The 906,857-nt window shown below is 72.1% G+C and carries 793 protein-coding genes, 9 tRNA genes, 1 other RNA gene, 12 pseudogenes and 3 riboswitches (2 of these 818 running past the window's edge); of the genes and pseudogenes, 464 read left to right on the forward strand and 351 right to left on the reverse strand.

What is annotated here, in order from left to right:
• Positions 1-300, forward strand: partial view of an SDR family NAD(P)-dependent oxidoreductase gene (locus tag AC3IX6_RS25155; RefSeq protein WP_489364823.1) — the final stretch only. It extends 483 nt beyond the left edge of the window; the window shows 300 of its 783 coding nt (coding positions 484-783); its start codon lies beyond the left edge, outside the window; it ends in the stop codon at positions 298-300.
• Positions 301-355: 55 nt separating this feature from the next.
• Here the strand turns inward: AC3IX6_RS25155 and AC3IX6_RS25160 are convergent, their stop codons facing one another.
• Positions 356-1,753, reverse strand: coding sequence for an amino acid permease (locus tag AC3IX6_RS25160; protein WP_489364825.1), 1,398 nt, complete (start codon positions 1,751-1,753; stop codon positions 356-358).
• A gap of 285 nt (positions 1,754-2,038) precedes the next feature.
• Here AC3IX6_RS25160 and AC3IX6_RS25165 point away from each other — a divergent pair, with 285 nt between their 5' ends.
• Positions 2,039-2,620 carry a biotin transporter BioY gene (locus AC3IX6_RS25165; protein ID WP_489364827.1) on the forward strand — a complete coding sequence of 194 codons (582 nt, stop codon included), beginning with the start codon at positions 2,039-2,041 and terminating at the stop codon, positions 2,618-2,620.
• A gap of 97 nt (positions 2,621-2,717) precedes the next feature.
• On the opposite strand, the gene AC3IX6_RS25170 is transcribed toward AC3IX6_RS25165, so the two are convergent.
• Positions 2,718-4,157 (reverse strand): amino acid permease, encoded by a 1,440-nt coding sequence (locus tag AC3IX6_RS25170; protein ID WP_489364829.1) that lies wholly within the window; start codon positions 4,155-4,157, stop codon positions 2,718-2,720.
• Between the two features lie 220 nt (positions 4,158-4,377).
• On the opposite strand from AC3IX6_RS25170, the gene AC3IX6_RS25175 reads away from it, so the two are divergent.
• The gene (locus tag AC3IX6_RS25175) at positions 4,378-4,863 is read left to right on the forward strand and encodes a ribose-5-phosphate isomerase (RefSeq protein WP_250739491.1); all 486 of its coding nucleotides are present in this window, start codon (positions 4,378-4,380) and stop codon (positions 4,861-4,863) included.
• A gap of 97 nt (positions 4,864-4,960) precedes the next feature.
• Positions 4,961-5,767 carry an Fpg/Nei family DNA glycosylase gene (locus tag AC3IX6_RS25180; RefSeq protein ID WP_489364831.1) on the forward strand — a complete coding sequence of 269 codons (807 nt, stop codon included), beginning with the start codon at positions 4,961-4,963 and terminating at the stop codon, positions 5,765-5,767.
• Positions 5,768-5,780: 13 nt separating this feature from the next.
• Here AC3IX6_RS25180 and AC3IX6_RS25185 read toward each other — a convergent pair whose 3' ends face one another.
• A complete protein-coding gene (locus tag AC3IX6_RS25185; RefSeq protein ID WP_489364833.1) occupies positions 5,781-7,016 on the reverse strand; it encodes a GNAT family N-acetyltransferase in 1,236 nt (411 codons plus the stop codon).
• A gap of 116 nt (positions 7,017-7,132) precedes the next feature.
• On the opposite strand from AC3IX6_RS25185, the gene AC3IX6_RS25190 reads away from it, so the two are divergent.
• The 6 genes from AC3IX6_RS25190 to AC3IX6_RS25215 all read left to right on the forward strand — a co-directional run bounded on the left by AC3IX6_RS25190 (position 7,133) and on the right by AC3IX6_RS25215 (position 15,236).
• On the forward strand, positions 7,133-8,278 hold the full coding sequence (locus tag AC3IX6_RS25190) for a PP2C family protein-serine/threonine phosphatase (RefSeq protein WP_250739488.1): 1,146 nt from the start codon (positions 7,133-7,135) through the stop codon (positions 8,276-8,278).
• Between the two features lie 925 nt (positions 8,279-9,203).
• Positions 9,204-10,214 carry an ATP-binding cassette domain-containing protein gene (locus AC3IX6_RS25195; protein ID WP_489364835.1) on the forward strand — a complete coding sequence of 337 codons (1,011 nt, stop codon included), beginning with the start codon at positions 9,204-9,206 and terminating at the stop codon, positions 10,212-10,214.
• Positions 10,214-12,655 carry an FtsX-like permease family protein gene (locus tag AC3IX6_RS25200; protein ID WP_489364837.1) on the forward strand — a complete coding sequence of 814 codons (2,442 nt, stop codon included), beginning with the start codon at positions 10,214-10,216 and terminating at the stop codon, positions 12,653-12,655. The genes AC3IX6_RS25195 and AC3IX6_RS25200 overlap by 1 nt, the downstream gene beginning before the upstream one ends.
• A gap of 412 nt (positions 12,656-13,067) precedes the next feature.
• Positions 13,068-14,459 carry a pyridoxal phosphate-dependent decarboxylase family protein gene (locus AC3IX6_RS25205; protein WP_489364839.1) on the forward strand — a complete coding sequence of 464 codons (1,392 nt, stop codon included), beginning with the start codon at positions 13,068-13,070 and terminating at the stop codon, positions 14,457-14,459.
• Positions 14,456-14,911 carry an HD domain-containing protein gene (locus AC3IX6_RS25210; protein WP_489364841.1) on the forward strand — a complete coding sequence of 152 codons (456 nt, stop codon included), beginning with the start codon at positions 14,456-14,458 and terminating at the stop codon, positions 14,909-14,911. Before AC3IX6_RS25205 ends, AC3IX6_RS25210 begins: the two co-directional genes overlap by 4 nt.
• Before the next feature lie 130 nt (positions 14,912-15,041).
• Positions 15,042-15,236 (forward strand): hypothetical protein, encoded by a 195-nt coding sequence (locus AC3IX6_RS25215; RefSeq protein ID WP_250739483.1) that lies wholly within the window; start codon positions 15,042-15,044, stop codon positions 15,234-15,236.
• Positions 15,237-16,068: 832 nt separating this feature from the next.
• Here AC3IX6_RS25215 and AC3IX6_RS25220 read toward each other — a convergent pair.
• Both AC3IX6_RS25220 and AC3IX6_RS25225 read right to left on the reverse strand, forming a co-directional pair.
• Positions 16,069-16,266, reverse strand: a complete 198-nt coding sequence (locus tag AC3IX6_RS25220; protein ID WP_489364843.1) for a hypothetical protein — start codon at positions 16,264-16,266, stop codon at positions 16,069-16,071.
• A gap of 394 nt (positions 16,267-16,660) precedes the next feature.
• Positions 16,661-16,731 (reverse strand) — tRNA-Gly (locus AC3IX6_RS25225).
• Positions 16,732-16,909: 178 nt separating this feature from the next.
• Between AC3IX6_RS25225 and AC3IX6_RS25230 the strand changes: the two genes are divergently transcribed.
• From AC3IX6_RS25230 to clpX, 5 genes are all read left to right on the forward strand, one after another.
• A tRNA-Pro gene (locus AC3IX6_RS25230) sits at positions 16,910-16,986 on the forward strand.
• Between the two features lie 188 nt (positions 16,987-17,174).
• Positions 17,175-18,569: a trigger factor gene (tig, locus tag AC3IX6_RS25235; protein WP_489364845.1), complete on the forward strand. Its 1,395-nt coding sequence runs from the start codon at positions 17,175-17,177 to the stop codon at positions 18,567-18,569.
• Between the two features lie 353 nt (positions 18,570-18,922).
• Positions 18,923-19,540 carry an ATP-dependent Clp protease proteolytic subunit gene (locus tag AC3IX6_RS25240; RefSeq protein ID WP_250739480.1) on the forward strand — a complete coding sequence of 206 codons (618 nt, stop codon included), beginning with the start codon at positions 18,923-18,925 and terminating at the stop codon, positions 19,538-19,540.
• 107 nt (positions 19,541-19,647) lie between these two features.
• On the forward strand, positions 19,648-20,298 hold the full coding sequence (locus AC3IX6_RS25245; RefSeq protein ID WP_243334852.1) for an ATP-dependent Clp protease proteolytic subunit: 651 nt from the start codon (positions 19,648-19,650) through the stop codon (positions 20,296-20,298).
• Between the two features lie 153 nt (positions 20,299-20,451).
• Complete coding sequence (gene clpX / locus AC3IX6_RS25250; protein WP_250739478.1) at positions 20,452-21,738, forward strand: ATP-dependent Clp protease ATP-binding subunit ClpX; 1,287 nt, start codon at positions 20,452-20,454, stop codon at positions 21,736-21,738.
• A 79-nt stretch (positions 21,739-21,817) separates the two neighbouring features.
• Here clpX and AC3IX6_RS25255 read toward each other — a convergent pair whose 3' ends face one another.
• Both AC3IX6_RS25255 and AC3IX6_RS25260 read right to left on the reverse strand, forming a co-directional pair.
• Positions 21,818-22,903: an IS630 family transposase gene (locus tag AC3IX6_RS25255; RefSeq protein ID WP_489364848.1), complete on the reverse strand. Its 1,086-nt coding sequence runs from the start codon at positions 22,901-22,903 to the stop codon at positions 21,818-21,820.
• A gap of 101 nt (positions 22,904-23,004) precedes the next feature.
• A complete protein-coding gene (locus tag AC3IX6_RS25260) occupies positions 23,005-23,979 on the reverse strand; it encodes a hypothetical protein (RefSeq protein WP_489364850.1) in 975 nt (324 codons plus the stop codon).
• Positions 23,980-24,106: 127 nt separating this feature from the next.
• Here AC3IX6_RS25260 and AC3IX6_RS25265 point away from each other — a divergent pair, with 127 nt between their 5' ends.
• On the forward strand, positions 24,107-26,728 hold the full coding sequence (locus AC3IX6_RS25265) for a valine--tRNA ligase (RefSeq protein ID WP_489364852.1): 2,622 nt from the start codon (positions 24,107-24,109) through the stop codon (positions 26,726-26,728).
• A 109-nt stretch (positions 26,729-26,837) separates the two neighbouring features.
• Here the strand turns inward: AC3IX6_RS25265 and AC3IX6_RS25270 are convergent, their stop codons facing one another.
• The gene (locus tag AC3IX6_RS25270; protein WP_489364854.1) at positions 26,838-27,455 is read right to left on the reverse strand and encodes a vitamin K epoxide reductase family protein; all 618 of its coding nucleotides are present in this window, start codon (positions 27,453-27,455) and stop codon (positions 26,838-26,840) included.
• A gap of 152 nt (positions 27,456-27,607) precedes the next feature.
• Here AC3IX6_RS25270 and AC3IX6_RS25275 point away from each other — a divergent pair, with 152 nt between their 5' ends.
• Positions 27,608-28,759 (forward strand): sensor histidine kinase, encoded by a 1,152-nt coding sequence (locus AC3IX6_RS25275; protein WP_489364856.1) that lies wholly within the window; start codon positions 27,608-27,610, stop codon positions 28,757-28,759.
• A gap of 40 nt (positions 28,760-28,799) precedes the next feature.
• Here AC3IX6_RS25275 and AC3IX6_RS25280 read toward each other — a convergent pair.
• Both AC3IX6_RS25280 and AC3IX6_RS25285 read right to left on the reverse strand, forming a co-directional pair.
• Positions 28,800-29,737, reverse strand: a pseudogene (locus AC3IX6_RS25280) (IS5 family transposase).
• Between the two features lie 56 nt (positions 29,738-29,793).
• Entirely contained in the window at positions 29,794-30,843 is a 1,050-nt protein-coding gene (locus AC3IX6_RS25285; RefSeq protein WP_489364858.1) for a rod shape-determining protein, read from the reverse strand.
• Positions 30,844-30,961: 118 nt separating this feature from the next.
• Between AC3IX6_RS25285 and folC the strand changes: the two genes are divergently transcribed.
• The 23 genes from folC to galE all read left to right on the forward strand — a co-directional run bounded on the left by folC (position 30,962) and on the right by galE (position 71,519).
• Positions 30,962-32,476 carry a bifunctional tetrahydrofolate synthase/dihydrofolate synthase gene (gene folC, locus AC3IX6_RS25290; RefSeq protein WP_489364860.1) on the forward strand — a complete coding sequence of 505 codons (1,515 nt, stop codon included), beginning with the start codon at positions 30,962-30,964 and terminating at the stop codon, positions 32,474-32,476.
• A gap of 3 nt (positions 32,477-32,479) precedes the next feature.
• Positions 32,480-32,839 (forward strand): DUF4233 domain-containing protein, encoded by a 360-nt coding sequence (locus AC3IX6_RS25295; protein WP_489364862.1) that lies wholly within the window; start codon positions 32,480-32,482, stop codon positions 32,837-32,839.
• A 105-nt stretch (positions 32,840-32,944) separates the two neighbouring features.
• A complete protein-coding gene (gene ndk / locus AC3IX6_RS25300; RefSeq protein WP_327306765.1) occupies positions 32,945-33,355 on the forward strand; it encodes a nucleoside-diphosphate kinase in 411 nt (136 codons plus the stop codon).
• A 296-nt stretch (positions 33,356-33,651) separates the two neighbouring features.
• Positions 33,652-34,671, forward strand: a complete 1,020-nt coding sequence (locus tag AC3IX6_RS25305) for a rod shape-determining protein (RefSeq protein ID WP_069923827.1) — start codon at positions 33,652-33,654, stop codon at positions 34,669-34,671.
• A gap of 206 nt (positions 34,672-34,877) precedes the next feature.
• Positions 34,878-35,825, forward strand: a complete 948-nt coding sequence (mreC, locus tag AC3IX6_RS25310) for a rod shape-determining protein MreC (protein ID WP_489364864.1) — start codon at positions 34,878-34,880, stop codon at positions 35,823-35,825.
• A 12-nt stretch (positions 35,826-35,837) separates the two neighbouring features.
• Positions 35,838-36,542 carry a rod shape-determining protein MreD gene (gene mreD, locus AC3IX6_RS25315; protein WP_389694669.1) on the forward strand — a complete coding sequence of 235 codons (705 nt, stop codon included), beginning with the start codon at positions 35,838-35,840 and terminating at the stop codon, positions 36,540-36,542.
• A 13-nt stretch (positions 36,543-36,555) separates the two neighbouring features.
• Complete coding sequence (gene mrdA / locus AC3IX6_RS25320) at positions 36,556-38,736, forward strand: penicillin-binding protein 2 (protein ID WP_489364866.1); 2,181 nt, start codon at positions 36,556-36,558, stop codon at positions 38,734-38,736.
• A gap of 15 nt (positions 38,737-38,751) precedes the next feature.
• Positions 38,752-39,954, forward strand: coding sequence for a rod shape-determining protein RodA (gene rodA / locus AC3IX6_RS25325; RefSeq protein WP_274553330.1), 1,203 nt, complete (start codon positions 38,752-38,754; stop codon positions 39,952-39,954).
• A 108-nt stretch (positions 39,955-40,062) separates the two neighbouring features.
• Positions 40,063-41,589, forward strand: a complete 1,527-nt coding sequence (locus tag AC3IX6_RS25330; protein ID WP_489364868.1) for a CYTH and CHAD domain-containing protein — start codon at positions 40,063-40,065, stop codon at positions 41,587-41,589.
• A 73-nt stretch (positions 41,590-41,662) separates the two neighbouring features.
• Complete coding sequence (locus AC3IX6_RS25335; protein WP_250739463.1) at positions 41,663-43,588, forward strand: TIGR03960 family B12-binding radical SAM protein; 1,926 nt, start codon at positions 41,663-41,665, stop codon at positions 43,586-43,588.
• Between the two features lie 145 nt (positions 43,589-43,733).
• Positions 43,734-46,706, forward strand: coding sequence for a hypothetical protein (locus tag AC3IX6_RS25340; RefSeq protein WP_489364870.1), 2,973 nt, complete (start codon positions 43,734-43,736; stop codon positions 46,704-46,706).
• A gap of 104 nt (positions 46,707-46,810) precedes the next feature.
• Complete coding sequence (locus AC3IX6_RS25345) at positions 46,811-47,887, forward strand: hypothetical protein (protein WP_489364872.1); 1,077 nt, start codon at positions 46,811-46,813, stop codon at positions 47,885-47,887.
• A 145-nt stretch (positions 47,888-48,032) separates the two neighbouring features.
• On the forward strand, positions 48,033-48,824 hold the full coding sequence (locus tag AC3IX6_RS25350; RefSeq protein ID WP_489364874.1) for a TIGR03936 family radical SAM-associated protein: 792 nt from the start codon (positions 48,033-48,035) through the stop codon (positions 48,822-48,824).
• Between the two features lie 247 nt (positions 48,825-49,071).
• Positions 49,072-53,178, forward strand: a complete 4,107-nt coding sequence (locus tag AC3IX6_RS25355; RefSeq protein WP_489364876.1) for an Rne/Rng family ribonuclease — start codon at positions 49,072-49,074, stop codon at positions 53,176-53,178.
• 340 nt (positions 53,179-53,518) lie between these two features.
• A complete protein-coding gene (locus AC3IX6_RS25360; protein ID WP_489364878.1) occupies positions 53,519-55,093 on the forward strand; it encodes a VCBS repeat-containing protein in 1,575 nt (524 codons plus the stop codon).
• A complete protein-coding gene (locus tag AC3IX6_RS25365; protein ID WP_489364880.1) occupies positions 55,090-58,752 on the forward strand; it encodes a LamG domain-containing protein in 3,663 nt (1,220 codons plus the stop codon). Before AC3IX6_RS25360 ends, AC3IX6_RS25365 begins: the two co-directional genes overlap by 4 nt.
• Before the next feature lie 98 nt (positions 58,753-58,850).
• The gene (locus AC3IX6_RS25370) at positions 58,851-65,777 is read left to right on the forward strand and encodes an RHS repeat-associated core domain-containing protein (RefSeq protein ID WP_489364882.1); all 6,927 of its coding nucleotides are present in this window, start codon (positions 58,851-58,853) and stop codon (positions 65,775-65,777) included.
• On the forward strand, positions 65,767-66,303 hold the full coding sequence (locus tag AC3IX6_RS25375) for a barstar family protein (RefSeq protein ID WP_489364884.1): 537 nt from the start codon (positions 65,767-65,769) through the stop codon (positions 66,301-66,303). Before AC3IX6_RS25370 ends, AC3IX6_RS25375 begins: the two co-directional genes overlap by 11 nt.
• Before the next feature lie 195 nt (positions 66,304-66,498).
• A complete protein-coding gene (rplU, locus tag AC3IX6_RS25380; protein ID WP_214950890.1) occupies positions 66,499-66,819 on the forward strand; it encodes a 50S ribosomal protein L21 in 321 nt (106 codons plus the stop codon).
• Positions 66,820-66,832: 13 nt separating this feature from the next.
• The gene (gene rpmA / locus AC3IX6_RS25385; RefSeq protein ID WP_030013081.1) at positions 66,833-67,087 is read left to right on the forward strand and encodes a 50S ribosomal protein L27; all 255 of its coding nucleotides are present in this window, start codon (positions 66,833-66,835) and stop codon (positions 67,085-67,087) included.
• A 181-nt stretch (positions 67,088-67,268) separates the two neighbouring features.
• On the forward strand, positions 67,269-68,711 hold the full coding sequence (gene obgE, locus AC3IX6_RS25390; protein WP_489364887.1) for a GTPase ObgE: 1,443 nt from the start codon (positions 67,269-67,271) through the stop codon (positions 68,709-68,711).
• A gap of 130 nt (positions 68,712-68,841) precedes the next feature.
• Entirely contained in the window at positions 68,842-70,464 is a 1,623-nt protein-coding gene (locus AC3IX6_RS25395) for a glycosyltransferase family 2 protein (RefSeq protein ID WP_489364888.1), read from the forward strand.
• Positions 70,465-70,529: 65 nt separating this feature from the next.
• The gene (gene galE, locus AC3IX6_RS25400; protein ID WP_489364890.1) at positions 70,530-71,519 is read left to right on the forward strand and encodes a UDP-glucose 4-epimerase GalE; all 990 of its coding nucleotides are present in this window, start codon (positions 70,530-70,532) and stop codon (positions 71,517-71,519) included.
• A gap of 111 nt (positions 71,520-71,630) precedes the next feature.
• Here the strand turns inward: galE and AC3IX6_RS25405 are convergent, their stop codons facing one another.
• Both AC3IX6_RS25405 and AC3IX6_RS25410 read right to left on the reverse strand, forming a co-directional pair.
• Complete coding sequence (locus AC3IX6_RS25405) at positions 71,631-72,806, reverse strand: glycosyltransferase (protein WP_489371557.1); 1,176 nt, start codon at positions 72,804-72,806, stop codon at positions 71,631-71,633.
• 35 nt (positions 72,807-72,841) lie between these two features.
• Positions 72,842-75,721: a bifunctional glycosyltransferase/CDP-glycerol:glycerophosphate glycerophosphotransferase gene (locus tag AC3IX6_RS25410; protein ID WP_489364892.1), complete on the reverse strand. Its 2,880-nt coding sequence runs from the start codon at positions 75,719-75,721 to the stop codon at positions 72,842-72,844.
• Between the two features lie 156 nt (positions 75,722-75,877).
• On the opposite strand from AC3IX6_RS25410, the gene AC3IX6_RS25415 reads away from it, so the two are divergent.
• The 7 genes from AC3IX6_RS25415 to AC3IX6_RS25445 all read left to right on the forward strand — a co-directional run bounded on the left by AC3IX6_RS25415 (position 75,878) and on the right by AC3IX6_RS25445 (position 82,400).
• Complete coding sequence (locus tag AC3IX6_RS25415; RefSeq protein ID WP_489364894.1) at positions 75,878-76,879, forward strand: glycosyltransferase family 2 protein; 1,002 nt, start codon at positions 75,878-75,880, stop codon at positions 76,877-76,879.
• Complete coding sequence (locus AC3IX6_RS25420) at positions 76,879-77,361, forward strand: GtrA family protein (RefSeq protein ID WP_489364895.1); 483 nt, start codon at positions 76,879-76,881, stop codon at positions 77,359-77,361. Before AC3IX6_RS25415 ends, AC3IX6_RS25420 begins: the two co-directional genes overlap by 1 nt.
• A gap of 110 nt (positions 77,362-77,471) precedes the next feature.
• Positions 77,472-78,599 carry a glutamate 5-kinase gene (gene proB, locus AC3IX6_RS25425; RefSeq protein ID WP_489364897.1) on the forward strand — a complete coding sequence of 376 codons (1,128 nt, stop codon included), beginning with the start codon at positions 77,472-77,474 and terminating at the stop codon, positions 78,597-78,599.
• Between the two features lie 82 nt (positions 78,600-78,681).
• Positions 78,682-79,095, forward strand: a complete 414-nt coding sequence (locus tag AC3IX6_RS25430; RefSeq protein WP_489371558.1) for a hypothetical protein — start codon at positions 78,682-78,684, stop codon at positions 79,093-79,095.
• 131 nt (positions 79,096-79,226) lie between these two features.
• The gene (locus AC3IX6_RS25435; RefSeq protein ID WP_489364899.1) at positions 79,227-80,504 is read left to right on the forward strand and encodes a glutamate-5-semialdehyde dehydrogenase; all 1,278 of its coding nucleotides are present in this window, start codon (positions 79,227-79,229) and stop codon (positions 80,502-80,504) included.
• A gap of 77 nt (positions 80,505-80,581) precedes the next feature.
• On the forward strand, positions 80,582-81,142 hold the full coding sequence (locus tag AC3IX6_RS25440) for an SCO2584 family spore wall biosynthesis protein (RefSeq protein WP_489364901.1): 561 nt from the start codon (positions 80,582-80,584) through the stop codon (positions 81,140-81,142).
• Between the two features lie 67 nt (positions 81,143-81,209).
• The gene (locus tag AC3IX6_RS25445; protein WP_489364903.1) at positions 81,210-82,400 is read left to right on the forward strand and encodes an SCO2583 family membrane protein; all 1,191 of its coding nucleotides are present in this window, start codon (positions 81,210-81,212) and stop codon (positions 82,398-82,400) included.
• Here the strand turns inward: AC3IX6_RS25445 and AC3IX6_RS25450 are convergent.
• Positions 82,384-83,502, reverse strand: a complete 1,119-nt coding sequence (locus AC3IX6_RS25450) for a M48 family metallopeptidase (RefSeq protein WP_489364904.1) — start codon at positions 83,500-83,502, stop codon at positions 82,384-82,386. The genes AC3IX6_RS25445 and AC3IX6_RS25450 overlap by 17 nt on opposite strands.
• Before the next feature lie 141 nt (positions 83,503-83,643).
• Here AC3IX6_RS25450 and AC3IX6_RS25455 point away from each other — a divergent pair, with 141 nt between their 5' ends.
• The 14 genes and pseudogenes from AC3IX6_RS25455 (at position 83,644) to AC3IX6_RS25520 (ending at position 98,602) form a co-directional block, all read left to right on the forward strand.
• The gene (locus AC3IX6_RS25455; protein WP_327252716.1) at positions 83,644-83,811 is read left to right on the forward strand and encodes a hypothetical protein; all 168 of its coding nucleotides are present in this window, start codon (positions 83,644-83,646) and stop codon (positions 83,809-83,811) included.
• 89 nt (positions 83,812-83,900) lie between these two features.
• Positions 83,901-84,518: a nicotinate-nucleotide adenylyltransferase gene (nadD, locus tag AC3IX6_RS25460; protein ID WP_243334788.1), complete on the forward strand. Its 618-nt coding sequence runs from the start codon at positions 83,901-83,903 to the stop codon at positions 84,516-84,518.
• A gap of 24 nt (positions 84,519-84,542) precedes the next feature.
• Positions 84,543-86,279: an LCP family protein gene (locus AC3IX6_RS25465; protein WP_489364907.1), complete on the forward strand. Its 1,737-nt coding sequence runs from the start codon at positions 84,543-84,545 to the stop codon at positions 86,277-86,279.
• A 141-nt stretch (positions 86,280-86,420) separates the two neighbouring features.
• Positions 86,421-86,867, forward strand: coding sequence for a ribosome silencing factor (gene rsfS / locus AC3IX6_RS25470; protein ID WP_250739445.1), 447 nt, complete (start codon positions 86,421-86,423; stop codon positions 86,865-86,867).
• Positions 86,868-86,899: 32 nt separating this feature from the next.
• Positions 86,900-87,598 carry a histidine phosphatase family protein gene (locus AC3IX6_RS25475; protein WP_489364909.1) on the forward strand — a complete coding sequence of 233 codons (699 nt, stop codon included), beginning with the start codon at positions 86,900-86,902 and terminating at the stop codon, positions 87,596-87,598.
• Between the two features lie 112 nt (positions 87,599-87,710).
• Positions 87,711-87,783 (forward strand) — tRNA-Ala (locus AC3IX6_RS25480).
• 135 nt (positions 87,784-87,918) lie between these two features.
• On the forward strand, positions 87,919-88,152 hold the full coding sequence (locus AC3IX6_RS25485; RefSeq protein ID WP_007264019.1) for a hypothetical protein: 234 nt from the start codon (positions 87,919-87,921) through the stop codon (positions 88,150-88,152).
• 203 nt (positions 88,153-88,355) lie between these two features.
• A tRNA-Ala gene (locus tag AC3IX6_RS25490) sits at positions 88,356-88,428 on the forward strand.
• A gap of 256 nt (positions 88,429-88,684) precedes the next feature.
• Positions 88,685-91,558: a leucine--tRNA ligase gene (leuS, locus tag AC3IX6_RS25495; RefSeq protein WP_489364911.1), complete on the forward strand. Its 2,874-nt coding sequence runs from the start codon at positions 88,685-88,687 to the stop codon at positions 91,556-91,558.
• Between the two features lie 159 nt (positions 91,559-91,717).
• Complete coding sequence (locus AC3IX6_RS25500; RefSeq protein WP_489364912.1) at positions 91,718-92,401, forward strand: hypothetical protein; 684 nt, start codon at positions 91,718-91,720, stop codon at positions 92,399-92,401.
• Positions 92,402-93,002: 601 nt separating this feature from the next.
• Positions 93,003-93,848, forward strand: a complete 846-nt coding sequence (locus AC3IX6_RS25505) for a DegV family protein (protein ID WP_489364914.1) — start codon at positions 93,003-93,005, stop codon at positions 93,846-93,848.
• Positions 93,849-94,375: 527 nt separating this feature from the next.
• Complete coding sequence (locus tag AC3IX6_RS25510) at positions 94,376-94,987, forward strand: ComEA family DNA-binding protein (RefSeq protein ID WP_489364916.1); 612 nt, start codon at positions 94,376-94,378, stop codon at positions 94,985-94,987.
• Between the two features lie 383 nt (positions 94,988-95,370).
• Positions 95,371-97,584, forward strand: a pseudogene (locus AC3IX6_RS25515) (ComEC/Rec2 family competence protein); the annotation flags it as partial.
• A 136-nt stretch (positions 97,585-97,720) separates the two neighbouring features.
• Complete coding sequence (locus AC3IX6_RS25520) at positions 97,721-98,602, forward strand: YceI family protein (protein WP_489364918.1); 882 nt, start codon at positions 97,721-97,723, stop codon at positions 98,600-98,602.
• 18 nt (positions 98,603-98,620) lie between these two features.
• Here the strand turns inward: AC3IX6_RS25520 and AC3IX6_RS25525 are convergent, their stop codons facing one another.
• Positions 98,621-98,863: a hypothetical protein gene (locus tag AC3IX6_RS25525; protein WP_489364920.1), complete on the reverse strand. Its 243-nt coding sequence runs from the start codon at positions 98,861-98,863 to the stop codon at positions 98,621-98,623.
• A gap of 87 nt (positions 98,864-98,950) precedes the next feature.
• Here AC3IX6_RS25525 and holA point away from each other — a divergent pair, with 87 nt between their 5' ends.
• A complete protein-coding gene (holA, locus tag AC3IX6_RS25530) occupies positions 98,951-99,943 on the forward strand; it encodes a DNA polymerase III subunit delta (protein WP_489364922.1) in 993 nt (330 codons plus the stop codon).
• 338 nt (positions 99,944-100,281) lie between these two features.
• Entirely contained in the window at positions 100,282-101,022 is a 741-nt protein-coding gene (locus AC3IX6_RS25535) for a hypothetical protein (RefSeq protein ID WP_489364924.1), read from the forward strand.
• A gap of 198 nt (positions 101,023-101,220) precedes the next feature.
• Here the strand turns inward: AC3IX6_RS25535 and rpsT are convergent, their stop codons facing one another.
• Positions 101,221-101,487 carry a 30S ribosomal protein S20 gene (gene rpsT / locus AC3IX6_RS25540; protein ID WP_250739437.1) on the reverse strand — a complete coding sequence of 89 codons (267 nt, stop codon included), beginning with the start codon at positions 101,485-101,487 and terminating at the stop codon, positions 101,221-101,223.
• Positions 101,488-101,731: 244 nt separating this feature from the next.
• Between rpsT and lepA the strand changes: the two genes are divergently transcribed.
• From lepA to hemW, 3 genes are all read left to right on the forward strand, one after another.
• A complete protein-coding gene (gene lepA, locus AC3IX6_RS25545; RefSeq protein WP_489364926.1) occupies positions 101,732-103,597 on the forward strand; it encodes a translation elongation factor 4 in 1,866 nt (621 codons plus the stop codon).
• A 253-nt stretch (positions 103,598-103,850) separates the two neighbouring features.
• Complete coding sequence (locus tag AC3IX6_RS25550) at positions 103,851-105,743, forward strand: AMP-dependent synthetase/ligase (protein ID WP_489364928.1); 1,893 nt, start codon at positions 103,851-103,853, stop codon at positions 105,741-105,743.
• Between the two features lie 92 nt (positions 105,744-105,835).
• Positions 105,836-107,068 carry a radical SAM family heme chaperone HemW gene (gene hemW / locus AC3IX6_RS25555; RefSeq protein ID WP_489364929.1) on the forward strand — a complete coding sequence of 411 codons (1,233 nt, stop codon included), beginning with the start codon at positions 105,836-105,838 and terminating at the stop codon, positions 107,066-107,068.
• Between the two features lie 46 nt (positions 107,069-107,114).
• Here hemW and AC3IX6_RS25560 read toward each other — a convergent pair whose 3' ends face one another.
• Positions 107,115-107,912 carry a DUF3097 domain-containing protein gene (locus AC3IX6_RS25560; protein WP_489364931.1) on the reverse strand — a complete coding sequence of 266 codons (798 nt, stop codon included), beginning with the start codon at positions 107,910-107,912 and terminating at the stop codon, positions 107,115-107,117.
• 28 nt (positions 107,913-107,940) lie between these two features.
• The gene (locus AC3IX6_RS25565; RefSeq protein WP_489364933.1) at positions 107,941-108,666 is read right to left on the reverse strand and encodes an MBL fold metallo-hydrolase; all 726 of its coding nucleotides are present in this window, start codon (positions 108,664-108,666) and stop codon (positions 107,941-107,943) included.
• Between the two features lie 151 nt (positions 108,667-108,817).
• Between AC3IX6_RS25565 and hrcA the strand changes: the two genes are divergently transcribed.
• The 6 genes from hrcA to AC3IX6_RS25595 all read left to right on the forward strand — a co-directional run bounded on the left by hrcA (position 108,818) and on the right by AC3IX6_RS25595 (position 114,375).
• Positions 108,818-109,834 (forward strand): heat-inducible transcriptional repressor HrcA, encoded by a 1,017-nt coding sequence (hrcA, locus tag AC3IX6_RS25570; RefSeq protein ID WP_489364935.1) that lies wholly within the window; start codon positions 108,818-108,820, stop codon positions 109,832-109,834.
• Positions 109,835-110,971 (forward strand): molecular chaperone DnaJ, encoded by a 1,137-nt coding sequence (dnaJ, locus tag AC3IX6_RS25575; protein WP_250739430.1) that lies wholly within the window; start codon positions 109,835-109,837, stop codon positions 110,969-110,971. It abuts the gene before it with no gap.
• Positions 110,972-111,172: 201 nt separating this feature from the next.
• The gene (locus tag AC3IX6_RS25580) at positions 111,173-112,264 is read left to right on the forward strand and encodes a nitronate monooxygenase (RefSeq protein ID WP_489364937.1); all 1,092 of its coding nucleotides are present in this window, start codon (positions 111,173-111,175) and stop codon (positions 112,262-112,264) included.
• Positions 112,261-113,004, forward strand: a complete 744-nt coding sequence (locus AC3IX6_RS25585; protein ID WP_489364939.1) for a 16S rRNA (uracil(1498)-N(3))-methyltransferase — start codon at positions 112,261-112,263, stop codon at positions 113,002-113,004. The genes AC3IX6_RS25580 and AC3IX6_RS25585 overlap by 4 nt, the downstream gene beginning before the upstream one ends.
• A 99-nt stretch (positions 113,005-113,103) precedes the next feature.
• Positions 113,104-113,463 carry a histidine triad nucleotide-binding protein gene (locus AC3IX6_RS25590; RefSeq protein ID WP_489364941.1) on the forward strand — a complete coding sequence of 120 codons (360 nt, stop codon included), beginning with the start codon at positions 113,104-113,106 and terminating at the stop codon, positions 113,461-113,463.
• A gap of 3 nt (positions 113,464-113,466) precedes the next feature.
• Entirely contained in the window at positions 113,467-114,375 is a 909-nt protein-coding gene (locus tag AC3IX6_RS25595) for a ribonuclease Z (RefSeq protein WP_489364943.1), read from the forward strand.
• Between the two features lie 217 nt (positions 114,376-114,592).
• Here the strand turns inward: AC3IX6_RS25595 and AC3IX6_RS25600 are convergent, their stop codons facing one another.
• Positions 114,593-116,041 carry an MFS transporter gene (locus AC3IX6_RS25600; protein WP_489364945.1) on the reverse strand — a complete coding sequence of 483 codons (1,449 nt, stop codon included), beginning with the start codon at positions 116,039-116,041 and terminating at the stop codon, positions 114,593-114,595.
• A 268-nt stretch (positions 116,042-116,309) separates the two neighbouring features.
• On the opposite strand from AC3IX6_RS25600, the gene AC3IX6_RS25605 reads away from it, so the two are divergent.
• From AC3IX6_RS25605 to AC3IX6_RS25630, 6 genes are all read left to right on the forward strand, one after another.
• Positions 116,310-117,407: a carbohydrate kinase family protein gene (locus AC3IX6_RS25605; protein WP_489364947.1), complete on the forward strand. Its 1,098-nt coding sequence runs from the start codon at positions 116,310-116,312 to the stop codon at positions 117,405-117,407.
• 377 nt (positions 117,408-117,784) lie between these two features.
• Positions 117,785-118,831: a PhoH family protein gene (locus AC3IX6_RS25610; RefSeq protein ID WP_382971137.1), complete on the forward strand. Its 1,047-nt coding sequence runs from the start codon at positions 117,785-117,787 to the stop codon at positions 118,829-118,831.
• 13 nt (positions 118,832-118,844) lie between these two features.
• Positions 118,845-119,342, forward strand: coding sequence for an rRNA maturation RNase YbeY (gene ybeY / locus AC3IX6_RS25615; protein ID WP_489364949.1), 498 nt, complete (start codon positions 118,845-118,847; stop codon positions 119,340-119,342).
• The gene (locus AC3IX6_RS25620) at positions 119,339-120,646 is read left to right on the forward strand and encodes a hemolysin family protein (RefSeq protein WP_489364951.1); all 1,308 of its coding nucleotides are present in this window, start codon (positions 119,339-119,341) and stop codon (positions 120,644-120,646) included. The genes ybeY and AC3IX6_RS25620 overlap by 4 nt, the downstream gene beginning before the upstream one ends.
• Positions 120,643-121,005 carry an MmcQ/YjbR family DNA-binding protein gene (locus tag AC3IX6_RS25625; protein WP_489364953.1) on the forward strand — a complete coding sequence of 121 codons (363 nt, stop codon included), beginning with the start codon at positions 120,643-120,645 and terminating at the stop codon, positions 121,003-121,005. Before AC3IX6_RS25620 ends, AC3IX6_RS25625 begins: the two co-directional genes overlap by 4 nt.
• 238 nt (positions 121,006-121,243) lie before the next feature.
• On the forward strand, positions 121,244-121,600 hold the full coding sequence (locus AC3IX6_RS25630; protein WP_489364955.1) for a cytidine deaminase: 357 nt from the start codon (positions 121,244-121,246) through the stop codon (positions 121,598-121,600).
• Here the strand turns inward: AC3IX6_RS25630 and AC3IX6_RS25635 are convergent.
• Positions 121,597-122,124 carry an ankyrin repeat domain-containing protein gene (locus tag AC3IX6_RS25635; protein WP_489364957.1) on the reverse strand — a complete coding sequence of 176 codons (528 nt, stop codon included), beginning with the start codon at positions 122,122-122,124 and terminating at the stop codon, positions 121,597-121,599. The two genes, AC3IX6_RS25630 and AC3IX6_RS25635, sit on opposite strands and share 4 nt — an antisense overlap.
• Before the next feature lie 34 nt (positions 122,125-122,158).
• Entirely contained in the window at positions 122,159-123,436 is a 1,278-nt protein-coding gene (locus AC3IX6_RS25640; protein ID WP_489371559.1) for an MFS transporter, read from the reverse strand.
• A gap of 206 nt (positions 123,437-123,642) precedes the next feature.
• Between AC3IX6_RS25640 and AC3IX6_RS25645 the strand changes: the two genes are divergently transcribed.
• From AC3IX6_RS25645 to era, 3 genes are all read left to right on the forward strand, one after another.
• The gene (locus AC3IX6_RS25645) at positions 123,643-124,743 is read left to right on the forward strand and encodes a GlxA family transcriptional regulator (RefSeq protein ID WP_489364959.1); all 1,101 of its coding nucleotides are present in this window, start codon (positions 123,643-123,645) and stop codon (positions 124,741-124,743) included.
• Between the two features lie 144 nt (positions 124,744-124,887).
• A complete protein-coding gene (locus AC3IX6_RS25650) occupies positions 124,888-126,309 on the forward strand; it encodes a WxL domain-containing protein (protein ID WP_489364961.1) in 1,422 nt (473 codons plus the stop codon).
• A 1,028-nt stretch (positions 126,310-127,337) separates the two neighbouring features.
• The gene (gene era / locus AC3IX6_RS25655) at positions 127,338-128,288 is read left to right on the forward strand and encodes a GTPase Era (protein WP_374213701.1); all 951 of its coding nucleotides are present in this window, start codon (positions 127,338-127,340) and stop codon (positions 128,286-128,288) included.
• Positions 128,289-128,314: 26 nt separating this feature from the next.
• Here the strand turns inward: era and AC3IX6_RS25660 are convergent, their stop codons facing one another.
• From AC3IX6_RS25660 to AC3IX6_RS25675, 4 genes are all read right to left on the reverse strand, one after another.
• Positions 128,315-128,986: a class I SAM-dependent methyltransferase gene (locus tag AC3IX6_RS25660; RefSeq protein ID WP_489364963.1), complete on the reverse strand. Its 672-nt coding sequence runs from the start codon at positions 128,984-128,986 to the stop codon at positions 128,315-128,317.
• Between the two features lie 182 nt (positions 128,987-129,168).
• Positions 129,169-129,990, reverse strand: a complete 822-nt coding sequence (locus AC3IX6_RS25665) for a GNAT family N-acetyltransferase (RefSeq protein WP_489364965.1) — start codon at positions 129,988-129,990, stop codon at positions 129,169-129,171.
• Between the two features lie 81 nt (positions 129,991-130,071).
• Positions 130,072-130,341: a protealysin inhibitor emfourin gene (locus tag AC3IX6_RS25670; RefSeq protein WP_489364967.1), complete on the reverse strand. Its 270-nt coding sequence runs from the start codon at positions 130,339-130,341 to the stop codon at positions 130,072-130,074.
• Between the two features lie 24 nt (positions 130,342-130,365).
• Positions 130,366-131,421 (reverse strand): M4 family metallopeptidase, encoded by a 1,056-nt coding sequence (locus AC3IX6_RS25675; protein ID WP_489364969.1) that lies wholly within the window; start codon positions 131,419-131,421, stop codon positions 130,366-130,368.
• A gap of 375 nt (positions 131,422-131,796) precedes the next feature.
• Between AC3IX6_RS25675 and leuA the strand changes: the two genes are divergently transcribed.
• Positions 131,797-133,560, forward strand: coding sequence for a 2-isopropylmalate synthase (gene leuA / locus AC3IX6_RS25680; protein WP_489364971.1), 1,764 nt, complete (start codon positions 131,797-131,799; stop codon positions 133,558-133,560).
• Positions 133,561-133,639: 79 nt separating this feature from the next.
• Here leuA and AC3IX6_RS25685 read toward each other — a convergent pair whose 3' ends face one another.
• Positions 133,640-134,098, reverse strand: coding sequence for an SDR family NAD(P)-dependent oxidoreductase (locus AC3IX6_RS25685; protein ID WP_489364973.1), 459 nt, complete (start codon positions 134,096-134,098; stop codon positions 133,640-133,642).
• Positions 134,099-134,307: 209 nt separating this feature from the next.
• On the opposite strand from AC3IX6_RS25685, the gene AC3IX6_RS25690 reads away from it, so the two are divergent.
• The 5 genes from AC3IX6_RS25690 to AC3IX6_RS25710 all read left to right on the forward strand — a co-directional run bounded on the left by AC3IX6_RS25690 (position 134,308) and on the right by AC3IX6_RS25710 (position 139,585).
• Entirely contained in the window at positions 134,308-135,003 is a 696-nt protein-coding gene (locus AC3IX6_RS25690) for a TerB family tellurite resistance protein (protein WP_243334707.1), read from the forward strand.
• A 786-nt stretch (positions 135,004-135,789) separates the two neighbouring features.
• Positions 135,790-137,283 (forward strand): nucleobase:cation symporter-2 family protein, encoded by a 1,494-nt coding sequence (locus AC3IX6_RS25695; protein WP_489364975.1) that lies wholly within the window; start codon positions 135,790-135,792, stop codon positions 137,281-137,283.
• Between the two features lie 133 nt (positions 137,284-137,416).
• On the forward strand, positions 137,417-138,163 hold the full coding sequence (recO, locus tag AC3IX6_RS25700; RefSeq protein ID WP_489364977.1) for a DNA repair protein RecO: 747 nt from the start codon (positions 137,417-137,419) through the stop codon (positions 138,161-138,163).
• An 11-nt stretch (positions 138,164-138,174) separates the two neighbouring features.
• The gene (locus tag AC3IX6_RS25705; protein ID WP_489364979.1) at positions 138,175-138,996 is read left to right on the forward strand and encodes an isoprenyl transferase; all 822 of its coding nucleotides are present in this window, start codon (positions 138,175-138,177) and stop codon (positions 138,994-138,996) included.
• A gap of 22 nt (positions 138,997-139,018) precedes the next feature.
• Entirely contained in the window at positions 139,019-139,585 is a 567-nt protein-coding gene (locus tag AC3IX6_RS25710) for a YcxB family protein (RefSeq protein WP_489364981.1), read from the forward strand.
• Between the two features lie 9 nt (positions 139,586-139,594).
• On the opposite strand, the gene AC3IX6_RS25715 is transcribed toward AC3IX6_RS25710, so the two are convergent.
• From AC3IX6_RS25715 to AC3IX6_RS25730, 4 genes are read right to left on the reverse strand one after another with little or no spacing between them, the layout of a single operon-like run.
• Complete coding sequence (locus AC3IX6_RS25715) at positions 139,595-140,026, reverse strand: Fur family transcriptional regulator (RefSeq protein WP_356515456.1); 432 nt, start codon at positions 140,024-140,026, stop codon at positions 139,595-139,597.
• Between the two features lie 59 nt (positions 140,027-140,085).
• Positions 140,086-140,952 carry a metal ABC transporter permease gene (locus tag AC3IX6_RS25720; protein WP_489364983.1) on the reverse strand — a complete coding sequence of 289 codons (867 nt, stop codon included), beginning with the start codon at positions 140,950-140,952 and terminating at the stop codon, positions 140,086-140,088.
• Positions 140,952-141,743 (reverse strand): metal ABC transporter ATP-binding protein, encoded by a 792-nt coding sequence (locus AC3IX6_RS25725; protein ID WP_489364985.1) that lies wholly within the window; start codon positions 141,741-141,743, stop codon positions 140,952-140,954. The genes AC3IX6_RS25720 and AC3IX6_RS25725 overlap by 1 nt, the downstream gene beginning before the upstream one ends.
• A 35-nt stretch (positions 141,744-141,778) precedes the next feature.
• Positions 141,779-142,777, reverse strand: coding sequence for a metal ABC transporter substrate-binding protein (locus tag AC3IX6_RS25730; protein ID WP_489364987.1), 999 nt, complete (start codon positions 142,775-142,777; stop codon positions 141,779-141,781).
• Positions 142,778-142,933: 156 nt separating this feature from the next.
• Between AC3IX6_RS25730 and AC3IX6_RS25735 the strand changes: the two genes are divergently transcribed.
• A complete protein-coding gene (locus AC3IX6_RS25735; protein ID WP_489364989.1) occupies positions 142,934-144,316 on the forward strand; it encodes a glycine--tRNA ligase in 1,383 nt (460 codons plus the stop codon).
• Positions 144,317-144,756: 440 nt separating this feature from the next.
• Here AC3IX6_RS25735 and AC3IX6_RS25740 read toward each other — a convergent pair whose 3' ends face one another.
• The 5 genes and pseudogenes from AC3IX6_RS25740 to AC3IX6_RS25760 form a co-directional block, all read right to left on the reverse strand.
• Positions 144,757-145,350: a TetR/AcrR family transcriptional regulator gene (locus AC3IX6_RS25740; RefSeq protein WP_489364991.1), complete on the reverse strand. Its 594-nt coding sequence runs from the start codon at positions 145,348-145,350 to the stop codon at positions 144,757-144,759.
• Between the two features lie 21 nt (positions 145,351-145,371).
• Positions 145,372-146,406, reverse strand: coding sequence for an aldo/keto reductase (locus AC3IX6_RS25745; RefSeq protein ID WP_489364993.1), 1,035 nt, complete (start codon positions 146,404-146,406; stop codon positions 145,372-145,374).
• 113 nt (positions 146,407-146,519) lie between these two features.
• Positions 146,520-146,786, reverse strand: a pseudogene (locus tag AC3IX6_RS25750) (MarR family winged helix-turn-helix transcriptional regulator); the annotation flags it as partial.
• A gap of 24 nt (positions 146,787-146,810) precedes the next feature.
• Positions 146,811-147,086 (reverse strand): SRPBCC family protein, encoded by a 276-nt coding sequence (locus AC3IX6_RS25755; RefSeq protein ID WP_489364995.1) that lies wholly within the window; start codon positions 147,084-147,086, stop codon positions 146,811-146,813.
• Between the two features lie 26 nt (positions 147,087-147,112).
• Positions 147,113-147,457 carry a DoxX family protein gene (locus AC3IX6_RS25760; RefSeq protein WP_489364996.1) on the reverse strand — a complete coding sequence of 115 codons (345 nt, stop codon included), beginning with the start codon at positions 147,455-147,457 and terminating at the stop codon, positions 147,113-147,115.
• A gap of 90 nt (positions 147,458-147,547) precedes the next feature.
• Here AC3IX6_RS25760 and AC3IX6_RS25765 point away from each other — a divergent pair, with 90 nt between their 5' ends.
• Complete coding sequence (locus AC3IX6_RS25765; RefSeq protein WP_489364998.1) at positions 147,548-148,003, forward strand: MarR family winged helix-turn-helix transcriptional regulator; 456 nt, start codon at positions 147,548-147,550, stop codon at positions 148,001-148,003.
• An 80-nt stretch (positions 148,004-148,083) separates the two neighbouring features.
• Here the strand turns inward: AC3IX6_RS25765 and AC3IX6_RS25770 are convergent, their stop codons facing one another.
• A complete protein-coding gene (locus AC3IX6_RS25770) occupies positions 148,084-149,547 on the reverse strand; it encodes an MFS transporter (RefSeq protein ID WP_489365000.1) in 1,464 nt (487 codons plus the stop codon).
• 64 nt (positions 149,548-149,611) lie between these two features.
• Between AC3IX6_RS25770 and dusB the strand changes: the two genes are divergently transcribed.
• The 3 genes from dusB (at position 149,612) to AC3IX6_RS25785 (ending at position 155,436) form a co-directional block, all read left to right on the forward strand.
• Positions 149,612-150,754, forward strand: a complete 1,143-nt coding sequence (gene dusB, locus AC3IX6_RS25775; RefSeq protein WP_250754282.1) for a tRNA dihydrouridine synthase DusB — start codon at positions 149,612-149,614, stop codon at positions 150,752-150,754.
• Positions 150,755-151,129: 375 nt separating this feature from the next.
• Entirely contained in the window at positions 151,130-153,838 is a 2,709-nt protein-coding gene (ppdK, locus tag AC3IX6_RS25780; RefSeq protein WP_489365002.1) for a pyruvate, phosphate dikinase, read from the forward strand.
• A 509-nt stretch (positions 153,839-154,347) separates the two neighbouring features.
• Positions 154,348-155,436 (forward strand): ArsR/SmtB family transcription factor, encoded by a 1,089-nt coding sequence (locus AC3IX6_RS25785; RefSeq protein ID WP_489365003.1) that lies wholly within the window; start codon positions 154,348-154,350, stop codon positions 155,434-155,436.
• Between the two features lie 86 nt (positions 155,437-155,522).
• Here AC3IX6_RS25785 and AC3IX6_RS25790 read toward each other — a convergent pair whose 3' ends face one another.
• Positions 155,523-156,683, reverse strand: coding sequence for an alkaline phosphatase PhoX (locus AC3IX6_RS25790; protein ID WP_489365005.1), 1,161 nt, complete (start codon positions 156,681-156,683; stop codon positions 155,523-155,525).
• Positions 156,684-156,947: 264 nt separating this feature from the next.
• Here AC3IX6_RS25790 and AC3IX6_RS25795 point away from each other — a divergent pair, with 264 nt between their 5' ends.
• The gene (locus tag AC3IX6_RS25795; RefSeq protein WP_489365007.1) at positions 156,948-157,412 is read left to right on the forward strand and encodes a group III truncated hemoglobin; all 465 of its coding nucleotides are present in this window, start codon (positions 156,948-156,950) and stop codon (positions 157,410-157,412) included.
• 113 nt (positions 157,413-157,525) lie between these two features.
• Entirely contained in the window at positions 157,526-157,942 is a 417-nt protein-coding gene (locus tag AC3IX6_RS25800; RefSeq protein WP_489365009.1) for a VOC family protein, read from the forward strand.
• A gap of 15 nt (positions 157,943-157,957) precedes the next feature.
• On the opposite strand, the gene nirD is transcribed toward AC3IX6_RS25800, so the two are convergent.
• From nirD to AC3IX6_RS25815, 3 genes are read right to left on the reverse strand one after another with little or no spacing between them, the layout of a single operon-like run.
• Complete coding sequence (gene nirD, locus AC3IX6_RS25805; protein WP_489365011.1) at positions 157,958-158,290, reverse strand: nitrite reductase small subunit NirD; 333 nt, start codon at positions 158,288-158,290, stop codon at positions 157,958-157,960.
• Positions 158,287-160,881 carry a nitrite reductase large subunit NirB gene (nirB, locus tag AC3IX6_RS25810; RefSeq protein WP_489365012.1) on the reverse strand — a complete coding sequence of 865 codons (2,595 nt, stop codon included), beginning with the start codon at positions 160,879-160,881 and terminating at the stop codon, positions 158,287-158,289. Before nirB ends, nirD begins: the two co-directional genes overlap by 4 nt.
• A gap of 2 nt (positions 160,882-160,883) precedes the next feature.
• Positions 160,884-162,359, reverse strand: a complete 1,476-nt coding sequence (locus tag AC3IX6_RS25815) for an NAD(P)/FAD-dependent oxidoreductase (RefSeq protein ID WP_489365014.1) — start codon at positions 162,357-162,359, stop codon at positions 160,884-160,886.
• 167 nt (positions 162,360-162,526) lie between these two features.
• Here AC3IX6_RS25815 and AC3IX6_RS25820 point away from each other — a divergent pair, with 167 nt between their 5' ends.
• The 5 genes from AC3IX6_RS25820 (at position 162,527) to AC3IX6_RS25840 (ending at position 167,131) form a co-directional block, all read left to right on the forward strand.
• Positions 162,527-163,828, forward strand: coding sequence for a ferredoxin reductase family protein (locus tag AC3IX6_RS25820; RefSeq protein ID WP_489365016.1), 1,302 nt, complete (start codon positions 162,527-162,529; stop codon positions 163,826-163,828).
• A 517-nt stretch (positions 163,829-164,345) separates the two neighbouring features.
• Positions 164,346-165,122, forward strand: coding sequence for a sulfite exporter TauE/SafE family protein (locus AC3IX6_RS25825; RefSeq protein WP_489365018.1), 777 nt, complete (start codon positions 164,346-164,348; stop codon positions 165,120-165,122).
• Between the two features lie 39 nt (positions 165,123-165,161).
• On the forward strand, positions 165,162-166,154 hold the full coding sequence (locus AC3IX6_RS25830; RefSeq protein WP_489365020.1) for a class I SAM-dependent methyltransferase: 993 nt from the start codon (positions 165,162-165,164) through the stop codon (positions 166,152-166,154).
• Positions 166,151-166,663: a hypothetical protein gene (locus tag AC3IX6_RS25835; RefSeq protein ID WP_489365022.1), complete on the forward strand. Its 513-nt coding sequence runs from the start codon at positions 166,151-166,153 to the stop codon at positions 166,661-166,663. Before AC3IX6_RS25830 ends, AC3IX6_RS25835 begins: the two co-directional genes overlap by 4 nt.
• Before the next feature lie 66 nt (positions 166,664-166,729).
• On the forward strand, positions 166,730-167,131 hold the full coding sequence (locus AC3IX6_RS25840) for a hypothetical protein (RefSeq protein WP_489365023.1): 402 nt from the start codon (positions 166,730-166,732) through the stop codon (positions 167,129-167,131).
• On the opposite strand, the gene AC3IX6_RS25845 is transcribed toward AC3IX6_RS25840, so the two are convergent.
• Positions 167,128-168,546, reverse strand: coding sequence for an MFS transporter (locus tag AC3IX6_RS25845; RefSeq protein WP_489365025.1), 1,419 nt, complete (start codon positions 168,544-168,546; stop codon positions 167,128-167,130). The two genes, AC3IX6_RS25840 and AC3IX6_RS25845, sit on opposite strands and share 4 nt — an antisense overlap.
• 117 nt (positions 168,547-168,663) lie before the next feature.
• Between AC3IX6_RS25845 and AC3IX6_RS25850 the strand changes: the two genes are divergently transcribed.
• On the forward strand, positions 168,664-169,266 hold the full coding sequence (locus tag AC3IX6_RS25850) for a helix-turn-helix domain-containing protein (protein WP_489365027.1): 603 nt from the start codon (positions 168,664-168,666) through the stop codon (positions 169,264-169,266).
• Between the two features lie 9 nt (positions 169,267-169,275).
• Here the strand turns inward: AC3IX6_RS25850 and AC3IX6_RS25855 are convergent, their stop codons facing one another.
• From AC3IX6_RS25855 to AC3IX6_RS25870, 4 genes are all read right to left on the reverse strand, one after another.
• Entirely contained in the window at positions 169,276-169,908 is a 633-nt protein-coding gene (locus tag AC3IX6_RS25855; protein WP_489365029.1) for a class F sortase, read from the reverse strand.
• A 140-nt stretch (positions 169,909-170,048) separates the two neighbouring features.
• Positions 170,049-170,612 (reverse strand): GVDTG sorting domain-containing protein, encoded by a 564-nt coding sequence (locus tag AC3IX6_RS25860; protein ID WP_250752212.1) that lies wholly within the window; start codon positions 170,610-170,612, stop codon positions 170,049-170,051.
• Between the two features lie 331 nt (positions 170,613-170,943).
• Positions 170,944-172,281 (reverse strand): ATP-binding protein, encoded by a 1,338-nt coding sequence (locus AC3IX6_RS25865; RefSeq protein ID WP_489365031.1) that lies wholly within the window; start codon positions 172,279-172,281, stop codon positions 170,944-170,946.
• Entirely contained in the window at positions 172,218-172,940 is a 723-nt protein-coding gene (locus tag AC3IX6_RS25870; RefSeq protein WP_489365033.1) for a hypothetical protein, read from the reverse strand. Before AC3IX6_RS25870 ends, AC3IX6_RS25865 begins: the two co-directional genes overlap by 64 nt.
• Before the next feature lie 202 nt (positions 172,941-173,142).
• Between AC3IX6_RS25870 and AC3IX6_RS25875 the strand changes: the two genes are divergently transcribed.
• Entirely contained in the window at positions 173,143-173,661 is a 519-nt protein-coding gene (locus tag AC3IX6_RS25875) for a gamma-glutamylcyclotransferase family protein (RefSeq protein ID WP_489365035.1), read from the forward strand.
• Positions 173,662-173,674: 13 nt separating this feature from the next.
• On the opposite strand, the gene dnaG is transcribed toward AC3IX6_RS25875, so the two are convergent.
• From dnaG to AC3IX6_RS25895, 4 genes and pseudogenes are all read right to left on the reverse strand, one after another.
• Positions 173,675-175,609, reverse strand: a complete 1,935-nt coding sequence (gene dnaG / locus AC3IX6_RS25880; RefSeq protein ID WP_489365037.1) for a DNA primase — start codon at positions 175,607-175,609, stop codon at positions 173,675-173,677.
• Between the two features lie 34 nt (positions 175,610-175,643).
• Positions 175,644-176,918, reverse strand: coding sequence for an NAD(P)/FAD-dependent oxidoreductase (locus tag AC3IX6_RS25885; RefSeq protein ID WP_489365039.1), 1,275 nt, complete (start codon positions 176,916-176,918; stop codon positions 175,644-175,646).
• Positions 176,919-177,011: 93 nt separating this feature from the next.
• The gene (locus tag AC3IX6_RS25890; protein ID WP_489365041.1) at positions 177,012-178,355 is read right to left on the reverse strand and encodes a deoxyguanosinetriphosphate triphosphohydrolase; all 1,344 of its coding nucleotides are present in this window, start codon (positions 178,353-178,355) and stop codon (positions 177,012-177,014) included.
• A gap of 77 nt (positions 178,356-178,432) precedes the next feature.
• Positions 178,433-179,373: pseudogene (locus AC3IX6_RS25895) on the reverse strand (sirohydrochlorin chelatase).
• A gap of 194 nt (positions 179,374-179,567) precedes the next feature.
• Between AC3IX6_RS25895 and AC3IX6_RS25900 the strand changes: the two are divergent.
• The 4 genes from AC3IX6_RS25900 (at position 179,568) to AC3IX6_RS25915 (ending at position 184,551) form a co-directional block, all read left to right on the forward strand.
• Entirely contained in the window at positions 179,568-180,533 is a 966-nt protein-coding gene (locus tag AC3IX6_RS25900) for a hypothetical protein (RefSeq protein WP_489365043.1), read from the forward strand.
• 299 nt (positions 180,534-180,832) lie between these two features.
• Positions 180,833-181,447: a SanA/YdcF family protein gene (locus tag AC3IX6_RS25905; RefSeq protein ID WP_250752247.1), complete on the forward strand. Its 615-nt coding sequence runs from the start codon at positions 180,833-180,835 to the stop codon at positions 181,445-181,447.
• 15 nt (positions 181,448-181,462) lie between these two features.
• Positions 181,463-182,284, forward strand: coding sequence for a glucose 1-dehydrogenase (locus AC3IX6_RS25910; RefSeq protein WP_489365045.1), 822 nt, complete (start codon positions 181,463-181,465; stop codon positions 182,282-182,284).
• A 158-nt stretch (positions 182,285-182,442) separates the two neighbouring features.
• Entirely contained in the window at positions 182,443-184,551 is a 2,109-nt protein-coding gene (locus AC3IX6_RS25915; protein WP_489365047.1) for a molybdopterin oxidoreductase family protein, read from the forward strand.
• Here the strand turns inward: AC3IX6_RS25915 and AC3IX6_RS25920 are convergent.
• Both AC3IX6_RS25920 and AC3IX6_RS25925 read right to left on the reverse strand, forming a co-directional pair.
• Positions 184,548-185,543 (reverse strand): nucleotidyl transferase AbiEii/AbiGii toxin family protein, encoded by a 996-nt coding sequence (locus tag AC3IX6_RS25920; protein WP_489365049.1) that lies wholly within the window; start codon positions 185,541-185,543, stop codon positions 184,548-184,550. The two genes, AC3IX6_RS25915 and AC3IX6_RS25920, sit on opposite strands and share 4 nt — an antisense overlap.
• The gene (locus AC3IX6_RS25925; RefSeq protein WP_489365050.1) at positions 185,540-186,121 is read right to left on the reverse strand and encodes a hypothetical protein; all 582 of its coding nucleotides are present in this window, start codon (positions 186,119-186,121) and stop codon (positions 185,540-185,542) included. Before AC3IX6_RS25925 ends, AC3IX6_RS25920 begins: the two co-directional genes overlap by 4 nt.
• Positions 186,122-186,296: 175 nt before the next feature.
• Here AC3IX6_RS25925 and AC3IX6_RS25930 point away from each other — a divergent pair, with 175 nt between their 5' ends.
• Positions 186,297-187,403 carry an RNA polymerase sigma factor gene (locus AC3IX6_RS25930; RefSeq protein WP_489365051.1) on the forward strand — a complete coding sequence of 369 codons (1,107 nt, stop codon included), beginning with the start codon at positions 186,297-186,299 and terminating at the stop codon, positions 187,401-187,403.
• Positions 187,404-187,472: 69 nt separating this feature from the next.
• Here the strand turns inward: AC3IX6_RS25930 and AC3IX6_RS25935 are convergent, their stop codons facing one another.
• Complete coding sequence (locus tag AC3IX6_RS25935) at positions 187,473-189,398, reverse strand: ABC transporter ATP-binding protein (RefSeq protein WP_489365052.1); 1,926 nt, start codon at positions 189,396-189,398, stop codon at positions 187,473-187,475.
• Positions 189,395-191,128 (reverse strand): ABC transporter ATP-binding protein, encoded by a 1,734-nt coding sequence (locus tag AC3IX6_RS25940; protein WP_489365054.1) that lies wholly within the window; start codon positions 191,126-191,128, stop codon positions 189,395-189,397. The genes AC3IX6_RS25935 and AC3IX6_RS25940 overlap by 4 nt, the downstream gene beginning before the upstream one ends.
• A gap of 221 nt (positions 191,129-191,349) precedes the next feature.
• On the opposite strand from AC3IX6_RS25940, the gene AC3IX6_RS25945 reads away from it, so the two are divergent.
• The gene (locus AC3IX6_RS25945) at positions 191,350-191,715 is read left to right on the forward strand and encodes a cupin domain-containing protein (protein WP_489365056.1); all 366 of its coding nucleotides are present in this window, start codon (positions 191,350-191,352) and stop codon (positions 191,713-191,715) included.
• A gap of 22 nt (positions 191,716-191,737) precedes the next feature.
• On the opposite strand, the gene AC3IX6_RS25950 is transcribed toward AC3IX6_RS25945, so the two are convergent.
• Entirely contained in the window at positions 191,738-193,177 is a 1,440-nt protein-coding gene (locus AC3IX6_RS25950) for an FGGY family carbohydrate kinase (protein WP_489365058.1), read from the reverse strand.
• Positions 193,178-193,340: 163 nt separating this feature from the next.
• Complete coding sequence (locus tag AC3IX6_RS25955) at positions 193,341-193,649, reverse strand: YtxH domain-containing protein (protein WP_489365060.1); 309 nt, start codon at positions 193,647-193,649, stop codon at positions 193,341-193,343.
• Between the two features lie 146 nt (positions 193,650-193,795).
• On the opposite strand from AC3IX6_RS25955, the gene AC3IX6_RS25960 reads away from it, so the two are divergent.
• From AC3IX6_RS25960 to AC3IX6_RS25970, 3 genes are all read left to right on the forward strand, one after another.
• A tRNA-Asn gene (locus AC3IX6_RS25960) sits at positions 193,796-193,868 on the forward strand.
• 5 nt (positions 193,869-193,873) lie between these two features.
• Positions 193,874-193,946 (forward strand) — tRNA-Asn (locus AC3IX6_RS25965).
• A 188-nt stretch (positions 193,947-194,134) separates the two neighbouring features.
• Positions 194,135-194,208, forward strand: a tRNA-Ile gene (locus AC3IX6_RS25970).
• 260 nt (positions 194,209-194,468) lie between these two features.
• On the opposite strand, the pseudogene AC3IX6_RS25975 reads toward AC3IX6_RS25970, so the two are convergent.
• Positions 194,469-195,614: pseudogene (locus AC3IX6_RS25975) on the reverse strand (site-specific integrase); the annotation flags it as partial.
• A gap of 44 nt (positions 195,615-195,658) precedes the next feature.
• Entirely contained in the window at positions 195,659-196,417 is a 759-nt protein-coding gene (locus AC3IX6_RS25980) for a helix-turn-helix domain-containing protein (RefSeq protein ID WP_489365062.1), read from the reverse strand.
• 67 nt (positions 196,418-196,484) lie between these two features.
• Here AC3IX6_RS25980 and AC3IX6_RS25985 point away from each other — a divergent pair, with 67 nt between their 5' ends.
• From AC3IX6_RS25985 to AC3IX6_RS26020, 8 genes are all read left to right on the forward strand, one after another.
• Positions 196,485-196,682, forward strand: a complete 198-nt coding sequence (locus tag AC3IX6_RS25985) for a hypothetical protein (RefSeq protein WP_039657137.1) — start codon at positions 196,485-196,487, stop codon at positions 196,680-196,682.
• 199 nt (positions 196,683-196,881) lie between these two features.
• Complete coding sequence (locus tag AC3IX6_RS25990; protein WP_489365065.1) at positions 196,882-197,775, forward strand: bifunctional DNA primase/polymerase; 894 nt, start codon at positions 196,882-196,884, stop codon at positions 197,773-197,775.
• Positions 197,772-198,869, forward strand: a complete 1,098-nt coding sequence (locus tag AC3IX6_RS25995; protein ID WP_489365066.1) for an AAA family ATPase — start codon at positions 197,772-197,774, stop codon at positions 198,867-198,869. Before AC3IX6_RS25990 ends, AC3IX6_RS25995 begins: the two co-directional genes overlap by 4 nt.
• A 263-nt stretch (positions 198,870-199,132) precedes the next feature.
• Positions 199,133-199,492, forward strand: a complete 360-nt coding sequence (locus tag AC3IX6_RS26000) for a hypothetical protein (RefSeq protein ID WP_489365068.1) — start codon at positions 199,133-199,135, stop codon at positions 199,490-199,492.
• Positions 199,492-199,815, forward strand: coding sequence for a hypothetical protein (locus AC3IX6_RS26005; RefSeq protein WP_489365070.1), 324 nt, complete (start codon positions 199,492-199,494; stop codon positions 199,813-199,815). The genes AC3IX6_RS26000 and AC3IX6_RS26005 overlap by 1 nt, the downstream gene beginning before the upstream one ends.
• Positions 199,812-200,324: a helix-turn-helix domain-containing protein gene (locus tag AC3IX6_RS26010; RefSeq protein ID WP_489365072.1), complete on the forward strand. Its 513-nt coding sequence runs from the start codon at positions 199,812-199,814 to the stop codon at positions 200,322-200,324. Before AC3IX6_RS26005 ends, AC3IX6_RS26010 begins: the two co-directional genes overlap by 4 nt.
• Positions 200,321-200,713, forward strand: a complete 393-nt coding sequence (locus AC3IX6_RS26015; protein ID WP_489365074.1) for a hypothetical protein — start codon at positions 200,321-200,323, stop codon at positions 200,711-200,713. The genes AC3IX6_RS26010 and AC3IX6_RS26015 overlap by 4 nt, the downstream gene beginning before the upstream one ends.
• A 30-nt stretch (positions 200,714-200,743) precedes the next feature.
• Positions 200,744-201,487, forward strand: coding sequence for a hypothetical protein (locus AC3IX6_RS26020; RefSeq protein WP_489365076.1), 744 nt, complete (start codon positions 200,744-200,746; stop codon positions 201,485-201,487).
• Between the two features lie 65 nt (positions 201,488-201,552).
• On the opposite strand, the gene AC3IX6_RS26025 is transcribed toward AC3IX6_RS26020, so the two are convergent.
• The 6 genes from AC3IX6_RS26025 to AC3IX6_RS26050 form a co-directional block, all read right to left on the reverse strand.
• Positions 201,553-202,362, reverse strand: coding sequence for a leucine-rich repeat domain-containing protein (locus AC3IX6_RS26025; protein WP_468223652.1), 810 nt, complete (start codon positions 202,360-202,362; stop codon positions 201,553-201,555).
• A 47-nt stretch (positions 202,363-202,409) separates the two neighbouring features.
• Positions 202,410-203,222: a phosphotransferase gene (locus tag AC3IX6_RS26030; protein ID WP_468223649.1), complete on the reverse strand. Its 813-nt coding sequence runs from the start codon at positions 203,220-203,222 to the stop codon at positions 202,410-202,412.
• An 85-nt stretch (positions 203,223-203,307) separates the two neighbouring features.
• A complete protein-coding gene (locus AC3IX6_RS26035) occupies positions 203,308-203,769 on the reverse strand; it encodes a glycine-rich domain-containing protein (RefSeq protein WP_468223647.1) in 462 nt (153 codons plus the stop codon).
• A 133-nt stretch (positions 203,770-203,902) separates the two neighbouring features.
• On the reverse strand, positions 203,903-204,094 hold the full coding sequence (locus AC3IX6_RS26040; protein ID WP_468223644.1) for a hypothetical protein: 192 nt from the start codon (positions 204,092-204,094) through the stop codon (positions 203,903-203,905).
• Between the two features lie 11 nt (positions 204,095-204,105).
• Positions 204,106-204,531, reverse strand: coding sequence for a hypothetical protein (locus AC3IX6_RS26045; RefSeq protein WP_489365079.1), 426 nt, complete (start codon positions 204,529-204,531; stop codon positions 204,106-204,108).
• 56 nt (positions 204,532-204,587) lie between these two features.
• Positions 204,588-205,817, reverse strand: coding sequence for a helix-turn-helix domain-containing protein (locus tag AC3IX6_RS26050; protein ID WP_468223640.1), 1,230 nt, complete (start codon positions 205,815-205,817; stop codon positions 204,588-204,590).
• Positions 205,818-206,084: 267 nt separating this feature from the next.
• Here AC3IX6_RS26050 and AC3IX6_RS26055 point away from each other — a divergent pair, with 267 nt between their 5' ends.
• The 8 genes from AC3IX6_RS26055 to AC3IX6_RS26090 all read left to right on the forward strand — a co-directional run bounded on the left by AC3IX6_RS26055 (position 206,085) and on the right by AC3IX6_RS26090 (position 213,195).
• Complete coding sequence (locus AC3IX6_RS26055) at positions 206,085-207,122, forward strand: hypothetical protein (RefSeq protein ID WP_468223637.1); 1,038 nt, start codon at positions 206,085-206,087, stop codon at positions 207,120-207,122.
• An 885-nt stretch (positions 207,123-208,007) separates the two neighbouring features.
• Positions 208,008-209,129, forward strand: coding sequence for a lipid II:glycine glycyltransferase FemX (locus AC3IX6_RS26060; RefSeq protein WP_489365081.1), 1,122 nt, complete (start codon positions 208,008-208,010; stop codon positions 209,127-209,129).
• A 240-nt stretch (positions 209,130-209,369) separates the two neighbouring features.
• Entirely contained in the window at positions 209,370-209,711 is a 342-nt protein-coding gene (locus tag AC3IX6_RS26065) for an ArsR/SmtB family transcription factor (RefSeq protein ID WP_489365083.1), read from the forward strand.
• 74 nt (positions 209,712-209,785) lie between these two features.
• Entirely contained in the window at positions 209,786-211,441 is a 1,656-nt protein-coding gene (locus AC3IX6_RS26070) for a SulP family inorganic anion transporter (protein ID WP_489371560.1), read from the forward strand.
• Entirely contained in the window at positions 211,438-211,860 is a 423-nt protein-coding gene (locus AC3IX6_RS26075; RefSeq protein ID WP_489365085.1) for a pyridoxamine 5'-phosphate oxidase family protein, read from the forward strand. Before AC3IX6_RS26070 ends, AC3IX6_RS26075 begins: the two co-directional genes overlap by 4 nt.
• Positions 211,857-212,282 (forward strand): ATP-binding protein, encoded by a 426-nt coding sequence (locus tag AC3IX6_RS26080; protein WP_489365086.1) that lies wholly within the window; start codon positions 211,857-211,859, stop codon positions 212,280-212,282. The genes AC3IX6_RS26075 and AC3IX6_RS26080 overlap by 4 nt, the downstream gene beginning before the upstream one ends.
• Before the next feature lie 16 nt (positions 212,283-212,298).
• Positions 212,299-212,793: an STAS domain-containing protein gene (locus AC3IX6_RS26085; protein WP_489365088.1), complete on the forward strand. Its 495-nt coding sequence runs from the start codon at positions 212,299-212,301 to the stop codon at positions 212,791-212,793.
• Between the two features lie 66 nt (positions 212,794-212,859).
• Positions 212,860-213,195: an ArsR/SmtB family transcription factor gene (locus AC3IX6_RS26090; protein ID WP_327252632.1), complete on the forward strand. Its 336-nt coding sequence runs from the start codon at positions 212,860-212,862 to the stop codon at positions 213,193-213,195.
• 106 nt (positions 213,196-213,301) lie between these two features.
• Here the strand turns inward: AC3IX6_RS26090 and AC3IX6_RS26095 are convergent, their stop codons facing one another.
• The 5 genes from AC3IX6_RS26095 to AC3IX6_RS26115 form a co-directional block, all read right to left on the reverse strand.
• Positions 213,302-213,460: a DUF6126 family protein gene (locus tag AC3IX6_RS26095; RefSeq protein WP_489365090.1), complete on the reverse strand. Its 159-nt coding sequence runs from the start codon at positions 213,458-213,460 to the stop codon at positions 213,302-213,304.
• Positions 213,457-213,654 carry a hypothetical protein gene (locus tag AC3IX6_RS26100; protein ID WP_489365092.1) on the reverse strand — a complete coding sequence of 66 codons (198 nt, stop codon included), beginning with the start codon at positions 213,652-213,654 and terminating at the stop codon, positions 213,457-213,459. Before AC3IX6_RS26100 ends, AC3IX6_RS26095 begins: the two co-directional genes overlap by 4 nt.
• Before the next feature lie 5 nt (positions 213,655-213,659).
• A complete protein-coding gene (locus AC3IX6_RS26105; protein ID WP_489365094.1) occupies positions 213,660-214,109 on the reverse strand; it encodes an ATP-binding protein in 450 nt (149 codons plus the stop codon).
• Between the two features lie 241 nt (positions 214,110-214,350).
• Positions 214,351-215,082, reverse strand: coding sequence for a carbonic anhydrase (locus AC3IX6_RS26110; RefSeq protein WP_489365096.1), 732 nt, complete (start codon positions 215,080-215,082; stop codon positions 214,351-214,353).
• Between the two features lie 212 nt (positions 215,083-215,294).
• Positions 215,295-216,506 carry a carboxylate-amine ligase gene (locus tag AC3IX6_RS26115; RefSeq protein ID WP_489365098.1) on the reverse strand — a complete coding sequence of 404 codons (1,212 nt, stop codon included), beginning with the start codon at positions 216,504-216,506 and terminating at the stop codon, positions 215,295-215,297.
• A gap of 268 nt (positions 216,507-216,774) precedes the next feature.
• Between AC3IX6_RS26115 and AC3IX6_RS26120 the strand changes: the two genes are divergently transcribed.
• On the forward strand, positions 216,775-218,046 hold the full coding sequence (locus AC3IX6_RS26120; RefSeq protein WP_489365100.1) for an MFS transporter: 1,272 nt from the start codon (positions 216,775-216,777) through the stop codon (positions 218,044-218,046).
• A 77-nt stretch (positions 218,047-218,123) separates the two neighbouring features.
• On the opposite strand, the gene AC3IX6_RS26125 is transcribed toward AC3IX6_RS26120, so the two are convergent.
• Entirely contained in the window at positions 218,124-218,552 is a 429-nt protein-coding gene (locus AC3IX6_RS26125) for a cupin domain-containing protein (protein ID WP_489365102.1), read from the reverse strand.
• 49 nt (positions 218,553-218,601) lie between these two features.
• Here AC3IX6_RS26125 and AC3IX6_RS26130 point away from each other — a divergent pair, with 49 nt between their 5' ends.
• Together AC3IX6_RS26130 and AC3IX6_RS26135 are read left to right on the forward strand one after the other, a co-directional pair.
• Positions 218,602-219,438 carry a helix-turn-helix domain-containing protein gene (locus AC3IX6_RS26130; RefSeq protein WP_489365104.1) on the forward strand — a complete coding sequence of 279 codons (837 nt, stop codon included), beginning with the start codon at positions 218,602-218,604 and terminating at the stop codon, positions 219,436-219,438.
• 84 nt (positions 219,439-219,522) lie between these two features.
• Positions 219,523-220,233, forward strand: a complete 711-nt coding sequence (locus tag AC3IX6_RS26135) for an esterase-like activity of phytase family protein (protein WP_489365105.1) — start codon at positions 219,523-219,525, stop codon at positions 220,231-220,233.
• Between the two features lie 56 nt (positions 220,234-220,289).
• Here the strand turns inward: AC3IX6_RS26135 and AC3IX6_RS26140 are convergent, their stop codons facing one another.
• The 3 genes from AC3IX6_RS26140 to AC3IX6_RS26150 all read right to left on the reverse strand — a co-directional run bounded on the left by AC3IX6_RS26140 (position 220,290) and on the right by AC3IX6_RS26150 (position 224,351).
• The gene (locus AC3IX6_RS26140; protein WP_489365107.1) at positions 220,290-221,654 is read right to left on the reverse strand and encodes a carboxyl transferase domain-containing protein; all 1,365 of its coding nucleotides are present in this window, start codon (positions 221,652-221,654) and stop codon (positions 220,290-220,292) included.
• 67 nt (positions 221,655-221,721) lie between these two features.
• Entirely contained in the window at positions 221,722-223,317 is a 1,596-nt protein-coding gene (locus tag AC3IX6_RS26145) for a sensor histidine kinase (RefSeq protein ID WP_489365109.1), read from the reverse strand.
• Positions 223,314-224,351: a rod shape-determining protein gene (locus AC3IX6_RS26150; protein ID WP_489365111.1), complete on the reverse strand. Its 1,038-nt coding sequence runs from the start codon at positions 224,349-224,351 to the stop codon at positions 223,314-223,316. The genes AC3IX6_RS26145 and AC3IX6_RS26150 overlap by 4 nt, the downstream gene beginning before the upstream one ends.
• A gap of 242 nt (positions 224,352-224,593) precedes the next feature.
• On the opposite strand from AC3IX6_RS26150, the gene AC3IX6_RS26155 reads away from it, so the two are divergent.
• Positions 224,594-225,340, forward strand: a complete 747-nt coding sequence (locus AC3IX6_RS26155; RefSeq protein WP_489365113.1) for an esterase/lipase family protein — start codon at positions 224,594-224,596, stop codon at positions 225,338-225,340.
• Here the strand turns inward: AC3IX6_RS26155 and AC3IX6_RS26160 are convergent.
• Positions 225,337-225,927, reverse strand: a complete 591-nt coding sequence (locus AC3IX6_RS26160) for an RNA-binding protein (RefSeq protein ID WP_489365117.1) — start codon at positions 225,925-225,927, stop codon at positions 225,337-225,339. The two genes, AC3IX6_RS26155 and AC3IX6_RS26160, sit on opposite strands and share 4 nt — an antisense overlap.
• A gap of 79 nt (positions 225,928-226,006) precedes the next feature.
• Here AC3IX6_RS26160 and AC3IX6_RS26165 point away from each other — a divergent pair, with 79 nt between their 5' ends.
• Positions 226,007-226,786, forward strand: a complete 780-nt coding sequence (locus tag AC3IX6_RS26165; RefSeq protein ID WP_489365119.1) for an SCO2400 family protein — start codon at positions 226,007-226,009, stop codon at positions 226,784-226,786.
• Positions 226,787-226,795: 9 nt separating this feature from the next.
• Here AC3IX6_RS26165 and AC3IX6_RS26170 read toward each other — a convergent pair whose 3' ends face one another.
• Positions 226,796-227,218, reverse strand: coding sequence for a MarR family winged helix-turn-helix transcriptional regulator (locus AC3IX6_RS26170; RefSeq protein WP_250745587.1), 423 nt, complete (start codon positions 227,216-227,218; stop codon positions 226,796-226,798).
• 103 nt (positions 227,219-227,321) lie between these two features.
• On the opposite strand from AC3IX6_RS26170, the gene AC3IX6_RS26175 reads away from it, so the two are divergent.
• The 3 genes from AC3IX6_RS26175 to AC3IX6_RS26185 all read left to right on the forward strand — a co-directional run bounded on the left by AC3IX6_RS26175 (position 227,322) and on the right by AC3IX6_RS26185 (position 229,832).
• Positions 227,322-228,344 (forward strand): NADP-dependent oxidoreductase, encoded by a 1,023-nt coding sequence (locus tag AC3IX6_RS26175; RefSeq protein ID WP_489365121.1) that lies wholly within the window; start codon positions 227,322-227,324, stop codon positions 228,342-228,344.
• Positions 228,345-228,410: 66 nt separating this feature from the next.
• Positions 228,411-228,833, forward strand: a complete 423-nt coding sequence (locus AC3IX6_RS26180; RefSeq protein ID WP_489365123.1) for an organic hydroperoxide resistance protein — start codon at positions 228,411-228,413, stop codon at positions 228,831-228,833.
• 135 nt (positions 228,834-228,968) lie between these two features.
• A complete protein-coding gene (locus AC3IX6_RS26185; protein ID WP_489365125.1) occupies positions 228,969-229,832 on the forward strand; it encodes an EI24 domain-containing protein in 864 nt (287 codons plus the stop codon).
• Here AC3IX6_RS26185 and AC3IX6_RS26190 read toward each other — a convergent pair.
• Entirely contained in the window at positions 229,822-230,733 is a 912-nt protein-coding gene (locus tag AC3IX6_RS26190) for an NAD(P)-dependent oxidoreductase (RefSeq protein ID WP_489365127.1), read from the reverse strand. The genes AC3IX6_RS26185 and AC3IX6_RS26190 overlap by 11 nt on opposite strands.
• 97 nt (positions 230,734-230,830) lie before the next feature.
• On the opposite strand from AC3IX6_RS26190, the gene AC3IX6_RS26195 reads away from it, so the two are divergent.
• Complete coding sequence (locus AC3IX6_RS26195; RefSeq protein ID WP_489365129.1) at positions 230,831-231,181, forward strand: winged helix-turn-helix transcriptional regulator; 351 nt, start codon at positions 230,831-230,833, stop codon at positions 231,179-231,181.
• Positions 231,182-231,197: 16 nt separating this feature from the next.
• On the opposite strand, the gene AC3IX6_RS26200 is transcribed toward AC3IX6_RS26195, so the two are convergent.
• Positions 231,198-231,932 (reverse strand): class I SAM-dependent methyltransferase, encoded by a 735-nt coding sequence (locus AC3IX6_RS26200; protein ID WP_489365131.1) that lies wholly within the window; start codon positions 231,930-231,932, stop codon positions 231,198-231,200.
• Positions 231,933-232,489: 557 nt separating this feature from the next.
• Here AC3IX6_RS26200 and AC3IX6_RS26205 point away from each other — a divergent pair.
• Together AC3IX6_RS26205 and AC3IX6_RS26210 are read left to right on the forward strand one after the other, a co-directional pair.
• Positions 232,490-234,067, forward strand: a complete 1,578-nt coding sequence (locus tag AC3IX6_RS26205) for a hypothetical protein (RefSeq protein WP_489365133.1) — start codon at positions 232,490-232,492, stop codon at positions 234,065-234,067.
• Between the two features lie 13 nt (positions 234,068-234,080).
• Positions 234,081-235,733 (forward strand): DUF2142 domain-containing protein, encoded by a 1,653-nt coding sequence (locus tag AC3IX6_RS26210; protein WP_489365135.1) that lies wholly within the window; start codon positions 234,081-234,083, stop codon positions 235,731-235,733.
• A gap of 78 nt (positions 235,734-235,811) precedes the next feature.
• On the opposite strand, the gene AC3IX6_RS26215 is transcribed toward AC3IX6_RS26210, so the two are convergent.
• Together AC3IX6_RS26215 and AC3IX6_RS26220 are read right to left on the reverse strand one after the other, a co-directional pair.
• Entirely contained in the window at positions 235,812-236,528 is a 717-nt protein-coding gene (locus AC3IX6_RS26215) for a carbon-nitrogen hydrolase family protein (protein WP_489365137.1), read from the reverse strand.
• A 75-nt stretch (positions 236,529-236,603) separates the two neighbouring features.
• Positions 236,604-237,179 carry a TetR/AcrR family transcriptional regulator gene (locus AC3IX6_RS26220; protein ID WP_489365139.1) on the reverse strand — a complete coding sequence of 192 codons (576 nt, stop codon included), beginning with the start codon at positions 237,177-237,179 and terminating at the stop codon, positions 236,604-236,606.
• A gap of 181 nt (positions 237,180-237,360) precedes the next feature.
• Between AC3IX6_RS26220 and AC3IX6_RS26225 the strand changes: the two genes are divergently transcribed.
• Entirely contained in the window at positions 237,361-239,820 is a 2,460-nt protein-coding gene (locus tag AC3IX6_RS26225; RefSeq protein ID WP_489365141.1) for a beta-glucosidase family protein, read from the forward strand.
• A gap of 90 nt (positions 239,821-239,910) precedes the next feature.
• Here AC3IX6_RS26225 and AC3IX6_RS26230 read toward each other — a convergent pair whose 3' ends face one another.
• Positions 239,911-240,810: a GDSL-type esterase/lipase family protein gene (locus tag AC3IX6_RS26230; RefSeq protein ID WP_489365143.1), complete on the reverse strand. Its 900-nt coding sequence runs from the start codon at positions 240,808-240,810 to the stop codon at positions 239,911-239,913.
• Between the two features lie 250 nt (positions 240,811-241,060).
• Here AC3IX6_RS26230 and AC3IX6_RS26235 point away from each other — a divergent pair, with 250 nt between their 5' ends.
• A complete protein-coding gene (locus tag AC3IX6_RS26235; protein WP_382971455.1) occupies positions 241,061-241,555 on the forward strand; it encodes a DUF3145 domain-containing protein in 495 nt (164 codons plus the stop codon).
• A 140-nt stretch (positions 241,556-241,695) separates the two neighbouring features.
• Here AC3IX6_RS26235 and fabF read toward each other — a convergent pair whose 3' ends face one another.
• The 5 genes from fabF to AC3IX6_RS26260 all read right to left on the reverse strand — a co-directional run bounded on the left by fabF (position 241,696) and on the right by AC3IX6_RS26260 (position 246,615).
• Complete coding sequence (gene fabF / locus AC3IX6_RS26240; RefSeq protein WP_489365145.1) at positions 241,696-242,970, reverse strand: beta-ketoacyl-ACP synthase II; 1,275 nt, start codon at positions 242,968-242,970, stop codon at positions 241,696-241,698.
• A 76-nt stretch (positions 242,971-243,046) separates the two neighbouring features.
• A complete protein-coding gene (locus tag AC3IX6_RS26245) occupies positions 243,047-243,295 on the reverse strand; it encodes an acyl carrier protein (protein ID WP_243329395.1) in 249 nt (82 codons plus the stop codon).
• A 62-nt stretch (positions 243,296-243,357) separates the two neighbouring features.
• The gene (locus AC3IX6_RS26250; RefSeq protein ID WP_489365147.1) at positions 243,358-244,362 is read right to left on the reverse strand and encodes a ketoacyl-ACP synthase III; all 1,005 of its coding nucleotides are present in this window, start codon (positions 244,360-244,362) and stop codon (positions 243,358-243,360) included.
• Between the two features lie 19 nt (positions 244,363-244,381).
• Positions 244,382-245,308 (reverse strand): ACP S-malonyltransferase, encoded by a 927-nt coding sequence (locus AC3IX6_RS26255; RefSeq protein ID WP_489365149.1) that lies wholly within the window; start codon positions 245,306-245,308, stop codon positions 244,382-244,384.
• Positions 245,309-245,397: 89 nt separating this feature from the next.
• Entirely contained in the window at positions 245,398-246,615 is a 1,218-nt protein-coding gene (locus tag AC3IX6_RS26260; RefSeq protein WP_250745570.1) for a PucR family transcriptional regulator, read from the reverse strand.
• Positions 246,616-246,696: 81 nt separating this feature from the next.
• Here AC3IX6_RS26260 and AC3IX6_RS26265 point away from each other — a divergent pair, with 81 nt between their 5' ends.
• Complete coding sequence (locus AC3IX6_RS26265; protein ID WP_489365151.1) at positions 246,697-247,410, forward strand: pirin family protein; 714 nt, start codon at positions 246,697-246,699, stop codon at positions 247,408-247,410.
• Positions 247,411-247,413: 3 nt separating this feature from the next.
• Here the strand turns inward: AC3IX6_RS26265 and AC3IX6_RS26270 are convergent, their stop codons facing one another.
• Positions 247,414-248,232, reverse strand: coding sequence for a serine hydrolase domain-containing protein (locus tag AC3IX6_RS26270; RefSeq protein ID WP_489371561.1), 819 nt, complete (start codon positions 248,230-248,232; stop codon positions 247,414-247,416).
• A gap of 60 nt (positions 248,233-248,292) precedes the next feature.
• Here AC3IX6_RS26270 and AC3IX6_RS26275 point away from each other — a divergent pair, with 60 nt between their 5' ends.
• Together AC3IX6_RS26275 and AC3IX6_RS26280 are read left to right on the forward strand one after the other, a co-directional pair.
• On the forward strand, positions 248,293-248,709 hold the full coding sequence (locus tag AC3IX6_RS26275) for a MerR family transcriptional regulator (protein ID WP_489365153.1): 417 nt from the start codon (positions 248,293-248,295) through the stop codon (positions 248,707-248,709).
• Positions 248,706-249,728, forward strand: coding sequence for an aldo/keto reductase (locus tag AC3IX6_RS26280; RefSeq protein ID WP_489365155.1), 1,023 nt, complete (start codon positions 248,706-248,708; stop codon positions 249,726-249,728). Before AC3IX6_RS26275 ends, AC3IX6_RS26280 begins: the two co-directional genes overlap by 4 nt.
• Before the next feature lie 134 nt (positions 249,729-249,862).
• Here AC3IX6_RS26280 and AC3IX6_RS26285 read toward each other — a convergent pair whose 3' ends face one another.
• The 3 genes from AC3IX6_RS26285 to AC3IX6_RS26295 form a co-directional block, all read right to left on the reverse strand.
• Entirely contained in the window at positions 249,863-250,723 is an 861-nt protein-coding gene (locus tag AC3IX6_RS26285) for a DUF4429 domain-containing protein (RefSeq protein WP_489365156.1), read from the reverse strand.
• Positions 250,724-250,797: 74 nt separating this feature from the next.
• Positions 250,798-251,949, reverse strand: a complete 1,152-nt coding sequence (locus AC3IX6_RS26290; protein WP_489371562.1) for an alpha/beta hydrolase — start codon at positions 251,947-251,949, stop codon at positions 250,798-250,800.
• 279 nt (positions 251,950-252,228) lie between these two features.
• Positions 252,229-252,888 carry a TetR/AcrR family transcriptional regulator gene (locus tag AC3IX6_RS26295; protein ID WP_489371563.1) on the reverse strand — a complete coding sequence of 220 codons (660 nt, stop codon included), beginning with the start codon at positions 252,886-252,888 and terminating at the stop codon, positions 252,229-252,231.
• A 91-nt stretch (positions 252,889-252,979) separates the two neighbouring features.
• On the opposite strand from AC3IX6_RS26295, the gene AC3IX6_RS26300 reads away from it, so the two are divergent.
• On the forward strand, positions 252,980-254,596 hold the full coding sequence (locus AC3IX6_RS26300; protein WP_489365158.1) for an MFS transporter: 1,617 nt from the start codon (positions 252,980-252,982) through the stop codon (positions 254,594-254,596).
• Positions 254,597-254,858: 262 nt separating this feature from the next.
• Entirely contained in the window at positions 254,859-255,272 is a 414-nt protein-coding gene (locus AC3IX6_RS26305) for a peptidase inhibitor family I36 protein (protein WP_489365160.1), read from the forward strand.
• Here AC3IX6_RS26305 and AC3IX6_RS26310 read toward each other — a convergent pair.
• Together AC3IX6_RS26310 and aceE (AC3IX6_RS26315) are read right to left on the reverse strand one after the other, a co-directional pair.
• Positions 255,253-256,107 carry a potassium channel family protein gene (locus tag AC3IX6_RS26310; RefSeq protein WP_489365162.1) on the reverse strand — a complete coding sequence of 285 codons (855 nt, stop codon included), beginning with the start codon at positions 256,105-256,107 and terminating at the stop codon, positions 255,253-255,255. The genes AC3IX6_RS26305 and AC3IX6_RS26310 overlap by 20 nt on opposite strands.
• A 71-nt stretch (positions 256,108-256,178) precedes the next feature.
• Positions 256,179-258,911, reverse strand: coding sequence for a pyruvate dehydrogenase (acetyl-transferring), homodimeric type (gene aceE / locus AC3IX6_RS26315; protein WP_489365164.1), 2,733 nt, complete (start codon positions 258,909-258,911; stop codon positions 256,179-256,181).
• 436 nt (positions 258,912-259,347) lie between these two features.
• Here aceE (AC3IX6_RS26315) and AC3IX6_RS26320 point away from each other — a divergent pair, with 436 nt between their 5' ends.
• From AC3IX6_RS26320 to AC3IX6_RS26345, 6 genes are all read left to right on the forward strand, one after another.
• Positions 259,348-259,773 (forward strand): DUF3052 domain-containing protein, encoded by a 426-nt coding sequence (locus AC3IX6_RS26320; protein ID WP_243329420.1) that lies wholly within the window; start codon positions 259,348-259,350, stop codon positions 259,771-259,773.
• A 185-nt stretch (positions 259,774-259,958) separates the two neighbouring features.
• Positions 259,959-260,417, forward strand: coding sequence for a peroxiredoxin (locus AC3IX6_RS26325; protein ID WP_250745560.1), 459 nt, complete (start codon positions 259,959-259,961; stop codon positions 260,415-260,417).
• A gap of 161 nt (positions 260,418-260,578) precedes the next feature.
• Positions 260,579-261,154, forward strand: coding sequence for a TerD family protein (locus AC3IX6_RS26330; RefSeq protein ID WP_112446263.1), 576 nt, complete (start codon positions 260,579-260,581; stop codon positions 261,152-261,154).
• A gap of 226 nt (positions 261,155-261,380) precedes the next feature.
• Positions 261,381-261,956, forward strand: a complete 576-nt coding sequence (locus AC3IX6_RS26335) for a TerD family protein (RefSeq protein ID WP_489365167.1) — start codon at positions 261,381-261,383, stop codon at positions 261,954-261,956.
• Positions 261,957-261,981: 25 nt separating this feature from the next.
• Positions 261,982-263,097 carry a DUF475 domain-containing protein gene (locus AC3IX6_RS26340; RefSeq protein ID WP_489371564.1) on the forward strand — a complete coding sequence of 372 codons (1,116 nt, stop codon included), beginning with the start codon at positions 261,982-261,984 and terminating at the stop codon, positions 263,095-263,097.
• A 145-nt stretch (positions 263,098-263,242) separates the two neighbouring features.
• A complete protein-coding gene (locus AC3IX6_RS26345; RefSeq protein ID WP_267039314.1) occupies positions 263,243-263,983 on the forward strand; it encodes a TerD family protein in 741 nt (246 codons plus the stop codon).
• Positions 263,984-264,017: 34 nt separating this feature from the next.
• On the opposite strand, the gene AC3IX6_RS26350 is transcribed toward AC3IX6_RS26345, so the two are convergent.
• Complete coding sequence (locus AC3IX6_RS26350) at positions 264,018-264,767, reverse strand: TerD family protein (protein WP_489371565.1); 750 nt, start codon at positions 264,765-264,767, stop codon at positions 264,018-264,020.
• Positions 264,768-264,960: 193 nt separating this feature from the next.
• Between AC3IX6_RS26350 and AC3IX6_RS26355 the strand changes: the two genes are divergently transcribed.
• The 4 genes from AC3IX6_RS26355 to AC3IX6_RS26370 are packed head-to-tail and all read left to right on the forward strand — an operon-like array spanning position 264,961 to position 270,356.
• Entirely contained in the window at positions 264,961-266,127 is a 1,167-nt protein-coding gene (locus tag AC3IX6_RS26355) for an HpcH/HpaI aldolase/citrate lyase family protein (RefSeq protein ID WP_489365169.1), read from the forward strand.
• Positions 266,128-266,135: 8 nt separating this feature from the next.
• A complete protein-coding gene (locus AC3IX6_RS26360; protein WP_489365171.1) occupies positions 266,136-268,850 on the forward strand; it encodes a phosphoribosyltransferase in 2,715 nt (904 codons plus the stop codon).
• The gene (locus AC3IX6_RS26365) at positions 268,847-269,677 is read left to right on the forward strand and encodes an HAD family hydrolase (RefSeq protein WP_489365173.1); all 831 of its coding nucleotides are present in this window, start codon (positions 268,847-268,849) and stop codon (positions 269,675-269,677) included. Before AC3IX6_RS26360 ends, AC3IX6_RS26365 begins: the two co-directional genes overlap by 4 nt.
• A gap of 19 nt (positions 269,678-269,696) precedes the next feature.
• A complete protein-coding gene (locus tag AC3IX6_RS26370) occupies positions 269,697-270,356 on the forward strand; it encodes an O-methyltransferase (RefSeq protein ID WP_489365175.1) in 660 nt (219 codons plus the stop codon).
• Here AC3IX6_RS26370 and AC3IX6_RS26375 read toward each other — a convergent pair.
• The 5 genes and pseudogenes from AC3IX6_RS26375 to AC3IX6_RS26395 form a co-directional block, all read right to left on the reverse strand.
• Positions 270,353-270,568, reverse strand: coding sequence for an FmdB family zinc ribbon protein (locus AC3IX6_RS26375; protein WP_489365177.1), 216 nt, complete (start codon positions 270,566-270,568; stop codon positions 270,353-270,355). The two genes, AC3IX6_RS26370 and AC3IX6_RS26375, sit on opposite strands and share 4 nt — an antisense overlap.
• A gap of 279 nt (positions 270,569-270,847) precedes the next feature.
• Positions 270,848-271,825 (reverse strand): sugar kinase, encoded by a 978-nt coding sequence (locus AC3IX6_RS26380; protein WP_489371566.1) that lies wholly within the window; start codon positions 271,823-271,825, stop codon positions 270,848-270,850.
• 32 nt (positions 271,826-271,857) lie between these two features.
• Positions 271,858-272,475 (reverse strand): bifunctional 4-hydroxy-2-oxoglutarate aldolase/2-dehydro-3-deoxy-phosphogluconate aldolase, encoded by a 618-nt coding sequence (locus AC3IX6_RS26385; RefSeq protein WP_489365179.1) that lies wholly within the window; start codon positions 272,473-272,475, stop codon positions 271,858-271,860.
• A 65-nt stretch (positions 272,476-272,540) separates the two neighbouring features.
• A pseudogene (gene dgoD / locus AC3IX6_RS26390) lies at positions 272,541-273,570 on the reverse strand (galactonate dehydratase).
• A gap of 133 nt (positions 273,571-273,703) precedes the next feature.
• Positions 273,704-274,399 carry a FadR/GntR family transcriptional regulator gene (locus AC3IX6_RS26395; RefSeq protein ID WP_489365181.1) on the reverse strand — a complete coding sequence of 232 codons (696 nt, stop codon included), beginning with the start codon at positions 274,397-274,399 and terminating at the stop codon, positions 273,704-273,706.
• Positions 274,400-274,571: 172 nt separating this feature from the next.
• Between AC3IX6_RS26395 and AC3IX6_RS26400 the strand changes: the two genes are divergently transcribed.
• Both AC3IX6_RS26400 and AC3IX6_RS26405 read left to right on the forward strand, forming a co-directional pair.
• Positions 274,572-275,117 (forward strand): MFS transporter, encoded by a 546-nt coding sequence (locus AC3IX6_RS26400; protein ID WP_489365183.1) that lies wholly within the window; start codon positions 274,572-274,574, stop codon positions 275,115-275,117.
• Positions 275,102-275,788 (forward strand): MFS transporter, encoded by a 687-nt coding sequence (locus AC3IX6_RS26405; protein WP_489365185.1) that lies wholly within the window; start codon positions 275,102-275,104, stop codon positions 275,786-275,788. The genes AC3IX6_RS26400 and AC3IX6_RS26405 overlap by 16 nt, the downstream gene beginning before the upstream one ends.
• 53 nt (positions 275,789-275,841) lie before the next feature.
• Here the strand turns inward: AC3IX6_RS26405 and AC3IX6_RS26410 are convergent, their stop codons facing one another.
• The gene (locus AC3IX6_RS26410) at positions 275,842-276,378 is read right to left on the reverse strand and encodes a DUF4383 domain-containing protein (RefSeq protein ID WP_489371567.1); all 537 of its coding nucleotides are present in this window, start codon (positions 276,376-276,378) and stop codon (positions 275,842-275,844) included.
• Positions 276,379-276,786: 408 nt separating this feature from the next.
• Positions 276,787-278,034, reverse strand: a complete 1,248-nt coding sequence (locus AC3IX6_RS26415; protein WP_489365187.1) for a hypothetical protein — start codon at positions 278,032-278,034, stop codon at positions 276,787-276,789.
• Between the two features lie 112 nt (positions 278,035-278,146).
• Between AC3IX6_RS26415 and AC3IX6_RS26420 the strand changes: the two genes are divergently transcribed.
• A tRNA-Val gene (locus tag AC3IX6_RS26420) sits at positions 278,147-278,221 on the forward strand.
• 57 nt (positions 278,222-278,278) lie between these two features.
• Here the strand turns inward: AC3IX6_RS26420 and AC3IX6_RS26425 are convergent.
• Positions 278,279-278,839: a hypothetical protein gene (locus AC3IX6_RS26425; protein WP_489365189.1), complete on the reverse strand. Its 561-nt coding sequence runs from the start codon at positions 278,837-278,839 to the stop codon at positions 278,279-278,281.
• Positions 278,840-279,358: 519 nt separating this feature from the next.
• On the opposite strand from AC3IX6_RS26425, the gene AC3IX6_RS26430 reads away from it, so the two are divergent.
• A complete protein-coding gene (locus AC3IX6_RS26430) occupies positions 279,359-279,589 on the forward strand; it encodes a DUF2277 domain-containing protein (RefSeq protein ID WP_382758723.1) in 231 nt (76 codons plus the stop codon).
• A gap of 48 nt (positions 279,590-279,637) precedes the next feature.
• On the opposite strand, the gene AC3IX6_RS26435 is transcribed toward AC3IX6_RS26430, so the two are convergent.
• From AC3IX6_RS26435 to AC3IX6_RS26460, 6 genes are all read right to left on the reverse strand, one after another.
• Positions 279,638-280,540, reverse strand: coding sequence for a universal stress protein (locus AC3IX6_RS26435; protein ID WP_489365191.1), 903 nt, complete (start codon positions 280,538-280,540; stop codon positions 279,638-279,640).
• 201 nt (positions 280,541-280,741) lie between these two features.
• Positions 280,742-281,257, reverse strand: a complete 516-nt coding sequence (locus AC3IX6_RS26440) for a hypothetical protein (RefSeq protein WP_489365193.1) — start codon at positions 281,255-281,257, stop codon at positions 280,742-280,744.
• Between the two features lie 802 nt (positions 281,258-282,059).
• Complete coding sequence (locus AC3IX6_RS26445) at positions 282,060-282,686, reverse strand: DedA family protein (RefSeq protein WP_489365195.1); 627 nt, start codon at positions 282,684-282,686, stop codon at positions 282,060-282,062.
• 159 nt (positions 282,687-282,845) lie between these two features.
• Positions 282,846-284,498 (reverse strand): alkaline phosphatase D family protein, encoded by a 1,653-nt coding sequence (locus AC3IX6_RS26450; protein WP_489365197.1) that lies wholly within the window; start codon positions 284,496-284,498, stop codon positions 282,846-282,848.
• A 176-nt stretch (positions 284,499-284,674) separates the two neighbouring features.
• Positions 284,675-285,346 (reverse strand): HNH endonuclease family protein, encoded by a 672-nt coding sequence (locus AC3IX6_RS26455; protein WP_489365199.1) that lies wholly within the window; start codon positions 285,344-285,346, stop codon positions 284,675-284,677.
• A gap of 351 nt (positions 285,347-285,697) precedes the next feature.
• A complete protein-coding gene (locus tag AC3IX6_RS26460; protein ID WP_489365201.1) occupies positions 285,698-285,907 on the reverse strand; it encodes a hypothetical protein in 210 nt (69 codons plus the stop codon).
• Positions 285,908-286,012: 105 nt separating this feature from the next.
• On the opposite strand from AC3IX6_RS26460, the gene AC3IX6_RS26465 reads away from it, so the two are divergent.
• Complete coding sequence (locus AC3IX6_RS26465; RefSeq protein WP_489365203.1) at positions 286,013-286,465, forward strand: VOC family protein; 453 nt, start codon at positions 286,013-286,015, stop codon at positions 286,463-286,465.
• Between the two features lie 1,067 nt (positions 286,466-287,532).
• On the opposite strand, the gene AC3IX6_RS26470 is transcribed toward AC3IX6_RS26465, so the two are convergent.
• The gene (locus AC3IX6_RS26470; protein ID WP_489365205.1) at positions 287,533-288,213 is read right to left on the reverse strand and encodes an HAD-IA family hydrolase; all 681 of its coding nucleotides are present in this window, start codon (positions 288,211-288,213) and stop codon (positions 287,533-287,535) included.
• A gap of 133 nt (positions 288,214-288,346) precedes the next feature.
• On the reverse strand, positions 288,347-289,480 hold the full coding sequence (locus AC3IX6_RS26475) for a peptidoglycan-binding domain-containing protein (RefSeq protein ID WP_489365207.1): 1,134 nt from the start codon (positions 289,478-289,480) through the stop codon (positions 288,347-288,349).
• Positions 289,481-290,682: 1,202 nt separating this feature from the next.
• Here AC3IX6_RS26475 and AC3IX6_RS26480 point away from each other — a divergent pair.
• A complete protein-coding gene (locus tag AC3IX6_RS26480) occupies positions 290,683-292,743 on the forward strand; it encodes an MDR family MFS transporter (RefSeq protein ID WP_489365209.1) in 2,061 nt (686 codons plus the stop codon).
• Positions 292,744-292,825: 82 nt separating this feature from the next.
• Here AC3IX6_RS26480 and AC3IX6_RS26485 read toward each other — a convergent pair whose 3' ends face one another.
• Positions 292,826-293,356: a GNAT family N-acetyltransferase gene (locus AC3IX6_RS26485; protein WP_489365211.1), complete on the reverse strand. Its 531-nt coding sequence runs from the start codon at positions 293,354-293,356 to the stop codon at positions 292,826-292,828.
• A 105-nt stretch (positions 293,357-293,461) separates the two neighbouring features.
• Here AC3IX6_RS26485 and AC3IX6_RS26490 point away from each other — a divergent pair, with 105 nt between their 5' ends.
• A complete protein-coding gene (locus AC3IX6_RS26490; RefSeq protein ID WP_489365213.1) occupies positions 293,462-293,857 on the forward strand; it encodes a nuclear transport factor 2 family protein in 396 nt (131 codons plus the stop codon).
• Positions 293,858-293,979: 122 nt separating this feature from the next.
• Here AC3IX6_RS26490 and AC3IX6_RS26495 read toward each other — a convergent pair whose 3' ends face one another.
• Complete coding sequence (locus AC3IX6_RS26495; protein ID WP_489365215.1) at positions 293,980-294,345, reverse strand: antibiotic biosynthesis monooxygenase family protein; 366 nt, start codon at positions 294,343-294,345, stop codon at positions 293,980-293,982.
• 224 nt (positions 294,346-294,569) lie between these two features.
• Here AC3IX6_RS26495 and AC3IX6_RS26500 point away from each other — a divergent pair, with 224 nt between their 5' ends.
• On the forward strand, positions 294,570-296,519 hold the full coding sequence (locus AC3IX6_RS26500; protein WP_489365217.1) for a bifunctional glycosyltransferase 87/phosphatase PAP2 family protein: 1,950 nt from the start codon (positions 294,570-294,572) through the stop codon (positions 296,517-296,519).
• A gap of 304 nt (positions 296,520-296,823) precedes the next feature.
• Here AC3IX6_RS26500 and AC3IX6_RS26505 read toward each other — a convergent pair whose 3' ends face one another.
• On the reverse strand, positions 296,824-297,174 hold the full coding sequence (locus AC3IX6_RS26505; protein ID WP_489365219.1) for a DUF6193 family natural product biosynthesis protein: 351 nt from the start codon (positions 297,172-297,174) through the stop codon (positions 296,824-296,826).
• Positions 297,175-297,331: 157 nt separating this feature from the next.
• The gene (locus AC3IX6_RS26510; protein WP_489365221.1) at positions 297,332-298,576 is read right to left on the reverse strand and encodes a cytochrome P450; all 1,245 of its coding nucleotides are present in this window, start codon (positions 298,574-298,576) and stop codon (positions 297,332-297,334) included.
• A gap of 275 nt (positions 298,577-298,851) precedes the next feature.
• Here AC3IX6_RS26510 and AC3IX6_RS26515 point away from each other — a divergent pair, with 275 nt between their 5' ends.
• Entirely contained in the window at positions 298,852-300,021 is a 1,170-nt protein-coding gene (locus AC3IX6_RS26515; RefSeq protein ID WP_250745683.1) for a steroid 3-ketoacyl-CoA thiolase, read from the forward strand.
• A 124-nt stretch (positions 300,022-300,145) separates the two neighbouring features.
• On the opposite strand, the gene AC3IX6_RS26520 is transcribed toward AC3IX6_RS26515, so the two are convergent.
• From AC3IX6_RS26520 to AC3IX6_RS26550, 7 genes are all read right to left on the reverse strand, one after another.
• Positions 300,146-300,550 (reverse strand): aggregation-promoting factor C-terminal-like domain-containing protein, encoded by a 405-nt coding sequence (locus AC3IX6_RS26520; RefSeq protein ID WP_489365223.1) that lies wholly within the window; start codon positions 300,548-300,550, stop codon positions 300,146-300,148.
• Between the two features lie 350 nt (positions 300,551-300,900).
• The gene (locus tag AC3IX6_RS26525) at positions 300,901-301,776 is read right to left on the reverse strand and encodes an ECF transporter S component (protein WP_489365225.1); all 876 of its coding nucleotides are present in this window, start codon (positions 301,774-301,776) and stop codon (positions 300,901-300,903) included.
• Complete coding sequence (locus AC3IX6_RS26530) at positions 301,773-303,992, reverse strand: ABC transporter ATP-binding protein (protein WP_489365227.1); 2,220 nt, start codon at positions 303,990-303,992, stop codon at positions 301,773-301,775. Before AC3IX6_RS26530 ends, AC3IX6_RS26525 begins: the two co-directional genes overlap by 4 nt.
• A 7-nt stretch (positions 303,993-303,999) precedes the next feature.
• A complete protein-coding gene (locus AC3IX6_RS26535) occupies positions 304,000-305,376 on the reverse strand; it encodes an energy-coupling factor transporter transmembrane component T (protein ID WP_489365229.1) in 1,377 nt (458 codons plus the stop codon).
• Positions 305,373-306,056, reverse strand: a complete 684-nt coding sequence (locus AC3IX6_RS26540; protein WP_489365231.1) for an SCO2322 family protein — start codon at positions 306,054-306,056, stop codon at positions 305,373-305,375. Before AC3IX6_RS26540 ends, AC3IX6_RS26535 begins: the two co-directional genes overlap by 4 nt.
• Positions 306,056-307,312: an SCO2321 family membrane protein gene (locus AC3IX6_RS26545; protein WP_489365233.1), complete on the reverse strand. Its 1,257-nt coding sequence runs from the start codon at positions 307,310-307,312 to the stop codon at positions 306,056-306,058. Before AC3IX6_RS26545 ends, AC3IX6_RS26540 begins: the two co-directional genes overlap by 1 nt.
• Positions 307,313-307,464: 152 nt before the next feature.
• Positions 307,465-307,534, reverse strand: a riboswitch (cobalamin riboswitch).
• Positions 307,535-307,615: 81 nt separating this feature from the next.
• On the reverse strand, positions 307,616-308,680 hold the full coding sequence (locus tag AC3IX6_RS26550) for a Strvi_7410 family MBL fold metallo-hydrolase (protein ID WP_489365235.1): 1,065 nt from the start codon (positions 308,678-308,680) through the stop codon (positions 307,616-307,618).
• A 252-nt stretch (positions 308,681-308,932) separates the two neighbouring features.
• On the opposite strand from AC3IX6_RS26550, the gene AC3IX6_RS26555 reads away from it, so the two are divergent.
• From AC3IX6_RS26555 to AC3IX6_RS26565, 3 genes are all read left to right on the forward strand, one after another.
• On the forward strand, positions 308,933-310,411 hold the full coding sequence (locus AC3IX6_RS26555) for an aldehyde dehydrogenase (protein WP_489365237.1): 1,479 nt from the start codon (positions 308,933-308,935) through the stop codon (positions 310,409-310,411).
• Entirely contained in the window at positions 310,411-310,644 is a 234-nt protein-coding gene (locus tag AC3IX6_RS26560) for a ferredoxin (RefSeq protein ID WP_489365239.1), read from the forward strand. The genes AC3IX6_RS26555 and AC3IX6_RS26560 overlap by 1 nt, the downstream gene beginning before the upstream one ends.
• A 351-nt stretch (positions 310,645-310,995) precedes the next feature.
• On the forward strand, positions 310,996-311,541 hold the full coding sequence (locus AC3IX6_RS26565; RefSeq protein WP_489365240.1) for a hypothetical protein: 546 nt from the start codon (positions 310,996-310,998) through the stop codon (positions 311,539-311,541).
• A 29-nt stretch (positions 311,542-311,570) separates the two neighbouring features.
• On the opposite strand, the gene AC3IX6_RS26570 is transcribed toward AC3IX6_RS26565, so the two are convergent.
• Positions 311,571-312,239 carry a TetR family transcriptional regulator gene (locus AC3IX6_RS26570; protein ID WP_489365242.1) on the reverse strand — a complete coding sequence of 223 codons (669 nt, stop codon included), beginning with the start codon at positions 312,237-312,239 and terminating at the stop codon, positions 311,571-311,573.
• A gap of 259 nt (positions 312,240-312,498) precedes the next feature.
• Here AC3IX6_RS26570 and AC3IX6_RS26575 point away from each other — a divergent pair, with 259 nt between their 5' ends.
• From AC3IX6_RS26575 to AC3IX6_RS26585, 3 genes are all read left to right on the forward strand, one after another.
• The gene (locus AC3IX6_RS26575; RefSeq protein WP_489365244.1) at positions 312,499-313,839 is read left to right on the forward strand and encodes a glycosyltransferase family 4 protein; all 1,341 of its coding nucleotides are present in this window, start codon (positions 312,499-312,501) and stop codon (positions 313,837-313,839) included.
• Between the two features lie 61 nt (positions 313,840-313,900).
• A complete protein-coding gene (locus tag AC3IX6_RS26580; RefSeq protein WP_489365246.1) occupies positions 313,901-314,683 on the forward strand; it encodes a class I SAM-dependent methyltransferase in 783 nt (260 codons plus the stop codon).
• Entirely contained in the window at positions 314,680-315,768 is a 1,089-nt protein-coding gene (locus tag AC3IX6_RS26585; protein ID WP_489365248.1) for a prenyltransferase/squalene oxidase repeat-containing protein, read from the forward strand. The genes AC3IX6_RS26580 and AC3IX6_RS26585 overlap by 4 nt, the downstream gene beginning before the upstream one ends.
• Positions 315,769-315,830: 62 nt before the next feature.
• Here the strand turns inward: AC3IX6_RS26585 and AC3IX6_RS26590 are convergent, their stop codons facing one another.
• The 4 genes from AC3IX6_RS26590 to AC3IX6_RS26605 all read right to left on the reverse strand — a co-directional run bounded on the left by AC3IX6_RS26590 (position 315,831) and on the right by AC3IX6_RS26605 (position 319,802).
• Entirely contained in the window at positions 315,831-317,516 is a 1,686-nt protein-coding gene (locus AC3IX6_RS26590) for a hypothetical protein (RefSeq protein WP_489365250.1), read from the reverse strand.
• A 74-nt stretch (positions 317,517-317,590) separates the two neighbouring features.
• Positions 317,591-318,925, reverse strand: coding sequence for a hypothetical protein (locus AC3IX6_RS26595; RefSeq protein ID WP_489365252.1), 1,335 nt, complete (start codon positions 318,923-318,925; stop codon positions 317,591-317,593).
• 152 nt (positions 318,926-319,077) lie between these two features.
• On the reverse strand, positions 319,078-319,275 hold the full coding sequence (locus AC3IX6_RS26600) for a hypothetical protein (protein ID WP_489365254.1): 198 nt from the start codon (positions 319,273-319,275) through the stop codon (positions 319,078-319,080).
• 224 nt (positions 319,276-319,499) lie between these two features.
• Positions 319,500-319,802, reverse strand: a complete 303-nt coding sequence (locus AC3IX6_RS26605) for a hypothetical protein (protein WP_489365256.1) — start codon at positions 319,800-319,802, stop codon at positions 319,500-319,502.
• 260 nt (positions 319,803-320,062) lie between these two features.
• Here AC3IX6_RS26605 and AC3IX6_RS26610 point away from each other — a divergent pair, with 260 nt between their 5' ends.
• Together AC3IX6_RS26610 and AC3IX6_RS26615 are read left to right on the forward strand one after the other, a co-directional pair.
• Positions 320,063-320,560: a hypothetical protein gene (locus tag AC3IX6_RS26610; protein ID WP_489371568.1), complete on the forward strand. Its 498-nt coding sequence runs from the start codon at positions 320,063-320,065 to the stop codon at positions 320,558-320,560.
• A gap of 89 nt (positions 320,561-320,649) precedes the next feature.
• Positions 320,650-321,114, forward strand: a complete 465-nt coding sequence (locus AC3IX6_RS26615; RefSeq protein WP_489365258.1) for a hypothetical protein — start codon at positions 320,650-320,652, stop codon at positions 321,112-321,114.
• Here AC3IX6_RS26615 and AC3IX6_RS26620 read toward each other — a convergent pair.
• Positions 321,111-322,061, reverse strand: coding sequence for an AraC family transcriptional regulator (locus AC3IX6_RS26620; protein WP_489365260.1), 951 nt, complete (start codon positions 322,059-322,061; stop codon positions 321,111-321,113). The genes AC3IX6_RS26615 and AC3IX6_RS26620 overlap by 4 nt on opposite strands.
• A 111-nt stretch (positions 322,062-322,172) precedes the next feature.
• Here AC3IX6_RS26620 and AC3IX6_RS26625 point away from each other — a divergent pair.
• Positions 322,173-322,349: pseudogene (locus tag AC3IX6_RS26625) on the forward strand (NADP-dependent oxidoreductase); the annotation flags it as partial.
• A 355-nt stretch (positions 322,350-322,704) separates the two neighbouring features.
• Positions 322,705-323,064, forward strand: a complete 360-nt coding sequence (locus tag AC3IX6_RS26630; RefSeq protein WP_489365262.1) for a zinc-binding dehydrogenase — start codon at positions 322,705-322,707, stop codon at positions 323,062-323,064.
• A 23-nt stretch (positions 323,065-323,087) separates the two neighbouring features.
• Here the strand turns inward: AC3IX6_RS26630 and AC3IX6_RS26635 are convergent, their stop codons facing one another.
• From AC3IX6_RS26635 to AC3IX6_RS26650, 4 genes are all read right to left on the reverse strand, one after another.
• Positions 323,088-324,098, reverse strand: coding sequence for an LLM class F420-dependent oxidoreductase (locus tag AC3IX6_RS26635; RefSeq protein WP_489365264.1), 1,011 nt, complete (start codon positions 324,096-324,098; stop codon positions 323,088-323,090).
• Positions 324,099-324,201: 103 nt separating this feature from the next.
• Entirely contained in the window at positions 324,202-325,014 is an 813-nt protein-coding gene (locus AC3IX6_RS26640) for a hypothetical protein (protein ID WP_489365266.1), read from the reverse strand.
• Positions 325,015-325,162: 148 nt separating this feature from the next.
• Positions 325,163-326,158: an N-acetylmuramoyl-L-alanine amidase gene (locus AC3IX6_RS26645; RefSeq protein WP_489365268.1), complete on the reverse strand. Its 996-nt coding sequence runs from the start codon at positions 326,156-326,158 to the stop codon at positions 325,163-325,165.
• 116 nt (positions 326,159-326,274) lie between these two features.
• Complete coding sequence (locus AC3IX6_RS26650) at positions 326,275-326,916, reverse strand: class I SAM-dependent methyltransferase (RefSeq protein WP_489365270.1); 642 nt, start codon at positions 326,914-326,916, stop codon at positions 326,275-326,277.
• Between the two features lie 222 nt (positions 326,917-327,138).
• Between AC3IX6_RS26650 and AC3IX6_RS26655 the strand changes: the two genes are divergently transcribed.
• Positions 327,139-327,771 (forward strand): hypothetical protein, encoded by a 633-nt coding sequence (locus AC3IX6_RS26655; protein ID WP_489365272.1) that lies wholly within the window; start codon positions 327,139-327,141, stop codon positions 327,769-327,771.
• Between the two features lie 14 nt (positions 327,772-327,785).
• Here AC3IX6_RS26655 and AC3IX6_RS26660 read toward each other — a convergent pair whose 3' ends face one another.
• The gene (locus tag AC3IX6_RS26660; protein ID WP_489365273.1) at positions 327,786-329,636 is read right to left on the reverse strand and encodes a serine/threonine-protein kinase; all 1,851 of its coding nucleotides are present in this window, start codon (positions 329,634-329,636) and stop codon (positions 327,786-327,788) included.
• 94 nt (positions 329,637-329,730) lie between these two features.
• A complete protein-coding gene (locus tag AC3IX6_RS26665) occupies positions 329,731-330,615 on the reverse strand; it encodes a LysR family transcriptional regulator (RefSeq protein ID WP_489365276.1) in 885 nt (294 codons plus the stop codon).
• A gap of 77 nt (positions 330,616-330,692) precedes the next feature.
• Here AC3IX6_RS26665 and AC3IX6_RS26670 point away from each other — a divergent pair, with 77 nt between their 5' ends.
• A complete protein-coding gene (locus tag AC3IX6_RS26670) occupies positions 330,693-331,448 on the forward strand; it encodes a CTP synthase C-terminal region-related (seleno)protein (RefSeq protein ID WP_489365278.1) in 756 nt (251 codons plus the stop codon).
• A gap of 88 nt (positions 331,449-331,536) precedes the next feature.
• Here the strand turns inward: AC3IX6_RS26670 and AC3IX6_RS26675 are convergent, their stop codons facing one another.
• From AC3IX6_RS26675 to AC3IX6_RS26690, 4 genes are all read right to left on the reverse strand, one after another.
• Positions 331,537-334,938, reverse strand: coding sequence for a DNRLRE domain-containing protein (locus AC3IX6_RS26675; RefSeq protein ID WP_489365280.1), 3,402 nt, complete (start codon positions 334,936-334,938; stop codon positions 331,537-331,539).
• A 175-nt stretch (positions 334,939-335,113) separates the two neighbouring features.
• Positions 335,114-335,494 carry a hypothetical protein gene (locus tag AC3IX6_RS26680; RefSeq protein ID WP_489365282.1) on the reverse strand — a complete coding sequence of 127 codons (381 nt, stop codon included), beginning with the start codon at positions 335,492-335,494 and terminating at the stop codon, positions 335,114-335,116.
• Positions 335,495-335,502: 8 nt separating this feature from the next.
• Positions 335,503-341,835 carry an RHS repeat-associated core domain-containing protein gene (locus AC3IX6_RS26685; RefSeq protein ID WP_489365284.1) on the reverse strand — a complete coding sequence of 2,111 codons (6,333 nt, stop codon included), beginning with the start codon at positions 341,833-341,835 and terminating at the stop codon, positions 335,503-335,505.
• 246 nt (positions 341,836-342,081) lie between these two features.
• Entirely contained in the window at positions 342,082-342,531 is a 450-nt protein-coding gene (locus tag AC3IX6_RS26690; RefSeq protein ID WP_489365286.1) for an ATP-binding protein, read from the reverse strand.
• Positions 342,532-342,615: 84 nt separating this feature from the next.
• Between AC3IX6_RS26690 and AC3IX6_RS26695 the strand changes: the two genes are divergently transcribed.
• Positions 342,616-343,464 carry a helix-turn-helix domain-containing protein gene (locus AC3IX6_RS26695; RefSeq protein WP_489365288.1) on the forward strand — a complete coding sequence of 283 codons (849 nt, stop codon included), beginning with the start codon at positions 342,616-342,618 and terminating at the stop codon, positions 343,462-343,464.
• A complete protein-coding gene (locus tag AC3IX6_RS26700; RefSeq protein ID WP_489365290.1) occupies positions 343,424-343,684 on the forward strand; it encodes a DUF397 domain-containing protein in 261 nt (86 codons plus the stop codon). The genes AC3IX6_RS26695 and AC3IX6_RS26700 overlap by 41 nt, the downstream gene beginning before the upstream one ends.
• A 44-nt stretch (positions 343,685-343,728) precedes the next feature.
• Here AC3IX6_RS26700 and AC3IX6_RS26705 read toward each other — a convergent pair whose 3' ends face one another.
• Positions 343,729-344,373: a LysE family translocator gene (locus AC3IX6_RS26705; protein ID WP_489365292.1), complete on the reverse strand. Its 645-nt coding sequence runs from the start codon at positions 344,371-344,373 to the stop codon at positions 343,729-343,731.
• A 94-nt stretch (positions 344,374-344,467) separates the two neighbouring features.
• On the opposite strand from AC3IX6_RS26705, the gene AC3IX6_RS26710 reads away from it, so the two are divergent.
• The gene (locus tag AC3IX6_RS26710) at positions 344,468-345,961 is read left to right on the forward strand and encodes an aminotransferase-like domain-containing protein (RefSeq protein WP_489365294.1); all 1,494 of its coding nucleotides are present in this window, start codon (positions 344,468-344,470) and stop codon (positions 345,959-345,961) included.
• Between the two features lie 147 nt (positions 345,962-346,108).
• Here the strand turns inward: AC3IX6_RS26710 and AC3IX6_RS26715 are convergent, their stop codons facing one another.
• Positions 346,109-352,348 carry a DNRLRE domain-containing protein gene (locus AC3IX6_RS26715; protein ID WP_489371569.1) on the reverse strand — a complete coding sequence of 2,080 codons (6,240 nt, stop codon included), beginning with the start codon at positions 352,346-352,348 and terminating at the stop codon, positions 346,109-346,111.
• Between the two features lie 338 nt (positions 352,349-352,686).
• Between AC3IX6_RS26715 and AC3IX6_RS26720 the strand changes: the two genes are divergently transcribed.
• Positions 352,687-354,723: a serine/threonine-protein kinase gene (locus tag AC3IX6_RS26720; RefSeq protein WP_489365296.1), complete on the forward strand. Its 2,037-nt coding sequence runs from the start codon at positions 352,687-352,689 to the stop codon at positions 354,721-354,723.
• A gap of 60 nt (positions 354,724-354,783) precedes the next feature.
• Here AC3IX6_RS26720 and AC3IX6_RS26725 read toward each other — a convergent pair whose 3' ends face one another.
• The gene (locus tag AC3IX6_RS26725; RefSeq protein WP_489365298.1) at positions 354,784-356,496 is read right to left on the reverse strand and encodes an FG-GAP-like repeat-containing protein; all 1,713 of its coding nucleotides are present in this window, start codon (positions 356,494-356,496) and stop codon (positions 354,784-354,786) included.
• A gap of 227 nt (positions 356,497-356,723) precedes the next feature.
• On the opposite strand from AC3IX6_RS26725, the gene AC3IX6_RS26730 reads away from it, so the two are divergent.
• Positions 356,724-358,850, forward strand: coding sequence for an acyl-CoA dehydrogenase family protein (locus AC3IX6_RS26730; RefSeq protein WP_489365300.1), 2,127 nt, complete (start codon positions 356,724-356,726; stop codon positions 358,848-358,850).
• A gap of 21 nt (positions 358,851-358,871) precedes the next feature.
• Positions 358,872-360,059, forward strand: a complete 1,188-nt coding sequence (locus AC3IX6_RS26735) for a thiolase C-terminal domain-containing protein (protein WP_382971592.1) — start codon at positions 358,872-358,874, stop codon at positions 360,057-360,059.
• Positions 360,060-360,575: 516 nt separating this feature from the next.
• Here AC3IX6_RS26735 and AC3IX6_RS26740 read toward each other — a convergent pair.
• Entirely contained in the window at positions 360,576-361,613 is a 1,038-nt protein-coding gene (locus tag AC3IX6_RS26740; protein ID WP_489365303.1) for an amidohydrolase family protein, read from the reverse strand.
• A gap of 173 nt (positions 361,614-361,786) precedes the next feature.
• Between AC3IX6_RS26740 and AC3IX6_RS26745 the strand changes: the two genes are divergently transcribed.
• Positions 361,787-363,097 (forward strand): cytochrome P450 family protein, encoded by a 1,311-nt coding sequence (locus AC3IX6_RS26745; RefSeq protein ID WP_489365305.1) that lies wholly within the window; start codon positions 361,787-361,789, stop codon positions 363,095-363,097.
• A gap of 156 nt (positions 363,098-363,253) precedes the next feature.
• Here AC3IX6_RS26745 and AC3IX6_RS26750 read toward each other — a convergent pair whose 3' ends face one another.
• Entirely contained in the window at positions 363,254-363,622 is a 369-nt protein-coding gene (locus AC3IX6_RS26750) for a response regulator (RefSeq protein WP_489371570.1), read from the reverse strand.
• Between the two features lie 296 nt (positions 363,623-363,918).
• On the opposite strand from AC3IX6_RS26750, the gene AC3IX6_RS26755 reads away from it, so the two are divergent.
• The 4 genes from AC3IX6_RS26755 (at position 363,919) to AC3IX6_RS26770 (ending at position 367,598) form a co-directional block, all read left to right on the forward strand.
• The gene (locus AC3IX6_RS26755) at positions 363,919-364,791 is read left to right on the forward strand and encodes a MaoC/PaaZ C-terminal domain-containing protein (RefSeq protein ID WP_266909244.1); all 873 of its coding nucleotides are present in this window, start codon (positions 363,919-363,921) and stop codon (positions 364,789-364,791) included.
• 101 nt (positions 364,792-364,892) lie between these two features.
• Positions 364,893-365,969, forward strand: coding sequence for a Zn-dependent alcohol dehydrogenase (locus AC3IX6_RS26760; protein WP_266958368.1), 1,077 nt, complete (start codon positions 364,893-364,895; stop codon positions 365,967-365,969).
• Positions 365,970-365,993: 24 nt separating this feature from the next.
• Positions 365,994-366,938 carry a 3-oxoacyl-ACP reductase gene (locus tag AC3IX6_RS26765; protein WP_250745635.1) on the forward strand — a complete coding sequence of 315 codons (945 nt, stop codon included), beginning with the start codon at positions 365,994-365,996 and terminating at the stop codon, positions 366,936-366,938.
• A 183-nt stretch (positions 366,939-367,121) separates the two neighbouring features.
• Positions 367,122-367,598, forward strand: a complete 477-nt coding sequence (locus AC3IX6_RS26770; protein ID WP_489365308.1) for a hypothetical protein — start codon at positions 367,122-367,124, stop codon at positions 367,596-367,598.
• 44 nt (positions 367,599-367,642) lie between these two features.
• On the opposite strand, the gene AC3IX6_RS26775 is transcribed toward AC3IX6_RS26770, so the two are convergent.
• On the reverse strand, positions 367,643-368,788 hold the full coding sequence (locus AC3IX6_RS26775) for a hypothetical protein (protein WP_489365310.1): 1,146 nt from the start codon (positions 368,786-368,788) through the stop codon (positions 367,643-367,645).
• Between the two features lie 230 nt (positions 368,789-369,018).
• Here AC3IX6_RS26775 and AC3IX6_RS26780 point away from each other — a divergent pair, with 230 nt between their 5' ends.
• From AC3IX6_RS26780 to AC3IX6_RS26800, 5 genes are all read left to right on the forward strand, one after another.
• A complete protein-coding gene (locus AC3IX6_RS26780) occupies positions 369,019-370,080 on the forward strand; it encodes an ABC transporter substrate-binding protein (RefSeq protein ID WP_489365312.1) in 1,062 nt (353 codons plus the stop codon).
• A 116-nt stretch (positions 370,081-370,196) separates the two neighbouring features.
• Entirely contained in the window at positions 370,197-371,054 is an 858-nt protein-coding gene (locus AC3IX6_RS26785; RefSeq protein ID WP_489365314.1) for a Nif3-like dinuclear metal center hexameric protein, read from the forward strand.
• Entirely contained in the window at positions 371,051-371,794 is a 744-nt protein-coding gene (locus tag AC3IX6_RS26790) for a zinc ribbon domain-containing protein (protein WP_489371571.1), read from the forward strand. Before AC3IX6_RS26785 ends, AC3IX6_RS26790 begins: the two co-directional genes overlap by 4 nt.
• Complete coding sequence (locus tag AC3IX6_RS26795; RefSeq protein ID WP_489365316.1) at positions 371,794-373,206, forward strand: bifunctional RNase H/acid phosphatase; 1,413 nt, start codon at positions 371,794-371,796, stop codon at positions 373,204-373,206. Before AC3IX6_RS26790 ends, AC3IX6_RS26795 begins: the two co-directional genes overlap by 1 nt.
• Positions 373,207-373,449: 243 nt before the next feature.
• Positions 373,450-373,731 (forward strand): hypothetical protein, encoded by a 282-nt coding sequence (locus tag AC3IX6_RS26800; RefSeq protein ID WP_489365318.1) that lies wholly within the window; start codon positions 373,450-373,452, stop codon positions 373,729-373,731.
• A 144-nt stretch (positions 373,732-373,875) separates the two neighbouring features.
• Here AC3IX6_RS26800 and rnpB read toward each other — a convergent pair.
• Positions 373,876-374,285: RNase P RNA component class A (gene rnpB, locus AC3IX6_RS26805), an RNA gene on the reverse strand.
• A 78-nt stretch (positions 374,286-374,363) separates the two neighbouring features.
• On the opposite strand from rnpB, the gene AC3IX6_RS26810 reads away from it, so the two are divergent.
• Both AC3IX6_RS26810 and AC3IX6_RS26815 read left to right on the forward strand, forming a co-directional pair.
• A complete protein-coding gene (locus tag AC3IX6_RS26810; RefSeq protein WP_489365320.1) occupies positions 374,364-375,179 on the forward strand; it encodes a MerR family transcriptional regulator in 816 nt (271 codons plus the stop codon).
• Positions 375,176-376,012, forward strand: coding sequence for a hypothetical protein (locus AC3IX6_RS26815; protein WP_489365322.1), 837 nt, complete (start codon positions 375,176-375,178; stop codon positions 376,010-376,012). Before AC3IX6_RS26810 ends, AC3IX6_RS26815 begins: the two co-directional genes overlap by 4 nt.
• Before the next feature lie 100 nt (positions 376,013-376,112).
• Here AC3IX6_RS26815 and AC3IX6_RS26820 read toward each other — a convergent pair whose 3' ends face one another.
• The 5 genes from AC3IX6_RS26820 to AC3IX6_RS26840 form a co-directional block, all read right to left on the reverse strand.
• A complete protein-coding gene (locus AC3IX6_RS26820) occupies positions 376,113-376,709 on the reverse strand; it encodes a hypothetical protein (protein ID WP_489365324.1) in 597 nt (198 codons plus the stop codon).
• On the reverse strand, positions 376,706-377,878 hold the full coding sequence (locus tag AC3IX6_RS26825; RefSeq protein WP_489365326.1) for an MAB_1171c family putative transporter: 1,173 nt from the start codon (positions 377,876-377,878) through the stop codon (positions 376,706-376,708). The genes AC3IX6_RS26820 and AC3IX6_RS26825 overlap by 4 nt, the downstream gene beginning before the upstream one ends.
• A 1-nt stretch (position 377,879) precedes the next feature.
• The gene (locus AC3IX6_RS26830) at positions 377,880-378,581 is read right to left on the reverse strand and encodes a hypothetical protein (protein ID WP_489365328.1); all 702 of its coding nucleotides are present in this window, start codon (positions 378,579-378,581) and stop codon (positions 377,880-377,882) included.
• A gap of 142 nt (positions 378,582-378,723) precedes the next feature.
• Positions 378,724-379,236, reverse strand: a complete 513-nt coding sequence (locus AC3IX6_RS26835) for an XRE family transcriptional regulator (protein WP_243329576.1) — start codon at positions 379,234-379,236, stop codon at positions 378,724-378,726.
• Between the two features lie 567 nt (positions 379,237-379,803).
• The gene (locus tag AC3IX6_RS26840; RefSeq protein WP_489365330.1) at positions 379,804-380,709 is read right to left on the reverse strand and encodes a helix-turn-helix domain-containing protein; all 906 of its coding nucleotides are present in this window, start codon (positions 380,707-380,709) and stop codon (positions 379,804-379,806) included.
• 153 nt (positions 380,710-380,862) lie between these two features.
• On the opposite strand from AC3IX6_RS26840, the gene AC3IX6_RS26845 reads away from it, so the two are divergent.
• A complete protein-coding gene (locus AC3IX6_RS26845) occupies positions 380,863-382,248 on the forward strand; it encodes a TerD family protein (RefSeq protein ID WP_489365332.1) in 1,386 nt (461 codons plus the stop codon).
• Between the two features lie 102 nt (positions 382,249-382,350).
• Here the strand turns inward: AC3IX6_RS26845 and AC3IX6_RS26850 are convergent, their stop codons facing one another.
• Entirely contained in the window at positions 382,351-383,793 is a 1,443-nt protein-coding gene (locus AC3IX6_RS26850; protein ID WP_489365333.1) for an RNB domain-containing ribonuclease, read from the reverse strand.
• Between the two features lie 105 nt (positions 383,794-383,898).
• On the opposite strand from AC3IX6_RS26850, the gene yaaA reads away from it, so the two are divergent.
• Positions 383,899-384,699 (forward strand): peroxide stress protein YaaA, encoded by an 801-nt coding sequence (gene yaaA / locus AC3IX6_RS26855; protein WP_489365335.1) that lies wholly within the window; start codon positions 383,899-383,901, stop codon positions 384,697-384,699.
• A 254-nt stretch (positions 384,700-384,953) separates the two neighbouring features.
• Here yaaA and AC3IX6_RS26860 read toward each other — a convergent pair whose 3' ends face one another.
• The gene (locus tag AC3IX6_RS26860) at positions 384,954-385,703 is read right to left on the reverse strand and encodes a bifunctional DNA primase/polymerase (protein ID WP_489365337.1); all 750 of its coding nucleotides are present in this window, start codon (positions 385,701-385,703) and stop codon (positions 384,954-384,956) included.
• A 137-nt stretch (positions 385,704-385,840) separates the two neighbouring features.
• The gene (locus AC3IX6_RS26865; protein ID WP_489365339.1) at positions 385,841-386,491 is read right to left on the reverse strand and encodes a TetR/AcrR family transcriptional regulator; all 651 of its coding nucleotides are present in this window, start codon (positions 386,489-386,491) and stop codon (positions 385,841-385,843) included.
• Positions 386,492-386,588: 97 nt separating this feature from the next.
• Between AC3IX6_RS26865 and ddaH the strand changes: the two are divergent.
• Positions 386,589-387,425 (forward strand): annotated as a pseudogene (gene ddaH, locus AC3IX6_RS26870) (dimethylargininase); the annotation flags it as partial.
• Positions 387,426-387,467: 42 nt separating this feature from the next.
• Here ddaH and AC3IX6_RS26875 read toward each other — a convergent pair.
• Together AC3IX6_RS26875 and AC3IX6_RS26880 are read right to left on the reverse strand one after the other, a co-directional pair.
• Positions 387,468-388,472 carry a small ribosomal subunit Rsm22 family protein gene (locus AC3IX6_RS26875; RefSeq protein WP_489365341.1) on the reverse strand — a complete coding sequence of 335 codons (1,005 nt, stop codon included), beginning with the start codon at positions 388,470-388,472 and terminating at the stop codon, positions 387,468-387,470.
• Between the two features lie 143 nt (positions 388,473-388,615).
• On the reverse strand, positions 388,616-389,950 hold the full coding sequence (locus AC3IX6_RS26880; RefSeq protein WP_489365343.1) for a Bcr/CflA family multidrug efflux MFS transporter: 1,335 nt from the start codon (positions 389,948-389,950) through the stop codon (positions 388,616-388,618).
• 108 nt (positions 389,951-390,058) lie between these two features.
• Here AC3IX6_RS26880 and AC3IX6_RS26885 point away from each other — a divergent pair, with 108 nt between their 5' ends.
• Genes AC3IX6_RS26885 through AC3IX6_RS26895 form a run of 3 tightly spaced genes read left to right on the forward strand, consistent with a single transcriptional unit; the run spans position 390,059 to position 392,335 of the window.
• Positions 390,059-390,829: an SDR family oxidoreductase gene (locus AC3IX6_RS26885; RefSeq protein WP_489365345.1), complete on the forward strand. Its 771-nt coding sequence runs from the start codon at positions 390,059-390,061 to the stop codon at positions 390,827-390,829.
• Positions 390,830-390,881: 52 nt separating this feature from the next.
• Positions 390,882-391,748 carry a PhzF family phenazine biosynthesis protein gene (locus AC3IX6_RS26890; protein ID WP_489365347.1) on the forward strand — a complete coding sequence of 289 codons (867 nt, stop codon included), beginning with the start codon at positions 390,882-390,884 and terminating at the stop codon, positions 391,746-391,748.
• Positions 391,748-392,335 carry a GNAT family N-acetyltransferase gene (locus AC3IX6_RS26895; RefSeq protein WP_489365349.1) on the forward strand — a complete coding sequence of 196 codons (588 nt, stop codon included), beginning with the start codon at positions 391,748-391,750 and terminating at the stop codon, positions 392,333-392,335. The genes AC3IX6_RS26890 and AC3IX6_RS26895 overlap by 1 nt, the downstream gene beginning before the upstream one ends.
• A 1-nt stretch (position 392,336) precedes the next feature.
• Here AC3IX6_RS26895 and efeU read toward each other — a convergent pair whose 3' ends face one another.
• From efeU to AC3IX6_RS26925, 6 genes are all read right to left on the reverse strand, one after another.
• Positions 392,337-393,209: an iron uptake transporter permease EfeU gene (gene efeU / locus AC3IX6_RS26900; protein ID WP_489365351.1), complete on the reverse strand. Its 873-nt coding sequence runs from the start codon at positions 393,207-393,209 to the stop codon at positions 392,337-392,339.
• An 18-nt stretch (positions 393,210-393,227) separates the two neighbouring features.
• On the reverse strand, positions 393,228-394,544 hold the full coding sequence (gene efeB / locus AC3IX6_RS26905; RefSeq protein WP_489365354.1) for an iron uptake transporter deferrochelatase/peroxidase subunit: 1,317 nt from the start codon (positions 394,542-394,544) through the stop codon (positions 393,228-393,230).
• A gap of 34 nt (positions 394,545-394,578) precedes the next feature.
• Positions 394,579-395,730 (reverse strand): iron uptake system protein EfeO, encoded by a 1,152-nt coding sequence (gene efeO, locus AC3IX6_RS26910; protein WP_489365356.1) that lies wholly within the window; start codon positions 395,728-395,730, stop codon positions 394,579-394,581.
• A gap of 188 nt (positions 395,731-395,918) precedes the next feature.
• A complete protein-coding gene (locus AC3IX6_RS26915; protein WP_489365358.1) occupies positions 395,919-396,842 on the reverse strand; it encodes a heme ABC transporter ATP-binding protein in 924 nt (307 codons plus the stop codon).
• Positions 396,839-397,981 (reverse strand): FecCD family ABC transporter permease, encoded by a 1,143-nt coding sequence (locus tag AC3IX6_RS26920; protein ID WP_489365360.1) that lies wholly within the window; start codon positions 397,979-397,981, stop codon positions 396,839-396,841. The genes AC3IX6_RS26915 and AC3IX6_RS26920 overlap by 4 nt, the downstream gene beginning before the upstream one ends.
• 1 nt (position 397,982) lies before the next feature.
• Positions 397,983-398,975 (reverse strand): heme/hemin ABC transporter substrate-binding protein, encoded by a 993-nt coding sequence (locus AC3IX6_RS26925; protein WP_489371572.1) that lies wholly within the window; start codon positions 398,973-398,975, stop codon positions 397,983-397,985.
• Between the two features lie 183 nt (positions 398,976-399,158).
• Between AC3IX6_RS26925 and AC3IX6_RS26930 the strand changes: the two genes are divergently transcribed.
• From AC3IX6_RS26930 to AC3IX6_RS26940, 3 genes are all read left to right on the forward strand, one after another.
• On the forward strand, positions 399,159-400,634 hold the full coding sequence (locus AC3IX6_RS26930; RefSeq protein ID WP_489365362.1) for an HtaA domain-containing protein: 1,476 nt from the start codon (positions 399,159-399,161) through the stop codon (positions 400,632-400,634).
• Between the two features lie 275 nt (positions 400,635-400,909).
• Complete coding sequence (locus tag AC3IX6_RS26935) at positions 400,910-402,388, forward strand: HtaA domain-containing protein (RefSeq protein WP_489365364.1); 1,479 nt, start codon at positions 400,910-400,912, stop codon at positions 402,386-402,388.
• A 19-nt stretch (positions 402,389-402,407) separates the two neighbouring features.
• Complete coding sequence (locus AC3IX6_RS26940; RefSeq protein WP_489365366.1) at positions 402,408-403,088, forward strand: PhzF family phenazine biosynthesis protein; 681 nt, start codon at positions 402,408-402,410, stop codon at positions 403,086-403,088.
• 118 nt (positions 403,089-403,206) lie between these two features.
• On the opposite strand, the gene AC3IX6_RS26945 is transcribed toward AC3IX6_RS26940, so the two are convergent.
• Together AC3IX6_RS26945 and map are read right to left on the reverse strand one after the other, a co-directional pair.
• Positions 403,207-403,854 (reverse strand): biliverdin-producing heme oxygenase, encoded by a 648-nt coding sequence (locus AC3IX6_RS26945; RefSeq protein WP_489365368.1) that lies wholly within the window; start codon positions 403,852-403,854, stop codon positions 403,207-403,209.
• Between the two features lie 146 nt (positions 403,855-404,000).
• Positions 404,001-404,858: a type I methionyl aminopeptidase gene (gene map, locus AC3IX6_RS26950; protein WP_399385235.1), complete on the reverse strand. Its 858-nt coding sequence runs from the start codon at positions 404,856-404,858 to the stop codon at positions 404,001-404,003.
• A 59-nt stretch (positions 404,859-404,917) separates the two neighbouring features.
• On the opposite strand from map, the gene AC3IX6_RS26955 reads away from it, so the two are divergent.
• Positions 404,918-405,163 (forward strand): hypothetical protein, encoded by a 246-nt coding sequence (locus AC3IX6_RS26955; protein WP_489365370.1) that lies wholly within the window; start codon positions 404,918-404,920, stop codon positions 405,161-405,163.
• Between the two features lie 36 nt (positions 405,164-405,199).
• On the opposite strand, the gene AC3IX6_RS26960 is transcribed toward AC3IX6_RS26955, so the two are convergent.
• Positions 405,200-405,805: a hypothetical protein gene (locus AC3IX6_RS26960; RefSeq protein WP_489365372.1), complete on the reverse strand. Its 606-nt coding sequence runs from the start codon at positions 405,803-405,805 to the stop codon at positions 405,200-405,202.
• Positions 405,806-405,968: 163 nt separating this feature from the next.
• Here AC3IX6_RS26960 and npdG point away from each other — a divergent pair, with 163 nt between their 5' ends.
• Positions 405,969-406,682 carry an NADPH-dependent F420 reductase gene (npdG, locus tag AC3IX6_RS26965; RefSeq protein ID WP_489365373.1) on the forward strand — a complete coding sequence of 238 codons (714 nt, stop codon included), beginning with the start codon at positions 405,969-405,971 and terminating at the stop codon, positions 406,680-406,682.
• 81 nt (positions 406,683-406,763) lie between these two features.
• Here the strand turns inward: npdG and AC3IX6_RS26970 are convergent, their stop codons facing one another.
• Positions 406,764-408,893: a TerD family protein gene (locus tag AC3IX6_RS26970; RefSeq protein WP_489365375.1), complete on the reverse strand. Its 2,130-nt coding sequence runs from the start codon at positions 408,891-408,893 to the stop codon at positions 406,764-406,766.
• Between the two features lie 174 nt (positions 408,894-409,067).
• Here AC3IX6_RS26970 and AC3IX6_RS26975 point away from each other — a divergent pair, with 174 nt between their 5' ends.
• Entirely contained in the window at positions 409,068-409,262 is a 195-nt protein-coding gene (locus AC3IX6_RS26975; RefSeq protein ID WP_489365377.1) for a hypothetical protein, read from the forward strand.
• A 16-nt stretch (positions 409,263-409,278) separates the two neighbouring features.
• Here the strand turns inward: AC3IX6_RS26975 and AC3IX6_RS26980 are convergent, their stop codons facing one another.
• Positions 409,279-410,106 (reverse strand): site-2 protease family protein, encoded by an 828-nt coding sequence (locus AC3IX6_RS26980; RefSeq protein WP_489365379.1) that lies wholly within the window; start codon positions 410,104-410,106, stop codon positions 409,279-409,281.
• Positions 410,107-410,178: 72 nt separating this feature from the next.
• On the opposite strand from AC3IX6_RS26980, the gene AC3IX6_RS26985 reads away from it, so the two are divergent.
• A complete protein-coding gene (locus AC3IX6_RS26985; protein WP_489371573.1) occupies positions 410,179-414,525 on the forward strand; it encodes a BTAD domain-containing putative transcriptional regulator in 4,347 nt (1,448 codons plus the stop codon).
• 53 nt (positions 414,526-414,578) lie between these two features.
• On the opposite strand, the gene AC3IX6_RS26990 is transcribed toward AC3IX6_RS26985, so the two are convergent.
• The 3 genes from AC3IX6_RS26990 to panB all read right to left on the reverse strand — a co-directional run bounded on the left by AC3IX6_RS26990 (position 414,579) and on the right by panB (position 417,461).
• Positions 414,579-415,430 (reverse strand): ABC transporter permease, encoded by an 852-nt coding sequence (locus AC3IX6_RS26990; RefSeq protein WP_489365381.1) that lies wholly within the window; start codon positions 415,428-415,430, stop codon positions 414,579-414,581.
• Positions 415,427-416,458, reverse strand: a complete 1,032-nt coding sequence (locus tag AC3IX6_RS26995; protein WP_489365383.1) for an ATP-binding cassette domain-containing protein — start codon at positions 416,456-416,458, stop codon at positions 415,427-415,429. The genes AC3IX6_RS26990 and AC3IX6_RS26995 overlap by 4 nt, the downstream gene beginning before the upstream one ends.
• Before the next feature lie 142 nt (positions 416,459-416,600).
• Positions 416,601-417,461, reverse strand: coding sequence for a 3-methyl-2-oxobutanoate hydroxymethyltransferase (gene panB, locus AC3IX6_RS27000; RefSeq protein ID WP_250743658.1), 861 nt, complete (start codon positions 417,459-417,461; stop codon positions 416,601-416,603).
• A 286-nt stretch (positions 417,462-417,747) separates the two neighbouring features.
• Between panB and AC3IX6_RS27005 the strand changes: the two genes are divergently transcribed.
• The gene (locus AC3IX6_RS27005; protein WP_489365385.1) at positions 417,748-418,776 is read left to right on the forward strand and encodes an endonuclease/exonuclease/phosphatase family protein; all 1,029 of its coding nucleotides are present in this window, start codon (positions 417,748-417,750) and stop codon (positions 418,774-418,776) included.
• Between the two features lie 272 nt (positions 418,777-419,048).
• Here the strand turns inward: AC3IX6_RS27005 and AC3IX6_RS27010 are convergent, their stop codons facing one another.
• From AC3IX6_RS27010 to AC3IX6_RS27025, 4 genes are all read right to left on the reverse strand, one after another.
• A complete protein-coding gene (locus AC3IX6_RS27010; protein WP_489365387.1) occupies positions 419,049-420,803 on the reverse strand; it encodes an NAD+ synthase in 1,755 nt (584 codons plus the stop codon).
• Between the two features lie 74 nt (positions 420,804-420,877).
• Positions 420,878-422,293 (reverse strand): DUF4352 domain-containing protein, encoded by a 1,416-nt coding sequence (locus AC3IX6_RS27015; protein ID WP_489365389.1) that lies wholly within the window; start codon positions 422,291-422,293, stop codon positions 420,878-420,880.
• A 237-nt stretch (positions 422,294-422,530) separates the two neighbouring features.
• Positions 422,531-424,228 (reverse strand): multicopper oxidase family protein, encoded by a 1,698-nt coding sequence (locus AC3IX6_RS27020; RefSeq protein ID WP_489365390.1) that lies wholly within the window; start codon positions 424,226-424,228, stop codon positions 422,531-422,533.
• A 90-nt stretch (positions 424,229-424,318) separates the two neighbouring features.
• The gene (locus tag AC3IX6_RS27025) at positions 424,319-424,846 is read right to left on the reverse strand and encodes a hypothetical protein (RefSeq protein WP_489365392.1); all 528 of its coding nucleotides are present in this window, start codon (positions 424,844-424,846) and stop codon (positions 424,319-424,321) included.
• A gap of 147 nt (positions 424,847-424,993) precedes the next feature.
• Between AC3IX6_RS27025 and AC3IX6_RS27030 the strand changes: the two genes are divergently transcribed.
• Entirely contained in the window at positions 424,994-425,716 is a 723-nt protein-coding gene (locus AC3IX6_RS27030) for a DUF998 domain-containing protein (RefSeq protein WP_489365394.1), read from the forward strand.
• Positions 425,717-425,757: 41 nt separating this feature from the next.
• Positions 425,758-426,615 carry an alpha/beta fold hydrolase gene (locus tag AC3IX6_RS27035; RefSeq protein ID WP_489365395.1) on the forward strand — a complete coding sequence of 286 codons (858 nt, stop codon included), beginning with the start codon at positions 425,758-425,760 and terminating at the stop codon, positions 426,613-426,615.
• A 3-nt stretch (positions 426,616-426,618) separates the two neighbouring features.
• Here AC3IX6_RS27035 and AC3IX6_RS27040 read toward each other — a convergent pair whose 3' ends face one another.
• The 4 genes from AC3IX6_RS27040 to AC3IX6_RS27055 form a co-directional block, all read right to left on the reverse strand.
• Positions 426,619-427,038, reverse strand: coding sequence for a CBS domain-containing protein (locus AC3IX6_RS27040; RefSeq protein ID WP_489365397.1), 420 nt, complete (start codon positions 427,036-427,038; stop codon positions 426,619-426,621).
• 305 nt (positions 427,039-427,343) lie between these two features.
• The gene (locus AC3IX6_RS27045) at positions 427,344-428,030 is read right to left on the reverse strand and encodes a DUF305 domain-containing protein (RefSeq protein WP_489365399.1); all 687 of its coding nucleotides are present in this window, start codon (positions 428,028-428,030) and stop codon (positions 427,344-427,346) included.
• 26 nt (positions 428,031-428,056) lie between these two features.
• Positions 428,057-428,710, reverse strand: a complete 654-nt coding sequence (locus AC3IX6_RS27050; RefSeq protein ID WP_489365401.1) for a thioredoxin-like domain-containing protein — start codon at positions 428,708-428,710, stop codon at positions 428,057-428,059.
• Positions 428,711-428,783: 73 nt separating this feature from the next.
• Positions 428,784-429,116, reverse strand: a complete 333-nt coding sequence (locus AC3IX6_RS27055) for a hypothetical protein (protein ID WP_489365403.1) — start codon at positions 429,114-429,116, stop codon at positions 428,784-428,786.
• 241 nt (positions 429,117-429,357) lie between these two features.
• Here AC3IX6_RS27055 and glnA (AC3IX6_RS27060) point away from each other — a divergent pair, with 241 nt between their 5' ends.
• Positions 429,358-430,719, forward strand: coding sequence for a type I glutamate--ammonia ligase (gene glnA, locus AC3IX6_RS27060; protein WP_243329674.1), 1,362 nt, complete (start codon positions 429,358-429,360; stop codon positions 430,717-430,719).
• Between the two features lie 83 nt (positions 430,720-430,802).
• Here the strand turns inward: glnA (AC3IX6_RS27060) and AC3IX6_RS27065 are convergent, their stop codons facing one another.
• The 3 genes from AC3IX6_RS27065 to AC3IX6_RS27075 form a co-directional block, all read right to left on the reverse strand.
• Positions 430,803-431,222 (reverse strand): hypothetical protein, encoded by a 420-nt coding sequence (locus AC3IX6_RS27065; protein ID WP_489365405.1) that lies wholly within the window; start codon positions 431,220-431,222, stop codon positions 430,803-430,805.
• A gap of 116 nt (positions 431,223-431,338) precedes the next feature.
• Complete coding sequence (locus AC3IX6_RS27070; RefSeq protein WP_489365407.1) at positions 431,339-433,432, reverse strand: PIG-L family deacetylase; 2,094 nt, start codon at positions 433,430-433,432, stop codon at positions 431,339-431,341.
• A 316-nt stretch (positions 433,433-433,748) separates the two neighbouring features.
• Positions 433,749-435,965 carry a PIG-L family deacetylase gene (locus AC3IX6_RS27075; RefSeq protein ID WP_489365409.1) on the reverse strand — a complete coding sequence of 739 codons (2,217 nt, stop codon included), beginning with the start codon at positions 435,963-435,965 and terminating at the stop codon, positions 433,749-433,751.
• A 229-nt stretch (positions 435,966-436,194) separates the two neighbouring features.
• On the opposite strand from AC3IX6_RS27075, the gene AC3IX6_RS27080 reads away from it, so the two are divergent.
• The 3 genes from AC3IX6_RS27080 to AC3IX6_RS27090 all read left to right on the forward strand — a co-directional run bounded on the left by AC3IX6_RS27080 (position 436,195) and on the right by AC3IX6_RS27090 (position 441,767).
• Positions 436,195-439,182 carry a bifunctional [glutamine synthetase] adenylyltransferase/[glutamine synthetase]-adenylyl-L-tyrosine phosphorylase gene (locus AC3IX6_RS27080; RefSeq protein WP_489365411.1) on the forward strand — a complete coding sequence of 996 codons (2,988 nt, stop codon included), beginning with the start codon at positions 436,195-436,197 and terminating at the stop codon, positions 439,180-439,182.
• Positions 439,183-439,525: 343 nt separating this feature from the next.
• On the forward strand, positions 439,526-441,106 hold the full coding sequence (locus tag AC3IX6_RS27085) for a B12-binding domain-containing radical SAM protein (protein WP_489365412.1): 1,581 nt from the start codon (positions 439,526-439,528) through the stop codon (positions 441,104-441,106).
• A gap of 19 nt (positions 441,107-441,125) precedes the next feature.
• The gene (locus AC3IX6_RS27090) at positions 441,126-441,767 is read left to right on the forward strand and encodes a LysE family translocator (RefSeq protein WP_489365414.1); all 642 of its coding nucleotides are present in this window, start codon (positions 441,126-441,128) and stop codon (positions 441,765-441,767) included.
• Positions 441,768-441,785: 18 nt separating this feature from the next.
• Here AC3IX6_RS27090 and AC3IX6_RS27095 read toward each other — a convergent pair whose 3' ends face one another.
• Positions 441,786-442,778: a helix-turn-helix domain-containing protein gene (locus tag AC3IX6_RS27095; RefSeq protein WP_489365415.1), complete on the reverse strand. Its 993-nt coding sequence runs from the start codon at positions 442,776-442,778 to the stop codon at positions 441,786-441,788.
• A 197-nt stretch (positions 442,779-442,975) separates the two neighbouring features.
• The gene (locus AC3IX6_RS27100) at positions 442,976-443,569 is read right to left on the reverse strand and encodes an ATP-binding protein (protein ID WP_489365417.1); all 594 of its coding nucleotides are present in this window, start codon (positions 443,567-443,569) and stop codon (positions 442,976-442,978) included.
• Here AC3IX6_RS27100 and AC3IX6_RS27105 point away from each other — a divergent pair.
• Positions 443,553-444,410 carry a helix-turn-helix domain-containing protein gene (locus tag AC3IX6_RS27105; RefSeq protein WP_489365419.1) on the forward strand — a complete coding sequence of 286 codons (858 nt, stop codon included), beginning with the start codon at positions 443,553-443,555 and terminating at the stop codon, positions 444,408-444,410. The genes AC3IX6_RS27100 and AC3IX6_RS27105 overlap by 17 nt on opposite strands.
• Positions 444,407-444,646 (forward strand): DUF397 domain-containing protein, encoded by a 240-nt coding sequence (locus AC3IX6_RS27110; RefSeq protein WP_489365421.1) that lies wholly within the window; start codon positions 444,407-444,409, stop codon positions 444,644-444,646. The genes AC3IX6_RS27105 and AC3IX6_RS27110 overlap by 4 nt, the downstream gene beginning before the upstream one ends.
• Before the next feature lie 7 nt (positions 444,647-444,653).
• On the opposite strand, the gene AC3IX6_RS27115 is transcribed toward AC3IX6_RS27110, so the two are convergent.
• Positions 444,654-445,454: a siderophore-interacting protein gene (locus AC3IX6_RS27115; protein ID WP_489365422.1), complete on the reverse strand. Its 801-nt coding sequence runs from the start codon at positions 445,452-445,454 to the stop codon at positions 444,654-444,656.
• 216 nt (positions 445,455-445,670) lie between these two features.
• On the opposite strand from AC3IX6_RS27115, the gene AC3IX6_RS27120 reads away from it, so the two are divergent.
• On the forward strand, positions 445,671-446,747 hold the full coding sequence (locus AC3IX6_RS27120) for a DUF418 domain-containing protein (RefSeq protein ID WP_489365424.1): 1,077 nt from the start codon (positions 445,671-445,673) through the stop codon (positions 446,745-446,747).
• On the opposite strand, the gene AC3IX6_RS27125 is transcribed toward AC3IX6_RS27120, so the two are convergent.
• From AC3IX6_RS27125 to AC3IX6_RS27140, 4 genes are all read right to left on the reverse strand, one after another.
• A complete protein-coding gene (locus AC3IX6_RS27125; RefSeq protein ID WP_489365426.1) occupies positions 446,734-447,459 on the reverse strand; it encodes a response regulator in 726 nt (241 codons plus the stop codon). The genes AC3IX6_RS27120 and AC3IX6_RS27125 overlap by 14 nt on opposite strands.
• A gap of 21 nt (positions 447,460-447,480) precedes the next feature.
• Positions 447,481-448,749 (reverse strand): sensor histidine kinase, encoded by a 1,269-nt coding sequence (locus tag AC3IX6_RS27130; RefSeq protein WP_489365428.1) that lies wholly within the window; start codon positions 448,747-448,749, stop codon positions 447,481-447,483.
• Between the two features lie 78 nt (positions 448,750-448,827).
• Positions 448,828-448,998, reverse strand: coding sequence for a hypothetical protein (locus AC3IX6_RS27135; RefSeq protein ID WP_489365429.1), 171 nt, complete (start codon positions 448,996-448,998; stop codon positions 448,828-448,830).
• 299 nt (positions 448,999-449,297) lie between these two features.
• Positions 449,298-450,173: an SDR family oxidoreductase gene (locus AC3IX6_RS27140; RefSeq protein ID WP_489365430.1), complete on the reverse strand. Its 876-nt coding sequence runs from the start codon at positions 450,171-450,173 to the stop codon at positions 449,298-449,300.
• 109 nt (positions 450,174-450,282) lie between these two features.
• Here AC3IX6_RS27140 and AC3IX6_RS27145 point away from each other — a divergent pair, with 109 nt between their 5' ends.
• Positions 450,283-450,696 (forward strand): winged helix-turn-helix transcriptional regulator, encoded by a 414-nt coding sequence (locus tag AC3IX6_RS27145; protein ID WP_489365432.1) that lies wholly within the window; start codon positions 450,283-450,285, stop codon positions 450,694-450,696.
• Between the two features lie 7 nt (positions 450,697-450,703).
• Here AC3IX6_RS27145 and AC3IX6_RS27150 read toward each other — a convergent pair whose 3' ends face one another.
• From AC3IX6_RS27150 to AC3IX6_RS27160, 3 genes are all read right to left on the reverse strand, one after another.
• Positions 450,704-451,444: a PP2C family protein-serine/threonine phosphatase gene (locus AC3IX6_RS27150; protein ID WP_489371574.1), complete on the reverse strand. Its 741-nt coding sequence runs from the start codon at positions 451,442-451,444 to the stop codon at positions 450,704-450,706.
• 115 nt (positions 451,445-451,559) lie between these two features.
• Positions 451,560-452,234 (reverse strand): hypothetical protein, encoded by a 675-nt coding sequence (locus AC3IX6_RS27155; RefSeq protein WP_489365433.1) that lies wholly within the window; start codon positions 452,232-452,234, stop codon positions 451,560-451,562.
• A 70-nt stretch (positions 452,235-452,304) separates the two neighbouring features.
• Complete coding sequence (locus AC3IX6_RS27160) at positions 452,305-452,955, reverse strand: TetR/AcrR family transcriptional regulator C-terminal domain-containing protein (RefSeq protein ID WP_489365435.1); 651 nt, start codon at positions 452,953-452,955, stop codon at positions 452,305-452,307.
• A gap of 121 nt (positions 452,956-453,076) precedes the next feature.
• On the opposite strand from AC3IX6_RS27160, the gene AC3IX6_RS27165 reads away from it, so the two are divergent.
• On the forward strand, positions 453,077-454,624 hold the full coding sequence (locus AC3IX6_RS27165) for an APC family permease (RefSeq protein WP_489365437.1): 1,548 nt from the start codon (positions 453,077-453,079) through the stop codon (positions 454,622-454,624).
• Positions 454,625-454,705: 81 nt separating this feature from the next.
• The gene (locus AC3IX6_RS27170; protein ID WP_489365439.1) at positions 454,706-456,307 is read left to right on the forward strand and encodes an amidohydrolase; all 1,602 of its coding nucleotides are present in this window, start codon (positions 454,706-454,708) and stop codon (positions 456,305-456,307) included.
• Positions 456,308-456,329: 22 nt separating this feature from the next.
• On the opposite strand, the gene AC3IX6_RS27175 is transcribed toward AC3IX6_RS27170, so the two are convergent.
• The 3 genes from AC3IX6_RS27175 to AC3IX6_RS27185 form a co-directional block, all read right to left on the reverse strand.
• Positions 456,330-457,250, reverse strand: a complete 921-nt coding sequence (locus AC3IX6_RS27175; protein WP_489365441.1) for a phosphatase PAP2 family protein — start codon at positions 457,248-457,250, stop codon at positions 456,330-456,332.
• A 126-nt stretch (positions 457,251-457,376) separates the two neighbouring features.
• Entirely contained in the window at positions 457,377-458,417 is a 1,041-nt protein-coding gene (locus tag AC3IX6_RS27180) for a LacI family DNA-binding transcriptional regulator (protein WP_489365443.1), read from the reverse strand.
• Positions 458,418-458,443: 26 nt separating this feature from the next.
• Positions 458,444-460,198 (reverse strand): glycoside hydrolase family 13 protein, encoded by a 1,755-nt coding sequence (locus AC3IX6_RS27185; protein ID WP_489365444.1) that lies wholly within the window; start codon positions 460,196-460,198, stop codon positions 458,444-458,446.
• A gap of 220 nt (positions 460,199-460,418) precedes the next feature.
• Here AC3IX6_RS27185 and AC3IX6_RS27190 point away from each other — a divergent pair, with 220 nt between their 5' ends.
• The 5 genes from AC3IX6_RS27190 (at position 460,419) to AC3IX6_RS27210 (ending at position 466,341) form a co-directional block, all read left to right on the forward strand.
• Complete coding sequence (locus AC3IX6_RS27190) at positions 460,419-461,699, forward strand: extracellular solute-binding protein (protein WP_489365446.1); 1,281 nt, start codon at positions 460,419-460,421, stop codon at positions 461,697-461,699.
• Between the two features lie 7 nt (positions 461,700-461,706).
• Entirely contained in the window at positions 461,707-462,753 is a 1,047-nt protein-coding gene (locus tag AC3IX6_RS27195) for a carbohydrate ABC transporter permease (RefSeq protein WP_489365447.1), read from the forward strand.
• A 2-nt stretch (positions 462,754-462,755) separates the two neighbouring features.
• Positions 462,756-463,643: a sugar ABC transporter permease gene (locus AC3IX6_RS27200; RefSeq protein ID WP_489365448.1), complete on the forward strand. Its 888-nt coding sequence runs from the start codon at positions 462,756-462,758 to the stop codon at positions 463,641-463,643.
• A gap of 77 nt (positions 463,644-463,720) precedes the next feature.
• Positions 463,721-465,337, forward strand: a complete 1,617-nt coding sequence (locus tag AC3IX6_RS27205) for a glycoside hydrolase family 13 protein (RefSeq protein ID WP_489365450.1) — start codon at positions 463,721-463,723, stop codon at positions 465,335-465,337.
• On the forward strand, positions 465,334-466,341 hold the full coding sequence (locus tag AC3IX6_RS27210; protein WP_489365452.1) for a LacI family DNA-binding transcriptional regulator: 1,008 nt from the start codon (positions 465,334-465,336) through the stop codon (positions 466,339-466,341). Before AC3IX6_RS27205 ends, AC3IX6_RS27210 begins: the two co-directional genes overlap by 4 nt.
• A 38-nt stretch (positions 466,342-466,379) precedes the next feature.
• Here AC3IX6_RS27210 and AC3IX6_RS27215 read toward each other — a convergent pair whose 3' ends face one another.
• The gene (locus AC3IX6_RS27215; protein ID WP_489365454.1) at positions 466,380-467,930 is read right to left on the reverse strand and encodes a phosphodiester glycosidase family protein; all 1,551 of its coding nucleotides are present in this window, start codon (positions 467,928-467,930) and stop codon (positions 466,380-466,382) included.
• Between the two features lie 208 nt (positions 467,931-468,138).
• The gene (locus AC3IX6_RS27220) at positions 468,139-471,918 is read right to left on the reverse strand and encodes an nSTAND1 domain-containing NTPase (protein ID WP_489365455.1); all 3,780 of its coding nucleotides are present in this window, start codon (positions 471,916-471,918) and stop codon (positions 468,139-468,141) included.
• Between the two features lie 148 nt (positions 471,919-472,066).
• Here AC3IX6_RS27220 and AC3IX6_RS27225 point away from each other — a divergent pair, with 148 nt between their 5' ends.
• The 4 genes from AC3IX6_RS27225 (at position 472,067) to pulA (ending at position 480,654) form a co-directional block, all read left to right on the forward strand.
• Positions 472,067-472,534: an RICIN domain-containing protein gene (locus AC3IX6_RS27225; protein WP_489365457.1), complete on the forward strand. Its 468-nt coding sequence runs from the start codon at positions 472,067-472,069 to the stop codon at positions 472,532-472,534.
• A gap of 80 nt (positions 472,535-472,614) precedes the next feature.
• Positions 472,615-473,235 carry a hypothetical protein gene (locus AC3IX6_RS27230; protein ID WP_489365459.1) on the forward strand — a complete coding sequence of 207 codons (621 nt, stop codon included), beginning with the start codon at positions 472,615-472,617 and terminating at the stop codon, positions 473,233-473,235.
• A 214-nt stretch (positions 473,236-473,449) separates the two neighbouring features.
• A complete protein-coding gene (locus tag AC3IX6_RS27235; RefSeq protein WP_489365461.1) occupies positions 473,450-475,240 on the forward strand; it encodes a carbohydrate-binding module family 20 domain-containing protein in 1,791 nt (596 codons plus the stop codon).
• A 41-nt stretch (positions 475,241-475,281) separates the two neighbouring features.
• Entirely contained in the window at positions 475,282-480,654 is a 5,373-nt protein-coding gene (pulA, locus tag AC3IX6_RS27240; protein WP_489365462.1) for a pullulanase-type alpha-1,6-glucosidase, read from the forward strand.
• Between the two features lie 42 nt (positions 480,655-480,696).
• Here pulA and AC3IX6_RS27245 read toward each other — a convergent pair whose 3' ends face one another.
• From AC3IX6_RS27245 to AC3IX6_RS27275, 7 genes are all read right to left on the reverse strand, one after another.
• A complete protein-coding gene (locus AC3IX6_RS27245; protein WP_489365464.1) occupies positions 480,697-481,242 on the reverse strand; it encodes a GNAT family N-acetyltransferase in 546 nt (181 codons plus the stop codon).
• Positions 481,243-481,281: 39 nt separating this feature from the next.
• Positions 481,282-482,040 carry a TetR/AcrR family transcriptional regulator gene (locus AC3IX6_RS27250; protein ID WP_489365466.1) on the reverse strand — a complete coding sequence of 253 codons (759 nt, stop codon included), beginning with the start codon at positions 482,038-482,040 and terminating at the stop codon, positions 481,282-481,284.
• Positions 482,041-482,075: 35 nt separating this feature from the next.
• Positions 482,076-483,125: a PDR/VanB family oxidoreductase gene (locus AC3IX6_RS27255; RefSeq protein ID WP_489365468.1), complete on the reverse strand. Its 1,050-nt coding sequence runs from the start codon at positions 483,123-483,125 to the stop codon at positions 482,076-482,078.
• A complete protein-coding gene (locus AC3IX6_RS27260; RefSeq protein WP_489365470.1) occupies positions 483,122-484,024 on the reverse strand; it encodes a metal-dependent hydrolase in 903 nt (300 codons plus the stop codon). The genes AC3IX6_RS27255 and AC3IX6_RS27260 overlap by 4 nt, the downstream gene beginning before the upstream one ends.
• Positions 484,025-484,125: 101 nt before the next feature.
• Positions 484,126-486,054 carry a hypothetical protein gene (locus AC3IX6_RS27265; protein WP_489365472.1) on the reverse strand — a complete coding sequence of 643 codons (1,929 nt, stop codon included), beginning with the start codon at positions 486,052-486,054 and terminating at the stop codon, positions 484,126-484,128.
• Positions 486,055-486,189: 135 nt separating this feature from the next.
• Complete coding sequence (locus tag AC3IX6_RS27270) at positions 486,190-487,005, reverse strand: tyrosine-protein phosphatase (RefSeq protein WP_489365474.1); 816 nt, start codon at positions 487,003-487,005, stop codon at positions 486,190-486,192.
• Between the two features lie 49 nt (positions 487,006-487,054).
• Complete coding sequence (locus AC3IX6_RS27275) at positions 487,055-487,714, reverse strand: rhomboid-like protein (protein ID WP_489365476.1); 660 nt, start codon at positions 487,712-487,714, stop codon at positions 487,055-487,057.
• A 66-nt stretch (positions 487,715-487,780) separates the two neighbouring features.
• Between AC3IX6_RS27275 and AC3IX6_RS27280 the strand changes: the two genes are divergently transcribed.
• Together AC3IX6_RS27280 and AC3IX6_RS27285 are read left to right on the forward strand one after the other, a co-directional pair.
• Positions 487,781-488,545, forward strand: a complete 765-nt coding sequence (locus AC3IX6_RS27280) for a hypothetical protein (protein WP_489365478.1) — start codon at positions 487,781-487,783, stop codon at positions 488,543-488,545.
• Between the two features lie 85 nt (positions 488,546-488,630).
• On the forward strand, positions 488,631-490,178 hold the full coding sequence (locus AC3IX6_RS27285; RefSeq protein ID WP_489365479.1) for a PepSY-associated TM helix domain-containing protein: 1,548 nt from the start codon (positions 488,631-488,633) through the stop codon (positions 490,176-490,178).
• 53 nt (positions 490,179-490,231) lie between these two features.
• Here the strand turns inward: AC3IX6_RS27285 and AC3IX6_RS27290 are convergent, their stop codons facing one another.
• From AC3IX6_RS27290 to glnII, 5 genes are all read right to left on the reverse strand, one after another.
• On the reverse strand, positions 490,232-492,088 hold the full coding sequence (locus tag AC3IX6_RS27290; RefSeq protein ID WP_489365481.1) for a serine/threonine-protein kinase: 1,857 nt from the start codon (positions 492,086-492,088) through the stop codon (positions 490,232-490,234).
• Positions 492,089-492,250: 162 nt separating this feature from the next.
• Positions 492,251-492,850, reverse strand: coding sequence for a winged helix-turn-helix domain-containing protein (locus AC3IX6_RS27295; RefSeq protein WP_489365483.1), 600 nt, complete (start codon positions 492,848-492,850; stop codon positions 492,251-492,253).
• Between the two features lie 352 nt (positions 492,851-493,202).
• On the reverse strand, positions 493,203-493,499 hold the full coding sequence (locus AC3IX6_RS27300; RefSeq protein ID WP_489365484.1) for a DUF6891 domain-containing protein: 297 nt from the start codon (positions 493,497-493,499) through the stop codon (positions 493,203-493,205).
• Positions 493,500-493,835 (reverse strand): hypothetical protein, encoded by a 336-nt coding sequence (locus tag AC3IX6_RS27305; RefSeq protein WP_489365486.1) that lies wholly within the window; start codon positions 493,833-493,835, stop codon positions 493,500-493,502. It lies immediately after the preceding gene.
• Positions 493,836-493,931: 96 nt separating this feature from the next.
• On the reverse strand, positions 493,932-494,951 hold the full coding sequence (gene glnII, locus AC3IX6_RS27310; protein ID WP_385377575.1) for a glutamine synthetase: 1,020 nt from the start codon (positions 494,949-494,951) through the stop codon (positions 493,932-493,934).
• A gap of 281 nt (positions 494,952-495,232) precedes the next feature.
• On the opposite strand from glnII, the gene AC3IX6_RS27315 reads away from it, so the two are divergent.
• The gene (locus tag AC3IX6_RS27315) at positions 495,233-496,162 is read left to right on the forward strand and encodes a Gfo/Idh/MocA family protein (RefSeq protein ID WP_489371575.1); all 930 of its coding nucleotides are present in this window, start codon (positions 495,233-495,235) and stop codon (positions 496,160-496,162) included.
• Positions 496,163-496,315: 153 nt separating this feature from the next.
• Here AC3IX6_RS27315 and AC3IX6_RS27320 read toward each other — a convergent pair whose 3' ends face one another.
• On the reverse strand, positions 496,316-496,906 hold the full coding sequence (locus AC3IX6_RS27320; protein WP_489365488.1) for a hypothetical protein: 591 nt from the start codon (positions 496,904-496,906) through the stop codon (positions 496,316-496,318).
• Positions 496,907-497,068: 162 nt separating this feature from the next.
• On the opposite strand from AC3IX6_RS27320, the gene AC3IX6_RS27325 reads away from it, so the two are divergent.
• The 3 genes from AC3IX6_RS27325 (at position 497,069) to AC3IX6_RS27335 (ending at position 499,665) form a co-directional block, all read left to right on the forward strand.
• Positions 497,069-497,776, forward strand: a complete 708-nt coding sequence (locus AC3IX6_RS27325) for an NADPH-dependent F420 reductase (RefSeq protein ID WP_489365489.1) — start codon at positions 497,069-497,071, stop codon at positions 497,774-497,776.
• Positions 497,773-498,699, forward strand: coding sequence for a 2-dehydropantoate 2-reductase (locus tag AC3IX6_RS27330; protein ID WP_489365491.1), 927 nt, complete (start codon positions 497,773-497,775; stop codon positions 498,697-498,699). Before AC3IX6_RS27325 ends, AC3IX6_RS27330 begins: the two co-directional genes overlap by 4 nt.
• A gap of 171 nt (positions 498,700-498,870) precedes the next feature.
• On the forward strand, positions 498,871-499,665 hold the full coding sequence (locus tag AC3IX6_RS27335) for a serine hydrolase domain-containing protein (RefSeq protein WP_489365492.1): 795 nt from the start codon (positions 498,871-498,873) through the stop codon (positions 499,663-499,665).
• A 15-nt stretch (positions 499,666-499,680) separates the two neighbouring features.
• Here AC3IX6_RS27335 and AC3IX6_RS27340 read toward each other — a convergent pair.
• Together AC3IX6_RS27340 and AC3IX6_RS27345 are read right to left on the reverse strand one after the other, a co-directional pair.
• Positions 499,681-500,618 (reverse strand): annotated as a pseudogene (locus AC3IX6_RS27340) (IS5 family transposase).
• A gap of 56 nt (positions 500,619-500,674) precedes the next feature.
• Positions 500,675-501,061 carry an ArsC/Spx/MgsR family protein gene (locus AC3IX6_RS27345; protein WP_489365494.1) on the reverse strand — a complete coding sequence of 129 codons (387 nt, stop codon included), beginning with the start codon at positions 501,059-501,061 and terminating at the stop codon, positions 500,675-500,677.
• Positions 501,062-501,167: 106 nt separating this feature from the next.
• On the opposite strand from AC3IX6_RS27345, the gene AC3IX6_RS27350 reads away from it, so the two are divergent.
• Complete coding sequence (locus AC3IX6_RS27350) at positions 501,168-501,431, forward strand: hypothetical protein (RefSeq protein ID WP_250743574.1); 264 nt, start codon at positions 501,168-501,170, stop codon at positions 501,429-501,431.
• A 3-nt stretch (positions 501,432-501,434) separates the two neighbouring features.
• On the opposite strand, the gene AC3IX6_RS27355 is transcribed toward AC3IX6_RS27350, so the two are convergent.
• The 3 genes from AC3IX6_RS27355 to AC3IX6_RS27365 all read right to left on the reverse strand — a co-directional run bounded on the left by AC3IX6_RS27355 (position 501,435) and on the right by AC3IX6_RS27365 (position 503,155).
• The gene (locus AC3IX6_RS27355) at positions 501,435-501,599 is read right to left on the reverse strand and encodes a hypothetical protein (RefSeq protein WP_489365496.1); all 165 of its coding nucleotides are present in this window, start codon (positions 501,597-501,599) and stop codon (positions 501,435-501,437) included.
• A gap of 32 nt (positions 501,600-501,631) precedes the next feature.
• On the reverse strand, positions 501,632-501,940 hold the full coding sequence (locus AC3IX6_RS27360; RefSeq protein WP_489365498.1) for a polysaccharide deacetylase family protein: 309 nt from the start codon (positions 501,938-501,940) through the stop codon (positions 501,632-501,634).
• A 111-nt stretch (positions 501,941-502,051) separates the two neighbouring features.
• The gene (locus AC3IX6_RS27365; protein WP_489365500.1) at positions 502,052-503,155 is read right to left on the reverse strand and encodes a PP2C family protein-serine/threonine phosphatase; all 1,104 of its coding nucleotides are present in this window, start codon (positions 503,153-503,155) and stop codon (positions 502,052-502,054) included.
• 76 nt (positions 503,156-503,231) lie between these two features.
• Between AC3IX6_RS27365 and AC3IX6_RS27370 the strand changes: the two genes are divergently transcribed.
• From AC3IX6_RS27370 to AC3IX6_RS27380, 3 genes are all read left to right on the forward strand, one after another.
• Positions 503,232-503,939 carry a VIT1/CCC1 transporter family protein gene (locus tag AC3IX6_RS27370; RefSeq protein ID WP_489365501.1) on the forward strand — a complete coding sequence of 236 codons (708 nt, stop codon included), beginning with the start codon at positions 503,232-503,234 and terminating at the stop codon, positions 503,937-503,939.
• A 109-nt stretch (positions 503,940-504,048) separates the two neighbouring features.
• Positions 504,049-504,942, forward strand: coding sequence for a TIGR01777 family oxidoreductase (locus AC3IX6_RS27375; RefSeq protein ID WP_489365502.1), 894 nt, complete (start codon positions 504,049-504,051; stop codon positions 504,940-504,942).
• Between the two features lie 248 nt (positions 504,943-505,190).
• Entirely contained in the window at positions 505,191-506,408 is a 1,218-nt protein-coding gene (locus AC3IX6_RS27380; RefSeq protein WP_489365503.1) for an FAD-dependent oxidoreductase, read from the forward strand.
• Between the two features lie 347 nt (positions 506,409-506,755).
• On the opposite strand, the gene AC3IX6_RS27385 is transcribed toward AC3IX6_RS27380, so the two are convergent.
• Entirely contained in the window at positions 506,756-508,255 is a 1,500-nt protein-coding gene (locus AC3IX6_RS27385) for an NsdA family TPR-like regulatory protein (protein WP_489365504.1), read from the reverse strand.
• A gap of 173 nt (positions 508,256-508,428) precedes the next feature.
• On the opposite strand from AC3IX6_RS27385, the gene AC3IX6_RS27390 reads away from it, so the two are divergent.
• The 5 genes from AC3IX6_RS27390 to AC3IX6_RS27410 all read left to right on the forward strand — a co-directional run bounded on the left by AC3IX6_RS27390 (position 508,429) and on the right by AC3IX6_RS27410 (position 511,856).
• Positions 508,429-508,770: a hypothetical protein gene (locus AC3IX6_RS27390; RefSeq protein ID WP_489365506.1), complete on the forward strand. Its 342-nt coding sequence runs from the start codon at positions 508,429-508,431 to the stop codon at positions 508,768-508,770.
• A gap of 88 nt (positions 508,771-508,858) precedes the next feature.
• Positions 508,859-509,656 (forward strand): lipoyl(octanoyl) transferase LipB, encoded by a 798-nt coding sequence (lipB, locus tag AC3IX6_RS27395; RefSeq protein WP_489365507.1) that lies wholly within the window; start codon positions 508,859-508,861, stop codon positions 509,654-509,656.
• A gap of 110 nt (positions 509,657-509,766) precedes the next feature.
• A complete protein-coding gene (gene lipA, locus AC3IX6_RS27400) occupies positions 509,767-510,714 on the forward strand; it encodes a lipoyl synthase (protein ID WP_489365508.1) in 948 nt (315 codons plus the stop codon).
• Positions 510,715-510,949: 235 nt separating this feature from the next.
• Positions 510,950-511,147, forward strand: a complete 198-nt coding sequence (locus AC3IX6_RS27405) for an SCO2195 family GlnR-regulated protein (RefSeq protein WP_250743563.1) — start codon at positions 510,950-510,952, stop codon at positions 511,145-511,147.
• A 10-nt stretch (positions 511,148-511,157) separates the two neighbouring features.
• The gene (locus AC3IX6_RS27410) at positions 511,158-511,856 is read left to right on the forward strand and encodes a DUF4191 domain-containing protein (RefSeq protein ID WP_250743562.1); all 699 of its coding nucleotides are present in this window, start codon (positions 511,158-511,160) and stop codon (positions 511,854-511,856) included.
• Between the two features lie 90 nt (positions 511,857-511,946).
• Here AC3IX6_RS27410 and AC3IX6_RS27415 read toward each other — a convergent pair whose 3' ends face one another.
• Entirely contained in the window at positions 511,947-512,414 is a 468-nt protein-coding gene (locus tag AC3IX6_RS27415) for an RDD family protein (protein ID WP_489365510.1), read from the reverse strand.
• Between the two features lie 186 nt (positions 512,415-512,600).
• Between AC3IX6_RS27415 and glnA (AC3IX6_RS27420) the strand changes: the two genes are divergently transcribed.
• Entirely contained in the window at positions 512,601-514,010 is a 1,410-nt protein-coding gene (gene glnA, locus AC3IX6_RS27420; protein ID WP_489365512.1) for a type I glutamate--ammonia ligase, read from the forward strand.
• A 106-nt stretch (positions 514,011-514,116) separates the two neighbouring features.
• Entirely contained in the window at positions 514,117-514,434 is a 318-nt protein-coding gene (locus tag AC3IX6_RS27425) for a MazG-like family protein (protein ID WP_489365514.1), read from the forward strand.
• Between the two features lie 33 nt (positions 514,435-514,467).
• Here the strand turns inward: AC3IX6_RS27425 and AC3IX6_RS27430 are convergent, their stop codons facing one another.
• Positions 514,468-515,121, reverse strand: a complete 654-nt coding sequence (locus AC3IX6_RS27430; protein ID WP_489365515.1) for a TetR/AcrR family transcriptional regulator — start codon at positions 515,119-515,121, stop codon at positions 514,468-514,470.
• 86 nt (positions 515,122-515,207) lie between these two features.
• Here AC3IX6_RS27430 and AC3IX6_RS27435 point away from each other — a divergent pair, with 86 nt between their 5' ends.
• The gene (locus AC3IX6_RS27435) at positions 515,208-515,978 is read left to right on the forward strand and encodes an SDR family NAD(P)-dependent oxidoreductase (RefSeq protein WP_489365517.1); all 771 of its coding nucleotides are present in this window, start codon (positions 515,208-515,210) and stop codon (positions 515,976-515,978) included.
• A gap of 15 nt (positions 515,979-515,993) precedes the next feature.
• Here the strand turns inward: AC3IX6_RS27435 and AC3IX6_RS27440 are convergent, their stop codons facing one another.
• A complete protein-coding gene (locus tag AC3IX6_RS27440; protein WP_405493664.1) occupies positions 515,994-516,512 on the reverse strand; it encodes a DUF4240 domain-containing protein in 519 nt (172 codons plus the stop codon).
• Between the two features lie 123 nt (positions 516,513-516,635).
• Between AC3IX6_RS27440 and AC3IX6_RS27445 the strand changes: the two genes are divergently transcribed.
• Positions 516,636-518,015, forward strand: coding sequence for a serine/threonine-protein kinase (locus AC3IX6_RS27445; RefSeq protein WP_489365519.1), 1,380 nt, complete (start codon positions 516,636-516,638; stop codon positions 518,013-518,015).
• A 56-nt stretch (positions 518,016-518,071) separates the two neighbouring features.
• Here AC3IX6_RS27445 and aceE (AC3IX6_RS27450) read toward each other — a convergent pair whose 3' ends face one another.
• The 5 genes from aceE (AC3IX6_RS27450) to AC3IX6_RS27470 all read right to left on the reverse strand — a co-directional run bounded on the left by aceE (AC3IX6_RS27450) (position 518,072) and on the right by AC3IX6_RS27470 (position 526,877).
• Positions 518,072-520,756, reverse strand: a complete 2,685-nt coding sequence (aceE, locus tag AC3IX6_RS27450) for a pyruvate dehydrogenase (acetyl-transferring), homodimeric type (RefSeq protein WP_489365521.1) — start codon at positions 520,754-520,756, stop codon at positions 518,072-518,074.
• A 244-nt stretch (positions 520,757-521,000) separates the two neighbouring features.
• Complete coding sequence (locus AC3IX6_RS27455) at positions 521,001-521,624, reverse strand: GntR family transcriptional regulator (RefSeq protein ID WP_243330441.1); 624 nt, start codon at positions 521,622-521,624, stop codon at positions 521,001-521,003.
• 232 nt (positions 521,625-521,856) lie between these two features.
• Positions 521,857-523,602 carry a 2-oxoglutarate dehydrogenase, E2 component, dihydrolipoamide succinyltransferase gene (gene sucB / locus AC3IX6_RS27460; protein WP_489365523.1) on the reverse strand — a complete coding sequence of 582 codons (1,746 nt, stop codon included), beginning with the start codon at positions 523,600-523,602 and terminating at the stop codon, positions 521,857-521,859.
• Positions 523,603-523,656: 54 nt separating this feature from the next.
• Positions 523,657-525,045, reverse strand: coding sequence for a dihydrolipoyl dehydrogenase (gene lpdA, locus AC3IX6_RS27465; RefSeq protein WP_250742547.1), 1,389 nt, complete (start codon positions 525,043-525,045; stop codon positions 523,657-523,659).
• Positions 525,046-525,341: 296 nt separating this feature from the next.
• Positions 525,342-526,877, reverse strand: coding sequence for a leucyl aminopeptidase (locus AC3IX6_RS27470; RefSeq protein ID WP_489365525.1), 1,536 nt, complete (start codon positions 526,875-526,877; stop codon positions 525,342-525,344).
• Between the two features lie 345 nt (positions 526,878-527,222).
• Here AC3IX6_RS27470 and AC3IX6_RS27475 point away from each other — a divergent pair, with 345 nt between their 5' ends.
• The 5 genes from AC3IX6_RS27475 to AC3IX6_RS27495 all read left to right on the forward strand — a co-directional run bounded on the left by AC3IX6_RS27475 (position 527,223) and on the right by AC3IX6_RS27495 (position 534,082).
• On the forward strand, positions 527,223-529,247 hold the full coding sequence (locus tag AC3IX6_RS27475; protein WP_489365527.1) for a hypothetical protein: 2,025 nt from the start codon (positions 527,223-527,225) through the stop codon (positions 529,245-529,247).
• A gap of 148 nt (positions 529,248-529,395) precedes the next feature.
• Positions 529,396-530,910 carry a GT4 family glycosyltransferase PelF gene (pelF, locus tag AC3IX6_RS27480; protein ID WP_489365528.1) on the forward strand — a complete coding sequence of 505 codons (1,515 nt, stop codon included), beginning with the start codon at positions 529,396-529,398 and terminating at the stop codon, positions 530,908-530,910.
• Entirely contained in the window at positions 530,907-532,523 is a 1,617-nt protein-coding gene (locus AC3IX6_RS27485) for a hypothetical protein (protein WP_489365529.1), read from the forward strand. The genes pelF and AC3IX6_RS27485 overlap by 4 nt, the downstream gene beginning before the upstream one ends.
• A 21-nt stretch (positions 532,524-532,544) precedes the next feature.
• Complete coding sequence (locus AC3IX6_RS27490) at positions 532,545-533,240, forward strand: spherulation-specific family 4 protein (protein ID WP_489365530.1); 696 nt, start codon at positions 532,545-532,547, stop codon at positions 533,238-533,240.
• Positions 533,237-534,082, forward strand: a complete 846-nt coding sequence (locus tag AC3IX6_RS27495; RefSeq protein WP_489365532.1) for an endo alpha-1,4 polygalactosaminidase — start codon at positions 533,237-533,239, stop codon at positions 534,080-534,082. Before AC3IX6_RS27490 ends, AC3IX6_RS27495 begins: the two co-directional genes overlap by 4 nt.
• Positions 534,083-534,113: 31 nt before the next feature.
• Here the strand turns inward: AC3IX6_RS27495 and AC3IX6_RS27500 are convergent, their stop codons facing one another.
• The 6 genes from AC3IX6_RS27500 to AC3IX6_RS27525 form a co-directional block, all read right to left on the reverse strand.
• Positions 534,114-535,295 (reverse strand): sensor histidine kinase, encoded by a 1,182-nt coding sequence (locus AC3IX6_RS27500; RefSeq protein ID WP_489371576.1) that lies wholly within the window; start codon positions 535,293-535,295, stop codon positions 534,114-534,116.
• 71 nt (positions 535,296-535,366) lie between these two features.
• Positions 535,367-536,113: a hypothetical protein gene (locus AC3IX6_RS27505; RefSeq protein ID WP_489365533.1), complete on the reverse strand. Its 747-nt coding sequence runs from the start codon at positions 536,111-536,113 to the stop codon at positions 535,367-535,369.
• Positions 536,110-537,843 carry a phosphatidylglycerol lysyltransferase domain-containing protein gene (locus tag AC3IX6_RS27510; RefSeq protein WP_489365534.1) on the reverse strand — a complete coding sequence of 578 codons (1,734 nt, stop codon included), beginning with the start codon at positions 537,841-537,843 and terminating at the stop codon, positions 536,110-536,112. Before AC3IX6_RS27510 ends, AC3IX6_RS27505 begins: the two co-directional genes overlap by 4 nt.
• A 265-nt stretch (positions 537,844-538,108) precedes the next feature.
• Entirely contained in the window at positions 538,109-539,170 is a 1,062-nt protein-coding gene (gene cobT / locus AC3IX6_RS27515; RefSeq protein ID WP_489365536.1) for a nicotinate-nucleotide--dimethylbenzimidazole phosphoribosyltransferase, read from the reverse strand.
• A gap of 50 nt (positions 539,171-539,220) precedes the next feature.
• The gene (locus tag AC3IX6_RS27520; RefSeq protein ID WP_489365537.1) at positions 539,221-540,147 is read right to left on the reverse strand and encodes a DMT family transporter; all 927 of its coding nucleotides are present in this window, start codon (positions 540,145-540,147) and stop codon (positions 539,221-539,223) included.
• Positions 540,148-540,181: 34 nt separating this feature from the next.
• Positions 540,182-541,387 carry a bifunctional adenosylcobinamide kinase/adenosylcobinamide-phosphate guanylyltransferase gene (locus AC3IX6_RS27525; RefSeq protein ID WP_489365539.1) on the reverse strand — a complete coding sequence of 402 codons (1,206 nt, stop codon included), beginning with the start codon at positions 541,385-541,387 and terminating at the stop codon, positions 540,182-540,184.
• Positions 541,388-541,491: 104 nt separating this feature from the next.
• Here AC3IX6_RS27525 and AC3IX6_RS27530 point away from each other — a divergent pair, with 104 nt between their 5' ends.
• Positions 541,492-541,704, forward strand: a complete 213-nt coding sequence (locus AC3IX6_RS27530; RefSeq protein ID WP_250742535.1) for a hypothetical protein — start codon at positions 541,492-541,494, stop codon at positions 541,702-541,704.
• A gap of 124 nt (positions 541,705-541,828) precedes the next feature.
• On the opposite strand, the gene AC3IX6_RS27535 is transcribed toward AC3IX6_RS27530, so the two are convergent.
• Both AC3IX6_RS27535 and AC3IX6_RS27540 read right to left on the reverse strand, forming a co-directional pair.
• Positions 541,829-542,551 carry a class I SAM-dependent methyltransferase gene (locus tag AC3IX6_RS27535; protein WP_489365541.1) on the reverse strand — a complete coding sequence of 241 codons (723 nt, stop codon included), beginning with the start codon at positions 542,549-542,551 and terminating at the stop codon, positions 541,829-541,831.
• Between the two features lie 89 nt (positions 542,552-542,640).
• Entirely contained in the window at positions 542,641-543,249 is a 609-nt protein-coding gene (locus tag AC3IX6_RS27540; protein WP_489365542.1) for a DUF3043 domain-containing protein, read from the reverse strand.
• A 233-nt stretch (positions 543,250-543,482) separates the two neighbouring features.
• Between AC3IX6_RS27540 and AC3IX6_RS27545 the strand changes: the two genes are divergently transcribed.
• Together AC3IX6_RS27545 and pspAA are read left to right on the forward strand one after the other, a co-directional pair.
• On the forward strand, positions 543,483-544,277 hold the full coding sequence (locus tag AC3IX6_RS27545; RefSeq protein WP_489365544.1) for a PspA/IM30 family protein: 795 nt from the start codon (positions 543,483-543,485) through the stop codon (positions 544,275-544,277).
• A 12-nt stretch (positions 544,278-544,289) separates the two neighbouring features.
• The gene (gene pspAA / locus AC3IX6_RS27550) at positions 544,290-544,568 is read left to right on the forward strand and encodes a PspA-associated protein PspAA (protein ID WP_489365545.1); all 279 of its coding nucleotides are present in this window, start codon (positions 544,290-544,292) and stop codon (positions 544,566-544,568) included.
• A 71-nt stretch (positions 544,569-544,639) separates the two neighbouring features.
• On the opposite strand, the gene AC3IX6_RS27555 is transcribed toward pspAA, so the two are convergent.
• On the reverse strand, positions 544,640-545,404 hold the full coding sequence (locus AC3IX6_RS27555; protein ID WP_489365546.1) for a hypothetical protein: 765 nt from the start codon (positions 545,402-545,404) through the stop codon (positions 544,640-544,642).
• A gap of 70 nt (positions 545,405-545,474) precedes the next feature.
• Between AC3IX6_RS27555 and AC3IX6_RS27560 the strand changes: the two genes are divergently transcribed.
• The 3 genes from AC3IX6_RS27560 to AC3IX6_RS27570 all read left to right on the forward strand — a co-directional run bounded on the left by AC3IX6_RS27560 (position 545,475) and on the right by AC3IX6_RS27570 (position 550,419).
• Entirely contained in the window at positions 545,475-546,296 is an 822-nt protein-coding gene (locus tag AC3IX6_RS27560; RefSeq protein WP_489365548.1) for an adenosylcobinamide-GDP ribazoletransferase, read from the forward strand.
• A gap of 74 nt (positions 546,297-546,370) precedes the next feature.
• Complete coding sequence (locus tag AC3IX6_RS27565; protein ID WP_489365550.1) at positions 546,371-547,087, forward strand: response regulator; 717 nt, start codon at positions 546,371-546,373, stop codon at positions 547,085-547,087.
• Positions 547,088-547,287: 200 nt separating this feature from the next.
• The gene (locus tag AC3IX6_RS27570) at positions 547,288-550,419 is read left to right on the forward strand and encodes an efflux RND transporter permease subunit (RefSeq protein ID WP_489365552.1); all 3,132 of its coding nucleotides are present in this window, start codon (positions 547,288-547,290) and stop codon (positions 550,417-550,419) included.
• An 86-nt stretch (positions 550,420-550,505) separates the two neighbouring features.
• On the opposite strand, the gene nadA is transcribed toward AC3IX6_RS27570, so the two are convergent.
• Entirely contained in the window at positions 550,506-551,708 is a 1,203-nt protein-coding gene (gene nadA / locus AC3IX6_RS27575; RefSeq protein WP_489365554.1) for a quinolinate synthase NadA, read from the reverse strand.
• Positions 551,709-552,026: 318 nt separating this feature from the next.
• Between nadA and erpA the strand changes: the two genes are divergently transcribed.
• The gene (gene erpA, locus AC3IX6_RS27580) at positions 552,027-552,383 is read left to right on the forward strand and encodes an iron-sulfur cluster insertion protein ErpA (RefSeq protein ID WP_243330017.1); all 357 of its coding nucleotides are present in this window, start codon (positions 552,027-552,029) and stop codon (positions 552,381-552,383) included.
• 96 nt (positions 552,384-552,479) lie between these two features.
• On the opposite strand, the gene AC3IX6_RS27585 is transcribed toward erpA, so the two are convergent.
• Together AC3IX6_RS27585 and AC3IX6_RS27590 are read right to left on the reverse strand one after the other, a co-directional pair.
• Positions 552,480-553,976 (reverse strand): hypothetical protein, encoded by a 1,497-nt coding sequence (locus AC3IX6_RS27585; RefSeq protein WP_489365556.1) that lies wholly within the window; start codon positions 553,974-553,976, stop codon positions 552,480-552,482.
• Positions 553,977-554,068: 92 nt separating this feature from the next.
• Complete coding sequence (locus tag AC3IX6_RS27590) at positions 554,069-554,287, reverse strand: hypothetical protein (protein WP_489365558.1); 219 nt, start codon at positions 554,285-554,287, stop codon at positions 554,069-554,071.
• Positions 554,288-554,420: 133 nt separating this feature from the next.
• Here AC3IX6_RS27590 and AC3IX6_RS27595 point away from each other — a divergent pair, with 133 nt between their 5' ends.
• Positions 554,421-555,398: a carbohydrate kinase family protein gene (locus AC3IX6_RS27595; RefSeq protein ID WP_489365560.1), complete on the forward strand. Its 978-nt coding sequence runs from the start codon at positions 554,421-554,423 to the stop codon at positions 555,396-555,398.
• Between the two features lie 270 nt (positions 555,399-555,668).
• Here the strand turns inward: AC3IX6_RS27595 and AC3IX6_RS27600 are convergent, their stop codons facing one another.
• Positions 555,669-557,051 (reverse strand): cysteine desulfurase/sulfurtransferase TusA family protein, encoded by a 1,383-nt coding sequence (locus tag AC3IX6_RS27600; RefSeq protein WP_489365562.1) that lies wholly within the window; start codon positions 557,049-557,051, stop codon positions 555,669-555,671.
• A 294-nt stretch (positions 557,052-557,345) separates the two neighbouring features.
• On the opposite strand from AC3IX6_RS27600, the gene ctaC reads away from it, so the two are divergent.
• The 4 genes from ctaC to AC3IX6_RS27620 all read left to right on the forward strand — a co-directional run bounded on the left by ctaC (position 557,346) and on the right by AC3IX6_RS27620 (position 561,828).
• Complete coding sequence (gene ctaC / locus AC3IX6_RS27605; protein ID WP_389699494.1) at positions 557,346-558,320, forward strand: aa3-type cytochrome oxidase subunit II; 975 nt, start codon at positions 557,346-557,348, stop codon at positions 558,318-558,320.
• Positions 558,317-560,047 (forward strand): aa3-type cytochrome oxidase subunit I, encoded by a 1,731-nt coding sequence (ctaD, locus tag AC3IX6_RS27610; protein WP_407839520.1) that lies wholly within the window; start codon positions 558,317-558,319, stop codon positions 560,045-560,047. The genes ctaC and ctaD overlap by 4 nt, the downstream gene beginning before the upstream one ends.
• Entirely contained in the window at positions 560,044-560,442 is a 399-nt protein-coding gene (locus AC3IX6_RS27615; RefSeq protein ID WP_489365564.1) for a cytochrome c oxidase subunit 4, read from the forward strand. Before ctaD ends, AC3IX6_RS27615 begins: the two co-directional genes overlap by 4 nt.
• 138 nt (positions 560,443-560,580) lie before the next feature.
• Complete coding sequence (locus AC3IX6_RS27620) at positions 560,581-561,828, forward strand: L,D-transpeptidase (RefSeq protein ID WP_489365566.1); 1,248 nt, start codon at positions 560,581-560,583, stop codon at positions 561,826-561,828.
• A 156-nt stretch (positions 561,829-561,984) separates the two neighbouring features.
• On the opposite strand, the gene AC3IX6_RS27625 is transcribed toward AC3IX6_RS27620, so the two are convergent.
• Entirely contained in the window at positions 561,985-562,386 is a 402-nt protein-coding gene (locus AC3IX6_RS27625; protein WP_250742508.1) for a DNA-binding transcriptional response regulator, read from the reverse strand.
• A 200-nt stretch (positions 562,387-562,586) separates the two neighbouring features.
• Between AC3IX6_RS27625 and ctaE the strand changes: the two genes are divergently transcribed.
• The 7 genes from ctaE to AC3IX6_RS27660 all read left to right on the forward strand — a co-directional run bounded on the left by ctaE (position 562,587) and on the right by AC3IX6_RS27660 (position 570,319).
• A complete protein-coding gene (gene ctaE, locus AC3IX6_RS27630) occupies positions 562,587-563,207 on the forward strand; it encodes an aa3-type cytochrome oxidase subunit III (protein ID WP_008738823.1) in 621 nt (206 codons plus the stop codon).
• 77 nt (positions 563,208-563,284) lie between these two features.
• A complete protein-coding gene (qcrC, locus tag AC3IX6_RS27635; protein ID WP_243330033.1) occupies positions 563,285-564,094 on the forward strand; it encodes a cytochrome bc1 complex diheme cytochrome c subunit in 810 nt (269 codons plus the stop codon).
• Positions 564,091-565,149 carry a cytochrome bc1 complex Rieske iron-sulfur subunit gene (gene qcrA, locus AC3IX6_RS27640; protein ID WP_489365569.1) on the forward strand — a complete coding sequence of 353 codons (1,059 nt, stop codon included), beginning with the start codon at positions 564,091-564,093 and terminating at the stop codon, positions 565,147-565,149. Before qcrC ends, qcrA begins: the two co-directional genes overlap by 4 nt.
• Complete coding sequence (gene qcrB, locus AC3IX6_RS27645) at positions 565,146-566,774, forward strand: cytochrome bc1 complex cytochrome b subunit (RefSeq protein WP_489365571.1); 1,629 nt, start codon at positions 565,146-565,148, stop codon at positions 566,772-566,774. The genes qcrA and qcrB overlap by 4 nt, the downstream gene beginning before the upstream one ends.
• A 226-nt stretch (positions 566,775-567,000) precedes the next feature.
• The gene (gene trpD, locus AC3IX6_RS27650) at positions 567,001-568,065 is read left to right on the forward strand and encodes an anthranilate phosphoribosyltransferase (protein WP_489365573.1); all 1,065 of its coding nucleotides are present in this window, start codon (positions 567,001-567,003) and stop codon (positions 568,063-568,065) included.
• A gap of 115 nt (positions 568,066-568,180) precedes the next feature.
• A riboswitch (SAM riboswitch) is annotated at positions 568,181-568,297 on the forward strand.
• A 266-nt stretch (positions 568,298-568,563) separates the two neighbouring features.
• Positions 568,564-569,949 carry an aminotransferase class V-fold PLP-dependent enzyme gene (locus tag AC3IX6_RS27655; protein WP_489365575.1) on the forward strand — a complete coding sequence of 462 codons (1,386 nt, stop codon included), beginning with the start codon at positions 568,564-568,566 and terminating at the stop codon, positions 569,947-569,949.
• Positions 569,950-569,962: 13 nt separating this feature from the next.
• A complete protein-coding gene (locus tag AC3IX6_RS27660; protein WP_489365577.1) occupies positions 569,963-570,319 on the forward strand; it encodes a hypothetical protein in 357 nt (118 codons plus the stop codon).
• 4 nt (positions 570,320-570,323) lie between these two features.
• On the opposite strand, the gene AC3IX6_RS27665 is transcribed toward AC3IX6_RS27660, so the two are convergent.
• Both AC3IX6_RS27665 and AC3IX6_RS27670 read right to left on the reverse strand, forming a co-directional pair.
• Positions 570,324-570,605: an Lrp/AsnC family transcriptional regulator gene (locus AC3IX6_RS27665; protein WP_266877137.1), complete on the reverse strand. Its 282-nt coding sequence runs from the start codon at positions 570,603-570,605 to the stop codon at positions 570,324-570,326.
• Positions 570,602-571,336 carry a rhomboid family intramembrane serine protease gene (locus tag AC3IX6_RS27670; protein ID WP_489365579.1) on the reverse strand — a complete coding sequence of 245 codons (735 nt, stop codon included), beginning with the start codon at positions 571,334-571,336 and terminating at the stop codon, positions 570,602-570,604. The genes AC3IX6_RS27665 and AC3IX6_RS27670 overlap by 4 nt, the downstream gene beginning before the upstream one ends.
• Before the next feature lie 135 nt (positions 571,337-571,471).
• Between AC3IX6_RS27670 and AC3IX6_RS27675 the strand changes: the two genes are divergently transcribed.
• The 7 genes from AC3IX6_RS27675 to AC3IX6_RS27705 all read left to right on the forward strand — a co-directional run bounded on the left by AC3IX6_RS27675 (position 571,472) and on the right by AC3IX6_RS27705 (position 580,259).
• Positions 571,472-571,711 (forward strand): hypothetical protein, encoded by a 240-nt coding sequence (locus tag AC3IX6_RS27675; RefSeq protein WP_008738811.1) that lies wholly within the window; start codon positions 571,472-571,474, stop codon positions 571,709-571,711.
• A gap of 40 nt (positions 571,712-571,751) precedes the next feature.
• Entirely contained in the window at positions 571,752-573,116 is a 1,365-nt protein-coding gene (locus AC3IX6_RS27680; RefSeq protein WP_489371577.1) for an NYN domain-containing protein, read from the forward strand.
• Positions 573,117-573,369: 253 nt separating this feature from the next.
• Positions 573,370-574,404 carry a C40 family peptidase gene (locus tag AC3IX6_RS27685; protein ID WP_489365583.1) on the forward strand — a complete coding sequence of 345 codons (1,035 nt, stop codon included), beginning with the start codon at positions 573,370-573,372 and terminating at the stop codon, positions 574,402-574,404.
• A 274-nt stretch (positions 574,405-574,678) separates the two neighbouring features.
• Entirely contained in the window at positions 574,679-575,731 is a 1,053-nt protein-coding gene (locus AC3IX6_RS27690) for a C40 family peptidase (RefSeq protein ID WP_489365585.1), read from the forward strand.
• Positions 575,732-575,756: 25 nt separating this feature from the next.
• Complete coding sequence (locus AC3IX6_RS27695; RefSeq protein WP_489365587.1) at positions 575,757-576,953, forward strand: hypothetical protein; 1,197 nt, start codon at positions 575,757-575,759, stop codon at positions 576,951-576,953.
• Between the two features lie 347 nt (positions 576,954-577,300).
• Positions 577,301-578,443, forward strand: coding sequence for a glycosyltransferase family 4 protein (locus AC3IX6_RS27700; RefSeq protein WP_489365589.1), 1,143 nt, complete (start codon positions 577,301-577,303; stop codon positions 578,441-578,443).
• A gap of 202 nt (positions 578,444-578,645) precedes the next feature.
• A complete protein-coding gene (locus AC3IX6_RS27705; protein ID WP_489365591.1) occupies positions 578,646-580,259 on the forward strand; it encodes a GMC oxidoreductase in 1,614 nt (537 codons plus the stop codon).
• A 44-nt stretch (positions 580,260-580,303) separates the two neighbouring features.
• Here AC3IX6_RS27705 and AC3IX6_RS27710 read toward each other — a convergent pair whose 3' ends face one another.
• Positions 580,304-582,100 (reverse strand): AMP-dependent synthetase/ligase, encoded by a 1,797-nt coding sequence (locus AC3IX6_RS27710; protein WP_489365592.1) that lies wholly within the window; start codon positions 582,098-582,100, stop codon positions 580,304-580,306.
• Between the two features lie 228 nt (positions 582,101-582,328).
• Here AC3IX6_RS27710 and AC3IX6_RS27715 point away from each other — a divergent pair, with 228 nt between their 5' ends.
• The 6 genes from AC3IX6_RS27715 to AC3IX6_RS27740 all read left to right on the forward strand — a co-directional run bounded on the left by AC3IX6_RS27715 (position 582,329) and on the right by AC3IX6_RS27740 (position 587,807).
• Positions 582,329-583,123 carry a metallophosphoesterase family protein gene (locus tag AC3IX6_RS27715; protein WP_489365593.1) on the forward strand — a complete coding sequence of 265 codons (795 nt, stop codon included), beginning with the start codon at positions 582,329-582,331 and terminating at the stop codon, positions 583,121-583,123.
• 83 nt (positions 583,124-583,206) lie between these two features.
• Positions 583,207-583,665: an SRPBCC family protein gene (locus tag AC3IX6_RS27720; protein ID WP_489365595.1), complete on the forward strand. Its 459-nt coding sequence runs from the start codon at positions 583,207-583,209 to the stop codon at positions 583,663-583,665.
• A 500-nt stretch (positions 583,666-584,165) separates the two neighbouring features.
• A complete protein-coding gene (locus tag AC3IX6_RS27725; RefSeq protein WP_489365597.1) occupies positions 584,166-585,314 on the forward strand; it encodes an ArsA family ATPase in 1,149 nt (382 codons plus the stop codon).
• Positions 585,315-585,443: 129 nt separating this feature from the next.
• The gene (locus AC3IX6_RS27730) at positions 585,444-585,953 is read left to right on the forward strand and encodes a DUF5304 domain-containing protein (RefSeq protein WP_489365598.1); all 510 of its coding nucleotides are present in this window, start codon (positions 585,444-585,446) and stop codon (positions 585,951-585,953) included.
• Positions 585,954-586,014: 61 nt separating this feature from the next.
• Positions 586,015-586,956 (forward strand): ROK family glucokinase, encoded by a 942-nt coding sequence (locus AC3IX6_RS27735; RefSeq protein WP_489365600.1) that lies wholly within the window; start codon positions 586,015-586,017, stop codon positions 586,954-586,956.
• 77 nt (positions 586,957-587,033) lie between these two features.
• On the forward strand, positions 587,034-587,807 hold the full coding sequence (locus tag AC3IX6_RS27740; RefSeq protein ID WP_489365602.1) for an endonuclease/exonuclease/phosphatase family protein: 774 nt from the start codon (positions 587,034-587,036) through the stop codon (positions 587,805-587,807).
• A 339-nt stretch (positions 587,808-588,146) separates the two neighbouring features.
• On the opposite strand, the gene AC3IX6_RS27745 is transcribed toward AC3IX6_RS27740, so the two are convergent.
• Together AC3IX6_RS27745 and AC3IX6_RS27750 are read right to left on the reverse strand one after the other, a co-directional pair.
• Positions 588,147-588,749: a hypothetical protein gene (locus AC3IX6_RS27745; protein WP_489365604.1), complete on the reverse strand. Its 603-nt coding sequence runs from the start codon at positions 588,747-588,749 to the stop codon at positions 588,147-588,149.
• Complete coding sequence (locus tag AC3IX6_RS27750; protein ID WP_489365606.1) at positions 588,742-589,521, reverse strand: alpha/beta hydrolase; 780 nt, start codon at positions 589,519-589,521, stop codon at positions 588,742-588,744. Before AC3IX6_RS27750 ends, AC3IX6_RS27745 begins: the two co-directional genes overlap by 8 nt.
• A gap of 163 nt (positions 589,522-589,684) precedes the next feature.
• On the opposite strand from AC3IX6_RS27750, the gene AC3IX6_RS27755 reads away from it, so the two are divergent.
• From AC3IX6_RS27755 to AC3IX6_RS27780, 6 genes are all read left to right on the forward strand, one after another.
• Positions 589,685-590,458: a lysophospholipid acyltransferase family protein gene (locus AC3IX6_RS27755; protein ID WP_489371578.1), complete on the forward strand. Its 774-nt coding sequence runs from the start codon at positions 589,685-589,687 to the stop codon at positions 590,456-590,458.
• A 38-nt stretch (positions 590,459-590,496) separates the two neighbouring features.
• Positions 590,497-591,705, forward strand: a complete 1,209-nt coding sequence (gene macS, locus AC3IX6_RS27760) for a MacS family sensor histidine kinase (protein ID WP_489365607.1) — start codon at positions 590,497-590,499, stop codon at positions 591,703-591,705.
• 80 nt (positions 591,706-591,785) lie between these two features.
• Positions 591,786-592,430, forward strand: coding sequence for a response regulator (locus tag AC3IX6_RS27765; RefSeq protein WP_250743819.1), 645 nt, complete (start codon positions 591,786-591,788; stop codon positions 592,428-592,430).
• Positions 592,431-592,614: 184 nt separating this feature from the next.
• Positions 592,615-593,643, forward strand: coding sequence for a 6-phosphofructokinase (locus AC3IX6_RS27770; RefSeq protein WP_489365609.1), 1,029 nt, complete (start codon positions 592,615-592,617; stop codon positions 593,641-593,643).
• Positions 593,644-593,740: 97 nt separating this feature from the next.
• Positions 593,741-594,733 (forward strand): 2-hydroxyacid dehydrogenase, encoded by a 993-nt coding sequence (locus tag AC3IX6_RS27775; RefSeq protein ID WP_489365611.1) that lies wholly within the window; start codon positions 593,741-593,743, stop codon positions 594,731-594,733.
• A 30-nt stretch (positions 594,734-594,763) separates the two neighbouring features.
• Positions 594,764-595,048: a hypothetical protein gene (locus AC3IX6_RS27780; RefSeq protein WP_489365613.1), complete on the forward strand. Its 285-nt coding sequence runs from the start codon at positions 594,764-594,766 to the stop codon at positions 595,046-595,048.
• Here AC3IX6_RS27780 and AC3IX6_RS27785 read toward each other — a convergent pair.
• Positions 595,045-596,949, reverse strand: coding sequence for an anthranilate synthase family protein (locus tag AC3IX6_RS27785; RefSeq protein ID WP_489365615.1), 1,905 nt, complete (start codon positions 596,947-596,949; stop codon positions 595,045-595,047). The genes AC3IX6_RS27780 and AC3IX6_RS27785 overlap by 4 nt on opposite strands.
• A 300-nt stretch (positions 596,950-597,249) precedes the next feature.
• Here AC3IX6_RS27785 and AC3IX6_RS27790 point away from each other — a divergent pair, with 300 nt between their 5' ends.
• Together AC3IX6_RS27790 and AC3IX6_RS27795 are read left to right on the forward strand one after the other, a co-directional pair.
• Positions 597,250-598,614, forward strand: coding sequence for a class II 3-deoxy-7-phosphoheptulonate synthase (locus tag AC3IX6_RS27790; RefSeq protein WP_489365617.1), 1,365 nt, complete (start codon positions 597,250-597,252; stop codon positions 598,612-598,614).
• Between the two features lie 162 nt (positions 598,615-598,776).
• Complete coding sequence (locus tag AC3IX6_RS27795) at positions 598,777-599,043, forward strand: (2Fe-2S)-binding protein (protein ID WP_489365618.1); 267 nt, start codon at positions 598,777-598,779, stop codon at positions 599,041-599,043.
• Positions 599,044-599,066: 23 nt separating this feature from the next.
• Here the strand turns inward: AC3IX6_RS27795 and bfr are convergent, their stop codons facing one another.
• On the reverse strand, positions 599,067-599,543 hold the full coding sequence (bfr, locus tag AC3IX6_RS27800; RefSeq protein ID WP_112446344.1) for a bacterioferritin: 477 nt from the start codon (positions 599,541-599,543) through the stop codon (positions 599,067-599,069).
• Between the two features lie 173 nt (positions 599,544-599,716).
• On the opposite strand from bfr, the gene AC3IX6_RS27805 reads away from it, so the two are divergent.
• A complete protein-coding gene (locus AC3IX6_RS27805; protein ID WP_489365621.1) occupies positions 599,717-600,349 on the forward strand; it encodes a sulfite oxidase-like oxidoreductase in 633 nt (210 codons plus the stop codon).
• Between the two features lie 17 nt (positions 600,350-600,366).
• Here AC3IX6_RS27805 and AC3IX6_RS27810 read toward each other — a convergent pair whose 3' ends face one another.
• From AC3IX6_RS27810 to AC3IX6_RS27830, 5 genes are all read right to left on the reverse strand, one after another.
• Entirely contained in the window at positions 600,367-600,891 is a 525-nt protein-coding gene (locus tag AC3IX6_RS27810; RefSeq protein ID WP_489365622.1) for a DUF4396 domain-containing protein, read from the reverse strand.
• A gap of 88 nt (positions 600,892-600,979) precedes the next feature.
• Positions 600,980-601,855 carry a deoxyribonuclease IV gene (locus tag AC3IX6_RS27815; RefSeq protein WP_489365624.1) on the reverse strand — a complete coding sequence of 292 codons (876 nt, stop codon included), beginning with the start codon at positions 601,853-601,855 and terminating at the stop codon, positions 600,980-600,982.
• Positions 601,856-601,864: 9 nt separating this feature from the next.
• Positions 601,865-603,790, reverse strand: a complete 1,926-nt coding sequence (gene pknB, locus AC3IX6_RS27820) for a Stk1 family PASTA domain-containing Ser/Thr kinase (protein ID WP_489365626.1) — start codon at positions 603,788-603,790, stop codon at positions 601,865-601,867.
• A gap of 524 nt (positions 603,791-604,314) precedes the next feature.
• Positions 604,315-604,770: a GNAT family N-acetyltransferase gene (locus AC3IX6_RS27825; RefSeq protein ID WP_489365628.1), complete on the reverse strand. Its 456-nt coding sequence runs from the start codon at positions 604,768-604,770 to the stop codon at positions 604,315-604,317.
• An 86-nt stretch (positions 604,771-604,856) separates the two neighbouring features.
• Entirely contained in the window at positions 604,857-605,084 is a 228-nt protein-coding gene (locus tag AC3IX6_RS27830) for a hypothetical protein (protein ID WP_489365630.1), read from the reverse strand.
• Positions 605,085-605,194: 110 nt separating this feature from the next.
• Here AC3IX6_RS27830 and AC3IX6_RS27835 point away from each other — a divergent pair, with 110 nt between their 5' ends.
• Positions 605,195-605,953: a GntR family transcriptional regulator gene (locus AC3IX6_RS27835; protein ID WP_489365632.1), complete on the forward strand. Its 759-nt coding sequence runs from the start codon at positions 605,195-605,197 to the stop codon at positions 605,951-605,953.
• Positions 605,954-605,971: 18 nt separating this feature from the next.
• Here AC3IX6_RS27835 and AC3IX6_RS27840 read toward each other — a convergent pair whose 3' ends face one another.
• Both AC3IX6_RS27840 and AC3IX6_RS27845 read right to left on the reverse strand, forming a co-directional pair.
• Positions 605,972-606,742 (reverse strand): transposase, encoded by a 771-nt coding sequence (locus AC3IX6_RS27840; protein WP_489365634.1) that lies wholly within the window; start codon positions 606,740-606,742, stop codon positions 605,972-605,974.
• 27 nt (positions 606,743-606,769) lie between these two features.
• Entirely contained in the window at positions 606,770-607,324 is a 555-nt protein-coding gene (locus AC3IX6_RS27845) for an ABATE domain-containing protein (RefSeq protein WP_489365636.1), read from the reverse strand.
• Between the two features lie 104 nt (positions 607,325-607,428).
• Between AC3IX6_RS27845 and AC3IX6_RS27850 the strand changes: the two genes are divergently transcribed.
• Both AC3IX6_RS27850 and AC3IX6_RS27855 read left to right on the forward strand, forming a co-directional pair.
• Complete coding sequence (locus tag AC3IX6_RS27850) at positions 607,429-607,722, forward strand: hypothetical protein (protein WP_283461633.1); 294 nt, start codon at positions 607,429-607,431, stop codon at positions 607,720-607,722.
• 26 nt (positions 607,723-607,748) lie between these two features.
• Complete coding sequence (locus tag AC3IX6_RS27855) at positions 607,749-608,834, forward strand: DNA alkylation repair protein (RefSeq protein WP_489365638.1); 1,086 nt, start codon at positions 607,749-607,751, stop codon at positions 608,832-608,834.
• Between the two features lie 644 nt (positions 608,835-609,478).
• Here the strand turns inward: AC3IX6_RS27855 and AC3IX6_RS27860 are convergent.
• The 3 genes from AC3IX6_RS27860 to thiO form a co-directional block, all read right to left on the reverse strand.
• Positions 609,479-610,291: a thiazole synthase gene (locus AC3IX6_RS27860; RefSeq protein ID WP_489365639.1), complete on the reverse strand. Its 813-nt coding sequence runs from the start codon at positions 610,289-610,291 to the stop codon at positions 609,479-609,481.
• A gap of 4 nt (positions 610,292-610,295) precedes the next feature.
• Positions 610,296-610,496: a sulfur carrier protein ThiS gene (gene thiS, locus AC3IX6_RS27865; RefSeq protein ID WP_243330100.1), complete on the reverse strand. Its 201-nt coding sequence runs from the start codon at positions 610,494-610,496 to the stop codon at positions 610,296-610,298.
• The gene (gene thiO, locus AC3IX6_RS27870) at positions 610,493-611,752 is read right to left on the reverse strand and encodes a glycine oxidase ThiO (protein ID WP_489365641.1); all 1,260 of its coding nucleotides are present in this window, start codon (positions 611,750-611,752) and stop codon (positions 610,493-610,495) included. The genes thiS and thiO overlap by 4 nt, the downstream gene beginning before the upstream one ends.
• A riboswitch (TPP riboswitch) is annotated at positions 611,750-611,862 on the reverse strand. Its footprint overlaps the gene before it by 3 nt.
• Positions 611,863-612,095: 233 nt before the next feature.
• Between thiO and AC3IX6_RS27875 the strand changes: the two genes are divergently transcribed.
• The 5 genes from AC3IX6_RS27875 to AC3IX6_RS27895 all read left to right on the forward strand — a co-directional run bounded on the left by AC3IX6_RS27875 (position 612,096) and on the right by AC3IX6_RS27895 (position 616,730).
• Complete coding sequence (locus AC3IX6_RS27875; RefSeq protein ID WP_489371579.1) at positions 612,096-613,265, forward strand: NAD(P)/FAD-dependent oxidoreductase; 1,170 nt, start codon at positions 612,096-612,098, stop codon at positions 613,263-613,265.
• Between the two features lie 368 nt (positions 613,266-613,633).
• The gene (locus AC3IX6_RS27880) at positions 613,634-613,999 is read left to right on the forward strand and encodes an Rv2175c family DNA-binding protein (protein ID WP_489365643.1); all 366 of its coding nucleotides are present in this window, start codon (positions 613,634-613,636) and stop codon (positions 613,997-613,999) included.
• A gap of 89 nt (positions 614,000-614,088) precedes the next feature.
• On the forward strand, positions 614,089-614,739 hold the full coding sequence (thiE, locus tag AC3IX6_RS27885) for a thiamine phosphate synthase (protein ID WP_489365645.1): 651 nt from the start codon (positions 614,089-614,091) through the stop codon (positions 614,737-614,739).
• 112 nt (positions 614,740-614,851) lie between these two features.
• Positions 614,852-615,766: a methylenetetrahydrofolate reductase [NAD(P)H] gene (metF, locus tag AC3IX6_RS27890; protein WP_327252326.1), complete on the forward strand. Its 915-nt coding sequence runs from the start codon at positions 614,852-614,854 to the stop codon at positions 615,764-615,766.
• Positions 615,767-615,818: 52 nt separating this feature from the next.
• A complete protein-coding gene (locus AC3IX6_RS27895; RefSeq protein ID WP_489365647.1) occupies positions 615,819-616,730 on the forward strand; it encodes a hypothetical protein in 912 nt (303 codons plus the stop codon).
• 54 nt (positions 616,731-616,784) lie between these two features.
• On the opposite strand, the gene AC3IX6_RS27900 is transcribed toward AC3IX6_RS27895, so the two are convergent.
• The 5 genes from AC3IX6_RS27900 to AC3IX6_RS27920 form a co-directional block, all read right to left on the reverse strand.
• On the reverse strand, positions 616,785-618,185 hold the full coding sequence (locus tag AC3IX6_RS27900) for a phytoene desaturase family protein (protein ID WP_489365649.1): 1,401 nt from the start codon (positions 618,183-618,185) through the stop codon (positions 616,785-616,787).
• A gap of 10 nt (positions 618,186-618,195) precedes the next feature.
• Positions 618,196-618,810, reverse strand: a complete 615-nt coding sequence (locus tag AC3IX6_RS27905) for a DUF4126 domain-containing protein (RefSeq protein ID WP_489365650.1) — start codon at positions 618,808-618,810, stop codon at positions 618,196-618,198.
• 101 nt (positions 618,811-618,911) lie between these two features.
• Positions 618,912-619,313 carry an SCO2097 family morphological protein gene (locus AC3IX6_RS27910; protein WP_266877102.1) on the reverse strand — a complete coding sequence of 134 codons (402 nt, stop codon included), beginning with the start codon at positions 619,311-619,313 and terminating at the stop codon, positions 618,912-618,914.
• Positions 619,314-619,598: 285 nt separating this feature from the next.
• The gene (locus AC3IX6_RS27915) at positions 619,599-620,357 is read right to left on the reverse strand and encodes a class I SAM-dependent methyltransferase (protein WP_489365651.1); all 759 of its coding nucleotides are present in this window, start codon (positions 620,355-620,357) and stop codon (positions 619,599-619,601) included.
• Positions 620,358-620,427: 70 nt separating this feature from the next.
• Positions 620,428-620,925 carry an SAV_6107 family HEPN domain-containing protein gene (locus tag AC3IX6_RS27920; RefSeq protein WP_489365653.1) on the reverse strand — a complete coding sequence of 166 codons (498 nt, stop codon included), beginning with the start codon at positions 620,923-620,925 and terminating at the stop codon, positions 620,428-620,430.
• A 231-nt stretch (positions 620,926-621,156) separates the two neighbouring features.
• Between AC3IX6_RS27920 and AC3IX6_RS27925 the strand changes: the two genes are divergently transcribed.
• Genes AC3IX6_RS27925 through AC3IX6_RS27935 form a run of 3 tightly spaced genes read left to right on the forward strand, consistent with a single transcriptional unit; the run spans position 621,157 to position 624,769 of the window.
• On the forward strand, positions 621,157-622,044 hold the full coding sequence (locus tag AC3IX6_RS27925) for an ATP-binding cassette domain-containing protein (protein WP_489365655.1): 888 nt from the start codon (positions 621,157-621,159) through the stop codon (positions 622,042-622,044).
• Positions 622,016-624,100, forward strand: a complete 2,085-nt coding sequence (locus tag AC3IX6_RS27930) for a YhgE/Pip family protein (protein ID WP_489365657.1) — start codon at positions 622,016-622,018, stop codon at positions 624,098-624,100. The genes AC3IX6_RS27925 and AC3IX6_RS27930 overlap by 29 nt, the downstream gene beginning before the upstream one ends.
• A 36-nt stretch (positions 624,101-624,136) precedes the next feature.
• Positions 624,137-624,769: a TetR/AcrR family transcriptional regulator gene (locus AC3IX6_RS27935; protein ID WP_489365659.1), complete on the forward strand. Its 633-nt coding sequence runs from the start codon at positions 624,137-624,139 to the stop codon at positions 624,767-624,769.
• Between the two features lie 336 nt (positions 624,770-625,105).
• Here the strand turns inward: AC3IX6_RS27935 and AC3IX6_RS27940 are convergent, their stop codons facing one another.
• From AC3IX6_RS27940 to AC3IX6_RS27955, 4 genes are all read right to left on the reverse strand, one after another.
• Entirely contained in the window at positions 625,106-627,541 is a 2,436-nt protein-coding gene (locus AC3IX6_RS27940) for a transglutaminase TgpA family protein (protein ID WP_489365660.1), read from the reverse strand.
• A complete protein-coding gene (locus tag AC3IX6_RS27945; protein WP_489365662.1) occupies positions 627,538-628,956 on the reverse strand; it encodes a DUF58 domain-containing protein in 1,419 nt (472 codons plus the stop codon). The genes AC3IX6_RS27940 and AC3IX6_RS27945 overlap by 4 nt, the downstream gene beginning before the upstream one ends.
• The gene (locus tag AC3IX6_RS27950) at positions 628,956-629,966 is read right to left on the reverse strand and encodes an AAA family ATPase (protein WP_383950546.1); all 1,011 of its coding nucleotides are present in this window, start codon (positions 629,964-629,966) and stop codon (positions 628,956-628,958) included. The genes AC3IX6_RS27945 and AC3IX6_RS27950 overlap by 1 nt, the downstream gene beginning before the upstream one ends.
• 166 nt (positions 629,967-630,132) lie before the next feature.
• Complete coding sequence (locus AC3IX6_RS27955; RefSeq protein ID WP_383950543.1) at positions 630,133-630,684, reverse strand: beta-class carbonic anhydrase; 552 nt, start codon at positions 630,682-630,684, stop codon at positions 630,133-630,135.
• 341 nt (positions 630,685-631,025) lie between these two features.
• Between AC3IX6_RS27955 and rsmH the strand changes: the two genes are divergently transcribed.
• From rsmH to AC3IX6_RS28035, 16 genes are all read left to right on the forward strand, one after another.
• Positions 631,026-631,955 (forward strand): 16S rRNA (cytosine(1402)-N(4))-methyltransferase RsmH, encoded by a 930-nt coding sequence (gene rsmH, locus AC3IX6_RS27960; protein ID WP_250743824.1) that lies wholly within the window; start codon positions 631,026-631,028, stop codon positions 631,953-631,955.
• On the forward strand, positions 631,952-632,464 hold the full coding sequence (gene ftsL / locus AC3IX6_RS27965) for a cell division protein FtsL (RefSeq protein ID WP_489365665.1): 513 nt from the start codon (positions 631,952-631,954) through the stop codon (positions 632,462-632,464). Before rsmH ends, ftsL begins: the two co-directional genes overlap by 4 nt.
• 120 nt (positions 632,465-632,584) lie before the next feature.
• Positions 632,585-634,594, forward strand: coding sequence for a peptidoglycan D,D-transpeptidase FtsI family protein (locus AC3IX6_RS27970; RefSeq protein WP_489365667.1), 2,010 nt, complete (start codon positions 632,585-632,587; stop codon positions 634,592-634,594).
• 46 nt (positions 634,595-634,640) lie between these two features.
• Positions 634,641-636,341: a UDP-N-acetylmuramoyl-L-alanyl-D-glutamate--2,6-diaminopimelate ligase gene (locus AC3IX6_RS27975; protein ID WP_489365669.1), complete on the forward strand. Its 1,701-nt coding sequence runs from the start codon at positions 634,641-634,643 to the stop codon at positions 636,339-636,341.
• Positions 636,338-637,756: a UDP-N-acetylmuramoyl-tripeptide--D-alanyl-D-alanine ligase gene (locus tag AC3IX6_RS27980; RefSeq protein WP_489365670.1), complete on the forward strand. Its 1,419-nt coding sequence runs from the start codon at positions 636,338-636,340 to the stop codon at positions 637,754-637,756. The genes AC3IX6_RS27975 and AC3IX6_RS27980 overlap by 4 nt, the downstream gene beginning before the upstream one ends.
• On the forward strand, positions 637,753-638,823 hold the full coding sequence (mraY, locus tag AC3IX6_RS27985; protein WP_489365672.1) for a phospho-N-acetylmuramoyl-pentapeptide-transferase: 1,071 nt from the start codon (positions 637,753-637,755) through the stop codon (positions 638,821-638,823). The genes AC3IX6_RS27980 and mraY overlap by 4 nt, the downstream gene beginning before the upstream one ends.
• Positions 638,805-640,232: a UDP-N-acetylmuramoyl-L-alanine--D-glutamate ligase gene (gene murD, locus AC3IX6_RS27990; RefSeq protein ID WP_489365674.1), complete on the forward strand. Its 1,428-nt coding sequence runs from the start codon at positions 638,805-638,807 to the stop codon at positions 640,230-640,232. Before mraY ends, murD begins: the two co-directional genes overlap by 19 nt.
• A gap of 197 nt (positions 640,233-640,429) precedes the next feature.
• On the forward strand, positions 640,430-641,743 hold the full coding sequence (ftsW, locus tag AC3IX6_RS27995) for a putative lipid II flippase FtsW (protein ID WP_489371580.1): 1,314 nt from the start codon (positions 640,430-640,432) through the stop codon (positions 641,741-641,743).
• A gap of 6 nt (positions 641,744-641,749) precedes the next feature.
• Positions 641,750-642,844, forward strand: a complete 1,095-nt coding sequence (gene murG / locus AC3IX6_RS28000) for an undecaprenyldiphospho-muramoylpentapeptide beta-N-acetylglucosaminyltransferase (protein WP_243330148.1) — start codon at positions 641,750-641,752, stop codon at positions 642,842-642,844.
• A 31-nt stretch (positions 642,845-642,875) separates the two neighbouring features.
• Complete coding sequence (locus tag AC3IX6_RS28005) at positions 642,876-643,736, forward strand: cell division protein FtsQ/DivIB (RefSeq protein ID WP_489365676.1); 861 nt, start codon at positions 642,876-642,878, stop codon at positions 643,734-643,736.
• Between the two features lie 280 nt (positions 643,737-644,016).
• Positions 644,017-645,216 (forward strand): cell division protein FtsZ, encoded by a 1,200-nt coding sequence (gene ftsZ, locus AC3IX6_RS28010; RefSeq protein WP_489365678.1) that lies wholly within the window; start codon positions 644,017-644,019, stop codon positions 645,214-645,216.
• A complete protein-coding gene (pgeF, locus tag AC3IX6_RS28015) occupies positions 645,213-645,947 on the forward strand; it encodes a peptidoglycan editing factor PgeF (protein WP_489365680.1) in 735 nt (244 codons plus the stop codon). The genes ftsZ and pgeF overlap by 4 nt, the downstream gene beginning before the upstream one ends.
• Positions 645,948-645,950: 3 nt before the next feature.
• On the forward strand, positions 645,951-646,670 hold the full coding sequence (locus tag AC3IX6_RS28020) for a YggS family pyridoxal phosphate-dependent enzyme (protein WP_489365682.1): 720 nt from the start codon (positions 645,951-645,953) through the stop codon (positions 646,668-646,670).
• A 151-nt stretch (positions 646,671-646,821) separates the two neighbouring features.
• Complete coding sequence (locus AC3IX6_RS28025) at positions 646,822-647,442, forward strand: cell division protein SepF (RefSeq protein ID WP_407839576.1); 621 nt, start codon at positions 646,822-646,824, stop codon at positions 647,440-647,442.
• 60 nt (positions 647,443-647,502) lie between these two features.
• Entirely contained in the window at positions 647,503-647,799 is a 297-nt protein-coding gene (locus tag AC3IX6_RS28030) for a YggT family protein (RefSeq protein WP_112450285.1), read from the forward strand.
• Positions 647,800-647,881: 82 nt separating this feature from the next.
• The gene (locus AC3IX6_RS28035) at positions 647,882-649,138 is read left to right on the forward strand and encodes a DivIVA domain-containing protein (RefSeq protein ID WP_489365684.1); all 1,257 of its coding nucleotides are present in this window, start codon (positions 647,882-647,884) and stop codon (positions 649,136-649,138) included.
• Positions 649,139-649,445: 307 nt separating this feature from the next.
• On the opposite strand, the gene ileS is transcribed toward AC3IX6_RS28035, so the two are convergent.
• Positions 649,446-652,604 (reverse strand): isoleucine--tRNA ligase, encoded by a 3,159-nt coding sequence (gene ileS / locus AC3IX6_RS28040; RefSeq protein WP_489365686.1) that lies wholly within the window; start codon positions 652,602-652,604, stop codon positions 649,446-649,448.
• Between the two features lie 595 nt (positions 652,605-653,199).
• On the opposite strand from ileS, the gene AC3IX6_RS28045 reads away from it, so the two are divergent.
• The 6 genes from AC3IX6_RS28045 to AC3IX6_RS28070 all read left to right on the forward strand — a co-directional run bounded on the left by AC3IX6_RS28045 (position 653,200) and on the right by AC3IX6_RS28070 (position 658,486).
• Positions 653,200-654,018, forward strand: coding sequence for a TraR/DksA family transcriptional regulator (locus AC3IX6_RS28045; protein ID WP_489365688.1), 819 nt, complete (start codon positions 653,200-653,202; stop codon positions 654,016-654,018).
• A gap of 229 nt (positions 654,019-654,247) precedes the next feature.
• On the forward strand, positions 654,248-654,811 hold the full coding sequence (lspA, locus tag AC3IX6_RS28050; RefSeq protein ID WP_489365690.1) for a signal peptidase II: 564 nt from the start codon (positions 654,248-654,250) through the stop codon (positions 654,809-654,811).
• A gap of 86 nt (positions 654,812-654,897) precedes the next feature.
• Positions 654,898-655,839 carry an RluA family pseudouridine synthase gene (locus AC3IX6_RS28055; protein WP_250743762.1) on the forward strand — a complete coding sequence of 314 codons (942 nt, stop codon included), beginning with the start codon at positions 654,898-654,900 and terminating at the stop codon, positions 655,837-655,839.
• Complete coding sequence (locus AC3IX6_RS28060) at positions 655,836-656,300, forward strand: GNAT family N-acetyltransferase (RefSeq protein ID WP_489365692.1); 465 nt, start codon at positions 655,836-655,838, stop codon at positions 656,298-656,300. Before AC3IX6_RS28055 ends, AC3IX6_RS28060 begins: the two co-directional genes overlap by 4 nt.
• Before the next feature lie 229 nt (positions 656,301-656,529).
• Positions 656,530-658,122, forward strand: coding sequence for a Na+/H+ antiporter (locus AC3IX6_RS28065; RefSeq protein ID WP_489365694.1), 1,593 nt, complete (start codon positions 656,530-656,532; stop codon positions 658,120-658,122).
• Between the two features lie 136 nt (positions 658,123-658,258).
• Positions 658,259-658,486: a hypothetical protein gene (locus AC3IX6_RS28070; RefSeq protein ID WP_489365696.1), complete on the forward strand. Its 228-nt coding sequence runs from the start codon at positions 658,259-658,261 to the stop codon at positions 658,484-658,486.
• Positions 658,487-658,497: 11 nt separating this feature from the next.
• Here the strand turns inward: AC3IX6_RS28070 and AC3IX6_RS28075 are convergent, their stop codons facing one another.
• Together AC3IX6_RS28075 and AC3IX6_RS28080 are read right to left on the reverse strand one after the other, a co-directional pair.
• Positions 658,498-659,553, reverse strand: coding sequence for an SDR family NAD(P)-dependent oxidoreductase (locus AC3IX6_RS28075; protein ID WP_489365698.1), 1,056 nt, complete (start codon positions 659,551-659,553; stop codon positions 658,498-658,500).
• On the reverse strand, positions 659,550-660,752 hold the full coding sequence (locus tag AC3IX6_RS28080; protein ID WP_489365700.1) for a UDP-N-acetylglucosamine--N-acetylmuramyl-(pentapeptide) pyrophosphoryl-undecaprenol N-acetylglucosamine transferase: 1,203 nt from the start codon (positions 660,750-660,752) through the stop codon (positions 659,550-659,552). The genes AC3IX6_RS28075 and AC3IX6_RS28080 overlap by 4 nt, the downstream gene beginning before the upstream one ends.
• Before the next feature lie 72 nt (positions 660,753-660,824).
• On the opposite strand from AC3IX6_RS28080, the gene AC3IX6_RS28085 reads away from it, so the two are divergent.
• Positions 660,825-661,511 (forward strand): response regulator transcription factor, encoded by a 687-nt coding sequence (locus tag AC3IX6_RS28085; RefSeq protein ID WP_489365702.1) that lies wholly within the window; start codon positions 660,825-660,827, stop codon positions 661,509-661,511.
• Positions 661,508-662,917, forward strand: coding sequence for a sensor histidine kinase (locus tag AC3IX6_RS28090; RefSeq protein ID WP_489365704.1), 1,410 nt, complete (start codon positions 661,508-661,510; stop codon positions 662,915-662,917). The genes AC3IX6_RS28085 and AC3IX6_RS28090 overlap by 4 nt, the downstream gene beginning before the upstream one ends.
• Positions 662,918-663,022: 105 nt before the next feature.
• On the opposite strand, the gene AC3IX6_RS28095 is transcribed toward AC3IX6_RS28090, so the two are convergent.
• Entirely contained in the window at positions 663,023-664,051 is a 1,029-nt protein-coding gene (locus tag AC3IX6_RS28095) for a mechanosensitive ion channel family protein (protein ID WP_489365706.1), read from the reverse strand.
• Positions 664,052-664,101: 50 nt separating this feature from the next.
• Between AC3IX6_RS28095 and AC3IX6_RS28100 the strand changes: the two genes are divergently transcribed.
• Entirely contained in the window at positions 664,102-664,671 is a 570-nt protein-coding gene (locus tag AC3IX6_RS28100; RefSeq protein ID WP_489365708.1) for a dienelactone hydrolase family protein, read from the forward strand.
• Between the two features lie 70 nt (positions 664,672-664,741).
• On the opposite strand, the gene AC3IX6_RS28105 is transcribed toward AC3IX6_RS28100, so the two are convergent.
• The 5 genes from AC3IX6_RS28105 to AC3IX6_RS28125 form a co-directional block, all read right to left on the reverse strand.
• Positions 664,742-665,683 carry a zinc metalloprotease gene (locus tag AC3IX6_RS28105; protein WP_489371581.1) on the reverse strand — a complete coding sequence of 314 codons (942 nt, stop codon included), beginning with the start codon at positions 665,681-665,683 and terminating at the stop codon, positions 664,742-664,744.
• Between the two features lie 222 nt (positions 665,684-665,905).
• The gene (locus AC3IX6_RS28110) at positions 665,906-667,591 is read right to left on the reverse strand and encodes an alkaline phosphatase D family protein (protein WP_489365709.1); all 1,686 of its coding nucleotides are present in this window, start codon (positions 667,589-667,591) and stop codon (positions 665,906-665,908) included.
• Positions 667,592-667,736: 145 nt separating this feature from the next.
• Positions 667,737-668,534 (reverse strand): DsbA family protein, encoded by a 798-nt coding sequence (locus AC3IX6_RS28115; RefSeq protein ID WP_489365711.1) that lies wholly within the window; start codon positions 668,532-668,534, stop codon positions 667,737-667,739.
• A 64-nt stretch (positions 668,535-668,598) separates the two neighbouring features.
• Positions 668,599-669,288, reverse strand: coding sequence for a hypothetical protein (locus AC3IX6_RS28120; protein WP_489365713.1), 690 nt, complete (start codon positions 669,286-669,288; stop codon positions 668,599-668,601).
• 50 nt (positions 669,289-669,338) lie between these two features.
• Complete coding sequence (locus tag AC3IX6_RS28125) at positions 669,339-670,664, reverse strand: DUF2252 domain-containing protein (protein ID WP_489371582.1); 1,326 nt, start codon at positions 670,662-670,664, stop codon at positions 669,339-669,341.
• Between the two features lie 159 nt (positions 670,665-670,823).
• Between AC3IX6_RS28125 and dnaE the strand changes: the two genes are divergently transcribed.
• Positions 670,824-674,369 (forward strand): DNA polymerase III subunit alpha, encoded by a 3,546-nt coding sequence (gene dnaE, locus AC3IX6_RS28130; protein WP_489365715.1) that lies wholly within the window; start codon positions 670,824-670,826, stop codon positions 674,367-674,369.
• Between the two features lie 87 nt (positions 674,370-674,456).
• Here the strand turns inward: dnaE and AC3IX6_RS28135 are convergent, their stop codons facing one another.
• Positions 674,457-674,627 (reverse strand): hypothetical protein, encoded by a 171-nt coding sequence (locus AC3IX6_RS28135; protein WP_489365716.1) that lies wholly within the window; start codon positions 674,625-674,627, stop codon positions 674,457-674,459.
• A 229-nt stretch (positions 674,628-674,856) separates the two neighbouring features.
• Here AC3IX6_RS28135 and AC3IX6_RS28140 point away from each other — a divergent pair, with 229 nt between their 5' ends.
• From AC3IX6_RS28140 to AC3IX6_RS28155, 4 genes are all read left to right on the forward strand, one after another.
• Positions 674,857-676,194 (forward strand): NYN domain-containing protein, encoded by a 1,338-nt coding sequence (locus AC3IX6_RS28140; RefSeq protein ID WP_489365718.1) that lies wholly within the window; start codon positions 674,857-674,859, stop codon positions 676,192-676,194.
• A gap of 28 nt (positions 676,195-676,222) precedes the next feature.
• Positions 676,223-677,260, forward strand: a complete 1,038-nt coding sequence (locus AC3IX6_RS28145; RefSeq protein ID WP_489365720.1) for an ABC transporter ATP-binding protein — start codon at positions 676,223-676,225, stop codon at positions 677,258-677,260.
• A gap of 92 nt (positions 677,261-677,352) precedes the next feature.
• Positions 677,353-678,156, forward strand: a complete 804-nt coding sequence (locus tag AC3IX6_RS28150; protein ID WP_489371583.1) for an ABC transporter permease — start codon at positions 677,353-677,355, stop codon at positions 678,154-678,156.
• A 51-nt stretch (positions 678,157-678,207) separates the two neighbouring features.
• Positions 678,208-678,930 (forward strand): hypothetical protein, encoded by a 723-nt coding sequence (locus AC3IX6_RS28155; RefSeq protein WP_489365722.1) that lies wholly within the window; start codon positions 678,208-678,210, stop codon positions 678,928-678,930.
• Positions 678,931-679,177: 247 nt separating this feature from the next.
• Here AC3IX6_RS28155 and ybaK read toward each other — a convergent pair.
• From ybaK to AC3IX6_RS28170, 3 genes and pseudogenes are all read right to left on the reverse strand, one after another.
• Positions 679,178-679,660: pseudogene (ybaK, locus tag AC3IX6_RS28160) on the reverse strand (Cys-tRNA(Pro) deacylase); the annotation flags it as partial.
• 10 nt (positions 679,661-679,670) lie between these two features.
• Entirely contained in the window at positions 679,671-680,408 is a 738-nt protein-coding gene (locus AC3IX6_RS28165; RefSeq protein WP_327307196.1) for an LON peptidase substrate-binding domain-containing protein, read from the reverse strand.
• Between the two features lie 34 nt (positions 680,409-680,442).
• Positions 680,443-682,047: an oxidoreductase gene (locus AC3IX6_RS28170; RefSeq protein WP_489365724.1), complete on the reverse strand. Its 1,605-nt coding sequence runs from the start codon at positions 682,045-682,047 to the stop codon at positions 680,443-680,445.
• 147 nt (positions 682,048-682,194) lie between these two features.
• Here AC3IX6_RS28170 and hisD point away from each other — a divergent pair, with 147 nt between their 5' ends.
• The 9 genes from hisD to AC3IX6_RS28215 are packed head-to-tail and all read left to right on the forward strand — an operon-like array spanning position 682,195 to position 689,250.
• Positions 682,195-683,517: a histidinol dehydrogenase gene (gene hisD / locus AC3IX6_RS28175; RefSeq protein WP_489365726.1), complete on the forward strand. Its 1,323-nt coding sequence runs from the start codon at positions 682,195-682,197 to the stop codon at positions 683,515-683,517.
• On the forward strand, positions 683,514-684,674 hold the full coding sequence (locus AC3IX6_RS28180; protein ID WP_489365728.1) for a histidinol-phosphate transaminase: 1,161 nt from the start codon (positions 683,514-683,516) through the stop codon (positions 684,672-684,674). Before hisD ends, AC3IX6_RS28180 begins: the two co-directional genes overlap by 4 nt.
• Entirely contained in the window at positions 684,671-685,264 is a 594-nt protein-coding gene (gene hisB, locus AC3IX6_RS28185) for an imidazoleglycerol-phosphate dehydratase HisB (RefSeq protein ID WP_215035049.1), read from the forward strand. Before AC3IX6_RS28180 ends, hisB begins: the two co-directional genes overlap by 4 nt.
• A 1-nt stretch (position 685,265) precedes the next feature.
• On the forward strand, positions 685,266-685,433 hold the full coding sequence (locus AC3IX6_RS28190) for a hypothetical protein (RefSeq protein ID WP_250743789.1): 168 nt from the start codon (positions 685,266-685,268) through the stop codon (positions 685,431-685,433).
• A 5-nt stretch (positions 685,434-685,438) separates the two neighbouring features.
• Entirely contained in the window at positions 685,439-686,080 is a 642-nt protein-coding gene (gene hisH / locus AC3IX6_RS28195; protein WP_250743832.1) for an imidazole glycerol phosphate synthase subunit HisH, read from the forward strand.
• Entirely contained in the window at positions 686,080-686,814 is a 735-nt protein-coding gene (gene priA, locus AC3IX6_RS28200) for a bifunctional 1-(5-phosphoribosyl)-5-((5-phosphoribosylamino)methylideneamino)imidazole-4-carboxamide isomerase/phosphoribosylanthranilate isomerase PriA (protein WP_489365730.1), read from the forward strand. The genes hisH and priA overlap by 1 nt, the downstream gene beginning before the upstream one ends.
• Complete coding sequence (locus AC3IX6_RS28205; RefSeq protein ID WP_389433801.1) at positions 686,811-687,239, forward strand: RidA family protein; 429 nt, start codon at positions 686,811-686,813, stop codon at positions 687,237-687,239. Before priA ends, AC3IX6_RS28205 begins: the two co-directional genes overlap by 4 nt.
• Positions 687,236-687,991, forward strand: coding sequence for an imidazole glycerol phosphate synthase subunit HisF (gene hisF / locus AC3IX6_RS28210; RefSeq protein WP_266909499.1), 756 nt, complete (start codon positions 687,236-687,238; stop codon positions 687,989-687,991). The genes AC3IX6_RS28205 and hisF overlap by 4 nt, the downstream gene beginning before the upstream one ends.
• 29 nt (positions 687,992-688,020) lie before the next feature.
• Complete coding sequence (locus AC3IX6_RS28215; RefSeq protein ID WP_489365733.1) at positions 688,021-689,250, forward strand: MFS transporter; 1,230 nt, start codon at positions 688,021-688,023, stop codon at positions 689,248-689,250.
• A 43-nt stretch (positions 689,251-689,293) separates the two neighbouring features.
• On the opposite strand, the gene AC3IX6_RS28220 is transcribed toward AC3IX6_RS28215, so the two are convergent.
• Complete coding sequence (locus tag AC3IX6_RS28220; RefSeq protein WP_489365735.1) at positions 689,294-689,926, reverse strand: TIGR03085 family metal-binding protein; 633 nt, start codon at positions 689,924-689,926, stop codon at positions 689,294-689,296.
• Positions 689,927-690,010: 84 nt separating this feature from the next.
• Between AC3IX6_RS28220 and hisI the strand changes: the two genes are divergently transcribed.
• From hisI to lgt, 11 genes and pseudogenes are all read left to right on the forward strand, one after another.
• Complete coding sequence (hisI, locus tag AC3IX6_RS28225; protein WP_489365737.1) at positions 690,011-690,400, forward strand: phosphoribosyl-AMP cyclohydrolase; 390 nt, start codon at positions 690,011-690,013, stop codon at positions 690,398-690,400.
• A 31-nt stretch (positions 690,401-690,431) separates the two neighbouring features.
• Positions 690,432-691,922 (forward strand): anthranilate synthase component I, encoded by a 1,491-nt coding sequence (locus AC3IX6_RS28230; RefSeq protein ID WP_489365738.1) that lies wholly within the window; start codon positions 690,432-690,434, stop codon positions 691,920-691,922.
• 14 nt (positions 691,923-691,936) lie between these two features.
• Positions 691,937-692,611, forward strand: a complete 675-nt coding sequence (locus AC3IX6_RS28235; RefSeq protein ID WP_489365740.1) for a TIGR02234 family membrane protein — start codon at positions 691,937-691,939, stop codon at positions 692,609-692,611.
• Between the two features lie 180 nt (positions 692,612-692,791).
• The gene (locus AC3IX6_RS28240; protein WP_327307209.1) at positions 692,792-693,043 is read left to right on the forward strand and encodes an HGxxPAAW family protein; all 252 of its coding nucleotides are present in this window, start codon (positions 692,792-692,794) and stop codon (positions 693,041-693,043) included.
• Between the two features lie 63 nt (positions 693,044-693,106).
• Entirely contained in the window at positions 693,107-693,577 is a 471-nt protein-coding gene (locus AC3IX6_RS28245; RefSeq protein ID WP_489365743.1) for a DUF2752 domain-containing protein, read from the forward strand.
• A gap of 162 nt (positions 693,578-693,739) precedes the next feature.
• Positions 693,740-694,549 (forward strand): indole-3-glycerol phosphate synthase TrpC, encoded by an 810-nt coding sequence (trpC, locus tag AC3IX6_RS28250; protein ID WP_214932893.1) that lies wholly within the window; start codon positions 693,740-693,742, stop codon positions 694,547-694,549.
• Between the two features lie 9 nt (positions 694,550-694,558).
• Positions 694,559-694,768: a tryptophan biosynthesis modulator TrpM gene (gene trpM / locus AC3IX6_RS28255; RefSeq protein WP_250743802.1), complete on the forward strand. Its 210-nt coding sequence runs from the start codon at positions 694,559-694,561 to the stop codon at positions 694,766-694,768.
• A gap of 217 nt (positions 694,769-694,985) precedes the next feature.
• Positions 694,986-696,242, forward strand: coding sequence for a tryptophan synthase subunit beta (trpB, locus tag AC3IX6_RS28260; RefSeq protein ID WP_489365746.1), 1,257 nt, complete (start codon positions 694,986-694,988; stop codon positions 696,240-696,242).
• Entirely contained in the window at positions 696,239-697,051 is an 813-nt protein-coding gene (trpA, locus tag AC3IX6_RS28265) for a tryptophan synthase subunit alpha (RefSeq protein ID WP_250743804.1), read from the forward strand. The genes trpB and trpA overlap by 4 nt, the downstream gene beginning before the upstream one ends.
• A gap of 140 nt (positions 697,052-697,191) precedes the next feature.
• Positions 697,192-697,977 (forward strand): annotated as a pseudogene (locus AC3IX6_RS28270) (DsbA family protein); the annotation flags it as partial.
• 336 nt (positions 697,978-698,313) lie between these two features.
• Complete coding sequence (gene lgt, locus AC3IX6_RS28275; RefSeq protein ID WP_489365748.1) at positions 698,314-699,348, forward strand: prolipoprotein diacylglyceryl transferase; 1,035 nt, start codon at positions 698,314-698,316, stop codon at positions 699,346-699,348.
• Between the two features lie 73 nt (positions 699,349-699,421).
• Here lgt and AC3IX6_RS28280 read toward each other — a convergent pair whose 3' ends face one another.
• The 7 genes from AC3IX6_RS28280 to AC3IX6_RS28310 form a co-directional block, all read right to left on the reverse strand.
• Positions 699,422-700,243, reverse strand: coding sequence for an HpcH/HpaI aldolase/citrate lyase family protein (locus AC3IX6_RS28280; RefSeq protein ID WP_489365749.1), 822 nt, complete (start codon positions 700,241-700,243; stop codon positions 699,422-699,424).
• Positions 700,240-701,472, reverse strand: coding sequence for a CaiB/BaiF CoA transferase family protein (locus tag AC3IX6_RS28285; RefSeq protein ID WP_489365751.1), 1,233 nt, complete (start codon positions 701,470-701,472; stop codon positions 700,240-700,242). Before AC3IX6_RS28285 ends, AC3IX6_RS28280 begins: the two co-directional genes overlap by 4 nt.
• Entirely contained in the window at positions 701,469-702,374 is a 906-nt protein-coding gene (gene rbsK / locus AC3IX6_RS28290; RefSeq protein ID WP_489365753.1) for a ribokinase, read from the reverse strand. The genes AC3IX6_RS28285 and rbsK overlap by 4 nt, the downstream gene beginning before the upstream one ends.
• Complete coding sequence (locus AC3IX6_RS28295; protein WP_489365755.1) at positions 702,371-703,858, reverse strand: ADP-ribosylglycohydrolase family protein; 1,488 nt, start codon at positions 703,856-703,858, stop codon at positions 702,371-702,373. The genes rbsK and AC3IX6_RS28295 overlap by 4 nt, the downstream gene beginning before the upstream one ends.
• Before the next feature lie 146 nt (positions 703,859-704,004).
• Entirely contained in the window at positions 704,005-705,195 is a 1,191-nt protein-coding gene (locus AC3IX6_RS28300; protein WP_489365757.1) for an ADP-ribosylglycohydrolase family protein, read from the reverse strand.
• Positions 705,192-706,493 (reverse strand): ADP-ribosylglycohydrolase family protein, encoded by a 1,302-nt coding sequence (locus AC3IX6_RS28305; RefSeq protein WP_489371584.1) that lies wholly within the window; start codon positions 706,491-706,493, stop codon positions 705,192-705,194. The genes AC3IX6_RS28300 and AC3IX6_RS28305 overlap by 4 nt, the downstream gene beginning before the upstream one ends.
• 641 nt (positions 706,494-707,134) lie before the next feature.
• A complete protein-coding gene (locus AC3IX6_RS28310) occupies positions 707,135-708,121 on the reverse strand; it encodes an ADP-ribosylglycohydrolase family protein (RefSeq protein ID WP_489365759.1) in 987 nt (328 codons plus the stop codon).
• 268 nt (positions 708,122-708,389) lie between these two features.
• On the opposite strand from AC3IX6_RS28310, the gene AC3IX6_RS28315 reads away from it, so the two are divergent.
• From AC3IX6_RS28315 to AC3IX6_RS28325, 3 genes are all read left to right on the forward strand, one after another.
• Positions 708,390-709,121 (forward strand): VIT1/CCC1 transporter family protein, encoded by a 732-nt coding sequence (locus tag AC3IX6_RS28315; protein ID WP_489365761.1) that lies wholly within the window; start codon positions 708,390-708,392, stop codon positions 709,119-709,121.
• 377 nt (positions 709,122-709,498) lie between these two features.
• Positions 709,499-714,037, forward strand: a complete 4,539-nt coding sequence (gene gltB / locus AC3IX6_RS28320) for a glutamate synthase large subunit (protein WP_489371585.1) — start codon at positions 709,499-709,501, stop codon at positions 714,035-714,037.
• Positions 714,030-715,490 carry a glutamate synthase subunit beta gene (locus tag AC3IX6_RS28325; RefSeq protein ID WP_489365763.1) on the forward strand — a complete coding sequence of 487 codons (1,461 nt, stop codon included), beginning with the start codon at positions 714,030-714,032 and terminating at the stop codon, positions 715,488-715,490. Before gltB ends, AC3IX6_RS28325 begins: the two co-directional genes overlap by 8 nt.
• 301 nt (positions 715,491-715,791) lie before the next feature.
• Here the strand turns inward: AC3IX6_RS28325 and AC3IX6_RS28330 are convergent, their stop codons facing one another.
• Together AC3IX6_RS28330 and AC3IX6_RS28335 are read right to left on the reverse strand one after the other, a co-directional pair.
• Entirely contained in the window at positions 715,792-716,340 is a 549-nt protein-coding gene (locus tag AC3IX6_RS28330; RefSeq protein WP_489365765.1) for a GntR family transcriptional regulator, read from the reverse strand.
• 227 nt (positions 716,341-716,567) lie between these two features.
• Positions 716,568-717,341, reverse strand: coding sequence for a hypothetical protein (locus tag AC3IX6_RS28335; protein WP_489365767.1), 774 nt, complete (start codon positions 717,339-717,341; stop codon positions 716,568-716,570).
• A 255-nt stretch (positions 717,342-717,596) separates the two neighbouring features.
• Between AC3IX6_RS28335 and AC3IX6_RS28340 the strand changes: the two genes are divergently transcribed.
• The 3 genes from AC3IX6_RS28340 (at position 717,597) to AC3IX6_RS28350 (ending at position 722,275) form a co-directional block, all read left to right on the forward strand.
• Entirely contained in the window at positions 717,597-718,628 is a 1,032-nt protein-coding gene (locus AC3IX6_RS28340; RefSeq protein ID WP_489365768.1) for a helix-turn-helix domain-containing protein, read from the forward strand.
• Between the two features lie 123 nt (positions 718,629-718,751).
• Positions 718,752-721,316 (forward strand): molybdopterin-dependent oxidoreductase, encoded by a 2,565-nt coding sequence (locus AC3IX6_RS28345; RefSeq protein WP_489365770.1) that lies wholly within the window; start codon positions 718,752-718,754, stop codon positions 721,314-721,316.
• On the forward strand, positions 721,313-722,275 hold the full coding sequence (locus tag AC3IX6_RS28350; protein ID WP_489365771.1) for an FAD binding domain-containing protein: 963 nt from the start codon (positions 721,313-721,315) through the stop codon (positions 722,273-722,275). The genes AC3IX6_RS28345 and AC3IX6_RS28350 overlap by 4 nt, the downstream gene beginning before the upstream one ends.
• On the opposite strand, the gene AC3IX6_RS28355 is transcribed toward AC3IX6_RS28350, so the two are convergent.
• Positions 722,272-722,787, reverse strand: a complete 516-nt coding sequence (locus AC3IX6_RS28355) for an ArsR/SmtB family transcription factor (RefSeq protein WP_489365773.1) — start codon at positions 722,785-722,787, stop codon at positions 722,272-722,274. The two genes, AC3IX6_RS28350 and AC3IX6_RS28355, sit on opposite strands and share 4 nt — an antisense overlap.
• Positions 722,788-722,844: 57 nt before the next feature.
• Here AC3IX6_RS28355 and AC3IX6_RS28360 point away from each other — a divergent pair, with 57 nt between their 5' ends.
• The 4 genes from AC3IX6_RS28360 to AC3IX6_RS28375 all read left to right on the forward strand — a co-directional run bounded on the left by AC3IX6_RS28360 (position 722,845) and on the right by AC3IX6_RS28375 (position 726,872).
• Entirely contained in the window at positions 722,845-723,750 is a 906-nt protein-coding gene (locus tag AC3IX6_RS28360; RefSeq protein WP_489365775.1) for a S41 family peptidase, read from the forward strand.
• A 153-nt stretch (positions 723,751-723,903) separates the two neighbouring features.
• On the forward strand, positions 723,904-724,110 hold the full coding sequence (locus tag AC3IX6_RS28365) for a hypothetical protein (protein ID WP_489365777.1): 207 nt from the start codon (positions 723,904-723,906) through the stop codon (positions 724,108-724,110).
• The gene (locus AC3IX6_RS28370; RefSeq protein WP_489365779.1) at positions 724,107-725,210 is read left to right on the forward strand and encodes a hypothetical protein; all 1,104 of its coding nucleotides are present in this window, start codon (positions 724,107-724,109) and stop codon (positions 725,208-725,210) included. The genes AC3IX6_RS28365 and AC3IX6_RS28370 overlap by 4 nt, the downstream gene beginning before the upstream one ends.
• Positions 725,211-725,402: 192 nt before the next feature.
• Complete coding sequence (locus AC3IX6_RS28375; protein ID WP_489365781.1) at positions 725,403-726,872, forward strand: DUF1906 domain-containing protein; 1,470 nt, start codon at positions 725,403-725,405, stop codon at positions 726,870-726,872.
• Between the two features lie 6 nt (positions 726,873-726,878).
• Here the strand turns inward: AC3IX6_RS28375 and AC3IX6_RS28380 are convergent, their stop codons facing one another.
• The 4 genes from AC3IX6_RS28380 to AC3IX6_RS28395 are packed head-to-tail and all read right to left on the reverse strand — an operon-like array spanning position 726,879 to position 731,090.
• Positions 726,879-727,400 carry a pyridoxamine 5'-phosphate oxidase family protein gene (locus AC3IX6_RS28380; protein WP_489365783.1) on the reverse strand — a complete coding sequence of 174 codons (522 nt, stop codon included), beginning with the start codon at positions 727,398-727,400 and terminating at the stop codon, positions 726,879-726,881.
• Between the two features lie 36 nt (positions 727,401-727,436).
• Positions 727,437-728,165 carry a VWA domain-containing protein gene (locus AC3IX6_RS28385; RefSeq protein ID WP_489365785.1) on the reverse strand — a complete coding sequence of 243 codons (729 nt, stop codon included), beginning with the start codon at positions 728,163-728,165 and terminating at the stop codon, positions 727,437-727,439.
• Between the two features lie 52 nt (positions 728,166-728,217).
• Entirely contained in the window at positions 728,218-729,417 is a 1,200-nt protein-coding gene (locus tag AC3IX6_RS28390; protein ID WP_489365787.1) for an acyl-CoA dehydrogenase family protein, read from the reverse strand.
• Positions 729,414-731,090: a FadD3 family acyl-CoA ligase gene (locus AC3IX6_RS28395; RefSeq protein WP_489365789.1), complete on the reverse strand. Its 1,677-nt coding sequence runs from the start codon at positions 731,088-731,090 to the stop codon at positions 729,414-729,416. Before AC3IX6_RS28395 ends, AC3IX6_RS28390 begins: the two co-directional genes overlap by 4 nt.
• Positions 731,091-731,210: 120 nt before the next feature.
• On the opposite strand from AC3IX6_RS28395, the pseudogene AC3IX6_RS28400 reads away from it, so the two are divergent.
• A pseudogene (locus AC3IX6_RS28400) lies at positions 731,211-731,600 on the forward strand (flavin reductase family protein); the annotation flags it as partial.
• 47 nt (positions 731,601-731,647) lie between these two features.
• Here AC3IX6_RS28400 and AC3IX6_RS28405 read toward each other — a convergent pair.
• Positions 731,648-732,304 carry a helix-turn-helix transcriptional regulator gene (locus tag AC3IX6_RS28405; RefSeq protein ID WP_489371586.1) on the reverse strand — a complete coding sequence of 219 codons (657 nt, stop codon included), beginning with the start codon at positions 732,302-732,304 and terminating at the stop codon, positions 731,648-731,650.
• Between the two features lie 116 nt (positions 732,305-732,420).
• On the opposite strand from AC3IX6_RS28405, the gene AC3IX6_RS28410 reads away from it, so the two are divergent.
• From AC3IX6_RS28410 to AC3IX6_RS28430, 5 genes are all read left to right on the forward strand, one after another.
• Positions 732,421-733,551 (forward strand): LLM class flavin-dependent oxidoreductase, encoded by a 1,131-nt coding sequence (locus AC3IX6_RS28410; RefSeq protein WP_489365791.1) that lies wholly within the window; start codon positions 732,421-732,423, stop codon positions 733,549-733,551.
• A gap of 3 nt (positions 733,552-733,554) precedes the next feature.
• Positions 733,555-734,286 (forward strand): SDR family NAD(P)-dependent oxidoreductase, encoded by a 732-nt coding sequence (locus AC3IX6_RS28415; protein WP_489365793.1) that lies wholly within the window; start codon positions 733,555-733,557, stop codon positions 734,284-734,286.
• Positions 734,283-735,182 (forward strand): alpha/beta hydrolase, encoded by a 900-nt coding sequence (locus AC3IX6_RS28420; protein ID WP_489365795.1) that lies wholly within the window; start codon positions 734,283-734,285, stop codon positions 735,180-735,182. The genes AC3IX6_RS28415 and AC3IX6_RS28420 overlap by 4 nt, the downstream gene beginning before the upstream one ends.
• A 145-nt stretch (positions 735,183-735,327) precedes the next feature.
• Positions 735,328-735,645 carry a hypothetical protein gene (locus AC3IX6_RS28425; RefSeq protein ID WP_489365797.1) on the forward strand — a complete coding sequence of 106 codons (318 nt, stop codon included), beginning with the start codon at positions 735,328-735,330 and terminating at the stop codon, positions 735,643-735,645.
• A gap of 43 nt (positions 735,646-735,688) precedes the next feature.
• A complete protein-coding gene (locus AC3IX6_RS28430) occupies positions 735,689-736,036 on the forward strand; it encodes a hypothetical protein (RefSeq protein ID WP_489365799.1) in 348 nt (115 codons plus the stop codon).
• A 212-nt stretch (positions 736,037-736,248) separates the two neighbouring features.
• On the opposite strand, the gene AC3IX6_RS28435 is transcribed toward AC3IX6_RS28430, so the two are convergent.
• From AC3IX6_RS28435 to AC3IX6_RS28450, 4 genes are read right to left on the reverse strand one after another with little or no spacing between them, the layout of a single operon-like run.
• On the reverse strand, positions 736,249-737,406 hold the full coding sequence (locus tag AC3IX6_RS28435; RefSeq protein ID WP_489365801.1) for an acetyl-CoA C-acetyltransferase: 1,158 nt from the start codon (positions 737,404-737,406) through the stop codon (positions 736,249-736,251).
• A 44-nt stretch (positions 737,407-737,450) separates the two neighbouring features.
• Positions 737,451-738,086, reverse strand: a complete 636-nt coding sequence (locus tag AC3IX6_RS28440) for a TetR/AcrR family transcriptional regulator (protein WP_489365802.1) — start codon at positions 738,084-738,086, stop codon at positions 737,451-737,453.
• A gap of 25 nt (positions 738,087-738,111) precedes the next feature.
• A complete protein-coding gene (locus tag AC3IX6_RS28445) occupies positions 738,112-738,930 on the reverse strand; it encodes an SDR family oxidoreductase (protein ID WP_489365804.1) in 819 nt (272 codons plus the stop codon).
• Positions 738,927-740,075 (reverse strand): acyl-CoA dehydrogenase family protein, encoded by a 1,149-nt coding sequence (locus tag AC3IX6_RS28450; protein ID WP_489365806.1) that lies wholly within the window; start codon positions 740,073-740,075, stop codon positions 738,927-738,929. The genes AC3IX6_RS28445 and AC3IX6_RS28450 overlap by 4 nt, the downstream gene beginning before the upstream one ends.
• Before the next feature lie 47 nt (positions 740,076-740,122).
• On the opposite strand from AC3IX6_RS28450, the gene AC3IX6_RS28455 reads away from it, so the two are divergent.
• Genes AC3IX6_RS28455 through AC3IX6_RS28465 form a run of 3 tightly spaced genes read left to right on the forward strand, consistent with a single transcriptional unit; the run spans position 740,123 to position 743,114 of the window.
• Positions 740,123-740,980, forward strand: coding sequence for an enoyl-CoA hydratase (locus AC3IX6_RS28455; protein ID WP_489365808.1), 858 nt, complete (start codon positions 740,123-740,125; stop codon positions 740,978-740,980).
• A complete protein-coding gene (locus tag AC3IX6_RS28460; RefSeq protein ID WP_489365810.1) occupies positions 740,980-742,125 on the forward strand; it encodes an acyl-CoA dehydrogenase family protein in 1,146 nt (381 codons plus the stop codon). Before AC3IX6_RS28455 ends, AC3IX6_RS28460 begins: the two co-directional genes overlap by 1 nt.
• Entirely contained in the window at positions 742,125-743,114 is a 990-nt protein-coding gene (locus AC3IX6_RS28465) for an acyl-CoA dehydrogenase family protein (RefSeq protein WP_489365812.1), read from the forward strand. The genes AC3IX6_RS28460 and AC3IX6_RS28465 overlap by 1 nt, the downstream gene beginning before the upstream one ends.
• On the opposite strand, the gene AC3IX6_RS28470 is transcribed toward AC3IX6_RS28465, so the two are convergent.
• The 3 genes from AC3IX6_RS28470 to AC3IX6_RS28480 all read right to left on the reverse strand — a co-directional run bounded on the left by AC3IX6_RS28470 (position 743,090) and on the right by AC3IX6_RS28480 (position 745,063).
• Positions 743,090-743,479: a YrdB family protein gene (locus AC3IX6_RS28470; protein ID WP_489365814.1), complete on the reverse strand. Its 390-nt coding sequence runs from the start codon at positions 743,477-743,479 to the stop codon at positions 743,090-743,092. The two genes, AC3IX6_RS28465 and AC3IX6_RS28470, sit on opposite strands and share 25 nt — an antisense overlap.
• 54 nt (positions 743,480-743,533) lie before the next feature.
• Positions 743,534-744,337 carry a class I SAM-dependent methyltransferase gene (locus AC3IX6_RS28475; RefSeq protein WP_489365816.1) on the reverse strand — a complete coding sequence of 268 codons (804 nt, stop codon included), beginning with the start codon at positions 744,335-744,337 and terminating at the stop codon, positions 743,534-743,536.
• Positions 744,338-744,409: 72 nt separating this feature from the next.
• Positions 744,410-745,063, reverse strand: a complete 654-nt coding sequence (locus AC3IX6_RS28480; protein WP_489365818.1) for a response regulator transcription factor — start codon at positions 745,061-745,063, stop codon at positions 744,410-744,412.
• 239 nt (positions 745,064-745,302) lie between these two features.
• Here AC3IX6_RS28480 and AC3IX6_RS28485 point away from each other — a divergent pair, with 239 nt between their 5' ends.
• The 4 genes from AC3IX6_RS28485 to AC3IX6_RS28500 all read left to right on the forward strand — a co-directional run bounded on the left by AC3IX6_RS28485 (position 745,303) and on the right by AC3IX6_RS28500 (position 749,993).
• Positions 745,303-746,445 (forward strand): peptidoglycan DD-metalloendopeptidase family protein, encoded by a 1,143-nt coding sequence (locus AC3IX6_RS28485; RefSeq protein WP_489365820.1) that lies wholly within the window; start codon positions 745,303-745,305, stop codon positions 746,443-746,445.
• Positions 746,446-746,641: 196 nt separating this feature from the next.
• Positions 746,642-747,847, forward strand: a complete 1,206-nt coding sequence (locus AC3IX6_RS28490) for a sensor histidine kinase (protein WP_489365822.1) — start codon at positions 746,642-746,644, stop codon at positions 747,845-747,847.
• Between the two features lie 127 nt (positions 747,848-747,974).
• Positions 747,975-748,178: a cold-shock protein gene (locus tag AC3IX6_RS28495; protein WP_112447913.1), complete on the forward strand. Its 204-nt coding sequence runs from the start codon at positions 747,975-747,977 to the stop codon at positions 748,176-748,178.
• A gap of 120 nt (positions 748,179-748,298) precedes the next feature.
• Positions 748,299-749,993, forward strand: coding sequence for a DEAD/DEAH box helicase (locus AC3IX6_RS28500; RefSeq protein WP_489365824.1), 1,695 nt, complete (start codon positions 748,299-748,301; stop codon positions 749,991-749,993).
• A gap of 79 nt (positions 749,994-750,072) precedes the next feature.
• On the opposite strand, the gene AC3IX6_RS28505 is transcribed toward AC3IX6_RS28500, so the two are convergent.
• Genes AC3IX6_RS28505 through AC3IX6_RS28525 form a run of 5 tightly spaced genes read right to left on the reverse strand, consistent with a single transcriptional unit; the run spans position 750,073 to position 754,524 of the window.
• Positions 750,073-751,005 carry a tyrosine-protein phosphatase gene (locus AC3IX6_RS28505; RefSeq protein ID WP_489365826.1) on the reverse strand — a complete coding sequence of 311 codons (933 nt, stop codon included), beginning with the start codon at positions 751,003-751,005 and terminating at the stop codon, positions 750,073-750,075.
• A gap of 31 nt (positions 751,006-751,036) precedes the next feature.
• Entirely contained in the window at positions 751,037-752,143 is a 1,107-nt protein-coding gene (locus tag AC3IX6_RS28510) for an NAD(P)H-dependent flavin oxidoreductase (protein ID WP_489365828.1), read from the reverse strand.
• Positions 752,144-752,147: 4 nt separating this feature from the next.
• A complete protein-coding gene (locus AC3IX6_RS28515) occupies positions 752,148-752,900 on the reverse strand; it encodes a CoA-transferase subunit beta (protein WP_489365830.1) in 753 nt (250 codons plus the stop codon).
• Entirely contained in the window at positions 752,897-753,748 is an 852-nt protein-coding gene (locus AC3IX6_RS28520) for a CoA transferase subunit A (RefSeq protein ID WP_489365832.1), read from the reverse strand. The genes AC3IX6_RS28515 and AC3IX6_RS28520 overlap by 4 nt, the downstream gene beginning before the upstream one ends.
• The gene (locus AC3IX6_RS28525) at positions 753,745-754,524 is read right to left on the reverse strand and encodes an enoyl-CoA hydratase family protein (RefSeq protein ID WP_489365834.1); all 780 of its coding nucleotides are present in this window, start codon (positions 754,522-754,524) and stop codon (positions 753,745-753,747) included. Before AC3IX6_RS28525 ends, AC3IX6_RS28520 begins: the two co-directional genes overlap by 4 nt.
• 56 nt (positions 754,525-754,580) lie before the next feature.
• Between AC3IX6_RS28525 and AC3IX6_RS28530 the strand changes: the two genes are divergently transcribed.
• From AC3IX6_RS28530 to AC3IX6_RS28565, 8 genes are all read left to right on the forward strand, one after another.
• The gene (locus AC3IX6_RS28530) at positions 754,581-755,372 is read left to right on the forward strand and encodes an SDR family oxidoreductase (RefSeq protein ID WP_489365836.1); all 792 of its coding nucleotides are present in this window, start codon (positions 754,581-754,583) and stop codon (positions 755,370-755,372) included.
• 1 nt (position 755,373) lies between these two features.
• Positions 755,374-756,282 carry an SDR family oxidoreductase gene (locus AC3IX6_RS28535; protein WP_489365838.1) on the forward strand — a complete coding sequence of 303 codons (909 nt, stop codon included), beginning with the start codon at positions 755,374-755,376 and terminating at the stop codon, positions 756,280-756,282.
• Positions 756,283-756,421: 139 nt separating this feature from the next.
• Positions 756,422-757,204 (forward strand): 2-keto-4-pentenoate hydratase, encoded by a 783-nt coding sequence (locus tag AC3IX6_RS28540; RefSeq protein ID WP_489365840.1) that lies wholly within the window; start codon positions 756,422-756,424, stop codon positions 757,202-757,204.
• Between the two features lies 1 nt (position 757,205).
• A complete protein-coding gene (locus AC3IX6_RS28545) occupies positions 757,206-758,147 on the forward strand; it encodes an acetaldehyde dehydrogenase (acetylating) (RefSeq protein WP_489365842.1) in 942 nt (313 codons plus the stop codon).
• Complete coding sequence (gene dmpG / locus AC3IX6_RS28550; RefSeq protein WP_489365844.1) at positions 758,144-759,199, forward strand: 4-hydroxy-2-oxovalerate aldolase; 1,056 nt, start codon at positions 758,144-758,146, stop codon at positions 759,197-759,199. The genes AC3IX6_RS28545 and dmpG overlap by 4 nt, the downstream gene beginning before the upstream one ends.
• A 104-nt stretch (positions 759,200-759,303) precedes the next feature.
• Positions 759,304-760,452 (forward strand): 3-ketosteroid-9-alpha-monooxygenase, oxygenase component, encoded by a 1,149-nt coding sequence (locus tag AC3IX6_RS28555; RefSeq protein WP_489365847.1) that lies wholly within the window; start codon positions 759,304-759,306, stop codon positions 760,450-760,452.
• The gene (locus AC3IX6_RS28560; RefSeq protein WP_489365848.1) at positions 760,452-760,682 is read left to right on the forward strand and encodes a ferredoxin; all 231 of its coding nucleotides are present in this window, start codon (positions 760,452-760,454) and stop codon (positions 760,680-760,682) included. Before AC3IX6_RS28555 ends, AC3IX6_RS28560 begins: the two co-directional genes overlap by 1 nt.
• The gene (locus AC3IX6_RS28565) at positions 760,675-761,793 is read left to right on the forward strand and encodes a 2Fe-2S iron-sulfur cluster-binding protein (protein WP_489365850.1); all 1,119 of its coding nucleotides are present in this window, start codon (positions 760,675-760,677) and stop codon (positions 761,791-761,793) included. Before AC3IX6_RS28560 ends, AC3IX6_RS28565 begins: the two co-directional genes overlap by 8 nt.
• Before the next feature lie 123 nt (positions 761,794-761,916).
• On the opposite strand, the gene AC3IX6_RS28570 is transcribed toward AC3IX6_RS28565, so the two are convergent.
• Entirely contained in the window at positions 761,917-762,798 is an 882-nt protein-coding gene (locus AC3IX6_RS28570) for an IclR family transcriptional regulator (protein ID WP_489365852.1), read from the reverse strand.
• A gap of 255 nt (positions 762,799-763,053) precedes the next feature.
• Between AC3IX6_RS28570 and hsaA the strand changes: the two genes are divergently transcribed.
• The 5 genes from hsaA to AC3IX6_RS28595 all read left to right on the forward strand — a co-directional run bounded on the left by hsaA (position 763,054) and on the right by AC3IX6_RS28595 (position 768,233).
• On the forward strand, positions 763,054-764,223 hold the full coding sequence (gene hsaA / locus AC3IX6_RS28575; protein ID WP_489365854.1) for a 3-hydroxy-9,10-secoandrosta-1,3,5(10)-triene-9,17-dione monooxygenase oxygenase subunit: 1,170 nt from the start codon (positions 763,054-763,056) through the stop codon (positions 764,221-764,223).
• Positions 764,220-765,080 (forward strand): 4,5:9,10-diseco-3-hydroxy-5,9,17-trioxoandrosta-1(10),2-diene-4-oate hydrolase, encoded by an 861-nt coding sequence (gene hsaD, locus AC3IX6_RS28580; protein ID WP_489365856.1) that lies wholly within the window; start codon positions 764,220-764,222, stop codon positions 765,078-765,080. Before hsaA ends, hsaD begins: the two co-directional genes overlap by 4 nt.
• A gap of 68 nt (positions 765,081-765,148) precedes the next feature.
• Positions 765,149-766,054 (forward strand): VOC family protein, encoded by a 906-nt coding sequence (locus AC3IX6_RS28585; RefSeq protein WP_489365858.1) that lies wholly within the window; start codon positions 765,149-765,151, stop codon positions 766,052-766,054.
• Positions 766,042-766,569, forward strand: a complete 528-nt coding sequence (locus AC3IX6_RS28590) for a flavin reductase family protein (RefSeq protein ID WP_489365860.1) — start codon at positions 766,042-766,044, stop codon at positions 766,567-766,569. Before AC3IX6_RS28585 ends, AC3IX6_RS28590 begins: the two co-directional genes overlap by 13 nt.
• Positions 766,566-768,233 (forward strand): FAD-dependent oxidoreductase, encoded by a 1,668-nt coding sequence (locus AC3IX6_RS28595; RefSeq protein WP_489365862.1) that lies wholly within the window; start codon positions 766,566-766,568, stop codon positions 768,231-768,233. Before AC3IX6_RS28590 ends, AC3IX6_RS28595 begins: the two co-directional genes overlap by 4 nt.
• 98 nt (positions 768,234-768,331) lie before the next feature.
• Here AC3IX6_RS28595 and AC3IX6_RS28600 read toward each other — a convergent pair whose 3' ends face one another.
• Complete coding sequence (locus AC3IX6_RS28600) at positions 768,332-768,997, reverse strand: HAD family acid phosphatase (protein ID WP_489365864.1); 666 nt, start codon at positions 768,995-768,997, stop codon at positions 768,332-768,334.
• A gap of 126 nt (positions 768,998-769,123) precedes the next feature.
• Positions 769,124-770,017, reverse strand: a complete 894-nt coding sequence (locus AC3IX6_RS28605; RefSeq protein ID WP_489365866.1) for a hypothetical protein — start codon at positions 770,015-770,017, stop codon at positions 769,124-769,126.
• Positions 770,018-770,160: 143 nt separating this feature from the next.
• On the opposite strand from AC3IX6_RS28605, the gene AC3IX6_RS28610 reads away from it, so the two are divergent.
• The 7 genes from AC3IX6_RS28610 (at position 770,161) to pepN (ending at position 777,340) form a co-directional block, all read left to right on the forward strand.
• Positions 770,161-770,943: a serine protease gene (locus AC3IX6_RS28610; protein ID WP_489365868.1), complete on the forward strand. Its 783-nt coding sequence runs from the start codon at positions 770,161-770,163 to the stop codon at positions 770,941-770,943.
• Positions 770,944-771,223: 280 nt separating this feature from the next.
• A complete protein-coding gene (locus AC3IX6_RS28615; protein ID WP_389698336.1) occupies positions 771,224-771,883 on the forward strand; it encodes a response regulator in 660 nt (219 codons plus the stop codon).
• A gap of 364 nt (positions 771,884-772,247) precedes the next feature.
• Positions 772,248-773,435 carry a sensor histidine kinase gene (locus tag AC3IX6_RS28620; RefSeq protein WP_489365870.1) on the forward strand — a complete coding sequence of 396 codons (1,188 nt, stop codon included), beginning with the start codon at positions 772,248-772,250 and terminating at the stop codon, positions 773,433-773,435.
• Positions 773,436-773,544: 109 nt separating this feature from the next.
• Positions 773,545-774,129 (forward strand): DUF2975 domain-containing protein, encoded by a 585-nt coding sequence (locus AC3IX6_RS28625; protein ID WP_489365872.1) that lies wholly within the window; start codon positions 773,545-773,547, stop codon positions 774,127-774,129.
• A complete protein-coding gene (locus AC3IX6_RS28630; protein ID WP_489365874.1) occupies positions 774,129-774,365 on the forward strand; it encodes a helix-turn-helix domain-containing protein in 237 nt (78 codons plus the stop codon). Before AC3IX6_RS28625 ends, AC3IX6_RS28630 begins: the two co-directional genes overlap by 1 nt.
• 61 nt (positions 774,366-774,426) lie before the next feature.
• Positions 774,427-774,768, forward strand: coding sequence for a chorismate mutase (locus AC3IX6_RS28635; protein ID WP_489365876.1), 342 nt, complete (start codon positions 774,427-774,429; stop codon positions 774,766-774,768).
• A gap of 40 nt (positions 774,769-774,808) precedes the next feature.
• Positions 774,809-777,340, forward strand: coding sequence for an aminopeptidase N (gene pepN / locus AC3IX6_RS28640; RefSeq protein ID WP_489365878.1), 2,532 nt, complete (start codon positions 774,809-774,811; stop codon positions 777,338-777,340).
• A gap of 229 nt (positions 777,341-777,569) precedes the next feature.
• Here the strand turns inward: pepN and AC3IX6_RS28645 are convergent, their stop codons facing one another.
• On the reverse strand, positions 777,570-778,022 hold the full coding sequence (locus tag AC3IX6_RS28645; protein WP_489371587.1) for an SCO4225 family membrane protein: 453 nt from the start codon (positions 778,020-778,022) through the stop codon (positions 777,570-777,572).
• 233 nt (positions 778,023-778,255) lie between these two features.
• Here AC3IX6_RS28645 and AC3IX6_RS28650 point away from each other — a divergent pair, with 233 nt between their 5' ends.
• A complete protein-coding gene (locus AC3IX6_RS28650) occupies positions 778,256-779,656 on the forward strand; it encodes a pyridoxal phosphate-dependent decarboxylase family protein (protein WP_489365880.1) in 1,401 nt (466 codons plus the stop codon).
• Positions 779,653-781,062 carry a lysine N(6)-hydroxylase/L-ornithine N(5)-oxygenase family protein gene (locus AC3IX6_RS28655; RefSeq protein ID WP_489365882.1) on the forward strand — a complete coding sequence of 470 codons (1,410 nt, stop codon included), beginning with the start codon at positions 779,653-779,655 and terminating at the stop codon, positions 781,060-781,062. The genes AC3IX6_RS28650 and AC3IX6_RS28655 overlap by 4 nt, the downstream gene beginning before the upstream one ends.
• 42 nt (positions 781,063-781,104) lie before the next feature.
• On the opposite strand, the gene AC3IX6_RS28660 is transcribed toward AC3IX6_RS28655, so the two are convergent.
• Positions 781,105-782,916: a bifunctional metallophosphatase/5'-nucleotidase gene (locus tag AC3IX6_RS28660; RefSeq protein ID WP_489365884.1), complete on the reverse strand. Its 1,812-nt coding sequence runs from the start codon at positions 782,914-782,916 to the stop codon at positions 781,105-781,107.
• A 138-nt stretch (positions 782,917-783,054) separates the two neighbouring features.
• Here AC3IX6_RS28660 and AC3IX6_RS28665 point away from each other — a divergent pair, with 138 nt between their 5' ends.
• Positions 783,055-783,756 carry an SIMPL domain-containing protein gene (locus tag AC3IX6_RS28665; RefSeq protein ID WP_489365886.1) on the forward strand — a complete coding sequence of 234 codons (702 nt, stop codon included), beginning with the start codon at positions 783,055-783,057 and terminating at the stop codon, positions 783,754-783,756.
• Between the two features lie 159 nt (positions 783,757-783,915).
• Positions 783,916-785,343, forward strand: coding sequence for a pyruvate kinase (gene pyk, locus AC3IX6_RS28670; RefSeq protein ID WP_489365888.1), 1,428 nt, complete (start codon positions 783,916-783,918; stop codon positions 785,341-785,343).
• Between the two features lie 25 nt (positions 785,344-785,368).
• Here the strand turns inward: pyk and AC3IX6_RS28675 are convergent, their stop codons facing one another.
• Entirely contained in the window at positions 785,369-785,941 is a 573-nt protein-coding gene (locus AC3IX6_RS28675; protein WP_489365890.1) for an RBBP9/YdeN family alpha/beta hydrolase, read from the reverse strand.
• 94 nt (positions 785,942-786,035) lie between these two features.
• On the opposite strand from AC3IX6_RS28675, the gene AC3IX6_RS28680 reads away from it, so the two are divergent.
• Entirely contained in the window at positions 786,036-786,653 is a 618-nt protein-coding gene (locus AC3IX6_RS28680; protein WP_489365892.1) for a TetR/AcrR family transcriptional regulator, read from the forward strand.
• Positions 786,654-786,692: 39 nt separating this feature from the next.
• Positions 786,693-787,154: a MarR family transcriptional regulator gene (locus AC3IX6_RS28685; protein WP_489365893.1), complete on the forward strand. Its 462-nt coding sequence runs from the start codon at positions 786,693-786,695 to the stop codon at positions 787,152-787,154.
• On the opposite strand, the gene AC3IX6_RS28690 is transcribed toward AC3IX6_RS28685, so the two are convergent.
• Together AC3IX6_RS28690 and AC3IX6_RS28695 are read right to left on the reverse strand one after the other, a co-directional pair.
• Complete coding sequence (locus tag AC3IX6_RS28690; RefSeq protein WP_489365895.1) at positions 787,151-787,900, reverse strand: helix-turn-helix domain-containing protein; 750 nt, start codon at positions 787,898-787,900, stop codon at positions 787,151-787,153. The two genes, AC3IX6_RS28685 and AC3IX6_RS28690, sit on opposite strands and share 4 nt — an antisense overlap.
• A 109-nt stretch (positions 787,901-788,009) precedes the next feature.
• A tRNA-Leu gene (locus tag AC3IX6_RS28695) sits at positions 788,010-788,084 on the reverse strand.
• 99 nt (positions 788,085-788,183) lie between these two features.
• Between AC3IX6_RS28695 and AC3IX6_RS28700 the strand changes: the two genes are divergently transcribed.
• A complete protein-coding gene (locus tag AC3IX6_RS28700) occupies positions 788,184-788,843 on the forward strand; it encodes an ANTAR domain-containing response regulator (protein WP_250744985.1) in 660 nt (219 codons plus the stop codon).
• A 79-nt stretch (positions 788,844-788,922) separates the two neighbouring features.
• Here the strand turns inward: AC3IX6_RS28700 and AC3IX6_RS28705 are convergent, their stop codons facing one another.
• From AC3IX6_RS28705 to AC3IX6_RS28745, 9 genes are all read right to left on the reverse strand, one after another.
• The gene (locus AC3IX6_RS28705) at positions 788,923-789,639 is read right to left on the reverse strand and encodes an ABC transporter ATP-binding protein (RefSeq protein WP_250744986.1); all 717 of its coding nucleotides are present in this window, start codon (positions 789,637-789,639) and stop codon (positions 788,923-788,925) included.
• Complete coding sequence (locus AC3IX6_RS28710) at positions 789,636-790,568, reverse strand: ABC transporter ATP-binding protein (protein ID WP_489365897.1); 933 nt, start codon at positions 790,566-790,568, stop codon at positions 789,636-789,638. Before AC3IX6_RS28710 ends, AC3IX6_RS28705 begins: the two co-directional genes overlap by 4 nt.
• A gap of 4 nt (positions 790,569-790,572) precedes the next feature.
• Entirely contained in the window at positions 790,573-792,405 is a 1,833-nt protein-coding gene (locus AC3IX6_RS28715) for a branched-chain amino acid ABC transporter permease (protein ID WP_489365899.1), read from the reverse strand.
• Positions 792,406-792,410: 5 nt separating this feature from the next.
• Entirely contained in the window at positions 792,411-793,340 is a 930-nt protein-coding gene (locus AC3IX6_RS28720) for a branched-chain amino acid ABC transporter permease (RefSeq protein ID WP_356510757.1), read from the reverse strand.
• A 144-nt stretch (positions 793,341-793,484) separates the two neighbouring features.
• Complete coding sequence (locus AC3IX6_RS28725) at positions 793,485-794,714, reverse strand: branched-chain amino acid ABC transporter substrate-binding protein (RefSeq protein WP_489365901.1); 1,230 nt, start codon at positions 794,712-794,714, stop codon at positions 793,485-793,487.
• 301 nt (positions 794,715-795,015) lie between these two features.
• A complete protein-coding gene (locus AC3IX6_RS28730; protein ID WP_489365903.1) occupies positions 795,016-795,696 on the reverse strand; it encodes a Tat pathway signal sequence domain protein in 681 nt (226 codons plus the stop codon).
• Entirely contained in the window at positions 795,693-796,094 is a 402-nt protein-coding gene (locus tag AC3IX6_RS28735; RefSeq protein ID WP_489365904.1) for a hypothetical protein, read from the reverse strand. The genes AC3IX6_RS28730 and AC3IX6_RS28735 overlap by 4 nt, the downstream gene beginning before the upstream one ends.
• A gap of 39 nt (positions 796,095-796,133) precedes the next feature.
• Positions 796,134-796,613: a PaaI family thioesterase gene (locus tag AC3IX6_RS28740; protein ID WP_489365906.1), complete on the reverse strand. Its 480-nt coding sequence runs from the start codon at positions 796,611-796,613 to the stop codon at positions 796,134-796,136.
• Between the two features lie 54 nt (positions 796,614-796,667).
• On the reverse strand, positions 796,668-798,938 hold the full coding sequence (locus AC3IX6_RS28745; RefSeq protein WP_489365907.1) for an FdhF/YdeP family oxidoreductase: 2,271 nt from the start codon (positions 798,936-798,938) through the stop codon (positions 796,668-796,670).
• Positions 798,939-799,083: 145 nt separating this feature from the next.
• Between AC3IX6_RS28745 and polA the strand changes: the two genes are divergently transcribed.
• A complete protein-coding gene (polA, locus tag AC3IX6_RS28750) occupies positions 799,084-801,807 on the forward strand; it encodes a DNA polymerase I (protein ID WP_489365909.1) in 2,724 nt (907 codons plus the stop codon).
• A 36-nt stretch (positions 801,808-801,843) separates the two neighbouring features.
• Here the strand turns inward: polA and AC3IX6_RS28755 are convergent, their stop codons facing one another.
• The gene (locus AC3IX6_RS28755) at positions 801,844-802,713 is read right to left on the reverse strand and encodes a DUF4184 family protein (protein ID WP_489365910.1); all 870 of its coding nucleotides are present in this window, start codon (positions 802,711-802,713) and stop codon (positions 801,844-801,846) included.
• 198 nt (positions 802,714-802,911) lie between these two features.
• Here AC3IX6_RS28755 and AC3IX6_RS28760 point away from each other — a divergent pair, with 198 nt between their 5' ends.
• The 3 genes from AC3IX6_RS28760 (at position 802,912) to pgfA (ending at position 805,683) form a co-directional block, all read left to right on the forward strand.
• Positions 802,912-804,276 (forward strand): lytic transglycosylase domain-containing protein, encoded by a 1,365-nt coding sequence (locus tag AC3IX6_RS28760; RefSeq protein WP_489365912.1) that lies wholly within the window; start codon positions 802,912-802,914, stop codon positions 804,274-804,276.
• Positions 804,277-804,550: 274 nt separating this feature from the next.
• Positions 804,551-804,691, forward strand: a complete 141-nt coding sequence (locus AC3IX6_RS28765) for an SPW_0924 family protein (RefSeq protein ID WP_250744997.1) — start codon at positions 804,551-804,553, stop codon at positions 804,689-804,691.
• Between the two features lie 14 nt (positions 804,692-804,705).
• Entirely contained in the window at positions 804,706-805,683 is a 978-nt protein-coding gene (pgfA, locus tag AC3IX6_RS28770; protein WP_489365914.1) for a cell envelope lipid trafficking protein PgfA, read from the forward strand.
• Here the strand turns inward: pgfA and AC3IX6_RS28775 are convergent.
• Together AC3IX6_RS28775 and AC3IX6_RS28780 are read right to left on the reverse strand one after the other, a co-directional pair.
• On the reverse strand, positions 805,673-808,354 hold the full coding sequence (locus tag AC3IX6_RS28775; protein WP_489371588.1) for an ATP-dependent RNA helicase: 2,682 nt from the start codon (positions 808,352-808,354) through the stop codon (positions 805,673-805,675). The genes pgfA and AC3IX6_RS28775 overlap by 11 nt on opposite strands.
• A gap of 19 nt (positions 808,355-808,373) precedes the next feature.
• Complete coding sequence (locus tag AC3IX6_RS28780; RefSeq protein ID WP_489365916.1) at positions 808,374-809,222, reverse strand: class I SAM-dependent methyltransferase; 849 nt, start codon at positions 809,220-809,222, stop codon at positions 808,374-808,376.
• Positions 809,223-809,580: 358 nt separating this feature from the next.
• Here AC3IX6_RS28780 and rpsA point away from each other — a divergent pair, with 358 nt between their 5' ends.
• From rpsA to AC3IX6_RS28800, 4 genes are all read left to right on the forward strand, one after another.
• Positions 809,581-811,098: a 30S ribosomal protein S1 gene (rpsA, locus tag AC3IX6_RS28785; protein WP_243338283.1), complete on the forward strand. Its 1,518-nt coding sequence runs from the start codon at positions 809,581-809,583 to the stop codon at positions 811,096-811,098.
• Positions 811,099-811,324: 226 nt separating this feature from the next.
• Positions 811,325-812,263: a PAC2 family protein gene (locus tag AC3IX6_RS28790; RefSeq protein ID WP_266909595.1), complete on the forward strand. Its 939-nt coding sequence runs from the start codon at positions 811,325-811,327 to the stop codon at positions 812,261-812,263.
• A gap of 76 nt (positions 812,264-812,339) precedes the next feature.
• Positions 812,340-812,957, forward strand: coding sequence for a dephospho-CoA kinase (gene coaE, locus AC3IX6_RS28795; RefSeq protein ID WP_489365918.1), 618 nt, complete (start codon positions 812,340-812,342; stop codon positions 812,955-812,957).
• 157 nt (positions 812,958-813,114) lie between these two features.
• Positions 813,115-813,510, forward strand: a complete 396-nt coding sequence (locus AC3IX6_RS28800) for a tetratricopeptide repeat protein (RefSeq protein ID WP_266958771.1) — start codon at positions 813,115-813,117, stop codon at positions 813,508-813,510.
• Between the two features lie 45 nt (positions 813,511-813,555).
• Here AC3IX6_RS28800 and AC3IX6_RS28805 read toward each other — a convergent pair whose 3' ends face one another.
• Positions 813,556-813,819: a DUF6343 family protein gene (locus AC3IX6_RS28805; RefSeq protein ID WP_489365920.1), complete on the reverse strand. Its 264-nt coding sequence runs from the start codon at positions 813,817-813,819 to the stop codon at positions 813,556-813,558.
• A 70-nt stretch (positions 813,820-813,889) separates the two neighbouring features.
• Positions 813,890-814,519, reverse strand: coding sequence for a hypothetical protein (locus AC3IX6_RS28810; protein ID WP_489365922.1), 630 nt, complete (start codon positions 814,517-814,519; stop codon positions 813,890-813,892).
• 147 nt (positions 814,520-814,666) lie between these two features.
• Here AC3IX6_RS28810 and AC3IX6_RS28815 point away from each other — a divergent pair, with 147 nt between their 5' ends.
• From AC3IX6_RS28815 to AC3IX6_RS28825, 3 genes are all read left to right on the forward strand, one after another.
• Positions 814,667-816,013 (forward strand): helix-turn-helix domain-containing protein, encoded by a 1,347-nt coding sequence (locus tag AC3IX6_RS28815; RefSeq protein WP_489365924.1) that lies wholly within the window; start codon positions 814,667-814,669, stop codon positions 816,011-816,013.
• A gap of 184 nt (positions 816,014-816,197) precedes the next feature.
• Positions 816,198-819,062 carry a DEAD/DEAH box helicase gene (locus tag AC3IX6_RS28820; protein WP_489371589.1) on the forward strand — a complete coding sequence of 955 codons (2,865 nt, stop codon included), beginning with the start codon at positions 816,198-816,200 and terminating at the stop codon, positions 819,060-819,062.
• Positions 819,059-820,267: an SWIM zinc finger family protein gene (locus tag AC3IX6_RS28825; protein ID WP_489365926.1), complete on the forward strand. Its 1,209-nt coding sequence runs from the start codon at positions 819,059-819,061 to the stop codon at positions 820,265-820,267. Before AC3IX6_RS28820 ends, AC3IX6_RS28825 begins: the two co-directional genes overlap by 4 nt.
• Here the strand turns inward: AC3IX6_RS28825 and AC3IX6_RS28830 are convergent.
• A complete protein-coding gene (locus AC3IX6_RS28830; RefSeq protein ID WP_489365928.1) occupies positions 820,248-820,793 on the reverse strand; it encodes a hypothetical protein in 546 nt (181 codons plus the stop codon). The genes AC3IX6_RS28825 and AC3IX6_RS28830 overlap by 20 nt on opposite strands.
• A gap of 163 nt (positions 820,794-820,956) precedes the next feature.
• Here AC3IX6_RS28830 and AC3IX6_RS28835 point away from each other — a divergent pair, with 163 nt between their 5' ends.
• On the forward strand, positions 820,957-821,667 hold the full coding sequence (locus AC3IX6_RS28835; RefSeq protein ID WP_489365930.1) for a chaplin: 711 nt from the start codon (positions 820,957-820,959) through the stop codon (positions 821,665-821,667).
• On the opposite strand, the gene AC3IX6_RS28840 is transcribed toward AC3IX6_RS28835, so the two are convergent.
• Complete coding sequence (locus AC3IX6_RS28840; RefSeq protein WP_489365932.1) at positions 821,660-822,343, reverse strand: DUF2293 domain-containing protein; 684 nt, start codon at positions 822,341-822,343, stop codon at positions 821,660-821,662. The two genes, AC3IX6_RS28835 and AC3IX6_RS28840, sit on opposite strands and share 8 nt — an antisense overlap.
• A 140-nt stretch (positions 822,344-822,483) precedes the next feature.
• Between AC3IX6_RS28840 and AC3IX6_RS28845 the strand changes: the two genes are divergently transcribed.
• Complete coding sequence (locus tag AC3IX6_RS28845) at positions 822,484-822,873, forward strand: cupin domain-containing protein (RefSeq protein WP_489365934.1); 390 nt, start codon at positions 822,484-822,486, stop codon at positions 822,871-822,873.
• Positions 822,874-822,900: 27 nt separating this feature from the next.
• On the opposite strand, the gene AC3IX6_RS28850 is transcribed toward AC3IX6_RS28845, so the two are convergent.
• Positions 822,901-824,346, reverse strand: a complete 1,446-nt coding sequence (locus AC3IX6_RS28850; protein WP_489365936.1) for a WGR domain-containing protein — start codon at positions 824,344-824,346, stop codon at positions 822,901-822,903.
• A gap of 92 nt (positions 824,347-824,438) precedes the next feature.
• On the opposite strand from AC3IX6_RS28850, the gene AC3IX6_RS28855 reads away from it, so the two are divergent.
• On the forward strand, positions 824,439-825,131 hold the full coding sequence (locus AC3IX6_RS28855) for a nucleoside/nucleotide kinase family protein (protein WP_489365937.1): 693 nt from the start codon (positions 824,439-824,441) through the stop codon (positions 825,129-825,131).
• Positions 825,132-825,344: 213 nt separating this feature from the next.
• The gene (locus tag AC3IX6_RS28860; protein WP_489365939.1) at positions 825,345-826,004 is read left to right on the forward strand and encodes a hypothetical protein; all 660 of its coding nucleotides are present in this window, start codon (positions 825,345-825,347) and stop codon (positions 826,002-826,004) included.
• 47 nt (positions 826,005-826,051) lie between these two features.
• Here the strand turns inward: AC3IX6_RS28860 and AC3IX6_RS28865 are convergent, their stop codons facing one another.
• Complete coding sequence (locus AC3IX6_RS28865; protein WP_489365941.1) at positions 826,052-827,008, reverse strand: carbohydrate kinase family protein; 957 nt, start codon at positions 827,006-827,008, stop codon at positions 826,052-826,054.
• A complete protein-coding gene (locus AC3IX6_RS28870; RefSeq protein ID WP_489365943.1) occupies positions 827,005-827,967 on the reverse strand; it encodes a pseudouridine-5'-phosphate glycosidase in 963 nt (320 codons plus the stop codon). The genes AC3IX6_RS28865 and AC3IX6_RS28870 overlap by 4 nt, the downstream gene beginning before the upstream one ends.
• 82 nt (positions 827,968-828,049) lie before the next feature.
• Here AC3IX6_RS28870 and AC3IX6_RS28875 point away from each other — a divergent pair, with 82 nt between their 5' ends.
• Positions 828,050-828,847, forward strand: a complete 798-nt coding sequence (locus AC3IX6_RS28875; RefSeq protein WP_489365945.1) for a class I SAM-dependent methyltransferase — start codon at positions 828,050-828,052, stop codon at positions 828,845-828,847.
• A 73-nt stretch (positions 828,848-828,920) separates the two neighbouring features.
• Positions 828,921-829,310 (forward strand): cupin domain-containing protein, encoded by a 390-nt coding sequence (locus AC3IX6_RS28880; RefSeq protein ID WP_489365947.1) that lies wholly within the window; start codon positions 828,921-828,923, stop codon positions 829,308-829,310.
• Here the strand turns inward: AC3IX6_RS28880 and AC3IX6_RS28885 are convergent.
• From AC3IX6_RS28885 to AC3IX6_RS28895, 3 genes are all read right to left on the reverse strand, one after another.
• Positions 829,304-830,611: an MFS transporter gene (locus tag AC3IX6_RS28885; RefSeq protein ID WP_489365949.1), complete on the reverse strand. Its 1,308-nt coding sequence runs from the start codon at positions 830,609-830,611 to the stop codon at positions 829,304-829,306. The genes AC3IX6_RS28880 and AC3IX6_RS28885 overlap by 7 nt on opposite strands.
• Before the next feature lie 145 nt (positions 830,612-830,756).
• Positions 830,757-831,326: a methylated-DNA--[protein]-cysteine S-methyltransferase gene (locus tag AC3IX6_RS28890; RefSeq protein ID WP_489365951.1), complete on the reverse strand. Its 570-nt coding sequence runs from the start codon at positions 831,324-831,326 to the stop codon at positions 830,757-830,759.
• A 64-nt stretch (positions 831,327-831,390) separates the two neighbouring features.
• Positions 831,391-832,275, reverse strand: a complete 885-nt coding sequence (locus AC3IX6_RS28895; RefSeq protein ID WP_489365953.1) for a glycerophosphodiester phosphodiesterase — start codon at positions 832,273-832,275, stop codon at positions 831,391-831,393.
• A gap of 251 nt (positions 832,276-832,526) precedes the next feature.
• On the opposite strand from AC3IX6_RS28895, the gene uvrB reads away from it, so the two are divergent.
• The 5 genes from uvrB to AC3IX6_RS28920 all read left to right on the forward strand — a co-directional run bounded on the left by uvrB (position 832,527) and on the right by AC3IX6_RS28920 (position 840,032).
• Positions 832,527-834,686: an excinuclease ABC subunit UvrB gene (gene uvrB, locus AC3IX6_RS28900; protein ID WP_266909618.1), complete on the forward strand. Its 2,160-nt coding sequence runs from the start codon at positions 832,527-832,529 to the stop codon at positions 834,684-834,686.
• Positions 834,687-834,772: 86 nt separating this feature from the next.
• Positions 834,773-835,351: a TerD family protein gene (locus AC3IX6_RS28905; RefSeq protein ID WP_489365955.1), complete on the forward strand. Its 579-nt coding sequence runs from the start codon at positions 834,773-834,775 to the stop codon at positions 835,349-835,351.
• 128 nt (positions 835,352-835,479) lie between these two features.
• Positions 835,480-837,441 (forward strand): TerD family protein, encoded by a 1,962-nt coding sequence (locus AC3IX6_RS28910; RefSeq protein ID WP_489365957.1) that lies wholly within the window; start codon positions 835,480-835,482, stop codon positions 837,439-837,441.
• A 267-nt stretch (positions 837,442-837,708) separates the two neighbouring features.
• On the forward strand, positions 837,709-838,695 hold the full coding sequence (locus AC3IX6_RS28915; RefSeq protein ID WP_489365959.1) for a TerC family protein: 987 nt from the start codon (positions 837,709-837,711) through the stop codon (positions 838,693-838,695).
• Positions 838,696-838,802: 107 nt separating this feature from the next.
• On the forward strand, positions 838,803-840,032 hold the full coding sequence (locus AC3IX6_RS28920; protein WP_489365960.1) for a serine hydrolase domain-containing protein: 1,230 nt from the start codon (positions 838,803-838,805) through the stop codon (positions 840,030-840,032).
• A gap of 4 nt (positions 840,033-840,036) precedes the next feature.
• On the opposite strand, the gene AC3IX6_RS28925 is transcribed toward AC3IX6_RS28920, so the two are convergent.
• Both AC3IX6_RS28925 and AC3IX6_RS28930 read right to left on the reverse strand, forming a co-directional pair.
• Complete coding sequence (locus tag AC3IX6_RS28925) at positions 840,037-841,347, reverse strand: MFS transporter (protein WP_489371590.1); 1,311 nt, start codon at positions 841,345-841,347, stop codon at positions 840,037-840,039.
• 170 nt (positions 841,348-841,517) lie between these two features.
• Positions 841,518-842,174: an MBL fold metallo-hydrolase gene (locus AC3IX6_RS28930; protein WP_489365962.1), complete on the reverse strand. Its 657-nt coding sequence runs from the start codon at positions 842,172-842,174 to the stop codon at positions 841,518-841,520.
• An 86-nt stretch (positions 842,175-842,260) separates the two neighbouring features.
• On the opposite strand from AC3IX6_RS28930, the gene AC3IX6_RS28935 reads away from it, so the two are divergent.
• Positions 842,261-843,175 carry an IS982 family transposase gene (locus AC3IX6_RS28935; protein ID WP_489363493.1) on the forward strand — a complete coding sequence of 305 codons (915 nt, stop codon included), beginning with the start codon at positions 842,261-842,263 and terminating at the stop codon, positions 843,173-843,175.
• Between the two features lie 18 nt (positions 843,176-843,193).
• On the opposite strand, the gene AC3IX6_RS28940 is transcribed toward AC3IX6_RS28935, so the two are convergent.
• The gene (locus AC3IX6_RS28940; RefSeq protein WP_489365964.1) at positions 843,194-843,895 is read right to left on the reverse strand and encodes a maleylpyruvate isomerase family mycothiol-dependent enzyme; all 702 of its coding nucleotides are present in this window, start codon (positions 843,893-843,895) and stop codon (positions 843,194-843,196) included.
• Positions 843,896-844,082: 187 nt separating this feature from the next.
• Here AC3IX6_RS28940 and uvrA point away from each other — a divergent pair, with 187 nt between their 5' ends.
• The gene (gene uvrA, locus AC3IX6_RS28945) at positions 844,083-847,091 is read left to right on the forward strand and encodes an excinuclease ABC subunit UvrA (RefSeq protein WP_489365966.1); all 3,009 of its coding nucleotides are present in this window, start codon (positions 844,083-844,085) and stop codon (positions 847,089-847,091) included.
• Between the two features lie 130 nt (positions 847,092-847,221).
• Here the strand turns inward: uvrA and AC3IX6_RS28950 are convergent, their stop codons facing one another.
• On the reverse strand, positions 847,222-847,503 hold the full coding sequence (locus AC3IX6_RS28950) for a DUF8108 domain-containing protein (protein WP_489365967.1): 282 nt from the start codon (positions 847,501-847,503) through the stop codon (positions 847,222-847,224).
• A gap of 210 nt (positions 847,504-847,713) precedes the next feature.
• Positions 847,714-848,364: an NAD(P)-dependent oxidoreductase gene (locus AC3IX6_RS28955; protein WP_489365969.1), complete on the reverse strand. Its 651-nt coding sequence runs from the start codon at positions 848,362-848,364 to the stop codon at positions 847,714-847,716.
• A gap of 102 nt (positions 848,365-848,466) precedes the next feature.
• Here AC3IX6_RS28955 and AC3IX6_RS28960 point away from each other — a divergent pair, with 102 nt between their 5' ends.
• Complete coding sequence (locus AC3IX6_RS28960; protein ID WP_489365971.1) at positions 848,467-849,072, forward strand: TetR/AcrR family transcriptional regulator; 606 nt, start codon at positions 848,467-848,469, stop codon at positions 849,070-849,072.
• On the opposite strand, the gene AC3IX6_RS28965 is transcribed toward AC3IX6_RS28960, so the two are convergent.
• Entirely contained in the window at positions 849,047-849,961 is a 915-nt protein-coding gene (locus AC3IX6_RS28965; RefSeq protein ID WP_489365973.1) for a carbohydrate kinase family protein, read from the reverse strand. The two genes, AC3IX6_RS28960 and AC3IX6_RS28965, sit on opposite strands and share 26 nt — an antisense overlap.
• Positions 849,962-850,075: 114 nt before the next feature.
• Between AC3IX6_RS28965 and AC3IX6_RS28970 the strand changes: the two genes are divergently transcribed.
• Positions 850,076-850,513 (forward strand): Rieske (2Fe-2S) protein, encoded by a 438-nt coding sequence (locus tag AC3IX6_RS28970; RefSeq protein WP_489365975.1) that lies wholly within the window; start codon positions 850,076-850,078, stop codon positions 850,511-850,513.
• A gap of 58 nt (positions 850,514-850,571) precedes the next feature.
• Here the strand turns inward: AC3IX6_RS28970 and AC3IX6_RS28975 are convergent, their stop codons facing one another.
• Positions 850,572-851,555, reverse strand: a complete 984-nt coding sequence (locus tag AC3IX6_RS28975; RefSeq protein WP_489365976.1) for a hypothetical protein — start codon at positions 851,553-851,555, stop codon at positions 850,572-850,574.
• A 239-nt stretch (positions 851,556-851,794) separates the two neighbouring features.
• Here AC3IX6_RS28975 and AC3IX6_RS28980 point away from each other — a divergent pair, with 239 nt between their 5' ends.
• The 13 genes from AC3IX6_RS28980 to pgi all read left to right on the forward strand — a co-directional run bounded on the left by AC3IX6_RS28980 (position 851,795) and on the right by pgi (position 867,606).
• Positions 851,795-852,430 carry a papain-like cysteine protease family protein gene (locus AC3IX6_RS28980; RefSeq protein WP_489365978.1) on the forward strand — a complete coding sequence of 212 codons (636 nt, stop codon included), beginning with the start codon at positions 851,795-851,797 and terminating at the stop codon, positions 852,428-852,430.
• A gap of 34 nt (positions 852,431-852,464) precedes the next feature.
• Positions 852,465-853,280 carry a hypothetical protein gene (locus AC3IX6_RS28985; RefSeq protein WP_489365979.1) on the forward strand — a complete coding sequence of 272 codons (816 nt, stop codon included), beginning with the start codon at positions 852,465-852,467 and terminating at the stop codon, positions 853,278-853,280.
• Positions 853,281-853,368: 88 nt separating this feature from the next.
• Positions 853,369-855,402: an excinuclease ABC subunit UvrC gene (gene uvrC, locus AC3IX6_RS28990; RefSeq protein ID WP_489365981.1), complete on the forward strand. Its 2,034-nt coding sequence runs from the start codon at positions 853,369-853,371 to the stop codon at positions 855,400-855,402.
• A complete protein-coding gene (gene rapZ / locus AC3IX6_RS28995) occupies positions 855,399-856,394 on the forward strand; it encodes an RNase adapter RapZ (protein WP_489365983.1) in 996 nt (331 codons plus the stop codon). Before uvrC ends, rapZ begins: the two co-directional genes overlap by 4 nt.
• A complete protein-coding gene (locus AC3IX6_RS29000; protein WP_489365985.1) occupies positions 856,391-857,455 on the forward strand; it encodes a gluconeogenesis factor YvcK family protein in 1,065 nt (354 codons plus the stop codon). The genes rapZ and AC3IX6_RS29000 overlap by 4 nt, the downstream gene beginning before the upstream one ends.
• On the forward strand, positions 857,446-858,447 hold the full coding sequence (gene whiA, locus AC3IX6_RS29005; RefSeq protein WP_112449750.1) for a DNA-binding protein WhiA: 1,002 nt from the start codon (positions 857,446-857,448) through the stop codon (positions 858,445-858,447). The genes AC3IX6_RS29000 and whiA overlap by 10 nt, the downstream gene beginning before the upstream one ends.
• Before the next feature lie 139 nt (positions 858,448-858,586).
• Positions 858,587-861,544, forward strand: coding sequence for a M14 family metallopeptidase (locus AC3IX6_RS29010; RefSeq protein WP_489365987.1), 2,958 nt, complete (start codon positions 858,587-858,589; stop codon positions 861,542-861,544).
• A gap of 208 nt (positions 861,545-861,752) precedes the next feature.
• Positions 861,753-862,757, forward strand: coding sequence for a type I glyceraldehyde-3-phosphate dehydrogenase (gene gap / locus AC3IX6_RS29015; protein ID WP_243338363.1), 1,005 nt, complete (start codon positions 861,753-861,755; stop codon positions 862,755-862,757).
• Between the two features lie 140 nt (positions 862,758-862,897).
• On the forward strand, positions 862,898-864,109 hold the full coding sequence (locus tag AC3IX6_RS29020) for a phosphoglycerate kinase (RefSeq protein ID WP_489365989.1): 1,212 nt from the start codon (positions 862,898-862,900) through the stop codon (positions 864,107-864,109).
• Positions 864,110-864,115: 6 nt separating this feature from the next.
• Positions 864,116-864,904, forward strand: coding sequence for a triose-phosphate isomerase (tpiA, locus tag AC3IX6_RS29025; protein ID WP_489365991.1), 789 nt, complete (start codon positions 864,116-864,118; stop codon positions 864,902-864,904).
• A gap of 149 nt (positions 864,905-865,053) precedes the next feature.
• A complete protein-coding gene (secG, locus tag AC3IX6_RS29030) occupies positions 865,054-865,284 on the forward strand; it encodes a preprotein translocase subunit SecG (RefSeq protein WP_450909100.1) in 231 nt (76 codons plus the stop codon).
• Between the two features lie 177 nt (positions 865,285-865,461).
• Positions 865,462-865,797: an RNA polymerase-binding protein RbpA gene (locus AC3IX6_RS29035; protein WP_007263454.1), complete on the forward strand. Its 336-nt coding sequence runs from the start codon at positions 865,462-865,464 to the stop codon at positions 865,795-865,797.
• Between the two features lie 156 nt (positions 865,798-865,953).
• Positions 865,954-867,606 (forward strand): glucose-6-phosphate isomerase, encoded by a 1,653-nt coding sequence (pgi, locus tag AC3IX6_RS29040; protein ID WP_489371591.1) that lies wholly within the window; start codon positions 865,954-865,956, stop codon positions 867,604-867,606.
• Positions 867,607-867,691: 85 nt separating this feature from the next.
• Here pgi and pgl read toward each other — a convergent pair whose 3' ends face one another.
• From pgl to tkt, 5 genes are all read right to left on the reverse strand, one after another.
• On the reverse strand, positions 867,692-868,474 hold the full coding sequence (gene pgl / locus AC3IX6_RS29045) for a 6-phosphogluconolactonase (protein WP_489365993.1): 783 nt from the start codon (positions 868,472-868,474) through the stop codon (positions 867,692-867,694).
• Between the two features lie 267 nt (positions 868,475-868,741).
• Complete coding sequence (gene opcA / locus AC3IX6_RS29050) at positions 868,742-869,791, reverse strand: glucose-6-phosphate dehydrogenase assembly protein OpcA (protein ID WP_489365994.1); 1,050 nt, start codon at positions 869,789-869,791, stop codon at positions 868,742-868,744.
• Positions 869,788-871,317, reverse strand: coding sequence for a glucose-6-phosphate dehydrogenase (gene zwf, locus AC3IX6_RS29055; RefSeq protein WP_250742320.1), 1,530 nt, complete (start codon positions 871,315-871,317; stop codon positions 869,788-869,790). Before zwf ends, opcA begins: the two co-directional genes overlap by 4 nt.
• 5 nt (positions 871,318-871,322) lie before the next feature.
• Positions 871,323-872,441, reverse strand: coding sequence for a transaldolase (gene tal / locus AC3IX6_RS29060; protein ID WP_489365996.1), 1,119 nt, complete (start codon positions 872,439-872,441; stop codon positions 871,323-871,325).
• Positions 872,442-872,476: 35 nt separating this feature from the next.
• Positions 872,477-874,564: a transketolase gene (tkt, locus tag AC3IX6_RS29065; protein ID WP_489365998.1), complete on the reverse strand. Its 2,088-nt coding sequence runs from the start codon at positions 874,562-874,564 to the stop codon at positions 872,477-872,479.
• 278 nt (positions 874,565-874,842) lie between these two features.
• On the opposite strand from tkt, the gene AC3IX6_RS29070 reads away from it, so the two are divergent.
• The 3 genes from AC3IX6_RS29070 (at position 874,843) to AC3IX6_RS29080 (ending at position 877,520) form a co-directional block, all read left to right on the forward strand.
• Entirely contained in the window at positions 874,843-875,790 is a 948-nt protein-coding gene (locus AC3IX6_RS29070) for a heme o synthase (RefSeq protein ID WP_399377343.1), read from the forward strand.
• Positions 875,791-875,897: 107 nt separating this feature from the next.
• Complete coding sequence (locus AC3IX6_RS29075) at positions 875,898-876,248, forward strand: hypothetical protein (RefSeq protein WP_489366000.1); 351 nt, start codon at positions 875,898-875,900, stop codon at positions 876,246-876,248.
• A 141-nt stretch (positions 876,249-876,389) separates the two neighbouring features.
• A complete protein-coding gene (locus tag AC3IX6_RS29080) occupies positions 876,390-877,520 on the forward strand; it encodes an amidohydrolase family protein (protein ID WP_489366002.1) in 1,131 nt (376 codons plus the stop codon).
• Between the two features lie 32 nt (positions 877,521-877,552).
• On the opposite strand, the gene AC3IX6_RS29085 is transcribed toward AC3IX6_RS29080, so the two are convergent.
• From AC3IX6_RS29085 to AC3IX6_RS29100, 4 genes are all read right to left on the reverse strand, one after another.
• Positions 877,553-878,521 carry a COX15/CtaA family protein gene (locus AC3IX6_RS29085; RefSeq protein WP_489371592.1) on the reverse strand — a complete coding sequence of 323 codons (969 nt, stop codon included), beginning with the start codon at positions 878,519-878,521 and terminating at the stop codon, positions 877,553-877,555.
• A 25-nt stretch (positions 878,522-878,546) separates the two neighbouring features.
• Positions 878,547-879,683 (reverse strand): hypothetical protein, encoded by a 1,137-nt coding sequence (locus tag AC3IX6_RS29090; protein WP_489366004.1) that lies wholly within the window; start codon positions 879,681-879,683, stop codon positions 878,547-878,549.
• A 79-nt stretch (positions 879,684-879,762) separates the two neighbouring features.
• Positions 879,763-880,530 (reverse strand): ABC transporter permease, encoded by a 768-nt coding sequence (locus AC3IX6_RS29095; protein ID WP_489366005.1) that lies wholly within the window; start codon positions 880,528-880,530, stop codon positions 879,763-879,765.
• A complete protein-coding gene (locus tag AC3IX6_RS29100; RefSeq protein WP_489366007.1) occupies positions 880,527-881,453 on the reverse strand; it encodes an ABC transporter ATP-binding protein in 927 nt (308 codons plus the stop codon). The genes AC3IX6_RS29095 and AC3IX6_RS29100 overlap by 4 nt, the downstream gene beginning before the upstream one ends.
• A 133-nt stretch (positions 881,454-881,586) precedes the next feature.
• On the opposite strand from AC3IX6_RS29100, the gene AC3IX6_RS29105 reads away from it, so the two are divergent.
• The 11 genes from AC3IX6_RS29105 to AC3IX6_RS29155 all read left to right on the forward strand — a co-directional run bounded on the left by AC3IX6_RS29105 (position 881,587) and on the right by AC3IX6_RS29155 (position 892,085).
• The gene (locus AC3IX6_RS29105) at positions 881,587-882,378 is read left to right on the forward strand and encodes a formate/nitrite transporter family protein (protein ID WP_489366009.1); all 792 of its coding nucleotides are present in this window, start codon (positions 881,587-881,589) and stop codon (positions 882,376-882,378) included.
• Between the two features lie 119 nt (positions 882,379-882,497).
• The gene (locus tag AC3IX6_RS29110; RefSeq protein ID WP_489366011.1) at positions 882,498-883,259 is read left to right on the forward strand and encodes a helix-turn-helix transcriptional regulator; all 762 of its coding nucleotides are present in this window, start codon (positions 882,498-882,500) and stop codon (positions 883,257-883,259) included.
• A complete protein-coding gene (gene sufB / locus AC3IX6_RS29115; RefSeq protein WP_250742310.1) occupies positions 883,256-884,671 on the forward strand; it encodes a Fe-S cluster assembly protein SufB in 1,416 nt (471 codons plus the stop codon). The genes AC3IX6_RS29110 and sufB overlap by 4 nt, the downstream gene beginning before the upstream one ends.
• A gap of 59 nt (positions 884,672-884,730) precedes the next feature.
• Complete coding sequence (sufD, locus tag AC3IX6_RS29120; RefSeq protein ID WP_489366013.1) at positions 884,731-885,909, forward strand: Fe-S cluster assembly protein SufD; 1,179 nt, start codon at positions 884,731-884,733, stop codon at positions 885,907-885,909.
• Positions 885,909-886,226, forward strand: coding sequence for a bifunctional 3-phenylpropionate/cinnamic acid dioxygenase ferredoxin subunit (locus AC3IX6_RS29125; RefSeq protein WP_250742308.1), 318 nt, complete (start codon positions 885,909-885,911; stop codon positions 886,224-886,226). Before sufD ends, AC3IX6_RS29125 begins: the two co-directional genes overlap by 1 nt.
• 7 nt (positions 886,227-886,233) lie before the next feature.
• Positions 886,234-887,001 (forward strand): Fe-S cluster assembly ATPase SufC, encoded by a 768-nt coding sequence (gene sufC / locus AC3IX6_RS29130; RefSeq protein WP_489366015.1) that lies wholly within the window; start codon positions 886,234-886,236, stop codon positions 886,999-887,001.
• The gene (locus AC3IX6_RS29135; RefSeq protein WP_266909694.1) at positions 886,998-888,254 is read left to right on the forward strand and encodes a cysteine desulfurase; all 1,257 of its coding nucleotides are present in this window, start codon (positions 886,998-887,000) and stop codon (positions 888,252-888,254) included. Before sufC ends, AC3IX6_RS29135 begins: the two co-directional genes overlap by 4 nt.
• A gap of 29 nt (positions 888,255-888,283) precedes the next feature.
• On the forward strand, positions 888,284-888,745 hold the full coding sequence (gene sufU / locus AC3IX6_RS29140; RefSeq protein ID WP_250742305.1) for a Fe-S cluster assembly sulfur transfer protein SufU: 462 nt from the start codon (positions 888,284-888,286) through the stop codon (positions 888,743-888,745).
• On the forward strand, positions 888,742-889,086 hold the full coding sequence (locus AC3IX6_RS29145) for a metal-sulfur cluster assembly factor (RefSeq protein WP_073913993.1): 345 nt from the start codon (positions 888,742-888,744) through the stop codon (positions 889,084-889,086). The genes sufU and AC3IX6_RS29145 overlap by 4 nt, the downstream gene beginning before the upstream one ends.
• A 231-nt stretch (positions 889,087-889,317) precedes the next feature.
• Entirely contained in the window at positions 889,318-890,703 is a 1,386-nt protein-coding gene (locus AC3IX6_RS29150; RefSeq protein ID WP_489366018.1) for a hypothetical protein, read from the forward strand.
• Positions 890,704-890,777: 74 nt separating this feature from the next.
• Positions 890,778-892,085: a DUF3616 domain-containing protein gene (locus AC3IX6_RS29155; protein ID WP_489371593.1), complete on the forward strand. Its 1,308-nt coding sequence runs from the start codon at positions 890,778-890,780 to the stop codon at positions 892,083-892,085.
• On the opposite strand, the gene AC3IX6_RS29160 is transcribed toward AC3IX6_RS29155, so the two are convergent.
• Positions 892,072-892,965: a hypothetical protein gene (locus AC3IX6_RS29160; protein WP_489366020.1), complete on the reverse strand. Its 894-nt coding sequence runs from the start codon at positions 892,963-892,965 to the stop codon at positions 892,072-892,074. The genes AC3IX6_RS29155 and AC3IX6_RS29160 overlap by 14 nt on opposite strands.
• A 145-nt stretch (positions 892,966-893,110) precedes the next feature.
• Entirely contained in the window at positions 893,111-894,772 is a 1,662-nt protein-coding gene (locus tag AC3IX6_RS29165; RefSeq protein WP_489366022.1) for a hypothetical protein, read from the reverse strand.
• Positions 894,773-894,898: 126 nt separating this feature from the next.
• Here AC3IX6_RS29165 and AC3IX6_RS29170 point away from each other — a divergent pair, with 126 nt between their 5' ends.
• From AC3IX6_RS29170 to AC3IX6_RS29180, 3 genes are all read left to right on the forward strand, one after another.
• On the forward strand, positions 894,899-895,222 hold the full coding sequence (locus tag AC3IX6_RS29170) for a DMT family transporter (RefSeq protein ID WP_489366023.1): 324 nt from the start codon (positions 894,899-894,901) through the stop codon (positions 895,220-895,222).
• A 649-nt stretch (positions 895,223-895,871) separates the two neighbouring features.
• Complete coding sequence (locus tag AC3IX6_RS29175) at positions 895,872-896,084, forward strand: hypothetical protein (RefSeq protein ID WP_489366025.1); 213 nt, start codon at positions 895,872-895,874, stop codon at positions 896,082-896,084.
• Positions 896,085-897,151: 1,067 nt separating this feature from the next.
• Positions 897,152-897,700, forward strand: coding sequence for a TetR/AcrR family transcriptional regulator (locus tag AC3IX6_RS29180; RefSeq protein ID WP_489366027.1), 549 nt, complete (start codon positions 897,152-897,154; stop codon positions 897,698-897,700).
• A gap of 30 nt (positions 897,701-897,730) precedes the next feature.
• Here the strand turns inward: AC3IX6_RS29180 and AC3IX6_RS29185 are convergent, their stop codons facing one another.
• A complete protein-coding gene (locus AC3IX6_RS29185) occupies positions 897,731-898,603 on the reverse strand; it encodes a winged helix-turn-helix transcriptional regulator (protein ID WP_489366029.1) in 873 nt (290 codons plus the stop codon).
• A gap of 103 nt (positions 898,604-898,706) precedes the next feature.
• Between AC3IX6_RS29185 and AC3IX6_RS29190 the strand changes: the two genes are divergently transcribed.
• Both AC3IX6_RS29190 and dapD read left to right on the forward strand, forming a co-directional pair.
• Positions 898,707-899,345 (forward strand): hypothetical protein, encoded by a 639-nt coding sequence (locus tag AC3IX6_RS29190; protein ID WP_489366031.1) that lies wholly within the window; start codon positions 898,707-898,709, stop codon positions 899,343-899,345.
• Complete coding sequence (dapD, locus tag AC3IX6_RS29195) at positions 899,342-900,322, forward strand: 2,3,4,5-tetrahydropyridine-2,6-dicarboxylate N-succinyltransferase (RefSeq protein ID WP_383942666.1); 981 nt, start codon at positions 899,342-899,344, stop codon at positions 900,320-900,322. The genes AC3IX6_RS29190 and dapD overlap by 4 nt, the downstream gene beginning before the upstream one ends.
• A 144-nt stretch (positions 900,323-900,466) precedes the next feature.
• Here the strand turns inward: dapD and AC3IX6_RS29200 are convergent, their stop codons facing one another.
• From AC3IX6_RS29200 to AC3IX6_RS29210, 3 genes are all read right to left on the reverse strand, one after another.
• The gene (locus tag AC3IX6_RS29200) at positions 900,467-900,721 is read right to left on the reverse strand and encodes a hypothetical protein (RefSeq protein ID WP_450909044.1); all 255 of its coding nucleotides are present in this window, start codon (positions 900,719-900,721) and stop codon (positions 900,467-900,469) included.
• 165 nt (positions 900,722-900,886) lie between these two features.
• Positions 900,887-901,354: a GNAT family N-acetyltransferase gene (locus tag AC3IX6_RS29205; protein WP_489366033.1), complete on the reverse strand. Its 468-nt coding sequence runs from the start codon at positions 901,352-901,354 to the stop codon at positions 900,887-900,889.
• A 59-nt stretch (positions 901,355-901,413) separates the two neighbouring features.
• A complete protein-coding gene (locus AC3IX6_RS29210) occupies positions 901,414-903,255 on the reverse strand; it encodes a DUF8508 domain-containing protein (RefSeq protein WP_489366035.1) in 1,842 nt (613 codons plus the stop codon).
• 240 nt (positions 903,256-903,495) lie between these two features.
• Here AC3IX6_RS29210 and AC3IX6_RS29215 point away from each other — a divergent pair, with 240 nt between their 5' ends.
• Together AC3IX6_RS29215 and AC3IX6_RS29220 are read left to right on the forward strand one after the other, a co-directional pair.
• Complete coding sequence (locus AC3IX6_RS29215; RefSeq protein ID WP_489366036.1) at positions 903,496-905,019, forward strand: hypothetical protein; 1,524 nt, start codon at positions 903,496-903,498, stop codon at positions 905,017-905,019.
• 166 nt (positions 905,020-905,185) lie between these two features.
• Positions 905,186-906,652 carry an alkaline phosphatase PhoX gene (locus AC3IX6_RS29220; RefSeq protein WP_489366038.1) on the forward strand — a complete coding sequence of 489 codons (1,467 nt, stop codon included), beginning with the start codon at positions 905,186-905,188 and terminating at the stop codon, positions 906,650-906,652.
• 84 nt (positions 906,653-906,736) lie between these two features.
• Here the strand turns inward: AC3IX6_RS29220 and AC3IX6_RS29225 are convergent, their stop codons facing one another.
• Positions 906,737-906,857: the 3' portion of a hypothetical protein gene (locus AC3IX6_RS29225; RefSeq protein ID WP_243338429.1), read on the reverse strand. Its footprint extends 47 nt past the window's final position; only the last 121 of its 168 coding nucleotides appear in the window; the start codon falls outside the window, past its right edge; its stop codon occupies positions 906,737-906,739.

Consider the following 906,857-nt stretch of genomic DNA (forward strand, 5'->3'; position numbering starts at 1 on the left):
CACCCCGCCTACGGCGCCACCAAGGCGGCGCTGCACGCGCTCGGCCAGTCCCTCGCCGTCTCCCTCGCCCCGCACGGCATCGCGGTGGCCTCCGTCGCACCGGGCTTCGTGGCCACCGAACGGGTCGCCGACCGGCTCGACGGAGAGGAGGGCGAGCGGATCCGGGCACAGAGCCCCTTCGGCCGCGTGGGCACCCCGCAGGAGATCGCCGCCGCCGTGCTCCACCTGGCCTCGCCCGCGGCACGCTGGAGCTCGGGCGCCGTCCTCGACGTCAACGGGGCCTCCTACCTGCGCACCTGACGCGGCAAGGCCCCCGCGCGGTGTGCGCGGGGGCCTTGCGCGAGGACCGGCGGAGTCAGGACTTCGGGGTACGGATCTCCCGGATCCACGCCACCAGCAGCACGGCGGCCGCGGCCCCCGTGGACCACAGCAGCTGCGGCCGCGCCGAATCGTCGAACAGCATCAGGACCAGCACCGTGGCCATCCCGACCAGCGCCGCCCACGTCGCGTACGGGAACAGCCACATCGGCAGCGTCAGCCGCTCGGGCATGTCCCGCTCGATCTTCGCCCGCAGCTTCAGCTGCGAGACCGCGATCAGGATCCACACGAAGATCAGCACCGCGCCGACCGCGTTGAGCATGTAGAGGAAGATGGTGTCCGGCCACAGCAGGTTCAGCACCACCGAGACGAACCCGAAGGCCACCGACGCGAAGACCGCCCGGCGCGGCACCCCGCCGCCCGACACCTTCAGCAGGGCCTTCGGCGCCTCGCCGCGCTCCGCCAGCGAGAACACCATGCGGGAGGACCCGTAGAGGTTCGCGTTGAGCGCCGACAGCAGGGCCACGAAGATCACGACGTCCATGATCTGGCCGGCGTGCGCGATGCCGATCGAGTCGAGGACGGCCACGTAAGGGCTCTGGCCCGGCGTCAGCGAGTCCCACGGCAGCAGGGTCACGATGACCAGCATCGAGCCGACGTAGAAGAAGAGGATGCGCCAGACGGCGCTGCGCACGGCGCGGGACACGGACCGGGCCGGGTCGTCCGACTCGGCGGCCGCGATGGTGACGACCTCCAGGCCGCCGAAGGCGAAGACGACGGCCAGCATGCCGGCGACCACCCCGCTCGCGCCGTTCGGGAAGAAGCCGCCCTGACCGGTCAGGTTGGCCATGCCGACCGGGTCCGTATCGGGGAGCAGGCCGAAGACGGCGAGCGTGCCGAGGATCAGGAACAGCACGATGGCGCCGACCTTGAGGGCCGCGAACCAGAACTCGAACTCGCCGAAGTTCCGCACGGCGGCCAGGTTGCTCACGGTGAAGACCACCATGAAGAGGAGCACCCAGACCCACTGGTCCACCGAGGGCAGCCAGCCGTTCGCGATCTTCGCCGCGGCGGTCGCCTCCACGGCCAGCACCACGACCAGCAGGAACCAGTACAGCCAGCCGGCCGAGAAGCCGGCCCAGCGGCCGAGAGCCTTCTCCGCGTAGACGGAGAAGGAGCCGGAGGCGGGCATCGCCGCCGACATCTCGCCGAGCGCCCGCATCACCAGCATCGCGAGGATGCCCGCGAGCAGGTACGAGCAGATGATCGCGGGGCCGGCGATGGTGATGCCGGCGCCGGAGCCGACGAACAGCCCGGCGCCGATGACGCCGCCGAGGCCCAGCATGGTCAGGTGGCGCTGTTTGAGGCTGTGGCTCAGGGGCTCCGGTGGGAGCTCGTCCGTGGTGCCGGGAGGGGCGGACGGGAGGTCGCGCATGAGGGGTGCTCGTACTCTCTGATGGCCTGGCGGCGGTGGGGGCTCCGCGACAGTTGGAGGGACCCTACAGTCTCTCCGGAGAGCGCCCATCCGCGCAAAACGGACGTGTCTGCCGTCATTGCCCGTGATGCGGATCACTCCAACAGGGGCACTGGACGGGGTCTTTGTGTACTCCCCACCAAACCGGGGAGTACGGCTTTGTCCCGGGCCACCCTGATGCGGCCCCGGACCCGGCACTAACGTCGGTGATCGTCCCTGCCGCCCCCACCCCCCGCGGAGTCTCCGATGAGCACTGCTTCCGTCTCCTTCCGGCCCGGCGCCGTCCTCGCCGACCTGCTGCCCGCGAGCCGCGTCCGCGATATCGCGCTCGTGGCCGGCGGAGCCGCGCTCACCGGTCTGGCCGCGCAGATCGCCGTGCCCGTCCCCGGCTCCCCGGTCCCCGTCACCGGCCAGACCTTCGCGGCCCTCCTGGTCGGGACCGCCTTCGGCGCCCGCCGCGGCTTCCTCTCGCTGGCGCTCTACGCCCTCGTCGGCATGGCCGGCGTTCCGTGGTTCGCGGGCGGCAGTTCCGGCGCGGGCGGCGCCTCCTTCGGCTACGTGCTCGGCATGCTGCTCGCCGCCACCGTCGTGGGCGCCCTCGCGCGGCGCGGCGCCGACCGCTCGGTGCCGCGTACGGCGGGCACGATGGTGCTGGGCTCCGCGATCGTCTACGCCGTCGGCGTGCCCTACCTCGCGCTGTCCACCGGGATGTCCTTCGGCGCGGCCGTCGCGGCCGGGCTGACGCCCTTCCTGATCGGCGACGCCCTCAAGGCGGCGCTGGCGATGGGCCTGCTGCCGGCCGCCTGGAAGCTCCTCGGCCGCGCGTGAGGGCTCGTACCCCACACGCTTCACGCGTCTCACATGTTTCACACGGCAGCCCCGGACCGCGCAATGCGGTCCGGGGCTGCCGTCGCTTCCGGAGCGGCTACGCGGAGGCCTTCAGGGCGGCCTTGCGGCGCAGGTCCCGCACCACGCCGATGGCGATCACCACGGCAGCGACCAGCAGCGACAGCAGGACGATCTCGCGGTTGTCCTTGTCGTAGACCATGTAGCCGAGGACGAAGGTGATCATCGCGGCGGTGGCCCAGGTCAGGTACGGGAAGAGCCACATCTTCACCGTCACCTTCTCCGGGGCCTCGCGCATGAGGATCCCGCGCATCCGCAGCTGGGTCAGGCAGATGACCAGCCACACGAACAGCGCGATCGCGCCCGAGGCGTTCAGCAGGAAGCTGAAGACCGTGTCCTTGAAGGCGTAGTTGAAGTACACGGCGAGGAAGCCGAAGACGACCGAGCCCAGGATGGCGGCCGTCGGCACGCCCCGCTTGTTCACCTTGGCGAAGGCCTTCGGGGCGTCACCGCGCTCGCCCAGCGAGAAGGCCATGCGGGAGGCGGTGTACAGACCCGAGTTCAGGCAGGACAGCACGGCCGTCAGGACGATCACGTTCATGATCTGGCCGGCGTGCGCGATGCCGATCGAGTCCAGGGCGGCGACGTACGAGCCCTTCTCCACGATCGACGCGTCGTTCCACGGCAGCAGGGTCAGCACGATGAAGATCGAGCCCAAGTAGAAGACGCCGATGCGCCAGATCACCGAGTTGGTGGCCTTGGTGACCGCGCGCCGCGGGTCCTCGGACTCGCCGGCGGCCAGCGTGACGATCTCGCTGCCCATGAAGGAGAAGACGACCATCAGCACACCGGTGAGGACCGAGCCCCAGCCGTTCGGCATGAAGCCGCCCGTGTCGGTGAGGTGGGCGAAGCCCGCACCCGGGTTGTCCGAGCCCGGCAGCACGCCGAAGACGGCCAGCATGCCGATGATCACGAAGGCGCCGATGGCGACCACCTTGATGCCGGCGAACCAGAACTCGAACTCGCCGTACGAGGCGACCGAGCCGAGGTTGGTGACCGTCAGCACGGCCATCACGATCAGCGCCCAGGCCCACTGCGGGACGGCCGGGACCCAGCTTTCGAGGATGACGGCGCCGGCGGTGGCCTCCACGGCCAGGACGACGACCCAGAAGAACCAGTACAGCCAGCCGATGGAGAAACCGGCCCAGCGGCCGAGCGCCCGGTCGGCGTACGCGGAGAAGGATCCGGAGTTCGGGCTGGCGGCGGCCATCTCGCCCAGCATCCGCATCACGAAGACGACCATCGCGCCGACCAGCGCGTAGGACAGCAGGATGGCGGGACCGGTCTTGGCGATACCGCCGCCGGAGCCGACGAAGAGCCCGGCGCCGATGACGCCGCCAATGGCGATCATGGACAGGTGGCGGTTCTTGAGACCGGCCTTCAGGCCGTCGGAGGGCTTGCCTTCACCGGGATCGCCGGTGGGGGAGCCTTCCTTCTGAAGGGTCGTCGTGGAACTCATGAACGGATCCTTAGGTTCTCGGGTGGCGAGCCCCGGCATTCAAACCCGAGATGAACGCAGGGCGGAAGACCCCAATCCGGATCGTTGCGGCGGGACGAACGTCCAGGACCTAGGTCCCGTGGTGTCCCATCTGCGTTCTTTGGGTTTACTTGAGCTTTAGAAGTGACTTACGCGACACCCCGCGGCGGGTCCCCGGCCCGGCTCGTGCCACACTCGGACCATGCGCGTGTACCTCGGATCCGACCATGCCGGCTTTGAGCTCAAGAACCACCTGGTGGACTGGCTCAAGAACAACGGCCACGAGCCCGTCGACTGCGGGCCCCACATCTACGACGCGGTGGACGACTACCCGCCGTTCTGCCTCCGCGCAGCGGAGAAGACCGCCGCGGACGCCGGCTCCCTCGGCATCGTGATCGGCGGCTCCGGCAACGGCGAGCAGATCGCCGCGAACAAGGTCAAGGGCATCCGCGCCATCCTCGCGTGGAGCGTCCAGACCGCCGAGCTCGGCCGTGAGCACAACAACGCCAACGTCATCTCCGTCGGCGGCCGGATGCACACCCAGGACGAGGTCGTCAGCTTCATCGACGCCTTCCTGAAGACGCCGTACTCCGACGAGGAGCGCCACACCCGGCGGATCGACATGCTCTCCGCCTACGAGACCACCGGCGAGCTCCCCCCGATCCCGGCGCACCACCCGCAGGGCTGATCCCGCTTCCGGCCGCGACGCCCTCCGGGGCGGCGCGGCCGGTTTTTCATGTCCCGGCTTTTCATGTCCCGGTTTTTCGTTCGCGAGGAGTACTGCCGTGCCCGAGGGGCATACGATCCACCGCCTCGCCGAGGACCACACCGAGCGCTTCGCCGCCCGGCCGGTCCGGGTGAGCAGCCCGCAGGGCCGGTTCGCCGAGAGCGCGGCCCTGCTCGACGGCCGCGAGCTGGAATCCGCCGAGGCGCACGGCAAGCACCTGTTCCTCGAACTCGGCGACGCCTGGATCCACATCCACCTCGGCCTCTTCGGGAAGCTCGGCTTCGGCCCCGCCCCGGCCCCGCCCGCAGCCGAAACCGTCCGGCTCCGGCTGCTGAACGAGGACCACTACGCCGATCTGCGCGGCCCCACCGCCTGCGCGCTCATCGGTGAGGGCGAGAAGAAGGCGATACACGACCGGCTCGGCCCGGACCCGCTGCGCCCCGCCGACGACCCCGACCGCGCCTGGGCCCGGATCTCCCGCTCCCGCACCACCGTGGCCGCCCTCCTCATGGACCAGAAGGTCGTCTCGGGCGTCGGCAACGTCTACCGCGCCGAGGTCCTCTTCCGGCACGGCATCGACCCCTACCGCGCCGGCAAGGACCTCACCCGCCGCGAATGGGACGCGATCTGGGCCGACCTCGTCCTCCTGATGCGCGAGGGCGTGCGCAACAACCGCATCGACACCGTCCGCGACGAACACCTGCCCGAGGCCATGGGCCGCCCGCCGAGGGTGGACGACCACGGCGGCGAGGTGTACGTCTACCGGAGGGCGAACATGCCCTGCCACATCTGCGGGGGCGAGATCCGCACCGCCGGTCTCGCCGCCCGCAACCTCTTCTGGTGCCCGGGCTGCCAGTCCCGCTAGCCGGGCGCTCCGGCTAGAAGCCGTGCGGCAGCCAGGGGGCCACGTCTCCCGCGAAGGCGCGGGAGGTACGGGCCAGCGCGCCCGGCCGCACCTCGCGCACCAGACCCGCCGAGGCCAGCGAGGTCAGGGAGACCCCGCCGAGGTAGGCCGCGCCGAGCTCCCGCACCGACAGCTCCAGGTCGGCCGGGTCCTCCGTCCGGGTACAGACCGCGGACCCGTCCGCTCCGACGGCCAGCCGCCAGCGCCCCGCGTTCCACGGGCAGAACGCGTCCTCGACCTCCAGCACCACGTCCACCGGAGCCCCGTAGGCCCGCGCGGCCAGCGCCGCCGGCAGGTCCACGAGCCGTACGTGCATCGAGTCGCGCAGCCGCACCTTCGTCCGCCGGACATCGGTGACCAGGTGCAGCAGCGCATCGTCCGCCGGCCGCTTGAAGGCCCGTACGGTCCAGGTCAGGTCGATGGAGAACAGGTATCGCCACAGCGCCGCGTACGCCGCCGGGTCGAGCGCGTCGAGGTCCGCCACGTCCACCCGGCCGTCCGAGCCGGTCAGGTCCCACTCGGGCTTGACCCGGTAGCGGGCGTACCCGACCACTTCGCCGTCCGCCCGCTCGGCGACCACGCACTTCATCGGCGACCCGCCGTTCCGCGTCGCCTCCGGGTCGAGCAGCGCCTGCAGCTCCCAGCCGGGCTGCCGGGCCGGCATCCCGGGGCGGCCCGCGAGCAGCGCCGCGTAGACCCGCTCGCAGTCGGCCAGGGCCTTGCGCGGATCGACCAGCCGCAGCCGTACGTCGTCGGTCCCCGGCGGCACGGAGAGCCGTACGCGGGTCGTGTCGATCTCCACCGACATCGAGTAGGCGGCGGTGCCGTAGCCGAAGCGCCCGTAGATCGCCGGATCCGAGGCCGTCAGCACGGCGATCGGTTCACCACCCGCCCGGACGTCGTCCAATTGGCGCCGCATCAGGGAAGAGAGCAGGCCCCGCCTGCGGTGGGTGGGGGAGACGCCCACCATCGTCACCCCGGCGGCCGGGACGAGCGCCCCGCCCGGCACGGAGAGCCGGAAGGAGAAGGCCCCGGCCGTGGCCACGCAGGCCCCGCCGTCCCAGACGCCGAGGGAGCGCTCCGTCTCCGTCAGCGACCTGTAGAGCTCCCGCTCCTCGGGGGACTCGGGCACCCCGCCGAACGCCAGTTCCAGCTGGTCGTACCAGACATCCCACTCATCCGCCTGCAATACGCGCGTCTCAAGAGCCATACGGCCATCCCTATCAGGGCAATCCGTCCCGGTCGATCTCTTTTCGGTCGCCGATGGGCCCATCTCAGGGGGTACCCCTGCGCGCGCACAGCCAGGATGGATAGGGTCCCGAAGCAATGGCCGGAGCACACGTGGAGTCCCTCCTGGCCCGGTCCCGCATGATGTGGCACCGGGCGCGCACCGCGCTGCGCAAATCCGCCGTCGACTACTTCCGCGGCGACGCCTCCGACTGGCTGGCCTTCGGCGGCCTGCTCCTGACCATTCCGGCCATCGCCTGCGGCACGCTGATGCTGCCCGTGTGGTTCTCGCCCGCCGCCCTCGTCCTGCCGATCGTGGCCGGCGGCCTCCTCCTCCGCCCCGCCAGCCTGCTCGCCCTGTACGCGGCCTCCGCGGCCGCGCTCATCGTCGAGGCCCTCGTCCTCGGCCCCTACACCCAGGGCCCGGCACGGGTCACCCCCGGCACCGTCCTCGTCGTCGCTGCCTGCGGGTTCTTCGGCCTGGTCATCGCCCAGTTCCGCAGCCGCGTCGGCGTGCCCTGGCGGCGCGGCGGCACCATGCTCTTCGACCTGCGCGAACGCATCCGGGTCCAGAGCAAGCTGCCCGCCCTGCCGCGCGGCTGGCACCGGGAGATGGCCCTGCGCCCGGCCGGCGGGCAGTCCTTCTCCGGCGACTTCGTCGTCGCCGCCCGCACCAACGGCGGCCGCACCCTGGAGATCGTCCTCACCGACGTCTCCGGCAAGGGCATGGAAGCGGGCTCCCGGGCCCTCCTCCTCTCGGGCGCCTTCGGCGGCCTGCTGGGCGCCCTGCCCCCGCACGGCTTCCTGCCCGCCGCCAACGGCTACCTGCTCCGCCAGGACTGGGACGAGGGCTTCGCCACCTCCATCCACCTCGTCCTGGACCTGGAGACCGGCGACTACGAACTCCTCTCCGCCGGCCACCTCCCCGCCCTCCAGCTCTCCGCCGGCACCGGCCGCTGGCAGGAGAAGACCGGCGAGGGCCCGCTCCTCGGCGTCTACGACGGGGCCGAATTCACCCCGGCCCGCGGCAACCTCCGCCCCGGCGACGTCCTGATGCTCTTCACCGACGGCCTGGTCGAAACGGCCGACCGCGACATCAGCGAGGGCATCGACCGCCTCACCGGCGAGGCCGACCGCTACGTCGGCGCCGGCTGGGAGGGCGCGACCTGGCACCTCATCGAAAAGGTGGCCAAGGACGTCAACGACGACCGAGCCCTCCTCTTGATCCGCCGCGCGCCCTTCTAAACGCGCCGCTCGCCTTTTCGACGCGCCGCTCGCGCGGTGCGGCCCTGGGGGGCCTTACCGGCTTCGCGCCGCTGCGCCGGGCACCTTTTCGACGCGCCGCTCGCGCGGTGCGGCCCTGGGGGGCCTTACCGGCTTCGCGCCGCTGCGCCGGGCACCTTTTCGACGCGCCGCTCGCGCGGTGCGGCCCTGGCGGGCCTCCCCGGCTTCGCGCCGCTGCGCCGGACTCCGTCCGGCGGTGGCCGGGCGGGGTTGCCGCCACTGCCGTCCCGGCGGGGGCCGGTGGGCGGGTGCGGGTGGTCCGGCGGCCCCGCGGGGCAAGGTCCCCTGCCCGCCCTTCGCCCGTTCCCCGGGCTGCGCCCGGACCCTTCGCCGGGTGCGGCGCCGTTGCCGGGGGCCGGCCCCCGGGCCCCCGTTCCTCACACGCCGGAGGGGCTGAAGTAGCCGCGCGGGGCTCGGGACCGCCCTCCGGGCAATCCCGAGCTCTGCGCCCCGCGCCCGCGCTCTGTGCGCTGCGCGCACGTGGACTCGGGGGTCAGGCCAATCCAGCCTCGTCGGCGTTTGAGGCGCGGGGTCTGGGGCCGGAGCCCCAGGGGGCCCGGGCGCAACCCCGCGCCCTCTGCTTTCAGCCCGTCCGGCGTTTGAGGACCGGGGTCCGGGCAGCGCCCGGGGAACGGTGGAAGGGCGGGTAGGGGACCCGGCCCCGCGCAGCGGCACACCCGCAGCCACGGCCGGGCCGCGCACCGCCGGGCCGCCCGGACCGCCGGGCCGCCCGGACCGCCGGGCCGCCCGGGCCCCCGGGCCGATGGTCGGGTTACCCCCACCCCCCGTCCGCCAGCTCCCGTCATGGTGACGACCACCCCGCCCTCCGTAGCGTCGGAGACACGATCACCACCGGGTGGTCGACCGGCACGGAAGGCGGCACACCATGGGGCTCCGGCGCAGCAAGCGGCAGGCCGAGCAACAGACACAGCAGGCGCGGCAGGCCGGGCAGCCGGAGCACGCGGGTTACGCGGGCCAGCTGGGTCACGCGGGCCACCCGGGCCACGCGGGTCAGCCGGGTCACTCGGGTCAGTCGGGTCACGTGGGCCACCCGGGCCAGCCCGGCCACCCGAGCCACGCCCCGGCGGCCCAAGCCGCCAGCGCCGCCGTCGAGCTCCGCTCCGTCCGTCGTCAGTACGGCCGCGGCCCCACCGCCGTACACGCCCTCCGCGGCATCGACCTCACCCTCCCCCGCGGCAGCTTCACCGCGGTGATGGGCCCCTCCGGCTCCGGGAAGTCGACGTTCCTCCAGTGCGCCGCCGGGCTCGACCTCCCCACCGAGGGCTCCGTCCGCCTCGGCGGCACCGAGATCACCGGCATGAACGAGAACGAGCTCACCGAACTGCGCCGCAGCCGCCTCGGCTTCGTCTTCCAGGCGTTCAACCTCCTCCCCTCCCTCACCGTCGAGCAGAACGTCCTGCTCCCCATGCGGCTGGCCGGAGGCCGCGGCCGCACCGCCGCCCAGGGGCAGGCCCGCGCCGCCGACCTGCTGGCCCGGGTCGGCCTGGAGGGCAAGGGCCGCCGCCGCCCCGCCGAACTCTCCGGAGGCCAGCAGCAGCGCGTGGCCATAGCCCGCGCCCTGGTCACCCGCCCCGACGTGGTCTTCGCCGACGAGCCCACCGGCGCCCTCGACACCACCACCGCCACCGAGGTCCTCGGCCTGCTCCGCGACGCCGTGGACACCCTCGGCGCCACCGTCGTCATGGTCACCCACGACCCGGCCGCCGCCGCCCACGCCGACCAGGTGCTCTTCCTCGCCGACGGCCTCATCGCCGACCGGCTCCCGCGCAGCCCGGCCGCCACGATCGCCGCCCGCATGACGGCACTCGCCGCGCCCACCGCATCCACCGCGCCCGCCGGGCGCACCGCACCCCGATACGCAGGAGCAGCCGCCTGATGTCGCTCCGCCCCCGTTCCAACGGCCTGGCCCGCGCCGTGCTCCGGTTCCGGCCCGCCGCCTTCGCCGGCACCTTCGTCGCCCTGTTCCTGGCCGCCGCCATCGTCTCCGCCTGCGGGATCCTGCTGGAGACCGGGGCCCGCGCGAGCACCCCGCCGACGCGGTACGCCGAAGCCCCCGTCGTCGTCGCCGCCGATCAGCAGGCCCGCCTGCAGATGGGTCGCGGCGACGGCGCCTACGAGGTCTCCGCGCCGCTCCCCGACCGGGCGCGGGTGGACGCCGCCCTGCTGGACCAACTGGCTCCGCTGGGGCGTGCGGTGCCCGACGTGGTGTTCCCCGTACGGGACACCGCGGGCCGCACGCTCGAAGCCTCCGGCTGGGGCTCCACCGCCTTCAGCCCTACGGAGCTGCGCGCCGGCCGCGCCCCGGCCGGCCCGGGGGAAGTCGTCCTGGGCGGGGCCGACGGCCCGGAGCGGTTGACGCTCGACACCCCCGCCGGGCCCCGGGAGTTCCGCGTCGTGGGCCGCGCCGACCGGCCCGGAGCCTGGTTCGCCGACACCGAGGCGCGCAGCCTGTCCGGACACCCCGACGCGCTCGACGCCATCGTACTGTTCGGAGCCGACGCGGCGCGGGCCCGGGCCGCCGTGGACGGCCGCGCCCAGGTGCTCACCGGAGACGCCCGCGCCCTGGACGCACGGCTCGCCGGGGCCCAGGAGGTACTGACCGGCCTCGGCGGCTCCTTCGGCGGGATCGCCACGCTCGTCGCCGTCTTCACCGCCGCGGGCACCGTCGCCCTCTCCGTCGGGCAGCGCTCCCGCGAGTTCGCCCTGCTGCGCGCCGTCGGAGCCACCCCGCGCCAGATCCGCCGTACGGTCGCCACCGAAGCCCTCCTCGTCGCGCCGGTCGCGGGCGCGCTGGGCTGCGTACCCGGCATCGCCCTCGCCTCCTGGTGGTTCGGGCAGCTCAAGGCGAAGGGCGCCGTCCCGGCCGGAATCGACCTCGTCGTCTCCTGGATCCCCCTGGTCAGCGCCACCGGCCTGGCCCTGGCCGCCGCCCTGATCGCCGGCTGGGCGGCATCCCGCCGCCCCGCCCGCATCCGCCCCGGCCTGGCCCTGGCCGCGGCCGCCGTGGAGCGGCTGCGGCCCGGGTGGATCCGTACTCCGCTCGGCCTCGCCGCCCTGGCCGGCGGAGCCGCCTGCGCGACCCTGGCCGCCACCAGCAGCGGCCCGGACGCCGCCAACGCCGCCCTCGGCGTCGTCATGCTGTTCATGCTCGCGGTCGCCCTGCTCGGCCCACTGATCGCCCGCGCCTGCGCCGCCCTCTTCGGGCTGCCGCTGCGCGCGGGCGGCGCGTCCGCCGAACTGGCCGCCGCCAACTCCCGTACGCACGCCCGCCGTCTCGCCTCCGCCATCACCCCGATCGTGCTCGCCATGGCCTTCTCCTCCACCCTGGTCTTCCTCCACACCAGTGGGGACCGGGCCGTACGGCAGCAGCAGGAGGCCGGGCTGCTGGCCGACCACATCGTGTCCCTCGGCGGCACGGACCGCGCGGCCGTCGACCCGTCCGCCGTCGACCCGTCCGCCATCGACCCGGCCGCCGTCGACCGGGCGGTCGCGGCCGGGGCCGTCGCCCTCACCCGTACCTCCGTCCTCACCATCGTCGGCACCGGCGGCGACCGGACCTTCCACACGGCCTCAGCCCAGGGCATCACCGGGACCCCCGGGAACCTCGCCAAGGTCGAGGACCTGGGCGTCCGTTCGGGGGACCTCTCCCGGCTCGTCCCCGGCACGGTCGCCATCGACCGCACCCTGGCCGAGGCCACCCACACGGAGACCGGCGACCGGATCTCCTTGCGGCTGCCCGACGGAACCCCTGCCACCCCCGAGATCGTGGCCGTCTACACCCGCGGCCTGGGCCTCGGCGAGGTCACCCTCCCCGCCGCCGACCTGGCCGGCCACACCACCACCGGCCGCCCCACGGAACTCCTGTTCCGCGGCCCGGCCCCGGAGGGCCTCGGCCCGGTGCTCTCCGCCGCCGCCTGGACCTCCGAACAGAGCGTGGACCGCCGGCTCAACGCCTGGGCCAACACCACCATGGCGGCGGTCCTCGGCGGCTTCGCGGCCGTCGCCGCCGCCAACACCCTGGTCATGACCGTCCTGGACCGCCGCCGCGAACTCCAGATGCTCCGCCTGATCGGCTCCACGCGCCGCCAGGTCCTGCGGATGCTCTCCTGGGAAGCCCTCCTGGTCAGCGGCACGGGCATCGCCCTGGGCTCGGCGATAGCCCTGGCCACCCTCACCCCCCTGACGAAGGCGACGACGGGCACCGCCCCCTACGTCCCGCCCCTCGTCTACGGCTCCTTCGCGGCGGCCGCCATAGCCCTGGCCCTGGGCGCCACCCTCCTCCCGGCCCGCCGAGCCCTACGCGTCAGTCGACCCTGATGTGCCGTACGCCGACCAGCGCGCGCCGGATCCGCCCCCGGAGCGCGCCGTCGGTGTCCGGCGCCAACGCCGGCCCGGCGGAGGCCGCAACCCGCTCGGCCACCTCGGGCACCCCGATCCGGTCGGTGTACCCGTTCCGCCCCGCGAGACGCCACAGGTGTCCCCGGCGGCGGCAGGCGGCAGCCCGGGCGGCGGCAGGCGGCAGGCGGCAGGCGGCAGCAGGCGGCAGCCCGGGCGGCGGCCCAATCACCGCCCCGCCCCCGCCCCCGCCCCGGTCCCCGGCGGCGGCGCCCCGCCCCGGACACCGGCACCGGCACCGCACAGCCGACCCCGCCGGCGCAGCGCCCCCGCCCCGACCACTCCCTCCGGATTGGCCCGCCCGCCGCGGCCCGGCGACCCCTACCGTTCCCCCATGGACCGCACCCTCGCCGCCGACCTGGCCCGCCTCCCCGAGCTCCTCGACGCCACCCGCGACGCCGCCGCCGCGACCCTCGCGGCACTGGACGCGCGCCCCGTCGTACCGACGAGGGTCCCGCCGGAGCCGACCCCGCCGCTCCCCGAACACGGCACCGGCACCGAAGCCGCCCTGGCGGCCTTCGCGGAGCGCTGGGCACCGCGCCTGTCGGCCTCCGCCGGCCCCCGCTACCTCGGCTTCGTCACCGGCGGCGCCACCCCCGCCGCCCTCGCGGGCGACTGGCTCACCGCGGCCCACGACCAGAACTCCAACTCCGCCCTGGACGGCGGAGGCCAGGACCTCGAACGGGAGACCGTCACCTGGCTCCGCGAGCTCTTCCACCTCTCCGCCGCCCACACCGGCACCTTCGTCAGCGGCGCGACCATGTCCAACACCACCGGCCTGGCCATCGCCCGCGAATGGCTCGGCGAACGCCTGGGCGTCTCCCCGGCCGAGGACGGCGCGGCCGCGCTCGGCCCGGTCCGCGTCCTGTCCGGCGCCCCGCACTCCTCCATCGCCAAGGCCCTCTCCGTCCTCGGACTCGGCCGCGCCGCCCTGGTCCCCGTACCGACCCTGCCCGGCCGCGAGGCCGTCGACCCGGCCGCCCTGGACCGCGTCCTCGCGGCCGAGCCCGGCCGCCCCGCGGTCGTCGTGGCGAACGCCGGCACCGTCAACACCGTGGACTTCGACGACCTCCGCGCCATCGCCGCCCTCCGCGAACGCCACGAGTTCTGGCTGCACACGGACGCCGCCTTCGGCGCCTTCGCCGCGCTCTCCCCGGCCCACGCCCATCTCACCGAAGCCCTCGACGCCTCCGACTCGATCTGCGTCGACCTGCACAAGTGGCTCAACGTCCCCTACGACAGCGCCGTCCAGTTCACCCGCCGCCGCGACCTCCAGGCCCGCGTCTTCCAGAACGCCGCCACCTACCTCGGCCCCCTGTCCGAGGACCCCGACCTGGTGCACCTCACCCCGGAGAACTCCCACCGGCTGCGCGCCCTCGCCGCCTGGTTCACGCTGCGCGCCTACGGCCGCGAGGGCCACCGCGAGATCGTGGAACGGGACATCGCCTGCGCCCGCTCCCTCGGCGAACTCCTCGCCCAGGACCCGCACTTCACCGTCCTGGCCCCCGTCCGCCTGAACGTCGTCTGCTTCACCCTCACCCATTCCCCCACCCCGGCCCGCCTCACGGCCCTGCGCGAAGCCGCCGGACCCGAGGTGTTCGTCACCCCCACGACGTACGCGGGAACCCCCGCCCTGCGCGCCGCGTTCTCCAACTGGCGCACCACACCGGCAGACGTACGCCGGATCGCGCAGGCCCTCCACACGGCGGCGAAGGAGCTCGGATGACCAACGGCCCGCTCACCCTCATCGAGGTGGAGTCCCTCGCCCGCGCCGCGCACGAGGGCCAGACCGACAAGGCGGGCCGGCCGTACGCCGAACACCTCGCCGCCGTCGCCGAGGGCGTCCGCGCCCGCGGCGGCACCGCCGAACAGCAGGCGGCGGCCTGGCTCCACGACGCGATCGAGGACGAGGCCCTCACCCCGGCCTGGCTGGAATCGGCCGGACTCCCGCAGTCCGTCAAGGACATGGTCCTGGCCGTCACCAAACGCCCCGGCGAACCGGTCGAGGCGTACACGGCCCGCATCCTCGCGACCCCCGGCGCCCTCCTGGTCAAGGAAGCCGACCTGGCCCACAACGCGGACCCCGCCCGCCTCGCGGTCCTCGACGCCCCCACCCGCGACAGACTGTCCGTGAAGTACGCCTATGTCCGCTCCCTCCTAGGCCTCGGCACCTCCTGACGCAAAAGCATCACTGTCTCTTCGCCACGAGACGGATAGCCGGGGCGCGTTGGTGGGAGGATGGACCATGTGGGGGTGCGCGCGGCCGTGCCCCGGGCCGACCAGGGGACGACCGAAGGTGTGATCAGAAGTGGCCATTTCGCTATCAGTGGTAGTCCTGTTGGCGATCATCCTCGTGGTGCTCGTCCGCGGAGGCCACCTCAAGGCCGGCCCCGCGATCGTCGCGGTCCTCTTCGGCTTCTTCCTCGCGTCGAGCTCCATCGCCCCGGACGTCAACCGCTTCCTGAACTCCCTCGCTGACACCATCGCCGGCATCAAACTCTGATCCAGGTCCGGCACCACACCGAGGGCGAGGCATGCGGGGGACTCCTCGCACCCCGCCCTCGATGACCCCGGTCGGGGCATCACCGCGCCGTGCGGCCCCCCTCGCCCCCACGTGGCCCAAGTCGGGCGATAACGGTCACCAACGTTGCCCGTAAACCTGGACAGGGCAACGCCACCGCCAGTGCCCGCGTTCTCGACGTCACCACCCTCAAGGCCGGGCAGCCCGTCATCCACAAGCGCGGAGACGGCGTTAAGCCGCCGGCGGAACTGGGCAACCCCTCCGAGCGGGGTGTGGTGAAAATTGAAATCCCCAAGACGGCAGGCTCTGCCCGGCCGCTGGGAGGCGGCTGTCAGCAGGTCGGTCGAGGCCAGTGGTGCTACGGGTGGGAGTTTTCAGGCTCCAAGAAGCAGTGCTATTCGCATTACATGGCGAATGTCCGGCACATGTCTTCGGTGCGGGTCGTAAACATCGACTATGTGAGCGGCTGGGTAGGTGCGGGCCAGGTTTCCAACGCAAGGTCGGGCACCATCGGCCAGGCGGGAGTAACTGCCTGATGGCCGGAACGCGCCGCCAGTTCGGCCGGGCCCTCGTCCTCGCGGCCGGATTCCTCGGGCCGGGTCTGGCGAGCTGATCGCCCTCGATCGGCGGGGCGTGGACCTGGCCCAAACGGACACCAGCGGAGGGCAGTTGATGGCGCGCGTGGGCCACAGCACCGCCCGCGCGGCGCTGAGTGCTTGGCAGAAGATCGCATACCCGCATTGGTTTTGATCGGCCAAGCCGCTGACCTGCTGGTCCGTGGACTTGTCGTGAGGTCGCCCTCTCTCGGGTCCAACTATGAGCGGGCGTTGCGCTCGTGGAGGCAGTTGACCTGCCCAATCCGAAACTCAAGCTTCGCCATCGCGGGGGAGCCCTTGGGGAGCAGTCCGAGATGCTGTGCGAGTACGTAGAAGCCGGGCCCGGCATCGTTCGCGCCGAGGCAGTGGACCAGGGCGGAGATCATGAGCTTGCTCTCCGGGTAGTCGCGTTCCACGACAAGGCCCCAACCGGCCGGTCCCATTCGTCGTCGCTTCGGCCGCCCCTGTGCAGCGCGATCGCGCTGCACGAGTATGCCGAGCAGTCGAGCCGGGTGGAGCGGCTTCGGTGCAACGCGCCTCTGGCGGCTCGTAGGGACCCGTGCTCTGAATCCCGGGACGCGCGGCGATTTCGGCCGGCGCTATCAGTACGCCGGCGCCGATCGGGATCGGCTGATCGCCGATGCGCTGAGCGGGCTCGTCAAGAAGGGGTGGAAGGCGACCGCCAAGGGCACGAAGGAAGATCCACAGCGGAAGGGGCACGCAGGGGGCGCGGCGGGCTGATCGAAGCCCCGGGAACGACGAAGGGCCAGGTCGAGGAAACATCCTCTGACCTGGCCCTTTGCGTCTCTGAGCGGGTGACGGGAATCGAACCCGCGTAGCTAGTTTGGAAGACTAGTGCTCTACCATTGAGCTACACCCGCAGCACGTGCGCCGCAGATCCGGGGACCGCGGCACGGACAGCATCCTAGCGGGTTCCTGAGGGGGATCGCACACCGCATTTCGCGCCCGCGTGTGGCCGCGGCGGTGGGTGGGTGGCGCTTTCGCCGAAACTCCGCACGGCGGAGGGTCTTCGGGCATGTACCCTACGTGTCGCACCGACGGGGTGTGGCGCAGCTTGGTAGCGCGTCCGCTTTGGGAGCGGAAGGTCGTCGGTTCGAATCCGGCCACCCCGACCAGTAGGAGGATCACGCGATCCCCTCTCCGGGACCGCGTCGATGATCGCGTTGTGGGCTGATTGCCGCTTGCGGCTACTATGCAAGCTGCGTGCCCGTGTGTCTGATGTACCGGGCCCGATCCGCTGAGAACCGCTAGACCGCGGCGATGAGCAGAGACCCCCAGCAGTCAGCCACAAGGAGACCGAACCGTGAAGAGCGCCGTGGAGACCCTGAACCCGACTCGGGTTCGGCTCACTGTTGAGGTGCCCTTCGAGGAGCTCAAGGACAGCCTCGACGCGGCCTACAAGAAGATCAACCAGCAGGTCACGGTGAAGGGCTTCCGCAAGGGCAAGATCCCGGCCCGCGTCATCGACCAGCGCTTCGGCCGCGGTGCGGTGCTGGAGGAGGCCGTCAACGACGCCCTCCCGAAGTTCTACACCGAGGCCGTCAACGAGGCCGACCTGAACCCGCTGGGCCAGCCCGACGTCGACATCACGGAGCTGAAGGACGGCGAGCTGCTGGCCTTCACCGCCGAGGTCGACATCCGTCCCGCGATCGAGATCCCGGACTACTCCGGCATCGAGGTCACCGTCGACGCCGTCGAGGTCTCGGACGAGGACGTCGAGAAGTCGGTCGAGCAGCTGCGCGGCCGCTTCGCGTCCACCAAGGACGTCGAGCGCGCGGCGGAGGACGGCGACGTCGTCACCATCGACCTCGAGGCCAAGGTCGACGGCGAGGTGCTGGAGGACGGTGTCGCCCAGGACGTCTCCTACACCATCGGCTCGGGTGAGCTTCTCGAAGGCATCGACGAGGCCGTCAAGGGCCTGGAGGCCGGTGGAGAGGCCACCTTCAGCTCCCAGCTGCGGGGCGGCTCCGCCGAGGGCAAGGACGCCGAGGTCACCGTCAAGGTCACCAAGGTTTCCGCCCGTGAGCTGCCGGAGCTGGACGACGAGTTCGCCGGCATGGCGAGCGAGTTCGACACCCTCGAAGAGCTCAAGGCCGACAGCCGCAAGCGCCTCGAGAACATGAAGCAGTACGACCAGGCCACGCAGGCCCAGGAGCGCGTCCTGGAGAAGCTGCTGGAGCTCGTCGAGGTCCCGATCCCCGAGAAGCTCCTCGCGGACGAGGTCCAGACCCGCAAGCACAACCTCGAGCACCACCAGCTCGGCCAGATGGGCCTCACCATCGAGAAGTACCTGGAGATCCAGGGCAAGACGGTCGAGGAGTTCGACGCCGAGACCGCCGAGCAGGCGATCAAGGGCATCAAGACCCAGTTCGTCCTCGACGAGCTGGTCAACAAGGAGAAGCTGAACGTGAACCAGGAGGAGCTCACCGAGCACCTCATGCGTCGCGCCGCCTCCTCCGGCATGTCCCCCGACCAGTTCGCCCAGGCGGTCGTCGAGGGTGGCCAGGTTCCGATGCTCGTCGGCGAGGTCGCCCGCGGCAAGGCCCTCGCGGCCGTCGTCGAGGCCGCCAAGGTCACCGACACCAACGGTGAGGTCGTCGACCTCTCCGACGACGAGGACGAGCTCGAGCAGGCCGCCGAGACCGTCGAGAACGTGGTCGAGGCCGACGGCGAGATCGCTGCCGACGAGGCCAAGTAACACCTGGGGTCACCCCCGCTGAGCAGTACCAGAGCACGGCCCGGAGGGCCCGTACGCCATCGCGTCCGGGCCCTTCGGCCTCCCCGGGGGACGACCTCCGGGCGCCCTCCGGACGTCCTCGGGACGTCTTCGGGACGCCCTCCGGCGGACCCTCCGTGAGGGGCCTCTGACCTTGCGCTCCGAGCGAACAGTTCGGGAAGCGGGATGGCGTTGTCGTAGCTGCGCGTTAGGGTCCATGAATACGAGGGCACGGGAGTACCCGACGCCGGCGGACATCGTCCGCACGGCAGGTCCGCGCCCCAGAACGAGACGCTGAGACGGCACATGGCCGTCGGAGACGAGCAGGTGGATACGTGACGAATCTGAAGCCTTACGCCGCGGGTGAGCCGTCCATCGGTGGCGGCCTCGGCGACCATGTCTACAACCGGCTGCTCGGCGAGCGCATCATCTTCCTCGGCCAGCAGGTCGACGACGACATCGCCAACAAGATCACTGCGCAGCTCCTGCTCCTGGCCGCCGAGCCGGAGAAGGACATCTACCTGTACATCAACAGCCCCGGTGGCTCGGTGACGGCCGGCATGGCGGTCTACGACACCATGCAGTACATCCCGAACGACGTGGTCACCATCGGTATGGGCATGGCGGCCTCCATGGGCCAGTTCCTGCTCACCGGCGGTACCCCGGGCAAGCGCTTCGCGCTCCCGAACACCGACATCCTGATGCACCAGGGTTCCGCCGGCATCGGCGGCACCGCCTCGGACATCAAGATCCAGGCCCAGTACCTGCTGCGCACGAAGCAGCGCATGGCTGAGATCACCGCGCACCACTCCGGCCAGACCGTGGAGACGATCATCCGCGACGGCGACCGCGACCGCTGGTACACGGCGGAAGAGGCCAAGGCCTACGGCCTCATCGACGAGATCATCTCCGCCGCGTCGCTGGTCCCGGGCGGCGGCGGCACCGGGGCCTGATCCCGGCCCCGGCGCACGGGTTCCCGTACGGGAGCTCGTACGCCCGCCCGCACCAGGCAAGCCTCAGCCCGCAGAACGCCACCAGGACGGTGAACACCCAGATGCACATGAACAACCTTTCTCCCGCGAGCGGCCTCTACACCGGCGCGCCGGTGGACAACCGCTACGTCGTGCCGCGCTTCGTGGAGCGCACCTCGCAGGGCGTCCGCGAGTACGACCCGTACGCGAAGCTCTTCGAAGAGCGCATCATCTTCCTCGGCGTGCAGATCGACGACGCCTCCGCCAACGACGTCATGGCGCAGCTGCTGTGCCTGGAGTCGATGGACCCGGACCGCGACATCTACCTGTACATCAACAGCCCCGGCGGCTCCTTCACCGCGCTGACGGCGATCTACGACACGATGCAGTTCGTGAAGCCGGACATCTCGACGGTCTGCATGGGCCAGGCAGCCTCCGCCGCCGCGGTCCTGCTCGCCGCCGGTGCGCCCGGCAAGCGCATGGCGCTGCCGAACGCCCGCGTGCTGATCCACCAGCCCTCGGGCGGTACCGGCCGTGAGCAGCTCTCCGACCTGGAGATCGCGGCCAACGAGATCCTGCGCATGCGCGACCAGCTGGAGAACATGCTGGCCACGCACTCCTCGACCCCGATCGAGAAGATCCGCGACGACATCGAGCGCGACAAGATCCTCACGGCCCAGGACGCGCTGGCGTACGGCCTGATCGACCAGGTCGTGGCGACCCGTAAGACTTCGAACTGATCCTTGCCGCCAGTTGGCGCGGGCACATCGCCGGATTGCGCGATGTGAACCACGTCAAGGGGGCCCCGCACGGGGCCCCCGGCAAGGTACCGTCGGATATGAGGCACCAGGAGCGCTGAACCAGGCGTCTCCCAGGCGAAGGGGAAGCACCTCGTGGCACGCATCGGTGACGGCGGCGACCTGCTCAAGTGCTCGTTCTGCGGAAAGAGCCAGAAGCAGGTGAAGAAGCTCATCGCGGGACCCGGTGTGTACATCTGCGACGAGTGCATCGACCTCTGCAACGAGATCATCGAAGAGGAACTCGCGGAGACCTCCGAGGTTCGCTGGGAAGAACTTCCCAAGCCCCGTGAGATCTACGAGTTCCTGGAGAGCTACGTCGTCGGCCAGGAGCCGGCGAAGAAGGCGCTCTCCGTCGCGGTGTACAACCACTACAAGCGCGTCCAGGCCGGCGAGAACGGCGGCGGGACGGGCCGTGACGACGCGATCGAGCTCGCGAAGTCCAACATCCTCCTGCTCGGCCCCACGGGCTCGGGCAAGACGCTGCTGGCCCAGACGCTCGCCCGGATGCTCAACGTTCCGTTCGCCATCGCGGACGCGACGGCGCTGACGGAGGCCGGGTACGTCGGCGAGGACGTCGAGAACATCCTGCTCAAGCTGATCCAGGCGGCCGACTACGACGTCAAGAAGGCCGAAACCGGGATCATCTACATCGACGAGATCGACAAGGTCGCCCGCAAGAGCGAGAACCCGTCGATCACGCGCGACGTGAGCGGCGAGGGCGTGCAGCAGGCCCTCCTGAAGATCCTGGAAGGCACCACCGCTTCCGTACCGCCGCAGGGCGGCCGCAAGCACCCGCACCAGGAATTCATCCAGATCGACACGACGAACGTGCTGTTCATCGTGGGCGGCGCCTTCTCCGGCCTGGAGCGGATCATCGAATCCCGCGCCGGCGCCAAGGGGATCGGCTTCGGGGCGACCATCCGCTCGAAGCGCGAGATCGAGGCGAGCAACCAGTTCCAGGAGGTCATGCCGGAGGACCTGGTGAAGTTCGGGATGATCCCCGAGTTCATCGGCCGGCTGCCCGTCATCACCTCGGTCCACAACCTGGACCGCGAGGCCCTGCTCCAGATCCTCATCGAGCCGCGCAACGCCCTGGTGAAGCAGTACCAGCGGCTGTTCGAACTCGACGGCGTCGAGCTGGACTTCGAGCGCGAGGCCCTCGAGGCCATCGCCGACCAGGCGATCCTCCGCCAGACCGGCGCGCGCGGCCTGCGCGCCATCATGGAAGAGGTCCTGATGTCGGTGATGTACGAGGTCCCGTCCCGCAAGGACGTGGCCCGCGTGGTCATCACCTCGGACGTGGTCCGCTCCAACGTCAACCCGACGCTGGTCCCGCGGATCGTCCCGAAGGACCAGGGCCCGCACGAGAAGTCGGCGTAGCGGTCGCCCGTACGCGGCAGACATGAGGAAGGGCGCCCCCGGTCGGGGGCGCCCTTCCTCATGTGGCGGGTGCGAACGGCTAGTGATCCGGTTTGGAGATCCTGTCGCAGTAGCGGCAGATGCGGTCGAGGATCTGGTCGGCGGTTTTGGTCCACTTGAAGGGTCGGGCCTCGTCGTTCCAGACCTTGATCCACCTCTCAAGTCCGGCCTTGAGGTCGTCGAGGGAACAGAACACTCCGCGCGCGAGGCAGCGTCGTTCCAGCTCGGCGAACCACCGCTCGACCTGGTTGATCCACGACGAGTACGTAGGCGTGAAGTGCAGGTGGAAGCGCGGATGCGCCAGCAGCCACTTGCGTACCACTGGCGCCTTGTGAGCGGAGAGGTTGTCGCAGATCACGTGGACCGCCAGACCGGGATCGGTCTGGCAGTCGATCTCGTCGAGGAAGTCCCGGAAGTCCACGGCCCGATGCTGCGCGGACAGCTTCGTGATCACCTTGCCCGTCGCCGTGTTCAACGCGGCGAACAGATCGACGGTCCCGTGCCGGACGTAGTCGAAACTCCTCCGCTCAGGCACCCCTGGCAGCATCGGCAGCACCGGCGCGGTCCGTTCCAGGGCCTGGATCTGCGGTTTCTCGTCCACCGCGAACACCGCCGCGTTGGCCGGCGGGGCGAGGTAGAGACCGACGACGTCACGGATCTTGTCGATCAGGAACGGGTCCGGGGAGATCTTGAAGGTCTCGGTCCGCCACGGCTGCAGGCCGAAGGCGTGCCAGATCCTCAGCACGCTCGCCGGGGAGATCCCCACGACCTTGGCAAGCTCCCGCTTCGACCAGTGCGTCCCGCCTGCGGGGGTCTCCTCCAGAGTGCGGACCACCACTTCTTCCACTTGGGCGTCGGTGATGGTCCGCGGCACTCCCGGCCGGGGCTCGTCCGCGAGCCCGTCCAGCCGGTCCCGCAGGAACCGGGACCGCCATCTCGCCGCTGTCTTGCGCTCGATGCCCAGCCGCGCGGCCACGACGGTGTTGTTCCACCCTCGCGCGCACGCCAGCACGATCTGAGCACGCTGGGCCAGGCCCTGCGCGGTCGAACGCCGCCTGGCCCAGTCCTCCAACGTCAGCCGCTCGGCATCCGACAGCACGACCGGCGGCAGCCTGGTATCACCCATCCGTCCAGGACACCGGCCGCAAGCCAGTCACGTCAGGCGAACCCCAAGATCTGAAACAGAACACGACTCACGAGGCGAGCCCAGACCTCAAAACCGGATCACTAGTTCTTGGCGCGCGCCGTGTTGTAGAGCTTCGCGTCCAGCTCGGCGGTCTGGGCCAGGGTGTAGCCCTTGCCGCCGGTCATGATCTTGGCGATGTCGATCGTGGTGGTCAGGCCCATGGTGCTGTAGTCGGTCCAGATGCACACCGGGAAGGTGATTTCCTTGGGCTCCAGCGGGTTCGTGGAGGGCTTCTTGGAGACGATCTTCATCTCCTGGCACTTCATCAGCGCGCCGCTGAACCCGGCCGGCTTGAAGGTCTCGGGGGAGCCGATGAACTGGACGTCGGCGTCCTTGTCCTTCTCCTCCGTGCTGGAGGCCTTGAACATCGCGAACGCGCCGTCGAGGGTCTTCGCGGGGTCCGCGATCTCGCCGGAGAACGAGGAGAAGCTGAGCTGCTTGGTCTCCAGCGGCTTGGCCTTGTCGGAGATCTCGTAGTCCTGGGTGACCTTGACCGGGTTCTTGATCCCGATCGCCTCGACCTCCTTCTTCTCCTTGTCGTCCATCTTCTTCTCGGGGCCGGCCTTGGCGGGCTTCTTGAAGTCGTTCACCGACGCCGGCGGGACGATCTTGTAGCCCTTGGTGGAGGCCGATACCTCACCGTTGCCGGCGCCCGAGCCCAGGAAGTAGAAGGCGCCGCCGCCGATCACGGCCACCGCCACGACCACGCCGATGATCACGCCGGCCTTCGACTTCTTCGGCTGCTGCGGGGGCATCCCGCCGTACGGGGGCTGCTGCTGGTAGCCGCCGTACGGAGCTTGCTGCTGCTGGGGGAAGCCGGGCTGCTGCTGCGGGTAGCCCTGCTGCGGAACACCCTGGGGGGCCTGCTGCGGGTACCCGTACCCGGGCTGCTGTCCGTAGGGCCCCGGCTGCTGCGGCTGCTGCCCGTACGGGCCCGGCTGCTGCGGCTGCTGTCCGTAGGGCCCCGGCTGCTGCGGCTGCTGGCCTCCGTACGGTCCCGGCTGGTTGTAGCTCATCCCGCGTCCCCCCATGAGGTTGTTTATGCGTCCCACACATCCTGGCGGAAGCCGGAGGCGCTCAGGGCGCCGGGTCCTGGGAAAGCCGGTTTCATGACTGGACTGTTACCGCTCTAAACTGTGCCCCGTGACCGAGAACACGCAGACACCCAGCAGCCCCTACTCCGAACTGCCGACTTCGTACGCGCCGGCCGATGTAGAGGGGAAGCTCTACGAGCGCTGGGTAGAGCGTGGGTACTTCACGGCCGATCCGGCGAGCGAGAAGCCCGCGTACACCATCGTCATCCCGCCGCCGAACGTCACCGGCTCCCTGCACCTGGGCCATGCCTTCCAGCACACGCTGATGGACGCCCTGACCCGCCGCAAGCGCATGCAGGGCTTCGAGTCCCTGTGGCTGCCCGGCATGGACCACGCCGGCATCGCCACCCAGAACAAGGTCGAGCAGCAGCTCGCCGAGGAGGGCAAGTCCCGCCACGACCTGGGCCGCGAGGAGTTCGTCGAGCGGGTCTGGCAGTGGAAGGAAGAGTACGGCGGCAAGATCCTCGGCCAGATGCGCCGTCTCGGCGACGGCGTCGACTGGTCCCGTGAGCGCTTCACCATGGACGAGGGCCTCTCCAAGGCCGTCCAGACGATCTTCAAGAAGCTCTACGACGACGAGCTCATCTACCGCGCCGAGCGCATCATCAACTGGTGCCCCCGCTGCCTGACGGCCATCTCCGACATCGAGGTGGAGTACCAGGAGGACGCGGGCGAACTCGTCTCGATCAAGTACGGCGAGGGCGACGACACGCTCGTCGTCGCGACCACGCGCGCCGAGACGATGCTCGGTGACACGGCCATCGCCGTCCACCCGGACGACGAGCGCTACAAGCACCTGGTGGGCAAGCTCATCAAGCTGCCGCTCACCGACCGCTCCATCCCGGTCGTCGCGGACACCCACGTCGACCCGGAGTTCGGCACCGGCTGCGTCAAGGTGACCCCGGCGCACGACCCGAACGACTTCGCCATCGGGCAGCGCCACGGCCTGCCCAACATGACGATCATGGACGAGCGCGGTGTCATCACCGTCCACGGCCCCTTCCTCGGCCTGGACCGCTTCGAGGCCCGCTCCGCGGTCGTCGGCGCCCTGCGCGAGCAGGGCCGGATCGTCGCCGAGAAGCGTCCGTACATGCACTCCGTGGGGCACTGCTCGCGCTGCTCCACCACCGTCGAGCCCCGCCTGTCCCTCCAGTGGTGGGTCAAGGTCGAGACGCTGGCCAAGGCCGCGGGCGACGCCGTCCGCGACGGCCGGGTCTCGATCCACCCCGAGGACATGTCGAAGCGCTACTTCGACTGGGTCGACAACCTCAACGACTGGTGCATCTCGCGCCAGCTGTGGTGGGGCCACCGCATCCCGATCTGGTACGGCCCGGCCGGCGAGGTGGTCTGCGTCGGACCCGACGACGAGGCGCCGACCGGCGAGGGCTGGGTCCAGGACACCGACGTCCTCGACACCTGGTTCTCCTCCGGCCTGTGGCCCTTCTCCACCCTGGGCTGGCCGGAGAAGACCCCGGACCTGGAGAAGTTCTACTCCACCGACGTCCTGCTCACCGGCCACGACATCATCTTCTTCTGGGTCGCCCGGATGATGATGTTCGGCCTGTACGCGATGGACGGCGAGGCACCCTTCAAGACGATCGCGCTGACCGGTCTGGTCCGCGACGAGCGCGGCAAGAAGATGTCGAAGTCCGCCGGCAACGTCGTCGACCCGCTGGACTGGATGGACAAGTACGGCTCCGACGCCGTCCGCTTCACCCTGGCCAAGGGCGCCAACCCCGGTACCGACGTGCCGATCGGCGAGGACTGGGTCCAGGCCTCCAGCAAGTTCGCCAACAAGATCTGGAACGCCACGCGCTTCGCGATGATGAACGGCGCCACGATCGAGGGCGACCTGCCGTCGGCCGAGGAGATGTCGGCGACCGACCGCTGGATCCTGTCCCGGCTGAACGCGACGGTCGCGCAGGTCGACGCCTTCTACGACGACTTCCAGTTCTCGAAGCTCAGCGACGCCCTCTACCACTTCGCGTGGGACGAGGTCTTCGACTGGTACGTCGAGCTCTCGAAGACCACCTTCTTCGCGGGCGGCGAGCCGGCCAAGGCCTCCGCCCGGGTCCTCGGCGAGGTCCTCGACGTCATGCTGCGCCTGCTCCACCCGGTGGTCCCCTTCGTCACCGAGACCCTGTGGACCACGCTGACCGGCGGCGAGTCCCTCGTGATCGCCGACTGGCCCAAGGACAGTGGCTTCCGCGACGCGGCCGCCGAGGCCGAGATCGAGGGCGTCCAGAGCCTGGTCCGCGAGGTCCGCCGGTTCCGCAAGGAGCAGGGCCTCGACGACAAGCAGAAGGTTCCGGCCCGCCTGGACCTGTCCGCCACGGCGCTGGCCGCCCACGAGGCCGCCATCCGCCAGGTGCTGCGCCTCCAGCCGGAGGGCGACGCCTTCAGCGCCACCGCGACGCTGCCCGTCGGCGGTGCCACGGTCGCGCTCGACCTGTCGGGGACCATCGACATCCCGGCGGAGCGCAAGCGGCTGAGCAAGGACCTGGCCGCCGCCGAGAAGGAGAAGCAGCAGGCCGAGGCGAAGCTCGGGAACGAGGCGTTCATCGCCAAGGCCCCCGACAACGTCGTGGACAAGATCAAGGGCCGCCTCACCAAGGCCGAGGACGACATCGTCCGCCTCAAGGCCCAGCTGGAAGCCCTGCCCCAGGGCTGACACCGCCCCTGGAACGCAAGCGAAGGCAAGCGAACGCAAGCGAAGGCCCCCACGCCGTCGGTCGACGTGGGGGCCTTCGGGCTATCCCTTCCCCGCGAGGGGCCGGGCATCACAGCAGCTGTGCGCCGAACCGCGTCAGGATGAGCGCCGCGACCACGCCGTACGCGGCCAGCGGCACCAGCCAGTGGGGGATCGCCCGCAGCCGGGAGCCGGCCGGGGCCAGGTGGCGGGTGACGTACCAGAACAGCGGGATCATCACCGCCCAGACGACCATGCACCACGGGCACAGCGCGCCGATCACGTACAGGCACTGGCTGATCAGCCACACCGTGAAGGCGAACCCGGCCGCGATCCCGGCCCACAGCCCGCGCCACAGCCACCGGGGGAGCAGCGCCCCGGCGACCAGGGCCGTGCCCAGTCCGGCGAGGGCCGCGAAGCCGGCGAGGCCGAGCAGCATGTTGGGGAAGCCGAGGAGGTTGCCCTGCCAGGTGGTCATCACGTCGCCGCAGCTCAGCACCGCGCTGACGTTGCAGCCCGGGGTGAAGAGCGGGTCCTCCAGGGTGCGGATGCGGTCGTAGGTGAGGACGCCGGAGGCCAGGGTGCCGACGAGGCCGCCGATCAGCAGGAGCAGGGCGGTGCCCCGGGGGGTGGCCGTTCCCTGGTGGGCGGTCGTTCCCCGAGGGGCGGTCGTTCCCCGATGGGCGGTCAATCCCCTGTGGGTGCTCATTCTCCCGACGCTACGGGCGTCCCGGCGGTCCCGGGTAGAGAGGAAGGCCTCCGGGCGCCGGGACCTCCGGCCTGTCCGAAGTGCCCTAAATCACGCGTTCTCGGGTCCGGGCGGCCCGGATCCGGGGGTGCCGAGCACGGATGATGGAGGGCATGCACGTCACGCCCGCCCCCTCGGCGCCCCACCGGCTCCTGGCCTTCGGCCGCCGGCTCGCGCAGGGCTGGGCCGGGTCGCCGCGCGCGATGGACCTGCTCGCGGCCCTCAGCTGCCTGGGCCTGATGGCGCTCGACCTGCCGGGCCTGGCGGCCGCCGACAACTCCCTGAGCGGGCCCGCCGCGGCGGTCGTCCTGGCCCTCGGCTGCTCCACCCTGCTGGTGCGGCGCCGGCTGCCCTGGGTCTCGTACCTCGCCGCACTGCTCTTCATCGGCTGGCTGCACGAGCTGACCCTGATCCAGTTCGCGCTGTACTCGGTGGGCCGCTTCCGCGGGCGCCGGGCCGGGGTCCTCGCCACCCTCGGCTACCTCGTCTTCGCGGTGTGCCTGTTCTGGTGCGTGCCGGGCTGGCCGATGTCCCGGGCGGAGACCCTCAGCTCCTTCCTCAGCCTGGTCGTGCCCATCGGGGTCCTCGCCTCGGCCGTGGGCATCGCCGCCTACCGCCACGACCTCGTGCGCGAGCTCGACACCCGGCGCGCCGAGTCCGCCGTCCTGCAGGCCGTCCAGCAGGAGCGGACCTCCGTCGCCCGTGACGTCCACGACTTCGTCGGGCGCGAGCTGACCCTGCTGACGGTCCGCTCCGAGGTGCTGTCGATGCGCTCGCGCGAGACGGCGTACGCGAAGGACTTCGAGGAGCTCGCCGACACCGCCCGCCGGGCCCACCTGGTGCTCAACGAGATCATCGTGCAGCGCGGGGAGCGGGCGGCCACCCCGGGCGCGGAAGGGCTGGCGGCGCTCGCGGAGGAGAGCGGGCGCGCGGGTTCCCCCGTACGGCTCGACCTGGATCCGGACGTGCACGGGCTGTCGCCGCTGCGCCAGGCGGCGGTCTACCGGGTGGTGCAGGAATGCCTGACCAACGCCGCGAAGCACGCCCGCGGCGAGACCATCGAGGTGTCCATCGCGGCGGACGGGCCGCAGCTGCGGATCGCCGTCCGCAACGGGCTGGCGCAGCGCAACCCGACCCGGGCCCCCGTCTCGGCGGGCTCGGGCACGGCGAGCATGTCCGAGCGCGTGCGCAGCCTGGGCGGAACCCTGACGGCGACGCGCACGCAGGACGCGTACGAGGTCCTCGCGACCCTCCCGAAGGGCTGAGGGCCCTCCCGCCTACGGGCTCTAGGTTCTGTTTCCTGGATCAGGTGCGGAGCCAGATCGTCAGGGCTGCGATGGTGACGGTTCCGAGGTAGACGTAGGCGCGTTTGTCGTAGCGGGTGGCGACTGCCCGGAAGTTCTTGAGGCGGTTGATCGCCCGCTCGACGACATTCCGTTTCTTATACCGGTCCTTGTCGAACCCGGTCGGGCGTCCGCCGGCCGAGCCGCGCCTGCGGCGGTTGGCCCGCTGGTCCTTGGGCTCGGGAATGGTGTGCCGGATCTTGAGTTTCCGCAGATAGCGGCGGTTGCTCCGGGAGCTGTACGCCTTGTCGGCGCTGACGCTGTCGGGCCGGGTTCGGGGCCGCCCCGGCCCAGTGCAGGGCACCAAGATCTTCTCCAGCACCGCCTCGAACTGCGGGCTGTCCCCGCACTGCCCGGCCGTGAGGATCAGCGACAGCGGGCGACACCGGCCGTCAGCGGACAGGTGGATCTTCGTGGTGAAGCCGCCCCGCGAGCGCCCTAAGCACTCGCCTGCCGCACCACCTCCGCCAGGCGGGCAGACAGCCTCCGCAGCACCGGATCGCCCTGGTTTGCCCCGCTGTTGGCCCCCTTTTGGGGAGCAATCGGCGGCGGGGCCACCTTCCTCGCGCCAGCCGCATGCTGGTGGGCACGTGCCGTGGTGGAGTCCACCGACACGTCCCAGTCGATCCTGCCCGCGGAGTTCTCCGCGGCCTGCACCCGCGTCAGCAGCAACTGCCACGTTCCATCGGCCGACCAGCGGCGATGCCGTTTGTAGACCGTCTCCCACGGCCCGAACCGCTCCGGCAGATCCCGCCACGGCACACCGGTCCGCACCCGGAACAACACCCCGTTGATGACCTTCCGGTGCTCGCTCCACCGGCCACCACGCGCCCCGCCACGAGGCAGGAACGGCTCCAGCCGCTCCCACTCCGCAGTCGTCAGATCTCCCCGCCCCACCATGCCGACCAGCCTGAACCCCACAGCATGATCACGTCAGGAGATCCAGGAAACAGAACCTAGGCCCGGGCCGGCGCCAGCAGGCTGCTGAGCGCGTCCATGTCCTCCACACAGCGCCCCGAGCCCAGGGCCACGCAGTCCAGCGGGTCGTCCGCGACGAAGACCGGGATCCCCGTCGAGGAGGCCATCCGCAGGTCCAGGCCGGGCAGCAGCGCGCCGCCGCCGGTCAGGACGATGCCGTGTTCCATGACGTCCCCGGACAGCTCGGGCGGGCACTCCTCCAGGGTGGCGCGGACCGCCGCGATGATCGCCTCGATCGGCTCGTCGAGGGCGGCCCGTACGTCGCGCGCGTCGAGCCGCAGCGTCTGGGGCATGCCGCCGACCTTCTCGCGGCCCCGGACCGTGAAGGTGGCCGTCTCCAGCTCCGGCCGGTCCGGCACCGGCCACGCCGAGCCGATGGCGATCTTGACGTCCTCGGCGGTGCGGTCGCCGATGAGCAGGGAGTGCTCCTTGCGGACCCAGTCGGTGATCGCGGCGTCCAGCCGGTCGCCGCCGACCCGCAGCGACTGGGAGGTCACGATGCCGCCCAGCGAGATGACCGCGACCTCGGAGGTGCCGCCGCCGATGTCGACGACCATCGAGCCGCGCGGTTCGGACACCGGGAGCCCGGCACCGATCGCCGCGGCCATGGGTTCCTCGATCAGGTGCACGGTTTTGGCGCCGGCCCGGGTGGAGGCGTGGATGATGGCCCGCCGTTCCACCGGGGTGACCCCGGACGGTACGCAGATCACCATGCGGGTGCGGACCCGGCGGCCGGGGACGGCCTTGCGGACGAAGTGCCGGATCATCTCCTCGGCGGCCTCGTAGTCGCAGATCACGCCGTCCTTGAGGGGGCGGATCGCGGTGATGGAGCCGGGTGTGCGGCCGATGGTCTCCTTGGCCTCGGTACCCACGGCCAGTGCGGTGGTGGTGCCCGCCTTGACGGCCACCACGGACGGCTCATTGAGGACGATGCCGTGCCCCCGTGCGTAGACGAGGGTGTTGGCGGTTCCCAGGTCTATCCCTATGTCGCGGCTGGAACCTGTCTTGTTCGTGCTGGCCTGCGGCATTTGCTCCCCAATCTCCTGTCCGCAAGGCTTGCATAACGATCCGGTCGCTCTCGCCGCCGAAGGTCCCGATCCGACCGGGCCGAAAGTCCTCCCGGCCCTCGTCCGTAGACTGGGTCCCGTGAGTGAGCAGCAGCCCGAGAGCCACGATGACAGCTTCGACGCGTTCGACCAGATCGTGGCGGAAGAGTCCGACCGCGACCCCGACCTGGCGGTGATCGAGGCGGGCAGCCGCACCCTGCGCACGCAGGCCGGTCCGCCCCAGGGCGACCCGGTACCCGAAGAGCCCGCCGACCCCGAGGTGGCCAAGGCGCTGCAGGAGGTGGAGCAGGAGCTGGCCGGCCGCTGGGGCGAGACCAAGATGGAGCCGTCCGTCACGCGGATCGCCGCGCTGATGGACGTCCTGGGCGAGCCGCAGCGCGCGTACCCCTCGATCCACGTCACCGGCACCAACGGCAAGACGAGCACCTCGCGCATGATCGAGGCCCTGCTGAACGCCTTCGAGCTGCGCACCGGCCGCTACACCAGCCCGCACGTGCAGTCGATCACCGAGCGGATCAGCCTGGACGGGGCGCCGATCACCGCCGAGCGGTTCGTCGAGACGTACCACGACATCAAACCGTACGTGGACATGGTGGACGCGGCCGAGGAGATCCGGCTGTCGTTCTTCGAGGTCCTCACCGGCATGGCCTACGCGGCCTTCGCGGACGCGCCCGTCGACGCGGCCGTGATCGAGGTGGGCATGGGCGGCACCTGGGACGCCACCAACGTGATCGACGGCGCGGTCGCCGTGGTCACCCCGATCAGCCTGGACCACACGGACCGGCTCGGCTCCACCACCGGCGAGATCGCGCAGGAGAAGGGCGGCGTCATCAAGCAGGGCGCCACCGTGATCCTGGCGCAGCAGCCGGTGGACGCGGCGCAGGTGCTGCTGAAGAAGGCCGTGGAGGTCGATGCGACCGTGGCCCGCGAGGGCATGGAGTTCGGCGTCGTCACCCGCGAGGTCGCGGTGGGCGGGCAGCAGCTGACGCTGCGCGGGCTGGGCGGCGAGTACGACGGCATCTTCCTGCCGCTGCACGGCGCCCACATGGCGCACAACGCGGCGGTGGCGCTGGCGGCGGTCGAGGCCTTCTTCGGGATCGGCGCCGACCACGCGCGGGTGCTGGACGTGGAGACCGTGCGGAAGGCCTTCGCCTCGGTGACCTCGCCCGGCCGCATGGAGGTCGTGCGGCGCAGCCCGACGGTGGTCCTGGACGCGGCGCACAACCCGGCCGGGGCGCGGGTCACGGCGGAAGCGGTGACCGAGGCCTTCGGCTTCAGCCGGCTGGTCGGGGTCGTGGGCGCGAGCGAGGGCAAGGACGCGCGCGGGATCCTGGAGGCCTTCGAGCCGATCTTCGCGGAGGTCGTGATCACGGAGAACACCAGCCACCGGGCGAGCTCCGCCGATGAACTGGCGGCCGTCGCGGTCGAGGTCTTCGGCGCCGACCGGGTGCAGGTGGAACCGCGGCTGGACGACGCCCTGGAGGCGGCGATCACGCTGGCGGAGGAAGAGGCGGAGTACGGAGGGGCCGGGGTCCTGGTGACCGGGTCCGTCATCACGGTGGGCGAGGCCCGCCTGCTGCTGAAGAGGGGCTGAGGGATGCGCACGCTGTGTGCTTCGACGCTGATCGCCGAGTTCTTCGTGATCGGCTTCGCCGGGCTGGTCGCGATGAAGGGCGATCTGAGCCAGGTCACGGTCTGGACGGTCTGCGGGATCGCGATGCTGGTGTCGGTCCTGCTGTGCGGGATGCTCTCGCGCCCCGGGGCCGTCCAGATCGGCTGGGCCCTGCAGATCGGGCTCGTGCTGAGCGGGTTCGTCGTGCCGATGATGTTCATCCTGGGCGTGGTGTTCGCCGGTCTGTGGTGGTGCTCGATCCGCTACGGCCGCCGCATCGACGTGATCAAGGCCCGCTGGGCCGCCCAGGCGGAGGCCCAGGCCGCCGCCCCGACCGAGGCGTAGCCGGCGGAGGAGCCGCAGCGGGGCCCGGGAAGGCCCCGTACGGCGGGGGCCCGGGCCCCTGTAGCCTCGTCGGACCGCACCCGTATGCCGCAAGGAGTTACCCATATGACCCAGCGCACGCTCGTCCTCCTCAAGCCCGACGCCGTCCGTCGAGGCCTGATCGGCGAGATCGTCGGCCGCATCGAGCGGAAGGCCGGCTGGACCATTCCCGCACTGGAGCTGCGCACGCTGGACCAGGAGACCCTGGAAGCGCACTACGGAGAGCACAAGGGCAAGCCCTTCTACGAGCCCCTCATGGGCTTCATGGCGAGCGGCCCGGTCGTGGCCCTGGTCGTCGAAGGGGAACGCGTCATCGAGGGTGTCCGCCAGTTGGCCGGACCCACTGACCCGATTGCCGCCGCGCCCGGCTCCATCCGGGGTGACTTCGGTACCGTCACCCGGGAGAACCTGATCCACGCCTCGGACTCCGAGGAGTCCGCGGAGCGGGAGCTGAAGCTGTTCTTCCCGGCGCTGTGATCACTCTTTTCTGACGCAACATCAGCCGAATAGCGCTCATGACCTGGGGCGACCGAAGTAATTTCGGTCGCCCTCCGGTATTACCGGGCATATTCGGGAACGCATCGACAGGACACGACGTCACCACTATGGGGGCGGGTATCCGTTCCGGCGGGCTTGCCGGAGTCCTGTCGCGCGGTGCCTGTACTTGCGGCACTACGATGGGGCCTCCACCCACACACCCACCTCGCCGACCTGACAGCAGCCGCTATCAACTGGAAGGCCAGACGCTCCTCATGGGGAACAAGGGGAACAACATGTCGTTCATCGGCCGTGACATGGCGATCGACCTCGGGACCGCCAACACGCTGGTGTACGTGAGGGGCCGGGGAATCGTCCTGAACGAGCCGTCCGTGGTCGCCATCAACACGAACACCGGTGGCATCCTGGCGGTCGGCTCCGAAGCCAAGAAGATGATCGGGCGCACGCCCGGCAACATCGTCGCCGTGCGGCCCCTCAAGGACGGCGTCATCGCCGACTTCGAGATCACCGAGCGGATGCTCCGGTACTTCATCCTCAAGATCCACAAGCGCCGTTACCTGGCCCGCCCGCGCGTGGTGGTCTGCGTGCCCTCCGGCATCACGGGAGTGGAGCGCCGCGCCGTCATCGAGGCGTCCACGCAGGCCGGTGCCCGCCAGGTGCACATCATCGAAGAGCCGATGGCCGCCGCCATCGGCGCGGGCCTGCCCGTCCACGAGGCCACCGGCAACATGGTCGTGGACATCGGTGGCGGCACCACCGAGGTGGCCGTCATCTCCCTCGGCGGAATCGTCACGGCACAGTCCATCCGGGTGGCCGGCGACGAGCTCGACAACGCGATCATCCAGCACATCAAGAAGGAGTACTCGCTCCTCCTCGGTGAGCGCACCGCCGAGCAGATCAAGATCACCATCGGGTCGGCCTACGACCTCGACAAGGACGAGCACACCGAGATCCGCGGCCGCGACCTGGTCTCGGGCCTGCCCAAGACCGTCGTCATCTCGGCCGCCGAGGTGCGCAAGGCGATCGAGGAGCCGGTCAACGCCATCGTCGACGCCGTCAAGACCACCCTCGACAAGTGCCCGCCGGAGCTCTCCGGCGACATCATGGACCGCGGCATCGTCCTGACCGGAGGCGGCGCCCTGCTCCGCGGCCTCGACGAGCGGCTGCGCCGCGAGACGGGCATGCCGATCCACATCGCCGAGGACCCGCTCGACTCCGTCGCGCTCGGATCCGGCAAGTGCGTAGAGGAGTTCGAGGCGCTCCAGCAGGTCCTGGACGCCCAGCCGCGACGCTGATCCGGCCCGCCGCGTGGCGGTGGAACACAAATGATCCGCCGTACGGGTGCTACCGGGCCCGTGCGGCGGATCGTTGATATACAGGCAAGGTCCGGTGCGAGCCCCGGCTCCACTGGAGCGGCTTCGCCGCACGCCCGGTGCGAGCACCGGCTCCACTGGAGCGGCTTCGCCGCACGGTATCTATGAGGAAGGCACGGCCGCCGCACGTGAGGGACACACGAGAAAGCCGGCTGCTCCTGGTGCTTCTGATCGCCATCGCGTTCGCTTTGATCACGGTGGACATCAGGACGGGCGAGGAGTCTCCGGTCGACGGTGCCCGACAGGCCGCCGCAGCGGTCTTCGGGCCGGTCGAGAAGGGCGTGGCGAGAGGGGTCGACCCGGTCGCCAACGCCATAGGGGCGGTACGGGACTCCGGCGAGCGGCACAACCGCATCGCGACGCTGGAGCGGGAGAACGCGGCGCTCAAGGCCAAGCTGGGCAGCGACGACCAGACCCGCAGTCGGATCCGCGAGCTCGACGAGATGCTCAAGCGGGCGGGCGCGGGCCAGTACGGCATCAAGGGCGCCGAGGTCATCGCCATAGGAGCGGCCCAGGGCTTCTCCTGGACGGTGACCATCGACGCGGGCAGCAAGGACGGCATCGAGCGCGACATGACCGTCCTGAACGGGGACGGACTCGTCGGCCGCGTGGCCACCGTCGGCCCCGACACCGCCACCGTGGTCCTCGCCAACGACCCCGACTTCACCGTCGGCACCCGCCTGGAGAAGACCGGCGAACTCGGCTTCGCCACCGGCCAGGGCGACCGGGAGCTCTCCGTGCAGATGCTCAACGGCAAGGCCAAGATCAACACCGGCGACCGGCTCGTCACCTTCGGCTCGCGCGGCAACAAGCCCTTCGTGCCCGGCGTCCCGATCGGCGAGGTGATCAAGGTCGACCCCTCGCGCGGCGACCTCACCCGCACCATCTGGGTCCGCCCGTTCGTGGGCTTCTCCCGCCTGGACATCGTCGGCGTCGTGGTCATGCCGCCGCGCGAGGACCCGCGCGACGCGGTCCTGCCGCCCAAGCCCGAGGCGCCCAAGCCCACCCCGACGGTCACCGTCACGGTCACCCCGTCGCCCGGCGCGTCCGCGTCCGGCAAGCCGGCCGAGGACTAGGAGCCGATCATCATGCGTTTCAACCGGATCCTGCTCTCGGGCACGCTCGTCGTGGTCGCCCTGGTCGTCCAGGTCTCCATCCTGGGCCGCCTCCAACTCCCCGGAGCCGTCCCCGACCTGGTCCTGCTCACGGTCGTCGCCCTCGCACTCGTGTACGGGTGCGTCAGCGGCGCCCTCATCGGCTTCGCCGCCGGCCTCCTCACCGACCTGGCCCCGCCCGCCGACCACGCCGCCGGCCGCTACGCGCTCGTGCTGTGCGTGATCGGCTACGTCGCCGGCCTGGTCCGCCCCGACACCGGGCGGTTCCGCTCCGCCTGGGGCCCGATGCTCACCGTCGTCGGCGCCGCCTTCGCCTCCACCCTGCTCTACGCGGGCGTCGGCGCCCTGGTCGGCGACACCGCCGCCCGGCACGTGGGGCTGACCGGACTGCTGTTCACCGCGGTCCTCTACGACCTGCTGCTCGCCCCCTTCACGGTGCCGTTCATCATGGCCCTGGCCCGCCGCGCGGAGAACGACCCGATGGCCGTCGAGGCCAACGGCGGCCCGCCCGCGGGCAAGGACATCGCCTCCGGCTGGCTGGCCGGCGGCACCGGGCTGCGGATCGGCAGCCAGCGCGGCGGCCTGCGGATGAAGACCGCCCGCAGCCGGGCCAACCGGGCCGGCCGGATAAAGGGCGTCAAGGGAATCAAGGGTGTGAAGAGCGTCAAGAAGCTGTGAGGGAGGAGTCCACGTGACCAACATTCCGGAGACCGGCCGTACCTCCCGGGTGCAGATCCGGCTCGTGATCATCCAGGTTCTCGTCTGCTCGATGTTCCTCACCCTCGGCGGCCGGCTCTGGTACCTCCAGATCCGCAACGGCGCGGAGTACTACCACGAGGCGAAGAGCAACCACGTCCAGCGGGTCGTCCAGCCTGCCGTGCGCGGGACCATCCTCGACGCCCGGGGCGTCGCCCTCGCCGACAACGAGACCCGCCTGGTCGTCTCCACCAGCCGCACCGCGCTGATGAAGATGAAGGACCGCGGCCAGGCCGTGATGACCCGTCTCGCCGGCGTCCTGGACATGACCCCCAAGGAGGTCATGGAGAAGGTCCGCCTCTGCGACTCCCAGACCCCCGCGCCCTGCTGGAACGGCTCCCCGTACCAGCCGATCCCGATCACCCTCGACGCCACTACGCAGCAGGCGCTGCAGCTGCGCGAACGCCCCGAGGAGTTCCCCGGCATCACGGCCGAGCCCGTCGCCGTCCGGCGCTACCCGGCCCCCGGCGGTGCCCGTACCTCCCAGGTGCTCGGCTACCTCTCGCCGGTCACCGACGACGAGATCCAGAAGGCCAAGGACACCGACTCGCCGCACCTGCGCTCCGATCAGGTCGGCCGCTCCGGGATCGAGCGCACCTACGACAAGTACCTGCGCGGCAAGGCGATGGTCACCTCCTACGAGGTCGACAACCTCGGCCGGGTCATGCACCAGACCGAGTCCGACGCCGGTGTGCCCGGGTCCACCCTCGTCACCAGCATCGACGCCCGGGTCCAGTCCGTCGCCGAGTACGAGCTCCAGCAGGCGATGAAGGTGGTCCGCCAGGAGACGGACAAGATCACCGGCCGCAAGTACGAGGCCGACTCGGGCGCCGTCGTCGTCATGGAGACCAAGACCGGCCGGGTCGTCGCGATGGCCTCCCAGCCCGACTACGACCCCAACGCGTGGGTCGGCGGCATCGCCGCCAAGGACTACGCCAGTCTCACCAGCGACGCCTCCAACTACCCGCTGCTCAACCGCGCCATCCAGGGGCAGGCCCCCGCGGGCTCCATCTTCAAGGTGGTGTCGGCGAGCGCGGCCGTCCGGGCCGGATACGCCTTCGACGACAAGTACAACTGCAGCGCCTCGTACAGCATGGGCAACCGGAGCTTCGCGAACTTCGAGTCCAAGGGGCACGGCCCCATCACCCTCGGCGAGGCCCTCAAGTTCTCCTGCAACACCGTCTTCTACGCCCTCGGGCACAAGGAATGGCAGCGCGACGGCGGCCTCAAGCCCAAGAAGGACGCCCACGACTGGTTCTACCGGACCGCCCGCGAGTTCGGCCTCGGCTCCGAGACCGGGATCGACCTGCCGAACGAGGTCTCCGGCCGCATCCCCGACCGGGGCTGGAAGAAGAGCTTCTGGGCGGCCAACAAGGACTCCTGGTGCAAGCAGGGCAAGAAGGGCGGCACCTACGTCGAGCAGATCGCCTTCGAGAGCTGCCTCGAAGGCAACCAGCTCAAGGCGTTCGACAGCATCAACTTCGCCATCGGCCAGGGCGACGTCCTCGTCACCCCCATCCAGATGGCCACCGCCTACGCCGCCATCAGCAACGGGGGCACCCTCTTCGACCCCACCGTCGGCAAGGCCGTGATCAGCGCCGACGGCAAGCGCGTCGAGTGGATCAAGCCGAAGCCGCACGGCAGGCTGCCGATCGACGCCAAGACCGTCAAGGACCTCGACAAGGGCCTGCGCATGGTCGTCGAGCCCGGCGGCACCGCCGCCTGGCGCTTCGGCGGCTGGCCGCTGGACAAGATCCCGATGCGCGCCAAGACCGGCACCGCCCAGGTCTACGGCAAGCAGACCACCTCGTGGCTGGCGACCTACACCGACGACTTCACCATCGTCATGACCATCTCCCAGGGCGGCACCGGCTCCGGAGCCTCCGGCCCCGCCGTCCGCAACATCTACAACGCGATCTACGGCCTCGACATGGCGGGCAACCAGGACCCGAAGAAGGCGCTCCTGCTGGGACCGGAGAAGAACCTGCCCAAGATCCGCCCCGACGGCGGCATCGATTCCCCCGAGATCCGGCCGTACGTACCCCCGTCCCCGGAAGAACTGGCGCCGCCCGCGCTGGCCGGCCCGCAATCCCAGCGCCCCGCGCAGCACGACTGAGTACCGAGGACCGACATGCAGACCGCCAACAAATTCTCCGTGGCCCGGTACGCGCCGGAGCAGCGGGGAGCGATGGCCAAACTCACCGCCCGCGACTCCGTGGTGCGCCGGCTCGACTGGCCGATACTCCTCTCCGCGCTCGCCCTCTCCCTCATCGGCGCCCTGCTGGTGTGGTCGGCGACCCGCAACCGGACCTCGCTGAACAACGGGGACCCGTACTACTTCCTCTTCCGGCACGCCATGAACACCGGCATCGGCCTCGTGCTGATGATCGGCACCATCTGGCTCGGCCACCGCACCCTGCGCGGCGCGGTACCGATCCTCTACGGGCTCTCCGTGGTCCTGATCCTCGCCGTGCTCACCCCGCTGGGCGCCACCATCAACGGAGCCCACGCCTGGATCGTGGTCGGCGGCGGCTTCTCGCTCCAGCCCTCCGAGTTCGTCAAGATCACGATCATCCTGGTCATGGCGATGCTGCTGGCCACCCGGGTGGACGCGGGAGACCTCGCCCACCCCGACCACCGCACGGTGGTCAAGGCGCTCTGCCTGGCCGCCTTCCCCATGGGCATCATCATGCTGATGCCCGACCTCGGCTCCGTCATGGTCATGGTCGTCATCGTGCTCGGCGTCCTGCTGGCCTCCGGCGCCTCCAACCGCTGGGTGCTGGGCCTGCTCGGCTCGGGCGTCGGCGGGGCCATCCTGATCTGGCAGCTCGGCGTCCTCGACGAGTACCAGATCAACCGCTTCGCGGCCTTCGCCAACCCCGAGCTCGACCCGGCCGGCGTGGGCTACAACACCAACCAGGCGCGCATCGCCATCGGCTCCGGCGGGCTGACCGGCTCCGGGCTCTTCAAGGGATCGCAGACCACCGGCCAGTTCGTGCCGGAGCAGCAGACCGACTTCGTCTTCACGGTGGCGGGGGAGGAGCTGGGCTTCGTCGGAGCCGGGCTGATCCTGGTGCTGCTCGGGGTCATCCTGTGGCGCGCCTGCATGATCGCCCGCGAGACGACCGAGCTGTACGGCACGATCGTGTGCGCCGGGATCATCGCCTGGTTCGCCTTCCAGTCCTTCGAGAACATCGGCATGACCCTCGGGATCATGCCCGTGGCCGGGCTCCCGCTGCCCTTCGTGTCCTACGGAGGGTCCTCGATGTTCGCCGTGTGGGTGGCCATCGGGCTGCTCCAGTCGATCAGGGTGCAGCGGCCGATGTCGGCGTGACCCCGGCCCGGCCCGGCGGCGGCTTGATCCGTCGGTTCCCGGGCCGGTTTTCCGCCGCACCCGCCGTTTCCCTTCCCGCCGCGTTCCGTTCAGGACTACGTTCGATCCATGGCGGACACGAAGCGCGAGATCGAGCGCAAATTCGAGTTCAGGACCACCAAGGCCGGACGGCGCGGAGTACCCGACCTGACGGGCACGGCCGCCATCGCGGCCGTGACCGACCAGGGCACGGCCGAGCTCGACGCCGTCTACTACGACACCCCCGACCAGCGGCTCGCCGCCGACGGGCTCACCCTGCGCCGCCGCACCGGCGGCAAGGACGCCGGCTGGCACCTCAAACTGCCCGTCGCCCCCGGCGTGCGCGACGAGATCACCGCCCCCCTCGGCGACACCGTCCCGGACGCGCTGACCGCACTGCTGCGCTCGCGCGTCCGCGACACCCCGCTGGAACCCCAGGTCAGGCTCCTGTCCTCGCGCCACGTCAGCCACCTCCTCGACGCCGACGGCATCCTCCTCGCGGAGCTGTCCACGGACGCGGTGCGGGCCGAGCGCGCGGACGCCACCGCCGCCTGGACCGAGGTGGAGGTCGAGCTCGCCGACGGCGCCGACCCGGCGCTGCTCGACGCCGTCGAGAAGACCTTCCGCAAGGCGGGACTCCGGGTCAGCGACGCCCCCTCGAAGCTCGCGCGGGCGCTGACCGAGACCGGCGGGGAACCCCCGGCCCGTACGGCCGGCACCGACACCGGCCCCGCGCAGGACACGGCGGGCGCGCACGTGCTCGCGTACCTGCGCGAACAGCGCGACACCCTCATCGCCCAGGACCCGGCCGTACGCCGGGGGCTGCCCGACTCCGTCCACCAGATGCGGGTCGCCACCCGGCGCCTGCGCAGCGCCTTCAAGACCCAGCGCCGGATCCTGGACCCCGCCGAGACCGGCCCGATCGGCGAGGAACTGCGCTGGCTCGCCGCCGAGCTCGGAGTCGACCGCGATCAGGAAGTACTGCTGGAGCGGATCCAGACCCGGCTCGACGAACTCCCGCGCACCCTGGTCCTGGGCCCGGTCCGCGGCCGCCTCAAGATCTGGAACGTCGCCCGCCGCACCGGTTCGCGCCGCGCGGCGCTGGCCGCGCTCGACAGCAGGCGATACGTGGCCCTGCTCAACGCCCTCGACGCCCTGCTGGCCGACCCGCCGCTACAGAAGGCCGCGACCCGGCCCGCCGCGTCGGCCCTGCCCGCGGCGGTCCTCGGCGACTACGAACGCCTCGCCGGCCGGATCGAGGCCGCACGGTCCATGGACCCGGGAGAGGCCCGCGACCTGGCCCTGCACGAGGCCCGCAAGGCCGCGAAGCGCGCCCGGTACGCGGCCGAGGCGGCGGTCCCGGCCCTCGGCAAACCCGCGCGCAAGCTCGCCAAGGCGGTGAAGGCGGTCCAGTCGCTGCTCGGCGACCACCAGGACGGGGTCGTCGCCCGCGAAGCCCTGCGCGGACTGGCCGTCCAGGCGGCGGGCGCGGGGGAGTCGGCCTTCACCTGGGGCGTGCTCTACGCCCGCGAGGAAGCGCTGGCCGAGCGCCGCGAGCGGGAGCTGCCACAGGTGTGGGCGGCGACCGCGGGGCCGGCTGCGGCGCTGCACGGCTGATCGTTCGGGCGGGGGTGCTCCGGGCCCCGGGGTACGCTTGAGAGTCGCCCCCTGCCCGCTTCACGAAAGTCGCGTGATGACCGAGTCGGTCTTCCCTCAGCTTGAGGCCCTGCTTCCGCACGTCCAGAAGCCGATCCAGTACGTCGGCGGTGAGCTCAACTCCACGGTCAAGCCGTGGGAGAGCGCCGACGTCCGCTGGGCGCTGATGTACCCGGACGCGTACGAGGTCGGGCTCCCCAACCAGGGCGTCATGATCCTGTACGAGGTGCTGAACGAGCGCGAGGGCGTGCTCGCGGAGCGCACGTACAGCGTGTGGCCGGACCTCGAAGAGCTGATGCGCGAGCACAAGGTGCCGCAGTTCACCGTGGACAGCCACCGCCCCGTCTCGGCCTTCGACGTCTTCGGGCTCTCCTTCTCCACCGAGCTCGGCTACACGAACATGCTCACGGCGCTGGACCTCGCGGGCATCCCGCTGGAGGCGAAGAACCGTACGGTCGACCACCCCATCGTGCTCGCGGGCGGCCACGCGGCCTTCAACCCCGAGCCGATCGCGGAGTTCATCGACTGCGCGATCATCGGCGACGGCGAGCAGGCCGTCCTCGACATGACCGAGATCATCCGCGCGTGGAAGGCCGAGGGCCGCCCGGGCGGGCGCGAAGAGGTGCTGCTGCGCCTCGCGAAGACCGGCGGCGTCTACGTGCCGGGCTTCTACGACGTCGAGTACCTGCCGGACGGCCGCATCGGCCGCGTCGTCCCGAACCGCTCCGGCGTGCCGTGGCGGGTGTCCAAGCACACCGTCATGGACCTCGACGAGTGGCCCTACCCCAAGCAGCCCCTGGTCCCGCTCGCCGAGACCGTCCACGAGCGGATGTCCGTGGAGATCTTCCGCGGCTGCACCCGCGGCTGCCGTTTCTGCCAGGCCGGCATGATCACGCGCCCCGTGCGGGAGCGAAGCATCACCGGCATCGGCGAGATGGTGGAGCGCGGGCTGAAGGCCACGGGCTTCGAGGAGGTCGGCCTCCTCTCCCTCTCCTCGGCGGACCACACCGAGATCGCGGACATCGCCAAGGGCCTCGCCGACCGCTACACGGACGACAAGGTGGGCCTGTCCCTCCCGTCGACCCGCGTGGACGCCTTCAACGTGGACCTGGCCAACGAGCTGACCCGCAACGGCCGCCGCTCCGGTCTGACCTTCGCCCCCGAGGGCGGCTCCGAGCGCATGCGCAAGGTCATCAACAAGATGGTCTCGGAAGAGGACCTGATCCGTACGGTCGCCACCGCCTACGGCAACGGCTGGCGCCAGGTGAAGCTGTACTTCATGGTCGGCCTGCCGACCGAGACCGACGAGGACGTGCTCCAGATCGGCGACATGGCGGTCAACGTCATCGCCAAGGGCCGCGAGGTCTCCGGCCAGAACGACATCCGCTGCACCGTCTCCATCGGCGGCTTCGTCCCCAAGCCGCACACCCCCTTCCAGTGGGCCCCGCAGCTGTCGGCCGAGGAGACGGACGCCCGCCTCGGCAAGCTCCGCGACAAGCTCCGCGGCGACAAGAAGTACGGCCGCTCCATCGGCTTCCGCTACCACGACGGCAAGCCCGGCATCGTCGAGGGCCTCCTGTCCCGCGGCGACCGCCGCATCGGCGACGTCATCCGCGCCGTGTACGAGTCGGGCGGCCGCTTCGACGGCTGGCGCGAGCACTTCTCGTACGACCGCTGGATGCAGGCGGCGGAGAAGACCCTCCCCGCCTACGGCGTGGACGTGGCCTGGTACACGACCCGCGAGCGCACCTACGAGGAGGTCCTCCCCTGGGACCACCTCGACTCCGGCCTGGACAAGGACTGGCTCTGGGAGGACTGGCAGGACGCCCTCGACGAGACCGAGGTCGAGGACTGCCGCTGGACCCCGTGCTTCGACTGCGGCGTCTGCCCGCAGCTCGACACCAGCATCCAGATCGGCCCGACGGGCAAGAAACTGCTGCCCCTGTCGGTCGTGAAGTAGCGCCTCCGCACCCCGTCCGTACGACGACGGCCCGCCCCGTGATCGGGGCGGGCCGTCGTCGTGTCCGGGGGTCCCGCTAGGATCCGCTGACCCCTGGCCCCTGTGATCGACACGCGGCGGGGGCCATGAATCCTGGGGGGACCACATGCTGCAACTCTTCAAGGACGTCCGCTGTCGGGGGAGAGGCGGACATCCACGCGTCATCGCACTCGTCGCCCTGATCATCGCCGTCCTGGCCACCCTCGTGGGACCCGCCGGCGTGGCCACCGCCGCCATCGCGCCGAAGGATGGGGGACAGGCCGCCGTCGCTCCGTCCGCACCCGCGACCGGGCCGGCCGGGCCCACGGTCGCGGACGCGCCCGCGCCGAAGGCGCCGCCCGCCCAGCCCGAGCCGAAGCCGCGTGACCCCGCGGCCGAGCGGGCCGCGGCCGCACGCGAGATCATCCGCACCGCGGCCGCCGACACCTGCTCGGGCGCCCTCGCACCCGACACGGTGCACACCTGCACCAAACCTCAGGGGAACGGGCCTTTCCGGTTCACGTTCTCGCTCACGGGGGCAACCGACCTGGTCTTCGTCCAGGCGGTCTACCTCAACGGTGGCGGATCCGCGTACACGACACTGACCGGGCCCGACGGATCCGTGGTCACCTGCACCGAAACGGACGGTCGCCAGAGCTGCCCGACGAACACGGCGGGTGCGTTCACGCTGGACGTCCATGGAAACTCCCCGAGCGGTTTCTCGGTCTCCTACCGGTCGCTGGTGTCCAGCACCACCTGTGCGAGGGTGGCCGCGTCCGCGGCCACCCTCGGGGCGCCGAAGCTCATCGAGGCCACCGTGGCCGCGGGATCCACCGGTGACTGCCACCGCCTGCCGACGAACATCGTCACCGGCTCCGTCCTGCGTGTGCACCTGACCTCGAACGACGTGCAAGGCGCCGTCTACGACGCCTCCGGCAAGCGGGTGTGTTCCACCCGCGACGCCGGCTCGCGGGACTTCGACTGCAAACTGACAGGCACCGCTCCGTACACCGTGCTGATCAGCGAGTACTACGGACGGAGCCAGGCCTACGGCTTCACCGTCGCCCGCCTGACCAACGCAGCCGGCTGCCCCGTCGTCGAGGTGCAGGCCTACGGCACCGTCCCCGACGCCACCTCCAAGGCGCCGTGCCGGACCCTGCGCGTGACCACCGCAGGTCCCCACTCCTTCGGCCCGACCGAAGTCCCTTCGTGGATCTCCGGGCAGCTCTACCGGCCCAACGGAACGGCGGCCTGCACGCCGAAGCTCTTGAAGCCGTGCAACCTCTCCGTCGGCTCCTACACCTGGGCGCGAGACGCATACAACAACGGTACGGACGCGTACGGGATCTGGTTCTACGAGACCAGCCAGTCCACCGGCTGCACGAACGCCCGTGACGACGGCTTCGCCTCCGGTCCCGCGACCGGCTCCTTCACCGGACTCGGCCAGCGGCTCTGCCGGACCCTCCCGACGGCCACGGGCAAGGGCCTGTATTTCTACGACAAGCCGCAGGCGGGCGGCGGCGCCGACGTGAGCACGACGGTCTACGACGCCCAGGGCCTGCAGCAGTGCGAGCTCACGGCCGGGTTCGCCGTCTGTAAACTGACCGGCACCGCCCCCTTCCGCGCGGTGTTCAGCAGCCCCGCCACGGGAAGTTACCGGGTGACCGTCCACGACACCGGCAACACCGCTGGCTGTACGACCTGGAACAGCGGGTCCTTTGGTCCCTCCCCGGGCAGCCGGGTCGATCTCACCGCGGACAAGCAGGTCAGGTGTCTCGCACTCGCGGCGGGCAAGCACTCGACCGCGGAGATGATCGACTACACGAACACCAGCAACCGGGTCAACGCCTCGGTGCAGATCTACGACGCCGTCGGCAATCCGGTCTGCATCATGGTCGGAGGTTCCACGGCCAGCTGCGTGCTCCAGGCCGCCCCCGCTTATTCGGCGATGATCATCGGCAACGGCAGTACCGACAGCTACCGGCTGGTCCGCCGGGACATTTCGCAGACCGCCAAGTGCCCCGCGCCGAAGTCGCTGACCGTCGGCGGCGCGTCCACCGGCTACACCTTCAAGTCTGCCCTGGACAGTACCTGCGTGCAGTTCAAGACGGCCGCCACCGACAAGCTCGCGATTTCCGTACGGACCCCCGAAGCTGCCTACCGCACCGGCGCATTGCTCGTCGTCGTCGACGCCACCGGAAAATTCGTGTGCCGGCAGTGGGGCAACGCCTGCCGGGTCACCGGCTCGACGGGGTACCTCGTCTACGTGCTGGCCTCCGGTTACGACGGCGGCACACCCATCGCGGCGCACATAGACACCTGGCGGGTCGCTACCGCGGCCGGCTGGGCGCCGGAGTGCACCACGAAGCGGATCGGGGCGGAGAACTTCCCGGTGCGCGGCGGCACCCTGACCGAGGACGCGGCGGGCTACTGCGCCGTCGCAGACATGAAGCCGGGCCAGCGCTTCGACGTCTACGGCGCGGACGACAGCACGGTGGGCATGACCAATCCCAACGTGGAGATGCTGAGCCCCACCGGTTTCACCGGCTCGGGTCTCGACCCGCTGGTCCAGTGCGGCAACAACAACGTCGGTGACTTCGACTTCTACTGCGCGACCGCGACCAGCGCCCCGAAGGGCGAGTACCTGTTCCTGCTCAGCGCGTACACGGCGGCGACTCCGCTGAAGTATCAGATGCAGGGCGTCTGCTTCTCCAGTTTCGCCCCGTGCACCGTCCGGCCGAAGCGGGCCGACGCCACTTCGCTGACCCCGGCGACGAGCCCCGCCCAGACCCTCACCAAGGTGACCCTGCGCGGCGTGAACCTGACCCTCGGCACCGACGTGGAGTTCAGGTCCACTAACGGCGACAGCGAGATCTCTGCCGGCATGGTCAGAGCGATATCGGTCAACGCCGCCGGGACCGTGCTCGTCGTACAGGTCAGCACCTTCGGCGCCGCGCCGGGCCGCTACGACCTGGTGCTCGACAGCCCCGGGTACACCTCGGGCACCCGCTCACCGGGCTACCTCCCAGGTGCCTACAAGGTGACCGCGGCCCCGCCGCCCGCGCGGACCGCGCCCGGCGGACACCCGCTGGCGAACTGACCGGACGACGACGGCCCGCCCCGATCCGGGGCGGGCCGTCGTCGTGTCCGGATCCGTGGGGTGTCACCCGCAACGGCAGGGGTCCCTACGGAGTCTTTATCTGCATGGAACTGGAAGAGGCGCGCGCACCCGGGGGAGAAGGCTGCCTGGTCGGAGTCGTGCGGATCCCCGTGAAGATCGTGGCCGTGCTGATCGTGCTGCCCCTGCGGGTGGTGTGGGACCTGCTCGTCGCCGGCGCGCGGATGCTGAACCGGACCGTCCTCGGGCCGCTGGGGCACGGGCTGCGGCGGCTGTACGAGCTGCTCCTGCTGCCGGTGCTGCGGGGGACCGGCTGGCTGATCGGGGCCCTGTTCAAGCTGGTCTTCTACTGGCCCTGGGCCGCTCTCTGGCGGTACGTCGTGCTCCCGGTGGGGCAGGCCGCGTACGCCCATCTGCTGAGGCCGGCGGGCGCGGGGCTCTGGCGGTACCTCCTGGTCCCGGTCTGGGAGTACGGGCTGTTGCCCGCCGGGCGGGGCATCGCGTGGCTGCTCGCGGGTGCGGTCCGGTACCTGCTCGTGCTGCCGGGCGGCGCGCTGTACCGGTACGTCCTCACCCCCGTCGGGCACGCTCTGCGATGGCTGGGCCGGGGATTCGCGGCCGGTGCGGTCTGGGTGGCCAAGGCGCTGTTCGTCTGGCCGTGGGCCGGGCTCTGGCGGTATGTCGTGCGGCCCGTCGCGGGCGGGGTGTGGCGGTATCTGCTCGCGCCGGTCGGGCGCGGGGTGTGGGCGTACCTGCTCGTGCCCGTCTGGCAGGTGCTCGTCGCGGCCTGGCACCTCGCGGGGCGGGTGAGCCGGGCGCTGGGGCGCGGGCTGGTGTGGCTGTGGCGGTGGGCCGTCGTGCGGCCCGCCGGATGGCTGCGCCGGCACGTGGTCACCCCCGCCGGGAACGCGCTGCGCGCCGGGTGGGCCGTCGGGCGCCGGGCCGTCCGCTCGGTGCACCGGCAGACGATCGCTCCGGCCGGCCGTGCCGTCGCCGAGGTGTGGCGGACCACCCGCCTCTCGGTGCGCGAGGCGCGGGCCGACGTACGGCGGGCGCTGTTCGGTGGGCCGCCCCGGGAACCGGCGAGGTCACAGACGCGTACTCTGGGTAGTAACAGAGCCGCAGGCGACGCGCCCGCCCCCGAGATCTCCCTGCAGAAGTAGAACGCAGGGGTGAGCCGGTGGGCACGGCACGGCGTGGTCTGCAGGCCCCACAGACCTCAGGGCGACGCGCGAGCCGCGGAGCCCCGCACAAGGAGATGAACCACTGGGCAAGCGACAGCCCGAAGGCCCGCCTCCCGCACCGGTAGTGCAGCGCATCCGTCTGCGCTACACCAAGCGCGGCCGCCTCCGGTTCACCAGCCACCGGGACTTCCAGCGCGCCTTCGAGCGGGCCCTGCGCCGCTCCGAGGTGCCCATGGCGTACTCGGCGGGCTTCACCCCGCACCCCCGCGTTTCGTACGCGAACGCCGCCCCGACCGGGACCGGCAGCGAGGCCGAGTACCTGGAGATCGCCCTCGCCGAGCCGCGCGACCCCGCGGTCCTGCGCGAGCTGCTCGACGAGTCGATGCCCGTCGGCCTCGACATCATCGACGCCGTCGAGGCGCACACCTCCGGTCTCGCCGACCGGCTGACGGCCTCCGTGTGGGAGCTGCGCCTGGAAGGCGTGGAGCCCGGAGACGCGGAGAAGGCGGTCGAGGCCTTCCTCGCGGCCGAGGCCGTGGAGGTCCAGCGCCGCACCAAGAACGGCATGCGGACCTTCGACACGCGCGGCGCCGTGGTCAGTCTGGAAGTGGTTCCCGTTACGGCGACCGCAGAGGCTGATAGGCCCCTGGACAATGCTTGTGCGATACTGCGGCTGGTTGTTCGGCATTTGACACCTGCCGTGCGACCCGACGACGTCCTGTCCGGTCTCCGAGCTGTGGCCGACCTAACGCCGCCGGTCCCCGCTGCGGTGACCAGGCTGGCGCAGGGGCTCTTCGACGAGGAGTCCGGCACGGTGACCGACCCGCTCGCGCCCGACCGCGAGGCTGTCACGACCGCCCCACCCACGGCGGCCGTAACCGCCGACGCGAAGGCGCCGGAAGGTCCCGCCGCGTAGGGATCGTCGTCGTCGCGCAGCCCCTGGGACTCGGGAGCCACCTGGGTCGGGCCGCGCACAGACAGACCTTGAAGACTTGAAGACTTCCGCCAGGCCGTACGGACTACACGTACGGAACCGGCGGCCATTGAACTGAGCTCCCGTGTGGCGAACGCGCCCCGGAGGCCGGTTCCGCGCTCATTACGCGGGACCGTGCCGGACCGGAAGTCAGCCGCGGCGCCCGGGAGCGTGACGGGAGAAACCCCGCATGCTCGACAACGAGAACGACAACACCGCCAACAACGGTGCCGCCGACAGTGGCAGCCCGAGCGACAACCTGCCGCCGCGCCGGCGCCGGCGTGCCGCGTCCCGGCCGGCCGGTCCGCCCGGTGGCGCCGTAGCCGCCGCCGAGGCCGCTCCCGCGCCCGTGGTGGCCGCGGCTCCCGCCGAGGAGGCCGCCCCGGCCGCCGCCCCGGCCCGTACCCGCCGCCGTGCGACCCGCGCCGTGGCCGCCCCCGAGGCGTCCGCCGCCGAGGCCGTGGTCGAGGCCCCCGTGGCCGCCCCCGCCGTAGAGGCCGCCGAGCCCGCCGCTCCGGCCCCGCGTGCCCGTCGCCGTGCGACCCGCGCCGTGGCCGCCCCGGAGGCGCCCGTCGCCGAGGCCGTGGTCGAGGCCCCCGTGGCCGCTCCGGCCGCCGAGGAGCCCGCCGCTCCCGCGCCCCGTGCCCGTCGCCGTGCCACCCGCGCCGTGACCGCCCCGGATGCGGTCGTGGCAGAGGCCCCGGTCGTCGAGGCTCCCGTGGCCGCTCCGGTCGCCGAGATCGTCGAGGAGCCGGCCGCCCCGGCGCCGCGTGCCCGTCGCCGTGCCACCCGCGCCGTGACCGCCCCGGAGGCGCCCGCCGCCGCTGCCGCGGTCGAGGCGCCGGTCGCCGAGGCCCCCGTGGCCGCCCCGGTCGCCGAGGCCGTCGAGGAGCCGGCCGCTCCCGCGCCCCGTGCCCGTCGCCGTGCGACCCGCGCCGTGACCGCCCCGGAGGCGCCCGCCGCCGCTGCCGTGGTCGAGGCGCCCGTCGTCGAGGCTCCGGTCGCCGCTTCCAAGGCCACCGTCACCGTGGCCGACGCCGTGGACTCCCCGAAGCGCGGCGGCCGCCGCCGCGCCACCCGTTCCACCACCGCCCCGGCCGCCGCCGCGCAGCCGGTGGCTCCCGCCGCCGAGGCCCTCGCCGCCGAGGCTCCGGCCCGCGGCCGCCGCGCCGGGCGTCCCGCCGTCGCCGTGTTCCAGGCCCCGGTGTTCGCCGAGCCGATGTTCCAGACCCCGGAGACCGCGGCCATGATGGCCGCGGCCGCCGCTGCCGCCGCCCCGGCCGAGGAGGTCGAGGAGGAGGAGCTCGACCTCGTCGAGACCGAGGCCGAGGCCGTCGTGGCCCCCGCCCCGCAGCCGGCCGGCCGTCGCCGCCGCCGTGGCCGCGGAGCCGCCGCCGAGACCGCCGCGCCCGTGGCCCCGGCTCCGGCCGCCGCCGCGCCGTCCGGCCCGGTCACGCTGGCCGACGTAGAGCTGGTCGACGAAGAGGCCGAGGCCGAGCTCGAGGGCTCCGCCGACGAGGACTTCGACGAGTCGGGCGACCGCCCGTCGCGCCGTCGCCGCCGTGGTGGCCGTCGCCGCCGTCGCGGTGAGGCCGCCGACCTCGACGAGTCCGCCGAGGAGGAGGCCGAGTCCGCCGAGGAGGCGGAGTCCGCCGAAGACGCGGACACCGAAGAGGCCGAGGACGACGAGGAGAACGGGGCCCTCGGCTCCAGCTCCAGCCGTCGTCGCCGGCGTCGTCGCCGTCGCAGCGGTGACGGTGGCACGGACGCCGACGCGGCCGAGGACGACGGTGTGCGCACGGTCGTCAAGGTCCGCGAGCCGCGCCCGGCGCGCGAGCGCTCGGAGTCCGTCGCCGGCTCCGGCTCCACCTCCTCCGACGAGGTCCAGTCCATCAAGGGCTCGACCCGCCTGGAGGCCAAGAAGCAGCGCCGCCGCGAAGGCCGCGAGCAGGGCCGCCGCCGCGTCCCGATCATCACCGAGGCCGAGTTCCTGGCCCGCCGCGAGGCCGTCGAGCGCGTCATGGTCGTCCGCCAGTCCGGCGAGCGCACCCAGATCGGCGTCCTCGAGGACAACGTGCTCGTCGAGCACTACGTCAACAAGGAAGAAGCCACCTCGTACGTCGGCAACGTCTACCTGGGCAAGGTCCAGAACGTGCTGCCGTCCATGGAGGCCGCCTTCATCGACATCGGCAAGGGCCGCAACGCCGTCCTGTACGCCGGCGAGGTCAACTTCGAGGCGCTCGGCATGGCCAACGGGCCGCGCCGCATCGAGTCCGCCCTCAAGTCCGGCCAGTCGGTCCTGGTGCAGGTCACCAAGGACCCGATCGGCCACAAGGGCGCCCGCCTGACCAGCCAGGTCTCGCTGCCCGGCCGCTACCTGGTCTACGTGCCCGAGGGCTCGATGACCGGCATCAGCCGCAAGCTGCCCGACACCGAGCGCGCGCGCCTGAAGACCATCCTCAAGAAGATCGTCCCCGAGGACGCGGGCGTCATCGTGCGCACCGCCGCCGAGGGCGCGAGCGAGGACGAGCTGCGCCGCGACGTCGAGCGCCTGCAGGCCCAGTGGGAGGACATCCAGAAGAAGTCGAAGCAGATCTCGACCTCTTCGCCGAGCCTCCTGTACGGCGAGCCGGACATGACCGTCCGCGTCGTGCGCGACATCTTCAACGAGGACTTCTCGAAGGTCATCGTCAGCGGCGACAGCGCCTGGGAGACCATCCACGGCTACGTGAACCACGTGGCCCCGGACCTGGCCGACCGGCTGAAGCGCTGGACCTCCGAGGTGGACGTCTTCGCGACGTACCGGATCGACGAGCAGCTCGCCAAGGCGCTCGACCGCAAGGTGTGGCTGCCCTCGGGCGGTTCCCTCGTGATCGACAAGACCGAAGCGATGATCGTCATCGACGTCAACACCGGCAAGTTCACCGGTCAGGGCGGCAACCTCGAGGAGACCGTCACCAGGAACAACCTGGAGGCGGCCGAGGAGATCGTGCGCCAGCTGCGGCTGCGCGACCTCGGCGGCATCGTGGTCATCGACTTCATCGACATGGTCCTGGAGTCCAACCGCGACCTGGTCCTGCGGCGCATGCTGGAGTGCCTGGGCCGTGACCGCACCAAGCACCAGGTCGCCGAGGTGACCTCGCTGGGTCTGGTCCAGATGACCCGCAAGCGGGTGGGCCAGGGTCTGCTGGAGTCCTTCTCCGAGACCTGCGTCCACTGCAACGGCCGCGGCGTCATCGTGCACATGGAGACCCCGACCGTGGTCGGCGGCGGTGGCAACGGCAAGCGCTCCAAGCGCCGCGGTGGCCAGGCCGGACACGAGCACGACCACGAGATCGAGGCCGTGGACACCGCCGAGGGCGATGACTACGAGATCGAGACCGAGGCGGAGCTGGCTGCCGAGGTCGCCGCTCCCGTCGCGCTGCCCGAGCCCTCCTTCGTCGCCGACGAGGAGCTCTACAGCAGCCCGGCCGAGGCCGAGGCCGCTGCCGGAGTGAGCGGGCGCCGCAACCGCCGTCGCGCCACCCGCAAGGCGACCGCTCCGGCGGGCGCCCCGCGCGGTGCGGCGACGGACCGTACCCCGGCGGCCCCGGCTCCCGCGGCCCCCGTGGCCGAGCCCGAGCCGGTGGTCGAGGCCGAGGTGGAGGTCGTGGAGGCCGTCGAGGCGCCTGCCGCCGAGGCCGTCGTCGCGGAGCCGGTCGCGGAAGAGGCCCCCAAGGGCCGCACCCGCCGCCGCGCCACCCGGAAGGCGACCGCTCCGGCGGGCGCCCCGGCCGAGGCGGTCCAGGCCCCGGAGCCGGTGACCGAGGCCCCCGTGGCCGAGCCGGAGCCCGAGATCGCCGTCGAGGCCGTCGAGGTCGTCGCACCGGTCGTCGTCGAGACCCCGGTCGAGCCCGCCGAGGCCGCGCCGGCCCGTCCGCGTCGCCGTGCTACCCGTAAGGCCACCGCTCCGGCCGGATCCCCGGCGGGCGCGGAGGCGGCGGTCCTGGTCGTCGAGGCGCCGGTCGAGGCGCCGGTGCAGCCCGCTGACGAGGTGGCCGAGGTCGTCGCCGAGGAGGCCGCCCCGGCGGCTCCCGCCAAGAAGGCGGTCCGTAAGTCGGCCGCCAAGAAGGCGACCACGACCGCGGCGAAGAAGGCCCCGGCCAAGAAGGCGGCGGCCGTGAAGAAGACCGCGGCCAAGAAGACGACGACGGCCAAGACGGCCGCGAAGAAGACGGTCGCGAAGCGGGCCACGAAGAAGACCGCGGCGGCGGAGCAGCAGACGCTGCCCTCCGTCTCGGCTCCCACGGAGGCCTGATCCGCGGATCCGGCTCCACCTGCTTGACCCGGCCCCGCCCGGCACCGAACTCGGTGCCGGGCGGGGCCTTTTCGTGGCCGGAAGTGATCAATCTGTTATGCACAAGATCATCCAATGTCGGACATTGACAGTTGTTTACCGTGAGTCAACAAAGGAAAGTGTCCCTACGCTTTGTGCGGCTGTCGCGGGGGGATCTGTTGGCGGCGGGGGATAGGCCGGCGTGCGCTCAACACCGCACGCTCCATGCGTACTTGCAGCTCACCACCGTGCTCTGACGTCTCAACTCTGTTTTCGGCCGCCCTTCGGCGTCCCGCTGACACGACAGAGATGAAGCAACGCAGTGAACAGATCCTCCTTCGCGCCACACGGCGCCGCCCGGTGGTACGCCTCCCGGGGGACCCTGGCCTTTTCGGCCACGGCCCTCACCCTCGCCCTCGCACTCACCGCGGGACCCTTCCCCCTGGCGGGCCGGGCCTCCGCGGCCGCCGGCTGCTCGGGTGTGGAATCGGACTTCAACGGTGACGGCATCCGCGACACGGCGATCGCCGACCCGGAAGCCACCGCGGCCGGCATCGCCAAGGCCGGAGTCGTGCACATCGTGTACGGCGGCGGCAAGGGCAACCTCGAACTGACCCAGGAGGCCGCCAAGGCCGGACCCTCCGAGGCGGGCGACCAGTTCGGCTTCTCCATGGCCGTCTACGACGCCGACCTCGACGGATGCAGCGACCTGGCGATCGGCACGCCGTACGAGGACGTCGAGGCCAACGTCGACGCCGGCCGCGCCGTCGTCGTTTACGGATCGCCCACCGGCCTCGCCGCAGGCAGGACGAGCACCGAGTACATCCAGGGAGCGGGCCCGGTGCCCGGTGCCGCCGAGGCCTACGACTGGGTCGGCTATTCCGTCGCGGCCGGCAAGAGCGCAGAAGGCGTGCCGTTCCTGGTCATCGGACTTCCCGGCGAGGACATCTTCACCCAGGTGGACGCGGGTGGCTTCCTGTACATCGCCGGTGCCTCCACGGTGACGGTCGGTGTCGTCACGCAGGACGTCGCCACCGCCGGTGCCGTGCCCGACACCCTGGAGGCGTACGACCGCTTCGGCTCGGCCATCGTCGCGACCCCGACCCACTTCGCGGTCAGTTCCCCGGGCGAGGCCCAGGCCGCCATTCTCGAGGCGGGCGCCGTGACGATCTTCAGTCACGCCCTCACCTCCGGCGTGCCCAAGCCGCTGAACGTCATCACCCAGGACACGCCGAACGTGACCGGTGCCTGCGAGCTCGGTGACTCCTTCGGCACGGCTCTGGCCGCAGTGCCCTACCGTGCCGCGGGTGCCACCAGCACCACCGAGTCGCTCCTCGCCGTCGGTGTTCCCGGCGAGGACCTGTCCACCACCCTCGACGCGGGCGCCGTCCAGGTGTTCAAGCTGGATGCGGCCGGGGCGTACACGGAGCTCAACTGGATCGACCAGAACACCGCCAACGTCGAGCACGGCTCGGAGGCCGGTGACTACTTCGGCCAGCGTCTGGCCGCCGCGAACACCGCCCCCACCGCCACGACCACGGCCACCAACACCCGCATCGCCATCGGCGTGCCCGGCAAGGACGGCCCGAACGGCCTCGTGGACCGCGGCCAGGTGGCCATCCTCCCGATGGTCGGTCCGCCCGGCGACGGAGATGCGCTCCTGGAGCCCGGCTACGGCCTCACCACCCCGGCCGGCCCCCGCCTGTACTCCGGCATGAGCCTCGGCGCCGGCCCCACCGGCCTCTTCGTCGGCCAGCCCTACGGGCCCACCGACGGCCGCGCGGTCTACGTCTACCCGTGGACCACGGGCGGCGGCGCAGCCCCCACCGCGACCTTCAAGCCCGGACAGGGCGGCATCCCCGCAGCGGCCAACACCTTCGGAACGGTGGTGCGATGATGCGGAATCAGAATCAGGATCCGACTCAGAGCCAGAGCCAGAACCACGATCAGCCCCGGACCCCGGCGTCCGGACTGCGCCGCACCCTCGCACGGCGGGCCGCCTTCGCCGCCGTGACGGCGGGCGCCGTGCTGGCCTCCGGCCTCGGCCTGGAGCTGTGGGCCGGATCCGGGTCCGGAGCGGACCGGACCGTGGAGCCGGTGGGCGTGGGCACCCCGGTGCAGACGGAGGCCGAGGCGCTCACCGCGGCCCGCGCCACCGGCAAGCAGATCGAGGTCCTCGGCCTGCGCACCGAGCAGCGGGAGATCTTCGCCGCGCCGGACGGTACGTACACGGCCCGCGAGTACACCGAACCGGTGCACGCCGTGCAGGGCGGCAAGTGGGTCGACATCGACAAGACCCTGGTCAAGCGGAGCGACGGCAGCGTCGGTCCCAAGGCCACCACCGTCGCGCTGTCCTTCTCCAACGGCGAGGCGGGCAAGCCCTTCGTCACGATGCGCCGCGGTACCCGCGAGATGGCGCTGACCTGGCCCTACGGCAAGCTCTCCGCGCCCGTCCTCGACGGCGACTCCGCGACCTACCCGGACGCCCTGCCGGGCGTGGACCTCATGGTCCGGGCCGAGGCGAACGGCTTCGGCCACCTGCTGGTCGTCAAGACTCCGCAGGCCGCCGCCGACCCCCGTCTGCAGCGTCTGGACCTGGGCCTGAAGTCCAAGGGCCTGACGTACAAGAAGGACGAGAACGGGGCGGTCAGCGCCGAGGACAGCGTCGTCGGCGGCACCGTCTTCCAGTCGGGTGCGCCGTCCATGTGGGACTCGGCCTCCTCCCTGGAGACCGCCAACCGCGCCAAGGGCGCCAAGGCCGTCGCCAAGTCGCTGTCCGCGTCCAGGGCCGACGCCACCGAGGCGCAGAGCGCCCCGGTGGCCCCGGCCCTCGAAGGCCCGGGAGGCGGCGGCAAGGCCGTGCCCCTGGGGATCGAGGTGTCCGCGGACAAGCTGACCCTGGTCCCCGACCAGAAGCTGCTGCGCGATGGCTCCACCGTCTTCCCCGTGGTCATCGACCCGATCCAGAAGACCGCCGACCGCTCCGGCTGGACCGCCGTGATGTCGGGCAAGCCCTCGGTCGGCGAGTGGCAGTACTCGGGCAGCGCGGGCATCGGAAAGTGCCCGACGGACTACAGCGCCGCTTCCTGCAACGGTGTCGGCGTGCGCCGCGTGATGTTCCAGATCCCGCTGTCCTTCTACAAGGGCAAGCAGATCATCAGCGCCGACTTCAGCGCCCGTGTGCAGCACGTGTACTGGGCGGACGCCCGCGCCGAACCCGCACAGCTCTTCCGGATCGGCGGCAGCACCGCCCGCATCGACAGCCAGAGCAACTGGACCAACACCCAGAGCGCCCCGCAGACGATGCTGGAGACCCTCAACGAGAAGATCCAGCCCACGTCCTGCGAGTCACAGGCCAACATGCACTTCAAGTCCGCCACGAACGGCGGCCTGAGCAACAGCGTGCGTACGGCGGCGAACGAAGGCTGGGACTCCATGCTGCTGGGCCTCAAGGCCCAGAACGAAAGCACCTTCGGCGGATGGAAGCGCGTGTGCGGCAACGCGTACCTGTCCATCAGCTACAACACCCTGCCGGGTGCGATCGACGTCGGCTCCATGTCGTCCAACCCCGGCGGCGCCTGCGTCACGGGAGCGAACCGCCCGTACACCGACGTGCCGCCCGTCCTGCGGGCGATCGCCAACGACGCCGACTCGGGCGAGCAGGTCAAGACCCGCTTCCGCCTGGAGTGGACGGACGGGGCCGGCGCGGTCCAGGCCTACGAGGAGGACACGAACTTCAAGGCGCCGACGGCCTCGACGCCGTTCGAGCACACCGTGAGGGCGACGGTCCCCGAGAACACGGTCATCTCCTGGAGCGTCGTCGCCAACGACGGTGACGGCTGGGGCCCGTGGAGCGGCAAGTGCGAGTTCATGTACGACAAGTCCTTCCCGGGCAAGCCGAACGTGTTCTCCGCGCAGTACCCGGCCACCAGCGACTACCACGACGGGGTCGGGGCCGCCGGTACGTTCACCTTCGAGCCCAACCCGAACGACGCGGTGCCCGACACCGACGTCGTCAAGTACCGGTACTCCTTCGACGGTGAGACCGACCGAGAGGTGGCCAACGCCACCGCGGGCGGCCCGGCCTCGGTGAACTGGACGCCCACCCGCCCCGGCCCGCACTGGGTCGACGTGGTGGCCGTGGACAAGGCGGCCCACCCGAGCGCCAAGGCCCGCCACAGCTTCTACGTGGCCGTCGGCGCGACCGCCGCCGCGCAGTGGAACCTGGCCGACAGGCCGGGCGGCAACGCCGCCGACGAGGAGCAGGGCAAGTACCCCGCCGGCTTCGGCCCCGGAGTCACCTTCGGTGTCCCCGGTCCGGGCGGGGCCATCGACTCGGCGGCGCACTTCGACGGCACCGGCGACAGCTGGGTCGACGCGGGCAGCAGGGTGCTGGACACCACGAAGGGCTTCAGCGTCAGCGCCTGGGTCCGCCCCACCGACCTCAGCCGCGATATGACGATGGTCAGCCAGGACGGCACCGGCGAGCCGGGATTCGTCCTCGGCTACGACGCCGTGGCCAAGACCTGGAAGTTCTCCGTCCCGATCACCGACGTGGAGACCATGGGGGAGTGGAAGGCCCTGTCCACCGGGGTCGTCCCGGCCAAGGACCAGTGGGTCCTGCTGACCGGTCTCTACGACGGCGCCGCCGGCAAGCTCCAGCTCTACGTCAACCAGGAGCTCAAGGGCGAGGCGGTCCGCCGCTTCACCTGGAACGCCTACGGTCCGCTCCAGATCGGCCGGCACGTCGACAAGGCGGGCTACCAGGACGCCTTCGTCGGCGACCTCGCCGAGGTCCGCGTCTTCAGCCGTCCCCTGGTGCCGGCTCAGATCGCCGAGATCACCACGGTCAAGCCCGGGCGCAAGGGGTACTGGCCGCTCAACTCGGCGGCGTCCGGGGTCTCCCCGAACATCGCCGGCGGCCAGGGCCTGACCCTGGCGGGCAACGCGGCCTTGTACACCCCGAACATGGACGACCCGCTCGAGGCTCCCCCCGCGCCCATGGTCGGCGCCGGGCACATGCTCCTGGACGGAAACGGGGACTACGCCGCGACGGCCGCCGCCCCGGTCACCGGAACCGCGAGCTTCAGCCTCTCGGCCCGGGTCCAGCTCACCTCGGACCAGGCCACCGTCTCCCAGACGGTGTTCTCGCTGCCGGGCACGAACGCCAACCGGGTCCAGGTCCGCTACCAGGCTTCCAACAAGCGCTGGGAGCTGGCCGTGGCCGCCTCGGACACGGCCGGAGCCGCGGTCAAGGTCTTCTCCGACGACCAGGCCCTGCCGGACGACAACCCGGCGGGCCAGCACCTGGCCGTGGTCTACGACGCCTTCGCCGGTCAGATCCGGCTGTACGTCAACGGCCAGCTCGCGGCCTCCGCCAAGGGCGTGGACAACACCGTCTGGGCCGCCACCGGCGGTCTCCAGGTCGGCCGTTCGCTGCGCGGCAACGCGGAGTACTTCGCCGGAGCCATCGACGAGGTCCGCGCGTACGACGGCGCCCTCGACCCGACGGCCGTCATCCAGCTCGCCTCCACCGGTGAGCTGACGGACCGCTAAACCTTCCCACCCAGACAGGTGTGCCCGCCCCTCCCACGGGGCGGGCACACCTGTCGGCTCACGCACCACCTTCCTGCTCGAATCTGTGGAGTGCACTGATGTCTCTACGCGGCCGATTGCTCAATCGGCGCATATCCAGGCGGACACTGGGGTCCGTCGTCATCGGACTGAGCCTGGCTCTGTCCGCATCCTCCGTACAGGCCCTGGAAACCGCCCCCGGCTCCACGAAGAGGCCGGGCGTCCAGGACTTCGGGGACCCGGTCAAGGGGACCAGGGCCACGTCCAAGGCCCGCCCCGCCAACGCCACCGCCAAGGCGGCCGTCAAGAAGCTGGACAAGCCCGTCTGGCCGGGCACCGGCTCCACCGAGGTGGCCGTCACCGGGGGCGCCGCCGCGGCCTCCCAGGCGAAGGCCGGCGGCCTGCCCGTCACGGTGACCGGCCCGAAGGAGGCCGCCGCCCCGCAGGCGAAGGCCACCTCCTTCCGCTCCGCGGCGGTCGGCGGGGCCAAGCAGCCCGCCAAGGTCCGGGTCGACGTGGTGGCACCCGACCGGGCCGCCAAGCTCGGCGCGGGCGCGCTGCTGCGCGTCCAGCGGTCCGACCAGGGCGCCGACGCCGCTCCGGTACGGGTGAAGGTCGACTACTCGGCCTTCGCGGACGGCTTCGGCGGCAGCTACGGCTCCCGCCTCGCCCTGGTCGAACTCCCGGCCTGCGCCGCGGTGGCCGACCCCGGCACCGCCGCCTGTCCCGAACTCCCCAAGCCGCTGAAGACGGTCAACGACCCGAAGACGAAGACCGTCTCCGCGGACGTCACCGCCCAGCCCCGCACGGCCGGCATGTCCACGATGGCGGCCGGCCCCACCGCGGGCGGCCCCATCGTGGCGCTCACCGCGGGCGGTTCGGGCGCGCAGGGCAACTACGCGGCCACCCCGCTGGCCCCGTCGGCGAAGTGGAGCGTGTCGAACTCCTCGGGCGGCTTCTCCTGGTCGTACCCGATGCGTACGCCCCCCGTCCCCGGTGGCCTCGTCCCGACGGTCGGCCTCGGCTACTCCTCGCAGTCCGCGGACGGCCGTACCTCGGACACCAACAACCAGGGCTCCTGGCTCGGCGAGGGCTTCTCCTACGAGGCCGGTTACATCGAGCGGCGCTACAAGCCCTGCGCGAAGGACGGCCAGTCGGCCTCCGCCGAGCAGTGCTGGGCCTTCGACAACGCCACCGTGATGCTCAACGGTTCGTCGACCGAGCTGATCAAGGGCGACGCCGACGGCAAGTGGCGGATGGCCTCCGACGACGGCTCCAAGATCGAGCAGCTCACCGGCGCCGTGAACGGCGACAACGACGGCGAGCACTGGAAGATCACCACGGCCGACGGCACCGAGTACTTCTTCGGCAAGAACCGGCTGCCCGGCTGGGCCGCCGGCAACGAGGAGACCGCCTCGGTCTGGACCGCCCCGGTCTTCGGCAACAACTCGGGCGAGCCCTGCTACAACGCGACCTTCGCGAACGCCTCCTGCCAGCAGGGCTGGCGCTGGAACCTGGACTACGTCAAGGACCGCCAGGGCAACGTCATGTCGTACTTCTACGGCAAGGAGACGAACCACTACGCCCTGAACGGCAAGACCGACGTCAACGGCACCCCCTACACGGCCGGCGGCTGGACCAAGCGCATCGACTACGGCCAGCGCGAGGCCACCGTCTACTCGGCCAAGGCCCCGGCCCGCGTCGTGTTCACCACGCAGGAACGCTGCCTGCCGACGGAGACCTTCAAGTGCCTCCCGGCGGACTTCAAGACGGCGAACGCCGCCTTCTGGCCCGACGTCCCGATGGACCGGTACTGCGCGCCGAGCACCAAGTGCAACGCCACCCAGGTCGCGGCGTCCTTCTGGACCCGCCAGCGGCTGACCGGCGTCACCACGCAGATCCGCAAGGACGCCACCACCTACGACGATGTCGAGGCCTGGACGCTCACGCACCAGTTCACCGACAACGGCGACCAGTCGAAGACCCTCTGGCTCTCCAAGATCGACCACCAGGGCCGCAGGGGCGGCACCGCCGACGTCCCCTCGGTCGAACTGATGGGCACCCAGCTCAGGAACCGGGTCGACGCCCTGGACGAGAGCATCGCTCCGTTCTTCCGCTTCCGCCTGTCCACGGTCCTGAGCGAGACCGGCGCACAGCTGGACGTGAACTACGCCCCGGCGGAGTGCACCAAGGCGGCCCTGCCCAAGCCGGGCGAGTCCACCAAGCGCTGCTACCCGGTCGTCTGGTCGCCCCCGGGCTTCATCGACCCGATCACCGACTGGTTCCACAAGTACGTCGTCGCGCAGGTCATCGAGACCGACCGCACCGGCGGTTCCCCCGATTCGGTCACGGACTACGAGTACCAGGGCCCCGCGGCCTGGCGTAAGGCCGAGCCGGACGGCATGACCGAGGACAAGTACCTCACCTGGGGCGGCTGGCAGGGCTACGGCAAGGTCAAGGTGACCACCGGTGGCGCGGCCGCGGGCAAGACCCGGATCGACTACACGTACCTCCAGGGCATGGACGGTGACAAGAACTCGGACGGCAGCACCCGCTCGGTGACGGTCACGGACTCCGAGGGCGGTACGTACACCGACCACAAGGAGTTCAGCGGCCACGAGCTGGAGACCGCGACCTACGACGGCACCAAGCTCGTCTCCAAGGTCATCAAGACCCCGATGCGGCACTACACCGCGACGGACACCAACACCTGGGGCACCAGCCACGCCTCCTTCACCAGGACCGTCAAGACGCGCGGCTACACGGTGACCGAGGGCGGCGACGGCCGCCGCGAGGCGGAGTCGAGCGCGACGTACGACCTCACGAACGGCACCGGTCGCATCCTGGAGTCGGAGGACCTGGGCGACCTGTCGACCGCGGCCGACGACACCTGCACCCGCACGACCTACGCGGACAACACGGCGGCCAACATCCTCGGCACGCCGTCGCGGGTCGAGTCGGTCTCGGTGAAGTGCGCCACGACTCCCGACTACAAGACGCAGGTGATCTCGGACGAGCGCACCTCGTACGACGGCCTGGCCTTCGGCGCCGCGCCCATCGTGGGCAACGCGACCAAGACCGAGCGGATGACGTCCCACAACGGGACGGCGCCCACCTACCAGGTCACGGCCACGACGACGTACGACACCTTCGGCCGGCCGGCCTCGCAGATCGACGCCGTGGGCGCGGAGACCAAGACGGCGTACACCGACGTCAACGGCCTCATCTCCCAGGTCAAGGTCACCAACGCCCTCGGCCACGTCAACACGAGGGACTTCGACCCGGCCTGGGGCCTGGTCACCGGCCAGACCGACCCGAACGGCAAGCGCGGCGACCTCGCGCTGGACCCGCTCGGCCGGCTGGTCTCGGTCTGGCTCCCGGACCGCTCGAAGAGTGCGGCCCAGACGCCGAGCATCAAGTACAGCTACAACTACCGCCTCGACAAGCCGATCTCCGTGAAGACGGAGAAGATCGAGATCGACGGCTCCTACGGAGCCGAGTACGCGCTCTACGACAGCCTGCTGCGGCCGCGCCAGAAGCAGACGGAGGGCCCGTCCGGCACCCGCATGGTGGCGGACACCTTCTACACGCCGACCGGCAAGATCGACAAGGTCAACGCCACGTACAACGCGGCGGGAGCGGCCTCGGACGAGCTGCTGATCGTCCGCAACGGCGATGTGGGCGCACAGCAGCTCTACGCGTACGACGGCCTGGGTCGCACCACCGCCAAGATCTCCGCGGTGGCGGGCGGCGAGCAGTGGCGGACCACGATCGTGCACGGCGGCGACCGCATCCACGAGGACCCGCCGGTCGGTGGTACACCCACGACGACGATCATGGACACCCAGGGCCGGACCACCGAGGTCCGTCACTACAAGGGCGCGTCCCCGGTCCCGAACGGGCCGACCACCGGCTACGACACCACGAAGTACACGTACACGGCGACGGGCAAGCTGAAGCAGCTCACCGACCCGGCGAGCAACGTGTGGTCCTACAAGTACGACCAGCTCGGCCGGCAGATCGAGGTCGTGGACCCGGATTCGGGCAAGGGGACGACCACCTACGACGAGGCCGACCGGCCGGTGTCCGTCACGGATGCCCGGGGCAAGACGACCTCGACCGTCTACGACAAGCTGGACCGCGTCGTGACGACGTGGGACGGTGCCGCGACCACCGGAACCAAGCTCACCGAGCAGCGGTACGACAAAGCCGGCTGGCTGGGCTACGGGTACGCGTCGCTGCGCTACATCAACGCGACGGAGTACTTCGCCTCGGTGGTCCAGGCGATGGACGAGTTCTACCAGCCGCTGAAGACGGCCTACACCGTTCCCGCCTCCTCGGGAACGGGACTCTCCGGCACCTATGTCTTCAGCACCGCCTACAACCGAGACGGCACCAAGCAGAGCGACTCCCTGCCGGCAGCAGGCGGTCTCGACGCCGAAACGCTCGCCTACGGCTACGACGACATCCAGCGCCTGAAGAGCATGACGGGCACGACGTCGTACGTCACGAACGCGATCTGGTCCGGCCGCACCCTGCTCCAGCAACTGGAGCTGAACAACGGTGGCAAGAAGGTCTGGCAGACCTTCCAGTACGAGACCGGCACCGACCGGCTGCTGAACTCCAAGCTGGACATCTACGGATCCACCACCGGCCCGGCCAAGGAGTCGAACTACTCCTACGACCAGGTCGGCAACGTCCGGTCCATCGCCGATGTCGCGGGCGCGGGCACACCCGACCTGCAGTGCTTCGGGTACGACTACCAGGCCCGCATGACGGAGTCCTGGACCCCGTCGACCACCAAGGCCGCGGCCGCCGCGTCCGGCACGGTCGGCAGCCAGGTCCCGGTCTCGGGCTCGGGTCCGGCGGCGTGCAACACCGCTCCCGGCGCCTCCGCGCTGGGCGGCCCGGCTCCGTACTGGAACTCGTACACCTTCGACTCGGTCGGCAACCGCCTCACCGAGACGGCGCACGACACCGGTCTGAACGCCGCGAAGGACGTCAAGCGCACCTTCACCTACAAGGCCGGCAGCCACCAGGTCCAGAAGGTGGTGGAGAACACCCCGACCGGTGACCGCCAGTACACCTACGGCTACGACGCGGCCGGCAACACCACCACCCGCACGATCGGAGGCACCACCCAGACGCTGGAGTACGACTCCCTGGGCAACCCCGTCAAGAACAGCCAGCCGGACGACGTCACCACCCCGGGCAAGAACGAGGCGTCGGAGACGACGTTCCTCTACGGCCCCGACGGCGGCCGCGTCCAGCGCAAGGACGCCACCGGCACCACGGTGTACCTGCCGGGCATGGAGCTGCGCCTCGACGCGGGAGCCAGCACGGCGAAGGCCACGCGCTACTACGCCTTCGCGGGCCAGAGCGTCGGGATCCGGACCCCGGACAAGAAGCTGTCCTTCCTGGCCTCGGACCACCACGGCACGGCCGAGCTCGCGGTCGACGCGACGACGGGCGCGGTCACCCAGCGCCGCATGGACCCGTACGGCAACAGCCGGGGCACGCCGCAGGGCACCTGGAAGGGTGAGAAGGGCTTCGTCGGCGGCACGATCGACGCGTCCACGGGCCTGACCACGATCGGGGCCCGTGAGTACGACCCGTTCCTCGGCAGGTTCATCACCCCGGACCCCGTCGTCGACACGAGTGACGCCCAGCAGCTGAACGCGTACGCCTACGCGCACAACCGCCCGGCGTCGGCGAGCGACCCGAGCGGCCTGTACGACCCGGACGAGCGGGACTACTGCAACGACCACAGGGACGAGTGCACCAACGGCAGGTACACGGGGAAGCCCGAGGACAAGCAGCCCGACCCCGTGACCAAGGAAGCGGAGGACAACTACAACAAGGCCCAGGACGAGCACAACCGCACCAAGGCGAAGATCAAGAGCGCCGTCAAGCAGATCACCAAGATCCTCATGGACGAGCTCGGCATCACGGCGGCCTTGGACTGCTTCTCCAGCGGCGACCTGGGTGCCTGCGGTGAAACGGCACTCAACATCGCGAGCAGCTTCGCCGGCGGCATCGCAGGCAAGATCGCCAAGAAGTACGGGTGGCCGACCCAATGGGAGAAGGCCCTGGCCCTCGGCAAGAAGCTCGCCGGGCTCGCGGGCGACCTGATCTCCGGGGTCAAGGCCTGGTTCAAAACCTCGGAGAAGCTCGAAAAGGCCAAGGGTGCCCTGGCCAAGGCCAAGGCGGCTGCCAAGCGCACGTGCCACAGCTTCCTCCCGGGCACCGAGGTGCTGCTGGCCGATGGAAGCAAGAAGAGCATCGAGGAGGTATCCCTCGGTGATCAGGTGCTCACCACCGACCCGTCGACCGGTGAGCAGGTGGTGCGTGCCGTCGTCGGCACCATCGTCACGCGCGATGACAAGGAGTTCGTCGACCTCACCGTCAGTACGCCGGCTGGTGACGCGGCCCTCGTCTCGACGGTCAACCACCCCTTCTGGGTGGCGAGTGAGCAGCGCTTCGTCGAAGCGGGCGATCTTCGCCCCGGGATGCTCCTGCGCACACCCGACGGCTCGACCGTCACCCTCGTCGCCACCCGGTTCTTCGAAGGGGCCAGGCAGACGCACGACCTCTCCATCGAAGGGGTCCACGCCTACTACGTGGCGGTCGGCCCGGCGCCCGTTCTCGTTCACAACTGTGACCTGGAACTGGGAGGCCTCGATGAGTGGGACCGCGATCAGGTCGCGACGGTGATGGATTCCTTCGACCGGACCGGGAAGCCGCCGGCCGGGGTCATGCAGGGCGGGATCGACGCCGACAACGTCGGTGTGTACAGGGGCCATAACATTCCCAATGGCGGCAAGGACAAGCCGCTCGGGTACTGGACCGAAATGGACGTCTGGCCCACCGAGCCCGGTGCGCGGAGCCGCCCCATGGGGCGGCTGGTCGTCGGACTGCGCGGTGAGACCTGGTACACGCCTCACTACAAACCGGGTACATGGATATCCCTGCGGGAAGGGTGCGGCTGCGGTCGATATGGCAAATAACAACAAGTGGGAGCTGCTGCGGTCGGCCCCCGCCGACACGCAGGATCCCTATGTGATCGGCGCGCGGGAGCGGCTGGCGCGTTGGGAGGACCTCCCCATGTCGAAGTTCGACGTGGGGGACCGCCCGTATCTGATCTCCGAGACGGAATGCCGGAAAATCGTCGACGGACTGGCCGGTACGGGCGTCAGGGTTCTGGAAGCCGACGCGAGCGGGGTTCTCACCGAGGACGACTTCCTCGTCCTGCTCGGGCGGGTGTACGGGTTCCCCGAGTATTACGGTGAGAACTGGGACGCGTTCCTGGACTGCTTCGCGGATGTGGTCGAGGCGGATTCCGCTCCGATCGCCCTGGTCGTCTCGGGGCTCTCGTCCTTCTTCGCATCGGACTTCCGGTCCTTTCTCCGGTGTCTGTACGAGCTGGAGTCGGTCACGGAGTCCATCCCCCTGTACCGCTCGGTGATTCCGCGCAAGGTCGTGAACCTGTATCCCGGCCGCTGGCCGGTACCGCCGCTCGCAGCGGCCCGATAGCGGGACGGGCCCCGGTTTGACCCCTCAGACCGGGGCCCGTAACCTAGGTCGCTGGCGTGTCTATGCACACGCCAATCCACTGAGCACCTCACCTCCCGGACCGCCTCGCGGCTGGATCGGGGGAGGCCGGCCTGCGGTTCACGCGGGGCCGGCTGGCTTCAGGGGTTCCCGAACTCGAGTGAGAGAGAGATCCGCGTGTACGCCATCGTGCGCAGCGGTGGTCGCCAGCACAAGGTTGCTGTCGGCGACATCGTTGAAGTTGACAAGATTCCCACTGCCAAGGTTGGCGACACGGTCGAGCTCTCGACCCTGCTCGTTGTCGACGGCGAAGCCGTGACCAGCGACCCGTGGGTCCTGGCCGGCATCAAGGTCCAGGCCGAGATCGTGGACCACCACAAGGGTGCCAAGATCGACATCCTTCGGTACAAGAACAAGACCGGCTACCGCCGTCGCCAGGGTCACCGCCAGCAGTACACGGCGATCAAGGTCACCGGTATCCCCGCGGCTGCGAAGTAAGAGGGACTGAGACATGGCACACAAGAAGGGCGCATCGTCCACCCGGAACGGGCGCGATTCCAACGCTCAGCGGCTCGGCGTGAAGCGCTTCGGCGGTCAGGTCGTTTCCGCTGGTGAGATCCTCGTCCGCCAGCGCGGCACCCACTTCCACCCGGGTTCGGGTGTCGGTCGTGGTGGCGACGACACGCTGTTCGCGCTGCAGGCCGGTTCGGTCGAGTTCGGCACGCACCGTGGCCGCAAGGTCGTCAACATCGTTCCGGCCGCCTGATTCAGCTCCTGCTGATCTGAAGCGTTCGTAACACCCCGAGGGCGGATCTCAGCTCTTCCCGGCGCGAGCCGGGAAGAGAGGTCCGCCCTCGGCGCGTTGTCACATAGACACGTTTAATGGGTAGCAAGGCCTACCCGCCCGGGCTTTCCGGGTTATTCCCGCTGTATCTGGAGGAACAACCATGACCACCTTCGTGGACCGCGTCGAGCTGCACGTCGCCGCGGGTAACGGGGGCCACGGCTGCGCCTCCGTTCACCGGGAGAAGTTCAAGCCGCTCGGCGGCCCCGATGGCGGCAACGGCGGCCGTGGCGGCGACGTCATCCTGGTGGTCGAGCAGTCGATCACCACCCTGCTGGAGTACCACCACAGCCCCCACCGCAAGGCCACCAACGGCAAGCCCGGCGCGGGCGACAACCGTTCCGGCAAGGACGGCGAGGACATGATCCTGCCGGTGCCGGACGGCACCGTCGTCCTCGACAAGGAGGGCAACGTCCTCGCCGACCTCGTCGGCCAGGGCACCACCTACGTGGCCGCCGAGGGCGGCCGCGGCGGCCTCGGCAACGCGGCGCTCTCCTCCGCCCGCCGCAAGGCGCCCGGCTTCGCCCTCCTCGGCGTACCCGGCACCGGCGGCGACGTCATCCTGGAGCTCAAGACCGTCGCCGACGTGGCGCTGGTCGGCTTCCCGAGCGCCGGCAAGTCCTCGCTGATCTCGGTGCTCTCCGCGGCCAAGCCGAAGATCGCCGACTACCCCTTCACCACCCTCGTCCCGAACCTGGGCGTCGTCACCGCGGGCTCGACGGTCTACACGATCGCCGACGTCCCCGGCCTCATCCCCGGCGCCAGCCAGGGCAAGGGCCTCGGCCTGGAGTTCCTGCGCCACGTCGAGCGCTGCTCGATCCTCGTGCACGTCCTGGACACCGCCACCCTGGAGTCCGACCGCGACCCGCTCGCCGACCTCGACGCCATCGAGGAGGAGCTGAAGCTCTACGGCGGCGGCCTGGAGAAGCGTCCGCGCCTCGTCGTCCTCAACAAGGTCGACATCCCCGACGGCAAGGACCTCGCCGACATCGTCCGCCCGGACCTGGAGGCCCGCGGCTACAAGGTCTTCGAGGTCTCCGCGGTCGACCGTACGGGTCTGAAGGAGCTGTCCTACTTCCTCGCCGAGGTCATCGCGAAGTTCCGCGCCCGTGCGCCCAAGCAGGAGGCGACCCGCATCGTCATCCGGCCGAAGGCCGTGGACGACTCGGGCTTCACCATCACCTACGACGAGGCCGAGGACGTGTACCGCGTGCGCGGCGAGAAGCCGGAGCGCTGGGTCCGCCAGACCGACTTCAACATCGACGAGGCCGTCGGCTACCTCGCCGACCGCCTCAACCGCCTCGGCGTCGAGGCGGCGCTGAAGAAGGCCGGTGCCCGTGCGGGTGACGGCGTCGCCATCGGTTCCGACGAGGACGCGGTCGTCTTCGACTGGGAGCCGATGATGATGGCCGGCGCCGAGATGCTGGGCCGCCGCGGTGAGGACCACCGTCTGGAGGCGCCGCGTCCGGCGACCACGCGCCGCAAGGAGAAGGAAGCCGAGCGGGATTCCGCCCAGAAGGAGTACGACGAGTTCCGTCCCTTCTGACCGGGCCGTCGCTGAGGGCGACGGCCGGGTCTCCGGCCGTCGTCACAGGCTCGTCACAGGATTCCGTTTATCCCCCGTTCGAGTGACCCGTCTTAAGGTCACGTTTACTCCGGTGGCCTAGGATCCACGAGTGACGAGCACCCATACCCCCACAGTTGCCGTCGTCGTGATCGCGTACAACGATGCCGAGCTCGTCGGTCAGGCCGTCTCCTCGGCCCTTGCCCAGGGCCCGGTCGTCGCCGAGGTCATCGCGGTCAACGACGCGTCCAGCGACGGCACCGCCCAGGTGCTGGACGAGCTGGCGGCCCGCCACCCCCGTGTGAAGGTCGTGCACCGCACGGAGAACAGCGGGGGCTGCGGCACCCCCCGCAACGACGGGATCGCGGCCGCGACCGCCCCGTACGTCATGTTCCTGGACAGCGACGACGTGCTGCCCCGCGGAGCCGTCGAGGCCCTGGTGCACGCGGCCGGGGAGCACCGGTCGCCGGTCACCGTCGGTTCGTGCGTCCGCCGTGAACTGCCCGAGAGCCGTGACGTGCCCTGGGTGCCCGGCCTGTACACGCCCGGCGAGGTCATCGAGCGCCCGGCGGACCGGCCGGAACTGGTCCGCGACACCCTCTGCGTCAACAAGCTGTACGAGCGGGCCTTCCTGGACATGTACGGGATCCGCTTCCCGGACGGCCGGTTCATCTACGAGGACTTCGTCTTCACCGCCCGCGTACTGGCGGCCCGCCCCCGCATCGCGGTGATCGGCGACCTCGTCTACGTGTGGCACGTGCGCCGCAACGCCGCCCAGGTCTCCATCTCCCTGGACCGCAAGGACGTCGGCAACTGGAGTGCGCGCGTGGAGGCCCACCGCGTGGCCTCCCGGCTCATGAAGGCCTCCTCGCCCGAGCTGGGCCGGGCCTGCCAGGTGAAGTTCCTGGAGTACGACCTGCGCATGTACCTGCGCGAGCTCGGCGAGGACCCCGAGTACCAGGCCGCCTGGTGGACGCTGACCCGTGACTACGTCGCCGGGTTCGCCGAGGACGACATCGAGGCCGCCGGGGCGCACGCCCGCTGGATCGTACGGGTGCTGCGCGCCACCGAGGTGCCGCCCGCCCCCGCCGACCTGCTGCGCCTGACCCGCTTCGCCGCCGACCCGCCCCGCCTGCTGCCCCCGTACGCGACCGGCGCCTCGGGGGCGCCGGTCTGGAGCGACACGCTCCCGGTGGAGCTGGACCGGCTGGACGAGCTGGAGACGGCGGACCTGCCCATCACCATCGACGCCGAACCGAGCGGCTGCGCGGGGCTCCGGATCCGGGTGCACGACCTGTACGGGCGGCTCGCCGCGGCCGGCCCGCGCACCGTCCAGCTGCGCTTCCAGCCCCGGGGCGACCTGGGGGAGCTGCTGGTCGCCGAACCGGTGGCGCTCACCCCTGCCGGGGACGGCCAGGGGTGGACCGCGGAGCTGCCCTTCCGGCTCACCACCCTGGCGAGCCTCGGGCGGGGCGAGGGCCGGCGCGGCCTGCAGGCGTGGGACGTGAAACTGAACGTGGAGTGCGCCGACGGGAGCTCCGTGCTCACCTCCCCGCGCCCCCTCAGCCGCCTCCTCCACCGACGGGTGCTGCCCAGCAGCCGGTACGGTGTGCTGTTGGCGCAGCCGTACCGCACGACCGGGGGATCCCTGGCGCTGCGGCTCGCGCCCGGTGCCGCAGGTGTCATGAGCCTGGCCCGTCACCGGTTCCACCGGGCGCGCATAGTGCGCGGCTAGAGCGGAACGCGGCTGGACGGTCCGGCGCCGGACGAGACGTACGAAAGATATTTGGGGAGACACGCATGACGTTTCTGATCACTGGTGGGGCCGGTTACATCGGGGCGCACGTCGTCCGCGCGATGCTGCTTGCGGGTGAGGAGGTGGTGGTGCTGGACGACCTCTCGACCGGCAACGCCGCCCGCGTCCCGGAGGGCGTTCCGCTGGTGGTCGGTTCCGTGCTGGACCGGGAGTTCCTCGACAAGACCTTCGCCGAGCACCGGATCACCGGCGTGGTCCACCTGGCGGGCAAGAAGCAGGTCGGCGAGTCCGTCGAGAAGCCGCTGCACTACTACGAGGAGAACGTGGGCGGCCTCACCGTCCTGCTCCAGGCGGTGGCCGCCGCGGGCGTGCGCAACTTCCTCTTCTCCTCCTCCGCCTCCGTGTACGGGATGCCGGACGTGGACCTCGTCACCGAGAACACCCCGTGCCTGCCGCTCAGCCCGTACGGCGAGACGAAGCTGGCGGGCGAATGGATCGTCCGTGCCGCGGGCAAGGCCCACGGCATCTCCACCGCGTGCCTGCGCTACTTCAACGTGGCGGGCGCCGCGACCCCCGAGCTCGCCGACACCGGGGTCTTCAACCTGGTCCCGATGATCTTCGAGCGGTTCGACAAGGGCGAGGGCGCCCGGATCTTCGGCGACGACTACGCGACCGCGGACGGCACCTGCATCCGCGACTACATCCACGTCGCCGACCTCGCCGAGGCCCACGTGGTGGCCGCCCGCAAGCTCGTCGAGTGGGGCGCGCAGGGCGAGTACAAGGACCTCACCGTCAACATCGGCCGCGGCGAGGGCGTTTCCGTCCGCGAGATGGTCGAGCTGGTCAACGAGGTCACCGGGCACACCGACCCCGCCTACGCGCCCGCGGTCTCCCCGCGCCGCGCCGGCGACCCGGCGAAGGTCGTCGCCTCCGCCGACCGGATCGGCGCGGAGCTGGGCTGGAAGGCCCGCCACGACGTCCGCGAGATGATCACCTCGGCCTGGGAGGGCTGGGAGGCCCACCGCAAGGCCTGAGGCCCGTAGAGCGTACGAAGAAGCCGCCCGCCCCGGTCGATTCCGGGGCGGGCGGCTTCTTCGTACGCAGGATGCCGGCCCAGAGTGCCGGGCTCGGTCCGCGGACCTCGGTCAGCGCTCCAGGAAGGAGAACAGCTCCTCCCACCGGTCGGTGATCTCGGCGCTGGAGTACCGCTGCACGTTGCGGAAGGCGGCGTCGCCGAGCCGGTCGCGCAGTTCGCGGCCGGCCATCAGCCGGTCCAGCTGTCCGGCCAGCTCCATCGTGTTGCCGAGCCGGGCCAGCAGCCCGTCCTCGCCGTGCGTCACGATCTCCCGCACGCCCGGCGCGCAGTCGAAGGCGGCCACCGGCACGCCCGCGGCCATCGCCTCCAGCAGCGTGATGGGGAAGCCCTCGGCGCGCGAGGCCTGTGCGAAGACGGAGGCACCGTTCAGCGCGCCCAGCACATCGCCGGTGCTGCCCATCCACTCCACGGAGTCCTCCAGGCCGAGCCCGGCGGCGTGCGCCCGCAGGGTCGCCTCCTCCAGGCCCGCCCCGTAGATCCGCAGGACCCAGTCGGGGTGGTGCGGGGAGGCGTCGGCCCAGGCGTCGAGCAGCAGGTCCACGCCCTTCTCGAAGGCGAGGCGGCCGACGCTCGCCACGACCTTCTCGGTGCGCGGGGCGGGGGAGGCGGGCATGAACGGCAGCGGGTTCGGCATGCTGGAGACGTTCTCCATGCCCGAGCGGATCCAGAGGTCGGCGTCCTCGGGGGTCAGCACGAGCATGCGGTCGACGTCCCCGTAGAACCGGCGCACGCGCTGGCCCCGGGTGGACTTGTTGCTGGCCTCGAAGGACTCGTGGCTCATGCCGATGACCGTGCAGCCCTTGGTGTCGGCGAGGGCCACCCACTCCATCGCCCAGACCTGGGTGACGATCACCACGGCGCCGGGGCGGGCCGCGCGCAGCAGCTCGCCCAACTGGTCCGCCTTGGCCCGCATCTTCGCCCGGCGGGCCGCCTGGCGGCGCCGTTCGGGCGCGTTGAGCCGGCCCTTGATGCCGTGCAGCCTGCGGGCCGCCGGGGGGTGGGCCTCGTACAGCGTGGTCACCGCGTAGGGCAGGTCCGCCGGGAGCTGCTGGCGGATCTCCTCGGCGACGGGGGCGATGCCGATGACGTGCACCCGGTGTCCGCGGTCGCTGAACAGCCGGGCCATCTGGTGCGACCAGGTGGTCACGCCGCCGAGCTCGTCCACGCTGTTGGAGACGAGGAAGATGTCACGGCCGCCGACGGCTCCCTGCGGGGCGTCCGGGATGTCCGGGGTCTCCGGGGCGGGGGAAGTCTGCTGGCTCACTTGCCGCTCCTGGTGAAGAACTTCTCGACGATCCGGCGGGCCGCGTCCCCGCGGTCGTACTCGCCGAACTCGGCGAGGAAACGCTGGCGCGCCTCGGCGTACTTGGCATCCGCCTCGTCGAAGGCGGCGAGGGCCTGGAGCAGTTCGTCCGCGCTGGCGACCACCGGGCCCGGGGCCTTCTCCTTGAGGTCGAAGTACGTGCCGCGGATGTCGTTCGCGTACTTCTCGTAGTCGTAGGCGAAGAACAGCATCGGCCGGTCCAGGACCGCGTAGTCGAACATCACGGACGAGTAGTCGGTGATGAGCCCGTCGGCGAGCGCCAGCAGCGGGGTGATGTCGTGGTGCTTGGACACGTCGATGACCCGGCCCGCGACCGACGGCGGCAGCGTGACGCTGTTGAGGTAGTGGGTGCGCACGAGCAGCGTGAAGCGGTCGCCGAGCCGGTCGGCGAACTCCTCCACGTCGAAGGGGAACTCGAAGCCCTCCACCGCGCCGTCCGCGTTCGCCCGGAAGGTCGGCGCGTACAGCAGTACCTTCTTGTCCGGGGCGATCCCGAACTCGCCGGCCAGGGGGCCGCGGACCCGCTCGCCGCTGTTCGCCTCGGAGCGGTGGGCCGCGACCAGGGCGTCGTTGCGCGGGTAGCCGGTGCGCAGCAGCACCTCGTCACGCAGCCGGAAACCCTTGGCGAGGGTGCGGGCATCGTGCTCGGAACGGATCAGGAAGTGGTCGAAGCGGTCGACGGCCGCCTGGAAGCGACCCTGGCCCGCACGGTCCTGCGCCTTGGTGCGGGGCTCGTGGAAGCCCATCCGCTTCAGTGCCGAGCCGTGCCAGGTCTGGATGTACGTGGTTCCCGGGCGCTTGGCCAGCGCCAGCGGGAAGCCCTGGTTGTCGATCCAGAACTCGGCCTGGGCCAGCGCCCGCAGGTAGGCCCAGCTCCAGCGCCGCACCAGGGTGGCCTCCTTGGGGAAGCCGGTGGGCCGGCCGCCCGCGTACGACCAGATCGCCTCGAACTGCACGCCGGAGCGCACCAGTTCCTCGTAGATCGCCTTCGGGCTGTCGCTGTACTGCTTGCCCATGTGGCTCTCGAAGACGACCGTGCCCTTCTTGATGGGCAGCTTCGAGAAGACCTCGTGGTAGACCTTCACCTTCTGCTCGCCCGAGCCGATGTTGCGGCGGGCCCGCAGGGCCCTGCGCAGGCCCCGCTTGACCACGCCCGCGGCCTTGCCGTGCATCGCGCTGTTGATCAGCGTCTGGGTGCGCACGGCGGCGGCGCCCTCGGCGGTCAGGACGTAGGAGAGGTTGCCCTTCTTGGTCATCTCCGGCTCGAAGCGGTCGGAGACCAGCCGGGTCAGCCTCGGGCGCACGCGCAGCCGGGCGGCCTTCTCCAGGTCGACCCCGCCGACGGAGACGCGGGTGGTGACCCGGTCCTTGCCCGCCGTCAACTTCAGGCGGACGTCCCAGACGGCGTCGATGATGCCGAGCGGGCGGACGGTGCTGCCGATGTCGGCCGTGGCCTTCCACTCGATCGTGTCACCGGCGTGGCGCACGGTTGCCACCGGGAAGCTGAAGGAGCGGACGCCGATCTGCCGGCGGGCCCGGAACTCCAGCGAGGCCTTCAGCTCCGCCTCGGGGCGGATCCGGCCCAGCGGGTTCACGACGGCGCCCGACAGGGTGACCGTGCCGCGGCCGTCGTCCTCGTACGAGGTGAGGCGGTTGCCCAGGGTGAGGGCGGTGAGCGGCGCACCGGCGTAGCCCTGGTCGGTGACGTCCAGTATCCGGCGGGCCTCGTCCGCGTCGGGGCCGTCGATGTGCCGGCCGCACCAGTACACGCGCCCGTCGCGCTCGGCGAGCGGGGAGGTGAGCCGGCCCTGGTTGGTCATGGCGTCGGCGGCGGGCAGGAGGTTGTCCCAGTCCTCCTTGCCGAGCAGGTAGGCGCAGATGGCCTGGAGGTTGCTGACGTTGTCGTACGCGGCCGGGTCGATGCCGGCCAGGTAGCCGTTGGCGAGCCGGGCGAACTCCTGGCGGTACGCGTCACCGAGCAGGGGCAGGTCCCGCAGGTGGAGCACCAGGTCGTGCTTGAGGAACTTGGCGTCCTTCGCGGACTTGATCTCCGTGTGGCCCTTGGCCGCCAGCAGTTCGTCGACGCGGCGGTGGATCTCCATCCGGTGGACGAAGTTCTCGATCTCGTGGCGCCGGTTGCTGATCGACTTGGCCGAGGCCTTCTCGATCACGTTCCAGTAGTAGACGTGGTTCGGGATGAGCGTGATGCGGCGGGCGGCGACGTAGGCCTGCGCGGAGAAGAGCAGGTCCTCGTAGTGGATGCCCACCGGGAATTCCAGGCCCTGCTCCAGCAGGAACGCGCGCCGGTAGCACTTGTTCGTGGAGAGGGTGTCGTAGACCAGCAGGTCCGGGTACTCGGTGATCGACTCCAGCGTGCGGGTGCGCGCGTAGATCCACGGGTACCACTCGGTGGTCTTGCCCCAACGGCTGTCGAGGTGGACCCGGACGCACATGCCCGAGACCAGGTCGGACCCGGTCCGCTCGGCGGCGTCCAGCATGTTGCGGCAGGCATTGCGTTCCAGCACGTCGTCGCTGTCCAGGAACATGACGTAGGTTCCGGTGGCCTGCCGGATGCCGTGATTGCGCGGGGCGCCGCAGCCCCCGCTGTTCTCCGGCAGCCGGAAGGCGCGCACCCTCCCCGGATGCGCGGTTTCGAGCTCCTGGGCGACCGCGTAGGACCCGTCCTTGCTGCAGTCGTCGACGATCACGACTTCGACCCCGTGCAGGGTCTGGTCCAAAACCGACTGGACGGCTGCCGGGAGACGCTCTGCGTCGTTGTAGACGATGACGACCACGGAGACGTCAGGCACGTGCACCTCGATCCCTCTGTTTCATTCCGCTTATCCCGTCAAAGCTACCGTGTGCCGCACTCACCCCAGGCAGGGCAACCACCGCCGTGCATACTTCTAAGGAAGAGGTGAGTGGCAGGTCCGGTCGCCGTAAATCACCCGTTCGGACCGCAGGAAGTGTTCATGAAGCTGTCTGTAGTAGTCCCTTGCTACAACGAGGAAGCCGTCATCGACAGCTTCGACACCGAGATCCGCAAGGCCCTGGACGTCCTTCCCGTCGAGTACGAGGTCTGCTACGTCGACGACGGCAGCCGCGACGGAACCCTCGACAAGCTCCGCAAGATCGCGGCCCAGCACGCCGACCAGACCCGGTACGTCTCCTTCAGCCGCAACTTCGGCAAGGAGGCCGGCATGCTCGCCGGCCTGCGCGAGGCGACCGGCGACGCCGTGGTCATCATGGACGCGGACCTCCAGCACCCGCCCGAGCTCATCGCCACGATGCTCGACTACTACCGGCAGGGCCACGACCAGATCATCGCCCGCCGCACCCGCGAGGGGGACAAGAAGCTCCGCACGGCGCTGAGCCGCCTCTACTACCGGGGCATCAACCGCTGGGTCGACGTGGAGCTCGCCGACGGGGTCGGCGACTTCCGGCTGCTGTCCCGGCCGGCCGTGGACGCGCTGCTGGCGCTGCCCGAGTACAACCGCTTCTCCAAGGGCCTCTTCTCCTGGATCGGCTTCGACACCGTCCACTTCGACTACCGCAACGCGCAGCGCGAGGCCGGCGAGACGAAGTGGAAGTTCGGCGCCCTGCTGAACTACGGCATGGACGGCCTGATCTCCTTCAACAACCGTCCGCTGCGCATCGGCATCTGGGTGGGCGTGTCGCTGGTGGCCCTGACGGGGCTCTACGCCGTGTGGATCGCCGTCATGGCGATGACCAACGGGGTGGACTCCCCGGGATACGTCACGATCGTGGCGCTCATCGCGGGCCTGGGCGGCGTCCAGATGATCATGCTGGGGCTGATCGGCGAGTACATCGGCCGCATCTACTACGAAACCAAGCGCCGGCCGCACTTCCTGGTGAAGGAGGCGCACGGCGCCGACCGGACGGCCGCGTCCACCGACGTCCGGGACGCGCCGCGGCCCGAGGCCCAGGCCGTGATCGCGGAGCGAAGCAAGTGATGTCACCCACGAAGAACGGGCAGCCGAAGGCGCAGCCGGACGTGAAGCCCGCCGTCGACCGGAAGGCCCAGCTGGGCCAGATCATCAGGTTCGGCCTGGTGGGCGGGGTCAACACCGGAACCTTCTTCGTCCTCTACCTGGGCCTCCACCCGTGGATGCCGTACTTCGCCGCCTACTCCCTCGCCTTCGTGCTGGCGATGGTCGGCTCGTTCTTCATGAACACCTACTTCACCTACCGGACCCGGCCGACCTGGAAGAAGTTCCTCCTCTTCCCGCTGACCAACATCACGAACTACGTGATCCAGTCCGCCGGCCTGTACGCCCTGGTGAGCTGGGCGGGCATGAACACCAAGATCGCGCCGCTGGTCGCGGCCATCGTGGCCATCCCCTTCACCTTCGTCCTCTCCCGCAAGATCCTCATTCCGGGGACGGCCGGCGCGGCCGGGGAACCCGAGCAGACCCACACCACGTCCACGGTCTGAAACCCCCGGGCGGCCCCGCCCGGACACCCCGTAGATTGAACGGGCGGGTCCGCGGATCCGCAGATGCGCAGGGTCGTGTTCGGCGAGGGTCAAAGGGTCAGGGGACAGAAGTGTCAGCGGCTAGGCAGGGTGTGCTCGACGCGCGCAGGATCGTGGTCAAGGTCGGCTCCTCCTCCCTGACCACGGCGGCAGGCGGACTCGACGCCGACCGGGTGGACGCGCTGGTCGACGTACTGGCCAAGGCGCGCAGCGGCGGCGAGAAGGAGATCGTCCTGGTCTCCAGCGGAGCCATCGCCGCCGGACTCTCCCCGCTCGGCCTGCGCCGCCGCCCCACCGACCTGGCCCGCCAGCAGGCCGCCGCGAGCGTCGGCCAGGGACTCCTCGTCGCCCGCTACACGGCCTCCTTCGCCCGGTACGGCGTACGCGTCGGCCAGGTGCTCCTGACCACCGACGACACGAGCCGGCGCGCGCACTACCGCAACGCCTACCGGACCCTGGACCAGCTCCTGGCCATGGGAGCGCTGCCCGTCGTCAACGAGAACGACACCGTCGCCACCGACGAGATCCGCTTCGGCGACAACGACCGCCTCGCCGCACTCGTGGCCCACCTGGTCCGCGCCGACCTCCTCGTCCTGCTCTCGGACGTCGACGGCCTCTACGACGGGGACCCGTCCCAGCCCGGCACCAGCCGCATCGACGAGGTGCGCGGCCCCGAGGACATCGCCCACGTCACCATCGGCAGCGTCGGCAAGGCGGGCGTCGGCACCGGCGGCATGGCCACCAAGATCGAGGCGGCGCGCATCGCCGCGGCAGCCGGCATCCCGGTCGTCCTGACCTCGGCCAGCCAGGCCGCGGACGCCCTGGCCGGACGGGAGACCGGCACCCTCTTCCACTCCACCGGACGCCGCTCGACGGACCGGCTGCTCTGGCTCCAGCACGCGTCGACCCCCCAGGGGCACCTCGTCCTGGACGACGGGGCCGTCCGCGCGGTCACCGAACGCGGCAGCTCGCTGCTCCCCGCCGGCATCGCCTCGGTCGAGGGCGACTTCGTCGCCGGGGACCCCGTGGAACTGCGCGCGACCGACGGCCGGGCGGTGGCGCGAGGCCTCGTCAACTTCGACGCGAAGGAGCTCCCGCAGCTCCTCGGCCGCTCCACGCGCGAGCTCGCGCGGGAACTCGGACCCGAGTACGAGCGGGAGGTCGTCCACCGCGACGATCTGGTCCTGCTGCAGGGCTGAGGTTCGGTAAAACCGCCGCGCGGTGAGCCGAGGACTGGTCAACTGTGAGGGGCGGACACGCGTAGCGCAGACAAGGAGGCGGCTGGTGAGACGAGCGCTGACCAGCGTCGGCACCGGGGACGGTGACGTCGGCGGGAGCGGGGAGGAAAGGGACGCCTCCCGCCTCTGGCACATCACCCTGAGCGTCTCCGGAAAGCCCGCGCCGCTGTGCGACGTACGCCGTGGGCTGGAGCAGCTCGCCCATGACCACCCCTTCCTGCTGACCAGCCGCTACGCCGACGACCACGCGGAGATCCGCTACTGGGAGGAAGCCCGCGACCTCCACGACGCGGCGGCCGTCGCACTGCGGCTCTGGGGCGAACACCGCTCCTCGGCGAAGCTCCCGGCCTGGGAGATCGTCGGCCTGGAAGTCATCGACCGCGCCACCTACCACCAACGCGTCGCCGAAGGCTACGGCCCACCCCCGGCCCACCCCATGGGCGTGCACCCCTACTAGACGCGTCGCTCGCACCACTCGGCCCAGGAGGCCCGCCAGGGGCCGCACCGCGCGAGCGGCGCGTCAAAGGGGGCCGTCTCGGGGGGTGGAACCCCATCGGCCCGGGGGTGGGCGGGGATTACCCTGGCGGCATGACCTCGCTCGATGCCACGACCTCGCCCGTGATCGCCACCGCGCAAGCCGCCCGGACCGCCGCCGCGGCCATCGCCCCGCTCCCGCGGTCCGCCAAGGACAAGGCCCTGCTGGCCATCGCGGACGCGCTGGAGGCCCGTACGGCCGAGATCGTCGAGGCCAACGCCGTCGACACGGCGAAGGCGGCCGCCGCCGGGACCAGCGAGACCGTCATCGACCGTCTCACCCTCACCCCCGACCGCATCGCGGCCATCGCCTCCGACGTCCGCGACGTCGCGGCCCTGCCCGACCCCGTCGGCGAGGTCGTCCGCGGCTCCACCCTCCCCAACGGGATCGACCTCCGCCAGATCCGCGTCCCGCTCGGCGTCGTCGGCATCATCTACGAGGCCCGTCCCAACGTCACCGTCGATGCCGCCGCCCTGTGCCTGAAGTCCGGCAACGCCGTCCTCCTGCGCGGCTCCTCCTCGGCCTACGCCTCGAACACCGCCCTCGTCGGCATCCTGCGCGACGCCGTCGTATCGGCCGGTCTCCCCGCCGACGCCATCCAGCTCGTACCGGGAGAGTCCCGCGACTCCGTCCGCGAGCTGATGCGCGCCCGCGGCCTCGTCGACGTGCTCATCCCGCGCGGCGGCGCCTCGCTCATCAAGACCGTCGTCGAGGAATCCATCGTCCCGGTCATCGAGACCGGTACCGGCAACTGCCACGTCTACGTGGACGCCCAGGCCGACCTGGCCATGGCCGTGGACATCCTCGTCAACTCCAAGGCCCAGCGCCCCTCCGTCTGCAACTCCGCGGAGACCCTGCTGGTGCACCGGGACATCGCCGACGCCTTCCTGCCCCTCGCCCTGGACGCCCTCGCCGACGCCGGCGTCACCGTCCACGGCGACGAGCGGGTGCTCGCGTACGCGGCGGACTCCAAGGTCACCGCCCTCCCCGCCACCGACGAGGACTGGGCCGCCGAGTACCTCTCGTACGACATCGCCGCCGGTGTCGTGGACTCCCTCGACGAGGCCGTCGCCCACATCCGCCGCTGGACCTCCGGCCACACCGAGGCGATCGTCACCACCTCGCAGGCCGCCGCCCGCCTCTTCACCCAGCTGGTCGACTCGACCACGGTTGCCGTGAATGCCTCCACCCGGTTCACGGACGGTGGTCAGTTCGGCTTCGGCGCGGAGATCGGCATCTCCACGCAGAAGCTGCACGCCCGGGGCCCGATGGGGCTTCCCGAGCTCACCTCGACCAAGTACATCGTCACCGGCGACGGTCACGTACGGTAGTCGGGCCCTGAACGCGGTGTGGCCGGATTTCGGCCTACACCCTGCCCAAAGGTGTCCCTCAGGTCTACGCTGGTCTCGTGCCGGACGACGTGGGGGGCAAACCGTTCCCGGACGACGGGGAGCCCGACGACGACCGCGGAGGCGCGGACAAGGACTTCGCCTCCGTGGTGTTCGACGAGGACTTCGTCCGGAACGCCGAGATCCGTGAACCGAGCGCCGCAGAGCGCCAGCGGGCCGGCGACCGGGCGCGCGCCGAGGCGGCCGAGGCCGCCCGCGCCGCCTTCGCCGGCGGCTGGACGGGCGACGAGGACTACGACGCGTACGCCTACGGCGGCGCCGACGGCTACCACTCCGACGACTCCGGCTGGGACCACGGCCCCGGAGCAGGCTCCGGGGAAGGCCCGTACGGGGCCTACGGCGGCAGCCTGCGCCCCTACCGCGGCCGTTCGCCGTGGCTGCGCCCGGTCGCCTGGGTGCTCGCCTTCGTGATGGGCCTCGGCATGATCGCGCTCGCCTTCAGCGCCGTGTACCGCAGCGCGGCGAGCGACGCGGAACCGGCTCCGGCCCCCGCCAGCACCCCGATGGCCGAAGTCAGCGGCGCCGGAGCGTTTATGGACCGCGCCATCCGCCAACCCTGAAGGTACGACCCCGCTCCCATCGCCGGAGCCGGGGGCTTCTCTGGAGCGGGGACAGCGGGGAGAAGCGATGGCCATGCCAGGAGATCCGCCGAACGGCACCCCCGAGGGTGCCGGCGGGGCCGACGACGAGTTCCGGGCCGACGAGTACCGGTCGGTGGTGTTCGACGAGGACTTCGTCCGGGCTGCCCGGCTCCAGGAGTTCTCCGCCCAGGAGCGCATGGGCGAGCACGCCCGCGCCGTACGGAGCCGCTCGATCTGGTCGACCGGCGGAGGCCATCCGGGACCCCGGAGCGGCTCCGGCGGCAGTGGGGCCCGGCAGGGCCGGATCATCGTGCTGTGCATCGCCCTGGCACTCGCCGGCGCCGTCTACATGGGGCTGCGCAATCCCTACGTGCCGCCCGCCGGGGACCCGGCCGAGGCGATGAGCAGCACCGTCGTGCCGCTCGCGCCCTCCGCGCCCGTGCCGGGCGGCCGCCCCGCCGACCTGTACGCGCAGAGTCCGGCGGCCCAGTACCGCATCGGGGCGGCCGGGATCACCTTCCCCGCCGTGCGCCGTACCCGGCACTTCACCGAGGAGCAGGTCCAGAGCGCGCTGACCATCGCCAAGGACTACCTGGTGCAGTCCTCGCTGGACCCCGACGTCCTGTCCGGCGAGGCCTCCCGGCCGGTGCGCGTCCTGCTCGACCCCGACCAGCTGACGCAGTTCGACCAGAGCATGCTCGTGCCGGTCGGCAACGGGCGGCACGCCGTCACGGGCTGGCTCGTCCGCTTCGACCCGGCGACCGCCGTGGTGGCCGACACCCGGGTGCGGGTCAGCGGGATCCTCGCCGCCGCGGAGACCGCCCCGAACGCGCTGGAGGTGACCTCCGACCACACCTTCGTCTACGCCGTGCGCCCGGCCACCGGCCAGCCGGCCGCGGCGGACGGGGCCTCGCTCTTCACCGTCCGCCGGGAACTGCGGATGCGCTTCGACCGCGACGACCTCACGGCCCGGCGGGCGGAGCTCGTCTCGGCCTACGTCATGGCGGGCCCGCAGGACTGCTCCGCCGACCCGGCCGGAGGTTTCCGCCCGCTGACGGCCGGCGCCGGGCCGACCACCACCGGCCCGGCCGCGACCGACCCGTACGCCAGTGGCAGTCCGCGCCGCACGGCCGGGCTGTGCGGCGTGCTCGCTCCGACGGCCGCGCCGGAGCCACCGGAGCCACCGCAGTCGCAGACCCCGGCCTCCCCGGGGCAGGGCGTCAGCCCTGCTCCGTAGCCCCGTCCTTGCCGGTCCCGGTGCCGGTGCCCGTGCCCTTGTCGTCTCCGGCGGCGCTGCCGCCCGCGCCCGAAGCGCCACCCATGCCCGCAAACCTGTCCCGCAGCTTGCCGCCCAGGTCCGCCGTACCGCCGGCGATGTCGCCGACCAGCTTCATCAGCGGGTCCTTGCTCGTGCGCACCGTGTCGGCGTAGTGCGCGGCGGACTGCCGGAAGGAGTCGGTCACCGAGGTGTCCTTGTCGTCCTCGCGCCGCGGGTAGTGGCCGTCCATGATCCGCTGGTGGTCCCGGTTCTGCGACCACTTCTTCAGCTCGGCCGCCCGGACCGTCGTGAAGGGGTGCGTCCGGGGCAGCACGTTGAGGATCTTCAGCACGGAGTCGCGCAGATCGCCGCTCTTCTCGTACTCCTCGGCCTGGGCGAGGAACGCGTCGACATTCATCTCGTGCAGGTGGTTGCCGCCCGCGAGCTTCATCAGCCCGCGCATCGAGGCGTGCACGTCCTGTCCCACCAGCAGCCCCGCCCGGTCCGCGGACAGCTCCGACTTGCGGAACCACTCGCGCAGCGCCGTCACGAGCCCCATGATCGCCACGTTGCCCAGCGGGATCCACGCGATCTTGAGCGCGAGGGTCGTCAGGAACAGCAGGATCGTGCGGTACACGGCGTGCCCCGACAGGGCGTGGCCCACCTCGTGGCCCACCACCGCCCGCATCTCCTCCTCGTCGAGCAGCTCGACGAGGGCCGTGGTGACCACGATGATCGGCTCGTCCAGCCCGATGCACATGGCATTGGGCTTCGGGTCCTGCTGCACGTACATCTGCGGGACCTTCTCCAGGTCCAGGATGTAACAGGCGTCCAGGAGCATCGCGTGCAGGTGCGGGAACTGGGTCTCGCCCACCCGGACGGAGTCCGACAGGAAGAGCAGTCGCAGACTGCGCTCGGGCAGCAGCCCGCTCAGTGCCTTGAAGACCGTGTCGAAGCCGGTCAGCTTGCGCAGGGCCACGAGCGCGGACCGGTCCGCCGGATGCTCGTACGCCCGTGAGGAAATACCGGGGAACCTCTTACGGTCCCGCGCCGGTGCCTTCTCGAATCCCGACCCCGTCATAGCGCCCTCCCCGTTGGTGTGTGCGGCTGGCCGCCCGTCTATCCTCTCCAACGCCTGAGTCGACGTGAGCGTGCCCCAGGCCCCCGCATACGATGTGAGCGAAATCTCCGCCCGCTCCCCGACCCGATAGGTACCTGCCTGATGAGCCTCGCCTCCACCGCCCACAACCTGGTCGTCCTCGCCTCCGAGGGAGCCGAGAAGCACGGCGGCAACCACGACAGCCTGAACCCGTACCTGACCGGTGGCGCCGCCTTCGGCATCCTCCTGCTGATGCTGTGGGTCACCACGCGCCTGAACCGGGACCGCTGAAGCTCCGCAACCCCCGAATACTCAGCACGCCGAGTACGCGCCCGTAGGCGGGTCCCTGCCGCGCCACCGGGCCAGTAGGCTCTGCGCTCATGGGAGAGCAGGAAATGCCGACCGGCCCGGTCAAGCGCAGGCTCGGCGTGATGGGCGGGACGTTCGACCCGATCCACCACGGACACCTGGTGGCCGCCAGTGAGGTGGCCGCGCTGTTCCACCTCGACGAGGTGATGTTCGTACCGACCGGCGAGCCGTGGCAGAAGTCGCAGCGGGCCGTGTCGTCCGCCGAGGACCGGTATCTGATGACGGTCATCGCGACCGCCTCGAACCCGCAGTTCTCGGTGAGCCGCATCGACATCGACCGCGGCGGCCCGACTTACACGATCGATACCCTGAGGGACCTGAGCGCCCTCAACGACGACGCCGACCTCTTCTTCATCACCGGCGCCGACGCCCTCGCGCAGATCCTGACCTGGCGGAACGCCGAGGAGCTCTTCGCCCTCGCGCACTTCATCGGCGTCACCCGGCCGGGCCACGTGCTCACCGACGACGGCCTGCCCGAGGGTGGCGTCTCCCTCGTGGAGGTTCCGGCGCTGGCCATTTCGTCCACGGACTGCCGTGCCCGCGTGGCCAAGGGGGATCCTGTCTGGTACCTCGTGCCCGACGGCGTGGTCCGCTACATCGACAAGCGTGAGCTGTACCGGGGAGCCTGAGCTTCCGGAGAGAGGGGCCCCGCGGTGAACGACCGACACGAGCCGTACGACCCGTATGCCGGCCAGGAGCAGCAGCTCGTCGGCTACGACGCGTACGGGCGGCCGGTGTACGGCCAGGTGCCCGCACAGCCCGCCCCCGACCCGGCGCCCCCCTACGAGCAGCAGCAGCCGTACGAGCAGGGCTACGGCTACGACTACCAGGGCTACGGCCGCCAGCAGGCCCCGCAGCCCCAGCAGCAGGCCCCGCAGTACTACCCCCAGCAGCCCCAGCAGCAGTACCCCCAGGCCCCGCAGTACGGGTACGACACCCAGGGCATCCCGCAGTACGACACCCAGGCCACCCAGCAGTGGATCCCGCAGCAGGCCGCCCCCGAGCCCCCGGCGCAGGCGCCCCTGCGGGCCCCCGTGCCCGAGCCGGAGTTCCGCACCGCCGCCGCGCAGGTCCCGGAGCCCCGCCGGGCCGACGGGCCGGGCGCGCAGGGCGGGCCCGGCCAGGGGACCTCGTACCGCACCGAGCAGTTCGCCTTCATCGACCAGCCGGACGAGGACTCCGAGGACGTCATCGACTGGCTCGCCTTCACCGAGAGCCGCACCGAGCGCCGCGAGGAGGCCCGCCGGCGCGGCCGCAACCGGGTGGTGGCGCTGATCGTCGTCCTGGCCGTCTTCGTCGTCGCGGGCCTCGGCTACCTCTGGTACGCGGGCAAGCTGCCGTTCCTGCAGGGCCCCGGCAAGGCGTCGAACGGCGCGGCCGCCACGGGTCCGCAGAAGCGCGACATGATCGTCGTGCACCTGCACAACACCAAGAAGGGCGGCACCTCCACGGCGCTGCTCGTCGACAACGTGACCACCAAGCAGGGCGCCACCGTCCTGGTGCCGAACACGCTGAACGTCTCCAAGGACGACGGCACCACCGCCCAGCTGGGCAAGGCCGTCGAGGAGGGCGGTCTGGGCGTACGGGAATCCCTCGACTCCGCCTTCGGCACCCGCATCGGCGGCACCTGGCGGCTGGACACCCCCTTCCTGGAGAACTTCGTCGAGCTGGTCGGCGGCATCGAGGTCGACACCGACGTGGCCGTCCCGGCGGACGACGCGGCGAAGGTGCCCGCCGTCGGCCAGGGCCCGAAGCAGAGCCTCAGCGGTGCGATGGCCGTCGCGTACGCCACGTACCGGGCGCAGGGCGAGCCGGAGGCCAATCAGCTGGACCGGCTCGGCAAGGTCCTGCTGGGCCTGCTGCGCAAGGTGCCCGGCGATCCGAAGTCGGCGGCGATGACCGTGGAGACCACCGGCCAGATCCTGGACCCGGCGCTGAACGCGCAGACCCTGGGCGCGCTGCTGTCCAAGCTCGGCGAGCACGCCAAGGTGGGCGCGTACCGCACCGACGTGCTCGGGGTGAAGCCGGACGGCGGCCTCACGGACGAGGCCAACAAGAAGGTGGTCAAGGAGGTCCTCGGCGGCTCCGTCGCGGAGGCCCAGCCCGGGGCGCTGCCGCGGGTCGGCCTGAAGGACGCGACCGGCGACGAGAAGACGAACACCGCGGCGAAGGCGGCCCTGCTCAACGGCGGCTACACCCTGGTGGACGGCGGCAAGGCCGACAAGACGGTGCCCACGTCGCAGATCACGTACCAGGACGACGCGCAGCGGGACAAGGCGATCGAGGTCTCCAAGACGCTGGGACTGCCCGAGACGGCCGTGAAGAAGGCGGAGAACGCGGTGAACGCGGACGTCGTGGTGACGCTGGGCAAGGATTACAAACCGTCCTGACCCCCTGCGAGGCCTACTGGGGCCTACTCCGGCGGCGCCCTACGGGTACGGCTCCGCCCGCGCGGCACGCTGCGCGCGGGCGGCGTCGGCGGTACATGAGACCCTTGTAAGGATCTGCCCGCCAACCCGAAAGCATGGCCAGTGACCGCCACGGACCGCTCCATCGAGCTCATCACCGCCGCCGCCCAGGCCGCGGCCGACCGGCTCGCGCACGACATCATCGCGTACGACGTCAGCGACGTGCTGTCGATCACCGACGCCTTCCTGCTCGCTTCGGCTCCCAACGACCGCCAGGTCAAGTCGATCGTCGACGAGATCGAGGAGAAGCTCCTGAAGGAGCTGGGCGCCAAGCCGGTGCGCCGCGAAGGCGACCGCGACGCGCGCTGGATCCTGCTCGACTACATCGACATCGTCGTCCACGTGCAGCACAGCGAGGAGCGCGTCTTCTACGCGCTGGAGCGCCTGTGGAAGGACTGCCCCGAGATCGACCTCCCCGAGGACGCCAAGCTCACCAAGGGCAAGGCCGAGGAGCACGCCGCGCTGCGCGCCGCGCAGGGCGACGACGAACTGGACGGTGATCTGTTCTGAGCGCGACCCACGACGGCACGACCCCTGAGGGTGTGACCCGCGCAGGTGCAGCCGACGACGGTACGGCCGGCGGCGGTACGACCAGCGGCAACGGCCGGACCAGCCGCAAGATCGTCCTGTGGCGGCACGGCCAGACCTCCTGGAACCTGGAGCGGCGCTTCCAGGGCTCCACGGACATCGAGCTGACCGAGGCCGGTGTGGCGCAGGCGCGCCGTGCCGCCCGGCTGCTCGCCTCGCTGAAGCCCGACGCCATCATCGCCTCGGACCTGATGCGCGCCGCCGCCACGGCTGCCGAGCTGGCGGCCGTCACGGGTCTGGCGGTGACGCACGACGAGGCGCTGCGCGAGACGTACGCCGGCGAATGGCAGGGCCTCACGCACGACGAGATCCTGGACAAGTACGGCGACCAGTACGCGGCGTGGAAGCGCGGCGAGGCGGTCCGCCGCGGTGGCGGCGAGCTGGAGACCGAGGTCGCCGACCGCGCCGCGCCGGTGGTGCTGGAGCACGCCGACCGGCTGCCCCCGGGCGGCACGCTCGTGGTGGTCAGTCACGGCGGCACCATCCGTACGACGATCGGCCGCCTGCTGGGCCTGGAGTCGTACTACTGGGAGGGCCTGGGCGGGCTCTCCAACTGCTGCTGGTCCGTGCTGGGCGAGGGCGCGCGCGGCTGGCGGCTGATGGAACACAACGCCGGCACGCTGCCCGAACCGGTGCTCGGCGACGACGACTGAGCCCACCTCGGAGCGGCTCCCACCCGGATTTCACTTTCCGGCTGGTCACAGGCTAGAGTTCTTCTTGTTCGCAGCGCAGAACACCGGAAACGGGGGGAGCGTCGCGGAGAGCGGGGCTATAGCTCAGTTGGTAGAGCGCCTGCATGGCATGCAGGAGGTCTGGAGTTCAATTCTCCATAGCTCCACAATCAAGATCCCGTCCCCAACAGGGGGCGGGATCTTTGCTTTTGTCCACAGCTGCCCGAGCGAGCACCGGCATGGCAGAATCGGACGGCCGGAGGGGGACACGACGGCCCGACGCGGGAGGGAGTCGCTGACGGATGGGTGCACACCGGCGGCGGTGCGACTGGTGCAACAACGGCACGCCGATCGTGCGGGACATGGAGCCGGTCAATCCCGACTACCAGTACTGGTGCGAGGAATGTGCGCGGGCGCTGATCATAAAAGGCGACCCGATCGAGACGTACCGAGAGCTGGAGGGCGAGCCGATCTACGGGCGGCTGCTCGACGAGCACTGCACGCTGAAGCGGTTCTACCAGTTCGCGCGTGCGTGACGCGGTTCGCGCGTACGTGACGTGGGAACGCGCGTACGTGACGCGGGGACGTGCGGCTCGTCGGGTATGTGACGAACTGCCACGAAACGGACATGGCCCCGGACCCGCGGAAACCGATTTTTGGACCAGGGCCATCACCGTGTAATGTTTGGGATGTCGCCAAGGGGAACCGGAAACGGGCCACGAAGCGGCAGGCAAGACGAGGGGCTATAGCTCAGTTGGTAGAGCGCCTGCATGGCATGCAGGAGGTCTGGAGTTCAATTCTCCATAGCTCCACAGTGAAGAAGCGGGCCACCGGAAACGGTGGCCCGCTTCTCGTTGTGCGTCCACCGGCCGGAAGGGCAGAGCACCGCTGGGGGCCGCTGCGGTACCCTGACGCCATGCGTGCCGTACGCCTTCTGCTTACCGAGCCGCGCTGAACAGTTCCGACCCCACGAAGCGGTCGGCCCGGCGCGGCGCCCCCTCCTGTGCGAGGGGTTTTTTCGTTTGGGCAGCAGAACCGGCAGAGACGATCGATGGAGCTTCAGGAATCATGAGCGAGACGAACACCCCGGCCCCCGAGGCGGCCGAGGCGCACCGTTACACGGCTGCCGTGGCCGCCGACATCGAGGCACGCTGGCAGGACGTATGGGACGCGCAGGGCACCTACGAGGCCCCGAACCCGACCGGTGACCTGGCGGGTGACGCCGCCGTGGTGGCGCGGCCCAAGAAGTTCATCATGGACATGTTCCCGTACCCCTCGGGCGCGGGCCTGCACGTCGGTCACCCGCTCGGGTACATCGCCACCGACGTCTTCGCCCGCCACCAGCGGATGACCGGCCACAACGTCCTGCACACCCTGGGCTTCGACGCCTTCGGCCTGCCGGCCGAGCAGTACGCCGTGCAGACCGGTACGCACCCGCGCGTGTCGACCGAGGCGAACATCGAGAACATGAAGGTTCAGCTGCGCCGGCTGGGTCTGGGCCACGACAAGCGCCGCTCGTTCGCGACGATCGACCCGGACTACTACAAGTGGACCCAGTGGATCTTCCTGCAGATCTACAACTCCTGGTACGACGCGGACGCCGCGAAGGCCCGGCCCATCGCCGAGCTGGTCGCCTCCTTCGAGGACGGCTCCCGTGAGCTGCCCGGCGGCGCCTCCTGGGCCGCGCTGAGCGCGGCCGAGCGGGCCGACGTGCTGAACGGGTACCGGCTGGCGTACGCCTCGGACGCGCCCGTCAACTGGTGCCCCGGGCTGGGCACCGTACTGGCCAACGAGGAAGTCACCGCCGACGGCCGGTCCGAGCGCGGCAACTTCCCCGTCTTCAAGTCCAAGCTGAGCCAGTGGAACATGCGGATCACGGCCTACGCCGACCGCCTGATCGACGACCTGGACGCGCTGGACTGGCCCGAGGCCATCAAGCTGCAGCAGCGCAACTGGATCGGCCGCAGCGAGGGCGCGCGCGTGGACTTCGCGGTCGGCGACGGCGAAGCCATCACGGTCTTCACCACCCGCCCCGACACGCTGTTCGGCGCCACCTACATGGTGCTGGCCCCCGAGCGCGACCTGGTCGGGAAGATCGTCCCGGCGGAGTGGCCCGAGGGCACCCACCAGCTGTGGACCGGCGGCAACGCGACCCCCGCCGAGGCCGTGGACTCGTACCGCAAGCAGGCCGCCGCGAAGTCGGACGTCGAGCGGCAGGCCGAGGCCAAGGACAAGACCGGCGTCTTCACCGGCGCGTACGCGACCAACCCGGTCAGCGGCGACCAGGTGCCCGTCTTCATCGCGGACTACGTGCTGATGGGCTACGGCACCGGCGCGATCATGGCCGTCCCGGCGCACGACGGCCGCGACTTCGAGTTCGCGCGCGCCTTCGAGCTGCCGATGCGCTGCGTCGTCCAGCCCACGGACGACCGCGACGCCGACCCGCTGGAGTGGGAGGGCGCCTTCTCCTCGTACGACGGCACGATCGTCAACTCGACGGGCGAGGGCATCACGCTGGACGGCCTGGGCGTGGTCGAGGCCAAGGCCGCGATCACCGACTGGCTGTCCGAGCGCGGCATCGGCGAGGGGACCGTCAACTTCCGTCTGCGCGACTGGCTGTTCAGCCGTCAGCGCTACTGGGGCGAGCCCTTCCCGATCGTCTACGACGAGGACGGCGTCGCCTACCCGCTGCCCGAGTCGATGCTGCCGCTGGAGCTGCCGGAGGTCGAGGACTACTCGCCGCGCACCTTCGCGCCCGACGACGCGGCCTCCCAGCCGGAGACCCCGCTGTCGCGCAACCAGGAGTGGGTCAACGTCGAGCTGGACCTGGGCGACGGGCGCGGGGTGCGCCCGTTCCGGCGCGAGACCAACACCATGCCGAACTGGGCCGGCTCCTGCTGGTACGAGCTGCGCTACCTGGACCCGAACAACGGCTCGGCCCTGGTCGACCCCGAGATCGAGCAGTACTGGATGGGCCCGCGCGAGGGCCAGCCGCACGGCGGCGTCGACCTGTACGTGGGCGGCGCCGAGCACGCGGTGCTGCACCTGCTGTACGCGCGCTTCTGGTCCAAGGTGCTGTTCGACCTGGGGCACGTCTCCTCGGTGGAGCCGTTCCACAAGCTGTTCAACCAGGGCATGATCCAGGCGTACGCGTACACCGACTCGCGCGGTGTGTACGTTCCGGCGGCCGAGGTCGAGGAGCGGGACGGCGGCTACTTCTACCAGGGCGAGCCGGTCAAGCGCGAGCACGGCAAGATGGGCAAGTCCCTGAAGAACGCCGTCACGCCGGACGAGATCTGCGAGGAGTACGGCGCGGACACCCTGCGCCTGTACGAGATGGCGATGGGCCCGCTGGACGTCTCGCGCCCCTGGGACACCCGGGCCGTCGTCGGCCAGTACCGGCTGCTGCAGCGCCTGTGGCGCAACGTGGTGGACGAGGAGACGGGCGCCGTGACGGTCGTCGACGGGGAGCCGGACGAGGCCACCCTGCGCGCGCTGCACAAGGCGATCGACGGGGTCGGCGCCGATATGGCCGCACTGCGCTTCAACACCGCCATCGCGAAGATCACCGAGCTGAACAACACCCTGACGAAGGCGGGCCGGCCGCTGGAGCGCTCGGTCGCGGAGCGGCTGGTGCTGCTGGTGGCCCCGCTGGCGCCGCACATCGCCGAGGAGCTGTGGCAGCGGCTGGGCCACGCCGAGTCGGTCGTCCACCAGGACTTCCCGGTCGCGGACCCGGCGTACGTCGTGGACGAGAGCGTCACGTGCGTCGTCCAGATCAAGGGCAAGGTCAAGGCCCGCCTGGAGGTGTCCCCGGCCATCTCCGACGCGGAGCTGGAGCAGCTGGCGCTGGGCGACGAGGCGGTCGTGGCGGCGCTGGGCGGGGCGGAGATCCGCAAGGTGATCGTGCGCGCGCCGAAGCTGGTGAACATCGTCGTCTGACGTATCCGTCGCATTCGTCGCATACGACGTATCCGACGTGCCCGTCCGGCGCGTCTAGGGGTATTCCCGTACGGGCAGGTTGGGGGTTCGATTGGAACCCGCGGCCTGCCCGTGGCGTTTACGGTGGAAGGGACGTAAACGGCTGGGGAAGGGACCCTCATGGAGGCGGCTTTTATCATCGTGGCCCTGGTGCTGCTGTTCGCCTTCCTGGGGCTCGGTGTCTACGTGACGACGAAGGTGGTCAAGGCCGCCGCGCGCGGCGTGGACCGGACCATCACCCAGGCCCGCCGCACGGTGGAGGACACCACCCTCAAGGCCCGCAGCTTCGGCCAGGTCGGTGTCCCGGGCGCGCTGGCCACGCTGCGGCTGGACCTGCGCAATTCGATGCGGGCGACGCAGCAGGCGCTGTACCAGGGGGTCCAGGCGGACGCCTCGCTGAAGGAGTCGATCGGGCTGTTCGAGCGGCTGAGCGCGCACGGGCACGAACTGGACGACGAACTGAAGCGCCTGGAGGCGGAGCCCGACCGGCAGCGGATCGCGGCGGCCCTGCCGGACCTGCGGGAGCGCACGGCGCAGATCACGCAGGCCTCGGACTCGCTGCGCTGGGCGGCGCGCGACCGTGCGCGGCGCTTCGCGGAGGACGACCTGTCGCACCTGGCGGCCCAGATCGACGTCGAGTCGGGCGCCCTGCGGGACTGGTCCCGCGCCCCGGCCGACGACTTCCCCCACTCCACGCCCACGCCTCCCACGTGGACCGCCCCCCAGCCGGCAGCCCTCTCGGAACCCACCCCGACCCCCCAGTACCCCTGGCAGAAGACCCCCCGCCCGGAAACGACGACCTGAGCCGGGGCCTGTTTGGCGTCCGGGGTTCGGGGCGGAGCTCGGGGTTCGACCCAGCTGGTTGGGCGTTTGGGGTCCGGGGTCGGTCGGAGCTCGGGGGCAGGCCCTTCCCGTCTGGCGATTGCGGACCGGGTCCGGGCTGGCCCGGGGGACATCTCCCAGCCTCGCCGGCGTTTGAGGCGCGGGTCCGGGCGGAGCCCGGGGAACGGTGGAAGGGCGGGTAGGGGACCCAGCCCCGCAGGGCCGAACACCGGCTGCCGCAGCAGCCGGCCGGAGCCTGGACGGCAGCCCGACGGGAGCTAGGGCGATAGCCCGCGCTGGGTTGGCGTGAGCCCAGAGGAACTGCGGCGGGGGACGGGGCGAACTCCGGCGGGGACGGGAGGAACTTCGGCGGGCGCCCGGCGCCAACCCGGCGGCACCTCGGTGGGGGCGGCGGCACCTCGGTCGGGCCCGGCGGAACCTCTGCGAGGCCCGGCGGACCCTCTGCGGGGCCCGGCGGAACCGCTGGCGGGAGCCCGGCGGCAGGCCGCCCGGAGCCGGGCCCGGAGGGCCACCGGTAGACCCGGGCTGCCGGAACACCCCCACGGACGGTAACCTCCGCCTCATGTCCCGCCATGTCGCGATCGTCACGGATTCCACGGCCTACCTGCCCCCACCGGCCATGGCGCGGCACGGAATCACCTCCGTCCCGCTGACCGTGGTCCTAGGCGACGAGGCCCTGGAAGAGGGCACAGAGATCTCGGCCAGGAGCCTCGCCCTGGCCCTGCAGAAGCGCCGCTCGGTCACCACCTCCCGCCCCAGTCCCGAGGACTTCGTCCGGGCCTACCGGGCGGCCGTGGAGGCCGGTGCGACCGGCATCGTCAGCCTGCACCTTTCGGCGGAGTTCTCCGGCACCTACGACGCTGCCGTGCTCGCCGCGAAGACCGCCGCGGTGCCCGTCCGCGTGGTCGACACCGGCATGGTCGCCATGGCCCTGGGCTTCTGCGCCCTGGCCGCGGCGGAGGTGGCCGAAGCCGGGGGTTCCCTCGACGAAGCCGTTGCCGCCGCAGAGAAGCGGGCCGCCGGCATGTCCGCCTATTTCTACGTCGACACCCTCGACTACCTCCGCCGCGGCGGCCGCATCGGGGCCGCGCAGGCCCTCCTGGGCTCGGCGCTCGCGGTCAAGCCGTTGCTGACGCTGGACGGTGGGCGGATCGAGATGCTGGAGAAGGTGCGTACGGCCTCCAAGGCCATAGCCCGCCTGGAGGAGCTGGCCGTCGAGCGTGCCGGCTCCGGCCCCGTCGACGTGGCCGTGCACCACCTCGCGGCCCCGGAGCGCGCGGAGAAACTCGCACAGCGGCTTCGTGAGCGCATCCCCGGGCTGGTCGAGCTGCACGTCAGCGAGGTCGGCGCGGTGATCGGGGCGCACACCGGACCGGGGTTGCTGGCGGCGGTCGTCTCCCCGCGCTGATCACCGGATCGGGTGACGGAGATTTCCACAACGCCCTGGTCATCCACCGGAATTGAAGCCTCCGAACGCGTGTCACGGCTGGGTCCTACCGTCGTGGCATGACTCTTCGTACGCGCACATCAGGTCCCGCCGGCGCCACCAGTGGCCCCGGCCGTCCCCGCCTCTCCGACAGCCGTCTGCGGGATCGCCGCGGACAGCGGCCCGGCCGCCCCGACCCCGCGGCCGTGCGGCGCCGGGCCGAGGCCCTGCTCGGAGCGGGCCGCCCTCCGGGCGCTCCGCCGCCGCAGGCCGGGGACACTCCGGCGGAGGTGGCACCGCCGGGAGCCCGCACCGTCGGGGCGCCGACCGAGCCCTCGGCTGCGGTCCGGCCGGATCCGCTGGCCCGGCCGGATCCGGCGGTCCGGGCCGACGATCCTGCCCCGGCCGACGAGCCTGCCCGAGCCGCCGAACCTGTCGGGGCTCCGCCCGAGGGCCGGGAGGCGCCCGGCGGGGCTTTACGGTGGCTCGCGGTGCGGGAGCGGCTGCCCGTGTGGCTGCAGACCCGCTGCGGGGTGGAGCCGCGCACGGTGGCAGCCGTCTCGGTGGTGCTCATCGTCGCAGTCGGGTTCGCAGTACAGCAGTACGGGGCCTCTCGGCCCAGGCCGGTGACCGCACCGGCCGTGGTGGCCCCCGCGGCGGCCGCCCTGTCGGCCCCGACGGTGGCGCGGGCGGGCCCCGGCGCCGGTCCCATCCTGGTGGACGTCAGCGGCAAGGTCCGTGCCCCGGGGGTGCGCAGGCTGCCTCCCGGCTCGCGCGTGGAGGATGCCCTGGTCGCCGCCGGGGGAGTGCGGCCCGGGACGGACACCACCGGCCTGAACCGGGCCCGCGTCCTGATGGACGGCGAGCAGGTCCTGGTGGGCGCTCCGGCCCCGCCACCGCCGACGACGGGCCGGGGAGGTCCGGCGGCGGGGCCGCTGAGCCTCGGCACGGCCACGGCCGAGCAACTCGACGGCCTGCCGGGGGTCGGCCCGGTCCTCGCGCAGCACATCGTGGACTTCCGCACGGCGCGCGGGGGCTTCCGCTCCGTGGAGGAGCTCCGCCAGGTCAACGGGATCGGCGAGCGCCGATTCGCCGATCTGCGCGAGCTGGTCCGGCCGTGAACCGGTACGGCGGACCGGGGCGCGGTCCGGCCGGAAGGAGCCCGAGCGAGCACGGACAGCCAGTGCGGGGTCCGCGTACGCGTGGTTCGACCGGGCGCGCTCCGGCACGGCAGAGCCCGGCGGATCAGAGCCCGCCGGGACAGGCACAGATCGAGCCGGAGCAGGCCGAGCCGGAGCAGGCCGGGCCGGGCCAAGTCGGGCGGGGTGAGGGCGTGCCGGATCAGGCCGGGCGGGAGTGGGGGGTGAGGGAGAGGGGGCCGGTGGATTTGCGGTTGGTGGGGCCGGCGCTTGCCGTGTGGGGGGCGGCCGCCGTCGGATTGGGGGTGCCTGTCGGAGGGAGTGTTGCGGCGGCGGGGCTGGGGGTGGGTGCGGCCGGGCTGGTGATGCTGGGTGGGAGGAGGCGCTTCGGGCCGTTCCGGGCGGTCGTGGCGGCGGTCCTGCTGTGTGCGGCCGCCGGGGCCGGGGTGGCGGGGCTCCAGCGGGCCGAGGCGCGGGCCGGGCCGGTCCCGGAGCTGGCCCGGGACCATGCCCGGGTGCTGGCGGAGCTCACCGTGGACTCCGATCCGCGCATGGCCCGGACCGGGAGCGGGCCGCCGGTGGTGGTGCTCGACGCGGTGGTGACCCGGGTGACCGGGCCCGACGGTGCACGGACCCGGGTGTCGACTCCGGTGCGGGTGCTCGCGGGGCATCCGGGGTGGGCCCGGTTGCAGCCCTCGACACGGGTCGACGTGGTGGCCCGGCTGGCCCCGGCGCGGGACGGGGAGCGGCCCGTCGCCCTGCTCCGGCCGGCCGGGGACGCCCCGCCGCGGGTGACCCGCGGTCCGGACACCGTGCAGCGGATCGCCGGGCGGCTGCGGGCCGGGCTGCGCGAGGTCACCGACGGGCTGGCCCCGGACGCCAGGGCCCTGCTGCCCGGTCTGGTGGTCGGGGACACCTCCCGGGTGGAGCCCGATCTGCACGACGCGTTCCGCGCCACCGATCTGCTGCACCTGCTGGCCGTCTCCGGCTCCAACCTGACCGTGGTGCTCTTCCTCCTCATCGGCGCCCCGGCCCGCGCGCAGCAGGCCGAGCGGGGCGGGCTGGCGCCCCGCCTGGGGCTCTCGCTGCGGGCGACGGCCCTGTGCGGGGTGGCGCTGACCCTGGCCTTCGTCGTGGTCTGCCGGCCGGAGCCCAGCGTGCTGCGGGCGGCGGCCTGCGGCTCGGTCACGCTGCTGGCCATCGCCACCGGGCGGCGCAGATCCCTGATCCCGGCGCTGGCCGCCGCCGTCCTGCTGCTGGTGCTCTACGACCCCTGGCTGGCCCGGAGCTACGGCTTCCTCCTCTCCGTCCTGGCCACCGGGGCCCTGCTGACGCTGGCTCCCCGGTGGAGCGAGGCCCTGCAGCGGCGCGGGGTGCGGCCCCGCCTCGCCGAGGCGCTGGCGGCCGCGGCGGCGGCCCAGGCGGTGTGCGCGCCGGTCGTCGCGGTGCTGTCGGCCCGGGTGAGCCTGGTGGCGGTGCCCTGCAACCTGCTGGCCGAGCTGGCGGCGGGACCCGCCACGGTCCTGGGGTTCGCCGCGCTGGCGGCGGCCCCGGTGTGCCGGCCGGTGGCCGAGGTGCTGGCCCGGTGCGCGGGCGTGCCCGCCGGGTGGATCGCCGCCGTGGCCCGCGGTGGGGCGGGACTGCCCGGGGCGGAGCTGGGCTGGCCCGGCGGGGTGGGCGGAGGGCTGCTGCTCGGCGCGGCCACCTTCGCGGCGCTGGTGCTCGGCAGACGGGTCGGCCGTGGGCGATGGCTCGCCTCCGCCCTGGCCGTGGTGCTGCTCCTCGCCGTACTGAGGCCGCCACTGGTCACTCGTACGGTCAAGGGCTGGCCGCCGCCCGACTGGATCTACACCCAGTGCGCGGTGGGCCAGGGGGACACCGCCGTGCTCGCGGTCGGCCCGGGGACGGCCGTGGTGGTGGACGCGGGCCCCGAGCCCGGGCCGGTGGACGCCTGCCTGAGGGAGCTGGGCGTGCGCCGGGTGCCGCTGATCCTGCTGACGCACTTCCACGCCGACCACGTGGGCGGGTTGCCGGGGGTGTTCAGGGGCCGCTCGGTGGGTGTGGTGCAAGTCACCGGACTCGAAGAACCGCCCGGGCAGGCCGCGTTCGTACGGCGGACGGCGGCCGCCGCGGGAGTCCCCCTCGTCCGTGCGGTGGAGGGGGAGCGGCGCAGGGCCGGTCCGCTGGAGTGGCAGGTGCTGTGGCCGCCCGCCGGGGACGCCGCGCCCGAGGGCCCCAACGACGCGAGCGTGGCCCTGCTGGTGCGCGGCGCGGGCCTGACCCTGCTCCTGCTGGGCGACCTCGAACCGGCCTCCCAGCAGGCCCTGCTGAGGAACCATCCGGAACTGGGGCCGGTCGATGTCCTCAAGGTCGCCCACCACGGCAGCGCCCATCAGGATCCCGGGCTGTACGAGCGGATCCGGCCGCGCCTCGCGATCGTGCCGGTGGGCGCCGGGAACAGGTACGGGCATCCCGCGGCGGGTACGCTCGCCCGGCTGCGGGAGCTGGGCGCGGCCGTGCTGCGCACCGATGAGGACGGTTCGGTCGCCGTCACCGGCAGCGGCCCGCGACTGCGGGCGTTCCCGGCCATTCGCCGACGGGGCCGTCCCGGGCATACCAGGAGTGACCACTCCGTTTGCCCACAACCCGGCAGCATGATCGAATGCGTTTTCGCCAGAGCGGTCCAAGCCCACACAGCACGGGGGTGCACAAACCATGTTCAGTCGCAGACGGGGGATGGAGACGGCGGGAAGCGCCAGTCCCCAGACATCCGCGACCCTGACGCTTCCTCATACCGCGCGGCTGCTCAGCTGCCGGGTGCTCGACACGGTCCACCAGCCGGTGCGGCAGGCCAAGTTCGAGGTGACCGACCCGATAGGCCGACGGATCGTCAGCGGGGAGACCGACCCGTACGGCGGGTTCACGGCGGCGGTGCCGGCGGGCGAGTACCGGCTGGCCGTCACGGCCGAGGGCTACGCGCCCTTCCACGGGGCGACGCTGGTGGGGGACCCGGCGCAGCCCGGTACCGGGGAGATCGTGCTGGACCCGGTGGACCCGCCGCTGCTGCCGCAGCCGGGCCACTGGGAGCTCGACCCGGGGCATTCGTCGATCGGGTTCTCGGCCCGGCACATCGGCTTCGCCCGGATCAACGGCCGGTTCAACACCTTCGCCGGCGCGGTGCGGATAGCCGACCGGATGGAGGACTCCTCCATGCGCGTGATCATCGACGCGGCGAGCATCGACACCGGGCTGCGGATGCGGGACGACCACCTGCGCTCCGCGGACTTCCTGGACGCGGCCCGCTACCCGACGGTGGAGTTCTACAGCGAGCGGTTCATCCACCGCAGCGGCAGCCACTGGTCCGTGGCGGGCGCCCTCACCCTCCACGGGGTCAGCCGGTCCGTCACCCTGGACACCCGGTACCTGGGTCTGGGCACGGGCCTGGAGGGCGAGCCGAGGGCGGCCTGCCGGGCGACGGCCGAACTGAACCGCGAGGACTTCACGCTGAACTGGCAGTCGATGCTGGCGCAGGGGATCGCGGCGATCGGCTCGAACGTGGAAGTGGCCCTGGACATGCAGGTCGTGCACAAGGCCTGACGGGGCGGGGTCCGGCCGCTACGGGGCTTCGAGCCAGCCGTCGTACTCGGCGGCGAGCTCGTCCAGGGCCGTGGCGTCCAGCCGTTCGTGCGGGTCCTCGACGACCACCAGCCACTGGGCGTCCTCGGCGTCGTCCTCGCCGGCGAGGGCGTCGCGGACCAGCTGCGGCTCCTCCGGGAGGCCGAAGCGGTCGACCACTTCCCGGGCCACCTCCTCGGCGGCGTCGCGGTCGGGCAGGACCAGTACATGTTGCACGTTCACCCGGACATTCTCGGGTACGGGGGAGCGGGCCGCGGAAGGGGGCCGGGCCGCGAGGGTCTGTCAGTGCGGCGTGGGATGCTGGAGGCGATGGCCACCAGGAAGAATTCCACCGACGATCCGCTCGCCCCGATCACCCTCGCGGTGGGGCAGGAGGACCTGCTGCTCGACCGCGCCGTGCGGGAGATCGTGACGGCGGCGCGAGCCGCCGATGCCGACACGGACGTGCGTGACCTCGCCTCCGAACAGCTTCAGCCCGGCACCCTGGCCGAGTTGACCAGCCCCTCGCTCTTCTCGGAGCGCAAGGTGCTCGTCGTGCGCAATGCGCAGGACCTCTCGGCCGACACGGTCAAGGAGGTCAAGGCGTACCTCGCCGCACCGTTCGAGGAGATCGCCTTCGTCCTCCTGCACGCGGGCGGCGTCAAGGGCAAGGGCCTGCTGGACGCCGCGCGCAAGGCGGGTGCCCGCGAGATCGCCTGCCCGAAGATGACGAAGCCGGCGGACCGGCTGGCGTTCGTACGGGGAGAGTTCCGGACGCTGGGCCGTTCGGCCACGCCCGAGGCCTGCCAGACGCTGGTCGACGCGATCGGCAGCGACCTGCGGGAGCTGGCGAGCGCGGCGGCGCAGCTCTGCGCGGACGTCGAGGGCACGATCGACGAGGCCGTGGTCGGCCGCTACTACACCGGCCGGGCCGAGGCTTCGAGCTTCACCGTCGCCGACCGGGCGGTGGAGGGGCGCGCCGCGGAGGCCCTGGAGGCCCTGCGCTGGTCGCTGTCCACCGGGGTGGCTCCGGTCCTGATCACCAGCGCGCTGGCCCAGGCGGTACGGGCGATCGGGAAGCTGGCTTCGGCCCCGCGCGGGGCCCGGCCCGGGGACCTCGCGCGTGACCTCGGCATGCCGCCGTGGAAGATCGACCGCGTCCGGCAGCAGATGCGCGGGTGGTCCGCGGACGGTGTCGCGGACGCGCTGCGCGCGGTGGCCGCGGCGGACGCGGGGGTCAAGGGCGGGGGCGACGACCCGGAGTACGCACTGGAGAAGGCGGTAGTGGCCGTGGCACGGGCAGCCCGCCCCCAGCGCGGCTAGGCCGTCTCAGGCGGTTGGGGCGTCGCTGCGGGCGGTCTGTGCTCAGTGGGGCCAGGGCGTCGCTGTCGGCAGCCCGGCGCCACCGGGGTCAGGGCGATGCTTCCGGGGCCTGCCCGCCCTCGCCGCCCGGCAGCGCGCCTCTCCGCACGGTCGGGGCACCCCCCCCGCAACGTCCAGTACGCGCTGGCCGGCAGCGGGTCGGGGCAGGGCGCCGTAGGGTGCGGGCCTGGCCGGCCAGGGCCGAGAGAGACGGCCCGGTGCGGTGATCGGGGAGGTCCGGCGGGGTTCGGGAGGACCCTCTGGCGGGCCCGGAGATCTCAGGTCCTACGCTCCCCGGCATGACCAAGTTCTACGCCACCGTGTGCCTGCCGCCGACCGCGCCCCGGAAGATACCGAAGGCCGTGGCCGCCGCCATGGCGCCCTACGACATCAATCTCAAAGGGGACCAGAATCCGGTCGGCCACTGGGACTGGTGGGCCATCCGCGCGGGTGCGGGCGGCGCCTACCTCGTGTTGCCCCAGGCAGACGGCGACCGCAGGCTCGTCACGGCCTCGACCGTGCCGCGCAGGAAGGCCGAGCTCGCTCCCCTCGGGCCGCTGGAATGCTACGGCGGGCCCCGGGGGCTGCTCGACTTCGACGGCATGCGGCAGCGCGCGGGGCGCTCGTACGACGCCCTGCTCGCCGCCTGGACCGAGCTGAGCGCGGTGCATCCGCCGGCCCGCCCGCTCACGGACTTCCTCGCGCGCCACGAGGCCGATCCCGATGGGTATCCCCAGGCAGAGGCCCGGAAGGATCACCTGGCCCAGCCGCTGGTGCAGGACGTGGCCCAGCGGGCCGTCGCGGGAGACCCGCACTTCGGTATGTCGTTCCTGGTCAACGACCCGGTCGCGTACTTCGCCCAGGAGCACGAGGAAGCCCGGCTGTGGTCGGTCCGGGGTGCGGTGCCCGGCTCCGCCCTGGTCACCCTCGACGGCGTGTGGACGGACGCGCGCACGGAGGGCCACTGGGAGCGGGCGAACCGCTACCTCGACGGTCTCGACGCCGACGCGGTGGTCCTCGACCTGCTCTGCCACTCCTGAGTCCCGGCCACGCCGAAGCCCCCGGCCATGCCGAAGGCCCCGACTGCTGCCCTGGGGAAGGGAGGCGGCCGGGGCCTTCGGTTACTTCTCGATGTGCGCCGCACCCGCGTGGCGAACGCTTCGTGTGCGGCGCGGAGTGCCGGTCGGGAGCGGGAGAGAGGGCCCGCTGGATCCCTGCCCGGCGATCACATCAGTGGCTCAGCCCTGAAGGGAGGCAACCTTGGTGGCCAGCGCCGACTTCTTGTTGGCGGCGGCGTTCTTGTGGATGACACCCTTCGAGACGGCCTTGTCGAGCGCGCGGGAAGCGGCGCGGGAAGCCACGGTGGCCTTCTCGACGTCACCGGCGACGACGGCCTCACGGGCCTTGCGGATGGCGGTCTTGAGCGAGGACTTGACGGCCTTGTTGCGAAGGCGAGCCTTCTCGTTCGTCTTGTTGCGCTTGACCTGGGACTTGATGTTCGCCACGAAAGAGCCTTTGCAGGTTCAGAGATTTGATCTTCGGATTGTGTCCCGTAGAGCTAGAGGGCACACGAGACACAGCTGCTCAGGTTACCAGCTGCCGTTCGACCGGCCCAAACCGAGCGCACTCTCCGGTTCATGGGACCATGGGAGTCTGCGTATAGATCCGACCAGCCCCGACCAGATCTGGTTTCGCGCAGACTGACGCCCACACTTCGTTCCGACTGCGACCCGAGAATCAGGACACTGCGTGCCCGCGATCCCCAGCCACGTGCCCGAGCCGAGCCGTACCGACCCGGCGCTGATCCGCAATTTCTGCATCATCGCGCACATCGACCACGGCAAGTCGACCCTTGCCGACCGGATGCTCCAGCTCACCGGTGTGGTGGACTCGCGGCAGATGCGCGCCCAGTACCTCGACCGCATGGACATCGAGCGTGAGCGCGGCATCACGATCAAGTCCCAGGCGGTCCGGCTGCCGTGGGCGCCGAACACGGGCGAGGACGTGGGCAAGACCCACATCCTCAACATGATCGACACCCCCGGGCACGTCGACTTCACCTACGAGGTCTCGCGCTCCCTGGCGGCGTGCGAGGGCACGGTCCTCCTGGTGGACGCGGCTCAGGGCATCGAGGCGCAGACCCTCGCCAACCTGTACCTGGCGATGGAGAAGGACCTCGCGATCGTCCCGGTCCTGAACAAGATCGACCTGCCGGCCGCCCAGCCGGAGAAGTTCGCCGAGGAGCTCGCGAACCTGGTCGGCTGCCAGCCCGAGGACGTCCTGCGCGTCTCGGCGAAGACCGGTCTCGGCGTGGACGTGCTGCTCGACAAGATCGTCGCCACGGTCCCGGCCCCGGTCGGTCCCAAGGACGCCCCGGCCCGCGCGATGATCTTCGACTCGGTCTACGACTCGTACCGCGGTGTCGTCACGTACGTCCGTGTGGTCGACGGCCAGCTCAACAAGCGCGAGCGCATCCGGATGATGTCGACCGGCGCCACGCACGAGCTGCTGGAGATCGGTGTCTCCTCCCCGGAGATGACCCCGGCCGACGGCATCGGCGTCGGCGAGGTGGGCTACATCATCACCGGCGTGAAGGACGTCCGTCAGTCCAAGGTCGGTGACACCATCACCAGCCTGAACAACGGCGCGACCGAGGCCCTCGGCGGCTACAAGGACCCGCGTCCGATGGTCTTCTCGGGCCTGTACCCGCTCGACGGCTCGGACTACCCGGACCTGCGCGAGGCCCTGGACAAGCTCCAGCTCAACGACGCCGCGCTGGTCTACGAGCCCGAGACCTCGGCGGCGCTGGGCTTCGGCTTCCGCGTCGGCTTTCTCGGCCTGCTGCACCTGGACGTGGTGCGCGAGCGCCTGGAGCGCGAGTTCGGCCTCGACCTGATCGCCACCGCGCCGAACGTGGTCTACCGCGTCGTCCTGGAGGACGGCAAGGAGGTCACCGTCACCAACCCGAGCGAGTTCCCCGAGGGCAAGATCAGGGACGTGTTCGAGCCGGTCGTACGGGCCACCCTGCTCGCGCCCTCCGAGTTCATCGGCGCGATCATGGAGCTCTGCCAGCAGCGCCGCGGCACCCTCCTCGGGATGGACTACCTCTCCGAGGACCGGGTCGAGATCCGCTACACGCTCCCGCTCGCGGAGATCGTCTTCGACTTCTTCGACCAGCTGAAGTCCAAGACCCGCGGTTACGCCTCCCTCGACTACGAGCCCACCGGCGAGCAGGCCGGCAGCCTGGTCAAGGTCGACATCCTGCTGCACGGCGACAAGGTCGACGCCTTCTCCGCCGTCTGCCACAAGGACGCCGCCTACGCCTACGGCGTGCGCCTGGTCGCCAAGCTGCGCGAGCTCATCCCGCGGCAGGCCTTCGAGATCCCGATCCAGGCGGCCGTCGGCTCCCGCGTCATCGCCCGCGAGACCATCCGCGCCATCCGCAAGGACGTCCTCGCCAAGTGCTACGGCGGTGACATCTCCCGTAAGCGGAAGCTGCTGGAGAAGCAGAAGGAAGGCAAGAAGCGCATGAAGATGGTCGGCTCCGTGGAGGTCCCGCAGGAGGCCTTCATCGCCGTCCTCTCCAGCGACGAGTCCGGCGGCAAGAAGAAGTAGCCGTCGCGACGTCCCTCGGACGTGAGGCAGGCCCCCGTGCTCCGGCGCGGGGGCCTGTTTCGTTATGAATCGGCGCCCCAGGGCCTCTTACGCGCCAGGCGGAGGGCCCCTAGTCTGATCACTGCTCGTTGGTTACTCGCCAGTTTTTTGGTCGGATGCGGCCATGCCCTGACTCAGCCACCCACCCTGACCCACCACCCAGTCAGTCCGGCCCTGTGAGAACAGGCCCTGCCGCGTGGTCCGGAGGATGTCCGTGAGCGACACACAGACCTTGATCGAGAACCGTCCGCCCACCGTGGCGACCCTCTTCCTGGAGCGAGTCGCCGCCACGCCGAACGCCGAGGCCTACCGCTATCCGGTTCCCGCCGCCGAGGGCAAGGGCGGCCCGGACGACTGGAAGTCCCTCAGCTGGGGACAGGCCGCGGAGCGGGTTTTCGCCATCGCGGCCGGACTCGTCGAGCTCGGGATCCAGCCGGAGCAGCGCGTCGCGCTGGCTTCCAACACCCGGGTCGAGTGGATCCTCGCGGACCTCGGCGTGATGTGCGCCGGCGGCGCCGTGACCACCATCTACCCGAGCACGAACGCCGAGGAGTCGGCGTTCATCCTCTCCGACTCCGAGAGCCGGATCCTGATCGCCGAGGACGGCGCGCAGCTGGCCAAGGCCCGTGAGCGCCGCGCCGACCTGCCCGAGCTCGCCCACGTGGTGGTCGTCGAGGCCGCCGACGCGATCCCGGCCGACGGCGACCCCGAGGGCTGGGTGCTCTCGCTGGCCGAGCTGGAGGAGCGCGGCCGCGCGTACCTGGCCAAGCACCCCGAGGTGGTCAAGGAGCGGATCGCGGCCATCACCGCCGAGCAGCTCGCCACCCTCATCTACACCTCGGGCACCACCGGCCGGCCCAAGGGCGTGCGGCTGCCGCACGACAACTGGTCGTACATGGCCAAGGCCACCGTGGCCACCGGCCTGATCACCAAGGACGACGTCCAGTACCTCTGGCTGCCGCTCGCGCACGTCTTCGGCAAGGTGCTCACCTCCGGCCAGATCGAGGTCGGCCACGTCACCGCCGTCGACGGCCGCATCGACAAGATCATCGAGAACCTGCCGATCGTGCAGCCGACCTACATGGCGGCCGTCCCGCGCATCTTCGAGAAGGTCTACAACGGGGTCGCGGCCAAGGCCAGGGCCGGCGGCGGCGCCAAGTACAAGATCTTCCAGTGGTCCGTCGGCGTGGCCCGCGAGTACGCCAAGGTCACCCAGGACAATTTCCGCCGCACCGGCCGGGCGAGCGCCCCGATGGGCCTCGCCACCAAGCACAAGATCGCCGACGCGCTCGTCTACTCCAAGCTCCGCGAGGCCTTCGGCGGCAACCTGCGCGCCGCCGTCTCCGGCGCCTCCGCCCTCGCCCCCGAGATCGGCTACTTCTTCTCCGGCGCGGGCATCCACATCCTGGAGGGCTACGGGCTCACCGAGTCCAGCGCCGCCTCCTTCGTCAACCCCGGCGAGGCCTACCGCACCGGCACCGTCGGCAAGCCGCTCCCCGGCACCGAGGTCCGCATCGCCGACGACGGCGAGGTGCTGCTGCGCGGCCCCGGCATCATGCAGGGCTATCACGGGCAGCCCGAGAAGACCGCCGAGGTGCTGGAGGCCGACGGCTGGCTGCACACGGGCGACATCGGCGAGCTCTCCGCCGACGGCTACCTGCGCATCACCGACCGCAAGAAGGACCTGATCAAGACCTCGGGCGGCAAGTACGTCGCCCCGGCGGAGATCGAGGGCCAGTTCAAGGCGCTCTGCCCGTACGTCTCCAGCATCGTCGTCCACGGCGCCGACCGGAACTTCTGCTCCGCGCTCATCGCCCTCGACGAGCCCTCCATCCTGGTCTGGGCCGCCGAGAGCGGCCTGGAGGGCAAGACGTACTCCCAGGTCCTGGCCGCCCCCGAGACCAACCGCCTCATCGAGACCTACGTCCAGACCCTCAACGAGGGCCTCCAGCGCTGGCAGACGGTCAAGAAGTTCCGCCTCCTGCCGCGCGACCTCGACGTGGAGCACGGGGACCTCACCCCGAGCCTCAAGCTGAAGCGGCCGGTCGTCGAGCGCGAGTTCAAGCACCTCATCGAGGAGATGTACGAGGGCTCCCGCGAGGCGTAGCGAGAGGTGTCGCGCGGGGCGCCGCGCGGGCCCGTGACCGGGCGCCGCGCGGGACCGTAAACGACCTTGGGGCAGTGCGGGACAATGGGCTCATGCCTTCCGCACTGCCCGACGGTGAACCCATGCCCGAAGACGGCTCGCTGCCGCTCCACGCCCTGGCGGGAGCCGGGGAGCGGCCGCTCGGGTTCTACCTGCACGTTCCGTACTGCGCCACGCGCTGCGGGTACTGCGACTTCAACACCTACACGGCCACCGAGCTGCGGGGCACCGGTGGCGTGCTCGCCTCCCGGGAGAACTACGCCGACACCCTGATCGACGAGGTCCGCCTCGCACGGAAGGTCCTCGGGGACGACCCCAGGGCCGTGCGGACGGTCTTCGTGGGCGGCGGCACGCCCACCCTGCTGCCCGCCGGTGACCTCGTACGGATGCTCGCGGCGATCCGCGAGGAATTCGGGCTGGCCGAGGACGCGGAGGTCACCACCGAGGCCAATCCGGAGTCGGTGAACCCGGAGTACCTGGCGGAGCTGCGCGCGGGCGGCTTCAACCGGATCTCCTTCGGCATGCAGAGCGCGAAGCAGCACGTCCTGAAGGTGCTCGACCGCACGCACACCCCCGGCCGGCCCGAGGCCTGCGTCGCGGAGGCGCGGGCGGCGGGCTTCGAGCACGTGAACCTGGACCTGATCTACGGGACGCCGGGGGAATCGGACGAGGACTGGCGCGCGTCCCTGTCGGCGGCCCTGGGGGCCGGGCCCGATCACATCAGCGCCTACGCGCTGATCGTGGAGGAGGGCACCCAGCTCGCGCGGCGGATCCGGCGGGGCGAGGTCCCGATGACGGACGACGACGTCCACGCGGACCGGTACCTGATCCTCGACGCGGTGATGGCCGAGGCGGGGTACTCCTGGTACGAGGTCTCGAACTGGGCCACCTCGGAGGCCGGGCGGTGCCTGCACAACGAGCTGTACTGGCGCGGGGCCGACTGGTGGGGGGCCGGGCCCGGAGCGCACTCGCACGTGGGCGGCGTGCGGTGGTGGAACGTGAAGCACCCCGGTGCGTATGCCGCCGCGCTGGCGGAGGGGCGGTCGCCGGGGGCGGGGCGCGAGCTGCTTTCGGAGGAGGACCGGCGGGTCGAGCGGATCCTGCTGGAGCTCCGGCTCGTGGACGGGGTGCCGCTGTCCCTGCTGGCGCCGGCGGGCCTCACCGCCTCGCGGCGCGCCTTGGCCGACGGTCTCCTCGAAGCGGGGCCGTACGAGGCCGGGCGGGCCGTTCTGACGCTGCGTGGACGCCTCCTGGCCGACGCGGTGGTCCGGGACCTGGTCGACTAGCCCCGTCCGGGGCGGGGGAGCCCTGCGGGGCAGTCCCCCACCCGGGTCATGCCGTCACGTGGTCGATCAAGTGCTCCACCGCGCCCAGCAACGTCGGCTCCAGGTCCTTGTACGAGGTCACGCGGGACAGGATGTGCTGCCAGGCGGCTCCGGTGTTCTCCGGCCAGCCCAGGGCGCGGCAGATGCCCGTCTTCCAGTCCTGGCCGGGCGGGATCACCGGCCAGGAGCGGATGCCCAGGGCCGAGGGCTTCACCGCCTGCCAGACGTCCACGTACGGGTGTCCCACGATCAGGACGTGCGGGGAGGTCACCGAGGCGGCGATGCGGGACTCCTTGGAGCCCGGGACCAGGTGGTCCACCAGGATGCCCAGCCGGGCGTCGGCCGCGGGGGCGAAGTCGGCGACGACGGCCGGGAGGTCGTCGATGCCCTCCAGGTACTCCACCACGACGCCCTCGATCCGCAGGTCGTCGCCCCAGACCCGCTCGACCAGTTCGGCGTCGTGGCGGCCCTCCACGTAGATCCGGCCCGCCCGGGCCACCCGCGCCCGGGCCCCGGGGACGGCGAGCGAGCCGGAGGCCGTACGGGCCGGGGCGGCCGGCCCGCGGGCCGGGCGGGTCAGGGTCACCACCGCGCCGTCCAGGAGGAAGCCGCGGGGTTCGAGGGGGAAGACCCGGAGCTTGCCGAAGCGGTCCTCCAGGGTGACCGTGCCCGCCTCGCAGGCCACCACCGCGCCGCAGAAGTCCGTACCCGCCACCTCGACCACCAGGTCCGGATCGGCCGGCACCTCGGGGACGGGCTTGGAGCGCTTCCATTGCGGGGTCAGGTCGGGGGAGTACTCGCGCATCCGGCCGAGGGTAGGAGAGCGGGCCGCCTCAGGTGTCCGACACGCCGAAACGGGCCGCCAGTGTGTCGCGTTGGGCACGCACGAAGGCCGCGTCGACCACCGCTCCGTGACCCGGCACGTACAGAGCGTCGTCCCCGCCCAGGGCGAGGAGCCGGTCCAGGGCGGCCGGCCACTGCCGTGGCAGCGCGTCCGGACCCGCCTGCGGCTCGCCCGATTCCTCGACCAGGTCGCCGCAGAAGACCACCTCGCGCGCACCGGGCACGAAGGCGGCCAGATCGTGCCGGGTGTGCCCCGGGCCCACGTTCGCCAGGAGGACCTGTACGCCGCCCAGGTCGAGGGTCCACTCGCCCGACACCAGGTGCCGGGGGAGCACCAGCAGGTCCGCCGCCTCGGCGGCCTCGGCCTCCGCCAGGCCGTGCCGGACCGCGTCCGCCCGCAGCTCGTCCCGGCTCACGGAGAGCAGGGCGTCCAGCCCGACCGGACCGTAGACCTCGGCCCCCGCGAACGCCGCGCCGCCCAGTACGTGGTCGAAATGTCCGTGTGTGAATGCGAGATGGGTCACGCGCCGGCCTGTCAGCCGCTCCGCCTCGGCCCGCACCAGCGCGCCTTCCCGCAGGGAGGACCCGGGGTCGATCAGGAGGGCCGAATCCTCGCCCACCACCAGTCCCACGGTGCAATCCCACACCGGCAGGCGCTTGCGGCCGGCCCGTTCGGTGAGCCGTTCCCAGCCCGCCTCTTCCCAACGCACGTCCATGCCGCGACGCTACCTTGGCGGGCCGCCCTTGCTAGGGGTGTACCACCCCGCCGTACACTGACCGGGGGATCTCTGGCACTCGAACGCTCAGAGTGCCAGCAGGCAGGGCCTGCCGAAGCCGCGAACGACGGAAACGATGGAGGTGTGCGCGATGCTCAGCGAACGCAGACTCGAAGTGCTGCGCGCCATCGTCCAGGACTACGTCGGGACGGAGGAGCCGGTCGGCTCCAAGGCGCTCACCGAGCGGCACCGGCTCGGCGTCTCGCCCGCCACCGTGCGCAACGACATGGCCGTGCTGGAGGACGAGGGCTACATCGCCCAGCCCCACACCAGCGCCGGCCGGATCCCCACCGACAAGGGCTACCGCCTCTTCGTCGACAAGCTGGCGGGGGTCAAGCCGCTGTCGACGCCCGAGCGCCGGGCCATCCAGAACTTCCTCGACGGGGCCGTCGACCTCGACGACGTCGTCGGCCGTACGGTGCGGCTGCTCGCGCAGCTCACCCGGCAGGTCGCTGTCGTCCAGTACCCGTCGCTCACCCGGTCCACCGTCCGGCACGTCGAGCTGCTCTCGCTGGCCCCGGCCCGCCTGATGCTCGTCCTCATCACGGACACCGGCCGGGTCGAGCAGCGGCTCGTCGACTGCCAGACCCCCTTCGCGGACACCTCGCTGGCGGACCTGCGGGCCCGCCTCAACAGCCGCGTCGTCGGCCGCCGGTTCACCGACGTGCCGCCGCTGGTGAAGGACCTTCCGGAATCCTTCGAGAACGAGGACCGGGTGACGGTGAAGGCCGTCCTCGACACCCTCCTCGAAACGCTGGTCGAGGAGGCGGAGGAGCGGCTGATGATCGGCGGCACCGCCAACCTCACCCGCTTCGGACACGATTTTCCCCTGACGATCAGGCCGGTGCTCGAAGCGCTGGAGGAGCAGGTCGTGCTCCTCAAGCTGCTGGGCGAGGCCAGTGAGTCGGGAATGGCCGTAAAGATCGGGCATGAGAACGCCTACGAGGGACTGAACTCCACGTCCGTCGTCTCGGTCGGCTACGGTTCGGGCGGCGAAGCAGTCGCCAAACTCGGCGTGGTCGGACCGACCCGCATGGACTACCCCGGAACGATGGGAGCGGTACGCGCAGTGGCACGTTACGTCGGACAGATCCTGGCGGAGTCGTAAGTGGCCACGGACTACTACGCCGTTCTCGGCGTGCGCCGCGACGCATCGCAGGACGAGATCAAGAAGGCATTCCGGCGGCTCGCCCGCGAGCTGCACCCGGATGTGAATCCCGATCCCAAGACGCAAGAGCGTTTCAAGGAGATCAACGCCGCCTACGAGGTCCTCTCGGACCCGCAGAAGAAGCAGGTCTTCGACCTCGGCGGCGACCCGCTGTCCTCCTCGGGCGGCGGCGGAGCCGGCGGCTTCGGAGCGGGCGGCTTCGGCAACTTCTCCGACATCATGGACGCCTTCTTCGGCCAGTCCTCGCAGCGCGGACCGCGCTCGCGGACCCGCCGCGGCCAGGACGCCATGATCCGCCTCGACCTGGAACTGGACGAGGCCGCCTTCGGCACGACCAAGGACATCCAGGTCGACACGGCCGTCGTCTGCACCACCTGCTCCGGCGAGGGCGCCGCCCCCGGCACCTCGGCGCAGACGTGTGACATGTGCCGCGGCCGCGGTGAGGTCTCGCAGGTCACCCGGTCCTTCCTGGGTCAGGTCATGACCTCGCGGCCCTGCCCGCAGTGCCAGGGCTTCGGCACCGTGGTCCCGACCCCGTGCCCCGAGTGCGCGGGCGACGGCCGGGTCCGCTCCCGCCGCAGCCTCACCGTCAAGATCCCGGCCGGCGTCGAGAACGGCACCCGGATCCAGCTCGCGGGCGAGGGCGAGGTCGGCCCCGGCGGCGGCCCCGCCGGCGACCTGTACGTGGAGATCCACGAACTGCCGCACCCGACCTTCCAGCGGCGCGGGGACGACCTGCACTGCACGGTCACCATCCCGATGACCGCGGCGGCCCTGGGCACCAAGTGCCCGCTGGAGACGCTGGACGGCCTGGAGGAGATCGACATCCGGCCCGGCACCGGGTCCGGGCAGGCGATCCCGCTGCACGGCCGCGGCGTCACCCACCTGCGCGGCGGCGGGCGCGGCGACCTGATCGTGCACGTCGAGGTCACCACTCCCGGCAAGCTGGACCCGGCGCAGGAGGACCTGCTGCGCCAGCTGGCCAAGCTGCGCGGCGAGGAGCGGCCGATGGGCCAGTTCGCGCCGGGCCAGCAAGGCCTGTTCAGCCGCCTGAAGGACGCCTTCAACGGGCGCTGAGCCGCGCGCGGAGCACCCGTAGGGCGGCGTCCCGGCGGTGTGCGAGAACACCTGCGAGCCCGGTCCGGGGAACCCCGGACCGGGCTCGCGGCATGCGGGGCGGCAGGGCGGCGACGGTATTCGGGCACCCCGGTGAAGGGGACTATGCCAGGCGAATGCCGTGATTCGGTCCCGTGAGCGGGACATGGCACGATGCAGCTCATGTCCTCCGCACCGAACGGTCTCTTCGCGTACCCGATCGTGCAGGCGCCCATGGCGGGCGGCGCGTCCTGCCCGCCGCTCGCGGCCGCCGTGTGCGAAGCGGGCGGACTGGGCTTCCTCGCCGGCGGCTACAAAACCGCCGACGGCATGTACCAGGAGATCAAGCGGCTGCGCGCGCTCACCCGCCGGCCCTTCGGCGTCAACCTCTTCCTGCCGCAGGCCTCCCACGCGGACCCGGCGGTCGTGGAGGCCTACCGGGGGCACCTCGCCAGCGAGGCCTCCTGGTACGAGATCTCCCTCGCCGACGAGGACATCATCGGCACCAGCGACGACGGCTACGACGCCAAACTGGCCATTCTCATCGAAGACCCGGTACCCGTGGTCTCGTTCACCTTCGGCCTGCCCTCGCCCGCGGCCCTCACCTGCCTGCGCAAGGTCGGTACGTACACGATCGCCACCGTCACCTCCGTCGAGGAGGCCCGCGCCGCCCAGGCGGCCGGCGCCGACGCCGTCTGCGTCCAGGGCGTGGAGGCGGGCGGCCACCAGGGCACCCACCGCGACGACCCGCAGGGCGACGGCACGGCCGGAGTCGGCCTGCTCGCGCTCGTCGCGCAGGTGCGCGAGGCCGTGGCCCTCCCGATCATCGCGGCGGGCGGCCTGATGCGCGGCTCGCAGATCGCCGCGCTGCTCGCCGCGGGCGCGGAGGCCGCGCAGCTCGGCACGGCCTTCCTGGCCTGCCCGGAGTCCGGCGCGCACGCCCTGCACAAGAAGGCGCTGACCGACCCGCTGTTCGTCCGCACGGAGCTGACCCGGGCCTTCTCGGGGCGGCCGGCCCGCGGACTGGTCAACCGGTTCATGCGCGAGCACGGGCCGTACGCCCCGTCCGCGTACCCGCAGGTGCACCACCTGACCGCGCCGCTGCGCAAGGCCGCCGCCGCGGCCGGGGACCCGCAGGGCATGGCCCTGTGGGCGGGCCAGGGGCACCGGCTGGCGCGGGCCCTGCCGGCCGGGGAACTGGTGGAGGTGCTCGCGGCGGAACTCGGCGCGGCCCAGAACGCGTTGAAGGCAATGCAGATGAGGAGTGCGTCATGACCGCCCCGGTGTTCGTGGTCGAAAAGGTTCCCGCGGGGCCGGAGTTCGTCCTGGACGGCCCTGAGGGCCGCCACGCGGTCTCCGTGAAGCGGCTGGCCCGCGGCGAGGACCTCGTGCTGACCGACGGCCGGGGCGGCTGGGCCGAGGCCGTCGTGACGGCCGCCGAGGGCAAGGACCGCCTCGTCGTCTCCGTGACCGGGGTCTTCGAGGAGGCGGAGCCGGCCGTCCGGATCACCGTCGTCCAGGCCCTGCCCAAGGGCGACCGGGGCGAGGTCGCCGTCGAGACCATGACGGAGACCGGCGTCGACGCGATCGTGCCCTGGCAGGCCTCGCGCTGCATCACCCAGTGGCGCGGCGACCGGGGCGCCAAATCCCTCGCGAAGTGGCGGGCCACCGCCCGCGAGTCCGGCAAGCAGTCCCGCCGGGTCCGCTTCCCCGAGATCGCGGAGGCGCTGTCGACCAAGCAGGTCGCCGCGCTGCTCGCGGAGGCCGACCTCGCGGTCGTCCTGCACGAGGACCGGGACGCCCCTTCGGGCGCGCTGGCCACCGCGGAACTGCCCGCCGCCGGCTCCGTCGTCCTGGTCGTCGGACCCGAGGGCGGGGTCTCCCCGGACGAACTCGCCGCCTTCGCGGCGGCCGGGGCGCACCCGTACCGGCTGGGCCCCTCGGTCCTGCGCACCTCCACGGCGGGCACGGCCGCGGCGGCGGTCCTGCTGGCGCGGACGGGGCGCTGGTCCTGACGGGCTGCCGGGCCTGACGGGGCGCTGGTCCTGACGGGGCCGGCCGGCGGCGGTGGATACGATGCCGGAACCGATCACCCGTCACGAAGGGCTCAGCACATGGCCGGGGAACCGCAGGCCGACTGCCTGTTCTGCAAGATCGTCGCGGGGAACATTCCCGCGACGGTCGTCCGGGAGACGGACACGACCGTCGCCTTCCGCGACATCAATCCGCAGGCACCCACCCACGTCCTCGTCATCCCGAAGGCGCACTACCCCGACGCCGCCTCCCTCGCGGCCGCGGAGCCCGGGATCGCCGCCGACGTCCTGACCGAAGCCGGCCGCGTCGCGGTCGACGAGGGGCTCGCCGACCGCGGCTACCGGCTGGTCTTCAACACCGGCGCCGGCGCCGGCCAGGTCGTCTTCCACGCCCACGCGCACGTCCTCGGCGGCCGTGGCTTCGAATGGCCCCCGGGATAAACCGTGTCCGTACGAGAATTCGTGGTCCTCGGCACCGCCAGCCAGGTACCCACCCGCCACCGCAACCACAACGGCTACCTGCTGCGCTGGGACGGCGAGGGCATCCTCTTCGATCCCGGCGAGGGCACCCAGCGCCAGATGCTCCGCGCCGGGGTGGCCGCGCACGACATCAACCGGATCTGCGTCACCCACTTCCACGGTGACCACAGCCTCGGCCTCGCCGGGGTCATCCAGCGGATCAACCTCGACCGGGTCCCGCACCCCGTCACCGCCCACTACCCGGCCTCCGGACAGAAGTTCTTCGACCGGCTGCGGTACGCGACGGCCTACCGCGAGACCGTGCAGCTCGCGGAGGAGCCGGTGGCCGAGGACGGGATCCTGGCCCGCGGGGACGCGTACACCCTGGACGCCGTACGGCTCTCGCACCCCGTGGAGTCCTTCGGCTACCGGGTCACCGAGCCCGACGGGCGCCGGATACGGCCCGAACTGCTCGCCCGGCACGGCATCAAGGGGCCGGACGTGGGCCGCATCCAGCGCGAGGGCAGCCTCGGCGGGGTCACCCTCGACGAGGTCAGCGAGGCGCGCGCCGGACAGCGGTTCGCCTTCGTCATGGACACCCGGCTCTGCGAGGGCGTCGAGGATCTCGCGGCGGGCTGCGACATGCTGGTGATCGAGTCGACCTTCCTCGACGAGGACGTCCAACTGGCCACCGACCACGGGCACCTCACCGCCGGGCAGGCCGCTCGGGTGGCCCGGGACGGGGGCGTGCGGCACCTCGTGCTGACGCACTTCTCGCAGCGCTACACCGATCCGTCGGAGTTCGAACACCAGGCGCGTGCGGCCGGCTTCGAGGGTGAGCTCACGATCGCCGCGGATCTCGTACGGGTCCCCGTGCCGAAGCGGGCCGGATAGCGGGCGCGGTGCCCTGCGGGGCGAAGTCCCCTACCCGCCCTTCGCCCGTTCCCCGGGCTCTGCCCGGACCCGGTCCTCAAACGCCGGACGGGCTGGATACACCCAGCCTCGCCGGCGTTTGAGGCGCGGGGTCTGGGCAGAGCCCCAGGGGGTCCGGGGCACAGCCCCGGGGAACGGGGGAAGGGCGGGTAGGGGACCTCGCCCCCAGGGTTGGTGCCTAGGCGCCGGTGCGGATGCGTCTGCGGGGGCGTTCCCGGGCTCGGCGGGCCGCCGCTGGGGAGAGCAGCAGCACCCGGAGCGGGGGCAGGCGGAGCTGGCGGTGGCGGAGCTGTGTGAGCTCCACGACCTCCAGCTCCTGCGCGCCGACCCGCGGCACCGAACCGGCCGGCGTCCCGGCCCCGGCGGCGAGCACGGCCGCCGGGGCCCCGCCGCGCCGGCGCACCGAGCCGGGGGTCAGCGGGCGCCCGCCGACGTGCAGGGCGACCCCGGCCATCGGCCCGGCCACCGCCAGCAGCAGGCCACCGAGGACCAGGCCCATGCCGGGGAACCCCGCCCCCTCGGCGAGCAGGCTCCCGGTGACGGGCCCGCAGGCCACACCGAGCGAGGACGCGGAACCGACCAGGACGGCCCAGCGCCCGCGCGGGTCGAGGGCGGCGGCGAGGCCGATGGCGTAGGAGAGCACGACGGGGTAGACCGCGTTCCACAGGATCTCCCCGGCCGCGAAGGAGCCCAGGTCCCGCGCGTGCGAGGCCAGCACCACGCAGCAGGCGATGACCGCGGTGCCCACGCCCACCGGGACCGCCCGTCCGAGCCGGGACCCGAGCGCGGAGGCGGCGGTGACCCCGAGCAGCCCGGCGCCGAGCGCGGCCGCGAAGACCATCCCGAGGGTGACCTCGGACAGGCCCGCCTGCTGCGCGCCGATGCGGCCGCTGACGCCCCACAGGGCGTTCTGGGCGAGCGACCACAGCATCAGGGCCCCGGCGAGGACCATCCCGGCGCGCGGGTAGGGCAGCCGCGCGGAGGCCCGTACGCCCCGGCCGGTGCCGGTGCCGGTGCCGGTGCCGGTGCCGGTGCCGGCGGCACGGTCCGTGAGGTCCGTGGCGTCCGCGCGGTCCGCGCGGTCGGCCCCGGGCAGGCGCCGCGTCGCGGGCCAGCACACCAGCGCGACCAGGGCGATCGCCGCGAACGGCAGCCAGTGCCCGCCGCCGAGCCGGGGCAGGGTCAGGTACAGGGCCCCGGCCGTGGCCGACACCGACAGCAGCCCCAGCGCGGAGGTCCGGTGCGGGTCGCGCTGCGCCGCGATCCCGGAGGCGGCCACGGCGGTGGCCGTGCCCGAGCCGAAGCCGCCGAGTACGGCGCCCGCGATGACGAGGGGGAGCTGCGCGGTGGCGGCCGCCGTGCCGTACCCGAGGACGGCGAGCAGCAGCCCGAGCCGGGCCAGCGGACGCGGTCCGTGGCGCGGGATGCGGGAGGCGAGGGTGAATCCGGCGGCGGCCGAGCCGAGCAGCAGGACCGAGCCGATCAGACCGGCCTGCGCGGGGCTCAGCGGGAGGTGTGCGTCGAGCCGGCCGACGACGGTCGGCAGCAGGTACGGGGCGACGTAACCGGAGGTGAAGAGCGCGACGAGCGGCCAGGCGGCGGGCGGCGCGGGGGTGCGGTCGGGCACGGGTGTTCCATGTGGTGCAGGTGGAGCGTGAGATTCCGCAAGACCGCGGGGCTCATATCTATCAAGCCGCCCGATATCCGGAGAAGAGCGTTCGGGCGGTGATCTGCGTCACACTGTACTCCGGGCCCGCCCGGGAGGGAGGGTCTGGCGGCGGGAGTGGGTTGAATCCCATCAGGAAGTCCGATCGGGAAGCCCGTTGAAGGAACGACCCGCTGAAGAAACGACCCGCCAAGATCAGAACGCGCACCGACCGAACGGGGAGTACAACGTGACCAGTCGCAGCAGCCGGGACAGCCTCGACTCCGCCGTGGACCCGCTCGGTCCGCTGAGGGACCCCCATGAACCCGGCTGCGACGTCTTCCTCACCGGCACGGTCTTCCTCGACATCATCTTCACCGGCCTCGACTCGGCCCCCGTGCGCGGCACGGAGTCCTGGGCGCGCGGCATGGGTTCCAGCCCCGGCGGCGTCGCCAACATGGCCACCGCCCTCGCCCGGCTCGGCCTGCGCACCTCCCTGGCCGCCGCCTTCGGGGACGACCACTACGGCGAGTACTGCTGGGACGCGCTCGAACAGGGCGAGGGCATCGACCTCTCGATGTCACGGACCGTGCCCGGCTGGCACAGCCCCGTCACGGTCTCGATGGCGTACGAGGGCGAGCGCACGATGGTCTCCCACGGCCACGAGGCCCCGCTCCCGGCGGACCCCGGCCCGTTCCCGCAGTGCCCGCCCCGGGCCCGCGCGGCCGTGGCCTCGCTCGGCCCGGGCGGCGGCGAGGCCTGGGTCGCCGAGGCGGCCCGGCGCGGGGCCCGGGTCTTCGCCGACGTCGGCTGGGACGACAGCGGGCGGTGGGACCTGGGGGCGCTGGCCGACCTGGAGCACTGCGAGGCCTTCCTGCCCAACGCGGGGGAGGCGATGGCCTACACGCGCACCGACTGCCCGCGCGCGGCGGCCCGGGCGCTGGCCGAGAAGGTGCCGATCGCGGTGGTGACGATGGGCTCCGAGGGCTCGTGCGCGGTGGACGGGCGGACCGGGGAGACGGCCGAGGTCCCCGCGATCGCGGTCGACGCGCTGGATCCGACCGGGGCGGGCGACGTGTACGTGGCGGGCTTCCTCACCGGCACCCTCGCCGAGTGGCCGCTCGCGGACCGGCTCGCCTTCGCGGGCCTGACGGCGGCCCTGTCGGTGCAGGAGTTCGGCGGCTCCCTGTCGGCGCCCGGCTGGCCGGAGGTGGCCCACTGGTGGCGAACCGCCCCGGAGGCCCTGCGCGGGCGGTACGGCTTCCTCGACGACCTCGTTCCGCGGGCCGCCGCCCCGGCCAGCCGCCGCAGGGCGGTCCCGACGATCGGCTTCCGCCAGTCGGCGTAGGGCCTGGCCGGTCGGGGGACGCGTGCGGGGGCGGGCGGGGCCGCGCCCCCGGCCCCGATGCCCCGGGGGTGGTCCGGCCGGGTGCGGCGCCGTTGCCGGGGGCCAGCCCCCGGACCCCCGCTCCTCAAGCGCCGGAGGGGCTGATGGGGGCCGGAGGGGCTGAAGGGGGCCGGAGGGGGCCGGTTCGGGCCGGAGGCGCTGACGGGGGCCGGAGGGGGCTGGTTCGGGCCGGGGGTGCTGGTGGGGGCCGGGTCCTGTACGGGACCCCGTAAAACCCCTCGGGGATGGCGGAGTGGCGACGTAGGCTTGGAAGTCCGGTGGCCGTCGATCGGCGCGGCCCCTCAGTGGGAGGTATGCGCAGGCCACAGTGCCGGCCCATGACTCAGACACCGACAGCCAAGACCCCCGCGCCGGGCCAGGCGCGCGCCCACTTCTCCGTACCGGCCACCCATCCGATGGTGTCCGTCCTCGGCTCGGGCGACGCCCTGCTGCGCGTGATCGAGAAGGCCTTCCCGAGGGCCGACATCCATGTTCGGGGCAATCAGGTCAGCGCGATCGGTGCGGCGGCGGAAGTCGCGCTGATCCAGCGCCTGTTCGACGAGATGATGCTGGTGCTCCGCACCGGGCAGCCGATGACGGAGGACGCAGTGGAACGCTCGATCGCCATGCTCAAGTCGAGCGGCAACGGCCAGGGTCCGGACGAGACGCCCGCCGAGGTGCTCACCCAGAACATCCTCTCCAGCCGCGGCCGCACCATCCGCCCCAAGACGCTCAACCAGAAGCGTTACGTGGACGCGATCGACAAGCACACGATCGTCTTCGGCATCGGCCCCGCCGGTACCGGCAAGACCTACCTCGCCATGGCCAAGGCGGTCCAGGCCCTGCAGTCCAAGCAGGTCAGCCGGATCATCCTGACCCGCCCGGCGGTGGAGGCCGGCGAACGCCTCGGCTTCCTCCCCGGCACCCTCTTCGACAAGATCGACCCGTACCTGCGGCCGCTCTACGACGCCCTGCACGACATGATCGACCCGGACTCGATCCCGCGGCTGATGGCGGCGGGGACCATCGAGGTGGCGCCGCTGGCGTACATGAGGGGCAGGACTCTCAACGAGGCCTTCGTCGTCCTCGACGAGGCGCAGAACACCACCCCCGAGCAGATGAAGATGTTCCTGACCCGGCTCGGGTTCGACTCGAAGATCGTCGTCACCGGCGACGTGACCCAGGTCGACCTCCCGGGTGGCGCCAAGAGCGGTCTGCGACAGGTGCAGGACATCCTCGAAGGCGTTCCGGACATCGCCTTCTCGCGGCTCACGTCCGAGGATGTCGTCCGGCACAAGCTGGTCGGCCGTATCGTCGATGCGTACGAGAAGTACGACGACAGCCAGGACGCGAAGCAGTCGCGGAACGGCTTCCAGCGGAAGTAGAAATCAGCGCACCATGTCGATCGACGTCAACAACGAGTCCGGAACCGAGGTCGACGAGCGGGCGATCCTCGACATCGCCCGCTACGCACTCACCCGGATGCGGATCCACCCGCTCTCGGAGCTCTCCGTCATCGTCGTCGACGAGGACGCGATGGAGCAGCTCCACATCCAGTGGATGGACCTGCCCGGACCCACCGACGTCATGTCCTTCCCGATGGACGAGCTGCGTCCGCCGAAGAAGGACGAGGACGAGCCCCCGCAGGGTCTCCTCGGTGACATCGTGCTCTGCCCCGAAGTCGCCAAGAAGCAGGGCGAGGACGCGCCGACGCGGCACTCCATGGACGAGGAGCTCCAGCTCCTGACCGTCCACGGGGTGCTGCACCTGCTCGGGTACGACCACGAGGAGCCGGACGAGAAGGCCGAGATGTTCGGCCTCCAGGCGGCCATCGTGGACGGCTGGCGCGGCGAGAACGGCGTGACCGGCCCGTCCCCGGCGCCGACCGTCTCATGACCGGTGGTCTCCAGCTGATCATCGGGGCCGTCCTGCTGGTCGTGGTGGCCTGGTTCGCCGCGTGCGCCGAGTCCGGGATCGCCCGGATCTCCGCGTTCCGCGCCGAGCAGGCCGTTCGGGAGGGGCGGCGCGGCAGCGCGAAGCTGGCCCAGGTCGCCGGCGACCCCACCCGCTACGTCAATGTCGCGCTGCTGGTCCGGGTCACCTGCGAGATGGCGGCGGGCGTGCTCGTCACGTACGTCTGCCTCGACGAGTTCGGGGAGAACTGGACCGCGCTGCTCGTGGCCATCGCCGTGATGGTGCTCGTGTCCTACGTGGCGGTCGGCGTGTCCCCGCGCACCATCGGCCGGCAGCACCCGCTGAACACGGCGACGGCGGCGTCCTACGTCCTCGTACCCCTCGCCCGGATCATGGGGCCGATCCCGCAGCTGCTGATCCTCCTCGGTAACGCACTCACCCCCGGAAAGGGCTTCCGCAAGGGGCCCTTCGCCTCCGAGGCGGAACTGCGCGCGATGGTCGACCTGGCGGAGAAGGAATCGCTGATCGAGGACGACGAGCGCCGCATGGTGCACCAGGTCTTCGAGCTGGGGGACACGCTCGTGCGCGAGGTCATGGTGCCGCGCACCGATCTGGTCTGCATCGAGCGGTACAAGACGGTCCGTCAGGCGACCACGCTCGCGCTGCGGTCCGGTTTCTCGCGGATCCCGGTGACCGGGGAGAACGAGGACGACATCGTCGGCATCGTGTACTTGAAGGACCTGGTCCGCAAGACGCACATCAGCCGGGACGCGGAGAGCGACCTGGTCTCCACGGCGATAAGGCCCGCGGTGTTCGTGCCGGACACCAAGAACGCGGGCGACCTGCTGCGCGAGATGCAGTCGGTGCGCAACCACGTGGCGGTCGTCATCGACGAGTACGGCGGCACCGCCGGCATCGTCACCATCGAGGACATCCTGGAGGAGATCGTCGGTGAGATCACCGACGAGTACGACCGGGAGATCCCGCCGGTGGAGGAGCTGGGCGGGGACCGTTACCGGGTCACCGCGCGGCTGGACATCACCGATCTCGGTGAACTGTTCAAGGTGGACTCCTTCGACGACGAGGACGTGGAGACGGTCGGCGGGCTGCTCGCCAAGGCGCTGGGCCGGGTGCCGATCGCCGGCGCCTCGGCGGTGGTGGACCTGCCGGACGGGCGGCCGCTGCGGCTGACGGCGGAGTCCCCGGCGGGACGGCGGAACAAGATCGTGACCGTGCTGGTGGAGCCGGTGGCTCCGGTGAAGGAGCAGGACGGGGAGACGGAGTGACGCCGACGGAGCTGCGCGCCTTCTGCCTGGGGTTCAACGCGGCGGTGGAGGAGTTCCCCTTCACCCCGGAGACCTCGGTGTTCAAAGTGCTGGGGAAGGTGTTCGCGCTGAGCGCGCTGGACGGCGACCCGCTGAAGGTCAACCTCAAGTGCGATCCGGAGCAGGCGGTGCGGCTGCGGGCGGAGCACGAGGCCGTCGTGCCGGGCTGGCACATGAACAAGCGGCACTGGAACACGGTGACCGCGGGCGGGCCGGGGGCGCTGCCCGACGCGCTGGTCCGGGAGCTGGTCGAGGACTCGTACGACCTGGTGGTCGCGGGTCTGCCGAGGGCGGAGCGGCTGCGGCTCGACCGGCCGTAGCGGATGCGGGAGCGGACGGGGCCGGTGTTCCCGGCGTTCCCGGCGTTCCTCGTCGTGGAATCCGGGAGGGGTCCAAGGTCATCGATCACGGGACCTTCGGGGCCGCACGTCCGCTTACGCAGCGCTTAGTTTTATCCCTGCGCCACCAAGATCTCGGGGGGACACCGGGGGTGGAGGGGAGAGCGCGTCCGCGGGGCCGTCGTGCGGCCCCGCGGACGCGCTCCATATGCTTCGGGCTATGACCGACAGCACCGGGATCGACCCCGAAGACATCAAGATCATCACGTTGGCGCGCAGCGCCCGGGCCCGCAACGGCGTGCCCGAGGGGGCGGCGGTCCGGGACGAGACCGGCCGTACGTACGTGGCGGGAACCGTGGATCTGGACTCCCTGAAGCTGAGCGCGCTCCAGACGGCCGTCGCGATGGCCGTGGCCAGCGGCGCCCAGTCCCTGGAGGCGGCGGCCGTCGTCAGCGCGGCGCAGGCCCCCTCCGACGCCGACCGCGCGGCGGTCCGTGACCTCGGCGGCCCGGACACCCCGGTCCTCCTGGCGGGCCCGGACGGCACCCTGAAGTCGAGCACTCCGGCCGGAGCCTAGGCCGTCGCCGCCGGGCCCACCGGCCCGGCGGACCAGGTGCGCAGGAACTCCGCCGTTTCGGGGTGGCCGAAGCGGGCCGCCCACTCGGCGGGGGTCAGGGCCTTCCAGAGGACGTGCGGATCCGCCCCGTGCTCCAGCAGGACCCGGGCCGTTTCCGTGTGGCCCTCGGCCCCCGCACGGCCCAGAGCGGTGGCGCGCAGTCCATTGGCGCGGTCGGGCTCGGCGCCTGCCGCGAGCAGCTGCCGCACGATGCCGGTGCGGCCCCTGGTGGCCGCCTGCACCAGCGGTAGTTCCTCGTCGCACGGGCCCGTGATCTGCTCGGGGTCGGCGCCGGCCGCCAACAGCATGCGGAGCACGCCGTCCCGGCCCTCGCGCACGGCGAGGTCCAGCCCCGTGCGCCCCTCGGCGTCCCGCGCGTCCGCTGCGGCGCCCCGGCTCAGCAGCCGTGCCACGGTGGCCTCGTCCCCGGCCCCCGCCGCCCGTACCAGCTCGTCCGCCACCACCGTCCCGCCCGTGTCGTCCACGGGCCCATCCTGGCAGCCCGGACCGGGCGGGCCGTCAGGTCCGGGCGACCTCGGCGGAGGTCCGCCGGCGGATGACCATCGCCATCAGGGCGGCCATCGCGCACAGGGCGCCCGAGGCGTACCAGACCGGGTCGTACGAGCCGAAGGCGTCGCGGGCCAGGCCGCCGAGGAAGGCCACCACCGCCGCGCCGATCTGGTGCGAGGCCAGGACCCAGCCGAAGACGATGGCCCCGTCCTCCCCGTAGTGCTCGCGGCACAGCGCGATCGTCGGCGGGACGGTCGCGACCCAGTCCAGGCCGTAGAAGACGATGAAGAACACCATCGGCGGGTGCACGGTCGGGGCCAGCAGCATCGGGAGGAAGAGCAGCGAGATCCCGCGCAGGGCGTAGTAGACGGCGAGGAGGCGGCGGGATTCGAAGCGGTCCGTCAGCCAGCCGGAGAACACCGTGCCGATGATGTCGAACACGCCGATCACGGCGAGGAGGCCGGCCGCCGCCGTCACGGGCATGCCGTGGTCGTGGGCCGAGGGGACGAAGTGGGTCTTGACCAGCCCGTTCGTCGAGGCCCCGCAGATCGCGAAGGTGCCCGCCAGCAGCCAGAAGGGGCCGGTCCGGGCCGCCTTGGCCAGGACGCCCAGGGCCCGGCGGGCGGCGCCGGGGACGGGCGCGGGCTTGGCGGTGTACTCGCCCCCGTACGGGGTGGTCCCGATGTCCGCCGGGTGGTCGCGCAGCAGCAGCCATACGAAGGGCACGACGGCCAGGGCCGCCAGCGAGACGGTGACCGCCGCCGGGCGCCAGCCGTGGTTCTCGACGAGCCAGGCCAGCAGGGGCAGGAAGATCAGCTGGCCGGAGGCCCCGGCGGCGGTCAGGATGCCGGTGACCAGGCCGCGGCGGGCGGTGAACCAGCGGTTGGTCACGGTCGCGGCGAAGGCCAGGGCCATCGAGCCGCTGCCCAGCCCGACCAGGACGCCCCAGTACAGGATCAGTTGCCAGGAGGTGGTCATCCACACCGTGGCCACCGAGCCGGCGGCTATGACGGTCAGCGCGAGGGCGACGACCCTGCGGATGCCGAAGCGGTCCATCAGCGCGGCGGCGAACGGCGCGGTGATCCCGTACAGCGCGAGGTTCACGGAGACGGCGAGGCCGATCGTGCCCCGCGACCAGTCGAACTCCTCGTGCAGCGGCTCGATGAGCAGGCCGGGGAGCGAGGCGAAGGCGGCGGCGCCGATGATCGTCACGAAGGCGACGGCCGCGACGAACCAGGCGCGGTGGATGCGGTGCGGGGGCCGGGGCGGCGTGGGCGGCCCGGGCACGCCGGCGGGGGAGCCGGTGGCGGCCGCCGGGGCGGAGGCGGGCGTCGGGCCGGTACCGGCCGCCGGGCCGGAGCCGGGCGTCGGTGCGGGGGAGGGGCCTGGGGAGGGGCCGGGGCCCGGGTCTGTCTGCGTCACGCCGATAGTTTCCGGCCGCCGGGGACCCGTACGACAGTGGCCTGACCGACATGCTTCGATATGATCGGGCCATGGAGCCCCGCGCGCACCGTGTCCACCGTGTTGTCGTACTCGCCCTCGCCGGACTGCTGCCCTTCGAGCTCGGGATCCCGCACCGGATCTTCGGGCGGGCGATGGATCCCGCCGGGCGGCCGCTGTACGAGATCCTCACCTGCGGGCTCGCCCCCGGCCGGGTGCCCACGGACGCCGACTTCGACATCCACGTCGAGCACGGTCCCGAACTGCTGGCCACGGCCGACACGGTGGTGGTCCCCGCCTCCTACGAGCTGGGCCCGGTCCACGACGAGGGCCGGCTCACCCCCGAACTCGCCGGCGCCCTCGCGCACATCAGGCCCGGCACCCGGCTCGTCTCCATCTGCACGGGCGGGTACGTCCTCGCCGCCGCCGGGTTCCTGGACGGCCGCCGGGCCACCACCCACTGGTCCGCCGCCGGGCACTTCCAGCAGACCTTCCCGGCCGTGCTGGTCGACCCGGACGTGCTCTACACCGACGACGGGGACGTGCTCACCTCCGCCGGAGTCGCCGCCGGGATCGACCTGTGCCTGCACATCGTGCGCCGCGACCACGGCGCGGCCGTCGCCAACGACGTCGCCCGGCGCACCGTCGTACCGCCGCACCGCGAGGGCGGGCAGGCGCAGTTCATCGAGCGCCCGGTGCCGCAGCCGCAGCGGTCGGCCACCACCGCGGCCCGCGCCTGGGTACTGGACCGGCTGCACGAACCGCTGCGGCTGACCGACCTGGCCCGGCAGGAGGCGATGTCGGTACGGACCTTCACGCGCAGGTTCCGGGAGGAATCGGGGCTCAGCCCGGGCGAGTGGATCGTCGGGCAGCGGGTGGAGCGGGCCCGGGCGCTGCTGGAGCAGACCGACCTGCCGATGGAACACGTGGCCCGGGAGGCGGGCTTCGGGACCGCGCAGTCCCTGCGCAAGCACGTCCAGGCGGCGCTCGGCGTGAGCCCGACGGCCTACCGGCGGACCTTCCGTGCCACCGCACCGGGCACCGCGTCCGGAGCCGCGTCCGGCACCGCCTCCGGAGCCCCATCCGGCACCGCGTCCGGAGCCACCCTGCCATCTCCTGATGGGACATCAGTTGTTGCCGGGTCCGTGCATTGACTTATCCCCCCGCCCGCTCGTGAATGGCCCCCTGGCGGGGTACGGGATCCCAGGGGGCGGTCAGTGCGGACTTCGGCGCGAACACCGGCGCGGGCAACGGCGCGGACGACGGCGCGGCACAGAGGGTGGTCGGCGGCCGTCGGCATGGCGGTCCTGGCCGCCGCGACCGGGGGCGCCCTGAGCGCGCCCGCCGCCGCGGAGGGGGAGACGCCTCCCGGGCAGGTCGAGTTCCCCACGCACTGCCTGCCTCCGCAGGAAGCCGGACTGCCGCCGGCCGACGGTCCCACCACCGCCCGGATCACCGTCGACGACCCCGCGCCGCGCGTGGGCGACACCGTCACCGTCACCTACCAGGTGACCCGGACCCCCGCCGTGAACCCGCTCTCCGTCGGCCTGCCCGCCGACGTCCTCACCCCGACCGGCCGCATCGTGCTCGGGGGCGTGCAGCAGGGCGAGGTCACGGTCGTCGGGGCCAAGCGCAACGATCCCGTCGAGGCGGGCGCGGCGCTGCCCGCCGTCACCATGACCGGCACCTTCACCGTCACCGCTCCCGGCGAGATCACCCTGGCCCCGGGCGGCTACACCCTGCACACGGGTCACCTGCTCGAACTCGACACGGTCTGCGCCGCCGCCCCCGGGAGCGTGCCGCCGGGACCGGATCCGAGGCCGTCGGCGAAGCCCTCCGCGTCTGCTTCCGGCTCCGCGGCCCCCTCGCGGTCGCCGCTGTCCCCGCCCCCGTCCCCGAATCCGTCGCTGCTGCCGTTGCCGGACGGCCCGCCGGTGGCGCAGCGGATCACCGCGAGCCCGCTCCCGATGGCCAACCTGCGCACCGTCGCGCTCGGTACGGCCGCGGGCGGCCCGGGCGCCGAGGTCAAGGTCACCGGAGCCGGCTTCGCCCCCGGCGCCGAGGTCACCGTGGCCGGCCGGGCGGGTGCGGCGGAGACCGCCGACCGGGTCACCGCGAAGGCGGACGAGCTCGGCGTGGTCCTCGCGGAGCTGCCGGTCACGGACCGGGCGACCACCGCCGTCGTGGCGTACGAGGGCGCCGCCTGGACTCCGGAGCGGGGCTCCGGCCCGGCCGCGTACACGGTGATCGTCGCCGCCCCGCTGCCGCCGGGCAGCCAGACGGTGACCGCCGTCGTGCAGCCGGGGGAGCTCGGCATGACCCAGGAGGGCGACGCCGTGACCCTGGCCGCGGTCCCGTACGGGGACGGCGGCGCGGCGGCCGGCCGGATCGGCACCGTCACCGTCAAGGACGCCCGCGGCGGGCCTGCCGGGTGGTCCCTGATCGGCAAGGTCACCGATTTCACGGGCTCCGGCGGGATCCGCATCCCGGGCGCCTCCCTGAGCTGGACCCCTACCTGCGCGGCCGCACCCGGCAGCCCCAGCGCGTGCGCCCCGGGCAGTACGGGCACCGTCGGGCCGGACGGCGCGGTGCTGGCCTCCACCGGGGACGCCGCCCTCGTCGGGGGCACCTTCACCGTCGATGCGGCCGTCACCCTCCAGGTGCCCCCGTACACCCCGCCGGGCGCCTACACGGCGGTGCTGACGCTGACGTTGTCGTGACCCGGTCCGGTCCCCTTCTGGGGCTCCGCCCCGGGGAACGGGGGAAGGGCGGGGCGGGGGGAGGGGAAGCCGCGGCAGCGGCACTGGCCGTACGGGTGCGCAGGCGCCTGGCCACGGCCGCGGCCGCCGCCGTGCTGGCCGGGTTCGGGCTGCTCGGCGGAGCCGGGGCCGCCGGCGCCGCGGACAACGGGCAGTGGTCCGTCCTGCCCGCCGCCAACACCCTGGGGCAGCGCCCGTACTTCTACCTCGCCGCCGCCCCCGGCCAGAGCGTCACCGACTCCGTCACCATCGCCAACCGCACCGACCGCCCCCGCACCTTCCGCCTCTACGCCGCCGACGCGTACAACACCGCCCGCGACGGCGGCTTCGCCCTGCGCGGGCCCGAGGAACCGCGCACCGCCACCGGCGCCTGGACCGCGCTGGCGCGGGAGCGGATCACCGTCCCGGCGAAGACGGCGGTCGACGTCGGCTTCACCCTCACCGTCCCCGACCGGGCCGAACCCGGGGACCACCCCGGAGCCGTCGTCGCCCTGGAGGACCGGCCGAGCGCCGCCACCGGGGCCATCGCCGGACAGGGGATAGGGGTTCAGCAGGCCGTCGCCGCCCGCGTCTACCTCCGGGTCACCGGCCCCACCGCCCCCGCCCTGGCCGTCGAGGAGCTCCGCACCGCCCGTCGCGGCGCGGCCGGCGCGGAGATCTCGTACACGCTCCACAACCTCGGCAACGTCACCCTGCGCCCCCGAGCCACCCTGACCGCCTCCGGGGCGCTGGGCCGGGGGCTGGTCTCCCGCCCCCTCACCGGCCTGCCCGCCGAGCTGCTGCCCGGCCAGCGGGTCCGGCTCACCGCCCGCTGGGCGGACGTGCCCGCCCTGGAATGGGCCGAGGTCGCGGTGGTGGCGCGGGCCGACGGGGCGGCCGCCCGGGCCACCGCCGGACACGCCGCGCACCCCGCCCTGAACGGCCTGCTCGCGGCCGCTCTCGCCCTCGTGGCGGCGGTCTGGTCGGCGCTGGGAGCCGCATCGGGGAGAATGGCCCGTATGAGCGATCGTTCCCCCGAGACCACCAGCCCGCACCGTGCGGGCTTCGCATGCTTCGTCGGCCGTCCCAACGCGGGGAAGTCGACCCTGACCAACGCGCTCGTGGGTACCAAGGTCGCGATCACCTCCAACCGGCCGCAGACCACCCGCCACACGGTCCGCGGCATCGTGCACCGCCCCGACGCCCAGCTCGTCCTGGTCGACACGCCCGGCCTCCACAAGCCGCGCACGCTGCTCGGCGAGCGGCTGAACGACGTGGTGCGCGCGACCTGGTCCGAGGTCGACGTGATCGGCTTCTGCCTGCCCGCGGACCAGAAGCTCGGCCCCGGTGACAAGTTCATCGTCAAGGAGCTCGCGGGGATCAAGAAGACCCCCAAGATCGCCATCATCACCAAGACCGACCTCGTCGAGTCCAAGGTGGTGGGCGAGCAGCTCATCGCCGTGCACCAGCTCGCCGAGGAGCTGGGCTTCGAGTGGGCCGAGATCGTCCCCGTCTCGGCGGTCGGCGACACCCAGGTCCAGCTGCTGGCCGACCTGATCGCGCCGATGCTGCCGAAGAGCCCGCCGCTGTACCCGGAGGGCGACCTCACCGACGAGCCCGAGATGGTGATGGTCGCGGAACTGATCCGCGAGGCCGCGCTGGAGGGCGTACGGGACGAGCTCCCGCACTCCATCGCCGTGGTCGTCGAGGAGATGATCCCCCGGGAGAACCGCCCGGCGGACCGTCCGCTGCTGGACATCCACGCCAACCTCTACATCGAGCGGCCGAGCCAGAAGGGCATCATCATCGGCCCGAAGGGCGCCCGCCTGAAGGAGGTCGGGATGAAGTCGCGCAAGCACATCGAGGCGCTGCTCGGCACCCCGGTCTTCCTCGACCTGCACGTGAAGGTCGCCAAGGACTGGCAGCGCGACCCCAAGCAGCTCCGCAAGCTGGGCTTCTAGACGGGGGCGGGCGGGCTCCCAAGGTTTTAGGGAAGCCGCCGCACCTTCAGCGCATTGTCCGTACGGGTCCCGGGCCGGCCGTCAGGCTGGTTCTGGACCCGTACGTGTTCCTCCGCCAGCAGCACCTCCCAGGCGCCGGCCTCCAGTTCCAGCTGGGCGAGGACCTGGTCCGGGGTCGGGAAGTCCACCTCGGGGCGGTCCTCCTGCCAGGACGCCCAGCCCGCGTGGCCGACGACGAGCAGGATCCCGCCGGGGGCCACGGCCGCGGCGGCCCGGCGCAGGATCCGCTCGCGCGGGAACTCCCCGAAGGTGTGCAGGAAGCAGGCGGAGACCAGGTCGTACGCGCCCGCCGGGAAGGACTCAGCGAGGTCGTGCCGCTCCCACGCGGTGCGGTCCGCGACCCCGGCGTCGGCGGCGTGGGCCGCCGCCCGCTCCAGGGCGACCCCGGAGATGTCCGTCCCGGTGACGCACCAGCCCTGCCGCGCGAGCCACACGGCGTCGCCGCCCTCTCCGCAGCCGAGGTCCAGGGCCCGGCCGGGAGCGAGCGGGGCGGCCTCCCGGGCCAGCACGGCGTTGGCCTCGCCGCTCCAGATCCTCTCGCTCTCGCGGTAGCGGGAGTCCCAGAACTCCTCGCCCGCGAAGCCGCCCGCGACGTCGCTCTCGGGGGAGTGGGGGGCGTGGTCGTGCGCGTGCGCCATGGCGGTCTCTTTCCGGTCGGTACGGGTCCGGGGACCGGGTCCCCGCGCCTCCGATGCTCCGCCCGGACCTCCGTGCTGGCCAAGCGCCCTTGCCGTTCCCGCAAAAAACGGGGTCAGAAATTGCGCGGGCCGCACCCGGCCGCACCCGGGCCGACCCCCGGCCCGTCAGCGCGGCCGGCGGATCACAGCGGCCGGTCCGCGATCAGGGCCGTGCCCACGGGGCGGAAGCCGAGGCGGGCGTAGAGGCGGGCCACGTCCTCGTCTCCCGCCGAGAGGAAGACCGTGCGGGCTCCGCGGGCCAGGGCGTCGGCGACCAGGGCCGCCGTCACCGCGAGGGCCAGGCCCTGGCGGCGGGCCGACGGGAGGGTGCCGACACCGACCACCTCGGCGACGTCGCCGACCGGGACGTACTGGCCGGAGCACAGGACCTCGCCGTCGCGCACGGCCGCGGCCAGCGCGGTGCGGCCCGACTCGATCATCCCCGCCACCCGGATCCGGCGGCCCTCCGAGGCCGGGTCCTGCTCCGCCACCGCGAGCTCCGCCGGGCCCGCCTCGCCCACCGTGGTGCCGGGAGCGGCGAAGGCCAGCATCGGCACCGTCACGGCCGGGCGCAGCAGCGGGTCGGCCGCGCCGAGCACGCGTACGTCCGGATGCGCGGGGAGCCGTACCGCCGAGGGGTCGAGGACCATCAGTGGATGTGCGTGCACGCTCAGCCCGGCGGCCTCCGCGGCGGCCCGCAGGGAGGGGGTGGTTTCGGCCACCCACTCGAAGGCCTCGGGGATCCGCAGCTCCCGCTGCCGGGCCAGCACCTGTTCGACATCGGCCGCCGAGACGCCGTCAGCCGAGGCGGCGCCGAGCGTGGGCCGCGCGTAGTACGGCCAGCCGTCGCTCTCCTGGACGAACAGGGTCAGCGGGCCGAAGTCCTCGGCCCGCGCACCGCCCGCCCTGGGTGCGGTGTCGTAGTAGCGCTCGAGCTCGGGCAGGCAGTCGGAAGGCGTGATCATCCGGCCATCCAAGCAACCGGGACGCGATCGGGCACCTTCTTTCCGGCGGCCTCCTCGGGCAGCTTCCTTCAGGCGCCTCCTTCAGGCGCCTTCCTTCAGAACCCGCGAGATCAGCGAGCGCTGCGCGTCGGACAGGTTCGGGTCCCGGCAGAGCACCGTGTGCCCGTCCACCGTGATCCGGTACGAGAAGCCGTCCCGGATCCGGTCCGCCGGATCGCCGGGCGGGCCGGGTCGCAGGGCCAGCTGCGCCAGCGCCTGCCACTCGTCCGCGTCGGGCAGGCTTGAGGTGTCCACCTCGCCCCGCCGCTCGATCCCCGCGAAGCCGCCCGTCCGCACCACCTGAATCCGCATGACCGCCCTTCTACCCCACGCCCGCTACCCCAAGCCGACCGTCGACCACGCCTTCTGCAGCGCCTGGTGTTCCGCGCCGCCGTCGCCGTACCGGGTGACGGCCGCGGCGGTCGTCAGGGCGGCGAACCGGGCGAAGTCCGCCTTCGGGCCCAGCTCCCCGCCGATCAGGGTGTCGTACCAGATCCGCCCGGCCCGCTCCCAGGCCTTGCCGCCGAGCTCGGTCGCGACGAGGTAGAAGGCGTGGTTGGGGATGCCGGAGTTGATGTGCACCCCGCCGTTGTCGCGGGAGGTGCGGACGTAGTCGTCCATGGTCGCGGGCTGCGGGTCCTTGCCGAGCTCGTCGTCCTCGTACGCCGTTCCGGGCGCCTTCATCGACCGCAGGGCGAAGCCGCTGTCCACGGAGGGACCGAGGAGTCCGGCGCCGATCAGCCAGTCGGCGTCCCCGGCGGTCTGGTCGAGGGAGTACTGCTTGATGAGGGAGCCGAAGACATCGGACACGGACTCGTTGAGCGCGCCGGACTGGCCGTAGTACTCCAGGTCGGCGGTGTGCTGGGTGACCCCGTGGGCCAGCTCGTGCCCGATGACGTCCACGGACACGGTGAAGTCGAGGAAGAGGTCCCCGTCGCCGTCGCCGAACACCATCTGGCTGCCGTCCCAGAAGGCGTTGTTGTACAGCCGGTCGTAGTGGACGGTGGCGTCCAGCGGCAGCCCCGCGTCGTCGATGGAGTGGCGGCCGAAGGCCTTGAAGAAGAGCTCGAAGGTGGCCCCGAGCCCGGCGTAGGCACGGTTGACGCTGGCGTCCTGGCCGGCGTCCTCGCCCTCGCCGCGCACCTTCTTCCCGGGCAGCCGGGTCCGGTGCTCGGCGTCGTAGATGGTCCGCTCGGGGGTCTCGGACGGAGCGTCCCCGGCGGGCGGGAGCACCGTCATCAGCCGCCGGACCCGGTGCGAGGCGTCGAGTTCGAGGGTCCGCCGCGCGGCGGCGGCCCGGGCGGGGTCCTCCGACCGGGCGATCTTGTCCAGGAGGTGCGGCGGCACCACGGTGCAGAAGACGGGGTGGCGGCGAGCGAAGAAGGCATCCATGCCCGGCAATGTGGCAGTGCGTGACGGCCGTGTCACTAGCCGCGACCATGATTCATTCGGTCGTCTGAAAGTGTTCGCGGCGCATTGACGGATCAACCGGACATCGGGCCGGGCGGGCAACGGTAAAGAGGCTTAGCTCACAAAGGGTGCAAAACGGACCTGCGGGTCTTGCATACTGAAACAGGTCCCGCATTACGGGGCGGCTCGGTTAGGCTCGGCCCATCATGCGTTTCGGGCTGCTCCTCCTTAGCTGCCGCGGCGAGGGCCTGTAGTCGTAGGCCGACCCCCTCCCCGCGGAGTTTGGTGTTGCGGTTTTGCGACCGTCCGTCGGCCGTCCCAGCGAACTACACGCGGACACGCGAGGAGCCCTACGCCATGAGCCAGCACACTTTTGTCGGTCGCCCCACGCCCATCACGAACGCGACCCACACCCAGAAGCCCTCCGGGATGCCCATCCACAAGTACGGCTCGTACGAGCAGGTGGACATCCCCGACCGCACCTGGCCCGAGGCCCGCGTCACCAAGGCCCCCCGCTGGCTGTCCACGGACCTGCGCGACGGCAACCAGTCGCTGATCGACCCGATGACCCCCGCCCGCAAGCGCGAGATGTTCGACCTGCTGGTGCGCATGGGCTACAAGGAGATCGAGGTCGGCTTCCCGTCCTCCGGTGAGACCGACTTCAACTTCGTGCGCTCCATCATCGAAGAGGGCGCGATCCCGGACGACGTGACCATCTCCGTACTGACCCAGGCCCGCGAGGACCTGATCGAGCGGACCGTGGAGTCGCTGGTCGGCGCCAAGCGCGCCACCGTGCACCTGTACAACGCGACCGCGCCCACCTTCCGCCGGGTCGTCTTCCGCGGCTCGAAGGAGCAGATCAAGCAGATCGCCGTCGACGGCACCCGCCTGGTCATGGAGTACGCGGACAAGCTGCTGGGAGCCGACACCGTCTTCGGCTACCAGTACAGCCCGGAGATCTTCACCGACACCGAGCTGGACTTCGCCCTGGAGGTCTGCGAGGCCGTCTGCGACGTGTGGCAGCCGTCCGAGGGCCGCGAGATCATCCTGAACCTGCCCGCCACCGTGGAGCGCTCGACGCCCTCCACCCACGCGGACCGCTTCGAGTGGATGGCCCGCAACCTGACCCGCCGCGCGCACATCTGCATCTCCGTGCACCCGCACAACGACCGCGGCACCGCCGTGGCGGCCGCCGAGCTGGCCCTGATGGCCGGCGCCGACCGCATCGAGGGCTGCCTGTTCGGGCAGGGCGAGCGCACCGGCAACGTCGACCTGATCACGCTGGGCATGAACCTCTTCTCGCAGGGCATCGACCCGCAGATCGACTTCTCGCAGATCGACGAGATCCGTCGCACCAGCGAGTACTGCAACCAGATGGAAGTCCACCCGCGCCACCCCTACGCGGGCGACCTCGTCTACACCGCCTTCTCCGGCTCCCACCAGGACGCCATCAAGAAGGGCTTCGACGCCATGGAGGCCGACGCGGCCGCCCAGGGCAAGACCGTCGACGACATCGAGTGGGCGGTCCCGTACCTGCCCATCGACCCCAAGGACGTCGGCCGCTCCTACGAGGCGGTCATCCGGGTCAACTCGCAGTCCGGCAAGGGCGGCATCGCGTACGTCCTGAAGAACGACCACAAGCTGGACCTGCCGCGCCGCATGCAGATCGAGTTCTCGCGGATCATCCAGGCCAAGACCGACTCCGAGGGCGGCGAGGTCACCCCGGCCGCGATCTGGAACGTCTTCCAGGACGAGTACCTGCCCAACCCCGAGAACCCGTGGGGCCGCATCCAGCTGCGCTCCGGCCAGACCACCACCGACAAGGACGGCACCGACACGCTGACCGTCGAGGCGGTCGTGGACGGCGCGGAGACCGTGCTGGACGGCACCGGCAACGGCCCGATCTCGGCCTTCTTCGACGCGCTGGCCGGCATCGGCATCGACGCCCGCCTGCTGGACTACACCGAGCACACGATGAGCGAGGGCGCCTCCGCCGTCGCCGCCTCGTACATCGAGTGCGCGATCGACGGCCGCGTCCTGTGGGGCATCGGCATCGACGCGAACACCACCCGCGCCTCCCTGAAGGCGGTCATCTCCGCCGTCAACCGCGCGGGCCGCTGACCGTTCGTCCGTGAACCCCGCTCCTCCCTTCCGGAGGGGCGGGGTTCCGCCGTTTCCGGTCGGCCGTTTCCGGGCGGCTTCAGCGCGCCAGGTAGCCGCCGTCCACGGGCAGGACGACCCCGGTCACGAACGAGGCCGCGTCGGAGGCCAGGAAGGCGATGACGCGGGCCACCTCCTCCGGTTCGCCGAGCCGGCCCATCGGGTGGGCCGCCGTGACCTCCTCGAGGTACTCCGGCCCGCCCGGCTCGTCCGTCAGCGCGAGCACCCGCTCCGTACGGATGGTTCCGGGGGCCACCGCGTTGACCCGGATCCCGTGCGCCGCCCACTCCACCGCCAGGTGCTTGGTCAGCCCCGGGGCCACGAACTTCGCCGGCCCGTACGCGGCCTGCCGGGCCTGCCCGGCTGCGTGCAAGGCCTCCAGGCCGCGGCCGTTGACGTCGGAGGCGGTCACCCGGGCTCCGGAGCGGGCCAGCAGCAGGGCCGTGGCCCGGCCGATGCCGCTCGCGGCGCCGGTCACCAGACAAGACTTCTCGTTCATGCGGCCGAGCGGATGGAAGCCGGGGGGCGGCCGCGGGCAACGGGCGCGCAGGTGGGGCCGGGTGCGGGGCCGGATGCGGGCAGGGGCGCAGATCGGCCAAGTACGGCGGCCGGGCGATGTTGTCTTGTCACACGACTGACGCATCCTCACCGATGTGGCTAACATCACGCCAACCCGGCGATGTTGCCGGAAGGTTACGGAGGTGCGACGTGCTGCCAGTTCGGGGTGGGGACGGCCGGAAGCTGACGGTCTGGGGTATCCGCACCACCTGGAGCACCGTGGGGGACGGGGAGTTCTTCTGCCCCGACTGCGGTGGCGACCGCAATTACCGCCGGCGCACGGGACGCCGCCGCTTCACCGTCCTCGGTGTGCCGCTGCTGCCCCGCGGGCAGGCGGGCCCCGTCGTCGAGTGCCAGGGCTGCCGCGAGCGCTTCGGCACCGAGGTCCTGGACCACCTCACCACCACCCGCTTCTCCACGCTGCTGCGCGACGCCGTGCACACCGTGACCCTGGCCGTGCTGGCCGCCGGCGGGACGGCCTCGCGCAGTGCGCTGGAGGCCGCCGTGGGCGCCGTACGGTCCGCCGGGTTCCAGGACTGCACCGAGGAGCAGCTGGAGTCCCTCGTCGACGGGCTGGCCGCCGAAGAGGGGCGGCTCGGGCTCTACGACGGCCCCGACTGCTACGGCGCCGCGCTCTCGATCGAGCTGCACGAGGCCCTGGAGCCGCTGGCCCCGCACCTGGCCGGCCCGGGCCGCGAATCGATCCTGCTGCAGGGCGCGCGCGTCGCGCTGGCGGACGGCCCGTACATCCCCGCGGAACGCGAGGTGCTGGCGACCGTGGGCGCGGCGCTGCGCATCGACGCGGACGAGGTCGCGCGGCTGCTGTCGGCGGTCCGGGCGCCGTAAGGCCCGGACCGGCCCCGTACGGGCCCGTGCGAGGTCTCGTACGGGCCTTCGTGCGGTCCCGTACGAGCCTCAGACGGCGCTCCGCTCCAGGACGAGGGCCGGGACCTCTTCGGGCCGGGCTCGGTGATCGCGCTGCTGGAAGGCGCCTTCATGCCGTGCCGCGCCCACCGTCGGACGGACCCGGTGATCGCCGCGGCGACGGCGGCTCACACCATCGTTTCGGCCGCCCTGGCGGTTTCGGACGGGGCCGCGTCTCACGGTGTGGGCGAAAACGGCACAATCCGAGATAACGATCGGGCCTCGCACGCCCGATTCGGAGATCCTTCCGCGTGCTGTGAACCGCGGAGGCGCGCCATCCGTACGGGGTGTTTCCGCCAGGTGGACGGACGGAGCGGAGCCTTCTTCTTTGCGTGGCCGAACGGCCTGCGGAGTGTTAACCCGCACGTCACCGGGTACGGCCTTCGCGTTCGTGCAGCGGGAAGCGCCGGTTTCGCGAAGCGTTGGCCATAGACGACACCGAGGGTCTCCGCCACTGGAGAAATCTCCAGATCCTGCCCGCCGCAGGGTCAACATTTTGTAGAAGCCGACGATATCTGTGAGCGGCCCCACAGGCGTTCAATTCCGGTCACACGAGGAGACGCCGCCGGTAACACCGCGGAGCTTCGATTCACGTGGACGCAACGACAACCCTGACGGATCAACGGGCTAACGACCCACTTCGCCAGGGACAACCCGCTTCCTTCAGCTTCCTCTCAGTTACCTACCTCATTGAAGGGCAAGGCAGAGATGGCACGTGTCGCCGCACCGCTTTCCGCCACCGGAAAGCAGAGCACGCACCCGGTCGACGAGGTGCTCCCCCTCCCCAAGCTCGCGCTGTACGGGTTCCAGCACGTACTCGCGTTCTACGCCGGTGCGGTGATCGTTCCGATCATCGTCGGTGGCGCCCTCGGGCTCTCCGCCGAGCAGCTGGTCTACCTGATCAATGCCGACCTCCTCACCTGCGGTATCGCCTCGATCATCCAGGCGTGGGGCATCGGCAGGATCGGGGCGCGGCTGCCCCTGATCCAGGGCGTCACCTTCACCGCGGTGTCCCCGATGATCGCCATAGGTCTCGGAGCGGGCGGCGGGACGGCGGGCCTCCTCGTCATCTACGGCGCGGTCATCACGGCCGGTATCGCCACCTTCGCCTTCGCCTGGCTGCCTCCCCAGGCCTTCCGCATGATCATGCGGCTGTTCCCGCCGGTCGTCACCGGCACGGTGATCACGGTCCTCGGCATCGTGCTGATCCCGGTCGGCCTGAACGACGCCGCGGGCGGCCTCGGCAGCCCCGACTTCGGTGACCCGAAGCACTTCGCCTACGCCGGCGGCACGATGCTCTTCATCCTCATCCTGATGAAGCTCGGCAAGCCGTTCCTCAACAGCATCTCCATCCTGCTCGGCCTGGTCGGCGGCACCGCCGTCGCCTTCCTGCTCGGCGACGCCAAGTTCGGCAACGTGAGCGACTCGGACTGGATCGGCATCACCACGCCGTTCTACTACGGTGCCCCGAAGTTCGAGTGGTTCCCGATCGTCCTGATGCTCATCGTCATGCTGATCACCATGGTCGAGACCACCGGTGACACCTACGCCGTCGGCGACATCGTCGGCAAGGACATCGACAGCGAGACCGTGGCCCGCGCCCTGCGTGCCGACGGAGCCGCGACCGCCCTCGGCGGTGTCCTGAACTCCTTCCCCTACGTGGCCTTCGCGGAGAACGTCGGCCTGGTCCGCATGACCAAGGTCAAGAGCCGCTTCGTCGTGGTCGCCGCGGGTGTCTTCATGATCGTGCTCGGTCTGCTCCCCAAGGCCGCCGCGATCGTCGCCGCGGTCCCGCACGGAGTGCTCGGCGGCGCCGCGACCGTGATGTTCGCGATGGTCGCCCTGGCGGGCATCCAGACCCTGGCCAAGGTCGACCTCAAGGAGGAGAAGAACGCGCTCATCGTGGGTGTCTCCCTGGCCTTCGCGCTGCTCCCCGCCACCGTGCCGGTCCTCTTCAAGGACCACATGGACGCGGACCTCTCCTCGCTCCTCAACAGCGGTGTGACCCTCGGTGCCACGGCCGCCATCGTCCTGAACCTGATCTTCAACGGTCTGGGCAAGGACGATGCACACGGCGCCCAGGCCGAGGCCCCTGCGGCCGACGCCCCTGCGGCCGACGCCGCGGCGTCGGACGACGAGCCCACGGCAGCCATTCCGGCCCAGTCGGGCGAGGGCGAGCCCGCCCCGGCACCGACTGCCTGATCCTCCCAAGGGGTGTCCCCCGCCGGGCCTCGTGCCCGGCGGGGGACGCTGCCGTTCGGGGCCGGGCGTCCGGGGAGCCGGTCCTGCCGTCCGGGGAGTCCGTCCTGTCGGTGCGGTACGGGACAATGAGCCCATGAGTCTGTTCCGCGACGACGGCATCGTGCTGCGCACCCAGAAGCTGGGTGAGGCGGACCGCATCATCACGCTCCTGACCCGGGGCCACGGCCGGGTCCGGGCCGTCGCCCGCGGCGTCCGGCGCACCAAGTCCAAGTTCGGCGCCCGGCTGGAACCTTTCTCCCACGCCGACGTGCAGTTCTTCTCCCGCAGCGGCGAACTGGTCGGCCGCAGCCTCCCGCTCTGCACGCAGACCGAGATCATCGCCCCGTACGGCAACGGCATCGCCATCGACTACGCCCGCTACACCGCCGGCACCGCGATGCTGGAGACCGCCGAGCGGTTCACCGACCATGAGGGCGAGCCCGCCGTACAGCAGTACCTGCTGCTCGTCGGCGCCCTGCGCACCCTCTCGCGCGGCGAACACGCCCCGAACCTCATCCTCGACGCCTTCCTGCTGCGCTCCCTCGCCGTCAACGGCTACGCGCCCAGCTTCGAGGACTGCGCGAAGTGCGGGATCCACGGCCCCAACCGGCACTTCTCCGTCGCCGCGGGCGGGGTCATATGCGGCGACTGCCGCGTCCCCGGCAGCGTCGTACCCTCGTCGGAGGCCATCGCCCTGCTCAGCGCGCTGCTGACGGGCGACTGGGGACATGCCGACGCGTGCGAGGCGCGTCACGTGCGGGAGGGAAGCGGGCTGGTCTCGGCCTACTTGCACTGGCATCTGGAGCGCGGACTACGCTCCCTTCGATACGTCGAGAAATAGGAGCTGGGCACATGGCACGACGCGGGATTCTGGGACGCTCTCGCCGGGAGTACAAGGTTCCCGAGCCGCACCCGTCCGGTGAGCGCCCGCCGAAGATCCCCGGCGACCTGATCCCGAACCACGTCGCGATCGTCATGGACGGCAACGGCCGCTGGGCCAAGGAGCGCGGGCTGCCGCGCACCGAGGGCCACAAGGTGGGCGAGGGCGTCGTACTCGACGTGCTCAAGGGCTGCCTGGAGATGGGCGTCAAGAACCTCTCCCTGTACGCCTTCTCGACGGAGAACTGGAAGCGCTCGCCCGACGAGGTGCGCTTCCTCATGAACTTCAACCGCGACGTCATCCGGCGCCGCCGCGACGAGATGAACGAGCTGGGCATCCGGATCCGCTGGACCGGCCGCATGCCGAAGATGTGGAAGTCGGTCGTCCAGGAGCTCCAGGTCGCACAGGAGCAGACCGTCGACAACGACGCGATGACCCTGTACTTCTGCGTCAACTACGGCGGCCGCGCCGAGATCGCGGACGCGGCGCAGGCCATCGCGCGCGATGTGGCGGCGGGCAAGCTGGACCCGTCGAAGGTCAACGAGAAGACCTTCGCCAAGTACATGTACTACCCGGACATGCCGGACGTGGACCTCTTCCTGCGCCCGAGCGGCGAGCAGCGCACCTCCAACTACCTGCTCTGGCAGAGCGCGTACGCCGAGATGGTGTTCCAGGACGTCCTGTGGCCCGACTTCGACCGCCGCAACCTCTGGCAGGCCTGCTACGAGTACGCCCAGCGCGACCGCCGCTTCGGCGGGGCCGTCCCGAACCAGGGGGAGCCGGGCACCGCCTGACCTGCCACTAGGATCCCCGCTCATGGAAGCAATGGGCGGGGACCAGTCGTATCCGATACGAGAGCCGGCGCCGGCCGGGCAGCCGGTCGAGCTGCGCTATACGCCGACGGTGGCGGACATGGCAGAGGCGCTGCGCGCCCGCCACCGGACTCCGGCCGGGCGCCGTCAGCGCCTGCCGTGGCTCGTCACGGGCCTGCTGGGACCCGTCCTGGCCGCGGCGCTGATCGTTCTGGACGGCGGGGTGGCCCCCCTGACGACGGCGCTGATCGCGGTGGTCGTGTTCAGCTGGGTGTTCGTGTTCTCCGGCCACCGGATCATGGCCCGGGCCTACCGGGGCGTCCTGGACGCGGCGGGGGACTGCCGGGCCGTCGCCGACGGCGATGGTGTGGCCTGCAACGGCTCCAAGGCCTCCAGCCACCACCGGTGGACCGCTCTGGCCCACTACGCCGAGACGCCGACGCACTTCGCGGTGTTCTCCGGCGACAAGCAGGCGCTGACAGTGATGGTGCTGCCCAAGCGGGGCCTCGCCGACCCCGCGGACGCGGACCGGCTCCGAGCGCTCCTGGACCGGAACCTGAAGCAGGTCTAGGCGCGAGCGCTAGGCCGCGGCCGCCGCGCAGTCCGCGCAGGTGCCGAAGATCTCCACCGTGTGGGCGACGTTCACGAAGCCGTGCTCGGCGGCGATGGCCTCCGCCCACTTCTCCACCGCCGGACCCTCCACCTCGACGGCCTTGCCGCACTTGCGGCAGACCAGGTGGTGGTGGTGGTCCCCGGTGGAGCAGCGCCGGTAGACGGACTCGCCGTCGCTGGTGCGCAGCACGTCGACCTCACCGGCGTCCGCGAGGGACTGCAGGGTGCGGTAGACGGTGGTCAGCCCCACGGAATCCCCGCGGTGCTTGAGCATGTCGTGGAGTTCCTGGGCACTGCGGAACTCGTCCACCTCGTCCAGCGCCGCCGCGACGGCGGCCCGCTGTCGGGTGGATCGTCCTCGTACTGGCGCGGTGTTCATCTCGCCAGGCGCAGTCGCCACCGGTTCCTCCTCGTCTCGGGTGCGGCCCATTGTGCCAGGCGGCCGACTGCCCGAGGTCTTCAGACCTTTGCGTCGTCCCGCGTACAGACTTCTTCGGCGGCGCGGGCGGCCCTGGCGCGGCGCCGGGCCAGGGGGGTGGACAGGGCCGTCATCACCATGAAGACGGCGATGGCGAGCAGCACGATCGTGCCGCCGGACGGTGCGTCGATGTAGTAGGTGGCGGCCGTGCCGGACAGCGAGACGAGCACGCCGATCACCATGGCCACCGTCAGGGTGGCGGTGAACCCGCGGGTCACGCGCTGGGCGGCCGCGACGGGGATCACCATCATGGCGCTGACCAGCAGCAGGCCGACGATGCGCATCGCGACGGTGACGGTGACGGCCGCGGTGACGGCCATCAGCAGGTTCAGGAAGCGCACGGGCAGGCCGGTGACCCGGGCGAACTCCTCGTCCTGGCAGACCGCGAACAGCTGGCGGCGCAGGCCCAGGGTGACGGCGACGACGAACAGCGCGAGGATCACGACCGCGGTGATGTCCTCGGCCGAGACCGTGGTGATGGAGCCGAACAGGTAGCTGGTCAGGTTGGCCGTCGAGCCGCCCGGAGCCAGGTTGATGATCATGACGCCGCCGGCCAGGCCGCCGTAGAAGAGCATGGCCAGCGCGATGTCCCCGCTGGTCTTGCCGCGGGAGCGGATCAGCTCCATGCCGACCGCGCCGATGACCGCGACGAGGGTGGCCATCCACACCGGGCTCGTGTTGAGCAGGAAGCCGAGCGCGACACCGGTCATCGCCACGTGCCCGATGCCGTCGCCCATGACGGCCTGGCGGCGCTGCACGAGGTACGTGCCGATCGCGGGGGCCGTGATGCCGACGAGGGCGGCGGCGATGAGGGCCCGCTGCATGAAGGCGTAGTCGAGGAGGTCCATCAGCTCAGCAGTCCCGTCCGGAGCGGCTCGGCGTCGTGCGCGGAGTGCGGGTGTACGTGGTCGTGGCCGGGCAGCGCGTGCTGGCCCAGGGCCTCCGGGGGAGGGCCGTCGTGCGTGACGCAGCCGTCGCGCAGGACGACGGCGCGGTCGATGAGCGGCTCCAGCGGGCCCAGCTCGTGCAGGACCAGCAGCACGGTGGTGCCGGCGGCGACCTGGCTGCGCAGGGCGTTCGCCAGGACCTCCTGGTTGGCCAGGTCCACGCCGGCCATCGGCTCGTCCATGATCAGCAGCTCGGGTTCGCCGGCGAGCGCACGGGCGATCAGGACCCGCTGGTGCTGGCCGCCGGAGAGGGCGTTGACGGAGGCGTCGGCGTGGGAGCCCATGTCGACCAGGTCCAGCGCGCGCTCCACGGCGGCCTTGTCGGCCTTGCGCAGGAACCCGAAGCGGGTGCGGGCGAGCCGGCCGGCGGAGACGACCTCGCGGACGGTGGCGGGGACCCCGCTGGCGGCGGTGGTGCGCTGGGGCACGTAGCCGATGCGCGACCAGGCGCGGAAGCGCTTGAAGTCGGTGCCGAAGAGGGAGAGGGCGCCGTCGCTCAGCGGGACCTGGCCGACCACGGCGCGGACGGCCGTGGACTTGCCGGAGCCGTTGGCGCCGAGCAGGGCGACGACCTCACCGCTGCGGACGGTGAGGTCGATGCCGCGCAGCACGGGGCGCGAGCCGAGCGAGGCCGTGGCCCCGCGCAGGGATATGACGGGCTGGTCCAGCGCCTGCTCGGGCTTGGACTCCATGGCTCGCGCCTCCGATGCCGCTACTGCTGTTGCCATTACTTGGTGCCGAGTGCCTTCTGGAGGTTCTTCAGGTTGGCCCGCATGACCTCGAAGTAGTCAGCGCCCTGGGACTTGTCCGTGATTCCCTCCAGGGGATCCAGGACGTCGGTCTTCAGGCCGGTGTCCGCCGCGAGGGTCTTGGCCGTCTTGTCGCTGGCCAGGGTCTCGAAGAACACCGTCGACACATTGTCCTGCTTCGCGAGGGCCTGCAGCTCCTTCATCCGGGCCGGGCTGGGCTCGGACTCGGGGTCGACGCCGGAGATGCCCTCCTGGTCGAGGCCGTACCGCTCGGCGAGGTAGCCGAAGGCGGAGTGGGTGGTGATGAAGGTCTTGGAGGCCGTGTTCTTCAGGCCGTCCTTGAACTCGGTGTCGAGCGCGCCCAGTTTGGCGACGAGGTCGTCGGTGTTCTTCTTGTAGTCCGCCGCGTGGTCGGGGTCGGACTTCTCCAGGGCCGCGCCGACGCCCTTGGCGATCTCCGCGTACTTGACCGGGTCGAGCCAGACGTGCGGGTCCTCACCGGCTTCGCCGTGGCTGTGGTCGTGGCCGTCGCCCGCCGGCGCCTCGGTGTGGCCCTCCTCGGCGGCCGCGTCATGACCGTCATGGCTGGAGGTGCCGTGCACCTCCAGCTGGGTGAGGGTGCCGGCGTCGACGATGTTCTTCACGCCGGACTGGGCGACTGCCTTGTCGACGGCGGGCTGCAGCGTCTTGAGGTAGAGGACGACATCGGCCTCGCCGAGCTGCGCGGTCTGCTTCGGGGTGATCTCCAGGTCGTGCGGCTCGACCCCGGGCTTGGTGAGGGTGTCGACCTTCACGTGGTCCTTGCCGATCTGCTCGGCGAGGAACTGCATCGGATAGAACGACGCCATCACGTCGAGCTTGCCGTCCTTGGCTCCGGCGGCTCCGGCCGTCCCCGAGCAGGCGGTGAGGGCCGTGGCGGCGAGAGCGACGGTTGCGGCGAGGGCGGCGGTCGGTATGAGGCGTCGTCGTACGTTCATGACATCCATTTTCATCAAAGATGGAAACGATTGTCAAAAACCCTGGTGGGAGGGGTGTGGAGGGCCCGTGGACAGGGGTCCCGATTTGAAAGGGGGGGTGCGGGCGCCGGTAACCTTGAGGCTTCGCCGTTCGTCCTCGTAAATGAAGAGAGCACCGTGGCCGCCGACAAGATCGAAACCATCGTCAGCCTGAGCAAGCGCCGTGGCTTCGTTTTCCCGTGCAGTGACATCTACGGCGGCTCCAAGGCCGCCTGGGACTACGGCCCGCTCGGTGTCGAGCTCAAGGAGAACATCAAGCGCCAGTGGTGGAAGGCGATGGTCACCGGACGCGAGGACATCGTGGGCCTCGACTCGTCCGTGATCCTGGCTCCCGAGGTCTGGGTGGCCTCCGGTCACGTCGGCACCTTCTCGGACCCGCTGACCGAGTGCACCTCCTGTCACAAGCGCCACCGCGCCGACCACCTGGAAGAGGCGTACGAGGCCAAGCACGGCCGCGTGCCCGCCAACGGTCTCGCGGACATCAACTGCCCCAACTGCGGCGTGAAGGGCCAGTTCACCGAGCCCAAGCAGTTCTCCGGCATGCTGGAGACCCACCTCGGCCCGACCCAGGACACCGGCTCCAAGGCGTACCTGCGCCCCGAGACCGCCCAGGGCATCTTCACCAACTTCGCCCACGTGATGACCACCTCGCGCAAGAAGCCCCCCTTCGGCATCGCGCAGATGGGCAAGTCCTTCCGCAACGAGATCACCCCCGGCAACTTCATCTTCCGCACCCGCGAGTTCGAGCAGATGGAGATGGAATTCTTCGTCAAGCCGGGCGAGGACGAGCAGTGGCAGGAGTACTGGATGCAGGAGCGGTGGAACTGGTACCGCGACCTCGGCATCCGCGAGGAGAACATCCGCTGGTACGACCACCCGAAGGAGAAGCTGTCCCACTACTCGAAGCGCACCGCCGACATCGAGTACCGCTTCAACTTCGGTGGCAATGAGTTCTCCGAGCTCGAAGGCGTGGCCAACCGCACCGACTTCGACCTCAAGGCCCACTCCGCCGCCTCCGGCTCGGAGCTCGTGTACTTCGACCAGGAGACCAAGGAGAAGTACACCCCGTACGTCATCGAGCCGGCGGCCGGTGTCAACCGCGCCATGCTCGCCTTCATGCTCGACGCGTACAACGAGGACGAGGCTCCCAACGCCAAGGGCGTCATGGAGAAGCGCACCGTGATGCGCCTCGACCCGCGCCTGGCCCCGGTCAAGGTCGCCGTCCTGCCGCTGTCCCGCAACGCGCAGCTGTCGCCGAAGGCCAAGGGCCTCGCCGCCGACCTGCGCAAGTACTGGAACATCGAGTTCGACGACGCGGGCGCCATCGGCCGCCGCTACCGTCGCCAGGACGAGATCGGTACGCCGTTCTGCGTCACCGTCGACTTCGACACCCTCGACGACAACGCGGTGACCGTGCGCGAGCGCGACACCATGAAGCAGGAGCGCGTCTCCCTGGACCAGATCCAGACCTACCTCGGCAGCCGCCTGCTCGGCTGCTAGGTTCCGCCGCTCGAACGGCCGTGGCCCGGTGCGCATCGCGCACCGGGCCACGGCCGTCTCGCGAGCCGGCTACGCGGGTGCCGGACTGCCGGCCACTGCTGCTGCCGCCGCGGCCGCGGCCCTGGCCTCGCCCTCGGCCTGGGTGCGCTTCGAGAACCGGATGGTCCAGGAACAGACCCGTCACCCCCGAGTCCTTGATGAGCAGGGCGCGCGCCGAGTGCGTTCCGATCAGCGCGACGAGGGCGGTGATCACCAGGAAGACCAGGGTGACCACGGCGAATTCGTCGACCTTGCGGCGCCAGGCGAGGTGGACGATGGAGTCGACCCCTGGAACGGACCTGATGGTGTGGGGCAGGGGGAACGTAGGAACACGGCAGGTGTGCGGCAAGGGCCCGACGCCCCAAATGATGATCAAGCTGTCGGAGCGGCCGGTTCCCCGCCTAGGCGCGCAGGCCCCGGATGACCAGGGCGGTGACCGCCTCGAACTCGGCGGTGATGGTCGGCGTGAGCCAGTCCGCCGCGTACTGCGGATCGTGGAAGCGGCCGGTGGCGTCGAACACCGCGCGCGCGGCCGCCGGTACGTCGGGCGCGCTGAGCGATCCCGCCGCGACACCCTCGCCGATGATCCGGGACAGCTGCTCGATCAGCTCGGTCAGGTGCTGCTCCACCACGCCGCTGTTCTCGTCGAGCAGCGCGAGGTAGGTCGCGAACAGCTCCGGGTCGTCACCCGCCTTGTGGCGCTTGGCCTCGAACAGCGCCTCCAGCCAGGACTCCAGCTTGGAGGGGGCGGGCTCGGCGGGGGCCGAGGCGATCTCCTCCAGCATGACCACGCTCTTGGCGAGCCAGCGGTTCGTGACGGCCTCGCGCAGCGCGGCCTTCGACGGGAAGTGCCGGTACACGCTGCCGTGGCTGACGCCTAGGGCGCGCGCCACGTCCACCACGGTCGCCTTGGTCGGGCCGAAGCGGCGCAGCACTTCCTCGGTGGTTGCGAGGATGCGCTCGGGGGTGAGGGGCTCGGCGGCTGCGGGGGGCATGAGTACGACCGTACAGCCGGATCAGTGCTCGCTGTCCAGGTGGGCCATCTGGGCCGCCGGGTACCGCTCGCCGGCGGCCGCACCGGCCGGGACCGCGTCCTCGATGGCGGAGAGGTCGGCGGGGGTCAGGGTGACCTGAAGGGCGCCGAGCGCCTCGCCGAGCCGGTCGCGGCTGCGGGCACCGACCAGGGGCACGATGTCCTCGCCCCGGGAGAGCACCCAGGCGATGGCCGTCTGGGCGACGGTGACGCCCTTCTCGTCGGCGACCTTGCGCAGGGCGTCGACCAGGTCGAGGTTCCGGTCGAGGTTGCCGCCCTGGAAGCGCGGGCTCATCCCGCGGAAGTCGCCCGGAGCCAGCGCCCGGTCGCGGGTGAAGTGGCCGCTGATCAGGCCGCGGGACAGCACCCCGTACGCCGTGACGCCGATGCCGAGCTCGCGGGCGGTCGGCAGGATCTCCTCCTCGATGCCGCGCGAGATCAGGGAGTACTCGATCTGGAGGTCGGCGATCGGAGCCACGGCGGCGGCCCGGCGCAGCGTGTCCGCGCCGACCTCGGAGAGCCCGATGTGCCGGACGTGCCCGGCGGTGACCGCCTCGGCGATCGCGCCGACGGTCTCCTCGATCGGCACGTCGGGGTCCACCCGGGCGATGCGGTAGACGTCGATGTGGTCCCGGCCGAGCCGCTGGAGCGAATAGGCCAGGAAGTTCCTGACGGCCTCCGGCCGCCCGTCGTACCCGGCGAAGCTGCCCTCGACCGTGCGCAGGGCGCCGAACTTCACGCTGGTCAGCGCCTTGTCGCGGGCCGCGGCGGGGGTGGTGCGCAGGGCTTCGTTGATGAGGAGCTCGTTGTGCCCCATGCCGTAGAAGTCGCCGGTGTCCAGGAGGGTGACCCCGGCGTCGAGGGCGGCGTGGATGGTGGCGAGGGACTCCGCCCGGTCGGCTTCGCCGTAGAGGGCGGACATCCCCATGCAGCCCAGCCCCAGCGGGAAGACGCCGGGTCCGGTGCTGCCGAGCGTGCGGGTGCCGGTCTGCGGGGTGGTGCTCTGGTTCGTCGTCATGGAACGAGAATGGCATGACGGCTGACAGATTTCAATATCTGTCACTCGTTCGTGCAAGGAAGCCCCGCCCGCAAGGCGGACGGGGCTGGAGGGGGAAGGGGGAGGGGTGCGGGTCAGGACTCGGGGTGGGCCAGGCGGCTCGGCAGGGTGACGGCGTCCCCGCGCGGGACCGGCCGGAAGAACTCCTCGTCGACCCCTTCGACGGCGGCGATCGCCCGCGGCGCCGGCTCGGCCCCGGCCGCGGTGACGCGCAGCCGCTTGGCGCGGGTGTCCGCCGGATCGACCTCGCGGGCGAGCAGCCCCTTCTGTTCCAGGGTGCGCACCACCTGGGAGGTCATCTTCACGTCGGTGCCCGCCTGGCGCGCCAGCGCCTGCTGGTTGGAATCCGGGGCTCTCGCCGGGGGTCAGGGGCATCGGCCCTGGGCCGTCCGGACCAGTGCGGCCATGGTGTCGGGCCAGTCCGCCGTGATGGCCGGGCCGATCTCCGGGCCCGCCTCGGCGGCGCCCCCGCCGCTGATCTCCATCCGGTACACCACGCGGCTGAGCGCCGGGCCGAGCCGGTCGATCCGGTGGGTGGTCCGCAGGACCAGGCCGGCGAAGCGCGCCTCGTCGACGAACATCTCGCCCTCGGTGACCTCCGCGACGAGCAGTTCCACCGGGTCCTGGCCGGCCGGGGTCATGGCGATCCCGGCGCCCGCCGCGAGGGTCAGGCCGCCGCGCGCAGGATCAGGGCGGCCAGCGCGACCAGGGCGAGGACGGCCGCGGGGGCGAAGTCGTAGTCCTTCGCGCGCAGGTGGGTGACGATCGCGCCGAGGAAGTAGAGGGTCACGCCGATCGCGGCGGCGATGCCCAGCGGGGTCAGCCACAGGCCCGCGACCAGGCCTATCGCGCCGGCCGCCTTCAGGGTGGCCAGCCGCGGGAGCCAGGAATCGGGCACTCCGACCTTCCCCATGCTCTCCGTGATCGCGGGGTTGCGCTGGAGCGTGAAGGTCGCGGACGCGGCGAGGGCGAGGGCGAGCAGTCCGGCGACGACGGCATAGGCGATGAACATGATGGGCTCCAACGATCGGCGATGTAGAACCATTGAATACCATCAACGATCGACGGGGCGCAATCATTTCCCGGTTGTTACGATGTGGACATGACGGCGCCTCAGGACCCCACGCACCCGCCGCAGCGGCTGGGCATGCTGCTGGCCTGGCACGGATCGGTCACCCAGACCCGCATGAAGAAGGCGCTCAGCGCCGCCGGACTCACCCCGCGCCACGCGATGACCCTGACGCACCTGGACGGCGGTCCCATCGGCCAGCGCGCGCTGGCCGAGCGGCTGGAGGTGGACCCGAGCGTGCTCGTCGGGATCCTCAACGACCTGGAGGGCGACGGACTCGTCGAGCGCCGCCGTGACCCGGCCGACCGCCGCCGCCACAACGTCGCCATCACCGACGCCGGCACCACGGCCCTCGCGAAGACGAACGCGGCCCTGGACGCGGTGGAACTCGGACTGTTCGCGCACCTCTCGGACCGGGACCAGGAAGCGCTGCGCGGCCTGCTGGACCGGATCGACTCGCACGCCGACGACTTCGCCTGCGGCGAGTAGGCGAGTAGGCGAGTAGGCGGGCAAGCAGGCAGGGCGGAAGCGCAGGCGGCCACGCACGCACGTGCGCAGCCGCCCCCGGCTCAGTGCCGCGGTGCGGCGCCGCCCGTACGCGCGAGGTCGGACTGCGGCTCCAGGGCGCGGGCCGTGCGCAGGGCCGTCCCGCGGGCCCAGCTGCCGCTGGTGGCGAAGCCGACGCACAGGACGAGCAGTCCGCAGACCGTGATGATCCACCAGGCGGGCCGGGCCGCGGCCACGAACGCGGCGGCGGAACCGGACCCGCCCGCCATCCCGGCGGCCAGGACCGCGCCCACGATCGCCACGCCCAGCGCCCCGCCGGTCTGCCGGCTGGTGGAGGCCACCGCGGCGGCCACGCCGGCCTGGGCGCGGGGCATCCCGGAGACGGCGGTGTTGGTGATCGGCGCGTTCACCAGGCCGAACCCGATGCCGAAGAGCACGTACCCGCAGAACAGCATCGGCGTCGAGCTCTCGGCCGAGAACGCCGCGAACAGCAGCCCGCTCGCCCCCATCGTCACGCCCGCGACCAGCAGCGGGAGCCGCGGTCCCCGGGTGGCGACGAGCCGTCCCGACACGGGGGCGCAGAGGAAGGCGAAGGCCGCCATCGGCAGCATGTACAGGCCGGCGTCCAGGGCGTCGAGGCCCCGTACGTCCTGGAGGTACAGGGTGTTCAGGAACAGGAACCCGGACAGCGCGGCGAAGGCGCTGACCGCGATCACCGTGGCCCCGCTGAAGGGGGCGCTACGGAAGAACCGCGGGTCGATCAGGGGCTCCGCCCGCCGTGACTCGTAGGCCAGCAGGCCGGCCAGGGACGAGGCGGCGACGAGCGCGCAGCCCAGGATCAGCGGGGAGCGCAGTCCGGCGGCGGGGGCCTCGATGATCCCGAACGTGACCGAGCCGAGCAGCCCCATGACCAGCAGCTGCCCGACCGGGTCGGGGCGGCGCGGGTGGTCGGCCCGGGACTCCGGGATGTAGCGCAGGGTCAGGACGAGGGCGAGGATCCCGACGGGGAGGTTGATCCAGAAGATCGACCGCCAGCCGACCGAGTCCACGAGCAGCCCGCCGATCAGCGGGCCCGCGGCCATGGAGATGCCGACGACCGCCCCCCAGACACCGATGGCGCGCGCCCGCTCGCGCGGTTCGGTGAACGTGTTCGTGATGATCGACATGGCGACCGGGTTGAGCATCGAGCCGCCGACGGCCTGGATCATCCGAAAGGCGATCAGCCAGCCCAGGCTCGGGGCGAGCGAGCAGAGCACCGAGCCGGCGGTGAAGAGCACGACGCCGGCGGTGAAGACCTTGCGGCGGCCGATCCGGTCCGCGGTGGAGCCGGCCAGCATCAGCAGCGAGGCGAGGACCAGCGTGTACGCGTCGATCGTCCACTGCATGCCGGCCACGGAGGCGTCCAGATCGCGGCGCATGGAGGGGAGGGCGACGTTCAGGACGGTGTTGTCGAGACTGACGATGAGCAGGCTCATGCAGCAGATCGTCAGGATCAGCAGGCGCCGCCGCTGGGTCAACTCGCGCATGATGCCGATAGTACGCCTAACTAACGACATGCGATCAACGGCACGGCTGAGCCACAATGGTGGGATGACCACGCTCCCCCCGCCGCTCGCGATCGGCCCGCACACCGTGCAGCCCCCGGTGGTGCTCGCGCCCATGGCCGGCATCACCAATGCCCCGTTCCGTACCCTGTGCCGAGAGTTCTCGGGCGGCAAGGGGCTGTTCGTGAGCGAGATGATCACGACCCGGGCCCTGGTCGAGCGCAACGAGAAGACCATGCAGCTGATCCACTTCGACGAGACCGAGAAGCCTCGCTCGATCCAGCTGTACGGGGTCGACCCCGCGACGGTCGGCAAGGCGGTCCGGATGATCGTCGAAGAGGACCGCGCCGACCACATCGACCTCAACTTCGGCTGCCCGGTGCCCAAGGTCACCCGCAAGGGTGGCGGCTCGGCCCTCCCGTACAAGCGCAACCTGCTGCGCGCGATCCTGCGCGAGGCCGTCGCCGGCGCCGGAGACCTGCCGGTGACGATGAAGATGCGCAAGGGCATCAACGACGACCACCTCACCTACCTCGACGCCGGCCGGATCGCCGTCGAGGAGGGCATCACCGCCATAGCCCTGCACGGCCGCACCACCGCCCAGCACTACGGCGGCACCGCCGACTGGGACGCCATCGCACGGCTCAAGGAGCACGTGCCGGAGATCCCGGTGCTCGGCAACGGCGACATCTGGTGTGCCGAGGACGCGCTGCGGATGGTCCGCGAGACCGGCTGCGACGGGGTGGTCGTGGGTCGCGGCTGCCTGGGGCGGCCGTGGCTCTTCAACGACCTGGTCGCGGCCTTCGAGGGGCGCCCGGAGGACTTCCACAAGCCGACGCTGCGGGAGGTCGGGCAGACCATGCTCCGCCACGCCCAGCTGCTGGGGGAGTGGATCGGCGACGAGGCGCGCGGGGTGATCGACTTCCGTAAGCACGTGGCCTGGTACACCAAGGGCTTCTCGGTGGGCTCGGAGATGCGCCAGAAGCTCGCCGTCACCTCCTCCCTGGCCGAGCTGGATGCTCATCTGAGCGAGCTGGATTTGGATCAGCCCTGGCCGGACAGCGCGGACGGTCCGCGGGGCCGTACGTCCGGAAACAACCGGGTTGTCCTGCCCGAGGGCTGGTTGAAGGATCCGTACGACTGCGCGGGCGTGAGCGAGGAAGCCGAACTGGACACGTCCGGAGGCTGAGAATCCGGTGGCAAAACATGCCACCAGTGGCGTGACATACGCCACGCATGGGTGAGGTTTCGCTCAGATGAGCGGAATGGTCACGGGTAAGACTTTCAAAGGGTGGCACTGGGTGCCACCCTTTGTTCGTTCAACTCTTGAACGCAAATGTATCGATGATCGCTCATCGGAGCGGAAACAAGCCTCAGCGGGCACCTCACCCTTCGGGACCTGAAGGGTCTTCGTAGGTTTCGGCTACTCGCCAGTTACATTCGATTGGCTGGCACCCAGGTGGTTACGGCCGCATGACCGCCAAGTGGACGTACCCATAAGCCTTCGATCTGGGTATGTTCCTGGCCGTCAGGGCAGCCACCGAGCCTCGAGGAGTCGAGACCCGTGTCGGAAAACAAAGATCAGAAGTTCGTCTACGACTTCACGGAGGGCAACCGCGACCTCAAGGACCTTCTCGGCGGCAAGGGTGCCAACCTCGCCGAGATGACCAACCTGGGTCTGCCGGTCCCTCCCGGCTTCACCATCACCACCGAGGCCTGCAAGGTCTACCTCGACAGCGGCGAGGCCCCGGCCGAGCTGCGCGAAGAGGTCAGCGCGCACCTCGCCGCCCTTGAGGCGAAGATGGGCAAGAAGCTCGGCCAGTCGGACGACCCGCTGCTGGTCTCCGTGCGTTCCGGCGCCAAGTTCTCGATGCCGGGCATGATGGACACGGTCCTCAACATCGGCCTCTCCGACGAGTCCGTCGCCGGTCTCGCCACCCAGGCCGGCAACGAGCGCTTCGCGTGGGACTCGTACCGCCGCCTGATCCAGATGTTCGGCAAGACCGTCCTGGACGTGGACGGCGAGCTCTTCGAGGAAGCCCTCGACGAGGCCAAGGCCGCCAAGAAGGTCACCGTCGACACCGACCTCGACGCCGCCGACCTCAAGAAGCTGGTCACCCGCTTCAAGAAGATCGTCGCCAAGCAGGCCGGCCGCGAGTTCCCGCAGGACGCCCGCGAGCAGCTCGACCTCGCCGTCGAAGCGGTCTTCAACTCCTGGAACACCGACCGCGCCAAGCTCTACCGCCGCCAGGAGCGCATCCCGAGCGACCTGGGCACCGCGGTCAACATCTGCTCCATGGTCTTCGGCAACCTCGGCCCCGACTCGGGCACCGGCGTCGCCTTCACCCGCGACCCGGCCACCGGCCACGCGGGCGTCTACGGCGACTACCTGCAGAACGCCCAGGGCGAGGACGTGGTCGCGGGCATCCGCAACACCGTGCCGCTCGCGGACCTGGAGACCATCGACAAGGTCTCGTACGACCAGCTCATGACGATCATGACGACGCTGGAGACCCACTACAAGGATCTCTGCGACATCGAGTTCACCATCGAGCGCGGCCAGCTGTGGATGCTCCAGACCCGCGTCGGCAAGCGCACCGCAGGCGCCGCCTTCCGCATCGCCACCCAGCTCGTCGACCAGGGCCTCATCGACGAGGCCGAGGCCCTCCAGCGCGTCAACGGCGCCCAGCTCGCGCAGCTGATGTTCCCGCGCTTCGACGAGGGCGCCAAGACCAACCTGCTGGGCCGCGGCATCGCCGCCTCCCCGGGCGCGGCCGTCGGCAAGGCCGTCTTCGACTCCTACACGGCCGTCAAGTGGTCCCGCTCCGGCGAGAAGGTCATCCTGATCCGCCGCGAGACCAACCCCGACGACCTGGACGGCATGATCGCGTCCGAGGGCATCCTGACCTCGCGCGGCGGCAAGACCTCGCACGCGGCCGTCGTGGCCCGCGGCATGGGCAAGACCTGCGTCTGCGGCGCCGAGGACCTCGAGGTCGACACCAAGCGCCGCCGCATGACGGTCGGCGGGACGGTCGTCGAAGAGGGCGACGTCGTCTCCATCGACGGCTCCACCGGCAAGGTCTACCTCGGCGAGGTACCCGTCGTACCCTCCCCGGTCGTCGAGTACTTCGAGGGCCGCATGCACGCCGGCGCCGACGACGCCGACGAGCTCGTCGCCGCCGTGCACCGGATCATGGCCTACGCCGACCGCGTCCGCCGCCTGCGTGTCCGCGCCAACGCCGACAACGCCGAGGACGCCCTGCGCGCCCGCCGCTTCGGTGCCCAGGGCATCGGCCTGTGCCGCACCGAGCACATGTTCCTCGGCGAGCGCCGCGAACTGGTGGAGCGACTGATCCTCGCGGACACCGACGACGAGCGCGAGGAGGCACTCAGTGCCCTCCTGCCGCTGCAGAAGAAGGACTTCGTCGAGCTGTTCGAGGCGATGGACGGGCTGCCCGTCACGGTCCGCCTGCTCGACCCGCCGCTGCACGAGTTCCTGCCCGACATCACCGAGCTGTCGGTGCGCGTCGCCCTCGCCGAGTCCCGCAAGGACGCCAACGAGAACGACCTGCGCCTGCTCCAGGCCGTGCACAAGCTGCACGAGCAGAACCCGATGCTGGGTCTGCGCGGCGTCCGCCTCGGCCTGGTCATCCCCGGCCTGTTCAAGATGCAGGTCCGGGCGATCGCCGAGGCCGCGGCCGAGCGCAAGAACGCCAAGGGCGACCCGCGCGCCGAGATCATGGTCCCGCTCGTGGGCACCGTCCAGGAGCTGGAGATCGTCCGCGAGGAGGCCGACGCGGTCATCGCCGAGGTCGAGGCCGCCACCGGCACCGACCTCAAGCTGACCATCGGCACCATGATCGAGCTGCCCCGCGCCGCCCTCACGGCCGGCCAGATCGCCGAGGCCGCGCAGTTCTTCTCCTTCGGCACGAACGACCTGACCCAGACCGTGTGGGGCTTCTCCCGCGACGACGTCGAGGCCAGCTTCTTCACCGCCTACCTGGAGAAGGGCATCTTCGGGGTCTCGCCCTTCGAGACCATCGACCGGGACGGCGTCGGCACGCTGGTCCGCAGCGCCGTCGAGGCCGGCCGGGCCACCCGCCCCGACCTCAAGCTCGGCGTCTGCGGAGAGCACGGCGGTGACCCCGAGTCCGTGCACTTCTTCCACGAGGTCGGCCTGGACTACGTCTCCTGCTCGCCGTTCCGGATTCCGGTCGCGCGCCTGGAGGCCGGCCGCGCCGCCGCCGACGCGAAGGGCAGCGACAGCCGCTGACCCCTCCACGGCCCCGCCTCCGGGGCCCCCACTGACCGCGCCTGCCCCCGGGTTCCCTGACGTCCGGTGGCAGGCGCGCTCTATTTCCCCGGCCTTCTCCGGCGTTCCCCGGCGCTCCCTGACGTTCGGGGGCGTTCCCCGGCCTTCCGCGGGTGGCGTTCCCCGCGTTCCCCGGCGTTCCCGGGGCTCAGTATTGGTTCAATGTTGTTCCAGATGCCTTAACGGCAACAGGCGGTGGACGGATCCCCACCCGTCCACCGCCTGTCGCCAATCCGCCGGACACGTCGGCGCTTCCCGGTGCGACCGACCGCCAGGCCCCGCAAAGCCCCCCACGGCCTTCGCGGAGCGTTTCGGTCGCGCCGGAGTGTGCCCGGCGGAGTACAGGATTTCGGTTGTCACACCTTCGCCGAAAGGGGTTTCAACTGTGGCTGAAAGGCCATGGTGACCACGTGTGACGGCGTGCATACTCGAGGGGCGGGGGGATTGCGGTTGCACAGGTGGGGGTTCGGGTGCTGCGTATCCATTTCACTGGAGTGGACCTCGCACGCGTAAGGATGGCAGGGCGTCCGGATGCGTTGTGGGAAACCATCTTGAGTTTTCACCGTTTACGGGACCGGCGGGATACCCGGCTCTTCGGCGATTGGCGTGCCGAAACACGCACCAGGTTGAATGGTGAAACACGACTTCTCGGTGCGCTGATACCGAGCCGCGGGTATTTCCCCGATTTCCTGACCCCCACGGAGGGGCAGTACGGGTGGGACGTGGGCCTCGACGCCCTGCGCGGGATCCGCCCCGAGCGGCTGCGCCGCGAGCTCATCCTGCTCGGCCGGGGCGTGGAGGCCGGCTCCGGCATGGCCGCGGCCTTCGGGATGCCGGCGGCGGCGGCCGGCGGGAGCGCGTACCGGGGCCCCGAGACGCTGGTGCCCCGGCGGCTGCGGGACTTCATGGAGGGGGACACCGCGCACCTGCCCCGGCTGCTGGGGGAGCTGCGCGGGTACCACCGGGCGGCCGTGGAGCCGTACTGGAGCCACATCCAGGCGCAGATCGAGGCCGAGCGGGCCGCGCGGGGGCGGGCGCTGCTCGACGGCGGAGCGGACGAGCTGCTGGCCTCGCTGCCGCCGATGCTGCGGTGGCGGGCGCCGGTGCTGGAGTGCGACTACCCCGTGGACCGGGACGTACGGCTCCGGGGGCGCGGGCTGCTGCTCCAGCCCTCCTTCTTCTGCCGGCGCACGGCGGTGACCCTGCACGATCCGGAGCTGGCGCCCGTGCTGGTGTATCCGGCGGCGGCCGAGTCCTCCTCGGCGCAGGCCGGCGGCGAGGCGGCCCGCCCGGCGGAGGAGCGGCGCCGGCACCGCCAGCACACCCTGGGCAAGCTCGTCGGGCACACCCGGTCGGTGGTGCTCCAGGCGATCGGCGACGGGGCCACCACGAGCGAGCTGGCACGGCGGGCCGGGGTCTCGCTGGCCTCCGCGAGCCAGCACGCGGGGGTGATGCGGGAGGCCGGGCTGGTCACCACGCTGCGGCGGGGCAACGCCGTGCTGCACACGGTGACGCCGCTGGGAGCCGCGCTGCTCAAGGGCGGGGCCGTGGTGTCGTGACGGGCCGCGCCCCGGCGGGTCAGTGACCCGCCGGGGCGCGGTTGCCGGTGCCGTGCGGCGCCGTTGCCAGGGGCTCCGCTCCCGGATCAGGTGCGGAAGGGGCCCGTGACCTCGTACGTGATGCCGCCCGTCGAGCTGCCGCTCGTGCCGCGCTGGCTGCTGAAGTAGAGGCGGTTGCCGGCGGGGGAGAAGGCCGGGCCGCAGATCTCCGAGGAGGACTGGCCGGTGACCCGCAGGAAGGGGGCGACCACGTCGTCCGGGGTGATCACGCAGATCTCCAGGTTGCCGCCGTCCTCGGCGACGTACAGGTCGCCGTACGAGGAGCCCGTGACGTTGTCGACGCCCGTCAGGGGGGCGCCGCCGCCGGAGACCAGGGAGTCGTCGTAGGCCAGCTCGTAGGTGCTGTTCGCGAGGTTGAGCTGCCAGACCCGGTTGTCGCCCTTGGTCGTGAACCACACCGTGTCGTTGGCGTAGTGGCAGCCCTCGCCGCCGTTGAACTTCTTCGAGCCCGAGACCTGGGTGCGGGTGGTGGTCGGCGAGCCGTCCGGGTCGGGGACGTTGGCCCAGGTGAAGGAGCCGGAGGTGGCGGTGCCGGCGACGAGCACCTGGAGGGTGCCGGAGGAGAGGTTGCCCCAGGTGGTGGGGATGAAGCGGTAGAAGCAGCCGCTCGACTCGTCCTCCGTCATGTAGATCACCTGGCGCACGGGGTCGGCGGCGGCCGCCTCGTGCTTGAAGCGGCCCATCGCGGCGCGCCGGACGGACGCGTTCACCCCGTACGGGTCGGCCTCGTAGACGTAGCCGAGGCTGACCTCCTCGCAGGACAGCCAGGTGTTCCACGGGGTCTTGCCGCCCGCGCAGTTCTGGCGGGTGTTGGAGAGGATCCGGTAGGCGCCGGTGATGCTGCCGGAGGAGTTGAACTTCACCGCGCTCGCACCGCCGGAGGGGTTGATCTCCGAGTTCGACACGTAGATCCAGCCCGTGCCGTCGGCGAAGCAGGCGCCGCCGTCGGGGGCGCTGTGCCAGGTGTACGAGGTGCCGCTGACCGTCTGGCCGGAGCGCGCTATCACCCGGCTGCTGAAGCCGGCGGGCAGCATGATGCCGTTGGCGTCGGCGGCGCCGAGCGCCCCGTAGGGTCCGGCGCCGGGCTGGGCGGGGGCCGCGTAGGCCGCGCCGTGCATCAGCGTGCCGCCGAAGGCGGCGGCGGAGGAGCCGATGACGGCCCCGCGAAGGAAGGTACGACGTTCCACGGTCACTCCTGTGGGAGGAGAGGCTCCGCGCCCGGTCGGGCGCGGAGTCACGCACGCGTCGAGGAACTTAGAACCGTCGAGTTGACGTGACGTCAATTCCATATGACGCGGGAGCGACCGGCGCGAGGTCAATCCTCCCGGAGGGATTTCCTGAATCGGAGAGGAAGCGGAGAGGCGCCGAAGCGGTATCGAAGCGGCGCGGGACGGGGTGATGCGGGACTTTTTGCCCTGGGGAGGAAGCAGGTGCGGGAGGATGGTGGAGTGATGAACCCCCATGCCGCCGACGCCGACATCACCGGCCGCGCCGACCTCGACGTCGTGCTGCGCCGCTTCTACACGGCGGCCTTCGCCGATCCGCGGATCGGGCCCTTCTTCACCGAGATCGCCGGTACCGACCTCGACGTGCACCTGCCCCGGATCACCGACTTCTGGGAGCGGGCCCTCTTCCGCAGCGCCGACTACCGGCGCAACGCCTTCGCCCCGCACGCGGCCCTCCAGTCGGCCCGCGCGATGACCGCCGAGGACTTCGGCCGCTGGGTGCAGCTGTGGCGGGCCACGATCGACGGACTGCACCGGGGGCCGAACGCGGAGCGGGCCAAGGCCCAGGGCGAGCGGATCGCGCTGACCCTGCACAAGCGGCTGGCCGGCGCCGATGCCTCCATGGCGAGCGCCGACGGGCTGGGCTTCGTACCGCTGGCGGCCTTGGAGCTGCGCTCGACCATGCTCTGACCTGCGGGTTCGGAGATTCCTGGAAAAGTTTCACGGGGAGCGATGAGTTTCCCGGAGGGCTCCGGTCTACCTCTCGAAAGCAACGCGAACGCACCGAGAGAAGAGAGACCGCGATGTCCTCCACGTCGTCCACCATGATCTTCGTCAACCTGCCGGTCAAGGACCTGGAGGCCACCAAGACCTTCTGGGGCAAGCTCGGTTACACCTTCAACGCCCAGTTCACCGACGAGAACTGCGCCTCGATGCCCATCAGCGACTCGATCGTGGCCATGTTCCTGACCGAGGCCCGCTACAAGGACTTCACCCACAAGGACATCGCGGACGCCGCCAAGACCTCCGAAGTGCTGCTGTGTCTGAGCGCCGAGAGCCGCGGCGCCGTCGACGAGCTCGTCGACGGGGCCCTGGCGGCGGGCGCCACCGAGCCCCGTCCCGCCCAGGACCACGGGGTCATGTACGGCCGTGCCTTCGACGACCTCTCCGGTCACACCTGGGAGATCATGTGGATGGACCCGTCGATGATCCAGGGCTGAGCCCCGGGCCGAGCCTCAGGAGGTCGCGGCGGTCCGCACCGGGTACGTCCGGACCGCCACCTCCTCGTCGTCCAGGCAGTGCCCCGACTCCAGGTCGAAGCGCTGCTTGAGCAGTGGCGAGGCCACGAAGAGCCGTCCCGCGGCCGAGCCGACCAGCCCGCGCGAGAGCACCTGCGCCCCCGTGAAGGGGTCCCGGTTGCCGATGGCATACGGGCGTCCCGTGCGGTCGACGAACACGGCGGCCTGGCTCCCGTCGGGCAGCAGCGCCGCCACCCCGCGCCCGGGGATCAGCGCCGACAGCTCGCACACGGTGAGCCATCCCTCCGCCACCTGCAGTTCCACGGTCATCGGGTGCCTCCCAGGGGCTCCAGCGTCAGGACGGTCAGGTCGGGCTTGACCTGGCCGCGTTCGGGGACGAACTTCACGCTCGGGTCGGGTGCGCCGGGGGCGTTGACGAAGGACACGAACCGGCGCAGCCGCTCCGGGTCGTCCAGGGTCTCGGCCCATTCGTCGCGGTAGTGCGCCACGTGGTCGGCCATCAGCGACTCCAGCTCCGCGCAGAGCCCGAGCGAGTCGTGCACGATCACGTCCCGCAGGTGGTCGAGGCCGCCCTCCAGCCGGTCCAGCCAGGTGGAGGTCCGCTCCAGCCGGTCGGCGGTGCGGATGTAGAACATCAGGAACCGGTCGATGAGCCGGACCAGTTCGGCGTCGGACAGGTCCTGCGCCAGCAGGTCGGCGTGGCGCGGGGTGGCGCCGCCGTTGCCGCCGACGTAGAGGTTCCAGCCGCCGGCCGTCGCGATGATCCCGAAGTCCTTGCTCTGCGCCTCCGCGCACTCGCGGGCGCAGCCGGAGACCGCCGACTTGAGCTTGTGCGGGGCGCGCAGGCCCCGGTAGCGCAGCTCCAGGTCGATGGCCATCCGCACCGAGTCCTGGACCCCGTAGCGGCACCAGGTCTGGCCCACGCAGGACTTCACGGTCCGCAGCGCCTTGCCGTACGCGTGCCCGGACTCGAACCCGGCCTGGACGAGCCGGGCCCAGATGAGGGGGAGCTGGTCGATGGCGGCGCCGAAGAGGTCGATGCGCTGCCCGCCGGTGATCTTCGTGTAGAGGCCGAAGTCGCGGGCCACCTCGCCGATCACGATGAGCTTGTCGGGGGTGATCTCGCCGCCGGGGATGCGCGGGACGACCGAGTACGAGCCGTTGCGCTGCATGTTGGCGAGGAAGTGGTCGTTGGTGTCCTGGAGGGCGGCCTGCTCCCCGTCCAGGACGTAGCCGCTCGCGCCGAGGGTGGGGGCGAGCGAGGCGATGATCGAACCGACGGTGGGCTTGCAGACCTCGCAGCCCTCGCCGCCGCGCGCCTCCTCGCGGCCGTGGCTGTCGAGGAGCCGTTCGTACGAGGTCACGCGCAGGGTGCGGACGATCTCGTAGAGCTCGGCGCGGGTGAAGGAGAAGCAGCCGCAGAGGCCCTTGTCGGCGGCCGGTGGCATCAGCTGGCCGATCACCTTGAGGCAGCTCCCGCAGCCGGTGCCCGCCTTGGTGCACTTCTTGACCTCGGGGACCGTCGTGTGGGCGGTGATCGCCTTCTTGGTGACGTTGTGGCAGGAGCAGATCACCGCGCCGTCCGGGAGCGAGGCCGGGCCGAGCGCGACGGGTGCGCCGACGCCGGCGGGCAGCACCAGCTGCTCGGGGGTGACGGGCGGTACGGAGCCGGTGAGCGGGCGCAGCAGCCCGTAGGAGTCGGCGTCGCCGACCAGGACGCCGCCGAGCAGGACGCCTTCGGCGGAGACGACCACCTTCTTGTAGACGCCGGAGCGGGAGTCGGAGTAGACGACGTCGAGGCTGCCGGCGGTGGCGCCGTGGGCGTCGCCGAAGGAGGCCACGTCCACGCCGAGCAGCTTGAGCTTGGTGGAGAGGTCGGCGCCGGTGAACTCCTTCTCGCGGCCCAGCAGATCGGCCGCGGCCGTCTCCGCCATCTCGTAGCCGGGGGCGACCAGGCCGTAGACGCGGCCGTCGGAGGCGAGCGCGCACTCGCCGATGGCGTAGACGTGCGGGTCGGAGGTGCGGCAGCGGGCGTCCACGGAGATGCCGCCGCGTTCGCCGACCTTCAGGCCGCTCTCGCGGGCGAGCTGGTCGCGGGGGCGGACGCCGGCGGAGAAGACGACCAGGTCGGTGTCGACGCTGGAGCCGTCGGACAGCTTCATGCCGTTGACCGAGCCGTCCTCGCCGGTGAGGACCTCCTGGGTGCCGACGCCCGTGTGGACGGTGAGCCCCATGTTCTCGATGGTGCGCAGCAGGGCCGCGCCGCCGCCCTCGTCGACCTGGACGGGCATCAGGCGCGGCGCGAACTCCACCACGCGGGTGGCGAGTCCGAGGCCCTTGAGCGCGCCGGCGGCCTCCAGCCCGAGCAGGCCGCCGCCGACCACGGCGCCGGTGGTCCGGGTCTTGGCGTACTCCTCGATCGCGAGGAGGTCCTCGATGGTGCGGTAGACGAAACAGCCCGGGGCGTCCTTGCCGGGGACGGGCGGCACGAAGGGGTAGCTGCCGGTCGCGAGCACGAGCACGTCGTACGGGAACACCTGCCCCGAGCGGGCGGTGACGGTGCGGGCGTCGCGGTCGATGCTCTCGGCGGGGTCGTCGAGGTGCAGGGCGATCCCGTGCTCCTCCATGAAGGAGGCGGGGGTGAGGGAGAGGTCCTCGGGGGTGCTGCCGGAGAAGTACGAGGTCAGGTGCACGCGGTCGTAGGCGGGCCGCGGCTCCTCGCAGAGCACGGTGATCCGGTGCGTGGCGGTGGCGCCGAGTTCGGCGAGCGCCTCCAGGTAGCGCTGGCCGACCATGCCGTGGCCGATGAGCACGAGGGAGGGCCGGGTTCCGGGGGCGGGGGCGGGGGTGGCGGTGGCCTGGGCGGTGGCCGGGGCGGGATGGGGCGTGGCTGCGGCCATGATCAGGAGCCTCCGTCGTCGGTGAGCAGGTGGTGCAGGTCGGTGAGACCGTGCTGGTCGGTGAGGGGGGCGCCGTCCTCCCAGCTGCGGGCGAGGGCGCCCACGGTGGAGAGTTCGCCGAGCAGGACCCCGCCGACGAGGCGGTCGCCGCGGATGACGACCTTGCGGTAGGTGCGGCGGGTGGCGTCGGCCAGCCGGACCACGTCGTCGCCGGGGAGGGCGGTGGTCTCGCCGAAGGCGGCGAGGTCGAGGGGCCGGTCACCGCCGGCGGTGAGGGTGAGGCGGGTCAGGGCGCGGGTCCCGCTGTAGGCGGGGTCCCGGTCGAGTCCCCTGCCGGTTCCGAGCAGGACTCCGGCGAGGGCGTCGGCCTGTTCGAGCGCGGGGCCGGCCAGGCCGTACACCCGGCCCGCGTGCTCGGCGCAGTCGCCGACGGCGTGGATGCGGGGGTCGCTGGTGCGCAGCTCGTCGTCGACGAGGATCCCCTTGCGGACGTCGAGGCCGGCGGCCTGGGCGAGGCCCGTGCGGGGGCGGACGCCGCAGGCGAGGACGACGAGATCGGCGTCCAGGCGGTAGCCGTTGGCGAGTTCGACGCCGGTCACCCGGCGGGGTGCCTGGGCGGGTGCCGGGTGCCGACCCGGGGAGGCGGCGTCGGGAGTGACGGCCCTGCGGGGCGTTCCGGGCTCTGCCCGGACCCTCCCCCAGCTACCGCTGGGGGTGCCCCCTTCCTCAAACGCCGGAGGGGCTGGATTCTGGCCGGCGTCCGCTTGGATGTGCACGCTGGTGGGCTGGATTGCCCGCAGGGCAACGCCGGCTCCGCGAGGTGGTAGCGGACTCGCGCCGGTCGTCGACAGGCCGCGGACTCGGCATTCCGTGTGGATCTCCACGCCCATGGCGGTCAGGTGGGTGTGGAGGAGGGATGAGGCCTCCGCGTCCAGTTGGCGTTCCATCAGGCGCTCGCCCTGCTGGGCGAGGACGACCTGGGCGCCCCGCTCGGCGAGGGCGCGGGCCGCCGAGACGCCGAGGAGGCCGCCGCCGATCACCACCGCGCGCACGCCGGGACGTACGGCCGCCGACAGGGCCAGGCAGTCGTCCATGGTGCGGAACGCGTGGACCCCGGCGGGAAGCTCCCGGCCTTCGGGTTCGAACAGGCCGCGGAGGGGAGGGAGGACCGGGTTCGACCCCGTGGCCAGGACGAGGGTGCCGTACCGCTCGACCGTTCCGTCGTCGCAGTGCACCACCCGCTCCGCCCGGTCGATCCGTACCGCCCGCACGCCGCGGCGCAGCGCCGGGCCGGGGGCCGGGAGGGCCGTCACTTCCGGCGCGTACCGGCCGGCCAGGACCTCCGCGAGGAGGACCCGGTTGTACGGGACGTGCTCCTCCTCGCCGAGAACGCGTACGTCCCCGCCCAGCCGGGCGGCGAGCCGCAGGCCCGCGAGGCCGCCGCCGATCACCACCACGCGTTGCTGTTCCGAGGTCATGACACGAGAGTGCGCGGCCGCTGTTTCCCCACGGCATCGCCCTTGTTTCCCTGACGGAACCTCGACCTCAGCGCGCGGGTTAAGGGCCCGTGAGGCGCTCCTCAAGGCCGCCTTAAGGATCACCGGGAGGGCCGGGGGGCCCGCCGGACCGCCCGTAGCGTGGCCGTATGCGAGAGCGAGACATGGCGGTTCGGGTCAAGGGCGGGATGCTCGGCGGGGCGGGGACCGTCGCCCTGCTGTGGGCCGCCCAGGTGCGGCCCTCGGCCCGGCTCGACGCGCTGTTCGCGACCGCCGCGCACCTGTCCGGCCTGCTCGCCGGGTACGGGGTACTCGTCCTGCTGTTCCTCATGGCCCGGGTCCCCGCCGTCGAGCACGGGGTGGGCGCGGCCCGGCTCGCCCGCTGGCACGCGCTCGGCGGCCGCCACGTCATGCTGCTCTGTCTCGGGCACACGGCCTTCGCGCTCTGCGGCTATGCCGTGCACGAGGGGGTCGACGTGCTCTCGGCGGTCCGGCAGCTGCTCGGCTATCCGGCGCTGGCCGCCGCGACGGCCGGGACCGTCCTCCTGGTCGCCGTCGGCATCACCTCCGCCCGATCCGTACGCCGCCGGGTCAGCCACGAAACCTGGCGGGGGGTCCACCTCCTCGTGTACCTCGCCGCCGCCCTCGCCTTCGGGCACCAGCTCGCCGGACCCGACCTGGCCCTCGTCGCCTGGTTCTGGGCCCTCGCCCATGCGGTGGTTGCCGTCCTGCTGATCTGGTACCGCGCCGTGGTCCCCGTACGCCAGGCCCTGCGGCACGCGCTGCGCGTCGCCGAGGTCCGCACGGAGGGCCCCGGGGTGGTCTCCGTCCTCGTCTACGGGGAGCACCTCGCGGAGCTGCGCGCGGAGCCGGGGCAGTTCCTGCGCTGGCGGTTCCTCCAACGCCGGCTGTGGCACACCGCGCTGCCGTTCTCGCTGTCGGCGCCGGTCCGCGGGAACACCCTGCGCATCACCGTGAAGGCCCTCGGAGGCCACTCCCGCCGGATCCGCCGGCTGCGGCCCGGCACCCGGGTCCTGGCCACCGGCCCCTTCGGGGCGCTCACCGCGGCCCGGCGGACGCGGACCAAGGTGCTGCTGATCGCCGGAGGGGTCGGGATCACCCCGATGCGGGCGCTGTTCGAGACCCTGCCCGGCGGGCCGGGGGACATCACCCTGCTCTACCGGGCGGGCGCCGAGGAGCACCTCGTCCTGCGCTCCGAGCTGGAGGCCATCGCCGCCGAACGGCAGGCCGGGCTGCACTACCTCCTCGGGCCGTCGGGCGCCGCCTTCGACCCGCTGGCTCCGCAGGCGCTGGCCGCGCTGGTCCCGGAGCTGGCCGAGCACGACGTGTACCTGTGCGGGCCGCCCGGGATGGCGGACGCCACCCAGTCCGCGCTGCTTCGGGCCGGGGTGCCGGCTGGGCGGATCCACGCGGAGTGCTTCGGGTTCTGAACCCGCCGCAGGTCCGCTGCCGCTTCCGTGCACGCACGCTTCCGTTTCCGTCCCGAGAGGTCGCCACCCTGTGCGTCACCCGTTGCACGTCACCCTGCCCGTGCCCCTTGCCGCTGCGCGGGGCTTGTCCCCTACCCGCCCTTCGCCCGTTCCCCGGGGCTCCGCCCCGGACCCCGGTCCTCAAACGCCGGACGGGCTGGATTTGGCTGCGCCTGACCCCGGTCCTCGAACGCTGGACCGGTCGGAGCCGCCGGTCGTTCCCGGGGCCCGGCATCGGAGGCCCCGTAGCTCGCCGGCGCGGGCGGTGCTGGGCGCGCTGGGGTCCGTACCGCCGGCCAGGCGGGTCGCGGCCGGGCTCGGGCTGGCCAGTGTGCTCGCCGCGAGCGTGCTGACCGCGGCGGTGGATCCGTCGGCTCCCGTGGCCCCGGACCGGGCTCCGGCCAGGCAAAGCTCAACGTTTGCGCAAGTTTCCGGGGATTGATGGCCGCTGCACCCAACCGCTCCATAAGGTCGGGCCGTGCCTGACATATCGACAACCATGATCATCGTGCTGTGCGTGGCCGCCGCCGCGGCCGGCTGGATCGACGCCGTCGTGGGCGGCGGCGGCCTGCTCCTCCTGCCCGCCCTGCTCCTCGGCCTGCCGAACGCCCACCCCGCCACCGTCCTCGGCACCAACAAGGCCGTGGCCATCGTCGGGACCTCGGGCGCGGCCGTGTCGTACCTGCGCAAGACCCCGGTGGACGTGAAGCTCGCCGTCCGCATCGGTCTGGCCGCGCTCGCCGGCTCGATGGGCGGGGCCGCCCTGGCCGGCGGCATCAGCAAGGACGCGCTGCGCCCGCTGATCATGGTGGTCCTGGTGGTCGTCGCGGCGTTCGTCCTCTTCCGCCCCGCCTTCGGCGTCGCTCCCGGAGCCGCTCCGGTCAGCCGTCAGCGCGTCCTGCTCACCATCGCCCTGGCCGGCCTCGGCATCGGCTTCTACGACGGGCTCATCGGCCCCGGCACCGGCACCTTCCTCGTCCTCGCGCTGACGGCCCTCCTCCACCTCGACCTGGTCACGGCCTCCGCCACGGCGAAGATCGTCAACGTGTGCACCAATGCCGGAGCGCTCGCCATGTTCGCCTACCAGGGCATGGTGCTGTGGCAACTGGCAGCACTGATGGCCGTGTTCAACCTGGCCGGGGCCATGATCGGCGCCCGGATGGCGCTGCGGAAGGGCAGCGGCTTCGTGCGCGGAGTGCTCCTGACGGTCGTCGGAGCCCTCGTCCTGAAGCTGGGCCTCGAACAATGGGGCTGACCTGCGGCTGACCGCCCGTCGGGGGATAAAGTTGCGAGTGTGCCCCACCTTGAGATATCCGACCTGATCACCGTCACCGATCCCCTCAGCGGGGCGCGGCTGCCGGTGCGCCGGGGTGATGTGGTCCGCAGGCTCCACGAGGCCGGGGACCCGAGCGCGGCCCGGATCGTCGCCGGACTGCCGGCCGGTCCGGACGACGTGCTCGACCCGCTCGCCGTGGACCGGCTGATGATCGGCGTCCACACCGAGCTGCAGCGGCTCAGCGAGGAGCTGCGCGTCGGGGAACGGCTGGTGGAGGTACTGGACCCGCTCTTCGAGGCCATCCGCGAGATCGCGGGCCGCCGCGGCCGGTTCCGCCTGGTCGACATCGGCTCCGGGCTCGGCTACCTCGTCCGCTGGCTGGCGTCCACCGGCGCCCTGGGCCCCAACGTGGAGCTGATCGGCGTCGACCTCGACGCCGCGCTCGTCGCCGAGGCCGACCGGCTGGCCCGCGCCGAGGGGCTCGACTGCCGGTTCGTCCACGGCAACGCCTTCGACCTGCCGGAGGTCGCCACCGTCTACGTCTCCACCGGACTGCTGCACCACTTCCGCGGCCCCGCGCTCGCGGAGTTCTTCGAGGCCCAGGCCGACTCCCAGGCACTCGCCTTCTGCCACTTCGACATCGCCGCCACCCGGCTGGCACCCCTGGGCGCCTGGATGTTCCACCGCGCCCGCATGCGCCATCCGCTCGGCCGCCACGACGGGGTCGTCTCCGCCCGGCGCGCCCACTCGGACGAAACCCTGCTGCGCGCCGCGACCGTACCGGGCATCCGGCCGCTGCTCTACGAACCCCGCGGCCTGGCCAACCCCTTCTGCACCACCCTGCGCCCGGTCCTCGGCATCCGCCCCTACCTGGAGGACCCGCTGCGCCACGCCCTCGGCCGCGCCTCCCGCCGGCTCGTGGGCGCGGAGCAGCTGACCCGCGGCGGACCGCCCGGGCACGACGCCGCGGCCTGGTCCGCCGCCGGAGCCGGGACCGGGGCCGCGCGATGAACCCGGTCTGGCCGCTCGCCGCCCTCGGCCTCGTCGACGTGGCGTTCAGCGGCTTCCGCGCCTACGCCGGCCGGGACGCCCGGATCCGCAAGCAGCGTGCCGTCGTCCGCGCGGCCCTGCGCGGACTGTCGGTCGGCGCCGTCCTGCTGCTCGCGCCCGCCCTCACGGCCGGCGCGGTCCTGCTGCTCGCCGAGGACCCGGACCGGGCGTACGGGGCCCTCGCCGACGGCGGGACCGGCTTCCTCGTCCCGCTCGGGGCCTACGCCCTCGCCGTCGGGCTCTCGCTCGCCGCCTACTTCGCCCTGCCGTACCGGGGCAGCACCCTCGCCATGGTGGTCGGGCTCGGCCCGCTGACCCTGGCCCGGCCGCTGGTCGTGGCGGGCGCCTGCGCCGGTGCGCTCGTCGCCGGCGGCGGTTGGACCTCGCTCCTGGTGGGAGCCGTGGCGGGCGCCGCGGTCCTGTGCGTGGAGCCGTACGTCCACCGCCGCTGGTACGCCTTCCCGGCCTAGCCCGTCTCTTTCGGATCTGGCCTGGCCCTGACGCGAAGCGCCGTACAGACCCTAGGGTGACCACCCATGAGACGAGGGTGGACGCTCGCCCTGGCCGCGGCTGTTGCCGTGGTGCTCGCCGGGGGCGGATACGTGGTGGGGGACCGGACGGGCGGCCGGGCGGACGGCCGGGCAGGCGGGCGGGACGCGCCGTCCTGCGCCGAGGTGCGGCAGACGGCCGAGGACCTCTTCCGCCCGTGGTCGAAGCTGGACACGGACGACTCGGTGCGGTCGGTCAAGGTCCGGGTGGCGGCCGACGTCGCCCTGGGGCACGGGGACTGCTTCCCCTACGCGACGCTGTCCGCGATGCGGGCCGCGGTGCGGCAACTCGATGTGAGCGGCGACTCGACCGCGATGCGGATCGGGGCGGGCGTCGTGGCCTGCGAGGCGGTCCTCACGGCTAGGACCGAGTGCCGGACCCGGCCTTAAGCCCCGGGTTCCTTACGGGCGGAGGCCCGGGCCACCACGAAGAGGAGCAGGCCGCAGGCCGTCACCAGGAGCCAGCCCGGCCGGGAGGCCCGGGCCAGGCCGTCCGGGGCGACGCCCGCGGCCAAGGCTCCCGCCACGGCGATGCCGACCGCCGACCCGACCTGGCGGGCGGTGGAGGTGACGGCCCCGGCCACGCCGGCGCGGGACGGCGGGAGGCCGCCGACCGCGGTGTGGGTCAGCGGGGCGTTGGCGAAGCCGAACCCGATGCCGATGAGCAGGTAGGCCGCCAGGAGCAGCGGCACGCCCGGGCCGGGGCCCAGGCTCAGGCCCACCATGCAGAGCCCGCCCGCCGCGGTGAACCCGCCCGCGAGGAGGAGCGGTCGCCGCGGCCCCAGGCGCCCGGTCAGGCTGCCCGACCAAGGCGCGCACACGGTGGCCCCGAGCGCCATGGGCAGGGTCGCGGCGCCGGCCGCGAGCGGGGTCCAGCCGCGGGCGTCCTGCAAGTACAGGGTGGTGAGCAGCAGGCTCACGCTCAGCGCGGCGAACACCGCCACCGCGCCCAGGACCGCCGAGGCGAAGGGCGGCCGCCGGAACAGCCCGAGGTCGATCAGGGGCTCGGCCCGGCGGAGCTCGACCCGGGCGAAGGCGGTCGTGGCCGCCACGGCGACGGCGTAGCAGCCCAGGGCCGCGGGGGAGGCCCAGCCGATGCGGGGGCCTTCGATCAGGACGCCGACCGAGACGCACAGGGCCGTCGCGAGGAGCACCTGGCCGGGCAGGTCGAGCCGCCGGGCCCGCTGTCCGCGGGACTCCGGCACGAACACCGCCACCAGGACGAGCGCGCCGACGACCACGGGGGCGTTGATCCAGAACACCGACCGCCAGCCGAACGCCGCGATGAGGGCACCGCCGATGACCGGACCCGCGGCCATGCTGAGCCCGAAGACCGAGGCCCACACGCCGATGGCCCGGGCCCGCTCCCGCGGGTCGGGCATCGCGTTGACCACGATCGCCAGGGCCACCGGGCTCAGCATCGAGGCCCCGACTCCCTGGAGGGCCCGCGCCGCGACGAGGAGGCCGAGCGACGGAGCGAGGGCGCAGGCGAGGGAGGCGAGACCGAAGACGGTCAGCCCGCACCGGAACACCCGGCGGCGTCCGAAGCGGTCCGCGAGGGCGCCGGAGGCGATGAGGAGGCTGGCGAGGACCAGGGTGTAGGCGTCCACGACCCACTCCAGACCGCGGGTGTCCGTACCCAGGCCCCGTCCGATCGCGGGCAGGCCCACGTTGACGATGGTGGTGTCCACTCCGATGAGGAACATGCTGAGCGCGCAGACGGCCAGTACCGTCCACCGGCGGCGTGCGCCGGGGGCGGGCCCTGCGGCCGCCCCGGCCGGGATCGTCGTGATCGTCGTAGTCATGGGGGGCCGCCTCGGGTCCGCGACGGCCTGTCGGCCGCCGGCTTCGGATGTCGGCCCATGCTCGGACCGGGCGGTGGTCGCGGCCCAGGAAATTTGCCGATACCGCAAAATGACCCCATGGACAGGGATGCCGGACACGCGGAGCATGCCGAGCACGCCGAGAACGCCGAACTCGCGCGGACCCTCGACGCCATCGGTCCGCGCCTACGGGCGCTGCGGCGCGAGCGCGGCCTCACCCTGGAGGCCCTCTCCCGGGCCGCCGGGATCTCCGTGAGTACCCTCTCCCGCCTGGAGTCGGGCAAACGGCGCCCGTCCCTCGAACTGCTCATCCCGCTCGCGCGCACCCACCGCGTCGCCCTCGACCAGCTCGTGGCGGCCCCGGCCACCGGTGACGCGCGCGTCCACCTGAAGCCCCGCCGCAGGGACGGGAGCGTCCTCGTCCCCCTGACGACGTACCCCGGCCGGGTCCAGGTCTTCAAGCAGGTGCTCGCGTACCGGGAGCCGAAACTGGTGACCCACGCCGGCTACGAATGGCTCTACGTGCTCGCCGGCGAGCTCCGCCTCGTCATCGGCGAGCGGAGCCTCACCCTGCGCCCCGGCGAGGTCGCCGAGTTCGACACCGGCGAACCCCACTGGTTCGGACCCGCCGAAGGCGAGGTGGTGGAGATCCTGCACCTGTTCGGACCCCACGGCGACCAGGCCGTCGTCCGCACCGGCTGAGCCGTTCGTTCAGTAGGTGCCCGTCAGGTGGGCGAAGACGACCACGTTGCCCCGGTAGCCGGTGCGCTGGGAGAAGCCCCCGCCGCAGGTGATGACGCGGAGCTCGGCCCGCGGGGCGGACCCGTACACGCGGGAGTCGGGGAAGGCCTTGGCGTCGTAGACCTCCACCGCGTGGACGGTGAACACGGCCGTACGTCCGTCGGCGCGGGCGATCTCGATCAGGGCTCCCCGGCGCAGCGCGCCGAGGTGGTAGAAGACCGCGGGCCCGGTGGCGTCGTCCACGTGCCCGGCGACCACGGCGGTGCCGGTGGCGCCCGGGGTGGTGCCCTCGCGGTACCAGCCCGCCAGGTCCCGGCGGGCGGGCGGCGGCACTTCGAGACTGCCGTCGGCCTGCAGCCCGAGCCCGGTGAGCGGGGCGTCCACCCGGATGGACGGGATCCGGATCCGGGTGGGAGGGGAGCCGGGCAGCGCGGCGATGGCCCCGGGGAACTGCGCCTGGGCGCTCAGCGCCTCACCGGGGGAGGGCAGCGGAGGCCGGACGGGCTCGCCGGAGCCGCTGCCGATGAGCCAGACGCCGATGCAGGTGGCCAGCGCGACGAGCCCGCCGGCGCGGGCGCGGGCGCGGCGTGCCTCTGCCTCCATGCGGCCCCCTCGGCTTGGTGACGTGTGACGCGAACGGGGTGACTGGCCGTCGCCCGGCCCCGCGAACGGGGGGACCTCGCGGGGCGGGCGACGGGGGACGGTACCGGTCGGACCGCGGCCGGAGCCGCGGTGGGCGTCCGTCAGTTCCGCGTGCCGCTCGCCCGGCGACGCAGGAACCAGGTACCGCCGACGGCGGTGGCGGCCAGCACTGCCGCTCCCGCCGCGATCTTGGCGGGGTCGGTGGTGGTGGTCGTGCCACCACCCACCCCGGTGCGCACGTGGCCCTGGGGGGCGCGGTCGTGCTCGGTGACGATCAGGTCGCCGGTGGCGAACTTGCCGTTCGCGCAGGTGGCGCCGATCGAGTGGGTGCCGGGGTGGGCTCCGCGGGCGACCTGGAACTGTCCCACGACCACCTCCTTGTGGGTGCCCGGGGCCAGCTTGAAGCGGCCGCCCCCGACGGTGGTGGCGTCGCCCTCGGCGTGGCTGCCGGGACCGCAGGCCTTCGTGTTCACCGTGACGGTGGTGCCGGGGGCGGCGGACTTCGGCCAGATCTCCAGCGGTGCGAAGTCGCCTGCGGCGAAGCCCGTCATGCCGAAGCCCGTCATGCCCAGGTCCGCGGCGGCGACCGCACCGGCCACCGGGCCGGCGAACGCGACGGCGGTCAGCGCGGTGGCGGTGAGCACGTGGGCGGTGCGTCGGCGCATGGGGGGTCTCCTGTGGACACGGGGTCGTGTCTCCGAGGTAACCCGGGTGTGCGGGCCTGCGCCTGCTGATGTGGTGTCAGATGTGGGCCGGGGGGAGTGGTGGTGGGGCGTTCTCGCAGGTGAGGAGAGGTGGAGGGGTATCCGTGGGCCACCACCCCGTCCGGGTGACGGTGGCCTCGCGGGTGCGGGTCGCCGCTGCGCGGAGCCCGTCGCCGCCCCGCCCTTTCACCATCCCCCAGGCTCCGTCCGGGGGACCCCCAGCCGGGGCGCCGCCCCGGACCCCGCGCCTCAAGCGGCGGCGGGGCTGGAGGGGGCTGGTGGGTTGGTGGGGTCAGGCCGGGGGGAGGGTGAGGGTGGCCGCGGCTCCGGTGGGGGTGGGGTTGGTGAGGGTGAGGCGGGCGCCGATGACCTGGGCCTGGCCCAGGGCGATGGTCAGGCCCAGGCCCGTGCCCTGGCCGCGTTCGGTCGCGCCCGTCAGGAACCGCTGCGGGCCCTCCCGCAGCAGCGTCGCCGGGAAGCCCGGGCCCCGGTCCCGTACGGTCACCGTGTTGCCGGCCACCGTCACGGTGATCGGGTCCCCGCCGTGCCTGCGGGCGTTGACCAGCAGGTTCGTCAGGATCCGCTCCAGCCTCCGGACGTCCGTGCGGACGCGGGCCGTGCCGTCGGCGGCGCCCAGGAGCTGCGCCTCCACCCCCGAACGCCGGGTGACCGCCTCCACCAGCGGTCCCAGGAGGTGGATGTCCAGCTGGGCCACCTCCCGGTCCCCGTCCAGCCGGGCCACCTCCAGGAGGTCCTCGGTCAGGCTGCACAGGGCCGCGACCCGGTCGCGCACCAGCTCCGTGGGCCGCCCCGGCGGGAGCAGTTCGGCGGCGGTGTGCAGACCGGTCAGCGGGGTCCGCAGCTCGTGCGCCACGTCCGCCGTGAACCGCTGCTCCGCCACCAGCCGCCGCTGCAGGCTCGCCGCCATCGTGTCGACCGCCGCGGACAGTTCGGCCACCTCGTTCCGCGTCCCCGGCGCGCCCGACGGGCCGATCCGGGCGTCCAGTTCGCCCGTGCTGATCCGCCGGGCCGTCTCGGCCGCGGACCGCAGGTCCTTGCTCAGCCGGCTGGCCAGCGCCGCCCCGCCGATCGCCGCGAGGGTGACGACGACCACCCCGAAGGCCATCAACTTCTGGTCCAGTTCCCGCAGTTCCGATTGCTCCTCCGTCAGCGACTGCCGTACGGAGAGCACTTGGTCGCCGCCGACCGGCCGGGCCGCCCACACCGCCGGGTGGAGGCCGTGCAGGTCGAGGTAGGTGGTGCGCTTCCCGGCCAGGGCGGCCTGCCGCAGGGGTTCGGGCAGGCTCGGGCAGTCGAGGCGCGCGTCGGCCTCCCCGACCTTGTCGAAGTCGAGCTGGCCCGTGAGCTCGTACACCTGGCGCACCCGGACGAGCTGCGCGAGGGCGCCCTTGCGCGCCGCGTCGGCCACCTGGGTCGCACGGGCCTCGTGGATCAGGATGCCGATGGTGAGCGCGACGAGGGAGCAGCCGACGGCGAGCAGGACGGCGATCTTCCAGCGCAGGCCGAGGGAGTGCAGGAGGCCGCGGCCGCGGAGCACGAAGCGCTTCACCTGGCGGCCTGGTGCGTGGGGGCGGGCGATGCGGCGGCGGTCGGCTGCGGAGCCGGGCACTCGCCGGAGCCGGAGCGCGGGCCGGAGATGGCGTTGCCGAACTTGTGGTCGTCGCTGAGGACGCTCATCCGCCGGCCGTCCCAGTGGTAGCGGATGTCGTGCGCGGAACCGTCGTCGTCGGTGGTGCGGACCAGCAGGTCGGTGCCGACGGTCTCGGCGCTCATCCGCCGGCCGCTGGTGAACAGGATCGGGACGATCTTCCCGTCGGCCGCGGTGTAGACGCTCAGCACCGAACGGCCGGTCTGGCTGTCCGCGGCGACGATCAGCTCGGGCTTCCCGTCGCCCGTCAGGTCCGCGAACCGGGCCGGGCGCATCCCGGCCTTGCCCGGACCGTCGATCTTCTTCCCGTCGCCGAAACGCTTCATCGCCTTGTCCGCGCGGACCACGGCCATCACGTCCACCTTCTCGATCCCCTCCGGCCCCACGGCCGGCGCGCCGTCGAGCGGCCGCGGCGGGGGTTCGTGGCCGGCCACCGCCGTACCGCTGGAGCTCGGCGACTCGGTCCAGGAGGGCCACAGCGGTTTCGGCTGCGGCTGGGAGGACACGGGCGGCGCGACCTCGTCCGGGCCGAGGCCGCCGGGCGCGGCGCAGCCGCCGAGGCCGAGGACGGTGCAGAGCAGGGCGGCTGCGGCGAGGGTGCGGAGGGTCGGTCGAGTCATGGAAGGCGGAACCGTCGGGTGGTGGGGGAGGGCGGGGCGCGGGGAGGCAGACTGACGGTAGGCGGCGTCGGTCACAGGGACCGGGCGGACGTGTAACAGCGGTGCGTAGGCGGTCTCCCGTGGCCGAAGTCGGGACCTTGGGCCCGGCGCGCGGCCGGTGGTAGACCGGTCAGCAGCTCAGTCTGAATCGAGGGAGGGCCGCATGACATCGGCCGATCGGCCGGAAGGCCAGGGCGAAGGAACGATTCCACGGGGAACGACTCCGCAGGGACTGATTCCGCAGGCGGAGGGGCTCCAGGAGCTCCGGGAACTCCCGTTCTTCGTCTACGGGACCCTGCGCCCCGGCGAGGTCAACCACGACCTGTTCCTGCGCGGCCGCACGGCCGCCGAGGAGCCCGCCCGCCTCCCGGACGCGGCCCTGTACGAGGGCCCCGGATACCCGTACGCCGTGGACCGCCCCGGCTCCGGCTCCGCGATAGCCGGAGAGCTGATCACCCCGGCCCCCGGGGCCTACGGGGAACTCCTCGTGGCGCTCGACCTGCTGGAGGAGTACGCGGGCCCCGGACACCCCGCCAACATCTACGACCGCACCGCCCGCGAGGCCCTGCGCCCCGACGGCACCCCGGTCCGCGCCTGGGTCTACCTGGCCGCCCCGCCGCTGGCCCACCACCTCGCCCGCTCCGGCACCCCCATCCCGGGCGGCGACTGGCTGCGCCGCTAGGGCCCGAGCTGCCCTACAGGCCTTCCGCGCCCCGGTTGCGCAGGCGCCGGCCGTACTGCTGGAGCACCCACAGCTCCTCCTGGACCGCCGCCAGCTGCTCCGGGGCGTCCTGGTGGCCGAGGCGGGCCAGGGTGCCCTGGATCTCGTGCACCCGGCGGTCGACCGCGCGGAGCCTGACCTGGACCAGCTGGACCCCGGCGTAGATCTCGTCCACGGTCTTCGCGTGGATGGCCTCGACGACGAGCTCGGTGACCAGCGCGCGGACGGTGTCGTTCGGCGCGGCGTCCCGGACCCGGGTCAGGTAGTCCTCGGTGCCGAGCGAAGCGCCGCCGGCGTCCAGGATGGCCTGGCGCACGGCCGCGTAGGGCGGGGCGGTGAACTCGTCCATCCCGTACGCGTCGAAGGCGGGGGAGACCAGGGCGGGGCGCTGGAGCGCCAGCTTGAGCAGCTCGCGCTCGGTGATGTGCGCGGGGCTGCGCAGGTTCAGCGCGGGACCCGTGGGGGTGGCGGCCGGCGCGGGGATGTCTTCGTACGAATGGCCGGAGTGGCCGGAGTGACCCGAGCCGCCGGACGACTGGCCCCGGCGCTGCTGCTGGGGCTGGTTGCCGCGCTCCCGGGCCCAGCGGTCGAGCTGGGCGATCCGCTTGACCACGAACTGCTCGTCGCGCATGCCGAGCATGCCCGCGAGCTGGACCGCCGACTCGTGCTGGATCGCGACGTTCTTGATCTTCTTGATGATCGGGGCGGCTTCCTCCAGCGCGGCCGCCCGCCCCGCCGGGTTCTCCAGGTTGTGCCGGGCCACGATGTGCTTCAGCGCGAACTCGAACAGCGGGGTCCGGGCCTCGACCAGCCCCGCCACGGCCGCGTCGCCCTTGGCCAGGCGCAGGTCGCACGGGTCCATGCCGCCCGGGGCGATGGTGATGGAGGTCTCCGCGGCGAACTTCTGGTCGTCCTCGAAAGCGCGCAGCGCGGCCTTCTGCCCGGCCGCGTCCCCGTCGAAGGTGAAGATCACCTCGGCGGTCGCGTTGTCCATGAGCAGCCGGCGCAGGATCTTGATGTGGTCGCCGCCGAAGGCGGTGCCGCAGGTGGCGATCGCGGTGGTGACCCCGGCCATGTGGCAGGCCATCACGTCGGTGTAGCCCTCGACCACGACGGCCCGGGAGGTCTTGGCGATCTCCTTTTTGGCCAGGTCGATGCCGTACAGCACCTGGGACTTCTTGTAGATCGCCGTCTCGGGGGTGTTCAGGTACTTGGGCCCGTTGTCGTCGTCGCGCAGCTTGCGCGCGCCGAAGCCGACGACCTCGCCGCTGATGTCGCGGATGGGCCACATCAGCCGGCCGCGGAAGCGGTCGATGGGCTTCCCGCTGCGGCTGTCCTGGGACAGGCCCGAGGTGATCAGTTCCTTGTCGCTGAAGCCCTTGCCGCGCAGGAAGCGCGTCAGGTGGTCCCAGCCGGCCGGGCTGTAGCCGACGCTGAAGTGCTGGGCGGCGGCCTGGTCGAAGCCGCGCTCGGCCAGGAACTTGCGGCCGATCTCCGCTTCGGCGCTGCCGAGCTGGTCCGTGTAGAACTCGGCCGCGGCCTTGTTCGCCTCGACCAGCCGGATCCGCTCGCCGCGCCCGCTGCTGCCGGCGGTGTAGCCGCCCTCTTCGTACCGCAGGGTGATGCCGGCCAGGCCGGCGAGCCGTTCCACCGCCTCCGAGAAGGAGAGGTGGTCGATCTTCATGACGAAGTCGAGGGTGTCCCCGCCCGCCTGGCAGCCGAAGCAGTGGTAGAAGCCCTTGCTGGGGCTGACCTGGAAGGACGGGGACTTCTCGTCGTGGAAGGGGCAGAGGCCCTTGAGGTTGCCGCCGCCCGCGTTGCGCAGCTGGAGGTACTCCGAGACCACGGCGTCGATCGGGACCGCGTCCCGTACCGCCTTCACGTCGTCGTCGTTGATCCGTCCTGCCACCGCGCCAGTCTACGGCCGGGCGCGGACAATCCCGTCAGGCCCCTTCCGCCGGAATCAGGGCCGAAAGCGGAATCGATGGATCCGCCAGCTTCTCGCGGTCCACGGGCGCCTTCGACCTGATCAGGGCCTGGATGTCCTCGGTGACGTCCCACACGTTCACGTTCATCCCGGCGAGCACCCGGCCGTCCGAGAGCCAGAAGGCGATGAACTCCCGCTTGCCCGCGTCCCCGCGGATCAGCACCTGGTCGTAGCCGCCCGCAGGGGCGTACCCCGAGTACTCCAGGCCCACGTCGTACTGGTCGGAGAAGAAGTACGGAACCCGGTCGTACGAGACCTCCTGCCCCAGCATCGCCCGGGCGGCGGCCGGACCCCCGTTGAGCGCGTTCGCCCAGTGCTCCACCCGCAGCCGGGCCCCCAGCACCGGGTGGTGCGCGGCCGCCACGTCCCCGACCGCGTAGACGTCCGGGTCGGAGGTGCGCAGCGAGGCGTCCACGGCGATCCCGCCCCCGTGCTCCCGGTCCACCAGGGCCAGGCCCGAGGTCTCCGCCAGGGCGGTCCGGGGGGCGGCCCCGATCGCCGCGAGGACCGCGTGCGCCGGGTGTTCCTCACCGTCGTCCGTACGGGCCGCCAGCACCATGCCGTCGTGCCCGACGATCTCCGTGAGGTGGGATCCGAAGTGGAACCGGACCCCGTGCTCGGTGTGCAGGTCGGCGAAGAGCCGGCCGACCTCCGGACCGAGCACCGCGTGCAGCGGGGTCGGCGCCGGCTCGATCACGGTGACCTCGGCCCCGTACCCGCGGGCGGCCGCCGCGACTTCCAGGCCGATCCAGCCGGCGCCCGCGATCAGCAGGTGCCCGTTGTCCCGGCCCAGGCCCGCCAGGGCCTTGCGCAGCCGCTCCGCGTGCGAGAGCCGGCGCAGGTGGTGCACCCCGACCAGCTCGGTGCCCGGGATGTCGAGCCGGCGCGGTTCGGCGCCGGTGGCGAGCAGCAGCTTGTCGTAGGGCAGCGCCGTGCCGTCGCCGAGGACCACCTTCTTGGCGTCCCGGTCGAGGTGGACCGCGGGCTGGCCGAGGTGCAGCTCGATGTCGGAGGCCGCGTACCAGGACGGCTCGTGCACGAAGACGCTCTCGCGCTCCTCCTTGCCCGCCAGGTAGCCCTTGGAGAGCGGGGGCCGCTCGTAGGGATGCTCGCGCTCGTCGCCGATCAGGATCACCCGCCCCGTGAACCCCTCGGACCTCAGCGTCTCGGCCGCCTTAGCCCCGGCCAGTCCTGCGCCGACGATGACGAACGTCCGGTGTGCGTCGACCACCTGATGCCTCCTCATAACCTCTGCGCCACATGCGGCCACATGCGAGCGTCCCGCACCGAGCCTGCCGCGTGAAGGGGGAGTGGCCCGATCGGCTCACCCTTCGGCGCGTCGCGCGCGCTGGGTGAGGCGGGCGTGCAAGGAGCGCGCGGAGGCGTCCGTGAGGGCCGCGATCTGGTCCACGACCGCCCGCTTCCTGGCCCGGTCGTCCGGGGCCTCGTCGAAGATCGCACGGAACTGCGGGTCCAGACCCTCGGGCGCGCGGGCGCTGACGGCCTCCGCCAGTTCGGCCAGGACGATGCGCTGATCGGCTCGGATCCGCTCCTGCTCGTCGCGCTGCATGACGTACAGGTCGGCCACCGCCTTCAGTACCGCGCACTCGTTGCGGGCCTCGCGGGGCACCACCAGCTCCGCCGCGTACCGGGTCAGCCGGCCGGTCCCGTACGCCTGCCGGGTGGCGCCCTCGGCGGCCAGGCAGAAACGGCCGATCAGCTGGCTGGTCGCGTCCTTCAGCCGGGCTTGGGCCACGGCCGAACCGTCGTACCCGTGCGGCCACCACTCCTGCTCCATCAAACGGTCCAGGGCCTCGCGCAGTTCCTCCGGCTCGGTGTCGGCGGGCACGTACCGGCCGATGGCCACCCGCCAGATCTCGGTGCGCTCGGGCTCGGCGAAGAGCAGGTTCGGGTCGAGGTGCCCGGCGTGCAGGCCGTCCTCGAAATCGTGGACGGAGTACGCCACGTCGTCCGACCAGTCCATGACCTGCGCCTCGAAGCACTTGCGGTCCGCGGGCGCGCCGCGGCGCAGCCACTCGAAGACCGGCAGGTCGTCCTCGTAGGCGCCGAACTTCACCGAGCCCGGGTCGGTGGGGTGGTCCCCGCGCGCCCAGGGGTACTTGGTGGCGGCGTCCAGGCAGGCCCGGGTGAGGTTGAGCCCGACGCTGACCAGCTCGCCGCTCACCGGATCGGGGACGAACCGCTTGGGTTCCAGCCGGGTCAGCAGCCGCAGCGACTGGGCGTTGCCCTCGAAACCGCCGCAGTCCTTGGCGAACTCGTTGAGCGCTTCCTCGCCGTTGTGGCCGAAGGGCGGGTGCCCCATGTCGTGCGACAGGCAGGCGGCTTCGACCAGATCGGGATCACAGCCGAGCGCGGCGCCGAGCTCGCGCCCGACCTGGGCGCATTCGAGGGAGTGCGTCAGCCGCGTCCGAGGACTCGCGTCCCAGTCGTACGAACGCGTCCCCGGGGTCACCACCTGCGTCTTCCCGGCGAGCCGGCGCAGGGCGGCGGAGTGCAGCACACGGGCGCGGTCGCGCTGGAAGGCGGTCCGCCCGGGCCGTTTGTCGGGCTCGGTGGCCCAGCGCTCGGTATCGGCGGGATCGTACGGCTCACCGGGCAGGTCGAGACCGGGTCGGACAGGTGCGGTGGTGCCTTCCATGCCTTCCATGGCCCAAACGGTAACCGCAGGAGCCGACAAGACGAGTCAAGTGGAGCAATCCGAGCGATTGCGAACCAACCAGACCGTTACGCGGTGGCCAGTTCCAGCGGGTGCTCCCGGGCTACGGGTCCTGCGAGCGCGGCGGCGGCTTCGTCGTAGCGCTGGAGCACCAGCCGGGCCAGCGCCGGATGGGCGCCCAGCGGGGCGGCGGCCGGGCCCGGGGCGGCGGCGGCGGTCGCGGCGGCGAAGCGGCCCGGGGCGGTGAAGTAGGAGGCGACCGCGACCCGGTGGAGGCCCCGCGCGGCCAGGGCCCGCACGGCGGCGGGCACTCCGGGCGCGGTGCCCGAGGCGTAGGCGGCCACCACGGGGACCCCGCCGAGGCGTTCCGAGAGCAGGTCGGCGGTGGCCCGCACATCGGTGGCGGAGTCGGGGTCGCGGGACCCGGCGGCGGCCAGCACCACCGCCGACCCGGCGCTCCAGCCGGCCTCCACGAGCCGCTCGTACAGGGCCTCGACGAGCAGCGGATGCGGTCCGAGCGGGGCGGCGACCCGGGTCCGCAGATGCCCGGCGCGGGCGGCGGCGGCCGGCAGGTCCCGCTTGACGTGGGTGCCGCGGCCGAGCAGCAGCGGCACCAGGACGGCGGCGCCGGCGGCCCGTTCGAGGGTGTGGTCCAGCAGCGGGTGGTTCAGCTCGATGTGACCGAGCCGGACGTCGAGGCGGGGGCGGAGCTCACGGACCCGTTCGAGCAGGGCTTCGACGGTGTGGAGGGCGCGCGGATCGCGGCTGCCGTGGGCCACGGCGACGAGGGCGGGCTGCTGCATGGGAGGACTCCTGCGTGGTGTCGGGGGCGCAGACCGCTGAGCTGCGTACCGAGCTGGGCGGTGATCCGGGTCAGCAGCTCCGCCGTGGTCGCGGGCGGAAGCGGGTGGAGGGGCGGGAGCGGGAGCGGTGGGACGGGCGGGAGAGGGGGGAGCGGGAGGAGCGGGGGAAGGGGCATGGACTCGGGAGGGTGCGCCGGCTCCGTCATGAACCGATCCTGCGCGCGGCAGGTTGCCGGTGCGTTGCGCGGGCGTGACGGGTGTTTTCCACCTGCTCACAGGGGGGTGGACGGCGGGGGTGGGGTCGCGGCGTGCTTCCCTGTGCGCGGGCGCCGGGATGTGGGGGGCGCCGGGATGTGCGGGGTACGGGGATGCGTGAGGTAGGGGCGTGCGTGGGGGACACATGGGCGGGTTCTTGAAGTGGGCGGCCCGCGGCTGCGCGTTGCTGTCCGGCGGTGCGGCCGTCGTCGCCTGCGTGCTGTCGCTGGGTGCGTGGGGGACGGGTGAGATCCTTGCCGGGGTCGCCCTCTGGGGTTGGGTGGCGGCCGGCGCCGCCGTCGTACGGGCGGCCCTGGTGGCGGCCTTGGAAGCGCGGGAGGCCCGTGCGCAGGCGGCGGAGGAGTGGTGGGAGCCGAGCCGGAAGCCCCGGCCCCGAACGGCCGGACCCGGTTCCGGGGCCCTCTGGGTGCGCACGCGGGAGGCGGCGGTCTGGCTGTTCACCGCCCTGGCGTCCGCGGCGCTCCTCACCGCCTCCTTCCAGCAGCACCACCGGGAGGCGGAGCCCGAACTGCGGCGGGCCGGCGCGGCGGTGGAGACGGCAGTGGTGGCGCACGCACCCACGGGAGTGCACGCCCACACCAGCGAGGGACAGGTGCTCGGGTGGACCTCCTGGCTCGAGCTGACCCTCCCGGGAGCCGCGGAGCCGGTCCGGGCATCGGCCTACACCTACGAGAAGCCGGAGGTGGGAGACCGCGTACTGCTCCTGTACGCGCCCTCGTGGCCAGCCCTGGAGGGGCGGGTCGATGAGCGCAAGGATCTGCGGACCGTGGCCGGGTCGGCCTCCTGGGACGTGTTCCCGCAGGCGGACGAGGCGCGCAAGGCGAGCCTCCTGGCCGCGTTCCTCATCCTGTTCCTGCTGGTGGCGGGGCTGGTCGGCACGGCGGTGATGGACACGGACGAGCTGACGGCCCTCCCGCGGTCCGGGCGAGCCCAGCTCTGCTGGACCGGCTCGCTGCTGCTCGCCTTCGCCCTTCACCTGCCCGCCCTGTACGGACATCCGCACCCGGTGCCGGGCGCGGTGGCGTGGGTCTCCTTCCTGCTGCCGGCGCTGGGCCGGGGGGCGGCGTACGCCGTGGTGCGGCGCCTGTAGCGAGCGACGGGGCGGGGGCGGGGAACCGTCCGGCTCCACGGTGCCCCGCGGACACCGCCGGGTACCCGCAGGGCAACCGCCGGGATCGCACGCGCGTCCGTAGACGACAGGACCGGCAGCAGCAGGACCGCAGCAGCAGGCCCGGCAGCAGCAGGACCACCGGCACCACCAGCAAGGGGATCGCATTGAGGCGCGCAGCGGTACGAGGGTTGCCGGGGGCGGCGTGGGAGCGGGTGAAGGCCGTACGGATCGGGGTGCCCCGGACCGTACGGGCCCGGCGGCGGGCCGTGCGGGTGGTGATGGCGGGCTGCGTGCTGGCCCTGCTGCCCTCGGCGTGGACGCACGCGTCCGCCGGGCCCCGGCTGCGGACCACCGCCGACGCGCCCGCCGCCGAGGTGGCCGTGGTCTTCGGTGCCGGGCTGTGGAACGGCCGGCCCACCCCGTACCTCGCGCGCCGGCTCGACGCCGCCGTCGAGCTCTACCGGGCGGGGAAGGTGAAGGTCGTCCTGGTCACCGGCGACAACAGCCGGACCGACTACGACGAGCCCGACGCGATGCGCGCGTACCTGACGGGCCACGGGGTGCCCGACGCCCGCGTCGTCAGCGACTACGCCGGCTTCGACTCGTGGGACTCCTGTGTCCGGGCCCGGGAGGTCTTCGGCGTGCACCGGGCGGTCCTGATCAGCCAGGGCTTCCACATCCGCCGGGCGGTCGCGCTGTGCCGGGCCGCGGGCGTGGACTCGTACGGGGTCGGGGTGTCCGACGTGCACGACGCGACCTGGTACTACGGCGGGGCCCGCGAGGTCTTCGCGGCGGGCAAGGCGGCACTGGACGCGGTCTTCGAGCCGGAGCCGCGGTTCCTGGGGCCGAAGGAAGAGGGGGTGTCGCGCGCCCTGGCCTCTCTGGCAGACTGACGCCGCGATCGGCATATGCCGATTAGTCATATACCGATCTGTCTCGTGTGTCAGGGGTGTGGAACCGTGGCTGGTGTGGATCTGAGCGGCAAGGTCGTCGTCATCACCGGTGGGGCCCGCGGCCTCGGCGCGGCGGCCGCGCAGGCCGTCGTGGACGGCGGCGGCAAGGTGCTGATCACCGACGTCCTGGAGGCCGAGGGCGCCGAGACGGCGGCCGAGCTCGGCGACGCGGCGCGCTTCCTGCGCCACGACGTGACCAGCGAATCCGACTGGGACGCGGCCCTCGCCTTCGCCCTCGCCGAGTTCGGCCGCATCGACGGGCTGGTCAACAACGCCGGCATCGCCACCGGCCAGTTCCTGGAGCACGAGAGCGTCGAGCACTTCCGCAAGGTCGTCGAGATCAACCTGGTCGGCGTCTTCATCGGCATCAAGGCCGCGATCCCGCTGATGCGGGAGAACGGCGGCGGCTCCATCGTCAACATCTCCTCCGCCGCGGGCCTCACCGGCCTCGCCCTGACCGCCGGCTACGGAGCCTCCAAGTGGGGCGTGCGCGGACTCTCGAAGATCGGCGCGGTCGAGCTCGCGGAATCCCGGATCCGCGTGAACTCCGTACACCCCGGCATGACGCTCACCCCGATGACGGCCCCGGTCGGCATCCAGGCGGGCGAGGGCAACTACCCCGGCGCCCCCCTCGGCCGCGTCGGCCTCCCCGAGGAGATCGCCGCAGCCGTCGCCTTCCTCCTCTCGGACGCCGCGGGCTACATGACCGGCGCCGAACTCGCGGTCGACGGCGGCTGGACGGCCGGCCTCACGGTGAAGTACCTGACGGGGCAATAACCCCGACACCGGCGCCCGGATCGTGTACGCCGAGATCCCGTCCCCTCCCGTGTGCCGGGCCACCTCACCGGAGCCGCCCGGTGGCGCTGAGGTGGAGCACGCCGACTTGTAACGCGGGGCGGCGGCCCGTGTAACACCGTCGACGCACGCTGGGCTGCATGCACACCTCGGACTCCGTCACCGCCACGCACTGCCCGTACTGCGCGCTGCAGTGCGGCATGAACCTCCGCCCCGAGCCCGGCGGCGCGGGCGTGGTGGTGGAGGAGCGGGCCGACTTCCCCGTGAACCGGGGCGCGCTGTGCGGCAAGGGCCGCACCGCCCCCGCCGTGCTCTCCTCCCGGGTGCGCCTCACCGAGCCGCTCGTCCGCACCCACGCAGGGCGGCTGGAGCCGGCCACCTGGGAGGAGGCCCTCGACGCCGTCGCCGAGGGCCTCGCCCGCACGCGGCGGTCGTACGGGGCCGACGCGGTCGGGGTGTTCGGCGGCGGCGGGCTGACCAACGAGAAGGCGTACGCCCTCGGGAAGTTCGCCCGCATCGCGCTGGGGACCTCGCAGATCGACTACAACGGCCGGTTCTGCATGTCCTCCGCCGCCGCCGCGCACCAGCGGGCCTTCGGGCTCGACCGGGGGCTGCCCTTCCCGCTGGAGGACATCCCCCGGACCGGCTGCGTCATCCTCGTCGGCTCCAACCCCGCCGACACCATGCCGCCCGCGCTCCGCTTCTTCCGGGAACTCCGCGAGAACGGCGGCACGCTGATCGTGGTCGACCCGCGCCGCACGCGCACCGCCGAACAGGCCGACCTGCACCTGGCCCCGCGCCCCGGCACGGACCTGGCCCTCGCGCTCGGCCTGCTGCACCTGGTGGTGGCGGGCGGGCACACCGACGAGGAGTTCATCGCCGAGCGCACCACGGGCTGGGAGGAGGCCCGGGCCGGCGCGATGGCGCACTGGCCCGAGCTCGTGGAGCGGATCACGGGCGTTCCGGTGCCGAAGCTCCGCGAGGCGGTGGCGATGTTCTGTGCCCCGGCCTCCGCGATGGTGCTCACCGCACGCGGACCCGAGCAGCAGTCCAAGGGCACCGACACCGTCGGAGCCTGGATCAACCTCTGCCTCGCCACCGGCCGGGCCGGCCGCCCGCTCTCCGGCTACGGCTGCCTCACCGGCCAGGGCAACGGCCAGGGCGGCCGCGAGCACGGCCAGAAGGCCGACCAGCTCCCCGGCTACCGCAAACTCACCGACCCGGCGGCCCGCGCCCACGTCGCCGGGGTCTGGGGCGTCGACCCCGACACCCTCCCCGGCCCCGGCCGCAGCGCCTACGAACTCCTCGACGCGCTGGGCTCGGACGTCAAGGCCCTCCTCCTGATGGGCTCCAACCCGGTGGTCTCGGCCCCCCGGGCCGCCCACATCGAGGAACGCATCCGCTCCCTGGACTTCCTGGCCGTCGCCGACGTGGTCCTCTCCGAGACGGCGGCCCTGGCCGACGTGGTCCTCCCGGTCACCCAGTGGGCGGAGGAGACCGGCACCACCACCAACCTGGAGGGCCGCGTCCTGCTCCGCCGCCGGGCCCTGACCCCGCCGCCGGGGGTCCGCTCCGACCTCGAAGTCCTGCACGGCCTGGCCACCCGCCTCGGCATGCCGAAGTTCTTCCCGGCCGACCCCGAGGAGGTCTTCGAGGAGCTGCGCCGCGCGTCGGCGGGCGGCCCGGCGGACTACTCGGGCATCACGTACGCCCGCATCGAGGCGGAGCAGGGCGTCTTCTGGCCCTGTCCCGCTCCCTCGCGGACGGCGGACCCCGGTGCCACGGATCCCCACCCCGGCACCCCGCGGCTCTTCCTGGACCGCTTCGCCACCGAGGACGGCCGGGCCCGCTTCGTGCCCGTCACCCACCGGGACGCCGCGGAGGTCCCGGACACGGAGTACCCGCTCCTCCTCACCACCGGCCGGGTCGTCGCCCAGTACCAGTCGGGCGCGCAGACCCGCCGGGTGGACGAGCTCAACGAAGCCGCCCCCGGCCCCTTCGTGGAACTCCACCCGCGCCTCGCGGCCCGCATCGGCGCGGTCGACGGAGCCCCCCTCGCGGTCACCTCCCGCCGCGGCCGCGCGGTCGCCCCGGCCCGCATCACGGACACCATCCGGGCGGACACCGTCTTCATGCCCTTCCACTGGCCGGGCGAGGGCCGCGCCAACACCCTGACCAACCCGGCGCTGGACCCGGTGTCCCGGATGCCGGAGTTCAAGGTCTGCGCGGTCCGCGTCGAGCCGGCCTAGGCGTTCTCCGGAGCCCCGGCGAAGGTGGGCGCCAGCGCCGCGAGCAGCCGCTCCGCGTAGGACTCGGCGGAGCCGGGGATCCCCGGGTACTCCTTGTGGAACGTTGCCCAGTCCGTCTGCGCGAACCCCTCGAAGACCTCCGGGGCGGGTGGCTGTTGCCCGCCGCCGCCGACCTCGAATTCGCCGGAGAGCCGGAACACCTCCGCCAGCAGCGGGTAGGGCAGCGCGCAGCTCTCCGCCAGCAGGACCGCGTCGTAGAGGTCCTTGCCCTGCGGGTACATGTCCCCGGCCAGCCACACCAGTTTCCAGGCGAGGGACAGCTCCGGAGTGGCCCCCAGCAGCGGGATCCCCGCGACCACCACGGGCTCGGGCGCGACCGGCAGGGGCTCGTTGAAGACGAAGTCCAGCTGGACCTGACCGCCCCGCACCCCCGGCGCGGACCAGGGGAGGACCAGCCTGCGCCCCGGAACGCGTTCGTACGTCCAGATGTACTCGGAGACCGCGTCCGCCGCCGGCATCACCAGGCCTCCGTACGCGGCCAGCCGCTCGGCCCCGGCCGTGATCGCGTCCAGCATGCGCCCAGTGCGGTCCTCCTCGATCATCCAGTCGGCGGGGACCACGACGAAGTCCAGGTCGTGCGGTTCCCGCGCGATCTTCCCGAACCACTGGGACATCAGCATGCTGCCGCGCAGCACCAGCGAATCGGCGTCGCCCGAGGCCCCGACCGCACGCAACGCCACGTCCATCGCCGCCCGTCGGGCCGACCGCCAGACCGCTCGCGCCGCCGGCTCCGAGATCACCGGGTCCAGAGGCCGGTACGCCTCGGAGAAGTGCTTGAGGGCGGGGTCGAAGGCCACCACGGTCGGGTCGCCCCTGTCGCCCGTCCTCATGGTCCGGGGCTGCTGGTCCATCCGTCGAGACCGCTCCGCCGCCGGCTCCGCCGGATCTTCCGGGCCGCCCGGAATCGACGGCTTCCACTCCCGGCTGCTCATCGTGCGCCCTCCTCCTCGATCCACCCGTCGTCCACCGACAGGTCGCTGTCGTACAGCACGAACTCCCGCTCCTCCGAGCGGATTTCGTACCCGGCCCCGCTCAGCGCGGCGACCAGCGCATCGCACGCCGCCCCCGCCCCCTGCTGCGTGCCCCGGAACCTCTGGGTCACGAAGCGTTCCTGCTGCCCCCCGGGCAGGACCCGGCGGGCGTTCCACGACACGTGCGCCCCGTGCGGGACCACCAAGGCCTCCAGAGCGGCCCGACCGAAGTCGGCGGGCAGTCGCAGTTTCAGGTGGTGCTCGAAGTAGCCGCCGCCCGGACCCGGGGGTTCCGTGGTCCACGGGACCGTCTCCACCTTGACCCGGACCGGGTCGAAGCCGGCCGCGCGCAGCCGGGGCGCCAGCGCCTCGTGCCCGTCCCGGCCGGGCAGCGTCAGCATCGGCTGCGAGGCCATCCGGCCCCGGGCCAGCACGATGTGCGTCACCTTCAACTCCCGCTCCACCGCCCATGATTCGAGCCGGGCCAGCTCCGCCGGACCGGCGCAGCGCACGGTGACGTGGGTTTCGTACACAGACATGGCCACGATCCTCTCGGACATGCGTCCGATCCGCATCGGGGTTCTGGTCCGGGGGTAACCATGGGTCACGCACCGGACCCAGAAAGTGGTCGCACGCCCCTCGTGGCAGCGATGTGTCGTACCCCACACTGAGGTGCGGTGCACCCGTCCTCGGAGCCCTGTGGAGGTCGCCCCCGTGCAGACCCAGAGCCTGACCGTCACCGTCAGCCCGCCCGCCGAAGTGCCCGCGGCCGAAGAGCCCGAGTCCGAGGCCGAGGCCGACGCCATGCACGAGGAGGAGGCCGAGGAGGCCGAGGAGTCTGAGGTCCCGGAGCTCATGGCGAAGGTGCCCACGCCGCGCAAGCGTCCGGCGGAAGGCTCCGGCGGAGCGGGACCGTCCGCCGACCTCTTCCGGCAGTACCTGCGCGAGATAGGCAGGATCCCGCTGCTCACCGCCGTCGAGGAGGTCGAGCTCGCGCGCCGCGTGGAAGCGGGCCTGTTCGCGGAGGAGAAGCTCGGCAGCGGCGTCCCGCTCGACCTGCAGCTCACGCTCGACCTCGACAAGCTCGTCGTCATGGGCCGGATGGCCAAACGGCGTCTCATCGAGTCGAACCTGCGGCTCGTCGTCTCCGTCGCCAAGCGCTACGTCGGCCGCGGACTGACCATGCTCGACCTGGTCCAGGAGGGAAACCTCGGACTGATCCGCGCCGTCGAGAAGTTCGACTACGCCCGCGGCTACAAGTTCTCCACCTACGCCACCTGGTGGATCCGTCAGGCCATGTCCCGCGCCCTCGCCGACCAGGCCCGGACCATCCGCGTCCCCGTCCACGTCGTCGAACTGATCAACCGCGTCGTGCGCGTCCAGCGCCGCATGCTCCAGGAGCGGGGGTACGAACCCACCGCCGAGGAGGTCGCCGTCCACCTGGAGCTGACCCCCGAGCGGGTCCTGGAGGTGCTGCGCCTCGCGCAGGAGCCGGTCTCGCTGCACGCCCCCGTGGGCGAGGAGGACGACGTCGCGCTCGGCGACCTCATCGAGGACGGCGACGCCGCCTCGCCGGTCGAATCGGCCGCGTTCTTCCTGCTGCGCGAGCACCTGGAAGCGGTGCTCTCGACCCTCGGGGAGCGGGAGCGCAAGGTGGTCCAGCTCCGCTACGGGCTCGCCGACGGGCGGCCGCGCACCCTGGAGGAGATCGGGCGGATCTTCGGGGTGACCCGGGAGCGGATCCGCCAGATCGAGTCCAAGACCCTCAACAAGCTGCGCGACCACGCCTTCGCGGACCAGCTGCGCGGATACCTGGACTGAGTGCGTGCGTACGTACGGGAAAGGGGCGCCCCGCAAGGCGCCCCTCCCCGTACGGCCCTGCGTACCGGCCTAGTCGACCTCGGCCACCGCCTGCGCGAACTGCGCGGCGTAGAGCTTCGCGTACGCGCCGCCCGAGAGCAGCAGCTCCTCGTGCGTGCCCTGTTCCACGATCGAGCCGCTCTCCATCACCAGGATCAGGTCGGCGTCGCGGATCGTGGACAGCCGGTGCGCGATCACGAAGGACGTACGGCCGTGCGCGAGGCGCGCCATCGCCTTCTGGATCAGCACCTCGGTACGGGTGTCCACCGAGCTCGTGGCCTCGTCGAGGACCAGGATCACCGGGTCGGACAGGAACGCCCGCGCGATGGTGATCAGCTGCTTCTCGCCCGCGCTGACGCCGGCGCCCTCGTCGTCCAGCACCGTGTCGTAGCCCTCGGGCAGGGTGCGGATGAACCGGTCGGCGTGGGCCGCCCGCGCGGCTTCCTCGACCTCGGCGCGGGTGACCTCGCGCGTGGCCCCGTAGGCGATGTTCTCCGCGATGGTGCCGCCGAACAGCCAGGTGTCCTGGAGCACCATGCCGATGCCGCTGCGCAGTTCCTCGCGGGTCATCTTCGCGATGTCCGCCCCGTCGAGGGCGATCTCCCCGCCCGTGACCTCGTAGAACCGCATCAGCAGGTTGACCAGCGTGGTCTTGCCGGCGCCGGTCGGGCCGACGATCGCGACCGTCTGCCCGGGGTCGACGCTCAGCGAGAGGTTGTCGATCAGCGGCTTGTCCGGCTCGTAGCGGAAGGCGACCTTGTCGAAGGTGACCTGCCCGCGCAGGGTCTCCGGACGCTCGGGAACCTCCGCGTCCGCCTCCTGCTCCGGCGCGTCCAGCAGCTCGTAGACCCGCTCCGCCGAGGCGACGCCGGACTGCACCAGGTTCGCCATGGAGGCGACCTGCGTGAGCGGCATCGAGAACTGGCGCGTGTACTGGATGAAGGCCTGGACGTCACCGATCGACAGGGTGCCCGAGGCCACCTTCAGACCGCCGACGACCGCGACGAGCACGTAGTTGATGTTCGAGATGAACAGCATCACCGGCTGCATGATCCCGCTGACCAGCTGCGCCTTGAAGGAGGCCCGGTACAGCGCCTCGTTCTGCTCGGCGAACAGGGCCGCGGACTCCTTCTGCCGGCCGAAGACCTTGACCAGGGTGTGGCCCGAGTACATCTCCTCGACGTGCGCGTTCAGCGCGCCCGTGGACTTCCACTGCGCCACGAACTGCGGCTGCGACTTCTTGCCGATCTTCGCGGCGACGTACGCGGACACCGGGATGGTCACCAGCGCGACCAGCGCCAGCACCGGCGAGATCCAGAACATCATCGCCAGCACGCCGACGATCGTCAGGAGGGAGTTGAGCAGCTGACCCATCGTCTGCTGGATCGTCTGCCCGATGTTGTCGATGTCGTTCGTGGCCCGGCTGAGCACCTCGCCGCGCTTCTGCTGGTCGAAGTACGACAGCGGCAGCCGCGACAGCTTCGCCTGGAGCTCCTCGCGCATCCGGTACACGGCGGCGTTCATGATGTGGTTCGACAGCCGGGTGGCGACCAGCATCAGCAGACCGGCGACCGTGAAGACGGCCAGCGCCCACAGCGCCACCGTCCCGACCGCACCGAAGTCGATGCCCTTGCCCGGGGTGAAGTCGGTGCCGGACAGCATGTCCGCCATCCCGCCCTCGCCCCTGGCGCGCAGACCGTCCAGCGCCTGCTGCTTGGTGAGGCCCTTCTCCATGCTCCGGCCGACGATCCCCGCGAAGACCAGGTCGGTGGCCTCGCCGAGGATCTTCGGCCCGGTCACCGACGCGGCGACGCTGCCGACGACCGCGAGGATCATGCCCCACAGCTTGGCCCGGTCGCGCGCCAGCGCGCTCAGCAGCCGCTTGCCCGAGCCCTTGAAGTCCATGGACCGCGTCGTCGGCGGTCCCATCATCATCCGTCCTCCGGGCCCGCTCACGCCGCCTCCGCTTCCGTCAGCTGGGAGAGCACGATCTCCCGGTAGGTCTCATTGCCGGCCATCAGCTCGTGGTGGCGCCCCTCGCCCACCACCTGCCCCTCGTCGAGGACGATGATCCGGTCCGCGTCGCGGATCGTGGAGACCCGCTGGGCGACGATGACCACGGTCGCCTCCTCGGTCTCGCGGGCGAGCGCGGAGCGCAGCGCCGCGTCCGTGGCGTAGTCCAGGGCCGAGAAGGAGTCGTCGAACAGGTAGATCTCCGGGCGCTGTACGAGCGTGCGCGCGATCGCGAGCCGCTGGCGCTGGCCGCCGGAGACGTTGGTCCCGCCCTGGGTGATCGGCGCGTCGAGCCCGCCCTCCAGCTCGGAGACGAAGCCCTTGGCCTGCGCGACCTCCAGCGCGTGCCAGAGCTCTTCGTCGGTGGCGTCGGGGCGCCCGTAGCGCAGGTTGCTGGCGACCGTCCCGGAGAAGAGGTACGGCTTCTGCGGCACCATGCCGACCGTCCTGGCGAGCAGGTCGGGGTCGAGGCGGCGTACGTCCTCGCCGTCGACGAGCACGTCGCCGCCGGTCGCGTCGAAGAGCCGGGGGATCAGCCCCAGCAGCGTGGACTTGCCGCTGCCGGTCGAGCCGATCACCGCGGTGGTCTCGCCGGGGCGGGCCACCAGGTCGACCCCGCGCAGCACGGGGGCCTCGGCGCCCGGGTAGCGGAAGTCGGCGGCGCGCAGTTCCAGGCGGCCGCGGTGGAGCAGCTTGCGGACCGGGTCGGCGGGCGGGATCACGCTGGAGTCGGTGTCCAGGACCTCCTGGACGCGCTCGGCACAGACCTCGGCGCGCGGCACCATCATGAACATGAAGGTGGCCATCATCACGGACATGACGATCTGCATCAGGTAGGCGAGGAAGGCCGTCAGCTGGCCGATCTCCATGTCGCCGGCGTCGATGCGCATCGCGCCGAACCAGACGACGGCGACGCTGGAGATGTTCACGACCACGATCACGGTCGGGAACATCAGCGCGAGCAGCTTGCCGGCCGCCAGCGAGACGCCGGTGAGGTCGGCGTTGGCCTCGCGGAAGCGTTCCTTCTCGTAGTCGTCGCGGATGAAGGCACGGATCACCCGGTTGCCGGTGATCTGCTCGCGCAGGACCCGGTTGACCGTGTCCAGACGCGTCTGCATCCGGCGGAACAGCGGGCGGGTCTTCAGCACGATCGCGCCGACCGACAGGCCGAGGATCGGGACCACCGCGAGCAGCACGCCCGAGAGCTTCACGTCCAGCGAGAGCGCCATGAAGATGCCGCCGACGCACATGATCGGCGCGGAGACCATCAGCGTGAAGGTCATCAGCACGAGCATCTGGATCTGCTGCACGTCGTTCGTCGTACGGGTGATCAGCGACGGGGCGCCGAAGTGGCCGAGCTCACGCGCGGAGAAGCTCTGCACGCGGTCGAAGACCCCGGCCCGGACGTCCCGGCCGAAGGCCGCGGCGGTACGGGCCCCGTAATAGACGGCGCCGACGTTGCAGACGAGCTGGACCAGCGAGACGCCGAGCATCAGTGCGCCGAAGCGCAGGATGTAGCCGGTGTCGCCGTTGACGACACCGTTGTCAATGATGTCGGCGTTCAGCGTGGGCAGGTAGAGGCTCGCGCTGGTCTGCAGCAGTTGCAGCAGGACCAGCACGGCGATCGGTTTCCGGTACGGCCCCAGGTGGGTCCGCAGAAGTCGTATGAGCACGCGCAGGCTCCGGTCGGCATGATCGAGGGGGTTCACACCATCTTCTGCCAACGGGAGGCCGGAACCCCACCGCTTTTCGTAAAGCCCGGTCAAAAGGAGTAGGCCGGGCACGGGAGGGCGTAGGCCGGGTTCCGGCCGGGGCCACCGCGCCGACGCCCGGTGCCGGGAGGACGATGGGGGAGAGGGAGGTCTCGGGACGGATCGACAGTCGTGGAGGAATCATGACGGCAGCCAAACGGGAACAGATCCCCGTCCTCTTCGAAGGCAACGGCGCCGAACTGCGCGTGCTGGAGCTCGGCGGCGGCTTCTCCGTCGCCTTCGGGCGCTTCGACAAGGGTGTCGACATGACCCCGGCGTTCAAGGGCCTGCCCGACGACCTGTGTCCGTGCCCGCACTACGCCTACGTGATCAAGGGCCGGATCATGATGCACACGAAGGACGGGGACGAGGTCTACTCGGCCGGGGAGGCCTGCTACTGGGCGCCCGGCCACGCCCCGGTCGCTCTGGAGGACACCGAGTACCTCGACTTCTCGCCCACGGCGGAGTTCCAGGCGGTCGTCGAGCACGTGAAGGCGCAGCTGGGCTGAACTCCGGCCGGCCGGTCGACCTCTAGAACGCCCCCGGGTGGATCTGGTCCCGGGTCGCGACGTACTGCTGGCGCGCGCCCTGCCAGGCCGGGTACTCCTCGTCCGGCTCGAACAGCTGCGCCGCGGGCGCCGGCCACACCGGCGGGGTGTTCGGGGCCGCCGTGCCCTGCGCCACGCCGAGCGCCCACGCGGCCTGCCGGGCCGCGCCCAGGGCCGCGTAGTCCGCCGGCGCCGGTACGAGGACCTGCGTGCCGAACAGTCCCGGAGCGAAGGCCTGTACGGCAGGCAGTTCGGCGGCCGCGCCGAGCAGGAACACCCGGCGGATCTCCACCCCGCGGCTGCGCAGCACGTCGAGCGCGTCCACCAGCCCGCACAGCATGCCCTCGAAGGCGGCCCGCGCCAGGTGCTCCGGCTTCATGGAGTCCCGGCGCAGCCCCGACAGGGTCCCGGCGGTGTGCGGCAGGTTCGGCGTCCGCTCACCCTCCAGGTACGGCAGGAGTACGAGTCCGTGCGCGCCCGGGGTCGACTTCAGCGCGAGCTCGCTCAGCCCCTCCAGATCGGTGCCCAGCAGTTCGGCGGTGCCGCGCAGGGCCCGTACGGCGTTCAGGGTGTTCACCACCGGCAGGTGCAGCCCGGTGGCGTCGGCGAGGGAGGTGATCAGCCCGCCCGGCTCCGACAGTGCCTCGTGGTGCACCGCCATCACCGATCCGGACGCGCCCAGCGAGACCACGGCGTCGCCCGGTCCCATGCCGAGCCCCAGCGCGGCCGCCATGGTCTCCCCGGTGCCCGCGGAGATCAGCAGCCCCTCGGGCGTGGTCCCGGCGGCTTCGGCCGGGCCGAGCACCTCGGGCAGCAGCGCCCGGTGCCCCAGCGCGAGCTCGACCAGGTCGGGCCGGTAGGCGCCGGCGGCCGCCGACCAGTAGCCGGTGCCGGAGGCGCCGCCCCGGTCGGTGGTGCGCCGCGCCGGGCGGCCCAGCAGCTGCCACACCAGCCAGTCGTGCGGGGACATCAGGACGGCCACCCGCCGGGCCGCCTCCGGCTCGGTACGGGCCAGCCAGGCGAGCTTCGCGACGGGCTGCGCCGCATGGGGGACGGAGCCGACGGCCTCGGCCCAGGCCTGGCGGCCGCCGAAGGACTCGATCAGCTCGGCTGCGGCGGCCTGGCCGCGCTTGTCGTTGCCGATCAGGGCGGGACGGACGAGGCCGCCCTGCGCGTCCAGCGGCAGCAGCCCGTGCTGCTGCGCGGAGACACCGATGGCCTGCACCCCTTCGAGGAGCCCGCCGCCGGCGGCCTCGCCGAGGGAGAGCAGCCAGGCCTGTGGATCGGTTTCGTGCGGCACCGCGTCGCCGGTGGGCTGCGGATGCGGGGCGTACCCCTGGCGCAGCACGGCGCCCGTCTCGGTGTCACAGACGACGATGCGTGTGAACGCGGAAGAGCTGTCCAGCCCGGCGACTATCCCCATACGGAGAATTCTGCCGCACTCCGGAGTGGTCTCGACCGCCCCGGAGCGCGCGGAACGGGCCCCGTCCCTTATGTGGAGCCCCGCGCGCGGGGCCCGGGAGCGGCCGGGCGGGACGCTGGTGAGGGGTCCTCGCGCGAGGACCCCTCACTGCGGACCGGGCCGGTCAGGTGTTGCTGGTGCCCCAGTCGTCCTCGCCCGGGCCGTTGCCGTTGACCCGTGCCCGCAAGCCCCGTACGCGTCCGGCCAGGGCGTCCGGCACCGCGTCGCCCACCTTGTCGCTCACCGCGGCGAAGGCCTTGCCGGCGAACTCCCGGCTGCTCTGACCAGCGCTCTCGGCGGCGTTGCGGACCGCGGGGTTCTGCGCGAACTCGCGCGCGGACTTCTTCAACTGTTCATACCGCTCGCGTCCGGCCCGGGTTCCGAGCACGTACCCGAGGGCCAGCCCGACCGCGAACGTGACCTTGTACCGCATGCCTGCCACCCTTCGTCGTGTGGTGCCCGGCCCGCTGGCGATACCGATTGGCGGAGCACCCCCCTGCTTGCGCTAATCTATGACTCGCAACGGGCGCTCGCCCCCTGGCCAAGGCCGGAGGTGGGCTGTTCGGTGCAACGCAGCAATCCCCTGTAGCTCAATTGGCAGAGCAGCCGACTGTTAATCGGCAGGTTACTGGTTCGAGTCCAGTCGGGGGAGCGCGGTCCCCTGTAGCTCAATTGGCAGAGCAGCCGACTGTTAATCGGCAGGTTACTGGTTCGAGTCCAGTCGGGGGAGCAAGAAGGAATGAGGACCCCAAGTGGGTCCTTTTTCTTTTTTTCTGCCCCCGCACGCAACCGGGCAGGGCCCTGTGCGGTCTCTCTGGGCAGGCGAAGCCGATCATGCGAGGCATCCGAGGCAGGAGATCGTATGAGCGGCTATGCTGCGGCAGACGGCGCGCACACATGTACGCGCCACGCCGTGAAGGGGCGGTAGCTCAGCCGGTTAGAGCAGCGGACTCATAATCCGTCGGCCGTGGGTTCGAGTCCCACCCGCCCCACTGCAAGCCGCAGGTGAAGAAACGATCTCGCCTGCGGCTTTGGCGTTTCCGGGGGCTGTCGCGCCATCAGGCGAGTCGAGCTCAAGCCTTTGGCTGGGAACCACCTGGGAACGCGGGTCGGCCGTCTCGGGCTGATCGCGGCGACGGCGCGGCACGAGTGAGGCGGCCTTCTCGGCAGCGTCGCGCCCGACCCCGCCCAGTAGGTGTGAGTACAGGTCTGTGGTGATCGTCACCGTGGAGTGCCCGAGGCGCTTCGACACGATCGCCATGTCGACCCCGGCGGCGAGCATCAGCGAAGCCTGCCCGTGCCGCAGGTCGTGCAGCCGCACCCGTCGCAGTCGCCGGCGCTCCCCGGCGGGCAGGTGGGCGTCGTCCTCGAACCGGACGGCGTCGATCAGGCCGCCGAAGAGCTTGGAGACGTGATCCGGGCGCAGGGCGTCGCCGTCGTCATGGGCGAACACGAGCCCGTGGTCCCGGTACGCCGACTTCCACTTGCGGCGCTCCTCCTCCTGCCGCAGCTTGTGGCTCAGGAGCGCACCGACGGTCAGCTCGTCGAGGTCGATGATCCGATCCTCGCCGCTCGCCGTCTTGGGCCGGGAGAACATCAGACCGATGTGTCCCCCTTCGCAGTAGGGGCACGCCACGGGAGGCATGTCCCGCTTCTTGAGTCCGGACACCTGCACGATCTGCTGCCGCACGACGATCACCCGCCGGGCGAAGTCGACGTCGTCCCATCGGAGCCCGCACGCCTCACCGCGGCGCAGGCCCGTTCCGGCGATCACCTCGAAAAGGGCGCCGAGGCGGTGCGTGCCGATGTGGTCGAGGAAGGCGCCGAGCTCGGCCGGCTCCCACGGGATGACCTTGGGGCGCTGCGAGGTCGGCAGCTCGACGTTCTTCGCCATGTTGAAGGTGATGAGCTGCTGCTTCACCGCGGTCGTCAGGGCGCTGCGCAGCGTCGCGTGAATCCGGCGCACGGTCGCCGTCTTCCGCTTCCCGTCGTTGACCTCGGCGAGCAGCTTGTCGACGTGCGAGGGCCGCAGGTCGCGCAGGCGTATGCGGCCGAGGTGCGGCACGAGGTAGTCGTCGATGTGGTGCCGGTACGAGCGGAGCGTCGTCGGGCGCCGGCCCGCCCGCTCCTTGAGCTCCATCCACTTCTTGAGCCACTGCTCGACGGTCTGCCCGTCGTCGTGCGTGTAGCTGCCCTCACTGATCCGGGCGAGGACCGTGCTCAGCTCGCGCTCGGCCTCGTCGGCCGTGGCGAACCCGCCCTTCTTGAGCTGCTGACGCTTGCCGTCCTTCTCGATCCCGGTGTCGGCGGCGTAGTACCAGGAACCGTGGGCCTTCTTGCAGTTCTTACGCCGGCCTTTGGCGTCGTACTGGGCGATGCACTGGCACCGTTTGAACACGTGCCCTTTCAAGCTGACTCCTCTGGGGGGGGGTCGGTTGAGGTCTAGTCATCCGTTCGAGCCAAGATCTCTTCCGCAGTCGGGGGCGGGGCGATGTCCTCCTCGAAGTAGGGGGCGAGGTAGTACGGAAGCGGAGGGGGTGTCAGGCCGTCCTCACGAAGCTCTGCGCGGATCTTGGCCACCTCCTCTGCGGTCCGGTAGGTGGCTTCGGTCATCTCTTCGGCGACCTGAAGCAGCGCACGGTGAAGCTCGGGGTCGAAGTTCTCGCCGAGTTGGACCGCGCGTTTCATCTTTGCGTCGGCTCGAAGCTGGTGTGACACAAGGGACCGGACGAGCCGTTCGTGCTCGCGGAACTGAGCTACGCCGAAGGGTGTTTCACGGAAGGCGGCCACGTCGTCTTCCGTCGTCTGCCAACTCGACGCGAGACCGTGCCCAGGGATCTCGCCGGAGAACCACTGCGTCGCCTCGAAGGTGTCGTACTTCTTCCCCGGCAGGTACTCGGTCCGCTCTTCGTATCCGACCGGGAAGACGAGTGATACCGGTGGTACGCGCAGGGCCTGCGCGATGATCAGCAGCTCGGCAACGGACAGCGTGGGCCTACGGCCGCTCTCGAAGTTCGCCAAAACGGATCGCGCGATGGGCATCCCGAGCTCTGCGCATCTGTCCGCTAGCTGCTGTGCGCTCATGCCCCGGACCTGCCGGAATCGCCGGACTTCGGCGGCCATCGTCCGAGCCAGTCGAGCAGGCCATTCCTCTTGTGTCATGGGAGCACAGTATTCAACTTGATTGACACTGTCCAGCATTGAAGTGCATTCTGTGCTCACCTGTCACCAAAACCGAAGAGGTAGTGACTCAGTGACACAGTCCAGCATGACCCGATCGGATCTCTTGGCTCTCCCGCCCGCGGTCGACCTCGTAACAGCAGGTCGCGCACTTGGCCTGGGGCGGAGCAAGGTCTACCAACTGGCCCAGCGCGGCGAGATGCCCGTACGGACGCTGCGTCTGGGTAGCGCCTACCGCGTGGTCACGGCCGAACTGCTCGAACTCCTCGGCGTTCAGCCGGAATAGGCGGGCCCCGGCCGGTGCGCTAACACCGAGCCGAGGCCCCGAAGCCCCTCAGCACTGCCCAGCTCTGAACAGTCACGGCGATCGCGAGGTCTGTCACCACCTTGCGCCGCCAGTAAGGAAGCTTCATGTCCCAGGCTACTGAGCGCGCGCGTCGCTCGTTGCCGTACCTGCCCACCGGACGCCGGTCCGGGGCCGCCCGATGAACGAGACCGACACGGCACGGCGGGTCGAGCAGGTGCTCGACCTCGCCAGCCATGGCATGCACGTATTTCCGCTCCGCCCCGACGACAAGCGGCCCGCCGTGAAGGAGTGGCAGCAGCGGGCCACGACAGAGAAGGACGCGATCGTACGGGCGTGGTCGCACGGGCCGTACGGCGTCGGCATCGCCTGTGGTCCCTCCCGTCTCGTCGTGGTCGACCTCGACACGGCCAAGGGCGCCACCCCGCCCGACGAGTGGACCCTGCCCGGGATCACCGACGGCGCCGACGTTCTCGCCGAGCTGCACGCCCGCCACGGGGCTCGGTGGCCGTTCGGCACCACCCCCGCGGTTCGCACCGCATCGGGCGGCCAGCATCTCTACTACCGGGCGCCAGTCGACGGCGAGATCCGCAACAGCGCCGGCCGCCTCGGGTGGAAGATCGACGTACGCGCGGTCGGAGGGTACGTCGTCGCCCCGCCCTCAACTGCGAACGGCGCCCAGTACCGATGGCTGACGGGACTCGACGCCGAGCTCCTCGCCCTGCCCGAGTGGCTCGGCGAGCTCGCTGCCCCGGCGACGCCCGAGCCAGTGCACGCGGTAGTGCTGCCGCTGACCCCGCTGCGCACCACCCGCCCGGGGTACGCCGCCGCCGCGCTGCGCGCTGAGGCTGACGCCGTCCGCACGGCTGTCCCTGGCACTCGGAACGACACCCTGCACCGGGCCGCGTTCAAGCTCGGCACGCTCGCCGGCCGCGGTGACCTCACCCCCGCCGAGATCGTCGACGAGCTGCTCGCCGCAGCAGCAGCCAACGGCCTCGGCCCGACGGAAACGGAGAAGACCATCACCTCGGGCCTGCGCTCGGGAATGCACCACCCGCGAGGGGCAGCCGTATGACCGCCCCGACCGCGCGTGAGCGCATTCTCGCCGCCGTCCCGGCCCAACCGAGCGAGGCCGCCATGAACGACCGCACCACATGGCAGCGCGTCGACCTCGGCCCCGTGCTCGACGGTACCCACACCGCGCCGCAGCCGACCATCGGACGCCGCGACGACGGTGCCGGTCTCTTCTACCCCGGTCGCCTGCACAGCATCTTCGCCGAGCCCGAGGCCATGAAGACATGGCTTGCGCTCACCGTCGCGACCGCGGAACTCGCCCTCGGCAATGCCGTGATGTACCTCGACTTCGAGGACGAGGAAGGCGGCATTGTCTCGCGCCTGCTCGCCCTCGGAGCCCCGTCCGCCGCCATCGCCGAACGCTTCCACTACTTCCGCCCCGACGGGCCGCTCGGTGACGCCGGCCGCGCTGCCCTGGCCCCCTACCTCACCAGCCCGACCACCTTCGCAGTCATCGACGGCGTCACCGAAGCGATGGGCCTCTTTGGCCTCAAGCCGAAGGACGACACCGACGTCGCCGGCTTCTGGCGCATCCTGCCCCGATGGCTCGCCGAGCAGGGCCCGGCCGTGCTGCTGCTCGACCACGTCAACAAGGACCGTGAGAACCGGGGCCGCTGGGCGACCGGCTCGCAGCACAAGCTCTCCGGACTCAACGGGTGCGCCTTCGTACTGGAGAACATCACGCCCCTTGCCCCCGGGCAGACGGGCAAATCCCGTGTACGCGTTGCCAAGGACCGCCCCGGACAGGTCCGCAAGAACGCTCTACCGGGCAGCAACGGGGCCCTTCACTGGTTCGCCGACTTCATCGTCGAGTCCCAGCTCGACGGCTCGGCGCTCGTGAGTCTGCCGGCGCCCGTGCAGCGTGACGGGCCGTTCCGGCCGACGGCGCTCATGAAGCGGGTGTCAGACACTCTCGCCACCGCGAGGGAGCCGCTCAGCGTGCGCGGTGTCCTCGACCGTGTGTCCGGCAAGCAGGATGCCGTACGCCGGGCGCTCGCCCTGCTTGTCGACGAGGGGTACGTGAGCGTCACGCCCGGCGCCCGAAACGCGCAGCTTCACGAGTCGAAGCGACCGTTTACCGATTCCACCGACTGACCGTACGACCGTGTCCCACCGTGGCCGACCGCTTCCCCGGCCACGGTGGCCCCGACCGTATGACCGTGTCCCAGTGTCCCTATAGGGGACACGGTCAAACGGGCCACGCTCACGGCCCGCACTCACCCTCGGGACACGCTCAGCGTCTCCCCGATCACCAGATGCCCGGATGTCGCCTCCTCCGGTCTCCCGGCCGTCGCTGGGAACGCCCACCCACGCCTCATTACGTCCTCACGCGCGCGCGAGGAGAGAAGGACCCCGAGATGACCAGTAAGAATCGCCCCGCCGCTGTGGTCGCCCTGGCCCGCGGCAACACGGCCGAGCAGGCCGCCCGCGAGGCCGGCGTCTCCGGCCGCACCATCCGCCGTTGGATGGAGGACCCCGGGTTCGGTCGACAGGTAACGGCGACTCGAACCGAGCTGCTACAGCTCGCAGTCGGGCAGCTAGCCGCCGCTTCGACCAAGGCCGTGGCCACCCTCGTCGACGCGCTCGACAATGAGAAGGGGCAGGCCCGAGTGCAGGCTGCCCGTGTGCTGCTCGACGCCGTCCTCGCCCTGCGCGAGTCCCTCGACCTCGAACAGCGCCTCGCTGCCCTCGAAGCAGCCGGGGGTGACGCGTGCTGATGGCCCGCAGGAAGAACAAGCTCGCCGACCGCCTCGCCCGCCTCGAAGACGCGTCCCGCGAGAGCATGTGGCAGCTCACCCTTGAAGACGGCACCACCGCCGCTCTGCCCGTACTCACCGTCATGGACGCGCTCGCCGAGCTCTTCGGCTTCCCCGTCGACGGTGATCAGGACAATGACGAGCGGTCGCCGGGACCGCCCCGACTGACGTTGACACACGAGATACGGCTGCTCGCTCGCGTGGCCGAGGGCTCAGAGACGTCGATGCTCGGCCGTACGGTCGTAGCGCTTGCCAAGGAGGCAGTTCGGGAGAGCGGCATATGAGCGCCCACGACCGTTCCCAGAGCGTTCCCAACCCCCTCGCGACCTGCGCCGATGATGCCCGTAGCGGATACCAAATCCGTCGGTTCGAAGCCTCGGATCGGGTGCGACCGGGCAGTTCGATGCTTCGGCCCGATGGATCGGTGATCGTGCCGCCCGCGCTCGCGAGTGAGGTCGTCCGCATCCTCTCGGGTCACCTTGACGCCCGGGTGCGTGCAGATGGGGGCGAGCTCTCCACCGAGGCTCGGCGCCTCCTTGTCGCACTGCAAGCTGGCGCCGAGCACGCGACAACGGAACCCGCACGGCCCGCCGCTATCGGAAGCCCCTCGACGGACCTTGGCACGGTCGAGGTGACGGTGGCCGAGGCGGCGGCGCTCATGGAGTGTTCGCCGCGCTGGATTCGGTCCCTGATCGAAGCCGGGCGCCTGACCGCCCGGCGGGCCGGCGAGCGCCTGTGGCTCGTCGACCGCACAGCCCTCGACCACTACCGCCAAGGAGGAACCGCCCTATGACCACCGCAGACGTCGACCGCTCACAGTGGGAGGACATCACGCCTGACGATCGCAAGATTCCTTGGAAGCGGATCACCGCCCCAGAAGCCCGCTCGGGCCCCGTCAGCACTCACCCCGTTCTCGCAGACCGGGGCTTTGTCCACACCGCGCCGTGGTGGGTCGACGGCACCCTCTACACGGACAACGTCCGTTGGTTCGGACATGTTCGGGAGCAGGCGCAGCAGAGCGGCCAGCACCTCGCCGTCGAGGAAGCCCCGGACGGCCCGCCAGTCGAGCACCGCGCTCATGTGGACGCCATGCGCCGGTACGCCGAGCTGCACACCCTGCGCCCTGCTCGCCTTCTGCCGTGCGACGAGCAAGGGCAGCCCCTGCTCGTCCGCTTCTACTGACCAGCCCCCGCCGCCGAAGGACCCCACACCATGACCAGCCTCACCGGCCCGAGCATCATCGACGCACAGCTCTCCCTCGCCGCCGTCCGGCGTGCCCGCGAAACAGACCTCACCGCACTGCGTCGCCGCCTCGACGACGGGCTCAGCCAGGCCCGAACCTTCCGTGACCCGGACCTCACTGACGAGGCGAACGCCCGTCGCCGGACGGAAATGGAACGTGCCGCCCGCGAGCGCACAGGCACCGAACTGGACGGCATCGAGCGCACGACCAACGCGGCTGCCGAACAGATCCGCGCCTACGCCGAACGCATTTCGGCGCCGACCGCGCGCGACGCAACCGAGCAGCTCCTCGCCGAGACCCGCCAGGGACGCGCGTGGGACCGCACGCGCGCCTTGCTCGATGCCGGCCGCAGCGCTGCCGATGTGATTGGCTCGGCTGACGTCGACACCCTGCGCGCTCTGCGCGTTGAGCTCCCTTCGTACCTCGCGGGCAGGAGAGCCAAGCCCGAGGGGTTGGCCGGCCTCGACTGGACCGAAGCGGACCCGGCCCCGGTGCTGCGCACGATCGACCGGGCCCTCGTTGCCCTTCTGCCCAAGGACCAGAGCGCGGCCCTGCGCATCCGCCTCGACCTCGACCAGGCCGAGCCCGGCCTGCGGGAAACCGTCGCCGGTCTGCGGCGCCAGGTCGACGGCTCAGCCGACGGCGGCGACGGTCTGCGCAGCGCCATCGCTGCCCGCTTTGCCGACCAAGAAGCGGCACAGCTCGATGCGTAGCTGACGGAGTGCGCCCAACACCACAGCCCCGCCAACCAGCGGGGCTGTGCGCGTATGGGAGAACATCAGGCCCAGTCGGCCGCCGGCTGGGCCACGTCCCATCCGCCGATGTGGGGCTGGGGAGCGTGCTTGGCGGCGCCGGGCGGCAGCGCAGCGAGGCAGGCGGTCGAGCAGGCGTTGACGAGCAGCGGCAGGACGTCGGTGGCGACCACGAGCGAGATCCACCGCTGGTGAAGCTCTGATCCCTCCACCGGCCCGTCACAGACACTGCACGCACTGATGGCTGTCGTGCCCCACCGCTTCGGGTCCAGCGCGGCGAGGTGACCGCCGGATTGAGAATCGCCCGTCGTCCGCAGCCGGGGAAAGGGCGGGCGAAGCTTGAAGTTGCCGAACAGCGAGCGGGTGCTGACCGTGCTCCGCACCAGCTTCGAGCAGCGGGTGATCTCGTACGGGAACCAGTGCAGCCGGTGGGAGGTGTACGGGCTGAACTCCTCCAGGCTGGTCATGGCGCCGATCTCCGGGGGAATCCGCACCAGGTTGCTGCCGTAGAGCCTCAGATGCTTGACGGCGGTCAGACGGCCGATGCTTGCGGGCAGCGTGATGACGTCGCGCCGCTCTTGCGGGCTGAGCTCGACGAGCGGGTTGAATTCCTCCCTGCCGTCCGCGGCCGCCTCTTCGACGAGCGCGAGAAGACGCAGCCAACCCGCCGAAGACGTGTCCTGCCGCTCGCCGTGAAACCCGACCCGGGCGCGCGGATGCACCCTGTACTGATCGAAGCAGGTGCAACGTTCCCGGTGGATGGGTTGACCATCCGGCCCGATTCCTTCGGGCCATCGGTTCGCGAACAGGCGGGGCTCGGGGGGTGTGGCATCCATGCGATCAAGATAGGAACCCGGCAGGACGATCGCACTGGGTTTCGGTACTAAGCGCTGTGCACATCCTGGCTGCTGCGATGCCTGGACCATGCTCGGGCGGCAGCGATCAGCGGGGCGCGATGCGGTGCCGGGTCCGAAGCGGCGCGACTCTCCCAGACGCCACAGAGGGTGGCTGCGAAGGTGGCGACAGCCGAGGGCTCGGCGGAGCGGTACGCGGGCACCGCTCGGGCAAGGGCTTCGGCTTGCTCCGCGGTGTGGCCGGCGTGAATGAAGCGAGGGATGGCGAACGCTGTGTCTGCCCACGCCGGGCCGGGGCAGGCGAGGGCCCAGTCCAGTACGCGGATTCCGTTCGCGGTGGCCAGCATGTTCATCGGTGACACGTCGGAGTGGACGAGGGCACGGCCTTCGAGGTCGGGGCAGCGATCGTCAGGGAAGAACCCGACCCAGCGGATGTGCAGCGGCTTCTTGCGGACCTGTTCCGGCCACGACGCCTCGGACATCGTGGTGAGTGTGGCGAGGTAGGGGCCGAGGTCGCGTGAGCCGGGGCTGAGATCCGGGTGCGGGCCGACGAGGTACTCGTACCCGGTGAGCAGCCACCCGCCGGCGTCGACCTGCCAGAGCACGCGGGGGGCGAGTGGTGCGACTCGGGTCACGCGCGCCTCGTAGTCGTACATCCACGCTGTTGGCTCGTCGCTGCGGGTGCCCTTGACGAAGACCGGCCCGGCGGCGGTGTGGAGGGTGCAGGCGAGACGGGCCATGACGCCGGTCTCGGCGGTCTCTGCGTGCTCAACGGGGCCGGTGTAGGTCTCGACGGCGCTACGGGCCTCGGGTGGGAGTTCAAGCCATGCGGTGCGGTCCACCCGCTTACTCCTCGTGCAGAACGGAAGCCGGTCCCCGGCTCGGCCACAGAGTGGCACAAGCCGAGGACCGGCCGCAGGCGGTACGTCAGGCGTACTTGGGGCTGTTGTGGCAGTTGGCGTGGCACTGCGAGCAGTCGGCGAGGTCCAGCTCGGGCCAGAACTCCATGTCGATCACGAACCCGGACGCGACGATTGCGTCGACCGTCCTGGCGCGCAGGGCCTTGCCGCCGCCGTGTTCCTCCTTGTCGAGGAATCCGGGCTGGTGGTGGACGAACTTGCCGATCGTCCCCGAGCAGAAGTCCTGGTACGCCTGCGTGTGCAGCAGGAAGGCGTGCCAGAAGTCATCGATGAGCGGCGACGGGCTGAGCGGGGTGTCGCTGTACGCGCCGGCCGCGAGGAAGGCGATCATCTGGCCGACGCCGCGGTCGGCCTTGTCGTCGGTCAGCTCGGGGAACTTGGCCTGCATGTTGGACACGAGCGTCGCGCGCAGCTTGGCGCCGATCAGATTCCGCGCGTCGGTCGCGGGACGTTCCTGGATTGCGGTCACGGTCCTTGCCTCCTTGGTCAGTGGTGCCTGGACGTGCTGTGTGGCGCCTCGGCCGGCGCGACTGGGAGCGGTGCAGACCGAGGCGCGCCCCGCCCGCCCGGGGGCTGTCGGGTCATCCGAGCGGGCGGGGAGATCAGAGCGCCGGGAATCCGGCGTCGGTGACGGCCATCGCCGACGGTGCATCGCGGTGGCTGAGCTCACCGGTGGTCATGGTGGCGAGCGCGGCGAATCCCGCGGCGGTGCCGAGCACCCATATCCAGCTCAGGAAGTGGCCAACCGGATCGCTGGATGCGGATCGGCGCTGCACAGCATGGCGCGCGGTCATGCGGCGTTCCCCTACGCCTGCTCACGCTGCGCGATGAGCCGCTCGAACTGGATCGCGTACAACTCGACTTGGTCCGGGGTGAGGACGAGCATGGACTCGGCCGTACCGCCGTCGTCGTAGTGGACCAGGACCGGCAGCGCGCCTTGCTGGGCCCGGTGGTCGTACACGGCATCGCGCCGCATCGGGGTCACGTACGTGGCCTGTGCCGGGACGGGGCGCAGGGTTGTGCCGTCGGCTGGCGCTGACCACTCGTCGCCGCCACCCGGCGGGCGAAGGTGGTACGTGCTGGCGCCCACTCTCGGCAGCGTCACGACGACGCCGATCCGCCCGTCCTTGGCGGTGTCGCGGGCGAGGTCGCCGAGTCGTGGGTAGAACGGTCCGGCCGTCCCTAACTCGCCGCCCTGTGAAGGGAGATGGGGTGTTGGTCGTCCTGTCATGTCTCAGAAGTTAGGGGCGCGTCAGGGGCCCAATATGAATCGGAGGAATACCGCCCTCATCCGTCCAGGTGGAAGCGGTCTGACATGCGGCGCAGCTTCTCGCGGGTGGCGATCCGCTCGGCGTAGACGATGCCTCGGAGGGTCGACCGGGCGATCGGATGGTTCCGTACGAGCTGGGGGGCGATCCGCTCCGCGGTCTCCAGCTCGGCGAGCGCGCGGTCGCGGTTGCCGTCCCACAGCCACGCGCGGGCGAGGTCCATGTGATGGTGGCCCTGGCGGGAGTTGGGGAGGGCTGCGACGAGCTCGGGGGCCGTGCGGCGGTTTATGGCGAGAGCCTTGGTCTGCTCGCCGGTCTCCAGGGCGACGCTGATCGCGTGGATCTGCACGTTGCCGGGGGAGAAGGTGACCGAGTGCCGGTCGTAGACCGGCGGGTTGTGGTGGCCTGCCATCCGGCGGGCAGCGTCGCGGGCGTGGTTGATCCGCTCGTCGGCCTCGGCCGGTCGGCCGGCGCGGGCCGCGGCGACGGCGGCGCGCAGGTGGAGCGTGCCCCACATCCGCAGGGCGAGCGGCTCGCCGAGCTCGTACTCGCGCTGCACGCTGGCGATGGCCTTGTCGGACAGGGTGAGCGAGTCGTCCCAATCGGCGGTGGCCCACATGTCCCAGACGCGCATCCAGTCGGCGAGGGCGGGCATGACGGGGTCGGCGGAGAGGCGGGCCGCCCATGCGGCGCGCTCGGCAGCCATGGCGACGAGTTCGGGGTGCCCGAGGGCGTGCGCGGCGGTGTGGGCGAACTTGCATGCCACGGCGTAGATCGCGAACGCTTCCTCGCGCTCGTGGCCGGTCGAGGCCTCGGCCAGGGCGCGGGCCTCGCGCAGGAGGTCGGGGAGGGTCGCGAGGATCGCCGTGTTGGCCGCGGCGTCGCGGAGGCGGTGCAGGCGGGTCATGTCCCGCCACAGCTCGCCGGACGCGCGCGGGATCCCGTCGAAGATCGGCGCGAGGTCGTAGCGGCGTAGCTCACGCAGGATGGATGCCGCCGAGACCTGCCACTGATTCTCGGCGGGACTACTTGCGTACGGCCGGCCGATCAGGTCATTGGGATGTACGTGCAGCTCGGCGGCGACGAGATTCAGCAGCCCGACCCGGTCGAGCTCGATCAGGCCGCGCTCCATCTTCGACACCCAGCCCTGGGTCTTGCCCAGAGCTGCGGCGAGGTCTGCCTGTGGCATCCCAAGCCGCAGCCGTGCCCGTCGGACGCGACGACCGATCTCTTCAGCCTCTTCAAGCATGAGAACAACCCCCTGCGTTTCTGCGCTTCGCAGTGCCCAACCTGGTAGCTCGCAGCCCTCGTTCCGGCGTGCATGCCCTTGAGAACCGTACCGAGGCCACGCGGTAGTTGTCCCTGGCGGCGACTGACCCCTCGGGCTGCGCCCGAGGGGTCGATCTGGCTCGTGGCCTCGCGGTTGCGTAACTGAGTGTTGGGAAGCGCCTGCCTGGCCTAGCCTTCGAGTGCCCTCGGCCCTCCGATGAGCAGATCCTCTTGAACGGAGATGCACGTGAATCCGACTAAGCACATCCTCGATCTCGTCCAGACGGCACTGGACGACTTCGAGAGCGTTTCGCTATCGGCTTCGGCAAGGCGTGCTGCGAGAATTGCCCGTCTCCTGGGTGACAGCGATCAGGAGTACCTCTTTGGGCTTGATAATCGGCCGCTGGGAGGATCTGTCTGGCATAAGCGGAAGGTTGCCGAGGACGTGTTCTCTGATACTGATCCGCAAGATGTGTATGCGCGGAGCCGAGAGCTGCTCGAAGTTTATGTGGAGGAACGGCGCCCTGCTCGGATTCCGGTTGTCCTGAAAGACATAGTGGCGCCTGACACTATTCTCGGCGGGTCGATCGACGAACTCGTGCGGGGAATAGGGCACATGAACAGGCAGATGTCTGAAACGGATGACTCAATGCACGAGATGGCCCTGATTCATCGTGTGGATCTGCAGGAAGAGATCCTTGAGCGGATCAGATATCGGGTCTTCTCGTACCTGTGTGGCGCTGAGAGGCGCATCGGAATCGGGTTCGCCAACCGTGAGATCTTCGAGCGGAGCCGTGTAAGGGTCGAGGCCGCGCTCGCTGAGATCGCCCCCAACGTGCTCGACCAACTTCTCGCGGCATACAAGCGGGCGTCCGATGGCGATCCTGAGAGCTGTTCACATGCTCTGACTTCGTGCCGCAGGATGTTGGAATCGCTCGCTAATGTGGTGTATCCAGCGAGAAGCGAGAAGGTGGCTGACCGGTCTGGGAAGCAGCGCGATGCAGGGCCCGACAAATACAAGAACAGGCTTTGGTTGTTCCTGGATGAAAGGATCGGTACAACCACTTCCGGGAAGGTCACGATGGCCACGCTTGAGGATGTCGGGAACAGGATCGACAAGGCTTACGAGCTCTCCAATAAAGGTGTTCATGCGGGCGTCTCTTTGGCCGAGGTTGACGTCTGTGTGATTCAGTCGTACTTGATCGCAGGTGAGTTGGTCGGGCTCATGGGGTCCACGGTTGCGACCGGCGAAACCGGTGGCGGACCGCACAGCACCACATCCTGATGCCCCGTGCTGCCCGGCGAGTGCTTAGGCGGCATCGACGACGGTTGCCCTCGTCGACGCCGCCCTGGCCGAAGAGCCTCAGGACTGGGAACCGGATGGGAACGGACGCGGCGGAATGAGGCGTCAGGGCACGGCAGGAAACGGAGGGCCGTGCGCCCGCTGGTCAGCCAGAACGGCAGAGTTGATCATCCGGCGGCATCCTCCAGATCGTCCTCGATCGGACTCATAATCCGTCGGCCGTGGGTTCGAGTCCCACCCGCCCCACTCGCGCAGGTCAGAAGAAACCTTCTGACCTGTGGAAACGCAGTCTTTGCGGCAGCGGGATCCCCGTTTCGGTGAGGCGACCGTGAGGCGATGCCGGTCCCCCGCAAGCCCGTAGAGGTCTGTGACCTGGGGTTTTGTTCGATTCGTCGGTGGGGTGCGTGGTGATGGGTCCCACCGCCGTCGTCCGGGTAGGGGTTACATCCCCGGTCGCTCCTGTTCCTCGTGAGCGTCCGACTCCATGGGCATCGGGCGAACCTCTTGAGGGCGGGCCCGCTCCGGCCGGCGGGGTCTGCGATTCCAGCTTCTCCGCCCCCGGCGTCCTCTTCTGCTTTCGCCTCACGCACGCCGGACCGGAGTGCTGGCGAAGCCGTTTTTGTGCCCGTCCACGGCGGCGAGCGCTACGGCGCCTACTTGCTGGACCACATCAGATGCCAGGCGGAAACCCGCCTCGATCCCTCCGACTTGATCGGCCGCACCCGGCACAGGACATGAGTGCGATGGCGTCGACCTGTTCTGTGGAGGTACCCCTCCAGCAGCTGCTTCCCGGCGCCCGGGTGCGGTCGTTGTCGGCCCGTGAAGTCTGCGAAGTAGGCTGCCGCGTCGAACAGAGGAGCACTGCACATGAGCTTCCGCTTGAGAGCGATCAGCCGTGACGAGCATCTGGCCTTCATCAAGAGCCGGCCCTCCGCGAGTCACATGCAGGTGCCCTCGTGGGGGGATGTGAAGCCGGACTGGCGGGCGGAGAGCCTCGGATGGATCGACGAGACCGACCGGATCGTCGGGGCGGCGCTCGTGCTGTTCCGGCCGCTGCCGAAGCTCAAGCGATACCTCGCCTACCTTCCCGAAGGCCCGGTCATCGACTGGTACGCCCCGGACCTTGAGCGGTGGCTCGAGCCGATGCTGGCGCACCTCAAGACCCGCGGCGCGTTCTCGGTGAAAATGGGTCCGCCCGTGATCGTCCGACGCTGGGATGCAGAAACGGTCAAGGACGCCATTGCGGACCCGCGGGCAGGCCGGCTGCGCGATGTTGAGGCCAGTTCGTGCGAGCCGCGGGCCTTCGATGTCGCCGACCGGCTGCGCCGCTTGGGGTGGCAGCAGGGCGAAACTGGTGGTGAGGACGGGTTCAGCGCGGGGCAGCCGCGCTACGTGTTCCAGGTCCCGCTCGCCGGACGGTCCTTGGACGAGGTCCAGCGCGGTTTCAATCAGCAGTGGCGCCGCAACGTCAAGAAGGCCGAGAAGGCCGGCGTCAAGGTCGTCCGAGGCGGCTACGAGGACCTGCCCGCCTTCTACGAGATCTACAAGGAGACCGCGGAACGCGATCGGTTCATCCCCCGCCCGCTGGCCTACTTTCAGCGCATGTGGACCGCACTCGGGGCGGAGGACGCGGACCGGATGCGCCTGTATCTCGCCCGTCACGAGGGCGAGGTGCTGGCCGCGGCCACGATGCTGACCGTTGGTGAGCACGTCTGGTATTCCTACGGGGCCTCAACCAGCCGCAAGCGTGAAGTGCAGCCGAACAACGCCATCCAGTGGCGGATGATGTGCGACGCCCACGAACTGGGCGCGAGGGTCTACGACCTGCGCGGCATTACCGACACCCTGGAGGAGTCCAACCACCTGCTCGGCCTGCTCCGGTTCAAGGTCGGCACCGGCGGCCAAGCCGCCGAATACCTCGGCGAGTGGGACTTTCCGCTCAACAGACTGCTCCACAAGGCTCTCGACCTTTACATGTCTCGCCGCTGAACCGAGGGGCGCCCACGTTCTGATCGTGCTCGTGAGGCGTGCGGGGGGCCTCGCCGACGGGGGTGCGGCGAGGCCCTGTTCAGACGGTACAGCCCGCAGTCGGTCCGCGGACCGCAGAATCAAGGAATTGCATAAGTTTGCAATTTCATAGATGCTGTGGGTGCTGTGTTCGTAGGTAGCCGCGGGCACAGCACCAGCCGTCTGCCCCGGCGTGCGGGGTGGTGAGAAGGGTGCGAGACCGTGCCGGTTCCGCTGTATCAGGCCAAGGCCGAGTTCTTTCGGATGCTCGGGCACCCGGTGCGGATACGGGTTCTGGAGCTGTTGCAGGACGGGCCGATGCCGGTACGGGATCTGCTGGCCGCGATCGAGGTCGAACCGTCCGCGCTCTCGCAGCAGCTCGCGGTGCTGCGCAGGTCGGGGATCGTCACCTCCGTGCGTGACGGGTCGACCGTGGTCTACGAGCTGGCGGGCGGGGACGTCGAGCAGCTGATGCGGGCGGCTCGGCGGATCTTGACCGAGGTGCTGGCTGGGCAGCGCGAGCTGTTGGAGGAGCTGCGGGAGTCCGAGGTCCCGGCCTCGTGACCGTGAACGCCTTCCTGGCTTCCCTGTTCGGGCGGGTCCGTTCGGTGCTGCCGACCAGGGCTGACTTCGCGGGCATGGGTCGCAGTCCCCGCCGGGATCTCCTGGCCGGGCTGACCGTGGCGATCGTCGCTTTGCCGCTCGCGCTCGGCTTTGGTGTCTCTTCCGGGCTGGGTGCCGAGGCCGGGCTCGCCACGGCCGTGGTCGCGGGCGCGCTTGCCGCCCTGTTCGGCGGCTCCAACCTCCAGGTGTCGGGGCCGACCGGTGCGATGACCGTGGTGCTGGTGCCGATCGTCGCCCGGTACGGGCCCGGTGGCGTGCTGACGGTCGGACTGATGGCCGGTGTCCTGTTGATCGGCCTCGCGCTGCTGCGGGCCGGGCAGTACATGAGGTATGTGCCGGCGCCCGTGGTGGAGGGATTCACCCTTGGCATCGCGTGCGTGATCGGCCTTCAGCAGATACCCAATGCGCTCGGCGTGGCCAAGCCGGAGGGGGAGAAGGTCCTGCTCGTGGCCTGGCGGGCGCTCGTGGAGTTCGCGGCGTTCCCGAACTGGACCGCGATCGGTCTCTCGGCCGGTGTCGCGGCGGTGATGCTCGCAGGAGCCCGGTGGAAGCCGACGATCCCGTTCTCGATCGTCGCGGTGATCGCGGCGACCGTGCTCGCGCAGGTCTTCCACCTGGACGCGGCGGCCCCGATCGGTGAACTGCCCTCCGGCCTGCCCGCCCCCTCCCTCGCTTTCCTGGACCTGTCCGCCCTCGGCTCGCTGCTCGCCCCCGCTGTGGCGGTCGCGGCGCTTGCCGCGTTGGAGTCCCTGCTGTCGGCGACGGTCGCGGACGGGATGACGGTGGGGCAGCAGCACGACCCGGACAAGGAACTGTTCGGTCAGGGCATCGCCAACCTGGCGGCCCCGCTGTTCGGCGGAGTCCCCGCCACCGCCGCCATCGCGCGCACGGCGGTCAACGTCCGCACCGGCGCCTCCTCCCGCCTCGCTGCCCTCGCCCACGCCGCTGTGCTCGCGGTGATCGTGTTCGCCGCCGCCCCCCTCGTTTCGAAGATCCCGCTGGCGGCGCTCGCCGGTGTGCTGTTGGCGACGGCGATCCGCATGGTGGAGGTCGGCTCGCTGCGGGCGATGGTGAAGGCGACGCGCTCGGACGCCGTCGTACTGGTCCTGACCGCCGCCGCGACCCTGGTCCTCGATCTCGTCTACGCGGTGATCATCGGTCTGGTCGTCGCGGGTGCCCTCGCGTTGAAGGCGGTGGCGAGCCAGGCTCGGATGGAGCAGGTGGACTTCCGGCCGGATCTGCCCGGCGAGCACAGCGACGAGGAACACGCCCTGCTGGCGGAGCACATCGTCGCCTACCGCATCGACGGACCCCTCTTCTTCGCCGGCGCCCACCGCTTCCTCCTGGAACTCTCCGAGGTCGCCGACGTGAAGGTGGTGATCCTGCGCATGTCCCGCATCACGACGCTGGATGCCACAGGTGCCCTGGTGCTGAAGGACGCGGTGGAGAAGCTCGACCGGCGCGGCATCGCCGTCATGACCTCCGGCATCCGGCCCGGCCAGCGCCAGGCCCTGGACGCCGTCGGCGCACTCGACCTGCTGCGCCTGGAGGGACGTGAGTACGCCACCACCCCCGAAGCCATCGCCGGGGCCCGCAAACACCTGGAGCAGGCGGGACTGCTGCCCCGTACGCATCACCGACCGCACCGCATCCGGAAGGCCGCACGATGACCGTCCCCGCAGACCGCCGCATGATCGAGGTCTCCGGCACCGAGGCCCTGTGGCTTCTCGAAGGCTCCAACCAAGGCCGACTCGTCTACGTCCAGCGGGAGACGGCCGTGGTCCGCCCGGCCGTGCACGTGATGGAGTACGGGCGCATCGTCGTCCGCTCGCCCGTCCAGGCGGCCACCATCCCCGGGCGCGCATGGCTGACCTACCAGGTCGACGAGATCCGCACCCCGGCCGGCACCGGCTGGACCGTCAGCGCCCACGGCCCGGCCGACGTCATCACCGACCCCGACGAGGCCGCCCACTACCGTCGCACCCTGCCCGGCTGGACCCACGGCCCCCACGACACCTTGCTGCGCCTGCATCCGCAGCAGGTGTCCGGGTTCCGCCTCGCCCGCACCGTGACGGAGGCGGGCCGGTGAGTGTCCAGGTCGAGACGATGCCCTACCGGCACGTGCTGGACGTACCGGCCATGGGCTCGGCCGTCCGCATCGCCCGCGAGACCGCTGAACTGGTCTTCGTGGAGTGCGGCGTGGGCCTCCGCCATCCCGGCGTCGGCCCGGCCCTGCTGATCCTGGCCGAGCTGGTCACCAACGCCGTCCGCCACGCCGCCGTGTCCTCGCCGATGATCACGATCACCTACGCGCACGGGCCCGGCGCCTTCGCCTTCGCCGTCCACGACCGCCACCCCTACCAGCCCGCCCTGTTCGGGGCGCTCGCCACCGCCCCGGGCAGCGGTCTGGCCATGGTGGTCGCAATGACGATGGAGCTGGGCGGCACGGCCCTTGTAAGGCCGGACGCGGACGGGCGCGGCAAGGCCATCTGGATCACCCTCCCCCTGTGAAGCCGAGGAACTGACGATGACGATCGAATGGCGGTACGCGACCCACGAGGACCTGGGCGTGCTGTCCCTGGCGGGCTACCTCGGCGCGGAGGCCGTGGGCCGGTTCACCGGCGCCATCGGGTGGGCGCTCGCCCGGGGCACCGGACCGGTCATCCTCGACCTGACCGGACTCATGGGCTGGTCGGCCGGAGGGCAGATCGCCGTCGCCCAGGCCGCACGCCACCTCGCCGAGAACGGCCGCCGCCTGGAGCTCGCGGCGATACCCGCGGACGGCTCTCTGGTACCCGACGCCACGTGCCCGCCCGTCGCCGTCCACTGCGACCTCTCCGCCGCCTTGGCCGCCCACGGGGCCCAGGGCACGGTCAAGCAGTGGCGCACCGATGACTGGACGGACCCGAATCAGTCGAAGGACCCGCTCTGCGAGGGTCGAACGTCACGAAAGCCGCCCACCAGGTCCCAGGAGTTGCAGGGATCTGCAATTGTGGAGGTCACAAGGTGTGAAGAGGGGTGAGCGAATGCCCCGCTGAAGGAATGGTTCCGGGTGGATGAGATGGGCAGTCACGGCAGGGGTACCCAGGTGAGCACACCGCTGTACCAGCTCAAGGCGGAGTTCTTCAAAACGCTGGGGCACCCGGTCCGCATCCGCGTCCTGGAACTCCTGGCCGTACGTGAACACGCGGTCGCCGAGATGCTGCCGGAGGTCGGGGTGGAGGCGGCGAGCCTCTCCCAGCAGCTGGCCGTCCTGCGCAAGGCCAACCTGGTGGTCACCCGCCGCGAAGGCTCCAACGTCTACTACAAGCTCACCCACCCTCAGATCGCCGAACTGCTGCGGGTCGCCCGCGGCATCCTCTCCGGCGTCCTGGAGGGCCAGGCCGAACTCCTGGCCGACCTGCGCGCCACCAGCCACATCTAGGCAGCACGTCCGGCGCAGGCCCCACCAGGGCCGCGCCCCACATGCGGCGGCCGTCTTCCGTTAGTGCGGGTTCAACGCGCTTCTGACACCGGAAGACGGCCGCTTTTCATTTCTGAGCGTGCTGGCCCAGGTAGAAGAGCAGCCACACGAACCCGGCGAACAGGTGCGTGCCGAAGATGTAGAAGAAGGCGCGCAGTGCGACGCCGTTCGCCAGCCACCGTTCCTGTTTCGCCGCTTCGCTCTCCACGGGCTTGTCGTCCGTCATGACTGCTGCCCTCCGATCCGGGTGTCGGTTTCGTCCTGGGCCGGGATGTGCGGGCGGACGAGGATCTTCATGCCGTGCTCGCCGGCATGCTCGATGACGGCTGCCACCTCATGTGCCTCGACCGTGCGGGTATCGACGACGGCGCCGGTGCCGAGGTAAGTGATCTCGTAGAGCTGGACAGGCCGGGGCTCCATACCGTTCATGGGGTTCCCTCGGGCAGGACGAAGCGGACGATGACCGCCTTGCCGCGCCCGCCGGAAGCGGGCTCGATACGGACGTCGCCACCGAAGGTGCGTGCCAGGTCGGCCACCGTGAGCAGCCCCTGCCCAGCCGCCCGGCCGGCGTCGGCCGGCGTGATGGGGCGCGGGTCCAGATCTGCGACGGAGACCACGAGTATGTGGTCCGTCATGTGGAGGGTGACCTCGGCGTCCGGGGACTGCGGGGCGTGGCGGACCGCATTGGTGACGAGCTCGCTGACCACGAGCAGCACGGCCCCGAACAGGGACGAGGCGCTTTGCAGGCCGAACAGGACCAGGGATCGTTCCGTACGCTCGCGGGCGGCCCGTACCGAGCCCGTCACCAGCGGCACCGTCCACGTGTGCCTGTGCGTCTGCGGCAGCGCCGGCTGCCCGCTGGGGTGCCGGGCCATTACCGCGGCCTCGGCCAAGACCGTGACGCCATCCGATTCACCGGCTGTCCCCGTCGGTGGCCACGCCGTGATCGTGGGCCACGCGCAGCGCATCCTCGAACTCCTCCGCGGCCTGCGCCGCTTCCTCGAACCCGGCCACACCGCAACCCCCCGTCCATCGAATCCAGAACTAGTAAATTGCATAACTCTGCAAGTCTAGCGGGTGCGGTTCCGTCGGACGCTTCGCTGCGGGTGGGGGTGGTCAGTGGATCCGGTGAACCCGCTGGCTGGTCAGCTCGTACCGGGCTCCGATCACGGCCAGCCTGCCCGCCGTGATCCTGGGCATGAGGTCGGGCTCGGCGGCCAAGCGGGAGCGCTCCAGTCGCACGTTCGCCGTGATGGCGGCATCCACGCGCTCCGCGCTTGTAAGCGTGCGGTCGATCGACGGACGGATCTGGTCGACCAGGTACTGCATATGGCCGGGCAGCACCTCCCCGCCCTGGGCTGCGTGGACGGCGGCGGTCACGGCCCCGCACGACTGGTGCCCGAGAACGACGACGAGCGGGATTCCCAACTCCAGTACTCCGTAGCTGATGCTGGCCAAGACCGCCTCATCGAGGACCGATCCTGCCGAGCGCACCGTCAGCAGGTCACCCAGACCCTGGTCGAAGACCAGCTCCGGCGGGACTCGGGAATCGACGCAGCCCAGGACCACGGCGAAGGGATGCTGGCCGGTGACCAGCGTTTGCCGTACGGCCCGCGTCCGGTCCGGATTCTGCTCGTGGAACGTCCGCCAGCGGGCATTGCCTGCCGCCAGTTCCAGTAGCGCGGCCTCGGGAGTCCTGGGCCGCCGGCCCTTCCCCTCGCTCCGGGGGGCGGTCGAGGTCGGGGTATCGGACACCAGCCCGGCGACCACCGCCACCGCCCCGGTCAGCGCCACCCGGACAAGTTGGCGCCGCCCCGGCAGCGCATCCCGTTCCGTATCACCAGTCATGCCGGCACAAGCTATGCCCATCCCGGTCGGCGCGCGGGCTGCCGCTACGGGCTTGGTCCGGCCTTGAGGAAGTCTTGGACAAAAGCCCTGGCCAAGTGGAGATGTGCCGCTTTGGGTTTCGAGTCCCACCCGCCCCACTGCGAGCCGCAGGTGAAGAAACGATCTCTGGCTTTCCGGGGCGGGTCCGGCGGGGTCCGGCGGGCTTCTGCGGGTCAGGATGCCTCCGTCTCGTCCGCGATGTGGCGCAGGACGTCCTTCAGGTCGCCGCGGCGGGCGAAGGCCGTGCGCTGGCGGTGGGCGCCCGAGCCGTCGCGCAGCAGGCCGGCCATGGTTCTCGACGCGTGGTCGAGGTCGCCGGACGCGGCCAGTTCGGGGGCCACCAGGTCGAGCAGGGCCTCCGCCAGGTCCGCCGCCGGGAGTTCGGCGCCCGTGTACGGATCCAGCCCGAAGCCCTCCAGGCCGTCGTGGGCCGCCCGCCAGCGCGCGAGGCGCAGTACGTCGTCCCGTACGGGTGGATCCGGCCGCTGCTCGGCGATCTCGCGCAGGGCCGTCGCGACGAGGGCGCGGGCCAGTTCGGCCTGGAGGATGGCCGAGTCGATGTCCGGGGACATGTCGGGGGCCCGGAGTTCGAGCGTCGGCCAGTTCCCCGAGGGCCGGAGGTCCCAGTAGACCATCTTGGTGTCGAGGGCCGCCCCGGAGCCGAGCAGGGTCTGCACGGAGCGCCGGAAATGGGCCGTCGAGGTGAAGTGCGGGGGCAGGCCCGCCGAGGGCCAGCCCGCCCAGGCCATCGCCCGCCAGCTGGCGTGGCCGGTGTCGCGGCCGCCCCAGAAGGGGGAGTTGGCCGCCAGCGCGATCAGCGTCGGCAGCCAGGGCCGGACCCGGTTGGAGACGGCCACCGCAGTGTCCACGTCGAGGGTGCCGATGTGGATGTGCCGGCCGCAGCTGACGAGGGTGTCGGTGAGCGCGCCGAACCGCCGGGCCTGCTCGCGCTGGCGCGGCTCGTCGTCGGTCAGGTGGAGCGGCCCCTCCAGGGCGACCACCGGCGAGGGCGCGGCCAGCAGCCGGCAGCCGTGGGCACGGGCGGCCCGCGCGAGGGTGCGCCGCAAGCCGGCGAGCTCGCTGCGCAGGATCGCGGCCGAGTCGGCGACGGGGGTGGAGATCTCCACCTGGTAGCGGGTGCCCTCGGGGTGCAGTTCGTGGGGGAGCCCCGCGGCGGTGGACAGGACGAGCGGGGCGGCCGGGACCACCCGCAGGGTGCGGGCGTCGACGAGGAGGAACTCCTCCTCGACCCCCAGGGTGAGGGGGAAGACCGGACCGGTCGCGCGCGGTCCCTCCGCCTTCGGCCCCGTGGTCGTGGTTCCCGTGGTCGTGGTTCCGGTGGTCGTGATGCCGGTGCTCGTGGTGCTGGTGCCAGGTTCGATCACTGCGCCTCCCTGGACATACGAGTCTTTTCATCATGAGCTGAACTCCAGGCGAGGAGCGCACGTCTATTCGGTCAAATGTCCGGTGATAGTGGCGAGTTAGCGGCAAGGAATGCGCCGCCGCGGGGCGCGGGTTCCGGGTGGGGTGAGTGGTGCCCGTGCGGGAACGCGGGGTCCGCCCGGCCGGGCAGCAAGCGGGCGGCGAGCGGGCACCGACGGGCACCGGCCGGACTCCGGCCGGGCCCCGAGCAGGGGCGGCCTATCATCCGTTGTGACCCGTACGACCGCTCCACCACCGTCCACCCGCCCCCGGCGCCGCATATGGGCCGACCTCACCCCGCTGAGAACCTCCCCGGACTTCCGGCGGCTGTGGTTCGGCGGAATCGTTTCCTGGCTCGGCCAGGCGATGACGGCCCTGGCCATCTCGCTCCAGGTCTACGAGATCACCGGCTCCAGCTTCTCCGTCGGAGTCGTCGGGCTCTGCTCGCTCGTCCCGCTCGTCGCCTTCGGGCTCTACGGCGGGGCCATCGCCGACACCGTCGACCGGCGCAAGCTCGGCCTCGTCAGCGCGCTCGGCCTGGCCGCCCTCTCCATCGCCCTGGCCGGCGCCGCGCTCATGGACTACCACCGGGTCTGGCTGCTGTACTCCGTCGTCGCGCTCCAGTCCCTCTGCGGCGCCCTCAACGGGCCCGCCCGGTCCGCGATGATCCCCCGGCTGCTGCCCGCCGAGCAGCTGCCCGCGGCCAACGCCCTGAACTCCGTGGTCATGACCTTCGGCATGACGGCCGGCCCGGCGCTGGGCGGGGTCATCGTCGGCTGGTGGGGCTACCAGGCCGCGTACCTCATCGACGCCCTCACCTTCGGCGCCGCCCTCTACGCGATGTGGCGGCTGCCGCCGATGAAGCCCGAGGGGGCCGGCGCCCGCAGGGGGCGGGCCTCCGTGCTCGACGGCCTGCGCTTCCTGGGGACCCGGCCGAACATCCGGATGACCTTCTTCTCCGACCTGGCCGCCATGGTGCTGGCCCAGCCGAAGGCGCTGTTCCCGGCCATCGCCGTGCTCTGGTACGGCGGCGACGCCAAGACGGTCGGGCTGCTCGTGGCCGCCCCCGCCGTCGGGGCGTTGCTCGGGGGACTGCTCTCCGGCTGGCAGGGGCGGATCCGCCGGCACGGGGTGGCGATCCTGCTCTCGGTGGCCGCGTGGGGGCTGGCCATCGCCGTGTTCGGGCTCACCCGGAACCTCTGGCTCGGGCTGGTGTTCCTGGCCCTGGCCGGATGCGCCGACAGCATCTCGATGGTGTTCCGCACCACCATGCTCCAGGCCGCGACCCCGGACGAGATGCGGGGACGCCTCCAGGGCGTCTTCATCGTGGTCGTCGCCGGCGGACCCCGGCTCGGGGACTTCCTCGCCGGAGCCACCGCCGAGCTCACCTCGCCGGCCGTCGCGATCACGGGCGGCGGGCTCGGCTGCGTCCTCGTCCTGGCGCTGCTGGCCGCGCGGTGGCGGGGGTTCGCCCGGTACGACGCGCGGGCACCGCGGGCTTGAGGGGGCGCGGCCTTCCTCGTCGCAGTTCCGGGGACTGCATTGCGCCGACGGGTACACCGGCGTCGCCGGGCGAGCCCTTACGCGTCCACCGGCTCGCGGGTGCGGTCGCTGACCTCCCCGCCGGTGTTGGCGGTGCCGGCGGGCTCGAACATCAGGATCGCCGTCTCCCCGTCGGCCTGCGGGCAGTGCTCCACCCCGCGGGGGACCACGTAGATCTCCCCGGGGTTCAGTACGACGTCCCCGGCGCGCAGCCGGAGCGTCAGGGTGCCGCTGACGACGAGGAAGAGCTCGTCGGTGTCTTCGTGGGTGTGCCAGATGAACTCGCCCTGGACCTTGGCGATCTTGACCTCGTAGTCGTTGACCCGGGCGATCCGGTGCGGGGCCCACTGCTCGGTGAAACCGGCCAGCTTCTCCGCGATGTTCACCACGGCCGCCGCCGGGTGGGCGCTTGCGTGCGTGCTCTCGGGGGTCGTCGTCTCGGGCGTCGCCGTCTCGGATGTCGTCATGCGAACAGGCTGCCGGGGTGCCGGCCGACCGGTCTTGTACGTTCCTGACATGGCAGCCGCGATACGTCCGCTCAGTACGGTCTCGGCCTGGCAGCCGCCGGTGCCGGGGATCGCCGAGGTGTTCCACGCCCGGTTCACCGATCACGCCTACCCCGCGCACGTCCACGACACGTGGACGCTGATGATCCTCGACGGCGGCCGCGTCGACTTCGGCCTCGACCGCGAACGGCACGGCGTGGGCGGCCCGGACACGGTGGCCCTGCTGCCGCCCGGGGTGGTGCACGACGGGCGGACCGTGACCGAGGCGGGCTTCCGCAAGCGCGTGCTGTACCTCGACGCGTCGGTGCTCCCGGAGTCGCTGACCGGGGCCGCCGTCGACGCGCCGCTGCTGCTCGACGCCGCCCTGCGGGACCGGGTGCACGGACTGCACCGCGCGCTGGGCGCAGGGGAGTTGCCGGCCGGCGCGGTCGAGCGGCTGGAGGCGCAGTCGCGGCTCGCCTTCGTGCAGGAGCGGCTGCGCACGTGGCTGGAGGGGCGTCCGATGGTCCCGTACGGGGCTCCGGGCCCGGATACGGCCGTACGACTGCGCGAGCTCCTCGACGCGCGGGTCCTCGGCGGGATCACCCTGGAGGAGGCTTCCGCGCTTCTGGGACACGCCCATCCCACCCACCTGATCCGCAGCTTCCGGCAGGCGTTCGGGCTCCCTCCGCACGCCTACCTCACCGGGCTGCGGGTCGCGAGGGCGCGGCGGCTGCTGCTGGCGGGGATGCGGCCGGCCGAGGCCGCGGTGGCGGCGGGCTTCTACGACCAGGCGCACCTGACACGGCACTTCGGGCGGCACGTGGGGATCAGCCCGGCGCGGTTCGCCCGATCCGGACGGATGTGAAGGGAAGTTGGCGGGTTCGTTGCCGGCTACTCGGACTCCCTCGACAAGACCCTCATCGACGGGAAGCTGGTAGGCGGGCTCTCGGTGGACCGGGACGGCTCGATCGCCGCGATCTCCGACAAGTCGGTCCTGTACGAGCTGAACGTGGGCCGCGGGGATACCCCGACGGCGACGGCCGCCGCGCGGCTGCCGCTGACCGACGGCGCGGGCAAGGCCGTCGACTCCGAGGGGATCGTCGTCGACCGCGACGGCACCTACCTGGTGACGGACGAGACCGCTCCGGCGATCCGGCGCTACTCCCGCACCGGCGTCGAGGGCGTGCTGGCCGGTGACGGCAAGGACGCGCAGGGGCGGACGCTCCAGCGGATCCAGACCTGGGAACGCCGGGGCCGGGACGGCGAGTTCGTCCTGGGGCGGCAGTACGCGTACCCGGTGGACGCCGGGCACGGGCTGGTGGAGCTCGCGCCGACGCGCGACGGCCGGCTGATCGTGCTGGAGCGCGGCTTCACGCAGCAGTTCAAGATCACGGTGCGGCTGTACGTCGCCGACCCGCTGGGCGCCACCGACACCTCGAAGGTGGCGGCGCTCGCGGAGGGGCCGGAGCTGCGGACCGCGCGCAAGACGCCGATCGGGGACCTCGACGGCTGCCCGACGCTGGGCGCCCCGTCCAAGCTGCCGCAGAACCACCCGCTGGTCGACAACGTCGAGGGCATGGTGGTCACGTCCACCGACGGGCACGACGGGTTCGGGCGGGTCCGGCTGCTGCTCGTCAGCGACGACAACGAGTTCCCGTAGGAGATCACCCGGCTGTACCGGCTGGACGTGAAGCTGCCGGCGCGGAGCTGGGGCCGCTAAGCCGTCCCGCCCGTCCCCTCCTTCGCCGGGGAGACGATGCCGCGGGCGACGCCCAGGGCCACCAGGTCCTGGGGGCGGACGCGCAGTTGGTCCGCCGTCGCCGGGGCCGACTCCGGGGGACGCTTGAGGATGGCCGCCGCCAGTTCGGGGGCGATCACCGAGAAGTAGCTGTCCGGGGTGACCCAGGTGTTGCCGTGCGCCGCCAGCGCGAGGGCGCCGCCCGAGCCGCCCTCGCCGATGAGCAGGGTGGTCACGGGGACCGCGGCCGAGGCGAGCGCCGCGAAGGCGTCGGCGATGGCCGCGCCCGCGCCCGCCTGCTCGGCGGCGGCGTCGTTGGCCGCGCCGGGGGTGTCCACGAGGGTGAGCACCGGGATCCCGAGCCGGTCCGCGAGCCGGACGACGCGGGCCGCCGTACGGTACCCGGCCGGTCGGGTGGCGGTGCCGCACTGGGCGGCGTAGGCCACGGCCCGGCCCTCCCGGAGCCCGAACCCGCACAGCATCCCGGGGTCGGTGCCGCCCGCCCGGTCGCCCGACAGGGGGAGCCGGAGCTCGAAGTACGCCTCCAGGTACCGTCCCGCGCGCGGCCGGCCGGGGTGGCGGGCCTGCCGGACGGCGTCCCATCCCGTCGGCGGCAGCGCTACGTCGGCCAGCGCGGCCGGGGGTTCCACGGGATCGGCGGAGCGGGGCGCGGCCAGCACCCGGAGCCAGGCCGCCAGGGTCGCGGGGAGTTCCGCGGCGGGGACGACGGCGTCCACGTGCCCGGCGGCGTACTGCCCCTCGGCGGTGTAGGCGGCCGGATCCGCGTCCGGCGGCCGCACCCGGGACCCGGCGAACCCGACCTGCGCCCCGGGCAGCGCGAGGATCACGTCGGCCCCCGCTCCGAGGGTGGCCCAGCCACCGCCGGTCGTGGGGTCGCGCAGGACGGCGACCTGCGGGAGCCCGGCGGCGCGGGTGAGGGCGGACTGGCGGGCCACGCGCTGCAGTTGGGTCAGCGCGAGCATGCCCTCCTGCATGCGGGAGCCGCCGGTGGCGATGAGGGAGACCAGGGGGAGGCGGTGGGTGCGGGCGTGGGTGTAGGCCGCCTCCAGGCGGTCGCCGGTGCGGTGGCCGAGGGACCCGCCGAGGAAGCCGAACTCGAAGGAGATCACGGTGGCTTCGTGGCCGCCGATGAGGGCGGTGCCGGTGACGACGGACTCGTCCTCGCCGGTCCGCGCGGTCGCGCGGGCGCGGGAGTCGTCGTAGCCGGCCCAGCCGAGGGGGCCGTCGGGGGCGGAGTCCCCTGGCGGGGCGAGGAGTTCGGTGAAGGTGCCGGGGTCGGTGGCGGAGGCGATGGCGGCGCGGGCCGAGGGGCGGGTCGTCACGCCGCCAGCGTACGGGCCGCCCCCTGGTGCGAGGCTCGCGCGGTGCGGGTGGTTCGGCCCTGCGGGGTCAGAGTGGGGCTTCCCAGGTCAGGGTCGTGCCCCGGGTGCCCGATTCCGTGCGGCCGTCGTCGGAGACGGTGAGGCGGACCCGGCTGGGGACCGCGTCGACCTCGACGTCGATGGAGGTGACCTCCGCCCGGCGGTGCGCCGCGGCCAGCGCGCCGCGCAGGGCGGAGAGCAGGTCGCCCGCGACCGCGTCCGGGAGCAGCGCGTCCACCGTCCCGGCGAAGTGCACCGACGGCTGGAAGCCCAGCAGCACCGCCGCCCCGCCGGTCTCCCGCAGGACCCGGCCCCGGAAGGTGGTCGGGGCGTCCGTGGGCGGCTGCTGGAGGGCGAAGATGGCCGTGCGGACCTCCTGGATGGTGGAGTCGAGCTCGTCCACGGCCCGGCTCAGTTCCTCGCCGACCGTGTCCCCGGCGGGTGACTTGGAGGAGCGCCGCCGGGTGCTCTCCAGCATCATCTCCGTCGCGAACAGCCGCTGGACCACCAGGTCGTGGAGGTCGCGGGCGATGCGGTCCCGGTCCTCGTAGACGGCGAGCTGCTCGCGGTCGTGCTGCGCGTCCGCCAGGACCAGGGCCAGTGCGGCCTGGGAGGCGAACTGCGAGGCCAGCAGCCGGTCGACCGCGTCGTAGGCGGGACCGCCGCGGACCCGCGGCAGGGCGAGCGTGCCGATGAGCTGCCCGCCGCTCTGCAGGGGCAGCATCATGCTGGGGCCGAAGCGCTCCCGTACGTGCGTGGTCATCCGGGGGTCCGTCGCCGAGTCCTCTATGAAGACCGGCTCCCCGCCCAGGAGCTGTTCCAGGACCGCCGAGCCGGGGGCGATGGCCGTGCCCACCAGGTCTCCGGGGTCCCCGTGCGTGGAGGCGGCGACGATCTCCATGCCGCCCTCGGGGGTCGGCTGGAGGACGACCCCGGCCGCGGCGTCGGCCAGCAGCCTGGCCCGTTCGGCCACGCACATCAGCGCGTCCGCGGCCGGCCGGCCCGCCAGCAGGGTGGTGGTCACGGCGGCGGCGCCCTCGATCCAGCGCTCCCGGCGGCGGGCGGTCTCGTACAGCCGGGCGTTGCCGATCGCTATCCCCGCCTGCGAGGCCAGGACGCGCAGCAGCGCGAGGTCCTCGTCCGTGAACGGGCCGCCGCCCCGTTTGTCGGTGAGGTAGAGGTTGCCGAAGACCTCGGTGTGGACCCGGATCGGGACGCCGAGGAAGCCCTTCATCGGGGGGTGCCCCGGCGGGAAGCCCGCCGCGCGGGGGTCCTGGCCCAGGTCCTCCAGCACGAGCGGGCGCGGGTCGGTGATCAGGGCGCCGAGCAGGCCGGAACGGCCGTCCGGCAGGTGGGGGATCGCGGCCCTCTCGGCCTCGGTCATCCCGGAGGTGAAGAGCTCGGTCAGCCGGACGCGCTCGGGGTCGACGACCCCGAGCGCTCCGTACCGTGCCGCGCACAGCTCGGTCGCCGAATCCACGATGTGCTGGAGGGTGGTCCGCAGTTCGAGTTCGGAACCGACGCTGAGGACCGCCTCCAGGAGGACGGGAAGGCTCGCGGCCTGGCGGGCGGCGACGCCCGTCCCGTCCCCGGGGGCCGGCGGGGGCGACTCGGCGTCGGTCATTCGGCCAGGGGGTTCAGAACCATGGGGGAGATCTTCCCTTCGATCATCATGCCGAGGCCCAGTACCGCGCAGACGTCCGGCCGTTCGGCGATGACCACGGGCATTCCGGTGGCATCGCGGAGCATCTGGTCCAGGCCCGGCAGCAAGGCGCTGCCACCCACCATCATGATCCCTCGGTCCGTCAGGTCCGCCACCAGGTCGGGCGGGCAGTCGCGCAGCACCTTGCCGATGCCGTCGAGCACGGCGGTCAGCGGGGTGTAGATGGCGTCGCGGACGGCCGCGGTGTCCACGTTCACGGAGCGGGCCAGTCCGGTGGACACGTCGCGGCCGTGAATGAGCGTGGAGGCCGGGCCCTCGGCGGTGATGCCGTTGCCGTGCAGGGCCAGTTGGAGCGGGCGGACGGCCTGGCTGGGCAGCATCAGCTCGTGCGCGTGGCGCAGGTGCTGGACGACGGCGTGGTCGATGGCCTCGCCGCCGACCGGGATCCGCACGGCGGTGACGATCGAGCCGAGGGAGAGGACGGCGACCTGGGTGGCGGCGGCCCCGCACACCATGATCATCGTCGCGGTCGGCTGCTCCACGGGCAGTCCGCAGCCGACGGCCGCCGCGATCAGGGTGTCGACGAGTTCGACGCGGCGGGCTCCGAGCCCGACCATCGTCTCCACCGCCGCGCGCTGGGCGAGCGGGTCGGCGTCGTGCGGGGTGCAGGCGGCGGCCCGCAGCCGGGGCTTGCGGCGCAGGGCGCGCCGCAGCTTCTCGCCGAGGAGGTGGCGCAGCATGCGCTGGGCCATCTCGATGTCCACGACGGTGCCGCCGGAGACGGGGCGGACCACGCGGATGTAGTCGGGCGTGCGGCCGGTCATCCGCTCGGCGAAGGTGCCGACGGCGATGAGTGCGCCGGTCCGCGTGTTCACGGCGGCGACGCTGGGCTCGTCCACGACCAGGCCGAGGCCCTTGACGTAGACGCGGGTCCTGGCCGCTCCGAGGTCGACGGCCACGTGGCAGCGGCGCAACTGCTCAAGACTGACGGTCACGGCAGATCCTCCCGAGAGCACTGACGCAAGAAGACCGGCGGGTGCCGGTCACACTTCGTATCTTCTCGGGTGAATTACCCGTATTGCCCGATTTGATGCTCCGGGTGGGGGGTGTCGTGAGATACGGAAGGGTCACGAGGGGCGCCGGTGGGTGCTGCACGGGGGTGGAATTCTGCGACGCCAGACGCGACTATGCCCGCACGGATCGTGCTACTCGTGCGTAACAAGGTAAAGGGGACCCGATGCTGACGGTGCGCCAGAGACTGCTCGCGCTGCTGACGCTCTGCCTGGCGCTGCTCGCGGCGCCCGCGCTCCCGGCCCAGGCCTCGGGTGCGCCTTCCGGCCTCGGCCAGGCCCCGGCCCGGGCCTCCGGCGCGGCTTCCGGACTCGCCGGTGCGCGCAATCCGGTGGTGTTCGTGCACGGCTACAACGCCGACCCCGGTGTCTGGGGCTCCCTGCGCGAGGACCTGCGCGCCGACGGATACGCCGACTCCGAGCTCTTCTCCTTCGGCTACGACACCCACCAGTCGGTCAACGAGGTCCTCTCCGGACGGCTCGCCGCCTACGTGGACGAGGTCCGCCGGCAGACCGGCGCCGCCCGGGTGGACCTGGTCGCCCACTCCTTCGGCTCGCTGGTCACCCGCTGGTACGTGAAGTTCGGCGGCGGCGGCCCCTACGTCGACCGCTGGGTCTCCCTCGCCGGCCCCAACCGCGGCACCTCCACCGCCTGGGCCTGCGCCCTGTGGGACCAGGCGTGCCGGGACATGACCCCCGGCTCCTACGTGGTGAAGAACCTGAACTCCGGTGACGAGACCCCCGGCACCGTGCGGTACGCCACCTTCTGGTCGAACTGCGACGAGGTCATCAACCCCGACGACAGCGTCCCGCTCACCGGGGCGGCCAACACCCCGGTCGGCTGCCTGAAGCACAACGACCTGCTCGGGGACGACCCCACCTCGGCGGGCGTACGGGCCTTCCTGCGTTCCTAAGGCATCTCCACGGACACCTCCTGGAGCAGGCCGTACGTGAACTCCGCGACGCAGGCCCGCCCCGACGCGGTGAACGCCAGCCGCCACCGCGTCGGCGCGGTGCCCTCCATGGGGCGGACCGGGGCGAAGGCCCGCGCCACCTCGTCGACCGTCGCCGACCAGGGCAGCAGGTCCTCGGGCGACTCCAGTACGGGCCCGGGCGCACCCGGGGCCCGGACCAGCCACTCGTTCCAGACGGCCCCGTCCGGCGCGGCGAGCACCTCGAAGCGCAGGCCGGGCCAGAGCGGCACCGGCCACAGCAGGGCCTCGCACGTCAGATCGCCGATGGTGCGGGAGGAGACGGCCTCGGGCGGGCCGAGCACCGAGCGGTAGCGGGCCAGGGCGCCCCGCGAACGCGGCGAGCGGACCATGGCCTGCCAGCGCTTGTTGGCCTCGCGCTGCTCGGCGAGGGAGGCGCCGAGCCGCCGGCGGGCCTCCTCCGCGAGTCCCGGCTGGAAGTCCGCCATCCGGCGCAGCAGCACCAGTTGGAAGCCGGCGGGGCCGAAGGGGCCCGGGGTGAGGGGCGGTGTTCCCGGCGTCCTCGTCATGGGGCCCACCCTTCCACACAGGATCCTCACGATCCCGGTATCCGGACGTTGTGAGCGAACGCGTAACCTGCGGGGCGCCATGGACTATTGCATCGCCTGCCGCAGGTACCTCAACGGCGCGCTGGCGTGCGCCGGATGCGGGACCCCGGCAGAACACCTGATATCCGCCGCGCCCGCCGTGCCCGCCCCGGGCTCCGCCGCCGCCTTCGGAAGCGACCCGGCCGCGCTCGCCGACGTGTACGCCGACTCCCTCGTCGTGCTGTCCGGGGAACGGGGAGAAGGCAGGGGCCGGGGGCGTGCCGAGAGCCGCGCCGCCGACCGCCGCCGCGCCGGGCACCGCCGACGCCGCCGGACCGCGCTCACCGTGGGCCTGGGGCTGATGCTCGCCGCCGGTGTCACCCTGGGCCTGGCCCGGCTGGGGGCCGACGGGGAGCGCACCGACCGGGCGGCGACGGTGGTGCTGACCGACGACGCGGGTCCCGCGGAGCCGGCGCCGCTGCCGGGTCTGACGGGGGATCCGGCCGCGCCCACGGGGACGGCTTCGGCGAAGGGACCGGGCACCGGCTCCGCGAAGGCCACGGCCGGGTCCGCGAAGCCGGGCGGGACCGGCCGGAGCGCCGGGGCCTCCGCCGCCGGGCCGTCGGGCTCCGCCTCCGGGTCTGCGGGGCCGTCGCGGAGCACCTCCCGGCCCCCCACGTCCGCTGCTCCGAGCGCATCGGGTTCCAGCGGCTCCGCGACTCCCGGCAGGCCCGGGGGGACGAAGAAGCCCGATTCGAAGCCGAAGCCCAATCCGAAGCCGTCCCCGTCCCCGGATCCCACTCCGGACTGCGACGACTGGTGGAACCCGCTGTGCTGGTGAGCGGGGAGCTCAGCCCAGCATCCGCCTGAGCAGGTCCCGCAGGACCGCGCGCTCGGCCGGGGAGAGCCCGGCCAGGGGCTCCCGGGCGAAGTCCAGGGACTCGCGGAGCCGGTCGGCGGTCTGCAGGCCCTCCTCGGTGGGCGCGGCCAGCTTCACCCGGCGGTCGGCCGGGTCGGGGCGGCGCTCGACCAGCCCGCGGGTCTCCAGGCGGTCGACGATGCCGGTGATGTTCGACGGCTCGCAGCGCAGCTTCTGCGCGATCTTGCGCATCGGCATCGGCTCCAGGGAGAGCAGGTTCAGCACGCGGGCCTGGGCTCCGGTGAGCTGGTGGCTGGAGGCCGCGTGCTCGTACTCCTGGTGGTAGCGGGTCACGACGTCGCCGATGAGCTCGACGACTTCGAGGGTCAGGGGGTCTGCGCGACGGCTGGGCATGGAACCAGCGTACCCATTTACTTGACAACATGAAATATCCAGGCGCATGGTTGTTTCACGTCCTGAAGCATTTTGCACTTCTCCCCCTCCCCAGGAGTGACGCATGTCCGAGATCCCCGCCGTCAGCCGTGAGTGGCACCTCGTCCGCCGCCCGCAGGGCTGGCCCGTCGCCGAGGACTTCGCCCTGCGCGAGGTACCGGTGAACGCCGAGCCCGCCGCCGGCCGGATTCTGGTCCGCAACCTCCACATGTCCGTGGACCCGTACATGCGCGGCCGGATGAACGACGTGAAGTCGTACATCCCGCCCTTCCGGCTCGACCAGCCCATGGACGGCGGCGCGGTCGGCGAGGTCGTGGCCTCGGCCGACGAGCGCTTCGCGGTCGGCGACCACGTGCTGCACGGCCTGGGCTGGCGCGAGTACGCGGACCTGGACGCCAAGCACGCCACCAAGGTCGACGCCTCGCTCGCCCCCCTCTCCGCCTACCTCGGCGTCCTCGGCATGCCGGGCCTGACCGCCTACGCCGGACTCTTCGAGGTCGCCTCCTTCAAGGAAGGGGACTCCGTCTTCGTCTCCGGCGCCGCCGGAGCGGTCGGCAGCCTCGTCGGCCAGTTCGCGAAGATCAAGGGCGCCTCCCGGGTGATCGGCTCCGCCGGCTCCGACGAGAAGGTGACGCTCCTCACGGAGAAGTACGGTTTCGACGCCGCCTTCAACTACAAGAGCGGCCCCGTCGCCGAGCAGCTCAAGGACGCCGCGCCGGAGGGCATCGACGTCTACTTCGACAACGTCGGCGGTGACCACCTGGAGGCCGCCATCTCCTCCCTGAAGGTCCACGGCCGGGCCACCCTGTGCGGGGCCATCGCCCAGTACAACGCCACCGAGCCCGTGCCCGGCCCGCGCAACCTCGCCCTCGTCATCGGCAAGCGCCTGCGCCTGCAGGGCGTGCTGGTCGGAGACCACGCCGGACTGCAGCCGCAGTTCGTCCAGGACGTGGCCGGCTGGCTGCGCTCCGGGCAGCTCGTCGCCGACGAGACGGTCGTGCGCGGGGTGGAGAACGCCACCGACGCCTTCCTCGGAATGCTGCGCGGTGACAACACCGGAAAGATGATCGTTTCTTTCACCGGTTAGGCTCACTCCACACCGCCGTGACGCGTGGGCGCGAGTCCCGGCGATTTACCAGGAGGATTTCCTTACATGTCCATCCAGCAGTCCGACGTCGCGTACACCGCCATTGCCACCGCCGAGAACGGCCGTGACGGTCGCGTCGCCACCAACGACGGTCGCCTCGACGTCGTCGTGAACCCGCCGAAGGAGCTCGGTGGCAGCGGCGAGGGCACCAACCCCGAGCAGCTGTTCGCCGCCGGCTACAGCGCCTGCTTCCAGGGTGCGCTCGGCGTCGTCGCCCGCAACGAGAACGCCGACATCGCCGGCTCCACCGTCACCGCCGAGGTCGGCATCGGCAAGAACGACGACGGGTTCGGCATCATCGTCAAGATCTCGGCCTCCATCCCGAACGTGGACGCCGCCACCGCCAAGGACCTCATCGAGAAGGCCCACCAGGTCTGCCCGTACTCCAAGGCGACCCGCGGCAACATCACGGTCGAGCTCGCGGTCTGATCTCCGACCCGCTCGACCGGTTCGGCCGGTTCATCCGGTACGTCCGGTACGTCGAAGGCCGCACCCAGGCACCGGGGTGCGGCCTTCGTCATGCCCGGCGTCCCCCGCCCCGGGAGCCCGCCCTAAACTGGAACCATGCGTGATCTTGCGGGGGGATTCGGCTATCTGCTGGCCGGACAGCGATGGGTACTGCGCCACGGTCGGTGGCTGGGCTTCGGGCTGCTGCCCGGACTGGTCTCCCTGGTGCTGTACGCCGGCGCCCTGATCGGCCTCGGCTACGGCGCGGACGACCTGACGGCCTGGGCGACGCCCTTCGCCGACGACTGGTCCTCCCCGTGGATCGGGCTCTTCCGCGGTTTCCTGACCGCCCTGGTCTTCTGCCTCGGGCTCTTCCTCGCGGTGATCACCTTCACCGCCGTGACCCTGCTCGTGGGCCAGCCCTTCTACGAGTCCCTCTCGGAGCAGGTCGACCGCACCGAGGGCGGCGAGGTCCCGGAGTCGGGCCTCACCCTCGCGCAGGAGCTGTGGATCTCCGCCCGGGACAGCCTGCGGATCCTGGGCCGGGTGCTGCTCTTCGGCATCCTGCTCTTCGCGCTCGGCTTCGTCCCGGTGATCGGACAGACCGTGGTCCCGGTCCTCGGCTTCTGCGTCTCCGGCTTCTTCCTCGCCCAGGAGCTCACCTCCGTCGCCCTGATGCGCCGCCGGGTCCAGCTCACCGAGCAGCTCGCGCTGCTGCGCGGGCGGCGGATGCTGGCGCTCGGCTTCGGGGTGCCGCTCGTGCTGTCCTTCCTGGTGCCGCTCGTCGCCGTGTTCCTGATGCCCGGCGCGGTGGCCGGGGCGACGCTCATGGTCCGGGACCTGGTGGGCGAGAACGCGGAACGGGAGTCGGAGCCGGGGCAGGCTCAGGCTCAGCGGCAGAGCCGGGCTCAGGGCCAGGGGCAAGCTCAGGGCCAGGGCCAGGGCCAGGGCCGGGAGCAGGGCAAGCAGCTCAGCGCTTGAGCAGGGTGATCGCCCCCGCGGTGTCCTCGCCGGCGTGGGCCGCCGGATCGGCCGTCAGCCGCTCCCGCATCAGGTCCAGGTAGGGACTGATCAGCTCGGGGCTGACCCCCTGCTCCGCGGCGGTCCGCAGGTAGGTCGCGCTCGCCGCGACCTGCATGGCCAGGTTCGATTCGACGCCCGTGGTGAAGTCCCCCGAGACCAGCCGCTCGGCGGCGGCGCCCGCGAAGAAGCCCATCGCCCCCAGCCACTCCGTCAGGAGCGGAGCCAGGTCCTTGGGGGAGATGTCCTCGCCCTCGATCAGCGCGTAGGCGTGCGAGATCCCGGCGAAGAGTCCGGTCATCGCGCTCAGCAGGGCCACGTCGTGCAGGGCCGCGTGGCCGGGGTCGGAGCCGACGAAGCGGGCGCCGGCCGGGACCTCCAGCGTGCTCCGGTGCTCCTCGAACAGGGCGGGGGAGCCGCTGTAGAAGACGTACCCGCCCGCCGCGGGGGCGCCGATCATCGACGGGGTGGCCATGATCCCGCCGTCGAGGAACCGGGCCCCGCGCTCCTGGGCCCACGCGGCCCGGGCGCGGCCGTCGGCGGGCGTGCCGGTGGTCAGGTCGACCAGGTCCCTGCCGGTGAGGTCCAGGCCCTCCAGGGCCGAGCCCACGCTGGCGTGGTCCAGCAGGCAGGCCACGATCAGGCCGCCGGCGGCCACCGCCTCGGCGGGGCTCGCGGCGACGGTGGCGCCTTCGGCCGCGAGGGCCTCGGCCTTGGCGGGGGTGCGGTTCCAGACGGTGAGGGGGTGCCCGGCGGCGAGCCAGGTGCGGGCGAGGGCGGTGCCCATCGCACCGAGTCCGAGGAGGGTGAGCGGGGCCTTCGTGCCGGTGTTCGCGCCGGTCTTCGTGCTGGTGTCGGTCATGCCGTTTAGCCTGGTGGAGGGCCGTCAGGTGCTCAAGTACGCACTTCGGAGTGGGTGGTTACCCCGAGGTGAGCGAACAGGTGGGGAGGGGTGCGCGATGGCGTTGACACAGCGGCCGGGTGCGGATCACTGCGGGATCGCCGCGGCGATGTCCGTGATCGACGGCAAGTGGAAGGTGTCGGTCCTGTGGGAGCTGGAGCAGGCCCCGCGCCGCTTCGGCGAACTGCGCCGGCTGGTCCCGGGGGTCTCGGAGAAGGTGCTCGCGGCCCAGCTGCGCGAGCTGGAGACGGACGGCATCGTCCACCGCGAGGTCTACGAGGAGGTCCCGCCGCGCGTGGAGTACTCGCTGACCCCGCTCGGCCACGAGCTGAACGGGGCCCTGGAGGCGCTCGGGGAGTGGGGCACGAAGCACCTGCTCCCCGACGCCGCCCAGACGGTCCCGATGTGAGGAAGGGGCCGGGCCCTCACTCCGGGCGGCGGAACAGCGCCGTCCAGAGGAAGGCCTCGCCGAAGGAGCCTGAGGACTCGGGCTCGTCGTTCATCCGGCGCAGCTCCACCTCGGTGAGGCCGCCGAAGACCCGGCGCAGCGCCTCCAGCGTGTACGCGAGCCCGCCTTCGAGGCGGGCCCGGCCGTAGAACTCCGCGTCGGACAGCTCGGATCCCATCGCGCCCGAGGCGAAGCAGGTCAGGGCGAAGCGGCCGCCCGGGGCGAGCAGCCGCTCCAGCAGGGCCAGGTAGCTGACCCGGCGGTGCGGCGGCAGGTGGTGGAAGCAGCCCGAGTCGTAGATCAGGTCGTACGGGCCCACGAGCCCGGCGCCGGCCGCGCCGAAGGCGTCGCCGTGGTGGAAGCGGACCCGGGCCCCCGCGGCGCGGGCACGCTCCTCCGCCCAGGCCAGGGCCGTCGGAGAGAGGTCGACGGCGTCCACCTCGAAGCCCCGGGCGGCCAGGTACAGGGCGTTGCGGCCGGGGCCGCAGCCGAGGTCCAGGGCGCGGCCGCCCGCGGGGACCAGCCCGCGGTCGAGGCAGGAGACGAGGTTCTCGTCGGGCTTCGCCGCGAAGAACGGCACCGGCCGCTCGCGGTCCGCGTAGAAGCCGTCCCACCAGGCGGAGCCGCCGGTGGTCCAGCGGTCGGCCTCCGGTGCGAAGAGGCCGTCCATGAGGGCGAGCACGTCGTCGACACTGCGTATGTTCCGGTCCATTCGAACCCCTTTCAGCTGTCCCTGATTTTATCGGCGATCAAGAAGAAAGCCCAGGTCAGATGGGGTGTAGGGGGTGGCTGGGGGGTCTTCCGGCGCCCTGCCGCGGCCGGGTCGGTCCCCGCCCCCGCGGGTGGGGAGGCCGGGCGGTCCACGGCCTCGCCCAGGGCCTCCGCGGGCCCCTTTCCGGCCGGGCCGGGCCCTGTTTCCGTACGGGTTCCGGAGCCGTGTCCTCCCGTGCGCCACCCTGCCCGGGGGCGTGCGGCACCTCCCGGGACTCCGCAGTGCTCCTGCGCCACCCGATAGGATGACCGGCGGCAAGATTCAAAGCTGTCCCCCACCGTCCTAGAGCCCGCGTCCTTGTCCGGAGCATCGGTCGTTCGGGGTCCGAGCCGGACAGTGCCTTGCTGAGAGACGACCGGCCACAGCGCTGTGCACCGACCAGCAGTAGGGACATCTTTCACGTGAGAGTCAGTACCGAGGGGTTGGAGCCTGTGCGCTCGGGTCCCGCGAGTGGGCCTGCCACGCGCGCCCGGCCCGTTTCGGGTTCCGCACGTGGAGTGCTGCGCTCCCGGGGCGCCCTGTTGCTCCTGGAAGCCGTCGCGGCTTTCGGCGGCGCGCTCGTTCTCCCGATGATGGCGGTGGGCTTCCAGCTCGATCCGCTGGACCGCATCGCGCAGGTCAGCGGCCTGGCCGCGATCCAGTTCAGGTTCGCCCTGCTCGGTCTGGTGTTCATCGGTGCGGTCGTGCTCGCGATGCGGCTGCGCGGTGGCCGCCACTTCAACCTGACCACCCGGATCTCCGCGGCCGCCTTCGCGGGCCTGGCCAGCGGGTTCGTCGCGGCGGGGGCGGTGGTCGCGCTCCACGGCACGCCGTGGCCGATGTTCGGCCTCAACGGCGACAGCGGCCGGATCGTCGAGTGGGCCCACGCGGTCGCCAACGGACAGCCCTCGGGTTCCCCGGTCTACCCGCCCGCACCGCTCTACACCCTCGGGTACTACGCGGAGTGGTTCCACGGCGGCAACACCGCCTACGCCTTCAAGGACCTCCAGATCCTCGGGGCCGCCTTCTTCGGTCCGTTCGTCTACTTCGCCTGGCGGCTGCTGCTGAGCCCGCTCCGGGCGCTGGCCTTCGGCGTCGTACCGGCCTTCGCGCTGATCGACGCGTACAAGCCGTACGCCCAGACGGTCCTCGTGGTGCTGGTCCCGGTCCTGGTGGCCCTGGTGGTGGCGCTGCGCCGCAGCGGCACCGAGAGCTGGCGGCCGCTGCTGCTCAAGGCCGCCGGTTTCGGCGCGCTGATCGGTGTGCTCTTCCTCACGTACTCCGGCTGGTTCCTGTGGAGCGCGGCCGGCGTGTTCTTCGCCGCGGCCCTCTACTTCCCCTGGAAGACCAGCCGGGCCAAGGGCGCCGCGTTCCTGGGCGTCACGCTGGCGGCCTTCATGGCGGTGGCCGGGCGCTACCTGGTGGTCATGCTGACCGAGGGCCAGGAGACCAAGGACTTCAACTTCCGCTTCGACACCTTCACCGACCCGGCCTACTACCTGATGTGGCGCACGGACATGCCGGGCAAGGTCGGCGACTGGCCGCCGCCCGGCGAGTTCGGCGGGGTCGGCCTGTTCGCCCTGGTGACCTTCATCTGTCTCGGCGTGGCGATATGGCTGGGCCTGCGCAAGCCGATGGTGGTCACCATCACGGCGATGTTCGTCTCCGCATGGCTGATGCGGATGTACATCGCCTCGCACATGTACGAGACGCAGACCGTCCAGCTCTACACCCGCACCAACAACCAGCTGCTCTACTGCGGATTGATCCTCGCCGCACTCGTCGCCCACCTGGTGTCGCAGCGGCTGGCCGATCGGCGCACATTGGACAATGGTGACGCCACGGCCGTACGGGGCCGGGGCTTGCCGGGCCGGGAGGGGGCCGTCATCGGAACCCTGTGTGCCCTGCTGCTCCTGCTCGGAACGGTGTCGTCCTCGATGGCCGACCGGTACATGCCGGCCCAGGACGGGACCTACCGGATCCTGCCCTACGTGTCGCACACGATTCGGCAGATGAACGGAAAGTGCCCCCAATTCGCCCCCGAGCACAAGTGCTCCAAGGACGGCGATCAGACTTGGCTGACATACATCAGATGATCACGAGGACGACATGATCTCCGCATTGACGCGGCTGGCCGACTGGTCGGCCCGGACCCCCAAGAGGCTCTGGGCCGTCAGCTTCGTCCTCTTCTTCACCATCGCGGCCGGCTGGTCGGCCGCGACACCGCTCGGGGCTTCGCCCGACGAGCACGCCCACTTCATCCGGGCCGCGGCCGTCGCCCGGGGGCAGATCAACGGCTCCGAGGTGATGGTGCCGCACATGGTCGCGGGCATCAAGGGCGACTTCGCCGAGACCGGTGTGCAGCTCCCGGAGTGGTACTCGGAACTCCCGAAGCACCACGAGTGCTACTCCTGGCACGCGGGCACGCCCGCCTCCTGTGCGCCCGCCATCGGGACCTCGGACGCGATCGTCGAGGTCCCCACCGCCGCAGGCCGCTACCACCCGGCGTACTACCTGATGACCGGCTGGCCGAGCCTGCTCGTGGAGGGCACCAAGGGCCTCTACCTCATGCGCCTGATGTCGGCGCTGTTCTGCTCGCTGCTCCTGGCCAGTGCCGTGGTGACGGCCTCCGAATGGCGGCGCGGACGCTCGCTCGCCCTGCTCGGCGTCTTCACGGCGGCGACGCCCATGGCCCTGTTCATGGCCGGCATGGTCAACCCCAGCGGTGGTGAGATCGCCGCCGGAATCCTGGTGTGGACGGGTCTGCTGTCGATCCTCATGTCGCCCGATCCGCACCTGCTGAACCGCAGGCTGGCCCGGGTCGGCATCGGCGGCCTGGTGCTGATCAACATCCGGCCGCTCGGACTGATCTGGTTCGCGGGGGCGGTCTGCTTCGGCCTGCTGCTGGCCGAGCGCGGTGTGCTGCGCTCGGTGCTCCGCCGCAAGGCGATGTGGCTCTGGACCGGGCTGCTCGGCCTCGCCACGGTCGGCGCGCTCGCGTGGGCGGCCGCGCACCCCGACAACTCGGTCATAAAGATCCCCAAGTACCTGACCACGACGGAAGCGGCCCGCCGGACTCTCGGGGCCACCGAGATGTACATCCAGCAGATGCTCGGCTACTTCGGCTGGCTGGACACCCCGGCGCCGGTCGTCACCTGGTACGTCTGGCTCGGCGTGATCGCGGTGGTCACCGTGCTGGGGCTGATGTACGCCCGCAAGCGCGAAGCGGTGGCGCTGATCGCCATGCTGATCGCCATCGTGATCGTCCCGGTGGTCGGGCAGACCTCGCAGGCGTCGAAGATCGGCCTGGTCTGGCAGGGCCGCTACCTGCTGCCGTTCGCCGTCGGCCTGCCGCTGATGGCGGTGCTGATCCTCGCGCGCCGGATGCCCGCGAAGGGCTTCCCCCTGCGCAGGCTGGTCGGCTACTCGCTGCCCCTGCTCGCCCTGGGCAACGCGGCGGCGTTCTACTGGACCCTGCGGCGCTTCGCCGTCGGGATCAGCGGCCCGGTGATCCCGTACGCCGCGCACTGGGCCCCGCCCGGCGGCTGGGTGCTCTGGGTCGGCGTCTACACCGTGGCGGCGTTCGCCCTCGTGGTGCCCGGACTGATGCGGGACCGCGTGGCCGACGGGACGCCCGTACCGGCGCCGCCCGGCGCACTGCCCGGAGCCGACGGGTCGCAGGGCCCGGCGGACCTTCCCGGATCCCTTCCGGAGCCCGGCGTCGAAGCCCACCGCACCCCCCGGGTGACCCAGGTCCGCTGACGCCCTGATCCGCTGTTCCGCCGGCCCCGGCCCGGCGGGTGCGTCCTCGGACGCCCCGTCGGGCCGGGGCCGGCGTCGTCAGCGGCCCCCGTCCCGGATCGCCGCCGGCACCTCGGCCGGCGCCCCGGCCGGTACCTCCGCCACGGCGACCGACGGCGTGTGTGCGTCCGCCTCGGCCAGCAGGGTCCCGTCCGGTGCCCATACGGCCGCGCCCCCGCAGCCCGTCCACGGCCCGGCGGGTCCGACGTGGTTGGCGAGGGCCACGTACATCCCGAAGTCCCGGGCGATCCCCGGGTGGACCGCCGCCCGCTCGGCGATGCCGTCGCCCGTGCCGTAGAGCGAGCTCGCCAGGTGGACCCGGCAGCCGGCCGCGGCGCCCGCCGCGGGCACGTCCGCGAAGTGGTTGTCGAAGCAGATCCCCAGGGAGAAGCGGATCCCGCCGAGCTCGAAGCGGCCCGGGACCGTCCCCGCCGCGAAGACCTCCTGCTCGTGGCGGAACAGGTGCTGCTTGGCGTACGTGGTCACGTGCGCGCCGTCCGCGTCGTGGACCAGGGTCGCGATGACGGGCCGGGGGCCGTCCGTGCGCAGCGCGACGTTGACGGCGGTGGCGATCCCGGCGGAGCGGACGGGGTCCAGCCGGGGATCCTCGGCATCGGCCAGCCACAGCCCGGGGTCGGTGCCGAGCGCGGCCAGCTCGTAGCCGGTCAGGGTCAACTCGGGGAACACCACCAGCCCGGCGCCCTCCTCCCGGGCCCGCACGGCGAGCGCGGCCGCCCGTACGGCGTTGGCGGACACGTCGGCGGGGCGCAGCTCAGCTGCGCGGCGGCGATCTTCACCCGGACCAGCATGCCAGCCCCGCGGTCGGTGGCGTCAGGCCGGGGACCCCTGGAGGAGAGTCAGGAAGGAGCGGAACGCGGCCGCCATGTCGAGGGATTCGGGGTCGAGCAGCCACTGGTACTGCAGGCCGTCCAGTACGGCGACCAGCAGTGGGGCCACCTGTTCGGGGGTGAGGCCCGAGGGGAGCCGGTCGCCGAACTCGCCGCGCAGTACGGCGGCCATCTCGGAGCGCACCTCCGTGTACCGCTCGGTGAAGAACTCCCGCGCGGGGTGGCCGTCGGTGACGCTCTCGCCGAGCAGCGCCGAGAAGGTCTGCACAATGCCCGGACGCATGGAGTTGTAGTCCACCAGCGAGGCCAGCAGGTCCAGCCGCCACTCGCCGGCCGCGGGGCGGCTCCCGCCGCCGGTGTCCCAGCGGTCGCGCTCCTGAAGGACGGCGACGAGCAGCGCCTCCTTGGTGGGGAAGTAGTGCAGGAGCCCCTGCTGGGTCAGGCCCACGCGCTCGGCGACGGCGCCCAGCGAAGCGCCGCGGTAGCCGCGTTCCGCGATGACCTCGACCGCCGCGCGGAGGATCTCCCCGCGCCGTTCCTCACTTCTGGCCCTGGCCATCGCCCCGCCACCCCTTTCGTTCCACACCTGCCAGCAGGACCGTACGGCATCCGTAGATTACGAACAGGTTACGAACCCTACCGCTCTACAGGTAACGGGTCCACCATGGGGTCACCGCACCGCACCGCACCGCACCGCACCGCACCGCACCGCACCGCGCACCCGCACTCAACGAGGAGGCATGGCCGTGACCGATGCCGATCAGGTCCGCAACGACGCCGTAGAGACGGCCCTGGGCAAGCTGGACCTCGACACCAAGGCCCGGCTGCTGGCCGGCCAGGACATGTGGTCCCTGCCCGCCGTACCCGAGATCGGGCTGAAGTCCCTGGTCATGTCCGACGGCCCCATCGGGGTGCGCGGCGTGCGCTGGACCGCCGACGACCCGTCGATCGCCCTGCCCTCCCCGACCGCGCTCGCCGCCGCGTGGGACCCCGAGCTCGCCCGCCGGGCCGGCCGCCTCCTCGCCCAGGAGGCCCGCCGCAAGGGCGTCCACGTCCTGCTCGCGCCCACCGTCAACCTGCACCGCTCCCCGCTCGGCGGCCGGCACTTCGAGTGCTACTCCGAGGACCCGTACCTCACCGGCGCGGTCGGCAGCGGCTACGTGAACGGCGTCCAGGACGGCGGCGTCGGCACCACGGTCAAGCACTTCGTCGGCAACGACGCCGAGACCGAGCGGTTCACCGTCGACAGCGTCATCGCCCCGCGCCCGCTGCGCGAGCTGTACCTGGCCCCCTTCGAGGCCATCGTCGCCAACGCCCACCCGTGGGGCATCATGACCGCCTACAACCGGGTCAACGGCACGACCATGACCGAGCACCGCTACCTCGTCAACGAGGTCCTGCGCGGCGAATGGGGCTTCGACGGCTACAACGTCTCCGACTGGATGGCCGCCCGCTCCACCACCGGCGACATCCTCGGCGGCATGGACGTGGCCATGCCAGGCCCCGTCACCGTCTACGGAGCCCCGCTCGCCGAAGCCGTCCGCGCCGGGGAGGTCCCCGAGTCCGCCGTCGACGACGCCGTGCGCAACGTCCTGCGCCTCGCCTCCCGCGTCGGCATCCTGGAGGGCGCCCCCGCCGCGGTCGGCGAGGTCCCGGCCCCCATCGACGGCCAGGCCCTGGCCCGCGAGCTGGCCGCCCGCGGCTTCGTCCTCGTACGCAACGAGGCCGTCGCCGGCGAACGCCCGGCCCTCCCGCTCGACACCGCCTCCGGCCGCACCGTCGCCCTCATCGGCGCCGCCGCCCGCGACGCCCGCGTCCTCGGCGGCGGCAGCGCCACCGTCTTCCCGGAGCGGATCGTCTCCCCGCTGGACGGACTGACCGCCGCCCTGCCCGACGGCGCACTGACCTTCACCGTCGGCGCCGACCCCAGCGACGAACTGACCCCCGCCGACAAGGGCTTCCAGCTCCGCGCGATCTGCCGGGACGCCTCCGGCGGGATCCTCGGCTCCGGCTCGCTGCCCACCGGCCAGGTCCAGTGGATCGGCGACGACCTGCCCGAGGGCGTCTCGTACGAGACGATGGCGAGCATCGAGGTCACCGGTACCTTCGTGCCGCGCGAGAGCGGCGAGCACGCCTTCGGCACCCGCGGACTCGGCGCCTTCAGCCTGGCCGTCGGCGGCGAGGTCCGCTGGGACGGGGTCCAGCCGATGGGCGACGAGGCCGACCCCTTCGAGGCGTTCTTCGGCGCCCCCCAGGTGCGGACCCGCCTCGCCCTCACCGAGGGCGAAGCCGTCGAGGTCTCGCTGACCTACCAGGTCCCCGACGTGACCGCGCTGCCGCTCAAGGCGATGATGTTCTCCTTCCTCCACCTCGGCCCGCGGCGCTCGGCCGACGAGCTCATCGCCGAGGCCGTGGAGGCGGCCCGGGCGGCGGACACCGCCGTCGTGGTCGTCGCCACCACCGAGCGGGTGGAGTCCGAGGGCTTCGACCGCAAGGACCTCACCCTCCCGGGCCGCCAGAACGACCTGGTGCGCGCCGTCGCCGCGGTCAACCCGAACACCGTGGTCGTCGTCAACGCGGGCTCCCCGGTGGAACTCCCGTGGCGCGAGGAGGTCGCCGCCGTCCTGCTGACCTGGTTCCCCGGGCAGGAGGGCGGGGCCGCGCTGGCCGACGTACTCCTCGGCGAGGCCGAGCCGGGCGGGCGGCTGCCCACCACCTGGCCCGCCGAGTTCGCCGACGCGCCGGTCACCGAAGTCACCCCCACCGAGGGGCGCCTGGAGTACACCGAGGGGCTCTTCATCGGCTACCGGGCCTACGAGAAGCACGGGATCGCCCCGGCCTTCCCCTTCGGGCACGGCCTCGGCTACACGGACTGGGCCTACGAGTCCCTGGAGGTCACCCCCACGCGGGCGACGGTCCGCGTCACCAACACCGGCACCCGGCCGGGCCGCGAGACCGTACAGGTCTACCTGGCGCCCGTCGCGGACACCGTCGAGCGGCCGGCGAGCTGGCTCGCGGGCTTCGCGAGCGTGACCGCGGGCCCCGGCGAGAGCGTCGACGTGGAGATCGCCCTGCCGGAGCGCGCCTTTGAGATCTGGGACCAGCCCTCCCGCTCCTGGCAGCGGATCGGCGGCGGCTACGAGGTCCGCGCGAGCCGCTCGCACGGCGACACCCGGCTGACGGCGGCCCTCGACCTGTAATGGCCGGAAATCACCCCGTGCAGGGGTGATCCACACACTGGACCGGGGGCGGGCCCTGACACCCGCCCCCGGTCCGATCCGTTCACGGCGTCAACGCGGAGGCTCCGCGGAGGTCACCTGTCGGTGCGCCAGTTCCGCGAGCCTCGCCTGTCCGTCCTTGCCCGGATGGAACCAGTCCCAGCGGCTCAACTGCTCCGCCGAGAAGGGGTACTGGAACACCGCGCCGCCGTCGTAACGGCACAGCTCGTCCTTCGCGCAGACCTCGCGCAGCGCCTCGTTGTACTCGACCACGCGCGCCCGCACCTGCTCCCGCCGGGCCGTCGCACCGGCGGCCGCCGAGATCGGATCGGCGAGCATCGACTGGCAGATGCCCAGCTTCCACACCTGGCGCACCATCGGGTCGTCCTTGCCCTGCTCCCACAGCCGCTGGAGGTCCGGGACGCTGGAGACGTACACCTGTGAGGCCGGCGAGGCCGTCCGCAGGCCGGCCAGCGCCTTCTCGAAGCCGGAGCGGAAGGCGGCCACCGGAGTCATCGACGAAGCCGAGGGCCGGCAGGCGTCGTTCGAGCCCACCATCACCGTGACCAGGCCCGGCTTGTGCTCGGCGGCCGAGGCGAGCTGCCCCGGCAGGTCCGCCATCCGGGAGCCGGTCACCGCGTAGTTCCAGCTGCGCGCGGGCACCTCGGCCTCACCGAGCAGCCGGGCGGCCAGCGAACGCACCTCGGGGTCGTCACCCGTGGCCCAGGAGGCCTCCGGACAGTCGGCCAGCACCGAACAGGCGTCGAAACCGCGCGTGATGGAGTCGCCCACGGCCGCGACCGACGCCGGTGCGGTGTTCCACCGCGGGGCCGCCTGCGCTCCGCGTTCGCCCCCGGCCTTCGCCCCGTCCGCCGAACACCCGCTCAGCGCACCCGCCGCCAGGAGCAGCAGGGCGGCCGCCGCGCCCGCGGAAGTCCGACGCGCGCGGCGGCGTGGGGCGGTGGTGCGCATGGATAAGGTCCCTCCTCGTCGCTCCCGCGTCATTCGGGGGCGTCCTGCTGAGTGAATGCTCTGTGTTTACGGGCCTCGGAGCGACCGTACGTCACACCATGACCCCCGGCGCACGGTAGCTTTTTCCCGTGGCGTTTCGGCCGCAAGTCCCGCAACGCAATGTCAAATAATTTCCGTTACATTACATCACGTCACATACTGTCCGTTTTCTGGAGTTTATTCCCGACCTCGTCCCATACTGGAGGTCCCGGTGACGACACGTGGAGTCCTGTACGTGCACTCCGCACCGCGCGCGCTCTGCCCGCACGTGGAATGGGCTGTTGCGGGGGTGCTCGGGGTGCGGGTGAACCTCGACTGGATCCGTCAGCCCGCCTCCCCGGGCACCTGGAGAGCCGAGTTCTCCTGGCAGGCCGAGGCGGGCACCGCATCGAAACTCGCCTCCGCCCTGCGCGGCTGGCACCTGCTCCGCTTCGAAGTGACCGCGGAACCCTGTCCGACCGCCGAGGGCGAGCGCTACAGCTCCACCCCGCACCTGGGCATCTTCCACGCCGTCACCGGCATGCACGGCGACATCCTGATCCCCGAGGACCGGCTGCGCGCCGCCCTCGCCCGGTCCGCGCGCGGTGAGACGGACCTGGAGGCGGAGATCGCCAAACTCCTCGGCAAACCCTGGGACGACGAGCTCGAACCCTTCCGCTACGCGGGCGAGGGCGCCCCGGTGCGCTGGCTCCACCAGGTCGTCTGAGCCGGCCCCATGCAGAAGGCCCACCCGGAATCACCCGGGTGGGCCTTTCGCGTGTTCAAACGACGAACACCGCAACCATCAATTGAGCAACCACAGCGGCGAGCAACCACGTCCGCGAGAGCGGCGCCGGGTTAGGCGCACTAAACAGTCCTGAAGGCCAGGGAGACGTTGTGGCCGCCGAAGCCGAAGGAGTTGTTGATCGCGGAGATCGGGCCCTCCGCCGGAAGCTTGCGGGGCTCGTCGCGCACGATGTCCGCGTCGATGTCGTCGTCCATGTCGTCGAGGTTGATCGTCGGCGGGGCGAGGCGGTGGTACAGCGCCAGCACCGTGGCCACGGTCTCGATGCCGCCGGCGCCGCCCAGGAGGTGACCCGTCATCGACTTCGTCGCCGAGATCGCGATGTGGTCGAGGTCCTCGCCCAGCACCTTGCGCAGGGCCTTCAGCTCGGCCGTGTCACCCTGCGGGGTGGACGTGGCGTGCGCGTTCACGTGCACCAGCTCGGCCGGGTCCAGGCCCGTGTTGTCGAGCAGGTTCTGCAGGGCGGCCGAGACACCGCGGCCGGTGGGCTCGGGCTGCGCGATGTGGTGGCTGTCCGCGGACAGGCCCTGGCCCAGCACCTCGCAGTAGACGCGGGCGCCGCGCGCGGCGGCGTGCTCGGCGGACTCCAGCACCACGACGCCCGCACCCTCGCCGAGGACGAAGCCGTCGCGGGCCTTGTCGTACGGGCGGGAGGCCGTGGTCGGGTTCTCGTTGTTCTTGGACATCGCCATCATGTTGGCGAAGGCCGCGATCGGCAGCGGGTGGATCGCAGCCTCGGTACCGCCGGCGACGACCACGTCGGCACGGCCGGTACGGATCATCTCGACGGCGTAGCCGATGGCCTCGGCGCCGGAGGCGCAGGCGCTGACCGGAGTGTGCACACCCGCGCGGGCGTTGACCTCCAGGCCGACGTTGGCCGACGGGCCGTTGGGCATGAGCATGGGGACGGTGTGCGGGGAGACCCGGCGCACACCCTTTTCCTTCAGTACGTCGTACTGGTCGAGCAGGGTGGTCACGCCGCCGATGCCGGAGGCGATGACGGTGCCCAGGCGCTCGGGCGCGACGGAAGCGCCCGTCGTCTCTTCGCCCGCCGGGTCGGTGTAACCGGCGTCGGCCCACGCCTCGCGGGCCGCGATGATCGCGAACTGGGCCGAGCGGTCCAGCTTGCGGGCCAGCGGCCGGGGGAGGACCTCACTCGGGTCCACGGCGGCGGTGGCGGCGATGCGGACCGGGAGTTCGGCGAAGCGCTCACCCTCGAGGGGCTTTACGCCGGAACGGCCGGCAAGCAGACCTTCCCAGGTCGAAGCGCTGTCGCCACCCAGCGGAGTGGTTGCGCCGATACCGGTGACGACCACGGTGCGATTGGTCGGGCTCACAGGAATTCTTTCTCCACGTTTCAGGGGGTGAATTGTCACGGCGCCACCGCCAGGTGGCGACAAACGCTCGTCAGGCTCAGGCCTGGTGCTTGAGGATGTAGCTCGCGGCGTCGCCGACGGTCTTCAGACCCTTGACGTCCTCGTCCGGGATCTTCACCTCGAAGCGCTCTTCAGCGGCGACGACGACCTCGACCATGGACAGCGAGTCGACGTCCAGGTCGTCGGTGAAGGACTTCTCGAGCTGAACGTCCTCGGTCGGGATGCCGGCGATCTCGTTGACGATCTCCGCGAGACCTTCGACGATTTCTTCCTGGGTGAAGGCCATGTTGGCGCTCCTTCTATAGCTAGCTGGGGGTCATACGGAGCCCGGGATGTGGATCCCGGGCCCTAGGGGAGGGTAACGACCGTGGCGGCGTAGACGAGCCCCGCCCCGAAGCCGATGACGAGCGCGGTGTCGCCGCTCTTCGCCGCTCCGGTCGCCAGGAGCCGCTCCATTGCGAGCGGGATCGAGGCGGCCGAGGTGTTGCCGGTGGTTTCGATGTCACGGGCGACCGTGACGTGCTCCGGCAGCTTCAGAGTCTTCACCATCGAGTCGATGATCCGCATGTTCGCCTGGTGCGGAATGAAGACGTCCAGGTCATCGGCGGTGATCCCGGCTGCGTCGAGCGCCTGCTGGGCCACCTTCGCCATCTCGAAGACGGCCCAGCGGAAGACCGCCTGACCCTCCTGCGTGATGGCGGGAAACTTTTCGCCGCCGTCCTTGCCGAGGTACTCGTCCCACGGCACGGTCTGCTTGATGGTCTCGGACTTGTCGCCCTCCGAACCCCACACCGTGGGGCCGATGGCCGGCTCGTCCGAGGGGCCGACGACCACGGCGCCCGCGCCGTCACCGAAGAGGAAGGCCGTCGCGCGGTCCTCCAGGTCGGTCAGGTCCGAGAGCCGCTCCACGCCGATGACGAGGACGTACTCCGCGGAACCCTCCACCACGAGGCCCTTGGCCAGGGTCAGGCCGTAGCCGAACCCGGCGCAGCCCGCGGAGATGTCGAAGGCGGCGGGCTTGCCCGCGCCGATGCGGTGCGCGATCTCGGTCGCCACGGCCGGGGTCTGCTTGAAGTGCGACACCGTCGAGACGATCACGGCGCCGATCTTCTCCGGGGCGATCCCGGCGGCGGCCAGGGCCTTGCCCGAGGCCTCCACCGACATCGTGGCGACGGTCTCCTGCGGGGAGGCCCAGTGCCGCGTCGCGATACCGGAACGGGAGCGGATCCACTCGTCGGAGGAGTCGATGGTTTCGAGGATGACCTCGTTCGGCACCACGCGGATCGGACGGTACCCGCCGACACCGAGGATGCGGGCGTACGGGGAGCCCTTGGCAGGCTTGATCTTCGACATGCTGAGTGGGCTCCTTCTCTCAGACCGCGTGCTCGGATACGAGCGTCGCGGCCTTGTCGAGATCGTCCGGCGTCTTCAGGGCCACGCTCGGTACGCCCTTCAGCGCGCGCTTGGCCAGCCCCGTCAGGGTGCCACCGGGGGACAGCTCGACGATCCCGGTGACGCCCAGTGCGGCGAACGTCTCCATGCACAGGTCCCAGCGGACCGGGTTGGCCACCTGGCCCACCAGCCGGGCGACGACATCGGCGCCCGTGGTCACGACCTGACCATCCTTGTTCGATACGTACGTCAGCGCCGGGTCTGCCGGGGAGAGGGCCGCGGCGGCCTTCTCCAGACCGGTGACCGCCGGAGCCATGTGGTGCGTGTGGAAGGCGCCCGCGACCTTGAGGGCGACGACCTTCATGGAACCCTCGGGCTTCTCGGCCTCCAGGGCCGCGATCTGCTCCATGGTCCCCGCGGCCACGATCTGGCCCGCGCCGTTGACGTTGGCCGGGGTCAGACCCAGCTTCTCCAGGTGCGCGACGACGACGTCCGGGTCCCCACCGAGGATGGCGGCCATGCCCGTCGCGGTGACCGCCGCGGCCTCGGCCATGGCGAGTCCGCGGGTGCGTACGAAGGACAGCGCGTCCGTGTCGGACAGGACGCCGGCGTACGCGGCGGCGGTGATCTCGCCGACGCTGTGGCCCGCCACGGCGCCGAAGGAGGCCGGGCCGACCTTGGCGGTCAGCTCGGCCGCGGCGAGCAGGCCCGCGGCCACCAGCAGGGGTTGTGCGACGGCCGTGTCGCGGATCTCGTCCGCGTCGGCCTTCGTGCCGTAGTGGGCAAGGTCGAGCCCGATGGCGTCCGACCAGCCGGCGACGCGGTCAGCGGCGCCGGGCAGTTCGAGCCAGGGAGTCAGGAAGCCGGGCGTCTGTGCGCCTTGGCCGGGAGCGACGAGTACGAGCACCCTCACACTCTCTCTTGTGTTCGGTCCGCGCCGCCCGTGGGGACAGGGACGAAGAACCATCGGGGTAATTGTTGATGTCCGACAAAAGCTTAGGACTGAGGATCGCCGTCGGCCAGACGCCCGAGGATCAGGGCGATCCGCAGCGTGAACGCGGAGCGGACATCCGAGGGCGACCAGCCGGTGACGTCTGTCACACGTCGGAGCCGGTAGCGCACGGTGTTGGGGTGCACGAAGAGCATCCGGGCCGCGCCTTCGAGGCTGCTCGCCTGCTCCAGGTAGACACTCAGCGTTTCCAGCAGGGCCGAGCCGGCCTCTTCGAGCGGTCTGTAGATCTCCTCCACCAACTGCTCGCGGGCCGAAGGGTCGGAGGCGATCGCGCGTTCGGGCAGGAGATCGTCCGCGAGGACCGGCCTCGGCGCGTCCTGCCACGCCGTACAGGCCTTGAGCCCGGCCGCGGCGGCCTGCGCCGACTTCGTGGCGTTCAGCAGGTCCGGGACCACCGGTCCGGCGACCACCGCACCCGCCGCGAACGGCCCGATCAGCGACTTCGCCACCTGCATCGGATTGTCGCTGCCACCCGCGATGACCACGAGCCGGTCGCCCAGCACACCCGTGAGGACCTGCAGCTTGTGGTGGCGGGCGGCCCGCCGGATCGCCTCGACCGTCAGCTCGCTGTCGCCCTCCGGAGCCGTGCCCAGCACCACGCAGACGTGCTCGGGGGAGTTCCAGCCGAGGGCCGCGGCCCGGGACAGGGCGCCCTCGTCGGCCTCCCCGGACAGCACCGCGTTGACCACCAGGGACTCCAGCCGGGCGTCCCACGCACCGCGTGCCTCGGCCGCCTGGGCGTACACCTGGGCGGTCGCGAAGGCGATCTCCCGGGCGTACACGAGCAGGGCCTCGCGCAGGATCGACTCGTCGCCGGGCGCCGCTACCTCGTCGATCGCGGTCTCCATGACCTCGATCGTGGTGCGCACCATCTCGACGGTCTGGCGCAGGGTGATCGCCCGGGTCAGCTCGCGCGGAGCCGTCCCGAAGACATCGGTGGAGATCGCCTGGGGGGTCTCCGGATGCCGGAACCACTCGGTGAACGCGGCGATGCCGGCCTGGGCGACCAGGCCGATCCAGGACCGGTTCTCCGGCGGCATCGCCCGGTACCACGACAGCGTCTCGTCCATGCGCGCGATGGCGTTCGCGGCGAGCCGGCCGGAGGACTTCTCCAGCCTTCGCAGCGTCGCCGAGTGCGGATGGGGCGGAGCCGGATGCGCGGGGTGGACCGCGGGTGAATGCTCACGTTCGGGTTGGGGCACGTGACAAGACTGCCTTATCGGGACCGCTGCGCGGAGTCCGGTCCCGTCCCGGGCCGCGCCCCGGGGGCTACGGTGGCCTCCATGATTGATGTACGCCGAGGCACCGACCGGTACGAGGGCGGGGACGCCGACGCCGCGGAGGGCGCGGCCGGGGGGATCAGCACCCGGCACGCCTTCTCCTTCGGCCCGCACTACGACCCCGACAACCTGCGGTTCGGCCCGGTCATGGCGTGCAACGAGGAGAGCCTCGCCCCCGGCGCGGGCTTCGACGAGCACCCCCACAGCCACACCGAGATCGTGACCTGGGTGGCCGAGGGCGAGCTCACCCACCGCGACGCCACGGGCGCGGAGACCCTGGTGCGGCCCGGGGACGTACAGCACCTCGGCGCGGCGTCCGGGACCCGGCACGTGGAACGCAACGACGGCTTCCGGCCGCTGCGCTTCGTCCAGATGTGGCTGGCCCCGGCCGATCCGGCCGGGGAACCCTCGTACACGCTGGTCCGCGGGATCGCCGACAGCACCCCCTACGCCGTGCCCGCGGCCGGAGCCGTCCTGCACGTACGCCGTCCGGGTGCGGGCGAACGGGTCGCCGTACCGGCCGCCGGGCGGGTGTACCTCCACGTCGTACGGGGAGACCTGCGGCTGGACGGCGCCGACGGCGCGGCCGCCGGAGCCGGCGGGGACGCGGACGGTGCGGAGCTCGGGCCCGGGGACTCGGCGCGGATCACCGGCGAGCCGGAGCTCGAACTGGTCGCCGGATCGCCATCCGAGGTGCTGATCTGGGAGTTTTCGTAGGGCTCAGCGGGTCCTGAGCTCGGCGAGCACCGCGTCGGTGAACGGGGGCCAGGCCTCGACCGCCCACGGCCCGAAGGCGCGGTCCGTCAGCGCCACGCAGGCCGCGCGCGCGTCCGGGTCCACCCACAGGAAGGTCCCGGACTGCCCGAAGTGCCCGAAGGTGCGCGGCGAGGAACCGGCGCCCGTCCAGTGCGGGGTCTTCCCGTCGCGGATCTCCAGGCCGAGACCCCAGTCGTTGGGGGACTGGTGGCCGTAGCCGGGCAGGACGCCCTTGAGCCCGGGGTGGACCACGGAGGTGGCCTCCGCGACGGTGCGCACGTCCAGCAGCCGGGGCTGCTGGAGCTCGGCGGCGAAGCGCAGGAGGTCGGAGACGGTGGAGACGCCGTCCTTGGCCGGAGAGCCCTCCAGGCTGCTCGACGCCATGCCCAGCGGCTCGAAGACGGCCTCGGCCAGGTACGCGGCGAAGGGGATCCCGGTGGCCTTCGCGATGTGGTCGCCGAGCTCCTCGAAACCGGCGTTCGAGTACAGCCGGCGCTGCCCGGGAGGGGCCGTCACCCGGTGCTCGTCGAAGGCCAGGCCGCTGGTGTGCGCGAGCAGGTGGCGCACGGTGGAACCCTCGGGCCCGGCCGGCTCGTCCAGCTCGATCGCGCCCTCCTCGTAGGCGACGAGGGCGGCGTAGGCGGCGAGCGGCTTGGTGACGGAGGCCAGCGGGAAGCGGTGGTCCACCGGGCCGTGGGCGCCGAGCACGGTCCCGTCGGAGTCGACCACGGCCGCGGCGGCGGTCGGAACCGGCCAGTTCTCGATGATGCGCAGACTCTGCAAGCTCTCCATGCGGCCGAGGGTACTTGCTTGGAGTGCACTCCAAGGATTTAGCGTGGAGCCATGAGCCTGACCCAGACCCCCCTGCAGACGCAGACGCGGTACACGATCAGCGAGGTCGAGGCACGGACCGGTCTGACCCAGCACACCTTGCGCTGGTACGAGCGGATCGGCCTCATGCCGCACGTGGACCGATCGCACTCGGGGCAGCGGCGGTTCACCGACAAGGACCTCGACTGGCTGGGCTTCGTCGGCAAGTTGCGCACCACCGGAATGTCGGTGGCGGACATGGTCCGGTACGCGGAACTCGTCCGTGAGGGCCCGCACACCGCCGACGACCGGCGCGAACTGCTGGAGCGCACGCGCGACGAGGTGCGGACGCGGATCGCGGAACTGACCGACGCGCTCGGCGTGCTGGACTACAAGATCGATACGTATGCGATGTGCACCACCGTCGCGGGAGGGGCAGACCGGACATGACCGGGAACACGGCACGGATCGAACAGGTCGAACTGGGCGGGGGCGGCCCGCTGGTGGGCGTCCAGGGGCTCGGCTGCATGGGCATGAGCGAGTTCTACGGGGACACCGACGAGGCGGCCGCCCGGCAGACGCTGGACGCGGCGCTGGAGGCCGGGGTCACGCTCTTCGACACCGCCGACGTCTACGGGCGGGGCGCCAACGAGGAGTTCCTCGCACCGTTCGTGGCCGCGCACCGCGACCGGATCACCCTCGCCACGAAGTTCGCCGTCGAGCGGACGGACGACCCGCTGTACCGCGGGATCCGCAACGACCGCGCGTACATCCGCGGGGCGGTGGAGGACAGCCTGCGCAGGCTGGGCACCGACGTCATCGACCTCTACTACATGCACCGGCGGGATCCGGACGTTCCGTTCGCCGAGTCGGTGGGCGCGATGGCGGAGTTGGTGCAGGAGGGCAAGGTGCGCCACCTCGGGCTCAGCGAGGTGACCGGCGCCGAGCTGCGCGAGGCGCACGCGGTGCACCCGATCGCGGCGCTCCAGTCGGAGTGGTCGCTGTTCAGCCGGGACGTGGAGCGCAGCGCGGTGGGCGCGGCGGCGGAGCTGGGCGTGGCCTTCGTGCCTTACTCCCCGCTCGGGCGCGGCTTCCTGACCGGGGCGTTCGCGGACGCCTCGGCGGAGCTGACGGCCGATGACTTCCGGCAGTACCAGCCCCGGTTCACGGGCGACAACGCGAAGACGAACGGGGCGCTGCTGACGCCGGTACGGGAGGTCGCGGCGGCCCGCGGGGTCACGCCGGCGCAGATCGCCCTGGCGTGGGTGCAGCAGCGGGCGGCGGTGCACGGCCTGACGGTCGTCCCGATCCCGGGCACCCGCAAGCCCTCCCGCCTCGCGGAGAACACGGCGGCGACCCGCATCACCCTGACGGACGCGGAACTGTCCCTCCTGGACCCGATCGCCGACCAGGTGGCAGGCGACCGCTACCCGGACATGAGCTCGACCTCGGCGGCGCGCGAGGTGTAGTCCCTTCAGCCGTCCGGCGTTTGAGGACCGGGGTCTGGGGCGGAGCCCCAGAAGGGTCCGGGCGGAGCCCGGGGAACGGTGGAAGGGCGGGTAGGGGACAGCCCGGCAGGGCCGGCCCAGGCAGCCCCGCGGGGTCAGGCCCCGGCCGTGAAGCGGTCCCGTAGCGCCCGGTACTCCGCGTCCGTGAGCAGTCCCGCGCTGTGCAGCTCGGCGAGATGCTGGATCCGCTCCCAGGAGCGCGGCCCGGGCACCGCGGCGTGAGCCCCCATCGCGCCGGAGGCGACAACCGCCCGCGCCCGCAGAGCGGCGAGCACCGAGGCCGCGAACGGCAGTGACTCGTGCACGGCTCCGTACCCCACGCCGAAGACCGCGGAGGCGAGATCGTGGTCAGGCCGGGGATCACCGGCGCCCTCGCGGGGCAGCAGCCGCAGGTGTCCGCCGGACCGTTCGGGGGAGTGCCAGACCAGCCCGGCCAGGGCGGCCAGCGGATACCGCTGGTCGCCCGCCTTCCATTTGGTGCTGGTGGCCCCGGTGCGCGACCAGTGGAAGGTGACGGCGCCGCCGTCGAGGGCGAGCCGGGCGTCGTACGCCTTCAGCGTGGCCGGCGGCTCCGGGACGGAGACGAGGAACCGCTCGGCAGGCCCGGCCGGCCCCAGCCGCTCGCGCAGGGCCTCGGTGAAGGCCGCGGCCCGCGCGGCCCCGGCGGCGCCACCCGGCAGCACCAGCCGGTACGGATCGCAGGCTTCTCTCAACTGCCCCGCCGCGGCCTCCATCAGCGGGTCCGCCCCCACCCGTACGCGGGCGTGCAGCACCAGGGTGTCCCGCCGACCCGCGGTCAGGCTCACCCCGGACAACGCCTCGAGGGGAATCCGGCGTTCCCCCAGGGCGTGCCAGAGTCTGGGCGTTCGCATCCCCCGTGCGAAGCGGATGATGAGCGAGTCCGTGGTGCGGTCGAACTCCCAGACGGCATGGTTTCCGGCCAGTACGTCACCCATGCGGCACATCGTAAAGGGACGCACCCCCGTGCGTCCCCCTGCCGTGAGGTCCGATTTCGGGTCGGCGGAGTGGGTCAGGGGGCTTCCGTACCGGATGTTCCCCGTCGGCACGTGTCGTCCCCGGTGGCGCACACCGTGGAACCGAATGCACCGGTTCCGATTTTGGCGAAGTTGTCCAGGGATTCGGTTCCTGGCTCGAAGTAGCCGGTGTGGCTCTTGGCTCCGGCCGCCGACAGGACCCGCGCGCCGAACTCCTCGGAGACCGGATCCGCGCCGTGGCCCAGGCCCCCGAACTCCAGGTGGGGCACGTCGGCGATCCAGTCGCCGGCGTCCCGCATCGCCCACACCCGCGCCGAGGTGCCCAGCTCGGCGGCGTTCGCGGCGCGCATCCCGGGGCTGCCCGCCACCACGATGTCCGTGACCCGGGGCGGCAGTTCGTGCGCCGCCACCCCGCACACCACGGAACCGTAGCTGTGGCAGAACAGCGCCACGCTCGCCCGCCCGGGCAGCGCGGAGGTCAGCGAGCGCAGTCGGGCCGCGCCGTCCACGGCCAGCCGCCCGGTCGCCGCGTCCATGCCGACGCCGGTCGGGGCGGTGTAGCCGGCCCAGGCGATGACCGCGGTCCGGCTGCCCGGGGCGGCCGTGCGCTCGGCCGCGTACAGGGACTCCGCCATGCCGACGGGGGCGGTCAGCCGGCGGACCGTGCGCTCGAACGTGAGCGCGTCGGTGTCGACGCCGGGGACGACCACCGAGACCCGGCGGGCCTCGCCGAGGTCGCCGAAGACCTCGGCGACGAGGGCGCTGCCGGTGGGGTCGAAGACGAGGATCTGCCGGCCGGCCTCGGCCAGGGACTCGAAGCGGTGGGCGCGCCGGGCGGCGGTGGCACGGTCGGAGGGGGCCAGCGTGATGTCGTGCGCGCGGGTGTCCTCGACCCGTGCGGACTGCTTCAGGGCCATCCGGTTGGCCCGGTAGCGGACGCCGGGCGGCACGCCGTCGAGATTGCCGACCACCAGCGGGTGGCCCTCGGTGAGCCGGGCGCGCTGGGCGCCGTCGAGGCTCGCGAAGAAACGTGTCACCACGGGCGCCGGGGCGTCCGCGGCGGGCAGGGCCCGGCCTTCGAAGCGCGCCGCGGCCCAGGAGGCGAGCGCGGCCTCGCGCGGGGACGCCTCGCCCGCGGGCCGGTAGACGGCCGTCCAGCCCGTGGTCGCGAGCATCAGGAAGACCACCGCCAGCGCGAGCAGGGCGCGCAGGGCGGCCGGACGCGCGGGGGCGTCGGCGGAGGGGGCGTGGGCGGGGCCGGGCAGGTTCACTGCGCCCAGCCTAGGAGACCGCCGCGGGTGGCTGCGCGCCGGGTGACGGGAGTCACCGCCGGCCGTGGGACGCCCCGCCGGCGACCGCTCCCGTACGGGACCCGCGTGCGCGGGCGCCCCGAGCGGTACGGGGCTTTCGCCCGGCTTTCGGTCGGCCTTCGCCCGGCCGGGCGGGTCGGGCGGGAAACCCGCCGGTCAGGCGGGCCGGCGCCAGTCGGAGGCCAGCGCCGGGCCGATCTGGTCGAGGTAGACCTCGGTCATCCGCCGGATGGCGGCCACGCTGGTGTCCTCGCCCTGCCCCCAGAGCCGGCCGGTGACGCGCATCACGCCCGTGAACGCGGCGACGGCCACCCGCGGGCGCGGGTCGGCGTCCACGTCCAGGCCCTCGCGCTCGGCCAGCAGCCGGGCGATCCGCTCCTCCAGCTCGGTGGAGCGGCGCAGGTGCACGGCGAGCAGGGCCGGGGTGGACTCGATCAGCTGGTAGCTGCGCATGTACAGGTCGAGGGGGACCAGGTCCGAAATGGCCTCTTCGACGGTGTCCCAGGCGGCGAGCACGGCCGAACGCATCGCCTCGAAGGGGCCCTCGGCGGGCGGGCGGGAGTGCAGCGCCGCGACGAAGTGCGATTCGACCAGGTCCTGGACGGCGAAGGCGGCCTCTTCCTTGTTGGCGAAGTACCGGAAGAAGGTGCGCTGGGAGACGTCCACGGCGTCGGCGATCTCGTCGACGGTCGTCTCCTCGTACCCCTGGGCGATGAAGAGGAGGAGGGCCGCGCGCAGCAGTGCGTCGCGCGTGCGCTGTTTCTTGCGCTCGCGCAGTCCGGCCGGCGGTGCGGACGCGGGCCGCTGATCGGTCATCACGGCGGTCAGGGTACCTGTGACCGACCTGACAGTGGCTGTCTGACGAACCGGTCTGTGAAGTGTCAGTCGCTGTCACTAACCTGTTCGCATGACTAGTCAGATCACCGTCGACGGCGGGGACGCACTCTCGCTCACCAAGGAACCGGGCCCCTCGCCGGTCCGTACGGGCCTCCGGGGCCACCCGTGGCTGACCCTGTTCGCCGTCGCGATCGGCGTCATGATGGTCACCCTCGACGGCACGATCGTCGCCGTCGCCAACCCGGCCATCCAGAAGGACCTCGGCGCCTCGCTGGCCGACGTCCAGTGGATCACCAACGGCTACCTGCTCGCCCTCGCGGTCTCCCTCATCACCGCGGGCAAGCTCGGCGACCGCTTCGGCCACCGCCAGACCTTCCTCATCGGCATCGCCGGGTTCGCCGTCTCCTCGGCGGCCATCGGCCTCTCCGGCGGCGTCGAGCTCGTCATCGGCTTCCGCGTCGCACAGGGCGTCTTCGGAGCCCTGCTGATGCCCGCCGCGCTGGGCCTGCTGCGGGCGACCTTCCCGGCCGAGAAGCTCAACATGGCCATCGGCATCTGGGGCATGGTCATCGGCGCCTCGACCGCCGCCGGGCCGATCGTCGGCGGCCTGCTCGTCGAGAACGTGAGCTGGCAGTCCGTCTTCTTCATCAACGTGCCCGTCGGCATCATCGCGCTCGCCTTCGGCCTGTTCATCCTGGTCGACCACCGGGCCGAGAACGCCCCGCGCTCCTTCGACGTGCTGGGCATCCTGCTGCTGTCGGCCGGGATGTTCTCGCTGATCTGGGCGCTGATCAAGGCCTCGGAGTGGGGCTGGGGCGACACCAAGACGCTCGCCTTCCTCGGCGGGTCCGTGCTGTGCTTCGTGGCCTTCGCCCTCTGGGAGAACTTCGTCTCCGAGCCGCTGATCCCGCTCGGGATGTTCCGCTCGCTGCCGCTGTCCGCGGGCACGGTGCTGATGGTCCTGATGGCCTTCGCCTTCATGGGCGGGCTGTTCTTCGTCACCTTCTACCTGCAGAACGTCCACGGCATGAGCCCCGTCGACAGCGGCCTGCACCTGCTGCCGCTGACCGGCATGATGATCATCGGATCGCCGCTGGCGGGATGGGCCATCACCAAGGTCGGACCGCGGCCGCCGCTGGTCGCCGGCATGGTCGCCACCGCCGTCGCCTGCTTCGGGATGGCCCAGCTGACCCCGGGCACCTCCACGCCCACCATGTCGCTCTGGTTCGCCCTGATGGGCCTCGGGCTCGCGCCCGTCATGGTCGGCGCCACCGAGGTCATCGTGGGCAACGCCCCGCTGGAGCTCTCCGGCGTGGCCGGCGGGCTCCAGCAGGCCGCCATGCAGGTCGGCGGCAGCCTGGGCACCGCCGTGCTCGGCGCGGTCATGGCGAGCAAGGTCGGCAGCGTCTTCGAGGACAACTGGGCCGGAGCCGGTCTGCCGCCGCTCACCCCGGAGCAGGCGGACCTCGCGGAGAAGGGCATCCAGGTCGGCATCTCCCCGGTCCCGCCGGGCGCTCCGGAGCAGCTCGCGGCGACCATCACGGGCGTCGCGCACGACACGTTCGTGGCAGGGATGAGCACCGCCTTCACCGTCGCCGGAGTGGTCGCGGTCCTGGCCGCGGTCGTGGCCGGCTTCACGAAGCGCGGCGAGAACGCGGAGGCGGGGGCGGGCGCCGCCCACATCTAGCTCCGTCCCGGCCGCCCGTCCGGACGCGGTGCCCCGCTGGCGCCGCGCCTCGGGCCGGGCGGTCGTGGCGGTCAGGGTGGCCCCGGAGGCGTCAACTCCGGGGCCGCAGCAGCCCCGCCGGGGGATCCGGCGGGGCTGTCGCCTATCAGGGTGGACCCGCTCGCGGCCCCTTCCGCCGGGACGTCCGCGCAGGTCAGCGTGGTGCCGACGGAGCTTTCGGAAACGGTCCGGGGCCCGTACGTCCACCAGGAGTTGACCCGTCATGCGTACGTGGAGCACGACTTTCGTATCGGCCGCCGTCCTCGCCGCCACCCTGCTGATCCCGGGCACCGCCGGCCCCGCGCACGCCGCGGGCAACGGACCGGGGAAGGGGCGGGCCGCCGGGCCGCCCGCGCTCGGGGCCTGCGCCACCGGGCAGCTGTGCCTGTGGGCCAAGCCGGAGTTCAAGGGCGCCCGCACGACCCACGAGCTCAGCACCCTCGACATCAACAGCTGCACCGCCCTGCCCGCCGGGACCACCGCCCAGTCCCTCACGAACCGGACCGGCCGCCCCGTCACCACCTACCAGTCGGCCGAGTGCGCCGAGACCGGCGAGTTCCAGACCTACCCGGGCGACGGGGTGTGGCTGCCCCAGTCGCCGTACCAGGTCAGGGCGTTCAAGGTGTGGGAGCGCTGACGGCCCCGCCGCCCGCCTGGACCGGCCCGCCCTGGGCGCCGATGCCCGCGCCCGGGCCGGGCTCCCGGGCGGGCCCCGGGGCCTGCGGGAGCCCGCCGGCCCCGGCGGGAGCCGCCCCGCCGAGGCGGGCGACCTCGGCGCGCAGCGCCCGTACCTCCGCCGCCAGTTCGGAGATCGCCGCCGTCTGGGCGCGCTCCACCCGGTCGTCGCGTTCGAAGCGGGAGATGAACCAGGCCGCGATGTTCGCCGTGACCACACCCAGCAGCGCGATCCCCGACAGCATCAGCCCCACCGCCAGCAGCCGGCCGAGTCCGGTGGTGGGGGAGTGGTCCCCGTAGCCGACCGTCGTCATCGTGGTCACCGACCACCACAGGGCGTCCCCGAGGTTCTTGATGTTGCCGTCGGGGGCGTCCCGCTCCACGCTCAGCACCGCGAGCGAGCCGAACATCAGCAGCCCGACCACCGAGCCCGCCACGTATGTGGTGAGCCGGATCTGCGGGGCCATCCGGGCCCGCCGGCCCACCAGCATCAGGGTGGAGACCACGCGCAGCAGCCGCAGCGGCTGGATCATCGGCAGCACCACCGCCAGCAGGTCCAGCCAGTGGGTCCGTACGAAGGCCCTCTTCGACTGCGCCAGGCCCAGCCGGACCAGGTAGTCGGCGGCGAAGGCGGCCCACACCACCCACTCGGCGTGCTTGCAGGCGCTGTGGACCGCCGGGCTCGCGTCGGGCAGGACGATGGGCACCGCGTAGGCCACGGCGAAGCCCAGGGCGAGCACCAGGAGCGGGGTCTGCGTCCGGCGCTCCCATCGAGCCTGGGGAGAGGGTTGCTTCATGCGGAGCATCGTAAAGAACGCGTAAGGGCGCCGGGACAGGTGTCCCGGCGCCCCTCACGAAAAGACGACTGCTACGCGTCGCCCCCGGCCGCGCCCGGGTCGGCCGCCCGGACGTCCAGCAGCTGGTACCGGTCGATCGCCTGCTTCAGTGCCGAACGGTCGATCTTGCCCTCCTTGGCCAGCTCGGTCAGCACCGAGAGGACCACCGACTGCGCGTCGATGTGGAAGAAGCGCCGGGCCGCGCCGCGCGTGTCCGCGAAGCCGAAGCCGTCCGCGCCCAGCGAGGTGTACGGGCCGGGCACCCAGCGCGAGATCTGGTCCGGGACCGCCCGCATCCAGTCGGAGACGGCCACGAACGGACCCTCCGCGCCGGACAGCTTGGTGGTCACGTACGGGACGCGCTGCTCCTCCTCCGGGTGGAGCAGGTTGTGCTCCTCCACGGCGACGGCATCGCGGCGCAGCTCGTTCCAGGAGGTCGCCGACCAGACGTCCGCCCGGACGTTCCACTCGGCGGCCAGGATCCGCTGCGCCTCCAGCGCCCACGGCACCGCCACGCCCGAAGCCATGATCTGCGCCCCGATGGCTCCCGAGGTGCCCTGGGAGATCCGGTGGATGCCCTTGAGGATCCCGTCCACGTCCACGCCGGCCGGCTCGGCCGGGTGCTGGATGGGCTCGTTGTAGACCGTCAGGTAGTAGAAGACGTCCTCGGCGTCGGGGCCGTACATGCGCCGCAGACCGTCCTTGACGATGTGCGCGATCTCGTACCCGTACGCCGGGTCGTACGCCACGCAGCCCGGGTTCGTCGAGGCCAGCAGCTGGGAGTGGCCGTCGGCGTGCTGGAGGCCCTCACCCGTCAGGGTGGTCCGGCCGGCGGTCGCGCCGAGGACGAAGCCGCGCGCCAGCTGGTCCGCCATCTGCCAGAACTGGTCACCCGTGCGCTGGAAACCGAACATCGAGTAGAAGACGTAGACCGGGATCAGCGGCTCGCCGTGCGTCGCGTACGCCGAACCCGCGGCGATCAGCGAGGCCGTGCAGCCCGCCTCCGAGATGCCGTCGTGCAGCATCTGCCCGGTCGGCGACTCCTTGTACGCGAGCAGCAGGTCGCGGTCGACCGCCTCGTACTGCTGGCCCAGCGGGTTGTAGATCTTGGCGCTCGGGAAGAAGGCGTCCATGCCGAAGGTGCGGTACTCGTCGGGGGCGATCAGCACGAAGCGCTTGCCGATCTCCTTGTCCCGCATCAGGTCCTTCAGGATGCGGACGAAGGCCATCGTGGTGGCGATCGACTGCTGGCCCGAGCCCTTCTTGGCCGCCGCGTAGGTGGCGTCGCCCGGCAGCTGGAGCGGCTTCGCGCGCACCACGCGGGTGGGCACGTAGCCGCCGAGCGCGCTGCGGCGGTCGTGCATGTACTGGATCTCGGGGGAGTTGCGGCCCGGGTGGTAGTACGGCGGCGCGCCGTCCTCCAGCTGGGCGTCCGTGATCGGGATGTGCAGACGGTCGCGGAAGCGCTTGAGGTCGTCGGCCGTCAGCTTCTTCATCTGGTGGGTCGCGTTGCGGCCCTCGAAGTTCGGGCCGAGGGTCCAGCCCTTGACCGTCTGCGCGAGGATCACCGTCGGCTGGCCCTTGTGGGCCTTGGCCGCCGCGTACGCCGCGTAGACCTTCTTGTGGTCGTGACCGCCGCGGCCCAGGTGCTGGATCTGCTGGTCGGTCATGTTCTCGACCATGGCGCGCAGCCGGTGGTCGCCGCCGAAGAAGTGGTCGCGGATGTACGCGCCCGTCTCGGTGGCGTACGTCTGGAACTGGCCGTCCGGGGTGGTGTTCAGCTTGTTGACCAGGATGCCGTCGCGGTCCTGGGCCAGCAGCGGGTCCCAGGAGCGGTCCCAGATCAGCTTGATGACGTTCCAGCCGGCGCCGCGGAACTGCGACTCCAGCTCCTGCATGATCTTGCCGTTGCCGCGGACCGGGCCGTCGAGGCGCTGCAGGTTGCAGTTGACGACGAAGGTCAGGTTGTCGAGGTGCTCGCGGGCCGCGATGGAGAGCTGGCCGAGCGACTCGGGCTCGTCCATCTCGCCGTCGCCCAGGTACGCCCAAACGTGTGACTTGGAGGTGTCCGCGATCCCGCGGGCCTCCATGTACCGGTTCATCCGGGCCTGGTAGATCGCACCGAGCGGGCCGAGGCCCATCGAGACGGTCGGGAACTCCCAGAAGTCCGGCATCAGCCGCGGGTGCGGGTAGCTGGAGAGGCCGTACGGGGCCTTCGACTTCTCCTGGCGGAACGCGTCGAGCTGCTGCTCGGAGAGCCGGTCCAGGAGGTAGGCGCGCGCGTAGATGCCGGGCGAGGCGTGGCCCTGGAAGAAGATCTGGTCGCCGCCGTCGCCCTCGTCCTTGCCCCGGAAGAAGTGGTTGAAGCCCACGTCGTAGAGGGAGGCGGAGGAGGCGAAGGTGGCGATGTGACCGCCGACGCCGATCCCCGGGCGCTGGGCGCGCGAGACCATGACGGCCGCGTTCCACCGGGTGGCGTTGAGGACCTTGCGCTCGATCTCCTCGTTGCCGGGGAAGAAGGGCTCGTCCTTGGTGGCGATCGTGTTGACGTAATCCGTGGAGCGCATCTCGGGCACGGCCACGCGCTTCTCGCGGGCCCGCTCCATCAGGCGCAGCATCAGGTAGCGGGCGCGCTCACGGCCCCGCTCGTCGACCGCGGCGTCCAGGGAGTCGAGCCACTCCTGCGTCTCTTCCGGATCGAAGTCCGGTACCTGACTCGGCAGGCCACCAATGATGATCGGATTGCGATCGGATGCGGAAGCCACGCTGTTCCTTCGCTGTCGGGGGAGTCGTGCCTTGAGTCTCGCCGCCTCCCATGGTCTTACGCTCGGCAGAAATCGTCATCTTTACCGTTGGGTAATCCCTGGAGGTGGCGGGATTGTGCTGGCTGCGGCGACGACAACGCCCAAACCGCAACCTTACGCCCATGTCGATCAACCCCTTCGCAAGGCCGTTCGTCCCTCAAACAGGTGCGAAAGTCCCGAGGCCGTGCCGAATGAGGTGGAATGGTGTGGGATGAATCACCAGGGGTACATGCGGAAGGGCTGAAAGTTGCGGCGAGACGGCCGCAATCGTCACCGTTTCGACGGTCTCGGCGGCCGGGTACTTGCGCGATCCGCCGCGCCCGTGTGGACTACGCCCAATGCTGCGCGTACGCGCGCCGCCGAAGAACATTCACCGAACATGAGCAGGAGGCACCCCGTGAGCGCGACCGCGGACCACGCGGAGAACCTGGCCGCCAGGCTGGGTTTCCAGTCCGAACAGGTGGTCCAGGAGATCGGCTACGACGACGACGTCGATCAGGAATTCCGTGATGCCGTAGAGGATCACGTCACCGAACTCGTCGATGAGGACTACGACGATGTCGCAGACGCGGTTCTGCTGTGGTTCCGGGAGGACGACGGCGACCTGACGGACGCCCTGGTCGATGCGACCGAGCTGGTCGAGGACGGCGCACTGATCCTGCTGGTGACCCCCAAGACCGGCAAGGACGGTTTCGTCGAGGCCAGCGACATCAGCGAGGCCGCCGAGACGGCCGGCCTCTCGCTGGCGAAGGGTCTCCCCGTCGGCAAGGAGTGGACCGCCACCAAGCTGGCGACTCCGAAGACGGCCAAGTCCAAGCGCTGAGCCGCGCCCCGCAGTCATGCGGACACACGCACCCCGCCCGCCGGAAGCTTCCCGGAGGGCGGGGTGCGTGCGTTTCGCGGGCGGGCCGGAGCGGACGCGCGGGGGACCCATGAGCGGGGGGGACCCATAAGGTGAGATCACCCGAACAGCCCAACGCAGGGATGCGGGACGAAGGGATGCGACAGATGGCGATCGAGGTCGGCAGCAAGGCCCCGGACTTCGAGCTCAAGGACAACCACGGCAGGGTCGTGCGGCTCTCGGACTTCCGGGGGGAGAAGGCCGTCGTGCTGCTCTTCTACCCCTTCGCCTTCACCGGCGTCTGCACCGGCGAGCTCTGCGAGCTGCGCGACCAGCTGCCGCGCTTCCAGAACGACGACGTGCAGCTCCTCGCGGTCTCCAACGACTCCGTACCGACCCTGCGCGTCTTCGGCGAGCAGGAGGGGCTGGAGTACCCGCTGCTGTCGGACTTCTGGCCGCACGGGGAGGCCTCCCGGGCCTACGGGGTCTTCGACGAGGAGAAGGGCTGCGCGGTGCGCGGCACCTTCGTCATCGACCGCGACGGCATCGTGCGCTGGAGCGTCGTCAACGGACTGCCCGACGCCCGTGACCTGAACGAGTACATCAAGGCCCTCGACAGCCTCTGAGTCCGTGCCGCAGGCTCATGGGCACGGTGCCGGCAGGCACGCGGGCCCGTTCGCCTGGAATAAGCCCGTACAGGCGGGAACCCGTCACTAGGATCGAAACGTTGATCCGGTAGCAACCGCACGACGGGGCCCCGCCCCACACAAAACCTTATGGAGGACCCGTGGGAGTCAGCCTCAGCAAGGGCGGCAACGTCTCGCTGACCAAGGCCGCGCCGAACCTGACGGCGGTCATCGTCGGTCTGGGCTGGGACGCTCGCACCACCACCGGTGTCGACTTCGACCTCGACGCCAGCGCGATCCTGACCAACGACCAGGGCAAGGTCGCCAGCGACGCGAACTTCGTCTTCTTCAACAACCTGAAGAGCCCCGACGGCTCGGTCGAGCACACCGGTGACAACACCACCGGTGAGGGCGAGGGCGACGACGAGGCGATCAAGGTCAACCTCGCCGGTGTGCCGGCCGACGTGGCCAAGATCGTCTTCCCGGTCTCGATCTACGAGGCCGAGAGCCGCCAGCAGAGCTTCGGCCAGGTCCGCAACGCGTACATCCGCGTCGTGAACCAGGCCGACAACGCCGAGCTCGCCCGCTACGACCTGTCGGAGGACGCCTCGACGGAGACCGCCATGGTCTTCGGCGAGCTCTACCGCAACGGTGCGGAGTGGAAGTTCCGCGCCATCGGCCAGGGCTACGCCTCGGGCCTGCGCGGCATCGCGCAGGACTTCGGCGTCAACGTCTGAGCCTGCTCCACCAGAGCAGTCGTTCCATCCGTCCGGCGCCGTGCACTCGTGTGTACGGCGCCGGACCGGCTTTACGGCCACACCGCCGGACCGGCTTTACGGCCACACCGCCGGACCGGCCTTACGGCCACACCGCCGGACCGGCCTTACGGCCACACCGCCGTACGCCGTAGCGTCACACCGCCGTACCGTCACTTCGCCACCGTCGTCCGGGGAGGACCACAACATGGGCGTCACACTCGCCAAGGGGGGCAATGTCTCCCTCTCCAAAGCCGCGCCGAACCTCACCCGGGTTCTGATCGGCCTCGGATGGGACGCGCGCTCGACCACGGGCGCCGACTTCGACCTCGACGCCAGCGCACTGCTGTGCAGCAACGGCCGCGTGCTCGGGGACGAGTACTTCGTCTTCTACAACAACCTGAAGAGCCCCGAGGGCTCCGTCGAACACACGGGGGACAACCTCACCGGCGAGGGTGACGGCGACGACGAGTCGATCATCATCGACCTCAGCAAGGTCCCGGCCGGCGTGGACAAGATCGTCTTCCCGGTCTCGATCCACGAGGCCGAGGCCCGCCGGCAGAGCTTCGGCCAGGTCAGCAATGCCTTCATCCGGGTGGTGAACGAGGCGGACGGTCAGGAACTCGCCCGCTACGACCTCTCCGAGGACGCCTCCAGCGAGACCGCGATGATCTTCGGCGAGGTCTACCGGTACGGGGGTGAATGGAAGTTCCGTGCTGTGGGGCAGGGGTACGCGTCGGGGCTCCGCGGCATCGCTCTAGACTTCGGGGTCAACGTTTCGTAAAGCCGTACAACACGATGGGATGCCAGTGGTTCTGAAAACCTTCGGCTGGTCGTTCGCAGTCACTGCGCTCGGGCTGGTCGCAGCGGTGCTCTACGGGGGGTGGGAGGCCTTCGGGATCGTTGCGATCCTGTCCATCCTTGAGATCTCGCTGTCCTTCGACAATGCGGTGGTCAACGCCGGAATCCTGAAGAAGATGAATGCCTTCTGGCAGAAGATCTTCCTCACCATCGGTGTCCTCATCGCCGTTTTCGGCATGCGTTTGGTCTTCCCGATCGTCATCGTCGCGATCAGTGCCCAGATCGGGCCGATCGAGGCCGTCGACCTCGCGGTGTCCGAGCCCGACCGGTACAAGCAGCTCGTCACGGACGCTCACCCGTCCATCGCCGCCTTCGGTGGCATGTTCCTGCTGATGATCTTCCTCGACTTCATCTTCGAGGACCGCGACATCAAGTGGCTCGCCTGGCTGGAACGCCCGCTGGCCAAGCTCGGCAAGATCGACATGCTGTCGGCGTGCATCGCGCTGATCATCCTGGTCATCACCTCGGTCACCTTCGCCACCCACGCCCACCAGCACGGCGGCGTGCACGTGGACAAGGCGCAGACCGTCCTGATCTCCGGCGTCCTCGGCCTGATCACCTACATGATCGTCGGCGGCCTCTCCGGCTACTTCGAGAACAAGCTGGAGGAGGAAGAGGAGCACGAGCACGAGATCGAGGAAGCGGCCAAGAAGAGCGGCAAGCCCGTCTCGGTCGTCGCCATGGCCGGCAAGGCCGCGTTCTTCATGTTCCTCTACCTCGAAGTCCTCGACGCCTCCTTCTCCTTCGACGGGGTCATCGGCGCCTTCGCCATCACCAGCGACATCGTGATCATGGCCCTCGGCCTCGGCATCGGTGCCATGTACGTCCGGTCGCTGACGGTCTACCTGGTCCGCCAGGGCACCCTCGACGACTACGTCTACCTGGAGCACGGCGCGCACTACGCCATCGGCGCGCTCGCCGTCATCCTGCTCGTCACCATCCAGTACGAGATCAACGAGGTCATCACCGGCCTCGTCGGCGTCGTGCTGATCGGGTGGTCCTTCTGGTCCTCGGTGCGCCGCAACAAGCGCCTGGAGCTGGAGGGTTCCACCGCCGACGCATGATCGCGGCGGTAATGCGGAACGCTCAAGTGCGGGGCGGTCCGGCGGGTCCACGGACCCACCGGGCCGCCCCGTCCGCATGCCGGGACCGGACGCCGGCATGCCTGCAGGGGGCCAAGCGGGCCAAGGGAGCAGGGGGGTTGTGGGGATGGGATTCTTCGACGGCATCAGGGGCAGCCGCGGCACGCAGTTCCAGTCGGGCAGTGCCTCGTCGAACGCGATCGAGCTGACGAAACGCCATCCGACGGTATCGCTCACCAAACAGGGGGCGGTGCACGGCAATCTGCGCGTGAACCTCTCCTGGCGGATGCGCACCTCGGACATAGGCGGCCGCAGCACCGGCCAGAGCGGGCAGCTCTTCCGGCATCCGTTCAAGCTGTTCAAACCGGACATGGTGCAGGCGCACACCCAGGGCATGGTCAATGTCGACCTCGACATCGGCTGCCTCTACGAACTGACCGACGGAACCCGGGGCGTCGTCCAGCCCCTGGGGAACCTGCACGGGGACATCAACAGCCCGCCGTACGTGAAGCTCAGCGGGGACGACCGGTTCGGGGCGCCCTCCGGCGAGACGATCTTCGTCAATCTCGACCACGCCGAGGAGATCAAACGGCTGCTGGTCTTCGTCTACATCTACGACCAGACCCCTGCCTTCGACCGGACGCACGCCCTGGTCACCCTCTACCCGATCACCGGGCCGCGCATCGAGATCCCCCTGGAGGAGCGCCACCCGCACGCCCGCTCCTGCGCCGTCGTCTCCCTGGAGAACGTCAAGGGAGAGCTGATCGTGCGGCGCGAGGTCACCTTCGTGTACGGGTTCCAGGCCGAGCTGGACCGGCTGTACGGGTGGGGCCTCCAGTGGGGCCGGGGCTACAAGACCAAGACCTGACCGGGCCGCCGGGGCCGCCCCGATCCGGCGGTGCTCACCGCCGGATGAACTGCGGGCCCTGCGCCGGCAGCCGGAAGGACGGGTCCCCGCCCGGAGCCGGCACCGGGGCCTGCGCCACCGGCTGCGGATAGCCGTAGGCGGGCTGGGCGACCGGCGGAGCCTGGGTGGGCGGCGCCAGGGCCGTCGTGGCGGCCTGCGCCCCGGGCCGGCCCTGGGCCTGCTCCTGGGCCTCGGGGGCGTTCTCGTCCACGGAGATCCCGTGGTCGGTGGCCAGGCCGACGAGCCCGTTCGAGTAGCCCTCGCCGAGCGCGCGGAACTTCCACGCGTCCGCCCGCCGGTACAGCTCGCCGCAGATCAGCGCCGTCTCGGCGCCCGTCTCCGGCCGCACGTCGAAGTAGGCCAGCGGTTCGGAGCCGCCGGTCGCGGTGGCGTCGTAGAGGAGGATCCGCAGGTCGTGGACCCGCTCGAAGGGGACGTCCTCGGCGGAGGCGACGACGAGGATCCGGTCCACGGCCGGGGTGACGGCCCGCAGGTCCGCCTGTACGGCGTCGGTGATCCCGTCGCCGAGCTGCTTCTTACCGAGCCGCCAGACGGCTCCCGAGGGGTGCCGGGGCTGGTTGTAGAAGACGAAGTCCTCGTCCGAGCGCACGCGCCCGTCCGCCCCCACGAGCAGCGCGGAGGCGTCCACGTCGGGCACGTCGGGCCCCCCGGTCCAGCGCAGCACCGCGCGGACCGCCAAAGCGGCCACGGGGATGTTGGAGCCCTTCTGCATCGCGTGCGTCATGGCGGTCATCCTGCCCTCCCGGGCGGGACCGGGACAATGCGGCCCCCCGTAGACCTTGTCCGGATCGCGAGACCTGGGCATGGTGCAAGAGGGTTACCTGGATTTCATGTGCTTGAGGAATTTTTGACTCACGTTCGTACGTACTATTACCGGCCACGCCAGATCGGCCGCCGAGCCTGTACGGGGGAAGCACATGCGTCACTTCGGGCATATTTCGCCCACCGTCCGCAAGGACCTCTTCCACCAGGAGCCGGCGGAGTTCACCGCCGCCTCTCCCTCCGCCACGCTCGCAGCCGCACTGGGGGCCACGCTCTACAGCCCGGCCACCCGGCCCCAGCTCGCCCGTGACATCCGCAAGCAGGCCGGCCTCGGGGTCGTCTCCATGGTCCTCTGCCTGGAGGATTCCATCAGCGACGCGGACGTCGCGGGGGGCGAGGAGAACCTCGTCCGGCAGTTCGCCGCCCTCCACGAGGACCCGGCGGAGCTCCCGCTGCTCTTCATCCGCGTCCGGGAACCCGAGCAGATCCCCGACCTCGTGCACCGGCTCGGCGGCTCGGCGGAGCGGCTGGCCGGATTCGTTCTGCCCAAGTTCAGCGAGAGCCGGGGGATCGCCTTCCTCGACGCCGTCGCGCAGGCGGAAGCCGCGAGCGGACTGGCCCGGCTGTACGCGATGCCCGTCCTGGAGACCCCCGAGCTGCTCCACCTGGAGACCAGGGTCGAGGCCCTCGCCGGGATCTCCCGCACGGTCAACAAGTACCGCGAGCGGGTCCTGGCGCTCCGCCTCGGCGTGACCGACTTCTGCTCCGCCTACGGGCTGCGCCGCACCCCCGACATGACCGCCTACGACGTGCAGATCGTCGCCGGGGTGATCGCCGACGTGGTCAACGTGCTCAGCCGCGCCGACGGCACCGGCTTCACCGTCACCGGGCCCGTCTGGGAGTACTTCCGCAGCCAGCAGCGCCTCTTCAAGCCGCAGCTGCGCCGCAGCCCCTTCCTGGAGGAGGGCGTCGAGGAGCTGCGCACCGCCCTGATCGAGCACGACCTGGACGGGCTGCTGCGCGAGATCGAGCTCGACCGGGCCAACGGGCTGCTGGGCAAGACCTGCATCCACCCCGCCCACGTCACCCCGGTCCACGCGCTCTCGGTGGTGTCGCACGAGGAGTTCAGCGATGCTCAAGACATCCTGCGCCCCGAGCGCGGGGGCGGCGGAGTGATGCGTTCCGCCTACACGAACAAGATGAACGAGGTGAAGCCCCACCGGGCCTGGGCCGAGCGCACCATGCTGCGCGCCGAGGTCTTCGGTGTGGCGAAGGAGGAGGTCGGCTTCGTCGATCTCCTCACGGCCGGGCTCCAGGTGTGAGCGGGCCGTTGACTGCGAGGAAGGGCAAGACGATCGAAGCGGTGTGGTCGGGAACGTGGGTCGCGGACCGGCTGGGCGTGAGCCTGGAGGACGGGCCGGGTACCGGGACCGGCGGGCCGGCGCTGGAAGAGCTCCTCGGGCTGGCGCTGCGGCGCAACCCCAAGCGGGCCCACCTGCTCGTGTCCCAGGTGCTGGGCAAGCACGTCCCGCAGTCCCCGGCGACCGTGTACGCCGCCGGGTACGGGCTCGGCGAGCGGGTCCGGGAGCTGCTGGGCGACGCGGAGGCGGCCTCGGCGGTGGTCCTGGGGTACGCGGAGACCGCGACCGGCTTGGGCCACTGCGTGGCCGACGGCCTGGGCAGCGCCCCGTACCTGCACTCCACCCGCCGCCCCGTGCCCGGCGTGGAGGCCGCGGGCGGCTTCGAGGAGGCCCACTCGCACGCCACCTCGCACCTGCTGCTGCCCGAGGACCCGAAGCTGCTGGCGGGCTCGGGCCCGCTGGTCCTCGTCGACGACGAGTTCTCCACCGGCAACACCGTGCTGAACACCATCGCCGACCTCCACGCCCGCCACCCGCGCGGCCACTACGTGGTCGTCGCCCTCGTCGACATGCGCTCCCCGGCCGACCGCGACCGCCTCGTCGCGTTCGCGGAGGAGCTGGGGGCGCGGGTGGACCTGATCGCACTGGCCTCGGGCACGGTGTCCCTGCCGGAGGGGGTGCTGGAGAAGGGGCAGGTGCTGGTGGAGCGCTACGAGGCCGAGGCCGCGGCGGCCGCCGCCGCTGCCGCGGGTGAGCTCCCGGCCGTCCCCGCCGTCCCCGCCGCCCCTGCCGCGGGTGAGCTCCCGGCCGTCCCCGCCACCGGTGATGCCCCGGCTTCTGCGGGCGCTCGGCCCGCTTCCGCCAGCGAATCGCAGCCCGGAGCTGGGCAAATCCAGCCCCTGCGGCGTTTGAGCAGCGGGGTCCGGGGCAGCGCCCCGGGAGACGACCCGCACCCGATCACCCGCGTGGAACTCGACTGGCCGGCCGGGATACCCGACGGCGGACGCCACGGCTTCACCCCCGCGCACCGCGCAGCCCTGGAGGCGGCGCTGCCCGCCATGGCGACCCGGCTCAAGTCCGCGCTCGGCGCGGACCCCGCCAGGGTCCTCGTACTCGGCAACGAGGAGCTGATGTACGCCCCGCTGCGCCTCGCGCAGGCCCTGGAGGCGTCCGGCGCCGCGGCAGCGCCGGTCGAGGTGCGCTTCTCCACCACCACCCGCTCGCCGGTGCTCGCCGTGGACGACCCCGGCTACGCCATCCGCACCCGCCTCGTCTTCCCCGCCCACGACGACCCGGCCGACGGGCCCGGGGACCGGTACGCGTACAACGTCGCCGCGGGCACCACCGGCACCGCGGGCGCCGGCTTCGACGCCGTGGTCGCCGTCGTGGACTCCGCCGGGGACACCGCGGAGCTCCGTACCGGCCTGCTCGCGGCCCTCGCGCCGCACACCGGTCGGGTCCTGCTGGCGGTCATACCTTCGTACATACCCGACCGGCAGGAGCCGATCATGACCGAGCCCCCGCGCGAAACACCGGGCGAACCGCTGGGCGAGCCACTGCGCGGGCCCGCCTTCTCCTCCTACGCCGCCGAGGACGTCGGCTGGCTGCTCCAGGACCTCTCCGACGTGGAGCTGGAGGCCCCGACCGAGGAGCGCGAGGAAGCCATCCAGGCGGGCGGCGCCCACTACGCGGAATCGCTGCCGGTGGAGTTCCAGCCCTCCCCGGAGTACCAGCAGCTCTACCAGAGCGCGCTGACCGCCTCCGCCGCCCGGATGGCCCGCGCCGTAGGCACCGTCACCGAGACGGTCCTCGCCGAGCGCTCCCCGTCCCCGGTCCTCGTCTCCCTGGCCCGCGCCGGCACCCCCGTGGGCGTGCTGATGCGGCGCTGGGCGCAGGCCCGGCACGGCCTGGACCTGCCGCACTACGCCGTCTCCATCGTGCGCGGCCGCGGCATCGACGCCAACGCGCTGCGCTGGCTGGCCGCCCACCACGATCCGGCCGACATCGTCTTCGTCGACGGCTGGACCGGCAAGGGCGCCATCACCCGCGAACTGCGCGAGGCCCTGGGCGAGTTCGAGGGCTTCAATCCGGAGATCGTGGTCCTCGCCGACCCCGGCTCGTGCGTGGAGACGTACGGCACGCGCGAGGACTTCCTGATCCCCTCCGCCTGTCTCAATTCCACCGTTTCCGGGCTGGTCTCGCGTACGGTTCTCAGGTCCGACCTGGTCGGGCCCGCCGATTTCCACGGCGCGAAGTTCTACCGCGAGCTCGCCGGCGCCGATGTCTCCGTCGCGTTCGTCGACACCGTCTCCGCGCACTTCGAGGAGGTGGCCGAGGCCGTGGACGCCGAGGTCAAGGAGCTCCTCGCCGCCGACCGCACGCCGACCTGGGTGGGCTGGCGGGCGGTGGAGCGGATCAGCGAGGAGTACGGGATCCACGACGTGAACCTGGTGAAGCCCGGCGTCGGCGAGACGACGCGGGTGCTGCTGCGCCGGGTCCCGTGGAAGATCCTCGCGCAGCGCGGCGCCGGAGCCGACCTGGACCACGTACGACTCCTCGCGGAGCAGCGGGGGGTGCCGGTCGAAGAGGTCGACGGCCTGCCGTACAGCTGCGTAGGACTCATCCATCCCCGCTTCACGCGCGGCGCCACGGGCGCCGACGGAAAGGCTGTGGCCGCCAAGTGACCGTCCTCGTAGCCAGTGACCTCGACCGTACGCTCATCTACTCGACGGCCGCGCTCGGCCTGACCATGCCCGACCCGGTGGCCCCGCGGCTGCTGTGCGTGGAGGTGCACGAGAGCAAGCCGCTGTCGTACATGACCGAGACGGCGGCGGGGCTGCTGGCGGAGCTGTCGGCCGACCCGGGAGCGGTGTTCGTCCCGACCACCACCCGGACCCGCAAGCAGTACCAGCGCATCCGCTTCCCCGGCCGGCCGGCGAAGTACGCGATCTGCGCCAACGGCGGCCAGCTGCTGGTGGACGGGGTCCCGGACCGGGACTGGCGCCGCCAGGTCGCGGCCCGGCTCGCCGCGGAGTCCGTCCCGCTGGAGGAGATGCACGCGCACCTGATGTCCGTGACCGACCCGGCGTGGCTGCGCAAGGCGCGGGTCGCGGAGGACCTGTTCGCGTACCTGGTCGTGGAGCGGGCGCTGGTCCCTGCGGAGTGGATCAAGACGCTGACGGAGTGGTCCGAGGCGCGCGGCTGGACGGTCTCGCTCCAGGGCCGGAAGATCTACGCCGTCCCGCGGCCGCTGACCAAGAGCGCGGCGATGCACGAGGTGGCCCGGCGTACGGGCGCCACGAGCACGCTGGCCGCCGGCGACTCGCTGCTCGACGCGGACCTGCTGCTCGCGGCGGACACGGCCTGGCGGCCGGGCCACGGCGAGCTGGCCGACGCGGGCTGGACGGCGCCGCACGTGACGGCGCTGGCCCAGGCGGGCGTGCTGGCCGGTGAGGAGATCGTGCGCGCGTTCACCCGCGAAGTGGCGCGACTGGGCACACCGGCCGCCTGATCATGGGCACACTGGGCCCATGACCAAGGGCAACAGCACCAAGATCACAGACGAGCTCTACCAGTACATGCTCGCCCACAACCCCCCGCTGGACGAGGTCCAGCGGGGGCTGGTGGCGACCACGTACGAGGTGTTCCCGGACTCGGCCGGAATGCAGTCGGCGGAGGAGCAGGGGCCGCTGCTGGCCTTCCTGGTCCGGCTGACCGGCGCTCGGCACATCGTGGAGATCGGCACCTTCACCGGCTTCTCCTCCCTGTCGATGGCGCAGGCCATGCCGGCGGACGGGCGCCTCATCGCGTGCGACGTCTCGGAGGAGTGGACGGCGTACGCGCGCGAGGCCTGGGCGAAGGCCGGGGTCGCGGACCGCATCGACCTGCGGATCGCGCCCGCGCTCGAGACGCTGCGCGCGATGCCGGCGGAGCCGCACATCGACATGGCGTACATGGACGCGGACAAGCAGAGCCAGATCGCCTACTGGGAGGAGCTCGTACCGCGGCTGCGCCCGGGCGCGCTGCTCGTCACGGACAACACGCTGTACCACGGCGCGGTGCTGGACCCGGCGGCGACCGGCGGGGCGGCGGGGGTCCAGGCCTACAACGACCACGTCGTGGCGGACCCCCGCATGGAGTCGGTGCTGCTGGCGATCTCCGACGGCATCACCCTGTCCCGCAAGCGCTAGCCGCAGCCACCCCCACCACAGCAGCCTCCGCCACCGCCGCCCATGGGCGCGGCGGGGGCTGCGCTGGTCCCGCCGACGGCGACGGCGGAGAGCAGCTTGACGGTATCGGCGTGCCCGGCGGGGCAGTCGGCGGGCGCGGAGGACTCGGCCATGGGCCGGCTGACCTCGAAGACGTCTTCGCAGGTCCGGCAGCGGTATTCGTAACGGGGCATGAGGTACAGGCTACGCAGTGCCGACCGGCCTCCGGAATCCCCGGGCGTCGGATCCGGGGCGGAGCCCCAGGGGGTCCGGGCGCAGCCCGGGCCCCCTCCAGCCCGTCCGGCGTTTGAGGACCGGGTCAGGGCGGAGCCCGGGGAACGGTGGAAGGGCGGGTAGGGGAACTTCGCCCCGCGCAGCGGCAAGGGTTGCTGCGGGGACGGCCCCGCGCAGCGGCCCCGCCCGGAACCGGCGGAGCCGGGCCGCACCCCCGTGTCGGCCAGGCCCCGCCGGGGTCAGCGGACCACCGTGCCGGCGGGGGCCGCGAGGAGGCCGAGCTCCGCGCGGGTCGGCGCGCCTTCCCAGTCGCCCCGCGAGGCCACCGCGAAGGCGCCCGTCGTGACCGCCCGGTCCAGGCGGGCCTCGGGCGTCGACCCGTCGAGGAACGCCGAGAGGTAGCCCGCGACGAAGGCATCGCCCGCGCCGACCGTGTCGACCGCGCGGACGGCCCGCGCCGGGGCGTGGAGGGTCCGGCCGTCGTCCGTGTAGGCCGTCGCGCCGGCCGGGCCGAGCTTGACCACCACTTCGCCGACCCCGAGGGCGAGGAGCTCCTTCGCCTGGAGGGCCGTGTCGGCCGGGGCGCCGGAAGGCAGGCACAGGGGGAGTTCGTCGTCCGAGGCGATGAGCACGTCCACCGACGGCGCCCACGCGCGCAGCACCTCCGCGGCCTCCTCGGGGGACCACAGCCGGGACCGGAAGTTCACGTCCAGGCAGACCAGCGCCGAGTGCTCGGCCGCGAGGCGCAGGGCGAGGGTGCAGGCCGAGCGGGCCGAGCGGGAGAGCGCCGGGGTGATCCCGGTCAGGTGCAGGACCTTCGGCGGGGCCGCGGTGAAGGCCCGCTCCAGGGAACACGCCTTGAGGCGGGAGCCCGCCGAGCCCGCGCGGTGGTAGTGCACCCGCGTCACCTCCGGCAGCCGCGGCTCCGCGATCATCAGCCCGGTCGGGGCGCCGCCGTCGTCGCGGGAGGCTCCGGTGACGTCGACGCCTTCGGCTCGCAGGGTCCGTAGGACCAGCTCACCGGCTTCGTCCTCGCCGACCGCGCCCGCCCAGCGCACCGCGTGCCCGAGCCGGGCCAGGCCGATCGCGACGTTCGACTCGGCGCCCGCGACGGAGACCTCCATGGTCCCGCCCAGGCGCGGCGGGCCGCTGCCGCGCAGGGCGAGCATCGTCTCCCCGAAGGTGAGGACCTCGGGGGCGGTGTCGGGCCCGGTCATGCGCGGAGCCTCGTTCATGCGCAGAGCGTCGTTCACGCGCAGACCGCCTTGAACTCCGCCGCCCGGCGCCGCAGCGCGAGCAGGTCGCCGCCGTCGGCCGCGTCGCCGATCAGCGGGGAGCCGACGCCGACGGCCACCGCGCCGGAGGACAGGTACTCGGCCGCGGCGGCCGCGTCCACCCCGCCGACCGGTACGAACGGCAGGTCGGGGAAGGGGGCGCGCAGGGCCCGCAGGTACGCCGGTCCGCCGATCGAGCCCGGGAACAGCTTGAGCGCGGCGGCCCCCGCCGCGTCGGCCGCCATGACCTCGGTCGGGGTGATGACCCCGGCCAGTACCGGCAGCCCCTGCCGGACGGATTCGTCCACCCCGGCGCCGAGGCCCGGGGTGACCATCAGGTTGGCCCCGGCGTCGGCCGCCCGCTGGGCGTCCTCGGCGGTGAGGACCGTACCGGCCCCGAGCCAGGCCTCGTCGCCGAGCTCCTTGCGGGCCCGGCCGATGACGTCCAGCGCGTCGGTCCCGCTGAGGGAGACCTCGATGAGCGGGACGCCCTCCTCGACGAGGGCCATGACGGTGCGGAAGGACGCCTCCGCGTCCCGTCCGCGGACGATGGCGACGAGCCGCTCCTGTCGCAGCGCTGCGCCGAACTCCATGGGAATGCCTGCCTTCTGATGGGTGGGGGTGGGGGGAGGGGATGCTGCCGGGTGGCGGTGGGGGCTCACCACTCGGCGAAGGAGCCGTCTTCGTGGCGCCACACCGGATCGCGCCAGGCGTGGCCCTTCTTGTCGGCGGCGCGGACGGCCGCCTCGTCGACCTCGACGCCGAGGTCCGGCCGCTCGGTGCGGACCAGCGAGCCCGCGTCGAAGCGGAACGGCTCGGGGTCGGTGACGTAGTCGAGGAGCTCGGCGCCCTGGTTGTAGTGGATGCCGATCGACTGTTCCTGGATGAGGAAGTTCGGGGTGGTGAAGGCGACTTGGAGGCTGGCTGCCAGGGCGACCGGCCCCAGCGGGCAGTGCGGCGCGATCCGGGCTCCGTAGACCTCGGCGAGGGAGGCGATGCGGCGCAGTTCCGAGATGCCGCCGGCGTGCGAGATGTCGGGCTGCAGGATCGCCACGCCGGCTTGCAGCGGTGCGAGGAACTCCCGCCGGGAGAAGAGCCGTTCGCCGAGCGCGATGGGGATGTTGGAGGCGTTCACCAGATCGGGGACGGCCTGCATGTGCTCGGAGAGGACCGGCTCCTCGACGAACATCGGGTCGTACGGGGCCAGCAGGGGCAGGATCCGGCGGGCGTTGGCGGGGGAGACCCGGCCGTGGAAGTCGAGCCCGAAGTCGCGTTCGTCGCCGAGGACTTCGCGGGCGGTCTCGGCGCGCCGGAGGCAGGCGTGGACCTCGGAGCGGGTCGCGAGGGGGCTCATGCGGCCGCAGCCGTTCATCTTGACGGCCGTGAAACCCGCCTCGATCTGCCGGACCAGTGCGTCCTTGATCTCGTGCGGCTCGTCGCCGCCGACCCAGGCGTAGGCACGGATCCGGTCGCGGACCGCCCTTGGTCATGACCTGCCAGTGGTCCTCGATCCGTATCGGGTCCTGGCCGATCAGGTACTCGGACAGCACCTCCACGGCCGCGCGCACCGGCTCGGCGCGCCCTTCGACCACGGGTTCGCCCCAGCCGACGACGCCCTCGTCGGTTTCTACGCGCGCGAACATCCAGCGCGGTGGGGCCATGAACGTCTCGATGCGGGTGATCTTCACGGCTGACGGTGTCCTCTCCTGGTGGGGGTGGCAGGACGGTGTCTGCGGGGTACTGCGGTCCGGGTGGGCGCTGCGGACGCCGCCGGTCCTACGGGTACTACGGGTCCTACGGGTCCTACGGGTCCTACGGGTCCTACGGGTGGTCGCGCTGCGCCATGTCGAGGAGGTCGAGCACGGCCCGGTGCGCCCCGTCCGGGTTCCCGGCCCGGACCTGGTCGACCACGGCCCGGTGGATCGCGTGCGGGTGCTCGAAGTCCCCCTTGTGCACCGCGCGGTCGCGTTCCACGAGGGCCGGGATGATCACCCGGTACATCTGCGCGAAGAACAGGTTGTGCGAGGCGGTCAGCAGTGCCAGGTGGAACGAGGCGTCCGCCCGTACGTGCAGCACCGGGTCGGAGTCGCTCGCCGCCATCGCGGTCAGTGCCGCGTCCAGCGCGGCCAGGTCCTCCTCGGTGGCCCGTACGGCGGCCAGCGCGGCGGCGGCCGGCTCGATCGAGCGGCGCAGTTCGAGCAGGTCCGAGAAGAAGCAGTCGGGCGCGCCGGCCGCGAGCTTCCAGCGCAGCACGTCGGCGTCGAAGAGGTTCCAGGCGATGCGCGGGCGCACGAAGGTGCCGCGCTTCTGCCGGGCGTCGACCAGCCCCTTGGCCATGAGCACCTTGATGGCTTCGCGGAGCACCGTCTGGCTGACGTCGAGCTCCTCCATCAGGAGGGGGAGGTCGAGGGTGGTGCCCTCGTCGTACGTGCCGTCGAAGATCCGGCGGGCCAGCTCTTCCACGGCCGCCTTGTGGACCCCGCGGCCGGCGTACGCGGCCTCGCTGCTGCTGTTCATTCCGGTTTCCCCTCTCCTGCCGGGGCTTTGGTCCCTACTTGCTCCCCTACGTGCCCCCTGGCAAGGCAAAGACTTGCACAAGTAGTCATTAATTAGCAATTATCGCGTCACGCTACCGGAATGACTGCTTCCGGCCGCTCTGCGCTCCTCACACGTCCCCCGGGAGACACCGATGTCCCTCAGCCACGACCCGGCCGCCGCGACCACGCGGCCGGGCACCGGCACCGGCCCGTCCGGCCTGCCGAAGCGCAGGATCGGCACGTACCGTTTCGCGATCCTCGCCGTGCTCTTCGTCAGTACCGCCATCAACTACCTGGACCGCAGCGTCCTGTCGATCGTGGCGCCGGACGTCTCCAGGGACCTCGGCATCTCGCCCGAGATGATGGGCTGGCTCTTCTCCGGCTTCGCCTGGACCTACGCCCTCGCCCAGATCCCCGGCGGCCGCCTCGTCGACAAGTTCGGCCCGCGCGTCGTCTACGCCTGGGCGCTGATCGGCTGGTCGGTCATGACCGCCCTCGGCTCGCTCGCCAAGGGCTTCGGCTTCCTCTTCGCCAGCCGCATGGGCCTCGGCCTCTTCGGGGCCCCCGCCTTCCCCTGCAACGGGCGCGTCGCCGCCTCCTGGTTCCCGCGCGCGGAACGCGGCCGGGCGGTCGCCGTCTACACCTCGGGGCCGCTTGAAGGAGGAGGGGTATCGGGCTCGGCGTGGCCTTCCCGCTGATCGCCTGGATGGCCGCCACCCTCGGCTGGCGCCACGTGTTCTGGATCCTCGGCGGCATGGGCATCGCGTGGGCGCTGGTGTGGGTGAAGGTCATCCGCAACCGCCCCGAACAGCACCCCAAGGTGGGGGAGTACGAGCTCGTCCACATCACCGAGGACGAGGCCACCGCCGCCGGGTCCGCCCAGGCCCGGGAGAAGGGTGCCTTCCGCCGGGACATGGGCTTCCTGCTGCGCCGGCGCCGCATCTGGGGCGTGTTCCTCGGCCAGTTCGCCATCGCCTCGACGCTGTACTTCTTCCTGACCTGGTTCCCGACCTACCTCACCAACGAGCGCGGTCTGAGCCTCGACAAGGGCGGTCTGACCGGAGCCCTGCCCTTCCTCGCCGCCCTCGTGGGCGTGCTGTGCGGCGGTAGTTGGTCCGACTGGATGGTCAACCGCGGCATGTCGGCGTCCTTCGCGCGCAAGACCCCGATCGTGACGGGCCTGGGCCTGGCGGGCGTCATCGTCGCCGCCAACTACGTCACCTCGAACGCCGCGATGATCGCCATCATGTGCGTCGGCGGCGGCGACGGCTCCTTTGCCCTCCCGCTGATGCTGATCGGCGGCATCACGATCGGCGGCGCGCTGTCCTTCCTCTTCCTGGTGGACAAGGTCGAACGCATCGAGGCGTAGCCCTTCCCACCGCGCTTACGCCTTCCCACTGCGCCTACGCCTTCCCACCGCGCCTAAGCCGGCCTGCCGACGGGCCTCCCGCCCGTACGTGCCCGCTGCTCCCGAGCCGCCTGCTCGGGGTGGCGGGCGCGCCAGTACGGGTTGTCGTGCGGCAGGGCGCCGCCCACCCGCCCGTACATCCCGAACCACATCAGCATCACGCCCACCACGAAGCTGAAGAGCACGTTGGGGATGTGGAAGGCCAGGAAGTTCATCTTGGTGTCGAGCAACGCGAGGTTCACGAACCCGCTCGCGATGAACAGCACGCCCAGCACGATGTTGAGCGTCGAGGCGAACGTGCCGCCGATGACCATCCCGGCGAACAGCAGCAGCCCGATGCAGATCGACAGCACGCTCAGCGCGCCGTTGGTGTTCAGCGCGAGCACGGTGTCCCCGCCGGTGTCGAAGAATCCGATCCGGTCGATGAGCCCGAGGATCCCGAAGGCCACCAGCAGCAGTCCGGTCAGCCCGGCGCCGACCCGGTAGACCTGGCTGAGCCGGTGATCGCCGGGCAGGTGCTCGTCGAGGCGCGCGTTCACGGGACGCAGCATGCGGTGCAGGATCCCGGGGGAGTTCCGGGGCGGCGCCGCCGTCGTGTACGGCTCGTGTGCCACGTAGGGCGCGTAGTGCTCATGGGGCTCGTGGCACCCGTAGAGCGCGTGGGGCGCGTACGACTCCTGCGGCGCGTGCGGCACAGGTGGCGTCTGGGACGCAGGTGGCGTCTGGGACGCACCGGAAGCCCGGGACGAACGGGACCAGCTGGGCCTGTGAAGTCTGTGGAGTCCGTGGGACTTGTTGTGGGGTGCTTGAGAAGCGTGGGCGGCCATGGCGCCCTCCTCTGCTCCGTTCCTGGCCCCTCCAGCATCCGCCGGTGCCCCCACCCGGACAAGTCCGGACCGGGGGCCCCTCAGGCGCGGCAATCAGGCGCGGCAATCAGGCACGGCTTTCAGGCGCGGCCTTCAGGCGTGGCCACGCTCGGTCCGGATGTCCGTGACGACCCGCTGCACGGACGACCGTACGGCCTCCATCTCCTGGAGGAAGGCCCAGTAGTCGGGGTGGCGGTCCTCCAGGGCGGACAGCGCCCGGGCGACCCGGGCCACCGCCTCGTCGAGCGGGCGGGCGTGCCGGTCCTCGGGGACCGTACGGCCCTCCATCGCCAGGCGCTGAGCGTCCCGGATCGCGAACCGGGTCCGCTGCACCTCCGCCTGCGGGTCCCGGGCCACCGCCTCCAGCCGGGTCAGCCGGTCCTGCGCCGCCGACACCGCCTCGTCGGTGGCGTCCAGCGAAGTCCGCACCGCCTCGACCAGGGCCGCCACGACGGCCCACTGCTGCTGGTCGCGTGCCCGACCGGCCTCCGCGAGCCGGTCCTCCGCCTGCGCGACGTCCCGTACCGCCTGCTCCGGGACCTGCTGGAGGTCCTGCCAGCAGGCCGCGCTGAAACGCCGGCGCAGCTCGCTGAGCACCGGATCCACCCGGTCCGCCCGGTTGCGCAGGGCCTGCGCCCGGGTCCGCAGGCTCACCAGCCGCCGGTCGATCTCCGCGGCCCGCTCCGGGAGCCGCGCCGCCTCGGCCCGTATCGCCTCGGCGTCGCGCAGGATCCGGTCGGCGCGCTGCACGGTCTCCTGCACCCCGTGCTGCGCGGCGCCCTGGTTCAGCTTGGTCAGTTCCGGCCCGAGCGCGGCCAGCCGGGCGGCCAGGTCGTCGGCCCGGATCCCCTTGCCGCGCACCTCGTCCAGCGCCGTGCTCGCCGCGAGCAGCGCGGCCCTGGCCCGCTCCCGTGCGGGCGCCACCCGGGCCAGCTGGGTCTCGGCCCGGTCCAGCAGCGGCTGCAGCCCGTGCGCGAACCGGTCGAGCTCGCCCTTGACCCGTACCAGCTCCTCCTTGGCCCGCGTCAGCTCGTCCCGGGCGCGCGTCGCGGCCGACGCCTCCAACTCCACCCGATCGAGATCGTGTGCGTCGACGGCGTCGATGTAGACATGACTCACCTGGTCGATGCGCTGCCCGAGCGCGGCGAACCCCTCACCGGCCCGGCGCGCCTCCGGCGACCCGTCCGCGGCCGCGATCGTCTCGATCGAGATCCGCAGATCCCGCTGCGCGGTGTCCAGCTCGTAGAACGCCGCCGCGGCAGCATCCTTCGCCGCCTGCGCATCCGCCCGCCGACTCTCGTCCCGCCCGCCGCCGAACCACCGCCGGGGTGCCGTCGTCACAGTCGCCTCTCCCGTACCCGGTCCGCATTTCCCCTGCCCCGGCCCATTCTCCCCCACAGGAACGGGTTTGCGTGGGGGGTGTGCCCTGCATGTAGGCTGTCCACTCATCCACGGGTGCGTAGCTCAGGGGTAGAGCGCTGCTCTTACAAAGCAGATGTCGGCGGTTCGAAACCGTCCGCGCCCACCAGTGGAAAGGGTCCCCGCCGTTCACGGTGGGGGCCTTTTTTCGTCCAGCCGTCGGGACCTACGGCGCCGTGCCGGACGAGGGGTTGAGAGCTGCTCGGGCCGATTCCACGAAGGCATCGCGGCTGGCCCGCGCTTCTGTGCGGCGCTGGTCCGTCAAGGACCGGTGTTCTGCGATCCGGGCAGGGTCGCCGGAGCGCACGGCGTCATTCAGTCGCCGGGTCGCGCTCCAGAACGCGTTCACCGCCTGGTAGAGCTCCTGTACGGCGACCCCGACTGCGGGAGGGCCTTCCAGGAAGGCCACGTGCATCGTGCTCAGGAGCAGGGTCCGGTCCGCCCTCGCCTCATCCAGCAGCAGCGGAAATGCGTCCGGGTCACCGGCAGACGAGACCATGTCGCCGAGCCGGCTGTGCAGGACTCCGGCAGCCTTCGCGAACTCGGCGTATGCCTGGCGGCGCTGCTGGTACCTGTGTTCCACCTGCGCATGGCGGAGCTGCGAGGCCTGCATTTCACGGTTCAGGCGGGCCTGCGTCCTGGCGGCGACCGTGGTGAACCAGCCGGTCGTCGCGCTGGCTACGACGGCCGAGCCGGCAGCGACCACAGCCGTCCAGATGGCATCCATGGTGCCGAGGGTAGGTGGGGCCCGGACCGTGGGCCGGGTGGTTGCCGTGATTGCTCTTGATGGCCGGCTGAGTGCCCGGTGAGCTCCCGGCGCGTTCCTGTGCGCCCTTCCTGCTCCTTGCCGGTTCCGGCACCGTGCAAGGGGTGCTCACGTCGAGTGGGCGAGGAGGGGGCGAGATGACGCAACCCAAGTGCGGTGCGGTCCCGAAGCGTGGGGGTCGGTGCCGGAACAAGGCGATCGTCGGAAGTGGCCAGTGCGCCAAACACCAGGGGCGCTGGACGCGAGGAGGGGCCTCGCAAGGGGAGGTCAGGGACGCTCAGGCCAAGGTGCGGGAGGTTCGGAAGAGGAAGCGGGCCTGGTGGTGAGGTGCCGCCGACATCCGGGCCCGGCAGGTGGTGACGGCGTCCATGACGGTGGGCCGCCGTTGTCCGTGACCGTCGGGAGTCGGAAGGCCCGGCTGTGTGCGGCGGGGGGACGCGGAGCGGTGACGGCTTGTTCGTGGGGCGGGATAGTGGAGGTATGTGCCGATCGATCAAGACGTTGCGTCCGCCCGCCATTCCGGAGAAGGCGACCGAGGAGGAGATCCGGGCCGCCGCCCTGCAGTACGTGCGGAAGGTGTCCGGCTTCAGGGCGCCGGCCGCGCACAACCAGGAGGTCTTCGACGCCGCCGTCGACGCGGTCGCGGAGGCGACGAGAGACCTGCTGGAAGGGCTTCACGTCAGGGGGGCGGGAGCGGCCGTGGCCGGGTGAGGGTCCCGGGCGGGCGGCTGGTGGGTGAGGGGCGGGGCGGTCCGGTGGTCAGGCGGCTGCCGGGACGGCGTTTTCCTCCAGGGGGACCACCGCGACCGGGCAGCCGGTGTGGAGCAGTACCGCGTTGGTGACGGAACCCAGGCGCGGGGAGAGCGGGCGCTTGCGGTGGCGGCCGATGACGATCAGGTCCGCGGCCTGGGAGGCGGCGACCAGGTGGCCGGCCGCGTCGCCGGGTGCCGACAGCTGCTCGAGCTCCACCTCCGGGAACTGCTCGGCGTACGGGCGCAAGTGTGCGGCGGCCAGGGCCGCGACCTCGTGGGCGTTGGCGGTCTCCTCGTGCGCGGCCGTGGCGATGGCGCCGGCGGCGGTGAAGGTCCGGCCGGGCCAGGCGTGCGCGACGACGACCTGGAGCCGGGCCCCGCGCCGGGACGCCTCGCGGAAGGCGAAGGAGGTGGTGCTCGGGTCGGGGGCCGCGCTGTTGAGGCCGAGTACGACCTGCCCGTACGGGTCGTGCAGGGGCGGCTCGGCGCGCGGGACGATCACGACGGGGCAGGCGGCCTGGCCGGCGCAGGCGATGCCGTTCGAGCCGAGGAGCAGGCTGGCGAAGCCGCCGCGGCCGCGTGAGCCGAGGACCATCACCTGGGCGTCCTCGCCCAGCCGGGGCAGTACCTGGTCGGGGGCGCCGGGGTGCGAGGCGTACTCGATCGGGGGGAGTCCGGCGCGGCCGTCGAGCGCCTCGCGGACCCGGATCAGTACGGGATCGTCGTCGAGGCCCGGCTCGGCGAAGGCCCCGGACAGGGCTGCGCCGATGGTGTTCATGTAGAGGCGGGCGTGCACGATGCGCAGCGGGGCTCCGGTCATCAGAGCCTGGGAGACGGCCCATTCCAGGGCCCGGTTGCCGTTCGCGGAACCGTCGACGGCGGCGATCACGGGGCGCGGGCTCTGGTCCATGGCGGGCTCCTTGAGAGGCAGCGGTGCGTGGACTCAGCCTTGCGGGAGGGGGCTCCGGGCGGGAGTGGGGAAAGTCCCGAATGGGGCGGGACCATCGGCCACTCCCGTCGTGGGGAGGGGAGTACGGGTTCGCGGCGGGTGGGGTCGGGTGGGGGTGGTGTGCGGTGGGTGGGGCGGCGGGACGGCTCGCGTCGGGTCGGGTCAGGAGGCGTGGCCCGTGCGGCGGCGCAGGATCCAGGCGCCGGCACCCAGCGCACCGGCTACGAGGGCCCCGCCGATGGCGATCTGGCCCGGGCTCATGGAGTCGACGCTGCCGCCGAGTCCGCCGCGGGCGGCGCCCGGGGTGATGTTCAGTGCCACGGTGACGCGCTCGCCGCCGGGGCCGCCGCACTCGAAGGTGACGGGGTGCGAGCCGGCGCTGATGTTCCGGGAGGTGGTGGCGGAGCCGAAGAGGTTGGTGGCCTCGGCGTTGCCGGGGGTCAGCCATACGTCGCCGAAGGCGCGGGAGGTGGCCTTGCCGGTGCGGGTGCCGCAGCCGGTGACGTTGAGGCTGACCCGGCCCCCGGGAGCGACGTTGGTGGGGGAGACGCTGCCGGAGGGCTGGGCCTGGGCGAGGGTCGGCGGCGCGGCCGCGGCGAAGGCGACGGTCGCTGCGGCGACGGCCAGCAGACGGGGGAGGGGGCGGTACCGGCGGGGGCTGTGGGGGGTGGCGGGCATGGAGAGGACTCCTCGGGCTCCGGGAACGGCGCGGCGCGGATTCGGGTGCGCACCGTTCTCTGGACGCTAGGAGCCCGGCGCGGCCGCGGCGATCGCTGCCGGGTGAACGGGTGAGCCACTGCTCCGCCCGGGGGAGGCGGGGTGGGTCGGGCGGGCCGAGCGGGCGAGGGTGGTGCCGGGTGCCGGGTGCCGGGTGCCGGGTGCCGGGTGCGGGCGAGGGGGCCGGGGGATCGGCGTGGGGCCGACCGTGGGGATGGTCGGGGGCGCGCGTCCGCGGAGGCTCGCTGCGGGGGACGGCTGAGCTAGTGATCCGCCGGGGGGAGACGGTCAGGGATGCGGGGATCGGATCCGACCCCCGCGCCTGGGACCCCGAGGCGGCGCGTCGAGGGAGCGAGGGATGGACCGGATGGGGTGGGCGCGGGCCGGCCAGGGACTGTGGGCAGTTGAGGCGAGCTGGTGCGGGCTGACCCGGGGAAGCGTGGTCCGGGTCCGGCCCCCCGCCCGGTAGCCCTGGCGGGGCAGGGGGGGGCGTCGGCTGGCCGGGCCGGGCCGGGCCGGGCTGGGCTGGAGGGGAGGCGCGGTTGGCCGGGCTGGGCTGGGCTGGAGGGGAGGTGCGGTTGGTCGGGCCGGGCCGGGCTGGGCTGGAGGGGAGGCGCGGTTGGTCGGGCTGGGCTGGAGGGAGGTGCGGTTGGCGGGGCCGGGCCGGAGGGGTCTGGGCGCGGGTGAACCGGTGAGGTGGGGGCGGGTCGGCCGGGGGCTGGGGGTAGCGCGAGGGGAGCCACGTGTGGGGGGTGGGGGTGGGTCAGGTGGTCGGGGTGGGGGTGGGGCGGCGGACTACGAAGGCTGCCAGGGAGCCGGCGGCGAAGAGGGCGAGCAGGGAGATCGCGGTGCCCAGCCAGGTGGCGCCCAGCCACTGGGTGCCGAAGTAGCCGAGGGCGATGCTGTAGCCGGCCCAGGCGATGGCGGCCAGGACCGACCAGGGCAGGAACTCCCGGACCTTGCGGTGGGTCTTGCCCGCGCCGAGGGAGACCACCGAGCGGCCGGCCGGGGCGAAGCGGGCGATCACCACCAGGGCGCCGCCGCCGCGTGCGAGGGCGGTGCCGAGGCGCTCCTGGGCTCGGGTGAGCCGGCGGGAGCGGGCGATGGCGCGGTCGAGACGGGCCCCGCCCCGGCGGGCCAGCCGGTACGCGGCCATGTCACCCAGTACTGACGCGGTGACGGCCGTCACCAGCAGCGCCAGGATGTCCGGCACCCGGGGCTGCACGGGCACGGGTCCCGCTGCCCCGGCCGCCGCCGCTGCGGCAGCCGCGGCGGTGACCACCAGCACCCCGCTCGGCAGCACCGGAAGGAACACGTCGAGCAGGATGGACAGCGCCACGAGGGCGTAGATCCACGGGCTCGAAGTCAGCGAGCCCAGAGTCTCAAGCAAAACGGGACTCCCCAGTCCGGTTGACGTGCCTCGGCGTGAGGCGCCGCGACGTCGCGGGGAGCGGCAGGGGCGGCTGACAGCGGAACAGCGTACGCCGGGTGTCCACGGACCGGACGCCCGGGGCGGTGCTCCGGCGCGACGGGTCGCCCCCGCCGTGCGTCAGCGCGGCGGCGTGAGGTCGCGGTCCAGGACCGTCACCAGGCGGGGCCCCTTGCGGGCCTGGTCCAGGCGCAGCCGCGCCGAGCGCCCCGACAGTGCGAGCGTCATGAGCTGGTTGCCGAAGAACGGGCCGCCCGTACGCCGCCAGCTCAGCGGAGGCCGGCCCGTCCGGCCGTGCCGGGAGAAGCCCCGGCCCAGCCACCGGCCGAGCCGCGACCAGCCCAGCCGGAAGCCCCATTTCACTGCCGTGTGGATGGAGTTGTGGACCGGGGAGCACGTCAGCTGGAACACCTGCGCCGTGCTGGGTATTCGGGGCTCGGCCACATACGCGTGGTGCACGTCTCCCGAGAGCACGCACACCGTGGCCGGTGCCCGGGGGCCCGTGCCCACCTCCTCGATCAGGTCGCTCAGCGCCGCGAACGAGGCCGGGAACGCCGCCCAGTGCTCCAGATCGCTCCGCCGGCGCAGGTCCTCCCCGATCCGGGCCCACCTCGGGCCCCGCTCCCCGCGGCACAGCGCGGCGTTCCACACCTCCGCGTCGTGCACGAGCGGCGGCATCAGCCAGGGCAGTGACGAGCCGATGAGGAGGTGGTCGTAGCCCCCGTGTCCGGCCAGGGCGTTCTCGCGGAGCCACTGCTGCTCCGCCGGGTCGAGCATGGCGCGCCCCTCCTCGGCGAGCACCCGGGCGGCCCGGGTGTCCACCATCAGCAGCCGGGACCGGCCGAAGTCGCGGCGGTAGCTCCAGCGCACCGTGGCCGGGTCGGCGTCCGCCGAGGTGGCGAAGGCCCGTAGCGCGTCGGTGCCGTCGGGGGTCGCCCGGACCGCCTCGAACACGGGGTCGGCCGCCAGTTCGGCGGAGGAGAGATTGCCGAGGTGCTGGTACACCCAGTACGACATGAGGCCGCTGACCACCCGCTCCTGCCACCACGGGGTGGCGCGCATCTCCGCCAGCCACGCGGCGCTGGTGTTCCAGTCGTCTATGACGTCGTGGTCGTCGAACATGTGCAGGCTCGGGACCGTGGAGAGCAGCCAGCGGATCTCCGGATCGAGCCAGGACTCGTAGTAGAGGCGGGTGTACTCCTCGAAGTCCGCGACCTGGGCGCCGGGGGCCTCGCGGAGGTCCCGCCGGGCCGCCAGCCACTGGCGGGTGGAGCGGGAGAGCTGGTCCGCGTACACCTGGTCGCCGAGGAGGAGCAGGACGTCGGGCCGCACCGCCTCCGGGTCGGCGGCCAGATCGGCGGCGAGGGTGTCGAGCGCGTCGGGGCCGTGCGGTCCGCGCCGGTCGGCCGGCGGGGCGGCCTGGCGGCAGGAGCCGAAGGTCAGGCGCAGGTCGGGAGCGGTGGCGGAGCCGGGGCGTCCCGCGGGCGGGGTGGTGATGGTGCTCGCGGGGAACGGGCTGTCGGGCAGCGGCCAGACGCGGAGGCCGTCGAGGAGGACCTCGTAGGCCGTGGTGGAGTCCGGGGTGAGGCCGGTGACGGTGATCAGGGCGTAGTGGTGGCCGGCTATCTGGAAGGTGTGGACGCTCCCGCCGGCACCGTCGGCACACCGCACCTCGGCGGTGCACGGGCGGTCCGCCTCGATCCACAGCGTGGCGGAGTCGCCCGCGTCCCAGTCGACGTGGCGCAGCAGCGGTCCCAGGCGCAATGCCCCCATGCAACTCCCCCTCCTTCATCCGGCCTTGCCGTTCGATCACGGTACGACGGGGAGGGGGTGGTCCACCTCCCCCTGGCGGGGGAAAGATCCTTGGCCAGGGGTGGGGTGGGTGGTGTGCGTGGGGCTACGGAGGCGCGCGTGGGGGTGTGTGGGCGTGCGTGGGGGTGATGGGGGTGTCAGCAGGCGTTGAGGATGTTGACCAGGGCCGTCTTCTCCGTCGAGTCCATGCTCAGGGCCCAGTACTGCTTGACCCCGACCCACATGCGCGCGTAGGTGCAGCGGTAGGCGGTGCGCGGCGGCAGCCACTTGCCGGGGTCGAGGTCGCCCTTGGCCTGGTTCACGTTGTCGGTGACCGCGATGAGCTGGGGGCGGGTGAGGTCGTTGGCGAACTGCTGGCGCTTGGCGGTGGTCCAGGAGTTGGCACCGGAACGCCAGGCCTCGGCGAGGGGGACCATGTGGTCGATGTCGATGTCGGAGGCGGCCGTCCAGGTGGCGCCGTCGTACTCGGAGTACCAGCTGCCGCTGACGGCCGTGCAGGCGGAGTCCTGGACCACGCCCGAACCGTCGCGCTTGAGGACGGTCTCGCGGGTGTTGCAGGTGCCGGAGACGGTGCTCCAGTGGGGGAAGAGGTCGCGGCTGTAACCGCTGGTGGAGCCTTCGGTCTTCGGGGTGACGGTGGCGAGGTAGGAGCGGGCGGCCGCGGCGCTGATGGGGGTGGGAGGGGAGGCGGCGGCGGTGGGGGCGGTGAGGAGGGCGGCCAGGGAGGCTGCCGCGAGTATGGAGGCGAGCGTGCCGAGTCGACGCGCGTAGACAGAGGTCGTGGAAGTGCTGGAGGAGGTGGAGGACATGAGGGCTCCTGGGTGGGGGCAGGGGGTGGGCGTGTGCGGGGTCGGTGCGTGGTTCGGTGGGTGGTGGGCGCACGGTGGGGCGTGGCCATGCTGGTCGCGCCGGGTTTCGTGGGGATGGGCGCGAGGTGACAGTCTGAAGGCATGAGCATGTCATGGCGAGGTTGGTGACGGGCTCTGGGGTGGGGGGAGTTGAGGATCCGGGGTGGGTTGGGCGGGGGTGGGGCTAATGTCCCGGGCCCGGTTCGGGCCCTGGGGCGGCCGCTCCGGCGGTGGTGGTAGTGGCGGTGCCGGCGGTGGGCATGGCGACGGCGCCGCACCCGGTCGTTCCGGGGGCGGCGCCGTGAGCTGGAATCAGAGTCCGGTGGTGAAGGGGTTGTTGTGGACCGAGTTGGAGTGGTAAGTGGTCCGGTCCTTGCGCAGCTGCTCCGTGCGCTCCAGCTCGATCTGCAGTCCCTCCGCCGCCGCCACCGAACGGCGGCGCGCTTCCCGGCGCATCACCTTGACGATGAGGTACAGCCCCGCGAGCCCCATCAGGCTGAAGAGGACGATCAGTTCGGTCATGACATTTCCCCCGTGGTCGCGCTCTCGGCCTGCGCGTTCCGGTGATCCGGCACGCCACGATCGACCGTACCCGCCGTTGTCAGGGGCGGCTGCGAGGCTGAGGGCATGGAGACCACGTTGCAACTGACGATCGACTGCGCCGATCCGCGGGTGATGGTGACCTTCTGGACGGAAGCGCTCGGTTATGTGCCGGAGCCGGCGCCGGACGGGCACGCGACCTGGCGCGCGTACTGGGAGGGCATGGGGGTGCCCGCGGAGGAGCTGCCCGAGGGGGTGGGGGACGTGCCGGAGTCGATCGTGGATCCGTCCGGGCGGGGGCCCCGGGTGTGGTTCCAGCAGGTTCCGGAGCCCAAGGCCGGGAAGAACCGGGTGCACCTGGATCTGAAGGTCAGCGGTGGGCGCGGCGTTCCGATGGAGCTCCGGACGCGGCGGGTCGACGAGACGGTGGAACGGCTCACCGGCGCGGGGGCGAGTGTGCTGCGCGTGCTGGACGAGTTGGAGACGCACTACGCGGTGGTGATGCGGGACCCCGAGGGGAACGAGTTCTGCGTCGCGTGAGGGTGGGGCTGGGGCTGGGGCTGGGGCTGGGGCTGGGGCTGCGTCTGGGGCTGGGCCTGAGGTGAGTCTGCGTCTGGGCCGAGCGGTTGGGTTCGGCTTGGCCGGTCGGGCGTGCCTGATGGGGGTGGGCGTGCGGCCGCGGGGCAGGGTGGGGCTCGGATGACGGGGCCTGGCCGGGCGGTTGGCCCGGTGCGCCGGGTGGGTTCGGCCTGCTCGGGTAGGCGGTAGGTCGCTTGGTTCGGTGTGCGTCCGGCCGTCGAGGGCTCGGCTGGCCTGGGCCTGGCCTGGCCGGGCCGGGCAAGTCTGGCTGCTCGGGCCTGGTGGATCCGACCTGGCTCCGGGGTGGGCCCGAAGGGCGGGGCGGGGGTTGGTCCGGCGGGTGGGGCCGGTCTGCCTATGGGGGCCCGAAGGGCGGGGCGGGGCTTGGCTGGTGGGCGAGCCGGGGGGTGCCGGGTGGGGCCGGCCCGCGCTGGCGCGTCGTCGCCTGGTGTGTGTCCGGACGTCGAGGTCTGGCCTGCCGGGGGAGGTGGGCGGGTCCGGTAGTCGGGGCTCGGCTGTCCGGTGGGACCCGAAGGGCGGGGCGGGGCTTGGGCGGTGGGGGGCCCGGGGGTGCCGGGTGGGGCTGGCCTGCCCTGGCGCGTCGTCGCCTGCTGTGTGTCCGGCCGCCGAAGTCTGGGCTGTCGGGGAGGTGGGCGAGTCGGCAGCGGGGGCTCGGCTGTCCGGGGTGGGTTGCTTGGCTCTGGCGCCCTGGGGGTGGTGGCCCGTCTGGAGTGGCTGGCTACCCGATCTGGGGGCAGGGTCGGGCCGCCGGGGCTGGGCTACCCCGGTCCGGACGCCGGGGGCACGGCCGCCGGGCCGGGGCTGGGCTACCCCGGTCCGGACGCCGGGGGCACGGCCGCCGCGGGGCGGTCCTGTCGAGGGTGAGTCGCCTGCCGGGCGAGCCGTCTGTCCTGTCGGCCGGTCCGGCCGTCCGGCGGGTTGGCCCCGGGGTGGGGTGCCTGTCGGGTTGGCCGGAGCGGGCCGTCCGGCCGGGTGTGGCCGGGTGACCGGGTGGGCCGTGGTCTCGGTCAGGGGGTCTGGAGGGTGAGGGTGATGGCGCCGTCGGGGGAGGTGGTGACGGCGACGGCGGTGAGGTCGAGGACGTGGGCGGTGGGGCCGTGCGCGGCGGCGCGGGGGCCGACGCCGATGACCCGCATGCCCGCGGCCTGGCCTGCGGCGATGCCGGCGGCGGAGTCCTCGAAGACGATGCAGTCGGCCGGGTCCACGCCGAGGGCGGCGGCGCCCATCAGGAAGCCCTCCGGGTCGGGCTTGCTGGCCTGTACGGACTCGGCGGTGACCCGGACCTCGGGCATGGGCAGGGCGGCGGCCGTCATCCGGGCCGTGGCCAGGGCCGCGTCGGCGGAGGTGACCAGGGCGTGCGGGAGGGTGCTGAGGGCGGCCATGAAGGCGGGAGCGCCGCCGATCGGGACCACGCCTTCGGTGTCGGCGGTCTCGCGGGCGAGCATCACCGCGTTCTCGGCGAGGTTCTCCGCCATCGGGCGGTCCGGGAGGAGGATCGCCATCGTGGCGTAGCCCTGGCGGCCGTGGACCACCTTGAGGGCTTCCTCCGGGTCCAGGCCGTGGGCGACGGCCCAGTCGTGCCAGCAGCGCTCGACCACCGCGTCCGAGTTGACGATGGTGCCGTCCATGTCCAGGAGCAGGGCCTTGGCGGTCAGGACGGCGGTGGCGGTGGTGGTGCTGGCCGGCATCGGAGGGGCTCCAGACGGGACGGGAAAAGAGAACAAGTGGTTCCGTCCACCGGTCAGGGAGTGAGGACGGAACCACTTTGTTCCTGAACAATACAAAACTCGGAGGGGTGCTCGCCACCGCATGCGGTGTGTTCTATCCCTCCAAGGCGCGACGGGTCGCCGGACCGTAGACGCCCCAAGGGTCCTCGTCGATGCCGTTGTACGCCTGGAACGTGGAGACCGCCGATTCCGTACGGGTGCCGTACCGCCCGTCGTACTTTCCGCGGTAGATGCCCTGCGCTGCCAGCAGGCGCTGGAGCTTCTCCACCTCCGGGCCCGAATCCCCGTACCGGAGGGTCGGTGCCTGCGTGGGGGGCCGCGAGGTCGGAGGGGAGGAGCGGCTCGGAGTGGGGGACGGGGCGGCCGAGGGCGTCGACGAACGGCTCGGGGTGGGGGAGGGCGAGGGGGACGCGGAAGCGGAAGCGGAGGCGGACCGGGAAGGGCTGGGGGTGGGGGACGGCGACGGGGTCGGGCCGGTGCTCGCGGCGGGCTGCGACGGGGCGACCTGGGTGAGGCTGGTCAAGGCGGAGGAGGGCTTCGCGTCGGCGAGGGTGGTCTCCGGCGAGGCGGATCCCGAGATGGCCCGCAGGGCGAGGGCGGCCCCGCCGATCAGCACGACGGCGGCGGCCGCGATGAGGGCGAGCGTGCGTATGCGGCGCCGCGGGGGGCTGGGTTCGTACGCGCCGTCCGGTCCGCCGCCCGCGTCGCCCATGCCGTGTGCCCCGTAAGCAGGGCCGCCCGTGCCCTCGGGGTGGGGCGCGGGTGACCCGTACGAGCCGAAGGCCCCGGGCGTCGCGTACGGGTCGTACGGGTCGGACGGCGGGACCGGGCGCAGCTGCATCGTTTCTTCAGGCAGGGACGCTACGGGAGTCCCGTACGCGGGAGTCTCGGCCCCGGGCGGCAGCGGCGCGGTGCGGGTCGGGTTGGTGGGGCTGGTGGGGGGTGAGTGCGGTGACGCGGTATCCGCCGGGCCGGGGTAGGCAGGGAGGACGGCCGTCGGGTCGGAGTGCGCGGCGGTGCCCACGGGCTCCGGGTGGGGCGAGCCGGAGTGCGCAGCCGTGCCTGCCGGGCCCGGGTAGGGCGGCAAGTCGGCTGCCTGGCCCTGGCCCCGGCCCTGGTGCGCAGCGGTGTCCGGGCGGCTGGTGTGCGCCGACTGGGCGTCCGCCGGGCCGAGGCGTGCGGAAGCGCCGCCGCCCGCCGGGCTGCTGGGGGGCGCAGTGGTGTCCACCTGGTCGGGGTGCGGCGGCAGGCCGGGCGCCCGGCCCTGGTGCGGAGCGGAACCGGGGGACCCGAGCCGCGCAGTGGCGTCGGTCGGGCCGGGGTGCGGCGGCGGGGTGCCCGCTGGGCCGGGGTAGGGCTGGTGGCCGGCCGTTTGGCCCGGGTGTGTCGTGGGGTGTGGGGAGGCGGGGTGCGCAGGGGCGCCGGCCGGGTTGGTGGGGGGTGCGGCGGTGCCCGCAGGGCCGGGGTTCGCGGCGCTGCTGCTCGGCGGGCCGGGGTGCGGCGGCGGGGTGCCCGCTGGGCCAGGGTAGGGCTGGTGGCCGGCCGCTTGGCTCGGGTGCGGTGTGGGATGCGGGGAGCCAGGGTGCGCAGGGGCGCCCGCCGGGTTGGTGGGGGGCAGCGGGGTGTTTGCCGGGTGGGTGTGTGGTGGCAGGCCGGCTGACCAGGTCGAGTCCGCAGCGGTGCCAGTCGGGTTGGTGTGCGCCGACGGGGCGCCGGCCGGGCCGGGGTGCGCGGACGTGGCGCCCGTCCAGCCGGGGTACGGCGGTGTCGTGGCCGGGTTGGGGCGCGGCGCGGTGCTCGCCGGGCCGGGGTATGCGGACGGTGCGCCTATCCGGTCGGGGTGCGGCGGCATGGTGTCCGGGCGGCCGGGGTGCGGCGGTGTGGTGGCCGGGTTGGGGTGCGGCGCGGTGCTCGCAGGGCCAGGCGGCGGGGTGGTGTCCCGGCGGCCTGCGTGCGGTGGCGTCGCGCCCGCCGGGTCGGGGTGTGCCGTGGGGGCCGGCGGGATCGGGGGCGCTGTGGTGCCTGTCCGGCCGGGGACGTGTGCCGTGGTGGGGGCGGGGTGGTGTGGCGGGGTGGCCGTCGGGCCGGGGTGTGCCGTGGTGCCTGCCCGGCCTGGTAGGTGTGCCGTGGTGGGGCCGGGGTGGTGGGGCGGGGTGGTCGTCGGGTCGGGGTGGGGTGGGGGTGTCGGGGTGGGTGGGTTGGGGAGGGTTACGTAGGGGCGGACGCGCAGGGGCTGGAAGCCTGGTGCGCAGTCGCAGGCTCCTTCCGCCGTGCCGCATTCCGGACAGTGCTCGGTGCTCACTCGAATCCCTCCCCTGGCTGTTGCCAGCGATTATGCAGACCCCCGGTAACCCGCCCAACCCGCCCGAGAGGCCATAACGGGACACACCGCTCAGGATGGAGGAGTCGATCAGGCCCGAGGAGGAGCCGATGGTGCAGGACGTGACCACGGAGCCCGACCCGCGCAAGCGGACAGCCGGCCCCAGCGCCGAACACGCCTCACGTGAGGTGCTCGTCTCCATCGGTGCGCTGCTGCTGGGGCTGCTCATCTCTTCGCTCGACCAGACGATCGTGTCGACGGCCCTGCCGACGATCGTCAGCGATCTCGGCGGGATGTCCCACCTGTCGTGGGTGGTCACGGCCTACATGCTCGCTTCGACGGCCGCCACGCCGCTGTGGGGCAAGCTCGGGGACCAGTACGGTCGCAAGAAGCTCTTCCAGTCGGCCATCGTGATCTTCCTGATCGGGTCCGCCCTGTGCGGCCTGGCACAGAACATGCCGCAGCTCATCGGCTTCCGCGCGCTGCAGGGACTGGGCGGCGGCGGGCTGATGGTGCTGTCGATGGCGATCGTCGGAGACATCGTCCCGCCGCGCGAACGCGGCAAGTACCAGGGACTCTTCGGCGCGGTCTTCGGAGCCACCAGCGTGCTGGGGCCGCTGCTGGGCGGACTGTTCGTGGACCACCTGTCGTGGCGCTGGGTCTTCTACATCAACCTCCCCATCGGTCTCGTCGCCCTCGTCGTCATCGCCGCGGCCCTGAAGATCCCGGTGCGCACCGAGAAGCACACGATCGACTACCTCGGCACCTTCCTCATCGCCTCCGTCGCGACCTGCCTGGTGCTCGTGGCCTCGCTCGGCGGCACCTGGGGCTGGAGCTCCCCGGAGATCATCGGGCTCGCGGTGCTCGGCCTCGTCCTGCTGATCGCCTTCGTCATCGTCGAGCAGCGGGCCGTGGAACCGGTGCTCCCGCTCAAGCTGTTCCGGATCCGGACCTTCACCCTCTGCTCGCTGATCAGCTTCATCGTCGGTTTCGCGATGTTCGGCGCGATGGTCTACCTGCCGACCTTCCTCCAGGTGGTCCAGGGCGTCTCCCCGACCATGTCGGGCGTCCACATGCTGCCGATGGTGCTCGGGCTTCTGATCACCTCCACCGTGTCCGGCCAGATCGTCAGCCGTACCGGGCGCTGGAAGGTCTTCCCGATCGCGGGCACGGCACTGACCGCGGTCGGGCTGCTGCTCCTGCACCAGCTGGAGCGCACCAGCTCCACCTGGGAGATGAGCGTCTACTTCTTCGTCTTCGGCGCCGGCCTCGGACTGGTCATGCAGGTGCTCGTCCTCGTGGTGCAGAACTCGGTCAGCTACGCCGACCTCGGTGTCGCCACCTCGGGTGCCACCTTCTTCCGCTCCATCGGCGCCTCCTTCGGCGTCGCCATCTTCGGCACGATCTTCACCAACCGGCTCGACGACAAGCTGGCCGGTGCGCTCAAGGGGATCCCGCTGCCGCCGGGGCTGGACACGAGCAAGCTGGAGGCCGACCCGCGCGCCATCGGCGCCCTCCCCGCCGCGCTGCGGCCGCGCGTGCTCGACGCCTACGCCACCTCCATCACCGACGTGTTCCTCTACGCGGCGCCCGTGGTGCTCGTGGCCTTCGTCGTGGCCTGGTTCCTGAAGGAGGACAAGCTGCGCGGTTCGGTGACGGCGCCCGATGTCACCGAGACCCTCGCCTCCAACCCCGTCCAGCGCTCCTCGCGGGAGGAGGTCGCCCGCGCCCTGACGGTGCTCGGGACCCTCCAGGGCCGCAAGCACGTCTACGAGAAGATCACCGCGAAGGCCGGCTACGACCTGCTGCCCGCCGCCAGCTGGATGCTGCTGCGGATCAACAAGTACGGAACCGTCGACCCGGCCGTGCTGGCGGAGAAGACCATGGTGCCGCTGCGGGCCATCACGGACGCGGGCCGCCAGATCGAGGAGCGGGGGCTGGCCGTCCGCGAGGGGCTGCCGCTGGTCCTGACGGAGAAGGGGCGTCAGAGCGCGCTGAAGCTGTCCGCCGCACGGGAGGAGTCGCTCGCCGAGCTGCTCGGTGACTGGTGGACCGCGGACCGGCCGACCGACCTGTCCGAGCTGGTCGCGGAGATCAACTCGGAGCTCTGCGGTTCCGTCGACGAGGAGCCCTACGAGACCCTGCCCCGCCGGGACCATTCAGCGAGGTGAGCGCCCCCCACCCGCGCGAGGTGAGCGCCCCCCCCGTGAGGTGGACGGCTCCGCCGGGTGGGCGGCCCCGCCCGGTGAACGGTCAGGCCAGGCGCTTCTCGAACCAGTGCTCGGCGTAAGGACCGGAGCTGTACGCGGGTATCTCGGCGTACCCGTGGCGCGCGTACAACGCGCGGGCCTCCACCAGGTCGGACCGGGTGTCCAGCCGGACCCGCTCGGCGCCCAGCTCGCGGCCCGCGTCCTCCAGGACCCGGAGCAGGGCCGCCCCGCCGCCCGTACCGCGGGCGCGCGGGTCCACGTACACCCGGGTGAGCTCGGCGGTGACGGGGTCCAGCAGGCGTATCCCCCCGCACGCGAGGGGACGGCCGTCGAGCCTGCCGACCACGAAGCGGCCCGTCCGCCCCGTGAGCTCGTCGTCCGGGAAGTCCAGGAGCCCCTGGTCGATCTCGGCCTCGGTCACGGACCGCCGCCAGTACCGGCCGGCGACCTCCGCGTAGTACGCGCGGCGCAGCAGCGTGGCGTCCGGCGTGGTGAACGGTTCGGCGGCGACCCGCCAGATCCCGGCCGGGGCCGGGGCCGGGGTCGGGGTGGGGAGCGTCTCTCTGCTGGTCATGACGTCATTGTGGAGCGGCTCCCCGCTGCCCGCGTTGGAATATCCACAGGACCGGGCCGATGATAGGAAAAGTGGCAAACCGTACCCACGAAGGGCGTGACCGTCATGTCGGAGCATCCTGACTGTGCCCTGATCCGCCGCGGCTACGAGGCTTTCGGCCAGGGTGACATGGAGAAGCTGAGCACGATGATGACGGCCGACGTCATCCAGCACATGCCCGGCAGCGGCCCCCTCTCGGGCCACCACAAGGGGCGGGAAGCCGTCTTCGATCTCTACCGCCGGCTCGGCGAGGAGACGAACGGAACATTCAACGTCCATCTGGACAAAGTGCTCGCCGACGGCCGCGGCCACGTCATGAGTTTCCACACAGCGCGCGCCGACCGGGGCGACCGCGGGATCGAGATCCACGAGGGAATCTTCTTCACGATCGTCGCCGGAAAGATCAGCGACCTCGACGTCTGCACCGAGGACATCGAGGAGAGCGACACCTTCTGGGCGTGAGGCCCGAGGCGCGCCCGAGGGGCCTCGGTGGCTGAGTGGCCCGCAGGGGCGGCAAGAGGCATCAGAGCCATGTGAGGCATGTGAGAAGGGCCCGGAGCCGCGGCTCCGGGCCCTTCCGACGCTCAGCCCTGCTTCGGCGCAGCCTGCTGCACGACCTCGAACGACCACACCGACGAGCCCGTGGCAGCGGGCTTCGGCCGCTCCGCGCCGCCTTCGCCGCCCGCCGGACCACCGGCCGGACCGCCCGCCGGAGCGCCACCCTGGTGGGCCGCCTTCATGGGCCCCTCCATCCACGCCTGGAAGTCCGCCTCGGAACGCCACCGCGTGTACACGAGATACTGGTCCGTGCCCTCGACGGGCCGCAGCAGCTCGAACCATTCGAAGCCGTCCGAGCTCTCCACGGAGCCCGCACGGGAGGCGAACCGCTGCTCCAGAACCTCTCGCTGCGCGTCCGGGACGGTGAGGGCGTTGATCTTCACGATGCTCATGCCCGCCATCCTAGGTATCGCGCGGGGGATATCGTCGTCCGGGTAAATGAAGCGCGCGGTATGAAACGCAGTACGAAACGCGGCAGCCAGGCGAAGTCAGGGTTGCAGTCAACAGGGCGGGAGGCCGGCGAGGCGTGGCTAACGCGGCGGAGCACAGTGGTGCGAACGGACATGCCGGGGTCATAGGCGGTAGCGGCGGAAGCAGACTCGGGGCGGCACGCCTCATGCTGTGGGCGCTGGCCCTGCTGCTCGCCGTCAGGCAGGCCACGGTCGTGCTGCGCGTGCCACCGGGCGAGTGGCTCAGCGGCTTCCACCTCCCGGGCAGTCTGCCGGGCTCGCTCTACACGAACGGCCAGTTCACCGGGACCCCCTTCGCGGGGCTGGTCCTCAAGCCGCTCCTGGGCCTCGCCGCACCCTCCCTGGAGGTGGCCTGGACCTGCGTGACCCTGCTGCTCGTCGCCGCCGTCGGGCTGGTCGCCGCGCGCGCCCTGCCCGACCCGGTGCCGCGGCGCACCGCGCTGCTCGCCGCGCCCGTGCTGGTCGCGCTGATGATGGTCTCGCTGCCCGTCCGCGAAGCCGCGCTGCCGGGGCAGACCGCCGTACTGCCGGTGCTGCTGGTGCTCCTCGCCGTGTTCCGGGTCCCGAGCGAGCGCCCGTCCGGGTTCCTGATCGGCCTGGCCGCAGCCCTCCAGCCCGCGCTGCTGCTCTTCGCACCGCTGCTGTGGCTGTCCGGACGCAGGGCCACCGCGCGCTCCGCCGCCGTGACCTTCACCGGCGCCACCGCCCTGTCCTGGGCGGCCCTGCCCAGCGACTCGTGGACGTACTGGGTCCAGCACCTGGCCGGCACCGGCCTCGGCGGCGCACCCGACGGGCTCGCCAACCAGTCCGTGCACGGCGCCCTGCTGCGCCTGGGCCTCTCCGGCCCCGGCGAGGTGCTGCTCTACGCCGCCCTCGCGGCCCCGATCGTTTGGATCGGCCTGCGCCGCGCCGCCCGCTACGCCCGTGACGGCCAGCTGCTGCTCGCCGTCGCGATCACCGGCTGCGTGGCCGTCGCCGTGTCCCCGACGGGCTGGCGCCACCAGCTGCTGTGGGTGCTGCTCGCGGTCGCGGGCAAGGTCGGCAAGCGGGCCGCGGACCGGCCGGTGTGGCCGGTGGCGGTGGTCCTCGCCATGACCCTGCCGAGCGACGTGCTGCTGCCCAACCTGGTCGCGCTGGCCCCCGTACGGGACAACGTGCTGCTGCTCGCGGCCCTCGCGGCGGCGTGCGCGGTACCGTTCCTGCCGCGCTCCTCCCCGTACTGGCGCGAGCCGGTCCCCACCGCCTACGGGCGTCCCGCGCCCGCGCGGTGGGCGCGGGTGCCGCTGCTGCCGTTCTGGCGGCGCGTGCTGTCGCGTCCGAACCTGTTGCTGGAACTGCTCCTGATACGGGTCGGGTACTCGCTCTACTCGCACATCCGGGCCGCCGCACCCACCAGCCGCACCCTCGCGGAGGGCAACGGCAGCCAGATCCACGGGATCGAGAAGGCGCTCGGCATCGACATCGAGCACGCCGTGAACCACGCGGTGGTGAACACGCCCTGGCTGGAGGCGTTCTTCAACTTCTACTACACCTCCTTCCACTTCGTGGTCCCGCTGGCGATCCTCGCCGTCCTGTACTGGCGCCGCCCCAAGGACTACCGGTGGGCGCGGGCCTCGCTCGGCCTGGCCACCGTGCTGGCGCTCATAGGCTTCTGGCTGTATCCGCTCGCGCCGCCGCGGCTGATGCCCGGCATGGGCTACGTCGACACGGTGCACGGGGTGCAGGACCTGGCGAACCCGAGCTACGGGGCCATGACGGCGATCTCCAACCAGTACGCGGCGATGCCCTCGCTGCACTTCGGCTGGTCGCTGTGGTGCGGGATCGTGATCGTCACCATCGCGCCGAAGGGCTGGCAGAAGCTGCTGGGCGCGCTGCACCCGACGATCACGGTCTGCGCGATCGTCGCGACCGCCAACCACTGGGTGCTCGACGCGGTCGGCGGCGCGGTCGTCGTCGGTGCCGGTTTCGGGCTCGTCTACGTGCTGTCGGGTCCCCGGGGCGATGCCGTGCCGGCCGGGGTGGCCGTGCCGCGGCCGCGGCGGCCCGAGCGGGTCGGGGCGGGGTCCGCGGGGTCCGCGGAGCGGACTCGGGCCTAGTCGTCCGTGCGGTGACGACGAAGGGGTGCCGGGGCGGTGTAGCAGCCCGCCTCGGCACCCCTTCGCGATGGATCGCCGCGTTCTGTCAGGATCCGCCCGCGGGGTGGCTTCCGCCACTCGGGGCGGGGCCGGCAGGGCTGGCGGCGTGGGGCGGGGCCGGCGGCGTGGGGTGGGCCGGTGGGGTGGGCCCTGCGGGGCGAAGTCCCCTGCCCGCCCTTCGCCCGTTCCCCGGGGCTGTGCCCCGGACCCCCCTGGGGCTCCGCCCCAGACCCCGCGCCTCAAACGCCGGCGGGGCTGGATGGGGCTATTCCTGCGGGAGGTTTGCGAGTACGAGGGCTATGGCCGCGCGGGCCGTGTCGGCTTCGCCGAGGATGGTGGTCTGGCGGGGGCCGCGGACGCGGAAGCGGCCGTCGGGGAGGGGTTCCACGGCCGGGGCGGTCACGGCGAAGGGGTGGCCGGCGGAGGCGCTGAACCACAGGGTGAAGTGGCTGGTGTACGGGTAGAGCCGGCGCAGTTCCGGCTCCTCGCGGGCGGCCTCGATGAGGGCCAGGACGCCCTGGCTCATGGGCTCGGACCCGCCGCCGAGATCGACCATCCGCTGCCACGTCGTGGGCAGCCGCTGCCAGCGTCTCGCGCTCGGGTCATCGAGGTTCATCCGGGCAGTCTGGGGTCCGGTTCGGCGTCAAGGCAATGATCTCGCAGGCGGCGAGACGATAACGACCGGTGACTGGTGGGTAACAACCGGGGACGGCAGGGGCCGGGCGTGGGAGGTGGGGCCCCTGCCGTCCTGGATCACGGGTCAGCGGCGGCCGTCAGCCGTGGCTGACCCGCAGTTCCTTGATGCCGTTCAGCCAGGCCGCCCGCAGCCGGCGCGGGCCTTCGCCGGCGAGGCGCAGGTCGGGCAGGGCGTCGGCCAGGGCGTTGAACATCAGGTCGATCTCCATGATGGCCAGCGACTTGCCGAGGCAGAAGTGCGGGCCGCCGCCGCCGAAGCCCAGGTGCGGGTTCGGGTCGCGGGTGATGTCGAAGACGTCGGGGTTCTCGAAGACCTCCGGGTCGTGGTTGGCGGAGGAGTAGAACATGCCGACGCGGTCGCCGGCCTTGATCTTCTGCCCGCCCAGTTCGGTGTCCTGGGTGGCGGTCCGCTGGAAGGACACCACGGGGGTGGCCCAGCGGACGATCTCCTCGGCGGCGGTGGAGGGCCGGGTGCGCTTGTAGAGCTCCCACTGGTCGGGGTGGGTCAGGAAGGCGTGCATGCCGTGGCTGATGGCGTTGCGGGTGGTCTCGTTGCCCGCGACCGCCAGGAGGAGGACGAAGAAGCCGAACTCGTCGGAGCCCAGGTTGCCCTGGCCCTCGGCGGCCACGAGCTGCGTGACGATGTCCTTGGCCGGACACTCCTTGCGCTCCGCCGCCAGGTTCATCGAGTAGCCGATGATCTCGGCCGCCGCGTTGCCACCGACCTCGGCGGTGATCGCGTACTCCGGGTCGTCGTACGCGATCATCTTGTTCGACCAGTCGAAGATCCGGGACCGGTCCTCCTGCGGTACGCCGATCAGCTCGGCGATGGCCTGCAGCGGGAGCTCGCACGCCACTTGGGTGACGAAGTCGAAGCTGCCGTCGGCCGAGGCCTCCAGGGCCTCCGCGACGATCTTGCGGGCCCGGTCGCGCAGTGCGTCCTCCAGCCCGCGGATGGCCCGCGGGGTGAAGCCGCGCTGCACGATCTGGCGTACGCGGGTGTGTTCCGGCGGATCCATGTTCAACATGATCAGTCGCTGGGCATCTATCGCTTCGCGCTGGATGTGCTCGTTGAAGCGGATGATCGCCGTGTTCGTGGTCGAGGAGAACAGCTCCGGGTGCGTGGAGATGTACTTGACGTCCGCGTGCCGGGTGACGGCCCAGTACCCCTCGTCGTCGAAGCCGGTGACACCCCGCGGCTGCGGGCACCACCACACGGGTGCGGTCTGCCGCAACTGCGCGAACTCGGGGTAGGGGACCCGGTCTTGGAGAACATCCGGGTCGGTGGCGTCGAAGCCTTCGGGCAGCGCGGGGCAGGTCATCGGGCGACTCCAAAGTCTGACGGCCCATCAGAAGTTGGCTTGAAGGTAGTAACGAGTTCTAGAAGTGACAAGGGGCCCCGCGCGAACTGTTGCGTGTGGAATCCGTGTAAGCCGCGTGCAAGACCCTTGCGTACCGGGTGTTCTGGTCATAAGACTGCGGGGAGAACTAGAACGCGTACTAGTTCGGGTGGGGCGCCGGGACGGCCCGCCCGTCAGCTGAGGCGCGCTAGCCGATGCGCGCTGTGCGCTACGCAGGAGCAGGAGAGGACGAGCTCATGGCCGCGGAACCCGTCATCGTCGAAGCCGTACGCACCCCGATCGGCAAGCGCGGGGGCGCGCTCGCCAATCTTCACCCCGCCTACCTTCTCGGCGAGACCTACCGCGAGCTCCTCGCCCGCACCGGAATCCAGCCCGACTGCGTCGAGCAGATCGTCGGCGGCACCGTCACCCACGCCGGCGAGCAGTCGATGAACCCGGCCCGCAACGCCTGGCTGGCCATGGGCCTCCCGTACGAGACCGCCGCGACCACCGTGGACTGTCAGTGCGGCAGCTCCCAGCAGGCCAACCACATGGTCGCCAACATGATCTCCGGCGGTGTCATGGACATCGGCATCGCCTGCGGGGTCGAGGCCATGACCCGCGTCCCGCTCGGCTCGGGCTCCAAGCACGGCCCGGGCAAGCCCTTCCCGGACGAGTGGAACGTCGACCTCCCGAACCAGTTCGAGGCCGCCGAACGCATCGCCCGCCGCCGGGGCCTGACCCGCGAGGACGTGGACCGCCTCGGCGTCCTGTCCCAGGAGCGGGCCGCCGCCGCGTGGGCCGAGGAGCGGTTCAAGCGGGAGACCTTTGCCGTGCAGGTGCCCACCACCGAAGCGGAGCAGGCCGCCGGCCAGGGCATGTGGCGGCTGGTCGACCGGGACGAGGGCCTGCGCGACACCTCCATGGAGGGCCTGGCCCGGCTCAAGCCGGTCATGCCGACCGCCGTGCACACCGCAGGGAACTCCTCTCAGATATCCGACGGCGCCGCCGCCGTGATGTGGGCCTCGCGCAAGATGGCCCGCGCGCTCAAGCTGCGGCCGCGCGCCCGGATCGTCGCCCAGACGCTGGTCGGCTCCGACCCGCACTTCCACCTGGACGGGCCGATCGACGCCACCCGGGCCGTGCTGGGCAAGGCCGGGATGTCGCTGAAGGACATCGACCTCGTGGAGATCAACGAGGCCTTCGCCTCCGTCGTCCTCAGCTGGGCCCAGGTCTTCGACCAGGACCTGGAGAAGGTCAACGTCAACGGCGGCGGCATCGCCATCGGTCACCCCGTCGGCGCGACCGGGGCCCGGCTGATCACCACCGCCCTGCACGAGCTGGAGCGCCGGGACAAGGAGTTCGCGCTGATCACCATGTGCGCGGGCGGCGCGCTGGCGACCGGCACCATCATCCAGCGGTTGTAGCAGGCACTGCTGCACCGCTTTTGGACCCAGTGGGATGGGATCGCGAAGGCCCCGGTGGCCGGACCTGGGGAGGTCGGCCGCCGGGGCCTTCGCATGTGCTGCTTCGTCCGCTGGCGCTGGTGGTTTAGTACCAGTGGTTGTTCTTCCAGAACGTCCAGGCGCCCTCGGGGCTGCCGTAGCGGGAGTTCATGTAGTCCAGGCCCCACTTGATCTGGGTGGCCGGGTTGGTCTTCCAGTCCGAGCCCGCCGAAGCCATCTTCGAGGCCGGCAGGGCCTGGACCAGGCCGTAGGCGCCCGAGGAGGAGTTCGTGGCGGTGTGGTCCCAGCCGCTCTCGCGGGACACGATGTTGTTGAACGCCGCGAACTGCGCCGGGTCCTTGATCATCTGCTGCGCGATCGCCTTGGCACTCATCGGGGCGGCCTGCGCGGGAACCGCGGCCAGCATGGAACCGGCAACGCCCAGGGCGAGGACGGTACCCGCGAGGGTCTTCTTCGAAGCGGCGATGCGGCGGATGACGGTGTGGGACACGGACGGACCTTCCGACGGGGACAAGGGCAGTCGCAGACGTGCATGAGCCACTCACATGGAAGGGGGGGCTCACCGGCGGGAGCGGGAGAACCGGGTTCCGGGGGTGAGCCCGGGGTCTCCGTCCGCCTTGCGACACATCCAGTTCTACGGGGGTGGAGCGCGCCTGGCAACGACCCCTCTTACTAGTGGTCCTCGCAGCCGGGGTGCAACGGCCCCTCCTGGGGAGGGCGGGTGTCACCGCAGGTGGGGGGCGGTGTGCGGGGGTGGGCAAGGGACCTTCAAGGACTACTATCCCGGGTCGTATGTGACCTAGGTCCTGTGGGGCGGGTCACCGGCGGGCGGCCCGGATCTCACCCTCCGTGGCGGCCCGTGCGCCTTTCAGGGGAAGGTTTGGGGTGATGTGTGCCCTCCGGATCGAAGGCCACGGGCGCGTCGAACGCCGCTTTCCGTGTGGCCCGCCGCAACGCCTTCAGCAGGGTCGCGCCGATCGTGAGGGTCAGTACGACGGTCAGCGCGGCCCGGCCCAGGTCCCAGCCCATCGAGGTCACCAGGCAGTACGAGAGGAAGCGCGCGAGGTTCGCCGCGAGCGGTTCCCCGGGGTGGAAGGAGATGCCCTGGTTCATGCCCTGAAGGATCACCCAGCCCTGAAGGTTCATGATCGTGCCGTACGCGAACGAGCCGAGGAACCCGTACAGCGCGAGCATCGCCAGCTCGGCCCGCCCGCGGATCCGGTCCGGCCCCGGCAGCAGTCCGGCGCCCAGCGAGAACCAGCTCATGGCCAGCATCTGGAACGGCATCCACGGCCCGACACCACCCGTGAGCAGGGCCGACGCGAACATGGTGACCGAGCCCAGGACGAAGCCGAAGCCCGGGCCGAGGACACGGCCGCTCAGCACCATCAGGAAGAACATGGGCTCCAGGCCGCCCGTACCGGCGCCGAGGGGGCGCAGCACGGCTCCGACCGCGGCCAGTACGCCGAGCATGGCGACGGCCTTGGCGTCCATCCCGTCGTCGGCGATGGTCGCGACGACCACCCCGACCAGCAGCGGAAGCAGGGCCGCGAAGAGCCACGGGGCGTCCTGGGCGTGGGCGAAGCCGGACTGGCGGTCGGCGAGGAGCGGCCAGCAGAAGGCGCCGATGCCGATGAGGGTGATGAGGAGCAGGGCGGCGGCGGCGCGGGGGCCGATGCGGAGGGGGCGGGAACGGGGGGTACGGGGGGTGCTCATGAGGCCGCTCCGGGCACCCCGGCGGCTCCGGCCGTTCCGGCCGCTCCGGTGGCTCCGGTGGAGAGGGCCGCCTTGACCTGGGAGACCGTGAGCCAGTGGCCCGGGGCCAGGATCTTGGCCACCTGCGGGGCGAAGGCGGGGGAGGAGACGACGACCTCGGCGGTCGGGCCGTCCGCGACGATCTCGCCGCCGGCCAGGATCACCACGCGGTGGGCCAGCTCGGCGGCGAGCTCCACGTCGTGGGTGGCCAGCATGATGGCGTGCCCGTCGGCGGCGAGCCCGCGCAGGATCTCCACGAGGCGGGCCTTGGCGGCGTAGTCCAGCCCGCGGGTCGGCTCGTCGAGGAGCAGCAGGGCCGGGCGGCCGGTCAGGACCAGCGCCAGGGCGAGGACCAGGCGCTGGCCCTCGGACAGGTCGCGCGGGTGGGTGTCGTCGGGGACGTCGGGGAGGAGCGCGGCGACGAGGGCACGGCAGGTGCCGGGCGCCTGGCCGGCGTCGTGGTCGGCGGCGGTGCACTCGGCTGCGACGGTGTCGGCGTAGAGGAGGTCGCGGGGCTCCTGGGGGACGAGGCCGACGCGGGTCACCATCTCGGGGGGCGGCGTGCGGTGGGGGGTGCGGCCGCTGACCGTGATCTGGCCGGTGGTGGGCTCCAGCGTGCCGATGAGGGTGGCGAGGAGGGTGGACTTTCCGGCGCCGTTGCGGCCCATGACGGCGATGGTCTCGCCCTTCGCCACGGTGAGGTTGATGTCGCGGAGGACTTCGGCGCGGCCGCGGCGGAGGGAGACGGCCTTTGCGGTGGCCGGTGGCGCTTGGGTGGGGGCCGGGGTGGCCACGGTCGCCCCGGTGGGGGTGGCGGCCTGGGGCGGCTGCGGGGTGGGGTGGCCGCGGCGGCGCAGCCGGGCGAGCAGGCCGGGGCGCGGCGCGGGCGCGGGGTCGGGGTCGGGGCGGGAGCCCTGCGGGCGGCCGTCCCCTACCCACCCTTCGCCCGTTCCCCGGGGCTCCGCCGGGGGCTCCGCCCCGGCATCGGGCTCCGCCCCGGACCCCGCCGGGGGCTCCGCCCCGGCATCGGGCTGCGCCCCGGACCCCGCCGGGGGCTCCGCCCCGGCATCGGGCTGCGCCCCGGACCCGGCCGGGGGCCGCGCCCCGGCACCGGCCTGGGGCTGCGCCCCGGACCCCTCGCGGGGCTCCGCTCCGGCACCGGCCGGGAGCTGCGCTCCGGCATCGGGCTGCGCCCCGGACCCCACCGGGGTCGCCTCGGCACCGGCCTGGGGCTCCGCCCCGGACCCCGCCGGGAGCTGCGTCCCGGACCCGGCCGGGAGCTCCGCCCCGGCACCCGCCGGGGGCTGCGGCTCGGTACCGGGGTGTGTCGCGGGGGTGGGCTGTGGACTCTGGGTTGTTGTTGTGGTCAGGCGGGTCAGGAGGGGGGCTGCGCGGCGGCGGGCGTCGCGGATGGAGAGGGGGAGGGGGGACCAGGAGGCCAGGCGGCCCAGGGCTACCACCGGGGGGTGGACCGGGGAGATGGCCATGATGTCGGAGGGGGTGCCGAGGACCGGGGGTGCGCCCGGGGAGGGGAGGAGCAGGACCCGGTCGGCGTACTGGACGACGCGCTCCAGGCGGTGCTCCGCCAGCAGGACGGTCGTGCCCAGGTCGTGGACCAGGCGTTGCAGGACGGCAAGGACCTCCTCCGCCGCCGCCGGGTCGAGCGCCGATGTCGGCTCGTCCAGGACGAGGACACGGGGGTGCGGGGTCAGGACCGAACCGATCGCCACCCGCTGCTGCTGCCCGCCGGAGAGGGTGGCGATGGGGCGGTCGCGGAGGTCGTTCAGGCCGAGCAGGTCGAGGGTTTCCTCCACGCGGCGGCGCATGACCGAGGGCGCCAGGCCCAGGGACTCCATGCCGTAGGCCAGCTCGTCCTCGACGACGTCCGTCACGAAATGGGCCAGCGGGTCCTGGCCCACCGTGCCGACCACGTCCGCCAGTTCCCGCGGCTGGTGCGTGCGGGTGTCCCGGCCGGCGACCGTGACCCGACCCTTGAGGGTGCCCCCGGTGAAGTGCGGGACCAGACCCGAGACCGCCCCGAGGAGGGTGGACTTGCCGACGCCGGAGGGGCCGACCAGGAGGGTCAGCTCGCCTTCCGGGAGCGTGAAGTCGGCATGGGAGAGGGAGGGGGCGCTCGCGCCCTCGTACGTCACCGATACGTCCTCGAAGTGGATCACGGGGGTCTTACGTCTCCTTCAGGGGAGAGGGGAGTGCCGGGGGGAGCGGGGCCACCAGCGCCGGGAGGAGGCCGATCAGGATCGCCGCCGCCGGCCAGAGCGGGAGGGTCGGGACGACGAGCGGGACGACGCCGGGGCGCAGGGCCTCCGGATCCACGGTCGCGGCCCGGATCAGCAGCGCCGCGACCGCCGCGCCCGAACCGGCGACCAGCCAGGCCCGTACGCCCCACCGGTCCGGCCGGTACCGGGTCCGGATCGACCGGCGGCCGCCCAGGCGCAGCCCGGCCAGGGCCAGGGCGAGGGAGAAGAGGAGGAGGACCAGGCCGTACTCGGCGCCCTCCGCCGCCAGCAGCCCGTACGTACCCGCGCAGATGCCGAGCAGCCCGCCGAGGGTGAGCACGTTGGTGGTGTGGCGGACGGCGGCGGGAACGCGAGCGGTGCGGCCGTAGCCGCGGGCGTCCATCGAGGCGGCGATGGCGACGGAGCGTTCGAGCGCGCCCTCCAGGACCGGCAGGCCGATCTGGAGGACGGCCCGGACCCCGCCCGTGGGGCGGCCGCGCAGACGGCGGGCCGTACGGAGGCGGACCACGTCCGCGACCATGTTCGGCGCGAAGGTCATCGCGACGACCACGGCGACGCCGACCTCGTACAGGGCCGCGGGCAGCGACTTCAGCAGCCGCGCCGGGTTCGCGAGGGCATTGGCGGCGCCGACGCAGATGAGGAGCGTGGCCAGCTTCGCGCCCTCGTAGAAGGCGAAGACGAGCTGCTCGGCGGTGACCCGGCCACCGAACCGGATGCCCTGCACCCAGGCCGGGAGCGGGATCTCGGGGAGGGTGAAGAGGAGGTGCGTGCCGGGGATGGGGGAGCCGAGGAGCACGGAGAAGAGGAGGCGCAGGCCGATGACGAAGAGGCCGAGCTTGACGAACGCCGCGTAGGACCGCGCCCAGGGCGCGTCGGTCCGGCGGGCCGCGACCACGTACCCGGTGACGCCGATGATCAGGCCGAGGAGGAGGGGATTGGTGGTGCGCGAGGCGGCGGTGGCGAGCCCGAGGGCCCACAGCCACCAGGCACCCGCGTGCAGGGCGTTGCCACGCGTGGCCTCGGGGGCCTGCCAGATTTGTTTGTACGTCGGCACGCGCGGGCTGCCGGTTGCCCCGGCGGGGGCGTTCGGGTCGGGCGGGGTGGGGACGTCACCTGCCGGGCCGTGGGGGGTGCGCCCGGCCTGCGGCCGGGCGGGGTTCCCACCCGCACCACCCGCACCACCCCCACCACCCGCACCACCCGCACCACCCGTGCGGGTCGACGGGCGGGTGCGGGTGGCCCTGGTGGGTGGCTGAGCGCCGTCGGCGACCGTCCCGCCGTCCTGCGTGGGACCGTCCGTCATCGGGTGCGTCGGCGGCGGGACTGCCAGAAGGCGGCCGCCCCCAGGGCTGCCACCGCCGCGATGCCGGCGAAGAGGCCCGCCGACGGGCCGCCGTCCTCGGAGTCGGTGGCCGGCTCGGCCGCGGCGGTGGCCGTGGCGGTGTCCGCGACGGGTTCGCCGCAGCCCTGCTTCGGGTAGCCCGAGACCGCGCACAGCAGCGCCGCGCTGTTGTAGCGCAGCGGCTTGGCCACCTCCGCCAGTGCCTCGGCCGTCGTGGCGTCCGGGCCGACCTGCGCGCACGCCGTGCGCGGAGCATCTTGCGGCGGGGTCTCGCCCGCCTGGGCCTCGGCGGGCGTGCCGAAGTCGATGACCAGCGCGATCCGCTTCTTGCCCGTCACCGGCGCGGTGGCCGAGCAGATGGCCGCGAAGTCCGGAGCCGTACGCGGCGGGGCGGCCTGATCGGCCGCGTCCTTGCTCACCACGAAGTGGAAGCCCTGCACGGAGCCGTCCGCCGGACGCGCCGACGAGGGGCCCTGGGTGGCGTACGCCCAGCTGCCGCCGGCCCCGTCCCAGAACGACCAGTAGCGGTAGGTCGAGGCCAGGGCGGGGGACGCGGCGAGCAGGGTCAGGAGGATGCCGGCGATGCCGGCGGCGAGGACCGGCCGGGCGGTCGGACCGGTGGTCGGACGGGGGCGCCGCATCAGAGCTGGTTCTTCTTCCGGCGGCCGCTCAGCACGATGCCGATGCCCATGCCGGCCGCCGCGCCCGCGAGGATCATCCACCAGACGTTGCTGCCGGAGTCCTTCTTCTCGTCCTTCTTCTCCGCCGGCTGCTCCGAGGCCTTCGCGGACGCGCTCTGCGGCGCCGGGCCGGTCGCGTTCAGCGCCGCGACCAGGTCGGTGGTGCCGAAGGCCTTCGGGTCGGTGCCCGTCGCGTGCGCGGCCAGGATCAGGGTGGCGAGGCCGGCCGGGTTGCCCTTGGACCACTCGGCGGAGTTGGACTTCAGCCACTCCAGGGCGCCGGCCGCGGACTGCTTGTGTCCGGCCGCGGCCAGGGCGATCACCGCGTCGGCGGTGTTGCCGGTGTCCGCGGTCGGCTGGTCGGCGCCCGGGGTGAGGGCGGTGAGGTGGCCGTCCTTCTTCAGGGCCTCGGCCAGGTACCCGGCGCCGCCCTGGGCCGCCGCCACCGGGTCACCGGCGGTCGCCGGGCAGGTGAGCGCGGCCGCGGGGGTGTCCGTGGGAGAGGGCGAGGGGGAGACGAGCGCGCCCTTGCCGAGGCCGGCCAGTACGGCGGCGGCCGTCGCGTCGGCGTTGGCGGGGAGCTTGCCGTCGGCCGTCGGCTGGTAGGCGAAGGCACCCCGGTCGGCGGCCGGCTCGGCCGAGCAGCCGAGCTGGAAGGCGAGCAGCCCCTCGTAAGCGGACTTGCCGGCCTTGGACTTGATCTCGGCCGGCTTCTCGCCCGCCGCCGCCAGCGCGCTGATCACCAGGGAGGTGGAGCTGGCCTCGGTCGGGGAGCCGGGGACGTAGGCCCAGCCGCCGTCGTCGTTCTGGACGGACTTCAGCCAGTCCACGCCCTTCTTCACCGCGGTGTCCTGGCCGCCGAGCGTCTTCAGCGCCTGCACGGCCATGGCGGTGGCGTTCGTGTCGAGCATCGTCTTCGCGTCGCACGCGGCTGCCGTGTCCGCGCGGAAGGAGGCGAAGGAGCCGTCGGCGCACTGCTGGCCGACGAGCCAGTCCACGGCCGCCCGCGCGGGCTTCTCGCCGACCGTGTGCTGGGCGAGCAGCGCGAACGACTGCCGCCACACCCCGTCGTACGTCGGGTCGTTCTTGCCGAAGAGCCCGGAGGGGATCACGGGCGCCGGGGACGGCGTGGCGACATCGGCGAGGGCCGCGGGGGCCGCGCCCACGCAGAGCACGGCGGAGACGGCGAGCGTGGCGGCGCTGCGGCGGACGTTCATGGCGGGGCGGGTGCCTCTCGTGCTGGGGAACCGGGAGGCAGGCAGCACAGCGGTGGAGGCTGGTACCGGGCTCCGGCTCCGTTTACCTCGACGGTGCCGGCCGCCGGAGGACCCGGCGGCACGAGCCGCGCACCTCCGGTACGGGGCAATCCGGCTCCCCGCCCCCGATGCTGCCGGGGCGGGTCACGGTTGCGGGTCAGCGCCGGATTCGCACCGGCTTCCCCCCGTACGGAAGTGTGGACGACGCCCATACTCTACCGGCCCGTAGCTCCGGTGCCGGGTGGCGCCGCCCACCCGCACCCCTTACACGGCGCGGTACGTCACGGGGTCGCTGCCCGCCACCGCCTCCGCGCGGCCCTGCTTCACCAGACGTCGCAGGTGGGCTTCCGCTTCGGAGACGGCGATGTTGCGGGAGCCGTACGGGATCTGCTCCCAGGGCCGGTTCCACTCCATCCGCTCCGCCAGCGCCCACGGGGTCAGCGGCTCGGCGGCGAGCAGTGCGCGCAGCCCGGTCAGCCGTTCCTCGTGGTGGTCCAGGAGTTCCCGTACGCGGGCCGGGGCGTCGGTGAAGGCGTGCTGGTGGGCCGGGAGCACCTCGGCCGGCTGGAGGCGGCCGATGCGTTCGAGGGAGTCGAGGTAGTCGCCGAGGGGATCGGCGACGCCCTCGGAGGAGGGGTCCTCGTAGAGGCCGATGTGCGGGGAGATGCCGGGCAGCAGGTGGTCCCCGGAGAAGAGGCGGCCGTTGCCGGGCAGGTTCCCCGGATGCTTCTCCTCCAGGTGGAGGCAGACGTGGCCGGGGGTGTGCCCGGGGGTCCAGACGGCCCGCAGCCGGCGGCCGGCCAGCGGCAGCAGCTCGGCGGGCACGATCTCCCGGTCGGGGACGGCGGCGTGCAGCCCGGGCAGGGTGCGCATGCGGCCGCTCGCGCGGGCGGCGCGCAACGGGGCGATGTGCTCCTCGGGGGCTCCGGCGGTGGCCAGCTTCTCGCTCATGTAGTCGAACCAGACGCCGGGTTCGGAGGCCCGGGTCCGTACGACGACCTCGGTGTCGGCGGCGTGCATGGCGATCCAGGCGCCGGAGGCCTCGCGGACCTGGCCGGACAGGCCGTGGTGGTCGGGGTGGTGGTGGGTGATGACCACGCCGTGCACGTCGGCGATGGCGATGGAGAGGGCGCCGAGGCCGGCGACGAGGGTGTCCCAGGACTCGGGGTCGTCCCAGCCGGTGTCGATGAGGACCGGGCCGCGGTCGGTGTCGAGGACGTGGACGAGGGTGTGGCCGAGCGGGTTGTCGGGGATGGGGACCTTGATGCCCCACACGCCGCCGCCGTGATCGGTGACGTGAGGTGCCGCGCCGGGGGTGTCCTCTGCCATGAGGGGCTCCGCTCTAACGAGAACAGGTCTAACGGACCAACGGGAACAGGTCTGCGAACCAACGGGAACAGGTCGAACGAGAACGTGTTGCAATAGTCGCCCAAGTCGACCACTTTCGCGGCCTCCTGACTAGTCGTTGGATCTTCGGGGTGCCGGGTGAACCGATGTGCGGGCGGTTCGGTCAGCTCCGTGGACTCCTAGAACTAGAACTGGTATCAGTTCTGCAACGCCAAGCCGCAGGAGGCATCAGCCATGACCGAGCTCGTGGAACACGGAAAACTGTTCATCGGCGGTGAGTGGACGGATCCGCTGGGCTCCGACACGATCAAGGTCGTCTCGCCCCACACCGGGCAGGTCATCGGCAGCGTCCCGCACGCCTCGAAGGCGGACGTCGACCGGGCCGTCGCCGTGGCCCGCAAGGCCTTCGACGAGGGCCCCTGGCCGCGCACCACGCTCGAGGAGCGGATCGCGGTGGTGACCAGGATCAAGGACGCCATAGCCGTCCGCCACGAGGAGATCGCCCGCTCGATCAGCTCCCAGAACGGGTCCCCGTACTCCTGGAGCATCCTCGCCCAGGCCCTCGGCCCGATGATGGTCTACGACGCCGCGATCACCGTGGCGCGCGACTACCCGTACGAGGAGTTCCGCCAGGGCGTCCTCGGCCCGATCCTCGTCCGGCGCGAGGCCGTCGGCGTGGTCGCCGCCGTCATCCCCTGGAACGTCCCGCAGTTCGTGGCCGCCGCCAAGCTGGCGCCCGCCCTGCTCACCGGCTGCACGGTGATCCTCAAGCCGTCCCCGGAGGCGGTCCTCGACTCCTACATCCTCGCCGACATCGCCCGCGAGGCCGGGCTGCCCGAGGGCGTGCTGTCGATCCTGCCCGCCGACCGCGAGGTAAGCGAGTACCTCGTCGGCCACCCGGACGTGGACAAGGTCGCCTTCACCGGCTCCGTCCCCGCCGGCCGGCGGGTCATGGAGGTAGCCTCGAAGAACCTCACCCGAGTGACCCTCGAACTCGGCGGCAAGTCCGCGGCCGTCATCCTCCCCGACGCCGACCTCGACACCGCCATCGCCGGCATCGTCCCCGCGGCCTGGATGAACAACGGCCAGGCCTGCGTGGCCCAGACCCGCGTCCTGGCCCCGCGCAGCCGCTACGAGGAGATCGCCGAAGCGCTCGCCGCCGCGGCCTCGGCGCTGGTCGTCGGCGACCCGATGGACCCGGCCACGCAGCTCGGCCCGCTGGTGGCCCGGCGGCAGCAGCAGCGCTCGCTCGACTACATCCGGATCGGCCAGGAAGAGGGCGCCAAGGTCCTGTCCGGCGGCGGGCGTCCGGCCGGCTCGGACCTGGACCAGGGCTGGTACGTGGAGCCGACCCTCTTCGGAGACGTCGACAACTCGATGCGGATCGCCCGCGAGGAGATCTTCGGCCCGGTCGTCTGCCTGATCCCGTACGGGGACGAGGCGGAGGCCGTACGGGTCGCCAACGACTCGGAGTTCGGGCTCAGCGGCAGCGTCTGGACCGGCGACGTGGAACACGGCATCGACTTCGCACGGCAGGTGCGGACCGGCACCTTCAACGTGAACACCTTCAGCCTGGACATGCTCGGGCCGTTCGGCGGCTACAAGAACAGCGGCGTCGGGCGGGAGTTCGGCCCGGAGGGGCTGAGCGAGTACCTGGAGCACAAGATGATCCACCTCCCGGCAGGGTACGTACCCCCCGCGGCCGGTGCGTGATGGGTGACCGCTGGCACGTCGAGGTGGACCGCGGGGTCTGCATCGGCTCGGGGATGTGCGTGAACCACGCCCCGGAGGGCTTCGCCCTCGACACGGCGCGGCAGTCGCATCCGCGCGCGGCGGAGACGGACGCGAGCGAGCCGGTGCTCGCGGCGGCGGAGGGCTGCCCGGTCGAGGCGATCGCGATCACCCTGCTGGGCAGCGGCGAGGCGGTGTTCCCTCCGGAGGAGTGAGGGGGCCGCCGGGGGGCCGGGGCCGGGGGACGGGGAGGTGTTCCCGGGCCCGGCCCGATGCGGCGCCCTGGCAGGCGGCAGTCCTCGGGCCCCGGGCCCGTTGGGGTAGCCCCCGTCGCGTTTCGCGTAGCGGAACGTGTGAGACTCCTGCGATCGCCGCCGGGCCGAACCTGGCCCCGCGGCTTCGCAAGGGGTGGGATGAGCATGAGCGAGAACAACGGGACACCTGTGCCCGAAGCGTCCGAAGCGTCCGCAGCGGCGACAGTGTCCGAAGCGGCTGAAGCGGCTGAAGCGGCTGAAGCGGCTGAAGCGGCTGAAGCGGCTGAAGCGGCCGGACCGGACGCAGAACGCGTGGAGTCCGGCGGCTCCGGCAAGAGCGGCACGGCCAAGCGGCTCAAGGTGCTGGCCGTGGTGGCCGCCGGGGTGGGGGTCCTGGTCGCCGGAGGCATGCTGGCCCCGGAGGAATCCCGGGCGACCGTGCAGGCCAACTGGGCCGAGGTGCCCAGATCCGCGCAGCAGCCCGTGTACGCCGGGCCGGAGCCGACGCGGGCGATGGTGCGGGAAGACTTCGACGTCGTGACCGCCGACGCGGGGGTCGGGCCGGACGAGGGCGGGGGCAATCCGAAGCGCGAGGCCTGGGCCGACTGCGCCGCCGACTACGCAAGCTTCGAGCCCGTGGGCGACGACCAGCTGACCGGGCTCGTGAACGGACTGGTGGCCCGCGGCTGGACGATCCGCTCCCGCATGACCGAACCGGTGCTCGCCTACTCCCTGGAGAAGGGCAGCTGGAGCCTCGACGCCTACGCCAAGACGCCCGTCGGGAGGGCCTACTTCAGCTTGCTCGCCCTGAAGGAGAGTCCGGAGTGCGAGGAGCGGTTCGCGGAGTCGGAGGGATAGCCGGAGCGCGCGCCCCCGCTACGGCGGGATCAGGACTTTTTCGGGGGCGTCGCGGGCGCCGCCGCCGGGGGCTCCGGGGCCGTGAGGTCGATCAGGCGGCAGACCGTTTCGATGTCGATCTTGACCTGGGCGATCGAGGCGCGGCCCGACAGCCAGGTGATCAGTGCCGAGTGCCAGGTGTGCTCGATGACCCGGACCGCCGACAGCTGTTCCGCCGTCGGCGGGGCGTCCAGGCCCATCGCGTCCAGGATGATCGCCGTCGTGAGGCGGGACACCGTGTCCACCTCCGGGCTCACGCTGCGGTCCGCGAAGGTGAGGGCGCGGACCATCGCGTCCGCCAGGTGCGGCTCCCGCTGGAGCGCGCGGAAGGCGCGCATCAGGGTCTCCGCGACGCGGGCCGCGGGATCGTCCCCGGCCGGCGGGCGCTTGCGCAGCGTTCCGTGCATGTGCTGGAGCTGGTCCTGCATGGTCGCGACCAGCAGGTGCACCTTGGAGGGGAAGTACCGGTAGAGGGTGCCCAGGGCCACGCTGGAGGACTCCGCCACCTCCCGCATCTGCACCGCGTCGAAGCCGCCCCGGCTGGCCAGCTGGGCGCTGGCGTGCAGGATCCGCCTGCGGCGTGCCTCCTGGCGCTCCGTCAGGGGCGGAGACGCCGGTGTGGTGACGGCTGGGGTCACGGCCTTCGCTTCCGCTGTCATCTGTCCCGTTCCGGTTCCGAGGCGTTCCAGTTCCAAGGCGTTCATGTCTGTGCCGGGGCGGCCGCGGGAGCTGCCCCGGGCCGTCGCGCGCCCAGCATGGCAGGCGCCCGATCCGTGGCGCGAATCACCTGCCACCCCTCTTACGGTGTGGTTTCCGGCCGGTAGATTCAATGCTCTTCAACGGATCAAGTCTGAAACTTGTTCTACATTATCCGAGCGGTTACGCTCCGGCGAAAGTGCAGGGAGAAGGGGGCCGAGAGTGACCGCAGAGGCCATGGTGACGAGCCCTCTCACGGGTCCGGCCGCCGACGACAGCCGCCCGTTGCGGATCGCACTCCTCACCTATAAGGGGAACCCGTTCTGCGGTGGCCAGGGCGTCTACGTCCGCCACCTCGCGCGCGAGCTCGTGAAGCTGGGCCACTCCGTCGAGGTCATCGGCGCGCAGCCCTACCCGGTGCTCGACACCGACGCCCTCACCGGCGCCGGCGCCACGCTCACCGAACTGCCCAGCCTGGACCTGTACCGCAGCCCCGACCCGTTCCGCACCCCCAAGCGCGACGAGTACCGCGACTGGATCGACGCCGTCGAGGTCGCGACCATGTGGACCGGCGGATTCCCCGAGCCGCTGACCTTCTCGCTCCGTGCTCGCCGTCATCTCGCGGCCCGGGCGGGCGAGTTCGACGTGATCCACGACAACCAGACCCTCGGCTATGGGCTGTTGGCCGACCTCGGCGCCCCGCTGGTCACCACCATCCACCACCCCATCACCGTCGACCGCAAGCTGGACCTGGCCGCCGCGAAGGACCGCAGGAAGCGGGCCTCCGTGCGGCGCTGGTACGGGTTCACGCGCATGCAGGGCCGCGTCGCCCGGCGGCTCGCCTCCGTGCTCACCGTCTCCGGCTCCTCCAAGAAGGAGATCGCCGAGCACCTCGGCGTCCGGGACGAGCGCATCCACGTCGTCCACATCGGCGCCGACACCGACCTCTGGTCGCCCGACGCCTCCGTGGCCGAGGTGCCCGGGCGGATCGTGACCACGTCGAGCGCCGACGTCCCGCTCAAGGGGCTCGTGCACCTCGTCGAGGCGCTCGCGAAGCTCCGTACCGAACAGCCCGACGCCCACCTCGTCGTCGTCGGCAAGCGCGCCGAACAGGGCCCGGTGGCCCGGGCGATCGAGACGTACGGACTCCAGGACGCCGTCCGCTTCGTCAAGGGCATCACCGACACCGAGCTCGTCGACCTCGTCCGCAGCGCCCAGATCGCCTGCGTGCCCTCCCTGTACGAGGGCTTCTCGCTCCCGGCCGCCGAGGCCATGGCCACCGGCACCCCGCTGGTCGCCACCACCGGCGGCGCGATTCCCGAGGTCACCGGACCCGACGGCGAGACCTGTCTCGCCGTGCCGCCCGGCGACGCGGGCGCGCTGGCCGCCGCGCTGGGCCGGCTGCTGGGCGACCCCGAACTGCGCACCCGGCTCGGCGCCGCCGGCCGCGAGCGGGTGCTGTCCCGCTTCACCTGGGCCAAGGCCGCCGAGGGCACCGTCGTCCACTACCGCGCCGCCATCGAGCGGGCGGCGGCGGGCACGAAGGCCGCAACGACCCGGTGACCTCCACCTTCCGTCCGATGCAGTTCCCCTCCCCACCCCGCGACCGCGAAGGCAGGACCACGTGCTGACCGTCGATTTCTCCCGGTTCCCGCTCGCCGCAGGCGACCGCGTACTCGATCTGGGCTGCGGCGCAGGCCGGCACGCCTTCGAGTGCTACCGGCGCGGCGCCCAGGTGGTCGCCCTCGACCGCAACGGCGAGGAGATCCGCGAGGTCGCCAAGTGGTTCGCCGCGATGAAGGAGGCCGGCGAGGCCCCGGCCGGCGCCACCGCCACCGCGATGGAGGGCGACGCCCTCGCGCTGCCCTTCCCCGACGAGTCCTTCGACGTCGTCATCATCTCCGAGGTGATGGAGCACATCCCCGACGACAAGGGCGTCCTCGCCGAGATGGTCCGCGTCCTGAAGCCCGGCGGACGCATCGCCATCACCGTGCCGCGCTACGGCCCCGAGAAGATCTGCTGGGCGCTGTCCGACGCCTACCACGAGGTCGAGGGCGGCCACATCCGCATCTACAAGGCGGAGGAGCTGCTCGGCAAGATGGAGTCCGCGGGCCTCAAGCCGTACGGCACCCACCACGCGCACGGCCTGCACTCGCCGTACTGGTGGCTCAAGTGCGCCTTCGGCGTCGACAACGACAAGGCGCTGCCCGTCAAGGCGTACCACAAGCTCCTGGTCTGGGACATCATGAAGAAGCCCGCGCTCACCCGGCTCGCGGAGCAGGCCCTGAACCCGGTCATCGGCAAGAGCTTCGTCGCCTACGCCACCAAGCCGCACCTCCCCGTGAGCGCGGCCGGTGCGGTGGCCGAAGCCGGTGCGGTGGCCGAGGCCGTGGGCGCCGCGCAGTGAGCTCTCCCGGGCGCACCGCACCCGAACATCTGGTCCTGGACGGCGTACTGACGGCCGATCAGGCCGCCGCCACCGTCGCCGGGATCCTCGCCGCGCAGCGCGCCGACGGGGCCATACCCTGGTTCCGCGGGCACCACCTCGACCCGTGGGACCACACCGAGGCCGCGATGGCCCTCGACGCGGCCGGCGAGCACGAGGCCGCCGAGCGGGCCTACGACTGGCTGGTGCGCCACCAGAACGACGACGGCTCCTGGTACGCGGCCTACGCCGACCGCGAGGACGGGGTCGACACCCGCGAGCCGCAGGACGCGAGCCGCGAGACCAACTTCGTCGCGTACCTCGCCGTCGGCGTCTGGCACCACCACCTGTCCACCGGCGACGAGGCCTTCCTCGACCGGATGTGGCCCGCCGTGTACGCGGCCGTCGAGTTCGTGCTGCGGCTCCAGCAGCCGGGCGGCGAGATCGGCTGGAAGCGCGAACCCTCCGGAGAGGCCGTCGCGGACGCCCTGCTCACCGGGTCCTCCTCCATCCACCAGGCGCTGCGCTGCGCGCTGGCCATCGCCGAGTACCGGGGCGATCCGCAGCCGGACTGGGAACTGGCCGCGGGAGCCCTCGGGCACGCGATACGCCGGCACCCGGAGCGGTTCCTCGACAAGTCCCGCTACTCCATGGACTGGTACTACCCGGTCCTCGGCGGGGCGCTGACCGGAGCCGAGGCGAAGGCCCGGATCGAGGAGCGGTGGGAGGAGTTCGTCGTCCCGGACCTCGGCGTACGGTGCGTGCTGCCGAACCCGTGGGTGACCGGCGGGGAGTCCTGCGAACTGGCACTCGCGCTGTGGGCGACGGGGGAGTCGGACCGGGCCCTGGAGATCCTGCGCTCGATCGGCCACCTGCGGGCCGACAACGGCATGTACTGGACCGGGTACGTCTTCGACGACCGGACGGTCTGGCCCGTGGAGCAGACCACCTGGACGGCGGGCTCGCTGCTCCTCGCGGTGGCCGCCCTGGGCGGCGACGAGGCCACGGGCGCGGTCTTCGGCGGCCTGTCGCTGCCGTCCGGCCTGGAACCGGACTGCTGCGGCTGAGGGTTGACGGTTGACGGTTGACGGGGGGAGCGGGCGCGGCCCGCTCCCCCCGTCCGTGCTGTCTACACCACGTCGACGTGGTCCTCGCGTCCGATGGCGATGTAGTACGGCTGGGCGGCGTCGAGATAGCGGATCTGCCAGGCGCCGTCACTGCGGGCGGTGACCTTGGTGCTGAACGACCCGTTGGCGGCGGTCGTCGCGGCGCCCTGGTAGGTCCAGGCGGAACCGGCCGCACTGGCCTTGAAGTAGACCCGGACCTGCTGGCCCGCGAGGGGCAGCCAGGCGGTACCGGACTTCGCCTGGAGGTATCCGCTGGCCGTGATCCGGGTGCCGGCGGGGACCTGCTCGGGAGCCAGGTTGTCGCGGACGATCTGGGTCGTCCTGCGGGTGAGCCGGACCGTCGGGGCGGCGGGGCCGATGTCGGCGGTACCGGCGTAGCGCAGGCGGACGTAGTGGCCGTCCTGCTCGGCCGTGTGCTTCACCTGCTGGCTGAACGCCGTCCCGAAGGCGGTGGTGAAGGACTTCACCGTCTTCCACCCCGTCTTCCCGTCCGCGGAGATCTGCACGTCGACCGTGGCCTGGGCCCCTGCGGGTGCGGATCCCTGCTGGACGGCCAACTGGCCGCCGACGGTGATCGTCCGGTTCTTGTCCGAGGTCACGCTCAGCGGAGAGAAGGTGGTGGTGTGCGTGGCGTCCACGGCCAGGCGGGCGAAGGCGTCGCCGCTGAACCATCCGCCGTTGTCGTACGCGCTCAGCGACATGCGTGCGAATCCGTCCCGCGTGACGGGGTAGGACAGGTCGGCGACCCCGTTGGCGTCGGTGCCGTCGTAGGCCGAGCCGCAACTGGTCGTGCACCCCTCGTTGGACAGGTACACCCCCACGTTCGCAAGCGGTCGGGCGGTGCCGTCGGCGGCGGTCCAGGTCAGGACCCCCTGCACGGGCACCTTGCTGCCGTAGCGCCCGGTGATCCCTCCGACGGGCTGCCGGACGGTGACCTTGACGGGCGTCGCACGCACCTGGAGGGCCAGGTTGCGCTGTGCCGAGTAGTTGGCACCGCCCGAACTCGTGTTGAAGCGGGCTTCGAGGGCGGGGCTCGTTTCGCGGCCCTCGAACTTGAAGAGAGCCGCGAAGCGGCCCGCACCGTCGGTGGTCAGCTTCTGCGGCTCGTAGCTGCCCCCGCCGGACTGGCGGACCAGGTCCACCGGGGCGTCCGCCAGCGGCTTCACCTCGTGGGTGCGGGGGTGCTCGGCCACCAGCGTGCCGGTGACCTTCCCGCTGCGCCGCTCGTAGGAGAGCACCGGGACGCTGGAGGTCAGGACCGTGAACCGGGGCTTGTCCGCGTAGGCGAAGGAGTGTCCGGCATAGCGGTGCTCCGTCTCGTCCTCGCGCCCCTTGTGGACGACGACGTCGAGGTCGTACATGCCCATGTCGTCGAGGCTGAACGGGGCGGACTGGGTCCACACGGATGCGCAGCTGTCCTCCTCGTTGCCCGAGCACTTCCAGTCGCCGAACCCGCCGACCTCGGCCACGGCCTTCTCGCCGTCCTTGGGTCGGATCCGGACCGCCGTGTCCCCTTCGGGTGCCTGGTCGGCACTGAGATGAACGCGGAACTCGTCGCCGGACCGGACCACCGCGGCCCGGGGCAGGGAGTCGGTGTCGTCGGCCTGCGCCACCGACCCGAACCCGAGGCCGGAGGCGGCCGTGGTGACGGCCAGGGCGATGCCGAGCGAGGACATCATCTTGTTCAACTGTCCCCCAGGAGACGGCTTGTGCGTGCGCTGACGGTCCGGGGCGGGCGGTGCCGCCTGCGACGGCCCGGGCATCAGGGGTTCACCACGGTGAAGTTGGGGCTGGTGACGGGCTCGAGTCCCTTGGCGCCCTCGAAGTGGATGCGCCAGGTGCCGCCCGTGGGGAAGGTGCCCGGGTCCAGCGTGCGGAAAATCAGCCCGGTGCGCCGGAGGTGGGTGCTCCGGTACGTCTTCCAGCCCGTCTTGCCGTCGGCCGAGTGCTGGATGCGGTACACGTCTTGCACGTCGTTCGTGCCGTATCCGAGCCGGGTGCTGCCCTGGACGGTCAGACGGCCCGCCGAATCCTTGGTCGCCTTCAGGCCCCAGATGGCCACGGTCCGGTCGACCTTCACGGTGACGGGGGTCCGGGTGACACCGTCGAGCAGCGCTCCGGGATGGTGGGTCACCGCCAGCACGGTGTCACCGTGCAGGGTGTACCGGTCCCAGATGAATGTGCGTCCCGAATCCCCCGGTTGGATTCGTCCGCAATTCTCCCCGACGTTGTCCTTGTCCTCGCAGGTTTCCCCCTCGTGCACGAGGAACGCGCCCGGGAGAGGGTGCAGTGCTCCGTCCCCGCCCCGGTAGAAGACCTTGCCCGAGATGCGGAAGCGGCTTCCGTATCCCGGCGACACCGAGGACGGGGTGTCCAGGGTGATGACGACCTTGCGCTTTTCGACGGGAAGTTCGTCTGTGACCGGGGCGGCGCCGTTGGCCTCCGCCTTCACGGCCATGCTGGTGCTCCGCGCGGTGTAGGTGAAGGAGGTGGAGAAGGTGCCGTCGCTCCCGGCGACTGCCGCCTGCCATATCCGCTGGCCGGGGCCGTCGAACGTGAGTGATGCCTGGCGGCCCTTGAGCGGGGTCTCGGCGCGGGTCCGCGGATCGCGCAGGACCAGCTTGCCGGTGACGGTCGCCGTCGGCTTCTCCAGGGAGACCGGCGCGGTCGCGGGGTTCAGGGTGACCACGGGGTGCGGCAGGTAGCGCAGCTCGCCGTTGTCCGCGCAGAGGACGGCCTTGCCCGCGGCGTCGGTGTACCGGACGTCGAGGGCGTAGCGGCCGAGCGCCGCGAGTGCGGGCAGCGCGGCGGAGCGGTGGCGCACGCCGAAGTCCGGTCGTGCCGCGGACTCGAAGCCCCCCGCGGTGGCCAGCACCTGCGTGGTGCCCGGCGTGCGGACGTCGACCCGGAGGTCCTTCAGGGTGCCGAATGCGTCGACCTGTACCCGGGCCGCGTCCGCGAGATCGGTCACGGCCACCACGTCACAGGCGTTGGTGACCGAGGCGGCGAGGCTGCCCGGTGCGGCGGCGACCATCGTCGCGGCGATACCGAAAGCGGCAACGAGAGCCGTTGCCGTACGAGTTGTCCTGACGGACATCGGTGGATGTCCTCCCGTCTCATGATGATCCGAGGAGCGGGGACGGGGCGGCCCGTCCGGCGTCCTGTTCTGTCTCTGCTCGTGCGGGGCGGGCATGGCGGGACCCCCGTACCGGCCTCGCCCGCCCCGCAGCAGTCGGTGCGTGGAACGGGTCAGCGGATGGGGGCGTAGTCCTCGCGGTGGTGCGCCCGTCCCCCGGGGGAGAGGGCGAACCGGAAGACGTCGCGGGGCTCACCCGGGGCCGCCGTCACCTCGTGGGGTGCGGCGGTGGCAGGGGCGGCGGGTGCCGCCGGCAGGTGGGGAACGGAGTGGGCGGGCAAGGCCGCCTCCGTCGCCGTGTTCTTCTTCAACAGAGCCCCCCCGGGCGAGGTCCAACTGATCAACTCTCGCCCGTACGACCCACGACCGGCACGGATGGTTGCCCTCGGATGCCGGAATTTCGAAAAGAAGTGCACGGCCGCTGAAGACATGACGACATGCCGTCGCTCGCCCTCCGGCCGACGGGAGGGCGAGCGGGCGAGCGGGAGGGCGAGCGGGAGGGCGACGCGCGGGAGCGGCCGGCGGGCCCGGCGCTCTAGCGGCGGTAGAGCCGGCCCGCGACGGCGTGGCCGATGACGAGGTAGGCGACGGCCGCGATGCCGTAGCCGACCACCACCTGGACCCAGTCGCGGTGGAAGGTGAAGAGGTCGTACGACCAGCCGGCCAGCCAGCTCGCCGCGTCGTGGATGAAGTCGACCAGTGCGTTCCCCTGGTTGGCGTCCAGCAGGTACAGCAGGATCCACAGGCCGATGACGAAGGCCATGACGTCCGCCACGATCGCGACGGCGCGGCCCGCCTGGCTGCTTCCTCTGGTGTGTGCTCGCGTGTGTGTGGGCATGCCGCGCTTCTGGCCGCTCCCGGGCCGGGTAAACCCGAACGGGTCCCCCGGGTGGCGGAGCCGGATGCCCGGAGTGAGGCTGCGGGGGACGCCTCAGTCCCCGGAGGAAACCCGTGTCCCTACCCACCACAGCCGTCCGCTTCCGCCGTGCCCTCACGGCGGTGCTCCTGTCCTGTGCCCTGCTCGGCGGCGCCACCGCCTGCGGCTCGGGCGGTGGCGACAAAGCCGCCGCCGGTCAGGCCGACGAGGTTTCGGTGGCCATGGCCGCGTTCGCCGAGGCCGACGCGGCGGCCTCGGCCGAGGACGCGGAAGCGGCCGCCGCCACGCCCTCGCCGAGCAGCCCGGAAGAGAAGCAGAAGTTCGCCAAGACCCGCTTCGTCGCCAACGCGGGGCTCGCGGCCGGCGCCACCTACCAGTGGATCGTCAAGCCGTACAAGGCCGGCAAGTTCAAGAAGGGCGCCAAGGGCCGCACCTTCGCCCTGGTCAAGGCCGGCCTCGCGGGTGCCTTCGCCTACAACCGGCTGAAGGCGGCCAGTGAGAACGCCAAGGGCGACCCGCTGCTGTCGAAGGCCGTGGGCCCGCTGACGGCGGGCATCGACTCCCTCAAGGGGCTCGGCTCCAAGCTGCGCAAGGGCCAGGCCGGCGACGCCGACATCGGTGCCTTCGAGAACGTCATCAACAGCGTCAAGGAGGCCGGCAAGAGCGCGGGCGCCACGGTGACCGACAAGATCCCGAGCGCGGGCCAGCTGACCGGCTGAGGCAGCGCCTCCTCATCCTTGCGCAACAGGCCGGACCGGAGCATTCCGGTCCGGCCCGTTGCGCGTGTTCCACCTGTTTGAATGGGTGGGTGATCGAGTACGTGTTCCTCGCCGGAGCCGCCGCCGGAACCGGCTGGCTGATGCGCCGCAAGCACCTCCGGCGCCAGGCCGTCGCGCCCGTGCCCGGGATCCCGTGCATGGCACGGCGCCCCGCGGGCACCGGCCGCTGGCGCAGCGGCCGGGTGTACGCCGACCAGGGCGCGGCCCGCTGGGTGCCCGGCCGGGGCGAGCCCGTGGCCCTGACGGACGGCCGGGCCACCGGTGTACGGGCGCCTTCCGTGAAGGAGGGCATCTCCATCAACCCCGGCTCGCGGATCGTGACCGTCGAGTTCGAGGGCCCCGTCAACGGAGGTGACGGAGGCCGCGCCGGCATGGAGATCGCCGTGATGCCGCTGGACCTGCGCGAACTGCTGGCCGCGGTGGAGCAGGCGGACGGTGAGACGGCGGAGACGGACGGGACGGCAGAGACCGGCGGGACGGCGGAGCCGATCTAGCTCGTCTCTTCGTCATGGCGTCCGCCGCGGAAGCGCCCGGGCGGGATCCCGTAGGTCCGTTTGAAGGCGTGGGCGAAGGCGTACTCCGAGGTGTAGCCGGAGCGGGCCGCCAGAACCGACAGGGGCGTGTCGGTGGTGCGCAGCAGGCGCGCGGCCGTGGTCATGCGCCACCACGTCAGGTAGGCGAGCGGCGGCTGTCCGACGCGTTCGTGGAACCGGCGGGCGAACGCGGCCCGCGACAGCCCGGCCCGTGCCCCCAGGGTTGCGACCGTCCAGGGGCGGTCCGGTTCGGCGTGGACGGCCGCCAGCGCGGCGCCGATGGCGGGGTCGGCGAGCGCCGCCGCCCAGCCCGTCCGTCCGGCCTCCCCGGCCTCCCCGCCCGGCCCGGAGATCCCGCCCACGTGCGCCCGCAGCACGTACAGCAGCAGCACGTCCAGCAGGGCCGGGAGCAGCGTGTCCGTCCCCAGCCCGGGCTCCTCGGCCTCCCGGGCCAGCAGGGCCACCGCCTCGGCCGCGCCGGGCTGCCCGCCCGGCAGGTGGAGCACCTCGGGGAGTTCGCGCAGCAGCGGATGCGTGAACTCCTCCTCGATCCGGTACCCGCCGCACAGGGTGACGGTGACCGGCCCGCCGCCCGGCACCCCGACGGTGTCCCGGACGAGCAGGGCGGGTGTGCGGTCGGGGTCCCAGCGGGGTTCGGCCGGCTCCGCCGACGGTTCGCCGAGCAGCGTGTACCCGTGGCCGTGCGGCAGGAACAGCACGTCCCCGGGGTTCAGACGGACCGGCTCCGAGGCGGTCTCCAGCAGGCAGCTCCCGCTGAGCACCACCTGGAAGCCCGCACACCCGGGGACCGCGGGGAACCGCTGGCCCCAGGGCGCGTGCCACTGCACGAGCGCCGACGTGGGCCTGCCCGTACGCATGAGCGCGATGACATCGCTGAGTACGTCCACGCCCGGCAGCTTAGACGGACGCGCAGGAAACACGGATCCTCACGCATGGATCGTCTTCTTGCCGGCTCATAGCGTGGGGGCATGAACGCAGAACGACAGCCCGCCGCCACGATGTTCGCGGCCCGCATCCACGCTTACGGCGGCCCTGCCGTCATCCGCCACGAGGAGGTACCGGTCCCCGTCCCGGCTACCGGCGAGCTCCTGGTGGAGGTGGCGGCCACCTCCTTCAACCCGTCCGAACTCGCCCTGCGCGCCGGGTTGCTGCGGCAGGTCCTGCCCTTGGACCTGCCGTACGTCCCGGGCTGGGACCTGGCGGGCACGGTCGTCGCCACCGGGGAGAGGGTGATCGGCCGGCTGGACGCGGGCGGAGCCGCCGCCCCGTACGTGTCCGTCGCCCCCGGACTCCTCGTCCCCGCCCCCCGTTCGGTCCCCCTCACGGCCGCGGCGGCGATCCCGGTGGCCGGGCTGACGGCCTGGCAGGCGCTGTTCGAGGCGGCGGGGATCGGCCGGGGGAGCCGGATCCTGATCAACGGGGCCGGTGGCGGTGTGGGCGGCTTCGCCGTGCAGCTCGCGCGCTGGGCCGGGGCCGCCGTCGTGGCGACCGCGAGCCCGCGCAGCGCGCCGGCGGTACGGGGCCCAGCGGGTGATCGACCACACGGCCGGTCCGCTGCACGCGGCCCTGGAGGGCGAACCCCTCGACGCCGTGCTCAACCTGGCCCCGCTCACCCCGGAGGCCGCCGCCGCCCTGCCGGCCCTCCTCGGGCCGGGCGGCGTGGCGGTCTCCGTCGCGACCCCGATCCCCGGCGGCATCCACCTGGTGGCCCGCCAGGACGCCGGGCAGCTCTCGCGCCTGGTCGCGCTGGTCGACGCGGGCGACCTGGAGGTCGGCCCCGCCGCGGTCCGTCCGCTGGCCGACCTGGCCGACGTACACGCGGAAGCGGAAGCGGGGGCCCTCGTCCGGGGAAAGACGATCCTGGTTCCGCACGCCGCGAGCCCGGCCTGATCGGCAGGATCAGAAAGAGACGGCTAGCTGTTCAGCTCCGCCAGGACCCGCAGGGTGTGCGGGTCGGGGGCGGTCAGGAGGAGGTCGGTCACCGGGCCCTTGCGCCACAGTTCCAGGCGCTCGGCGATCCGCTCCCGCGGTCCGACCAGGGAGATCTCGTCCGCGAAGGCGTCCGGGACGGCCATGACGGCCTCTTCCTTGCGCCCGGCCAGGAACAGCTCCTGGATCCGGTGCGCCTCCTCCTCGTAGCCCATCCGGCCCATGAGGTCGGCGTGGAAGTTGCGTGCCGCGTGGCCCATGCCGCCGATGTAGAAGCCCAGCATCGCCTTCACCGGGAGGAGTCCTTCCGAGACGTCGTCGCAGACCTTCGCGCGGGCCATCGGGGCGATCATGAACCCCTCGGGGAGCTCGGACAGCGAGGCCTGGTAGACGTCCGTGCGGGTCGGCGACCAGTAGAGGGGGAGCCAGCCGTCCGCGATGCGGGTGGTCTGGGCGATGTTCTTGGGGCCCTCCGCGCCGAGCAGGACCGGCAGGTCGGCCCGCAGCGGGTGGGTGATGGGCTTGAGCGGCTTGCCGATGCCCGTGCCGTCCGCACCCCGGTACGGGTGGCTGTGGAAGCGGCCGTCCAGCGCGACCGGGGCCTCGCGGCGCAGCACTTGGCGGATGACGTCCACGTACTCCCGGGTCGCCGTCAGGGGGCTGGAGGGGAAGGGGCGCCCGTACCAGCCTTCGACCACCTGCGGGCCGGACAGGCCGAGGCCGAGCATCATCCGGCCACCGGACAGGTGGTCCAGGGTCAGGGCCTGCATGGCGGTGGCGGTCGGGGTGCGGGCGGCCATCTGCGCGATGGCGGTGCCCAGGCGGATGCGCGAGGTGTGCGCGGCGATCCAGGTGAGCGGGGTGAAGGCGTCCGAGCCCCAGGCCTCGGCGGTCCAGACGGAGTCGTAGCCGAGGTTCTCGGCTTCGGCGGCGAGGTCGAGGTGGTCCGGATTGGGGCCGCGGCCCCAGTAGCCGAGTGCGAGTCCGAGGCGCATGTGACGGTCCCCTCCACGAATCTGACGATGCGTCAGGTGACTGTAGGGCAACGGCCCCCCACCCGGAAGGGTGGGGGGCCGTTGGGCGTGGGCGTGCCCGGGATCAGCCGCGCTGGATGCCCGAGGTGTCGTTCAGGACGCCGCGGCGGCCGTCCTGGGTCTGGGCGATCAGGGTGGCCGGACCGCGCTGCTCCACGGCCAGGTACCAGGTGCCGGGCGCGAGCTCCGCGATCGGGGCGGGGCTGCCGTCCTCGGCGAAGAGCGGACGGGCCACCGGAACGGCGAACCAGAACGGCGTGAAGTCCGCCGCCGGGGCCGGGGGAGGGGTCTGGTCCTGCGGAGCCTGGGGCTGCTCCTGGCCGCCGCCGTAGGGCGGGACCGGCTGCGGGGCGGCCCCGTACGGCTGCGGCTCCTGGCCGCCCGGGTACCCGTACCCGGCGCCCGGCTGCTGCTGGCCGTACGGCGGTACGGCGGTGGTGGCGGGCTTCGGGTCCGGCACGAGCTGCGCGGCGAGCGCGGGGACCTTCGAGCCGAAGAGGGTGACGCCGGCCAGCGCCGCGGTGGCGAGGAAGGCGATGACGGCGCCCGCGCCGAGGTCGGCCCCGGTCGGGCAGGTGATCAGGCCCCAGAGCGCGGACCAGGCGGCCGCGACGGACAGGACCGTGCCCCAGGCCTGGAAGGGCAGGCCCAGGAGCTGGCGCCCGGCGGGCTGCAGGCGGGCGGCGACGAGCAGGCCGACGGCGATGAACGCGAGCAGGAAGATGCTCGGCAGCGCCAGGCGGTACACGTCGGTGTCCCATGCGCTCGGTGCGTCGACGCCGGGCGCGGAATAGAAATCGAGGAACGAGGCGATGAACAGCAGCGCCGCTGCTCCGATCACCACGCCGTCGCCTCGAGTGAGGGATCGGATGTTCACGTCTCAGGTGTCCTTCTCGGTCTCGTCGTCTCGTGGTGCCGTGGGCGCCCGCCGTGACGCAGGGGGCGGGCGGCACCATGGTACGGAGCTTCGCCGCGGCCGAGAGGATCGGGGCTGCGGGCCGTCCGGAGGGACGGTCCTGGTGGCCCTACCCGCCGAGGAAGCCGACGATGCCGTCCGCGATGCCCTGGGCCGCTTTCTGGCGCCACTCCGGACTCGACATCTGTGCCGCGTCCTTGGCATCACGCATGTTGCCGCATTCGATGAACACCTTGGGGCGGGTCGAGAGGTTCAGTCCGCCCAGATCGTCGCGGACGACCAATCCGGTACCGCCGCCGAGGTAGTTGGCGGGGGCGGAACCGGTGGTCCGGGCGAAGTTCCCGGCGATCCGCTCGCCGAGCTGCCGGGACGGTTCGATGATCTTCGCGGTGTCGGCGCCGCCGCCCTTGACCTTGGCGGGGAGGATGACGTGGAAACCGCGGCTGCCGGCCGAGACCCCGTCCGCGTGGACGGAGACCACGGCGTCGGCCGCGGCCTCGTTGCCGATCCGGGCGCGCTCGTCGATGCAGGGGCCGAAGGGGCGTTCCTTGCCGGCCTCGTGGGTGAAGACCACCTTGAGGCCCTTGGCCTCCAGGACGGTGTGCAGGCGCCGGGACACGTCCATGCTGAACTCGGCTTCCATGTAGCCGGAGTTGGTGGTCGTGCCGGTGGTGTCGCACTCCTTGCGGTTGGTGCCGATGTCCACCTGGCGGTTGATCTCGGTGGTGTGCTTGAAGTTGCCCGTGTTGTGGCCGGGGTCGATGACGACGGTACGGCCGGCGAGGCCCTTCGCCGCGGCGGGGCCGGTCCCTCCGGGGGTCGCGCCGGGGGCCGGGGTCGCGGCCTGACTCCCCGACGGCGTCGCGGCAGGTGCCGCGGAAGGCAGCGCCGCCGACGCCGAGAGCGGCATCACGATCCGGGGCGGCCGCGAGTCGTCGCTCGCGCCCCCGCCCAGCACCTCGGTGAGGACCCACCCGGCCAGGCAGGCCGGGGCGATCGCGGCCGCCGCGACGACCAGGGTCGACCGGCGGGCGTACCAGGGCCGGTCCGGGCTGATGGAGCTCGCGGACTCGGGGAGCGGTGGGGAGCTTTCGTCGTAGCGCACCCGGCGATGCTAGACCGGAGGTCGGTCGGGTGTACGGACCGTGGGCCATCCGGGGGCGCGGTGAGGTTATATGCCGGGTTCCGCCCCGGGGCGGAACCCGGGGCGGGCCCCGAAGGTCAGATGCCCTCGCCCGTGCGTCGGAGTACGCGCAGGGAGTTCGTCGCCGAGAGCTCCTCGAAGGCGCCCGAGGCCAGGGCGCGTACGTAGATGCGGTACGGGGCCTGGCCGCCGTCGGCCGGGTCGGGGAACACGTCGTGGATCACCAGCGTGCCGCCCTCGGCGACGTGCGGGGCCCAGCCCTCGTAGTCGCCGGTGGCGTGCTCGTCGGTGTGGCCGCCGTCGATGAAGACCAGGCCGAGCTTGCCGCCCCAGGCCGCGGCGACCTGCGGGGAGCGGCCGACGATCGCGATGACGTGGTCCTCCAGGCCGGCCTTGTGCAGGGTCCGGCGGAAGGTGGGCAGGGTGTCCATCAGGCCGATCTCCGGGTCCACGACGCTCGGGTCGTGGTACTCCCAACCGGGCTGCTGCTCCTCGCTGCCCCGGTGGTGGTCCACGGTGAGCGCGCTCACCCCCGCCTCGCGGGCGGCGTCGGCGAGCAGGATCGTGGAGCGCCCGCAGTAGGTCCCGACCTCCAGCAGCGGCAGCCCGAGCCGCGCCGCGGCGGCGGCCGCTGCGTACAGCGCGAGCCCTTCCCCCACGGGCATGAACCCCTTGGCGGCCTCGAAGGCGGCGAGGGTCTCCGGCTTGGGGCTGGCCATGGTGTTCCTCCTGCGGGGTGAGCGGCGTACGGCGTACGTCGGCGTACATCGGCGTACGTCGGCGGCCCATGCTGCCTTACCCGCTGGTAGGACGCCATGCCCGGGTCCGGGCGGCCGTGCCGGGGGCGGGTGTAGGTGTGCGGCGATGACATGATTGGCTGTCGATGCGGCTCGTCGACAGTTTTACTTGTCGGTCGGGCTCTCGGCGGGTAGACATGTCCCATGGATGATTCGACATCGATCCCGATCCCGATCCCCGACCGGAACGACGAGGACTTCTGGGCCGCCGTCATGACCCTGGTGGAGCCCGCCTGGAGCGAGCCCGCCGAGGACGAGGCGTTCGCCATGGACGACCAGGTGCTCGACGCGGTCCGCCCGCTGGCCCGGCGGATCTCGACGCGCGCGCAGGCCTACCGCGCCGCGGGCAAGCCCTTCGACGACGCCCTCATGGCCGCGCCCGACGTACAACTGGCCCTGCTGCGGGCGCTGTACGAAGCCAAGCGGTCCGTCGACCGGATGGCCGAGAGCGCCGCGACCGTCGCGGGCCGCAGCGGAGCCAGCTACGCGCAGCTCGGCGCCGCCTGGGGCGGCATCAAGCGCCAGTCCGCCCGCCTCAAGTGGCCCCACGCGGTGGCGAAGCGCTCCGCCAGCGAGTCCATCCCGCTGCGCTACGCGGGCGGCACCGCCGTCATCCACCACGACCCGGACGCCGACGCCTGGTGGTACACCGCGGCCGCCGCGGACGGGAGGGAAGAGGAATCGGAGGCGGTGCACCCCACGTACGCGGAGGCCATCGCCCGGGCGACCGAGTTCCTCCTGGACCGCGCCGACCCCACCGGGCCGGCGGCTTCCTGACGCCCTGCCCGTGGTCAGCGGCCGAAGAGGCGGGAGAGCGGGCCGGTCCCCGGGCCGGCGCCGCGGCGGCGTTCCCGTAGGGCGCGGCGCAGGTCCGCGCGGGTGTCCGTGACCTCCTGGGTCAGCCAGTCGCCGCTGCCGAAGACGAACGGGAGTCGGTGCATCAGCGGGCCGATGAGGTCCAGGGCGCGCTCGGGGTCACCCGCTTCGCCGATGCTGCGGATCACGCGGTGCGCCACTTCCGGGTCGCCGCGTTCCACGAGCTCCTCCAGGTCCGGGAACAGTCGCAGGTACAGCGGTGCGGCCGCCGCGAAATCACCGACCAGCCACGCGTCGTGCGCCAGCCGGCGCCGTACGTCGAGGAGGACCGGCCCGTCGGCGGGCAGGGCCCGCTCCAGCCCGGGCAGCAGTGGCCCCAGCAGGGCGCGTTCGCTCTCGGCCCGCTCGGGCGTGCGGGCGTCCCACTGGCCGTCGCGGTCGCGGGCGCCCCGCTGCGTCGCCGAGGCCAGGTAGTACCGGGCGGTCATGGTCACCTCGTCGTGGGGGCCCAACACCCGGGCCGCCTGCTCGATGATCTCGCGCAGTTCGCCCTCGTGGAGGTGGCCGTCGCCCGGCCCGTGGGCCGCGGCTTCGCCGACGTTCGCGACGCGCGCGGTGATCGTGTCGGGGTGTTCCAGGCCCAGGACCCGAACCATGCGGGGCAGAAGCCGCTCGAGATCGACGCCGGACTGCCCGCGTACGCGCACGGCCCGGTGGTACGCGGCCCGTACCGTCAGCGGGTCGTTCGCGCCGAGCTCCTCTGCCGAGTCGGCGGCCAGCATGCCCAGCCGTTCCACGAGGTCGGCCGGCCCGTCCGCCAGGAGCCGCTCCAGGCGCCGCCGCAACAGGGCCCGGACGGGATCTTCGGCGGGCTCCGCCGCACGGACGTGGACGGTCGGGGAGTAGGAAGGCACCGGGGGCGCGGAGGCGGGGACGGATTCCGGTCCGGGTGAGGGGGCGGGGCTCGGCGCGGATGCCCGCGCGGATGCCGGCGCACCCCCGGCCGGCTCTGCCAGTCGGCGTGCCACCTCGTGTGCGTCGGCGGGACGCTCGTCCGGGTCCTTGGCGAGCAGGTCGAGCACGAGTTCGTCGAGGCCGGGGGGCAGTCCCGGCCGGAGCGAGCCGGGGGAGGGCGGCGCGGCCGTCAGGTGTTGGGCGAGGAGCTCGTGCATCTCGCGCGCGGGGAAGGGGCGTTCACCGGTGAGCAGCTCCATCAGGACGCAGCCCAGGGCGTACAGGTCGCTGCGTCCGTCCACGGGGACCCCGTTCGCGCCACCCGTCCAGCGCTCCGGGGCCATGTAGGGGAACGAGCCGATGACCATGCCCGTGCCCGTCAGCTCCGTACCGGGCCCGCCCCGGGCCTTGGCGATGCCGAAGTCGAGGACCTTCGCCACCCCGTTCCCGACCACCATCACATTGGCCGGCTTGATGTCCCGGTGGATGATCCCGGCGTCGTGCGCGGCCCCGAGGGCTTCCGCGATCTGCCGCGCCCAGTTCAGGGCGTCGGCGAGGGGCGGCACCCCGTCGTCCAGGATCTCGGCGAGGCTCCGTCCCCGGAGCAGCTCCATGACCAGGAACACCGTGTCGCGTCCCGCGCGTTCGGTGTGGCCGAAGTCGTGGATGGTGGCGATGTGGGGATGGGCGAGGCTCCCCGCGAGGCTGGCCTCCCGCTCGAACCTGCGGGTGTCCTCGTACGTCAGCGGGTGCCCGATCTTGACGGCGACCCGACGGCCCACCCGGCGGTCCGTGGCCCGCCACACCTCGCCGAACCCGCCCCGGCCGAGCAGCTCCTCCAACTCGTACCGGTCTTCGATCAGTTCCCGCACCCGCTCGTCCCCCCACCACGATGCCGTCCCGCCGAGGCGAAGCCTATGTCCGGCGGCGTCCTCCGGGGCGGGGCCGTGGGTGGGGAGCGGCCGGCTACGCGCGGCCCGTGAGCAGGGTCGTCAGGGCGGCCGTGTGCGGGGGCGGGTCCGCGGGGTGGAGGAGTTCCGTGCGGTGGACCAGGCGGGGGGTGCGGACCGGGACCGCCGTGGTGCCGGGGAAGGTGGCGGCCAGGGAGAGGGGGAGTGCGGTCAGGCCGTGGCCGGCGGCGGCCAGGGCGGCCAGCGCGTGCGGGTCGGTGCCGTGGTGGCGGATCCGGGGGTGGAAGCCGGCGGTGTGGCTGACCGTGCGGAGCCGGTCGAGGGGGACCGCCGTGTCGGGGGCGTCGATCCACTGCGCCTGCGCGAGGTCGGGCAGCCGGACCGAACTGCGCCGCGCCAGGGGGTGGGTGTGCGGGAAGAGCACGGCCAGGGGCTCCTCGGAGACGGCCAGGGTGACGGTGGGGCCGAGGTCCGGCAGCGGGAGGGGGTCGCTGGGCGCGGCCACCCCGTCCACGAGGCCGAGGTCGGCGCGGGCGGTCAGGACCGCTTCGAGCACCGCCTCCCGCCCCGCGACGTGGAGGTCGACCTCCACCGGGCCCGCGGCGCGCAGCCGGGCCAGGGACTGCGCGAGCTCCGGGCCGAAGGCCGCGGGGGAACAGGCCAGCGTCAGCCGGGCGTCGGGGGCCCGGTGCAGGCGGGCGATGTCGGCGCGGGCCGCGTCCAGGCGCAGTAGCAGTGCGGGGGCGTGCTCCATCAGCCGGACCCCCGCCTCGGTGGGGCCGACGGGCCGGCGCTCGACCAGCCGGGCGCCCAAGTCGGCTTCGAGTGCGGCGATGTGCTGGGAGACGGCCGACTGCGTGTAGCCGAGGACGGACGCGGCGGTGGAGAAGGAGCGGTGTTCGAGGACCGCGACGAAGGTGCGGAGGAGATGCGGATCCATGGGCATCAGTATCGCTTATGCGGGTAGTGCGGATCATCGTTGGACGTGATGGGCGGGCAGCTCGGAGGATGGTCGCCATGAACGCGAACACCCGCACCGGCACCACCACCCCCACCACCCCCGTCACCTCGCCCGCCCGCATCGCGCTGATCGCGGACCGCTCCGACGCCGTACGCTCCCACGCCCGCGTCCCCGGCCTGCTGGAGGCGCTGCGCCTGCGCGAGGGCCTGGACCTGGACGCCTACTGGATCCCCACCGAGGAAGCCGGCGAGGGCATGCACGGCTTCGATGCCGTCTGGGTCCTGCCCGGCAGCCCCTACCGCAGCGAGGGCGGGGTGCTCACGGCGATCCGGGACGCCCGCGAGAACGGCATCCCCTTCCTCGGTACCTGCGGCGGCTTCCAGCACGCCCTCCTGGAGTTCGCCCGTACGGTCTGCGGCCTGGACCGGGCCGCCCACGCCGAGAACGACCCGGCGACCGCCGGGGCGGACGCCGTGGTCGTCCCGCTGGCCTGCTCGCTCGTGGGCCACGAGGGCACCGTACGGGTCACCCCCGGATCCCGCGCCGCCCGGCTGCTCGGCGCGGACCGCACGCAGGCGCGCTACCACTGCAACTACGGCCCCAACCCGCTCCACCTGGACCTGCTCCGGGCCCACGGCATGACCTTCACCGGCACCGACGAATCCGGCGACATCCGCATCGCCGAACTGGCCGATCACCCCTTCTTCCTGGCCACCCTCTTCCAGCCCGAACTGGACGGCGACGGCACCCGCGCCCACCCCCTCGTCGCGGGCCTCGCGGCGGCCGCCGTCGAGCACGCGCGCGGCCGGTAGGGCGTGGCACCGGAACGGCGGAGCCCCGGCCCCCGCCGTCCTGGGTGGACGGGGAGGGCCGGGGCTCCGGGCGCGGGGCGGTGGGGGTCTACCCGGTCGCGCCGTCGTTGTAGATGTGGATCGCGTCCACGCCGACCACGTGATACGGCGTCTGCGGCTTGGTGTCCTTGACGATCACCGTGAGCGTGTGCAGCCCCTCCGTCAGGTCGACCCGGCCGAGGTTCACGCCGGTCGAGTACACGTGCGGTCCGTAGCCGTCGAAGTAGCCGCCGATCGGCTTCCCGTCGATCTCGAAGGTGACGCCCGCGTAGTCCTTCGCCCGGGTCATCGCCAGGTTCATGGCGTACGAACCGTCACCCGGTGCCGCGAAGGTGTACTGCATCCGGTCGCCGGCCGTCACGTTGGCCATGACGGACTGCTGGCCGCCGGACCAGGCGATGCCGCCCCACTGGCCCTGCCGGGTCAGCTCGCGGGTGGAGGCGCTGGCGAAGAGCTCGGCCTCGTACGTGCCCGTGAGGGGAACCACTTTGACCTGGTCCACCCCGGCCTTGTGGCCGGCCGAGGCCTCGTTCTTGCCGGTGACCGTGAAGGCCAGCGCGTGGGTGCCCTTGGTCAGGTACTGCAGGCCCAGGTCGACCGGGCGGGTCTCCACCACGGGGTGGTAGCCGTCGAAGGGCTGTCCGATCGGTTCGCCGTCCAGGGTGAGCTGGAGGATGCCGTAGTCGCGCGCGGCGGTCTGCTGGGTTCCGAGGGCGTACAGCCCGTCCTCGGCCACCTCGACGTTCAGGGTGAAGGTGTCACCCGCCTTGGCGGCGTCGAAACGGACGTTCCCTCCGCCCGCGAACCAGGTGCCGTTCAGGTTGCCCTGGGGGACCACCGGCGCGCTCGCCGCGGTCGCGGGGAGCAGCTCCTCGGCCTCCTGGAGGGGGGCCGGGACCAGGTCGATGGAGTCCAGGCCCGTCTGGTGGCCCAGGGACGCCGCGTTCTTCCCGGTCACGGTGACCGTGAGGGTGTTGCGGCCCGCGTTCAGCGGGGCGAGGCCCTGGACGCTGGTGCGGGTCGCGACCGCCGGGCTGTACTGGTCCCGGTCCACGCCGATCTTCTTGCCGTTGACGCTGTACGAGACCGTGCCGTAGTCCTTGGCCGTGGTCTCGGCCAGGCTCATCCGGTACACACCGGCCGTCGGGACGTCCAGGGCCAGGGTGTAGCGGTCACCCGCCTTGGCCCCGCCGAACAGCACCTGCTTGCCGCCCGACCAGCTGACCCCGCAGCAGTCGGAGGTCTGCGCGCGGATGCCGGCCGTGGCCTCCTGCGCCGGGAGGAGGTTCTCCGCCTCGATGCGCGGCAGGAACTCGTACGGGCCGGTGCCCGGGTCGCCGAAGTAGCGGAAGTCGACGCGGCCCACGGGCGATTCGTTGCCCGCCTCGTCGACGGCGTAGGCCTTCGCGAAGTGCCGCAGTTCCAGGGGGAGCGGGCCGCCGGTGAAGGGGACGGTCAGGGTGCCGTCGGGGGCGGCGGCGGTGCGCTGGACGGGCTGGTCCTGATCGATGCCGTAGCGGTAGGCCGTGACCTTCTTGGCGTCGCCCGGCTTGAAGGTCAGCTCGTAGCGTTCGGCGTCGTACGAGACCTGCGGGGACTTGGGTGCGGTCCGGTCGACCTTGAACCGGCACGGCGGGTTGGGGTGCCAGGCGGAGGTGGCCGTACCGGCCACCGAGCGGACCTGCCAGGAGTAGGTGGTGCCGTTGTTCATCGTGCTCTTCGGCACCGCGATCCGGGCGACGGCCCCGTTGGTCACGTCGACCTGCTGGTCGACGACGTTTCCGCTGCCACCGGTGGGCCACATGATGAAGTGGGCCTTCAGATTGCCCCCGTCAGGGCTGCTGATGCGGGCGTTGAGCTGCACGTCGGTGTCACCGATGACCGGCGGCTCGGCGCTGCACCCGACGTTGGGGACCATGCCGAGCTCGGCGGGCAGGTTGGGCGGGCTCGCGTACTCGGTGCTGAAAGCGGGGTTGTTGTTGAACTTCTTCCACCCGAAGGAGTCCGACTCGTTGCCGGCCTTCAGGCCGAAGGTGGTCTCGCCCCAGCCGTACGCGGCGACCTTGTCCCGGACGAAGGAGGTGATGTCCCACTCGATGCCGCCGCCGGGGCAGGCGGTGCCCCAGCCCTTGGCCTCGTTCAGGGTGCCCAGGTGGTGGTCCCAGTTGGGCTGCTTGTTCCAGGTGGTGCCGGAGTTGATGCTGCCGGTGTTCCAGAGCTCGACCGGCTTCTTCGTGCACGACCAGGACCACTGGAGGTCGATGCGGAAGGAGGACTTGATGACCGTCTTGCCGGCGAGGCCGCCGGTGCTCATCGACCACAGGCCGCGGCTGAGGCCGCCGGTGTCGCTCTCGTAGCCGACGCGCATGATGTTCTTGCGGCCGGCCGAGTCGGTCTCGTCCTTGTTGTAGAACGAGGTCGTCGGGTACCGCTTGTCCACCCGGACCCACTTGGTGCGCCCGCCGGAGAACCACGGGTCGATGTAGACCGGGTACTGGGTCTTCGGCGCGTCCAGCATCTTGGCGTCCGGGGTGATCTCCAGCGCGGAGCCGGTCACCTTGGTCGCCATGACGGCGTGGCGGGCGCTGTCGTCCGGGGCGAACGCCTTGGGCGCCTCCTCGGAGTGCCCGGCCCGGGCCTTCGGCGCCGCCTGCTTGCTGCGCTCGGCCGTCGCACCGGCGGCCGGTGCCTCCTTGGCGCGCGCGGTGGCCGGTGCGGCCGGGGTGCCGGTCGGAGCGGCCGGAGCGGCCGGAGCAGCCGGAGCAGCCGGGTCGGAGGAGTCCCACATGCGCGGCTCGGGCGCGTAGAAGACCTCCTGGCCCTTCTTGTCGGTGACCCGCAGCTCGCCGCCGGTCGACCTCTTCACGGCCATGCCCGAGGAGTCCAGCCCCAGCCGCAGCGTCCGCAGTGCCGGATTCTTGGCCGCTTCGGGGGTGTTGACCACCAGGACCTGGGCGACACCGCTCACCTCGGCGCGGATCTTCAGGTCCACGTCGGGCAGTACGTCGCGGTAGGTCGCCGTCTCTCCGGAGAGCTCCGGAACCGGCAGCGCGGTCGGCCAGGTCAGCGTCATCCGCTCGGATCCCGCACCGAGCCGGACGGCCGGGGACTTGCCCCCGCCGGAGAAGCTCATCGGCTGCGGTACGGCCACCGGGGCGACCGTACCGTCCGCCTGGACGCGCAGCGTCGTGTCCACCGGCGCCCAGCCCTTGTCCTTGCGGACCCGGACGGGCAGCGCGTGCTGCTCGACGGTGAAGGTGCCGGACGGGTTGGCGAACACCTGCTCCGTCTCCGACCCGGTGCCCTCCACCTCCACCGGCTTGCCGGTGGACTGGGCCCGGCCGAGGGCGGTCCGCTCGGCCGCGGAAGCCTCGCGTTCCGCTATCGGGCTGGCCTCGGCGGCCAGCGGATCGACCACGGACAGACCCGTGAGACCGAGACCGGCGGTCACGGCGAGAGCGACGAACCCCCGGCCGGACCGACGGGCCCGATGCCGTTGCGGGGAACTTTCAAACACGACTGAATTCCTCTGTACTAGCGGTGTGATGGAAGTCGGCTCCGAGCGGCCCGGGTTCCGAAGGGAGTTCGGAACCCGGGCCGCCGGATGGTGTGCGGAGGCGAGGGGGTCAGGAGGCGGCGCCGGTCCCCGGGCCGCCCTCCGCGCGCTCCGCGGGATCCGTCCCGAGGACGGTGGCGGCCGGGGTCGCGTACAGCCCGACCGTGTGGTCCTCGTGGTACTCCCAGGTGTCCGGGTCACGCAGGGCCGCTTCGAGTTCGCGTCCCCGCAGCGGGGTTCCCCCGATGTACGCGGGGGGCTCGGGCGCCCGGAACAGCTCCAGGTAGCCCTGCGCCGCCCAGGACTCGACCAGCGGCAGGAACGCGGGTACGGCGCTGCGCCAGGCCTCCTCGTCCTCCGACTCGGTCCAGTCGGCGAGCAGTGCCCACAGCGAGGCACCCTCGGACGCGTTGACGAGGAGGCATTCCTCCTCCGGGGTGAGCCAGTCCACGGTTCCTCCTAGTTCTTGGGATTGAGGGCCGGGTTTCCCTGGAGGGGGATCCGCTTGACCTTCTTGCCCATCTGGTACTTGAGATAGGGCCCCTGGTGGTCCAGGCGGCGCATCCCCTTCTTCCCGAACTCCAGGATGATCGTCGGAGCTCCGCGCCTCAGAGTGAATCCGCCACCGGTGGCGTGCGGTGCGTCGATCTTCACGAAGCCGTCGCCCTGGGCCAGCTCGTAGACCCTGCCGATGGTGGCGCCCCGCATCGACTCCGGGTCCAGGATGTCCCGGGCCTGTTCGATGGCCTTGTGCTTCGGGGCCGGCTCGATGGCCTTGCGCTCGGGACCCTTCTCGATGGCCTTGCGCTCCGGGGCCCTCTCGATGGCCTTGCGCGGCGGCTTCTGCGGCGAGGCCTGCTTCTGCGGCGGGTTCTTCTTCCCCGCGCCGCTGTCCTTCGGCTTCGCCTTCTTGGCGGGCTGCTGTGCCGCCTTCTTCGCGACCTGCTTCTTCGCGGCCTGGGCCGCGGCCTTCTTGGCCGCCTGCTTCTTCGCGGCTTCCGCGGCGGCCTTCTTCGCCACCTCCTGGGCCGCCTTCTTGGCGGCCTCGGCCGCAGCCTTCTTCGCGGCTTCCGCCGCGGCCTTCTTGGCGGCCTCGGCCGCGGCCTTCTTCGCCAGTTCGATGGCGGCCCGCTTGGCGGCCTCCGCCGCGGCCCGCTTCGCCGCCTCGATCGCGATGCGGCGGGCGATCTCCTGCGCGATGCGCTGGGCGATCATCCGGGCCGCGATGCCCGCGAGGAGCGGGAGGATCTGGCCGTCCGGGTCGCTGACGGTGACCGGGTTGTTGTTCGCGTACGTGTACCCGTTCATCTGCTGCGGGTCCTTGAAGTCGATCATGGGATCGACCGACAGGAACCGCCCGGTGCCGGGCTCGTACAGGCGGGCTCCGAGCTGGGTCAGCCCGGTGGACTCGTCGAGGGTGCCGCCGACGAAGCCCTTCTGGTCGGGCCAGGCCGCCGGCGCCGTGCCCCGGGACTCGCCGAACGCCGTGAGGGGACGCCGGGTGGCGTTCATGACGCCGTCGGCGGTCACCGCGAGGGTGTTCGTGTTGTGGTGGTCCGCCGCGAAGTAGGCGACCTTTCCGTCCGAACTGCGCGAGGCGACCTCGGTCTCACCGTGGCTGTAGGAGCGGGTGGCGCTGACCTTCCCGTCCTTGCCGACCGTGACCTCGGTGGCGCCGAGGTACAGCGTGCTGCCCTCGGGAGCCTTGCGGATCAGCCGGTCGCCCTCGGAGTCGTAGAGGAACTCGGTGGTCTTCCCGGCCTCGGTGACCTTGGCCAGATTGCCCTCGGCGTCCCAGTCGAGCTTCTGCTCGCCGTCCTTGGACTTGCGCAGGACGGTGTTGCCCGCGGCGTCGTAGGCGTACTCGGAGCTGGTGGTGCCCGCGGGCCCCTCCGTGTCGACCCGCTGGAGGACCGCCTGCTGGGCCGTCTTCGCGGTGGGCGACGGGTAGCCGAAGGTCCGCTTCTCGTCCGTGCCGCCCGGGGTGGTGGCGTGCCGGACCTGGCCGGTCCGGTTGCCGGTCCGGTCGTAGGCGTACGTGTCCCAGTACGGGTCCGCGCCGCCGACCGTGGCCGAGGAGGGGCCCGACGCGCAGTCCTGCTTCGCGGTCCAGGCGTCCGTCATCCGGCGCAGGTGGTCGTAGGCGAAGCACTGCGTGTCACGGATCGCGCCGTCGCGCAGCTCGTCCATCTTGGTGACGTTGCCGATGGGGTCGTATCCGTACTCCGTCTCGCTGAGCACCGCCTGGCCGACCTCCCGGTCGACGAAGGTCTTGTGGACCCTGCGGGTGGCGTCGTCGTACGTCTTGGAGTGGATCAGCCGCTTGCCCGCGGCGCCCTGGTGGTACTGGAGCAGTTCGCCGAAGGGGGTGTGGCGGGCGGACGAGACGTACTGCTCGGCTCCCTTGACCGTGGTCTGCAGACCCGCGGCGTTGTAGCCGTAGGACAGCGTCTCCGCGGGCAGCCCACCCGCTGCCGGCATCTTCACCGAAGCGGCGGCACCGGTGGAGGTGTAGTCCACGCCGAAGGTGTAGGTACCGGCCAGTGCTCCCTCGGAGCCGGGGATGGTGATGCTGTTCCCGGTGGGGCGGCCCTTGGCGTCGTATCCGGTGACCGAGGTGGCGTACGCCTTGCCGCCGACGTACCGGACGGACTCGGCGAGTTCGCCCTTGGCCAGCGTGTCGTACTTCCACTCGGCCGTCCGCGTGCCGGTGGCCGGGGTGCCCTCGTAGGTGGCCGTCTTGCGGCCGAGCGCGTCGTAGGTGTAGGAGAGCTGACGGCCCCTCGCGTCCGTCATCCCGGTCGGCTGGTCACCCTCGTCGTAGGTGTACGTGGTGGTGCCGCGCGACGGGTCGGTCTCGGAGACCTTGCGCCCGCGCAGGTCGTAGCCGAAGGACCACTTCTGGCCCACCGGGTTGGTCACCGACTCCATTTCCCCGCCGGAGGTGTAGCGGTAGGCGGTGGCGTCGTAGGGGCCGGAGGCCGTCGGACCCTGGTACTGGCGCATCTCGACGAGCCGGCCGTGGGCGTCGACGATGCTCGTGGACGGGGACTCGCCCTTGGGCGGGACCACGTGCTGGCGGTCGCCCTCGTAGGCGGTGGTGCCGCGCCACAGCTCCTTGCCGAGACTGGCGAGGACGTCGACCGTCTTGCGGCCGGCCCCGTCGTACTCGAAGCGCTGCTGGCGGATGACCTCGGTGTCGGGAACCGTCACCAGGCTGATGGACGGGTTGGCCTTCTCCAGGTAGGGGCCGGACTCCTTCGTCACCTGGCCCAGCGTGTTGTAGTGCTGCTCGGTGACGACCCGGCCCGTGCGCGAGGCCGTGGTCTCGTTGAGGTCGGACCGGGTGCTCTGGGTCTGGCGCTCGCGCATCAGACCGTCGTAGAACTCGTGCTGGACGGTGTACTTGCCGCCGTCCTGGAGGGTCTTGGTGGTCACCACCGACGGGCCGTCGGGACGGACCAGGTACTCGTACTCGGAGTCCGCGGGTCCGGCCCGGTCGCCGCCCGACTCCCAGGACTTGACCAGGCGTCCCAGCGCGTCGTACTGGGCGTGCGAATGGAAGCCCGCGGCATCGGTCTCGCCTAGGGTCAGCCCGCGGGTCGGATCGATGGTCTCCGTCTCGGTGTGTCCGAGCGCGTTCGTCGTGACGACCTTGTTCGCGGCCTCGCCCGCGGCCGGGGTGTAGGCCGTGGTGGAGACCTTCCCGAAGACGTCGGTGGTCTCGGTGCTCCGGCCGTAGACGTCGAACTTCTCGCTGCCCGCGACGGTGTAGACGGGGTTGCCGTCCTTGTGGTCGGTCAGCTCGTCGGCCTTGGTGACATCGCCCTTCGTCGGTGCTTCGCCGAAGGCCTTGCCGTCGTAGTACGAGCGGTCGTCGGCCAGCACGTGCTGCGGGCGCTGCACGGTGGCGCCGCAGGCGACCGAGACGGTCTCCTCGCGGCTCACCGCGTCCACGAAGTGCGTGGCGGCGTTGCGGGCGTACTCGGTGCGGGTGCAGGTCTGGTCGTCGTCCTTGGCGAGGTCGCCGTGGTCCTCGACCTGGGTGACCAGGCCGTAGTCGTCGTAGGAGGTCTGGGTCTTGGTCCGGCGCCAGCTGCCGTCCGCGAGCGCGGTGCGGGAGTGCTCGACCGCGTTGTTGAACATGTACGAGGTCAGGGCGTCCGTGCCGGTGCGGGCACGGGTGGCCGTGGGGCCCTTGCGCCAGGACTCGTAGGACCGGGTCGACAGGAGCGCCCCGCCGTCGCCGTTGTAGCTGAGGATCTCGCGGGTGGTGCCGGCGAGTTCGTTGTGGTCGGTGACGGTGTTGCCCTCGGAGTCGGCGACCGCCGACTGGCGGGTGCCGCCCGCGGCGAGCTTGTCGCCGTGCATGCCCCGGAGGAAGACGCTCTCGGTGAGGGACTTCTTGTCGAGGCCGTCACCGGTGCGGGTACGGACCTTCTCGTAGCCGCGCCACTGGTTCCAGGTGCGCTCCGAGTCCCGGGCGAATTCGGAGTTGTCGTAGCGCCAGGCGGGCTTCCCCACGTACTCGTAGCGCGAGACCATCGTCGGCGAACCGCCGACGAGGTCGTTCTCCAGCACCTCGGTGGTGACGTACTTGTGGAACCAGTCCTTCAGCGGCTTGGGCCGCCCGTCCGGACCGATCGGCTGGCCGGGCGCGGCCCAGAGGACCGGGAAGCAGCGCATGCCGTTGGAGTCGTCGGCGCCGGGCAGCACGTTGCCGCCGGCGGCGACCGAGCACTCGCGGGGCGAGTAGGTGACGCCGATCCGGCCGCCGGACTCGGTGTTGATCGCGTTGATCCGGTAGCGGATGAAGGGCGCCAGCCCCTCGAAGCCGTCCACGCGGTTCTCCAGCTGCTGACCCGAGAAGGTCACCTTCGGCAGCACGACGGAACCGCCGGCCTTGCCGGTGCGCTGGATCGACTCCAGCCACAGGCCCGGGGAGGTGCCGTCACCCGTGGTGGGGAAACTGTGCTCCAGGTCCCAGCGGTCCACGTCCTTGTACGCGCCGCCCGTCAGCACCTGGGTGCTGACCGCGCTGATCCGCTTGCGCGTCCAGAAGCTGGGGGCGAACTGGTTCTTGCACTCCTTGCCGGGTGCGCAGTACTGGTCGACGGGTACGTCGGGCCAGTTCTTGGCGTTGGCCGGGAGGAACAGGGCGTCCGAGCAGTCCGCGCCGGGCAGGCAGCGCTCGGCGACGTCGAAGAGCACCTTGCCGGGGGCCTTGGCCGTGTAGATGCTGTCCGCGCGGTGGCCGTACTCGATCCGGTTCAGGTGGCCGGAGCGGGTGTACTCGACGCCCGCGGTCTTGCCGTTGGCTCCGTAGCGGTTGGTCTCCTTCGTGTAGAAGTAGGCCATCGCGTTGCCGTGGGTGTCCACGACGTGGTCGAGCTGCCAGCGCCAGGCGTGCTGCTTGCCGCCGTCCTTGCCGTACAGCGGGACGGTGAAGGCGGACTCGGTGGTCGGCTTGCCCTCGGTCCAGCCGGGCAGCCGGTTCCGGCCGAAGAAGAACTGGGTGCCGTCGACCGTGGTCAGCTTCCAGTGCTTGCCCTCGGTGTCACCGTTGGCCGCGCCGGTCAGCAGCTCCACCTTGGAGCCGTCGTCCTTGGCGGGCTTCCAGATGCCGGTCGCGTCGTCGCGGACCAGCTCGGTGTTGTTGCCGTTGAGCGACAGGATCGCGTTCTCGGAGGCCTTGCACAGGTCTCCCTTGCTGTCCTTGGGCCCCACACCGGAGCCGGGGACCTCGGAGCACTGCTGGTAGCGGCGCTCGACGAAGCCGCCGGTCATCATCTCCCAGCCGTCGCCGACCTGGGAGGGCTGGTTGTTGCTGGCGGCGGTGCGGCCGTCGACGCTCTGGGCCGAGTAGTTCAGGCTCAGGTCGGGCGCGAGGTCGCCGGGACCGGCGGGCACCTCGACCGGATAGGTCCAGTTGAAGTCGCCGCTCGCGCCGCCCGCCTGCCAGTTGCCGCTGGGGGCCAGCGGGGTGGCCTTGAAGTCGCCCTTGTCGCCGGAGGCACCCGCCTCGGCGGCCAGTGCGACGGGCGCGCCGGCCGCGAGGCGGACCTCGGCGGAGAGCTTGTTGTTCGTGACGTCGTTCGTCACGCCCTCCAGGGGCGTGGGCACGCGGCATTCGGCCTTGTCCGGCGTGGTCAGCGCGCAGCCGGGCAGCTGGACGAGGCGCAGCCGGGAGGCCCAGTCCGCGCCGAAGGCGTTGCGGAAGGCCGAGTAGTCGAGGCCGACGGATATCCGCTCGGGCGCGGCGGCATCGGCGGCCGCGGCGAGGGAGGGTGCGGCGACCTTGGGCCCGCCCGCCGGGGTGACGCCGATCAGCAGTCCCCGGACACCGGCCTTGCCGGTGGCCTTGCGGTCCTTGACGGAGACCTCGAACCGCTGGTCCACGGCCGGGGCGGCGGCCGACCGGGCCGCGCCCTTCGGGTCGGCCGAGCCGGAGGCGGTGGTGGCGGCCGGCGCGAGGGTCAGCGGCAGGCCGCCGACGCCCTGCGGCGCCGGGGCCGCGGACCGCCTCAGCAGGCTCCCGCCCGCGCCCGGGATCTCGACCTGGGCCGTACCGCCCTCGGGCCAGGCGGACTCGGGGGCCTTCTTCAGCTCCGTCCCCGCCGTCCCGCTCTTGGGCGGGGCGGCGACGGGGACGGGCCGGCCGTCCATCACGGGTTCGGCCTGGGTGCCCCGCACCTTGAACCGCTCGGCCGCTTCGGCCTCCGCGGGTACCGCTACGACGATCATGGATCCGCACACGGCCATGGCGATGCCCTGGGCGGTGCGGCGAATCATCTTGGGCCAAGTCCACACATCAGTGGAACTCCAATGAGGTGTCCTCATTGGAGTCTTTTGCGCTGTCACGCGAATTTCCCCCATGCAAGTGATGCAGTCAGTGGACCCATGCATTCCGGTCGGGTCCACTGGGGGAGAATAGAGTAAACAGACGATAAAATTAAACCCATGGACCGGCAATGCGCCCGTGGCGTGCTTGACACGACCGAAGTAGCGGTCTCGACAGGTGAGTTGATGGCGTACCAACTACTGGTCGGTACGGGGTGAGGGCGGGGTCTCGGGGGGTCGGGCGTCGCACTCGAACCACACCGTCTTGCCGGTGGGGTCCGGGGCCGTGCCCCAGCGGTCCGTCACCGCCTCGACCAGGAGCAGGCCGCGCCCGCCCTCGCTCAGCTCCCCGGAGCCGGGCGCCGGCCGCGGGGGTGAGGGACAGCCGTCCGAGACCTCCACGCGCAGTCCGTCCGGCTGGCGGAGGATGAGGACCACGCAGCCCCGTCCGGGAACGTGGCGCACGACGTTGGCGACCAGCTCGGTGAGGGCGAGCTCCGCGGCATCGGCGAGGGCGTCGAGCTCCCACTGCGTGAGGAACATCCGCAGGATGCGCCGCATGTGCCGGGCGGAATGGTCACCGACGGTGAAGCCCATGCGATAGCTGCCGTCAATTCCTGCTGATGAGGGCCCAGTTGCGAGATTCATGACATCAGGGTGGGGCGGCGTCGTTACGCTCGGCTATGGACCGAAACGAACGCCGCCTGGCGTGTACTTGGGGGTGACCGCTCCATGGTCAACATCCGCAGTCTCGACCCCAGCGCCTCTCCGCTGGACTACTACGGCGCGGAGTTGCGCCGCCTGCGGGAGGCCGCAGGGCTCAAACAGGGGCAGTTGGGCGACATCATCTTCTGCGCGGGCTCGCTGATCGGGCAGATCGAGACCGCGAGGAAGGTCCCGACCCGCGACTTCTCGGAACGGGTCGACGCCGCGCTGGACACGGGCGGGGTGTTCTCCCGTCTGGTGGGGCTGGTGCTACGGAGCCAGCTGCCGACCTGGTTCCAGGCGTACGCGGAGATGGAGGCGAAGGCGACGTACATCTCCACCTTCCAGGCGCAGCTGGTCTACGGACTGCTGCAGACGGAGGCGTACGCGCGGGCCGTGCTCGGCGTGCGGCACGACAAGCGCCTCGACGCGCAGGTGGCCGCCCGCATGGAGCGGCAGCGGATCCTGGACCGCGAGCACCCGCCGCTGATGTGGGTGGTGCTGAGCGAGGCCGTCCTGCACCAGGAGATCGGCGGCCGGGAGGTGATGCGAAACCAACTCGCCCACCTGTTGGAGCTGCGGGACCGGGAATGGGTGCGGGTGCAGATCCTGCCCTTCGAGGCGGGCGCGCACGCGGGGCTGCCGGGCACGTTCACCCTCCTGCGCTTCGACGACGACCCGGATCTCGTCTACGCCGAGGACTTCGTGCAGGGGCATATGACGGCCAATCCGGAAGCCCTCAGGGAGGGTTCGCTCCGTTACGATCACCTGCAGGCTGCCGCTCTCTCCGTGGAGAAATCGGCGGAACTGATCGCCCGCGTAATGGAGGAACGCTATGGACACCATCCAGAACCTGACGGGCGCGCGGTGGCGTAAGTCCTCGTACAGCAGCGACACCGGTGGCGATTGCGTCGAGTGCGCCCCGCTCGGCGACGCCGCCTGGCACAAGTCCTCGTACAGCAGCGACACCGGCGGCGAGTGCGTGGAGATCGCCCCCCAGCCCTGCCGGATCGCCGTCCGGGACTCCAAGGTTCCCGACGGCCCCGTCTTCACCGTCGCCCCCGCCGCCTTCGCCGCTTTCGTGCGCGGTCTCTGACTCCGGAGGCCCGGGCGCGGGGGCCTGGTGGCGTACGGAGGGCTTCAGGCGAACACCAGGGCGGCCAGGCCGAGGTAGATGCCACCGGTCAGGCGGGACAGGCCGCGGTCGCGGCGCGGGGTTGCCTGGAGTCGAGCGGTGAGTGCGGCGCCGACGACCGCGTAGCAGAGGTCGAGGGTGAGGGCGACGGTCAGGAAGACCGCGCCGAGCAGGAGCATGTGGGTCCGGGTCTGCGCCGGGCTCAGGCCGGTGGCCAGGAATTGCGGCAGGAAGGCCAGGAAGAAGAGGCCGACCTTGGGGTTGAGAAGGTTGACGAGGACGCCGTCGAGATAGAGCCGGAGCGGTCGGCGTCGCGGGGAACGACCGACGGCTTCGGCGGAGTCGTCGGCTTCGGGTTCGGCAGCAGCGGGCGGGCGGCGGCGCAGCGCACGTATGCCCAGGTGGAGAAGGTAGCCGGCGCCCGCGTAGCGAAGGACGGCGAAGGCGAGCGGGTGGCCCTCGATGAGCGTCGCCAGTCCGCAGACGGCCGCGATGACGTGGAGGAGCGTGCCGGTCTCCACGCCGAGGGCCGAGACGATGCCGGCCCGCCGTCCGTCCCGCACGCTGCGCGTGACGATGTAGATCAGGTTGGGTCCGGGCACGGCCACCAGGATCAGGGAGGCGAGGACGAAGGCGGCGAGCGAGGTCATGCGAGTTCCGGGCCGGGTGAAACGGGTTCGTTGGGTGTCATGCCGTCAGCCTCGCCCCGCGGTGGCTCGTACTCCCGTGCCAATGGAGGGGAAAGTGGACCGGAATCGTCAGAGCCCCGAGCAGGCCGAGCCGGTCGAGCCGGACGAGCTGATCGACCTGCTGGGCGACTGGAGTTCGGGCCAGGGGCCGCTGTACCGGCGGCTCACCGACGCGGTCGGCCGGGCCGTACGGTCCGGGGACCTGCGCACCGGGGACCGTCTCCCGTCCGAGCGCCGGCTCGCCGACGCCCTCTCGGTCAGCCGGGCGACGGTTGCCTCCGCGTACGACGCACTGCGCGGGTCGGGCCTGGCCGAGACCCGGCGGGGCAGCGGCACGCAGGTGTCGGGAGGGGCGGCGGCACACCGGGTTCCGGCAGACGGGCGGGTACGCGGCGGTCAGGCCAACGCGGTGGTCCAACGGCTGATCACCCCACCGCCGGACCTCATCTCGCTGGGGCACGCGGCCGAAGCCGGCGGTTCGGACCTGGCCCGAGCGCTGCTCCGGCTGGTCCGCGAGGACCTGCCCGGGCTGATCGGTGAGGCGGGCTACCACCCGGCCGGGCTCCCCGCGCTGCGAGCGGCGATCGCCGACCACCACACCGCTCACGGCCTGCCGACCGTGCCCGACCAGGTCGTGGTGACCACGGGCGCCACGCAGGCCGTCGCCCTGAGCGCCCAGCTGCACCTCGGGCGCGGGTCCACCGCCCTCGTGGAATCCCCCGGGTGGCCGGGCTGCCTGGACGCCTTCAGGGCGGCCGGCTCCCGGCTCGTCGGCGTCCCGCTCGACTCCGACGGGGTCCGGATCGACCGGCTCGCCACCGCACTGGCCGAACACCGGCCCGCGCTGCTCTACCTGATGCCGACCTACCACAACCCCACCGGCACCCTGATGTCCGCCGGACGTCGGCGCCGGGTGGCCGAGCTCGCCGCCGAACACGGCGTCACCATCCTGGAGGACAGCGCCCACGCGGCGGGGCTCGCCCCCGGCCAGGCTCCGCCGCCGATCGCCGCGGCCCCCGCCGGGGGAACCGTGCTGACGGTGGGTTCGCTGGCGAAGGCCGTATGGGGCGGTCTCCGGATCGGCTGGATCCGCGGGCCGCAGGACACGGTGGTGCGCCTGGCCCGGCTCAAGGCGCTCAACGACCTCGGCAGCCCGCTCCTCGACCAGGCCCTCGCCGCCCGGCTCCTCCCCGCGCTCCCGGCCCTCGCGCCCGAACGGGCCCGCATCCTCCGCGAGCGCCTCGCCACCATCAGCCGGCTGCTGGCCGAGCAGCTTCCGGACTGGCGCTGGCAGGCCCCGCAGGGCGGCTCCGCGCTGTGGGTCCAGCTGCCCGCGGGCACGGACGCCCGGCTCTACGCACGGGTGGCACTGCGCCACGGCGCGGAGGTCATCCCCGGCGCCACGACGGACGCGACGGGCGCCCACGACGACCACATCCGCATCCCCTACTCCTTCGCCCCGGAGACCGCGGCAGCACTGGTCGACCGCCTCTCGGCAGCCTGGGCCGCACTGTCCCGGAGCAGTTGGGATCGGTCAGGCCGACGATGACCTGGCTGGTGACCCGGCTGGTGACCCGGCTGGTGACCCCCACCTGGTACCAGACCTCGTTCTTCGTGCCGTCTTCGAAGTGCGAAGCGAGAGGAGGGGTGCGCACACGGTGCGCACCCCTCCTCGGTCACTTGGTGGAAGCCCTGGCTACCAGAGGATCCGGTTCAGGTTGGCGGCGAGCTTCTGCCAGGTGCCGGCCGCGCCCCGCCGGTACATCCAGCCCGGCATCAGCCAGTCGGCCCAGGTGTTGCCTTCCGTGTGGCCGTGGACGTTGAGGTACAGGTAGCCCCAGCGTCCGCCGGTCCACCACTTGGTGATCCAGAACTCCACGTAGGAGTTGCGGCCGTAGACGATGCTGCCGGGGGCCGCCCAGAACAGGAGGTACGTGGAGCCGATGTAGCCCACGCGGACGTTGAAGTTGATGTTTCCGAAGCCGGGGACCCAGTCGCGCAGCGCCATGTGCTGCCAGTAGTAGTGGACCCGGTTGGCGCGGCCGGCCAGCGGGAAGATCTTGCCGAAGTAGTTCATCCAGTAGCTGAAGACGCCCTGCGGCGTCGCGTTGCCGGAGCCGATGAAGAACGTGAAGCTGTAGTCCAGCAGGCCCGTCGTGTCCCAGCAGTTGACCGGGTCGCCCGAGCAGTAGGCGTAGGCGTTGGCGCCGCCCTTGGGGTCCGCGTCCCGGGTCAGGAAGCGGCCGGTGGCCGGGTCGTAGAGGCGGACGCCCATCAGGGTGAGGCCGCCGACGTTCTCGCTGGAGCGCTGCTTGCCGCCCAGCCAGTCGTAGCGGGTGTCCGCCTGTCCCGCACGCGGGTTGCCGTACTCGTCGTTGCTGATCGCCACGGGCGCCTGGGCCTGGTCCAGCGGGAGCTGGAGGGCCACGTCGCCGTGGATGTTGGTGAGGTGGAGCACCACGGCGCCGGTGGCGGTGGTGGTCGCGGCGAAGTCGCCGGGGGCCGAGTTCACGATGCGGGTGACGTTGCCGGCCCCGTCCTCCGTGATCCAGCTCGGGCTGTCGCCGTCCGCCGCGTAGTGGTTCACCTTGGACGCGGTCTGCGCCCAGGAGCCGGAGGCGTTGCTCTCCACCTTCCACGAGCGCAGGCGCATGGAGGGGTCGAGCTCCCAGGTCTGGCGCTGGTTGCCCGTGGTCTGCTGGCGGACCAGGTCGTTGGCGTAGTAGCCGATCGTGGTGCCGGGCAGGGACGTGGTGCGGCCGTAGGCGTCGTAGGCGTAGCCGCTGTCGGTCAGCCGGTCGGCGCTGTCGTAGGTGTGGGTGACGGAGGTGCCGCCCGGGGCCGGGCAGGGCGCGCCGGGGGCGCCCGTCGCGGTGGTCTGGCCGGTGCGGTTGCTGCGGCTGTCGAAGGAGTAGGTGCGGGTGGTGCAGCCGTCCACGGCGTCGTCGCGGACGGAGGTCAGGCGGCCGAGGCCGTCGTAGCCGTAGTCCTGCGAGGTCAGGCCCGAGTGCTCCAGGACCTGGCCGTGGATGGAACGGGCCACGCTGTCGGACATGACGGCCACGCCGTCGCTGGTGCGGGTGTACTCGCGCAGGAGCACGGCGCCCGCCGGGTCGCGGCGCTGGGTGAGCGAGTAGCCGCCGGGGAGGGTCTCGGAGACGATGCCGCCGTCGGCGTCGTACGCGACCTTGAAGGTGCCCGCCACCGAGTCGGTGGACTGGGTGGCCACGCCGCGCGGCTCGGCCGCGTGGTCATAGGTGTACGTCACCGAGGAGGGGACGGAGTCGGTCTCCTTGACGGTGCGGTTGAGCAGGTCGTACTGGCTGGTGCTGACCCCGCCGTCGGCGTCGGCGTAGGACACCGGGCGGCCGAGCTTGTCGTAGGCGGTGGTGATCGTGCCGGCCGTGGGGGAGGTGGTCTTGACGGCCCGCCCGGTGACCGGGTCGTACTCGGTACGGGTCTCCGGCACGGCCGTGCCGAGGCCGCCGGTGACCTTCACGCTGATCTGCCGGCTCGCGGCGTCGTACGTCTTCTCGGTGATCCGGGTCTGTCCGCCGATGGTCTCGGTGGACTTCGTCGGGTTGCCCCAGAAGTCGTACTCGGCGGCCACGGAGGGCCGTTCGCTCGGGTTGCTGCCGCCGCCGGTGATCGCGCCGGCGGGACGGGTGATGCAGGGACGGTCGGCCCATTCGGGGCGGCCCTTGCACTCGCCGGTGCCGGTCGCCGACCAGTAGGTGGTGAGCTGGGTGGTCGCGGCCTGGCCGCCACCGCCGGGGAGCGTCTCGCTGGTCGCGCGGCCCTGGTCGTCGTACTCGACGGTCTCGACGAGCGCGGCGCCGCCCGGGTCCTCGACCGTCCTGGTCTTCAGGCCCTTCACCCAGTCGTAGGTGTGCTCGGTGATCCGCGGCTCCGCCATCAGCGACGGGTGGGCCAGCAGTTGGGCGCCGACCGAGACGCGGGTGATCTGGTTCTCCACCGTGGCGGAGCCGTCGGTGGGACGGCCCTCGTCGTAGGTGTTCCTCGTCCAGTTGCGGGCCACGACGGACTGGCCGGCCGCGACCAGGGTGGTGCCGCCGGAGGTCAGCGGCTGGGTGAGGGTGACCCGGCGCAGCGGGGCGAGGGCCTCGGTGCCCCGGGTGCCGGTGCTGTCGTAGACCGTGCGGGCCGAGAGCAGTTCGGCGCGCTCCGCGGACGGCAGGTTCTGGATGCCGAGGTCGGCGAGGGTGGCCTGGTCGGAGGCGCCGGCGGCGAGGGCCAGGGCGCGGTTGGCGGCGGAGAGGCTGTGGACCGCGTTGCCGTACCGGTCGTACTCCTTGGTGGTGATGTGACCGCCGGGGGCGGCGCCGTTGACCTCGCGCCCGGAGGCGTCCGTGTAGATGATCGACGCCCGGGTGTAGGCGGTCGCGGTGAGCTGGGCTCCGTCACCGGAGGACGGCACGCTGTCCGCCGGGAAGACGGCGGTGGCGTCGGTGACCAACTGCTGCTGGCCCCAGGCCTGAACGTCGCCCGGACCCATCTGGTACGGGGCCTTCGCGCCGGTCAGCGGCACGTCGTAGACGACGCTGTTGGCGGCGGTGCCCTCCTCCACGTCGACCGTGCCCTGCTTGAGGCCGGGGCGCGAGAGCTTCAGGAGCATGCCCTCACCGGCGGCGGCACTGTTGCCGGCCTTGCCGTAGGTGAAGGTGTACGGCAGCTCCGACTGCGCCTTCAGCGAGGTGACGCGGCCCGCGGAGTCGTAGTCGTACTCGTTCATGTTCGACTGCGCCAGGTTCGGGTTCCACTGCTGGCGGAGCCGGCCGGTGCTGTCGTAGCGGTACGTGGACACCGGCTTGGCGGTGGCCGCGGCGGCGCCGGGCTCGGTGGCCCAGAGCTTGATCTCCTTGACCCGGTCGGTGAAGTCGCCGTAGGCGAGGGTGGTGGCCGTCGTGCCGGTGGCGTAGACGAACTCGATCACCCGGCAGCCCTTGGTGGCCGGGGTGGTGGCGCAGGTGGTCAGCGGGACCGCGGAGGTCGTGCCGACGAGCAGCTTCGGACGCGACAGCTTCTTGCCGTCGACGGTGACCGTCTCGGCGATCACCTTGGTCTCGCTGCCCGACAGGCCCTCCTGCTCGGAGGTCGTCGCGGGCCAGATGAGCTGGGCCGGGTCCTGCTTGGCGAACTCGGTGACGTGGCCGCCGTTGTCCTTCAGGGAGAAGGTGCCGGCGAAGGAACCGGTGAGCGTCAGCTCCTCGGAGCCGGGCTCCGGCTTCCAGCCGCCGCCCGCGACGGAGGTGAAGGCGATCTCGATGCCGCCGAGGGTGACCAGCGCGAGCGAGGTCTCCGAGGTCTTGCGGACGTGCAGCCAGGAGCCGTTCCCGTCGAGCGCGGTGCCCGACAGCCACTCCTTGCCGAAGATCGGCACGGTGTCCGAGGAGGCCTGGATCCGGCCCCGGGAGGCGGCGCTGCGGCCGACCGTCAGGCCGTAGGCGCTGGCATCGGTCGCCGAGATGACGTAGTCGCCGGTCAGCATGTTCAGGACGCCCGGACCCATGGTCTGGGTGGGGGCGGTGCCCGCGTTCCGGTCCACGGTCAGGGTGCGGGCGGGGGAGTGCGCCGTCTGGGCGCCGACGGCGAAGACCGCGCGGACCGAGACGGAGCCGTCCTCCACCAGCGTGTCGGTGAGGTTCCACGTCAGGGCCGCGGGGCGGCCCTGCGGGGAGGCCAGCGGCCAGGACGCCACGGCGGAACCGTCGGACGCCTTGCGGACGTCGGCGACCGGAACGTCCTGCCAGGCGGCGGTGTCACCGCGCCGGTACTGGTAGGTCACCCCGGTGTACGAGGCCTCGCCCTCGGCGGAGAGGACCGTCCTGCGTGCGGCGCGCTCGCCCTCGGAGGGGGAGGTGAGGGCGGCGCCGGTGCCGGCGGCGAAGGGGTACGAGGTCTCGGCCGACAGGTTGGCGGCCTTGTCCCGGGTCCGCACGCGCACGGTGTGCTGGCCGGCGCCGAAGGTCAGCTGCTCGGTGACGGCGGCCGTCGCGGACAGGGTGACCCAGGGTGCGCCGTCCAGCGAGTACTGGATGTCGCGGACGTCGGAGCCGGGGGGCGTGAAGGTGAACCCGCCCGAGAGCTTGCCGCCCGCGTCCGGGGTGCCGGACCAGACGTCCCGCGGGAAGGCCGCCGAGGCGACGGCGGTGGCGGCCGGCGCGGTGGTGTCGACGGTGAAGGTCTTCCACTCCGACCAGACGGTGCTGTAGTGCGTGCCGTCGTACGGGCTGCTGCGGAACTTGTACGTCTTGCCGTTCGTGAGGACCCCCGCCGGCACGGTCACCGAGGAGACCTGGCCGGACGGCACGAAGGAGGACCGCAGCACGTCGCCGACCTGGAGGTCGGTCGCGGAGTCGAAGATCTGGTACGCGCCCTGCACGTTGTCGCCGTTGGCGTCGACGAAGGTGTCGCGCAGGGTCGGGGTCGCCGTGTTGACCGTGTAGGCGCCGCCGTACGAGAAGAAGGGCGGGCCGGCTTCCTGGCGGGTGCCGGTGCTCGGCCGGTAGTTGTAGGAGACCGTCAGCTTGGGGACGTTGCTCGCGGCGTTGGCGGAGTTGACCCGCTTCCACTGCTTGATGCTGGCCTCGTCCGCGGCCCGCAGGCCCATGCTGGAGAAGGCCCACTTCTTGCTCGCCCAGTGCTTGAGCAGCGCCGTGACGTCCGAGGTGATCCAGCCGTCGGGCTGCGAGGCACAGCCCGGGTTGCCCTTGGTCTCGGTGGAGGTGGCCATCTTGGTGACCATCGCCGGCTGGTTCGTCCAGCGGGAGGCCGTGGTGGGGCCGTTGGAGGTCCACACCTCCCAGGGCTGGGCGGAGCAGTCGGTGTTGCCCGAGTGGAAGGTGTAGAGGGACAGCTTCGCGTCGGAGATCAGCGCGTCCGCGATGGGCGCGGTGTTCCAGGTGATGAAGGAGCGTGCGGTGCGGTAGGTGCCGTCGGCGTTCTTCGTACCGGGGTTGCCGAGGTCCAGTTCGGTGTCGTTGGACCAGTCGACGGTCTCGCCCTGCTGGACGTAGGTGTCGAAGAGGTTGCCCAGGGAGGAGGTGGACGGGTCGACGGTGACCGGGTACTTCGTGGCCGGGTCCGCGAGGAAGGCGGCGTCCGGGGTGATGACGAGGTCGGCGCCGTCCTTGGTCCTGACGACCTTCAGGCCGACCGGGGCGCGGCGGGTGTGCTCACCGGAGGCCGGGTCGACGCTCGCGTCCCACATGACGGGGGCGGGCATCGTCGCGGTCTTCTTCGACTTCTTGTCGGTGAACAGGACGCTGCCGTCGGCCTGCTGCTCGACCTTCAGGCCCTTGGTCTTCAGGGGAAGGGCGTACGAGAATCCGGCCGCGGGCTTGGCCTTGACCTCGACGAACTGCTCGAAGCCGGTCCGGGTCGCCTCGACGACCACGTCCGCGCCGGGCACCGCCTCCGGGTACGTCGCCCGGGTGCCGTCCAGCTTCGGGGCGGGCAGGCCGCCGCGCCACTGGAGGGTGATCGCCTCGTCGCCCTGGCCCAGGGTCACCAGATCGGTGCCGGGCGTGGACTGGGCCGCCGCGAGGGACGGGGCCTTGGAGCCCCTCTTGCCGGACAGGCGCAGACCCTGCGGATGCGCCTTGGAGACGACCGAGCCGTCGGCCGCCGGGGCGAGGTCCACGTCCACGTCACGCCACTGGCCCGTGGCGGCGTCCTTGAAGCGGATCGGACCCGCGGCGATCTCGGACGTCAGCGAACCGTCCTTGTTCACCCACGTCGTCGAGGTCTCCGTCCGCTCCGACAGGGCCTCCACCCGCTTGCCCGACAGCCGGGCGGCCACCTTGGCCGAGGCTATGTCGGCGGCGCTCGTGGCCGCCGGGGCCTCGGGCGTACCGGCCGGCTTCAGGTCGGCGGCGAGCGCGGTTTCGGTGCCCTGGAGCGCCGAGACGGCCATGACCAGGGCCAGGCCGGCCGCGGTGGCACCGAGCCGCCCCGCGCCGTGGGCCAAGGGGCGGGGGCGCCTCCTGGGCGTCCCCGATCTTCTGTGAAACTCCATCAGTCCGCCATGAGTCGATTACGGGGGTGCGGCCGAGAATGCGGCCCGGCACGGTTGTGAAGGGAGTGTTCAGGGGGCCACTGTGTTTCCACTTGTGGATCTCTGCATTCCGTCCATGTTTTTCCCAGTCGTCCGACCTCGCCTTCGGGGCGCCGAGGAACTGGGCCTAACCTGAGGCGAGTTCGACGGGGCGGACCGGACGGCCGCCCGCAGGGGATCACCGGGGGACGGGCAGCATGGGCAGCGGCAGTGATGACAACGTCGACGGCGGCATAAAGCCGCTCGCAGCCGGTGATCCGAGCCGGATCGGGCCGTACCTGCTGCTCGGGCGCCTCGGCGCCGGCGGGATGGGCCGGGTGTTCCTGGCCCGCTCCGAGGGCGGGCGCACCGTCGCGGTGAAGGTGGTGCACGAGGAGCACGTGGCCGACGCGCAGTTCCGTGCCCGCTTCCGCCGCGAGATCGACGCCGCCCGGAAGGTGGGCGAGCGGTACACCGCACCCGTCCTGGACGCGGACCCCGACGCCGACCGGCCCTGGGTGGCCACCGGATACGTACCCGGGCTCTCGCTGGAGCAGATCGTGCGCCGGTACGGCCCCCTGCCCGTGGACTCCGTCCACGCCCTCGCGGACGGGCTGCTGCACGCGCTGAAGGACATCCACACCGCCGGGATCGTGCACCGCGACCTCAAGCCGTCGAACGTGATGCTCACCGTCGAAGGCAGCCGGGTCATCGACTTCGGGATCTCGCGCGCCCTGGAGACCTCCGTCGAATCGCTGCTCACCAGCACCGGCATGGTCGTCGGCTCGCCCGGGTTCATGTCGCCCGAGCAGGTGCGCGGGCAGCGGGCCGGGGCGAAGAGCGACGTGTTCACGCTCGGCTGCGTCCTGATGTACGCGGCCACGGGCGAGCTGCCCTTCGGGCACGGCGCCAGCAACCAGCACGCGGTGATGTTCCAGATCGTGGAGGGCGAACCGGCCCTGGAGCGGGTGGCGGACGCCCCCCTGCGTGCGCTCATCGGCCGCTGCCTGGTCAAGGGCGTGGAGGAACGGCCGGGCGTGGACGAGCTGCTGGCGGACCCGGACCGGGTCCTCCCGGCGGCGCCCGGCGGGGCGTGGCTACCGCCCCGGGTGGTGGAACGGCTGGCCCGGCAGGCGGCGCGGCTGCTCGACGCGGAGGCGGTACCGGTCGCGGAGCCGGAGCCGGAGCCGGAGCCGGTGCCCGCGCCGGTCGGGGAGGCGCGGACCCCCGACCGGGGGACGCTCGGGCTGCGGCCGGAGGCGGAAGGAGGAGCGGAGGCGGGAGCGGAAGGGGCCGGCGGGTCCGCAGGGCCGGGAGGGTCCGGCGAGCAGGTCGTCGAGGTCGTCGAGCCGGCGGGCGGGGCCGCGGTGGCGACGCCCGCGGCCGGCCCGGCCACCGGCGGCGGCACCGGAGAGCGGGAGCGGGAGCCCGAACGGCGCGGGGCGCGGCGGCGGTTGACCGTCGCGGTGCCGGTCGTCCTGGTGCTCACCGTAGGAGGGGGCACGGTGGCCCTGCTCCAGCCGTTCGGCGGCGGTGGCGGCGGGGCGCAGGCTTCGCCCCCGGCGAGCAGTGCGCCCGTGACGCCCGGCGCCTCCTCCGGCTCCCCCTCGGCGGCGAGCGGTTCGCCCGCTCCGGGGGCGGCGGGCTCCGAGAGCCCCCAGGCCCCGCAGAGCCCGCCCGCACCGGTGCCGGACGGCCAGGCCGCCGCCGGGCAGGGCGCAGCGGCGGGCGCGGGCACCCCCGGCGGGGGCGCCGGCACCCCGGGCGGCAGCAGCGCGACCCAGGGCGGCGGCGGAGGCCCGGCCGGGGGAGGCACCGGTACGGGCACCAGCCCGGGCGCCACCCCGGGGGGCTCGGGCTCGCCGAGCGGCGGCGGCTCCCCGAGCGGCGGCGGCTCGCCCGGCGGTGGCGGCTCCGGTGGCGACGCGGTGCCCGCGTACTTCGCCGGGACCTGGACCTACAAGGGCGACTTCAACATCGGCCAGCCGGGGACGGTGACCATCACCCGGTCCGGGGCGGTCCGCCTGATCAACGAGTCCCAGATGGGGCACTGCGAGAACATCGCCAAGGTGACCTCGGTGGCCTCCGGCGGGACCCGGATCAACATCGGCTCGGCGGCCGTGGACAAGTCCAAGTCCACCAGCCAGTTCTGCGGGGTCCTGGACCCCTCCTTCTTCACCAAGAGCCTGCCGGCCGGCCTCCAGCACAACGTGGGCCCGTCCCACGGCGAGGGCTACTACTACGAGCGCTCCTGATCCGTCTGCGCGACGGGGGCGTGTCCGCGACGTCGTGGCGGACACGCCCCCGAAGCCGGGTCAACGGAGATCGGTGTAACTGTTCCAGCCGCCGCCGATCAGAGCGCGCGGGCGGAAGGTCCCTGTCCCGGTGGCGTCACCGGTGGAGGAGTAGCGGTAGAGGTTGCCGCTGCGGTCGGCCGCGAGGAGGTCGCCCCTGCCGTCGCCGTCGACGTCGCCGATCGCCGCGAGCTTGCTGTAGACCTGCCAGCCGGTCCCCACCTTGCGACTGGGTGCGAACGGGGCGGAGGCGCTGCCGGTCCCGGGGTACAGGTGCAGCTCTCCCGCGGGCGTGCGGGCGACGATGTCGGCGCGCCCGTCGCCGGTGTAGTCCCCGGCGCCGAGGATCCGGTCGAAGGCGCCCCAACCCCAGCCGACCTTGACCCGGGTCCCGAAGGCCGGGGCGGCCCAGAAGGACCGGTCGGTGGTGCCCCGGTAGAGGTAGAGGTCGCCGGACGCGTCCCGTGCGAGCAGGTCGCCCTTGCCGTCGCCGGTGAGGTCTCCGGGGCCGACCAGCGTGTTGTAGGCACCCCACCCCCCGCCGACGAGGTACTGCCCCTTGGATCCGCCGGTGAGCTCCCCGTTGTTGCACATCGCGAGCATGTCGGCGCGGTTGTCGAAGGTGGCGTCGGAGGCGAAAGTGATCATCTTCGTGCCACCACCCAACGAAGCGCAGTAGGAGGGCGAAGGCGTCGCACGGCGCGCGGACAGCGAGCCGTTGCCGAGCGACTGGTGCGTGTAGAGCTTGCCGTCGACGCCGAGAGCCTGGATGTGGGACTTGCCGTAGGCGGGGATTCCGCCGGCCCCGGCGATCACATCTGCCCTGTGCCAATCGCGGAATTCCGACGCGGTCGGGGTCCGCGCCGCGAACCGGCCCTTTCCGAGCCCCTTGTAGAGGTAGAGCGTTCCGTCGACCGTTCTGGCCACCAGGTCGCTGTTGCCGTCACCGTCCATGTCGTCGCCGCCGGCGATCTGGTTGTACGCGCCCCAACCGCGGCCGATCTCGACGGGCGGCTTGAACGCCGGGGTGGCGCCCCTGATTCCGGAGTGGAAGGAGAGCACCCCCGAGGGCGTGCGGGTGACGACGTCGCCGACCCCGTCGCCGTTGTCGTCGCTGACACCGACCAGCTGGTCGTAGATCTGCCAGCCGCCGGCGATCTTGATGCGCGGCGCGAACGGTGCGGCCTTTCCGGTGGAGCCGTAGAAGTACACGTCGCCGGCCGGAGTCCGGCCCAGAACGTCGGGCCGGGAGTCTCCGTTGAGGTCCCCGGGCGACAGCACCTTGTTGTAGATCTGCCAGCCGCGCCCCACGAGGGAGCTCTCTCCCACGGTGTCGTTGTTCAGGTCCGTCTGAGTCCGCACCATGCTGAGCGTTCCGTCGGCCGTGGAGACGAGGAACTCCGGAGCGCCGTTGCCGTCCTGGTCGCCGACCGGGATGTAGTCCTTGAAGGCGATGTCTCCCAGGAAGTCCTCCTGGAGCCAGTACTTGGACTCCCATTGGTTGATCGCGGGGTTGCGCAGCACGAGCGGGCCGGTGAACGGGCGGTACATGATCTCGCCCAGGCCGTCTCCGGTGAAGTCCGCCCGGGGCAAGGCCTTGGGCGGAGTGGGCGGAAGCGTCGCGGCAGACGTCGGCTGCGACAGAAGCATGCTGGACACGGCCGCCAGGCCCGTGCAGGCCGCGACGAAACGGGCGCGCTCGGCGAAGGAGCGCCTGCGTGAAGACGTGAACATGATCCCCCCATGAAATGTGAGCCACATCGTAGGGGTGTGTGCGTTCGGGAACGCACACACCCCGCCCCCCGGAACCGAGGCCCGGGGTGCGGAAGGGTGCGGGGTCCAGCGGGGATGGGCAGGGTGGACGAGGGGTCCGTCGCCGATTCCCGGTGACCCGGCACAAGCAAGAACACGTTTCAGTTCTGACCTTCCGTCAGAATGAAACGTGTTCTACTCTGCCGCGCATGGGCATCGGAATCACACAGGAACAGCGGGAGTTGGCCGAAGCCGTCCGCGGCTGGGTCGCGCGGGCCGTGCCTCCCGAGGAGGTGCGCAAACTCCTCGACACCCCGCCGCAGACGGGCTCGCGGCCCGCCTACTGGGACGGGCTGCTCGCCTCCGGGCTGCTGGAACCGCACCTGGAGGGCGGCACCCTGCTCGACCTCGCCGTCGTGGTGGAGGAGGCCGCCCGGGCGGCGCTGCCCGGGGCGTACCTGCCGAGCGTGCTGGCCTCCGTCCTCCTGGACCGGGCCGGGGCCGAGCCCCTCGGCGGGCGGGTCGGGGCCGTGGCGTTCGGGCCCGGGGACCTGACCGCCGTGGCCGTGGAGGGCGGGTACCTCCTCGACGGGACCGCGCCGCCGGTGCTCGGCGCGGGCGAGGCCGACCTCGTGCTGCTCGCCGCCGAGACCGCGCACGGGACCCGCTGGTTCTCCGTGGACGCCGCCGCGCTCGACGTCCGTACCCAGGACAGCGCCGACCCCACCCGCCCCACCGCCGAGGTCCGCGCCCGCGGGGTCACCGCCGGGCCGGGGTCCCTGCTGGAACTCGACGCGGCCCTCGTACGGGACCTCGCCTGCGTGCTGTTCGCCGCCGACGCCTGCGGCACCGCCGCCTGGGCGCTGCACACCGCCGCCGAGTACGCGAAGGTGCGCGAGCAGTTCGGGCGGCCCATCGGGCAGTTCCAGGGGATCAAGCACCTGTGCGCCGACATGCTGGTGCGCGTGGAGCAGGCCCGGGCGCTCACCTGGGACGCCGCGCAGGCCATGGAGGAACCGGCCGAGGTGCGCTCGCTGGTGGCCGCGCTGGCCGCCGGCACCGCGCTCGACGCCGCGTACTCCTGCGCCAAGGACTGCGTCCAGGTGCTCGGCGGCATCGGCTTCACCTGGGAGCACGACGCCCACATCTACCTGCGGAGGGCGCTCGTCGCCCGCCAGCTCCTGGGGTCCGGCGACGGCCACCGGGTACGGGCCGTGCGGCTCGCCGCCGCCGGCGCGCGGCGCGAGCTGCGCCTGGAGCTGCCCGCGCGGGCCGAGACCCATCGCGCGAAGGCCCGTAGCGCCATCGCCGACGCGGCCGGGCTCGACCCCGCCACCGCCCGCCGGGTGCTGGCGCCCACCGGGTACGCGGCCCCGTACCTGCCGGCCCCGTACGGGCTCGGCGCCGGTCCCGTCGAGCAGCTCGTCGTCCAGCAGGAACTGGCGGCCGCCGGGGTCAAGGTCGCCGACCTCGGGATCGCCACCTGGGTCGTGCCCTCGCTCCTCGCCTACGGGACCCCCGAGCAGCAGGAGCGCTACCTGCTCCCCACGCTGCGCGGGGACGTCACCTGGTGCCAGCTCTTCTCCGAGCCGGGCGCGGGCTCGGACCTCGCCTCGCTGCGGACCAAGGCGGAGCGTGCGCCGGGTGGCGGGTGGCTGATCAACGGGCAGAAGGTGTGGACCAGTTCCGCACACAGCGCCGACTACGGGATCCTGCTGGCCCGCACCGACCCGGACGCCCCCAAGCACAAGGGGCTCGGCTATTTCGTGGTGGACATGAAGACCCCCGGGATCGACATCCGGCCGCTCAAGGAGATCACCGGCGAGGCCCTCTTCAACGAGGTCTACTTCGACGACGTGCCGCTCCCCGCGGACGCCCTGGTGGGCGCGGAGAACGGGGGCTGGAAGGTCGCCCGCAACACCCTCGGCAACGAACGCGTCCACATGGCCGACCAGATGACCTTCGACACCGGCCTGGAGGCGCTGCTCGCCCGCTCCGCCGAACTCGAAGGCGGGTACCGGGTGCGGATCGGGGCCCTGGCCGCCGAGGCGCACGCCCTGGCCTGCATCGGGCTGCGCACCACGCTCCAGCAGGTGTCCGGACTGGAACCGGGCGCGGGCGCGTCCGTACGCAAGCTCGTCCAGACGCCGCACCAGCAGCGGACCGCCGAGCTCACGCTCGAACTGCTGGGCCCGGCGGGCGCGGTGAGCGAGGGGACGGGGAAGCGGGCGGTGCACGGGATGCTCATGTCCCGCTGTCTGACCATCGCCGGAGGCACCACGCAGGTCCAGCTCAACGTCGTCGCCGAGCGGATTCTCGGCCTTCCCAGGGACTGACTGAAGGGCAGTGGGACAGACATGAAGTCGTACATCGTGGGCGTCGGCATGACGAAGTTCGAGAAGCCGGAGTCGAGGGACTGGCAGTACTGGGACATGGCGAAGGAGGCCGGCGACGCGGCGCTCGCCGACGCGGGCATCGACTACGGGCTGGTCGAGCAGGTACCGGTGGGCTACTGCTTCCAGGCCTCCACGGCCGGCCAGCGGGCGGCGTACGAACTGGGGCTGAGCGGGGTCCCCGTCTACAACGTCAACAACAACTGCGCGACGGGCTCGACCGCGCTGATGATGGCGCGGCAGTTCGTGGAGGGCGGGATCAACGACTGCGTGCTGGCGCTGGGCTTCGAGAAGATGAAGCGCGGCGCGCTGGGGGGCGGAGCCGACGGCGGGGACTTCAAGACCTCGCCGGTGGCCCGGCACTACGGGATCATGGCCGCCGGCCACGGCTTCGAGATGTCGCCGCCGACCGCGCAGATCTTCGGGAACGCGGCGCGGGAGCACATGAAGCTCTACGGGACCACGGCCGCGCAGCTGGCGGCCGTCGGGGCGAAGAACCACCGGCACTCGGCGAACAATCCGAACGCGCAGTTCCAGGACGTCTACACGGTGGAGGAGATCCTCGCGGCGAAGACGATCCACGAGCCGCTGACCAAACTCCAGTGCTCGCCGACCTCGGACGGGGCGGCTGCGGCGGTGGTCGTGTCGGAACGCTTCGTGGAGCAGCACGGGCTCGGTGACCGGGCGGTGGAGATCGTCGCCCAGTCCATGACGACGGACACCGAGGCGTCCTTCGCCTCCGGCTCCTGCATCGACGTGGTCGGCAAGCCGATGACGGCGGCGGCGGGGCGGGCGGTGTTCGCGGCCTCCGGGCTCGGGATCGGGGACGTGGACGTCATCGAGCTGCACGACTGCTTCTCGATCAACGAGCTGCTGACGTACGAGGCGCTGGGCATGTGCGAGGACGGCGGCGCGGGGGCGTTGGTGGAGTCGGGCGCGACGACGTACGGCGGGCGGTGGGTGGTCAACCCCTCGGGCGGCCTCATCTCCAAGGGCCACCCGCTGGGTGCGACGGGGCTGGCGCAGGCGGCGGAACTCGTCTGGCAGCTGCGGGGTGCGGCGGGGCCGCGACAGGTCCCCGGAGCGAGGGTCGGGCTGGCGCACAACATAGGCCTGGGCGGCGCGGCGGTGGTCACTCTGCTCCGGCGGTAGCCGCCCGGCGTCGTGGTGGCTGCGGGTGGGTCGGGGCCGGGGCCGGGGTGGGGTGTTGGCCTGGACTGCATGATTTGGGCGCCCCCTGCCCTACTCCGACAGGCCGCGGCGTGTTCTCGCGCCACACATCACGCTCTACGTCCAGGCCAACACCCCACCCCGTCCCCGACCCCGACCGGGCGCAGCCAAATTCAGCCGTCCGGCGTTTGCGGACCAGGGTCTGGGGCGGAGCCCCAGGGGCTTTCAGCCCGTCCGACGTTTGAGGACCGGGTCCGGGCCGGCCCGGGGCATCCCCCAGCCTCGCCGGCGTTTGAGGCGCGGGTCCGGGCAGCGCCCGGGGAACGGTGGAAGGGCGGGTAGGGGACTTCCGCCCCGCGCAGCGGCAAGGGTCGCAGCGGGGACTTCCGCCCCGCGCAGCGGCAAGGGTCGCAGCGGGGACTGCCGCCCCGCGCAGCGGCAAGGGTCGCAGCGGGGACTTCCGCCCCGCGCAGCGGCAAGGGTGAGGGGCGGTGCCGCTCAGGCGCGCGCAGCGCTCAGCGGGGCCAGGCTCGGCATCAGGCGCAGCGCGTTGTCCCGGTTGATCGCCAGCTGCTGCGCCGTCGTCAGGGCGGGGTCACCCGCCATCGCCGGCAGGGCGATCCCCGTGACCATCTCCGCAGGGCAAGCCGGCCAGTCGCTGCCGAAGAGGATGCGGTCGGGGGCCGCCATCGCGAGCAGGGTGCCCGCCGGGGACATGGGCCCGGCCGTGTCGTAGTAGAAGCGGAGGAGGTGGTCCCGGACCATCGCCGGCTCGATGGGCGGGGTGAACGCCCCCGCGAAGGCCTGTACGCGCGTGGCGATGTGGGGGAGGAAGCCGCCCGCGTGCGGCAGGATCACCGACAGGTTCGGGAACCGGTCCAGCGTGCCCTTGTGGATCATGTTCAGTGCCGCCCGCGTCGTGTCCAGCAGGAAGTCGCACAGGAAGTGCGGAACCCCCGGAACGGCCACGGCCCCCGGCCCGCCGCCCGCGCCCGGCCCCATCCCCCCGCCGAGGCCCGGCAGGTTGTGCGGGTGCGTGTCCACGATGGCGGACCGCTCGTCGAGTTCGGCGAAGAGGGGGTCGTAGGAGGCGTCGCCGAGGTAGACGCCTCCGTAGTTCGCCGTCACGTTCACCCCCACCGCCCCCAGCTCGTCCAGCCCGCGCCGCAGCGCCCAGCGCGAGACGTCCGGGTCGTCGAGGAAGAGCGGGGCGTGGAACGCGAAGCGGCCCGGGTGGGCTTCCGTCACCTCCGCCGCCGCCCGCAGGGTGATGTCCGTGGCCTCGCGCAGCTGCGCGGACGTCGCATAGCGCGCGGGCAGCATCGGCTTGAGCACGGCGGTGGCGATCCCCGCCCGGTCCATCAGGTCCAGGGCCGCCGCAGCATCCCAGCGCGCCCATGGGGGGAGGGCCTTCCGGTTCGCCAGGCCCTGGCCTTCGGCCCACTCCAGCCATTCCGGGGCGCAGAAGTGGTGGTGGACGTCGATCCTGCTGTGGCTGCCGTCGTCCGGCGGGGTGATGTCTGCGATGTCCGGCATGGGGGGACCCTATGGCGGGGCCGCGCGGGCGGTCGCGGGACAGGTCGGGGACCCGGCCGATCCGCTCGGGCGGGCGTAGTTTCGGGCCCGAACGGGGTAACGGAGGTTATGCGGGGCGCGGGCGGAGGGAGTGAGGTGGCTGGACAGTCGAGCCCCACGAGAGGTCTGTACCCGTGACGACCGAACCCGCAGTGGCAGTGAGTGACGGCCTTCCCGTAGGCGAAGCCGTGGCGGCCGTGTCCATGGGCACGCCGGAGTACCGTACGTGCCCCTACCCGGTCTACCGGTCGCTGCGCGAGCAGGCCCCCGTCTGCAAGCTGACCACGCGCCACGGGGTGGACACGTATCTCATCACCCGGTACGAGGACGCCCGGCTCGCGCTGTCCGATCCGCGCATCGGCAAGGACATGCACGAGGGCATCGACATCTACCACGCGGTCTTCGGGGACACCTGCGACGCCCTCGACGACAACCTGATCTTCGCCGACCCCCCGCGGCACACCCGGCTGCGGCACATCGCCCACGAGGCCTTCACCCCGCGCCACGTCAAGCTGCTGCGCCCGCGCATCGAGCAGCTCGCGGACGAACTGCTCGCCAAGTGTCCGACGGACGCCCCCGTCGACCTGATGGCCGCCTTCGCCCTGCCGCTCCCCGTCATGGTCATCTGTGAACTCCTCGGCATCGTCGGGGACGAGCGCACCGACGTCCTGAAGTGGTTCGGGCAGGTGACGCGCTCCCGGTTCAGCAAGGACATGTCCGGCGACCTGGCCGCGGCGGAGCACTGGCTGCGGAACTACTTCCTCGGTCTGGTCGCCCGCAAGCGCGCGGAACCCGCGGACGACTTCCTCACCGTGCTGATCCAGACGGAGCACGAGGACGGGGCCCTGACCGACGACGAGCTCGTCTCGATGATGTGGGTGCTGCTCTTCGCGGGCCACAAGACCACCACGTACCAGATCGGCAACGCGGTCTTCTCGCTGCTTTCCCACCCCGACCAGCTGGCGCTCGTACGGGAGAACCGGGGGCTGCTGCCCCAGGCGATCGAGGAGCTCGTCCGGTTCGAGTGCTCCGTGGAGACCTCCACGTTCCGCTACGCCCTGGAGGACGTGGAGATCGGGGGAGTGGCCATCCCTCAGGGCTCCCTGGTCCAGATCGCGATCTCCTCCGCGAACCGCGACCCGGAGAAGTTCGCGGAACCGGACACCCTGGACGTGACGCGCAAGGGACTGCAGAGCACCCACCTCGGCTTCGGTCACGGACCGCACTACTGCCTCGGCGCCCCGCTCGCCCGGATGGAGCTGGAGACCGCGCTGACGGCCCTGCTCGACCGGTTCCCCGAGATGGTGCTGGCGACCCCGGAGCCGGGCCACGAGGAGTGGCTCAAGGGGCCCTTCCCGGCCTTCCGCGGGCTGGAGAGGCTGCCCGTCGCCCTGGACCCGTCGCGGACGGTCGATGACTGGACCGCAACGACCTCCTCCGACTGAGCCGATCGTCCGCCCGTCCGCCCGCCCGTCCGTCCGTCCGTCCGTCGTCCGGGCGCCCTGCGCGCCGCTGCCGTAGACCCCGCCCGCCCCGGGGATCCTCCTGGAGGATCCCCGGGGCGGGCGCATGTCCCGTAGGGCCTGCGAGGTCTACGCGGCCTACGGCGCGTGCGGGGCCTCCAGTGCCGGGTCGACCACCGACTCCCCCCGGGAGGCGCGGCGGATGCAGTCCGCGAGGTCCTCGACCGGGCCGTCCCGCAGGACCAGGCCGGCCGCGCCGGCGGCGAGGGCGGCCTCCGGCAGGCCCGGGTGGGCGGAGCCGGTCAGCACCAGGATCCGGCATTCCGGATCCTCCGCCAGGAGCGCGGGGACGCGGTCCACCGACTCCGTCAGCGCCACCGCCGGGCGGGCCAGCGGCGACGCCACGACCTCGATGTCCGGCTGGAGGCCGAGGAGGACCGCCAGGGCCGGGTTCGGCGGGTCCAGGAGCACCCGCAGGGAGCGGGCAGGGCGCTGGGAAACGGGCATCTCATCCACCCGGCCAGGGTAGGGGCGAAGCATCCCGTACCCGTGCAACGCGCCGCACGAGAAGTCGGTCTGACAGATCGTCAGGAGTCTTCCCAAGTGCTGGGGCGTGCGTTATACATTCCTTCACCGGGCAACCTAGAACGCGTTCTAGAGTGCCGGGTCCCGCATACGACCTCGGTGCGGCCGACGGTGCGGACGGCCGCGCCGAGGTCTTCCAAGGCACCGCGCCTCCACGGGCGGTGCTTCACAGCAGGTGCCTCAAAGACGGTGTTTCCAACACAGGGAGCAGCACGCCCATGCCGATCGATGCCGCCAAGGCCCTCGCCGCCGAACCCCGCCAGGGGAACATCGCCTGGGACCACAAGGACATCCAGCTCTACCACCTCGGACTCGGCGCGGGGACCTCCCCGAACAATCCCGGGGCAGCCACCGACCCCGACGAGCTGCGCTACACCCTGGAGTCCAAGCTCCACGTGCTCCCCAGCTTCGCGACCGTCGCCGGCTCCGGCATGGCGATGATGGGCGGCCTCGCGGCCCCCGGCATCGAGGTCAACCTCGCCAACGTGCTGCACGGCAGCCAGTCCATCGAGCTGCACCGGCCCATCCCGGTCAAGGGGCAGGCCGCCTCCACCGCCAAGGTCGCCGCGGTGTACGACAAGGGCAAGGCGGCGGTGATCGTCCTGCGCACCGAGGTCGCGGACGCCGACGGGCCGCTGTGGACCTCCGACGCGTCGATCTTCGTACGCGGCGAGGGCGGCTTCGGCGGCGACCGCGGTCCCTCCGTCAAGGCCGAGCAGCCCGAGCGGGCGCCCGACCGGGTGGAGGAGCGCAAGATCCGCGAGGAGCAGGCGCTGCTCTACCGCCTCTCCGGCGACTGGAACCCGCTCCACGCGGACCCGGAGTTCGCCAAGATGGCCGGCTTCGACCAGCCGATCCTGCACGGCCTGTGCTCGTACGGGATGACCCTGAAGGCCGTGGTCGACACCGTCCTGGACGGCGACGTGTCCCGCGTCCGGGCGTACCGCACCCGCTTCGCCGGGATCGTCTTCCCCGGCGAGACCCTGCGGATCCGGATGTGGCAGGAGCCCGGCCGCGTCCTCGTCACGGTGAGCGCCGCCGACCGGGACGACGCCCCGGTCCTCGCCGACACCGTCGTCGAACACGGCTGAGCAGCCGCAGCAGCAGCCGCAGCCGCAGCCGCAGCCGCAGCAGCAGCCGCAGCAGCAGAAGCACGCGAGTAACCCCGCAGACCCACAGAAGGAGCCGCACCGTGCGCGCAGCACTCCAGAGCGAGATAGGCCAGGACAAGCTCGAAGTCGTCGAGGACATGCAGGCCGTGGGCTTCGGCCCCGGCAAGGTCAAGATCCGCATCAAGGCCACCGGCCTGTGCCACTCCGACCTCTCCGCGATGAGCGGCGTCCTCCCGCAGCCCGCCCCCTTCATCCCGGGCCACGAGGGCTCCGGTGTGATCACCGACGTCGGTGACGGGGTCACCAGCCACAAGATCGGCGACCGGGTCCTGGTCTGCTGGCTCCCGCCCTGCGGGCACTGTCCCTCCTGCAAGCGCGGCCAGGGCCACCTGTGCCTGGAGGCCTTCGGCAACGTGGCCACCCCCAACTTCCAGCGCGGCGACAGCAGCATCTTCGGCTTCGCCGGCACCGGCACCTTCGCCGAGGAGATGGTGGTCCCGGCGGGCTGCGCCGTACCGATCCCCGACGACGTGCCCTTCGACATCGCCGCCCTGATCGGCTGCGGAGTCACCACCGGACTCGGTGCCGCCATCAACACCGCCAAGGTGGAGGCCGGTTCCTCGGTCGCCGTCATCGGCTGCGGCGGCGTCGGCATCTCCGTCATCCAGGGCGCCAAGGTCCAGGGCGCGGCCCAGATCATCGCCGTCGACCCGGTCGCCTCCCGGCGCGAGGCCGCGCTCCGCTTCGGCGCCACCGAGGCGGTCTCCCCGGAGGAGTTCGCCGACGCCAAGAACCGGATCACCGCGGGCGAGGGCTTCGACTACGTCTTCGAGGTCGTCGGCAAGTCCGCGACCACCAAGACCGCCTACGACATGACCCGTCGCGGCGGCTCCGTCGTCGTGGTCGGCGCGGGCGCGCTCGACGACAACTACTCGATCAACATGTTCTCCCTCTTCTTCGACGAGAAGAAGATCCTGCCGTCGATGTACGGCGGCGGCGACGTGCTCCGCTCCTACGAGCGCACCATCGCGCTGTGGCGGGCAGGCCGGGTGGACCTGGCGGGCCTGATCACGCACCGCGTGCAGCTCGCCGAGATCAACGACGCGCTCGACCAGATGCGTACGGGCGTGGCCCTGCGCACCTGCATCGAACTCTGACCCGTTTCGAGAGGAACCGTACGGATGTCACTGCCACTTGAGGGACTCGTCGCCATCGTCACCGGGGCGGGCCGCGGCCTCGGCCGGTCCGAGGCGATCGAACTCGCCCGGCTCGGCGCGAGCGTGGTCGTCAACGACTTCGGGCAGCCCGGCCGCGACGGCTCCGGCGAGGCCTCGGCCGCACCGGCGGAGGAGGTCGCGGCGGAGATACGCGCCGCGGGCGGACAGGCGGTGGCGCACCTGGGCGACGTGGCCGACTTCGAGCAGGCGCGCGAGCTGGTCGAGCTGGCGGTGAACAGCTTCGGCAAGCTCGACATCCTGGTCAACAACGCGGGCATCCTGCGCGACCGGATGGTCTTCTCGATGTCGGAGTCGGAGTGGGACTCGGTCATCCGGGTCCACCTCAAGGGCCACTTCAACACGACCCACTTCGCCTCCGTGCACTGGCGCGAACGCTCCAAGGCGGCGGGTGGCCCGGTCTACGGCCGGATCATCAACACCTCCTCCGAGGCCTTCCTCGGCGGCTCGGCCGGCCAGCCCAACTACGCGGCGGCCAAGGGCGGCATCGTGGGCCTGACCACGTCCACCGCCCTGGCGCTCGCCAAGTACGGGGTGACGGCCAACGCCATCTGCCCGCGCGCCCGTACCCGTATGACGGAGGACGTCTTCGCGGGCTTCCAGGTCCCGGAGGAGGGCAAGCTCGACGCCCTCGCCCCCGAGCACGTCTCCCCGCTGGTCGGCTACCTGGCCTCACCGGCCTCCGCGAAGGCCAACGGGCAGCTGTTCGTCGTCCACGGCGGCATCGTGGTCGTCATGGAACGCCCGAAGGTGGCGGCGAAGTTCGACACCACCAAGGAGTCCTTCTCCTACGAGGAGCTCGACGGGCTCCTCACCCCGCACTACGACTCCCGCCCGGCGAACGAGACCTTCGCGGCGGCGGAAGTCCTCGGCCTGAAGCACGACGGCTGACGGACACGCAGGTACGCGCACGCGCACACGCGCACGCAGACGCCGGGCCCGGGGTACCTCACCCCGGGCCCGGCGGCGTTTCCGGTGGACCCTAGGAAATTTGAATGCGTTCAATTATGGTGGGGGCGGGTCGTGAGGACCCGAACCCGGGCCGCTGTCCGGGCGGTTGGGGGAGGAACACGCGTGAACCGACGGGTATGGAGGCCGGCCGCCCTGGCGGCCGCGGCGATGGCGCTGACGGCGTCGTGCGGGTATGCCGCGGGGATCTACTCCGCGGACATTTCCGCGGACCGGCTGGAGGGGCGGTGGGTCGGCGCGGGGGGCACCTCCCTGACCTTCCATGCGGACCACACCTTCACCAGCGAGCAGCTCGGCACGTACCCCGACGCGTCGGGGTGCGCGAACCCCGAGAACCCCACGGGCCCGGCCTCGGGCACCTGGGCGTTCCGGGCCCCCCGTGAGCCCGGCTCCACGAGCTTCACCGCGCAGGAGAGCGCCACGCGCGGCAGCAGCGTGGTGCTGTCCTTCGAGGGCCGGGGCTGCCACGTGGACGTCCATCTGTACGGCGACGACGGCGACCCCTCGATGTGCCCGGCCGACGATGCCGACGAGGGCTGCGCGACGACCGGATACCTCCGCCGCAGCGCCGAGGACGGCTAGACGGCCTGGTCCGGCACGCCGCCGCCGGCCCGGCCCGGCCGGCCTCACCCCAGCGGGGCCTGCTGCAAGGGCACCGGGCGGGCGGGGGCCGGCGGGAGCGGGATGGGGTCCAGGCGGATGGGCGGGGGCGGGGAGACCGGGAGGGTCATGCCCAGGAGGCCGCACGGCACTTCGGGGGTGGCGTACGGGAGGTGCAGGCGGCCCTCCGGGGTCCAGCGGCCCGTTCCGCCGAGCCAGCCGGCCGGGGCGCCGAGCCGGAACACGTGCCGGTCGGCGGGGCGCCACAGGGCCAGCCCGGCCACCGAGCCGCCGTAACCGTCGCCCGCCTCGTCCACCCGCAGCGCCACCCCGCAGTTCTCCGGCATCAGCACCTGCCCCGGCTGCACCGCGAACGGCGTGGCCGTGGCCCCGACGGCCCGCAGGCACTCCGGGAAGCGCACCGGGCGGGCGCTGCCCAGGACCCCCCAGCCGAGCCGGGGCTCGCCCGGCGCGTCCGAACGGATCAGCAGCAGCCCGCTGTCGGCGTCGGCCAGCAGCAGCCGGTCGTTGCTGGCCTCCGCGATCTGGAGCAGCGGCGACACCTCCCCGGCCCGCCGCAGGTCCACGGCCACCGCCTTGGTCACCGGCCCGCCGGGGCCGTCCACCTCCCGGTCCAGGGCCAGCAGCCGGCCCGTGCGGTCCAGCCAGACCCCGCCCGAACAGCGCCCCGGGATCCGGGCGACCCGCTCCGGCCCGAAGGGGACCCCGGCCACCTGCCACACCGTGGTCGAGGCGGCCCCCACGGCCAGGGCGAAGGCCCCGTGCCCGTCGGGGGACGGGGGCAGCAGGGTGACCCGTACGCCGTCGGCCTCCGTACCGTCCTCCGGCGCGATCGCGCCGAGCTGCAGCTCCCCGGTCCGGGGCCCGGCGCCCGCCGCGCCCCCGCCCGTCGGGTACAGCAGCGCGAAGGCGTGCCGCTCCGCGACCCGCCGGTGGATCAGGACCCGCCCGTCGGCCAGCGGCAGCACCTCGCTGTCGGCCTCCTCGGGCTGGGCGAGGGGCAGCGGCACCGCGTACGGCTCGGGCCCGGTCAGGGTCCAGCGCTCCGGATAGCGCGCTTCGCCCACCCCGGCCAGCCGGGCGGCGTACGACCCGTCCGCGGCGATGGTGAACGGGGTCGCGCTGGTCTTCTCGATGGCACAGACAGTCATCTGCGGGCACCTCCGCCGAGGAAGGTAGTGATCGCGCTTCCCTCCGGACAACGCGACAATCCCCGCTTCACACATACGGGTGGCGGGGCGGCGATTCGGCTGTGGAAGAAGAGGCGATTGTGCTGTGCGATATCGGGGCGTTTAGGGTGAGGAGCCTGGTTAGGCACACCTAACCCGCTTTTTCGGATCTTCACGTGCTTCGCCCGCTCCCCACCCTCAGGAGACGTCCCATGTCCCTCCGACGCCGCACGCCCCGCGGTGGCTCCGTCGCCGCCGTCGCCCTGGCCGCTGCCGCCGCACTCGTCCTCACCGCCTGCGGAGGCCAGGACGACAAGGCCGCGCCGTCCGGCAAGGAGGCCCCGGCCGGGGGCACCGAGAAGAAGGCAGCAGCCCAGGGCGGCAAGGACTTCTCCGACGCGGCGAAGAAGACGGCGGCCTTCGGGACCACCGCGGCGGCCGGGCAGTTCCCGCGCACGGTCACCCACGCCATGGGCTCCACCGAGATCGAGGCCGCGCCCAAGCGGGTCGTCGTCCTCGACGTCGGCGAGCTCGACAACGTGGTCTCGCTGGGCATGCGGCCCGTCGGCTACGCGCCCACCGAGGGCGACGAGGGCATCCCCGGCTACCTGAAGAAGGACGCCGGCGAGCCCAAGTCCGTCGGCACCATCAACAACCTCAACCTCGAAGCGATCAACGCCCTCAAGCCCGACCTGATCCTCGGCAGCCAGCTCCGCTCCGCGGACAAGTACGACGCGCTCTCCAAGATCGCCCCGACCGTCTTCTCCATCCGCCCCGGCTTCCCGTGGAAGGAGAACTACCTCCTGAACGCCGCCGCCCTCGACAAGACCGCCGAGGCGAAGGCCGAGCTCGACGCCTACCGGGCCAAGGCGGCGAAGCTCGGCGAGGACCTCGGCGAGAAGAAGCCGACCGTCACGATGCTGCGCTACATGCCGGGCAAGACCCGCCTCTACGCCGGCGCCTCCTTCATCGGCACGATCCTGAAGGACTCCGGCATCCCCCGCCCGCAGAACCAGCAGGTCGAGGACCTCGCGGTGGAGATCAGCCCGGAGCGCATGGACGAGGCCGCCGCCGACTGGATCTTCACCGGCGTCTACGGGGCCAAGGACAAGACCAAGCGCGACTCCGCCGAGGACAACCCGCTGTGGAAGGGCCTGGAGGCCGTGAAGCAGGGCCGGGCCAAGGACGTCCCGGACGAGACCTGGTACCTGGGCCTCGGCGTGACCGCCGCCGACAAGGTCCTCGACGACCTGCGGGGCTTCCTGGTGAAGTAGCCCGTACGGCCCAGACCGGTCCGGACGCGTCCGGACCGGTCCGAGCCGGTCCGGGCCGGGGAAAACGGGCGCCGGGACCAGACCGTGCCGGTCGCCACGGACGGTAGCCTTGGCCTGTGCCCCGTCTCTCTGAAGTCATCGCCGCGCTGGACGCTCTGTGGCCCCCCTCGCGGGCCGAGGAGTGGGACGCCGTCGGCACCGTCTGCGGCGACCCCGACGCCGAGGTCACCCGGGTCCTGTTCGCCGTCGACCCGGTCCAGGAGATCGTCGACGAAGCGGTGAAGCTGGGCGCCGACCTGCTCGTCACCCACCACCCCCTCTACCTGCGGGGCACCACCACCGTCTCCGCCGGCACCTTCAAGGGCCGGGCCGTGCACACGCTGATCAAGAACGACATCGCGCTGCACGTCGCCCACACCAACGCCGACACCGCGGACCCCGGAGTCTCCGACGCCCTCGCCGGCGCCCTCGACCTGCGCGTCACCGGCCCGCTGGTCCCCGACCCGAGCGACCCCGCCGGCCGCCGCGGCCTGGGCCGGCTCTGCGAGCTGGACCGCCCCGAGACGCTGCGCGAGTTCACCGCGCGCGTCGCCGCCTGGCTCCAGCCGACCGCACAGGGCATCCGGGTGGCCGGTGACCCCGACGGGATGATCCGTACCGTCGCGGTCAGCGGCGGCTCCGGCGACAGCCTCTTCGCGCAGGTCCGGGCCGCCGGTGTCGACGCGTACGTCACCGCCGACCTGCGCCACCACCCGGTGTCCGAGGCCCGCGAGCAGAGCCCGCTCGCCCTCGTCGACGCCGCCCACTGGGCCACCGAATGGCCCTGGTGCGAGCAGGCCGCGGCCCAGCTCGACGCCATCTCCGAGCGCAACGGCTGGGGTCTGCGGACCCACGTCTCGCGCACGGCCACCGACCCGTGGACGGCGCACGCGCCGTCCGTGACATCCCCTTCTCACCCTGGAGCCCCCAACTGAACGCCGAGCCCGCCGACCAGATCCGACTTCTCGACGTCCAGGCCCTGGACGTCCGGCTGTCTCAGCTGACCCACAAGCGCAAGATGCTCCCCGAGCACGCCGAGGTCGACTCGCTGACCAGCGACCTGGCCCAGCAGCGCGACTTCCTCGTCGCCGCCCAGACGCAGGCCACCGACGCCGCCCGCGAGCAGACCAAGGCCGAGCAGGACGTGGACCAGGTGCGCCAGCGCGCCGCCCGCGACCAGTCGCGCCTGGACACCGGCGTCGGCATCTCCGCCCGCGACCTGGCCAACCTGCAGAGCGAGGTCGTCTCCCTCGCCAAGCGCCAGGGTGACCTGGAGGACGTGGTCCTCGAGGTCATGGAGCGCCTGGAGGGTGCGCAGGAGCGCGTCACCGAGCTCACCGACCGGGTCGCCTCGCTGGAGACCAAGCTCGTCGACGCCACCGCGCGCCGCGACGCCGCCACCGGCGAGATCGACGCCGAGGTCGCGGGCATCGCCAAGGACCGCGAGGTCATCGTCACCACGATGCCGGCCGCGCTGATCGCCCTGTACGAGAAGATCCGCGTGAAGCAGGGCGGCGTCGGCGCCGCCCGCCTGTCGCAGCGCCGCTGCGAGGGCTGCCGCCTGGAGCTCGACCTCGCCGAGGTCAACGAGATCAAGGCCGCCGCCCGCGACCAGATCGTCCGGCACGAGAGCTGCGGCCGCATCCTGGTCCGCATGGCCGACTCGGGCATCTGATGCCGCGGTTCGTTGTCGAAGCCGACGGCGGCTCCCGGGGCAACCCGGGGCCCGCCGGGTACGGCTCCGTCGTCCTCGACCCGGTGACGGGCGAGACGCTGGCCGAGCGCGCGGAGTACATCGGCGTCGCGACGAACAACGTGGCCGAGTACAAGGGCCTCATCGCCGGGCTGAAGGCCGCCCGCGAGCTGGACCCGGACGCGGTGGTCCTCGTCCGCATGGACTCCAAGCTCGTCGTCGAGCAGATGTCGGGCCGCTGGAAGATCAAGCACCCGGACATGAAGCCGCTCGCGGCGGAAGCGGCGAAGGTCATGCCGCGCGCGCAGGTGACGTACGAGTGGATCCCGCGCGAGAAGAACAAGCACGCGGACCGGCTCGCGAACGAGGCGATGGACGCGGGCAAGCGGGGCAAGCAGTGGGAGCCCGCGCAGTCGTCGGCCGCCCTCGACGTTTCGGCGGCCCGCACCCTGGCGACCCCGCCGGCGGCGGGCCCCGTGGGCGACGCCGCAGCGGGCGCCGCGGCCGTCCGTGCCGCCCTCGCCTCCGGCGGTGGTACGCGGATCCGTGCGGGCGCCGCTGCGGGCGGGACGGCCGGCTCCGCCCCGGCCGGCGCCGACACCCTCTTCGGGGACCCGGCGGACCTCGTGGACCCGGCGCCGGCCCCGGCTCCCGGGCCGGACACGACCGGCGCGGCCACCGGCACGGGCACGGCGACCGGTCCGGCGACGGCCACCGGTACGGCGACCGCATCCGCCCCCGCCGCGGGACAGGGCTGGGGACCCGACATGGGGCCCCCGGCCACCTTCGTGCTGCTGCGCCACGGCGAGACCGCGCTGACCCCGCAGAAGCGGTTCTCCGGCAGCGGCGGCAGCGACCCGGAGCTCTCCGCGGCGGGCCGCCGCCAGGCCACCGCCGTCGCGGAGTCGCTCGCCGCGCGCGGCACCATCGAGACGGTCATCAGCTCTCCGCTGCGCCGCTGCCGGGAGACCGCGCAGGCCGTCGCCGACCGGCTCGGGCTCACCGTCACGGTCGAAGAGGGGCTGCGCGAGGTCGACTTCGGGGCATGGGAGGGGCTGACCTTCGCGGAGGCGCGCGAGCGCTACCCCGACGACCTCCAGGCGTGGCTGGACTCCCCGAAGGCCGCCCCCACGGGCGGCGGCGAGAGCTTCGCCTCGGCGACCCGCCGGATCTCGGCGACCCGGGACCGGCTGCTCGCCGAGCACGCGGGCCGCACGGTCCTGCTGGTCTCGCACGTGACACCGGTCAAGATCCTGGTCCGGCTGGCGCTGGGCGCCCCGCCGGAGGCGCTGTTCCGCATGGAGCTGTCGGCGGCCTCCCTGTCGGCGGTCGCCTACTACGCCGACGGCAACGCCTCGGTCCGCCTCCTGAACGACACGTCCCACCTGCGCTGAGCCACCGTGCCCGGCCGCACGACCAGGCCCCCCGCCCCGACCGGGCGGGGGGCCTGGTCGTCGTCCCCGAGCCGTGGGGGCTGTTCGCGCCGGTGCGCTTCGGGGAACTCCTCGGCGGTGAGGCGTCCTTCGGGCCTCGACCGGGACGGCTCGTGATGCGGTTGTCATCCGGCGCGGGGCGGTGTAGGAAGCACAGGGCGCCAGAGGCGCAACGCACGCGATGTCGAGGGCAAGGAGGGGCCAGTGCCTGATTTCGGGGCGGTGTTCGGGGCCATGGGTCGGGGCGCTCTGGCGGTGGGCCGGTTCGTGTGGCTCGCGATGAACACCCCGACGGAGGCCGACGAGGAAGGGGCCCGCTCGGAGATATCCCTGATCGCGGCGTTCATCGACGACGAGGTGCCGGAGGAACTGCGAGGCCGGGCATGGGGGCTCGTGGTCGACGAGCTCCGGCGGATCGGCGGGGACATCGAGCGGATGGTGGAGCAGGCGGCCGAGGACGAGGCCAAGGAGGGCCGGGGGCGCTGACGAGGACGCGCGTCTCGGCGATGCCCCTTCCTCGGCGGCCGCAGGCAAGCCGCGATAGCCGAAACACCAATGCCCCTCCGTGGGGGCATTGCTTACGCCCTACCGCCCGGACCCGGGCAAACGCCTCGGTCGGAGGGAGAAGGACAGACGAGTCGGCCTGTACGCCGGGTTCTGTCGCCCGGTGACCTCGCGGTCGCCGGGGAGACGGCCATCCATCTAGGACCGGCGTTGCCGCCGGCCTCGTGCGGTCTACCCGCGAACTCGGGCGGGCAGCCCTCGAACGTTCGCGCAGGTCCTGCCGTCCGAAAACGGCCGGACCCTCTTGACCTTGCTCCGGGTGGGGTTTACCTAGCCGCCTGAGTCGCCTCAGGCGCTGGTGGTCTCTTACACCACCGTTTCACCCTTACCGGGGGCCGAAGCCCCAGGCGGTCTGTTTTCTGTGGCACTGTCCCGCGGGTCACCCCGGGTGGCCGTTAGCCACCACCCTGCCCTGTGGAGCCCGGACGTTCCTCGGCGGGATCCGGGGATCCCGACGCGGCCGCCCGGCCGACTCGTCTGTCGTGCCGCCCATCGTACCGGCTGCGTCATCACGGCTTGACCTTGACGCAGCGGCAGGGTTTCTACTGGAACCCATGCGGATCGGAGAGATCGCCGCGCTCGTCGGGGTCACCACCCGGGCGATCCGGCACTACCACCACGTCGGCCTGCTCCCCGAGCCGGACCGGCGCCCCAACGGCTACCGCTCCTACAGCGTGCGCGACGCCGTCCGGCTGGCCCGGGTGCGCCGGCTGACCGAGCTCGGGCTGAGCCTCGACGAGGTGCGCGACGTGCTCGCGGACGACGCGGGGCGCGAGCTGGCCGAGGTACTGGCCGAGCTCGACGCCGACCTCGCCCGCCAGCAGGCCGAACTGGCCGAGCGCAGACGGCGCCTCGCCGTCCTGCTCGCCGCCCCGCCCGGGGAGGCCGAGCCGGTCTCGCCCGCACTCGCGGAGCTGCTCGCCAGGGCGCCCGCGACGGCCTCGCCGTCGGCCGCGCTCGACCGTGAGCACCTGAGCCTGCTGGACGCCTCGGGCGCCGTGGGGGAGGAGCTGTACGCCGTGCTCGGCACGGTGGCCGCCGATCCGGCCGTGCTCGCGCTGTACGAGCGGCTCGACGAGCTCGCCGACGCGGACGCGGACGATCCCCGGATCGGGCCGCTCGCCGGGGAACTGGTGGCCGCGGTGCCCGCCGAGGCGTTCGTGGCGATGGCGACGGCGACGGCGACGGCGACGACGGAGGGGGCCGGCGGGCCGCAGGAGCTGCCGGGCTTCCTGGAGGCCCTGCTCGCCGAGTACGCCCCGGCGCAGGCGGAGGTCGTCCGCCGGGTGATGGAGGCCTTCACGGACATGTGGGCCGCGCAGACGAAGCAGGCGAAGCAGACGAACCAGATGAAAAGGGGCCGGGAATGAGCGCGATACGCGCGGCACGGATCGGGGTGGCCGCCGTGCTCCCCATGGAGCTGGCGCTCGTGGTGTGCGTGGCCGCCGGAGTGCGCCCGCCCGGCTGGGCCCTCGCCGCCGCCGAGGTGCTGGTGCTGGGGGTCCTCCTCCTGGAGGCCCGCGTCCTGTGCTCCCTGTACGCCGCCTCGCGCGCCCGCGGCGCCGACCCCGCCGCCGCCCGCCGCGAGGCCGTACGGGCCGTGGTCCCGGTGCCCGTACGCCGCCTCGTGCTGCACGAGCTGCGCGCGTGCGGAGCCCTGGTCCGGTGGGCGCTGCGACGGCCCCCGCACGGGGTGCGCCCCGGGGACCACGCGGCCCCGTACACCGGACCGCAGACGGCCATGATGTACGGGCTGGTGTTCGTGTCGCTGATCGAGACGGTGGCGCTGGCCTTCCTGATCCCCTGGCCGGCCGTGCACCGCGTGCTGCTCGTCCTCGACGTGTACGGGGTGCTGCTGATGCTCGCGCTGCACGCCGCGTGCGTCACCCGGCCGCACGTGGTGAGCCCCGACGGGACCCTGCGCATCCGCTACGGAGCCCTCTTCGACCTGACCGTCCCGCCGGACGCGGTGGCCGCGGTCCGGGTGGACCGGCGCTACCCCGAGGGACGGCTCGTCACCCTCTCCGAGGACGGGGTGCTCGACCTGATCGTCGGCAGCCAGACCACGGTCACCGTGGAACTGGCCCGCCCGCTCGCCTTCCGCCGTCCGCTCGGCGCCCGCGCCGAAGCCCGCGTCATCCGCTTCCACGCGGACGATCCCCGCGCGCTGGTCGACGCACTGCGGCAGCCCGCACCCCCGTGACGGGCTGCCGCAGTGCCGAGGGTGTGCGCCGAGCGTGACAAGCCGGTGCGCGCCTGTCTTGTCGAAAACGGCACGGCCCGAAAACGGAGGGGAGCGTGCCCTAGCGGATCAGCCCGAAGGTGGCGGCCGCCACGGCCGCGCCCACCGCGGTGCCCGCGATGACCTGGGCGAGGGTGTGGTCCTTCAGCTCGACCCGGGACCAGCAGACGACGGCGACCACCGGGTACGCGAGCAGCAGCCACCGCCCATAGGTCATGGCGAGCATGGCGACGCTCCCGGAGGAGACGGCCGCGTGCACGCTGATCTTCCAGGCGGGGGTCACGGCGAGCAGGGCCGCGAGGGTGACCAGCATGGCCGCGATCAGCGCGATCATCGTGCGGGGCGAGCCGAGGAGCGTCATCAGCAGGATGCCGGTGGCGACCGAGCCGATGATGAACACCATCACGACGATGCGCTGTTGGCGCTGGCCGACGTGCCGGTCGGCCCAGCGGCCGCGCCGGATGCCGTACTTGATGAAGGCCAGCGGGATGACGGCGGCGAACAGGCAGCCCAGGAGTCCCCAGCCGATCCCGGCGAGGCCGGCGGTGTGCCAGCCGATCAGGAGGGTGTCGGCGATGATCCAGGTCTTGGGATCGAGCCCGTCGGTGATCAGGCGGGCGGATCGGGACTCGGCGGGCTGGGTGAGCGTGGCGGTCACGCCGTGGCCTCCTGGCTGGTCGTGGTGAGGAACTCGTCGGCCACGGCGGAGTGGTAGATCCGGGCGAGCTGGATGAGGCGCAGTACTTCGGTGGTGAAGTCGAGGTCGTCGATCCCGGCGCCGGCCGCCGGCTCCTGGGCGCCGCGGAGCGGCAGGACCCCGCGGGCCTTGCCCTCGCGGGCCGCCCGCATCCAGAGGGCTTCGGCCGCCGGGCTCGTCGCCGGGTCGAACCCCGCCGCCAGGGCGGCGCGGTGCGCGCGTTCGCGGACGTCGCCCGTGGTGTAGGCGTCCAGGGTCAGGGCGGCGTCACGGATCTCGATCACCCGCCGGTACAGCCGCAGGCGCGGGCTGCGCAGGAGGCCGGCCTTCAGGACGATGTCGGGGCTGACCGCGGTCAGGTCCTGCCAGAGCGGCTGGAGCTGCCGGTGGTGGCGGCCGTCCTGGACGGTGCGCCAGGCCACGCCGAAGGCGGGGATGCTGCTCCCGATGAGGATGAAGCCGATGGCCAGGTACTTCAGGGCGTCGGTGACGTTGTCGACGGCGATGTCGCTGGTGTCGTCCGTGAGGCCCGCGAGGCGGCTCGCGATGTACCCGGCCCGCAGCAGGGTGTAGAGCACGCCGACGGCGGTTCCGATGCCCATGAGGCGGACGCCGGTGCGCAGCCACAGGGCGCTGGCGTGCCGGGCGCTGCCCCAGAACAGCCAGGTGGCGGTGGCCATGGCGATGCCGAGGTAGATGACGAAGAGGAGGTAGTAGACGGTGGCCCAGCCGTTGCCGGCGGTCTCCTCGAAGAAGTCGGTCATCTCGTGGGGCCGCGGGACGAAGAACACGAAGAGCACGGCCATGGCCGTCATCGCGGTCAGGGCGGCGTAGTGGCGGGCCCGCAGCCGGCGGCCGGTCTCCGGGCGGGCGATGGCGACGACGAAGTCGACGACCGCGCCGGCCGCGATCATGCCGAGCCAGTGCTTGAAGAGGGTGGAGAGGTTGTTGACCCCGGCCCAGTCGTCCAGGGTCCGCATCACGCCGGGGAGGCGCAGCGTCATGGAGACGGTCAGGGCGGCGAACGCGGTCCACAGGGCCCGCTGTTTGACGGATCGGACGGCCGAGGGCGCGCGCCAGACCGTCACCGTCCAGAGCATGGCCAGGATGGCGATTTCGAGGTGTTTCACTTCACGACCACGTGTTTCGAACGGGGTGCCCGAGGGCGTCATGGAGGCGTACGAGACGGTCCTCGGCCTCACTGTCACTGGAGGTCGACTGCGTCGTGTCGTAGCGGCCGGCCCGCTCGTGGATGAGCGTGGCCAGGGTCTCCGCCTGCCGTTCCTGCGGGCTGGCGAACTTGCTCCGCCCCATGAGGTGCGCCAGGCGGTCGATGTCGAGGCCGAGTTCCTCGTCGATCGATTCGGTCATGCGGGCCACGTTCCGGATCCGGGCCGCCTCGGTGCGGATGATCGAGGCCACGGGCAGCTCGGGGCGGTCGATCCCGGAGACGGCCGTGTGCGTACGCGTCAGCAGGCGCTGGAAGTGCTCGGAGGCCCGGGCGATCTCCCGGTCCGACGGCTGTTCGGGGATGTCGAGTTCGGGAGCGACGTGGCCGAGCAGCATGTGCGAGATCTCGTGCAGGACGATCTGGACCTTGAGGATCTCGGCCGCGACGGCGTCGTAGAAGACGAGGTCGGCGACGTCCAGTCCGAGCCAGATCCCGCAGGGCAGGGCCGGGTCGGGGGGTCCGTCGAGGGGCAGCAGGATCAGCGGCCGGCCGCGCTGCGCGGCTATGCCCTCGCAGAAGGCTTCCAGGTCGAACGGCCGGGGGATCACGAGCCGGTCGGCGACGGCGGCGCACTCCGCGTCGGCGCGCTTCCACCAGCGCATGGTCGCCCTCCCCGCCCGTCGTCGCCCAGTCCGCACTCCCGATCGGGTTTGAGAGTATCCGGAAGCGCAGCAGGGGCTATGTGAGGGCGGATCGGTGGCCGGAATACGGCTGCCGGGGTGAGGCGCGTGGCTGATTCGCGCCTCAGGATTCCTTGCCGCGGCGGCGCCGGGGCTTCACATCCGGAAGCCCTTCGGCCTTGCGGAGCTGCTTGATCAAGCCGGTGACGGAGCGCATGGAGCCGGCGGACAGCCCGCTCAGGCGGAAGGCGGCGGCCTTGACCTGTTCGTCCTCGAGGACCTGGGCGAACTCGTCGGCCGCCGCGGCCTTGCCCATCTCCTCGCGCAGCCGCGCGATCCGCTCCTCGATCCGCTGCTCGATCGCCTGGGCGTTCTCTCCGTCGGCCAGGTACCCGACGGTGACGCCGAAGAAGTTGGCGATCGCGCGGATCGAGTCGATGCCCGGGTTCGGGTTGTTGTTCAGGCGGATGGTCTGGACCGTGCCGTGCGAGACCGAGGGTCCGGACAGCTTCTTGGTGCCCTCGGCGATCTCCTGGTACGTGTACGGTCCACGGCCCGCCGGGTGGATCGTCTCGATCAAGAAGCCGAGGCGGTCACCCATGGTGTCCCGCCGGCCGGTGGGGGTCTCCTCACCCATCACCGTCACTGCTCCCGTCTGCTGCTGGATCCGATGGTCCAGTACTAAATCATCACCAGCATTATCTACCTGCCTAGATGGCTTTCGCCACACAGTGCAACGAACTGCGTCTACCCTGCTAGCGGACCCGGTGGAATGTGACCCATGCCATATTGCCCCCGGGGCGCCCCGCGGGACCTTGACAGGGCATGCGTGCGGCGGCGTATCTTCGTCCAGCCGTCTAGTGCACTAGACGGCTCGGCGCTCAACCGCTCGACGCACAGCGTCTAGCCGACTGAGTGTCCGGGCCGGTGGGCGAGGGCGGAAGGGGGAGGGGTCGCGATGCCGTCACGACGGCAGGCTCCAGGTGCGGGACCAGGGGGGTCGGAGCGCTCGCTCGTGGGCTGAGGTACGGGGGTCCTCAGCCCAGGGCGGGTGAACCGCTCGCCGACGGGAGCCGACGCCCGTCGGTGGGGTCCGGCGGAATCCAACGGGGGAGCCGCCGCCGGACGGCACGGTCCGGCTGCGACCCGGGACGCGATCCGAGGGCGCGCCCCGGGTCGCGATCCGGCGAGGGCCGCCGCCCGCCTAACTGGTGAGCAGCACGCTGCTGACGCGGCCCGCCATCCGGTCCAGCGCCGAACCCGGCGCCAGCCCGCCCCGCAGCAGGACGAACCGGGACGGGGGCAGCCCCGTCATCGCCTTCACCTCGCGGCTCAGGTGCGCCTGGTCGTGATAGCCGCACACCGCCGCCACCTGCGCGGCCGCCGTGCCCGCCGCCAGCATCCGCAGCGCGTGCTGCAGCCGGAACACCCGGGCCATGGCCTTGGGGGACAGGCCCACCTGCTCGCGGAACCGGGCCCGTACGGTACGGGCGCTCCACCCCGTCGATGCGCTCACCCGGGTCAGGGAGCGGGTGTTCGCCCAGAGCCCGGAGAGGGCTCCGTCGACCTCCGGCGCGGGGGAGGGGCCGCCGTCGAGGCGGGCGCAGAACAGTGCGTCGAGCAGTGCGAAACGCTCCGCCCACGAAGGGAGCGCCTGGAGCCGTTCGGTGAGGTGGCGGCCCTGCCGTCCGAGCACCTCCACCAGATCCACGTGGGCGTCCTCGAAGTGCCACATCGGGATGCCGAACAGCCGGTAGCAGCCCTGCGGGGTCATGTTCACCTCCAGCCCGTGCACGACCCCCGAGTGCACTCCGATCGCCGGTACCGTGCGCGGACCGCTGATCATCGCCTGGGCAGCGGGCCGCAGTCGGGCCGTGGTGAGGTCCTCCGTGCGGGAGACCCACAGGCCCTCGGAGAAGCTGAAGACCAGCGTCACGCAGCCGGTGGGCAGCTCCAGGCGGCGTCGCGGGGCGGTGAACTCGGTGTGGAAGCCCGTGTAGTTGATGATCAGCCGTTTCAGTGCGGCGGCCGGCGGGCGGCGACGGGCCGATCTGCTGCCCGTGACGGCGGCAGGCATCGTGCATACGTCGAAGGTGTCGACCGATCCCATGTCCGGTCCCTCTCCCCGCTGTTGCGCGGCCGGAGGTACCGCGCGGTCGGCCGATGATGGCAGGTCACGTGGCGCGATGACCAGAGAGATCCGGCAGTGGATCAGGTCCGCGGGCCCTGCCGGTGGGCCGGCCCGTGATGTCAGGATGCGTCCATGACAGAGATCATCAAGGGGGGAAACCTTCCGCTCGGTGGCGAGCCGATGCGCGTCGCCGTCGTACGCCGTGACGGCGGGCCCGGCTCGCCGGCGGTCGACGCGGCCGCGCTGCTCGTCGGGCCGGGCGGCAAGGTCAGGGGCCGGGGTGACCTGGTGTTCTACAACCAGCCCGAGCACGCGGAGAGCGCCGTACGGCTGTTGGGCGACGCCCGGGGAGAGGGCGGGGTGACCGCGGACTGGCTGGAGATCGATCCCGGCCGCGTCGAGCCGTGCGTGGAGCGGATCGTGGTCGCGGCGTCCTGTGACGGCGGGACCTTCGGGGAGGTCGAGGACCTGTACCTGCGGGCGATCGGCGCGGCCACGGGGGCGCAGCTCGCGCTGTACGCCGTGGAGGGCGCGACGACGGAGACCGCGATCCTGCTGGGCGAGTTCTACCGCAGGGACGGGGGATGGAAGTTCCGCGCGGTGGGTCAGGGCTACGCGTCCGGACTGCCGGGCCTGGCCGCCGACTTCGGCTTCACGGTGCCGGACGAGGAGCCGGACGAGGGGCCCGCCGAGGAGCCCGCCGCCCCGGCGCCGTTCCCCGACCGGCTCCCGCTCCCGCCGCCCCTGCCGGAGCCCGCGGCGCCGGCCGTTCCCGCGCCGCCGCCCTTCCGGCTCCCGCCTGCGGAGTCCGCGCCACCGCTGTCCGACGGCGTGGAGAAGACGGCCGGCCCCGCCCCGGCCGGCCCCGCCCCGGCCGGCCCCGCGCCGGGCGACGTGCCGTCGGGACGGTTCAACGCGCTCCCCGCCGAGTTCGGGAAGGAGTTCCCGCAGGTCCGGTACTCCGGCCGGGGCCGCGAGGTCATCGAGGTCGACGCCAGGCTTCCGCGCGGCTTCGTGGTGGTCGACGTGGTGAAGGAAGCCGAAGGGTACGTGAGGGTCACCCTGCTGGACCGCGGCTCCGAGCATGGCAAGGAGCTCCTGTCCAGCGACCTCGAAAACCTGCGCGGCCGGGCCGTCTTCCGCCACGGCGGCAAGGCCGCGATCCGGCTGGAGGTGGACACGCTGTGGACGTGGACGGTCACCCTGCGGCCGGTGACGGTCGTCCACGAGCTCGACGGGCGGATCGAGGGGCGCGGGCCGGACGTACTGGCCTGCTCCCGTTCCATCGACCACCTCAAGGTCAGGCACCTCGGCAGGGGGGACGAGCGGGGCTACATGACGGTCCATGCCGTCCGGCACAACGACAACCGTGAGGAGGTCTTCGAGCGCGAGAACCGCGGCCGCGGCACCGTCGAGGTGCCCGTGAGCCCGCGCCTCCTGGTGATCGACGCACCCGGCAATTGGTCCGTGGAACCCACCGAGCTGAGCGCCATCGGCTTCTGGATCCGCAACCGCTGACCGCCGACCCCGGCTCGCAGCCCGCGAACCGGGGCGGGGCATCCCGGCGATGCCCCGCCCCGGCGTCCGCGCCGGTCAGCGGGTGCGGAGCCTGCGGACCGCCTAGGCCGGTGCGAAGAGGACCTTCGCCCGCCCCGGGTCCGCCTCCGTCAGCCGGACCCTGATCCGGTCGCCCAGCGGCAGCTCCGCCGACGTGGACTCCACGCGGCCGATCACCGCCGGATCCTCCAGGTGGACCGTGCCGACCAGCGGCTCCCGGTCCTTGACGTCGATGACCGTCGCCTCGAAGGTCTCCCCGACGCGGTCCTTGAGCAGCGCCGCCTCCACCAGGTCCACGGACTCCCGCTCCGCCGAGTTCGCCAGCCGGGTCCCGTCCGCCATCTCCTTCGGCAGGGCGTCGAGCGCCTCCAGCGCCCACCCGGGCGGTTCGGTCCCGGCGACGGCCGCCACGCACAGCTCGCCCGTGTACCGGTCGACGAGCCGGCGCAGCGGTGCGGTGCAGTGGGCGTACGGGGCCGCGACCGCGGCGTGCAGAACGGGGTCCGGGGTCCGGCCGCCGGTGAAGACCGTGTAGCCGGCGCCGCGCAGCAGGGCCGTGCACTCCTGGAGGAACGCGGCGTGGGCGGGCCGGTGCGGATCGAGCCCGCGCACGAGCTCCGCGTACGGGACGTGGTGCGGCCACTCGATCCGCAGGGCCTTCGCCGCCCGTCGCAGCCGCCCGACGGCTCCGTCGGGGGCGGTCGGCAGGGTCCGCAGGATGCCGGTCCCGGCGGCGAGCATCAGCTCCGCGGCGGCCATGCCGGTCATCAGGGAGATCTGCGCGTTCCAGCCGTCGGCCGGGAGCGGAGCCCGGTAGACCAGGCTGTACGAGCCCTCGTGCTCGATGATCTCCTGCTCGGGCACGTTCAGCGAGATCCCCCCGCGCTCCGCCTCCAGGGCCTCGCGCAGTCGCCCGATGTCCTTCAGCAGGGCCAGCGGCTCCTCGGCGGTGCCCGCGTCGATGGCCTTCTGGACGCCGTCGTAGTCGAGTTTGGCCCGGCTGCGCACGAGCGCGTGGCGCACCTCGGTGCTCTCCACCCGCCCCTCGGCGTCCAGGTCGAGCCGCCACACCAGGGCCGGGCAGGTCTGGTCGGGGAGCAGGCTGGCCGCGCCCTCCGAGAGCACGGCCGGGTGCAGGGGGACCTTCTCGTCGGGGAAGTAGAGGGTGGTGACCCGGCGGTGGGCCTCGGCGTCGAGGGCGCCGCCGGGGGTGACGTAGGCGGCGACGTCGGCGATGGCGTACTGGACCCGGTAACCGCCGGAGGGGCGCTTCGCCAGGTGCATGGCCTGGTCCAGATCGCGCGAGGTCGGCGGATCGATGGTGAAGAAGGGGATGTCGGTGGCGTCGGAGGACGGCAGGCGCGGGCTGCGTACCGCCCGCTCGGCCTCGTCCAGTACGGGCGCCGGGAACTCCTCCGGCACCTCCAGCTTCGTCCGCAGTTCACGCAGCGCGGCCCGCAGGGCAGCCCCGTCTGCGCCGGCCATGATCATGTGACGGCGTGGCATGAGCCGAGCCTATGGCCGGTGGGCCCGGGCGGCACGGCGAGCCGTCTACCCTGGTCGGGGGCCGCACCCCCGTCGCTGTGCCGTGCCCGTCGAAGGAGAACCACCGTGCTCGTGCTGCTGCCGCCGTCCGAAGGAAAGGCCGCTGGCGGCTCCGGCGCACCGCTGAAGCCGGAGACGCTCTCGCTGCCGGGGCTGGCCACGGCCCGCGCCGCGGTGCTGGAGGAACTGATCGAGCTGTGCGTGGGCGACGAGCTGAAGGCCCGCGAGGTGCTCGGCCTGAGCGAGGGCCTGCGCGGTGAGGTCGCCAAGAACGCGGAGCTGGCGACGGCGGTCGCCCGCCCGGCCGGGGAGATCTACACGGGCGTCCTGTACGACGCGCTGGGCCTGTCGACCCTCACACCGGCGGCCGCGTCGCTGGCCGCGGAATCCCTGCTGGTCTTCTCGGGCCTGTGGGGTGCGGTCGGGGTCGAGGACCGCATCCCCTCCTACCGCTGCTCGATGGGCGTGAAGCTGCCGGGGCTGGGGGCGCTGGGCGCGTTCTGGCGCGAACCGATGGCCTCGGTGATGCCGGAGGCCGCGGGACAGGGCCTGGTCCTGGACCTGCGGTCCTCGGCGTACGCCTCCGCGTGGAAGCCGAAGGGGGAGGTGGCGGGGCGCACGGCCACGGTCCGGGTCCTGCACTCCCAGATGGTCGACGGCGTGGAGAAGCGGTCGGTGGTGAGCCACTTCAACAAGGCCACCAAGGGCCGCATGGTCCGCGACCTCCTGTCGGCGGGCGCGGTCCCCGCGACCCCGGCGGAGCTGGTGACGGCCCTGCGCGACCTGGGCTTCACGGTCGAGGCCGAGGCCCCCGCGAAGCCGGGCAAGGCCTGGTCCCTCGACGTGGTCGTCACCCAGATCCACTGACCCCTTCCAGCCGTCCGGCGTTTGAGGACCGGGGTCCGGGGCGGAGCCCCAGGAGGGGTCCGGGCGCAGCCCGGTACCCCTCCCAGCCCGTCCGGCGTTTGAGGACCGGGTCAGGGCAGAGCCCTGGGAACGGTGGAAGGGCGGGTAGGGGACTTCGCCCCGCAGGGCCGCCGACCCGCAGCCGCGGGCCGCGCCGCAAGGTACGGGGGCCGGGGCTACGGCCGGCCGGTCAGGTCCATGCGGGCGGCAGCCCGTCAGCGGCCCAGGGGCCAGGCGACCGTGGCGGGGGCGTGGTCCGAGGCACCGGCGTAGGTGGCGCACGCGTCCGTGAGGGTTTCCAGCAGCGTCAGCGGATCGACGAGCGGATGCTCCATCCCGCGGAGCCAGGTCACCGCGAGGTCCCCCGGCAGTGCGGCCGGCGGCACCAGGACGTAGCTGCCCCGGCAGTGCCAGCGAAGCCCCGGGTGCTCGTCCATCGTCTCGGGGTGGCAGTCCAGTTCACAGGGCCACCACTCGTCCTCGTCCTCGGGCGTGCCCCGGGTCGCGGTGAAGAAGAGCATGCGGGCCTGGTCGCCCGTACCGCCGGACTCCGCGACGGGGCCGACCTCGATGCCGGCGGCCAGCAGGCGTTCCAGTGCGCTGTGGCCGGCTTCCAGAGGGACGTCCAGGACGTCGTGGACCATGCCCGTCGCGGTGATGAAGTTGGCCGCGGGCTGGTTGCGGGCCCAGCGTTCGACCTGCGCGCGGTCCGTCGTGGACTGCGTCTGCCAGGCGAAGGAGATGGGGTGCCGTGCGGGCGTCGGACAGCCGATCCGGTCGCACGAACACCGGTAGCCGGCCGGATGTGCGGCGGGCGAGATCGGCAGACCCGCCGCGGCGACGGCCAGCAGCAGGGCTTCGCGTTCTCGTGCGGGGTCCGCGGCGTCGGGTTTGGGCTTGCGGCGCAGCCACTGGGAAATCCTGCTCTGCTCGCCGCGTTTGACGCGGCCCGACTCAGACCCCATCTATCCCCTCACCTACACCGTTGCCCCGGCAGACCCTCACATGTTCCCACCATCCTGGGCGCCGGGTGACCGCACCCCCCGACCAGGACTCCCACATAAGCATAGAAATCGGCCATATGTTCTCGGCCGTCAGGGGGTCATGACTTATCCCACCCGGCCCCGGCCCCGCCCAGCACCGCGTCCACCAGCGCCTCCGCGTACGTGTGTGTGAGCGGCGCCGTGCGCATCAGCCAGCGGTACGTCAGCGGTCCGACCAGCATCTCCACGGTCAGCCGCAGGTCGGTCTCCGGCGGGAGCTGCCCGGCCTCGCGGGCCGACCGCAACCGCTCCTCGTACAGCGCGAGCTGGGGCTCCAGCAGCCGCTCGGTGAAGCGTGCCCCGAGCTCGGGATCGGTGGCGCCGGCCGCCGTCAGGGCGCGCACGGGGGCCGAGTACCGCTCGTCGGCGAACTCGTCCACCGTCGCCCGCATGACGGACTTCAGGTCGGCGGCCAGGTCCCCGGTGTCGGGGAATCCCCACGCCCCTTCGGGGTGCGCGTCCCCGGCGAGCGCGAGCGCGGCGTCCAGCAGGACCGCGGCCTTCGACGGCCACCAGCGGTAGATGGTCTGCTTGCCGACCCCGGCGCGGGCGGCGATGGCCTCGATGGTCAGCTTGTTGTAGCCGACCTCCCCGACCAGATCGAGCGCCGCGTCCAGGATGGCCCGCCGCGAGCGGTCGCTGCGGCGCGTGGCGTCCGGGGACCGGGGGGCGGGGCCGGTACCGGGTGCGGGGAGGGGACTGGAGCTCATTTCGGCAATTTATCAACCGTGAACCGCTCGTCTTTCAGCCGTTCGGGAAACCACCCAATCAGTTCACTGCGCGGTTCCCGCCGAGGAGAGACGATTCTCTTCTCATCACCGTGAGGAGCCTTCATTGCGCAGAGACGCCACACCCCGGCGTTACCTGATGTGCCCACCCGCGCACTTCAAGGTCACGTACTCCATCAACCCGTGGATGGACCCCACGAAACCGGTGGACCTGCCCCTGGCCATGGCCCAGTGGGAGGACCTCCGCGACCGCTACCTGGCCCTCGGCCACACCGTCGAAACCCTCGTCCCCGACCGCGGACTGCCCGACATGGTCTTCGCGGCGAACGGCGCCCTCGTCGTCGACGGCCGGGTGCTGGGCGCGCGGTTCGCCTATCCCGAGCGGGCCGCCGAGGCGGAGATCCACCTCGACTGGTTCCGCGGCCACGGCTTCCAGGACGTCCACGAGCCGTCCCACGTCAACGAGGGCGAGGGTGATTTCGCCGTCACCGCCACCTACCTCCTGGCCGGCCGGGGCTTCCGCTCCAGCCCGCTCTCGCACGACGAGGCCCAGGAGTTCTTCGGCCGCCCGGTCATCGGTCTCGACCTGGTCGACCCGCGCTACTACCACCTGGACACGGCCCTGTCCGTGCTCGACGGCGACGAGGTCATGTACTACCCGGAGGCCTTCTCGCAGGGCAGCCGCGCGGTGCTGCGCCGGCTCTTCCCCGACGCGCTGATCGCGCGGTCCGAGGACGCGGCGGCCCTCGGGCTCAACGCGGTCTCGGACGGCCGGCACGTGCTGCTCCCGCAGGAGGCGACCGGACTCTTCGCCCCCCTGCGGGCGCGGGGGTTCGAGCCGGTCCCGATGGACCTGGGGGAGCTGCTCAAGGGCGGCGGCAGCGTGAAGTGCTGCACGCAGGAGCTGAGGCCCTAGGGGGCGGGCCGGCCCCCGCCGGGGGCCGGGCCCGCTACGGGCTCAGGCCTCCTGCGGGGGCGGCCACTCCTGGCCCCAGTCGGCGTCCCGCGCGGCCTTGTACAGGTCGCCGTGGCGCTTGGTCACGTTGACCTTGGTCGGCCCCTCGGCCTCGGGTCCGCACAGCTCCAGCAGGACCAGCCCCTTGCGGATCTGCGGCCTGCGCGTGATCCGGGCGGCGGCCGGCTCCACCGGGAAGCGGGTGGCGGCCACGTAGCTGAACTTCTCGTCCTCGTAGGAGAGCGAGCCGCCCTTGACCTGCCGGTGCAGGGAGGACCGGCTGACCCGGGCCGAGAAGTGGCACCAGTCCTTGCCGACCTCGATGGGGCAGGTCCCGTCGTGCGGGCACGGGGCGGCGACCCGCAGCCCGGCCTCGATGAGCTGGTCGCGGGCCTCGCGGATGCGCAGGTACCCCTCCGGCGTGCCCGGCTCGACCACCACCACGGCCTGACCGGCCCGCGCCGCCTCGGCGACCACCTCGCGGCGGGCCTCCGGGGTCAGTTCGCCCAGGACGTACGAGACCGTCACCAGGTCCGCCCCGGGGAGGTTCATCCCCGCCCCGATGACGCTCTGGCGCCACTCGGCGGCCCGCAGCGCGGGGGAGGAGGAGGCCGCGGCCAGCTCCTTGCCGAGCACCAGGGCCGGATCCGCCCAGTCCAGTACGGCCGTCTCGCGCGGCCCGCCCCAGATGGAGTCCGCGGCCCAGGCCGCCGCGCCGGTGCCGCCGCCCACGTCCACGTGCGAGGCCGGGGACCAGCCCGGGGCCGCCTCGGCGAGCCCGTCCAGGGCGGACCGTACGGCCTCGAAGGTGGCGGGCATCCGGTACGCCGCGTACGCGGCCACGTCGGAGCGGTTGCGCAGGACGGGGGTGTGGGTGGGGATCTGGCCGCGGTAGTTGGCGATCAGCCGCTCCACGGCGGCCGTGGCCTGCTTCTGCGGGAGGCCTTCGAGCAGCCCGGCGAGGGCGCTGCGCAGGGTTTCGGCGGTGGTGGTGGCGGTGTCGTTCACCCGCCAAGTTTACGGGGCCGGGGGCGGGACCTGACCGGAGCCGGACCGGAGCCGGACCGGAGCCGGACCGGAGCCGGACCGGAGCCGGACCGGGGCCGGGCCAGGGCCGGGCCAGGGCCGGAGCCCCGGCCCGACCCGGACGGTCAGGCCGTCGGCGCGGTCGCCGCGGCCGTCGTCGCCGCCGTCGGCGGGGTGGTGCGCCAGGGGCGGCCCAGGGCGACGAAGCAGAAGACCGCCAGGAAGGAGCAGACCGCCTGGACCAGGGCCATCGGTACCGCCGTGTCCTCGCCCGCGATGCCGACCAGGGGGGAGGCCACGGCCCCGACCAGGAACGAGGAGGTGCCGAGCAGGGCGGAGGCCGAGCCGGCCGCGTGCGGGGCGCGCATCAGGGCCTGCGCGTTGGTGTTCGGCAGCACCAGGCCCATCGCGGACATCAGGACGAACAGCCCGGCGCAGATCGCGAAGAGCCCGACCTCGCCGAAGACCCCGGCGGTCATGAGGAGCAGGGCGACCGAGGCCGCCGTGATGACCGCGAGCCCGTAGCCCAGGACCTTGTCCAGGCTGACCCGGCCGACCAGCAGCTTGCCGTTGATCTGGCCCACCGCGATCAGGCCGAGGGAGTTGACGCCGAACAGCAGGCTGAAGGTCTGGGCCGAAGCACCGTAGATCTCCTGCACGACGAACGGCGAGGCCGAGATGTACGCGAACAGCGCCGCGAAGGCGAAGCCGCCGGCCAGCGTGTAGCCGGCGAAGACCCGGTCGGCGAACAGCCCGCGCATGGTCCGCAGCGCGGCGCCGACGCCGCCGGTCTGGCGCCGTTCGGGCGGCAGGGTCTCGCCGAGCTTCCGCCAGACCAGGAGGGTCAGCAGGGCCCCCACGACGGTGAGGACGACGAACACCCCGCGCCAGTCGGCGAAGCGCAGCACCTGGCCGCCGATCAGCGGGGCGATGATCGGCGCCACGCCGGATATGAGCATCAGGGTGGAGAAGAACCGGGCCATCTCGACCCCGTCGTACAGATCGCGCACGACGGCCCGCGCGATGACGATCGCGGCCGCGCCGGCCAGGCCCTGGAGCAGCCGGAAGGCGATCAGCAGCTCGACGGTCGGCGCGAAGGCGCAGATGGCGGTGGCGAGGACGTAGACGACCATGCCGATGAGCAGGGGCCGCCGACGGCCCCACTTGTCGCTCATCGGGCCGATCACCAGCTGGCCGAGCGCCATGCCGGCGAGGCAGGCGGTGAGCGTGAGCTGGACGGTCGCGGCCGGGCTGTTCAGGGCCGTGGTCACCGTCGGCAGGGCCGGAAGGTACATGTCCATGGACAGCGGGGGCAGCGCGGTGAGCCCGCCGAGGATGAAGGTGACGAGCAGTCCCGTCCGGCGGGCGGCCGTCAGGGGGGCGGCGAGGGCGGAGGAAGGGGAGGGGGTCGAGGGCGACGCGTCCTTCGAAGGCGCTGTCGTGGGGCCTCTCTCCGGCATGCGGAAACTCCAGTCTTATCGTCATTTCTCAGCACCCCTGCCGCCCCATGCTCTCAGCAATCGGAACGTTCCGGGACGGGCGGCCCGTGTGACGTAGCCTGCGGCCCCATGAACGCACGTGTGAAGCAGATCGCCGTAGTGACCGGAGCCGGATCCGGGATCGGCCGTTCCGTGGCCCTCACCCTCGCCGCCGCCGGATGGGCGGTGGCGGTGGCCGGCCGCAGGACCGGGCCGCTGGAAGAGACCGCCGGGGCCGCCAGAGCCGCCCACCCGGAGGCCGAGGTGCTGTGCGTACCGGCCGATGTGAGCGACCCGGACGACGTGGCCGCGCTGTTCGAGACCGTTCGCGAGCGCTACGGGCGGGTCGACCTGCTCTTCAACAACGCCGGCACCTTCGGCCCGGCCGGAGTCCCGCTGGAGGACATCTCCTACGAGGCCTGGCGCTCGGTGGTCGACGTCAACCTCACCGGCTCCTTCCTCTGCGCGCAGGCGGCCTTCCGGGTGATGAAGGCCCAGGACCCGCAGGGCGGCCGCATCATCAACAACGGCTCCATCTCCGCGCACGTGCCCCGGCCGAACTCGATCGCGTACACCGCGACCAAGCACGCCATGACCGGCCTGACGAAGTCCCTGTCGCTGGACGGACGCCCGTACGGGATCGCGTGCGGGCAGATCGACATCGGCAACGCGGCCACCGAGATGACCGAGCGGATGCAGACCGGGATCATGCAGGCCAACGGACAGCTCGCGGTGGAGCCCGTCATGGACGCGGCCGACGTGGCGCGGACCGTGCTGCACATGGCGGAGCTCCCGCTCGGGGCGAACGTGCAGTTCGCGACGGTGATGGCGACGGCGATGCCGTACATCGGGCGCGGCTGAGCGTTCCCCGGATGCCGGGAATGATCTTCCGGTGTCGGGAGTTGAGCCGGTCATGACGAACGAAGTGCTGCGCTACACCGCCTTCTCCGACGACCCGGCCGGCGGCAACCCCGCCGGTGTGGTCGTCGACGCCTCCGGCCTCGACGAGGCCGCGATGCTGAAGATCGCCGCCGAGCTGGGCTACAGCGAGACGGCCTTCCTCACCGCCCCGCCCGAGGGCTTGGGCGGAGAGGAAGGCCGGGCCTTCACCGTGCGCTACTTCAGCCCCAAGGCGGAGGTCCCCTTCTGCGGGCACGCCACCGTGGCCACCGCCGTGGCGCTGGGCGAGCGGATCGGCCCGGGCGAGCTGGTCTTCGCGACCCGCGCGGGCACGGTGCCGGTGTCGGTGACCCGGCAGGACGGGGCCGGCGGCCTGCGCGCCACCCTGACCAGCGTCGAGCCGCACACCGAGGACCTGGACCCGGCCGACCTCGCCGAGGCCCTGGCCGCGCTGGACTGGCCGGCCGCCGACCTGGACCCGGCGTTCCCGCCGCGGATCGCCTACGCCGGCGCCCGCCACCTGGTGCTCGGCGCCGCCACCCGGGCCCGGCTCGCGGACCTCGCGTACGACTTCGACCGGCTGGAGGCGCTGATGCTGCGCCTCGACCTGGTCACCGTGCAGCTCGTCCACCGGGCGGGCCCGGCCGAGTTCCACGTGCGCAACCCCTTCCCGGTCGGCGGCGTCGTGGAGGACCCGGCGACCGGCGCGGCCGCGGCCGCCTTCGGGGCGTACGCGCGCGAGCTCGGCCTGGTCCCGGCCGAAGCCGTCCTGACCCTCCACCAGGGCGAGGACATGGGCCGCCCCGGCGTCCTGACGGTCGAGCTCCGGTCCGGCGACCCCCGGGTCCGGGTGGGCGGCGCGGGCGCGCTGATCCCGTAGTGCGGATCGAGACGTACGCACTCCTGCCCTCCGGGCTCGCCGAGCAGGTGGCGGCCCTGGAGGCGCAGGCGTGGCCCGGGTCGTCCTCCGGACACGATCCGGCGCTCGCCCCGCGCGCGGTACTGCTCCGGGAGGCCGACGGGCGGGTCGCCGCCTGCCTGGCGCTCCTGCACAAGCCGGTCCGGCTCGCGGACGGGCGTACGTACCGCGCGGCCGGGCTGAGCGGCGTGGTCACCCGGGCCGACGTACGGGGCCGCGGGTACGGGGGCCGGCTGGTGGAAGCGGCCCGCGCCCTGCTCGCCGCCGATCCGCTGGTGGACCTGGCGCTGTTCAGCTGCGACCCGGAGCTGGTCCCGTTCTACGCGGCGGCCGGATTCGACGTGCTGCCCGGCACGGTCCTGGTCGGCGGCACCCCGGCGGACCCCCTCGCCACGGACGCCCCGGGCCTCGGCAAGACGGTGCTCGGGGCGTTCTTCGCCCGGGACGCCGGGGACGGGGACGGCGAAGGCCGCGCGGACCGGGTCCGCGCGGCCTTCACCGGCATCCGTGTCCCCCTCTACCCGGGGACGATCGACAGGCTGTGGTGAGTCAGGAGCTGCTCGGCTCCGACCGCTCCGACTGCTCCGGCTCGGACGCCGGCTTCGGCTCCGCCTCGGTGCGCTTGGCCGGCGACGGGGCCAGGAACAGGGCGAGCACCGGGACCAGGTAGAGGGCCCACACGATGACCTGGAGCACGGTCGGGTCCGGCTGGAAGTTGAAGGTGCCCTTGAGCAGGGTCCCGTACCAGCTGTCCGGCGGGATCGTCGTGCTGATGTCGAAGGCCTTGTTGGTGAGCCCCGGCAGGAAGTCGGCCTCCTGGAGGTCGTGGACGCCGTACGCGAGCACGCCCGCGGCCACCACGACCAGCATGGCGCCGGTCCACGTGAAGAACTTCGACAGGTTGATCTTCAGCGCGCCGCGGTAGAACAGCCAGCCCAGGAGGATCGAGGACCCGATCCCGAGCAGCACGCCGATCAGCGGGGCCGCGCCGTCACCGGCCGCGTGCACCGAGCGCCACACGAACAGCGAGGTCTCCAGGCCCTCCCGGCCGACGGCCAGGAACGCCGTCGCCACCAGGGCGCCGGTGCCCATCGCGAGGGCCGCGTCGAGCTTGCCGTGGAGCTCGGACTTCAGGTGCCGCGCGGTGCGCTTCATCCAGAAGACCATCCAGGTGACCAGGCCGACCGCGACGATCGACAGGGTGCCGCCGATCGCCTCCTGCGCCTTGAAGGTCAGTTCCTGCGTGCCGAATTCGAGGCCCGCGCCGAAGGCCAGGGACAGTGCGGCGGCCAGGCCGACGCCCAGCCACAGCGGCGCCAGCTTGTCCTTGTTCCCGGTCTTGACCAGGTAGGCGATGAGGATGCAGACGACGAGGCTGGCTTCCAGCCCCTCGCGCAGCCCGATCAGATAGTTGCTGAACACTTCGGTTCTCCCGGTCCCTTACGCGAACAGCGTCCGGCCCCACCAGTCGTCCTTGTCGCGGACGCCCGGCGGGACGGCGAAGACGGCCGAACCCACGTGCTGGATGTATTCGTTGAGGACGTCGGACTTCGCCAGCTGGCGCTGGATCGGCACGAAGCCCGTGCGCACGTCGCGCTGGTAGGCCAGGAAGAACAGGCCCGCGTCGAGGCGGCCCAGGCCGTCCGTGCCGTCGGTGAAGGAGTAGCCGCGGCGCAGGATCGTCGCACCGTTGTTGGTGTCGGGGTGCGCGAGGCGGACGTGCGCCTCCGGCTTCATCGCCTTCAGGAACGGCTCGTCGCGCTCCTTGGACTTGCCGACGGGGGCGCCCTCGCCCTTGTCGCGGCCGAAGATGTCCTCCTGCTCGCCCAGGGACGTGCGGTCCCACGTCTCGATGTTCATCCGGATCCGGCGGGCCACGAGGTACGAGCCGCCGGTCAGCCAGTCGCTGCCGTCGCCGGCGCCGACCCACACGTGCTTGTCCAGGGCGGCCTTGTCGGTGCCCGAGATGTTCCGGGTGCCGTCCTTGAAGCCCATCATGTTGCGCGGGGTCTGCTCCTCGGGCGTGGTCGAGGAGGTCTTGCCGAAGCCGAGCTGCGACCAGCGCACCGCCGTCTTGCCGAAGCCGATGCGGGCGAGCTGGCGGATGGCGTGCACCGCGACCTGCGGGTCGTCGGCGCAGGCCTGCACGCACAGGTCGCCGCCGGAGCGGGCCAGGTCGAGGTTGTCGCCGGGGAAGAGCTCCAGGTCGATCAGGGCGCCGGGGCGCTTGCCCTCCAGGCCGAAGCGGCCCTTGGCGAACAGGCCCGGCCCGAAACCGATGGTCAGGGTGAGGCGGGAGGCCTTCAGGCCCAGCGCCTCGCCCGTGTCGTCCGGCGGGGCCTCGGGGAGGCCGCCGAAGCCGCCTTCGCCGACCGGCTGCCCGGCCGTCATCAGGCGGGCCGCCTCGGTCCAGTCCTTGAGGAGCTGGATCAGCTCCGCGCGGTCCTTCGTCTTCACGTCGAAGGCCGCGAAGTGCAGGCGGTCCTGGACGGCACTGGCGATGCCGGCCTGGTGCTCCCCGTGGAACGGCACGGCCGCGCCGGCCGAGGCCGCCGAGACCATGTCGGGGCCCGAGGTCAGGGCGATGGCCGTACCGCCGGCCGCCGCCGCGCCGAGCGCGAGGCCCGCGCCGCCCCAGCCGAGGACGGCCCGGCGCGAGGGCGCACCCGAGCTCTGGACCGCCTGCTCCGACGCGCCTTCGGGCGCACCGTGCGCGTCGTCCTGCGCGGGCTCCTGCCCGGACACCGACTCGCTCATATGAGGATCTCCCGCCTGCTCTGCTGTTCCGGAGTTACTTCGCGGCCGCGGCGGCGAGCTTCGAGAGCGGCTCGGCCAGCGCGTTGACTCCGTCGGAGAGCTCCTTGCGCTCGGCCTCGCCGACCTTGTCGTACGAGGTGAACTCGTACGCGGCCTTGTTCGGGCGGTACTTCTCCAGCAGGTTGTTCAGCGCGGCGAACTGCTTGTCCAGCTCGGCGGTGAGCGCGGGGTCCGTCTTGGAGGTGACCGGCTTCAGCAGCTCGTACGCCTTCTCCGCGCCCTCGACGTTGGCCTTGAAGTCGACCAGGTCGGTGTGGCTGTAGCGCTCTTCCTCACCCGTCACCTTGCCGGTGGCGACCTCGTCGAGGAGCTCCTTGGCGCCGTTCGCCATCGAGGTCGGGGTGATCTCCGCCTGGCCGACCTTCTTCTGCCACACGGCCAGGTCGGCCATCAGGGTCTCGGCGAGCTTCTTGTCCGAGTCGTCGATCTTGTTGCCCTCGAAGAGGGACTTCTCCAGCTTGTGCCAGCCGGTCCAGTCCTTCTCCGGGTCCTGGCCCGCCTCCAGGCCGTCCTCGCGGAGGTCGACCTTCGGGTCGATGTCGCCGAAGGACTCGGCGACCGGCTCGGTGCGCTCCCAGCCGATGCGCGAGGGGGCGTACGCCTTCTTCGCGGCCTCGACGTCGCCGGCCTTGACCGCGTCCGCGAAGGCCTGCGCCTTGGGGATGGTCTCGTCGGCCTGCTCCTGCACGTACTTGCGGTACGCGGCGACCGCGGCGTCGGCCTCGGGGCTGCGCTTCAGGGCGGTGCCCCCGCCGGTGGCCTTGACCTGCTGGCGGATGCCGTCGCCCTTCATACCGGGCTTGCAGGCGATCTCGTAGTCGCCCGCCTTGAGCTCGGCGGTGATGGTGGCCTTGGTGCCGGGGCCGATGTTCTCCCGCTCGGTGACGATGCGGTCGTCGGGGAACAGGACGTAGAGCTCGGTGACCTTGGAGCCCTTGTTCTCGACCTCGATGGTGACCTTGCCCGCCGGGAACTCCTTGGTGGAGACCTCGCAGGCGGAGTCGGAGGCCGCCACCTTGATGGTGTCGTCGCCGGACGCGTCGCTCTTCTCGGAGCAGCCGGTGACCGCGGTGAGGGCGGCCGCGACGGCGGCCGCGGTGACGACGGTGAGGCGGACGGGGCGCATACGGGGCTCCTGGCAGTCTGGCGTTCGGCAGACGACCGCCCCGATCGGTGGGGAGGCGGCCGGTGAGGCGGACCTAACTTAACCGAGGCTTACCTGACCCATACCCACGCGTCCAGTGATACAGCCCACACATTTCAGGGGCGGACACGGGGTCATCACGAGCGCCCCACGCAGCCCCCATGGCGGGGTCAAGCGGAGGTCAAGCCCATGTGGCCGTTCCGTACGGCGGAACGGTCCCCTCCGGGCTGGTCCGGCCCGCCGTCCCGTACGGGGACCACCAGCGGCGCCCCGGTGCGCGGGTGCGGGAGCACCTCCACCGGCTGGCGGTAGACCCGGCTCAGCAGCCCGCCCTCGAACACCTCCGCGGGCGGGCCGTCCACCGCGATCCGGCCGTCGTGCAGCACGGCGACCCGGTCCGCGTACGCCGCCGCCAGGCCCAGGTCGTGCAGGACCACCACGACCCCGTCCCCGGCCGCCGCCCGGTCCCGGCAGATCCGCAGCACCAGCTCCTGGTGGCGCAGGTCCAGGGCCGCCGTCGGCTCGTCCAGCAGGAGCAGCGGGGCCCCCTGGGCCAGGACGCGGGCCAGCGCGACCCGGGCCCGCTCACCGCCGGAGAGTCCCGAGAACGGACGGGCCGCGAAGCCGGTCACCTCGGTGGCGGCCATGGCGGTGGCCACCGCCTCCTCGTCGCCCTCGGCCGTCCCGGTGCCCGCCCAGGGGGCGCGGCCCATCCGTACGACGTCCTCCACGGGAAAGGGGAAGGCCAGTTCGGCCGACTGGGGGAGCACCGCCCGGCGCAGGGCCAGCTCGGGAGCCGGCCAGCCGCCCACCGGGCGCCCGTCGATCCGCACCTCGCCGGAGGCGGCCGGCAGGTCCCCGGACAGGGCCGCCAGCAGGGTGGACTTGCCCGCGCCGTTCGGTCCGACCAGGGCCAGCACCTCCCCGGCCCGCACGGTCAGCCCGATCCCGGCGAGCACCTCGCGCCCACCGAGCCGTACGCGCAGGTCCGTGACCTCGGCGAGCGGTGCGCCGGGGGCCGGCCGGGCGGGGACGGTGCGCTTGTTCCCGCGCAGGCGGAAGGCGGCGAGGCCGGAACGCAGCCGGACGCTCATGCCCAGCCTCCTTGCTTGCGGCGGGTGCGGCGCAGCAGCCAGAAGAAGAACGGGCTGCCGAGCAGGGCGGTCAGGACGCCGAGCGGCAGCTCGGCGGGCTGGGCGAGGGTCCGGGCGGCCAGGTCCCCGGCGACCAGCACCACGGCTCCGGCGAGCGCGCTGCCGGGCACCAGGAAGCGGTGGCCCGGACCGTTGGCCATGCGCAGCAGGTGCGGCACGAGCAGCCCGACGAAGGTGATGATCCCGGCCACGGCGACGGCCGCCGCGGTGAGCAGCGCGACCACCAGGATCAGCGCGAGGCGCAGCCGCTCCACGTCCACGCCGAGGTGGCGGGCGGGGCGCTCGCCGAGGGACAGCAGGTCCAGCTTGCCCGCGTAGAAGGGGGCGACCAGCAGGCCGGCGAGGGCGCAGGGGAGTACGGCCAGCACCTTGGGCCAGGTGGCCTGGGCGAGGGAGCCGAGCTGCCAGAAGGTGATCTGGTTGACCTGGCCGCTGTCCGCGAAGAAGACGAACAGGCCGATCAGGGCGCCCGCGAAGGCGTTGACGGCGATGCCGGTCAGGATGAGGGTGACGACCTCGGTCTTCCCGCCGTTGCGGGACAGCAGGTACACGGCGGCGACGGTGATCAGCCCGGCGACGAACGCGCAGGCGGTGATGGTCCAGTTGCCGAAGAAGGTCAGGCCCAGCCCGATCGCGGCGACCGCGCCGACGGCCGCGCCCGCCGAGATCCCGATGACTCCGGGCTCGGCGAGGGGATTGCCGAACACCCCCTGCATCAGCGCCCCGGCGCAGCCGAGGCTGGCCCCGACGAGCAGGGCGAGCACCACGCGCGGCAGCCGTACGTTCCACAGCACGCTCTCCCCGACCCGGTCGAGGGCGGCGCCCCCGAGGCCGAGGCGGTGCTGCACCGACCCGATCACCTCCCCGAGCGGGATCTCGTAGGCGCCCACTCCGGCGGAGACCAGCGCGAGCAGGACGAGTACGGCGACCAGTCCGCCGGTGAGCCAGGCGGAACCCCACCGCCGCCGGGGCGGTGCGCCGGCGGCGGTGGGGTGGGCGGCCCGGGGCGCCGCCCGCTCGGGAGCGGGAAGGGGGTCCGCTCCGGGCGGCGTCCCGGGGGCTTCGTAGGAGAGGGGCACGTCAGGAGGCCTTGCCGTAGAGCTGGGTGATGAGGGAGGTCAGGACCTGGTCGGTGCGCGGGCCGTAGTTGAGCAGGACCCCGTCGTCTACGGTGACCACCCGCCGGTCCATTCCCGCCGGGGTCTGGGCCACGCCCGGGATCTTGACCAGCCCGTCCACGCCGCCGACGGACTCCAGGCCCTTGGACATGACGAGGATGGCATCGGGCGCGGCGGCCGCCAGGGCTTCGCTGGTGATCGGGGTGAAGTCCTTGCCGAGCCCCGACTCAGGACCCGTGTCCAGCGCGCCGGCCGCCTCCAGCAGGGAACCGGCGCCGGAGTCGGAGCCGCCCATCAGGTACACCGAGGCGGTGCCGCGCAGGTAGAGGAAGGCCACGCGCGGCTTCTTGCCCGAGGCGGGCAGGGCCTTGCGGGCGGCGGCGATGCGGTCGGCGGTGCGCTGGTTGAGCTGCGCACCGGCCTCCTTGACGCCCAGTGCGGCGGCGACCGCGTCGGTCCGCTTCGCCACGTCGTCCAGGGACTTGGCCGGGGCCACCACCAAGAGGGGGATGCCCGCGTCCCGGATCTGCCGGATCGCCTCGGCGGGGCCGGTCGTGGTCTCGGCCAGCACCAGGGTCGGACGCAGCGACAGCACGCTCTCGGCGGAGACGTCGTGGCCCCGCGTCACCACCGGGAGCTCCGCCGCCTGTTCGAAGGTGGCGGTGATGTCCTTGGCGACGACCTTGGGGCCCAGCCCGAGGGTGTACACGATCTCGCTCAGGCCGCCCGTCAGCGGGATCACGCGGTCCGCCGAGGTGACGGTGACCTGGACGCCGTCCGCGGAGGCCACGGTCGCCGGAAGCGCGGGCGCGGGCGCCTGGGCGAGCGGTTCCACCCGGTCCGGGAGGGCCGGGGCCCCGGCTCCGGTGGCGGGGGAGGGGGCGGCCGTACCTCCGCAGGCGCTCACGCCGAGCGCCAGGACCACGGAGGTCAGGGCGACGGCGAAGCGGGACATGCGGGTTGACGCGGCGGGCGTAGGCACGAAGGCACCGTCCTGATCGTCCGACTGGGGTGGGGGACCCGGTTCGCTGGTGGTGGGGACCCGGTTCGAGGTTCCGGGTGCCAGGGGGTTTCACACCCGGCCGAACGTAGCTTAGGTTAGCCTAACCTCGCTCGCTAGACCCTGGAGGGGACATTCATGCCCGCTAGACCCGTCCGTGCGTCCGCCGTCGCCCTGCTGGCGACCCTGGCGGCTCTGGGAGCCGTCCTGCTCCCGGCGACCGCCGCCCAGGCCGCGGGCCGCACCGTGGAGGGCGGGCGACTCGACTGGGGCATCAAATCCTCCTTCCAGAGTTACGTCACCGGGCCGGTGGCGAAAGGCGGGTTCAAGCTGAGGAACGGAGCCGCCACGGCCGGCGGCAGCCTGTTCCGCTTCCACTCCGCCAGCGGCTCCTACGACCCGGACAGCGGCTCCCTGGAGGCCTCCTTCAGCGGCGGCGTCACCTTCCAGGGCCACCAGAAGGCGGACGGCACCTACGAGCTGGACATGAGCGTCAGCCGCCCCACCGTCAAGATCAGCGGCGGCAGCGGCACCCTCTACGTGGACGTCTCCAGCAAGGCCAAGGAGGGCGGAGCGGTCACCACCGCCTCCCAAGTCCCCTTCGCCAAGCTGGGCCTGGGCGGGGTGGACATGAAGGGCGGCGGCAGCCCGATCGCCCTCGCCAACATCCCGGCCACCCTCACCGACCAGGGCGCCAAGGCCTTCGCCGGCTACTACGCGGCGGGCGCGGCGCTCGACCCGGTCTCGCTCTCCGTGGACGTCAAGGCCGCGGCTCCGGCGGCTTCGCCCTCGTCCTCGCCCTCGACGGGCACTCCGGCCACCTCCGAGTCCCCGCAGGCGGCCGGGCAGTTCACCGACGCCGCCGTGGACTGGGGAGTGCGGCGCACCTTCCGCGAGTACGTCTCCGGCTCCATCGGCCAGGGCAAGTGGGAGCTCGCCGACGGCGCCCAGGACGGCGGCGCGCTGTTCCGCTTCCCGCAGGGCAAGGGCGCCTACGACGGCGCGAAGGGCACCCTCGACGCCGCCTTCGCAGGCTCCGTGCACTTCACCGGGGCCCACCTCGACCTGAAGCTCGCGAAGATCACGGCCAAGGTGGAGAACGGCAAGGGCGTGCTGTCCGCGGACGTCACCACGGGCACGGACACCAAGCCCGCCGTCCCGCTCGTCGAGTTCGACGCCAAGGGCCTCAAGACCGAAGGCGGCCTCGCCACCCTCACCGAAGCCCCGGCCACCCTGACCGAGGGCGGAGCCCAGGCCTTCAACTCCATGTACAAGTCCGGCACCGAGATGGACCCGGTCTCCCTCTCCGTCGCCCTCGACGGAGCCGCGAAGCTCCCGGCCCTCCCGAACCTCGGCTCCACGGCCACCCCCGCGACCCCGCCGCCCCCGGCGGACGCCGCGAAGCCGGAGCCGTCCTCCTCGAACACCGGCCTCTACGCGGCCCTCGCCGCAGCCGCCCTCGCCCTCACGGGCGGAGCCGCCTTCCTGGTCGTGCGCAACCGCAGAAAGGAAGCGGCACCGACGGAGGGCGCCGGAACCCCGGCCGCCGGGGCCCCCGACTCCTCCGACTCCCCGGGCTCGTCCGGGGCCGACGGGGCCGCGCCGCGCGGCTGACCCGCGCCCCGAACCCGTACCGCCGGCACGGCCCTCGCGCAGGGTCCCGTACGGTCCGCATCCGCCGGGCCCCGTTCCGCCCCCGCTGTGCGGGCCGGGCTCACCCGAACCGCCCGGCCCGCAAACCCCGTACCCCGCACTCCCGCACCCCCGCACCCCCGAACTCCCGCACGAGCCCCGCAGGGTCCCGTACCGCCGGGGCTCGGCTTTGCCCTGCCTTCCGCCCTGCCCCCGCAGGGCCCCGCCTCCTTCACCCCCGTTTCAGGAGACCCGCCATGTCATCGATCCGCCGTCCCGTCGCCCTCGCCGCCGCCGTGGCCACCGCCGCCGCGATAGCCGCCACCGCGTTCGTCCTGCCCGCCACCGCCGCGGGCAGCGCACCGGCCGCCCCCGCGGCCCCCGCGGCGCAGGGCGCGCCCGCGACGATCCCGGTCGTCGGCGGCACCCTCGACTGGGGCGTCCTGGAGAGCTACCGCACCTACGTCACGACCATCGCCCAGGGCGAGATCACCGTCGCGGACGGCGCGAAGAAGACCACCAAGGGCTTCGCCTTCGGCTCGGCCACCGGTCAGTACGACCCGGCCACGCACCTGGTGACCGCCGCCTTCAAGGGCAGCGTCACCTTCAAGTCGGCCGCGCACCGCTTCGAGGTGAAGCTCGCGAACCTGCGCATCGACACCGGCAAGAAGCTGCTGATCGTCGACGTCACCCGGGACGGCGTGCTCACGAAGGACGTCGGCTTCGCGAAGGTCGCCTTCACCGGTCCGTCGATGGCCAACCTGGGCACCACGCTGACGGCCGACGCCGCCAAGCTCCTCGGCTCGGACGGCTACAAGGACAAGGCGGGCGACCCGCTGACCGCCGTACTGGAGTTCCCGCCGCCGCCCTCCCACAGCCCCTCCCCGTCCGCCTCGGCCTCCGCCTCCCCGTCCCCCTCCCAGAGCGCGTCCGCGTCCCCGTCGAAGCCGCCGTCCCCCTCCCCGTCGAAGCCGGCCTCGCCGTCCGCCTCCACCAGCTCCCCGGCGACCGGCGGCCCGCAGCAGATCCTCGACGGCAAGCTGGCCTGGGGCGTCAAGGAGTCCTTCCGCCAGTACGTCCAGCGTGCGGGCGGCACCGTCACCCCCACCGACGGCGCGGTCGCGAACGGCGACAGCTTCGCCTTCGCCGGCGGCAAGGGCACCCTCGACACCAAGGCGCGGAAGCTGAACGCCACCTTCGCGGGCAACCTCCGCTTCCAGTACGCGGCCCACGGCATCGACATGACCTTCGGCAACATCCGCATCAACGCGGAGGGCGCCAAGGGCACCCTGGTCCTGGACGTGAAGACGGCCGCCGGGGTCAAGGCGAACATCCCCTTCGCGACGCTCGACCTCTCGAAGGCCGAGTACAAGACCAAGAACGGCGTCCTCACCCTGAACGCCGTGCGCACCGCGCTCACCGCGGAGGGCGCCGCGGCCTTCGCCAACGACACCACCGGCTCCATGTACCCGGTGGGCACCCGCGCGGACGACGTCAACCTGACCGTCTCCGTGAACAAGGACGCGGTCCTGCCCACGAGCCCGGCCGGCACCGGCGGCACCAGTGGTAGCGGCGGAACCGGGACCACCGGAGGCGGCGGCACGGTCGGCGGCGGCCTCGCCGCCACCGGCGCCGAGATCCCGGCCGGCGCGCTGCTCGGCTCCTCCGCCGCGATCGTCGCCGCGGGCGCGGGCGCGGTGTTCGTCGCCCGCAGGCGCCGCACGGTCCAGAACTGACCCGTGCTTCAATTCCCGCGTGAACGATCTCGACGTCCTGAGGGTCTTCTGCGCGGGTGACGGCAGCCACGGCAACGTGCTGGGCGTCGTACGCGACGGCCGGTCCTGCCCCGACGACGCGTCGCGGCAGGCGCTGGCCGCCGAACTCGGCTACAGCGAGACGGTGTTCGTCGACGATCCCGAGCGCGGGATCGTCGACATCCGCACCCCCGGCACCCGGATGTCCTTCGCCGGGCACCCGTTGGTCGGCGTCGCGTGGCTGCTCGACATCGAGGAGCTCCAGCCCCCGGCGGGTGCCGTGTGGGCGCGTGACGACGGGGAGTTCACCTGGATCACCGCCCGCCCCGAGTGGGTCGAGGGCAAGCGCACCGAGCAGTACGCCGACGCCGCCGCGGTCGACGCACTCCCCAGCCCGCCGCCGGGCGAGGGCTGGCTGTACGCCTGGGCCTGGGAGGACGAGGCCGCGGGCCGCATCCGTGCGCGCGGTTTCCCGCGCCGCCCCGACGGCGCGATCACTGAGGACGAGGCCACGGGCTCGGCGGCGATCGTCCTGACGGCCGAACTGAACCGCGCCCTGAACATCACCCAGGGTGCGGGCTCCCAGATCCTCACGGCCCCGGGCCCGGACGGCACCGTAGAGGTCGGCGGCCGCGTCCGCTTCGCCCCATCCGGCGCCAAATCCAGCCTCGCCGGCGTTTGAGGCGCGGGGTCTGGGGCGCAGCCGCCGCGCCGCAGGCCGCCGCGCCCGGGGGCGCAGCACGGAAGGGGGGTGGGCCCGATGGGCCCACCCCCCTTCCCCGTTCAGCCCGCCGCAGGCGTCACGCGCTCAGCGGGAACTGCTCGCCCAGCTCGCGGAAGACCGCGCCGTTGTAGTCGAAGGCGCGCTTGCACTCGTCGATGATGCGCTGCTTCTCCAGATCGTCCGCGGCGATCGTGTCCAGCAGCTCGCGGTAGGTCCGCTTGAAGGCGGCCGGGTTGGAGATGTCCGCGAAGACGTAGAAGCGGACGCCGTCGCCCTTGCGCGCGAAGCCCCAGGTCCGCTCCGCCTTGTCGCGGATGATCTGGCCGCCGGAGAGGTCGCCCAGGTAGCGGGTGTAGTGGTGGGCCACGTACCCGCCCGGCCAGGACGCGGCGCACTCGGCCACGCGGGCCGCGTAGGCCTCGGTGGCGGGCAGCGCGACCAGGGTCTCGCGCCATTCGGGACCCCGCAGGTGGGCCAGGTCCCGCTCGATCTCGGCGAGGCGCATCAGCTCGGGCTGTATGAACGGGCCGGCCACGGCGTCGTCCTTGAGGGCCTCCGCGGCGTCCTCCAGGGCCTTGTACACGAACCACAGCTGCTCGGTGTAGCGCGTGTACGCGTCCACTCCGAGCCGGCCGCCGAGCAGGTCGCTCATGAAGCTCGAGGTCTCTGCCTCGGTGTGCTGCTCGTGCGAGGCGACACGGATGACGGTGGAGAAGGCGTCCAAGGCGGACCTCCGAGAAATCGGAAGAAAAGGGGAGCCGGGCGTGGCGGCCGTGCCGCCACACCCGATCCTCCTACTTAGGTTTACCTAAGTCAATGTGTTCCCGACGCCCTGTCGGTAAAAACCTGCGTGCGACGACTTTCCTCGGATCAGGGCAGCGTCAGGATCTCCGCCCCGGTGTCCGTGACCACCAGTGTGTGCTCGAACTGCGCGGTCCGCTTGCGGTCCTTCGTGACCACCGTCCAGCCGTCCTCCCACATGTCGTACTCGTGGGTGCCCAGGGTCAGCATCGGCTCGATGGTGAAGGTCATCCCGGGCTCGATGACGGTGGTGGCGTGCGGGCTGTCGTAGTGCGGGACGATCAGGCCGGAGTGGAAGGACGAGTTGATCCCGTGACCGGTGAAGTCCCGGACGACCCCGTAGCCGAAGCGCTTCGCGTACGACTCGATGACCCGGCCGATGATGTTGATCTGCCGGCCCGGCCTGACGGCCTTGATGGCCCGGTTCAGGGCCTCGCGGGTGCGCTCCACGAGCAGCCGCGACTCCTCGTCCACGTCCCCGCACAGGTACGTGGCGTTGTTGTCGCCGTGCACCCCGCCGATGTACGCGGTCACGTCGAGGTTGACGATGTCGCCGTCCCGCAGGACGGTCGAGTCGGGGATCCCGTGGCAGATGACCTCATTGAGCGAGGAGCACAGGGACTTGGGGAAACCGCGGTAGCCCAGCGTCGAGGGGTAGGCACCGTGGTCGCACATGTACTCGTGGGCGACCCGGTCCAGCTCGTCGGTGGTCACCCCCGGCGCGATCAGCTTGGCGGCCTCTTCCATCGCCTGGGCGGCGATCCGGCCGGCGATGCGCATGGCCTCGATGGTCTCGGCCGTCTGCACCTCCGGTCCGGTGTACGGAGTGGGCGCGGGCTTGCCCACGTACTCGGGCCGGCGGATGTTTCCGGGAACGGAACGGACGGGAGTGAGCTCGCCTGGTACGAGCAGCGACTGGCCAGACATACGAGCGAGTGTATCGAGCGGGTATGGGGCAGCATGGCGACAGAGAGAGGAGCCTGACGATGGCCCTGTTCAAGAAGCGCCAGGTGGGCAAACCCGGCGAGTGGTACTACTGCCTGGTCCACAAGAAGGTCGAGGAAGGCCCCGAGTGCCCGGCGAAGGACCGTTTCGGCCCCTACGCGACACCCGAAGAGGCGAACCACGCCATGGAGACGGCGCAGGAGCGCAATCTCGAATGGCAGAACGACCCCAAATGGAACGACAAGACGCGCGAGTCCGAGGAAGGCACGGGCACGGCCACCCCGTAGTCACGCCTACACCTACGCCTACACCTAGGCCTACGCCTACCAGCGGCTGGGCGGCGGCGCGGCCAGCTGGTCGGCCAGCCGCGCCAGCCGGTCCCTGAACCGCCTCGGCCCGCGCTGCACCGGCAGGCTGTTCTCCCCGGCCGCCGCGCTGACCAGGTGCTGCACCGTGTCCAGGTCCAGCTCGGCGGCCCCGTCCGGTACGGACAGCACCTCGTGCGCGAGCGTCCCCAGATCCGCGTCCCCGCCGTCCAGGGACAGTACGGTCGCCCCCGCGCGCCGGGCGTCGTGCACCCGCTCCAGCAGCCCGTCCCCGGGCTGCTCCGGAGCCACCACCAGCAGGGTGTGACCGCGCCGTGCCGCCTCCAGCCGGCTCAGGCCGACCGACAGGTGCGGGGCGTCACCGGGCAGCACCTGGTGGCGTACGAGCGTGGGCGCCAGCTCCGGCAGCCCCGACCAGGCGGCCTCGTCGACCAGGTGCGCCGCCAGGTGCCAGGGCTCGTACTGCTCGGTCCCGACCAGCAGCAGGTTTCCGCCGGCCGGTACGACCGACCGGCGCAGCGTCCCGGCGAACCGTCGCGCGGCGCCGGGCCACTCCGTACCGGCGAGCACCTCGCGCAGCAGCGCGACTCTCACGGCGTCCATATCGGCATCCTGCCGCATGGAAGGGACAAACGGGAGCCGTTCCCCCCATCTCCCGCCCCACCGCCGCCCCGCCCCGCGCCCACTTCGGCAACTCCGGCCTACTTGGGCATCTCACAGCGTCCGCGCATTCGACTCTGACGATCTCGCGGCTACCCTCGCCCCCATGACCTCCACAGACAGCACGCAGCAGCCCGCGAAGGCCCCCGCCAAGGACCCGTGGGACCTTCCCGACGTCTCCGGCCTCGTCGTAGGCGTCCTCGGCGGCACCGGCGACCAGGGCCGGGGCCTGGCCTACCGGCTCGCCCGCGCCGGCCAGAAGGTGATCATCGGATCCCGTGCCGCCGACCGCGCGCGGACCGCCGCCGACGAGCTCGGCCTCGGGGTGGAGGGCGCGGACAACGCCGAGTGCGCGCGCCGCAGCGACATCGTGATCATCGCGGTGCCGTGGGAGGGCCACGCCAAGACCCTGGAATCGCTGCGCGAGGACCTCGCCGGCAAGCTCGTGGTCGACTGCGTCAACCCGCTCGGCTTCGACAAGCAGGGCGCGTACGCCCTCCAGGTCGAAGAGGGCAGCGCGGCCCAGCAGGCCGCCGCCCTCCTGCCGGACTCCCGCGTCACGGCGGCCTTCCACCACCTCTCGGCGGTGCTCCTCCAGGACGAGTCGATCGACGAGATCGACACCGACGTGATGGTCCTCGGCGAGGTCCGCGCCGACACCGACATCGTCCAGGCCCTCGCCGGCCGGATCCCGGGCATGCGCGGCGTCTTCGCCGGCCGGCTGCGCAACGCCCACCAGGTCGAATCCCTGGTGGCCAACCTCATCTCCACCAACCGCCGCTACAAGGCCCACGCGGGCCTGCGCATCACGGACGTCTGACACACCGGGGCCACCCGCCCGCCCGCCCCCTCCGGAGGCCGACGGCCCGGGTGGCCCCGCGGTGGCCCCAGGTCCGTCCCCTCAGCCGCGCCGCCCGCCCCGCCCCTCGCCAGGCCCCAGCTGCGCGACGACCCCCTGGTAGAAGCGCTCCACGGCATCGTCCACGCTACGGATGAACCCGGACTCCGTGTTCCCCCGCGTGCTCCCCATCCCCTTGAGCAGCGACAGCCGGAACCCGACGACGGCCGAGCCGTCCGCGGGCAGCAGATCGCCCGGCTCGGGCCGCAGCCGCTCCAGCGTGCCGCGCGGCCCGCTCCCCGGCCCGGCGCCCGGCCCCGCCTCCAGGAGACTCTCCACGTGCAGGTCCGCCGGAGCCCCGTCGAGCAGCTTCAGCAGCCGTTTCACCGTGACCAGCGGGTACGCGCCCTCCGGCGCCGGCACGTCGACGGACGTCCGCACCTTGGAGGTCCTGAGGTCGGCGCTCACCGCGATGACACTGCTGGTCCCGTCGACGCGCAGCTCCGCGGAGAGCTTCCCGTCGGCGCACAGCCGGTCCGCCGCCGCGACCCGCCGGGCCTGCGGATCACTGCCCCGCCGGGCCCGCTGCACCGGCAGCGCCTTCTGCCCGAGCTCCCCGCCCAGACGCAGGCAGACCTGCCGGATCAGCCGCTCCCAGCTCTCCACCACCTCCACGGTCCGCGCGTCCCCGAGACCGAGCGTCTCGTCCTCGATCCCCTTGCGTACGGGCACCCAGGCGGCGCCCATGTTCTGGAAGCCGTGACAGCCGGACTGCTCGTGCCGCAGGTACTCCAGGAGTTCCTGGAGGAGCCAGGCGTGCGCGGCGTTGCCCACGCCCTCGTGGCGGATCAGCAGCTGTGCCTGGTGGGCGACCTCCGCCCAGGACAGGTGCCAGAGGCTGACCTTGTGCTTGCGCCGGCCGTCGACCTTCACCTCCACCATGGGGCGGCCCTCCAGGGCCACGTCGTTGGAGAGGGTGATCACGGCCTCGTAGCCGCGGCGCGCGGCGATGTCCATGTACGCCTGGACCTGCTCCGCCTTGAGCGGGTTGCCGTTCGTCTTCGTCTCCACGAGCGCCGTCCACAGCTTGCCCGCGCGTTCCACGCGGATCACCCCGTCCGGGCGCCGCGGCGTGTCCCCGTGGGGGAGGGAGACCTCCGTGAAGGTCTGCATCCGGCCGGCGGGCGCGCCGAACCCGGCGGTGAGGCGGCGGCCGAACTCCGGCACCTGAGCCATGACCGACAGCAGCACCGAGGTGGCGCGCACCTCCCGCTCCCGGTCGCTCTTGAGGGAGGGGACGGGGAACAGGCGGGCCGGGCTCCAGGACTCGTTCTCGGCGAGGGACTTCTTGGCCACCTTGGGCAGGGTGACCTTCTTCCTGGTCGTACGGGGACCCCGGCCGCGGGTCTGCGCCGGTACGGCGCCGGGGGCGGCGGCCTCGGCGGGCGCGGACCGGGGCGCGGGCACGGGCTCGGCGACAGGTTCGGCGACGGGCACGGCGGCCGGGGCGTCCGCCGCGGCAGCGGCCGCTCCGGGCTGCCCCTGCGCGGCCTCCGCCGGGGCAGCGGCTTCCGCCGGATCCCCCTCACCCGCGAGCGCCGCTTCCTCCGCGCCCTCCGGTTCCTCGGAGTCCTCGGCTTCCTCGGATTCCTCCAGGACCGGGATGCCGAAGTCCGTCGCCAGTCCCGCGAGGCCGGTTTCGTACCCCTGGCCGACCGCGCGGAACTTCCACTCCTCGCCGCGCCGGTACAGCTCGCCGAAGATGAAGGCGGTCTCCACGCCCGCGTCGTCGATGGAGTACCCGACCAGCGGTTCCCCGGAGCGGTCCGCGACCGTCATCCGCAGGTCGTCGAGGTCTCCGAAGCGCGCCCCGGCGTACCGGCTGGCCGCCACGACGATCCGCGCGACCCCCTCCGGGACCGCCGTCAGGTCCACGCTGATGCGGTCCTCGTCGCCGTTGTCGGTCGGCACCTTGCCCAGCAGCTGCACGCTCCCGTCGGCGGCCGCCGGGTTGTTGTAGAAGTAGAAGTCGTTCTCGTCGCGGACCTTGCCGTTCTCGTCCAGCAGCAGCACCGAGACGTCGGCGTCGCCGGCCCCCGAAGCGCTGCTCCAGCCCAGGCTCACGACGACCGCCCCGGCGTCCTCGCTGAGGGCGGTCAGGCTGACGTTCGCGCCCTTCGGGATCTCCTGCATGTGTTCCCCCCGGTCCTTCCGCACCCCCGTACGCGGTGCGTCTCGGGCGAACCGTAGCGGCGGGAGGGGGAAAATATGACGGGATGGCGGAAATCAGCCGGACGGGAGCACGCCGGGGCATGGGGGACACTGGAGGGGCTTGAACCGCTTCAGTGTCTTCGAGGAGCCTCCACCATGCCCCGCCTTGCCGTGTTCGCCGTCGTCCTCTGCGTCCTCGCCACTGCCGCCGCGGTGGTCTCCTTCGTCGAGGGCAGCCTGCTCGGCATCGTGTGGGTGCTGATGGCGGGCATCACGTCGAACATGGCGTGGTTCTACGTGCGCAAGGCGAAGGTCGAGAAGGCCGCGGCAGCGGCCCGCACCGCGGGCTGAGAGCCGTGGCCGTGGGCTACGACGCCTGGCAGAAGCCGCTGGTGTCCTGCCAGAACTGGTAGAGGTCGCGGCCGCAGTAGGCCTCCAGCTCGCTCACGCCCAGGGCGGACAGCACGCCGTACACCGCGTCGAAGAAGTACGCGTTGATCTCCGGGATCCACAGCAGCGCGAAGACGGCCAACAGGCCGAACGGCGCCAGCGGCGCCACCTCGCGGCGGATCCGGTGGGAGAGCCAGGGCTCGATGATGCCGTAGCCGTCCAGGCCCGGGACCGGCAGGAAGTTCAGGATCGCCGCCGAGACCTGGAGCAGCGCCAGGAAGCCGAGCGCGAAGCGGAACGGGATCGGGACCCCGTCGAGGGCGTTCAGCCAGAACGGGGCCGTGCAGACGGCCGCGAACGCGACGTTCGTCAGCGGGCCGGCCGCCGAGATGAGGCTGTGCCGCCACCGGCCCTCGATCCGGTCGCGCTCGATGTACACCGCGCCGCCGGGCAGACCCAGGCCTCCCATGATCACGAAGAGGACGGGGAGGATGATGCTGAGCAGCGCGTGCGTGTACTTGAGGGGGTTCAGCGTCAGGTAGCCCTTCGCGCCGACGCTGAGGTCGCCGCTGTGCAGGGCGGTGCGGGCGTGCGCGTACTCGTGCAGGCACAGGGAAACGATCCAGGCCGCCGTGACGAAGAGGAAGACGGCCAGACCGGTGCTGGTCGAGTACCCCGTCCACACGGCCCACCCGGTCACCGCCATCACGGCGAAGATGCCGAGGAACACGGGACTGATCCGCCGGTCGCCGCGGTCGCGAGTGCTGTGGTGATGGCTACGGTTCTGACTGCCCTGGGGACCCATACGGCGAACCTATCCCGGAGGCGGCGCCCGGGGGAGCTCCGGGCCGGAGACAATGGGCCGGTGCGTTATGCGATGCTCGGCACCACCCAGGCCATCCGCGACGACGGGAGCACCGTACCCGTCGGCGGTGCGCGGCTGCGCGCGCTCCTGACCGCGCTCGCGCTGCGGCCGGGGCGGGCGGTGCCGGCGGCCTCGCTCATCGACGAGGTGTGGGACGGCGACCCGCCGGCGGACGGCCTCGCGGCGCTCCAAGCGCTGGTGGGGCGGCTGCGGAGGGCGCTGGGGCGCGAGGCGGTGGGGTCCGGGGAGGGCGGCTACTGGCTCGTCGCCGACCGGGACGACATCGACCTGTACCGCTTCGAGCGGCTCACGCGGGCGGCGGCGCAGGCCGCCCCGGCGGAGGCGGCCGCCCTGTACGACGAGGCCCTCGCCCTGTGGCGGGGCGAGCCGCTCAGCTCCCTGCCGGGTACCGGGACCGGGCCGGAGGCCGCCCGCTGGGAGGCGCTACGGCTCGACGCGCGCCGGGGCCGCGTGGCCGCGGCGCTGGCGTTGGGCGAGGCGGAGCAGGTCCTGCCGGAGCTGACCGCGCTGTGCGCGGGGCTGCCGCTGGACGAGCCCCTGCAAGCCCTCCGCATCCGGGCGCTGCGCGACGCGGGCCGCCCGGCGCAGGCGCTGGCCGCGTACGAGGAAGTCCGCCGGGACCTGGCCACCCGCCTGGGCACCACCCCGGGCCCCACCCTCCGCACCCTCCACACGGCCCTCCTCTCCGACCCGACACCGCCCCCCGGCCACTCCGCCCCGCCGGCCGTCTCCGGGCACTCCGCCCCGCCGGCCGTCTCCGGGCACTCCGCCCCGCCGGCCGTCTCCGGGCACTCCGCGACGCCGGCCGTCCCCGGGCACTCCGCGACGCCGGCCGTCCCCGGCCACTCCGCGACGCCGGCCGTCCCCGGGCACTCCGCGACGCCGGCCGTCTCCGGGCACTCCGCGACGCCGGCCGTCTCCGGGCACTCCGTGACGCCGGCCGTCCCTGGGCACTCCGTGACGCCGGCCGTCCCTGGGCACTCCGCGACGCCGGCCGTCCCCGGCCACTCCGCGACGCCGGCCGTCCCCGGCCACTCCGCGACGCCGGCCGTCCCTGGGCACTCCGCCCCGCCGTCCACATCCGGGCCGCTTCCCCCGGCGCCGGGCGGACCGGACCGGACCACCCGTACGGCCGGAACCGGGCAGCCGGAGCCACCTTCAGTGACCGGCCGGACCGGGCAGGCCGGATCCGCCCCTGACGGCGCCCCGGGCCACCCCACCGAGACGCCGACGGGCCGGGCAAACCCGGTCCCGACCGACGCACCTGCCGCGCCCACGCTGGGCGCATCCGCGACCGTGGCGGGCTCCGCCGGGACGACAGCGGGCTCCGCCCCGACCGGCTCCGGCTCCAGCCGCGCCGCCCGGTCCGCCGGGTCTGCTTGGCCCGCCGGGTCCCGTCCGGGCGGTCCGGGGAGCGCGGACCCGTACGGAGCCGGGCCGTCGGCCGGGGCGGTTCAGGTGCCGCCCGGCCCGGGCGCGGGCAACCTGCGGATGCGGCTGACCACCTTCGTCGGGCGGGAGGAGGACATCCGGGTCATCGGCGACGACCTCGCCCGGTCCCGGCTCGTCACCCTGCTGGGACCCGGCGGCGCCGGCAAGACCCGGCTGTCGCAGGAGGCCGCCGAGGCCCACGCCAGGGCCGGCCGCGGCACGCCGGACGCGCACCCCGCCACCCCGGAGCACCCGTCGGCCGATTCCGCCGCCACCACCGGCGCGGGCCCGGTGACCTCGCCCGATCTCTCCGCACCAGGTGCCCCCGGCACCCCGGCCCCCGGCGTGCCCGGCTCCACCGCTGGCGGCCTTGTCCCTGCCCCGGGCGGGTCGGGCTCCGCCCCTGACGGCCCGGGTTCCGCCCCTGAGGGGTCGGGCTTCGCCCCCGGCGCCCCGGCCGCGGCCCCCGGCGTGCCCGGCTTCGCCCCCGGCGCCCCCGGTGGGCCGGCCAGTGTCCACGGCGGGCCCGGGCCCGCCCCCGCGTGGGCCGACGGGGTGTGGTTCGTGGAGCTGGCTCCCGTGGACGATCCGGAGGATGTCGCCGAGGCCGTGCTCGCCGCGCTCGGGGCGCGGGAGACCAAGCTGCGCGGCGGCTCCGCCGAGGAGATGCGGGTGCTGACCGAGCGCGGCGGGGACCACCCCCTCGACCGCCTCGCAGAGCATTGCGCGCGGCGCCGGATGCTCCTGATCCTCGACAACTGCGAGCACGTCGTCGACGCCGCCGCCCGTCTCGCCGAGGAGGTGCTCGCGCGCTGTCCCGGCGTACAGATCCTGGCCACCAGCCGCGAGCCCCTCGGCGTGCCGGGGGAGACCCTGCGCCCGGTGGACCCGCTGCCCGACCCCGTCGCGCTGCGGCTGCTCGACGACCGCGGGGCCGCCGCCCGGGCCGGGTTCAGCGTCGACGACGACCCGGCCGCCGCCGCGGAGATCTGCCGCAGGCTCGACGGGATGCCGCTCGCCATCGAGCTGGCCGCCGCCCGGCTGCGGCTGCTCACGCCCCGCCAGATCGCCGACCGGCTGGACGACCGGTTCAGGCTGCTGACCGGCGGCTCGCGCACCCACCTGCCCCGCCAGCAGACCCTGCGCGCGGTGGTCGACTGGTCCTGGGACCTTCTCGACGAGCCCGAACGGGCCGTCCTGCGCCGGCTGTCCGTCTTCGCCGGCGGCTGCGACCTCGACGCCGCCGAGGCCGTCTGCGCGGACGGGGGATACCTCGATGGCGCGGACGTCGCCGACCTGCTCGGATCCCTCGTGGACAAGTCCCTCGTCGTCGCCGCCCCCGACGGCCCCGCCGGCATGCGCTACCGCCTCCTGGAGACCGTCGCCGAGTACGCGGCCGACCGCCTCGCCGAGGCCGGCGAGGACCGGGCGGAGACCGAGCGACGCCACCTCACCCACTACCGCGAACTCGCCCGCACCACCGAGCCGCTGCTGCGCGGCCACGGCCAGCGCGCCGCCGCCGACCGGCTGGCCACCGAGTACGAGAACCTGCGCACCGCCCTGCGCCGCGCCGTCGCAGCCAAGGACGTGGGCGAGGTGCTCTGCCTCGTGCACTCCCTCGGCTGGTACTGGCACATGCACGATCTGCGCGCCGAGACCCGCCACTGGGGGAGTGCCGCCGCAGCCCTCGGCCCGGATCCCTTTGCCGCGCCCGTCGTCCCCGCCCAGCCCGTGTACCAGCAGATCGTCGACACGCCCCCGCCCTACGAGGGCGAACTGCTCACCGAGGCCTGGCGCGGCATCCAGCTGATGTGTCTGGTCGCCCGCGACCAGATCAGCTCCACCTGGTCCACCCCCGAGGTCCGCGCCCAGGCCGAGGGCGTGATCGCGGCCTACCGCCCGGGGCTGCCGCAGACCTGTCGGGCCCCTTCCTTCCTGTGGATCTACGCCGTCATGATCTCCGGGGACGCCGAACTGCTCCACCGCGTCACCGAGGAGACCGTCGAGACGGCCCGCGCGCTCGGCTACCGCTGGGAGCTGGCCTCCGCCCTCCAGCTCCGGGCCAACGTCCTCGCCAACCGCGCCGACGGGGCCGGCAACGCGGCGCGCGACGCCGAGGAGAGCCTCGCCCTCTACGCGTCCCTCGGCGACGACTGGGGCTGCGCCGAAGCCCTCTCCGCCCGCGCCGAGGCCCGGGAGAAGCGCGGGGAGTACGCCCTGGCCGCCCAGGACTACCGTGCCGCGATCGAGTACGCCCGGCGGCTCGGGGCCAAGGCCCAGGTCACGGTGATGCAGGTGCGCATGGCCGGCACCCTCGCCGAGGACGGCCACCTGGAGGAGGCCGAGGAGCTCCTCACCGGCCTGCTCGCCGGCGCCATCCACCAGTTCGGCAACGAGGCCGTGCCCGCCGCCCAGATGTTCCTCGCCTGCGTCTACGGCCGCACCGGCCGCCTCTCCGAGGCCCGCGCCCGGCTCCAGTCCCTGCGCGAGGAGTTCGCCGTCGGCGCGTTCGCCATGTTCGACGGCTTCCTGCTCGGCCTGCTGGCCTGGGTCGACAACGAGGAGGGCCGGTACGAGGACGCCATCGCCCGGCTCCGCCAGGCGATGGAAGCCGTCCGGGACCCGATCTCCATGATGCTCGCCCCGCACCTCCCGGCCGCGTACCTGATCACCGGGGCCCGCTCCCTCGCGCAACTCGGCGGCCAGGTCCGGGCGTACGAGGCCGCGCGGCTCATCGGCGCCTACCGCGCACTGCTGCCGCCCGCCCACTTCCCGGTCACCACCGAGCGTGCGGACCTGGAGCAGGCCGAGCGCCTGGCCCGGGGCGCGCTCGGCGACGCCGCGTACGAGGCGGCGTACGCCGAAGGCGGCGGCCTCACCCTGGAGGAGGCCACCGCCCTCATCTGATTCCGTGACAGGAGTCCGCCCGGGACGCGATCCGGAACGGACCGGTCCGCGGATCAGGTCTTCTGGCGGAACTTCCGCACGGCGAGCGGCATCGTCACCAGCGTGATGCCGACCGACCAGGCCAGCGTGATCCACACCGAGTTGCCGAGCGGGGTCCCGTTGATCAGGGAGCGGGCCGCGTCGGCCAGGTTGGACAGCGGGTTGACGTCGGTGAAGCTCTGCAGCCAGCCGGGCATCGTCGTCGGCGGGGCGAAGATCGAGCTGCCGAACTGCAGCGGCATCAGGACCAGCATCGCCACGCCCTGGACGGCCTGGGGGGTCTTCATGGTGAGACCCAGCAGGATGAAGATCCACATCAGCGAGGCGCCGAAGACCGCCGACAGCCCGATGGCGAGGAACAGGTCGATCACCGAGGACTTGATCGACAGGCCGAGCAGGAAGCCCATGCCGAGCAGGATCGTGATGGCCACCATCATCCGGCCGAGCTCGACCACGATCTTGGCGATGAGCACCGAGGAACGGGCGATGGGCATGGACCGGAAGCGGTCCATCACGCCCTTCTTGAAGTCGTCGTTGACCCCGGTGCCCACACCCATGGCGATGTTCATGCCCATCATCGCCATCAGGCCCGGGACCACGTAGTTGACGTACTCGCCCTGGTTGCCCTTGCCGGAGATCGCGCCGCCGAAGACGAAGACGAACAGCAGCGTGAAGATGATCGGCATGAACAGGACGTCGAACATCGACTCCGGGTCCTGCTTGATCTGCAGGACGTTGCGCCGTGCCAGGGCGCCGATGTGACGCAGGTTGCCCCGCAGTCCGATCCGGCCCTCGTCCGCGAGGACGGGCCCGCCGGCCGGGGCGGCCGCGGTGGGGCTGGGCTTCGTCGTGGTTACGGTGCTCATGCCGCGACCTCCTCGGTCTGCTGGTTGGGGATGGAGTCCTGGACGGTGGGCTTCTGTCCGGTGATGGACAGGAACACCTCGTCCAGGCTGGGCAGGTAGGTGCTGATGTCGGAGATCCCGTACCCGCGGGCCGCCAGCAGGCCCACCACGGCGGTCAGCTGCTCGTCGGCCAGGATCGGCACCAGCAGGGCGCCCTCGTCCGGGACGGCCTGGGAACCGGCCACCCCGTCCAGACCGGCCTCGGCCAGGGAACGGGCCATGCCCGGCAGGTCGGACGGGTCGGTGGGGCGGATCCGCAGGGTCCGGCCGCCGACGCGGGCCTTCAGCTCGTCGACCTTGCCGTTGGCGATGACCCTGCCCTTGTCGATGACCGTCAGCTCGCTCGCGAGCTGCTCGGCCTCCTCCATGTACTGGGTGGTGAGCAGGACGGTGGCCCCCTCGGCGACCATCCGCTGCACCTCGTCCCACACCTCGTTGCGGGTACGGGGGTCCAGACCGGTGGTCGGCTCGTCCAGGTACAGCACGGCCGGGCTGCCGATCATCGAGGCGGCCAGGTCGAGCCGGCGCCGCATGCCGCCGGAGTAGGTCATCACGGCCTTCTTGGCGGCGTCCGTGAGGGAGAACCGCTCCAGCAGCTCGTCCGCGCGGCTGCGGGAGTCCTTGCGGGACAGGTCGAGCAGCCGGCCGATCATGTAGAGGTTCTCCCAGCCGGAGAGCTTCTCGTCGACCGAGGCGTACTGGCCGGTCAGGCCTATGGTCCGGCGCAGCTGCCGCGGCTGGCGGACCACGTCGAAGCCGGCGACCCGGGCGGTGCCGGCGTCGGGGGTGATCAGGGTGGAGAGGATGCGGACCAGGGTGGTCTTGCCCGCGCCGTTGGGGCCGAGGACCCCGAGGACGGTTCCCTCGCGGACATCGAGGTCCACACCGTCGAGGGCTTTGGTCTCGCCGTAGTGCTTGACCAGCCCCCGGACCTCTACGGCGTTCGAGCCGTTCAGGGGATTCTTGTCGTTTCGCGTCATGTCCACCATGGGACCAGACGGCACTGACAGCCCACCGACAGGCGACCGACAGCGAACCGACAGCCGATCGACACATCGACGGGGCATCGGCCGGGCCCCGGCCGGCACCCCACCTGTCGGTGCGGCGCCGGCCGGGGAACAGCAGGTCGGACTAGTGGAAGGCGTGCTCTTCCTGCGGGAACGTTCCGCCGACCACGTCCTCGGCGAAGGCCTTCGCCGCGTCGCCCATGGTCGCGCGGAGGTTCGCGTACTGCTTGACGAACTTCGGCATCTTGCCGCCGGTCAGCCCCATCATGTCCGTCCACACCAGCACCTGCGCGTCGCACTCCGAACCCGCGCCGATGCCGACCGTCGGAATGTGCAGGGACCGGGTGACCTCGGCGGCCAGCTCGGCCGGGACCAGCTCCAGCACCACCGCGAAGGCGCCCGCGTCCTGCGCCGCCTTCGCGTCGCGCAGCAGCCGGTGGGCGGCCTCGTCGCCGCGGCCCTGTACCCGGTAGCCCATGGCGTTCACGGACTGCGGGGTCAGGCCCAGGTGGGACATGACGGGGATGCCCGACTGCACGATCAGCTCGGTCTGGGCCAGCGAGCGCTCGCCGCCCTCCAGCTTCACCGCGCCGACCCCGGCCTCCTTGACCAGCCGGGTGGCGCTGCGCAGCGCCTGTACGGGGCCCTCCTGGTAGGAGCCGAAGGGCAGGTCGCCGATGATCAGGGCCCGGCTGGTGCCGCGTACGACGGCCGCCGACAACAGGGTCATCTCGTCCATCGTCACCGGGACGGTGGTCTCGTAGCCGAGGTGACAGTTGCCCATCGAGTCGCCGACGAGCATGACCGGGATGCCGGCCTCGTCGAACACGGACGCCGTCATGGCGTCGTAGGCGGTGAGCATGGGCCACTTCTCGCCGCGTTCCTTGGCGAGGGTGAGGTCGCGGACGGTGATGCGCCGGGTGCCCGAGCCTCCGTACAGGGTGGGGGAGGAGGCTTCGCGGGCAGGCGAAACGGCATGCGTCATTGCAACTGCTCCTTGATGTTCATCTCGAGGCGCCCTTAACGGCGTCCCCGGACTCACCACCATGGTGGCACTCTCGGGGCCCGGGCGGGAAGTGGCACGAGGCACGGTTCGCCGCGCCGGGCGCACCATGGCCCAATGTGCGCGTTTGGTGACAAGCGGAACCCCGGCCGCTGGACCGTTCGTCCTCCCGGACGTACGGCCGAGACAATCGGCGCGGAACGCTCCGCACATCGCCTAGGGTCAAGAGGCGGGGACGGAGCGCGAGCACGGCAGTGAGGGCAGTGGCATGGCACAGGCGTACATGACGGAGACGGGGAGCGACGGCTCGGAGCCCGAGCCCTCCCGAACGGGTCTCCGGCGCCGGCTGGCCGAACTGCGGCGCGATCCGGGCATCTGGCGCCGCGGGATCGTGCTCGCCGCGCTCGCCGTGCTGGTCTCGCTCGTCATGATCCTCCACGCCGAGCTGCCCAACGACATCGGCAACCTCGGCAGCCTCACCGAGACCTTCCTGCCCTGGCTGGGCCTGGCCGTCCCGCTGCTGTTCGGCGCCGCGCTCTTCCGCAAGTCGGCGACCGCGCTCATCGCGATACTGCTGACCGCCGCGGTCTGGGTGAACCTCTTCGGAGGACTGGTCACCGACAAGGCGCAGGCCGGCGGCAACCTCACGGTCGCCACCCACAACGTCGACGCCGACAACGCCGACCCCGCCGGCACCGCCGCCTCCGTCGCCAAGGCCGGGGCCGACGTCCTGGCCCTGACCGAGCTCAAGGGCAGCGTCGTCCCCGTCTACGAGAAGGCCCTCGCGGCCACGTACAAGTACCACTCGGTCGAAGGCACCGTCGGCCTGTGGAGCAAGTACCCGCTGGTCTCCAGCAGCCCCGTCGACATCAAGATGGGCTGGACCCGGGCCATGCGCGCCACGGTCAAGACCCCCTACGGAGAGGTGGCCGCCTTCGTGGCCCACCTCCCCTCGGTCCGCGTCAAGCTCAACGCCGGCTTCACCGCCAATCAGCGCGACAACAGCGCCGACGCCCTCGGTGCCGCGCTCGCCGCCGAACCGCTGCGCCGGGTCATCCTGCTCGGCGACCTCAACGGAACGGTCAACGACCGGGCCCTGTCCGAGGTCACCTCGCAGCTGCGTTCCACCCAGGGCGCGTCCGGCGACGGCTTCGGCTTCAGCTGGCCCGCGCAGTTCCCGATGGCCCGCATCGACCAGATCCTGGTCCGCGGCGTCACCCCCGAGGCCTCCTGGACCCTGCCCCGCACGGGCAGCGACCACCTGCCGATCGCCGCCCGGGTCACCGTCAAGCCGTAAGGGCCCCCGGCGATACTCCGCTGACGTTTTTCGAGTCGGGGGCGGGCGCTGACGCTGACGCGCGGATCACCGCCCGGGACGTCGAGACCCTCGCGGAACCGCACCCCGGGAAGACGCACCAGGTGCTCTGGGCCCCGTCGGCGCCGGAACTCGGCGGCCTCGCCGATCGGGGGGCTGGCGCTGCTGGTGACGGCCGGAGCCCTGATGCCGGTCGCCCGGCGGCGGGACCTCGCCGAGCCGTAGGCCCCGCCGCCACGTTCACCGCGCGGGCGTCACGCCTGCTCGCGCCAGCCGTTCGTGATGGGCAGCCGGCGGTCCTTGCCGAAGCCCTTCGCGGAGATCTTCGTGCCCGGCGGGTACTGCCGGCGCTTGTACTCCGCGGTGTCCACCATCCGCAGGGTCTTCGCGACCAGCTCGGGGTCGTAGCCCGCCGCGACGATCGACTCCAGGCCCTGGTCGCGGTCCACGTACAGCGCCAGGATCCCGTCCAGCACGGGGTAGTCCGGCAGCGAGTCCGTGTCCACCTGCCCCGGGCGCAGCTCGGCGCTCGGCGGCTTGACGATGGAGTTCTCCGGGATCGGCGGGGTCTCGCCGCGCTCGGCCGCCGCCCGGTTGCGGTACTCGGCGAGGCGGAAGACGTCCGTCTTGTAGAGGTCCTTGATCGGGCCGTACGCGCCCACCGAGTCCCCGTACAGGGTGGAGTAGCCGACGGCCAGCTCCGACTTGTTGCCCGGGGCCAGCACGATGTGGCCCTCCTGGTTGGAGAGCGCCATCAGCAGGGTGCCGCGCAGCCGGGACTGGAGGTTCTCCTCGGCGAGCCCGGTCAGGCCCAGCGCGCCCATGTACGCGTCGAACATCGGCTCGATCGACACGGTCCGGAAGTTCAGGCCGGTCCGCGTCGCCAGCTCGGCCGCGTCGCCCCGGGAGTGCTCCGAGGAGTACTTGGAGGGCATCGAGACGCCGTACACGTTCTGCGCGCCGATCGCGTCGCAGGCGATCGCGGCGACGAGCGCGGAGTCGATGCCGCCGGAGAGGCCGATCAGGACCGACCGGAACCCGTTCTTCCGCACGTACGCGCGCAGCCCCACGACCAGCGCGTCGTAGATCTCCTCGTCGTCCTCCAGCCGGTCGGCGTAGCCGCCCGTCACGACCGGCTCGTACGGCTCCACCGGCTCCTCGGTGAGGATCACGCGGTCGATGCGCAGTCCGTCGTCCACGGTGCCCTCGACCGGGGTGGCCGAGGCCGCGGGCAGGTCCAGGTCGACCAGGACGCAGCCCTCGGAGAACTGCGGGGCGCGCGCGATGACCTCGCCGGAGGAGTCGACGACGATCGAGTCCCCGTCGAAGACGAGCTCGTCCTGGCCGCCGATCATCGCCAGGTAGGCGAGGGTGCAGCCGGCCTCCTGGGCGCGCTTGCGCACCAGTTCCAGCCGGAGGTCGTCCTTGTTGCGCTCGTACGGGGAGGCGTTGACCGAGATCAGCAGCCCGGCCCCGGCGGAGCGGGTGGCGGGGACGCGCCCGCCCTCCTGCCAGAGGTCCTCGCAGATGGCCAGGGCCACGTCCACGCCCCGGACCCGGATCACCGGCTGGGTGTCGCCCGGCACGAAGTACCGGAACTCGTCGAAGACGCCGTAGTTGGGGAGGTGGTGCTTGGCGAAGCGCAGGACGACCTGCCCGCCGTAGAGCACGGCGGCCGCGTTCTCCGGGGACCCCGCCGGGCGGCCGAGCCGGGGCGCGGCCTTCTCCGTACGGTCCAGGTAGCCGACGACGACCGGGAGGTCCCCGAAGCCCTCGGCCGCCAGGCGCCGCGCGAGTTCGAGCAGCGCCGTACGGGAGGCCTCGACGAAGGAGCCGCGCAGGGCGAGGTCCTCGACGGGGTACCCGGTCAGCACCATCTCCGGAAACGCCACCAGGTGGGCGCCCTGTTCGGCGGAGTGCCGGGTCCAGTGGACGACCGAGTCGGCGTTGGCGGCGATGTTGCCGACCTGCGAGTCGATCTGATTCAGAGCGAGGCGTAGTTGAGGCACGCGGCCCAGTCTAATCGTCTTTCTGACGCGATGTCCTGGGAGTCGCCGGAGTCCGGCGGAGTCGCCTCGCCGGTTCAGCCGATGGGGCCGCTCCAGATCGCGTCGTCGTACTCGATGCCGGGGCCGATCTCGAAGTGGAAGTTCTCGGCGCCCTTGGGGACGACGAAGGCGTAGACGCCGGTCATCGACTCGCCCGGCATGACCGATCCCTTGAACATCTTCGGCACGTTGCGGTCGAAGACCATCGAGGCCTCGGTGCCCTGGGGGTCGCGGGCGTGCGGCATGGCCAGGGTGACGTCGATCGCGGCGCCGGAGGTGTTGACGATCTTCACCGTCACCTTCACCGCGTCGGCGCCCCGCGCCTCGGACGGGGCGGCCGTCGAGGAGGGCGTGAACCGCACCGGGCTGTTCACGGTGATCTGGACGCCGTCCTCGTAGGCGAAGGTCTTGCCCCAGGCCAGGGCGGAGGTCATGCCGGGGGTGTCGGTGGGGGAGGGCTTGGGCGTCGGGGTCGCCGGGGCGCTGGGGGTGGGCGAGCCGTAGTCGTAGTCGTAGTCGTAACCGTCATCCGCGCGGTTGTCGGCGATGTTCTTGTCGATCTTGTCGATGACGGTCGTGGTGATGAACCAGCCGCCGACGGAAGCGCCGAGGCCGAGGACGGCGAGGGCGGTGCCGATCGCGGCCATCGTGCCGCGGGGGGCGCCGCGGCGGGCCTGGCGGACGGCCGCGATGCCGATGCCGACGCCGGTGATCGCGAGGAGGGCGCCGGCCCAGAAGAAGAAGGGGATGAGGCCGACGAAGATTCCGAACAGCCCGAGGAGCAGGGCGGCGACGGCCAGCGTGTTCGTGGCGGCGGGCGGCGCGGGCGCCGGGAAGCCGGGCCCCTGCGGGCCGCCGGGGTACCCGCCGGCAAAGCCGCCGACGGGCGTCGCCCAGGGGTTGCCGGGGGCGGGGGCGCCGGGGGCGCCTGGGGCGGGAGCGCCGTACGGGGCTCCCCACGCGGGCGCCGGGGGAGCGGCGGCGGGCGCCGGGGCGGGGGTGACCGGAGCGAAGGCGCCGGGGGCGGCGTCGGCGGGGGCGGTGCTTGCGGGGGCGGGGTCCGCGGGGACGGCGCCTGCGGGGGCGGGGTCCGACGGGGCGGCGTCCGCAGGCTCCTCCGGGACGGCTGCCGGGGCCGGGGCCGGGGCCGCGTCCGCGGGCTGTGCGGGGCGCTCGGTCAGGGCCGGGGTCGGGGTGAGGGGCTGGGGCGGTATCAGGGCCGGCGGCTTGTCGAGGGAGAGGGCCGGAGCTTCCTTGTCCGCGGACACGGCCGGAGCTTCCTTGTCCGGGGACACGGCCGGAGCGCCCTTGTCCAGGGACAGGGCCCGCGGTTTGTCGAGGGACGGGGACTGCGTGGGCGCCGGTATGGAAGCAGCCTCGGGTGCGGGGGTGCCCGCGGGCTCCGGCGGCGGGCCGGACGGGGTGCTGGGCGGGTTCGGCGGGGTGCTCATACCGGGAGGAAGTCCTTCAGGTCGCAATCGGCGCGTGACGATCACCAGCCTGTCATGGAATTCGGCAGCCCCGCCGGGCATTTCCGCCCCCTCCGGGCGCCCGCGGCCGGGCCTCGGAGACGGACGGCGCCGGGGCGATCGGCAGCGCCCCCTCCGGGCCGAGGCCGGGCCTGCGGCGCGCTGAACGCGGCGCGCCGCAGGTCTGGTCCGGCATGGTCCGGTCCGGGGCGGCTCCGGCTAGCGCAGGTAGCCCAGTACGGTCATCATCCCGGCCTCCGCGTGGTAGACGTTGTGGCAATGCACCATCCACAGGCCGGGGTTGTCGGCGTCGAAGTCCACCGTCAGTTTCCCGTTGGGCAGGACCACCGCCGTGTCCTTGCGGGCCCCGCCCGGCCGGCCGCCGAGGGCGAAGGTGTGCCCGTGCAGGTGGAGCGGGTGCCACATCGTCGTGGAGTTGTCGAACTCCAGCCGGACCCGTTCCCCCGCCTTCACCGGGTGCCGCTGGTCCGGAGCGTACGGCTTGCCGTCGAAGGCCCAGTCGTACGCCGCCATCCCGCCGGTCAGCTTGATCCGCACCGTGCGGTCCGGTTCGCGCGCGGCCAGGGCCACCGGCTCGGCCGCCTTCAGGGCGTCCGCCGTCAGCGGCCGCCCGGACAGCTCGGCGGGCCGGGTCGCTGCGGTCGGCGCCGCCCCCGCACCGGTGCGCAGCACCGCGAGCGCCGAGGCCGTGTCCCCCTTGCCCTCGGCGAGCGCGGTGAGCGGGAACACCCCGTCGCCCGCCGTCACCAGGACGTCGTAGCGCTCGCCCATGCCCAGCAGCAGTGAGCGGGCGGCCGCGTGCTCGACGGGGAAGCCGTCGGTGTGGGTGACCGTGAACGCGTGGCCGCCCAGCGCGATGCGGAAGGCGGTGTCCCCGCCCGCGTTGATGATCCGGAGCCGGATCCGGTCGCCCGGGCGGGCGGTGAAGACCGAGGGGTCCTCGGGGGTGCGGCCGTTGACCAGGTAGTGCGGGTACGCGACATCGCCCGGGTCCTTGCCGAGGACCTCGCTGACTCCGCCCATGAGGACCCGGGAGGGGCCGCCGCTCGCGGCGGGAGCGGGCGTGCCCGTGGAGCCGGATCCGGCTCCGGAGCCGTGGCCCGAGTGGCCGCCGCCGGGGCTCATGTCCATGCCCTTGCGGAGTTCGCCGAGCACGGCGTCGGGGGTGGAGCCGTCCACCCCGTCGAGCCAGTCGTCCAGGACGACCACCCACTCCTTGTCGTAGGAGAGGGGCTCCTTGGGGTCCTCGACGATCAGCGGTGCGTAGAGGCCGCGGTCCTGCTGGACACCGGAGTGCGGGTGGAACCAGTACGTCCCGGGGTGCGGGACGGCGAACTTGTACGTGAACGAGCCGCCCGGTGCGATGTCCCGCTGGGTCAGCCCCGGTACCCCGTCCATGTCGTTGCGCAGCGCCAGGCCGTGCCAGTGCAGGGAGGTGGCTTCGGGGAGGTGGTTGGCCAAGGTCAGGGCGAGGGTGCCGCCCGCGGTGACCCGGACCTCCTGGCCCGGGAGCCTGTCCCCGTACGCCCACGAGCGGACGGTGCGGCCGGCGCCGAGGTCGAGCGGGGTGGCGGTGGCGGTCAGCCGGACCTCGGTGAGCGGGCCGGTGGCCTTGCGGGCGGCCTCGGCGGCCTGCACTTCGGCGCCGGCCGGGTCCACGTAGCCGCCGGGGGCGGGGGAGGAGGCCCCCTTGCCGGTGGGGCCCGCGCCGTGGTCCATGCCGGCCATGCCGGCCATGCCGGAGCCCGAGCAGGCGGCGAGCAGCCCGGAGCCGGCGAGGGCGGCGCCGGCGCCGAGGACGGCACGGCGGGAGGGGGAAGGGGAAGAGGGGGAAGAGGAGGAAGGGGTGGAAGGGGTGGAAGGGGACGCAGGAGTGCGCGGGGAAGAAGAGCGCATGGCGGAACACCTCGTGATGGTGTGAGGCAGGCAGGTGGGCACCGTCTGCCGCCGCCCCGCGGGCATGCGGGGGCGACGACGGAGCCCGGCCTATACGCGCAGCACCGTCAGCAGGGTGAGGAGTTCGCGGGGTGGCGGCGGGTCCGGCCCGCCGGACCGGCCCGGCGCACGTGCCGCGCCCCCGAGCGGCGCGGCACGGCGCGGGCCGGCCAGTCCGGCTCCGAGGACCAGCAGGGTGAGGGCGCCGAGCACGGCGAGACACACGGACATGGGGTCCATGCCGGTGTGCGAGGGGCGCGGAGCCTCGGCGGTGGTGAGGGCGACGGCGACGGCGATGGCGGTGCCGGCGGTGGAGACCGCCATGCCGGTGCCGGTGTCGGCGGCCGGGGCCGCCGTGTCCGGCATCGCCTCGGCCGGTCGGCCGCCGTGCGCGTCCCCGGACGGCGCATGGCCGCCCCGGGGAACGAAACGGACCGACGGCACGTCCTCCATGGCGTGGGCCGGTGTCGGATGGCCCAGCGTGTGCATGCCCGCGATGCCCAGCAGCAGGGCGGCGAACAGCAGCAGCCGGGGCCACCGGACTGCTGGTCGCTGCGTGCGCGGGGCTGGGCGGGTCATGGACGGAACCCTACCCGGGGTGGGTATCCGATCGGAGGATCGGGTCCGGCCGCGTTTAGGATTAGTCCCACTATGTCCATAGAAGACCCGCCGTCGAATCCGCTCAGGCACCTGAAGCCCGTGCAGTCACGGAGATCCTGGAAGTCCGTGAACAGCCCCTCCGCCGCGACGGGTCCCGCCTTCACGGCAGGGGCCGGTGCCCGCTCCGTCGCCCTCCTCGTCGGGCTCGGCGCCGCCGCCTACACCGCGTGGGTCCTCGAAGTCGTCCTCTCCACGGGCCTGAACCCCATCGAGACGTACGTCAGCGAGCTCGCGGCCCAGGACCAGCCGCTCGGCGGCCTGTTCCGGGCCACCGACTTCACCGCCGGCCTCCTCGTCTTCCTCGGCGGCCTGCTGGCCCTGGTCCGCCTCGCCCGGCGGGTGGAACCCCGCCGCCTCTGGTCCGTCGCCGGCTGGTCCGGGATCACCCTCTTCGGCGCCGCCACCGCGGCGGACGCCTGGCTGCCGCTGAGCTGCACGCCGACCGTGGACCCCGAATGCGCGGCGCGGGAGACCGCCGGGCTGGTCCCCGCCACCCATCAGGCGCACGCCGTCAGCAGCAGTCTCGCCATGACGGGAGCGCTCGTCGGGATCGTGGCCCTCACGCTCGCCGCCCGCCGCTACGGCCGTCTCGCCCCGCTCGCCCGGTTCGGGCCCGCGCTCGTCGTGCTCGAACTGCTCGCCACCGGCTGGACCCTGGTCTCCATCGGCCTGTTCACCGCCGGGCACGGCACCTGGGCGCTCGGCGCCGGGCAGCGGCTCCAGGTGCTGTTCGTCGCCGTCTGGCTGGGCCTGCTCGCGTACTCCGTCCACCGGGAACGCCGCACGTGAGCGGCCCCGGGGCCGGACTCGGGACCGTTCCGGGGAGGTTCGTGGCGCTCCCCGGCGTGGACGGGGTCGCGCTGCACGTCCTCGTGGAGGGCTCCGGCCCTCCGGTCGTCCTCAGCGCCGGGCTCGCCATGGCCTGGTTCGACTGGGATCCCGTGGCGGAGCTGCTCGTCGCCGCCGGCCGTACCGTCGTCCGCTTCGACCGTCCCGGGCACGGACTGAGCGCCCCCGCCGTGCGTCCGCCGTCCGCCGCCGGGGAGGCGCACCGGATCGCCGGACTGCTGGACGCGCTCGGTCTGGGCGCCGAGCCCGTCACCGTGGCCGGGCACTCCATCGCCGGGTTCCACGCCGAGGCCTTCGCCCGGCTGTACCCCGGGCGCACCGCCGCCCTGGTGCTGGTCGACGGCAGCGTGGAGGAGCGGCCCCGTACGGCCCTGCCCGCCGGGGTGCGCACCGGCGCCGCCCGGGTGCTCGGCCGGGCCGTGACCGCCGCCGGGCTGCCCGCCGCGCTGGGCCCCTGGGCCCGGCGCACTGCCGTACGGGCCTCCCGCGCGGGCGGCGCGGACGACCCGGCCGCGCGGGACCTCGTACGCCGCTGCTACCGGACCGGCCGGGTCTGGCGCGGGGCCCTGCTGGAGAACGCCTGCTACCCCGACACGGCCGCCGAGGTGCTGGCGCTGCGCGCCGAGCTGCCGCTGACCGCGCCCGCCACCGTCCTGGCCGGCCACGACCCCGGCGCGCGCCGCCCGGACCTGGCCTGGCTGGGCCGCCAGGCGGCGCTGGCCGACGCGCTGGGAGCCCGCTTCGTGGTCGCGGAGCCGGCCGGGCACCTGGTCATGCCGGACCGCCCGCACCAAGTGGCGCGGGCGGTCCTGTACGCGGCGGGTGCGGTCCGGCCGTGAGGCCTAGCCGCGGGCGTAGACCTTCTCGGCCCAGCCGGCTATCTGCTCCTCCGACAGGTGCTTGGCCAGGTCGGCCTCGCTGATCATCCCGACCAGCCGCTTGTTGTCGATGACGGGGAGCCGGCGGATCTGGTGGCTCTGCATCTCCTCCAGCACCTCGGAGACGTCCGCGCCCGCGTCGATCCAGCGCGGGGTGCCCTGGGCCATGTCGCCGGCCGTGATCTTCGACGGGTCGTGCCCCTTGGCCACACAGCCGATGACGATGTCGCGGTCGGTCAGGATGCCGCAGAGCCGTTCGTTGGAGTCGCTGATGGGCAGCGCCCCCACATTGAGCCGGCTCATCAGCTGAGCGGCCCGGTCCAGGGTTTCGGTGGCGGGGATCCACTGGGCCCCGGGGTGCATGATCTCTCCGGCGGTGGTCATCGCGTAAACCTCCTGAGCACGCCGTAGCGGCCGGGCGCGGGTGCGCCCGCCTCGGCGTCCCCATCGTCGGTCGCCCGTTCGGCCCTCGCGACTCCACGCGGGTGACGGTGGGCCGTACGGGTGACCCTGCGGGGGCTGTCCCCTCCCCGCCCTTCGCCCGTTCCCCGGGCTCCGCCCGGACCCGGTCCTCAAACGCCGGACGGGCTGAAGATGCCGCGCAGCGGTAAATCCAGCCTCGCCGGCGTTTGAGGCGCGGGGGTCCGGGGGCGGAGCCCCAGGCGGCGGCGCCGCACCCGGACGACGGGTTACCCCGCGGCCAGGGGCTCCGCTCCCCGCTGCTTCAGCATGTCCGCCATCAGCTGGAGCTCCGACTGCTGGGCTTCGACCATGCCCTGGGCGAGCGCCCGCTCCGCCGGGTTCCCGCACGCGTCGGCACACCCCTGGGCCATGGCGACGCCACCCTTGTGGTGGTCGGTCATCAGCCGCAGGTAGAGCACCTCGGCGTCGCGGCCCTCGGCGGAGCCGAGCCGTGCCAGGTCCTCCTTGGTGGCCATGCCGGGCATCAGCGCGCCGGGCTTGGTGACGGCCCCGGCCCCGCCCATGGAATGGCCCTCCGTGCCGTGCCCGGCGCCGCCGCCGGTCCCCATCCAGGACATCGGCGGCTCGTCGGCCACCACCTTCGGCAGGCCCCACATGTCCAGCCAGCCCAGCAGCATGCCGCGCTGGTTGGCCTGGGTGTTGGCGATGTCGTAGGCGAGGACGCGCACCGGCTCGTCCTTGGTGCGGTCGCGCACGATGAAGGACATCTCCACCGCCTGCTGGTGGTGCACCGCCATGTCCCGGGCGAAGCCCGCGTCGGCGGAGTAGAGCCCCGGCGTACGGGAGGACTCGGGGGCGGAGTCGGCTCCCCCCGCGGTGGCGACCGTGGCCCCCACCGCGAAGAGCAGCGCGAGGCCCACGGCCGACCCCGCGACCCAGTACGTACGGGTCACGGAGCCCCTACCGGTCGTACGGGGGGTCACTTGTCGGCCAGCCCGTTCGTGCAGGCCGCGCCCGGCTCGGGGGTCTGCGTGCCCTGCACGTACTTGTTGAGGAAGGCCGCCACCCGGGCGTCGTCCGCCTTGTCCACGGTCAGCTGCTTGCCCCACGCGCTGAGCATGATCGCGCCGGACTGCTCCTTGACGGGGCTCATCAGCGTGTACGGGGTCTTGGCCACCGAGGCGGCGAGCTTCTCGACGTCGGCCGGTGCGGCCTTCTCGTTGTACGTCACCCACACGGCGCCGTGCTCCAGCGAGTGGACGGCGTTGATCTCGGGGATCGGGTTCTTGTAGACGTCGCCGTTGCAGTTCATCCAGCGGGGGTTGTGGTCCCCGCCGACCGGCGGGTTCATCTCGTACTTCACCGGGGTCTCGACGTGGTTGCGGCCGAGGTTCTTGGCGTCCCAGGTCTGCTCGCCGGCGACCGGCGCCTTGAGGGCCGCCTCCTCGGCTTCCTTCTTGTTCTGCTGGTCGATCATCACCCACGCGCCGAAGCCGATGAGCGCGGTGACGATGGCGGCCGACGCGGTGATCGCGATGGCCTTGTTGCGCCGGTCGCGCGACTGGTCGGCGCGGCGCATCTCGGCTATCCGCGCCTGGCGGGAGCTGTTGGTTTCGGACTTCCTGCTGGCCATGGCCCTGAATCCTTCGTGCTGAGGGGGGTGGAGTGGAGAACGCGCTGCCCGAGCGCCGCCGGGCCGGGACCGGTCAGGTCCGCAGCACCTGGAGTGCGTACAGGTCGGGCCCGCGCGCGAGCGCCGAGGGAGCCCGGATCCCCGTCGCCGGACCGGGGCGCACGGCGGGCGCGGGCACCGCACCCGCCGCCAGGACCGCGGGCGGCGCCGGGGGCAGCAGCCCGGGCAGGACGTGCGAGAGCGGGGAGCAGCCGGGCCGGTCGTACGGCGCCACGCAGACGGCGCGCTGCGCGCCGGGAGCGTACGCGGCCTGCCCGGCCCGGGTGGCCGTCCCGGCGGCGGCCTGGTGGCCGTCCCCGGCTGGCTGGCACAGGAACGCCGCGCCGGCCAGCACCCCGAAGGCCATCAGGAGGACGGCACGCCGGAGCGGCGGACGTCTCCGACGTCCCTGCTCGTCCCGCGCATGGCCCCCCATGGGCGCCGATGGTAATGCTCATGACCGGCCCAAGGTCAGTGCGGGGGTGCCACCGGCTTACCGGGGTGCGTAATCTGGCGGAAACCACCGCTGGCGATACTGGGGCGGCCCGACTGTGCCCACGCCCTCGCGGCAGTGGTGCACAGGCCGCCTGAACTGCGAGGATGAAGCCATGGACAAGCAGCAGGAATTCGTCCTCCGGACGCTCGAGGAGCGCGACATCCGCTTCGTGCGCCTGTGGTTCACCGACGTACTGGGCTTCCTGAAGTCCGTAGCGGTCGCGCCGGCGGAGCTGGAACAGGCCTTTGACGAGGGCATCGGGTTCGACGGCTCGGCGATCGAGGGGTTCGCGCGGGTCTACGAGTCCGACATGATCGCCAAGCCGGACCCGAGCACCTTCCAGATACTGCCGTGGCGCGCGGAGGCCCCCGGGACGGCGCGGATGTTCTGCGACATCCTGATGCCGGACGGCTCGCCCTCCTACGCGGACCCGCGGTACGTCCTCAAGCGCATCCTGAACAAGACCTCCGACCTGGGCTTCACCTTCTACACCCACCCGGAGATCGAGTTCTTCCTGCTGAAGGACAAGCCGCTGGACGGCACCCGGCCCACCCCGGCCGACAACTCGGGCTATTTCGACCACACTCCGCAGAACGTCGGCATGGACTTCCGCCGCCAGGCGATCACGATGCTCGAATCCATGGGCATCTCGGTCGAGTTCAGCCACCACGAGGGCGCCCCCGGCCAGCAGGAGATCGACCTGCGCTACGCCGACGCCCTCTCGACGGCCGACAACATCATGACCTTCCGCCTGGTCATGAAGCAGGTCGCCCTGGAGCAGGGTGTCCAGGCCACCTTCATGCCGAAGCCCTTCTCGGAGTACCCCGGTTCGGGCATGCACACCCACCTCTCCCTCTTCGAGGGCGACCGCAACGCCTTCTACGAGTCGGGCGCCGAGTACCAGCTCTCCAAGGTCGGCCGCTCCTTCATCGCGGGCCTGCTCAAGCACGCCGCCGAAACGGCGGCGGTCACCAACCAGTGGGTCAACTCCTACAAGCGCATCTGGGGCGGCTCCTCGCGCACCGCCGGCTCCGGCGGCGAGGCCCCCTCGTACATCTGCTGGGGCCACAACAACCGCTCGGCCCTGATCCGCGTCCCGATGTACAAGCCGGGCAAGACGGGCTCCTCCCGCGTGGAGGTCCGCTCGATCGACTCGGGCGCCAACCCGTACCTCACCTACGCCGTCCTCCTGGCCGCGGGCCTCAAGGGCATCGAGGAGGGCTACGAACTCCCGGCCGGCGCCGACGACGACGTCTGGGCCCTCTCCGACGCGGAACGCCGCGCGATGGGCATCGAACCCCTCCCGCAGAACCTCGGCGAGGCCATCGCCCTGATGGAACGCAGCGAACTGGTCGCCGAAACCCTGGGCGAGCACGTCTTCGACTTCTTCCTCCGCAACAAGAAGCAGGAGTGGGAGGAGTACCGCTCGGAGGTCACCGCCTTCGAACTCCGCAAGATGATGCCGGTGCTGTAACCGCAGATCAGCAGCACTGCCAGAATGTTCTGACACGCAGGGCCGGTGGTCATCGACCACCGGCCCTGCGGTGCGTGGGGCCGCTACTCGGGTGACGGATCTTCCCCGGTGGAGGGGCCGGGCGGGTCGTTCGGTGCGGGAGCGTCACCGGGTGGCAGGCCTGCCCGGGCGCGGATCATCTCCGCTTGGGCGCGCACCATTTCGGCGTTCGCGCGGACCAGGTCGGACTCCCGCTGTCCGCGGGCCTGAATGAGTTTGGCCAGGCCCGAGAGGATCCCGCCGACGAGGACGCCGATCACGGTGCCGATGCTGACGATCGACGCCACCGCGGCAGGGGTGTCCCCGGGCCCGAGGCCGTTCTCGCGGTAGCTCCCCAGGAGACTTCTCACGCTGATCCAGGCGATGCTCAGGAGCGAGAGCAGGATGAGGCCGAGCAGGGTTCTCAGCCGCTCCCGGTCTGTCCCGTACGTCGCGACACGCCGGGCATGTCGTTCGGCGGCCATCCCGTCCCCGCTCCCTTCCCCGGAATGCGTTTCCGGCATGCCGGGATCCCGCTGGACCTTTGCTGTGAGCGGCCCGATCTACGTCAGGCGAAAGGCCGTTGTCCTGGCCTCCCGCCTCACGCCGGCGGTACCGCGCGGTGCCAGGTGGTGCGGGTGGGGGTGGGGAGGGAGGTGGCGACGTGGAGTTCGGCGTCGAGGCCGAGGACCGTCATCGTCAGGCCGCCGCCCGGTTCCTGGATGCCCGCCGGGGCGCCCGCGTAGAGCATGCGGGACTCCGTCCATGCCGGGGGGCCGCCGAGGCCCGTCGTGCCGATGGTGCCCGAGTCGGCGCGGCCCGATATGAGGCGGCCCGCCACGCCCACCGCGCCGTAGCCCGCCCGGCCGCCGGCCTCCGTGACGCTGGAGACCGAGGGTTTCGTGGCGTCGGCCGCCGCCGTGACCAGGGCGGTGCGTACGACACCGGAGTCGGGGCGCCGGAAGTAGAGGCGGATGCCCGCCGCCTCCGGGGTGGCGGTGAGGGGGACGGTGGTGGCCGGGAGCCCGGTCGGGAAGGGGCCGGCCAGCGGGGCGCCGGGGGCGGGCTGGATCCAGGCCAGTACCGAACCGGTGGTGGCGGCGTAGACGTGGCGGCGCCCGGCGGAGTCGGTGGCCGCCACCGGGTCGGACTGGAGGTCGGCGCCCCCGAGGTGCTGCCAGCCGCCGAAGGCGCCCGAGGGCTCCTGGGTACGGGCGAGCAGGGCGCGGCGGGAGTCGCGGACGTACACCGTGAGGCGCCCGTCCGGGTCGGAGACGGCCGAAGGCGCGCTGATCGAGGAGGTGCCGGGCTCGTCGCCGGGCTCCGGGGTGCCGAGGGAGACCCACGCCCCGAAGGGGCCGCCGGGCACGGCCTGGGCGGCGTAGACGATCTCGCGCCGGTACTCCTCCGGCCGGTCGCCGAAGACGGTCCGGGTGGCGAGGACGGCGACGCGCCCGTCGGGGAGGCGGGCGGTGGTCGCGCCGGGGTCGATGCCGGTGCCCGGCAGCAGGACCGGGCCCTGCCAGGCGGCGCCGGGGCCGGTGCCGGCCCCGCGGTTCCAGACGGCCATCTGGCCGTCGAGGACGGCGAAGGCGTACAGCCGGCCGGTCGTGCCCTGCACCAGCCAGGAGGAGTGGTCGCCGCGCGCGTACCGCAGTGACTGGGCCCAGTTGCGGCCGGTCGGGCTGCCGGCCACCTTGCGGTCGCCGCAGCCGGAGCGCGAGCCGCAGTAGTTCTGCTTGTCGTGCCACGCGTACGTCTTCAGGTAGCCGATCTTCGCCTCGGCCGTCTGCGGGTCCAGCGTGTGCGGCAGGGTGCTGTTGTGGTAGCCGAGGTAGCTCTGCACGGTGAAGCGGGGCCGCTGCCCGGCCGGGACCCGCGCGGCGTACGAGGCGGCCCCGGCCTGCGCGAACCGCGCCGCGTACATGTGGTCCTGATGGTCGGTGAGCCGCCCGGAGTCGAGGTACCGGCCGGGCGACGGGTCCTGCATCCGTATCGTCGTCGGCTTGTACCGCTCCAGGACCCCCGATATCGCCGCTATCACCTGGTCCTTGGTGTACGTGGGCGGCTGCGCGACGGGAGTGCCGGCGGTGAGCTGCGGGGCGAGCGCCGGTATCCGGCCGTTCCACAGGCCGCGCAGGCTGTCCGGGGTGTCGGCGCCGGGGGCGCGGGCCTCGCGCATCTGCAGCCAGACCAGGTTGACCTGGGGCTTGGCTATGAGGACGTCGAGCTCGGCGTCGCCGCCGCCCGCGGTGGGGATGACCGTACGGCGCCACGGGCTGGTGCGGTCGCCGGTGGCCATCTGCGCGTAGGCGGCGCGTATGCCGTTCTGCCGGGCTTCCGCGTAGTGCCCGCGGTCGGCGGGCTGTTCCGGGTCCTTGGCCGCGCCGCCGTGGGCCTCGTTGCGGCCGTCCGCCTCGCCGGAGGTGAGGTAGAGGGTGGCGAGCGGGGTGCCGGACAGCAGGGAGCGGCTGAGGTCCGGGTTCATGAAGAACAGGTCGTCGTCCGGGTGGGCGACGATCTGGACCACCGATCCGGCGGTGGCGCTCACCGGGAGGACGGCCGAGGAGTCGGATCCCGGGACGGCCTCGGCCGCGGTCTGCTGGCCGGAGGCGACGGCGAGCGCGCCGGTGACCCCGATGGTCAGCATCGGGACCACGGTCGCGAGGAGGAAACGTCGGCGGGATACGGGCATCGGCTACGCCTTGGGGTCGTTCCGGCAGGAAGAACCGCGTGAAGCTGTCGGTCAGTCAGTGAGAGTTCATTCCGGGCAAGTTGGTTCACCCGTTTCGCCGATGACTTCAGATGTGTGGAAATTGCCGCCCGAGAGGCTCTCTTGTGGGCGTTTCGCACGTGTCCGCCGTCACAGTGTGCGGAGGGTGCGGAGCGTGTGGAGGGCTCGGAGTGTGCGGAGGGCGTGGGGCGCCGCCGCCCGTGCGGGCCCACCAAAAAACGCCCCCGTGGGGGGCGTTGATGGGGCGCAGGGTGCGCGCGGACCTCTTACCGGGCGGTCAGGGCGAGCCGTTCGGCAGCCCCACCGGCTGCCACGGGGCCAGGTGCGCGTTCGGGTCGTCCGCCGACGAGGTCACGTACAGCCGCCCGTCCAGCCCCATGACCGCGAGGTTCACCGTGCTCTTGCCGTTCAGCGTCGAGGAGGGCGCCCCGACGAACATCAGCGGCGACCGCGCCCACGATCGGCCCCGGCCGACGTCGGAGCCCAGCTGGCCGCCCGCCGCCCGCCCGGCCAGCAGATGGCCGCTCGCGGTCACCGAGCCGAAGCCGGACAGCCCGCCCGCGTCGGTGAGTCCGGACATCTTCAGTCCGCCGTCGCCCGCGAACAGGGCGGAGGCGACCTCGCCCGAGTCCGGCTTGCGGAACCACAGCCGTACGCCGTCTTCCCGGCCCTGCGCCGTGATCGGCAGCGCGGGCGCCGGCAGCCCGGTCGCGGTGGCGGGGCCGAGCGGGGCGCCGGCCTTCGGCTGGGCCCAGCCCAGCACGGTCTTGGTGGTCGCGGCCAGGACGATGCGCCGTCCGGCGGCGTCGGTCGCGGCGGCCGGACTGCCGTGCAGGTCGGAGCCGCCGTACCGGTCCCACGGACCCCAGGCGCCGGTCGGCGACTGCACCCGTCCGCGCAGGGTGTACGCACCGTCGCGCACGTAGACCGCGAGCTGCCCGGAGCCGTCGACGGCCACCGCGGGTGCGCTGATGTCGGAGGTCCAGTCCGCGTCTGCGGTCTCCGGCGTGCCGAGGTCCGTCCATTCCCCGAACTCCTGCGAGCCGGGGGCCCGCTGCACGGTGTAGACGACCTCGCGCCGGTAGTCGGTGGGCTTGGCGCCGAAGGAGGTGCGGGTGCCGAAGGCGGCGATCCGGCCGTCGGCCAGCGTCACGGTGGAGATGCCCTGGTCCATGACGGTGCCGTCGGCGGCGGGGAGCAGCCGGGGGCCGCTCCAGGCGCCGAGCAGGCCGTCGCGGTGCCAGAGGGCGAGCTGCCCGTCGAGCACCTTGAACGCCCACAGGCCGTGCTCCTTGTCGGAGGCCAGCCAGGAGGTGGCGGTGCCGCGGGCGTAGTTGATGGAGGAGGTCCAGTGGTTGCCGGCCGGATGGTCGGCGACCTTCAGGTCCCCGCAGCCGGCGGCGCTGCCGCAGTGGTTCTGCCGGTCGGTCCAGGCGTACGTGTCCAGGATGTCCAGCTTGGTCCTGGCCTCGTCCGGGGCGAGGGCGCTGGGGAGCGAGCCGTTGAAGTAGCCGAGGTAGTTCTGCACGGAGAAGTGCGGACGGTCCTTGACCTCCTTCGCGTAGGCGCCGAGCGCGACCTGCACGAAGCGGGCGCCGTAGAAATGGTCCTGATGGTCCGTGTAGTGCTTGTTGTCGGGGAACCGGCCGGGCGTCGGGTCCTGGGAGCGGACGGTGGTCGGCCCGTACTGCTTCAGCACGCCGACGAGGGTCCGTACGACCTGGTCCTTCGTGTACGTGAACTGCTGCTTGACCGGGGATCCGGAGGCGAGCATCGACTCCAGCCGGGGGACCTTGCCGTCCCAGAGGCCGTGCAGACTGTCGGGCCGGTCCGCCCAGACGTTGCCGGCCTCGCGCAGCTGCAGCCAGACGAGGTTGACCTGCGGCTTCGCCGTGAGGACGTCGACCTCGGCGTGGCCGCCGCCCGCGGTGGGCACGACCGTGCGCCGCCAGGGGCTGTCCCGGTCGCCGGTGGCCATCTTCGCGTAGGCGGCGCGGATGCCGTTCTGGCGGGCCTCGGCGTAGGCGGGCTTGTCGGGCGGGGTGGCGGCCACCTGGGCCTCGCCCGCGTTGATCCCGTCGGCTTCGCCGGAGGTGAGGTACACCGAGGTGACGGGATGACCCGCCGCTATCGAATAGCGCAGGTCCGGATTCATGAAGTAGAGGTCGTCGTCGGGGTGCGCCACGATCTGGAGCACCCGGCCGGGGTCCGCGGGGGCCGCCGGGTCGGCGGCCGCGGGGAGGGCGTCCACCGCTTTGCCGTCGGCGGCGCCGGGACGGCTGAGGGCGTCGAGCGCCTCGTTCCCCCGCAGCAGCAGCATCCCCCCGGCGGCGGCCGCAGCACAGAACCCGACGGCCTTGACGACCCGCCCCCGGCGCCTCCGCGCGACCGCGCGGGCTCGCCGCGTACGGGCACCTGCGCGGGCGGGGCCGCCGTCAGGGCCGCCGTTCCTCCGGGCTGAGGGTCCGTCGGGCGGGACTTCGGGGTCGGACATCGGGCTCCTCCCGGCCGGTATGCGGGGAGCGGGCCCCATTGCGGCACAAGTGTGCCAAAAATCTGACAATCCGTCCCATCGGCCATGCGGTGAGTCGAACGCCTGCTCCGGCTAGGCTCTCCCCGGGCACAGGCGCGGACCCTGCCGACGGCGAGACCCCGCCGACGGCGAGCACCGCGAAAGGCCCGGCCAGGGCAAGGGCAGGCCGACGTACGCGGGAGGCGGCGGGATGACAGTCCCGGGACGCAGGAGCAGTACCTTCAGCCGGCTGCTGCGCAGCGGGTTCACCGACCCCTCGGCCGCCGCCCGGCTGCTCGACACCGACGCGCTGGCCGCCGTACGCACCGACCCGGTGCTCCTCGACGCCCTCGGGGGCACCGCCGACCCCGACCTCGCCCTCCTCGGGCTGGTCCGGATCGCCGAGGCGCAGGCCCCCGAGGAGCTGCCCGTCCTCCTCGACACCCTCGTCAGCGCCAAACCGCTCCGCGACCGCCTCCTCGGCGTGCTCGGCGCCTCCGAGGCCCTCGGCGACCACCTCGCCCGCCACCCCCGGGACTGGCAGGCCCTCGTCACCTACGAGGCCGCCGACCTGCACCCCGGGCTGCCCGAGTTCGAGCAGGGCCTGGCCGGCGCCCACGACCCCGTCGCGCTGCGCGTCGCCTACCGCCGCTGCCTGCTCTCCATCGCCGCCCGCGACGTCTGCGGGACCATAGACGTAGCCCAGACCGCCGCCGAGCTCGCCGACCTGGCCACCGCCACCCTCCGCGCGGCCCTGCGCATCGCCAGCGCCGCCGCCCCCGAGGACGCCGCCGTCTGCAGGCTCGCCGTCATCGCCATGGGCAAGTGCGGGGGCAACGAGCTGAACTACGTCTCCGACGTGGACGTCATCTTCGTCGGCGACGCGGCCCCCGGCGCCGACGAGGGCAAGGCCGTCCAGGCCGCCGCCCGGCTCGCCTCCCACCTGATGCGGATCTGCTCCGAGACCACCGTCGAAGGCACCATCTGGCCCGTCGACGCCAACCTCCGCCCCGAGGGCAGAAACGGTCCGCTCGTCCGCACCCTCGCCTCCCACCTCGCCTACTACCAGCGCTGGGCCAAGACCTGGGAGTTCCAGGCCCTCCTCAAGGCCCGCGCCGTCGCGGGCGACGAGGCGCTCGGCGCCGAGTACATCGCCGCCATAACTCCCCTCGTCTGGCAGGCCGCCGAGCGCGAGAACTTCGTCCCCGACGTCCAGAAGATGCGCCGCCGCGTCGTCGACAACATCCCCGCCGCCCAGGTCGAGCGCGAGCTGAAGCTCGGACCCGGCGGCCTGCGCGACGTCGAGTTCGCCGTCCAGCTCCTCCAGCTCGTGCACGGCCGCTCCGACGCCACCCTGCACTCCGGCACCACCCTCGACGCGCTCACCGCCCTCGCCGCCGGCGGCTACGTCGGGCGCGCCGACGCCGCCCAACTGCACGACGCGTACCGCTTCCTGCGGGCCATGGAGCACCGCATCCAGCTCTACCGGCTGCGCCGCACCCACCTCGTCCCCGAGGACGAGGCCGACCTGCGGCGCCTGGGCCGTTCGCTGGGCCTGCGCACCGAGCCCGTCGCCGAGCTCAACAAGGCCTGGCGGCGGCACGCCTCCGTGGTCCGCCGCCTGCACGAGAAGATCTTCTACCGGCCGCTCCTCGACGCCGTGGCCCAGCTCGCCCCCGGCGAGACCCGGCTCTCCCCGCGCGCCGCCGGCCAGCGCCTCGAAGCCCTCGGGTACGCCGATCCGGCCGCGGCCCTGCGCCACCTCGAAGCCCTGGCCTCCGGGGTCACCCGCGCCGCCGCCATCCAGCGCACCCTGCTGCCCGTGCTCCTCGGCTGGTTCGCCGACTCCGCCGATCCGGACGCGGGCCTGCTGGGCTTCCGCAAGGTCTCCGACGCCCTCGGCCGCACCCCCTGGTACCTGCGCCTCCTGCGCGACGAGGGCGCCGCCGCGGAGAACCTCGCCCGGGTGCTCTCCGCCGGACGCCTCGCCCCCGACCTCCTCATGCGCGCACCCGAAGCGGTGGCTCTGCTGGGCGACCCCGAAGGCCTGGTTCCCCGTACGCACGAGGCCCTGGAGCAGGAGGTGCTCGCCGCCGTCGGCCGCGCCGAGAACGCGGAAGCCGGGGTGGCCGCCGCCCGCGGAGTGCGCCGCCGCGAGCTGTTCCGCACCACCGCCGCGGACATCATCGGCTCGTACGGTACGGAGGACAGCCCGGCCGAGGAGGACCACGGAGCCCTGGTCGACCGGGTCGGCCGCGCCGTCTCCGAACTCACCGCCGCCACCATCGCCGGCGCCCTGCGCGCCGCCGTGCAGGCCCACTGGGGCGACACCTTGCCCACCCGCTTCGCGGTCATCGGCGTCGGCCGCTTCGGCGGTCACGAGCTGGGCTACGGTTCCGACGCCGACGTCCTGTTCGTCCACGAGCCGCGCGAAGGCGTCGACGAACAAGAAGCCGCCAAGGCCGCCCAGCACGTCGTCTCCGAGATGCGCAGGCTCCTCCAACTCCCCACCGCCGACCCGCCGCTGCTCATCGACGCGGACCTGCGCCCCGAAGGCCGCTCCGGCCCCCTGGTCCGCACCCTGCCCTCGTACGCCGCCTACTACCGCCGCTGGGCCCTGACCTGGGAGTCCCAGGCCCTGCTGCGTGCCGAACCGGTGGCCGGCGACCTCGAACTGGGTCAGCGCTTCATCGACCTGATCGACCCGCTGCGCTACCCGGTGGAAGGCCTCGGCGAGGACGCCGTCCGCGAGATCCGGCGCCTGAAGGCCCGGATGGAATCCGAACGCCTGCCCAGGGGCGCCGACCCGACCCTGCACACCAAGCTCGGCCGCGGCGGCCTCAGCGACGTCGAGTGGACCGTGCAGCTGATCCAGATGCGGCACGCCTGGGCGGAACCGGGCCTGCGCACCACCCGGACCCGCGAGGCCCTGGCCGCCGCGCACGCGGCCGGGCTGATCCCGACCGAGGAGGCGCAGATCCTCGACGAGGCCTGGGTCCTGGCCACCCGGGTCCGCAACGCCGTGATGCTGGTCCGCGGCCGCGCGGGGGACACCTTCCCCTCGGAGGCCCGCGAGCTGGCGGCGGTCGGCCGCTACCTCGGCTACGCGGAGGGCACGGTCGGCGACATGCTGGAGGACTACCGCCGCATCACCCGCCGCGCACGGGGCGTGGTGGACGAGCTGTTCTACGGGGCGTAGCCGGACGCGGTCGGGCGTGCGCGGGCGTGCGTGACACGCCCGCCGCGACGGCAACTGCCATGTGTCACAAGCCTGTTGCTCATGTCACGTTTCGCCGACCTCGGGCCAGGGGATCCGGCCCCCTCGGGGTGGGCTGAAACCGTAGCAAAATGCCATGGATGGCCTGATTTCAGCCCATCTCGCATAGCGGGATTCCGTAGAGCGCGTGAGCGGCGATCCGTAGCGTCCCTGTTACAGAGCCCACGCCCCGGAACGGAATCGATCAGCCCGTTTCGTCGCCCTTGGCGCCTCGGTGGGTGTGGGGGTCCATGCACGTCCATGGGAAACACGGGGGAGAGTCAAGATGAAGGTACTTGTGGTCAGCCCGCCGAACTCCAACACCGTTCTGGACGGTGTTTCCTGCACGGTCACCCGGCCCGAGGAACACACGGACTGGTCCGATTTCCCCAACCTCGGGATCCTCACCCTGGCCTCCGCGCTGCGCTCCGTCCCCGGCGTCGATCCGGTGTACATCGACGGGACCGTGATGCCCTGGCCGGAGGTGCTCGCCTATGTCGAGGACAACGCCGGCGACATCCTCGCGCTGTGCGTCAGCGCGCTCACCGCCACCTACGAGGCCGGACTGCACTTATGCGCCGCCGCCAAGCGCGTGAACAGCCGGATCGTCACGATCGTGGGCAACGACCACGTGACGGCGCTTCCCCGCGAGTGCCTGTCCTCGCAGCGAGGGGTGATCGACTACGCGTTCGTCGGGAACGAGGTCGTCGGCGGCCTCGTCGATCTCATAGCCACCCTCGGCAGCGGCGGTGCGGTGGCGGGTGGCGTCTATCCCGGCCTCGCCAGTTTCGACGGCACGGACATGACGGTGCAGCCGCAGCGGAGCGAGCCCGTCTACACCCGGATCGACTACTCGCTGATCGACGCCGTCTTCGATCACTCGTCTTTGTACGACGGTAATTTCGGCAACCGGGTCGTGCCGACCTTCGAGCACTTGACGGGCCGCAGGGTGACCGCGGGAATGCCCGTCGAGATCGGCCGGGGCTGCATCAAGTTCGCCCGGAACGACGCCTGTTCCTTCTGCTCGATCCAGTTCGGCGGCATGTGGCGCAACTCCGTCCCCGACGGGGAATCGGCGTGGGAAGTGATCCGCGCGGCGCACGCGTCCGGCTACGACTACCTTTACCTGACCGCCGACGAACTGCCCCTGACCTTCGGCAGGCTGCTGCGGGAGATGGTCTCCTCACCGCCCGGATGGTGGGCGGACCTCTCCGAGGACGACCGCCCTGTGATGGTGGGCTACGCCCGGGCGGACGGCCTGTCCGACGAGCGACACGCCGCCAACTTACGTGCGCTCGGCGTACGTCAGCTCATGGTCGGGCTCGACGCGGGGACCCCGGTCTCCCTGCAGGCGATGCGCAAACCCCTGGTGTCGATCCGCGAGAACGACTCGCGGTTCCGCGCCGAGAAGATGTTCGATCACAACGTGAAGGCCCTCCAGTCGGCCAAGAACAACGGCCTCCTCCTCAAAGTCGGCTTCGTCATCGGCCATCTGGGCATGGATGCCGCGCTGATGCGGGAGAACATCGATTCGATGAAGGCGCTGCTGGCCTCCGGGGCCGGCGCCATCGCCTCCCTCGACGTCGAAGTACTGTCCCCCGAGCCGGGATCCCTGGACTTCAAGATGCTGCTCGACCCGGTGCTGGCCCGCGCGAACGCCGACGAGCTCAAACTGTCGATGCCCAGCCGGCAGGAGCACGAGCTGCGCGCCAGGAAGTGGCGGGGCAAGGACATCATCGACAGGGAGGAGGCGATGGCGGACTACGTGGAGTCGGTGATGCCGGGCCTCACCCTGGACGACCTCGCCGGGGCCAGGGCCGAAGTGCGCGACTACGGAAAACAGCTCGGCGTCACGGTCGGCGGCTGACGGAAGAGGCGTCCCGGCGATGACTCTCACCCTGCTGACGGGATTCGCAGGACTCTGCCTGATCCTGGCGATCACGCCGGGGCCGGACACGTTCCTGATCCTCAGGTACAGCCTCTCCGGAGCCCGCTACGGCGTCGCTGCCGCGTTCGGATCGGGAATCGGCTCGCTGTTCTGGGCCGCGATCGTGGCGCTCGGCCTGGGCGCCGTTCTCGAAAGGTCGGCAGCCGCCTTCTTCGTGGTCAAGGTGATCGGCGGCCTGTACCTGCTCTACCTCGGAGTCACCGGATTCATCGAGTTCGTCCGCGGCGACGACGTCTCCGCCGCCGCTCCGCCACGAGGCGGCCCGCCGCCTCCACGCGGAACCCGGGCGGCCCTGAACTCCGGACTGTTCTCGTGCATGCTGAATCCGAAGGTGGGGCTGTTCTTCCTCGCCGTCGTACCGCAGTTCCTGCCTGCCGACGCCGTCGGCTTCGGCTCGATCATGGTCCTCGGCATCATCGACGGCGTGGTCGCGGTCGCCTGGCTGGTGCTCCTGGCGAAGGCGGCCGCCAAGGCGGTCGTATGGCTGCAGAAGCCGAAGATCACCCGCACGATGGGGTGGATCAGCTCGGGCATCCTGGCGCTGTTGGGCGTCGGCACCCTGGTGACGGCAGGCATGTGAGCGTCCGCTCCGAGCCGGTCAGGCGGCTCGGGCGGCCCTCGCGGCGCTGCAGGAGTTGCATGGGCCCGGGGCGGGGGCGCGGAAGGCGATCGCTTCGCAGTCCTCGCAGGTCTGGATCGGATGGAGCACCGTGTCCGGGGGCCGGACCCCGAGCGGGCTCCGCGGCAGGCCGGGCGGCCGCAACTCCCTGAGCCGGTACGCCAGCAGCCCCGCGGCCGACCGGATCGGCCCGTCGGGAAGACAGCCCGCCAGGGTGGCACTGACGGCGGCCCGGCTCAGCCCGAGCTCCAGCCAGCCGGTGAGCGCGGGCGCGAGCCGGTGCACGTCCCGCTCCGACAGCATCAGCCGCGGATCGCGCACCCTCAGCCGGGTGAGCAGCTCGGCGGCTTCGCGGTGCCGCTCTGGGAGCGGCCCGGAGGGGGTGTGAGCCCGGCGGGGCTGTGGGGTGCTCGCCTGCTGGGGCGGGGCCTCGGCATCGGTGGCGGGGGCCGCGGCCGGGACGGGCTCGGGGGCGGGGGCCGGGCTGGGGGCGGGGTCGGGATCCGGGTCCGGCTCGGGGTCCGGCTCCGGGTCGGACTCCTCGGCCGGCTCCGGTACCAAGGTCAGGGCGGGCGGCGGGACCTGCTCCCGGACCTGCTGGGGCGGCTGCTGTTCCCACTGGTCGAGCGGGACGTTGTACGACACCGTCTGCGTGACGATGCGTCCCGAGGGGAGCCGCACCCGGGTCCTGGCCAGGTAGCCGGTGGCTTCGAGCTCGCGCAGAGCGGCGGCGATGCGGGTTCCCCCCTCGGGGAAATGCCTCTGCAAGGCCCTGATGGACACATCCGTACCGTTGGGAAGGGACTGGATGTACGTGGAGAGGCCGATCGCCGACATGCTCAACTCGCGGTGCTGGGCGAGCTCGTTGGTGATCTTTACGTAGCGCTCGGACCGGGGTTGCTTCTTCTGCATGATGCCGGTCTGGTTGCCGTACGGAGCGCGCGACGGCGCGCTAAGCTGCTGAACAGCCACTGGAAGCTCCTAACTTCCTGAGCGGTGAGGCCCTCGGCCGGGATGCCAGTCCCGTCGGGGGCCGTTCGCGTATCTGGAGTTGTCGGGGCTGAGCCTGCACCACGGATTGGCATATGCGCCAGCCGAGTTGGGTGCATTCACCCGACCGAGTGAGCTCGCGCGGGGTTTGGTGGGGTTGGGTTATTTCCCTAGGTTCTTTAAGGGGTTACGTTCCGAGTCGCCGACACACCACCCACCGGATCCCGGAAACCCGAACCCGGTGAATCAGGTCCCGGCGGGCCAATTTCCGCCCACACCGTTTTCAACGGAACCGGCCCCACGGACACACCCCACCGGTCCGCCAGTGCCGCGACGAGTGCAAGCCCCCGACCGGACTCCGAGTCGGGCGCGGGGAGTTCGACGGTGGGCGGCGGTCCGCACTCGGCCCGGGTGTCGCTCACCTCGATACGGAGCGTGGCCCCGGACGCGGTCAGCGCGAGCCGGAACCTCCTTCCCGGGACCCGGCCGTGCGTGACGGCATTGGCGGCGAGCTCGGCGACGACCTGGGCCGCGTCGGGGAACGGTAGCCCCCAGTCCGCGAGTTGCGCGGCGGCGAGCTGTCGCGCGGAGCGGGCGCCGTGCGGGGTGGCGGGGAGCGTGGCGACGAAGGCGATTTCCTGATTCACGTGACTGAGCGTGGCGAGCCGTGCGTAACCTGAACAGGGAAGTGGCCGTCGTGTACAGCGGCTGTCCCGGGGTGTCCGACCCTGTCCCGCCTGTCCCCTGGGGGTGGTTGTGAGCGCAGACAGCACCGATGAGTCGAGCGAATCCAGTTGGGAACTCGACCCGGAGGACGAAGCGGGTGCGGTAATCGCCGCCGTGGGCCGCCAACTGAAAATGTGGCGGGAAGCGGCCGGTCTCGACCGAACGCAATTCGGTTCACGGATGGGATACGGGCCGAATCTCATCTACAAGATCGAACGAGGCAAGCGAATTCCGCGCCCGGAGTACTTGGACAAGGCGGACGAGATCCTCGGCGCGAGCGGCAAGATCGCCGCGATGAAGACCGATGTGGAGCGAGCCCGCTACCCGAAGAAGGTCCGGGACCTGGCGAAGCTGGAGTCCGACGCGGTGGAGATCGGTGCCTACGACAACATCGTCGTGCCGGGTCTGTTGCAGACCGAGGAGTACGCCCGTGCGCTGTATGCCCTCCGGCGGCCGGCCTACGGGGAAGAGCATGTTGAGCGGCTCGTCTCGGCCAGGCTGGCGCGGCAGGGTGTAATCCGCCAGCATCCGGCACCGCTGCTGACCGTGGTGCAGGAGGAGGCCGTGCTTCGGCGGCCGGTCGGGGGCAACCTGGTGATGCGTCGGCAACTTGAGTACCTGCTTGAGGTCGGCAAGCTGCGGCACGTAGAGATCCAAATCATGCCTACCGCCGTCGAGGACCATGCAGGCCTCGCCGGATCGCTCAAGCTCATTCGACTGAAGGACGGAACGACGGTCGGGCACAACGAGGTTCAGCTGGTCAGCCGCGTGATCACCGAGCCGAAAGAGGTTCAGATCCTGGATATGCGCTATGGGATGATCCGAGCGCAGGCTCTCACACCACGTGAGTCGCGGACTTTCATCGAGAAGGTACTAGGGGAGACATGACAGCCTCCAGCAGCCCGACCTGGGTCAAGAGCAGCTACAGCGCCAGCGACAGCAACGATTGCGTCGAAGTCGCCTGGGTCAAGAGCAGCTACAGCACCAACGACGGACCGGACTGCGTCGAGATCGCCATGCTCCCCGAGTCCATCCTCATCCGGGACTCCAAGGACATCGCCCGCGCTCCCCTCGCAGTGGCCCCCGCCACCTGGGCCGGGTTCGTGCGGTACGCGGCCGCCTGAGCACGGCTCAGTCGTCCTCGCTGAGCCCGCGCCGCCAGTAGCCGCAGAAGGTGACGGCCTCGCGGTCGAGCCCCCGTTCCCCGACGAGGTGGCGCCGGAGCGCGCGGACGGTGGCGGATTCGCCGGCGATCCACGCGTACGGGCCGCCCGGGTACGGGGGTTCGTACGCGCGGACCTCCTCCAGGACCCGGTCCGGGTCCGGGTCCCCGACGACCCAGGTGACCTCGGCGTCCGCCGCAGTCGGCAGCGCGATCCGGTCCTCGGCGGTCGGGGCCTCGATCCAGGCCCTGGCCCTCGTACCCTCCGGCAGCCGTTCCAGGATCGCCGCCAGCGCGGGCAGGGCCGTGCCGTCCGCGAAGAGGAGCACTCCGCCCGCGTCCGGCGGGAGGCGGAACATCACGCCCGCGTTGTCCGCGAGGGCCGGGCCCTGGACCGTGATCCGGTCCCCGGGCGCGGCGCCGAGCGCCCAGCGGGTGGCCGGGCCGACGGCGCCCTCGTGGAGGGCGAAGTCGATGTCGATCTCGTCCGGGGTACGGCGCTGCGCGCGGACCGTGTAGGAGCGCCGGACCGCGCGTTCGTCCTCGGGCAGGGCCCGCCAGGCGGCGAACCAGTTCTCGCCCTCCTCGACGGGGACCACGGGCACGCTCTGGTGCGGGTGCGGCAGGAAGAGGGAGAGGCTCTGGTCGAAGCCGCCGGACTCGAACCTCTTCAGGCTCTCGCCGCCGAAGGTGATCCGGAGCATGGACGGGCTGATCCGCTGCGTCCGCAGGACCCGTAGGGCGAAGAACGGGAAGGGGTCGGTGGCCATGGAGGCTGCCTCTCGGTCCGGGCGGTCCACGGGGGTGCGCCGACCTCCCCGCATCCTGCCCGAAACCTTTGCCCGCGCGAACCAGGCGCCCCGCCCGGCCTGCCCGCGGAACCGTACTTTAGTACGGGCGGGATCCTCCCCCGGGGCGACGGCCGGGCACGCGTGGGCTTCGTAGCGTGAGGAAGACCCCGTCCCCCGCCCGCTCCAGGAGCACCCTTGCACTCCCCGTTCCCCCCGGCCCCCGGCGCGCCCAGCGCCCCCGCGCCCGCCCCCACCACCCGGCGACGCATAGCCGCGCTCGACGCCCTCCGGGGCTTCGCGCTCTGCGGCATCCTGCTGGTGAACATCCCGCAGATCACCGGCATGATCGGCTACCGGGTCCCGGGGGAGCTGCTGCCCGCCCGCGAGGTGCTGGACCTGACCGTCCAGCACCGGTTCTTCCCGCTCTTCTCCTTCCTCTTCGGGCTGAGCTTCGTCCTCTTCTACGAGAGCGCCACCGCGAAGACCGCGAGCCCCCGCCTGGTGCTGCTGCGCCGGCTGATCGCCCTCGCGGTGCTCGGCGCCGGGCACCAACTGCTGCATCCCGGGGAGGCGCTGACCCCGTACGCGATCTTCGGGCTGCTCGTGCTGCTGCCCTCCACCTGGCTGCCGCGCTGGGCCGTCCTCGTCGCAGGTCTGCTCGCCACGGGTGCCGGGGTCACCCTGGCGGGCGGCGGGCTGGCCGTCATCCCCGGGCTCTTCCTGCTCGGGTCCGCGACCGCCCGGTACGGCGTCGCCGACACCCTGGAGGGCCGCGGCCGGCAGATCGCGGTGCTCTTCGCGGTGTCCGCGCCCGCCGCCGTCGCCGCCACGCTCTGGCAGCACGACACCTGGCTCGACAGCGTGGCCACCCGCTCCGCCTCGATCGCCGGCCTGCTGGCCGCGACCGCCTACGTCTGCGGCTTCCTGCTCCTGCTGCGCAGCCCGCTCGGCCGGGCCGTGGAGTCCGTGTTCGCACCGCTCGGACGGCTCGCGCTGACGAACTACGTCGGGGCCACCCTGATCGTCGTCGCCCTCTCCCCGGTGCTCGGGCTGGACGAGTCCAAGCGCTGGACCGCCGCCCTGCTGCTGGCCGCCGCGATCCTGGTCCTTCAGGTGATCGTCGGCCGGGTGTGGCTGAAGAGCTTCCGCTACGGGCCGCTGGAGTGGGCCTGGCGCTGCGTGACCTGGTGGGAGTTCGTCCCGATCCGCCGCTCCGACGTGGGCGCGGGCGGTGCGCACCGGGCCACCGCGGGGCGGGTCAGCGGGGCGTGACCAGACCGTTGGCCCAGGCCCAGGAGGCGATCTCGACGCGGTTGCGCAGCCCGAGCTTGGCCTGCACCCCCGTCATATGGGTCTTCACGGTCGACAGGGTGATCCACAGCTCGTCCGCGATCTCCTGATTGGTGTGCCCGCGCGCGACCAGCCGGACCACCTCCACCTCCCGTTCCGAGAGCCTCTCCCGGCCCGGTCCCGATGCGGGGCCGGGCCGTCCGGCGAGGGGGCTGCCGTCCTGGGCGCCCAGGTGCTCCAGCAGCCGCAGCGTCACCGAGGGCGAGACCAGCGCGTCGCCCCGGGCCGCCGAACGGACGGCTTCGAGGAGCAGCTCGGGCCCGGCGTTCTTCAGCAGGAAGCCGACGGCGCCGGCGCGCAGGGCCCCGTAGAGGTAGTCGTCCTGGTCGAAGGTGGTGACGATGACGACCTTGAGCGGGTCGGCGATCCCCGGTCCGGCGAGGGCGCGGGTCACGTCGAGGCCGTCGAGCTTGGGCATCCGGACGTCGACCAGGCAGACGTCGGGCCGCAGCCGCCGGGCCAGCTCCACGCAGGAGGCGCCGTCCGCGGCCTCGCCGACGACCTCCAGGTCGGGCTGGGCGTCGAGCATCAGCCGGAAGCCGAGCCGCACCATGTCCTGGTCGTCCGCGATCACCACACGGATGGGCCGCGCGACCGGGAGGGACGGGGCGGCCGGGGGAGGAGCACTGCTCATGCGGCCATTCTCGCGCAGGGCTCAGCTCCGGCCCCGGACCGGCAGGGTGGCCGTGAGCCGCCAGCCGCCCGTGGGCGGCGGTCCGGCGTACAGGGTGCCGCCGACGGCTTCGACCCGCTCGCGCAGGCCGATCAGACCGAAGCCGCCCCGGCGGCCGATGAGCGGCGGACGGGCGGAGGCGCCGGAGCCGGGACCGGGACCGTTGGAGACGGTCACGCGCAGAGCCCCTGGGGCCGCGCCGGCTGTCCCCTCCTCCGCATCGACCTCGACCTCGACCTCGACTTCGACCTCGACGGTCGCGGCGTCCGGTGCGTGCCGTCCTACGTTGGTCAACGACTCCTGCACCACCCGGTGCACCGTGGTCTCCACCTCGGGGTCCAGCACGGCGGCGCGGGCCCGCGCCGAGACGGTCAGCCGGGCCACCGGACCGTGGCCGTCCCGGCCGGACCGGGCGACCAACAGGGCCAGTTCCGCGAGCAGATCACCCGGCCGGACGGTCGCGGCCCCGTCCTCGCGCAGGACCCGTACCAGGCGGTGCATCGAATCGAGGGTCTCGTTCCCGGCGGTCTCGATGGAACGCAGCAGCGGGTCGAGCTGCTCCGGGGAGCTCTCCCGGATGATCCGGGCCGCCTGGGCCTGGACGACCATGCCGGTGACGTGGTGGGCGACGAAGTCGTGCAGATCGCGGGCGAGCTGGAGCCGTTCCCGTTCGCGCACCTCGACCACGGCCCAGGTGCGCCGTTCGTCCAGGGTGCGCAGGTACCAGCCGAGCCCGGCGGCTCCGCCGGCCGCGAGGGTGAGCAGGAAGGCGAGCGAGGTGCGATCGGAGGCGTGGCCCATGCGCAGCGGAGCGGTCGCGACCGCCGCGGCCAGCAGCAGGCAGAGCCCGAGGGCCAGTGGCCCGGCCCGGCCGCGGCGGGCCGTCCGGGTCAGCAGGGTCAGGAGTACGAGGACTTCGCCCATCCCGAAGCCCACGGTCCCGCCGCGCAGCGCGAGGAAGAGGGTGGTGGCCCCGGAGAGCAACACGGCCGCGGCGGCCCGCCCTTCGACGGGTACGCGCCTGCCGCGCGGGGCGGGCAGCAGGGCCACGAGGGCCACGGCCGCGCCGGTGGCCAGCAGCAGCGGGACGCCGTAGGGGCGGGCGGTGAGCAGGTCGAGGAGCCAGAGGGGGAGGAAAGCGGCACCGGTGAGCAGCACCGCGCGGTGGCGCCCGAGCTGCCCGAGCCGCCCGGCCGGGTGAGGTCCAACCGGTCCGCTTCCTCCCCGTTCCCGTTCACCTGTCGCTTCCATGGGCCGAACGTACCGGCCGCGGCCGCTCGTGCGGTTCAGGCAGTCCGGGGAGGGCGCCAGCGGCACCGGCGGCCGGTGCTATCGGGTCTCATGGCCGAATCCCGCGGGCGAGGAGCGAATCGGACAGGTGACTTCGGACTTCTGGCCGGGGTTCTTCCACGGGCCGTACAGGGTGACGCGGATGTCGTGGACGTTGCCCTGGCCGCGGATGGTGTCGCAGTGGATGACGGCGCGGTGCTGGTTGACCATTTTCGTTCCGGAGACCCTTGGCCCGAGGACGGGGGTGCAAGTGGAGACGGTATGACCCCGACCCCATTTGAGACTGCGTGCGTGCGAGCACGTCGACTGGGTGGCGGCAGATGCCTCGCCGGGCCGAGCCATCACGGAAAGCCCCGCCACGACGGAGGCCAGGGCGAGAGCGGACGCTGCCCTCTTGACGGTGGTGATCACGGGTACTCCCTTGGTGGAGGAAAACGTGTCGGCCTGAACCGGTGCAACTGCCGCCCCACGCATCCCGTAACGGCCATCCGCCAAGTGTCCGGAGTCGGTCAGCCCGCGTTCCCCGCAGTGGCCACGGCCTCCGCGACCGTCCGGGCCATCGGCGTCGTGGGGCGGCCGATCAGGCGGGAGAGGTCGCCGGAGGTGCCGGCCAGGCGGCCGCGCTCGATGGCGAGGTCCACGTCGACCAGGATCCCGGCGAACTGCGCGGGGACTCCCGCCCCGGTGAGGACGGCGTGGTGGGCCTCGGGGGTCACGGCGTTGTACGCGATCTCCCGCCCGGTGGCCTCCGCCACGGCCGCCGCGTACTCCGCGAAGGACCACGCCACGTCCCCGCTCAGCTCGTAGGCCCGGCCGAGGTGGCCCTCCCCGGTCAGTACGGCCGCGGCCGCCGCCGCGTAGTCGGCCCGCGCCGCCGAGGCGACCCGGCCCTCGCCCGCGTTGGAGAGGACGGCCCCGTGCGCGAGCACCGGCGCCAGGTTGCCGGTGTGGTTCTCCGTGTACCAGCCGTTGCGCAGGAAGGTGTAGGGAAGGCCCGAGGCGAGGATCAGGTCCTCCGTCGCCCGGTGCTCGGCGGCCAGCTCGAAGTCCGCCTCGGGGCCGCCCAGGATCCCGGTGTACGCGAACTGCGCCACCCCGGCCTCCTTCGCCGCGTCGATCGCGGCGGAGTGCTGCGCCACCCGCTGTCCGACCTCGCTGCCGGAGATCATCAGGACGCGGTCACCGGAGCGGAAGGCCCCGGCGAGCGTCTCGGGCACGTTGTAGTCGGCGATGCGCAGCTCGATGCCCCGGGCGGCGAGCGGGGCGGCCTTCTCCTTGTCGCGGACGACGGCGGCGATCTCCCCGGCGGGGACGCCCCGGTCGAGCAGCTCGTCGATGACGAGACGGCCGAGGGCTCCGGTGGCTCCGGTGACGACGATGCTCATGGCGGGTTCACTCCTGGTGCGGTCCTTGCTCCCCGTTTCCGGGCTGTGCACTCACCGTACGGCGGGCACTAACCAAACGACAGTACCCACTTTGAAGTAAGGTACTGGCATGGAAGTAAGTGAGATGCGCGAGAAGTGGACCCGGGCCGAGGCCATGTGTCCGCACCGGCTCGTCCTGGAGCACGTCACCAGCCGCTGGGGCGTCCTCGTCCTGGACGCCCTGCTCGACCGCTCGTACCGCTTCAGCGAACTGCGCCGGCACGTCGGAACGGTCGCCAAGGTCAGCGAGAAGATGCTGACGCAGACCCTCCAGACCCTGGAGCGCGACGGCTTCGTGCACCGCGACGCCAAGCCCGTCATTCCGCCCCGCGTCGACTACTCGCTCACCCCGATGGGCCGCGAGGCCGCCGAGCGGGTCCGGGCCCTCGCCCACTGGACGGACCTGCGCATCGACGACGTGGAGAAGGCCCGCGCGGCCTACGACGAGGCGAAGCTGCGGGCGGCGGACCAGGGGCTTTCGTAGCGGGGCCTCAGGCCCCGATGCGCACCAGCGCGAGCGTGATGTTGTCGGGGCCTCCGGCCTCGATGGCGGCCTTCCACAGCTCGAACGCGGCCTTGCCGTCGTCGTGCGCCCGCAGCACCTCGTCGATGGCCTCGTCGGGCACCGGGTCGGTCAGCCCGTCGGTGCACACCAGGTAGCGGTCACCGGTGGACAGCGGGAAGGACGCCACGTGCGGGGTGAGGACGTGCTCGGCGCGGCTCCCGCCGAGGGTCTGCGTCACGGCCGAGGTGGTGCGCTGCCCCGGCGGAAGCGGCGGACTGTCGTCCACGCTGACCTGGCGCAGCCCGTCATCGGTCACCCGGTACACCTTGCTGTCGCCGACGTTGAACGACAGCAGCGACTCCGGCATGACCAGGGTGCCGGCGACCGTGGTCCCCATCGCGGTCAGCTCGGGACGGCCGTCGGTGGCGGAGTGCACGGCGCGGTTGCAGAGGTTCAGCGCGTCCTCGACCGCCTCGGCGCCGTCGAGCGTGGGGCCGAGCATGGCGAGTTCCCGGACGACCAGCTCGCTGGCGATCTCGCCGGCCGGCTGCCCGCCGAGCCCGTCGGCGACCGCGACCACGAGCGGTCTGCCGAGGGGGAACAGGAGCGTCTGGGGGCTGCGGGTCGTGGTCCCGCACAACGTCCACGGCCCGATGACCAGGCTGTCCTCGTTGTGCTCGCGGACCAGCCCGACATGGCTCAGGGCGGTCACGGCTATGTACGCCACCACGAGCTCCCGCCTCTCCTCAACGGCAGACGCGTCCGTTCCTCGTCGCCCCCATTGTCCCGCCGCCGGGCGCGGGGCGCGTGTCCGCGGCCCCGGAGGTCAGCGGCTCCGGAGGTCAGTACTGCGTCCGCGTGGCCGCGAAAGGGCCGGTCGCGGGGGCCACGCACTTGTCCATCGTGGCGATCTCCTCGCCGCCGACCGTCCCCTCCAGGCACAGTCGTCCGCCCTTCTCGCGCAGGTCGAGGAAGAAGTGCGTGGTCACACCGGACTGCTTGAGGTCGTGGATGCGGGCGTCGGGGTAGCCGAGGTCGTTGAGGACCACCTTGACCTTGGCGGGGTTGGGGTCCACCAGGTTCCAGAGGGCCTCGGCGATGCGCTGCTCGTGGTGGTTGGCCGCGCACCAGTCGCGCGTGTCCAGCTCCACTTCCGGGCCCGCCGTGGGCGAGATCGGCACGACGCCCGTGTCCACCACCTCCGCGCCGGGCGGCGGCGCCTGCGGAGTCGGCGGCCCCGCCTGCCGGGTGCCCGGAGCCGGGCAGGTCCGCGCGATGTACTCCTGGATCTGCGCGAGGGCCGGAGAGGACAGGCTTCCCGCGGTTTCCGCGGACGCGGCGGACGCGGCGGCCGCGGTGGGTGCCGCGGGCGCAGCCGGCTCGCCGCCTCCGCCGGTCGCCTTCGCGGTGCCGCACGCGCCGAGCGCCAGCACGGCGAGGGCCGACAGGGCGACGGTGAGCGGCGGACGGCGCGCGGATCGGGCGAACGCGCTGGTGGAGCCGGGGTTTCGGGTCATGCGGACAGTCTCCGATCACGCCGCGGCCCGCGCGTGAGTACGCGTACTCACCCGGGCGGGGGGTAGTTGCTCAAGATCCACCCGACTCCCCGCCGCCCGACTCCCCGCCGCCCGCCTCCGCCCCGCCCCGCAGGTCCCGCGCGTACGCCAGGAACGCCGCCAGGCCCACCTCGAAGGCGGCCTCCGCGCGCCCGGGACCCTGGGCGGCCAGGGCCCGGGCGAGCAGCGGGGTGCCCGGGGTCGGCTCCCACATGGCATCCGGGGCGGCGAGGTCCAGCGCCGAGCCCAGGACCAGGTTCTCCAGGCCCGTGAGCAGCGGCATCACCTGTTCCGCGGTGAAGCCGGCCCGCAGCAGGAGGGCCACCGCCCGTTCGTACTGCGCGAGCACCGCGGGCGCCCGTACCGGGGTGGTCATCAGCAGCGGGATGGCTCGCGGGTAGGCGGCGAAGGCGGCCCGGTACGAGCGGGCCCAGGCCTCCAGCGCCCGGTCCCAGGGCTCCGGCGCGGACAGCGTGCCGCCGTCGATCGCCGCGCACACCCGCTCCCGGATCAGCTCGATGACCCCCGCCCGGCCGTCCACGTGGTGATACAGCGACCCGGTTTGCACCCCGAGCGCCCGGGCGATCTGCGGGACGCTGAACTCGCCCTGCTCGGCCAGCAGTTGCAGGGCCGCAGTGCCGATCCGCTCCCGGTCGAGCAGTGGGGTGCGTGGCCGCGCCATCGTATTTCTCCCGCCGTCAGGTCTTCCCGTACGCCAAAACCGGAGGCTACATTGCCGCAAACCGAAAGCCTTTAGGTTTTTGGCTTCCCGCCGCCTGCCGTTCGCAGAAGGGTGCTCCCGCATGCCCGAAACGCCCGAGCCGCCGAGATCCGCCACCGGTCCCGCAACCGGTCCCGCCACCGCAGGCGGAACCGGTACCGACCTGCGCCGCGGCGCGCTCGGTACCGCCGACATCTCCTTCTTCGTCGTCTCCGCCGCCGCCCCGCTCACCGTCATGGCCGGCGTCGCCCCCGTCGCGATCCTGCTCGGCGGCATCGGCGCCCCCGCCGGCTACCTCCTCGCGGGCCTCACCCTCGCGGTCTTCGCCGTCGGCTTCACCACCATGAGCCGCCACGTCCGCAGCGGCGGCGCCTTCTACGCCTACATCGCCCGCGGCCTCGGCAAGCGCGTCGGCATCGGCGCCGCCCTGCTCGCCCTCATCGGCTACAACGGCATGGAGATCGGCGTCTACGGGCTCCTCGGCACCACCACCGCCGACACCGGGCACGCACTCGCCGGCCTCGACATCCCCTGGCTGCCCGTCTCCCTCGCCGGCCTCCTCCTCGTCTGGTACGGCGGCTTCCGCTCCATCGACTTCGGCGCCAAACTGCTCGGCATCCTGCTCGTCGCCGAGACCGGGATACTCGTCCTGCTCGCGGGCGGCGTCCTCATCGAGGGCGGCGCCCACGGACTTTCGGCCGGCTCCTTCGCCCCCGGCGCGGTGCTCGTCCCCGGCACCGCGGCCGTCCTGGCCTTCGCCTTCGCCGCGTTCACCGGCTTCGAGTCCACCGTCATCTACCGCCGCGAGGCCCGCGACCCCGACCGGACCATCCCGCGCGCCACCTACATCGCGGTCGCCTTCCTCGGCCTCTTCTACGCCTTCATCGTCTGGACCGTCATCCAGGCCTTCGGCTCCGAGGAAGTCCTCGCCGCCGCCACCGAGGACCCCGCCGGCCTCTTCTTCACCGCCATCACCACCTACGTGGGCCCCTGGGCGGCCGACCTGATGCACGTCTTCATCGTCACCAGCGTCATCGCCTCCCTCCTCGCCTTCCACAACGCCATCAACCGGTACGCCCTCGCCCTCGCCGAGGAAGGCGTCCTGCCCGCCGCCCTCGGCCGGATCCACCCGCGCCACGGTTCCCCGTACGTCGCCGGCGCGGCGCAGACCGCCCTCGGCGCCGTCATCGTCCTCGGTTTCGCCCTCGCCGGAGCCGACCCGTACCAGCAGCTCCTGCTCTGGGTGAACACCCCGGGCATGATCGGCCTCATGGCCCTGATGCTGCTCGCCGCGATCGCCGTACCCGTCTACTTCCGCCGCGTCCGGCACGACGAGGGGCCCTGGCGGACCCTGATCGCGCCCGTCGCCGCCGCCGTGCTGCTGGCCGTCGCGATCTGCCTGGTCGTCTCCAAGGTGGCCCTCTTCACCATGGCCTCCACCACCGTCAACACCCTCCTCGTGGCCCTCGTCCCCGCCGTCTTCCTCGCCGGGCTCGCCCTCGCCCAGCGCCTGAAGACCCGCCGCCCCGAGGTCTACGCCCGGTTCGCGGAGGAGCCGGCCGGGTCAGCGGCACCCGTAGTACCCGCGGCCGCGCACGGGGAGCCCGCGGCGCCCGTAGCGTCCGCATAGCCCGCAGCACCCGTACTTGCCCGACCCGCCCGACCCGCCCGACCCGCCCGACCCGCCCGCACCCCCGCAAGGAGCAGAGCCGTGCCCGCTGCCGACACCGTCCTCACCGGAGCCCGCGTCCGCACCCTCGACCCCGCCCGCCCCGAGGCCCGCGCGGTGGCCGTCCTCGGCGGCGAGATCGTCGCCGTCGGGGACGAGGCCGACGTCCGCGCGTGGCGCGGACCCCGCACCGAGACCGTCGACCTCGGCGGCGCCACCCTCGTCCCCGGCCTCACCGACGCCCACAGCCACCCCGTCTGGGGCATCGAGATGGCGACCGGTACGGACCTCTCCGCCGTCACCGACCTCGACCAGCTCCGCGCAGCGCTCCGCACCGCCGGCCGGGGTCCCGGCGGCTGGGTCACCGGCTTCGGCCTCGACCACAACGCCTTCGGCGGCCGCCCCGTCGACAAGGCCCTGATCGAGGAGGCCCTCGCCGGAGCCCCCGCCTTCCTGCGCCTCTACGACGGCCACTCCGCGCTCGCCTCCGGCGCGGCGCTGGCCGCCGCCGGGATCACCGGACCGCGCGCCTTCGCCCAGCGCTCCGAGATCGTCTGCGACGCCGACGGGCGGCCCACCGGGCACCTCGTCGAGCACGCCGCGATGGACCTGGTCGGCGCGCTCGCGCCGAAGCCCACGTACACCGAGCGCCGGGAACGCCTCACCGGGCTGCTCTCCGACATGGCAGCCACCGGGCTGACCGGCGCACACGTCATGGACCTCGGCGACGGGGACGTACCCGCCCTGCTCGCGACCGCCGAGTACGAGGGCGACCTCCCGCTGCGGCTGAACCTCTCGCCCTGGTGCATGCCCGGGGCCACCGGCGAGGACCTGGACGAGCTGATCGAGCTCCAGCGGCTCATGGGCCGCCACTGGAAGGTCGGCGGGGTGAAGTTCTTCATGGACGGCACCGTCGAGGGCGGCACCGCCTGGCTGGAACACGCCGACTGCCACGGCCGGGGCACCGACGCCTTCTGGCCCGACCCGCAGGCCTACGCCGAGGCGGTACGGGTCCTCGACGCGGCCGGGGTGCGCACCGCGACCCACGCCATCGGCGACGCGGCGGTCCGGCACGTCCTGGACACCGTCGAGTCCCTGGGCCTGCGGGGCCGCATGCGGCACCGGATCGAGCACATCGAGACGGTCCCGGACGGCCAGCTGAAGCGGTTCGCGGAGCTCGGGGTGATCGCCTCGATGCAGCCGCCGCACACCGCGTACACCCGGGCCGACCACAGCGACGAGTGGTCCAAGCGACTGGGGGAGGAGCGGGCCGGCCGCGCCTGGCGCTGCCGGGACCTGCGCGAGGCCGGCGCGGTGCTCGCCCTGGGCTCCGACTGGCCCATCGCCCACTACGACGCCCGCCAGGTCCTGACCACCGCCCGCGACCCGCGCGGCGCGGCCTCGGCCGGTACGGGAGCCTGGACGGGGGCGGCCCTGAGCGGGCTGATGGCCCTGGAGGGCATGACCTCGCACGCCGCGCTGGCGGCGGGGGAGGAAGCGGTGGCGGGGCGGATCGCGGCCGGATTCCGGGCCGACCTGACCGCCTTCGGCCTGGACCCGGTGGAGGCTCCGGCGGACGAGCTGGCCGGGGCGCCGGTCCGGCTCACCGTGTCGGGAGGCCGGATCACCCACAGGGAGGGGTGAGGGGGCGGAGCGGCGCGGGGGCTCAGCGCCGGAAGCGGCCCAGCGCCGGATGGTTCAGCGCCGGATGGTTCAGCACGGCCGCCGCCACCGGGTGGCGGCCGGTCTCCTCGGGCCGGCGCGGCAGCCGGTGCGGGAGCGACCCGTACCAGGCGCGGGAGACGGTGTAGCCGAAGGCCAGGCAGAGCATGCCGCCGACGGCGTCGAGCCAGAAGTGGTTGGCGGTCGACACGATCACGACCAGCGTCGCCGTCGGGTAGAGCAGGCCCAGGATCCGGGCCCAGGGGGCGGAGGCGACCGCGAAGATCGTCAGCCCGCACCAGAGCGACCACCCTATGTGCATGGACGGCATGGCCGCGTACTGGTTCGACATGTGCTTGAGGTTGCCCGAGGCCATGGAGCCCCAGGTGTGGTGGACCAGCACGGTGTCGACGAAGTTCTGCCCGTTCATCAGCCGGGGCGGCGCGAGCGGGTAGAAGTAGTAGCCGACCAGGGCCACGCCCGTGGTGGCGAAGAGGATGAGCCGCGTCGCCGCGTAACGCCCGGGATGAAAGCGGTAGATCCAGACCAGCACGCCGATGGTCATGACGAAGTGGAGCGTGGCGTAGTAGTAGTTCATGCCCACCACGAGCCAGGTCACCGAATTGACGGCGTGGTTGATCTTCTCCTCGACGGCGATGCCGAGCGCCTGCTCCACCTTCCAGATCCAGTCGGCGTTCGCGAGCGCGGCCGCCTTCTGCTCGGGCACGGCGTTGCGGATCAGCGAGTACGTCCAGTAGCTGACCGCGATCAGCAGGATCTCGAACCAGATCCGGGGTCGCCTGGGGACGCGCAGCCTGGAGAGCAGTGCACGCTCGGACGACGCCGGGCGGTCCTGGCTCTCGGTCACGGGGGGTGACGAGACGTCCGTCCGGGTATCCAGTGTCTTCACGCTCGCTTCACCCATAGGAAAAGAGTCTGCCAGATGCGGACTCGCCTTCGATCATCCCTTGGGACGGTCTTGGTCGCAGCCCCTCCGCCTCCGGGACGACCGGAGGCCTTACGTCCCTAGGGGGAACGACAGGGGCGCCCTTCAGGGGCGCGCGGCCCCGCGCCCCTGCTGGGGGCCCGAGGCGGTCGAACCGCGGACGACCAGCTCGGGGAGGAACACGAACTCACTGTGCGGGGCCGGCGTACCGCCGATCTCCTCCAGCAGGGTCCGTACCGCGGCCTGGCCCATGGCCTGCACGGGCTGGCGGATGGTGGTCAGCGGCGGATCCGTGAACGCTATGAGCGGGGAGTCGTCGAAGCCGACCACCGACACGTCCTGCGGGACCTTCAGGCCCTGCTGCCGGGCCGCCCGGATCGCGCCGAGCGCCATCATGTCGCTCGCGCACACCACCGCCGTGCAGCCGCGCGCGATCAGCGCGGCCGCGGCGGCCTGGCCGCCCTCCAGCGTGTAGAGGGAGTGCTGGATCAGCTCCTCGACCTCGTCCTCGCCGAGCCCGAGCCGTTCCTTCATGCCCAGCCGGAAGCCCTCGATCTTGCGGAGCACCGGCACGAACCGCTTGGGTCCCACGGCCAGCCCGATCCGGGTGTGCCCGAGCGCGGTCAGATGGGTCACCGCGAGCTGCATCGCCGCCCGGTCGTCGGGCGAGACGAAGGGGGCCTGCACCTTGTCGGAGAAGCCGTTGATGAGGACGTACGGGACGCCCTGCCCGCGGAGTTGGTCGTAGCGGCCCATGTCGGCCGTGGTGTCCGCGTGCAGCCCGGAGACGAAGATGATCCCGGAGACCCCGCGTTCGACGAGCATCTCCACGAGCTCGTCCTCGGTGGATCCGCCGGGGGTCTGCGTGGCCAGCACCGGGGTGTAGCCCTGCCGGGTCAGCGCCTGGCCGATGACCTGGGCGAGCGCCGGGAAGATGGGGTTGTCGAGCTCGGGGGTTATCAGGCCGACGAGTCCCGCGCTGCGCTGGCGCAGCCGTACGGGGCGTTCGTAGCCGAGCACGTCGAGGGCGGCCAGCACGGATTCACGGGTGCCTGCGGCCACACCGGGCTTGCCGTTGAGCACGCGGCTGACTGTGGCTTCGCTGACCCCCGCCTGGGCTGCGATGTCGGCTAGCCGTGCGGTCACGGGATTGGACTGTACCGGTCGGACGTTCACCATGACCACCACGTGCACGAATCCGGGGGAAGCCGGACGGTACGGCCGTCCGTCTCCACCGGGGCACTGGACAGGACGGGCCGTCCGGGCGAGGGCATTTCGAGCGGGACCGGGCGGGTGTTGAGCGTGCACGCGAAGCCGGGGCGGGTGAAGAGCAGCACCCCCTCGGGCGCGGGCAGCCACTGCATGCCGGTGCCTCCGGCGGAGTCGGCGGTGGCGTCGGCGGAGTCGGTGGAGTCGGTGGAGTCGGCGTCGGCGGAGGAGCCGTCGGCCCCCGCCTCCGGCGCCCCGAGCCCCGGCATCGCGCGGCGCAGTTCCAGGGCGGCGCGGTAGAGCTCCAGGGTCGAGTGCGGGTCGCCGGTCTGTGCGGCCACGCTGAGCCCGCCCCAGCCGGCCGGCTGCGGGAGCCAGCTCCCGGCGGGCCCGAAATCGTACGGGGGCTCCTGCCCGGACCAGGGGATCGGCACCCGGCACCCGTCGCGCAGCCCCTCCTGCCCGGCCGCCTCGGAGGCGGCGCCGGGCGCGGCCCCGGCGGCCGCGACCCCCAGGTCCGGCTCCCGGCGCCCGCGGCGGAACGCCGGGTCCCGGCGGGCGGAGTCCGGGAGGTCGGCCACCTCGGGCAGCCCGAGCTCCTCGCCCTGGTAGACGTACGCCGATCCGGGCAGCGCCAGCATCAGCAGCGCGGCGGCCCGAGCCCGGGCCAGGCTGCCGTAGCGGGTGCGGTGCCGTACGACGTCGTGGTTGGACAGCACCCAGGTCGTCGGGGCGCCGACGGATCCGGTGGCGGCGAGGGACTCGTCGATGACGGTGCGCAGCGCGCCGGTGTCCCACGGGCAGTTCAGGAAGCGGAAATTGAAGGCCTGGTGCAGTTCGTCGGGGCGGACGTACAGCGCGAGCCGCTCGGAGGTGGGCGCCCAGGCCTCGGCGACCCCGATGCGCGGGACCTCGTAGGAGTCGAGCAGCCGCCGCCAGGAGCGGTGGATCGCGTGGACGCCGTCCTGGTCGAAGAAGGGGAGCGGCTCGGTGCCGATCAGGGTGGCCTGCGCGCCGCGGCCGATGTCGGGCAGGCCCGGTGCCTTGATCATGCCGTGGGCCACGTCCACCCGGAACCCGTCGACGCCGAGGTCGAGCCAGAACCGCAGGACGGCCGAGAACTCCTCGGGGACCTCCGGGTTCTCCCAGTTCAGGTCGGGCTGCTCGGGGGCGAAGAGGTGCAGGTACCAGGCGCCGTCCGGGGTCCGGGTCCAGGCGGGGCCGCCGAAGACCGACTCCCAGTCGTTGGGCGGGAGCTCCCCGGAGGGCCCCCGGCCGGGGTGGAAGTGGTAGCGGTCGCGGGCCTCCGGCTCCCCGGCCAGTGCCGCCCGGAACCAGGCGTGCTGCTCGGAGGTGTGGTTCGGGACCACGTCCACGATCACCCGCAGCCCCAGCGCGTGCGCGGCGCGGATGAGGTCGTCGGCGTCGGAGAGGTCGCCGAAGAGGGGGTCGACGGCCCGGTAGTCGGCGACGTCGTAGCCGCCGTCGGCCTGGGGGGAGACGTAGAAGGGGGTCAGCCACACCGCGTCGACTCCGAGCCGGGCCAGGTGGGGCAGGCGCTCGCGGACCCCGCGCAGGTCCCCGATCCCGTCGCCGTCGCTGTCCGCGAAGGAGCGGACGTACACCTGGTAGATGACGGCATCGCGCCACCAGCCGCCGCTCGCGGTGGCGTTGCTGGAAGCGCTTGCAAGCCGGGAGGCGGTCAACTCATGGGTCATATCGGGTCAACGCGCGTACGCACCCCCTGGTTGCGGGCCCGGACAGTCGAAGAGGGTTCGAACTAACAGCAAGCTGCGGCAACCGTACGGACACACGGATGTAACGATCACCTCTTCTTGCAGAAAGTTCCCGCAAGGTCTTTCGGTCGGCTTTCAGGCTTGTTACGTTCTCGGCAACTCGGGACCGCGAGGCGCGGCCGGGATCATCGAAGGAGTTCATATGCGGCGTGGCATAGCGGCCACCGCGCTGGTCGCGGCTCTGGCGCTCGCGGCGACGGCTTGCGGCGGTGACACCAAGGACGGCAGCGGCAACGGCGGCGCCAAGGCCGACGGGGAGCTCTCCGGCACGGTCACGTGGTGGGACACCTCGAACGACGCCGAGAAGGCGTCCTTCCAGAAGCTCGCCGAGGCGTTCACCGCCAAGCACCCCAAGGTGACCGTCAAGTACGTCAACGTCCCGTACGGCGACGCGCAGAACAAGGTCAAGAACGCCTTCAGCAGCGGCTCCGAGGCCCCCGACGTGATCCGCGCCGACGTGGGCTGGGTCGCCGACTTCGCCTCCCTCGGCTACCTCGCCGAGGTCCCGGCCGACACGGCCAAGAAGATCGACACCGAGTTCCTGCCCCAGGCCGCGGCCAGCGGCAAGTACGAGGGCAAGACCTACGGCGTCCCGCAGGTCATCGACACCATGGGCCTCTTCTACAACAAGAAGATGCTCGCCGACGCCGGCGTCGAGCCCCCCAAGACGCTGGAAGAGGTGAAGACCGCCGCCGCGGCCATCAAGGCCAAGACCGGCAAGGCCGGCCTCTACCTGCGCGGCGACGACTCCTACTGGTTCCTCCCCCTCATCTACGGAGAGGGCGGCGACCTCGTCGACGCGAAGACCAAGACGGTCACCGTCGACAACGCCGCGGGCGTCAAGGCCTTCAAGGCCGCCCGCGACCTGGTCACCTCGGGTGCGGCGATCACCAACGCCACCGACGGCTGGACCAACATGCAGACCGCCTTCAAGACGGGCGAGGCCGCGATGATGATCAACGGCCCCTGGGCCGTGGCCGACACCTACGCGGGCGACCAGTTCAAGGACAAGGCCAACCTCGGCATCGCCGCCGTCCCGGCCGGCTCCGTCAAGGCGGGCGCCCCGCAGGGCGGCCACGACCTCGCCGTGTACGCGGGCTCCAAGAACATCGCCGCCGCGAACGCCTTCGTCGACTACATGACCTCGCAGGAGGTGCAGGTCCAGTCCGCCAAGGAGCTGAGCCTGCTCCCGACCCGGACGGCCGCCTACGAGCAGCCCGACGTCAAGTCCAGCGAGATGGTGCAGTTCTTCAAGCCGGCCGTGGACAAGGCCGTCGAGCGCGCCTGGATCCCGGAGAACGGATCCCTCTTCGAGCCGCTCAAGGTCGAATACACCAAGGCGATCACCGGGGCCTCGAGCCCGGAGGACGCGGCCAAGGCGGCCGGCGCCGAATTCCGCAAGATCCTCAAGGGCTGGAAGTAACGAAGAGATGGCTGCTCACACCAGCCAGTCGGTGGCGAAGGCCGCGGGTAGCGAGACCGGTCCTGACGCCGGTCCCGCCGCCCGCGGCCGGAGCCGCAGGACTGACGGCAACGCCGGCGGGAAGAACCGCCCCGGGCTGAAGCGGGCCCTCGCCACCCACTGGTACGCCTGGGCCATGATCACCCCCGTGGTGCTCGTGCTCGGCGTCATCATCGGCTGGCCGCTCGTCCGCGGCGTCTACCTGTCGCTGACCGACGCCACCGAGCGCAACGTCAGCCGGACCATCGGCGTCAACCACATCGAGGCGACGTACCAGTTCGTCGGACTCGACAACTACGCCGACGTCCTCGCCGACCCGGTGTTCCTGCAGCGGCTGGTGTGGACGGTCCTGTGGACCGTCGCCTGCGTCTCGGTCACCTTCGCGCTCGGCCTGGGCCTCGCCACCGTGCTCAACCGCGAGTTCAAGGGACGCGCCGCCTACCGGATGGCACTCATCCTGCCCTGGGCCGTCCCCGGATTCGTCTCCGTCTTCGCCTGGCGGTTCCTCTTCAACCGCGACAACGGCATCCTCAACAAGATCCTCGAAGGCGGCGGCATCTCCGCCGTCCCGTGGCTCGACGACCCGACCTGGGCCAAGATCGCGGTCATCGCCGTCAACGTCTGGCTCGGCGTCCCCTTCATGATGGTCGCCCTGCTCGGCGGCATGCAGTCCATCCCCGGCGAGCTCTACGAAGCGGCCGAGATGGACGGAGCGAGCCCCTGGCAGCGGTTCCGCCACATCACCCTGCCGGGACTGCGGACGGTCAGCATGACCGTGATCCTGCTCTCCACCATCTGGACCTTCAACATGTTCCCGGTGATCTTCCTGCTCACCCGGGGCGGCCCGGGCGACTCCACGGAGATCCTGGTGACCCAGGCCTTCCGCGAGGCGTTCGTGACGAGCCCGCGCGACTTCGCGGTCTCGGCGACCTGGGGCGTACTGATCCTCCTGCTGCTCACGATGTTCGCGCTGGTCTACCGGCGCTCGCTGCGCAAGCAGGGAGAGGTGTGGTGACCGTGACGACCAACTCCGAGACGACCAACTCGGCGAGGCCCTCGAAGGCGGCCTCCGTCCGCCCGCGCGGCAAGCGCTCACCGCTCGCCTCCGCCGGACTGCACGCCACCCTGGCCGTCGCCGCCGTGATCGCCGTCTTCCCCGTGCTGTGGATCCTGCTGACCTCGCTCAAGCCCGCGAAGCACGCCATCTCCACGGACTTCGTCAAGGAACCGACGCTCGACAACTACAGCTACCTGCTGGAGTCGACCTCCTTCCTCTCCTGGTTCGGCAACTCCGTCCTCGTCGCCGGCATCACCACCGTCCTCGGGGTGTTCATCGCCGCCACCACCGGATACGCCGTCAGCCGCTTCAAGTTCCCCGGAATGAAGCCGCTGATGTGGACCCTGCTCATCACGCAGATGTTCCCGATGGCCATCCTCATCGTCCCCCTCTACAACCTCATGGGAGACCTGGGGCTGCTGAACCAGCCGCTCGGCCTGGTGATCACGTACCTCACCATCGCCGTGCCGTTCTGCGCCTGGATGATGAAGGGCTTCTTCGACACCATCCCGGTCGAGATCGACGAATCCGGCCGCGTCGACGGGCTCAACCCCTTCGGCACCTTCTGGCGCCTCATCCTGCCGCTGGCCAAGCCGGGCCTTGCCGTCACGGGCTTCTACGCCTTCATCACCGCCTGGGGCGAGGTCGCGTACGCCTCCGCCTTCATGGTCGGCGACGAGAACCTCACGCTGGCCGGCGGCCTGCAGACCTTCGTCACCCAATACACCTCCAACTGGGGCGCGATGAGCGCGGCTTCCATCCTCATCGCCATCCCCGCGGCGTTCTTCTTCCTCTTCGCCCAGCGTCACCTCGTCGCCGGGATGACGGCAGGCGCGACCAAGGGCTGACCAGCCCCCCGCGCGCACGGGCCGACCACCCGGTGCCTGCCCCCTCTCACCCCCGGCCCGACCCATTCAAGGACGACATGACCCAGCACCTCGCCGCCGAAACCTCGTGGGACGGCCTCCCCACCTCCACCGGCACCCTGCCCGGCTGGTGGAGAGAAGCGGTGATCTACCAGGTCTATCCGCGCAGTTTCGCCGACTCCAACGGGGACGGCATGGGGGACCTCGAAGGCATCCGCAGCCGACTGCCGTACCTGAAGGACCTCGGGGTCGACGCCGTATGGCTCAGCCCCTTCTACGCCTCCCCGCAGGCCGACGCCGGCTACGACGTCGCCGACTACCGGGCCATCGACCCCATGTTCGGCAGCCTCCACGACGCCGACGCCGTGATCCGCGAAGCGCACGAGCTGGGCCTGCGGATCATCGTGGACCTGGTCCCCAACCACTGCTCCGACCAGCACGAATGGTTCAAGCAGGCACTGCGCGAAGGGCCGGGTACGCCGCTGCGCGAACGGTTCCACTTCCGCGCGGGGCGGGGCGCGGACGGGGCCGAGCCCCCGAACGACTGGGAGTCCATCTTCGGCGGACCCGCCTGGACCCGGGTCGCCGACGGGGAGTGGTACCTGCACCTCTTCGCCCCCGAGCAGCCCGACTTCAACTGGGAACACCCGGCCGTCCAGGACGAGTTCCGCTCGATCCTGCGGTTCTGGCTCGACCTCGGCGCCGACGGCTTCCGCATCGACGTGGCCCACGGCCTGGTCAAGGCCCCCGGCCTGCCCGACCTCGGCCGCGGCGAACAGCTCAAGCTGCTCGGCAACCAGGTGCTGCCCTTCTTCGACCAGGACGGCGTCCACGAGATCTACCGCTCCTGGCGGAAGGTGCTCGACGAGTACGCCGGCGACCGGATCGGCGTCGCCGAGGCCTGGACGCCGAGCGCCGACCGCACGGCCATGTACCTGCGGCCCGACGAACTGCACCAGGCCTTCAACTTCCACTACCTGAACACCGGTTGGGACGCGGCGGCGCTGCGCGCCACCATCGACGAGTCGCTGGACGCGATGCGCCCGGTGGGCGCCCCGACGACGTGGGTGCTGTCCAACCACGACGTGGTGCGCCATGTGACCAGGTACGGGGGAGGGGCGGAGGGTCTGGCGAGGGCGCGGGCCGCCGCGCTGCTGATGCTGGCGCTTCCGGGATCGGCGTACGTCTACCAGGGTGAGGAGCTCGGGCTGCCGGAGGTCGTCGACCTCCCGGACGCCGTCCGCCAGGACCCGGCCTTCGCCCGCGGCGCCGGGCAGGACGGGCTGCGCGACGGCTGCCGCGTACCGATCCCGTGGTCGGGCACCGAGGCCCCGTACGGCTTCGGCGGGGGCGGCAGCTGGCTGCCGCAGCCGGCCGAGTGGGCGGGCCTGAGCGTGGCCGCGCAGACCGGCGACCCGGCCTCCACCCTGGAGCTCTACCGCACCGCGCTGCGCCTGCGCCGCTCGCACCCGGAGCTCGGCGCGGGCGACGCGGTCGAGTGGCTGGAGGCCCCGGCGGGCGTCCTGGCCTTCCGCCGGGGCGACTTCACCTGCACGGTCAACACCACGGACGGGCCCGTACGGATGCCCGCGCAGGGCACCGTACTGCTGGCGAGCGGGCCCCTGCCCGACCCGTCGGAGCTGCCGGCCGACACGGCGGTGTGGTGGCGGGGATGACCTCCCCGCTGCGGCTGACGGACATCGCCGCGCAGGCCGCGGTCAGCGAGGCGACCGTCAGCCGCGTGCTCAACGGCAAGGCGGGCGTGGCGTCCGGCACCCGGCACAAGGTGCTGGCCGCCATGGACCTGCTGGGCTACGAACGCCCGGTCCGGCTGCGCCGGCGCAGCAACGGCCTGGTCGGCCTCCTGACCCCGGAGCTGACCAACCCCATCTTCCCGGCGTTCGCCCAGGTCATCGAGCAGACCCTCGCGGGCCACGGCTACACCCCGGTGCTGTGCACGCAGACCCCGGGCGGGGCCACCGAGGACGAACTGGTGGAGCAGCTGGAGGAGCGCGGGGTCACCGGCATCGTGTTCCTGTCTGGCCTGCACGCGGACTCCTCGGCGGACCCTTCGCGCTACCAGCGGCTCGCGGCGCGCGGAGTCCCCTTCGTCCTCATCAACGGCTTCAACGAGCAGGTCCAGGCCCCCTTCATCTCCCCCGACGACCGCGCGGCGGCGGACATGGCCGTCCGCCACCTGGAGGACCTGGGCCACCGCAGGATCGGCCTGGCCATCGGGCCGACGCGCTACGTGCCGTCCGCGCGGAAGGAGGCGGGCTTCACCGCCGCCCTCCCGGCGGCGGCGGCCGAAGGCCTCATCCAGCGCACCCTGTTCACGGTCGAGGGCGGCCACGCGGCGGGCGGAGCCCTGCTGGACCGGGGCTGCACGGGCATCGTCTGCGGCAGCGACCCGATGGCCCTGGGCGTCATACGGGCGGCCCGCGAACGGGGCCTGCGCGTCCCGGAGGACATCTCGGTGGTCGGCTTCGACGACTCCCCGCTGATCGCCTTCACGGACCCCCCGCTGACGACGGTCCGCCAACCGGTCCGCGCCATGGCCACGGCAGCGGTGGGAGCCCTCCTGGAAGCAGTCGCCGGCACCCCGGTCCAGCGCACGGAGTACATCTTCCAGCCGGAACTGGTCGTCCGGGGGTCCACGGGCCAGGGGCCCGGGGGGTAGGGGATTGAGGGACAGGGGGGATAGGGGACGGGGGAGCTCTAGCTCGTGGGCTTGATCACCACGGCCGTGCCCACCTTGCGCTCAAGGGTCTGAGTGCCCCAGACGTCCATCGGCCTGTTGTAGAGGAGGTCCTTGGCGACCAGCGTGGTGTCCCCGCCGACGCCCAGCGAGAGCGCGTCCTTCGCGCCGAGCCACTTCATGACCTCTGCGGCTTCGTGGAGGGTGACGCCCACGCTGCTCTCGGGACGGCGCCCGTCGATGGTCACGAGGAGCAGCTCCCCCGCGGCCGTCACACCGGCGAGCGTGCGCGGGTGGCGCTGCACGATGCTGTTGTTGGGCTCACCCTTGACGTTGGTCATGCCGTTCGCGGTGGTGTTGATGAAGACTTCGCCGTTGCGCACCAGGGCGGGCCCGCCGCCGGCCACGGCCGACACCGTGGTCGTCGGGCTGGTGACGGACTTCCCGTCGGAGTCCAGGACGCTGGTGGTCGCCGTGAGCTTCATCTGGGGCAGTGCGTGTGCGCGCAGCCAGGCAGCGCCTGCGCCGATGCCCTGCAGTACCCGGCCTCCCGCCGGGATCGGGCCGCCCGCGGGGCTGCGGGTGGACTGGACGACCCAGTTGCCGTCCATGACGACGTCGATGCTGTCCGTCAGCGCCGAGAGCGGTGGGGGAGTCGTGGTTCCCCACTCCGGGCGGAAGACGATCACCTCGTCGGTGTCCGTGCACACCGTGTTGCGCCACGGCGCGAGTGAGGGCACCCCGTCGACGGCGCGGATGTCACCGCCGACGCCGCCGCAGCCGAGGATCCTGCCGGGCAGCCGGTTGATTCCGTCCACCGCGCGGCTGGATCCGTCCGGCGCCTTCACCTGGGTCTTCGTCGTGATCTCGGCAACGCGGGCATGGACGCCGGGGCCTTCCAGGAGGAGGGCCGTGCGGCCGTTGTTGGCCTCGCTGAGCAGGTTGTCGTTCTGCAGGTACAGGCCTTGCGGGTCCCCTGTGTACCCCGGGTGTTCGGGGCCCGTGGAAATGTCGAACTCGGATCCGTTCACGGCGACGAGAGCCTTGCTGAGCTTCGCCATGTCGCGCACGCTCTCGGCCGTTTGGACGTCCACACCGTGCACGGCCTCCAGGGAGACCTTGGCGCCGGGGGCAACCTTGATGACCCGTACCTCCCAGGGGCCGGAGCCGACCTTGCCGTCCTCCGCCGTGTAGACGACGCGACCCGGATGGCCGGCCTCCGCCAACCACCCTTTGAGTCGTTCGGCTTCGGTCCGCTGCTCGGGTTGGAAATTGCCCACCCGGACGGTGTGTCCCATGCCCTTGAGTTCGGGGGTGTCCACCGTCGAGTGTGCGTCAAAGGTGTCCACCCGGCCCGCGAATCCCTTGTCCGCGAGCGTGTTGACGAGATTCTGGGCGTGTTCCTTGTTGCCGACCTGCCAACTCGACGGCGCCCCGGCTATCGGTATCTCCAGCCACACGGACCAGAAGTCCTTCGCCTCGCCCTGCCAGTACTTCTGGTAGGTGACACCTTCCACAAGCGTGTCGGGGGTGCCCACCTTGGTCTCCAAGGTGCTCGGGCCGAGGGGCATGTGGGTGCTCTGGTCTTCCGCCGAGGCTCCGCCGCTCGAGGACAGAGCGAGCAGGGAGGTCAGGGCGACTGCAGATACCAGAAGTCTGCGGGGCGTGCGCAAGTGAACTCGATTCAGGCTGTCAGGCAAGGGAGTTGCGCCCGAACCCTTGTTCGTGACGCCGTCAGGGAATGTACCGGACAGGCCGGTCGCGGACCGTCACGGACGGTCACGGGTGTGATGTGGCGGGGCAGGGTGGGTTGAAGGCGAGTGACGTGAAGTGGTGGGCCCATTGGGTTCTGGTGATGCGGGGGTGGGCGCTGGCGCAGATGCGGGTGGTGACTCTGGTCGGGTCGGTGTCCCACAGGCGGATCGTGAAGTCGTTGCCGCCGGTGGACAGGGTGGTGCCGTCCGGGCTGAAGGCCACGGCCGGTACGGGGTTCGCGTGGCCCGTGAGGACGGTGGGGGTGGTCGCACCGTTCACGTCCCAGAGCAGGGCCTTGCCGTCCGCGGCGCCGGCCGCCAGGCGGCGGCCGGACGCGTCGAAGGTCAGGCGGTAGAGCCAGGAGCCGGATGCCGGCAGGCGTTTCACCTTCACCGGGTGGTCGGCGGCGTCGGTTTCGATCAGCCACACCGTCTTGTCCGTGCGGTGGAAGGCGGCCAGTTTGTGGTTGTCGGGGCTGAACACGGCGCCGGTCAGGGGCTCGGACGGGAACGGGGACGGCAGTTCCCGGGGGGTGCGGGGGTTGCTGACGTCCCACAGGCGCGGGGAGCCGGACTCGCCGCTGCTCGTCAGCAGGGTGCGGCCGTCCGGGCGGAACGAGGCCATCGTGACGCCCGGGCCGTTCTCCGCGATCCGGCTCAGCCGGGTGGGTCGGGCGGGATCGGTCAGGTCCCAGAGTCCGGCCGTGCCCAGGGCCCAGACGGCCAGGAGGCGGCCGTTCGCGGCGAAGTCGACGCCGCCCACTTCTCCGGCGCCGGGGGTGAGGACCGATGTCAGTTGGGGTGTGCGGGGATCGGTCACGTTCCAGATCCGGACGGTGGCGTCCTCGCTGGCCGTGGCGAGGGTGCGTCCGTCCGGGCTGAACGCCACGCAGCGGACGAACCTGGTGTGCCCGTGCAGGACCGACAGCGGCCACAGGGCCCGGCCGCCGGTGACCTGCCAGAGCCGTGCGGTGCCGTCCCAGCTGGCGCTGGCGAGCAGTCGGCCGCCGGGGGCGTACGCCAGGGACGTGACCACGTCGTCGTGGGTTGCGAGTGATAGATCGCGTAGGTCCAGCAGCCGGTCGGAGGTGGCCAGTACGTGGCCGTCCGGGCTGAACGCGGTCTGGTAGAAGCCGCCCTGGATCGTGCTGGTCCGTTTCGGGTTCGTGGGGACCGCGACGTCCCAGAACTGGGTGGAACCCCCGGCCGAGACGAGGGTGGAGCCGTCCGGGCTGAAGGCCACCGACCAGACGATCGCGGGATGGACGGGTAGGACGGCGGCCGGTGGCTGCGTTCGTGCGAGGTCCCAGATTCGTGCGGTGCGGTCCCAGCTGCCGGTCGCCATGGTCCTGCCGTCCGGGCTGAAGGCGGCCGAGGTCACCGTGTCGGTGTGTCCGCGCAGGACGTCGAGGAGGGTGGGATCAGCGGGGTCGGTGACGTCCCACAGTCTGGTGGTGGTGTCGCCGGTCGTTGCCAGTGTGTGGCCGTCCGGGCTGAACGTCGCCGAGGTCAGCGCGTGGGTGTGGCCCGGCAGGGTGGCCAGGAGGTGTGGGTGGCGGGGATCGGCCGCCTTCCAGAGCCGCGCCGCGCCGTCGGCGTGGCCGGTGGCCAGCATGCCGCCCGGTCCGTACGCCACCCAGGTCGGCGCGGACGCCTGGTCCGGCAGCGTGCTCAGCTCGGTGGGCGCACGCCGGTCCGTCACGTCCCACAGCCGCACCGAGCGTTCGCTCGCCGTGGCCAGGACGTGGCCGCCCGCGTCGAACGCCACCGACATCAGCCGCTCCGGCTGGTTCAAGACGGCCAGTTGTACGGGGTGATGGGAGTCCGTCACGTTCCACAGCCGGACCGTGCGGTCCCAGCTCGCGGTGGCCAGGACCCGGCCCTCGGGAGCGAAGGAGACCGAGACCACGTCGGAGGTGTGGCCGGTGACACGGCTCGTGTACGGCGTCGCGAAGGCGCTCATGAGCTGGTCGCGGACGTCGCCGGTGGCCGCCAGCCGGTGCGCGGCCAGGTTCAGCTGCGCCGAGAGGGAGGGGTCCTGCCGCCGCACCTCGGCCGCGTCCGCGGCGGCCTTCCGGGCAATGGCCACGTTGCGCTGGCGGAGGGCCGAGTCGCGCGAGTCGACGGCCAGTCCGCCCGCGGTCGCCGCGATGACCACCAGGACCGTGAGCAGCGTGACCAGCTGCCGCAGGCGGACCGACCGCCGCCTGACCGCCGCCATATCGCCGGCCTGCGCTTCCCGGCTCGCGTCGAGGAAGCGCCGCTCCCTGGAGGTCAGCCGGCTGCCGTCCGCCGCGGCCAGGTCCAGTGCCGCGGCCAGCCGGGCACCCCGGTAGAGGGCGTGCGGGTCGCGGTCCTGGACCTCCCAGCCGGCCGTCGCGTCCGTGAGCTGCCGGTGCAGCAGCAGCCGGTCCCGGTCTTCGGTCAGCCAGCCCCGCAGCCTCGGCCAGCACCGGATGATCGCCTCGTGGGTGATCTCGACACACCCTTCGTCCAGCGTCACCAGCCGTTGCCGGGCCAGGGATTCGAGCACGAAGGCGGTGTCGGGGGTCGGGTCCAGCTCGCCCCTGGTGATGCGGCGCCGGGTGTCCTCCGTACCGTCGCCCAGCGCGGTCAGCCGGAGGAACAGCGAGCGGGCGAGGTCCTGCTGTACGGGGGACAGCCCCCGGTAGGCGGCCTCGGCGGTCTGGGCGAGCGCGTGCTGGATGCCGCCGGCCGCCAGATACCCGTCCAGGGTCAGGCGGCTGCCGCTGCGACGGCGCCAGGTCTCGACCATCGCGTGCGAGACCAGCGGCAAGGCACCCGGCTGACCGGTCGCGTCCGCGACCACGGCCGCCAGCAGCGGGCCGGTCACCGTGCAGTCGGCGAGCATCGCCGGCCGGGTGACGGCCTCGCGCAGTTCCTGACTGCTCATCGGACCGACCGCGATCTGCGCGTCGCGCACCGCCTCGACCAGCCGGGGGTCCTGGACGCAGTGGCCGTAGAAATCGGCGCGCACGCCGAGGACCACCCGGGTGCGGCTGGTCTCCGCCGTGGCGGCCGCGATCAGCAGGGCGATGAACGCGTCCCGTTCGTCCCGGTCCGCGCAGAGGGTGAACACCTCCTCGAACTGGTCGACCACGATCAGCACGTCGACGTCCGGAGCCCGGTCGATCACGGCCTGCCGGATCCGCAGGTGCAGCGCCGCGGGATCGTCCAGCAGCTCGGCCACCAGCGCGCCGGGAGCCGCGCCCGTCTCCGCGGCGAGGTGGACGGCGCACTCCTCCACGGGATGCGAGCCCGGCGTGAACAGCAGCACCGGCCACCCCGATGCCCGCGCGCGGGCGACGAGACCCGCCCGCAGCACCGAGGACTTCCCCGATCCGGACGGTCCGAAGACCGCCAGGAACCGGCGGTCGCGCACCTTCGCGAGGACCTCGGCGGTCAGCCGCTCGCGCCCGAAGAAGCGGTCGGCGTCTTCCGGCTGGAACGCCGACAGCCCCGCGTACGGTGCGCACTGCCGGCCGGTCTCCGCGGGCTCGGCGTCCTGTGCGCGCGCGGCGATCTCGGCGGCGACCGCATGCCACCGGGCTTCCCATTCGAGGCGGTCGCCCTGGCACGCCTCGACGTACGCGAGCGTGACGCCGAGGCTCGGGAACGTGTGCCCGCCCGCTGCGTCCGACAGGGTCGTGGACGAATAGTGCGCCCTTTTGGCCAGGGCCCGATAGGGCGGCCGTCCCGCTTCCTCGCGCAGTTTTCGAAGGTCGGCGGCGAACTGTGTCAGCGGTCCGGTGTCCGGGTCGAGCGGCCGTTCGGGGCGGGGCATGACCTTCCTTCCTGCGCCTTTGCGCAGTCGTGATGGGTGGTGTTTGTCCAGCTATTGATGTCCGGAATCCCCGTTCCGGCGCCGGACATCAACAGGCGGCTAGACATGGCCCAGCGCAACCTGCGCAAGGCGACACGAAGGAGAATCCATGAGGTCTGTACGGCGACTGATGCTTCTGCTGGCGGCCACCGGTCTGCTGGCCGGCGCCACGTTGACGGGCACACCCGCGTCTGCCGCGGCGCCCCTCCTCAAGTCCCACCTGAACGGGAGGTGCGCCGACATCTTCATGTACCACCAGGAGAACGGCGCCTCCGTCGTGACGTACGACTGTCACGGCGGCTCCAACCAGCAGTGGTACTGGGACGGCGAGCAGATCCGTTCCAACCTGAACGGAAAGTGCCTCGAGATCTACGGCCCCCACATGGAGGACCAGGGCTCGGTGAGCATGTGGGACTGCAACGGCGGCCGCCACCAGAAGTGGTTCCGCAACGGCGGCGAGATCCGCAACCGGGTGAACGGGAAGTGCCTCGACATCCTGGGCGGCCGGTCCGACAACGGCCAGCTCCTGGTCAGCTGGAGCTGCAACGGCGCGCGCAGCCAGAGCTGGGACTTCTGAACGCCGGCCCGGTCCGGCACCGCACGTGCCGGACCCGGGCCCCCGTTTCGAATTCAGATCACCAGAAAAGAGGGTGGCGCATGTCCTTTCAGGCGATGGAGAACGAGCGAAACCAGCATTCCGGAACCGAGGGCCCGGCCCGGCGGACGTTCCTGTCCAGGGCGCTCGGTGTGACGGCCGGTCTGGCGGTGGCGGGCGCCTTTGCCGTCCCGGCGGCGGCGAAGGAATCCAATTCCCTGGCGAACCAGTCGAACTGGCGCTTCTGCGCGAAGTGCTACGGCCTGTTCTTCTACGGCTTCCAGGACAACGGCCGCTGTCCCGCCGGCGGGGCCCACAGCCGGCAGACCAACAGGCCCGACTACGACTTCGTCATCCCCCACGACGTGCCGGAGACGCCGACGGCCCAGCGCAATTGGCGCTTCTGCGTCAAGTGCTACGACATGTTCTTCTACGGCTTCCAGGACAACGGCCGCTGTCCCGCCGGCGGCGCCCACAGCCGCCAGCCCTCGGCCGACTACGACTTCGTCATCCCCCACGACGTGCCGGAGACGGCGACCCGCCAGCGCAACTGGCGCTTCTGCGCGAAGTGCTACGTGATGTTCTTCTACGGCTTCCAGGACAACGGCCGCTGCGCCGCCGGCGGGGCCCACAGCCGCCAGACCAACAGGCCCGACTACGACTTCGTCCTCCCGCACCCATAGGCGGGTGCCCGGCGATCCGACGCGCCCACCAACCCCGACGGGCTGGTGGGCGTTCGCGCGCCCCCACGCCCGACCCCGGTCGGAAACAATTCTGCAATCTCTTGCGCAAGGTCTTGCAGCCGTTCCGCCGGGCACCTACGGTCGCTGCAATCCCCAACTCGGCCGTGACCGGTCCCCACCCGGTCCTGTGCCTCTCCGCCAGGAGGAACACCGCATGCCAACCCGTGCCCGCGCCGTCAGAGCCGCCGCCGCGCTGCTCTCCGTATCCGCCGTCACCGCCGTGGCCGCCCTCGCCGTCGTCGGGGGGCCCGCCCCCGAGGCCGTCGCCGCCGCCCCAGGTGAGAAGGACGTCACCGCCGTCATGTTCGAGTGGCGGTTCGACGCCGTGGGCAAGGCCTGCGGGGAGAGCCTCGGGCCCGCCGGGTACGGCTACGTCCAGGTGTCGCCCCCGCAGGAGCACATCCAGGGGGGTCAGTGGTGGACCTCGTACCAGCCCGTCAGCTACAAGATCGCCGGGCGGCTGGGTGACCGTACCGCCTTCAAGGCCATGGTCGACGCCTGTCACGCCGCCGGCGTGAAGGTCGTCGCCGACTCCGTCATCAACCACATGGCGGCCGGGGACGGGACCGGAACGGGCGGGAGTTCGTACACGAAGTACAACTACCCCGGCATCTACTCCGGCGGCGACATGGACGACTGCCGGTCCTCGATATCGAACTACCAGGACCGCGGGAACGTCCAGAACTGTGAGCTCGTCCAGCTCGCCGACCTGGACACGAGCGAGGAGTACGTGCGCGGCCGGATCGCCGGCTACCTCAACGACCTGCTCTCCCTCGGCGTCGACGGCTTCCGCATCGACGCCGCCAAGCACATGCCCGCCGCCGACCTCGCCAACATCAAGTCCCGGATGTCGAACCCGAACGCCTACTGGAAGCAGGAAGCGATCCACGGGGCCGGCGAGGCGGTCTCGCCGAGCGAGTACCTCGGGAGCGGGGACGTGCAGGAGTTCCGCTACGCACGGGACCTCAAGCGGGTGTTCCAGAGCGAGAACCTCGCCTATCTGAAGAACTTCGGGGAGGCCTGGGGGCACATGCCCTCCGGACAGTCCGCCGTCTTCGTCGACAACCACGACACCGAGCGCGGCGGCGACACCCTCAGCTACAAGGACGGGTCCGCCTACACCCTGGCGAGCGTCTTCATGCTGGCCTGGCCCTACGGCTCTCCCGACGTGCACTCCGGCTACGAGTGGACCGACCGGGACGCCGGACCGCCGAACGGCGGCGCCGTGAACGCCTGTTACACCGACGGCTGGAAGTGCCAGCACGCCTGGCGGGAGCTCTCCTCCATGGTCGGCTTCCGCAACTCCGCGCGGGGCCAGGCCGTCACCGACTGGTGGGACAACGGGGGCGACCAGATCGCCTTCGGCCGCGGGGCCAAGGCGTACGTGGCGATCAACCACGAGGGCTCGGCGCTGACCCGGACCTTCCAGACCTCCCTCGCGGGCGGCGACTACTGCGACGTGCAGAGCGGCCGCACGGTGACCGTGGACTCCGGCGGGCGGTTCACCGCCACCCTCGGGGCCGGGACGGCCGTCGCCCTGCACGTGGGCGCCCGCGGGTGTGGCGGCACCGCCAGCCCGAGCCCGACGCCCACCGCGACGCCCACCCCCACCGCGACGCCCACCCCGACGCCCACTCCGACCGCCACCACCGCCGCCGGTGCCTCCTTCGCCGTCAACGCCACCACCGTCGTCGGCCAGAACATCTACGTCACCGGTGACCGCGCCGAGCTCGGCAGTTGGAACACCGGCGCCGCGCTCAAGCTCGACCCGGCCGCCTATCCCGTCTGGAAGCTCGACGTCACGCTTCCGCCCGGCACGGTCTTCGCGTACAAGTACGTCCGCAAGGACGCCGCCGGGAACGTCACCTGGGAGAGCGGAGCCAACCGCTCCGCCACGGTCCCCGCCAACGGCAAGGTCACGCTGACCGACACCTGGCGCAACTGACCCTCCCGCCCCACCCCGTCCCGCACCCGAGGAGATCCGCCTTGATACGCCCCGCCCTCGCCGGCGCCGCGGGAGTGCTCGCCGCCACCCTGGCCGTGACGCTCCTGCCCGCCCTGCCCGCCGCCGCGGCGGCCGCCGCCAAGGCGCCACCGCCCCCGCCCTCGGACGCCAAGCTGGCGGCCGAGGCCGCGCGGCACGACCTGACCCGGGACCAGTTCTACTTCGTGCTCCCGGACCGGTTCGCGAACGGCGACCCGCGCAACGACCGGGGCGGGCTGACCGGTTCCCGGCTGGAGACCGGGCTGGACCCGGCGGACAAGGGCTTCTACCAGGGCGGGGACCTCAAGGGGATCACCGACCGGCTGGACTACATCAAGGGGCTCGGCACCACGGCCATCTGGATGGCGCCGATCTTCAAGAACCAGCCGGTGCAGGGGACGGGCAAGGACGTCTCGGCCGGCTACCACGGGTACTGGATCACCGACTTCACCCAGGTCGACCCGCACTTCGGGACCAACGCCGATCTGGAGCGGCTGATCGACAAGGCGCACGCGAAGGGGATGAAGGTCTTCTTCGACGTCATCACCAACCACACCGCCGACGTCGTCGACTACCGGGAGGCGTCCTACGGGTACCTGTCCAAGGGCGCCTTCCCGTACCTGACCAAGGACGGGGAGCCGTTCGAGGACGGCGACTATGCGGGAGGGAAGGGGAAGTTCCCGAAGACCGACGGCGACTCCTTCCCCCGCACCCCCTTCGTCCCCGCGGCGAAGAAGAACCTGAAGGTCCCGGCCTGGCTCAACGACCCGACGATGTACCACAACCGGGGCGACTCCACCTTCGCCGGGGAATCCTCCGACCAGGGCGACTTCTTCGGCCTCGACGACCTGTGGACCGAGCGTCCCGAGGTCGTGGAGGGGATGGAGAAGATCTACGAGAAGTGGGTCGAGGAGTTCGACGTCGACGGCTTCCGGATCGACACCGTCAAGCACGTCGACACCGGCTTCTGGACCCAGTGGGCCACCGCCCTCGACGCGTACGCCGCGCGGCACGGCCGCAAGGACTTCTTCATGTTCGGCGAGGTCTACTCCGCCGACACCGCGATCACCTCCCCGTACGTGACCCGGGGCCGCCTGGACGCCACCCTCGACTTCCCGCTCCAGGAGGCGATCCGTTCGTACGCCGCCCAGGGCGCGGGAGCCGGGCGGCTGGCCTCGGTCTTCGGCGACGACTACCGGTACACCACCGACAAGGCGAACGCCTACGAGCAGGTCACCTTCCTCGGCAACCACGACATGGGCCGCTTCGGCACCTTCCTGAAGCAGGACCGGCCGGGGGCCGGGGAGCAGGAACTGCTGGACCGGTACCGGCTGGCCAACGAGCTGATGTTCCTCTCCCGGGGCAACCCGGTGATCTACTCCGGCGACGAGCAGGGCTTCACCGGCGCGGGCGGGGACAAGGACGCCCGCCAGCCCCTCTTCGCCTCCAAGGCGGCCGACTACCTGGACGACGACCAGCTCGGAACGGTGCGCACGCATGCGAGCGATGCTTACGATCCGGAGCACCCGCTCTACAAGCAGATCAGTGCTCTCTCCAAGCTGACCAAGGACCACCCGGCCCTCCGGGACGGCGTCCAGAGTGAACGTTTCTCCGACGGGTCGGCCTACGCCTTCGCCCGCACCGACACCCGCACGCGCACCGAGTACCTGGTCGCGGCCAACAACGCCACCGCGCCCCGCACCATCGACCTCGACGCCCCGGCCGGCGTCCAGTACGCCGCCCTCTACGGCGGCACGGCCACGCTGATCCGCTCCTCCGCGGCCGGCAAGCTGACCGTCACCCTCCCGGCCCTCGGCTCCGTGGTCCTCCGCGCCACCACCCCCGCCGCCAAGCCCACCACCCGGCCCGCCCTCACCCTGAAGGCCCCGGCCCCCGGCGCCACCGGCACCGTCGAGCTCTCCGCCGAGGTCACCGGCGACCCCCTGAGCCGGGTCGTCTTCGCCGCCCAGACCGGCACCGGCACGTGGCAGGTCCTCGGCTCCGCCGACCACGCCCCGTACAAGGTCACCCAGTTCATCGATCCGGCCACGGCCGCCGGCACCCCGCTGCGGTACAAGGCCGTGGTCGTCGACTCCGCCGGCCGCACCGCGAGCGCCCTCGCCGCCTCGGCCACCGGTCAGACCCCGCCCGCCGAGGTCCCCACCGCCACCCAGCGCGACTACGCGATCGTCCACTACAACCGCCCCGACGGCGACTACACGAACTGGCGCCTCTTCGCCTGGGGCGACCTCGCCGAGGGGGAGACCACTCCCTGGCCCGCCGGCCACGACTTCACCGGCCGCGACGCCTACGGCGCCTTCGCCCACGTCAAGCTGAAGCCCGGGGCGAGCAGCGTCGGCTACCTCGTCATCGACAAGGACGGCACCAAGGACGTCGCCGCCGACCGCACCATCGACGTGACGAAGACCGGCGAGATCTGGCTCGAACAGGGCAAGGAGCCCGCCCGCACCGACCGCCCCGCCTACCCGCCGCAGGACCAGTCGAAGGCCGTCCTGCACTACCAGCGCCCCGACGGCGCCTACGAGGGCTGGGGCCTGCACGTCTGGACCGGAGCGGCGACGCCCACCGACTGGTCCAAGCCGGTCCTCCCCACCCGCACCGACTCCTACGGCGCCGTCTACGAGGTCCCCCTCGCCGCCGGAGCCACCAGCCTCAGCTACATCCTCCACAAGGGCGACGAGAAGGACCTCCCGTCCGACCAGTCCCTGGACCTGAAGAGCAACGGGCACGAGGTGTGGATGCTGGGCGGCAAGGAGAAGTACCTCCTCCCGCAGCCCGCCGGGTCGGCCGCCGCCCTGGACCTCACCAAGGCCCAGGCCGTCTGGATCGACCGCGACACGGTCGCCTGGAACGCCCCGCCCGCCGCCGCCTCCCTCCAGCTCCTCGCCTCCCGCGAAGGCGCCGTCAAGGCCGAGAACGGCACCCTGACCGGCCGGGCCCAGTGGCTCCGGCTGGCCAGGACCGAGCTGAGCGCCGCCCAGAAGACGAAGTACCCGCACCTGGCCGCGTACGCCGCCTACACCGTCGACCCGCGCGACCGGGACCGGGTCCGCGAAGCCCTGCGCGGCCAGCTCGTGGCCAGTGCCCGCGCCGCCAACGGCGCCGTCCTCGCCGCCACCGGAGTCCAGCTCGCCGGGGTCCTCGACGACCTCTACACGACGACCACCGCCCTCGGCCCCGTCTTCAAGGACGGCCGCCCCACGCTCTCCGTCTGGGCCCCGACCGCCCAGCAGGTGAGCCTCGAACTCGACGGCGGCCGCACCGTTCCCATGCGCCGCGACGACACCACCGGCGTCTGGTCGGTGCGCGGCGACCGCGACTGGACCGGCAAGCGCTACCGCTACGCCGTCACCGTCTGGGCCCCGAGCACCGGCCAGGTGGTCCGCAACCTGGTCACCGACCCGTACTCCACCGCGCTGACCACGGACTCCGCGTACAGCCTGGCCGTGGACCTCGCCGATCCGAAGCTCGCCCCGCCCGGCTGGCGCGAGCTGAAGAAGCCCGCGCCCGTCCCCTTCACCTCCGCGCAGATCCAGGAGCTGCACGTCCGCGACTTCTCGGTCGCCGACCGCACCACCACCCACCCCGGCCAGTACCTGGCCTTCACGGACACCGCCTCGGCGGGCATGGGCCGCCTGCGCGACCTGGCCGCCGCCGGGACCTCGTACGTCCACCTCCTGCCCGCCTTCGACATCGGCACCATCCCCGAGAAGCCCGCGGACCGCACCGAACCCGCCTGCGACCTGAAGGCGTACGCCCCCGACTCCGAGGAGCAGCAGGCCTGCGTGGCCGCCGCGGCCGCGAAGGACGCCTACAACTGGGGCTACGACCCGCTGCACTACACCGTCCCCGAGGGCTCGTACGCGAGCGACCCCAACGGCACCGCCCGCACCGTGGAGTTCCGGCGGATGGTGCAGTCCCTGAACGGCGCGGGCCTGCGCACGGTCATGGACGTGGTCTACAACCACACGGTGGCCGCCGGCCAGTCCGACAAGTCGGTGCTCGACCGCATCGTCCCCGGCTACTACCAGCGGCTGCTGGCCGACGGCTCCGTCGCCACCTCCACCTGCTGCGCCAACACCGCCCCCGAGAACGCCATGATGGGCCGCCTCGTCGTGGACTCGGTGGTCACCTGGGCCAAGCAGTACAAGGTCGACGGCTTCCGCTTCGACCTCATGGGCCACCACCCGAAGGCCAACATCCTGGCCGTGCGCGCCGCCCTCGACGCGCTGACGCTCCAGAAGGACGGGGTCGACGGGAAGAAGATCGTCCTCTACGGGGAGGGCTGGAACTTCGGCGAGGTCGCCAACGACGCCCGCTTCGTGCAGGCCACGCAGCAGAACATGGCCGGCACCGGCATCGCCACCTTCTCCGACCGGGCCCGCGACGCGGTCCGCGGCGGCGGCCCCTTCGACGAGGACCCGCGCGTCCAGGGCTTCGCCTCCGGCCTGTTCACCGCCCCCAACGCCTCCCCGGCGAACGGCACCCCGGAGCAGCAGCGCGTCCGGCTCCTCCACGACCAGGACCTGATCAAGGTCGGGCTGACCGGCAACCTCGCCGGGTACGCCTTCACGGACTCCACCGGCCGCGCGGTCAAGGGCTCCGAGGTGGACTACAACGGAGCCCCGGCCGGGTACGCGGCGGCCCCCGGCGACGCCCTCGCGTACGTCGACGCCCACGACAACGAGACGCTCTTCGACGCCCTGGCGTTCAAGCTCCCGGAGGGCGCCTCGACGGCCGACCGGTCCCGCGCCCAGGTCCTGGCGATGTCCGTCGCCGCCCTCTCCCAGGGCCCTGCCCTCTCCCAGGCGGGCACCGACCTGCTCCGCTCCAAGTCCCTGGACCGCAACTCCTACGACAGCGGGGACTGGTTCAACGCCATCCACTGGGACTGCAAGGACGGCAACGGCTTCGGCCGCGGCCTGCCCCCGGCGGCCGACAACCGCCCGAAGTGGCTCTACGCGAAGCCCCTGCTGGCAGCGCCCGCACCCGGCTGCGCGGAGATCGACGGCGCCTCGTCCGCGTACCGGGACCTGCTGAAGATCCGTACGACGGAACCCGCCTTCGCCCTCACCACCACCGAGGCGGTCCAGGCGAAGCTGGCCTTCCCCCTCTCGGGGACCGAGGAGACCCCGGGCGTGATCACGATGACCCTGGGCGACCTGGTGGTGGTCTTCAACGCCACCCCCGCCGCCAGGACCCAGCGGGTACCGGCCCTCGCGGGCACGGCCTACGCCCTGCACCCGGTCCAGGCCTCGGGCGCGGACCCGGTGACCCGGCAGGCGGCGTACGACCCGGCGAAGGGAGAGTTCGCCGTCCCGGCCCGCACGGCGGCCGTCTTCAAGCGGGGGTGACCCGCCGGGACGGGTGGGGTACGGGTCAGGCCGGGTCGGCCGTCAGGCCGAGTTGACCAGGGTCAGCTGGTCCAGCCGCTTCTCCAGCAGGATCACCCCGTACACCTGCCCGTCCTTGCCCACCTTGTGGGGGAACTCCCCGACCACCCGGTAGCCCGCGGACTGGTAGTACGCGACCAGCCGGGGGTTCGTGGAGACGCAGTCCAGCCGCGCCCGTTCGCGGCCGGCCCTGGCGATGCGCCGCTCGAAGTGTTCGAGCAGCCGCCGGCCGGCCCCGGCGGGCGCGGCCTCGCGTTCGACCATGAGCCGGTGCACGTAGCCGGCCACGGGCGGCTGGATGCCCCAGGCGTCCTCGTCGGACCACCACAGTTCGTACGCCCCGACGGCGTGCCCGTTGCCGTCCGAGGCGATCCACGCCTCGCCCTCGCGCATGACGGCCCGGAAGTGCGCGAGGTCCTTCTGCCCGGGCTTCCACTGGTCGATCCCGTGCGCGGCCATCCAGCGGGCGGCCTGGTCGTACAGGGCCACCAGCGTGCCGGCGTCCTTCTCCTCGGCCAGCCGGAACACGATCCCGTCGTCAATGATCACGCGGGCATTATTGCGCACCAATCGATCAAGGACGGTCCGTCACCGCGGACCGGGCACCGAGGGGCCGGACCCCGTGGGGCCGGGCTCTTTGGCGCCGGGCTCTTTGGGGACCAGGGCCACCAGCCGCCCCACCAGTTCCCCGAACGGCCCGTCGGCCGGCTCGTCCACGAGGATCCGTACGAGGATCCCCGCCATCTCCGCGTCGTAGGCGGCGCTCACCGCGGCCAGCGCCGCGAAGTCGTGCACGAGCTGCAACTCCAGCTCCGCGCGCGGGATCCGCCGGCCGTCCAGCCAGATCAGCGCCGTCGACTCGGCCAGCGACACCCAGGAGCGCACCACGAGTTCCAGCCGGGCGGGCGGCGCCTTACGGTCGACGCCCAGGTGCGCGAGGATCTGCTCGTACGCCGCCTGGCGGACCTCGTCGATCATCGCGTTGGCCCGGCTGCTGCCGACCGCCGGGCCGCCCCGCATCAGCGCCGAGAAGCCGGGCCCGTGGTCGTCGACGAAGGCGAAGAACCGCCCCATGACCCGGAGCAACCGCGCCCCGAGCGGCCCCTCCCGGGGCTCCACGAACCGCAGCGCGAGCTCGTCGGCCGCCCGCCGCAGCGCCGCCTCGTAGAGGCTCAGCTTGCCGGGAAAGTAGTGGTAGACCAGCGGCCGCGATATCCCCGCGGCCGCCGCGATCTCGTCGATGGACACATCGTCGGGCGACCGGTGGCTGAACAGCTCCAGCGCCACCCCGATCAGCTGCTGCCGCCGCTCCTCGACACCCATCCTGCGCCGCACCCCGGTTGTCATGCGGACACCCTACTGCGCACCCCCGCAGGGGCCCCCTACAGGTCCAGGACCAGGCGGTCCGAGGCCGCGCGGGAGACGCACAGGAGCATGGAGTCCTCGCGTTCGCCGTCCGTGAGGAGGGTGTCGCGGTGGTCGATGTCCCCCGACAGGACCCGGTGTTGGCAGGTACCGCAGAAGCCCTGCTCGCAGGAGTACGGGGTGTTCGGGAGCTCCCGGCGGACGGCGGTCAGGGCGGACTCCGTCGCCGCCACCTCCACGATCCGCCCCGAGCGGCGGAGTTCCACCGTGAAGGGCTTCGCGTCCCCGCCCGCGGCCGCCGGGGCGAACCGCTCCAAGTGGACCGGGGTGCCCGCCGGCGCGGCCGCCTCGACCGCCGCCATCAGCGGGGCCGGGCCGCAGCAGTAGACCGGCGTGTCCGCTCCGAGTGCGCCGAGCACGCTCAGGTCGGGGAGGCCCGCCTCGTCCTCGGGCACGACCGTGACCCGGTCCCCGTACCGGGCGAGTTCGGCCAGGAAGGGCATCGAGGCCCGCGAGCGGCCACCGTAGAGCAGGGTCCAGTCCGCGCCCGCCGCCGTCGCCGCCCGGAGCATCGGGAGGACCGGGGTGATGCCGATCCCGCCCGCGACGAAGGCGTAGGACGGCGCCGGGACCAGCGGGAAGCGGTTGCGGGGCGGGCGGACCGGCAGCTCCGCACCCTCCACCAGCTGGGCGTGCGCCTCGCGCGAGCCGCCGCGGCCGTCCTCCACGAGCCGGACCGCGATCGTGTAGCGGCCCCGGTCGGCGGGGTCGCCGCACAGGGAGTACTGGCGGACCAGCCCCGACGGGAGCAGCACGTCCAGGTGCGCGCCCGGGGCCCACTCCGGGAGCTCCGCCGATTCCAGCGTCAGGGACAGCACCCCGTCCGCGGGCTCCGTACGGGAGACGATCAGCGCCGGGATCCACCGGCGCGGCGAGTACCCCGAGACCGGGGTCTCCAGCGCGGGCAGCGGCCAGAGGGGCGACCCGGAGTCGATGCGCCGGCCGATCGCACGCTTCGCCAGCCACGCGGCGCCCGCGAGCGCGGTCACCGTGAGGGCGCGCCTCATCGGTGGCCACCGCCGTTCGCGCCGGGCGAGGAGGCCAGGTAGGCGACGGCCTGCGCCGTGGAGCCCTCCTGCGAGGGGTGGTAGCTGCGCGAGAGGTACGTAGGGATCGACTTCAGCATCGCGCCCGTGGACGGCAGGGTCCCCTTGCGGCCCGAGCGGTAGAACTGCCCCACCGAGGCCTTGGAGCCGGGCGGGAGTCCGGGGTCGTGCTCCATGAAGTAGCGCGATCCGCGCTGCCACAGGAAGACCAGCGCCGTGAAGGCCGTGGCCCAGGTGCGCGCCCGGCGGCGGTAGCCGCCGTCGAGGTGCATGAACAGGTCGAAGGCCACCGACCGGTGCTCGACCTCCTCCGCGCCGTGCCAGCGCAGCAGGTCCAGCATCATCGGGTCCGCGCCGCGCCGGTCCAGTTCGGTCGCGTTGAGCACCCAGTTGCCCAGGAAGGCCGTGTAGTGCTCGATCGCGGCGATCATCGCCACGCGCTCCATCAGCCACCACTTGCGGGGCGCGCCCGGCGGCAGCGTCCGGTCGCCGAGCAGCTTCTCGAAGAGCCAGTCGATCTGCGCCGTGTAGGGCGTCGGATCCAGGCCCAGCCGCTTGAGGTGGGGGAGCACGTCGTCGTGCGCGCCGGCGTGCATGGCCTCCTGGCCGATGAACCCGACGACGTCCTCGCGCAGTTGCTCGTCCGTGATGTACGGGAGCACCTGCTTGTAGACGTGCACGAACCAGCGCTCGCCCGCCGGGAGCAGCAGGTGCAGCACGTTGATGGTGTGGTTGGCGAAGGGATCGCCGGGCAGCCAGTGGAGCGGGGTGTCCTCCCAGGAGAAGGACACGTTCCGGGCCTTCAGATCTATGTGCTCCGACGCCACGGGGGCGGGCGACGCGGGCGGCGTATTAGACATGGCGTCAATGTACTGATGGGTAGAGGGGAGGGAAACCCCTCTACCGCCACTTCCTGCCGCCCCCGGCCCTGGCCGGGGCTACCTCCCGGCCAGGGCCGGGACTACCTCAACACCCCCGCCTTCGAACCGTCCGTGAGCTTGCCCGTCAGTTCCACCTGCGCCCCCGCCGGAGCCTTCACCGCCAGCCGGTTGCCCACCGCGACCCCGCTCACCTGGCCGCCGCCCACGGTCAGCGAGGCGAACTGCGCACTGCCCGCCGCCAGGACGTACCACTGCCCGGCCTTCGACTTCCACAGCACCCCGGCCAGCACCCGCGGCTCCCGCGGCCCGCACGCCGGCGAGCCCTCCGCCTTCGCCGCCTGCGCCGCCAGCGGTGCGCCCGGGGCCAGGAACTGCGCCTGCACCCGGTCCGCCGTGCCCTGCCAGGTCTCCGCCCGGGTGCACAGCCAGGTCGCCGTGCCGTCGCCCTCGGGCAGCGGCTGCTTGGCGTACGTCCACGCGTTGACCGTGCGCACCCCGTGCGAGCGCACCGAAGGCAGCAGGCACGCGATCCGCGACCAGTCGCCCAGCTCCGCGCCCTCCGTCACGTTCCGCTCGGCGCCCGGCGCCCCCGAGGTCAGCCGGGCCGGGGTCAGCTCGCCCAGGTCGGTGATCAGCCGGGTCGCGCCGTCACCGGTCACGGCCAGGGCGTTCCAGCTCGTACACGCGCCCTCCGGGGCCGGGCTCGGCACCGGCGGAGTGATCCCCTCCGGCGTCAGCTCCAGTCCCGCCGGAGCCTCCCCCGGCTTCAGCAGGTCCCGCTGCGTCGCGGCCGTCACCCAAGGAGCCGTCAGATAGCGGACGTTGCCGTCGACCCGGCTGAGCACCAGGGCCGCCGCCGTGTCCGCCGAGGCGCCGTCGGTCCGGGCGAAGTCGAGGGCGGCGATCTCGGTGCCGGAGCGCGGTTCGGCGTACCGCACCACGCGCAGGCCGTCGTACAGCAGGACCACGACGGCCTGGTCGACGGTCCCGGCGAACAGCAGCTGCGGGGGCCCCATCGGCGGCCCCGACGGGGTGCCCGGGGTGGCCGAGACCACGACCGAGCGGCCCGGCCGGGCCCAGACGGCCAGCGCCCGCCGCAGCAGCGCGGCATCGTCGACGCGGTCGCCGCGCGCGGGCCAGCCGGAGTAGTCGGTGCGGGAGGCCGTACGCCAGACCGTGGGCGCGACCCGGACCAGCTGCCCGGGATCCAGCGCCTGCTCCGCCGCCGCGTTCTTCGCGTAGAGCGGGGCAGCGGCCCCGTCGGCCCCCCACCCGCCGCCGGGCAGCGAGAGCAGCACCCCGCACACGGCGAGGGCGATCCCGGCGGCGATCCCGGCCCGCACGAGCCGGCGGCGGCGCAGCAGGTCGGTGGGCCGGGCCTGGAGCACGCAGGGGTCGAACTCGGGGGAGGCGAACAGCTCGTCGGTCGAGGGGTCCCCGGACTCCGCGACGGCGGCGGCCGGATTGACCACCCCCGCCTCGGTCAGCACCCGCAGCACCTCCGGCTCGGGCAGCCGCTCCAGCGCCCGCAGCACGCACGCGGCCCGGCCCGGCCCGTCGAGGGTGGCCAGCCACTGGTCCAGCGCCAGCTCCTCGGCCCCGCCCGAGCGCGGGAACAGCCGCAGCCCCCACACCTGGGGGAGCGCCGGCGGCAGTTGAGCCCGCCGGGGCAGCGCGCGGAACGTCAGCGGGATCCCGGCCTCCAGCGCGGAGCGCAGCACGCGCAGCCGTACGTACGCGTACCCCGACTCGGGACCCGCCCCGCCCCGCTGCCCCGGCACCCCGCCCTGCACCGCCGCCTGGGCCGCGGCCGCCCCGTCCCGCCGTCCGCGCGGCAGGGCGCGCTGGGCCAGCGAGTGGGCGGTGAGGACCCGCCGGTTGCGGCCGAGGGCGGGCGGCAGCACCAGGTAGGCCAGCCGCACCAGCCGGGGATAGTGCTCGACGATGGCGGCCTCGGCCTGCTCGACATCGGGGGAGAGGGGGCGGGTGGCGGTATCCGGCGCAGTCACGTTCAGCAGAACGAGCGAATGGTCGGATGGTCACCGGGTCCCAGCGCGCATGTTCGGACGGGACCTTCGGACCGGCTCTCCCGGCGGGGCCGCAGGATCCCGCCGCGGGGCCCGGGCGATCCGACGATCAGGCGATCAGGCGATCAGGCGGGCCCGCAGCGCCTCGACCGTCTCGTCGGAGACGCCGAGTCCCTCGCGCACGTACTTCTCCATCGAGCCGTAGCGCGTGTTCACCTCGTCCAGCGCGGCCTCCAGATAGGAGGGGAAGACGCCGATCAGCGCCAGTGCGATGTCCGGGTCACCGCCGGCCGCCGTGAAGCCCTCGATCATCGGGGCGAAGGCGATCCGCACCGCCGGGTTGACCGACAGGTACTCGGTCATCAGCGTCTCGTCGTCGGCGCCGAGCAGCGACAGGACCACGGTCGCGCCCCAGCCCGTACGGTCCTTGCCCGCCGTGCAGTGGAAGAGCACCGGCCCGGACTGCGGGTCGGCGAGCTCGGTGAGCAGCAGCCGGTACGCGGACTGCGCGGAGGCGGAGCTGACCAGGGAGCGGTAGAGGCTGGTGAACAGGGCCTGGACCTTGCCGCCGCCCAGGTGCTCCTCCGCCACGACCGGGTCGGACAGGATGTCCTTGAGCTGGGCGGCGGGTATCTTCCCGGGGCCGCCGTCGCCCGTGCTGTCGGCCGCCATCTTGTCGGCCAGGGCGTCGGCTATGAGCAGCCGGGCGCCGGCCGGCATCCGGTCGGGGTGTTCGCCGCGCTCCACGCCGGTACGGAAATCGATGACGGTGCCGATGCCCAGCGCGGCCACCACCTGGTCGACGTCGAGGTCGAGCCGGTCGAGCTGGCCGGAGCGCAGCACCAGACCCGGGCGGACGCTGCGGCCCCCGGCGAGCGGGGTGCCGCCGAGGTCACGGAGGTTGGCGACGGTCTTGGCGGTGGTGACGGTCATCGTGGCGGCTCCAACGTGATCAGAGAAGCGTGATCAGAGAATCGAATGATCAGGGAAATGGATGGCGAGGGACGGCTCGGGATGAAGCGCGCTGGGTGACGCGTGTCATCCGTATGATTTTCGGAGATTTCGCTCCGGAAAGGTAATCGGCGGCCAGCGAGACCCCGAGGCCGAGCCCCAGGGCCACCAGGTGCCCGGCGTCGGTGAAGGTCCGCTCCCGCCGCAGCACCGGCCGGACGGCGAGCGCCAGCAGGCAGACCCGGGCGGTGCTGCGCACCGGCCCGCGCGGAAGCGCCGAGGTCAGCGCCCCGAGCACGGTGTTGAAGCCGTAGCTGGTGCCCACGTCCACCGCCCGCCGGGTCCGGGGGCCGGCCGTCCGGCGGAGCACCCCGTGGACCAGCAGGGTGGCCGTGACGTGCCCGAACAGGAAGGCGGCCGCCGTCCACCAGGCCCCGTAGGCGTACTCGGCGTACCCGAGGACGGCCACCAGCAGGAGCGCGTACGGCAGCGGCATCGGCTCCTCGACGAGGAAGGCACTGGCCGGCAGGGTCTCCCAGCGGCCGGCCTCCAGGTTGTCGCTGTTGGTGGAGCACCGGCGCAGCAGCCGCTCCCGCGCCGCCGGATCCAGCCGCTCCAGGGCGTACGCCCCGAGCTGGACCGTGCCCGTGTACACCGCGCTCAGCGGGACCGTCAAGGACAGGGGGCTCATCCGTCCATGATCGGCCACGGGGGTGCCGTACGGCGAGGCGGGGGGCCATGGCACCATGCGCAGGTCATGTCACACAGCCCCGCGCCGATGCGCGCCATGCGGGCCGCGCTCTTCGCGGCGGTGGCCGTCGCACTGGGTGCGGCGGGGCATTCGTACATGTCCGGTACGGACCTTCCCGCACTGGGTCTTCTGTCCGCATTCGGGCTGACCGGAGGGCTCGCCTGGCTCTCCGCCGGGCGCCGGCGCGGACCCCTCTCCATCGCCGCGGCGATGCTCGCCGTACAGGCGGTCCTGCACCTCGTCTTCTCCGCCTCGGCCGGTGGCCGGCACCGGACGGGTGAGGGCGGGGGCGGCGGCACGGACACGGGCGCGGATGCCGCGGATGCCGTGCACGGGGCGCATGCCATGGACGGCATGACCTCCATGGACGGCATGGACGGCATGGCCGCGATGGACGGCATGAGCGCCGTGGCCGGCATGGGTGACATGGCCGCCGGCCACACCCACGACGGGCTCGGCATGATCGCCGCGCACCTCCTCGCCGGGCTGTTCTGCGCGCTCTGGCTCGCCTGGGGCGAGGCCGCCGTCTTCCGGCTCACCGCCGTCCTCGCGGCCGGGGCGCTGCTCGCCGCCCGGCCGCTCTCCCGGGTCCTCGCCCTGCTCCGCGCGCGCGGGATCCCCGTACCGCCGGCGCCGGCGTTCCGGCCCGCCGGGTACCGGCGGCCGCGCACCCTGCGCGGTGCCGTGCACGCGCACACCGCCGAGCGGCGCGGGCCGCCCGCGCGCGGACGGATCCGTATCACGGCCCCCGGCCGTCCTGCCCGCGCCTGACCGAACGGCGCGCCCTCCCCGCCTCGGGTGAGGGGGCGAGACCAGGGGCCGCTCACCCCTGTCTTCGCCAACACCTAGGACACCCATGTCTCTCGACGAGGTCGTCGTCCGCGCAGCGGACCCCGACGCACCTGAATCCGGAACCGACACCGGAACCCTGCCCGCGACCGAGCCCATAGCCGAGCCCGTAGCCGAGCCCGGAACCGAGCCCGGAACCGCCCCCGCCCGCACGCCCGGTACCTGGGCCGCCCTGCGGCCGCTGCTCCTGCGCCTGCACTTCTACGCCGGGGTGCTGATCGCCCCGCTCCTGCTCGTCGCCGCCACCACCGGGCTGCTCTACGCCGGCTCCTGGCAGGCCGAGAAGATCCTCTACGCCGACGAGCTGACGGTCGACCGCGTCGGCGCGAGCGCGCAGCCGCTCAGCGCCCAGGTCGACGCGGCCAAGAAGGCCGCCCCCCAGGGCGCGGTCGCGGCCGTGTGGCCCGCGCCGGAGGCGGACGCCACCACCCGGGTGATCATGGAGAGCCCGGAACTCGCCGAGGGCGAGACCCTCACCGTGTTCGTCGATCCGTATACGGCCGAGGTCCGCGGGAAGCTCACCACCGTCGGCGACGCGCTGCCGCTGCGGGCCTGGCTGAGCGAGTTCCACTCCAGCCTCCAGCTCGGGGAGTTCGGGCGGAACTACAGCGAACTCGCCGCGAGCTGGCTGTGGGTGGTCGCGCTGGGCGGACTCGCGCTGTGGATCGGCCGCAAGCGGGCCCGTAAGGCGGCCCTCGTCGTGCCCGACCGCAAGGCGACCGGCCGCCGCAAGACCCTGTCCTGGCACGGCTCCGTCGGCGTCTGGATCGTGCTCGGCCTCGTGGGCCTCTCCGCCACCGGCCTGACCTGGTCGCGGTACGCCGGCGAGAACATCGGGGAACTCAAGGACGGTCTCGGCGGGGGCACCCCGGCCGTGGCCGCCAAGCTCCCGGGCGCGCCGGCCGCCGACGCCGGTGGCGAGCACGCGGGGCACGGCGCGGCCGCCGGTGACCAGGCGGCGCCCGCCCCGTCGGCGCCGCCGGTGCCGGTTGGTGTAATCGGCCTCGACGGAGCGGTGGCGGCGGCCCGGTCCGCCGGGGTCACCGAGTCGCTGCGGATCACCCTGCCCGCCGCGGGCAAGGGCTATGTGGTCAAGGAGCAGGACAAGCAGGTGCCGGTGCACCTGGACGCGGTCTCCGTGGACCCCGCCGACGGCCGGGTCATGGACGTGCTCCGCTTCGCCGACCACCCGCTGCTCGCCCAGCTCACCCGCTTCGGCATCGACCTGCACATGGGCCTGACCTTCGGGCTCGCCAACCAGCTGGCCCTGGCCGTGCTGGCGGTCCTGGTGATGTCCATGGTCGTCTGGGGCTACCGCATGTGGTGGCTGCGCCGACCGACCAAGGAGCGCACGCTCTCGGCCGGCCGCCCCCAGCCGCGCGGGGCGTGGCGGAAGCTGCCGGTGACGGCGCTGCTGCCGCTGGCCGCGGCGACGGCCGTCGTGGGCTGGTTCGTACCGATGCTGGGCATCAGCCTGCTGGTGTTCCTCGCGGGCGACCTGGTGCTGGGCTTCGTGGCTTCGAGGCGCGGGGCCGGGGCCGGCGCCGAGGTCTAGATCACTGTCCGTGGGCCCGGGCCTCCTCCTGAGGAGCACCGGGGCCCACGGCGTCAGCCGATCTTCCAGAGGGTGAGTGCGGTGACGTAGTCGGGCACGGGGCGGAAGCCGCCCTTGTGGGGCACCACCTCGGTGATGCGGAGCATCGCCAGGTTCCCGTCGCTGGTGACCGTGCACAGCACGGTGCCCTTCGTGAGCTCCTTGCCCTGTTCGAGCTGGTCACTTGTCAGCTTGGAGGCCAGGGCATTGGTGGCGACGGCGTCCTTGCACTCCTCCGGCGTGGTGCCCGGGCTCTTGCCCGTGGCCGTCTGGAAGACCAGGCCCGCGTCGCTCCAGTCGTGGTAGGTGAGCTCCATGTCCCGGTCCGCGCCGATCTCTCCGTTGGGAACGACCTTCGGAGCGTCCAGGTCGACGTGGGTTCCGGTGCTGGAGGAAGGGGCGCGCAGGGTCAGGGGCTTGTCCTGGAAGACCAGCGTGTACGCGGCCTTCGGCGGGGCGGAGGCCGAGGGCGAGGACTTCGGCGGGGCGGAGGCCTGGGCCGGGTCCGGTGATCCGGACGCGGCCGCGGCCGGGGTCTCCTGCCGGGCGGCGGGTGCCTTCGCGTCGTCCTTGGAGTCGTCCCCGTCCAGCAGCCAGACCGTGCCGGCTCCCGCGGCGACGGCGAGGACGAGGCAGGCGGCGACGAGCGCGCCGCGGAACCCCTTGGGTGCCGGGGCGGGGGCGGGGGCGGGAGCGGGAGCCGCGGCCGTGGCCGGCGATGGCGCGGGCGTCGGGCGGCTCGGCCGCGGCGGCCCGGCGGGCCGGGGCGGCGCGAACGCGGTGTCCGCGCCGTGGACCCCGCCGAAGGCGCCGGAGGTCCCGGTCCCCGGTCCCGTACCGGCCGGTCCGAACCCACCGGCGGCCGCGGCGGCTCCCGCACCCGCGGCTGCTCCCGTACCCGCGGCGGCTCCCGCACCGCTCCCGCCCGAGTCCAGCACCGTCGGCACCGGCGGATTCTCCGCGGCCCGCACCCGCCGGGCGATCTCCTGCCCGACCGGCTCCGGGAGCCAGCCGTCGAAATCGTTCAGCGGTCGCCCGGTGAACAGTTCGCACATCGCGGCGAGCTCGTCCGTACCGATCCGGGCCGCCGGATCCGCCGTCAGGCAGCGCTCCAGCAGCGGCCGCAGTTCGAGCGGGTAGCCGCTCAGGTCCGGGGGAAGCCGGTCGGTGTTGGCGATCCGCACGCCGAGGGCCGTGGCCCCGCCCTCCCCGTACGGGTGCCGCCCGGTGGCCGCGACCGCGGCGATGAGGCCGACCGCGAACAGGTCGCCCGCGGTGGTGACCTCGGCGCCCAGCGCGTGTTCGGGGGACATGTACTGCGGAGTGCCGATGACCCCGCCGGTGCGGGTGAGCTGCGTGCTGTCGGCGGCCCGGGCGATCCCGAAGTCGATGACGTACGGCCCGGCCGCGCCGAGCAGCAGGTTGGCGGGCTTCAGGTCGCGGTGCACGACCCCCGCGGCGTGGATGGAGCCGAGGGCCCGCGCCGTGCAGCCGATCAGCTGGAACACGGCGCCGAGCGGGAGCGGACCGTAGGCGTTCAGGGCGTCGTGCAGCGAGAGTCCCGGTACGAACACCGAGGCGAGCCAGGGCGAGGCGCCCGTGGTGTCGTGGTCGAGGACCGGTACGAGGTGGTAGCCCTGCACCCGGCGCGCGGCCCGGACCTCCTGCTCGAACCGGCTCCGGAAGTCCGGGTCCTGCCCGAACTCCCGGCGGATCAGCTTCAGCGCGACGGGCTGCCCGCCGCGCGTGTGCGAGAGGTAGACGGTGCCCATGCCGCCCTCGCCGATCCGGGCGATCAGCCGGTAGCCGGCGGTCTCGCGGGGGTCCTGGGGCTCAAGTGGGGCAAGTACGCTGCCGGTTCCGATGGTCACGACGGAAAAGCCTACGTCAGGGACCGGGCCTGATCAGGGCGGATGTGCGAGGAAATCCCCTTTGTGAAGGCCCGAGTTGGGCGGTCCGACCTCTTCCGGCCCGCCCGCCCGCCCCCCGGGCCCGTACTCCCCCTCGTCAGTACGGGCCCGCCCTCGTCCCGGTCAGGGGGCGTACTTGTAGCCCACCCGGCGCACGGTCTGGATCGCGCCGCGGTGGGCGGCGCCCAGCTTGCGGCGCAGCCGCGCGACGTGCACGTCTACCGTGCGGCCGTCGCCGACGTGGCCGTAGCCCCAGACGGTGGTCACCAGCTGGTCGCGGCTGTGCACCCGGTGCGGGTGCGCGACCAGGTGGGCCAGCAGCTCGAACTCCAGGTACGTCAGGTCCAGGACCTCGCCGTCCACCTCGGCGGTGCGCTGCGCCGGGTCGATGCGGACCAGTGAGTCACCGGTGACGGGCGCCGCGCCGGGGGCAGGGGCGGCGGGAACGGACTGGGGGGAGAAGGCCACCGGCTGCTGGTCGGCCGGTACGAGCACCAGGTACCCGACCATCGGCGGCTGGCCGGGGAGGGTGGGCAGGGTGTGCGCGGGGGCGGGCAGCCAGGTGGCGCCGGGCGGCAGGAAGTCCGCTACGCGGGCAACGGCGCCCACCTCGTCGCGGTCCACGGCCCGCAGGCGGTGGCGCGGACTGGGCGGGAAGCTCGGGTAGGTCAGGGGAGAGGTCGCAGCGGAGGCGGCGGAAGCGAAGGAACGGGTGTTCGCCATGAGTGGTCAGCTCTTTCACGCGGAGTGGTCGGCAGGAGACGTACGTAAAGGCGTCGTCTTGTGTCGTACCGCGCAGACCGAAGGCCTGGGGGAGGTCGGTTGGAAGTCCCGGAGGCTTTAGAGGGCCGGCGCGTTCTTCGCGCGGCAACACACCCGGTCGAAATCGTGATCCTGACGGGAAGGCCAGAACGGCTCGAGGTCGCTGCGACCTGTCGAGGTGTGCAAGTAGCTGGCCATGGCCCCATTCAAGCAGATCTGGAGGCGCCGGGGCAGACCCCGTCTCACTTAGTGGAGCGGAATCCCACATTCCGTGATCATGGCATGAACGGACCATTGCAATCCCGGCAATCCGTCACCCGCCGAGCCGCTTCCGCCACTCCATCCCGGTCACCCGTATCGCATCGTGGGCCGATCCGTCCCACGCCCAATTCGGCCCGACCGCGTCCAGCGCCGCCACGACCTCCCGGCCCACGGAGGCCGGGAGCTCCTCGCCCGGCTCGAAGCCCCCGTGGAGCAGCCGCAGGTCGTGCCCCGCCGCGGCGCCCTCGGCGTTCTCGCTCAGGGTCGCCCGGTCGTCGTAGCCGCACCGCAGCCACTCCCGCACGATCCCGGTCGGCTCCCGCTCCACCTCCGGGGCGAGCGGCGGCACTTACTCCACCGGGAACTCCAGCCGCTCCCACACCGGGCCGAGGTCCCAGCCCTTCTCCCGGCGGGCCCAGCGGGCCATCACGTCCACCACCTCGCCCGCCGTGCGGACGCAGGCCCGGAAGTGCCGGTCGGCTGAGCCGTCGCGATACTCCAGCTGGTAGTCCCCGCCCGTCTCGTGCCAGACCTGGACGTACGCGTCCGGTTCGTCCGGGAGCCGTTCCACGATGAGGAAGTGGTCGCCGTCGGCGCCGATGCGCCCGACGATCTCGGACAGCCAGGGGAGCGCGGGGCGGCGGTAGGCCTCGGCGGACTCGGTGCGCAGGGTGACGGGCAGCATGGCGCACACGATGGCAGGTGCCACCGACAGCGCGGCGCCCGCCCTCCCCGGGGGGAAGGCGGGCGCCGCGGTGGTGTCAGGGGTGGTGGGCCGGGATCAGACCAGGCCGTCCTTCTCCAGGGCGGTGCAGCAGGTGTCCGTGATGAGGCGGGTCACCACGTACGGGTCCACGTTCGCGTTCGGGCGGCGGTCCTCGATGTAGCCCTTGCCGTCCTTCTCGACCTGCCACGGGATGCGGACGGAGGCGCCGCGGTCCGAGACCCCGTAGCTGTACTCGTTCCACGGGGCGGTCTCGTGCAGGCCCGTCAGGCGCTCGTCGATGCCGGCGCCGTAGTTCTTGACGTGGTCCAGCGGCTTGCTGCCCTCGCCCAGCGACTCCGCCGCGGAGATGATCGCGCGGTAGTCCTCGCGCATCGCCTTCGTGGAGAAGTTGGTGTGCGCGCCCGCGCCGTTCCAGTCGCCCTTGACCGGCTTCGGGTTCAGCGTCGCGGAGACGTTGAAGTCCTCGGCGGTGCGGTAGAGCAGCCAGCGCGCGATCCACAGCTGGTCGGAGACCTCCAGCGGGCCGACCGGGCCGACCTGGAACTCCCACTGGCCGGGCATGACCTCGGCGTTGATGCCGGAGATCGCCAGGCCCGCCGCGAGGCAGTGGTCCAGGTGCTTCTCGACGATGTCGCGGCCGAAGATCTCGTCCGAGCCGACGCCGCAGTAGTAGCCGCCCTGCGCGGCCGGGAAGCCGTTGACCGGGAAGCCGAGCGGGCGGGTGCCGTCGAAGAAGGTGTACTCCTGCTCGATGCCGTAGATCGGCTCCTGAGCGGCGAACTTCTCGGCGATCGGACGCAGCAGCGCGCGGGTGTTCGACTCGTGCGGGGTCATGTCGATGTTCAGGACCTCGCACAGGACGAGGACGTTGTCGCCGCCGCGGATCGGGTCCGGGCAGGTGAACACCGGCTGCAGTACGCGGTCGGAGGCGTGGCCCTCGGCCTGGTTGGTGCTCGAACCGTCGAAGCCCCAGATCGGCAGCGCGTCGCCGTCCGCCATGATCTTGGTCTTGGAGCGCAGCTTCGCCGTCGGCTCGGTTCCGTCGATCCAGATGTACTCAGCCTTGTAGCTCACGGGGCCCCATCCTTCGGTGCGTCGCTCCGGCGCAGACTCTGCGGGTGCTGCGCTGCGTCCTGCGGATCGCGTACGGCGGTTCACGTCCCTGTGGCTCGCGTACTGCGACATTCGTTCTGCGGTGTAGACCGCAGCGTGCCCGCTCGCGGTTTCTCTTCCGTTGCCCGTGTGTGAACCCCGTGTTACCGAGGTTTACGCCGCAGGTGGGCGTGGTCGAGAGGGTTGCCGTCGGGACGCCCGTACGGGTGGGGCAGACTGGGCGGGTGAGCATTTCGTACGATTTGACGTCCGCCGGAGATGCCGCCGAAGAGGCCGCTCCCGGGCCCCGCCCCCGGATCGGGCTGCTGGGCACCGGCCCATGGGCCCGCCGCACGCACGCCCCCGCCCTCGCCGCACACCCCGGCTCCGAGTTCGCCGGAGTCTGGGGCCGGCGCCCCGAAGCCGCGGCCGAACTGGCGCGCGAGTACGGGGTGAAGGTGTACGAAGACCCCGACGCGCTGTTCGCCGACTGTGACGCCGTGGCCTTCGCGCTCCCGCCCGACGTACAGGCCCCGCTCGCCGTGCGCGCGGCCGCCGCCGGCTGCCACCTGCTGCTCGACAAGCCCGTCGCCACGACCCCGGCCGACGCCCGCGCGGTCGCCGCCGCCGTGGCCGAGCACCGGGTCGCCTCCGTGGTCTTCCTCACCCTGCGCTTCGCCGAGCCGACCGCCGGCTGGGTCGCGGAGCAGGCGGAGCGCACGGGCTGGTTCACCGCCGCCGCGCACTGGCTCGGCGCGGTCTTCCCGCCCGACGGCGAGCCCAGCGCCTACGCCGACTCGCCCTGGCGCAAGGCCAAGGGCGGGCTGTGGGACGTGGGCCCGCACGCCCTGTCCGTACTCATCCCCGTGCTCGGCGACGTCACCGAGGTCAGCGCCACCCGCGGCCCCGCCGACGTGGTCCAGCTGGCCCTGCGCCACACCTCCGGCGCGGCCAGCACCGCCGTGCTCAGCCTCAGCTCCCCGCGCGCGGCCGCCGGGGTGGGGCTGGAGCTGCGCGGGACCGCCGGCGTCTTCGGCCTGCCGGAGTGGAGCAACGTCCCGGGGGCCTACGGCCGCGCCGTGGACGCGCTCCTCACCTCGGCCCGCACCGGGGTGCCGGACGTACGGGGGGCGGAGTTCGGGGCCCGGCTGACGGAGATCCTCGCGGAGGCGGAGGCCCAGCTGCCGGAGTGAGCCGCCCCTCGGGAGCCGCTGCTCGGGGGGTCCGCCGCTCGGGCCGGACGGGGTCTCTCCGTCCGGCCCGCCGGGCTGTCCGGCCCGGCGGGCTGTTCGGCCCGGCGGGCTGTTCGGGTCGTCCGGCTGTCCGGCCCGGCAGGCCGTTCGGCGCTATTTGATGACCGCGTTGGCCGCGATGATGGCCAGCCCGATCGTGGCGTCGGCGACCCCGATGAGCAGCGCCGAGCCGAGTTTGTAGCCGACCCGGAGGGCCACGAAGGCTCCCCAGGCGAACAGCATCGCGGTGTTCACGCCGAGCCCGACGGCCGTGACCCCGTGCGAGTCCCAGCCGGTGAGTCCGGCGACGAGCAGGAGCAGGACCGTGGGCAGGGTGGCCGCGATCATGGGCCACTCGTTCCACAGCGCCCGTCCGAGGATCCGCCACCGGTGCCCGGCCGAGCCGGCCTGATGGGTGCTCATGTGGTGCGAGTACCCGTGCGCGAGCCCGGCGGTGGCGGCGGTGACGAGCACCCAGCTGGCGTCGTAGAAGGGGGTGTACTCCCCGCCCTTCTGGTCGAGCGCGGCCAGCAGCCCGGACGCGAGGACGGTCCCGTACACCCCGCCGAACATCCAGTCGGCGCCGCGCCGGGGCGGCGGGAGCGGCGGGAGCTGGGACACCGGGAGGCCCGGCGGCCCCGGCGGCCCGGGCGGCACCGGGGGCTCGCCGGGCGCGGTGGGACGCGGGTGCTGCTGCTCGTTCACGATGAATCCTTTGGTGCGGTACGTCCCCTTTGTGCTTCCCCCACCCTACGAGGCGCGGGATGGGGCCGAGGTGAAGGGCCGTGACGGGAGGGGGGACGGCGAGGCCTCACCCCGGCGGCGCAACGGCGGAATACCGTGGATCGCGGGCGACTTGAACCCCGCATGGCAACTCTTGGACTCATCGGAAGCGGCAACATCGGAAGCACCCTCGCGCGGCTCGCCGTGGACGCGGGGCTGGACGTGGTCCTCAGCAATTCCAGGGGGCCGGAGACCCTGGACGCCCTGGTCGCCGAGCTCGGCCCGCGGGCCCGGGCCGCCACCCCGGTCGAGGCGGCGGCCGCCGGCGACTGGGTCGTGGCCACCATCCCGCTCGGGAGCTACCGCGAGCTGCCCGCCGAGGTGCTGGCGGGCAAGGTCGTGCTCGACACGCTCAACTACTACCCCCAGCGGGACGGGGTCTTCCCCGCGCTGGAGGCGGAGGAGGCCACCACCAGCGGGCTCGTCCAGGAACACCTCTCCGGGGCGCAGGTCGTCAAGGCGTTCAACAACATCTACTTCAAGCACCTGCTCGCCCTCGCCCGCCCGGCCGGCTCCCCGGACCGCTCGGCCCTGCCGATCGCCGGCGAGGATCCGGCCGCCCGCGCGTCCGCAACCCGCCTCCTCGACCTGCTCGGCTACGACGCGGTCGACGCGGGGGAGCTCGCCGAGAGCTGGCGCTTCCAGCGCGACACGCCCGTGTACGTCCTCCCGTACGCCGAGGACCCGGCCCGTCCCGGAGGCCTCGCCGAGGACCCCGGGACCGTCGCCGACGCCGCGTCCGTCCGCACCGCGCTGGCCAAGGCCGTCCGGCCCGCCGGCTCCGCCGGATGAGGATCCTGACGGTCGGAGCCGGCGCCGCGGGCGGCTACTTCGGAGCGCGCCTCGCCCGGGCCGGCCGGGACGTCACCTTCCTGGTGCGCCCCCGGCGGGCCGAGGCCCTGCGGGCGCGCGGGCTGCGGGTGAGCGGGCCGGGGGAGGAGATCGTGCTCGCGCCGAGGCTCGTCACCGCCGACGCGCTGGAGGGGACGTACGACCTCGTCCTGCTGTCCGTGAAGTCCACCTCCCTCGAAGCGGCCGTACGGGACCTCGCGCCGGCGGTCGGTCCCGGGACGGCGATCCTGCCCCTGCTCAACGGAATGGCCCACCTCGACCACCTCGCGGACCGGTTCGGGGACGCGGCGGTGCTCGGCGGCGTGGCCAAGGTCGTCACCACCCTGAACGAGCACGGCGACATCCTCCGCATGGCTCCGCCCACCGTGGTGCTCACCGGCGAACGCGACGGCCGTCCCTCGGCGCGGGTGGACGCCGTCCGCGAGGTGCTGGCCGGGGCGGGGATCGACACCCCCGAAGTGCCCGACATCATCGGCGCCATGTGGCACAAGTGGGTCTTCATCACCACTCTGGTGGCGGTGACCTCCCTGGCGCGCGGAGCCGTCGGCGAGGTCAGCGCCGTGCCCGGCGGGACCGGGTTCGGCCTCGCGGTCCTCGCGGAGGCGGCCGCCGTGTCGGCCGCCGCCGGGTACCCGGTGCCGGAATCCGAACGCGGCTTCACCGCCCGGACGCTGGCCGCCCCGGACTCGCCGCTGACCCCGTCGCTGTACCGGGACCTGCTCGCCGGTCACCCGACCGAGGTCGAGCACGTGCTCGGCGACCTGTCCGCCCGCGCCCGCGACCTCGCCGTCCCCACCCCGTTCCTCGACCTCGCGACGCTCCAACTGCGGGTCCACCAGCGGCGGGTGGCGGAGGGGGAGTAGAGCCGGCCAGGCCCGGGGCCTGCCCGAATGGCCTCAGGGCCGGTCGCGCAGGCCCCTTCAGGGTGGCCTGGGGGTCGGGTCAGGGTGATCACTGATGGGCAACGCGCGGCGGGTGGCGGAGTGTTGGTGTCAGAACCCACCGAGTCGAGCTGTCTTCTCCAGGAGCCACCGATGAACGCACGCCCCCGCGCCCTCCGCCGGATCGCCGTCACCGGCATCGCCCTGGCGGCCCTCACCGTGGGTGTGGGCGCCCCGGCCGCACTGGCCGCGCCCGGAGGGCCGGTGGGGTCCGCAGGGTCCGCCGCGACCGCGACCGCGGCCCACGCCCAGCGGGCGGCCCCCCAGGACCCCGCCGCGCTGCGGGCCTTGCTGGCCTCGCTGCCCGACGACGTCTCGACGGGGGCCCTGGTGCGGCTGTCCGGATCGGGGCTGCGCACACCGTGGACCGGGACGGGCGGGCCGGTCGCCGCGGACGCGGAAGTCCCGATCGGCAGCGTCACCAAGCTGTTCACGAACGCCCTGGTGCTGAGGCTCGCCGCGGAGCACCGGATCGAGATCGACGCGCCGGTGCGCCGCTACCTGCCCGACCTGATCCCCGGCGCCTACGCGGGCGTGACCGTACGGCAGCTCATGGACCACACCGCCGACCTGCCGATGGTCGCCGGCGAGTCCGCCGATCCGCGCACCATGGTGCTCGACACCTTCGCGGCGGACGCGGCCGCCCGCCCGGACCGCATACCCGCGCCGGGCGCGGTCCAGCAGTACAACGGGACGAACAGCCTCGTCGCCGGCCTGCTCGTGGAGCGGATATCCGGCCGGACCTACGAGGAGGAACTGCGGCGCCGCACCTCGCCGCACTGCCAAGGCACCCGAGTACGTCCAGTACGCAGGAGCCCCGGCAGCGCGGCGAGGCACGGCACCGGACGACGCGGGCCTGACCGGCAAGATCTGAAAGAGACGGCCTAGGTTCTGTTTCCTGGATCAGGTGCGGAGCCAGATCGTCAGGGCTGCGATGGTGACGGTTCCGAGGTAGACGTAGGCGCGTTTGTCGTAGCGGGTGGCGACTGCCCGGAAGTTCTTGAGGCGGTTGATCGCCCGCTCGACGACATTGCGTTTCTTGTACCGGTCCTTGTCGAACCCGGTCGGGCGTCCGCCGGCCGAGCCGCGCCTGCGGCGGTTGGCCCGCTGGTCCTTGGGCTCGGGAATGGTGTGCCGGATCTTGAGTTTCCGCAGATAGCGGCGGTTGCTCCGGGAGCTGTACGCCTTGTCGGCGCTGACGCTGTCGGGCCGGGTTCGGGGCCGCCCCGGCCCAGTGCAGGGCACCAAGATCTTCTCCAGCACCGCCTCGAACTGCGGGCTGTCCCCGCACTGCCCGGCCGTGAGGATCAGCGACAGCGGGCGACACCGGCCGTCAGCGGACAGGTGGATCTTCGTGGTGAAGCCGCCCCGCGAGCGCCCTAAGCACTCGCCTGCCGCACCACCTCCGCCAGGCGGGCAGACAGCCTCCGCAGCACCGGATCGCCCTGGTTTGCCCCGCTGTTGGCCCCCTTTTGGGGAGCAATCGGCGGCGGGGCCACCTTCCTCGCGCCAGCCGCATGCTGGTGGGCACGTGCCGTGGTGGAGTCCACCGACACGTCCCAGTCGATCCTGCCCGCGGAGTTCTCCGCGGCCTGCACCCGCGTCAGCAGCAACTGCCACGTTCCATCGGCCGACCAGCGGCGATGCCGTTTGTAGACCGTCTCCCACGGCCCGAACCGCTCCGGCAGATCCCGCCACGGCACACCGGTCCGCACCCGGAACAACACCCCGTTGATGACCTTCCGGTGCTCGCTCCACCGGCCACCACGCGCCCCGCCACGAGGCAGGAACGGCTCCAGCCGCTCCCACTCCGCAGTCGTCAGATCTCCCCGCCCCACCATGCCGACCAGCCTGAACCCCACAGCATGATCACGTCAGGAGATCCAGGAAACAGAACCTAGGCGGTCCCGGCCCGCGCCGTGCGGGAGAGGGCTTCGCGGACGGCCTCCTCCGAGCGGGCCACCACCGCCGTGCCGTCCTCGGCCGTGATGATCGGGCGCTGGATCAGCTTCGGGTGGGCCGCCAGGTGGCTGATCCAGGCCCCGCGGGCCTCCTCGGTCTCCTCGCGCGGCAGGTCCCGTACGCCCGTCTCCTTGGCCAGCGGGTCCGAGGTGCGGGTGATGTCCCAGGGCTCCAGGCCCAGCCGGCCCAGGACCTCGCGGATCTCGGCCTCGGAGGGCACGTCCTCCAGGTAGCGGCGGACGGTGTACTCGGCGCCCTCCGCGTCCAGCAGGGTCAGGGCGCTACGGCACTTCGAGCAGGCGGGATTGATCCAGATCTCCATGCCCGAAAGCTTAGCGAGGCCTCGTCTGGCCAGGTCCTTTGTCAGTGGTCGACGGTAAAATTCAAGGAGAAGGACAGGACGCCAACTTGCCTTTGGGAGGCTGTAGATGGCCACTGCCATGACCCTGCACACCATCGAGCCCGTCAAGAAGAAGCCGCTGCCGGCGGGGCTGCCCCGGGAGTGGTACGAGAGCCACAACCGGCGGCTGAAGGCGATGCGGCTGGCGATATCGCTGCTCGACTCGGGCACCTATGACGCTCAGCGCGCCACCAACCGCAAGATCCGCACGATGGCCGTCCGGACGGGCATCCGCCGGCCGTCGAACGTCACCTGCAAGATGGTCCGTTCCTTCATCCGCGACGCCGGGTAGGCCTCAGCCCGCCTCGGGGACCTCCGGGAAGCTGAAGCCGTAGCCCTGCTCCTTGAGCCACGGCGGCAGCTTTTCGAGGGCCTCGACGGACTGGGAGCGGTCGCGGCCCCCGTCGTGCATGAGGATCGTCGGCCCCTTCATCCGCTTCGCGTCCAGGATCTCCTTCACCAGGTCCGGGTGCTTCTTCGCGTTCGGCCCGGTCAGCAGAAGGTGGCCTTCGCCCCGTGGGCCTCGAGGAGTCCGAGCGCCTTCGGGGTCCACTTCGGGTCCGGGCCGTCGTCGAGGGTGAGGTTGACGACCTTGCCCCCGTCCTCGGCCGCGCGCGTCAGGGCCGATCCGACCAAGAGTGGGGCCGGGGCCTCGATCTGCTGGTTCCGCGCCGAATCCGGTTCCGCGGCCGCGTCGTCCCCGGCGAGGCCCAGCACGATCGAGCCGGTGATCAGGGCGACGGCTCCGGCCGCCGCGATGATCGCCGTGATCCGCTGGTTGTGTTTGTACGGTGCGCGCATCGATTGGGCCTCGGGTTCCGTGCTCGAAGGGCTGGAAAACCCGAGCGAAACATGGAAATTGACCCAAATGGGCGATTGTCATCGTTTGGTCATGTGATCAGTACGGCGTGGTCACCGCACGCTGTCCCGCTCCGCGGACAGGGGCAGGGACAGCACCAGCAGGGCCACGTCGTCGCGCGGCCCGCCCCCGGTGAAGGACCGCAAGTCCCGCCACACCGCCGCGGCCAGCCCCGCGGGATCCGTCGCCAGCAGGGGCACGCGCACGGCCAGCGGATAGAAGTTCCCCGCCGCGTCCCGGGCCTCGGTCACCCCGTCCGTGTACATCACGAGCCGGTCCCCGGGGGCGACCCGGAGCTCGGCCGGCTCCGCCGGGGTGGGGCCGGCCAGGCCCAGGCCCAGCGGGGGCCCCGGGTCCACGTCGACTTCCGAGACCGTGAAACCCCGTAGCAGCAGGGGCGGGGGATGCCCGCACGACACGATCCGTACGAGGTCCAGCCCGGGCGGGAACTCCAGCAGCACCGCCGTCGCGAAGAGCTCCGCGTGCGCCACCGACTCGGCCGCCGAGTCCGCCAGCAGCCGACGGTCCAGCCGGGCCGCCACCGTCGTGAGCTCCGCGTCGTCCAGGACCCCCTCCCGGAAGGCGCCGAGCAGCGAGGCCACGGTGCCGACGGCGGCCAGGCCGTGGCCCTGGACGTCGCCGACCAGCGCGCGCACGCCGTAGGGGCCGACCCGGACGTCGTACAGGTCGCCGCCGACCAGGGTGCCGTGCTGGGCGGCCCGGTAGAGGCCCGCGCAGCCGATCGAGCCGACCCGTTCGGGGACGGGCGGCAGGACCGCGAGCTGCGCCGCCTCCGCGACGGTGCGCACGCTCACCAGCTGGGCGTCGCGGCGTTTTCGGACCCAGGCGACCACCACGCTGAGCAGGCCGATCACCGCGACGGTCGCGAGGTCGGAGCCCTGGGCGTGGGCGATCCCGAGCGAGGGCAGGCCGATGAGGATCAGCACCACTGCGGCGAAGGCGGCCGTCCCGGCGGCCCCGTAGGCGAAGGCGGCGACCGGGGGGAGGCCGGCCAGGAAGTAGCCCAGCTCGACGTCGCCCGGGGTGATCCGCTGCACGAACACCAGCACGACAAGGGCCACCGCGGGCGCGAGGCGGGCCCAGCGCGGCGGCGGCGCCCCGCGCAGCCAGCCCGGCTCCTCGCGTCGGCGTCTCACTCCTCCACCCTGATCCCGCCACCGGAGGCGCGCACGCCGGGTGGCTCCTTCCGGCGGCGCCAGCGACAGTGGTGGCGTGACGGAAGCGGATGGTGCGGTGGCGCAGAGCGCGGCGATCAGTACCCGGCTGAACTGGCTGCGCGCGGGGGTGCTCGGCGCGAACGACGGGATCATCTCCACGGCGGGCCTGGTCGTCGGCGTCGCCGGGGCCACGACCTCGCGGACGGCGATCCTGGCGGCGGGCGTCGCCGGGCTGCTGGCGGGCGCGCTGTCGATGGCGGCGGGGGAGTACGTGTCGGTCAGCTCCCAGCGGGACTCGGAGAAGGCGGCGCTGGACCTGGAGCGGCGGGAGCTGGAGGAGTCGCCGGAGGAGGAGCTGGACGAACTGACGGGGCTGCTGGTGGGCAGGGGGCTGAGCGAGCCGGTCGCGCGGGAGGCGGCGGAGCAGCTGACGGAGCGGGACGCGCTGCGGGCGCACGCGCGGGTGGAGCTGGGCATCAACCCCGACGAACTGGCCAACCCCTGGCACGCGGCCGCGGCGAGCCTGGTGGCGTTCACGGTCGGGGCGCTGCTGCCGCTGCTGGCGATCGTCCTGCCGGGCGCCTCGCAGCGGGTCCCGGTGACCGTGGTCGCGGTCCTGCTCTCCCTGACCCTGTGCGGGGTGCTCAGCGCCCGGCTGGGCGGAGCGCCCCCGGCCCGGGCGATCCTGCGCAACGTGGCCGGCGGCGCCCTGGCCATGGCGGTCACGTACGCGGTGGGCACCTGGCTGGGCACGGCCACCTGACGGCCCCGCCCGCCGCCCGGCCGCCACCGGCGCCCCGCTGCCCCCGCCGCCGCCCGGGCTCCTGGGGCGGATCGGCCCGGGGGAGTGGGGGCGCTGCCAAGATGGGGGCATGCGTATCGCAGTCACCGGGGCCAGCGGGCTCATCGGCAGCGCCCTCGGGCGGTCACTGGAGGCCGACGGACACGAGGTCGTCCGCTTCGTGCGGCGCGAGCCCGCCGGGCCCGGGGAGGCGCGATGGGACCCCGCGCGCGGGTACGTGGACCCGGCCGGGCTCGCCGGCTGCGAAGCCGTCGTGCACCTCGCCGGCGCCGGGGTCGGGGACCACCGCTGGACGGCCGCCTACAAGCGGGAGATCCGCGACAGCCGGGTCAAGGGCACCGCCGCCATCGCCTCGGCCGTCGCCGCCATGGACGAGCCGCCCGCCACGCTCGTGTGCGGCACCGCCGTCGGGTACTACGGCGACACCGGCGACCGGACGGTCGACGAGGACGCCCCGGCGGGGGAGGGGTTCCTCCCCGAGGTCTGCGTCGCCTGGGAGGCCGCCGCCGCGCCCGCCCGGGAGGCCGGGGTCCGGACCGTGTTCGCCCGTACCGGACTGGTCGTCGCCGCCGAGGGCGGGGCCTGGGGGAAGCTGTTCCCGATCTTCAAGGCCGGGATCGGCGGCCGCCTCGGCAACGGCCGCCAGTACTGGTCGCACATCTCGATGCACGACGAGATCGCCGCCCTGCGCCACATCCTCGGTACGCCCGCCTTGACCGGGCCGGTGAACCTGACCGCCCCCGAGCCCCGCACCAACCGCGAGGTCACCGCCGCGATGGGCCGGGTCCTGCACCGGCCGGCGGTGTTCGCCGTGCCCGCGCCGGTCATGCGGGTGGTGCTCGGGGAGTTCTCCCAGGACGTGCTGGGCAGTCAGCGGGTGCGTCCCGCCCGGCTGCTGGAGTCCGGGTTCGTCTTCCGCTACCCGGGGATCGAGGAGTCGATCAGGGCCGCGCTGGAGGCCTGAAACACCCCGGGCCTCCGGGCCTGAAAGCCCCGGTGCTCCAGGGGGAGCGCCCCGGCGCACACATGCGACCGCGCGTGAGCCGAATGCGACCGTCGTGCGACCGGAGTTGACCGCATCACCCGTAATGGTCCGCCCAACTCGGGTTCCGCCGGACGCTGTTGGGGGAAGGAGGATCCCCACACAGCCGGGCCGACCTCGGGGAGGGGCACGTGCTCAACAGCGCCAGCGCACACGCACACCATGCGGACGTGGTCATCGTAGGAGCCGGAGTCTCCGGACTCGCGGCAGCGCACCACCTGATCGCGGCCGGGGTCACCGTCATCGTCCTGGAGGGCGCGGACGACGCCGGCGGCCGGATGGCCACCGAGACCGTGGACGGATTCCGGCTCGACCGGATCGGCCAGCTCCTGAACACCGCCTACACCGAACCGGCCCGCACCCCGGGCCTGGAAGGCCTGGTCCTCAAGCCCTTCGCACCCGGCGCCCTCGTCCACAGCGAGGGCAGGACACTGCGCGCCGGCGCCCTCACCCCCGCCCGGGCCCTGACCAGCGGCTCCCTCGACCAGGCCCGGATCGGCGCGGCGCTCGCCCGCCTCGCCGCCCTGCCCGAGGAACGCCTCCTGGCCCGCCCCGAGCGCACCGCGCACGCCGCCCTGAGCTCCAGGAGCCTCGGTACGACGCTGCGCCCGCTCCTCGCCGCGCTCCTGCGCGACCCCGCACTCACCACCTCCAGCCGCGTCGCCGACCTGGCCCTGCGCACCTTCGCGCGCGGCCGCCTCGCCGTACCCGAGGGCGGCGCCGCCACCCTGCCCGGACTGCTCGCCGCCGCGCTGCCGCCCGGCACCGTGCGCACCGGGGTCCGGGTCCGCTCCGTCGCCACCAACCTGGTCACCACCGAGGAACACGGAGACTTCAGCGGCCGCTCCGCGGTCCTGGCCACCGGCGCCCGGGCCGCCGCCCAACTGCTCCCGGGCCTGCGCGTGCCCGCCTTCCACCAGGTGACCGTGATGCACCACGCCACCACCACCCCGCTCGCCTCGGACGGCTCGCTGCTCCTGGACGGCGACCCGGACTGGCCCGTCGCCCACACGGCCGTCATGAGCGCGGTCGACCCGACGCGCGCCCCCGCCGGCCGCAGCCTGGTCACCACCACCGTGCTCGGCCCGCCGCCGCCCACCCGGACGGTCGCCTCACGCCTCGCGCGGCTCTACGAGACCGCGACCCGGGACTGGGAGCTGCTCGCCGTCCACCACAGCCCCGAGGCCGTCCCCGCCATGCCGCCGCCGCACGACACCCGGCGCACCGTCAGGGTCCTGGCCGGGCTGTACGTGTGCGGCGACCACCGCGACACCAACACCGTCGAGGGGGCCCTGCGCTCCGCCCGCCGCGCCGCCGCCGCCGTCCTGCGCGACTTCGGCATCCCCGTCCCGACCACCCCGGAAGCCGCCCTCCCGGCGGCAGCCTGAGCCAACCACCCACCCGGGCACGGGCCCCGCCCCCACGGGGCCACACCACCCGGCGGACAACCACCGGCCTTGACGTCGCCCCGCGGGCAACCACCCACGCCGTAGCCACCCCGCGGGCAACCACCCGCCCCGGAGCCGCCCCGCGGCGGCAACCACGCACCGGGGCGTCGCCCCGCGGGCAACCACCCACCTCGGGATGGTTGCCCGCAGGGCGAATCCAGCCCCTCCGGCGTTTGAGGAGCGGGGTCCGGGGCGGAGCCCCGGGAGCGGACCCGCAGGGACACCACGGCGCAGCCACCCCGGGCCCCGGGGGCACAGCCCGGGGGCGCCCCAGCCGACCCGCAGGGTCAGGACAGCGCGGCCACCCGGTCCCGATACCCCCGCACCGCGGACGCGTCCCGGTACGGCTCCAGCCGCCGCTCGAAGTCCCGTACGTACTCCACCGCCCGCACCGACCGCATCTCCATCGCCTGCTGCGCCGCCTCCGCGCCCAGCGCGCACGCCTGGTCCAGCTCGCCCAGCCCCAGCCGCGCCGTCGCCAGCACCACCCGGCAGAACAGCCGCGACCGCGCGTACGAGGGTGCCCGCAGCTGCAGGGACCGCTCCGCGTGCTGCGCCGAGGCCCGGTACTGCTGGAGGTCCCGGTGGCAGTGCCCGAACTCGTCCGCGAGCTGCGCCTCGTCGTAGTCGCGCGCCCAGTGCGGTACGTCGTCCCCCGGCCGGGCCGCCCCCAGCGCCCGCTCGGCCCGCACCAGCGAGGCCGTCGACGCCCTGACCTCCCCGAGCACCGCGTGCCCGCGCGCCTCCGCCGAGTGCAGCAGCGCCTGCACCACCGGCGGCGGCCCGGAGCCCACGCCCTGCTGGGCCACCCGGGCCAGCTGCACCGCCTCCCGGCCGTGGCCGAGGTAGACCGCCTGCCGGCTCATCGTGATCAGCACGTACGCCCCGTACGGCCGGTCCCCGGCGGCCTGGGCCAGCCGCAGCGCCTGGACGAAGTACCGCTGGGCGAGCCCGTGCGCGGCGATGTCGTACGAGGTCCAGCCCGCGAGCCGGGTCAGATCGGCGGCGGCGGCGAACAGCCGGCGCCCGGTGGTCTCCCCGTAGGTGCCGCGCAGCATCGGCTCGGCCTCGTGCTCCAGGTACCGCACCAGGGCCTGGCGGGCATGGCCGCCCCCGTAGGCGTGGTCCAGGGTGCGGAACAGCTCGCCCACCGATCTGAGCGCCGCGATGTCACCACCGGTCACCCGCTGCCCGGGCCCGCGGTCGATCTGCCGCTGCCGGGGCACCGAGGCCCGGCCGGGCACGGGACGGCCGTGTTCGAGGCGGCTCTGGTCGAGGCGGCCCGGTTCGAGGCGGCTCTGCTCGGGGACCCGCGCGGCGGCCTGCTCCGCGCCCCGGCCGACCCGCTCGTCGGCCCGCCCGATCAGCCAGTCCCGGCTGGGCACCACCAGCCCGGCCGGAGTGAAGGCGATCTTGCGCAGCTCGGCGTGCGAACCGGAGTCCTTGCGCCACAGCCCGCTCGCGATGTCGACGGCCTCCTCGGGGGTGGCCGCGAACTCCAGCCCCGCGTACACCGGGGCACACGCGTCCAGGCCCAGGTCCTGGGCCGACAGCCGCCGCCCCAGGCGCCGGGTGAACACCTCCGCGATCAGCGCCGGGGTGGTGCCGCGCGGCTGCTGCCCGCGCAGCCAGCGGGTCACGGAGGTCTTGTCGTACCGCAGATCGAGACCGTGCTCCAGACCGAGCTGGTCGACACGGCGGGCGAGCCCGGCGTTGGAGAACCCGGCCTCGGCGATCAGCGCCGAGAGCTGCCGGTTGGGGACACGCTGGGCAGGTCGTTCCGTCATCGGCTCCACGGTCTCCTGACGTGACGGACCGGAGACCCGGCCCTGTGAACGGCGTGAATGTAGCGGCGAACCTCGCCCGTACCGCCCTCTCTGTCCCACATTCATCCGATCGTGTGCAGAACCGGTGGGTCTCTTTACGGACCGACCCCCTCCACCCGCGTACGCTGCGCCCCATGACCCGCCGGCCCACCGGGGAGCCTCACCCCGGCAGCTGCGAGCGCCCCGACGGCGACGGCAGCCATGCAGAGTCCACGGCCCCGCCGTACGTGCCCGAGCTGGCCGCGCCCGAGCTGACCGAGGCGGAGTGCCGGCGGTGCGGGACCTACATCGCGGGTCTCGACGGGCGCTACGCGTGCGGGGTCTGCGGCTGGGTGAACGACCACTCCGAAGGGCACCGCCGGCTGCCCCGGGCGGACGAGGACCCGGACCGGCCGCCGAAGGGCCGCAGACGGCCGAAACAGCTCCCCGGACCCCCGGATCCCGGGCCCTTCGCCGTGTCCGGGACGGGCGGCTGACGGGGTCCGCGGGGGCCGCCGTACCCTTGCTTGGTGCGATAGGTGCACACAGCAAGTTCGTCGGCAGGTTCAACGAGGAGGCGCCGCGGTGGCTGAGCTTGGGTTTGTCCGCATGGGCTTCGGTCCGGAGGCCGTCGAGTACACGGTGGCCTGGGAAGAGCAGCGCCGGGTGCACGCGGCCCGCTTCGCGGACGAGATCGAGGACACCTGCCTGCTGCTGGAGCACCAGCCGGTCTACACGGCCGGCCGGCGCACCGCCGACAGCGAGCGCCCGCTCGACGGCACGCCCGTCGTGGACGTGGACCGCGGCGGCAAGATCACCTGGCACGGCCCGGGCCAGCTGGTCGGCTACCCGATCATGAAGCTGCCCCGCCCGGTCGACGTGGTCGCCCACGTCCGCCGCCTGGAGGACGCGCTGATCCGCACGGCCGCCGATTTCGGCCTGGAGACCACCCGCGTCGAGGGCCGCAGCGGGGTCTGGGTGCTCGGCGACCCGGTGGAGGAGCGCCCGAAGATCGGCGGTCTCTCGCTGGACTTCGACCCGAGGCTGCAGGACGAGGAGTTCGACCCGCGGCTGAACGGCCCCGAGTACGCCCCGTCCAACGCCGGCCAGCGCCGCGAGGACCGCAAGCTCGCCGCCATCGGCATCCGGGTCGCCAAGGGCGTCACGATGCACGGCTTCGCGATCAACGTGAACCCCGACAACACCTGGTTCGACCGGATCGTCCCCTGCGGGATCCGGGACGCCGGTGTGACCTCGCTCTCCTACGAGCTGGGCCGCGAGATCACCATCGCCGAGGTGCTGCCGGTGATCGAACGGCACCTGAAGGACGTACTGGAGCAGGCGGAGCTGCGGCCCCGGGAGATAGAGCCGGCCGCCGGCTGACCCCCGGGGGAATGGGTCGGGCAGCCCGCAGGTTGGCCGAGTGAAGAGCGTATGAAATTACGGGCGTACCCTGGTGGGCGCCGAAGAATCGAAGTCACAGGGAGCCGGTCGTGTCCGCAGTCGCACCCGACGGACGCAAGATGCTGCGCCTAGAGGTCCGTAACGCCCAGACGCCCATCGAGCGCAAGCCCGAGTGGATCAAGACGCGGGCGAAGATGGGTCCCGAGTACACCAAGATGCAGGCCCTGGTGAAGGGCGAAGGACTGCACACGGTGTGCCAGGAAGCCGGCTGTCCGAACATCTACGAATGCTGGGAAGACCGCGAGGCCACCTTCCTCATCGGTGGCGACCAGTGCACCCGGCGCTGTGACTTCTGCCAGATCGACACGGGCAAGCCCGAGGCGCTGGACCGCGACGAGCCCCGCCGCGTCGGCGAGTCCGTCGTCACCATGGACCTGAACTACGCCACCATCACGGGCGTCGCGCGCGACGACCTGGCGGACGGCGGGGCCTGGCTCTACGCGGAGACCGTGCGCCAGATCCACCAGCAGACGGCGGGCCGCGCGGCCGGCCAGACCAAGGTCGAGCTGCTCGCCCCGGACTTCAACGCGGTCCCGGAGCTGCTGGAAGAGGTCTTCGCCTCCCGCCCCGAGGTCTTCGCCCACAACATCGAGACGGTGCCGCGCATCTTCAAGCGCATCCGCCCCGGCTTCCGCTACGAGCGCTCGATGGACGTCATCACCCGGGCGCGGGCCTACGGCCTCGTCACCAAGTCCAACCTGATCCTGGGCATGGGCGAGGAGCGCGAGGAGGTCAGCCAGGCGCTGAAGGACCTCCACGAGGCGGGCTGCGAGCTCATCACCATCACCCAGTACCTGCGGCCCTCGCCGCGCCACCACCCCGTCGAGCGCTGGGTGAAGCCGGCCGAGTTCGTGGAGCTGGCGCAGGAGGCCGAGGAGATCGGCTTCTCCGGAGTCATGTCCGGTCCGCTGGTCCGGTCCTCGTACCGCGCCGGCCGCCTCTACCAGCAGGCGATGGAGAAGCGCGCGACCGTCTGAGGCACATGGTGCGGGAGGTATGTGAACTCGCGCACAAAGTCTTACTTACGGGTAACCCCGCACCGATGCGGCCCCTAGGCTCTCTCCAGTGAGAGTCCTAGTGGGCCGCATCAAGGTTTCATCACTGTTTGACCAGTCGGTCACGCCCTGGTAACACCAGTCAGTGACGATTGTTCGACGCACCGCACACACGCTTGGCCACCCCCGACGTGAGCTCCGTGAAAGGGTCGACACCATGCAGGCCGCGCCCGTACGCGCCATCGCCATTCCGTCCTTCACCGACGCCGTCCGCGGCCTGGAGTCGCTGCTCATGAGCGGCGCCCGCCGGAACGCCTGGACGGCCGTCCTCGAAGACCGCCGCAGGGCCAAGGACCGGGTCGAAACCGAGCACGTACTCGAGGCCGCGGCGACCCGGACCGAGAAGGCCACGTAAACTTCGCTGCATGGCGAGGAAGTCAAACGCAGAGACTGCTGCGAACCCCGGGCGACTGAAGCAGATCGCCCTGACGTACAAGATGACGCGCAAGGCCGACCCGAAGGTCGGTCTGATCGTCGCGGGCGTGGGAATCGTCACCTTTGGTGTCTTTCTTGCGATCGGCTTCCTGATCGACCACCCGGTCTACCTGGGCATCCTGGGCTTCCTGGTGGCGTTCCTGGCGATGGCGATCATCTTCGGACGGCGAGCCGAGACGGCCGCCTTCGGACAGATGGAGGGACAGCCGGGCGCGGCCGCGGCCGTACTGGACAACGTGGGCCGGGGCTGGACGACCACCCCTGCCGTCGCGATGAGCAAGCAGCAGGACATCGTCCACCGTGCCGTGGGCAAGGCCGGCGTGGTCCTGATCGCCGAGGGCAACCCGAACCGGGTGAAGCCGATGCTCGCGAACGAGAAGAAGAAGCTGGCCCGGATCATGCCCGACATCCCGGTCCACGACTTCATCGTGGGCAAGGGCGAGGGCGAGGTGCCGCTCAAGAAGGTCCGTACGACCCTGATGAAGCTGCCCCGTGTGCTCTCCGGGCCCCAGATCACCCAGGTCAACGACAAACTGCGGGCCATGGGCGACTTGCTGAGCAACATGCCGATCCCGAAGGGCCCGATGCCCAAGGGGATGCGCATGCCGCGCGGCGGAAAGATGCGCTGATCCGCTTTTCGTATACGACACAGAGGGGCGCCCCGGGCCGATGGCCCGGGGCGCCCCTCTGTCCGTCTCGTTCCGTCTCGCGATCCCGTCTCAGATCCTGACCTGTACGGCGCGGCTGGCGCGGTCGTGCAGTCCGCGGCCGTCGCGGTCCCAGACGAGGGCCGGGATCAGCAGGGCGAGCAGTGCGGTACGGACCACCACGCGGCCGAATCCGAGCGGGCCGCCATCCTGTGAGACGACCCGGAGGCCAAGGATCCGCTTCCCGGGGGTAAAGCCCACGGTGCCGACCGTCAGGATCACCAGGGTGACGAAGACCGCCAGCGTCCAGTTCCCCGCGCCGTTCCAGTCACGGCCCGTGATCAGGCCGTACGCGATCAGCTGGCAGGCCATCCAGTCGATGGCCACGGCACCGAGCCGGCGGCCGAAACGGGCCACCGAGCCGGGCCCCTGCTGCGGCAGGCCGAGCTGTTTGCCGGGGTACCCGAAGTCGGCACCCATCTCCTCGGCGGCCTCGCGGGGGCCGGAGAGCCAGGATCCGATTGCTTGCCTCTTGTCCACGCGAACACGGTACCTGTGCGGCTCGGCGCCGTTCCGGCGGGACCCTGGTTAACTTGTGCGAAACAAATGGGTCATGCTTGAGAAACCCCGTCTGCTTATGGTCGGGTCAGCGTGCGGCACCGCACTGACGCACCACTAGCTATAAAAGCCCGCCCCTGCCCCGGGGTCGGGAGTAGGAGGAGTTGGATGTTCAAGAACGCCGACGAAGTGACGCAGTACATCCAGGACAACGACGTCAAGTTCGTTGACGTCCGCTTCTGCGACCTGCCTGGTGTGATGCAGCACTTCACCATCCCGGGGCGGGCGTTCGACCCGAACGAGGAGCTGGCCTTCGACGGCTCCTCGATCCGCGGCTTCCAGGCGATCCACGAGTCCGACATGGCGCTGCGTGCCGACATCACCACCGCGCGCCTGGACCCGTTCCGCAAGGACAAGACGCTCAACATCAACTTCTTCATCCACGACCCGATCACGGGCGAGGCCTACAGCCGCGACCCGCGCAACATCGCGAAGAAGGCCGAGGCGTACCTCGCCTCCACCGGCATCGCCGACACCGCGTTCTTCGGCCCCGAGGCCGAGTTCTACGTGTTCGACAGCGTGCGCTTCGCGACCTCCGCGAACGAGGGCTTCTACCACATCGACTCCGAGGCCGGCGCCTGGAACACCGGTTCCACGGAGAACAACCGCGGCTACAAGGTGCCGATCAAGGGTGGTTACTTCCCCGTAGCCCCGGTCGACCACTTCGCCGACCTGCGCGCCGAGATCTCCCTCGAACTGGACGCCCAGGGCCTCCAGGTCGAGCGCCAGCACCACGAGGTCGGCACCGGTGGCCAGGCCGAGATCAACTACAAGTTCAACACGCTGCTCGCCGCGGCCGACGACCTGATGCTCTTCAAGTACGTCGTGAAGAACGTCGCCTGGCGCAACGGCAAGACCGCGACCTTCATGCCGAAGCCGATCTTCGGTGACAACGGCTCGGGCATGCACGTGCACCAGTCGCTGTGGGCGAACGGCGACCCGCTGTTCTACGACGAGTCCGGCTACGCGGGTCTGTCGGACATGGCCCGCTACTACATCGGCGGCATCCTCAAGCACGCCCCGTCGCTGCTGGCGTTCACCAACCCGACGGTGAACTCCTACCACCGCCTGGTCCCGGGCTTCGAGGCGCCGGTCAACATGGTGTACTCGCAGCGCAACCGCTCCGCCGCCATGCGCATCCCGATCACGGGCTCGAACCCGAAGGCCAAGCGCGTCGAGTTCCGCGCCCCGGACCCGTCCTCGAACCCGTACCTGGCGTTCTCGGCCCTCCTGCTGGCCGGCCTCGACGGCATCAAGAACAAGATCGAGCCGATGGAGCCGATCGACAAGGACCTCTACGAGCTCTCCCCGGACGAGCACGCGAGCGTCCCGCAGGTCCCGACCAGCCTCGAGGACGTCCTCAAGGCCCTGGAGGCGGACCACGAGTACCTCCTGGCCGGCGGTGTCTTCACCCCCGACCTGATCGAGACCTGGATCGACTACAAGCGCACCAACGAGATCGCCCCGATCGCGCTGCGCCCGCACCCGCACGAGTTCGAGCTCTACTTCGACCTCTAAGCCGTGCCGTGGTCGTGCTGACGCACTGATCGAACGAAGCCCCGTTCCCCTCCTCCGGAGGGGGCGGGGCTTCTGCGTTGCGGCGGCGCGGCGCTAGCTTCGGGGGATGGACGACACCTGGAAGACCATCGGGGCCCTCGGGGCGCGGTTCGACGAGCATGACCGGGAGCGCGGGGTGGGGCACGAGGAGAGCGTGACGCTGCAGATCCTGAAGATCGGGGAGGAGTTCGGCGAAGCCGCGCAGGCGGTGATCGGGGCCAAGGGGACGAATCCGCGGAAGGGCACCTCGCACACGTGGGGCGACGTGGAGGCGGAGGTCGCCGATGTCATCGTCACGGCCATGGTCGCGCTGGCCCGGATGCGGCCCGACGCCCCCGCCTTCTTCGCGGAGCACCTGCGGGAGAAGTCGGCCAGGTTCCTCTGACGGGCAGGTCCTCTGACGGGTGGGCTCAGCGCGTCAGCGCATCAGTGGCATCGCGCCCGTGAGGTCGCGGAGGCAGCGGATCGCGAGTTCCGCGGGGGAGCCGGGGCCCGCGGGTGGGGTGTCCGTGGTGGACCAGAGTTCCAGGGCGATGCGGATCGCGTCCGTGGCCGCCGCCGCGAGGAGGCGTACGGCGAGGGGTTCGGCGTCCGGGCCGGCGAGCCGGGCCACGACCGGGACCAGGCGCTCCTCGGAGTCCTGGTTGACCCGGTACCAGACGGCCCGCAGTGCCTCGTCGTCCGCGGCGGCGCGGAGCAGGCCGCGGGTGACCTCCAGGCCCTCGTCGAGCGCCTGGGGGCCCGTGAGGGAGCGGGTGACGGCGCGCTCCAGGGCCTCGGTGAGCGGGGTGCCGGGGTCCTCCTCGGCGAGCAGCGCGCGCCAGGCGTCGCCGCCGCCCGCGAGCAGGGGGGCGACGGCCTCCTGCTTGTTGCGGAAGTAGCGGTAGAACGTGCGCAGCGCGACGCCCGCGCGGTGGGCGATGTCCTCGGCGGTGGTGCCGTCGGGGCCGTGCTCGGCGAAGAGTGCGCAGGCCGCGCGGGCGATGTCGAGCTGGGTGGCCGCCTTGCGGCGCTCGTTCAGCGACTGGGCTCCGGGGCCGGCCTGGGGAGCGTACGGACGAGGGGATCTCACCGGGGAAGGATACCCCGGACCCGTGGGGCAACTGCATGTTTTGACAGGGTGGCAAAACGTGCCATCGCGGGAGTACGCTCCTCCCCATGAACCGTTACGAAGGACGTCGCGTCCTCATCACCGGCGGCGGCTCCGGCATCGGCCAGGCCACCGTCCACCGCATCCTCTCCGAAGGCGGCCGGGTCCACACCGTGGACGTCAACGAGGCCGGCCTGAAGGCCACCTCCGACCGGGCGGCCGCCGACGGGCACGCGGACCGCCTCACCACCGCGGTCCTCGACATATCCGACGAGGCCGCCGTCAAGGCCGGCGTGGCCGCCGCGGTCGAAGCCCTCACCGGGATCGACGTACTGGTCAACGCGGCGGGGATCCTGCGCTCCGCGCACACCCACCAGACCACGCTCGACTTCTGGAACAAGATCATCTCGGTGAACCTGACCGGTACGTTCCTGGTCATCCGCGAGTCGCTGCCGGCGCTGCTGGCGGGCGACCAGCCGGTCGTCGTCAACTTCAGCTCCACCTCGGCGTCCTTCGCCCACCCCTACATGTCCGCCTACGCAGCCAGCAAGGGCGGCATCCAGTCGATGACCCACGCGCTCGCCGCCGAGTACAGCAAGCAGGGCCTGCGCTTCGTCGCGGTCGCGCCCGGCTCCATCGAGAGCGGCATGACCACCGGCAACGGCCCCGGCCTGCCCGAGGACACCGACTGGAGCCTGTTCGCCAAGCTCGCCCCGGCCCTCGGCCAGGGCTTCGCCGGACCGCAGACGGTCGCCGGCGTCGTCGCCATGCTGGGCTCCGAGGACGGCGCCTTCATCACCGGTACGGAGATCCGCATCGACGGCGGCACGCACTACTGACGCGCCGAAGGGGCGTCAGCCCCTGAAGCGGTCCCACAGCCGGGGGAAGCGCTCCGCGAGCACGGCTTCGTTCTCGAAGTCCAGCGCGGCGCCCTCCGGCTCGGCCGCCTGCAGCGGGATCCCCAGGTCCGGCGCCACCGACCCGGTCAGCTGCTCGTACGCCTCGTCGGCCGCGTACCCCAGCTCCTCGCCGTCCCCGTCGATCTCCTCGTCGAACTCGTCGAGGAGCTCCGCGAGCTGGTCGGGATCGTGCACCCCGCCCTCGAAGACCTCCCGGCCCTGGCCGATCAGCCAGCACCGGAAGTAGTCGAACGCGTCGTCGCTCGCCCCGTCGAGCAGCACCCACGCCGCGCCCCACAGGTCCCAGGTGTACGCCCGGTTGTACCGCGACTCGAAGTGCCGCGCGAAGTCCAGGACGGAGTCCGGGTCGAGCTGCGCCAGCCGCTCCACGAGCAGCTCGGCGTGTTCCTCGGGGTCGCCGTCGGCGGCCTCGCGGGTACGGTCGACCATCTCCCAGAACTCCGTCTCGTCCATCACCGCTCAAGCATCACGGGTACACCCCCTCGCCGCCACCGCGCGTGCCGCGAAAGGCCGGTCCGGGCCCCCGCACGGCCGCATACTCGGACCGGGGAAGCCGATACGGAGGGGGTACGGGGTATGCGGGGGGAACTGCTCGAAGGCCGCTACCGGCTGGAGGAGCGCCTCGGCGGGGGAGGCATGGGCGAGGTCTGGGCCGCCGTGGACGTACGGATGCGGCGGCCGGTCGCCGTCAAACTCGTGCACGCGGTGCCCGGCATGGCCGCGGCGGAGGTCGAGCAGAGGTTCACGCACGAGGTGCGCTCGGCCGCCAACCTCCCGCACCGGCACACGGTCACCGTCCACGACTGCGGCGAGGCCGTGGTCGGGGGACGCAGGACCCTCTACCTGGTGATGGAGCGCCTCGACGGCCAAACCCTCGCCCAGGTCTTCCGGGAGGCCGCGCCCCTGCCCTGGTACGACGTGGTCTACTGGGCCGGCCAGATCGCGACGGCCCTGTCCGCCGCCCACGAGCGCGGCATCATCCACCGGGACGTCAAACCGCAGAACGTGATGCTCACCGGCGCCGGCGTCATCAAGGTCCTGGACTTCGGCCTCGCCAAGTTCCTCGGCGAGACGCTGCGCGTGGCCGACCTCACCGTCACGGGCACCGCCATGGGAACCCTCGCCTACATGTCGCCGGAGCAGTGCCGGGGCGACGCCGGGATCGACCACCGCAGCGACCTCTACAGCCTGGGCTGCCTGCTCTACGAGGGCCTCGCGGGCCGCCCGCCCTTCACGAGCCCGGCGCCCCATGCCCTGCTCTACCAGCAGGTGCACGAGGCGCCGCGCCCGCTGCGGCCCGGCGCGGCCCCCGCCCCCGTCGCCGACCTCGTGATGCGCCTGCTCGCCAAGGACCCGGCGCGCCGGCCCCGCGACGCGGCGAGCGTGGTGGCGGAGATGGGCCGGCACCTGGCCGCCCACGGGCAGCCGGCCGCCCCGGCCGCGACCACGCCCCCGCCCGCGGCCACGCCCGGCGACGGCGCGGCCGAGGTCGCCCGCATGCGCGCCGACGCGGAGCGGGAGATCGCGGGTATGCGCGAGCTCGTCGAACGCGACGTGCGGGAGCTGCGCGAGCGGGCGGAGCTGCACGCGGCCACCAAGCGCCGGCAGGCCGACGACCTCTTCGAGGAGACCCGGGCCAAGGCCGCCGAAGCCGCCGCACTCTTCGAGGTGAACCTGAGGAAGCGGCGCGAGCAGGCGGAGCGCGATCTGGCCGTGCGCCAGTCCGTGGCCTCGCAGCGCCTCGGGCAGATCGAGCAGCGGGCCGAGGAGCTGCGGCTGGAGGCGGAGAAGCTCCGTACGGACGCCGATGAGCGGGCCGGCCGGACGGTCCTGGCGGCGCAGCGGCAGGCCGAGGGGATCGTGGCCGAGGCCACGGCCAAGGCCGAGCAGATCCGGGTCGCCGTCCGGCGCGAACTCGCCGACCTGATCAACGAGACGCCCCCGGGAACGACCTGAGGCGGCCCGCCCCCGAAGGGACGGACCGCCTCACGGTCGCTGAAGAACGCGGGGCCCTACAGGCCGTAGCGCTCCCGGGCCTCCTTGATGGAGGACGCCGGGACCTCGCCGCGGCGGGCGAGCTGGGCCAGCGCGGCCACCACGATGGACTGGGCGTCGACACCGAAGTGGCGGCGGGCGCCCTCACGGGTGTCGGAGAGGCCGAAGCCGTCCGTACCCAGCGAGGTGTAGTCCTGCTCGACCCACTGGCTGATCTGGTCCGGGACCTGACGCATCCAGTCGGAGACGGCGAGCACCGGGCTGGTGACGCCCTCCAGGGCGCGGGTGACGAACGGGGTGCGCATCTCCCCGCGCAGCAGCGCCTCGTCGCACTCCAGCGCGTCGCGGCGCAGCTCGCCCCAGGAGGTGGCGGACCAGACGTCGGCGGCCACGTTCCAGTCGGCGGCGAGCAGCTTCTGCGCGTCGAGGGCCCAGTGGATGGCCGTACCGGAGGCCATCAGCTGGATCTTCGGGGCGTCGGCGGCCGGGGCCGCCTCCGCCAGGTCCGCCGCCGTGTTGAAGCGGTAGAGACCGCGCAGGATGCCCTCTTCCACGCCCTCGGGCATGGCCGGCTGCGGCTTCGGCTCGTTGTAGACCGTCAGGTAGTAGAAGACGTCTTCCGGCTTCTCGCCGTACATCCGGCGCAGACCGTCCTTGACGATCACCGCGATCTCGTACGCGAAGGCCGGGTCGTAGTTGAGCGACGCCGGGTTCGTGGACGCGATCAGGTGCGAGTGGCCGTCCGCGTGCTGCAGGCCCTCACCCGTCAGGGTGGTGCGGCCGGCGGTGGCGCCGACGATGAAGCCCTTGCCGAGCTGGTCGGCGAGCTGCCACATCTGGTCGGCGGTGCGCTGCCAGCCGAACATCGAGTAGAAGATGTAGAACGGGATCATCGGCTCGCCGTGCGTCGCGTACGACGTGCAGGCGGCGATGAAGTCGGCCATGGCGCCGGCCTCGGTGATCCCCTCGTTGAGGATCTGGCCGTCCTTGGCTTCCTTGTAGTACATGAGCTGGTCGCGGTCGACCGGCTCGTACGTCTGGCCCAGCGGCGAGTAGATGCCGGCCGACGGGAAGAGGGACTCCATACCGAAGGTGCGGGCCTCGTCCGGGACGATCGGAACCCAGCGCTTGCCGGTCTCCTTGTCCCGCATCAGGTCCTTGACGAGCCGGACGAAGGCCATGGTGGTGGCCATCTCCTGCTTGCCGGAGCCCTTGAGCAGCGGGGCGAAGGAACGGTCCGCCGGAGCCGGCAGGGCCACGTGCTTGACCTTGCGGGCCGGGGCCGGGCCGCCGAGCGCCGCGCGGCGCTCGTTCAGGTACTGGACCTCGGGGCTGTTCGCGCCCGGGTGGCCGTACGGGACCTGGCCGTCGGCGAAGGCGCTGTCCGGGATCGGGAGGCCAAGGAGGTCACGCATGTCCTTGAACTCGTCGATCGTCAGCTTCTTCATCTGGTGGTTCGCGTTCTTCGACTCGAACCCGGCGCCCAGCGTGTAGCCCTTGACGGTCTGCGCGAGGATGACCGTCGGAGCACCCTTGTGCTCCAGGGCGGCCTTGTACGCGGCGTAGACCTTGCGGGGCTCGTGGCCGCCGCGGGAGGTGTGGAAGCACTCGGCGATCTTCGCGTCGGAGAGCACACCGGCCAGCTGCACGAGCTCGGCGTTGGCGCCGAAGAAGTGCTGGCGGATGTAGGCCACGTCGCGGGTCGCGTACGTCTGGAACTGCGCGTCGGGTACCTCGCGCAGGCGGCGTACCAGGGCGCCCGTGGTGTCGAGCTGGAACAGCTCGTCCCAGGCGGAGCCCCACAGCGACTTGATGACGTTCCAGCCGGCGCCGCGGAACTGGGCTTCCAGCTCCTGCACCACGCGGAAGTTCGCGCGGACCGGACCGTCGAGGCGCTGCAGGTTGCAGTTGATGACGAAGGTCAGGTTGTCGAGCTGCTCGCGCGAGGCCAGGGCCAGGGCGGCGGTCGACTCGGGCTCGTCCATCTCGCCGTCGCCCAGGAAGGCCCAGACGTGCGAGTTGGCGGTGTCCTTGATGCTCCGGTTCTGCAGGTAGCGGTTGAAGCGCGCCTGGTAGATCGCGGAGAGCGGGCCGAGGCCCATGGAGACCGTCGGGAACTCCCACAGCCACGGCAGGCGCCGCGGGTGGGGGTAGGACGGGAGACCGTTGCCGCCGGCTTCCTGGCGGAACTTGTCGAGCTGCTGCTCGGAGATCCGGCCGTCGAGGAAGGCGCGGGCGTAGATGCCGGGGGAGGCGTGGCCCTGGATGTAGAGCTGGTCGCCCGATCCGTCGGCCTCCTTCCCGCGGAAGAAGTGCTGGAAGCCGGTCTCGTACAGCCACGCGGCGGAGGCGAAGGTGGCGATGTGGCCGCCGACGCCGTACTTGGAGCCGCGGGTCACCATGGCGGCCGCGTTCCAGCGGTTCCAGGCGGTGATCTTGGCTTCCATCGCCTCGTCGCCGGGGAACTCCGGCTCCGCGGCGGTGGGGATGGTGTTGACGTAGTCCGTCTCAAGGAGCTTCGGCAGCGCGAGGCCGGCGGCCTCGGCGTGCTGAAGGGTGCGACGGAGCAGGTATTCGGCGCGGCGCGTACCGGCGGCCTGGGCGACGGCGTCGAGCGAGGCCGCCCATTCGGCGGTCTCCTCGGTGTCGCGGTCCGGGAGCTGGTCGAGCTCGCTCGGAAGCTTTCCTACGGGGTCGGACATCGGTGTGCGCCGCCTTCCGGACAAAGGAGAGGTGGTGAAGAAATCCCTGACGGGCAGGACAGGGTCGTTGGACCCGGGTGGGGTCCGCGGATGACTGTAAGGCGCTGATCGATGATCGATCAAATGAAAGTGACGAATAAACGTCCATACGACAAAAGTCGGCACCGGGTGCCATGAAAATGGGCACCCAGTGCCGGGCAAATCAGGACGAGGTGGGCGGCCGAGCCGGTCTCGAAGGGCGAGATCAAGCCCGCGGCGCGCACCCCAGAACGTGCCGCTTCACGAGCAGGCCGATGTCGGGGTCCTGGTTGCGGAAGGCGTCCACAAGGGCCTCGTGCTCTTCGGCATAGGACTTCTGGACGGTTCCCAGCCACCGGATGGACAGGGCCGTGAAGACCTCGATGCCCAGGGACTCCCAGGTGTGCAGCAGCACGCTGTTCCCGGCGGCCCGCACCATCTCCCGGTGGAAGCCCACGGTGTGCCGCACCTGGGCCGTGCCGTCCGCACTGCGGTCGGCCTCCCACAGGGCCGCCACGTGCGGTTCCAGGGCCGAGCAGTCGGCCGCCAGCCGGGGCGCGGCCAGCTCGGCCGCGATCTGCTCCAGGCCCGCCCGGACCGGATAGATCTCCTCCAGGTCCGCCGCCGACAGGTTCCGTACGCGCACACCCTTGTTCGGCGCCGACTCGATCAGCCGCAGCGTCTCCAGCTCGCGCAGGGCCTCGCGCACGGGCGTCTGGCTGACCTCCAGCTCCACCGCGATCCGGCGCTCCACGATCCGCTCACCGGGCTTCCAGCGCCCGCTGACGATCCCCTCCACGATGTGCTCGCGGATCTGCTCGCGCAGCGAGTGCACGACGGGTGGGGTGATCATCGGGGCTTCATCTCCTGAGGGGTGTGCAGGGGCATGCGGGGCCTTGATGCGTAGACAATACGGCCGAGCCGCTCGTCGCGATGCGTTCCTGGTCAGAGGCGCAGCGTGAGGCTGGTTACAGGTGTCGGCCGGAAGGGCCCAGGGTACGACGACGGCGCCCCCGCCCGGGACGTGCATCCCGGGCGGGGGCGCCGTGCGCGACAGTCGTGAACCGCTGCCGCAGAGAGCCTTACAGGCCGAGCTCGACCTCGAACTCGCCGGCCTCGAGGATCGCCTTGACGGCCGAGAGGTACCGGGCCGCGTCCGCGCCGTCCACCAGGCGGTGGTCGTAGGACAGGGTCAGGTACGTCATGTCGCGGATGCCGATGTTCGTGCCCTCGGCGGTCTCGATGACCACCGGGCGCTTGACCGTCGCGCCGATGCCCAGGATGGCGACCTGGTTCGGGGGCACGATGACCGTGTCGAACAGCGCACCGCGCGAGCCGGTGTTGCTGATGGTGAAGGTCGCGCCCGACAGCTCGTCCGGCGTGATCTTGTTGCCGCGGACCTTGGAGGCCAGGTCGGCGGTCGCCTTGGAGATGCCCGCCAGGTTGAGGTCACCGGCACCCTTGATGACCGGGGTCATCAGGCCCTTCTCGGAGTCCACGGCGATGCCGATGTTCTCCGAGTCGAAGTAGGTGATGGTGCTCTCGTCCTCGTTGATCCGGGCGTTGACGACCGCGTGGGCCTTCAGCGCCTGGGCCGCGGCCTTGACGAAGAACGGCATCGGGGACAGCTTGACGCCCTCGCGGGCGAGGAAGCCGGCCTTGGCCTTCTCGCGCAGCTTCATGATCTTGGTGATGTCCACCTCGACCACGGAGCTGAGCTGCGCCTGCGAGTGCAGGGCCTTCATCATGTTGTCGCCGATGACCTTGCGCATGCGGGTCATCTTGACGGTCTGGCCACGCAGCTCGGAGACCGCGGCGGCCGGAGCCTTGGCGGCGGGAGCGGCAGCGGCCGGCGCCGGGGCGGCAGCGGCGGCCTTGGCGGCCTCGGCGGCGGCCAGGACGTCCTGCTTGCGGATGCGGCCACCGACACCGGTGCCCGAGACCGCGGACAGGTTGACGCCGGACTCCGTGGCGAGCTTGCGCACCAGCGGGGTCACGTAGGCACCCTCGTCACCGGCGGAAACCGGGGCGGCGGGGGCGGCCGGCGCGACCGGAGCCGGGGCGGCGACCGGAGCCGGAGCGGCAACCGGAGCGGCCACGGGAGCCGGAGCGGCAACCGGGGCAGCGACCGGAGCCGGGGCAGCGACCGGAGCCGGGGCGGCCACGGGGGCCGGAGCGGCAACCGGAGCCGGAGCGGCGGCGGCCGGAGCGGCCGCGGGAGCCGCGCCCGCCACGCCGATGACGGCCAGACGCGCGCCGACCTCGGCGTTCTCGTCCTCGGCGACCAGGATCTCCAGCAGGACGCCGGCGACCGGGGCGGGGATCTCGGTGTCGACCTTGTCGGTCGAGACCTCCAGCAGCGGCTCGTCGGCCTCGACCGACTCGCCGACCTGCTTCAGCCAGCGGGTGACGGTGCCCTCGGTGACGGACTCGCCCAGGGCGGGGAGCACGACATCGGTGCCGGCGGCAGCCGGAGCGGCAGCGGCAGCGGCCGGGGCCGCGGGGGCCTCGGCGACGGGGGCCGGAGCGGCCGGAGCCTCGGCGACCGGAGCCTCGGCGGCCGGAGCGGCGACCGGGGCCGGCGCGCCCGAACCGTCGTCGATGACGGCCAGCTCGGCGCCGACCTCGACGGTCTCGTCCTCGGCGACCTTGATGGAGGCCAGGATGCCCGACACGGGGGACGGGATCTCGGTGTCGACCTTGTCGGTCGAGACCTCGAGCAGCGGCTCGTCGGCCTCGACGCGCTCGCCCTCGGCCTTCAGCCAACGGGTGACAGTGCCCTCAGTGACGCTCTCACCGAGCGCCGGAAGGGTTACGGAAACCGACATGGTTTCAGTTGCTCCTAACGAATGTGCGGAAGTGGTCGTCGCGCCCAGTGACGATTAGTCGTGTGCGTGCAGCGGCTTGCCGGCGAGTGCCAGGTGCGCCTCGCCCATCGCCTCGTTCTGCGTGGGGTGCGCGTGGATGAGCTGCGCGACCTCGGCCGGCAGTGCTTCCCAGTTGTAGATCAGCTGGGCTTCGCCGACCTGCTCGCCCATCCGGTCACCGACCATGTGGACGCCGACCACGGCACCGTCCTTGACCTGGACGAGCTTGATCTCGCCCGCGGTCTTCAGGATCTTGCTCTTGCCGTTGCCCGCCAGGTTGTACTTGAGGGCCACGACCTTGTCCGCGCCGTAGATCTCCTTGGCCTTGGCCTCGGTGATGCCGACGGAGGCGACCTCGGGGTGGCAGTACGTGACGCGCGGCACACCGTCGTAGTCGATCGGGACGGCCTTGAGGCCGGCCAGACGCTCCGCGACCAGGATGCCCTCGGCGAAGCCGACGTGCGCGAGCTGGAGGGTCGGGGCGAGGTCACCGACGGCCGAGATGGTCGGCACGTTGGTCTGCATGTACTCGTCGACCACGACGTAGCCGCGGTCCATCGCGACGCCCTGCTCCTCGTAGCCCAGACCCTGGGAGACGGGGCCGCGGCCGATCGCGACCAGCAGCACCTCCGCCTCGAAGGTCTTGCCGTCGGCCAGGGTGACCCGCACGCCGTTCTCGGTGTACTCGGCCTTGTCGAAGAAGGTGCCGAGGTTGAACTTGATGCCCCGCTTGCGGAACGCGCGCTCCAGCAGCTTGGAGCTGTTCTCGTCCTCGACCGGCACGAGGTGCTTGAGGCCCTCGACGATCGTGACGTCGGTGCCGAAGGACTTCCACGCCGAGGCGAACTCGACGCCGATGACGCCGCCGCCCAGGACGATGGCGGACTCGGGCACGCGGTCCAGGACCAGCGCGTGGTCCGAGGAGATGATGCGGTTGCCGTCGATGTTCAGGCCCGGCAGCGAGCGCGGCACGGAGCCGGTCGCCAGGAGCACGTGACGGCCCTGGATGCGCTGGCCGTTCACGTCGACGGACGTCGGCGAGGAGAGGCGGCCCTCACCCTCGATGTAGGTCAGCTTGCGGGAGGCGACCAGACCCTGCAGGCCCTTGTACAGGCCCGCGATGATGTCGTCCTTGTACTTGTGCACACCCGCGATGTCGATGCCCTCGAAGGTGGCCTTGACACCGAACTGGGCAGCCTCGCGAGCCTGGTCCGCGATCTCACCGGCGTGCAGCAGAGCCTTCGTGGGGATGCAGCCGTTGTGCAGGCAGGTGCCGCCGAGCTTGTTCTTCTCGATCAGGGCAACGTCCAGACCCAGCTGGGATGCGCGCAGCGCCGCGGCGTAACCGCCACTGCCGCCGCCGAGGATCACTAGGTCGAAAACGGTGCTGGCGTCGTTCGCCACGTCACGTCCTCCATGCATGTGCGCCGAGCACCGGTCCTCTGTGACCGGGCGGCGGCTGGTATACGGCCGCTTTTTCTTCGGCCCTGTGGTGGGGGCCCTGTCCTGCCGAGAACCCATCTTCGCATTTGTCGGCGGAACGCGGGACGCCGGGCCTGCCCTGTGGCAGGTCGTTCTGCCCGAACCGGGGGTTACCGCAGCGTAGAAACCTACGGATTTCGTTGGCAGCGAACAGACCCCGGCCGCGATCAGGAAATCTGATCACGGCCGGGGTCTGTGTGGAGCTCGACTGCCAGGGGTCAGCCCAGGTCGCCCGTGGCCGTGCGCTCGGCCAGTCGGACCAGGGTCCGGACGGCGGAGCCGGTGCCGCCCTTGGGGGTGTAGCCGTACGGGGCGCCCTCGTGGAAGGCGGGGCCCGCGATGTCGAGGTGGGCCCAGGTGATGCCCTCGCCGACGAACTCCTGGAGGAAGAGGCCGGCCACCAGGCCGCCGCCCATCCGGACACCCATGTTGGCGATGTCGGCGGTGGGGGAGTCCATGGACTTGCGCAGGTCCTCGGGGAGCGGCATCGGCCAGGAGGCCTCGCCGACCTCCTCGGCGATCTCGTGGATTGAGGTGCGGAAGGCGTCGTCGTTGGCCATGATGCCGAAGGTGCGGTCACCCAGGGCCATCACCATGGCGCCGGTCAGGGTCGCCACGTCGACGATCGCGTCCGGGTTCTCCTCGGAGGCCTTGGTCAGGGCGTCGCCCAGGACCAGACGGCCCTCGGCGTCGGTGTTGAGCACCTCGACCGTCTTGCCGCTGTACATGCGCAGCACGTCGCCGGGCTTGGTGGCCGAGCCGGAGGGCATGTTCTCGGCGAGCGCGAGCCAGCCGGTGACGTTGACCTGGAGGCCGAGCTTGGCGGCCGCGACGACGGAGGCGAAGACGGCGGCGGCGCCGGCCATGTCGCACTTCATCGTCTCGTTGTGGCCGGCCGGCTTCAGGGAGATGCCGCCGGAGTCGTAGGTGATGCCCTTGCCGACGAAGGCGAGGGTCTTCTCCGCCTTGGCGTGGGTGTAGGAGAGCTTCACCAGGCGCGGCGGGTTCTCGGAGCCCTTGCCGACGCCCATGATGCCGCCGTAGCCGCCCTTGATCAGGGCCTTCTCGTCCAGGACCTGGACCTTGATGCCGTTCTCCTTCGCGGCCGCACCGGCGACTGCTGCGAAGGCCTCGGGCGTGAGGTCGTTCGGCGGGGTGTTGACGAGGTCACGGGCGATGTTGATCTCGGTCGCGACGATCGTGGCGCGCTCGGCCGCGGCCTTGTGCTCCTTGTCGCGCGGCTTGGCGCCGAGCAGGGCGATCTCGGCGAGCGGCTGCTTCGGGCCGCCGTTCTTGGAGCCGGCGGCCTTCTTCTCGCCGCCCTGGTAGGCGGTGAAGGCGTACGCGCCCAGCAGCGCGCCCTCGGCCACGGCCGTCACGGCGGAGGCGTCGTCCAGGGGGAGCGCGAAGGCGGCCTTCTTGGTGCCGTGCAGGGCACGGGCGGCGGCGCCGGCGGCGCGGCGCAGCGCCTCCTCGTCGTAGGACTCGTCCGTGTCGGGAAGGGCGCCCAGTCCGACCGCCAGCACGACCGGGACCTTGAGGCCGTCCGGTGCCGGCAGCTTGGTGGTCTCGCCTTCGGCGCCCGAGGCACCGAGAGCGTCGAGCACGGCGGCCAGCTTGCCGTCGTACGCCTTGTCCACGGCCTCGGCGCCCGCGGCGACGACGGGGCCCTTGGGGCCCTTCGCCACGCCGACGACGAGGACGTCGGCGCGCAGCGTCGCCGGTCCGGCAGTGCTGAGAGTCAGAGCAGTCACGGTGGTGAATTCTCGCTTCCGTTTTGGTGATGTGGGCCGAGTGGGTGGACGGCCGTCCGTAGCGATCGTATTCGGGCCCGATGGCCGCCGGAAACGAGCCTACGCGCACGTACTCGTCCGCACGCCACTCGAAGGTTTGGCAAGTTGTTCGATCAAGGGGCTGCCAGGTTCACCCATCTGTGGACTCTGTTCCACGTTTGCCTCTTAGACCTGACGAGGTCCGAAACACTCGGACCACTCTCGCAAGGGGACGCGGGGTTCCTTTGCATCATTTCCACAGAAGCCTCCCCGGTCTGGCCCAACGCCACAGGCCGAAGTCGAGGATCTGCGGGGGGAAAGGCCGAAATGGTCCACAAGAACCGGATGAACAGGCTCGCCGCCGTCTGCCTCGCGGCCGCCATAGCATCCGTCGCAGTACCCGGAGCATCCGCGCAGGCCGCGGTGACTCCGAGGATCGACCTGCGGGTGCTCGTCGTCGACGACGGCGGCAGCTCGGTCGAGGCGATCACGGCGGAGCTCCGCGACACGGGGGTTCCGTACACCCGCATCGACCTGGGCAGCGGGAGCCGCCCGGTCGTCAACGCGGCGTTCCTCGCCGACACGGTCGACGGCCGGCCGCGCGCCAAGTTCCAGGGCGTGGTGCTGCCGAACGAGGATCCGTTCGGGGCGGGTTCGGCCGAGATGGCCGCCCTCGCCGCGTACGAGACCACGTACGGGATCCGCCAGGTCGACGCGTACACCTGGGCGCACCCGGGCGTCGGCCTGGAGTACACCGACAACGGCGGCTACAGCGGCACCCTCGACGGCACCCGGGCCGCGGTCACCACCGCCGGCAAGGCGGGCCCCTTCGCCTACCTCGGGGGGCAGGTGGACTTCGAGGACAACTCGCCGCTGATCCCCGAGAGCTACGGGTTCATGGCCAAGCCGCGGCCGGGCTACACCAGCTACCTCGACGCCCCGGTCGGCTCCGGACGGGCCTCGCTCGTCGGCGAGTACACCCACGACGGGCGCAGCGAACTGGTCGTCACCTTCGGCTACAACCAGTACCAGCAGCAGTTCCGGCTGCTGGCCCGGGGCATCGTCGAGTGGCTCACCCAGGGCATCCACCTCGGCCAGGAGCGCAACTACTTCGCGGTCCACGTCGACGACGTCTTCGCCCCCGACGCCCGCTGGAACAAGGACCTGAACTGCACCCCCGGCGACTACGCCTGCGCCGGCGGCGAGGGCCAGGAGTCCACGATCCGGATGACGGCCGCCGACGCCGTGTACGCGGCGCAGTGGCAGACGTCCAAGAACTTCAAGCTCGACATGCTCTTCAACGGCGGCGCCGGTGAGGAATGGAAGGCGGAGAACGGCGGGGTCGACGCCCTGACCGCCCAGCTCGTCGCCGACCGGGCGAAGTACCGGTGGATGAACCACACCTACACCCACCCGTTCCTCGGCTGCGTCCAGGACACCACCACCGTCCCGTGGACCTGTACGAAGAACACCGCCGGCGCGATCAACTGGATGAGCCGCGCCGAGATCTCGGCGCAGATCCGGGACAACAACAACTGGGCGGCCTCCAAGGGCATCACCACCGACCGGACCGAGCTCGTCACCGGTGAGCACTCCGGCCTGAAGACCAACCCGCAGCAGGCCCAGGACAACCCCAACCTGGCCGGCGCGCTCGCCGACAACGGCGTGAAGTGGGCGGGCAGCGACAACTCCCGCGAGCCCGCGCAGCGGGCGGTCGGCGCCGCACTGACCGTCCCCCGGCACCCGATGAACGTGTACTACAACACGGGCACCAATGCCGAGATGGCCGACGAGTACAACTGGATCTACACCAGCCGGGCCCACGGCGGCAGCGGCATCTGCGAGGACAACCCCGGCACCTCCACCTGCCTGCCGGCCCCGCTCGACGCACAGACGGGCTACCTGGACTACATCGTCCCGGCCGAGGCCAGGACCGCCATGCGGCACGTCCTGAACAACGACCCGCGCCCGCACTACGTCCACCAGTCCAACCTCGCCGAGGACCGCACCCTCTACCCGGTGCTCAACCAGGTCCTCGACACCTACCGCACCCTCTACGCGCCCTCCGCGCCGATCGTGAACCAGAGCATGAAGGACACCGGCGTCGAGCTCCAGCGCCGCGCGGCCTGGAACGCCGCGGTCGCCGCCAACCAGGTCACCGCCTACCGCATCGGCAAGGTCGTCACCGTCAAGGCGCCCTCCGGAGTCGTGGCCCCGGTCACCGCGCCCACCGGCACCAGGAAGCAGCTCCTGCTGGGCACCGCGGACTTCGGCACCGCCTACGCCGGCTCCCGCTCCACCTGGACGGCTCCCGAACTGCTCCAGAGCGCCGTCACGCTGAACATGCCCTGACGCTCCACCCGCGCTGATCGGCCGGTGCTCCACCCGCCCCGATCGGCCGGGCGCGCACGTACACAAGACAGCCACGCGTACCACCTAGCGCCGGCGCTCCGCGAACCACGGGCGCCGGCCCCTTTTCCGTCCTGGGGGGACACACCGCATGAGCCATGGGCGCCATGTCACCATGCTCACCGAAGGCACCTACCCGCACGTCCACGGGGGCGTCAGCACATGGTGCGACCAACTGGTCCGCGGCATGCCGGAGGTCGACTTCAACGTCATAGCCCTGACCGGCTCCGGACGTGAGCCGGTCACCTGGGAACTTCCGCGCAACGTCTACCGCCACACCAGCGTTCCCCTCTGGGGCGCCCCGCCGCCCCGCAGACTGCGCTCCGGCCTGCGGGGCAAGGCCAAACGCGGGTTCGCCGAGACCTACGAGACCTTCCTGCTCTCCCTGCTCGACCCCGCGCGCGGCGGATTCTCCGAATCCCTGCGCGAGCTGGCCCTGCTGGCCCGCTCCGGGCGGCTCGCCGCGGCCCTGCGCTCCGAATCGGTGCTGCGCCTGCTGATGACCGTCTGGACCCGCCCCGGCCTGGTCACCGCCGACGCCGAGCCCACCATCCACGACGCGCTCACCGCCACCGACCTGCTGGAACACGCGCTGCGTCCGCTGTCCGTGCGGATCCCGCCCGACAGCGTCGCCCACGCCGTCAGCAGCGGACTGGCCACCCTCCCCGCGCTCGCCGCCAAGTACCTCGACCAGGTGCCCTTCCTCCTCACCGAGCACGGCATCTACCTCCGCGAGCGCTACCTCGGCTACCGCAGCGCCGAACAGCGCTGGCCCGTCAAGGCGCTCATGCTCGGCTTCTACCGCGAGCTCAACACCGAGGGCTACCGGCAGGCCGACCTGATCACCCCGTGCAACCAGTACAACCGCCGCTGGGAGGAGCGCGGGGGCGCCGACTCCGAGCGGATCCGCACCGTCTACAACGGCGTCGACCCGCACGCCTTCCCCGAGGCCGGTCCCGAACCGGAGGTCCCCACCCTCAGCTGGTGCGGCCGCATCGACCCCATCAAGGACCTCGAAACCCTGATCCGCGCCTACGCGTTCATGCGTGAGGAGCTCCCCGCCCTGCGGCTGCGCCTCTTCGGCCCGGTCCCGGCGGGCTGCGAGGACTACAAGCTCAAGCTGGAGAAGCTCGCCGCCGAACTGGGGGTGAGCGACGGGATCACCTACGAGGGCCGCATCGACGACGTCGCGCAGGCCTACGCGGCCGGCTCCATCGTGATGCTCTCCTCCATCAGCGAGGGCTTCCCCTTCTCCATCATCGAGGCCATGTCCTGCGGCCGCACCACCGTCTCCACTGACGTGGGCGGGGTCCGCGAAGCCGTCGGCGACACCGGGCTCGTCGTCCCGCCGCGCGAGCCCGAGACCATGGCCCGCGCCACCCTCGCCCTGCTCCGCGACGACGAACGCCGCGCGGAACTGGGCCGGATGTCCCGCAAGCGGGTGGTGGAGAAGTTCACGCTCCACCAGTCCGTGGACGGCTTCCGCCACATCTACCGCGAGCTCGCCGGACAGCCCGTCCTGCCCGTCCACGCGGGCGACGAGTGGACCCAGCGCCTCGCCGACCCCTGGTACAAGGAACTCGCCGCCGACGGGAGCCTGTGGTGAGCGGATCCCTCTGGCTCAAGCCGCCCGGCCCCGACGGGACCTGGGTGCCCGTCGGCCACGCCGCGGCCGCCGGGCGCGGTACGGCGCCCTCCGCCGACCCGGCCGACGCGCTGCCCGGCATCCCGCGGCCGCGTCGCGAAGGACGCGAAGGACGCGAAGGGCCGGCCGCCGACCCGATGGACGAACTCGCCGAGCGCCTCGACGTGTTCATCGCCGCCGCCGTCCACCCCGACGAGATCGCCGCCGTCCTGGAATCCGACGGCATGACCGACGAGCACATCCGCCTCGCCTACGGACGCCAGGACTCCTTCGGCCTCGCCGAGGAGCTCTACGCCCGCGTGCCCCGCTCCTTCCCGGAGCCCGGCAAGGTCCCCGACCCCTGGAAGGTGCCCCTCACCGCCTGCCTCCTGCGCGGGGTGATCTTCGCCCTGCCCGGGCTCGCCTACCTGCTGGGCGCGCCGCTGCTGGACGGCCCCAAGGACCGGCTGGGGCTGCCCGCCGGGACGCTCACCCTGCTCGCCGGGGCGCTCATCGGCTGGGTCTGGGACCAGACCCTGTCCCACCGGGCGTACTCCTGGCTCGGCCTCGGCGACCGGGCCGCCGCCGGCCGGACCCTGCTCGCCGGAGCCCCCGCGGGGGCCCTCCTGGGCACCGCCGCCGCGCTCGCGGTACCCGGCGGGCCCCCCTTCTCCTACGCCTTCGCCGCGGGTCAGGCCCTGTACGTCGGGGCCGCCACCGTGCTGCTCGTGCTCGGGCGGGAGCGGCTGCTGCTGGCCGCGCTCGCACCGATGGCCGCCGGAGCGCTGCTCACCCTCCTCGTGGAACTGCCCGTCCCGGTCCGGGTGCTCCTGCTGACGGCCTCCCTCCTGGCCGCCTGCGCCCTGGCCGTACGGGAACTGCCGCTGGCCGACGGCGTACGGGCCCTCGTGCTCCGGGTCCGCGGCTGGACGGAGCACCGGCCGGGCGAACGGGGCCCGGTGCGCTGGCAGATGCTGCGCGGCGCCGAGGAGGAGTACGGACCGCGCGGACCCCGGCTCGGGGACTCCGTCCCGTACGGGGTGTTCGGCCTGGGCACCGGTCTGCTCGTGCTGTACGCCGCCCTGGGGGAGGTGCTCGCCGGCGGCCCCGCCGAGGCGGTCGCGGCCCCCTCGGCGGTGGCGCTCACCCTCAGCATGGGCCCCGCCGAATGGCTGCTCCACCGGTTCCGCAGCGGCAGCCTCGCCGGGCTGCGCGCGGCCCGCTCGCCCCGGCAGTTCCGGCTGCGGATGCTCTCCACCCTGGCCCGGTGCCTCGCCACCTACCTGGCGGTGCTGCTGGCCCTCGGCCTCACCGGAACCCTGCTCTGGCCCGGCGCGCCCGGCCTGACCGGGGTCCGCGTCGCCACCCTGCTGCTGCTCGGCGCCGTGATGTGGACCGGGCTGCTCCTGCAGTCCTTCGGGGCCGTCCGGCCCGCCGCGGTGGTCTGCGCCTCGGCCGCCGTCGCGCAGAGCCTGGCCCTGCTCCTGGGCCTCGGGCAGCCGCGCGCCGTCCAACTGGCCGTCGCCGGAGCCGCGGCGCTCGCGCTGGGCACCCTGGTCTGCCTGTTCCTCGGCCGCGCCACGGCCCACCGCTGACGCCCCGCCCCTCCATCGCCGATGCACGTGAACCCGTACGAGAAGAAGGACCTCATGCTCCTGGTGCCCCTCTACGAGCACCCCGCCGACCGCCCCGAGTACTGGGAGCGGCTCATCCGCTCCGCGGGCCGGCTGCACTCCGTGGTGCTCAACCCCGCCAGCGGGCCCGGCGAGGCCCCCGACGAGCGGTTCGCCGCCGTCGCGGAAAGGCTGCGCGGGGCCGGGGTGCCCGTCCTGGGGTACACCGACACCGACTACGGGCGGCGCCCGCACGCCGCCGTGGTGCAGGACCTGCTGCGCCACCGCGACTGGTACGGCACCGACGGGACCTTCCTGGACCAGGCCGCGGCCGGCCCGGAGTTCCTGCCGCACTACCGGCGGCTCGTCGTCGCGGCGCGGGCCGCCGGAGCCCGTACCGTCGTCCTCAACCACGGAGTGCACCCGCACCCGGGCTACGCCGAACTCGCCGACCTGCTCGTCACCTTCGAGGGGCCCTGGGACGCCTACCGGGACGCGGCCGCCGTTCCCCCGTGGACCGCGGACCACCCCGCCCACCGGTTCTGCCACCTCGTCTACGCCGTCCCGCCGGGCGCCCCGGCCGCCGAACTCGCCGGGCGGCTGGCGGCCCAGCGCGGGGCGGGGGTGCACTGCGCGGTCCCCGGGACCGGCGCGCACCCGTGGGGGACCCTGCCGTACGCCCTGGAGGCCGCCGGATGAGACGCCCGCACACCCGCCCGGCGGGCCGCCGCCGGCTGCTGGTCCTCGTACCCCTGCTGCTGCTCGCGGCCTGCACCTCCGGACCGGACCCGGACGGGGACGAGGACCGGCCCGACGACCTCTCGCCCGCCCCGGCGCCCGGGGAACGCTGGCAGCCGGCGCCCGGGGTCAGCTGGCAGTGGCAGATCACCGGGAAGCTCGACACCTCGGTGAAGGCGGCGGTCTACGACATCGACGGGTTCACCACCACCAAGGAGCAGGTCGCCGAGCTGAAGGCGGCCGGCCGGCGGACCATCTGCTACCTGTCCACCGGCGCCTGGGAGGACTTCCGGCCGGACGCCGGGGCCTTCCCGGCGTCGATGCGCGGGGAGGGCAACGGCTGGGAGGGCGAGCGCTGGCTCGACATCCGGCGGCTCACCGAACTGGAACCGCTGATCGCCAAGCGGTTCGACATGTGCCGGGACAAGGGCTTCGACGCGGTGGAGCCGGACAACATGGACGCCTACCGCAACAAGTCCGGCTTCCCGCTCACCGCCGGCGACCAGCTGAACTACAACCGGCTGATCGTGCGTCTCGCCCACGACCGGGGGCTGTCGGTCGGCCTGAAGAACGACCTGGACCAGATCCCGGAGCTGGTGGGGGACTTCGACTTCGCGGTCAACGAACAGTGCGCCCAGTACGACGAGTGCGCGCGGCTGAGCCCGTTCATCGCGGCGGGCAAGGCCGTCTTCCACGTGGAGTACGAGCTCCCGGCGAGCCGGTTCTGCGCGGCCTCGCGCGAACTGAAGCTCAGCTCGCTGCAGAAGAAGTACGACCTCGGCGCCTGGCGCAAGACCTGCTGAGCCCCGGCCGCCGAGGGGAGGGCGGGGCCGCTCAGCCCACCGGGAGGATCGCGTGCACCCGGTAGCCGCCCCCGAAGCGGGGGCCGGCGAAGCAGGAACCGCCCAGGGCCACGGCGCGCTCGCGCATGCCGAGCAGGCCGTGCCCGCCGCCGGGGTCGCGGGGCTCCGGCGAGGGGTCCGCCGCGGAGCCGCCGTCGTCCAGCACGGTCACCTCCACCGAGCCGCCCACCCGCACCACGCTGACCTCGGCGCCGGCCCCGGGGCCCGCGTGCTTGCGGACGTTGGTCAGCGCCTCCTGGATCACCCGGTACGCCGCCAGGTCCACGGCGGCGGGCAGCGGAACCGCGGCGGCCGGGCCCAGCTGGACCATCACCTTCACCGGGAGCCCGGCGTTGCGGAAGGTGTCCACCAGGTCGTCGAGGACGGCCAGGCCGGGCGCCGGTTCGGTCGGCGCCTCCGGATCGCCGGACTGCCGCAGCAGCCCGACGGTCGCCCGCAGCTCGTTCAGGGCCGACCGGCTGGCGTCCCGTACGTGCGCCAGGGCCTCCTTGGCCTGGTCCGGACGCTTGTCCATGACGTGCGCGGCCACCCCCGCCTGCACGTTGACCAGGGCGATGTGATGGGCCACCACGTCGTGCAGGTCCCGGGCGATCCGCAGCCGCTCCTCGGCGACCCGGCGCCGGGCCTCCTCCTCGCGGGTCCGCTCGGCGCGCTCGGCCCGCTCCTGGATGGCGTCGATGAACGCCCGCCGGCTGCGCACCGCGTCCCCGGCGGCCGCGGCCATGCCGGTCCAGGCGAAGATGCCGAGGTTCTCCTGCGCGTACCAGGGCAGTGGACCGGCCAGCATGGCCACGCCCGTCAGCCCGGCCATGGTGAGCAGGCCGAGCTTCCAGGTGGTGGGCCGGTCGGTGCGGGAGGCCACCGTGTACAGGGCGATCACCGTGCACATGGCGACGGGTGTCCGCGGCTCCCCGGTGGTCAGTTCCAGCAGCGAGAGCCCGATGGTCAGGGCCAGCACCGTGCGCGGCCGCCGGCGCCGCAGCACCAGGGCGCCCGCGCCGAGCACCATGAGGACGAGCGAGAACGGCTCGGGGGTGCGGGTCCCGAAGGTCGGCCCGTGCGCCCCGTGCGGGTCGGCGAAGGATCCGACGACCATGGCGACGAGCGCCCCGAGCGCCAGTACGGCGTCGGTGGCCAGCGGATGGTCCCGCATCCACTGCCGTGTGGGGGCGAGCGGCCCGAGGTGTGTCGTCACCCCGATACGGTACGGCCCCGCGCGCGTTCTCAGACCCGGGGCGGCGGGACGGGAGGCGTCCCGGGCGGCGGCGCCGGCGGCGGGGCCGCGGCCGGGGGCCGCCCCAGCGGGGCGCGGGAGCGCTCCGGGCCCCACTTGGCGCGGACCAGGCAGATCAGCATCACCGAGGCGATGGCGGCCAGGTGCTCCTTGCCCGCCAGGTTGTCCTTGAAGAGCAGCTCGCCGATCATCACCAGGATCACGACCGAGCCGGTCAGGTAGGCCCGGTAGCGCCAGCAGACGTAGACGGCGAGTCCGACCACCGCCGCCGAGGGCCCCGTGTCGTTGACGATCTTGTCCGACACGGGCAGGCCGAAGGGATGGTCCGGGCCGAGCGAGAGCCCGATCCGCGCGTACGTGGTCCCGGCCAGGGTGGCCACGTAGCCGATGACCAGCGTGCGCCACCAGCCGATGCAGATCTCCGCGATCCCGAAGACGAGGAGGATCTGCGCGAGCGCGCCCCACACCGGCAGGTCCAGCGCCGGGACGAACAGCGACAGCGGGGTCCGCAGCAGGGCCAGCCAGAGCGGGTCGACGGCTTTGACCGACCCGAGGTCCTGCACCGGCTGGAAGCCCCATGACGTCTGCTGCACGATCTGGAAGACGGCGGTCAGGCAGACCGCGCCGAGGGTCATCGGGATCGCCCGCCACTTGTCGCGGACGAGCGCGTCCCGGACCGTGCGGTACAGGGGCCCCCACTCGCGGCGGGCGAACCGCCGCAGTGAGGCAGTGGTCAACGCTTGCTCTCCAGATGTCTGCGGTGCATCCACTTCGGCAGCCCGGGTGCTTCCAGGAAGCCCTCGGCCCGGCCCGCCGCGATACCGATCCGCAGCAGGTCCGAACTCTTCTCGAAGAGCATGAACCGCGGTTCCCAGATCGGCCGGTATTTGGCGTTGGCCCGGTAGAGGGACTCGATCTGCCACCAGCGCGAGAAGAAGCTCAGCAGCGAGCGCCACAGACGCAGCACCGGACCGGCTCCGAGCTTCGACCCGCGCTCGAAGACGGAGCGGAACATCGCGAAGTTCAGCGAGACCTGTGCGACCCCGATCTCCTTTGACCGCTCCAGGAGTTCGATGACCATGAACTCCATCAGACCGTTCTCGGAATCCCGGTCACGGCGCATCAGGTCCAGCGACAGACCCTTGGGTCCCCAGGGGACGAAGGACAGCACGGCGCGCAGGTCGCCCTGGCCGTCGAAGCACTCCAGCATCACGCACTGGCCGTCGGCCGGATCGCCCAGCCGGCCCAGTGCCATGGAGAAGCCGCGCTCGGTCGCGCCGTCGCGCCAGTCGTCGGCGCGCAGCAGGAGTACGTCCATCTCCTCGGCCGGGATGTCGGCGTGGCGGCGGATGCGGACCGTGTACCCGGCCCGCTTGACGCGGTTGTACGCCTGGCGGACGGTGCGCATGGCGCGGCCCTCCAGGGTGAACTCGTCGGTCTCCACGATGGCCTCGTCGCCCAGCTCCAGCGCGTCCAGCCCGTGCCGGGCGTAGATCTGCCCGGCCTCCTCGCTGGCGCCCATCACGGCGGGCACCCAGCCGTGCTCACGGGCCTCGGCCAGCCACGGGTCGATGGCGCCGGGCCAGGCCTCGGGGTCGCCGATCGGGTCGCCGGAGGCCAGCGAGACCCCGCCGACGACGCGGTAGGTGACCGCGGCCTTGCCGGTGGGGGACCAGATGACGGACTTCTCGCGGCGCAGCGCGAAGTAGCCCAGCGAGTCGCGGTCTCCGTGCCGGGCGAGCAGCAGACGGAGCTTCTCCTCGTCCTCCTCGCCGATCGGGTCCACGGCGCGGCGCGAGCGGAAGGCCGCGAACAGGACGGCGAGCAGCAGCAGCGTGGACATCACGTTGATCGCCACGTCCACCCAGCCCGGGGTGGTGATCGTGTGGTACGCCTTGTCGTCCGGCGCCAGGGTGACCAGCCGCATCACGCCGTACCGCCAGCGGGCCAGGAACGTGGCGTCCGCGGCGTCCGGGTCGGTGTTGGTCGCGCCGACGAGCAGGGCGGCGACCAGCGAGGTCACCAGCAGGCCGACGGAGGCGACCAGGCTGGCCAGCAGCGGGTTGGAGCGGTCGCCCTTGGCGTAGAACTCCCGGCGGCCCAGCAGCAGGGCGCCGACGAAGAGCGCGGTCAGGCCGAAGGCCACCCAGTTCTGCGGGTGGACGCGGAACTCCGGGTAGCAGAACTCGTACGAGCCCCCCGAGCACGGGGTGAAGGAGGCGACGGCGGCCATCGCGAAGGCCGCCAGGAGCAGCCCGCTGAGCACGAGGTTCAGGATCCAGGCCGCGCGCTTGCGGCGGCCCATGGTGACGGTGAGCAGCAGCGAGAACGCCGCGGAGGCGAAGCCCGCCGTGAGCAGGTACGGAGTGTAGAAATCGGCGGTGCTGTGCCGGCGCAGGTCCTGGCCGAGCGAGAACCACACCGCGCTGAGCAGGTTGACGAAGGTGACGGCGCGCAAGTACCACACCGCGAAGGTGGCGCTGCGCCGCGAGCGGACGCTTCCGCGGCCGTTGTCCCGGCCGGGCGATGCGACTCCCTGACCGTTGCCCTGATTGCCGCCCCCCGGATTGTTTCTGCCGTTCGGATCCCCACCGGTTGCTCGGTCGGTCTTCCGATCGGTCTCTGCGCTGGTCAAACGGACCTCTCCCATAAAAAGCGATGATATGGGGCATCGCGGTCCGTGCTGGGGTCCCGAGGGCCGCGGCCTGGTCAGGACCGCGGGCCCCGGTGACTCATTCGGTGGGTTCTACCGCTCGTTCGGGGAGTTCCGCCGCGAGTGCGGCGGCCGCCTGGACGAGGGGGAGAGCCAGCAGCGCCCCGGTTCCTTCTCCCACAGTGACGCCGTGGTCGAGCACGGGGTTGAGTGCCATCCGGTCCAGAGCCTTCGCCTGGCCGGGCTCCCCGCTGGCCTGTCCGGCCAGCCACCAGTCCGGGGCCCGGAAGGCGGCTCGCTGGGCCACCAGCCCGCAGGCCGCCGAGACCACCCCGTCGAGGATCACGGGCGTGCGGCGCACCGCGCACTGGAGCAGGAAGCCGGTGATCGCCGCGACGTCGGCGCCGCCGACGGTGGCGAGCAGCGCGACCTGGTCCCCGAGGACGGGCCGGGCGCGTCGCAGCGCGTCGCGGATCGCCGCGCACTTGCGCATCCAGGTCAGGTCGTCGATCGGCATGCCGCCGCGGCCGGTGACCACGGAGGCGTCGGTGCCGCACAGGGCGGCGACGAGGGTCGCGGCGACGGTGGTCCCGCCGACGCTCAGGTCACCGAGGACGACCAGGTCGGTGCCGGAGTCGGCCTCCTCGTCGGCGATCTGGATGCCGAGGAGCAGCGCGGCCTCGGCCTCCTCGGTCGTCAGCGCGTCCTCGACGTCGATCCGCCCGCTGCCGCGCCGGACGCGGTGCTTGGTGATCTCTTGGGGCAGCAGGTCGAGATGGCAGTCCAGGCCGGCATCGACGATCCGCACGGAGGCGCCGAGCCGCGCGGCCAGGATCGCCACCGGGCTGCGCCCGTCGAGGACGGCCCGCACCAGCTCGTGGGCGCTGCCCGCGGGACGTACGGAGACCCCCTCGGAGGCCACCCCGTGGTCGGCGGCGAACAGCACGACGCGCGGCCGCTCGATCGGCTTGACCGGCACCCGTCCCTGGGCGGCGGCGAGCCACTCGGCGAGTTCGTCGAGCCGCCCCAGCGCCCCGACCGGCACGGCCAGCCGTTCACGGCGTTCCTCGGCGTCACGCCGGACGCCCCCGTCGGGGCGCTCGATCAGATCGGAGAAGTCGTCGAGATTCAGCGTGGTCATTTGCCAGAGGGTACAGCCGGTGAAGCCCTGCCCAGGCTCCTCCCGGCCCCTTATCCACGGTCCGCCGGGGCCCCGGGCGGCTTCCCCGGGCCCGGCCGCAAGGCACCGAGATAGACGCCGAGGAGGACGAGCGGGGCACCCAGCAGCAGACCGGCCGTCAGCTCCTCCTCGTCGAGCCAGGCGGAGAACACGATCGTGATCACCGGGATGACGACGAAGACGTACGCCGCCCGCGACCCACCCCACCGCTGGACCACCATCAGGTAGAGGACGAAGGTCAGCACCGAGCCCGCCAGGACCAGGTAGGCCAGCGCCCACCAGGTCGCCGCCCGCTCCGGCATCCGCCAGGTGTCGCCCGCGGCGAACGAGCCCGCGAACAGCAGCACCGAAGCGGCCGTCATGCCCACCGCGTTCATCGTCACCGGGTGGACCGGCGGCAGGCGGTGCACGAGCACGGTCGCCTCGGCGAAGGACAGTACGGCGCCCAGCACCGCCAGCAGGGACAGCAGCGGCACATCGTCCTGCAGCGGCGCCCGCGAGGCCAGGGCGACCCCGGCGGCCGCGAGGAGCGTGCCCGCCAGCGCGGACTTCCGGAAGGGCTCCTGACGCTGCGCCACCACCAGCAGGAGCGCCACCAACGGGACCAGGGCCAGCAGGGTCTGCCCCAGACCCGCGTGGATGCGGACCAGCGCGTAGTAGGCCAGCGCGAAGGTCACCCCGAAGTTGAGCACCCCGTACAGCACCGCGCCGGCCAGGGCCCGCCCGCGGGGCAGCGCCAGGCGCATGACGGCCATGACCGCCAGCAGCACCGCCGCCGCCGTGCCGAACCGCAGCGCGGCGCCCCACAGCGGGTCCAGCTCGCGATTGCTGAACCTGACCCCGACCGCGTTTCCGCCGCCCAGGAGCGAACAGCAGACGAAGGCGGTCAGCCCGGCCCGCTCCAGGCTCGGACTGCTCGAAGAGCCTGAGGATTCCACGGGATCACCTCATCCGTTCCCCGGCTGGGCCCGGCTACTGCTTCAGGACCAGGGCCTGCCCCGCCACCACGAGGAGGACGTGCTCGCACTCCCCGGCGACCCCCGCGTTCAGCCGCCCCAGCTCGTCGCGGAACCGGCGCCCCGACGCGGTCGCGGGGACCACGCCCGAACCGACCTCGTTGCTGACCAGCACCACCGGCCTGCGGGTCGCACGGACGGCGGCCACGAGCTCCTCGGTCCGTTCCCGCAGCTCCGTGGCGCCCTTGTCGGCCCACACCGCGTCGTCCCAGGCGCCGGCCCGGTCCATGGCGTCCGTGAGCCACAGCGCCAGGCAGTCGATGAGCAGCGCCGGCCCGTCCTGCGCCAGCAGCGGCACCAGATCGCAGGTCTCCACCGTCCGCCAGGACGCGGCCCTGCGCTCGCGGTGCAGCCCGACCCGCGCGGCCCATTCCGCGTCGCCGTCGCGCGTACCGCCCGTGGCCACGTAGACGACCTCCGGGTAGCCGGTCAGCCGGCGCTCGGCCTCGTACGACTTGCCCGACCGGGCGCCGCCCAGGACCAGGGTCCGCCGCGGCACCTCGGGCGCCGGCCGGTACTCCCCGGCCGCCACCGAGGTGCCGTCCGGCACCGTCCGCGCGCCCGCGGCGGCGCACCGGCGCTCCAGTTCCGCACCCGGCGGGGTGTCGTGGTCCAGGTGGACGGCGATCACGTCCGTCGACGGGCCCACCGCCCCGCTGGCCCGCAGCCGCGCCAGCGCCTCCGGCCGGCCGAGCACGTCCGCGAGGACCACGTCGTACGGGCGCCGCCCGCTGGTGCCGGAGGTCCCGGCCGGGGCCCCGCCCGGCGGCAGGTACAGCATCCGGGCACCGTCCGGCCCGGTCACCTCGTACCCGGTGCCCGGCGCGTCCATCGGCACCGCCCGCACCCGGTGCCCGGAGATCACCGCGAGCTCCCGCCCGTCCGGCACCCGCCCGGCCGCCGGCAGCCCCGGCGGCAGTTCCACGGGCGGGCCGTCGTGCGGGTGCGTCAGCAGGACCTGCCGTACGGCCGCCAGCGAATGCCCCGCCCGTGCGCCGGCGAGCACCGCCCCGGGGGTCAGGTCCAGCAGCAGCGCCCCGTCCACGAGCACGGAGGTGGCGGCGCGCGCCCGGGGCCCCACGGAGAGCGCGCACGCGGCGCAGGGACAGCCGGGGCGGGGCAGTCCTTCGGGTGTGCCGGTGCCGAGCAGAGTGAGTTCCACAGGATGATCCTCCCGCGTCGCCGGGACTGCTGCGCGCCCGGTTAGTCTGCGGGCACACTCAAGGCGAGAAGCGTGTGAGAAGCGGACGAGCAACGGAGGCGGACATGGCGTGGACGTGGCGGTTCGAGACGGCCGACGGCAGTGAGACGAGCCCGTCGGTGGTGCCGGAGGAGTTCACCACGCAGGGGGACGCCGAGTCCTGGATCGGCGAGTACTGGAAGGACCTGCTGGAAGGCGGTACCGAACAGGTGAAGCTGTCCGACGACAACGGGGTCCAGCTCTACACGATGAGCCTGCGCGAGGCCGCGGAACTCTGACCGGCACTGACCGGCGCTGACCGGCGCCGACCGGCGTCACCGGCTCCGGCCGGGTGCGCGAGAGCCCGGACCCCTCGGGGGGTCCGGGCTCAGCGGTGTCCACGGCGGTCCGGCGGCCCGGGGCTCAGCCCCGTACGCCGCACAGGTGCAGCAGCGCGGCGACCCCGCGGTAGGGGTCGGTCCGCCCGGCGCGGTCCTCGGCGGCGAGCAGCCGCTCCAGTTCCGCCTCGGCGGGGAGCTTGTCCGCGGCCTCGGTGCCGTCGGTGAAGACGCGCACCCCGTACCAGGTCTGCAGCGGGGCGCCGATCCCGGACAGGGTCGCGGTCAGCGTGGCCAGCCGGTCGGCGCGCACGTCCAGGCCCAGCCGGTTCGTGTAGTCGACGCCGTCGAAGGCCGCCAGCGCGCCCGTCCAGTCCCCGTGCAGGCCCGGCCGCATGGCGAGGGCGTCACCGTTGCGCACCAGCAGGGACAGCAGCCCGCCGGGAGCCAGCATCCGGGCGAGCCCGGCGAGCATGGCGTCCGGCTCGGGCACGTACATGAGGACGCCGTGGCAGAGCACGACGTCGAAGCTGCCCGGCAGGAAGTGCGCGCCGGTCTCCCGGCCGTCGCCCTCCATGAGGCGGACGCGGTCCCGGATCCCGGGGGGCTCGGCGGCCAGCACCTCGCGGGCGACGGCCAGCATCGCCGGATCCTGCTCCAGCCCGGTCACCATGTGCCCGGCGCGGGCCAGGCGCAGCGCCTGGGTGCCCTGGCCCATGCCGACGTCGAGGACGCGCAGCCGCTGCCCGACGGGGAAGCGGTGTGCGATCTGCTCGTCGACCTGACGGCCGACGAGCTCTTGGCGCACCGCGTTGCGGAGCCCGCCCAGGCCTTCCAGCCACAGCCGGGCCCCGTCCGCGAAGCCACTCCCCCCGAACGCTCCGGGCGTTCCTGGGCTCAGGGCCGTTCCCCGCGCTTGACCTGCGGCTTCGGCAGACGCAGTCGGCGCATCTGGAGGGTGCGCATCAGGCCGTACGCGACGGCGCCGCGCTTGGGCTCGTCCGGGAAGCGCTGGTTCAGGGCCTTGCGCAGGCGGATGAACATGCCGATCGAGTCGACGATGATCAGCGCGATCACGCCGAGCCACAGCAGCAGCGCGATGTTCTGGATGGACGGCACCCGCACCATGCTCAGCACCAGGATGATCACGGCCAGCGGCAGGAACATCTCGGCGACGGAGAAGCGGGAGTCCACGAAGTCGCGCACGTACCGGCGCACGGGACCCTTGTCGCGGTTGGGCAGATAACGCTCGTCGCCATTGGCGAGTGCCTCGCGCTGCTTGGTCATCTCGACCCGGCGGCGCTCACGAGCTCGCTTGGCATCCTCCTTGCGGTTGCCGGTCGAGGCCACCACGGCCTTGCGCTGCGACTGGGCCACAGCACGCTTCGGCGTCGGGCGGCCCTTCGGGGCCTGAGGGTCACGGGACTGCGAGAGGTCGGCGCTCACCTTGTCGGTGGCGGCGTCCTTCTCTTCCTTGGAGGATCGGCTACCAAACACAAAACCCAAGGGTACGTGGTTGTGGCCACGGGCCCCATCCCGGCGGGGAACGATCCGGCAACGGCGGGCGTCCTACCTGAGGGAAGCACCTACTCCTTACGCCTGACACGGCGGACGAGCAGTCGTCCTGGAGGAGGAGCGCATCCCCGCTCGAACAGTGCGGTAATAGATGCAGGGCCCGTACTGTGGGTCTTGTTGGTGACCTGGAGCACAGTCCGTCTAGAAGGGGGCGCGCGAAGCCCATGAGCGGTGTCATGAAGCGTATGGGGATGATCTTCCGCGCGAAGGCGAACAAGGCCCTGGACCGGGCCGAGGACCCGCGCGAGACCCTCGACTACTCGTACCAGAAGCAGCTCGAACTGCTTCAGAAGGTGCGCCGCGGCGTCGCCGACGTGGCGACCTCCCGCAAGCGGCTGGAGCTGCAGCTCAACCAGCTCCAGGGCCAGTCCAGCAAGCTGGAGGACCAGGGCCGCAAGGCGCTGGCCCTGGGCCGCGAGGACCTGGCCCGTGAGGCCCTGTCCCGCCGCGCCTCGCTGCAGCAGCAGGTCAGCGACCTGGAGGTGCAGCACCAGACCCTCCAGGGCGAGGAGGAGAAGCTGACCCTCGCCGCGCAGCGGCTCCAGGCCAAGGTGGACGCCTTCCGCACGAAGAAGGAGACCATCAAGGCCACGTACACGGCCGCCCAGGCGCAGACGCGGATCGCCGAGTCCTTCTCCGGCATCTCCGAGGAGATGAGCGACGTCGGCCTCGCCATCCAGCGCGCCGAGGACAAGACGGCGCAGCTCCAGGCCCGCGCCGGCGCGATCGACGAGCTGCTCGCCTCCGGCGCGCTCGACGACCGGAGCGGCCTCGGCTCCAAGGACGACATCCAGGCCGAGCTCGACCGCCTCTCCGGCGGGACGGACGTGGAGCTGGAGCTCCAGCGCATGAAGGCCGAGCTGGCGGGCGGCCCCTCCGCCCAGCAGTCGGCCATCGAGGGCGGCGCCCCGGGCGCCGGCCAGCAGCCGCAGACCCAGCACCGGTTCGACAAGCAGTAGGACGGGGCCGTCATGATTGTCCGCATCATGGGGGAAGGTCAGGTGGAGCTGGCGGACAGCCACTTCACCGAGCTCAACAAGCTGGACGACGAACTGCTCGCGGAGATGGAGAGCGGCGACGAGGAGGGCTTCCGGCGCACGCTGGGCGAGCTGCTCGACGCCGTGCGGAGGCTCGGCGAGCCGCTGCCCGACGAGGCGCTGGAGCCGTCCGAACTGATCCTGCCCGCCCCCGACGCCTCACTGGACGAGGTGCGGGAGATGCTCAGCGACGACGGGCTGATCCCGGGCTGATCCCGGGCCGGCCGCGCGCAGACGTGAAGAGAAGGGCCCGCCCCCATGAGGGCGGGCCCTTCTCCGTTCCGTCAGTGCGACTCCTTCTCGGAGGACCGTTCCCCGTCCGGGGTCCCGCCGATGAAGTTCTCGAACTTGCGCCGCGGCGAGGACCACCGCCGGTCGTGGTGGAAGGCGCGCAGCTGGGCCTTGGCGCGGGCCTTCGGCCGGTTCGCGTAGAACTTCTTCGCGTACGGGGAACCGGGCCGGGCCAGGCGGATCGAGCCGATCAGCGCGACGAAGGGGATGACCGTCCCGAAGAAGGCGGTGCGCGCCTTCCCCTTCCACAGGGCGATCAGGGCGAGGAAGAAGTTGGTCGCCGTGTTCATGGCGACCAGCCCGCGGTTGTGCCGCTCGTCCTCGGTGAGGTCGTTGACCCCGAACGGCAGGAAACCCCCCAGCACCAGCGCCACGATCGCCGCCGTCAGGACCACGATCTCCACGCTCTTGCGGCCCTGCTCGCTCCAGTAGACGTCGTCCAGGTGCAGGATCAGCGCGAACTCGTCCAGCACCAGCCCCGCGCCCAGCCCGAAGATCACGGCCGACAGACCGGCCCCGAAGCTGTGCCGGGCGCTCCCGATCGCCCCGAAGCCGCCGATGATCACGAGGATCACGCCCGGGACCACGTGGTGGATGTGCATCCCGCCCGGGGTGACGTTCTTGAAGGGGCCCCGGCCCGCCCGGATCATCCGGGTGATCACGCGGGTGACCAGGAAGGACAGGACGAAGGAGACCAGCGCGAGGAGCAGCGGGAGCTTCCCCGGCTCCATGATGTTGCGATACCACCAGTGACCCATGCCACCACCTCCCGATTTGGGGTGTATTGGGTAACTTACCGGTCCGGTCGAGCAGGTAGCGTTCGCGCCGATGACAGATTCGTACGACGGCCCGTCCCCGACGCCGCCCCCGGAGCGCGCCTCGCTGCTCGACGGGGTCCGCTTCGCCTTCGGCACGCTCACCGTGCTGCCCACCCGCATCACCCGCTGGGACCGTCCCGCCGCCCGCACCGGCATGGCCTGCGCCCCGCTCGCCGGGCTCGTCGTGGGGCTCCTCGCGGCCGCCCCCGGCGTGGTCCTGCTGCTGTGCGGCGGCGGTCCGCTGCTCGCCGCGGCCGTCACCGTCGCCGTACCCGCGGCCCTGACCCGCGCCCTGCACCTGGACGGCCTCGCCGACACGGTGGACGGACTGGGCAGTGCCAAGCCCGCCGACGCCGCGCTGCGCATCATGAAGCAGTCCGACATCGGCCCCTTCGGGGTGGTGGCCCTGGTCTTCGTCCTGCTGGTCCAGGTCGCGGCCCTGGCGAACGTGTACGCCGACAGCTGGATCCGGGGCGCCCTGGCCGCCGTGCTCGCCGCCGTCACCGCCCGGCTCGCCATGACCCTGGCCTCCCGCGACGGGGTCCCCCCGGCCCGCCCCGAGGGGCTGGGCGCGGCCGTCGCCGGAGTCGTCCCGCGCGAGGCGGCCGCCGTGGTCGCCGGGCTCGTGCTGGTCCTGTCCGCCGCCGCCGCGCTGCCGCTGGGCCTGCCGGCCGCCGCGCAGCACGCGGTGGCGGTCCTGGCCGCCCTGCTGGCTGCGGAGGCCCTGCTCCGCCGCTGCGTGCGCCGCTTCGACGGGGTCACCGGTGACGTGTTCGGAGCCCTGGCCGAGGTCTCGGCGACGACGGCCCTGGTCGTACTGGCCCTGGGCTAGCCTCCCGGCCCGGCCGCACCCGGCCCGGCCCGACCGCCCGGTCCCGGCCGCGCGGGGCGACGTAGGGTCAGGGCGTGGAAAAGACCCCGAACCAGGACCCGACGCCCATCCGGGTGCTCCTCGCCGACGATCAGGCCCTGCTGCGCAGCGCGTTCAAGGTGCTCGTCGACTCCGAGGCCGACATGTGCGTCGTCGGGGAGGCCTCCGACGGGGCGCAGGCCTTCGAGCTGGCGCGCACGGTCCGGCCCGACGTCGTGCTCATGGACATCCGGATGCCCGGCACCGACGGCCTCGCCGCCACCCGGCTGATCAGCGCCGACCCCGAACTGACCGGCGTGCGCGTGGTGATGCTGACGACCTTCGAGGTGGACGAGTACGTGGCGGCGGCCCTGCGGGCGGGCGCCTCCGGGTTCCTCGGCAAGGGCGCCGAGCCCGAGGAGCTGCTCAACGCCATCCGCGTCGCGGCCGCCGGCGACGCGCTGCTCTCCCCGGCCGCCACCAAGGGGCTCATCGCCACCTTCCTCGCGCAGGGCGGCGGCGCCGGGGACACCCCCGCCGCGGGCGCCGCCCACCTACAGCGCCTGGCCGCGCTGACCGGACGCGAGCGCGAGGTCCTCGTCCTCGTGGCCGCGGGCCTGTCCAACGACGGGATCGCCGGCCGGCTGGAAGTCAGCCCGCTCACCGTGAAGACCCACGTGAACCGGGCCATGTCCAAGCTCGGCGCCCGCGACCGGGCGCAATTGGTGGTCATCGCGTACGAATCGGGACTGGTCCGGCCCAGGGCCGACTAGTCGGACGGAGCGGGACGGCGGTCCGGAGTACGCCCGCCTACTGCGGACGCGGTATGCCCCGGATAAGGACGAGACCTGGGGGCGACGTCGGCGTGCCCGTGCGCACGAGAGGCTGAGGGGCCCCGCGCGTGCCCGAAGGCACGGCTGCCCGTCATGCCTCGTAGACGTCACCGCGTCCCTGCAGAGAGATCCCCATAGCCATGTTCCGGCTGTCCCGCTTCAGCCTCGCCCAAAGGGCGCTGATCGGCCTCGTGTCGCTCGTCGCGCTCCTCTTCGGCGCCATTGCCATCCCGCAGCTCAAGCAGCAGCTGCTGCCCTCCATCGACCTGCCGATGGTGTCCGTGCTCGCGCCGTACCAGGGCGCCTCGCCCGACGTGGTGGAGAAGCAGGTCGTCGAACCGATCGAAGCCATGCTCAAGGGCGTCGACGGCATCACCGGCATCACGTCCACCGCCAGCGAGGGCAACGCCCTGATCATGGCGACCTTCGACTACGGCGACGACGGCACCAAGCAGCTCGTCGCCGACGTCCAGCAGGCCGTCAACCGGGCCCGCGTACGGCTGCCCGCCGAGGTGGACCCGCAGGTGATCGCCGGTTCCACCGACGACATGCCGACCGTGGTCCTCGCCGTCACCTCCGACAAGGACCAGCAGGCGCTGGCCGACCAGCTGAACAAGTCCGTGGTCCCCGCTCTGGAGGACATCGCGGGCGTCGGCCAGGTCACCGTCGACGGGGTCCGCGACCTCCAGGTCACCGTCACCCCCGACGACGCCAAGCTCGCCGCCGCCGGCCTCGACGGCGGCGCCCTGGCCCAGGGCCTCCAGGCGGGCGGCGCCACGATCCCCGCCGGCTCCTTCGACGAGGCGGGCAAGAACCGCACGGTGCGCGTCGGTTCGGGCTTCACCTCGCTCGCCCAGCTGGAGGACCTGCGCCTCACCACCGGACCGGGCAAGCCCGCCGTCCGCCTCGGCGACGTGGCGAGCGTGAAGCAGGAGCCGGCCAAGGCCGACTCCCTCACCCGCACCAACGGCAAGCCCAGCCTCGCCCTGGTCCTCACCATGGACAAGGACGGCAGCGCCGTCGCCATCTCGGACGCGGTCAAGGACAAGCTGCCCGAGCTCCGCTCCACCCTCGGCTCCGGCGCCGACCTGACCGTGGTCAGCGACCAGGGCCCGGCCGTCGCCAAGTCCATCTCGGGCCTGACCACCGAGGGCCTGCTCGGCCTGGTCTTCGCGGTCATCGTGATCCTGGTCTTCCTCGGCTCGCTGCGCTCGACGCTGGTCACCGCGGTCTCCATCCCGCTGTCCGTCGTCCTCGCGCTGATCGTGCTGTGGACCCGCGACCTCTCCCTCAACATGCTGACGCTGGGCGCGCTCACCATCGCCATCGGCCGGGTCGTCGACGACTCGATCGTGGTCCTGGAGAACATCAAGCGCCACCTCGGCTACGGCGAGGAGCGGCAGCACGCGATCATCACCGCGGTCAAGGAGGTGGCCGGCGCGGTCACCTCCTCCACGCTCACCACCGTCGCCGTCTTCCTGCCGATCGCCTTCGTCGGCGGCATGGTCGGCCAGTTCTTCGGCCCGTTCTCCATCACCGTCACCGCGGCCCTGCTGGCCTCGCTGCTCGTCTCCCTGACGGTCGTGCCGGTGCTCTCCTACTGGTTCCTGCGCGCGCCGAAGGGCGTCAGCGAGGGAGACGCCGCGAGCATCGAGAAGGCCCGCCGCGAGGCCGAGGAGAAGGAGTCCCGCAGCAAGCTCCAGCAGTTCTACGTACGGGCGCTGGACCTGGTCACCCGCCGCCGGATCGCCACCCTGGTCGTCGCCGCCGTGGTGTTCGTCGCGACGCTGGGGATGACCCCGCTGCTCAAGACGAACTTCTTCGACCAGGGCGAGCAGGAAGTCCTCAGCATCAAGCAGCAGTTGCCGCCCGGCACCTCGCTGGCCGCCGCCGACGAGGCGAGCCGCAAGGTCGAGAAGGTGCTGGAGGGGACCGACGGGGTCAAGGACTACCAGGTCACCGTCGGCTCCTCCGGCTTCATGGCCGCCTTCGGCGGCGGTACGGGCTCCAACCAGGCCTCGTACCAGGTCACGCTGGAGGACTCGGGGAAGACCGAGTCCGCCAAGAAGCACATCGAGACCGCCCTCAAGGGGATCGACGGCATAGGCGAGACCACCATCGCGGCCGGCGACGGCTTCGGCAGCCAGAACCTCAGCGTCGTGGTCAAGGCCGGTGACGGGGCCGTCCTGGCCCAGGCCGCCGAGCAGGTCCGCGCCGAGGTGGCGAAGATCGAGGACGTCACCGACGTCCAGAGCGACCTGTCCCAGTCCGTGCCCCGGATCTCGGTCACCGCCACCCCCAAGGCGGCGGAGTTCGGCCTGAACCAGGCGGCGCTCGGCGCCCTCGTCGGCCAGGCCGTACGCGGAAACCCGGCGGGCAAGGCCGTACTGGACGACACCGAGCGGGACATCGTCATCAGGTCCGCGCAGCCGGCCACCACCCTGGCCCAGCTGCAGGCGCTGCCCGTCGGCCCCGTGAAGCTCGGCGACATCGCCGAGGTCAAGGAGGTCCCCGGCCCCGTCGCGATGACCCGGATCGACGGCGCCCGCGCCGCGACCATCAGCGCGAAGCCGATCGGCGACAACACCGGCGCCGTCAGCTCCACCCTGCAGTCGAAGATCAAGGCCCTGGACCTGCCCGCGGGCGCCACGGCGACCATCGGCGGCGTCGGACAGGACCAGAGCGAGGCCTTCGGCCAGCTGGGCCTGGCCATGCTCGCGGCCATCGCGATCGTGTTCATGCTGCTCGTCGCGACGTTCCGTTCGCTGGTCCAGCCGCTGATCCTGCTGGTCTCGATCCCGTTCGCCGCGACCGGCGCGCTCGGCCTGCTCCTGGTCACCGGCACCCCGCTCGGCGTCCCGGCGCTGATCGGCATGCTGATGCTCATCGGCATCGTCGTGACCAACGCGATCGTCCTGATCGACCTGGTCAACCAGTACCGCGCCCAGGGCTACGGCGTGATCGAGGCGGTCGTCGAGGGCGGCCGCCACCGGCTGCGCCCGATCCTGATGACGGCACTGGCGACGATCTTCGCGCTGCTCCCGATGGCGCTGGGCGTCACCGGCGAGGGCGGCTTCATCTCGCAGCCGCTCGCGGTGGTCGTCATCGGCGGCCTCATCAGCTCCACCCTGCTGACCCTGCTCCTGGTGCCGACCCTCTACACGATGCTGGAGCTCCGCAAGGAGCGCCGCAGCGCGAAGAAGAGGGCCCGGCTGACCGTGGTCCCGTCCCCGGCCGCCCCGGCGGAGGACGAGAGCCCGGTCAAGGTCTGAGGTCCGTACGCACGTACACGCCGAAGGGCCGCCCCTCGCAGGAGGGGCGGCCCTTCGGTCGTTGCGCGTTCCGCTGCCGGACCGGGTTACGGAAGCGCGAGCATCCGCTCCAGGGCGAGCTTGGCGAAGTCCGCGGTCTCCTTGTCGACCTGGATCTGGTTGACGAGGTTGCCCTCGGCCAGGGACTCCAGGGTCCACACCAGGTGGGGGAGGTCGATGCGGTTCATCGTCGAGCAGAAGCAGACCGTCTTGTCGAGGAAGACGACTTCCTTGTCCTCTGCGGCGAATCGGTTCGCCAGACGCTGGACGAGGTTCAGCTCGGTGCCGATGGCCCACTTGGAGCCGGCCGGGGCCGCCTCCAGCGCCTTGATGATGTACTCGGTGGAGCCGACGTAGTCCGCGGCCGCCACGACCTCGTGCTTGCACTCCGGGTGGACCAGGACGTTCACGCCGGGGATGCGGGCGCGCACGTCGTTCACCGAGTCGACCGAGAACCGGCCGTGCACCGAGCAGTGACCGCGCCACAGGATCATCTTGGCGTTCCGCAGCTCCTCGACGGTCAGGCCGCCGTTCGGCTTGTGCGGGTTGTACAGCACGCAGTCGTCGAGGGACAGGCCCATGTCGCGGACGGCGGTGTTGCGGCCCAGGTGCTGGTCCGGGAGGAAGAGGATCTTCTCGCCCTGCTCGAACGCCCACTCCAGGGCCTTCTTGGCGTTGGACGAGGTACAGATCGTCCCGCCGTGCTTGCCGGTGAAGGCCTTGATGTCGGCCGAGGAGTTCATGTACGAGACGGGGACCGTGACTCCGGCGATACCGGCGTCGGTCAGCACGTCCCAGCACTCCGCGACCTGCTCGGCGGTGGCCATGTCGGCCATCGAGCAGCCCGCGGCCAGGTCCGGCAGGACGACCTTCTGGTCGTCCGAGGTGAGGATGTCCGCGGACTCGGCCATGAAGTGGACGCCGCAGAAGACGATGTACTCGGCCTCCGGCTTGGCGGCCGCGTCCTTGGCGAGCTTGAAGGAGTCACCGGTGACGTCGGCGAACTCGATGACCTCGTCACGCTGGTAGTGGTGGCCGAGGATGAAGACCTTGTCCCCGAGCTTCTCCTTGGCGGCGCGGGCGCGCGCCACGAGGTCCGGGTCCGACGGCGAGGGCAGGTCGCCGGGGCACTCCACCCCGCGCTCGCTCTTGGGGTCGGCTTCGCGGCCGAGCAGCAGCAAGGCAAGGGGCGTCGGCTGGACGTCCAAAGGCTGGTTGTCCAAAGGCTGGGCGGTGGTCACGACACGCACCCTTTCTGTTCTGCGACAAGGGACTTCTGAAGCCACTCTGAAGGCATCGCTTCGACTTCTCGTCTATTTGACGTTATCTATCATAACTGCTTCACGTCACTTTGACGATGCCGATAGTGTCGATGTGACGAATTCGCCCGCCCGCCGCGGGTGCCTCGCGGGGACCCACCACCGCGCGGTGGTGTGCGAGCATGGAATTTCTGAAACACGCGTCGGGTCCCGGAATGAATCCGCGGTCCCGCTCGTTGCCACCGACGGCAAGAGTCCGACGTTTCCCCGCTCCCGGCGGGGAGCCGCCCACTTCGGGAGTGAATGCAGATGTCCGTACAGGACGAAAAGACCACCGTGAGCGACGGCATCCTCCTGTCCGACGCCGCCGCCGAGAAGGTCAGGACCCTGCTGGAGCAGGAAGGCCGCGATGACCTGGCGCTGCGCGTCGCCGTCCAGCCCGGCGGCTGCTCCGGCCTGCGCTACCAGCTCTTCTTCGACGAGCGCTCCCTCGACGGCGACGTCGTGAAGGACTTCGACGGTGTGAAGGTCGTCACCGACCGGATGAGCTCCCCGTACCTGCACGGCGCGTCGATCGACTTCGTCGACACCATCGAGAAGCAGGGCTTCACGATCGACAACCCGAACGCCACGGGCTCCTGCGCCTGCGGCGACTCGTTCAACTAGGCCGGTAGCCCCGACGGCCCTGCCGGGCCCGTAGGGCGACGAGAGGGGCCCGCCCGCGGACATCCGCGGACGGGCCCCTCTCGCACGTCCCGGCGCCTACTGGCGGGGGACCGTCTTGCCCGTGGTCGCGTCGATCACCTTGCGGTCGCCCAGCGGCTGCTGGAGCGTGCCCGTCACGATCATCTCCTGCGCCAGCATGATGCAGGCCTGCCCCGGCTTGTTCGGGGTGTCCGTGATCTTCACCATCACCGACTCGGGCTGCTCCCGGATCTCCAGGGCGTACGTGCTGCACACCCCGCCCCAGAAGTTCACGGTCAGGGTCCGGTCGGCCGCGGCGTACGAGAAACCGGGCACGGTCTGCCCCTTCGCGGGCGGGTCGACCGGGGTGGGCAGGTCCACCGGGGGAGTCTCCTCGGTCAGGGCCGCCGACTGGGCCACCGTGTGGCCCGGGCCGCCGCTCTTGCCGGCCACCTCGAACAGCCAGCCCGGCACCAGGCCGCGGGCCCCGTCGACCGTGCCCGGCACCAGCCCGAGCCGGGCGCCCCGCACCGACTCCGTCCGCGTCGGCTTCATCGGCCGGGGATCCGGGTTGCACGGCAGCGTGTCCGTGGCGCCGTCCGGGGAGTCCGGAGTCAGCGGGACGCTCGTGGCGCAGCCGCTCGGGCCGGGATCCGTGGCGCCGGAACCCCGCCCCTTGTCGTTCAGCCGGGCCAGCGCGTCGACGGCGCCGATCACCGGCTGCTCGGCGGCCCGCACCGGAGCCTTCAGCTCGCCGCTGCCCGACACCACCCGGGAGTCCGCCCCGACGCCCACCCGGGTGGACCAGCCCTGCGTGGGCAGGCCGCCGATCACCGGGTCGGCCGTCACCACGCGTACGGAGCCCTGGGCGAGCCGCGCGTCGAGCGCGGCCCCGTCCTGCCCCACGGCCGCCAGCACGGGCGCGGCGGCGGCCTTGGCGGCCTCCTCGGAGACGGGCGTCCCGCCGGTGCCGCCGTGCTCCCGACCCAGGTCCTGGGGGAGGGTGGCCGGGCCGCAGGTGTCCTTGCCGCGCACGCAGTCGTCCCCGGTGCCGCCGACCTGGAACCGGGAGAAGGTCCAGGTCCCGGGCGCCTTGAGGTTCACCGTGAGCCGGGGCCCGGAGCCGTCCGCGCCCTCCCCGGCCTGCCAGGTCTGCCCGACGAGCCGGGGCGCGCCGGAGATCCCCAGTGCCGTCACGAGCCGCGCCACCTCGGCGGAGGTCACCTCACCGCCCGCCGCGAAGGCCGGCGCGGTGGCCGGGCCCTCCGGCAGGGGGACGTCGGCCGTGTACGTGACCCCGCCGCCGGACGGGTCGGGCTCACCGGGGGCGATGCCGGGCCCGGGCGGAGTGGGCAGCGCGCTGGGCGCGGAGGCCGCGGCGCTGTCGCCCGTACGGCCGTCGCCGTGGGCGGTCGACGCCCAGTACGCGGTGCCGCCGCCGGTGAGCAGGACGGCGGCCGCGATCGAACCGACGACCCAGACCGGCCGCCGTCGTGTGGCCCGTGCCGCACCGGGGGTGCCGAGCACCTCGGGTGTCTCGGGTGCTTCCGGTCCATCGGGTTGTTCGCTGGTCACCGCATCGCTCCTTTGCCGTCCCGCATGGGGTGATGCGGGTGTGACGGAACAGACGCGGATCCGGTTCCGCCCGGGCGGCCCGGCCGGCCGGACTAGTAGCCGTAGACCGCCGTGGAGGCGATGAGACGGGCCGAGGCCGCCGGGACGCGGATCCCGATGATCTGCGAGGGAGCCACCCGATCCGGCCGCGGATCCGCGGGAACCGGCCAATGCGGGGCCATCCGGGCGCAGTCGCCCAGCAGCTGTTCGAACTCGGTGCCCGCCGCGTTCTCGGAGGTCCGGACGTGCCCGAAGCCATCGGTGTAGGTCATGGGGGCACGGTAGGCACGGCACCGCGAGCGAAGAAAGAGCTACTACGGGGTAGTTTCGGCCGGTCGGCCGTTCGCCCCCCGACCGGGTAGTTTTGACTGTCCCCTTGCCTTCCCCCGCAGGAGCGTCCACGCCGTGCGTATCGCAGTCACCGGCTCCATCGCCACCGACCACCTCATGACCTTCCCCGGCCGCTTCGCCGACCAGTTGGTCGCGGACCAGCTGCACACGGTCTCCCTCTCCTTCCTCGTCGACAACCTCGACGTGCGGCGCGGCGGCGTCGGCCCGAACATCTGCTTCGGCATGGGGCAGCTCGGCGCCCGGCCGATCCTCGTCGGAGCCGCCGGCTCCGACTTCGACGAGTACCGCGCCTGGCTCGACCGCAACGGGGTCGACACCCAGTCCGTGCGGATCTCCGAGGTCCTGCACACCGCGCGCTTCGTCTGCACGACGGACTCGGACCACAACCAGATCGGCTCCTTCTACACGGGCGCGATGAGCGAGGCCCGCCTGATCGAGCTGAAGTCGGTCGCGGACCGGGTCGGCGGCCTGGACCTCGTCCTGATCGGCGCGGACGACCCCGAGGCGATGCTGCGCCACACGGAGGAGTGCCGGACGCGGGAGATCCCCTTCGCGGCGGACTTCTCGCAGCAGATCGCCCGCATGGACGGCGACAACATCCGCACCCTCATGGAGGGCGCGACGTACCTCTTCTCGAACGAGTACGAGAAGGGCCTCATCGAGGCGAAGTCCGGCTGGACCGACGCGGAGATCCTGGCGAAGGTCGGCACCCGGGTCACCACGCTCGGCTCGAACGGCGTCCGCATCGAGCGGGTCGGCCACGACCCGATCGTGGTCGGCTGCCCGGAGGAGACCGCGAAGGTCGACCCGACCGGCGTCGGCGACGCGTTCCGCGCGGGGTTCCTGACGGGCCTCGGCTGGGGCGTCGGCCTGGAGCGCGCCGCGCAGGTCGGCTGCATGCTGGCCACGCTCGTCATCGAGACCCTCGGCACCCAGGAGTACACCCTGGGCCGCGCCCACTTCATGGAGCGCTTCACGAAGGCCTACGGCGACGAGGCGGCGGCGGAAGTCCAGTCCCACCTCCCGGCGTAGCCCCTCGCGGGGCCGGTCCCTGAGACCGGCTGCGGGCGGGTACGGGTGCTTCGGCCCTGCGGGGCGGAGTTCCCCTGCCCGCCCTTCGCCCGTTCCCCGGGCTCCGCCCCGGACCCGGGTCCTCAAACGCCGGACGGGCTGGATAAACCCAGCCCCGCCGGCGTTTGAGGCGCGGGGTCCGGGGCGGAGCCCCAGGGGGTCCGGGCGCAGCCCGGGGAACGGTGGAAGGGCGGGTAGGGGACTTCGCCCCGCGGGGCCGCCCCCCCCGGGTCAGACCGCCCGGCGGACCGTGTACGCAGTACCCAGGGGACGCGGGGCTTCGCCCACGTAGGTCTGCCCCCGCATCGCGCACCACGCCGGAATGTCCAGCCGCGCCACCTCGTCGTCCGACAGGACGGTCACCGTGCCCCCCACCGGGACCCGGCCGATCGCCCGGGCCAGCTCGATCACCGGCTGCGGACACCGCAGGCCGAGGGTGTCCAGTTCCAGGGACTCCGCCTCCGGATCGGCGGCCATCACCGGTTCCACCGCGCCGAGTTGCTCGCGCACCCCCGCCACCAGCCCTGGCAGGACCTCCAGGAAGCCGTTGACCTCCGCCGCCGTCGTGCCGGCCGGCAGGGACACCCGTACGTTTCCCTCCGACAGCACCCCCATGGCCCGCAGGACATGGGACGGCGTCAGCGTCGAGCTGGTGCACGAGGAGCCGGAGGAGACGGAGTAGCCGGCCCGGTCCAGCCCGTGGAGCAGGGTCTCCCCGTCCACGTACAGGCAGGAGAAGGTGACCAGGTGCGGGAGCCGCAGGTCGGGATGGCCCACCACCTCCACGTCCGGCACCAGGCGGGCCACCCGCCGCCGCAGCCGGTCCACCAGGATCCGCAGCCGGGCCGCCTCCGCCTCCGCCTCGGCCCGCACGGCCCGCAGGGAGGCCGCCGCGGCGACGACCGCGGGCAGGTTGACGAAGCCGGGGGAGCGCCCCGACTCCCTTTCGTCGGCGGGGCCTTGGGGTGCGAAGCGCACTCCCTTGCGGACCGCCAGAAGGCCGACCCCGGCCGGGCCGCCCCATTTGTGGGCGCTCGCGCACAGCACGGACCAGTTCCCGGGGACGGGCCCCCAGCCCAGCGACTGCGCGGCGTCCACCAGCAGCGGCACCCCGGCGGCGGCGCACGCGTCGGCGACCTCCGCCACGGGCTGGACGGTGCCCACCTCGTGGTTGGCCGACTGGAGACAGGCCAGCGCGGTGGAGGACCCCAGGAGTTCCGCGTAGGAAGAGGAGCGGACCCGGCCGAAGCGGTCCACCGGGACCTCCTCCACCCGCCCGCCGCCCGCCGCGTGGAGCTCCGCCGCGTGCAGGACGGAACTGTGTTCCACCGCTGATACGACCAGATGCCCGCCGACGCGCCGACGCCCCGCCAGGACCCCGGCCATGCCCGAGTGAACCGCGTGCGTCCCCGAAGGAGTGAACACGAGCTCGTCGGGGCGGCAGCCCACCGCCTCCGCCGCCGCCTCCCGCGCCGCGTCCAGCAGCAGCCGGGCCCGGCGCCCTTCGCGGTACAGCCGGGCCGGGTCGGCCCAGCCTTCGTCAAGGGAGGCCTGGAGCGCCTGCCGGGCCACGGGGTGCAGCGGGGCGGCGGACGCGGTGTCGAAGTACGGCATCCGGTCACGCTAACCGCCCGCCACGCCGGCGCCGCGATCGGGCGACTTCAGGGCCCGTCAGATGTCGCCGGGACCCCGCCATTCGGGGCCCGTTGGGCCGTCCCCCGTACGGCGGATCCATCCCTTCGGGGTCAGTAACGGCGCGTTGGGCACCCTCCCCGCGCGACCCCAAATAGCGTCCAGTAGGGTTTGGTCCGCATAAACATCCAAACCCCTGCCTGCGTCAGGGCCGGCGACCGACCCGAATGCGGCCGCGGCCGGCCGCGCGGGCCGAGACTCTCGGGAAGGCGCTACGTGAGTCCCTACGGCTCCGACCGCTCGCCGCGGCGCCCGATGCGGCGGAAGCTGCTGCAGGCGCTGACTGCGGGCGTGGTCCTGGCGACCGCCACTGGTTGCTCGTATACATGGAAAGACTTCCCCCGCCTCGGATTGCCCACCCCGGTCACTGAAGAGGCGCCTCGCATCCTCTCCCTGTGGCAGGGGTCCTGGGCGGCCGCTCTGATCACCGGCATCCTCGTGTGGGGCCTGATCATGTGGAGCGTCATCTTCCACCGGCGCAGCCGGACCAAGGTCGAGGTTCCCCCGCAGACCCGGTACAACATGCCCATCGAGGCGCTGTACACCGTGGTCCCGCTCATCATCGTCTCGGTGCTCTTCTACTTCACCGCGCGCGACGAGTCGAAGCTGCTCTCCCTCTCCGCCAAGCCGGCGCACACGATCAACGTGATCGGCTACCAGTGGAGCTGGGGCTTCAACTACGTCGAGAACGTCGACGGCGATGCGGCGACTCCGAAGGCGGGCGAGGTTCCCAAGGAACTCGCCACCATCCCGGACCGCTACACCAAGGACTTCCCGGCGGGCGCCGAAGGCGTCTACACCAAGGGCGTCCCGAGCGACCGGAACGCGGAGACCGGCAACCCGGGCCCGACGCTCTGGCTGCCGAAGGGTGAGAAGGTCCGCTTCATCCTGTCGTCCAACGACGTCATCCACTCCTTCTGGGTGGTCCCCTTCCTGTTCAAGCAGGACGTCATTCCGGGGCACACCAACGTCTTCGAGGTCACCCCGACCGAAGAGGGCGTCTTCATGGGCAAGTGCGCCGAGCTCTGCGGTGTCGACCACTCCCGAATGCTCTTCAACGTCAAGGTCGTCTCCCCGGAGGCGTACAAGGCGCACCTGAAGGAGCTCGCGGAGAAGGGTCAGACCGGCTTCCTCCCCGCCGGCATCCAGCAGACCGACCCGGCCCGCAATGCTGAGGTGAACAAACTGTGAGCATCCTCAACCAGCCTCAGGGTGCCGAGGCCGACTCGTACGAGAACGAGTTGCCGGTACGGAGCAAGCAGCCGGGCAATGTCGTCGTGAAGTGGTTGACCACTACCGACCACAAGACCATCGGCACGATGTACCTGCTCACGTCGTTCGTGTTCTTCCTCATCGGCGGCCTCCTCGCGCTCTTCATGCGCGCCGAGCTGGCCCGTCCGGGTACGCAGATCATGTCGAACGAGCAGTTCAACCAGGCGTTCACCATGCATGGCACGATCATGCTGCTGATGTTCGCCACCCCGCTGTTCGCGGGCTTCGCGAACTGGATCATGCCGCTGCAGATCGGCGCGCCCGACGTGGCGTTCCCGCGGCTGAACATGTTCGCGTACTGGCTGTACCTCTTCGGTTCGACCATCGCGGTGGCCGGCTTCGTCACCCCCTCGGGTGCCGCCGACTTCGGTTGGTTCGCCTACTCCCCGCTGTCGGACGCCGTCCGCTCGCCGGGCATCGGCGCCGACATGTGGATCATGGGTCTGGCCTTCTCGGGCTTCGGCACGATCCTCGGTTCGGTCAACTTCATCACCACGATCATCTGCATGCGCGCCCCCGGCATGACGATGTTCCGCATGCCGATCTTCACCTGGAACGTGCTGCTGACCGGTGTTCTGGTCCTGCTCGCCTTCCCGGTGCTGGCCGCCGCGCTCTTCGCGCTGGAGGCCGACCGCAAGTTCGGTTCGCACATCTTCGACGCCGCCAACGGCGGCGCGCTGCTGTGGCAACACCTCTTCTGGTTCTTCGGACACCCAGAGGTGTACATCATCGCGCTACCGTTCTTCGGAATCGTTTCCGAGATCATTCCGGTCTTCTCGCGCAAGCCGATGTTCGGTTACATCGGCCTGATCGCCGCGACGATCTCGATCGCCGGCCTTTCGGTGACCGTGTGGGCCCACCACATGTACGTCACCGGCGGTGTACTGCTGCCGTTCTTCTCCTTCATGACGTTCCTCATCGCGGTTCCGACCGGTGTGAAGTTCTTCAACTGGATCGGCACCATGTGGAAGGGCTCCTTGTCCTTCGAGACCCCGATGCTCTGGACGATCGGCTTCCTGGTCACCTTCACCTTCGGTGGCCTGACCGGCGTCATCCTGGCTTCGCCCCCGATGGACTTCCACGTCTCCGACTCGTACTTCGTCGTCGCGCACTTCCACTACGTCGTCTTCGGCACCGTGGTCTTCGCGATGTTCGCCGGCTTCCACTTCTGGTGGCCGAAGTTCACGGGCAAGATGCTGGACGAGCGCCTCGGCAAGATCACCTTCTGGACGCTGTTCATCGGCTTCCACGGCACCTTCCTGGTGCAGCACTGGCTGGGCGCCGAGGGCATGCCGCGTCGTTACGCGGACTACCTCGCGGCGGACGGCTTCACGCTGCTGAACACGATCTCGACGATCAGCTCGTTCCTGCTGGGCCTGTCGATGCTGCCCTTCATGTACAACGTCTGGAAGACGGCGAAGTACGGCAAGAAGATCGACGTCGACGACCCGTGGGGCTACGGCCGTTCGCTCGAATGGGCGACGTCTTGCCCGCCGCCGCGGCACAACTTCCTCACCCTGCCGAGGATCCGGTCCGAATCCCCGGCATTCGATCTGCACCACCCCGAGATCGCGGCCCTCGACCACCTTGAGGACCACTCCGTGGCCGCCAAGGCCGTCGCTGGTGGCAAGGAGGCCGGCAAGTGAAGATCCAGGGCAGGATGTTCCTGTGGCTCGCCGCCTTCATCCTGATCATGACCGTCGTGTACGGCGTGTGGTCGAAGGAGCCGGTCGGCACCACCGCGCTCGCGCTGGCCTTCGGCCTGAGCGCCATGATCGGCTACTACCTGGCCTTCACGGCCGCGCGCGTCGACCAGATGGCCCAGGACAACCTGGAGGCCGACGTCGCCGACGAGGCGGGCGAGCTGGGGTTCTTCTCCCCGCACAGCTGGCAGCCGCTCTCGCTGGCCATCGGTGGCGCCTTCGCCTTCATGGGCGTCGTCTTCGGCTGGTGGCTGATGTACTTCTCGGCGCCGCTGATCCTGATCGGTCTGTGGGGCTGGGTGTACGAGTACTACCGCGGCGAGAACCAGAACCAGTAGCCGCACCCGCGCCGCCACCCACGGTGGCGGCCACCGCGTGAGACCAGGGGCCCGGACACCTCCAATGGAGGAGTCCGGGCCCCTCGTTTGCAGTCACCCCGCGCGCCGTAATTGTCATATCTTCATAGCGTTGGCTCCATGAACCAGTCACCGCGTCTTTGGACCGTTATCGGCTGCTCCCTGCTGGTCGCGTCCCTCGGGGCCGGCGCCACCGCATGCGGGTCGGGCGACGACAACCCGCTGTCCGCCCGCCCCTACGACGCGGGCGACCAAGTCGCCCTCAACCAGTCCACCGGCAGCCGCCCGGTCGACCCGGACCGGCCCCTGGAGGTCACCGCCAAGAGCGGCGACGGCCGGATCACCGACGTGAGCGCCGTGGACACCCACGGACGCCGCCTGGCGGGCGAGTTGTCCGCCTCCGGCGACCGCTGGCACAGCACCGTCCCGATGGCCGCCGGCGTCCGCTACACCGTCCTCGTGAGCACCGAGGACGAACGGGGCGCCCCCGGGCAGCGCACGCTCACCTTCGACACCACCCCGGCCCAGAAGGTCCTCAAGGTCGAATTCGGCCCGGACGAGGGCAAGTACGGCGTCGGACAGCCCCTCACGGCCGAACTCAACGAACCCGTCAAGGACAAGGCCGCCCGCGCCGTCATCGAACGGGGCCTGGTCGTCGACGCCCCGCCGGAAGCCGTGGGCGCCTGGCACTGGGTGGACGACAAGAAGCTGCACTACCGGCCCAAGGACTACTGGCCCGCCAACACCACCGTGTCCGTCCGGAGCAACCTGGAGGGCATCAAGATCTCCGACGACCTGCACGGCGCCGCCTCCAAGCCGCTGAAGCTGGAGATCGGCGACCGCGTCGAGGTCACCACGGACGCCTCCTCGCACTGGCTCACCTTCAAGCGCAACGGGGAAGTGATCAATTCCATCCCGGTGACCACCGGAAAGCCGGGCTTCTCCACCCGCAACGGCGTCAAGGTGGTCCTCGGCAAGCAGTACTACGTCCAGATGCGCGGAGACACCGTGGGCATCGGCGGCAGCGAGTACTACAACCTGCCCGTCTACTACGCGACCCGCGTCACCTGGAGCGGTGAATACGTCCACGCCGCGCCGTGGTCCGTCGGCTCCCAGGGCTACGAGAACGTCAGCCACGGCTGCACCGGCATGAGCACGGGCAACGCCGCCTGGTTCTACGAGAACATCAGCGAAGGCGACATCGTCCGCGTCATCAACAGCATCGGCGACGACATGGACACCTTCGGCAACGGCTACGGCGACTGGAACATGGACTGGAAGGACTGGCGCGAGGGCAGCGCCCTCCTCAAGGGCACCCAGGAGGGCCGCAGCCCGGTCGACCAGGCGCGCCTGCGCCCGCAGGTGTAACCACCGGGCCAGGAGCGCCGGGAGAGCCGGAAGAGACCGGAGAGCCGGAAGAGACCGGAGAGGCCACAACCGGGGCACGGGTGCCCGTACGGACCGTACGGGCACCCGTGCCCCGGTATGCGCCGGTAAGGCGCTGTGCGGGGCGCACAGCCCCCGTTACGCCGCCGGGGAGAGCCGTGCGCGCAGCAGACCCGCCAGGGCCTGCGCGAAGTCCACCGGATCAACCGGAAGGGTGACCGCGGCGTCCGCGCGGCTCCAGGTGGCCAGCCAGGCGTCCTGCGGACGGCCCATCAGGAGCAGTACGGGCGGGCACTGGAAGATCTCGTCCTTGATCTGCCGGCACACCCCCATGCCCCCGGCCGGAACCGCCTCGCCGTCCAGCACGCACACGTCGATGCCGCCCGCGTCCAGTTCCTTCAGGACGGCCGGCAGCGTGGCGCACTCCAGGAACTCCACCGGCGGCAGGTCGGCGGCCGGCCTGCGCCCGGCGGCCAGCCGCACCTGCTCCCGGGTGCCCGCGTCGTCGCTGTAGACCAGAACCCGCGCAGTCGCCCGCATTTCGTTCCTCCACGTGTCCCGTGAATCACGTTGATGTTGCGCGGGATGCTACTCCGTCCGACCCGGTGTCAACATCGGTTCGCACAGGCTGCTGATCAGACCTCCACAGGGCGATCTGATGGGCCGTTCGGGCCTTGCACACGCCCCTGACACTCCGAACGGCACCCCCCGGGGTGAGGGCGGGATAAGGGACCGACATAATGTCGGTCGTGGCGACAGCAACGACAGTAGATACCGGGCACGCGCACCCGACGGTCAACAGGCCGAACCTCGTCAGCGTGGGAACCATCATCTGGTTGAGTTCCGAGCTGATGTTCTTCGCGGCCCTCTTCGCGATGTACTTCACCCTGCGATCCGTGACAGGCGCCGAGTACTGGACAGAACAGGCTTCGGCCTTGAATCTGCCCTTCTCGGCGACGAACACGACGATCCTGGTGCTTTCCTCGCTCACCTGCCAGCTCGGCGTATTCGCCGCCGAGCGCGGTGACGTGAAGAAGCTCAGGACGTGGTTCATCATCACGTTCGTCATGGGTGCGATCTTCATTGGCGGCCAGGTGTTCGAGTACACCGAGCTGGTCAAGCACGAGGGCATGAGCCTCTCGTCCGGTCCGTACGGCTCGGTCTTCTACCTGACCACCGGCTTCCACGGTCTGCACGTGACGGGCGGTCTCATCGCCTTCCTGCTGGTCCTCGGCCGGACGTACGCGGCCAAGAGGTTCACCCACGAACAGGCCACGTCGGCCATCGTCGTGTCCTACTACTGGCACTTCGTCGATGTCGTCTGGATCGGCCTCTTCGCAACGATCTACCTGATCAAGTAGCGAACACGTCGCCGGGCCCGTGCCCGGCACTCCATCCAGACACACCGACGCAGAAGATCCTGACACCGGGGTAATCCGTGAAAAAGCTCTCCGCACGACGACGCCATCCGCTGGCGGCGGTCGTCGTTCTACTCTTCGCGCTGGCGGTTACCGGGGGGCTGTACAGCGCCTTCGCGCCCGCGGGCAATGCGAAGGCCGACGAAACCGTCCAGTCCCTCGCCATCGAGGAGGGCCAGAAGCTCTACGCCGTCGGCTGCGCAAGCTGCCACGGAACCGGCGGGCAGGGTTCCTCTGACGGCCCCAGCCTGGTTGGCGTCGGCTCCGCTGCCGTCGACTTCCAGGTGATGACGGGCCGTATGCCCGCCCAGCAGCCCGGCGCCCAGGTGCCGAAGAAGCCCGTCATCTACACCCAGGCGCAGACCGACCAGCTCGCCGCGTACATCGCGTCCCTCGGAGCCGGCCCGATCGTGCCGACCGAGAAGCAGTACGACCCGGCGGGTGCCGACATCGCGAAGGGTGGCGAGCTGTTCCGCAACAACTGCGCGCAGTGCCACAACTTCACGGGCGAGGGCGGCGCACTGACGAACGGCAAGTACGCCCCCAACCTTGAGGGTGTCGAGCCGAAGCACGTCTACGAGGCCATGCTCACCGGCCCGCAGAACATGCCCTCCTTCCCCGACAGCACCATGCCGGAGAAGCAGAAGAAGGACATCATCGCGTACCTCCAGCACGTCAACGGCGAGAAGTCGACCAGCCCCGGTGGCCTCAAGCTCGGTGGCCTCGGCCCCGTCTCCGAGGGCCTCTTCGGCTGGATCTTCGGACTGGGTGCGCTGATCGCTGTCGCCGTCTGGGTCGCGGCCCACACCGCTAAGGCCAAGAAGTCATGAGTAGCCAAGACATTCCCGAAGAGAAGCACCTGCCGAGCGAGCAGGGCGACGCGCACCACGGTGCCGTGGCAGTGGCGGACGACCCGTTCGCCGACCCCGGTCTGCCGGTTCACCGGCCTCGGATCCAGGACATCGACGAGCGGGCCGCGAAGCGCTCCGAGCGCACGGTGGCCTTCCTGTTCACGCTGTCGATGCTGGCGACGATCGCCTTCATCGCCTCGTTCGTGATCCTGCCGGTCGACAAGATCGTCTACATCTTCCCCATCGGGAAGGTGAGCGCTCTCAACTTCGCCCTGGGCGTCAGCCTCGGCGCGGCCCTCTTCTGCATCGGCGCGGGCGCGGTCCACTGGGCCCGCACCCTGATGTCCGACGTGGAGGTCGCCGCCGAGCGCCACGAGATCGCGGCCCCGGCCGAGGTCAAGGCGCAGGTCATGCAGGACTTCGCGGACGGCGCGCGCGAGTCGGCCATCGGCCGCCGCCCGCTGATCCGCAACACGATGTTCGGTGCGCTGGCCCTGCTGCCTCTCTCCGCCGTCGTGATCCTGCGCGACCTGGGCCCGCTGCCCGAGGACAAGCTGCGCAAGACCATCTGGGCGAAGGGCAAGATGCTCATCAACCAGAACACGATGGAGCCGCTCCGGCCCGAAGACATCGTGGTCGGCTCGCTGACCTTCGCCATGCCGGAAGGCCTGGAGGAGGACGCGCACGACTTCCAGGTCCAGATCGCCAAGGCCGCCCTGATGATCGTCCGTATCCAGCCGGAGAACATCAAGGACAAGAAGGAACTGGAGTGGTCCCACGACGGGATCGTGGCCTACTCCAAGATCTGCACCCACGTCGGCTGCCCGATCAGCCTGTACGAGCAGCAGTCGCACCACGTGCTCTGCCCGTGCCACCAGTCCACCTTCGACCTCTCCGACGGCGCCCGAGTCATCTTCGGCCCGGCTGGTCACGCGCTCCCGCAGCTGCGGATCGGCGTCAATGACGAAGGTTTCCTCGAGGCGCTCGGCGACTTCGAAGAGCCCGTCGGTCCCTCTTTCTGGGAGCGCGGATGAGCACTGCCACTCAAACCAAAGAGCGCAAGGCTCCGGCCGGCGAGCGCGTAGCCGACTGGGCCGACGGCCGGCTGGGCATCTACAGCCTCGCCAAGGCCAACATGCGCAAGATCTTCCCGGACCACTGGTCCTTCATGCTGGGCGAGATCTGCCTCTACAGCTTCATCATCCTCATCCTCACGGGTGTGTACCTGACGCTGTTCTTCCACCCGAGCATGAACGAAGTGCACTACGACGGCTCGTACATCCCCATGCAGGGTGTGCAGATGTCGGAGGCCTTCCGCTCGACCCTGGAAATCAGCTTCGACGTCCGCGGCGGTCTGCTCATCCGGCAGATCCACCACTGGTCGGCGCTGATCTTCATCGCGGCGATGCTCGTGCACATGATGCGCGTGTTCTTCACCGGCGCGTTCCGCAAGCCCCGTGAGGTCAACTGGGTCTTCGGCTTCCTGCTGCTGGTCCTCGGCATGTTCACCGGTTTCACCGGTTACTCCCTGCCGGACGACCTGCTCTCGGGCACCGGTGTCCGCTTCATGGAAGGCGCGATGCTGTCCGTGCCGATCGTCGGCACGTACCTGTCGTTCTTCTTCTTCGGCGGGGAGTTCCCCGGCGGCGACTTCGTGGGCCGGCTCTACTCGGTGCACATCCTGCTGCTGCCCGGCATCATGATGGGCCTGCTGGTGGCCCACCTGATCCTGGTCTTCTACCACAAGCACACCCAGTTCGCGGGCCCCGGCAAGACGGAGAAGAACGTCGTCGGCATGCCGCTGCTCCCGGTCTACATGGCCAAGGCCGGAGGCTTCTTCTTCCTGGTCTTCGGCGTCATCGCGCTGATCGCGGGCATCGCCTCGATCAACCCGATCTGGGCGCTCGGCCCGTACCGCCCGGACCACGTGTCCACCGGTGCGCAGCCCGACTGGTACATGGGCTTCTCCGAAGGCCTGATCCGTGCGATGCCCGGCTGGGAGATCAACCTGTGGGGCCACACCCTGGCCCTCGGCGTGTTCATCCCGTTCACGATCTTCCCGCTGGTCCTGGCCACCATCGCGGTCTACCCGTTCATCGAGTCCTGGGTCACCGGGGACAAGCGCGAGCACCACATCCTGGACCGCCCGCGCAACGCCCCGACCCGTACGGGCTTCGGTGTGGCATGGCTGACGTGGTACGTCATCCTGCTGATCGCCGGTGGAAACGACATGTTCGCGCAGTACTTCCACCTGTCGATCAACTCGATCACCTGGTTCGCGCGCATCGGGTTCTTCGTCGGCCCGGTCATCGCCTTCATCATCACCAAGCGGATCTGCCTCGGCCTCCAGCGCCGGGACCGGGACAAGGTGCTGCACGGTCGCGAGACCGGCATCATCAAGCGCCTGCCGCACGGTGAGTTCGTGGAGGTCCACGAGCCGCTCTCGCAGGGCAAGCTGCACACGCTCACCTCGTACGAGCAGTACGAGCCCGCCGAGATCGGCCCCACGGTCGACGAGAACGGTGTCGAGCGCAAGGTGAAGCCGCTGGAGAAGCTCCGCGCCAAGCTCAGCAAGGGCTACTACGGGGAGAACAACCAGATCCCGAAGCCCACGGTCGAGGAGTACAAGGAGATCCAGAGCGGCCACGGCCACCACTGATCTCCCGCATCACGGCTTCACACGCTTCACGCGCTTCAAGATTCACGCAGTACGTAGTTCGCAGTACGCATGACTGCTTGAGGGACTGATTTCGGTCAGTCCTGGTGTCGCCACGGCGAGAGCCCCGTCCAGTGTCTGGACGGGGCTCTTTGCCGTCCCCGGGGCTGGATAGGCTGAAGCCCTTCGCATTCGACGTGGAATCCTCGATGAGCAGCAGGAGCGGACCATGAACCTGGTGACCCCGGCAGGCGGCGACAGCGCGGCGGCCCGCAGCTGGCCGGGCGTTCTGGAGGCCCTGCTGACCGGCCGCGACCTCGGCGCCGACGACACGGCCTGGGCCATGGACCGGATCATGCGAGGGGAGGCCACCGACGCCCAGATCGCCGGCTTCGCGGTCGCGCTGCGGGCCAAGGGGGAGACGGTCTCCGAGATCAACGGTCTGGTCCGCGCCATGTACGCACACGCCAACCTGATCGAGGTGCCGGGCCGGACGGTGGACATCGTCGGCACCGGGGGCGACGGGGCCAAGACGGTCAACATCTCCACGATGTCGGCGATCGTGGTGGCCGGTACGGGCGCCAAGGTGGTCAAGCACGGCAACCGGGCCTCGTCCTCCGCGAGCGGCTCCTCGGACGTCCTGGAGAAGCTCGGCGTCAACCTGGACCTCACCCCCGCCCGGGTCGTGGAGGTGGCCGAGGAAGCCGGGATCACCTTCTGCTTCGCGGTCAAGTTCCACCCCGCGCTGCGGCACGTGGCGGGGGCCCGCCGGGAGCTCGGCATCCGGACCACCTTCAACTTCCTCGGACCGCTGACCAATCCGGCCCGGGTCCGGGCGCAGGCCACCGGTGTGGCCGACGCGCGGGTGGCCCCGATCGTCGCGGGCGTCCTGGCGGAGCGGGGCTCCTCGGCCCTGGTCTTCCGCGGTGACGACGGGCTCGACGAGCTCACCACCACGGCGACCTCCCGGGTCTGGTGGGTCCGCGACGGCGAGGTGCGGGAACAGGGCTTCGACCCGCGCGACATCGGCATCCCGCTGGTTCCGGTCTCCGCCCTGGCCGGCGCGGACGCCTCGTTCAACGCGGACGTGGCCCGCCGCCTGCTGGCCGGCGAGACCGGTCCGGTCCGCGACGCGGTGCTGCTGAACTCGGCGGCGGCCCTGGTCGCGCTGGACCCCGGTACGGGCACCCTGGAGGAGCAGCTGGCCGCCGGTGTCGTACGGGCGGCGGAGTCGGTGGACTCGGGCGCGGCCCGGGCCGCGCTGGCCCGCTGGGCGGCGGCGAGCAACGCGTAGCCCTTCCGGCCGATGGCCGTTCCGACGGGATCCGGCCAAGATCCAGCGACGACCCCGGTCCGCCATGTGGACCGGGGTCTTGCGTTCGGATGATCGTGTGGCAGGATGCTCCTCAGGTCACGAGTGACAGCGTTTAGGCCCCGGCTTGCTGTCCGGCAACCCTCCTTCCGTGGCGGGGTGCCCCGGGTGATGACCAGGTCGTAGGCAGTGAGGTCTACGGCAAGCGCGGATCCCTCACACCTCTTATTGGGGTGTTGGGCCAGGGGTCCTGGTCTTCTGAGGAGCGTTTTCCGTGAGCAAGCGAATGCGATAGGGCGACTCCGCCCCTTCTTCACCCCTCGGAACAGGGTCACTTCCGCGTACCCGCAGCACACCTGCCTACGCCGGCCGACCCACACTCCGGGGCACTCCCGTACCCCGAACGGCCGCAGCGCCGTAGCTGTGTCGGCGGACGGGCACACCGAAGCCATTCAGACCTGCCTGCCGGGAGATACCGCCATGTCCGCAACCCTGAACGCCGTCGCCGCCACCACTGCCGCCGCCCTCGACCCCGCCTGCGCCGAGCCGCTCGCGGTCCTCGGCCGCGACGTCACCGTGCCGCTCGTCACCGGCGGCGAGGTCACCTACGCCGCCCTCGACTACGCGGCCAGCGCCCCCGCGCTCCAGCGGGTCTGGGACGACGTGGCCGCGTACGCCCCGTACTACGGCAGCGTCCACCGCGGCGCCGGGTACCTCTCGCAGCTCTCCACCGACCTGTTCGAGCAGAGCCGGGTCACGGTCGCCGAGTTCCTCGACTGCCGGCCCTCCGACCAGGTGATCTTCACCCGGTCCACCACCGACTCCCTCAACCTGCTCGCCGCCGTGCTCCCGGCCGACTGCCAGGTCTTCGTCTTCGAGACCGAGCACCACGCCTCGCTGCTCCCGTGGACGAACGCCCAGGTCACCTACCTCAACGCCCCCCGCACCCCGGACGAGGCCGTCGCCACCCTGGGGCGCGCCCTGGCCGACCGCGAGCCCTACGGCCCGGCGCTGGTCTGCGTCACCGGAGCCTCCAACGTCACCGGCGAGCTGTGGCCCGTCAAGGAGCTCGCCGCCGCGGCGCACGCCCACGGCGCCCGCATCGTCCTGGACGCCGCCCAGCTGGCCCCGCACCACCCCGTCTCGGTCCAGGACCTCGACGTGGACTGGGTCGCCTTCTCCGGACACAAGCTCTACGCGCCCTTCGGCTCGGGCGTGCTCGCCGGCCGCGCGGACTGGCTCCAGGAGGCCGAGCCGTACCTGGCCGGTGGCGGCGCCTCCCGCAAGGTGGCCCGCCGGGAGGACGGCGGCGTGGACGTCGAGTGGCACACCACGGCCGCCCGCCACGAGGCCGGCTCCCCGAACGTCATCGGCGTCTACTCCATCGCCTCCGCCTGCAAGGCCCTGAACGAGGCCGGCTTCGAGAACCTCGTCGCCCGCGAGCAGCGCCTCATCGCCAAGGTCCGCGAAGGCCTCGCGGAGGTCCCGGCGGTCCGCGTCCTGTCCCTCTTCGGCGACGACGCCCCCCGCGTCGGCGTCATCTCCTTCGTCGTCGACGGCTGGAACAGCTCGCACTTCGCGGCCGCGCTCTCCGCCGAGTACGGCATCGGCGTCCGCGACGGCCTGTTCTGCGCCCACCCGCTGGTCCGCACCCTGCTCGGCAGCGAGCCGCAGGCCCAGGGCGAGTGCGGAGCGCCGGAGGCGGCCCCGGGGGAGCGGTCCCTGAACGCGATCCGCGTCAGCTTCGGCGCCGGCACCCCCGACGAGCACGTGGACCGCTTCGTCCACGCCGTCAAGGAGCTCGTCGCGGACGGCGCCAAGTGGCAGTACCGCACCGAAGAGGGCCGCTGCGTCCCGGCCGTCTGACAGGCTGCGGGACATGACCTACTGGGACCCGATACCGACCGTGCGGGCGATCGTCGGCAAGCCGCTGCCCCAGTGGGAGCCGGGGAGCCGCACGGTGGGGCACGACTGGAGCTACCCTGCCGGGCCGCCCCACCACGCGTGGACCGTCCGCGACTGGTGGCGGGACCGGCGCCGGGTGCGTGAGTGGGCCGTGGACGTGGACCGGGCCCGGTCGATGTCGGCGCGCCCCGATCATCGCGATGTGGCCGCGGGCGCCCGCGCGTACGTCGCACACATCGACGGTGACCTGGAGGACTACCTGCGCGGCTACGCCTTCTGGCTCCAGGAGCGCCGCCCCGCCCGTCCGGGCGAGGCGTTGCCCAAGCTCTGAACCGCTACGCGTCGAGGCCGATCGCGAAGGCCGCTTCCAGGTCGTGCTGGGAGTACGTGCGGAACGCCACGTGCGTGTCCGTCGCCTCCACGCCCGGGATCTTGCTGATGCTGCCGGGGATGATGTCGGCCAGGTCCTCGTGCCGGGACACCCGGACCATGGCGATGAGGTCGTACGTGCCCGTGACCGAGTAGACCTCGCTGACGCTGTCCAGCGCGGCGATGGCCTCGGCGATCTCGGGGATCCGGTCCACGCTGGTCTTGATGAGCACGAGTGCGGTGATCACGGTTGGCTGTCTCCCTCGACGGCAGTCACTGGTCGACCCACTCTAGTCCCACCCCGGTAGCGGGCCCATGCGTAGAGGAAGCCCACCGAGAAGCCCACCACGTGGGCCAGATAGGCGACTCCGGGGCCGCTCGCCGCACGGTGCGCCGCCAGCCACTGGAGGCCGAACCAGAACAACAGCACGATCCACGCCGGGAAGCGCAGCGGCAGGAAGAACAGGAACGGGAACAGGCTCGTCACCCGCGCCTTGGGGAAGAGGTACAGGAAGGCGCCCAGGACCGCGGAGATCGCCCCGGAGGCCCCGACCAGGGTCTGGTCCGAGGAGGCGTGGGCCGCCGCGTACGCCGCCAGGGCCAGGTAGCCCGTACAGACGTAGAAGCAGAGGAACCCGGCCCGGCCCATGCGCCGCTCCGTCATCGCCCCGAAGACGTAGAGGAAGAGCATGTTGCCCAGCAGGTGCAGCCAGCTCCCGTGCACGAACAGGGCCGTGAGGGGGGTCAGCGCCGCCCGGCCCGAGCCGGTGAACAGCTCGTCGGGGACCACGCCCCAGCGCCGGAAGTACGCCGTCCCGTTCGCGAGCAGCTGGTCACCCGTCCCGTAGACCGGGTTCAGTCCCGACGCCGGGCTCAGCACGAACACCACGCAGCACGCGGCGATCAGCGCGTGGGTGACCACCGGGCCCCGGGCGGCCTCGCGTACGGCCTGCCACCTTACGATCATGCGACCGAGCATGACCCAGCCGGGCCCACCAGCGGGTGCGGCAGGCCGTAGGGTTACGAGCTACGCACGCACGCGCGCGCCACCCGTGACGACACGGGCGGGTGCGGTGCTTGCGCCATGTGAGCGATAGAAGGAGAGAGCGGCCTGATGACGGTTCCCCTGCCGACCGACACCACCCGGTGGCGCTGCACCCTGTGCGGCAACCTCACGCGCTTCGACGTCACCCGTTCGTCGAAGGTCGTGGAGTACGTCCACCTGGACCTCGCCGGGGAGCCCAAGGTCGAGGAGCGCGAGGTGGTCAATGAGACCATCGAGTCGGTGCGCTGCCGCTGGTGCAACGCGGTGGACCAGATCGAGCTCGTCGACAGGCCGGGCGCGGACTCCTGAAGGAGCCCCGCCCACAGGTGAATGACGGTAGGGGTGACGGATTGTGGAGCCAGCAAGCGGCGCTGAGCCGGCCGACGCGGCCGGCGACGCCGCGGAGGTGCTCGACCGCCCGCTGCCGGAAGGCGTGCGGCGCCGGGTCGTCGCACTCGTCTCGGACGCCTTCGGCGGGCTGACGGTCGCGGACCTCCCGGCGCAGCTGCGCCAGTACGCCCGTTTCACCCCGACGCGGCGCGCCAAGTTCGCGGGCAACGCCATGGCCACGGCCGTGGAGAGCGACCCCGTCTTCCGGGGCCGGGTCGCCGAGAAGTTCCGCGAGGCGCAGGCCGACCTGGCCTCCGCGCTGGAGTCGGGCGCCCCGCCCGCCGCCGCCGATCCGCTGGACGTGGCGGCAGCCGCGTACGTGCTGCGGCCGGCCGGCTGGGTCAAGCTGGTCGCCGCGGCAGGCGAGGAGGCGCAGCGCGCCGACGCCGAGCGGGTCGACGAGGAGGCCCGCCGTGAGATGGAGCGGCTCCGCGAGGAGCTGGCCCACGTACGGGAACTGCAGCGCACGGGTGTCGACCAGGTACGGGCCGAGCTGGACGCGGCCCGCAAGGAAGCGGAATCGCTTCAGCGCAAGCTGCGCAGCGCGCTGAGCGACGTCAAGCGGGGCGACGCGGCCCTGCGCAAGATCAACGCGGAGGTCGACGGCATCCGCGCCGAGGCGGCCGCCCAGGTGACCACCGCCGAGAGCGAGACCCGGCGGCTCAAGTCCCGCCTCGCGGAGGTGGAATCGGCGCTGGAGACCTCGCGCCGGGCCACCCGCGAGGGGCGCAGCATCGAGGACATGCGGCTGCGGCTGCTGCTGGACACCGTGCTGGACGCGGCCGCGGGGCTGCGCCGGGAGCTCGCGCTGCCGCCGGTCTCCACGCGGCCCGCGGACACGGTGGAGGCGGTGGAGCCGGGCCGGATGACCCCGAAGGACATCGCGGCGCGCGCCCTGTCGGAGACCGACCCGGCGCTGCTGGACCAGTTGCTGGCGCTGCCCCAGGCCCATCTGGTGGTCGACGGCTACAACGTGACCAAGACCGGCTATCCGACGATGCCGCTGGAGAAGCAGCGGCTGCGGCTGCTGGGCGGGCTGTCGATGCTCGCCGCGCAGACGGGCGCCGAGATGACCTGTGTCTTCGACGGGGCGGAGCTGGCGGCCCCCGTGCTGCTCGCGCCGCCGCGCGGGGTGCGGGTGCTGTTCTCCAAGGCCGGGGTGACGGCGGACGAGCTGATCCGCCAGCTGGTGCGCGCCGAACCGGCGGGCCGTCCGGTGGTCGTGGTCTCCACCGACCGGGAGGTCGCCGACGGGGTGGCCAAGGTCGGTGCGCGGCCAGTCGCGTCCGCCTTGTTGCTGAAGCGGCTTTCGCGCGTTTCGTAACTGCTGGGCCCAATGCCGGAATTGGTAGGGCCTCGCGGGAACGTACCGTCAAGTCACCGACACGGAGCGTGCGCTGTAGGTAAAGAACCTGGTCGGACAGCGAGTTTTTTACCGACAGGATTTGAACTGATCACAGAAGGGTCACTAGGGTCAGTCAAACCTTCGTGCGGTAGTTCACTCATTCGGGGTGGCAGCGAGGGTGTCGCCGAGCTTTGCGTTCTTCGGCGGCTCTAGGAAGAAGGAGCTCGCCTTCGTGGCGTCCCACCGTCGACCCAAGCAGCCGACCCGCATGCGCACCACCGTGCTCGGCGTCACCGCGGCAGCCGCCGTGGTCCTCTCGGGGCAGGCCGCCAACGCCGCCCCCGCCAAGCCGAGCAAGGACGAGGTCAAGGCCAAGGTCGACGCCCTCTACGAAGAGGCGGAGCAGGCCACCGAGAAGTTCAACGGGGCCAAGGAGCGCCAGGACAAGCTCGAGACCGAGATCGGGCAGCTCCAGGACCAGGTCGCCCGCGGCCAGGAGGACCTCAACTCGCTGCGCGGCACGCTCGGTTCGATGGCCAGCGCCCAGTACCGCAGCGGCGGCATCGACCAGTCCCTCGCGCTCTTCCTCTCGGCGGACCCGGACAGCTACCTCGACAAGGCCTCCACCCTGGAGCAGCTGAGCGGTCAGCAGGTCGAAGCGGTCCAGAAGATCCAGGCCAAGCAGCGCACCCTCGCGCAGCAGCGCCAGGAGGCCGCGGGCAAGCTCACCGACCTCGACGCCACCCGCAAGGAGCTCGGCGAGAAGAAGAAGGTGTCCTCGGACAAGCTCGCCGAGGCCCAGGCGCTCCTCAACTCGCTGACCGCCCAGGAGCGGGCAGCGATCAAGGAGGAGGACTCCCGCGCCAGCCGCGGTGCCGACGGGCGCGCCCCCGACCTCGGCAACGTGAAGCCCTCCGGCCGGGCCGGTGCCGCTCTCGCGGCCGCCCAGACCAAGATCGGCAGCGCGTACATATCCGGCCACGAAGGCCCCAACTCGTTCGACTGCTCGGGTCTGACCCAGTGGGCGTACAAGCAGGCCAACGTCTCGATATCCCGCGTCACGTACACGCAGGCCAACGACGGCACCCGGATCAGCAAGAGCCAGCTCCAGCCGGGTGACCTGGTGTTCTTCTACGGCGACATCCACCACGTCGGCCTGTACGCGGGCGGCAACATGGTGCTGCACGCCTCGAACCCGCGCGGCGGCGTCAAGTACGAATCCATCAACAACATGCCGTTCCAGTTCGGAGTCCGCATCGGAGGCTGACGCCCCGGGCCCGCTCATGCCGGCCCGCCGCCTCGCTCCGCGCCCGTCCGGACGCGCCGTACACCGCCCATCCGGGCGAATTACGAGGCCCCGCTCTGACCACACGCCCCGCCGGTGACCTGCGTCTCCGACGGGGCGTCACTGTGCGTGCCCGCCGGAGGTCGTTGGCCGGCGCCCTCCCGCGCGGCTACTGTCTGCCAGCGCGGAACCCCGGCACACGGCCGTCCACGGAGGGCGGACCCGGGTCCCGCCCAGCAGGAGGGAGCGGTTTCACGTGGCGTCCCATCGCCGGTCCGGGCCCAGCGCCCTCGACCGGAACACCAAGGTCACCGTCCTCACCGCCGCCGCGGCGGGAGCGGCGGTCGCCATGTCGGGCGCACCCGCCGGTGCGGCCCCCGGCCTCCCGCAGGAGCCCTCCACGGGCACCCGCGCCCAGGTCGACCGGCTCTTCGAAGAGGCCGAACAGGCCACCGAACGCTTCAACCAGGCGGGCGAGCGCGCCGGCCGGCTCCGCACCGAAGTCGACCGGGTCCAGGACGCCGTGGCCCGCGGGCAGGACCGCATCAACACCATGCGCGGGGTGCTCGGCGCCTACGCCGGAGCCCAGTACCGGGCCGGCGGCATCGACCCCTCCGTCGAGCTGATGCTCTCCGACGATCCGGACGACTACCTCGCCAAGGCCGCCGCCCTCGACCGGCTGTCCGGCCGGCAGGCCCGCCAGCTCGACGAACTGCGCTCCGAGCAGCGCCGCCTCGGCCAGGAACGCCAGGAGGCCTCCCGCAAGCTCGCCGAACTCGACGCCCTGCGCGCCGACGTGGCGAAGGAGAAGCGCGCCGTCACCGCCAAGCTGGCCGCCGCCCGCCGGCTGCTGAACGCGATGCCCACGCAGGAGCGCGCCGACTTCGACCGGGCCTCGCGCTCCGGCGGCCGCTCCGACGCCCTGCCCGAACTCCCCGACGCCGCGGCCTCCGGACCCTCCTCCGGCCGCGCCATGACCGCCGTGATGGCCGCCCGGTCCGCCGTCGGACGGCCCTACGTATGGGGTTCCACCGGCCCCTCCGGCTTCGACTGCTCCGGCCTGATGGTGTGGTCGTACCGGCAGGCGGGCGTCGCCCTGCCGCGCACCTCGCAGGCGCAGCGGCACGCCGGACGGCGGGTCTCGCTGTCGGAGGCGCGCCCGGGAGACCTGGTGACGTACCGCTCGGACGCCAGCCACGTCGGCATGTACGTCGGCAACGGCCAGGTGGTGCACGCCCCGTACCCGGGAGCGCGGGTGCGGTACGACCCGGTCGGGATGATGCCGGTCTCCTCGGTGACCCGGCCCTGAGGGCTCCGCTGCGTACGATCGGGTGATGCTCCCGGTCCTGGGCCGTACCCCTCGCCGTACCTCTCACCGTCCGTCGCGCCGGCGCCCGCGCGCACTGCCGCTGGTGCTGCTCTGCCTGCTGCTGTGCGTGTCGCTCACCGGATGCGGCTCCGGTTCCGGTTCCGGTTCCGGGGCCCCTTCGGCCTCGGCGGACCCCGCCGAACGGGAGGTCCGGCGGGCCGTCGCCGCCTGGTCGGCGGCCCCGCCCGCGGCCCTCGCGGCGATCCCGCTGGAGGGATGGTCGTACGAGGTCTCCGCGGTCCGGACGGAAGGCGTACGGGCCTTCGCCCGCGCCGAGCTGCGCTACCGGCTCACCGGCTACGACGCCGCCCCGGCCGGCTCCGCACGCGAAGTGGAGCTCGCTCGGCAGGGCGGCTCCTGGGCGGTGACCGCCGACCGGCCCGCCCCCGGAGCCCTGCCCCAGCTGTGGGACCAGGGCCCGGTGTCCGTGGAGCGCGGGGCGCACGCCCTGGTGCTCGGCGGCGCCGGCCAGAGCGCCGGCTCCCTGTCCGCGATCGCCGCCGAGGCCGACCGGGCGGTGCCCGCGGCGAGCGCGGCCTGGCCGCGGCCGTGGGCGGGCCGGGTGGTGGTGCTGGTGCCCGGCTCGCTGGACGCGATGGCGGCGCTGCTGGGGCGGCCCGCGGACGAGTACCGGGGCCTGGGCGCCGTCACCACCGGGCGGACCGGGGCGGGCCCCGCCCCCGCCGACCGGGTCGTGGTGAACCCGGAGGGGTACGGGCAGCTCACGGCGGAGGGCCGCCAGGTGATCCTGACCCACGAGACCACCCACGTGGCGACCCGGGCGGCGACCACGTCCCGGACCCCGCTCTGGCTCTCCGAGGGCTTCGCGGACTGGGCCGCGTACCGCGACGGCGTCCGCACCCCGGCCGACGTCGCACCGGCCCTCGCCCGCGCGGTGCGCAGGGGGGACCTGCCGGGGGATCTCCCCGCGGCCGGGGCCTTCGCCTTCGGCGGGGACGCGGAGGCGCTGGCGCGGGCCTACGAGGGCTCCTGGATGGCCTGCCGGCTCATCGCCCGCCGGTGGGGTGACGCGGCGCTGGTCTCCCTCTACGAGAAGTCCGGCCGGGAGTCCCTCCCGACGGCGGTGGCGGACACCCTCGGGACGGACCCCGCGGGGCTGACGTCGGCCTGGCAGCAGGAACTGCGCCGGGAGTTCCGCTAGCCGGACGGGGCCCGAGGGCCGCGCGTGCGGCGCCGTTGCCGGGGGCCAGCCCCCGGACCCCCGCTCCTCAAACGCCGGAGGGGCTGGATTTCGCCCCGGCGGAGCCGGACACCTCCGGTAGTCGGCGGACGCGTCCGAGCCGCCGCCGGCCAGATCCAGCCTCGCCGGCGTTTGAGGCGCGGGGTCCGGGGCGGAGCCCCAGGAGCCTCCGGCGCAGCCCGGCCTCGCGGCCCCCGGCCCCACCCGCGCGCAGCCCCGTACGCAGCTCCGAGCCGCGCGGGGACCCGTCCCGCGGGGCCCTGCTCCGCAGGTCCGAGCCCCGCAGGGTCCGGTAGGGTCGGCAGGCGATGGACAAGACGCTGATCGTGACCAACGACTTCCCGCCGCGGCCGGGGGGCATCCAGGCCTTCCTGCACAACATGGCGCTCCGCCTGGACCCCGACCGGGTCGTGGTCTACGCCTCCACCTGGAAGCACTCGGCCGAGGCCCGCGCCGCCACCGCCGCCTTCGACGCGGAGCAGCCCTTCCAGGTGGTCCGCGACCGCGCGACGATGCTGCTGCCGACCCCCCGGGTCACCCGCCGGGCCGTGGGCCTGCTGCGCGAACACGGCTGCTCGTCGGTGTGGTTCGGCGCGGCGGCCCCGCTGGGCCTGATGGGCCCCGCCCTGCGCCGCGCGGGCGCACGCCGGATCGTGGCGACCACGCACGGGCACGAGGCGGGCTGGGCGCAGCTGCCGGTCGCGCGACAGCTGCTGCGGCGCATCGGCGAGGGCACGGACACCCTGACCTATCTGGGGGAGTACACCCGTTCGCGGATCGCCCCGGCCCTGACGGACCGCGCGGCGGCCCGCATGACGCAGCTTCCGCCGGGGGTCGACGAGAAGACCTTCCACCCGGGATCGGGCGGCGCGGAGGTCCGGGCGAGGCTGGGTCTGACGGACCGGCCGGTGGTCGTCTGCGTCTCACGGCTCGTCCCCCGCAAGGGGCAGGACACGCTGATCGAGGCGATGCCGCGGATCCTGGCGGCCGTACCGGACGCCGTGCTGCTGATCGTGGGAGGCGGCCCCTACGAGGCCGACCTGCGGGCCCTGGCCGTCTCGACCGGGGTCGCGGAGTCCGTCGTGTTCACGGGCGCGGTCCCGTGGTCCGAACTGCCCGCCCACTACGGGGCCGGGGACGTCTTCGCGATGCCCTGCCGGACCCGGCGCGGCGGGCTCGACGTGGAGGGCCTCGGCATCGTCTACCTGGAGGCCTCCGCCACTGGGCTGCCGGTGATCGCCGGCGACTCCGGAGGCGCCCCGGACGCCGTACTGGACGGAGAGACGGGCTGGGTGGTCCCCGGCGGCGCCCCGGCCGAGACCGCGGACCGTGTCGTCGCCCTGCTCCGGGATCCGGCCCTGCGCGCCCGCATGGGCGAGCGCGGCCGCGCCTGGGTCGAGGAGAAGTGGCGCTGGGACCTGCTGGCGGAGCGCCTGCGCGAGCTCCTGTAGCGGGCGCCGCGCACGAGGCGCGGGGTCCCCTTTCCGTACGGAGGGGGATTATCGCGCCCGAGGGGCCGATCGCGGGCAGAGTTGATCAAACCGCACGGGCGGGGGCGGGTCCCGCCTACGGTCGAGCCATGTCTGACTGTTACTCAGAAGCGTGTCAGTGCGAGTTATGGCCGGTTGGGCGGAATCCGCTCATGATGCGGCCATGACACCAAACCTGACACGCCGTCATGTTCTCGGTCTCGGCGCCCTGCAGACCGCGGCGGCCCTCGGTTTCACCCGGATCGGCCTGCAGTCGGCGTCCGCCGCCGAGCCCGCGGCCGCCGCGTACGCCCCGGCCATCGTCGTCGGCTCCGGCTACGGATCCGCCGTCGCGGCCCTGCGCCTCGGGCAGGCCGGCGTGCGGACCGTCGTCCTGGAGATGGGCCGGCTCTGGGACACCCCGGGCGCCGACGGGAAGGTCTTCCCCGCCACCTCCGCCCCCGACCAGCGCTCGATGTGGTTCCGCAACCGCACCGAGGCCCCGCTCGCCCAGTTCCTCTGGCTGGACGTGGTCAACCGCAACATCAGCCCGTACCCCGGCGTCCTGGACCGGGTGAACTACGGGGACATGTCGGTGTACGTGGGCCGCGGCGTCGGCGGCGGCTCCCTGGTCAACGGCGGTATGGCCCCCACGCCGAAGCGTTCGTACTTCACCGAGGTCATGCCCCGGGTGGACGCCGACGAGATGTACGGCACCTACTACCCCCGGGCCCGCGCCATGCTCGGGGTCAACGACATCGACCCGGCCTGGTTCGAGTCCACCGAGTGGTACCGCTTCGCCCGGATCTCCCGCAAGCACGCCCAGAAGACCGGACTGAAGACCACCTTCGTCCCCAACGTCTACGACTTCGAGTACATGAAGCGCGAGGCCGCCGGGACGGCCACCAGGTCGGCCCTCGCCGGGGAGGTCATCTACGGGAACAACCACGGCAAGAAGAGCGTCGACAAGACCTACCTCGCCGCCGCCCTGGGCACCGGGAACGTCACCATCGAGACCATGCAGCGCGTGGTCGGCGTACGGCAGGACCCGGCCGGCGGCTACGTCCTGACCGTCCAGACCAGCGACCTCACCGGCCGCGTCACCCAGGTCCGCGAACTGGGCTGCAAACAGCTCTTCCTCGGCGCCGGCAGCCTCGGCACCACCGAGATCCTGCTGCGCGCCCGCGAAACCGGCACCCTGCCCGCCCTGAACGACAAGGTGGGCCTCGGCTGGGGCCCCAACGGCAACGTCATGACCGCCCGCGCCAACCACCTCTGGGACACGGTCGGCGCCAACCAGGCCACCATGCCCGCCCTCGGCATCGACGACTGGGACAACGCCTCGAACCCGGTCTTCGCCGAGATCGCCCCGCTCCCGATGGGGTTCGAGCACTGGATCTCGATGTACCTGGCCATCACCAAGAACCCGGAGCGCGGGCACTTCACCTACGACGCCGCCAGCGATTCGGCGAAGCTCCAGTGGACCCGGGACCAGAACACCCCGTCCGTCCAGGCCGCCAAGCGCCTCTTCGACCGGATCAACCGGGCCAACTTCACCATCTACCGCTACGACCTCTTCGGCGACAACAAGAACTTCGCCGACAACTTCACCTACCACCCGCTGGGCGGCTGCGTCCTCGGGGACGCGACCGACGACTTCGGCCGCGTCAAGGGCTACCAGGGCCTCTACGTCACCGACAGCTCGCTGATCCCCGGATCGCTCGGCGTGAACCCCTTCGTCACCGTCACCGCGCTCGCGGAACGGAACATGGCGCGGGTCCTCGCCGACCCGCGCTGATCAGCGGCCTCCGGCCGCGGGGCGCTAGCTCCGAAAGGCATGCCCTAGCCCCGGTAGAGGGCTTCGATCTCGTCCGCGAAGTCCTTCGCCACCACATTCCGCTTCAGCTTCAGCGAAGGCGTGATGTGCCCGGACTCCTCCGTGAACTGGGAGGGCAGAATGCGGAATTTTCGCACCGATTCCGCCTTGGAAACCGCCGCGTTGCCGTCGTCCACGGCCTTCTGGACGGCGGCGACGAGATCCGCGTCCTCGCGCAGCTCGGCAGCCGTCACACCCTTCGGCTTGCCGTGCTCCGCGGCCCAGCGGCCCAGGAACTCCTCGTCGATGGTGACCAGCGCGGCCACGAACGGCCGCGCGTCGCCGACCACCATGCACTCCGCGACCAGCGCGTGCGCCCGGATCCGGTCCTCGATCACCGCGGGCGCGACGTTCTTGCCGCCCGCCGTGACGATGAGCTCCTTCTTGCGCCCGGTGATCGCCAGGTAGCCGTCCTCGTCGAGCGTGCCGACGTCGCCGGTGTGGAACCAGCCGTCGGTCAGCGCGTCGGCGGTGGCCGAGGGGTTGTTCCAGTACTCCTTGAAGATGTGCTCGCCGTGCAGGAGCACCTCGCCGTCGTCGGCGATGCGCACCACGGAGCCCGGCAGCGGCTGGCCGACCGTACCGATCTTCGTCTTGTCCCACGGGTTGAAGGCCGTGGCCGCGCAGGACTCGGTCAGCCCGTAGCCCTCCAGCACCGTGAAGCCGATGCCGCGGAAGAAGTGGCCGAGCCGCTCGCCCAGCGGGGCCCCGCCGGAGATCGCGTACTCGCCGCGCCCGCCGAGGACCGTGTGGAGCTTGCTGTAGACCAGCTTGGAGAAGAGCTTGTGCTTGAGCTTGAGCCCCAGCGACGGCCCGCCCGGCAGGTCCAGCGCGCGGCTGTACGCGATCGCCGTCTCGGCCGCCGCGTCGAAGATCTTGCCCTTGCCGTCGGCCTGGGCCTTGGCGCGGGCCGAGTTGTAGACCTTCTCGAAGACGCGCGGCACGCCGAGGATCAGCGTGGGCCGGAACGACTGCAGCTCGTCGGTGAGGTTCTTGATGTCCGGTACGCAGCCCAGCCGGATCGGCGCCAGCACGGCCGCCACCTCCACCAGGCGGCCGAACACGTGCGCGGCCGGCAGGAAGAGCAGGACGGAGCACTCGCCGGTCCGGAACAGCGGACGCAGCCGGGCAACGATGTTCCCGCACTCGGCGAAGAAGCTGCGGTGGGTCAGCACGCAGCCCTTGGGCCGGCCGGTGGTGCCGGAGGTGTAGACGATGGTGGCCGGGTCGTCGGCGCCCGCGAGCGCGCTGCGCTCGTCGAGCTCGGCGTCGGAGACCTCGGCGCCCGCCGCCCCCAGCGTCTCCAGGGCGCCCTGCTCGATCTCCCAGACCTCGCGCAGCTCCGGCAGCCGGTCGCGCAGGGCGGCCACGGCCGCGGCGTGCCCGGGGGACTCCACGACGACGGCGACGGCGCCGGAGTCGCCGAGGATCCACTGGATCTGCTCGGGGGAGCTGGTCTCGTACACGGGGACCGTGACGGCGCCCGCGCTCCAGATCGCGAAGTCGATCAGCACCCACTCGTAGCGGGTGCGGGAGATCAAGGCGACCCGGTCGCCGGGCCGGATGCCGGCCGCGATCAGGCCCTTCGCCGCGGTGCGGACCTCGGCGAGGAACTGCGTCGCGGTGACGTCCTGCCACGCGCCGGCGACCTTGCGGGCCATGACGGCGGTGTCGGGATGCTGAGCGGCGTTGCGGCGGATGAGATCCGTCAGGTTCCCGTCCGACGGGACCTCGTACAGGGCCGGAAGGCTGAACTCGCGCAAGACTGCTGCTCCTCTGGGCGCCATCGCCACCATGTGGACCGACGCGACGTTACCCACCGGTAGGCGGTTCCGGATAGAGGGAACCGGCCAGATGTTCCCTGCGTCACATGTGTCGGCCGTGTCTTGCCGACATTAGTCGACCCGCTTTGCGACTCGGAAGTAACCGCAGGTCCGGCCGCCTGACCCGATTCCCTCCCCACGGTGGCCCGGCGCGCCTAGGGTGGCCGCATGGGTGGCTCTATGGGTGGGACCAAGAACCGGACACGGGTCCATGTCGTCAGCGACGTCCACGGCAACACCGAGGCCCTGGCCCGGGCCGGGGAAGGCGCCGACGCGCTGATCTGCCTGGGCGACCTCGTCCTCTTCCTCGACTACGCCGACCACTCGCGCGGCATCTTCCCCGACCTCTTCGGCGTCGAGAACGCCGATCACATCGTGGAACTGCGCACCGCACGCCGTTTCGAGGAGGCCCGGGAGTTCGCCCGCGGCCTGTGGGCCGGACTGGACCGGGAACGGCTCGTCGAGGGCGCGGTCCGGCGCCAGTACGCCGAGATGTTCGCCGCCTTCCCCCGGCCCACGTACGCCACGTACGGCAACGTCGACATCCCCGGGCTCTGGCCCGAGTACGCCGGCCCCGGCCTCACCGTGCTCGACGGGCAGCGGGCCGAGATCGGCGGCCGGGTCTTCGGCTTCGTCGGCGGCGGCCTGCCCTCGCCGATGCGCACGCCCTACGAGGTGCCCGAGGAGGAGTACGCGGCCAAGGTGGAGGCGCTGGGCGAGGTCGACGTGCTCTGCTCGCACATCCCGCCGGAGGTGCCCGAGCTCTGCTACGACACGGTGGCCCGGCGCTTCGAGCGGGGGAGCGGGGCCCTGCTCGCCGCGATCCGCCGGGTACGGCCCCGGTACGCGCTCTTCGGCCACGTCCACCAGCCGCTCGCCCGGCGGATGCGGATCGGCGCCACCGAGTGCGTGAACGTCGGGCACTTCGCGGCCACGGGAAGGCCGTGGGCCCTGGAGTGGTGAGGTCTTGACGCGCGATAGCCTTCACGCGGCGGCCCAGGGCCGTCCGCACACTTCCTCGAACTCCCCCCGGAGGAGCGACCGCGATGGCGGAACACACCAGCTCGAGCATCACGATCGAGGCGGCCCCGGCCGACGTCATGGCCGTGATCGCCGACTTCGCCCGCTACCCGGAGTGGACCGGCGAGGTGAAGGAGGCCGAGGTACTGGCCAAGGACGACGCCGGCCGGGCCTCCCTCGTCCGGCTGCTGCTGGACGCGGGCGCGATCAAGGACGACCACACGCTGGCCTACACCTGGCCGGCCGAGAACACGGTCAGCTGGACGCTGGACAAGTCCCAGATGCTGAGGCAGCTCGACGGGTCCTACCAGCTGGCGCCGCTCGCGGGCGGTGCGCGCACCGAGGTCACCTACTCGCTCACGGTGGACGTCAAGATCCCGATGCTCGGCATGATCAAGCGCAAGGCGGAGAAGGTCATCATCGACCGGGCGCTGGCGGGCCTGAAGAAGCGCGTGGAAAGCCGCCCCGCCGGCGCTTCCTCCTAACGCACCCCTCGCACCGCTGCGCGGGTCCCGGCGTGGGTCCGGTGGGCGGGTGCAGCTGGTTCGGTCCTGCGGGGCGAGGCCCCCTACCCGCCCTTCGCCCGTTCCCCGGGGGCCGGCCCCCGGACCCCCGCTCCTCAAACGCCGGAGGGGCTGGGTTCTCGCTGACGTCGGCCAAATCCAGCCTCGCCGGCGTTTGAGGCGCGGGGTCTGGGGCGGAGCCCCAGGGGGTCCGGGCGCAGCCCGGTACCCCGCTTCCAGCCCGTCCGGCGTTCGAGGACCGGGGTCCGGGCAGCGCCCGGGGAACGGTGGAAGGGCGGGTAGGGGACTCCTTGCCCCGCGCAGCAGTACCCCGCAGCCGGGCTGCGCGCGTAACCGGTCCGGTGCCGGAGGGGCAGGGCGGAGGCCAGGGCCGGGTGGGCCCGGGGGCGTGGCAGGCTGGCGGGGGTCGCCGTCGGCCCCGCAGGGGTCAGGGGCCAGGCACACGCGGAGCTAGGAGCAGCATGCACACCCTTCTCGTCACCGGCCCCGGCGGCGCCGGCCGCAGCACCGTCGCAGCGGCCACCGCACTCGCCGCCGCACGGCAAGGCCACCGGGTGCTCCTGCTCACCGCCGGCCCCACCGACCCGCCCGTCGCCCCCGAAGGCACGCTCAGGGTGACCCGCGTCGACTCCGGCGAGGAGTTCCGCCACGAGCTCGTCGCGCTCCAGGAGCGCGGCTCCGCGGTGCTCGGGATGCTCGGCGCACGCCCCCTGCACACCGACGAGATCACCGAGCTGCCCGGCGCCGAGCAGTTCGCCCTGCTCCGCGCCCTGCGCCGGGCCGCGGACGAGCCCGGCACCGACCTCCTGGTGGTCGACCTGCCCCCGCTGCACCAGGCCGTCACCACCCTCGCCCTCCCCGCCCAGCTCCGCCGCTACCTCGCCCGGCTGCTCCCCGCGGAGCGCCAGGCGGCCCGCGCCCTGCGCCCCGTACTGGCCCAGCTCGCCGGTGTCCCGATGCCCGCGCAGTGGCTGTACGAGGCCGCCGCCCGCTGGGACGAGGACCTGGCGGCCGTGCAGGACGTCCTGGAGGCCCCCACCACCTCCGTACGGCTCGTCGCCGAGCCGGGACCCGCCGCCGACGCCGCGCTGCGCCTGGGCGGGCTCGGGCTCGCCCTGTACCGGCTGCCCGTCTCCGCGCTCGTCGCCAACCGGATGCTGCCCGCCGGATCCACCGACCCGTGGCTGGCGGGACTCGCCGCCCAGCAGGAGAAGTACGCCGCCCAGTGGGCCGGGAACACGAGCCTCCCGGTGCTCCCCGTACCCCACCTGGGCCGGGACCCGCACGGTCCCGAGGACCTGGCGCAGCTGGCCCCGGCCCCCGCCCCGGCGACCGCGCCCCGCCCCGTCTGGACCGTCGAGGACCGGATCGCCGAGGACGGGGTGCTGCTCTGGCGGGTCCCGCTGCCCCGCGCCGAGAAGCGCGAGCTCGGGCTGGTCCGGCGCGGGGACGAGCTGCTGCTCACGGTGGGCCCGTACCGCAGGATCGTTCCGCTGCCCGCCGCGCTGCGCCGCTGCACCGTCTCCGGCGCCGCCCTCGCCGACGACGAGCTCCGCATCCGCTTCACCCCGGACCCGGATCTGTGGCCCCGGAGCGGCACGAAGGCGTAGCCGGACGCCCCGGCGGGCTCAGCGGCCTGGGGGGCGTACCGCCGTTCGGGTAACGTCGGAGGTAGTAGGAGTCAGCGCCGTGTAGGAATCCGTACCGCACGCCCAGCCGCCGCCGCAGGAGAGTCCGCCATGAGCGAGGCCACCGACCGCCCCACCGATCCCTCCTCCGGGGACGACGCCTGGGCCGAGGCCTGTGCCGAGGACCTCGCCGCCGAGCGGGAGCGCCGCAGGTCCGAGCAGGGCGCCTCCGCGGGCGCCGGCGCCGGGACCGCCGCCGAGGAGCTCTTCAAGCTCTTCGAGGCCGTCGCCGACAAGGTGTCCGACAAGGTCTCCGCGCTGAACAACCCGCTGTTCGGCGTTGCCGCACAGGGCGCCGTACGGCAGTTCGTCAACCAGGCGAAGACCGCCGCCAAACCCGTGGTCGAGCGCAATCCCGAGGTCTTCGACCACCTCGCGGCGGCGGGCTCGGAGCTGCTCGCCGCCTACCGCTCCGCGGTAGAGGGCCACGAGCGCCGCTGGACGCGCGACGAACCGGCCCCCGGACGGGGGAGCGGGCCCGCCGAAAACGCGTCCGGGAACCCGAAGGACCCCCGTGACGAGGGCAATGACGGCCCGACCGAGCGGATCGATCTCGACTGAACCCCCGCCTCCCTCGGGTACGGTTGACAGCGGCGGGGTTTGACCGGAAACCGAGGGACTAATGGGACTCACCATCGGCGTCGACATCGGCGGCACGAAGATCGCGGCCGGCGTGGTCGACGAAGACGGCACCATCCTTGAGACGTACAAGGTGCCCACGCCGCCGACCCCGGACGGAGTGACCGACGCGATCTGCGCCGCCGTATCCGAGGTCAGCGCCGGCCACACCATCGACGCGGTCGGCATCGGCGCCGCCGGATACGTCGACGACAAGCGCGCGACCGTACTCTTCGCGCCGAACATCAACTGGCGGCACGAGCCGCTCAAGGACAAGGTCGAGCAGCGCATCGGCCTGCCCGTGGTCGTCGAGAACGACGCCAACTGCGCCGCCTGGGGCGAGTACCGCTTCGGCGCGGGCCAGGGCCACGAGGACGTCATCTGCATCACGCTCGGCACGGGCCTGGGCGGCGGCATCATCATCGGCAACAAGCTCCGGCGCGGACGCTTCGGCGTGGCCGCCGAGTTCGGCCACATCCGCGTCGTCCCGGACGGCCTGCTCTGCGGCTGTGGCAGCCAGGGCTGCTGGGAGCAGTACGCCTCCGGGCGCGCGCTCGTCCGCTACGCCAAGCAGCGCGCCAACGCCACCCCCGAGAACGCGAAGGCCCTCCTCGCGCTCGGCGACGGCACCCCCGACGGCATCGAGGGCAAGCACATCAGCGAGGCGGCCCGCGCCGGCGACCTGGTGGCCATCGACTCCTTCCGCGAGCTGGCCCGTTGGGCCGGCGCCGGCCTCGCGGACCTGGCCTCGCTCTTCGACCCGTCGGCGTTCATCGTCGGCGGCGGCGTCTCGGACGAGGGCGACCTGGTCCTCGACCCGATCCGCAAGTCCTTCAAGCGCTGGCTGATCGGCGGCGCGTGGCGCCCGCACGCGCAGGTGCTCGCCGCCCAGCTGGGCGGCAAGGCCGGCCTGGTCGGCGCGGCGGACCTGGCCCGCCAGGGCTGAGCCCGGCGGCACCCGTGTCGGCAGACTGCCCGCCGCGCCCCCTGGGGCGCGGCGGGCAGTCTCGTTATGTTGCGGGTATGGACCTCACCGAGCCCGAGCCCGAGCTGCCGAACTCCCGTACCGAAGCCGATGGTTCCGCCGTGATCCGGGTGCTCTCCTACAACGTCCGCTCGCTGCACGACGACGAGGACGCCCTGGCCAGGGTCATCCGCGCGTGCGCGCCCGACCTGGTGTGCGTCCAGGAGGCGCCGCGGTTCTTCCGGTGGCGCAAGCACGCGGCGCGGCTGGCCTCGAAGTGCGACCTGGTGGTCCTCTCAGGAGGTGCGACCGCGGCGGGACCGCTGCTCCTGTGTTCCCTACGGGCCTTCGTGGAGCGGACCGAGGACATACTGCTGCCGTTGACGCCGGGCCGCCACCGGCGGGGCTTCGCCACGGCCGTCGTACGGCTGGGCGGGGTCCGGGTCGGGGTGCTGAGCGCGCACCTGTCCCTGGACGGGCCCGAACGGCTGGCCCAGTCGGAGCTGCTGCTGGAGCGGCTCGCCGGGATGGACGTGCCGTACGCGATCGCGGCGGGGGACATCAACGAGGGCCCGTCCGGGCCCGCCTTCCGCCGGCTCGCGGGGGCCCTGCAGGACTGCCGGGCGGTGGCGCCGTGGGGTGGGGAGCACACGTGGATGCGGTCGACCCCGCCGCGGCGGATCGACGCGATCTTCGCCAGCGTGGGGGTGGAGGTCCTCGCCTGCGGGGTCCCGGAGGGGCTCCCGGGAGTCACCTCCGCGGACCTGGCCCAGGCCACGGACCACCTCCCGGTCCTGGCGACCCTCCGGCTGCCCGCACCCGCACCTTCTTGACGCGTCGCTCACACCGCTGCGCCGGACTCCGTCCGGCGGTGGTCGGTCGGCGGTGGCGCCACTGCCGTCCGGCGTGGGGGCTGGTGGGCGGGTGCGGCTGGGTCGGCCCTGCGGGGGCGGGGTCCCCGGCCCGCCCTTCGCCCGTTCCCCGGGGCTCCACCCCGGACCCGTTCCCCGGGCTCCGCCCGGACCCGTTGCCGGGGACCAGCCCCCGGGGAACGGTGGAAGGGCGGGTAGGGGAATTCCGCCCGTAGGGCCCGGCAACCCGCACCCGCACCCGCCCACCGAACCCACGCCGGACGGCGGTGGCGCGCCAGCCCCGCCGGCGCGTCGAGAAGGTCAGACGACCGCGCCCCGGCCGGGGTCGTCGTCCTCGTCCTCGTCCGTGGACATCCGCGCGACCAGCGTCGCGAAGCCGCCCAGGAAGCCGCCGACGCCCAGCGTCGTCAGCCACCAGGTCATCTCCCACTGGAGCAGCACCGCCAGGAGCAGCAGGACCGGCCCGCCCACCACCGCCAGCCAGGCGAACTTCGACGTCGTGTCCGCCTCCGGCAGCTCCGGCTCCGGGGGGACGAAGTGACCCTCGTCCTTCGCGGTCTCGGGATGGTCGTCGGGGTCGGCCAGGGAGTGGTCCCGCGGACCCGGCCCGATCGCGCCGCCCACACCCGGGGCGAACACCACCGAGCTGCCCAGAGCCGCCGACGGCGGTTCCGGGGAGGCCGGGTTCGACGGGCCCGCAGGGCTCGCCGGGTCGGCCGGGGGCACCGGGCCGGCCGCCGGTTTCACGTCCTCCTCCGGCAGGAGGAGGTTCTCGATCGGCCGGAACGGTCTCGCGCCCGGCGGATCCGCCGGCTCCTGGCCGTAGCCGGCGACGATCGCCGCCCACGCCGCTTCCTCGTCCAGCGGGGGGACACCCCCGGAGGACTCCTCGTGCTCAGCCACCGCTGGCCGCCCCCTCCCTGCCCAAGCTCTCCGACAGCCGCCCGACGAACGCGTAACTGTCCGCGAAGATCCGCTCCGCGTCATGGTCCAACGTCGCGACGTGGTAACTCTGTTCCAGCAGCGTTTCGGTGACGTCCGTGGAGGACACCCGCGCCAGGATCCGCGTCGAGTCCGTCGGCCGCACCACATGGTCCTGCGGGCTGTGCAGCAGCAGCAGCGGCTGCGTCACCTGCGGCAGTTCGGTGTCGAGCATCTGCAGGAACTTGCGCAGCGAGTGCGCGGCCCGGGTCGGGACCCGGTCGTAGCCGACCTCGTCCGCGCCCGGCTTGGCGATGTCGCTCGCGATGCCCGGGGTCGACCGGATGAAGTGCTTGACCACCGGCAGGGCCACGGCCAGCGGGTCGTGGATCTTGTTGACCGGGTTGACGAGGACGATCCCGCTGATGCTGTCCCCGTGCTTCGCCGCCAGTCGCAGCGTCAGCGCGCCGCCCATCGACAGCCCGAAGACGAACACCTGCTCGCAGCTGTCGAGGAGCTCCCGCAGCGCGCGGTCCACCTCGGCGTACCAGTCCTGCCAGCCGGTGAGCTGCATGTCCTGCCAGCGCGTCCCGTGCCCGGGGAGCAGGGGCAGCGACACCGTCAGTCCCTGCGCGGCCAGATGGTCGGCCCATGGCCGCATCGACTGGGGGGAACCGGTGAAGCCGTGGCAGAGGAGGACGCCGACCTTTCCGCCCTCGTGGCGGAACGGCTCGGCTCCAGGGAGGACGGGCACCAGGATCTCCTTAGAGGGGGGCGTGGGGTGCGTAGCGCTGTGTGACTTCACCGTACGCGACGGGGGTGGCACCGACCAGGGTCGTCGGACGGCTCCGGGTGCGGCCACGGGATATGGTCTGTTCGACAGACACAGGAAGGCTTTCGAGTTGATCTACGGCGCAATGAAGTTCTCGATCGGCGGTTCTCTGAAGCTCGCCTTCAGGCCGTGGGTGGAGGGCCTCGAGAACATTCCCGCAGAGGGGCCGGCGATCCTCGCGAGCAACCACCTGTCCTTCTCCGACTCCTTCTTCCTCCCGGCCGTGCTGGACCGGAAGGTGACCTTCATCGCGAAGGCGGAGTACTTCACCTCCCCGGGCGTCAAGGGCAAGCTGACGGCCGCCTTCTTCAAGGGCGTCGGCCAGCTCCCGGTGGACCGATCGGGTGCGCGCGGGGCCGGCGAGGCCGCGATCAAGAGCGGCATCGACGTCATCGAGCGCGGAGAGCTGTTCGGTATTTACCCCGAGGGGACGCGTTCACCCGACGGCCGGCTGTACCGCGGAAAGCCCGGCGGTCTGGCCCGGGTGGCGCTGGCCACCGGCGCGCCCGTGATCCCGGTCGCGATGATCGACACGGAGAAGATCCAGCCGCCCGGCAAGGTGGTGCCCAAGCTGATGCGCCCGGGCATCCGGATCGGCAAGCCGCTGGACTTCAGCCGCTACCACGGCATGGACGGGGACCGCTTCATCCTCCGCTCGGTGACCGACGAGGTCATGTACGAGATCATGAAGCTCTCCGGCCAGGAGTACGTCGACATCTACGCGACGGCCGCCAAGCGGCAGATCGCCGACGCGGAGAAGGCCGCCGCGAGGAGCGAGAAGGCGGAGAAGGCCGCCGGCGCCGAGAGCGCCGACAGCACCGGCAAGGCCGAACCGGCCGCCGCGGACACCGACAAGTAGCAGCACACGGGCGGGACCGCCCGTACGGGGTGGGGGAGATGGCGAAGCGCGAGCGCGTCGTACGCATGTCGGTCGAGCAGCCGCTGTGGCGTGCCCTGACGGCCTACCGGCTGCTCACCATGGTCTACGCGGCCCTGCTGTTCGCCTCCGCCTACAAGCAGTTCGACCGCCCCTGGATCGCGGCCTCCTACCTCGCCTTCCTGGCCGGCTGGACCCTGGCCACGCTCCCCAAGGTGGCCAACGCCGCCAGTTGCACCAAGCGGTTCCTGTGCGCCGACCTCACCGTCGCCTGCGTCGGGATCCTGCTCACCCCGCTCGCGGACACCCAGGCGCGGATCGTGGACGGCGGCCCCACCCTCCCCTCCATCTGGACCGCGGGCTCCGTCCTCGCCTTCGCCATCAAGGGCGGCTGGCGCTGGGCCTGTTTCGCCTCCAGCTTCGTCGCCGCCGCGAACCTCGTGCAGCGCGGCGAGCCCACCCGGGACACCCTGCACAACGTGCTCCTGGTCTGGGTGGCCTCCATCGCCATCGGCTACGTCGTCGAGGTGGCCCGCGCCAGTGAGGCCACGCTCGCCCGCGCCCTGGAGATCGAGGCCGCCACCCGCGAGCGCGAACGCCTCGCCCGCGACATCCACGACGGGGTCCTCCAGGTCCTCGCCATGGTCCAGCGGCGCGGCACCGAACTGGGTGGGGAGGCCGCCGAGCTGGGCCGGATGGCGGGGGAGCAGGAGGTCGCGCTGCGCACCCTGGTCTCCAGCGGACTGGCGCGCCCCTCGCGGATCTCCCGCGACGAGGCGCTCGGCGCGATCGTGGCCGCCTTCGAGGTGGAGGAACCCGGCGAGGAGGAGGGCGAGCTCGATCTGCGGGCGCTGCTCGCCCCGCATGCCGGCTCGCGGGTGAGCTTCGCGGAACCGGGCACTCCGGTGCCGTTGCCGGTGCCCGCCGCGCGGGAGCTGGCCGCGGCGGTCGGGGCGGCCCTCGACAACGTGCGCAAGCACGCGGGCGAGGGGGCCAGCGCCTGGATCCTGGTCGAGGACTGGGGCGACGAGGTGATCGTGACCGTCCGGGACGACGGCCCGGGCATCCCGGCCGGCCGGCTCGACCAGGCCGAGGGCGAGGGCCGGATGGGAGTGGCCCTGTCCATCCGGGGCCGGCTCCGCGACCTCGGCGGCAGCGCCGAGCTGGTGTCCGTCCCGGGGCAGGGCACCGAAGTGGAACTGAAAGTACCGAGGGGGAGCACGCAGTGAACGAGTCGAGCGAGTCGAGCGGGCAGCACGGACAGCACGGTCTGGGCGGGCAGAACGGCGGCCTGGCAGGCATCAAGGTGATGGTCGTGGACGACCATCCGATGTGGCGGGACGCGGTCGCCCGTGACCTCGCCGCCGCCGGCTTCGACCTGGTCGCCACCGCGGGCGACGGCCCCGAGGCCGTCCGCCGGGCCCGCGCGGCGGCCCCGCACGTCCTGGTCCTCGACCTCAACCTGCCCGGCATGCCCGGGGTGCAGGTCTGCAAGGAACTGGTCGGCGCCAACCCGGCGCTGCGGGTCCTCGTGCTCTCCGCGAGCGGCGAGCACGCCGACGTCCTGGAAGCGGTGAAGTCCGGCGCGACCGGCTACCTGCTGAAGTCCGCCGGCGCCCAGGAGCTCATCGACGCCGTGCGCCGCACGGCGGCCGGAGACCCCGTCTTCACCCCGGGCCTGGCCGGCCTGGTCCTCGGCGAATACCGGCGCCTCGCCACCGACCCGGCGCCGGCCGCCTCCGACGAGCCGAAGGCCCCGCAGCTCACCGACCGGGAGACCGAGGTGCTGCGGCTGGTGGCCAAGGGGCTCTCGTACAAGCAGATCGCGGAGCGGCTGGTCATCTCCCACCGCACCGTGCAGAACCACGTGCAGAACACCCTGGGCAAGCTCCAGTTGCACAACCGGGTGGAGCTCGTCCGGTACGCGATAGAGCGGGGACTCGACGACGCGTGAGGCGCGCAGGGGGGCGCCCGCGCGCCGGGGCCGCCCCTCGTACGAGTGAACGGGCGTACGCAACGCCCCGCAATTCCCCCGGAATTGACCCTTCCTCAGGCCTTGCTGTGACCTGAGTCACCACTAGCGTGACCGTCATGCGGGCCCCGCGGCCTCAGCGGGCCCTGTGGCGAAGGGAAATTCCATGAAGGTCGGAGTGCTGACGGGCGGCGGCGACTGCCCCGGGCTCAACGCGGTGATCCGCAGTGTGGTGCGCAAGGGCGTCCAGGAGTACGACTACGAGTTCATCGGGTTCAAGGACGGCTGGCGCGGAGCGGTCGAAGGCCGCACCGTCCCGCTCGACATCCCCGCCGTCCGCGGGATCCTGCCGCGCGGCGGGACCATCCTCGGCTCCTCGCGCACCAACCCGTTCAAGCTGGACGACGGGGTCCGCCAGATCAAGGAGAACCTCGCCAAGTACGAGGTGGACGCCCTCGTCGCGATCGGCGGCGAGGACACCTTGGGCGTGGCCGCGAAGCTCTACGAGGAGTACGGCATCCCCTGCGTCGGGGTCCCGAAGACCATTGACAACGATCTGTCGGCCACCGACTACACCTTCGGCTTCGACACCGCCGTCGGCATCGCCACCGAGGCCATCGACCGGCTGCACACCACCGCCGAATCGCACATGCGGGTCCTGGTCGTCGAGGTGATGGGCCGGCACGCCGGCTGGATCGCCCTGCACTCGGGGCTCGCGGGCGGCGCCAACGTCATCCTCATCCCGGAGCAGCGCTTCGACGTGGACCAGGTCTGCGCCTGGGTGAGCTCGCGGTTCAAGGCGAGCTACGCGCCGATCGTGTGCGTCGCCGAGGGTGCGATGCCCAAGGACGGCGACATGGTGCTGAAGGACGCGACCAAGGACTCCTTCGGGCACGTCCGGCTGTCCGGCGTGGGCGAGTGGCTGGCCAAGGAGATCGAGGCGCGGACCGGCAAGGAGGCCCGTACGACCGTACTCGGACACATCCAGCGGGGCGGCACCCCGAGCGCGTTCGACCGGTGGCTGGCCACCCGCTTCGGGCTGCACGCGATCGACGCGGTGCGCGACGGGGACTTCGGGAAGATGGTCGCGCTGAAGGGCACGGACATCGTGCGGGTGCCGATCGCCGAGGCGACGGCGAAGCTGAAGACGGTGGACCCGGCGCTGTACGAGGAGGCCGGGGTGTTCTTCGGCTGAGTCGCTGAGCCGCAGCGCGGGTGCGGAGCATGGGTCGTAAGGTGACAAACGACCCATGGTCCGATTCTTTGGCGCAGTGCGCAGTACGGGAGCGAACGTGGAAATCCTGGCATTCGGGGTGCAGGGGGACGAGAAGCCGCTCATCGAGAAGGCCTTCGCCGGCCTGCACGAGGTGCGCTGCCTGGACGTCTTCCTCAGCGAGGACACCGCCCCCATCGCGGCCGGCTACGAGATCGTCTCGTCGAGCGTCAACGCGGACCTGAACGGCCGGGTGCTGCGCACCCTGGCGGCGGGCGGGACGAAGATGATCGCCCAGCGCTCCACCGGCTTCAACAACATCGACCTGGACGTCGCGCGCCAGCTCGGCCTGACCGTCAGCCGGGTCTCGTACTACTCCCCGTACTCGGTGGCCGAGTTCGCGTGGACCCTGGCCATGGCGGTGAACCGGCGGATCGTCCGGGCCTCGAACCGCACGCGGGACTTCGACTTCCGGCTCAACGGCCTGATGGGCCGCGACATGCGCGGCCGCACGGTGGGGGTGCTCGGTACCGGCAAGATCGGGGAGGCGTTCACCCGGATCGCCCACGGCTTCGGCATGAACCTGCTGGGCTGGGACGTGGCGCAGAACCCGGCGTGCGTGGAGCTGGGCATGAAGTACGTGGACAAGGACACGCTGTTCGCGTCCTCGGACCTGATCAGCCTGCACGTCCCGCTGCTGGAGTCCACGCACCACATCATCGGCGCCGAGTCGCTCAAGCTGATGAAGGACGACGCCATCCTGGTGAACTCCAGCCGCGGCGGCCTGATCGACACGGACGCGCTGGTCACGGAGCTGCGGTCGGGCCGCTTCGCGGGAGTGGGCCTGGACGTGTACGAGGCGGAGGCGGGCCTCTTCTTCCTGGACAAGTCCCTGGTGGTCGTCGAGGACGACACCCTGGCGCGGCTGATCACCTTCCCGAACGTGGTCGTCACCTCCCACCAGGCCTACTACACCCACGACGCGGTGGGCCAGATCATCGACACCACGGTCGCCAACGTCGCGGACTACTTGGCGGGCCGTCGCTCGGAAAACACCCTCTCGCCGTCTTGACGCGCCCCTCGTACCACTAGATTCGGCCGCGTGACCATACCCGCCGTCTTCTTCTGGATCCTGCTGGCCCTCGCGGCCGTCCTGTTCCTCTACGCCGCCCGGGCGCTGCCGCGCGCGCTCCGGGCCGAACCCGGCGCCCGGACCGACCCGTGGCTGACCTTCGCCGACCACGTGCTGTCGATCCCGCCCACCCTCGCCCTCGCGCTGGGCGAGGGGGAGGTGGCGTTCTACGCGATGCTCCTGCTGGGCCCCGTCCTCACCTGGAGCCTGGTCCGTTCCTTCCGCTCGGCCGTCGCGTCGAAGGCTGAGGGCTAGGCCTCGGCCGGGGCCCGGACGCCGGCGATCAGGTCGCGGACCAGCTCCGCGCCGCGCAGGGTCAGGACCGACTCCGGGTGGAACTGGACCCCCGCGAAGCCGCCGGAGGCGGACCGCAGTGCGTGCACCTCACCGGTGTCGGGGTCGCGGGAGACCTCGATGCCCCGCAGGGCCAGGGCCCGCTCCCGCTCCGCGGAGCAGTGCGCCGCGTACGTGTTGTAGAAGCCGACGACCTCCTCGGCCCCGAACAGCGGGATCCGCGTCTGCGCCCCCTGCGCCGGCTCCGCCTTGCGGACCAGCGGGAGCCCCAGCTCGGCGGCGAGCAGCTGGTGGCTGAGGCAGACCCCGAGCAGGCCGCCCCGGTGCGAGGTCAGGAGCTCCGCCGTCAGCTCGCGCATCGTGCGGATCTTCGGGTCGCCGAAGTCCGCCGGGTCGCCCGGGCCGGGGCCGAGCACGATCGGCCCGTCCCAGGCCAGGGCGGCCGCCCGCAGCCCCGGGTCGTCGTAGCGGCGTACGGTCACCTCCAGCCCGGCCACCCGCAGCACGTGCCGGAGCATCGAGGTGAAGGTGTCCTCCCCGTCCACCACCAGGGCGTGGCCCGTCACCCGTGAGGGCCGCTCCTGCATCCGCAGCCAGAACGGCGCCAGGTCCTCGCGGCGAGCCGCCAGGGCCGCCTGCACCCGGGGGTCGTCGGCCAGCCGGGCCCCCGCGAAGGACGGCCGCACCGCCGCCGGGCGGACGCCCAGCGCCGCCAGCACCCCGGCCGCCTTCGCGTGCGTCTCCGCCACCTCTCCCGCCGGATCGGAGTGCCGTACGAGGGTGGCCCCGACGGGCACGCGCAGCGCGCCGCCGGGCGCGATGTCCGCCGTCCGGATGAGGATCGGGGAGTCGAGGGTCTGGGCGCCCGAGGCGTCGAGGCCCAGCAGGGCCAGCGCGCCCGCGTAGTAGCCGCGGCCGCCCGTCTCGTACCGCTCGATGACCCGGCAGGCGTTCTGCACCGGCGATCCGGTCACCGTCGCTGCGAACATGGTCTCCTTCAGCACCTCGCGCACGTCCAGCGAGGACCGGCCGCGCAGCTCGTACTCGGTGTGCGCGAGGTGCGCCATCTCCTTGAGCCGCGGACCGACGACCACGCCGCCCATGTCCCCGACCGTGCACATCATCTTGAGCTCCTCGTCCACCACCATGGAGAGCTCCTCGGTCTCCTTGCGGTCCCCGAGGAAGTCGAGGAGGGAGTCGGCCGTCGGCCCCCCGGCCGGATGGCGGTACGTACCGCTGATCGGGTTCATCACGACCGTGCCGCCGGTCATCCGTACGTGTACCTCGGGGCTGGCCCCGACGAGGGTGCGGTCGCCGGTGTGGACCACGTACGTCCAGTACGCGCCCCGCTCGCCCTCCAGCAGCCGCCGGAACAGCGCGAGGGCGTCGGCGCGGCCGAAGCCCTCGATCCGGCCCCCGTAGGTGCGCCGGATGACGAAGTTCGCGCCCTCGCCCCGGCCGATCTCGTCCTCGATGACCCGCCGGACGGTGTCCGCGTACTCCTCGTCGGGGACGTCGAAGCCGCCGTCGTCGACGCGCACCTCGTGGGCCGGCAGCGCGGCCAGCGCCTCGGCGAGCGGGATCTCGTGGGCCTCGTCCGCGACGAGCACGCTCAGCGGCGTGCCGTCGTCGCGCACGTCGAAGCCGCGCTCCCGCATCTGGCGGAAGGGGACGAGAGCCAGGGCGGGCCGCTCGCCGACGGGCAGGTCGGCCAGGTGCTCGGCCTCGTGGACCGGGCCGATCAGCACCTCGACGGTGTCGTGGTCGCGGCCGGGCGTGCGGCGGCGCAGCAGAGCGAAGGGCGGGCAGGTGTCGTCGAGCAGGCGGCTCAGGAGCGGGTGCGGGTGCGAATGCGCGTGCATGGAGTGGGCGTCCTATCCGGTTGCGGAGGGTGGGACGGCCCGGTGTTCCCGCGGCTGTGTCGACTCACAGAACGCAGAAGGCCGCCCCTCGGGGCGGCCTTCGTTTCGCTCGTGTCTTCAGGTACGCGCGAGAGGTGGGCCGCCGGGAGCGGGCCACCAGTTCTGGTTCGAGTGCGCGTACATGCTCCGAACCCTAGCCCACACGTCCGGCGAGGGGAGGTAAACGGGTGAGTAACACAGCGAGAGACATCCGTCTCACGTAGTGGTCCTCGACCGGGAGGCGGGGTGTGACGCCGTAATGTGTGTGGGGTGACCGTGAACGCTGAAACCCAAGCCCCCGCCTCCAAGGCGACCTGGCGAGACCTTCCCGCGGCGCAGCAGCCTTCGTACCCCGATGCCGAGGCCCTGCGCGCTGTCGTCGCGGACCTCGAGTCGTATCCTCCCCTCGTTTTCGCGGGCGAATGCGACCAGCTGCGCGCCCGCCTGGGAGCCGTCGCCAAGGGCGAGGCGTTCCTGCTGCAGGGTGGCGACTGCGCCGAGGCCTTCGATGCCGTCTCCGCCGACCACATCCGCGCCAAGCTGAAGACGCTGCTCCAGATGAGTGCCGTCCTGACGTACGCGGCCTCCGTGCCCGTCGTCAAGGTCGGCCGCATCGCCGGCCAGTACTCCAAGCCGCGCTCCAAGGACACCGAGACCCGCGACGGCATCACCCTGCCGACCTACCGCGGCGACTCCGTGAACGGCTTCGCCTTCACGGAGGGGTCCCGCGTCCCGGACCCCGAGCGCCTCAAGCGCATGTACCACGCGTCGGCCTCGACGCTGAACCTGGTGCGCGCCTTCACCACCGGCGGCTACGCCGACCTGCGCCAGGTGCACGCCTGGAACCAGGACTTCGTCAAGAACTCCCCGTCCGGGCAGCGCTACGAGCAGCTCGCGCGGGAGATCGACAACGCGCTGAACTTCATGAAGGCCTGTGGCACCGACCCGGCGGAGTTCAAGGCCGTCGAGTTCTACGCCTCCCACGAGGCGCTGCTCCTCGACTACGAGGGCGCCCTCACCCGTACGGACTCGCGCACCGGCCGGCTGTACGACACCTCGGGCCACATGGTCTGGATCGGTGAGCGCACCCGCCAGCTCGACCACGCGCACATCGAGTTCTGCTCGCAGATCGCCAACCCGATCGGCATCAAGCTCGGCCCCACCACCACGGTGGACGAGGCGCTCACCTACATCGACCGCCTCGACCCCGAGCGCGAGCCGGGCCGGCTGACCTTCGTCGTCCGCATGGGCGCCGACAAGGTCCGCGACAAGCTCCCCGAGCTCGTCGAGAAGGTCACCGCCTCCGGCGCGACCGTCGCCTGGGTCACCGACCCGATGCACGGCAACACCTTCGAGGCGGCCTCCGGCCACAAGACGCGCCGTTTCGACGACGTGCTCGACGAGGTCAAGGGCTTCTTCGAGGTCCACAAGGGCCTCGGCACCCACCCGGGCGGCATCCACGTCGAGCTCACCGGTGACGATGTCACCGAGTGCGTGGGCGGCGGCGACGAGATCTTCGTCGACGACCTGCACCAGCGCTACGAGACGGCCTGCGACCCGCGCCTCAACCGCAGCCAGTCCCTGGACCTGGCCTTCCTCGTCGCCGAGATGTACCGCGACCAGTAAGGGGCAGCTCGCTGTGAGCACCTCATGACGTTGGGGCGCGGATCGAATGTGATCCGCGCCCCATCGTCGTTCCCGGCTCTTTTAGGGAACCCTAAGTTTGGGTATGGTTAGGTAAGCCTCACCGAATAGGGGATGGCTCGCCGAACCATTCCTGCCAGGGAGGTGAACCGCGTGTACGTCTGCTCTTGTTTCGGGATCACCGACAAGCAGGTCAAGGACCACGCGGCCGCCGGGGCCTGCACCCCCCGCCAGATCGCCTCGGCCACGAAGGCCGGCACCGACTGCGGCTCCTGCGTGCGGACCATCCAGGGCCTCCTCGGCCGCGGGGCCTGCCCGCGCCGTGAACTGCTGGAGAAGGGCGACGCCGCCGCCGTGCTCGCGGCCGACCCGCTGGTACCGGTCGCCGCGGAGCTCGCCGAAGCCGCGTAGGACGCCCCCGTACGCCGTACGGACTAGCTGGGCTGCTCGATGAGCTGCGCGATGTAGAGCGCCTCGCCGATGGACTCGATGAGCTCCAGCTGGGTGTCGAGGTAGTCGATGTGGTGCTCCTCGTCCTCCAGGATCTCCTCGAAGAGCCGCGCCGAGGTGACGTCGCCCTTGCCGCGCATGACCTCGATGCCGCGCTTCAGGCGGTCGATCGCCTCGACCTCGACCTGCCGGTCGGCCTGGAACATCTCCGTCAGCGTCTGGCCGACGCGGACGTGGAAGAGGCGCTGGTAGTTCGGCAGACCGTCGAGCATCAGGATGCGCTCGGTGATCTTGTCCGCGTGCTTCATCTCATCGATGGACTCTTCACGCGTGTACTTGGCGAGCTTCGTCCAGCCCTTGTTGTCCTGGATCCGGTAGTGGAGCCAGTACTGGTTGATGGCCGTAAGTTCGCCGGTCAGCTGCTCGTTGAGAAACTCGAGGACCTCGGGGTCGCCCTGCATCGCAGAGGCTCCTTCCAAGCAATGTCAGCAATGTGACGGGGCAGGTGCGCGCATCCTTGCACCGCCGCAGGAGGCCGTCCAGTAAGTGCCTCCTTAGTGGGAGTTACCGTGACTTGCCCGAATCCGGGCGAAGCTGGTCATGACCACCCCGCCAAGTCTGTCACCATGGAGACATGGGTCAGCCGGAAAGCCGGGAATCTCCGGGATCAGAGCAACTGGAGCTTCCCCCGGGGCAGCGGTTGCAGCGAGGCTGGCCGGTCACCCACTACGGACCGGTACCCAAGTTCAAGCCCGAGCGCTGGGAGTTCCGCGTCTTCGGCGCGACGGCCGACGGTGAGAAGCGCTGCTGGAACCACGAGGAGTTCGCGGCCCTGCCGTTCGACTCCGTCGAGGCGGACCTGCACTGCGTGACGAAGTTCAGCATGACCGGTGCCGAATGGGGCGGCGTGCTCGCCCGCACGGTCCTCGCCCTCGCACCGCCGTCCCCGCAGGTCACGCACGTGATGGTGTGGGCCGAGTACGGCTTCAGCTCCAACATGCGCCTCGCGGACTTCGCCTCCGAGCGGACCGTCTTCGCCACCCACCAGGGCGGTGAACTGCTCACCGCCGAGCACGGTTTCCCGCTCCGGCTGGTCGTGCCCCACCTCTACGCGTGGAAGGGCCCCAAGTGGGTCCGCGGCGTCGAGTACATGACCGCCGACCGCCGCGGCTTCTGGGAGGAGCGCGGCTACCACAACATCGGCGACCCCTGGCGTGAGCAGCGCTACTCGTACCAGGAGGAGCCGGGCGACGGGCCCGAGCTGTAGTTCATCGGTTCGACGGCTCAGTGGTGGTACTGGTGGACGACCGCGTGACCCTTGCCGCGGCCGATCATCCACTTGTTGACCGGCGTCGTGACGACGAAGGCCACCGCGAACGCGATCGCCAGCGCCGTCCAGAACAGCGCGTCCGACAGCATCGCGTCCATCGCTCCGGGCCAGAGCAGGATCACCCCGTTGTCGATCACTTCCATGACGGCGATCGAAAGGGTGTCCGCCGCCAACGCCACCCGAATGGCCGTACGGAAGTCCAGGCCGGCGGCGCGGACCCCGCGCAGGGTGAGCGCGTAGCCGAAGAAGAACGCGAGGGCGATCGCGAGGGCCATCGTCGGGGCGTTCCCCCAGCCGAGTGCCGTGCCGATGACCATGCCGAGCACCTCGCCGATGGCGCACCCGGTGAGGCAGTGGAGCGTGGCCCGCGCGGCGGCGGCCCAGGTGACCTTTCCGTCGGCGGCGGCGTGGTGGTGGCCGTGGCCGTGCTCGTGGTGCTCGTGACCTTCGTGCTGCTGCTGTTCGTGCGCGTGTTCCATGGCAACCCCCTGGCGAGGAACGCCGGATAGCGGCTCTGTCGGTCGATATGACAGAACCGTATACCCCCCTGGGGTATTCCTCAACAGGTCAGCCGAGCTCGCGGAGCTCCTTCAGCAGCGCCACGTCCGCCGCGTGCCCTTCCTTGCCGCCCGGAGTCTCGGTGATCAGGGGGACGCCCTCCATCGCCGGATGCGTGAACAGTTCCGCGAAGGCGTCCCGGCCGATGTGGCCCTGCCCGATGTTCGCGTGCCGGTCCTTGTGGGCGCCCACGCCCTCCTTGGAGTCGTTGGCGTGCACCAGCTTCAGCCGGCCCTCGCCCACCGTGTCCACCAGCAGGTCCAGCGTCTGCTTCGTCCCGCCCGGCTCCGCCAGATCGTGCCCGGCCGCGAAGATGTGGCAGGTGTCGAGGCAGATCCCGAGCATCGGATGGCGGTCGAGGGCGTCGAAGTACGGGCCGAACTCCTCGGCGGTCGAGCACAGCGAGGAACCCTGCCCGGCCGTGGACTCCAGCAGCAGGAAGGGGTCGTCGTCATGCGTCAGCTCGTCCAGCAGCGGCAGCATGTGCTCCCTGACCTGCGCGTACGCCGCTTCGCGCGGCCGGCCCCCGGTCGCCGACCCGGTGTGCACGACCACCCCGAGCGCGCCGATCGCCCGGGCCCGGCGCAGCGAGTGCCGCAGCGATTCCACGGACTTCTCCACGGTGGCCTCGGTGTGCGAGCCGAAGTTGATCAGGTACGGCGCGTGGACGTACGCCGGGATCCCCTCGGCCGCGCAGGCCTCGCGGAACAGCTCGTCCTGGGCGGGATTGCCGACCGGAGTGGCCCAGCCGCGCGGATTGGCGACGAAGACCTGGACGGCCTCGGCACCCATCTCGCGGGCGTACGCCAGCCCGACCGAGGCCAGCCCGCCCGCGACGGGCACGTGCCCGCCGACCGGATTGCGGCCCGTGAAGATTTTGTTCATGGCGTGCTGTTACAGCCCCTTGGTCCTGATGGTGATGGTGCTGCCCTCGGCGGCGTTCTGGCCCGCGGGGACCGACTGGGAGTCGACGGTGTTGCTGAAGGAGAGGAAGGGCTTGTCGACCTTGACCTTGAAGCCCAGCCCCTCCAGGGTCGCGCGGGCCGCGTCGGCCTCCTGACCGGTGACGTTCGGGACCGGGATCTGGCGGGGACCCTTGGACACGGTGAGGGTGACGGTGTCACCCGCGGCGGCCTGGCTTCCGGCGCCGATCGACTGGTTGGCGACCGTACCGGCGGGGGAGGGGGAATTGACCTCCTCCGGGGCCGTCTCCACCTTCAGGCCGAGGCCCTCCAGGGTGGAACGGGCCTGGTCGAGGGGGGTGCCCGTGACGCGCGGCACCGGAACCGGGCGGCCCTTGCTGACCACCATCGCGACCAGGGTGTCGAGGGACCGCTTCTGGCCGCCCGTCGGGTCCGTGCTGATCACCGAGCCCTGCGCGATGTCCTGGCTGAAGGCCTGCGTGACGGCCCCCGGCGTCAGGCCGACCGAGGTCAGCTCGGCCTTCGCGGCCTCCAAGGGCTTGCCCTTGAGGTCGGGCACCACGACGACCTCGGGTCCGCGCGAGATGGTGAGCGTCACCGCGCCGTTGCCGCGGATGCGCTTGCCGCCGGCGGGGTCGGTGTTCATCACGGTCCCCTTGTCGAAGGCCGCGCTGAACTTCCGGTCGACCCGCTTCACCCCGAGCCCGGCCGCCGACAGCTGGGACTTGGCCTCCGCCTCGGTCTTGCCGAGCAGGTTCGGGACCTTCGTGAACTGGCCGGAGCTGATGTACCAGACCCCCGTACCGAGGCCGAGGAAGAGCAGGACGCCGAGTACGACGAGCAGCGCGCCGGGGCGCCGGATCCGGGAGGCGGCCGGAGCCGGTGCCGGGGGCAGGGGCGGGGCCGCGAGCCGGGAGGTGTGGGACACGGGCTCGGCGTGCGAGGCGTGCGTGGCGTAGGTGGTCACCGGGCGGGGGATCACGCTGGTGCGGTCCTCGGCGGCGGTCCGCTCCGCGGCCCGGGCCTGCGGCGGCACGGCGTCCAGCTCGGAGTCGGAGAGCTGGGCGCGGGCCCCTATGGCCAGCCCGAGGAGCGCGGCCGCGTCGTAGGGACGCAGATCGGGATGGCGCGCGGTGGCCTGGGCGACGAGCTCGTCGAGCGCGGCGGGCAGCCCGGGGACGGCGGCCGACGGGGGCGGGACATCCGTGTTGAGGTGCTGGTAGAGCACCTGGGCCGGGTTCACGCCGGTGTGTGGCTTGGAGCCGGTGAGCATCTCGTAGAACACGACGCCGCAGGCGTAGACGTCCACGCGGGTGTCGGTGACGCCGTTCTCGATCTGCTCGGGGGCGAGATAGGAGACGGTGCCGAGGACGGACCCCGTGGTGTTGGTCACGGAGTCCACGGACCGCACCAGCCCGAAGTCGGCCACCTTGACCCGGCCGTCGTCGCCGATCAGCACGTTCTCGGGCTTCATGTCCCGGTGCACGAAGCCGGCGCGGTGCGCGGCGCCGAGGGCGGCGAGCACCGGTTCGAGGATGTCGAGTGCCGCACGGGGCTGGAGCGCACCGCGCTCGCGCAGCACGTCGCGCAGGGTGCAGCCGGACACGTACTCCATGGCGAGGTACGTGTACGGGCCGTGCGTCCCCTGGTCGAAGACGGCCACGACATTGGGGTGGGCGAGCCGGGCCACGGACTTCGCCTCCCGGATGAACCGGTCGACGAAGCCGGGGTCGGCGGCGAGGGCCGGGTGCATCACCTTCAGGGCGAGGACCCGGTCCAGCCGGGTGTCGACGGCCCGGTAGACCGTGGCCATGCCGCCGGCCGCGATGCGGGCGTCCACGCGGTAGCGGCCGTCGAGCGTCTGCCCGACGAGAGGGTCATCCAGGGTCGTGTCCACCCGGCGATTCTACGAGGGCCGACCGGGCCCCAGTCCCGGGTCCCCGGGGGTTGCAGCCCACCTGTGACGCGGGCGCCCCCCACCCCCTCCGGTACCGGGGCGGGACCGGACCGCCCAGTACGGCGGGGCCGGGGGAAGGGGCGGTATCCGGGCCGGCCGGGAGCGGTGAAGGCTTTGGGGTTTCCCGTCAGCCTCATCGTCCTTCCGCGTCGGGCCGGCCTGTCAAGGGCGCTCACTGCGTTCGCGTCGCTCCGCGACGGCCTTCGGCCGCCCTTGACAGACCGACCCGCCACGGAAAAACGAAGGCAGCCGGAAAACCCCAAAAGAACGGCCTGGCCAGAGAGGCATGGACGGCCATACCGGCACAGTCCACCCCCACTCCGGGAGGGCCTGCCCATGGCCTAAGGCGACCACGAAGCCCCAAGTCGAGCACGGGCGCATCAGATCGCTACACGCATCCCCTCGCTTAGCGGCTACCGGCCGTCCGCACCCCACACCGAAAACCCACCCCCACCCCCAACCCTTCAGCACTTCCTCGTCATGAACGTGCTGTTCGGGTCGGGCTGGTAGTCGGCGAACGGCTCGCAGTGGACGAACCCGAACTTCTCGTACAGCTTCCTGGCCGGCAGGAAGAAATCGGCCGTACCGGTCTCCAGGCTCAGTCGCGTGAAACCCATGCGCGTGGTCTCGGCGATGATGTGCTCCAGCAGCAGGGACGCGATCCCGCTCCGCTTACGTATCGGCGCGGTGCGCATCGATTTCAGCTCCGCGTGGCGCGCGTCCAGCCTCTTGATCGCACCGCAGCCAACCAAGGCATCGCCGTCCCTCGCCGACCAGAACGTGATCTCGGGCTTGCGGAGGGCATCGAGATCGAGGGCATGCTTGCTCTCCAGAGGCGTAATGGACCGCATCTGCTGGACATGCTCGTCCAAGAACCCGGCGATCTCAGGGCCGGAGAGGTCGTCCACCACGATCTTCACTGCGCTCGTCCTCCATCTGGTCACTCGGTGTCGCGAGGTGCTCGACGAGTTTGCCACCCTCGAACAGCGCACCCGCGCGGACGAGATCACGTCATCCGGCTGATCGTTTCGATGTTGCGGATCGCGGTGGTGAACTCGCGGCCGGACGCATCACGGACGTAAGCCAACTCCATCCACTGCTCGTGGGCGAAGGAGTCCGAGACGTTCTCGTTGATCACTGCCATCAACTGCCCCTCGGCGCCGGATGCGATGTCGCGGACGTGGTGGCCCAGAAGAGACCTCTCCACTTCAGCCCACGCAGAGCTTTCTGTCAACACATCTCTAGAGATGTTGATGGTTCGTGCGGACAGGTCTCGACACTGGTACGCACGGTGTCCGACCTCTGGCCCTAGGGTGTCTAGAGAGGAGAAGGGGTGATCGTTCGATGACCAGCCAAGGCGGCTCCCGCCAGCCGAAGTACCAGCGGATCGCTGATGCGCTGAGGGCGGCCATCCAGTCGGGTGAGCACGGCCCGGGCGACCGCCTGCCAGGCGAGAACGAACTCATGGCCACCTATGGCGTCGCCCGGATGACCGCACGTCAGGCCCTCGGCGTACTCCAGAACGAAGGCCTCGTGGAGGCACGGAAGGGTGCCGGCGTCTTTGTCCGGGCGTTCAAACCGCTGAGGCGGCGCAGCATTCAGCGCCTGGCGCAGGAGCAGTGGGGCTCAGGCCGTTCCATCTGGTCCGCGGATACCGAAGACCGCGAGCTTGTCGTCGATCAGATCGAGGTGCGCGAGGAAGTAGCCGAAAACCGCATCGCCGACGCCCTCGGCGTTCCCGCAGGGTCCCAGGTCTGGATGCGTAGCCGCCGCTTCGTGCTTGAGGGAAAGCCGGTGCTCTTCGCGACCTCGTACCTTCCGTCGGCCATCGTCGCCGACTCCCCCATCACGCAAGCCGACACCGGCCCCGGTGGGACGTACGCGAGGCTCGCCGAGCTGGGGCACGCACCTGTTCACTTCCGTGAGGAGATTCGCTCCCGGATGCCTTCGGCCGACGAGGCCGAAGGGCTCTCGCTCTCGATGGGCACACCGATCATCCAGATCGTCCGTACCGCGTTCGCCGAAGGCGGTCGAGCCGTTGAGGTCAATGAGATGACCCTGGACTCCGCCTCCTACGTGCTGGAGTACGACTTCGACGCCTAGATGATCAATTCCAAGGGGTCAGTGGTCGTAGGCGGTCAGTGAGCGCAGGACGGGTTGTCCGGTGTGGTCGTTGTGCCAGATCGCGGCGGTCAGCGCGAGGATGCGCTGCATGACGCGGGTGATGACCCCGTCGGGGGTGCGTCCTCGGTGCTGTTCGAAGTCGCGGCCGAAGTAGTTCTTGTCGCCGATCAGCGTCTGGGCGGGTCGGCTGGCGAGGAGGGCCGGTTCGGCGGCGGGCAGGTCCAGCAGGGTCTCGCGCTCGTCGGCCTTGGCTCCGGTCAGGGCGAAGGTGATCGGTAGGCCCTGGAGGGTGCAGACCAGGTGCAGCCGCAGGCCCCAGAAGAAGCGGCTGTGGCTGGCGCAGTACCCGTACGCGGCCCATCCGGCGAGGTCGGAGCGTTTGACGGTCTCGCGTGAGCGGCCGCACTCCACCGGCGTGGAGTCCACGATCCACACGTCGTCGCTCCGCGCGGTGGTCTCGGTGGCCAGGAGCCGGGTGACCCGGCGGAGCAGCTCGGCGGCCTTGCGCAGGCGCTTGTTGTAGCCGGGCTGCTTCGGCAGGTACGGGAAGAGATGCCGCAGGTGGGGGTGGGCATGGCGGAGCCACCGGGCCTCGGGGGTGAAGCCGAGCATGGCCTGCATCATCGCGAGCGTGACTGGCTCGGCGTCGGTGAGCTTCGGGGCGATACCCACCGCCGCCCGCCACGGAGCAAGCTGCGGCGAACCCTTCAGCAGGTCGTCGGTCTCCGCATAGAGCGCGGCCGCAAGGGAGTCCAAGTCTGGTGTCACAACCTGACTTTGGGTTCCCTTGTCTCATCAGCTATGGGTTCCCGTTTCTCGCGGCTGGCGCCGGCTGGACCTCGCCCGGTTGCCGCAGCCGAGGGAACACCATGCCTGGTCACGGCGCCTGGCCAGGAAGAACATGCCGCAACTGGGGGCGTGGCAGCGCCGCACCCGCTGACGGTCTGGACCCGCGGCCAGGACGAGCGTCTCGCGGGCGACGACGGCATCGACGCCGCCACCCCGTTCCTGCTGTGCGAGCAGGCCGTCGCCGGTCACCCGGAAGACCACGGGGGCGGACGAGGCGAGTTCGTTCAGGCGGGTCCGCAGACTGTCGGCGAGCGGCCGCTGTCCGGCTGCCGCGTCCAGCGCGTCGCGGACCAACCCACGCAGCCGCTCCAGCTCCTTCAAGGAGAGGGCGGCCAACCTGCGGTCGGCGGCGCGGGCGCGCCATCGCCTGGTGAGTTCCCGATCGGCGAGGAAGTCGACGTCACCGCGCCCCGGGCCTGCGCCGACGACGACGGTATTGGCCAAGTCGAGGACCGGGTCCTCGCCGATCCACGGCATTTCCTGCAGGTCCCGGATGGTCATGCCACTCAATCTACTGGATTCAGGTCAGCGAACCCGTGATAACTTCAACTCACGGATTTGATCTACCAACTCCGTGAGTCGCGTGGTCGACGAAGGGTGATGCCATGAGTGCAACCATCGAGTACGTCAGGTTCGACACCGACGACCCTGCCGCACTCACCGCCCACCGAGAGCAGCTAGTCGAACTGCTCAAGGAGCAGTACGGCGACGGCTTTCAGGGCGCCCACCTCGCCCAGTTCGACGACGGCACCGTCCTAGACTTCATCATCTGGTCGTCCGCCGCCGTCGCCGAGCGCGCGGCCAAGGAGATGCCGACCGACCCCCGGGCACAGGGCTTCTTCAGCCGAATCGGCACAGTGCACGAGATGCGGCACGCTCAGGTACTGCACACCGCATAGCCCCCGAGACCAAGGAGAATGACGCTGTGCCCTCGGCAGACGAACTACTCGGCGCGGACACCGTCGCCGGCCTCGCCCGATGCCTTACGCGAGCCGGTGACGGGATCACGGCGCATGAGACCCGGAGGTGCGGCGCCGTCCTGGACGGGCTGAGCTTCACCGAGCGTGTCGCCCTGATCAGAAATGCCGTCCTGGCTGATCTTCCGGCGGACTACCCGGCCTTCGCGAACGTGTTGCGCGCCGCACTGCGGGACAGCGATTTCACCGGATGGATGATCTTCCCTGTCACCGAGGCCGTCGCCGTACGGGGCCGGGACGCCTTCGAACCGGCGCTCGCCCTGCTTGCCGAACTCACCCCGCGCCTGACCGCGGAGATCGCCGTCCGGCCCTTCCTCCGTGCCGACCTGGAACACGCTCTCCGGGTCATGACGCCGTGGACCGCGCATCCCGACCTCCACGTCCGCCGACTGGCCAGTGAGGGCACGCGGCCAAGACTGCCCTGGGCGCCCCAGCTTCCGGAACTGATCGCGGATCCGACACCCGCTCTGCCCCTGCTCGACGCGCTGTACCGGGATGACTCCGAGTACGTCCGCAGATCAGTGGCCAACCACCTCAACGACATCAGCCGTGACCACCCCGACATCGCCGCCGGTGTCGCGGAGCGCTGGCTGAGCGACCCGGCACCGACGACGACCCGGTTGGTACGGCACGGCCTGCGGACCCTGATCAAGTCCGGCCACGCCGGGGCCCTTACGCTGCTCGGCCACTCCCCGGACAGTCCCGTCGCCGTCGAGGGCCCGCACGTGCACGTCTCGGAGATCCGGGTCGGCGACTATCTGCTGTTCGACTACTCGGTGACCAACACTCACGATCAGACCGCTCACCTCGTCATCGACTACGTCGTCCTCCACATGAAGGCCAACGGGACCCGCACCCCCAAGGTCTTCAAACTCACCACGCGGTCCCTGGCTCCCGGCGAGACGTGGCGCGCGACACGCAGACACTCCTTCAAGCCGATCAGCACGCGGCGCTACCACCCGGGTGTCCATCTGCTGCAGCTCCAGGTCAACGGCCGATCCCACGGGGAAGCCTCGTTCACGCTGAACTGTTGAGGGCAACCGCCTCGCATCCCCGCTTCGGTGGCGTATCCGGCATCGCGCCGCCACCCCCATGGGGCTTCCGCCACCAGAAACGGGAACCTGCATCCGCGCAGCTATCCCTTGGAAGCGATCATCTAGAGGGTAGGGGGTGGGTTTTCGGTGTGGGGGTGCGGACGGCCGGTAGCCGCTAAGCGAGGGGATGCGTGTAGCGATCTGATGCGCCCGTGCTCGACTTGGGGCTTCGTGGTCGCCTTAGGCCATGGGCAGGCCCTCCCGGAGTGGGGGTGGACTGTGCCGGTATGGCCGTCCATGTCTCTCTGGCCAGGCCGTTCTTTTGGGGTTTTCCGGCTGCCTTCGTTTTTCCGTGGCGGGTCGGTCTGTCAAGGGCGGCCGAAGGCCGTCGCGGAGCGACGCGAACGTAGTGAGCGCCCTTGACAGGCCGGCCCGACGCGGAAGGACGATGAGGCTGACGGGAAACCCCAAAGCCTTCACCGCTCCCGGCCGGGTCTAGTCCCGCCCCTTCCCCCGGCCCCGCCGCGCTGGGCGGTCCGGTCCGGCCCCGGTACCGGAGGGGGCGGGTGGGCAGCCACCGCGTCCGGGTGCGGGCGCGAGGGGGTGAGGGCCCCGCCCACGCAGGGCCCCGTACCGTCGTGCCCTCAGAACGCCGGGCGTTCCGGGTCGAGGGTGGCGCGGCCCTCCACCGGGGAGGAGGGTTCCGCGAAGCGGCGTTGGGGGATGCGGCCCGCGCGGTGGGCCAGGCGGCCCGCCGATACCGCGTCGCGCATGGCCGCGGCCATCAGGACGGGGAGCTGCGCACGGGTCACCGCCGAGGCGAGCATGACCGCCGCGCAGCCCAGTTCCATGGCCAGGGCCACGTCCGAGGCGGTTCCGGCCCCCGCGTCCAGGATGACCGGGACCCCGGCCCGCTCGGTGATCAGCTCGAAGTTGTGCGGGTTGCGGATGCCCATGCCGGAGCCGATCGGGGACCCGAGCGGCATGATCGCCGCGCAGCCCACGTCCTCCAGTTTGCGGGCGAGGACCGGGTCGTCGTTCGTGTACGGGAGGACCGTGAAGCCCTCGTCGACCAGGATCTCCGCGGCGTCGAGAAGCTCGACGCCGTCCGGGAGGAGGGTGCGTTCGTCCGCGACGACCTCCAGCTTGATCCAGTCCGTACCGAGGGCCTCCCGCGCCAGCCGGGCCGTCAGTACGGCCTCGCCCGCCGTGAAGCAGCCCGCGGTGTTGGGGAGGACCGCGATGCCCAGCCGGTTCAGGACGGACAGGACCGAGCCCTGGACCGTCGGGTCGAGGCGCCGCATCGCGACCGTGGTGAGTTCCGTGCCGGACGCGACGAGCGCCCGTTCCAGGATGTCCAGGCTCGGGGCCCCGCCGGTGCCCATGATCAGGCGTGAGGAGAAGGTCCGGCCGGCGAGGGTGAAGGCGTCGTCGGAGATGTCGGGCGTGTCCGCCATGTGCTCAGCCTCCCTGGACTGCGGTGAGGACCTCGACGCGGTCGCCGTCGGTCACGGAGGTGTAGGGCCATTGGCCGCGCGGCACCACGGTCTCGTTGAGGGCGGCCGCGACCCCCTTGGTGGCTTCGGTGAGGGTGGCGACCACCGTGGCGAGCATGGTCCCGTCCGCGATCTCGCGCGGTTCGCCGTTGACGGAGATGGTCATGCGAACGACTCCTGTCGCGTGAGGGTGGACGTGGCGGTGGACGTATCAGCGGACGTCTCAGCGGACGAACCAGCGGACGTCTCGGCGGACGTGGCCGCGAAGCGGCGCGGGGTGAAGGGGCGGGCGATCTCCGGGAGTTCGCCGGTGGTCAGCAGGTCCGCCATCACGTCCCCGGTCAGCGGGGTCAGCAGGACCCCGTTGCGGTAGTGCCCGGTGGCCAGGTGCAGTCCCGGGAGTTCGGTCGGGCCGAGAAGGGGGGCGTTGTCCGGCGACCCGGGCCGCAGTCCGGCCCGGGTCTCCACCAGGGGGAGTTCGGTGATCCCGGGCACCAGTTCGTGGGCGTCGCGCAGGAGTTCGTAGACCCCGCCCGCGGTGACGGTGGTGTCCCAGCCGAGTTCCTCGCTGGTGGCGCCGACGACGAGTTCGCCGTTCTCGCGGGGTACGAGGTAGACGTGGCTGCCGCGCACCACGGCCCGTACGGTCCGCGACAGGAACGGGGCGTAGGACGCCGGCACCGCGAGGCGCAGCACCTGCCCCTTGACCGGCCGTACGGGGGCCACGGCCTCGGGCGGTACGCCGTCCAGCCGGCCGCTGAGCGAGCCCGCCGCCAGCACCACCTGGTCGGCGCGCAGCTCCGTACCGTCCGCGTCGTCGAGGACCGCGCCGCAGGCCCGGTCGGCGGCGGTCAGCAGTCGCGCCGCCGCGGCGCGGTGCAGGGCGACCCCGGCCCGTTCGCAGGCGGCCAGCAGGGCGGCCGCGAGGCGGCGGGGATCGACCTGGTGGTCGCCGTCGACGCGCAGGCCGCCGCGTACGCCCGGAGCCAGCATCGGTTCCAGGCGGCGGCATTCGCGGCCGGTCAGCCAGTCGGACTCCAGGCCGCAGCGGCGCTGGAGGGCGTGCAGCTCGCGCAGGTGCAGCCGGTCGTCGGAGTCGAGGGCGACGGCCAGGGTGCCGCAGGCGCGGTAGCCGATGTCCATGCCGCCGCTGGCTTCGGCGAGCTCGGCGGCGAACTCGGGGTAGCGGGCGGCGGAGGCGAGGTTGAGCCCGAGCAGGGTCTCCTCGCCGTAGTGCAGCTCGGTGACCGCGGCCAGCATGCCGGCCGCGACCTGGGCGGCGCCGCCGCCGGGGGCCGGATCGGCCAGCGCGGTGCGCAGCCCGCGCCGGGCCGCCCGCCAGGCGGTGACCAGGCCGATGATGCCGCCCCCGATGACGAGGACGTCGTAGCCGGGACTCCGGCTGTTCCTGGAAGAATGCATGGGCGTCCAGCCCCTCCCTTCGCCGGCATGACCCGGATCAGGTTCGTACGGTCGGAGGCCGGCCAGCCTCCCTCTCAGCCCGGTGCGCCCGGACTCCCGCGATAGGTTCGGTGCCAGAGTAACGCCGAGGCCGACGGCCGGTAAGGCTGCCTCCCCGGTGCCGGTGTCCGCCCGGAGTCCGCACCGCGTCCGCGCGGTCCCCGCCCGGAATCAGGTAGGTCGCCACCCGCTGTTCCTGACGGACCGTCAGTTGATTAGGCTGGGCCGCGTGAGCGAGCAGACGCAACAGCAGACGCAGCAGACGGAAGACACTCGGCGCGGCGTGGTGATCGTCGGCGCCGGGATGGCCGGGGTCCAGACTGCGGTAGCCCTACGGGAACAGGGCTGGACCGGCCCCGTCACCCTGCTGGGAGCCGAACCCCACCAGCCCTACGACCGGCCCCCGCTGTCCAAGGCGGTGCTCCTCGGCAAGGCGGAGGACTCGGCCTTCGACGTCGACTTCGAGGAGCTCGGCATCGAACTCCGGCTGGGGGTCGAGGTCACCGGACTGCGGGCCGCCGACCGGGAGGTCGACACCGAGGCCGGCCCCGTCCCGTACGAGGTCCTCGTGCTGGCGACCGGCGCCCTCCCGCTGACCCTGCCCGGAGCGGAGGGCGTCCCCGGGGTGCACCTGCTGCGCACCCTGGACGACGCGGCCCGGCTGCGGCCCGTCCTGGCGGCCGGCTCGGCGGTGGTGGTGGTCGGGGCCGGCTGGATCGGCGCGGAGTTCGCCACGGCCGCCCGCGAGGCCGGCTGCGCGGTGACCGTGGTCGAGGCGGCCGACCGGGTGCTGGCGGGCGCGCTGCCCGCGGAGGTGGCCGAGCCGATGGGGCGCTGGTACGCGCAGGCGGGCGCCGAGCTGCTGACCGGCGCGCGGGTCGCTTCCGTGGAGCCGGGCCGGGTCCTGCTCGCCGACGGGCGGACGCTGCCGGCCGGGGCGGTCGTGGTGGGCATCGGCGCCCGGCCGGCCACCGGGTGGCTGGCCGGGTCCGGCGTGGAGCTCGGCCCGGACGGAGCCGTCACCGCCGACGAGCGGCTGCACACCTCGGTGCCCGGGGTGTACGCCGTGGGGGACTGCGCCTCCTTCCCGTCGGCCCGCTACGGGTCCCGGCTGCTGGTGCACCACTGGGACAACGCGCTCCAGGGGCCGCGGGTGGTGGCTGCGGACATCGTGGCCGGCGGCTCCGGGGAGCAGGTCTACGACCCGGTCCCGTACTTCTGGTCGGAGCAGTTCGGCCGCTTCGTGCAGTACGCGGGCCACCACGCCGACGCGGACGCGCCGCTGTGGCGCGGCGACCCGGCGGGCGACAGCTGGTCGGTGTGCTGGCTGCGGGACGGCCGGCTGGTCGCGGTCCTCGCGGTGGGCCGCCCGCGCGACCTGGCCCAGGGGCGCCGCCTCATCGAGTCGGGCACCCCCGTGGACCCGGCGAAGGTCGCCGACCCGGGGATCGCGCTGAAGTCGGCCCTGCGCTGACCCGGCGGGGCGCGGGTCGGGAACGGGTGCGGCCGGGGTCGGGCCCCGGGCGGCTCGGGCTGCGCCCGCTCCCGTTCCTGGCCCGGCACCTACGTGCAAAGTCCCCTACCCGCCCTTCGCCCGTTCCCCGGGCTGCGCCCGGACCTGCCTCGGGGCTGCGCCCCGGTTCCCCGGGCTGTGCCCGGGCCCGCCTCGGGGCTTCGTCCCGGGGCCTCGGGTCCGGCCTCGGGTCGGGGGTGCGGGTGTCCTGTTTTCGGCTCGCTCGGGTCCTGCCCGGTCCTGTCTCCGGCCCCGGATACGGGGCCCCCGCGCCCCGGACGGGGTCGCTCGGGTACCGGCAGCGAGTGCGAGATGGCAGGCTTGTGCTCGTGACCGAGATTGACGCAAAGATCGATGCCCTTGTTCCCGCCTGGCTGTACCTCCCCGACATCGCGGAGATGCTCGACATCGAAGTGACCAAGGTTCGCCAGCTGGTCAAGGAAGGGCAGCTGCTCGCGGTGCGCCGCGGCGAGAACCGCTCCCTCCAGGTCCCCGCGGCCTTCATCGACGGAGACAAGATCGTCAAGGGCCTGGTCGGCCTGCTGACCGTGCTCCGCGACGACCGCTTCACCGACGTGGAGATCCTGGAGTGGCTCTTCACCGCCGACGAGACCCTGCCCGGCACCCCCGTGCAGGCGCTGAGCGAGAATCGCGGCACGGAGGTGAAGCGCCGCGCTCAGGCGCTCGCCATCTGACCTGACTCCGCCTCAAGCGCGGTGTGCGGACCCCCGGCCGGGGCCCGCACACCGCGTACGTACGTACGACACACCACCCGGGGGTACCCATGTCCGCCATTGCCGCCCAGCTGTCCGATGCCCGGCTCTACCTGTGCACGGACGCCCGCAAGCGGCAGGGCGACCTCCCCGAGTTCCTGGACGCAGTCCTCGCCGGCGGCGTGGACATCGTCCAGCTCCGCGACAAGGGCATGGAGGCCGGCGAGGAGCTGGAGCACCTCCAGGTCTTTGCCGAAGCGGCCCGCCGCCACGGCAAGCTGCTCGCCGTCAACGACCGGGCCGACGTCGCGCACGCCATCGGCTCGGACGTGCTGCACCTCGGGCAGGGCGACATCCCGGTGCCCGCCGCCCGCGCCATCCTGGGTCAGGAGATCCTCATCGGCCGCTCCTGCCACTCCGAGGCGGAGGTCGACGCGGCCGTCGCCGAGGCCGGAGTGGACTACTTCTGCACCGGCCCCTGCTGGCCCACCCCCACCAAGCCCGGCCGCTTCGCCCCCGGCCTCGGCCTCGTGCGGCACGCGGCCTCCCTCGCCCAGGACCGGCCGTGGTTCGCCATCGGCGGGATCGACGCCGGGAACCTGGACGAAGTTCTGGACGCCGGCGCCTCCCGCGTCGTGGTCGTACGGGCCCTCACCGAGGCCTCCGACCCCGGCGCCGCCGCCGCTGACCTCGCCAAGCGCGTCCGCGCCCGGCTCGGCTAGCGGGCCGCGGGCGGCCCCGGCCGCCCGCACCGCACCACCCCGGCGTCTCATTTCCGCGTCCAATCCGTGGACAACGCTTCGATGGACACCGGACCGCGTCTAACCTCCCCGTATGGCCCTTGGTACCTCTTCCACCTGGTCGGACCGTGCACACACGGTCCGCGACCTCATCGCGTCCGGGCGCTCGTACTCCTTCGAGTTCTGGGCCCCCAAGACGGAGAAGGGCGAGCGCAACCTCTGGAACGCGCTGCGCCGGGTCGAGGCCGTGGCCCCGAGCTTCGTCTCCGTCACCTACGGGGCCGGCGGATCCACCCGCGGCGGCACCGTCCGGGCCACCGAGCAGATCGCCGCGGACACCACGCTGACCCCGGTCGCGCACCTCACCGCCGTCGACCACTCGATCGCCGAGCTGCGCAACGTCATCGGGCAGTTCGCCGACGCCGGCATCCGCAACATGCTCGTCGTGCGCGGAGACCCGCCCGGCAACCCCATGGGCGAGTGGGTGCCGCACCCCGAGGGCGTGCACTACGCGGCCGACCTGGTCCGGCTCGTCAAGGAGTCCGGCGACTTCTGCGTCGGCGTCGCGGCCTTCCCCGAGATGCACCCCCGCTCCACGGACTGGGACACGGACATCCGGCACTTCGTGGACAAGTGCCGCGCGGGCGCCGACTATGCGATCACACAGATGTTCTTCGATCCGGAGCACTACCTCCGGATGCGCGACAGCGTCGAGAAGGCGGGCTGCGACACCCCGATCATCCCCGAGGTCATGCCTGTTGTGAACATCAAGCAGCTCGACCGGCTCCCGCAACTCAGCAACGCAATCTTCCCCGCGGCTGTGAAAGAGCGCATGCTCGCGGTCAAGGACGACGCGGCCGCTGTACGCTCCATTGGCATCGAGTTCGCCACGGAGTTCTGCGCGCGGCTGCTGTCCGAGGGTGTCCCGGGGCTGCACTTCATCACGCTGAACAATTCCACGGCGACGCTCGAGATCTACGAGAACTTGGGCCTGCACCAGCGGGCCTGATCGGCCGGCCCCGTTCCCCACGGGCGGGCGGCCGTACCGAGAGGGGCCCCGCATGGGAATGACGGTCCTCTACATCGCGTTCGGTTTCGTCGCGCTGTGGCTGCTTGCCGAGGTCCTGATGCAGTACAAGGCCCGGTTGCGCTGGCGCCTGCTCGCCTTCGCCGGCTTCGTCGGCGTGGTCGCAGGCGTCGTGCTGCCGTCGGTGCTCGTCATCGGGGCCGGCGCCGTCGCGTTCGCGATCGGCCAGACGCTGGTCACCCTCTCCTTCCGCAAGGGCTTCGTGTCCGGCTGGTCGCTGCGCCGGGGCAAGGCCCCCGAGCCCGAGCTCCCGCAGAGCCGGCGCCGCCGGGCCGCGGCCGGAGCGCGCCCGGAGCCGTCCCTTGAGGTGACGGCCCTGGAGTACGGGTCCGACCCGGCGGGGGACGAGGACTCCGACGAGGATTCCGGTGCGTTCACCGCGGGCCCCGTGCGCCAGCAGGTCCAGGGGTTCTACCCCGCGCAGCCCGCCGCCGACGCGGCCGGTTCGTACGGAGCCCCCGGTGAGACCAGCGCCTTCGCCTCCCCCATCACGCCGTTCGCCCCGGCCGGTCCGGCCGAGCAGGACGCCCACCAGTACGCGGCGTACTACGACCCGCAGACCCAGGGCGGCTACGACTACACCACCGGCTATCCGGCCCCCGGCGAGCAGCAGGTCTACGCCGCCTACTCGGATCCGTACATCGGCACCGGCGGAGCCGTCGCCCCGCAGCAGCCGTACGGCTACGAGGCCCCGTACGGCGGCTACGCGCCGGACCCGTACGCGACCGGGCAGCAGGAGCAGTACTCCATGGACACCCCGCCCGGCGGCGTCTGGGTCCCGCAGCAGCGCGACGTGAGCCAGCCCTACCCGGCGGAGGAGCCGCAGCAGCAGCCGTACCCGTATCCGTACCAGGGCACGGGCGAGTACGAGCAGTACCGCTACTAGAGCCACCCAGCCGGCCGGCCACCCAGCCGGCCAGCCATGCAGGCCGGCCGCGGGCTAGCGGGAGCCGCGGAAGTCCGCGCCCTCCACGATCAGCCCGGCCACCAGGGCCCCCGTCATGCCGGCGTGCGCCAGCCCGCCGCCCGGGTGCGCCCAGCCGCCGGCCAGGTACAGCCCGGCCACGCCGGTGGTGTTCGCGGGGTGCAGCAGCCGCCCCCCGGCACCGGCCAGCGAGGGCGCGGGCACCCGGCCGTCCACCGAACCCGTGTCCGCGCCGACTTCGGCCGGGGTGCGCAGCTCGTGCCACAGCAGCCGCTCCCGCAGCCCGGGGACGGCCCGCGCGGCCGCCGTCAGCAGGTCCCCGGCTGTCGGAGCGGGCGCCGCCCGGTCGCTCACCACGGCGTGCACGGTGATCGCCTCGTGCTCGGCGTCCGGTCGGGTGGCCGGGTCGTCGGGGCGCAGCACCGTGACGGGTCCCAGCAGCGTGCGGTGCACGGCGTCGGCGTCCCGGGCTCCGCGCAGGGCGGCGAAGAGGGTGTACCAGCGGGCGGGTTCCGTGCCGACCGGCGCGGAGTCCAGGGCGGCCGGCATCTCCAGGGGCCGGGGGTCCGCCGCGCAGACCACGTGGTCGGCCGTCACCTCGGTGCCGTCGGCCAGCCGCAGCCCGGCCGCCCGGCCGTCCCGCACGAGCACCTTCCGTACCGCCGCGCCGAACTCGAAGGCGACCTTCCGCTCCAGGCACCGCTCGTACACGGCGGTGGCCAGCTCCCGGACCCCGCCGCGCACGTACCAGCTGCCGAAGGTCTGCTCCATGTAGGGCAGCACCGTCGCCGAGGCGGGGGCGGTCGCCGGATCGATCCCGTACGCCCGTACGCGCGCGGTGAGCAGCTCGTCGAAGCCGTCGCCGCCGAGCTCGCGGGCGGCGACCTCGGCCAGGGTCGGCGGCCGGCGGCGCAGCAGCCCGCTCCCGCGCAGGGCGGGGTACGGATCGCGGCCCAGGGCCGACCGGTCCTGCGTCAGCGGCTCCTCCAGGAGCGGCCGGCGGGTGGCGTCCCAGGCGTCCCGGGCGCGGCCCAGGACCGCGCTCCAGCGGTCCCCGGAGCCGGGTCCGAAGGCCGCCTCGACGGCCGCTGCGGCGCCCCCGTGCGAGCCTCCGGGGAAGGTGAGCGTACGGCCGTCCGGGAGGACGTAGCGGACGGCGGGGTCGATCTGGACCAGCTCCGCGCACTCCTCCAGGGGGCGCTTGCCGGTCTTGACGAACAGATCGCGGTAGACGGCCGGCAGGTGCACCAGGCCGGGGCCGGTGTCGAAGACGAAGCCGTCGCGGGCGTACCGGCCGACGGCTCCGCCGTAGGTCGCCCCGCGCTCGTACACCGTCACCTGATGCCCCGCGACGGCCAGCCGTGCCGCCGTCGCCATCGCGCCCATCCCGGCGCCGATCACCGCAATTCGTGCCATGCCACTGAGCCTATCGAGCGACGCGGGCCACTTCGGCGGCGAGTCTCTTCTCCTCGCGGCGCTGGGCGCGGCGGCGCAGATAACGGCGGATCTTGGCCCAGAGGTAGATCAGCAGGGCGAGTCCGACGGCCAGCAGGACGGCGCAGATGATCGCGGCGGCCTCGGGATTGAACATCGCGAAGGTGACGATCCCGCCCACGCCGAGGTCCTCGGCGGTGCTCATGACGACGTTGCTGAACGGCTCGGGCGAGGTGTTGATCGCCATGCGCGTGCCGGCTTTGACGAAATGACTGGCCAGGGCGGTGGTGCCGCCGACCGCGCCGGCGGTGATGTCGGAGAGCGAGCCGCTCTGCCCGGCCAGCAGTGCGCCGACCACCGCTCCGGACACCGGGCGGATCACGGTGTGGACGGTGTCCCAGAGGGAGTCCACGTACGGGATCTTGTCGGCGACCGCCTCGCACAGGAAGAGGACCGCCGCCACGATCAGCACGTCGGTGCGTTGCAGGGATGCGGGGACCTCGTCGGTCAGTCCGGTCCTGCCGAAGATGCCGAGCAGCAGGACCACGGCGTATGCGTTGATCCCACTGGCCCAGCCGCTGGTGAAGACCAGGGGGAGCACACTCATCTGATCATCATGTCCCAGAAGCCGTGATCCGGCGCGAAAACGATGAGGGGACGGCCGCCTTCCGGCGGCCGTCCCCTCATCCGAGTCTGTGTCGGAGGGGCCTACTGCCCCTGTTCGTCACGGCGGCGCTGCCACCGTTCCTCGATACGGCCCATCATCGACCGACGCTGCCGGTTCTGCCCTTGGGGCGAACCGCCTGCACTACCGGAGGCGGGCTGCTCACCAGGCTTGGGTGCCTTGCGCCAACCGGTGACCACGAGCACCGTACAGCCCAGCATGACGAGGAATCCCACCACGCTGATCCACAGTACGTTCGGCACGATCACACCGGTCATGAGGAGCGCGATACCCACCACAATGCCTGCGACTGCCTGGTAGACCCGTCGCCGGGTGTACGTGCGCAGTCCGCTTCCCTCAAGCGCTGTAGCGAATTTGGGATCTTCGGCGTACAGCGCTCGCTCCATCTGCTCGAGCATTCGCTGCTCGTGCTCCGAGAGCGGCACGGGAGTCCTCCTCATCCGTCGGTCGCGGGGGGTAGCGACCAGGGGTCCCCTTCAGGATAGGCGGGGAATCGCCCCCGTGATACCCGCCCTCTACGCCACGTTCTAAAAAACACTGCCCGTAAAAAGTACCGCTTGGGGAATGCTCAGCGCCGTCTTGAACGGCCCACTGAGGGCGTTATTCCCCAGAGGTCCGCCCGGCATGCCGGTCGCTGCCCCCGATCATACGGGTCACGACCCCGGTTCGGAGGGTGAGTGGCGCACCGCGTTCCCGTCGAGCTCCGCAGATCAGGCGGGCTTCTCGCCGAGGACGTGCAGCTGCGTGGCGACCGCGTGGAACGCCGGGAGCTCGGCGGCGGCCTCTTCCAGGCGCAGCAGGGCCTCGACGGCGCCCGGCTCGGTGTCGACCAGAACGCCCGGGACGAGATCGGCGAAGATCCGGACCCCGTGCACCGCGCCCACGGCCAGACCCGCCTCGGAGACCAGCGCGGAGAGCTGCTCGGCGGTGAAGCGGCGCGGTACCGGATCGCCCGCGCCCCAGCGCCCGGCCGGGTCGGTCAGGGCCGTACGGGCCTCCGTGAAGTGCCCGGCCAGGGCGCGGGCCAGGACGGCTCCGCCGAGTCCGGCGCCGAGCAGGCTGAGGATGCCGCCGGGGCGCAGGGCGGCCACCGCGTTGGCCACGCCCTCGGCCGGGTCGTCCACGTACTCCAGCACGCCGTGGCAGATCACCACGTCGTAGGAATCGCGCTCGACGACCTCGAGCAGACCCTGGGCGTCGCCCTGCACCCCGCGGACCAGATCGGCCAGGCCGGCTTCGGCGACCCGGCGCTCCAGCCCGAACAGCGCGTTGGGGCTCGGGTCGACCACGGTGACCCGGTGGCCGAGGTGGGCCACCGGCACGGCGAACTTGCCGGTACCGCCGCCCGTGTCGAGCACGTCCAGCACGTCCCGCCCGGTCGCCTTCACCCGGCGGTCGAGCGCCTCCTTGAGGACCTCCCACACCACGGCGGTGCGGAGGGAGGCGCGGGGGCGGGAAGTGTCCGACACGACTGATGGCTCCTCGGCACGTTGGGTGAGCGGTCGCTGCCCACCCTATTGCCTCTCGCTCCCGGGCAGGTCATCCCGCGTCCGGACGCTCCGTACGCGGCAGCGGCAGGCTCTGCGCCGGGGCGGCCGGCGCGGGCGGGCGGAGCGCGAGCATCCGCTCCACCAGGCGCAGGAACATCGCGACGGCACGCACCAGATCGTCCGCGTCCCGGCCGGTGGCCGCTCCCGCTATGCCGGCCTCCGCCCGTGCCCGGCGGGCCGCGCCGGAGGCGAAGAGCGCGCTCCACTCGGTCAGTTCGGGCGCTATCTCCGGGAGCACCTCCCACGCGCTGCGGATCCGCGGCCTGCGCCGGGGGTGCACCGGCTCGGGCCGCCCGCGCGCGGCGAGGACGGCCGCGGCGGCGCGCAGCGCGGCGAGATGGGCGGTGGCGTACCGCTCGTTGGGCCGGGTCAGCCGGGCGGCTTCGGCCAGGCCCTCGTGGGCCTTGGCGAGCAGGTCGAGGGCGGCGGGGTCGGCCGACGACTTCCGGGGGACGGGGTGGACAGGGGACGGGGACGGTGTGGCCATGACGAACCTCCTGTCGTTGCGTGCGCATCGCGCTGCCTGGTGGAGCTCCTACGGGTCGAGCTGTTGTTGCGTGTCCCCATCGTGACGGCCCCCACTGACAATCGCGCTGACCTGCGGTTTCACCCCGATGTGCGGGGCCCTGGCCGGGCAACTGCCGCCCGGTGCGCAGCGGATGCCGCCGAGGGTGCTAGTTTTTGAACTGACCGGTCAGTTCAAAAGAAGGGGGAGGGCGTGGACAGCCCGCACGGCGCGGCCGTCAAAGCCGAGGACTTCGGAGTCAAGGGCCCGCGCGGCTGGGTGTTCCGGGGCATCGGGATCGACGCGGCGCCCGGCTCGCTCATCGCGATCGAAGGCCCCTCCGGCAGCGGGCGGACCTGCCTGCTCCTCGCCCTCACCGGCCGGATGAAGCCCACCGAGGGCCACGCCGAGATCGGCCGCCACCGGCTGCCGAAGAAGATGGCCGCGGTCCGCCGCATCGCCGCCCTAGGCCCGGTACCCGGGGTCAACGACCTCGACCAGGCCCTCACCGTCGCCGAGCAACTGCGCGAGGGCGCCCTGCTCCAGCGCCGCTACGACGGCCCCGTGCGCGCCCTGCTCCGCCCGCGCGGCGAGCGGCGCGCCTCCACCGCGGCCCGGATCGACGACGCCCTGGCCGCCACCGGCCTGGACGTCGCCACCTTGCCGAAGGGACCGCGGACCTCCGTACGGGACCTCGAACGGCTGGAATCCGTACGGCTGTCGGTGGCCATCGCGCTGCTCGGCTCCCCGCGCCTGCTGGCCCTGGACGACCTGGACCTCAAGCTCTCGGACACCGAGCGCGCCGAAGCCTGGGACCTGCTGCGCTCCCTCGCCGCCCGCGGGACCACCGTCCTCGCGGTGTGCAGCGAGGCCCCGTCCGACGCGACCGTCCTGCGCACGGGCCGGGCGGCCGCCGCCGACCCGGCCGCGGGATCCGCCGTGGTGCCCCGGCCCATGGACTCCAAGGTCACCTGGGGCGTCCAGGCCGCCGCCCCGCACGACTCCGACGGCATCGCCGACACCGACACCACGGCCGCCGCCCACGACCCGCACGACACGAAGGGGGACGACGATGCGCTCGCCGAAGCTCGCCGCGCTTGAGCTGAAGCGGTTCGGGCGGGGGAAGCTGCCCCGCGCCGCCCTCGTCGCGCTGCTCCTGCTGCCGCTGCTCTACGGAGCCCTGTACCTGTGGTCCTTCTGGGACCCCTACAGCCGCCTCGACAAGGTGCCGGTCGCCCTGGTCAACTCCGACCGGGGCGCCACCGTCGACGGCAAGCAGATCGACGCCGGCGGCGAGATCACCCGCAAGCTGCGCGACAGCAAGACCTTCGACTGGCGCGAGGTGAGCGCCGACGAGGCGGCCAAGGGGCTGGAGAACGGCACCTACTACCTCTCCCTCACCATGCCCGCCGACTTCAGCTCGAAGATCGCCTCCAGCTCCGGCGAGGACCCCGCCACCGGAGCCCTCCAGGTCCGCACCAACGACGCGAACAACTACATCGTCGGCTCGATCTCGCGCACCGTCTTCGCCGAGGTCCGCTCGGCGGCGTCCACCAACGCCTCCCGCGGCTTCCTCGACAAGATCTTCGTCAACTTCTCCGACCTCCACGGCAAGACCGCCGAAGCCGCCGACGGAGCCGACAAGCTCACGGACGGGGCGGGCAAGGCACAGAAGGGCGCCAAGGACCTCGCCGACGGCCTGGACACGGCGAAGGAGAAGAACGGCGAGCTCACCGGAGGGCTGAAGAAGCTGAACGGGGCCGCCGGACAGCTGGAAACGGGTGCCAAGGACGTCGCGGCCGGCACCCAGAAGCTCGCCGACAAGGTCGGCGGCGCCGCCGACAAGGCCCGCCCCTTCCTGAAGGACCCCAAGAGCCTCGCGGACAGCGCCGAACTCGTCGCCGACACCGCCCAGGTCGTCGACAAGCACCTCGAAGCCTTCGCCAAGGCGGCTCCGGCCGCCGCCACCGTCACCCAGCGCGTCTCCACCGGAGCCGCCGAGGTCTACACGAAGACCTGTACCACCGGCGCCAAGCCGGTCCCCGAAACCTGCCCGCAGCTGAAGCGGCTCAAGGACGACGCCGCCGAAGCCGCCGAACTCGCCGGTGACGTGGACACCCTCCTCAAGAACGCGAACGGCGACCTCGCCACCCTCCACAAGCAGCTCGGCGACCTGGAGCGCGAAGCCCGCCTCCTCGTCACGAAGGCCCCCGGCCTCTCCGCCGACCTCGAAGCGGCGGTCACCCAGGTGAACGCCCTCAACGACGGCGCCCACAAGGTCGCCGACGGCATGGTCCGGCTGCACACCGGCATCGGCTCCGCCACCGAGGGCTCCGGCGAACTCGGTGCGGGCGTCGGCAAGCTCGGCGCCGGCGCGCACGACCTCGACGGCGGCCTCGTCAAGCTCGTCGACGGCAACGGCGAACTCGCCGGCGGCCTGCACGACGGCGCGGAGCAGATCCCGGCCTACGACCAGCAGCAGCGCGACGCCCGCACCGAGGTCATGGCCGACCCGGTCCGGCTCGCCAACCAGTCCCTGCACAAGGCGCCCAACTACGGCACCGGCTTCGCCCCGTACTTCATCCCGCTCTCCCTCTGGGTCGGCGCGATGGTCGCCTACATGCTGATCGCACCGCTGAACCGGCGCGCGCTCGCCACCGGAGCCTCGCCCTGGCGGATCGCCCTCGCGGGCTGGCTGCCCGTGGCCGGGATCGGCGCCGCGCAGGTGGCCGCACTGATGTCCGTACTGCACTGGGGACTGGGCCTGCAGATGGCCCGGCCGGCGCTCACCGTCGGCTTCCTGATGCTGGTCACCGGCTGCTTCGCCGCGATCGTCCAGTGGCTCAACGCCAAGTTCGGCGCCGCCGGCCGGATCCTGGTCCTGGCCGTCCTGATGCTCCAGCTCACCTCGGCGGGCGGTACCTACCCCGTCCAGACCAGCCCCGGCTTCTTCAACGCCGTCCACCCCTACCTGCCGATGTCGTACGTGGTCGAGAGCCTGCGCCGGCTCATCACCGGCGGCGACCTCGCCCCGGTCTGGGAGGGCTGCGCGGTCCTCACCGCCTTCACGGTGGGCGCCCTCGCCCTGACGGCCCTCGCCGCCCGTGGCAAGCAGGTGTGGACGATGGACCGGCTCCGCCCGGAACTGAGCCTGTAGCCCGAAGGGACAGGTCTACCTGTGAGAATCAGCGCCATGGAAAGCAGCAGCACCGGTACGGTCACGGGCGGCGGCCGCCGCCAGGCCACACGGCAGAAGCTCTACGAAGCAGCCGTCACCCTCATAGCGGAGCAGGGCTTCTCCGCGACCACGGTCGAGGAGATCGCCGAGCGGGCGGGCGTGGCGAAGGGCACCGTCTACTACAACTTCGCCAGCAAGAACGACCTCTTCGAGGAGCTGCTGCGGCACGGGGTCGGACTCCTGACCGAGTCCCTGCGGACGGCGGCGGAATCGACCGAGGCCAGGGGCGGGACCCGGGTCGAGGCGCTCGACGAGATGATCCGGGCCGGACTGGTCTTCATCGACCGGTACCCCGCCTTCACCCAGCTCTACGTCGCCGAGCTGTGGCGCACCAACCGGACCTGGCAGTCCACCCTGATGGTCGTCCGGCGGGAGGCCGTCGCCGTCGTGGAGAAGGTGCTCCGGGAAGGCGTGGAACGGGGTGAGCTCAGCGCGGAGATCGACGTGCCGCTGACGGCCGCGGCGCTGGTGGGGATGGTGCTGGTGGCCGCGCTCGACTGGCAGTCCTTCCAGAGCGAGCGGTCGCTGGACGACGTGCACTCGGCGCTGTCGCTCCTGCTTCGGGGCCGGGTGAGCGGGAACCGCTGACGGTTCCCGTGGCCGGTGACCCCCGATCGGCGGTGCCGCGGGGGCGGCGGGGCCGCGTAGAACTGGTGGGGCGGGTGAGTATCCGTACCTAGACGCGGAAATGAGTATCTGCGCGGATGGGGTGCGGGTGGTCGGCACGCCAGACTGGGGGCAACGGACAGGGACCCGGCTCGCACCGCCGACACGGGGCGGCAGGTGCGGATCGGGTCTCTCTGGCCGACGGGGTGGGAACACGGCCGGGGCCGGGGCTCGGGGGGATCGAGCCCCGGCCCCGGCCTCTTCCCGTTCCGGGCAGCCGCTGGACGGCCCCGCAGGGCACCGGTCCCCGACCCGGCGTCAGCCGCGGCCGCGCAGGGGCAGCCGGGTGCGGAGGCGGCCCATGGCCGAAGCCGCGCGGCCGGTCAGCGCCGACCACCGGGCCGAGGCGGCCCAGCCGAGCCGCGCCGCCGAGCGGGGGAGGAACAGGGCCCGCAGCCGGGCCCATCGGGAGACCCCCGCGAGGAGCCCCGTACGGGCCCGCCCCACGTCCCGCGCCAGCTCCCCGTACGAGGGCTCCGACCCCGGCGGGGCGTACAGCGCCCGCTCCACCGCACCCGCGACCCGGCGTACGGCATCGGCCGCCGCCGGATCCAGCCGGCCCAGGGTCACCACCCGGTCCGCCGCCCCCCGGGGGGACAGCGCCTCGTCCGGGACGATCCCGACGTCCCACGCCGCGTCGCCCAGCTCCCGCCAGGCGGCCAGGACCTGCCCCGATCCGAGCCGCCGCGCCCGCAGCCGCCCGCGCCACAGGAACGGGAGGAGCGGCAGGGCCAGCAGCAGGATGCCCGCGGCCGTCCAGGCCAGGACCGTGGCCGCCGAGGGGCCGCCACCGCTCGCGCCCGTGTTCCGCTGCGCCGCGGCCGGACCGCACTCGCCCAGCTTCTTCTGGTCCGGAGGGCAGTCGTCGGCCGTCGAGGGCCCGGCCGAAGGCTGCGCCGCGCTCGCGGACGGGGCCGCCGTCGGCGCGCTCGGCTGGGTCTGCGGGGTGGCGGGCCGGCTGTAGTCCGGCACCGTGATGCCCGACCGGGGCGTCGGCTCGAAGCGGGTCCAGCCCACCCCCTCGAAGTACAGCTCGGGCCAGGCGTGCGCGTCCCGCATCGAGACGTTGACGACGCCGTCGGCCTGCTTCACCCCGGGCGTGAACCCGACCGCGACCCGCGCCGGGATCCCGAGCGTGCGCGCCATCGAGGCCATCGAGAAGGCGAAGTGGACGCAGAAGCCCTCCTTGTCGGCGAGGAACTTGGCGATGGCCTGCGAGCCCGTACCCGAGGAGACCTTCGTGTCGTAGCGGAACCCGCCGCTCACCGCGAAGTAGTCCTGGAGCTTGACCGCCGCCGAGTAGTCGTCCTTCGTGCCGCGCGTCACCTCGCGGGCCGTCTGGACGACGACCGCCGGCAGGTTGTCCGGCACCTTCGTGTACTCGGCCGCGATCTCCGGATTCGCCGCGGGTGCGCTGCGCAGCTGCTCCGCCGTCGGGTTCAGCAGCAGGCTCCGCACCGTGTACTGGACGCCCTGGGCGTTCTGGAACTTGTCCTTGCCCAGCTGGTCCCCGACGAGCGTCCGCCCGGCCGGCTCGAACCGCCACTTCCCGCTGATGTCCACCCCCGTCGCCGGATACGGCATCGGCAGGTAGCGCTGCGCGTACGTCTGCGCCGAGGAGATGAAGGTCTGCACCTCGGTCGCGCCGTTCAGCACGCCGTCGCTCACCCCGGGCGGGCTCGGCATCCGCTTCGGGACGTCCGTCAGGGCCCGCCCCGAGGCCTCCCACTTGATGCCGTTGAACTCGTCCAGCGCCAGGATCCGCAGGTACTGCTCGCTGAGCTGCTGGGTGTCCGTGCGGTACCGCAGCACCACCCGGTTGTCCTGGGTGTTCAGGCTGCTCTGCAGGGAGACCAGCGGGTTGACCGCCTGGATCGACGGGCCGAGGCCGTTGCCCTCGCCCTCGCCCGCGCCGCCGCCCGTGCCCAGCACTCCGCTGCCCAGCGAGGGCAGCACCGCGGGCACCGCCAGCGCCAGACCCAGCGCGACCGCGCCGATCCGCCGCCCGGTGCGCACCGGGGCGATCGCCTGTCCGCCGCTGGAGTATCCGGCCGCCACCTTGCTGCGTGATGACGGCGCGGCCGCGCCGAAGACCCGGCCCCACTGGGCGAGCCGGTCGCGGCCCTCGGCCAGCAGGAGGAGGAGGTAACCGCAGCCCGCCAGCAGGAAGGAGATCCAGGAGGCGCCGCCGGAGCCGGTGGCCGCGCCCGACAGGCCCGCGGCCACCGAGTACAGCGCGAGCAGCGGGAGCCCGGCCGCGGCGGCCGTCCGTACGGTCACCGCCAGCAGGTCCACCAGCAGCCCGATCAGCAGCACCCCGGACACCAGCAGCAGCCGGATCCCGTCCGTGAGGGGGGCCGGCATCGAGAACTCGTTCACGTCCTGCACGCCCTGGCGGAACAGTGCGCCGAAGTCCGTCACGAGGTAGTCGAACAGCCCGTCGCCGGTGGCGGACTGCATCTTCCCGCCGAACAGCAGCATCAGGGCCAGCAGCGATACGAGGACCTGCGCCGCCACGGTCAGCGTCCGGGCCAGCGGCACCCGCCGCGCCCCCGCTCCCACCGCGCTCTGCAGCACCAGCAGCAGCGCCGCCTGCGGCATCCAGCCGCCCGATTCCACCAGCGGGTTCAGCGACCAGGCGGTGAACAGCGTCGCCAGAGCCGCGAAGACCGTCAGTCTCGCCCGCCCGCTCATCCCCAGCCCCCCGCCGAACCCGAACCGCCCGCCGCGCCGATCGGCGCGTTGCCCGCCTGGCGCCACAGCTCCCCGAAGGGCACCCCGGGCGGGGCGGCCAGCGCCGTCCAGCCCGCGTCGCGCAGCCCGGCCAGGCGCTCCTCCAGCGGAGGCAGCCCCTGCGCCATGACCGAAGCCAGCCCGGCCGGCCGGCCGGACCAGTCCGCGGAGTCCAGTACGAACGCCACGGCGCCGCCTCCGCGCCGGCACATTTTGGCCGCCAGTCCCGTCTGTACGTCGTCCAGGTCTCCGAAGAAGGCGATGAGGAGCCCGTCCCCGCCCGCTCCGCCGAAGCCGCTGCCGGCGCCGTTGCTGCGTACCGCGTCGCAGGCCCGCGAGAGGCCCGCGCCGTCGGAGTGTCCGACCACCGCGAGGGTGTCCATCATCAGCCCCGCCGCCTCCGCGGACTCCTGCCCGCCGGAGGTGAAGCCGCCGCCCTCGCGGGGCACGCAGTCCCCGGTGTCGGTCAGCAGCCGCACCGAGAAGCCCTGCTCCAGCAGGTGCACCAGGGCCGACGCGGCGGCGGAGACGGCCCACTCGAAGGCCGAGTCGGGGCCGGCGCCCTCGTAGGCGAGGCGCCGGGTGTCCAGCAGCACGGTGGCCCGGCTGCGCTGCGGCTGCTCCTCGCGGCGCACCATCAGCTCGCCGTAGCGGGCGGTGGAGCGCCAGTGCACGCGGCGCAGGTCGTCGCCGCGCCGGTAGCCGCGCGGGATCACGTCGTCCTCGCCCGCCAGGGCCAGCGAGCGGCGGCTGCCGTCGCCGTAGCCGGAGGACTCGCCGGTGAAGCGCACCAGGGGCAGCGCCTCGGTGCGCGGGATGACGGTGAGGGTGTCGTAGGCGGAGAAGGAGCGGGTCAGCTCGACCAGTCCGAAGGGGTCGGTGAGCCGCAGCTGGAGCGGGCCCAGCGGGTAGCGGCCGCGCAGATCGGAGCGGACCCGGTAGGACACCTCGCGGCGGCCGCCCGGCTCCACCCGGTCCAGGACGAAGCGCGGCCGGGGCCCCAGGACGTACGGCACCCGGTCCTGGAGCATCAGCAGCCCGGTCGGCATCCGGGAGGTGTTGTCGAGCCGCAGCTGCACCCGGGCCTCGGCGCCGGCGGGCACCCGCATCGGGGTCAGCCGGCGGGTGCCGGAGACCCGGTGGCGGGTGCGGTGCAGGGCCAGCACGCAGAGCAGCGGCAGCACGGCGAGCAGCAGTCCGACCCGGAGCAGCTCGGACTGGCCGAGGACGTACGCGCACAGCCCGGCGGCGATCCCGGCGGCCAGGAAGGACCGGCCGCGGGTGGTCAGCCCGGACAGCGACGCGCGCAGCCCGGCCGCGCTCCCGGCGGACTGCGGGCCCCGGCCGCCCGCGCCGTGCGGGGCGCCGGCGCTCATCAGAAGCCCCGGATGCCCGCGCCGGGCGGGATCTCGCCGCGCGAGGGTGCGGCCGGTACGGGGGTGCGCTGGAGGATGTCGGCGACGACCTGCTCGGCGGTGCGCCGGCTCAGCTGGGCCTGCGCGGTGGGCAGCAGCCGGTGCGCGAGCACCGGTCCGGCCAGGGCCTGCACGTCGTCCGGCAGGACGTAGTCCCGGCCGGCCAGTGCGGCGGAGGCCTTCACGGCCCGCAGCAGGTGCAGGGTGGCGCGGGGCGAGGCGCCCAGGCGCAGGTCCGGGTGGCTGCGGGTGGCGGAGACCAGGTCGACGACGTAGCGGCGCACGGGCGCGGCCACGTACACCTCGCGGACGGCTTCGATGAGCTTGCCGATGTCGTGGGCGTGCGCGACGGCCGTCAGGTCGTCGAGCGGGGAGAGCCCGCCGTGCACGTCGAGCATCCGGAGCTCGGCCTCGGGGCTGGGGTAGCCCACCGAGACCCGGGCCATGAAGCGGTCGCGCTGGGCCTCGGGGAGGGGGTAGGTGCCCTCCATCTCCACCGGGTTCTGGGTGGCGACCACCATGAAGGGGCTCGGCAGCGTGTAGGTGGTGCCGTCGATGGTGACCTGGCGCTCCTCCATCGACTCCAGCAGCGCGGACTGGGTCTTGGGGGAGGCGCGGTTGATCTCGTCGCCGATGACGATCTGCGCGAAGATCGCGCCCGGCTTGAACTCGAACTCCCGACGCTGCTGGTCGTAGATGCTCACGCCGGTGATGTCCGAGGGCAGCAGGTCCGGGGTGAACTGGATGCGCTGCACCGAACAGTCGATGGACTTGGCGAGGGCCTTGGCCAGCATCGTCTTGCCGACGCCGGGAACGTCCTCGATCAGCAGGTGGCCCTCGGCGAGCAGGACGGTCAGCGCGAGGCGGACCACCTCCGGCTTGCCCTCGATCACGCTTTCGATCGATTCCCGCACCTGCTGCGCCGTGCTGGTCAGATCCGCGAGGCTCGCTCGGTCGTCATACGTGGTCACCTGGTTCTCCTCGACCCTTTCCCAGGGCCGGCGCCCCATGGCGCATGACCGGCCCACCCCGAAACACCTCAGAAACCGCGAGCAATCATGAACGCGGACACCGGCCCGGAAGTCCTTCCGGGTGACGTCTCCCCGCATTCTTGACGGCGCTTGGCCCTGGTGTCACTCAAGAGGTGGGATCGATCTCCCGCAGGAGGCCGGTGTGCACGTCGAAGACGAAGCCTCGCACATCGTCCTTGTGGGGCAGGAAAGGGTTCGTGCGGACCCGCTGCATGGACTGGCGGACGTCCTGGTCCACGTCGCGGAAGGCCTCGACGGCCCAGGCGGGGCGCTGGCCGACCTCGTCCTCCAGCTCGTGCCGGAAGTCCTCGGTCAGGCTTTCGAGACCGCAGCCGGTGTGGTGGATGAGTATCACCGTGCGGGTGCCGAGCGCCCGCTGGCTGATGGTGAGGGAGCGGATGGTGTCGTCGGTGACCACCCCGCCGGCGTTGCGGATCGTGTGACAATCGCCCAGCTCCAGGCCGAGGGCGGCGTGCAGGTCGAGGCGGGCGTCCATACAGGCCACGACGGCCACCTGGAGGACCGGGCGGGCGTCCATGCCGGGGTCGGCGAACTTCGCGGCGTAGGCGCGGTTCGAGTCGACGAGGCGGTCGGTGACGGAGAGCTCCTCGGCGGCCTGGGGCGCGGAGGCGGCGGGCAGAGGTACGGAAGTCGTCATGGTTACGACGTTAGTGGTCACAGGGCGCATGAGCATCGAGTGAGGGTGGACAAAGAAGGTCACTTGATCCTGTTGTGAGCTAACCCACAGGGGTGAGGCGCACGCGGCCATCCGGGTGATTCGCGGCTTTTGCCGCTTCGGTCACAGCGGGGCGCACGGCGCGCGGGGCGGTTCGTTGACCGCGGCGACCGTTGCACTAAAGTGACGCGAACCGGCCGGAGCCCGGCCCTGACCGGCCGCCCGGCCCTTTGGTAAGACTCCGCGTGCGCGGCGCGGCGTATGCCTGCCGCGCCGTTATCTGAGAGGGCGCTTTGACTAGCGAGTCCCGACACGTCCCGGTGATGCTCCAGCGGTGCCTGGACCTGTTGGCCCCGGCACTGGAGAGGCCCGGGGCCGTCGTCGTCGACTGCACCCTCGGCCTCGGCGGGCACAGCGAGGCCCTGCTCACCCGGTTCCCCGAGGCCCACCTGATCGGCCTGGACCGCGACAAGGAAGCCCTGCGCCTCTCCGGGGAGCGCCTTGCGCCCTTCGGGGACCGGGTCACCCTCGTCCACGCCATCTACGCCGACCTGGCCGACGTACTGGACGGCCTGCGCATTCCCACCGTGCAGGGCATCCTCTTCGACCTCGGCGTCTCCTCCATGCAGCTGGACGAGGCCGACCGCGGCTTCGCCTACGCGCAGGACGCCCCGCTCGACATGCGGATGGACCAGACGACGGGCATCAGCGCGGCCGAGGTCCTCAACACCTACGCACCCGGCGAGCTGGTCCGCATCCTGCGCCAGTACGGCGAGGAGAAGCAGGCCAAGCGGATCGTGTCCGCGGTGGTGCGCGAGCGCGACAAGGACCCCTTCACCAACAGCGCGCGCCTCGTCGAACTGATCCGCGACTCCCTGCCGCAGGCGGCGAAGCGGACCGGCGGCAACCCGGCCAAGCGCACCTTCCAGGCCCTGCGCATCGAGGTCAACGGCGAGCTGTCCGGACTGGAGCGGGCGATCCCCGCGGCCGTGGACCGGATCGCGGTCGGCGGCCGGATCGTGGTGCTCTCGTACCAGTCGCTGGAGGACCGCCTCGTCAAGCAGGTCTTCGCCGCCGGCGCGACCTCGACGGCCCCGCCCGGGCTGCCGGTCGTACCGGAGAAGTACCAGCCGAAGCTGAAGCTGCTGACGCGCGGTGCGGAGCTGCCGACCGAGGAAGAGATCGCGGAGAACCGGCGTGCGGCGCCGGCCCGCTGCCGCGGGGTGGAACGCATCCGGGAGGCGCGGCTGTGAAACGCCTGGGGCGGGTGCTGGGGGGACCGGTCGCCGGACAGGCGGCGCGGACCCCGTTCGTCCTGCTGGTCGTGGCGCTGCTCGGCGGCGGGCTGATCAGCCTGCTGCTCCTGAACTCGGCGCTGAACCAGGGCTCCTTCCAGCTGAGCAAGCTGAAGCGGGAGACCACCACGCTCACCGACGAGGAGCAGGCGCTGCAACGGGACGTGGACGCCTACTCGGCGCCCGACGCGTTGCAGCGGCGGGCGCACGAGCTCGGTCTCGTGCCGGGCGGCAGCCCGGTGTTCATCGGGCCCGACGGCAAGGTCGCCGGGACCGCTTCGCCGGCCGCCGAGCCGCCGCCCCCGCCGCCCCCGGCGCCCCCGGCGTCCGCCCCGCCGGTCTCGCCCTCCCCGGGCGCGGCCGTCCCCAGCCCGGCCGGCTCCCCGGACCCGGCCCCCTCGGGCGCCGCCGCCCCCGCCGCCCCGTCGGGCGGAGCCACTCAGCCCTCCCAGAGCCCTGGACGGTGACGTCGTGACGCGTACCCCTGCCACAGTCCAGCCCCTCCGGCATTTGAGGAGCGGGGTCTGGGGCGGAGCCCCAGGGGCCCCGGCGCAGCCGGGTTCCGCACGCTCCCAGGGGGCCGCCGCGTGAGCCCGCAGGAGCCGCCGCGGCGGCGGGTGCCCGGGCCCGGGCGGCCCCGGCCCGGCGGGGACCGGGCGCGGGCTTCGGCGCGGCCGGCCGCCAGGCCCGCCACCCGCAGGCCCGCCCCCGCACGCAAACCGCACACGATCCGGCTCGGCGCCCCCAAGCCCCGGCTGCGGCTGGTCAGCGTCGGGCTGACGATGGTGATGCTGGTGTTCGTCGTACGGCTGCTCCAGGTGCAGGCCGTCGACGCGTCCGCGTACTCCGCCAAGGCCTCGGAGAACCGCTTCGCCAGCTACACCCTGGCCGCCGAGCGCGGGGAGATCACCGACCGCAAGGGCGTGGCGCTCGCCACCAGCGTGGACGCGTACGACATCACCGCGGACCCGCACATGTTCACCGTGCAGGAGAGCAAGGCCCCGGACGCCCCCGAGCAGGCGGCCGCGCTCCTCGCGCCGATCCTCGGCAAGGACGCCAAGGAGCTCACCGCGCGCCTGAAGACGAAGAACACCCGCTACGTCGTCCTCGCCCGCCGCCAGACCCCCCAGGTCTGGAACCAGATCAAGGACCTCAAGAAGGTGTTCGCCGAGAAGGCGACCGCCGACAAGAGGAACAACGGCCCCGGCGCCAACGTCCTGGCCGGCGTGTTCAACGAGAACAGCAGCAAGCGCGTGTACCCGAACGGCGACCTCGCCGCCGGAATACTGGGTTACGTCAATGCCGAGGGCAAGGGCGGCGGCGGCCTGGAGTCCTCCCTCGACAAGAAGCTGTCCGGCAAGGACGGCGAGCTCACGTACGCCCAGTCGGGCGGCCGCCGCGTGCCGACCGCCGGATCCAGCGAGAAGCCCGCCGTGCCCGGCGAGGACATCGAGCTGACCATCGACCGCGACATCCAGTGGGCCGCGCAGAGCGCCATCACCGAGCAGGTCGCCAAGTCGGAGGCCGACCGCGGGTACGTCATCGTCCAGGACACGACCACCGGCGAGGTCCTCGCCATGGCCAACGCCCCGGGCTTCGACCCCAACGACCTCTCCAAGGCAAGCTCCGCCGCCATGGGCAACGCCGCGCTCCAGGACGTGTACGAGCCCGGCTCCACCGCCAAGGTGATGTCGATGGCGGCCGTCCTGGAGGAGAAGAAGGCCGGACCCGACACCCACGTCGAGGTCCCCAACCGGCTGCACCGCGGCGACCGGCTCTTCAAGGACGACATCGACCACCCGACCTGGTACCTGACCCTCAACGGGGTCCTGGCCAAGTCCTCCAACATCGGCACCATCCTGGCCACCGGCCAGCTCGGCCCGACGCAGCCCGAGTCCAACAAGGTCCTGTACTCGTACCTGGACAAGTTCGGCATCGGCCGGCCCACCGGCCTCAACTACCCCGGCGAATCCCGGGGCATCCTCGCCAAGCCCGAGGACTGGTCCACTTCACAGCAGTACACGATCCCCTTCGGCCAGGGCCTGTCCCTCAACGCCATGCAGGCGGCCTCCGTGTACTCGACCATCGCCAACGGCGGGGTCCGCATCGCCCCGACCCTGGTCCGCGGCACCAAGGGACCCGACGGCCGCTTCACCCCGGCCCCGGCGCCCGCGAAGAACCAGGTGGTCAGCAAGGAGACCGCCAAGACCCTCGCGGAAATGCTGGAGTCGGTGGTCGACGACCAGGAGGGCACCGGCACCAAGGCGCGGATCCCCGGCTACCGGGTCGGCGGCAAGACGGGCACATCCAACCGGGTGGATCCGGCCACCGGCCGCTACAAGGGCTACACCGCTTCCTTCGCGGGCTTCGCACCCGCGGACAATCCCCGCATCACCGTCTACTGCGCCATCCAGAACCCCACCAAGGGCAGTTACTTCGGTGGCCAGATCTGCGGTCCCATCTACAAGAAGGTCATGGAGTTCGCCCTCAAAACCCTCCAGATCGCTCCCACCGGAACCGCCCCCGCCGGACTCCCGGTCACCTACGAACCCGGCGCGCAGCCCGGCCCCCAGCCGAGCCCGCAGCCGGGCCAGTGACCGCGGTCCCGGCCGGCCCGCCCCAGAAAAGCGTGAGGCACCATCAGTGACAACGATCACCCCCGAATCCGGGAACCACGCGTCCGCCGCCCCCGAGGGCGGGCCCTCGCTTGGCGAGCGGCCCGCCGCGCCCGGTACGCTCACCGCCGTGCCCCACGCTGATCAGCCCAGAACCACCCAGAACGACGCACCGGCAGCGCCGCCGGGAGCGCCACGTCCCCTGTCCGTCCGCCCGACCCCGCTCGGCGAGCTGGCGGAGCTGCTGGGAGTGGAAACCCCCGGCGCGATGACGCGGATCACCGGCATCACGCACGATTCGCGCGCCGTGCGCCCCGGAGACCTGTACGCGGCCCTGCCGGGCGCCAAGCTGCACGGCGCGGACTTCGCCGCGCAGGCGGCATCCCTCGGCGCCGCCGCCGTGCTGACCGACCCGGCCGGCGCGGAGCGCGCCGCGGCCACCGGACTCCCGGTCCTCGCCGTCGCCGACCCGCGCGGCCGGATGGGAGAACTGGCCGCCGCGGTCTACGGACGGCCGGGCGAGGCCCTGCTCCAGATCGGCATCACCGGCACCTCCGGCAAGACCACCACGGCGTACCTCGTCGAGGGCGGCCTGCGCGGCGGCGGACGCACGACGGGGCTCATCGGCACCGTCGAGATGCGCGTCGGCGACGAGCGCATCAAGTCCGAGCGCACCACCCCCGAGGCCACCGACCTGCAGGCGCTGTTCGCGGTCATGCGCGAACGCGGGGTCGAGGCGGTCGCCATGGAGGTCTCCAGCCACGCCCTGGTGCTCGGCCGGGTCGACGGCTGCGTCTTCGACGTGGCCGTCTTCAACAACCTGAGCCCGGAGCACATGGAGTTCCACTCCGACATGGAGGACTACTTCCAGGCCAAGGCGCAGCTCTTCACCGAGCGCCGCGCCCGCCTCGGCGTGGTCAACATCGACGACGAGTACGGCCGTCGCCTGGCCAAGGAGTCGCCGATCCCGGTCGTCACGTTCTCCGCCGCGGGCGACCCGGCGGCCGACTGGCGGGCCGAGGACGTGGTCTCGCGGCACATGGACTCGACCCTGATCCTGGTGGGTCCGGCGGGGGAGCGGGTCCGGGCGACCGCCCCGCTGCCCGGCCCGTTCAACGTGGCCAACACCGTCGCCGCCATCGTCACGCTCGCCGCCGCCGGCCTCGACCCGCAGACCGCCGCCGACGGCGTCGCCGCGGTCCCCGGGGTGCCCGGCCGGCTGGAGCGGGTCGACGCGGGACAGCCGTACCTGGCCGTCGTGGACTACGCGCACAAGACGGACGCCGTCGAATCGGTCCTGCGGGCCCTGCGCGAGGTCACCACCGGCAAGCTGCACGTCGTGATCGGCTGCGGCGGCGACCGCGACACCACCAAGCGGGCCCCGATGGGCGCCGCGGCGGCCCGGTTCGCCGACACCGCCGTACTGACCTCCGACAACCCGCGCTCCGAGGACCCGCTCGCGATCCTCGCCGCGATGTTCCGGGGCGCCGTGTCCGTGCCGCCCGCCGAGCGGGGCACGGTCCTCGTCGACGCCGACCGGGCGGCGGCCATCGCCACCGCCGTCGCGCGCGCCGAGGCGGGAGACACCGTGCTGGTGGCCGGCAAGGGCCACGAGCAGGGTCAGGACACCGCGGGCGTCGTACGCCCCTTCGACGACCGGGCGGTCCTGCGCGCGGCCATCGAGACCCAAGCACGCCAGCGTCCCCGACAGGCCGAGGTGAACCAGTGATCGCCCTTTCCCTCGCCGAGATCGCCGACATCACCGGCGGGCAGCCCCACGACATACCGGATCCGTCCGTCATGGTCACCGGTCCCGTGGTCTACGACTCCCGCGAGGTCCAGGCCGGCAGCCTGTTCGCCGCCTTCGTCGGGGAGCGGGTGGACGGCCACGACTATGCCGAACGCGCCCTGGCCGCCGGCGCGGTGGGCGTGCTAGCGACCCGGCCCGTCGGCGTCCCGGCCATCGTCGTCCCCGACGTGGTGGCCGCCCTCGGCGCGCTCGCCCGGGCCGTCGTCGAACGGCTGGGCACCGACGTCGTGGCCCTCACCGGCTCCGCCGGCAAGACCTCCACCAAGGACCTGATCGCCCAGGTCCTGCAGCACCACGCGCCGACCGTGTGGACCCCCGGGAACCTCAACAACGAGATCGGCCTGCCGATCACGACGCTGCGGGTCACCGAGGACACGCAGCACCTGGTCCTGGAGATGGGCGCCCGCGGCATCGGCCACATCGCCTACCTCACCGGACTGACGCCCCCGCGCATCGGTCTGGTCCTCAACGTCGGCACCGCGCACATCGGGGAGTTCGGCGGCCGGGAGCAGATCGCGCAGGCCAAGGGCGAGCTCGTCGAGGCCCTGCCGTCCGAGGCGGAGGGCGGCATCGCCGTCCTCAACGCCGATGACCTGCTGGTACGTGCCATGGCCGGGCGCACGAAGGCCCGTACGGTGCTCTTCGGCGAGGCCGAGGACGCCGACATCCGGGCCACCGAAGTCCGGATGACGGACAGAGGACAGCCTTCCTTCACATTGCGAACACCGACCGGGTGCAGCGACGTGACCTTGCGGCTGTACGGTGAGCACCACGTGTCGAACGCGCTCGCCGCGGCCGCCGTCGCCCACGTACTGGGCATGTCAGTCGAGGAGATCGCCACCGCGCTCTCCGGGGCGGGCAGCCTGTCCCGGTGGCGGATGGAGGTCACCGAGCGGGCGGACGGTGTGACGATCGTCAACGACGCCTACAACGCAAACCCCGAGTCCATGCGGGCCGCACTGCGCGCACTCGCCGCGATGGGCGGTGCCGCCAAGGCGAACGGGGGCCGCACGTGGGCGGTGCTCGGCCCGATGGCCGAGCTCGGAGACGACGCGCTCGCCGAGCACGACGCGGTCGGACGGCTTGTCGTCCGGCTCAACGTGAGCAAGCTGGTCGCGGTCGGGGGCAGGGAAGCCTCCTGGCTGCAACTGGGCGCATATAACGAGGGTTCGTGGGGTGAGGAGTCGGTGCTCGTGTCCGACGCGCAGGCGGCGGTCGACCTGTTGCGCAGTGAACTGCGCCCGGGAGACGTCGTGCTGGTGAAGGCTTCCAGGTCAGCCGGCCTGGAGCGGGTGGCCCAGGCCCTGCTCGACGGCGAGGTCGCCGGCCGATGAGGCAGATCCTGTTCTCCGGAGTCATCGGACTCTTCCTCACGCTCATCGGCACCCCGCTGCTGATCAAGGGTCTGGCCCGCAAGGGCTACGGCCAGTTCATCCGGGACGACGGGCCGCGCGGTCACGCCGGGAAGAAGGGCACGCCCACCATGGGCGGCATCTCCTTCATCCTGGCCACGCTGATCGCGTACGCCCTCACCAAGGTGATCACCGGAAGCCAGCCGACCTTCTCGGGCGTGCTCGTGCTCATGCTGATGGCGGGCATGGGCGTGGTCGGCTTCCTCGACGACTACATCAAGATCGTCAAGCAGCGTTCGCTCGGTCTGCGGGCCAAGGCCAAGATGGCCGGCCAGCTGATCGTCGGCATCGCCTTCGCGGTGCTCTCGCTGCAGTTCAAGGACGCGCGCGATCTCTCCCCGGCCTCCACCAAGCTGTCGTTCGTCACGGACTTCGGCTGGTCGATCGGCCCGGTGCTGTTCGTGGTCTGGGCGCTGTTCATGATCCTGGCGATGTCCAACGGCGTGAACCTCACCGACGGTCTCGACGGCCTGGCCACCGGCGCCGCCGTGATGGTCTTCGGTGCCTACACCTTCATCGGCGTCTGGCAGTACCAGGAGTCCTGCGCCAACGCGCAGACCCTGACCAACCCGAACGCCTGTTTCGAAGTGCGAGATCCACTGGACCTCGCGGTCGTCGCGGCCGCCCTGATGGGCGCCTGCTTCGGCTTCCTGTGGTGGAACACCTCGCCCGCCAAGATCTTCATGGGCGACACCGGATCGCTGGCCCTCGGCGGCGCGCTCGCCGGCCTGGCGATCTGCTCCCGCACGGAGTTCCTGATGGCGCTCCTCGGCGGCCTCTTCGTCCTGATCACCATGTCGGTCGTCATCCAGGTCGGCTCCTTCAAGCTGACCGGCAAGCGCGTCTTCCGGATGGCACCGCTCCAGCACCACTTCGAACTCAAGGGGTGGTCGGAAGTCCTGGTCGTCGTCCGGTTCTGGATCATCCAGGGCATGTGCGTGATCGTGGGCCTCGGAGTCTTCTACGCGGGATGGGCAGCCGACAAGTGACCGCCTGGCACGGCAAGAACATCACCGTCGCCGGCCTCGGCGTGAGCGGCATCAGCGCCGCGCGCGCCCTGGCCGGGCTCGGCGCGGTCGTCACCGTCGTGGACGGCGGCGACAGCGAGGGCCACCGCGCACGGGCCGCGGAGCTGGAGGCGGCGGGCATCTCCGTACGCCTGGGCGACGCGCTGACCCTGCCCGAGGGCGCCGAACTGGTCGTCACCTCGCCCGGCTGGAAGCCCGACAGCCCGCTCTTCGCGGCCGCGGCCGCGGCCGGCGTGGACGTCGTGGGCGACGTCGAGATCGCCTGGCTGCTGCGCGGTCCTGACGCCGCCCCCTGGCTGGCGATCACCGGCACCAACGGCAAGACCACCACCACGCAGATGCTCGCCTCGATCCTGAAGGCCGCCGGCCTCAGGACCGCGGCCGTCGGCAACATCGGCACCCCGATCATCGACGTGGTGCTCGGCGAGGAGCAGTACGACGTGCTCGCCGTCGAGCTCTCCAGCTACCAGCTGCACTGGGCGCCCTCGGTGCGCCCCCACTCCGCGGCCGTCCTGAACCTGGCCCCGGACCACCTCGACTGGCACGGCTCGATGGAGGCGTACGCCGCCGACAAGGGCCGGATCTACGAGGGCAACACGGTGGCCTGCGTCTACAACGCAGCGGACAAGGCCACCGAGGACCTCGTCGTCGAGGCGGACGTGGAAGAGGGCTGCCGGGCCATCGGCTTCACCCTCGGTGCCCCCGGACCCTCCATGTTCGGCGTCGTCGACGGCATCCTCGTCGACCGGGCCTTCGTGGAGAACCGGCAGAAGAACGCCCAGGAACTCGCCGAGGTCGCGGACGTCAACCCGCCGGCCCCGCACAACATCGCCAACGCCCTCGCGGCCGCGGCCCTGGCCCGCGCCTTCGGCGTGGAGCCGCGCGCCATCCGCGACGGACTGCGCGACTTCCGTCCGGACGCCCACCGGGTCAGCCACGTGGACGAGGTGGCCGGAGTCACGTACGTCGACGACTCCAAGGCCACCAACACCCACGCCGCGGAAGCCTCCCTGGCGGCCTTCGAGCCCGTGGTCTGGATCGCCGGCGGCCTCGCCAAGGGCGCGACCTTCGACGAGCTCGTGCAGAAGGCCGCGAAGCGGCTGCGGGGCGTCGTACTGATCGGCGCCGACCGGGCCCTGATCGCCGAGGCACTGGCGCGACACGCCCCGGAGGTCCCGGTCGTGGACCTCGCACGGACCGACACTGGGGCGATGCTCGCGGCGGTCCGGGAAGCGGCCGGGCTCGCGGAGCCCGGGGACACGGTTCTGCTGGCACCTGCCTGTGCCTCGATGGACATGTTCGCGAACTACAGCAAGCGTGGGGACGCGTTCGCCGACGCGGTGCGCGAACTGGCCGCCGAGCAGGCCTAGGTCCGGCTCGATCCAGGGCAGGTTCCCTCCGGCCGACCGGCTGCTCGCCTCGTACGAGTTGGAGGGGAAGATCACAGATGCCGGCCAAGCAAGTGCTGCCGGGGCGGCGGCCGTCCACGGAGAAGACCGCCAGGGCTGCCCGGACCGCGAAAGAGGGCAAGGGTGTCAAACCCGGCGTACCCAGGGCCGGCAGGGGGATGCTGGGCCGCGGACGCCCCGCGGCGCGTCCCGGACGGCCCGCCGGGGGCGGGCCGCTGACCCGGCTGCGCCGCACGCAACGGCAGCTGCGCCAGGCCTGGGACCGGCCCCTCACGGCGTATTACCTGATCTTCGGCAGCTCGCTGCTCATCACCGTGCTCGGCCTGGTGATGGTCTACTCGGCCTCCATGATCAAGGCGCTCCAGCTCGGCCTGGGCGACGCGTACTTCTTCAAGAAGCAGTTCCTGGCGGCCGCGATCGGCACCGTACTGCTGCTCACGGCCTCCCGGATGCCCGTCAAACTCCACCGGGCCCTGTCCTATCCGGTGCTCACCGGCACGCTCTTCCTGATGGTCCTGGTCCAGGTTCCCGGGATAGGGGTGTCGATCAACGGCAACCAGAATTGGATCTCCCTTGGTGGTCCGTTCATGCTCCAGCCCAGTGAGTTCGGCAAACTGGCCCTCATCCTCTGGGGCGCCGACCTGCTGGCGCGCAAGGGCGACAAGGACCTGCTGAGCCAGTGGAAACACCTGCTGGTGCCGCTGGTCCCGGTCACCTTCCTGCTGCTCGGGCTCATCATGCTGGGCGGGGACATGGGCACCGCGATGATCCTCGGAGCCATCCTGTTCGGCCTGTTGTGGCTGGCTGGAGCCCCGACGCGGATGTTCGCGGCGGTCCTGGCCTTCGTGGGCGTACTCGTCGCCCTGCTCATCAAGACCAGCCCGCACCGCATGGACCGGCTCCAGTGCATCGGAGTGACCGAGCTGCCCGAAAACGGGCTGTGCTGGCAGGCCGTCCACGGAATCTACGCCCTCGCATCGGGCGGATGGTTCGGTTCCGGACTGGGTGCCAGTGTGGAAAAATGGGGGCAACTGCCAGAGGCCCACACCGACTTCATCTTCGCCATCACCGGTGAGGAACTGGGGCTGGCGGGGACGCTGTCGGTGCTCGCCCTGTTCGCGGCCCTAGGCTATGCGGGTATCCGCGTGGCCGGACGCACGGAGGACCCCTTCGTACGGTTTGCCGCGGGAGGCGTGACCACCTGGATCACGGCGCAAGCCGTGATCAACATCGGTGCGGTACTCGGTTTGCTGCCGATCGCCGGGGTCCCGCTCCCGCTGTTCTCCTACGGCGGGTCGGCCCTGCTGCCGACCATGTTCGCGGTCGGACTGCTCATCGCCTTCGCGCGGGAGGAGCCGGCGGCACGGGCGGCGCTCGCGATGCGGAGGCCCAAGAACGGCCGGCCGCGGACCGGGCAGAGATGGAAGTCGATGAGACGGCGCGTCAAGAAGCGTCCGTCCGGAGAGCGGTGAATTTCGGTGCATGTCGTACTCGCCGGTGGGGGGACCGCCGGCCACATCGAGCCGGCGCTGGCCCTCGCGGACGCCCTGCGCAGGCAGGACCCTTCCGTGGGCATCACCGCCCTCGGCACCGAACGCGGACTCGAAACCCGCCTGGTGCCCGAGCGCGGCTACGAGCTGGGACTGATCCCGGCCGTCCCGTTGCCCCGTAGGCCCACGCCCGAGCTGATCACCGTCCCAGGACGGCTGCGCGGCACCATCAAGGCCGCGGAGGAGATCCTCCTGCGCACCAAGGCCGACTGCGTCGTCGGATTCGGCGGCTACGTGGCCCTGCCCGGCTACCTCGCGGCCAAGCGCCTCGGGGTGCCGATCATCGTCCACGAGGCCAATGCCCGGCCCGGACTGGCCAACAAGATCGGCTCCCGGTACGCGTTCGCCGTCGCGGTCTCCACGCCCGACAGCAAGCTCCGCGGCGCCCGCTACGTGGGCATCCCGCTGCGCCGCTCCATCTCCACCCTCGACCGGGCGCTGGTCCGCCCGGAGGCGCGCGCCGCCTTCGGCCTGGACCCCAACCTGCCCACGCTGCTGGTCTCCGGCGGTTCGCAGGGCGCCCGGCGCCTCAACGAGGTGATCGAGCAGGTCGCGCCGACCCTCCAGCGCTCCGGGGTCCAGATCCTGCACGCGGTCGGCCCGAAGAACGAACTGCCGCGTGTCGACAACATGCCCGGGATGCCGCCTTACGTGCCGGTACCGTACGTGGACCGGATGGATCTCGCGTACGCCGCCGCCGACATGATGCTCTGCCGCGCGGGCGCGATGACCGTCGCCGAACTGTCCGCCGTCGGGCTGCCCGCCGCCTACGTCCCGCTGCCGATCGGCAACGGCGAACAGCGGCTCAACGCCCAGCCGGTGGTCAAGGCCGGCGGCGGCCTGCTCGTGGACGACGCGGAACTGACGCCCCAGTGGGTGCTCAGCCAGGTCCTCCCGGTGCTCGCCGACCCGCACCGGCTGTACGAGATGTCCCGCGCCGCCGCCGAGTTCGGCCGCCGGGACGCGGACGAGCTGCTCGTCGGCATGGTGTACGAGGCGATCGCAGCCAACAGAGCCCGCTGACGCGGGAAGCACCGACGCAGGAGGCACAGGAGTGGCCGGAGCGAGCACCGCGCAGCGTGGCGGTCCGGGAGCCGCCGGGAAGGGCTCCGGCCCCCTCAAGCGGCTGGGGACCCCGAAGGCCCCCAAGTCGCCGAAGCCGCCCAGGGGCTCCGGCCCCGGGGGACCCCGCGGGCCGCGCCCCGGCGGGCTGCGCCGGGGGCCCCTCGTGGTCGCCGGGGCGGTCCTCGCCCTGCTCCTGGCCGCCGGCTGCACCTGGGTGTTCTACGGGTCCTCCTGGCTCCGGATCGAGAAGGTCACCGCCACCGGCACCGAGGTCCTGACCAGGGACCAGGTGCTGGCGGCGGCCTCCGTTCCCGTCGGGGCGCCCCTGGTGTCCGTGGACACCGACGAGATCGAAGCCCGGCTCCGCGGCCGCCTGCCCCGCATCGATTCGGTCGATGTGGTGCGGGCCTGGCCGCACGGAATCGGGTTGAAGGTGACGGAACGCAAGCCCGTTCTGCTCATCAAGAAGGACGCGCAGTTCGTGGAAGTGGACGCTTCCGGTGTGCGATTCGACACGGTCGGACAAGCACCGGCCGGTGTTCCGCTGCTCGAACTGAGCTCCCAGCAGTCTCCGAGCGGCCGCCGTTTCGACGAGGAACGGCTGCTGCGCGAGGCCGTCCAGATCGCCGGCGTCCTCCCGGAGGGCATCCGCAAGGAGACCGTGCAGGTCAAGGTCCGGTCCTACGATTCGGTGGCGCTGGAGTTGAGCGGCGGCCGGTCGGTGGTCTGGGGGAGCGGTGAACAGGGCGAGGCGAAGGGCCGCGCGCTGACGGCACTCCTGAAGGCCTCGCCCAAGGCTGACCGATTCGACGTGAGCGTCCCCACCGCCCCGGCGGTGTCCGGTAGTTGACGTCTGGTCGAACAGCGTCGCACCCTGGTTGGCCACCGATACGGGTGATCACATAGGGTGAAAAGAAAAACGGGAGGTTCGGCGTGTTCGTTGAACACGCGCTACTTGTCGACTTAGTGTCCTGTTCGGAAGAGTCCAAGGAACAGACACACTCATAACCCTAAACTTCAGGGTTAGGGTTCGGGTCGGCGTGTACGGACCGTCCCAATTTCGGCATCAGTCGTCGCACCGCAGGCCCGCGAGGCGAACGACACGTAACTCGAGGCGAGAGGCCTTCGACGTGGCAGCACCGCAGAACTACCTCGCAGTCATCAAGGTCATCGGTGTCGGCGGCGGTGGTGTCAATGCCATCAACCGAATGATCGAGGTCGGTCTCAAGGGCGTCGAGTTCATCGCCATCAACACAGACGCCCAGGCGCTGTTGATGAGCGACGCCGACGTCAAGCTCGACGTCGGCCGGGAACTCACCCGGGGTCTTGGCGCCGGCGCCAACCCGGATGTCGGCCGCAAGGCGGCAGAGGACCACCGCGAGGAGATCGAGGAGGTCCTCAAGGGGGCCGACATGGTCTTCGTCACCGCCGGCGAAGGCGGCGGCACCGGAACGGGCGGCGCACCCGTCGTCGCCAACATCGCGCGCTCGCTGGGCGCCCTCACGATCGGTGTGGTCACCCGGCCGTTCACCTTCGAGGGCCGGCGCCGCGCGAACCAGGCCGAGGACGGCATCGCCCAGCTCCGCGAGCAGGTCGACACCCTCATCGTCATCCCCAACGACCGCCTGCTGTCCATCTCGGACCGCCAGGTCAGCGTCCTCGACGCCTTCAAGTCGGCGGACCAGGTCCTGCTGTCCGGCGTCCAGGGCATCACCGACCTCATCACCACCCCGGGTCTGATCAACCTCGACTTCGCGGACGTCAAGTCCGTGATGTCCGAGGCGGGCTCGGCGCTGATGGGCATCGGCTCGGCCCGCGGCGACGACCGCGCGGTGGCCGCGGCCGAGATGGCGATCTCCTCGCCGCTGCTGGAGGCGTCCATCGACGGCGCCCGTGGCGTGCTGCTCTCCATCTCCGGTGGCTCGGACCTCGGTCTCTTCGAGATCAACGAGGCCGCGCAGCTGGTGAGCGAGGCCGCGCACCCCGAGGCGAACATCATCTTCGGAGCGGTCATCGACGACGCGCTCGGCGACGAGGTACGGGTCACCGTCATCGCGGCCGGGTTCGACGGCGGACAGCCCCCGGCCCGCCGCGACAACGTCATCGGCGCGGCCTCCACCAAGCGCGAGGAGCCGGCCCCGGCTCCGGTCCGTGCCCCCGAGCCGGTCCGCCCGGCCTTCGGCGGACTCGGCTCGGTCACCCCGCGCGAGGAGCCGGTCCGCAGCGAGCCCGTCCCGGTCGCCGAGGCTCCGGCCCCGCAGGTCCCGACGGCCCGGCCGTACCAGGACAGCCCGGCCGAGGAACTGGACGTCCCGGACTTCTTGAAGTGACCCTGGAGCAGTACAGCGAGAGCGGCGCCCGCTTCGCCTTCACCGACCGGTGGGGCGGGGTGAGCGCCGTTCCGTACGAGGAGCTCAATCTCGGCGGCGCGGTCGGTGACGACCCGGCCGCCGTTCGTGCGAACCGGGCCGCCGCGGCGAAGGCGCTGGGCATCGCGCCGGACCGGGTGGTCTGGATGAACCAGGTGCACGGCCGGGACGTGGCGGTGGTCGACGGCCCGTGGGGGCCGGACCGGGAGGAGATCCCGGCGGTGGACGCGGTGGTGACCGCCCGTCGGGGTCTCGCCCTCGCGGTCCTCACCGCCGACTGCACGCCCGTCCTGCTGGCCGACCCCGTCGCCGGCATCGCGGGAGCCGCCCACGCCGGGCGGCCCGGGCTGGTCGCCGGAGTCGTGGGGGCCGCCGTCGAGGCGATGGTCTCGCTCGGAGCGGACCCCGCACGCATGGTGGCCCGTACCGGACCGGCGGTGTGCGGACGGTGTTACGAGGTTCCCGCCGAGATGCGGGCGGCGGTCGCCGAGGTGGTGCCGGCCGCGTACGCCGAGACGAGCTGGGGGACACCGGCCGTCGACGTGGTGGCCGGAGTGCACGCGCAGCTCGCGGAGGCGGGGGTGGCCGACATCGGCCGTTCCCCGGTCTGCACACTGGAGTCGCGGGACCACTTCTCGTACCGCCGCGACCGGATGACCGGGCGGCTTGCCGGATATGTCTGGTTGGACTGAAGAATGACGGATCGTAAGTCCGAGCTCGCCGCGAACCTCGCGCAGGTGGAGGAGCGGATCGGCGCCGCCTGCGCGGCTGCCGGGCGCAAGCGGGAAGAGGTGACCCTCATCGTGGTCACCAAGACCTACCCGGCGAGCGACGTACGACTGCTGGCGGACCTGGGTGTCCGTCACGTGGCGGAAAACCGGGACCAGGACGCGGCCCCCAAGGCCGAGGCCTGCGCGGATCTGCCCCTCACCTGGCATTTCGTCGGTCAGTTGCAGACGAACAAAGTCCGTTCGGTGGCGGGATACGCGCACCTCGTGCAGTCCGTCGACCGCCCCAAGCTCGTCACGGCCCTCTCGGCGGCCGCGGAAGGCGCCGGACGGGAACTGGGCTGCCTGGTACAGATCGCCCTCGACGCCGAGTCGGGCGGACGGGGGGCCCGCGGCGGCGCGGCGCCCGAGCAGCTCGCCGAGTTGGCGGACCTCGTGGCCGCGGCTCCCGGACTGCGCATCGACGGTCTCATGACGGTCGCTCCGCTGGCCGGGCGCTACGCGGGACGCGAACAAGCCGCCTTCGAGCGGCTGGTGGAATTGTCATCCCGCCTGCGCGCGGACCATCCGGCTGCCACGATGGTGTCGGCCGGGATGAGCGCAGACCTGGAACAGGCCGTTGGGGCCGGTGCGACACATGTACGCGTCGGCACTGCGGTACTCGGCGCGAGACCCCGGCTCGGGTAACGTCGCGAAGAAAGTCGGACCACAGCAGAAAATATGGTCATTTCCGCTGATGAGCGGACAGGCCACGTGGATCGCGGGCAGTTGGTGACATTCGTGACACGGCGAGACACCTGCGACAGGGCGATCCACCACAGAGCGGAGGACTCAGAGAATGGCCGGCGCGATGCGCAAGATGGCGGTCTACCTCGGCCTCGTGGAGGACGACCGGTACGACAACCCGGGGTACGACCCCGACGACGAGTTCGAACCCGAGCCGGAGCCGGAGCGGTCGCGCGACCGGGACCGCCGACAGCAACCCGTTTCGCATCAAACGCCCGTATCGGACGAACCGGTACGAGTTGCCCAGCCCCCGGCACCAAGAGAACCCCTCCCAATGCCGGTTGAAAACGGACGTCCCGCGCGAATCGCCCCCGTGGCGTCCATCACACCCGAACGCTCGAATCTGGAGAAGAACGCCCCCGTGATCATGCCCAAGGTCGTCTCCGAGCGGGAGCCGTACCGCATCACGACGCTGCACCCCCGGACCTACAACGAGGCCCGTACCATCGGGGAACACTTCCGTGAGGGCACTCCGGTGATCATGAATCTCACGGAGATGGACGACACGGACGCGAAGCGTCTGGTCGACTTCGCCGCCGGTCTTGTCTTCGGTCTGCACGGCAGCATTGAACGCGTGACACAGAAGGTGTTCCTGCTGTCTCCTGCTAACGTCGATGTCACGGCGGAGGACAAGGCCCGCATCGCGGAGGGCGGGTTCTTCAACCAAAGCTAGACCGATCCGTCAGATACGGGACCGGGTACAGGGCGGAAGCAGGGGAGAGGGAAGCGCGGGATGGGCGTAGCACTGCAAGTGGTTTACATCGCGCTGATGTGCTTCCTCATCGTGCTGATCTTCCGACTGGTCATGGACTACGTGTTCCAGTTCGCACGTTCATGGACACCCGGCAAGGCGATGGTGGTCGTTCTGGAGGCCACCTACACTGTCACCGATCCACCGCTCAAGCTCCTTCGGCGGCTCATCCCGCCGTTGCGTCTCGGGGGCGTGGCACTCGACCTGTCCTTCTTCGTTCTGATGATCATCGTTTACATCCTCATCAGTTTCGTGAGCACCGCTGCGAGAAGCGTGTGAACGATGAGCTTCCCCGCAGGCGCGGGGACAGTCCCGATACGGTCCTGCCGACTGCCGACGACTACGTAGAGGTGAAGAAGACATGCCGCTGACTCCCGAGGACGTGCGGAACAAGCAGTTCACGACCGTCCGCCTGCGAGAAGGCTATGACGAGGACGAGGTCGACGCCTTCCTCGACGAGGTCGAGTCCGAGCTGACGCGCCTGCTGCGCGAGAACGAGGACCTGCGCGCCAAGCTGGCAGCCGCCACGCGTGCCGCCGCGCAGAACCAGCAGCAGCAGGGCATGCGCAAGCCCGAGCCCCAGGACCAGCGTGGCCCCGGCGCCCCCGTGCCCGCGGCCATATCCGGCCCCCCGCAGCAGCAGCCCCCGATGGGTCCGCCGCAGCTCCAGGGTGGCCCGCCCCAGCTTCCGGCCGGCCCCGGTGGGCACGGTCCGCAGGGCCCCGGCCCGATGGGCGGCCCCATGCAGCAGCACACCATGGGTGGGCAGCAGCAGATGGGCCAGCAGCAGATGGGCCAGCAGGGCATGGGCCAGCAGGGCATGGGCCAGCAGGGTCCCGGCCCGATGGGCAACCCCATGCAGCAGCAGTCCATGGGTGGCCAGAACCCGCTCGGCCAGCAGATGGGCCAGCCGATGGGTCAGCAGATGCAGCCGATGGGCCAGCAGATGCAGCCCATGGGTCAGCAGATGCACCAGCAGCCGCAGCAGCTTCCGCAGCAGGGTCCCGGTGGCGACAGCGCCGCCCGCGTCCTGTCGCTCGCGCAGCAGACCGCCGACCAGGCGATCGCGGAGGCCCGCTCCGAGGCCAACAAGATCGTCGGCGAGGCCCGGTCGCGCGCCGAGGGCCTGGAGCGGGACGCCCGCGCCAAGGCCGACGCGCTGGAGCGGGACGCGCAGGAGAAGCACCGCGTCGCGATGGGCTCCCTGGAGTCCGCCCGCGCCACGCTGGAGCGCAAGGTCGAGGACCTGCGGGGCTTCGAGCGTGAGTACCGCACCCGTCTGAAGTCCTACCTGGAATCGCAGCTGCGCCAGCTGGAGACGCAGGCCGACGACTCGCTGGCTCCGCCGCGGAACCCCGCCGGTCCCGCGCTGCCGCCGTCGCCGACCCCGTCGATGGCTCCGGCCGGTGCGATGCACTCCATGGGTGGTCCGTCGATGGGTGGCCCGTCGCCGATGGGCGGTCCGTCGCCGATGTCCCCCTCCTACGGTGGTGGCCAGCAGCAGATGTCCCCGGCGATGACGCAGCCGATGGCTCCGGTGCGGCCGGCTGGTCCGCAGCCGATGCAGCAGGCGCCGTCTCCCATGCGGGGCTTCCTGATCGACGAGGACGACAACTAAGCGGTAGCCGTCGGCAGACGGTTCGGGCCGGGCCCGGTTCCCCTTCGGGGGCACCGGGCCCGGCCCGTTTTCATGCCCCGGCCCGGCTGCGGGCTGCCGCTGCGCGGAGTCCCCTACCCGCCCTTCCTCCGTTCCCTGGGGCTCCGCCCCAGACCCCACTCCTCAAACGCCGGAGGGGCTGGATCTTGGCTGGCGTCAGCCCGTACCGGGTCCGGGCGGAGCCCGGGGAACGGTGGAAGGGCGGGTAGGGGAAACGCGAAGCGGCCCGCACCCCCCGGGGAGGGGGACGCGGGCCGCTTCGGCCGGGCTACGCCTTGCGCAGGCGGAAAGTCAGGCCCAGGGGCTCGTCCGTGAACGGGTCACCGTACGCGGCGTCCGCCTCGCCGGGGGCGTAGTCCGTGGCCAGGACCTCGTCGGCGATGAGCGAGGCGTGGTCCGTCAGGGCCGTCACCAGCTCCGGGTCCGACGTGGACCAGCGCAGGGCGATCCGGTCCGCGACGTCCAGGCCGGAGTTCTTCCGGGCCTCCTGGATCAGGCGGATCGCGTCACGGGCCAGGCCCGCCAGGCGGAGCTCCGGGGTGATCTCCAGGTCCAGGGCCACCGTCGCGCCGGAGTCGGACGCCACCGACCAGCCCTCGCGCGGGGTCTCCGTGATGATGACCTCCTCGGGGGTGAGGGCGATGGTCTCGCCGTTCACCTCCACCGTGGCCTCGCCGGAGCGCAGGGCCAGGGACAGGGCCGCCGCGTCGGCCGCGGCCACCGCCTTCGCCACGTCCTGCACGCCCTTGCCGAAGCGCTTGCCGAGCGCGCGGAAGTTCGCCTTGGCCGTGGTGTCGACCAGGGACCCGCCGACCTCCGAGAGGGAGGCCAGCGAGGAGACGTTCAGCTCCTCCGTGATCTGGGAGTGCAGCTCGGGGGAGAGCGTCTCGAAGCCCGATACGGCGACCAGCGCGCGGGACAGCGGCTGGCGGGTCTTCACGCCCGACTCGGCCCGCGTCGCGCGGCCCAGCTCCACGAGGCGGCGTACCAGCAGCATCTGCCGGGACAGCTCCGGGTCGATCGCCGAGGCGTCCGGGGCCGGCCACGTGGTCAGGTGCACCGACTCCGGGGCGTCCGGGGTGACCGGGACGACCATGTCCTGCCAGACCCGCTCCGTGATGAAGGGGGTGAGGGGGGCGAGGAGGCGGGTGACTGTCTCCACGACCTCGTGCAGGGTGCGCAGCGCGGCCGCGTCGCCCTGCCAGAAGCGGCGCCGCGAGCGGCGGACGTACCAGTTGGAGAGGTCGTCCACGAAGGAGGAGAGGAGCTTGCCGGCGCGCTGGGTGTCGTACGCCTCCATCGCCTCGGTGACCTCGGTCGTGAGGGTGTGGAGCTCCGAGAGCAGCCAGCGGTCCAGGACCGTGCGGTCCGCGGCCGCCGGGTCGGAGGCCGAGGGCGCCCAGTTCGACGTGCGGGCGTACAGGGCCTGGAAGGCGACCGTGTTCCAGTACGTGAGGAGCGTCTTGCGGACGACCTCCTGGATCGTGCCGTGACCGACGCGGCGCGCCGCCCACGGGGAGCCGCCGGCCGCCATGAACCAGCGGACGGCGTCGGCGCCGTGAGTGTCCATCAGCTGGATCGGCTCGAGGGTGTTGCCCAGGTGCTTGGACATCTTGCGGCCGTCCTCGGCGAGGATGTGGCCCAGGCAGACCACGTTCTCGTAGGAGGACTTGTCGAAGACGAGGGTGCCGACCGCCATCAGCGTGTAGAACCACCCGCGCGTCTGGTCGATGGCCTCCGAGATGAACTGCGCCGGGTAGCGCTTCTCGAAGATCTCCTTGTTCTTGTGCGGGTAGCCCCACTGCGCGAACGGCATCGAACCCGAGTCGTACCAGGCGTCGATGACCTCCGGCACGCGGACCGAGGTGAGGGTGCAGCCCTCCGCCGTGCAGGGGAAGGTGACCTCGTCGATGTAGGGGCGGTGCGGGTCCAGGTTCGACTGGTCCGTGCCCGTCAGGTCGCTCAGTTCCGCGAGGGAGCCGACGCAGGTGAGGTGGTTCTCCTCGCAGCGCCAGATGGGCAGCGGGGTGCCCCAGTAGCGGTTGCGGGACAGCGCCCAGTCGATGTTGTTGTTCAGCCAGTCGCCGAAGCGGCCCTGCTTGACGGAGTCCGGGAACCAGTTGGTCTTCTCGTTCTCCCGCAGCATCGCGTCCTTGACGGCGGTGGTGCGGACGTACCAGGACGGCTGCGCGTAGTAGAGCAGGGCGGTGTGGCAGCGCCAGCAGTGCGGGTAGCTGTGCTCGTAGGCGATGTGCTTGAAGAGCAGGCCGCGCGCTTCGAGGTCGGCGGTCAGCTTCTCGTCGGCCTTCTTGAAGAAGACGCCGCCGACCAGCGGGACCTCCTCCTCGAAGGTGCCGTCGGGGCGGACCGGGTTCACCACGGGCAGGCCGTACGCGCGGCAGACCGCGAGGTCGTCGGCGCCGAAGGCGGGGGACTGGTGGACCAGACCGGTGCCGTCCTCGGTCGTGACGTACTCGGCGTTCACGACGTAGTGGGCGGGCTCCGGGAACTCCACCAGGTCGAAGGGGCGCTGGTAGGTCCAGCGCTCCATCTCCTTGCCCGTGAAGGACTCGCCGGTGGCCTCCCAGCCCTCGCCGAGGGACTTCTCCAGCAGGGGCTGGGCGACGACCAGCTTCTCTGAGTCCTCGACGCCGGTACGGCGCACGACGACGTACGTGACGTCGGGGTGCGCGGCCACCGCGGTGTTGGACACCAGGGTCCAGGGAGTGGTCGTCCAGACCAGGAGCGCCGCCTCGCCCGCGAGGGGGCCGGAGGTCAGCGGGAAGCGGACGTAGACCGAGGGGTCGACGACCGTCTCGTAGCCCTGCGCCAGCTCGTGGTCGGAGAGGCCGGTGCCGCAGCGGGGGCACCAGGGGGCGACGCGGTGGTCCTGGGTGAGCAGGCCCTTGTTGAAGATCTCCTTGAGCGACCACCACACGGACTCGACGTACTCGGGGTCCATGGTGCGGTAGGCGTCGTCGAGGTCGACCCAGTAGCCCATGCGGTTCGTGAGCTCGGTGAACGCGTCGGTGTGGCGGGTCACCGACTCGCGGCACTTGGCGTTGAACTCGGCGATGCCGTACGCCTCGATGTCCTTCTTGCCGTTGAAGCCCAGTTCCTTCTCGACGGCGAGCTCGACGGGCAGGCCGTGGCAGTCCCAGCCGGCCTTGCGGGCCACGTGGTAGCCGCGCATGGTGCGGAAGCGGGGGAAGACGTCCTTGAAGACGCGGGCCTCGATGTGGTGCGCGCCGGGCATGCCGTTCGCGGTGGGCGGGCCCTCGTAGAAGACCCACTCGGGGCGTCCCTCGGACTGCTCCAGGGTCTTGGCGAAGGTCTTGCTCTCGCGCCAGAAGTCGAGGACCGCGTGCTCAAGGGCAGGCAGGTCGACCTGGGCGGGTACCGGGCGGTACTGCGGCGGTGTGGTCATGAGGCTGAACTCTTCCTCCGGCGGGGTGTCACTTCCGTCCGGAGGGACGAGAGCCGAGTGAAGCTGCTCCCGCGGTACCACCCTCCTTGGCCCGCGGACCTGTGGTCCGCCGGCCCCCTCATTGGGGTGCGAAGCCGGTTCTACTCGCCCTACGGGAATCCCGGTGGGCTTTCTTCCGGCGGCTCCGGGGTGATCCTTCGCATCGCGCTCGCCCCCGGGCTCTCACCGTCCCCGGGTCGCTCCTGGCTGCGTCCGACGCTACTCGTCCCCATCCATGCCTCTCGCTGGGCCCAGTGTACGGGCCGGGGGGCTGGTCGGCAGACCGGTTTAGGGGGCGTGGCGCGGGGATCCGGGCGGGGCGCGGACCGGGGCTCGGACCAGGGCGCGGACCGGGCTCGAATTGACCCGAATGGGCCGACGGGCCGTTCCGGGGTGCGGTGGGGCGCGTGGGGCGGATTACCGGGCTCCCCGCTGGGCACAACGGATGCAGGTTGACCTCGATGGACGCGTGCCCCGTTGCCGTGGGGCCGGAGTCGATTTATCGTTCCGGCACGATTCGCGAGCAATGATCACAGTATGTGAAGGGGCCGCGGCCATGGTGGCGAAGAAGACCGCCGGGAGTACTGCCAAGAAGGCTGTCGGGAAGGCTGCGGAGAAGCCGGCGCAGGAGCCGGTGACGGAGGTGGCGGCCCCGGATCCGGAGGCCGGACCGGTGGAAGGCGCCGCCGCCGGGAAGAAGGCGGCGGCAGGCGCCAAGGCGGCGGCAGGGACGAAGGCCGCCGGCGCGAAGAAGGCGGCCGCCGGGAAGGCACCTGCCGGGAATGCGGCCGTCGTCAAGAAGACGGCCGCGAAGAAGGCCACGGCCAAGACGGCCGGGGCCGAGGGGGCGGCGCAGGCCGCGCACGAGACGGGAGCCCGGAAAGTGGTTGCCAAGAAGAGCACCGGCACGGCCAGGAAGACGGCCACGGCCGCGACCAGCGGGCTGCCCAAGGCGCGGGGCACGGCGGGCCTGGCGCCCGGCGAGCTCGCCGTACGGCCCGGCGAGGACCCCTGGACCCCGGCGGAGGTCGCCGAGGCGCGGGCCGAGCTGGAGAGCGAGGTGCTGCGGCTGCGCGCCGAGCTCCAGGCCTCCGACGCGGCCATTTCCGGGCTGATGAGGGACTCCGGTGACGGCGCCGGCGACGACCAGGCCGACACCGGGACCAAGAACATCACCCGGGAGTCCGAGCTCGCCCTCGCCGCGAACGCGAACTCGATGCTGGAGCAGACCGAGCGCGCGCTGGAACGGCTGGAGGCCGGCACGTACGGCCTCTGTGAGAACTGCGGCCAGCCCATCGGCAAGGCACGGATGCAGGCCTTCCCGCGGGCCACGCTGTGCGTGGACTGCAAGCAGAAGCAGGAGCGGCGGCACTGAGCGGGGGCTGAGCGGGGGCTGAGCCGGGCCCCAGGGGCCCCGTACGGCCCCTGGTGGGCGCCGGAGGGCCCCGGGCCGGGGCCCCGGCGGGCTCTTCCGGTGTCCGGCCGGGGCGGCGGCCGAAGGGTGCCCTGACGTACTCTCGTGTCTCGTCAGGGTCCAGAACCTGGCGGGTCGGTCGGCGCCGTGCCGTCCTACAACCTGGTTCGAGCTAGTTCGAGGGACTCACGTGGCAGAGGCGGAGCGCATCATCGGTACGCCGGAGGTCGGGGAAGACGGCACCCAGCCCGAATCCGCGGCGCCCAAGGGGCAGCGGCGGATCGTCGCGCTGCTCGTCGTGGCGCTTCTCGCCTACCTGGTCGACCTGGGCAGCAAGATGCTGGTCGTCGCGAAGCTGGAGCACCAGCCGTCGATCCAGGTGATCGGCGACCTGCTGAAGTTCGACGCGATCCGCAATCCCGGCGCCGCCTTCGGCTTCGGCGAGGCCTTCACGATCATCTTCACCTGCATCGCCGCCACGGTCATCGTGGTGATCGTGCGGCTCGCGCGGAAGCTGTACAGCCTGCCCTGGGCGATCGCGCTGGGCCTGCTGCTCGGCGGGGCGCTGGGCAACCTGACCGACCGGATCTTCCGCTCGCCGGGAGTCTTCCGCGGGGCGGTCGTCGACTTCATCGCACCGGCCCACTTCGCCGTCTTCAACCTCGCGGACTCGGCGATCGTCTGCGGCGGGATCCTGATCGTCCTGCTGTCGTTCAAGGGCCTGGATCCGGACGGCACCGTCCACAAGGACTGACCCGGCAAGCGATCGCGGGCCGTTCACGGGCTGACCGCGGGCTGATCGCGGGAATGGTCTTCTGTCGAGTCCTGCATACTCGACAGGTGAGTACGATTCCCGAGATCCGCACCCTGCCCGTACCCGATGGCCTCGAGGGCGAGCGCGTCGACGCCGCTATCGCCCGTATGTTCGGTTTTTCCCGGACGAAGGCGGCCGAACTCGCGGCCGCGGGAAAGGTGCTGGTCGACGGCAGTGTCGTCGGGAAGTCCGAGCGTGTGCACGGTGGCGCCTGGCTCGAAGTCGAGATGCCCGAACCGCCGCGCAAGGTCGAGCTCGTCGCCGAGCCCGTCCCCGGCATGGAGATCGTCCATGACGACGACGACATCGTCGTCATCATGAAGCCGGTCGGCGTCGCCGCGCACCCCAGCCCCGGCTGGACCGGCACCACCGTCATCGGCGGCCTCGCCGCCGCCGGCTACCGCATCTCCACCTCCGGTGCCTCCGAGCGCCAGGGCATCGTGCACCGGCTCGACGTCGGCACCTCCGGCCTGATGGCCGTCGCGAAGTCGGAGCGCGCGTACACCTCGCTGAAGAACCAGTTCCGCGAGCGGATCGTAGACAAGCGCTACCACGCGCTGGTGCAGGGCCACCCGGACCCGATGAGCGGCACGATCGACGCGCCGATCGGGCGGCACCCCAGCGCCGACTACAAGTGGGCCGTGACCCAGGAGGGCAAGCCCTCCGTCACCCACTACGACCTGATCGAGGCCTTCCGCGCCGCGTCGCTGCTGGACATCAAGCTGGAGACCGGGCGCACGCACCAGATCCGCGTGCACATGGCCGCGCACAAGCACCCCTGCGTCGGCGACCTGACCTACGGCGCCGACCCGACCGTCGCGAAGCGCCTCGGGCTCACCCGGCAGTGGCTGCACGCCGTGCGGCTCGGGTTCGAGCACCCGTCGGACGGGCAGTGGGTCGAGTTCGCGAGCACCTACCCGGCGGACCTGCAGAACGCGCTGGACGTGATCCGCAAGGAGAGCGAGTGACCGCCGTATCCGTACGGGTCGCCGTCACGGACGACGACCTGAAGGCCTGCTTCGCCGTGCGGACCGAGGTCTTCGTGGTCGAGCAGTCGGTGCCGGAGTCGATCGAGTACGACGCGTACGACGAGATCGCGGTGCACGTGCTGGCCGAGGGGCCGGACGGGGTGCCGCTGGGCACCGGCCGGCTGCTGTACGGGCCGCGGGCCCTGGGCAAGACGGGCTCCCCGGAGGTCGGCTCGCTCGGACGGCTGGCCGTCACCAAGTCCGCGCGCGGGCTCGGGGTGGGGGTCGCGCTGGTCCGGGCGATCGAGGCCGAGGCGGTTCGGCTGGGGCTGTCGTACGTCGACCTCGGCGCGCAGACCCATGCGCTGGGGTTCTACGAGCGGCTCGGGTACGTGGCCTACGGGCCGGAGTTCGAGGACGCGGGGATCCCGCACCGGGCGATGCGGCGCGCGCTGCCGTAGCCCCGGCCGGGGGTGGGTGCGCGCAGCCCTGCGGGGCCGTCCCCTGCCCGCCCTTCCACCGTTCCCCGGGCTGCGCCCGGACCCCCTGGGGTTCCGCCCCGGATCCCGCGCCTCGAACGCCGGCGAGGCTGGATGTGGCTCGGCGCGGCCGGATGCGGGCCGGATGCGGCGGAGTCCGACACGCAGTCTGGTCTGCGGCGCCGAGCGCAGTGGCTGGCAGTGTGTGGGAGTGGATCAGCTCCTGCTGTTGTTCGTGTTGTTGCTCGGGGCCGTGGTGACGGTGCCGCTCGGGGACCGGTTGGGGCTGCCCTCGCCGGTGTTGATGACGCTCGGCGGGGTGGTGCTCGCCCTGGTGCCCGTGGTGCCCAACGTCGACATCCCGCCCGAGTACATCCTGCCGCTCGTGCTGCCCCCGCTGCTGTACGCCTCCGTGCAGCGGACCTCCTGGCGGCAGTTCGCCGCCAACGTACGGCCCATCCTGCTGCTGGCCGTCGCCCTCGTCTTCGTGACCACCGCGGCCGTCGCCTTCACCGCGCACGCCCTCGTGCCGGGGCTCTCGATCGCCGCGGCCGTCGCGCTCGGCGCGCTCGTCGCACCGCCCGACCCCGTCGCCGCCACCGCCGTGGCGGGCTCGCTCGGGCTGCCCCGGCGCATGGTGTCGATCCTGGAGGGCGAGGGGCTCTTCAACGACGTCACCGCCATCGTGCTCTACCACGTGGCCATCGCCGCGGCCGTCAGCGGGACCTTCTCGTGGCCCGAGGCGCTCGGCGAGTTCGTGCTGTCGGCCGTCGTGGCCGTCGCGGTGGGGCTCGCGCTCGGCTGGGCCGCGAACCGGCTCATGGGGCGGCTCGGCGATGCCACGCTCCAGATCGGGCTGACCCTGCTCGTGCCGTTCGTGGCCTACGTGGTGGCCGAGGAGTTCACCGGCTCCGGCGTGCTGGCCGTGCTGACCACGGCGCTGTTCCTCGCCGAGTACGCGACCGACGCCGACGACGTGCTGGGCCGGCTCGCCGGGCACACGTTCTGGGAGGTCGTCGACATGCTGGTCACCGGCGTCGCCTTCGGACTGATCGGGCTGGAACTGCACAACGTGTTCGGGGCCGCCAGCGGCCGGGTCTGGGAGATGGCCGGCTGGGCGGCGGCGGTGGTCGCGGTGGTGGTCGGCGTACGGCTGGTGTGGCTGCTGCCGGCCGGCTGGCTCGCGAAACGGCTCCACTCGCGCCGCGACTACGACGAGGAGATCCCGCTGAGCTGGCGGGAGTCCATGGTGATGTGGTGGGCGGGCATGCGGGGCGTGGCCTCGGTGGCCCTCGCGCTGGCCATCCCCTTCGAGACGGACGCGGGGGAGCCCTTCCCGGCCCGGCAGGAGATCGTCTTCATCGCTTTCGCCGTGATCATGGCCACCCTGGTGGTCCAGGGCCTGACCCTGCCGTGGCTGGTGCGCCGGCTCGGCGTGGAGGCCGACTCGGACGCGGAGGCGGAGATCGCCCGCGCGCTGGCGATCCGCGCAGCCAAGGCCGCGAAGCGGCGGCTGAAGGAGATCGAGGAGGTGGAGGACCTGCCCGAGGACCTGGTGGAGGTGCTCTACCGCCGGGCCTACGACGTGGGCGCCAGGATCAGCCCGGACATGGTCGACGAGGAGCGGCGGGAGGCGTACGCGAAGCGGGTGGAGCGGATCCGCGACGTGCAGCGCATCCAGCGGGAGATGATGTCCGCCGCCCGGCACGAGGTGCTGGCCGCGCGCAGCGAACCGGGCGCCGATCCGGAGATCGTCGACCGGGTGCTCCGGCACCTGGACGTCCGCAGTCTGCGTAGTCCGTAGTCCGTAGTTTGTAGGGTCCGGTCGTGGGCGGGCGGTCGCGGGCCATCCGGGCGGGGTGCGGGGCCCGTACGGCATGGCGCCCGGAGCGGCCGGGAGCCGGGGCGGATGCCGAAGGCTCACGCCACAGGAGAGTCCCGTGAGTGGTTCCAGCCCCCGAGCGAACCCGAGCCGGCCCGAGTCCGCGGCCGCCGGTGGTGACCTGCCGGCTCCCGGGGTCATCGGCATCGGACTCGCCGCCGTACTGACCTTCGCGCTCGCCCCCCTGCTCCAGCGCCGGGCCTGGCTGTTGCTGGTGGGAGCGGCCGTCTGGTTCCGCGACCGGGCCCGGTCCCGGGACCGGGCCGGCCTCGCGGACCGGGGCTGACCCGGAGCGGCCTACACCTGGTAGCGGTCCGGGGCGAAGAGGTGGAGGTGGGCGGCTATCCACTCCGAGGTGCGGGTCAGGCCTTCCTGGAGGGAGACCTCGGGCTTCCAGCCGGCCCAGTCGCGGGCCCGGGCGTTGTCCGACAGCAGACGCTGGACCTCGCTGCCCGCGGGACGCAGCCGGGCCGGGTCGACGACCACCTCCGCGTCCCGGCCCGAGGCCGTGATCAGGGCCCGGGCCAGGTCGCCGATGGAGATCTCCTCGCCACTGCCCAGGTTGACCACTTCGCCCAGGGCCCGGTCGGATTCCGCGACGGCGAGGAAGCCGGCCGCGGTGTCGGTCACGTAGGTGAAGTCCCGGGTGGGTGTCAGGGAGCCCAGACGGATCTCCCGGGCGCCCGAGTGGAGCTGGGCGAGGATGGTGGGGATGACCGCGCGGGCCGACTGGCGGGGGCCGTAGGTGTTGAACGGCCGGACCACCGTCACCGGCAGTTCGAACGCGTGGTGGAAGGAGAGCGCCATCATGTCGGCGCCGATCTTCGAAGCGGAGTACGGGGACTGCGGCTGGAGCGGGTGGCTCTCGGAGATCGGGGCCGTCAGGGCCGTCCCGTAGACCTCGCTGGTGGAGGTGTGGACGAGGCGGCGCACGCCGTGGCGGCGGCAGGCCTCGGCCATGTTCTCGGTACCGGTGACGTTGGTCTGGACGTACGCACCGGGCGAGGCGTAGCTGTACGGGATCCCGATCAGGGCCGCCAGGTGGAAGACCGTGTCGCAGCCGGCCACCGCGTCGCTGACCCGGCCCGCGTCGCGGACGTCCCCGGCCCACATCTCCACCGGGCCGCCGGGGTCGGCCAGGTAGCGGGCCAGGTGGCCCTTGTCGGCGTACGGCTTGTAGTGCACGAAGGCGCGGACCCTCGCGCCCCGCGCGACCAGCAGGTCGACGAGCGTGGAGCCGATGAACCCCTCGGCGCCCGTGACCAGGACGGTCCGGCCGGTCCAGTCGGCGGGCGTGCGCGCCGGGGTGAGGGCGAGGGTGGGCGTGGGGGTGTGCGTGGCGTGCGTGGTCATACGAGCTCCAGGGGAGTGGGGGAGAAGGAGGGGAAGCCGGCGACCCGCAGGACGTGCGAGGCCAGCAGGTCGGCGGCCCGCGCGTGCGGGCCCGGGTCGGCCGCGCCGGCCATCGCCGCCAGCCGAGCGGGGTCGGCCAGCAGCGGGGCGAGCAGTTCCGCGAGGCGGCCGGCCGTGGCCTCGGCGTCCGCCAGCAGCAGGCCGGCGCCCGCGTCGGACAGCACCCGGGCGTTGTGGGTCTGGTGGTCGCCCGGGGCGTACGGGTAAGGCACCAGCACCGCGGGGACGCCCGTCGCGGCGAGCTCCGCCACCGTCGCCGAGCCCGCCCGGCACACCACCAGGTCGGCGGCCGCGTAGACCAGGTCCATCCGGTCCAGGTACGGCACGGCCCGTGCGATCCGCCGCCCGCCCGAGGCGGACAGCCCGGCCACCGTGTCCGCGAGCGCCGCCGGCCCGGTCTTGATCAGCAGCTGCACGTCCTCCCGCGCCTGCCAGGCGGCCGCCAGCCCGGCCGCGGCCGAGGTCAGGCGCACGGCGCCGAGGCTGCCGCCGTTGAACACCACCAGCCGCCGCCCGTCCGGCACCCCGAGCTCCCGCCGGGCCTCGGCGCGCAGGACCGTCCGCTCGGGGCGGGACAGTTCCGCGAGGCCCGACAGCGCCGCGGAGATGGGCATTCCGGTGGTCAGTGCCCGCGCCCCGCCCGCCAGGTGTTCCCGGCTGCGGTCGAAGGCGACCGCCATGTGCGGGGTGAGGCGGGCCGCGAACTGGTTGGCCCGGCCCGGTACCGCGTTGGACTCGTGGATGACCGCCGGCAGTCCGGCCAGCCGGGCCCCGAGCACGGCGGGCGCGCTCGGATAGCCGCCCATGCCGACCGCGACCTGCGCGCCCTGCGCCCGGATCACGGCCCGCGCCTGCCCGGCCGAGCGCAGCAGCGCCGCCGGGAGGAGGTAGCGCTTGGCGCCCAGCGCCGGGTCGAAGGGGATCATGTCCACGGTGTGCAGGCGGTAGCCGGCGGCCGGGATCAGCTCGGTCTCCAGGCCGCGTTCGGTGCCGATGAACGAGATCACGGCGTGCGGGACGGCGGCGCGCAGCGCCTCCGCCAGGGCGAGCCCGGGATAGATGTGGCCGCCGGTGCCGCCCGCGCCGATCACGACGGAAAGCGGCCAGCGTGAGGAGGATGGGGAGGGTGAGGAGGTCATGGACGCAGACTTCCGGTGCGCCTTAAGAAGGTTCTAAGAGGTTCTCCCGGAGCATTTGGGAGGCTTTGCCGCATGCAGCGGATTCTGGTGGTGGACGACGAGCCCGAGGTGCGGGCCGCCGTCGAGGACGGCCTCGCCGTCGAGGGGTACGAGGTGCGCGGTGCGGCCGACGGGCTGGCCGCGCTGTCCGAGGTGGCCCTCTGGCAGCCCGACGCGGTGGTCCTCGACGTGATGATGCCGGTGCTGGACGGGCTCGGCGTGTGCCGGCAACTGCGCGCGGTGGGCGACCGTACGCCCGTCCTCGTCCTCACGGCCCTGGACGCGGTGAGCGACCGGATCGACGGGCTGGAGGCGGGCGCCGACGACTACCTGGTCAAACCGTTCGCGCTCGACGAGCTCGTGGCCCGGGTACGGGCCCTCCTGCGGCGAGCCGCCCCCGACGACCCGGCCGGGGGCGCGCCCGTGCTCGCGTACGGGGACCTCGTGCTCGACCCCGTCACCCGCACCGGGCGGCGCGGGGAGCGGCCGCTGGAGTTCAGCCGCACGGAGTCGGCGCTGCTCGAACTGCTCCTGCGCCACCCCGGACAGGTGCTCCCGCGCGAGCTGGTCCTGGAACTGGTGTGGGGCCGGGACTTCGGGCCGGACTCCAACTCCCTGGCCGTCTACGTCGGATACCTGCGCCGCAAGCTGGAGGCCGGCGGCGAGCCCCGGCTCGTGCACACCGTGCACGGGGTCGGCTACCGGCTGGACTCCGCGTGAGCGGGCGGGAGCAGGGGCGGGGGCGCGGAGCGCGGTGGCGGCGCCGGCGGCCGCTGCGGACCCGGCTGGCGCTGTCCGTCACCGCCGCGGTGGCCCTGGTGGCGCTCGGCGTGTGCGCGGCGGCCTTCCTCGTGGTGCGCGGGGCGCTGTACCGGCAGCTCGACCTGAGCCTGACCCAGTCGGCCCGCCTCGCCGCCCAGCGCAACCCGGACTCCGGACCCGGGACCCTGGCCGGGGAGTGCCGGTTCCGGGCGGCGCCCGCCTGCGCCGAGGTGGTGCCGGCGGATCCGGGGCGCGACCCCAGGACGCCGTACCTGCTGCCGGTGACCCCGGCCGCGCGGGCCGTGGCCGCGGGCACGCGGGCCCCGTACTACACGGCCATCGTGCACGCCGGGCATCCGGCGCGGATGCTGACCACCGACTACGGCAAGGGGCGGGCGCTTCAAGTGGCGCTGCGGGCCGACACGGTGGAGGACGGCATCGAGCAGGCCTCGTGGTGGCTGGCGTTGACGGCGGCGGCAGGGGTGCTGCTGGCCGCGGTGCTCGGCCACTGGGTCGCGCGGACGGGTCTGGCGCCCGTCACCCGGCTCACCGCCACCGCCGAGCGGATCGCCGCCACCAGGGACCCGAGGCACCGGATCGAACTGCCGCCTCCGGGGCGCGGCCGCGAGGACGAGGTCACCCGGCTGGCCGGGAGCTTCAACACCATGCTGGGGGAGCTGGAACAGTCCGTCACCGCGCAGCGCAGGCTCGTCGCGGACGCCTCCCACGAGCTGCGGACCCCGCTGACGGCGCTGCGGACGAACGCGGAGCTGCTCGCGCGGGGGGACCGGCTGACGGCCGAGCAGCGCGAACGGGCCTCGCTGGCGCTCGGGCGGCAGCTGCGGGAGGTGACCGGGCTCGTCAACGACCTGATCGAGCTCGCCCGCGACGAGGAGCCGCAGCTGCTGGTGGAACAGGTGCGGCTGGCTCCGCTGCTGGAGTACTGCGTCGGCGCCGCGCGGGCGCACTGGCCGGGGGTGGCGTTCCGGGTGCGGGGTCCCTCGCGGGAGGAGGCCGTGGTGGTGGCGGGGGTGCCGGCGCGGCTCAGCCGGCTGCTGTCGAACCTGCTGGACAACGCGGCGAAGTTCAGCCCGGCCGGGGCGGAGGTGGAGGTCGGCCTGGTGGTGCGGGGCGGGTCCGCGGAGGTGACCGTACGGGATCACGGGCCGGGGATCGCGGAGGGGGATCTGCCGTACGTCTTCGACCGGTTCTACCGGGCGGGGGCGGCGCGGGCCCTGCCGGGGTCGGGGCTGGGGCTGGCGATGGCCCGGCAGATCGCGCGGGCGCACGAGGCGGAGCTGGTGGCCGAAGCCGCCCCGGGCGGGGGTGCGCTGTTCCGGCTGACCTTCGCGGGCCGGGGCTGACACCGGCCCTGGTCACGGCCCTGCGGGGCGGAGTCCCCTACCCGCCCTTCCACCGTTCCCCGGGGCTGCGCCCCGGACCCCGGTCCTCAACGCCGGACGGCTGGATTACTGCCCGGGCGGAAGGATCGCCTCCGTCGTGGCGATGTGGGGGAGGGCGTACGGGTGGTGGGTTCGTAGCCAGGTGATCAGGCGTTCGCGGACCGCGCAGCGGACGGTCCAGACGGCGTCGCCGTCCTTCGCGGTGACCACCGCACGGACCTGGATGGTGTGCGGGGTGGTGTCCGTGACGGCCAGGGAGCCGGTGCGGCCGTCCCATTCCGGGATGTCCTTCAGGATCCGCTGGAGCTGCTCGCGCATCAGGTCGACCGGGGCGCTGTGGTCCAGGTGCCAGAACACGGTGCCCGTCATCTGCGCGCCACCGCGCGACCAGTTCTCGTAGGGCTTGCTCGTGAAGTACGAGACCGGCATCGTGATCCGGCGCTCGTCCCAGGTCCGGACGGTGAGGAAGGTGAGGGTGATCTCCTCCACCGTGCCCCACTCCTTGTCCACCACCACGGTGTCGCCGATCCGGACGGTGTCGCCGAAGGCGATCTGGAGTCCGGCGAAGAGGTTGCCGAGGGCGGCCTGTGCCGCGATGCCCGCCACGATGCCGAGCACGCCCGCCGAGGCCAGCATCGAGGTGCCGACCGTGCGCATCTCGGGGAACGTCAGGAGCATCGCGCTGAGGGCCACCACGATCACCACCGCGGTGACCACCCGCTGGATCAGCGTGACCTGGGTGCGGACCCGGCGGACCCTGGCCGGGTCGGAGGCGTCGGCCGCGTAGCGGGCGTAGGTGGAGTCCACGATCGCCGTCGTGATGCGGATCAGCAGCCACGCGGCCGCGGCGATCAGGACCAGGGTCAGCACGTGCCCGGGGCCGTCCGCACGCCGGCGCACGGCCTGCAGCAGGGAGGCGGCCAGGACCACCAGGAACGGCGGGCGGCAGCGGCGCAGCAGCCCCCACAGCGGGGTCTCGCTGTGCCGGGCGTCGGCGCGGCGCAGCAGCAGGTCCAGCACCCAGCCCGCGAGCAGGGTGATGGCCAGGGTGCCGGCGACGGCCGCGATCGGGCGCAGGAAGGAGTCCGTGTCCATGCAGGCCAACGTAACCGGAGGGGGTCCGTCGAAACTGGCACGATGGGGGCATGAACATCATGCTTTTCCATTCGACCTACGGGCTGCGGCCCGCCGTGCGGGAGGCGGCCGACCGGCTGCGCGCGGCCGGGCACCAGGTCCAGGTGCCGGACCTCTTCGAGGGACGCACCTTCGAGACCGTCGAGGAGGGCATGGCCCACCGGGACGAGATCGGCCGTGACGAGCTGCTCAAGCGGGCGGTCCTGGCCTCGGCCCCCTACTCCGACCAGGGCCTGGTCTACGCCGGCTTCTCCTTCGGCGGCTCGATCGCCCAGCACCTGGCGCTCGCCGACGAGAAGGCGCGCGGGCTGCTGCTCCTGCACGGGACGGCCGACCTGGAGGAGAACGCGTACGTCGACGAGCTGCCGGTGCAGCTGCACATCGCCGATCCGGACCCCTTCGAGCCGCACGACTGGCTGACGGCCTGGTACCTGCGGATGCGCAAGGCCGGGGCGGACGTGGAGGTCCACGGCTATCCGGGGGCCGGGCACCTGTTCACCGACCCGGGGCTGGACGACTACGACGCCGAGGCGGCGGAGCAGGCCTGGGCGGTCGCCCTCGCCTTCCTCGACGGTCTGTAGGACGCACATGACGATGGGGCCCCGCGCGTGCGGGGCCCCATCGTCATGCGTGCTCCGCAATGCCGGAGCGTCAGGCGCGGTACGCCGTCCACATGCTCTTCATGCGGGTCACCTGGCCCGCGGTGAACTGGTACATGCAGGAGTCGTACGTGTAGTCCATGAAGTTGTGGATCGGGTCGACGCCCGCCTTGCTGGCGCAGGTGTCACGGCCGGTCGGGCACTCGAAGGCCGCGCTCTTCTCGGCCGGGGTGTCCGAGACGGAGTCGCCCGCGCCGTTACAGCCGCCCTGGAAGGTGTGGTAGAGGCCCATCCAGTGGCCGACCTCGTGGGTCGCGGTGTCGCCCTCGTTGTAGTTGGCGGCGGAGCCGCCCGGCAGCGAGGTGTCCAGGACGACCACGCCGTCCATCTTCGGCTGGGAGGCGTAGGAGCTGGGGAAGGTGGCCCAGCCCAGCAGCCCGCCGGAGAGGTTGGCGGTGTAGAAGTTCAGGGCGTTCGCGCCGCCCTTGCGCAGGGTGTTCTTCATGGTCTTCTCGGCCGTGGAGCCGGAAGCCAGGTTGTACCAGCTCGCGTTGTCCGTGTAGTCGGTGCCCGCCAGGGTGAACTGGTAGCTGCTGTCGACGTTTCCGGTGCCCTGGCCGGCGTAGGCCGCGTTCAGGACCGCCAGCTGCTTGCTGATGTCGGTGGACGTCAGCTTTCCGGTGGTACCGGAGTGGATCACGTGGAAGTACACGGGGATGTTCGTGACTGCCTCGGCGACGCGCAGGCTGCGCGGCTCCTTCGAGATCTTGTCCAGCTTCGCCTTGAGGTCGGCGTCCATGGACTTGGACTGCGCCTCGGTGACCTCGTTCGGCTCGGCCGCGTGCTGGTCCTTCGGGCGCGCCACACGGGCGTTGGCCGCGGCGCCGGAGGCGTCCTCGGCGCACACCTCGGCGCCAGTTTTGGCGGCGGCGACCGTGGTGGGGGCGGCGAGCGGGGTGAAGGCCAGGGTGCCGGTGAGTACGGCGGCACCCATCAGGCGGCGGCGAAGAAGGGGGGATATGCGGGCAAGAGCGCGCACGTGTGCTCCTCGCGAGTGGGGGGTTGAGCGGGAGGGATCTCCTCAGCTGGCGGGAATCTTACGTGCGCATGTCATAAACAGGTCAAGTGCTCTACGTAAAAGATTTGTTGCTTCTGATGACGAAGGGGCGCCTGGTCTACGCCAAGCGCCCCTCCGGACGGGAAATCTGGCTGAGTGTCAGCGCACCGGCTGGTCCGCCCGCTCGACCTTCTGGGTGCCGGTCAGCGTGCGGTACGAGCGTGCCCAGGCGGCCGTGGCGTCCTGGCGCCGTTTGTCCGAGACCACGTAGTAGTCCATCTGGGAACGCTCGGCCGTCACGTCCAGCACGCCGTAGCCGTGGGCGTCCATGTCCAGCCATTTCACGTGCCGGTTGGCGGCCTTGATCGCCGTCTCGGCGACCAGCGAGGCCGTGTCGGCCGGCACGTGCAGCAGGTCGTCGATGTTGTCGGAGGTCACCGACGTCACCACGAACTCCACGCCCGCCGAACGCGACCACGGGTAGGTGGCCGCCGTCACCGGCACGTCGTTCGCCCAGGCCATGTGGATGTCACCGGTCAGGAAGACGGTGTTGCGGACGGAACGGTCCGTCAGGTGCCCCAGCAGCTCCCGGCGGTCGTCCGTGTACCCGTCCCACTGGTCCACGTTGACCGCGAGGCCGCCCGCGGGCAGGCCGAGCAGCTCGGTGAGGGGCCCCAGCAGGTGCGCCGGCAGCGAGCCGAAGGCCACCGGCGAGATCATCACCGAGGTGCCCACCAGCTTCCAGGTGGCCTGCGAGCCGGCCAGCCCGGCCTTCAGCCAGTCCAGCTGGGCGCGCCCGGTGAGGGTGCGCTCCGGGTCGTCCACCGCGCCGCTGCCGATGCCCGCCTGCTGCGAGCGGAAGGTCCGCAGGTCCAGCAGGTGCAGGTCGGCGAGGGTGCCGAAGCGCAGCCGCCGGTAGACGGTGCCCTCGGTGGAGGTGCGCACCGGCATCCACTCGAAGTACGCCTGCCGGGCGGCGGCCGCACGGGCCGCGAAGGAGCCCTCGGTGGCGGCGTCGTGGTTCTCGGCGCCGCCGGACCAGGTGTCGTTGGCGATCTCGTGGTCGTCCCAGATCGCGATGACCGGGTGGGCCTGGTGCAGGGCCTGCAGGTCGGGGTCGGTCTTGTACTTCCCGTGCCGGGTGCGGTAGTCGGCCAGGGTGAGGATCTCGTGCAGCGGCTCGTGCTGCCGCACGACGTACTTCGCCTCGGGGTAGCCCCCGCTCTTGTACTCGTAGATGTAGTCGCCCAGGTGCAGTACGGCGTCCAGATCGGCCCGCGCGGCCAGGTGGCGGTACGCGGAGAAGTAGCCGGACTCCCAGTTGGCGCAGGAGACCACGCCGAAGCGGATCCCGGCGGGCGCGGTGGCGGCGGCCGGGGCGGTGCGGGTGCGCCCGGCCGGGGAGGTGGTGGCGCCGGCGGTGAACCGGTACCAGTAGGCCGTCTGCGGGCGCAGGCCCCGTACGTCGGCCTTGACGGTGTGGTCGGAGGCGGCGCTCGCGGTGACGGTGCCGCTCGCGACGATCCGGGAGAAGGCCTTGTCCTCGGCGACCTCCCAGCCCACCGCGACGGCGGGGCCCGCACCGGAGCCCGGTACGGCCGCGGCGGTCGGGGTGACGCGGGTCCACAGCAGGACCCCGTCGGGGAGCGGGTCGCCCGAGGCGACGCCGTGCAGGAAGGAGGGTGCGTCAGCGGTGGTGCCCGTGGCGGCGTGGGCGGCTTCGGCACCCAGCGCGGCGATCGGGACGAGTGCCGCCGTGGCCGCCGCGGCCAGGACGACCGTACGGCGGCGGGGGGTCGGCACGGTCGCCGATTCCGGGGCGGAAGAGGAGAGTTGACTGGTCACGGATGATCATATTACCGACGGGTATTCGCTCCGGACCAGACCCGTGAAAGCAACGGACGGGCGAACTCTGGGAGTTCGCCCGTCCGTCGGTGGTGCGGTCGTGGTGCAGTCGGTGGTTCAGCCCGAACGCGTCAGCCTGAACGGGTCAGCCGGCGACGGCCTTGTCGATCGCCGCCGTGAACTCCGCGGGCGTCTGCGGCAGCGGATCGATCTTCTTGCCGTCCATCTTCAGCGTCGGAGTGCCCTTCACGCCGCTCTTGTCGAAGGTCTTCGACATCTCCAGCGCCCACCGGTCGTAGGTGCCGTCCTCGACCGCCTTCTTGAACTCGGCGTTGCCCTTGAGCGTCGGGACCTGGTCCGCGACCGTCAGCAGGTAGTCGTCCTTGGCGAACTTGTCGTCCTTCTCCTCCGGGTGGTTCGCCGCGGAGTAGAGGGCCGTCTTGTACTCCAGGAACGCCTCGGGGCTGACGTTGAGGGCCGCGCCCAGCGCGCTCAGGGCGTTCTTCGAGCCGCTGCCGGGGAAGCCGTTGTCCAGGAAGGTGGCGCCGACGAACTGGATCTTGTACTTGCCGGCGTCGAGGTCCGCCTTGAGCTGCGGGCCGACCGCCTGCTCGAAGCTCGCGCAGACCGGGCAGCGCGCGTCCTCGTACAGCTCCAGGGTCTTCTTGGCGTCGGCCTTGCCGATGACCACCGTCGTGCCGTTCTCGCCCGAGGTGTTCTTCGGCGCGACCAGGGGCGCGTCGGCGGCCTTCTCCCAGGCGCTCGGCTGGTTGGACTGGACGACGGCGTAGCCGACGCCCCCGGCCAGGGCGAGGGCGGCCACGACGCCGCCCGCCACGAACACCTGCCGGCGGACCTTGGCCTTCTTGGCCTGCTGCTCGCGCTCGATGCGCAGCTTCTCGCGGGCCGCCGCCTTGTTCGCCTGGCTGTTGCGTGCGCTCATCGTTCTCTCCGTGGGGTGTGGCTCCGCTGTGGAGCCGGCTGGAAGGGGGGACTGTCCTCGTACGTCAGGCGCGAGCGAACGCGCCGTGTGCGCGAGGAGGTCCCCGCCGTCCCACGGAGTGCACGGGGAAGCGGGTGCGGGCCACCGCGCTCCGCAGCGCCGCGAGCGGCGAGCGGCGTACCGGAGCCAGGGCCCGCGCCGTGCGGGCCGAGGCCATCAGCAGCGGCCGGAAGGCGAAGGCGGACGCCGCGCCCAGCAGCCGGCCGAGCGCCCGCTCCCCGCGGTGCAGCCACAGGGAGGCGAGCAGTCCGACCGATACGTGGGCGCCCAGCAGCAGCCAGGGAGCCCACGGTCCGGGTGCGGCCAGCAATGCGGCCGGGTCGGCGGGCCCGCCCACCTCGGCCAGCGCCCCGCCCACCGGGCTGCCGCCGCAGAAGTCGGCGAGCCCCATGGCGCGCAGCGGACCCGAGACGGGGCCGCCCGCGAGGCCGTAGCAGAGGTGCTGGCCGGAGGTCAGGACGGTGTCGGCGGCCAGTTCCAGGGGGACGAGCAGCCCGGCGATGTGACCGATGCCACGCTCGCGTCCGGCCAGGGCGAAGGCGATCGCGAACACGGCGGCGAAGGCCCCTCCCACCAGGGCGGGAGGCAGCGGCACCCGGGAGAACAGGACGTGCGAGCCGGTCGAGAGCAGCACGACGACCGCGCTGAACAGCGCGGCCCGCAGCCCTCGGAGACCCACCCCGGATATGTCCATCGTCGCGAGTGTGCCATGCGTCCCTGTGCGGACGGGTCCTAGGTCCTTGCCTAGGGCAGGATCCGGCCGTTGCGGAAGAGGTCCACGAAGATCTGGTGGTCGGCGCGGGCCCGGGCGCCGTAGGCGTGCGCGAAGTCCACCAGCAGGTCCGCGAAGCCCTCCTCGTCGGCGGCGATGGCCGCGTCGATGGCCCGCTCGGTGGAGAACGGGACCAGCGTCTGGCCGCTCTCCTGCTCGTCCGCGGCTCCGTGCATGGTCGCCGTGGCCCGGCCCAGGTCGGCGACCACGGCCGCGATCTCCTCCGGGTCGTCCAGGTCCGACCAGTCCAGGTCCACCGCGTACGGGGAGACCTCCGCGACGAGCTGCCCGGCCCCGTCCAGCTCGGTCCAGCCGAGCCACGGGTCGGCGTGCGCCTGCAGGGCCCGCTGGGAGATCACGGTGCGGTGCCCCTCGTGCCGGAAGTACTCGCGCACCGACCGGTCGGTGACGTGCCGGGACACGGCCGGGGTCTGCGCCTGCTTGAGGTAGATCACGACGTCGTTCTCCAGGGCGTCGCTGTGCCCCTCCAGCAGGATGTTGTACGAGGGCAGGCCCGCCGAGCCGATGCCGACGCCCCGCCGGCCCACCACGTCCTTGACCCGGTAGGAGTCCGGGCGCACGAGGGACTCGTCGGGCAGGGTCTCCAGGTACCCGTCGAAGGCGGCGAGCACCTTGTACCGGGTGGCCGCGTCCAGCTCGATGGTCCCGGGGCCGGGGGAGAAGCGGCGCTCGAACTCGCGGATCTCGGTCATCGAGTCGAGGAGCGAGAAACGGGTGCGGCGGCGGGCGGCGCGCAGGGCCTCCAGCAGCGGGCCGTCGGCGGTGTCCAGCGTGAAGGCGGGCACTTCTTCGTTCTTGGCGCCGGTGGCCAGCGCGTGGATGCGCTCCCGGTAGGCGGCCGCGTAGATCCGGACCAGCTCGCTGATCTGGTCGTCGCTGAGCGCCTTGGTGTAGCCGATCAGGGCGACGGAGGCCGAGAACCGCTTCAGGTCCCAGGTGAAGGGGCCGACGTAGGCCTCGTCGAAGTCGTTGACGTTGAAGACCAGCCGGCCCTGGGCGTTCATGTAGGTGCCGAAGTTCTCGGCGTGCAGGTCGCCGTGGATCCACACCCGGCCGGTGCGCTCGTCCAGGTACGGGCCGCCGTGCCGCTCGCGCTCCAGGTCGGCGTAGAAGAGGCAGGCGGTGCCCCGGTAGAAGGCGAAGGCCGAGGCCGCCATCTTGCGGAACTTGACCCGGAAGGCCGCGGGGTCGGCGGTGATCAGCTCGCCGAAGGCGATGTCGAACACGTCGAGTATCTGCTCGGCGCGCTGCTCGTCGGTCGTCTCGGGAACCGCCATGGCGGGTGCCTCCAGGTGGCGCGGGGTGGAACGCATATCGGACACGGGTCCTTGGGTCTGCAACGGATGAAGCTACCCCGCCGTGCCCGGAAACTGTCACTGGGGCCACGTAGGATTCATAGCTGCCGCCCCCTCTCTCCCCGCCCGGAGGCCCCCACCGTGACCAAGACGCCGTTCACGCACCTGCACGTCCACACCCAGTACTCCCTGCTGGACGGTGCCGCGCGGCTGAAGGACATGTTCAACGCGTGCAACGAGATGGGCATGACGCACATCGCCATGTCCGACCACGGCAACCTGCACGGGGCGTACGACTTCTTCCACACGGCGAAGAAGGCCGGGGTCACGCCGATCATCGGCATCGAGGCGTACGTCGCCCCCGAGTCCCGGCGCAACAAGCGGCGCATCCAGTGGGGACAGCCGCACCAGAAGCGCGACGACGTGTCCGGTTCCGGCGGTTACACCCACAAGACGATCTGGGCGGCGAACTCCACCGGGCTGCACAACCTCTTCCGGCTGTCCTCCGACGCGTACGCCGAGGGCTGGCTCACGAAGTGGCCGCGCATGGACAAGGAGACCATCAGCCAGTGGTCCGAAGGCCTGATCGCCTCCACCGGCTGCCCCTCCGGCGAGCTGCAGACCAGGCTGCGCCTCGGCCAGTTCGACGAGGCCCTGAAGGCCGCGTCCGAATACCAGGACATCTTCGGCAAGGACCGCTACTTCCTGGAGCTGATGGACCACGGCATCGAGATCGAGCGCCGGGTCCGCGACGGGCTGCTGGAGGTCGGCAAGAAGCTCGGCATCCCGCCGCTGGTCACCAACGATTCGCACTACACGTACGCGCACGAGTCGGCGGCGCACGACGCCCTGCTGTGCATCCAGACCGGCAAGAACCTCTCCGACCCGGACCGCTTCCGCTTCGACGGCACCGGCTACTACCTGAAGTCCACGGAGGAGATGTACGCCGTCGACTCCTCGGACGCCTGGCAGGAGGGCTGCCGCAACACCCTCCTGGTGGCCGAGCAGGTCGACACCGCCGGCATGTTCGAGGCCAAGAACCTCATGCCGAAGTTCGAGATCCCGGAAGAGGGCTACACCGAGGTCACCTGGTTCAAGGAGGAAGTGCGGCGCGGCATGGCCCGCCGCTACCCCGGAGGCGTCCCCGACGACCGGCAGAAGCAGGCCGAGTACGAGCTGGACGTCATCATCCAGATGGGGTTCCCGGGCTACTTCCTCGTCGTCGCCGACTTCATCATGTGGGCCAAGAAGCAGGGCATCGCGGTCGGCCCCGGCCGAGGCTCCGCCGCCGGCTCGATCGTCGCGTACGCCATGGGCATCACCGACCTCGACCCGATCACCCACGGCCTGATCTTCGAGCGCTTCCTGAACCCCGAGCGCGTCTCCATGCCCGATGTCGACATCGACTTCGACGAGCGCAGGCGCGTCGAGGTGATCCGGTACGTGACCGACAAGTACGGCGACGACAAGGTCGCCATGATCGGCACGTACGGAAAGATCAAGGCGAAGAACGCCATCAAGGACTCCGCCCGGGTCCTCGGCTACCCGTACGCCATGGGCGACCGGCTCACCAAGGCGATGCCCGCCGACGTCCTCGGCAAGGGCATCGACCTCAACGGCATCACCGACCCTTCGCACCCGCGCTACGGCGAGGCCGGCGAGATCCGGGCGATGTACGAGAACGAGCCGGACGTCAAGAAGGTCATCGACACCGCCCGCGGCGTCGAGGGCCTGGTCCGCCAGATGGGCGTGCACGCCGCCGGCGTGATCATGTCCAGCGAGCCGATCGTCGACCACGCCCCGGTCTGGGTCCGGCACACGGACGGCGTGACCATCACGCAGTGGGACTACCCCCAGTGCGAGTCGCTCGGCCTGATCAAGATGGACTTCCTGGGCCTGCGCAACCTCACGATCATGGACGACGCCGTCAAGATGGTGAAGGCCAACAAGGGGATCGACCTCGACCTCCTGGGCCTGCCGCTCGACGACCCCAAGACCTTCGAACTGCTCGGCCGCGGCGACACCCTCGGCGTCTTCCAGTTCGACGGCGGGCCCATGCGCTCCCTGCTGCGCCTGATGAAGCCCGACAACTTCGAGGACATCTCCGCCGTCTCGGCCCTGTACCGGCCGGGCCCGATGGGCATGAACTCGCACACGAACTACGCGCTGCGCAAGAACAAGCAGCAGGAGATCACCCCGATCCACCCGGAGCTGGAGGAGCCGCTCAGGGAGATCCTCGGCGTCACCTACGGCCTCATCGTGTACCAGGAGCAGGTCCAGAAGGCCGCCCAGATCATCGCCGGCTACTCGCTCGGCGAGGCCGACATCCTGCGCCGCGTGATGGGCAAGAAGAAGCCCGACGAGCTGGCGAAGAACTTCGTCATCTTCGAGGCGGGGGCCAAGGAGAAGGGCTTCAGCGACCAGGCGATCAAGGCGCTGTGGGACGTCCTGGTCCCCTTCGCCGGCTACGCCTTCAACAAGGCGCACTCCGCCGCGTACGGCCTGGTCTCCTACTGGACCGCCTACCTCAAGGCCAATTTCCCGGCCGAGTACATGGCGGGCCTGCTCACCTCGGTCAAGGACGACAAGGACAAGTCCGCGATCTACCTGAACGAGTGCCGCCGGATGGGCATCAAGGTGCTCCCGCCGAACGTGAACGAGTCGGAGGCGAACTTCGCCGCCCAGGGCGACGACGTGATCCTCTTCGGCCTCACCGCCGTGCGCAACGTCGGTACCAACGTCGTCGAGTCGATCATCAAGAGCAGGAAGGCCAAGGGGAAGTACTCCACCTTCCCCGACTTCCTCGACAAGGTCGAAGCCGTCGTCTGCAACAAGCGCACCGTCGAGTCCCTGATCAAGGCCGGCGCCTTCGACGAGATGGGCCACACCCGCAAGGGCCTGGTCGCCCACCACGAGCCGATGATCGACAACGTGGTGGCCGTCAAGCGCAAGGAGGCCGAGGGGCAGTTCGACCTCTTCGGCGGAATGGGTGACGAGAGCGCGAGCGACGAGCCCGGCTTCGGCCTCGACGTGGAGTTCTCCGACGTCGAGTGGGAGAAGGCCTACCTGCTCGCCCAGGAGCGCGAGATGCTCGGCCTCTACGTCTCCGACCACCCGCTCTTCGGCCTGGAGCACGTGCTCTCCGACAAGACCGACGCCGGCATCTCCCAGCTCACCGGCGGCGAGCACGGCGACGGCGCGGTCGTCACCATCGGCGGCATCATCTCGGGCCTCCAGCGCAAGATGACCAAGCAGGGCAACGCCTGGGCCATCGCCACCGTCGAGGACCTGGCCGGCTCCATCGAATGCATGTTCTTCCCCGCGACCTACCAGCTCGTCTCCACCCAGCTGGTCGAGGACACCGTCGTCTTCGTCAAGGGCCGCCTGGACAAGCGCGAGGACGTCCCCCGGCTGGTCGCCATGGAGATGATGGTCCCCGACCTCTCCAACGCCGGCACCAACGCCCCCGTCGTCCTCACCATCCCGACCGTCAAGGTCACCCCGCCGATGGTCACCAGGCTCGGCGAGATCCTGCGCCACCACCAGGGCAACAGCGAGGTCCGGATCAAGCTCCAGGGGCCGCGCACCACCACCGTGCTCCGGCTCGACAAGCACCGGGTCAAGCCCGACCCGGCGCTCTTCGGCGACCTCAAGGTGCTGCTCGGCCCGTCCTGCCTGGCCGGCTAGGCGCCACCCACCCCGGCGCCGCTTCTTCCTGCGCGCGAAGGCCCGCCCCTGTCGACGGGGGCGGGCCTTCGCACGTACGGGGAGGCGTCAGTTGTGGCCGAACTTCTTTTCCCTCTTCTTGCCGGCCATCTGCAGCGGACTGGGCGCCGCCGAGGTCGAGGGTGCGGGCGACGATTCCATCGAGGTCTTCGCCGGATCCTGTGCAGCCGCGCGGTCCTGGGACTTGGCGGGCTGCTGGCGGTTCTTGTTCTTGGCCATGGGATGCCTCCGTGGGGGGTTTAGGGGCCAGGGCCGCCTTCACACTCACACAGGGCCGTAAACGGCGCATTTTGGATCATTACCGCGCGTAGTCGGGGCTCCTGCCGGGGGACTCTGAGAGATACGCCACGCCGATGATCGAGTTCCGGCCGTCAAGGCCGTTGCCGTCGGGCAGACTCGGGGAAACCGCGAAAGACACAGAGGACCCCCAGGGAAGAGGGTGGTACGCGTGGACCGCTGCGTCGTCCTGGTGGACGCCGGCTATCTGCTGGGCGCCGCCGCGAGCCTCCTCGCAGGAGAGCCGTCCCGCTCCCGGATCACCGTCGACCATGCGGCGCTCATCCAGGGCCTGCGCGAGCGAGCCGAGGCCGACACCGAGCAGCCCCTCCTGCGGATCTACTGGTTCGACGGCGCACCCGACCGGGTGCCCCAGCCCGAGCACCGCCGGCTGCGCGTCATGCCCCGGGTCACCGTCCGCCTCGGCGCCCTGACCCGCAGCGACGGCCGCTGGGCCCAGAAGGGCGTCGACGCGGCCATGCACGCCGAGCTCACCGAGCTCGCCCGCAACCGGGCCTGCTCGGACGTCGTACTCGTCACCGGCGACGGCGACCTGCTGCCCGGCCTGATGTCCGCCAAGGAACACGGGGTCGCCGTCCACCTGTGGGCCGTCCAGGCCGCCGACGGGGACTACAACCAGTCCGAGGACCTCGTCGCCGAAGCCGACGAACGCCGCGTCCTGGACCGCACCTGGATCACCCGCGCCGTCCGCGCCCGCGACCTCACCGGACTCTGCGCCCCGGCGCCGGCCCCGCGCCCCGAGATCGCCGCCATCCTCTCCGCGCCGCTGCCCGAGGCCGCACTCGCCGAAGCCGCCCGCGGCAACGGAACCCGGCCCGCGGCCCCCGTGGAGCCCGAGGAGGGCGGCGTACCCGCCACCGCGGCCGCCTCCGCCAACGGCAGGACCGTCCCGACCCCGAAGGACCTCGCGGGCGCCCTGCGCGCCCCCGGAGCCCCCGCACCCGCCCCCGGCCAGCCCCTCGGCGCGGCCCCGGCGGGCAGCGCCCTGCGGTGGTCCTCCGACAAGGGATGGGTCGACCGCGCCGGGCCGCTCGGCGAGCCCGCCGAGACCGCCTCGCTGCCCACCCTCGCCCAGCTCACCTCCGCCGAGCAGCGCTGGGCGGACCGCGAGGAGGACATCACCACCGTCGGAGGGGACCCGTTCGAGGTGGGACAGGTGTTCGCCCGGCGCTGGATGGAACGGCTCCCGGAGACCGTGCACCTGCAGAAGCTCGCCACCATGTACCCGCGGATCCCGCACCGGATCGACGGGGAGCTGCTGCGCTACGCCGCCCGCTTCGGACTCCTCGCGCACAAGGACGACCAGATCGACGAGCACGACCGGTACGCCATCCGGGCCGGTTTCTGGCGTGAGATCGACGTACGGGCGGCCGCCGAGCACGTGGCCGGTACCGGATCGCCGGCCGTCCCGGCCGCCGTCCCGGGTGCTCCCGGGGCCCCTGTTGCGGCCCCCGTCACGGTGGCCCAGGCGGCCCCGGCAGCCGAGTAGGGGCCGCAACCCCGTAGGCTGCTCCCTCGTGAGTACGGGGACAGCACAGGCGGATACGGACACGGCAGGGGCCGCGGGACCGGCCTCCGACGTGGTCTGCGCGGTACGTGACCTGGTCAAGACGTATCCGGCGGTACGAGGACGCCGCGGGGCCCCGGCCCTGCCCGAGACCCGTGCCACCGACGGGATCTCCCTGGACGTGCGGCGCGGCGAGATCTTCGGGCTGCTCGGCCCCAACGGCGCCGGCAAATCGACCCTGGTCCGCCAGCTCACCGGCCTGCTGCGGCCCGACTCCGGCTCGGTGACCCTGCTCGGCCACGACCTCGTGCGCCACCCCGACCGGTCGGCCCGGCTGCTCTCCTACCTGGGGCAGGAATCCACCGCCCTCGACGAGCTCACGGTCTCGCTGGCCGCCGAGACGACCGGCCGGCTGCGGGGCCTCGGCCTGCGCGAGGCACGGGCCGCCCGGGACTCCGTACTGGAAGAACTCGGCCTGACCGGGATCGCCGGACGCCCCCTGAAGAAGCTGTCCGGCGGGCAGCGGCGCCTCGCCTGCTTCGCCGCCGCGCTGGTGGGGGAGCGGCCCGTCCTGGTGCTCGACGAGCCCACGACCGGCATGGACCCGGTGGCCCGGCGGGCCGTCTGGGCCGCCGTCGACCGCCGCCGCGCCCAGACCGGGGCCACCGTGCTGCTGGTCACCCACAACGTCATCGAGGCCGAGACCGTCCTCGACCGGGTCGCCGTCATCGACCAGGGCCGGGTCATCGCCTGCGACACCCCGGCCGGGCTCAAGGCCCGGGTGTCCGGCGAGGTCCGCCTCGAACTGGTCTGGCGCGAGTCCGCTCCGCTGGGTTTTCCGGAGGTCGCGGAGCTGCGTCAGCTCGCAGTGGAGACGGGGCGGCGCTGGGTGCTGCGGCTCGGCCCCGACGAGGCGCGGGCCGCAGTGGCCGCGGTGACCGGCGGCCCGGCCTTCGCCGCCCTTGACGATTTCACACTGGCCACGCCGAGCCTGGAGGACGTGTACCTCGCGCTGGGCGGGAAGACGAAAGGGCTGGTGAAGTCGTGAGCGACCGTCTGGCAGGCGCCGTCGCGCCGATCGGGGCCGCGTCGCTGGTCGGCGCGCCCGCAAACGGCGTGCAGACCGCCGCCGCATCCGCGATCACCGGGCAGGGCGCCGCCTCGCCGAACGCGGTCCGACAGCACCCCGTCGCGCCGCTGGCACCCCGCGCCCGGTTCTTCCCGGCGCTGGCCGCCGTCTACCGGGCCCAGCTGTCCCGCGCGCGGGTCTCGCGGATCCCGCTGCTGTTCGTGGCCACCTTCCAGTCCGTCGGGATCATGATCCTGATGCGGGGCGTGGTCGACGGGGGCTCCGAGGCGCGGGCCGTCGTCGCCGGCTCCTCCGTGCTGGTCGTCGCCTTCGTCGCGCTGAACCTGCTCGCCCAGTACTTCGGCCAGCTCCGGGCCAGCGGCGGGCTCGACCACTACGCCACCCTGCCGGTGCCGCCCGCGTCCGTGGTGCTCGGCGCGGCCGCCGCCTACGCCTCCTTCACACTGCCCGGCACCCTGGTGACGGCCGTCTTCGGCAGCGTGCTGTTCGGGCTGCCGATGGGCGGACTGTGGATCCTGGCCGCCGTGGTGCCGCTGGCCGGCGCCGCCCTCGCCGGGCTCGGCGCGGCGCTCGGCCTGCTCGCCCCGCGCCAGGAGCTGGCCACCCTCGCCGGACAGCTCGGCATGTCCGCGGCGCTGCTGCTGGGCGTGCTGCCGCCCGAGCGGATGCCCGAGGTCATCGTCTGGGCGCGGGACCTGCTGCCGTCCACGTACGGCGTGGAGGCCTTCGCCCGGACCTTCGAACCGCATCCCGACTGGGCGGCGGTCCTCCTCGACCTCGGCGTGTGCGCGGGGGTGGGGGTGCTGTCCCTCGCCGTCGCGACCTGGGCCTACCGGCGGGCAGCGGTCCGCTGACGCCCGCCGGGGCCGATCGTTAAATCAAACACTTCCTGGCACGATGTGGGAGTGACCGAAGCCGTGACCCCCTATGACAAGCCCGACCAGCCGCCGTCGGATGCGCCTCCGGCTGCGACAGCGGCTGGGGCCGCGCCCGAGCCCGAGCCCGCCTTCTCCCCGTCCGACATCCGCGACGGGGCCGCCATCGCCCTCGTGATCGGCGTGGCCGGCGTGCTCCTCGGGCTGCTGTGGGTCTGGCTCGCGCCGCGCGTGCAGTACATCTCCAACGGCGAGGCCGTGTTCCTGCGGGACACCGAGAGCGAGGCGCGGATCGGGGCGGACGGGACCTTCCTGCTGCTGTCCGTCGGATTCGGCGTGCTGAGCGCGGTGGCCGTGTTCCTGTGGCGCCGGAGCGGGGGCGCGGCGCAGGTGGTCGGGCTCGCGGTCGGGTCGGTCTTCGCCGCGCTGGTCGGCTGGCGGGTGGGCCTGTGGCTGGGGCCGTCCTCGGACCTGGTGGCGGTCGCCCGGAAGGCGGGGAAGGGTGTCCCCTTCGACGCCCCGCTGGAACTGCTCGCGCACGGGGCGCTGCTCGGGTGGCCGATGGCCGCGGTCGTCGTGCACCTCGGTCTGACGGCGCTGTGGGGTACGCGGGATCCGGCGCCGGAGCTTTCGGTGTGGCCGTCGGGGTACTACCAGGCTCCTGGCGAATCCGCCGTCTCGCCGTCGCCGTCGCCAGCCCCGGCCCCGTCGCCTTCGGCGGACCCCTCCGGTACGGAGCCTCCGCGGCCGTAGCGCCGGGCCGGGGGAGGCGGGCCCTGCGGGGCTGTCCCCGTACCCGCCCTTCCACCGTTCCCCGGGCGCTGCCCGGACCCCGGTCCTCAAACGCCGGACGGGCTGAAAAGATCGCCTCGAACGCCGGCGGGGCTGGATTCATCCAGCCCCGCCGGCGTTCGAGGCGCGGGGTCCGGGGCGGAGCCCCGGGGAACGGTGGAAGGGCGGGTAGGGGACCTCTGCGCGCAGCGGACCGGGGGCGATACACCCGGGCGATCGGGGACAGGTCGGCCGTGGTCAGGGCGGCCAGCGTGGCCGGGGCGAGTTCGACCTCCAGGCCGCGGCGGCCCGCCGAGACGCAGATCGTGGGGAACTCCGAGGCGGAGGCGTCCAGGACCGTGCGGAGGCGCTTGCGCTGGCCCAGGGGGGAGATGCCGCCCAGGACGTAGCCCGTGGTGCGCTCGGCCAGGGCCGGATCGGCCATCGCCGCGCGCTTGCCGCCCACCGCGGCGGCCAGGGCCTTCAGGTCGAGGCTGCCCGAGACCGGGACCACCGCGACCACCAGCGAGCCGTCCACGTCGGCCAGCAGCGTCTTGAAGACCTGCGCGGGGGAGACCCCGAGGGCCTGCGCGGCCTCCTCGCCGTAGGACGGATGGGCCGGGTCGTGCTCGTAGGCGTGCACGGTGAAATCGGCGCCGGCCGCCGTCAGGGCCACGATCGCCGGAGTGCCCGCCGGCTTCTTCTTCGCCATGGGTCCTTCGTCAGTTGGGGCTCGTCGGGGCGCGGGTGAGGTCCACGGCCGGGAGCGAGGGGAGGTGGCGGATGACGGCCGTCTCGGTGCGCAGCAGCTTCAGCTCCTCCGCGAGGCGGGTCGCCGTGTCCGGGGCCTGGAGCAGCCGCTGCTTCGCCGGGATGTCCAGCACCGCGGCCGCCGCGACCAGGTACGAGACCACCGACGGCTCGTCGGGGAGGTCCATGCCGGTCAGGGACCGTTCGCGGGCCCCCGCGAGCCGCTTCTGATACGTGCGGAACGCCCGCAGCACGCCCTCCGCCAGTGCGCCCGCGCCGTCGCCCGCGTCCTCCGGGAGCTCCTCCAGCTCCGCCACCAGGAACGGGCCGGACGCGTCGACCGACAGCAGCCGGACCCGGACGGTGCCGGTCGCCATCACCTCGAAGCTGCCGTCCTCCCGCTCCCGGATCGAGGCCGCGTCCGCGATGCAGCCCACCCGGTGGAAGGCCTGGACCGGGTCCGCGCCGAAACCGGCGGCCGGGCCGCGCTCGGGCACGGCCGTCTGGTCCGGCAGGCCGGGCGCGGTCGGGGCGACCTCCCGGCCGTCGCGGATCGCGACGACCGCGAAGCGGCGGGGCTCGTCCTCTCCCGCCTTCAGCAGCTCGCGCATCATGGCGCGATAACGCTCCTCGAAGATGTTCAGCGGGAGCACGAGTCCCGGGAACAGCACCGAGTTCAGCGGGAAGAGGGGCAGGCGAACGGTGGTCACGAGGCACAGGGTAGTGGCCGTGGCCCGGGGACCGTTATCCCCGCCTCAGGACGCGGGAGGCGCCCGCCGCCACCGTCGTGGCCAGGATCCAGCCCAGGATGACCAGGGCCGCCGTGCCCCACTGCCAGCCGCCCCGCAGAATCCACTGGTCCTGCTGGCCCAGGTCGATCACCGGGAGCAGCAGATCCAGCGCGAACAGCGCCGGGTTCCAGTCCGGGTGCTCCTCAGCCTTGAGCGGCGGAGGCTCGCCGTGGCCCGCGAAGAGCGCGGCCCCGGTCGCCCACAGCACGGCCATCCACAGCGCCGCCCGCCCCGGCCGGTAGCCGTAGACCACCGTCCAGTCCTGGAGGTACCCCCACGCGCGCAGCGCCGGCGGCAGCGTCGTGCGCCGGCGCCGCTGTTTGGCCAGCAGCACCTCGCGGGCGTCCGCGTCCTCCCCGGAGGCCCGCAGGACCGCGGCGAGCCGCTCGTACGGTTCCGGGGAGTACTCGGGGGTGGCCGCCTCGATCCACTCCAGCCGGCGGGCCGGCGGGAAGAGGCCCCGGGGCGCGAGGTTCTCGTAGCCGAAGCCCTCGATGGACAGCCGGCCCGGGCGGGCCGGCCAGCTCGTGGCCGTGTCCACGAGCTTGACCACCTGCGAGCCCGACAGCACCACCCGGCCCCGCTCCGGGCGCTCGCCCACGAACCGCAGCTCCGGGGTGTGGATGCGGCGCAGCGAGACCTCCTGGTCCTCCGTGAGGGTGAACCGGGCCCCGTAGAAGTCCACGGCGTCCCCGAAGCGGCCGTCGTCCAGCCGCAGGCCGCCCCGGCACTCGAAGTGCTGCGCGGGCTCGCCCCGCAGGGGGGTGTAGCCCTGCCCGTACGGGGGTGTGGAGGAACCGGAGTCGCCCGCGGTGTAGTCCAGGGCGATGGAGGTCAGGTAGAGGGTGCGCTCCACGGTGAGCTGCGGGGCGTTCAGCGCCCGCTTCCCGGCCGGATTGCTCAGGCGGGCCCCGCGCAGGCTCATCGACACGCCGACCTTGGCGCCGCGCAGGCTCACCTCCCCGTACGCCTTGAGCAGCTCGCCCTGGAAGTCCTGCGCGACCGACATCCCGTCGGCGGCCAGCGCCCGCCCCTTGCTGTCGCGCTGCACCACCGCCTCGCTGATCAGCAGGTCGGTGCCGATCTGCGCGTCGGTCAGCCGGATCCCGCGCGCCACCCGGCAGCGCGGCAGGTGCAGGTCGCCCTCCGTCTGCAGCCGGGCCGCGTCCAGCCGGGGTATCGCGCAGTTGACCAGGCGCAGCGTGCCGAAGCGGGTCTCCGAGAGCTGCACCTCGCCGTCGAAGCGGCAGGACTGGAGCTCCACGTACGGGGTGACCGTGCCCCCGGACAGGTCGAGGCGGCCGGTGATCCGCACGCCGCGCAGCTTCAGGGAGGCCACCCTGCCCCGCACCGGGCCCGGCCCGTGGAGCAGCAGCAGGGCCACCACCGCCGCGCGGACGCTGCGCTCGGGGCCCCAGACCCGGTCGGCGTGCGGATCGTCCCGCTCGGCGGTGCGGGTGCTGAGATCGCAGACGCTGCCGGTCCGGTACGCGTCCCACATGAGCCGTTCGGGGCCGGTGAGATCGTCCGGTTCCCCGTCCGGGCGTGCTTCGGCCATGGCGGCCCCCCTCCGCATCTCCGCGCGGAGATCACCGCGCTCACCCGCACGCTAGAGGCCCTGTGTGACATCGGGGAACGTCCGTGGCTTGTATCAGCCAGTGATACGGACGAACGGTGGCGCGAGGCGGTCTGAGAGAATTGGCAGGTGATCTCTCGTATCGACCTGCGCGGCGACACCCTCCCCGAGGGTGGCGCCCTGCGCGATCTGCTGCCCCGTGCCGAGTTCGACGTAGAAGCCGCCCTGGAGAAGGTGCGGCCCATCTGCGAGGACGTCCACCATCGTGGGACGGCGGCGCTGATCGAGTACGCGCAGAAGTTCGACGGTGTGGAGCTGGAGCAGGTCAGGGTGCCCGTCGAGGCGCTCAAGACCGCTCTGGAGCAGCTCGACCCGGCCGTCCGCGCCGCTCTGGAGGAGTCGATCCGGCGCGCCCGGATCGTGCACCGCAACCAGCGCCGCTCCGAGCACACCACCCAGGTGGTCCCCGGCGGAACGGTGACCGAGAAGTGGGTGCCGGTGGAGCGCGTGGGGCTGTACGCCCCGGGCGGCCGCTCGGTGTACCCGTCCTCCGTCGTCATGAACGTGGTCCCGGCCCAGGAGGCGGGCGTGGAGTCCATCGCGCTCGCGTCCCCGCCGCAGAAGGAATTCGGCGGCCTGCCGCACCCGACGATCCTGGCCGCGTGCGCGCTGCTCGGCGTCGACGAGGTGTACGCCGCGGGCGGTGCCCAGGCCGTCGCGATGTTCGCGTACGGCACCGAGGAATGCGCCCCCGCGAACATGGTGACCGGCCCCGGCAACATCTGGGTCGCCGCCGCCAAGCGCTACTTCACCGGCAAGATCGGCATCGACACCGAGGCCGGCCCGACCGAGATCGCGGTCCTCGCGGACTCCACGGCCGACCCGGTGCACGTCGCCGCCGACCTGATCAGCCAGGCCGAGCACGACCCGCTGGCCGCCGCCGTCCTCGTCACGGACTCCGCGGAGCTCGCGGCCGCCGTCGAGAAGGAGCTGGAGCCGCAGGTCGCGGCCACCAAGCACGTCGAGGACCGGATCAAGCCCGCGCTCGCCGGCCGCCAGTCCGCGATCGTGCTGGTCGACAGCCTGGAGGACGGCCTCAAGGTCGTCGACGCGTACGGCGCCGAGCACCTGGAGATCCAGACCGCCGACGCGGCCGCCTGGGCCGCCCGCGTGCGCAACGCCGGAGCGATCTTCGTCGGCCCGTGGTCCCCGGTCTCGCTCGGCGACTACTGCGCCGGCTCGAACCACGTGCTGCCCACCGGCGGCTGCGCCTGCCACTCCTCGGGCCTGTCCGTGCAGTCCTTCCTGCGCGGCATCCACATCGTCGACTACACGCGCGACGCCCTCGCCGAGGTCACCCACCACGTGGTGACCCTCGCCGAGGCCGAGGACCTGCCCGCGCACGGCGCGGCTCTGAAGGCACGATTCGGGTGGAAGGTTCCCCAGGCATGACCAGCACCACGGACACCACGGACGCCGCAGACACCACGGACACCGCGGCGGTCATCGGCATCGACGACCTCCCCATCCGGGACGAGCTCCGCGGCAAGACCCCGTACGGCGCCCCGCAGCTGGACGTGCCCGTCCAGCTCAACACCAACGAGAACCCGTACGGGCTGCCCGAGGCGCTCGTCGCGCGCATCGCCGAGCGGGTCGCCGAGGCCGCCCGCACGCTGAACCGGTACCCCGACCGGGACGCCGTCGAGCTGCGCACCGAGCTGGCCGCCTACCTCACCCGTACCGGCAAGCACCCGGTCGCGCGGGAGAACGTATGGGCCGCCAACGGCTCCAACGAGGTCCTCCAGCAGCTGCTGCAGACCTTCGGCGGGCCCGGCCGCACCGCGATCGGCTTCGAGCCCTCGTACTCGATGCACGCGCTGATCGCGCGCGGCACCGGGACCGACTGGATCTCCGGCCCGCGGAGCGAGGACTTCACCATCGACGTGGAGGCCGCCGAGCGCGCCATCACGGAGCACGCCCCCAACGTCGTCTTCATCACCTCGCCCAACAACCCCACGGGCACCGCGGTCGGGGCGGAGACGGTCCTGGCCCTCTACGAGGCCGCGCAGGCGGCCGGGCCCAGCCTGGTCGTCGTGGACGAGGCCTACGTGGAGTTCAGCCACCGGGACTCGCTGCTGCCGCTGATCGAGGGCCGCCCCAACCTGGTGGTCTCCCGGACCATGTCCAAGGCCTTCGGCGCCGCCGGACTGCGCCTGGGCTACCTGGCCGCGCACCCGGCCGTGGTCGACGCCGTACAGCTCGTACGCCTGCCGTACCACCTGTCGGCCGTCACCCAGGCGACCGCGCTGGCCGCCCTGGAATTCACCGACACCCTCCTCGGCTACGTCGAGCAGCTCAAGGCCGAGCGGGACCGCCTGGTCACCGAGCTGCGGGGGATCGGCTTCGAGGTCACCGACTCCGACTCGAACTTCGTACAGTTCGGCCGGTTCGAGAACTCCCACACCGCCTGGCAGAAGATCCTCGACCAGGGGGTCCTGGTCCGGGACAACGGCGTACCGGGATGGCTGCGGGTCACCGCGGGCACCCCGGCCGAGAACGACGCGTTCCTGGAAGCGGTTCGCGCACTGAAGAAGGAGCAGCACGCATGAGCCGCATCGGACGGGTCGAACGGACCACGAAGGAGACCTCGGTCCTCGTCGAGATAAACCTCGACGGCACGGGCAAGGTCGACGTCTCGACGGGCGTGGGCTTCTACGACCACATGCTCGACCAGCTCGGCCGCCACGGCCTCTTCGACCTCACGGTCAAGACCGAGGGCGACCTGCACATCGACAGCCACCACACCATCGAGGACAGCGCGCTCGCGCTCGGTGCCGCCTTCAAGCAGGCCCTCGGCGACAAGGTCGGCATCTACCGCTTCGGCAACTGCACCGTGCCGCTCGACGAGTCCCTCGCCCAGGTGACCGTCGACCTGTCCGGCCGCCCCTACCTCGTGCACACCGAGCCCGAGAACATGGCGCCGATGATCGGCTCGTACGACACGACGATGACCCGGCACATCTTCGAGTCCTTCGTCGCGCAGGCCCAGATCGCCCTGCACATCCACGTGCCGTACGGCCGCAACGCCCACCACATCGTGGAGTGCCAGTTCAAGGCGCTGGCCCGGGCCCTGCGCTACGCCGCCGAGTTCGACCCGCGCGCCGCCGGGATCCTGCCCTCCACGAAGGGCGCCCTCTAGCGTGAACGGGCTCAACACGATCCTGATCGTCCTCGGCCTGTTCCTGGCCGGCGGCGTCTACTCCTTCAAGAAGCAGGAGATGCCCGCCTCGGTCATCGTCCTGCTCGCCATCGGCTCCGTGATGTGCCTGGTCGCCGGAGTGCTGCGGATCCAGGGAATTTGGGAGTGAGCACCTTGACCCCCACCAAGAAGGTCGTGGTCTTCGACTACGGCTTCGGCAACGTCCGCTCCGCCGAGCGCGCCCTCGCACGCGCCGGCGCGGACGTGGAGATCACCCGCGACTACGACAAGGCCATGGACGCCGACGGACTCCTCGTCCCCGGCGTCGGAGCCTTCTCCGCCTGCATGCAGGGGCTCAAGGACGCGCGCGGCGACTGGATCATCGGCCGCCGGCTCTCCGGCGGCCGCCCGGTCATGGGCATCTGCGTCGGCATGCAGATCCTCTTCGAGCGCGGCATCGAGCACGGCGTGGAGACCGAGGGACTGGACGAGTGGCCCGGCACGGTCGGCCCGCTCCAGGCCCCGATCGTCCCCCACATGGGCTGGAACACCGTGGACGCGCCGGCCGACAGCCAGGCCTTCGCCGGCCTGGACGAGGACGCCCGCTTCTACTTCGTGCACTCCTACGCGGCCCACGACTGGTCGCTGGAAGTCACCAACCCGCTGATCAAGGCCCCCAAGGTCACCTGGGCCACGCACGGCGAGCGGTTCGTCGCGGCGGTGGAGAACGGGGCCCTGTGGGCCACCCAGTTCCACCCCGAGAAGTCCGGGGACGCCGGCGCCCAGCTCCTCACCAACTGGATCGAGACCCTGTGATGACGACGTCGAAGAAGCTCGAACTGCTCCCCGCCGTCGACGTCCGCGACGGCCAGGCCGTCCGCCTCGTGCACGGCGTCTCCGGCAGCGAGACCTCCTACGGCTCCCCGCTCCAGGCCGCCCTGGCCTGGCAGTCCGCCGGCGCCGAATGGCTGCACCTGGTCGACCTGGACGCCGCCTTCGGCACCGGTGACAACCGCGCGCTCGTCGCCGAGATCACCGGCGCCATGGACATCAAGGTCGAGCTGTCCGGCGGCATCCGCGACGACGCCACGCTCGCCGCGGCCCTCGCCACCGGCTGCACCCGCGTCAACCTGGGCACCGCCGTCCTGGAGACCCCCGAGTGGGCCGCCAAGGCCATCGCCGAGCACGGGGACAAGATCGCCATCGGCCTCGACGTACGCGGCACCACCCTCAAGGGCCGCGGCTGGACCAGCGAGGGCGGGGACCTCTACGAGACCCTCGCGCGCCTGGACTCCGAGGGCTGCGCCCGGTACGTCGTCACCGACATCGGCAAGGACGGCACCCTCACCGGCCCCAACCTGGAGCTGCTGAAGAACGTCTGCGCCGCCACCGACCGGCCCGTCGTGGCCTCCGGCGGCATCTCCTCCCTCGACGACCTGCGCGCACTGGCCGGGCTCGTCGGGGCCGGCGTCGAGGGCGCCATCGTAGGCAAGGCCCTGTACGCCAAGGCGTTCACGCTCGAAGAAGCCCTGAAGGTGGTCTCCGCATGAGTTCCGACAACGGTTCCGCGCACACGTCCGCGAACAGTTCCGACGTCCGGCGCATCTCTTCCGGCGGCGCCTACGAGGACGTGCTCGGCTACTCCCGCGCCGTCCAGCTCCCCAACGGGCTGGTCCTGGTCTCCGGCTGCACCGGGGCCGACGCGGGCGGCCCGTACGACCAGACGAAGAAGGCCTTCAGCGTGGCCTTCAACGCGCTGGAGCAGGCCGGACTCGGCCCCGAGCACGTGGTCCGCACCCGCCTCTACCTCACGCACGCCCGTGACGTGGACGAGGTCGGCCGCGCCCACAGCGAGCTCTTCGACAAGATCCGCCCCGCCTCCACGCTGATCATCGTCAACGGGTTCGTGGACCCGAGCATGGTCGTCGAGGTGGAGGTCGAGGCCTTCGGCCCCGTCGCGGGAGGCTCGGCATGACCCTCGCCGTACGGGTGATCCCCTGCCTGGACGTGGACAACGGCCGCGTGGTCAAGGGCGTCAACTTCCAGAACCTGCGCGACGCCGGCGACCCGGTCGAGATGGCCAAGCTCTACGACGCCGAAGGCGCCGACGAGCTGACCTTCCTCGACATCACCGCGTCCTCCGGCAACCGGGAGACCACCTACGACGTGGTGCGCCGCACCGCCGAGCAGGTCTTCATCCCGCTGACCGTGGGCGGCGGCGTCCGCACCGCCGACGACGTGGACAAGCTGCTGCGGGCCGGCGCCGACAAGGTCGGCGTGAACACCGCCGCCATCGCCCGGCCCGAGCTCATCCAGGAGATCGCCGAGCGGTTCGGCCGGCAGGTGCTGGTGCTGTCGGTCGACGCCCGCCGCACCGCCTCCGGTTCCTTCGAGGTGACCACCCACGGCGGCCGGCAGAGCGCCGGCATCGACGCCGTCGAGTGGGCGCACCGGGCGGCCGAGCTGGGCGCCGGAGAAATCCTGTTGAACTCGATGGACGCGGACGGTACCAAGGACGGCTACGACACCGAGATGATCGCGGCCGTGCGCAAGCACGTCACGGTCCCGGTGATCGCCTCGGGCGGCGCGGGCAAGCTCGCGCACTTCCCGCCGGCGATCGCGGCCGGCGCCGACGCGGTGCTCGCGGCGTCGGTGTTCCACTTCGGAGACCTGCGCATCGGCCAGGTCAAGGACGCGCTGAGGGAAGCGGGCCACCCGGTCCGCTGAGGTTCGCTTCGCCCGTGGGGGGCCGGTTCGTGAACGGGAACGTCTGGCGGGACGGCAACGTCCTGCGCTGGCTGGCCGCCTACGGGGCTTCGCTCGTCGGGGACGGGGTCTACTTCCTCGCCCTCGGCTGGGCGGCCGCCCAGACGGCCGGCCCGGCCGAGGTCGGCCTGGTCATGGCGGTCGGCGCGATACCGAGGGCGCTGCTCATGCTGGGCGGCGGGGTGATCGCCGACCGCTTCGGGCCCCGGCTGGTGGTCATCTCCTCCGACGCGGTGCGGTGCGGTGTCGTGCTGAGCCTGGCGCTCGTCCTCGCCCTCGGCTCCCCGGGCCTGTGGGTCCTGGTGCTCGTCGCGCTGGTCTTCGGCATCGTGGACGCGCTGTTCATGCCGGCCGTCGGGGCGCTGCCGCCGCGGATCGCGGGGCCCGGGCAGCTGGTACGGGTCCAGGGGCTGCGCAGCCTCGCGGAACGCGTCGGGCACACCGCCGGGCCGCCGGTGGCGGGGCTGGCGATGGGGCTGGGCGGGCCGGCGGCGGCCTTCGCGGTGGCGTCGGTGCTGTTCGGGGTCTCGCTGGTGCTGCTGATGGCGGTACGGATCGCCCCACTGCCGGCGGCGTCGGAGAAGACCCCCGCCTCCCCCGCGGGGGAGAGCCCCTGGAAGCAGCTCCGCTCCGGGCTCGGCTACATACGGCGGCACGGGCTCATCGGACCCCTGGTCCTGTCCGGGGCACTGAGCCAGCTCGGCACGTCCGCGCCGATGACCCTCGGCCTGATCCTGGTCTCCGAGGAGCGAGGCTGGGGGCCGGCCGGAGTCGGCTGGATCATCGGCGGGATGGGTGTGGGCGCGGCGTCGAGCGCGCTGGTGCTGACCCTGATCCCGAGGTTCCCCCGGGCCGGGGCGGTCCAGAACCTCACCCTGATCATCGGCTCCGCGGGCATCGGCGGACTCGTGCTGGCGCCGAGCCTGCCGGTGGCGGTGGGGCTGGCCGTGCTGACCGGGCTGGTCTGCGGGATCTGCGGCGGCCTGGCCATCGCCCTCATCCAGACGGCCACGGACCCCTCGTACCTGGGGCGGGTCAGCTCCGTGATGGCCTTCACGGCGGTCGGGCTGGCCCCGCTGGCCTATCCCGTCTTCGGCTTCGCCGCGGACGTGTGGGGCGTGACCCCGGTCTTCCTGGCGGGGGCGGCGGTGAGCATGGCGGGCGCGATCGTCGGAACCTCGGCCCCAGCGGTCCGCCGCGCGGAACTGGCGTTCGCCTGAGCCCTGCGAGGCCGTCCCCTACCCGCCCACCGGCCCGCAGGGGCTACATGCCGAGCTGCGCCACCGTGAGCTTCGCGATGGCTTCCTTCGGGCCGTCCAGCTGCACCGCGGCAGCATCCTGACGGCCGAAGCAGAACAGGGTCAGTTCCCCCGGCTCGCCGGTCACCGTCACCACAGGCGCGCCCTTGTGGGCCACCGCCGTCTGGCCGTTCGGGCGGCGCAGCACCAGGCCCACCGGGGAGCGGCGGCCCGTCAGCCGGGCCAGCTTCTCCAGGCGGGACCAGAGGGAGTCGGAGAAGACCGGGTCCAGGGGGCGCGGGGACCAGTCCGGCTGGGCGCGCCGGATGTCCTCGGAGTGGACGTAGAACTCCACCGCGTTCGCCAGCTCGTCGATCTGCTTCAGCGAGTAGAGGGACATCTTCGGCGGGCCGGTCCGGATCAACTGGATGAGTTCCTCGTACGGCTTGGCCCCGTACTCCTCCATCGCCTTGTCCAGGCGGGCCTTCAGCACGTTCAGGAGCAGTCCGCCCGCCGCGTCCGGGCGACGCTCCCGGACCACCACGTGCGCGGCGAGCTCCCGCGTCCGCCAGCCGTCGCACAGCGTCGGCGCCTCCGGGCCCGCCGACTCCAACAGGTCGGCCAGCAGCAGTCGTTCACGCTTCGCATGGGTAGACATGCGGGCCAGCCTACGGCTGGAACCCGCCCCGTGCCTGCCCATCAGGCGGACAGGGATCCTTGATCGTCCCCCGGGCCCGGCACAATGGCTCCCATGAGTACGTCCTCCCTCGATCCCGCCATCGCCGCCCGCCTCAAGCGCTCCGCGGACGGTCTGGTCCCGGCCATCGCCCAGCAGTACGACACCGGTGAGGTGCTCATGCTCGGCTGGATGGACGACGAGGCCCTGCACCGCACCCTGACCACCGGCCGCTGCACGTACTGGTCGCGCAGCCGTCAGGAGTACTGGGTGAAGGGGGACACTTCCGGCCACTTCCAGCACGTGAAGTCCGTCGCGCTCGACTGCGACGCCGACACCGTGCTCGTCAAGGTGGACCAGGTCGGGGCGGCCTGCCACACCGGTGCCCGGACGTGTTTCGATGCCGACGTCCTGCCCCTGGCCGGTCCCTCCGGCCCCACTGCCGACGCCGAATAGCCGAAGCCGATCACAAGTAAGGTCCCACGCCATGGATCTTGAGACGTTCCGCAAGCTCGCGGCCGACCGCCGCGTCATCCCCGTCAGCCGCAAGCTGCTGGCGGACGGTGACACGCCCGTCGGGCTCTACCGCAAGCTGGCCGCCGAACGCCCCGGGACGTTCCTCCTGGAGTCCGCCGAGAACGGCCGCTCCTGGTCGCGCTACTCCTTCGTCGGCGTCCGCAGCGCCTCCACCCTCACGGTCCGTGACGGCGAGGCCCACTGGATCGGCACCCCGCCCGTCGGCGTCCCGACCTCCGGCGACCCCCTGGAGGCCCTGCGGCAGACCGTGGAGGCCCTGCACACCCCCCGGGACCTCGCCTCCGGGATGCCGCCCTTCACCGGCGGCATGGTCGGCTACCTGGGCTACGACATCGTGCGCCGCCTCGAGCGCATCGGCGAGCACACCGAGGACGACCTGCGGCTGCCCGAGCTGACGATGCTGCTCACCTCCGACCTGGCGGTCCTGGACCACTGGGACGGCACCGTCCAGCTCATCGCCAACGCCATCAACCACAACGACCTCGCCGCGGGCGTGGACGAGGCGTACGCGGACGCCGTGGCGCGCCTCGACGCGATGGAGGCCGACCTCGCGCGGCCCGCCCCGTACGCGCCGATGCCGCTGCCCGCCTCCGAGCTGCCCGAGTACTCCGCCCTGTGGGGCGGCGAGAAGTACCAGGCCGCCGTCGAGGACGTGAAGGAGCGGATCCGGGCCGGCGAGGCCTTCCAGGTGGTGCCCTCGCAGCGGTTCGAGACCCCGTGCAGCGCTTCCGCGCTCGACGTGTACCGGGTGCTGCGGGCCACCAACCCGTCCCCGTACATGTACCTCTTCCGCTTCGAGAACGGCTTCGACGTCGTCGGGTCCAGCCCCGAGGCGCTGGTCAAGGTCGAGGACGGGCGGGCCATGGTCCACCCCATCGCCGGCACCCGGCACCGCGGTGCCACCCCGCAGCAGGACAACGAGCTCGCCGACGAGCTGCTGGCCGACCCCAAGGAGCGCGCCGAGCACCTCATGCTCGTCGACCTCGGCCGCAACGACCTCGGCCGGGTCTGCGAGCCGGGCTCGGTGGAGGTCGTCGACTTCATGAGCATCGAGCGGTACTCGCACGTCATGCACATCGTCTCCACCGTCACCGGGCGCGTCGCCGAGGGCAGGACCGCCTTCGACGTGCTCACCGCCTGCTTCCCGGCCGGCACCCTGTCCGGCGCGCCCAAGCCGCGCGCCATGCAGATCATCGAGGAGCTGGAGCCCACCCGCCGCGGGCTCTACGGCGGCTGCGTCGGCTACCTCGACTTCGCCGGGGACTCCGACACCGCCATCGCCATCCGCACCGCGCTGCTGCGGGACGGGAAGGCGTACGTCCAGGCAGGCGCCGGAGTCGTCGCCGACTCGGTGCCCGAGCTGGAGGACACCGAGTGCCGCAACAAGGCCGCCGCGGTGCTCCGCGCGGTGGCGGCGGCGAACCGCCTCCACGGCTCCTGAGCGCGTAGGGGATAGTGGGGTACGTGAGTGCCGTACCCCCGCCCCGAACCGAACACGCCGATGCCGCCGCCGAGCCCGGGTCCCCCTCGGGCCGCGGCGGCCGCCGCAGCGTGGCCGTCGCGCTGCTGCTCGGCGCGCTCGGCGCCACCGTCGTCCTGCTCGCCTCCGGCCGCGTCTGGGCCCGGGGCGTCGCCGCCATCGGCGGCGGCTCGCTGCCGGTGACCGCCGACGGGCGGGCCGTCACCGGCGTGCCCGCCGCCCTGGCCATCGTCGGGCTCGCCGCCCTGGTCGCCGTCTTCGCCGTACGCGGCAGGAGCCGGCTGCTGGTCTCGGCGCTGCTCGCGCTGAGCGGCCTGGGCGCGGGGGCCGCCGCCCTGGCCAATGCGGACGGCCGGCGCGCCCTGGACGCGGAGGCGGCCCGTACGACGGCCGACACCGCGGCCCACGTGGCCGGCCTGACCCATACGGCCTGGCCCTACGTGACGGCGGCCGGCGGCGCGCTGATCCTGCTGGCCGGACTGCTCGCGCTGCGCTTCGGGAGCGCCTGGCCCACGATGGGCGGCCGCTACGAGCGCGACGGCAGCCCGCGACCCCGCAAGGCGGCCGTGGTGGACCCGGACCGGCCCGAGGACCTGTGGAAGGCTCTGGACCGGGGCGAAGACCCCACCGGTCCGGACCCGACTCCGTGAAACCGGGATCGGCACCGTGAACCCGGGAACGACACCGTGAACCCGGAGCCGACCCCGTGAACGAGGGCGCGGCCCGGTGCGGGACAATGACCACCGAGCGTTCTACACAGCACCGTTCGACACGGCCGACACAGCACGTGCGGCGTGCGACGGAGCACACCCGAGTACGAGGAGCAACTCATGGCGGGCACTAGCCACGGACACACCCCGGCCGCCTGGACCGGTGTCATCATCGCAGTCATCGGTTTCTGCATCTCCGGCGCCTTCATGGTGCTGGCGAACCCGCTGGGCTTCTACGCGGGCCTCGTCGTCGTCGTCATCGGCGGTGTCGTGGGCATGGCGATGAAGGCCGCGGGCATGGGCGCGCCGAAGGCCGCGCACCAGGACCTCGCCGAGGTCATCGCCGCGAACCGCGTCGCCGCCAAGGTCTGACCGGGCCGTAGCGGGTACGTGGGTTTTCGAAAGGCGCGGCCCTGTCGGGCTGCGCCTTTTGTCATGAGCGGAGAGAATCAGCGGGTGGACGCCTCCTCTGGAACGACCGATCTCGCGCCGCCCCCCGCGCCCGTGTCCCGGGCCGGCCGGCTGGCGCGTCCGGCGCTCACGCTGGGTGCGGCCGCCGCGGCCCTCGCGTACGTGGGGACCGTGGACCCGAACGAGCCCGGTCACTATCCGGTCTGCCCGCTGTTCCGGGTGACCGGGGTCCTGTGCCCGGGCTGTGGCGGGCTGCGCAGCGCACACGCGTTCGCCCATGGCGATCTCGTGACAGCTATCGGGGCAAATGCACTGGCGGTCGCGGGCTACTTCGTCTTCGCCGGGATCATGGTCCTGTGGCTGGTTCGCGCCTATCGGGGGGTGCCGGGCCGGAGGTTCGTCATGCGGCCGTTGTACTGGTGGGGGATCGGTGCGGTGGCCTTGGCCTTCTCCGTTGTCCGGAACCTGCCCATGGGCTCTTTCCTGGCGCCCTGAGGTATAGCTGAAGTAAAGATTCCGGATGTCCATTTAATGGGACGCCGTCAACCGCGTGCGGAGGGCAAGGCGTCCTGCGGATACCATTTGAACTGCTGACCTTGCAGTTGTACGTGTCTGCAAGGCGGCCGACCGTCATCGACCCGGAAGGGGGCCGCTCGCGTGAGTGTGCTCGACGAGATCATCGAAGGGGTCCGCGAAGACCTTGCCGAACGGCAGGCGCGCGTCAGCCTCGACGAGCTCAAGGAGCGTGCCGCCAAGGCGCCCCAGGCCAAGGACGGCGTCGCTGCCCTGCGCGGCGACAGCGTCAAGGTGATCTGCGAGGTCAAGCGTTCCAGCCCCTCCAAGGGTGCGCTGGCCGCCATCGCCGATCCGGCCGGGCTCGCCGCCGACTACGAAGCGGGCGGTGCGGCGGTCATTTCCGTCCTCACCGAGCAGCGTCGTTTCGGTGGCTCGCTGGCCGACCTGGAGGCCGTCCGCGCCCGCGTGGACATCCCGATCCTGCGCAAGGACTTCATCGTCACGGCGTACCAGCTGTGGGAGGCCCGCGCCTACGGCGCCGACCTCGCGCTGCTGATCGTCGCGGCCCTGGAGCAGGAGGCCCTCGTCTCCCTCATCGAGCGGGCCGAGTCCATCGGCCTCACCCCGCTCGTCGAGGTCCACGACGAGGAGGAAGTGGAGCGCGCGGTCGCTGCCGGCGCCAAGATCATCGGCGTCAACGCCCGCAACCTCAAGGACCTCAAGGTCGACCGCTCCACCTTCGAGCGCGTCGTCGGAGAGATCCCGGCCCACATCGTCAAGGTTGCCGAATCCGGCATCCGCGGGCCGCATGACCTGATCGCCTATGCGAACGAGGGCGCCGACGCCGTCCTCGTCGGGGAGTCCCTGGTGACCGGCCGCGACCCGAAGGCGGCCGTGGCCGACCTCGTCGCCGCCGGCGCCCACCCCGCCCTGCGTCACGGGCGGAGCTGACCCGCACCCATGGCCCGAAACCGCCCCTCCGTCCGCACCCGACCGGGCTCCGGCCTGGCCGGTGTGCCGACGGCGCACGCGCCCCTGGCGCGCGGCTGCCGCCCTCGCGGCTGCCGCGCCCCGGCCCGGCGCGTGCGCGGGCGGCGGGTCCGGTACGTGATCGGCTCCGAGCCCGGTCAGGTCAACGGCATGCGATGGCGACCCGGAGTCGCGTCGTAACGAGACCCGCCGGACGGTGTACGTCGTACACCCGCGTGTGTGCGTAGTGCACCCGTGTCCGTCGGCGTCCCGTCACGGTCCGTTCCCCGAGCCGCCGGCTCCGGGGCGGGCCGCTCCGCACCCTCGTACGTCCACGCCCCAGCGGGGTGTGCGCGTCGTGGGCGGACGGCGCAATACGGTGAAGACATCCGCGTCGCATCCGTAGGAGTACCTGGGCATGTCCAGCGCCAGCAGTTTCTTCATCCCGGACCCCGAGGGTCACATCCCGAACGCCGAGGGCTACTTCGGCGACTTCGGCGGCAAGTTCATCCCGGAGGCGCTCGTCGCCGCCGTGGACGAGGTCGCGGTCGAGTACGAGAAGGCCAAGGGCGACCCGGCCTTCGCGGCCGAGCTCAACGACCTGATGGTCAACTACACCGGCCGTCCCAGCTCCCTGACCGAGGTGCCGCGGTTCGCCGAGCACGCGGGCGGGGCGCGGATCTTCCTCAAGCGCGAGGACCTGAACCACACCGGCTCGCACAAGATCAACAACGTGCTGGGCCAGGCGCTGCTCACCAAGCGCATGGGCAAGACCCGCGTCATCGCCGAGACCGGCGCCGGTCAGCACGGCGTGGCCACCGCCACCGCCTGCGCCCTGTTCGGCCTCGAATGCACCATCTACATGGGCGAGATCGACACCCAGCGCCAGGCCCTGAACGTGGCCCGGATGCGCATGCTGGGCGCCGAGGTCATCGCGGTGAAGTCCGGCTCCCGGACCCTGAAGGACGCCATCAACGAGGCGTTCCGCGACTGGGTCGCCAACGTGGACCGCACCCACTACCTCTTCGGCACGGTCGCGGGTCCCCACCCGTTCCCCGCCATGGTCCGCGACTTCCACCGGGTCATCGGCGTCGAGGCCCGCCGCCAGATCCTGGAGCGCGCCGGACGCCTGCCCGACGCCGTCGCGGCGTGCGTGGGCGGCGGCTCCAACGCCATCGGCCTGTTCCACGCCTTCATCCCGGACGCCGACGTCCGCCTGGTCGGCTTCGAGCCCGCCGGACACGGCGTCGAGACCGGCGAGCACGCGGCCACCCTGACCGCCGGCGAGCCGGGCATCCTGCACGGATCGCGCTCCTACGTCCTCCAGGACGAGGAGGGCCAGATCACCGAGCCGTACTCCATCTCCGCCGGTCTGGACTACCCGGGCATCGGCCCGGAGCACTCCTACCTCAAGGACGCCGGCCGCGCCGAGTACCGCGCGGTCACCGACGACCAGGCGATGCAGGCCCTGCGCCTCCTCTCCCGCACCGAGGGCATCATCCCGGCCATCGAGTCCGCACACGCCCTCGCGGGCGCCCTGGACCTCGGCAAGGAACTCGGCAAGGACGGCCTGCTCGTCGTCAACCTGTCCGGCCGCGGCGACAAGGACATGGACACCGCCGCCCGGTACTTCGACCTGTACGACACCAATGCCTCCGAGGGGGAGACCAAGTGAGCGGCACCATCGAACTCCTGTCGGCGACCCTCGCGAAGGCGAAGTCCGAGGACCGCGCGGCCCTGGTCGCCTACCTCCCGGCCGGCTTCCCGACCGTGGACGGCGCCATCGAGGCCGTCAAGGCCGTCATCGCCGGCGGCGCGGACGTGGTCGAGATCGGCCTCCCGCACAGCGACCCGGTCCTGGACGGCGCCATCATCCAGACCGCCGACGACATCGCCCTGCGCGGCGGCGTCAAGATCGCCGACACGCTGCGTACGGTCCGCGAGGCGTACGAGGCGACCGGCGCCCCGATCCTGGTCATGACCTACTGGAACCCCATCGACCGCTACGGCGTCGAGCGGTTCACCGCCGAGCTCGCCGAGGCCGGCGGCGCGGGCTGCATCCTGCCCGACCTGCCGGTCCAGGAGTCCGCGCTGTGGCGCGAGCACGCGGCCAAGCACGGTCTCGCGACCGTCTTCGTCGTGGCTCCCAGCAGCAAGGACGAGCGCCTCGCCACCATCACGGCGGCCGGTTCAGGCTTCGTCTACGCCGCTTCGCTGATGGGTGTCACCGGCACCCGCGAGTCGGTCGGCAACCAGGCGGCCGACCTGGTCCGCCGCACCCGCGCCACCAGCGACCTGCCGGTCTGCGTGGGACTGGGCGTCTCCAACGCCGCCCAGGCCAAGGAGGTCGCGGGCTTCGCCGACGGCGTGATCGTCGGCTCCGCCTTCGTGAAGCTGCTGCTCGACGCGCCGGACCTGCCCGCCGGGCTGGCCGCGGTGCAGGCGCTGGCGGGCGAGCTCGCCGAGGGCGTGCGCCGCGGCTGAGGCGTGCGCCGGAGCCGACGGGCGGCGCGTTCGATCGCGCAGACGGACCCCTGAGCGGGTTCTGTAGCCCGATCGGGTGGAAGTAGGGGCAGGGAGGCACGAGAGTGCCTCCCTGCTTCGTTTGGCCGAACGTGAGCGACATGAACGACGGTGCGAACCGCGATGCGACGAAACGATCGGCCCGCGAGCGACTCCAGGTGGAGCGCGAGAAGCAGAAGGCGAGGGACAAGCGCCGGCGGACCCTCGTCGTGTCGGCGGCGGTGGTCGGCGTACTCGGACTGGCGGCCGTCGTCGGCCTGATCGCGGCGAACACCGGCAAGGGCGGATCCTCCGCCAAGGGCGGCCCGCTGGTCGCCCCGTCCGGGGCCACGGGCAAGGACGCCCTCGCCATCCAGACCGGCAAGGACGAGGCCCCCTCCACGCTGACCGTGTGGGAGGACTTCCGCTGCCCGGCCTGCAAGGCCTTCGAGACCAACTACCGGGACACCATCCACGAGCTGGAGTCCAAGGGGCTCCTCAAGGCCGAGTACCACCTCGTCACCCTGATCGACGGGAACATGGGCGGCACCGGCTCGCTCAAGAGCGCCAACGCCGCCGCCTGCGCACAGGACGCCGGGAAGTTCGCCCCGTACCACGACGTGCTCTTCGACAACCAGCCCGAGGAGACCAACGACGCCTACGGCAAGAACGCCAAGCTGCTGGAGCTGGCCGGGAAGGTCGACGGCCTCGACACCCCCGCCTTCCGCACCTGCGTCGAGGACGGCACGCACGACAGCTGGGTGAACAAGTCGCAGGACGCCTTCCGCGCGGGCGAGTTCCGCGGGACCCCGACCGTGCTGCTCGACGGCAAGGACATCTTCGGGGACCAGGCCAATCCGCTGACCCCGCAGAAGCTCAAGGAGAAGGTGGAGGCGGCCGGCAAGGGCGGCCCAGGTGCCGCGAAGGCCTCCCCGTCGGCGTCGGCGTCGGCATCGGCGGCGTCCGGGTCGGCCAAGTCCGCGTCCGGGTCGCCGTCCGCCTCCGCGTCCGCGGCAGGCTCGGGGAAGGCCTCCTCCGGCCGCCCGGCCACGCCCTCGGCCTCCTCCTCGTCCCCGTCGGCACGCTCGGCGGGCCGGTCGGCCACGGGCGGCTCGGGCTCCGCGGGCGCCTCTCCGGAGCACGCCGGGACGCCCATGGAGCACTGAGCGCCGTCTCGATTCGGCAGCAGCTTGCCGGGCGGGTTGCGGTCCCCACCGTCCGGCAAGGTAGCGTCGGCTCTTGCCATGAACCTTGCCTTCATTCCCAGTCCGTCGACGGGCGTGCTCCATCTCGGGCCGATCCCGCTGCGCGGCTACGCGTTCTGCATCATCATCGGCGTCTTCGTCGCCGTCTGGCTCGGCAACAAGCGCTGGGTCGCGCGCGGCGGTAAGCCGGGCACGGTCGCGGACATCGCCGTGTGGGCCGTGCCGTTCGGCCTGGTCGGCGGTCGCCTCTACCACGTGATCACCGACTACCAGCTCTACTTCGGCGAGGGCCGCGACTGGGTCGACGCCTTCAAGATCTGGGAGGGCGGCCTCGGCATCTGGGGCGCGATCGCGCTGGGCGCGGTCGGTGCCTGGATCGGCTGTCGCCGGCGCGGCATCCCGCTGCCGGCCTGGGCCGACGCCCTGGCCCCCGGCATCGCGCTGGCCCAGGCCTGCGGACGCTGGGGCAACTGGTTCAACCAGGAGCTGTACGGCCGCGCCACCGATCTGCCGTGGGCGGTGGAGATCACCGACGGCCCGAACCGGGTCGCCGGGACCTACCACCCGACCTTCCTCTACGAGTCGCTCTGGTGCGTCGGCGTCGCCCTGCTGGTGATCTGGGCCGACCGCCGCTTCAAGCTCGGACACGGGCGGGCGTTCGCGCTGTACGTCGCCGCGTACTGCGTGGGGCGCGGCTGGATCGAGTACATGCGGGTCGACGAGGCCCACCACATCCTCGGCCTGCGGCTCAACGTCTGGACCTCGATCGTCGTCTTCGTGCTCGCCGTCGTGTACCTGGTGCTGTCGGCGAAGCTGCGGCCGGGCCGCGAGCTGGTCGTCGAACCCGGGGCCGACACTGACGCCGTGGCCGGCGCCAAGGACGGGGACACCCCGGCCGGGGACGCGGGAGCCGAGGGCGACGAGGCCAAGGCCGAGGGCAAGGACAAGGCTGAGGCCAAGGACAAGGCTGAGGACAAGCCCACGGGCGAGGTCACCGCGGAGGTCGAGGGTGAAGCCACGGCTGACGCCGAGGGCGATGCCAAGGCCGAGGCCCCCGGGGCCAAGAAGCTCTGACCGGGGTTCCGGTCGAAACGGGAGGGGCGTCGCGCACACCGCGCGGCGCCCCTCCCGTTTCGTGTGCGCCGGGTCAGGACAGGACCGGTGCGTCCCGGCGGGACAGGGTCATGATCCGTTCCGCCCCCGCCAGCATCGCCGGGTCGACGAAGCGGCCGTCGGGGAGGGCCACCGCGCCCGGGGTGCGGCGGGCCGCGGCCACGATCTCCTCGGCGGCGCTGACCTCCGCCGGGCCGGGCAGGTAGGCCCGCTCGATCACCGGGAGCTGACGCGGATGGATCGCCGCGCGGCCCAGGAAGCCGAGGGCGCGGCCCCGGGCGCAGGAGGCCGCCAGTGCCTCCAGGTTCCGGATGTCGGGGAACACCGACTGGGCCGGCGGCGCGAGCCCGGCCGCGCGGGCCGCGACCACCACCCGGGAGCGCGGCCAGTCCAGGCCCGACTCCGCGGTGACGCCCAGGTCGGCCCGCAGGTCCGCCTCGCCCAGGGACAGGCCGCGCAGGGCGGGGTGCGCGCGGGCGATCTCGTAGGCCCGTTCCACGCCGAGCGCCGATTCCAGCAGGGCGTACAGGGCCACCCCGGGGGTGCGGTCGGCGGTGGCGACGATCTGCTCCGGTGAGGAGATCTTCGGCAGGCGCAGACCGGCGAGGCCGTGGAGCCCGCCGAGCGCGCTGAGGTCGGCGCCGCCCCACGGGGAGTCCAGGGCGTTGACGCGGACGTGGACCGGCACCGGGTGCCGGTCGCCGAGCAGTTCGGCGGTGGCGGCGCGGGCGTACTCCTTGCGGGAGGCCGACACCGCGTCCTCCAGGTCCACGATGACGGCGTCGGCCCCGGCGTGCAGGGCCTTGGAGACCACCTCGGGGCGGTCGCCGGGTACGTAGAGCCAGGTCAGGATCACAGGGCCCCCTCCGTGCGGAGAGCGGTGATCTCGGCCGGGGAGAGGCCGATCTCGGTGAGGACGGCATCGGTGTCCGCGCCGTGCGGGCGGCCCGCCCAGCGGATCGAGCCCGGGGTCTCCGAGAGCCGGAAGAGGACGTTCTGCATGCGGATCGGGCCCAGCTCCGGGTCCTCGACCTCGGTGATGGTGTCCAGGGCCGCGTACTGCGGATCGGCCATGACGTCCCGTACGTCGTAGACCAGCGCGACCGCGGCCTCGGCCTCCTCGAAGGCGGCCGTCACCTCGTCCGCCTTGTGCCGGGCGATCCAGCCGCCGACCGCCTCGTCGAGCACGTCCGCGTGACCGGCCCGGCCGGAACCCGACGCGAACCACGGCTCGGCGATCAGCTCCGGGCGGCCCACGAGCCGCATCACGCGCTCGGCGATGGACTGGGCGGAGGTGGAGACCGCCAGCCAGCGGCCGTCCAGGCTGCGGTACGTGTTGCGGGGCGCGTTGTTCGTGGAACGGTTGCCCGTGCGGGGCTGGACGTAGCCGAGCTGGTCGTACCAGAGCGGGTGCGGCCCGAGGACGGTCAGGATCGGCTCGATGATGGCCAGGTCCACCACCTGCCCGTGCCCGGTGCGGTCGCGCCCGGCGAGCGCCGCCATCACCGCGTACGCGGTGGTCAGCGCGGCGATCGAGTCCGCGAGTCCGAACGGCGGCAGGGTCGGCGGCCCCTCCGGCTCCCCGGTGATCGCCGCGAAGCCGCTCATCGCCTCCGCGAGGGTGCCGAAGCCGGGGCGGTGGGCGTACGGGCCCTCCTGGCCGAAGGCCGTCACGCGGGTCAGGATCAGCCGCGGGTTCGCGGCGGACAGTTCGGGCCAGCCCAGACCCCAGCGCTCCAGGGTGCCCGGGCGGAAGTTCTCGATCACCACGTCGGCGGTGGCGACCAGGCGCAGCAGGGTGTCCCGGCCGCCGGGGGTGGACAGATCGAGGGTCATCGTCCGCTTGTTGCGGCCGAGCAGCTTCCACCAGAGGCCGATGCCGTCCTTGGCGGGGCCGTGGCCGCGGGAGGGGTCGGGGCGGGTCGGGTGCTCGACCTTGACGACCTCGGCGCCGAAGTCGCCGAGGAGGGTCGCGGCGAGGGGACCGGCGAAGAGGGTGGCGAGGTCGAGGACGCGGAGCCCGCGCAGGGGCGGAGCGGTCGCGGTGTCCGGGTCGGTGGCGGTGTCCCGGTCGGCGGGGGTCACGAGGCGGCTCCGGAGCGGGCGAAGGCGTCGGTCTGGGAGCGGCTCGGCATCGAGTCCTGGGCGCCGGGCCGCTGCACGGACAGTGCGGCGGCCGCCGAGGCCCAGCGCAGGGCCTCGGGCATCGGCCGGCCCTCGCCCAGCGCCACGGCGAGCGCGCCGACGAAGGTGTCTCCGGCGGCGGTGGTGTCCACGGCCCGTACGCGCGGCGCGGGCACGGCCAGCGGTTCGCGGCCGCGGGCGGCGTACAGGACCCCGGCGGCGCCGAGGGTGACCACCACCTCCGGCACGTCCTGGAGCAGGGCCGCCGCGGCCAGGTGCACGTCGGTGAGCCCGGTGAGTGCGGCGGCCTCGTGCTCGTTGGGCACCAACAGGTCGGTTGCGGCGAGGAGTTCGGCCGGCAGCGGCTGGGCGGGGGCCGGGGTGAGGATGGTGCGTACGCCGTGCGCGCGGGCGGCGAGGGCGCCGGCGAGCACGGCCTCCAGGGGCAGTTCGAGCTGGAGGAGCAGGGAGTCGGCGGCGCCGATGCGGGCGGCGTCGCCCGGTTCCAGGGAGGTGACGAGGGCGTTGGCGCCGGGGATGACGATGATGCTGTTGCCCCCCTCGTCGTCCACGGTGATGTGCGCGGTGCCGCTGGCGCCCTCGACGGTGCGCAGGGCCGCCGTCTCGACCCCGGCGCCGGCGAGCGCGGAACGCAGCCGTACGCCGAACTCGTCGGCCCCGACCGCGCCGATCATCACCACCTCCGCACCCGAACGGGCGGCGGCGACGGCCTGGTTGGCGCCCTTTCCGCCGGGCACGGTGCGGAAGGCGCGGCCGGTGACGGTCTCCCCGAGGCGGGGGGCCTTGGCGACGTAGGCGACGAGGTCCATGTTGGTACTGCCGAGCACGGCGATGGCCGTCATGAGCGGGCTGCCTCCTGTGCGGTGAGGTGGGCGAGGGCGTCGAAGCCGATGCCGTCGAAGCCGGGGACGGTGGTGGCGAGGCGGTTCTTCAGCGGGGCCGTCCAGCGGTGCGGGATCCCGTCGGGGGAGCCGGCGATCAGTCCGGCGAGGGCGCCGGCGGTGGCGCCGTTGGAATCGGTGTCCCAGCCGCCGGACACCGCGCGGCAGACGGAGTGGGTGAAGTCCCCGTCGGCGTGGGTGAGGGCGGCGGCGATCACGGCGGTGTTGGGGACGGCGTGGACCCAGTGGTAGTGGCCGTAGCGGGCGTGGAGCAGGTCCACGACGGTATCGAAGTCCGTGCCGGTGCTCCGCGCGTCCCGGGCGGTGCGGATCCCGAAACGGACGGCCTCGGCGAGGCGGGAAGCCGGCGGTACGACGGCCAGCCCGGCCTGCAGCGCGGTGTGCACGTCGGCCCGGCCGGTGGCCGCGGTGGCGGTGGCGGCGGCCACGAACGCGGCGGCGTGGACGCCGTTGCCGGTGTGGCTGAGGGCGGCGTCCCGGTGCGCCTGGGCCGCGGCGGCGGCCGGGGCGCCCGGGTTGGTCCAGCCGTGGACGTCGGCGCGGATCAGGGCGCCGATCCACTCGCGGAACGGGTTGTGGTGGGTGGCGGTGGCGGGGGGCTCCAGGCCCTGGAGCAGATTCCGGTACGCGACGCGCTCGGCCGTGAACGTACGGCCGGCCGGGAGCTCGTCGAGCCAGAGCCGGCCGACGTCGGCGGTGCTGAAGCCCTTGCCGTGGCGCTGGAGGAGGAGCAGGCCGAGGAGGGGGTAGTTGAGGTCGTCGTCCTCGGGGGTGCCGTCGATGTTCTCGGCGAGGGAGGTGGGGGCGGAGCGGCGGTTCCAGGGGTGGGCGGCGAGGACCTCCGGTGGTACGCCGCGCTCGGTGAACCAGTCGCCGAGCGGCCAGTTCCCGGCGGCCCGGGCCAGGGCCCGGATCCCGTGCAGGGGCAGCTTCTCCACGGGCTTCCCGAGCACGCACCCCACGGCCCGCCCGAGCCACGCGGCCTCCAGCCGCCGCCGCAGACCCGCGGCGGCGTCCGTTCTTCCCGAAACGGGGGGCACGCCCCCGGGGCGCGGGGTGCGGGCGGACCCGTGAACCGGGGGGTCGGGCCGAGGGGGCGGTTCGGTGGGTGCGGGGAGGGCCGCGAGGGCTGTCAGGAGGTCGGTGGCCAGGGCTCGGAGTTCCGGCGGGGCCGGGGCGGGGGAGGCGCCCGCTCGCGCGGGGGCGAGGTGGCCGCCCGCCGCGAGCCAGACGCGCAGCAGCGGCTCCGCGGCCTCCCCGCGGCCGTCCTCGGCGGCCTGCCGGAACTCGTGGCCGACCAGGTCCTCGGGCTGGACCCAGGTCAGCCGGACGGGCCCGCCGTACCCGGCTCCGCCGGCCGGTGCCGCTTCGCCGTCCGGGGCGGGCTGGCCCGGTCCGGGGGCGGGGCCGGGCCCGCGGGCCACCGGCCCGGAGGCGGGCGCAGGAGGCGGGGGCGAACCGGGCGTCCCTGCTCCCGTGGCTCCGCGAGTGCCCGGGGCCGGGGCCGAGGGCGGGGAAGCCGATGTCGGCGGGGCCGGGGGAGCCGGCGGGGGCGCCGGGGTGGCAGGGGTCATCGGGGGGTCGTCAGTGTGGCGAAGGCGGCTTCGTGGGTGCGGCGGCGGGCGCGGTCGCGGGCGAAGACCTCCCGGGTCACCGCGGCCAGCGAAACGGCCGGTGCGTGCAGGTCCAGGCGGCTGGCCTCCGCGACCCGGTCCGCCCAGGCGCGGGGGACGGCGGGAGTGCCCGACAGGGCGCCCGCGATCGCACCGGCCATGGTGGCGATGGAGTCGCAGTCGCGGCCGTAGTTGACCGCGCCGAGCACGGAGGTCTCGTAGCAGCCGTCGGCGACGAGCAACATGCCCAGCGCGATGGGGAGTTCCTCGATGGAGTGCAGGCGCGAGGGGCGCCGGGCGCCCAGGGACGGCGAGCGGTAGTCGGGGCCGACCGAGTCGTACGGGGCCACCGCCGTTCGGAGGGGGGCCAGCGCCGACTCGAAGTCCCGGTGGCGGGCGGCGACTTCGCAGACCGCCGCGATGGCCTCGCGGGTGCCGTCCTTGGCGAGGGAGAGGGCGGTGTCGACGACGGACGCAGCCGTGGCGCCCGGGACGCACGCCGCCGCGACCGCCGCCGCGAACACGCCCGCCGCCTCCCGCCCGTACGAGGACTGGTGCGCGCCCGTGACGTCCAGCGCCTCCGCGTACGCCGCGGCCGGATGGCCCGCGTTGACGAGGCCGACCGGCGCCATGTACATCGCCGCGCCGCAGTTGACGATGTTGCCGTTGCCCGCCTCCCGCGGGTCCGCGTGCGCGTAGTGCAGCCGGGTCACGATCCACTTCTCGGCGAGGAAGATCCGCTGGAGGGGGAGGGCGTCCGCCTCCAGTTCCGGGATCCAGCGGGGGGTCGTCATCAGGTCCGGGACCAGGTGCTCGGCGATCGCGTACGCGTCCAGGTGGTCCCGTACGGCCTCGTAGACCCGGACCAGCGCGTGCGTCATGAGGGTGTCGTCGGTGACGTGGCCGTCGCCCTTGTGGTACGGGGCGATCGGGCGCGCCGTACGCCAGTCCTCGTGCCACGGGCCGACGATGCCGCGCACCCGGCCGCCGTGCCGCTCCACGATCTGTTCCGGGGTCCAGCCCTCCACCGGGCCGCCGAGCGCGTCGCCGACGGCCGCGCCGACGAGGGCGCCGGTGATCCGGTCGTCCAGGGTCGGGGAGGGGGTGTGGGTGCTGGGGGTGGGGTCCACGGGGGTCAGGGTCGTCATGTCCGGGGCTTTCCTTGGGGCTTGGGTGAGGTGAGTTCCGTACGGGTGAGCAGCGCGGCCAGTTCGACGAGGTCGGTGCCCGCCAGGCGGGGGAGGGCGCAGCCGGAGAGGGTGCGGCACGCTTCGCGCCAGGCGGCGGGGAGCGAGTCGCCGCCGCCGAGGGCGCCGGTCAGCGCGCCGGCGAGGGCGGGGGCGGAGTCCGCGACCCGCGACAGGCAGGCGGCGGCCGGGACCGCCTCGCCGACCCGGCCGCGGGCGGCGGTCGCGAGGGCGAGGGCCACGGGGACGGTTTCCGCGGCGGCGATCCCGTAGCTGTAGACGTGGTCGACGATCTGGTGCTCCAGGAGCGGGACGATCGCGAAGGCCCCGCCGGCCGCGCCCCTCTCGGCGCGGGCGAGTTTCACCGCGTGCCGGGCGTTGCGGCCGATCTCGGTGGACTCCGGGAGCTGTGCGAGGGCGGCGTCGACGGCCGCGTCGGTGTCGGAGGCGGTGCAGGTTCCGTTGCTCGCGAGGGCGGTGGCGATGGCGGCGGCCATGGCGCGGGCGCCGTGGACCCCGTCGCCGTCCTGCGTGTAGCGGGCGTCGAACTCGGCGAGGTCCGCGGCGGCCTCGGGGTCCCCGGGATGGACGACGGCGAGGACGCAGGCCCGGATGCAGGCGGCGTCGTCGAAGTAGTGCGGGTTGTCGTGGCCGGTGGCGGGGGGACGCAGGCCGGCGGCGAGGTTGCCGAGGCCGGCGCGGACGGAGATCCGGGCGCGGAGGGGGAGGACGGCGGACTCGACCTCGGGCGCGCGTTCCGCCGCCGCGGCGACCTCGCTGGCGAGGGCGTTCCAGGCGAGGTCGATGGCGGCGCGCATCCGGCGCGACCGGGAGAGGTCGCTGAGCAGCACTCCGGCGGCGGTGAGGACGGACTCGGCGGCGAAGGCCGCCCACTCGGCGTCGTCGGAGGGGCCGAGGCGGAGCGGTTCCGGGGGCTGGTTGAGGGCGATGGGGACGGGGAGGGTGGTGGTGGCGTTCTGCTCCGCGAAGGTGTCGAGCTCGCGGGTGAGGCGGCGGGTCCACTCGGGCATCCGGCTGGCCCGGTGCCGGGCCGCGGGCCACCCGGCGGCGTCGCCCGCGGCGAGCCCGAGCAGCAGCCCCTCGATCCGGCGGGGGCCGGGGGCCGCCTCGGTCGGGTGGGTGGCGGTGGCCGTGGCCGTACGGGGCTGCGCGGCCCGTGGTGCGGGTCCCGACGGGGACGGGTGGGGCGGGGCGTGCCCCTCGGCGGGCCCTGACGGGGCGGTGAGCGGGCCGCCCACGACCTCCGCCGGGGCGGTGCGGGCCGCGGAGCCCGGGGCCGTCCAGGCCCCCGGCGGGGCGCTGAGGGCCGACGCCGGCGCGGGTTCCGCCGGGGTGGCGAGCGGGCCGGACGCGGGTTCCGCCCGGGCGGTACGGGGCTGCGCCGTCCCGTCTGCGGCGTCGGCCGCCGGGGCGTCCCGGCCGGGGGCGGTCCCGTGCGGGGGCGGGGTGCCGCCCCTGGTTCCCCGGGCGGGCGCGTCCGCCGCGTCGGCCGTACGGGCCCGCGCGCGCGGCGGGGCGTCGTGCCCGGCGGGGGCCGGTGCCGAGGTGGGGGGACTCTCCCCATACCCGCCCCTTCCCGAAACCGGGGGCAGGCACCCGGGCCCCCGGACGGGGGCGGCCGCCGTTCCCGCCGGCCAGGGAGCGGCGTAGCCCCGTACCTGGGGAGCGGAACGGAGGAACTCGGGCACCGGCGTGCCCCGGTCCCGGGGGTCTGCCTTCGGGGGCGGTTCCGGCAGGGCGTCACCGTCTCGGGCCGTCTCGGCCCGGGTGTCGCCCTCCGGGGTCCGCTCGGCCCCGGAGCCGTCCTGTGGGGCGGGGCCCGTCAGGGGGGTGGCTTCCTGCGGTGGGTTGGTGGGAGACGGGGTCGTCGGGGTCAGGGTCATCGGGGGGTCTCGGTTTCCGGGGTGAGGAGGTCCGCGATGTCCAGGACGTGGTAGCCGCGCATCGAGGGGAGGCAGCTGCCGCGGACCGGGCCGATCGCCGAGGACCAGGCGGCCGGGATGGCGGGGGCGCCGGACATCGCTCCGGCGAGCGCGCCCGCCACGGCCGCCGTGGTGTCCGCATCGCGGCCCATGTTGACCGCCATGAGGACGGAGGAGGCGAAGTCGCCCCCGCACGCGGCGAACGCGCCGAAGGCGAGTCCCACCGCCTCGGGGGCCAGGTCGGTCCAGGGGTAGCCGCCGATGACCACCGCCGAGCGGACCGCCCGCTCGCCGCGCGGGGCGGCCGTCACGGCCCGGCGCAGGGAGCGCGCCGTCCAGGAGTCCGAGGGGATGACGGAGAGGGCCGCCGAGATGACGGAGGCCGCGGAGCCTCCGGCCATCGCCGCCGCGACCCCGGCCGCGACGGCCTGGCCGCCGTAGATGCCCTCGCCGTCGTGGCTGACGCAGCCGTCGATGGCGACCAGCCGGGCGGCTTCGGCGGGCCGGCCCGCCGCGAAGACCCCGAAGGGGGCCGCCCGCATGGCCAGGCCGTCCGACCAGGCGTGCCGGTGCTGGGCGGAGATGGGGGCCGCCAGACCGCGGCGGAGGTTCTCCAGGGTGCCGCGTTCCGAGAAGCCCGCGCCGCGGAACGGGCCTTCGTCCAGGTCCGCGATCCAGTGGTGCCACGCCCGTTCGACGTGGGCGACCGTCAGCGCCGATCCGTGGCGGGCCAGCAGCAGGCCCGAGAAGATCGCGTACTCCGTATCGTCCGTGCCCGCCGGGTCGTCCGAGACGAAGCCCTCGATCCGGCCCCACTTCGCCCGGATCTCCGACGGTTTCATGTTCTCCGCGGGGGCGCCCAGCGCGTCACCCACCGCGAGTCCGAGAAGAGCGCCCCGGGCCCGTTCGAGGAGGACCTGCGGATTGCATGCAATCAGCTCCATGGCGCGCCTCTCCACTTGATGGGACTCATATTGAGCCCTTGGGGGATTTGTGCCATGGCATGTGGTTTGTCGCTCGTCGCGAAACACCCGCCGCGGGCCGCCGTCACCCGGTCGCCGATCCCCAAAACCCCAGGTAAGTACGGCCTTCCTTGCTGGCGGGCGCCAAAAATCGTGCGTAGTTTCGAGGAGTTCAGGGGGAGTGGGTGTCCGCGCGTCGTACACGGCACAGCTCTGTGCGCTCACTCGTGCAAAAGAGGAGATAGCCGGTATGTCCATCATCGATATCGAAGCACCGCTTCACACCGCCCACCGTGACAACCACACCCACCGTGACGTCAACGGCGGATGGCTGCGCCCGGCGGTCTTCGGTGCGATGGACGGGCTCGTCTCCAACCTCGCCCTGATGACCGGCGTGGCCGGCGGCGCCGTCGCCCCGCACGTCATCGTCGTCACCGGCCTGGCCGGCCTCGCCGCCGGCGCCTTCTCCATGGCGGCGGGGGAGTACACCTCGGTCGCCTCGCAGCGCGAGCTCGTGCTCGCCGAACTGGACATAGAACGCCAGCAGTTGCGCAAGCACCCCATCGACGAGATGGAGGAGCTGGCCGAGCTCTACGTGTCGCGCGGCGTCGAGCCCGCGCTGGCCCGCGAGGTGGCCATGCAGCTGTCCCGCGACCCGGAGCAGGCGCTCGAGATCCACGCCCGCGAGGAGCTCGGGATCGACCCGGACGACCTGCCGTCGCCGATGGTCGCGGCCGTGTCCTCCTTCGGGTCCTTCTCCCTCGGTGCGCTGATCCCGCTGCTGCCCTACCTGCTCGGTGCGGTCACCCTGTGGCCGGCGGTCCTGCTGGCGCTGCTGGGTCTCTTCGCCTGCGGCGCCGTGGTCTCCCGGGTCACGGCCCGGTCCTGGTGGTACAGCGGGCTGCGCCAGCTCGTCCTGGGTGGCGCGGCCGCGGGTGTGACGTACATCCTGGGAACCTGGATCGGCGGAGCCGTAGGCTGACCGCGCAGGGAGTGAGACACTATGCAGTAGGCAACATAAGTAGTCAGTTACTCGGCGGTTTCGATTCCGTGTCCGCCGGGCACAGACTCCCTGGGCGCCGGGCAATGAGGCCCGCCCCGTACCGGGACCTTCGTCCCGTGTCCCGAGAGCCGGACACCTGCGAAAGTCCCCTCTTGTCTGCCCCGTGCAGTGTCCGCATGCTGGAATGACGTATCCGCTTCGCGGGATTGTCGTCATCATGTAATCTGCACGAAATTTCGCAGAGGGCCAACGTCGTCCCTCGGCTATGCACATATGCCACGACGACGACGGGAGAGCCGATGCGTTCCGCATCCACGCACTCCGCGACCGGCCTCAGCAACACCGCCTGGTCGCCCATGGACGGTCGCCCCGCCCAGCAGGGCATGTACGACCCGCGCAACGAGCACGACGCCTGTGGCGTCGGCTTTGTGGCCAACCTCACCGGCGAGGCCAGCCACACGCTGGTCGAGCAGGCGCTGACCGTATTGCGGAACCTCGAGCACCGAGGCGCCACCGGATCCGAGCCCGACTCGGGCGACGGCGCCGGCATCCTCTCCCAGGTCCCGGACGCGTTCCTGCGCGAGGTGGCCGGATTCGACCTCCCCGAGGCCGGCGCGTACGCCGTCGGCATCGCCTTCCTCCCCGCCGACGGCACCGCACAGGCCGTCGCCGTGGAGCAGATCGAGGCCATCGCCGCCGAGGAGAACCTCACGGTTCTCGGCTGGCGCGAGGTTCCGGTCACCCCCGACCTGCTCGGCAACGGCGCCCGCGCCACCATGCCGGCCTTCTCGCAGCTGTTCGTCAGCAACGGGACCTCGGGCATCGAGCTGGACCGCAAGGCCTTCGTGCTGCGCAAGCGCGCCGAGCGCGAGGCCGGGGTCTACTTCCCGTCGCTCTCCGCCCGCACGATCGTCTACAAGGGCATGCTGACCACCGGCCAGCTCGAACCCTTCTTCCCGGACCTCTCCGACCGCCGCTTCGCCTCCGCGATCGCCCTGGTCCACTCCCGGTTCTCGACGAACACCTTCCCGTCGTGGCCGCTGGCCCACCCGTACCGCTTCGTCGCGCACAACGGCGAGATCAACACGGTCAAGGGCAACCGGAACTGGATGCGGGCCCGCGAGTCCCAGCTGGCCTCCGGCCTCTTCGGCGAGGGCGCCCTCGAGCGCATCTTCCCGATCTGCACCCCGGACGCCTCCGACTCGGCCTCCTTCGACGAGGTCCTGGAGCTGCTCCACCTCGGCGGCCGGTCCCTCCCGCACAGCGTGCTGATGATGATCCCGGAGGCGTGGGAGAACCACACCTCCATGTCGCCGGCCCGCCGCGCGTTCTACAAGTACCACTCCACGCAGATGGAGCCCTGGGACGGCCCCGCCTGCGTCACCTTCACCGACGGCACCCAGGTCGGCGCGGTCCTCGACCGCAACGGTCTGCGCCCCGGCCGCTACTGGGTCACCGACGACGACTTCGTCGTGCTCTCCTCCGAGGTCGGCGTCCTGGACATCGACCCGGCCAAGGTCGTCCGCAAGGGCCGCCTGCAGCCCGGCAAGATGTTCCTCGTCGACACCGCCCAGAAGCGGATCATCGAAGACGACGAGATCAAGGACGCGCTGGCCGCCGAGCACCCGTACGCCGAATGGCTGGAGACGGGCGAGATCGAGCTGACGGACCTGCCCGAGCGTGAGCACATCGTGCACACCCACGCCTCGGTCACCCGCCGCCAGCAGACCTTCGGCTACACCGAGGAAGAGCTCCGCGTCATCCTCGCGCCGATGGCCCGTACCGCCGGCGAGCCCCTCGGCTCCATGGGTACGGACTCCCCGATCGCGGCCCTGTCCGAGCGCCCCCGGCTGCTCTTCGACTACTTCACCCAGCTCTTCGCGCAGGTCACCAACCCGCCGCTGGACGCCATCCGCGAGGAGCTCGTCACCTCGCTGCTGTCCTCGCTCGGCCCGCAGGGCAACCTGCTGGAGCCGACCGCGGCGTCCTGCCGCAGCGTCACGCTGCCGTTCCCGGTGATCGACAACGACGAGCTGGCCAAGCTCATCCACGTCAACGCCGACGGCGACATGCCGGGCATGAAGGCCGCCACCCTCTCGGGCCTGTACCGGGTCTCGGGCGGCGGCGCGGCACTGGCCGCCCGCCTCGAGGAGATCCGCGGCGAGGTCGACGCGGCCATCGAGAACGGCGCGCACCTGATCGTCCTCTCGGACCGTCACTCCGACGCCGAGCACGCGCCGATCCCGTCGCTGCTGCTCACCTCGGCCGTGCACCACCACCTCATCGCCACCAAGCAGCGCACCCAGGTGGGTCTGCTGATCGAGGCCGGCGACGTCCGCGAGGTCCACCACGTCGCGCTGCTCATCGGCTACGGCGCCGCCGCGGTCAACCCGTACCTCGCCATGGAGTCCGTCGAGGACCTCCTGCGCGCCGGTACCTTCCTGACCGGCCTGGAGCCGGAGCAGGCCATCAAGAACCTGATCTACGCGCTCGGCAAGGGCGTCCTGAAGGTCATGTCCAAGATGGGCATCTCCACCGTCGCCTCCTACCGCGGCGCGCAGGTCTTCGAGGCCGTCGGCCTGAACGAGGAGTTCGTCGCCGCGTACTTCGCGGGCACCGCCACCAAGATCGGCGGCGCCGGCCTGGACGTCATCGCCAAGGAGGTGGCCGCGCGCCACACCAAGGCGTACCCGGCCTCCGGCATCGCGGCCACGCACCGCGCGCTGGAGATCGGCGGCGAGTACCAGTGGCGCCGCGAGGGCGAGCCGCACCTGTTCGACCCGGACACGGTCTTCCGCCTGCAGCACGCCACGCGCAACCGCCGGTACGACATCTTCAAGCAGTACACGGACCGGGTGAACGAGCAGTCCGAGCGCCTGATGACGCTCCGCGGCCTGTTCGGCTTCAAGAGCGAGCGCGAAGCCATCTCCATCGACGAGGTCGAGTCGGTCGCCGACATCGTCAAGCGCTTCTCCACCGGCGCCATGTCGTACGGCTCCATCTCCAAGGAGGCGCACGAGACCCTCGCCATCGCCATGAACCAGTTGGGCGCCAAGTCCAACACCGGTGAGGGCGGCGAGGACCCGGACCGCCTGTACGACCCGGCGCGCCGCTCCTCCATCAAGCAGGTCGCCTCCGGCCGCTTCGGTGTCACGAGCGAGTACCTGGTCAACGCGGACGACATCCAGATCAAGATGGCGCAGGGTGCCAAGCCTGGCGAGGGCGGCCAGCTGCCCGGCCACAAGGTCTACCCGTGGGTCGCCAAGACCCGGCACTCCACCCCGGGCGTCGGCCTGATCTCCCCGCCGCCGCACCACGACATCTACTCCATCGAGGACCTGGCTCAGCTGATCCACGACCTCAAGAACGCCAACCCGGTCGCCCGCATCCACGTGAAGCTGGTCTCCGAGGTCGGCGTGGGTACGGTCGCCGCGGGTGTCTCCAAGGCCCACGCGGACGTCGTCCTCATCTCCGGCCACGACGGCGGTACGGGTGCGTCCCCGCTCACCTCGCTGAAGCACGCGGGCGGTCCCTGGGAGCTCGGCCTCGCCGAGACCCAGCAGACCCTGCTGCTCAACGGACTGCGCGACCGCATCGTGGTCCAGACGGACGGCCAGCTCAAGACCGGCCGCGACGTCATCATCGCCGCGCTGCTCGGCGCCGAGGAGTTCGGTTTCGCGACCGCGCCGCTCGTCGTCTCCGGCTGCGTCATGATGCGCGTCTGCCACCTGGACACCTGCCCGGTCGGCATCGCCACCCAGAACCCGGTCCTGCGCGACCGCTTCTCCGGCAAGCCCGAGTTCGTCGTCAACTTCTTCGAGTTCATCGCGGAGGAGGTGCGCGAGCTCCTCGCCGAGCTGGGCTTCCGCACGATCGAGGAGGCCGTCGGCCACGCCGAGCTCCTCGACACCAGCAAGGCCGTCACGCACTGGAAGGCGCAGGGTCTCGACCTGGAGCCGCTCTTCTACGTGCCGGAGCTGCCCGAGGGCGCGGTCCGCCACGCCGTGATCGAGCAGGACCACGGTCTGGAGAAGGCGCTCGACAACGAGCTCATCCGCCTCGCGGCCGACGCGCTGAACGCCGACTCGGCCGAGACCGCGCAGCCGGTCCGCGCCCAGGTCGCGATCCGCAACATCAACCGCACGGTCGGCACCATGCTCGGCCACGAGGTCACGAAGAAGTTCGGTGGCGCGGGCCTGCCCGACAACACCATCGACCTGACCTTCACCGGTTCCGCAGGCCAGTCCTTCGGCGCTTTCCTCCCGCGCGGTGTGACGCTGCGCCTGGAGGGCGACGCCAACGACTACGTCGGCAAGGGCCTCTCCGGCGGCCGTGTCGTGGTCCGTCCCGACCGCGGCGCCGACCACCTGGCCGAGTACTCGACCATCGCGGGCAACACGATCGGCTACGGCGCCACCGGCGGCGAGCTGTTCCTGCGCGGCCGCACCGGCGAGCGCTTCTGCGTCCGCAACTCCGGCGCCCTGGTCGTCTCGGAAGGCGTGGGCGACCACGGCTGCGAGTACATGACCGGCGGCACCGCGGTCGTCCTCGGCGAGACGGGCCGCAACTTCGCGGCGGGCATGTCGGGCGGCGTCGCGTACGTCATCGACCTGGACCCGGCCAACGTCAACGTCGGCAACACGGGCGCGCTGGAAGCCCTTTCCGACACCGACTCCCAGTGGCTGCACGATGTGGTGCGCCGCCACGAGGAGGAGACCGGCTCGACCGTGGCCGCGAAGCTCCTGGCCGACTGGACCGCCTCGGCGGCCCGCTTCAGCAAGATCATCCCGACCACGTACAAGGCAGTGCTCGCCGCCAAGGACGCCGCTGAGCTCGCCGGACTCTCCGAGTCCGAGACCACGGAGAAGATGATGGAGGCGGCGACCAATGGCTGACCCGAAGGGCTTCCTCACCACCCCGCGCGAGACCGCCTGCACCCGTCCTGTGGCCGAGCGCCTCAAGGACTGGAACGAGGTCTACGTTCCGGGCTCGCTGCTGCCGATCATCAGCAAGCAGGCCGGCCGCTGCATGGACTGCGGCATCCCGTTCTGCCACAACGGCTGCCCGCTCGGGAACCTGATCCCCGAGTGGAACGACTTCGCGTACCGCGAGGACTGGACGGCGGCGTCCGAGCGGCTGCACGCGACGAACAACTTCCCGGAGTTCACGGGCCGCCTGTGCCCCGCTCCCTGCGAGTCGGCGTGCGTGCTCGGCATCAACCAGCCGGCCGTCACCATCAAGAACGTCGAAGTCTCGATCATCGACAAGGCGTGGGACAACGGCGACGTCACCCCGCAGGCGCCCGAGCGCCTGTCGGGCAAGACCGCCGCGGTCATCGGCTCCGGCCCGGCGGGTCTCGCCGCGGCCCAGCAGCTGACCCGGGCCGGTCACACCGTGGTGGTGTACGAGCGCGCCGACCGCATCGGCGGGCTGCTGCGCTACGGCATCCCCGAGTTCAAGATGGAGAAGGTGCACATCAACCGCCGCATCGAGCAGATGCGCGCGGAGGGCACCAAGTTCCGTACCGGCGTCGAGGTCGGCCGCGACATCACCGCCACCGACCTGCGCAAGCGGTTCGACGCGGTCGTCATCGCGGCGGGCGCGACGATCTCCCGCGACCTCCCGGTCCCGGGCCGCGATCTGAACGGCATCCACTTCGCGATGGAGTACCTCCCCCTCGCGAACAAGGTCCAGGAGGGCGACTTCATGGCGCCCCCCATCACGGCCGAGGGCAAGCACGTGGTCGTCATCGGCGGCGGCGACACCGGCGCGGACTGCGTGGGCACCGCCCACCGCCAGGGCGCGGCCTCGGTCACGCAGCTGGAGATCATGCCGCGTCCGTCCGAGGACCGGCCGACCGGCCAGCCCTGGCCGACGTTCCCCATGCTGTACAAGGTCACCTCTGCTCACGAGGAGGGCGGCGAGCGGATCTACTCCGTCTCCACCACCCACTTCGAGGGCGACGAGGACGGCAACGTCCAGGCCCTCCACCTGGTCGAGGTCGCCTTCGAGGACGGCAAGCTCGTCCAGAAGCCCGGCACCGAGCGCGTCCTCCCCGCGCAGCTGGTCACCCTGGCGATGGGCTTCACCGGCACCGACCAGGAGAACGGCCTCACGGCGCAGTTCGGCCTGGCCATGGACGCCCGCGGCAACATCGAGCGCGACGCCTCCTACGCGACCAACGTCGACGGCGTCTTCGTCGCCGGCGACGCCGGCCGCGGCCAGTCGCTGATCGTGTGGGCCATCGCGGAAGGCCGCTCGGCCGCCCGCGGCGTGGACCGCTTCCTGACCGGCACCAGCGCCCTCCCGTACCCGGTCAAGCCGACGGACCGCTCGATCACCGTCTGATTCTCGACGCCGTGCTCGCACCGCTCGGCCGCAGGCGGCCTCCCGGGCTTCGCCCGGCTGCGCCGGCCTCCGGCCGTCGGTGGTGTGGCGGCTGAGGTCTCCGCGGTACCCCCGGCCCCGGCCGGGACCCCTCATACGGTCCGTACAACGGTGTACGGGACTCTGACACAGCGCCCGCCACGTCCCCGACCAGGGGTGGCGGGCGCTGTGGCGTTCTGGGGCGATCAGGTCTCGGGCGTGAACTCGTACTGGAGCTCCGGCGGGTAGTAGGAGCTCCAGCTCGGCGGGTTACTGGACGGGGTCATGCGACCTCGATGTCGATCTCGTACCGCAACTGCTGGCGTCCGGCAGGCATGACCATCACGTCGGCCTGGATCGGCCGACCCGATGTGTCGTAGGTGGTCCGGGCGAGTTGGAGGACCGGCTCGACGGGGCCGAGGCGCAGGTGCTCCCGTTCCTCGGGGTCCGGCATCCGGGCCGTCACGTTCTCTGCGGCCCGCACGCCGATGTGTCCCAGCCCGGCCAGCAGGGTCACCGCACCGCCTCGGATCTTTGCCGTGCCGGCCAGCGGAGTGCCTGCGGCGATGTCGGCAGGGTAATAGGTGTCGGTCAATTCGGTTGGTTCGCCGTCGAGTTCGATGATCCGGCGGCGGACGATGGAGGTCTCCCCGGTTGCAAGGTCGAGCATGCGGGCCACTTCGGCCGGGGTGTCGGTCTCGCCGGCGTGCAGGATGCGCTGCGTGCCGCGACGGCCTGCTGCCTTGGCTTCGGCGGTCCAGGCGTCCGAGGCCCCGTCGGTGCGAGGGGTCAGGTATGGCATCGACGTGCTGGTCCACCCGTTGCTGCTCACGCCGCCTCCTGAGTGTCCGTCGCGCTCTGCCGGTGCCCACGTTAAGCGACACCTCTGCGCGATCTCGTGGCGATCGAGGTGCACGACAGCGGTCCGGGTCGCCCCGTCGTGCAGCAGCGGGCTACCCGGTCCGAGGTGCGGTGGCTCGCGTGCTGGTCCATCCGGTGTCGTTCATGGTGCCTCCTGAGGGTTCGTCGCCGACCAGCCGTGTGCGGGTTCGGGGGCCGTCAGAGGGGCTTGGGGGAGGTGTAGCCGACCACGTACCGGGATGTCGCCGACTGCTTGGTGTTCTTGTAGGTGAGTCTGTCGCTGGAGTTCCCCTCGACGGAGAAGTAGGCCTTGTACCTGGTGCTGTAGGCGGTCAGCACGCCTACGTGGTCGATGACGCCGTCCCCGTTCCAGTCGTAGCTGACGGCGTCTCCCTTCTTGGGGACGTACGTCTCGGCCTCCACCTGGGCGCGCGTGTGCCAGGTGCCGTTGGCGCGGCCGTAGTCGCGGAAGGAGGCTGCCGAGGCGTTGAGGCCGGTGACCTTGGCGCCGCCCCAGTACCACGTGTACTTCGCGAAGTCGGAGCACCAGGCGCGGGACTTCCAGTTCACCGTGGTCCAGGTCTTGGTGTTGTTGATGTAGACGTAGCCCTTGCTCTTGCCGCAGGCGGCGCCGTTGGTGCCGGTGCGCGGGGCGCTCGTACCGTCGAAACGACGGTTGCGCGGGTCGGTCCAGAACCCCGTGTAGAAGTTGCAGTTGTTCTTGGCGTTGACGCCGTTGGCCGCGCCCTCGTACCTGCGCTTGCGGACCTCGGCGTTGTCGCTCGTGTACTGGCCGAGTGCCTGCGCGGCTATGCCGTCGCCGAGCGTGGCGGCCTGTGCCGCCCCCGCCAGGGTGAGGTCGCCGAGGGTCAGGGCGGCCGTCACGGCCAGGACGGCCAGGGCTTTGAGCGTCCTGCGGTGCCGTTCCGTGCGGTGAACGGGTGCCGGGGGCATGGGGGATGGCGTCGTCATGGCATGACCTCGCGAAGTCGGACCGGATGGGGGTGGTGCGGGGTGGTGGGCCGGCCCATGGGGCTGAGCCCAGGCCTGGGTGCCCGCCGACCGACCATCACCCCGACTGGAAATCCGCGTCCAGCGATCTTCATGTCCCGGACACCGGACGGCTGTCCGGGCTGGTCAGGGGTGTGGGGCGGGCGCCAACCCGGCCGGGAAGATGGCCAGTTCTGCTGTAGCTGGCAGCGCCTCGGGCTGGGAACCATGTGCACCATGGACCCCGCCGACGACCTGGAACCGGGAAGAGCCGACAGCGCCGCCGCGTTCATCGCTCTGCTCCGGGAGCTGAAGAGCCGTTCCGGACTGACCTACCGGCAGCTCGAACGCCGCGCCGCCGACCAGGGCGGGGTGCTCGCCCGCAGTACGCTCGCCGACGTGCTGGCGGGAAAGAAGCTTCCGCGCCCCGAGCTCCTCTCGGACTTCGTACGGGCCTGCGGCGACGGTGCGCGGGCCGATGAGTGGCTCGGGGCCTGGAGCCGCATCGCCGCGCAGCCGTCCGCCGGTCCCGCCGGTCCCGCCGTTCTCACCGAGCAGACGGTCCCGCCGTCGGCGGAGTCGCCCGCTCGGCCCGGGCGGCGCCGGCGCGTCCTGATGGTGTGGGCGGTCGTCGGGGTGCTGGCGGCAGCGGCCGTGGTCGCGGGCATCACCGGGTGGCCGCGCACCGGCTCCGGCGCCCCGGCGAAGTCGGCTCTGCGCGAACCGCTGTCGGCGCAGCTGCCCGTCGGCAGCGCGCTGTGGATCCGGCCGGCGCTGGCACCGGGGCTCTGCCTGAGCGACGGGGTCGTCCGGGACCACCGCTACGACTCCCTGGTGGCCGTACAGCGTCCGTGCGAGGAGACCGCGCCCCAGAAGACGACCCTGGTGAACGCGGGCGTCGGCACGTACCGCATCCAGTGGTACCGGCCCGAGCTGGGACCGGGATGCCTTCGACTGCGCGGGCAGGGGGCGGGCGCCGAACTGCTGGAGCCGTGGGACAGGTGCGACCTCGCCAGCCACTTCCGCTTCGAGCCCGCGCGGATCGCGAACGCGAGCGGCTATCGCATCCGGGTCAACGAGCAGGGCTGCGTGGGCATCAAGGGCGGAGGCGCCGAGCCGGGTACGGAGGCCGTGGTCGAACCGTGTGCCCAGGACGCCAGGCAGATCTTCACCGTGACCCCGGAACCCGTGACCCCGAAACCCGTGACCCCGGAACCCGTGACGTCCCCGGCCTCCTCCGCGGAGACCTCCACCGCTCCCGCGTCGTAGCCGCCCGCGGCGGCCCGGGGCGCGTGCCGAGCTGCGGGGAGGGTGGGGGCGGGTTATCAAGGGGGTGAAGGCGAGCCCGGTGGGTGTGGGGGTCGCCGCCGCCCACGCTGAGGAGTGCTTCCCGTGGAGTTCGAGGTCAATGGCGTCCCGTGCGCGGTGGACGTGGACGGTGATCCGGCCGCCGTCGAGGTGGTGCGGGAGCAGTTGGGGCTGACGGGCACCAAGCTGGTCTGCGCCGGCGGGGTGTGCGGGGCGTGCACGATCCAGGTCGACGGTGAGCCGCGGGTGGCGTGTCTGACGCCGGCGGCCCGGCTCGGCGGGCGGCGGGTGACGACGGTGGAGGGGCTGGCCGGTCACCCGGTCGGGCGTGCCTTCGCCGGTGAGGACGCCCTGCAGTGCGGTTACTGCACGCCCGGGTTCGTGGTCGAGGCGGCCGCGTTCTTCGAGCGGTGGCGGGCCGCGCACGGGCGGAGCAGGCCGGGGCGGGAGGAGATCGCGGAGGCGCTGGCGGGGCATCTGTGCCGGTGCGGCGCCTATGAGGGGATCTTCAGCGCCGTGGCGGCGGCCTGTGCGGGGGAGTACGACGGGGAGACGGCGGCAGCCGCTCCGCGCGCCGAGGCTCCGGAGAAGGTCGACGGGTCGGCCCGGTACACCACCGATCAGCGGCCCGAGGGGCTGCTGGAGGGCGTGATCATCCGCTCGCCGCACGCGCACGCGTACGTACGGTCCCTGGAGGCCGGGGACGTGGTGGTGGTGCCGATGCTGCCCCCCGACGGGGTGGTGCGGTACGTCGGGCAGCCCGTGGCGGCGGTCGCGGCGCCGGACCGGGCCTCCGCGCGGGCGGCCGCCGAGCGGGTCGCGGTGGAGTACGAGGTGCTGCCGGCCGCCCTCGACGTGGACCGGGCGCGGGCCGGCGAGGGGCCGCTGGTCTACGAGGACAAGGCGGCGCGGAAGCTGGCGCCCGGGTCGGGTGAGGCTCCGCAGCTGACGCCCGCCCGCTGGCGCGGCAACCAGCGGGGCCCGTCCGCCATGAGCAAGCGGCCCGCCGCGGCCGTGCGCCGGATCATGGAGGCCCGCAAGAACAGCCCCGAGCGGGTGGTCGAGGGCCTGTTCACGACCGCGGCCCAGACCCACACCCCGCTCGAACCGCACGCCTGCCTGGCGGAGTGGGTCGACGGCGCCCTCCACCTGGAGGTGTCCACGCAGTCGGTCAAGCAGGTGGCCGTACTCGCCGCCGAGCGCTTCGGGGTGCCCCTCGACCGGGTGGTCGCCCGGGCCGTCCACGTGGGCGGCGGCTTCGGCTGCAAGATGGGGCTGACCTCCGACGTGGTCGCCGCGGTGGAGCTGGCCCGGCTGCACGGGGCTCCGGTGCGGGTGGTCCTGGACCGGGACGAGGAGCTCATCGACGGCGGGTACCGGCCCGGCACCCGGATCCGGCTGGCGATGGCCGCGGACGCCGCGGGCGAACTCAGCGCGCTGGCCATGGACGTGGACACCGACGGCGGGGTCTCGGTGGGCGGCACCGTCGCCGCGCTGGCCCGGTTCATGTACGGCAAGGCCCCGCGGCGGCTACGGGACTTCGACACCGTCACCCACCGGCCCCCGGGCGCCCCCTTCCGAGGCCCCGGCGGACCCACGATGTGCTGGGCCCTGGAACAGGCCGTCGACGCGATGGCCCACCGGCTCGGCCAGGACCCCATCGCCCTGCGCCGCCGCTGGGACGGCAACCCGAAGCGCCACGCGCTGTACGACCTGGCCGCGGCCCTTCCGGCCTGGGCGGGCGCCCGCGGCGGCACCGGACGCTTCCGCCGGGGCGTCGGCGTCGCGGCGGCCAACTGGCTGTACTTCCTCGACCCCGTCACCGAGGTCGAGCTCACCGTCGAGGACGGGACCGTCGTCGCCCGCTGCGCCGTGCAGGACATGGGCACGGGCTCGCGCACCGTACTGCGCCGGGCCGTCGCCGCGGGACTCGGCGTACCGGAGGAGAGGGTGCGCGCCGAGGTCGGGCACAGCGACGCCGTCCACGGCCCCACCTCCGGCGGCAGCCGCACCACGCCCTCGATCGTGCCCGCCGCCGTGGACGCCGGCGCGCGACTGCGCGAGGCGCTCGGCGCCGGTGACGGCGACGTGGCCTCCCGGTTGGGCCTTGCGCACGGCGTACGGGTCACCGGCCGGCGCACCCGCGACCACCGGGGCTACGTGACCCCGCTCAACCTGACCATGGGCGGCATCGCGATCGGCCGCGGCTTCACCGGATCGGTGCAGGTCGCCGAGGTGGAGGTGGACACCCGGCTCGGCCGGATCCGGCCGCTGCGGGTGTGGAGCGGCATCGCCGCGGGCCGCATCCACGAGGAGCGCCTCGCCCGCAGCCAGTGCGAGGGCGCCGTCGTCCAGGGCGTCGGCTACGCCCTGTTCGAGGAGCGGCGCACCGACCCGGCCACGGGCCGGGTGCTGACCGACAACCTGGAGGACTACCGCATCCCCGGCATCGCGGACACCCCCGAGATCACCGTCCACTTCCATCAGGAGGGCTTCGCCCACGTCCCCGGCGGCGGAGTCGGCCTCGGGGAGATCTCCACCCTGCCCACCGCGGCCGCCCTGGCCAACGCGGTCCACGACGCGACCGGCTGGCGCCCGTACGACATGCCCATCCGCCCCGACCGGCTCCTGGAAGGACTGGCCACGTGAGCACCGAGCCCACCCTCACCGACCTCTCGGCCGCCGTCCTGGCGCGCGGCGGGGAACTGCGCGCCGGCGGCACCGACACCACCGCCCGGCAGCGCTCCGGCATCGCCCCGGGCCCGTTCACCGACCTCGACGGGGCGGGCAGCCTGCGCGGCTGTACGCCGCTGCCCGGCGGCGGGCTGCGGATCGGCGCCCTGACCACGCTCGCCGCGCTGACCACCGATCCGCGGGTGCGCTCCGGCTGGCCCGCCCTGGCCGTGTCGGCCGGGACCGCGGCGACCCCGCAGATCCGCGCCGCAGGAACCCTGGGCGGCAATCTGCTCCAGCGCAACCGCTGCTGGTACTACCGCAATCCGCACTTCAGCTGCCTCCAGAAGGGCGGCTCCGGCTGCCCCGCGCGCGAGGGCGACCACCACTTCGGCGTGGTCAGCGGCGAGGGCCCGTGCGTCGCCCCGCACCCGTCGACCCTCGCGATGGCCCTGCTCACCTACGACGCCGGGGCCGAGGTCCACGGCGAATCACCGCGCACGGTGGCCGAGTTGTACGGGGACGGCGACCGGCTCCACCGGGCCGACCACCTGCTGGCACCGGACCGCATCCTCACCGCGGTCCTGCTGCCGCCGCCCCTGCCCGGCGAACGGGCCGCCTGCCACCGGGCCACCAGCCGGGCCCACGGCGAATGGCCCCTGGTCGAGGCCACCGCCCGGCTCGCGCTCGACGGCGCCACGGTCACGCACGCCGCCGTGGCGGCGGGCGGGGTGGCGCGGGTTCCGCTGCGGCTGCCGGAGGTGGAGGCCGCCCTGATCGGCCGGGAGGCCACCCCCGGGGTCCTCGCGGACGCCGCCGCGACGGTGCTCGCCCGCTGCCGGCCGCTGCCGCAGACCGGCTACAAGGCCACGCTGTTCCGCGACACCGTGCTGGAGGTACTGGAGCGGGCCGCCGCTCCCGCCTCCACCGGTTAGGGCTGCTGGTAGAGCGCCACCAACACGCCGTGAAGGGGCTGGTCTTCCGCGTCCTCCTCGGCCTCGTCGACCAGTTGGGCGAGGGTCTCGCCGAGTTCCCTCGCCTTCGCGGGGCCGAGACGCAGGTGGCGCAGTGTCAGGTGGGTCTCGGCGGGCGAGCGGTCCAGCTCCTGGGCGAACGCGGCGAGCATCGCGGCGGTGCCCGCCGCTCGGGGTTCGGCGACGACCATGCGGCGGGCCGTGCGCTGGTAGAACTGCTCGGTGCCGCCGCGGACCCGGCGGGTCTCGGCGATGTGGACCAGCCCGGCTTCGCGGAGCACCTTGAGGTGGTGGGCCACGGTGCCCTTCTTCGCTTCGAGCTGCGCCGCGAGCTGCCTGACGGAGGCGGGCCGGTGGCCCAGGGCGAAGAGCAACCGCTGACGCAACGGGTGGGCGAGCGCCGCGAACTGCTCGGGCGTACCGATCTCCAGGACGTCCTCGGGAGGTGGCGGACAGGGAGGCTGATCACGCATGACGAAAGTGTCCAAACTCTTTGACGCTTTCGCAAGAGCGGTGCTCTACTCCCTGCCATGACGACTTCAACGAAGCTTCCGCCGGCCCCGGTCATCGACGAGACGGTCCGCCTCCTGACGGAGCACTACGTCTTCCCCGAGATAGCCGAGCAGCTCGCCGGCCTGCTGCAACGACGCCTCGCCGAGGGCGCCTACGCGGTCGACGACGCCGAGGAGCTCGCCCGTCTGGTCACCGAAGACCTGCAGTCGGTCAACGGCGACCGGCACCTTCGGCTGAAGCACCACGCCGACCCGGTGCCCCCGAAGCAGGACGCGGCCACCCTGCAGGCCATGCGCCGGGACTTCGACACCTCGCTCGGCGGTGCGCCCCGGGTGCAGTTGCTCGACGGAGGGGTCGCCGTGGTGGAGCTGGCGCCGATGCTGTTCCCCCTGGAGTGGGCCGCCGAACCGCTGGGAGCCGCGCTCACCCTGGCCTCCCGCGCCCAGGCGCTGATCATCGACCTTCGCGCCAACCGGGGCGGCGACCCGGACACGGTCGCCTTCGTCTGCGGTTACCTGCTCGACGAACGCACCCACCTCAACACCATGCACTGGCGCGGCGGCGAGCGCAGGGAGCAGTCCTGGAGCCTGCCGCACGTTCCCGGCGCGCGCTTCGGCGGCAGCAAGCCGTTGTACGTGCTCTCCAGCGACAGCACCTTCTCCGCCGCCGAAGAGCTGGCCTACAACCTCCAGCAGCTCGGTCGCGCCGTAGTCGTCGGCGAGCGCACCCGCGGCGGCGCACACCCCTGCAAGGGCTGGACGGTGCACCCGCACCTGGAAGTCACCGTCCCCTTCGGCCGCGCCGTCAATCCCGTCTCCGGCACGAACTGGGAGGGCGCCGGTGTCCAGCCGGACGTCCCCTGCGCTGCCGCCGACTCCCTCGACCGCGCGCACGCGCTGGCCCTCGCCCGACTGGCGGGCTGACCCGGTCCAGGTCATCGCCGGCATCGCCGGCACGGCGCGCGGCACCTCCCCCTACCCGCGAGTATTGACTATTAGTCAATTCGGGCCCACGCTCGACGCGAGCCGTCGTGTCGTCTCTGTGTGGGAGGTCGTCCCGTGCGTACAGATGAGGAAATGGGCCGTTTGAGTGGGGAGTTGGGAGGCGCCCGGCCTCCCGCGTCGTTCGCGGAGCTGGACGCCGGGGAGCTCGCGCGGCTCGCCGAGGCGCTCAAGGCGGAGCGGGCGCGCCAGGCCGAAGGCCTGAACCAGGCCGCGGAGGAGGCGCTGGGGCTGGTCCCGGCCCTCGCCCGCGGGGCCGTGCGCAAGGTGCTGTTCCGGTGAGCCGCGCCGAGGTGGAGAAGATCGCCCGCCTGGTGGGCGCGGACGCCGGGGAGCTCGGCTTCCTGCGCGGGCTGCCGGACGGGGACGTACGGGCCTTCCGGGAGCAGGTCAGCGGCGTACTGAACGACGGCGCACCCGAGATGCTCGACCGGATCGCCGCCGCGACCAAGCTGGTGCCGGCCGGCGTGGCCGCCGCCATCTCGCAGAAGGCGCTCGGCCCCCGGCTGGCCGCCGGGGTGGCCGGCCGACTGGAGGCGGGCCGGGCCGCCGCCATCATCGAGAAGCTGCCCGTCTCCTTCACCGCCGAGGCCTGCGGACACCTGGACCCCCGGAAGATCTCCGGGATCGTCGACCGGCTCGACGAGGGGCTCGTCGTGCGCATCGCCACCACCCTCGCCGAGAACCGCGACCACCTCACCATGGGCCGGTTCGTCGGCCACATGCGGGACCAGGTGCTCCGCCGGATCCTGGACCAGGTGGACGACGCGGCGGTGCTGCGCGCCGGCTTCTACGTCGACCTGCCCGAGCGGCTGCCCCGGATCCTGGAGCTCATGGGAGACGACCGCCTCGGCGCGGTCGTACGGGCCGCTGCCGCCGAGGGGCTCTGGGAGGAGGCCCTCGGCGTCGCCGCGATGGTCGGCGGGGACCAGCGGCTGCGGATCGCCGAACTCACCGCCCGCCTCGGCGCGGCCGAACTCGACTCGCTCGTACGGGTCACGCACGCCGAGGGGCTGTGGGAGTCCCTGCTCCCGCTCGTGGCGCTGCTCGGCGAGGAGGACCGGCTCGCGGTGGCCCGGCTGGATTCCCTGCGGGACCCGCTCGTGCTGGCCGGGGTGGTACGGGCCGTCGTGGCGACCGCGCTGTGGGGCGCCTTCCTGCCGCTGGTCGGCGTACTGCCCGAGGAGGCGCGCAAGGTGGTGGCCGATGCCGCCGCCGGGCTGGGCGAGGAGGAGCTCGAAGGGCTCGTGCGCGAGGTCGACAAGCAGGACCTGTGGGAGCTGGTGCTGCCGCTCGTCGAGCTGATGGAGGAGGCGGGGAAGGAGCGGATCTTCGCCCTACCGGCCTTCCAGGAGCAGGAGCAGGAGCAGGAGCAGGAGTAGGAGAGCGGAGGGGGAGGGGGAGGGGGGACGGGCGTGGTCGCCCCGGTCCTCCTCCCGGTCAGCGCTCGGCGGCCAGGGGGCGGGGGAGCGAGGGGACTGCCCGCGGTGCGGTGCGGCCGTCCCGTCAACAGGTGACCCCGGGCTCTCGTGCCTCTGCGTCAACCCCCGGGCCTTCTGGTAACAGTGGGTCACATGCTCCCCTCCCACATGATGTTGAGCTGCCTGCTGGGCGCCGCGCTGCTCGCCCCCGTCCCCCTCGGGGCCGCCGACGGCCGCCCCGCCGACGGCCGCACCGTCGACTACCGCGGGCTGCGCCTCACCGTCCCCGCCGACTGGCGGGTCGTCGACCTCGACCACAACCCCGACGCCTGCCTGCGCCTCGACCTGCCCACCCTCTACCTCGGGCACGCCGGAGCCCAGGGCGAATGCGGAGCCGCCCGCGCCGCGGCCCCCCGCGCCGACACCCTGCACCTGGAGCCGCTCGACGGGGCCCCGCCGCGCGCCGACATCCCCACCGTCGGAGGAGACGAGGGCGACCCCCTGCCCAAGGTCCGGGGCGACAGCAACGAGATCCGCTACGCCCTGCGCCGCGCCGGGGTGATGGCCACCGTCTCCTACGGATCCACCCCCGAGGCCGTCCGCGCGGTCCTCACCCGGGCCCGCGCCCTCACACCCCCGGCCGCCCCCGGCCCGGTCCCCGTCGATCCGGTCGGCGTGGTCGGCGGGGGTCCCCGTACCACCGTCCAGACGCCCTTCACCGGCGAGGGCTTCGACGCCTGCACGGCCCCCACCCAGCGCACCATGAACGCCTGGCGCACCGACTCGCCCTTCGGCGCCGTCGGCGTCTACATCGGCGGCCGCGCCCGCGCCTGCGCCCAACCGCAGCTCACCGCCGGCTGGGTGAGCCGGCAGGCCGAGGCGGGCTGGCACCTCATGCCGATCTGGGTGGGACCCCAGCCCTGGAACAGCTCCTCGACGGGGCTCTCCACCGACCCCTCCGAGGCCAACGACCAGGGCCGGGCCGAAGCCGAGGGCGCGGCCCACGCGGCCGCGGCGCTGGGCATGGCCGAGGGCACGGTCCTCTACAACGACCTGGAGAACTACACGGACCGGGCCACCTGGGACGCCCCGGTCGTCGCCTACCTCACGGCCTGGACGGCCCGGCTGCACGAACTGGGCTACGGGGCCGCCGCCTACGTCGCGGCGAGCTCCGGGGCCAAGGCACTGAGCGCCCACTACGCCCAGGCCCCGGACGTCATGCCCGACGTGCTGTGGGTGGCCCGCTGGAACGGCGCGGCCTCGGTCACCGACGCCGATCTGGGCCTGCCCGCCGGGACCGGCCAGTGGACGGGCGGCCGCCGCGCGCACCAGTTCCGGGGCGACCACGACGCCACGTACGGGGACGTGACGCTCAACATCGACCGGAGCTGGCTGGAGGTGGGCGCCCAGACCCCGGGCAAGACCCCGAAGGTCCCGGGCAAGACCCCGAAGGTCCCGGGCAAGGCCCAGAAGGCTCCCACCAAGTCCCCGTCCAAGGTCCCGGCGAACTCCGCGGCCAAGTCTCCGGCCAAGGTCCCGGTCAGCTCCCCGGCCAAGGCACCCGCCAAGACGCCCGCGAAGGCGCCGGCCGTCATCCCGGCGAAGACCCCGGCCAGGGTCTAGCTCCGCTCAGCCCGCCGCAGGCTCCTCGCGGGCCGGCTCGTCGTCATTGCCCCGGCGCAGGGTGCGCAGTCCGTGCTCCGGGGTCCACGAGCGGACCACCAGGTCGTCGCCCTCGACCCCGACGTGGACCACCTCGGTCAGCTCGGCGCGGAACAGGTCGAAGGGGTGCGGGGTGTCGTTCTCCTCGGCCTCCTCCGCGTACCGGTGGAGCTCGGGCTGTTCCACGATCTCCACCGCGCGCCCGGCGATCCGCACGTCCCCGTCGGGCATGGTCTCGCCCGCGCCCGGGTTGGTGTGCAGGGCGAAGCGGGGATCGCGCCGCAGGTCCTTCCCCTTCATCGAACCCGGCATCATGCCCAGCCACAGCTCGCCGCCGCGGATCTCGACGTTCAGTCCGGTCGCGCGCGGGGAGCCGTCCTTGCGCAGGGTCGCCAGGACGTGGTGCGGGAACTGAGCGAAGCGGGCCTGGACGGCCGCCGCGAATTCCGGTTCCGCCTTTTCGAATACGGCCCAGTTGTTCGTCGTCATTCCTCCATCAAAGCGCGAGGTACGCACACCCGCCGCTCAGGCGCGCACGATTCCCGCCGCCCGGGCCGCCGCCAGCCACGCCGGGAACTCCCCGACCAGCCGGTCGTACAGCTCCGCGTCCGCGACGGTCCGCGGGTCGGGGCCGGCGTGGAAGTAGCCCGCGTTGTCCACCACCCGCTTCTGCGGGACGGGCAGTTCGTCCAGCCGACGCAGGAAGTCGAACTGCGAGCTGCGTGTGTTCCCGAAGCCGACGAACTGCCAGAAGAGCGGCAGCCGGGCCGCCTTGCACAGGTACTTCTCGGCGGCGAGCTTGTTGATGGGACCGCCGTCCGTCTGGAAGACCACGAGCGCGGGGACGGTGGACCCCGAGTCCAGGTAGTGGTCGATCACCGCGTCCATCGCCGCGTGGTAGGCCGTCTTGCCCATGTGGCCGAGGCCGGCGGCGATCGCGGTGACCCGGCCCTCGTGGCCGGCCAGGGAGATCTCCTCGACCGCGTCGACCTCGGTGGAGAAGAACACGACCGGCACGCGGGCGTCGTCGTCCAGGTGCGCGGAGAGCCCCAGCACCCGGTCGGCGAGGGCTTGCACACTGCCGTCGTCGTAGTACGGGCGCATCGAGCCGGAGTAGTCGAGGACCAGGTAGACGGCCGCCCGGCCGCCCTCCAGGCCGTGGGTGCGGAGCGAGGTCCCGGCGCTCTTGTACAGGCTCACCAGCGCCGGGGCGGTCTCTTCGATCTTCCGGAGGTCTATCGCGCTGCCCGTCATGGGGCCGAGCGTACGACAGCCCGCGGCCCCTACGCCCCCGGTCGCCGACGTGTCACCCGGCCGGGAGGAACCCCAGCCGGGCCGCCAGCCGTTCACGGTGTGCGGCGGGGGAGCCGAAGAGCAGGGCCGAGCCGTGGGCCCGCTTGAAGTACTCGTGCGCCTCGTGCTCCCAGGTGATGCCGATGCCGCCGTGCAGCTGGATCATCTCGCCCGCCACGTACGCGTAGGCCTCCGAGCAGGCCGACTTGGCGGCGGCCGCCAGGTCCGGGGCCGCGTCGGCGGCGGCCGCCGCGAGGGCGAGGGAGCGGGCTCCCTCCACCGCGGTGTGCAGGTCGGCGAGCCGGTGCTTGACCGCCTGGAAGGACCCGATGGGCCGCCCGAACTGCACCCGCTCCTTCGCGTACCGGACCGTCGCCTCCAGCGCCCGCGCCGCCGCGCCCGCCTGCTCGGCGGCGAGCGCCGTGCAGGCCAGGTCCCGGACCCGGGCGAGGACCCCGGCGCCGTCGGCCGAGAGCAGCCGGGCCGGGGTCCGGTCCAGGGTCAGTTCCGCGAGGGGCCGGGTGCGGTCCATGGTGGACCGTACGGTGAAGGCCGTCGGCGCGGCGAGGAGTTCGAACAGCCCGAGCGGGCCATGGCCCCGGCCGGGCTCGGTACCGGGTCCGCGGGCTGCGCCCGGGGCCGGGGCCATCCTGGCGAAGGCCAGCAGCAGGGACGGCTCCGCCTGGCCGGCCAGGACGTACCGCTTGGTGCCCGTGAGCACCCAGTTGGGGCCCGTCGGCTCGGCCCGGGCCGTGAGCTCGTGGGCCTCCCAGCTCCCACGAGGGCCGCCGGCCCCGGCTCCCGGGCCGGACCCGCCGGTCGCGTGCGAGCCCGCGCCGGCCTTCCGGGGCGCCGGTCCGTCGCCCGGATCCTCCGCCCAGGCCAGGGCGCCCACGACCGTGCCCTCCGCCAGCTGCGGCAGGTGCTTCGCGCAGGCCGCCCGGTCCCCGGACGCGAGCAGCGCCCCCACCGTCAGCACCGCCGAACCCAGGTACGGTACGGGGCTCAGCGCGCGCCCCAGTTCCGCCATGACCACCCCGACTTCGGCCGGCCCGCAGCCCAGCCCGCCGTACTCCTCGGGGACCGCCAGCGCGGCCGCGCCGATCTGCGCCGTCAGCGGAGCCCAGGCCGTGTGGCCGGGGTGGCGGGCCAGGACCGCCCGTACCGCGTCCCGGAGTTCCTCCTGCTCGCGCGTCAGCTCCAGCGGCCTCACGCCGTCTCCCCTCGCGCCGTGCGGCGCAGCTCCGTCTTCAGCAGCTTGCCGCCCGCGTTGCGCGGGAGCTCTTCCAGCCGGGTGAACCGCCGCGGCACCTTGAAGTTGGCCAGCCGTTCGCGGGTCCAGGCGGTCAGCTCCTCGGAGGTGACCGGCCCGGTGGTGACGACGTAGGCCACCCCGACCTCGCCGAGCCGCTCGTCGGGGGCGCCGACGACCGCCGCGTCGGTGATGGCGGGGTGGGTCAGCAGCACGTTCTCCACCTCCGCCGGGTAGGCGTTGAAGCCGCCGACCACGTACATGTCCTTCAGCCGGTCGGTGATGGCGAGGTAGCCCCGCTCGTCGAGCACGCCGATGTCCCCGGTGCGCAGCCAGCCGCCGGGCAGGACGGCTTCGGCGGTGCTCGCCGGGTCGTCCAGGTAGCCGGGGGTGACGTGGTAGCCGCGGACCTGCACCTCGCCCGGCTCCCCGGCGGGCAGCGGCGCGCCGAGCGGGTCGGTGATCCGTACCTCGGTGTCCGGCAGCGGGAGGCCCACCGTGTGGGCGAGGGTCCGGGCGTCGGCGTCGGTGGGGCAGACGGACACGACCCCGCCGGACTCGGTGAGCCCGTACGCGGTGAACACGTCGGGCGCCCCCAGTTCGGTGCGGATCTCCTCGACGAGGGAGGTGGGCACCGAGGCGGCTCCGGTGCCGGCCAGCCGCAGCGCGGACAGGTCGTGCGCGGCCCGCGCGGGGTGGCGGATCAGGCCGTGGAAGACGGTCGGCGGGCCCATCAGGCAGGTGACCCGCTCGGCGGCCATGCGATGCAGGATGCGGTCGGTGTCGTAGACCGCCTCGGGGAGCATGGTGACCCCGCGCAGCAGGCAGGCGAGCACCCCGGCCTTGTAGCCGAAGGTGTGGAAGAAGGGGTTGACCAGCAGGTACCGGTCGCCGGGGCGCAGGGTGACGAGGCCGGACCAGGAGGCGTAGAGCCGGACGGTCTGGCCGTGGGTGGTCATGACGCCCTTGGAGCGGCCGGTGGTGCCGGAGGTGTAGAGGATGTCGCTGAGGTCCTCGGGGCGTACGGCGGCCGCGCGCGCGGCGCGCTCCGCGTCGGGGACCTCCTCGCCGGCGCGCAGGTACGCCTCCCAGGAGACACCCGCACCGTCGTCGCCTGCTCCGTGCCCCTCGTGCCCCTCGTGCCCCTCGCGTCCGTCGCGCAGGATCACGGTCGAGGCGAGCGCCCCGAGGTCCTCGCCGGAGGCGTGCAGGTCGCGGGCGTAGTCGGTGCCGAGGAACCCGCGCTCGGTGAACAGGACGCGCGAGCCGCTGCGCCGGATGATGTCGGCGGCCTCGGCGGGCTTGTAGCGGGTGTTGACCGGTACGAGGACCGCTCCGGCGCCGACCGCACCGAGGGCGGCGGTGATCCACCGGCGGCTGTTCGGGGCCCAGATCGCGACCCGGTCGCCGGGGCGGATGCCGTGGGCGATGGCGGCGCGGGCGGCGGCGGAGATCTCGGCGGCGAGGCGGGCGAAGGTCCAGCGGACCTCTCCGTCGGCGAGCGCCTCGCGCTCCCCGTACGCGGCGGCGGCGTACTCGGGGAGCCGGGCGAGCGTGGCGGGCGGCTGCGATTGCGGCTGCGGCTGCAACGGGGGCTGGGGCTGTGGCTGGGGCTGAGGCGGGGGTGGTGGCATCGGACCCTCCCTACTTGACGAGCGAGCGTGGGCGGTATCCAATCACAGGTGTTTCGGTTAGGCATATACCTAGTAGAAATAATCAGGGAGGTTCTCATGAGGGAGGAAGCCATGTCCGACATGAAGTCGGTCCTGTCCAGCTTCTGCACCGGCGTCGCCGTCATCACGGCACGCGGAGCCGACGGCCGTCCCGTCGGGATGGCCGTCCAGTCCTTCTCGTCCGTGTCCCTGGAGCCGCCGCTGGTCTGCTTCTGCCCGGCGCGCACGTCCACCACCTGGCCCCGGATCCAGGCCGCGGGGGCCTTCGCCGTCAACATCCTCGCCGCCGACCAGCAGGAGCTGTGCCGCCGGTTCGCCGTCACCGGGGGCGACAAGTTCGCCGGGGTCTCCTGGCGGGCCGGCGGCAACGGCGCGCCCCTGCTGGACGGGGTCCTCGCCACCGTCGAGTGCGATCTGGAGGCCGTCCTGGACGGCGGCGACCACGCCATCGCGCTGGGCCGGGTCACCGCCCTGACGGCGCACCGCGAAGGCGCGCCGCTGCTCTACTTCCGGCGCACCTACGGACGCTTGCCGGGCTTGCCGGGCTTGCCCGAATCCGAATCCGGGGCGGGGCCCGGGGCGCGCCCGCTCTCCAGTGCCGCGATGTCGTCGAGCATGGCGGCGGCGAGGTCGCGCTCGGAGGCGTAGTACCGCTCCGCCCACTTGAGGGTGAGCGTCGGGTACGCCCACGAGGCCTCTTCCCGGGCCCCGTCCGCGTCGGCCACCGCGCGCCGCCGCATCTTCTCCGCGAACTCCTGGTGCTGTACGAGGACTTCGCGCATCTGCTCCGGCTCCAGCAGGTGGCCGAGCCACAGCCGCAGCATCGGCCCGTGCTTGAGCACCGGCGGGTCGACGGGCGCCTCGCGCGCCCAGCGCCGTACGGCCGTCATGCCCTCGTCCGTGATCCGGTACACCCGCTTGTCGCGGCTGCCGGTCTCCTGGGCGACCATCCGCGAAGAGGCGTAGCCGGCCTTCTCCAGCCGCTTGAGCTCGCTGTAGATCTGGCTGAAGGACGGGCTCCAGTAGAAGAAGCGCAGCGACCAGTCCGACCACTTCTTCAGGTCGTAACCGGAGAGCTCCTCTCCGAAGGAGAGCAGCCCGAGCACCGCCCAGCTGGTCGCGGGGAGCGTGCGTCCGTTCGTCTCTTCTACCGCCTCGTTGGTCACGCAGCGCAGTCTACGACCGGTCTTCGCGGCGGCCCTTCCCCCGTCTCGATATGACTGCTAGAAGTATTCCTATTCGAAATACATCACCGACGTGCCGTGCACAGCGCACGGCTGGGAGGCACCCCGTGAAGTTCTCGATGATCTTCGAGGCGCAGCTCGTCGACCCGACGCCCGAACGCGAGCGCCAGGTCATCCACGACTGCGTCGAACAGGCCGTGTTCGCCGAGGAGATGGGCTTCGACCGGATCTGGGCCGTGGAACACCACGCCCTCACCCAGTACGCCCACATGAGCGCCTCCGAGATCTTCCTGACCTGGGTCGCCGCCCGGACCGAGAAGATCCGCATTGGCCACGGCGTCGTCACCATGCCCTTCGGCTACCAGCACCCCGTGCGCGTGGCCGAACGCGCCGCCATGCTCGACGTGCTCTCCGGCGGCCGCGTGGACATCGGCGCCGGCCGCGGCGCCACCCGCCAGGAGATGTCCATGTACGGGGTCCGCCCCGAGGACACCTACCCGCAGATGGAGGAAGCGCTGCGGATCTTCTCCTCCGCCTGGCGCGAGGAGAAGTTCGAGTGGCACGGCTCCATCGACATCGGCCCCGGCGCGATCCTGCCCCGGCCGGTCCAGGACCCGCACCCGCCGCTCTTCATGGCCTGCTCCAAGCACGACACCCTCAAGCTCGCCGCCGAACTGGGCATCGGAGCCCTCGTGATGGGCTTCGCCGGCGCCGACGACGTCCGCACCATGCGCAAGGTCTACGACGAGGCCATCGCCACCCGCAGCGGCGACCGCTTCGTCTCCACCGAGGTCAACGACCACCTCTCCGCGCTCTGCCCCACCATCGTCCTCGACGACGCCGAGCGCGCGCTGCGCCTGGGCACCCGCGGCCAGCGCTTCTTCGCCGAGTCCATCGCCCACTGGTACGGCAACGCCCCCGAGCCGACCGGCTACTCCGAGGAGGAGACCGCCGAGGAGCACGTGGCCGCGCTGGACCGGGGCCGCGAGGAACTGGTCGCCAAGCTCCACGAGGCGAACATCCCCGCCCGCCCCATAGACACCGGCACCTACAACGCCGAGCATGCCTACGGCAACGCCCAGACGGCCATCGCCTACGTCGAGCAGCTCCGCGAGATCGGCGTCGACGAGGTCATGTGCCTGATCCAGATGGGCACCGTCCCGCAGGAGGCCTGCATGGAGACCATCCGCCAGTGGGGCGAGAGCGTCATCCCGCACTTCCGCGCCCTGGAGGGCTGAGCCGTGACCGTCTCGCTCGACGGCAAGGTCGTCGTCATCACCGGCGCCGGACGCGGCCAGGGCGCGGCCGAGGCCCGGCTGTGCGCCGAGGCCGGCGCGCGGGTCGTGGTCACCGACATCCGGGAGGAGGAGGGCCGCGCGGTCGCCGCCTCCCTCGGCGACCAGGGACTCTACGTACGCCACGACGTGGCCGACGCCGACAGCTGGGCGGAGGTGGTCCGCGAGGCCGTACGCGCCTTCGGCACGGTCTCCGCCCTGGTCAACAACGCCGCCCTGTGGCGCACGGCCCACGTCGAGCGCCAGGGCCTGGAGGACTTCGAAGCCCTCCTGCGGGTCAACCTGCTCGGGCCGTTCCTCGGCATCCAGGCGGTGGCCCCGGTGCTGCGCGCCGCCGGCGGCGGCTCGATCGTCAACGTCTCCTCCACCGCCGGACTGGTCGGCATCCCGGGCCACGCGGCGTACGGCTCCAGCAAGTTCGCCCTGCGCGGGCTCACGAAGTCGGCCGCGCTGGACCTGGCGGGGGACCGGATCAGGATCAACTCCGTGCATCCGGGGGCGATCGACACCCCGATGGTCAGCGAGGCCGTCGCGGGGCGGGACTGGTCGCACCTGCCGCTGGGACGGATCGGGCGGCCCGAGGAGGTCGGGGAGCTGGTCCTCTTCCTCTGCTCGGAGGGGTCCTCGTACATCACGGGCGCGGAGTTCACGGTCGACGGAGGGATGACGGCGCGATGAGCGGCACCGATCGGCTGTCCCCGGCGGCCCGCCGGCTGTGCGACGCGATGGCGGCCTTCTTCCCCGGCCCGGGCGATGCGCAGGCCCTGCGGGCGGCCGCGTCCGCCTCCCGGGGCGGCGGCGCGGAGGTGGCCTCCGTACGGGACGCGGACGCGGACGGCGTCCCCGTCCGGATCTACGACCCGGCGCCGGGGGCCGTGGGCCGCCCCCTGACGGTGTTCTTCCACGGCGGGGGCTGGGTGATGTGCGGCCTGGACACCCACGACGCGCTGTGCCGGGCGCTGGCCGTGGCCTCGGGCGCGGTGGTGGTCTCCGCGGACTACCGCCTCGCGCCCGAACACCCCTGGCCGGCCGCGCCCGACGACGCGCTGACCGTGCTGCTGTGGGCCCGGGCACGGGCGGCCGGACTGGGCTGCGACCCCGCGCGGCTGGTCGTCGCCGGGGACTCCAGCGGAGGCAACCTCGCGGCCGTGACCGCCCTGCGGGCCCCCGAACTGGTCGCCGGCCAACTCCTCTTCTACCCGCCGCTGGACGCCTCGATGAAGCAGCCCTCGGTGGCCGAGTTCGCGGAGGGGTACTTCCACACGGCCGCGCACATGGCCTGGTACTGGGAGCAGTACGGCGGCGACCCCGACCACCCGCACGTCTCCCCGCTGCGGGCCCCCGACCTCTCGGGGCTGCCGGGTACGCTGCTGGTCCTGGCCGACTGCGACGTCCTGCGGGACGAGGGCCTGGCCTACGGGCGCAGGCTGGGCGAAGCGGGCGTGGACTGCGGGGTCCACCTGGTCCCCGGGGTGTTCCACGGCTTCCTCGGGCTGCCGCTGCCCGCGGCCGCGTCGGCGATCGGGGCGGCGGGGGCGTGGGTGGCGGCGACGGCCGGGCTCGCGCAGGAGTAAGGGGGCTGGGCGGCCGGATTCGAACCGGCGTCCTCCTCCATGTCGTGTAGGCGCACTGCCTCTGTGCTACGACCCATCCCTTGCTCCGGATCCTAGACGCGCCCCCGCCGGACGCGCACACGAATATCCCCGGCATGATGTGCGCATGTCGATATCGGTCCCGGGGGCCCTGGCGCGCAACTCCCTCGCCCTCGCAGCGGAGTTCGCCGCCGCCCTGCTGATGCGCGGCTCCCAGCCGCACTGGCTGCCGGTCATGCTCGGCCTGGTCGCCCTCGTGTCCGGACTGCCGCACGGCACCGACGCCGGCTTCGTCCACCGGATCGTGCTCGCGCTCGGAGCGGTGGCCATCGCCCTGTCCGCGGCCCGCGCCCTGGACGCCGCCGACCCGCTCCTCTGGCAGATCCTGACCGGCGGCCTGGTCCTGACCCAGACGATCTCCCTGACCCGCCTCTCGCGCACCTGAAAAGCGCTGGTCGGGGCCGTTGTTACCGGCCTACTCTGCGCCCATGTCCCCTACGACGACCCTGTGGCGCCCGACGGGCCCGGTGGAGCTGGACCTGGTCCGCGCGCTCGACTGGCGGGCCTGGCCGCCACGACTGCCGGAGCAGCCGATCTTCTACCCCGTCCTGAACGAGGACTACGCGGTCCGCATCGCCAGTGACTGGAACGTCAAGCACAGCGGCTCCGGCTACGTGACGCGGTTCGAGGTGGATTCGGCGTTCCTGGAGCGGTATCCGGTCCGGCAGGCCGGCGGGGAGACGATCCTGGAGCTGTGGGTTCCGGCGGAGGAGCTGGACGAGTTCAACGCGCACATCGTGGGGCGGATCGAAGTGGTGCGCGAGTTCCACGCGTGAGCGGGGCGGGAGGGAGGGGCTTGTCCCCTACCCGCCCTTCCACCGTTCCCCGGGATCCGCCCAGACCCGCGCCTCAAGCGCCGGCGAGGCTGGATGTGGCCGGCGTCTGCCCGCACGTGAACGCCGGAGGGGCTGGGAAAATCCAGCCCCTCCGGCGTTTGAGCAGCGGGGGTCCGGGGGCTGGTCCCCGGGAACCGTGCCGCGCGTGACCGCTACAGCCGCTCGATGATGGTGACGTTGGCCTGGCCGCCGCCCTCGCACATGGTCTGGAGGCCGAAGCGGCCGCCCGTGCGCTCCAGTTCGTGGAGGAGGGTGGTCATGAGCTTGACGCCCGTCGCGCCCAGGGGGTGTCCCAGGGCGATCGCGCCGCCGTTGACGTTGACCCGCTCCGGGTCGGCGCCCGTCTCCTTCAGCCAGGCCAGGGCCACCGGGGCGAAGGCCTCGTTGATCTCGACCAGGTCGATGTCGGAGAGGGACATGCCGGTCTTCTTCAGGGCGTACGCCGTCGCCGGGATCGGCGCCGACAGCATGCGGATCGGGTCCTCGCCGCGCACCGACAGGTGGTGGATGCGGGCCCGCGGGCGCAGCCCGTGTTCCCGTACCGCCCGCTCCGAGGCCAGCAGCATCGCCGCCGCGCCGTCCGACACCTGGGAGGAGACCGCCGCCGTGATCGTGCCGCCCTCCATGACGGGCTTGAGCCCCGCCATCTTTTCGAGGGTGGTGTCGCGGCGCGGCCCCTCGTCCACCGACACCGCCCCGTACGGCACGATCTCCCGCTCGAAGCGGCCCTCGTCGATCGCGCGCAGCGCCCGCTGGTGGGAGCGCAGCGCGAACTCCTCCATGTCGAGGCGGGAGATGCCCCACTTCTCGGCGATCAGCTGGGCCCCGTAGAACTGGTTGACGGGGGAGTCCCCGTACCGGGCCCGCCACCCCGCCGAGCCCAGGTAGGGTCCCTCGGTGAAGCCGAGCGGCTCCGCCGCCTGCCGCGAGGCGAAGGCGATCGGGATCATCGACATGTTCTGGGTGCCGCCGGCGACCACCAGGTCCTGGGTGCCGGACATGACGCCCTGCGCCGCGAAGTGCACGGCCTGCTGCGAGGATCCGCACTGGCGGTCGATGGTGACGCCCGGGACCTCCTCGGGGAGTCCCGCCGCGAGCCAGGCCGTCCGGGCGATGTCGCCGGCCTGCGGCCCCACCGTGTCGAGGCAGCCGAAGACCACGTCCTCCACGGCCGACGGGTCGATCCCGGACCGTTCGACGAGGGCCTTGAGGACGTGGGCCCCCAGGTCGGCCGGGTGGACCTCGGACAGGCCTCCCTTGCGCCGCCCCACGGGGGTGCGTACCGCTTCGACTATGTAGGCCTCGGGCATCGGAACTCCTCAGGGATATCCAGGCAGGTGCCGGGGATGTGGAATTACGTTCGTGTGGCGATGCCGTCCAGGACCATCGACAGGTACTGGCGGGCGATCTCCTCGGGGCTGTGCTGGCCGCCCGGCCGGTACCAGGACGCCGCCACCCACACCGTGTCGCGCACGAAGCGGTAGGTGAGGCGGATGTCCAGGTCGGCGCGGAAGACCCCGTCCGCGACCCCGCGCTCCAGCGTCCCCAGCCACGCCTTCTCGAACTTGACCTGCGAGTCGGAGAGGTAGTGGAAGCGGGGCTGGACCGACAGGTGCCGGGATTCCTTCTGGTAGATGGCGACCGCGGCGCGGTGCCGGTCGATCTCCCGGAACGATTCGGTGACGAGGGCCTCGATGGTCTCCCTGGGTCCGAGACCGGCGGCGAGGACGGTGTCGTACCCCTCCCACAGCTCGGTCAGGAAGGCGGAGAGGATCTCGTCGAGCATCGATTCCTTGGAATCGAAGTGGTAGTAGAGGCTGCCGGCGAGCATGCCGGCGGCGTCGGCGATCTTGCGGACGGTGGTGGCGTTGTAGCCCTGCGCGGCGAAGACCTCGGCGGCGGTGTCGAGGAGTTCGCGGCGGCGTTCGGGCGACGCCGTCACCTGGGGCTTCTTCTTGGCCGTCGTTGCGATCGGCTTGTTCGTTGGCACCCGGCCATTCTCGTCATAGGTCGCCCTACGCGTGCTGACTGCTGACCGACACGGTCTCGCCCGTCATGTACGACGAGTAGCCGCTGGCCAGGAACACGATGACGTTGGCGACCTCCCAGGGCTCGGCGTAGCGGCCGAAGGCCTCGCGGGCGGTGAGTTCGCCGAGCAGTTCCTCGCTGGTGACCTTCACCAGGTGCGGGTGCATGGCCAGGCTCGGCGCGACCGCGTTGATCCGTACGCCGAACTCCGCCGCCTCCAGCGCCGCGCAGCGGGTCAGCGCCATCACCCCGGCCTTGGCGGCGGCGTAGTGGGCCTGTCCGGTCTGGGCGCGCCAGCCGATGACGGAGGCGTTGTTGACGATCACCCCGCCCGTTCCGGAGGCCCGCATGGAACGCATCGCGGCGCGGGTGCAGCGGAAGGTGCCGTTCAGGGTGACGTCGAGGACGCGGGACCACTGGTCGTCGGTCATGTCGACGAGGTTCGCGGTGCCGCCGAGCCCGGCATTGTTGACGACGAGGTCGAGGCGGCCGTGGAGCCGTTCGGCGAGCGCGAAGAAGGCGGCCACCTGTTCCTCGTCGGTGACGTCGCAGGGCAGGGAGGCGACCCGGTCCGCGCCGAACTCCGCGGCCAGCGCCTCCTCGCTCTCCTTGAGGCGGCGGGCGTGCGCGTCACCTATGAGGACGCGGGCGCCCTCCTCCAGGAAGCGCCGTGCGGTCGCCCCGCCGATACCCGCCCCGGCGGCTGCTGTGATCACGGCGCTGCGACCCTTCAGCAGTCCGTGGCCGGGCACGTATGCGGGTGCGGTGCGGAGCGGGTTGCCGGACCGGTCTTCCGGTGCGTTCATGCCCGGACCTCCTTGGGAAGGCCGAGGATGCGCTCGGCGACGATGGTGCGCTGGATCTCGTCGGAGCCCGCGTAGAGGGTGTCGGCGCGGGAGAAGAGGAAGAGGCGCTGCCAGTCGTCGAGGTCGTACGGGTCCCCGTGCGCCCCGGCCGCGAGCAGCGAGGCGGCTCCGCGGACGTCCATGGCGAGCTCGCCGAGGTCCCGGTGCCAGCGGGCCCAGTACAGCTTGGCCGTGGACGGGGCGCCCCCGGGCCGCAGCGCGGAGGCGCGCATGGTCTCCAGGCCGATCCAGGCCCGGACGAGCCGGTCGCGGATCAGCGGATCGGCCATCGCGCCGTTGCGCTTCGCCAGGGCGGCCAGGTCTTCGAGCTCGCGGCGGAAGCCCACCTGCTGGCCGAGGGTGGAGACGCCGCGCTCGAAGCCGAGGGTGGCCATGGCGACGGCCCAGCCCTCGCCGGGAGCGCCGACCACGTGGGAGGCGTCGGTGCGGGCCCCGTCGAAGAAGACCTCGTTGAACTCGGAGGTCCCCGTCAGCTGCACGATGGGCCGGACCTCCACCCCGGGCTGGTCCATCGGGACCAGGAGGTAGGACAGTCCCGCGTGCCGGCGGGAGCCCGGCTCGGTGCGGGCGACGACGAAGCACCACTGCGAGGCGTGGGCCAGGGAGGTCCAGATCTTCTGTCCGTCCACCACCCACGCGCCGTCCACCAGCGCGGCCCGGGTGCGGATGTTGGCCAGGTCCGAGCCGGCGTCGGGCTCGCTGTAGCCCTGGCACCACAGCTCCTCCACGGCCCGGATGGGCGGCAGGAAGCGCCGCCGCTGCTCCTCGGTGCCGTGCGCGATGAGGGTGGGGCCGAGGAGCTGCTCGCCTATGTGGTTCACGCGCGCGGGCGCGTCGGCCAGCGCGTACTCCTCGTGGAAGGCGATCTGCTGCGCGGTGCTCGCGCCGCGGCCGCCGTACTCGACGGGCCAGCCCACGCAGGTCCAGCCGTGCGCCGCCATGTGCCGTTCCCAGGCGAGGCGTTCGGCGAAGGCCTCGTGCTCCCGGCCCGGTCCGCCACGGCCCTTGAGGGCGGCGAACTCGCCGGTGAGGTGGGCCCGTAGCCAACTCCGAACCTCGGTGCGGAACTCCTCGACGCTGCTCATGGCCGTACGTTAACCTACCAAACACTTGTTAGGGAAGGATTCCAGGGATGCCCGACGAAACCCCCGTGCTCTACGAGCGCCGCGGCCCGGTCGCGTACGTGACCATGAACCGCCCCCGGTACCGCAACGCCCAGAACAGCGCGATGACCTACGCCCTCGACGACGCCTTCTACCGGGCCGCCGACGATCCCGCGGTCAAGGTCGTCGTCCTGGCCGGGGCCGGCGAGCACTTCTCGGCGGGCCACGACATCGGCACCCCCGAGCGCGACGCCCACCTGCCCTTCGAACGCCGGGCCGGCCTGTGGTGGGACCACTCCCAGCGCACCGGCGCCGAATCCCGCTTCGCCCGCGAATCCGAGGTCTACCTCGGCATGTGCCGGCGCTGGCGCGAACTGCCCAAGCCCGTCATCGCCTCCGTCCACGGCGCGTGCGTGGCCGGCGGGCTGATGCTCGCCTGGGTCTGCGACCTGATCGTCGCCAGCGAGGACGCCTTCTTCGCCGACCCCGTCGTCCGCATGGGCATCCCGGGCGTCGAGTACTTCGCCCACCCATGGGCGATGCCCCCGCGCATCGCCAAGGAGTTCCTCTACACCGGCGACCGGATGCCCGCCCGCCGGGCCTACGAGATCGGCATGGTCAACCGGGTCGTCGAGCGGGCCGAGCTCGCGGAAGCCACCGACCGGCTCGCCCTGCGGATCGCGGAGATGCCCGCATTCGGCCTCGCCCTCACCAAGCGGGCCGTCAACCAGGCCGAAGACCTCCAGGGCCTGCACACCGGCATGGACTCCGTCTTCGGCCTGCACCACCTCGCGCACGCCCACAACGCCGAGACGGCGGCGGACTCGCTCGGCGGCATGACTGTATCCACGATGAAGGGCTCGGCGATGAAGGAGGCGAACAGCTGATGGACCTGAACCATGCGGCGGACGTGGAGGCCTTCCGGGCCGAGGCCCGCGACTGGCTGGCCGCCCACGTGCCCGCCACCCCCCTGCCCTCCCTGGAGACCCGCGAGGGCTTCGCCGCCCACCGGGAATGGGAGGCGCTCCTGCACTCCGCCCGCTGGGCGGTGGTGTCCTGGCCCGAGGAGTACGGCGGCCGCGGCGTCGACATCGAGCACTGGCTCGTCTTCGAGGAGGAGTACTGGGCCGCCGGCGCGCCCGGCCGGGTCTCGCAGAACGGCATCAACCTGCTCGCCCCCACCCTCTTCGACCACGCCACGGACGCACAGCGCGCCCGCGTCCTGCCCTCCATGGCCGGCGGCGAGGTGATCTGGGCCCAGGCCTGGTCGGAACCCGAATCCGGCTCCGACCTCGCCTCCCTCACCTCCCGGGCGGTGCGCACCGAAGGCGGCTGGCTGCTGTCCGGACAGAAGACCTGGTCCTCGCGGGCCGCCTTCGCCGACCGGGCCTTCGGCATCTTCCGCACCGACCCCGACGCCCCCAAACCCCACCAGGGCCTCACCTACCTGATGTTCGACCTGCACGCCCCCGGAGTCACCGTGCGGCCCATCGGCCGCCTCGACGGCAAGCCCGCCTTCGCGGAACTCTTCCTCGACGAGGTCTTCGTCCCCGACGCGGACGTCATCGGGGAGCCCGGACAGGGCTGGCGGATCGCCATGTCCACCACCGGCAACGAGCGCGGACTCACCCTGCGCGCCCCGGGCCGCTTCCTCGCCGCGGCCGACCGCCTCGTGGAGCTGTGGCGGAGCCACGGGGACCCGGCCGACACCGCCCTGCGCGACCGGGTCGCCGACGCGGTCGTCGGAGCACGCGCCTACCAGCTGTTCACCTGGGCCAACGCCTCCCGCTTCGCCGCCGGAGAGACGATCGGCGCCGAGTCCAGCCTGAACAAGGTGTTCTGGTCCCAGTACGACATCGCCCTGCACGAGAGCGCCCTCGACCTGCTGGGCCCCGACGCGGAACTCGCCGACGGGGAATGGGCCGAGCCGTGGATCTTCTCCCTCGCCGGCCCCATCTACGCGGGGACCAACGAGATCCAGCGCGACATCATCGCCGAGCGGCTGCTCGGCCTCCCGAAGGGCCGCCGCTGATGCGCTTCCTGCCGTCCGAAGAACAGTCGGACTTCGCCCGCACCCTGCGCGGGCTGCTCGCCGCCTCGGACGTCCCGGCGGCGGTACGGGCCTGGGGCGCGGGCGACCACGCACCGGGCGAGGCGCTGCGGGCGCGGCTCGCCGCCACCGGACTGTTCGCCCTCGCGGCCGACGAGGCCCACGAGGGCCTGGGCCTGATGCCCCTGGAGATGGCGGGCGGGTTCGTGGAACTGGGCCGCGCCGGGGTCCCCGGCCCCGTGGTGGAGACGGCCGCCGCCGCCGTGCTCCTGACCCGGCTCGGCGACGAAGCACTGGCCAAGCGGTTCCTCCCCGGGCTGGCGGCGGGGGAGGCCTCGGCCACCCTCACCCTGCCCGGCGGCGGCCCGTACGCCCTGGACACCGACGCGGCCACCCACCTCTTCACGGTGTCCCCGGCCGGGGAGCTCCGCCTGGCCCCCGGCGCCGGACCGCTGCGCACCTCCACCGACCCCGCCCGCCGCCTGGCCCTCCCGGACGGCGGCGGCGAACTCCTCGCCGCCGGCCCGGCGGTCACCGAGGCGGCCCGGGACGCCGCGGACTGGGCCCGGCTGCTCACCGCCGCCCAGTGCCTCGGCACCGGCGAGGCCCTCCTCGCGCGCACGGTGGAGTACGCGAAGCAGCGCACGCAGTTCGGCACGGCGATCGGCGGCTTCCAGGCGGTGAAGCACCGGCTGGCCGACACCCTGCTCGGCCTGGAGTTCGCCCGGCCGCTGCTGTGGGCGGCCGCGCTCTCGCTCGCCCCCGGGGAGGTCGCGGCGGCGAAGCTGACCGCGGGCGAGGCGGCGTACGCGGCCGCCATGACCGCGCTCCAGCTGCACGGCGCGGTCGGCTACACCGAGGAGCTCGACCTCTCCCTGTGGCTGCGCAAGGCCCGCCCGCTGCGCGACGCCTGGGGGAGCCCCTCGCAGTGCCGTGCGGCGGTGGTTCAGGAGCGGCTGCGGGCGCTGTGAATCCGAAGCGTGGTCGCCAGGGCGGTGTTCGCCACGACGATCACCGTGAACCAGAGGGACGGCAGCCGCTGCCCGAGCGCGAGCAGCGCCAGGGCGGCGGCGCCGAACACCACCGCCTTCACCCCGAGCCGTGCGGCGAGCGGCACGGCGTACCGGGCCTTCGGCGCGGCGAACATCCCCCAGAGCGCGGCGGCGGCGAGCGGCGCGGCCACCGCCAGGGCGATCGACCCCACCCGCCCGATGTCACGCGTGAAACCCCACCAGGCGAGCAGACCCAGGGCCAGCAGCTCCAGCAGGAAGGCGAGGCCCTCGTTGGCGAGGAAAAGCACCGTGACGGCAGGGGGCGGCGAAGAAGAGGAGGACATGCCGGCCAGCCTCCTGCCGCCCGGGCGGAGGGCGCCACTCCGCGCCGGGCCGTCTCATAGGACGGCCACGCTGACGCTCACCACGTAGGGCTCCTCCACCGTGCCGTCCGGAAAGAGCGGGTTCAGCCGCTCCCGCTCGGCGTCCAGGAACTCCCGCGTGCCCGCCTCGCCCAGCAGCAGGAACGCGGAGTGGCTGGCCAGGTTCGCCAGGTGCGCCTCCAGCGGGATCCGCCGGGACCACGGGACGCTCCGGGTGGCGAAACCGGAGTCGAGGCCGCGCGGGAGCGTGCGGTAGCCCAGCGCCTGGGCGGTCCCGCCGACCGCGCCGGCCCCGCCCGCGACCGCGCCGCCCGGGCCGTCGGCCCCGAAGAAGGCGCGGATCCGGTCGCCCTGCCCCGCGACCCAGCCGGCCGACTCGTCCAGGTCGTTCCACCAGATCGCCAGCGCCCCGCCGGGCTTCAGCACCCGGCGGGCCTCGGGCACGGACCGCGCCGGATCCGTCCAGTGCCAGGCCTGGGCGTACGTCAGGAAGTCGAAGGCGGCCCCGGCCAGCGGCAGCCGGTCCCCGTCCCCGCGCACGATCGGGATCCCCGGCCGGGTGCGCCGGAACTCCGCCGCCATCCCGTCGCCGGGCTCCACCGCCAGCACCTCGGCTCCCCGGGCGCGCATCGGCGCCGTCCCGATCCCCGTTCCCGCACCCACGTCGGCGACCCGGGCCCCGGCGAACCGGCGCCCGGCCAGCTCCTCGACGGCGTCGTACAGCGCCTCGGGATAGCCGGGCCGGTGCTGCCCGTAGAGAGCGGCGGCGCTGTCGAAGGACCGGGCCCGGGAGCGGGGAGTCGTCCGAGTTGTCGTCATGGTGCCATTGTTTGCGATCACGTCCGTCCCGGCCAGACCGTGGGGGCAGGGGCAGGGGGCAGGGGGCAGGGGTCAGGCGGCGCGGACCAGCCCCGCCTCGTAGGCGAGGATCGCGGCCTGGGTCCGGTTCGAGAGGTCGAGCTGCGTCAGGATCCGCGAGACGTACGTCTTCACGCTCGCCGGGGACAGGTGCAGCGCCTCCGCTATCTGCAGGTTCGTCCGGCCCTCGCCGACCAGCGCGAGGACGTCCCGCTCGCCGGGGGACAGGGTGGAGAGCTGCTCCGCGTGGTCGGGCGCCTCGGAGCGGGTGTCCGCCCGTTCCAGCAGCACCCGCATCACCCCCGGCGCCAGCGCGCTGCCGCCCGCCGCGACCGTACGGATGCCGGCGAAGAGCTCCTCGGGGCGCAGGTCCTTCAGCAGGAACCCGGCCGCTCCGGCCCGCAGCGCGTCCAGGACCAGGTCGTCCGCCGTGTAGCCGGTGAGGACGAGCACGCGCGGCGGGTCCGGCAGCCGCAGCAGCTGCAAAGTGGCCTCCATGCCGTCGACCTTCGGCATGACCAGGTCCATCAGCACCACGTCCGGCCGGTACGTGCGCGCCAGCGGCACCGCCTCGGCCCCGTCGGCGGCTTCCGCGACCACCTCGATGTCGGGCGCGCTCGCGAGCAGGGTCACCAGTCCCGACCGTATGAGGCTCTGGTCGTCGACCACCATCACGCGGATCGTCATGTGACCCACCTCCCCCTGATGTCCCTGATGCCCCGTCTCATTGCGGACATTACCGCCATAGCGGGACGTAAGTCCCTTCAACCCTCCCTCCCCAGTCCCCTTTTGCTGCCCTGCTTGTCCTCTTTCGGCGACTTCGGCGACCCCCCGTCCTCCCGGACGGTGGTTACCGAGGCCGAACGCACCACCGCTTCACCCGGTGCACGGGCCTCCGCACATGTCCCCGAAGTCAGGAACTCCGCATGTCTTTCCCGTCTGCTCGTACCCTCGCCGGTCTCGTTGTCGCCGGTATCGCCGCACCCGCCGCCGTGGGTCTCGTGGCACAGCCCGCGTCCGCCGCGTCGGTCGGCACGTGGGACAAGGTCGCCCAGTGCGAGTCCACCAACGACTGGAGCATCGACACCGGCAACGGCTACTACGGTGGCCTGCAGTTCTCCTCCAGCACGTGGGCGGAGTTCGGCGGCCGGCAGTACGCCCCCCAGGCCAACCAGGCCACCAAGGCGCAGCAGATCGCCGTCGCCGAAAAGGTCCTGGCGACCCAGGGCCCCGGTGCCTGGCCCTCCTGCGGCAAGCTCGCCGGCCTCCAGCGCGGCGGTCCGGCCCCCGAGGCCCCCGAGGCTCCCGCCAAGGGCACCGGCACCTCGACCGCGAACAAGCACGCCGAGGCCCCGGCGGCCCCGGCCGCCCCGAAGGCCCAGGGCGCGAACACCTACACCGTCGCCAGCGGCGACACCCTCGGCACCATCGGTTCCGAACTGGGCGTCAGCTGGCAGACCCTCTACTCCGAGAACCGCTCGGTGATCGGGTCCGACCCGGACGTGATCTTCCCCGGCCAGCGCCTCGCCTACGGCTCCGGCAGCAGCACTCCGGCGGCGCCGAAGTCCGCCAGCTCGTCGAGCTCGTCCAGCTCGTCGGAGTCCTCCGACTCCTCCGACTCCTCCGGCTCTTCGGACTCGTCGGGGAGCCGCTCCAGCGGCAGCGCCGAGGGCGTCCTGCCCGTCTCGGGCGGCAGCATCTCCGCGCGGTACCACCAGGCGGGCGGCTGGGCCGCCGGCTACCACACCGGCATCGACTTCGCGGTGTCCACCGGCACCCCGGTCCGGGCCGCGGCCGCGGGCACCGTCGTCTCCTCCGGCTGGCAGGGCGCGTACGGCAACGCCGTGGTCATCAAGCACGACGACGGCCGCTACACCCTCTCCGCCCACCTCTCCTCGGCGACCGCCTCCGAAGGCGAGCGCGTCTCCGCCGGCGAGCAGATCGGCCGCTCCGGCAACACCGGCAACTCCACCGGCCCGCACCTCCACTTCGAGGTCCGCTCCAGCAACAGCTACGGCGCCGACGTCAATCCGGTCACCTGGCTGAACGGCCTCGGCGTCTCCCTGTAGGCAACGAGCCGGGCCCCCACGAGCCGGTTCACCCGGACCGGTTGACCAAGACCGGTTGACCAAGACCGGTTGACCCCGACCGGTTGACCCAAAGCACGTCCCCCCGGGATGCCCCTTCGGCGGAAGAAGGGCAACCTGGGGGGACGTTTTGGCATGCTCTGCGCACTTCTGTGCGCCGACGGGGGGTGGTGGAGTCATGCAGGCCGTGCCCGGTCGCGCCGGACAGCTGCTGGAACGGGGTCTGCGGACCCTGACGGGGGAGAGCAGCGGGGCGCCGGACCCCGTGCGCGCCCGCCGCACCGACATCTGGCTCGCCCTCGTCTGCGGAGTGCTCACCACCCTCAACCTCCACGACGTCCACCGCTTCGGCCTCGTCACCGACTACCCCACGAGCCTGGCCGCCGGCTGGCTCGCGGCGCTCTCCCTGCTCTGGCGGCGCTCCCACGCCTGGATCCCGGCCCTCGTGGCCACCGCCGCCACCCTCATATCCGACGACCGCGGCCCCCTCGTCTTCGGCGCCTACGCCCTGGCCGCGTACGGCCGCACCCACCGCTGGGGCGGGATCCTGCTGATGGCCGTCGTCTACGCCGCCACCCGCGACGTGTTCCTGCCGCTCGGGTACGCGGGGCGCGACCCCGCCTCCTTCGTCCTCGGCTCCATCCTCGTGCCCGCCCTGTACGGGGAGACCGTGCGGCGCAACCGGCACGTCATGACCGCGCTGCGCGAGCGGGCCCGCCAGGCCCACGCCGCCGTGGACCAGGCGGCCGACCTCGCCGTCGTCCAGGAACGCACCCGTTTGGCCCAGCGCACCCACGACGGGCTCGGCCACCGCCTCACGGCCCTCACGATGCAGGCCGCCGCCCTGCGCCTGGACACCGAGGCCGATCCCCGGGTCCGGGAGGCCGCAGGTGCCGTGGAGGAATCGGCGCGGGCCGCGATGGCCGAGGTCAGGGAGGTGCTGGACATGCTGACCGACCCCGCGGGCAGCCGCGCGTACACCTCCCCCGTGGACGTGGGCCGCTTCCTCGGCTCCCTGGCCCGGAACATGCGGGCCACCGGCATGGAGATCACCCACCACACCCAGCCCGGCCTGGGGGCCTTCCCGGCGGCCGACGGGCGCCTCCTGCTGCGCATCGCCCGCGAGGGGCTCACCAACGCGGCGAAGTACGCCCCCGGCTCCGCCGTTCGGATGAATCTGTCCACCGAGGACGGGGAAGTTCGCCTCGATGTGGTCAACACGGCCCCGGAGGGGGAACGGATCGTCCTCGACTCCGGCGGGATGGGCATTCCGGGGCTCCGGCGCGCCCTCGCGGAGGTGGGCGGGACGCTGCGCGCCGGACCCACGCAGGACGGAGGTCACATGCTCGCGGCGACACTCCCCGACCGACGTGTGCTAGCTTAGAGCTCGTTGCAGTTGTGGTACCCATGAACTTTATGTGCGCCTGACGGGAATGCTCCGACAGGCGCTTTTATTGTTTTGCCGGAATCTCCGGATGGGGCCCTTTGCCGCCTATTCAGGAGATTCAAAAATGGCACTTGGCACCGTGAAGTGGTTCAACTCGGAAAAGGGCTTCGGCTTCATCGAGCAGGACGGTGGCGGCCCGGACGTCTTCGCCCACTACTCGAACATCGCCACCCAGGGCTTCCGTGAGCTCAACGAGGGCCAGCGCGTGTCCTTCGACGTCACCCAGGGCCAGAAGGGCCCCCAGGCGGAGAACATCCTCCCCGCCTAAGGCAGTCAGCACGCCGGGGTCCGCACCGAGTAGGTGCGGGCCCCGGCTTGTCTGCTGTTTCGCACCATTTGTTTGCAGTGCTTTGTGCAGTACCTGCCGGTTTCAGGAGGGCTTTCCCGCATGACCAGCTCCAGCTCCGCACGACCCAGCCGCCGCCCCACCCGGGGTCGAGGTGCGGCTCAGGGACGTCCGAAGGCTGGCGCGGGACGGCAGAAGTCCGCCCCCGTAGCCAGGCCCCAAGAATTCACCATGCCCGAACCGCTGACCCCGGCCCTGCCGCCGGTGGACTCGTTCGGCGACATGGACATGCCCGAGGCGCTGCTGAAGACCCTCGCCGCCCAGGGCGTCACCGAGCCGTTCCCCATCCAGGCCGCGACCCTGCCGAACTCCCTCGTCGGCCGTGACCTGCTCGGCCGCGGCCGTACCGGCTCCGGCAAGACGCTGGCCTTCGGCCTGGCCCTGCTGGCCCGCACCGCCGGCCGCCGCGCCCAGCCGAAGCAGCCGCTCGCACTGGTCCTCGTACCGACCCGTGAGCTGGCGCAGCAGGTCACCGACGCGATGGCCCCGTACGCCACGGCCGTCAACCTGCGCATCACGACCGTCGTCGGCGGCATGTCGATCAACCGGCAGTCCGGCGCCCTGCGCCGCGGCGCCGAGGTGCTCGTCGCCACCCCCGGCCGCCTGAAGGACCTCATCGACCGCGGTGACGCCGACCTCTCCCAGGTCTCCATCACGGTCCTCGACGAGGCCGACCAGATGACCGACATGGGCTTCATGCCGCAGGTCACCGCCCTGCTCAAGCAGGTCCAGCCCGAGGGCCAGACCATGCTGTTCTCGGCGACCCTCGACAAGAACATCGACAAGCTCGTCAAGATGTTCCTCACCGACCCGGTCGCCTTCTCCGTCGACCCGTCCGCCGGTGCGGTCAGCACGATGGAGCACCACGTCCTGTACGTCATGGACGAGACCGACAAGAAGGCCGTGGCCACGCGCATAGCCGCTCGCGACGGCCGGGTGATCATGTTCGTCGACACCAAGCGCGGGGTCGACCGCATGGTCAAGAAGCTCCTCGCCGACGGCGTCCGCGCCTCCGGCCTGCACGGCGGCCGCTCGCAGCCGCAGCGCAACCGGACCCTCGACTGGTTCAAGACCGGCGAGGTCACCGCGCTGGTCGCCACCAACGTGGCCGCGCGCGGCATCCACATCGACGACCTCGACCTCGTCGTCAACGTGGACCCGCCGACCGACCACAAGGACTACCTGCACCGCGGCGGCCGTACCGCCCGCGCCGGCGAGTCCGGCAGCGTCGTCACCCTGGTCCTGCCGGACCAGAAGCGCGACATGACCCGTCTGATGTCGGACGCCGGGATCTCCCCGCACACCGCGCAGATCAAGTCCTCCGACGAGGAGCTCGCGCGCATCACCGGCGCCAAGGAGCCTTCGGGCATCCCGGTCGTCATGGACGTCCCGCAGGCCACCCCGCCGCGCCAGCGTTCCGCCGGCCAGGCCGGCGGCGGCTCCGGCGGTGGCGCCCGCCGCCGCTCGGGCGGTCCGCGCACCGGCTCCGGCACGGGTGCGGCTCCGGCCGCCGGGGGCGGCCGCGGCCGTCGCACCGGCGGTGGCGGCGCCGCCGGACAGGCTCCGGCCTCCGCTTCCGGCCAGGCCCGCCGTGGCCAGGGCGGACAGGGCGGCTCCACGGGCGGTTCCGGCGAGCGCGGCCGACGCACCGGGGGCGCCCCCTCCGGTGGCGCTGCCGCGGCTTCGGCCCGCAGCCGCGTGGGTGGCGCCGGCCAGGGCCGCCGCCGCTCCGCCTGATCCGAGAACGTCACGCACCACTGCGCCGGGCGGCATCCGCCGCCCGGCGCAGTGGTGTTTTCCGGGGTCCGGCCGCTGCCTAGCGGACCATCTTCACCTGGAGCTTCGCCAGGGTCCGCAGGTCCAGGCCGAGGCCTTCGGTGAGGTAGCCGTACAGGCTGCCGTAGTCGGCCTCCATCTGCGTGGTCGCCGCGTCCAGGTAGTCCTGGCGGACCTCCTGGAGCGGGATCAGCAGATCGGGGTTCTGCATCCGGCCGGATGCCTTGATGCCCGCCCGCACCTGGGCGTCGTACGCCGCGCGGAAGGTGTTCGAGGCCAGGTAGTCGCGCTCGGCCGTGGCCTTCGGGACGGCCAGGGCGTTCAGCAGGACGTAGCTCATCCAGCCCGTCCGGTCCTTGCCCGACGTGCAGTGGTACAGCAGCGGGCCCTGATTGCCGTCGGCGATCTCGCGGAGGGTGGTCGCGAACTGCGCCCGGTTCTCGGGGTTGGTCACGAACGCGCGGTAGACGTCGCGCATGTACGCCTCGCCGCGGCCGCCGCCGAGCATCTGCTCCTGCTTCACGGGGTCACCGCTGCCTATCGCGGACATCAGCAGCCCGTACAGGCCGTTGTCGTTGACCGGGCGGGCGGTGGAGGTCAGACCGGCGGGCAGCTTGTCGGCGCCGTCGTACTGGACCTCCATGGGGATGCGGAAATCGAGGACCTTTTTGAGGCCCAGACCGCCGACGGTCGTGATGTCCGAGGCGGTCAGCTTGCCCAGCGCGTCGGCGCGGTAGACCAGTCCCTGACGAACCTGGCCTCCCGTCCACGTGCGGTAGCCACCGAGGTCGCGGACGTTGACCGCGCCCTGGAGGGGGATCTGGCGGATCGTGTCCGCCGGCTGTGTGTGCGTGTGGTGACGCGAGGCGGAGGCGCTGTCGGCCGGCGCGGCGTACGCGGCGGCGGGCAGGGTCCCGATGGCGAGGGCGGAAGCGAGCACCGCGGTCGCCAGGCGGATTCTGGCACGGCTCATCTGGGGCAACTCCTGTAACGGAGAAGGGGAATCACCCTGGTGGTGGCAGGGTGCCGAGCGGGTGTGGGGGGAGGGAGAGAAGCTGTGGGGGAGTGAGGCCGTTCAGCCGTTCCAGCACGGCGTGGGCCTCGGCCATGACGCGGGTGACGAGCTCCGCACAGGACGGGAGATCCTCGATCACGCCCGCGACCTGGCCCGATGCCATGACACCGAGGTCCGTACGGCCCTCGACCATGGACGCCTTGAGGAGCATGGGGGTGTTCGCGGCGAGCAGCACCTGGCTCCAGGACAGGTCCTTGCCGTGTTTCATCGCGAGGCCGTCCCGGACCATCTCCGCCCAGGTCAGACCCGAAAGCTTCTTGAAGCCGGCCGCGTGCCGCACCGCCTTGGCCAGCGCCTTCGCCCGCCCGGACCGCTCCAGGGAAGCGACCAGCTCGCTGCGCAGCATCCGGTGCGGGAGCCCGTCCACGGCCGTGGTGACGGTGACGTCCTTCACGGTCGCCTTCAGGTACTCGGCCTTCACCGCGTCCGGCACGGTCGAGTCGGAGGTCAGCAGGAACCGGGTGCCCATGGCGATGCCCGCGGCCCCGTAGGCCAGCGCCGCCACCAGACCGCGGCCGTCGCTGAATCCGCCCGCCGCGATCACCGGGATGTCCACCGCGTCGACGACCTGCGGCAGCAGCACGGTCGTGGCCACGTCACCGGTGTGCCCGCCGCCCTCGCCGCCCTGCACGATCACCGCGTCCGCGCCCCACGCCGCGACCTTCTCGGCGTGCCGGCGGGCCCCGATCGAGGGGATCACGACCACGCCCGCGTCCTTGAGCCGCGCGATCAGCTCCCTGGACGGGGCGAGCGCGAAGGAGGCCACCCGGACGCCCTCGTCGATGATCAGCTGCGCCCGCTCGGCCGCGTCCCCGGCGTCCGCGCGCAGATTGACCCCGAACGGGGCGTCCGTACGGGACTTGACCTCGTGGACCGCCGCCCGCAGCTGCTCCATCGTCATGGTCGCCGAGGCCAGGATGCCGAGCGCGCCCGCATTGGCCGCCCCCGACACCAGGCGCGGACCGGCCACCCAGCCCATGCCCGTCTGCACGATCGGATGCTCGACCCCGACCAGCTTGGTGAATGCCGTATCCATCGACTCAGACCCGCACTTCCCGGTCGCGCAGGCCCTTGGGGTCGATGACCTCGCGGATCAGCCGCAGCTCCTGCGCCGTCGGCTCCCGCGTGTACGGGACCTCCTCGGGGAGGTCCAGCTCGAAGCCGGTCGCCGCCCGGAGCTGCTCCACCGTGACCCCGGGGTGCAGGGAGACCAGGCGCATGGCGTGGCCGGGGCCGCCGAAGTCGAAGACGCCGAGATCGCTGACCACCCGGGGGAGCCGGTGGAAGCGGGTCACCCCGGCCGCCTCGGCACGGTCGTAGCCCACGCCGCTCACCATGTCGACGCGCTCGACGAACACCCGGGTGGAGTGCTTGGGGATCCAGTAGCTCACCGGATTGTTCAGGGTGTTCACCGGGGCGCCGCGCACCCCGAGCAGCTGGCGGGCCGGCTGTTCCCAGTCGCCGATGCAGGAGATGTTCTGGTTGCCGAACCGGTCGATCTGGCTGGCGCCCATCATCACGTGGCGGCGGCCGCCGGTGACCATCGTCAGGTGACGGCGGTACGGGAGCCAGCCCTCGGCCGAGCCGTCGAGCCCGACGAGCATGGCCTCGCCGTCGGTCAGCAGCAGGTCGGGGGAGAACGTCCGCTTCGCCAGCCGGGCCCCGAAGGAGGGCACCAGGCCCATCGGGCTGGCCAGCACCTCGCCGTTGTCCCGCCAGGTCTCGGCGCAGGCGATCACGCAGTATTCCGAACGGCTGACCGGGGCCGTGCTCGTCGTGGTGGGCGTGCTCACTTCTGCTCCTCGTGCCAGGCCTGGACGGCGGACTGGTAGGCGTGTTCGCTGCCGCCGGAGAGGAAGCGCTCGGCGAACTCGGGCCAGGGGGTGGTCGCGTACAGCTTCTGGAAGGCCTCGTCGCGGCCGTAGTCGGGGGCGCAGGAGGTGAAGTGCGCGCCGTTCGGGGTCTCCACGACCCCGGTGACCGAGTGGCGGCTGACGAGCAGGGACTGCGGCGGCCCGGACTTGGAGAGCTCGGCGGTCTCGACGATCTGCTCGCAGGAGACGTAGGCGGCGTCGGCGGCCTCGCAGAAGAGGTCGTCGAAGTACGGGTCCGGGCCCAGGTACTGGGCATTGCCGAGCCGGTCCGCGCGGTTGAGGTGGACCAGTGCGGCGTCCATGCGCAGGGCGGGGACCGCGACGAACTCCTCCCCGTCGGCGTACGGGGAGGTGACGGTGCGCAGCTCGGGGTTGACGCGCATGACGTCGGAGCCGAGGCCGGCGCGGACGGGAAGGAAGGGCATCCGGTTGGCGGCCGCGTGCAGGCCCCACATGAACATGGCCTCGTCGAGCTCGGTGAGGGCGAAGGCGCGGCTCTCGCGGGCGGCCCGGTAGTGCGGCTCCAGCGGGATGGAGTCGAGGGTGACGAAGGGGGTGACCAGCTTGCGGATCCGGCCGGCGGCGGCGAGGAGGCCGACGTCGGGGCCGCCGTACGAGATCACGGTGAGATCGGTGATCTCGGAGCGGAGCAGCGCCCGCACCAGGGCCATGGGCTTGCGGCGCGAACCCCAGCCGCCGATGCCGATGGTCATTCCGCTGCCGAGGCGGCCGACCGCCTCTTCGGGGGTCATGCTCTTGTCGGTCATGCCGATTCCGCCTTTGCTCCGCTGGTTGTGCCGGTCCCGTTGCTGCCGAAGGTGTCGCGGACCCGGTCGGCCACGCCGCTGAGGTTGGCCTCGAAGGTGAAGCCCTGCTCGAAGCGGTAGCTGCGGCGCACGTCCACGGGGTCGATGCCGTTGATGGCCGCCTTGGCGAGCCGGATGAGGTAGCCGTCCTTCTTCGCGATCTCGGCGGCCAGCTCCAGGGCGGCCGCCCGCAGTTCCTCGCGGGGGACCACCTTCCACACCGAGCCGTGGGCGTGCAGTTCGGCGGCGGTGGCGGTGCGCGAGGTGTAGTACAGGGTCCGCATGAGGTGCTGCGGGACGAGCCGGGCCAGGTGGGTGGCGGCCCCGAGGGCGCCCCGGTCCAGTTCCGGCAGTCCGAAGGTCGCGTCCTCGGAGGCGACGATGGCGTCGGCGTTGCCGACCAGGCCGATCCCGCCGCCGAGGCAGAAGCCGTTCACGGCCGCCACGACGGGGACCTCGCACTCGTAGACGGCGGCGAAGGCCTCGTAGCAGCCCCGGTTGGCGCCGATGAGCGAGGTGTGGCCGGTGTCGCGCTGCATCTCCTTGATGTCGACGCCGGCGTTGAAGCCGCGGCCCTCGGCGGCCAGCACCACGCAGCGGACCTCCGGGTCGCGGCCGGCCGCGCGCAGGGCGTCGGCCAGGTCGTACCAGCCCTGCACGGGCAGTGCGTTGACGGGCGGGAAGTCGACTGTGACGAGTGCGATGCCCTTGTCGGGGCTTGAGGTGGAGACACCCATGAGCGGATCAGCTACCTTTCCACCAAACATTTGTTAGGTGAGGAAGGTAGCAGCCGATGGAGCTCAACGGGAGGGTTGTCGTCGTCACCGGCGGAACCCGGGGCGTCGGCGCCGGGATCGCGCGGTCGTTCCTCGCGGCGGGGGCCGAGGTCGTCGTCTGCGCACGCCGGCCGCCGGAGGAACCGGTGGCGGTGGAGGGCCGCTCGGCGTCGTTCACCGCCGTCGACCTGCGCGATCCGGCCGCCGTGCAGGACTTCTTCGGCGCCGTCGCCGCACGCCACGGGCGTCTCGACTGCCTGGTGAACAACGCCGGCGGGACCCCGTACCGGCTGCTGGGGGAGGGCGAGGCCGAGCGCCACGCGCGGGTCGTCGAGCTCAACCTGATCGCCCCGATGACCGCCTCGGTCGCCGCCTACCCCTGGCTCCGGGAGAGCCGGGGCTCGATCGTCATGATCGGCAGCGTCAGCGGGACCCGGTCCTCGCCGGGCACGGCGGCCTACGGGGCGGCGAAGGCGGGCCTGGAGAACCTGGCCCGCTCCATGGCCGTGGAATGGGCCCCCGAGGTACGGGTCAACTCGCTGGTCCTGGGCATGGTGCGGACCGAGCTGTCGCACCTGCACTACGGCGACGAGAGCGGGATCGCGGCCGTCGGCGCGACCGTACCGCTGGGACGGCTCGCGGAGCCCTCGGACGTGGGCGAGGCGGCCGTCTTCCTGGCCTCCGGCCGGGCGGGGTACGTGAGCGGGGCGAGCCTGCTCGTGCACGGGGGCGGCGAACGGCCGGCGTTCTTGGACGCGGCGACCGCGAACAAGTCGAACGAGGCGAACAAGTCGAACGAGGAGAGCTGACATGGGACTTGCCGAAGGCCGTGTGGTCATCGTGACGGGCGCCGGGCGGGGGCTGGGCCGGGCCCACGCGCTCGCCTTCGCCGAGGAGGGGGCGCGGGTCGTGGTCAACGACCTCGGCGTCGGCCTCGACGGGCTCCCGGGACCGGAGAGCCCGGCGGCGCTGGTCGTCGCCGAGATCCGGGCGCTGGGCGGGGAGGCGGTGGCGCACGGAGGCGACATCGCGACGACGGAAGGTGCGGCGTCACTGGTCGAGACGGCCGTCTCGACCTTCGGGCGGCTGGACACCCTCGTCAACAATGCGGGGTTCCTGCGCGACCGGATGCTCGTCAACCTGGACGAGGACGACTGGGACGCCGTGATGCGGGTCCACCTGAAGGGGCACTTCCTGCCGCTGAAGCACGCGGCGGCGTACTGGCGGGCGGAGGCGAAGGAAGGCCGCCAGGTGGCCGCGCGGGTCGTGAACACCTCCTCGGGGGCTGGGCTGCTCGGCTCCGTGGGACAGGGCAACTACAGCGCGGCCAAGGCCGGGATCCTCGGGCTGACCCTGGTGTCGGCCGCGGAGATGGGCCGCTACGGGGTCCAGGTCAACGCGATCGCCCCCGCGGCGCGGACCCGGATGACGGAGCAGACCTTCGCGGACACCATGGCCGCCCCGGAAGCCGGGGCCTTCGACGCGATGGCCCCGGAGAACGTCTCCCCGCTGGTGGTCTGGCTCGGCTCCGACGCCTCGGCCGGGGTCACGGGCCGCGTCTTCGAGACGGAGGGCGGCCGCATCACGGTCATGGAGGGCTGGCGACCCGGCCCGACCGCGGACTGCGGTGCGCGGTGGACTCCGTCGGACGCGGGGGAGACGGCGGCCAAACTCCTCGCGGAGTCGGAGCGGCCGCAGCCGGTGTACGGGGCCCGGTAGCACGCGGCGGCCCGCGGGCCGGGACCTGGAAAGGTCCCGGCCCGTACCCGTTCCCGCTCAGCGGGAACACGGCCTCCCGTCCGCGCCCGGCTCCCGCCTACCGTCTGCCGCACCACACACACCGCAGCCGGGAGGCCCCATGCTGAACGACCAGCGCCGGCGCGAAGCCGCCGAGGTGCTGCGCGCGGCGGAATCGCGGCGGGCGCCCGTACGGCCGCTGAGCGAGCTGTTCGAGGGCATCGACACCGAGGACGCCTACGAGATCCAGCTCCTCACCATCCGCCACCGCCTCGCGGCCGGCGACCGCGTCACCGGGCACAAGGTCGGACTGTCGTCCCCCGTCATGCAGGCCATGATGGGCGTCGACGAACCCGACTACGGGCACCTGCTGCACTCCATGGAGCTGTACGAGGACACCCCGGTACCCGCGGCTGCGTACTGCGCCCCGCGCGTCGAGGTCGAGGTCGGCTTCGTCCTCGGCGACGACCTCCCCGGCGAGGGCTGCACCGTCGCCGACGTCCTGGCCGCCACCGAGCGGGTCGTCCCGGCCCTGGAGCTCATCGACAGCCGGATCGCCGACTGGCGGATCACCATCGCCGACACCATCGCCGACAACGCCTCCTCCGCCGGATACGTCATCGGTGAGGGCCGGAGCCCCCGCGAGCTGGACCTGAAGGCCGTCGAGGCCATCCTGACCAGCGGCTGCGACACCCTGGCGAGCGGCCGCGGCGACGCCGTGCTCGGCGATCCGGCCGCCTCCGTCGCCTGGCTGGCCCGTACCGTCGCCCGCTTCGGGGTCCAGCTCCGCAAGGGCCACCTCATCCTGCCCGGGTCCTGCACCCGCGCCGTGGACGTGGCCGCCGGACGGACGTACACCGCCGACTTCACCGGGCTCGGCCCGGTGTCCCTCTCCTTCTCCTGAGGTGATCACGATCAGTACGCAGACCCAGACGAAACCGCAGACGAAACCGCGGAGGAAAGCGACCGCCGCCATCGTCGGCTCCGGGAACATCGGGACCGACCTGCTCTACAAGCTCCTGCGCTCCCCGCACATAGAACCCCGCTGGATGATCGGCGTGGACCCCGGCAGCGAGGGCCTGGCCCGCGCCCGCCGCGCCGGACTCGAAGCCTCCCACGCGGGCGTGGACTGGCTGCTGTCCCAGGACGAGCTGCCGGACCTGGTCTTCGAGGCCACCTCCGCCTACGTGCACCGCTCCAACGCCCCGCGCTACGCCGAACTCGGCATCAAGGCCGTCGACCTGACCCCCGCCGCCGTCGGCCCCGCCGTCGTCCCGCCCGCGAACCTGACCGCCCACCTCGACCGGGCCAACGTCAACATGATCACCTGCGGCGGCCAGGCCACCATCCCCATGGTGTACGCCGTCTCCCGCGTGGTCCCCGTCGCCTACGCGGAGATCGTCGCCTCGGTGGCCTCCGTCTCGGCCGGCCCCGGCACCCGCGCCAACATCGACGAGTTCACCCGTACCACCTCCCGGGGCATCGAGGAGATCGGCGGCGCCGCCCGCGGCAAGGCCATCATCATCCTCAACCCCGCCGATCCTCCGGTGATCATGCGCGACACCGTCTTCTGCGCGATCCCGGCCGACGCCGACCGCGAGGCCATCACGGCCTCCGTCAAGCAGGTCGCCGAGGACGTGGCCTCGTACGTACCCGGCTACCGGCTGCGCACCGAGCCGCAGTTCGACGACCCCTCCCCGCTCAACGGGGGCATGGCCCGGGTCGCGATCTTCCTGGAGGTGGAGGGCGCCGGCGACTATCTGCCGCCCTACGCCGGAAACCTCGACATCATGACCGCCGCCGCCACCAAGGTCGGCGAGGAGTTCGCGAAGGGGCTGCGGAAGTGACCGCCTACTCGACCCGCTCGACCCGCTCGACCTACTCGGACACCCTCGACATCAGGATCACCGACTCCTCCCTGCGCGACGGCTCGCACGCCAAACGCCACCAGTTCACGGGCGAGGACGTACGGTCGATCGTCTCCGCCCTCGACGGCGCGGGAGTCCCCGTCATCGAGGTCACGCACGGCGACGGACTCGGCGGATCCTCCTTCAACTACGGCTTCTCGAAGACCCCCGAGCAGGAACTCATCAAGATCGCCGCCGAGACGGCGCGCCACGCGAAGATCGCCTTCCTGATGCTTCCCGGGCTCGGCGTCAAGGACGACATCCGCGCCGCCCACGGCAACGGCGGGCAGATCTGCCGGATCGCCACCCACTGCACCGAGGCCGACATCTCCGTCCAGCACTTCGGCCTCGCCCGCGAGATGGGCCTGGAGACCGTCGGCTTCCTGATGATGGCCCACTCCACCACCCCCGAGAACCTGGCCCGCCAGGCCCGGATCATGGCCGACGCCGGCTGCCAGTGCGTGTACGTGGTCGACTCGGCCGGCGCCATGGTCATGGACGATGTCACCGACCGGGTCGCCGCGCTCGTCGCCGAGCTCGGCCCCGACGCCCAGGTCGGCTTCCACGGCCACGAGAACCTCGGCCTGGGCGTGGGCAATTCGGTCGCCGCCGTCCGCGCCGGCGCGCTCCAGATCGACGGTTCCACCCGGCGCCTCGGCGCGGGGGCCGGGAACACGCCCGTCGAGGCCTTCGCCGCCGTCTGCCGGAAGATGGGCATCCGTACCGGCATCGAAGTCCTGAAGATCATCGACGCGGCCGAGGACGTGGTCCGCCCCGTCATGGACGACGAGTGCACCCTCGACCGCATGGCCCTGCTCATGGGCCACGCCGGGGTCTACTCCAGCTTCCTCAAGCACGCCTACCGGCAGGCCGGGCGCTACGGGGTCTCCGGCGCGCAGATCCTGCTGCGCGCGGGCGAACGCCGCCTCGTCGGCGGCCAGGAGGACCAGCTCATCGACATCGCGCTCGAACTCGCCGCCGAAGCGCGCTAGGCCGTCTCTTTTGGATCTTGCGGGCCAGGCAAGATCCGAAAGAGACGGCCTAGTCACCCCCCATCCCAGCGCAGCACACCCACAACGAAGTGGAGGGCCATCCCATGGCCGAAACGACCGCAGTCGACGAAGCGCCCCGCGTCATCGAAGCCGCCGCCGTGCCCGCGAGGTTCGCCCGCGGCTGGCACTGCCTCGGCCTCGCCGCCGCCTTCCGGGACGGAACCCCGCACGAGGTCGAGGCCTTCGGGACCAAGCTCGTCGTGTTCCAGGGCGCCGAGAGCGGCGAGCTGAGCGTCCTGAACGCCTACTGCCCCCACATGGGCGGCAACCTCGCCCACGGCACCGTCAAGGGCGACACCGTCGCCTGCCCCTTCCACGACTGGCGCTGGTCCGGAGACGGCCGCTGCGCCGCCATCCCCTACGCCCGCCGCGTCCCGCCGCGCGCCAGGACCCGCGCCTGGACCTCCCTGGAGCGCAATGGCCAGCTCTACGTCTGGCACGACCCGGAGGGCAACCCGCCCCCGCCCGAGGTCACGATCCCCGTCATCGAGGGCGTCGGCGACCCCGAGTGGAGCGACTGGAGCTGGAACTTCCTGCGCGTCGAGAACTCCAACTGCCGCGAGATCGTCGACAACGTCGTCGACATGGCGCACTTCTACTACGTGCACTACGCCTTCCCGCACTACTTCAAGAACGTCTTCGACGGTCACGTCGCCACCCAGTACATGGAGTCCACCCCGCGCGGCGACGTGGACCTCGGCACCCTCTCCACCGGCGGCGGCCTGCGCTCGGACGCCTCGTACCACGGCCCCTCCTACATGATCGACAAGCTGTGGAGCGACATCGGCGGCGGCGTCGAACTCGAATCGGTCCTCATCAACTGCCATTACCCGATCGACGAGAACAGCTTCGTACTCATGTACGGGACCATCGTCAAGAAGCTCCCCGGCATGAGCGACGAGCAGGCCGCCGACGCCGCCCGCCTCACCTCCGAGGGCCTCGCCGTCGGCTTCGAGCAGGACGTCGAGATCTGGAAGAACAAGACCCGCATCGACAACCCCCTCCTCACCGAGGAGGACGGCCCCGTCTACCAGCTCCGCCGCTGGTACGAGCAGTTCTACGTGGACGCCGCAGACGTCAAGGACGAGATGGTCCGCCGCTTCGAGTTCGAGATCGACACCGCCCGCGCCACCGCCGCCTGGAAGGCCGAGGTCGCCGAGAACCTCGCCCGCCGCGCGGCCGGGACCCCGTGATGACCCCCGTGGCGTGCGGGGAGTGCGCCGCGGTGGTGCTGTGCGAGAAGTTCAGCCCCGCCCACACCCAGGTCCAGTGGACCGAGGAGGCCGGAGCCGTCTGCCCGCGCATCGCCGCCGAGACCGGGGCGGGCCGACCCAGCGGCCGCGTCCGCTCCTGCGAGGCCCTGCGCGCGGGCATCGAGGCCGCCGTCCTGGCGGGCCGCCTGGAGGTGCCGGCCGATGTCTGACACCGACGCGCCTACGAAGTCCCGCGCCGCGGGGGTCCGGAGCCCGGCCCCGGCCGCCGCCCGGGGCGGAGCCGGCGGCAGGCTGCTGGTCCGCGTCACGGACCGGATCCAGGAGACCCCCGAGGCGGTATCCCTCGTATTCGACGCGGAACTCCCGTACCGCCCGGGACAGTTCCTGACCGTCCGGGTGCCCTCGTCGAGCGGGGCGGGCGCCGCGGCCCGCTGCTACTCCCTGGCCGGGTCCCCGCACGCCGGGGACCCGCTGCGCATCACCGTCAAACGGGTCCCCGGCGGCGCCGGCTCCGGCTGGCTGTGCCAGGACGTGCGCATCGGCGACGAGCTGGAGATCCTGCCCCCCGCCGGCACCTTCACCCCGCCCGACCTGGACCGGGACCTGCTGCTGGTGGCGGGGGGCAGCGGGATCACCCCGGTGCTGTCGGTCGCGAAGTCGGCGCTCGTGGCCGGCGTCGGCCACGTCGCGCTGGTGTACGCCAACCGCGACCCCGGCTCGGTGATCTTCCGCGACGAGCTGTGGGGGCTCGCCGAGGAACACCCCGGGCGGCTCACCCTCGTGCACTGGCTGGAGACCCTCCAGGGACTGCCGACCGCCGTGCAGCTGGGCCCGCTCGTGGCCTCGTACGCGAACCGCGAGACCTACCTGTGCGGGCCCGCACCGCTGATGGACGCGGCGGAGGCGGCGATTCGCTCCGCGGGCGGACGGGGGCGGGCGATCCACCGCGAGCGGTACTTCTCGCTGAGCGGCGACGTCTTCACCGGCCCGGCTCCGGCCGCGGGTCGGGCTCCCGCCTCCGTCGCCGCCCCGGCCGCGGCGGGCGGCGCCACCGCAGAGGTGGAGTTCGAGGGGAGCGTGCACACCGTGGACTGGCCCGCCGGGACCCCGCTGCTCGACGTCCTGCTCGCCGCGGGCGTCCCCGCCCCGTACTCCTGCCGCGAGGGCGCTTGCAGCGCCTGCTGCTGCCGGGTGCTGGACGGCGAGGTCACGATGGTCCGCAACGAGGTGCTGGCCCCCGAGGACCTGGCCGACGGCTACGTCCTGGCCTGCCAGGCCCTACCGCTCGGCGACCGCGTCCGCCTCAGCTACGACGGCTGAGCGCCGCCGCCGGGGGAGCGGGCCCCGACCCCTCGCCAGGGGGCCGGACGACCGCGGGCCCGGCCCCCTGGCGAGGGGTCGGGCCCGGAGTCGTTCACTCGTGCGTTGGGGTACCACTACCCACTACATCCACTCGCTGAACCGCAGCCACCCCATCATGTTGTCCATCGCCTGAGCGGAGACCGCCGGCTCCAGGTCCCGCGCCGGCGCGGCCGCCGCCCGCCCCGGGCGGCCCGGCCCGTACAGCTCCCGCCACACCGACCGCGCGCAGGCCAGTACCGCCGGCGCGAGGCGGGCCGTCTCCCGGTCGCCCCGGCAGGAGGACACCGACACGGCGGCCACGGCCCGCCCGGCGCCCCGCAGCGGAGCGGCCACGCAGGAGATGCCCCGGAAGCTCTCCTCCCGGTCGTACGCCACCCCGCGCTCGCGGACCGCCGCCAGCTCCGAACGCAGCGCGAGCGGCCGGATCAGGGTGCGCGCGGTGCGCGGGCGCAGCCCCTGCGCGAGGACGTGCTCCACCGCGGCGGGATCGCTGAACGCGAGGATCGCCTTCCCGGCGGCCGTGCAGTACGCCGGCATCCGGCCGCCGACCCGCGAGGGCACCGTGGTGGCCTCCGAGCCGCCGATCCGCTCCAGGCACACCACCTCGGCCCCGTCGAGCACCGACAGGTGCACCACCCGGCCCGTCTGCTCGTGCAGCGCGTGCAGCAGTGGAAGCGCGGCCCGGCGCAGCCGGTTGTGGTGGGAGGCGAGCGCGCCCAGCTCCAGCATGCGCATGCCCATGCGGTAGTCCCGGCCCTCGCGGTCCAGCCAGCGCAACTGCACCAGCTGGTCGAGGATCCGGTGGGCGGAAGAACGTGGGATTCCGGAGCGGCGCACGACCTCGGTGAGCGACAGCCGCGGCTGTGGACCTTCGAAGGCGCCCAGCACTTTCGCGGCCTTCTCCAGCAGCGAAAGCGGTGCGAGCTCGGTCTCCGCGACCTGCTCCATGACCTGGTCGAGCACGAGAAAACCCCCTGCGTGAGGCGTTGGGGCGACCCTGCCACGCGCCCCAGGCCGGAGGGAAGCACCCGGAGGGGTCTATTTCATTCAGTAATACTTCAAGTAGTCGTTTCCAGGAGTTCCGGCGAGTTCCGACGCGCTTCCCGCTCAGCGGGAACAGCTCGTTCCGCGCCCGGACCGCCCGGCGTACGTTCCTCGCCATCGAACCGGAATCCGATCCCGGACACCCGAAGATCCTTGATCTGAGAAGGGGACACCATGAGTGACGAAGAGGTCCTCGCAGCGGTCCGCGCCCTCGCCCCCGCCCTCCGCGAGCGCAGCGCGGAAGCCGAAAACCTGCGCAAGGTCCCCGAGGCGAGCATCAAGGAACTCGCCGCCACCGGCTTCTTCCGGCTGCTCCAGCCCAAGGCCCACGGCGGGTACGCCGCCGACCCCGCCCTCTTCTACGCCGCCGTCAAGGACATAGCCAAGGCCTGCGGCTCCACCGGCTGGGTCGCCTCCGTCGTCGGCGTCCACCCCTGGCACGTCGCCCTCTACGACCCCCGCGCCCAGGAAGAGGTCTGGGGCCAGGACCGCGACACGCGGATCTGCTCCTCCTACGCCCCCACCGGCAAGGTCACCCCCGTCGACGGAGGCTTCACCCTCAGCGGCCGCTGGCACTTCTCCTCCGGCTGCGACCACACCGACTGGGCCCTGCTCGGCGGACTGGTCACCGACGCCGAAGGCCGCCCCGTCGACATGCGGACCTTCCTGATCCCGCGGTCCCAGTACCGCATCGACGAGGTCTGGGACACCGTCGGCCTGCGCGGCTCCGGCTCCAACGACATCGTCGCCCGGGAGGTGTTCGTCCCCGAACACCGCGCCCTCAGCTTCGGCCCCGTCACCGCCCTCCAGGTACCCGGCCACCGCCTCAACCCCGAGCCGCTCTACCGGCTCCCCTACGCCTCCGTCTTCACCACCACCATCTCCACCCCCATCGTCGGCATCGCCGAAGGCGCCTACGAGGACTACGTCTCCGCGACCCGCGAACGCTTCCGCATCTCCTACGGCCAACAGGTCGCAGAGGACCCCTTCGCCCAGGTCCGCATCGCCCGCGCCGCCAGCGACATCGACGCCTCCTGGCTCCAGCTCCAGCGCAACGTCTCCGAGCTCTACGCCCTCGCCGAACGCGGCGAGGAACTCCCCACACCGCTGCGCACCCGGGCCCGCCGCGACCAGGTCCTCGCCACCGAGCGCTGCGTCGCCGCCGTCGACCTCCTCATGGAGAACGCGGGCGGCAGCGCCATGCGCACCGGCCCCAACCCCGTCCAGCGCGCCTGGCGCGACGTCCACACCGGCCGCGGCCACGCCGCCAACGACCCGGAGCGGGCCCTGGTCCTGTTCGGACAGGGCGCCCTCGGCCTCGACATCCAGGACACGATGCTGTGAGCGCGCAGGCACTCACGTACGAGAACACCTCCCGCACCGCCAAGGCCGGTGCCCTGAAGCTGCACTACCACGAGGCCGGCCCTCCCGACGCACCCGTCGTGATCATGCTGCACGGCGGCGGGCCCGGCGCCTCCGGCTGGTCCAACTTCGGCGGCAACCTGCCCCACTTCGCCGAACGCTTCCGCACCCTGCTCGTCGACCAGCCCTGCTACGGCCGCTCCGACAAGCCGGAACCCGACCGCGACTACTTCGGCTTCAGCGCGAACGCCGTCATCGCCCTCATGGACGAACTCGGCATCGAACGGGCGCACTTCATCGGCAACTCCCTCGGCGGAGGCACCGCCACCCGGCTCGTCCTGGACCACCCCGAACGCGTCGGCAAGCTCCTGCTCATGGGCCCCGGCGGGATCTCGCTCAACCTCTTCTCCGCCGACCCCACCGAAGGCATCAAGCGGCTCTTCGAGTTCAGCCTCGCCCCCGAGCCCACCCGCGAGCAGATGCGGACCTTCCTCACCACCCTCGCCCACGACCCGGCGATCGTCACCGACGCCCTCGTCGAGGAGCGCTACGCCCAGGCCACCGACCCCGAAGCCCGGCTCGGCAACGCCCGCATGGGCGCCTCCTTCGCCAAGTGGCCCGAGGCCGCCATGCTCTGGCGCGAAGCGCACCGCATCAGCCGCCCCGTCCTGCTGACCTGGGGCCGCGAGGACCGCGTCAACCCGGTCGACGGCGCCTTCCTCGCGCTGAAGACCATCCCCGACGCCCGCCTGCACGTCTTCCCGCACTGCGGTCACTGGGCGCAGACCGAGGCCGCCGACGAGTTCAACCGCCTCGCCACCGACTTCTTCCTCCACTGATCCCGGCACCCATCCCGGCACCCATCCCGGCACCGATCCCCGCACCGATCCCACCGAGGAGTTCCCGCATGGACATCCGCGCACTCGGCTACCTCCGCATCGAGACCGCCGACCTCACCGCCTGGCGCACCTACGTCCTCGACATCCTCGGCATGGCCGAAGCCGCAGGCACCACGGACACCCGCCTCAACATCCGCATCGACGACCGCACGCACCGCTTCCAGTTCGTCGCCGGTACCCAGGACCGGCTGCTCGCCGCCGGCTTCGAGGTGGCGAACGCCCGCGCCCTCGAAGACGCCGCCGCCGAACTGGAGAGCGCCGGCCACCCCGTCAAGCAGGGCGACGCCGAGACCCTCGCCGACCGCCGCGTCCAGGGCCTGATCCACTGCGAGGACCCCAGCGGCAACCCCCTGGAGATCTACTGGGGCCAGGCCCAGGACCACACCCCGCTCGCGGCCCGGTACGGCAACCGCTTCGTCACCGGCGGGCGCGAGGGCAATCTCGGCCTCGGCCACGTCGTCCTGCCCGCCGCCGACACCGAGGCCACCCTCGACTTCTACGAGAACCTCCTCGGCTTCCAGCTGCGCGACTCGATGCGGCTGCCCCCGGTCGCCGTCCCCACCGGCAAGCCCGGCCAGGACTTCTACTGGATGCACTTCCTCAGCCCCAACCGCCGCCACCACAGCCTCGGGCTCTACCCCGGCGCGCTGCCGCCCGGCATCGTGCACTTCATGGTCGAGCTGGAGACCCTCGACGACGTCGGCTACTGCCTCGACCGCATGAACGCGGCGGGCATCCCCATCGCCTCCACCCTCGGCCGGCACTCCAACGACCACATGGTCTCCTTCTACGCCCAGGCCCCCGGCGGCTTCCAGGTCGAGTACGGCTGGGACGGCCTGCTCGTCGACCCCGCCACCTGGACCGCGAAGGAGATCACCGCGGACAGCTTCTGGGGCCACCAGTGGAACGGCTGACCGGCCCCGCCACCGGCGCGGTCGACCCGGCAGCCCCGGTCGATCCCGCCGTCTTCCGCGAGGTCCTCGGCGCCTTCGCCTCCGGCATCACCGTCGTCGCGGCCGTCGCGGACGACGGCCGCCCGGCCGGGCTGGCCTGCCAGTCCTTCGCCTCCCTCTCCCTCGAACCGCCGCTGGTCCTGCTCTGCGTGGGCAAGGGCTCCTCCAGCTGGCCCAAGGTCCGGGCCGCCGGCCGGTTCGGCGTCAGCATCCTCGCCGAGGAGCAGCGCGCCGTCTGCGAGGCCCTCGGCCGCCGCGGCGAGGACAAGTTCGCCGGCGTCGACTGGGAGCTCTCCGCCCACGGAGCCGTCCGCGTCAGCGGCGCCCTCGCCACCGTCGACTGCGCCCTCGAAGAGGTCCACGAGGCGGGCGACCACTACCTCGTCACCGCCCGGGTCCTCGAACTGAGCGCCCGCGACGGCGGATCACCCCTCCTCTACTACCGCAGCGACTACGCCACCGGAGCCTTCGGATGACCGCCGAGCACCTCACCGAGCACGCCTACGACGTGGTGGTCGTCGGCTCCGGCGCCGCCGGATTCGCCGCAGCCGTCACCGCCCGACTGCGGGGCCTGAGCGTCCTCGTCGTGGAGAAGACCGACACCTACGGGGGTTCCACCGCCCTGTCCGGCGGCGCGATCTGGGTCCCCGGCAACTTCCACCTCGACCGCGCCGGCCTCGCCGACACCCGCGAGAAGGCCCGTGCCTACCTCGACGCCACCGTCGGCGACCGGGTCCCGGCCGCCCGCAAGGACGCGTACCTCGGTCACGGGCCGCGCATGGTCCAGGAGTTCCACGACCGCACCGAGATCCGCTTCATGTACACCCCCGGCTACTCGGACTACTTCCCCGAGGCCCAGGGCGGCATGGCGCAGGGCCGCTCCATCGAACCGTGCATCGTCGACTTCAAACGGCTCGGCGCGCTCGGCGCCTCCATGCGCCGGGCCGGACTGCCCACGTACGGGCTGACCATGACCTCGTACGACTTCCGCTTCCTGAACATGGTCAGCCGGACCTGGGCGGGCAAGAAGACCTCCGTCAAGGTCGGCCTGCGCGCCGTCAAGGCGCTGGTCACCGGCCGCAAGCTGCTCTCCCTCGGCGAGGCGCTCGTCGCCCGCATGCGGCTCTCCCTGGACGCGCTCGGCGGCGAACTGTGGCTGTCGGCGCCCCTGACCGGCCTGGTCACGGACCCGGCCGGCCGGGTGACGGGCGTACGGGTCCTGCGCGCCGGGCGCGAAGTGACCGTAGCGGCGCGGGGCGGGGTGGTGCTGGCCTCGGGCGGGTTCTCGCACGATCAGGCACTGCGCGAGAAGCACCTGCCCGCGCCCACGTCCACGGCCTGGACGCACGCCGCGGAGGGCCAGACCGGCGACGCCCTGAAGCTCGGTGAGGAACTGGGGGCCGCCACCGATCTGCTGGACAAGGTCTGGGGCGCGCCGTCGGTGTGCCCGCCGGGGGAGAAGCCCTTCTTCCTCGTCGCCGACCGGGGCATCCCCGGCATGGTCATCGTCAACGAAGCGGGGGAGCGCTACGCCAACGAGGCCCTGCCGTACCACGCGTTCGTGGACCGGATGTACGCCGAGGACCGGCCGGACGCCAGGACGGTGCCGTCCTGGCTGATCCTGGACGCCCGCTCCAAGGCCCGGTACATCTTCGCCGGGCTCTTCCCCGGGCAGCCCTTCCCCAAGAAGTGGCTGGAGTGCGGCTTCCTGAAGAAGGCCGACACCGTGGAGGAACTGGCCCGGCAGATCTCCGCCCCCGCCCTGCCCGCCGCGATCGCCCGCTTCAACTCCTTCGCCGAGGTGGGCACCGACAAGGACTTCGGGCGGGGGGAGAGCGTCTACGACCGCTACTACGGCGACCCGACCCTGCCCAACCCGAATCTGGCACCGATCGAGAAGGGCCCCTTCTACGCCGTCCCCGTGCACCCGGGGGACATCGGTACCAAGGGCGGCCTCGTCACGGACACCGACGGCCGGGTGCTCCGCGAGGACTCCACCCCGATCCCGGGCCTCTACGCCTGCGGCAACTGCTCGGCGGCGGTGATGGGGGAGACCTACCCCGGGCCGGGCGCGACGATCGGCCCCGCCATGGCCTTCGGCTGGGCCGCCGTCAACGCGATCGCCGCCGGGCTGGACTAGGCCGTCCCTTCCGGACCGTGCCGGTCCTGCCGGACTACCGGACTACCGGACTACCGGACTACCGGACTACCGGACTACCGGACTACCGGACTACCGTACTAGGAGAGCTTGCCGCCGTAGTCCGGCAGCTTGACGGTGCGCTCGGCGTGGCCGCCGACCAGGTCGCTCTGGTTGTTGCCGATGTTGGCGATGATCGTGTAGCCGCGCGCCTCGATCTCCGCCCGCTTGGCCGTCTTGTAGGCGCTGACCTCGCCGAACAGGGCGGGCAGATCGCGGACGTAGAGGCCCGAGACGGGGTAGCCGACCGCCTTGAGGTTGCGCTCGGTGAGGGAGTACACGATCCCCGGGCGGGCGGTGACGAAGAAGATCGCGACCCCGCGGTCGTTCGCGTACCGGGTCAGGTCGCGGACCTGGGCGATCGCGGGGGTCGGGAAGGTCCAGAACCAGTGGAAGTCCGTCTCCAGCGAGGAGTTGTCGATGTCGAGGACGATCGCCGGCTTCTCGCCGGCCGGCGCGGCGGCGATCCGCTGCTCGATGCCGGGGCGGGCCGCGTCGATGACGGCGGAGACGTCGCGCTGCCAGGTGGCGTAATCGATGCCCAGGATCGCCGCGTTGCCGCCGGGCGCGGAGGCGGTGACGGCGGTGACGGCCGCGGCGGGCATCCGGGCGGGGGCCGCCTGGGCGGTGGCGGCCGGAACCAGGGCCAGGACGGCGGCGGCTGCGGCCACTGCGGCGGCAGTGGTACGGGTGCGGGTGCTGCGCATGGGGGACGCTCCTCGATCACGGGTTGGCATGTACGTGACCAGGCTGGGGATCGCCCGCCCTCATGTCTACCGGCCGGTAAGTAACTTTTCATGGCCGGTCGGTGAACCTCCGTCACGCATTTCGAGTCAGGTGTCGCATTCCAGCACCGTGTGACACAGCCCGCAGCGGGCCCGGACCGGCCCGCGGTGGGCCGGCAGCCGCAGCTGCCGGCCGCACGCCGGGCACGGGAAGCTCACCCGCAGCCCGTCCGCGTGCACCTCGAAGCCGTACGCCGCCCCGGGCGCGGCGGCCCCGGTCCGGCGGGCCGCCGCGTACCGCAGCCGCTCCGGGCGGCCCGCGGCCGCCAGGGGGGCCCGGCGCAGGTCCCGGTCGGCCCGGGCGCGGCCGCGCACGTACGCCTCGTAGGCCTGCGGGCTGGTGAACCACGCGGAGAGGTCCTCGCCGCCGAGGAACCGGCCGCGCTTGGCCAGGACGTAGCCGAACTCCTCCGGGGTGAGGTAGCCGAGCTTCTGGTGGGTGAGATCGTCCTCCCGGTAGGCGTCGAGCAGCAGCCAGCCGGCGCCGAGGTAGGCGGCGGCGGTGTCGGTGAGGATCTCGTTCTCCGCGGTGGTGGGGAAGCTCAGGCCGAGGCGGTGCAGCAGCACGTGCGTGACCTCGTGCGCGAGGGCGGCCGCCAGATCGCGGCGGTGGACGCGGAAGCGGTCGTTGACCTCGACGAAGTACTCCGGCCCGGCGGCCAGTTCCACGGTCGCCGCCTCCTCCATCGCCCGGAAGCCCACGATCAGGCGCGCGTCGGGCAGCCGCAGGGCGCGGACCATCGAGGAAGCCACCCGGTGGGCGCCCGGGTACAGGTCCTCGGAGGCGGGGAAGGCCGCGTCGGCCGGGGCGAAGGGGGTGTCGTAGGCGCGGATCCCGTCGGCGGACAGCCGCCGGAACAGCGCGGTGACGGCCGCGCGAACCGTCTCCAGATGAGGAAATCCGTGCTCGATCGGGCTGCTGCGCCGACCGTTGTGCGTCATGGGGTGCCTCCGGCCGGAAGTTGTCCGAAAACGCGTTCTTGAAGCCCTCCGTACGGGCGGTGTGTCATGTCCCCGTCACCCCTGCGGTCCAACCCGCCCGTCACGAGGTGACACGCACGGCCCAACCCCCCACGAAAGGCAGTGTGTCGACTGTGTCCAGCCTCGTCACCACCCTCAAGCGCGCCCTCGCCGTCGGAGCGGTCGCCCTCGCGGCCGTCAGCCTCCAGCCCGGCACCGCAACCGCCGGCACGGCGCCCGTCGTCGGCGGAACGCGTGCCGCCCAGGGCGAGTTCCCCTTCATGGTCCGGCTCTCCATGGGCTGCGGCGGCGCCCTCTACACCCAGCAGATCGTCCTCACCGCCGCCCACTGCGTCGGCAGCTCCGGCAACAACACCTCCATCACGGCCACGGCCGGAGTCGTCGACCTGAACAGCAGCAGCGCCATCAAGGTCAAGTCCACCAAGGTGCTCCGGGCCCCCGGCTACAACGGCACGGGCAAGGACTGGGCCCTGATCAAGCTCGCCAAGCCCATCAACCTGCCCACCCTCAAGATCGCCGACACCAAGGCCTACGACAACGGCACCTTCACCGTCGCCGGCTGGGGCGCCACCCGGGAAGGCGGGGGTCAGCAGCGCTATCTGATGAAGGCCACCGTCCCCTTCGTCTCCGACGCCTCCTGCCAGGACTCCTACGGCGGCTCCCTCGTGCCCGCCGAGGAGATCTGCGCCGGATTCGAAGCCGGCGGCGTCGACACCTGCCAGGGCGACTCCGGCGGCCCCATGTTCCGCCGGGACAACGCCAACGCCTGGATCCAGGTCGGCATAGTCAGCTGGGGCGAGGGCTGCGCCCGCCCCGACTACCCCGGCGTCTACACGGAGGTCTCCACCTTCGCGGCGGCGATCAAGAGCGCGGCCGCCACGCTCTGACCGACCCCCGGGCGTGTTGCCCTCCTCCTCTTCCTCCCCCTCCCGGCCCATCCGGTGGGGGCCGGAAGAATGAGGCGCAATGACCCACATGTCCGTAAGGTCGACCGCAGTACCGCGAGGCCGGAACGACGCCGTTCCGGCCTCGCGGCATGCTCCCGGCGGTCTGCTGTGCGGTTGCGGGCCGAGGCGCCCGCAGGTCCCATGGAGAGATCCCACCGCGTGGGAACGCCGGGGAGACCGGGACGGCACAGGCAACGGGCGACAGTGGGGCAGGCGGCGCATGGCGATCAGAGTGATCATCGCGGACGACCAGGAGATGGTCAGGACCGGCTTCCGGATGATCCTCGAAAGCCAGCCGGACATCGAAGTGGTCGCCGACGTCGAAGACGGCGAAGCCGCCCTCGCGGCCGTCGCCGAACACCGCCCCGACGTGCTGCTCCTCGACATCCGCATGCCCAAGCTGGACGGGCTCGAAGTCACCCGCCGGCTCTCCGGCCGCGAAACCCCCCGCATCGTCATCGTCACCACCTTCGACCTCGACGAGTACGTCCACGCGGCGCTCCAGGGCGGAGCGTCCGGCTTCCTCCTCAAAGACGCGAGCCCGGCCATGCTGGTTGAAGCGGTACGGGCGGCAGCCGTCGGAGACTCCCTCGTCTCACCCGCCATCACCGTACGGTTGCTGCGCGAAATGGCCCACCGCACCCCGGCGGCCGCCGCGGCCGCCCGCCGCCCGGCGGAGCCCCTCACGGACCGGGAACGCGAGGTCGTACGCTGCCTCGCCCGCGGGCTGACCAACGCCGAGATCGCCGGGGAACTCTTCGTCTCCCTCTCCACGGTCAAGACCCACCTGGCCAACGTCCAGGCCAAACTGGACGCCCGCAACCGCGTGGAAATCGCCGCCTGGGCCTGGGAAAGCGGCCTGGCAGGCACCCCGGCGTGACCGTCCCCCACCCCCCGAACACCTCCGGCCACGGACCGCGCACCACCCGGCAAACCCGCCTCCGCCACGGTTCGTGCGCTGCCGAGCCTCGCCGCTGTCCGGGCGCCGCCGGGCAAATCCAGCCTCGCCGGCGTTTGAGGCGCGGGGTCTGGGGCGGCGCCCCAGGAAGCCGGCGCACGCCGTCCCCGACGACCCCGGCCGCCACGGGTCCGGGCAGCGCCCGGCTGCACAGCCGCCCCCTGCTGCGCCGAAGCCCGCACACCCCCGGCGGAGCCACCCGGCCCCGGGGTGGAGCCACCCGCACGGAGCCCCGTACAACCGGCGGAGCCACCCGCACGGAGCCCCGTACAACCGGCGGAGCCACATGAGCCCCCTGGGGCCGTGGGCCCGCCGCCACCCCTACGCCGCGGACTGGATCCGCATCCTCCTCTCGGTCACCCTCCTCGCCCTCGTCACCTTCGAGGGCGTCGTCCTGGCCCGCCAGCCCAGCACCCCGCACGCCGCCGTCTGGGTGTCGGGCATCCTCGTCTGCCTCAGCGCCGCGCCCTGGCCGGGCATCCCGCTCATCGCCCGCGCCTGGTTCGCCTCCGCCGTCACCTGGGCCGTCACCCTCTCCCTGATCTTCGGCAACCACCCCCTCGTCGTCTGGGGCGGCGGCGAGGCCATCGCCCTGCTCGTCCTCCTCACCCAGGTCCTGCTCCGCGCCCCCGCCCGCACCGCCGCCGTCCTCGCCCCCCTCCTCGGCCTCGGCTGCATGTCGGTGCCCGTCCGCGACGCGGACCCGGGCCGCTTCACGCTGCTCTTCTCCGTGCTCGCCGTCGTCGTCACCGCGTACTCCCTGCTCCTGCGCCTGCAGTCCGTCCAGCGGGTCCGCGAGCTGCGCGCCGTACGCAGCGCCGAGCGCCTGGAACTGGCCCGCGAGCTCCACGACCTCGTCGCCCACCACGTGACGGGGATCGTCGTCGAGGCGCGCGCCGCCCGCTACACCAAGGTCTCCGCCGAACGCGCCGGCGAGATCTTCGGCCGCATCGAGGCCGCCGGGGACGAGGCGCTCGGCTCCATGCGCCGCCTGGTCAAGATCCTCCGCGAGGGCGCCGCGGACACCGACCCGGAGACGGGCAAGGGTCCCGGTCACGCCGGCTCCGCCGGTACGGCCCCCGTCGCCGGCCTCCGGGAGATCCGCGGGCTGACGGAACGGTTCGCCGCCACCGGCCCGCCCGTCGTCCTCTACGTGGAGGAGGGCCTGGAGGCCCGGCTCCCCGCCGACGTCGCCGCCACCGCCCACCGCATCGTCCTCGAAGCCCTCACCAACATCGGCAAGCACGCCGCCACCGCCACCGCCGTCCGGGTCGGCCTGCGCACCGTCCCGGCCGGCCTGGAAGTCCGGATCGCCGACGACGGCGGCCGCCCCGCGAAACTCTCCGAGAACGCCCGCGGCGGAGGTTACGGCCTCGTCGGCATGGCCGAACGGGCCGAAGCCCTCGGCGGCTCCCTCACCGCCGGCCCCGCCCCGGAGGGCGGCTGGCTGGTCACGGCGCTCCTCCCACTCTGACTCTCCGACCTCTCCGACCTCTCTGACCTTTCCGACCCCCACCCACTTGTCGATTATCGATATGGTCCTCTACTCTCGGGCATATCGAAAAACGATAGGGGGGAACGCGGTGACCACGCGACTCACGAAAATCCTGGCTTCACTCACCTTCGCGCTGGCGGTCCTCTGGGGGCTCACCTTCCTCGGCACGGCCTTCACGCACCTGACCGACGACGGAGCGGTCTGCGTACAGACCGGCTTCTGGGCCAACGCCACGCTGGAGGGCGGCCTGCCGGTCGGCAAGGGCGTGGAAGCGTCCAGCAGCGCCGCGCGGCTCTGCCAGAACGACCCCTCGACGGCGCAGCGCGCCGCCGACCTCGGAAGCCGGCTGCCCTGGCTGCTGTTCGCCTCCCTCGCCCTGCTGCTCTTCTCCCGACTGCTGAAGGCCGTCGTGTCACAAGGGCCGTTCACCGACGAGGTGGCGCGAAAGCTCACCGTTCTCGGCTGGTCCGTCACCCTGGGCACACCGCTCGCGGGCCTCGTCGTAGGCTGGTCCGAATCCTGGCTCGCCGCCAGCATGGTGCCCATGCTGGACTCCGGGCCGACGGTCGCCGAACCGCAGGTACTCATCCTCGCCGGCCTCGCCGCCGTCATCATGGGGAAGATCATGCGCGAGGGCGTGCGCATGCGAGAGGACCTCGAAGGGACCATCTGATGCCCGAAGAGGAAATCCACGCGATCCGGATCCACCTCGACCAGGTCCTCGCCGACCGCGGCATGACGCTCACCGAACTGTCCGCACAGGTCGGCATCACCGTCGTCAACCTGTCCGTGCTCAAGAACGGGCGGGCCAAGGCCATCCGCTTCTCCACCCTGTCCAGGATCTGCGACGTCCTCCAGTGCCAGCCGGGAGACCTCATCACCCACGACCCCGCCACCGAGCCCGCCTAGGCCGTCTCAATGGTCGATCGGCCGAAGAACCGACCTCGCGCGCCACGTATTCTCGGTGACCATGAACACCAGGGACATCGATGAGAACGTCACCGCCGAGCTGGCCCGGCTCAGGGACAGCATCGACAACATCGACGCGGCCGTGGTGCACATGCTCGCCGAGCGGTTCAAGTGCACCCAGCAGGTCGGCCACCTCAAGGCCCGCCACCAGCTGCCCCCGGCCGACCCGGGCCGCGAGGCCAGCCAGATCGCCCGGCTGCGCCAGCTCGCCGAAAACGCCAAGCTCGACCCCGCCTTCGCCGAGAAGCTCCTCAACTTCATCATCGCCGAGGTCATCCGCCACCACGAGACGATCGCCGCAGGCGAGGGCGAGGGCGAGGACGAAGGCGAAGGCGCAGAATAGGAGCTGGGGCCCGGCGCCGCCATCCGGCAGCATGGGCCCCATGTCCGCACTGACGCGCAACGAAGCGCAGCTCCGAGCCCGGCTCCTCGACGTCCGGCACTACGAGGTCGCCCTCGACCTCACCACCGGCGACGAGACCTTCGAGTCCCGCACCGTCATCCGGTTCACCGCACGCACCGCCGGCGACACCTTCGTCGAGCTGAAACCGGACGAACTGCGCTCCGCCGCCCTCGACGGACACCCCCTGGACCCGGCCACCCTCACCGACGGCCGCCTCCCCCTCACCGGCCTCACCGAAGGCCCCCACGAGCTGCGCATCGCCGCCCGCATGCGCTACTCCCGCACCGGCGAAGGCCTGCACCGCTTCACCGACCCCGCGGACGGCGAGACGTACGTCTACACCCAGATGTTCCTCGACGACGTCCAGCGCGTCTTCCCGGCCTTCGACCAGCCCGACCTCAAAGCCGTCTTCGAGTTCACCGTCACCGCCCCCGCGCACTGGACCGTCCTCGCCAACGGCATCACCACCCGCATCGGCGAACGCCTCGGTGACGGCGGCGACGGCTCGGGCGACGGCTCCGCCTCCGAAGCCGGCATCTGGGCCTCCGCCCCCACCCCCGTCATCTCCACCTACCTCGCCGCCGTCGCCGCCGGTCCCTGGCACAGCGTCCGCACCGAACACGCAGGGCTCCCCTTCGGCATCCACTGCCGCCGCTCCCTCGCCCCCCACCTCGACGCCGACGCGCAGGAAATCCTCGACCTCACCACCGCCTGCTACGACCGCTTCCACGAGAAGTTCACCGAGCCCTACCCCTTCGACTCCTACGACCAGGCCTTCGTACCCGAGTTCAACGCCGGCGCCATGGAGAACCCGGGACTGGTCACCTTCCGCGACGACTACGTCTTCCGCTCCGCCGTCACCGACGCCGAACGCCAGCGCCGCGCCGTCACCATCGCGCACGAAATGGCCCACATGTGGTTCGGCGACCTCGTCACCCTCAGCTGGTGGGACGACATCTGGCTGAACGAGTCCTTCGCCGAGTTCATGGGCTACCAGACCCTCATCGAAGCCACCCGCTTCACCGAGACCTGGACCGGATTCGCCATGGAACGCAAGCCCTGGGGCTACGACGCCGACCAGCGCCCCTCCACCCACGCCGTCGCCCCCGACGCCGCCGCCGTCCCCGACACCGCCTCCGCCCTCCTCAACTTCGACGGCATCTCCTACGCCAAGGGCGCCTCCGCCCTGCGCCAACTCGTCGCCTGGCTCGGCGAGAAGGACTTCCTGGCCGGCATCAACACCCACTTCGCCCGCCACAAGTTCGCCAACGCCTCCCTCGCCGACTTCGTCGACTCCCTCGCCGCCCACACCGACCGCGACGTCCACACCTGGGCCGAGACCTGGCTGCGCACCACTGGCGTCGACACCCTCACCCCCCGCCTCGAAGAGAGCCACGGAGGCTGGACCCTCACCGTCGACCGCACCGGCAACCGCCCCCACCACATCGCCGCAGGCCTCTACGACCGCGCCCCCGACGGGGCCATCGAACCCCGCGAGGTCCTCGCCCTCGACGTCCCCTCCGACGAGATCCTCTCCGTGAGCGGCCCGCGCCCCGCCCTCCTCGTCCTCAACGACGGCGACCTCACCTACGCCAAGGTCCGCCTCGACGAGACCTCACTGGAAACCGCCCTGCGCGGCATCTCCCGCATCCCCGACCCGCTCACCCGCGCCGTCGTCTGGAACTCCCTGCGCGACATGGTCCGCGACGGCGAACTGGCCGCCGACGACTACCTGGCCACCGCCGAAGCCCACGTGCCCGAGGAAACCGACCTCGCGATCGTCCAAGGCGTCCTCGCCTTCACCCGCACCCAGATCGCCGACCGCTACATCATCCCGATCCGCCGCACCCACGCCCTCACGACCCTCACCGCCATCGCCCGTGACCTGCTGCGCCGCACCGAGGACGGCACCGACCCCGGCCTGCGGCTCCTCGCCGTCCGCACCCTCGCCGACAGCGCCACCCAGCCCGACACCATCGCCGGCTGGCTCGCCGAAGGCACCGTCCCCGGCGGCCCCGAACTCGACCCCGAACTGCGCTGGCGCATCCTCGCCCGCCTGGCCGTCCTCGGCGCCGCCGGCGAAGCAGAGATCGACGCGGCCCTCGCCGCCGACCCCAGCGCCACCGGCCAGGAAGGCGCCGCCCGCTGCCGCGCCGCCCTCCCGACGGCCGAGGCCAAGGCCGCCGCCTGGGAGCGCCTCTTCCACGACGACTCCCTGTCCAACTACCTCTTCACCGCCACCGCCCAGGGCTTCTGGCAGCCCGAACAGGCCGATCTCGTACGGGACTACGTACCGCGGGCCTACGCCGAGGCCGTCACCCTCGCCGCCCGCCGCGGCCCCGCCATCGCCGAAGCCGCGGGCCGCTGGGCCCTCCCCGGCCACGAAATCACCGAAGCCAACCTCGAGGCCGGCCACGAAGCCCTGACCGCCCCCGACATCACCCCCCTCCTCCACCGCAAGCTCGCAGACCACCTCGACGACCTCACCCGAGCCCACCGCACCCGCCGCTGACCCCCCACCCCGGTCCACCAAACGGCGAACGCCCGACCTACCCACCACCGGCTTACCCGACACCGGCCCCCGGCCCCCACCCCGACAGCGGCTGGGGGCCGGAGGCCCGGCCCCGGCCTGCCCCGCCTGACCCCGGCCTGCCCAGTGCCCCCGGCCACGGCCTGGTCCCCGCCGCCCCCGGCCCCGCCCGCCGGGGGCGGCGAGACCAGCCCGCCCCCGGCCGGGCCCCTCACGCCGGCCAGCGCGCCTCCGCCCGCCGAGAGGCCACCCGGCGCACCACCGGCACCAGCAGCCGCACCAGCCCCCAGATCGCCGCCGCATTGAGCACCGCTCCGACCAGCAGCGCCGTGTAGAAGCCCCACCCGCCCCCCGAGCCCAGCGATCCGAGCGCCGACGGATCCACCACCTCCCCGCCAGGAGGCGACGCGGGCTCCGGATCCGTGTGGAGCAGGACTTCCGGCATGACCAGCGGTCCCGGACCGTCCAGGAACACGTCCGCCACCACGAGACTGAACGGCGCGGTGAGCGACAGCGACCACACCCTGGCGAACCACACGTCCCCGCTCCGGCTCACCACCTCCACCCACACCTGCACGGCGAGCACCAAGGCCAAGTACCCCACGGGCAACCACACTTCGAGCCGAGACCGGCGTCGTCGTTCCATTGCGCCCCCGTCATCCATCCACACGCGTGTCCACTCCGACGGCCAGTATCGGAACGACGGAGCCCCCGCGCCTGAGTACCCCTACTCAGGCCGCACACCCCTCCCTCCCGGCCACCACCGACGGCTTGAAATCAACCACGCATAAACCCGGGCGGTTACCCCATTCGGGTCGGATCGTTGTACCCCCCGGGTGCCCGACCCCAGCAGAGCGGCACCACCCGCCGCCGAACCGTTCCCGTGAGGACAACCGCATGACAGCGCCCCCCGGCACAGGCAGACGCGGCACCGCCCCGCTCGCCGGCGGACCCCACGGCCCCGACGCCCTGCAACCACTCCTCGCCACCGTCCTCGACGCCCTGCGCACCGGAGCCCGCGCCCGCGGCGGCCCGCTCCCGGCCGGCGGACCCGAAGCCGTCACCGCCCGCGTCACCGCCGCCCTCGGCGAGGTGTTCCCCGACCACGGACACGGCGACCACGAAGCACTACGGACCCTCGTCCACACCCTCACCGCCGGCGCGGCCGACCCCGCCGACCCCCTGTGCGCAGCCCACCTGCACTGCCCGCCCCTCGCCGTCGCGGCCGCCGCCGACCTCGCCGCCAGCGCCCTCAACGCCTCCCTCGACTCCTGGGACCAGGCCCCCGCCGCCTCCGCCCTCGAAACCCTCCTCACCCGCACGCTCGCCGCGGAGTTCCACGACACCCCCCACCCCGACGCCGTCCTCACCACCGGCGGCACCGAAGCCAACCACCTCGCCCTCCTCCTCGCCCGCGAACGCCACGGCCCCCACCTCACCGTCCTGCACGGCGCCAACGCCCACCACTCCATCCCGCGCGCCGCCTGGCTCCTCGGCCTGCCCCCCACCCGCAGCCTCCCCACCCCCACCGGCACCCTCACCCCCGCCACCCTCGCCGAGGCCCTCGCCACCACCACCGGCCCCGTCCTCGTCACCGCCACCGCCGGCACCACCGACGCCGGCCTCATCGACCCCCTCGACGCCCTCGCCGACCTCTGCGACCACCACGGCGCCGACCTCCACATCGACGCCTCCTACGGCGGCCTCCTCCACCTCAGCCCCCGCCACCGCCCCAAAGTCACCGGCCTGCACCGCGCCCGGTCGATCACCCTCGACCTGCACAAACTCGGCTGGCAACCCATCGCCGCCGGACTCCTCACCGTCCCCGACACCACCCTGCTCACCCCCCTCGCCCACCAGGCCGACTACCTCAACGCCCCCGACGACACCCGAGCCGGCCTGCCCGACCTCCTCGGCCGCTCCCTGCGCACCTCCCGCCGCGCAGACGCCCTCAAGATCGCCGCCACCCTGCGCTCCCTCGGCCGAGACGGCCTCACCCACCTCATCGACCGCACCTGCGCCCGCGCGGACCAGCTCGCCCGACTCCTCGAAGCACACCCCGCCTTCGAACTCCACGCGGCGCCCACCATCAGCACCGTCCTGTTCCGGCCCACCCACGCCGACGACACCGCACTCGCCACCCTCCGCCGCACCCTCCTCCAGGGCGGCACCGCCGTACTGGGCCGGGCCACCGCCGACGGCCGCCTGTGGCTCAAGGCCACCCTGCTCAACCCCCACACCACGGCGGGGGACCTGGACGCCCTCGTGAACCTCCTGGAAGGCAGCACCCACCGATGACCGCCCAGCTCGATGCACCCCACGACCTCGTCGGAATCGGCATCGGCCCCTTCAATCTCTCCCTCGCCGCACTCGCCCACGGCCTGCCCCAGCAAGGCGCCCCGGAACTCGCCACCGCCTTCTACGACCAGCGCCGCGACTTCCGCTGGCACCCCGGACTCCTCATCGACGGAGCCACCCTCCAAGTCCCCTTCCTCGCCGACCTCGTCACCCTCGCCGACCCCACCAGCCCCTGGTCGTTCCTCAGCTACCTCAAGCACAAGGAACGCCTCTTCCCCTTCTACTTCGCCGAGAGCTTCCACATCCAGCGCGCCGAATACGACGCCTACTGCCGCTGGGTCGCCGGCCGCCTGCCCGGACTCCACTTCGGCCACCAGGTCGACGCCGTCCGCTGGAACCCCGAACGCGACCTCTTCGAAGTCGACTTCACCCAAGTCGACGCCGACGGAGAAGCCGAAGCCCTCGGCCGCACCTACACCCGCAACCTCGCCCTCGGCATCGGCACCGCCCCCTACGTCCCCGAACCGCTGCGCCCCCTCGCCGAAGCCCCCACCGTCCCGGTGATCCACTCCTCCGAGTACCTCGACAACCGGCAGCGCATCCTCGGCGCCGACCACGTCACCGTCATCGGATCGGGCCAGTCCGGAGCCGAGGTCTTCCTCGACCTGCTCCGCTCCCGCCCCGCCGGCCGCGAACGCCTCACCTGGCTCGCCCGCACCCCCTCCTTCGCCCCCATGGAGTACTCCAAGCTCGGCCTGGAACACTTCACCCCCGACTACACCCGCTACTTCCACTCCCTCCCCGAACCGGTCCGCGACCGCCTCGTCCCCGCCCAGTGGCAACTCCACAAGGGCATCGACGCCGCCACCATCGCCGCCATCCACGAGGAGCTCTACCGCCGCACCCTCGACGGAGGCTGGCCCGACGCCGTCCTCACCCCCGGAGTCAGCGTCCGCACCGCAGGCCGCGTCGCCACCACCAAGGTCGAACTCCACCTCGAACACGTGGACCAGGGCACCCGCTCACGCCTCACCACCGACGCCGTCGTCCTCGCCACCGGCTACCGCGAACGCCCCCTTGCCCGCCTCCTCGCCGGCCTCGACCCCTACCTGCGCAAGGACTCCTCCGGCCGCCCCCGCATCGACGACCGCTACCGGATGATCACCGACCCCGCCGTCACCGGCAGCGTCTTCGTCCAGAACGGGGAACGCCACACCCACGGCGTCGGAGCCCCCGACCTCGGCCTCGCCGCCTGGCGCAGCGCCGCCATCCTGAACACCCTGACGGGCAAAGAGCCCTACCCCCAGCCCACCCGCACGGCCTTCACCACCTTCGGCCTCGAACAGCGGGAGCACACCCGGCCCCAACCCGCCGGCGAACTGCTCCCACTGGTCGAGCACCCGTAAGGAGAAACGTTTAGAAGACCACTGGTTCTGAAGACCTCCGCTTTAGAAGACCGGTGTCCCGGCTCGGGTCAGCCGCCAGTCCACAGACGCGAACTGCGCCGGGTCCACCGTCCCCTTCGCCTTCACCCACTGGATGATCGTGTTGCGTATTTCATCCGAGTTCGCCCACAGCTGCTTCGACTGCGGCACGTGCGGGAAGTTGCCGCCACCCGAAGCCCGGTAGTTGTTCACCGCCAGCACGAACTGCGCCGCCGGATCCACCGGCTTCCCCTGGAACGACAGCCCCGAGATCCGCGAACCCACCGGCTCGGCAACGTCGACGTCGTACGTCAAGCCGTACACGGCGTCGTAGTTGTAGTCCGGCGTACCCTCCGCATTCGTCAGCTTCGCCGGATCCACCACCTCACCGGGAGCCGTCCGCACGTAGTACTTCGCCGAATACTCCAGATAGTCCTTGACCTGCGCACCCGTCAGCAGCCGCGCCTCCAGCGTGTTCTCGAACGGATACAGACCCGCCGCATCCCGGATCGTCACCTGCCCCGCCGGAATCGCCGCCGTCCGCGAGAAGCACGAAGCCTGGGACAACACCGGCAGCGCACCCCACTCCGTACCCGCCAGCGCGCCCTTCACCGTCTCCGCCTGCACGTGGTTGATCAGATCGATGATCGCCACGTCCTTGACCGGCCCCTCCACCGAGGACATCGCCTGCGTCGACGTACCGATCACCTGGTTCACATACGCCACGACCTTGCGGTGCTCGTCCGACAGCAGACCCACTATCTTCGGGTCCTCCACCGCCGTATTCGAATTCAGCACCCGGGCCGAGACCTTCGCCACCGACCAGCAGCCCTTCGACCACGTCAGCTCGAAGTCGAACAGCGTCAGCCGCTGCCCCCACTTCAGCGGCTCGGACAGCACCACGTCCTTGCCCGTCGCCTTGTTCCGCACCCGGTACTCAGGGATCTCCGTGTGCGCGTGCCCCACCAGGATCGCGTCGATCCCCGGCACCTGCTCCGCCACCAGACCCGCCGCGTTCTCGATGTACGGCAACTGGTCCCCGTAACTCGACGTACCGCTCGAACCCGAATGCGCCGACACGATCACCACATCCGCACCCAGCGACCGCAGCCGCGGCACGTACTTCGCGGCCTGCTCCTCAAGACCCGGGAACGTCATCTTCCCCTGCACGTTCGCCTTGTCCCAGATCGCGATCCCCGGATTCGTCAGACCCAGCACCGCCACCTTCACATCCCGCCCATGCGGAGTCCGCAGCCGGTGCATGCTGTACGGCGGGAACGCCGGCCGCAGCGTCTTCGCATCCAGCGCGTTCGCCCCCAGCAGCGGGAAATCACACTGCTCCTCGAACTTCCGCAGCACCGGAATGCCGTAATTGAACTCGTGGTTCCCCAGCGCCGCCGCGTCATAACCGATCGCGTTCATCGCCTGCGCCATCGGATGCACCGGACCACGCCGCGCGGTGATCGGATCCACCTTCGCGTAGTAGTACGAAAGCTGCGTCCCCTGAATGGTGTCCCCGGCATCGATGAGCAGCGTGTTGCAACGCCCCTTCTCCGCCCGCACCTGGTTCACCAGCGTCGAGATCTTCGCCAGACCGACGTCGTTGTGCGCCTTGTCGTCGAACTCCTTGTCCGTGAAGTAGTCCCAGTTGAAGACGTTTCCGTGCAGGTCCGTCGTCCCCATCACCGTGAACGCGTACGTCTTCGACCCCGCCGCCGAAGCGCCGCCGGCCACCGCCTCGGCCGCGGCGGCCGGGGTGCTCGTGGCCCCCGCCAACGCCACGGCCGCACCCGTCGCAGCCGAAGTGCCCAGGAATGTCCTACGGTCCAAAGCCATGCCATCTCCCCTTGTGAGGTGCGTGCACAGATAGGCAACGCGCGTAGATTCTGACCCAGCAGTAACAAGCCGCAACACCCCCACCAGGTTTCGATCCGATGACCACGCCCGTACGAGCAGCAGTGCGAGAGTGAATCCATGACCCAGGACGCATCGCACCAGCCCTACGGAACCCCCGAAGTCCCCCGCGTCGCAGTCCGCGGCGAAGCCACCCTCGAAGTCGACCCCGAGATTGCCCGCATCGGCATCACCGTCAGCGCCCGCGGCACCGACCGGCGCACCGCCCTCGAAGACCTCACCCGCCGCAACAACGCCGTCCTCGACCTCGTCAAAAGCTACGGCGACCCCGTCGAAAAACTCGAAACCGGCGCCTTCTCCATCACCCCCGAACTCACCCGCCACGGCCGCGGCGAACGCATCCGCGCCTACCACGGACGCGTCCACCTCACCGCCGAACTCAACGACTTCACCACCCTCGGCGAACTCACCACCCGCCTCGCCGACCTCGAACTCACCCAGGTCGACGGACCATGGTGGGCCCTGCGCCCCACCTCACCCGCCCACGGCGAAGCCCGCCGCCAAGCCGTACTCGAAGCCGTCCAGCGCGCCCGCGAATACGCCGCCGCACTCGGAGCCGAACTCGCCGCCCTCGTCGAACTCGCCGACCTCGGAGCCGAGAACGCCCCCACCCCCTTCCAGGCAGCCGGCTCCGGCATGCGCACCATGGCCTTCAGTACCGCCGAAGACGCAGGCGCCCCCGCCCTCGACCTCGAACCCCAGCGCCAGACCGTCTACGCGCAGGTGAACGCACGCTTCACGATGACCCCTCCCCGGCTCTGACCCCAGCTCCGAAAGAACCGAACATTCGGTGCCCCGGGGGTGCTCATCAGAGCACCCCCATGCACATTCAACAATTGTCAACAAGCTTTTGCTCAAAGGTTGTTGAGTGGACACTCGGAACCAATTTCCTACTCCCTGGTAGGGGCATACGCTCGCCTCATGCGCCGAGCGAAAATCGTATGTACCCTGGGCCCCGCCACCGACTCATACGACCAGATCAAAGCCCTGGTCGAAGCCGGAATGGACATCGCCCGCTTCAACCTCAGCCACGGCACCTACGCCGAACACGAGGACCGCTACCAGCGCGTCCGCAAGGCTGCCGACGAAACCGGCCGCAGCGTCGGCATCCTCGCGGACCTTCAAGGCCCGAAGATCCGCCTGGGCCGCTTCCGCGAAGGCCCCGTACTCCTTGAACGCGGCGACGAATTCACCATCACCGTCGAAGACCACGAAGGCGACCGCCACACCTGCGGCACCACCTACAAAGGCCTCGCCGGAGACGTCACCACCGGCGAACGCATCCTCGTAGACGACGGCCGCGTCACCCTCGAAGTCACCGCCGTCGACGGACCCCGCGTCCACACCCGCGTCATCGAAGGCGGCATGGTCTCCGACAACAAGGGACTCAACCTCCCCGGCGTCGCAGTCTCCGTACCCGCCCTCTCCGAAAAAGACATCGAAGACCTCCGCTGGGCCCTGCGCATCGGCGCCGACGTCATCGCCCTCTCCTTCGTCCGCAGCGGAAGCGACATCGACGACGTCCACCGCATCATGGACGAAGAAGGCCGACGCCTCCCCGTCATCGCCAAGGTCGAAAAGCCCCAGGCAGTCGAAAACATCGACGACATCGTCGCCGCCTTCGACGGCATCATGGTCGCCCGCGGAGACCTCGGCGTCGAAATGCCCCTGGAACAGGTCCCGATCGTCCAGAAGCGAGCCGTCAAGCTCGCCAAGCGCAACGCCAAGCCGGTCATCGTCGCCACCCAAATGCTCGACTCGATGATCGACAACTCCCGGCCCACCCGCGCCGAAGCCTCCGACGTCGCCAACGCCGTCATCGACGGCACCGACGCCGTCATGCTCTCCGGCGAAACCAGCGTCGGCAAATACGCCATCGAAACCGTCCGCACCATGGCCCGCATCGTCGAAGCCGCCGAAGAAGACATCCTCGCCAAGGGCCTCCCCCCGCTCACCGACCGCAACAAGCCCCGCACCCAAGGCGGAGCAGTCGCCCGCGCCGCCGCCGAAATGGGCGACTTCCTCGGCGCGAAGTTCCTCGTCGCCTTCACCCAGAGCGGAGACACCGTCCGCCGGCTCTCCCGCTACCGCTCACCCATCCCCCTCCTCGCCTTCACCCCCGACCCCGCCACCCGCTCCCAGCTCAACCTCACCTGGGGCGTGGAAACCTTCCTCGGCCCCCACGTCGACTCCACCGACGCCATGGTCGCCCAGGTCGAAGAAGAACTCCTGCGCATCGGCCGCTGCGTACCCGGTGACGTCGTCGTCATCACCGCCGGCTCACCCCCCGGCGTCAGCGGATCCACCAATCTCGTCCGCATCCACCACATCGGCGACGCGGTCCGCTGACACCGCCCACCGGCGACCGCAGCGACTACAGCACCTCACGTATAAGACGCACCGCGTCGGGCAACACCACACGGCTCTCACCCGTACTCGGGAAATGCCCGCCCGACGCGGTCACCCGCGCCTCCGCGCCCAGCTCCCGCACGAACCGCAGCACATGCTCGCCCGTCGCCTCCCCGGTCACCGGGTCATCCGCCGCGTGCAGCACACGGAACTCCCGAGCAGCCCTACGGATCCGCTGCCAGTCGAACTCCGGCGAGAAGAACGGCGCCAACGCGTCATACCCCACCTCGCCGGACATCGACGCCACGAACACCACCCCCGCGAACGCCCCCTCGGCCTCCGTGTCGTGCTCCTGCAGCAGCCGCAGCACATTCACCCCACCGAGACTGTGACCCACCAGCACCGTCTCACCGGCCGGCGCACCCTCCGTCTCCTCCCGTAGCCCCTTCAGCCACGCATCCGGCTCCGGAGCGAACGGCTCGGGGAAGTTCGGGATCCGCACCTCGTGCCCCTCCGCGGCGAACTCCTCACCCGTCGCCGTGTACCAGTGCTCCCCGGCGCTCATCCCGTACCCGTGCGCGATCACGATCTTGCCCATGGCTCCACCCCTCGCATCCCTCGACCCCTCGGTCGACCCTTCAATCGAAACGCTACGCCGCGTTTCGATAAAACGCTAGGGCTATCGTGAAGCCGTGTCAATCACTCCTTCGAGCAACTCTTCGAGCACCCCGCCCCGCACCGGCGGCCGCCTCCGCAACGAAGACGCCCACCACTCCGTCCTCGAAGCCACCGCCGCACTCCTCGTCGAGAACGGCTACGGCGCCCTCACCATCGAAGGCGTCGCCAAGCGCGCCAACGTAGCCAAGAGCACCGTCTACCGCTGGTGGAAATCCAAGCCCGCCCTCGTCATGGACGCCTACGCCCACGAAACCGCCGCCCGCGTCCCCGCACCCGACACCGGCACCCTCACCGGCGACCTCACCGCCTTCGTCGCCGACCTCTACCGCATCGGCCGCGACCCCGTCCGGGCCAAAGCCCTCACCGGCCTCATGGCCGAAGCCCAGCTCGACCCCGCCTTCGCCGAACCCTTCCGCGCCTGGGTCACCACCCGCCGCGAGGTCGTCGCCACCCTCCTGACCCGGGCCGTCACCCGCGAGGAACTCCCCGCCGGCACGGACCTCGACCACGCCATCGACCTGGTCTTCGGCCCCTTCTGGTACCGCCTCCTCGTCGCCCACGCCCCCCTCGACCCCGCCGACGCGGAAGCCCACGTGACGACCGTCCTGCACGGCCTGGCAGGCGCCAAGTAGCCTTGACCTCAACCAGACTTGAGGTCATAGCCTCTCGGCATGACGACGATCAGGACGTACTCACAGGACCAGCTCGCGGCCCAGCCCATCGGATACTGGGCCCGCGAGGCCGCCAACCTCGTCATAGGCGGCCTCCGCGCCGCCCTCGCCGAGGAGAACCTCACCCAGCCCCATTGGTGGACCCTCAACCACGTGGCCGCGGCACCGGCCCACTGGAAGCGGGCGGCCCTCACGGAGAAGCTCGCGCCCTACGACGACCAGAACACCGACTTCGACGCGGTCTACGACGACCTCGCGGCCCGGGGCTGGCTCACGGAGACGGACGGGGTGCTGGCCCTGACCGAAGCAGGAGAAGCCGGCCGCGTCCGTGCGCACGACCGCAACGCGAAGGTGCACGGGCGGATGCGGGAGGGTGTGGACGATGCGGCGTACGCGGCGACCATCGACGGCCTGCGCCGCATGGTCGCCAACCTGGGCGGCAGCGGCGACCTGCCGGGCTAGTACTTCGGCCCGATGTGGGCGTCCATGAGCGCGACGGACTCTTTGCGGGCGATGGACACGTTGAACGGGTCGCAGCCCCGGGCCAGGATCGTCCACTGGACGCCGACCTTGGCGAGGGTGTCCGTGCAGAGCTTCCGGATGTCGTCGGACTTGTTCGTGAAGAAGTACCGCGGGTACTCGTAGCGCTTGCCGTTGCGGACGGTCCAGTTGGTGACCCGGCACCCGTCCGAGTGGATCAGCCCCCGGATGAACTCCCACGGGTGAGCGTCCACGATGGCCTGCTGCCAGTCTTCGAGGACGATGCGCCGCTCATGCTTCTTGCCGGGCCCGTGCTGCGGGAACAGGCATGTGAGGTGCTTCGAGTACACCTTGACGTCGTGGCAGCCGACTTTCCTCGCCCGGCACACCTGATTGAACGGGAATACGCGCCGTATCGCCTCTTCCGCAGCATTCATGAGGCCAGGCCACTTGTTGTCGCAGGTGATCCTCAGGCTCGGCACGCGGTGACTCGCGGGCTGGCTTATGTGGCCGTCGCCGAGATAGAGGCCGAGTAGGTAGGAGTAGGAGGCCGGGTCCGTGAGGGGAGTGCAGGGGCTGGCCTGGTAGAGGCGGGGGAGGGGCTCCAGCCGTACTCGCCAGGAGCGGATTGAGGCTCGGGAGATGCCGGTTTCCTTGCTGACGGAGCTCATGCTGCGGCCGTCGTCGAGCAGGCTCAGAGTGCGGATGCGCGTGGCGATGTCGTACATGCGGCCGACGCTGCTGCATGTGATGCGTCCACATGGCGGAATTTAGAAGACTTCGCCAGAAAGAGCGATGGTCACGCGAGGCTCGCGTGACCATGGAATCGAAGTTATGTGCCCCAGGTGGGATTCGAACCCACACTGTCCGCTGTTTGAGAGCGGCCTCTCTGACCAATTGGAGTACTGGGGCCTAAGAAACGAAGGCTCAGGGGAGCCCTGCGCGACACCACCTTACAGGAGGTAGGTAGGCTCAGGGGAGCTTGATATGCCCCGCAAAGAGGAGCCCTCCGTGACCGCCGAGCACGAGTCGACGCCCACGCCCGACGCCGACCAGTCGCACGTTCCGCCGCTGACGACGCGCGTCGTCATCGCCGAGGACGAGGCGCTCATCCGTCTCGACCTCAAGGAGATGCTGGAGGAGGAGGGCTACGCCGTCGTCGGGGAGGCCGGAGACGGCCAGACCGCCGTCGAGCTGGCCCGGGAGCACCGTCCCGACCTGGTCATTCTTGATGTGAAGATGCCCGTCCTGGACGGCATCTCCGCCGCCGAGAAGATCGCGGAGGAGTCCATCGCCCCCGTGCTGATGCTCACCGCGTTCTCGCAGCGGGATCTCGTCGAGCGCGCCCGCGACGCCGGGGCCATGGCGTACCTCGTGAAGCCCTTCAGCAAGAGCGACGTAGTCCCCGCCATCGAGATGGCCGTGTCGCGCTTCGCCGAGCTCCGTGCGCTGGAGAAGGAGGTCGCGGACCTCTCGCTGCGCCTGGAGACGCGCAAGCTCGTGGACCGTGCCAAGAGCATCCTGCAGACGCAGTACGGGCTCTCCGAGCCGGCCGCCTTCCGGTGGATCCAGAAGACCTCCATGGACCGCCGCATGTCCATGCAGCAGGTCGCCGAGGCCGTCATCGAGGACGCCGAGGAGAAGAAGGCCGCCGCCGGCAAGGGCGAGTAAGGCACAGCGAGAACGAGTGAGGCCCGCCTCCGGATCCTGGATCCGGAGGCGGGCCTCACTCGTAGAGAAGGGGAACTGCTTAGTCCTCGCCGAGGTACGCCTTGCGGACGTCCTCGTTGACCAGGAGTTCGCGGCCCGGGCCCGACAGGACGACCTTGCCGATCTCCATCACGTGGCCCTGGTCGGCCAGGGAGAGCGCCGCCTGGGCGTTCTGCTCGACCAGCAGGATGGTGGTGCCCTGTGACTTGAGCTCGGCGATGGTCGCCATGATCTTCTGCATCATGATCGGCGAGAGGCCCATGGAGGGCTCGTCGAGCATCAGCAGCTTCGGGCGGGACATGAGCGCCCGGCCCATGGCGAGCATCTGCTGCTCACCGCCCGAGAGGGTGCCGGCGGCCTGCTTGCGGCGCTCTCCCAGGATCGGGAAGAGGTCGTAGGCGCGCTGGACGTCCTTCTGGATGCCGTCCTTGTCCTTGCGGAGGAAGGCGCCCAGGAGGAGGTTGTCCTCGATGGTCATGCGCGGGAAGATGTGCCGCCCCTCGGGGGAGTGGGCGAGTCCGAGCGCGACGATGTCGTGCGCGGGGATCTTCTTGAGGGACTTGCCCTGGAACTTGATCTGGCCGCCGCGCGGTTTGATCAGGCCCGACAGGGTGCGCAGGGTCGTCGTCTTGCCGGCGCCGTTGGTGCCGATGAGGGTGACGATCTGGCCGGCGTCGACGCTGAACGAGATGCCCTTGACGGCTTCGATCTTGCCGTAGGCGACGCGGAGGTCCTCGACCTCGAGGAGTGCGGTCACCGGTCTTCTCCGTCCGTGCTGCTGGTCGTGCTGTCCGTCGCCTCGTCCTGAGCGGCCTCGTCGTGTGCGGCCTCGCTGTGTGCTTCGGCTGCTTCGACTTCGGCGAGTTCTTCGGCGCCGGGGGCGCCTTCGAAGGGTTCGCCGAGGTAGGCGGCGATGACGCGCTCGTCGCCCTGGACTTCGGCCGCGGTGCCTTCGATGAGCTTTTCGCCCTGGACGAGGCAGGCGACGCGGTCGCAGAGGTTGAAGATGAAGCGCATGTCGTGCTCGATGACGAGTACGGCGATGCCCTGGTCCCGGATGGCGAAGATGAGTTCTTCGGTGGCGCGGGTCTCCTGCGGGTTCATGCCGGCGGTGGGCTCGTCCAGGAGGATGAGGCCGGGGTCGCTGGCGAGCGCGCGGGCGATTTCGAGCTTGCGCTGCTCTCCGTAGGGGAGGTTGCGGGCGAGGTGTTCGGCCTTGTGGGCGAGGCCGATGAACTCGAGGAGTTCCATGGCCTTCTCGCGGCTCGCCGCTTCTTCCCGGCCGAAGCTGGGGAGGCGCAGGAGGGAGGCCCAGAGGCCGACCTTGGTGCGGGTGTGGCGTCCGACGAGGACGTTCTCCAGGACCGTCATGTTGTTGAAGAGACGGATGTTCTGGAAGGTGCGGGCGACGCCGGCGGCGGTGACCTTGTACGACTTGGGCGGCAGGACCTTGTCCTTGTACCGGACTTCACCCTCGGTGGGGATGTAGAGGCCGGTGAGGCAGTTGAAGAAGGTGGTCTTGCCGGCGCCGTTGGGGCCGATGAGGCCGACGATCTCGCCGCTGCGCACGGTGAGGTCGACGTTCTTGACGGCGGTGAGGCCGCCGAAGCGCATCGTGACGCCGCGTGCGTCGAGGACGGTCTCCGCCGTGGTGGCGGGGGGCGTGTCGGTGGTGGTGGTCGTCATGGGTTCAGACCCCTGCCTTGCCGAGAACCGTGGGCGCTTCCATGTCCTCGTGGAGTTCGAGCTGGTTGCGCCGGTTGGGGATGATGCCTTCGGGGCGCAGGCGCATCAGGACGATGAGGGCGAAGCCGAAGACGAGGAGCTGGTATTCGCCGAGGAACTGGAGCTTGTTGGGGATCAGGAAGAGCAGTGATCCGCCGACGAGGGGTCCGGCGATGGTGCCCATGCCGCCGAGGACGACCGCGGCGAGCAGGAACGCGGAGTTCGGGGGCACGGCGTTGGCGAAGGTGTACTGGTCGGGGGTGACCGTGTAGCTGACGTGTGCCTGGACGGCTCCGGCGAGGCCGGCGAGGGTGGCGCCGAGGGCGAAGGCGATGAGCTTGACGCGGAAGCCGTTGATGCCCATGGCTTCGGCGGCGGTCTCGTCCTCGCGGATGGCGACCCAGGCGCGGCCGATGCGGGATTCCGCGCTGCGGCGGAAGACGAGGATCACGATGAGGGTGATCAGCAGCATCAGCAGGAAGTAGTTGGCGAAGCGGCCGATGGTGAATCCGGCGATGGTGTGTGTGGCGCCGAAGTCGAATCCGAAGAGGTTGACGTTCGGGATGCCGGCGATGCCGTTGGGCCCGTTGGTGATGTCGGGGCCGGAGGTGCCGTCGAGGTTGTTCATGGAGATGCGGAAGATCTCACCGAAGCCGAGCGTCACGATGGCGAGGTAGTCGCCGCGCAGGCGCAGGGTGGGTGCTCCGATGAGGACGCCGAAGACCATGGAGGCGGCTGCCCCGAGGAGGATGGCCGCCCAGAAGGGGAGGTGTACTCCGAAGGGGGAGTTGGGGGAGCCGGAGACCAGGGCCGCGGTGTAGGCGCCGACGCCGAGGAAGGCGACGTAGCCGAGGTCGAGGAGGCCGGTGAGGCCGACGACGATGTTCAGGCCGAGTGCGACGGTGGCGAAGATCAGGATGTTGACGCCGAGGTTCGCGTACTGGTCGTCGGTCTGGGTGAGGGGGAAGGCGGCCGCGGCTGCGAAGGCGCCGACGAGGGCGACGTTGCGGTGGCGGGTGGTGAGGGCGGTGACGCGGGCGAAGAGGCCCGCCTTGTTGAGCGCTGCGGCACCGAATGAGGCGGTGAGCAGGAAGCCGACGAAGAGCTCCTGGTACGCGGTGGTGATGCCGTAGGTGAAGACGGTGAGCGCGAGGCCGAGGACGGCGGCGATCAGGAGGATCTCGGCCCAGGCCGGGAGGACGCGGGCGGGCTTGACGGGGCCGGAGGCGAAGGCGGCCTTGAAGGTCGTCCAGCGGTTGCCGGCTTCGTGCTTGAACTTCTCGAAGCCGGTGTCGTCGGGGTCGGGGCCTTCGAGCGCGGGGCGCTCGAAGGGGAGTCCGAAGGCGCCGATGACGGCGACGAGGCTGACCAGGGCGGCGATGCCGGCTCCGGGTTCGAGGTCTGCGAGGAGTCCGAGTTCGAGGACGATCGAGACGACGGTGTACCAGGTGGTGGCGAACGCGGCGAGGGCGGCGAGTTTGATCGCCGCGTCGGCGCCCGCGGGGGTGAGCCAGCCCAGGCCCTTGGTGCCGTAGGAGGCGAGTCCGAAGAGGGCGGTGAGGGCGCCTCCGATGAGGACGAGCCACTGGAGGCCGGCCGGGGAGCCGTAGTAGGTGAGGTCCCCGGGGAAGGCGGTGCTCCAGGTCCAGGAGAGGAACGCGGAGACGACGGTGAGTGCGCCGCCGGCGGTGGCCAGCGCGCGGGCCGTCTTCTCGGGGAGGGGGATGAGTCCCTTGGCCGGTGCGGTGGTCTTCACGGTGTTCTCGCTGTTCGCGGTGTCCGCGGTGATGTTCGTCATGGAGGTCACACCCTGTCCGCCACGCGCTGGCCCAGCAGGCCTTGTGGCCGGAAGAGGAGCACGAGGATGAGAAGTACGAACGCCCAGGTGTTACCCCAGGACTGGCCGCCGAGCTGTTCGAAGCCGGGGATGTCGGCTACGTAGACGGTGGTCAGGGTTTCGGCGAGGCCGAGGACGAGGCCGCCGACCATGGCGCCGTAGATGTTGCCGATGCCTCCGAGGACGGCGGCGGTGAAGGCCTTGAGGCCGAGGAGGAAGCCCATCTTGAACTGGACTTCGCCGTACTTGAGGCCGTAGGCGACGGCTCCGATGGCGGCGAAGACGGCTCCGAGCGCGAACGCGGTGGTGATGATGCGGTCGGTGTTGATGCCCATGAGCTTGGCGGTGTCGGGGTCCTGGGCGGTTGCCTGCATGCCGCGGCCGGTGCGGGTCTTCTTGACGAAGAAGCCGAGGAAGGCCATGGATATGGGGGCTGCGATCAGGAGGAAGACGTCGCCGGTCTGGATGGTGACGCTGCCGAGGTGGAAGGGTCCGCCGGGGATCTCGGGGAAGATCAGGGAGGATTCCGCTCCGGGGTACCAGGCCCATACCGCCTGCTGGAGGGCGATGGAGAGGCCGATGGCGGTGATGAGCGGGGCGAGGCGGGGAGCGTTGCGCAGGGGTCGGTAGGCGAAGCGTTCGGCACCGACGGCGATGAGGGTGGCGACGATGATCGCGCCGATGATCATGAGCGGAAGGGCGATCCACATGGTGGTGCCCCCGGGGAGCATCAGCCAGACGGTGAGCGCTCCGAATCCTCCGGTCATGAAGATTTCGCCATGCGCGAAGTTGATGAGCTGGACAATGCCATAGACCATCGTGTAGCCGATGGCGACGAGCCCGTACATGGATCCCAGTAGCAGGCCGTTGACCAGCTGTTGCGGCAGTTCGTGCACCGCAGGTCCTCCGAGTCTTTCGACGGATGTGACTCCGCGCGGGGCGCTTTTTGTGCGCGCCCCGCGCGGCAGGTTGGTGGTGCTCCCGTGGCCGGCCGTTCGAGCGGACTACCGGCTACGGGTCGGTCGGTTGGTCAGTGGAGGTCAGCCGCCGAGGGTGCCGGACTCGACGGACTTCCACTCGGTGCCCTCGACCTTGTAGACGGTGAGCTGCTTGTTGGTGGCGTCACCGAACTCGTCGAAGGAGACCTTGCCGGTCACACCGTCGAAGGAGACGCCCTGGACGGCGGCGAGGACCTTGGCGCGGGCGTCGGCGGGGAGCTTGCCGTTGTTGGCGTCGACGGTGGCCTTGACGGCCTCGATGATCGCCCAGGCGGAGTCGTAGGAGTAACCGCCGTAGGCGGCGAAGGGCTCCTTGTATCCGGCCTTGGTGTAGTTGGCGACGAAGTCCTTGGCGGACGGCAGGCTCTCGACCGGGGCGCCGACCGAGGTGGCGAGGTCGCCCGCGGACTCGGCGCCGGCGAGCTCGACGTACTTCTTGTCGTAGATGCCGTCACCGCCGACGAGCGGGATCTTGGTGCCGGAGGCCTTGATCTGCTTGCTGAGCGGGCCGGCCGCCGGGTACTCGCCGCCGTAGTAGACCACGTCGGCGCCGGAGCTCTTGACCTCGGTCACGATCGCGGAGAAGTCCTTGCTCTCCGGGTCGATGTGGCCTTCGCCGACGACCTGGCCGCCGAGCTTGGTGAACTCGCCCTTGAAGGTGCCGGCGAGGCCCGCACCGTAGGTCTTCTTGTCGTCGATCAGGAAGACCTTCTTCTTGCCCGCCTTGTTGAAGAGGTACTGCGCCGCGAACGGGCCCTGGATGGCGTCCGTGGTGGCGGTGCGGAAGTAGCTCTTGTAGGTGCGGACCTTCTCGCCGGTGGCCCACTTCGGTCCCTGGGAGAGGGACGGGCTGGTGTTGGCCGGGGAGATCTGGGCGAGCTTGGCGTCGTCGAAGACCTTCTGCATGGACTCCGAGACGGAGGAGTTCAGCGGGCCGACGACACCGAGGACGTCCTTGTCGGCGACGAGCTTGGTGGCGTTCTGCTGGCCGGAGGAGGCCTGGGCCTGGTCGTCGAGGGCCTGGATCTTGAAGGTGACGCCCTTGACGTACTTCTTCTCGTTGGCCTGCTTGGCAGCCAGGTCGGCGGAGTTCTTGATGCCGAGGCCGAGGGCGGAGAGGTCGCCGGTCAGCGGGGCGTCGACGCCGATGACCACCGTGGTGTCGCCGCTGCCGGCGTCGTTGGTCTTGTCTCCGCGCGATCCGCAGGCGGTGAGGGTGAGGGCGCCCGCAGCGAGCGCGGCGGTCACGGCAATGAGAGAACGCTGACGCACGATCAGTCCTTTCCTGGCACTGCGTCCCCCGTGGGACGCACCGTGTCGAACGCGGGGAACCGAACTGAAAGGAATCCGGCTGGTCGCGGTGACTGGCCGTGACTCTAAGCGGGTCTTGGGACGTTATGGAGGGCTGAGGCCAATGATGTGACTCTCTTGTTATGCCACGGCGTAATGCATAGCGGATGTCTGCGGGTGGAAAGGGGGAAATCCGGCCGGTTCGTCTTGTCCGCATGCTGAGATGGGTGAGGACCGTTGGGTGGTTTGAGTACTGTCGCGCCAGGACTCTGGGCCCTTTTGGTCATGACGGCGGCGGGGTGCTCGTGTCTCGATCTTCGGGACAGGCCCTGGTCAGGGCGGTGGAGAGATCCCTCGCATAACGGTCACCGGGGATGTAGCTGTGATCCTCTTTCTCAAACCCATTACTTAGGGTTACTTCGAGGAATGGGAGTCCGGAATTCCGTGCCACATGCACGCAGTCAGTGACCCGAATCCGTACGGCGAGGTCACGGGCCTCCCCGGGGGCGAGCGTGGCCGGAAGTGGTGGCTCGACCTCCAGCGTCAGCGCCCGCGAGGACTGCGTCAGCCGCTCCAGGGTGACGGCCGGACCGGCCCCGGCGCGCACACGCACGGTGAACGCGAAGGCCGCGCCCGAGGGGGTCTGCCGGGGGTCCTGGCCGGGGTCCCGTCCGGCGTCCTGCCCGGCCGGATCGACGTACGCGAGGGAGAACGCCTGAGAGGGCGCCGGCGGCCGGTACGGGGCGGGGCGCGGCCGGGCCGCGTACAGCGCGGCCCCGGTGGCGAAGACGGCGGACGCGCAGGTCAGCGCCCCGAGGGCGAGGACGGCCCGCCGGTGGCCCTCGTAGGCCTCGCGGAGCCGCCGGACGGCCGGGGGCGTGCGCGGGGCGGGGGGATCGGCGTGCGGGCCCTGGTGGGCCTCCGTGCCCTCCCCGGGCTCCACCGGGCCGATGCCGCCGCTCACTGCCAGGGACCGTCCGTCGGGGCGCCCGACCGGTAGCGGTCCGCGCAGCGGCGCTCCGCCTCCCGGGCGGTGAGCTCGCGCGCGGCCGCCGGGCCCTTGGCGTCCCGCTCGGCGCGGGCGTCGGCGAGGACGGCGCGCAGGATGTCGTTCTGGCCGCCGGACAGGCCCATGGACTGGTAGTCGAGGGCGACGGCGTCGCGGCCCTCGCCCGCGTCGAGGATCACGCCCGCCCAGTGGGTGATCAGGCGGGTGCAGACGTCCTGGGGCGCTGTCGGGGCGGAGCTGGTGGCGGGAGGGGTTCCGGGATCGCCGCCGGCGCAGCCGAGCGGTGCGGCGGCCAGCAGCGCCGTCGTCGCCGCTGCGGCCAAGGCGCGCCGCGGCGCCGGTCCGGATCCCATGGCGGGAACGCTAGACCGGCGCCGCTACGAGGGCAACGGCTAGTTGTTGCCAGCCTGTTGCGGGTTCACGTCGCGCAGCAGGCAGGTCAGGCGGGCGGTGCAGACCCGGCGGTCCTGTTCGTCCGTGATGACCACTTCGTAGGTGGCGGTGGAGCGGCCCCGGTGCACGGGGGTCGCGACGCCGGTGACCAGGCCGGACCGGGCGCCGCGGTGGTGGGTGCAGTTCAGGTCGACGCCGACGGCGACCTTGGTGATGCCGCCGTGCATCATCGCGCCGACCGAGCCGAGGGTCTCGGCGAGCACGGCGGAGGCCCCGCCGTGCAGGAGGCCGTAGGGCTGGGTGTTGCCCTCGACGGGCATGGTGGCGACGACGCGCTCGGCGGAGGCTTCGAGGATGCGGATGTCCATCCGCTTGCCGAGGTCGCCCGCCGAGAACAGCGCGGGCAGGTCGATGCCCAGGGCCGTGTACTCGTCGAGGACCTCCTGCGGGAACTTCACCGCGTGCTGCTGCTCGCCCATGGGCCGACTCCGTTCGTCAACGATCGTTAACCTTCTTGTCCTGAGGTCGTTCTATCAGGCCGGTTCGAAGCGCACGACGACGGACTTGCTCGCCGGGGTATTGCTGGTGTCCGCCGTGGAGTCCAGGGGCACCAGCACGTTGGTCTCGGGGTAGTAGGCGGCGGCGCAGCCGCGGGCGGTCGGGTAGTGCACGACGCGGAAGCCGGGGGCGCGCCGTTCCACGCCGTCGCGCCACTCGCCGACGAGGTCGGTGTACGAGCCGTCGGCGAGGCCGAGCTCGGCGGCGTCCTCGGGGTTGACCATGACCACGCGGCGGCCGCCGGTGATTCCGCGGTAGCGGTCGTCGAGGCCGTAGATGGTGGTGTTGTACTGGTCGTGGCTGCGCAGGGTCTGCAGGAGCAGGCGTCCGGCCGGGAGGTGCGGGTACTCCACGGGGGCGGCGGTGAAGTTCGCCTTGCCGGTCTTCGTGGGGAAGCGGCGCTCGTCGCGCGGGGCGTGCGGGAGCTGGAAGCCGCCGGGGCGGGCCACGCGGGCGTTGAAGTCCTCGAAGCCGGGGACGACGCGGGAGATCCGGTCGCGGATGGCGGCGTAGTCCCGCTCGAACTCCTCCCACGGGGTCGCGGAGGCCTCGCCGAGGACGGCGCGGGCCATGCGGGCCACGATCGCGGGCTCGGAGAGCAGGTGCGGGGAGGCGGGGGCGAGGTTGCCGCGGGAGGAGTGGACCATGCCCATGGAGTCCTCGACGGTCACGAACTGCTTGCCCGACGCCTGCGCGTCCTTGTCGGTGCGGCCGAGGGTGGGCAGGATCAGGGCGCGCCTGCCGGTGACCGCGTGGGAGCGGTTGAGCTTGGTGGAGACGTGCACGGTCAGGGAGGCGCGGCGGATCGCGGCCTCGGTGACCTCGGTGTCGGGGGTGGCGCCGACGAAGTTGCCGCCCATGGCGAAGAGGACCTTGGCCTCGCCGTCGCGCAGGGCCTGGATGGAGCGGACCACGTCGAAGCCGTGCTCGCGGGGCGAGGTGATGCCGAATTCCTTGTCGAGGGCGTCGAGGAAGGCGGGCGCGGGGCGCTCGAAGATCCCCATGGTGCGGTCGCCCTGGACGTTGGAGTGGCCGCGGACGGGGCAGACGCCGGCGCCGGGGCGGCCGATGTTGCCGCGCAGCAGCAGCAGGTTGACGACCTCGCGGATGGTGGCGACGGAGTGCTTGTGCTGGGTCAGGCCCATGGCCCAGCAGACGATGGTGCGCTCCGAGGCCAGGATCATGGCCAGGGCGCGCTCGATGTCGGGGCGGGTCAGGCCGGTGGCGGTGAGGGTCTCGTCCCAGTCGGTGTCCTGGGTGGCGGCCGCGAACTCCTCGTAGCCGTGGGTGTGTTCGAGGATGAACTGCTCGTCGGTGGCGCCGCCCGCCTCGATGACCAGTTTGTTCAGGAGGCGGAAGAGGGCCTGGTCGCCGCCGATGCGGATCTGGAGGAACAGGTCGTTGAGGGCGGTTCCCCTGATCATGCCGAGGGGCGTCTGCGGGTTCTTGAAGCGCTCCATGCCGGCCTCGGGCAGCGGGTTCACCGAGATGATCTTCGCGCCGGCGGACTTGGCCTTCTCCAGGGCGGAGAGCATGCGCGGGTGGTTGGTGCCCGGGTTCTGTCCGGCGACGATGATCAGGTCGGCCTGGTGGAGGTCTTCGAGGGAGACGCTGCCCTTGCCGATGCCGATGGTCTCGTTCAGTGCGGAGCCCGAGGACTCGTGGCACATGTTCGAGCAGTCGGGGAGGTTGTTGGTGCCGAACTCGCGGACGAACAGCTGGAAGAGGAACGCCGCTTCGTTGCTGGTGCGGCCCGAGGTGTAGAAGAGGGCCTCGTCGGGGGAGTCCAGGGCGCGCAGTTCCTGCGCGATCACCGCGAAGGCCCGCTCCCAGCTGACCGGCTCGTAGCGGTCGGCGCCGGCCTCCATGAGCATCGGCTGGGTGATCCGGCCCTGCTGGCCCAGCCAGTAGCCGGAGCGCGTCTCCAGGTCGGACAGCGGGTGCTCGGCGAAGAACGCGGGGGTGACCCGGCGCAGGGTGGCTTCCTCCGCGACGGCCTTGGCGCCGTTCTCGCAGAACTCGGCGGTGTGCCGCTTGTCGCCCTCGGGCCAGGCGCAGCCCGGGCAGTCGAAGCCGTTCTTCTGGTTGACCTTGAGGAGGGTGCGGGCGGTACGGGCCAGGCCCATCTGCTCCTGCGCGATCCTCAGGGTGTGCCCGATCGCGGGCAGGCCGGCGGCCGCGTGCTGGGGGGGCGCTACCTGCGGCGCGTCCTGTACCGGATCACCTGTGGGCGGCTTGGTGGCCATGTCGCTCCCCTTTGAGCAGTCTGCTGCGTACGCATCCGATCCTGTCACGCTCCGTCCGCGGCGCCGACGCCGGATTTGCCCCGCCCCTTTGTGCCGCCGCGCAGCCCGTCCGGATTTGTCAGTGGCGGCGCCTAGGATCGGGGGCGTGGCAGATTCAGCATCGAAGAAGACCGACCAGCCGACCGCAGCGGACCGCCCCCGCCTGATGCTCATGGACGGGCACTCCCTGGCGTACCGGGCGTTCTTCGCGCTTCCCGCGGAGAACTTCACCACCGCGACGGGGCAGCCGACCAACGCCATCTACGGGTTCGCGTCGATGCTGGCGAACACGCTGCGCGACGAGGCGCCCACGCACTTCGCGGTGGCGTTCGACGTGTCCCGCAAGACGTGGCGCTCGGCGGAGTTCCCCGAGTACAAGGCGAACCGCTCCAAGACCCCCGACGAGTTCAAGGGGCAGGTCGAGCTGATCGGCGAGCTCCTCGACGCGATGAGCGTGCCGCGGTTCGCGGTCGACGGCTTCGAGGCCGACGACGTGATCGCGACGCTCGCCACGCAGGCGGAGGCCCTCGGCTTCGACGTGCTGATCGTCACCGGTGACCGGGACTCCTTCCAGCTCGTCTCCGAGCACACCACGGTGCTCTACCCGACCAAGGGCGTCTCCGAGCTCACCCGCTTCACCCCCGAGAAGGTCGAGGAGAAGTACGGGCTCACCCCCCAGCAGTACCCGGACTTCGCGGCGCTGCGCGGCGACCCGTCCGACAACCTCCCCGGCATCCCGGGCGTCGGCGAGAAGACCGCCGCCAAGTGGATCACCCAGTTCGGGTCGTTCGCGGAGCTCGTCGAGCGCGCCGAGGAGGTCAAGGGCAAGGCCGGGCAGAACTTCCGCGACCACCTGGACGCCGTGAAGCTCAACCGGGTCCTGACCGAGATGGTCAAGGACGTCGCCCTGCCCAAGACCCCCGCCGACCTGGCCCGCGCCCCCTACGACCGGACCGCCGTCACCGGAGTCCTGGACGTACTGGAGATCCGCAACGCCTCCCTGCGCGAGCGGCTGCTCGCCGTCGACCCGGGCGCCGCCGAGCAGGAGGCCCCGGCCCCGGCGGCCGCCGCCGTGGAGCTGGACGGCTCCGTGCTGGGCGCCGGCGAGCTCGCGCCGTGGCTGGAGAACCACGCGGGCGCCCCGCTCGGCATCTCCACCGTCGACACCTGGGCGCTCGGCACCGGCAACGTCTCCGAGATCGCGCTGGCCTCGGCCGGCGGCGCCGCCGCCTGGTTCGAGCCGTCCGCACTGGACGAGGCCGACGAGCGGGCCTTCGCGGCCTGGGCCGCCGACCCCGCCAAGCCGAAGGTGGCGCACAACGCCAAGGCCCTGATGCGGGTCTTCCCGGAGCACGGCTGGACCCTGGCCGGAGTCGCCATGGACACCGCCCTCGCCGCCTACCTGGTCAAGCCGGGCCGCCGCTCCTTCGCCCTGGACGTGCTCTCCCAGGAGTACCTGCACCGGGAGCTGGCGCCCGCCGCCGCCGACGGACAGCTCGCCTTCGGTGCCGACGACACCGCCGAGGCCGAAGCCCTGATGGCGCAGGCCCGCGCCGTCCTGGACCTCGGCGACGCCTTCGCGGTCAAGCTGCCCGAGGTGGGCGCCGCCGAGCTGCTCCACGACATGGAGCTGCCCACCTCCGAGCTGCTCGCCCGCCTGGAGCGGGCCGGCATCGCCGTCGACCAGAGCCACCTCGAAGCGATGGAGCAGCAGTTCGCCGCGGCCGTGCAGCAGGCGGTGAAGGAGGCGCACGCGGCGGTGGGCCACGAGTTCAACCTCGGCTCGCCCAAGCAGCTCCAGGAGGTCTTCTTCGGCGAGCTCGACCTGCCGAAGACCAAGAAGACCAAGACCGGCTACACCACGGACGCCGACGCGCTCGCCTGGCTGGCCACCCAGACCGACCACGAACTGCCCGTGCTCATGCTCCGCCACCGGGAGCAGGCCAAGCTGCGCGTGACCGTCGAGGGCCTGGTCAAGATGATCGCCGCCGACGGCCGGGTGCACACCAGCTTCAGCCAGACCGTCGCCGCGACCGGCCGGCTGTCCTCCACCGACCCCAACCTGCAGAACGTGCCGGTGCGCACCGACGAGGGCCGGGCCATCCGCCGCGGGTTCGTCGTCGGCGAGGGCTACGAATCCCTCATGACCGCCGACTACAGCCAGATCGAGCTGCGCGTCATGGCCCACCTCTCCGAGGACGAGGGCCTGCTCGAAGCCTTCCAGTCCGGCGAGGACCTGCACACCACCGTCGCCTCCCAGGTGTTCGGAGTCGAGCGCTCCGAGGTCGACGCCGAGATGCGGCGCAAGATCAAGGCCATGTCCTACGGTCTGGCCTACGGGCTCTCCGCCTTCGGCCTCGCCCAGCAGCTGAACATCGAGCCCGGCGAGGCCCGCGGCCTGATGGAGACCTTCTTCGAGCGCTTCGGCGGGGTCCGGGACTACCTGGGCCGCGTCGTCGAGGAGGCCCGCGCCACCGGCTACACGGCCACCGTCTTCGGCCGCCGCCGCTACCTCCCGGACCTCAACAGCGACAACCGCCAGCGCCGCGAGGCCGCCGAGCGGATGGCGCTGAACGCTCCGATCCAGGGCACCGCCGCCGACATCGTCAAGGTCGCGATGCTGCGCGTGGACAAGGCGATCACCGGGGCGGGGCTGAAGTCGCGGATGCTGCTCCAGGTCCACGACGAAATCGTGCTGGAGATCGCCCCCGGGGAGCGCGAGCAGGTGGAGGAGCTGGTGCGCCGCGAGATGGCCGCCGCCGTCGACCTGCGGGCCCCGCTGGACGTGTCCGTGGGCGTCGGCCCCGACTGGGAGTCCGCCGCGCACTGATCACCGCACCCGTGGTCCGGCCGCGCCCGTCCCCGCCTACGCGGTGGGGACGGGCGCTTTCGCGTCCTCAGCCGCGGCTGCTTCCGGGGTCGAGCGGTCGCCGACCCGCCGGTGGCGCAGGCGCACGAGGACCCCGTACAGCAGCAGCCCCACGGCGAGTCCGCCGCCCGCGCCGAAGCAGACGGTCGGGATGATGTCGAGCGGGGTGCGGATCCGGTCGAAGAAGGTGAAGAAGCGCAGCACGCGCAGGGTGACCCCGACCGCCACGCACACGAGGACCAGGGCGAGCGCGCCCCACACCCCGGCCCGGCCGAGCACCGGGACGGACGCCGGGGCCGGCGCGTCCGGCAGCCGGCGCAGCGCGGTCGCCGCGAACCAGACGAGGAAGCAGGCCGCGAGCGCCGAAGTCCCGTACTGCAGGTACGAGTAGAGGGGCAGTCCGAGGGCGAGCGGCTCGCCCAGCCGCGGCAGGGTGCGCGTCCCGAAGCGGTCGACGTGCGTGAAGGCGTCCCACACCACGTGCGTGAGGGAGCCGATGACCGCCGAGAGGTAGAACCAGAGGGCCAGCGCGGGCAGTCGGCGCCCGCGCCACTCCTCGCCCCGGACGAAGGCGTGCACCCTGCCCTGCCGGCGGCGGGGCAGCAGTGCGATCAGCGGCTCGCGCAGCAGCAGCCAGCACCCCGCGAGGACGGCGGTCAGCACCGCGTCGGCGGTCAGGACGCCGGGCAGGGAGTGCGTGAAGGTGCCGTACGGCTTGAGCCCCGAGACGATCGTGTCGGCGAAGTAGAAGCTGTCCGGGGCGAACGACCCGAGGACCAGGGCCGATCCGACGAGGGGGCCGCGCGCACGACCGGACCGGCGGACGGCCGGAAGCACGGCGGCCGCGTGGCTGAGGGTGAACGGCATGGGGCCTTGTCTCCGGGGCTCGACTCGTCGAGGGGTGCAGACCGGTGCGGTCCGGTGCGATCTGTGCGATCGGTGCGTCCAGTATGGGTGGCCTGTGGATCACATGAGGAAATCGTGAATTCCGGCCCGCGATGCGTGCCCTGTCCAGCGAGTTGACGTAGGGTCACGCGGACGTCGAGGGGGAGGGGGGTCCGGCTCATGACGACTCGGATTCGGATACCGGTTCGGATACCGGCACGTGCGTCCGCGGGGATACCGACGCGGTTCGGCCGGGTGGTGCGCAAGGGCGGGGCCGCGGTGCTCGTCTCCGCTCTCGTGGCCGCCGTGCTGACCGCCTCGCAGGGGCCGGTCGCGGCCGGCGCCGACGCGTCACCGGTCGCGGAGCCCGCGCCCGCACCCGCGCCCGACGGCTCCGCCGGGGACGGCTCCTACTTCACCGCCCTGCCGCCGCTGGTGAGCCCCGAACCGCCGGCCGTGCTGCTGCCCGAGGGAGGGGCGGCCCCGCCGCCGCCCGTGGTGCCGGCCGCCGCGGATCCGGGACCGCGCACCGAGCCCGTGGCCACGGGCGGGGCCGAGGGCGCGCAGGGGATACCGGCGAGCGTGCTCGCCGCCTACCGGGGCGCGGAGCAGGCGGTCGGCAGGAACGACCCCGGATGCGGACTGCGCTGGCAGCTCCTCGCGGCCATCGGCAAGGTCGAGTCCGGGCAGGCGCGCGGCGGACAGGTCGACGCCGCCGGTACGACGCTGCGGCCGATCCTGGGGCCCGTGCTCGACGGCAACGGCTTCGCGAACATCTCGGACACCGACGGCGGGGCCTACGACGGGGACTCCCGCTACGACCGTGCGATCGGGCCGATGCAGTTCATCCCGTCCACGTGGGCCTCCTGGGGCCAGGACGCCAACGGCGACGGCCGGCGCGACCCCAACAACGTGCACGACGCCGCTCTCGCGGCGGGCCGCTACCTGTGCGCCGGTACGCGTGACCTGCGGGTGGACGCTGACCTGGACCGGGCCGTGCTGTCGTACAACCAGTCCTCCGCGTACCTGCGGACGGTGCGGTCGTGGTTCACGTACTACCTGAAGGGCGCGCACGAGGTCCCGGACGGCCGTGGCAGTGGCAGCGGCGGCGGTAGCGGCAGTGGCGGCACCCCGGGGGTCACACCTCCGAAGCCGAGCCCGAGCCCGAGCCCGACGCCTAAGCCCACGCCTTCACCGAAGCCCACGCCTTCACCGAAGCCGACGCCCACGCCCACGCCTACACCGAGCCCGACGCCGACTCCCACGCCGAAGCCGACGCCCACGCCGAGCCCCACGCCTACGCCTACGCCGAGCCCCACCCCGACGCCGAGCCCCACCCCCACCCCGACACCGAGCCCCACGCCCACGCCCACCCCCAGCCCCACCCCGAGTCCGAAGCCCACCCCGACGCCGTCGCCGACGCCCGAGCCCTCTCCGAAGCCCACGGCTTCGGTCTCCCCGTCGCCGAAGCCCAAGCCGTCGGCCAAGCCGTCCCCGTCGCCGTCCGTGCCCGCCGCCGGTCCGGCACCCTCGGCGACCCCCTGACGCACACCACCGCCCGCCCCCTCTGAGCGGGGCGGGCCCCGGCGTGACGGCTCGCACGGTGCGGGGGTCCGGCCGGGGTCATCGCGTACGCGGACCTGCCGCCCGCCCGGGTGGACGCGGCGGGTCCGCTCCTCGTGTTCTCCCGCCGGAGCGCCCCGCCGCCGGGCCCCCGCGAGGTCACCGCGCGAGCAGTGGCGCAAACGGTTCTCATCTGTCACCCGCATTGCTACGGTGCCACCGCCCTGACACCCCATCAGATTCCGGAGGCCCCGGCATGCGCGCATTCGTCGCCGCCGCCAGCGGTCTCGTCCTCGCGGCGCTCCTCGTCTTCGCCATCACGGCGACGGGGGCGCCGGAAGGCAAGACCTCACCGAAGCCCCTGCTCACCACCGCGCCCGCCGCGCCCGGAAAGTAGAGGAGGGCCCGGCCATGCGACGCAGAGCAAGCCTCGTCCTGCTAGCCGTAGCCGTGTTCTGTGCAGCCCTCGCACCGCTGCTGCGCTGGTACGCGTACCCCAGGCTCGCCAAGATTCCGCCGAGCCAGTACCAGGAGATGGTGCTGGAGGCGAAGGACGCGACCCTCATCGACTACGCCACCATGCAGCCGAAGAAGGTCCCCAAGGTCACCATCGTCCAGACCCTCAAGGGCAACGTCGAGGCGTCGAAGGAGATCGAGGCCAGCGCCGGCAAGGACGTCGTGGTCTGGGACACGCTGACCCACATCATGGATCCGGACGGGAAGATGGTTTCCCAGATCCCCGAGCGCTACATCTTCGACGCGCACAGCCAGGACCCGGTGCACGCCACCGGTGAGGCGGTGGACGGGGACCCGGTCAAGCGCGAGGGCATCGAGTTCAAGTGGCCGTTCTTCACCGAGCCGCGCGACTACCTCTACTTCGACCAGCAGACCCGCACCTCCTCGCCCATCCACTACGTGGGACCGCGCACGTTCAAGGGCGTGGACGTCTACTACTTCGAGCAGACCGTGCCGTGGACGAAGGTCGGGCTGCCGAAGAAGATGCCGGTCGAGGGCCTCAACCCGGCGACGTTCGAGCAGGACACCGGAACCAGCCTCTGGTACACGACCAAGGCCATGTTCTGGGTCGACCCGGTGACCGGGGCGCCCGTCAACGCCGAGCAGGAGATCCAGCAGGAGATGCGCGGCGGGAGCATCGCGGGCAGCGCGCCCGACGGGAAGCTCACCGTCTTCGCCGGGCACGTGAAGATCCGCGAGGACTACAGCGACCACACCGTCGACCTGGTCAAGTCGAACCGGATCATGGTCCTGGCGCTGCACACGTACGCCCCGATCGGGCTGGCGGCCGGCGGGCTCGCCCTCTTCGGGCTGGCGCTCTGGCTGGAGGCGCGCGGCCGGCGCCCCCGCCAGGAGGAGCCGTTCAGCGCTTGAGCCGGGCGTTGGTGTGCCGGGTGGGCTCGGCGGTCGCCGGGTCCTCGGGCCACGGGTGCTTGGGGTAGCGGCCGCGGAGCTCGGCGCGGACGGCGCGGTAGCCGCCCCGCCAGAAGGACGCCAGATCCGCGGTGACCGCGGCGGGCCGGCCGGCGGGCGACAGCAGATGGACGAGTACGGGCACCCCCGCGACCCGGGGGGTCTCGGCCAGCCCGAACAGCTCCTGGAGCTTGACCGCGAGGACGGGCTGCCCGTGCTCGGCGGCGTAGTCGACGCGGATCCGGGAGCCGCTCGGCACCTCGATCCGCTCCGGAGCCAGCTCGTCGAGCCGGGCGGCCTCGCCCGTGGCCCAGGGCAGCAGCCGGTTCAGCGCCTGCCCGGCGTCGATCCGCGCGAGGTCGCCGCGGCGGCGGGCCCGCGACAGCTCGGGCTCCAGCCAGTCGTCGGCCCGCTCCAGCAGCTCCCCGTCGTCCGCCACGTCGGGCCAGGGCGGGCCGAGCGTGCGGTACAGGAAGCCGAGCCGGGCCCGGAGTGCCTGCGAATCAGGGGTCCAGCGCAGCAGGCCGAGCCCGTCGGTGCGGAGTCCTTCGATCAGTGCGGCCCTGACGAGGGCGCGGTCGGGGTCGCGCAGGGGCCGTGCGGCCAGCTCGACGGCGCCGAGCCGTTCCACGGACCGGGCGACGAGGTCGCCGTCCTCCCAATGGACCTCCTCGCCCGCGCGGAAGAGGTGGCCGGCGGCCTCGCGGGCGGTGTCCTCGTCGAGGAGCGCGGCCAGCCGGACCCGCGCGGAGGCCGAGTGCGGGGGCCTGTCGGCGACTGCGACAGCCAGCCAGGGCGCGCTGCGCAGCCCTGACCCCTCGCCGAGCTCGGCCCCGGTCCCGGAGACCATGAGGAAGGCTCCTTGGCCCTTGGCCCTGGCGACCCGCTCGGGGAAGGCCAGCGCTGCCACGAGCCCGGCGGCGGCGTCGTCGGGCACGAAGTTTTCCCCCACCCCGCCCCTTCCCGAAGCCGGGGCTCCGCCCCGGACCCCGTGCGTGCGCTGCGCGCCCGCGCCCTCAAACGCCGGGCGGGCTGGACTTTCCAGCCCCGCCGGCGTTTGAGGCGCGGGGTCCGGGGCGGAGCCCCGGGAATCGGGAAGGGGCGGGGTGGGGGAACGCCCCGCAGGGCCGCCCTCTCCCGCCGCGCGCTCAAGGCGCCTGGCCTCCGCGCGCCAGCGCGATGCGTACGGGTCGCCGCCCGCCAGGGCCCGGCGCCAGGCCGCGGCCAGGTCGTCTCCGTACTCCCGCGGTGGCTCCTCGCTCAGCAGGGCGACCAGTTCCGCCGCCCGCCGGGGCCCCAGCGCGGCGGAACCGTCGAGCAGGGCCCGGGCCAGGCGCGGGTGCAGGCCGAGCCGGGCCATCCGCAGCCCGCGCGGGGTCGGCCGCCCCGCCGGGGACACCGCGCCCACCGCGAGCAGCACCTCCCGCGCCGCGGCCATCGCTCCGGCCGGCGGCGGATCGAGCAGGGCCAGGCCGGTCGCGTCCGGGTCGCCCCAGCAGGCGGCCTGGAGGGCGAACTGCGCGAGGTCCGCGATCCGGATCTCGGGGGAGGGGTACGCGGGCAGCCGCCCGTCCTCCGCTTCGGCCCAGCAGTGGTACACCGTGCCCGGGGCCTCGCGCCCGGCCCGGCCGGCGCGCTGGCGGCCGGCCGCGCGGGACGCCCGTACGGTGGCCAGCGCGCCCAGGCCCCGGGCGTGGTCGACCCGGGGTTCGCGGGCCAGCCCCGAGTCCACGACGATCCGTACGCCGGGCACGGTCAGGCTGGACTCCGCGACGGCGGTGGACAGGATGACCCGGCGGTGCGGCGCGGGGGACAGCGCCGCGTCCTGGACGGAGGCCGGAGCGCGGCCGTGTATCTGGAGCACCTCCGCGTCGACGGCGCCGAGCTGCCCGGCGACCCGGGCGATCTCACCGACGCCGGGCAGGAAGCACAGGACATCGCCGGAACGTTCCGCCAGTGCCCGCCGCACCACCGAGGCCACGTGCGTCAGCTGCGCCGGATCCACCCGCATCCCGTGCGGCGGCCGCACCGGGCGGGCCGGCGGTGCCCACACGGTCTCCACCGGGTGGGAGACGCCGGCCGCCTCCACGACCGGGGCGCCGCCGAGGAGCTGCGCCCAGCCGGCCGCGTCCGTGGTCGCCGACGCCGCGAGGAGCCGCAGCTCCGGGCGCAGGGTCTCCCGTACGTCCAGGAGGAAGGCGGCGACCGTGTCGGCGTCCAGGTGCCGCTCGTGGCACTCGTCCAGGATGACCAGGTCGGTCCCGGAGAGCTCCTGGTCCCGCTGGAGCCGCTGGAGCAGCACCCCGGTGGTGACCACCTCGATCACGGTGGACGGCCCGACCACCCGCTCACCGCGCACCGTGAAGCCGACCGAGGCGCCGACCCGCTCGCCGAGCAGCCAGGCCATCCGCCGGGCCGCGGCGCGGGCGGCGATCCGGCGGGGTTCGGCGACCACGACCCGGCGGCGCGGCCCGCCTCCCACCAGCCCCGCCAGCACCAGCGGCACCAGCGTGGTCTTGCCGGTGCCGGGCGGGGCGCAGAGCACGGCGGCGCCGTGGGCGTCCAGCGCCGAGACGAGCGCGGGCAGGGCTTCCCGTACGGGAAGGGAGTCGAGGTCGGCCGTACGGATCACGCGCTGTCCCGTCACCCGGTCAGTCCCGCTCGCACACGAAGATCGCCGTACCGGGGATGAGGTTGCCGCGCAGCGGGGACCAGCCGCCCCACTCCTGGCTGTTCCACGCGGGCCATTCCGGCTCGACCAGGTCGAGGAGGCGGAAGCCGCCCGCGACCACGTCCCGCACCCGGTCGCCGATGGTGCGGTGGTGCTCCACGTATACGGCGCGGCCCTGCTCGTCCTGCTCGACGTACGGGGTGCGGTCGAAGTAGGAGGCGGCCACGGACAGCCCCTCGGGGCCCGGCTCGTCGGGGAAGGCCCAGCGGACGGGATGGGTGACGGAGAAGACCCAGCGGCCGCCGGGGCGCAGGACGCGGCGCACCTCGCGCATGACGTTCACGGGGTCGGCGACGAAGGGGACGGCCCCGTAGGCGGAGCAGGCGAGGTCGAAGGAGCCGTCCCGGAAGGGGAGGCGCCCGGCGTCGGCCTCGACCAGGGGGACGTCATCGCCGATCCGCAGGGCGTGCTGGAGCTGGCGGTGGGAGAGGTCCAGGGCGACGGGACGCGCGCCCTGGGCGGCCAGCCAGCGCGAGCACTGGGCGGCGCCGGCGCCGATCTCCAGGACGTCCTTGCCCTTGAGGGAGGCGGCGGGGCCGAGCAGGGCCGCCTCCGCCTCGTCCAGGCCCTCGGGTCCCCAGACGAAGCGGTCGTCGCCGAGGAAGGCTCCGTGCTCGCTCTGGTAGTCGTCGGCGTTGCGGTCCCACCAGCCCCGGCTCGCCCGGCTGCTCTCCGCTTCTCCCGCGTCACGGCGCGTGGCCTCGGAATCGTCCTCAGCGGCCGATCCGGCCTCGTACGCCTCTTCGGGGGCGCAGTCCTCTTGGTTCATGGGGCCCGTCGTCGTAGTCTGCGAATGTCTGCGGAAAGCGGGCGGGAAGGGCCATCGGCGCCTGCCTGCCCGCTAATTGTGCCGGTTGTGCGGTGATCTGCCCGGGGTGTGCGCCTTCGCGCATTGACCCTGTCCGGCTGCCCCCGTATGCTACAAGTTGCGCTGCGAGCCTGTGCTCCTCAGACCTAGCAGGCTGCGCTTGTATCTGTTGATGACCCCTCGGTTTTCGAGGCCCCCACCCCGCACTTCGCGGAACTGGGGCTTCCTTGGCTGTCCGGCTTCTTCGGCAGATGCCGATAAGGGCTCCCGGCGTAGCAGTACCTACGACTTTCTGTCCGTAACCGGAGCCCTTACCCACATGACGAGCAGCACCGAGACCACCGCCACCACCCCGCAGGTTGCGGTCAACGACATCGGTGACGAGGCCGCGTTCCTCGCCGCGATCGACGAGACGATCAAGTACTTCAACGACGGCGACATCGTCGACGGCGTCATCGTGAAGGTCGACCGTGACGAGGTTCTCCTCGACATCGGTTACAAGACCGAGGGCGTCATCCCGAGCCGCGAGCTCTCGATCAAGCACGATGTCGACCCGAACGAGGTCGTCAAGGTCGGCGACGAGATCGAGGCTCTTGTTCTCCAGAAGGAGGACAAGGAAGGCCGTCTCATCCTGTCCAAGAAGCGTGCGCAGTACGAGCGCGCCTGGGGCACGATCGAGAAGATCAAGGAAGAAGACGGCATCGTCACCGGTACCGTCATCGAGGTCGTCAAGGGTGGTCTCATCCTCGACATCGGCCTCCGCGGCTTCCTGCCGGCCTCCCTCGTCGAGATGCGTCGCGTTCGCGACCTCCAGCCCTACGTGGGCAAGGAGCTCGAGGCGAAGATCATCGAGCTGGACAAGAACCGCAACAACGTGGTCCTGTCCCGCCGCGCCTGGCTCGAGCAGACCCAGTCCGAGGTTCGCCAGACGTTCCTCACCACCCTGCAGAAGGGTCAGGTCCGCTCCGGCGTCGTTTCCTCGATCGTCAACTTCGGTGCCTTCGTGGACCTGGGTGGCGTCGACGGTCTCGTCCACGTCTCCGAGCTGTCCTGGAAGCACATCGACCACCCGTCCGAGGTTGTCGAGGTCGGCCAGGAAGTCACCGTCGAGGTCCTCGACGTCGACATGGACCGCGAGCGCGTCTCCCTGTCGCTGAAGGCGACGCAGGAAGACCCGTGGCAGCAGTTCGCCCGGACGCACCAGATCGGCCAGGTCGTCCCGGGTAAGGTCACCAAGCTGGTTCCGTTCGGTGCGTTCGTCCGCGTGGACGAGGGCATCGAGGGTCTGGTCCACATCTCCGAGCTGGCCGAGCGCCACGTGGAGATCCCGGAGCAGGTCGTCCAGGTCAACGACGAGATCTTCGTCAAGGTCATCGACATCGACCTCGAGCGTCGCCGGATCTCGCTGTCCCTGAAGCAGGCCAACGAGTCCTTCGGTGCCGACCCGGCCTCGGTCGAGTTCGACCCGACCCTCTACGGTATGGCTGCCTCGTACGACGACGCGGGCAACTACATCTACCCCGAGGGCTTCGACCCCGAGACCAACGACTGGCTCGAGGGCTTCGACAAGCAGCGCGAAGCCTGGGAGGGCCAGTACGCCGAGGCGCAGACGCGCTTCGAGCAGCACCAGGCTCAGGTCATCAAGAGCCGCGAGGCCGACGAGGCCGCCGCTGCCGAGGGTGCGGCCGCTCCGGCCGCGGGCAGCAGCAGCAGCGCCGGTGCGGGCATCTCGGGTGGTTCGTACTCCTCCGAGGGTGCGGACGAGACCTCTGGCGCCCTGGCGTCCGACGAGGCCCTCGCCGCGCTCCGCGAGAAGCTGGCCGGCGGCCAGAGCTGATCGCAGCAGCACGGCGCGAGCCGAGCTGATCTTCACCGGTAAGGCCCGTCCCCTCTGGGGGGCGGGCCTTACCGCGTTGTGCGGCCGTGCCGCGCGCCGTCGCGCATGCCGTGTCGAACGCCGGGCCTTCCTGTGAACACCGTCTCGGCAATACCGTCAACTGGGGAATGGTCACGGGTCCTTGAACGTTCTTGCCAGAGAACGCGGCGGAGGAGGAGTGGTGGCGGTGCTTGATCCACAGGGTTTGTACGAATGGGACGCCAAGGGCCTGGCGGTGGCCGACCTGGCGCTCGCCCAGGACTCGGCCGGGCTGGTCATGCTCTACCACTTCGAGGGGTACATAGACGCGGGCGAGACCGGCGAGCAGATCGTCGAGCGGCTGCTCGACACGCTGCCCCACCAGGTCGTGGCCCGGTTCGACGCGGACCGTCTGGTGGACTACCGGGCACGCCGTCCGCTGCTGACCTTCCAGCGCGACCACTGGACGGAGTTCGAGGAGCCCCTGCTCGAGGTGCGCCTCGTCCAGGACGCCACGGGCGCGCCCTTCCTGCTGCTGTCCGGCCCCGAGCCGGACGTGGAGTGGGAGCGCTTCTGCGTCGCCGTCCGGCAGATCGTCGAGCGCCTGGGCGTGCGGCTCTCCGTCAACTTCCACGGCATCCCCATGGGCGTCCCGCACACTCGTCCCGTCGGGATCACCCCGCACGGCAACCGGACCGACCTCATGCCGGGACACCGCAGCCCCTTCGACGAGGCCCAGGTCCCCGGCAGCGCCGAATCGCTCGTCGAGTTCCGCCTCGGTCAGGCCGGGCACGACGTGCTGGGCGTCGCGGCCCACGTACCGCACTACGTGGCGCGCTCCCCGTACCCCGACGCCGCGCTGACCGCCCTGGAAGCGATCACCGCCGCGACGGGGCTGGTCCTGCCGTCGGTCGCGCACGCGCTGCGCACCGAGGCGCACCGCACGCAGACGGAGATCGACCGGCAGATCCGGGAGGGCGACGAGGAGCTGGTCAGCCTGGTGCAGGGGCTGGAGCACCAGTACGACGCGGCGGCCGGTGCCGAGACCCGGGGCAACATGATCGCGGAGCCCGCGGAGATTCCGTCGGCGGACGAGATCGGCCTCGAATTCGAGCGGTTCCTGGCGGAGCGCGAGGGCGAGGGCTGAGGCACGACCGGGGTTCTGGTCGGGTCCGGTCGGGGGTCTGTACGGGGCCCGGGGCGCGGGGGTTAGTCTGCCGGGCATGTTGAAAGTTGGCCTGACAGGCGGAATCGGCGCCGGCAAGAGCGAGGTCTCGCGGCTGCTGGCGGGGTACGGGGCGGTCGTCGTGGACGCCGACCGGATCGCGCGGGAGGTCGTGGAGCCGGGTACGCCCGGGCTCGCGGCGGTGGTGGCAGCCTTCGGGGAGTCCGTGCTGACTCCGGAGGGCGGGCTGGACCGGCCCAAGCTGGGGTCGATCGTGTTCGCCGACCCCGAGAAGCTGCGGATCCTCAACGGCATCGTGCACCCGCTGGTCGGGGCCCGGTCCGCCGAGCTGGAGGCCGCCGCGGGGACCGGCGCGATCGTGGTGCACGACGTACCGCTGCTCGCGGAGAACGGGCTCGCGCCGCTCTACGACCTGGTCGTGGTGGTGGACGCGGCGCCCGCCACCCAGCTGACCCGGCTCACGGGGCTGCGGGGCATGGAGGAATCGGAAGCCCGGGCCCGGATGGCCGCGCAGGCCACGCGGGAACAGCGGCTGGCCGTGGCCACGCTCGTGATCGACAACGACGGGCCGCTGGAGGCGTTGGAGCCGCAGGTGCGCAAGGTGTGGGAGGAACTCACGGCGCGGGCGGCGGTGGCAGCGGGGCCTGGCGCATGACCTGTGGTGGGTGACTTGTGGTGCGTGGCGCATGACCTGTGGCGCATGACCCGCGGTGCGTGAAGCACGGCGTGTGGTGGGCGGTGCGTGATGTGTTCACGGAATAGCGGGCGGTGCGCGGGGCGTTGAACGCGCCCGTAGAGGGAAGGAACAGACCGTGTCCGACACCACGCCGCAGCTCCCGCCGCCGTCGCGGTCCTCGTCGCCCGAGACGCACGTCATCGACTACCGGGCCGCGGAGCAGCTCCTCGCCGCGCGCGACCCGCGCGGTGCGGTGAAGCTGCTCGACTCGGTCATAGCCGCCCACCCGGAGAACACGGCGGCCCGGCTGCTGCGCGCCCGGGCCTTCTTCGCCGCCGCCCAATTGCGGCCGGCGGAGCTGGAGTTCGAGATCGTGCTGGAGCGGGAGCCGGACAACGCGTTCGCCCACTTCGCGCTGGCCCGTACCCACGAGCGTGCCGGCCGGCCGGACCAGGCCCGCAAGCACTTCCGCCTCGCGGCCGCCCTGGACCCCCAGCCGGACTACCTGGCGGCGGCCCGCTTCGAGAAGTAGCCGGGCCTGGCGGCCGGGCCTGGCGGCCGGGCCTAGCGGCCGGGCCTAGTGGTCCGGGGGCTCGTACGGGGGGACGTCGCGGTCCGGCTGGTAGTGGGGGCCCTGGTGGATGCGGTGGAGGACCACGGTCAGGTCCACGGCCGCGAGCACGGCGACGGCGGCGCAGGCCGCGGCCCACCCGGGCCGGGCGGCGAGCGAGAACGCCGCCGCCCCGGCGCCGGACCAGACCATCCCCCACAGGCTCAGCCAGAAGCGCAGCCGCAGCGCGCTGCGGGCGGTCACCGGCTCGTTTCCGGTGCGCACGGCCATCACCGCCTCGACGTGTCGCCCACCCCGGTTTCCCCGTCCCTTCCATGGTCCCACCGGAGGGCGTGGCGCGTCAGGGGTTGAGCTTGTTCACGGCCTTGACGGTCGTCTTCTTGAAGGCCGGGAGGGGAGCCTCGTTCAGGTACCCCATCTGCCCCCACCTCACGAACGTCACCGTGGAGCCGTCGCGGCCGATGCCGAACAGGTGGACGCCGGGCTCGGATTCCGGCATGGAGGTGTGCACCCCGTAGACGTGCGCGCCCTCCTCGACGCTGAGCTTGCCGTAGTCCTGCCAGGAGGCCGTACCGCCCGGGGTCTTGCGCAGCCAGTCGGCGGCGCAGGCCGCGACCTTGCGCTCCAGGGCCGCCGCGAGCTTCACGGCCGCGGCGCTGGAGGACGTGCGTACGGACACCTGGACCGCGTTCGTGTCGAACTCGGTGCCGAAGTCGCGGTACCAGCTCCCGGTGGCGGGGAGCACGCCGTCCGCGCAGAACGGCGCGAACTCGGGCAGCCCCTTGGTGACCTTCCCGGCGTACCAGGCGGAGCCGGGGTGCGGGGGCAGATCGGTGCCGGCCAGGAACCCGGGCGCGGTGACGGCGGCCGTGGAGGTGGTGGAGGCGGCGAGGACGAGGGCGGTGGCGGCGGCCGCGGTGGCCGCGAGGGCGGCGGCGGTCCGGGCGGTGCGGGCGGTGCGTCGGAACATGGTCGGTTCTCCCCGTGTGGTCCGTGACGGTGTGGCGGTGCTTCTGGAGAAGGCTGTACCCCGCCTCGGGCCCGGGCCGACGGTTCGGGACGAACTCGGGACAATGGAACGGTCGTACGCGCCCTCAGCTGCGGGAACATCGTGGGCATGGAACGGAACTCCGGGACGGGGAGATCGGCCGAGGCACAGGCGTTCGCGCGGTCGATGAGGGAACTGAAGGAGCGGAGCGGGCGGAGTTACGGGGCACTCGCCCGCGTCCTCCACACGAGTACGTCGACCCTGCACCGGTACTGCAGCGGTGAGGCGCTGCCCGCGGAGTTCGCGGTGGTCGACCGCTTCGCCCGGGCCTGCGGGGCGGTGCCGGCGGAGGCGGTGGAACTGCACCGGGCCTGGCTGCTGGCGGATGCGCGGCGGCGGGCGGTGGCGGTGGAAGCGGTGGCGGAGGAGGCGGTGGTGGTGGAGCCGCCGCCCGTGGACGAGGGGGAGCCGGACCCGGAGCCGGAGGTGGTGGCCGCGGACATCGGTGTCCCGGCGGCGGCGGCGTTCGCGCCCGTGCCGCGCCGGACGGGGAACCGCCTGCTGCTGGCCGGGGTGGCGGCGGCCGCCGTCGTGGCCCTCGCCGTGGGCGTCGGGTGGCTTCCGCAGACGGGCCGGGACGGCCGGGCACCCCAGGCCGGCCCGACGGTGGCGGCTCCCGGTACGGCCGCGGCCGCGGGCGGGGCCACGGGGACGGGTCCGGCGACCGGGCCCGCGGCGTCGGAGGCCGCACCGGGAACGCCGACCAGCCCCGCGGCGACGCCGGCGGAGACCGGCACGGCGGCGGGCGCTTCGGGAACGCCGACGGGTCCCCCCGCGGCGACGGGCGGCCCCTCGCCGGCCTCCCCGCCCCTGCGCGCGGCCGTACGGTCACACGTGTGGGCGGCGGGCTGCGACCACGCGTACCTCGCCGAACCGGGTCCCTCGGCGGTGCCCCCGCCGCCCCTGGAGGCGGACGCGCCCGCGTGGGCGGCGGGGCGCAAGGCCGTCCACGCGGGGACGCAGATCGTGGAGGTCACCCTGTTGGGCACGGGTCCGGACCCGGTGGTCCTGGAGGACCTGGAGGTACGGGTGGCCGGGCGGCGGGCCCCGCTGCGGTGGAACGTGTACGAGATGTCGCAGGGCTGCGGTGGAGGGATCACCCCGGCCGGGTTCACGGTCAACCTGGACGCGCCGCGCCCGCTGGCCCGGCCGGTGGCCGGCAACGAGTACGGGGAGGAGATCGCGGCCCCCGCCTTCCCGCTCAGGATCTCGGCCACCGAACCGGCCGTCCTGCGGGTGGTGGCGAGCAGCACCGGATGCGACTGCGACTGGTCCCTGGACCTCCGCTGGAGCGCCCCCACCGGCTCCGGCACCCTGCGCCTCGACGAGGCGGGCCGTCCCTGGCGCGTCTCCGCCGCCTCCCCGGACCGCCCGGTCTACGGCTACGCCCACGAACGGGGCCGCTGGAGCCGCTGAACCACGGGGCGACCGGCGCCGCCGCGCCGCCCCGTGCTCGGATCTCCGGGAAACGTGCAGTTCAGCGGCATTGTCAGTGGCCGCGCCTAGACTCGACGGCAGACGGACGGGATGTGTCTGGACGTGAAGGTGCCCGGGGAGAACCCGGGGACGGTGGAGAGCGGGAGAGGGGGACGTGATGGCCATGCCCGCGACGCGGCACGCACCGGCGCAGCCGTCCGTGTCCGCCCTGCCGCGGCACGCCGCCGTGTTCCTGCCCGCCGCCGTGCCCCGCGAGAGCCGCATCGCGTTCTGGGCGCCCGACGGGGACCCCCTGCCCGCCGAAGGGCTACCGGCCACGCTCCAGGTGGTCCGTCCCCATGGCGAGGGCGTCCGTACCCGCACGGTGCCCGCCGTCACGCTGACGGTCACCGCCGCCCTGCCCGTGCTCGTCCGCGCGGTCCGCGGGCCCGCCACGCATCCCGCGACCCGCGCCTGGGGGACCGCCGCCGTCCAGGCGCTGTCCCTCGTCGCGCGGGGCCGCCTGCTGCCCGGGCTGACCCCCGACGGGGTCGACGCCTGGCGGGCCGGGCCCCTGGACGCCGCGGACATCGCGCACCTGCGCGCGGTCGCCGCCGCCCTGCCCCACGAGGGGTACGCCACACCGCTCGCCGGACGCCGCCCGCTCCACCTGCCCGAACCGGAGGCGCTGGTCAGGGCGTTCCTCGACGCCGTCGCCGACAGTCTGCCCCGCACCCCCGCGGCGCCCTTCGCCGCGGGCCGGCCGTTCGCGGCCCGCGAGCCGCAGCAGGTCCCGGGGATACGGGACTGGGCCGCGCAGGTCGCCTCGGGCGCGGACACCGGAGTCGGGATCTCGCTCCGCCTCGACCTGTCCTCCTTCCGCCTCTTCGACGAGGCCGGGACCGGGACGGAGCCGGGGGAGGACGTGCGCCGTGCCGGGGCCGCCGTCGTCCAGGTCCACAGCCTCGCCGACCCGACGCTGGTCACGGACGCCGCGATGCTCTGGGCGGGCGCCGCCGCGGCCGGGTTCGGACCCCGCGCCCGGATCGACGCCGTCCTCGCGCTGCGCCGGGCGGCCCGGGTCTGGCCGCCGCTGCTGCGGCTGCTGGACCAGCCGGTCCCCGATGTCCTGGCCCTCTCGGACCCCGAGCTCGAAGACCTGCTGGGCCGGGCCGCGACCCGGCTGGCGGAGGCCGGAGTCCTGGTGCACTGGCCGCGCGAGCTGGCTCGTACGCTCAGCGCGACCGCGGTCGTACGGTCCACGGCGCCCGGTTCCGCCACCGACGGCACCGCGTTCTTCGACGCCGAGCACCTCTTCGCCTTCTCCTGGGAGCTGGCGCTCGGCGGAGACCGGCTCACCCCGGGGGAGATGGACGCGCTCGCGCAGGCCCACCGGCCCGTGGTGCGGCTGCGCGACCAGTGGGTGCGGGTCGATCCGGAGCTGGTGCGCAAGGCGCGCAAGCGGGAGCTGGGTCTGCTGGACCCGGTGGACGCGCTGACGGCCGTACTGACGGGGACGGCCGAGGTCGAGGGCGAGCCGGTGGCCGCGGTCCCCGTGGGGGCGCTGGCCGCCCTGCGGGACCGGCTGACCGGGGAGCTGGCCCCGTTGCCCCAGCCGGCCGGGCTCAAGGCCACCCTGCGCGACTACCAGGCCCGCGGCCTGGCCTGGCTCGACCTGATGACCTCGCTCGGCCTCGGCGGCTGCCTCGCCGACGACATGGGCCTCGGCAAGACCGTCACCCTGATCGCGCTCCACCTGCACCGCGACCGTCCCGAGCCGACGCTGGTGGTCTGCCCGGCCTCGCTGCTGGGCAACTGGCAGCGGGAGATCGAGAGGTTCGCCCCCGGCACGCCGGTGCGCCGCTACCACGGCGCCGGCCGCAGCCTCGAAGGGCTGGCCGACCAGCCCGCCGGGGGATTCGTCCTCACCACCTACGGAACCATGCGCGCGGGAGCGGCCCGGCTGGCCGAACAGCCCTGGGGCATGGTCGTCGCGGACGAGGCCCAGCACGTCAAGAACCCGCACTCGGCGACCGCGAAGGCACTGCGCACGATCCCGGCACCCGCCCGGGTGGCGCTGACCGGTACCCCGGTGGAGAACAACCTCTCCGAGCTGTGGGCACTCCTCGACTGGACCACGCCCGGACTGCTCGGCCCGCTCACCGCGTTCCGGGCCCGGCACGCCCGGCCCGTGGAGCACCAGACGGAGGAGGACGGGGGTAACGAGGCGGCGGTCGCCCGACTGGCCGCGCTGGTCCGGCCGTTCCTGCTGCGGCGCAAGAAGTCCGATCCGGGGATCGCGCCCGAGCTGCCGCCGAAGACGGAGACCGACCACCCCGTGTCCCTCACCCGCGAGCAGGCCTCCCTCTACCAGGCGGCGGTCGACGAGGCGATGGCCGTGATCGGCGCGAGCGAGGGCATCGAGCGGCGCGGCATGATCATGAAGCTGCTGGCCTCGCTCAAGCAGATCTGCAACCACCCCGCCCAGTATCTGAAGGAGGAGGAGCCCCGGATCGCGCACCGCTCCGGGAAGCTGGCCCTCCTCGACGAGCTGCTCGACACGATCCTGGCCGAGGGCGGCTCCGTGCTGGTCTTCACCCAGTACGTGACGATGGCCCGCATCATCGAGCGGCATCTGACGGCGCGCGGGATCTCCCACCAGCTGCTGCACGGGGGCACGCCCGTTCCGCGCCGCGAGGAGCTCGTGGACCGGTTCCAGGCCGGAGAGGTACCCGTGTTCCTGCTCTCCCTCAAGGCGGCCGGCACCGGCCTCAACCTCACCCGCGCCGCACACGTCATCCACTACGACCGCTGGTGGAACCCGGCCGTCGAGGAACAGGCCACCGACCGCGCCTACCGCATCGGGCAGACCCAGCCCGTCCAGGTCCACCGCATCATCGCCGAAGGCACCGTCGAGGACCGGATCGCCGAAATGCTGGAGGCGAAGCGGGCGCTGGCCGACGCCGTGCTCGGCTCCGGCGAGACGGCGCTGACCGAGCTCACGGACCGCGAACTGGCCGACCTCGTCTCCCTGCGCAGGCCCGTATGATCACCGCGCGCGACGACCGCCGCCGCACCTTCGAGACCGTGCCGCCGGGCGTGGAGGCCGTCAGCTGGTGGGGCCGGGCCTGGGTGTCCGCCCTGGAGGCGGTGGCCCACGACGGAGCCCGCCTGACCCGCGGGCGGACCTACGCCGCCGAGGGCCACGTCGACGCCGTCACGATCACCCCGGGCCGGATCGTGGCCTACGTACGGGGCAGCCGGCCGCGGCCGTACCGCACCGAGCTGTCCCTGCCCGCCCTCTCGGACGCCGAGTGGAGCGAGCTGCTGGAATCGGTGGTCGCCGATCCGACGGCGCTCGCCGCGCTGCTGGAGCGGGAGGTCCCGGAGTCCCTCTCCGAGTCGGTCCTGCCCGGTGCGGGAGAGCTCGTGCCGCGCTGCTCCTGCCCGGACGTCGGGCGTCCGCCCTGCAAGCACGCCGCGGCCCTGTGCTACCGCGCGGCCCGCCTCCTGGACGCCGATCCCTTCGTCCTGCTCCTGCTGCGCGGCCGCGGCGAGCGGGAGCTGCTGGAGGAGCTCACCCGGCGCAACGCCGCCCACGCCGCGCGCGAACAGCCCGACGGGACACCGGACTTCCCCGGCGTTCCGGCCCGTGCCGCGCTCGTCCGCACCGTCCTGCCGCCGCTGCCCGCTCCCCTGGCGGCGCCCTCCGCCGTCGGGATGCCGCCCGCGTATCCGGCCGACCCGGCGGCCCCGGACCCGCTCGCCCTGGACCAGCTCGCCGCGGACGCGGCCGCCCGCGCCCTGGAGCTGCTGCGCACCGCCGAGGATCCGATGGCCGGGCTGAGCCGCTGGCAGGACGCCGTCCGGCTGGCCTCGGCACACGCCACGGCCGGGCTCACCGGCGCCGCCCGCACCCTCTACCGCGAGCTGGCCCGCGCCACCGGACGCAGCACCACCGACCTGGCCCGGGGGGCGGCCGCCTGGAGGCAGGGCGGTCTGCCCGCCCTGCTCGCCCTCGAAGAGCCCTGGGACCCGCCGGCCGGCCCCTTCGACCGGGCCCGGCCGGCGCTGCTCGCCGCCGCCCAGGGCTCGTTCCGCCCCGACCGCAACCGGCTCACGGGCACCGGCCGGCAGCTCCGGCTCGGCCGGGACGCCCTCTGGTACTCCTACGAGAACCGCCTGGGCGACGACGACTGGTGGCCCACGGGCCGCCGCCCCTCCCCGGACCCGGTCACGGCCCTGCTGGGCTGATCCCGGCCGCCCAGCGTTCGAGGGTGGCGAAGTCCTGCGCGCGCAGGCCGTGGCGGGGGTGGATGCGCAGGAGCAGGGCCGGGGCCGGGTGGTGGGCGGCGACCCAGGCGCGGTCCCGGGGCGTGATCAGGTCGTCGACCCAGGCGAAGGGCCGGCCGGCCGCCCATTCCAGGAGGGGGCGGGTCTTCCAGAAGAGGCCGTCGGGGTCGCGGGTGAAGGGTTCCGGCCATTCGATGACAGGAAGATCAGCGGGTAGTCCGATGTGCGGGGAGATCAGGGTGTTGGCCTCGTGCGTCCAAGCGGTGGCCCAGGCGAGTTCGTAGGGCAGGGCCAGCAACCGGGCGCCGTGGCCCGGGTGCAGCCGTACCCGTACACCGCGCCTGGCACTGCGGGATTCCGGTGCGCGGTAGGACAGCCAGATGCTCGGTCGCATCCGGTGGCTGGTGTATCCGCGGAAACCCGCGAGGCGGGACCGGAACGGGTTGAGGGGGCCGTCCACGTCGAGGAGGAGCAGCGGGCGAGTCATGAAGTAGGGATTACCCAGTACACGATGGAGTGAAATGCCTACCGGCGCTATAACCCGAATGGGGTTACAGCGTTGTTTCCGGTACGGGTGCAAAGCCCGTGGACCCTTCCGGAAGGCAGGAAATCTGATGCGTCACAGTCGTCGGAATGGCTTGATCGCGGCGGTGGTTGCGGGGGGTGGCCTCGCGGTCGCGGGTGCGGGTGGCTTCGCCTACGCCGACGCGGAGGCGGGCGGGCAGGCCGTGCGCTCGCCGGGGGTGCTGTCGGGGAATCTGCTGCAACTGCCGGTGCACGCACCGGTGAACGTGTGCGGGAACACCGTGAGCGTGGTCGGCGTGCTCAACTCGGCGGCCGGGAACCGGTGCGTCAACGCGGACCGGGGCGCCGGGAAGCAGGGCGAGCCGGGTCATCCCGGACCGCGGCCGTCCGGCCCCTCGCACCCCTCGAAACCCGGCGCCGGAAACGGTGCGGGGAACGGCGGCCAGAGCGGGCACGGCGGTGACGGCGGGCACGGAGGGCCCGGCCGGGGTGCGATGGCCGATGGGCGCGGAAAGGATTCTCCGGGGCTGCTGTCCGGCAACGGACTCCAGCTCCCCGTCGAGGTGCCGGTCAACATCAGCGGCAACTCGGTGAGCGTCGTCGGCGTCGGCAACTCCTCCGTGGGCAACACCTCCGTCAACGGCTCGACCCCGGTCGTCGGCAAGCCCGTCCAGCCGCCCGTCGCCGTACGGCCGGTCACCCCGCCGGCCCCGCCCCGCAGCCACCCCTCGGCGCTCGCCCACACCGGGGCCGAGGGTGCCGGCTACCTGCTGTCCGGCGGCGGCGCCATGCTGCTCGGCGGAGTGCTGCTCTACCGCCGGTTCCGGCTCAACTAGCCTGCGCGGGCGTGTCGGAGTCGTCGGAGGCCGCCCGCCAGCCGTCCAGGATCGCGTCGATCCGGGGCGCCAGCCGGGCCCGGGCCGCGAACCGGGGCACGCCCCCCATCAGCAGGGAGTCGTACTCGGTGTCGAGGTGCCGCACGGCCGCCCGTACCGCCGCGTACACGGCCGGCGGATCGAGGGCCCGGCCCGCCGCGCTGCGGCCCACCCGGCCGCTGCCGCGCACCGAGGCGTGCGCGGCGATGGCCCGGGCCCGGTCGGAGGGGCACCCGGGGAACAGGCGCAGGATCTCGGCGGCGAAGGCCGCCGTGAACCGGGTGTCCTCGGCCGCCCGGCGCAGCCGGTCGCGCTCGCGGCGGCGGGCCCGCGCCTCGGCGTCCGCGAGGCAGGCGCGCTCGGCCCGGGCCAGGGCGGCGTCCTCGACGAGGATCCCCAGGCGCTCGTAGCGGCGGCGGCGCCGGTGGAAGCGGACCACGACGGCGGACAGCGAACTGGCCTCGTGCGCCCGGCGGGTGAGGGCGGTGTCGCCGCGCGGCAGGTAGACGAGGTGTCCGAGGTCGGCGCAGTCCAGGCAGCGGGGCACACCGGTCTCGCGGACGAGGCGGCGCAGCGGACCCTGCCTGCACTCCGCGCAGTGGATCTGCTTCGTCGACTCGAAAACGACCAGGCTCATGTCGAAGTGATACCGCCGTTCAGGCCGTATATCACCTTGTCGGTATGGGTACTTGCGGTTTCACAGAGTCTTCCCCGACCTCATGGTGTCCTCCTACCGTGAGTCGAGTGGGCCGCGTCCGGTCCATGGAGGAGGGAAACATGGCTGGAAGGCAGGCGACGGCCGGGCGCCCGAGGACCGCGGGCCGGCGCCCGAAAGCGGAGGTGGCCTCCGACCTCGTGGTGCGAGAGGTCGAGATAGAGCCCGGCGGCTGCACCGGCTGGCACTACCACCGCGTCCCGCTCATAGCGGTGGTCAAGTCCGGCACCCTGACCCGGATCCTGAGCGACGGCACGGTCGAGGTGCATCACACCGGCACCAGCTTCGTCGAGCCCGCCGGCCGGCGCCACGTCCACCTCGGCCGCAACCTCGGCACCGAGCGGGTCGTGCTCTGTGTCACCGCCGCCCTCGCCGAGGGCGACCCCTTCGCGCATCCCGCCGACACCCCGACCGGGGCAACCCCCTGCGCGTGCCCCACGCGGACGCGGTGACCCCGCCCCCCGTGAACGGGGCACCGCTCAGACGAGCCGGCGGATCTCCCCGCGCACGCGGTAGAAGCCTCCGGCCGCCGGGTGCAGGCCGTCCACCACGTACCGGGCGCCGGGCTCCCGTATCCCGCGCGGGAACTGCACGTTCCAGGAGGGCTCGAAGCCGCCCGACACCACCTGTACCCGCATCCGCTGGCCCTGCTGCACGCACTCCACGACCACGCCGCCCGCGGGCACCGAGGACACCGACACCGTCGCCACCGCGGCAGGCGTGGCGGCCGGGGTGAAGACGGGCAGGGCGGCGGCCGACTTCACGTCCACGGCCGTCGGCACCGACCCCTCCCGGGCGGCCGCGATCGCGGTCTCGCTCGCGTCCACGCACACCAGCGAACCGTCCGTGGTCACCAAGTACAGCCGCTCGTCCAGATACTGCATGGACAGCGCGGCCCCGCTGCCGGTGCCCAGCTTCCACAGCCGCCGCCCGTCGGCGTCGAAGCAGTACACGGACGACGCGAGGTCGCCGGCGAAGACGTGCCGGCCGTCCGGCGAGGTCGCGCACGAGTAGACCGCCGCGTCGCACCGGTACGTGGCCTCCAGGGCGCCCGTGGCCTTCGACAGCCGCTGCACGGTGTTGCGGCCGGTCCCCGCGTACACCGCGTGGTCCTCCTGCCAGCCGAACAGCACCGACCCGTCGGTCTGCGTGTGCCACAACTCCCGCCCGCCGTCCGGGGCGTAGGCCGTGACCCCCTTGCCGTGGCCGTGGTAGACCGCCCGCTCGTCCGCACGCACCATCCAGGCGTTCGTCCCGGCCGAGCGCCGCGACCACTGGAACTCGTCCTCGTGGTCGATGACCGTCAGCCCGCCGTTGCGGTCGGACACGTTCAGCACGCCCTCGCGGATGTCCAGCCAGAAGATGTCCACGTCGGCCGCGATGTCGTACGCCCCGAACGGCACCTTCGAGGACAGGTCGTACACCGTGCCGTCGTCACAGCCCGCGTAGATCCAGAACTCGTCCGCCACCAGGCACTTCACCCCGTCCGGCAGCTGGTACCGGGCCAGCACCTCGCCGTCGTGGCTCACCGTGTAGACGTCCCCGGCCTGGTTGCCGACCCAGCAGCGGTCCTCGTCCACGTGGATCCCGAAGGCGGAGGACCCGGTACGGAACCGCCACAGCACCGGGGCCACCGCGCGTGCGGTGGAGGGCGTCGAGGTGACCTGGCGGCGCGTCACCGACCGGGCCGCGCGGACTCCCCGCACCGCCGGGGCGTAGCCCTTGCGGACCTTCTCCCCGACCTTCTTGGCGGCGGCCGCCCGTGCCTTCTCGATGGTCGGGAAGGAGGAGCTCTGCAGCTGGCCGTCCGCGCCGATGCGGCCGTACCGCACCGAGACGGAGGTCCCGTCGACGGTGACCTCGTAGAACTTGTGGGCACCGCCGTCCTCCTGGGACAGCTCCAGATACGTCGTCTCCCGAGCCATGACAGACCCCTCCCCAAGGCCGGGCCGCCGGCTCCCTGTGCGCCGGTGATCCCTCCTGAAAAACGTTAGGGGCCACCACTGACAATGGGCGGGTGCAGCTGGAAGCGATCACATGGCAGCGGATGGCCGAGCGGCTCGCCGGTCACCTCGACGACAACGCGAAGGGCGGCGCCGAGGGCGACAGTACGGACGGGGGCGAGGCCGGCCCGGGGGACCGGTGGTGGCGGGTGGGCATCGACGGGGCGCCCGCCGCCCGCACCGGCGTGCTCGCCGCGGAGCTCGCCGACGCGCTGCGCCCGCGCGGGCGTTCGGTCCTGGTGGTGGCGGCCGAGGGCTTCCTGCGCCCGGCCTCCCTCCGCTTCGAGTTCGGCCGCGAGGACGTGGACTCCTACCTCGACGGCTGGTACGACACGGCCGCGCTCTGGCGGGAGGTCTTCGGCCCGACCGACCCCGGCGGCACGGGCCGGGTGCTGCCCGACCTCTGGGACCCGGTCACCGACCGGGCCACCCGCAGCCCCTACGCCGAACTCCCGCCCGGCGGCGTGCTGATCGTGCACGGCCCGCTGTTGCTGGGCCACTGGTTCCCCTTCGACCTCAGCGTCCACATCGGGCTCTCCCCGGGCGCACTCGCCCGCCGCACCGAGGAATCCGCCCGCTGGACCCTCCCCGCCTTCGCGCGCTACGAGGCGGACACCGGCCCGGCGGACCGGGCCGACGCCCTGGTCCGGGCCGACGATCCGCGCCACCCGGCCTGGACGGGCCTGCGCGGAGAAGGCGCCGCCTGAGCCCGCGAGGCCGCCGCACGCACGTCTGCGCGGACCACCGTGCGCACCTGCGCGAACTCCCGCCCCGTCACGGAGGTCCGGGAACCGCAACAGAGGGATTCCGGCACGGTGACGATCGGTTCCGGCCATCGCTCCGGCCGGAACCGCGCGCTACGTTGACGGCACGCTTCGACGGCGGCCACCCCGGTGGCGCCTTGGCAGAGGGAGAAGGCGATGCGGTCAATGCACGGACACGGCACGGTGGTTCGGGACGCGAGACGGTTGCGCACACAGGCGGCGCTCGCCGCGCTGGCCCTGTGCGCGACCCTGACCCTCACCGCGTGCAACGGTGACGACGAAACCGGTGCGGCGGGCACCCCCGCGAGCCCCTCCACGAGCCCCTCCGCCGGCGCGACGGCCACGGGCGCCGCCTCCCCGCCGGCCTCGGCGCCGCCCTCCGCGGCCCCGTCGAAGAAGCCGACTCCCACCACCCCTTCGACCGCCACCCCGGCGGGCACGAAGAAGCCGCCGGCCCCCGGTTCCACCTGCGACCACAAGATGCCGATCTCGCCCGACGAGGTCGCCGTCTACCGCTACACCCCCGAGGGCGGGGTCCACAGCCTGATCGTCAAGCACGGCAACTGGGGCTGCGCGGCCCCCGGCATGGACGCCGCCCCCTTCGACACGGTGGGCAAGGAGACCTTCCTCAACATCGCCGAGGATGCCAAGATCACGGCGGTCACCCCCGTCATCGCCAGCCCGCTGAGCCAGCCGATCACCCTCCAGCAGCTCATCGACTGGCTGATCGCCCACCCGAACCAGGGCCGCGTCTTCCGCTACCACCTGAACGGCGCGGGCGCGATCGACTGGATGGACCAGCAGTACACGTCGTAACACCCACAGGCGCGGCCGTACGGTCCCCCCCGGTCCCCCCGTTCTCCCTACGGCCGCCCGCCCAGCCGGGTCACCGCCAGCGCGGCCGCCCGGCAGCCGGCCCCCGCGGCCCACGCCGAGCCCGCTCCCGCCAGCCGGGCCGCGAGGAAGGCGCCGGTGAAGGCGTCCCCGGCGCCCGTGGAATCCACCGCCTCGGCGCTCTCCGCCGCGACCTCGGCCGTCACCCGGCCGTCCTCGGCGATGAGCGCCCCGGCCCCGCCCCGGGTGACCACCACCAGCGGCACCCGCCGGCTCAGCTCCGCCGCCGCCCGCGCGACCGCGGCCGCCCGGGTCGCCCCGTCCGCCCTACCCGCCCCGTGCGACCCCGCGAGCAGCAGCGCCTCGTCCTCGTTCGGCAGCAGTACGCCGACTCCCGCCGCGGCGGCCAGGAAGCGCCCGGGACCCAGCGCGGCCAGGAACCCCGCCGACGCCGGATCCACGCTCACCGGTACGTTCCGGGCCCGGGCGGCCCGTAGCGCGACCAGGGCCAGTTCCCGGCTCGCGTCCGCGAAGAACAGATAGCCCGACAGGTGGAGATGGGCGACCCCGTCCAGGAGTCCGGGCTCCCAGTCGGCGGGGGAGAGCCGCAGCGAGGCACCGCTGTCGGTCAGGAAGGTCCGCTCCGCGTCCGCTCCGACCAGCGCGACCACCGTCCCGGTCGGCTCGGCGGGATCGACCACCAGCCTCGGCCGCACCCCCGCGTCGAGCAGCGCCCGCTCGTGCCACCCGGCCGAGTCGGAGCCGACCCGCGCGAGGAGGCGTACCTCCGGGGCTCCCGCGTGGGCGGCCCAGCAGGCCGCGTTGGCCCCGGCGCCGCCCGGCAGGGTGCGGATCCGGGCCGCGGTGTCGGTACCCGGAGCCAGTGGCTCCGCATGGACCGCCACGATGTCCGTCACCACGTCCCCGACGACCAGCAGCGCCCCCGGTCCGGCGGGAGGGGCGGGAGCGGCCGGTGCGCCGGTCACGGCCGGGCCGCCCAGGCCCGCGCGATCCGGGACCCGAGGCGCACGTTGCCCCGTACCGCCGCGAGGTTGGCCTCCAGGGAGGCGCCACCCGTCGCGCGCACCAGGAACCCCAGCAGGAACGGTGTCACCGCCTGTCCCGTGATGCCCCGCTCCCGGCACTCCGACAGCGCCTCGGCCAGGACGCGGTCGTGCAGCTCCGGATCGAGCTGCCGCTCCCGCGCCACCGGGTTGGCCACGAGGAGCGCCGACTCCGCGCCGCCGAGGAGGTCCTGAGCGGCCATCACGGCCGCCACCTCCTCCGGGCGGTGGACCGTCCAGTCCACCGGCTCACCGGAATCGGCCAGGTAGAACCCGGGGAAACGATCCGTCCCGTACCCGAGCACCGTCACCCCCAGCGTCTCCAGCCGCTGGAGCGTCGCGGGCACGTCCAGGATCGACTTCACCCCCGCGCACACCACGGTGATCCGGGTCCGCGCCAGCAGCGCGAGGTCCGCCGACTCGTCCTGCGACCGCGTCCAGTCCCGGTGTACGCCGCCCAGCCCGCCGGTGGCGAAGACCCGCAGCCCCGCCCGCGCGGCGAGGAAGGCCGTGGCCGAGACCGTCGTCGCGCCGGTCGCCCCGGTGGCGAGGGCCGGGGCCAGATCCCGGTGGCCGAGCTTGCGCACGCCCTCGCCGCCCGCGATCCGCTCCAGCCGGGCCTTGTCCAGCCCGGCGTACGCCACCCCGTCGACGACCGCGATGGTCGCCGGGACGGCTCCTTCCGCACGGACCAGCTCCTCCAGTTCCAGACCCACCGCCAGATTGCGGGGGCGGGGCAGACCGTGGGCGAGGATCGTCGACTCCAGCGCCACGACGGGCTGCCGGCGGTCGAGCGCCTCGCGCACCTCCTCCGACAGGACCGGGACGGCGGCCGGGAGAAGGGACGGCGTCGTGTGCTCGGATGCTGTGTGCTGTGACATGTCCCCATCCCTGGCACGCGATCCGGGACCCCAAACGCGAGGACGCCGTACCGGCGCGAACCCGCCCCGGTACCGTGCCCGCATGAGCCTTCAGGACGCACGCGCCCCCCGGGATCCGGGTGCCTTCTACGACGAACTCGCCGACCGCTACGACCTGCTGTACGCCGACTGGCGCGCGAGCACCGCCCGGCAGGGCCGCGCCCTGGACGCCCTGATCGCCTCAGCCCTCGGCCCCGGACCGCGACGCGTCCTCGACACCGCCTGCGGCATCGGCACCCAGGCCCTGGCCCTGGCCGCCCTCGGTCACCACGTCACCGGTACGGACCTGAGCCCCGGCTCCGTCGCCCGTGCCTTCCGCGAGGCGGGTGATCGCGGACTCGTCCTGCCCGTGGCGGCCGCCGACATGCGGGCGCTGCCCTTCCCCGACGGCTCCTTCGACGCGGTGGTCTGCGCCGACAACGCCCTGCCGCACCTGCTGACGGCCGCGGACGTACGGGCCGCCCTGGCCGAAATGCTGCGGGTGCTGCGCCCCGGCGGCCTGCTGCTCCTGTCCACCCGGCCGTACGGGGCACTGCGCGCGGCCCGGCCGCTGAGCGAGGCTCCGCACGTGCACGAGGGTCCCGAAGGGCGGACGATCACCTTCCAGCTGTGGCACTGGCACCCCGACGGCGCCCGCTACGACCTGGAGTTCTTCCAACTGTTGCCCACCGGGGACACCTGGACGACCCGGGTCGCGCGCACCACGTACTGGGCGCTGGCGGAGGAGGAGACGGCCGCCTTCGCGGAGGCCGCCGGTTTCACGGAGACGGTGTGGCACGCCCCGGCGGACTGCGGGTTCCACCAGCCGGTGCTCGCCGCGCGGCGTCGCTCGACAGGGTGACGGGTGGGGCGGGCGCGCGCTGGACGCTCTGGTCACCCCGGGGCTCGGGGTGCTGCGGTTAGGCTCCCGGACCATGAGCACGAATGATCACCGCGACGCCCCCGCGGACGCCCCCGCTTCCTTCGCCGTGTCCCTCCCGGACGTCCCCGACTCCGAACTGGAACCGGACGAGCTCGACCCCGCGCAGATCGTCTCGGGGAACCCGGTCGTGACCGGCAAGGTGCTGTGGGAGGCGCCGGACGGTTCGCAGGTCCGCGGGATCTGGCAGATCACCCCGGGCGTGGTCACCGACACCGAGGCGAACGAGCTGTTCGTGGTGGTCAGCGGCCGGGCCACCATCGAGGTGGAGGGCGGCGCGACCCTGGAGGTCGGCCCGGGCTCGGCCTGCGTCCTCCGGGAGGGTGACAAGACCACCTGGACCGTCCACGAGACGCTCCGCAAGGCCTACCACATCAGCTACTGAGCGGTGCCCGCCCCGGTGTCCGCCGCCTTCACCGGACGGCGGCGCGAGGTGAACAGCGCGAGCGCCGCCATCGGCAGCAGCAGGGCGGCGGCGGCCGCGTTGAGCCAGCCGTAGCCCGCCTGGGACATGACCAGCCCGGCGGCGGCGCCGCCGACCCCGGCGGCCGTGTTCATGGTGAGGTCGCCCAGCCCTTGTACGGCGGCCCGCGCGGGCTGCGGCACCGAGTCGGTCAGCAGCGCGGAGCCGGACACCATGCCGGCGGACCAGCCCAGGCCGAGCAGGAAGAGCCCGGCGGCGCTCTGGGCGTGGTTCCCGTCGGCTGTGCCGGCGAGCAGCGCGGCGACGGACAGCAGCCCGGCGGCGAGCCCGATCACGGAGAGCCGGCCGATCCGGTCGGCGAGCCACCCCATCACCGGGGAGAAGCCGAACATGCCGGCGATGTGCCCGCTGATGACCAGCCCGATGAGCTGGAGCCCGGCTCCGTGGTGCCCGAGGTCGACCGGGGTCATCACCATGATCGAGACCATGGCGGTGTGGGACACCGCGATGGTGAGCAGCGCCAGCCGGGCCCGGGGGGAGGCCTTGACGGCCGCGAACCCGGCACGCAGCGAACGCCCGGCAGGGGTCTGGTCCTCGGCGGGGGCGAGCGCGCGGGCCGTCAGCAGCGGGTCCGGGCGCAGGAGTACGCCGATCAGCGTGGCGGTGAGCAGGAAGACGGCGCCGGCCCAGATGAAGGGCCCCGCCGTCGGGGGTATGGAGGTGCCGGCGAAGCTGCGGCTGGCCGGGGCGGAGAGGTTGGGGCCGAGCACGGCGCCGATGGTGGAGGCCCAGACGACCACGGAGATCGCCCGTGCCCGGTGGTCGGGCTCGGCGAGGTCGGCGGCGGCGAAGCGGGCCTGGAGGTTGGCGGAGGAGGCGGCTCCGAAGGCGGCCATGCCCAGCATCAGCAGCGGGAAGCTCTTGATCGAGGCGGCGAGGACGACGAGGGCGGCCCCGGCGGCGCCGATCACGTAGGCGAGGACCAGTCCGGGGCGGCGGCCGCGCGCGGTCATCAGCGCGGCGAGCGGCAGGGAGACGGCCGCGGTGCCGATCACGGAGGCGGTCGAGGCGAAGCCGGAGAGCGACTCCGTGCCGCTGACCTCGGTGGCCAGGACCGGGGCCAGGGCGATGCTGATGGGCACGCCGATGCCGCCCAGCACCTGGCCGGCGATCAGCACCCCGGAGGTGCGGCGCCGCAGCCGGGGCAGGTCCGCGGCGGTGACCGTGACGGCGGGCCGGTCGGTGCCGGGCGCGGTGCTCACGCGGTCCACCTCCGACACGGACGGGGAGGAGCTGGGGGCGTGGCGCGAGGAGTGGTCACCGCCGCAGTTTCGCACCCCTCGCCGGGCGGGCGGAACAGGGTTTCCGGGAGCACGGGGAGCACCACCGGGAGCACGGCAGACGTCCTCAGAACAGCGGCTGGGGGAGTACCCCCTCCAGTGCGAGGAGGCGGCGCTTGGTCTCCACGCCGCCGCCGAAGCCGCCGATGCCCCCGTCGTTCTCCACGACCCGGTGGCAGGCCACGACCAGGGGCAGCGGGTTCGAGCCCATGGCGTTGCCGACGGCCTGGGCGGCTCCCGGGGCCCCGGCGCGGGCGGCCAGCTCGCCGTACCCCACGACCGCCCCGTAGGGCACGGTGCGGTCCAGCTCCAGCAGGACCTGCCGGTTGAATCCGGAGCTCAGCCGCCAGTCCAGCGGCAGGTCGAAGCGGCGCAGCGTGCCCGCGAAGTAGGCGTTCAGCTGGCGTATCGGCTCGGCCAGCAGGACCTCCTCGCCCGGCGGCGGGCGCCGGGCGTCGGCGCCGAGCCGGGAGACCAGCGCGCCGATCATCCTCGCGGCCCGGTCCGGTCCGGCATGGAACTCGACCTTGACCAGGCCCTCGGGGGTGGCGGCGAGGAGCAGCGGCCCGATGCCGATGCCGCCGCTGTCGACGACGGTCCATTCGAGGTGCGGCCCGCGGGGCTCAGGAGTGTCCACCCCTTCACGGTACGGCTCCCCACTGACACTGACACTGACACTGACACTGACACAGCCCCGCCCGTCAGTAGCCGCCGACCGCTTCCCGTACGACGTCGGGCTTGTCGGTGATGATCCCGTCCACGCCCATGTCCTGGACCTTCAGAGCGGTCGCGGCGTCGTCCACGATCCAGGTGTCCACTTCCAGCGCCTTGCCGTGGGCGCCGAGCAGCTGGTGCACCGCGGCGACCCAGTCGGCGTCGATGGTGGCGTACCAGGGGTTGATCCGGTCGGTGAACTCGGCGTACCGCGGCAGGTCGGCGAGGGCCGGGGTGCCGAGGAAGGCCGTGAAGAGGTCGGGGCGCAGCTCGTGCACGGTGCGCACCGAGGCGGCGCTGAAGCTCTGGACCACCAGCCGGCGGGCCACGTGGTTCTCCTCGAGCCAGCCGGTCTCGCCGAGCACGTCCAGGGTTTGCCGTTCGATCCCGGGGTAGAGCTCCGGCTTCTTGATCTCCAGGAGCAGGCGCTGCTGGTTGCGCTGGACCCGGTTCATGTACTGCCGCAGGGTCGGTACGCGGGCGCCCGCGAACTTCCGGCCGAACCAGCTGCCCGCGTCCAGCCGGGCGATCTCCGCCGCGGTGAAGTCCCGCACCCGCCAGGGCTTGCGGTCGGGGAAGACCTGCTCGACGTCGGTCGTCCGGGTCAGGGTGTCGTCGTGGATGACCACGAGCTCCCCGTCCTTGGTGCGCTGGACGTCGTTCTCCACCCAGTCGAAGCCCATCTCCATCGCGAGGTCGATCGCCTCCAGGGTGTTCTCCGGGGCGTACGCCGAAGCCCCCCGGTGGGCGTACACGATCGGGTTGGACAGCCAGTCCGGACCGGGTGCGGCCGAGGCGGAGCCCGCGGCGCACACGCTCAGGGCGAGTCCCAGGAAGGCGGCGGTGGCCGCGGCGGCGGATCGGACGTACATGCGCGTTCTCCTCGGGTCATGGGCCCTGCTCCTGCCGTCAAACGGGCGCGGAGCGGCATTCGTTGCGGCGGTGCACAGGCGGCGTGCGTTTCCGACGCACTTTCAGGGAGAGCCGCGTACGGCGATCATGGGGTTGACGATCACCGGGCCGCCACCGAACTACGACAAACGGACCAGGCCCGCACGGCTCCGCACGGGGCGGACGGGGCGGACGGGCCCCGAGTGTCAGTGGGTGGTCGTACGGTTGACCCATGCGGCCCGTATCGAAGATCGAACGCACGGTGGCGCCTTTCGAGGTCGTCAGCTCCTACACGCCCAGCGGCGACCAGCCGGCGGCCATCGCCGAGCTGGAGAAGCGCATCCGTGCAGGTGAGAAGGATGTCGTGCTGCTCGGCGCGACCGGAACCGGCAAGTCGGCGACGACCGCCTGGATGATCGAGAAGCTCCAGCGGCCCACCCTGGTGATGGCGCCGAACAAGACGCTCGCCGCCCAGCTGGCGAACGAGTTCCGCGAGCTCCTGCCGAACAACGCCGTCGAGTACTTCGTCTCGTACTACGACTACTACCAGCCCGAGGCGTACGTACCGCAGTCGGACACCTACATCGAGAAGGACTCCTCGATCAACGAGGAGGTGGAGCGGCTGCGCCACTCCGCGACCAATTCCCTCCTCACCCGGCGCGACGTCATCGTCGTCGCCTCCGTGTCCTGCATCTACGGTCTCGGCACCCCGCAGGAGTACGTCGACCGGATGGTCCCCCTCAAGGTCGGTGAGGAGATGGACCGGGACCAGCTCCTGCGCCGCTTCGTCGACATCCAGTACACCCGCAACGACGTGGCCTTCACCCGGGGCACCTTCCGCGTGCGCGGCGACACCATCGAGATCTTCCCGGTCTACGAGGAACTGGCCGTCCGCATCGAGATGTTCGGCGACGAGATCGAGGCCCTGTCCACCCTGCACCCGCTGACCGGCGAGGTGATCAGCGAGGACCGCGAGCTCTACGTCTTCCCCGCCAGCCACTACGTCGCCGGCCCCGAGCGGATGGAGAAGGCGGTCCGCGGCATCGAGGCCGAGCTCGCCGAGCGCCTCGCCGAGCTGGAGAAGCAGGGCAAGATGCTGGAGGCGCAGCGCCTGCGCATGCGCACCACCTACGACCTGGAGATGATGCGCCAGATCGGTTCCTGCTCCGGCATCGAGAACTACTCGCTGCACATGGACGACCGCGAGCGCGGCTCCGCCCCGAACACGCTCATCGACTACTTCCCCGAGGACTTCCTCCTCGTCATCGACGAATCGCACGTCACCGTGCCCCAGATCGGCGCGATGTACGAGGGCGACGCCTCGCGCAAGCGGACCCTGGTCGACCACGGCTTCCGGCTCCCGTCGGCCCTCGACAACCGGCCGCTGAAGTGGGAGGAGTTCCAGGAGCGGATCGGCCAGACCGTCTACCTGTCGGCCACTCCGGGGAAGTACGAGCTCTCGCGCGGCGACGGCTTCGTCGAGCAGATCATCCGCCCGACCGGGCTCATCGACCCGGAGGTCGTGGTCAAGCCCACCGAGGGCCAGATCGACGACCTGGTGCACGAGATCCGGCAGCGGGTGGAGAAGGACGAGCGGGTCCTGGTCACCACCCTCACCAAGAAGATGGCCGAGGACCTCACCGACTACTTCCTGGAGCTCGGCATCCAGGTCCGCTACCTGCACAGCGACGTGGACACCCTGCGCCGCATCGAGCTGCTGCGCGAGCTGCGGGCCGGCGAGTACGACGTCCTGGTCGGCATCAACCTGCTCCGCGAGGGCCTCGACCTGCCCGAGGTGTCGCTGGTGGCCATCCTCGACGCCGACAAGCAGGGCTTCCTGCGGTCGGGGACCTCGCTGATCCAGACCATCGGACGCGCGGCGCGCAACGTCTCCGGCCAGGTCCACATGTACGCGGACAGCATCACCCCGGCGATGGCCCAGGCGATCGACGAGACGAACCGGCGCCGCGAGAAGCAGGTCGCCTACAACACGGCCCACGGGATCGACCCGCAGCCGCTGCGCAAGAAGATCAACGACATCGTGGCCACGATCGCCCGCGAGGAGCTCGACACCGAGGAGCTCCTCGGCACCGGCTACCGGCAGACGAAGGACGGCAAGGCCCTCAAGGCGCCCGTCCCGGCCCTGGGCGGCAAGGCGGCGCAGGCCGCGTCGGGCGGCAAGGCCGGGGCGAAGGGCGCCAAGGGCGCCAAGGGTCCCGTGGTCGCGACCGACCGTCCCGCCGCCGAACTGGCCTCGCTCATCGAGCAGATGACCGAACGGATGCGGGGCGCGGCGGCGGAGCTTCAGTTCGAGGTCGCGGCCCGGATCCGGGACGAGGTCGGCGAGCTGAAGAAGGAGCTGCGACAGATGAAGGAAGCGGGCCTCGCCTGACCCGGAGGCGGTCAGTAGGGTTGGCACAGCCGCAGGTACACGCTGCGCACCCCCATCGGGGGAGGGCTATGGAGAGGGGACAGCGCGTGACGGTCAACATGACCAAGGGTCAGGCCATCAATCTGCAGAAGGCGGACGGAGGCACGCTGACCGCGGTCCGCATGGGCCTCGGCTGGCAGGCGGCCAAGCGCCGCGGGCTGTTCGGCTCGCGGACCCGGGAGATCGACCTCGACGCGTCGGCAGTGCTCTTCGCCGACAAGCAGCCGGTGGACGTCGTCTTCTTCCGGCACCTGCAGAGCGACGACGGCTCGGTGAAGCACACGGGTGACAACCTCGTCGGCGGCGTCGGCCAGGGCGGGGACGACGAGTCGATCCTCGTCGACCTGCAGCGCGTGCCGGTGCACATCGACCAGATCGTCTTCACGGTGAACTCCTTCACCGGTCAGACGTTCCAGGAGGTGGAGAACGCCTTCTGCCGCATCGTCGACGAGACCAACGGCCAGGAGCTGGCCCGCTACACGCTGGACGGTGGCGGCCAGTACACCGCTCAGATCATGGCGAAGGTCTCGCGCGTCGGCAGCGGCTGGCAGATGACGGCCCTCGGGAACCCGGCCAACGGCCGTACCTTCCAGGACCTGATGCCGGCGATCCTGCCGCACCTGTAAGCAGGACCGGCAGCACGGCACGAACAGCACGGCAGGACAGCAGTACAGCAGCACTGAAACACAGCACAGCAGGACCGGGCGCGATCGAGGGCCCGGCGGAAGAACGGGTACGGGGGAGGGGCTGCACGATGACGGCCGAACTGGTCCGGGGGCAGAACCACCCCTTGTCCCGGAGCCGGGTGGAGATCAGGGTCTCGGCGGGCACACCCGTGCTCGCCCTGGCCCAGCTCGGCGACGACACGGGCCGGCTCGCCGGCCCCGGTGCGGTCGCCCACCCGGGCGCCCGCACCCTCCCCGGGCTCGAAGTGCCCGGGGCGGCCTCCGGGCAGCACCGCATAGCGGTCGACCTCGACGCGGTCGCACCGGCCGTCCACCGGGTCGGCCTCGTCCTGGTCCTGCCGCCCGGCGGGCCGGGGCACTTCGGCGCGGTCCCCGCCTCCTACGTCTCCGTGGCCGACCCGGAGGGCGCGGAGCTCGCCGGGTACACGCTGACCGGACTGGAGTCGGAGACCGCCGTCGTGGCCCTGGAGCTGTACCGGCGCCAGGGCGCCTGGAAGGTGCGCGCCGTCGGCCAGGGGTACGCCGCCGGTCTCGGCGCGCTCCTGACCGACGCCGGGCTGCCCGCCCCGGCCGCGGCCGAACTGGCCGCCGCCGCCCTGGGCGCGGCGCCGGCCGGCGACATCACCCTGGCCGTCATGCCCGGCGGCCCGGCCCCGACCGTTCCGCGCGGGCTCCGGGCCCCGGCCACGGCCCAGACGCCGGCGCCGGCACCGGCGCCGCAGGACGTTCCGGCCGCGCCCACGCCCACGCCCCCGCCGATGCCCCCGGAAGCGGCACCGGGCCCGGACACCGCCGGCGGTCCGCCCACCATCAGCTACGCCCACCCGCGCCGCCGCACCAGCACCGAGCCGCCCGAGCCCGCGCCGCGCCCGGCCGTGCCGCCGCGGCCCGGGGAGCAGCCCCGCCCCATCGCCGGAGACGCGAGCGGCTGGTCCATGGAGGAGCGGCTCTACAACCAGGTCTGGGGCATGTTCGAGGACCTGGCCCGCGCCGTCGCCGCCTACCGCGGCGCCGTCGAGTTCGCCGACTCCCGGATGGACCGCGAGCTCGACGAAGCGCTGTCCGACCCCCGCCACCGGCTCGGCGGCTCCGGCAACTCCGCGCGGGACGCCGCCCGGGGCCGCCGCGAGGAACTGGTCGCGCGGGCGCAGGAAGTCCTCGACCGGGACCTGGTGCAGCTCACTGCCGAGTCCGAGGTGGTCGAGCCCGCGCTGCCCGCCGCGTACGCACGCTGGGACAACCCGGTCTGGCAGGCGCACTCCGTGCCCGCCGAGGCCCCGCTCGCCCTGCGCCTGGGCGACCTCCACCTGCCCGAGCGGCCCGACCTGCGCATCCCCATGCTGGTCAGGGTCCCGCTGGAGCGCGGGCTGTGGATCGACAACGGCCGCACCGGCTCCGAGGCGGCCATGGCGATGGACACCGACCGGCTGCGCCGGGCCGCCATGGACATGGCCGTCGCGCACGCCGCGCGGATGCTGGCCGCCCACCCCGCCGACCGGTTCGCCGTCCACGTCATCGACGCGGCCGGGGCCGGAGCCGCCTCGCTGGCCCCGCTGGTCCGGGCCGGAGTGCTGGCCGGGGCGCCCGCCGCCGGGGCCGCGGGGGTCACCGAGACCCTGGAGCGGCTGACCCGCCGGGTGGACCTCGTGCAGATGGCGGTGCGGGCCGGGGCTCCCGAGGACCTGCCGCCCGATGTGGACACCTCCGACCAGCTGCTGATCGTGCACGACTTCCCGCACGGCTTCGACGACCGCGCCGTCACCCGTTTGCGCTACCTCGCCGACGAGGGCCCGGCGGTCGGCGTGCACCTCCTGATGGTCGCGGACCGTGACGAGGCCTCGGCCTACGGGCCGCTGCTGGACCCGCTGTGGCGCTCGCTGATGCGGCTGTCGCCGGTGCCGGACAACCACCTCGCCGACCCCTGGGTCCACCACGCCTGGATCTTCGAGCCGGACCTGCCCCCGCGGGGCAGCCGGGTCCTGGACCAGGCACTGGAGCGGGTCGCGGCGGCCCGCGGCCGGGCGCGGTAGCGGCGGCCGGGCGGTCCGCCGCCCACCCCGGATGACCGGCCACTGACCAGTTCTTGGGGTCCCCTTTACCTTTCGCGCCCACGCCGGGTACCCTGGTGAGTGCGGAGGGGAGTATTCCTGCTTTCCTGCTACGACGTGCCCGTCAATACGGACTGCAATCGGTCCCGGGGCGTCGGCCCGTGGCCTCCTGGCCGTCCGGGTGGAAGAGACCTCCGGCAGCGATGACGCTGACAAAGTTCTGAGCCATCTGCCGGAGGCGTGTTAATAGTGGACGTTTCGTTGCTCCTCTGGGTGCTGACCATTCTCGGTCTGGGCATCCTCATCGGCGCCGATTTCTTCATCGGCCGCAAGCCGCACGACGTATCCATGAAGGAAGCGGGCATCTGGACGGTCGTCTGGATCGTCCTCGCGGTGCTCTTCGGCCTCGGCCTGCTGGTGTTCGGCCACGGACAGGCCTCGCAGGAGTTCTTCGCCGGTTTCATCACCGAGAAGTCCCTGAGCGTGGACAACCTCTTCGTCTTCGTCCTGATCATGGCGAAGTTCGCGGTCCCCTCGCAGCTCCAGCAGCGCGTGCTGCTGATCGGCGTGCTGATCGCCCTGGTCCTGCGCGCCATCTTCATCGCCGCCGGCGCCGCGATCATCACCAACTTCTCGTGGGTCTTCTACATCTTCGGCGCGTTCCTCATCTACACCGCGTGGAAGCTGATCCAGGAAGCCCGCAAGGACGAGGAGGACGAAGAGTTCGAGGAGAACCGCCTCCTCAAGTCCATCGAGAAGAAGTTCGGCGTCGCCGACCGCTACCACGGCACCAAGCTCTTCATCCGGAGCAACGGCAAGCGCATCCTGACCCCGCTGATGGTCGTCATGCTCGCCATCGGCACCACCGACGTGCTGTTCGCCCTGGACTCGATCCCCGCGATCTTCGGCCTCACCCAGGACCCGTACATCGTCTTCACCGCCAACGCCTTCGCCCTCATGGGTCTGCGTCAGCTGTACTTCCTCATCGGCGGCCTGCTCAAGAAGCTGGTCCACCTCAGCTACGGCCTCTCCGTCATCCTCGGCTTCATCGGCATCAAGCTGGTGCTGCACGCCCTCCACGAGTCGGGCCTGCACGTCCCGCAGATCTCCATCCCGGTCTCCCTCGGCGTCATCTGCGGTGTCCTGGTGATCACCACGATCACCAGCCTGATCGCCTCGAAGAAGCAGGATGAGGCCGAGGCCGCCGCCGCCGCGGCGAAGAGCATCGACGCCTGACGATCCGCAGGCCCGCACCACCCCGATCGGTCGCCGTGCGACCGGGGTGGTGCGGGCCTAGGCTGGTGGGACGTTGCCCTCGTCGTCGTACGACAGGAGGCCGACCCATGAGGCCGACCCGCATCAGGATGCGCAGGGCCTGTGTGGCGGTTGCCGCCGCAGGTGTCCTCCTCGCCCCGGCCGCCGCGGGCTCCGCGTACGGGGCGAGCGCCCCGGCGCCTTCCGTGGCCGCCGCACCGTCACCGGACGGCGACACGGAATTCCCTCAGCTCACGCCGGCCGTCGCGGCCCGGCTGGACGCGGCCGTGCGCCAGGTCATGGAGCAGACCAAGGTGCCGGGCGTGACCGTGGGCCTGTGGGCACCCGGCAAGGGCAGCTACGTGAAGTCCTTCGGGGTGGCCGACAAGGCGACCGGCGCGCCCATGACGCCCGACCTCGGGATCCGGATCGGCAGCGAGACCAAGACGTTCACGGTCACCGCCCTCCTCCAGCTCGTGGACCAGGGCAAGATCTCCCTGGACGACCCGATCGGCACGTACATCAGCGGCGTCCCGAACGGGGACCGCATCACCCTGCGCGAACTCGCGGGCATGCGGAGCGGTCTCTTCAACTACAGCGACGACCCGGGCTTCGACAAGGAGCTCTCCGGCACCTCCACCTTCACGCCGCAGCAGCTGCTCGACATCTCCTTCAAGCACCCGGTGAACTTCGAGCCGGGCGCGAAGTTCGAGTACTCCAACACCAACCTGATCCTGCTCGGCCTGGTGGTGGAGAAGATCACCGGCCGGCCGATCCAGGAGGTCATCGGGCAGGACGTGGTGAAGCCCGCCGGTCTGAGCGGCCGCACGCTCTTCCCCGTCGGCACGGAGTTCCCCGAGCCGCACGCCCACGGCTACACCAACGACCTGCCCGGCGGGAAGATCGTGGACGCGACCGACTTCGACCCGTCCTGGGCCTGGGCCGCCGGAGCGATGGTCTCCGACCTGCAGGACCTGCGCAGCTGGGCGAAGACCCTCGCCACCGGCACCCTCCTGACCCCCGCGACCCAGGCCGAGCGGCTGAAGACCCAGCCGATCGGCATCATCCCCGGGGCGGGTTACGGGCTCGGCATCTTCAACGTCCAGGGCTGGATCGGCCACAACGGCTCGCTGCCCGGGTACGAGACGCTGACCGTCTACCTGCCGGAGGAGCAGGCCACGATGGTCATCGTGCTGAACACCGACGACACGTACAAGGGCCAGGAGCCCAGCACCCTCTTCGGGGAGGCCGTCACCGGCATCGTGACCCCGGGCCACGTGTACCCGGGCCACAAGCCGACCGAGGACAAGAACAGCTGAGCGGCTACACGGGGGCGGCGGCTTCGGCCGCCCCCTTCTCCGCCTCCGCACCCGTCCGCTGCCGCACGACCACCGGGTTGGTCTCCGGCAGCAGCGCGAAGCAGGCCAGCGAGACCAGGGCGATCCCCGTCAGATACACGGCGACGGCCCACGGCGGGCCGGAGCCGTCCGCCAGTGCCGTCGCCACGATCGGGGTCAGCGCACCGCCCAGCACCCCGCCGAGGTTGTAGCCGACGGCCGCGCCCGTGCAGCGGATCCGCGGGGCGTACAGCTCGGGCAGGTACGCGCCCACCACCGCGAACATCGTCACCATGCCGAGCAGGGCGCCGAACAGGCCCAGGGTCATCAGCAGCGGGTCCGCGGTGCGCAGCAGCGCCACGAACGGGAACATCCACAGCGCGGACGCCGTGCAGCCCGCCAGGCACAGCGGGCGCCGGCCGTAGCGGTCGCCGAGCACCGCGATCACCGGGGTGGCCACCCCCTTGAGGGCGACGGCGACCATGATGCAGGCCAGCATCACCGAGCGGTGCACGCCGAGGTGTTCGGTGGCGTACGCGAGGGACCAGGTGGTGACCGCGTAGAAGACGGCGTAGCCCACGGCCAGCGCCCCGCCGGTCAGCAGGAGCAGGCGCCAGTGGCCCCGTAGGGCCTCGGACAGCGGGGCGTCGGCCCGGTGGCCGGTCTCGGCCAGCGCCCGGAACTGCGGGGTCTCCTCCACCGAGCGGCGCAGCCACAGCCCGCTCAGGGCGAGCAGCCCCGCCACCCAGAACGGCACCCGCCAGCCCCAGGCGGCGAACTGCCCGTCGGACAGCGTGCTCGACAGGGTCAGCATCAGGCCGTTGGCCAGCAGGAACCCGACGGCCGGACCCATCTGCGGGAAGCTCGACCACAGTCCGCGCCGCCCTTCGGGAGCGTGCTCCGAAGTCAGCAGCACCGCACCGCCCCACTCCCCGCCGAGGCCGAGGCCCTGGAGGAAGCGCAGCAGGACCAGCAGGACCGGCGCGGCCATCCCGATGGAGGCGTACGAGGGCACGCAGCCCACCGCCACCGTGGCCAGGCCGGTGAGCAGCAGCGAGGCGAGGAGCACCGGGCGGCGGCCGTACCGGTCGCCGATGTGGCCGAAGAGGGCGGAGCCGAGGGGCCGGGCGAGGAAACCGACGCCGAAGGTGCCGAAGGCGGCGAGGGTCCCGGCGAGCGGGGAGAAGGAGGGGAAGAAGAGCGGCCCGAGCACCAGGGCGGCGGCGGTGCCGTAGACGAAGAAGTCGTAGAACTCGATGGCGGTGCCGACGAGGGAGGCCGCGGCGATCCGGAGCATCGAGGGGGGTGGGGAGGAGGGCGGCGCAGAGGGCGCGGCGGGGGCCGCGGGGGAGGGGTCGTGTTGCATGGTGCAGCAATTACCCCGCCCCGCGCCCCCAGGACGTGCGTTCGGCCATCAATGACCGGAAGGGAGTGCGGTCCGGCGCGAGGTTGACGCGCCGGAGCGGTTCACCAGCCGCGCTCGCGCCATTCGGCCAGGTGGGGACGCTCGGCGCCGAGCGTGGTGTCGTTGCCGTGGCCGGGGTAGACCCAGGTCTCGTCCGACAGCTCGCCGAACAGCTTGTTCTCCACGTCGTCGAGCAGGCTGGTGAAGGCCTTCCGGTCGCCCGAGGTGTTGCCGACGCCGCCCGGGAAGAGGCAGTCGCCGGTGAACACGTGCGCGTGGCCGTGCGGGTCGTCGTAGACCAGCGCGATCGAGCCGGGGGTGTGGCCGACCAGGTGGCGGGCGGTCAGGGTGACCCGGCCGACCGTGATCGTGTCCCCGTCCTCGACGAGCACGTCGGTGGCGACCGGGATGCCCTCCGCGTCGTGGGCGCCCGCGTACGTCCGCGCGCCGGTCGCCTCGACCACGTCCGCCAGCGCGGCCCAGTGGTCGCCGTGCCGGTGGGTGGTGACCACGGAGGCGATGCCGCCGTCGCCGATCAGGCTCAGCAGGGTCTCCGGCTCAGCCGCCGCGTCGATCAGCAGCTGCTCGTCGGTGGCCCGGCAGCGCAGCAGGTAGGCGTTGTTGTTCATGCCTCCCACCGCGACCTTGGAAATCATGAGGTCCGAGAGTTCGTGCACGTCGGCCGGACCGCCGACCTTGACCGCTCCGCTGTACGTCATGTGCTCGATCCTAAGGGTGTCGTCCGGTCTAGATGATTGATTCCAAGGGGTAGCCGTACGGACGCGAGGGTGCCCAATCTCAGTTTGTGACGACCGAGATAGACACCCTCGCAACTGCACTGTACGTGCGGGTCGATGACCTTTTGAAGGCTTCGCCGCATCTTGCTCCGTGGCGCCCGCGGGTCGGCCTGGAGCCGAAGCTCAGCGATGCGGAACTGGTCACCCTCGCGGTGATGCAGGCCCTGCTGGGCTTCGTCTCCGAGGCCCGCTGGCTGCGCCACGCCCACGCTCACCTGCGGCACCTCTTCCCGTACCTGCCCCAGCAGCCAGGCTGGAACAAGCGCCTGCGACGGGCGTCGGGCCTGGTCAGGCAGGTCCTGCGTGAGCTGGCCACCGACACCGCCCTGTGGACCGATGACGTGTGGATCGTGGACTCCACACCCGTGGAGTGCGGACGCTCCCGCGAGACCTCGAAACGCTCCGACCTGGCCGGATGGGCCGAGTACGGCTACTGCTCCAGCCACTCACGGTTCTTCTGGGGCCTGCGCCTGCACCTGGTCTGCACTCCGCACGGCCTGCCCATCGCCTTCGCGCTGACCGGAGCGAAGGCCGTCGAACGCGAAGTGCTGCTGGACATCTTCCACGTCGACCCGGGCCTGCTCGCAAACCGGCCACCACCGACGCTGCTGGCGGACAGGAACTACTACGGCCGTGCCTTCGAGAGGGACCTCGCCGACCTGGGCGTCCGGCTGCTGAGGCCGGCCCGCAAGGGTGAACCCGAGCGGGCCGGAGCCGAGCTGTTCAAGCCACTGCGCCAGCTGATCGAGTCGGTCAACCAGACCCTCAAGGGACAACTCGACCTCGAACGGCACGGCGGCCGCACGCCCGCCGGGGTCACCGTGCGCGTCCTACAGCGACTCCTCGCCCTGACCGCCGCGATCTGGCACAACCACAAGACCGGTGGACCAGTCATCCGATCACTGACCGCCTACGACCACTAAGGCCTTGGAATCAATCATCTAGAGCGGGGGCAGGTCGGGGAGGTGGCCGCCTTCGATCAGCGTGAGGTGCGCGCCCCGGTCCCCGCGTCCGGCGAGCCAGCCGAGCAGCTCGTCGCGGGTACCGGCCAGGGTGACGGGCGCGCCCTCGGTGCCACCGGTGTGCCAGGTGAGATCCGTGCCGTCGTACCCGAGCCGGAGGGTGACCGGCGGGACGTCGGGGCGTCCCGACCAGCGGTCGGCGAGGAAGGCGATCTCGCGCTCGGCGAACTCGTCCGGGAGGTCGGACAGCTCGTAGCCGATGTTCAGGTCGACGTGGTGCAGCTCGACCTCGATCAGGCGCCGGAAGGGCACCCGGGCCGCCGTGTCGGTGACCCCGTTGCGCAGTTCCACGGTGCGGGTCCAGTCCTGCGGGCGCTCGGCGACGGCCTGCCAGCGGTCCGCGGAATTCCGGACGTCCTCGAGCTGTTGCAGCAGGGGACGCCCCGCATCGCGCTCGATGTCGGCCTCCCGGGAGGTGGCGCTCTCGTACATCGGGCGGCCTTCGAAGACCTCGACCAGGGCGTCCGCGTTCCGGGCGAGGTGGGCCAGGACGTGTCCGCGGCTCCAGCCGGGGAGACGTGACTCTTCGGCCAGGGACGCGTTGTCCAGCTTCGCGGCCGCGGTCAGCAGCCGATCGGTGGCCTCACGTACGGATCGCAGGTCGTGCGCATGATCAATCATGCGGCCGAGCCTAGTGGTCGAGGGGCCCTCGCCACACGATCGGGTGAAGAGGGCTAGACAGTGCCGGAAATCGAATGCACGTGCTATACGCTCGGAGTCCAGTCTCCCACTCCACCGCAGAGGCGCCCCCCAATACCCTGGGACGGGGGCCAGTGCCCCCGCTCTCTCAAGAAAGGTGCGGACCGGCGTGACCGACCGTCTCATCGTTCGTGGCGCTCGCGAGCACAACCTCAAGAACGTCTCTCTTGACCTGCCGCGCGACTCGCTCATCGTCTTCACCGGACTCTCCGGGTCGGGCAAGTCCTCCCTGGCCTTCGACACGATCTTCGCCGAGGGCCAGCGCCGCTACGTCGAGTCGCTGTCCTCGTACGCCCGCCAGTTCCTCGGGCAGATGGACAAGCCCGACGTCGACTTCATCGAAGGCCTCTCCCCGGCCGTCTCCATCGACCAGAAGTCCACCTCGCGCAACCCCCGCTCCACCGTCGGCACCATCACCGAGGTCTACGACTACCTCCGCCTGCTCTTCGCGCGCATCGGCAAGCCCCACTGCCCCGAGTGCAGCCGGCCGATCTCGCGGCAGTCGCCGCAGGCGATCGTCGACAAGGTGCTCGCACTGCCCGAGGGCAGCCGCTTCCAGGTGCTCTCGCCGCTGGTGCGCGAGCGCAAGGGCGAGTTCGTCGACCTCTTCGCCGACCTGCAGACCAAGGGCTACAGCCGGGCCCGGGTGGACGGGGAGACGATCCAGCTCTCCGAGCCGCCCACGCTGAAGAAGCAGGAGAAGCACACCATCGAGGTGGTCATCGACCGCCTCACCGTCAAGGACAGCGCCAAGCGCCGGCTGACGGACTCCGTGGAGACCGCCCTCGGGCTGTCGGGCGGCATGGTGATCCTCGACTTCGTCGACCTCGCGGAGGACGACCCCGAGCGTGAGCGGATGTACTCCGAGCACCTCTACTGCCCGTACGACGACCTCTCCTTCGAGGAGCTGGAGCCGCGCTCCTTCTCCTTCAACTCGCCCTTCGGCGCCTGCCCCGAGTGCACCGGCATCGGTACGCGCATGGAGGTGGACCCGGAGCTGATCGTCCCGGACGAGGACAAGTCCCTGGACGAGGGCGCGGTATCGCCGTGGTCGCTCGGTCACACCAAGGACTACTTCCAGCGGCTGATCGGCGCGCTCGCCACGGAGCTCGGCTTCCGCACCGACATCGCGTGGGCCGGACTGCCGCTGCGGGCGAAGAAGGCCCTGCTGTACGGCCACAAGACCCAGATCGAGGTCCGCTACCGCAACCGGTACGGGCGCGAGCGGGCCTACACCACGGCCTTCGAGGGCGCGGTGCCGTTCGTGAAGCGGCGCCACTCGGAGTCCGAGAGCGACGCCAGCCGCGAGCGCTTCGAGGGCTACATGCGCGAGGTGCCCTGTCCCACCTGCCAGGGCACCCGGCTCAAGCCGATCGTGCTCGCGGTGACGGTGATGGACCGCTCGATCGCCGATGTCGCCGCGATGTCGATCAGCGAGTGCGCGGACTTCCTCGGGCGCCTCAAGCTCGACGCCCGCGACAAGAAGATCGCCGAGCGGGTCCTCAAGGAGGTCAACGAGCGGCTGCGCTTCCTCGTCGACGTCGGCCTGGACTACCTCTCCCTCAACCGCGCCGCCGGCACCCTCTCGGGCGGCGAGGCCCAGCGCATCCGCCTCGCCACCCAGATCGGCTCCGGCCTGGTGGGCGTGCTCTACGTGCTGGACGAGCCCTCCATCGGCCTGCACCAGCGGGACAACCACCGCCTGATCGAGACCCTCGTCCGGCTGCGGGACATGGGCAACACCCTGATCGTCGTCGAACACGACGAGGACACCATCAAGGTGGCCGACTGGGTCGTGGACATCGGCCCGGGCGCCGGAGAGCACGGCGGCAAGGTCGTGCACAGCGGCTCGCTGAAGGAGCTGCTGAAGAACCCCGAGTCGATCACCGGCCAGTACCTGTCCGGCAAGCGGTCCATCCCGCTCCCGGACGTCCGCCGTCCCGTGGACCCGTCGCGCAAGCTCACGGTCCACGGCGCCAAGGAGAACAACCTGCGGGACATCGACGTGTCCTTCCCGCTGGGCGTGCTCACGGCGGTGACGGGCGTATCGGGCTCCGGCAAGTCGACGCTGGTCAACGACATCCTGTACACGCACCTCGCCCGCGAGCTCAACGGCGCGCGTTCGGTGCCGGGACGGCACACGCGGGTGGACGGCGACGACCTCGTCGACAAGGTCGTGCACGTGGACCAGTCGCCGATCGGCCGGACCCCCCGGTCCAACCCGGCCACGTACACCGGTGTCTTCGACCACGTCCGCAAGCTCTTCGCGGAGACGATGGAGGCGAAGGTGCGCGGCTACCTGCCGGGCCGCTTCTCCTTCAACGTGAAGGGCGGCCGGTGCGAGAACTGCTCCGGCGACGGCACGATCAAGATCGAGATGAACTTCCTGCCGGACGTCTACGTCCCGTGCGAGGTCTGCCACGGCGACCGCTACAACCGGGAGACGCTGGAGGTCCACTACAAGGGCAAGTCCATCGCCGAGGTCCTGAACATGCCGATCGAGGAGGCCGCCGGCTTCTTCGAGGCCGTCCCCACGATCTCGCGGCACCTGAAGACGCTGAACGAGGTGGGCCTCGGGTACGTCCGCCTCGGCCAGTCGGCGCCGACCCTGTCGGGCGGCGAGGCGCAGCGCGTGAAGCTGGCCTCGGAGCTCCAGAAGCGGTCGACGGGCCGGACGGTGTACGTCCTGGACGAGCCGACGACGGGTCTGCACTTCGAGGACATCTCGAAGCTCATCAAGGTGCTGTCGGGGCTCGTCGACAAGGGCAACACGGTGATCGTCATCGAGCACAACCTCGATGTCGTCAAGACCGCGGACTGGGTCGTGGACATGGGCCCCGAGGGCGGGTACGGAGGCGGCCTCGTCGTCGCCGAGGGCACGCCGGAGCAGGTCGCCTCGGTGGGTGAGAGCCACACGGGCAAGTTCCTGCGCGACATCCTGGGCGCGGACCGGGTCCTGGAGGCCGGCGCCCCGCCGGCGGCTTCGGCGAAGCCGGCGAAGAAGGCGGCCGCGCGCAAGAAGGCGGCGGCGCCGGCGGCCAAGAAGGCGGCAGCCCCGGCCGAGAAGAAGGCGGCCGCCCCGGCCGCGAAGAAGACCACCCGGGCCCGCAAGGCGTAGCCCTCCGGGAGGCGCCACAGCAGAAGCCCCCGTCCGGCGTGATGCCGGGCGGGGGCTGACCCATGCGCCGCGCCGCGCCCATGACGCGGTGCATGTCCCTACTGCCTCACCGCACTACTGCGGTGCCGCTCTACTGCTTCGCGGCCTGCACGTTGCCGTACGGGTCGACGGACAGGACGTACGTGGCGTTCTGCGCCGACGCCATGATGGCCAGGGCGATCCATACGAAGGACCACAGGCCACAGGTGACGAGGGTCAGGATCAGCTGGAGGGTGTGGTTGATCGGCTTGCCCTTGGCGACGGTCGCGCCGGTCGAGGCGCGGTACGTCACCTGGTAGCCGTCACGGATGTAGCCGGCGATGGCCGCCTCTAGGGATTCTTCCCGCTGTTCGCGGGTGAGCTGCTCGCTCATGGGTCCGGGATCTCCTCTGCTCAAAACAGGCGCCTGCCCCCGCTACCGGCGCCCTGAGCGGGCGTCAATAGCGGGGGCAGTGGTGTTATTTGCAGGAAAGTACCGGCGTGCGCCGAGGCGGCAAAACGTGTCTCAAGACGTGGGCGCATCAATATCGGGATCAAGCCGGTTGGGTGCGCCCGTACGTGCCCGATCCACCGCAGGGAGCGGTTACGCGGCGACGCCGATGGCGTGCCCCGAGGTCGAGGGGTCGGACAGGGTGGTCAGGAGGGCGTCGGCGACGTCCGCCCGGGCGATCACCTTGCCGCCCGGGACGTTGGCGTCGACCGCCCGCCGGTACGTCCCCGTGAACGGCCGGTTCAGCAGCCGCGGCGGCCGGATCACCGTCCACTGGGTGCGGCTCGCGGCGATCGCCGCCTCCATGACCGTGAGGTCCGCGTACACGTCCCGCAGCGCCCTGCGCAGGATCGGGTAGACCAGCACCCGGGTGAGCGCCCCCTCCTGCGGCGGCAGCGGACCCAGCGGCGCCGCGCTGACCGCCGACAGGCGGCCCACCCCGGCCCGGTCCATCGCGGAGACGATCGACCGCAGGGCCGGACCCGCGATCGGGGTGAGCCTGGCCTGCTTGTTGCTCGCCGGGCCGAGCGCGGAGACCACGGCCTCCTGCCCCTCCAGCACCCGCACGAGCGCGTCCTCGTCCGACAGGTCCCCTACCACCGCCACGTGCAGCCGGCCGTGCGCCGGTACGTCCAGCCGGGCCGGGTCGCGGACGACCGCCGTCACCTCGTGACCCGCTTCGAGTGCCTGCCGGACCACTTCGTGGCCGATCCCGCCCGTGGCTCCGAACACCGTGAGTTTCATCCTGGCTCCCGCATTCATGTGACGCATGACGTGTGAGGCATGACGTTGCGAGGGGTGGGTGGGTGAGTATTCACTCACCCCCGCTTCCGCTATGGTGAGTGAATGCTCACCCCAAAGTCAAGCCGGTCCACCCCGGAACGCCTGCTCGATGCGGCCGAGAACCTGATGCGCACGACCGGTCTGGCCAACGCCACCACGAAGGCCATCGCCCGTGAGGCGGGCTGCTCGGAGGCCGCGCTCTACAAGTACTTCGCGAACAAGGAAGAGCTGTTCGTCCGCGTCCTGATGGAACGCCGCCCCAACGCCGGCGAGATGATGGCGGCGCTGACCACCGACCCGGGGGACCAGCCGGTCGAGGAGCGGCTGACCGAGATCGCCCGGCACGCCTCGCTCTTCTACGCCGACGCCATGCCCATGTCCGGCTCGCTCTTCGCCGACCCGGTGCTGCTCACCCGCCACCGCGAGGGCGTACGGAGCATCGGCGCCGGCCCGCACGTGGTGCTGGAAGCCCTCACCGGCCATCTGCGCCGCGAGCTCGAACGCGGCCGGCTGCGCCCCGACGCCGACCCGGCGGCCGCCGCCGCGCTGCTGCTCGGCGCCTGCTTCCAGCGGGCCTTCTTCCTGCACTTCTCCGGCCCCGACACGGTCGGGCCCGTCGAGGAGTTCGCCCCCGCGGTGGCCGCTACGGTGTGGGCCGCGCTCCGCTGAGCTCGGCGGCGTACGGAGGCTCCGCGCCCGCCCGGGTGCAGGTCAGCGCGGCAGCGGCGGCGGCGTGGGACAGCACCTCGGGCCAGTCCACCGGGCCCCCCGGCCCTGGCCCCGGTCCCGCCGCGCCGGCCGTGAGCCGGTGCAGCAGGGCCGCGTTCACGGTGTCGCCCGCGCCGATGGTGTCCACCACCGCGACCCGGCGTGCGGGCACCGAGTGCTCGGCCCCCTCCCGCGTCCACACGGTCAGGCCACCGGCCCCCCGGGTGAGCACCACCGCCGAGGGCCCGGCCGCGAGCCAGTCGGCGGGGCGGCCGCCCAGCCATGCCGCGTCCTCCTCCGACAGCTTCAGCACGCCGACGTGCGGCAGCCAGGACAGGAAGCGGGCCCGGTAGGCCGCCGGGTCGGCGATCAGCGCCGGGCGGATGTTGGGGTCGAGCAGGGTCAGCAGCCCGCGCCCGGCCTCCCGGCGCAGCAGGGTCTCGTAGGCGCTCGCCCCCGGCTCCAGCACCAGCGAGCAGGTGCCGAGCGCGAGGGCCCGTACCCCCTCGGGGAGCGCGGGCGGCAGCCGGAACAGCCGGTCGGCCGTGCCCTCGACGTAGAACCCGTACGCCGCCGAGCCGTCCGGGGCCAGCGAGGGCACCGCCAGCGTGGTCGGCTCCGGTCCGCGCTGGACCAGGGAGAGGTCCACCCCGGCCGCGCGCAGCCCGTCGAGCAGCGAGGCGCCGAAGCCGTCGGTCGAGATCCGGGAGCAGAAGGCGACCGGTGCGCCGAGCCGGCCCAGCGCGAGCGCGGTGTTGTACGGTCCGCCGCCCGGCCGTGGCAGCAGGGCGCCCGGCGGCTGTGCGACGGGCACCAGGTCGATCAGGGCTTCTCCACCGACGACGATCACGCGGGGGAAGGTATCCCATCGGGCGCGGGTATCGTCGGGTGGGCCCGCCGGGCCCGGCCGTGCCGATCCCGGCTCCGCCGTATCCTCGCGCCGCCCTCACTCCGGGAGAACCGCATGTCCGCCTCGCAGTCCGCCGCCCGCCGTACCGTCCTCAAGGGCGCCGCCGCGATCGTCGGAGCCGTCGGCGGCGGCGCTGCGCTCACGGCCTGCTCCACCGAGACCAACAGCGGCTACGGCAGCCCGGCGGTCCCCGCCCAGCCCGTCGAGCTGGGTGCGGAGTCCGAGGTCCCGGTCGGCGGCGCGAAGCTGTTCCGGGAGAAGAAGCTCGTGGTCAGCTGTGCGGAGGCGGGCCAGTACAAGGCGTTCAGCGCCCAGTGCACGCACTCGGGCTGCGTACTGGACAAGCTCATCGAGGGGTCGGGTGAGGGCAACTGCCCCTGCCACGGCAGCCGCTTCGACGTGACCACGGGCAAGGTGCTGCGCGGCCCGGCCACCGAACCGCTGCCGGAGGTCCCGGTGAAGGTCGAGGGCGGCAAGCTCATCGCGGGCTGACGGGGGCGGGGACGCGCCGTACCGGCGTGACCGGGGCGGGACGCCGCCGCACCGGCGCTCACTCCCAGTCCCACCCGATCCCCAGGATCCCCCGCCGCACCCCCTGCTCCACCAGGTGCACGGCCCGGTGCGGTCCGCTCGGGTTCAGGTCCGCGAGCCGCCCGCGCGGCGCGTCCGGCCCGCTGCGCGTGAAGCGGCGGCAGCGCACCGGCAGCGCCGCCTCGTCGAAGCGGACCTGGAGCACGTACTGCCCGCCCGTATAGCTGAAGCCGCGCACGTACTCGGTGCTGCGGCCGGCGGTGCCGTCCTCGAAGCCGTAGCCGAAGACATAGGTGTCCCCGGCGCGCAGCCGGGCGTCGAAGAGCAGCTCGGCGACGACCAGCTCCGCTTCGGGGTGGCGGCGGATCCGCCCGGTCCGGCAGTTCTCGACGGCCCGTACCCGGATCCGCTCCGGATCGCAGCCCGGGTCGCCGTGGTGCACCGCGATGTACCGGTCGACCCCGTCCCGGTGGGCCCGTACGACGTGCTGCGATTCGCGGCCGAGCAGCTCCCCGGCGGGGCCGATCCGCACCCGCTCGTGGTGGCCGACGGTGTGCAGGCCGCCGTCGGCGGGCAGCTCCATGCCGGCGAGCAGCGCCTCCACGGCCGCGCCCACGCTGAACAGCGCCCGGTACGAGCGCGCGGGCGGGCGGGCCGTCCCGGGGGCGGCGGGATCCGGCGCGGCCAGCAGCCGCAGCAGGGCGCCCTCGGGCAGTTCCAGGATCTGCTCCAGGGCCCGTACGGCCTTCAGGGACTCGGGGCGGCCCGGCCGCCGGGCGCCCTGCTGCCAGTAACTGAGGCTGGTCACCCCGAGTTTGATGCCGCGGGCGGCGAGCCGGTGCTGCACCCGGTGCAGGGGCAGCCCGCGGGCGGCGAGGGCGGCGCGGAGCGCGAGGTGGAAGGGGCCCTCGCGGAGCAGGTGCGGCAGCTCCCGCGCGCCGTCCGAAGGGGTGCCGTCCGCGGGGGCGCTGTCCGAGAAGGTGCCGTTCGCGCTCGACCGCATGGCGGCTCCTCCTGTGAACGTTCACGCGACGGGGTGCGGGCGGTCCGGCGGGTGACGCCCGTGGTCCCGGTGGGTCCAGGTGGGGTGACGGCGGACGTTCACACTCTGGCCCCACCGTTCACACCGCGATGTCACGCCGTATTGAAGCGTGTTGACCTGTTCCCGACAACACCCTGATGCTCCTCCACAGCGTCCGGACGCGCTCCTCCACCCCCACTCCCCACCTCGGGAGGAACGCGATGCGCCACACAGACCGGCGGCTCACCCTCGCCGCCTTCATCACCGCCCTGCTCCTCGCCCTGCCCACCGCCACCGCCACCGCCGTCGATGCCGGTACGGGCACCACGACCGCCACCTCCTCAGCCGCCGCCGCACCCGCCGAGAGCTCGGCGCTGGCGACCAAGCGGCTGAACATCACCATGCAGGCCCAGCAGAAGACCAACTGGTGCTGGGCCGCCGCGGGCAACACCATCGCCACCTGGTTCGGCCGCAACTACAGCCAGAACCAGTTCTGCAACGCGGCCTTCAACCGCCAGCAGGGCTACGACTGCCCCAACAACCAGGCCAACCTGGCCAACGTCCAGACCGCCCTGCGCTGGGCCGGCATCAACTCCGGCTCCTACGTGAACGGCTGGCTCCAGTACTCCACCGTCCAGACCGAGATCAACGCCAACCGCCCGATAGAGACCCGCATCCAGTGGTCCAACGGCGGTGGCCACATGCACGTGATCTACGGCTACGACACCGCGAACAGCTGGGTGTACTGGGGAGACCCGTGGCCCTCCAGCGACCGCTACAACTGGGCCTCCCACGCCTGGTACGTGGACAACAGCACCTTCTCCTGGACCCACTCGCTCTACCGGATCGGGGCGTGACCTCATGGCTACCCGCCTCATGAATGGCCGCCCCATGAATGGCCGTCTCGCCGCCGCGGCCGTCGCCGCGACCGCCGTACTGGCCCTGGCCCCCACCCAGGCGTCCGCGGCCCCCGTTCCGCAGCCCCAGAGCGCCACCGCCGAGAACCTGGCCGCCGCGGGGCGGACGGCGGCGGCGCCCGACACCCTCGCCACCCTGTCCCGCTTCTTCGCCCGCGAGGGCAAGGTCTCGCTCGCCGCCGCACAGCCCCGCATCGAGGGCGAAACGGTTCCCGTGCACTACCTCGCGCCGGAGTTCGTCGCGGGGAAGGCGGGCGCGAGCGTGGCCCGGCTGGAGTTCCTCGCCAGCCAGGCCGTCTCCTCGGACGGACAGCAGGCCGCCCTGTGGACCGCGCAGACCCCGGCGGGCTGGCAGGTGGTGAACATCGCCACCGGCGACGACGAGTTCCGCTACGCACGGCTCGGCGCGGCGAAACTCCCGGGCGGGACCGTGTTCCGCGAACCGCAGATCGACGCCTGGTACGTGGCCGGCGGCGAGCGGGTGCTGCCGCTGGACGAGGACGCGACGACGGCCGTGGGCGCGCAGGGCACGAGCCTGGCCGCCTACCGGACGCGGGTCGTGAAGGCCTACGGGGACAAGCTGCCGGGATCCGCCTACGGCAAGTCCGGCAAGGCCGGTGGCTTCGCCCCCACGGAAGCCACGGCCACGGCCGCGCAGGCGGCCGCCACGTCGTCGGCGTACGCCTTCTCCGGCCTTCCGGTGACCGCCGGAGCCGTGGCTCTGGCGCTGGGTGCGGCCGGCGCGGTGGCCGCCCGGCGCGCCCGGCGGCAGCGGGTGGTGCGGGCGTAGCCACCCGAGGGGTCCGGCCGCCTGCCCGGCGGCCGGACCCTGCGGGGCTGAGCCCCGCTTGTCGGCGGGCGACAGTAGGGTGGCTGGCATGGCCGACCCTTCCAGCTACCGCCCCGAGCCGGGGCAGATCCCGGACTCCCCGGGGGTCTACAAGTTCCGCGACGAGCACCGCCGGGTGATCTACGTCGGGAAGGCCAAGAGTCTGCGCCAACGGCTGGCCAGCTACTTCCAGGACCTCGCCGGGCTGCACCCCCGTACCGCCACCATGGTGACCACGGCCGCCTCCGTCGAGTGGACCGTGGTCTCCACCGAGGTCGAGGCGCTCCAGCTCGAATACTCCTGGATCAAGGAGTTCGACCCCCGGTTCAACGTCAAGTACCGGGACGACAAGAGCTACCCCTCCCTCGCCGTCACCATGAACGAGGACTACCCGCGGGTCCAGGTCATGCGCGGGCCCAAGAAGAAGGGCGTGCGCTACTTCGGCCCGTACGGGCACGCCTGGGCCATCCGCGAGACCGTCGACCTGATGCTCCGGGTCTTCCCCGTCCGCACCTGCTCCGCCGGGGTGTTCAAGCGGTCCGCCCAGATCGGCCGCCCCTGTCTGCTCGGCTACATCGGCAAGTGCTCCGCGCCCTGCGTCGGCCGGGTCACCCCCGAGGAGCACCGCGAACTCGCCGAGGACTTCTGCGACTTCATGGCCGGACGCACCGGCACCTACCTCACCCGCCTCGAACAGCAGATGCACGAGGCCGCGGAGGAGATGGAGTACGAGAAGGCCGCCCGGCTGCGCGACGACATAGGGGCCCTGCGCCGGGCGATGGAGAAGAACGCGGTCGTGCTCGCCGACGCCACCGACGCCGACCTGTTCGCGGTCGCCGAGGACGAGCTCGAAGCGGCCGTGCAGATCTTCCACGTCCGCGGCGGCCGGGTCCGCGGCCAGCGCGGCTGGGTCACCGACAAGGTGGAGGCCGTCGACACCGCCGGGCTCGTCGAGCACGCCCTCCAGCAGCTGTACGGGGAGGAGAAGGGCGAGACCGTCCCCAAGGAGGTGCTGGTACCGGCGCTCCCCGAGGACACCCCGGCCCTGAGCCAGTGGCTCGCCGAGCGGCGCGGCTCGCAGGTGAGCCTGCGCATCCCGCAGCGCGGGGACAAGAAGGCGCTGATGGAGACCGTCCACCGCAACGCCCAGCAGTCCCTCGCCCTGCACAAGACCAAGCGGGCCGCCGACCTCACCACCCGCTCGCGGGCCCTGGAGGAGATCGCCGAGGCGCTGGAGCTGGACAGCGCGCCGCTGCGCATCGAGTGCTTCGACATCTCCCACCTCCAGGGCGACGACGTCGTGGCCTCGATGGTCGTCTTCGAGGACGGGCTGGCGCGCAAGGGCGAGTACCGGCGCTTCCAGATCAAGTCCTTCGAGGGACAGGACGACGTCCGCTCCATGCACGAGGTGGTCTCCCGGCGCTTCCGCCGCTACCTCCAGGAGAAGCTGAAGACGGGGGAGTGGTCGCCCGAGTCCCCCGGGGCCGCCCCGGGCGGGGAAGTCGACCAGGACGCGCCCGAGGACGACGGACGCCCCAAGCGCTTCGCCTACCCGCCGCAGCTCGTCGTGGTCGACGGCGGGCAGCCCCAGGTGGCCGCCGCCAAGCGGGCCCTGGAGGAGCTGGGGATCGACGACGTCGCCGTGTGCGGCCTCGCCAAGCGCCTGGAGGAGGTCTGGCTGCCCGGGGAGGACGACCCGGTGGTGCTGCCCCGCAGCAGCGAGGGCCTGTACCTGCTCCAGCGGGTCCGTGACGAAGCCCACCGGTTCGCCATCCAGTACCAGCGCAACAAGCGGGGCAAACGCCTGAAGGCCGGGCCCCTCGACGAGGTCCCCGGGCTCGGCGAGAGCCGCAGGCTGGCCCTGATCAAACACTTCGGTTCGGTGAAAAAGCTCAGACAGGCGACAATCGATCAGATCTGCGAGGTCCCGGGCATAGGCCGCAAGACGGCCGAGACCGTGGCCGTGGCCCTCGCCCAGGCGGTTCCCGCCGGTCCCGCCGTCAATACGGCGACCGGGGAGATCATTGAGGATGAGACCCCCGCGTCCGCGGGAGCAGCATCCGATCGGGGGACCGAGCAATGACCGAGCGCGAAACCCGGCACGACCGAGGATCCGAGCAGGATTCCGGGCACGACATCGCATCCGAGTACGACCGAGACGGAGCACAGGTGAGTACGGGCACGACAGTGGAGCCCGGAGATACCGCCGAGGCGGCCATCCCCGAGCTGGTGATCATCTCCGGAATGTCCGGGGCCGGCCGCAGTACGGCGGCCAAGTGCCTGGAGGACCTCGGCTGGTTCGTCGTCGACAACCTCCCGCCCGCGCTGATCACCACCATGGTGGAACTCGGCGCCCGTTCGCAGGGCAACGTGGCGCGCATCGCCGTCGTCGTCGACGTCAGAGGCCGCCAGTTCTTCGACGCGCTGCGCGAATCCCTCGCCGACCTGGAGACCCGCGGGGTCACCCGGCGGATCGTCTTCCTGGAGTCCTCGGACGACGCCCTCGTCCGCCGCTTCGAGGGGGTCCGCCGCCCGCACCCGCTCCAGGGCGACGGCCGCATCGTCGACGGCATCGCCGCCGAGCGCGACCTGCTGCGCGAGCTGCGCGGTGACGCCGACCTGGTCATCGACACCTCCAGCCTGAACGTGCACGAGCTGCGCGCCAAGATGGACGCCCAGTTCGCCGGCGACGAGGAGCCCGAGCTGCGGGCCACCGTCATGTCCTTCGGCTTCAAGTACGGGCTCCCCGTCGACGCCGACCTCGTCGTCGACTGCCGCTTCATCCCCAACCCGCACTGGGTCCCGGAGCTGCGCCCCTTCACCGGCCTGAACGAGGAGGTGTCGGGCTACGTCTTCAGCCAGCCCGGCGCCAAGGAGTTCCTGGACCGCTACACCGAGCTGCTCCAGCTGATCGCCACCGGCTACCGCCGCGAGGGCAAGCGGTACGTGACCATCGCGGTCGGCTGTACCGGCGGCAAGCACCGCAGCGTCGCCATGTCGGAGAAGCTCGCCGCCCGCCTCGCCTCCGAAGGAGTCGAGACCGTCGTCGTCCACAGGGACATGGGGCGCGAGTGACCGGACGTACCATGCGGCTCCGACGCCTGCGCCGGCTCACCACCGGCAAGGTCGAGGGCGGCACCGGCCGTACGGGCCTGCGCCGGGGCGAGGCCCACGCCGCACCCAAGGTCGTGGCGCTCGGCGGCGGCATGGGCCTCTCGGCCTCGCTGACCGCCCTGCGCCGGATCACCGGTGAGCTGACCGCCGTCGTCACCGTGGCCGACGACGGCGGCTCCAGCGGCAGGCTCCGCGAGGAGCTCGGCGTCCTGCCGCCCGGGGACCTGCGCAAGGCGCTGGCCGCGCTGTGCGGTGACGACGACTGGGGCCAGACCTGGTCGCGGGTCATCCAGCACCGCTTCCAGTCCCAGGGCGACCTGCACGAGCACGCCGTGGGCAACCTGCTGATCGTGGCCCTGTGGGAACAGCTCGGCGACCCGGTCCAGGCCCTGGACCTCGTCGGCAAGCTGCTCGGCGCCCAGGGCCGGGTCCTGCCGATGTCGGCGGTCCCGCTGGAGCTCCAGGCCCTGGTCAAGGGGCACGATCCGGCCCGTCCCGAGGACGTGGACACCGTACGGGGACAGGCCACCGTGGCGCTGACCCCCGGCGAGGTGCTCTCCGTGCAGGTGGTGCCGAGCGACCCGCCGGCGGTGCCCGAAGCCGTCGCGGCGGTGCTCGACGCGGACTGGGTCGTGCTCGGTCCGGGGTCCTGGTTCTCCTCGGTGATTCCGCACCTGCTGGTGCCCGAACTGCTCGACGCGCTGATCGAGACCAAGGCCCGCAGGGTGCTCTCGCTGAACCTCGCACCACAACCCGGCGAAACAGAGGGCTTCTCTCCGCAGCGTCATTTGGAGGTTTTGGCCCGACACGCCCCTAAACTCGCCCTGGACGTGGTGCTGGCCGATCAGGCTGCCGTGCCCGATCGCGAGTCCCTCGCCGATGCCGCAAAACGGTTCGGCGCCGCGGTCGAGCTGGCGCCGGTTGCCAGGCAAGACGGCTCTCCGAAGCATGATCCGGAGCTGCTCGCCGCCGCGTACGACCGTATTTTTCGGATGCATGGAAGGATCGGCCCATGGCGATGACGCCCGCGGTGAAGGATGAGATCGCCCGCCTGCCTGTCACCCGCACCTGCTGCAGGAAGGCGGAGGTCTCGGCGATCCTTCGGTTCGCGGGCGGGTTGCACCTGGTGAGCGGCCGGATCGTCATCGAGGCGGAACTGGACGCGGGGATCGCGGCCCGCCGCCTGCGCAAGGACATTCTGGAGATCTTCGGACACTCCTCGGATCTGGTGATCATGGCTCCGGGCGGTCTGCGCCGGGGCAACCGGTACGTGGTCCGCGTGGTCGCCGGCGGCGACCAGCTCGCGCGCCAGACCGGCCTCGTGGACGGCCGCGGCCGTCCGATCCGGGGTCTGCCCCCCCAGGTGGTCTCCGGGGCCACCTGTGACGCCGAGGCGGCCTGGCGCGGGGCCTTCCTGGCCCACGGCTCGCTGACCGAGCCGGGGCGCTCCTCCTCCCTGGAGGTCACCTGCCCCGGTCCGGAGGCCGCCCTGGCCCTGGTCGGCGCCGCCCGCCGGCTCTCCATCGCCGCGAAGGCCCGCGAGGTCCGCGGCGTGGACCGGGTCGTCGTACGGGACGGGGACGCCATCGGCGCCCTGCTCACCCGGCTCGGCGCCCACGACTCCGTGCTGGCCTGGGAGGAGCGGCGGATGCGGCGCGAGGTGCGCGCCACCGCCAACCGCCTGGCCAACTTCGACGACGCCAACCTGCGCCGCTCGGCGCGGGCCGCGGTGGCCGCCGGAGCGCGGGTCCAGCGTGCCCTGGAGATCCTCGCCGAGGAGGTCCCCGAGCACCTCGCCGCGGCCGGCCGGCTGCGCATGGAGCACAAGCAGGCCTCCCTGGAGGAGCTGGGCGCGCTCGCCGACCCGCCGCTGACCAAGGACGCGGTCGCGGGCCGGATCCGCCGCCTGCTGGCGATGGCCGACAAGCGGGCCCAGGACCTCGGGATCCCGGGCACCGAGTCGAACCTCGACCTGAGCGACAGCGAGGAGCTGGCCGACAACATGGCCGGCTGAGCGGAAAAAACACCTCCGAAAGGGGCCCGCACGATCACTCGTGCGGGCCCCTTTCCGGTATGCCCCATTGACATGAGCATGTGCTGGTCGTGAGCCTGTCGTCCGAAGCTTTCGTGGCAGACGACGCCCAGGGGGGCACATGAGGCACCGCGCGAGATCGATCCTCGCCGCAAGCGCATTCGTCTTCGGAACCACACTGGCCGCACTACCCGCAGCGGCCCAGGCCCAGCCCGGTGCGGCGGACCGGTCCGCCGCCGACGAGGTGCGGGTCTACGACGCCGACATCACCAAGGAGCAGGTCCCGCTGGTCCTGGCGGCCGGCCAGGACGCGCACGAGCTCTCCGAACGCGCCCCGGAGACCGGGACCGCCAAGGTCGAGCTCTTCCTCACCGGCGGGCAGGCCAAGGAACTGGCGGCCCAGGGGATCAAGCTCGCCGAACGCAAGGTCCCGGCCAAGGCCGCGGCGCGCTCGCTGGCGGCCGGCGACGGGGTCTTCCGCCCGTACAGCGGCAAGGGCGGGCTCCAGGAGGAGATCCTGCGCACCGCCCAGGAGAACCCGGGCCTCACCAAGGTCGTCTCCATCGGCAAGACCGTCCAGGGCAAGGACATCCTCGCCCTGAAGGTCAGCAAGAACGCCAAGAAGACCAGGGACGGCGGCAAGCCCTCCACGCTCTTCATGTCGAACCAGCACGCCCGTGAGTGGATCACCCCCGAGATGACCCGGCGGCTGATGCACCACACCCTCGACAGCTACGGCAAGGACCCGCGGATCACCAAGCTGGTGGACTCCACCGAGCTGTGGTTCCTGCTCTCGGCCAACCCCGACGGCTACGACTACACCTTCGCCCCCGACGGCCAGCGGCTGTGGCGCAAGAACCTGCGCGACAACAACGCCGACGGAAAGATCACCGCGGGCGACGGCGTCGACCTCAACCGCAACTTCACCTACAAGTGGGGCTACGACAACGAGGGCTCCTCGCCCAACCAGTCGAGCGAGACCTACCGCGGCGCCAAGGCCTCCTCCGAGCCCGAGACCGTCGCCCTCGACCGGTTCCAGAAGCGCATCGGCTTCGACTACGGCATCAACTACCACTCCGCGGCCGAACTGATCCTGTACGGCGTGGGCTGGCAGGTGGCCACCCCCACCCCCGACGACGTCGCCTACAAGGCGCTCGCCGGCACCCCGGAGAACCCGGCGGTCCCCGGCTACTACCCGCAGGTCTCCTCCGAGCTCTACACCACCAACGGCGAGGCCGACGGCCATGCCGCCAACGCCAACGGCATGATGATGTTCACGCCGGAGATGACCACCTGCCAGACGGCCTCCGCGATCGACCCGGACGACCAGTGGAAGCCCGAGGACTGCGCCTCCGGCTTCAACTTCCCGGACGACGAGAAGCTCGTCCAGGCCGAGTTCGCCAAGAACATCAACTTCGCGCTCTCCGTGGCCGAGAGCGCCGAACACCCGGACCGGCCGAAGTCCTCCCTGGGCCTGACCGCCGCGGACTTCACCCTGGACCCCTTCACCACCTCCTACGCGGCCCGCGGCGAGGACCAGAAGGTCGCCGTCACGGCCCGCAAGGCGCTGAAGGACAAGGAGCTCAACTACCGGATCAACGGCGGCCGCACCCACGACGAGGACCTCGAGGCCTGGAAGGGCGGCGAGACCTACGGCGGCGAGGACAACAACTGGTTCGACGAGTACCGCGCCGAGGTCGAGGGCGCCAAGCCCGGCGACAAGGTCGAGGTCTGGTTCACCGGCCGTGACCGCGGCAAGCAGGTCTCCAGCGAGCACTTCACGTACACGGTGGCCCAGCGGCCCCGCGCCGACGTGCTGGTGGTCGCCGAGGAGGGCGCCCCGGCGCAGCACGCGCAGGAATACGTGGACGCGCTGAAGGCCAACGGCAAGAGCGCGGCGGTCTGGGACGTGGCCGTCCAGGGCGCCCCGCACCACCTGGGAGCCCTCTCCCACTTCCGTACGGCCGTCCACTACACCGGGGCCAAGTCTCCCGGCGGCGACACCCAGCTGGCGGTACGCGACTACCTCAACGAGGGCGGCAAGCTGATCGAGGCCGGCGAGCTGGCGGGCGGCAACGCCCAGGTCGGCCGCGCCGTGACCAACGACTTCAGCCAGTACTTCCTCGGCGCCTACGGCCGCGCGGGGGTCACCGGCCCCACCGGCTTCACCGGCGCCGGCTCCCTTACCGGGGCCACGGGCGCCCTCGGCAACGCCACGGGCAACCCGCTCGACCGCCCCGGCTCCTACACGGTCACGTCCGACACCCTGCCCGCGGCGCAGTTCCCGCAGTTCAAGAGCGCGCAGGCGGGTCAGTACGCCGGAGTCGTGAACCCGTACGCCCCGTACGCCGGCGCGTCGATGGCCTCGGCCACGCACGACGACGACGACTGGAAGCGCCTCACCCGCACCATCGACCTCACCGGGGTCACCGCGGCCGACCAGCCGAAGCTCAAGATGGCGCTGAACTGGAACACCGAGGAGGGCTACGACCACGCGGTCCTGGAGTCCCGTACCGCGGGCGGCGACGACTGGACCACGCTGCCCGAGACGAACGGACTGACCACCACCACCGTTCCGGAGGAGTGCGGGGCAGGCTTCTTCATCAACGGCCACCCGTTCCTGCGCCGCTACCTCACCCTCGACGCCGGCGGCTGCACCCCGCAGGGCACCAGCGGCGCGTGGAACTCCTTCACCGGGTCCTCCGGCGGCTGGAAGCAGGCCTCCTTCGACCTGAGCGCGTACGCGGGCAAGACCGTCGAGGTCTCCCTCGCCTACGTCACCGACCCGGGCTCGGGCGGCCGCGGGGTCTTCGCGGACGAGGCCCGCGTATCGATCGGCGGCGCCGACCAGGCGGTCGAGGGATTCGAGTCCTCGCTCGGTGTCTGGACCGCCCAGGGCGCACCTGCCGGAAGTCCTGATGTTCCGGGCGATTGGTCCCGGTCGGGCGAGCTGTTCAAGTCCTACGCCTCCGTCACTACGCGTGACACCGTGCTCCTGGGCTTCGGCCTGGAGCACGTGCCGGCCGCGGCGGACCGCGCCGTACTCGTCGGTAAGGCGCTCCGCTCGCTGAACCACTGATCAGAGGCCCTGACCGCGCTCACCGTGAGTGACCGGGCACAAGGTCCCCGAGGTCCCGTACTCGTCCGAGAGTGCGGGGCTTCGGGGCGTGTCAGACGACGGTCGATGTCACTCCGAAGCTCACGGAGAGGTAGTGTCGTAAGCGGTCGGGGACATCCCATACAGCTCGCTGGCGGACAGGCCGGCGCACCAACGAGGAGATCGGTTCGTGACGATCCGCGTAGGCATCAATGGTTTTGGCCGAATTGGCCGCAACTACTTCCGGGCGCTCCTGGAGCAGGGAGCGGACATCGAGATCGTCGGTGTCAACGACCTGACTGACAACGCAACCCTGGTTCACCTCCTCAAGTACGACACGATCCTGGGCCGTCTCAAGGCCGAGGTCAGCCACACCGACGACACCATCACCGTCGGTGGCAACACCTTCAAGACCTTCGCCGAGCGCGACCCCGCGAACCTCCCCTGGGGCGAGCTGGGCGCCGACATCGTCATCGAGTCGACCGGCATCTTCACGAAGAAGGCCGACGCCGCCAAGCACATCGCGGCCGGCGCGAAGAAGGTCCTCATCTCGGCTCCGGCCAAGGACGAGGACATCACGATCGTGATGGGCGTCAACCAGGAGAAGTACGACGCGGCCAACCACCACGTCATCTCCAACGCCTCCTGCACCACCAACTGCGTGGCGCCGATGGCCAAGGTCCTCCTCGAGAACTTCGGCATCGTCAAGGGCATGATGACGACGGTCCACGCGTACACGAACGACCAGCGCATCCTGGACTTCCCGCACTCGGACCTGCGCCGGGCGCGCGCCGCCGCCGAGAACATCATCCCGACCACCACCGGTGCCGCCAAGGCCACCGCGCTGGTCATCCCGGAGCTGGCGGGCAAGCTCGACGGCATCGCGATGCGCGTCCCGGTCCCCACCGGTTCCGTGACCGACCTCGTCATCGAGCTCGAGCGCGAAGTCACCAAGGACGAGGTCAACTCGGCCTTCCAGAAGGCCTCCCAGGGCCAGCTGAAGGGCATCCTCGACTACACCGAGGACGCGATCGTCTCTTCCGACATCGTGAACTGGCCGTACTCCTGCACCTTCGACTCCTCCCTGACCATGGTCCAGGGCAAGAGCGTCAAGGTCATCGGCTGGTACGACAACGAGTGGGGCTACTCCAACCGCCTCGTCGACCTGACCGTGTTCGTCGGCGGTCAGCTCTAAGCACCAAGGCAGGCACCACGATGTGAGCACCGGGGCTCGGGCAGCGCGATGAAGCGCTGTACGGGCCCTGTTGCTTGCCTCGTACCCCTCTCGCCCGGCACGGGTAAAGTCCTGGGCTGGGAAAAGGAGTAGAAAACAGCATGAAGACGATCGACGAACTTCTCACCGAGGGCGTATCCGGCAAGCGGGTCTTCGTCCGCGCCGACCTCAACGTGCCGCTCTCGAACGGCGAGATCACCGACGACGGCCGGATCCGCGCCGTGCAGCCGACCATCGCGAAGCTCGCCGAGGCCGGCGCCCGCGTGATCGTGGCCTCGCACCTGGGCCGCCCCAAGGGCGCCCCGGACCCGGCCTTCTCGCTGGCGCCCGCCGCCGCCCGCCTCGGCGAACTGCTCGGCGCGGACGTCGCGTTCGCCACCGACACCGTCGGCGCCTCCGCCAAGGAGACCGTCGCGGGCCTCGCCGACGGCCAGGTCGCCGTCATCGAGAACCTGCGCTTCAACGCCGGTGAGACCGCGAAGGACGACGCCGAGCGCGGCGCCTTCGCGGACCAGCTCGCCGAGCTGGCCGACATCTACGTCGGTGACGGCTTCGGCGCTGTCCACCGCAAGCACGCCTCGGTCTTCGACCTCCCCGCGCGCCTCCCGCACGCGGCCGGCTACCTCATCGCCACCGAGGTCGGCGTCCTGAAGAAGCTGACCGCCGAGGTCAAGCGCCCGTACGTGGTCATCCTCGGCGGCGCCAAGGTCTCCGACAAGCTCGCCGTCATCGACGAGCTGCTCGGCAAGGCCGACCGCCTCCTCATCGGCGGCGGCATGGCGTACACCTTCCTCTACGCCAAGGGCTACGAGGTCGGCATCTCCCTGCTCCAGAAGGACCAGGTGGACGTCGTCAAGGAGTACATGGAGCGCGCCGCGAAGAACGGTGTCGAGCTGGTCCTCCCGGTCGACATCCTGGCCTCCAAGGACTTCCCGGACCTGAAGACCAAGGCCCCGGCGGACTTCATCACCGTCGACGCGGACAAGATCCCCGCCGACCAGGAGGGTCTGGACATCGGTCCCAGGACCCGCGAGCTGTACGCCTCGAAGATCGCCGACGCCGAGACCGTGTTCTGGAACGGCCCCGTGGGCGTCTTCGAGCACCCCGACTACGCCGGCGGCACCCGCGCCATCGCGCAGGCCCTCGTCGACAGCAACGCCTTCACCGTCGTCGGCGGTGGCGACTCGGCCGCGGCCGTGCGCACGCTCGGCTTCGACGAGAACGCTTTCGGCCACATTTCGACCGGTGGCGGCGCCTCCCTCGAGTACCTCGAGGGCAAGACGCTCCCCGGCCTCGCCGCACTGGAGGTCTGAACCCTGATGACTGAGAACACCGCCGGCCGTACCCCGCTGATGGCGGGCAACTGGAAGATGAACCTCAACCACCTCGAGGCCATCGCCCACGTCCAGAAGCTCGCCTTCGCCCTGGCCGACAAGGACTACGACTTCGTCGAGGTCGCGGTCCTGCCGCCCTTCGTCGACCTGCGTTCGGTCCAGACCCTGGTCGACGGCGACAAGCTGAAGATCAAGTACGGCGCCCAGGACATCTCGGCCCACGACTCGGGTGCTTACACCGGCGAGATCTCCGGCCCGATGCTCTCGAAGCTGAAGTGCGCGTTCGTGGCCGTCGGCCACAGCGAGCGCCGCCAGTACCACGGCGAGAGCGACGAGATCTGCAACGCCAAGGTCAAGGCCGCCTACAAGCACGGGATCACCCCGATCCTGTGCGTCGGCGAGGGCCTGGACATCCGCAAGGCCGGCCAGCAGGTCCCGTACACGCTGAGCCAGCTCGACGGCGGCCTCAAGGACATCCCGGCCGAGCAGGTCGAGTCCATCGTGATCGCGTACGAGCCCGTCTGGGCGATCGGGACCGGCGAAGTCGCCACCCCCGAGGACGCGCAGGAGGTCTGCGGTGCCATCCGCGGCCGTCTCGCGGAGCTGTACTCGCAGGAGCTGGCCGACAAGGTCCGCATCCAGTACGGCGGCTCGGTCAAGTCCGGCAACATCGCCGCGATCATGGCCCAGCCCGACGTCGACGGCGCCCTGATCGGCGGCGCGGCGCTGGACGCGGACGAGTTCGTCAAGATCGTCCGTTTCCGCGACCAGTGACGGTCATCGTGAGTATGCGGTAGGACGGATCCGTCGTACCCTTGCGGGGGCCAGCAGGCTGAACCAGCTGCTGGCCCCCGTGCTCGTAATCGGCACTGCGGGAACGCCGGTAAGCCAGTAAGCCAGGAAAGTAGGAATCAGCCGTGATTATGGGGTTCGAGATCGCCTTGGTCGTCTTCAGCGCCCTGCTGATGCTGCTCGTGCTGATGCACAAGGGCAAGGGCGGCGGTCTTTCCGACATGTTCGGCGGCGGTATGCAGTCGTCGGTCGGCGGCTCCTCGGTCGCGGAGCGCAACCTCGACCGCATCACCGTGGTGATCGGTCTGCTCTGGTTCGCGTGCATCGTCGCACTCGGTCTGCTCATGAAGGCCAACAGCTAACCGTTCTGGCCATTCCGCCGGTCCGGTCGGCTCCCCCCGGCCTATCATGAGGCCCGGCGTTCTTGTCTGGAATGGGTAACTCCATTCCTGGACGGGCGTTGGGCCTTACGTAGACTTGGGCGCCCGCGACGGAATCCACTCACGTTTCGCGGCACCATCACGCAGGGAGTTACGACCGTGGCAAGTGGCAACGCGATCCGTGGTAGTCGGGTCGGAGCGGGGCCGATGGGTGAGGCCGAGCGCGGCGAGTCCGCGCCCCGCCTGCGCATCTCCTTCTGGTGCTCGAACGGGCACGAGACGCAGCCGAGCTTCGCCAGCGACGCGCAGGTGCCGGATACCTGGGACTGCCCGCGCTGCGGGTTCCCGGCCGGCCAGGACCGGGACAACCCGCCCGCACCGCCGCGCACCGAGCCGTACAAGACGCACCTGGCGTACGTACGGGAGCGGCGGACCGACGCGGACGGCGAGGCGATCCTCGCCGAGGCGCTCGCCAAACTGCGCGGCGAGATCTGACGCGTTCCCACCGAACGGCCGAAGTGGCATCGGGCCCGGCCCGCAGGAGTCTTCTCTCCTGCGGGCCGGGCCGCTTTGTGTCGGTTGTGCCGCTTCCCATCCCTTAGGTTGGAACCGGCGGGGCACGACAGGACAGGAAGTGGGTTGATGTCCGAGATGAACGCAGACAGCCGTACGAGGCTTAACCGGATGCCCGAGTGGGCCGCACTCGGCAAGCACCGGGACGAGCTGGGGCAGACGCATCTGCGGGAGCTGTTCGAGGCGGATCCGGACCGGGGCGCCGGCTACACCCTGCGGGTCGGAGACCTGCACATCGACTACTCGAAGCACCTCGTGAACGACGAGACGCTGACACTGCTGCGCGAACTGGCCGCGGCGACCGGCGTGGCCGAGCTGCGCGAGGCCATGTTCCGCGGCGAGAAGATCAACACGACCGAGGACCGGGCGGTCCTGCACACCGCGCTGCGCGCACCGGCCGACGCGGTCGTCGAAGTGGACGGCGAGAACGTCGTACCCGGCGTCCACGCGGTCCTCGACAAGATGGCGTCCTTCGCCGACCGGGTCCGGTCGGGGGAGTGGACCGGCTTCACCGGCAAGCGCATCAAGAACGTCGTCAACGTGGGCATCGGCGGCTCCGACCTCGGTCCGGCGATGGCCTACGAGGCGCTGCGCGCCTTCTCGGACCGCGGCCTGACGGTCCGCTTCGTCTCCAACGTGGACGGCGCCGACCTGCACGAGGCCGTACGGGACCTGGATCCGGCCGAGACGCTGTTCATCATCGCGTCGAAGACCTTCACGACGATCGAGACCATCACCAACGCCACCTCGGCGCGGGAATGGCTGCTCGCGGGTGTCGGCGGCGACGAGGCGGCCGTGGCACGGCACTTCGTGGCGCTCTCCACCAACGAGGAGAAGGTCGCCGGGTTCGGCATCGACACGGCCAACATGTTCGAGTTCTGGGACTGGGTCGGCGGGCGCTACTCCTTCGACTCCGCGATCGGGCTGTCCCTGATGATCGCGATCGGTCCGGACGCGTTCCGGGAACTGCTCGGCGGATTCCACGCCATGGACGAGCACTTCCGCACGGCGCCCGCCGAGGAGAACGCCCCGCTGCTGCTGGGCCTGTTGGGGATCTGGTACGGGGCCTTCTTCGACGCGCAGTCGCACGCGGTGCTCCCGTACAGCCACTACCTCTCCCGGTTCACCGCGTACTTGCAGCAGCTGGACATGGAGTCCAACGGCAAGTCCGTGGACCGCGAGGGCAACCCGGTGGACTGGCAGACCGGACCGGTGGTGTGGGGCACGCCCGGCACCAACGGCCAGCACGCCTACTACCAGTTGATCCACCAGGGCACCAAGGTGATCCCGGCGGACTTCATCGGCTTCGCGCGGCCGGTCGGCGAACTGGCGCCGGCCCTGGCGGCCCAGCACGACCTGCTGATGGCGAACTTCTTCGCGCAGACGCAGGCGCTGGCCTTCGGCAAGACGGCGGACGAGGTCCGGGCGGAGGGCGTCGCCGAACCGCTGGTCCCGCACAAGACCTTCGCGGGCAACCACCCGACGACGACGATCCTGGCGACCGAGCTCACTCCGGCCGTGCTGGGCCAGCTGATCGCGCTCTACGAGCACAAGGTGTTCGTCCAGGGCGCGGTGTGGAACATCGACTCCTTCGACCAGTGGGGCGTGGAGCTCGGGAAGGTACTGGCCAGGCGGATCGAGCCGGCGCTCACCGACGGCACGGAGGTACCGGGCCTGGACGCGTCCACGCGCGCGCTGGTGTCCGCGTACCGCTCGCTGCGGGGCCGCTGACGGTAACCGTCCACCAACGCCGACAGGGCCCGCTCTCCCCGGGGAGAGCGGGCCCTGTCGTGTTCCACGGGGCCGGGCGGAGGGGTCAGGCGGAGGCCGGCGGGTACATGGCCGGCGGCAGCTTCGCGGCCGCCGCGCGGTCGAGGAGCCACAGGGTGCGGGAGCGGCCGTACGCGGCGGCCGCCGGCGCCTGGACCTCGCCCGCTCCGCCCAGCGCGATCGCCACCGCTCCGGCCTTGTCCTCGCCGGCCGCCAGCAGCCAGACCTCGCGGGCCGCCCGGATCGCCGGGAGGGTGAGCGAGATCCGGGTCGGCGGCGGCTTGGGCGCGCCGTGGACGCCGACGACGGTGCGCTCGCTCTCGCGGGACGCCGGGTGCTCGGGGAAGAGCGAGGCCACGTGGGTGTCCGGGCCCACGCCCAGCATCAGGACGTCGAAGCGGGGGACCGGGCCGTGGTCCTCGGGGCCGGAGGCCTTGCGGAGCTCCGCCGCGTAGGAGGCGGCCGCCGCGTCCACGTCGACCCCGTACGGGCCGTCGGAGGCGGGCATGGCGTGGACCCGGGCGGGGTCCACCGGGACGGAGTCCAGCAGGGCCTCACGGGCCTGCACGTGGTTGCGCTCGGGGTCGTCGGCGGGCACGTAGCGCTCGTCGCCCCACCACAGGTCGATCCGCGACCAGTCGATGGCGTCCCGGGCCGGGGCCGCGGCCAGCGCGCCGAGCAGGCCGTTGCCGTTGCGGCCGCCCGTGAGGACCACGGACGCGGTGCCGCGGGCCGCCTGTGCGTCCACGATCTTCGTGATCAGCCGGGCGGCCGCGGCCTGGGCCATCAGCTCCTTGTCCCGGTGGACGACGACCTGGGGAGTCGTCATACCCATGTGCTGCCGCCTTGTCGGTAGTTCTGAGTTCGGGTGCGGGTCCGGTTACCGCTGCGCGGAGCCTTCCCCCACCCCGCCCCTTCCCGAAACCGGGGCTCCGCCCCAGACCCCGTACGTGCGCTCCGCGCACGTGTCCTCAAACGCCGGACGGGCTGGCTAGATCCAGCCTCGCCGGCGTTTGAGGCGCGGGGTCTGGGGCGGAGCCCCAGGGAACGGGCGAAGGGCGGGTAGGGGACTGCCCCGCGCAGCGGCCCGTGCGTACTACTTCGCCGCGGCCTTCTTGGCCGGCTTCGCCGGAGCCGGCTTCGAGGCCGGGGCCTCGGCCTTGGCCGGGGCCTCCGCCTTCGCGGGAGCCGGCTTCGCGGGTGCGGGTGCGGGCCCGGCCGTGGGGGCCAGGCGGGCCACGCCGAACTTCAGCGAGGCCTCGTAGGTGTTGTCCGGGTCCAGGCGGCGGAGTTCCTCCGCCAGCAGCTCGGCCGTGTCGCGGCGCTTCAGCGCCACCGCACGGTCGGGCTGCCCCGGCATGCACAGCGTGGCCAGCGCCCCGTCGGCCCGGTCCAGGACGATCTCGCCGTCCTTGGTCTCCAGGCGCACCGCGGTGAGCCCGGGGCCCGCCGAGGAGGTGCGCTTGACGGGGACCTGGAGCCGGTCCGCGAGCCACATCGCCAGCAGCTCACAGCTCGGGTTGTCGTCCTCGCCCTCGACCGTCGCCGAGGACACCGAGTGGACCTGCTGGTCGAGCGCCGCCGCCAGCATGGAGCGCCACGGGGTGATCCGGGTCCAGGACAGGTCCGTGTCCCCGGGTGCGTACGCCGTGGCCCGGCTGCCGAGCGCCTCGATCGGATCCTCGGCGGAGTAGGTGTCCGTGATCCGGCGCTGGCCGAGCGAGCCCAGGGGGTCGCCCGCCAGGTCCTGCGGAGCACCCTCCGGCCACCAGACGACGACGGGCGCGTCCGGGAGGAGGAGCGGGAGAACCACCGACTGGGCGTGGTCGACCAGTTCGCCGTGCAGGCGCAGGACAACCGTTTCGCCGGTGCCGGAGTCCGTCCCCACGCGGACTTCCGCGTCGAGACGGGCGTCGCGGCGGCTGCGCGGCGAGCGGCTGACCCGCTTGATGACGACGACGATCCGCGAAGGGTGTTCGCGGGACGCGTCGTTCGCCGACTTGAGCGCGTCGTACGCGTTCTCCTCGTCGGTCACGATCACCAGCGTGAGCACCATCCCGATGGCAGGCGTGCCGATGTCCCGGCGCGCCTGCACCAACGAGGCGTTGATCTTGCTGGAGTTGGTCTCCGTGAGATCGATCTTCATGGCCGGCGCCAGCTCCGTCCGTCTCGTGCGAGCATCTCGTCCGCCTCGACCGGTCCCCAGGTGCCCGACGGGTACTGGGCGGGCTTGCCGTGCGTGTCCCAGTACCGCTCGATCGGGTCGAGGATGTTCCAGGACAGCTCGACCTCCTGGTGGCGCGGGAACAGGTTCGCGTCGCCGAGGAGCACGTCGAGGATCAGCCGCTCGTAGGCCTCGGGGCTGGACTCCGTGAAGGACTCGCCGTAGGCGAAGTCCATCGTCACGTCCCGGACCTCCATGGAGGTGCCCGGAACCTTGGAGCCGAAGCGCACCGTCACGCCCTCGTCCGGCTGGACCCGGATGACCAGGGCGTTCTGCCCCAGCTCCTCGGTCGCGCCCGACTCGAACGGCAGGTACGGGGCCCGCTTGAAGACGACCGCGATCTCGGTCACCCGGCGGCCCAGGCGCTTGCCCGTCCGCAGGTAGAACGGGACGCCCGCCCAGCGGCGGTTGTTGATCTCCAGGCGGATGGCCGCGTAGGTGTCGGTCTTCGACTTGGGGTCGATGCCGTCCTCTTCGAGGTACCCGACGACCTTCTCGCCGCCCTGCCACGCCGCCGAGTACTGGCCGCGCACGGTGTGCTTGCCCAGGTCCTCGGGCAGCTCCACGGCGGTGAGCACCTTGAGCTTCTCGGCCACCAGCGCCTTGGGGTGGAAGGAGCCGGGCTCCTCCATCGCCGTGAGCGCCAGGAGCTGGAGCAGGTGGTTCTGGATGACGTCGCGGGCCGCGCCGATGCCGTCGTAGTAGCCGGCCCGGCCGCCGATGCCGATGTCCTCGGCCATGGTGATCTGCACGTGGTCCACGTACGACCGGTTCCAGATCGGCTCGAACATCGTGTTGGCGAAGCGGAGCGCCAGGATGTTCTGGACGGTCTCCTTGCCCAGGTAGTGGTCGATCCGGAAGACCTCGTTGGGCGGGAAGACGTCGTGCACGAGCTGGTTGAGCTCCTGTGCACTGGTCAGGTCGTGCCCGAACGGCTTCTCGATGACCGCGCGCCGCCAGGAGCCCTCCTTCTGGTCCGCCAGCCCGTGCTTCTTGAGCTGGGCGACGACCTTGGGGAAGAACTTCGGCGGGACGGACAGGTAGAAGGCGAAGTTGCCGCCGGTGCCCTGCGCCTTGTCCAGTTCCTCGATCGTCGACTTCAGCGTCTCGAACGCCTGGTCGTCGTCGAAGTCGCCCTGGACGAAGCGGCAGCCCTGCACCAGCTGCTGCCAGACCTCTTCGCGGAAGGGGGTGCGCGCGTGCTGCTTGACCGCGTCGTGAACCTCCTGCGCGAAGTCCTCGTCCTGCCACTCGCGTCGGGCGAAGCCGATCAGGGAGAAGCCCGGCGGGAGCAGCCCGCGGTTGGCGAGGTCGTAGACGGCAGGCATCAGCTTCTTGCGCGACAGGTCACCCGTAACGCCGAAAATGACCAGGCCGGACGGCCCCGCGATGCGCGGGAGCCGCCGGTCCTGTGCGTCACGAAGCGGGTTCGCTCCGTTTACAGACAAAGTGTTCAGGCCTCCGTGGGGGCGAGGCGCTCAAGCTCCGCCTCGGTCGACTTCAGCAGGTCGTTCCAGGACACCGCGAACTTCTCGACGCCCTCTTCCTCGAGCAGCTGCACCACATCGTCGTACGAAATGCCCAGCTTCGCGACCGCGGCGAGCTCGGCGCGCGACTGCTCGTACGTGCCGCGGATGGTGTCACCGTCGACCACGCCGTGGTCGGCAGTGGCCTCCAGGGTGCCCTCGGGCATGGTGTTCACGGTGCCGGGGGCGACCAGGTCCACCACGTACAGGGTGTCCTTGTACGCCGGGTCCTTGACGCCGGTCGAGGCCCAGAGCGGACGCTGCTTGTTGGCGTGCGCCTTGTCCAGGGCGGCCCAGCGCTCGGTGGAGAAGACCTCTTCGTAGGCCTCGTAGGCCAGACGGGCGTTCGCGAGCGCCGCCTTGCCCTTGAGGGCCTTGGCCTCGTCGGTGCCGAGGGAGTCCAGGCGCTTGTCGATCTCGGAGTCCACGCGGGACACGAAGAAGGAGGCGACCGAGTGGATCTTGGAGAGGTCCAGGCCCGCGGCCTTCGCCTTCTCCAGGCCCGCCAGGTACGCGTCCATGACCTCGCGGTAGCGCTCCAGCGAGAAGATCAGCGTGACGTTGACGCTGATGCCCTTGCCGATGACCTCGGTGATCGCCGGCAGGCCGGCCTTGGTCGCCGGGATCTTGATGAGCGTGTTCGGCCGGTCCACCAGCCAGGCGAGCTGCTTGGCCTCGGCGATGGTCGCCGTGGTGTTGTGGGCCAGGCGCGGGTCGACCTCGATCGAGACCCGGCCGTCCTGGCCCTCGGTCGTGTCGTAGACCGGGCGCAGGATGTCGGCGGCGTCGCGGACGTCCGCCGTGGTGATCATGCGGATCGCCTCTTCGACGGTGACCTTGCGGGCGGCCAGGTCGGCGAGCTGCTGCCCGTACCCCTCGCCGCCGCTGATCGCCTTCTGGAAGATCGCCGGGTTGGTGGTGACCCCGACCACGTGCTGCTGGTCGATGAGCTCGGCCAGGTTGCCGGACGTGATCCGCTTGCGGGACAGGTCGTCCAGCCAGATCGCCACGCCCTCGTCGGAAAGGCGCTTCAGTGCGTCTGTCATGGGAATTGCATCTCCTACTGGTCTGGGTGCGGGAGTCAGCGCGCGGCGGCGGCGAGCGACTCGCGTGCGGCGGCGGTCACGGCTTCGGCGGTGAGGCCGAACTCGCGGTACAGCACGGCGCCGTCGGCCGAGGCACCGAAGTGCTCCAGCGAGACGATCCGGCCCGCGTCGCCGACGTAGCGGTGCCAGGTCAGGCCGATGCCGGCCTCGACCGCGACACGCGCCTTGACCGACGGCGGCAGGACGCTGTCCTTGTACTCCTGGGACTGCTCCTCGAACCACTCGACGGACGGCATCGAGACGACGCGCGCCGGGACGCCCTCGGCCTGCAGGGCCTCGCGGGCGGCGACGGCGAGCTGGACCTCGGAACCGGTGCCGATGAGGACGACCTGCGCGGGGCCGCTTTCGGCCTCGAACAGGACGTACCCGCCCTTGGCGGCGTCCTCGTTGCGCTCGTAGGTCGGCACGCCCTGGCGGGTCAGCGCCAGTCCGTGCGGGGCGCCCTTGCCGAAGACCTTGGTGTGGCGCTTGAGGATCTCGCGCCAGGCGACGGCGGTCTCGTTCGCGTCGGCCGGGCGGACCACGTTCAGGCCCGGGATGGCGCGCAGCGCGGCGACGTGCTCGACCGGCTGGTGGGTCGGTCCGTCCTCGCCGAGGCCGATGGAGTCGTGCGTCCACACGTAGGTGACGGGCACGTGCATCAGCGCGGAGAGGCGCACGGCGTTGCGCATGTAGTCGGAGAACACCAGGAAGGTGCCGCCGTAGATGCGGGTGTGGCCGTGCAGGGCGATGCCGTTCATGGCCGCGGCCATGGCGTGCTCGCGGATGCCGAAGTGGATGGTGCGGCCGTACGGGTCGGCCTCCGGCAGCGGGTTGCCCACCGGCAGGAACGAGGAGTTCTTGTCGATGGTGGTGTTGTTGGAGCCGGCGAGGTCGGCCGAGCCGCCCCACAGCTCCGGGATGACCGCGCCGAGCGCTTCGAGGACCTTGCCCGAGGCGGCGCGGGTGGCGACGCCCTTGCCGGCCTCGAAGACGGGGAGCTTGTCCTCCCAGCCCGCGGGCAGCTCGTTGGCGTTGATGCGGTCGAACTCGGCGGCGCGCTCCGGGTTGGCGGTGCGCCAGGCGGAGAACTCCTTCTCCCACGCGGCGCGGGCCTCGCGGCCCCGGTCGCCGAGGGCGCGGGTGTGCGCGATGACCGCGTCGGAGACCTCGAAGGTCTGCTCCGGGTCGAAGCCGAGCACGCGCTTGGTGGCGGCGACCTCGTCGTTGCCGAGGGCCGAGCCGTGCGAGGCCTCGGTGCCCTGGGCATGCGGGGCCGGCCAGGCGATGATCGAGCGGGCGGCGATGAAGGAGGGGCGCTCCGTCTCGGCCTTGGCGGCCTGCAGCGCGGTGAACAGCGCCTTCGGGTCGAGGTCGCCGTTCTCCTGCTGCGCGACGCGCTGGACGTGCCAGCCGTACGCCTCGTAACGCCCCAGGGTGTCCTCGGAGACGGCCGTCTCCGTGTCGCCCTCGATGGAGATGTGGTTGTCGTCCCACAGCAGCACCAGGTTGCCGAGCTTCTGGTGGCCGGCCAGCGCGGACGCCTCGTGGGAGATGCCCTCCTGGAGGCAGCCGTCGCCCGCGATCGCGTAGACCATGTGGTCGAAGGGGGAGGCGCCGGTGGGGGCCTCGGGGTCGAACAGGCCGCGCTCGTAGCGGGCGGCCATGGCCATGCCCACCGCGTTCGCGATGCCCTGGCCCAGCGGGCCGGTGGTGGTCTCGACGCCCGCGGTGTGGCCGTACTCCGGGTGGCCCGGGGTCTTCGAACCCCAGGTGCGGAAGGCCTTCAGGTCGTCCAGCTCGAGCCCGAACCCGCCGAGGTACAGCTGGGTGTAGAGGGTCAGCGAGGAGTGACCGGCGGAGAGCACGAAACGGTCGCGGCCGACCCACTCCGGGTCCGCCGGGTCGTGCCGCATCACCTTCTGGAAGAGGGTGTACGCGGCGGGGGCCAGGCTCATCGCCGTACCGGGGTGGCCGTTACCGACCTTCTGGACCGCGTCGGCGGCCAGGATCCGGGCGGTGTCGACAGCACGCTGGTCCAGTTCGGTCCAGTCGAGCTCTGTGGTCGTCGGCTTGGTGCTCACCGTGGGTCAGGGCTCCTCTCCACATGTCTAGTCCCGGTGACGAACGGTGCACCGGCGCGATTCCGAGCCTACCCCCGCCACAGCGTGCAGCTATTCGAGTACCCGCGGTCCGCGCGTGACGTCTCAGCGCCGATCGGACCAACACGGGGCGACCGGGGGCGACCCCCGCGCGGGACGAGCCAATGGCTACGTCTAGAGTGGCGTGGTACGCGCAAGCCTTTACGCGACCTTCATGTTTAAAAGGTTCACGTCGGAGCTTGCTGGATTCTCTGTCAGGGGTGTGCGTGACGGCCGTCGAATCCCGTCCAGCGGGGGTGCTCGGGACGAGCCCCGGTCACCGGCCGTTCGGGGCCCGGGCCATGGCTTTCGTGGCACTGACCAAGCCACGGATCATCGAGCTTCTGCTCATCACGACCGTGCCGGTGATGTTCCTCGCCGAGCAGGGCGTGCCTTCGCTGTGGCTGGTCCTCGCCACTTGCTTCGGCGGTTACCTGTCCGCGGGCGGCGCCAACGCCCTGAACATGTACATCGACCGCGACATCGACGCGTTGATGGACCGGACCTCGGGACGCCCGCTGGTGACCGGCATGGTCAGCCCGCGCGAGTGCCTGGTCTTCGGCATCACGCTCGGGATCGCGTCCACCCTGTTCTTCGGGCTGCTGATCAACTGGCTGTCGGCCGCGCTCGCGCTCGGCGCGCTCCTCTTCTATGTCGTCGTCTACACGATGCTGTTGAAGCGGCGCACTTCCCAGAACATCGTCTGGGGCGGCATCGCGGGCTGCATGCCGGTGCTCATCGGCTGGTCGGCCGTGAAGAACGAGGTCTCCTGGGCCGCCGTCATCCTCTTCCTCGTCATCTTCTTCTGGACGCCGCCGCACTACTGGCCGCTGTCGATGAAGGTGAAGGACGACTACGCGCGGGTCGGCGTGCCGATGCTGCCGGTCGTGGCGGGCAACAAGGCCGTGGCCAAGCAGATCGTTCTCTACAGCTGGGTGATGGTGGCGGTCTCGCTGCTGCTGACCCCGCTGGGGTACACCGGCTGGTTCTACACCTCGGTCGCCCTGGTGGCCGGCGGCTGGTGGCTGTGGGAGGCGCACGGGCTCAACGCGCGCGCCAAGTCGGGCGTGACGGGCGCGAAGCTCAAGGAGATGCGGCTGTTCCACTGGTCGATCACCTACGTGTCGCTGCTCTTCGTCGCCGTCGCGGTGGATCCCTTCCTCCGCTGATCCGGTGGGCCGCCGGGCCGCTGATCCGGTGATCGGACGGTTTCCCGCGGGTGATCCTTCACCGGTGAACCTTCCTCCGCTCGTTACCGGCCGGTAGCATGCCCTTCATGGCAGACACCGAGGAGACCGCCGCCACGGCGGACAAGAAGCAGGACCGTACGGCCGCGAAGCTGGCCAAGCAGATCGGCGCGTTCGCCAAGCTGCACGGCGGCGCCGAGGGCCACCTCGCGCACATCGGCCAGGCGGGCACCCGGATCGTCCTCGTCGGCACCGACGGCGAGTGGGGCGACCTGGTGGCCCCGGCCTACGACACCGCGCGGCTCGCGACCGAGAAGGCCGGGCTGACCCTCCACGAGGAGTTCGACGGCGAGTTCGCCGCGCGGGTGCGGACGGGGCCGTACGAGTGGTCCCGGATGGCCGGCATGCAGCTCGGCGGAACCGCGAACCCCGCTGCCTGACCCGGTCGATCTTGGCTTGATCATTGGCTGGATCGTTTCCGCGTCACCCGCTCGGTCAACAGCACGAGCAACACCTCACACCCCGCTCACCCGTTAGGACGTGTGGAAGCCCCTTCCTCACGTCCGCAACGGGATGCCCGGATGATCGAAACGCCGCCCCTGGTGGACCAGTACTGCCAGGGAGTGCTCCGCACGGAGCTCGGCCTCGCCACCTTCGAGGCCCAGCTGATCCCCTCGGCCGGCCCGCCCGCCGCCGGCACCACCTTCTTCGACACGCAGACCGGCTTCGCCGTGCGCCGCTGGTGCCCGCCGCTGCTCGGGCTCGAACCGCACTGCACCCCCGTCCACTACCTCGCCCGGCGGCGCGAGCTGGGCGCCGCCGAGTCGGCCCGCCGACTGCTGCGCGGCTGCGGGGCCGGCGCCCGGCTCGTCGACACCGGGGTGCCCGGGGACCTCACCGGGCCCAAGGAACTGGCCCTGGCCGGCGGCGCGGAGGCCTTCGAGCTGGTGCGGCCCGAGCTGCTGGCCGAGCAGGCGGCGGACACCTCCGGGACCGTGGCCGCCTTCCTGGCCAACCTCGCGGGGGCGGTCCATCACGCCGCCGCCGGGGCCGTGGCCTTCACCTGCGGGGCCGGGGCGGGAGCCGGGGCGGGCGATGCGGCCGCCCGGGCCTGGGCGGCGGCCCTCGAAGCCGCGCCCGAGCCGCCCGGTCCGGGCGAGGTGCGGGGCGCGGCCGGGCGCTGGCTGGCCGGGCGCGTCAAGGGCGGGGCCGTACGGGACCCCGTACTGCTGCGGCACCTGGCGTGGAGCGCGGTGTCCTCGGGGCTGCCGCTCCAGCTGCACACGGGCGGGGAGCCTGCGGCGCCGGAGCGGCTGACCGGGTTCGTCCGGGCGACCGAGGGCCTGGGGGCGCGGCTGGTGCTGATCGGCGGGTACCCCCACCACCGGCAGGCCGCGCAGCTGGCCGCGGCCTTCCCGCACGTGTACGCCGACCTCGGCGCGGCGCTGGGCACCACGGGGGCCCGGGCGGCCGGTGTGCTGGCGGAGTGCCTGGAGACCGCGCCCTTCGGGAAGCTGATGTTCTCCGGCGGCGGCCGGCAACTGCCCGAACTGCACGCGGTGGGCGCGCTGGTCTTCCGGGAGGCGCTCGGCCGGGTGCTCGGCGGCTGGGTCGCCGACGGCTCCTGGTCCTGGCGGGACGCGGAGCGGGTGGCGGCGATGGTCGCGGCGGGCAACGCCCGCCGGGTCTACCGGCTGGACGAACGGGGCTGACGGGCCCGGCGGACGGGCCCGTGCCCGGAGGGCTAGACCGCGGCGAGCCGGGCGTCGTCCTGGACCGGGATCCCGGCCTGCTCGGACGGGCGCTCGCGCAGGCTCAGCGCCACCCGGAGCACCGAGATCCACACCAGGCAGGAGCCGAACATGTGGGCCGCCACGAGGGCCTCGGGCACGTCGGTGAAGTACTGGACGTAGCCGATGCCGCCCTGGGCGAGCAGCACGATCAGCAGGTCGCGGGCGCGCGCCCGGGTGTCCACGGGGGCGTCGACCACGCGCAGCACCAGCCACATCGCGACGGCGAGCGCGCACACCACCCAGGCGGAGACCGCGTGGACGTGGGCGGTGGTCGACCAGTCGAACGGCATCCGCCGGATCTCGCTGCTGTCGCCGGCGTGCGGGCCGGAACCGGTGACCACCGTGCCCGCCGCGATCAGCACGACGGTGGCCGCGAGCAGCGCCCAGGAGAGCTTGCGCACCGGACCGGGCACGCGCGGCCGGGCCGGGCCGTCACCCTCGCGGGTGCGCTGCCAGGTGATCGTCGTCACGGTGATCAGCGCGGTGGCGAGCATGAAGTGCCCGGCCACGCTGTAGGGGTTGAGGCCCGTCAGGACGGTGATGCCGCCGAGGACCGCGTTGCCCATCACGATGGCGAACTGGAGCCAGCCGAGCCGGGTCAGCGAGCGGCGCCACGGCTTGGCGCAGCGGGCGGCGGTGATCGCCCAGCCAACGGCCGCGCAGAGCACGTACGTCAGCATGCGGTTGCCGAACTCGATGGCGCCGTGGAAGCCCTGCTCCTGGGTCACGATCAGGCTGTCGTCGGTGCACTTGGGCCAGGTGTCGCAGCCGAGACCGGATCCGGTCAGCCGTACCGCGCCGCCGGTGACGACGATGACGACGCTCATGAGCACCGCTGCGAGCGCGGCCCGCTGGACGGTCCGGGGCGACGGCGTCCAGCGGCGGGCGAGATATGCGAGGGGGGTCAACACGGCGTTTATCGTACGCGGACACTTGTGCAAAGTTTCACGAGGGGGTGGCGGCCACTCCGTCGGGACCGATGGCCAGGCGGAACCGGGCCCCGGCCGGGTCGCCTTCCGCATGCCACCACACGCGGACCCGCCAATGCGCGGCCGCGCCCGGGTAGTCGGCCGAAGCCGCGAAGCCGCGTACCAATTCGGCTCCTACGTCCTCGGCTGTCCTATTTCTTACTTCCGCCCCGCCGTGCCAGGGATGCGACTGTACGTTCCACAGTCCGTCGGAGCCGCGGACCTCGACGCGCCACACCGCGACCCAGGGGGTCACCTCCAGCATCGTGTGGACCTGGTCGGCCTCCAAGCCCAGCCGGGCGGCGATCTCCGCCTCGGGCACGCCCTGGACGCGGGCGGCCACCACGGCCTGGGGCAGCAGCCGTTCGGGCAGCAGCCCGCGCGTGCGCAGGCCGGACAGGGAGGCGAAGGACAGGAAGCGCAGTCGCAGTTCGAGCTGGCGGCCGATGTGGTCCAGGGCCTCCCCGGCCTCCTGCGACCCGTCGGAGCCGGGATCGGCGAGCAGCAGCCGCCGGAAGGAGCCCTCCGCGTCGACCGCCCAGGCCACGGACTCCTCGGCCAGGCCCAGCTCCGCGAGCCGGTCGCCGAGGAACACCTTCGCCTGCGCGAGGCCCCGCTGATTGACCGGATCCTCCTGGTCCAGGGCCGCCCAGACCTCCACCGCGCCGCGCGTCAGGTCCCGGGCCCGCTCGCCCGCGGCCCGCTCCATGGCGCTCGGGCCGCTCTCGGAGCCGGGGCCCAACGGGTGCTTCGGCAGCCGCTCCCCGTCGCTGAGCGGCCAGGACAGCCAGACCCCCTGGTTGATCAGGCCCCGGGCGTACCAGCGGGCGTACTCGGCTGCGTGCCCGGCCGCCTGCTGCGAGAACCGCAGCCCTTCCTCGATGGCGGCCAGGGCCCCGGCCCGGTCCCCGTCGGCGAACCGGCGGGCCGCCAGGTCGCCGAGGCGCAGACCCAGCCGGGCCGCGCACTCGGCGTCGGTGCGGGCCGGCTCGCGCAGGGCTCCGATCAGCTCGGCCAGCAGGGCGTCGGCCTCCGCCGGCTCCGCGTGCGCCGCGCCCGACCGGATCCGTGCCCACTGTTCGTCCAGCCGCAGTACGGCCTCCCGCTGCGCCATGCCGCCCCCCGGCGTCTGTGGTGCGCTCCCCTGTGGAGGCGACCATCCTCCTGCCGGGGCAACGCTCGGGGGAAGGGATTCACTCCCAGCGGAACAGGCGCGCCGCGGCCCCCAGGCCGAGTACCGCCCAGGCCGCCAGGATCGCCGCGTCGACCCAGGGCAGCGCGGCCCCGTGCTGGAGCACTTCGCGCAGCCCGTCGGAGAGCGCGGAGATCGGGAGCAGGCCGAGGACGGACTGGACCGCGCCGGGGAACTTGTCCATGGGCACGATCACCCCGCCGCCGACCAGGAGCAGCAGGAAGACCAGGTTGGCGGCGGCCAGGGTGGCCTCCGCCCGCAGGGTCCCCGCCATCAGCAGGCCGAGCCCGGAGAAGGCGGCGGTGCCGAGCAGGATCAGCACGGCGACGGACAGCGGGTTCCCGTGCGGGGACCAGCCCAGGGCGAAGGCGATCACCGTCAGCAGCGCGATCTGCAGCACCTCGGTGACCAGCACGGACAGCGTCTTGGCGGCCATCAGCGCCCAGCGCGGCAGCGGGGAGGCCCCGAGCCGCTTGAGGACCCCGTAGCGCCGGTCGAAGCCGGTGGCGATGGCCTGGCCGGTGAAGGCGGTGGACATCACGGCCAGCGCCAGGATGCCGGGGGCGAGGAAGTCCACGGACTTCCCGGTGCCCACATCGATGATGTCGACCGCCGAGAACAGCACCAGCAGCAGCGCCGGGATGATCACGGTCAGCAGGAGCTGCTCCCCGTTGCGCAGCAGCATCCGGGTCTCCAGCGCGGTCTGCGCCAGGATCATGCGGGACACGGGCGCGGCCCCCGGGCGGGGGGTGAACGTACCGGCGCTCATGCGCGCAGCTCCTTACCGGTGAGCTCCAGAAAGACGTCTTCGAGGGTGTGCCGCTCCACCGAGAGGCTGTCGGGCATCACCCCGTGCTGGGCGCACCAGGAGGCGACGGTGGCCAGCAGCTGGGGGTCGACGTCGCCGGTGACCCGGTAGACGCCGGGGAGGAGCTCGGCGGCCTGGGTGCCGTCGGGCAGGGCCTTGAGCAGGGAGCCGACGTCGAGGGCGGGGCGGCCCGTGAAGCGCAGGGTGTTCTCGGCGCCGCCGCGGCACAGGGCCTCGGGGGTGCCGTGGGCGATGACCTTGCCGGCGTCGACGATGGCGACCTCGTCCGCGAGCTGCTCGGCCTCGTCCATGTGGTGGGTGGTGAGGACGACCGTGACCCCGTCGGCGCGCAGTTCCCGTACGAGTTCCCAGGTCGCGCGGCGGGCCTGCGGGTCGAGGCCGGCGGTCGGCTCGTCCAGGAAGACCAGCTCGGGGCGGCCGACGACGGCCATGGCGAGGGCCAGGCGCTGCTGCTGGCCGCCGGAGAGCCGGCGGTAGGGGGTGCGGCCGCAGCCGCCGAGGCCGAGGCGCTCCACCAGGGTGGGCACGTCCAGGGGGTCGGCGTAGAGCTTGGCCATGTGGCGCAGCATCTCGACGGCCCGGGCGCCGGAGTAGACACCGCCGGACTGGAGCATCACGCCGATGCGCGGGCGCAGGGACTCGGCCTGCGCGACGGGGTCGAGGCCGAGGACGCGGACGGATCCGGCGTCGGGTCGGCGGTAGCCCTCGCAGGTTTCCACAGTGGTCGTTTTGCCCGCGCCGTTGGGACCAAGGACTGCGGTGACCGAGGCCCTCCGGACGGTGAGGTCCAGGCCGTCCACCGCGGTTTTGGGGCCGTACCGCTTCACCAGTCCGCGGATTTCCACGGCGGGGTCGTTGCTCATGGGGAGTGAGTCTACGGAGCCGTGGGAGGTGACCGGGGTGGGGCCGTAGGTCCCGCCCCCGAAGGGTCACGGACCTGCACATTCGTGACTTTTTCGTCCGTTCGGGGGCGGGGCCGGGGCCTAACGTCGAATGGTGAACAGCATCGCTCAGAACGTCGAAGCCACCTCGGGGCAGGCCGAGCACAAGGCCCATGACCTCGGGCATCCGCCGCGCTACTTCGTCTCGGCGATGCTCGCGGGCGCCTACATCGCCATCGGCGAGGTGCTGCTCCTGGTCGCGATCTCGCCGTTCGTGGCCAAGGGCTCGCCTGCCGTGAAACTGCTGGAGGGCGCGGTCTTCCCGATCGCCCTGACCATCGTGATGTTCGCCGGCGCCCAGCTCTTCACGAGCAATGTGATGGTCATGCTGGTCGGCGCCCTGTCCGGGCGGACCGGCCCCAGGGACCTGATGCTCTCCTGGACGCTCTCCCTGGCCGGGAACCTGGTCGGAGCCTTCGCCTTCGGGGCCATGGTGCACGCCTCGGGCGTGGCCTCCTCGCCCTCGGCGCGGTCCATGCTCACCGAGATGGTGCACGGGAAGATGGCGCTGAGCGGCGGACAGCTGTTCTGGCGGGCGGTGCTGTGCAACATGCTCGTCTGTCTGGCCATCTGGATGTTCACCCGGGCCCGCGGCGATGCCGCCAAGATTTTCGTCCTGTGGCTGCCCGTGGCCGTTTTCGTCGCCGTCGGATTCGAACACTGTGTAGCGAACATGGCTGTTTTCAGCCTCGCGATCCTGGATGGCTCAGCCGGATTCGGTGATCTTTTCCGGAATCTGATGTTCACCGTGCCGGGGAACGTCGTGGGCGGGGGATTGCTGGTCGGAGCCGTTTATTGGTTCACCGGCGGGGCACTTCGCGAGGGCGGAGCGTCTGCTTCCGTGTAACGCTCCGTGGATAAATAAGGTAACCCTTAGTGATGGAGGCCACCAGAGGTGGCCTCCATCACGGCTTGTCGGGGCCCGACTAATTACGCAACAATGGCGTTGTGAAATACGGCGAACGGATGAGCGAGGCCCCCCAGGGCGAACTCGCGACCGGGGAGCGGTCAACCCGCAACCGGGTCGCGCGGTCGATCCTGGACCACGGTCCCTCCACCGTCGCCGACCTCGCCCAGCGTCTCGGCCTCACCCAGGCCGCCGTCCGCCGCCACCTCGACACGCTCGTCGCCGACGACGTGGTCGAACCCCGTGAGCAGCGCGTGTACGGGGCGCGGACCCGAGGGCGGCCCGCCAAGGTCTTCGCGCTGACCGACTGCGGTCGTGACGCCTTCGACCAGTCCTACGACTCGCTCGCCGCCGACGCCATGCGCTGGATCGCGCAGGCCGCCGGGGGTGGGGAGCAGGGCGAGGCGGCCGTGGCCGCCTTCGCGAAGGCCAGGCTCACGGCGCAGGCCGAGACCTACCGCGAAGCCGTGGAAGCGGCCGACCCCGCGGCGCGCACCGAGGCCCTTGCCAAGGCGTTGACCGGAGACGGGTACGCTGCTACGGCGAAGAGCGCTCCCGGTCCGCACAGCGGTGAACAGCTCTGCCAGCACCACTGCCCGGTCGCACATGTCGCCGAGCAGTTCCCGCAGCTCTGCGAGGCGGAGACCGAGGTCTTCTCCCGCCTGCTCGGGACGCACGTGCAGCGTCTCGCCACGATCGCCCACGGCGACGGGGTGTGCACCACGTTCATTCCACGCAGTGGGAACGGCGCCGGTGCCACAGGCGCCACACAGACCGACACATCAGTATCTGCAAGTACGGCCGGGAGGAACCCCGCATGACCACGGAGACTGCTCACCCTGAGCTCGATGGCCTGGGCACCTACGAATACGGCTGGGCCGACTCCGACGCGGCCGGTGCGGTCGCCAAGCGGGGTCTGTCCGAAGAGGTCGTCCGCGACATCTCGGCGAAGAAGTCCGAGCCGGAGTGGATGCTGAACCTCCGCCTCAAGGGCCTCAAGCTGTTCGGCAAGAAGCCCATGCCCAACTGGGGTTCCGACCTCTCGGGCATCGACTTCGACAACATCAAGTACTTCGTGCGTTCCACCGAGAAGCAGGCCGCTTCGTGGGAGGAACTGCCGGAGGACATCAAGAACACGTACGACAAGCTCGGCATCCCCGAGGCGGAGAAGCAGCGCCTCGTCGCCGGTGTCGCGGCCCAGTACGAGTCCGAGGTCGTCTACCACCAGATCCGTGAGGACCTGGAGGAGCAGGGCGTCATCTTCCTCGACACGGACACCGCGCTCAAGGAGCACCCGGAGCTCTTCCAGGAGTACTTCGGCACGGTCATCCCGGTCGGCGACAACAAGTTCGCCTCGCTGAACACCGCCGTGTGGTCGGGCGGCTCGTTCATCTACGTCCCCAAGGGCGTCAAGGTCGACATCCCGCTCCAGGCCTACTTCCGTATCAACACGGAGAACATGGGTCAGTTCGAGCGGACGCTGATCATCGTGGACGAGGACGCCTACGTCCACTACGTCGAGGGCTGCACCGCCCCGATCTACTCCTCGGACTCGCTGCACAGCGCCGTGGTCGAGATCATCGTGAAGAAGGGCGGCCGCTGCCGCTACACGACGATCCAGAACTGGTCGAACAACGTCTACAACCTGGTCACCAAGCGCGCCGTGGCGTACGAGGGCGCGACCATGGAGTGGATCGACGGCAACATCGGTTCCAAGGTCACGATGAAGTACCCGGCCGTCTACCTGATGGGCGAGCACGCCAAGGGCGAGACCCTCTCCATCGCCTTCGCCGGCGAGGGCCAGCACCAGGACGCCGGCTCCAAGATGGTCCACATGGCGCCGAACACCTCCTCCAACATCGTCTCGAAGTCGGTGGCCCGTGGTGGCGGCCGCACCTCGTACCGCGGTCTGGTCGAGATCGGCGAAGGAGCCCACGGCTCCAAGTCCAACGTGCTGTGCGACGCGCTCCTCGTCGACACCATCTCCCGCTCGGACACCTACCCCTACGTGGACGTCCGCGAGGACGACGTGTCCATGGGCCACGAGGCGACCGTCTCCAAGGTCTCCGACGACCAGCTCTTCTACCTGATGAGCCGCGGTCTGACGGAGTTCGAGGCCATGGCGATGATCGTGCGCGGCTTCGTGGAGCCGATCGCCCGTGAGCTGCCGATGGAGTACGCGCTGGAGCTGAACCGGCTGATCGAGCTGCAGATGGAAGGCTCGGTCGGTTAGTCCCGGCCCGCCCGACGTCCCGCAGCAGATTCTTTAAGGAAGAGAGCAACACGACAGCCATGGCTGAGGCTCAGAACATTCCGGCGGGTTCCACCACCGCCGGCGCGATCGCGGTGGCCGCCGAGTCCACCGTCGCCACCCGGATGAGTGCCCCCCCGTCCTTCGACGTGGCGGACTTCCCCGTGCCCACCGGGCGCGAGGAGGAGTGGCGCTTCACGCCGCTCGCCCGCCTCAAGGGCCTGCACGACGGCACCGCGGTCGCCAACGGCACCATGAAGGCCCAGATCGACGCGCCCGACGTGGTCACGATCGAGTCCGTGGAGCGCGGCGACGCGCGCATCGGCAAGGCCGGCACCCCGGTGGACCGGATCGCCGCCCAGGCGTTCTCGTCCTTCGCCAAGGCCACGGTCGTGACCGTGCCCAAGGAAGCGGTGCTCACCGAGCCCGTGCGCGTCACCCTGCACGGCGAGGGCGGCACCACCTTCGGTCACACCGTCTTCGACGTGAAGGCCTTCGCCGAGGCGGTCATCGTCATCGACCACACCGGTGACGGCGTGCGCGCCGCCAACGTGGACTTCCTCGTCGGCGACGGCGCCAAGCTCACCGTGGTCTCCGTGCAGGACTGGGACGACACCGCCGTCCACTGCTCGCAGCACAACGCCCTGATCGGCCGCGACGCGACCTTCAAGTCGATCGTGGTCACCTTCGGCGGCGACCTCGTACGCCTCCACCCGCGCGTGAACTACGCCGGCCCCGGCGGCGAGGCCGAGCTCCTCGGCCTGTACTTCACGGACGCCGGTCAGCACCAGGAGCACCGCCTCCTGGTCGACCACAAGGCTCCGCACTGCAAGTCGCACGTGGTCTACAAGGGCGCGCTCCAGGGCCAGGACGCCCACGCCGTCTGGATCGGTGACGTGCTCATCGAGAAGACCGCCGAGGGCACCGACACCTACGAGATGAACCGCAACCTCGTCCTCACGGACGGCGCGCGGGTCGACTCGGTGCCGAACCTGGAGATCGAGACCGGCGAGATCGTCGGCGCCGGCCACGCCTCCGCGACCGGCCGCTTCGACGACGAGCAGCTCTTCTACCTGCAGTCCCGCGGCATCCCGGCCGACGAGGCCCGCCGTCTGGTCGTGCGCGGCTTCTTCGCCGAGCTCGTCCAGCAGATCGGTGTCGACGACATCGAGGAGCGCCTGCTCGCCAAGATCGAGACCGAGCTCCAGGGTTCCGTCTGATGACTTACGTCAAGGCCTGTGCGCTGAGCGAGCTCGAGGAGAACGCCCCCAAGCGGGTCGAACTCGACGGCACGCCGGTGTCCATCGTCCGTGCCGAGGGGGAGGTGTTCGCGATCAACGACATCTGCTCGCACGCGAACGTCTCCCTCTCGGAGGGCGAGGTCGAAGACTGCATGATCGAGTGCTGGCTGCACGGCTCGGCCTTCGACCTGCGCACCGGCAAGCCGTCCGGTCTGCCCGCGACGCGCCCCGTCCCCGTATACCCCGTAAAGATCGAAGGGGACGACGTGCTCGTCTCCCTCACCCAGGAGTCCTGAGGTATCCATGGCAACGCTTGAAATCCACGACCTGCACGTCTCCGTCGAGGCCGAGAACGGCGCCCGCGAGATCCTCAAGGGCGTCGACCTCACCATCAAGCAGGGTGAGACGCACGCCATCATGGGTCCGAACGGCTCCGGCAAGTCCACCCTCGCCTACGCGCTGGCCGGTCACCCGAAGTACACCATCACCAGCGGCACCGTGACCCTCGACGGCGAAGACGTCCTGGAGATGTCCGTCGACGAGCGCGCCCGCGCCGGCGTCTTCCTCGCGATGCAGTACCCGGTCGAGATCCCGGGCGTCTCGGTCTCCAACTTCCTGCGCACCTCGGCCACCGCCATCCGCGGCGAGGCGCCGAAGCTGCGTACCTGGGTGAAGGAGGTCAAGTCCGCGATGGAGCAGCTCCAGATGGACACGGCCTTCGCCGAGCGCAACGTCAACGAGGGCTTCTCCGGCGGTGAGAAGAAGCGCCACGAGATCCTGCAGCTGGAGCTCCTGAAGCCGAAGATCGCGATCCTCGACGAGACCGACTCCGGCCTCGACGTCGACGCCCTGCGCCAGGTCTCCGAGGGCGTCAACCGCGTCCGCGACACGGGCGAGGTCGGCACCCTGCTGATCACGCACTACACGCGGATCCTCCGCTACATCAAGCCCGACTTCGTCCACGTCTTCTCGGAAGGCCGCATCGTCGAGTCCGGCGGCGCCGAGCTCGCCGACAAGCTGGAGGCCGAAGGCTACGAGTCGTACAGCACGAAGGGTGGCGCGACCGCGTGACACAGCTGCCTGGCCTCCTCGACATCGAGGCGATCCGCAAGGACTTCCCCCTTCTGGATCGTGTGGTCCACGACGGGAAGAAGATCGTTTATCTGGACAACGCGGCGACTTCGCAGAAGCCGCGCCAGGTGCTCGACGCGCTGAACGAGTACTACGAGCAGCACAACGCCAACGTCCACCGCGGCGTGCACGTGCTCGCCGAGGAGGCCACGGCGCTGTACGAGGGCGCTCGCGACAAGGTCGCCGCCTTCATCAACGCTCCGAGCCGCAACGAGGTGATCTTCACCAAGAACGCCTCGGAGTCGCTCAACCTGGTCGCGAACATGCTCGGCTGGGCGGACGAGCCCTACCGGGTCGACCGCGAGACCGAGATCGCCATCACGGAGATGGAGCACCACTCCAACATCGTGCCGTGGCAGCTGCTCTCGCAGCGCACCGGCGCGAAGCTGAAGTGGTTCGGCCTCACCGACGACGGCCGGCTCGACCTGTCCAACATCGAAGAGGTCATCACGGAGAAGACGAAGATCGTCTCCTTCACGCTGGTCTCCAACATCATGGGCACGGTCAACCCGACCGAGGCGATCGTCCGGCGCGCGCAGGAGGTCGGCGCGCTGGTGCTGATCGACGCCTCGCAGGCCGCACCGCACATGCCGCTCGACGTGCAGGCGCTCGGCGCCGACTTCGTGGCCTTCACCGGTCACAAGATGTGCGGCCCGACCGGCATCGGCGTCCTCTGGGGCCGCCAGGAGCTGCTCGAGGACCTGCCGCCCTTCCTGGGCGGCGGCGAGATGATCGAAACCGTCTCGATGCACTCCTCGACCTACGCCCCGGCGCCCCACAAGTTCGAGGCCGGTACGCCCCCGATCGCCCAGGCCGTCGGCCTCGGTGCGGCCGTGGACTACCTGACCGCGATCGGCATGGACAAGATCGCCGCGCACGAGCACGCGATCACCGAATACGCGATCAAGCGCCTCGCGGAGGTCCCGGACCTGCGCATCATCGGCCCGACCACGGCCGAGGACCGCGGCGCCGCGATCTCCTTCGTGCTGGGTGACATCCACCCGCACGACGTGGGCCAGGTACTGGACGAGCAGGGCATCGCGGTCCGCGTGGGACACCACTGCGCCCGCCCGGTCTGCCTCCGGTACGGAATTCCGGCGACCACGCGAGCGTCTTTCTATCTGTACTCCTCTCCCGCCGAGGTCGACGCACTGGTCGCCGGGCTGGAGCACGTACGGAACTTCTTCGGATAAGACGAAGCGACGAAGGCGACGAGGGCGCAGTGAAGCTGGAATCGATGTACCAGGAACTGATCCTGGACCACTACAAGCACCCGCGCGGGCGAGGCCTGCGCGACGGCGACGCCGAGGTGCACCACGTCAACCCGACGTGCGGTGACGAGATCACCCTGCGCGTGAAGTACGACGGCGAGACCCTCACGGACATCTCGTACGAGGGCCAGGGCTGCTCCATCAGCCAGGCCGGCGCGTCGATACTGAACGAGCTGCTCGTCGGCAAGGAGCTGGGCGAGGCGCGGAAGATCCAGGAAGTCTTCCTGGAGCTGATGCAGTCCAAGGGCAAGCTGGAGCCCGACGAGGCCATGGAGGAGGTGCTGGAGGACGCGGTCGCGTTCGCCGGCGTCTCCAAGTACCCGGCCCGGGTGAAGTGCGCCCTGCTGAGCTGGATGGCCTGGAAGGACGCGACCGCCCAGGCACTGGGCGACGCCGAGAGGAAGACGGCATGACCGAGAACGCGACGCCCGAGGCGTCCATCAAGCCGGCCACCGAGGAAGAGGTCCGCGAGGCCCTCTACGACGTGGTCGACCCCGAGCTGGGCATCGACGTCGTCAACCTGGGCCTGATCTACGGCATCCACGTCGACGACGCGAACATCGCCACCCTCGACATGACCCTCACCTCGGCGGCCTGCCCGCTGACGGACGTCATCGAGGACCAGGCGAAGTCGGCCACGGACGGCATCGTCAGCGAACTGCGCATCAACTGGGTGTGGATGCCGCCGTGGGGCCCGGACAAGATCACGGACGACGGCCGCGAGCAGCTGCGCGCGCTCGGCTTCAACGTCTGATCGACGCCCCACCCCGCTTGACCCCGCACGACGGCCGTCCGACGGCCGAGTGAACGAACGACCCCCGGCACGGGTGTGCCGGGGGTCGTCTGTTTTCCCGGAGGACGGGCCGCGTGCACCGGGAGTTGGCCACGGTGGCCGAATCTTCTCGACGGCCGTCACAACGTGACGGCGCAGACGAGAGGACCTCCGTTGACCGTTCGCCCTTCACCGGCACGCCGCCTCGGTGCCGTGGGAGCCGCCGGAGCCGCCGCCCTGCTCGCCGCAGGACTGGCCGCGCCCGCCCACGCCGCCCAGGAAGCCGCCGCCGAACCGACCATCGCGCTCTCCGCCGGGCACCTGTCCGGGGCGGTCGGCGCGATCGGCGACCCGGGCGTCACCGTGGACATCGCGCAGGAGGGGATACCCGCCGCCTTCCTCAAGGTCGACGTCCTCTCCTCCAGCAACCCGGCGGTCGCCGGACCCGGCGACGTGCGCATCGGCCGGACCGGCCACGGCGACCGCGAACTGACCGTCCGCCCGCGGGCCCAGGGCTACACCGACCTGACGCTCCGGGTGACCGGCCGCGGCGGCAAGACGGCCACGGCCACCCTCTCCTACGCCGCTTCGGCGCGGGTGGGTGCCAGCGCCTTGTCCACCCGCTACCTCACGGGCTCCGCCGACTCCTCGGCCGCCGTGGACGTCGGCGGCGGCTACGCGCTCGTGGCCGACGACGAGACCAACGTGCTGCGCCTGTACGACCGTTCCCGCTCGGGCGCCCCCGTGAAGACCTGGGACCTCGGCCCCTCGCTCGGCATCAAGAAGGAAGCCGACATCGAGGCCGCAGCCCGCGTCGGCGACACCGTCTACTGGACGGGCTCCCTCGGCAACAACAAGGACGGCAAGTACAAGGCCGAGCGCAACACCGTCTTCACCACCCGCCTCACCGGTACGGGCGCCGACACCGAGGTCGTCTTCGGCTCCGCCTACAAGGGCCTGCGCGAGGACCTGATCGCCTGGGACACGGCCCACGGGAACCGCTACGGCTTCGCGGCCGGCACGGCGGCGGGCAAGATCCCGAAGAGCATCGACGGCTTCAACGTGGAGGGCCTGGAGTTCGCCCCGGGGTCCACCACCACCGCCTACCTGGGCTTCCGCGCCCCGCTGGCCCCCGCGGTGCCCGGCGGCAAGGCCCTGGTCGTGCCCGTCACCAACATCGACCAGGTCGTGGCCGGCGCGGCCAAGCCGGTCTTCGGCGAGCCGGTCGAGATGGACCTCGGCGGCCTCGCGATCCGCGACATCCGCAAGAACGCCGCGAACCAGTACCTGATCCTGGCCGGCTCCTGGGCGGCGGACGACAACTCCGACCCGTACGCCCTCTACCAGTGGGACGGCGTCCCGGCCCACGCCCCGGTCAAGCGGGCCGACCTGCCGACCACCGACCCGGGCGGCTGGGAGGCCGTGGTCTCCGTACCCGACCTGCGGGTGCCCGGCGCCCGCGTCCAGCTGATCACCGACAGCGGCTCCGCCGACCTGTACGGCGACGGCACCGAAGCCAAGGACCTCGACCACCCGGAGTGGAAGAAGTCCCGGTCCGGATGGTTCGTGCTCGGCCCGATTCGCGGAGGCTCCCGATGATGACGCAGAAGAAGATGCACCTCGGAACTGCTGCTGTCACCGGCATCGCCGCGCTGCTCCTCGCCGCCACGGCCATGCCCGCGCAGGCCGTCACGTACGGCACGCCCACCATCTCGCTGTCCGCCTCCTACCTGTCCGGTGCCGTCGGCGCGACGGGTGACCCGACGGTGGACGTGACCGTGGCGCAGAGCGGCGCCGACGTCTCCGCGCTCACCGTCAGCGCCTCGGCCTCCAGCAAGGCCACGGTCGCCGGGACCGGCGACGTGAGCGTCACCGGGGCGGGCGCGGTCCGCAAGCTGGCGGTCGCCGCCCGCGGCCGCGGCTACACCAACCTCACCGTCAAGGTGACCGGGCTGGGCGGCAAGACCGCCACCAAGACGCTGTACTACGCCGCCTCCTCCGCGGTGCAGAACCCGGCCGACGCCCGCTACTTCACCGGCGCCTCCGACTCCTCCGCCGCGGTCGACGTCGGCGGCGGCTACACGGTGGTGGCCGACGACGAGAGCAACGTGCTGCGCCTGTACGACCGCGCCAATTCGGCGGCCCCGGTCCGGACCTGGGACTTCAGCTCGCAGCTCGGCGTCACCAAGGAGGTGGACATCGAGGGCGCGACCCTGATCGGCAACACCATCTACTGGACGGGCTCGCTCGGCAACAACAAGGACGGCGAGTACAAGGCGCCCCGCAACACGGTGTTCACCACCACGCTGAGCGGCTCGGGCTCCACCGCGCAGCTCGCGTACGGGCGTTCGTACAAGAAGCTCCGCGACGACCTGGTGGCCTGGGACACGGCGAACGGCAACCGCTACGGCTTCGCCGCCGGTACGGCCGAGGGTGAGGCGCCGAAGCAGATCGACGGCTTCAACGTGGAGGGCCTGGAGTTCGCCCCCGGTTCCACGACCACCGCCTACCTGGGCTTCCGCGCCCCGCTGGCCCCGGCGGTGATCGGCGGCAAGGCGCTGGTCGTGCCGGTGACCAACTTCGACAAGGTGATCTCCAGCGGGACCAAGGCCACCTTCGGCGCGGGCATCGAGCTCGACCTCGGCGGTCTCGCGATCCGCGACATCCGCAAGAACGCCGCGAACCAGTACCTGATCCTGGCCGGCTCCTGGGCGGCGGACGACAACTCCGACCCGTACGCCCTCTACCAGTGGGACGGGATCGCGGGCCACGCCCCGGTCAAGCGGGCCGATCTGCCGACCACCGACCCGGGCGGCTGGGAGGCCATCGTGGCGGTTCCCGACCTGTCGGTCGCGGGCGCGCGGGTGCAGCTGATCACCGACAGCGGCTCCGCCGACCTGTACGGCGACGGCACCGAGGCCAAGGACCTCACCCACCCGGAGTGGAAGAAGTCCCGCGCGGCCTGGTTCACGCTGAACTGAACTCCCCCGATTGCGCCGACTGCCCGGTGAGCTCCACCGCCAGGTCCTCGCGGCGGATCCGCCGGTCTGTGTAGAGCAGGCCGGCGGTGAGCTGCGGGAAGCAGAGCAGCAGCGTCTGGGCGACCATCGCACCGAGTGCGGTGAGGACCGCGTGCACGAAGCCGCCGTCCACCGCCGGGATCAGGCTGAGCGCCCCGGCGAAGGCGAAGGGCAGCTGGACGGCGTACGCCGCTGCGAGCGCGAGCACGGCGGCGAGGGCGGTCAGGCCGAGCGTGCGCCACCAGCCCCCGCGCACCAGACGGGCCGAGCGGCGCAGCGCGCCGAGCGGGCCCAAGCCCTCGCAGGCGGCGACCGTGGGCGCGAGCGCGAACAGCACCCCGAGCCCGAGCGCGGCCGGCAGGGTGGCCGCCGCCGCCGGCGGGGGCAGCCCGGCGGCCAGGACGGCGGCGCCCGGTCCGGCTACGGCGCCGAGGACCAGGAGCTGGCTGCCGAGGACGGCCCCGAAGCGGGGACGGGCGGCGCGCAGCAGCGTACGGGCGGTGGCGGGGTGGCCGAGTACCGCGGGGCGGAGCACGGCGCCCGTCAGGGCGGAGGCCAGGGCGCAGGTCAGCAGGGTCGCCAGGGCGGCGCCGGGAAGCAGGACGGCGACGGGCCGGACGTGCAGGGCGAGGGCGGCCAGGGCGGCCGCGGCGAGCAGCAGCAGCGCGGCGAGCTGGCCGAGGAGCATGGCACCGGTCAGCGGGACCCAGTACCGGGCGAGGGCGGCGCAGGCGCCGCCGAGTATGTCGCCGGAACTCAGCGGCCGCAGGGATATGACTCCCGGCCGGGGCGGCCGCGGGGCCAGCCAGCCACCGCCCCAGTGGGTCCACTGTCCGTCCATGTGGATCTCCTCCCGTCCCCGGTCGGGGCGCACACCGTAACCGCGGGCGCCGGGGAAGTCCCGTAGCCGCGCGGAAATGACCGCGCCCCGCCGGGACAGGGGCTCCGGCGGGGCGCGGCGTACGGTGGGCCGCCTGCTGGACGTCCTACTGGACGTCGACGAAGTCCTCGCGGCTCTGCGAGGAGAAGTGGGCATAGGCGGTCCCCGTGTGGCGGGCCTGCCAGTAGCCGTCCTTGGCGGCCGTGAAGGTCCTGGTGAACAGGCCCTTGGCGTCCGTCTTGGCCGTGCCCATGGCCTTCCAGGTGGTGGTGCCGTTCTCCCGGAAGTAGATGTCCACCGTCTGGGAGGCATGGGGAACGACGACGTCGTTGCTCGGCCACTCCTTCTCGTGGGTGAGCTTGCCGGTGATCGTGATCGGCTTTCCGGTCCTGACGGGCTCGGGCGCCGCGTTGAACTCGGGGATGGCGGTGGTGTAGCCCCCCGAGACCCCGTTCGTCGGCACGGCGGCTCCGGAGGGGATCGCGGAGGTCCCGACGTACCGCAGTCGCCAGTAGCCCCAGCCGGCGTACGGGATGTCCTTCGCCGTGACGGTGGTCGTGCTGTTTCCGGCCGGGGCGGTGCTGTTCACGGTCCTCTTGGTGGACCAGGTCTTCCGGTCCGGTGAGAACTGGACCTCCACCTTGAGCGGGGTGGGCGCCGGGATGTCGTACCGGCGGAACGCCCCGGAGACCGTGACCGTCCTGTTGGCGTTGACCTTGACGGTGGGCACGCCGTGGAAGCCGGCGCTGGTCGTGGGATCGGACCCCACGTACGCCGAGGAGGTGGACATCCACGCCGTGTTCAGGATGGCGATCCGCTGCGTGCGGGTGCCGTCGACGGGGACCTGGACGGTGAACTTGCCGTCCGCGCCCGCCTTGAAGTGCTGCACGTGGTAGACCGTCATGGCGGTTCCGGCGGGCACCGGCTTCTCGACGCCGCCGCTGAGCGTGTAGAAGGCCTGACCGCTCACCGGAGCCGAGGTCTGGTCCGGTCCGGTCACTTTGGTGGTGTTGAGAACGATCCGGGTGTACGGCTGCTTGACCGTGACGTCGCGGCTCTGCCCGTGGGCGGCGTCGGAGCCCTCCGGCCGGAGGACCACGCGGATCTTGTTCTCCCAGGTCGCGAGGATGGCCTTCTTCTCGGTGCCGGTGAACGTCAAGGGTGCTTCGAGGTGCCCCGAGGCATCGGTGGTGAAGGGGGTCTTGCCCGCCGTCGTCTCCACGACCAGCTTGCCGTTCGCCAGCGGACGTTCGGAGCCGTCGCGGGGGTCGCGGCCCACGGCGTCCGCCTTGACGTTCACCGTCTTGTGCTCGAGGTCCGGCGTCCCGATCACCTCGAAGGCCGTGACCTTCGGGACCAGCTGGTAGTTCAGGGTCGTCTTGTCCTTGTGCAGGATCGGCTCGCCCGCGGTGCCGTCGTACTCGACGTCCACGCTGTACGTCGCCAGGTCCGCCAGCTTCAGCTGCTCGGACGCGACGGTCGTCGGGCCCGTGTCGTCCTGGCAGGACGGATCGCACGGGTTGTCGTCCTCGATCACGTAGAACGCGGTGACGGTCGAGACCGGGGTGTCGCTGCCCGTCTTGCGCAGGTGCACCTTCAGGTCCTTCGGCGCGGCGGCCGTGCCGAAGTCCAGGTAGACCCGCTCGTCGTACGTCCACGCCTTGAACCCCGCCGGGAACGGTTCGGCGGCCTGTGCGGTCGCCGGTACGAACAGCCCGCCGGTGAGCGCGGCGGCGGTGCACAGCACCGCCAGGGTGCGCTTCCTCATGTGTCTCCCCCCATGGAAACCAACTTGTTGATCACCTATGCGACACCCGGGTGCGGCACAGGGTTGTACGGATGTCCGCGGTTTGTGTGTGTACGGGCGTACGCATCGTTGTGTACGGTCGTACGCATGCCCTATCTCCTCCTGGCCGCGGCCATAGCCGCAGAGGTCGCCGGTACCACCGCCATGAAGTTCAGCGAGGGCTTCACCAAGCTGTGGCCCTCGCTGATCACGCTGGTGGGCTACGTCATCGCCTTCACGCTGCTCGCGCAGACGCTGAAATCGATGTCGGTCGGGACGGCGTACGCGATCTGGGCCGGTGTCGGCACGGCCGCGATCGCCGCGATCGGCATGGTCTTCATGGGGGAGGCCGCGACGGCCGCGAAGATCGGCGGCATCGTGCTGGTGATCGCCGGGGTCGTGCTGCTGAACCTCGGGGGGACCGCGCACTGATGCCCCGCCGGAATCCCGGCGGGGCATCAGTGGGTTCCGTTCCTGCTCCTGCTCCTGCTCCTGCACGTCGACGAGGTCCTCGCGGCTCGTGGCGGCGAAGTGGTCGGCACGGGCGGGCCCGATGGGCCCGGCGGGCTCGTAGCGGGCCTGCCACGCCCCGTCCTTGATGGCGGTGAAGGCCTTCTTGAACGTGCCGTCGGCCGCCGTCGTTGCGATGCCCGCCTCCACCCACGTGGTGGTGCCGGTCGCGCGGAAGTAGATGTGGACCGGCTGGACGGGGAAGCCGACCCAGGGCCGCCTCCAGTAGTCCCTCTTGGTGAGCTTGCCGGTGATCTCGATCGGCAGGCCGGCCTTGACGGGCTCCGGAGCCGCGTTGAACTCGGCGATCGCCGTCCACGTCCGTGCCGCGAGGTCGGAGACCTGTGCGGGCCCGGCGGGGATCTCGGGGGTTCCGGTGTAGCGCAGCCGCCACTTGCCGGGGCCCGGGTAGGGCAGCGAGGCCGCCGTGACGACGCGGGTGCTGTCGCCGGCCGGGGCGGTGCTCACCCGGGTCGTCTTGGTGATCCACTCGGAGGTGCGGAAGCGCTGGAACTCGACCAGGACCTTCAGCTTGGCGGGCGCCGGGAGGTCGTACGCGTAGAGCTTGCCGGTGACGGTGACCTTCTGGTCCGGGCTGACGGCGGCCGTCACGGTCCCGTGGATCCCGGCACTGGTCGTGGGGTCCACGGCCACGGGCGTGAGGTCGTTCGTCAGCCAGGCCGCCTGGGAGGGTGCGAGCAGCCAGGACCTCCTTCCGTCGACCGTCACCGGTGTGGTGAACCGGCCGTCGGCGCCGGTCCGCGCCTCTCGCCCCCTGGAGTAGAGCCGGGTGCCCGCGGGCACGGGCTTCATGGTGCCGTCGGCACCCTTGAAGGTGAGCCGGCCGCTCACCGGAGCCTGGGAGCCGTCCGGCGCCCTGACGGTGGTGGTGTCCAAGGTGATCTCGGAGGTCCGGGGGAGGGCCTGGACCTCGAGTGACCGGCCGAGCGGGCTCTTCGTGCCCTCCTTTTCCGGCCGGAGGGTCACCCGGAGCCTCGTATAGGTGTACCAGTCGCCCCGCTCGGTGCCGGCGAAGGTGAACGGCGCCTCGATGTGACCCGCGGCGTCGGCGACCATCGGGGTGCCGGCCTCCGACGATTCCAGCACCAGCTTGCCGTGGGGCAGCGGGTGCTCGGTGCCGTCGCGGGGGTCGCGGCCCACGGTGTCGGCCTTGACGGTGACCGTCCGGTTCTCCAGGTCCGGCTTGCCGACCACCGAGAGGGCGGTGACCCGGGGGATCAGGCCGTAGGCGAGGGTGGCCTCGTCCGGGTACCGGATCGATTCGCCCAGGGTTCCCCTGTAGTGGACGTCCACGCTGTACTGACCCAGGTCCGCGAGCCGCAGCGGCGCGGACCGGATGCCCGGCTCGCCGTCGTCGTCCTGGCAGGAGGGGCTGCAGGGGGTCTCGTCCGGCACGGCCTCGAACGAGGTGACCGTCGCGACCCTGATGTCCGTGCCGGCCTTGCGCACGTGCACCCTGAGCTCCTTCGGCAGCGCGTGGTCGCCGAAGTCCAGGTAGATCCGGGTGTAGTCGGTCCAGACCTTGAAGCCGGACGCGTGGGGGTCGGCCGCCTGGGCGGCCGTGGGGATCGCGAGGGCGATCCCCAGCGCCGTGGCCGTGCCCAGAGCGGCCAGGCTGCGCTTCCTCATGTGTCTCCTTCCGGGAGGTTGGCGGGTGGTCAAGATGTGGAGGGGAGACGTGCCGGGCGGGCGAAAGGTTGTACGGGGTGTGCGGGGTGGGGTGGGCGGCGGACCACGCCGCGTACGGGCGGGCCCGCCGGCCGTGTGTACTGTCGTACGCATGCCTCGTCAGTCACTCGCCGCCACCGCCGTCGCGGTAGCCGCCCTCTGATGGCCGGCTCGGTGCGCCGCTACGACCCGGACCGGCGGGAACGGATCATCGCCGCGGCGATCCGGGTGGTGGGGGCGCGGGGCATCGCCGGGCTCAGCCACCGCAGCGTGGCCGCGGAGGCCGACGTACCGCTCGGCTCCACGACGTACCACTTCAAGACCCTGGACGACCTGCTGGTCGCGGCGCTGCGCCGGGCCAACGAGGGCTTCGCCCGGGCGGTCGCGGACTCCGCGGCGCTGGCCGATCCGGGCGCGGACCTGGCGGGTGCCCTGGCCGTGCTGCTGGGCGAGTTCCTCGGGGCGGACCGGGCGCGGGCGGAGCTGGAGTACGAGCTCTACCTGGCCGCCCTGCGCCGCCCCGCGCTGCGTCCCGTGGCGGCCGAATGGTGCGAGGCCGTCTCCACGGCGCTGTCGGACCGGGTGGACCCGGCGACGGCCCGGGCGCTGGTGGCGGTGATGGACGGGATCAGCCTGCAGGTCCTGCTGACGGGGGCGGAGTACGACGAGGCGTACGCCCGCGGGATCCTGCGGCGGGTGCTGCGGGCCTGACGGCGGCCGGGCCGGGCGGCGGCCCCGGGGCTACGCGCCGCGGACCGCCGCCAGGGCGGCGGCCACGCTCGCCTCGATGTCCCGGACCGGGTAGAAGACCTCGCGGACGGTCCGGTCGCGGTCCACGACCAGCGTCAGGCGCTTCAGCCGGCTGATGCCCCCCGCCCGGAACGTCGGCAGCCGCAGCGCCGTCACGAGTCCGAGCTCCGCGTCGGAGAGGAGGGGGAAGCGGAGCCCCTCGGCCTCCGCGAACTCCCGCTGCTCGTCCGGCCGCTGGGTCGACACCCCGTGCACCGTCGCGCCCGCCGCCGTGAACTCCCCGAGCTGGTCCCGGTAGGCGCACGATTCGAGGGTGCAGCCCCGCGCCCCGGGGATCCCGGCCCAGCCGGGCGGGTAGGACTCGGACCGGGCGAACGCGCCCGGGAAGCAGTACAGGACGGTGAACGGCGTGTCCGCCACCGGGTCGCGGAGCTCGCCGAAACGGTCCGGCAGGGTCAGCTCCGGCAGTCGGGTGCCGCGCAGGGCGTGGACCCGTACCGCCTCGCGCGAGGTCTCGTGCGTCGTCGCCGTCATCTCTCCCTCTCCCAGGATCCAGGTGTCCCCCCAGTCCTGGAGGGCGACCAGCACCGGCAGCAGCCCGCGCCCGCGCGGGGTCAGCCGGTACGCGTAGCGCACCGGGCGGTCCTGGTAGGGCTCGCGGGTCAGCACGTCCGCCTCGACGAGCAGCTTCAGGCGTTCCGTCAGTACCTTGCGGGACATGCCCAGTTCGCGCTGGAACTCGTCGAAGCGGTGCACGCCGCGTGCCGCGTCGCGCACGATCAGCAGCGTCCACCAGTCGCCCACGACGTCGAGGGCCTGGGCGATGGAGCAGTCCGCGTCGTCGAGGTGCGTGCGCTGGGCCATGGGCACTCCTTATGTCCGTTGACCCGAGGTTGTCATGCTGACCTAGTCCGTTCCCAAAGGGAACGTACTCGGGGGTCGGCTGGTGCTGCAAGGATTCAAGGACGTGCCCAGAGCGGTGTGGCTGCTCTCGCCGGGCGTTTTCGTCAACGCCGTGTCCAGCTTCACCTTCGTCTTCGTCTTCGTGTACCTGACCGGCCCGCGCGGACTCTCCGTCACCGAGGCCGGTCTCATCGGGGCGCTGCTGCTCGGGACCGGGATCGCGGCCGCCGTGGCGATGATGGTGCTGCTGAGCCTCGGGGAGATCCTCTACGAGACCCCCGCCACCGCGTACGTCGCCGACCAGGCGCCCGCGCACGCCATCGGGCTGTTCCAGAGCCTGTGCGCCGGGGTCTCGGCCAGTGGCGTCGTACTCGGCGGGCCGCTCGGCGGAGCCCTGTACTCCGCGGCGCCCGGGCTGCTGTGGCCGCTGTGCGCGGCGCTGGCGGCGGGGGCGGGCGGGGCGGTGCTGTGGATGTCGGTACGGGTGGCGCGGGGTCCGCGGGTGCCACGACCTGCGGGGGAGGCGCTAGCGGAGCGCGAGCCCGGGCCGGGGCCCGGGCCGGGGCCCGGGCCGGGGGCCGCGCAGGGCCCGTGCCGGAGTGCGTGCCGGAGTCCGCGGAGGACCCGGCGCGACACGACCCGCGCCCGGCACATGAGACCGGTTCGCGACCGCGGGCCGTCGCCGGTTAGGTTTCGGGCATGACTGCTACGCGTACCACCGGCGCCGTCGCCGCCGGACTTGCCACCATCACCGCCGACGGCACCGTCCTCGACACCTGGTTCCCCGCCCCCCAGCTGGTCGCCGAGCCCGGCCCGGCCGGCACCGAGCGCCTCACTGCCGAGCAGGCCGTGGAGCTGCTGGGGGCCACCGCGCCCAAGGCGATCCGCCAGGACGCGGTCCGCGGCGTCGAGGTCGTAGCGGTCCGCACCGTGATCGCCTCCCTGGAGGACAAGCCGCTGGACGCGCACGACGCGTACCTGCGCCTGCACCTGCTCAGCCACCGCCTGGTCAAGCCGCACGGCCAGAACCTGGACGGCGTTTTCGGCCTGCTGGCCAACGTCGCCTGGACCTCGCTGGGCCCGGTCGCGATCGACCAGGTCGAGACGGTCCGCCTGAACGCCCGCGCCGAGGGCCTGCACCTCCAGGTGACCTCGATCGACAAGTTCCCGCGGATGACGGACTACGTCGCCCCCAAGGGCGTGCGCATCGCCGACGCGGACCGGGTCCGCCTGGGCGCGCACCTCGCCGAGGGCACCACCGTCATGCACGAGGGCTTCGTCAACTTCAACGCCGGCACCCTGGGCACCTCCATGGTCGAGGGCCGCATCTCCGCGGGCGTCGTGGTCGGCGACGGCTCCGACATCGGCGGCGGCGCGTCCACCATGGGCACCCTGTCGGGCGGCGGCAAGCAGATCATCTCGATCGGCGAGCGCACCCTGATCGGCGCCGAGGCGGGCATCGGCATCGCCCTGGGCAACGAGTGCGTCGTGGAGGCCGGCCTCTACGTCACGGCCGGCACCCGGGTCACCCTGCCGGACGGCCAGATCGTCAAGGCCCTGGAGCTCTCCGGCGCCGACAACATCCTCTTCCGCCGCAACTCGGTCACCGGCGCCGTCGAGGCCCGCCCGTACAAGGCGGCCTGGGGCGGCCTGAACGAGGTCCTGCACAGCCACAACTGACCGACCCCGGTCCGGTCCTGCCGACGCCCTCCCACCCGTCGGGGTGGGAGGGCGTCGTGCGTGGTGAGGCTCCTCCCGCCCCGAGCGGGGGAGGGGCTTCGCACACGCGGGGTCCGCGCGGGCCGGACGTCCGGCCGGTGGCGGTCAGCTCAGGGGGATCGTGCGGACCAGGCCGGCGAAGGCCTGCTGTTCCGCCTCGGTCAGTTCCACCGACTCCATCGGGTGGACGGAGGTGCCGCGCTGGGCCGGGATGACCGAGAGGCCTTCGAAGGCGCCTGGCTCCGGGTGGTGGAAACGGCTGTCCCACAGCATGTGGCCGAGGCCGATCAGCCAGACGGCGGCGGCCACGAGCAGGACGGCGATGCCGATTTCCTGAGCGAGGGAGATGGAGGGGAACACGCGGTCCTCCAAAGGAGTGCTGGAGTGCGGTACAAGATCGGGCGTGGGGACACTCAACACCAGAACCGCCCGAATGGGTAGGGATGTGCCGAGCGTCACGCCAGGGCCAAAGGTCCCTACCTCGGCTTCCGGCCGTCGGGACTCCGGTTCCGGCGAGGGCCCCGGCTAGGGCAGCGGCAGCTTGAAGCCCTCGTGGCTCCGGGCGTAGCCCAGCCGCTCGTAGAAGCGGTGCGCGGCGGTGCGCCGCTTGTTGCTGGTGAGCTGCATCAGGCCGCAGCCGCGCTCGCGGGCCCGGTCCGCCGCCAGCTCCATCAGGCGGGCCCCGAGCCCCCCGCCCCGCCGGTCCGCGCGGATCCGTACGGCCTCCACGAGGGCCCGCTCCCGTCCGCCCTGGCCGAGCCCCGGGATGTACGTCAGCTGCAGGCAGCCGACCACCTCCCCGTCCGCCTCCAGGACCAGCATCTCGTTGCGCGGGTCCGACGTGATCGCGGCGAAGGCCCGCTCGTGGGCCTCGGAGACCGGCTCGGGGGCCGGAGCCCCGGTGCCGGCCGCGGCCGCATCCGGGTTCTCGTCCTGAGCCAGCAGGGCGAGTACGGCGGGGAGGTCCTGGCGGTTCGCGGTACGGAAGATCATGCCGGGATCATGCCAAAGGGGCCGGGCGGCGGTGCGGCCCGGCCCCTTCGGCGCCGCCCCTACGGGCGGAAGCGCACGACCTGCGGGTCGTGGTCGCTGTTCTGGTCGGAGAACTCCGCGTTGATGTGCACGCTGTCGTAGCTGAACTGCTTGATGCCCGGGCTCGTCAGGATCTGGTCGAGGACCTGCGCGTTGCCCTGGTAGACGTACGAGTACCGCTCCGGCCGCGGCAGGGACTTGATCGCCGCGTACAGCGCCCCGCCGTCCTCCAGCGCCTTGGTCGTCTCGGAGAACTCGAAGTCGTTGATGTCGCCGACCACGAGGACCGCGGCCTTCTTCTCCACCGCCAGGATGTCCTTGACGAAGCCGTTCACGGCCTGCGCCTGGAGCAGCCGCTTGGCCTCGGAGGAGCGGACCGGAGGCTGGGTCGCGGAGGTCAGGCCCTGGTCGCCGCCCTTCGAACCGAAGTGGTTGGCGATCACGAAGACCGTCTTGCCGCGGAAGACGAACTCGCCGGCCAGCGGCTTGCGGCTGTCCACCCACGCCGGGTTCGCCGGGTCGATCCGGCCGGGGGAGTGGGTCAGGGCGGCCTTGCCGTTCTCCGTCACCACACCGGTCGCCGTCACCGCGTCGCCCGGGGCGCGCTCGGTGAAGGAGACCCGTGCCGGGTTGAAGAGGAACACCTGGCGGATGTTGCCGCCGGGCTCGCCGCCGTCCTTCTTGTCCTCCGGGTTGATGGTCCGCCACTGGTAGGCCGGGCCGCCCGCGGCCGTGATGGCCGCGGTGAACTTCGTCAGGGTGGCCTCGGCCGAGACCGTGCCGTCGTTCTTGGCGCCGTTGTCGTCCTGGATCTCCTCCAGGGCGAGGATGTCGGGGGAGGCGAGGTTCTCGACGACGGCCTTCGCCAGGTTGTCGAACTTCTCCTGCGGGTCGGACGGGTCGAGGTTCTCCACGTTGTACGTGGCCACCGCGAGTTCCTTCTCGGCCTGCGGCTTGGTCTTCTCGGGGGCCAGGGTGCCCGCCTTCACCGTGCCGAGGGTGCGGGCCACCAGGGTGTAGCCGCCGAACTGGTTGAAGTCCAGGGGACCTTCGGTGGGTCCGGTCAGCTTGTCGCCGACGTTGGCCACCGGGAACGGCTGCTGCGCGAGGGGCGCGAGCTGCTGGATCTGGAGGCGGCCGGTGTTCTGGGAGTCGTACGAACCGTAGACCGTGCCGCCGCGCTTGGCGGTGTTCTCCCAGCCCTTCACCGTGACCCACAGCTCGGCGTACGGGTCGGTGGCGCCGACCACGCGCGAGGTGCCGATCGCGATGTTCATGCCCTCGAGGGACTCGTAGTGGTCCAGGGCGTAGCGCGAGGGCTCCAGGGTCAGGCCGTTGATGCTGCCGGCGGCGGCCGGGTCGCCCTCCGGGGCGTACGCGCAGGGGACCGAGTACTCGTTGACGGCGGTGGCCGCGGGCAGCGCGTTGCCGGAGGAGACCACGGTCACGACGGGCTTGGAGATCTGGGTGACCGACTGGTTGCCGGAGGAGACGCCGCCGGGGATGTACTCGCCGACCAGGCCGGAGACGGTGACGGCGTCGCCGACCGCGACGGTCGGGACCGAGCTGGTGAAGACGAACACGCCCTCGCTGGTGGCGTCGTCGTCGTCCGTGTCCGGGTCCTGGATCCAGAAGCCGCGCGAACCGTACGTACGCACGCCCGTGACGACACCCGCCACATCGGCGACCTGCTTGCCGACCAGCGGGGATATCCGGGTGGTGCCCTGGATGTCGTGGATGCGTATCGGATCGGCGGACACGGCGCCTTCGGCCGCGTCGGCGGTGCCCGCGAGCAGGCCGGTGGCCAGCGCGGTGGCGACGAGGGCCGCGACGGCGGCGGAACGGGGATGCGAGGAGCGCATGGGCGGGAACTCCGGTGTGTGGAGGAGGAAGCAGATATCTACGCGCGTCAATTTCCTTCGTGGCCGGCAAAGTTGTCAAGCCCTACAGGGAATACGGAGGTTGACTGTGGGATGAACCAAAGGGGAGAGACCGCCGGGCGCGCCCGAAATGCGTCTACTCTGGGGCGCCTACGACCCGTACCCGAAGCACCCGAAGCACCCGTACCCGAACCACCCGTGCCCGCGAGGAGAACCGCCCCCATGTCCGCAGACTCGCACCCCACGCTGCCGCCGGTACGGCTGCTCCCCGACGCGGAACTGGCCCGCGAAGCCCTGGCCGCCCCGCTGTTCGCCCGCGCCGTGCGCCTCGCCCGCTGGGCCGGACCGGACACCCGCGTGGACACCGGCGGCGAGCTCGTCGCCGGGCAACTGCCCGAAGCCGTGGCCCTCCTGGGCCTCGACCCCGCCGACGAGGACTCCGCGGCCCACGCGAGCCAGGCCTGGCGGGTGGCCGTCGACACCGGCCTCGTCGACGTCACCGAGCCGGAGGAGGACGGCGGCTCCGGGGAAGCGGCCGAGGGGGAGGGGGAAGGGGAGTTCGGCACCGCCGAGCCCGGCGAGGACCTGGCCCTGGTGACCGGCGGGACCCCCGGTGACGTGCTCGACCTGTGGCTGGCGGCCCTGGACACCGTCCTCGCGGACGCGGCGGTACCGGCCCTGGACGACCTCGTCGACGCCCTCGACGCTGGCGGCGAGATCGACTTCGACCAGCTCGACTGGAACCCGCGCCGCGAGGCCGACTTCCTCGACGGGGTCCTCGCCAACCTCTACCTGCTCGCCGTGGCCGAGGGCGGCACGGCCGACGGCCCGGTGCCGCTCCCGGTGCTCGCCGCCTCGATGGTGGTGCCGGACGACATGGGCGATCCCACCGACGCCGTACTGGAGCAGGTCTCGGACGCGATGATGCGCCTCGACGACCAGTTCCGGCAGCTGGAGCCGATCGGGCTGGTCGAGTTCCGCCCCGTCGACGAGGCGCTGATGGCGGAGGCCGATGACGAGGAGCTCTTCGTGAGCGCGGGCGCCGATCCCGACGAGGAGGACGTCTCCCGGTACGGGCTGGTACGCCTGACCCCCCTCGGGCTGTACGGGATCCGGGCGCGCATGCTGGAGGCGGGTGTCGAGGCCCCGGCCGTCGGCGAGCTGGCCGGCAAGGGCGCGGACGTCCTGCTCGACGTGGTCTCCCACTACGCCGAGGCCGCCGCCCAGGCCGAGATCGAACAGTGGCTGGCCGGCCGCCCCGTGCCCGAAGCCGTCGCGGAGCTGCTCGCCGCGGCGCGCGGCGCGGACGAGGGCGGCCCGCTGCGCCGGCTGCGCTGCCAGCAGGCCCTCGCGCCCGCCGGAGCGGAGGCCGAGCAGGCCGTGCGCGCCGTACTGGACGACGCGGAGCTCGGCGGGCTCGCCCGGGTCTGGCTGGCCGAGCGCGGGGCGTCCGACGTACCGGCGCCGGACGAGGAGATGGTGTTCTGGCTGACGGTCGACACGATCGCGGCGCAGCTCGCGACGGGCGGCGGGGGAGCCGGCGGAGGCGAGGGCGCGGAGGCGGAGCTGCCGCTCCTGATCGAATCGCTGACCGCCCATCACGCCGGGTTCTTCGAGCAGGCCTGGCGGGTGGAGCACCCGGCGACGGCCCACGTGCTGGAGGCGATGGGGCGGCTGCACCCCGACAAGAAGGCGGCCAAGGAGGCCCGGAAGGCCGCGTTCAAGGCGCGTTCCCGGGGCGTATGAGGCGTTGGTAACCAGCCGTTCCCGCAAGGGACTCGGCCAACGGGGACGCCGATCAAGGGGTCGATTCGTTTTCCCGGGTAGTTCAGTCGGCGTTCACGTGCGGGCGGGAGCGTGTGCGCCGACGACCGCACGACAGGCGCACCACCTCCCCACCCCTGGAGACCCGATGCCGCTCAGCCGCAGAGATTTCACCACCCGCACCGCACTCGCGGGTGCCGGAGTCGCGCTCACCGGAACGGTCGGCGCCCTCGCCACCGCCCCCGGGGCCCTCGCCGCGGACGACGGCGCGCAGCAGGACGCCGGCCTCGACCAGGGGCAGGGCCAGGGTCACGGCCATGGCCGCGGTCCCGGCTACGGCCCGCTCGTTTCCGACCCGGCCGGCATCCTGGCCCTCCCCGCCGGATTCACGTACCGCGTGATCACCCACAGCGGCGTCACGAAGCTCGTCTCGGGCGAGAGCACCCCGTCCAACCACGACGCCACGGCCGCCTTCGAGGGCCACCGGGGAGTCACCCTCCTCGTCAACAACCACGAGCTGAAGGGCCCGCGCACGAACTGGACGCACCCCGTCCCGCTCACCGAGGGCCTGGTCTACGACCCGGCCGCGGCCGGCGGCTGCACGGTCGTCGAGATCCGGCGCGGCGGCGAGGTCGCCGAATGGGTGGGCATCTCCGGTACGTCCACCAACTGCGCGGGCGGCACCACCCCCTGGGACACCTGGCTGACCTGCGAGGAGAACTCGGACCTCGCCGGCAAGAACGGGATGACCAAGGACCACGGCTACGTCTTCGAGGTCGACCCGCACGACCGTCGCGCCAACCGCGACCCGAAGCCGGTCAAGGCGTTCGGGCGCTACGACCACGAGGCCGTCGTCATCGACCCGCGGACGGGCCACGCCTACCTCACCGAGGACGCCTCCAACCCCAACGGGCTGCTCTTCCGGTGGACCCCGCCGAGCGGCTTCCGGCACGGGCGCGGCAAGCTCCGTACGCTCGCCGACGACGCCGGTGTGCTGGCGGCCGCCAAGTGCTTCGACAGCGCCGGGCTGTTCGTCGACGACCTCTCGCGCGCGACGAAGATCGGCACCACCTACGGGGTGGACTGGGTCCCGGTCTCCGACCGCGACGCGCGCACCGTGGCGGTGCGCAAGCAGTTCGGGGCGGGGGCCGTGACCCGCGGGCGCAAGCTGGAGGGCATGTGGTGGGCCGACGGCGGCGCGTACTTCGTCTCCTCCTACGCCCGTGAGGAGAGCCCGGGCGCGGCCCACGACGGCCAGGTGTGGTTCTACGACCCCAAGCGGCGCACGATGCGGCTGCAGGTCCTGCTCGGGGTGAACGCTGACCCGTCGGTGGAGGGCGGCTACGACGGCCCGGACAACATCACGGTCTCCCCGTACGGCGGTCTGATCATCGCCGAGGACGGCTCGGGGCTGCAGCACCTCTTCGGCGCGACCGAGTCGGGGCGCACGTACCCGCTGGCCCGCAACGAGATGAACACGGGGACGGCCGAGGAGCCGGAGTACTCGGAGTTCACGGGCGTCTGCTTCTCGCCGGACGGGCGGACGCTGTTCGCCAACATCCAGGACCCGGGCATCATGCTGGCCGTCACGGGACCGTGGCGCCGCGGCCGCTGATCCGCGGGCGGCGGACATGAGAAGAGCCGCCGGGCCTTCGGGCCCGGCGGCTCTTCTCGTCGTCTCGTCTGTGCGTCTGTTCGTTTACTGAGCTTCGGCGCGGCTGGCCGCGGCCCACTCTTCGAGGAGGAACTCGTACGCCTCGGAGGGCCACTCGCCGTCCACCCGGCTCTCGACGAGCTGCCTGATCGCCTCGTTCGCCTCG

The organism is Streptomyces sp. GL_141 (genome assembly GCF_057834385.1).

What these genes read in the sequence shown, in the direction of transcription:
- AC3IX6_RS25620 (WP_489364951.1), top strand. Translation starts at nt 119,339, where the DNA reads ATGACCGGTGGTCTCCAGCTGATCATCGGGGCCGTCCTGCTGGTCGTG.
- AC3IX6_RS26655 (WP_489365272.1), top strand. Translation starts at nt 327,139, where the DNA reads ATGGATGATTCGACATCGATCCCGATCCCGATCCCCGACCGGAACGAC.
- AC3IX6_RS25990 (WP_489365065.1), top strand. Translation starts at nt 196,882, where the DNA reads ATGAACGAGACCGACACGGCACGGCGGGTCGAGCAGGTGCTCGACCTC.
- AC3IX6_RS26410 (WP_489371567.1), bottom strand. Translation starts at nt 276,378, where the DNA reads ATGCTGCGTCCCGTGAACGCGCGCCTCGACGAGCACCTGCCCGGCGAT.
- AC3IX6_RS27445 (WP_489365519.1), top strand. Translation starts at nt 516,636, where the DNA reads ATGCGGGGGGAACTGCTCGAAGGCCGCTACCGGCTGGAGGAGCGCCTC.
- AC3IX6_RS27130 (WP_489365428.1), bottom strand. Translation starts at nt 448,749, where the DNA reads ATGGAAGCGACAGGTGAACGGGAACGGGGAGGAAGCGGACCGGTTGGA.
- AC3IX6_RS26695 (WP_489365288.1), top strand. Translation starts at nt 342,616, where the DNA reads ATGGTCAACATCCGCAGTCTCGACCCCAGCGCCTCTCCGCTGGACTAC.
- AC3IX6_RS27070 (WP_489365407.1), bottom strand. Translation starts at nt 433,432, where the DNA reads ATGCCCGTATCCCGCCGACGTTTCCTCCTCGCGACCGTGGTCCCGATG.
- AC3IX6_RS28505 (WP_489365826.1), bottom strand. Translation starts at nt 751,005, where the DNA reads ATGAGCCGTGCCAGAATCCGCCTGGCGACCGCGGTGCTCGCTTCCGCC.
- AC3IX6_RS25165 (WP_489364827.1), top strand. Translation starts at nt 2,039, where the DNA reads ATGAGCACTGCTTCCGTCTCCTTCCGGCCCGGCGCCGTCCTCGCCGAC.
- AC3IX6_RS26860 (WP_489365337.1), bottom strand. Translation starts at nt 385,703, where the DNA reads ATGGGGTCTGAGTCGGGCCGCGTCAAACGCGGCGAGCAGAGCAGGATT.
- AC3IX6_RS27905 (WP_489365650.1), bottom strand. Translation starts at nt 618,810, where the DNA reads ATGAGTGTGCTCCCCCTGGTCTTCACCAGCGGCTGGGCCAGTGGGATC.
- AC3IX6_RS29145 (WP_073913993.1), top strand. Translation starts at nt 888,742, where the DNA reads ATGACCGAGAACGCGACGCCCGAGGCGTCCATCAAGCCGGCCACCGAG.
- AC3IX6_RS28465 (WP_489365812.1), top strand. Translation starts at nt 742,125, where the DNA reads ATGCGCTTCCTGCCGTCCGAAGAACAGTCGGACTTCGCCCGCACCCTG.
- AC3IX6_RS27655 (WP_489365575.1), top strand. Translation starts at nt 568,564, where the DNA reads ATGTCCGCAACCCTGAACGCCGTCGCCGCCACCACTGCCGCCGCCCTC.
- AC3IX6_RS26830 (WP_489365328.1), bottom strand. Translation starts at nt 378,581, where the DNA reads ATGCGCTGGTGGAAGCGCGCCGACGCGGAGTGCGCCGCCGTCGCCGAC.
- AC3IX6_RS26930 (WP_489365362.1), top strand. Translation starts at nt 399,159, where the DNA reads ATGCCCGCTAGACCCGTCCGTGCGTCCGCCGTCGCCCTGCTGGCGACC.
- AC3IX6_RS28960 (WP_489365971.1), top strand. Translation starts at nt 848,467, where the DNA reads ATGCTCACCCCAAAGTCAAGCCGGTCCACCCCGGAACGCCTGCTCGAT.
- AC3IX6_RS27270 (WP_489365474.1), bottom strand. Translation starts at nt 487,005, where the DNA reads ATGACCGTCACCACCGCCAAGACCGTCGCCAACCTCCGTGACCTCGGC.
- priA (WP_489365730.1), top strand. Translation starts at nt 686,080, where the DNA reads ATGACGACGTCGAAGAAGCTCGAACTGCTCCCCGCCGTCGACGTCCGC.
- AC3IX6_RS28025 (WP_407839576.1), top strand. Translation starts at nt 646,822, where the DNA reads ATGGCCGGCGCGATGCGCAAGATGGCGGTCTACCTCGGCCTCGTGGAG.
- AC3IX6_RS27155 (WP_489365433.1), bottom strand. Translation starts at nt 452,234, where the DNA reads ATGACCCGAAACCCCGGCTCCACCAGCGCGTTCGCCCGATCCGCGCGC.
- AC3IX6_RS25745 (WP_489364993.1), bottom strand. Translation starts at nt 146,406, where the DNA reads ATGACGACGAACCAGAGCACCACCCCGCAGACCGGCACCCGCACGCTC.
- AC3IX6_RS28300 (WP_489365757.1), bottom strand. Translation starts at nt 705,195, where the DNA reads ATGACGACCCTGACCCCCGTGGACCCCACCCCCAGCACCCACACCCCC.
- AC3IX6_RS27625 (WP_250742508.1), bottom strand. Translation starts at nt 562,386, where the DNA reads ATGCGGGCGACTGCGCGGGTTCTGGTCTACAGCGACGACGCGGGCACC.
- AC3IX6_RS25725 (WP_489364985.1), bottom strand. Translation starts at nt 141,743, where the DNA reads ATGGAGTCCAAGCCCGAGCAGGCGCTGGACCAGCCCGTCATATCCCTG.
- AC3IX6_RS28430 (WP_489365799.1), top strand. Translation starts at nt 735,689, where the DNA reads ATGTCCCCTACGACGACCCTGTGGCGCCCGACGGGCCCGGTGGAGCTG.
- AC3IX6_RS27785 (WP_489365615.1), bottom strand. Translation starts at nt 596,949, where the DNA reads ATGCACGCGCATTCGCACCCGCACCCGCTCCTGAGCCGCCTGCTCGAC.
- AC3IX6_RS26355 (WP_489365169.1), top strand. Translation starts at nt 264,961, where the DNA reads ATGCGTCACTTCGGGCATATTTCGCCCACCGTCCGCAAGGACCTCTTC.
- AC3IX6_RS27740 (WP_489365602.1), top strand. Translation starts at nt 587,034, where the DNA reads ATGGACCTCACCGAGCCCGAGCCCGAGCTGCCGAACTCCCGTACCGAA.
- AC3IX6_RS25420 (WP_489364895.1), top strand. Translation starts at nt 76,879, where the DNA reads ATGTCACCCACGAAGAACGGGCAGCCGAAGGCGCAGCCGGACGTGAAG.
- coaE (WP_489365918.1), top strand. Translation starts at nt 812,340, where the DNA reads ATGTTGAAAGTTGGCCTGACAGGCGGAATCGGCGCCGGCAAGAGCGAG.
- AC3IX6_RS28605 (WP_489365866.1), bottom strand. Translation starts at nt 770,017, where the DNA reads ATGACGCACAACGGTCGGCGCAGCAGCCCGATCGAGCACGGATTTCCT.
- AC3IX6_RS26750 (WP_489371570.1), bottom strand. Translation starts at nt 363,622, where the DNA reads ATGCCCGTTTCCCAGCGCCCTGCCCGCTCCCTGCGGGTGCTCCTGGAC.
- AC3IX6_RS28840 (WP_489365932.1), bottom strand. Translation starts at nt 822,343, where the DNA reads ATGAGCCTGGTCGTTTTCGAGTCGACGAAGCAGATCCACTGCGCGGAG.
- AC3IX6_RS29095 (WP_489366005.1), bottom strand. Translation starts at nt 880,530, where the DNA reads ATGAGCGCCGGTACGTTCACCCCCCGCCCGGGGGCCGCGCCCGTGTCC.
- AC3IX6_RS27590 (WP_489365558.1), bottom strand. Translation starts at nt 554,287, where the DNA reads ATGACCTACACCGATGGCTTCGGGCACGTCCGGACCTCCGAGAACGCG.
- AC3IX6_RS27725 (WP_489365597.1), top strand. Translation starts at nt 584,166, where the DNA reads ATGCACACCCTTCTCGTCACCGGCCCCGGCGGCGCCGGCCGCAGCACC.
- macS (WP_489365607.1), top strand. Translation starts at nt 590,497, where the DNA reads ATGGCGAAGCGCGAGCGCGTCGTACGCATGTCGGTCGAGCAGCCGCTG.
- AC3IX6_RS26020 (WP_489365076.1), top strand. Translation starts at nt 200,744, where the DNA reads ATGACCAGCCTCACCGGCCCGAGCATCATCGACGCACAGCTCTCCCTC.
- AC3IX6_RS29215 (WP_489366036.1), top strand. Translation starts at nt 903,496, where the DNA reads ATGTCCGCAGACTCGCACCCCACGCTGCCGCCGGTACGGCTGCTCCCC.
- AC3IX6_RS26050 (WP_468223640.1), bottom strand. Translation starts at nt 205,817, where the DNA reads ATGCTTGAAGAGGCTGAAGAGATCGGTCGTCGCGTCCGACGGGCACGG.
- efeO (WP_489365356.1), bottom strand. Translation starts at nt 395,730, where the DNA reads ATGCGCCCCGTCCGCCTCACCGTCGTCACCGCGGCCGCCGTCGCGGCC.
- AC3IX6_RS25720 (WP_489364983.1), bottom strand. Translation starts at nt 140,952, where the DNA reads ATGGACCTCCTCGACTACGCCTTCATGCAGCGGGCCCTCATCGCCGCC.
- AC3IX6_RS28425 (WP_489365797.1), top strand. Translation starts at nt 735,328, where the DNA reads ATGTCGATATCGGTCCCGGGGGCCCTGGCGCGCAACTCCCTCGCCCTC.
- AC3IX6_RS27805 (WP_489365621.1), top strand. Translation starts at nt 599,717, where the DNA reads ATGGGTCAGCCGGAAAGCCGGGAATCTCCGGGATCAGAGCAACTGGAG.
- AC3IX6_RS27330 (WP_489365491.1), top strand. Translation starts at nt 497,773, where the DNA reads ATGAGGATCCTGACGGTCGGAGCCGGCGCCGCGGGCGGCTACTTCGGA.
- AC3IX6_RS27410 (WP_250743562.1), top strand. Translation starts at nt 511,158, where the DNA reads ATGGCGAGGAAGTCAAACGCAGAGACTGCTGCGAACCCCGGGCGACTG.
- gltB (WP_489371585.1), top strand. Translation starts at nt 709,499, where the DNA reads ATGGACGGTCGCCCCGCCCAGCAGGGCATGTACGACCCGCGCAACGAG.
- AC3IX6_RS28980 (WP_489365978.1), top strand. Translation starts at nt 851,795, where the DNA reads ATGCGCCACACAGACCGGCGGCTCACCCTCGCCGCCTTCATCACCGCC.
- AC3IX6_RS27670 (WP_489365579.1), bottom strand. Translation starts at nt 571,336, where the DNA reads ATGCTCGGTCGCATGATCGTAAGGTGGCAGGCCGTACGCGAGGCCGCC.
- AC3IX6_RS27495 (WP_489365532.1), top strand. Translation starts at nt 533,237, where the DNA reads ATGAGACGCCCGCACACCCGCCCGGCGGGCCGCCGCCGGCTGCTGGTC.
- pyk (WP_489365888.1), top strand. Translation starts at nt 783,916, where the DNA reads ATGCGCCGAGCGAAAATCGTATGTACCCTGGGCCCCGCCACCGACTCA.
- AC3IX6_RS26455 (WP_489365199.1), bottom strand. Translation starts at nt 285,346, where the DNA reads ATGTCCTCCACCTCCTCCAGCACTTCCACGACCTCTGTCTACGCGCGT.
- AC3IX6_RS28115 (WP_489365711.1), bottom strand. Translation starts at nt 668,534, where the DNA reads ATGAGCGCACGCAACAGCCAGGCGAACAAGGCGGCGGCCCGCGAGAAG.
- AC3IX6_RS25330 (WP_489364868.1), top strand. Translation starts at nt 40,063, where the DNA reads ATGGCGGACACGAAGCGCGAGATCGAGCGCAAATTCGAGTTCAGGACC.
- AC3IX6_RS26350 (WP_489371565.1), bottom strand. Translation starts at nt 264,767, where the DNA reads ATGACGCACGCGATGCAGAAGGGCTCCAACATCCCCGTGGCCGCTTTG.
- AC3IX6_RS25660 (WP_489364963.1), bottom strand. Translation starts at nt 128,986, where the DNA reads ATGGCGCACGCGCACGACCACGCCCCCCACTCCCCCGAGAGCGACGTC.
- AC3IX6_RS28875 (WP_489365945.1), top strand. Translation starts at nt 828,050, where the DNA reads ATGAGCCTTCAGGACGCACGCGCCCCCCGGGATCCGGGTGCCTTCTAC.
- AC3IX6_RS27115 (WP_489365422.1), bottom strand. Translation starts at nt 445,454, where the DNA reads ATGGCCACCGACCCCTTCCCGTTCTTCGCCCTACGGGTCCTGCGGACG.
- AC3IX6_RS27050 (WP_489365401.1), bottom strand. Translation starts at nt 428,710, where the DNA reads ATGGCCAGCAGGAAGTCCGAAACCAACAGCTCCCGCCAGGCGCGGATA.
- holA (WP_489364922.1), top strand. Translation starts at nt 98,951, where the DNA reads ATGGCCACCAGGAAGAATTCCACCGACGATCCGCTCGCCCCGATCACC.
- AC3IX6_RS28135 (WP_489365716.1), bottom strand. Translation starts at nt 674,627, where the DNA reads ATGGCCAAGAACAAGAACCGCCAGCAGCCCGCCAAGTCCCAGGACCGC.
- AC3IX6_RS25175 (WP_250739491.1), top strand. Translation starts at nt 4,378, where the DNA reads ATGCGCGTGTACCTCGGATCCGACCATGCCGGCTTTGAGCTCAAGAAC.
- AC3IX6_RS25190 (WP_250739488.1), top strand. Translation starts at nt 7,133, where the DNA reads ATGGCCGGAGCACACGTGGAGTCCCTCCTGGCCCGGTCCCGCATGATG.
- AC3IX6_RS28765 (WP_250744997.1), top strand. Translation starts at nt 804,551, where the DNA reads ATGCGCGCATTCGTCGCCGCCGCCAGCGGTCTCGTCCTCGCGGCGCTC.
- AC3IX6_RS26740 (WP_489365303.1), bottom strand. Translation starts at nt 361,613, where the DNA reads ATGCCGGACATCGCAGACATCACCCCGCCGGACGACGGCAGCCACAGC.
- AC3IX6_RS26985 (WP_489371573.1), top strand. Translation starts at nt 410,179, where the DNA reads ATGCTCGGCACCACCCAGGCCATCCGCGACGACGGGAGCACCGTACCC.
- qcrB (WP_489365571.1), top strand. Translation starts at nt 565,146, where the DNA reads ATGAGCACTGCCACTCAAACCAAAGAGCGCAAGGCTCCGGCCGGCGAG.
- AC3IX6_RS26130 (WP_489365104.1), top strand. Translation starts at nt 218,602, where the DNA reads ATGGCAGCCGCGATACGTCCGCTCAGTACGGTCTCGGCCTGGCAGCCG.
- AC3IX6_RS28365 (WP_489365777.1), top strand. Translation starts at nt 723,904, where the DNA reads ATGGGCCGTTTGAGTGGGGAGTTGGGAGGCGCCCGGCCTCCCGCGTCG.
- AC3IX6_RS27895 (WP_489365647.1), top strand. Translation starts at nt 615,819, where the DNA reads ATGGGAATGACGGTCCTCTACATCGCGTTCGGTTTCGTCGCGCTGTGG.
- AC3IX6_RS28075 (WP_489365698.1), bottom strand. Translation starts at nt 659,553, where the DNA reads ATGACCACGCACGCCACGCACACCCCCACGCCCACCCTCGCCCTCACC.
- AC3IX6_RS27545 (WP_489365544.1), top strand. Translation starts at nt 543,483, where the DNA reads ATGAGCGGTGTCATGAAGCGTATGGGGATGATCTTCCGCGCGAAGGCG.
- era (WP_374213701.1), top strand. Translation starts at nt 127,338, where the DNA reads ATGGCCCGTATGAGCGATCGTTCCCCCGAGACCACCAGCCCGCACCGT.
- AC3IX6_RS26305 (WP_489365160.1), top strand. Translation starts at nt 254,859, where the DNA reads ATGCGTACGTGGAGCACGACTTTCGTATCGGCCGCCGTCCTCGCCGCC.
- AC3IX6_RS28495 (WP_112447913.1), top strand. Translation starts at nt 747,975, where the DNA reads ATGGCACTTGGCACCGTGAAGTGGTTCAACTCGGAAAAGGGCTTCGGC.
- AC3IX6_RS25920 (WP_489365049.1), bottom strand. Translation starts at nt 185,543, where the DNA reads ATGAGCAGCCGGGAGTGGAAGCCGTCGATTCCGGGCGGCCCGGAAGAT.
- AC3IX6_RS28635 (WP_489365876.1), top strand. Translation starts at nt 774,427, where the DNA reads ATGAACACCAGGGACATCGATGAGAACGTCACCGCCGAGCTGGCCCGG.
- AC3IX6_RS27085 (WP_489365412.1), top strand. Translation starts at nt 439,526, where the DNA reads ATGAAGGTACTTGTGGTCAGCCCGCCGAACTCCAACACCGTTCTGGAC.
- AC3IX6_RS28810 (WP_489365922.1), bottom strand. Translation starts at nt 814,519, where the DNA reads ATGTTCCGACGCACCGCCCGCACCGCCCGGACCGCCGCCGCCCTCGCG.
- AC3IX6_RS28985 (WP_489365979.1), top strand. Translation starts at nt 852,465, where the DNA reads ATGAATGGCCGTCTCGCCGCCGCGGCCGTCGCCGCGACCGCCGTACTG.
- AC3IX6_RS28385 (WP_489365785.1), bottom strand. Translation starts at nt 728,165, where the DNA reads ATGACGGGCAGCGCGATAGACCTCCGGAAGATCGAAGAGACCGCCCCG.
- AC3IX6_RS25730 (WP_489364987.1), bottom strand. Translation starts at nt 142,777, where the DNA reads ATGAACGTACGACGACGCCTCATACCGACCGCCGCCCTCGCCGCAACC.
- AC3IX6_RS26925 (WP_489371572.1), bottom strand. Translation starts at nt 398,975, where the DNA reads ATGTCCCGCTTCGCCGTCGCCCTGACCTCCGTGGTCCTGGCGCTCGGC.
- AC3IX6_RS28910 (WP_489365957.1), top strand. Translation starts at nt 835,480, where the DNA reads ATGACGGCCGAACTGGTCCGGGGGCAGAACCACCCCTTGTCCCGGAGC.
- qcrA (WP_489365569.1), top strand. Translation starts at nt 564,091, where the DNA reads ATGAGTAGCCAAGACATTCCCGAAGAGAAGCACCTGCCGAGCGAGCAG.
- tal (WP_489365996.1), bottom strand. Translation starts at nt 872,441, where the DNA reads ATGACAGACGCACTGAAGCGCCTTTCCGACGAGGGCGTGGCGATCTGG.
- AC3IX6_RS26105 (WP_489365094.1), bottom strand. Translation starts at nt 214,109, where the DNA reads ATGGCCCGGCACCCCAGCGGGCAGCCGGCGCTGCCGCAGACGCACAGG.
- AC3IX6_RS26300 (WP_489365158.1), top strand. Translation starts at nt 252,980, where the DNA reads ATGACTAGTCAGATCACCGTCGACGGCGGGGACGCACTCTCGCTCACC.
- AC3IX6_RS27490 (WP_489365530.1), top strand. Translation starts at nt 532,545, where the DNA reads ATGCACGTGAACCCGTACGAGAAGAAGGACCTCATGCTCCTGGTGCCC.
- AC3IX6_RS26490 (WP_489365213.1), top strand. Translation starts at nt 293,462, where the DNA reads ATGTCGGAGCATCCTGACTGTGCCCTGATCCGCCGCGGCTACGAGGCT.
- AC3IX6_RS26275 (WP_489365153.1), top strand. Translation starts at nt 248,293, where the DNA reads ATGAGCCTGACCCAGACCCCCCTGCAGACGCAGACGCGGTACACGATC.
- AC3IX6_RS25610 (WP_382971137.1), top strand. Translation starts at nt 117,785, where the DNA reads ATGACTCAGACACCGACAGCCAAGACCCCCGCGCCGGGCCAGGCGCGC.
- AC3IX6_RS25210 (WP_489364841.1), top strand. Translation starts at nt 14,456, where the DNA reads ATGACCAACGGCCCGCTCACCCTCATCGAGGTGGAGTCCCTCGCCCGC.
- AC3IX6_RS28445 (WP_489365804.1), bottom strand. Translation starts at nt 738,930, where the DNA reads ATGAACGCACCGGAAGACCGGTCCGGCAACCCGCTCCGCACCGCACCC.
- AC3IX6_RS27375 (WP_489365502.1), top strand. Translation starts at nt 504,049, where the DNA reads ATGCGTATCGCAGTCACCGGGGCCAGCGGGCTCATCGGCAGCGCCCTC.
- AC3IX6_RS26880 (WP_489365343.1), bottom strand. Translation starts at nt 389,950, where the DNA reads ATGCCGGAGAGAGGCCCCACGACAGCGCCTTCGAAGGACGCGTCGCCC.
- AC3IX6_RS29100 (WP_489366007.1), bottom strand. Translation starts at nt 881,453, where the DNA reads ATGAGCAACGACCCCGCCGTGGAAATCCGCGGACTGGTGAAGCGGTAC.
- AC3IX6_RS28920 (WP_489365960.1), top strand. Translation starts at nt 838,803, where the DNA reads ATGAGGCCGACCCGCATCAGGATGCGCAGGGCCTGTGTGGCGGTTGCC.
- AC3IX6_RS27440 (WP_405493664.1), bottom strand. Translation starts at nt 516,512, where the DNA reads ATGGACGAGACGGAGTTCTGGGAGATGGTCGACCGTACCCGCGAGGCC.
- AC3IX6_RS28630 (WP_489365874.1), top strand. Translation starts at nt 774,129, where the DNA reads ATGCCCGAAGAGGAAATCCACGCGATCCGGATCCACCTCGACCAGGTC.
- AC3IX6_RS27125 (WP_489365426.1), bottom strand. Translation starts at nt 447,459, where the DNA reads ATGAGCAGTGCTCCTCCCCCGGCCGCCCCGTCCCTCCCGGTCGCGCGG.
- AC3IX6_RS28540 (WP_489365840.1), top strand. Translation starts at nt 756,422, where the DNA reads ATGCTGAACGACCAGCGCCGGCGCGAAGCCGCCGAGGTGCTGCGCGCG.
- pgl (WP_489365993.1), bottom strand. Translation starts at nt 868,474, where the DNA reads ATGACGACTCCCCAGGTCGTCGTCCACCGGGACAAGGAGCTGATGGCC.
- AC3IX6_RS28470 (WP_489365814.1), bottom strand. Translation starts at nt 743,479, where the DNA reads ATGTCCTCCTCTTCTTCGCCGCCCCCTGCCGTCACGGTGCTTTTCCTC.
- AC3IX6_RS26245 (WP_243329395.1), bottom strand. Translation starts at nt 243,295, where the DNA reads ATGGCCTTCACCCAGGAAGAAATCGTCGAAGGTCTCGCGGAGATCGTC.
- AC3IX6_RS26380 (WP_489371566.1), bottom strand. Translation starts at nt 271,825, where the DNA reads ATGACCGGGCCCGACACCGCCCCCGAGGTCCTCACCTTCGGGGAGACG.
- AC3IX6_RS25755 (WP_489364995.1), bottom strand. Translation starts at nt 147,086, where the DNA reads ATGACCCCGGCCGGCCAGGACCCGGTGGAACTGCTCGTCGCGGAGGTC.
- AC3IX6_RS25435 (WP_489364899.1), top strand. Translation starts at nt 79,227, where the DNA reads ATGACCTCGCTCGATGCCACGACCTCGCCCGTGATCGCCACCGCGCAA.
- AC3IX6_RS26720 (WP_489365296.1), top strand. Translation starts at nt 352,687, where the DNA reads ATGGGCAGCGGCAGTGATGACAACGTCGACGGCGGCATAAAGCCGCTC.
- AC3IX6_RS27225 (WP_489365457.1), top strand. Translation starts at nt 472,067, where the DNA reads ATGAGGTCTGTACGGCGACTGATGCTTCTGCTGGCGGCCACCGGTCTG.
- AC3IX6_RS26165 (WP_489365119.1), top strand. Translation starts at nt 226,007, where the DNA reads ATGGACTATTGCATCGCCTGCCGCAGGTACCTCAACGGCGCGCTGGCG.
- AC3IX6_RS25285 (WP_489364858.1), bottom strand. Translation starts at nt 30,843, where the DNA reads ATGCCGCAGGCCAGCACGAACAAGACAGGTTCCAGCCGCGACATAGGG.
- AC3IX6_RS25875 (WP_489365035.1), top strand. Translation starts at nt 173,143, where the DNA reads ATGACATCGGCCGATCGGCCGGAAGGCCAGGGCGAAGGAACGATTCCA.
- AC3IX6_RS27190 (WP_489365446.1), top strand. Translation starts at nt 460,419, where the DNA reads ATGCGGCGTGGCATAGCGGCCACCGCGCTGGTCGCGGCTCTGGCGCTC.
- AC3IX6_RS26230 (WP_489365143.1), bottom strand. Translation starts at nt 240,810, where the DNA reads ATGCGCACCACCGCCCCACGCCGCCGCGCGCGTCGGACTTCCGCGGGC.
- AC3IX6_RS26395 (WP_489365181.1), bottom strand. Translation starts at nt 274,399, where the DNA reads ATGAACAGCAGCAGCGAGGCCGCGTACGCCGGCCGCGGGGTCCACAAG.
- AC3IX6_RS28715 (WP_489365899.1), bottom strand. Translation starts at nt 792,405, where the DNA reads ATGACGAACATCACCGCGGACACCGCGAACAGCGAGAACACCGTGAAG.
- AC3IX6_RS27405 (WP_250743563.1), top strand. Translation starts at nt 510,950, where the DNA reads ATGCAGGCCGCGCCCGTACGCGCCATCGCCATTCCGTCCTTCACCGAC.
- AC3IX6_RS26160 (WP_489365117.1), bottom strand. Translation starts at nt 225,927, where the DNA reads ATGACGAGGACGCCGGGAACACCGCCCCTCACCCCGGGCCCCTTCGGC.
- AC3IX6_RS28690 (WP_489365895.1), bottom strand. Translation starts at nt 787,900, where the DNA reads ATGTACGACATCGCCACGCGCATCCGCACTCTGAGCCTGCTCGACGAC.
- AC3IX6_RS26400 (WP_489365183.1), top strand. Translation starts at nt 274,572, where the DNA reads ATGTCCCTCAGCCACGACCCGGCCGCCGCGACCACGCGGCCGGGCACC.
- AC3IX6_RS27945 (WP_489365662.1), bottom strand. Translation starts at nt 628,956, where the DNA reads ATGAGCGCCGGCGCCCCGCACGGCGCGGGCGGCCGGGGCCCGCAGTCC.
- AC3IX6_RS25915 (WP_489365047.1), top strand. Translation starts at nt 182,443, where the DNA reads ATGCACACCTCGGACTCCGTCACCGCCACGCACTGCCCGTACTGCGCG.
- AC3IX6_RS26195 (WP_489365129.1), top strand. Translation starts at nt 230,831, where the DNA reads ATGGCGTTGACACAGCGGCCGGGTGCGGATCACTGCGGGATCGCCGCG.
- AC3IX6_RS28520 (WP_489365832.1), bottom strand. Translation starts at nt 753,748, where the DNA reads ATGACCGACAAGAGCATGACCCCCGAAGAGGCGGTCGGCCGCCTCGGC.
- AC3IX6_RS28325 (WP_489365763.1), top strand. Translation starts at nt 714,030, where the DNA reads ATGGCTGACCCGAAGGGCTTCCTCACCACCCCGCGCGAGACCGCCTGC.
- uvrB (WP_266909618.1), top strand. Translation starts at nt 832,527, where the DNA reads ATGCGGCCCGTATCGAAGATCGAACGCACGGTGGCGCCTTTCGAGGTC.
- AC3IX6_RS28355 (WP_489365773.1), bottom strand. Translation starts at nt 722,787, where the DNA reads ATGCGTGATCAGCCTCCCTGTCCGCCACCTCCCGAGGACGTCCTGGAG.
- AC3IX6_RS28205 (WP_389433801.1), top strand. Translation starts at nt 686,811, where the DNA reads ATGAGTTCCGACAACGGTTCCGCGCACACGTCCGCGAACAGTTCCGAC.
- AC3IX6_RS27005 (WP_489365385.1), top strand. Translation starts at nt 417,748, where the DNA reads ATGGCACAGGCGTACATGACGGAGACGGGGAGCGACGGCTCGGAGCCC.
- AC3IX6_RS25835 (WP_489365022.1), top strand. Translation starts at nt 166,151, where the DNA reads ATGAACCCGGTCTGGCCGCTCGCCGCCCTCGGCCTCGTCGACGTGGCG.
- AC3IX6_RS26935 (WP_489365364.1), top strand. Translation starts at nt 400,910, where the DNA reads ATGTCATCGATCCGCCGTCCCGTCGCCCTCGCCGCCGCCGTGGCCACC.
- AC3IX6_RS28805 (WP_489365920.1), bottom strand. Translation starts at nt 813,819, where the DNA reads ATGGCCGTGCGCACCGGAAACGAGCCGGTGACCGCCCGCAGCGCGCTG.
- AC3IX6_RS25850 (WP_489365027.1), top strand. Translation starts at nt 168,664, where the DNA reads ATGGACAGGGATGCCGGACACGCGGAGCATGCCGAGCACGCCGAGAAC.
- AC3IX6_RS26155 (WP_489365113.1), top strand. Translation starts at nt 224,594, where the DNA reads ATGCTGACGGTGCGCCAGAGACTGCTCGCGCTGCTGACGCTCTGCCTG.
- pspAA (WP_489365545.1), top strand. Translation starts at nt 544,290, where the DNA reads ATGATTGTCCGCATCATGGGGGAAGGTCAGGTGGAGCTGGCGGACAGC.
- AC3IX6_RS26180 (WP_489365123.1), top strand. Translation starts at nt 228,411, where the DNA reads ATGTCCATCCAGCAGTCCGACGTCGCGTACACCGCCATTGCCACCGCC.
- rapZ (WP_489365983.1), top strand. Translation starts at nt 855,399, where the DNA reads ATGACCGAGCGCGAAACCCGGCACGACCGAGGATCCGAGCAGGATTCC.
- aceE (WP_489365521.1), bottom strand. Translation starts at nt 520,756, where the DNA reads ATGTCCGACCCCGTAGGAAAGCTTCCGAGCGAGCTCGACCAGCTCCCG.
- AC3IX6_RS25855 (WP_489365029.1), bottom strand. Translation starts at nt 169,908, where the DNA reads ATGGAGGCAGAGGCACGCCGCGCCCGCGCCCGCGCCGGCGGGCTCGTC.
- AC3IX6_RS26835 (WP_243329576.1), bottom strand. Translation starts at nt 379,236, where the DNA reads ATGGGTGAGGAGACCCCCACCGGCCGGCGGGACACCATGGGTGACCGC.
- AC3IX6_RS25365 (WP_489364880.1), top strand. Translation starts at nt 55,090, where the DNA reads ATGATGCGGAATCAGAATCAGGATCCGACTCAGAGCCAGAGCCAGAAC.
- AC3IX6_RS26265 (WP_489365151.1), top strand. Translation starts at nt 246,697, where the DNA reads ATGATTGATGTACGCCGAGGCACCGACCGGTACGAGGGCGGGGACGCC.
- AC3IX6_RS26335 (WP_489365167.1), top strand. Translation starts at nt 261,381, where the DNA reads ATGGGCGTCACACTCGCCAAGGGGGGCAATGTCTCCCTCTCCAAAGCC.
- AC3IX6_RS25985 (WP_039657137.1), top strand. Translation starts at nt 196,485, where the DNA reads ATGACCCGATCGGATCTCTTGGCTCTCCCGCCCGCGGTCGACCTCGTA.
- dapD (WP_383942666.1), top strand. Translation starts at nt 899,342, where the DNA reads ATGACTGCTACGCGTACCACCGGCGCCGTCGCCGCCGGACTTGCCACC.
- AC3IX6_RS28560 (WP_489365848.1), top strand. Translation starts at nt 760,452, where the DNA reads ATGACCCCCGTGGCGTGCGGGGAGTGCGCCGCGGTGGTGCTGTGCGAG.
- ileS (WP_489365686.1), bottom strand. Translation starts at nt 652,604, where the DNA reads ATGACCACACCGCCGCAGTACCGCCCGGTACCCGCCCAGGTCGACCTG.
- AC3IX6_RS25860 (WP_250752212.1), bottom strand. Translation starts at nt 170,612, where the DNA reads ATGCGCCGACGCACCGCCCACGTGCTCACCGCCACCGCGCTGACCGCC.
- AC3IX6_RS28555 (WP_489365847.1), top strand. Translation starts at nt 759,304, where the DNA reads ATGGCCGAAACGACCGCAGTCGACGAAGCGCCCCGCGTCATCGAAGCC.
- AC3IX6_RS25945 (WP_489365056.1), top strand. Translation starts at nt 191,350, where the DNA reads ATGACGGCAGCCAAACGGGAACAGATCCCCGTCCTCTTCGAAGGCAAC.
- AC3IX6_RS26500 (WP_489365217.1), top strand. Translation starts at nt 294,570, where the DNA reads ATGCTGTGGGCGCTGGCCCTGCTGCTCGCCGTCAGGCAGGCCACGGTC.
- AC3IX6_RS29110 (WP_489366011.1), top strand. Translation starts at nt 882,498, where the DNA reads ATGAGCGAGGCCCCCCAGGGCGAACTCGCGACCGGGGAGCGGTCAACC.
- glnA (WP_489365512.1), top strand. Translation starts at nt 512,601, where the DNA reads ATGTTCAAGAACGCCGACGAAGTGACGCAGTACATCCAGGACAACGAC.
- AC3IX6_RS28615 (WP_389698336.1), top strand. Translation starts at nt 771,224, where the DNA reads ATGGCGATCAGAGTGATCATCGCGGACGACCAGGAGATGGTCAGGACC.
- AC3IX6_RS28675 (WP_489365890.1), bottom strand. Translation starts at nt 785,941, where the DNA reads ATGGGCAAGATCGTGATCGCGCACGGGTACGGGATGAGCGCCGGGGAG.
- AC3IX6_RS29220 (WP_489366038.1), top strand. Translation starts at nt 905,186, where the DNA reads ATGCCGCTCAGCCGCAGAGATTTCACCACCCGCACCGCACTCGCGGGT.
- AC3IX6_RS27195 (WP_489365447.1), top strand. Translation starts at nt 461,707, where the DNA reads ATGGCTGCTCACACCAGCCAGTCGGTGGCGAAGGCCGCGGGTAGCGAG.
- hisB (WP_215035049.1), top strand. Translation starts at nt 684,671, where the DNA reads ATGAGCCGCATCGGACGGGTCGAACGGACCACGAAGGAGACCTCGGTC.
- AC3IX6_RS25485 (WP_007264019.1), top strand. Translation starts at nt 87,919, where the DNA reads ATGGGTGCACACCGGCGGCGGTGCGACTGGTGCAACAACGGCACGCCG.
- AC3IX6_RS25695 (WP_489364975.1), top strand. Translation starts at nt 135,790, where the DNA reads ATGGCACGTGTCGCCGCACCGCTTTCCGCCACCGGAAAGCAGAGCACG.
- AC3IX6_RS27295 (WP_489365483.1), bottom strand. Translation starts at nt 492,850, where the DNA reads ATGGCGAACACCCGTTCCTTCGCTTCCGCCGCCTCCGCTGCGACCTCT.
- AC3IX6_RS27755 (WP_489371578.1), top strand. Translation starts at nt 589,685, where the DNA reads ATGAAGTTCTCGATCGGCGGTTCTCTGAAGCTCGCCTTCAGGCCGTGG.
- AC3IX6_RS26635 (WP_489365264.1), bottom strand. Translation starts at nt 324,098, where the DNA reads ATGCGCCTCGGACTCGCACTCGGCTACTGGGGCCGCGGCCCCAATCCG.
- AC3IX6_RS25630 (WP_489364955.1), top strand. Translation starts at nt 121,244, where the DNA reads ATGACCGACAGCACCGGGATCGACCCCGAAGACATCAAGATCATCACG.
- AC3IX6_RS29125 (WP_250742308.1), top strand. Translation starts at nt 885,909, where the DNA reads ATGACTTACGTCAAGGCCTGTGCGCTGAGCGAGCTCGAGGAGAACGCC.
- AC3IX6_RS27570 (WP_489365552.1), top strand. Translation starts at nt 547,288, where the DNA reads ATGTTCCGGCTGTCCCGCTTCAGCCTCGCCCAAAGGGCGCTGATCGGC.
- AC3IX6_RS25820 (WP_489365016.1), top strand. Translation starts at nt 162,527, where the DNA reads ATGCGAGAGCGAGACATGGCGGTTCGGGTCAAGGGCGGGATGCTCGGC.
- AC3IX6_RS26375 (WP_489365177.1), bottom strand. Translation starts at nt 270,568, where the DNA reads ATGCCCCGTTACGAATACCGCTGCCGGACCTGCGAAGACGTCTTCGAG.
- AC3IX6_RS27560 (WP_489365548.1), top strand. Translation starts at nt 545,475, where the DNA reads ATGACAGATTCGTACGACGGCCCGTCCCCGACGCCGCCCCCGGAGCGC.
- metF (WP_327252326.1), top strand. Translation starts at nt 614,852, where the DNA reads ATGGCCCTTGGTACCTCTTCCACCTGGTCGGACCGTGCACACACGGTC.
- nadD (WP_243334788.1), top strand. Translation starts at nt 83,901, where the DNA reads ATGGGAGAGCAGGAAATGCCGACCGGCCCGGTCAAGCGCAGGCTCGGC.
- AC3IX6_RS26000 (WP_489365068.1), top strand. Translation starts at nt 199,133, where the DNA reads ATGACCAGTAAGAATCGCCCCGCCGCTGTGGTCGCCCTGGCCCGCGGC.
- AC3IX6_RS25900 (WP_489365043.1), top strand. Translation starts at nt 179,568, where the DNA reads ATGGGCGGGTTCTTGAAGTGGGCGGCCCGCGGCTGCGCGTTGCTGTCC.
- AC3IX6_RS28655 (WP_489365882.1), top strand. Translation starts at nt 779,653, where the DNA reads ATGACCGCCCAGCTCGATGCACCCCACGACCTCGTCGGAATCGGCATC.
- AC3IX6_RS26715 (WP_489371569.1), bottom strand. Translation starts at nt 352,348, where the DNA reads ATGGCCGTCTCGGCGCTCCAGGGCACCGAAACCGCGCTCGCCGCCGAC.
- AC3IX6_RS27285 (WP_489365479.1), top strand. Translation starts at nt 488,631, where the DNA reads ATGTCTCTCGACGAGGTCGTCGTCCGCGCAGCGGACCCCGACGCACCT.
- AC3IX6_RS28245 (WP_489365743.1), top strand. Translation starts at nt 693,107, where the DNA reads ATGAGCGGAGAGAATCAGCGGGTGGACGCCTCCTCTGGAACGACCGAT.
- AC3IX6_RS26040 (WP_468223644.1), bottom strand. Translation starts at nt 204,094, where the DNA reads ATGACCGCGCGCCATGCTGTGCAGCGCCGATCCGCATCCAGCGATCCG.
- AC3IX6_RS27175 (WP_489365441.1), bottom strand. Translation starts at nt 457,250, where the DNA reads ATGGGTGAAGCGAGCGTGAAGACACTGGATACCCGGACGGACGTCTCG.
- AC3IX6_RS27720 (WP_489365595.1), top strand. Translation starts at nt 583,207, where the DNA reads ATGGCGGAACACACCAGCTCGAGCATCACGATCGAGGCGGCCCCGGCC.
- AC3IX6_RS26755 (WP_266909244.1), top strand. Translation starts at nt 363,919, where the DNA reads ATGCCGATCGATGCCGCCAAGGCCCTCGCCGCCGAACCCCGCCAGGGG.
- AC3IX6_RS28930 (WP_489365962.1), bottom strand. Translation starts at nt 842,174, where the DNA reads ATGACGTACAGCGGAGCGGTCAAGGTCGGCGGTCCGGCCGACGTGCAC.
- AC3IX6_RS26700 (WP_489365290.1), top strand. Translation starts at nt 343,424, where the DNA reads ATGGACACCATCCAGAACCTGACGGGCGCGCGGTGGCGTAAGTCCTCG.
- AC3IX6_RS26010 (WP_489365072.1), top strand. Translation starts at nt 199,812, where the DNA reads ATGAGCGCCCACGACCGTTCCCAGAGCGTTCCCAACCCCCTCGCGACC.
- AC3IX6_RS27770 (WP_489365609.1), top strand. Translation starts at nt 592,615, where the DNA reads ATGAAGGTCGGAGTGCTGACGGGCGGCGGCGACTGCCCCGGGCTCAAC.
- AC3IX6_RS27210 (WP_489365452.1), top strand. Translation starts at nt 465,334, where the DNA reads ATGACCTCCCCGCTGCGGCTGACGGACATCGCCGCGCAGGCCGCGGTC.
- mreD (WP_389694669.1), top strand. Translation starts at nt 35,838, where the DNA reads ATGCGTTTCAACCGGATCCTGCTCTCGGGCACGCTCGTCGTGGTCGCC.
- AC3IX6_RS27875 (WP_489371579.1), top strand. Translation starts at nt 612,096, where the DNA reads ATGGCCGGGGTCCAGACTGCGGTAGCCCTACGGGAACAGGGCTGGACC.
- AC3IX6_RS25590 (WP_489364941.1), top strand. Translation starts at nt 113,104, where the DNA reads ATGGCCGGGGAACCGCAGGCCGACTGCCTGTTCTGCAAGATCGTCGCG.
- AC3IX6_RS27730 (WP_489365598.1), top strand. Translation starts at nt 585,444, where the DNA reads ATGAGCGAGGCCACCGACCGCCCCACCGATCCCTCCTCCGGGGACGAC.
- AC3IX6_RS26550 (WP_489365235.1), bottom strand. Translation starts at nt 308,680, where the DNA reads ATGGCAGAGGACACCCCCGGCGCGGCACCTCACGTCACCGATCACGGC.
- AC3IX6_RS26685 (WP_489365284.1), bottom strand. Translation starts at nt 341,835, where the DNA reads ATGATTCGCCGCACCGCCCAGGGCATCGCCATGGCCGTGTGCGGATCC.
- sufD (WP_489366013.1), top strand. Translation starts at nt 884,731, where the DNA reads ATGGCTGAGGCTCAGAACATTCCGGCGGGTTCCACCACCGCCGGCGCG.
- erpA (WP_243330017.1), top strand. Translation starts at nt 552,027, where the DNA reads ATGTCCGTACAGGACGAAAAGACCACCGTGAGCGACGGCATCCTCCTG.
- AC3IX6_RS25795 (WP_489365007.1), top strand. Translation starts at nt 156,948, where the DNA reads ATGAACCCCCATGCCGCCGACGCCGACATCACCGGCCGCGCCGACCTC.
- AC3IX6_RS27385 (WP_489365504.1), bottom strand. Translation starts at nt 508,255, where the DNA reads ATGACGGAACGACCTGCCCAGCGTGTCCCCAACCGGCAGCTCTCGGCG.
- AC3IX6_RS28755 (WP_489365910.1), bottom strand. Translation starts at nt 802,713, where the DNA reads ATGCCGTTCACCCTCAGCCACGCGGCCGCCGTGCTTCCGGCCGTCCGC.
- AC3IX6_RS27660 (WP_489365577.1), top strand. Translation starts at nt 569,963, where the DNA reads ATGACCTACTGGGACCCGATACCGACCGTGCGGGCGATCGTCGGCAAG.
- AC3IX6_RS27015 (WP_489365389.1), bottom strand. Translation starts at nt 422,293, where the DNA reads ATGAGCACCCCGCCGAACCCGCCCAGCACCCCGTCCGGCCCGCCGCCG.
- AC3IX6_RS27860 (WP_489365639.1), bottom strand. Translation starts at nt 610,291, where the DNA reads ATGGCGGACACGCCCGACATCTCCGACGACGCCTTCACCCTCGCCGGC.
- AC3IX6_RS27145 (WP_489365432.1), top strand. Translation starts at nt 450,283, where the DNA reads ATGGAAGTAAGTGAGATGCGCGAGAAGTGGACCCGGGCCGAGGCCATG.
- AC3IX6_RS25500 (WP_489364912.1), top strand. Translation starts at nt 91,718, where the DNA reads ATGGAGGCGGCTTTTATCATCGTGGCCCTGGTGCTGCTGTTCGCCTTC.
- AC3IX6_RS27160 (WP_489365435.1), bottom strand. Translation starts at nt 452,955, where the DNA reads ATGGCGCGGCCACGCACCCCACTGCTCGACCGGGAGCGGATCGGCACT.
- AC3IX6_RS27940 (WP_489365660.1), bottom strand. Translation starts at nt 627,541, where the DNA reads ATGAGCGGGCGGGCGAGACTGACGGTCTTCGCGGCTCTGGCGACGCTG.
- AC3IX6_RS25270 (WP_489364854.1), bottom strand. Translation starts at nt 27,455, where the DNA reads ATGAGCACCCACAGGGGATTGACCGCCCATCGGGGAACGACCGCCCCT.
- AC3IX6_RS26525 (WP_489365225.1), bottom strand. Translation starts at nt 301,776, where the DNA reads ATGAGCACCCCCCGTACCCCCCGTTCCCGCCCCCTCCGCATCGGCCCC.
- AC3IX6_RS26845 (WP_489365332.1), top strand. Translation starts at nt 380,863, where the DNA reads ATGACAGAGATCATCAAGGGGGGAAACCTTCCGCTCGGTGGCGAGCCG.
- AC3IX6_RS25800 (WP_489365009.1), top strand. Translation starts at nt 157,526, where the DNA reads ATGTCCTCCACGTCGTCCACCATGATCTTCGTCAACCTGCCGGTCAAG.
- bfr (WP_112446344.1), bottom strand. Translation starts at nt 599,543, where the DNA reads ATGCAGGGCGACCCCGAGGTCCTCGAGTTTCTCAACGAGCAGCTGACC.
- sucB (WP_489365523.1), bottom strand. Translation starts at nt 523,602, where the DNA reads ATGTCGGTTTCCGTAACCCTTCCGGCGCTCGGTGAGAGCGTCACTGAG.
- AC3IX6_RS25255 (WP_489364848.1), bottom strand. Translation starts at nt 22,903, where the DNA reads ATGGGTGATACCAGGCTGCCGCCGGTCGTGCTGTCGGATGCCGAGCGG.
- AC3IX6_RS28735 (WP_489365904.1), bottom strand. Translation starts at nt 796,094, where the DNA reads ATGGGATCCGGACCGGCGCCGCGGCGCGCCTTGGCCGCAGCGGCGACG.
- AC3IX6_RS25170 (WP_489364829.1), bottom strand. Translation starts at nt 4,157, where the DNA reads ATGAGTTCCACGACGACCCTTCAGAAGGAAGGCTCCCCCACCGGCGAT.
- uvrC (WP_489365981.1), top strand. Translation starts at nt 853,369, where the DNA reads ATGGCCGACCCTTCCAGCTACCGCCCCGAGCCGGGGCAGATCCCGGAC.
- trpM (WP_250743802.1), top strand. Translation starts at nt 694,559, where the DNA reads ATGGCCCGAAACCGCCCCTCCGTCCGCACCCGACCGGGCTCCGGCCTG.
- AC3IX6_RS25505 (WP_489364914.1), top strand. Translation starts at nt 93,003, where the DNA reads ATGTCCCGCCATGTCGCGATCGTCACGGATTCCACGGCCTACCTGCCC.
- AC3IX6_RS28480 (WP_489365818.1), bottom strand. Translation starts at nt 745,063, where the DNA reads ATGACGATCCGCGTGATGGTGGTCGACGACCAGAGCCTCATACGGTCG.
- AC3IX6_RS26370 (WP_489365175.1), top strand. Translation starts at nt 269,697, where the DNA reads ATGACCAAGGGCAACAGCACCAAGATCACAGACGAGCTCTACCAGTAC.
- AC3IX6_RS27955 (WP_383950543.1), bottom strand. Translation starts at nt 630,684, where the DNA reads ATGACGACTTCCGTACCTCTGCCCGCCGCCTCCGCGCCCCAGGCCGCC.
- AC3IX6_RS28745 (WP_489365907.1), bottom strand. Translation starts at nt 798,938, where the DNA reads ATGGCCACCAAGCCGCCCACAGGTGATCCGGTACAGGACGCGCCGCAG.
- AC3IX6_RS26765 (WP_250745635.1), top strand. Translation starts at nt 365,994, where the DNA reads ATGTCACTGCCACTTGAGGGACTCGTCGCCATCGTCACCGGGGCGGGC.
- AC3IX6_RS26885 (WP_489365345.1), top strand. Translation starts at nt 390,059, where the DNA reads ATGAACGCACGTGTGAAGCAGATCGCCGTAGTGACCGGAGCCGGATCC.
- nirD (WP_489365011.1), bottom strand. Translation starts at nt 158,290, where the DNA reads ATGACCGTGGAACTGCAGGTGGCGGAGGGATGGCTCACCGTGTGCGAG.
- AC3IX6_RS28620 (WP_489365870.1), top strand. Translation starts at nt 772,248, where the DNA reads ATGAGCCCCCTGGGGCCGTGGGCCCGCCGCCACCCCTACGCCGCGGAC.
- AC3IX6_RS28220 (WP_489365735.1), bottom strand. Translation starts at nt 689,926, where the DNA reads ATGTCTACCCATGCGAAGCGTGAACGACTGCTGCTGGCCGACCTGTTG.
- rbsK (WP_489365753.1), bottom strand. Translation starts at nt 702,374, where the DNA reads ATGACGGCCATCGCCGTGCTCGGCAGTACCAACATGGACCTCGTCGCC.
- AC3IX6_RS28380 (WP_489365783.1), bottom strand. Translation starts at nt 727,400, where the DNA reads ATGACGACGAACAACTGGGCCGTATTCGAAAAGGCGGAACCGGAATTC.
- AC3IX6_RS27935 (WP_489365659.1), top strand. Translation starts at nt 624,137, where the DNA reads ATGGAAAGCAGCAGCACCGGTACGGTCACGGGCGGCGGCCGCCGCCAG.
- rpmA (WP_030013081.1), top strand. Translation starts at nt 66,833, where the DNA reads ATGGCACACAAGAAGGGCGCATCGTCCACCCGGAACGGGCGCGATTCC.
- AC3IX6_RS28880 (WP_489365947.1), top strand. Translation starts at nt 828,921, where the DNA reads ATGAGCACGAATGATCACCGCGACGCCCCCGCGGACGCCCCCGCTTCC.
- AC3IX6_RS26325 (WP_250745560.1), top strand. Translation starts at nt 259,959, where the DNA reads ATGGCGATCGAGGTCGGCAGCAAGGCCCCGGACTTCGAGCTCAAGGAC.
- AC3IX6_RS26480 (WP_489365209.1), top strand. Translation starts at nt 290,683, where the DNA reads ATGGTGCAGGACGTGACCACGGAGCCCGACCCGCGCAAGCGGACAGCC.
- AC3IX6_RS28395 (WP_489365789.1), bottom strand. Translation starts at nt 731,090, where the DNA reads ATGCCACCACCCCCGCCTCAGCCCCAGCCACAGCCCCAGCCCCCGTTG.
- AC3IX6_RS26690 (WP_489365286.1), bottom strand. Translation starts at nt 342,531, where the DNA reads ATGAATCTCGCAACTGGGCCCTCATCAGCAGGAATTGACGGCAGCTAT.
- AC3IX6_RS27055 (WP_489365403.1), bottom strand. Translation starts at nt 429,116, where the DNA reads ATGGCCTTCGGGGTGCTGGCCGGCGCGGCGTTCCTGTGCCAGCCAGCC.
- AC3IX6_RS28035 (WP_489365684.1), top strand. Translation starts at nt 647,882, where the DNA reads ATGCCGCTGACTCCCGAGGACGTGCGGAACAAGCAGTTCACGACCGTC.
- AC3IX6_RS26425 (WP_489365189.1), bottom strand. Translation starts at nt 278,839, where the DNA reads ATGGATGCCATCTGGACGGCTGTGGTCGCTGCCGGCTCGGCCGTCGTA.
- AC3IX6_RS29160 (WP_489366020.1), bottom strand. Translation starts at nt 892,965, where the DNA reads ATGGACGGACAGTGGACCCACTGGGGCGGTGGCTGGCTGGCCCCGCGG.
- pepN (WP_489365878.1), top strand. Translation starts at nt 774,809, where the DNA reads ATGTCCGCACTGACGCGCAACGAAGCGCAGCTCCGAGCCCGGCTCCTC.
- lgt (WP_489365748.1), top strand. Translation starts at nt 698,314, where the DNA reads ATGAACCTTGCCTTCATTCCCAGTCCGTCGACGGGCGTGCTCCATCTC.
- AC3IX6_RS26990 (WP_489365381.1), bottom strand. Translation starts at nt 415,430, where the DNA reads ATGAGCACCGTAACCACGACGAAGCCCAGCCCCACCGCGGCCGCCCCG.
- ctaE (WP_008738823.1), top strand. Translation starts at nt 562,587, where the DNA reads ATGTCGGTCGTGGCGACAGCAACGACAGTAGATACCGGGCACGCGCAC.
- AC3IX6_RS26125 (WP_489365102.1), bottom strand. Translation starts at nt 218,552, where the DNA reads ATGACGACATCCGAGACGGCGACGCCCGAGACGACGACCCCCGAGAGC.
- AC3IX6_RS25345 (WP_489364872.1), top strand. Translation starts at nt 46,811, where the DNA reads ATGGAACTGGAAGAGGCGCGCGCACCCGGGGGAGAAGGCTGCCTGGTC.
- efeB (WP_489365354.1), bottom strand. Translation starts at nt 394,544, where the DNA reads ATGAGCGAGTCGGTGTCCGGGCAGGAGCCCGCGCAGGACGACGCGCAC.
- AC3IX6_RS27435 (WP_489365517.1), top strand. Translation starts at nt 515,208, where the DNA reads ATGAACCGTTACGAAGGACGTCGCGTCCTCATCACCGGCGGCGGCTCC.
- AC3IX6_RS29075 (WP_489366000.1), top strand. Translation starts at nt 875,898, where the DNA reads ATGGCAGACACCGAGGAGACCGCCGCCACGGCGGACAAGAAGCAGGAC.
- AC3IX6_RS25275 (WP_489364856.1), top strand. Translation starts at nt 27,608, where the DNA reads ATGCACGTCACGCCCGCCCCCTCGGCGCCCCACCGGCTCCTGGCCTTC.
- AC3IX6_RS27735 (WP_489365600.1), top strand. Translation starts at nt 586,015, where the DNA reads ATGGGACTCACCATCGGCGTCGACATCGGCGGCACGAAGATCGCGGCC.
- hisI (WP_489365737.1), top strand. Translation starts at nt 690,011, where the DNA reads ATGGCTCCCATGAGTACGTCCTCCCTCGATCCCGCCATCGCCGCCCGC.
- AC3IX6_RS29165 (WP_489366022.1), bottom strand. Translation starts at nt 894,772, where the DNA reads ATGAGGAAGCGCACCCTGGCGGTGCTGTGCACCGCCGCCGCGCTCACC.
- AC3IX6_RS26865 (WP_489365339.1), bottom strand. Translation starts at nt 386,491, where the DNA reads ATGAGCTCCAGTCCCCTCCCCGCACCCGGTACCGGCCCCGCCCCCCGG.
- AC3IX6_RS26725 (WP_489365298.1), bottom strand. Translation starts at nt 356,496, where the DNA reads ATGTTCACGTCTTCACGCAGGCGCTCCTTCGCCGAGCGCGCCCGTTTC.
- AC3IX6_RS25455 (WP_327252716.1), top strand. Translation starts at nt 83,644, where the DNA reads ATGAGCCTCGCCTCCACCGCCCACAACCTGGTCGTCCTCGCCTCCGAG.
- trpD (WP_489365573.1), top strand. Translation starts at nt 567,001, where the DNA reads ATGAACCTGGTGACCCCGGCAGGCGGCGACAGCGCGGCGGCCCGCAGC.
- AC3IX6_RS26970 (WP_489365375.1), bottom strand. Translation starts at nt 408,893, where the DNA reads ATGCAGGAGATCCCGAAGGGCGCGAACGTCAGCCTGACCGCCCTCAGC.
- AC3IX6_RS26570 (WP_489365242.1), bottom strand. Translation starts at nt 312,239, where the DNA reads ATGACAGCGGAAGCGAAGGCCGTGACCCCAGCCGTCACCACACCGGCG.
- AC3IX6_RS28760 (WP_489365912.1), top strand. Translation starts at nt 802,912, where the DNA reads ATGACGACTCGGATTCGGATACCGGTTCGGATACCGGCACGTGCGTCC.
- AC3IX6_RS27815 (WP_489365624.1), bottom strand. Translation starts at nt 601,855, where the DNA reads ATGAACAAAATCTTCACGGGCCGCAATCCGGTCGGCGGGCACGTGCCC.
- AC3IX6_RS28830 (WP_489365928.1), bottom strand. Translation starts at nt 820,793, where the DNA reads ATGACTCGCCCGCTGCTCCTCCTCGACGTGGACGGCCCCCTCAACCCG.
- dusB (WP_250754282.1), top strand. Translation starts at nt 149,612, where the DNA reads ATGACCACGCTCCCCCCGCCGCTCGCGATCGGCCCGCACACCGTGCAG.
- AC3IX6_RS27345 (WP_489365494.1), bottom strand. Translation starts at nt 501,061, where the DNA reads ATGGAGATCTGGATCAATCCCGCCTGCTCGAAGTGCCGTAGCGCCCTG.
- AC3IX6_RS26005 (WP_489365070.1), top strand. Translation starts at nt 199,492, where the DNA reads ATGGCCCGCAGGAAGAACAAGCTCGCCGACCGCCTCGCCCGCCTCGAA.
- AC3IX6_RS26610 (WP_489371568.1), top strand. Translation starts at nt 320,063, where the DNA reads ATGGCCGCGTTCGCCGAGGCCGACGCGGCGGCCTCGGCCGAGGACGCG.
- AC3IX6_RS28740 (WP_489365906.1), bottom strand. Translation starts at nt 796,613, where the DNA reads ATGGGCGAGCAGCAGCACGCGGTGAAGTTCCCGCAGGAGGTCCTCGAC.
- AC3IX6_RS25340 (WP_489364870.1), top strand. Translation starts at nt 43,734, where the DNA reads ATGCTGCAACTCTTCAAGGACGTCCGCTGTCGGGGGAGAGGCGGACAT.
- thiS (WP_243330100.1), bottom strand. Translation starts at nt 610,496, where the DNA reads ATGACCATCTCCGTCAACGGCGAACCGCGCGAGATCGCGGACGGGACC.
- recO (WP_489364977.1), top strand. Translation starts at nt 137,417, where the DNA reads ATGAGTCTGTTCCGCGACGACGGCATCGTGCTGCGCACCCAGAAGCTG.
- AC3IX6_RS28825 (WP_489365926.1), top strand. Translation starts at nt 819,059, where the DNA reads ATGATCACCGCGCGCGACGACCGCCGCCGCACCTTCGAGACCGTGCCG.
- AC3IX6_RS26650 (WP_489365270.1), bottom strand. Translation starts at nt 326,916, where the DNA reads ATGGCCAGCCCCAAGCCGGAGACCCTCGCCGCCTTCGAGGCCGCCAAG.
- AC3IX6_RS26780 (WP_489365312.1), top strand. Translation starts at nt 369,019, where the DNA reads ATGTCCCTCCGACGCCGCACGCCCCGCGGTGGCTCCGTCGCCGCCGTC.
- galE (WP_489364890.1), top strand. Translation starts at nt 70,530, where the DNA reads ATGACGTTTCTGATCACTGGTGGGGCCGGTTACATCGGGGCGCACGTC.
- AC3IX6_RS26485 (WP_489365211.1), bottom strand. Translation starts at nt 293,356, where the DNA reads ATGACCAGCAGAGAGACGCTCCCCACCCCGACCCCGGCCCCGGCCCCG.
- AC3IX6_RS27845 (WP_489365636.1), bottom strand. Translation starts at nt 607,324, where the DNA reads ATGACCATCCGGGACCTGCAGGAAATGCCGTGGATCGGCGAGGACCCG.
- AC3IX6_RS25685 (WP_489364973.1), bottom strand. Translation starts at nt 134,098, where the DNA reads ATGAACGAGAAGTCTTGTCTGGTGACCGGCGCCGCGAGCGGCATCGGC.
- AC3IX6_RS26535 (WP_489365229.1), bottom strand. Translation starts at nt 305,376, where the DNA reads ATGACGGACGGTCCCACGCAGGACGGCGGGACGGTCGCCGACGGCGCT.
- AC3IX6_RS26980 (WP_489365379.1), bottom strand. Translation starts at nt 410,106, where the DNA reads ATGGGTCCCCAGGGCAGTCAGAACCGTAGCCATCACCACAGCACTCGC.
- AC3IX6_RS26705 (WP_489365292.1), bottom strand. Translation starts at nt 344,373, where the DNA reads ATGACCTCGCTCGCCGCCTTCGTCCTCGCCTCCCTGATCCTGGTGGCC.
- AC3IX6_RS26795 (WP_489365316.1), top strand. Translation starts at nt 371,794, where the DNA reads ATGCCGCGGTTCGTTGTCGAAGCCGACGGCGGCTCCCGGGGCAACCCG.
- AC3IX6_RS28645 (WP_489371587.1), bottom strand. Translation starts at nt 778,022, where the DNA reads ATGGATGACGGGGGCGCAATGGAACGACGACGCCGGTCTCGGCTCGAA.
- AC3IX6_RS28845 (WP_489365934.1), top strand. Translation starts at nt 822,484, where the DNA reads ATGGCTGGAAGGCAGGCGACGGCCGGGCGCCCGAGGACCGCGGGCCGG.
- AC3IX6_RS25200 (WP_489364837.1), top strand. Translation starts at nt 10,214, where the DNA reads ATGTCGCTCCGCCCCCGTTCCAACGGCCTGGCCCGCGCCGTGCTCCGG.
- AC3IX6_RS27110 (WP_489365421.1), top strand. Translation starts at nt 444,407, where the DNA reads ATGACAGCCTCCAGCAGCCCGACCTGGGTCAAGAGCAGCTACAGCGCC.
- AC3IX6_RS29155 (WP_489371593.1), top strand. Translation starts at nt 890,778, where the DNA reads ATGCCCGCGCAGGCCGTCACGTACGGCACGCCCACCATCTCGCTGTCC.
- AC3IX6_RS28535 (WP_489365838.1), top strand. Translation starts at nt 755,374, where the DNA reads ATGGGACTTGCCGAAGGCCGTGTGGTCATCGTGACGGGCGCCGGGCGG.
- AC3IX6_RS28105 (WP_489371581.1), bottom strand. Translation starts at nt 665,683, where the DNA reads ATGGGTGCCGCCGTACTCACCGGCACCCTGGCCTTCACCCCGCTCGCC.
- AC3IX6_RS25905 (WP_250752247.1), top strand. Translation starts at nt 180,833, where the DNA reads ATGGCGGGCTGCGTGCTGGCCCTGCTGCCCTCGGCGTGGACGCACGCG.
- AC3IX6_RS27765 (WP_250743819.1), top strand. Translation starts at nt 591,786, where the DNA reads ATGGTCGTGGACGACCATCCGATGTGGCGGGACGCGGTCGCCCGTGAC.
- opcA (WP_489365994.1), bottom strand. Translation starts at nt 869,791, where the DNA reads ATGAAGATCGATCTCACGGAGACCAACTCCAGCAAGATCAACGCCTCG.
- AC3IX6_RS25260 (WP_489364850.1), bottom strand. Translation starts at nt 23,979, where the DNA reads ATGAGCTACAACCAGCCGGGACCGTACGGAGGCCAGCAGCCGCAGCAG.
- AC3IX6_RS26170 (WP_250745587.1), bottom strand. Translation starts at nt 227,218, where the DNA reads ATGCCCAGCCGTCGCGCAGACCCCCTGACCCTCGAAGTCGTCGAGCTC.
- AC3IX6_RS25580 (WP_489364937.1), top strand. Translation starts at nt 111,173, where the DNA reads ATGTCCTCCGCACCGAACGGTCTCTTCGCGTACCCGATCGTGCAGGCG.
- AC3IX6_RS25245 (WP_243334852.1), top strand. Translation starts at nt 19,648, where the DNA reads ATGAACAACCTTTCTCCCGCGAGCGGCCTCTACACCGGCGCGCCGGTG.
- thiO (WP_489365641.1), bottom strand. Translation starts at nt 611,752, where the DNA reads ATGCATTCTTCCAGGAACAGCCGGAGTCCCGGCTACGACGTCCTCGTC.
- hemW (WP_489364929.1), top strand. Translation starts at nt 105,836, where the DNA reads ATGCCTTCCGCACTGCCCGACGGTGAACCCATGCCCGAAGACGGCTCG.
- AC3IX6_RS28450 (WP_489365806.1), bottom strand. Translation starts at nt 740,075, where the DNA reads ATGAGCAGCGTCGAGGAGTTCCGCACCGAGGTTCGGAGTTGGCTACGG.
- pgfA (WP_489365914.1), top strand. Translation starts at nt 804,706, where the DNA reads ATGCGACGCAGAGCAAGCCTCGTCCTGCTAGCCGTAGCCGTGTTCTGT.
- AC3IX6_RS28870 (WP_489365943.1), bottom strand. Translation starts at nt 827,967, where the DNA reads ATGTCACAGCACACAGCATCCGAGCACACGACGCCGTCCCTTCTCCCG.
- AC3IX6_RS25415 (WP_489364894.1), top strand. Translation starts at nt 75,878, where the DNA reads ATGAAGCTGTCTGTAGTAGTCCCTTGCTACAACGAGGAAGCCGTCATC.
- AC3IX6_RS29080 (WP_489366002.1), top strand. Translation starts at nt 876,390, where the DNA reads ATGATCGAAACGCCGCCCCTGGTGGACCAGTACTGCCAGGGAGTGCTC.
- AC3IX6_RS27215 (WP_489365454.1), bottom strand. Translation starts at nt 467,930, where the DNA reads ATGCCCCTCGGCCCGAGCACCTTGGAGACCAAGGTGGGCACCCCCGAC.
- tpiA (WP_489365991.1), top strand. Translation starts at nt 864,116, where the DNA reads ATGACTGAGAACACCGCCGGCCGTACCCCGCTGATGGCGGGCAACTGG.
- AC3IX6_RS26045 (WP_489365079.1), bottom strand. Translation starts at nt 204,531, where the DNA reads ATGACAGGACGACCAACACCCCATCTCCCTTCACAGGGCGGCGAGTTA.
- AC3IX6_RS28585 (WP_489365858.1), top strand. Translation starts at nt 765,149, where the DNA reads ATGGACATCCGCGCACTCGGCTACCTCCGCATCGAGACCGCCGACCTC.
- AC3IX6_RS27255 (WP_489365468.1), bottom strand. Translation starts at nt 483,125, where the DNA reads ATGAGGCGCGCCCTCACGGTGACCGCGCTCGCGGGCGCCGCGTGGCTG.
- AC3IX6_RS28435 (WP_489365801.1), bottom strand. Translation starts at nt 737,406, where the DNA reads ATGCCCGAGGCCTACATAGTCGAAGCGGTACGCACCCCCGTGGGGCGG.
- AC3IX6_RS27025 (WP_489365392.1), bottom strand. Translation starts at nt 424,846, where the DNA reads ATGACCCGCCCAGCCCCGCGCACGCAGCGACCAGCAGTCCGGTGGCCC.
- AC3IX6_RS28970 (WP_489365975.1), top strand. Translation starts at nt 850,076, where the DNA reads ATGTCCGCCTCGCAGTCCGCCGCCCGCCGTACCGTCCTCAAGGGCGCC.
- AC3IX6_RS28375 (WP_489365781.1), top strand. Translation starts at nt 725,403, where the DNA reads ATGCTCCCCTCCCACATGATGTTGAGCTGCCTGCTGGGCGCCGCGCTG.
- AC3IX6_RS26310 (WP_489365162.1), bottom strand. Translation starts at nt 256,107, where the DNA reads ATGAAGCAACCCTCTCCCCAGGCTCGATGGGAGCGCCGGACGCAGACC.
- AC3IX6_RS25185 (WP_489364833.1), bottom strand. Translation starts at nt 7,016, where the DNA reads ATGGCTCTTGAGACGCGCGTATTGCAGGCGGATGAGTGGGATGTCTGG.
- AC3IX6_RS27280 (WP_489365478.1), top strand. Translation starts at nt 487,781, where the DNA reads ATGTCACACAGCCCCGCGCCGATGCGCGCCATGCGGGCCGCGCTCTTC.
- AC3IX6_RS26975 (WP_489365377.1), top strand. Translation starts at nt 409,068, where the DNA reads ATGCCCCGCCTTGCCGTGTTCGCCGTCGTCCTCTGCGTCCTCGCCACT.
- AC3IX6_RS29010 (WP_489365987.1), top strand. Translation starts at nt 858,587, where the DNA reads ATGAGGCACCGCGCGAGATCGATCCTCGCCGCAAGCGCATTCGTCTTC.
- AC3IX6_RS28530 (WP_489365836.1), top strand. Translation starts at nt 754,581, where the DNA reads ATGGAGCTCAACGGGAGGGTTGTCGTCGTCACCGGCGGAACCCGGGGC.
- AC3IX6_RS26955 (WP_489365370.1), top strand. Translation starts at nt 404,918, where the DNA reads ATGGCCCTGTTCAAGAAGCGCCAGGTGGGCAAACCCGGCGAGTGGTAC.
- AC3IX6_RS25670 (WP_489364967.1), bottom strand. Translation starts at nt 130,341, where the DNA reads ATGCGGATTCAGGTGGTGCGGACGGGCGGCTTCGCGGGGATCGAGCGG.
- AC3IX6_RS25370 (WP_489364882.1), top strand. Translation starts at nt 58,851, where the DNA reads ATGTCTCTACGCGGCCGATTGCTCAATCGGCGCATATCCAGGCGGACA.
- AC3IX6_RS26515 (WP_250745683.1), top strand. Translation starts at nt 298,852, where the DNA reads ATGGCCGCGGAACCCGTCATCGTCGAAGCCGTACGCACCCCGATCGGC.
- AC3IX6_RS25910 (WP_489365045.1), top strand. Translation starts at nt 181,463, where the DNA reads ATGCCGATTAGTCATATACCGATCTGTCTCGTGTGTCAGGGGTGTGGA.
- AC3IX6_RS26595 (WP_489365252.1), bottom strand. Translation starts at nt 318,925, where the DNA reads ATGTCCGTCAGGACAACTCGTACGGCAACGGCTCTCGTTGCCGCTTTC.
- ndk (WP_327306765.1), top strand. Translation starts at nt 32,945, where the DNA reads ATGACCCAGCGCACGCTCGTCCTCCTCAAGCCCGACGCCGTCCGTCGA.
- AC3IX6_RS28955 (WP_489365969.1), bottom strand. Translation starts at nt 848,364, where the DNA reads ATGAAACTCACGGTGTTCGGAGCCACGGGCGGGATCGGCCACGAAGTG.
- AC3IX6_RS28170 (WP_489365724.1), bottom strand. Translation starts at nt 682,047, where the DNA reads ATGGCCGAAGCACGCCCGGACGGGGAACCGGACGATCTCACCGGCCCC.
- AC3IX6_RS29020 (WP_489365989.1), top strand. Translation starts at nt 862,898, where the DNA reads ATGAAGACGATCGACGAACTTCTCACCGAGGGCGTATCCGGCAAGCGG.
- AC3IX6_RS27500 (WP_489371576.1), bottom strand. Translation starts at nt 535,295, where the DNA reads ATGCGGGACCATCCGCTGGCCACCGACGCCGTACTGGCGCTCGGGGCG.
- leuA (WP_489364971.1), top strand. Translation starts at nt 131,797, where the DNA reads ATGAGCCAGCACACTTTTGTCGGTCGCCCCACGCCCATCACGAACGCG.
- AC3IX6_RS27920 (WP_489365653.1), bottom strand. Translation starts at nt 620,925, where the DNA reads ATGGCCACACCGTCCCCGTCCCCTGTCCACCCCGTCCCCCGGAAGTCG.
- AC3IX6_RS28125 (WP_489371582.1), bottom strand. Translation starts at nt 670,664, where the DNA reads ATGGCGGTTCCCGAGACGACCGACGAGCAGCGCGCCGAGCAGATACTC.
- AC3IX6_RS28975 (WP_489365976.1), bottom strand. Translation starts at nt 851,555, where the DNA reads ATGCGGTCGAGCGCGAACGGCACCTTCTCGGACAGCGCCCCCGCGGAC.
- AC3IX6_RS26220 (WP_489365139.1), bottom strand. Translation starts at nt 237,179, where the DNA reads ATGGCCAGGGCCAGAAGTGAGGAACGGCGCGGGGAGATCCTCCGCGCG.
- AC3IX6_RS27900 (WP_489365649.1), bottom strand. Translation starts at nt 618,185, where the DNA reads ATGGCACGAATTGCGGTGATCGGCGCCGGGATGGGCGCGATGGCGACG.
- AC3IX6_RS28925 (WP_489371590.1), bottom strand. Translation starts at nt 841,347, where the DNA reads ATGCTCCGGATCGCCGCGGCCTCCCTCGTCGGCACCGCCATCGAGTTC.
- AC3IX6_RS25995 (WP_489365066.1), top strand. Translation starts at nt 197,772, where the DNA reads ATGACCGCCCCGACCGCGCGTGAGCGCATTCTCGCCGCCGTCCCGGCC.
- sufC (WP_489366015.1), top strand. Translation starts at nt 886,234, where the DNA reads ATGGCAACGCTTGAAATCCACGACCTGCACGTCTCCGTCGAGGCCGAG.
- AC3IX6_RS25950 (WP_489365058.1), bottom strand. Translation starts at nt 193,177, where the DNA reads ATGGGGATAGTCGCCGGGCTGGACAGCTCTTCCGCGTTCACACGCATC.
- AC3IX6_RS26450 (WP_489365197.1), bottom strand. Translation starts at nt 284,498, where the DNA reads ATGGGGGCATTGCGCCTGGGACCGCTGCTGCGCCACGTCGACTGGGAC.
- rodA (WP_274553330.1), top strand. Translation starts at nt 38,752, where the DNA reads ATGCAGACCGCCAACAAATTCTCCGTGGCCCGGTACGCGCCGGAGCAG.
- AC3IX6_RS26540 (WP_489365231.1), bottom strand. Translation starts at nt 306,056, where the DNA reads ATGCGGCGCCCCCGTCCGACCACCGGTCCGACCGCCCGGCCGGTCCTC.
- AC3IX6_RS28230 (WP_489365738.1), top strand. Translation starts at nt 690,432, where the DNA reads ATGGATCTTGAGACGTTCCGCAAGCTCGCGGCCGACCGCCGCGTCATC.
- AC3IX6_RS25705 (WP_489364979.1), top strand. Translation starts at nt 138,175, where the DNA reads ATGGCACGACGCGGGATTCTGGGACGCTCTCGCCGGGAGTACAAGGTT.
- AC3IX6_RS28525 (WP_489365834.1), bottom strand. Translation starts at nt 754,524, where the DNA reads ATGGGTGTCTCCACCTCAAGCCCCGACAAGGGCATCGCACTCGTCACA.
- AC3IX6_RS28895 (WP_489365953.1), bottom strand. Translation starts at nt 832,275, where the DNA reads ATGTACGTCCGATCCGCCGCCGCGGCCACCGCCGCCTTCCTGGGACTC.
- AC3IX6_RS28780 (WP_489365916.1), bottom strand. Translation starts at nt 809,222, where the DNA reads ATGAACCAAGAGGACTGCGCCCCCGAAGAGGCGTACGAGGCCGGATCG.
- obgE (WP_489364887.1), top strand. Translation starts at nt 67,269, where the DNA reads ATGACCACCTTCGTGGACCGCGTCGAGCTGCACGTCGCCGCGGGTAAC.
- AC3IX6_RS25760 (WP_489364996.1), bottom strand. Translation starts at nt 147,457, where the DNA reads ATGTTCATCGCCTATGCCGTCGTCGCCGGACTGCTCGCCCTCGCCCTC.
- AC3IX6_RS27020 (WP_489365390.1), bottom strand. Translation starts at nt 424,228, where the DNA reads ATGCGCTCTTCTTCCCCGCGCACTCCTGCGTCCCCTTCCACCCCTTCC.
- glnA (WP_243329674.1), top strand. Translation starts at nt 429,358, where the DNA reads ATGGACAAGCAGCAGGAATTCGTCCTCCGGACGCTCGAGGAGCGCGAC.
- AC3IX6_RS28315 (WP_489365761.1), top strand. Translation starts at nt 708,390, where the DNA reads ATGTCCATCATCGATATCGAAGCACCGCTTCACACCGCCCACCGTGAC.
- AC3IX6_RS28820 (WP_489371589.1), top strand. Translation starts at nt 816,198, where the DNA reads ATGCCCGCGACGCGGCACGCACCGGCGCAGCCGTCCGTGTCCGCCCTG.
- murD (WP_489365674.1), top strand. Translation starts at nt 638,805, where the DNA reads ATGGGCAGCCGACAAGTGACCGCCTGGCACGGCAAGAACATCACCGTC.
- AC3IX6_RS26815 (WP_489365322.1), top strand. Translation starts at nt 375,176, where the DNA reads ATGAGCGCGATACGCGCGGCACGGATCGGGGTGGCCGCCGTGCTCCCC.
- AC3IX6_RS28455 (WP_489365808.1), top strand. Translation starts at nt 740,123, where the DNA reads ATGCCCGACGAAACCCCCGTGCTCTACGAGCGCCGCGGCCCGGTCGCG.
- sufB (WP_250742310.1), top strand. Translation starts at nt 883,256, where the DNA reads ATGACCACGGAGACTGCTCACCCTGAGCTCGATGGCCTGGGCACCTAC.
- AC3IX6_RS27250 (WP_489365466.1), bottom strand. Translation starts at nt 482,040, where the DNA reads ATGACAACCGGGGTGCGGCGCAGGATGGGTGTCGAGGAGCGGCGGCAG.
- AC3IX6_RS26250 (WP_489365147.1), bottom strand. Translation starts at nt 244,362, where the DNA reads ATGTCGAAGATCAAGCCTGCCAAGGGCTCCCCGTACGCCCGCATCCTC.
- AC3IX6_RS27350 (WP_250743574.1), top strand. Translation starts at nt 501,168, where the DNA reads ATGGCCACTGCCATGACCCTGCACACCATCGAGCCCGTCAAGAAGAAG.
- AC3IX6_RS28030 (WP_112450285.1), top strand. Translation starts at nt 647,503, where the DNA reads ATGGGCGTAGCACTGCAAGTGGTTTACATCGCGCTGATGTGCTTCCTC.
- AC3IX6_RS26470 (WP_489365205.1), bottom strand. Translation starts at nt 288,213, where the DNA reads ATGCCGGCCAGCACCACCACCGCCACCGCCGTCCTGACCGCCAAGGCC.
- hisF (WP_266909499.1), top strand. Translation starts at nt 687,236, where the DNA reads ATGACCCTCGCCGTACGGGTGATCCCCTGCCTGGACGTGGACAACGGC.
- AC3IX6_RS25535 (WP_489364924.1), top strand. Translation starts at nt 100,282, where the DNA reads ATGACCAAGTTCTACGCCACCGTGTGCCTGCCGCCGACCGCGCCCCGG.
- AC3IX6_RS25450 (WP_489364904.1), bottom strand. Translation starts at nt 83,502, where the DNA reads ATGACGGGGTCGGGATTCGAGAAGGCACCGGCGCGGGACCGTAAGAGG.
- AC3IX6_RS26775 (WP_489365310.1), bottom strand. Translation starts at nt 368,788, where the DNA reads ATGACTGTCTGTGCCATCGAGAAGACCAGCGCGACCCCGTTCACCATC.
- AC3IX6_RS28460 (WP_489365810.1), top strand. Translation starts at nt 740,980, where the DNA reads ATGGACCTGAACCATGCGGCGGACGTGGAGGCCTTCCGGGCCGAGGCC.
- AC3IX6_RS27235 (WP_489365461.1), top strand. Translation starts at nt 473,450, where the DNA reads ATGCCAACCCGTGCCCGCGCCGTCAGAGCCGCCGCCGCGCTGCTCTCC.
- AC3IX6_RS28510 (WP_489365828.1), bottom strand. Translation starts at nt 752,143, where the DNA reads ATGGATACGGCATTCACCAAGCTGGTCGGGGTCGAGCATCCGATCGTG.
- AC3IX6_RS27705 (WP_489365591.1), top strand. Translation starts at nt 578,646, where the DNA reads ATGACACCAAACCTGACACGCCGTCATGTTCTCGGTCTCGGCGCCCTG.
- AC3IX6_RS26495 (WP_489365215.1), bottom strand. Translation starts at nt 294,345, where the DNA reads ATGAGCATCGTGAAGATCAACGCCCTCACCGTCCCGGACGCGCAGCGA.
- AC3IX6_RS25665 (WP_489364965.1), bottom strand. Translation starts at nt 129,990, where the DNA reads ATGATCACGCCTTCCGACTGCCTGCCCGAGCTCGAGCGCTACTACGAC.
- AC3IX6_RS26095 (WP_489365090.1), bottom strand. Translation starts at nt 213,460, where the DNA reads ATGACGGACGACAAGCCCGTGGAGAGCGAAGCGGCGAAACAGGAACGG.
- AC3IX6_RS25765 (WP_489364998.1), top strand. Translation starts at nt 147,548, where the DNA reads ATGACGGCGCCTCAGGACCCCACGCACCCGCCGCAGCGGCTGGGCATG.
- AC3IX6_RS27305 (WP_489365486.1), bottom strand. Translation starts at nt 493,835, where the DNA reads ATGCTGCCCGTCACCCTGCGCACCGAGTCCGCCGAGGCCTACCGCCGC.
- AC3IX6_RS26960 (WP_489365372.1), bottom strand. Translation starts at nt 405,805, where the DNA reads ATGGACGCCGTGAGAGTCGCGCTGCTGCGCGAGGTGCTCGCCGGTACG.
- AC3IX6_RS28650 (WP_489365880.1), top strand. Translation starts at nt 778,256, where the DNA reads ATGACAGCGCCCCCCGGCACAGGCAGACGCGGCACCGCCCCGCTCGCC.
- AC3IX6_RS28020 (WP_489365682.1), top strand. Translation starts at nt 645,951, where the DNA reads ATGACGGATCGTAAGTCCGAGCTCGCCGCGAACCTCGCGCAGGTGGAG.
- AC3IX6_RS26185 (WP_489365125.1), top strand. Translation starts at nt 228,969, where the DNA reads ATGCGTGATCTTGCGGGGGGATTCGGCTATCTGCTGGCCGGACAGCGA.
- AC3IX6_RS26670 (WP_489365278.1), top strand. Translation starts at nt 330,693, where the DNA reads ATGAACGCGAACACCCGCACCGGCACCACCACCCCCACCACCCCCGTC.
- AC3IX6_RS28085 (WP_489365702.1), top strand. Translation starts at nt 660,825, where the DNA reads ATGCAGCGGATTCTGGTGGTGGACGACGAGCCCGAGGTGCGGGCCGCC.
- AC3IX6_RS28500 (WP_489365824.1), top strand. Translation starts at nt 748,299, where the DNA reads ATGACCAGCTCCAGCTCCGCACGACCCAGCCGCCGCCCCACCCGGGGT.
- AC3IX6_RS26605 (WP_489365256.1), bottom strand. Translation starts at nt 319,802, where the DNA reads ATGCCCACACACACGCGAGCACACACCAGAGGAAGCAGCCAGGCGGGC.
- AC3IX6_RS26385 (WP_489365179.1), bottom strand. Translation starts at nt 272,475, where the DNA reads ATGGAGTTCGGCGCAGCGCTGCGACAGGAGCGGCTCGTCGCCATCGTC.
- AC3IX6_RS25925 (WP_489365050.1), bottom strand. Translation starts at nt 186,121, where the DNA reads ATGTCTGTGTACGAAACCCACGTCACCGTGCGCTGCGCCGGTCCGGCG.
- AC3IX6_RS27075 (WP_489365409.1), bottom strand. Translation starts at nt 435,965, where the DNA reads ATGTCCGACCCCGAAGTCCCGCCCGACGGACCCTCAGCCCGGAGGAAC.
- AC3IX6_RS27700 (WP_489365589.1), top strand. Translation starts at nt 577,301, where the DNA reads ATGGACAAGACGCTGATCGTGACCAACGACTTCCCGCCGCGGCCGGGG.
- AC3IX6_RS27810 (WP_489365622.1), bottom strand. Translation starts at nt 600,891, where the DNA reads ATGGAACACGCGCACGAACAGCAGCAGCACGAAGGTCACGAGCACCAC.
- AC3IX6_RS26345 (WP_267039314.1), top strand. Translation starts at nt 263,243, where the DNA reads ATGGGATTCTTCGACGGCATCAGGGGCAGCCGCGGCACGCAGTTCCAG.
- AC3IX6_RS26175 (WP_489365121.1), top strand. Translation starts at nt 227,322, where the DNA reads ATGTCCGAGATCCCCGCCGTCAGCCGTGAGTGGCACCTCGTCCGCCGC.
- AC3IX6_RS28080 (WP_489365700.1), bottom strand. Translation starts at nt 660,752, where the DNA reads ATGACCTCCTCACCCTCCCCATCCTCCTCACGCTGGCCGCTTTCCGTC.
- AC3IX6_RS28340 (WP_489365768.1), top strand. Translation starts at nt 717,597, where the DNA reads ATGGACCCCGCCGACGACCTGGAACCGGGAAGAGCCGACAGCGCCGCC.
- AC3IX6_RS26995 (WP_489365383.1), bottom strand. Translation starts at nt 416,458, where the DNA reads ATGGTGGACATGACGCGAAACGACAAGAATCCCCTGAACGGCTCGAAC.
- AC3IX6_RS29090 (WP_489366004.1), bottom strand. Translation starts at nt 879,683, where the DNA reads ATGGCGCAGCGGGAGGCCGTACTGCGGCTGGACGAACAGTGGGCACGG.
- AC3IX6_RS26915 (WP_489365358.1), bottom strand. Translation starts at nt 396,842, where the DNA reads ATGAGCGTCCGGCTGCGTTCCGGCCTCGCCGCCTTCCGCCTGCGCGGG.
- AC3IX6_RS27185 (WP_489365444.1), bottom strand. Translation starts at nt 460,198, where the DNA reads ATGACCCATGAGTTGACCGCCTCCCGGCTTGCAAGCGCTTCCAGCAAC.
- AC3IX6_RS25645 (WP_489364959.1), top strand. Translation starts at nt 123,643, where the DNA reads ATGGAGCCCCGCGCGCACCGTGTCCACCGTGTTGTCGTACTCGCCCTC.
- AC3IX6_RS26810 (WP_489365320.1), top strand. Translation starts at nt 374,364, where the DNA reads ATGCGGATCGGAGAGATCGCCGCGCTCGTCGGGGTCACCACCCGGGCG.
- AC3IX6_RS27360 (WP_489365498.1), bottom strand. Translation starts at nt 501,940, where the DNA reads ATGCGCGCACCGTACAAACACAACCAGCGGATCACGGCGATCATCGCG.
- AC3IX6_RS27475 (WP_489365527.1), top strand. Translation starts at nt 527,223, where the DNA reads ATGGTCCACAAGAACCGGATGAACAGGCTCGCCGCCGTCTGCCTCGCG.
- AC3IX6_RS27715 (WP_489365593.1), top strand. Translation starts at nt 582,329, where the DNA reads ATGGGTGGCTCTATGGGTGGGACCAAGAACCGGACACGGGTCCATGTC.
- AC3IX6_RS26850 (WP_489365333.1), bottom strand. Translation starts at nt 383,793, where the DNA reads ATGCCACGCCGTCACATGATCATGGCCGGCGCAGACGGGGCTGCCCTG.
- AC3IX6_RS28485 (WP_489365820.1), top strand. Translation starts at nt 745,303, where the DNA reads ATGTCTTTCCCGTCTGCTCGTACCCTCGCCGGTCTCGTTGTCGCCGGT.
- AC3IX6_RS28335 (WP_489365767.1), bottom strand. Translation starts at nt 717,341, where the DNA reads ATGACGACGCCATCCCCCATGCCCCCGGCACCCGTTCACCGCACGGAA.
- npdG (WP_489365373.1), top strand. Translation starts at nt 405,969, where the DNA reads ATGACCTCCACAGACAGCACGCAGCAGCCCGCGAAGGCCCCCGCCAAG.
- AC3IX6_RS25815 (WP_489365014.1), bottom strand. Translation starts at nt 162,359, where the DNA reads ATGACCTCGGAACAGCAACGCGTGGTGGTGATCGGCGGCGGCCTCGCG.
- AC3IX6_RS26210 (WP_489365135.1), top strand. Translation starts at nt 234,081, where the DNA reads ATGATCTCCGCATTGACGCGGCTGGCCGACTGGTCGGCCCGGACCCCC.
- AC3IX6_RS25295 (WP_489364862.1), top strand. Translation starts at nt 32,480, where the DNA reads ATGCGCACGCTGTGTGCTTCGACGCTGATCGCCGAGTTCTTCGTGATC.
- AC3IX6_RS26460 (WP_489365201.1), bottom strand. Translation starts at nt 285,907, where the DNA reads ATGACCGAACTGATCGTCCTCTTCAGCCTGATGGGGCTCGCGGGGCTG.
- AC3IX6_RS28095 (WP_489365706.1), bottom strand. Translation starts at nt 664,051, where the DNA reads ATGGACACGGACTCCTTCCTGCGCCCGATCGCGGCCGTCGCCGGCACC.
- leuS (WP_489364911.1), top strand. Translation starts at nt 88,685, where the DNA reads ATGAGCGAGACGAACACCCCGGCCCCCGAGGCGGCCGAGGCGCACCGT.
- AC3IX6_RS29180 (WP_489366027.1), top strand. Translation starts at nt 897,152, where the DNA reads ATGGCCGGCTCGGTGCGCCGCTACGACCCGGACCGGCGGGAACGGATC.
- AC3IX6_RS28310 (WP_489365759.1), bottom strand. Translation starts at nt 708,121, where the DNA reads ATGGAGCTGATTGCATGCAATCCGCAGGTCCTCCTCGAACGGGCCCGG.
- AC3IX6_RS27325 (WP_489365489.1), top strand. Translation starts at nt 497,069, where the DNA reads ATGGCAACTCTTGGACTCATCGGAAGCGGCAACATCGGAAGCACCCTC.
- AC3IX6_RS27850 (WP_283461633.1), top strand. Translation starts at nt 607,429, where the DNA reads ATGAGTGCAACCATCGAGTACGTCAGGTTCGACACCGACGACCCTGCC.
- AC3IX6_RS25840 (WP_489365023.1), top strand. Translation starts at nt 166,730, where the DNA reads ATGAGACGAGGGTGGACGCTCGCCCTGGCCGCGGCTGTTGCCGTGGTG.
- AC3IX6_RS27065 (WP_489365405.1), bottom strand. Translation starts at nt 431,222, where the DNA reads ATGGCCGCCGAACGACATGCCCGGCGTGTCGCGACGTACGGGACAGAC.
- AC3IX6_RS25650 (WP_489364961.1), top strand. Translation starts at nt 124,888, where the DNA reads ATGGCGGTCCTGGCCGCCGCGACCGGGGGCGCCCTGAGCGCGCCCGCC.
- AC3IX6_RS28815 (WP_489365924.1), top strand. Translation starts at nt 814,667, where the DNA reads ATGGAACGGAACTCCGGGACGGGGAGATCGGCCGAGGCACAGGCGTTC.
- AC3IX6_RS29205 (WP_489366033.1), bottom strand. Translation starts at nt 901,354, where the DNA reads ATGATCTTCCGTACCGCGAACCGCCAGGACCTCCCCGCCGTACTCGCC.
- AC3IX6_RS26280 (WP_489365155.1), top strand. Translation starts at nt 248,706, where the DNA reads ATGACCGGGAACACGGCACGGATCGAACAGGTCGAACTGGGCGGGGGC.
- pgi (WP_489371591.1), top strand. Translation starts at nt 865,954, where the DNA reads ATGAACGCAGACAGCCGTACGAGGCTTAACCGGATGCCCGAGTGGGCC.
- secG (WP_450909100.1), top strand. Translation starts at nt 865,054, where the DNA reads ATGGGGTTCGAGATCGCCTTGGTCGTCTTCAGCGCCCTGCTGATGCTG.
- AC3IX6_RS26295 (WP_489371563.1), bottom strand. Translation starts at nt 252,888, where the DNA reads ATGACCGATCAGCGGCCCGCGTCCGCACCGCCGGCCGGACTGCGCGAG.
- ybeY (WP_489364949.1), top strand. Translation starts at nt 118,845, where the DNA reads ATGTCGATCGACGTCAACAACGAGTCCGGAACCGAGGTCGACGAGCGG.
- AC3IX6_RS26430 (WP_382758723.1), top strand. Translation starts at nt 279,359, where the DNA reads ATGTGCCGATCGATCAAGACGTTGCGTCCGCCCGCCATTCCGGAGAAG.
- AC3IX6_RS25160 (WP_489364825.1), bottom strand. Translation starts at nt 1,753, where the DNA reads ATGCGCGACCTCCCGTCCGCCCCTCCCGGCACCACGGACGAGCTCCCA.
- AC3IX6_RS27930 (WP_489365657.1), top strand. Translation starts at nt 622,016, where the DNA reads ATGCGCTCGCCGAAGCTCGCCGCGCTTGAGCTGAAGCGGTTCGGGCGG.
- AC3IX6_RS25355 (WP_489364876.1), top strand. Translation starts at nt 49,072, where the DNA reads ATGCTCGACAACGAGAACGACAACACCGCCAACAACGGTGCCGCCGAC.
- AC3IX6_RS25710 (WP_489364981.1), top strand. Translation starts at nt 139,019, where the DNA reads ATGGAAGCAATGGGCGGGGACCAGTCGTATCCGATACGAGAGCCGGCG.
- whiA (WP_112449750.1), top strand. Translation starts at nt 857,446, where the DNA reads ATGGCGATGACGCCCGCGGTGAAGGATGAGATCGCCCGCCTGCCTGTC.
- AC3IX6_RS26505 (WP_489365219.1), bottom strand. Translation starts at nt 297,174, where the DNA reads ATGAACCTCGATGACCCGAGCGCGAGACGCTGGCAGCGGCTGCCCACG.
- AC3IX6_RS28360 (WP_489365775.1), top strand. Translation starts at nt 722,845, where the DNA reads ATGACGACTTCAACGAAGCTTCCGCCGGCCCCGGTCATCGACGAGACG.
- AC3IX6_RS28490 (WP_489365822.1), top strand. Translation starts at nt 746,642, where the DNA reads ATGCAGGCCGTGCCCGGTCGCGCCGGACAGCTGCTGGAACGGGGTCTG.
- AC3IX6_RS28475 (WP_489365816.1), bottom strand. Translation starts at nt 744,337, where the DNA reads ATGACGACAACTCGGACGACTCCCCGCTCCCGGGCCCGGTCCTTCGAC.
- AC3IX6_RS26075 (WP_489365085.1), top strand. Translation starts at nt 211,438, where the DNA reads ATGACCGTCCCCGCAGACCGCCGCATGATCGAGGTCTCCGGCACCGAG.
- mraY (WP_489365672.1), top strand. Translation starts at nt 637,753, where the DNA reads ATGAGGCAGATCCTGTTCTCCGGAGTCATCGGACTCTTCCTCACGCTC.
- AC3IX6_RS28940 (WP_489365964.1), bottom strand. Translation starts at nt 843,895, where the DNA reads ATGATTGATCATGCGCACGACCTGCGATCCGTACGTGAGGCCACCGAT.
- ftsW (WP_489371580.1), top strand. Translation starts at nt 640,430, where the DNA reads ATGCTGGGCCGCGGACGCCCCGCGGCGCGTCCCGGACGGCCCGCCGGG.
- AC3IX6_RS27220 (WP_489365455.1), bottom strand. Translation starts at nt 471,918, where the DNA reads ATGCCCCGCCCCGAACGGCCGCTCGACCCGGACACCGGACCGCTGACA.
- AC3IX6_RS28710 (WP_489365897.1), bottom strand. Translation starts at nt 790,568, where the DNA reads ATGACGACCACCACCACCGACACGCCCCCCGCCACCACGGCGGAGACC.
- AC3IX6_RS27275 (WP_489365476.1), bottom strand. Translation starts at nt 487,714, where the DNA reads ATGAGCCCCCTGTCCTTGACGGTCCCGCTGAGCGCGGTGTACACGGGC.
- AC3IX6_RS26285 (WP_489365156.1), bottom strand. Translation starts at nt 250,723, where the DNA reads ATGGGTGACGTACTGGCCGGAAACCATGCCGTCTGGGAGTTCGACCGC.
- AC3IX6_RS25770 (WP_489365000.1), bottom strand. Translation starts at nt 149,547, where the DNA reads ATGCGCGAGTTGACCCAGCGGCGGCGCCTGCTGATCCTGACGATCTGC.
- AC3IX6_RS26015 (WP_489365074.1), top strand. Translation starts at nt 200,321, where the DNA reads ATGACCACCGCAGACGTCGACCGCTCACAGTGGGAGGACATCACGCCT.
- AC3IX6_RS25980 (WP_489365062.1), bottom strand. Translation starts at nt 196,417, where the DNA reads ATGCTGGACAGTGTCAATCAAGTTGAATACTGTGCTCCCATGACACAA.
- nirB (WP_489365012.1), bottom strand. Translation starts at nt 160,881, where the DNA reads ATGGCCGCAGCCACGCCCCATCCCGCCCCGGCCACCGCCCAGGCCACC.
- AC3IX6_RS25955 (WP_489365060.1), bottom strand. Translation starts at nt 193,649, where the DNA reads ATGCGGTACAAGGTCACGTTCGCGGTCGGGCTGGCCCTCGGGTACGTG.
- AC3IX6_RS27260 (WP_489365470.1), bottom strand. Translation starts at nt 484,024, where the DNA reads ATGTCTAATACGCCGCCCGCGTCGCCCGCCCCCGTGGCGTCGGAGCAC.
- AC3IX6_RS26190 (WP_489365127.1), bottom strand. Translation starts at nt 230,733, where the DNA reads ATGACCGACACCAGCACGAAGACCGGCGCGAACACCGGCACGAAGGCC.
- AC3IX6_RS25585 (WP_489364939.1), top strand. Translation starts at nt 112,261, where the DNA reads ATGACCGCCCCGGTGTTCGTGGTCGAAAAGGTTCCCGCGGGGCCGGAG.
- AC3IX6_RS27040 (WP_489365397.1), bottom strand. Translation starts at nt 427,038, where the DNA reads ATGACCACCGCCGGAGAGATCATGCACCCCGGGGCCCAGTGGATCCCC.
- AC3IX6_RS25675 (WP_489364969.1), bottom strand. Translation starts at nt 131,421, where the DNA reads ATGGATGCCTTCTTCGCTCGCCGCCACCCCGTCTTCTGCACCGTGGTG.
- AC3IX6_RS27835 (WP_489365632.1), top strand. Translation starts at nt 605,195, where the DNA reads ATGACCAGCCAAGGCGGCTCCCGCCAGCCGAAGTACCAGCGGATCGCT.
- AC3IX6_RS27425 (WP_489365514.1), top strand. Translation starts at nt 514,117, where the DNA reads ATGGACGACACCTGGAAGACCATCGGGGCCCTCGGGGCGCGGTTCGAC.
- map (WP_399385235.1), bottom strand. Translation starts at nt 404,858, where the DNA reads ATGTCTGGCCAGTCGCTGCTCGTACCAGGCGAGCTCACTCCCGTCCGT.
- AC3IX6_RS26465 (WP_489365203.1), top strand. Translation starts at nt 286,013, where the DNA reads ATGGAGACCACGTTGCAACTGACGATCGACTGCGCCGATCCGCGGGTG.
- AC3IX6_RS25205 (WP_489364839.1), top strand. Translation starts at nt 13,068, where the DNA reads ATGGACCGCACCCTCGCCGCCGACCTGGCCCGCCTCCCCGAGCTCCTC.
- AC3IX6_RS25305 (WP_069923827.1), top strand. Translation starts at nt 33,652, where the DNA reads ATGTCGTTCATCGGCCGTGACATGGCGATCGACCTCGGGACCGCCAAC.
- AC3IX6_RS26435 (WP_489365191.1), bottom strand. Translation starts at nt 280,540, where the DNA reads ATGGACCAGAGCCCGCGCCCCGTGATCGCCGCCGTCGACGGTTCCGCG.
- AC3IX6_RS27695 (WP_489365587.1), top strand. Translation starts at nt 575,757, where the DNA reads ATGCTCCCGGTCCTGGGCCGTACCCCTCGCCGTACCTCTCACCGTCCG.
- AC3IX6_RS27080 (WP_489365411.1), top strand. Translation starts at nt 436,195, where the DNA reads ATGACAGTCCCGGGACGCAGGAGCAGTACCTTCAGCCGGCTGCTGCGC.
- panB (WP_250743658.1), bottom strand. Translation starts at nt 417,461, where the DNA reads ATGACGCATGCCGTTTCGCCTGCCCGCGAAGCCTCCTCCCCCACCCTG.
- AC3IX6_RS28045 (WP_489365688.1), top strand. Translation starts at nt 653,200, where the DNA reads ATGGTGGCGAAGAAGACCGCCGGGAGTACTGCCAAGAAGGCTGTCGGG.
- AC3IX6_RS28100 (WP_489365708.1), top strand. Translation starts at nt 664,102, where the DNA reads ATGAACATCATGCTTTTCCATTCGACCTACGGGCTGCGGCCCGCCGTG.
- AC3IX6_RS28660 (WP_489365884.1), bottom strand. Translation starts at nt 782,916, where the DNA reads ATGGCTTTGGACCGTAGGACATTCCTGGGCACTTCGGCTGCGACGGGT.
- AC3IX6_RS28685 (WP_489365893.1), top strand. Translation starts at nt 786,693, where the DNA reads ATGACGACGATCAGGACGTACTCACAGGACCAGCTCGCGGCCCAGCCC.
- AC3IX6_RS27205 (WP_489365450.1), top strand. Translation starts at nt 463,721, where the DNA reads ATGACCCAGCACCTCGCCGCCGAAACCTCGTGGGACGGCCTCCCCACC.
- AC3IX6_RS27620 (WP_489365566.1), top strand. Translation starts at nt 560,581, where the DNA reads ATGAACCAGTCACCGCGTCTTTGGACCGTTATCGGCTGCTCCCTGCTG.
- AC3IX6_RS26110 (WP_489365096.1), bottom strand. Translation starts at nt 215,082, where the DNA reads ATGACTGGTGATACGGAACGGGATGCGCTGCCGGGGCGGCGCCAACTT.
- cobT (WP_489365536.1), bottom strand. Translation starts at nt 539,170, where the DNA reads ATGACCACGCTGAATCTCGACGACTTCTCCGATCTGATCGAGCGCCCC.
- AC3IX6_RS27390 (WP_489365506.1), top strand. Translation starts at nt 508,429, where the DNA reads ATGACCCGCCGGCCCACCGGGGAGCCTCACCCCGGCAGCTGCGAGCGC.
- AC3IX6_RS25375 (WP_489364884.1), top strand. Translation starts at nt 65,767, where the DNA reads ATGGCAAATAACAACAAGTGGGAGCTGCTGCGGTCGGCCCCCGCCGAC.
- hrcA (WP_489364935.1), top strand. Translation starts at nt 108,818, where the DNA reads ATGCTCAGCGAACGCAGACTCGAAGTGCTGCGCGCCATCGTCCAGGAC.
- AC3IX6_RS26085 (WP_489365088.1), top strand. Translation starts at nt 212,299, where the DNA reads ATGACGATCGAATGGCGGTACGCGACCCACGAGGACCTGGGCGTGCTG.
- AC3IX6_RS26060 (WP_489365081.1), top strand. Translation starts at nt 208,008, where the DNA reads ATGAGCTTCCGCTTGAGAGCGATCAGCCGTGACGAGCATCTGGCCTTC.
- AC3IX6_RS29170 (WP_489366023.1), top strand. Translation starts at nt 894,899, where the DNA reads ATGCCCTATCTCCTCCTGGCCGCGGCCATAGCCGCAGAGGTCGCCGGT.
- AC3IX6_RS26200 (WP_489365131.1), bottom strand. Translation starts at nt 231,932, where the DNA reads ATGGACCGGAACATACGCAGTGTCGACGACGTGCTCGCCCTCATGGAC.
- rsmH (WP_250743824.1), top strand. Translation starts at nt 631,026, where the DNA reads ATGCTCCAGCGGTGCCTGGACCTGTTGGCCCCGGCACTGGAGAGGCCC.
- AC3IX6_RS26145 (WP_489365109.1), bottom strand. Translation starts at nt 223,317, where the DNA reads ATGACCGACGCCGAGTCGCCCCCGCCGGCCCCCGGGGACGGGACGGGC.
- AC3IX6_RS27165 (WP_489365437.1), top strand. Translation starts at nt 453,077, where the DNA reads ATGCCCGAAACGCCCGAGCCGCCGAGATCCGCCACCGGTCCCGCAACC.
- AC3IX6_RS26225 (WP_489365141.1), top strand. Translation starts at nt 237,361, where the DNA reads ATGGCCGTGACCGATGCCGATCAGGTCCGCAACGACGCCGTAGAGACG.
- AC3IX6_RS26510 (WP_489365221.1), bottom strand. Translation starts at nt 298,576, where the DNA reads ATGACCTGCCCCGCGCTGCCCGAAGGCTTCGACGCCACCGACCCGGAT.
- AC3IX6_RS26560 (WP_489365239.1), top strand. Translation starts at nt 310,411, where the DNA reads ATGGGTGACCGCTGGCACGTCGAGGTGGACCGCGGGGTCTGCATCGGC.
- trpB (WP_489365746.1), top strand. Translation starts at nt 694,986, where the DNA reads ATGTCCAGCGCCAGCAGTTTCTTCATCCCGGACCCCGAGGGTCACATC.
- AC3IX6_RS25560 (WP_489364931.1), bottom strand. Translation starts at nt 107,912, where the DNA reads ATGCGCGAGTACTCCCCCGACCTGACCCCGCAATGGAAGCGCTCCAAG.
- AC3IX6_RS29210 (WP_489366035.1), bottom strand. Translation starts at nt 903,255, where the DNA reads ATGCGCTCCTCGCATCCCCGTTCCGCCGCCGTCGCGGCCCTCGTCGCC.
- AC3IX6_RS27530 (WP_250742535.1), top strand. Translation starts at nt 541,492, where the DNA reads ATGGCGTGGACGTGGCGGTTCGAGACGGCCGACGGCAGTGAGACGAGC.
- pelF (WP_489365528.1), top strand. Translation starts at nt 529,396, where the DNA reads ATGAGCCATGGGCGCCATGTCACCATGCTCACCGAAGGCACCTACCCG.
- AC3IX6_RS25890 (WP_489365041.1), bottom strand. Translation starts at nt 178,355, where the DNA reads ATGGAAGGCATGGAAGGCACCACCGCACCTGTCCGACCCGGTCTCGAC.
- AC3IX6_RS25520 (WP_489364918.1), top strand. Translation starts at nt 97,721, where the DNA reads ATGTTCAGTCGCAGACGGGGGATGGAGACGGCGGGAAGCGCCAGTCCC.
- AC3IX6_RS26735 (WP_382971592.1), top strand. Translation starts at nt 358,872, where the DNA reads ATGAAGTCGTACATCGTGGGCGTCGGCATGACGAAGTTCGAGAAGCCG.
- AC3IX6_RS27140 (WP_489365430.1), bottom strand. Translation starts at nt 450,173, where the DNA reads ATGAGCATCGTCGTCACCGGAGCCACCGGAGCCCTCGGCCGTCTCGTC.
- AC3IX6_RS28240 (WP_327307209.1), top strand. Translation starts at nt 692,792, where the DNA reads ATGGCGGGCACTAGCCACGGACACACCCCGGCCGCCTGGACCGGTGTC.
- AC3IX6_RS26100 (WP_489365092.1), bottom strand. Translation starts at nt 213,654, where the DNA reads ATGGAGCCCCGGCCTGTCCAGCTCTACGAGATCACTTACCTCGGCACC.
- AC3IX6_RS28565 (WP_489365850.1), top strand. Translation starts at nt 760,675, where the DNA reads ATGTCTGACACCGACGCGCCTACGAAGTCCCGCGCCGCGGGGGTCCGG.
- AC3IX6_RS28950 (WP_489365967.1), bottom strand. Translation starts at nt 847,503, where the DNA reads ATGAGCGAGCAGCTCACCCGCGAACAGCGGGAAGAATCCCTAGAGGCG.
- AC3IX6_RS26025 (WP_468223652.1), bottom strand. Translation starts at nt 202,362, where the DNA reads ATGGATGCCACACCCCCCGAGCCCCGCCTGTTCGCGAACCGATGGCCC.
- AC3IX6_RS26890 (WP_489365347.1), top strand. Translation starts at nt 390,882, where the DNA reads ATGACGAACGAAGTGCTGCGCTACACCGCCTTCTCCGACGACCCGGCC.
- AC3IX6_RS25565 (WP_489364933.1), bottom strand. Translation starts at nt 108,666, where the DNA reads ATGGACGTGCGTTGGGAAGAGGCGGGCTGGGAACGGCTCACCGAACGG.
- AC3IX6_RS28665 (WP_489365886.1), top strand. Translation starts at nt 783,055, where the DNA reads ATGACCCAGGACGCATCGCACCAGCCCTACGGAACCCCCGAAGTCCCC.
- AC3IX6_RS27135 (WP_489365429.1), bottom strand. Translation starts at nt 448,998, where the DNA reads ATGGTCAACCAGCACCGCGCCGTCATCCACTGCGACACCATCCGCGGC.
- thiE (WP_489365645.1), top strand. Translation starts at nt 614,089, where the DNA reads ATGTCCGCCATTGCCGCCCAGCTGTCCGATGCCCGGCTCTACCTGTGC.
- AC3IX6_RS26555 (WP_489365237.1), top strand. Translation starts at nt 308,933, where the DNA reads ATGACCGAGCTCGTGGAACACGGAAAACTGTTCATCGGCGGTGAGTGG.
- hsaA (WP_489365854.1), top strand. Translation starts at nt 763,054, where the DNA reads ATGAGTGACGAAGAGGTCCTCGCAGCGGTCCGCGCCCTCGCCCCCGCC.
- AC3IX6_RS28180 (WP_489365728.1), top strand. Translation starts at nt 683,514, where the DNA reads ATGACCAGCACCACGGACACCACGGACGCCGCAGACACCACGGACACC.
- AC3IX6_RS25445 (WP_489364903.1), top strand. Translation starts at nt 81,210, where the DNA reads ATGGCCATGCCAGGAGATCCGCCGAACGGCACCCCCGAGGGTGCCGGC.
- AC3IX6_RS26730 (WP_489365300.1), top strand. Translation starts at nt 356,724, where the DNA reads ATGGGCATCGGAATCACACAGGAACAGCGGGAGTTGGCCGAAGCCGTC.
- AC3IX6_RS27090 (WP_489365414.1), top strand. Translation starts at nt 441,126, where the DNA reads ATGACTCTCACCCTGCTGACGGGATTCGCAGGACTCTGCCTGATCCTG.
- AC3IX6_RS26070 (WP_489371560.1), top strand. Translation starts at nt 209,786, where the DNA reads ATGGGTCGCAGTCCCCGCCGGGATCTCCTGGCCGGGCTGACCGTGGCG.
- AC3IX6_RS25870 (WP_489365033.1), bottom strand. Translation starts at nt 172,940, where the DNA reads ATGACTCGACCGACCCTCCGCACCCTCGCCGCAGCCGCCCTGCTCTGC.
- AC3IX6_RS28850 (WP_489365936.1), bottom strand. Translation starts at nt 824,346, where the DNA reads ATGGCTCGGGAGACGACGTATCTGGAGCTGTCCCAGGAGGACGGCGGT.
- AC3IX6_RS28860 (WP_489365939.1), top strand. Translation starts at nt 825,345, where the DNA reads ATGCGGTCAATGCACGGACACGGCACGGTGGTTCGGGACGCGAGACGG.
- AC3IX6_RS26665 (WP_489365276.1), bottom strand. Translation starts at nt 330,615, where the DNA reads ATGGATCCGCATCTCCTCCGCACCTTCGTCGCGGTCCTCGAACACCGC.
- AC3IX6_RS25740 (WP_489364991.1), bottom strand. Translation starts at nt 145,350, where the DNA reads ATGCCCCCCGCAGCCGCCGAGCCCCTCACCCCCGAGCGCATCCTCGCA.
- AC3IX6_RS27335 (WP_489365492.1), top strand. Translation starts at nt 498,871, where the DNA reads ATGAACGCACGCCCCCGCGCCCTCCGCCGGATCGCCGTCACCGGCATC.
- AC3IX6_RS26440 (WP_489365193.1), bottom strand. Translation starts at nt 281,257, where the DNA reads ATGCCCGCCACCCCCCACAGCCCCCGCCGGTACCGCCCCCTCCCCCGT.
- AC3IX6_RS29185 (WP_489366029.1), bottom strand. Translation starts at nt 898,603, where the DNA reads ATGGCCCAGCGCACGCACCTCGACGACGCGGACTGCTCCATCGCCCAG.
- AC3IX6_RS28595 (WP_489365862.1), top strand. Translation starts at nt 766,566, where the DNA reads ATGACCGCCGAGCACCTCACCGAGCACGCCTACGACGTGGTGGTCGTC.
- AC3IX6_RS27555 (WP_489365546.1), bottom strand. Translation starts at nt 545,404, where the DNA reads ATGGGTCACTGGTGGTATCGCAACATCATGGAGCCGGGGAAGCTCCCG.
- AC3IX6_RS27230 (WP_489365459.1), top strand. Translation starts at nt 472,615, where the DNA reads ATGTCCTTTCAGGCGATGGAGAACGAGCGAAACCAGCATTCCGGAACC.
- AC3IX6_RS25845 (WP_489365025.1), bottom strand. Translation starts at nt 168,546, where the DNA reads ATGACTACGACGATCACGACGATCCCGGCCGGGGCGGCCGCAGGGCCC.
- AC3IX6_RS27675 (WP_008738811.1), top strand. Translation starts at nt 571,472, where the DNA reads ATGACGGTTCCCCTGCCGACCGACACCACCCGGTGGCGCTGCACCCTG.
- AC3IX6_RS28120 (WP_489365713.1), bottom strand. Translation starts at nt 669,288, where the DNA reads ATGGACATATCCGGGGTGGGTCTCCGAGGGCTGCGGGCCGCGCTGTTC.
- AC3IX6_RS28420 (WP_489365795.1), top strand. Translation starts at nt 734,283, where the DNA reads ATGAGCGGCACCGATCGGCTGTCCCCGGCGGCCCGCCGGCTGTGCGAC.
- AC3IX6_RS25195 (WP_489364835.1), top strand. Translation starts at nt 9,204, where the DNA reads ATGGGGCTCCGGCGCAGCAAGCGGCAGGCCGAGCAACAGACACAGCAG.
- AC3IX6_RS26545 (WP_489365233.1), bottom strand. Translation starts at nt 307,312, where the DNA reads ATGAACGTCCGCCGCAGCGCCGCCACGCTCGCCGTCTCCGCCGTGCTC.
- AC3IX6_RS27600 (WP_489365562.1), bottom strand. Translation starts at nt 557,051, where the DNA reads ATGCCGTACTTCGACACCGCGTCCGCCGCCCCGCTGCACCCCGTGGCC.
- AC3IX6_RS28600 (WP_489365864.1), bottom strand. Translation starts at nt 768,997, where the DNA reads ATGCGCAGCACCCGCACCCGTACCACTGCCGCCGCAGTGGCCGCAGCC.
- rpsA (WP_243338283.1), top strand. Translation starts at nt 809,581, where the DNA reads ATGACGAGCAGCACCGAGACCACCGCCACCACCCCGCAGGTTGCGGTC.
- AC3IX6_RS26840 (WP_489365330.1), bottom strand. Translation starts at nt 380,709, where the DNA reads ATGGGATCGGTCGACACCTTCGACGTATGCACGATGCCTGCCGCCGTC.